The following is a 907835-nucleotide window of genomic DNA, read 5'->3' as shown; positions in this document are numbered from 1 at the left end:
GGCCGGCCAGGGTTTCCAGCCTGCCCTTGGCGTTGCCGATGTCCCCATCGATGCGCACATTGCCGATATGGCCTTCCACCACGGTGACCACGACCAGGCCGTTGGCGAAGTCCTGGTTCTGTACCAGCGCGAACGACAGCGGATAGCCGCTCGACCGGTACAGCTCGGTGATCCTGTCCACCTGCTGCACCAGTTGCGCCACGGTGATTTCCTTGCCGGCCAGCGGGGTCAGGAACGCCGCCACCTGGTCGAACGGCAAGGCGTGCACGCCGGCCACGTCGAAATTGCGCGGCACGATGCGTTGCGCCAGGCGCGCCTGCACGGCGCGCTGCTCAGGCGTGGGCGCCTGCAGGGCGGGCGCCGGCGCGGCGGGCGCGGTCGGGCGTTCGAGCTGTGGCAGCGCGTCGACCGGATTGCCGCGCAACGGGCCGTCGGCGCGACTTGCGGCTGGCAGCGCCGCCAGGCCGGCGATAAGGGAACAGCAAAACAGATCCGTGGCGAGTGTGCGTTTCATTGATTTTGTGTCTGCAGCTTGGAATTAATCGGAAATCTGTCAGTACGCGGAGCAATGCATATCGTCTCCGAATATTGCAATTATTTGCGTTATTTTCTGTTCGTGATACCAGGGAACGCGTCATGAATGCTGCAAAACTCATGTCAATCGTTACATGGCAAATCAAACTTTTCCTGTTTTTGATCTATTAACGAGAAATTCTGCCATCTAAGTGCCTAAAAAAGCGAGTTACTGCCAATTCGAAGAATATCCGTTGCACAAAATATGTCTCAATAATACGAATACCGGGGTAAACCCTGATGGCAATGAAAAGTTAATAGATAAGACTAGATAAACATTTCAAAACAAAAGATTGCGGATTTTGAGGTTGTTGTCCATAAATCAGCGCGGGTATTCGAGGCGGCACATGAAATCGACTGGCGGGACGCGAATGTTGAATCTGGCGAGGGAGCAGTGGTGAATCCGGGCGACATCGTGCCGCTTTCGCTGCAGCCCGACGTGGTTGCGCTGTCGTTCCTGATCGCGTTTTTCGGTTCGTATGTCGCATTGGTGGCCGCGGCGCGGATCCGCGCCAGCGTCCAGGATGGCGCAAACGTGCGCGGTTTCGTGCTGATCGCCGCCGTGTCCATGGGCGGAATCGGCATATGGGGCATGCATTTCATCGGCATGCAGGCGCAGAGGATGCCGTTCGAGGTCGGTTATGCGCTGTGGCTCACCTTGCTGAGCGCCGCGGTGGCGGTGGCGTTCTCGGGCATGGCCTTCTGGTATGTGGGGCGCCAGGCGTTCGGCCTGGGGCGTTGCGTGGTGGCCGGCGTGCTGGCCGGATTGGGCGTGGCGGCGATGCACTACATCGGCATTGGCGCCATGCGCATGCCGGCGGTGTTCCTGTGGAACGCGCAGCTGGTGGCGCTGTCGGTGGCGGTGGCGGTGGCCAGCGCGGTCGTGGCGCTGTGGCTGGCGTTCAACGTCCAGCGCGAATGGCAGCGCGTGGCCGCCGCGGCGGTGATGGGGCTGGCGGTGTGCGGCATGCATTACACGGGGGCCGCGGCCGGCGTGGTGGTCTGTACGACGGCGCAGACATTCGCCGACGTGCAGGTGGGCGGCGTGGCCTTGCCCTATGTGGCGTTCGCCGGCGCGCTGGCGGTCTTGCTGGCCATGCGCTGGCAGTTGCATCGCAGCAACCTCGGTCACCAGGACCGCACGGCCCGCCGCATCGATGCCTTGCTGCGCGAAACGACAACCGGGCGGCCCGTGCGCGGCCACCCGGGCAGGTGAAGGAATCCCGCCGCCCCGGCGGCGGGACGCAAGCGTGGCGTCGCGGTTCGACGCCGTTGATGAGTGAAGTCGTAACAACCTTATCTGGAGGCACAGCATGCTTACCCAATTGAAGAACTTCTGGCTCGACGAGGAAGGCGCCACCGCCATCGAATATGGCCTCATCGTGGGCTTGATCGCGGTCGTCATCATTGGCTCGGTGTCGCTGCTGGGCGAAACGCTCAAGGGCTTCTTCGACACCATCCAGACGGAACTGAGCGCGGAAGCGCCGTAGTAGGGGGCCTGGCAGACGCTGGTCGGGCGCCCGCCTGAGGGCGCCGACGGCGTCGGCACGGAAGCAGGAGTGGAAAATTTGTTGAGGGAGCACGGGTGGTGGGCTGTTTATGTCGCCTTCAACTTGCTGGTCGTCTTTTACGATCTGCGCGCGCGTCGCGTGCCGAACCGGCTGCTGATCGCGGCGGCGCTGGCGCAGTGCGGCTGGCTGGCCTGGCACGCCTGGGGCGTGCAGGCCATGCCGGCGGCTGGCGCGCGTGGCTGGCCCGATGCCGGGCTGGGCTTCGCGCTGGGCATGGCCTTCGTGCTGGTGTGGCGCATGCGTCTGATGGGCGCGGGCGACGTCAAGTACCTGGCGGTGCTGGGGCTGGCGATCGGCGCCTGGCCCTGGCTGCTGGTGCTGGTGCTGGCCGGGCTGCCCAGCCTCGCGCATGCGCTGGCGCAGGGTTTTCAGGTGGCGCGCGACCCGCGCAAGCCGCGGCGCGGCATCCCGTACGCCGCCTATCTGGCGCTGGCCGCCATCAGTCTGGGGCTTATGCCGTCGAGTTCGCCCTGGTGTTCGTGGTGTTCTTCGTGGTTCTTTACGGCGGTTTGACCTGGGCCTTCATTTTCGCGGCGCAGCAGTCGCTCAACCACGCGGCCGAGGAAGGCGCGCGCGCCGCGCTGCAGTGGCCCGGCAGCACGGCGCTCGAGCCGCGCGCGGTACGCGCCGGCCAATTGGCCGGACAGTACGCCGACTGGGTGCGCCGCATGGGCGGCGCGCCGGCCACGGTCACCGTGTGCGGCAGCGGCGGACCGATCGGCGGACTGGCCGGCGGCCCGTGCAGCGGCATCGCGCTGGCGGCCGACCAGATCGAAGTGCTGGTGCGCTATCCCTACGCGCAGGCGCCGCTGGTGCCGCTGTTGCCCGGCATGGGCGTGGCGGTGCCCGGCACGCTCAGCGCGCGCGCCTCGGTGCGCGTGGGCGGGCCGGTGGCCGCGGCGGGCGGGGGGGCCTGAGATGCGCTTCGTTTCCTTTCCGTCCCGGCGGCGCGCCCAGCGTGGCGCGGCGGCCGTGGAGTTTGCCCTGGTGATCCTGCTGATGCTGGCGCTGATGCTGGGAATGCTGGGCTATGGCGCCCTGTTCTGGGCCCAGCAGAAACTGAGCAAGGCGGCCGGCGAGGGCGCGCAGGCGCTGTTGCAGGCCAACCTGCGCGGCGCGGCCGCCAGCGGCGTGGCCGGTTGCGAGGCGGCGCGCCAGGAGGCGGGCTGGCTGGCCATCGATTGCGCCAGCGAGATGCTGGACTGCGCCTGGACGGCCAGCGACGGCGGGCCGGCGGCGTGCGCGCGGGTGCGGGTCCGCTACGAACTGGCCGGCTGGCCGCTGCTGGCCACGCTGCGCGGCGCGGCCGGCGCCGTTCCTGGCGCTCGCGCCTGGTTTCCCGATGTATTGAGTGCGCAAGCCATCGTGCAGATCGCGCAGGAGCCTACGACATGAGTACCGTCGCGAAAATTGCCGCCGCCGTCCTGGCGCTGGTGGCGTTGGGGCTGGGTTATGCCGCCTTCATGCTGGCCACCCGCCCCGCGCCGCCGCCGCCCAAGCCGGTGGCGCAGCGTGCCAGCGCGGCGCTGCCGACCTACCCGGTGGTGGTGGCCGGCAAGCCCATCGCCGCGGGCGATCGCCTGGCCGCCGACCTCCTGAAGATCGAGCGCTGGCCCGTGCAGCCGGCCAACGGATATGCCGAGCCCGAGACGCTGTTGGGGCAGATGGTGCGGCAGGACATCCCGGCCGGCGAGCCGGTGACCGCGCCGATGCTGGCGCGCGGCCTGGCCCGGCACCTCGCGCCCGGCGAGCGCGCCGTCACCATCGCGGTGGACGAGCTGAGCGGCGCCCAGAACCGCATCCTGCCCGGCGACCTGGTCGATGTCTTCGTGATCATGGACCGCGGCATCGAGGTGCCGGGTACGCAGACCCGCCTGCTGCAATCGCGCATCAAGGTGCTGGCCTATGGCCAGCGCTCGGTCGACGGACCGCCGCAGGGCGAGGAAAAACCCGCCGTCGCGCAACGCGGCCAGCCGCCGGCTGCGCCGCGCAACGCCATGCTGGCGGTGCCGGTCGAGCGCGTGAACGAACTGTTGCTGGCGGCCAAGGCGGGACGCCTGCAGCTGGTGCTGCGCTCGCCCGAGGATACCGACGTGCCGGACCTGGCGCTGTTTCCCGAGCGTGCGCCGGTGCTGGCGCTGCGCGCGGGCCTGACGTCCGAACAGCAGCGCGATGGCAAGGATGGGGTGAACCAGGCCTACGCGGGCGAAATACTGCCGCAGCTGGCCGGGCCTACCGCCGCGCCCGTGCCCAAGCCGCGCGCGGCGACGGGCGGCGGGGGTGGACGCAGTATCGAGGTGGTGCGCGGCGGCGACGTGCAAGCGGTGCGCTATTGACGAACAGCAGGCCGCGCCGGCCGGCGCGGTCATGACGCAGACAGGAAGCAGGGCGAATGAAACAGCATAAGGTCGGCAGGCACTGGGCAGGATGGGCTATGGCGCTGGCGTGCCTGGGCGCGGCCGCGCCGCTGGCGGCGCAGCCGGCGGCGCCGGCCGGCGCCGCGCAGGCGCGTGAACTGCTGCTGGAGGTCAAGGGCCAGCAGCCATTGCGCCTGGACGCGGCGCCGTCGCGCGTGGCCATCGCCGATCCGCAGGTCGCCGATGTCAAGGTGCTGGCGCCCGGCGTGGGCCGCCCGGGCGAGGTGCTGCTGATCGGCCGGCAGGCCGGCACCACCGAGCTGCGGGTCTGGAGCCGCGGCTCGCGCGATCCGCAGGTCTGGACGGTGCGCGTGCTGCCGCAAGTGCAGGCCGCGCTGGCGCGGCGCGGCATCGGCGGCGGCGCGCAGGTCGACATGGCCGGCGACAGCGGCGTGGTCACCGGCATGGCGCCCTCGGCGGAGGCGCATCGCGGCGCGGCCGAGGCTGCCGCGGCCGCCGCGGGCGGCAACGACAAGGTGGTCGACATGTCGCAGATCAACACCAGCGGCGTGGTGCAGGTGGAAGTGAAAGTGGTCGAGCTCGCGCGCTCGGTCATGAAGGACGTCGGGCTCAACTTCAGGGCCGACAGCGGTCCGTGGTCGGGCGGCGTGTCGTTGCTGCCCGACCTGGCCAGCGGCGGCATGTTCGGCATGCTGTCCTATACCAGCCGCGATTTCAGCGCGTCGCTGGCGCTGCTGCAGAACAATGGCATGGCGCGCGTCCTGGCCGAGCCGACCCTGCTGGCCATGTCGGGCCAGAGCGCCAGCTTCCTGGCCGGCGGCGAGATTCCGATTCCGGTATCGGCCGGCCTGGGCACGACCTCGGTGCAGTTCAAGCCCTTCGGCATCGGCCTGACGGTCACGCCCACGGTCATCTCGCGCGAGCGCATCGCGCTGAAGGTGGCGCCCGAAGCCAGCGAGCTGGACTACGCCAACGGCATTTCCAGCATCGACAGCAACAATCGCATCACGGTGATCCCGGCCTTGCGTACCCGCAAGGCCGACACCATGGTTGAGCTGGGCGATGGCGAGACATTCGTCATCAGCGGCCTGGTGTCGCGCCAGACCAAGGCCAGCGTCAACAAGGTGCCGCTGCTGGGCGACCTGCCCATCATCGGCGCGTTCTTCCGCAACGTGCAGTATTCCCAGGAGGATCGCGAGTTGGTGATCGTGGTCACGCCGCGCCTGGTTCGCCCCATCGCGCGCGGTGTCACGCTGCCCTTGCCGGGCGCGCGCCAGGAGGTCAGCGACGCTGGCTTCAATGCCTGGGGCTATTACCTGCTGGGTCCGATGAGCGGCCAGCAGATGCCGGGCTTTTCACAGTGACGAACATGAAGACACACGCTCGCGAATGGGCGGCTCTGGACAAGAGCGCCTGCTTTCTCTTCTGTTCCGGCGACAACGACGTGGCGCAGCAACTGGGCCATGCCATCGGCGACCTGGGCCTGCTGACGCAGGAACTGCCCGAGCCCGAACAGCTGGCGCGCCGTCTCGCGGACATCGACCCGCAGGTGGTGTTTCTCGATTTCACCGGCGGACAGGCCGACCCCGGCAAGCTGCTGCTGGCCGCCGACCTGGCGCGCGTGCTGGCGCGCGTGGCGCCGGCCGTGCCGCGCGTGGCGGTCGGTTATCTGGCGCAGCCTGACGGCGCCATTGCCGCCTTGCGCGCCGGGGTGAGCGACTTCGTCGATCCGTCGGTCTCGCCCGACGAGGTGCACGGCGTGGTGCAGCGCCTGGTCTCCAACCGCCACGTCGGCGGCGGCTCGGGCGGCGAACACCGCAGCGTGCTGATCCTCGGCGCGCGTCCCGGCGTGGGCGCCAGCACGCTGGCCGTGCACATGGCGGGCCTGACGCAGGAGCGCATGGCGCAGGCGGCCCTGGCGCGCCAGGGCGCGGTGGCCGGCAAGCCGGTCCGCTCGGCCGAGGTCATGGCAGCGCAATTGCCGCTGTCCGACCGCGTCGGCGTGCTGGACCTGGGCTGGCCGATCGGCGATTGCCTGCTCTACCTGAACATCAGCAGCGACTTCGATTTCGCCGAAGCCGCCCGCAACCTGAGCCGCCTCGACGGCACCCTGCTCAATTCGGCCATGGCGCACACCGCCTCGGGCATCAGCGCGCTGGCGCTGCCGCGCGAGGTCGAGCAGGTGCGGGCGCTGTCGCCCAACGACTCGCTGCTGTTGTTCGAGCGCCTGCGCCAGCACTACGGCACGCTGGTCACCGACGCCGGCGGCCTGGCCAATCCGGAATTCGTCGCCAAGCTGGCGCGCGCCTCGCACGAAACCTGGCTGGTCACCGACCAGAGCGTCAGCGCGCTGGTGTCGCTGGCCGGCGCCGTGCAGGAGCTGGAGCAGTTCCACGTCGAGAAGTCGGCCCTGCGGCTGGTGGTCAACCGCTACGACGAACGCTACGGCATGAGCGCGACGCAGATCGCCGAACGCTTCGGGCTGGAACTGGCCGGCACGCTGCCCGACCGCACGCTGCCGCTGATGGTCTGCACCAACCAGGGCCGCCTGCTGCACGAGCAGGCCGAACGGGATATCTACGTGCGGGCCGTGCAAGCGCTGGTCGACCGGCTGCTGGCCGGCAGCGAGGCGCCGCGCGCCCGGCACAACAGCTGGCTGGCCAACTGGCTGCCCGGCGTGCATCGCCTTACCAATGTCGTTGAGGGCTGACACACATCATGATCATGCCGCCATCCATGGAATTCGGCGCCGCGGGCGGCGGCGAATTCGTCGCGTCCGAGCGCTTCCAGGACGTCAAGAGCCAGGCCTACGAACATCTGTTGTCGCGCATCGAGGAGCTGGGCGCCGAGTTCGGCCGCTGGACCCGCGCCGCCATCCAGGAATTCGTGGATATCGAGGTCGCCAGCTTCGTGCGCCTGCGCCGCGTGGCCATCAACGAGGGCGAGCTGGGCCAGGTGGCCGCCGCGCTGACCAAGGAGCTGGCCGGCCTGGGGCCGCTGGAGGACCTGCTGAACGACCACGACGTCGAGGACATCCTCATCAATGGCAGCGACAACGTGTTCGTGTCGCGCCGCGGCGTGCTGGCCCGCGAGACCGTGCGCTTCTCCGACAACCAGCATGTGCTGCGCATCGTGCGCCGCATCCTGGCCCCGCTGGGACGCCGGCTGGACGAATCCAGCCCCATGGTCGACGCGCGCCTGCCCGACGGCGGACGCCTGAACGTGGTGATCGAGCCGCTGTCCGTCGACGGGCCCATGGTGTCGATCCGCAAGTTCCGCCAGGATCCGCTCAAGCCCAATGACCTGCTTACCCTGGGCTCGTTCAACGAGGACATCTTCCGCCTGCTCAACGCGGCGGTGAAAAGCCGCTGCAACATCCTGGTGTCGGGCGGCACCAGTTCGGGCAAGACGTCGCTGCTGAACGCGCTGGCGTTCTTCATTCCCGAAACCGAACGCGTCGTCACGGTGGAGGACACGGCCGAGCTGTCGTTGAACCACCCGCATGTGGTGCGCCTGGAGGCGCGCCAGGGCGGCTTCGACGGCGCCGGGGCGGTCAGCATCCGCGACCTGATCCGCAACAGCCTGCGCATGCGGCCCGACCGCGTGGTGGTGGGCGAGGTGCGGGGCGCCGAAGTGATGGACATGCTGCAGGCCATGAACACCGGGCACGAAGGGTCCATGGCCACGATCCACGCCAACTCGCCGCGCGAATGCCTGTACCGGATCGAAATGCTGGCGGGGTTCGCCGGCTTCCAGGGCAGCGAGGACAGCCTGCGCCGGCAGATCGCCAGCGCGCTGGACTTCATCGTGCAGATCGGGCGCCTGCCCAACGGCAAGCGGCGCGTCATTTCCATTACCGAAGTGACCGGCATGGGCGACGCGGTGATCGCCACGCAGGAGCTGTACCGCTACGAAGCCTATGCGACGCCCGACGGCGACGAGAAGGACAACTGGGTGAGCCTGGGCATCCTGCCCCACACGCCCAAGCTGGCGCGCATGCGCAACGAATTGCGCGGCGCGGCGCCCGACAGCGAGCCCGAGGGCGGCGGCGGCTTCTGGGGGCGCAGGCGATGAGCCTCATGGCCTGGCTCCTGGGCGCGTTGGCGCTGGCGCTGCTGGCGGCGGCCGCATTGCTGCTGCGGCAGGCCCGCGACGGCGCGCGCCGCCAGGCCAGCGAGGCCTTCCTGGAGCGCCAGCTCGAATTGCGGCCGGGCCAGCCCGAGGCCGCGCCGGCGCCCGCCGCGCGGCGCCGCCTGCCGGTGTCGAACGGCGCCTGGCGGCAGCTGCTGCTGCGCGCCGGCGTCGAGCCCACGCCGCGCTTTCTCGCGGCCCTGATCGGCGCGCACGTCGGCGTGCCCGCGCTGGCGTGGCTGTTCGGCGGGTGGATTTCGGCGGCGGCCGCCTTGTTGCTGGTCGTATTGCTGTCGTACTTCCGCCTCTGGCTCAAGGCCGATCGCCGGCGCCGGCGCATGGTGCATCAGCTGCCGGCGTTCCTGGACGCGCTGGTGCGCCTGATCACCATCGGCAACAGCGTCAACGCGGCGTTCCAGAATGCCCTTGGCAGCGTCGAGCAGCCGCTGCTGGAAGTCCTGCAGCGCGCCGACAGCCAGGTGCGCTCGGGCAAGGACCTGGACGCGGCCCTGCACCAGGTGTCGCGCCAGTACCGGCTGCGCGAATTGTTCCTGGTGTCGGCGGTCATCGCGCTGGCCTTGCGCTTTGGCGGCCGCAGCGACCAGGTGCTCGAGCGCATGGCCGCCTTCATGCGCGACCTGGAGCAGGCGCGCGACGAACTGACCGCGCTGTCGGCCGAGGTGCGTCTGTCGGCCTGGATCCTGGCCCTGCTGCCCATCGGGCTGGCGCTGTTCATCATCATTTTCAACAACCAGCTGTTCATGGGCATGTGGCACGACCCCATGGGCTTTCGACTGCTGGTATTCGCCATGGTGCTGCAGGCCGGGGGTTCGTACTGGCTGTATCGCATGGCCCGCTCGGTGTAGGACTCGCCATGGACAGACTGCTCGCCGATTCCCAGACCCGCATGCTGCTGGTGGCCGCGCTGCTGGTGCTGATGGTGGCCTGCGTGGTGGTGGGGGCGGCCCTGGTGGCGCGCGCCGGCCGCCAGCAACGCAGCCGCGAGGTCGTCGATCGCGCCCTGGCCGCGCGCGACGGCCACGTCGCCGAACCGCCGCCGGCCGGCCGCATGGCCGCGATGGCCAGCGCGGCCGAGCAAGCCGGCGCGAAGCTGGAACACGGCAAGCTGGGCGACTCGCTGCTGGCCATCGACGACCGCAAGCTGATCGACGCCTGCGGGTTCCGCAATCCGGCGCGCGCCCGCGCCTGGTTCATGCTGGGGCGCCTGCTGCTGGCCTGCCTGGTTCCCGTGGCGGCGTGGCTGGGCCTGCGCGCGCGCTATGCGGACATGCCGCTGGCCTACGTCGCGTGCGCCGTCTTCCTGGGCTTCGGGCTGGGCTGGATGCTGCCCAAATGGATGCTGCTGCGGCGCATCGCCAGGCGCCGCGAAAGCGCCGAGACGGAATTGCCGCTGTTCATCGACCTGCTGCGCCTGCTGCAGGGCGTGGGCCTGTCGGTGGACCAGAGCATGCACGTGCTGATCCAGGATTTCCGCTCCGTCATGCCGGTGCTCGGCGGCGAGCTGAAGATCGCCGCCGAACAGTATGCCCGCGGGCGTACGCGCGAACAGTCGCTCAGCCGCCTGGCGCAGGGTTTCGACAACGACGACCTGAGCGCCATCTGCCGGCTCATCGTGCAGGTGGATCGCCACGGCGGCGCCGTGCAGGATCCGCTGGCGCGCTTTGCCGAGCGCGTGCGCGAGCGGCGCCGGCTCGAATTGAAGGCGCGGGTGGCGCGGCTGACGGTCAAGATGACCGGCGTCATGGTCGTGACGCTGCTGCCCGCGCTGCTGATCATCACCGGCGGCTCGGGCTTTGTCGCCTTGCTGCGCGGCATGTCGCAAGTCATGGGGGAAGGGTAATGAAACGATCACACCGTCTCGGCATCGCGCTGGCCGCCGCCGCGCCGCTGCTGCTGGGCGGCTGCCAGACCAGCAACGTCGACACGGCCATGCAGCTGATGCAGCAACAGCAGCAGGAACAGGCGCTGGCGCAGCAGCGCGAGGACGCCGACGAGCGCAAGCGCATCGCCGCCAAGCCGGAACTGGCGCTGTCGCTGATCCGCGAGGCGCAGCGGGAAGGGCGCTACTTCGCCTCGCTGGCCTACCTGGATGCCTACCGCCAGAATTTCGGCGACTCGCCCCAGGTGGCGGTCATGCGCGCCGATGCCTTGCGCATGACCGGCCAGATCGCGCAAAGCGAAAGCGCCTACCGCGCGCTGACCGGCACCGACCAGGCCGCCGCCGCCTGGCATGGCCTGGGCCTGCTGGCCGGCGGCCGCGGCGACTTCGACCAGGCGGCCGATTACCTGGCGCGCGCGACGCGGCTGCGGCCCACCGACGCCAATATGCTCAACGACCTGGGGTATGCCTTGCTGCGGGCCGGCGATCCGCGCGGCGCGCGCCTGCCGCTGGGGCAGGCGGCCGAGCTGGCGCCGGCCAACGCCAAGGTGCTGGGCAACCTGGCCTTGCTGCTGCTGGTCGAAGGCGATTATGCGGGCGCGCGCCAGGTCATGGACCGTGCCGCGTTGAGCCCCGAGGCGCGCCAGCGCGTGCAGGAGCTGGCCAACCAGACGCGCCATGCCGGCGCTTCCACCCCCGCCGCGGTGCCCGTGGCGCAGGCCGCCGGCCGCGAGGCCATGGTGATGCCGGTGCTGCAGCGCCCGGTCATGGACCGCTTCGGCAATCCGCCGCTGCTGCAATGAGCCCGACTGGAGAATCGCATGACCACCCATGATCTTCCCCGCTTGCTGCTGTGCGCGGCGCTGGCCAGCCTGGCCGCCGGCGCGGCGGCGCAGACCAATCCTCCCCTGACCGCGGCGCCTGCGGCCGTGGCCAGCCCGGTGCCGGCGCAGGCCCCCGAACGGCCGGTGGTGCGCCAGGTCGCGGCGCCGGCCGCGCCCGCCGCGGCGGCCCCGGCGGCCCCGGCGGCCGACGACGACGCGGTCGGCTCGGTCACGCGCGGCCTGCTCGCCGCGCAGGCCGATGGCCGGCGCGCCGGGCCGGGCCTGCCCCTGCAGGGGCCGGTGGCCAGCGCCGCGTGGCAACGCTACCTGGAGAGTTTCAGCCAACCCATTCCCCAGTGGTTCGGCGAGCGCATCGAGGACAACGTCGGTGGCTCGGGCGGCGGCGGGGGCTGAGGCGCCTGTGTCCATGAACGGTCCCGGCCCGTTGCGCGCGCGGCGCCGCCAGCGCGGCTCCATCCTGATCCCGGCGGCGCTGGCCATCCTGATCGGCCTGGCGCTGCTGGGCGCGGCGCAACTGGGCTACTTCTTCTATATGAAGCGCGAGCTGCAGAAGACCGCCGACCTGGCTGCGCTGACCGGGGTGCAGGTGCTCAGCCCCGGCGACGAGGCCGCCTGCGGCGCCGCCGGCCAGGCCGTGCGGGCCAGCGTGCGCGCCAACCTGGGCAGCCGCGCCGACGAGGGGCTCAGCATCGAGCCCAAGTGCTGGCGCTGGGCCCGCGACGAGACCGAACTGGCGCCGCGCTATGTGCGCGAACCCGCCGACGCCGGCGAACGCTACAACGCCGTCGAGGTGGTGCTTGGCATGCCGGTGCGGGCGTTGTTCCCGTTCCTGGGCGGCCGCACCCTGGAAGTCGAGGCCATCGCCGCGCGCCCGGCCGATCCGATCGCGGCCTTCTCGGTCGGCACGGGCCTGCTGGCCACGGGGTCGGGCCAACTGACCCGGCTGCTCAAGCAGGTCGGGCTGGACATCGGCGGCACCGCCGTGCTGGGCTACGACATTGGCCTGGCCGGGGTGAAGATCACGCCGGCCGGCCTGCTCGATGCGTTGGGCATCACGGTGCCGGCCGACATCTCGGTGGCCGACTTCAATCAACTGCTCTCGGCCAATGTCAGCGCGCTCGACGGCGTGCTCGACGCCGTGGTGCGCGCCGCCGACCGCGACGGCCTGCTCGACGCCAACGTGGGCCTGGTGCAGGCCATCGAGACGGCGGTGGGCGTCAAGGACCTGGCGGTGCGGCTGGGTTCGGAGACGGCCGAGCGCGCCAGCGGCCTGTTCGCCAACATCCAGGCGCCCGACGCCGCCTCGGCGCTCAATGTCGAGCTCGACGCGCTGGAAGTGCTGGCCACCGCCATTGGCGTGGCCACGTCGGGCCATGCCGTCGCCTGCGGCGTGGCCGTGCCCCTGCTGATGAGCGGGCCGGCGCGCTGCAGCGTGGTCGAGCCGCCGTCCATCGCCATCGGCGGCGTGGGCGCCACGGCTTATACCTCGCAGATCCGCGTGCATGCGCCGCTCAAGCTGGACACCGGCTCCCTGCTGGGCGGACTGGTGCGGCTGGACCTGGACATCCCGCTCACGGTGGACGTGGTCAATGGCCATGGCACCATCGAGGCGCTGTGCCACGCGCGCGACGCGGCCGGCCGCGACCTGGCCGTCGTCAGCACCCAGTCGTCGTTGCTGAAGATCTGCCTGGGCGGCCCGCCGGCCGGGCTGACGGGCCCCGAGCTGGCCGACTGGCCGTTCTCCACCACGGCCAGTTGCGACGAGAACCTGACGCGCAGGCGCCTGCTGGGGCTGGAGCTGAACCTGCTGGGCAGGCGCGTCAACCTCGCCTCGCTCAACCCCGACCCGCCGCTGGTGGTCCCGGCGCTGCAGACCACCAGCGAAGACGATTACTACGCGGGCCAGCGCCGTTCGCTGGGCAACGAGCTGGCGCTGGGCGATACGGTGAAGGACCTGGTCGATGCCTTGCTGGCCGCGCTGATCGGCAACTCCCTGCAGGGCGGCGCGGGCCTGGGCGGCGCAGACCAGGGTGAGTTGCGCAAGGACCTGGCCGGCAAGATCTGGGCCGACACCGCCGCCGAAGTGGCTGCCTGTTCGCCCGGGGCGTCCGGCAAGGCCGGCTACGACTGCCGGCGGGCCCGCTGGTCGCGCGGCATCGAGAACATCGAAAACTACTCGAACGGCCTGACGGGGTTCCTGGGCGGGCTGAGCGCCAACACGCTCGGCCTGCTGGGCAATCTGGTGACGCTGGACGTGGTGGGGTTGCTGGGCAACGTGGTCGGCCTGGTCGGCAACCTGGTCGATCTGCTGGGCGACATCCTGGGCGGCATCCTGGGCGTGCTGTTTCCCACCAACCAGTGCGCGACCTGGTCGCTGCTGGCCGGCTACCAGGGCAGCGAAGCGGGTTGCGTGAACGAGTTGGGCAAGGCCCTGAGCAACAGCACGCCGCCTTCGGGCGGCAATCCCCCCAACGCGATCGTCGTGCTGCTGGGCTACCTGCTCAAGCCGCTGGCCGACATCCTCAACATGATCGGCGCCGACCTGCTGCGGCCCCTCATCGAAAACGTGCTGGGCCTGCGCCTGGGCGTGACCGATGTGCACATGATGTCGATCGATTGCGATGGCAAAGGAGTACAGCTTGTTTACTGATTCGACTTTCCGGAGGCACGCATGAGCGACCAGGCGCTGGCTTGCGACGCTGTCGATGTGTATGTCTGGGAAGGCACTTCGGACATCGCCTTTCGCGCCGAGCGCGCGCTGGCCGGCTATGAGGCGACGGTGATCCACGTCGACAATTCGGCCGCCTTGCCGCCGTCGCGCGACGCGGCGCGCCCGGCCGTCGGGCTGGTGTCGGTCAGCGTCATGGGCGACGCGCGCTTTGCCGGATTCGACTGGCTGGCCACCCAGGGCATCCCGGTGATCTGGGTGGCTGGCGAGGAACGCAACCACGATCCGCGCTACTACGCGCCGGCCTACTCGTATACCTTGCCCTTGGCCTTCACCGGCGCCGAGCTGCGCCGCCTGCTGTTCCGGCTGGCCGGCGTGGCGCGCGCGGCCGCCATCGACGAACCGCGTCCGGCGCCCGCGATGATCGCGGTTTCGCCCGCCATGCGCGGCCTGCTGGCCGAGGCCGAGATGTTCGCCGACGCGCGCGCCAACGTGCTGGTCCATGGCGAGACCGGCGTCGGCAAGGAGCGCGTCGCGCGCCTGCTGCACGACCAGTCGTCCTGGGCCAGCGGGCCGTTCGTGGCGGTGAACTGCGGCGCCATTCCGGAAGGCCTGTTCGAGGCCCATTTCTTCGGCCACGCCAAGGGCGCGTTCACCGGCGCCGTCGGCGCGCACAAAGGCTACTTCGAGCAGGCCAGCGGCGGCACGCTGTTCCTGGACGAAATCGGCGACCTGCCGTCGTACCAGCAGGTCAAGCTGCTGCGCGTGCTCGAGGAAAACGCGGTGACGCGGCTAGGCTCCACGGTGACGATTCCGGTCGAATTCCGGCTGGTCGCGGCCACCAACAAGGACTTGCGCGCCCTGGTGGCGCAGGGCGAGTTCCGCGCCGACCTGTACTATCGCCTGGCCGTCATCGAACTGCACATTCCCAATCTCGAGGCGCGCGGCGCCGCCGAAAAGATGGCGATCTTCGCGGCCTTGCTCAGACAGCAGGGCATCGACGACGAGCCGCCGGCCTGGCTGCAGCAGCGCGTGTCGGCCGCGCGCTATCCGGGCAACGTGCGCGAACTGTCGAACCTGGCCGAGCGCGTCGCCATATTGCGGCGCCAATTGCGCGCCTGGGACCAGCCGCGCATCGAGCAGGTGTTCGAACGCCACGCCCGGGCCACGCCGCTGGCGCCGGCCGCCGATGCCGAGGCGCCGGCCTTCAGCGAGGCCGAGCGCGCCGAGCGCGAGCGCGTGCTCGCCGCCCTGGAGGCCAACGGCTGGCGCCGCCAGGACACCGCGCACCACCTGGGGATCAGCCGCAAGGTGCTGTGGGAGAAAATGCGCAAGCTGCGGCTGGGCGAGGCGCAGGCCGAAACGGCCGAAGGCGTGGCCGACCCGTCATGAACCGGTCTGGGCCAGAGGTTTTACGAAACCGCGCGATAAGTTGCTATAGTTGAAAGATTATTGCTGAGGGGAAGGAATGAAAATCCGCTATCTGGGCGCCGGCGCGCGACTGACCGTCGCCGGCCTGGCCCTGTCCAGCCTGGCCGCCTGCGCCAGCGCGCAATCGGAAAGCCGGCCGGTGGTGCAGCAGGTCGAGGAAAAACAGGCCGCCGCCGCGCCGGTCGAGCCGCCGGCCCCCGCGCCCGCCGCGCGTCCCGCTTCCACGGTCAGCGAGCTGCAAGGCCTGATCCAGGCGCGCCAGGTGTCGGAGCTGCGTACGACCTACAACGGCAGTTATGGCGCCAGCCTGCTCTACAAGCCGGATGAGCTCACCTATTATGTCGCGCTTTTCCAACAAAAGGATTTCTGGCGCGTACTCAAGACCAAATCGGTGAACCAGGCCGAGTCCACCTATCGCGCGTTCGCCAGCAAGACGGCGGAACTCGCCGAGGTCGATATCCAGCGTATCCGCCTGCAGGCCGAGTATGCGCACGCTGAGAAGCAGCTCGGCGCGCGCAATGCGGAGCTGACGGCGTTGCAGGCCGACCAGGCGCTGCGCCAGCAGCAGGAGCAGCAGGTCGCGGCACGCCAGGCCCAATCGCGCCAGGAAGCGGATGCGCTGTCCGAACAGCGCCAGGAAGTGCGCACCCAGCTGCGCGCCATGCAGCGCCAGATCGACGCCTTGCAGGCCGAGCAGGCGCGCGTCGCGGCGCCGGCCAAGCGCGGCAAGTAACACAGGCCGGACGGCGCGGCGGCCCGCCGCGCCCGATGGCGGGGCGGCGCATCGGCGGCCACGCTTGTATTTTCGCCGGATCGCCCTCATATAGACGCCATGGCACTCAAAGTATTCGATCTGCAGTGTGAGCAAGGCCACGTATTCGAAGGCTGGTTCGGCTCGCATGAAGACTACGACGCCCAGCAGGCGCGCGGCCAGATCGCGTGCCCGGTCTGCGAGTCGTCCCGCATCACCAAGCGCCTTTCCGCGCCGCGCCTGAACGTGGCGCACCTGCATCAGCCCGCTGCCGCGCCGGCGCCCGCCCCGGAATCCGAGGCCGCGCGCATGGCGCGCCTGCAGGCGGCCGTGCTGCGCCAGGTGCGCGAGCTGGTGCGCAACACCGAGAACGTCGGCGCGCGCTTTGCCCAGGAGGCGCGCCGCATTCACGAGGGCGAGGCCGACGAGCGGCCGATCCGCGGCACCGCCACGCCCCAGGAACGCGCCGCGCTGGCCGAGGACGGCATCGACGTCGTCAGCCTGCCGGCCTTTCTCGACGACGAGCGCATGCAATAAGCGCCGGGCGGGAACGCGGGCGCGGCCCGCGCCATCCAATGCGTGGAGGCCACCACCATGCACCCATCACCACTGCAACCCCAGGCGCCGGCTCCCGAGCTGGCCGCCGACGCCCAATTGGCCGCGCGCGCGGCCGCCGGCGAGGACAGCGCGTTCGAAACCATCATGCGGCGCCACAACCGCCTGCTGTTTCGCACCGCCCGCAGCATCCTGCACAGCGACGCCGAAGCCGAGGACGCGCTGCAGGAGGCCTATCTGCGCGCCTGGCGCGCGCTGGGCAGCTTTCGCGCCGACGCCCGGCTGTCCACCTGGCTGGTGCGCATTGTCATCAACGAATCGCTGGGCCGGCTGCGGCGCGGGCAGGCGCAGGTCATTCCCCTGGATGCCGCCATGGAATCGACCGAACTGCAGAACCAGGAGTGGCTGCACGACGCAATCGACCAGCAGCCGGACCGCCAGGCCATGCGGGCCGAGATCCGCCGCCTGATGGAGGCGCGCATCGATCTGCTGCCCGACGCGTTTCGCAGCGTGTTCGTGCTGCGCGCCGTCGAGGAGCTGAGCGTGGAGGAGGTCGCGCAGGCGCTCGATATTCCCGAAGCAACCGTGCGCACGCGCTTTTTCCGCGCCCGCGGCCTGCTGCGCGAAGGCCTGTCGCGCGATGTCGACATGGCGATCGGCGACGCCTTCTCGTTTGACGGGCAGCGCTGCGACCGTATCGTGGCCGCCGTGCTGGCGCGGCGGGGCGAGGCCGCCGGCGCCTGATCGGCGCAGGAACGGCAAGGGCGGCCGCCTCATCCAACAGGCAGGACTGTTCGCCAGGGCGGATGGTCCGACGCCGGTTCGCCGGCGCCGCGGCCGCGGGCCGGCAGTTCCGTCCAGCCCGGCCGTCCATCGCCACGGAGACAGCCATGTCGTTCCTGCAGATATCCAGCCCCTATGCGGCGCGCCGCCGCTTCCTCGGCCAGGGTGGCCTGGTTCTTTCGGCCGCCGCGGTCGCGCTGCTGGCCGGCAAGGATGCGCTGGCCGCGCAAGCCGGCTCGGGCTCGAGCCAGGATGTACAGATCCTCAACACCGCGCTGGCGGCCGAACTGGAGGCCATCGCCGCCTATCAGCTGGGCGCCGAAAGCAAGCTGCTGGACAAGCCCGTGCTGGCGCTCGCGCTGACCTTCCAGGGCCATCACAAGGAGCATGCCGACGTGCTCGGCAAGACCGTGGAAAAACTGGGCGGCCAGCCGGTGGCGGCCAGGCGCAGCTATGCGTTTCCGGCCAGCCAGCTGAAGTCGCAGGCCGACGTATTGCGGTTTGCCGCGAAGCTGGAGCAGGGCGCGGTCAGCGCCTACCTGGGCGCCGTGCCGCTGTTCGCCAACCGCGACCTGTCCAAGGCCGCGGCCAGCATACTGGGCGACGAGGCGATGCACTGGGCCGTGCTGCGCCAGGCGCTGGGCGAGCCCCCGGTCCCTTCGGCCTTCGTATCATGAGCGCCGGCCTGGCCTGGCGGGCCGGCGCGCTGTGCCTGGCCCTGGCCGCGCCGGCGGCCACGTGGGCCGGCGCGCCCGACCCGGTGCGCGGCGAGCAGGTCTACGCGCGCTGCCTGGCCTGCCACGCGCTGGCCTATGACCGGGTGGGGCCGCGCCATTGCGGCCTGCTCGGGCGCAAGGCCGGCAGCGTGCCCGGCTTCGCCTATACGCAGGCCATGAAAGACTCCGGCCTGACCTGGGACGCGGCCACGCTCGACCGCTTCCTGGCCGACCCGTTGAAAACCGTGCCCGGCACCGCCATGACCTACGCGGGCGTGCCGGACGCGGGCGAGCGCGCCGACCTCATCGCCTACTTGCGCGCGGCCGCCGCCTCGCCGGCGTGCGCGGGCGCGGCCACGCCGCATTAGATTCGGTGCCTGTCCCGCCGGGGCAGATGCCGTCTTGGTCGTCAACCGTTCATGGCGTAGCGCGGCGTGCCTGTCCCAGTGGGGATAGGCACGTCCTGCCGCGGATGTCAGTTCCCATGCTGGGACAGGCACCTCGCCGGCGTAAAAAAACGGGCCGCGTATGCGGCCCGTTTTCGGTTGCGCCCTGGCGCGGCGCGCGCATCAGTTGACGCGGCTGCGGTACTCGTTGGTGCGGGTGTCGATTTCGATCTTGTCGCCGATCGCGCAGAACAGCGGCACGCTCAGTTCGAAGCCGGTGTTGATCTTGGCGGGCTTGAGCACCTTGCCCGAGGTGTCGCCGCGCACGGCCGGTTCGGTGTAGGTGATCTCGCGCACCAGGATGGTGGGCAGTTCGACCGAGATGGCGCGGCCGTCGTAGAAGACCACTTCGACGGGCATGGCTTCTTCCAGGTAGTTCAGCGCGTCGCCCATGCTGTCGGCTTCGATCTCGTACTGGTTGTACTCTTCGTCCATGAAGACGTACATCGGATCGCCGAAGTAGGAATACGTGCATTCCTTGCGTTCCAGCACCACGACGTCGAACTTCTCGTCGGCCTTGTAGACGGACTCGCTGCCCGAGCCGGTCAGCAGGTTCTTGAACTTGAGCTTGACGACGGCGGCGTTGCGGCCGGACTTGTTGTATTCGGTCTTCTGGACGACCAGAGGGTCCTTGCCGACCATGACCACGTTGCCGACTCGCAATTCCTGAGCGGTTTTCATCGATTAAAACTCCGGGGTGATTTGCGCACTCGCCGTGCTTGCGCGCTGTGCTTTCAGGCAACCGCTGCGCCCCGGGAGGCTGTCAAAGTGAGGCCTTGAGCACCGGCCGATCCGGGCAAAGCAACTCAGATAACTCTCTATTCTAGCTTGTCTTGGCCAGTTCCGCGCAGAAATCCGCAAGAGCGTCCCCCAAATCGGGGCGTGCCGCCTGGGCGGCGTCCCAGGCGCGCGCCGCCTGGTTCCATTCTCCCCAGGCCGGTTCGGCCAGCGCCTCGGCCAGGGCCTGCCGCGGCGCGAGCGCGCCGGGCGCCTGGTTCCAGGCCCGCATCAGCGCATGGGCAGGCGCCGGCGCCGGGTAGCGCGCCAGCCACGCCTCCAGCTTTTCGAGGTGGGCGTTCTCGGCTTGCGCATAGATCTGCCACAGCAGCGGCCGGGCCGCCCACGCGGCGCGCACGAACGAGTCCTCGCCGCGCACGCAATTCAGGTCGGCGCACCACAGCAGGCGGTCGAAGTCCGGCTGGCTGACATAGGGCACCCGCGCGAGCGTCAGCTTGCCGTGTTGCCCGGGTTCGGGCAGCTCGGGCGCCACGCCTTGCGGCACCAGCAGCAGCGTGGGCCGCGCGTCCTGCATCAGGGTGCGGGCCAGCGCCTGGTAGGGCGCGTCCGGATAGCAGAACAGGTTCACCAGCCGCGCGCCGTCGTCCCGGCGGGCCAGGGCCGCCTCGTCCAGGCCCAGGGCGCGCAGCAGCGTCCGTTGCTGCGCGCGCGAGGTCTGCAGGGCGTCGCGGTCGCGGCTCAGCCCCGGCTCGCGGATCAGGCCGCCGGTGGCGGCGCTGAAGCCGGGAAAGAAGAAATGCTTGACCAGGCCGTCGGCGCGCTGCGAGGGCAGGCCGTGGCAGGTCTCCACCCAGGGTTCGGCGCTGAGGTATTCCAGGTTGATCCACACCGGCTGCGCCCGCCGCATGGCCGCCACGTACGCCGGCGGCGGATCGCAGGCGAAAGCCTCGATCACCACGTCGCCCGGCGTTTGCGGCCAGTCGGCCCGGTCGTCCCAGCGCAGGATCTCGATCGTGTCGCACACCTGTTGATCGCGGTCCGGCGCGATGCCGGGCTGGATGCGCGCGAACGCCGCCAGGTCATCCACCCACAGGCGCACCTGCCAGCGCCGCCCGTGCGCCAGGCGGCGCGCCAGGCGCCAGCACACGCCGATATCGCCCAGGTTGTCGATGACGCGGCAGAAAATATCGGCGCGCATGGCGGCGCGATCCCGTCAGTGGAACTTGGCCGGCACGGCTTCGGCGTCTTCCGGCAATTCCGCGTGCACCAGCTCGCCCAGCGGATTGGGAAAGTGCGGCGCGCCGCAGTCCTCGCAATACTCGGGCGGTAGTACGCCCGGGATGCGGCGCACGTCGCTCACGCCGTATTCCTTGAGCAGCGCCGCGATCTCGTCGACCGCGTCGGGCAGGCCTTCGTCGGCCGGGATGTCGTCCTCGCGCCCGTACAGCGGCCATACGCAGCCGTAATAGACGTCGTTGCTGTTGCGCGCCGTAAAGCCGATACGGTATTCGTCGATGCGGGCTTCGCCGCAGCCCGCCACCACCGCGCGCATCTGCGAGGGCTCCAGGTTGACCGCGCTTTCCAGCCAGGAGATGGCGGCGCGCAGGGACAGCGGCCGCACCCGGCGGTCGGCTTCGCGGTTGCTGACGTAATAGGCGTCGGGCAGCAGGCATTCGATGCCACAGCCCGGCAGCAGCGCGGCCAGCGTGGGCTGGGCCTGTTCCACCCATTGCGCCAGGCAGGCGTCGCGGCTGGCCTGCGGGTCGTCCCAGTGCTCCTGCCAGCGGAACACCGGCGCGCGCTCGGGCACGGCCACGGCCGCCACCACGTAGCGCGTGTCGGCCAGCATGTTGGCGGTTTCCACGTCGTCGTTCAACGCGGGCTTGGCGGTTTCCGCGCCCAGCGCCTGCGTGCCCAGGCGATGCAGCCATTGCCAGGTCTCGGCGAAAGTGCGCGGCATCTGGTCGATGCTGACCAGGTGCGGCATCAAGGCCACGCGCACGCCGTCGGCCAGGATGTGGCCATGCAGCTGCGCCAGCAGCGCCTGCTGCGCCGGCGCGGGGATCGGCCCGGTGGGAATCGTGTAGCGCGTCCACGCCACGACGGGCGCCACCAGCAGCATCACGTCATGGCGGCTGCCGTTCTTTTCGATCTGCATCGATTCGGACAGCGTCTCGGACTGCTCGATCAGCACTTCGTAGGCGCCGGGATCGGTTTGCGCGAGATTGTCCAGCGCGCTTTCCAGCGGCGCGTCGTGGCCGCCGCGCAGCAGCTTGGTGATGGCCTCGGCCAACTGCGCCTCCCAGTACAGGTCTTCGACCTTGCTGCCTGAGCGGTCGAGCGCGTGGGCCAGCGCCACCAGGCGCGAAGCGTCGCGGTTCAGCCGGGGAGAGGATTGACTGCGGGTACGGGCCATGAGGTGAGATCAGACGAAATAAAGTGGCGAACCTCATAGTGTACCTGTCCGGGCTGCCCGGGTCGGATCATGTTGTTGCTATATTGGCAATAGTCTATGGATAGTCATGGAGTTTATTGCTGGGTTGAAAATTCCGACAATAAGGCATCCCTGTTTGCCGGAGTTCGCCATGCGCCTGCCCACCTTGTTCGTTTCCCACGGTTCCCCCATGCTGGCGGTCGAGCCAGGCCGCACCGGCGCCGCGCTGGCAGCCTGGAGCGAGGGGCTGCCCGAGCGCCCGCGCGCGGTGCTGGTGGTTTCGCCGCACTGGATGGGGCAGGGCCTGGCGGTCTCGACCCGCGACCGCCAGGTCGCCTGGCACGATTTCGGCGGCTTTCCCGCCGACCTGTACCAGCTGCAGTACCCGGCCGCCGGTTCGCCCCAGTTGGCGCAGCAAGTGGTGGACGTGCTCGCGCGCGCCGGCATCCAGGCCGGCAACGATGCGCGGCGTCCGCTCGATCATGGCGCCTGGGTGCCGTTGCGCTACCTGTATCCGCAAGCCGACCTGCCGGTCGTGCAACTGTCGCTGGACATGGATCGCGACGCGCGCGGCCAGTATGCGCTGGGCCAGGCGCTGGCGCCGCTGCGCGACGACGGCGTGCTGGTGATCGGCTCGGGTTCGCTCACGCACAATCTGCGCGATGTGCGCATGCCGCACGGAGCGCCGCCCGCTGACTACGTGGCGCCGTTCCAGCAGTGGTATGCCGAGCACCTGGCCGCCGGCGACGTCGAAGCGCTGCTGGACTGGCAGGCGCGCGCGCCGGGCGCCGCGCGGGCCCATCCGCACGACGACCACCTGATGCCGCTGTACGTGGCGCTGGGGGCGGGCGGCGCGCCCGCGCGCCGCCTCAACGACGAGGTCGCATACGGCGCGCTGGCCATGGACGCCTATCAGTTCGGCGCCTGAGCCGCGGCCGCGCTCAGGGGTGCGCCAGGTACTGCGCGCACCACTGCCATACCGCCTCGGCGGCCTGCCTGGGCGGTGGCGAGCGCCTGCGCACCAGCAGAAAGTCGGGGCCCATGACAGCGCTTTCCTGCGTCACCTGCACCAGCCGGCCGGCGGCCAGGTCGGCCGCCACGAAGGCCCGGCACGCCAGCGCCACCCCCTGGCCGGCCAGGGCGGCATCCAGCGCCAGCGTCGTTTGATTGAACACCGCGCCCGGCAGCTTGCCGCGCGCCCGCAGGTACCGCGGCCAGTGATCGTGGGCGTCGTGCAGCAGCGGCAGCGCCCGCAATTGCGCGGCGTCCAGCGGAAGCGGCCGGGCGCCGACCAGGTGCGGACTGGCCACGGCCACCAATTCCTGGCGAAACAGCAGCCGGGCCTGCAGGTCGGCCGGCAGGGGCGTGCGGGTCAGCCGCACGGCAAGGTCCACCTGGTCGCGTTCGAAGTCGGCCACAGCCTCGGTCGCCAGCGTGCGCAACACCACGCCGGGCAGCGCCGCCTGCAGCTCGCCCAGCCGCGGAATCAGCAGCTTGGCGGCCACGGTGGGCGTCACGCTGATCGTCACCATGTCGGGGCGGGCCAGCAACTGGCCGGTCGATTCGGCCAGGGTGTCGAAGGCGCGCGTCACATCCGCGAGATAGGCCGAGCCTGGCGGCGTCAGCGCCAGCCCGCGCGCCAGGCGCTGGAACAGCGCCACGCCGAGATGCGCCTCCAGGCCCCGCACCTGCTGGGCAACCGCGCCCTGGGTGACGCCGAGCTCGTCGGCCGCGGCGCGGAAATTCAACCGGCGACCGGCGGCCTCGAAGGCGCGCAGGGCATTCAACGAGGGCAGTTTGCGGCGGGCCGGGATCATGGTCTCAGGCAGTAGTTTTTCTACACTTTATCGCGTTTATTCATCGCGTGAGGATTTACCGCCTGCGTGGGATGATGGCTCTTACATCAAACCCCAGGAGAACTTCGTGTCCATGGAAAAAGTCGCGCTGATCACGGCGGGCGGGTCCGGCATGGGAGCGGCGGCGGCGCGCCGGCTGGCCCGGGACGGCTATCGCATTGCGGTGCTGTCGTCCTCGGGCAAGGGCGAGGCGCTCGCCCGGTCATTGGGCGGCGTCGGCGTGACCGGCTCGAACCAGTCCGACGACGACGTGCGCGGGCTGGTCGATCTGGCCATGGCGCGATGGGGGCGCATCGACGCCCTGGTCAACTCCGCCGGCCATGGCCCGCGCGCGCCCCTGCTCGAGATCAGCGACGACGACTGGCACCTGGGCATGGACGTCTATCTGCTGAGCGCCGTGCGGGCGATCCGCCTGGTTGCGCCCGTGATGGCCTCGCAGGGCGGCGGCGCCATCGTCAACATCTCCACGGCCTGGGCCTTCGAGCCATCCGACATGTTCCCGACCTCGGCCGTGTTCCGCGCCGGGCTGGCCAGTTTCACCAAGATCTTCGCCGACAGCTACGCGCCGCGCAACGTCCGCATGAACAACGTCCTGCCCGGCTGGATCGACAGCCTGCCCGCCACCGAGCAGCGGCGCGACAGCGTGCCGATGGGACGCTATGGCAAGGCCGACGAGGTCGCCGCCACGGTGGCGTTCCTGTTGTCCGACGGGGCGGGCTACATCACCGGCCAGAACCTCCGCGTCGATGGCGGCATTACCCGCGCCGTCTGAGCCCGCCCAATGAAAAACCCTCCGGCCAGCAGGCCGGAGGGCTCGGGTCACGCAGGTCCGAAGGCGGGACGCCGTCAGGCGGCCAGCAACTGGCGCAGCACGAACGGCAGGATGCCGCCATGCCGGTAGTAATCCACCTCGATCGGCGTGTCGATGCGCAGCAGCACCGTCACGTCCTGGCGCGAGCCGTCGGCGCGGTGGATCGTCAGGGTGACGTCCTGCATCGGCTTGATGCCGCCCTCCAGGCCCGAAACGTCGAACGTCTCATTGCCCACGATGCCCAGCGACTGCGCGCTGTCGCCGCCCTTGAACTGCAGCGGCAGCACGCCCATGCCCACCAGGTTACTGCGGTGGATGCGCTCGAAGCTGCGCGCGATCACGGCCTTCACGCCCAGCAGCTGCGTGCCCTTGGCGGCCCAGTCGCGCGACGATCCGGTGCCGTACTCCTCGCCGCCGAACACCACCGAAGACGTGCCTTGCGCCACGTACTTCATGGCGGCGTCGTAGATCGACATCTGCTCGCCGGTGGGCTGGAACAGCGTCTCGCCGCCTTCGAAGCGGCTGCCGTCCGGACGGGCCGGGATCATGAGGTTCTTGATGCGCACGTTGGCGAACGTGCCGCGCATCATGATCTCGTGGTTGCCGCGCCGCGACCCGTAGCTGTTGAAGTCGGCCTTCATCACGCCGTTCTCCTTCAGCCACTTGCCGGCCGGCGAGGTCTCCTTGATGGAGCCGGCCGGCGAGATATGGTCGGTGGTCACCGAGTCGCCGAAAATGCCCAGCGCGCGCGCGCCCTTGACCGCCGGCATCGCGGCGGGCGTCATTCCAAAGCCTTCGAAGAACGGTGGCTCGGCGATGTAGGTCGATTCAGGCCAGTTGTAGGTCTCGCCCGTCACGCCCTTGATGTTCTCCCACAGCTTGCCGGGGTTGCTCTTTACCTGGCTGTAGTTTTCCTTGAACGCGGTCGGATTCATGGCGTACTTGAGCAGCGCCTGGATCTCGTCGGTGCTCGGCCAGATGTCGCCCAGCCACACGTCGCCGTTCTTGCCGCGGCCCACCGGCTCGGTCATCAGGTCGCGCGTGACCGTGCCGGCCAGCGCGTACGCCACCACCAGCGGCGGCGAGGCCAGGAAGTTGGCCTTGATGTTCGGGTGGATGCGGGCCTCGAAGTTGCGGTTGCCCGACAGCACGGCCGAGCACACCAGGTCGTTGCCCAGGATGGCTTCGTTCAGGTCGGCCGACAGGTCGCCCGCGTTGCCGATGCAGGTCGTGCAGCCGTAGGCCGCCACGTCGAAGCCCAGCTTCTCGAGATAGGGCAGCAGGCCGGTCTTGGTCAGGTATTCCGTGACCACGCGCGATCCGGGCGCCAGCGACGTCTTGATGTGCTTGGGCACCTTCAGGCCGGCCTCCACCGCCTTCTTGGCCAGCAGGCCGGCGGCCAGCAGCACGCTGGGGTTGGACGTGTTGGTGCACGACGTGATGGCGGCGATCAGGATGTCGCCGTTCTTGACCTTGGTGCCGGCGCTGGTCTTGTAGGTCTGGTGCAGCTTGTCGGCCGGCTGGTTGAAACCGTTCTCGGCGATGGGCTTGGAGAACAGCTCGGTGAAGGTGCTCTTGACGTTGCCGATCTCGATGCGGTCCTGCGGGCGCTTGGGGCCGGCCAGCGACGGCGCCACGGTGCCCAGGTCCAGCGTCAGCAGCTTGGTGTAGTTGATGTCCTTGGCCTTGGGCACGCCGAACATCTTCTGCGCCTTGAAATAGGCCTCGAAGGCGGCGATTTCCTCGGCGGTGCGGCCGGTGCCCTCGAAATAATCGATGGTGCGCTCGTCGACCGGGAAAAAGCCCATGGTCGCGCCGTACTCGGGCGCCATGTTGCCGATGGTGGCGCGGTCGGTGACCGACAGGCTGGCGGTGCCTTCGCCACAGAATTCGACGAATTTGCCCACCACCTTCTCGCGGCGCAGCATCTCGGTGATGGTCAGCACCAGGTCGGTGGCGGTCACGCCGCCGCGCAGCTTGCCCTTGAGCTCCACGCCGACCACGTCCGGCGTCAGGAAATAGACCGGCTGGCCCAGCATGCCGGCCTCGGCCTCGATGCCGCCCACGCCCCAGCCGACCACGCCGATGCCGTTGATCATGGTGGTGTGGCTGTCGGTGCCCACCAGCGAGTCGGGGTAGTAGACGTCGTTGTTCTTGTCACGGTGCACGCCGCGCGCCAGGTATTCCAGGTTGACCTGGTGCACGATGCCGAAGCCCGGGGGCACCACGCCGAAGGTGTCGAAGGCCTGCATGCCCCACTTCATGAACTGGTAGCGCTCGCGGTTGCGCTGGAACTCCAGCTTCATGTTCAGGTCGAGCGCGTTCTTGGTGCCGAAGTAATCGATCATGACCGAGTGGTCCACCACCAGGTCCACCGGCACCAGCGGCTCGATGCGCTTGGGGTCCTTGCCCATCTTGGCCGCCACCGAGCGCATGGCGGCGATATCGGCCAGCAGCGGCACGCCGGTGAAGTCCTGCAGCACCACGCGCGCCACCACGAACGGGATTTCGTCCTCGCGCTTGGCGTTGGCCTGCCAGTTGGCCAATTGGCGCACGTGCTCCTGCGTGACCTTGGCGCCGTCGCAGTTGCGCAGCACCGATTCGAGCACGATGCGGATGGACACCGGCAAGCGCTGTACATCCACGCCCAGGGCCTTGCCCAGGGCCGGCAGCGAATAGAGCTGACAGGTTTTCTTGCCGATCTTGAAAGTCTTGAGAGTGTCGAACGTATTGTGCGGCATGATGGACTCCGTGGTGTGACCGCGTAAAGCCGCCATTTTCAGGCGTTTTGACGCGCTTGTCATGCAATGCGGGACAAAGTGGCGGTTGGGTTGATGTCTTATATCTTATATAAGACTAAATCGAGGCGTCAAAAGTTCCCGCGCGCGGGGCGGGGCAGGGCTGACATGCTCCCATGGTTTTACCAAGTTCCGGCCATCGTCGGCATGACAGCGCGCAAGCCGCAGCCCGGTCGCGGGCTCAGAACAGCCAGCCGCCGCGGCTCAGCTCGCGCTCGCAGCGCTTGTACTGGGCGCCGAAGCGTTCGGCGCGCGCCTGCACCTGCTGCGCCACGCGCTTGAGCCAGGCCTTGCGGTCGTAGCTGCGGTTGCGATAGCCGGTCCAGCCCTCATGGTAGTTCAGGTACTGGCCGTAGGCGTCCCATTTCGAGACGCCGTTGATGCGCTGGGTCTTGCTCATGTACCAGCCCATGAAGTCCAGCGCATCGGAAAAGTTGTCGCGGCTGGCCAGCCAGCCGCCGGCCTCGCGCTTGTAGTCGGCCCAGGTTTCGTCCTTGGCCTGCGCATAGCCATAGGCCGAGCTCACCCGGCCCCAGGGAATGAACCCGAGGAAGTAGTAGCGCGGGGGCAGGGCGTCGTGCCTGAAGCTGGACTCCTGGTACATCATCGCGATCGGCACGTTGACCGGCGCGCCCCATTTCTTCTGCACGTCGAGGGCGGCGTCGTGCCAGGAGGGCTTTTCGCGGAAGATGGCGCAGATGTTCTCGGGGTCGGCCGGCGGACGCGTGCTGGCGCAGCCCGCCAGGGCAAGAAGGGTGGGCAGCAGGATCCAGCGTCCGAACATTGCGTCTCGTCTCTCCAGTCACTGCGGCATTCTAAGTGTTCTCCGGGCCGTGTTTCGCCCAGGAATGGGGCGGATTCCCTGCTTTTTGTCCGAAAGGTTTCCGCATGCGTTGGCGTTGTCGTCGTGCGACGGATTTTCCCTAAATGAAATTTATGAATGAGAACGATTTGATTTATTAGTTAACATAGCAGGCTTTCACGCCTGCGCTCCGGCGGGCGGCGGGCCGCTTCCGTGGCCGCGCATTCCTACGGACAATCACCATGAAGCCCTTACCGCTCGCTTATCTCGCCGCGCTGCTGCCCTGGTACGCAGGCGTCATCCAGGCGCAATCCGCGCCCGCCGCCGGCAACGATGCCTCCATCACCCTGGACGCCGTCAGGGTCGAGGCCAGCGCCGACGCCTCCGCCGGCGGCCTGGCGCCGGCCTTCGCGGGCGGCCAGGTCGCCACCGGCGCGAAGGTGGGCATCCTCGGCACGCGCGACAACCTGGAAACCCCGTTCTCGATCACCGCCTATACCAACGAACTGATCCAGGACCGGCAGGCCAAGGGGGTGGGCGACGTCCTGCAGAACGACCCTGGCGTGCGGGTGGCGCGCGGCTTCGGCAACTTCCAGGAGTCCTATTTCATCCGCGGCTTCGTCCTCAGCTCGGACGACGTCGCGTACAACGGCCTCTACGGCCTGTTGCCGCGCCAGTACATCTCGACCCAACTGTTCGAGCGCGTCGAGGTGCTGCGCGGCGCCTCGGCGTTTCTCACCGGCGCGCCGCCTTCGGGCGGTGGTATCGGCGGCGTGATCAACCTGGTGCCCAAGCGGGCGCCCAACGAGCCGCTGACGCGCTTTTCGGCCGGCTATGGCAGCGACAGCGTGCTCGAGGCCTCGGCCGACATCGGCCGGCGCTTCGGGCCGGACGACAGTGTCGGGATCCGCATCAACGCCGCCCAGCGCGGCGGCGAGACCGCCATCGACGACGAACGCACGCGCACCACCGTATTCGCGCTGGGCCTGGACTGGCGCGGCGAGCGCGCGCGCCTGTCGGCCGATATCGGCTACCAGGACAACCGCCTGAAGCGGGCGCGTCCCAATGTCACCCTGGCCGGCGACGCCGCCAAGGTGCCGGGCGCGCCCGACGCCGGCTCCAACTATGCGCAGCCCTGGTCGTACTCCAACGAGCGCGACGTGTTCGGCACGCTGCGCGGCGAATACGACTTCAACGACAGCATGACGGGCTGGGCCGCCTATGGCATGCGCCAGAGCAAGGAGGAGAATTCGCTGGCCAACCTCAACGGGGTCAACGGCGCCGGGCAGGGCAAGTTCTACCGCTTCGACAACGCCCGCGAGGATACCGTCAGCACCGGCGAGATCGGCCTGCGCGCCAAGGCGCGCACCGGCCCGGTGGGGCACGAGCTGGTCGCCTCGGCGTCCTATTTCGACCTCGAGAAGAAGAATGCCTATGTCATGGACTTCTTCAACCAGTTCGACACCAGCATCTACGACCCTATCAGCTACGCCAAGCCGGCCATCAGCAGCACCGCGTTTCGCGGCAACGACATGGACGATCCCACCAAGCAGGGCGTCATCCGGCTGACCAGCTATGCATTGGGCGACACCATGTCGTTCTTCGACGACAAGGTGCTGCTGACCGCCGGCATCCGCCACCAGCGGCTCTACCAGCGCGACTACAGCTACGACACGGGCATCGGCGGCACGCCCTACGAGCAAAGCCACAACTCGCCCGCCGCCGGCCTGGTAGTGCGCGTGACGCCCCAGGTTTCGCTGTACGCCAACTACATCGAGGCCCTGTCGGCGGGCGACACCGCGCCGCAGACCGCCAACGGCCTGCCGGTGGTCAACCACGGCGAATCGCTGGCGCCCTACGTGTCCAAGCAGAAGGAAGTGGGCCTCAAGTTCGAGCACGACGGCCTGGGCGGCGGCCTGGCGCTTTTCTCCACCGACAAGCCGCGCGGGTTCGTGGGCGATGACCAGGTCTTCCGCGCTTCGGGCAAGGACCGCCACCGCGGGGTCGAACTGACGACCTACGGCGAGCTCACGCGCAGCGTGCGCGTGCTGGGCGGGCTGACCTGGCTGGACGCCAAGCAGCTCAGCACCGGCAACGCCGCCACCGACGGCAAGCGCGTCATCGGCGTGCCCCGTTTCCAGGCCAACCTCGGCGTCGAGTGGGACATCCCCGGCGTGCAGGGCCTGACGGTGGACGGACGCGTGGTCTATACGGGCTCGTCCTATGCGGACGCGGCCAACACCCTCGAGGTGCCGGGCTGGACGCGCCTGGACGCCGGCCTGCGCTACATGACCGATATAGGCGGCCATCTGGTGACGTGGCGCGCCCGCGTCGAGAACATCGCCAACCGCGACTATTGGGCCTCGGTGGGCGGCTACCCCGGCAATGGCTACCTGGTGCTGGGCGGCCCGCGCACCTTCACCTTGTCGGCGTCGATGGAGTTCTGACGCCGCCGGCGGCGCGCGGCACAATTGCGCCTGGCGTAAGCTGGCAGCCATATGGCTGCCGCCGTGGAGAACCCGGAAGGCGCATCGACGCGGCAATGCCTGCCAGGCGCAGGACGGGTCGCGTCCTGCATATCTTGAAACGCAATGTGGAGGGATGCTATGGAACCCGTTCGTGCGGCGGATATCGAGGTCTTGTTCTTTGACGTGCTGGGAACCGTCGTCGATTGGCGGGGCAGCATCGCGGACGAGGTCGCCGCGTTCCTGCGGCGCCATGAGGCGCCCCATGTCGATGCCCATGCATTCGCGGATGCCTGGGTCGGGCGATATGACGCCGCCATCGAGCCGATCCGCGCCGGACAGCGAGCCTTTGCCTCTCTCGACACCATCAATATGGAGAATCTGCAGGCCTGCCTGGCGCAGTTCGATCTGGCGCCCTCGCGGTTCTCCCGCAGCGAACTGGAAACCCTGAACCTTGCATGGCACAGATTGCAGCCCTGGCCGGACTCGGTAGCCGGTATCGCCCAGCTGAAGCAGCGCTTTATCGTTGCGCCGTTGTCTGATGGGCATACCAGGCTGCTGGTCGACATGGCCAGACACGCCGGCCTGCCGTGGGACATGGTTTTCGGCGCGGACATTTCCCGCTCGTATAAGCCCACGCCGGACGCCTATCTTCGTGCCTGTGAATTGCTGGACGTGCCCGCGCAACGCGCCATGCTGGTCGCCGCGCATGGCTACGATCTGGATGCGGCTCGCTCATGCGGGCTCAGGACAGCCTATGTCCTGCGCGAGCACGCCGCGGATCCGTCAAAGGCAGGCTATCGGGGGGCGCCTGAAAAATGGGACTACCAGGCTGGCAGCCTGACCGAGTTGGCGCAGTTGCTGGCCAGGACTGCCTGAGCGCGTCAGCGATTGGGCAGCAGAAACTCCACCCGGCGGTTCTGGGCGCGTCCTTGCGGATTGTCCGCCCCATTGGCGAGCTGGTTCGGCTGCACGGGCTTGGCGGCCCCCAGGCCCCTGACCGACAGCTTCGCTTTGTCCACCCCGTGAGCGCCCAGCCACTGTGCAACGGCCTGGGCCCGTCGCAGCGACAGGTCCTTGTTATAGGACTCCGAGCCCTTGGAGTCCGTGTGGCCTTCAATGGCGACGACGCCGGTGGAGGGAGCGTCGATCAGCTTCGCGATGTCCTGCAGGGTGGGTTCGGCCGCGGCAAGGATCTCGGCCTTGTCGAAATCAAACAGTACGTCGCCCAGCATGGCGATGGTGACCGCATGCTCGCCCTGCCGTACCGACACCCCCTCATGGCGCGCCGCCAGTTCGCCCACCTGGGCGCTCAGGTCCGATATGCCGCCGCCGGTGTCGGACGGCAGGCCCTTCAGGTCCAGGATGGTCGCCTGCAAGTCCAGGACCGTGCGCTTATAGGGCGGTTCTTGCGCCACGGAAACGCCGGAGGCGGCAAGCAGCACGACCGCCGCCAGGAACGTCGGCCCGACAGGATGGGGCGCCATGATCAGCGGTCGGTGATCTGGATGCCGTCGAAGGTCTCGACGCCAGGAATCGTCAGCGAAACCTCCTTGATCTCCTTGGGGGGAGCGGGAAACTTGCCCTGCCAGCTGCCTGCGATGGGCGCATCGCTGGACGTCCGTATCAGTACCTTGGGATTGGTCAGCGGTACATCGTTGCTATCTTTCAACAGCAAGTGTTTCTTCTTGCCTGCGATGACGTAAAAGCTATTTTCGTAGTCGCTTTTGCTGATCTGCGAATAGATCATTTCCGTCTTGTCCATGACAACGGGCTTGAACCGAATCTTGATGGACAGGATCTCGCCGCTGCGCACGGCGTCGATCACTTGTCCTTCGGCCGTGCCAGAGTTGGTCAGCCCCGTGGCCAGGGGCGCGGAGGGCTCGGCGTGAGCGGCGCTCGCCAATGCCATGCAAAATCCGAGAACGCAGGCCATGGTGGTCTTGCTGGTCGAAGCCACGATAAATTCCTTTGCTGTTGAGAATCCGGAAGAGGATTTGCCAAGGCAATGGTGTAACCCTCCGAGCCCGTCCGGCGTGCAAGAATATGATTCCGTTTATGTCGGGCTGGAGCCATCGAGTAACAAAAAAGGCCCGCCTTGCGGCGGGCCCTGGTCATGGCCGAAGACCGGCTCAGACCTCGATCACGTCGGCCACGTCCTTGTAGTCGGGGATGCGGTCGAAGTTCAGGTACTGGTAGATCTGGTCGCCGCTCTTGTTGATGACGCCCATGTCGGCCATGTACTCCTCGCGGGTCGGGATGCGGCCCAGGCGCGAGCAGATCGCCGCCAGTTCGGCCGAGCCAAGGTACACGTTGGTGTTCTTGCCCAGGCGGTTGGGGAAGTTGCGCGTGCTGGTGGACATGACCGTCGCGCCCTCGCGCACTTGCGCCTGGTTGCCCATGCACAGCGAGCAGCCCGGCATTTCGGTGCGCGCGCCGGCCGTGCCGAAGACGCCGTAGTGGCCTTCCTCGGTGAGCTGCTGCGCGTCCATCTTGGTCGGCGGCGCCACCCACAGCTTGACCGGGATGTCGCGCTTGCCTTCCAGCAGCTTGGACGCCGCGCGGAAGTGGCCGATGTTGGTCATGCAGCTGCCGATGAACACTTCGTCGATCTTGGCGCCGGCGACATCCGACAGCGTCTTGACGTCATCGGGGTCGTTCGGGCAGGCCACGATGGGCTCATGGATGTCGGCCAGGTCGATCTCGATCACGGCGGCGTAGTCGGCGTCGGCGTCCGGCTCCAGCAGCCTGGGATCGGCCAGCCAGGCTTCCATGGCCTTGATGCGGCGGCCCAGCGAGCGCTCGTCTTCATAGCCGTTGGCGATCATCCACTTCAGCATCACGATGTTGCTGTTGATGTACTCGATGATCGGCTCTTTGTTCAGGCGCACCGAGCAGCCGGCGGCCGAGCGTTCGGCCGAGGCGTCGGACAGCTCGAAGGCTTGTTCGACCTTCAGGTCGGGCAGGCCTTCGATTTCCAGGATGCGGCCCGAGAAGATGTTCTTCTTGCCTTGCTTGGCCACGGTCAGCAGGCCTTGCTTGATGGCGTACAGCGGGATCGCGTTGACCAGGTCGCGCAGGGTGACGCCGGGCTGCATCTTGCCCTTGAACCGCACCAGCACCGATTCCGGCATGTCCAGCGGCATCACGCCGGTCGCCGCGGCGAAGGCCACCAGGCCCGAGCCGGCCGGGAACGAAATGCCGATCGGGAAGCGCGTGTGCGAGTCGCCGCCGGTGCCGACGGTGTCGGGCAGCAGCATGCGGTTCAGCCACGAGTGGATGACGCCGTCGCCCGGGCGCAGCGAAATGCCGCCGCGCGTGCTGATGAACTGCGGCAGGGTGTGGTGCGTCTTGACGTCCACCGGCTTGGGATACGCGGCGGTGTGGCAGAACGACTGCATCACCAGGTCGGCCGAGAAGCCCAGGCAGGCCAGGTCCTTCAGCTCGTCGCGGGTCATCGGGCCGGTGGTGTCCTGGCTGCCCACCGAGGTCATCCTCGGCTCGCAATAGGTGCCCGGACGGATGCCCTGGCCTTCGGGCAGGCCGCAGGCGCGGCCGACCATTTTCTGGGCCAGCGTGTAGCCCTTGCCGGTGTCGGCCGGGTTGTTGGGCAGGCGGAACAGGGTGGAGGGCGGCAGGCCCAGGGCCTCGCGCGCCTTGGCGGTCAGGCCGCGGCCGATGATCAGCGGAATGCGGCCGCCGGCGCGCACTTCGTCGAACAGCACGTCCGACTTGACCGTGAACTCGGCGATGGTCTCGCCATTCTTGATGGCCTTGCCGTCGTACGGGCGCAGTTCGACCACGTCGCCCATTTCCATCTTCGAGACGTCCAGCTCGATCGGCAGGGCGCCGGCGTCTTCCATCGTGTTGTAGAAGATGGGCGCGATCTTGCTGCCGAGGCAGACGCCGCCGAAGCGCTTGTTGGGCACGAACGGGATGTCTTCGCCGGTGAACCAGAGCACCGAGTTGGTGGCCGATTTACGCGACGAACCGGTGCCGACCACGTCGCCCACGTAGGCGACCAGGTGGCCTTTTTCCTTCAGCGACTCGATGAACTGCACGGGGCCGCGCTTGCCGTCTTCCTCGGGCTCGAACGCGGCGCCGTCACGCTTGTTCTTCAGCATCGCCAGGGCGTGCATCGGGATGTCGGGGCGCGTGGTGGCGTCGGGGGCGGGCGACAGGTCGTCCGTGTTGGTCTCGCCAGGCACCTTGAAGACCGTGATGGTCAGGCTTTGCGGCACTTCCGGACGGCTGGTGAACCATTCGGCATCGGCCCAGCTCTGCAGCACCGACTTGGCGTTGGCGTTGCCCTTGTCCGCCTTTTCCTTGACGTCGTGGAAGGCGTCGAACATCAGCAGGGTCTTCTTCAGCGCGTCGGCGGCGATGGTGCCGACTTCGGCGTCGTCCAGCAGTTGCACCAGCGGGCCGATGTTGTAGCCGCCGAGCATCGTGCCCAGCAGTTCGGTCGCCTTGGCGCGGTCGATCAGGGCACACGACTCGGTGCCGAAGGCCACGGCGGCCAGGTACGAGGCCTTGACCTTGGCGGCGTCGTCCACGCCGGCCGGCACGCGGTGGGTCAGCAGCTCCAGCAGATTCTGCGCCTCGCCCTCGGGCGGGTTCTTCAGCAGCTCGATCAGGTCAGCGGTTTGTTGCGCGGACAGCGGCAGCGGCGGGATGCCCAGGGCTGCGCGGTCGGCGACGTGTTGACGGTACGTTTCCAGCATGGATGGCCTGCGTAATAGTCGGGTTGGAACAAGGGTTGTAGCCGGGATTGTAGAGGGAAGAGGGGCAATGCCGCAAATGTCTTATATCTTATATAAGACTTGGCTGGCAGCACGCAGGGGCCTGTCCCGTCGTAGAATGCCCGCTGGGCCCGCAGGGCGTTGTTTTTATTGTTGTTTCAATACCAATATGGCCTATTTCCGTCGCTACACCACGCCTCACCCCTATGGGCAGACCCTGCGCGCCGGCGCCGCGGCTGGCCGCGCCAGCGCCGCGCGCGACGGTCTGCGGGCGCTGGAAGGGCCGTTCGTGGTGGCCGACCTGGAGACCACCGGGCTGTCCGTCGCCACGTGCGAAATCCTCGAATTCGCCGCCGTGCGCGTCAGCGCATGCGGACAGATCGAGCGCGAATTCACCCAGGTGGTGCGCACCGACGGCCGGGTGCCGTCGTTCATTTCGCGCCTGACCGGCATCACCCAGGCCGAAGTCGACCGCGACGGCGTGCCGGTGCGGCAGGCGTTTGGCGACTTCCTCGACTTCATCGAGGGCGGGCCGCTGTTTTTCCACAATGCTTCGTTCGATCGCCGGTTCCTGCAGGCCGCGGCCGATCGCACCGGCCTGCCGTTCGAGGCGCAGACCCATTGCACGCTGATGCTGGCGCGCCAGGCCTGGCCCGAGCTGCCTTCGCACAAGCTGAACGTGCTGGCCCGCCATCTCGGCGCGTCCGAGCCCACTCACCGGGCCCTGGCCGACGTGCGCACTACCGTCGCCGTGGCGCTGGCTGCGCGCGCGCGGCTGGCGGCGCAGGGCTGAGGGCGCGCGCGATGGCGGCGGGCGGCACCGAGGGCGCTCCGGCGGGCGAGTTCGACGCCATTCGCGACGCCGTGCGCGCCTTTACCGCCGAGCGCCAGTGGGAGCCGTTCCATTCTCCCAAGAACCTGGCCATGGCGCTGGCCGGCGAGGCCGGCGAGCTGGTCGCGGTCTTCCAGTGGCTGACCGAGGCCGGTTCGCGCGAGCTGACGCCGGCGCAGCGCCAGGCGGCCGCCGACGAAATCGCCGACGTGCAGCTGTACCTGATCGCGCTGGCCGACCAGCTTGGCCTGGATATTCCCGCCGCCGTGGCCGCCAAGATGCGCAAGAACGCGCTCAAATATCCGGCCGAGCGCTTTCGCGGCAGCGCCCGCAAGTACAACGACGAAAGCGGGCGCTGAGCCGCCCTACAGCACCTTTTGCTCGTGGTGGACCTGGGGCGGCCCGGCAAAGCACTCGCCCACCAGTTTGCGCCATTCCTGGAAATCGGCCGATTGGCGGAAATCCACCATATGGTTGTCCACCGTCTCCCAGTCCACCACCAGCGTGTAGCGTTGCGGCTCCTCGATGGAGCGGTGCAGGGCCACGCCATGGCAGCCGCGCGCGCGCATGAACAGCGGCCGGGCCTGCGCCACGCCTGCTTCGAAATCGGCCTCGCGGCCGGGTTGCACCAGGATGCTGGCAATTTCCTGAATCATTGAAGCGTCTCCCCTTGGTCGGGCCGCCGGCTTGGCGGCACCGCGGCAGTATGACGCAAAAGTGCCCGCGCCGGCGGTCCGGGCCGGAGGCTGGGCGTATGATGCAGGTTCGACCGCGAGCCCAAGGAGGCGCGTCATGCATTACCTGCTTTTCTACGATGTGATCCCGGAGTACCCGGCGCGCCGCGCGCAGTACCGCGCCGAACACCTGGCGCTGGCCCGCGCCGCGGCGCAGCGCGGCGAGCTGGTGCTGGCCGGCGCGCTGGCCGATCCGATCGACGGCGCCGTGCTGTTGTTCACCGGCGATACGCCGGCCGCCGCCGAGGCATTCGCGGCCGCCGACCCATACGTACGCGAGGGGCTGGTTACCCATTGGCGCGTGCGTCCGTGGACCACGGTAGTGGGCGACCAGGCCAGCCAGCCGGTGCCCGACTGATTCTTCCCACCCTCCGCATTCCCTGCATCCTGTCCAGTGCGGGCGCGCCGCGCCCCTGACCGCGCATCATGCCCCTGTCCCATTTGTTGTTGGCGTTATCGGTGGTTTTCATCTGGGGCACGAACTTCGTCGTCATCAAGTGGGCGCTGGCGGACTTTCCGCCGTTCCTGTTCGCGGCCCTGCGCTTCCTGTTGTCGGCGCTGCCCTGGATACTGCTGTTGCGCCGCCCCGCGGTGCCCTGGAGCCGGCTGGCGGCCTTCGGCGTCCTGCTGGGCGTGGGGCAGTTCGGCGTACTGTACTGGGCGATGCAGCGCGACATCACGCCGGGGATGGCCTCGCTGCTGGTGCAGTCCCAGGTCTTCTTCACCATCCTGATGTCCATGGCCTTCACGGGCGAGCGCATGCGCCTGTGGCAGGCCTTGGCGCTGGCGCTGGCGGTGGCCGGCTATGCGGTGGTGGCCTGGTACAGCGTCGCCGATCCGGGCGCGGCCATCACCTTGCTGGGCGTGGGCCTGGTGCTGCTCGCCGGGCTGAGCTGGGCCTGCGCCAACATGGTGGCGCGCACGGCGGGGCGGGTCAACATGGTGGCGTTCATCGCCTGGAGCAGCCTGTTCGCCGTCCCCCCCATCCTGCTCATCAGTCTTTTGGCCGAGGGGCCGGCGGCCATCGCCCAGGCCGTGACCCATGCATCGCTGGCGGCCTGGACGGCGGTGCTGTGGCAGGCCGTGGGCAATACCGTATTCGGCTTCGGCGCGTGGAACTGGCTGCTTGCCCGCCATCCCGCCACGACCGTCGCGCCCACGGCGCTCCTGGTGCCGGTGTTCGGCATGCTGGCCTCGACGCTGCTGCTGGGTGAAAGCCTGCCCGGCTGGAAGCTGTCCGCAGCCGCGCTGGTGCTGGGCGGGCTGGCCCTCAACCTTTATGCGGGGCGGCTGGACGCCGCCGCGCGCATGGCACGGGCCGGCCGCTGAATCATGAGCATCCTGCAGCACGTGTTGTTCCTGGCCTGCGTCGCGCTGGCCACTTACGCGCAAACCATGACGGGCTTCGCCTTCGGGCTGGTGCTGCTGGGGCTGACCGGCCTGCTGGCGGTCGCGCCCTTGCCGGACATGGCCAATACGGTGAGCATCCTGACCCTGGTCAACGCGCTGGTGGTCCTCGGCCGCGCGCGGCCGCAGGTCGACTGGGCGCTGGTCCGGCCGGCCCTGCTCAGCAGCCTGGCCGGCGTCGCGCTGGGCGTCTTCATGCTCGACTGGATCTCCGGCAGCGCCGCCGTGCTGCTGCAGTGGCTGCTGGGGCTGACCATCCTGGCGTGCGCGGTCCAGCTGGTGGCGCGCGCGCGGCCGCTGGCGCGCGTCTCGTCGCGGCGCAGCTTCGTGGGCTTCGGCGTGGTGTCCGGCGTGCTGGGCGGGCTGTTCTCCAGCGCCGGGCCTCCCATGGTGTATCACCTGTACCGCCAGCCGCTGCCGCTGGCCGCCATACGCAACAGCCTGCTGATCCTGTTCTCGTGCAATGCCATGACGCGCCTGGTCCTGGTCGGCGCGCAGGGCAGCCTGCGCGCCATCACCTTCTGGCTCAGCCTGGAGGCATTCCCGGTCGTGGTCGCGCTTACCTGGCTGGTGCGCCGCTACGCATCGGCGCGCTCCATCCATACGGTCAAGCGCCTGGTGTTCGTGCTGCTGGTGGCCGCCGGACTGGGCCTGCTGGTCCCGGCCAGCGGCGCGCTGTGGGCCATGCGGCATTGATCGCAGCACTGCGAAAGTCGGGCCATTGGGATGATCGCGCTTAGGCATGAGCGCAAAACGGCTGGCGCCGCGCCGCGTTCCACGCCATAAGCATGAAGCCGCGCGGCGGTGCTCATGCGCCTGCGATCGTGCAAACGGCGCGGCGACACCGTCGCGCCCGCTTGCGGCTTAATCCGCACGGGGCAGGGTCGCTCCGCCAAAACTCATGCAAACGCCCCGATCGGCCTTTTGCCGGATTCCGGCAGGCTGGGCGCGCGGCAATCATTGCCTCACCGGCGCTTGAGTTCTGTTGCATAAAACAAAGGGGAGCCAGGCGGCGGTCCGCCTGCCGGTCGGAAATCGGCGAGCGTGTTCCGTCGCTTTACGGAATCGGAGGAACCCTGAAATGAAGAAGATCGCAACTTTGGCGGCGTTGGCGGCATCCGCCGCGCTGGTTGGTCCGGCCCTGGCCGGCGGCAGTCACAGCAGCAGCGGCGTCGGCGCCTATGGCGGCTCGGTCAAGGGATCGGTGGAATCGATCTCCAACGGCAGCGCGGCGGCCGCCAGCCAGGTCATGGGCACCGGCTTTTCCAAGCAATTCGCCAGCGGCGAAACCAGCGGCTACGCCAGCATGGGCGGCGCCATCCATCGCGACGGGGTCGAAGTCTGGACCGATACGTCGCAATACTCGAAGACCAACGGTTTTGGCATGACCGGCGGCAATGCCCCCGCGCAGATCGGCGACGTCATCGTCAATGGCGCTGGCGCCTTCGCCGAGAGCAATACCGAAGCGATCGCCAAGGGCAAGTTCCAGATGTTCCAGATCGGCCGGATCGGCGGCTACGGGCATCGCTGAAACACGTCAACCCAGAACGCCGGACGGTTCCGGCCGTCCGGTACAAGGGGGCATCATGAAGACCATGCTAGTCGTACTTTCGCTGTCGCTGGCCTCGTTCGGCGCCGCCGCGCAGACCAGCACCAGCAACGCCACGTCGTCGACCAGCGCTTCGGCGGGCGTGAACGCCGCGGGCAATAGCCAGGGTGTGACATTCAACTCGGACAACAGCGGCTCCAGTTCCCTCAAGACGGTGCCCGCGGTGGGTGCGGCAGCCTTCTACGGCTCGTTCTCGACCGACAGTTGCATGGTCTCGGGCGGCGCCGGCGGCGCGGTGCTGGGGTTCGGCATGAATTTCGCGGTGCCGGTGGAAGACCAGAATTGCAGTCTGCGGCGCAACTTCGAACGCACCATGCAAGCGGCGGCCTCGACCAAGGATGACTCGAAGGCGCGCAAGCTGGAAACCGCCGCGATAGACATGCTGTGCCAGACCGACGACGCCACCCGCGCCGCGCTGTCGGCGCAAGGGCTGTGCTCGGATCTCACGCCGGTGGCCGTCGTGCCGTCGGTGCGCCGCCAGGTGCCGGTCAACGCGGCCGCCGCGCGCGCCCGCATCGACGACCTGTATACGCCGGGCTGACGCCCGCTTCAGCGCGACTGCGGCGGCGCGCTGGCCATGACGGCCGGCGCGTCCGGCGCCGGCGGCGCCTGGGGCTCGCGCAACAGCATCGTGCTGGGCGGCGCCATGTCCAGGCCGGCGTCGGCCAGCTGCTTCAGGACGCGGAACCACAGGTCGCTGCGCACGGTATAGGCCGAACGCGGCGAGCTCACATAGCCCTTGGCGTTGAAGATCAGGTGGCCGCCCTCGATGCCGTCCAGGTAGACCGCGGCGGCAGGGTTGTCGAGGATGTCGTCGTGCGCATCGAAAATCTCCAGCATCAGGGTGCGCACCTGCTCGGCGTCGACCGACAGCGGCATCGGCAGCCTGATCTGCACCACCCCCAGCGGATTGGCATGCGTGACGTTGCGCACCGTCTTGGTAATGAATTCGGAGTTGGGCACGATGACCGTCGAACGGTCTCCCATCTGGATTTCGGTGGCGCGCACATTGATGCGCAGGATGTCGCCCTCGACGCCTCCCAGCGAAACCCAGTCGCCCACTTTCACCGGCCGCTCGGCCAGCAGGATCAGGCCCGAAACGAAATTCTGCACCACTGCCTGCAGGCCGAAACCGATGCCCACCGACAGCGCGCTGGCGATCCACGCCACGCGTTCCAGGCCCAGGCCGAGCGCGGACAGGCCCAGCGCGGCGGCGGTCACCACGCCGGCGTAGCCGAACAGCGTGGCGGCGGAAATCTGCATGCCCGGATCGAGCTCGGTGGTCGGCAGGTAGCGGGTGGTCAGCCAGCGCTTGAGCAGCCGCACGATCAGCAGGCTCAACGCCAGGACCAGCAGGGCCTGCAGCAGGGCGGCGGGACGGATCTGCACCTCGCCGATCTGCAGGCCCTTGTGCAACTGGTCCAGGCGGTGCACCAGGTCCATCGGGCCCTCGCCGAACGGCGACAGCACCAGCACCACCGCGGCCAGGATGACCGCCACCCGGCAGGCCCCCGACAGCAGCACCGCGGCCTGCGTGCGCAGGCGCGACTGGGCGCCGGCATCGTCGCCGCGGCTCGATCCCAGCAGGGTGCTGAAACCGTCGTCGATCAGGATGACCAGCAGGTAGGTCGAGCACAGCACGATCAGCGTCCACATGGCCTGCTTGATGAGGAACGTACCGAACGCGGCATAGCCGATGATCAGCGTGAGCAGGCCGGTGCATAGCACCGACCACAGTGCGGTGTTGAGCACGGCCAGCCAGAACGGCCGCGGCGGCGCGCGGTTGTCCTCGCTTTCCTGCGCAAGCTGCCGGCGCACGCGCTCGGCGCGGGCCAGCGCAGTCAGCAGCACCAGTCCCAGCACGGCGGCCATCACCACGCCCAGCGTGATCGTGCTGGTCAGGCTGGAGTTCAGCAGCACCGGCAGGCGTTCGGCCAGCCAGATCGCCACCACCAGCAGGCCCAGCGTCGGGGGCAGCCAGCGCAGGGCGCGCGCGACCTGGTCGGGAACCGGCGGCAGCCGCCAGGTCGGGCGCATCGTCGACAGCAGCGCCTGGCCCAGTCCGCCCACATAGCCGCCGAAACAGACGGTGGCCACCAGGTTGGACAGCAGGGTCTCGGTGCTGTCCGACAGGCTGGCGCTCCAGGAAATGCCCGTGCGCAGCAGTTGCGCGATGAGACCGGGCGTGGCCACCCAAAGCAGCACGATGGTCAGCGCCAGGAAGGAGCGGCGCAGGCGGCCCGGCGGCAGCTTGGTGGCGGTCAGCTGCAGGATGACGCGGCCGATCCAGGCGCGCAGCGCCGCCACCGCGGCCATGGCCACCAGCAGCATCCCCCAGATCCAGGCCGGCGTCTGCAAGGCCGCCTCGGCCAGCTCGTCGCGCAGCGCCGCCAGGCGCGTCAGGTCGCGCGGGACCTCGGCGCGCCATTCGGTCCAGAATTCGCCCGATACCACCGAGTCGCGCCGCTCGCCCAGCCGCGCCTGGAATTGATTGCGCCGCAGCGCGGAAATCTGCTCGGCGGTCTGGCCGGCCTCGACCGACAGCAGGCGCGCCAGCTTGACCTGCGCATCCAGGTTACGGTGCGTCTTTTCCAGTTGGGCGCGTTGCTGGGCCACGTCCGGCGCTTCCTTGGCGCCTTCGGCCACGGCCCCGAGCTCGCTCAGCCGGGCCGAAACGCTGGCCAGCTGCGGCCCCAGCGTTTCGGCCAGCGCGTCCGCCTTGGCCTGGATGTCCAGCACCTCGGAGCGGTTCTTCACCAATTGGGGGTCGTCGGTCTTGTCGTCGAGCTGCTTGCGGATGTCGTCGACCTGCTTGCGCGCCTGGGTGAGGATGGCGTCGGCGTCGGCCGCGGTGGGCGGCTGCGCGCCGGCGGGCAGCGCGGCGCACAGCGCCGCCAGGGCCAGCAGCAGCATGGCCAGCAAGGTGCGCGGCGCGAGGCGGCGCGGGGAAAATGACGGATTCATGGTCATGGCCGTTACTGCCGTCGTTGGGGGCGCATCTTCCCCGCCGGCGGCAGGTGGAACGAGGGTTTTCCAGGATCACCGGAGAAAGGCAGTTTACGCGCTTGGCGGCCGGCGGCTGCGACCGCTCGCAAGCGCTGGTTGCGCGGCGTATCAGCGGGCGGGCTTGCGGGCGGGTGGGCCGTTTCCCAGCACCTCGGCGGCCACCTCCAGCCAGGCGCGCGCCGCATGGGACAGATAGCGGTCGCGTACGCGGATATGGCCGATTTCCCATTGCAGGCCGGCCTTGGCCAGCCGCGCCGTGCTCAGCCCGCGCGTCTTCAGCCGCTGCATCAGCGGTTCGGGCAGCAGCGCCACGCCCAGGTCGGCCGAGGCCATCGCGGCCAGGAAGTCCCAGTGCGCGCTCTGTGCCGCGATGCGCGGCGCAAAACCGGCCTGCGCGCAGGCCTGGCGCAGGCGGCGGGTGAGCGCGAAATCGTCGGTGGGCAGCAGCAGCGGCAGATCGCGCAGCGCCGTCAGCGGCAGGGCGGTCTTGCCCGCCCAGGCGGCCGCCGGCGGGCCGATCACCCAGAGCGCATAACTGCCGAACCGGGTGGCCTGCAGCGGGCCGGGGTCCTGTATGGGCAGGACGGTGGCGCCCACTTCCAGTTCGCCGGCGGCCACCAGGCGCTCGACCGCCTGGCCGGTGTCCTCGCGCAGGCTCAGGCGAATATGCGGATGGCGTTCGCGAAAGCGTTTGACGACCGGCGTGAACAGCAGGTTGATCATCGGCGGGATGCCGACCTCGAGCTCGCCGCGCTGCAGATCGACCGCTTCGCGCACCTCCGCGTCCAGCTGGCGCATGGCGCCCAGGATGTGCAGGCCGCGCTCGTAGACGATGCGGCCGGTATCGGTCGGGCGGGCCGTGTGTCCGTCGCGGATCAGCAGCGGCGTGCCGACCTCGTCCTCCAGCTGGCGGATCATCTTGCTGACCGTGGATTGGGTCACGAACAGCGCGCGCGCCGCTTGCGTGAAGCTGGCCGTACGTACGGTCTCGACGAAGTAACGCAAGGCGCGCACGTCCATGGCGGAAACTCGCAAATGATGAAAAAAACGACTCGATTGAATGATTTTAAGTCATTACGAGATTTACGGTGGGCTGCCTATACTGCGGAAAAATTTGGTCGCACCGGCCATCCGGTGGACGTTTTGACGGAAAAACGCCGCGGCAGACGGCGTCCGGGCACAGGAGGCGCGACGCAACCCCCCCGGACTGCGCGCCGTGGCTCCATTGATGTCTGGAGACAGCATGCATCTCGATCGTATTCGCCATCCTGGCCTGCGCGCCCGGTTGGCTTCCCCCCAGGAAGCGGCCCGGCTGGTCCACGACGGCATGACCGTCGGCATGAGCGGATTCACGCGCGCGGGGGACTGCAAATCGGTGCCGGCGGCGCTGGCTGAAAGAGCCGCCACCGAACCGCTGCGCATCACGCTGCTCACCGGCGCCTCGCTGGGGCATGACACCGACAAGCTGCTGGCCCAGGCCGGCGCGCTGGCGCGCCGCATGCCGTTCCAGGTCGACACCACGCTGCGGCGCAAGATCAACCAGGGCGAGGTCGCCTTTGTCGACCAGCACCTGTCCGAAACCGTCGAGCAATTGCGCGCCGGCCATATCGGCCCCATTGACGTCGCCATCGTCGAGGCGGCGGCCATCACCGAAGACGGCGGCATCGTGCCGACCATGTCGGTCGGCAACTCGGCCTCGTTCGTCGAGCAGGCCCGCCTGGTCATCGTCGAGCTCAATCTCGGCGTGCCCGCGGCCATCGAAGGCCTGCACGACATCGTGATCCCGGGCGCGCGGCCGGGCCGCCAGCCCCTGCCGCTGGTGTCGGTCGACCAGCGCATCGGCGCGCCGTGCATCGCCGTGGACCCCGGCAAGATCGCCGCCATCGTCGTCACCAACGAGCCGGACAGTCCCTCCAACGCCTTGCCGCCCGACGAGGAAACCGGCGCCATCGCCGGTCACATCGTCGACTTCCTGCGCAACGAGGTTCGCCTGGGCCGCCTGGGCCGCTCGTTGCTGCCCCTGCAGGCCGGCATCGGCACGATCGCCAATGCCGTGCTGCATGGCTTCGGCGAGTCGGAATTCGAGGGGCTCACCATGTATTCGGAAGTGCTGCAGGACAGCGCGATCGAACTCCTGGACCAGGGCAAGCTGAGTTTCGCCTCGGCTTCGTCCATCACGGTCTCGCAGCCGGTGTACGAACGCATCCTGGGCAACATCGAGCACTACCGGCGCCGCATCGTGCTGCGCCCGCAGGAAATCAGCAACGCGCCCGAGCTGGTGCGCCGCCTGGGCGTGATCGCCATCAATACGGCGCTGGAGTTCGACATCTACGGCAACGTCAACTCGACCCACGTGGGCGGCACCCATATGATGAACGGCATAGGCGGTTCGGGCGACTTCGCGCGCAACGCGCACCTGTCCATCTTCGTGACCAAGTCCATGGCCAGGAACGGCGATATCTCCAGCGTGGTGCCCATGGTCTCGCACGTGGACCACAACGAGCACGACGTCGATATCCTGGTGACCGAGCGCGGGCTGGCCGACCTGCGCGGGCTGGCGCCGCGCGAGCGCGCCCGCGCCGTCATCGCCCATTGCGTGCATCCCTCGTACCGCGATGCGCTGCGCGATTACTTCGAGCGCGCCTGCCGGCGCGGCGGGCAGACGCCCCATCTGCTGGAGGAGGCCTTCTCCTGGCACCAGCGCTACAACGAAACCGACACGATGCGGCCGGCGGCGCCGGCGGCCCGGCGCGTGGCCTGAATGCGCGGCGGGCCCCCATGCGGAGGGCCGCGCCGGCAAGCCGGCTGGTTCAGCGCGCGGCCGTGGCCGGCGAGGCCGGCGCCGGCGCGTGCGCCTCGTCGTCCTTGAAGCGGCGCAGCAGCGTCGCGGCCAGCGGGCCCGAGATGTTGTGCCAGACGCTGAAGATCGCGCTGGGCACGGCGGCCAGCGGCGAGAAGTGCGCGGTGGCCAGCGCCACCCCCAGTCCCGAGTTCTGCATGCCCACCTCGATCGACAGTGTCTTGCGCTTGGCCACGCTCAGCCCGCAGGCCTTGCCCAGCAGATAGCCGATCAGCAGGCCCAGGCCGTTATGCAGCACGACCACGGCGAAGATCATCAATCCGCTGGTGGCGATACGGGCCTGGTTGCCGGCCACCACGGCCGCCACGATGGCCACGATGGCGGCCACCGACACCAGCGGCAGCGCGTCCACGCACACCTTGACCTTCTCGCGCAGCAGGTACTGCGCCAGCACGCCCAGCACGATGGGCAGGATCACCACCTGCACGATGGACCAGAACATGGCCGCCGCGCTGACCTCGATCCATTGGCTGGCCAGCAGGTAGATCAGGGCCGGCGTGACGATGGGCGCCAGCAGCGTCGTCACCGACGTGATGGCCACCGACAGCGCGACGTCGCCGCGGGCCAGGAACGTCATGACATTGGAAGCGGTCCCGCCCGGGCAGCAGCCGACCAGGATGACGCCGACCGCCACTTCGGGCGGAAGGTCCAGCACGGTGGTCAGCAGCCAGGCCAGCGCGGGCATGATGATGAACTGGCCGAGCACGCCGATCAGCACGTCGCGCGGGCGGCGCAGCACCTCGCGGAAGTCGTCTTTCGACAGGGTCAGGCCCATGCCGAACATGATCAGGCCCAGCAAGGGAACGATGTATTGCCCCAGCCACTTGAAGTGGTCGGGCGAGTAGTAGGCAAGCGCTGCGAACAGCAGCACCCAGATGGCGAAGGTATTGCCGACGAAGCGGCTCAGGCGGGCGATGGCCTGCATGGCGTGGTGATTCCTTGAAGCATGGCCCGCCGATGCGGGCGCGCGGCGGCATTGCCGCGCGGGCGGCGGACCGGTGAAGAACATGGCGAACGCGGCGGGCGCACGCGCGCCGGCGGGTTGCCGGGGGCGTACGCGTGCGCCGGGTGGGCGCATGAACGGGCGCCCGCCGTGTACGCGGGCAGCCAGGCCGTCAGGGGCAGGATTCTACGCCGGTGGCCCGGCGCGCCGGCGCCGTGGCCGCGCGTCACCGGCCTCGGGCGCCAGCATGGCGCGCGCCAGCGCCAGCTCGTCGTGCAGCCATTGGCGCAATGCCTGCAGCGGCGGCCACTCGCCCAGTTCGGGCCGGTAGACCAGGTGGAAGGTCTGCCGTTCCTCGGCGGCGATGGCCAGCGGCGAAAGGCGCACCAGGCGGCCCGTGGCCAGCGCATCGGCGGCCAGCAGTTCGCGCACCAGCGCCAGCCCCAGGTTCTGTTCGGCCGCCTGGGCCAGCATGCCGCCGTCGTTGAACAGCGCGACCGGCTTGATCGTGGCGCGCACGCCGGCTGCCTGGAACCAGGCCTGCCACAACCCCTGTTCTCCCAGCAGCGGCTCGTGCGCCAGCCGTTGCGGGTCCGCGCCCGCCAGGCGCCGCGCCGTGGCCGGCGCCGCCACCACGATCATGCGCGTGGGCGTATCGAACAGCGGCTCGGATTGCTGGCCGGCCCAGGGGCCGCGCCCGAACCGCAGCGCGGCATGAAAGCCCTCGCGGTGCAGGTCCGCGACCTGCTGCGAGGTTTCGATTTCCAGGGCGATATCCGGGTGGCGCGCATGCCAGCGCGCCATGCGCGGCAGCAGCCACAGCTGCGCCAGCGAAGGCAGTACCGAAATGCGCAGCCGCAGTCCGGAGCCGGCCGCCGCCGCCGCCGCGGCCTGGACGCCTTCGTCCAGCAGCGCCAGGGCCGGTTCGGCGGCGCGCAGCAGCGCCTGCCCGGCGGGGTTGAGCACCAGGCGGCGCGCACGGCGGTCGAACAGGGCGAAGCCCAGCTGGGTTTCCAGCGTGCGGATCTGCTGGCTGACGGCGCTGTGCGTCAAATGCAGCTGCAGCGCCGCGGCGCGCAGGTTCTGCAGCTCGGCGACGACGCGGAACACGGGCAGGACGTTCAGGGGCAGGCGGCTCATATTGGTAAGAATAACTGACCATCATGGACAGAACAATTTGATTTTCAGGGGACAGCTGGATGCTTATCCTGAACACCTATGCTTGTTCACGGAGATTTCCATGACCGCGACCACCTGCTCCCCCATCATCCTGCCGACCCGCTCCCCAGGCGACGGCGCCGCGCCCGCGTCCGGCTGGCATGTCCGCCTGCGGGCCTGGGTCGTACGCCGCCTCCAGGTGCGCGCCCTGGCCGAAGTGATGGAGATGGACGAACACATGCTCAACGATATTGGCGCGCCGCCATGGATCAAGCTGGAGGCGGCCGCCCACCAGGCGCGCGCACGCCGTGGCTTCACGCGTACCTGGTAAGACGGGCCGGAGGGCCGCCGTGGGTCAGGTGGCGCCGCCGGGCTTGCCCCGGCGCGGGCTGTGCTGCCACTACATATATATATACGGGGCGTGTGGGGGCACCTTGCCGCCGGGGCAGCCGCGGGGGCAGGCGGGGCAGCCTCTGCGCGTCGGCGGGTTTGTCGGGCCTTTTGTTGCGGCGTTTTGACAGCCTGCGCAAACGTGCTATAGTTCGCCCCCTTCGCAGCCCGGGTTATCCCGCAAGCGAAGCCGGAACCGCGAATCCCGCGGTTTGCAGGTTCTCCGCCCAGGTGCGGGAGCCGGCAAGCCAGGGCAGGAAGCGCGGGCAACACCGGGGCAGGGCGAGCGGGATTAAGCCGATGGGCGGTTCCCGGGGTTCTGGCAGGTGTTGTTGCACGACGGTTAACGAATCGCTGCCTTCGGGTTGCAAGTTCTGCAAAAGTCGTGTTATAGTTTCGGGCTTGGCAGTTGCCGAAACCCAAGGGTTAACCCTGATGCCGATAGGCGCGGGTGCTGGGGTTTCGAGAAGTGCCAGGCGAGAGGCGCAGGCCTTGAGGAAGGAGCGAGTCGGAGTTGCGGTGCAAGCCAGGCCAACTTGACAAGCTGAAAAAACTTCTTCATAATCTCGTTTCTCTGCTGCTGAGAACGCAGCGCCGGTCGGAAGGCCGGGTGGCAGGACCGCTCTTTAACAATTTAACAACCGATAAGTGTGGGCACTTGGTGCGAGCGCACGATGGCGGATTCGTCTGTCATCACAAGCGAAGCATTATCAAGTGCTCACTGAATGAAGTAAGGTTTTTTAAACCTCACTTCCTTTGAGCAAGCGATACGGATCCTGGCTTAGGTCAGGGTCCACACACAGAGATTGAACTGAAGAGTTTGATCCTGGCTCAGATTGAACGCTGGCGGGATGCTTTACACATGCAAGTCGGACGGCAGCACGGGCTTCGGCCTGGTGGCGAGTGGCGAACGGGTGAGTAATGTATCGGAACGTGCCCAGTAGCGGGGGATAACTACGCGAAAGCGTGGCTAATACCGCATACGCCCTACGGGGGAAAGCGGGGGACCTTCGGGCCTCGCACTATTGGAGCGGCCGATATCGGATTAGCTAGTTGGTGGGGTAACGGCCTACCAAGGCGACGATCCGTAGCTGGTTTGAGAGGACGACCAGCCACACTGGGACTGAGACACGGCCCAGACTCCTACGGGAGGCAGCAGTGGGGAATTTTGGACAATGGGGGCAACCCTGATCCAGCCATCCCGCGTGTGCGATGAAGGCCTTCGGGTTGTAAAGCACTTTTGGCAGGAAAGAAACGGCACGGGCTAATATCCTGTGCAACTGACGGTACCTGCAGAATAAGCACCGGCTAACTACGTGCCAGCAGCCGCGGTAATACGTAGGGTGCAAGCGTTAATCGGAATTACTGGGCGTAAAGCGTGCGCAGGCGGTTCGGAAAGAAAGATGTGAAATCCCAGGGCTTAACCTTGGAACTGCATTTTTAACTACCGGGCTAGAGTGTGTCAGAGGGAGGTGGAATTCCGCGTGTAGCAGTGAAATGCGTAGATATGCGGAGGAACACCGATGGCGAAGGCAGCCTCCTGGGATAACACTGACGCTCATGCACGAAAGCGTGGGGAGCAAACAGGATTAGATACCCTGGTAGTCCACGCCCTAAACGATGTCAACTAGCTGTTGGGGCCTTCGGGCCTTGGTAGCGCAGCTAACGCGTGAAGTTGACCGCCTGGGGAGTACGGTCGCAAGATTAAAACTCAAAGGAATTGACGGGGACCCGCACAAGCGGTGGATGATGTGGATTAATTCGATGCAACGCGAAAAACCTTACCTACCCTTGACATGTCTGGAATCCCGAAGAGATTTGGGAGTGCTCGCAAGAGAACCGGAACACAGGTGCTGCATGGCTGTCGTCAGCTCGTGTCGTGAGATGTTGGGTTAAGTCCCGCAACGAGCGCAACCCTTGTCATTAGTTGCTACGAAAGGGCACTCTAATGAGACTGCCGGTGACAAACCGGAGGAAGGTGGGGATGACGTCAAGTCCTCATGGCCCTTATGGGTAGGGCTTCACACGTCATACAATGGTCGGGACAGAGGGTCGCCAACCCGCGAGGGGGAGCCAATCCCAGAAACCCGATCGTAGTCCGGATCGCAGTCTGCAACTCGACTGCGTGAAGTCGGAATCGCTAGTAATCGCGGATCAGCATGTCGCGGTGAATACGTTCCCGGGTCTTGTACACACCGCCCGTCACACCATGGGAGTGGGTTTTACCAGAAGTAGTTAGCCTAACCGCAAGGGGGGCGATTACCACGGTAGGATTCATGACTGGGGTGAAGTCGTAACAAGGTAGCCGTATCGGAAGGTGCGGCTGGATCACCTCCTTTAAGAGCTTAGGTGCTCGTATTAAGTGTCCACGCTTATCGGTTGTTGTTATATAGCTGCTGGATCGGTGGCTGCTGATCCGAGAGAGAGAGGTTTCGCGGGTCTGTAGCTCAGTCGGTTAGAGCACCGTCTTGATAAGGCGGGGGTCGTTGGTTCGAATCCAACCAGACCCACCAAGGTTTCCTGAGAGGGAAATGGGGGTGTAGCTCAGCTGGGAGAGCGCCTGCTTTGCAAGCAGGATGTCATCGGTTCGATCCCGTTCACCTCCACCACGCGCCTGTTTCTGAGCAAGGGTGTGGGGCGAGAGGCGAGACCAGAAGGCGAGAGAGCAACGCTTAGTGCTGCGAGTCAGTGTTAAGCGTTGGGTTTTGGCCCGACAGCTATATATGTTCTTTAACAATTTGGAAGAAGCACAACGTAAAGTGTTCGTTTAGTAGTCGGTGCGAGCCGATGAAGACGGATACGGGTTGTGATTGCATGATTTTGTTCCAAGTCTCAAGACTGGCTGGGCGCGCAAGCGTTTGGTCAGATGCTTTGAACTTATGAACGGCACAAGCGCGAATGAACAGCACCTATAAGACTTTAGTGTTATAGGATCAAGCGACTAAGTGCATATGGTGGATGCCTTGGCGATCACAGGCGATGAAGGACGTAGTAGCCTGCGAAAAGCTGCGGGGAGCTGGCAAACAAGCATTGATCCGCAGATATCCGAATGGGGAAACCCACCGCGCAAGCGGTATCCCTGGCTGAATACATAGGCCAGTGGAGGCGAACCGGGTGAACTGAAACATCTCAGTAGCTCGAGGAAAAGAAATCAACCGAGATTCCGAAAGTAGTGGCGAGCGAAATCGGAAGAGCCTTTACGATTTAGCATTTTGCATAGTCGAACGGAATGGAAAGTCCGGCCGTAGCAGGTGATAGCCCTGTAGACGAAATGCAGAGTGTGGAACTAGGCGTAAGAGAAGTAGGGCGGGACACGTGAAATCCTGTCTGAAGATGGGGGGACCATCCTCCAAGGCTAAATACTCGTGATCGACCGATAGTGAACCAGTACCGTGAGGGAAAGGCGAAAAGAACCCCGGAAGGGGAGTGAAATAGATCCTGAAACCGTATGCATACAAACAGTCGGAGCCTCTTTATGGGGTGACGGCGTACCTTTTGTATAATGGGTCAGCGACTTACATTCAGTGGCGAGCTTAACCGAATAGGGAAGGCGTAGCGAAAGCGAGTCCGAATAGGGCGTCCAGTCGCTGGGTGTAGACCCGAAACCAGATGATCTACCCATGGCCAGGTTGAAGGCACGGTAACACGTGCTGGAGGACCGAACCCACTAGTGTTGAAAAACTAGGGGATGAGCTGTGGATAGGGGTGAAAGGCTAAACAAATCTGGAAATAGCTGGTTCTCTCCGAAAACTATTTAGGTAGTGCCTCAAGTATTACTGCAGGGGGTAGAGCACTGTTATGGCTAGGGGGTCATGGCGACTTACCAAACCATGGCAAACTCCGAATACCTGCAAGTACAGCTTGGGAGACAGAGCACCGGGTGCTAACGTCCGGACTCAAGAGGGAAACAACCCAGACCGCCAGCTAAGGTCCCGAATTATCGCTAAGTGGGAAACGAAGTGGGAAGGCATAGACAGTCAGGAGGTTGGCTTAGAAGCAGCCACCCTTTAAAGAAAGCGTAATAGCTCACTGATCGAGTCGTCCTGCGCGGAAGATGTAACGGGGCTAAGCGATAAACCGAAGCTGCGGGTGTGCACTTTTAGTGCACGCGGTAGGAGAGCGTTCTGTAAGCCTGCGAAGGTGGCTTGTAAAGGCTGCTGGAGGTATCAGAAGTGCGAATGCTGACATGAGTAGCGATAAAGGGGGTGAAAAGCCCCCTCGCCGTAAGTCCAAGGTTTCCTGCGCAACGTTCATCGGCGCAGGGTGAGTCGGCCCCTAAGGCGAGGCAGAGATGCGTAGCTGATGGGAAGCTGGTTAATATTCCAGCACCGTCGTACAGTGCGATGGGGGGACGGATCGCGGAAGGTCATCAGGGTGTTGGAAGTCCCTGTTGCTGCATTGAAGATGGCGCTTAGGCAAATCCGGGCGCGTAAATCAAGGGTGTGGCACGAGCGAGCAAGTCTCGCGAAGTGATTGGAAGTGGTTCCAAGAAAAGCCTCTAAGCTTCAGCTGTACGAGACCGTACCGCAAACCGACACAGGTGGACGGGATGAATATTCCAAGGCGCTTGAGAGAACTCAGGAGAAGGAACTCGGCAAATTGATACCGTAACTTCGGGAGAAGGTATACCCTGGTAGTGTGATGCGCCTGCGCGCTGAGCATGAAGGGGTCGCAGAGAATCGGTGGCTGCGACTGTTTATTAAAAACACAGCACTCTGCAAAGACGAAAGTCGACGTATAGGGTGTGACGCCTGCCCGGTGCCGGAAGGTTAAGTGATGGGGTGCAAGCTCTTGATCGAAGCCCCGGTAAACGGCGGCCGTAACTATAACGGTCCTAAGGTAGCGAAATTCCTTGTCGGGTAAGTTCCGACCTGCACGAATGGCGTAACGATGGCCACACTGTCTCCTCCTGAGACTCAGCGAAGTTGAAGTGTTTGTGATGATGCAATCTACCCGCGGCTAGACGGAAAGACCCCATGAACCTTTACTGTAGCTTTGCATTGGACTGTGAACCGGCCTGTGTAGGATAGGTGGGAGGCGCAGAACTCGAGTCGCCAGATTCGAGGGAGCCATCCTTGAAATACCACCCTGGTTTGTTTGCGGTTCTAACCTTGGTCCGTTATCCGGATCGGGGACAGTGCATGGTAGGCAGTTTGACTGGGGCGGTCTCCTCCCAAAGCGTAACGGAGGAGTTCGAAGGTACGCTAGGTACGGTCGGAAATCGTGCTGATAGTGCAATGGCATAAGCGTGCTTGACTGTGAGACTGACAAGTCGAACAGGTGCGAAAGCAGGACATAGTGATCCGGTGGTTCTGAATGGAAGGGCCATCGCTCAACGGATAAAAGGTACTCTGGGGATAACAGGCTGATACCGCCCAAGAGTTCATATCGACGGCGGTGTTTGGCACCTCGATGTCGGCTCATCTCATCCTGGGGCTGTAGCCGGTCCCAAGGGTATGGCTGTTCGCCATTTAAAGAGGTACGTGAGCTGGGTTTAAAACGTCGTGAGACAGTTTGGTCCCTATCTGCCGTGGGCGTTGGATACTTGACGGAGCCTGCTCCTAGTACGAGAGGACCGGAGTGGACGTACCTCTGGTGTACCGGTTGTCATGCCAATGGCATTGCCGGGTAGCTAAGTACGGAAGAGATAACCGCTGAAGGCATCTAAGCGGGAAACTCGTCTGAAGATTAGGTATCCCGGGGACTAGATCCCCCTGAAGGGTCGTTCGAGACCAGGACGTTGATAGGTCGGGTGTGGAAGCGCAGTAATGCGTTAAGCTAACCGATACTAATTGCCCGTGAGGCTTGATCCTATAACTCTCAAGTCTTAATTATTACCGCTGGACAGTAAGCGCCAGCGCCGTTCATACCAACACAACATACATACGCAACCCGCGTCGCTGCCAGTCCCAACCGACTGCCAGGCGCACGCTGTGCTTCTTCCAGATTCAAGCCGTTGACCATGCGTCAACCGCTTAGCCGGTTACGCCTGACGACCATAGCAAGGTGGTCCCACTCCTTCCCATCCCGAACAGGACAGTGAAACGCCTTCGCGCCGATGATAGTGGATGTACATCTGTGAAAGTAGGTCATCGTCAGGCTTTTATTGCTCAAAACCCCGCAGCCTCACGGCTCGCGGGGTTTTGTTTTTTGGGGTGCGCAACCATGCGCGCCCGCTGCGGGGCGCCTCGCCCCGGCCCCCGGCACCCGGCGCCCCGGGTGCCTGTCCCCGAACGGGGACTGGCACGCCGCCACGCCACCACAAAATCCGCGCTCGTCTCAGCGCCACGCGTACCGCCCCTGCGACGGAATTGCGCGGGGGATGTCCATGCGCGTCCTCAGACCGAGGATGGCCATGGCCGCACACGGGGTGTCGGTCCCCTGCGGGGACAGACACCCGTGGAGGCCGGCCCTGCTGCGATGCGTGGATGCCTGTGCCAGCATGGGAACTGATCTCTGTGGCAGGGTGTGCCTGTCCCTACTGGGACAGGCGCACCGTCGCAGACCACGAACGGTTGACGGCCAGGAGGGTATCCGTCCCAGCACGGGGACCGGCACGCCGCCACGCCACCACAAAATCCGCGCTCGTCTCAGCGCGACGCGTACCGTCCCTGCGACGGGATTGCGCGGGGAGATGTCCATGCGCGTCCTCCCTCAGACCGAGGATGGCCATGGCCGCACACGGGGTGTCGGTCCCCTGCGGGGACAGACACCCGTGGAGGCCGGCCCTGCTTCGACGCGCGGGCGCCCGTCCCGGCATGGAACTGACCTCTGCGGCAACGTGTGCCTGTCCCTACTGGGGCAGGCACACCGTCGCACGCCATGAACGATAGACGGGCAGGAGGGTATCTTGTACGCCGACTACGAGTATGCCAAGGGCGCGCGGTTCGAGGCGCCCTGGACCTTGGGGTATCGCTACAGCTGGTGACCGCGCCGCCGGCGTCGCTCAGGGCACGGCGATGCCGGCGCTGCGCAGCAGGCTGGCGGTTTCGTAGATGGGCAGGCCCATGACGCCGGTGTAGCTGCCGGCGATGTGCGAGACGAAGGCGCCGGCCAGGCCTTGTATGCCGTAGGCGCCGGCCTTGCCGTCGGGTTCGCCGCTGTCGCAGTAGCGTTGCAGTTCGGTTTGTTCGAGGACGCGCATGCGCACGCGCGTGATGGAGACGTCTTCGTACAGCCGGCCCTGGTGGCACAGGGCGACGGCGGTATGGACTTCATGCTCGCGGCCGGACAAGGCCGAGAGCATGCGCAGTGCGTCGGCGCGGTCGGCCGGCTTGCCCAGCACGATGCCGTCGAGAATGACGGTGGTGTCGGCGGCCAGCAGCGGCAGGTCGGGAAGCCGCTGGCTGTGCAGCCACGCCTGTCCGCGCTCGGCCTTGTCGCGGGCAGTGCGCCGGACGTAGTCGCACGCGGCTTCGCCCGGATGTTGCGGTTCGTCCTCGCCCGGCGGCGTGGGAACGCGCAGCACGGTGTGCGCCAAGCCGATCTGCAGCAGCAGTTCGCGGCGTCGCGGGCTGGCCGAAGCCAGGTAGAGGCGGGGCGGGTTGGCGGCAAGGGTGGCGTCGGACATCGGCGGACCGCTCAGGCGCGGTGATAGGGGTGGTTGGTCATGATGGCCCAGGCGCGGTAGAGCTGTTCGGCCAGCAGGACGCGCACCATGGGGTGCGGCAGCGTCAGCGAGGACAGGCGCAGCAGGCCCTCGCACGAGGCCTTGAGGCTGGCGTCCAGGCCGTCGGGGCCGCCGACCAGGAAGGCGACGTCGCGCCCGCCGGCGCGCCATTTTTCCAGTTGCTGCGACAGCGCCACGGTGGTGAGATCGCGGCCGCGCTCATCGAGCGCAATGCGCAGCACGCCGGAGGGTAGCGCCGTTTCGATGCGGCGCGCTTCGGCGGCCATCATCTGCGCCGGCGTCTTGCCGCTGGTGCGCGGTTCGGGCTTGATTTCGCGCAGTTCAAGCGCGCAGTCGGAGGGCAGGCGTTTGGCGTAATCATCCCAGGCGGTTTCGACCCAGCCTGGCATGCGGGTGCCGACCGCGGCGACGAGGAGCTTCATCGCCCCGCCGGCTACAGGGCGCCGGCGCCGGGGATGGCGGGGCGCGTCGATTCGGGCAGCAGTTTCACGCGTACCGGCTTGCCGCCCCAGATTTCTTCGAGGTTGTAGTACTGGCGGATGGCGGGTTGCATGACGTGCACGACGATGTAGCCCAGGTCGACGACGACCCATTCGCCGGTGTCTTCGCCTTCGACGGTGATGCCGGTCAGCTTGAGCGCGCGGCCGCGATCGGCCACGCTGGATGCCAGCGCCCGGGTCTGGCGGTTGGAGGTGGCGCTGGCGATGATGACGCGGTCGAACAGACTGGTCAGCTCGCTGGTGTTGAACACCTTGATGTCTTGCGCCTTGACGTCCTCGAGGGCGTCGATGACGGCGCGTTGCAGTTTTTGTATATCCATAACGATAAATATAACCCGCGGCGCGGGTGTCAATGTGGCGGACTGGGCCCGTCGGGCGGGTTCAGCGGTACAGGTGATGCGTGGCGATATAGGCCGCGACCGGCTCGGGCAGCAGGCCGTCGGTGGCGGCGCCGGCGGCCAGGCGCTGGCGAATGTCGGAAGCCGAGACAGCCATGGGCGCGAAGGGCAGTTCGTGCAGCTGGCGCTGGTGCGAGGCCAGCCACGCGGCCAGTTCGGCCGGCGGGGCCAGCGAGGCGCCGGGCCGGGTGGCGACGGCCAGCTCGACGCGGGCGGCGATATCCTGCCAGTTGCGCCAGGTGCAGAAATTCTGCAGCTGGTCGGTGCCCAGCAGCCAGAAGTACCGCGGGCCGGCGGGCAGGGCGCGCACGGTGTCCGCGGTGTAGGTGGCGCCGCCGCGGTCGATTTCCACCGGGTTGATGGCCAGGGCGGGGTGGCCGGCAATGGCCAGTTCCAGCATCCGCAGGCGGTGTTGCGCCGTGGCTTTCAGGGGTTGGCGTTGCCAGGGGTTGGCGGCGGGTATCAGTTGCACCTGGTCCAGCCCGAGGAACTGCCGCGCGGTGTCGGCCAGCGCGATGTGCGCGACGTGCACCGGGTCGAAGCTGCCGCCGAGCAGGCCGATGCGCGTCACACCCATTCCCGGGGTCGCAGGAAGTCGGCCAGGGCGGCCTCGGGCGTGCCGGGCTGCGGCTGCCAATCGTAGCGCCATTGCGCCAGCGGCGGCATGGACAGCAGGATGGATTCGGTGCGACCGCCCGACTGCAGGCCGAACAGGGTGCCGCGGTCGAACACCAGGTTGAATTCGACGTAGCGGCCGCGCCGGTAGGCCTGGAAGTCGCGTTCGCGCTCGCCATAGGGCGTGTCGCGGCGGGCCTGGACGATGGGCAGGTAGGCGGGCAGGAAGCTGTCGCCGACCGAGCGCGTGAGCGCGAACGAGGCGTCGAAGCCGGGTTCGTTCAGGTCGTCGAAGAAGACGCCGCCGATGCCGCGCGTTTCGTTGCGGTGCTTGAGGAAGAAGTATTCGTCGCACCACTGCTTGTAGCGCGGGTAGTAGGCGGCGCCGTGCGCGGCCAGCGCGTCGCGGCAGGCGCGGTGGAAGTGGCGCGCGTCGTCCTCGAACGGGTAGTACGGGGTGAGGTCGAGCCCGCCGCCGAACCAGAAGACGTCGGACTCGGCGTGCCCGGGGCGCGCGGCGGCCACGAACATGCGCACATTCATGTGCGTGGTGGGCACATAGGGGTTGCGCGGATGCAGGACCATGGAGACGCCCATGGCTTCCCAGGCGCGGCCGGCCAGTTCGGGGCGGTGGGCGCTGGCCGACGGCGGCAGGCGCGTGCCCTTGACATGGCTGAACAGCACGCCGGCGCGTTCGAACAGCTGGCCGCCCTCGAGCAGGCGCGACACGCCGCCGCCGCCTTCGGCGCGCTGCCAGGCATCGGTGCGAAACGCCTCGCCGCCGGCCTGTTCGAGCGCCGCGACGATGCGGCCCTGCAGGTCGGTGAGGTAGTCGCGTACGGCGGGAATGGCTACGGCGGTCATGGCGCTAAACGGCGATCAGGCGTTGGACTTGGGGGCTTTCTGCTGCGAGGGCTTGAGCGCGCGCCAGCCGATGTCGGTGCGGTACTGACGGCCGTCGAAATGAATCGCGTCGACGGCCTCGTAGGCGCGGTCGCGCGCGATGCGCACGGAGTCGCCCAGGGCGGTGACGCACAGCACGCGTCCGCCGGTGGTCTTGGTGGCGTCGCCGTCCAGGGCGGTTGCCGCGTGGAACACCATGCAGTCTTCCGTCTCGGCGGGCAGGCCGGCGATCACGTCGCCGGTGCGCGGCGTGGCAGGGTAGTTGTGGGCGGCCAGCACCACGCCCAGCGCGGTGCGGCGGTCCCAGGCGATGTCGGCCTGGTCGAGCGTGCCGTCCACGGCATGCTCGAACGCATCGAGCAGGTCGCTCTTGACGCGCATCATGATGGGTTGCGTTTCCGGGTCGCCCATGCGGCAGTTGTATTCCAGCGTCTTGATGGGCCGGTCGGGATCGTCGCCGGCGGCGATCATCAGGCCGGCATACAGGAAGCCGGTGTAGGGGATGCCGTCGCGCGCCATGCCCTGCACGGTCGGCAGGATGATTTCGCGCATGATGCGGTGGTGCAGCTCGGGGGTGACGACCGGCGCGGGCGAATAGGCGCCCATGCCGCCGGTGTTGGGGCCGGCGTCGCCGTCCTTCAGGCGCTTGTGGTCCTGGCTGGTGGCCAGGGCGAGCACATGGCGGCCGTCGCACATGACGATGAAGCTGGCTTCTTCGCCGGTGAGGAATTCTTCGATCACCACGCGCGCGCCGGCCTCGCCCAGCGAGCCGTCGCCCAGCATGGCGTCGATGGCGCCATGCGCTTCGTCCAGCGTCATGGCGACCACCACGCCCTTGCCGGCGGCCAGGCCGTCGGCCTTGATCACGATGGGCGCGCCGTGCTGGTCGACGTAGGCGTGAGCCTGGGCCGGGTCGGTGAAGGTTTCGTAGCGCGCCGTCGGGATGGCGTGGCGCATCATGAAGGCCTTGGCGTAATCCTTCGAGCTTTCCAGCTGCGCGGCCGCCTTGGTGGGGCCGAAGATCTTCAGGCCGCGGGCGCGGAACACGTCGACCACGCCGGCCGCCAGCGGCGCCTCCGGGCCGACCACGGTCAGCGACACGCCTTCGCGCTGGACGAAGTCGGCCAGTTCTTCGGCGTCGGTCAGCGGTACGTTCTCGAGCTGCTCGCCCTGCGCGGTGCCGCCGTTGCCGGGCGCCACGTAGACCTTGTGGACGCGCGGGGAACGGGCCAGACGCCATGCGAGGGCGTGTTCGCGGCCGCCCGAGCCGATTACCAGGAGTTTCATGTTGCGGGGTTTCTGAAGGTTGCCACTCATGCCCGTGGAGAAGGCGCGGCGCTTGCAGGGCAAGGCCGGAAAACGGGCGGCACGCCGCCCGGACGGTTATTGCGCTTCGTCGAACACGACGTTGGTGTAGACCTCCTGCACGTCGTCCAGGCCTTCCAGGACGTCGAGCAGCTTCTGCATCCTGACGGCGTCGTCGCCGGTGAGCTCGGTTTCGTTGAGCGCCTTCATGACCACGCCGTCGACTTCCGCCTTCAGGCCTGCGGCCTCGAAAGCCTGGCGCACGGCGGCGAAATCGGCCGGCGCACAGATGACTTCGATGACGCCTTCCTCGTCGGTGGCGACGTCCTCGGCGCCGGCCTCCAGGGCGGCCTCCATGACGGCATCCTCGGAGGTGCCGGGCGCGAACACGAACTGGCCGCAGTGCTTGAACATGAAGGCCACCGAGCCTTCCTGGCCCAGGTTGCCGCCATGCTTGGCGAAGGCGTGGCGCACTTCGGCGACGGTACGGGTGCGGTTGTCGGTCATGCAGTCGACGATGACCGCCGCGCCGCCGATGCCGTAGCCCTCGTAGCGGACTTCCTCGTAGCTGTCGCCGTCGGCGCCGCCGGCGCCGCGCTGGATGGCCCGCTGGATGTTGTCCTTGGGCATGTTGGCGTCGGTCGCCTTGTCCCAGGCCATGCGCAGGCGCGGGTTGCTGTCAGGGTCGGCGCCGCCGGCACGCGCGGCGACGGTGATTTCACGGATGATCTTGGTCCAGAGCTTGCCCCGCTTGGCGTCCTGGCGGCCCTTGCGGTGCTGGATATTGGCCCATTTACTGTGTCCGGCCATGGCTTCTCGAAGAATTTATCGGCAAAGATGCCTATTTTAGCCTGCCTGGGGCCCCGCCGCCCCGCGGGGGGGGATGTCCTGCGCGCCATGGCCCACAAGCGGCGGCCCAGGCTCTACACTTGGGCGTCCGATTTTGCCCCCTTCCGGAGAGCCGTTATGCCTGATCCCATTGTTATCGCCAAGAACGCCCAGGCCGAGCTGGCGCTGCTGCCCGCGCTGGCCAACCGGCATGGCTGCATTACCGGCGCCACCGGTACGGGCAAAACGGTGACGCTTCAGGTGCTTGCCGAGGCATTCTCCCGCATCGGCACGCCGGTTTTCATGGCTGATGTAAAGGGAGATCTGACCGGGATTTCGCAGGCGGGTACGCCGTCGCCAAAGTTGCAGGAGCGCCTGAAGAACCTGGGCCTGCCCGAGCCGGCATGGGGAGCCAGCCCGGTATCGCTGTGGGACGTGTTCGGCGAGCAGGGCGTGCCGATCCGCGCCACGGTGTCGGACATGGGACCCTTGCTGCTGTCACGGATGCTGGAGCTCAACGATACCCAGGAAGGGGTGCTGACGCTGGTGTTCCGCGTGGCCGACGACGAAGGGCAGTTGCTGCTGGACCTGAAGGACTTGCGCGCCATGCTGCAGAACGTGGCCGATCGCTCGGCCGAGCTGAAGACGCGCTATGGCAACGTGTCGGCGGCCACGGTGGGCGCCATCCAGCGCGGCCTGCTGCGGCTGGAGTCGCAGGGCGCCGAGCAGTTCTTCGGCGAGCCCATGCTGGACGTGCACGATCTGCTGCGCACCGACGCGCAGGGGCGCGGGATGGTCAACATCCTGGCGGCCGACAAGCTGATGCAGGCGCCGCGCCTGTACGGGGTATTCCTGCTCTGGCTGCTGGCCGATCTGTACGAGAAGCTGCCCGAGATCGGCGACCCGGAGCAACCCAGGCTGGTGTTCTTCTTCGACGAGGCGCACCTGCTGTTCAACGATGCGCCGTCGGCCCTGCTGGACAAGATCGAGCAGGTGGTGAGGCTGGTGCGTTCCAAGGGCGTGGGGGTGTACTTCGTGACGCAGAATCCGCTGGACATCCCGGACACCGTGCTGGGCCAGCTGGGCAACCGTATCCAGCACGCCTTGCGCGCCTTCACGCCGCGCGACCAGAAGGCGGTCAGGACGGCGGCGCAGACGATGCGTCCGAATTCCGGGCTGGATATCGAGGCCGCCATCACGGAGCTCGGGGTGGGCGAGGCCCTGGTCTCGCTGCTGGACGCCAAGGGGCGGCCCGCTCCGACCGAACGCGCCTGGATCCTGCCGCCGGGCAGCCGTATCGGCCCGGCCACCGACGCCGAGCGCCAGGCCTTGCGGCAGGCCATGCCGCTGGCGCCCAAGTACGAGCAGGCCATCGACCGCGAGTCGGCCTACGAGGTGCTGACCGCGCGCGCCGCGGCCGATACGCCGGCCGCGGGCGGCGCCGGCGCGCCGGCCGGCCGGAATGGCGCGCCGGCCGCGCCCGCCGAGGAAGGCGGCCTGATGCAAGGCATCAACGAAGTGCTGTTCGGCTCGACCGGCCCGCGCGGCGGCAAGCGCGACGGCGTGGTCCAGAGCGTGGCCAAGAGCACGGCGCGCCAGATGGCGCGCGAACTGGTGCGGGGCGTGCTGGGGTCGCTGCTGGGATCGCGGCGGCGCTGAATTGCCGGCGGCGCGCGACAGCCGCCGCAAGTTGTGCATACACTGTCAGCCATCATCCCATGGAGACCGTGATGCATTTCCTGGATTCGATCGTAGACAGTGTCAACGGCCTGGTCTGGGGGCCGTTGATGCTGGTGCTGATTCTTGGCACCGGCCTGTTTCTCATGCTGCGCCTGCGCTTCATGCCGCTGGCCAGGATCGCCGCGGGGTTCCGGCTCGCCTGGGGCAACCGCGCCAAGGGCGACGCCGACACCGGAGAGATCAGCCCGTTCCAGGCGCTGATGACCAGCCTGGCGGCGACCGTGGGCACCGGCAACATCGCCGGCGTGGCCACGGCCATTTTCCTGGGCGGGCCGGGCGCCCTGTTCTGGATGTGGGTGACCGCGCTGGTCGGCATGGCGACCAAGTACAGCGAGGTGCTGCTGGCGGTGCATTTCCGCGAAAAGGATACGCGCGGCGAGTTCACCGGCGGGCCGATGTACGCCATCCGCAATGGCCTGGGCCCCCGGTGGGCGTGGCTGGGCACCTTGTTCGCGCTGTTCGGCGGCCTGGCCGGGTTCGGCATCGGCAACATGGTGCAGGTCAACAGCATGGCCGACGCGCTGGGCACGTCCTTCGGCATTCCCGACTGGGCCACGGGCGTGGCGACCATGGTGTTGATCGGCATGGTGGTGCTGGGCGGGATCCGGCGCATCGGCGCGGTGGCGTCGGCGCTGGTGCCGTTCATGTGCGTGGCCTACATCGTGGCGGCCGTGATCTCGCTGATCCTGATGGCCGACGCCGTTCCGGCCGCCCTGGGCCTGATTTTCACGCATGCCTTCTCGCCGGCGGCGGCCACCGGCGGCTTTGCCGGCGCGGCCGTGATGGCCGCCATGCGCTACGGCGTGGCGCGCGGTATTTTCTCCAACGAGGCCGGCCTGGGCACCGCCGGGATCGTGCAGGCGGCGGGCACCAGCAACAGCGCGGTGCAATCGGGCCTGATAGGCATGATAGGCACGTTCATCGACACCATCGTGATCTGCTCGATGACGGGGCTGGTGATCGTGTGCTCGGGCATGTGGACCGGCGGCGAAAGCGGCGCCGCGCTGTCGGCCGCGGCGTTCGACGCCGCCATGCCGGGCATCGGCCACTACGTGATCGCCGTGGCGCTGACGATTTTCGCCTTTACCACCATCCTGGGCTGGAGCTACCTGAGCGAGCGCTGCTGGGAATACCTGACGGGCGTGCGGGCGATCCTGCCGTTTCGCATCGTGTGGGTCGTGGCCGTGCCGTTCGGCGCGGTCGCCAAGCTGGATTTCGCCTGGCTGCTGGCCGACACCCTGAACGGATTGATGGCGATTCCCAACCTGGTGGCGCTGGTGTTGCTGTCGCCGGTGGTGGTCAAGCTGACGCGCGCGCATTTTTCCCGCGGCTGATGCCGCGGCGCCGGCATGCGCGCGCGCCCGGCGATCAGCCTTGCGCGACGTGGGCGGCGACGTCGTCCAGGGTGCGGGCAAAGCGCGCGACCATGTCGCGCACCTGTTCGGCGGTGATGATCAGGGGAGGGCAGAAGGCCACGGTGTCCTGGATGCCGCGCACGATCAGGCCATGGTCGTGCGCGCGCTCGTAGGCGTAGCCGCCGGCCTTGCCGAGCGGGTCGAAGGGCTGGCGCGTGGCCTTGTCGGCCACCAGCTCCACGCCGGCGATCAGGCCGACGCCGCGCACCTCGCCCACCAGCGGATGGCTGGCCAGGGCCTGCAGCTCCTGGTGCAGCAGCGCGCCCATTTCGGCGGCGTGCTCGATCAGGCCGCGCTCGTCGATCAGGCGCAGGTTCTCCAGCGCCACCGCGGTGGCGACCGGGTGGCCGCTGGCCGTGTAGCCGTGCCCGAAGGTGCCCAGGCGGCCGCTGTGCTCGGCCACCACGTCGGCCACGCGGGCATTGAGCAGCACCGCGCCCAGCGGCTGGTACGACGAGGTGATCTGCTTGGACAGCACCATGATGTCCGGCTCGATGTCGAAGACCTGCGAGCCGAAGCGCTGGCCCAGGCGCCCGAAGCCGGTGATGACTTCGTCGGCGATGACCAGGATGTCGTACTTGCGGCACACCGCCTGGATTTTCTGCCAGTAGGTGCGCGGCGGCACGATGACGCCGCCGGCGCCCATGACCGGTTCGCCGATGAAGGCGGCCACCGTGTCCGGGCCTTCGCGCAGGATCATGGCCTCGAGCTCGCCGGCCATGCGCGTTGCGAAATCCTCCTCGGTTTCGCCCGGCAGGCCGTAGCGGTAGTAGTGCGGGCAGGCGGTGTGGCGGATCTGCGGCAGCGGCAGGTCGAAGTCCTTGTGGTTGCCGGGCAGGCCGGTGAGGCTGGCCGAGGCGACGGTGACGCCGTGGTAGCCGCGCTGGCGCGCGATGATTTTCTTCTTGTCGCGGCGGCCCAGGGCATTGTTGTAGTACCACACCAGCTTGACGACGGTGTCGTTGGCTTCGGAGCCGGAGTTGGTGAAGAACGCCTGGGCCATGCGTCCGTCGGTGTAGCCGATCAGGCGCTCGGCCAGCGCGATGACGCTGGGGTGCGACTTGTGCGTGAACGTATGGTAGTAGGGCAGTTCCTGGAACTGGCGCGCGGCGGCTTCGACCAGGCGCTGTTCGCCGAAACCCACCGCGACGCTCCACAGGCCGGCCATCCCCTCGAGGTAGCGGTTGCCCTGGTCGTCGAACACGTACACGCCTTCACCATGGGTGATGATGCGCGGGCCCACGTCGCGGTGCTTGACCGCGTTGGTGTAGGAGTGCAGCTGGTACTGGATGTCCTGCTGCTGGGCGGAGCTGAGAGTGGTCATGGTTGCGTTTCCGTTGCGGTGATGCCGGATTCCTGGACGAGGCTGTTATATCATCGTCATTATCCGCCAAGACGGCGCCGCGCAGGCGCGGCGCCGTCTATGGTCCCTATCGCCTGCCTGCCGCCATGGAACCGCCGTGAAAATCATCTACGCCTCCTGCAATGACATCGATCCGCGCGAATGGACGGAGCCCTTGCAGGCGGCCTTGCCGGAGGCCGAGGTCGTCGCGTGGCGGGCGGGCCAGCCGGTCCAGGACGCCGAGCTGGCGGTGGTCTGGAACCCGCCTGCCGAATTGTTCGAGCGCGAGCGCGGCCTGCGCGCGGCGTTCAACCTGGGCGCCGGCGTGGACGCGCTGTTCAGGCTGGAGACCTTGCCGCCGGATTTTCCCGTGGTGCGCCTGGAAGACGCGGGCATGGCGGTGCAGATGGCCGAATACGCGGCGCATGCGCTGGTGCGCGCCAGCCGCCAGTTCGACGTGTATGACGCGCAGCAGCGCGCCGGCCAATGGAACCCGCTGCCCGAGCTCGATCGCACGCAATGGCCGGTGGGCGTGCTGGGCATGGGCGTGATGGGTACGCGCGTGGCGCAAACCCTGGCCGGCATGGACTATCCGGTGGCCGGCTGGTCGCGCAGCGGCAATGCGCCGCAGGGCGTGCAGGCCTTTGGCGGCGCCGATGCGCTGCCGGCCTTCCTGGCGCGCACCCGGGTGCTGGTCAACACGCTGCCGCTGACCGACGAGACGCGCGACCTGTTGCGCCGCGACACCCTGTCGCAACTGCTGCCGGGCGCCCATCTGATCAACATGGGGCGCGGCGAGCATCTGGTCGAGGAGGACCTGCTGGCGCTGCTCGACAGCGGCCACATGGCGGGCGCGGCGCTCGACGTGTTTCGCGAAGAGCCGCTGCCGGCCGGCCACCCGTTCTGGTCGCACCCGCGCGTGGCGATCACCCCGCACATCGCCGCCATCAGCCTGCGCCGCGAAACGGTGGCGCAGCTGGCGGCCAAGATCCGCGCCTTCCTGCGCGGCGAGCCGGTCACCGGCATGGTGACGCGCCGCCGCGGCTACTGAGCGGCTCCGGCTACAGGCGGATCCAGGTCGTCTTCAGCGCGGTGTACTTGTCCAGCGCGTGCAGCGACTTGTCGCGCCCGAAGCCGGATTGCTTGACGCCGCCGAACGGCACCGTCACGTCGCCGTCGAAGTAGCAGTTCACCCATACCAGGCCGGCGCGCAGCCTGCGCGAGACGCGGTGGGCGCGCGACAGGTCGGCCGTCCACAGGCCCGACCCCAGCCCATAGGCGGAGGCGTTGGCCTGCGCCACCACCTCGTCTTCGCCGTCGAACCGGGTGACCGCCAGCACGGGGCCGAAGATCTCCTCGCGCACGATGGTCAGGTCGGGCCGCGCGCATTCGAAGATGGTGGGCTCGATGTAGTAGCCGCCGCTGTCGGCGCGTACGCGCTCGCCTCCCATGCGCAGCCGCGCGCCTTCGCGCCGGCCGCTTTCGACATATTCCAGCACGCGCGCCATCTGCCTTTCATCGACCATGGCGCCCATCGGCGAGGCGGGGTCGAGCGGGTTGCCCGGCTGCATCGCGCGCGCGCACGCCTCCACCTTGCTCACGAAGGTGTCGTAGATGCCGGCCTGCACGTACAGGCGCGAGCCCGCGATGCAGACTTCTCCCTGGTTGTTGAAGATGCCGATGGCCGCGGCCAGGGCGGCGCGGTCCAGGTCGGGGCAGTCGTCGAAAATGATGTGCGGCGACTTGCCGCCGCATTCCAGCCAGACCTGCTTGAGGTTGGATTGCCCGGAATACTCCATGAAGCGCTTGCCGGTGGCCGTCGAGCCGGTGAACGCCAGGCAATCGACATCCATGTGCAATCCCAGCGCCCGTCCGGCCACCGGGCCGGCGCCCGGCACTACATTGAGCACGCCGGCGGGGATGCCGGCCTCCAGCGCCAGTTCGGCCAGCCGCAGGGCCGACAGCGAGGACTGCTCGGCCGGCTTGAGGACCACGCTGTTGCCGGCGGCCAGCGCCGGCGCCACCTTCCACGAGGCCATCAGCAGCGGGTAATTCCATGGCACCACGGCGGCCACCACGCCCAGCGGCTCGCGCGTGATGGTGGCCAGCGCGTCGGCGTCGGTGGGGGCGATTTCGTCGTACTGCTTGTCGATGGTCTCGGCGTACCACGCGTAGGTATGCGCGGTTTCCGGGATGTCGAAGGCCATGGTGTCGCCGATGGGCTTGCCCATGTCCAGCGTTTCGATCAGGGCCAGTTCTTCGGCGTGCTCGCGGATCAGCGCGGCCAGCCGCAGCATGCATTGCTTGCGCTCGCGGCGCGGCATGCGCGACCACACGCCGGCCTCGAAGGCGCGTCGCGCGGCCGCCACGGCCAGGTCGACATCGGCTTGCGAGCAGGCGGTCACTTCGGCGAGCAACTGGCCGGTGGCCGGGTTGACGGCGGCCAGCGGCCCGGCCTGGCCGTCGTGCCAGCGGCCGTCGATGAAGGCCTGCTTGCGCAGCTTCAGGCCGGCGGCGAGGGATTCCCAATGGGACAGGGGGGGCAGGGTGCTCATGCGGTGGACTCCTTGTCGCGGACGGGCTGGGGCGGCGTGCCCGGGGCGCGCCGCGTGACGAGGAAAATGCCGGCGGCCACGATCAGCGCCATGCCGGTGGCGGCCGGCGCGTCGGGCGGCATGCCGAACCAGAAGGTGCTGAAGGCGACGGCCAGCAGCAACTGGCAGTAATTCAGCGGCGCCAGCGTCGAGGCTTCGACGCGCTGGAAGGCGCCGATCAACAGGATCTGCGCCAGGCCGTTGCACAGGCCCAGGGCGACGATCACCAGGCTGTCGGCCAGGCCGGGCCAGGGCTGCGGCAGGAAGAACGGCGCGGGCAGCGCCGTCATCAGCAGGCAGATGAAGGCGGTGTAGGCGTACTGCACGTGGCCCGGCACCTGGCCGGCCAGCTTGCGCGTGATCAGCTGGAAAATGGCGTAGCTGACGGCGGCCACCGCCATCAGCGCGGTGCCCAGCGCGGGCAGGTCGGCGCCCGGCCGCACGATCAGCATCATGCCGCCGAACCCGACCGCCACCGCCAGCCACTGGGCGCGCCCGACCGATTCGCCCAGCAGCCAGGGCGACAAGGCCACCATGATCAGCGGCGAGGTGAAGTAGATGGCGGTGGCTTCGGACAGCGGCATCCAGATCAGCGCCGTCATGAAGCAGGTGCCCACCGTGCCCAGCATCAGGCCGCGCAACACCAGCAGGCCACGGCGCGGCGTGGCCGACAGGCGCGGCAGCCCATGGCGCAGCAGCAGGAACGCGGCGATGGTGGCCACCGCCGTGTAGCGCATCACGTTCAGGAACGGCGCCGGATAGAACTGCAGCATGTACTTGCAGGCCGCGTCGAAGGTGGCAAAGGCCACCAGCGCGCCGAAGAACAGCGCGATGCCGAGGCGCCGCTGGCGGGCGGCGGCCGACGCCGGGGCATGGGCCATGTCAGCGCTCCGCCAGGCCCGCGTGCTGCAGCATGGCGCCCAGCAGAACGTTGGCGCCGGCTTCCAGGTGGGCGGGGTCGGCGTCTTCCACTTCGTTGTGGCTGATGCCGTCCTTGCAGGGCACGAAGATCATCGCCGTCGGGCTGACGGTGGCGACATAGACGGCGTCGTGACCGGCGCCGGTGACGATGTCCATGTGGCTGTAGCCGCGCGCCTCGGCCTGCTCGCGCACCGCGCCGATCAGGGCGGGCTCGAAGGGCGTGGGCGGGAAGTGCTGTACGTCGCGCAGATCGACGCCGACCGGGTAGCCGGTGGTGTCGCCCGCTCCCAGCGCCTGGCAGGCCTGGCGCAGGCGGGCGTCCATCTCGGCCAGCCGCGCTGCGTCCGGATGGCGCAGGTCGACCGTGAAGGACACCTTGCCGGGGATGACGTTGCGCGAGGACGGATAGACGTTGGCCACGCCCACAGTGCCGCGGCCCTGGGGAGCGTAGTCCAGCGCGATGCGCACGACCTCCTGCATCAGGTGCGTGGCGGCGTACAGGGCGTCGCGGCGCATGGGCATGGGCGTGGGGCCGGCGTGCGCCTCCATGCCGGTCACGGTGACGTCGTACCAGCGCAGGCCGAGCGAGCCGGTGACCACGCCGATGACCTTGTCTTCGGCTTCCAGGATGGGGCCTTGCTCGATATGCGCCTCGAAGTACTTGCCCAGCTTGCGCTGGCCCACCGGCGCGTCGCCGGCGTAGCCGATGCGCGCCAGCTCGTCGCGCACCGACTTGCCGTCCACGTCGGTGGCCGACAGGGCCGTCTCGAGCGGGAAGATATTGCAGAAGACGCCGGAGCCCATCATGACGGGCACGAAGCGCGTGCCTTCCTCGTTGGTCCAGATCGCCAGTTCCAGCGGCGCCTCGGTGCGCACATCGTGGTCCTGCAGCGTGCGCATGACCTCCAGTCCGGCCAGGACGCCGAAGCATCCGTCGAACTTGCCGCCGGTGGGCTGGGTGTCGATGTGGCTGCCGGTGGCCACGCTGGGCAGTTCCGGGCGAGCGCCGGGCCGGCGGCCGAAGATGTTGCCGACCTGGTCGACGGTGATTTCCAGGCCTGCTTCGCGCATCCAGCGCACCAGCAGGTCGCGGCCCTGGCCGTCCAGTTCGGTCAGCGCCAGGCGGCAGTTGCCGCCCTTGGGCGTGGCGCCGATTTTCGCCAGCTCCATGAGCGAGTCCCAGAGGCGCTGGCCGTTGATCGAAAGTGTGGTGGCAGTAGTCATGATGAGGCTCCGTTTCGGGTCAGACTGTGGCGGGCGCCATGCCCTGCAGGAAGGCTTCCAGCGCCGGGCCGATGGCCGGCACCATATAGCCGCCTTCCTGGACGACCACGGTGGGCAGGCCCAGGCCGTTGACGCGCTCCCCGATCTGGCGGTAGGCGTCCATGTCCAGCTTGAGCACGCTGATGGGGTCGTCCTTGTAGGTGTCGAACCCCAGCGCCAGCACCAGCGCGCGCGGCCGGTAGTCGCGCAGCGCGGTCAGGGCGCTGTCCAGGGTTTCCAGGAAGATGGCGTTGCGCGCGCCGTGGGGCAGCGGGAAATTCAGGTTGTAGCCGTGGCCGCTGCCGTAGCCGCGCTCGTGCGCATAGCCAGTGTAGAACGGGTAGTACCCGGACGGGTCGGCATGCAGCGAGATGGTCATCACGTCCGAGCGCTGGTAGAAGATGTTCTGCGTGCCGTCGCCATGATGGGCGTCGACGTCCAGCACCACGACGCGCTCGCAGCGCTGCGCCAGGCGCTGCGCGGCCGCCGCGCTGCTGTTGAGGTAGCAGAAGCCGCCGGCGCGGTCGCGGTGCGCATGGTGTCCGGACGGACGGCACAGCGCGTAGGCCAGGGCCTGGTTCTGCAGCGCCCAGTCGGCGGCGGCCACGGCGCAATGGGTCGAGCGCAGGGCCGAGCGCCAGGTGTGCGGCCCGACCGGGCACGACAGGTCGCTCAGGTAGTAGCCGGTTTCGGCCACGATGGAGGTCGAGGGGCAGGGGCCGCGGGCGGCGTGTTCGACCCGGCCGTTGTAGTACGGCGACAGGTTGGGCAGCACTTCGGGGCCCGGGTCGGCGCCGTTGGCGCGCAGCGCCTGCCAGCGGGTATAGGCGTGCTCGAGATAGTCCAGGTACTCGTGGCTGTGTATGCCCTCGAGCGGCTCGCGGCCGTAGTCGGGCGGGCTGTCCACCGTCACGCCGCGCGAGGCCAGCATGGCGCGCAGCGTCTCGGCGCGGGCCGGCACGTCGGTGGGCGCGCTGATGCGGCCCAGCCGCATGAATTGCTCGGGCACATGCAACAGCTGTTCTTCGGAAAAAAACGCCTTCATGGCTGTCCTCGCTGATTGGGGGCTACGCTGCTTTGATCTCGATTTCCACGAAGACGAATTCCGTGTCGCTGGGGTTGATCACGTTGTGTTCCACGCCTTCCGGGCGGGTATAGGAAATGCCGCGGGTGAGCTGGCTGGTGACCGACCCTTCGGGGGTTTCCAGCAGCAGCGGGCCGGTGGTCATGGGCACGACCACGTAGTCCATGCCATGGCGATGCCAGCCGGTTTCGCCGCCGGGCGGAAAGCGCCACTCGGTCACCTTGACCCGCTCGTTGTCGATCTGCACCGTGGGGATGGCGCCTGGGCGTTTCATGGTCTATCTCCTTGGTCGTGTGTTGGCATTCAAGCGTTCTGGCCGCGCAGCGCCCGGGCCAGGATGTCCAACGCTTCGCGCATGACCGCTTCCGGGATCGTCAGCGGGAAAAGAAAGCGGATGACGTTGCCGTCGCTGCCGCAGGTCAGGAGCAGCAACCCCTGCTCGAGCGCGCGGGCCTGGACCTGGCGCGCGAATCCGGGGCTGGGCGCATCGCTGCCGGGCTGGCGGAACTCCACCGCCACCATGGCGCCCAGCGCCCGCACCTCGGCGATCTCGGGGACGTCGTGGCGCTGCGCTTCCAGGTGGTCGCGCAACTGGTGGCCCAGGCGCGTACCGCGCGCCAGCAGGTCCTCGGCCTCGATGATGCGGATCACCTCCAGCGCGGCGGCGACCGCCAGCGGATTGCCCGCATAGGTGCCGCCCAGGCCGCCAGGCGGCGGCGCGTCCATGATCTCGGCGCGGCCGCACACCGCCGACAGCGGCATGCCGCCGGCCAGGCTCTTGGCCATGGCGGTCAGGTCGGCCGCCACGCCGTAGTGCTCCATCGCGAACAGCTTGCCGGTGCGGCCGAAGCCGGTCTGGACCTCGTCGGCGATCAGCAGGATGCCGTGGTCGTCGCACAGGGCACGCAATGCCTGCATGAAGGCCGGCGGGCAGATGTTGAAACCGCCTTCGCCCTGCACCGGCTCGATGATGATGGCCGCCACGCGGCGCGGATCCACGTCGGTCTTGAACAGGGTGGCCAGGGCCGCCAGCGCGTCATCGGTGGACACCCCGTGCAGCGCGTTCGGAAACGGCACATGGTAGATGTCGGCCGGAAACGGACCGAAGCCCACCTTGTACGGCACGACCTTGCCGGTCAGGGCCATGCCCAGCAGCGTGCGGCCGTGGAATGCGGCGCCGAAGGCGACGACGGCAGGCCGGCCGGTGGCCGCGCGGGCGATCTTGACGGCGTTCTCCACCGCCTCGGCTCCCGTGGTGAAGAGCGCGGTCTTCTTGGCGAACTCGCCCGGCGCCAGCTGGTTGATGCGCTCGGCCAGCTGGATATAGCTGGCGTACGGGACGATCTGGTAGGCCGTGTGGGTGAAGCGGCTCATCTGCGCCTGGAGCGCCTGCATCAGCTGCGGATGGCGGTGGCCGGTGTTGAGCACGGCGATGCCGCCGGCGAAGTCGATGTAGCGGCGGCCTTCGGTGTCCCACAGTTCGGCGTTCTCGGCGCGGTCCGCGTAGAAGTTGCACATCACGCCCACGCCGCGCGGCGTGGCGGCCTCCCTGCGGCGGGTCAGTTCTGCGTTGTCCATGTCGGCTCTCCTGTGCGGCGCGGTCGAGGGCGTTGCCGCCCTAGGTGGTCTGCGCCTTGGTCGGGTCCCAGTGCTGGCCGGGAACGGCGGCGATCAACTGCTGCGTATAAGGGTTCTGCGGCTGGTCGAAAATCTGCGCGGGGGTGCCGTACTCCACCACCTTGCCGCGGTGCATGACCAGGACGGCATTGCAGATCTGCGCCGCCACGCGCAGATCGTGGGTGATGAAAATCAGCGCGATGCGCAGGCGCTGCTGCAATTCGTGCAGCAGCTGCAGCACCTGCGCCTGCACCGACACGTCCAGCGCCGAAACCGACTCGTCGGCCACCAGCACCTGCGGCTCCAGCGCCAGGGCGCGCGCGATGCCGATGCGCTGGCGCTGGCCGCCGGAGAACTGGTTGGGGTAGCGGTCGAAGGCCGAGGGATCGAGTCCCACCAGGGTCAGCAGTTCGCGCGCGCGGGCCTCGGCCTGGGCACGCGTCTTGCCGTTGGCGACGGGGCCGTCGCTGATGATGCGGCCCACGGTCTGGCGCGGGTTGAGCGAGGCGAACGGATCCTGGAAGATCATCTGGATGTCCTTGCGCAGCGGCCGGAACTGGCTTTCGGACAGCCCGGCGATATCGCGCCCGTTGAACACCAGCTTGCCGCCGTCGATGCCGATCAGCTTGAGCAGGCATTTGCCTATGGTGGACTTGCCCGAGCCGGACTCGCCGACGATGCCCAGCGTTTCGCCGCGGCGCACCTCGAAGCTGACCTCGTCGACCGCGCGCACCACCCGCTTCTTGCCGAACCAGCCATGGCCGGTGACATAGGTCTTGCATAGCTTGTCGACCGCCAGCACAGGCGCGTCCTGTGTCACCGGCGGGCGCGCGTCGGCGCGCCGGTGCGGGACGGCGGCGATCAGGCGGCGCGTATACGGGTGCTGCGGCCGGTTGAGGACTTCCTCGGCCGGGCCCTGTTCGACCAGGATGCCTTGCTCCATCACCGCCACCCGATGGGCGATCTCGGCCACCACGCCGAAATCGTGCGTGACGAACATCACGCCCATGCCCTTTTCCTTCTGGATCCGGGCGATCAGGGCGAGGATCTGCGCCTGGGTGGTGACGTCCAGGGCGGTGGTCGGCTCATCGGCGATCAGCAGGGCCGGCTCGAGCGCCAGGGCCATGGCGATCATCACGCGCTGGCGCTGGCCGCCGGACAGGCGGAAAGGGTACACGTCGCACAGGACGGCCGGGTCGGGCAGGCCGACGAACTCCAGCAGCTCGAGCACGCGGCGCTGGCGTTGCGGGCCGGGGTAGGCGTCGTGCACGCGCATGACTTCGCCGATCTGCTCGCCCACCGTCATCAGCGGGTTGAGGGCCGACAGCGGCTCCTGGAAGATCATGGCCATGTCCTTGCCGCGCATGGACAGCAGGGTGGCCTCGTCCTGCCGCAGCAGGTCCTTGCCGCGGAACAGGATCTGGCCGCCCTGCGGCTTGAGGTAGTCGGGCAGCAGGCCCATGATGGCGTTGGCGCTCATCGACTTGCCCGAGCCGGATTCCCCGACGATGCACAGGATCTCGCCGGCACGGATGTCATAGGACACATCGCGCACGGCGTATTCGCGGTCGCCGCCGCGCGGCAGGGCAATGGTCAGGTCGCGTACCGAAAGCAGGGTTTCATGGTCGTTCATGTTCATACCCCTATTCGCCGCGCTTGCGCAGTTGAGGATTGAGGGCGTCGTTCAGGCCTTCGCCGATCAGGTTGATGGCCAGCACGGTCAGCAGGATGGCCACTCCGGGCCACACGCTCATCCACCAGGCCTCGCGGATCATGGTGCGCGCCGCGCCGATCATGAAGCCCCAGCTCATCAGGTTGCGGTCGCCCAGGCCCAGGAACGACAGCGACGATTCGGTCAGGATCGCGGTGGCGACCATGAACGAGGCCGAGACGATGATGGGCGACATGGCGTTGGGCAGGATCTGGGTGCACACGATGCGCCCGGGCGTCTGCCCGATCACGATGGCGGCCTGCACGAACTCGCGCTGCTTGAGCGTCATGAACTCGGAGCGCACCAGGCGCGCGGCCGGCGGCCACGACACCAGCGCGATGGCGCCCATGATGGAATACACGGAGGGGCCCACCACGGCCACCAGCACGACCGCCATGGCCAGTTGCGGGATGGTCTGGAAGAACTCGGTAAAGCGCATCAGGGCATCGTCGATGCGCCCGCCGCAATAGCCGGCGATGGCGCCGATGGCGATGCCGAACAGCAGCGCCACGCCCGCCGACAGCAGCCCCACCATGAGCGAGACGCGCGCGCCCCATACCAGGCCCGCGGTGATGTCGCGGCCGAGCATGTCGGTGCCGAACGGGTAGGCCGAGTCGGTGAAGGGCGGAATCAGCGGGCTGGCCACCATCATCCACGGCGATTCTTCATACAGCAGGGGCGCGCACAGGGCCACCAGCACGACCAGGGCCACGATCACCAGGCCGGCGACCGCGCCGTAGTTGCGCATATAGCGTTTCATGAATCCATTCATGCGGCGGCTCCTTGCGTGCCGCCGGCGGCGATGCGCGGATCGATCAGGCGGTAGATCACGTCGGTGATCAGGTTGAAAACCACGACCATGATGGAGGTCACCAGGAAGATGCCCAGCAGCAGCTGGTAGTCGCGCTGCAGGAGCGCGTCGAACATGAGCCGGCCGATTCCGGGCCAGGCGAACACGGTCTCGGTCAGGACCGCCCCGCCGGCCATCTGGCCGAGCTGGATGCCGGCGAAGGTGATGACCGGCAACAGGGCGTTGCGCAGCACGTGGGCGCGGATGACGCGGTTGGCGCTGACGCCCTTGGCGCGCGCGGTCTTGACGAAGTCCATGCCGATCACTTCCAGCATCGAGGCGCGCGTCAGGCGCACGTAGACCGCCATGAAGAAGCAACCCAGCGTCACGGTGGGCAGGATCAGGTGCAAGGCGATGTCCTGCACGCGGGCCCAGCCCGTCAGGTTGCTGCCCACGGTCTCCATGCCGAAGGCCGGCAGCCAGCCCAGCATCACGGAAAACAGCAGGATGCCCATCAGCGACAGCCAGAACAGCGGCGTGGCGTACAGCAGCAGCGCGCCGGTCATGACGCTGCTGTCGATCCAGCGGCGCTTGTTGGCGTAGCGCGCACGCGCGGCGACCACGCCCAGCAGCACGCCCAGGATGACCGAGAACAGGAACGCCGCGGACATCAGCAGGAAGGTGGCGGGCAGGCGCTCGACGATCAGGTCCAGCACCGGCACGTGATTGCGGTAGGAAAACCCCAGGTCGAACTGCAGCACGCCCTTCAGGTAGATGCCCAGCTGCGTCAGCACGGGCTTGTCCAGGCCGAACTGGGTGCGCAGTTGTTCGACATAGGCGGCGTCGCCGGCGCCGGCCTGGCCGGCCAGCACGGCGGCGGGATCGCCCGGCGCCATGCGGATGAGGAAGAAGTTGATGATCACCACGCCCAGCACGACCACCAGGGCCTTGCCCAGGCGCGAGGCGAAGAAAGACAGGAATTTCATGCGATGCATCCCCCGGAGGGCGCGCTGCGCGCCGCTCCTGCTAGTTCACCGCCCGCGGCGGCGGGCGGCCGCGCGGGCCGGGCGGCGGGCCGTCCCTCGGCCCGCCGCATGCCGCGTCATTTCTCGATGTACACGTCGTCGAAGGTCTCGTTCATGCCGATGGCGGTCTTGACCATGTTCTTGACCTTGCCGCGATACAGCGTCGGGAACTCCATGTCGACCAGGAAGCCGTTGGCCACCTCGGCGACCAGGATGGTCTGGATCTTGTTGTAGAGTTCCTGCCGCTTGGCCGGATCCACCTCGGCCGCGGCCTGCTCCCACAGCTTGTCGGACTCGGGGTTGCTGTAGCCCTGCACGTTGGCGAAGGGCGAGCCCTTGACGATGTTGGACGTCACGTACAGACGCTGCACGCCCAGCGCCGGATCGCCGTACTGGTAGCTGTAGGTGGTGGTCAGGTCGAAGTCCCAGTTGCCGGTGCGGCTGGCCCAGCCGCCGGCGTCGGTCGATTCGACATTGACCTTGAAGCCCAGCTGTTCCAGCGCCTGCTTGGTGTATTCGCCCAGGCGGTCCCAGGTCGCGCCGTAGGGGAAGCTGAGCTGGCGGATGGTGTAGTCGCCCGGGTTGACGCCGGACTCCTTGATCAGCGCGCGCGCCTTCTTCATGTCGAACGGGATGGCCGGGATGCTCTTGTCGAAGAACATCTCGGTGGGCACGAACGGGCTGGTCGAGACCTTGCCCAGGCCGAAGAAGATGTTGTCGACCACCAGCTTGCGGTTGAACGCGTGCATCACCGCCTGGCGCACCTTGACGTTGTCGAAGGGCGGCTTGCGCATGTTGAAGATGAGGTAGGCCTGCGGCGAGAACATCTCCCAGCCCTGGGTGGTGTATTGCACGTCGGGCAGCCCGCGCAGGCGCTTGACGTCGACGTTGTCCACGTCGCCGCCGCGCAGGGCGTCGATGCTGCCGCGCTCGAACGCCACCGCGCGCGAGGCCGAGTCCGGGATCACGTTGAAGACCAGCTCGTCCAGATAGGGCTTGCCCTCTTTCCAGTAGTCGGGGTTGCGTTCCAGCTTGACGTATTCGCCGCGCTTCCATTCCTTGAATTTGAAGGGGCCGGTGCCGATGGGCTTCTGGTTGGCCGGGTTGGTGGCGTAGTCGGTGCCCGCGTAGATGTGCTTGGGCATCATGGGCGCGAAGCCCGGCTCGAACATCAGCATGAAGGCGGGAAAGGCCGACTTCAGGCGCACCACGACCGTGTGGTCGTCGACCTTCTCGACCTTGTCGAGGAATTTGCCCAGGATCACGCGCGCCCGGGCGTGGGTCTTGGGCAGCAGGTCGGACAGCGAGAATACGACGTCGTCGGCCGTGAACGGCTTGCCGTCATGCCACTTGACGCCTTCCTGCAGATGGAAGGTGTAGCTCAGGCCGTCGGGCGCGGCCTCCCAGGATTTGGCCAGGCCCGGCTGCGGCTTGAGATCGAATGAATAGGTCAGCAGGCTTTCATAGATCTTGCCGGTGATGAACTGGGTCGGTCCTTGCTGGTTGAGCGCGGGGATCAGGATCGGCGGCTCGGGCTGCACGATCAGGTTGAGCGTGCCGCCCCGGGTCTGGGCGTGCGCGTTCGTCAGCGGAAGGGCCGCCGCCAGGGTAAAGGCGGCTGCGGACAGTTTGAAGAGTTGTGTGAGTTTCACTGCTGGCCTCCGGGCTAGTTCAAGAACGGCGGCGGGGATCGGCTCCTGTGCCAAAGTCGATCGCCTGCCGCCTGGTACTTTCGGGTTACCGCAAGGTGATGAAACAAACGTGCTGCTGCGCGGTGCGCGCACCGCTTGCCGCGCCGGGGCGCGGCGTACTGCGCCGGCCTCAGCCGGGAGTCGTGACGACGACAGCGTCGAATCGGGGGGATCGGGGAGAGCGGCGGCCGGGGGCCGCGCGGCCGGTCACGGCGCGGGCCGCGGCGGGTGCCGTGATGGCGGGAACAACGCAGTCAGTGTCCGATTGCAAGATTTTCCCCTTGGCATTCTGTTGGACCAGCTTGAGTACGTGAAAGGCAGCGTATCGAATATTTGGTACTCTCAATAGGTCCAAATCGTTTTTTGTTTGTGGTGCCACTTTGAAAGAACTCATTCTGTCGGAGTGTCTGCTGCAGCGGCTGGAACGCCGCGGCGCCACGCCGTTGTCCAGGCAGATCTACGCTTTGCTGCGCGATCTGATCCTGGCCGGCGACCTGCCCGCGGGCACCAAGCTGCCCGCGACGCGGGCGCTGGCGCTCGACACAGGGTTATCCCGCAATACCGTGCTGCACGCCTACGACCAGTTGCTGGCCGAGGGGTACCTCGTGTCGGCCTTCGGAAGTGGTACCTTCGTCTCCGATACCGTGCCGGCCACGCCGGAGCCGCCGGCGGCGCCCGAGATCGAGGCCGCCGCGCAGCACTTCGCACTGTCGCGCCGCGGCACCAAGCTGGTGCGCGAAGCCTCGGCGTCCGACCGGCAATGGGGCGCGTTCGTGGCCGGCGTGCCCGACGTTTCGCTGTTTCCGCGCGCGGTGTGGCAGCGCCTGCAGAGCCGGCGCTGGCGCCAGGCTCCGCCCGAGCTGCTGACCTATGCGCACGGGGCCGGCCATATGCCGCTGCGCCGCGCGCTGGCCGAGCATCTGCGCCTGTCGCGTTCGGTCAAGTGCGATGCCGACCAGATCGTCGTGACCAGCGGCATCCATCAGGCCGTCAGCGTGCTGGCGCGCCTGCTGGGCGACAACGGCAACACCGCCTGGATGGAGAACCCCGGCTATTGGGGCGCGCGTTCGACGCTGATGGCCTGCGGCATCACGCCGGTGGCGGTCGCGGTGGACGACGAGGGCATGGCGCCCAGCGCGCAGCAATTGCAGGATCCGCCGCGCTTCATCTTCGTGACGCCGTCGCACCAGTATCCGCTGGGCATGGTGATGAGCCTGGCGCGGCGCCGCATGCTGCTGGACTACGCCCACAAGCGCGGCGCCTGGATCGTCGAGGACGACTACGACAGCGAGTTCCGCTTCGACGGACGTCCCATCGCCTCGCTGCAGGGGCTGGACCAGCACGACCGGGTGCTGTATCTGGGCACCTTCTCCAAGACGCTGTTTCCCGGCATCCGCCTGGCCTACATGGTGCTGCCCAAGCCGCTGGCCGGCCATGTCGCGACCGGACTGTCGGAGCTGTACCGCGAAGGGCGCCTGATGGACCAGGCCGTGCTGGCCGATTTCATCGAAGGCGGCCATTACGCCACCCATATCCGCCGCGTCAAGCAACGCTATGCGGCACGGCAGGCGCTGTTGCGCGAAGCGATCACGCGGGCCTTCGGCGCCGACTGGCCGATTTCCACCCACGAGGCGGGCCTGCACCTGGTGATGCACCTGCCCGACGGCACCGACGACCTGGGCATTTCCATCGCCGCACGCACGCTGGGGCTGCATGCGCGGCCGCTGTCGCGCTACTACGCCAGCGAGCAGGAGGCCCGTCCCGGCCTGCTGCTTGGCTATGCCTGCGTGCCAGAGGAAGAGATAGAGCCGGCCTTCGAGCGCCTGGTGCAGGTCATCACGCCGGCGCTGGAACACGTCGAGCGCCAGCAGCGCCGGCCGGTCTACAGCGACAAGCTGAATGCCGAGGCCTGGAGCGGCGCCTGATGCCGGCCTGGCGCGCGCTTGGCCGCGCGCGCCGTTTGGATCGATAATGCCAGCCGGCTTCGCGCCCGCGCGGGCGATCGCATACAAGGAGACTGAGGTGGCAGCAAAACACAGGATCGCCGTCATCGCCGGCGACGGCATCGGCAAGGAAGTCATGCCCGAGGGGCTGCGCGTGCTGGAGGCGGCCGCCACGCGTTTCGGCATCGACTTCCAGTGGGACCATTTCGACTGGAGCTGCGATTACTACGCGCGCCACGGCAAGATGATGCCCGATGACTGGGCCGCGCAGATCGGCGGCCACGAGGCGATCTTCTTCGGCGCCATCGGCTGGCCCGACGCCGTGCCCGACCACGAGGCGCTGTGGGGATCGCTGTTTCGCTTTCGCCGCGATTTCGACCAGTACATCAACCTGCGTCCGGTCAGGCTGATGCCGGGCGTGCCCACGCCGCTGGCCAACCGCAAGCCGGGCGACATCGATTTCTTCATCGTGCGCGAGAATACCGAGGGCGAGTATTCCAACAGCGGCGGGCGGCTGTTCGCCGGCACCGAGCGCGAGGTCGTGATCCAGGAAAGCGTGTTCACGCGCGTGGGCGCCGACCGCGTGCTGAAGTTCGCGTTCGAACTGGCGCGCAAGCGCGGCAAGCACCTGACCGCCGCCACCAAGTCCAACGGCATTTCGATCTCCATGCCGTGGTGGGATGAACGGGTGGCCGAGATGGCCGCGTCCTATCCGGACGTGCGCTGGGACAAGTACCACATCGACATCCTGTGCGCGCACTTCGTGCAGCACCCGGACTGGTTCGATGTGGTGGTGGCGTCCAATCTGTTCGGCGACATTCTTTCCGACCTGGGGCCGGCCTGCACCGGCACCATCGGCATCGCCCCGTCGGCCAACCTCAACCCCGAGCGCAAGTTCCCCTCGCTGTTCGAGCCGGTGCACGGGTCGGCGCCAGACATCTACGGCAAGGGCATCGCCAACCCGATCGGGCAGATCTGGAGCGGCGCGCTGATGCTGGATTTCCTCGGTTATCCGCAAGCCTCGGCGGCGGTGGTCGCGGCCATCGAGCAGGTGCTGGTCGACGGGCCGCGCACGCCGGACATGCAGGGCCAGGGCACCACGGCCGAAGTGGGCTCGGCCATCGCCACGCTGGTGGCCGCCGCCTGAGGCCGCGCGCGGCCTGGCGCTCAATGCGCGCCGGCCGCCGCCTCGGCCGCGCCGCCGCCCGCGCTCTTGGCGGACTTGGGGCGAGCCAGCCATACCAGTCCGGTCAGCAGCAGGAAGATCGCCGCCGACGCATAGAAGACGTCCAGCGCCGACAGCGTATAGGCCTGCGTGTCGATCATGCCGTTGATCACGGTCAGCGCCTGCTGGTGCGACATGCCGGCGCCGTTCTGCAGCGCGCCCAGCGTGTGGTCGAAGGCCTGCTGGCCCGGCGTGGCGATCTCGGTCAGCTGCGCGTGGTGCAGGTTGGCGCGGTTGTCCCACATGGTGGTGGCGATGGAGGTGCCGAACGCGCCCGCCGTCAGGCGCGCGAAGTTCGACAGGCCCGAGGCCGCCGGAATGCGCGAGGCGTCGAGGCTGGACAGCGTGATCGACGTCAACGGCACGAAGAACATCGCCATGGCGGCGCCCTGGATGATGGTCGGGACCATCAGCGTGCGCACGTCGGTCTGCGTGTTGAAGCCCGCGCGCATGAAGCACACCAGCGCGAACACCATGAAGGCCACGGTGACGATCTGGCGCGGGTCGCGGGTGGCGAGCATCTTGCCCACGATGGGGGTGAGCAGGATGGCCAGCAGCCCGACCGGCGCGGTCACCATGCCGGCGTAGGTCGCGGTGTAGCCCATATTGCTCTGCAGCCACAGCGGCAGCAGCACCACGTTGCCGAAGAAGACGCCGTAGGCCACGGCCAGCGTCAGCGCGCCCACCGTGAAATTGCGCTCCTTGAACAGGCGCAGGTCGACCACGGGGTGGGCGTCGGTGAGTTCCCAGATCAGGAAGAACACGAAGGCCACGAAGGCGGTGGCGGCCAGCGCGATGATCACTGGGCTGGCGAACCAGTCCAGTTCCTTGCCCTTGTCCAGCATGATCTGCAGCGCGCCCACCCACACCACCAGCAACAGCAGGCCTACCTTGTCGATGGGCAGCTTGCGGGTCTGCGATTCGCGGTCGCGGTAGACGCGCCAGCTGATCCAGGCCGCCAGCAAGCCCACCGGCACGTTGATGTAGAAGATCCACGGCCAGGTGTAGTTGTCCGAGATCCAGCCGCCCAGCAGCGGCCCGGCCACCGGCGCGACCAGGGTGGTCATGGACCAGACCGCCAGCGCCATGCCGGCCTTGTGCTTGGGAAAGCTGGCCAGCATCAGCGCCTGCGACAGCGGAATCATCGGGCCCGCCACGGCGCCCTGCAGCACGCGAAAACCGATCAGCGCCTCGAGCGTGGGCGAGAAGCCGCACAGCCACGAGGCCAGCACGAACAGCAGGGTGGAGGTGAGGAACAGCCGGACCTGGCCGAAGCGCTGCGTCAGCCAGCCGGTCAGCGGCACCGTGATGGCATTGGCCACGGCGAACGAGGTGATGACCCAGGTGCCCTGGCTGCTGCTCACGCCCAGGTCGCCCGAGATGGTCGGGATCGACACGTTGGCGATCGAGGTGTCCAGCACGTTCATGAACACCGCGGTCGACAGCGCGATCGAGCCGATGATGCGGGTGGCGCCCTCCAGCGGCGGATAGGGCGCGCCGCCGGCGGACGACTTGGGCTTGTCGCTCATGATGCGAGATTGGCCTGGATGATGCGCGCGATCAGGGCGTCGGCCTCATCGTGCGCCGGCTCGAACACCTGGGTCGAGAGAGCCGGTTCGGCGCGCGGCGCGGCGGTCACCGGCTGGCCTTCCTCGGCGCCGACATCGACCTCGACGTCCATGGACAGCCCTACGCGCAGCGGATGGGTCTTGAGCTGCTCCGGGTCCAGCGCGATGCGCACCGGCACCCGCTGCACCACCTTGATCCAGTTGCCCGAGGCGTTCTGCGCCGGCAGCAGCGCGAAGGCGCTGCCGGTGCCGGCGTCCAGGCCGGTGACCTTGCCGTCGTAGACCACCGAACCGCCGTACAGGTCGGCCGTGATCCTGGCGGGTTGGCCGATGCGCATGTGACGCAGCTGTCCTTCCTTGAAATTGGCCTCGACCCAGATCTGGTCCAGCGGCACCACGTTCATCAGCATGGCGCCGGGGGCGACGCGCTGGCCGACCTGCGCGGCGCGGCGCGCCACGATGCCGTCGACCGGCGCCGGCAGCACGGTGCGCGAGCGGTTCAGCCAGGCATTGCGCACCTGGGCGGCGGCATTGCGCACGTCCGGATGCTCGGCCACCGTCGTGCCTTCGGTCAGCGCCTGGTTGGTGGCCAGCTTGGCCTGGGCGGCGGCCAGGTTGGCGCGCGCCTGCGCCACGGCCGACTGGGCGGACTTGAGCGCGGTTTCGGCGTGCAGGATCTCCTCGCCGCTGACGCCACCCGACTTGGCCAGCGTCTGGCGCCGCTGCAGGTCGCTCTGGGCGCGCTTCAGGTCGGCCTGGGCGCGTGCGATCTCGGCCTGGCGCACGTCGATGTCGGCGGCCAGGGCGTCGTTCTGGACGTAGAGCGTGCGGACCTGGCGCACCGTCTGGGCCAGGCGCGCTTCGGCCTGCTGCAGCGCCACGTCGGTGTCGGCGGGATCCAGCCGCACCAGCGCCTGGCCCGCCGTCACGGCCTCGGTGTCGTCGGCCTCGATGGCGACGACGGTGCCGGGCACCTGCGGGGTGATCTGCACCAGGTTGCCGTGGACATAGGCGTCGTCGGTGCTCTCGAAGTGCGAGCCGAACAACGCCCACCAGACGGCATAGGCGATGGCCAGCACGGCGAACACACCGGTTGCCAGCCACAGCAGGCGTTTGCGGGCGGGGTGGGTGGTCGGGGAGGGGCTCATGAGGTGTGAATCCGGTTCATTCAATGAGAGGAGGAGGCCGCCGTCGTGGCCGGGGGCGCATAGCCGCCGCCCAGGGCGTAGGCCAGGTCGGCGTCGAGCTGGTAGGCGCGGATGCGCAGGTCGGTATCCAGCCGCGCCTGGGTCAGCACGCCCGTCTGCGCGATCAGCACCGACAGATAGTTGCCCAGCCCCGCCCGGTAGCGTTTGACCGCCAGGTCGTAGGCCGCGTCGATGGCCTCGCGGGCCTCGCGCTGCTCGGCCTGTTCGCGGCCGAGCAGGCGCAGCGCATCGATGGCATCGGCGGTCTGCTGCACGGCGTCGAGCACCGTCTGGTTGTAGTCCGAGACCGCCAGGTCGGCGTCGGCGCGGCGGCCCGCCAGGTTGGCGTTGAGCTCGCCGCCATGGAAGATGGGCAGCGTGATGGCCGGGCCGATGCCGGCGGCGCGGCTGCCGGCGTCGAGCAGCCGGCCGGTGCCCAGCGCCTCGAAGCCGGCGAAGGCCACCAGGTTGATGTTGGGATAGAACTCGGCCTTGGCGGCCTCGATGCCGTGGCGCGCGGCGATGGCCCGCCAGCGCGCCGCCGTGACGTCGGGCCGATGGCCCAGCAACTCGAGCGGCACGCTGGCGGGGATCACGCCGCCGGGGGCGGTCAGCGCGACCGGGGCCAGTTCCTGGCCGCGCACGGGGCCGGCGCCAGCCAGGGCCGCGGCCTGGTTGCGCAGCTGGGCGATGGTGGTTTCGTTCTGGGTCAGCTCGACCCGGCCGGCCGCCAGCGACGATTCGGCCTGCTTGACCTCTACTTCGGTATCCAGCCCGGCGGCCTTGCGGCCGCGTGTCAGGTCCACCACTTCGGCGCGCTGGCTCAGTACGCGCTGCAGCACCTCGCGCTGCGCGAAGGCGTTCTGCAGGTTGAGGTAGCTGCGCACGATGGCGCGCGCCAGCAGGTTGCGGGCGGCCTGCGCGTCGGCCTCGGCCGCGTCGCGCTGCGAAACCGCGGCCTGCAGGCGGGCGCGGTTCTTGCCCCAGAAGTCCAGCTCGTAGCTGAAGTCCAGCGCCAGCCGGTTGTCGCTGACCACCGAGCCGCCGGTGGGCGGCGGATAGATGTAGTTCTTCGGCAGGTGTTCGCGCGTGAGCGTGTAGTTGGCGTCCACGCGCGGCAGCAGCGGCGCGCGCGCGCCGGCGACGGCGGCGTTGGCTTGCGCCAGCCGGGCCCGGGCGGCGGCCAGCGACGGATGGCTGGCCAGCGCCTCGGACACCAGGGCGTCGAGCTGCGGATCGGCATAGCGCTGCCACCACTGCTGGGCCGGCCATTGCACGCCGGCGGCGCTCAGGCCCAGGCGGGCGGCGTCCAGCTCGGCCACCGGGGGCGGCGCCGGGTCCATCAGGGCGCAACCGCCCAGGGCCAGCGCCAGGGCTGCGGATAGGAGGCGGAACCGTTTCATCCTGACTGTTCGCTTAAAGTCATTGATTAATCTGTATCTGACTAGGCAGCTATTATGACGCAATTTCGTACATATGCCACGCCAAGATGACTGATCGGGAGTGGGTTTTCCGGTAAGCGGCGGGCTAGCCGCCGACCGAGCCGTTGGCGATCATCCGGCGCAGCATGTGCTGCAGCTGCGCCACTTCCTCGGTGGAGAAGCCACGCAAATGGTGGTTGAGCACCTTGGCGATGTAGGCCGGTATCTCGCGCGCCTTGGCCAGGCCTTCGGGGGTCAGTTCGATCTTGATGACGCGCCGGTCTTCCTGGCTGCGCACGCGGCGCAGCAGGCCCTTGGCCTCCAGGCGGTCCAGCGTGCGGGTCATGGCGCCGGTGTCGACGTTGATCAGGCGGGCCAGTTCGGCCGGGGTGTCGGCCCGTCCGGTGGCGATCATGGCCAGCGGGCGCCACTGCATGGCCGTCAGGCCCAGCGGCGCCATTTCCAGGTCCAGCATCCGGTTGAGCGAGTTGGATACCAGCTTGATGAGAAAGCCGGCGTTGTCGTCGCGGGTACAGACGCTGTCGGCGCGGTAGTGCGCAAACGGTTCGGACGAGGTGGAGCGGGGCGGATTCATGCCGGAATTTTACTGCCTAGGCAACTATTGTCAAGGCAATTCATGGGCCGGCACGACGGTCAATGCGCGCTTTTGCGCAGCCCCGACCAGACGATGGCGGTGACGATCAGCGCCGCGCCGGCCAGCATGCGCAGGGTCGGCACCTGGGTGAACAGGACCCAGGCAAAGCCGATGGCGTAGACCGGTTCCAGCGCGATGACCAGGCCGGCGCTGCGCGCGTTCAGGCGGGTCAAGCTGGAGACGAACAGGTAGTGCGACAGCCCGGTGCAGAAGATGCCCAGCAGCGCCACCCAGAGCCAGTCCAGCGCGTGCAGCGCGGGCAGGTGGACCACCGCGAAGGGCAGCATGACCAGCGCCACCACCGCGTTCTGCCAGCAGGCGACCTGCATGGGGTCCATGCCCGCGGCGGCGCGCCGGTTGGTCAGCGCCAGCATGGCGAAGGAAAAGCCGGATACCAGCCCCCAGACCAGCCCCACGGTGCCCTGGTCGGCCAGGTCGAACGAGGGCGTCACCAGCACCAGCCCGGCGGTGACCAGGCCCAGCAGCAGCCACTCGGCCAGGCGCACCCGTTCGCGGAACACCAACCCCTCGAACAAGGTGATGAAGGCGGGAAAGCTGGCAAAGCCCAGGGTGGCGATGGCGATGCCGCCCACCTTCACCGAGATGAAGAAAGTCACCCAGTGCGCGGCCAGCAGGCAGCCGGCGATGACCAGCACGAACAGCTGGGCCGGCGTCAGCACCCCCAGCAGCGAGCGGCGCTGCATGCGCGCGAACACGGCCAGCGCGCCGACGGCGAACAGCGCCCGCCCCAGGGTGATCACGGCCGCCCCGGCCTGGATCAGTTCGCCGAAGACCCCGGTCAGGCCGAACAGGACGGCGGCGATATGGATGTAGACGAGGGCGCGTTGGCGGGTCATGAAGGCGGACTGCGAAAAGGGGCGGGTGCGCGGCGGCCGCGCGACGAAACTAAAATGATCGCATGAATCGCACCACGCAGCTTTCCCACCCCTCCCGCTTTTCCGGCATGGCAGCGGGCTTTTTTATGGCCACGCTGGGGGCGGTGTTGTTTTCCGGCAAGGCCATCGTGGTCAAGTTCACCTACCGCTATGGCATCGACGCGGTGACGCTGATTGCGTTCCGCATGCTGTTTGCCATGCCGTTCTTTGCCGCGGTGGCCTGGTGGCAGGCGCGCCGCGCGGCGCGCGGCGAATTGCCGGTGCTGAGCTGGCGCGAGCGCGGCCAGCTGTGCGCGCTGGGCCTGCTGGGGTATTACCTGTCCAGCTTCCTGGATTTCCTGGGGCTGCGCCACATCACGGCGGGGCTGGAGCGCCTGATCCTGTTCCTGTCGCCGTCGCTGGTGGTGCTGCTGTCGGCGTGGTGGCTGAAGCGGCCGGTGACGCGCCGCCAATGGGGCGCCATGCTGCTGTCCTACGTGGGCGTGGCGCTGGTCCTGTCGCACGACCTGAGCCAGAGCGGCGCGGGCGCCGACGTGCTGACAGGGTCTTTCTTCGTTTTTTGCTCCGCGCTCAGCTATTCTGTGTACCTGATCTGTTCGGGAGAACTGGTCGAGCGGGTCGGGGCAACCCGGCTGGTGGCCTATGCCATGCTGGTTTCGTGCGTGGCCAGCCTGATCCAGTTCTTCCTGATCCACCCGGCTTCGGTGCTGGTCCAGCCCGCCGCCGTCTATGGCTATTCGGTGATCCACGCCACCGTCAACACGGTGCTGCCGGTGTTCATGCTGATGTGGGCGGTTGCCCTGGTCGGCGCGCCCACCGCGTCGCTGCTGGGCATGGTGGGGCCGGTGTCGGTCCTGTTCCTGGCGGCGTGGTTCCTGGACGAGCCTATTACGGTGTGGCAGCTGGCCGGTACCGCGCTGGTGCTGGCGGGCGTGTTCGTCCTGGCCGGGCGCCGCCGCCCGGGCAGGCCATAGCGCCGGCCGCAACCCGATTCGCCTGATCCCTCATTACCTGATCCGCTCCCAAGGAGGCCCGCATGGCCAGCAATATCGTCAAGGCAGTCCGCATCGAACAGCACGGCGGCCCCGAAGTCCTGCAAGTCGTCGACGTCGAGGTGCCGCCGCCGGCGGCCAATGAAGTCACCATCCGCCAGCATGCCGCCGGCCTGAACTTCATCGACATCTACTTCCGCACCGGCCTGTATCCGCATCCGCTGCCGCATGGCCTGGGTTTCGAGGGCGCCGGGGTGGTCGAGGCCGTGGGCGCCGACGTGCGCCACCTCAGGAAGGGCGATCGCGTGGCCTATGGCCAGAGTCCGCTGGGCGCCTATGCCCAGGCGCGCAACGTGCCGGCCGCCCAGGTCGTCAAGCTGCCCAAGGGCATCGGCTTCGACGAGGCGGCCGCGCTGATGCTCAAGGGGCTGACGGTGCAGTACCTGTTCCGCCAGACCTACCGCCTGCAGGGCAACGAGACCATCCTGTTCCACGCCGCCGCCGGCGGGGTGGGGCTGATCGCCTGCCAATGGGCCAAGGCGCTGGGCGTCAAGCTGATCGGCACGGTTTCCAGCCCCGAGAAGGCCGAGCTGGCCCGCGCCCATGGCGCCTGGGCCACCATCGACTACTCGCGCGAGAACGTGGTCGAACGCCTGCTGGAGCTGACCGGCGGCAGGAAGGTGCCGGTGGTCTATGACGGCGTGGGCAAGGACACCTGGGAAACCTCGCTGGACTGCATCGAGCCGCGCGGCCTGATGGTCAGCTTCGGCAACGCCTCGGGGCCGGTGGCCGGCGTCAACCTGGGCATCCTGAACCAGAAGGGCAGCCTGTACGTGACGCGGCCGTCGCTGGGCGTGCACGTCAATACCCACGAGAAGCTGGCTGCCGCCGCCGACGAGCTGTTCGGCCTGGTGCTGAAGAAGAAGATCAAGGTGCGCATCGACCAGCGCTACAGCCTGGCGCAGGCCGGCGACGCGCAGACGGCGCTGGCCGGCCGCAAGACCACCGGCGCGACCGTCCTGACCCTGGACTGATCCGCCGCGCGCGTCGGCCCATGTAAAACGCGCCCCGTGTACGGGGCGCGTTTGCGCTGGCGGACGATATGCCGGCCGCTCAGGCCAGGCGGGCGTGCTGCAGGGCGGCGATGCGAGCCTGGATCGGCGGGTGCGAGGCGAACATGGCCGAGATGCCGTTCTTGCCCGAGATGCCCGAGGCTTCGAACGACTTGGGCAGTTCGCCGGGCTCCAGGCCGCCCAGCCGCGCCAGGGCGCGGATCATGGGTTCGCGCGAGCCCATCAGGTGGGCCGAGCCCGCGTCGGCGCGGTATTCGCGCTGGCGCGAGAACCAGGCCACGATGATGGAGGCCAGGATGCCGAATACGATCTCACAGACGATCACGGTGGCGTAGTAGCCCAGGCCCACGCCGCGTTCGTTCTTGAGAATGGCGCGGTCGACGAAATACCCGACCACCCGCGCCAGGAACACGACAAAGGTGTTGACCACGCCCTGGATCAGGGTGAGGGTGATCATGTCGCCGTTGGCCACGTGCGCCACCTCGTGGCCCAGCACGGCGGCCACTTCCTCTTCGGTCATGCTGTCGAGCAGGCCGGTCGAGACGGCCACCAGCGAGTCGTTGCGGAACGCGCCGGTGGCGAATGCATTGGGTTCGCCCTGGTAGATGGCCACCTCGGGCCGGCCGATGCCGGCGCGGTCGGCCAACTGGTGCACGGTGTCGAGCAGCCAGGCTTCGCGCTGGTTGGCCGGCGCGTTGGGGTCGATGACGCGCGCGCCGGTGCTCCACTTGGCCATGGGCTTGCTCATCAGCAGCGAAATGATCGCGCCGGTGAAGCCGATCACGGCCGAGAAGATCAGCAGGCTGGTGAGGTTCAGCCCCTGCGCGGTCAGGAAGCGGTCCACGCCGAGGATGCGCACCGTGGCCGACAGCACAACCATGACGGCCAGGTTGGTGATCAGGAACAGGAAAATGCGTTTCATGCTTGTTATGGTCCTTTGCGAGCGAAAGTCGTACCCCGCTTGGACTGGCGGGCGGGGCGCGGGTTCCCGGCGCCGGCGGGGCCGGCAGCGATGGGGAGTATAGTATCGCTTTCCCTGATTCCCCCTGGCCCTTTTTTCGTAGCGGTAAGCCCCATGCAGGCTCTTTGGATGTTGTTGGCGTCAGCCATGTTCGCCACCATGGGGTCGTTCGTGAAGCTGGCGAGCGAGCACGGGGCTTCGCTGCCGCAGGTGGTGCTTTTCCGGGGCCTGCCCTCGGTGGTGCTGCTGCTGATCTGGGCCCGCGCCGGGCGCCAGTCCATCATCCCGACCAGCTGGCGCCTGCATGTCTGGCGCAACCTGTCCGGCGTGACCTCGATGTGGCTGGGCTTTTTCGCCCTGGCGCACCTGCCGCTGGCCACCGCCACCAGTCTGAACTACACCGCGCCGCTGTTCATCGCCTGTTGGATGCTGGGCTGGGGCGGCGCGCAGCGCGACCCGGTGCGCATCGCCGCCGTGGCGCTGGGTTTCCTGGGCGTGATCGCGGTATTGCGCCCCAGCGTCAACGACGACCAGTGGCTGGCCGCGCTGCTGGGCCTGACCGCCGGCGGCATGTCGGCCATCGCCATGCTGCAGATCCGCCAGCTGGGCCGCGTCGGCGAGCCCGAGTGGCGCACGGTGCTGTTCTTCTCGGTGGCGGTGTGTGTCAGCAGCGGGGTCGGCCTCCTGCTGGAGGGGTGGGGGCGGGCAGACCTGTACGGCTATCTGGCGCTGTTCGGCGTGGGCGCCTCGGGCCTGGTGGGGCAACTGACCATGACGCGCGCCTTCGGGCACGGCTCGGCCCTGTTGACGGCGGCGCTGCAGTACACGACCATCATTTTCGCCGCCTTCATAGGCATGGGGCTCTGGGGCGATACCCTGGACAACCTGGCCTGGATGGGCATGGGCCTGATCATTTTCGCGGGATTGCTGTCGGTCTGGCGCACCATGCGCCGGCCTGGCGGCGCCTGATCATCCGCGTCCGGCCGGCCGCGGCCGCCGGCGCCTACAGGGGAGCAAACCGATGACCATGACGCTGATTTCCGCCGCCGACCTGGCCGCCCGGCTCGATGCCGGCGGCGTGCGGGTGTTCGACGTGCGCCATGACCTGGCCGACCATGCGGCCGGCCGCCGCGCCTACGAGCAAGGCCATATCGCGGGGGCGCGCTACCTGGACCACGAGGCCGAACTGGCCGCGCCGCGCTCCGGCGGCAACGGCCGCCACCCCTTGCCCGAGCGCGACGCCTTCGCCGGCCTGATGGCCGCCCATGGCGTGACGCCCGAGACGCTGGTGGTGGCCTATGACGCCAGCGGCGGCATGTTCGCCGCGCACCTGTGGTGGATGCTGCGCTGGATGGGGCACGAGCGGGTCGCGGTGCTCGACGGCGGCTGGCAGGCCTGGACTGCCGCCGGCCTGCCGACCGAGGCCGGCGCCACGCCGGTCGTCTTGCCGCAGCCTGGCGCGCGTGCCGGCCAGAGCCTGGCCGGCACCGTCGATGCGGCCGACGTGCTGGCCAACATCGCCCAGCCTGCCTTTACCGTGATCGATGCCCGCGCGGCCAACCGCTACCGCGGCGAAGTCGAGCCCATGGATCCGGTGGCCGGCCACATCCCGGGCGCGCTGAACCGGCCCAATACCGAGAACCTGCAGGCGGACGGGCGCTTCAAGACGCCGGCCCAGCTGCGCCAGGAATTCGAAGCCCTGCTGGGCGGGCGCGCGGCCGAGGGCATCGTGCACCAATGCGGCTCGGGCATCACCGCCTGCCACAACCTGCTGGCCATGGAAATCGCCGGCCTGGCCGGCTCGCGCCTGTATCCCGGCTCGTGGAGCGAGTGGTGCAGCGACGCGGCGCGGCCGGTCGCCAAGGGCGCCTGAGCCGCCGCGGCCGCCGTCACCAGATGGCGGCCGCCTTGACGTGGCCGGCCACGCCCTCGGCAATCTCCAGGAAGTGCGTCAGCGAGCCGGTCCGCATGCCGGGCTGCTTGGCCTGGTCGTCCCAGCGGCGCAGCCGGATCGCGTCCGGGGCGCCTGGCATGCTGGCGAAATCGACCGCCTGGCCGGCGTCGAAGCTGCCGCCCTGCAGCGCCAGGCTGCGGCGCGAGTCGGCCGACAGGCGCGTCGCGTAGGCGGGCTCGACGAAGCACAGGTAGCGCTTGGCCTCGACATGCAGGCGGATCGGATCCAGCACGGCATTGCCGAACAAGCCGCGCAGGAAGGGCAGCACGAAGTACTGGTGCTTGTCGTCCAGGCCGCGCAGGCTGGGGGTGCCCGGGTGCGCGGCGATCAGGTGCCCCAGGTCGTGCAGCAGGCTGGCGGTGATCAGGTGCGGGCCGGCGCCGCCCTGTTCGGCCAGCGTCGCGGCCTGCAGGGCGTGCTTGAGGTGGCTGACGGGCTCGCCGTCATAGGCGCGGTGACCGCGCTCCAGGAATATCTGTTCGATGTCTTGCAGGGTCAGGGCCATGGTTGTCTCCCGGCATCGCCGGCGGCGCGCTCACGCCGCGCTCGGCGCCAGTTCCAGAAATCGTGCAATCAGCTGCACGGGCTGCCGTTCTCGCAGGCAGTACAGGTACTCATGCATCAGCACCTCGGTATCGGCGATTGCCACCGTGGCCAGTTCGGCATGGGCGGGCACTTCGCGCGACGGAATCAGGCTGACCCCCAGGTCGCACAGGATCGCCTGGCGGATCGATTCGCGGCTGCCGATCTCCAGGACGCGGGCCGGCGTCACGCCGGCCTGCCGCAGCGCTTCTTCGGTGAGCTGGCGCGTCATCGAGCCGGGCTCGCGCACCAGCAGCGCGTACGGCGCCAGGTCGGCCAGGCTGGCCGAGGCGCGCGCGGCCAGCGGGTGGCCGCCGTGGACCACGATGCGCAGCGGGTCGGCGGCGATGGCGCGCCGGTACAGGTTCGGGTTGTTCATCGCCACCGAGGACGTCGCCACGTCGATCCGGTAGTCGTGCAGGGCCTGCAGCATGCTTTGCGAGTTGCCGATGGCGACGCTGAGCTCGATGGCCGGGTAGCGCTGGTTGTAGCGCCGCACCGTGTCCATGATGTAGAAGGGGCCGGTGGCGCCGACGCGCAGGCAGCCCTCGCGCAGGTCGCTGGCGTCGCGCAGGCGGAATTCGATCTCGGATTCCTGCTGCACCAGTTTCTCGACCAGCGGCATCAGGCGGTGGCCGGCATCCGAGAGCCGCAGGCCGCGTCCCTGGCGGTGGAACAGCTCCACGCCGTAGCGCGATTCGAGCTGGCGCAGCTGGCCCGTCACCGTGGGCTGGCTGACCCCCAGCTGGGCGGCCGCCTTGGTAACGGTGCCGCAGCGCGCCACGGCATGGAAAGATTTGAGTTCGGCGACCAGCACAGGAAATCACGCGCGCGGCGTGCCAGAAAGAGCAGGATCGCCAGTACACCAAAATTATTTGATGTTTTTATTACTGCATTTGCGCGAACTGTCATAAACGCACAATAAGCCCTGCCCATACTGCCCTGACATTGGTCATCACCGAGTCATTCTGGAGGGCATATGTCCCGGGGCAGCGACGCATTCCTGTCGATCCGCAATCTGGTCAAGCACTATGGCGCCCATCGGGCGCTGGCCGACGTGTCGCTGGACATCGGGGCGGGCGAGCTGGTGTGCCTGCTCGGCCCCTCGGGCTGCGGCAAGACTACCCTGCTGCGCGCCATCGCCGGGCTGGAGCGCCAGGACGGCGGCGCCATCGTGCTGGGCGGGCGCGATATCTCGAACGAGCCGCCGCAGGCGCGCGACTACGGCATCCTGTTCCAGTCGTATGCGCTGTTTCCCAACCTGACGGTGGCGCAGAACGTGGCCTACGGGCTGAGCGGACGGCGCGGCGATCGCCGGCGCGTCGCCGCCCGCGTCGATGAAATGCTGGCCCTGGTCGGGTTGAGCGGCGCGGCCGGCAAGTACCCGGGGCAGATCTCCGGCGGCCAGCAGCAGCGCGTGGCGCTGGCGCGCGCCCTGGCGCCGGCGCCGTCGCTGCTTTTGCTCGACGAGCCCATGTCGGCGCTGGATGCGCGCGTGCGCGACCGCTTGCGCGGCGAACTGCGCGCCTTGCAGCGGCGCCTTTCCATCACCACGCTGATGGTGACCCACGACCAGGAAGAGGCCATGGTCATGGCCGACCGGATCGCGGTGATGAACGGCGGCGTCATCGAGCAGTACGGCACGCCGCGCGAACTCTACCGCGATCCCCGTTCGGCTTTCATCGCCGACTTCGTGGGCGAGGCCAACTGGCTGCAGTACCAGCGCATCGATGCCCACCGCGCGCGCGTCGGCCAGCTGGAACTGGATGTCGCGCAGCCGCTGCAGGCCGACAGCGGCCGCCTGTTCGTGCGCCCGGAGGCGGTGCGCCTGAGCGCATCGGGTACGCCGGCCTCGGCCAACACCGTGCTGGCCGATGTGCTCGACGGCGTATTCCTGGGGCGCGGTTACCGCATCTCGCTGCGGCTGGAAGGAATGCCTGGCGCTACCGTGCAGTCCGTGGTTTCCGCTGAAACCGGTGATGCCCTGCTGGGCGCCCATGCTGCCGGCCGTTGCTGGGTGGAGCTGCCGCGCCATGCGCTACGTGCCTACGCTTGAATCCGCCGGCGCCGAGGCGTCGCCGCCGCGCGCCGCCATCGCGCGGCCGGCCGCCGCGGCCGCGCCCGTGCGCCGGGCGCTGCCGGCCTGGACCGGAACCCTGGGCCGCTGGGGCGGGCAGGGCCTGTTCGTCGCCGCGCTGCTGCTGTTCCTGGCATTGCCGCTGCTGGCCATCCTGGCCAAGGCGGTGGCGCCGGGCGCCGCCGGCGCCGCCGGCCTGGGCATGCTGGCCGGCATCATCGCCGACAGCGCATTCCTGGGGCTCGTATGGCGCAGCCTGGCGGTGGGGGCGGCCACGGTGGCGCTGGTGGTGCCCTGCGCCTATGCCTACGCATATTGCCTGACCCGCACCCGCGTGCCGGGCAAGGGCGTGCTGCGGCTGGTGGCCTTGCTGCCGCTGCTGGCGCCTTCGCTGTTGCCGGGCATCGCGCTGATCTACCTGCTGGGCAACCAGGGCCTGCTCAAGCCGCTGGCCGGCGGCGCCACCATCTACGGCTTCTGGGGCATCGTGATCGGCGAGGCCTTCTATACCTTCCCGCACGCGCTGATGATTCTGCTGACCGGCCTGGCGTTGGCCGACGGCCGCCTGTACGACGCGGCGCGCGCGATGGGCGCCGGCCCCTGGCGCACCTTCGCCACCGTGACGCTGCCCGGCACCCGCTATGCCGTGTTCTCGGCCTGCTGCCTGGTGTTCACGCTGACGGTCACCGATTTCGGCGTGCCCAAGGTGGTGGGCGGCGACTACAACGTGCTGGCCATGGAGGCCTACAAGGCGGTGGTGGGGCAGCAGAACTTCTCCAAGGGCGCGGCCATCGGCCTGCTGCTGCTGGTGCCGGCCGTGCTGACCTTCCTGTTCGACCGGCACCTGCGGGCGCGCCATGGCGCCGGCCTGAGCGGGCGTGCGCAGGTCTACACGCCGGGCTCGCACCGCTTGCGCGATGCCTGCTTCCTGGCCGTCGCCGCGCTGATCGGCCTGGCGCTGCTGACGGTCGTCGGCGTGGCGGTGTGGGCCTCGTTCGTCAAGATGTGGCCGTACAACCTGTCGCTGTCGCTGCGCTCGTACGACTTCGACAACATGGACGGCGGCGGCTGGCTGGCGTGGCGCAACAGCATCCAGCTGGCCGCGTGGACGGCCCTGGCCGGCACCGCGCTGGTATACGGCGGCGCCTGGATGATGGAAAAACTGCCGACGCGCGGCGCGCCGGCGGCGGCGCTGCGCGGCACCGCGCGGATGCTGGCGCTCACGCCCATGGCCGTGCCCGGCCTGGTGCTGGGGCTGGGGTACATCTTCTTCTTCAACAGCCCCGGCAACCCGCTGGGCGGGCTGTACGGCACCATGACGCTGCTGGTGGTGTGCACCGTGGTGCACTTCTACACCAGCGCGCACCTGACCGCGGTCACCGCGCTGGGCGCGCTCGATACGGAGTTCGAGGCGGCCTCGGCCTCGCTCAAGGTGCCGGCCGTGCTGACCTTCCTGCGCGTCACGCTGCCGATGTGCCTGCCGGCGGTGCTGGACACCGCGCGCTACCTGTTCGTCTCGGCGATGACGACCGTCTCCGCCGTGGTGTTTCTCTACAGCCCGCAGACCGTGCTGGCCGCGGTGGCGGTGCTGAACATGGACGACGCCGGCTTCATCGGCCCGGCGGCCGCCATGTGCACCGTGATCATGGCGACCTCGGCGCTTGCCTCGCTGCTTCTTCACCTGGCCAGCCGCGCGCTGGTGGCGCGCACCCAGGCGTGGCGCCGCGCGCCGGCGGCCTGATCGATTCTCTACAGGAATGAATGCCATGACGCTTGCAACACTTCCCGTGCGCCTGGAGGCGCTGGTCTTCGACTGGGCCGGCACGCTGGTCGATTTCGGCTCCTTCGCGCCGACCAAAGTCTTCGTCGATGCCTTCGCGCGCTTCGGGGTGCAGATCTCGCTGGAACAGGCGCGCGGCCCCATGGGCATGGGCAAGTGGGATCACATCCGCGCGCTGTGCGACGACGCGGCGATCGCGCGGCAGTACCAGGAGCAGTTCGGCCGGCTGCCCACCGACGAGGACGTCACCGCCATCTACGAGCGCTTCCTGCCCATGCAGCTGGAGAAGGTGGCCGAATATTCGCAGCCCATACCGGGCGCCATTGAACTGCTGCACGGCCTGCGCCAGCGCGGCCTGAAGCTGGGCTCGTGCTCCGGCTACCCGGCTGCCGTGATGCAGCGCGTGCTCGAGCGCGCCGAGCGTGAAGGGCTGGCGCTGGACTACGTGGTCGCCAGCGACGACGTGCCGCGTTCGCGGCCGGCGCCGGCCATGGCGCTGCGCAACGCGGTCGAACTGGGCATCGCCGACGTGGCCGGCTGCGTCAAGGTCGACGACACCGCGCCCGGCGTGGAGGAGGGCCGCCGCGCCGGCATGTGGTCGGTCGGGCTGCTGCTGTCGGGCAACGCCGCCGGCCTGTCGCTGGAACAGTTCCTCAGCCTGGACGAGGCCGGCCGCGAGGCCGCGCGCGATCGCGCCCGCGCCGAACTGCAGGCCGGCGCTCCCCATTACCTCATCGATACCGTGGCGGACCTGCCGCCGGTATTGGCCGATATCGAAACGCGCCTGGCCGCCGGCCAGCGTCCCTGAACCCCGCTTTCCCCACCGGAGCTCCCGCATGAAGCGCATTCCCTCGATCCTGTTGGCCGCCGTCCTGGCCGCCGCGGCCGGCACCGCTGCCGCCGACACCACGCTGACGGTCTACACCGCCCTGGAGGCCGACCAGATCAAGGTCTACCAGGCCGCCTTCGAGAAAGCCCACCCCGACATCAGGATCCAATGGGTTCGCGATTCGACCGGCATCGTGGCCGCCAAGCTGCTGGCCGAGAAGAACAACCCCAAGGCCGACGTGATCTGGGGCCTGGCCGGCACGGCGCTGGGCCTGATGGACAAGGAAGGCATGCTGCTGCCGTACGCGCCCAAGGGCCTGGACCAGATCGCGGCCAACATGCGCGACGGCAAGGACGTGCCGGCCTGGGTCGGCATGGATGCCTACGCCGCCGCGGTGTGCGTCAACACCATCGAGGCCAGGAAGCAGAACCTGCCCATGCCCGCCTCGTGGCAGGACCTGACCAAGCCCGAATATGCCGGCAAGATCGTGATGCCCAACCCGGCGTCCTCGGGCACGGGCTTCCTGGACGTGAGCGCGTGGCTGCAGATGTTCGGCGAGGAAAAGGGCTGGGCGTTCATGGACGCCTTGCACAAGAACATGGGCTCGTACACGCACTCGGGCTCCAAGCCCTGCAACATGGCCGCCGCCGGCGAATACCCGATCGGCATCTCGTTCGACTACCGCGCCGCCAAGCTGAAGGCCGACGGCGCGCCGGTCGAAGCCGTGTTCCCGTCCGAAGGCCTGGGCTGGGAAGTGGAGGCCACCGCCATCGTCAAGGGCACCAAGCATCTCGAAGCGGCCCGCAAGCTGGCCGACTTCTCGGCCAGCCGGGAAGCCAACGAGCTGTACAAGAGCAACTTCGCCGTGCTGGCGATCCCGTCGGTGGCCACGGTCAATCCCCATCTGCCCGCCAATCTGTCCGAACGCATGATCAAGAACGACTTCGTGTGGGCCGCGACCAACCGCGATCGCATCATCGCCGAATGGTCCAGGCGCTACGACGGCAAGTCCGAGCCGAAGAAGAAGTAATCCCGCATCGGCGGCGGGCTCCGCGCGGCGGCGGCCCGCCCATTTCCCGGAAGTATCGAAATCATGAAGACGTATGACGTGGTCGTCGTGGGCGCCGGCATGCTGGGCATCGCCCACGCCTGGGCGGCCGCCCGGCGCGGCCTGTCGGTGGCGGTGGTCGAGCGCGCCCGGCGCGCGCACGGCGCCACCATCCGCAATTTCGGCCAGGTGCTGGTCACCGGCCAGGCCCCGGGCGTGATGGCCAGCCACGCCCGCCAGTCCCGCGAACTTTGGCTCGAGCTGGCGGCCGGCGCCGGGTTCCATGTGCGCGCCAACGGCAGCCTGGTGCTGGCGCGCAGCGCCCAGGAGCAGGACGTGCTGGAGGAGTTCGCCGCCACGCGCCTGCGGGCCGAGGGGTACCGCGCCGAACTGTTGTCGGGGCGCGAGCTGGCGCGGCTGTTCGATGGCCGCCTGGGCCATCATTGCGCGGCGTTGCGCGGCCATGACGACCTGCAGATCTACTCGCGCGAGGCCCTGCCCGCCATCACCGCCTACCTGGCGGCCCAGTTCGGCGTCGAATTCCTGACCGCGACCCTGGCAAGCGCGGTGCGCGAGGGCGTGGTGCAGACTTCGGCCGGCGCGCTGCGCGGCCGCCACGTGTTCGTTTGCCCGGGGCACGATTACCTGACGCTGGCGCCGGAACTGTTCGCGCCGCTCGGTCTGGAGGTCAGTTGCCTGCAGATGCTGCGGGTCGCTTTCGAGACGCGCCCGTTCGCGCTGGACCGGCCGTTGCTCACGGGGCTGTCCTGCGTGCACTACGGCGCCTTCTCCGACCTGCCGACGGCCCGGGTGCTGCGCGACAGCCTGCGACGGCAGGAGCCCCATCTGCTGGACAACGGCATCCACCTGCTGGTCAGCCCGACTCCGTATGGCGAGTTGATCATCGGCGATTCGCACCGCTATGGGGTCGATGCCCTGCCGTTCAACGACGAGCAGGTCGACTGCGCCATGCTGGACCTGGCGCAGCAGGCCCTGGGTTGCCGCCTGCGCGTGATCGAACGCTGGCAGGGCGTGTACGGGGCCCACGGCCCGGCGCCGTTCTCGGTGCTGCAGGTCGACGGCCAGACCACGGTGGCGGTGATGCATTCCGGGGTGGGCATGACCGTGGGCCTGGCCGTGGGCGAGAACACCGTGCGGGCCCGCCTGGGCTGAGCCGCCTAGCGGCCGCTGGCGCCAGTCGCCGCGGGGGTGCGGCGCAGCGGCTCCAACTGGCGGGCCAGGCGCTCGGCGCGGCGCCAGGCGCGTTGATGCGCGGCGCTGCGCGCGCGCCAGGCGTCGAATGCGGCCCGCTGCGTGCCGTCGAGCGGGCGGTCCTGCGCGCGGACCAGCCAGGCGGCCGCTTCGCGCAGGATGCGGGGATCGATGGCCTCGTCAGTCATCGGGCATCAGGTGCAGGCACGCCACATAGGCTTGCCGCATATAGCGCTTGACCGTGGGAATGGCGATGTCCATGGCGATGGCGATGTCGCGTTGCTTCATCCCGCCGAGCACCGCCATCAGGAAAGCCCGCTTGATGCACGGCCGCAGCGTGTCGAGCGCGGCATCGATCCCGTGCAGGGCTTCGAGCATGAGCGCCTGGCGCTCGGGCGAGGGGTGCATGGCCGGCGGCAGGGCGCGCAAGGTTTCCAGCCAGGCGTGCTCCAGGGACTGCCGGCGCAGCCAGCTGATCAGCACGCCCCTGGCCGCCACGGCCAGATAGGCGCGCGGCCGCTCGATCGCCTCGCCCAGGCCGTGCGTCGCCAGCATGGGCACGAATATGTCGTGCGCCAGATCCTCCGCCACGCAGCGTCCCCAGGCATGCAGGCGATACCCGAGCCAGCTTCGCAACCAGGCGTGATGCTCCTGGTACAGCGCCGCGACCTTGTCGCGCCCGCGCGGGCCGGACGACGGAGAGCAAGCCTTCATGGGGAAAGGGGCGGGCGCGGCAGGCGCGTCGCCGCTGCCTGGCCGATCCACTAGGATGAAAATGCGACGCATTATTTATTAATTCATCCCGGCCCGCAACCGCGGTACGCAGGGCGCCATATCCCTTTTGCGATCTCGTGCGACAGAAAGTCCGAGACAGGTCCGCAACCGGTCCATGCCTCATCGCAACGCAATCAGGAGCATCAGCCATGGCCCCCAACCATTTCCGCCTCGCATCCCTTTTCGTTCCGTCCGGCCGGGCGGCGCTCGGCATGCTGTGCCTGCTCGCAGGCGTGGCCGTCGGCGCGCAGGCCGCCACGGGCCAGGGGAATGTCCCGCCCGTCGCCGACCGTGACCGCATCGCCGGCGAAGGCGGCGTACACGAGTTCGACATCGCCGCCGGGCCGCTGGATCAGGCGCTCGCGGCCTTCGCCAGCCAGTCGGGCTTGCGTCTTGCGTTCGACGCCGCGCTCACCCGCGGCTTGAGCGCGCCCGCCCTGCGCGGCCGCCATACGGCGCGCGCCGGCTTGCGGCAGCTGTTGGCTGGCAGCCACCTCCGGGTGGTAGCTCACAATGATGGCAGCCTTGTCCTGCGCCGTGATCCGGCGTTGCCTACGTTCGAGTTATCTCCGGTTCGGGTCGTGTCAGATCCTGTCCGGGATGTCTACCTGGCTCCGCGCTCGTCCGTCTATGTGTCGGCGGGCGACATCGCCCGCTTCGGCGTGGTGTCCGCCGCCGATCTGCTCAAGGGCCTGCCGGGCGTGCAGACGGGCGACAGCCGCAACGGCGGCGGCCTGGACGTCAACATTCGCGGCATACAAGGGCAAAGCCGGGTCGCGGTGAAGGTCGATGGGTCGGAGCAGGCGCTCGACGTCTATCGCGGCTATGCCGGTACGCAACAGCGCAGCTACATCGATCCGGATCTCATCAGCGATATCGTGATCGACAAGGGGCCCGGCCTCTCATCCGCCGCGGCGGGCGCGATTGGCGGCACGGTACGGATGCGGACCATCGGCGTGCAGGACATCCTGCGCGATGGCCGGAATGCGGGCCTGCGCCTGACCGGCAGCCTGTGGAACAACGGCGTATCGCCCGCGCGCCGCGATCCTCACTCGCATCGCGCGCCCGAGGACGCCGAGCTCGCGGCGGTGCCGCGCAGCCGGCGCGGCGATCTGTTCGGCTCCGACGCCCAGGCCGGCAGCGTCGCGTTCGCCTACAGCCATGCGGCGTTCGATTTCGTCGCCGCCTATGCGCGCCGCTCCCAGGGCAATTATTTCGCCGGGCGGCACGGGCATGAGCGCTATCGCGTCTTCGACCGTGGCATCGAACGCGCCAGCGTTGCCAAGGCGTACCGGCCGGGCGAGGAGGTGCTCAACGCTTCCGCGCGGACCGAAAGCGTGCTGCTCAAGGGCGCCTTGCGCCCGGCCGACGGCCACGCCGTCGAGCTGGGCTATCGCCGCCTCGACGGCCGATACGGTGAAATCATGCCTTCGGACATATTCCGCCACGAGACCGCGGGCATCTGGCAATACCCCTTGGGCAAGGTCCTGCTCGACACCGTGACGGCGCGCTATCGCTACACCCCGTCCGGCACGGACCTGGTCGACGCCACCGTGAACCTGTGGACGACCCATGCGAAGACCAGCCAGCTCAATGCCGTGATCGCGCCGGCCTCGGAGTTCTATCGCGACGACCGCAATTGGGTCAGGGTCGCCAACCGGCGCATCGGCGGCGATTTCAGCAACACGTCCCGCCTGCCTACGGCGCACGGCGAGTTCCGGCTCGAACTGGGCGGCGCGTTCCAGTACGAGGACATCGGGCCCCAGTCGGGCGTGCGGATCACGCAGCATGACCGCAATGGCAATCGCTACCTGCGCGACGCCTCGCGCCGGGAGTTCGGCCTGAACGCGAAGCTGACCTACCAGCCGACCGAGCGGCTCACGGCATGGGCGGGCGTTCGCTTCGCGCGGGTGCGCCACCGCGACCGCAACTCCCATGCCACGCCGCGCCAGGCCCAGCGGCTGATGCGCCGCATCGTCATCACCAACCCCGATGAGGAGGGCATCATGTCCTATGGCTACATGGACTGGTTTCCCGATGAAAACGGGCAATTCACGGACGCCACGGATCCCCGCCTGCACAACGGCATCGTATACAGGGACGCGGAGTTGCCGTTCGAGGGGGTTGCCTTCGACGACTTTCTCGTCAATGCCCGGACCAACGTCCGCGTGACCGATGCTTCGGTCCGGGACACGGTGACCGGCTACGACTTTTCCCAGCCACGGGCCAACCGCGACCAGGGCCTGGCGCCCGCGCTTGGCGTCGATTACGAAATCGCGCCCGACGTGCACGTCTATGCCTCGTATACCCAGGGGCTGCGCATGCCGTCGCTGTTCGAGACCAGCCTGGGCGTATTGCAGACCACGCCTGGCGCCGGCCTGAAGCCCGAGCGCGCGCACAGCTGGGAGGCGGGCATCGGGGCGATGCGGGACGATCTGCTGCAGGCCGGAGATTCCGCCGCCTACAAGCTGGCGTACTTCCGCAACGATATCCGCAACTACATCACCCGCTATTACCGCCCCGGCACCAATGGCGTCATGACGTTCAGCAATGCCGAGCGCTATCGCGTCCATGGCCTCGAATTGCAGACCCGCTACGATGCCGGCCGCTACTTCGCCGACCTGTCCGCGACGTACTACCTGAAAACCGAAACCTGCGACCCCGCCTTCGCCGCGCAGTTGCGCGCGAGCGCGGGCAGGGGCCGGTCCACGCAGGACACGCCGGATTGCACGCCAGGCAGTTTCATGGGGTCATACGCCAATACGCAGAACCCGCCCAGGCTGGCCGTCAACATGACGGCCGGGCTGCGGCTGCTGAGCCAGGCCCTGACGCTGGGCGCGCGCATGACGCACACCTCGGGGCCCACCGCCAGGGCCGATCGCCCGTGGCAGCAGGGCGCGACGACGACGCAATTGCTCTACCATCCGGTCACGGTCTACGACCTGTTCCTGGCGTACCGCTTGCACAAGCGCGCGACGCTGAATGTTTCCGTGCAGAACCTGACCGATCGCTATTACCTGGACCCGCTGGCCCAGAGCTACATGCCCGCGCCGGGGCGTACGCTGCGCGTGGGGCTGCAGGCGTGGTTCTGATCCGGCAGGGCGGGGCCGCGCGGGAGCGGCCCCGGCGGTCCGGCCGGGCCGGCCGGGGCGAGGGTCAGCCCTCGGTCTCGCCCATCACGCGGCGATACCACTCGTGGAAGTGCTGCATGCCGTCTTCCATGGGCGACTGGTACGGGCCGGTTTCGCTGGCGCCGCGCAGCATCAAGGCCTTGCGGCCGGCATCCATGCGCTCGGCGATCTCGTCGTCCTCGATGGCCGTTTCCATGTAGGCGGCCCGCTGCGCCTGGACGAACTCGCGCTCGAAGGCGACGATTTCCTCGGGGTAGTAGAACTCCACCACGTTGAGGGTTTCCTGCGGACTCTTGGGGTAGAGCGTGGACAGCACCAGTACGTGCGGATACAGCTCGATCATGTGGGTGGGGAAATACGTCACCCACATCGCGCCGAAATCGGGCGCCTGGCCGGCGCGGAAGTCCAGCAGGCGGTCGTGCCACTGCTTGTACACGGCCGATCCGGGCTGGGCCAGCGCCTGGTGCACGCCCACGCGTTGCAGGCTGTACCAGTCGTTGAATTCCCAGGCCAGGTCGTCGCAGGTGACAAAGCGCCCCAGGCCCGGGTGGAACGGGCCGACGTGGTAGTCCTCGAGGTAGACCTCGATGAAGGTCTTCCAGTTGTAGTTGCACTGGTGGACCTCGACGTGGTCGAGCACATAGTCGCCGAAGTCGAACTCCGGCCGCGCGAACAGCGGCGCCATGTCGACGGCCGGGTCGCGCGGGCCTTCGAACAGCAGGCCGTGGCAGTCGCGCAGCCGGAAGCGCTGCAGGTTCATGCAGGGCGTGGCGTCGAACTGGGGCGCGCCCAGCAGTTCGCCGCGGTCGTTGTACGTCCAGCGATGCAGCGGGCAAACGATGTTGCCGCCGGTGTCCTTCAGGCTGCCGTGCGTATTGGCGTTGCCGGCGACATTGCCGGCTTCGCCGCCCAGCATCAGGGCCTGGCGGTGGCGACAGACATTGGAGACCAGCTCCACGCCCTGCTGATTGCGCACCAGCACGCGGCCGCCGTCCTCCTGGACCAGGGTACGCCAATCCCCCAGCTCGGGCACCAGCTTCTGGTGGCCGACGTAAAGCGAGGATTGCTTGAAAATGAGTTCTTGCTCGCGCGCAAAGCGGGCTTCGTCAAAATAGGCGCTGACGGGAAGCTGGGTGCGAGCTGGCACCACGTGTGCCATCCGACCTATGTCGGTCATGATTCCCTCCGCACGGATGAAAAAGCCAGGACGGCTGAGGTCGTGTCGCTCATGCCGTTCTGGCGCGAAGAAAAATCGGTCTGGCCGATCCCAAACCGGGAATTGTACCCCATCCGGGTTAACCAGGGTGGTAATTCTCAATACGCTTTACAGCGGCCTTTACACCAGCCGGCGGGTCAGCCGATGCCGGCGCAACATCCAGCTGGCGAGCGCCGACAGCGTGAATACGGCCGCCGTGATTGCCGGCACGCTCCAGGCGTCCGGCCGCCAGGCGCGCGCCGCGCCGATGCGGTGGGCCACGTCCAGGAACATCGGATGGATCAGGTAGATGCCGAACGTCAGCGGCGCCAGGGCGGGCAGGGCGGGCAGCCTGGGCGAGCCGACGATCAACTGGAACGCCGCCAGCGACATCAAGGGCACGGTCACGCTGAAGTAGTCATAGAAATACAGGTCCAGCGCACGCGAGTCGGACAGGGCGCTGACGCCCCAGGCCGTGGCCGCCACGCTGGCGGCCAGCACCAGGCCGGGGCGCGGCATGCGCAGCTCGCCATCGAAGATCAGCCGGCCGGCCACGAAATAACCCAGGTAGGGCAGGAACCAGGTCAGGAACAGCCCGTTGCCGCCGCCCAGGGCGCGCCGGTACAGCGCATCCAGTACCGCCACGCCCAGGATCCCCACCACCCACAGCGCGCGGGCGCGCGGCTGGCTGCGGGCATACAGCAGCCGCACCAGCGGCGCGAACAGGTACAGGCCCACGATCATGTACAGGTACCACAGGTGGTAGTAGGGCGCGCCTTCGGCCACCTTGCGGGGCCAGAACGAGAAGTCCAGGCGGCCGTCGTCCCACCAGTCCAGCGTGGTGCGCCAGGCCAGGTAGAAGAGGGTCCAGAACAGCAGCGGCGCGCATACGCGGGCCATGCGGCGGCTGTAGAAGCGCCGCGCGTCGTGCGGCTGGTCCGGGTCCAGCAGCAGCGCGCCGCTGACCATCACGAACACGGGCACGCACCAGCGCGCCGCGGAGTCGTAGAGGTTGGCCGCCAGCCAGGCATGGCTGCCGTAGGCGGCGGGGTCGGATACGGTCTGGGCGGCGCTGTGCAGCAATACCACGGCAAGCGCGGCCAGCCAGCGGGCCGCGTCCAGCCGGGCGTATCGATCTTCGATCGTCGGCATGGCGCTCCTGCGCGGGGTCGGTTGACTAACCTATACCGTAGCAGCGCCGGCGGCGGCAGGGCTGTTTCGAGGCGTTAGCAAGCGTGGCCGATGGCAGCGCGGGGCCCCGGGGCGGGCGCGCGCGCGGCAACATCTCGAGCGAGTGTCGTGCCGGGCGGCGCCGCCGCGCGGCCTATTGCAGCACGATGTTGGCCTGCTTGATGAGCTGGCTCACCACGGGCTGCTCGTTCTTCATCTGCGTGGTGAGTTCCTGCGCGGTGCCCGAGCGCGGGTCGATGCCCATGGCCAGCATTTTGGCGCGCACGGTCTCGTCCTTCAGCGTGGCCTGCAGCGCCTGCTCCAGGCGCGCGCGCACCGCTTCCGGCGTGCCGTGGGGCGCGACGAACGTGAACCAGGCCGTCATCTCGTTGGGATACCCCTGTTCGGTCAGCGTGGCCAGCTTGGGCAGCGTGGCCAGGCGGGTGGGGCTGGTGATGGCGAACACATCGATCTTGCCGGCCTCGGCCTGCGGCATGCCGGTGGCGACCATGTCGAAGAACAGGTCCACGTCGCCGCTGATCAGCGCCGGCAGCGCCTGCGTGGCGCCCTTGAACGGCACGTGCAGGATGTCGATGCCGGCCTGCTTCTTGAACAGTTCGGCGGCCAGGTGCGAGGAGGTGCCGGCGCCGAAGGTGGCGAAGGTCAGCTTGCCCGGATGCTGCTTGGCGTAGGCCACGATGTCCTGGGTGCTCTTGAAGCCGTGCTTGGGGCTGGCCAGCAGCACCAGCGGGCCGATGCCGACCATGCCGATGGGCACGAAGCTGTCCGGGTCATAAGGCAGCTCCTTGTAGAGGTAGCGGTTGGTCACCAGCGTGGAGTTGGTCGCCATGAGCAGGGTGTAGCCGTCGGGATTCTCGCGCGCCACGAACGCCGCGCCGATCGAGGTGCCGGCGCCGGCCTTGTTCTCCACGATCATGGGCTGGCCCAGGTCCTTGGCCATGCGTTCGGCGAGCAGGCGGGTCAGGACATCGGTGGCGCCGCCGGCCGGGAAGGGCGAGACGACCTTGATCGGCCGGGCCGGAAAGGACTGGGCCGAGACACTGGCCGCGGCCAGCGAGAGGCTCAGGGCGGCGAGCAGTTGCAAACCTTTGCGTAGCATGAAGTTCCCCTTGTGCGTATGGGTCGCGATGCGGGTGTGGGTCGAAGCGGGGAGGCGCGCGGGCCGCGATGGCCCGCAAAATCGCTTTCCAAGCCGCGGGATGCGTGCTTAAATTCCGTGTATCGGAATTTTGTTTTGCTATCCGAAATCAACTATAAAAACGACGCCATCCCAATGCAACCTTTTTCGACGCAGCCCCCCGATCCGGACGGCCTGCCCGCCAGCCAACCGGCGCGGCGCAAGCGCGCCGCCAGCGTCGCGGGCGCATCCTCGCCCGATTTCATCACCGCGCTGGCGCGCGGGCTGGATGTGTTGCGCTGCTTCCGGCCCGGGGTGCGGGCCCTGGGCAATCTGGACCTGGCGCGCCTGACCGGCCTGCCCAAGCCCACCATCAGCCGCATCACCTACACGCTGACCGAGCTGGGCTATCTGCGCTACCACGCCGACACGGGCAAGTATTCGCCCGGCTACGCGGTGCTGGCGCTGGGGTTCGGCGTGCTCGCCAGCCTGGAGGTGCGCGAACTGGCCAAGGCCGGCATGTCCGAGCTGGCCGTGCAGACGGGCGGCGCGGTGGCGCTGGGCGCCTTCGACAACGATGCGATGGTGTACATCGAGGCGATGCATGGTTCGCCCGCGCTGTACCTGCGCCTGCCGGTCGGTTATCGGGCCAGCCTGGACACGGCCATGGGCCGGGCCTACCTGGCCGCGCTGCCCGAGGCCGCGCGCCAGGCCCTGCTTGGGCGCCTGGGCCAGGCCGCGCCGCCGCCCGCCATGGTGGCGCGAGCGGTCGAGGAACTGAGCGCCGAAGGGTGCTGCTACGCCCTGGGCGAGTGGCAGTCGGGCATCAACGCCGTGGCGGTGCCATTCGCCTCGGTCACGGGAGAGGGCGTGTTCGTCATGAGCTGCGGCGGGCCGCTCGGGCTGCTGCCCGAGCGCACCTTGCGCGAGCAGGTGGCGCCGGCGCTGCGCCAGGCGGCGGCGCGCCTGGCGGGCGGGGCCGGCTGAGCGGCGCGGTGCGCGAACGGGGCTATCTCGTACAATTCGGTTATTGATTCCGATCAACCCCACTTCGCGCCTTACCGGAGACCCGCGTGGCCTCATCCAAGCAAGCCGATCCACAGACCGACGCCCGTCCCCTGCCGCAGGATTTCGAAACCGCGCTCGCCGAACTCGAGTCGCTGGTGTCCGCCATGGAGAACGGGACGCTGCCGCTGGAGCAGTCGCTGTCCGCCTACCGGCGCGGCGTCGAGCTCGCGCGCGTCTGCCAGGACCGCCTTGCGCAGGCCGAGCAGCAGGTGAAAGTCCTGGAGGGCGATTTGCTGCGCCCGCTCGATCCCGCGGCGCTGGACGACGAATAAACGCATGAAGCAAAGTCATCTCGCCTGCGCCGACTGGCTGCGGGAGCGCGCGCAGCATGTCGAGCACGTGCTCGACGAATTGCTGCCTGGCGCCGATATCTCCCCCACGCGGCTGCACGAAGCCATGCGCTACGCGGTGCTGGGCGGCGGCAAGCGGGTGCGCGCGGCCCTGGTCTACGCGGCCGGGCAGGCCTGCCCCGTCAACGGCAGCACGCTGGCCGTCGGGGCGTCGATGGACCGCGCCGCCGCGGCCGTCGAGCTGATCCACGCCTATTCGCTGGTGCACGACGACCTGCCTTGCATGGACGACGATACGCTGCGCCGCGGCCGGCCCACGGTGCACGTGCAATTCGACGAGGCCACGGCCATGCTGGCCGGCGACGCCCTGCAGCCGCTGGCCTTCGAACTGCTGGCCGGCATGCCGATCGCGCCTGCGCTGGTGGTGCAGGCCGCCCAGGTCCTGGCGCGCGCCGCCGGCAGCCTGGGCATGGCCGGCGGGCAGGCCATCGACCTGCACAGCGTGGGACGCATGCTCACGCGCGACGAACTGCAGACCATGCACAGCATGAAGACCGGCGCCATGCTGGCGTGCAGCGTGACGCTGGGGGGCATCGTGGCCGGCGCCAGCTCGACCGCCCGCCAGGCGCTCGACAGCTACGCGCAGGCGATCGGCCTGGCGTTCCAGGTCGTCGACGATATCCTCGATGTGACGGCCGACACCGCCAGCCTGGGCAAGACGGCCGGCAAGGACGCCGCCGACAACAAGCCGACCTATGTATCCTTGCTGGGCCTGGAGCAGGCCCGCGCGCTGGCGCAGGAGTTGCGCCAGGCGGCCCATCAGGCCCTGGCGCCGCTGGGCGAGTCCGGCGCGCGGCTGGGCCAACTGGCAGATTTCATCGTACTCAGAGACCGCTGAACCCGGGCGGCCGGCGCCGCGCGCCGGACACCAAGACCATCTACCGAGCATGACGACAGAACTACTGGACCGTATCCTATCCCCGGCCGACCTCCGGCAACTGGACCGTCGCGAACTCAAGCGGCTGGCCGACGAGTTGCGCGGTTTCGTGCTCGAGTCGGTGTCGCGCACGGGCGGCCACCTGTCGTCGAACCTGGGCACGGTCGAGCTGTCGCTGGCGCTGCATTATGTCTTCGACACGCCGCATGACCGCATCGTCTGGGACGTGGGCCATCAGTCGTATCCGCACAAGATCCTGACCGGCCGCCGCGAAGGCATGGCGCACCTGCGCCAGCAGGGCGGGATCTCGGGCTTTCCCAAGCGCAGCGAGTCCGAGTACGACGCCTTCGGCACCGCGCATTCGTCCACCTCGATTTCCGCGGCGCTGGGCATGGCCGTGGCCTCGCGCAATGCCGGCGTGCAGCGCCAGCACATCGCCGTCATCGGCGACGGCGCGATGTCCGCGGGCATGGCCTTCGAGGCCATGAACAACGCGGGGGTCACGCCCAACATCAACCTGCTGGTCGTGCTGAACGACAACGATATGTCGATTTCGCCGCCGGTGGGCGCGCTCAATCGCTATCTGGCGCGCCTGATGTCCGGGCAGTTCTACGCCGCGGCCAAGAACGTCGGGCGGGCGGTGCTGCAGCATGTGCCGCCGGTGCTCGAACTGGCGCGCCGGCTCGAGGAGCACGCCAAGGGCATGGTGACGCCGGCGACGCTGTTCGAGGAGTTCGGGTTCAACTACGTCGGCCCGATCGACGGCCATGACCTCGACGCCCTGGTGCCCACCCTGCAGAACCTGCGGGCGCTGCCGGGCCTGCAGTTCCTGCACGTGGTCACCCGCAAAGGCCAGGGCTACAAGCTGGCCGAGGCCGATCCCGTGCTCTACCACGGGCCGGGCAAGTTCGACCCCGCCGTCGGCATCCAGCAGGCCAAGGCGCCCGCCCGCAAGACCTTCACGCAAGTGTTCGGCCAGTGGCTGTGCGACATGGCCGAGCGCGACGAGCGGCTGGTGGGCATCACCCCGGCCATGCGCGAGGGCAGCGGATTGGTCGAGTTCGAGCAGCGCTTCCCGCAACGCTATTTCGACGTGGGCATCGCCGAACAGCACGCCGTGACGTTCGCCGCGGGGCTGGCTTGCGAAGGGCAAAAGCCCGTGGTGGCCATCTATTCGACCTTCCTGCAGCGCGGCTACGATCAGCTCGTGCACGACGTGGCGCTGCAAAACCTGGACGTCACCTTCGCGCTGGACCGCGCCGGCCTGGTGGGCGCCGACGGCGCGACCCATGCCGGCAACTACGACATCGCCTTCCTGCGTTGCGTGCCCAACATGGTGGTGGCCGCGCCGTCGGACGAGAACGAGGCGCGCCTGCTGCTGTCGACCTGTTACGAACACCCGGGGCCCGCGTCGGTGCGCTACCCGCGCGGCGCGGGATGCGGCGCCGCGGTGGCCGGAGACCTCGCCACGGTGCCCCTGGGCAAGGGGCTGGTCCGCCGCGAGGGCCGCCGGATCGCCATCCTGGGTTTTGGTACGCTGGTGCAGGCGGCGCTGGGCGCGGCCGGCCAGATCGACGCCACGGTGGCCGACATGCGCTTTGTCAAGCCGCTGGACCGCGAGCTGGTGCTGGAGCTGGCCGCGCGCCACGACGCGCTGGTCACCATCGAAGAGGCGGCGATCATGGGCGGGGCGGGCAGCGCCGTGCTGGAGGCGCTGGCCGAGGCCGGCGTGACCCTGCCCGTGCTGCAGTTGGGGTTGCCCGACGCGTTCATCGATCATGGCGACCAGGCCGCCTTGCTGGCCGGCCAGGGGCTGGACGCCGCGGGCATCGAGCGTGCGATCCGGGCGCGTTTCGGCGAATTGCTGGCTTGAGGCCGGGCGTGGCGGGAACGGACTGTTCCATCCCGGCATCCTACAGATGGAAGGGTTTTCCCTGCGTGTGCGGTGACTTTGCGCGATAATGGGCGCCCTCCGCTTCAAAATTTCTGGGTTGCGTGCGACAAGCGTGCCCGTGACAGGTAAGGCGAAATGAATTCTCCTATTGATCCCGCGATCGTGATGCCCGATGTGCAAAGCTCGACGGATACGCGGCACATCCCGATCCAGCGGGTCGGCATCCGTGGCGTGCGCCACCCCATGCTGGTGCTGGCCGGCGACGGCGCGGCCCAGCCGACGGTGGCCAATTGGACGCTGACGGTGGCCTTGCCCGCGGAAGAGAAGGGTACGCACATGTCCCGTTTCGTGGCGCTGCTGGAAAAGTACCGCGCCACGCCCATGACGCCGGCGCTGTTCGCCGCCATGGCGCGCGAGATGCTGCCGCTGCTGCATGCCGAGCGCGGCGACATCACGGCCTCGTTCCCGTACTTCATCAACAAGTCGGCGCCGGTCTCCGGCGTGCAGAGCCTGCTCGACTACGAAATCCAATGGATCGCGCGCGCCGTGGGCGAACAGGTCGAGTTCGAGCTGGTCGCGCAGGTGCCGGTCACCAGCCTGTGTCCCTGCTCGAAGGCCATCTCCGAGTACGGCGCGCACAACCAGCGCTCGCACGTGACCGTGTCGGCGATCGTGGCCGGCGATTTCCGCATGGACGAGGTGATCCGCCTGGTCGAGGACGAGGCGTCGTGTGAGCTGTGGGGCCTGCTCAAGCGGCCCGACGAGAAGTACGTCACCGAGCGCGCCTACGACAACCCCAAGTTCGTCGAGGACCTGGTGCGCGACGTCGCCGCGCGCCTGAAGGCGCATCCGGGCATCGGCCGCTTCCGCGTCGAGGCCGAGAACTTCGAATCCATCCACAACCACTCCGCCTACGCCGTCGTGGAAGGCTGAGTGGCGCCTGCCGGCCCGGCCGCCCGCGGCGGCCGTGACCCGCGGTCCGGAGGGGCAATGCGTCCCTCAAATGCCTGATTCCGCTCGATCTTGCATCGAGATGCGCAATCGGCGATAATCGAGAGCTTTCTTGCTCGACTGCCTGGTTTTGGGTGGCGGGCTATCCCTTGCCGGGACCTGCATTGCATGGTTTGCGCCCGGCGAGACATCCTCAAGGAGTCAATACATGCGTCACTACGAAGTAGTGTTCATCGTTCACCCCGACCAAAGCGAGCAGGTGCCCGCCATGGTCGAGCGCTATCAAGCGCTCGTCACCGGCCAGAGCGGCACGGTGCATCGCCTGGAAGACTGGGGTCGCCGCCAGCTGGCCTATCCCATCCAGAAGCTGGTCAAGGCCCACTATGTCTGCATGAACATCGAGTGCGGCCAGGCCACCCTGGATGAGCTCGAGCACTCGTTCCGCTACAACGATGCGGTGCTGCGCCACCTCGTCATCAAGACCAAGAAGGCGCCCGCCGCGCCCTCGATCATGATGAAGTCGGTCGAGCGCGAAGAGGCCCGCAAGGCGTCGGCTGAAGCCGCCGCGACCGCGGCCGAGTAACAGGCTCAGGCAGAGCCTGGTTGGCAGACCCAGCGGCGACGGCAGGATGAACAGTCTGGAGCTCAGCGCCCGCGTTCTCGAATGCGGTGCCATGCGCCACACTCCCGCCGGATTGCCTGCGTTGGAATTGCTGTTGGCCCACGAATCCGAGGTCGTCGAAGCGGGGCATCCGCGCCGCGTCGAACTCACGATCTCCGCCGTGGCCCTGGGCGATCTGGCGTTGCTGTTGGCCGATATCCCGTTGGGGACCGAGATGCAGGTGCAAGGTTTTCTGGCGCCCGCCCGCAAGGACTCGGTAAAGGTCAAGCTGCATTTGCAGCAGGCACGCAGAATCGCCGGCAGCATGGGACGCGATCCGCTGGTGGGTTGATGCCAGTCAGGCTTTGACGGACAGATAACGGGCGAACCGGCAACAGGCGCAAGGCGCCGGGCCGGCCCAAACCAAACAAAGAGGCACATATCATGGCTTTCTTCGGAAAACGCAAGGAAAAACGCAAATTCACGCAGCAGAACCCGCTGTTCAAGCGTCGCAAGTTCTGCCGCTTCACCGCTGCCGGCGTTGAAGAGATCGACTACAAGGATCTCGACACCCTGCGCGACTTCGTGCAAGAAAACGGCAAGATCATCCCGGCCCGCCTGACCGGCACCCGTGCGATCTATCAACGCCAGCTGGACACCGCCATCAAGCGCGCGCGCTTCCTGGCCCTGCTGCCGTACACCGACAACCACAAATAATCCAGGGGCACTGACATGCAAATCATCCTGCTCGAAAAAGTCGCCAACCTGGGCAACCTGGGCGAAGTCGTGCGCGTGCGCGATGGCTATGCCCGCAACTTCCTGATTCCCCAGAAGAAGGCCCGTCGCGCGACCGACGCCGCCCTGAAGGAATTCGAAGCCCGCCGCGCCGAACTCGAAAAGATCCAGGCCGAGAAGCTGGCCGCCGCCCAGGCCCTGGCCGAGCGTCTGAACGGCTTCCAGCTGAAGATCTCGCAGAAGGCTGGCGTGGACGGCCGTCTGTTCGGCTCGGTCACCAACGCCGACGTCGCCGAAGGCCTGCGCAAGGCTGGCTTCGAAGCTGTCGAGAAGTCGCAGGTGCGCATGCCCAATGGCCAGCTCAAGGCCGTGGGCGAGTACCCCGTGCAAGCGGTGCTGCACGCCGACGTCGTTGCCGACGTGGTGGTGCTGGTCGAAGGCGAAATGGCCTGATCGTCCGGCATGCCTGAAAAAAGCCGGCCTGGTGCCGGCTTTTTTTTCGAGAGCGGCGCGGGCCGCGGGAGAAGCGCTACCATCAGCGCCATTGTTTCTGCTCGGGGGATGCCGGTTTGAACGAACCGCCACTACACCACAACGCGCCGCCCGGCCTGAGGGCGTGGCTCGACGGCGAACAGGCCGCCGCCATCCGTTCGGTCAAGGAGGTGACGGTCGATGGCGTGCCGTGCGTGGTGAAGCGCCGGCGCCCGGGCGTGCGCCGCGGCATCAGCTATGTGCTGCGCTACCTGCGCGCCTTTTTCCTGGCCGTGCTGTGCCGTATCCTGCTGGGCGAATTCCCGCGCCCCTCGGTGCTGCTGCGCAACGGCCTGGACTACGAGGCCGAGCGCCTGCGCCGCCTGCTGCAGGCCGGTTGCCGGGTGCCCGAGGTCTGGTGGCAGGAGCCCGGCCTGCTGGTGCTCGAGCACGTGGGCGACGACCTGCCGTTTCGCCTGCGGCAGGCCGACGAGGCGGGACGGGTTGCGCTGGCCCAGGCCCTGGCGCGCGACCTGGCGGAATTCCACGGCCGCGGCATGTGGCACGGCGGCGCCCAGGTGCGCAATGTCACGCTGCGCGATGGCAAGCTGTGGCGCATCGATTTCGAGGAAAACATCGGCGGCGCGCTGTCGCTGCCCCTGGCGCAGGCCTATGATCTCTACCAGACGCTGGCTTCGCTGGTGAGCCTGCGCAAATTGCCGCCCGACCAGGCGTCCCATCTGGGTAAACTCGTCCTGGACACTTATTTCTCGGCCCATCCCGACGCCGAAGTGCGCGCGCGCATCCGGCGCATCGCGCGCCTGGCCTGCGGCGCCGCCCGCTTGCTGCGGCCGCTGGGCGGCCGCCTGCCGTGGCGCGACGTGCGGGCGTTTTTCCGGGTGGCCGACACCCTGAGGTTACTATTGCACCCATGAATACCCCCGCCGATCCCCAGCTCGAATACCTGCGCGTGCCGCCACACTCGATCGAGGCCGAGCAGTCGGTGCTGGGCGGTCTGTTGCTGGACAACGCCGCCTGGGACCGCATCGCCGACGTCCTGGTCGAGGAAGACTTCTATCGCCACGACCACCGCCTCATCTGGCACCACATTGCCCGTCTGATCGGCCTGGCTCGCCCGGCCGACGTCATCACCGTCAACGAATCGCTGGCCAGCGCCGGCAAGTCCGAAGAGGTGGGGGGGCTGGCGTATCTCAACGCGCTGGCGCACAACACCCCGTCGGCGGCCAACATCCGCCGCTATGCCGAGATCGTGCGCGAGCGCGCCATGCTGCGCAAGCTGGTGTCGATCGCCGACGAGATCTCGGCGGCCGCGCTCAACCCGCAAGGCAAGGAGGCGCGCCAGCTGCTGGACGAGGCCGAATCCAAGGTGTTCAAGATCGCCCAGGAAGGCGAGCGCGGCTCGGCGGGTTTCCAGGAAATCCAGCCGCTGCTGACCCAGGTGGTCGAACGGATCGACGAGCTGTATCACCGCGAAAGCGAGTCCGATGTCACCGGCGTGCCGACCGGCTTTGCGGACCTGGACAAGATGACCTCCGGGCTGCAGGCCGGCGACCTGGTCATCGTGGCCGGCCGTCCGTCCATGGGCAAGACCTCGTTCTCGATGAACATCGGCGAGCACGTCGCCATCGAGCAGGGGCTGCCGGTGGCGGTGTTCTCGATGGAAATGGGCGCGGTGCAGCTGGCCATGCGTATGCTGGGCTCGGTGGGCATGCTCGACCAGCATCGCATGCGCACCGGCAAGCTGGTCGCCGACGATTGGCCGCGTGTCACCCACGCGGTGCAGCTGATGCAGGACGCGCAGGTCTATATCGACGAAACGCCGGCCCTCAGCTCGATGGAAGTGCGCGCCCGCGCGCGGCGCCTGGCGCGCCAGTGCGGGCAGCTGGGCCTGATCATCATCGACTACCTGCAGCTGATGTCCGCAAACAGCGCGGGCGAAAACCGCGCGACCGAAATCTCGGAAATCAGCCGCTCGCTCAAGGGCCTGGCCAAGGAGCTCAACTGTCCGCTGATCGCGCTGTCGCAGCTCAACCGCAGCCTGGAACAGCGCCCCAACAAGCGGCCGGTGATGAGCGATCTGCGCGAATCCGGCGCTATCGAGCAGGACGCCGACGTGATCCTGTTCATTTACCGCGACGAAGTCTACAACCCGGACTCGCCCGACAAGGGCTCGGCCGAGATCATCATCGGCAAGCAGCGTAACGGTCCGATCGGCACCGTGCGCCTGACCTTCCAGGGGTCGAGCACGCGCTTTCTCAATTTCGCGCCCGGCACCCAGTACTGAGCCGGCCGCCGCGCCCGGCTCAGTCCGGGCGTTTGCCGTAGCGCGTGGCCAGCACGGCGCACACCATCAGCTGGATCTGGTGAAACAGCATCAGCGGCAGCACGATGGCGCCCACGGCCTGTCCGGCGAAGATCACCTGGGCCATCGGGATACCGCTGGCCAGGCTCTTTTTCGAGCCACAGAACAGCAGCGTGATGCGGTCGGCCACATCGAACTTGAACAGCCGCCCCAGCAACAGCGAGCCCGCCATCGCCAGGGCCAGGATGATGCAGCACACGGCCAGCAGCCCCAGCAGGGCCGGTATCGGCGTATTGCTCCACAGGCCTTCGTTGACCGCTTCCGAGAAGGCGGTGTAGACCACCAGCAGGATGGATCCCTGGTCGACCCACTTGAGCAGGGCCTTGCGGCGATGCACCCAGGCGCCGATCCAGGGCCGCAGCAATTGCCCCAGCACGAAGGGCAGCAGCAGTTGCAGCATGATCTTGCCGACCGCGTCGAACGAGATCGGCGCGGCCGCGGCGCTGGCCACGACGGTGCCCACCAGCAGGGGAGTGATGAAGATGCCCAGCAGGCTGGAAGCCGACGCGCTGCAGACGGCGGCCGGCACGTTGCCGCGCGCGATCGACGTGAAGGCGATCGCCGACTGCACCGTGGCTGGCAGGCAGCACAGGAACAGCACGCCCAGGTACAGTTCGGGCGTGACCAGCGGCTCGAGCACCGGCTTGAGGGCGACCCCCAGCAGCGGGAACATCAGGAACGTGGCCGAGAAGATCGTCAGGTGCAATCGCCAGTGCGTGATCCCCGCCACGATGGCGTCGCGCGACAGGCGCGCGCCGTGCAGGAAGAACAGCAGCGCCACCGCCAGGTTGGTTATCCAGCTGAACGCGACGATGCCCTGCCCGTGGGCGGGCGCCAGGCTGGCGATGATGACGGTGGCGACGAGCAGCAGCGTGAAACGATCGGGCAGGAAACGGGCAATGCGTTGCATCGGATTGGAAGAGGCGCTCAGAGGGTTTGGGTCGCCGCTATTGTAGGGTGCGCGGGATCAGGCCATCGTCAGCTGGCGGTCAGCTCATCGCCAGCGCGAGGTCGAAGGCCGCGACCAGCGAGGCGTGGTCGGCGATGCCCTGCCAGGCGATGTCGAACGCGGTGCCGTGATCGACGCTGGTGCGCACGAACGGCAGGCCGACGGTGACATTGACGCCCTGGTCCAGCCCCAGGTACTTCACCGGTATCAGGCCCTGGTCGTGGTACTGCGCCACGACGATGTCGAACTCGCCGCGGCGGGCCCGCATGAAGACGGTGTCGCCCGGCCACGGGCCCGAGGCGTCGATGCCTTCGGCGCGGGCCTGGGCCACCGCGGGGGCGATGATGTCGATGTCCTCGCGGCCGAACTTGCCGTCTTCGCCGGCATGCGGGTTCAGGCCCGCCACCGCCACGCGCGGCCGCGCCACGCCCATCTGGCGGCAGGCGCGGTCGGCCAGCCGGATGGCGCGCAGCTCGGTCTGCGGCGTGATCTGCGCCATCACCGCCGCCAGCGGGATGTGTATGGTGACCAGCAGCACGCGCAATTCGTCGTTGGCCAGCATCATGGCGAAGTCGCGGGTATCGGTGCGTTCGGCCAGGATCTCGGTGTGGCCAGGCTGGTCGATGCCGGCCAGCTGCATCGATTTCTTGTTCAGCGGCGCGGTGACGATGGCGCGGATGCGTCCGGCCCGTGCATCGTCGATCGCGGCGCACAGGTAATCGTAGGCGCCCTGGCCGGCCGCCGCGCTGACGCGTCCGGCGGGCAGGTCGGGCGGCAGCGGCGTGCCGCGGGCGATGACTTCGATGCAGCCGGGCTGGCCGCGGGCCTCGTCGATGCCGGCCAGTTCGAGCACGCGCAGCCGTGCGCCCAGCAGTTCGGCGGCGCGCCGCATGGTGGCCGGGTCGCCGTAGACGACCGCGGGCGCGCCCAGGCCCTGGGCGCAGGCCTTGGCGATGATTTCCGGGCCGATGCCGGCGGCGTCGCCCATGGTGATGCCGACGGGAAGCTGAGCGTTCATGGTGGCGGTGATGCTGAAGTCGGGAATGCAATCATGCTACACCGCCGCGCGCGCCTGTTCGTCGAGCAAATCCGATGAACCAAAAAAAAGGCCCCGCGGGGCCTTTTCCGGGATGGATGGACGCTAGAGCACGTCGCCGGCATAGTCGGCCAGGCGGGAGCGTTCGCCGCGCTGCAAGGTGACGTGGCCGGAATGCGGCCAGCCCTTGAAGCGGTCCACCACGAAGGTCAGGCCGGAACTGCCTTCGGTCAGGTAGGGCGTGTCGATCTGCGCCACGTTGCCCAGGCAGACCACCTTGGTGCCGGGGCCGGCGCGGGTGATCAGCGTCTTCATCTGCTTGGGCGTGAGGTTCTGCGCCTCGTCGATGATGAGGTACTTGTTCAGGAAGGTGCGGCCGCGCATGAAGTTCAGCGACTTGACCTTGATGCGCGAGCGGATCAGGTCCATGGTGGCGGCGCGGCCCCAATCGCCGCCTTCGCCTTCGCCCATGTTCAGCACGTCCAGGTTGTCTTCCAGCGCGCCCATCCAGGGCAGCATTTTCTCTTCCTCGGTGCCTGGCAGGAAGCCGATGTCCTCGCCCACCGGCACCGTGACGCGGGTCATGATGATCTCGGTGTAGCGCTTGGTCTCCAGCACCTGCGTGATGCCGGCGGCCAGCGCCAGCAGCGTCTTGCCGGTGCCTGCCTGGCCCAGCAGCGATACGAAATCGCATTCCGGGTTCATGAGCAGGTTCAGGGCGAAGTTCTGTTCGCGGTTGCGCGCCGTGATGCCCCAGACGTTGTTCTTGCCGTGGGTGTAGTCGCGCAGCGTGGCCAGCACCGCGGTCTTGCCGCTGACCTCGCGCACCTGCGCGTACAGCGGCATCTGGCCTTCGAAATACACGAACTGGTTGACCACGAACTGGGCGCACAGCGGCCCGCGGATGCGGTAGAAGGTCGTGCCGCCCTGTTGCCAGGATTCCACGTCCTTGCCGTGCTTGTTCCAGAAGTCTTCCGGGAGCTGCATCACGCCGGAATACATCAGGTCGGTGTCTTCCAGGACGTGGTCGTTGTAGTAGTCCTCGGCCGCCATGCCCAGCGCCCGGGCCTTCAGGCGCATGTTGATGTCCTTGGACACCAGCACGACTTCGCGCTGGGGGTGGCGTTCCTGCAGCGCGCGCACCACGCCCAGGATCTGGTTGTCGGCCTTGCCCATGGGCAGGTCCGACGGCAGCGTGCTGTGGATGGCCGTGGTCTGGAACATCAGGCGCCCCGTGGCGTCCTTGTTGCCCAGCGCGTTCAGCGCCAGGCCGTCATCCAGGTTGCCGGCGTCCTGCACCAGCGAGTCGAGCGAGCGGCTGACCTGGCGCGCGTTGCGCGCCACTTCCGACATGCCCTTTTTCTGGTGGTCCAGCTCTTCCAGCGTCATCATGGGCAGGAAGATGTCGTGTTCCTCGAAGCGGAACAGCGAGGTGGGGTCGTGCAGCAACACGTTGGTGTCCAGCACGAACAGCTTGCGCGCGGCGCTGTCGCTGCGTGCGCGGGGCTTGCGCGCGGGAGCGGGCTTGGGGGCGGGACGATGGGCCGCCGGCGCGGGGGCCGGCACGGGCGCTGGCGCTGGCGCCGCCACCGGGCGCGCCGGCGCCTTCTGCTGGGCCTTGCGCGCCGGCGCCAGGCCGGCCAGTTCGGGCTGCATCAGTGGTTCGTCAGTGTTGCCGGCGACCGCGGGTTTGCTGTTGGTACGTGCTGCCTTGGCACGGGCGGCGTCGCCCGAAGGGAAGGTCAGGATGGCTGCGGGACGATTGGGCAACTTCGGAAGCGGCATAGGTGTCACTCTCCTGTGTGAGCCGGCTTGGGGCGCCTGACAATGGGCAATATAGGCTTAGCCGATGCTCTTGGCGGCCTGCAGGACTTCCTTGGCGTGGCCGGGCACTTTCACCCCGCGCCACTCCTGCACCAGCACGCCATAGGCGTCGATCAGAAAGGTGCTGCGCTCGATGCCGCGCACCTGTTTTCCGTACATGTTCTTCTGCTTGATGACGCCGTACAGATTGCACACGGTTTCGTCGGCGTCGGAGATCAGCGGGAAGGGCAGCTCGTACTTGGTCTTGAAATTCTCGTGCGACTTGAGCGAGTCGCGCGACACCCCCAGCACGATGGTGCTGGCGGCCAGGAAGTCTTCGTACAGGTCGCGAAAGTCCTGGCTCTCGGTGGTGCAGCCGGGCGTATTGTCCTTGGGATAGAAATACAGCACGACCGCGCGGCCCTGGCACTGGTCCAGGCTCACGGGGCCGATGGTGCTTTCCGCGGTGAACAGCGGGGCGGGTTTGCCTATCAGCGGGGTCATCGCTAGGAGTCTCCGTCGGGAAGGAGGGCGACGACGACGCGTCGGCCCTCGGCCATCAGAATGTTGTAGGTGCGGGCGGCGGCCTGGGTATCCATCGCTTCGACGCCCACGCCCATGGCCAGCAGCGGGCGCAACTGCTCGGGGCCGAGCAGGTGCTGGCGCTTGCCGGTGCCCACCAGCAGCACTTCGGGGGCGTTGGCCGGGCGCGCGGCGGCGCCCGCCTCGGGCTCGTCCAGGAATGCCAGCGGATCGCGGACGACCTCGGCCAGACCGGCGGCTTGTTGCAGGAGGGAGGCGGTAATGTCGGCCGGACGCTGGACCGGCCAGCTTGCGACCGGGCCTTCGGGCGCGAAGGCGATGGCGTGGGAAAAGCGGACCTGGTTGACTTCGATGTACCCGTCACCATAGGCGGTGACGGTATTCAGCGCCGTCGCAGGATCGGTATGCAGCTTCAATAAATACTCCGACTATGTGGTTCCGATGATAGCGCATCGGCATGACAGCATGTTGCAGGGTATCCACGGGGCCGGCGGGGACGGATCAAAGTCCATTTGCCGGGCGGGCGGGCTTGCGCTAGATTACAGGGTTTTGTTGCGCTGCAATCTCGCGGCGCGCCGGCCGCGCGCGGCCTTTTCCCGCCCATCTTTCTGTCGCCCTTTAGGATTCCCATCATGAGGAAGTTCTCCCGCATCGAGCGCTTGCCGCCGTACGTGTTCAATATTACCGGCGAGCTCAAGATGGCGGCGCGGCGGCGCGGCGAGGACATCATCGACATGTCGATGGGCAACCCCGATGGCGCGACGCCGCAGCACATCGTCGACAAGCTGGTCGAGGCCTCGACCCGGCCCGACACGCACGGCTATTCGGTCTCCAAGGGCATCCCGCGCCTGCGCAAGGCGATCTGCGACTGGTACATGCGGCGCTACGCGGTCGAGTTCGACCCGGATTCCGAAGCCATCGTCTCCATCGGCTCGAAGGAGGGCCTGGCGCACCTGATGCTGGCGACGCTGGACCGCGGCGATACGGTGCTGGTACCCAACCCCAGCTATCCCATCCACATCTACGGGGCGGTGATCGCCGGCGCCAACATCCGCTCGGTGCGGATGACGCCCGGCATCGACTTCTTCGAGGAACTCGAGCGCGCCGTGCGCGAGTCGATCCCCAAGCCCAAGATGATGATCCTGGGCTTTCCCAGCAACCCGACCGCGCAGTGCGTCGACCTGTCGTTCTTCGAGCGCGTCGTCGCGCTGGCCAAGGAGCACGACATCCTGGTGGTGCACGACCTGGCCTACGCGGACATCTGTTTCGACGGCTATGTCGCGCCGTCCATCATGCAGGTGCCCGGCGCGCGCGACGTGGCGGTCGAGTTCTTCACCATGAGCAAGAGCTACAACATGGCCGGCTGGCGCATCGGCTACATGGTCGGCAACCGCGAGCTGGTGGGCGCGCTGGCGCGCATCAAGAGTTACCATGACTACGGCACGTTCACGCCGATCCAGGTGGCCTCGATCGCCGCGCTGGACGGCCCGCAGGATTGCGTCAGCGAGATCGTGGCGCAGTACCAGCGCCGCCGCGACGTGCTGGCGCGCGGCCTGCACGAGGCAGGTTGGAATGTGGAGATCCCGAAGGCGTCCATGTATATCTGGGCGCAGATCCCCGAGCCCTACAGGGCGATGGGCTCTTTGGAGTTCGCCAAGCGTGTCCTGTCGGATGCGAAGGTGGCCGTGTCCCCCGGGATCGGCTTCGGCGAGTATGGCGACGAGTACGTACGCTTCGCTCTTATCGAAAACGAGCAGCGCACCCGGCAGGCGGTGCGCGGCATCAAGGATATGTTCCGCAAGGACGGTTTGCTTAAATGAATCCGATGAAGGTGGGCCTGTTGGGCCTGGGCGTGGTGGGCGGCGGCACCTGGGCGGTGCTGGCGCGTAATGCCGAAGAAATCGCACGGCGCGCCGGACGGCGCATCGAAGTCAGCCGCGTCGCCGTGCGCGATGTGGCCAAGGCGCGCAGCCGCGTCGGGGACGGCGTCGAGGTTTCGACCGACGGCTTCGCCCTGGTGCGCGACCCGGCGGTCGACATCGTGGTCGAACTGATCGGCGGCGATACGCTGGCGCGCGAGCTGGTGCTCGAGGCCATTGCCCAGGGCAAGCATGTGGTTACCGCCAACAAGGCGCTGCTGGCCAAGCACGGCAACGAGATCTTCGCCGCCGCCTCGGCCCGTGGCGTCATGGTGGCGTTCGAGGCCGCGGTGGCCGGCGGCGTGCCCATCATCAAGGCGATCCGCGAAGGCCTGACCGCCAACCGCATCGAATGGGTGGCCGGCATCATCAACGGCACCACCAATTTCATCCTGTCCGAAATGCGCGCCCGCGGGCTGCCGTTCGCCGACGTGCTGGCCGAGGCGCAGCGCCTGGGCTACGCCGAGGCCGACCCCACCTTCGACATCGAAGGCGTGGACGCCGCGCACAAGCTGACCTTGCTGGCCTCGCTGGCCTTCGGCGTGCCGGTCCAGTTCGACAAGGCCTACGTCGAGGGCATCGCGCAACTGGCGCAGGAAGACATCGCCCACGCCGAGCGCCTGGGCTATCGCATCAAGCTGCTGGGCATCACCAAGCGGCGCGTCGATGGCATCGAGTTGCGCGTGCATCCGACGCTGGTGCCGGCCGAGCGGCTGCTGGCCAATGTCGAGGGCGCCATGAACGCCGTGCTGGTGCGCGGCGACGCCGTGGGCCCCACGCTGTACTACGGCCAGGGCGCCGGCGAAGAGCCCACCGCGTCGGCGGTGGTGGCCGACCTGGTCGACGTGACCCGCCTGCACACGGCCGATCCCGGCCACCGCGTGCCGCACCTGGCCTTCCAGCCCGATGCGCTGTCCGACCTGGAGATCCTGCCGATCGAGAAAGTCAGCACCTCCTATTACCTGCGCATGCGGGTCGACGACCAGCCCGGCGTGCTGGCCGACATCGCGCGCATCCTGGCCGATCGTTCCATTTCCATCGGCTCGATGATCCAGCAGCCCGCGCGCATCGGCGGCGCCGACATCATCTTCCTGACGCACGAAGCCGTCGAAGGCAACGTGAACCAGGCCATCGGGCTCATCGAAGCGCTACCGTTCGTGCGCTCGCAGGTCACGCGCCTGCGCATGGAAAACCTCACATGAAGTACATCTCGACCCGCGGCGGCATGGCCCCGCAGAGTTTCTCCGACATCCTGCTCGAAGGCCTGGCGCCCGATGGCGGGCTGGCCATCCCCGAGCAACTGCCGCAAGTCGACGCGGCCACGCTGGAGTCCTGGCGCGGGCTGTCGTACGCCGACCTGGCCTTCGAAGTGCTGTCGCTGTTCGCCACCGACATCCCTGCCGAGGACTTGCGCCGGCTGACGCGCGCGGCCTATCGCCAGGGCGTGTTCAAGAGCGAAGACATCGTCCCGGTGCGCGAGCTGGGGCAGGGGCTGCAATTGCTGGGCCTGTCCGAGGGGCCCACGCTGGCCTTCAAGGACATGGCGATGCAGTTCCTCGGCCAGGTCTTCGAATACGTCCTGACGCAACGCGGCACCACGCTGAACATCGTCGGCGCCACTTCCGGCGATACCGGGTCGGCGGCCGAGTACGCGCTGCGCGGCAAGCAGGGCGTGGCCGTGTTCATGCTGTCGCCGCACGGCCGCATGAGCGCATTCCAGCGCGCCCAGATGTACTCGCTGCAGGATGAGAACATCCACAACATCGCGGTGCGCGGCGTGTTCGACCAGGCGCAGGATATCGTCAAGCAACTGGCCGGCGACCTGGCGTTCAAGACGCGCTATCGCCTGGGCGCGGTCAACTCGATCAACTGGGCGCGCATCGCCGCCCAGGTGGTGTACTACTTCCACGGCTGGCTGCGCGCCGCGCCCAAGGGCGGCGAAGTGTCGTTCGCGGTGCCGTCGGGCAACTTCGGCAACATCCTGTCCGGGCATATCGCGCGCGGCATGGGCGTGCCGATCCGCCGCCTGGTGCTGGCCACCAACGAGAACAACGTCCTCGAGGAGTTCTTCCGCACCGGCGTGTACCGTCCGCGCGGCCCCGAGCACACCTACGCCACCTCCAGTCCGTCGATGGACATCTCGCGGGCCTCGAACTTCGAGCGCTTCGTGTTCGACCTGGTCGGCCGCGACCCCGCCCGCGTGGCGTCGCTGTGGACCGACCTGGCGCGCGACGGCAGCTTCGACCTGTCGGCGCTCAAGCCGCAGTTCGAGTCGCGCTACGGCTTCGTGGCGGGCGCCAGCTCGCACGCCGACCGCCTGCTGACCATACGCAATACCTTCGACGAAACCGGCGTGCTGGTCGACCCGCACACCGCCGATGGCATCAAGGTGGCGCGCCAGTTCATCGAACCGGGCGTGCCCATGCTGGTGCTCGAAACGGCCTTGCCGGCCAAGTTCGCCGAAACCATCGAGGCGGCCCTCGGACGCACCGTGCCGCCGCCGGCAGACCTGGCCGACCTCGAGTCGCTGCCCCAGCGCGTGACGGTCATGGACTGCGACGCACAGGCGGTGCGGGCCTTCATCGAGGCCCACGCCAAAGTGTAAATACGCCTTGCAGGCTGTTTGCAAGGGCAACCCCCGGCCGCCGCGAGGCGCCCGGGGGTTGTCTTTTCATGGCCGCCCGTACAGGGGGAAAACAGGGCATGCGCGACGGGGACGCAGCGATTACAGTCCCATGCATTTTGACCACATCCGGTCACCGCGCGGGGCCGGCGGGCGCACTACAGTGAAACGACATTGTCACTTTGGAGATTGCCCATGACCCTGAAAACCATGACGCTGGCTTTTGCCGTAACCGGCCTTGGCGTGTTGGCGGGATGCTCGTCGCCCTCGGTGGTGCAGCAGCGCGATGGCAGTCAGGTCGTGACGCCCGACGAGCCGAAGTACAACGAGGACACCGGCTTCTACGAGTACGAGAAGGACGGCCACAAGGTCCAGATGAACAAGGACGACGTGAAGACGATCGAGGAGGTCAAGTAGGCGAGGGTCCGCGGTCCAGGCTCGGCCAGGCGCGTTCCCGCCGCTGCCGGACCGCGAAAAAAGCCCGCCGGCGCGATGCCGGCGGGCTTTTCTCATGCTGGCGGGCCTAGCTGGAGCTGGCTTCGGCTTCGGCGTGGTAGCGGCCCACGCGCTCCACCTCGTTCTTCGAGCCCAGGATCACGGACACGCGCTGGTGCAGCTTGTCGGGCTGGATATCCAGGATGCGCCCCTTGCCGTCGATGGCCGCGCCGCCCGCCTGCTCGACGATCATGCCCATGGGGTTGGCTTCGTACATCAGGCGCAGCTTGCCCGCCTTGCCCGGCTCGCGGGCATCCCAGGGGTACATGAAAATGCCGCCGCGGGTCAGGATGCGATGCACGTCGGCCACCATGGAGGCGATCCAGCGCATGTTGTAGTCCTTGCCCAGCGGGCCGGTCTTGCCGGCCAGGCATTCATCGATGTAGCGCTTGACCGGCGGGGCCCAGTGCCGCATGTTGGACATGTTGATGGCGAATTCCTTGGTGTCCTCGGGGATGCGCATCGATTCGTGCGTCAACACCCACGAGCCCATCTCGCGGTCCAGCGTGAACCCCACCACACCGTTGCCGATGGTCAGCACCAGCATGGTCTGCGGGCCGTAGACGGCGTAGCCGGCCGCCACCTGCTGGCTGCCCGGCTGCAGGAAATCCTGCTCGCAGACTTCGTCGGCGCCAGCCACCCGGTGCGGCGCGCGCAGCACCGAGAAAATGGTGCCGATCGACACGTTGACGTCGATGTTGGACGAGCCATCCAGCGGATCGAACAGCAGCAGGTATTCGCCCTTGGGATAGCGGTTGGGGATCAGATGGATGGTTTCCATTTCCTCGGACGCCATCGCAGCCAGGTGGCCGCCCCACTCGTTGGCTTCGAGCAGGATTTCGTTGGACAGCACGTCCAGCTTCTTCTGCACTTCGCCCTGCACGTTCTCGCTTTCCAGGCTGCCGAGCACGCCGCCCAGCGCGCCCTTGCTGACAGCGTGGCTGATGGCCTTGCAGGCGCGCGCCACCACTTCGATCAGCAGGCGCACTTCCGGGCCGAGCGCCTGGGCCGAGCGCTGCTGCTCGACCAGATATTGGGTAAGGGTTTTACGTTTCAAGAGTAGCTCCTAAGCAGCCAGATCCAAGGCTTTCGATACGATTTCCTGCACGTTGCGCGACAGCCCGGCATGTCCGCGCACATGCGTCAGCGCGGCCTGCATGGCGCCGCGCAGCGGTTCGGCAAAGCGCGCCCAGTTGTCCAGGCCGCGCGCCAGGCGGGCGGCGATCTCCGGGTTGAGCGCGTCCAGGGCGAGCACCTGCTCGGCCCAGAAGTCATAGCCGCGGCCATCGGCGCGATGCATGCCGCGGGCGTTGTTCAGGCAGAACTGGAACACCAGCGCACGGGCGCGGTTGGGATTGCGCAGCGTAAAGGCCGGGTGCGCCATGAGGGCGCGCACCGTGTCGATGTCGGTCGAGCGCGCGGTGGCCTGCAGCGTGAACCATTTGTCGACCACCAGCGGGTCGTCGCGCCAACGTTCGTAGAACGCCGCCAGCGCGGCGGCGGCGCTGGCCGGGGCGCCGAAGTTCACCAGCGCCGACAGGGCCGCCATGCTGTCGGTCATGTTGTCGGCCTGGCCGTACTGGGCCTGCGCCAGGGCCTGCGCATCCGCGCTTTCGGCGGCCATCAGGTGGTTCAGCGCCTGGTTCTTCAGCGCGCGCCGGCCGGCCGGGCCAGCCGCCGGGCTGTAGGCGCCTGGCGTCTGGTTGGCGTCGAACGCCGCGCGCCAGGGTCCGGCCAGCTGGCGGCCCAACTCGGCGCGCAGGAAGTCGCGCGCCACGGCCAGGGCGGGCGGGTCGATCTGCTCCATGCGCTCGGCCAGGGTTTTTTCCGAGGGCAGCGCCAGGGCGCGGGCCCGATAGGCCGCATCCAGCGTCGGATCGGTCAGCAGGGCGCGCCAGGCCGCGATGAAGGCCGGGCGCACGGCCAGCGGCTGGCCGGCCTGGTGGCTGGCCGTCAGCGCCAGGATCTCGCGCGTGGCCAGTTCCTGTCCTGCCTCCCAGCGGGCGAACGGATCCGTGTCGTGCGCCGACAGCAGGGCCAGTTCGGTGTCGCTCCAGTCGTATTCGACGATGACCGGCGCCGAGAAGCCGCGCAGCAGCGACGGCACCGGCATGGCCGGCACCTGCTCGAACGTCCAGCTGGCGCGCTCCTCGGTCAGTTCGAGCAGCACGGTGTCGCGCGCCGGCTGGCCGTCCAGGTGCAGCGGCAGCGCGCGGCCTTGCGCGTCGAGCAGGCCGATGGCGAAAGGAATGTGGAACGCCTGTTTGGCGAAGTCGCGTCCGGCGCGCTTTTCCACCCCGACCGGGGCGCAGCGCTGGGTCAGCGTGACGGTGCAGCGGCCGCTTTGCGCGTCGTGGTCCAGCTTGACGCTGACGCGCGGCGTGCCCGCCTGACTGTACCAGCGGCGAAATACCGACAGGTCGCGGCCCGGATTGCGCGCGGCGTAGACCGATTCCATGGCGGCGACGAAGTCGTCGCAGGTCACGGCCTGTCCATCGTGGCGCCGGAAGTATTCATCCATGCCGGCGCGGAACCCCGACTCGCCCAGCAGGGTGTGCTGCATGCGGATCACCTCGGCGCCTTTCTCGTACACGGTGGCGGTATAGAAATTGCCGATCTCCTGGTAGCTGTCGGGACGGATGGGGTGGGCCATCGGTCCGGCGTCCTCGGGGAACTGGGCCGCGCGCAGCGTGACGACATCGTCGATGCGCTTGACCGCGCGCGCGCTCGCGGCGGCCTGTTCGTCCAGGCCGCGCGCCATCATGTCGGCGCTGAACTCCTGGTCGCGGAATACCGTCAGGCCTTCCTTGAGGCTCAGCTGGAACCAGTCGCGGCAGGTGACCCGGTTGCCGGTCCAGTTGTGGAAGTATTCGTGGCCGATGACGGATTCGATGCCTTCGTAGTTGGCGTCGGTGGCGGTGGCCGGATCGGCCAGCACATAGGCCGCGTTGAAGATGTTCAGGCCCTTGTTTTCCATCGCGCCCATGTTGAAGTCGCGCACCGCGACCACCATGAAGCGGTCCAGGTCCAGTTCCAGGCCGAAGCGCGACTCGTCCCAGCGCAGGGCGTGGCGCAACGATTCCAGCGCCCATTCGGTGCGGTCTTCCGAGCCAGGGTCGCTGTAGACCTGCAGCAGCACATCGCGGCCCGATTGGGTGCGCACGCGCTCCTCGCGATGCGTCAGGCGGCCGGCCACCAGCGCGAACAGGTAGCTGGGCTTGGGAAACGGATCTTCCCATTCCGCCTGCAGGCGGCCATCGGGCAGGGTGGCGGTGGCCAGCAGATTGCCGTTGGACAGCAGCACCGGATAGTCGGGCGCCGCGCGCAGCGTCACGCGATAACGCGACATCACGTCGGGCCGGTCGGCGAACCAGGCAATGCGGCGAAAGCCCTCGGCCTCGCACTGGGTGAAGAAGTTGCCGCCGGAGACATACAGCCCCATCAGGGTCGAATTGGCGGCGGGCTTGCAGCGGCTGACGATCTCGACCGCCGCGCTGGGCGGCAGGCCGCGCAATGTCAGGGCGGCATCCTCCAGCACATAGCCGTCACGCGCCCAGTCGCGGCCGTCGACGCGGATGGAAACCAGCTCGAGCGCTTCGCCGTCGAGTACCAGCGGCGCATCGTCCGGGGCATCGGCCTTGCGCGCCACCTGCATGAGGCAGCGCACGGTGGTCGAGGCGGGATCCAGGTCGAATTCCAGCGCCACGTCGGCGATGGTATACGGATAGGGCTGATAATCCTTGCGGTATACGGTGACGGGCGTGTCTGTGCGCATGGCCTACGAAACAGATGATGGACAATGCGGGTATTGTAGATGCAGCGCCGCATGCCCCCGCATTGCTCAGGTACCCAAATGAAACCTTCGCCGGGCGCGGCGGTCGAAGGAATATCCGGTTTGCGTCCGGCCTGGAGGGCCGCAGTCATGTTCAGTATTCACGCCTATTCGCGCCTGGCGCGGCTGGCCGGGCTGGCGGCCCTGCTGGCGGGCGCCGCGCTGGTGGCCGGTTGCGCCGCGCCCAGCGTGTCGGCACGCGTCACCTCGTTCCAGCAATGGCCGGACGGCGTTGCCGGACAGACCTACCAGTTCGCGCCTGAAACCGGGCAGCGCAACAATCTGGAATATCAGTCCTATCAGGACATGGTGCGCGCCGGTATCGGCGCCACCGGCCTGGTCGAGGCGCGCGAGGGCCGCAACGCCCGATTTACGGTGTCGTTCCGTTATGGCTCCGCCCAGACCCAGGTTATGGTGCGGCGGGCCTATGATCCCTATTTCTATGGCGGTTATGGCGGATATTACGGACCGCGCTGGTGGGGCGGCGGCGTTGGATACTGGGGGCCGGAATGGGTGGACGTGCCCACGGTTGCCTATCGCAACAGCCTGAGCCTGGAAATCCGCGATACCGCGCGCGGTGGCGCGGAAGTCTATCGATCGACCGCATACATTACCAGCGGGCGCGACGACCTGCTGGGCGCCATGCCCTATCTGGTGCAGGCAATATTCGACAATTTCCCGGGCAATAATGGCTCGGAACGCGAGATCGAATATCCGCTGGCCCGCTAGCGAATGCGCTGTCGCGGCGCATGGCCGTGGCGATGCCGGCGGCGTGATAAAAAAGGCGCGCCCTGGGGCGCGCCGGCATTCCGGGACGAACGGGCCGTTCAGTCGCGGATGAGGAAGGTGTCGCGATTGGCGCCGGCGGCCTCTTCGGCAGCCAGCCAGCGCGGCGCCTTGCCGCGGCCGCTCCAGGTTTCGCCGGTCTGCGGGTGGCGGTACTTGGGCGCTACCGCGCGCTTGGCGACCGGAGCGCCAGCCTTGCGGCGTGCCGGGGCGCTGGGCGCGCGCACCGACTTGGCCGAACCGAAGGCGGCAGCGATTTCCTCGGGAGTGATATTGTATTCACGCATCGACTTGACGATCGACGCGATCACGGGCTTGCGGCGCCGCGTATGCAGGGCTTCCGCCTTGCGCTTGAGTTTGGTGATTTCTTTCTCTATCTTGGCCTGCAGTACAGCATAGTTTTCACGGGGCATGGTTATTCCTAATTATTTCAAATGACTCGGTCGCCGGCTGAAGGGTATATATGATTGTTGTTTTTCAATAATACAGAAATTGCCCGGCACGGTGTGCTTCCAACTCAGGAAATTTTTGTTTCATATGACAGGCGACACTCGAACCGACGCAACCCCCGCATGCCGCGTGGCGGCCATACAGATGGTCACGGGGCCTGACGTGGATGAAAATCTCGCGCAAGCTGCTGAATTGATAGGGAAAGCCGCGCGGGATGGCGCGCGGCTGGTTGCATTGCCCGAGTATTTCTGTTTTATGGGGTATACAGATACGGACAAACTTGCCATCAAGGAAGAGAGCGGTTATGGCAAAATTCAGAGCTTTCTTTCAAATATTTCATCCCAATATGGAATATGGGTGGCAGGCGGCACGCTGCCATTAACCAGTCCGGACCCGCGGCGCGTATTCAATACAACTTTTGTATACGGTCCCGACGGCGAGCCGGCGGCGCGCTACGACAAAATCCATTTATTCAATTTCCAGCGCGGCGCCGAATCGTATGACGAGGCGATTGCCATCCGGCCCGGCGAACAGGTGCGGGTATTCGATGGCCCGTGCGGACGGGTCGGATTGTCGGTGTGCTACGACCTGCGGTTTCCCGAGCTGTACCGGGCCATGGGGACGGTCGACCTGATACTGGTGCCGGCCGCCTTCACCTACACCACGGGCCAGGCCCACTGGGAACTGTTGCTGCGCGCGCGCGCCGTCGAGAACCAGTGTTACGTGCTGGCGCCGGCGCAAGGCGGGCGGCATCCAACGGGGCGGCGCACCTGGGGCCATTCCATGCTGATCGATCCCTGGGGCCAGGTCCTGGACGTTTTGCCCGAGGGGCCGGGCGTCATCGGCGGTACCATAGAGGCTGCGCGCCTGGCCGAGGTACGCGCCAGCCTGCCCGCCCTGCGTCATCGCGTTCTCTAGACGGAATTCCATGAAATTGATAGATCCCGCCATTTCCGCCCTGGCCACCGCCAAGAATCTGCTGCTCGACCCCTGGGGGTTGAGCGAAGCGGATCTGGCGCGCGCCCTGGGCGAGATATTCACGCACAAGGTCGATTATGCCGATCTGTATTTCCAGTACACCCGCAGCGAAGGCTGGAGTCTGGAAGAGGGCATCGTCAAGACGGGCAGCTTCTCCATCGGCCAGGGCGTGGGCGTGCGCGCCGTAAGCGGCGAGAAAACCGCTTTTGCCTATTCCGATAGCCTGTCGGCCGACGCGCTGCTGTCGTCGGCGCGCACGGTGCGCGGCATTGCCCGGCAGGGCGCGGGCAAGGTCAAGGTGGCGGCGCAAGTACCGCCGGTCGACGGCCGCAGCCTTTATGCCGACATCGATCCGCTGGTCACCTTGACGGCGGCCGACAAGGTTGCGCTGCTCGAGCGCATCGAGCGCATGGCGCGCGCGCGCGACCCGCACGTGATCCAGGTGATGGCGGGGCTGGGCGCCGAGTACGACGTGGTGCTGGTGGCCGGCAGCGACGGCCGCCTGGCCGCCGACGTGCGGCCCCTGGTGCGCCTGTCGCTCACGGTGATCGCCGAGCGCAACGGCCGTCGCGAAATGGGGCACGCGGGCGGCGGCGGCCGCACCGGGCTGGCCTATTTCACCGACGACATCCTGCGCGACTACGTCGAGCGCGCGGTGCACGAGGCGCTGGTCAACCTGGAGGCGCGTCCGGCGCCGGCGGGCGAGATGACCGTGGTGCTCGGCTCGGGCTGGCCCGGCATCCTGTTGCACGAGGCGGTCGGCCACGGCCTGGAGGGCGATTTCAACCGCAAGGGCTCCAGCGTGTTTTCCGGCCGCATCGGCGAGCGCGTGGCCTCGCCCGGCGTGACCGTGATCGATGACGGCACCTTGCCCGACCGGCGCGGATCGCTGAACATCGACGACGAAGGCAACGCCACCCAGCGCAATGTGCTGATCGAAGACGGCATCCTGCGCGGGTACATGCAGGACACCCTCAATGCCCGGCTGATGAAGACCGCCGCGACGGGCAACGGCCGGCGCGAGTCGTTCGCGCACCTGCCGATGCCGCGCATGACCAACACCTACATGCTGGGCGGCGCCACGCCGCCCGAGGAAATCATCGCTTCGGTCAAGCGCGGCCTGTATGCGGTGAACTTCGGCGGCGGCCAGGTCGACATCACCAATGGCAAGTTCGTGTTCTCGGCTTCCGAGGCGTACATGATCGAAAACGGCAAGGTCACCTATCCGGTCAAGGGCGCCACCCTGATCGGCAACGGACCGGACGCCATGAATCGGGTCAGCCTGATCGGCAACGACATGCGCCTGGATTCGGGTGTCGGCACCTGCGGCAAGGATGGCCAGAGCGTGCCGGTAGGGGTCGGCATGCCGACCCTGCGCATGGAAGGCTTGACCGTGGGCGGCACCGCCTGAAGGCTGCCAGGGACGTATCGCCGTCCCGGCGTGGAAAGACCGCGTGGTGACGCGCGGTTTTTTTTGTGCTAGAGTCTACCGCTATGAAATTTGCGTCCCCCGCTTTTTACTTTTATTTTTGGTTTCTGAAGCCGCTGGCGGAGGAAGGGACGCGTGTTAACTGAAGTTTGGTAAAGAATCCCCGAAAAAGCCGCCAGCATAGCTGGCGGCTTTTTTCTTGCCGTCAGTCTGGCGGGCAACCCCAGGAGCCGTGCCGTGTCGCACAATACCGATGACCTTCGTATCCGTGAAATCAAAGAGCTGAATCCTCCCGCGCATGTGATGCGCGAGTTTCCGTGCTCGAAGGATGTTTCTGAAACCGTCTACGCCGCCCGCCAGGGCATGCATCGCATCCTGCATGGCATGGATGACCGCCTGATCGTCGTGATCGGCCCATGTTCGATCCACGATACCAAGGCGGCGCTCGAGTACGCGGACCGTCTCAAGCCGGTGCGCGACCGCCTGGCCGCCGACCTCGAGGTGGTGATGCGCGTCTACTTCGAAAAGCCGCGCACCACCGTAGGCTGGAAGGGCCTGATCAACGACCCCGACCTGGACGGCAGCTTCGATATCAACAAGGGCGTGCGCGTGGCGCGCGAACTGCTGCTGGACATCAACAGCCGCGGCCTGCCGGCGGGCTGCGAGTTCCTCGACATGATCACCCCGCAATACATCGCCGACCTGGTGTCGTGGGGTGCGATCGGGGCGCGGACGACCGAAAGCCAGGTTCACCGCGAGCTGGCTTCCGGCCTGTCGTGTCCGGTCGGCTTCAAGAACGGCACCGACGGCAATGTGAAGATCGCCGTCGACGCCATCAAGGCCGCTTCGCAGCCGCACCATTTCCTCTCGGTGACCAAGGGCGGGCATTCGGCCATCGTGTCGACCGCGGGCAACGAGGATTGCCACGTCATCCTGCGCGGCGGCAAGGCGCCCAACTACGATGCCGCCAGCATCGAAGCGGCCTGCCAGGACATGGCCAAGGCGGGCCTGGCCCAGCGCATCATGATCGACGCCAGCCATGCCAACAGCAGCAAGAAACCCGAGAATCAGCCGCTGGTGGTCGACGATGTGGCGCGCCAGATCGAGCAGGGCGACGCCCGCATCGTGGGCCTGATGATAGAAAGCCACCTGCTGGGCGGCCGCCAGGACATGGTGCCCGGCCAGGCCCTGACCTACGGGCAGAGCATCACCGACGGCTGCATCGACTGGGACGCGTCGGTGCAGGTGCTGGAGCGCCTGGCGCAGTCGGTGCGGGAGCGTCGGCGCACGGCGCTGAGCGCCGGCAAGTAGGGGCGCGGCGCTACGATCCCGGTCACGGCGGTACGTGCGAGGCGGCGCCCGCGCCGCCCATCTCGGCCGCGGCGTTGCGGCAGCGGCCCACCCGGCACGGGCCGAAGTGCACTACGTCGTAGCGCACGCCGCTTTCTCCCGCCGCCTTCAGCACATCCGACAGATGGCGCTTGCCTGCCGGCTCGGTGATGACGGCCAGGTCCACATCCGCGCTGCTGCCGTCGGCGTTGTGCCGACGCAGGAAGTCTAGGGCGAACTGCTGGTGGTAATACAAGGCGTAGTTCTTCATCGTGGCTGCCCCGGCGATGGATGCTCGCCAGCCGACGGCGCTGGCGAGCATGGCATCGGTCAAGGCCTGCGGGCTCGTATTGCGCAGGCGCGCCAGCGCTTCGAGATCCGTCGGCGATATGGCCAGGGCCGGTTGCAGCCCAGTGTAGGCGTCGTGCGCGCGCGCGGCGACTTCCTGGTACACCGGGAATCCCTTGGTCGGCATGGCGTTTTCGGTGTAGTAGTCGATGCGCATGTTCGCCGGCAGCTCGGCATAGCCGTCGCCCCGGACGCGCCTGAGATACCGCGACGTCGTTCTGTCCTTCCAGCCGCCATGCGCCAATACCACCAATTGGCGCGCCTGGCCGCTTTGCGACAACGCGACGCCGTGTGCCACCGGTAGCACGATCCGGTTCGGCGCCGCCGCTGATGCTCCCGCTTGCGGCCGCGGCTCGTTCAGTCCGCCGTGCTTCACGATGTGCTTGCGGCCCGCCGTATCCACGTCGACCCTGCCGGCGTAGCCCGTGACCGTCGGCGCCAGGCCGTATCCGGTGGCCAAGGCATTGCCGAACAGCTTGCGCAGGCTGGGGCGCGCGACGCAATCGGTCTGGCAGCCGACCAGCGTCACTTTTTCCAGCCGCGAGGGCGGTCCGGCATGCTGGATCGTGCTGGCCATATGCGCCAGTTCTGCGGGCGTATTGCCGCCCAGCAACGGCATGTTGTAGCGCGGGGCGCCGTGGCCCACGAACTGGATCTTCAGCGGGCCGGACGCCGGCGTGTCGTCTCCCTGTTTCAACATCAGGGTGCCTTCCCGGGTCTGGCCGTACCAGAGCGTAGTCGCTGCGTGCTTGCGAAACAGCCTGCGCGCAGCGGATTCGGTGACGGTGTCGGAGCCCAGCTGCACTATGACGCGCTGGGCATAGCGGTCGGGGCCGTACGGCGCCTGCGCTCGCGGCGAGGCCGGGCGTGCCATGCCGGCGCCGGAATGCCATCGCTGCATGACCAGCTTGTCCGGCGCCGGTACTGGCGCGGCAAGCTGTTGCATCGGGGTATCGGTAGCCGGGAGTTCCCCACGGCAGCACGCATAGTGCATGAGGTCGTACCGGACGCCGGACCGGGCTACGGCCTGCAATATTTCAGATAGCCTGATTTCGGAGCCCGGCGCGGCCTGCGCGAGATCCATGTCCGGCTGCTGGCGGGCGGCATGGAAGTCGTCGATGGCGCCGAGTCCGGTCTCGGGCGCGGGGCTGACCACGTAGTCCTTGATCAGCGTGCCGGGTGCGCCGATATCCTGGGGCCGGGTCGCGCCGACCAGGGCGTGGCGGGCGACGTCGAAGGGAAGCTGATGCTGGTGCGCGAAACCGCGGATCACGGCACGCGAGAACAACTCCGCGGCGCCCTGGCCCCGTGCGGCCAGCATGGGCGCGCGCAGCGCGGCCTGAGCGGGCAGGCCGCCGATCAACTGGTTTTCCCGCGAGTAGAAATACATGGACGTGTTCGCGGGCAGGCGTACCCAGCCTGCCGGGGATGCGTCGCCAGGCTGGGCAGCGGGCCCGGGGCGGGGCCAGAACCCGTGTCCGACGATCGCCAATTGCCGCGCTTCGCCGCTTTGCGACAGGGTGACGTTGCCGTCTCGGAATACGCGCGGCGCGGGCGCGGCGTCGGCCGGAGGCGTGTCGCCCAGGCCGCCCTGTTCCACGCCATGCTTGCGGCCGGCGGAGTCGACGTCCACCCGGCCGGCGTAGCCCTTGATCTCCGTCCTGAGCCCGCCCGTGGTGATCAGGTAATGGTTCAGCAGGTTGCGCAGGCTGGCGCGCGACGCGCAACCGGTGTTGCAGCCGACCAGGGTGATTTTCTCCACCCGGGCCGCGGCGGGCAGCCCCTGCCGGATGGCCGGCAGCATTCGCGCCAGGTGCGCGGCATTGTTGCCGCCCAGCAGCGGCATGCCTTCCAGTACGCTGCCATGGCCGACGAACTGGATCTTCTGGGGGCCGGTTGCGGGCGCGGCGGCAGCCTGCACTTGCGCCAGTTGGCCATCGGCGTCCTGGCTGTACCAGCTGGCATTGCCGGCATGCTTGCGGAACAGGCGGCGCGCGGCCGTCTCGGTCAACGCATCGCTGCCCAGCTGGACGATGGTACGGTGGCCATAGCGGTCCGGACCGTGCATGGGAGGTTCCGCGTCGACGGGCGTGGGGGGGCGCGGCCGCGCCACGCCGGACCGCTCGCGCCATTGCTGCAGATAGCGCGCCGACACGGTCGCCAAGGGGGGCGCGACGGCATCGGGCGCCGCGCCCGGCGCAGCGGTCTCGCCGCGGCAGCAGGTGAAATGCAGTAGCGGATAGTGATGGCCGGACGCTTCGATGGCGGCCAGCACATCGGACAGCGTGCCGCGCGTGTTGGCGACCGCGAGATCGACGTCGGCCTGGCGGCGCTGGGCGTGGAATTGTTCGACGCCGATGACCAGCGGGTCGATCGCGGGGGCGAGCCGGTAGTTCTTGACCAGCGCGCCGGCGGCCGCCACTTCCTGCACGCGCGTGCTTTCGACCAGCGCCGCGCGGGCGACGTCGAACGGCGCCTGCCGCGCATGGGCGAATTGGCGGATGACCGAGGCCGGGAATTCCTTGACGAAGGGCCGGCCTTGCCAGGCCAATTCCGGATTGCGTGGAATCGCGCGCGCCGGCACTGCCGAGGTCTGCTGGTGATCGACGCTGTAGAAGTGCATGCGCGTGCCAGGCGGCAGGCGCAGCCAGCCCGCCGGGATATCGCTGGAGCCGGGGGTATCGGCCGGCGGACGGGTCCAGCCGGAGTGGCCCTGGATGAGCAGTTGGCGGGCGCCGTCGCTTTGCGACAGCGTGATGGGGCCATGCGTGAACAGCCGCGCCGGCGCGGGTGCGGACGGGGCGGCGGACACGGCCGCGCCAGGGCCGGCCGCCGCGGGTTGCGCGGGCGGGCGCGGCGAGGCAGGCTCGTCGGCGGGCGGCCGATCGCCGAGGCCGCCCGTGGCGACGCGGTGCTTGCGCCCCGCGCTGTCGACGTCGATGCGTCCGGTGTAGCCCGTCACGGTCAGGGCGGGCGCGTCGGGGCGGGAGGCCAGCAACTGCCGGAAGGGTTCGCGCAGGCTGGGGCGGCCTGTGCAGTCGGTGTCGCAGCCTACCAGCGCGATCTTGTCCAACCGGGCGCCGGCCGGGCTGTTCCGTTCCACCTGGTTCAGCAGCTCCGCCAGCGTTGCGCCGGCGTTGCCGCCCAATAGCGGCACGCCATGGTAGACGTCGCCGTGGCCGACGAATTGGACCTTGTGCGGGCCGGGGGCCGGGGCGCCAGCCTGGCGTACGGATTCGAGCTGGCCATCCCGGGTCTGCACATACCAGTTGCTGTTGGCGGGGTGTTTTCCATGCAATGCGGCAGCCGCTCGCGCTGTCGCCGCGTCCGTGCCGAGCTGCACGATGCTGCGCAGCGCGTACGGGTCGGCGCCGGCCGCCGGCGCTGCGCGCGACGAGGGCGGCAGGGGCAGGGCGTGCACGGGCGCCGAGCTGGCCAGCCAGGAACGGATCAGCGATTCGTGCGGCGGCAGTTGCGGACTGGGCGTATCCGATCCGGGCCGCTGGAACTCTCCCCGGCAGCAGGTGTAATGGATCAGGGGGTACGAATATCCGGAGGCCGCGACGGCAAGCAGCAGGTCCGACAACAATGCGCCCTTGCCGGGCGCCGCCGAGGCGAGATCCACGTCGGCCTGGCTGCGCGACTGGTGGAACGCCAGGGCGGCGTCGCGCTGCGGGTCGATCGGCGTGATGAGGTAGTTCTTGACCTCGGAGCCCGGCGCGGCGGCTTCCCGTACCCGGGTCGAGGTTTCGAACCCTTGGCGCGCCACGTCGAACGGCACCTTGGCCGCGTTGGCCACGCGCCGTATGCGCTCGGCGGAAATCTGGTCGGCAAAGGGTTCGGAACGCCAGGCCCGTTCCGGGTTGTCGGGGATGTTGCGCAACGGAATCGCGCTGACCATCTGTCCGTCGTCCGAGTAGAAATGCATGCGTGTGCCGGCGGGCAGGCGCACCGTGCCGCTGTAGCTGGGCGCGACGGCGAGGTCGGGCCGCACCCAGCTGCCGTGGCCATCGATGACCAATTGCCGGGCCTGGCCGCTTTGCGCGATATTGATGGGGCCGTGGGAAAACACGCGCGGCACGGGCTGCGCGCTTTCGGGGCGATTGTCGGGGTTCGTATCGCCCAGCCCGCCGCTGAGGACAGGGTGCTTTTTCCCGCTGCGGTCCACGTTCACCCGACCCTCGTATCCCTTGACCTGCGGGCCGGGCGCGGCCGGGGCCGAGAGCGTCTTGCGCAGTTGCGTGGCCAGGCTGTCCGGCGACGCGCAGTCGCTGCCGCAGCCGACCAGGGCGATCTTCCGCACCGGCGCGCCGGGCCGGCTTTCCTGAAGTTGCGCCACCATCGCCGCCAGTTGCGTACTGTCGTTGCCGCCGAGCCGGGGCCGCGCATTGTCGGCGGAGCCATGGCCCACGAACTGGAGTTTGCCGGGTCCCGGGCGCGTAGCGGCCAGCGGGCGGGCCGGCGCCAGCACGCCATCGGCGCGCTGCACGTACAGGTCCGAGTTGCCGGGGTGCTTGTGGTAGAGCGCGCGCGCCGCTTCGGTGGTAGCCGGGTCGGTGTCGAGCTGGACGATGACGCGACTGGCGTAGGGGTCCGGGTGCCGGCCGGACGGCGCTTGCGGCTTGCCGGACGGCCGCGCCGCGGGGGGGCGGACGGGGGCGGTCTGCGGCGTGTAGGGCCGTTCGGGCGCGGGGCGTTCGAAAGAGATTTCCGTGCGGCCGGAGGCCCAGCGCTCGTCGCGCGCCACGATGACGGCACGGCCGGGGTCGGTGTTCAGCGTTCCCGTCACGCCTGCCTGCGCCGCGTAGCGGGGCGCGCCGGGCGCGCCGCCCACGGCGATGGTGGCCTGCCGCACGGCCCGGTATTGCTCGACGGCCGGGCGGCCCAGCGTCAATGACAGGGCGGGGTTGAGGGTGGTCGACGATATGCCGATGCTCGCGCCGGCCTCGTATCCATCCTTGTCGCGATAGTCATGCAGGGCCTCGGCGTGAATCCGGCCGGCGATGTCCATGTTGCCCTGCTCGGACGAATCGGCGATGAGCGCGCCGCGCAGCCGGGCGTCTCGTCCGACCGTCGCGCGCAGGCCCTGGGAGGCCAGCAGGCCCGCCTGGCCATTCTGCGTCAGGGCCTGGTAGTCGTGTTCGTGGCGCACGCCCGCCCCGATGGTGCCGACCGGCGCCACGAGGGTCCGGTTCTGGATCGCCGCACCCAACGAGACTTCCCAGTTACCGCCGGTCTGCCCGAATCGCTGCTCGTCCTGCCGCGAGATGGCGTTCAGGTCGCGCGCGACATGCAGGTCCATGCGGGTCGCCTGGGCCATCGATGCGTCGAGATTGAGATCGCGCGCCTGCAGGTGCAGCTGCGTGCCGCGCAGCGCCGAGCCTTCGTAAGTCTGTCCGGCGCCGTGGCGCACCGTGTGCGAGCCGTTCAGGCCCGCGGTGACGCCGACGCCTGCCGCGGCCTGCATGGCGTTCGCGCCGGCGTTGACGGTCTGGTGCAACTGGAGATCGTGCTGTGCGCCCGACTCCTGGTTGCGGCTTGCGGCAGCGCGGGCGTTGATGTCGCGCCGGGCCGACAGCGCCAGCCAGTCGGCGCCGCTGAACTTCGTTCCGGCCAGGTCGATGTCCTGTTCGGTGGCCCGGATGTCGAGGTTGCCGCCGAAGTAGTTGGTGTTTTCGGCCTGGGTATTCCTGTGCGAGTAGGCGTAGCCCGTCGCGAGCGTTGCGCTGACGTTGAGCGCCGCGGTGTCGGCGGTCGCGAGCTGTGTCGCTTCGCCCGCCATCTGCAGGGCCATCTGGCCGGCGTGCACCTGGCTATTTTCCTGCTGCGCCTCGGCCAGCGTGTCGCCCAGGCGGGTGGCGGCGGTCACCACGCTCGAGGTCAGCGCGCCGTCGATGCTGGCGCGCAGGTAACTGCTGGCCGTGAGGCTGTCGGTGAGGTTGAGATACTTGGTGGCGGCCACGCGCGCGGCGCGGATGCGCAGCAAATCTGCGGGGATGGCGCCCGATGCCGCGTGTGTGCCCTGGCCGTAGCGGTCGCGGTTGATGTCGGCGCCGCCCAGATCGGCCGTGTTGCCGACCGCCAGCAAGCCCGCGCCGAAATTGAGATCGGCATTGCGATAACGGGTCATGCGCGATACTTCGTATTCGCGCGTCGATTCGAACCCGACCGAGGCATTGGCGCCGGCGGTCTGGCCTCGCCCGGCGTGCGCTTGCAGACCGCCTTGCGCGCTCAGGTCGATGCCGGCCTCGTAGCCGCCGGCGCCGGCGGACAATCTGAGGAACAGTTGATCCACTCGCTTTGCGCGTTCGGCATACGCATGGTCGGCGGCTGCGCGGGCGTTGAAATCGTGGGCGACCTGCAGGTCGGTCTGCTGGAAGCGGGCGCTGCCGCCCTCGATATCGACGTCCGTGGCATGCCCGCTCAACATCGCGCCCTCCAGCGTCGTGCCCTGGAAGCGTGCGTGGCTGGCGGTGGCGGTTTCGGTCTGCGACGACAGCAGCCACAAAGCCTTGTCCAGGCCGTACCGGCTGGTTTGCGAATAGCTGCTGTCGACGTCATGCAGGCCGCCCAGCCGGACCTTTTCCGCCTCCAGGCGGACATGGTCGCCCGAGAGTGTAGCGCCGGCGCTGTCCAGCCGTTTGGCGGCAATGTACAGCAGCCCCGCGGCATCGGCGCGGCCGTTCAGGCGCGCGTCGTGGCGCGAGACCAGCCGGCCGCGTGCATCGTAGCGCGCGCTGGCGGCCAGGCTGACCCGCTCGCCCGTGAGATAGGCCTGCGCGGCGTCCAGCAGGCCGCCCTGGATCGCGATGTCGCCGCCCCGGATGGCCAGCGTGCCCAGCGCCCGCGCGCCGCCGGCGATGCCTTTGTCGTTGGTCAGGCGGACAGCGCCGCCCGAAGCATCCAGGATGACGTCCTTGCCCAGGAATGCCGCATTGCCGGATTCGATCGCCGCGCCGCCGGTGTCGGCGAACACCGTGCCCGCCGACGCCATGAGCGCGCCGCCGGCCTCGCGCGTGGCGCTCGCGGCCGTCCGCGTCGCGCGAGTCAGGTATACCCGCGGCGCAAGCACCTTCTGGCCGTCGATCGTTTCCCGTACGTACCAGACGAAGTCGCGGCTGGCGCGCGCCAACTGTTCGGCGGTCGGCGCCTGGCCCACGCGCAGCCCCAGCTCGGCGGCCGCCAGCGGCGCCGCCTCCATCAGCGACCGCACCAGCGCCAGGCCGCGCACGGCGTTGCGGTACTCTTGGCCGCCCATGGCGCGCGAGATCTGTTCGCGGATCAGCCGGGTCTCGAAATAATTGTCGCCGATGGTCCGCAGCGGCCGGTCCGGCCGGTAGCCGATCAGGTCGAAGAAATACCGGGAACCGTAATAGTGGCTTTGGTCGAGATAGGCCAGACGCGTTTCGTACAGGGGCTGGGGCAGGTCGGGCGGCGTGGCCGGTATGTCGTTGCCGCCCGGCCCGGCAGTGGCGCGCGCCGGCGCGGTGCGCGCGAACAGGCGCCGGTTTTCCAGCAGGGCATGGATGCTGTCCTTGAGTGTCACCGCGGACCCGGCGTCGGGATGGCGGATCGCGTCGATGGAGCCGCGCGGCGTCTCGATCCGCTGTTCGCCGATGTGCACGGCCATGTTCCGGGCCAGCAGGCCGGCGACGTTCTCGCCATTGGTGACGCGCCCGCCCGACAGCATCAGGCCGGCGCCGCCGGCCAGCACGGTCTGTTGCGCCGGATAGAAGGCCAGTTCGCCGCCGGATGCGCGTCCCTGGGCGGCGACGCGATGCTTGAAGCCGGCGTAGCGCGCCATCAGGGTGGGGCGGTCGACCGGGCCGCGCCAGTCCGGCCCGAGCACCGCCGCCATGGCCTGGGCGAACAGCGCCACGGCAGGCCGCCTGGGCGGCAGGGTGGCCTGGTCGAGTAGTTGCGCGATACGCGTGGTGCCGGCTGTGCAGGCCCCCGCCCGGGGGGAGCAGAGGGCGGCGGCGATCAGTTTTTCGATCTCGGCGGCGGGCTTGGCGCGCGCGTCGAAAATCGTCTGCGCCAGTGCGGCGACCGCCGCATCCACCTCGGGGGTGCGAGTCTCCAGCTGCGCCAGCTTCTCGCCGTAGCGGGCGCGCAGCGCGCCGTCCACGCGCTGCCGCGCGGTTCGTATCGCCTCGGCTCGCTGCGCGGCCTCCAGCGCCGTTGCGTATTCGGCCAGGTCCTTGCGGTATTGCGCGACGAGCGCCTGGCCGGCCGGGGTGTCGCGCGTCTTGGCCCGCGGGTCCAGTACGGGCGGGCGGGGCACCGGCGGCGCCGTCGGGTCGGGCGCGCCGATATAGCCCAGGTCGAGATTGCGCAGTGTCTGGAATGCCCATTCCGGCCAGGTTCGGTAGTAGCCCCAGATGTATCTGGGCTCGTCGTTCGACAGCAGGAAGTCCAGAAACTGGTAGAGCGTATGGAATTTCCAGAGCGCCGGGGCGACGTGCTGCGCACGGCTGTCGGTAACCCGCAGCACGATGGGGGCGGCCAGCGGCCGGCGCAGGTACTCGTCCACGGACAGGCTCAGGTGCAGCGATGCGTTGTCGACGTTGCCGTCGACCAGCGCCATCCCGCCTGCCTCGATGCGCCCCTGGTTGGAGACCCGGGCCTGTCTGCCTTTCTGCCCGCCCTGGTTGAGGTAGAGATTGCCGCCGGCCTGCACCACGGATTGGGCGACCCGCACGTCCTTGCCGTCGTAGCGTGGCACGCGTATGCCTGCCACGCCGTTGGCGAACAGTTCGTGCCAGGCGACGGCCGCCGAATGGTAGCGGTCGTAAGTGCCCCCGCCTATTGCCGCGTAGCCTGCCGGGACGATATGGCCGCCAAGGCGCGCCGGATTGCGCAGCAGCGGCGCATCGGCCCGCAGGTCGCCGCCGGCGCGGATGACGCCCAGGCCGTTGTCGATCGCATCGCGGGCGTCAAGCAGCATGTCGGCGGCGCTTTCGATGATGGCCGCCTCGCGGTTGATGATGCGGGCGCCGCGCAGCCGCAGGTCCGCGCCGGACCACAGCAGCGCGCCGGCGCCGTTTTCGATGTCGTTGGCGGCGGATTCCAGCCACAGGCCCTGGCCGGCGGCCAGCGTATCCTGGTTGCGGATCGCGCCGCGCGCCTGGACGGACAGCCGGCCCGGCGTCTCGCTGCGCGCGCGGTTGTCCAGGCTGGCGACCTGCAGCAGCGTCGTTCCCTGCGACACGGGCAGGCGGTGATCGGCATCGAGCGTCAGGTCGACGTCCGGCAGGCTGAGCGCCAGGTCGCCGCCGATGCCGATGCTGCCGTTGTTCGCAAAGCTGCTCAGCGCGAACGAGGCGTCGCCGTTCGCGCCCATCGTTCCGGAATTGGCGAAGGGGCCGCCCGCCGCGATGGACAGCGAACCGCTGGCCGCCATGCCGCCGGTATTCTCGAGCTCGCCGGCGGCCTGCAGCGCCAGCAGCGCGCCGGCGCGCAACACGCCGGCATTGCGGATTTGCGCTCCTTGCGCCTGCAGCACATCCGCCTGGATCTGGCCGAGGTTGACGAAGGCGCGCGTGGTTCGCAGCTGCGCGTCGGCCGCGTCGAGCAAACCGCCGTTCTCGAGCGCGCCGGCCGTGGCCGTAAGGGTGCGTCCCGCTTGCGCCATGCCCGATTGCTCGAGCTGGTCGGCGGCCAGGGCAAGGTCGCGCCCGGCCAGCGTGCGGGCGTCGGCCGTCAGCCGCATGGCGTCGTCGGCATGCATGTCGATGTCCTGATTGGCCCGCAGTACGCCGGTGCTGTCGATGCGCGCCGCCTTCAGAACCAGGTCCGTCACGCTGCCGATCGTGCCGCGCTGGTCGAGTCCTTGGCCGGCGCGCATGTCGACCGATCGCGCCGCGACGTCGCCGGCAGCGTCGTTGACGATGTGGCGGGCGCGCCAGCTCAAGCTCCGGCGAGCGGTGACGATGCCCTCGTTGGCAAGCGTGGCGCCGGCCCGGATCAGCAGCGCGCCGGCGCTGGAGGCGTGGCCCGCCAGGGTCAGGTCTTCCTCGGCGGCCAGCGCCAGGCCGGCGCCGTCGGCCGCGGTGGCGAGACGGCCGCGCGAGGCGATGCGCCGCGCCTGCACGCGCAGGGCGTGGGCGCTTTGCAGCACGCCGCTGTTTTCCAGGTCGGCCGCCAGCGTCAGCGTGCCGGCCGCGGTGCTCGACAGCGTGCCGGCATTGGCGAGGCGGGCGGCGGCGATGTCCTGGCCGTGGGCGAGCATGAAGCCGGCCGGCCGGTTGACGATCGACAGTCCGGCGCCGCCGCGCAGGCGCAGCGCGCCACGAGCGGCTTGCAGCGAGCCGGCGTTGTCCACCCGGCGCTCGACCGAGAGGTCGAGCGCGGGCGTTCCGGTGTCCGGACCGCTGGCCGTCATCGCTGCGTGGTTGGACAGATCTCGGGCGGCCACGCGCAGCGCGGCTGCGCTGAGCAGCATCCGGTTTTCCAGCGTGCCCTCGACCGTCGCCTCCAGCGCGCCGTGGGTTGCGATGTAGCCCAGGTTGAGCGCCGGGCCGCCGATACGCAGGCCGATATGGCCCCGTCCCGCGCCGGTGCTGTCTATGGCGCCGCCTTCGTTGCGCAGCCCGCCGGCCCGGATCGATATGGGTTGGCCGGCTGCGTATAGGCCGGCGTCCGAGGCCAGCAAGGCGTTCGGAACGGCGCGCTGCGGCTGCCGCACGTCGACGATGACGGGCATGCCGTTGGCCAGCGCGACGCTCGTGCCCTCGATGCGTCGGCCGCCGCCGTCGGCGCCGTAGAGCGTGCCGCGCAGGGTCAGCGTGCCGCTCAGGGCGATATCGATGGCGGGTGTGGATTGCCGCGCTGGCGCCGCGGGCGGCATGGCGATGACGCGGGCATGCTCCAGCGTGGCATTGCGCGCCGTCAGGCTGACGCCATCGCGCGTGCCGAGCAGGTCGGCGGCGATCGATGCATCGCCCCGTGCCGCCAGCGCGATGCGGGCGGCGTGCACCGGGCCGTGCACTGCCAGTGCGTCGCCGGCCCGCAGCCGCACGCGGCCATGCGGCGCGCTCAGCGCTCCGTGCGTCGCGATACGGCCAGCGGCGGCGCGCACTTCGATATCGCCGCCGGACGCGGCGATGCCGCCGATCAGCGCGTCGCCGCCGGCACGAACCGTCGTGGAACCGGCCGTGCCATCCGCGGCGGTGCGCGCCGCCAGTGTCTGTACCGAAATGCCGCCCGCCGCGTCGATGGCGATATGGCCGGCCGCCGAAACCAGGCCGCGGTGGCGTACGCCCAGGCCGGCGTCGCTGGAAACCAGCGTGATGTGCCGTCCGTACATGGCGCCCGCGGCCGATCCGTCGATGGCGTAGCCGGCGCCGGCGTCGAGCGCGGCGGCGGGCTGGCCGCCCGGCCGCTGGCGGGCCCGGCGTCGATGGTCGTAGCGGTTGGCGCCGGCCACGACATTGATGTCGGCGGGCGGCCCGCCGCCGTCGGTGCCGATTGGCCCGTGCAGCGCCACGGCGCGGGCGACCAGGTCGAAATAGGACAGGCCGGCGGTATTGACGCCGCGCGGGCCGATTTCCAGCCTGCCGCGCGCCACTTCCAGTACGCCGCCGGCGCCCGGGCGGCCGGTGGACAGGATCAGGCCCCGGATATTGATGGTGCTCAGGCCATTGGCGGTCAGGCCATTGGGGTTGGCGACGAGCACGTCGACGGCCGGGCCGAATACCTCCAGGGTGCCCTCGAGCGTGCTGGGCGAGATGCCGGTCACCTCGTTGAGGATGGTGCGCGCGGGCCTGTGCAGGCCGGGATTGCCGCTGATCCGGCCGGCGAGGGCGGAGACGCCCTCGGCCGTGCTGTTGTTCAAGACCACGCCCGGCCGCTGCATGTTGAATTCCGTGTAGCGATTGTGCGAAATACCCGTCGCATCCGGATCGGCAATCTGGATAACCGGCACGCCATTGCGGGCCGGGGCGACCTGCGTCGCGCCTTGCGGCGCGATGCCGCCTGCCGCTGTCGCGCCGGCCGGTACGAGCATGGCCAGCGCCACGGCCGTTGCCCGCCGCGTGCCGCGCAACGGACGGCCGGTACGGTGTTCGTGGACGGGGACCAGCATGCCGAGGGCTGCGGAATGGACCAGTTTGAAGCAATGCTTGTTCATGCGGCCGGCGGGCGAATACGGAAGCGCTGCATGCGATAGTGGCCCTGGACGCGGCTCGCGAACATCGGAATCAATGCTGGCTGTGTGTGGGATTCTGCTTGGCGGTTGGCACATGTCTGCAGCGAGTACCGTGGGCTCTGTAGGAAGGTAGGCGTAAAATGGCGACACCCGCTTCCTTAACTGTGTAGATGCCATGAACGCTCCCCAACCTGCGGATGCGTTGCGCCGTCCGGTGCCGCCCGCCTGTCTCGATGCCTTGAAGGCGCGCTTCGGCGATCGCCTGTCGATGGCGCACGCGGTGCGCGAGCACCATGGCCGCGACGAATCGCCATACCCGCCAATGCTGCCGGACGCGGTCGTGTTCGCGCAGTCCACCGAGGAGGTGGCCGAGGTGGCCCGGTTGTGCAACGAGCATCGCGTCCCCTTGATTCCCTATGGCGCCGGTTCGTCGCTGGAAGGGCACCTGCTGGCCATCCAGGGCGGCATCAGCCTGGACCTGTCGCAGATGAACCAGGTGCTGGCCGTCAATGCGGAAGACCTGACGGTCACGGTGCAGGCCGGTGTCACCCGCAAGCAGCTCAATGAGGAAATCCGCGATACGGGGCTGTTCTTCCCGATCGATCCCGGCGCCGATGCCAGCCTGGGCGGCATGGCCGCCACGCGCGCCTCGGGCACCAATGCGGTGCGCTATGGCACCATGCGCGAAAACGTCATGGCGCTGACCGTGGTAACCGCCGACGGACGCGTGCTGCGCACCGCGGGCCGCGCCCGCAAATCGTCCGCCGGCTACGACCTGACTCGCATTTTCGTGGGCAGCGAGGGTACGCTTGGCATCATCACCGAGGTGACGGTCCGCCTGTATCCGCAGCCCGAGGCCGTGTCGGCGGCCATCTGCAATTTCCCCAGCCTGGACGCGGCGGTGCAAAGCGTCATCGAGATCATCCAGATGGGGGTGCCCGTCGCTCGCGTGGAGTTCATGGACGAGGCGTCCGTGCGCGCCGTCAACATGCACAGCAAGCTGACACTGCGCGAGACGCCGCTGCTGCTGTTCGAGTTCCACGGCAGCCCGGCCGGCGTCCAGGAGCAGGCCGAGACCGTGCAGGCGATCACCGCCGAGCATGGCGGCATGGACTTCGAATGGGCCGAGCTCCCGGAAGACCGCAGCCGGCTGTGGACGGCGCGGCACAATGCCTATTTCGCCGGCCTGCAATTGCGGCCGGGCTGCCGCGCCAGCACCACCGATGTGTGCGTGCCGATTTCGCGCCTGGCCGATTGCGTACGCGAGACCGTCGACGAACTCGAGCGCGCCAGCTTCCCGTACACCATCGTGGGCCATGTGGGCGACGGCAACTTCCACGTCCTGATGCTGCTCGATGCCGACAACCCGCGGGAGTGGGAGGAGTCTGAAACCATTAATCACAATTTGGTCCGCCGTGCGATCGCCGCCGACGGCACCTGCACCGGCGAGCACGGGGTCGGCCTGCACAAGATGCAGTTCATGGCCGAGGAGCACGGCGAGGAGGCGCTGGCGCTCATGCGCAGCCTCAAGCATGCCTTCGACCCGAACAACATCCTCAACCCGGGCAAGATCATCGCCTGGTAGCGCCGGCGTCGCGGCAGGCGGCGTCCCTCCAGCCCACGCAAGCGTTGCGTGGGCTTTTTCATGTCCGCCGGGCGAGGTTGTGCGGGTAAATCCTGTAGTGTGCGCAGGAGGGGCTCGCGCTATTGTTCGGGTCATGAACACCTTGGTGGATGCCGGTTTTTCGCCCAGGCGGGAAGGCTTCGCGCCCCAGCCGCTGATCGAGGCCTTGCTGTCGATACTGCCCGCGCATTGCGTGCTGCATCGCGAAGAGGACACACGTCCGTACGAGTGCGACGGCCTGTCGCTGTACCGGGCCCTGCCGGCGGTGGTGGCCCTGCCGGAAGACGAGGCGCAGGTGCGCGCCATCATGCAGCTGTGCAAGCGCATGAACGTGCCTATCGTGGCGCGCGGCGCGGGTACCGGCCTGTCGGGCGGGGCCATGCCGCACGCGCAGGGCGTGCTGCTGGGGCTGTCCAAACTCAACCGCATCAAGCGCATCGACCCCGCCAGCGGTACGGCCGTGGTCGAGCCGGGCGTGCGCAACCTGGCCATTTCCGAGGCCGCCGCGCCTTACGGCCTTTACTATGCCCCGGACCCATCCAGCCAGATCGCCTGTTCGATCGGCGGCAACGTGGCCGAGAACTCCGGCGGCGTGCATTGCCTCAAGTACGGGCTGACGGTGCACAACGTGTTGCGCGTGCGCGTGATAACCATCGATGGGGAGATCGTCGAGCTCGGCTCCGAGGCGCCCGATGCGCCCGGGCTGGACCTGCTGTCGGTGTTCGTCGGCTCCGAAGGCATGCTGGGCGTGGTGACCGAAATCACGGTCAAGCTGATTCCCTCGCCGGCCTGCGCGCAGGTGGTCATGGCCAGCTTCGCCAGCGTCGAGGCGGCGGGCAACGCGGTCACGCAGATCATTGCCGCCGGCCTGATCCCGGCGGGGCTGGAAATGATGGACCGCCAGGCGATCCACATGGTCGAGCCCTTCGTGCAAGCGGGCTACGACCTGCAGGCGCAGGCCATACTGCTGTGCGAGGCCGACGGCACGCCGCAGGAAGTGGCCCACGAGGTCGCCCTGATGGAGGCGGTATTCAAGCGGGCCGGCGCGACGCGCCTGCAGGTGTCGGGCTCGGAAGCCGAGCGCCTGCGCTTCTGGGCCGGCCGCAAGAATGCCTTTCCCGCCGCCGGCCGCGTGTCGCCCGACTACTATTGCATGGACGGCACGATTCCGCGGCGTCACCTGGCGCGCGTGCTGGGCGCCATCGAGCAGATGGAGGACGATTTCGGCCTGCGCTGCGCCAACGTGTTCCATGCCGGCGATGGCAATCTGCATCCCCTGATACTGTTTGATTCGAACAAGCCCGATGAGGTCGAGCGCGCCGAGAAGTTCGGCGCCGCCATTCTCGAGCTGTGCGTGCAGGTTGGAGGCACCGTGACCGGAGAGCACGGTGTGGGTATGGAGAAAATAAATCAAATGTGCGTGCAATTCTCGCGTGACGAACTCGATGCCTTCCTGGCGGTCAAGCGGGCGTTCGATCCGCCCGGCCTGCTCAACCCTGAAAAGGTCATACCCACGCTGGCACGCTGCGCCGAATACGGCAAGATGCACGTGCATGGCGGCGAAATGAGATTCCCCGATCTGGCGCGCTTCTAGGGCGTGCGGCCATGGATTTCGTCCTGTCGGAGTTGTGCGACCAGGTGATGACGGCGCGCGCCGGTCACAAGCCCCTGTTCATCGTCGGTGGCGGCACCAAAGGGTTTTACGGCAATCATCGTGCCGTGACGCCGCAGGATGGCCACTGCCTGCTGGACATGACCCCTTACCGCGGCATCGTCAGCTACCAGCCTTCGGAACTGGTGGTGACGGCGCGCGCGGGTACGCCGCTGGCCGAACTGGAGGCGGCGCTGGCCGAGCACGGCCAGATGCTGGCTTTCGAGCCGCCGCATTTCGGGCCCGGCGCGACGCTGGGCGGTTGTGTGGCCGCCGGCCTGTCCGGGCCGCGCCGCATGGCCGCCGGCGCCGTGCGCGATTTCGTGCTGGGCGCGCGTCTGCTCGATTCGCAGGGCCATATCCTGGCGTTTGGCGGGGAGGTCATGAAGAACGTGGCCGGCTATGACGTCTCGCGGCTGCAGGCCGGCGCGCAAGGGATTTTTGGCGCCTTGCTGGAAGTCTCGCTGAAAGTGGTGCCCCGGCCGGCCGTGGTGGAGTCGCTGCGCTTGCCCGCCACGCAGGACGAGGCCTTGCGCTGGTTCGGGCAATGGCGCGCGCGGCCGTTGCCGATCTCGGCCAGCTGCTGGACGGCCGACGGCGGCGGCGCGGTGATGCTGCGGCTGGCCGGCGCGCCGCCCGCGGTGCAGGCGGCGCGCGAAGTCCTGGGCGGAGAGCTGGTGGATGCGGCGCAGGCCCACGACTGGTGGGAGTCGTTGCGCGAGCAGAGCCATGCATTCTTCGATCGCGGCATGCCCCTGTGGCGGCTGGCGGTCCCGCCCACCACGCCCGCGCTGGCGCTGGGCCCCACCCTGATCGAATGGGGCGGCGGACAGCGCTGGCTCAGCGGGCAGTACGATGCGCAGGCGGTTCGCGCGGCGGCCGCCCAGGCGGGCGGGCATGCCACGCTGTTTCGTTCGGCCGGCCGCGCGGTGCCGGCCGATGGCGTGTTCCATCCCCTGTCGGACGGCGTGGCGGCCATCACGCGCCGCCTCAAGCAGGAGCTGGACCCCGCCGGTCTGTTCAATCCCGGGCGCCTGGTGCCCGAACTCTAGGGCGTGCAAATACTGGAAGAGACCCTGGCGCCATGCAAACAAATCTAGCTTCTTGGGCACGCGATACCGATTTCGGCGAGGAGGCCGACGCCATCCTGCGCCGCTGCGTGCATTGCGGTTTCTGTACCGCCACCTGCCCGACCTACCAGGTGCTGGGCGACGAGCTGGACAGCCCGCGCGGGCGCATCTACCTGATCAAGCAACTGCTCGAAGGCGGCGAGCCGACCCAGGCGACCCAGCAGCACCTGGACCGTTGCCTGACCTGCCGCAATTGCGAGACGACCTGTCCATCGGGGGTGGAGTACGGGCGGCTGGTCGATATCGGCCGCCAGCTGGTCCACGAGCGGGTGCCGCGCCGGCTGGGCGACAGGCTGCGCCGCGAGGCGCTGCGCAGGGGCATGAATTCGGCCTGGTTCGGCCCGGCCATGCGGCTGGGCCAGATGGTGCGCGCCATGCTGCCGCAGGCGCTGCGGCGCAAGGTGCCGGCGGCGCGGCCGCCCGGCCTGCTGCCCGATCCGTCGCGCCATGAGCGCCAGGTGCTGATGCTGACCGGCTGCGTGCAGCCGTCCATGATGCCCACGATCGATGCCGCCACCCTGCGCGTGCTTGATGCGATTGGCATCGGCGCGCGCCTGGCGCCCGGCGCGGGCTGCTGCGGCGCGGTCAATTTCCACCTGGACGCGCAAGGCGATGCCCTGGCGCAGATGCGCGCCAACGTCGACGCCTGGTGGCCCTGGGTCGAGCGTGGCGAGATCGAGGCCATCGTCATGAACGCCTCGGGTTGCGGCGCCATGGTGAAGGAGTATGCGCACCATTTGCGGCGCGACCCGGACTACGCCGAGCGCGCCGCCCGGATCGTGGCGCTGGTCAAGGATGTCGCCGAGGTGGTCGCGCCGCATGCGGCGGCGCTGCGCGAGCGGCTGGCGCCGGGTCCGCGCGCGGCCTTCCATCCGCCCTGCACGCTGCAGCACTGGCAGGGCCTGCGGCCGCTGGCCGAGCGGCTGCTGGTCGAACTGGGGTTCGAGCTGGCGCCGTTTGGCGAGTCGCATCTGTGTTGCGGCTCGGCCGGCGCCTACTCGGTGCTGAATCCGGACATCGCGCTGAACCTGCGCGACCGCAAGCTGGACGAGATCGCCGCGGTGACGCCGGCCGTCATCATGTCGTCCAACATGGGTTGCATCGGCCATTTGCAAAGCGGCACGGACACGCCCGTCAGGCACTGGATCGAAGTGGTCGACCAGCGCCTGGCCGCTCAGGGCTGAGCGGCCAGCGCGACGGCTGCCTGCGCCGAGGCGGGCAGCATGGCGCCATGCGACAGCCCGGGAAACTCGCGCAGCGTGACCGACAGGCCCGCCTTGCCGGCCAGGATCGCGGCCAGCCGGGCGGTCTCGCCCGCCGTGGCCACGGGCGCGGCGCCGGGGCGGCGCAGCACTTCGGCGCCGCCGCTCATCAGGTGCAGGACCGGCGCGCCGTGACTGAAATCCCCCGCGTCCGCTGCGCGCCGCATCATGTAAGGCGCATGCCACCACAGGGATGGACTGGCCGCGACATAGCGCTGGAACGCCCGCGGACGCGCCAGCAAGGTGTGCAGGACGAACAGGCCGCCGTACGAATGGCCGTAGAGCGTCTGGCGGCCGGCATCGATGCGCGCCGCGCTCGCCACCCAGGGCTTGACGCGCGTTTCGATGAATTCCAGCCAGGCCTCGGCCCCGCCATTGCGCCGTTGCGGGTTGCGCGGATCGGGCGCGCCATGGGCACCGGTGCCGGGCAGGGCAGGGGTGTAGTCCCAGGCGCGCGCCTGGCCATCGATGCGGCCGGGACTGTCGTAGCCGATGCCCACCAGCACGGCCTGCCGGGCCAGGTCGGCGCGGTTGGCCAGCGCCAGCGCCTGCAGGGCGGCGTCGCCGTCGAGCATATAGACGACCGGCCAGCCGGCGGCGGGCGGCTGGCCCGCCGGCACGGCCACGGCGAGGCGTACGTCGCGCAGGCCCGCGCCGCGCGCCAGCACAGTCTGCTGCACCAGCCCCAGCACGCCCAGGCGTGCCCGCGCGCGCTCGGGCGGTTCGTCCGGCGTGGTCGCCGGCTGGGCCCACGACGCGGCCGGCAGCAAGGCGGCGGCCAGCAGCCAGGGGGCGGCGCGACCCGGGAGGAGAGCCGTCGCCATGTTCAGAACGACACCGTCGCCGTGGCGTAATAGGCGCGCCCCGGTTCGTTGTAGGTGGCCGCGCCCGCGCTGCTGGCATTGCCTTCGCGGTACAGCTGCTTGTCGAACAGGTTGCTCACGCCGACGCGCAACTTCAGGTTCCGGTTGACCTCGTAGCCCATGCTCAGGCCCACCAGGGCGTATGGACTGATGGTCTGCAGGCCGTCGCCGTCCAGTTCGACGCCGGTGCGCACATTGGTGGAGGGGCCTTCCTGCTTGCCGTAGTAGGTGAGATTGGCCTGGAACGACAGCTGCGGCGTGTAGAACCAGTCCAGCGTGCTGTTGATGGTGTATTCCGGGATCACGCTCAACGGTTCGCCGGTGGCTTTTTCCTTGGACTGGATCATGTAGGTGAAGTTGGTGTTCCAGTCGAGATTGCTGGCCAGCGGGATGAACAGGTTGCCTTCCAGCCCTTCGACCACGGCCTTGCCGCTGTTGGTCCATTGCAGCACCCGGGCGCCATTGGCCAGGCGGTACTGGACGTCGGTGCCGGCGACGATCTTGTTGCGGTAGTCGTTGCGGAAATAGGCCATGCTGGTGCGCCACGTGCCCGGGTCGTACTCGAAACCGATTTCCTTGTTGACGCTGGTCTCCGGCGAGAGGTCCGCGTTGCCGACCAGATAGCAGCCGTTGGTGTTGGTCTGCGATGCCAGGCAGCCATTGCCGCGGCTGTACAGCAGGTAGTTGGGGTTGGACTGGTAGAGGTTGGGCGCCTTGTACGCGCGCGCGATGCCGCCCTTGAGCTTGAGCGCGTCGGTGACGGCGTACGAGGCGTTCAGGCTGGGGCTCCAGTTGCTGCCGAACTCGCTGTTGTGGTCCAGGCGCACGCCGGGCGTGAGCATGGTGCGTTCGCCGACTTCGATGTTGTCCTCGGCGAACAGCGCATAGCTGGTCTGGCGCGACTTCGGGTCGCGGTTGGCGGAGGCCGTGCCGCCGATGGCGCCGCCGGTATAGGTCTGGCGCATGCCGGCGGGATCTTCGAGCGATTCGCGCAGCCATTCCACGCCGACCGTGGCGACCTGCTCGAAACCGAGATGGAACGGCACGCTCATCTCGGCCGCGGCGCGCCAGTTCTTCAGGCGCGCCGTGTCATAGCCGCCCGCGGTGGGGGCGCCCTCGGGCCCGCCGGCCAGGCCTTCGCGCTGGCGCGCGTTGCGCGTGTAGTCATAGCCGACGCTGGCGCGCGACGTGCCCCAATCGTAGACGCCGCGATGCGTCAGCGCATAATTCTCGCGGTACATCGCATTGGTTTCCTTGCCGTACAGGCTGTCCGAGAACTCGCTGTTGGCATTGTTCATGGTGTCGCCGGCGAACAGGTTGCCCTGGCGGCTGAAGCCCATGTCCAGGTCCACGGTGTTGCGGCTGTCGGCCTTCCATGAGAACAGCGCGCTCAGGTCCTGGTTGATGACGCCCTCGCGCCCGGCGGTCGCCGGGTTGCCGTTGTCGCTGGTGTTCGCATGGCCGGCGTTGATGTCGCGGGCATCCGGATTGGTCTTGTTGTAGTTGCCGTACAGCCGCATGCTCAGCGTGTCGCTGATCGGCGCGCTGACGCGGGCATTGACGCGATTGGTGTTGCCTTCGCGGCCGTCTTCCGGCTGGTTCATGTAGTAGGTGATGGAGCCGGTGGCGCGGTCGGCGGGGCGCTTGGTGATGATGTTGACCACGCCGCCCATGGCGCCCGAGCCGTAGCGGGCCGCGGCCGGGCCGCGGATCACTTCGATGCGTTCGACTTCTTCCGCAGGCACCCAGTTGGTGTCGCCGCGCGTATCGCGATCGCCGTTCCATCCATAGCGCACCGCATTGCGCGAGGTGACGGGCTTGCCGTCGATCAGGATGAGGGTGTTCTCGGGGCCCATGCCGCGGATGTCGACCTGGCGGCTGTTGCCCCGCGCGCCGCTGGCGCTGTTGCCGGTCAGGTTGACGCCGGGTTCGCGGCGGATCAGGTCGGACAGGTCATTGGCGGGCGGGCGGCGGGCGATCTCCTCGGCGGTGATGACCGAGACTCCCAGCGACTCCTTGATTTCCTCTTCGGCCGTGCCCAGCACCTGCACCGTCGCCATCTGCTGCACCTGCGAGGGATCCTGGATCTGGGTGGCCGTCTGCGCCGTGGCCAGGCCGGAAGCGGCCAGCAGGACTGACGCGCCGGCGTAGTGCAGCGGGAATCGTGGGGTGGGCATGCGGCTTCTCCGTGTGCGTGCGCGGACCCGTCCGCACGGCGGCCAGCCATGCGTCGAGCCTGTTTGCGATTAAGAATGATTTCTAATAAGATTTGGCGTTCATGATTCTGTCAGAGAACATCCCGGCAAAGGTTTTGGCACGCGGCATAAGCCTTTGCACTATCGCCATTCATTCATGACCCGGACTCTCCCACGCGCACCGCGCGGCGGCGCCGCCCTGGTGGCGGGCCAGACGCTGATCGACCTGTCGCGCCACAGCGCCGCGCGCTACTACCTGTCCGTGCCCGGCAAGGAGCGGCCGGTTTTCCAGGGCGTGTTCGACACCAGCGAGGTGGCGCCCGGCGTGGTGGTGCACCGGGTCGATATCCGCGATCTGCAGGGCGCCGCCGTGCGCGCTGAACTCAGGCCCGGCCTGCGCCTGGCGCTGACCATAGGCGGGCGCGCCGACGTTTCCATTGGCCACTGCCGCCTGCCGCGCGGCCCGCAGGGCGGCGACGGGGTGCGGGGCGCCCTGGTGGCGGTCGCCGCGCCGGCGACGTTCGCGCGCCAGTCGCGCCGCGGCGACATCGAGCGCACGGTCAGCCTTGCATTCAGCCACGATTGGCTGGCGCGGCGCTTCGGCGCCGACGGCGCGGCATTGACGGCGTTCGCCCAGCGCCATCTGGCCATGCATTGCTGGCCGGCATCGGCTCAGGCGATCACGCTGGCCGAGCAGATGCTGCGCCCGCCGGCGCTGGCGCCGGCACTGTGGCGCCTATACCTGGAATCGCGCGCGCTGGATCTGCTGGTCGAGGGCTTCGACAGCCTGGAGGCGGGGGCCGGCGCGGCGCCGCAGGCCGTGCGCGGCGGGCTGGCCCGGCGCGATTTCCTGCGCATGGCCCGGATACGGGAATTGCTGGAGAGTGGCCAGGCCGATGCCTGGAGCCTGGAAGAAATAGCCCGCCATGCCTGCCTGAGCGTCAATACGCTGCAGCGCCACTTTCGCGCCGCATGGGGCATGACGGTATTCGAGTGCCTGCGCGGCGCGCGCCTGACGCGTGCGCGGCTGGGGCTGGAGCGCGACGGCCTGAGCGTGGCCCAGGCCGCCAGCCTGGCCGGTTATACCAGCGCGGCCAATTTCGCCACGGCTTTCCGGCGCGCCTATGGCGTGACGCCAGGGCAATTGCGCGCGCGCCGCTAGGCGGGCGGCGCGGCGCCATGCGCCGCACCGCCGCCGCGCCTTATTCCACGGCCTTGACCATGTCTTCCAGCACCTTCTTGGCGTCGCCGAACACCATCATCGTGCGGTCCATGTAGAACAGCTCGTTGTCCAGGCCGGCGTAACCCGCGGCCATCGAACGCTTGTTGACGATGACGGTGCGGGCCTTGTAGGCCTCGAGGATGGGCATGCCGGCGATCGGCGAGGCGGGGTCGTTCTTGGCGGCGGGATTGACCACGTCGTTGGCGCCCAGCACCAGCACCACGTCGGTCTGGCCGAATTCGCCGTTGATGTCGTCCATCTCGAACACCTGGTCGTAGGGCACTTCGGCCTCGGCCAGCAGCACGTTCATGTGGCCGGGCATGCGGCCGGCCACCGGATGGATGGCGTATTTCACCTGCACGCCTTTCTCGCCCAGCTTGGTGGCCAGTTCCTTGAGCGCGTGCTGGGCGCGCGCCACGGCCAGGCCGTAACCCGGCACGATGACCACGCTTTCGGCGTTGGCCATCAGGAACGACGCGTCGTCGGCGCTGCCCGACTTCACGCTGCGCTGCTGGCCGTCGCCGGCCGCGGCCGCCGCGCCCGCCTGGCCGCCGAACCCGCCCAGCAGCACGTTGAAGAACGAGCGGTTCATCGCCTTGCACATGATGTACGAAAGAATCGCGCCCGAAGAGCCCACCAGCGAGCCGGCGATGATCAGCATGGGGTTGTTCAGCGAGAACCCGATGCCGGCGGCCGCCCATCCCGAATAGCTGTTGAGCATCGACACCACGACGGGCATGTCGGCGCCGCCGATGGGGATGATGATCAACACGCCCAGCGCGAACGCCAACACGGTCATGATGACGAACGGCGGCCAGGCCTGGGTGGCCATGAACCACAGGCCGCAGCCCAGCATCAGCAGCGCCAGCGCGAGGTTGAGCAGGTGCTGGCCGGGAAACACGACCGGCGCGCCCTGGAACAGCCGGAACTTGTACTTGCCCGACAGCTTGCCGAACGCAATCACCGATCCGGAGAAGGTGATGGCGCCCACGAAGGTGCCGATGAACAGCTCCAGGCGGTTGCCGGTGGGGATCAGCCCGCCGGCCGTGGCGATGCCGAAGGCATGCGGCTCGGCCACCACCGCGACCGCGATGGCCACGGCGGCCAGGCCGATCATGCTGTGCATGAAGGCCACCAGCTCGGGCATCTTGGTCATCTCGACGCGCTTGGCCATCAGCGTGCCGGCGCTGCCGCCGACCAGCAGGCCCAGCAGCACCCAGCCCAGGCCGGGGCCGGCGCCCTCGCGCGCCAGCGCCACGATGAGCGCCGCGGTGGTCAGCACGGCGATGGCCATGCCGACCATGCCGAAGGTATTGCCCAGCCGCGACGTGGTGGGATGCGACAGGCCCTTGAGCGCCTGGATGAAGCACACCGAGGCGATCAGGTAGAACAGCGTAACCAGGTTCAACGAAATCATTGCGCACCCTCCGCGCCGGGCTTGCGTTCCTTCTTCTTGAACATCTCCAGCATGCGCCGGGTGACCAGGAAGCCGCCAAATACATTGACCGCCGCCAGGGCGACGGCGATGACGCCCATGGTGCGCGCCAGTCCGCCCTCGGTGAGGGCGGCGGCCAGCATGGCGCCGACGATGATGATGGCAGAGATCGCGTTGGTGACCGCCATCAGCGGCGTATGCAGCGCGGGGGTGACATTCCAGACCACGTGGTAGCCGACATAGATGGCCAGCACGAAGATGATCAGATTGATCAGGGTAGGGCTGATGCTTTCCATCTCATGAGCTCCGGGTAACCTGGCCGTCCTCGCACATCAGGCAGGCCGTCACGATTTCGTCATCGCGCCGTATGGCCAGCGCGCCTTCGGCATCGACGATGAGTTTGAGAAAATCCAGCAGGTTGCGCGCATACAGGGCCGACGCGTCGGTGGGCAACATTCCGGGCAGGTTGGTCAGGCCGACCAGGGTAACGCCGTGATGGTCGGCCACCAGGCCCTTTTGCGTCAGCGGGCAGTTGCCGCCGCGCTCGACCGCCAGGTCGACCACGACCGATCCGGGCTTCATGGCCTGCACGGTTTCGGCCGTCAGCAGCGTGGGCGCCGGCCGGCCGGGAATCAGCGCGGTGGTGATGACGATATCGGCCTGCTTGCAGCGCTGGGCGACCAGCTCGGCCTGCCGCGCCATCCATGCCGGGGGCATGGGGCGGGCATAGCCGCCGACACCCTGCGCGATTTCGCGCTCCTCGTCGGTCTCGAACGGGACGTCGATGAATTTGGCGCCCAGCGACTCGATCTGCTCCTTGGCGGCCGGACGCACGTCCGAGGCCTCGACCACTGCGCCCAGGCGGCGCGCGGTGGCGATGGCCTGCAGGCCCGCCACCCCGGCGCCCAGCACGACCACGCGGGCCGCCTTGAGCGTGCCGGCGGCGGTCATCATCATGGGCAGCAGCCTGCCGTAGTAGTTGGCCGCCAGCAGTACCGCCTTGTAGCCGGCCAGGTTGGCCTGCGACGACAGTACGTCCAGGCTTTGCGCGCGGGTGATGCGCGGCGCCGCCTCCAGCGCGAAGGCGGTAAGCCCCGCGGCGGCCAGGCGTTGCAGGCCGTCGGCGTCGAACGGATCGAGCATGCCGGCGAGCACCGCGCCGCGTTTCATGTGTGGCAGTTCGTCGTCGGCCGGCGCGCGGACTTTCAGCACCAGCTCGCAACCCAGCGCGGCTTCGGCCGTGCCCAGCGTGGCGCCGGCTTCCTCATAGGCGCTGTCCGGGTAATGCGCGGCCACGCCTGCTCCGCGTTCGACGATCACGCTGTGTTTGCCGCCTATGTACTTCTTGACGGTCTCTGGCGTAGCCGCGACGCGGGTTTCCCCATCCCGGGTTTCCTTAGGTACCCCGATTTGCATTGACGCTTCTCCTCCGAAGGTTCGCCGTAGTTATACACGAATCCTCACAGGGCGCCGGTATCGGGGCAGCCGGTGGCGCCCTTGTGACGCGTTGACGGCAGGGGGAAAGGAATAGCGCCACGCGCCGCCGGGCGCGCTCCCGCGCGGGGAGGGCGCGCCGCGACCGGCGAAAAAAAGCCCCGTTGGCGTGGTCGTCCAACGGGGCGGCTGCATGGCGGGCGCAGGCCCGCCATGCACGAGTGCGCAGACGTCCGGCGTCAGGCCGCCTGCGCGCGCGTCCAGTCAACCAGCGCGGCGGTCAGCTCGCGCAGGTGCGCCTTCAGGCGCGGATAGCCGGCATTGGGCCGCAGCGAGACTTCGTCCATGTACAGCTTGCGGTTGATTTCGATCTGCAGGCTGTGGCGGCCTTCGGCCGGGCGGCCGAAGGCGCGCACCAGTTCCACGCCCTTGTACGGGTCGTTGACCGACACGTCGTAGCCGCGCTCGCGCAGCCACGCGGCGATGAATTCACGGAAGGCGGGGTCGCTGGTCGAACCGTCGCGGTCGCCGAGCACGAAGTCGGGGTGCACCAGGCCCGGCTGGTCGGTCGCGAAGGCGCCCGCCACGCTGGGCATCGAATGGCAGTTGATGTGCCACACCTTTCCAAAGCGGGCGTGCGCCTGGTCCAGCACTTGGCCCAGGGCGCGATGATACGGCTTCCAGCAGGCCTCGATGCGATGGCGCACCTCGTCGACCGACAGCTTGCGATCGTACAGCGGCGTGCCGTCGTCCAGCATGCGCCATACCAGGCCCTTGCCCAGCTTCACCTTGGGCGACTCGTCGATGGGCTCGGGCCACGGCTGCGCGAGCAGCAGCGGATCGATTTCATCGACGGCGCGGTTGGCGTCGATGTAGCTGCGCGGGAAGCTGGCGGCGATCAGCGGCACGCCCAGCCCGACCGCATCGCCCCACAGGTCGTCGACCCAGGTGTCCTCCGCCGTGCGCAGCGCGCCGGCCGACACCGACGGCGCGAAATCCGGCGGGTAGGCCGCGCCGCTGTGCGGGGAATCCAGCACCAGGGGGGCGGACAATTGCGCGTGGGGATATTCGGCCGGCAGGTCGAGTCGGTAGGACAGAGGCTGGGTAATAAACATAAATGAATGCAGGTGCTGGAAATCGGCCCCCCGCCGCAAGGGCGGGGGGGAGAGCGCGCTTAGTCGATCTTCACGTTGGCTTCTTTGGCGATACGCTTGTTCTTGGCGATTTCCTCGGAAATCTGCTTGGCGTATTCGGCCGGCGTGTTGGCCACGGGCGCGGCGCCCAGGCCTTCCAGGCGCTTCTTGACGTCGTCTTCGGCGCTGACCTTCACGACAGCGGCGTACAGCTTGTCGATGACGGGCTGCGGCACCTTGGCCGGCGCGACCAGGCCGAACCACGACGAGTCGTTGACGGGCTGCAGGCCGGCTTCGGCGAAGGTCGGCACGTTGGGCAGGGCGGCGACGCGCTGCGGCGCGGCCACGGCCAGCGGCACCAGGGCGCCCGACTGCACGTGCGGCAGCGACGAGGGCAGGTTGTCATACAGCACGTCGACCTGGCCGGCCAGGGTGTCGTTCAGCGCCGGGCCCACGCCGCGGTAGGGCACGTGCATCAGGTCGGTGCCCGAGGCCATCTTGAACATCTCGCCCATCATGTGCGAGACCGAACCGTTGCCGGCCGACGCATAGGTCAGCTTGCCGGGCTGGCTCTTGGCCAGCTTGATGAAGTCTTCGATGTTCTTGGCGGGGACCTTCGGGTTGACCACCATGATGTTGGGCACGGCCGCCAGGTTGGAGATCGGCGTGAAATCCTTCTCGGCGTCGAACGGCAGGTTGGTGTAGATGGCCGGGTTGATGCCGTGCGTGCTCACCGTCGCGATGCCCAGCACGTAGCCGTCGGGGGCGCTGCTGGCCACGAAGGCGCTGCCGATCGAGCCGCCGGCGCCGCCGCGGTTTTCCACCACGACGGTCTGGCCCAGTTCCTTGCTCAGCTTGTCGGCGAACAGGCGGCCCACGATGTCGGTGGTGCCGCCGGGCGGGAAGGGAACGATCAGGCGGATCGGCTTGTTGGGATAGGCGTCTTGGGCATGCGCGACGCCGGCGGCCAGCGGCGTGGCCAGGATCGCGGCAAGGGACAGACCCAGGATGACATTACGACGTTGCATGTGTTCCCCTGTAGGAAAATGTTCAGATCAGTGCGCAGACTTTGCGGTCCTTGGCGCAGACTGCGTCATTCTGGAAGCGGGATCTGGTTTGCGCAAACGAAAGATTCTCCGTAAGCTATTCCTTTTACTCATGGCTGATTTGTAATAAAACCTGAATCGGCCCCTTTTTTCATGCGCCGTTTCTGCCCGTCCCTGACCGATCTGCAGGCTTTTGAAGTCGCCGCAAGGCACAACAGTTTCACTCGCGCCGCACAGGAGTTGTGCGTGACCCAGGGCGCGGTGAGCAAACAAGTGAAACATCTTGAGGAGTTTGTCGGCGTCGAACTATTCCTGCGGATCAGGCAAGGCCTGGTGCTGACCGAGGCCGGCCGCAGTTACCTGAAGAAGATCCGCGCCGGCCTGGGGCAGATCGAAGCGGCCACGCTGGAGCTGATCGCCCACCAGGGACGCGGCGGCACGCTGCACCTGACCGCGATGCCCACCTTCGGGGCCCGTTGGCTGATTCCCCGCCTGGCGGCGTTTCGCCGCCTGCGGCCGGATATCCATGTCGAATTCCTGCCGCATCGCCAGGGCTACGATTTTTCCACTCCCGAACTGGACGCCGCGGTACGCTTTGGCGAGGGTATCTGGCCCGGCAGCGGCGCCGACTACATCGTGGGGCGCGATGTCGTGCCCGTGTGCAGCGAGCGCCTGGTGCCCGGGGGCTGCCAGGACGCGGCCGACCTGCTGGCCTATCCCTTGCTGCACCACACCTCGGCGATGGAAGGGTGGCGCGAATGGTTCGAGCAGGCCGGCTGCGATACGCGGCGCAGCCTGGAGGGCGCGCGCTTCGATCAATATTCGCTGCTGTCGCAGGCCGCCGCGGCCGGCTTCGGCGTGGCGCTGATACCGCGCTGCCTGATCGAGGACGAACTGCGCGACGGCAAGCTGCACGTGCCGATCCAGCTGCCGATCCGCGCCCGCCAGGGGTACTACCTGTGCTATCCGGAGCAGAAGGCCAGCTCGCCGACGCTGCAGGCATTCCGGGGCTGGCTGATGGACGTATCCAGCGAGGCCGAGCCGCGGCCGGACCAGTTGGCCGCGGCCGTCTAAAATAGCCGGATCATGCCATCCAATCCTACCCGCAAAGGCCGCGTTGTCGTCGGCATGTCGGGCGGCGTCGACTCATCGGTGACCGCCTGGCTGCTCAAGCAGCAGGGCTATGAGGTCGTCGGCCTGTTCATGAAGAACTGGGAAGACGACGACGATTCCGAATATTGCTCGACCCGCCAGGACCTGCTGGATGCGGCCAGCGTCGCCGACCTGGTCGGCGTCGAGTTCGAGTACGTCAATTTCGCCGCCGAATACAAGGACCGGGTGTTCGCCGAGTTCCTGCGCGAGTACTCGGCCGGCCGCACGCCCAATCCCGACGTCCTGTGCAATGCCGAGATCAAGTTCAAGGCCTTCCTGGACCACGCCATGGCGCTGGGCGCCGAGCATATCGCCACCGGGCACTATGCCCGGGTACGCGCCATCGAGACGCCGGCCGGGCCGCGCCACCAGTTGCTCAAGGCGCTGGACGAGACCAAGGACCAGAGCTATTTCCTGCACCGCCTGAACCAGGCGCAATTGGCGCGCACCCTGTTTCCGCTGGGCGAACTGCGCAAGACCGAAGTGCGGCGTATCGCCCACGAGATCGGGCTGCACAACGCGGCCAAGAAGGATTCGACCGGCATCTGCTTCATCGGCGAGCGGCCGTTTCGCGAGTTTCTCAATCGTTACCTGCCCAGCGAGCCCGGGCCCATCCTGACGCCCGAGGGACAGCGCGTCGGCACTCACCACGGGTTGTCGTTCTATACGCTGGGCCAGCGCAAGGGGCTGGGCGTGGGCGGCGTCAAGGGGCGCCAGCGCGACGACGGCACAGCCGAGGCCTGGTACGCGGCGCGCAAAGACCTGGCCCGCAACGTGCTGTATGTCGTCCAGGGGCACGATCACCCCTGGCTGCTGTCCACCCACCTGCGGGCGCAGGACGCGAGCTGGATCGCCGGCGAGCCGCCCGCGGCCGGCGCCTATGGCGCCAAGACGCGCTATCGCCAGGCCGATGCGGCGTGCCAGCTGGGCGAAGCGGGCGGCGCCGGCTTCGCGCTGGCGTTCGGGCAGGCCCAGTGGGCGGTCACGCCGGGGCAATCGGCCGTGCTGTACGACGGCGAGGTCTGCCTCGGGGGCGGCATCATCATCTGAACATGCGGACGGGTGCGCCGGGGGAGGCGCGCCGGTCTCGCGGTGGCCGCGGACGCGGCTGCCACAGCGGTTTCATAAACCTGGGAAAGAGGAGTCTGTCGTGGATGTAGTGATGTTGATTTGCCTGCTGGCGCTCGGCGCCGTGGTCGGCTTTGCCGCCGGGCTGCTGGGCATAGGCGGGGGCATGTTGCTGGTGCCGTTCCTGACGATGCTGTTCGCCTGGCAGGGCATGCCGGGCGACCTGGTGGTGCATGCGGCCATCGCCACGTCGATGACTTCGATCCTGTTCACCTCGGTGTCCAGCGTGCGGGCCCACCAGAAGCGCGGCACGATCCAGTGGAGCATCGTGTGGGCCATGGCGCCGGGCATCATCATCGGCGGCCTGCTGTCGGGCGGCGCGGTCTTCGCGGCGCTGAGCACCGCCTGGCTGTCGTTGTTCTTTGCCCTGTTCGTGGGTTATTCGGGCTGGAACATGCTGCGCAGCAAGAAGCCCAAGGCGAGCCGCCAGATGCCGGGCATCGTCGGCACCAGCGCCGCCGGCGCCGGTATCGGCTTTCTGTCGGGCCTGGTCGGCGCGGGCGGGGGCTTCCTGTCGGTGCCGTTCATGGTCTGGTGCAACGTGGCGCTGCACACGGCGGTGTCGACCTCGGCCGCGCTCGGCTTTCCCATCGCGCTGGCCAACAGCGTGGGCTATGTCATCTCGGGCCTGAACGAAAGCGTGTCGCGGCCCGGCATGCTGGGCTACATCTATTGGCCGGCCCTGCTGGCGCTGGTGGCCACCAGCGTGCTGACCGCGCCCCTGGGCGCGCGCATGGCGCACCGCCTGCCGGTGGGCACGCTCAAGCGGGTGTTCGCCACGCTGCTGTTTGCCCTGGCGGCCTACATGCTGGCCAAGGCATGGCAGGCGTTCATGGCCTGACGGCCTGTGTTCCCCTGGCGCCGGATGCGGCGCCAGGGGGCTTCGCAATGAAAAAGGCGGCTCGTGCGAGCCGCCTTTTTCATTGCGCGCCAGCGCTGTCAGGCGGACGGCGGCATGCTGTCGACGAAGGACGGCCGGGTCGACAGTTTTTCATACAGGCGCGCCAGGTTGGCGTGATCGGCGCGCCATTCCAGGTCGGGGAAGCGCAGGTCCAGATAGCCCAGCGCGCAGCCCACGGCGATATCGGCCAGGCTGTAGTTCACGCCCATGCAGTGGGCGTTTTCGCCCAGGCTGTGGTCCATGGCGTCCAGGCTGGCGCGCACCTTGCCGTACTGGCGCTCGATCCATTCGGGGCTTTGCTGCGCGGCTGGACGCAGGCGTTCGCGCACGACGGTGACGCAGGCGTCGAGCAGGCCGTCGGCGATGGCTTCCCAGCACTTGACGGCCGCGCGTTCGCGGCCCGGCTGCGGAATCAGCCGCGCCACCGGCGACAGGGTGTCGAGATATTCGACGATCACGCGCGAATCGAACAGCGCGCCGCCGTCTTCCATGACGAGGCAGGGTACCTTGCCCAGCGGGTTGTACTTCTGTACCTGCGAATCAGGCGACCAGACGTTCTCCAGCTCGAGCTGGTAGTCCAGCTTCTTTTCTGCCATAACGACCCGCACTTTGCGGACGTAAGGACTGGTAAGTGAGCCGATCAGTTTCATGGAGTCACAAAGGCGTAGTCGAAGCGGGCGAAGTATAGCAGGGCGCCCGCTCTCGAATCGGCGTGCGCGCGCCGGATCGCAGCGCATTTGCCACATATGTTACAGAGAGGGCGAATGGTAAAATCGCCCCGCTTACAACCGCTTCTTTCTTACACCGACATGCAGATTGCCGACCAGCTTACCCAACTCAATGCTCTTTCGCCACTGGATGGACGCTATGCGTCGCGCGCGGGGGCGCTGCGGGGGCTGTTGTCCGAGGCCGGCTTCATGGCGCACCGCGTCGAGGTCGAGGTGGCCTGGCTCGTTGCGCTGTCCGATGCGGGCCTGCCCGAGCTGCCGTCGTTCTCGGCCGCCGCGCGCGAGCGCCTGGCCGGGTTGGTGCGCAATTTTTCCGAGGCCGACGCCGCCCGCATCAAGGACATCGAGCGCGTGACCAATCACGACGTCAAGGCGGTGGAGTACTGGCTGAAAGAGCAGGTGGCCGACGACGCCGAGCTGGCGCGCGCCGCCGAGTTCATCCATTTCGCGTGCACTTCCGAAGACATCAACAATACTTCGCATGCGCTCATGCTCACGCGCGCGCGCGCCGAAGTCGTCGTGCCGCAGCTCAACCAGGTGCTGGCCAAGCTGAACGAACTGGCCCGGGCGCATGCCGACCAGCCCATGCTGTCGCGCACGCACGGGCAGCCCGCCAGCCCGACCACGCTGGGCAAGGAGTTCGCCAACGTGGCGGCGCGCCTGCAGCGCGCCGTGGCCGCCATCGAGGCGGTCGAGCCGCTGGCCAAGCTCAACGGCGCCACGGGCAACTACAACGCGCACCTGTCGGCCTATCCGGAAATCGACTGGCCGGCCTTCAGCCGCAACGTGCTGGCTGGCCTGGGCCTGACCCAGAACCGCCATACCATCCAGATCGAGCCGCACGACTGGATGGCGGCGCTGTTCGACGCCGTGGCGCGCGCCAACGTCATCGTGCTGGACCTGGACCGCGATATCTGGGGCTATGTGGCCCTGGGCTATTTCAAGCAGCGGCTGCGGGAAGGCGAGGTCGGCTCCTCGACCATGCCGCACAAGGTCAACCCGATCGATTTCGAGAACTCCGAGGGCAACCTGGGCCTGGCCAACGCCGTGCTGCGCCATCTGTCCGAGAAGCTGCCGGTTTCGCGCTGGCAGCGCGACCTGACCGATTCGACGGTGCTGCGCAACCTGGGCGTGGGCCTGGGCTACGCGCTGGTGGCCTGGGATGCCTGCCTGCGCGGCCTGAACAAGCTGGAAGTCAACGCCGCGGCGATCGACGCCGACATCGATGCGTGCTGGGAGGTGCTGGCCGAGCCGGTGCAGACGGTCATGCGCCGCTATGGCCTGCCGCAACCGTATGAGCAGCTCAAGGCGCTCACGCGCGGCAAGGGCATTACCGAAGAGGCCTTGCGCGAATTCATCGGCGGCCTGGCGCTGCCCGACGAGCCCAAGGCCCGCCTGCTGGCGATGACGCCGCGCTCGTACATCGGCCTGGCCGCGCAACTGGCGCGGGCGGTATAGTCGGGTTGTCCGGCCGGCGCGCGAGGCGGCCGGCCGTTGCCCATCCACAAGGAGATTGCCCGATGAAGAAGTTGTCCATTGTTGCCGCGGTGGTCTGTACGACGCTGGCGCCGCTCTGGTCGTCGCCGGCCGCGGCCCAGTTCGCCAAGCCCCAGGACGCGATCAAGTACCGCCAGTCCGCCCTTACGCTGATGGCGTCGCACTTCGGCCGCATGCAGCCGGTCATGCGCGGCCAGGCGCCCTATGATGCGGCGCAGATCAAGGCCAACGTGGACATCTTCAAGACGCTTTCGACGCTGCCGTGGGCGGCGTTCGGCCCGGGCACCGAAGGCGGCGATGCCTTGCCGGCGGTCTGGAGCGACGCCGAGGATTTCAAGCAGAAGCAGCAGCGCCTGGCCGACAACGTGGCCAAGCTGTCGGCCGCGGCCGACGCGGGCGATTACGACAAGGTGCGCGCGGCGTTCGGCGACGTGGGCGCCAGCTGCAAGGCCTGCCACGATTCGTTTCGCAAGAAGAAGTAAGGTGCGGCGCGCCGCGTCCGCAAACACGAAACCGGTCGCGCGACCGGTTTTTTTTCGTCCTGGCGCCGGCCCGCGCTAGGAAAACGACATGTCGACGACGACGGCCTGCGCCCGTATCCACAGCACGAGCGCTGCGCAACAGGCGCCCACCACGACGGCGCGCAGCCAGATTGCCGGGCCGTCCTGCGAGGCCGGGGTGGCCGGCGGAAGCTGGGCGGCCGGCGCGTTGCCGGTGATCATGGCGCGCACCAGCGCCCGGCGGCGCACCGCCGCGTACCAGGCGATGGCCAGCAGATGCGCGGCCAGCAGGCCGAAGATGACCCATTCGTTGGCCTGGTGCAAGCCGGTAAGCGTGCTGGCGACCGCCTCGCTGACGTGGCCGTACAGCGGGCCCTGGATCATGATGTCGTCGCTGGCGAACAGGCCGGTCGCGGCCTGGACGCCGATTACGGCCAGCATGGCCAGCACCGACAGGGCGCCGAGCGGATTGTGGCCGGCATGGTCGGTGCCTGCGCGCAGGTAGGCAAGAATCGCGCCGGGACCGCGCACGAACGTGGCGAAGCGCGCGTGGCGCGGGCCGACGAAGCCCCAGATCAGGCGAAACAGGACCAGGCCCAGCGCGGTCAGGCCGAACCGGACATGCCAGTCCATGTACAGCCCGCCCAGTTTGACGGTGACCAGCGCGCCGACGACGGCGGCCGCAAAGGCCCAGTGGAACAGTCGCGTGGGCAGATCCCAGATGCGAACGGAGGTTGCGGTTGGCGGCATGGCAGGACGGCGTAGGGCACGGACGCAGCCAACTTTAGCACGGCGCGCTGGCCGCGCCGGTTCAGTGGGTCAGGCTGCGTACCGGCTCGATGCGATGCACGTGCTCGTGGCGGAAACGGATGCGCTGGCCGTGGCTGGCCTTGTCGTCGCCGGCGCAGCGGATCAGTTCGGTCGTGTACGTCGTGGTGCCGTTGATCGGTGCGTTGTAGATCACGCGCGCCCGGATGACCGGGCCGTCGGCCAGTTGCAGATGCACGACGTCGCCGACGTGGATGGGGGTGTCGTCCAGCTTGGTTTGCGTGGGACGGCGGATCAGGTGGTTGGTGTCAAACAGTTGGTTCATGTTTTTCCTCTTTCGAGTTCTAGTTATGGAATGTGCGCAAGGCCGCAAGGGCGGCCTTGCCTGGTACGGCGGACATGCATGCGCGGCATGCGTGGCGCCGGGAGCATGGGGCGGCGGATCGCAAGGGCCCGGAGAGGCCGGCGGGGACCGGCTGTATCCCGATGCTCGAAGTGCGTGCCGTGGGCAGGCCAATGGCGTTGCCGGATGACACACACAGCGTTGGACACCATGGGTGGTGCCAGGGTTCCCTGCGTTCAGGGCAGGGCAGCGATGGGTTTGTAGCAAGCCGTAAGGCGTAAAGCGCGGGCTTGCGGTTTCGGGTCGGCCACGCCAGGCGTGTTCTGATATGAGGGGGCCGGCCAGCGTGCCTGTTGGTCCGTGGCCGGATTGGCCGCGGCGCTGCCGTATCATGGGATACGACATATAGGAAAGCACGAATAACCAAGTATTCTATTGCATCGATCTATGCGTGTCAAGCCCTTGTTTGGGCGAACGCCTGTCACAGATCGCTTCGATGGCAACAAAGTGCCCGCTCCAAGGGGGTTTTCCGGACGCCAGCCCGATAATGCCGGCAATGCGCAATGGCGCCGCATGGGTGCTGGAAGGGAGGTTTATGCGGTTTGGATGGGGATTGCCGGCGCTGGCCGTCGTGCTCGCGCTGGCCGGGTGCGTGAATCGCGAGCCCGAGGAGCGCGCGGCCTTCATCGCGTATCTGGAACAATTGGCCGCGCCGCAAGCTGGCGCCGCGGCCGCGCCGCCCGACCCGCCCACGCGCAAGGCCCTGGGCGACTACGAGGCGCAGTACGAGCCGATGGAAGCGGCCCATGCCGCCGTGCGCGAAGCGTTGGCGGCGCAACAGGCGGCGCTGCAGGCGCTGCGACTGCATTCGGTCGATGAGATCGCCGCGCGGCGGGACGGCTGGGACAGGCTGGTCGAGCGCCTGGCGGCGGCGCGCACGGGGCTCGAGCAGGCGCGCGCCGATGCCGACGCCGCGCGCGCCGCGATGAAGCAGCCCCCCGACCTGCGCGAAGCCTACGCGCGCGCCTACGAACGCAGCGTCACGGCGCCGGCGCAGGCCCTGGCGCGGATATCCGGCCTGCTCGAGCCCGCCGTGGAGGATGCGCGGCGGGTGGCGGCGTTCGTGGCGCGCCATCGCGACCAGATCGATACCGACGGTCCGCTGACCCAGGTGCGCGATCCCTCGGTGCGCAGCGAGCTCAATGTGCTGCTGCAGGCGCTCAATGGCCGCTCCGACAATGTTTCGCAGGCGCAGGCCTTGCTCAATGGCCTGGCGGGGCCGGCTCGCCAGGCGCCCTGAGTACAATAGCGCCTCGTGCGGCCAGGCCGCTTCCGGGATGGAACATGAGCCAATCGAGTCTTTTCAACAGCCGGGCGTTCGTCGGGCTGCTCATCGTGGTGACGGTCGCCTTCGCCTGGCTGCTGTGGCCTTTCTACGGCGCCGTGTTCTGGGGCGCCATCCTGGCCATCATCTTCGCGCCGGTCCACCGCCGCATCGCCGTGCGTCTGGCGCCGCGGCGCAACCTGGCCGCCTTGCTCACCTTGCTGATGGTCCTGCTGGTGGTGATCATCCCGTTGATCTTCATCACCGGCTCGCTGGTCCAGGAAGGCGCCAACCTGTATCAGCGTCTCAAGAGCGGCAACCTCAATTTCGGCGCCTACCTGCAGCAGGCCATCGACGCCTTGCCGCCCACGGTGCACGACGTGCTGGCGCGCTTCGACCTCGCCGACCTGGGCAGCATCCAGGAAAAACTGACCGCCGGCATGATGCAGGCCAGCCAGTTCATCGCCACCCAGGCGTTCAACATCGGGCAGGATACCTTCCAGTTCCTGATCGGCTTCGGCGTCATGCTGTACCTGCTGTTCTTCCTGCTGCGCGACGGTTCGCAGCTGTCGCGCCGGCTGCGCCGCGCGGTGCCGCTGGACGAGCATCACAAGCAGCACCTGTTTCGCAAGTTCACCACGGTGATCCGCGCCACGGTCAAGGGCAACATCGCCGTGGCGGCCGCGCAAGGCGCGCTGGGCGGCGTGATGTTCTCGGTGCTGGGCATCCAGGGCGCGCTGCTGTGGGGCGTGATCATGGCCTTCCTGTCCTTGCTGCCGGCCATCGGAGCCGGCCTGATCTGGGCGCCGGTGGCGGTGTATTTCCTGCTGACGGGCGCGATCTGGCAAGGCGTGGTGCTGATCCTGTTCGGCGTGCTGGTGATCGGCATGGTCGACAATGTCCTGCGCCCCTTGCTGGTCGGCAAGGACACCAAGCTGCCCGACTACGTCGTGCTGATCTCGACGCTGGGCGGCATGGCGCTGTTCGGGCTGAACGGCTTCGTGATCGGGCCGCTGATCGCGGCGCTGTTCGTGGCCTGCTGGGACCTGTTCTCGCCGCCCGACGACACGGCCGGAGGCGGCGCCGCGCAGCCCTGATCGGGCTTGCCCGCGCCGCCGGGCGGGCGCGACAATGGCCTTATGTCCACCAACCGGCGGCGCCGCGCGCCGCGCTTGCCATGAAGCTGCCTATCGACGGACTGATCGCGTCGTTCGACGTGGATGCGCAAAAGGGTTTCACTTCGCTCTGTCCGGATGAGCTGCCGGTGCCCGATGGGCACGCGATCGTCCCCGAGCTCAATGCCCAGGCGGCGCGCGCGGACCTGCGCCTGGGGTCGAAGGACGCCCACAGCCCCCACGCGATCTGGCGCGCGACGGCCGAGCAACCCATGTTCAGCCCGGTAGCGGGCGCCAATGTCGACGTGCGCTGGAACATGCACTGCGTGCCGGGCACGCGCGGCTTCGAACTGCTCGACGGCTTGCCGGCGCCGGCCGACTACGATTTCTTCGTCTGGAAAGGCGTGGAGCCCGACATGCATCCGTATGGGTCCTGCTACCACGACCTGGCCGAACGGCAGCCGACCGGCGTGATCGAGTTCCTGCGCGCGCGCGACGTGCGCTGCGTGCTGCTGGGCGGCCTGGCGCTGGATTACTGCGTCAAGGTGACGGCCTTGCAGCTGCGCCGCGCCGGGCTGGACGTCGTGCTCAATCTGGCGGCGTGCCGCGGCATTGCCGCCGCCACGTGCGAACAGGCCAGGCGTGAACTGATCCAGGCGGGGGTGAGCACCGTGCCGCATGCCGGCGTGCTGATGCGCGCCGGCGGCTAGCGGGACGCGTGCGCTGCCCCGGCCGGCGCGCTAGTGCCGGCCGGACCGCGCCATGTCGTCCGGGCGCGGCGATGCTTCGGCCGGCCCGGCATGGGCCAGCACGCAGCGGTTGCGGCCGCCCGACTTGGCCGCGTACAGGGCCTGGTCGGCGCGCTTGAGCAGCCGCTGGTAGTCGGGATGCCCGTCGTGGGCGGCCACCCCTATGCTCAGCGTCAATCGCAGTTCGCCGCCATCGGGCAGCACGGTCGCCTTTTCCTGGACGCGGCGGCGCAAGGCCTCGGCGACGTTCAGCGCCTGCGCGCCGTCCGCGTCGACCAGCACCACCAGGAACTCCTCGCCGCCGAGGCGGAAGGTGTAGTCCCCGCCGCGGCTGTACGAGGCGATCAGGGATGCCACTTGCTGCAGCACGAAGTCGCCCGCGTCGTGCCCGTGGGCATCGTTGATCGACTTGAAGTAATCGATGTCGGCCACCAGCACCGACAGGGGGATGCCGGTCTTGCGCGCATACGCCACCTCCTTGCTCAGCACCACGTGCAGGTACTTGCGGTTGAGCAGCCGGGTCAGCGTATCGCGGCCGGACTCCAGGTTGCCCGCCTGTTCGAACAGCCCGTCGATCAGAAAGCCGATGGCCTTGGTGGCATCGCGCACGCCGTGCAGGATGGCCAGGCGCTGGTCGGGCGGCGGCTGGGTCTGCTGCGCATCGGCCAGCAACTGGTCGATGTGCTGGAGCTGGTTCGACACGCTGCGGCTTTCGGCCGCGCCTTCGAAGGCATGCGCCGCCTTGTGGATGAACCACAGGCCGAATTCGGATTTGCGTATGGGGGGCAGCTCGTCCCATGGCTTGCCGACCGACAGGCCGAACATCAACTGGTTCTCCCAGTCGAGCAGGGCGGCGCGCTGGCGCTCCCGTTCGGCCCCGACGTTCTGCGACAAGGCCAGCAGCCGGTAGCCTTCCTCGGCGCGCGCGTTGCGGTCGTGCGACACGGAGTAGGCGTGGCACATCATCTCGACCGCCGTCATGGTGACATCCGCGACATAGCGGCACGCCGCGGCCGCCTGTGCGGCCGACAGGCTGGCATCGAGGTCCAGCAGTTCACAGATCCTGCGGATCAGCGCGCACGCGCCGCGCATCACCAGGTGGACCGGGATGTCGATGCGCGCATGCACTTCGCCGACCTTGCGCTGGAACGCCACGGTCCGCTCATATTCCCCGCCGGGGGCGGCGGCGTACACCGACTCCAGCCAGTCCTGCATGGAGGCATGCAGCTTGGTCTTGACCAACTGGTCGGACAGGAAGAAGGCCGCGTTGGGGTCGGCCAGCATGCACTCGTAGAAATAATCGGCCAACGCCGCCTTGTGCGCGGTGACGACGTTCCGGGCGGCAACCCATTCATGGGGCGAATAATGCGCGCAAGTCTCTTTCCAGCGCAGGGCCAGGATTTCAGGCGAAGGCTTCAAGTTGTATCCAGCAGGGGTGGGTCCACGGCAGATTGTAGTCTGCCGTTACGCTTAAAAGTCGCCCGGCGTGGCCCTGGCGCCGATTATGTCCACGATAGGGCGCGCGGGGCATCAATAGGCAAGACTGGGTAATACTCCGGGCGGTTTCGGGGCCCGCGGGGCGCTCAGCCCGCGCGCCACTGGCTGCGTTCGATCATGCGCGCGAATACGGTGAAGGCTTGCGGATCGGTACGCGCGCCTTGCTCGGCTTCCAGCATGGCCATGGTGCGGTGGTGCGGGACCGGCGCCCGGTAGGGACGGTGCGCCGTAATCGCGTCATAGGCATCGACCACGGCGATCAGGCGCGCCTCGATCGGAATGGCCTCGCCGGCCAGCCCGTCGGGATAGCCCGATCCGTCGTAGTGCTCGTGGTGGTGCCTGACGATGCGGCCGATCGCCGCGCCGTCGTCCAGCCCGGTTGCCGCGATGATGCGCTCGCCCAGCACGCTGTGTTCCTGCATGTGGGTCCAGTCCTCGCCGAGCAGGCGGCCCGGATGATGCAGGACGCGGTCGGCCACGCCCAGCTTGCCGATGTCGTGCAGGCTCGCGCCCAGTTCCAGGCGGCGTATCGCCGTGCCATCCAGCCCGTATGCGCGGCCCAGTTCCCCGGCCAGCGCCGCGACGCGCCCGCTGTGTATGGCGGTGCCGGGGTCGCGCGCGCGCAGCGCGGCCGCCAGGGCGCGGCAGGCGCGCGTATCGGCTTCGGAGCGCGGCAATGATTCAGTTTGCATGACTCGTGTTTCTGATCGAAATGGTGCTTGCCGCAATGGCCAAATTGACGGCCAAAGCCGCCTCAGTCCCCGCGAATGGCGCGGCGGTCGCGGCGCTAGACTGGCGCGGCCTCCTGGAATCCCATTCATGGCGCTGCCCTGGCCGGGCAGTTCAGAACATGCAGACCGACGTCAACATCAATTCGCTAGCAGCCCTGGGCCTCATGGAGGAAATCTTCGCCAACTACCACGCCTATCGCGTCGCCAAGCAGGCGGGCGATACGGGCGAGATGGCGCTCAGGCGCGCGAAGATCGAGACACTGGCCGCCGAACAACGACGTGTCGTTGCCGCGGTGTGCCGTGATACGGGCGCGCAGTGAGCGACGGCGGGGCGCTTGCCCTTATTTCAGGGGTTCCTGGCCGGCCGCCTCGAGATAGGCGTCGATTGCCAGCTTGAGGTGGGAAAGGGCGCTGCCTGTCAGCGGACGCTGGTCGGATTCGGCCAGCAGGCCGTCAGCGGCCTGGCGCAGGGCGGCGCCGAATCGCTCCCGCTGTTGCGCGGGTTGGGCGGCGATCAGGCACTGGACGGTAGTCTCCAGTGCGCTGACCTTGGCAGTGACCTGCTGGATGGCTTGTGCGAAAGCCACCATGATTTCCTGGTTTTCCATCAAAGGACGTCCATATCGGGTTGCGCCAGCCGTATCCCGCGCAAGACTTGTTGCCAAATACCAGGGCCTGGAACAGGCGCGGGTTGCCGGCATCGGTGGCGTCGCACGGGCCTCGGGAGCAAAGTGGCTCGCCCTTTCGCCCGTCGGTCTGGCTATTTTTTGCAAATTGTAGCTTAGCCAGTCGCTGCGTTCGGGCCGGCTGCGCGCGGGCGCGCGCCGGCATGGCGGGCGGGCTTGAGCGATGTCAAAAGAGGCCGTGGCGGGAAGGACGAACGGGCTCGATAAGCTGTATGGACATACAGTAATTATGAGCCTAGAATCCGCATCATATGGTCTCGGAATTCCGAGGCCGGGAGGCGGAGACGATGAGCGAACCGGCGATCGCGTGGCGGCGTGTGGACGATTATTGCTGGGTTGGCCCTCCTGGCTGGACGATCTGCCGGGTCTGGCTGGACGGAAGCTACCAGTACGAGCTGTGGTTCAGCCGCGGCGATGGCGGCACCATCTACGGCATGCGCGCCTCCCTGGAGGGTGCGCAGCACCTTTACATGCAGAAATTGGGATAAGCCTCATGGCGATTGAACTCGAGCGAGGCGCGCGCGATGCCGCCATCGCTTCCATCCAGCGGTATTTCGACCAGAGCATGGAAGAACCCATCGGCAATATCGGCGCGCACGCCTTGCTGGGATTCTTCCTGGAGGAAGTCGGGCCGGTCATCTATAACCAGGCCGTGGCCGACGTGCAAGAGCGCCTGCAGCAACGCGTGGCCGAACTGGATCTCGAGATCCACGAGGAGCCGTTCGCGTATTGGCGCAGGCACGACAAGGGCGCGCGCGCGGGGCGCGGCTAGGGCAGGCGCGGATCGCGCGCGCGAACATGGCGCGGTAAGATCGACGGCGAAAGGAGGCGCTGCTCGATGAAAAAGGAACCGGGACGCGGTTTTCTCGATAAATACTTTCCGGCGGGAATCCGGCCCGCATGCCCGAAATGCGGCCATCAGGGGTTTATCGTGCTGCATGACGACGCGGTCGAGAATGCGGACAAGCCGATCGCCATCGTTGCCTGCGCATCCAGGAGTTGTCACGCCGCGATCGGCGTGCTGCCGGCCAGCGCGGTGTGGGACGAATAGCGGTCGCGCACAGGCGGCGGGCGCATATATATCCCACAGCCCCATACACCCCGCGCAGCACAAAACAAAATGCCCGCAATCGCTTGCGGGCATTTTGTTTGAATTCTCTGGTGGCGCATCCCTGATTCGAACAGGGGACCTGCGGATTATGATTCCGTCGCTCTAACCGGCTGAGCTAATGCGCCATCCCTGGCTTGGCATCAACAAATGGTTGGCTGCCAAACGAAGAACGAAATTCTAGCATGAAAGATTTTGTATGTGCAACAAGCCGGCATTTCAGGCGTCGCGGGCCAGGCGGATGCCGGAGAACTGCCAGCGCGCCTCGGGCGGGAAGAAGTTGCGGTAGGTGGCGCGGATGTGTTCGCGCGGGGTCGCGCACGAGCCGCCGCGCAGCACGTATTGGTTGCACATGAACTTGCCGTTGTATTCGCCGACGGCGCCGGCCGGCGGGGTGAAGCCCGGGTAGGCGTCGTAGGCGCTGCTGGTCCACTCCCAGACGTCTCCATACAACTGCACCGGCACGCCGGCGGCCGCGCGGCGCGGCGCGGGCCGCGGATCCAGGTGGCCGCTGTCGAGCAGATTGGCCGGCGCGTCCGCGCTGGCTCCAGGCGCGCGCGCGGCGAGTTCCCATTCGGCTTCGCGCGGCAGGCGCACGCGCGCCCAGCGCGCGTACGCGTCGGCCTCGTAATAGCTGACGTGGGCAACCGGGGCATGCGGCTCCAGCGCCTGCAGGCCATGCAGCGTGAAGACGCGCCAGTCGTCTTTCTGGCCTTCCCAGTACAGGGGTGCGCGCCAGTTCTGCTGGCAGACCTGGTCCCAGCCCAGCGACAGCCAGAGTTCGGGGCGGCGGTAGCCGCCATCCTGTATGAAGGCCAGGTATTCGGCCTGGGTGACGGGGCGGTCGGCCAGGTGAAACGGCCTGAGCAGTACCTCGTGGGCCGGGGTTTCGTTGTCGAAGGCAAAGCCTTCGCCGGCGTGGCCGATGCCCACGATGCCGCCGTCATAGCGGGTCCAGCCCGCCGGCGTGCCGGCCGGCAGCGCGGGTATGCCGGGCGGCGCATAGGCAGGCCGCAGCGGGTTGCAGCTGAACAGGTGCTTGAGGTCGGTGAGGATCAGCTCCTGGTGCTGCTGTTCGTGATTCAGCCCCAGCTCCACCAGCGCGTCGAAGTCGGTGTCCACGCCTGCCAGGCGCGCGCACAGCGCTGCCATGGCCTGGTCCACATGCGCGCGGTAGCGCAGCACGTCGTGCAGCGACGGGCGGGTAAGCAGGCCGCGCTGCGGACGCGGGTGGCGAGCGCCGACCGCGTTGTAGTAGGAGTTGAACAGCATGCGGTAATGCGGGTCGAACGGCCGGCGGCCGGGCTCGAAGCGGCCGATCACGAAGGTTTCGAAGAACCAGGTCGTGTGGGCCAGGTGCCATTTGACGGGACTGCAGTCCGGCATGGATTGCGCCTGGCAGTCTTCCGGCGACAAGGGTTCGGCCAGCGCCGCGCTTTGCGCGCGGATGCGGGCGTAGCGCCCGGCGGGGTGCGGCGCCGGCTCGGGCGGGCCGGGGCGAGTGAGCAGGCAGGCTGACGACTCCATGGAAGCTCCTTGGCGCATGTCGGTGGGGCGGGCCTGGCTCAGGCCCGGGCACTGAATACGGAAAACCAGTCGCGCGCGTCCGACCAATGGCGGATGTCGCCGTAGCCGGCGCGCCGCAGCAGGTCGATGAAGCGTTCGAGGGTGTATTTATAGGAGTTTTCCGTGTGGATGCGTTCGCCGGCCTGGAACCGCCGCTGGCCGCCGGGCCAGCGCACGCGTACGTCGCCGCGTGCCTGCAGGTGCATCTCCATGCGGCTGCGTGGCTCGTTGTAGAGGGCGACGTGGGTCCAGTCGCGCACGTCGAAATCGCTGTCGAGCACGGCGTTGACGTGCCGCAAGAGGTTCAGGTTGAACGCGCCGGTCAGGTGCAGGGCATCGTCGTAGGCGGGCTCGACGATGGCGCGCGCCTTGACGCGGTCGACGCCGATCAGCAGTCCGCCGCCGGCGTCCACCTGTGCACGCAGGCTGGTCAGCAATGCCAGCGCGGCGTCGGGGTCGAGGTTGCCGATGCTGGAGCCGGGATAGAAGAACAGCCTGCCCTCGGCGTCGATGGCCTGGGGCAAGTCCAGCCCCGCGTTGAGGTCGCGGCCCAGCGGCAGCACCTCCAGCCACGGGTGGGCGCGCCGCACCCGCGCCACGGCCTGTCCGAGGAAGTCGGTGGAGATGTCGATGGGCACGTAGCGCTGCGGCCGCAGACAGGGCAGCAGGCGTTCGGCCTTGGCGCAGTCGCCCGCGCCCAGGTCTATCAGCGTGCGAACCGGCCCGGTGTGGCGGGCGATGGCCTCGAGGTGGGTGGCGAAGATTTCCGCTTCGCAACGGGTGGGATAGTACTCGGGCAGTTGCGTGATCGCGGCGAACAGGCTGGAGCCGAGCGCGTCGTACAGGTATTTGGGGTCGATGCGGGCGGGGTGCGCCTGCAAACCGGCCAGCAGGGCGTCCAGGGCCGGGTCGACGCCGGTGGCCTCGGGCATGAAAGGCGCGGCGGCGGCAAGCATCGTGGGCGTGTGGGCCATGACGGGGTTCCTTCCAGGTGGGATGGAAGGGATCTATTGTGTGCGGCGGCGACGTGTCGGTGTCAAGCGCTAACGTCCCGGCTGCAATGGACTTTTACGAAAAGAAAAAAGCCGGGGCGCGGCGGCGCGCCGCAAGCGCCGTTCCCGGACCGCCGCAAGAGGGGGGCGCCGGATTCGCATTCGGTTGCCAAATGACACGCCCGCGCCCGCGTCGGCCGGCCTGCTGCGGGCGACGGAAATACTGCTTTACCGCTGGTTGCCAAACCAGAGGCGTACGACGCGGGCCCCGGTCAGAATACGGTCGTGTCATAAAGGCCAAGTGGGAGATTCGCTATGTCGTCGATCGTGGTGGCACGGTTCGATAGCGTCCCTTCGGCGAGAAGCGCTGCGCACGCGTTGGTCGGCGACGGCTTTCGCGAAGAGGCAATCAGTATCCTGTACGGCGACCCGGACCGTGCGGGCCGCCGGGTGGGCCGGCCGGCCTGGCGTTTCGGGCCGGACCTGCGTACCCGCGCGGCGCGCTGGCGCGCCATCGTCAGCGCCGCGGCGCTGGCGGCCATCGGTACCCTGGGCGGCGTGATCGTGCCCGTTGTGACGGGCTACGGCCGCGTGGGCATGGTGGTCGGCGCGGCATTGGGCGCTTACGCGGGCGCCCTGGCGGGCGCCTGTTGGATGGCCAGCGGCCTGCGTCGCGCGCGGGCCGAGGCGGCCTACGCCGGCCAACTGGCGCGCGATCGGGTGGTGCTGCTTACCGTGCAGGTGCATCCGGACGATGAGGACGCCGCGGCCGCGCTGCTGCGCGACGCCGGCGGCCTGCAGGTGGAGAAGGCGCGCAGCCGCTGGTGGCCGGGCGCGCGCGGCCAGTCCACCCCCACAGGCTGGCGCACGCGTGCCCCGCGCCCGCCGGCGCAGCGCACGCAATGGCAGCCCTGAGGCGGGGCTTCGCGCGCCGCCTGGGGCGCCAGATCGCCGCCATGCTCGTGTTGGCGGGCCTGGGCGCATGCGCCACGGTGCCGGGCATGCAGGGGTTGCGCGAGCGGCGGGCCCAGGCCGGGCTGTCCACCGATTATGGCTGGCAAAGCCTGCAGCGCAGCCACACCATCGTGTCGGGCGCGGCCAGCGGCGATGGCGCGGACGCCATGGCGCGCCACCTGGCGGTCGAGGCGGCGATCAGCGGCGCCCCCTTGGTGGCGGGCAACCAGGTCCGCCTGCTGGCCGACGGGCCGGCCACCTACCGGAGCATGCTCGACGCCATCGCGCAGGCGCGCCGTTATATCCACATGGAAACCTACATTTTCGAGGACGACGCGGCCGGCCAGCGTTTCGCCGACGCCCTGATGGCGGCGCGCCGGCGCGGCGTCGAGGTGGCGGTCATGGTCGATGCGGTGGGCACGCTGAATACGCCGCGGCAGTGGCTCGAGCGCCTCAGGCAAGGCGGCATCAAGGTCGCGGTGTTCAATCCCGTCAACCCGGCGCGCGCCGGCGCGGGCTGGGCGCCCAACCAGCGCAACCACCGCAAGCTGCTGGTGGTCGACGGCCAAGTGGGATTCCTCGGCGGGCTGAACATCAGCAGCGTCTACTCCTCCGGATCGGGCTCGGGCTCGGGCTCGGGGCGCGCGGCGCAGGAGCCCGGCCCGGCCGCGTCGCGCGCCGACACCGCGCCCTGGCGCGATACGCATATCGAGGTGCGCGGCCCGGCGGTGGCGGAGATCGAGCGGGTCATCCAGGACGGCTGGCTGCGGCAGACCGGCGCGCCGCTGGGCGGCGGCGCGGTGCGGCTGAGCGTGCCCGCGCCGGGCGATCTGCATGTGCGCATCCTGGCCAACGAACCCAACGAGCGCGACGGCTACACCGTTTACCTGACGCTGATGTCGGCGTTCGAGAGCGCGCGGCAGTCGATCCACATCACCATGGCCTATTTCGTGCCCGACCCCGCCTTCGTGCGCGTGCTGGCCGACGCCGCGCGGCGCGGGGTCGACGTGGCGCTGGTCCTGCCGGGATTCAGCGATTCATCGCTGGTCTGGTACGCGGGGCGCTCGCACTACCAGGCGCTGCTCGATGCCGGCGTCAAGCTGTACGAGCGGCGCGACGCGCTGCTGCATGCCAAGACGGCGGTGGTCGACGGCGTGTGGTCCACCGTCGGGTCGAGCAACATGGACTGGCGCAGTTTCGCGTTGAACTACGAACTCAACGCGGTCATTGTCGGGGCCCGCTTCGGCGCCGAGATGGAGGCGCTGTTCGAACGCGACCGTGCCGCCGCCGTGCCGATCGACCCGCGGGGCTGGGCCGATCGCGGCGCCGACGATCGCTTCATGGAGGCGTTTTCGCGCTTGTTCGAGCGCTGGCTGTAGCCGGGCCCGGCTACGCGTGCGCGGGCGCGCCGGCGGGGCGCAGCGCGGCCAGCGCCGCGCTGATATCCATGGCGGGCTGGAACGAGTCGGCCTGCGCCATGCCCCAGCCTACCTGGAACACATGATGGCGGAATTCGCCGCGCAGCAGTTCGCCCGGCGCCAGTTCGGGAAACAGCGCCGACAGCAGGCGCACTTCGCTGGACGAGATGCGTCGCGCGATATGGTGCGGCCGCAACTGGCCCGGGTGGGTCAGGCCGGCGGCGCCCAGCAGTTCGGCCAGGGCGTGCAGCGTATTGCCGTGGAAGTTGGCCACGCGCTGCGCCTTGTCCGGCACCACCAGCGCGCGTTGGCGCAGCGGGTCCTGGGTCGTGACGCCGGTGGGGCATTTGCCCGTATGGCAGGCCTGCGCCTGGATGCAGCCGATGGCGAACATGAAGCCGCGCGCGGCGTTGCACCAATCCGCTCCCATGGCCATGGCGCGCGCCATGTCGAAGGCGGTGATGATCTTGCCCGACGCGCCCAGCTTGATGCGGTCGCGCAGGTTCACGCCGATCAGCGTGTTGTGCACCAGCCGCAACGCCTCGCGCAGCGGCGTGCCGACGTGGTCGACGAATTCCACCGGGGCGGCGCCGGTGCCGCCTTCGGCGCCGTCGACCACGATGAAGTCCGGCGTGATATTGGTCTGCAGCATGGCCTTGACGATGGCGAACCATTCCCACGGGTGGCCGACGCAGAACTTGAAGCCGACCGGCTTGCCGCCGGACAGCTCGCGCAGCCGCGCCACGAAATGCAGCAGGCCGATCGGCGAGTCGAACGCGCTGTGGCTGGACGGCGAGTTGCAGTCCTGCCAGGGCGGCACGCCGCGCGCCTCGGCGATTTCCGGGGTGACCTTGCCGGCCGGCAGGATGCCGCCGTGGCCGGGCTTGGCGCCCTGCGACAGCTTGATTTCTATCATCTTCACCTGCGGCGTACAGGCGTTCTTGACGAAGGCTTCCTCGGAAAAGGCGCCATGGGCGTCGCGGCAGCCGAAATAGCCCGAGCCGATATTCCAGACCAGCGATCCGCCGCGTTCGCGGTGGTAGCGGCTGATCCCGCCTTCGCCGGTGTCATGCGCGAAGTCGCCGATGCGCGCGCCTTCATTGAGGGCCAGCACGGCGTTGGCCGACAGCGCGCCGAAGCTCATGGCCGAGATGTTGAAGGCCGACATGGAATACGGCTGGCGGCACTCGGGGCCGCCCACCGTGACGCGGAAGTCGGCATCGGCGACGTGCGCCGGCGTCATGGAGTGATTGATCCATTCATAGCGGTCGCCATAGACGTCTTCCTGCGTGCCGAAGGGCCGCTTGTCGATATCCTGCTTGGCGCGCTGGTAGACGATGGAGCGCTGCGCGCGCGAGAACGGCGACGCGTGGGTGTCGTCCTCGAGGAAGTACTGGCGGATCTCTGGCCGGATGAATTCGAACAGGAAGCGCAGGTTGCCCAGGACGGGGTAGTTGCGCCGGATCGCGTGGCGAGTCTGGAGCAGGTCGTACACGCCCAGCAGGGACAGCAGCACGAAGGGGACGGCCGCCCACAGCCAGGCGCGCGACGAATGGACCGCCAGCGCCGAGGTCAGGGCGGCGCCGATCAGCATCAGCGCGAATGTCGTATAGCGGCCAGCAATCCAGTTCATGCTCCATCTCCGGGGGGCGTAATGGAGGCAACCATACCAGATGCCGGTTTACGGCTGGCTGGCCGCGGCCGGACTCAGCAGCTGGAGGCCGCGGGCGTCTTTTCCACCGCCAATCCGAACCAGGGGCGCAGCCGCACGCCCAGCGCGCTGCCCAGGAAGGCCGCCGGCAGCCACAGCCAGGCGTGCAGGCTGCCGGACAGGATGCCGCTGAAATAGGCGCCGATATTGCAGCCGAAGGCCAGCCGCGCGCCGTAGCCCAGCAGCAGGCCGCCCACCACGGCGGCCAGCAGCGAGCGGGCCGGCACTTTCCACACCGGGGCGAACTTGCCCGCGGCCGAGGCGGCCGCCAGCGCGCCCAGCATCAGGCCGATGTCCATGACCGAGGTGATGTCCTGGCGCACCGGCGCGGCCAGTGCGGCCTGCTGCTTGGCCCAGTAGCTCCAGTTCGCCACGTCGGTCCCCACTGCGTCCAGCGCCTTGGCGCCCCACAGCGCAAAGGCCGAGGTGATGCCCCAGGGGCGGCCGGCCAGGGCCAGCGTGGCGAAGTTCAGCACTACCAGGGCAATGCCGCCCCAGACCATGGGCCACGGGCCCTGCAGCAGCGACGGCGCGCGGCTGGTGCGCGCGGCGTGCGAAATGAGCTGGCCATGGCGGCGCTTTTCCAGCACGGTGGTGGCCCAGGCGATCAGGGCGAATACGGCCAGGTTGGCCAGCAGCGCGCCCGGCAGGCCCCAGCTCTTGATCAGCGAGGTGGGCGGCAGCGCGGGCAGGGCCGACCACCAGCCGAAGTTGGCCGTCGCGATGACCGAGCCGATGATGAAGAACAGCAGGGTGACCAGCATGCGGGTGTTGCCGCCGCCGACGGCGAACAGGGTGCCCGAGGCGCAGCCGCCGCCCAGCTGCATGCCGATACCGAACAGGAAGGCGCCCAGTACGACCGATACGCCTGGCGGCGAGACAAAGCCGCTGACCGGTTGGCCCCACAAGGTGCCTTGCGCGAGGAAGGGGAAGAACAGCAGCACGCCGACGGCCAGCATCACCATCTGGGCGCGCAGGCCGGCGCCGCGCCGGTCGGACACGAACACGCGCCAGGCCTGGGTGAAGCCGAACGACGCGTGGTAGAGCGTCACGCCCAGCAGGGCCCCCACCACCCATAGCGCGCTTTGGCGCCAGCCGACGCTTTGCAACAGGTAGGCCGCGCCGGCCAGCACCAGCAACAGCGCCGTCCACAGCGGCTTGTGGTTGATGCGGATCGGCGGCAGCGCCGACGGCAGGTCGAGGGTGGAGGTATTGATACTCATGATGGCATCCCGGAAGGGGCGTACGAAAAGGGACAGGGCGCTGGCGCGCCCTGGGTCAGTGCAATATAGGACGGGCGGCAAATTTCCCGAACTAGTTATTGTTGATTTCTTAATATCTTTTGGTTATTTGACGGTGCGGGTTCAGCCCAGGGGCTGGCGGCCGATCCATGCCACCAGCGCCGTGATGGTAGGCACCGACAGCACCGTTGACAGCAGGATGGCGCGCGATGACGGGCGCGCGTCGCGCCCATACAGCTGGGCCAGCATGAAGGGGCCGGTGCCGATGGGCAGGGCGGCCATCAGCACCGCGCACCAGGCCCACAAGGGCGGCATGTCGAACACCGCGAAGGCCAGCACGGCCGTGACGGCGGGATGCAGCAACAGCTTGCCGCCCACCATGAGCCCCACCGTGCCGCGGTCGCCGCCGGGCTGCGATTGCGCCAGGAACAGGCCTATGGTCACCAGCGCGCAGGGGCTGGCCGAGGCGCCCAGCAGCGCCGCATAGTTGTCCAGCCCGGCCGGCAGCGCGATGCCGGCGGCCGCGCAGGCCAGCCCCAGCAGGGGCGCGGCCAGCAAGGGGTTGCGCAGCAGGGCGCGCGCCACCTTGAGCAGGGTGGCGCTCCAGTGGCGGTCGCGGTGCTGGTCGAATTCGATCAGCGCAATGGCCACGCCAAACAGGACGCAGGCCGTCAGCAAGGTGGTGATGATGGCGGGCGCCAGGCTGGCCGGCCCCAGCAGCGCCAGGCACAGCGGGATGCCCATGTAGCCGGCGTTGCCGTACGAGGTGGCCAGGCCTTCCAGGCTCAGGTCCGTCAGCCGCGCGCCGTCGCGGCGGCAGGCCAGGATGGCGGCCCCGAACGTCAGGGCGATGCCGCCGGCCACCGCGGCCGTGAAGCCCCAGTAGTCAGCCAGCTGGCGCAGGTCGGCCTGGGCCATGGCGCGAAACAGGAGCGCCGGCAGCGACAGGTACACCACATAGCGGTTGAGCGCATCGGTGGCGCTGGGCCCCAGCACGCGCCAACGGGCGGCAAGCCAGCCTGTCAGGATAAGGGCGAATACCGGTAGCGCGGCGGTCAGGACGGCTTGCATGGGCGAGGTTGTTACAAGGAGGCCACATTCTACCGCCGCGGGGTTCATGGCCGCCGCCGGCCCTGCGACAATGGGAACGGGCGGCGCACAGGCGCGCCGCCGCAAGCATAGAAGGGGAATCGCCATGCCGCAAACCGCCGCGCCGCTACGTATCGTATTGGGAACCTGGGACCGTTTGCGCGAAGACGCCACCACCGTGCGCTTCGAGGTGTTCGTTGCCGAACAGCGCGTGCCCGAGGATATCGAACTGGACGATTTCGACCCGTTGTCGGTCCACGCGGTCGCCTATGGCGCCGACGGCGCGCCGCTGGGCACCGGCAGGCTGTTGCCCGATGGCCACATCGGCCGCATGGCGGTGCGCAAGCGCGCCCGCGGGCTGGGCGTGGGCGGGCGGATACTGGACGCGCTGATCGAGCAGGGGCACGGCGACGGACATCGCATGCTGGTGCTGCACGCGCAATCGCACGCGCGCGGCTTTTACGAGGCGCACGGTTTTCAGGCCGAAGGCGACGAGTTCGTCGAGGCGGGCATCGTGCATGTCGCGATGACGCGCGAACTGGTGCGCTGACGGCCGGCGGCCGCCGCAAAGAAAAAACCCCGGCGCTTGCGCGACCGGGGTTTTTTGGCGCATCACGACAGGTATCGTGAAGTATGTATTGGTGCCCAGGAGAGGACTCGAACCTCCACACCTTGCGGCACATGGACCTGAACCATGCGCGTCTACCAATTCCGCCACCTGGGCTTTGCTGCCTGCCGCCGCTGTTGCTGCGTCAGATCAAGCAAGGAGGCGAATTATGCACACTTTTTCGCGGTGGTGCAAGTCGCCCTGAAAAAATCGCTGCCCGCGGTCCTGTGGCACACTGCGCCCATCAGGCGGCCTGTGTTCGCCGCGATGCACTCTCCATGTCTCGTCCCATGTGCGCGCGCTGCGCGCGACCCCAATCCCATTGCCTGTGCGCGCTGATTCCGGCGCTCGCGTGCCGTACCCGCGTGTTGTTTTTGCAACACCCGGCGGAGGCGCGCCATGCGCTCAATACCGCCCGCCTGGCGGCGCTCGGGCTGCGCCAGGCAGAGCTGCACGTGGGCGAGCGCTTCGACCCCGCCTTGTGGCGGCGGCCCGGCGTGCGCAGCTGGCTGCTGTTTCCGGGCGAGACGGCGCGCGAGCCGGCTTCGGTGGGCGAGGAGGGCGGTCCCCCGCTGTTGCTGGTGGTGCCCGATGGTTCGTGGCGGCAGGCGCGCGGGCTGGTGGCGGGCAATCCCGATCTGGCAAGCCTGCCGCGCCTGGCGCTGCCGGCCGATGGCGTGTCCGGCTATCGGGTGCGTCACGCCGATCTGCCCGGCGCGCTGTCGACCATCGAGGCCGTGGCGCAGGTGCTCAACGCGCTGGAGGCGCCGGCGCGTTTCGACGCCTTGCTGGCTCCCTTTCATGCGCTGGTGCAGGGGCAGGTGCGGGCGATGGGCGATGAGGTCTATCGGCGCCACCACGTGCTGCGCGCGGGCCGCCGGGGCAAAAGCGGTTGAGCGTGGCGCGAAGGAGAAAGCCCCGGCAATCATGCGATTGACCGGGGCTTTCATGAAGGCAGGCATTGCCTGCCTTGCGAATTCCGTGGTGCCCAGGAGAGGACTCGAACCTCCACACCTTGCGGCACATGGACCTGAACCATGCGCGTCTACCAATTCCGCCACCTGGGCACTGTCTCAGAGCTTGTGATACCCTGCCGGCTTGCTGCTTTCGAGGTGCCTGTCACGTTGCCGAGAACAGCGTCTTTGCGGTTTACCTTGCAGTATTTAATCCGTAGACTTGCGTATCCGGATTGCCTGTCAGGTGCTTCGCGAGGACGTCGATTCGACGTTGAAACAAAACTACTTCAAAATCACCAAATACCGGATTCAGTCTGATCACACGCCTGAAAATCAGGCCGATAATGCTGTGATAATACTGAATCGAGTATCACTTTCTGCTGCAGTGTTGCCGCTGGGCTAACCACAGAAGCTGCGCATTATATACGGAACTTTCAGCTTTGGCAAAACGATCGAACAACGAATCCAATAACAACAGATCTACGCCCGTCTTGCCCGATGTGCCTGCCGACTTCGACCCCGATGTCCCTTCTCGCGAAGCCATTCTGAAGGCGTTGCGGTCGGCCGGGGCGCCGTTGTCGCCGGCCGAACTGGCCGAACGCATGGGCGTGGAACGGCCCGCGACGCTGGTCGGCTTCGAGCGCCGGCTCGGGGCGATGGAGCGCGACGGTCAACTGCTTCCCAACCGCAAGGGTGTGCTGCTGCTGGCCACCAAACTCGATTTCGTGGCCGGCCGCGTGCAAGGCCACCGCGATGGCTTCGGGTTCCTGGTGCGGGATGACGGCGGGCCCGATATTTTCCTGTCGCCGCGCGAGATGCTCAAAGTGCTGCACGGCGACCGCGTCCTGGTCAAGCCGTCGGGCGAATACCGCGGCAAGCCGGAAGGCGCCATCGTCGAGGTCATCGAGCGGCGCACCAACAAGCTGGTGGGCCGCTTCCTGCACGAACATGGGTTGTCCATCGTCGTGCCGGAAGACCAGCGCATCAAGCACGACATCCTCATTCCGCCCAGCGACACCAACGGAGCCCAGCACGGGCAGGTGGTGTCGGTGCAGATCATGGAGCAGCCCACCCGCCATACGCAGCCGCTGGGCCGCGTCTACGAGGTGCTGGGCGAGATCGATGATCCCGGCATGGAAATCGAGATCGCGGTGCGCAAGTTCGACGTGCCGGTCGATTTTTCGGAACCCGCGAACAAGCAGGCTGCGCGCCTGCCGGATTCGGTGCGCAAGACCGATCTGAAGCAGCGCGTGGATCTGCGCGACGTGCCGCTGATCACCATCGACGGCGAGGACGCGCGCGACTTCGACGACGCGGTGTACTGCGAGCCGGTCGAGCTGGGCACCGGCCAGCGCAAGCGGCCGGCCTGGCGCCTGCTGGTGGCGATTGCCGACGTCAGCAACTATGTGCGGCCCAACGACGCGCTCGATGACGATGCCTACGAGCGCGGCACCAGCGTGTATTTCCCGCGCCGCGTGATTCCGATGCTGCCCGAGGTGCTGTCCAACGGGCTGTGCTCGCTCAACCCCAATGTCGACCGCCTGGTGCTGGTGTGCGACATGGTGATCCCGGCGACCGGCGCCAAGGCCGGCACGGTGACGGCCTACCAGTTCTACAACGCGGTGATGCATTCGCATGCGCGCACCACGTACACCAGCATCTGGGAGGCGCTGCAGCAGCCGGGCGGCCCGGCGGCCAACGCGCTGGGCGCCATCATGCCGCATGTGCGCCACCTGCACGAGCTGTACCAGCTGCTGTCGCAGCAGCGGCGCAAGCGCGGCGCCATCGACTTCGAAACCGTCGAGACGCGCATCGTCTGCAACGAGCTTGGCCGCATCGAGCAGATCGTGCCCATGGTGCGCAACGACGCCCACAAGCTGATCGAAGAATGCATGCTGGCGGCCAACACGTGCGCGGCCGATTTCATGTCGCGCAGCAAGCACCCCGGCCTGTACCGCATCCACGAAGGTCCCACGCCCGAGCGCCTGCAGTCGCTGCGCGACTTCCTGCGCACCATGGGCCTGTCGCTGGGCGGCGGCGACGAACCCACCGCCAAGGACTACGGCGAGTTCCTCGACTCGGTGCGCGGGCGTCCCGATTACCCGCTGCTGCAGACCATGTGCCTGCGCTCCATGCAGCAGGCGATCTACAGCCCGGACAACCTCGGCCACTTCGGGCTGGCGTATCCCGCCTATACCCATTTCACTTCGCCGATCCGCCGTTATCCCGACCTGCTGACCCACCGCGTGATCAAGGCGCTGCTCGAAGGCCAGCGCTACATGCCGGAGCTGGAAGACCAGCCCATCGTCATCGGGCGGTCGCAGCGCGAGCACGAGCACGCCGTGTGGGAGAAGCTGGGGCTGATTCTTTCGGGCAGCGAACGGCGCGCCGACGAGGCGTCGCGCGATGTCGAAGCCTGGCTGAAGTGCTGGTTCGTCAAGGAGCGCGTCGGCGAGGATTTCAGCGGGACGGTGACCGGCGTGGCCAGCTTCGGCATCTTCGTGACCCTGGATACCCTGCACGTCGAGGGACTGGTGCATGTCTCGGAACTGGGCGGCGAGTATTTCCAGTTCAACGATGCCCTGCACGAACTGCGCGGCGAGCGCACCGGCATGCGTTACCGCCTGACCGACAAGGTCCAGGTGCAGGTATCGCGGGTGGACCTCGAAGCGCGCCGCATCGAGTTCCGCCTGGTCAAGGGCACCAGTTTCGACGCGCTGCGCAAGGCCGCCGCGCGCGGTCCCGACGAGGGGCGCAGGGTCAAGAAGGCGGCGGCCCCCAAGCCGGCGGCCTTGAAGGGGCAGACCGCCAAGCAGCGGCGCGCCGAGGCCAAGCAGGCCAGCAAGCCGGCCAGCACGCCCAAGGCGGCCAAGAGCGCCGGCGCGCCAGCCAAGAAAAAGCCGGCGCGCGCGCGCCATTGAACCGGCCAGGCGGCCCCGTCCGGGGCCGCAGGCGGTAACATTGCACCGTAGACCGGGCCGCAGGGCCCGGCCCGCCGCCGCTTTCCGGCGGCGTTTCACGTTTCAATCACGAAGGTATTCATTCATGGCGTCGACCCAAGTTCTGGCGGGGTTTCACGCGGTCGTTGCGCGCTTGCGCCACGCGCCCGAGTCGATCAAGGAAATCTATGTCGAGGCGTCGCGGCGCGACAAGCGCATGCAGACGTTCCTGGAGCAGGCCGAGCGGGCCGGCCGCCGCGTGCATCCGGTGGCGGCCGAGCGGCTCGACGGGCTGGCGCGCGGCACCCGGCACCAGGGCGTGGTGGCGGTGGCCGAGGAGCGCAGCCTGGCGGTCGGCATCGACGAGGTGCTCGAGGTGATCGAGGGGCCGGCGCTGCTGCTGATCCTGGACGGCGTGACGGACCCGCACAACCTGGGCGCCTGCCTGCGCACGGCGGACGCGGCCGGCGTGCACGCGGTCATTGCGCCGCGCGACCGCGCCGTGGGCCTGAACGCCACCGTGCAGCGCGTGGCTTGCGGCGCGGCCGATACCGTTCCCTACCTGACCGTGACCAATCTCGCGCGCACCATGCGCGAATTGAAGGAGCGCGACGTCTGGCTGGTCGGCACCGACGACCAGGCAGGCGAGAGCATGCACCAGGTGGATGCGCGCCGTTCGATGGCGTGGGTCATGGGCGCCGAGGGCGAGGGGATGCGCCGGCTGACGCGCGAGACCTGCGATCAGCTGGTGCGCATTCCCATGCTCGGCTCGGTCGAGAGCCTGAACGTCAGCGTGGCCAGCGCCGTCTGCCTCTACGAATCGGTGCGCCAGCGCCAGGGGTAAACTCTTGCAGCGGCGCGCCGTCGCGCCGCGCGCCTCTTCGAACGTCCGACACCATGCACCAGAACGGCTTCACCACCACCATCGTTCATTCCGACCGCGATCAATCCGCCGAACACGGCGCCGTGCACAAACCCATGCATCCTTCGTCCGAGTACGTCTACGAGGATGCGCGCGAGCTGGCCGCGGTGTTCCAGGGCAAGGCCGGGTTCACCTACGCGCGGCAGGGCACGCCCACCACCACGGCGCTGGAAGCGCGCATCACGCGCATGGAAGCCGGCAAGAGCACGGTCAGCTTCGCCACCGGCATGGCGGCGCTGGCGGCCATCTTCACCACGCTGCTGCGGCGCGGCGACCATCTGGTGTCCAGCCAGTACGTCTTCGGCAACACCAACAGCCTGCTCAATACGCTGATGGAACTGGGCGTGGAAGTCACCATGGTCGACGCCACCGACGTCCGGCAGGTGCGCGACGCGCTGCGGCCGAATACCCGCATGGTATTCACCGAGACCATCGCCAACCCCGGCACCCAGATCGCCGACCTGGCCGGGATGGGCGAGTTGTGCCGCGAGCGCGGCCTGGTCTATGTGGTGGACAACACGCTGACCTCGCCGTGGATGTTCCGCCCGGTCGAGGTGGGCGCTTCGCTGGTGATGAATTCGCTGTCCAAGTACATCGCGGGCCACGGCCATGCGCTGGGTGGCGCGGTGACCGATACCGGCCTGTTCGACTGGAGCGGGTACGCCAATATCTACGAGTCGTACCGCAAGGGAGCGCCCACCGGCTGGGGGCTGACCCAGATCAAGAAGAAAGGGCTGCGCGACATGGGCGGCACGCTGGCGGCCGAGCCGGCGCACCGTATCGCCATCGGCACCGAAACGCTGGCGCTGCGCATGGCGCGCCATTGCTCCAACGCCCTGGCCCTGGCCACTTTCCTGCAAGGCCATCCGGGCGTGGCGCGGGTGCACTATCCGGGCCTGTCCTGCCATGCGCAGCACCAGCGCGCCAACGAGCTGTTCGATGGCCGCTATGGCGGCCTGCTGGGCGTGGAGCTGGCCGAGGGCATCGATTGTTTCGATTTCCTCAACCGCCTGCGGATCGTGCTGATGGCCACGCACCTGGGCGATACGCGCAGCCTGGCCTTGCCGGCGGCGCATACGATTTATTACGAGATGGGGGCGGAAAAGCGTGCGCAGATGGGCATCGCCGACAGCCTGATCCGTGTGTCGGTAGGCATCGAGGACGAGGCCGACCTGCTGTTCGACTTCGACCAGGCATTGCGCGGCTGTCTGCAACCTTGATGCCTGCCTGCGCAGCTCGCCCACGTCACGGAGTCCCATCATGCTGATTCAGATCGCCGACCTCTTCACCCCCGCCGAAGCCGCCCGGATCCGTGGGCGCCTGGAGGCGGCCGACTGGGTCGACGGCAAGGTCACGGCCGGCTACCAGTCGGCGCAGGTCAAGCACAACCGCCAGCTGTCCGAGCAGCACCCGCTGGCTCAGGAGCTCGGCGGCCTCATCCTGCAGCGCCTGGCCGCGAACAACCTGTTCATGTCGGCGGCCTTGCCGCGCAAGATCTTTCCGCCGCTGTTCAATCGCTACGAAGGGGGCGAGGCCTTCGGCTACCACGTCGACAATGCGCTGCGCCCCGTGCCGGGCACGGCCGAGCGGGTGCGCACCGACCTGTCGGCGACGCTGTTCTTTTCCGAGCCGGACAGCTACGACGGCGGCGAGCTGGTCGTCGACGACACCTACGGCCCGCGCGCGGTCAAGCTGCCCGCCGGACACATGGTGCTGTATCCGGGCACGAGCCTGCACAAGGTCACGCCAGTGACGCGGGGTGCGCGCATCAGCGCCTTTTTCTGGCTGCAAAGCCTGGTGCGCGAAGACAGCCAGCGCAGCCTGCTGCTGGAGATGGACGTGGCGATCCAGCGCCTGAATCAGGATACGCCGGGCCACGCTTCGATCGTGCAGCTGACCGGGGTCTATCACAACCTGCTGCGCCGCTGGGCCGACGCTTGATGCCGCGCAAGCGGGCGCGCAAAGGTTTGCATGTAGCGTTTTTGTTTATTGCGGAAAGCGCTAAAAGCTAGTATTGGCGCGGCTTAGGGCGCTGTTTTCTCTTGACAGCCGCGTCCGGCCAAGGCCTAATACTGCTCTGCGTCGCAGCTCCTTCCCTGGCTTCATGTGCCTGGAAGTACCTGCGACGCAGCCTTTAAAAAGTTGTGCTTTGCAGCGCAAGAAAAATTTTTTTCACTCGTCCGTTCTCTGTTTGCCGGCGCCTGTCTGTCTACTTGCTCTGCGCGTCTGGAAAACCCAATACCTTGTGAGGGGTAAACCTGAATGAACAAAACCGAACTCATCGATCACATCGCCAGCAAGGCCGATATCTCGAAAGCCGCCGCCGGCCGTTCGCTTGACGCCCTGATCGGTGCCGTAAAGACCACCCTGAAGAAGGGCGGCACGGTCACGCTGGTGGGCTTCGGCACTTTTGCCGTGTCCGCGCGCGCCGCACGCACTGGCCGCAATCCCCGTACCGGTGAAACGATCAAGATCAAAAAGGCCAAGGTGCCGAAGTTCCGTCCGGGCAAGGCGCTGAAAGACGCCGTCAACTGATGGACGCAAAGGCAAATCGGCGCTGCCGATTTGCCTAACAAAACCGGGTCCGCTATACTGCGCCCCGCGATTTACTTGAGTGACCCCGAGGCAGCAATGCGGTGCAAGGGGTGCTTAGCTCAGCTGGTAGAGCGGCGCCCTTACAAGGCGTAGGTCACAGGTTCGACCCCTGTAGCACCCACCAAGAATCAAGAAGCAAATCAATATCACCATCCTGCGCAAGCAGGCGCGATAACCCCGGCGAAGGCGCACAGGCGCACCGCGCGGGGTTTTTTGTTGTGCGCTCGGCGCGGCCCGGGCGCGCCGCGGCAGGTGTTCGCGGCATGTTGAATTTCTCGTTTCTGGCGATCGAATAGAGCTTGCGAATCATTCGCATTTAATATATCGTGGCGAATTCGGAATAGCCGGATAGGCATGCCCGCATCGTCGTGCATGCCGTCCGGCTGAATTGTCAATGTACCTGGCTGATTCATGCCTAGCCCCCAATCTGGTCGGTCTTTTTCATCGCATACGTCGCTTGCCCTGCGCGCGGGTGCCGGATTTACCGTTCTTGCCCTGCACGCCGCCGTCATAGGCGCGGTGTTCCTGTCCAAGACGGAGCGCCCCGAATTGCTCGAGCCCGAGGCGGTGATGGTCAGCATCATCGAGGCGCCTCTGCCGCAGCTGGCGCAGGCCGAGCCCACGCCCGAGCCGCCCACGCCGGTGGAGGAAACTCCGCCCGAGCCCGAACCCGAGCCGGTGATCGAGCCCGAGCCGGAGCCGGAGCCCGAACCGGTGGTCGAACCCGAGCCCGAACCCGAGCCCGTGGTCGAGAAGCCGCCCGAACCGGCGCCCAAGCCCAAGCCGAAACCCAAACCGAAACCCAAGCCCAAGCCGCAACCCAGACCCGAGGCGCCTCCGGAGCCCAAGAAGATCGAGACGCCGCCCACCGGCGCCCCTCAGGGCGCCCAGCAGGTGACGCAGGCGCCGCGCCAGGCGCCGCCGCCGGACGAGCCCATCATGGTCTCCAGCGTCGAATACCAGGGCGCGCGCCCCATGCCCGTCTATCCCATGGCGTCCAAGCGCCTGCGTGAAGAAGGGCGGGTGGTGGTGCTGGTGGAAATCAGCACCCAGGGCCTGGTCGACCGCGCCAGCATCGATACCTCGTCCGGTTTTTCGCGCCTGGACGAGTCGGCCTTGGCCGCCGCGCGCAAGGCCCGCTTCAAACCCCTTACCCGTAATGGCGTGGCGTATCCGGCCAAGGCCAAATTACCGTTCGATTTCGTGATGAGGAACTGAGATGTCCAACGCTATCAACACCGCCACGCTGGTGGCGCAAGCGGCCACGCCCTCGGCGGCGGCCACGCCGGGCGCGCCCGCTGCCGCGCCGTTGGCCCAGCAGGCCGGCGAGGCCGCGGGCGCCGCCGCCCAGACCGGCACGGAAGCGCTCAACCAGGCCGCCCAGGCCCTGAGCGCGGCGGCGCCCGCCGTGCCGCCCGCGCCGCTGGCCACGCCGGACATGGGGTTCCTGCACTTCGTCGCGCAAAGCGACTTCGTGGGCAAGACGCTGTTCGTCATCCTGATCGTCATGTCGCTGGTCACCTGGTACCTGATCGTGGTCAAGGCGGTGGGCAACATGGGCATGCGCAAGCGCGCCGCGCACTTCCTCAACAAGTTCTGGAATGCCAGTTCGCTCGAACAGGTCGAGAACGAAATCGTCACGCACGGCGCGCGCGACCCGTTCTCGCACCTGGCCAGCCATGCCATGCACGCGCAGCAGCACCACGCCAAGTTCGGCGCCACCAAGCTGGAGGAAAGCGGTTCGAACGGCGAATTCGTGTCGCGCACCATGCGCAAGGTCATCGACGAGGAGACCGCCAAGCTGGAGAACGGCCTGACGGTGCTGGCCTCGGTGGGGTCGACCGCGCCGTTCGTGGGGCTGTTCGGCACGGTGTGGGGCGTGTATCACGCGCTGGTGGGCATCGGCCTGTCCGATGGCGTGACCATCAACCGCATCGCCGGCCCGGTGGGCGAGGCCCTGATCATGACTGGCCTGGGCCTGGCGGTGGCCATTCCGGCGGTGCTAGCGTACAACGCCTTCGTGCGCAACAACCGGGTGTTCCTGTCGCGCCTGGATGCGTTCGCGCATGATCTGTTCGCCTTCCTGACCACCGGCCAGCAGGTGGCCGTGTCCGACGGCAAGGTGCGTGCCCTGCGCCGCCAGCATGGCCGGGGGAGCGAATAATGGCTTTCGGCAGCTTCGACAACAAGGGCTCGGGCAGCCACACCGTGTCGGAGATCAACATGGTGCCGCTGATCGACGTCATGCTGGTGCTCCTGGTGATTTTCATCATCACGGCGCCGCTGCTGGCCCATTCGATCCGCATCAACATTCCCCAGGTCAGCGCCCAGCAGATCGAGGAAGAGCCCAAGACGGTCGACCTGGCCATCGACGCCAACGGCGCGTTGTTCTGGGACGAGAAGCCGGTCAGCATCGACGACCTGCCCAACCGCTTCAAGGCAATCGCCGGCGACAAGCCGCAGGCCGAGATCCGTATCCGCGCCGACCAGGCCACCCGTTACGAGACGCTGGCCCAGGTCATGGCGTCGGCGCGCCGTTCGGGCATGACGCGCATCGGCTTCATCACCAGCCCCGCGCCCCAGGGCGCGCCCGGCGAGGCAGGCGCATCGGCCGCACCCGCGGCTCCCTGACCGGCAACGGCTCCCGCTCCCGGGGTGTCCGCGCCGCGGGCGCGGGCCTTGCCGTCGGCCCGGATCGCGCTAGAATCGCGGAATGCGAGTACTCGTAATCGAAGATGACACCACCCTGGGCCATGCGCTCCAGGAGTTCCTGGCCGACCAGGGGTATGCGGTCGATTGGCTGACCGAGGGCGACAAGGTCCTGGGGGCCCTGGCGGGCCAGCCCTACGATCTCCTCCTGCTGGACCTCAACCTGCCCGGCATGAGCGGCCTCGAAGTGCTGCGCCAATTGCGCCAGGACGGCAACCAGGTTCCGGTACTTATCCTCACCGCCCGCGACGGCCTGGACGACCGCGTGGCGGGCCTGGACGCCGGCGCCGACGACTATGTCACCAAGCCTTTCGACCTGCCCGAGCTGGCCGCGCGCGTGCGCGCCCTGGGCCGCCGCCGGTCCGGGCAGGCGCAACCCCAGATCGAGGTCGGCCCGCTGGTGTTCGACACCGTCGGGCGCGAGGTGCGCGCCAACGGCACGCGCCTGGCATTGTCGGTGCGCGAGCTGTCCGTGCTGGAGATGCTGATGGCGCGTTCCGGCCGGGTCGTGACCAAGCGCCAGATCGTCAACTCCCTGTCGGCCTGGGATGCCGATTTCAGCGAGAACGCCGTCGAGGTGTACGTCTATCGCCTGCGCAAGCGGCTCGAGGGATCCGGCGCCAGCATCCAGACGGTGCGCGGCTTCGGCTACATGCTGGACGTGGAAGCGGCGTGATGGGCCCGGGCCGGCGGACCCAGGCGCGGAGCATGCCGGCGCCAGCCTTCCGACCATGAATTCCCTTCCCCCCACGCCGCCGCCGCCCGATCCCGTAGGCTGGAGGCTGCCGCGCGGCTCGCTGGCGCGCCACCTCGTGCTGCGCCTGATGCCGCCGGTGCTGCTGCTGGTGCTGCTGGACCTGGCCGCGACCTGGGTGATCACGCACAAGATCGACATGTCGGTCTGGATGCTGGAAGACTTCTTCTGGCTGATGGTGGTGGGCCAGATCGTCCTGATCGCGCTGTTTACCGGAGTCATCATCCGCGGCGTGCGTTCGGGCCTGCGCTCGGTCAATCACCTGGCCGAGGAAATCCGCCAGCGCTCGATCGACGACATGCAGCCCATGGAAGTGGCGGACCTGCCGGCCGAGATCGCGCCGCTGGTCACGCACATCAATGACCTGCTGGGCCGCCTCGATGCATCGCTGGCGGCCCAGCGCCGCTTCATCGGGCACGCCGCGCACCAGCTGCGCACGCCGCTGAGCGGGCTGCGCCTGGAGTCCGAGCTGATGCTGGCGCGGCCCCTGCCCGAGGACGTGCGGATGCGCGCCGAGCGCATCAAGGCCGTCAGCGACCGCATGATCCGGCTGGGCCAGCAATTGCTGGTGATGGCGCGCGCCGATCCCGACGCGCGGCCGCAGGACCGCTTCATTCGCCTGGACCTGTGCGAGTGGGTTCGCGCCAGCGGCGCCGAGTGGATTCCGCGCGTGCGCGCCGCCCAGGCCGAGATCGACCTGGTGGCGCCCGAGCAACCGGTCTGGATCGATGGCGACCCGCTGCTGCTGGACGAAATGCTGGGCAACCTGATCGATAACGCGCTGCGCTACGGCAAGCCGCGCGGCCGCATCTGCCTGACCATAGGCGTCAATCCGCCGGCGCTGATCGTCGAGGACGACGGCCCGGGCATCAGCCCGCAGGAGCGCGACAGCGTATTCGAGGCCTTCTACCGCGCGCCGGACGCCAAGGCCGGCGGCTCGGGCCTCGGGCTGGCGATCGTGCGCGAGATCGCGCACGCCCATGGCGCATGGTGGAAGCTGTCCAGCCGGCCCGAGTATGCGGGCACGCGGCTGTCGGTGGTTTTTCCCGGCCCGCGCATCGGTACGCAACTCACCCGACAAGAACGAGCATCATGACCCACACTGCCGCCGGCGCGCCCCGCGATGCCAAGACCGCCATCCACGCGCCGTCGTCGCGCATGGCATTGATGCTGGGGGCGCTGGGGGTGGTATACGGTGACATCGGCACCAGCCCGCTATACACCTTGCGCGCCTGCCTGAACACCATCGACGACCTGCAGCCGGCCCATGTGCTGGGGGTGCTTTCCATCCTGTTCTGGCTGCTCATGATCGTGGTGTCGCTCAAGTACGTGACGCTGGTGCTGCGCGCCGACAACCGGGGCGAGGGCGGCACGCTGGCGCTGCTGGAGCTGGCCGTGCGCGGACGCGAGGGCAGGGCGCGCTGGCTGCTGATCGTGCTGGGCATTTTCGGCGCGGCGCTGTTCTATGGCGACAGCATGATCACGCCGGCTATTTCGGTCCTGTCGGCGCTCGAAGGCATCAGCATCGTGTCGCACACGCTCGAGCCCTGGGTGGTGCCCGTGGCGCTGGTGGTGCTGGTGGCCCTGTTTGCCATCCAGTCGCACGGCACCGGCGCGGTGGGCAAGCTGTTCGGCCCCATCATGGCGCTGTGGTTCGCGACGCTGGCGGTATTGGGCGGGTACCAGGTCTGGTTGACGCCGGAGGTGCTGGCCGCGCTCAACCCGGTGTGGGCGCTGCGCTTCATCGCCGAGTTCCCGGTGATGAGCTTCCTGCTGCTGGGCGCGGTGGTGCTGGCGCTGACCGGCGCCGAGGCCCTGTATGCGGACATGGGGCATTTCGGGCGGCCGGCGATCCGGCGCGCCTGGTTCGCCATGGTGCTGCCGGCGCTGACGCTGTGCTATTTCGGCCAGGGCGCCTTGCTGCTGCGCGACCCGGCGGCGATACGCAACCCGTTTTTCCTGATGGCGCCCGAATGGGGGCTGGCGGCGCTGGTCGGCCTGGCCACGGTGGCCACCGTGGTGGCGTCCCAGGCCGTGATTTCCGGCGCCTTTTCGGTGACGCGGCAGGCCGTGCAGCTGGGTTTCTGGCCGCGCATGCAGATCCTGCACACTTCGGCGGTCGAGAAGGGACAGATCTACCTGCCGCAGGTCAACGCCTTGCTGCTGTGCGCCGTGCTGGTGCTGGTGCTGCTGTTTCGCAATTCCGAGAACCTGGCCGCCGCCTACGGCTTTGCCGTGACCGGAACCATGCTGACGACTTCGGTGCTGGCGTTCGCGGTGCTGCCGCGCGGCTCCACCGGCGGCAAGCGGGCGCTGTGGATGGTGCTGCTGGGCGCGCTGCTTGCGATCGACATCCTGCTGTTCGGCGCCAATATCTTCAAGATCCACGAGGGCGGCTGGCTGCCGCTGCTGGTCGGCGTAGTGGTGTTCACGCTCATGATGACGTGGCGGCGCGGCCGCCGCCTGCTGGCCGACATGCAGGCGCGCGACCGGCAGCCCTTGCGGGAGTTCATGACGCAGCTCGAGGCGTTTCCGCCGGCGCGGGTGCAGGGCACGGCGATTTTCATGACCATGAACGCCGGCAACGTGCCGCCGGCGCTGCTGCACAATCTCAAGCACAACAAGGTGCTGCACGATCATGTGCTGTTCCTGTCGATCCGGGTGGCCGACGTGCCCTATGTCTCGGACGACGAGCGCTTCGAGATGCACAAGGTCAGCGCGTCGAGCTGGCAAGCCAGCATCAACTACGGTTTCAAGGAGGATCCGGACGTGCCCGAGGCCTTGCGCCAGGTGGCCGAGGCCTATCCCGAGATCGACCTCGAGCCGATGCGGACCTCGTTCTACCTGTCGCGCCAGACCGTGGTGGCGGCGCGGCGGCCGGCCATGGCGCGCTGGCGCCGCGCGCTGTTCGCGTTCATGGCGCGCAACGCCACCCGCAGCACCCGTTTTTTCAAGATTCCGCCCAACCGCGTGGTGGAGATGGGCATGCAGGTGGAACTGTAGGCGCCTGTCCACGCATGGGGAGCGACACCTGCGGCAGCGTGTGCCTGTCCTCACCGGGACAGGCACCCCCCGAGCGGTTGCCGCCTACTTCTTGCCGTCCTTGATCTGCGGCAGCGCCGAGCCGGCCGAAGGCGCCAGCAGGCCGGTCTTGACATAGGTGAACAGCTTTTCGCGGGTATCGACGATGTCGAGATTGCGCATGGTGAGCTGGCCGATGCGGTCGGCCGGCGTGAAGGGGGCGTTTTCCACCTTCTCCATGGACAGCCGCTCCGGCGCGTACGTCAGGTTGGCCGATTCGGTGTTCAGCAGCGAGTAGTCGTTGCCGCGGCGCAGCTCGAGCGTGACTTCGCCGGTGATGGCGCGCGCGACCCAGCGCTGCGCGGTTTCGCGCAGCATGATGGCCTGCGGGTCGAACCAGCGGCCCTGGTACAGCAGGCGGCCCAGCTTGCGGCCGTTCTCGCGGTACTGCTCGATGGTGTCTTCGTTGTGGATGCCGGTGACCAGGCGCTCGTAGGCGATGAACAGCAGCGCCAGGCCCGGGGCTTCGTAGATGCCGCGGCTCTTGGCTTCGATGATGCGGTTTTCGATCTGGTCGCTCATGCCCAGGCCGTGCCGGCCGCCGATGCGGTTGGCTTCCAGCAGCAGTTCGACCGGGTCGGCGTATTCGACGCCGTTGAGGGCGACCGGCTGGCCTTCCTCGAAGCGCACCGTCACTTCCTCGGCCTTGATCTGCACGCTGTCCTGCCAGAAGGCCACGCCCATGATGGGCTGCACGATACGGATGCCGGAGCTCAGGTGCTCCAGGTCCTTGGCTTCGTGGGTGGCGCCAAGCATGTTGGAGTCCGTCGAGTAGGCTTTCTCGGCCGACATCTTGTAGTCGAAACCGGCCTGGCGCATGTACTCGGACATTTCCGCGCGGCCGCCCAGTTCGTCGATGAAGGTCTGGTCCAGCCAGGGCTTGTAGATCTTCAGGTCCGGGTTGGTCAGCAGGCCGTAGCGGTAGAAGCGCTCGATGTCGTTGCCCTTGAACGTGCTGCCGTCGCCCCAGATGTTGACGCCGTCTTCCTTCATGGCGGCCACCAGCATGGTGCCGGTGACGGCGCGGCCGATGGGCGTGGTGTTGAAGTAGGTCAGGCCGGCGGTCGAGATGTGGAAGGCGCCGGCCTGCAGCGCGGCGATCCCTTCGGCGACCAGTTGCGCGCGACAGTCGACCAGGCGGGCCGCTTCGGCGCCGTATTGCATGGCGCGGCGGGGGATTTCATCGTAATCCGGCTCGTCGGGCTGGCCCAGGTTTGCGGTGTACGCGTAGGGCACGGCGCCTTTCTGGCGCATCCACAGCAGCGCGGCGCTGGTATCCAGGCCGCCGGAAAAGGCGATGCCGACCTTCTGGCCGGTAGGAAGGTTCGGGAGAATAGTAGTCATTGTTTGAGGTGAAACGCCAACAGGACTTTGACAGCAACGGGCCGTCAAACAAGAAGTCTAACGGGGCATTTTAGCGCTTTTGGGCGCGGGCAGCCGGGCGGCGCGGGGGCGCCGCGCCCGGCGCCGGCTCAGGCGATCTGGCCCAGCAGCAGGAATTCCATCAGCGCCTTCTGCACGTGCAGGCGGTTCTCGGCCTCGTCCCAGACCACGCTTTGGGGGCCGTCGATGACTTCGCCGGTGACTTCCTCGCCGCGGTGCGCCGGCAGGCAGTGCATGAACACGGCCTGCGGATCGGCGGCGGCCATCATCTCGGCGTCCACGCACCAGTCGGCGAAGGCGGCGCGGCGCTCTTCGTTCTCGGCTTCGTAGCCCATGCTGGTCCAGACGTCGGTGGTCACCAGGTGCGCGCCCTGGCAGGCCTGCATCGGGTCCTTGAACTGCTTGAGCACGCCGGCGGCCGGCGCGCCGATGCGGGCCGGATCCAGCTCGTAGCCGGCGGGCGTCGACACATGCAGCGTGAAGCCCAGCATTTCGGCGGCCTGCAGCCAGGTGTACGACATGTTGTTGGCGTCGCCGATCCAGGCCACGGTCTTGCCGGCGATGGGGCCGCGGTGTTCGATGTAGGTGAAGATGTCGGCCAGGATCTGGCACGGGTGGTATTCGTTGGTCAGGCCATTGATGACCGGCACGCGCGAATGCGAGGCGAACCGCTCGATGCGGGTCTGCTCGAAGGTGCGGATCATGACGATGTCGACCATGCGCGAAATCACGCGCGCGGTGTCTTCGATGGGCTCGGAGCGGCCCAGCTGCGAGTCGTTGGACGTGAGGTTGATGACCGAGCCGCCCATCTGGTACATGCCGGCCTCGAAGGAGACGCGGGTACGCGTGCTGGCTTTCTCGAACACCATGGCCAGCGTGCGGTCGTGCAGCGGCATGTGCGGCTCGTAGCGCTTGAACTTGTCCTTGATGATGCGGGTGCGTTCGAGCACGTAGGCGATCTCGGCGGGCGAGAAGTCTTTGAATTGCAGGAAGTGCCGCAAGGGGCCGTTCTGGGTCGTGGGAGGAGTCATGATGATGTCGCAGGTCTTGCGCCTGGGCTCATGGCCGCGGCGCGCTGTTGATTATTGCTGTTGAGCGAGGAACTGTTTGATCAGCGGCACCAGGATCCGGACGATCTGGTCGGCTTCCTCCCCGGAGAGTATCAGGGGAGGCAGCAGGCGGACGACGCGTTCGCGCGTCACGTTGATGAGCAGGCCGGCTTCCATGGCGCGGGTGGCCAGGATGCCGCAGGGCCGGTCCAGCTCGATGCCCAGCATCAGGCCGCGGCCGCGGACCTCGACGACGCCGGGCACGCCGGCCAGTTCGCTGGCCAGCGCGGCATGCAGGTGGGCGCCCACCTTGTGGGCATTGGCGAGCAGGCCTTCCTGCTCGATGGCATCGATGACCGCCAGCCCGGCGGCGCACGCCAGCGGGCCGCCGCCGAAGGTGGTGCCGTGGCTGCCGGGCGCGAACACGCCGGCGGCGGGGCCGGCGGCCAGCATCGCGCCGATGGGCACGCCGCCGGCCAGGCCCTTGGCCAGGGTCATGACGTCGGGGCGGATATCGGCCCATTGGTGGGCGAACCACTTGCCGGTGCGTCCGATCCCGGATTGCACTTCGTCGATCATGAGCAGCCAGCCGCGTTCGGTGCACAACTGCCGCACCCCCTGCAGGAACGCCATGTCGGAGGGGCGGATGCCGCCTTCGCCCTGCAGGACTTCCAGCAGCACGGCGGTCACGCGCGGCTCGGCCTCGCCCGCGGCGCGGATGGCCGGCAGGTCGTTATAGGGCACCTGGATGAAGCCCGACGGCATGGGCCCGAAACCCTGGCGGGCCTTGTCGCTGCCCGTGGCCGCCAGCGTGGCCAGGGTGCGGCCATGCCAGGACGAATCCATGGTGATGATGTGGGCGTGCGTATTGCCTTGCTTGTAGCCGTAGTAGCGCGCCAGCTTGATGGCCGCCTCGTTGGCCTCCGAGCCGCTGTTGTTGAAGATCACCTCGGTCATGCCGGACAGCTCGGCCAGGCGGCGCGCCAGGGCCGCCTGTTGCGGGACCTCGTAGATATTGGAGGTGTGGATGAGCCGCGCGGCCTGTTCGGAGATGGCCGCCACCAATCCCGGATGGCCGTGTCCCAGGCAGGAGACGCCGATGCCGGCCAGGGCGTCGAGATAGCGCCGCTCGCCGGCGTCCCAGAGCCAGACCCCGCGGCCGTGGGTGAAGGACACCGGCAGGCGGGAGTAGATGTTGGCCAGGGCAGAGGACATCGCGGGGTTCTCCACGAAAAATGGGGGGCGGAACACGGCGGGCCGGCGTGAGCCGGCGGCGCCCGCCAGCCGAAACGCCGGTCGTGGGCCGGCGCCTGTCCGAGGGCGGGCGCGGGCCAAAAGATCAATCATATACAATTCGCGGCGCGGGTCGCATGTTTGAGACGCGGCCGATCCCGGCGTCCGCGCGCGAAGCCCGCAGTGAAGGTCACATGGCAACTCGCGTCAAACAATTCGTTATCCACGGCGTCACCGAAAGCGGTGTCCGTTTTCGCCCGAGCGACTGGGCGGAGCGCCTGGCCGGCGTCATGGCCCAGTTCCGCCCGCCCGGCAGCGCCGGCAACCACCTTACCTACTCGCCCTACGTACTGCCGGTCGTCATCGACGGCGTGCGCAGCGTCGTGGTCGACCAGCGCCTGCGCGAGCTCGAACCGCTGGCGTACAAGTTCGTGGTCGATTTCGCCCACGACAACCACCTCAGGACGGAAGAGCGCGAAGCCTGATGGTTCAGGCTTCGAGGTGCGGCCGCATGAGCGCCTCGAACCACTCCAGGAAGACGGCCAGCCGCCGCGAGCGCTGGCGCCGGTGCGGATAGAGCAGCGCCACCGGCATGGAGGCGGCGCGCTGGTCCGGCATCACCTCCACCAGTTGTCCGCTGTCGAGCAGGTGCTGCACGTCGTAGCGGGGGATCTGGATCAGCCCCAGGCCGGCCAGGCAACAGGCGATGTAGCTCTCGGCGTTGTTGACGACGACCCGGCTGGCCGCCTCGACGAGATTCGTCTCGCCGCGGGGCGTGGCGCATTCCCAGGGCAGTGCGCGGCCGGTCTGCGGGCTGGCGTAGCCCACCGTCCAGTGGCCGGCAGCCAGTTCGCCGGGGTGCCCGGGTTCGCCGTGTTCGCGCAGATAGGCCGGGCTGGCGCAGTTGACCAGGGCAAGGCTGCCCAGCGGCCGCACCACCAGGCTGCTGCTGTGCAGCACGCCGATGCGCACCGCGCAGTCCACGCCCTCGCGGACCAGGTCGATGGCGCGGTCGCCCGAGCCCAGCGCCAGTTGCAGGCGCGGATGGCGGCGCAGCAGGGCGGGCAGGGCGGGCGCGATCAGGCGCCGCGCGATGCGGCTGGGCACGTCGACATTGAGCCTGCCGGCCGCCTGGCGTTGGCTGGCCTGGAACAACTGGTCGATGTCCTCGACCTCGGCCAGCAGGGGGCGGATCCGCTCCAGCAACTGCGCGCCGTCGGCCGTCAGGCGCACCTGGCGCGTGGTCCGGTGCAGCAGCCGGGCGCCGACCTGGGCCTCCAGTTGCTGGACCGCGGCGGATACGGAGGCGCGCGGCAGCTCCAGCGCGTGGGCCGCCTTGATGAAGCTGCCCATTTCCGCGACTTGGGCGAAGACACGGTATTGGTCGAATCTGTCCATGAGGCTCGCTTTCGGAATGCGCCAGGCGCAGCCGAAAGCATAGCCGTTCCCGCCCCGGCCGCTTTATTTGGTGGTGTAGCCGCCGTTGATCAGCAAGGTCTGGCCGGTGATCCACCAGCCGTCGCTGACCAGGTGGCGGATGAATGGCACGACATCCTCGATGTGCGTCAGGCCGGTGGGAGAGTGGGCCGAGAGCGCCGCGGCGCCCTGGTGATAGGCCACTGCTTCGGGGCTTTCCTGGCCGTAGAAAAAGGGCGTGTCCATCGGGCCCGGGCCCACCGCCGTGACCGAGATGCCGCGCGCGCCGAACTCCTTGGCCGCGGCCCGGGTGTAATGCTCCACCGGCGCCTTCGTGCCCGCGTAGGCCGCATAGAACGGCGTGAACGCGCCCAGCAGCGAGGTGACCAGCGTCACGATCTTGCCGTGGTCGTTGACGTGGCGGCCGGCCTCCTTGAGGAAGAAGAACGCCGATTTGGCGTTGACGGCGGCCATGTCGTCGTACTCGGCCTCGCTGATCTCGGAGAACGGCTTCTTCAGCACCTTGCCCACGGTGTTGATGGCGATGTCGGGCCGGCCGACGGCGGCCACCGCGTCGGCATACAGCTTCTCCACCGCGGCCGCGGTGGTCAGGTCGCCCCGCAGCGCCACCGCCTGGGCGCCGGCGGCCTGCAGCGCGGCGACCGTGGCGTCGGCGTCGGCCTTGGACGCCGGGCTGTTGTAGTGGATGGCGATGGCGCGTGCGCCGTGGGCGGCCAGATCGCGGGCGATCAGGCCGCCGAGGTTCTTGGCGCCGCCGGCGATGAGCGCGACTTTGCCCTGGATGGAATGGTCTGCCATGGAACGTCTCCGTGTGAAATCGGGGGAACGTCCAGCTTAGGCGCGGCGCCGCGGGCGATAAACCGGGCGGGCCGGGATGGATTGTCCAGGAAAGCGCGCCAATCGCCGCTTCATTGGGCGGGATTGGCGCGCAATGGGCGGGCGTCCTATACGGGGGTGATGACGTCGCCGGTCTTGAAGAACGAGGCCAGGTTGTCCAGCATCAGGTTTTCCATCGCCATGCGGGTCTCGAAGGTGGCGCTGCCGATGTGCGGCAGCAGCACGGTGTCATCGCTGGCTTTCAGCGCGTCGGGTACCGACGGTTCGTGCTCGAACACGTCCAGCGCCGCGCCGCCCAGCTTGCCGGCCTGCAGCGCGGCCACCAGCGCGGCTTCGTCGATGACCGGGCCGCGGGCGATGTTGATGATGATGCCCTTGGGCCCCAGCGCTTCCAGCACTTCCTGGTTGACCAGGTGGCGGGTGCCCGGGCCGCCCACGGTGGCGACCACCAGGAAATCGGCCCAGCGCGCCAGGTCGGCCAGCGAGCTTTCGTAGCCGTAGGAGACGTCGTCGCGCCGGCGGCGGTTGTGATAGCGCACCTGCATGTCGAAGCCGTCGCCGCGCCGGGCGATGGCCTCGCCGATGCGGCCCAGGCCGATGATGCCCAGGTTCTTGCCGCTGACCCGCGTGCCCAGCGGAATGCCGCCATGCACCTGGCCCCATTGGCCGGCGCGCACGAAGCGGTCGCCCTGGGCCATGCGGCGGGCGCCCGAAATCAGCAGGCCCCAGGCCAGGTCGGCCACGCAGTCGGTGAGCACGTCCGGGGTGTTGCTGACCAGCACGCCGCGCTTGCGGGCCGCATCGACGTCGATGGTTTCGTAACCCACGCCCCAGCTGCAGATCGCCTTGAGATCGGGCAGCGCGTCGATCAGCGCGGCGTTCGCGCCGAAATTGGCCGAGGTGACCAGGGCGGTGATGCCCTTGCCATGCTGGGCCAGCGCGGCGGCACGGTCGGCCTGCTGCCACAGCTCGAGCACATCGTATTCGTCGGCGAGTCGCCGATTGGCCGTCGGCGATCCGGCCAGGGAGCCTACCTGGATGATGCGGTGCTTGGTGGTCATGTCGTCTGATTCGTAGGGTGGCAAAGCGAAAATGCTACTTGATTCTGCCCCGGCCGGGCGCTGCGGTGCGCCAAAGCGCGCCGCAGGCCGGGGCGAGCGCGCCTATTCGAGCTGGATGCCGCCCTTTTCGATGACCTCGCGCCAGCGCCTGACTTCGTCCTGCTGGAAGCGGCTGAACTCGGCCGGCGTGTTGGCGACCACTTCGAAGCCCAGCCCCTGCAGGGTCTTCTCGACCTGCGGGTCGCGCAGCGTGGTGCGCAAGGCCTCGGCCAGCTGCTTGACGATGGCCGGCGGCGTGTCCTTGGGCACGGCGAAGCCTTGCCAGGAATAGACCACCATGTCCTTGACGCCGGCCTCGGCCAGCGTGGGCACGTCGGGCAATTCGCCGACGCGCCTGTCGCCGGTGATGGCCAGCGCCTTGAGCTTGCCGCCCTTGATGTGCGTCTGTACCGCGCCGAGGTTCTGGAACGACACATTGACCTGCGCGCCCAGCAGGTCGGCGATGGCCGCGCCGCCGCCCTTGTACGGCACGTCCACGCCGGTGGTGTCGGTGCGCTGGCGGAACAGGATGGCCGACAGGTGGTCGGACGACCCGGTCCCCGACGACGCATAGGAGACCTTGCCGGGATTCTTCCGGGCGTAGTCGATCAGCTCGGCCACGGTGTTGGCCGGGAACGACGGCGGGGCCACCAGCACGTTGGGATTGCGTACGGCCTGGGTCAGGTACGAGAAGTCCTTGCTGGGGTTGTACGCCAGCTTCTTGTACAGGGCCTCATTGATGGCGAACGTGCCGATCGATCCCACCATCATGGTGTAGCCATCGGGCGTGGAGCGGGCCAGCGCCTGCGCGCCGATCGCGCTGTTGGCGCCCGGCTTGTTCTCGACCACGAAGCTCTGGCCCAGGATCTTGCTCATGCCGGGCGTGACGGCGCGTGCCGTGATATCGGACGAGCCGCCCGGTACGAAGGGCACGATCATGGTGATCGGCTTGTCGGGGTATGGGGCAGCATGCGCGGCGCCCACCGCGCACGCGGCCACGCCGGCGGCGGCCAGCAGCGATTTCAGTTTGTTCACGATGTCTCCAGCGCACGTGTTGTTTTATGGCGCGGCGACCGGCCACGCGCTATCGGCCGCCGCGGTTTGCCTGGGCAGGTGTCAGTCCACCTTGGCGCCAGATTGCTGGCCGACCCGGGCCCGCTTGCGGGCCGCGTCGGCCATGAAAGCCTTGAACTGCCGGGGCATGTCGCCCAGGGCGCGACGAGGAGCCGCCATGCCGTGCTACTTGTTAGACAAATATATTTATTAGTATTTATCTTGTCAACCAAGTATACTTTTAAAAAATCTCGCGCCAACACATATACAACTGTCGATTTTGCAGGAGCCGTGCCCATGAAAACCACCCCGGTTACCCCTGATGACCTGCAGCGCTCCGTCATTGCCGTGCCGCCGCTGGCGCGCCACGCCGATTTCACGCTCAATCCGGCCGCCAACCAGGCGGTGCTGCGTCATCTGGAGGCGGGCGGGGTGCGCAGCGTGATGTACGGCGGCAACGCCAACTTCTACCATGTGCAGGTCAGCGAATATGCGCGGTTGCTGGACTTCCTGGCCGAGTCCGCCGGCCCCGATACCTGGGTGCTGCCGTCGGCCGGCCCCGACTACGGCAAGTTGATGGACCAGGCCGCCATCCTGCGCACGCGCGACTTTCCCACCGCCATGCTGCTGCCCATGTCGTTTCCGTACACCGACGCCGGGCTGGCCGACGGTATCCGCCGCTTCAGCGACGCGATGGACCGCCCGGCGGTCGTCTACATCAAGTCGTCCGACTATCTGGCGCCGGCCACGGTGGCGCGCCTGATCGGCGAGGGCCGCATCGCCGCGCTGAAGTACGCGGTGGTGCGCGAGGACCCCGCGCGCGATCCCTACCTCGAGGCGCTGCTCAAGGAGGTCGAACCGCGCTGGATCGTCAGCGGCATCGGCGAGCGGCCGGCCATCGTGCACTTTCGCCAGTTCGGGCTGCGCAGCTTCACCTCGGGGTCGGTATGCGTGGCGCCGCGCGGCTCGATGCGCCTGCTGCATCTGCTGCACGAAGGCGATTTCGAGGCCGCCGAACGGGTTCGCGCCGCCTATATCCCGCTGGAGGATTGCCGTGACGGGATCAGCCCGATCCGCGTACTGCACGATGCCGTGACGCTGGCCGGCGTGGCCGATATGGGGCCCATGCTGCCGCTGCTGAGCGGGCTCGACCCGGCCGACCGCGAGCGCGTGGCGCCGGTGGCGCGCGCGTTGCTGGCGGGCGATCGCCAATAGCGCCGGCGCGCGGCGCGCCGCGCGATGACGTACGATGGCGCAACCGCAGTGACCAGTCAGGAGTGCCCGTGGCCCGCAAGCAAGAATCCGCCAAGTCCGCCGCCGTCGACGCCGACGGCGTCGTCGCCCTGCACCTGGAGCGGGGCCAGCGCGTGCGGTTGGCCGACCAGCTGTACGGGCAGATCTTCGACCAGATCGTCTCGGGGCGGCTGAACGTGGGCGACAAGCTGCCCTCCGAGCACGAAATCTGCGAGAAGTTCGGCGTGTCGCGGCCGGTGGTGCGCGAGGCCTTGCTGCGGCTGCGCGCCGACGGGCTGGTGACGGCGCACCAGGGGCTGGGCACCTTCGTCAGCCACCAGCCCGCGCCGCGCCTGAAGACGTTCAGCGACGTGCAGAACGTCGGAGCCTACCTGCGCGCCCAGGAAGTGCGCGTGGCGCTGGAGGGCGATGCGGCCCGCCTGGCCGCCCTGCGGCGCACCGACGAGCAATTGCACAAGATCGGCGAGGCGCATGCCGCCTTCGTCGAGGAGCTGGAGCACGGCCGCGTCTCGCCCGAGGCCGACCTGGCCTTCCACGCCAGCATCGCCGAGGCCAGCGGCAACGATTTCTACCTCGGGGTGCTGGAAACCATACACGAGTCGATCAGCGGCTTCATGCGCCTGACCCTGAGCCTGACGCGCACCGGTTCGCGCCAGCGCGCGCAACGCGTGGCCGACGAGCACGCCGCCATCCTGGGCGCCATCCGCGAGCAGGACGCCGAGCGCGCGCGCATTGCCATGCAGTTTCACCTGGGCCAGGCGCGCCACCGGCTGGTGGATCGCGACAAGGACTAGCCCGGCAGGGCCCGGCATAGGCCGGCCTGCACAACCACAGCGAGGAGAGGCGCGGTGCCCGAAAGCGGTATGGAGGCGGACAAGGTTGGGATAAGCCGGGTGCGGGAGCAGATCGACCGCGTGCTGCGGGCGTGGGGCATGCCCGAAGGGCCGGCCGGCGTGACGGCCGACCTGATGGCCGAGACCGATTTGCTGGGCATCGACTCGCATGGCATTTCCATGCTGCCCTCCTACGAAGACAAGCTGCGCGCCGGCACGCTGCGCATCGACGCGCAGCCGCGCCTGGTGCGCGATGGCACGGCCAGCGCCTTGCTCGATGGCATGGGCGGCCTGGGCCACCCGGTGGCGGCGCAGGCCATGCGGATGGCGGTCGACAAGGCGTTCGAGCACGGCGTGGGCGCGGTGTCGGTGCGCAATTCGCATCATTTCGGCGCGGCCGGCGTCTACGCGCGCCTGGCGGTGCGGCGCGGCGCCGTGGCGCTGGTGACCAGCAGCGCCACTACGCTCATCATGGTGCCCACCCATGGCGCCCGGCCCATGCTGGGCACCAACCCGATCGCATTCGGCGCGCCCGCCGCCCACAACGAAGCGTTGCTGCTCGACATGGCCACCACTACCGTGGCCGCCAACAAGGTCAAGGTGTACGACTACTACCGCAAGCCCTTGCCGCCGGGCTGGGCGGTGGACGGGGCGGGCGCCGGCGTGACCGATTCCGCCGCCGCGATGCGATTCATCTTCGAGCGCCCCGAAGGCGGCCTCACGCCATTGGGCGGCACCGCCGAGATGAGCAGCCACAAGGGCTACGGCCTGGCCATCATGGCGCAGGTGTTGGGCGGCACGCTGGGCGGCAGCGCGATGGCGGCACGCCATGCGGCCCGGCGCGGGCCGGACGAGCCGGATGACGTCGGGCATTTCTTCCTGGCGCTCGATCCGGACGCCTTTCGCGCCGGCGGCTCGTTCGAGTCCGAGATGGACGACCTCATCGACACGCTGCACGATACGCCAGCGGCCGACCCCGCCCAGCCGGTGCTGGTGCCCGGCGACCCGGAGGCGGCCGAGCGCGCACGGCGCTTGCGCGACGGCGTGCCGCTGGCGGCGGCGCTGCGCGAGCGGCTGCGGCGGATCTGCGAGCGCAGCGGCGCCGAGTATGTGCTGGATGCCGGTTGAGCCGGCGGCGCACAAGAGCATTCATATCCCCGAGGAAGACGAGACATCATGAGCCAGGCTCCCAAACGCAAACGCCCCGAAGACCTGCGCAGCCACCGCTGGTACGGGGTCAAAGACCTGCGTGCCTTCGGGCACCGCTCGCGCACCGCGCAAATGGGCTATCACCGATCCGACTACGCGGGCAAGCCGGTGATCGCCATCATCAACACCTGGAGCGACATCAATCCCTGTCACAGCCATTTCAAGCAGCGCGTCGAAGAGGTCAAGCGCGGCATCTGGCAGGCTGGCGGCTTTCCGGTGGAAATGCCGGCCATGAGCCTGTCCGAGCCGTTCCAGAAGCCCACTACCATGCTGTACCGCAACCTGCTGGCGATGGAGACCGAAGAGCTGCTGCGCTCGTATCCGGCCGATGGCTGCGTCCTGATGGGCGGGTGCGACAAGACGACGCCGGCGCTGCTGATGGGGGCGGTGTCGATGGGCCTGCCGACCGTGTTCGTGCCGGCCGGGCCCATGCTGCGCGGCAACTGGAACGGCAATACCCTGGGTTCGGGCTCGGATACCTGGAAATACTGGGCCGAGCTGCGCGCCGGCAACATTACCGAAGAGGACTGGCAGGGCGTGGAAGACGGCATCGCGCGCTCGCCCGGGCACTGCATGACCATGGGCACGGCCTCCACCATGACGGCCGCGGTCGAGGCGCTGGGCCTGTGCCTGTCGGGCTATTCGTCGATCCCGGCGCCCGACTCCCGCCATGCGCAGATGGCCAGCCTGTCGGGCAAGCGCATCGTCGAGATGGTGTGGGAGGACCTGAAGCCCGCCGACATCCTGACGGCGGCGTCGTTCGATAACGCCGTGCGCACCGTGCTGGCCCTGTCGGGCTCGACCAATGCGGTCGTGCACCTGATCGCGCTGGCGCGCCGCGCCGGCTTCGGGCTGGACCTGGAGCGCTTCGATCATCTGGCGCGCAGCACGCCGGTGCTGGCCAACCTGCGTCCGGCCGGCCAATACCTGATGGAGGATTTCTACTACGCCGGCGGCCTGCGCGCATTGCTGGTGCAATTGGGCGACCTGCTCGACACCCGCCAGATGACCGTGGATGGCCGCACGCTGGGCGAGAACATCGCCGGCGCGCGCGTGTTCAACGAGGACGTGATCCGCTCGCGCGAGCGCGCGCTGATCGAACGCGACGGCCTGGCCGTGTTGCGCGGCAACCTGGCGCCCGATGGCGCGGTCATCAAGCCGGCGGCCATGGAGGCGCGCCTGCAGCGCCACACCGGCCGCGCGGTGGTGTTCAAGGATTACAACGACATGGCCGAGCGCATCGACGCGCCCGACCTGGACATCGACGCCGACTGCGTCATCGTGCTGCAGAACGCCGGCCCGCAGGGCGCGCCCGGCATGCCGGAGTGGGGCCAGCTGCCCATTCCGCAGAAACTGCTCAAGCAGGGCGTGCGCGACATGGTGCGCATCTCGGATGCCCGCATGAGCGGCACCAGCTATGGCGCCTGCGTGCTGCACGTGGCGCCGGAGGCCTACGTCGGCGGGCCGCTGGCGCTGGTGCGCAGCGGCGACCGGATCGCGCTGGATGTGCCCGGGCGGCGCATCGACGTGCTGATTTCCGACGAAGAAATGGCCGCGCGCAAGGCGGCCTGGCAGGCGCCGCCGCCCAAGTTCGAGCGGGGCTTTGGCGTGCTGTACCTCAAGCACATCGGGCAGGCCGACAGCGGCTGCGATTTCGATTTCCTGCAGACGCGGCCGCAGCAGGCCGCCGAAGGAGAGCCGGAGATCCACTGAGGGGCGCGCGCGGGCGCGGCCCGACCACGACGACAAAGGAGACAGGCATGACGAAGATCGGCTTCAGGTTGGCGGGAGCGCGGCGCTGGACCGCGGCCCTGGCGGTGCTGTTGTTGGCCGGCGCGGCCCACGCGCAGGCGGATTGGCCCTCGCGGCCCGTGCATCTGGTCGTGCCGTTTCCGCCAGGCGGCAGCACGGACTCGGTGGGACGCCTGCTGGCGGCCGAACTGGCCAAGGACCTGGGCCAGTCCGTCATCGTCGAGAACAAGGGCGGCGCCAACGGCAATATCGGCTCGGACATGGTGGCCAAGGCCGCGCCGGACGGCTATACGCTGCTGCTGTCGGGCGTGGGCTCGAACGCCATCAATTACGCGCTCTACCAGAGCATGCCGTACCGCAACAGCGATTTCGCCCATATATCGCTGTTGGCCACCGGTCCCAACGTGCTGGTCGCCAATCCCGATTTCCCGGCGCGCAGCTTCGCCGACTTCATCAAGCTGGCCAAGGAAAACCCGGGCAAGTACACGCATGCGAGTTCTGGCAATGGTTCGTCGGGGCACCTGGCGATGGAGATGCTCAAGCAGGCCGCGGGCATCGACCTGGTGCACGTTCCCTACAAGGGCGGGGCGGCGGCCATCACCGATACGATAGGCGGGCGCGTGTCGGTGCTGTTCCTGAACCAGGACAACCTGCTGCCGCAGGTGCAAGGGGGCAAGGTGCGGGCGCTGGCGGTGGCCAGCGTCAAGCGCAACCCGGCCTACCCGGATACGCCCACCATCGCCGAGTCGGGCTATCCGGGCTTTGCCGCCGAATCGTGGTTCGGCCTGTCGGCCCCCGCCGGCACGCCCGCCCCGGTCATCGAGCGGCTGAGCCAGGCCACCGTGCGCGCGCTGGCCGCGCCGCAACTGCGCGACAAGCTGCAGGCGGTGGGGTTCGTGGTCGTGGGCAATGACCCCAAGGCGTTCGACGCCTTCGTCGCCGCCGAAATCGACAAATGGGGCAAGGCGGCCAAGGCCTCCGGCGCCCGCATGGACTGATCCGGCAACCGCGGCCGGCGCCCCGCGCCGGCCTTCATCCACCTCTGGGAATGACGACGATGGATTCTCCGCTGCCCAACCGGTTCCGCCAGCGCATCCTGGCGCGCGAGCAACTGATCGGCTTTTGGCTGAGCCTGGCCAGCCACATCACCGCCGAAGTGGCCGGCATGGCCGATTTCGATTGGCTGCTGCTCGATGCCGAGCACTCGCCCAATGACGTGCCGCTGCTGCTGCAGCAGTTGCAGGCGCTGCAGGGCAGCGCCAGCGCCGCCGTGGGGCGGCCGTCCTGGAACGATCCGGTCGAGATCAAGCGCATGCTCGATATCGGTTTCTACAACCTGCTGATCCCGTTCATCGAATCGGCCGACGACGCGCGCCGGGCGGTGGCGGCCACACGCTATCCGCCGCAGGGCATGCGCGGCGTGTCAGTGGCGCAGCGCAGCAACCGCTACGGCACGGTGGCCGACTACATGCGGACCATCAACGACAATATTTGCGTACTGGTGCAGATCGAAAGCCGTCCGGGCGTCGAGGCGGTCGACGAGATCGCCGCGGTCGACGGGGTCGACGGCGTCTTCATCGGGCCTTCCGATCTGGCCGCCGCCCTGGGCCACCTGGGCAACCCCGGACATCCGCAGGTGCAGGAAGCCATCCGGCACCTGCATGGCAGGGTGGCCGCGCAGGGCAAGGCGGTAGGCATACTCGCGCCCGTGCAGGCCGATGCGAGGCGCTACCTGGACATGGGGGCGCACTTCGTGGCGGTCGGGTCGGACCTGGGCGTCTTCAAGCAGGCCACGTTCGCCCTGCGCGCGGCATTTCCCGCCTGAGTCGCGGCGGCGGCCATGTCCCGCCCGCCGCGCCAAAACAAAAAGGATGCCCGCGGGCATCCTTTCTGCTTGCCGTATTCGCTGCCCCGTAGGGCAGTACTGGCTTCAGGCCAGCGCCTTGACGGCGGCGGCCAGGCGGCTCTTGTGGCGAGCGGCCTTGTTCTTGTGGATGATGTTCTTGTCAGCCACGCTGTCAATCACGCTCGTGGCTTTACGCAGCGTTTCGCCAGCAGCAGCCTTATCGCCAGTGGCGATGGATTGGCGAACGCGCTTGATGGCGGTGCGCAGCATCGAGCGCAGGCTGGAGTTGTGCTTGTTGCGCTGGACCGATTGGCGAGCGCGCTTGCGGGCTTGGGCGGTATTGGCCATGTTGCTTAGCTAGTATGAATTCGGCAAAGTCAGACATTGTATCAAGTCCGACGGGGATTGCAAGCCCCGCGCCAATAAAAAGGGCGGCGGGCAGGGTTTCAGGCGGTTGCGACGCCGATCGACACGAACCAGGGCGTCAGGCGGGTGACCCGAATGGGCACGCTGGCTTGCAAGGCCACAAGGGTAGCATCGCTGTCGTCCAGAGGGAAGGTCCCCGAGACCGGCAGGCCGCCCGCGGCCATGCTGACCCGCAACGTGCCGCGCCGGTAGGGGCGCATCGCCGCCACGACATCGGCCAGCGGGCGGCCGTGCGCCTCGATCCAGCCGTTTTCCCAGGCCGCGTGGGCCGTCAGCCCGGCGCGCGGCGTGTCCACGCGCGTGGCGTCGAAGCGGGCGCCGGTGCCGGCGCGCACGATGCCGCGCGCGTTGGCCACGGTCTCGATCTCGACGTCGTTCTCGTGCACGACCACCAGGGTGCGGCGGGCCTGCTGCCGCACCATGTAGCGGGTGCCCAGCGAGCGCACCACGCCTTCGGCGGTCTGGACCGAGAAGGGGCGGTATGGATCGGCGCGCACCGTGACCGAGACGGCGCCTTCGAGCAGATGCAGGCGCCGGTAGGTGGCCGTGAATTCCAGGTTGACGCGGCTGCGGGCGTCCAGCAGCAGTTCACTGCCGTCCGACAGCATGTAGCGGCGCCGCTCGCCGGTGTTGGTGGCCGCGTCGGCGGCCAGTGCATCGAGCGGGTAGAAACTGTTGCCGACGTAGGCCGCGGCGGCCAGGCCGGCGCCGCCCAGCGCGAGGGCGCCGACGCTGCCGAGGAAGTGGCGCCGCGCCGGCATGGCCAGCGCGGCGTCGGGCTGCTCGGCGGGCGGGGGCGGATTGGCCGCGTCGTAGCCGGTCGGATAGGCGTCGCCCAGCCGGCCGGTGTTGGCGCCGGCCAGGGTGCCCGTGAGTTGCTGCCAGGCGTTCTCGTTCATCGGGTTGGCGTTGCGCCACGCCAGGAACCGGGCGTAGTCGGTACGCGTGGCCTGGCCCGAGCGCAGCAGCAGCAACCAGTCGACGACCTGGTCTGAAAGCGGCGGCGTATTGGCGGCAGTATTCAAGGTTCGATCCGCATTGAGCCTTACGGCTCGTCCGGCAATGGCAAGTTGGACAGTATCAATGCCAGATTAAACAGTATGCTTTTTTACGAAAATTTACCTTATATGGTTACAAATGTCGATCCAATAAATGCAAAGACCGGCCGTAAAGGCCGGTCTTTGTTGTGATTTTCACTATTTCACCGTGTGTATCAATGGAAATGTTACCTGCGTCAACGGACGCCGCGGCGGGTGAAATCGCGTGGACGTATGCCGGCGGCCAGCAGCAGCCCGAAATAGGCCAGCATGCAGGCCAGCAGCACGCCGCCCAGCCACAGGGCGCGCAGCCCCGGCCACGGCTGCAGCGCGATCCAGTCGATATGGCGGTCGGCGGCCAGCAGGACGGCCGCCAGGGCCGCCAGCGCCGGGACCAGCCGCAGCATGAAACGCCCCCAGCCGGCGCCGGGCCGGTAGACGCCGCGCCGGCGCAGCCCGGTCAGCAGCGCGAGGGCGTTGATGCAGGCGCCCAGGCCGATGGCCAGCGCCAGTCCGGCGTGCGCCAGCCATGGCACCAGGATGGCGTTGAGCAGCTGGGTCAGCACCAGCACCATGATGGCGATCCTGACCGGCGTGCGGATGTCCTGCTTGGCGTAGAAGCCGGGCGCCAGGATCTTGATCGCCAGCAGGCCGATCAGGCCGGCCGAATAGGCGATGACGGCCAGCCGCGTCTGCTGCACGTCCTGCGCCTGGAACGCGCCGTAGTGGAACAGGGTCGCCACCAGCCCGTCCGACAGCAGCGCCAGGCCCAGCGCGGCCGGCAGGCCCAGCATCAGTACCAGGCGCAGCCCCCAGTCCAGCAGGCCGCTGTAGCCGTCCTGGTCGGCGCGGGCGTGCGCCGCCGACAGGCTGGGCAGCAGCACCGTTCCCAGCGCCACGCCCAGCAGGGCGGTGGGAAACTCCATCAGGCGGTCGGCGAAAGACAGCCAGGTCACGCTGCCCGGTTGCAGCCAGGTGGCGATATTGGTGTTGATCAGCAGCGAAATCTGCGCCACCGATACGCCCAGCGTGGCGGGCGCCATCTGTTTCAGGATCCGCTGCACCGTCGGGTCGCGCCAGGCCTGCCGCAAATCGAGCGACCAGCGCGGCGTCAGGCCCAGGCGGGCCAGCGCCAGCCATTGGACGGCCAGCTGCGCCACGCCGCCGGCCATCACGCCCAGGGCCAGGGCGTAGATGGGCACTTCCATGCGCGGCGCCAGCCACAGGCAGGCTGCGATCATGGCAAGGTTGAGCAGAACCGGGGTGAACGCCGGCACGGCGAAGCGGCGCCACGTGTTGAGCACGCCGGACGCGAAGGCGATGAGGGACATGCACAGGATGTACGGGAACATCACCCGCGTCATCCATACGGCGGCGCCGAACTCGGCGCCGCGTTCGGCGCCGCGCAGCCCGCTGGCCATGGCGGTCACCACCCAGGGCGCCGCCACGACGCCGGCCAGGGTGACCAGCATCAGCGCAGCGGTCAGCAGCACGGCCACCCGGTCGAGCAGCGTGCGTACCTCCGCGTCGCTGCGTTCGGTGCGGGCGGCGCCCAGGATGGGCACGAAGGCCTGGGCGAACGCGCCTTCGGCAAACAGGCGGCGCAGCAGGTTGGGAATCCGGAACGCGACCCAGAACGCGTCGGTCAGGGGGCCCGCGCCGAACGCGCGCGCCACCAGGATGTCGCGCACCAGTCCGGTGATGCGCGACAGCAGGGTGAAACTGCTGACGGTGGCCGCCGAGCGTAGCAATGCCATAAAAACCAGGGTACCAAAGCAACGTGCCGGCATCGGGCCGGCACGTCGGGGGAGGGCTTACTTGGGCGGCATCCGGATCGCGCCGTCGAGGCGGATCGTTTCGCCGTTGAGCATATCGTTGGTGATGATGCTGTGCACCAGCTTGGCGTAGTCTTCCGGGCGGCCCAGGCGCGCGGGGAAGGGGATGCTGGCGGCCAGCGAGTCCTGGACTTCCTGCGGCATGCCGAAGATCATGGGCGTGCCGAAGATGCCCGGGGCGATGGTCATGCAGCGGATCCCGGTCCTGGACAGGTCGCGCGCGATCGGCAGCGTCATGCCGGCCACGCCAGCCTTGGAGGCCGCGTAGGCTGCCTGCCCGATCTGGCCGTCGAAGGCCGCGACCGAGGCGGTGTTGATCAGCACGCCGCGCTCGCCGGTGGACTCGGGCGTGTTGGCGCTCATGGCCTCGGCGGCCAGGCGCATCATGTTGAAGCTGCCGATCAGGTTGATGGAGACCACTTTCTGGAACAGGTCCAGCGGGTGGGCGCCATTCTTGCCGACGATCTTGGCGGCCGGCGCGACGCCGGCGCAGTTGACCAGGCCGAACAGGGGCCCCAGTTCGACCGCGGCGGCCACCGCCTGCTTGCCATCGGCCTCCTGCGTCACGTCGCAATGCACGTAACGCTGGTTCAGCTCCTTGGCCAGCGCCTGGCCGGGCTCATCCTGCACGTCGGCGATGACGACCTTGGCGCCGTTGGCCACCAGCATGCGCACGGTGCCGGCGCCCAGGCCGGATGCGCCGCCGGTAACGATGAATACCTTGTTCGCGATTTCCATGTCAGATCCTACTTGGCTAGCAATGAAGGCGGGCAGGGCGCGCGCGGCCGCGCGCCCCTGCGAGGGCGGCGCGGCGGCCTCGCGGCGCGGTTTAGCTCTGCAGAGCCTGGGACAGGCGGTTCTTGATTTCGTCGACCGAGCCCACGCCGGAGATCTTGCGGTACTTCGGGGCCGCGGCGGCATCGGACTGGGCCCAGGACGAGTAGTAGTCGACCAGCGGGCGCGTCTGGCTCTGGTAGACGCCGAGGCGATGGCGCACGGTTTCCTCGCGGTCGTCGTCGCGCTGCACCAGCGGTTCGCCCGTGACATCGTCCACGCCTTCGGCCTTGGGCGGATTGAAGCGGACGTGGTAGGTGCGGCCGCTGGCCGGGTGCACGCGGCGCCCGCTCATGCGTTCGATGATGTCGCTTTCCGGCACTTCGATCTCGACCACGTAATCCAGCGCGATGCCGGCGCTCTTGAGCGCGTCGGCCTGCGGGATGGTGCGCGGGAAACCGTCGAACAGGTAGCCGTTGGCGCAATCGGGCTGGGTCAGGCGGTCGCGCACCAGGCCGATGATGAGGTCGTCCGAGACCAGGCCGCCCGCGTCCATGACCTTCTTGGCTTCCAGGCCCAGCGGCGTGCCGGCCTTGACGGCGGCGCGCAGCATGTCACCGGTGGATATCTGCGGGATGCCGTAGTGTTGGGTGAGAAAGGCGGCTTGGGTGCCTTTGCCGGCTCCGGGCGGTCCGAGCAGAATGAGACGCATGGGGGCTCCTGATGGGTTTGTTTTTTGTGATCGGGGCGATTATGCCGCAATGCAGCACCGGATGTGGGGCCGCGCCATGGGAAATAACCCTTATAACCGATGCGCGTACGCGGCCCGGGCACGCTCCAGGTCGGCCGGCGTGTCCACGCCGGCGGCGGGCGCGCTGTCGGTATGGTGCACCACGATGACGTGGCCGTGCTCCATCGCGCGCAGCTGTTCCAGCGATTCGTAGCGTTCCAGCTGTCCCTGGGCCAGGGCCGGGAAGCGGCGCAGGAAGGCGACGCGATAGGCATAGATGCCGATGTGATGCCAGGCGGGCAGGCCGGGCGCAAGGACTCGCGCGCCGCCGGCCAGGGCGTCGCGCGCCCAGGGGATGGGAGCGCGCGAGAAGTACAGGGCGCGCCGGTCGGCCGCGCACACCACTTTGACCACGTTGGGGTTGAACAGCGCCTCGGCGTCGGCCAGCGGGCAGGCACAGGTGGCGATATCGGCGTGCGGGGCGGCCACCAGCTGGGCGGCGACCGCGTCGATCAGCGCCGGCTCGATCAGCGGCTCGTCGCCCTGTACGTTGACGACAATCGCGTCATCGGGCAGACCCAGCGCGTCGACGGCCTCGGACAGGCGGTCGGTGCCGGTGGGGTGGTCGGGGCGGGTCAGGATGGCGGCATGGCCGTGCCCGGCGGCCGCGTGCTGCACGCGCGCATCGTCGGTGGCGATCATGACGCGCTCGGCGCCCGACAGCGCGGCGCGTTCGGCCACGCGCACCACCATGGGCTTGCCGGCGATGTCGGCCAGCGGCTTGTCGGGCAGGCGGGTGGACGCCAGGCGCGCCGGGATCAGGACGGTGAAACTCACTGGCCGGACTCAGGAGGGTTGGGCGGGCGCCTCGGCGTCGAGCGAACGCGCCTCGGCCTCCAGCATGATGGGCACGCCGTCGCGCACCGGAAAGGCGAGGCGGTCGGCGTTGCAGACCAGTTCGGCCTGCGTGCGCTGAAATTCGAGGCGGCCCTTGCACACCGGGCAGACGAGGATGTCGAGCAAACGGGATTCCATGCCGCGATTCTAAAGCAGAACGCCGGCCGCGCGGGGCGCGCCGGCGTCGCGGTCTCAGGGCTGGCGGGCGCGCAGGGTGGCCGACAGCCAGTCGCCGAAATCCGGGTCGGACAGGCGGGTGCCGACCTGCACCGCCCACAGGCGCGGGTCGTCCAGCGCGGCGCATTTGATCGCGTCCTTGGCGGTGACCAGGATGCAATCGGCATCCAGCGCGGCAAAGGGCGACTGCGCGTAGGCGTAGTGGTCGGGCAGCGCCAGCGTGTGCGCGGGGTGGAGGCCGGCCTGCTCGAGCGTCTGGAAAAAGCGCGCCGGGTTGCCGATGCCAGCCGCGGCGGCCAGGCGCGCCGCCGGCACGGCCGCCAGGTCGGCCAGCGTCCGCGTGGCGCCGTCGGTGACACGCTGCGCATGGGTGGGCTCCAGCCACATGGCCAGCTGGCGCGGCTTTCCGGCCGCCGGCGCCGCCGCGGCGCGCGGGCGGCCCGCATTGGTGACGACGGCATCGACGTCGGCCAGCCGCTGCGCCGGCTCGCGCAGCGGGCCGGCCGGCAACAGGCGTCCATTGCCCACGCCGCGCTCGTCCTGCACCACGATTTCCACGTCGCGCGCCAGGGCCAGGTGCTGCAGGCCGTCGTCGCTGACCACGACGTCGACGCCGGGGTGCGCCCGCAGCAGCGCCTGTACGGCCTGGGGGCGGTGCGGATGCACGGCGATCGCGGCTCCGGTGGCGCGGGCGATCAAGGCGGGTTCGTCGCCGTAGTCGGCGGCCGCGAGTTGCCCCTGGCCCACGCGCGGCGCGGCGCCCACGTCCACGCCGTAGCCGCGGCTGACCACGCCCGGCGTCCAGCCGCGCGCCCGCAGCTGCCGGACCACTTCGATCACCACCGGGGTCTTGCCCGTGCCGCCCACATAGATGTTGCCGACCACCACTACCGGCACGGGCGCGCGCCATGCGGCGCGCGCGCCGCTCAGGTAGGCGTTGCGCTTGCGGGCCACGACCAGGCCGGTCAGCGCGGCCAGCGGCCGCAGCAGGGTGGACAGCCAGCCGCCGTCGCGCCATTGGCGCTCGAGCAGGCGGCGCAGGCAGCGCGGCGCGTTCACCGGGCGGTCTGGGCGGCGAAGTTGACCCGGCCGATGCCGGCCAGCCGGGCCGCTTCCATGACATTGACCACCGCCTGGTGCGTGGCCTGGGCATCGGCGTTGATGACCACGATCGGGTCGGCCTTGCCGGCGGCGGCCAGGCTCAGCGCATGGGCGATATCGGTGGGGTTGGCGGCGTCGAGCAGGTTGCCGTTCAGGGCGTAGTGGCCGTCCTGGCTGATGGCGATTTCCAGCGCTGGCGGGGCTTCCTGTTCGGCGGCGGCCTCCGGCAGCACGACCTTCAGCTGCGTGAAGCGCGCGAACGACGTGGTGGCGGCCAGGAAGATCAGGATCACCAGCAGGACGTCGATGAGGGGGATCAGGTTGATCTCGAGCTCATCCTGGCTGGCGCGGCCACCGCGGAAGTTCATGGCCGCGCCTCGCGCGAGCGGGCCGGCGCCACGTAGCGGGCCAGCCGGCCGGCCGACTGTTCCATGGCGTGCAGGTAACCGTCGATGCGCGCGCGCAGGTAGCGGTGCACGATCATGGCGGGAATGGCGATCAGGATGCCGAAGCCGGTGTTGTACAGGGCGATCGAGATGCCGCGCGCCAGTTGCGCGGGGTCGCTGGCGCCCGGCGCGTACGAGCCGAAAATCTCGATCATGCCGACCACGGTGCCGAACAGCCCCATCAGCGGCGCCACCACGGCAATGGTGCCGATGGCCGAAACGTAGCGGCCCAGCTCATAGGCCACGCCGCGGCCGGCATCCTCCACGGCGGTGCGCAGTTCTTCGCGCGGCAGGTGGCGCTGGCGCAGCACTTCGGCCAGCACCCGGCCCAGCGGCGAGTTGCGCTCCAGCCGGACCAGGGCTTCGGGGGTGTCCTGCTGGTTGCGCAGCATCTCCAGGACCTGTTCGTTCAGCCCGCGCGGCAGGATCCGGCTGCGGCGCAGCGCCAGCAGGCGCTCGACGATCAGGGCCAGGCCAAGAATGGAAGTGGCGAGCAGGGGCCAGATCGGCCAGCCGGCTTCGCGTAGCAGGTTGAGCAAAACGGAGACTCCAGGGCGGGGGCCGGCCGCCGGCGATCGCGCGGCGGCGGTGCAAGGCCGCACTGTAACGGCCACAAGGGGGCGGTGGCAAGGCCGCCCGGGCGGCAAAACTATCCACAGAAATTGTGGATAATTCTGTGCAAAACTTGCCTCGAACGCAGTCCCGCATTGCGTTTGCGCTAGGCTGCTCGCAATGTATGCAGCATGAACGACACGGTTTTCAGTTAAAAAACAATGACTTGCACGGAATTTGCTGGCGTTGCGGGCAGCCGGGGGCAGGCACGGCGGTTCGGTTATGATTCGGGCCCGCCGCATAAGGCCTGTGGACATATATCGGCTCGGAAACCCTTATGACAATTGGATTGTCGGTCACAAACGACGTATTCGCGCGGGATATCCTGACAGTTGCCCAGTTGAACCAGGCTGTGGGCCAATTGCTGGAGCGCAGCATCCCGTCGCTGTGGGTGCGCGGCGAGATTTCCAATTTCACCCAGGCAGCCTCGGGCCACTGGTATTTCACGCTCAAGGACAGCCGCGCCGCCGTGCGCACCGTCATGTTCCGCAGTCGCGCGGCCCAGGTGGGGTTCGTGCCGCGCCCGGGCGACCAGGTCGAGGTGCGCGCGCGCGTGTCCCTGTACGAACCCCGCGGCGACTACCAGTTGCAGGCCGACGGCATGCGCCGCGCCGGCGTGGGCAATCTGTACGAGGCTTTCCTGCGCCTGAAGGCGCAACTGCAGGACGAAGGACTGTTCGATCCGCAGCGCAAGCGCCAGCCGGCGCGGCTGCCGCGCGCCATCGGGGTGGTGACCTCGCTGCACGCGGCCGCCTTGCGCGACGTGCTGTCGGCGCTGGCGCGCCGCGCGCCGCAGGTGCCCGTGGTCATTTACCCGGCGCCGGTGCAGGGCGCCGACGCGGCCGCCCGGCTGGCGGCGCGCGTCGCGCAGGCCAACCAGCGCGCCGAGGTCGACACGCTGCTGCTGGTGCGTGGCGGCGGCAGCATCGAGGATTTGTGGAGCTTCAACGATGAGGCGCTGGCGCGCCAGGTGGCCGCCAGCGACATCCCGGTGATCAGCGGGGTGGGGCACGAGACCGACTTCACCATCGTCGACTTCGTGGCCGATCTGCGCGCGCCCACGCCGACGGCCGCCGCCGAACTGGCCTGCGTGCCGCGCGGGGACCTGCTGGCCGCGCTGCGCCAGACCGCCGAGCGGCTGGCGCGGGCCCAGCAGCGCCGGCTCGACCAGGCCGCCCAGCGCCTGGACCGGGCCGCCGCCATGCTGACTTCGCCAGCGCAGCGCCTGGCGCACCAGCAGGAGCGCCTGAACACGCTGCGCCATCGCCTGGCCTCCGCATGGCGCGGGCCGCAGGGGCGCAGGGTGGCGCGGCTGGACATGCTGGCCCAGCGGCTGGCGCACCGGCGGCCCGATACCGGGCGCGCGGCCGAACGCAGCGCGGCGCTGCTGGCGCAACTGGGGCGCGCGCAGGCGGGCCTGGCGGCGGCGCGCCAGGCCCGCCTGGACACGCTGGCCGCGCAACTGCGCGCGCTCGATCCGCAGCATACGCTGGCGCGCGGCTATGCCATCGTGCGCGACGCCACGGGGGCCATCGTCACCGACGCCGCGCGCCTGGCCGCGCGCGACCGGATCGACATTGCCGTGGCGCGCGGCCGGATAGGCGCCCAGGTCACGGACATCGGGACACCGGATGGCACCGACGGTAACCCTGCGTCGCGACGGGGTTAAGACGATAGCCCGCACAAGAGCCGATACAATGGGATGGCTTGATCGTGCATTCAACAAAGAAGGAATCGACTCATGGCACACACTCTTCCCCCCCTGCCTTACGCTCTGGATGCGCTGGCTCCGCGCATTTCCAAGGAAACGCTCGAGTTTCACTACGGCAAGCACCACCAGACGTACGTCACCAACCTGAACAACCTGATCCCCGGCACGGAGTTCGAGAACCTGTCGCTGGAAGAGATCGTCAAGAAGTCCTCGGGTGGCGTGTTCAACAATGCCGCCCAGGTCTGGAACCACACGTTCTACTGGAACAGCCTGTCGCCCAACGGCGGCGGCGAGCCCACCGGCGCGCTGGCCGATGCCATCAAGGCCAAGTGGGGCAGCGTGGACGCCTTCAAGGAAGCCTTCAACAAGTCGGCCGCCGGCAACTTCGGCTCGGGCTGGACCTGGCTGGTCAAGAAGGCGGACGGTTCGCTGGACATCGTCAACACCAGCAACGCCGCCACGCCGCTGACGACCGCCGACAAGGCGCTGCTGACCTGTGACGTTTGGGAGCACGCGTACTACATCGATTACCGCAATGCCCGTCCCAAGTACCTGGAAAACTTCTGGGCGTTGGTGAACTGGGAATTCGCCGCGAAGAATTTCGCCTAATCGCTGTACTTGCGATCAAGACGGCCCGGCCTTGCCGGGCCGTTTGCTTTGCAGCCACGCCGCGCGGGCGATGGTAAGGTACCCTCTGCGTTTTCTCCTCCTTGCCCTGCGCGCCCATGCCGAATCCGGAACCGGCCGTTCGTCCGCACCGCTATCTCGTTCATTTGCGCCGGCTGGCGCGCCGCAAGCTGCGCCAGATGCGGCGGGTATCGCACCGTACGCTGAGCATGTCCCTGCTGCTGGGCGGCGCGGCGCTGGTTGCGCTGGTGTCGCTGGGCTTTACGCAACTGGCCGACCTGGCGCTGCGCTGGAACCAGCAATGGACCGCCGCCCACGGCTGGCTGGCCCTGATCGTGACGCCGTGCGCGCTGGCCGTCCTGTGCTGGCTGACGCTGCGCCTGGCGCCCTATGCATCGGGCAGCGGCATTCCGCAGGTGATCGCCGGCCTGTCCTTGCCGCCCGGCGGGGCGCAGCAGCGGCTGGTCTCGCTGGTCCAGTCCCTGTGGAAGATCCCGCTTACCTTCCTGGCCATGCTGGCCGGCGCATCGGTCGGCCGCGAGGGCCCCTCGGTTCAGGTGGGCGCCGCGCTGATGCTGGCGTGGGGCCAGCTCTGGCGCCGTCTCGGCGTGCCGCTGCGCGGCTTTCACAGCCAGGAACTGATCGCCGCGGGCGCGGCCGGCGGGCTGGCGGCGGCCTTCAATGCGCCGCTGGCCGGCGTGATCTTCGCCATCGAGGAGCTGGGCCGCGGCACGGTGCTGCGCTGGCAGCGCTTGGTGCTGATCGGCGTGCTGGCCGCCGGTTTCCTGGTGGTGGCAATCGCCGGCAACAACCCGTATCTCGGCACGTTCGCGGGCCAGGCGCTGGCGCACGACATGCTGTGGTGGACGCTGGTGTGCAGCGTGGTCAACGGCATCCTGGGCGGCGTGTTCGCCCGGCTGCTGGGCAAGGGCGCGGCAGGCGTGGCGCCGCAACGCTGGCGCGAACGCGTGCGTCGCCACCCGGTGGCGACGGCGTTCGCGCTGGGGCTGGCGCTGGCCTGCCTGGGCCTGCTGACCGGCGGCGCGGTCTACGGCACCGGCTACGGCCAGGCGGCGGCCCTGCTGTCCGGCCACGACGGCGCGCCGGAGGGCTTCGGGCTGGCCAAGCTGGCCGCCACCGTGGCCTCGTACTGGGCCGGCATTCCAGGCGGCATCTTCACGCCGGCGCTGACCACCGGCGCCGGCATCGGCGAGCAGATCAGCCATTGGGCCGGCGCGGGCGTGGATACGCGCGTGCTGGTGCTGGTTTCGATGGCGGCGTTCCTGGCCGCCGCGACCCAGGCTCCGTTGACGGCCAGCGTGGTCGTCATGGAGATGACGGGCAGCCAGCCCATGCTGTTCTGGCTGCTGGTCGGCGCGCTGGGCGCCTCGGTCGTGTCGCGCCAGTTCTGCCCGCGGCCGTTCTATCACCTGGCGGCTGGACGGTTCCGCCGCACGGCCGTGGTGGAGGCGGGACGCAAGACGTCCACGGAGTAGACGGGCCGCGCCTGGCGTCCGTCTGTTGGACATCTGCGCCGGGACGCGGCTTGCTTATGACGCACTGCGGTAACATCAGCCGATCCGCAGTTTCCTTCACCCTTTCGAGCTTCCCATGACTGTGCAAGCCTTTATCTGTGATGCGATTCGCACCCCCTTCGGCCGCTACGGCGGCGCGCTGTCCGCCGTGCGGGCCGACGACCTGGCCGCCGTGCCGATCAAGGCCCTGATGGCGCGCAACCCCGGCGTGCGTTGGGAAGAGCTGGACGACGTGCTGTACGGCTGCGCCAACCAGGCGGGCGAGGACAACCGCAACGTCGCGCGCATGGCGGCCTTGCTGGCCGGACTGCCGATCGAAGTGCCGGGCGCGACCATCAACCGCCTGTGCGGTTCGGGCCTGGATGCCGTCGGTTCGGCCGCGCGCGCGATTGCCGCCGGCCAGGCCAGCCTGATGCTGGCGGGCGGGGTGGAGAGCATGAGCCGCGCCCCGTTCGTGATGGGCAAGGCCGACAGCGCCTTCTCGCGCAATGCCGCCATCTACGACACCACGATCGGCTGGCGCTTCGTCAACAAACTGATGAAGGCCCAGTACGGCGTGGACTCCATGCCGGAGACGGCCGAGAACGTGGCCGATGATTTCAAGATCAGCCGCGCCGACCAGGACAAGTTCGCGCTGGCCAGCCAGCAGAAGGCGCTGCGCGCGCAGCAATCGGGCTTTTTCGACGCCGAGATCACGCCGGTGTCCATCGCCCAGAAAAAGGGCGACCCCGTGGTGGTGTCCAAGGACGAGCATCCGCGCGACACCAGCCTGGAAGCGCTGGCCAGGCTCAAGGGCGTGGTGCGCGAGGGCGGTTCGGTGACCGCCGGCAACGCCTCGGGCGTCAACGATGGTGCGGCCGCGCTGCTGCTGGCCGACGAGAAGGCGGCCGCCAGCCACGGGCTGACGCCGCGCGCCCGCGTGGTCGGCATGGCCACGGCCGGCGTTGCGCCGCGCATCATGGGCATGGGCCCGGCGCCCGCCACGCGCAAGGTGCTGGCGCAGACCGGCCTGTCGCTGGCCCAGATGGACGTCATCGAGCTGAACGAAGCCTTCGCGGCGCAGGGCCTGGCCGTGATGCGCGACCTCGGCATCGCCGATGACGACGCCCGGGTCAACATCAACGGCGGCGCCATCGCGCTGGGCCATCCGCTGGGCGCCTCCGGCGCGCGCCTGGTCACGACCGCCATCAACCAGCTGCAACGCGGCGGCGGCCGCTATGCGCTGTGCACGATGTGCATCGGCGTGGGGCAGGGCATCGCGCTGATCATCGAGCGCGTCTGAGCCTCGCGCATGGCAAAAAGGAGCCGAAAGGCTCCTTTTTGCATTCCGGCGCCGCGTTCAGGGCAGGCCGTTGATCCGGGCGCCGGCCTTGATGCCGTGCCGCGCGAACCAGCCCTGGGCCATTTCCAGCGCATAACGCACCGATTTGCGCGAGCAATGCGTATCGTCGGTGCGCGGCGCCATGTCTTCGATGTTGACGATGGTGCCGTCGTCGGCGATGAAGGCGATCGACAGCGGCAGCAGGGTGTTGCGCATCCAGAAGCACTGCTGGTCCGGGGCCTCGAAGACGAACAGCATGCCGTCGTTGCCGGGCAGTTCGGTACGGAACATCAGGCCCTGGCGGCGGGTGTCGTCGTTGTCCGCCACCTCCGCGTGAATGATATGTATGCCGGCCGACAGCGGCGTGGTGGGCAGCCGGGGCTGCGGCTTGCCGCTGCTGTTGTGCTGCGCCGCGGCGCCGAAGGACAGGACGGAGAGCGCCAGCAGGGCGGCGCAGAAGCGGCCGCGGGCAATACGGCGCAGGACGGGCAGGACGGCGGCAATCGACATGGGGGCTTGAGTTGGCGGACAATGCAAAATAAAAGGCGGGGCATTCAGCCCCGCCTCAAATGATAACGACGCCCGGCGCCAAATGGTGTCGGCGCGGTGGCGACGCGGTAAGCAATGGTGCTCAGGCAGACGTAATATTGAGTGCCTGTTTGCCCTTGGGACCCTGAATGATCTCGAACGAGACCTTCTGGCCTTCTTTTAGGGTTTTGAAACCGTTCATCTGGATGGACGAGAAATGCGCGAACAGATCTTCACCGCCGTCATCGGGCGTGATGAAGCCGAACCCCTTCGCATCGTTGAACCATTTAACGGTACCCGTGGCTTTAGGATTGTCCCCTTGGACAGCGGTTGCGGTCGTATCAGACATGCGGACTGCCTCATTGAATCGTATGTTGTCAGAAGGGTGCGGCAGCGTCTGCTTTTTACCCCTCCCGGGTGTCCGGATAGGGCTCGTAACAGCCGAGAGCCCTCCGAATGCGTGGATAATGCGCTGGTTTTCTTTCGGACGTCAAGTATGGAAACTACGCATTTCTAGTTGTAAATCTACGTAAGTAACACATTGCTTTCAGTACGTTTAAATAGAATAGCCGCCCTATGAGTTCTACCTTGGATACGCAGCACGACGTGGTCGTCGAGAAGCAGCCGGCGCGCACGGCGCCGCCGCCGATGTACCAGGTCGTGCTGCTCAACGACGATTACACGCCCATGGAATTCGTGGTCAAGGTGCTGCAGAAATTCTTCGGCAAGAATAACGAAGACGCCACGCGCATCATGCTGCAGGTGCACCACGAAGGCCGCGGCGTCTGTGGTGTATATCCACGCGACCTGGCCGCCACGCGCATCGCGCAGGTTTCGCAGTATGCGCGCGCGCGCCAGCACCCGCTGCAGTGCATTATGGAACCAACCTGATCCGCATCGGGCGCGGTCGTCGCGTCGTCCTGCCCGGCGTTACGCGGGCGCAATAAGAAATCGGCCTCAATAAAAAGTAGGGGTGGTCTGTGAGCGGAATGAAGAAAGGGGCCTGGCTGGCCCTGGGCGGGGCGGTCGTCGTGGCGGCGGCCGTGGGGATAGGCTGGTGGATGGGCAAGGGGGGCGGGCAACCCGCCGCCACGCCTGCCGCCGCTACGGCGCCGGCGGCGGGGCAGACGGCGCAGCCCGCGCCGCAGTCCGCGCAACCGGCCACGGGCCAGGCGGTGGTCGGCAGCGCCGACCCCTTTGCCGCGCTGAACTGCCAGCCGCGCCAGTACAACGACACCCTGTCGCTGGCGCTGACTTTTACCCAGCCGGTCGATCGCAGGGCCGACCTGTCGCGCCTGATCAAGGTGGTCGACACCGGCCCGCTGAAGCAGTCCGATGACGAGAGCGCCGAGATTGAACGGCCGGCGCCGGCCCAGGCCGGCGCGGCGGGCGCAAAGGGCAAGCAGGTCGACGGCGCCTGGGTGGTTGGCGACAATCCCCGCGTCGTGTACTTCCCGTATGTGCAGCCGCAGCGCGCCTATGCCGTGCAATGGCAGGGCGATGTGCCGGCCGGCGACGGCAAGAGCACCCTGGGCGCCGTCGGGCACTGCGTCGTCAATACCCAGGCCATGCCGCCGTCGTTCTATTTCGCCAGCCGCGGCGTCGTGCTGCCGGCCGGCCAGAATGGCGGCCTGCCGGTGGCCACGGTCAATATGGCCGAGGTCGATGTGCAGTTCCTGCGGGTCGAGCCCGACCGCGTACCCGAGTTCTTCGGCTCGGTGCTGGGCATCGGCAACGACGCCGGCGCGGACGACCGCGACGACGCCGACGATTGGCGCTACGCCGACAATCGCAGCCTGAAGGGATCGGTCAGCAACTGGGACCTGGACCGCCTGCACAACCTGACCACCAGCGTCTACCAGGGACGTTTCCTGACCGACGACAAACCCAACCGCCGCCATGTGACCTTCCTGCCGATCGAAGGCGTCAAGGAACTGCAGGAGCCGGGCATTTATGTCGCGGTCATGAGCCAGCCGGGCCGGTTCCGCTATGAATACCAGGTCACCTATTTCTACGTCAGCGATATCGGCCTGCACACCCGCCGCTACGCCGAGCGTATCGAGGCCTATACCGTATCGCTGAAGGACGGCGTGGCCATCCCGGGCGCGCTGGTCGAGGTCCTCGACGGCGCCGGCAAGGTGCTGGCCAAGGCCAGTTCGGATGCCCAGGGCCATGTGCGCATCGACGGCGACTTCGCCAAGGCGAAGGTGCTGCGCGCTTCGCGCGGCAAGGAAATGACGGTATTGGCGCTGGGCGAGCCCGCGCTGGACCTGTCCGAATTCGACGTGGGCGGCCATCCGGGGCGCAGCAACAACCTCTTTGTCTATGCCGGCCGCAATCTGTACCGGCCGGGTGAAACCTTCCATGTGTCGGTGCTGCCGCGCGACCCCGACGGCCGCCCGCTGGCCGCCGCGCCCGTGTCGGCCACGCTCAAGCGTCCCGATGGCCGCGTGGTGCGCACGGCGCTGTGGCATCCGGCCAAGGACCAGCCCGGCTACATCGAGCAGGCCATAGAGCTGCCGGTCGATGCCCAGACCGGCGCGTGGATGCTGGAGTTGCGCATCGACCCGGCCGCGCGGCTGCCGGATGCCGCCTGGAAGTTCCAGGTCGAGGAGTTCCTGCCCGAACGCATGAAGTTGCAGCTGGACTCGGCGCAAGCCGTGCTGCAGCCGGGCCAGCCGTGGCGCGTGGACGTGCAGGGCGACTATCTGTACGGCGCGCCGGCCGCGGGCAACCGCCTGCTGGCCAGCTTCCAGGTCAAGCGCGACCGCTACGCGCTGCCGCAGCAGTGGCCGGGCTTCATCTTCGGCGACGTGGCCGACGATATGCGCCGCCACTACGAGGAGCTGCCCGAAAGCGAGCTGGACGATACCGGCGCCGGACAGCTGGAGATCGACCCGCACGCCGACGGCACGCATTCGCCGATGAGCGTGCGCGTATCGGCCAGCCTGCTGGAGTCGGGCGGCCGGCCGGTGGTGCGTTCGCTGGAGCGCACCGTGTGGCCCGCGGCGCAGTTGATCGCGGTGCGCCCGCTGTTCGACCGCGACGTGGCGCGCGAAGGCGCGCCGGCGGCGTTCGAAATCACCCGGGTGGACGCCAGCGGCAAGGTGGTGCCCGTCCAGCAGGCGCAGGTGCGCCTGTACCACGAGCAGCGCCAGTATTACTGGCGCTTCGACGACCAGCGCGGCTGGCACAGCGGCTACACCGAGAACGAGGAGCTGACCGATTCGCGCGTCGTCGACGTGGGCGAGCGCACGCCGCTGACCCTCAACGTGGGCTGGGGGCGCTATCGCCTGGAGATCGCCGACCCGCAGACCGGCGAAACCTTGCGGTACCGGTTCTATGCCGGCTGGAATGCGCAGGACGCCGATGCCGTGGGCAACCGGCCCGACCGGGTGCAGCTCAAGCTGGAAGGCGTGCCGGCGCGTCCGGGCGACACGGTTGCCATGACCATCACGCCGCCGCACGACGGCCAGGCGCTGGTCACGGTCGAGGGCGACCGCATGCTGTGGTCCAAGTGGGTGCCGGTCAAGGCCTCGGGCACGCAGGTCGAGATTCCCGTCGACAAGGCGTGGAAGCGCCACGACCTGTATGTCTCGGCCACCGTGTTCCGCCCCGGCAGCCAGGGCGACCGGGTGACGCCGGCGCGCGCGCTGGGCCTGGCGTTCCTGCCGGTCGCCAGCGACGAGCGCCGCTTGCAGGTGTCGCTGTCGGCGCCGGCCAAGACCCGTCCCGAGACGCGCGCCACCGTGCGCGTGAAGGTCGAGGGCGCGGCGGGCAAGGCAGCGACGGTGACCTTGTCGGCGGTCGACGTGGGCATTCTGAACATCAACCAGTACGCCACGCCCGACCCGCTCGATTTCTTCTTCGGCAAGCATCGCTACGCGCCGGAACTGCTGGACATGTACGGCAAGCTGATCGAGAAGATGGATGGCACGCAGGGACGCCTCAAATGGGGCGGCGACGCGGCCATGCGCGGCGACAGCCGCAGCCTGCCCAAGAAGGTCAAGCTGGTCGACCTGTTCTCCGGCCCGGTGAAGCTCAACGACAAGGGCGAGGCCGACATCGCGCTCGATTTGCCGGATTTCAACGGCACGCTGCGCCTGATGGCGGTGGCCTTCACCGCCGACCAGTTCGGCAGCGCCGACGCGGAGATGGTGGTGGCAGCGCCCATCGTGGCCGAATTGAACACGCCGCGCTTCATCACGCCGGGCGACCAGGCGGCCATTGCGCTGGATGTCACCAACCTCAGCGGCGCCACCCAGAAGATCACGGTGCGCCTGCAGGCCCTGGATCCGCTGGCCATCGCCGACGGCACGCGCACCCTCACGCTCAAGGACAAGCAGCGCAGCACCCTGCGTTTCGTGGCCACGACGACGGGTTCGTACGGCCTGGGCCTGATGCGCCTGTCGCTCGACGGCGAAGGCGCCGCCGAACCGGTGCGCATCGTGCGCGAGTCGGTGCTGCAGGTGCAGCCCGCCCATGCGCCGGACCGCCGCGTGCGCCGCGTCCGGCTGAATCCGGGCGAGACGCTGCCGGCGCCGGGCGATTGGACGTCGGCCTATTTCCCGGACTCGGTATCGGTCAGCATGACGCTGTCGAACCGTCCGCCGATCAACGTAAACCGTCTGGTCGACGGCCTGCTGACCTATCCCTACGGCTGCACCGAGCAGACCATCAGCGCGGCGATGCCATGGGTGCTGATCGACGAGGCGGCGGCCGAGCGGTTCGGCCTGAAGGCCTACGCGCGCGCCGAGCGCGAGCAGCGCGTCGCGTCGGCCCTGGGGCGCCTGGCCGGCATGCGGGCGGCCAACGGCTCGTATTCGCTGTGGGGCGACAGCAGCTCGCGCGACGTATGGCTGACGGCTTACACCGTCGGCTTCATGCAGGACGTGCGCGACCATGAGTTCAATCTCGCTCCGGCCCTGCTCGAACGGCCGCGCCAGTGGCTGCTCGAGCAGCTGCAGCAGGCGTCGGGCGGTTTCGGCACCTGGTCGCCCAACCTGCGCCGCAACCTGGCGAGCGGCCGCTTCGACGAGAACGACGCCACGATCCTGAGAGAGGACCATCGCCGCTTCGCCGGCCTGGCCGCCGCGGCGCTGGTGCTGGCGCGCGACGGCAAGGCGCCGCTGTCGACCGTGCGCCAGCTCTACGACAACTATCAGCAGCGCGCGCGCTCGCCCCTGCCGCTGATGCAGCTGGCCGCCGCCTTCAAGCTGATGGGCGACGAAGGGCGCATGAAGACGGCGCTGGAGGAGGCGATGACGCGCTCGTACGGCATCAATCGCCGCGCCGCCGGTTCGAGCTACCTGAACGAATGGCTGGGCGACTACGGCAGCCCCGTGCGCGACTACGCGCTGTCGTATGCCCTGGTCAACCAGTACGGGCTCATGCACGACCGTACCGAGACGCTGCTCGACCAGCTGGGCGCGCACCTGGGAGGACGCTCGTATCTGTCCACCCAGGAGCAGATGGCCTTGCTGCTGGCGGCCGGCGCCACCGGCGCCGAGGGCCGCACGCCCTGGCAGGCTGCGCTGCAGATCGGCACGGGCGAGCTCAGGACGCTGCAGGGGCGCGATGACCACACCTTCGCGCTGGGCGCGGGCGACCTGGCCGGCCTGCAATTGCGCAATACCGGCGGCCAGTCGATGTTCGTCGAGTTCGATATCCAGGGCACCACCGTGGCGTCCCCGGCGCCGCGCGCCGACGTGATCCGCCTCAAGCGCGTCTGGTACCGTCCGGATGGCACCGCCTGGAACGGCGGCGCCTTGCAGACCGGCGACATGCTGGTGGTGTGGGTGCAGGCCGAGTCCAACCGGCTGATCCCGGACGCCCTGGTGGTGGACCGCGTTCCGGCCGGCTTCGAGATCGAGAACCTGAACCTGTCGCAAAGTCCGGACATGCAGGAATGGACGATCGGCGGACGCCGCGTGGCCGAATCCATGGCCGATCCCAACATCAAGCACCGCGAATTCCGCGACGACCGCTACGTCGCGGCGACGACGCTGGGCCGCGGCACGGTCGATATCTACTACCTGGCGCGCGTGGTGACGCCGGGGCGCTACAGCGTGCCCGCGACCGAGGCCGAGGACATGTACAGGCCTGAATTGCGCGCAGTGGGCGAATCATGGAGCAGCATCGAGATCCGCGACCGCGCGCCGCGTCGTCCATGAGCTTGCGGCGCCTGGCCGGCTGGCGCCGGCCGGCGCTGGCCGCGGCGGTGCTGGCCGGCGGCGTCGTCATGGCGTTGCTGGCGCTGGACCGCCTGTTTCCCCTGCCGCGCTTCGGCTCCGACGGCGCCCAGGTCGTCGTGGCGGCCGACGGCACGCCGCTGCGCACCTATCCCAGCCGCGACGGCGTCTGGCGCTACCCGGTCGGCCCTGGCCAGGTATCGCCGCATTACCTCCAGACCCTGCTCACATACGAAGACCGCTGGTTCTATTGGCATCCGGGCGTCAATCCCTTCGCCATGGCGCGGGCGGGCTGGCAGTGGGCCGCGCACGGCCGCATCGTGTCCGGCGGCTCGACGCTGACCATGCAGGTGGCGCGCCTGCTCGATCCGGAGCTGGCCGGCCAGCCGTCCAAGACGCTGTCCGCCAAGTTGCGCCAGGCCTGGCGCGCCATCCAGCTGGAAATGCACTACAGCAAGGACGAAATCCTGGCGCTGTATCTCAGCCACGCGCCGATGGGGGGCATCGTCGAGGGCGTGGAGATGGGCGCGCGCATGTGGCTGGGCAAGTCGGCCGCCGACCTGAGCCATGCCGAGGCGGCGCTGCTGACCGCCTTGCCGCAGGCGCCGTCGCGCTTGCGCCCCGATCGCCATCCGCAGGCCGCGCAACTGGCCCGGGACAAGGTGTTGCAGCGCATGGCGCAGCGCGGCGTGTGGGACGCGGCGCTGGTGGCCGACGCCCGCATCGAGAATGTGGTCGCCCCGCCGTTGCGCGCGCGCTGGCTGGCGCCGCTGGCCGCCCAGCGGCTGCTGGGCGAAGCGGGGCCGGCCGCCGGCGTGGTCCGATCCACCCTGGATCCCGATATCCAGTCCACCGTGGAAGCCATGCTGCTGGACCGCGTCGACGCCTTGCCGCCCAAAGTGTCCATGGCCGTGCTGGTCATGGACAACGACAGCCTGGAGGTCAAGGCATACGCCGGCTCCGCGGATTTCGCCGACGACAGCCGCTACGCGCACGTGGACATGGTGCGCGGCGTGCGCTCGCCGGGCTCGACGCTCAAGCCGTTCCTGTATGCGCTGGCGCTGGACGAGGGGCTGATCCATTCGGAAAGCCTGCTGCTGGACGCGCCGCTGTCGTTCGGCGGCTACGCGCCGGGCAATTTCCAGGCGGCGTTCGCCGGGCCCGTCAGCGTGGCCCAGGCGCTGCAGCGGTCGCTGAACGTGCCGGCGGTGGACCTGCTGGACCGGGTCGGCCCGGCCAGATTCGCATCGGTTATGCTGGCGGGGGGCGTGCATTTGCGCATGCCGGCCGGCGCGGCGCCGAACCTCAGCTTGATTTTGGGCGGAGGCGGCACCACATTGGAAGAACTGGTCGGCGCCTACCGCGCGTTGGCTCGCGGCGGCCTGTCGGGCCGGCCCCGGTTGCGCGCCAGCCAGCCGCGCATCGAGGCCCGCCTGATGAGCCCCGGGGCGGCCTGGATCGTGCGCGATATCCTCGAATCGGGCGGCCATCCGGATCGTCCCCTGTTTCAGGGCGGCGCCGCCGGCCGGCAACTGGCCTGGAAAACCGGAACCAGTTTCGGCTTTCGCGATGCCTGGGCGGTGGGCGTGACCGACCGCTATACCATCGGCGCGTGGGTGGGCCGGCCTGACGGCACGCCCAACCCGGGGTTTTTCGGGGCCAACGTGGCCGCGCCGCTGCTGCGGGACATCGTGGCCGCGTTGCCGGCGGGCGCGCCCGCGCCGCGGACCCGTCCGCCGCAGGTGCAGGCCGTGGTGACGTGCTGGCCGCTGGGCTGGCGGCTGGGCAGCGCGCCGGCGGGCATCTGCCCGGAACGCCGCGTGGCCTGGGCGCTGGACGACACGGTACCGCCGTCGTTCGTCGGCTATGCCGATACGGCGACAGGGCCTTTGCGCATCGAGGGCGTGGCCGATGGCAGCATTCTGCGTCCGGTGCCCGGCAGGCGCGCGGTCACGCTGGAAGTCGGCGCGCAGGGCGCCAGTGGTGAGGTATGGTGGATGCTGGACGGTAAGGTGTACCGTAGTGGCGCTGCTGGACAGGCGCAGACACTGACGTTGTCGCGCAATGGGCGGTACGCGTTGACAGTGATGGACGGCCAGGGCAGGTATGCTGGCCTGGTATTTGAAATCTCTGGCGTTACGCCATGATCGGCATAGAATATGAATCGTGTATTTGACCGCTTCGATGCGTTACGGAGGAAGCGTGATTTCCCAAGAGCTTGAAGTCAGCCTGCATATGGCTTTTGTCGAGGCCCGCTCGGCCCGGCATGAATTCATTACCGTAGAGCACCTGCTGCTGTCGTTGCTGGACAACGCTTCGGCAGTCGAAGTGCTGCGTGCCTGCGCCGCCAATCTGGATGACTTGCGCCGTAATCTGCGTCAGTTCGTGACCGAGAACACCCCGGTCATTCCCAGCGGGGCCGAAGTCGACACCCAGCCCACGCTGGGTTTCCAGCGCGTCATACAGCGCGCCATCATGCACGTTTCGGCCGGCGGCACCGGCAAGAAGCCGGTCACCGGCGCCAACGTGCTGGTCGCCATATTCGGCGAGAAAGACTCGCACGCCGTGTACTACCTGCAACAGCAGGGCGTCACCCGGCTGGATGTCGTCAACTTCCTGTCACATGGCATCACCAAGCAGCCGCAGGAGGAATCCTCGGCGGTGCCCAAGGAGCAGCAGGCAAGCGGCGAGGAGCCGGGCGGCGAGTCGCGCCAGTCGCCGCTGGACCAGTACGCCAACGACCTGAACGCCGCGGCGCTGGCCGGCCGCATCGATCCCCTGATCGGCCGCGAGCACGAGGTCGAGCGGGTCATCCAGGTATTGTGTCGCCGGCGCAAGAACAACCCGCTGCTGGTCGGCGAGGCCGGCGTGGGCAAGACCGCCATCGCCGAGGGCCTGGCCTGGCGCATCACGCGCGGCGAGGTGCCGGAGGTGCTGCAGACCGCACAGGTCTTCGCGCTGGACATGGGCGCCTTGCTGGCCGGCACCAAGTACCGGGGCGATTTCGAGCAGCGGCTCAAAGGCGTGCTCAAGCAGATCCGCGGCAATCCGGACGCGATCCTGTTCATCGATGAAATCCATACCCTGATCGGGGCCGGCTCGGCCTCGGGCGGCACGCTGGACGCATCCAACCTGCTCAAGCCGGCGTTGTCGTCGGGGCAGCTCAAGTGCATCGGCGCCACCACCTATACCGAATTCCGCGGGGTGTTCGAGAAGGATCACGCGCTGTCGCGCCGGTTCCAGAAAATCGACGTGCCCGAGCCCAGCGTCGAGCAGACCGTGCAGATCCTGCGCGGCCTGAAGAGCCGCTTCGAAGAGCACCACAACGTGCGCTATTCGGCCGCCGCGCTGAGCGCCGCCGCCGAGCTGTCGGCCCGCTACATCAACGACCGCCACCTGCCGGACAAGGCCATCGACGTCATCGACGAGGCCGGCGCGGCGCAGCGGCTGCTGCCGCGCTCGCGGCAGAAGAAGGTCATCGGCAAGGGCGAGATCGAGCACATTGTTTCCAAGATCGCGCGCATCCCGCCGCAGTCGGTGTCCAACGACGACCGCAGCAAGCTGGCCACGCTGGACCGCGATCTCAAGACCGTGGTGTTCGGCCAGGACGAGGCCATCGGCGCGCTGACCGCCGCCATCAAGATGGCGCGTTCGGGGCTGGGCAAGCCCGACAAGCCCATCGGCGCCTTCCTGTTCTCCGGCCCCACCGGGGTGGGCAAGACCGAAGTGGCGCGCCAGCTCGCGTTCACCATGGGCATCGAGCTGCTGCGCTTCGACATGTCCGAATACATGGAACGCCATGCCGTCTCGCGCCTGATCGGCGCGCCGCCGGGATACGTGGGGTTCGACCAGGGCGGCCTGCTGACCGAGGCCATCACCAAGCAGCCGCACTGCGTGCTGCTGCTCGACGAGATCGAAAAGGCGCATCCGGATATCTTCAATATCCTGCTGCAGGTCATGGACCACGGCACGCTGACCGACAACAACGGGCGCAAGGCCGACTTCCGCAACGTCATTCTCATCATGACGACCAACGCGGGGGCCGAAACCCTGAACCGTCCCGCCATCGGTTTTGCCAATGAGCGCGTGGCGGGCGACGAAATGGCGGAGATCCGCCGCATGTTCACGCCCGAGTTCCGCAACCGGCTCGACGCGATCATTCCCTTCGCGGGACTGTCGCGCGAGATCATCCTGCGGGTCGTCGACAAGTTCCTCATGCAGCTCGAAGACCAGCTGCACGAGCGTCGCGTGGCCGCGGTATTCACCGAGAAGCTGCGCGACCACCTGGCCAAGGAAGGCTTCGATCCGCTCATGGGCGCGCGTCCCATGCAGCGCCTGATCCAGGACACGATACGCCGCGCGCTGGCCGACGAACTGCTGTTCGGCAAGCTGGTCGACGGCGGCAATGTCACGGTGGACCTGGACGACGCGGGCAAGGTGGTTCTCGGTTTCGAAGCGCCCGGCAAGCCTTCCTCCAACGCCGCCGACAAACAGGAAGTGGAATTGATCGACTGACCGTGTGGATCCACGCTCTCTGATCGCCTGCGAAAACTGCGCCAGTATTTGCCGGCAACCCGATCTCGAACCTGGCGAAACCGCGGCCTGCGCCCGCTGTGGCACCACGCTCTGGCGCTACAGCGGGCTGACGCTGTCCAACTGGCTGGCGCTGACCCTGGCGGCGTTGATCGTCTTCGTGCTGGCCAACGCCTATCCCGTGGCCAGCCTGGAAGTGCAGGGCATGGTGCAGCGGGCTTCGCTGCTCGACGCCATCCGCGTGACCTGGCAGCAGCAGCACTGGGTGGTCGCCATCATGACGGGGCTGGCCGGCTTCGGCATGCCGCTGATCCAGCTCATGGTGCTGTTGTGGGTGCTGGGGCCCCTGGCCGCCGGGCGCCTGCCGCTCGGATTCCGCGGCGCGATGCGTTTCCTGGGGCTGTTGCGGCCCTGGAGCATGGTGCAGGTGTTCCTGCTGGGCGTCGTGGTTTCGGTGGTCAAGCTGGCGGGCATGGCGGCGGTCAAGCCCGCCATCGGCCTGGCCGGCTTCGCCGCCCTGACGGTATTGCTCACCATACTGGGGCGCCTGTCCCCGCATGTGCTGTGGCGTTACGCCGAGCGCGCCAGCCTGGTCGACGTGCACGTGCCGCACCCGGGCGCGGGCATGGTGCTCACCGGCTGCCACGTGTGCGGCCAGGTCCAGGCCCTGCCGGCCCGGCAGGACGAAGAGGCGCTGCACCACTGCCGGCGCTGCGCGGCGCAGCTGCATCTGCGCAAGCCCGACCACCTGGCGCGCACCTGGGCCCTGTTGCTGGCCGCCGTCGTGTTCTATATTCCCGCAAACATCCTGCCTGTCATGAGCGTCTCGTCGGTCGTGGGCGACAGCGCCCATACCATCCTGGGCGGGGTGGTCGAGCTCTGGGAGATGGGGTCATGGGATATCGCGCTGATCGTGTTCGTCGCCAGCATCATGGTGCCGCTGACCAAACTGTTGGCGCTGTCCCTGCTGGCGCTGATGCTGCAACGCGGCAGCACGGCCAACCTGCGCCAGCGCACGCGGCTCTATCAAATGGTCGAATTCATCGGACAATGGTCGATGCTTGATGTTTTCGTGGTCATCGTGCTGGCGGCGCTGGCCAATTTCCAGGGGCTGATGGAAATCAGCGCGGGCAGCGGCGCCGCTTCGTTCGGCATGGTGGTCATCCTGACCATGATGGCCGCCATGAGTTTCGATCTGCGGCGCAGCTGGGACCTGGAATCCGTCTCCGCGCCGCAGGTGCGCGATGCCCCGCAGGCCCATTCTTCCGCGCATGGCGCAGCCGCCAGCGACCAACCGTCTACCTAGAAGCAAAGGAACCCGGACATGGCCGAGTCGACGCCTCCACCGCAGGAACCGGGCACGCCGATAGCGGCCCCCCAGATCGCCCGCAAGCAGAAATCGCGCATTTCCTGGATCTGGCTGGTGCCGATCGTGGCGGCGCTGGCCGGCCTGTCGCTGGTGGTGCGCAGCATCATGCAGGCCGGGCCCGAGATCACCATCCTGTTCGATACCGCCGAGGGCCTGGAAGTGGGCAAGACGCAGGTGCGCTACAAGGATGTCAACATCGGGGTGGTGCAGGGCATCCACTTCAACAAGGACCGCAGCAAGGTCGTGGTCGAGGCCGAACTGGCCAAGGAAGTCTCCAACCTGGCGCGCGAGGGCACCCAGTTCTGGGTGGTGCGCCCGCGCCTGGGCATCAGCGGGGTGTCCGGCCTGGGCACCTTGCTGTCGGGCGCCTATATCGGCGTGGACGCGCCGCCCGACAAGGAGGCCGGGGCCAATCGCGCTTCCAAGTTCGAGTTCGTCGGCCTGGAAGTGCCGCCGGCCGTCACGCATGACCGGGCCGGCAAGCGCTTCATGCTGAGCGCCACCGACCTGGGCTCGCTGGACATCGGCTCGCCCGTTTACTTCCGCCGCATTCCGGTGGGGCGGGTCATCGGCTACAAGCTGGACGACAGCGGACGGGTGGTCAACGTCGAGGTCTTCGTCGACGCGCCCAACGACCGCTTCGTCACCGACTCCACGCGGTTCTGGAATGCCAGCGGCGTGGACGTGGCCGTCAACGCCAGCGGCCTGAAGGTGCGCACCCAATCGCTGGTTTCGCTGGCCGTGGGCGGCGTGGCGTTCGAATCGGTGTCTGCGCGCCAGGGCGAGCCGGTCAAGGCCGACACGCGCTTCGAGCTGTATGAAAACGAGACGGCGGCCAAGGCCAACCCCGATGGCCAGCCATTCCCGATCCGCATGCGCTTCGACCAGTCGATCCGCGGCCTGACGGTCGGTTCGCCCATCGACTTCCAGGGCATCACGCTGGGCGAAGTCACGCGCATCGCCATCGATTTCGACAATGGCAAGAAGCGCTTCTTCGCGGTGGTCGACGCCACCGTGTACCCCGAGCGCATCGGCCGGGTGTTCGACGAGATCCGCGCGCGCACCGAGGCCACCAGCGGTTCGCATGCCGCCGGCCAGCTGCTGTCGATCATGATCAAGTATGGCCTGCGGGCGCAATTGCGCACCGCCAACCTGCTGACCGGCCAGCTCTACATCGTGCTGGATTCCTTCCCGGAGGCGCCGCCGGTGGCGTTCGTGCCCGGCGACGATCCGGTCATCATCCCGACGATCCCGGGGCAACTGGACCAATTGCAGGCCCAGATCAGCAGCATCGTGACCAAGATCGAGAAGATCCCGTTCGACCAGATCGGCACCGACCTGCGCGCCACGCTGGCCTCCACCGCCAAGCTGATGAACCGGCTCGACAAGGACCTGGCGCCCGAGGCCCGCGCGGTGCTGCGCCAGGCTCGCCAGTCGCTGGTCGACATCAACAACATGCTGGCCCCAGATTCGGGCCTGCCGGCCAATACCGAGCGCGCCATGCAGGAGATGTCGCGCGCCGCGCGTTCGCTGCGCAACCTGGCCGATTATCTGCAGACCAACCCAGAGGCGTTGTTGAAAGGGCGGGGCGCCGACCCGATCCCCGGCGCCGGCCCCGTCAGGAACTGAGCCCATGAAATCCACGCTTGCCCGGTGCGCGCCCCTCTTGATCGCCACGGTCCTGGCCGGTTGCGGCGCTTCGCCGCCCGCCCGTTACTACACGCTGCAGCCGCCGGGCGCCGCGCAGGCCTCCCAGGCAGGCGTGGCCGCCGCCCCGTTCATGATCGAGATCCTTCCGGTCAACGTGCCAGCGCAGGCCGACCAGCCGCAACTGATGGTGCGTACCGGCGACGGCACGGTGGCGCCGCTCTACTCCGAGCGCTGGAGCGCGCCGCTGCCGGACGAGTTTCGCGCCGCCTTGTCCGATACCCTGACGCGTGAATTGGGCGCGCCTGACGTGCAGGTGATCAAACCCGCCTCGGGGACGCCGGTCTGGCGCGTCCAGGTGGACGTGCAGCGCTTCGATCTGGTGGCGGGCGGGCCGTCCCTGCTCGACGCCACCTGGCGGGTGCGGCCGGTCAACCTGGCCGCGCCCGCGCTGGTGTGCCGTACGCGGGTGGATGTGCCGGCCGGCGGCGAACGGGACACCGCCGCGCTGGTGCAGGCGCAGCAGCGCGGCACGGCCCTGCTGGCGCGCACCATCGCCTCGGCGATCCGCAGCCAGGGCCAGTCGGCCGAGGCTGGCGGGCCCGAAGTGCAGGTGCTGGGTTGCAGCCGCAACGACGCGAAAACAGCGGGTTAACCTTTTTCGCATACGGGTTAACCTTAATACCGCACGCGTTGCAACCTCTTTAGGATACGGTTCCACCGCCAGTGCCCGGCGTGATCGCGGGCGCTGGATCGCAGTCCTGATGGCAGGCATCACGCCGGCCACCGTATCTCTGGAAGCACGCATCCCATGGCTAGCACGACTCTGGGCGTCAAGGTCGACGACGCATTGCGCGATCGCCTCAAGGCCGCCGCGCAGAAACTGAACTGCACTCCGCACTGGCTGCACAAGCAGGCCATTCTTTCCTATCTCGACCGAATCGAGCGTGGCCATCTGCCGGCGGAAATGGCCCATCTGGGGCGCGACGAGCGGGCCGGAGACGAGGAGGCGGACGCCTCGGCCGATGCCATGCCGCCTTTCTTCGAGTTCGGCCAGGACGTGCAGCCGCAATCCGTGCTGCGCGCCGCCATCACCGCCGCCTACCGCCGGCCCGAGCCGGAATGCGTGCCGCTGCTGCTGGGGCAGGCGCGCGTGGCCGGCGCCGAGAAGGTGCACGCCATGGCCAGCAAGCTGGTCCATACGCTGCGGGCCAAGCGCAGCGGCGGCGGGGTCGAGGGGCTGATCCAGGAGTTCTCGCTGTCCAGCCAGGAAGGCGTGGCGCTGATGTGCCTGGCCGAGGCGCTGTTGCGCATTCCCGACCGCGCTACCCGCGATGCCCTGATCCGCGACAAGATCGCGCACGGCGACTGGCGCTCGCACATGGGCGGATCGCAGTCGCTGTTCGTCAACGCGGCCACCTGGGGCCTGATGATCACGGGCAAGCTGGTCGCCGTCAGCAGCGAGCAGTCGCTGTCCAAGGCGCTGACCCGCCTGATCGGCAAGGGCGGCGAGCCGCTGGTGCGCAAGGGCGTGAACATGGCCATGCGCATGATGGGCGAGCAGTTCGTTTCGGGCCAGACGATCTCCGAGGCCCTGGCCAACAACCGCAAGATGGAAGCGCGGGGTTTTCGCTACTCGTACGACATGCTGGGCGAGGCCGCCACCACGGCCGCCGACGCCGAGCGTTATTACGCGGCGTACGAGCAGGCCATCCACGCGATCGGCAAGGCGGCCGCCGGTCGCGGCATCTACGAAGGCCCGGGCATCTCGATCAAGCTGTCGGCGCTGCACCCGCGTTATGCGCGCGCCCAGCGCGACCGCGTCATGGCCGAGCTGCTGCCGCGCGTCAAGGCGTTGACGCTGCTGGCGCGCCAGTACGATATCGGCCTGAACATAGACGCCGAGGAAGCCGACCGGCTCGAAATTTCGCTGGATCTGCTGGAGGCCTTGTGCTTCGTTCCTGAACTGGATGGCTGGAATGGCATCGGCTTCGTCATCCAGGCCTATCAGAAACGGGCGCCGTTCGTGATCGATTACGTGATCGACCTGGCCAAGCGCAGCCGCCACCGCCTGATGGTGCGCCTGGTCAAGGGGGCGTATTGGGACAGCGAGATCAAGCGCGCCCAGGTCGACGGCCTGGAGGGGTATCCGGTCTACACGCGCAAGGTGTACACCGACGTCGCCTACCTGGCCTGCGCGCGCAGGCTGCTGGCGGCGCCCGAGGCCGTATACCCGCAGTTCGCCACCCATAACGCCTATACCCTGGCGGCCATCTACCAGATGGCCGGGCAGAACTACTACCCGGGACAGTACGAGTTCCAGTGCCTGCACGGCATGGGCGAGCCGCTGTACGAGGAAGTGGTCGGGCCGCTGGCGCAGGGCAAGCTGAACCGCCCGTGCCGCATCTATGCCCCGGTGGGCACGCACGAAACCCTGCTCGCGTACCTGGTGCGCCGCCTGCTGGAAAATGGCGCCAATACCTCCTTCGTCAACCTGATCGGCGACGACAGCATTACGGTCGAGCAACTGGTGGCCGATCCGGTCGAGGCGGCTTCCCGCATCGTGCCGCTGGGTGCGCCGCACGAGAAAATCCCCCTGCCGCGCGAGCTTTTTGGCGACGTGCAGCAGGGCGCGCGGGCCAACTCGGCCGGCCTGGACCTGACCAACGAGCATCGCCTGGGTTCGCTGTCGGCGGCCCTGCTGGCCAGCGCCGCGATCGACTGGCGCGCCTGGCCCATGCTGGGCGAGGGCGATCCCGACTGGGACGAGGCCGGCGCGGCCGAAGTGGCCAACCCGGCCAACCTGCGCGACATCGTCGGCCACGTCATGGAGGCCACGCCGCAACAGGTGGAGCAGGCCTTGCGCCATGCCGCTAACGCGGCGCCCATCTGGCAGTCCACGCCGGTGGCCGAGCGCGCGCAGTGCCTGCGGCGGGCGGCCCAGCTGCTGGAAGAGCAGATGCAGACGCTGCTCGGCCTGATCGTGCGCGAGGCCGGCAAGTCGCTGCCCAATGCCATCGCCGAGGTGCGCGAAGCGGTGGACTTCCTGCGCTATTACGCCGACCAGGCCGAGCGCGAGTTCGACAACGATACCCACCGCCCGCTGGGCCAGGTGCTGTGCATCAGCCCGTGGAACTTCCCGCTGGCCATTTTCACCGGCCAGGTCGCCGCCGCGCTGGCCGCCGGCAACACCGTGCTGGCCAAGCCGGCCGAGCAGACTTCGCTGATCGCCGCCCAGGCGGTCGCCATCCTGCGCGCCGCGGGCGTGCCCGCCGGCGCGGTGCAACTGCTGCCGGGCCGCGGCGAAACCGTGGGCGCCCAACTGGTGGCCAGCCCGCAGGTGCGCGGCGTGATGTTCACCGGCTCGACCGAGGTGGCGCGCATCATCGCCAGCGCGCTGGCCGAGCGCCTGGACGACCAGGGCCACACCATTCCGCTGATCGCCGAGACCGGCGGCCAGAACGCCATGGTGATCGATTCGTCGGCGCTGGCCGAGCAGGTCGTGTTCGACGTGCTGACCTCGGCGTTCGACTCCGCCGGCCAGCGCTGCTCCGCGCTGCGCGTGCTGTGCCTGCAGGAAGACAGCGCGGATCACGTGCTGACCATGTTGCGCGGCGCGATGCGCGAGCTGCGTGTGGGCAACCCCGACCGCCTGTCGGTCGATGTGGGGCCCGTGATCGACGCCGAGGCGCGCAATGGCATCCAGCGTCATATCGAGGCCATGCGCTCGTCCGGACGCCAGGTCGACCAGGTCGAGCTGGCGGGCGAGTGCCGCTACGGCACCTTCGTGCCGCCGACGCTGATCGAGATCGACCACATCGGCGAGCTCACGCGCGAAGTGTTCGGCCCGGTGCTGCACGTATTGCGCTACCGGCGCGACGAGCTGGACGGGCTGATCGAGCAGATCAACGCCACCGGCTACGGGCTGACCTTCGGCGTGCATACCCGCATCGACGAAACCATCGCCCGCGTCACCGAGCAGGTGCACGCCGGCAACCTGTATGTCAACCGCAACATCGTGGGGGCCGTGGTCGGGGTGCAACCCTTCGGCGGCGAAGGCCTCTCGGGCACCGGTCCGAAGGCGGGCGGCCCGCTGTACATGTACCGGCTGCTGGCCACGCGCCCGGCCGGACTGCCGCCGGCCCTCGACCCCGCCGCGCCGATGCCGCAGGCGCTGGCCTTGCCAGGCCCGACCGGCGAGACCAATACCTACCGTGTCGAGCCGCGCGGCGCGGTCTATTGCGTGGCCGCCACCGAGGCCGGCGCCCGGGCGCAATGGGCGGTCGTGCGCCAGACCGGCAACCATGCCTGGTTCGCCGATACGCCGGCGGCGCGCGCCTGGATCGATGGCCTGGACGCCTCGCTGCGCGAGCAGGCCGCCTTGCTGGAAGATTCCGAAGTTGATGAGGCCGATTTCCAAGCCGTGCTGTTCGAGGGGGATGGCGACGCCTTGCGCGCGCTGAACCTGCGCATTGCCCAACGTCCCGGCCCCCTGGTGTCCGTGCATGGCCTGAGCGCCGATGCCCTGGCCGCCGGGGCCAGCTACGCGCCAGACCGCCTGCTGGCCGAGCGTTCGATCAGCGTCAACACGGCGGCCGCCGGCGGCAACGCCAGCCTGATGACCATAGGTTGAAGTGCCTGGGGGTAACCCGCGTCTGGTTGCGGGTTATCTCCAATATCGAAGTTGGTTGTACTCGTTCGACAATCCGGTCCCACCCGGAGCGGACGCGCTGTCACTGTAATCCGACACGGGGCCTGCAAGCACTGGACGAACTCCCGCCCAGGCCCTAGTGTTTATAGCCACGCCCACGGCGCGGCCAGTATCCGGCAAGCCGGGCCACAAGCCTGGAATAACAGATATCAAGTGCGACACATCGGAGGAAACCATGACCTTGCGCACCCCCATCAAAATGCTGGCAGCGGGCATTGCCGCGGCCTGCCTGGCTGGCGTGGCCCAAGCGGCCGATATCAAGTTCGGCTTCGCGGCGCCCCTGACCGGCCCGCAATCCCATTACGGCGAAGACATGCAGAACGGTCTGACGCTGGCGCTGGAAGAAGCAAACCAGAAGGGCGTGACGGTGGGCGGCAAGCCCGCCAAGTTCGTGCTGGTCTCGCGCGACGACCAGGCCGACCCGCGCGTCGCCGTGCAGGTGGCCCAGCAACTGGTGGACCAGGACGTCAACGGCATTCTCGGCCATTTCAACTCGGGCACCACCATTCCGGCCTCGCGCGTCTACCATGACGCCGGCCTGCCGCAGATCGCCATGGCGACCTCGCCCGAATACACCAACCAGCAGTACGAGACCACTTTCCGCATGATGACCAGCGACACCCAGCAGGGCGCCGCGGTCGGCAAGTTCATGGTCGAGAAGCTGAACGCCAGGAAGGTCGCCATCATCGACGACCGCACGGCCTATGGCCAGGGCCTGGCCGACGAGGTCGAGAAAGCCGTCAAGGCGGCCGGCGGGCAGGTGGTGCGGCGCGAATACACCACCGACAAGGCCAACGATTTCACCTCCATCCTGACCAACATCAAGGGCGTGGCGCCCGACGCCATCTTCTATGGCGGGCTGGACGCGCAGTCCGGCCCCATGAAGCGCCAGCTGGCCACGCTGGGCCTGAAGGCGCCGTTGGTGTCCGGCGAGATGACGCGCAGCGACACCTTCATCAAGCTGGCCGGCGACGCGGCCGACGGCACCTACGCCTCGCTGGCCGGCGTGCCGCTGGAGAAGATGGCCGCCGGCAAGGAGTTCGCCAAGCGCTATGAAGAGCGCTTCAAGAAGGCGCCCGGCGTCTATGCGCCTTACGCCTACGACGGCGCCTGGAACATGATCACCGCCATCGAGAAGGCGGGCTCGGCCGATCCGTCCAAGTACCTGCCGGAACTGGCCAAGCTGTCGCGCAAGGGCGCCACCAGCGAACATATTGCCTACGACGTCAAGGGCGACCTCAAGGAAGTCGCGGTCACCATCTACGAAGTCAAGAATGGCAAGTGGGAAATGGTTGAAACCATGGTGAGCCAGGCCAACTGACCGGCCGGTGCCGGCGGCGCGGCCCCTGGGCGCCGCGCCGCCATTCGCCGCAGCCGCGCCGCCGCCGGGCGCCGCGCGTTGCCAGTGGCGTCGCGTTTCCGATCGCTGCGTCGCTTCGTCTCCCTCGGCTGGAACGAACCCTCGTATGGACATTTTCACTCAACAGATAATCAATGGCCTGACGCTGGGCAGCGTGTATGCGCTGGTCGCGCTGGGCTATACGATGGTGTACGGCATCATCGGCCTGATCAACTTCGCGCATGGCGACGTGGTCATGATCGGCGCCATGGCCGCCACCATGGTCGCCGCCGCCATGGTGGGCGGCGACCCGTCCATCTCGGCCTTCGCCGTGCTCGGCGCCGGCCTGCTGGTCTCGGTGCCCCTGTGCATGGCCGTGGGCTGGACCGCCGAGCGCGTGGCGTACCGGCCGTTGCGCCGCGCGCCGCGGCTGGCGGCGCTGATCACCGCCATCGGCGTATCCATCATCCTGCAGAACGTGGCGATGATGGTGTGGGGGCGCAATTACCTCAACTTCCCGCAGGTGCTCACGCCCACCGTGTTCGAGATCGGCGGGGCGCGCATGAGCATGCTGCAGATCGCCATCGTGGTCATCGCCGCGCTGATCATGGGCGCGCTGCTGCTGGTCGTGCACAAGACGCGGCTGGGCACCGCCATGCGGGCCACCGCGCAGAACCGCGAAGTGGCCGGCCTGATGGGCGTGAACATCAACACCGTGATCTCGGCGGCCTTCCTGATCGGTTCGGCGCTGGCGGCCATCGCCGGCATGATGGTCACCACCTATTACGGCGTCTCGCAGTACACCATGGGCTTCATGCTGGGCCTGAAGGCGTTCACCGCAGCCGTGCTGGGCGGCATCGGCAACCTGGTCGGAGCCATGGCCGGCGGCCTGCTGCTGGGCATCATCGAATCGCTGGGCTCGGGCTACATCGGCGATTTGACCGGCGGCTTCCTGGGCAGCCACTACCAGGATGTCTTCGCCTTCGTGGTGCTGGTGATGGTGCTGATCTTCCGGCCGTCGGGCTTGCTGGGCGAGCGCGTGGGGGACCGGGCATGACACGACAAGCGAACAAATCCGGGCTGTCGGCGCGCAACCTGGTCGGCATCGCGCTCATCGGCATCGTGCTGGCCGTGCTGCCTTTCGTGCTCGGCATGGCCGGACAGAGCTGGGTGCGCATCCTGAACTTCGCGCTGCTGTATGTCATGCTGGCGCTGGGCCTGAACATCGTGGTGGGCTTTGCCGGCCTGCTCGACCTCGGCTATATCGCCTTCTATGCCGTGGGCGCGTACACCTGGGCCTTGCTGGCCTCGCCGCATTTCGGCCTGCACCTGCCGTTCTGGGCCATCCTGCCGATCGCGCTGGGCGTGGCCTGCGTATTCGGCGTGCTGCTGGGCGCGCCCACCCTGAAGCTGCGCGGCGACTACCTGGCCATCGTCACGCTGGGATTCGGCGAGATCATCCGCATTTTCCTCAACAACCTGAACGCGCCGGTCAACATCACCAACGGTCCGCAGGGCATCAACCGCATCGACGCCTTCAAGGTCGGCGACTTCGTGTTCGGACGCACCGAGACCATCCTGGGCATCCGCTTCACGGGGCCGGAGAAGTACTACTACCTGCTGGTGCTGCTGACGCTGCTGATCGTCGTGGTGTGCGTGCGGCTGCAGAATTCGCGCATCGGGCGCGCCTGGGAAGCCATCCGCGAAGACGAGATCGCGGCCAAGGCCATGGGCATCAACAGCCGCAACATCAAGCTGCTGGCCTTCGCCATGGGCGCTTCGTTCGGCGGGGTGGCCGGCGCGCTGTTCGCCGCCATGCAGGGCTTCGTCAGCCCCGAGAGCTTCAGCCTGACGGAGTCGATCTCGGTGTTGTGCATGGTGGTGCTGGGCGGCATGGGCCACATTCCCGGCGTGATCCTCGGCGCGGTGATCCTGGCCGTCCTGCCCGAGTTCCTGCGCGCGGTGGTCGAGCCCGCGCAGCACATGCTGTTCGGCGCCGTGGTGCTCGATCCGGAAGGCATACGCATGCTGCTGTTCGGCCTGGCGATGGTGTGCGTCATGCTGTTCCGTCCGGCCGGCCTGTGGCCCTCCGCGGTGCGCAAGCGCGAGCTGAGCGGCACGCGCCAGGGAGGTGCCGCATGAGCCGCATCCTGCACGCCCAGGGGCTGGGCAAGCGCTTCGGCGGGCTGCGCGCGCTGTCGGAGGTCAGCTTCGATATCGAGGCCGGCGAGATCTACGGGCTGATCGGCCCGAACGGCGCCGGCAAGACCACGCTGTTCAACGTGCTGACCGGGCTGTACGTTCCCGAGGAGGGACAGTGCGAGTTCAACGGCATGTCGCTGATCGGCATGAAACCGCATGAGGTGGCGGCTGCCGGCCTGGCCCGCACCTTCCAGAACATCCGCCTGTTCGCCAACCTGAGCGCGATCGAGAATGTCATGATCGGACGCCATGTGCGCACGCGCTCGGGCGTGCTCGGCGCCGTGTTGCGCACCCGCGCCGAGCGCGCCGAGGAGGCCGCCATCGAACGGCGCGCGCAGGAACTGCTGGAGTACGTCGGCATCGGGCACCGCGCCAATGATGTGGCGCGTTCGCTGCCGTACGGCGACCAGCGGCGCCTGGAGATCGCCCGCGCGCTGGCGACCGATCCCCGGCTGCTGGCGCTGGATGAGCCCGCCGCCGGCATGAACGCCTCGGAAACCGTGGTGCTGCGCCAGCTGATCGAGAAGATCCGCGCCGACGGCGTGACGGTGCTGCTGATCGAGCACGACATGAAGCTGGTCATGGGCCTGTGCGACCGGGTGCTGGTGCTGGAATACGGCAAGGTGCTGTCGATGGGCCGGCCGGCCGAGGTGCAGCGCGATCCCAAGGTCATCGAAGCCTACCTGGGAGCCGGCGCCGCGCACGACCCCGAACTGCACACCACGGAGCAAACACCATGACGGCATCGCAAGCGCTACTCGAATTGCGCGGCCTGCAAGTGGCCTACGGTGGCATCCGGGCCGTGCGCGGCATCGACCTGCGCGTCGACCCCGGCGAACTGGTCTGCCTGATCGGCGCCAACGGCGCGGGCAAGAGCACGACGCTGCGCGCCATCTGCGGCCTGGTGCCGCTGGCTGGCGGGCAGGTGCTGTACGACGGCCAGTCCATCGGCGGCCAGCCCTCGTTCGCCCTGGTGCGCAAGGGGCTGGTGATGGTGCCGGAAGGACGCGGCATCTTCGGCCAGCTCACCATCGAGGAAAATCTCGCCATGGGCGCCTACGTGCGGCGCGATGCCGCGCAGATCCGCCAGGATACCGAGCGGGTGTTCACGCTGTTTCCGCGCCTGGCCGAGCGGCGCCGCCAGGCCGCCGGCACTCTGTCCGGCGGCGAGCAGCAGATGGTCGCGATGGGGCGCGCCATGATTGCGCGGCCGCGCCTGCTGCTGCTGGACGAGCCGTCGATGGGCCTGGCGCCGCTGATGGTCGACAAGGTGTTCGAGGTGGTGCGCACCATCGCGGCCGAGGGCGTGACCATACTGCTGATCGAGCAGAACGCCCGCCTGGCGCTCGAGCATGCCGACCGTGGCTATGTGATGGAGTCGGGCGAGATCACGCTGTCCGGCCCGGCCCGCGAGATGTTGCACGACCCCAAGGTGCGCGCGGCCTATCTGGGCGAAGTCGAAGCCTGAGCATGCCTGCGCGCACGGGCGCCGGTTCTGCTCGCGGAACCGGCGCCCGTGCCGCGTTCAGGCTTCGGCCAGCGCCGTCGGGCGCGGCTTGCGATTGATCATCAGGGCAATGATCGCGGCGATCAGGCCGGTGCCGCCCGCCAGCACGAAAGCCATCAGGTAGCTGCCCGTGGTTTCGCGCACGAAGCCGCCCATCCACGCGGCGCTGGCCGCGCCCAGCTGGTGGCCGGCGACGATCCAGCCGAAGACGATGGGGGCGTCGCGGTCGCCAAAGGCCTCGGTGGTCAGGCGCAGCGTCGGCGGCACCGTGGCAATCCAGTCCAGCCCGAAGAAAATCGCGAACAACGACAGGCTGTAGAACGAGAAGTCCGAGTAGGGCAGGTACATCAGCGACAGGCCGCGCAGGCTGTAGTAGACGAACAGCAGCCTGCGCGGGTCGTAGCGGTCGGTCAGCCAGCCCGAGGCCGTCGTGCCGACCAGGTCGAAGATGCCCATCAGCGCCAGCAGGCCGGCCGCCTGCACTTCGGCGATGCCGTGGTCGCCGCACAGGGCGATCAGGTGCGTGCCCACCAGGCCATTGGTGGTGAAGCCGCACACGAAGAAGGTCGCGAACAGATACCAGAACGTGCGCGTGCGCGCCGCGCGCCGCAATGCGCCGAAGGTGGCGGCCAGCAGGCCGGTGCGCGGCGCGACGGACGGCTCGGGCGCGTCCGGCGCGCTGCCATAGGGCCGCAGGCCGACGTCGGCGGGCCGGTCGGGCACCAGCCACCATGCGAGGGGCGCCATCAGCGCGGTGCCGATGGCCACCGCCCAGACCACGCGGGTCCAGTCGCCGGAGGCCGCCAGCGCGGCCAGCACGGGCAGGAACAGCAGGTTGCCGGTGGCCGTGCTGGCCGTCAGCAAGCCCATCATCAGCCCGCGGCGCGTGGTGAACCAGCGATTGACGATGGTCGCGCCCAGGACCACCGCGACCGCGCCCGAGCCTATCCCGGAGAACACGCCCCAGGTCAGCAGCAGGTGCCACGACTCGGTCATGAACGCGCTGGCCGCGCTGGATGCGGCCATCAGCAGCAGGGCGCCGATCAACACGCGGCGCAGGCCGAAGTGCTCCATGGCGGCGGCGGCGAACGGGCCCGCCAGGCCGTACAGGAAAATGCCGATCGCCGCCGCCAGCGAGATCGTGCTGCGGCTCCAGCCGAAGGCCTGCTCCAGCGGTACGATCAGCACGCTGGGCGTGGAGCGCAGACCGGCCGAAACCAGCAGCGAGAAGAAAATCACGGCCACCACCACAAAGGCGTACTTCTGTCCCAGGCGGCGAAGCGGCGACGGCAGGCGCGTTATACTCATGTTACTGACCGGTACGTAGTATGGAGATCGCATGGTACGTACCGGTCAGTAACATCGTCAAGCAGTTTTTGGCGACCCCGTTTTTCTGGAGCTCGCATGGCCCGTAAATCCGCTCCGTCATCGACCCCCGCGCCGGCGTCCAAGCTGGCCGCCGACCGCATTCGCGCCACGGCGCGCGAGCTGTTCTATCGCGAAGGCATCCGCGCGGTGGGGGTCGACGCCATCGTCTCGGCCGCTGGCGTCACCAAGCCCAGCCTGTATCGCAGCTTCTCGTCCAAGGACGAACTGGCCGCGTCGTACCTGCGCGACTACGAGGCTGAGTTCTGGAACCGTTTCGATGCCGGCGCGCAACGCTATCCCGACGATCCGCGCGCGCAGTTGCGGCTGTATCTGGAAAGCCTGGCCAAGCGCGCCGTCGCGGAAGGGCCGTACCGCGGCTGCGGGCTGAGCAACGCGGCCGTGGAATATCCCGACTCCGACCATCCCGCCCGCCTGGTGGCCGAGGCGCACAAGCGCGAACTGCGCAAGCGTCTCGTCGAGATGGCGCGCCGCATGGGCGCGCGCGAGCCCGAGATCCTCGGTGACGGTCTGATGCTGCTCATCGAGGGCGCTTTCATGTCCGGCCAGTTGTTCCACGGCGATGGGCCGGGGCGCCATGTCGCGCTGCTGGCGGACCGCCTGATCGACGCCAGCCTGTAGCCGGGCCGCGTCCGGGCAAGAAAAAACCGGAGCCGTTGCCGACTCCGGTCGTGTCGCGGGGAGGCTGGCGCCGTGTCAGCTGTGGTACGCCGATTCCCCGTGGCTGGTGACGTCCAGTCCTTCGCGTTCCTGGTCTTCCGGCACGCGCAGGCCGCACAGTTTGTCGGCGATCTTGTAGGCGATCCAGGCCACGACGCCGGACCATACGATCGTCAGCAGCACGCCTTCGAGCTGCACCCACACCTGGCCGGCAATCGCGCCGGCGCTCTGCAGGCCCGGTCCGCCGAGCACCTGGGCATTGAACACCCCGGTCAGCAGGGCGCCTACGATGCCGCCCACGCCATGCACGCCGAACACGTCGAGCGCGTCGTCGGCCCGCAACAGGCGCTTCAGGCCGTTGACCCCCCAGACGCAGACCACGCCGGCGGTCACGCCGATGACCAGCGCGCCAACCGGGCCGACCAGGCCGGCAGCAGGCGTGATGCCGACCAGGCCCGCCACGGCGCCCGAGGCCGCGCCCAGCATCGACGGCTTGCCCTTGACGGCCCATTCGGTGAACAGCCAGCCCAGCACCGCGCCCGCGGTGGCGATCATGGTGTTGAAGAACGCCAGGGTGGCGCCGTCGCTGGCCGCCAGCGACGAGCCGGCGTTGAAACCGAACCAGCCCACCCACAGCAGCGCGGCGCCGATGAAGGTCATCGGCAGGTTGTGCGGCTGCATCGCTTCACGGCCATAGCCGATGCGCCGGCCGACCACGTACGCGCCGACCAGCCCAGCCACGCCCGCATTGATGTGCACCACCGTGCCGCCGGCGAAATCCAGCGCGCCGCGAGCATTGAGCAGGCCTGGCGCGGTTTCGGAGGCGAACCAGACCATGTGCGCGATCGGGATGTAGGCGAAGGTGAACCAGATCGCCGTGAACACCAGCACGGCCGAAAAGCGCGCGCGTTCGGCGAAGCTGCCGACGATCAGGGCGCAGGTGATGCCCGCGAACGTCGCCTGGAACGAGGCGAACAGGAGCTCGGTGAGCGTGCCCGACAGCGCGTACGTGCCGTCGGCCGGCGTGAACATGCCGGAGAAGAACGTGCGCGACAGGCCGCCGAAGAACGCGTTGCCTTCGGTAAAGGCCAGCGAGTAGCCGTAGACGAACCACAGCACCAGCCCGAGGGCGAAGGTGCACAGGACTTGCAGCAGCACCGACAGGACGTTTTTGCTGCGCACCAGGCCGCCGTAGAACAGGGCCAGGCCAGGCACCGCCATCATCAGGACCAGCAGTGTCGAAACCAGCAGCCAGGAGATATCGGCTTTATCCATTTTTATGGGCTCCAGGGAGTCGTGTTTACAGGGCGGCCTCACCGGACTCGCCGGTGCGGATGCGGATGACTTCCTCGAGCGGGGCGGTGAAGATCTTGCCGTCCCCGATCTTGCCGGTGCGAGCCGACTGTTCTATCGCTTCGATCACCTGGTCGACCAGGTGATCCGGCACGGCCGCCTCGACCCGCAGCTTGGGCAGGAAGTCGACGGCGTATTCGGCGCCGCGGTAAAGCTCGGTGTGGCCTTTCTGGCGTCCGAAGCCCTTCACCTCAGTGACGGTCAGGCCCTGGACGCCGATGTCGGACAGGGCCATCCGCACTTCGTCCAGCTTGAAGGGCTTGATGATGGCGATGACGAGTTTCATGGCGGTTCCTCTCATGGTTACGCGTAGGCATCAACGTCGACGCAAATTCCATGCCATGTTTTTTCGTGCCTGTGGCCTCGGCCTCGCGGGACGGCGAGCATCGTGGGTGTGCGCGCGCGCGCCAGAACGGGGCAGGCGGGAGGGCGCATGCCCCGTTCTGGTGCGCGGCGCGCCCAAAGCCATTCAATGTTGAAACCAATTGTGTGTTTCCGGGCTGCTTTGTAGCCAATTGCGTGGAAATTGCAGATTGCTGCAAGGCGGGCAGGGTTTGTTTCGTACCCGCCGCGGCATGCGGGCGCTGGTCGCGGACCCAATGCCCATGCGGCTCGCCGTGATGCCGGCAGGCTGGCCGGGGCGTGCGCCGCGCGCATTTTGCCGTCATAAATGTATCCACGCATTGATACGCGGGTTTACACGTAAGCGCTTGGCGTTGCCGTGCCCCTCGGGAAGAATGGCCTGCATGGGTGGCGGCGTCGCCGCTATCCATGCAGGCCTGGAACGGCGTCGCGGCAATCGACCCGTTCCGTTGGGCCACGGGGCGTAGCTGACGGCTGCTTCTCGGGATCGCCGGCTGGCGATTCAGTTTTTCTCCTGTGCTTTGAAAGGCGGCGCCGCTTGCGGGCCGCTTTTTTTTCGTTTGGCGTCGGCGCAGCGCCAGGCTCTACACTGTGAGGTCAAGCAACAACCCACACGAATGCGAGGAAGCCATGAACCGCACACAGCAATGGATGGAAGACCTGCAGAAGAACATTTCCGATCTGATCGCCCGCAGCCCGGCGGCGGATGTGGAGCGCAATGTGCGCGCGATGATGACGCAGACGTTCGCCCGGCTGGACCTGATCACCCGCGAAGAATTCGAGGTGCAGGTGGACCTGCTTGCCCGGGCGCGTACGCGGGTCGATCAATTGTCGGCGCAGGTGCAGCAGCTGGAAGCCCGCCTGGCCGCGCTCGAAGCCGGCAAGCCGCAGGCGTAGGCAACCCTCCGGCCGCTCCCGCGGCGTGACGTTTCCGGCACGGCGCGTCCCCACGCCAGCTTCGCCTTGGCCATACTGGCGCATCGTCATCGCAGGGGAGTTGGCCATGACCCTGGCCGTATTGGCCAGCCGGGCGATCGCCGGCTGGCAGGCGCCCGCCGTGCGCGTGGAAACCCATCTGGGCAGCGGCCTGCCCGCTTTTGCCATCGTCGGCCTGCCCGACGTCGAGGTCCGCGAAAGCCGCGAACGGGTGAGGGCGGCGATCCAGAACAGCGGTTTCGATTTCCCGCCCGGCCGCATTACCGTCAACCTGTCGCCCGCCGACCTGCCCAAGGCCTCGGCGCGCTTCGATTTGCCCATTGCGCTGGGTATCCTGCTGGCCAGCGGCCAGGTGGCCGCCAGCGCCGCGCAAACGGCGGCGCTGCCCGACAGCGTGTGGGCGGCCGAGCTATCGCTGTCGGGCGCCCTGGTGCCGCTGGCCGCGCCCTTGGCCCTGGCGCTGGCCGTCGCGCGCGAACAGCCGGGCGCGACCCTGGTGCTGCCGGCCGGCAGCGCCGCCGTGGCCGCATGGGTGCCGGGCATCCGGGTGCTGGCCGCGCATACGCTGGGCGAAGCCGCGGCGTACCTGGCCGGACATGCCGAACTGGCGCCGGCCGAGCGCCGCGCCTGGCCCGAGGCCGAACCCGGTCCGTGCCTGTCCGACGTACGGGGCCAACCGGCTGCCCGGCGCGCTCTGGAAGTGGCGGCCGCCGGCGGCCACAGCCTCCTGATGTGCGGGCCGCCCGGGGCGGGCAAAAGCATGCTGGCGCAACGCCTGCCAAGCCTGCTGCCGCCGCTGGAGCAGGGCCAGGCGCTGGAGGTGGCGGCCATCGCGGGCGCCGTCGGGGCGCCCGAGGTCCTGCGCGGCCAGCCGCCGTTCCGGGCCCCCCATCATTCCGCCTCGTCCGCCGCCCTGGTGGGCGGCGGCGCCAGGCCACGCCCGGGCGAGATCAGCCTGGCGCATCACGGCGTGCTCTTCCTGGACGAACTGCCCGAGTTCGAGCGCCGCGCGCTGGAGTCCCTGCGCGAGCCGCTGGAGACCGGCAAGGTCATCATTTCCCGGGCGCTGCACAGCGTCGAGTATCCCGCCGTATTCCAGCTGGTGGCGGCCATGAACCCGTGCCCCTGCGGCTGGCGCGGGCATGCGTCGAAGGCGTGCCGGTGCACGCCGGACCAGGTGCGCCGCTATGCGGCGCGCGTGTCGGGGCCGCTGGTCGACCGCATCGACCTGTGGATCGAGCTGCCCGCCACCGAGCCGCAGTGGCTGGCCGAGCCGCCCGGCGAGCCGTCCCTTCCGGTGCGCGAGCGGGTGGTGCGCTGCCGCCAGCGGCAACTGGCTCGCCAGGGTTGCCTGAACGCCAGGCTGTCCGGCCCCGCGCTCGATGCGAACTGCGGCCTGGGCGCCGCGGCCCGCGCGCTGCTGCAGCAGGCCATGCGGCGCCTGGGCGGCTCGGCGCGTGCCGCCCATCGCGCGCTCAGAGTGGCGCGCACCGTGGCCGACCTCGCCGGCGAGCGCGAGATCGGCGCCGCCCATATCGCCGAAGCGGTACAGTACCGGCGTCCGGTCTAGCCGGCCGCAATCAGGGACGGGGCGATGGGGGGCAGGGCGGGGGCGCTGCGCAGGCGGCTCGACAAACGGCCCGAAATCGCCATATAATCAAAGGCTTTCCGGCGCTTGTGCGATCTTTTTTGGCGCAGGGCCGGGAGAACGGGGCATTGCCGCCAGGCAAAGGTCTCGGAGCAGTACCAATAAGCAGCACCAATAAGTGGACACAGGTTCGACCAAGTTTTGTCGTCCGGTTGGCAACTTGCAGTAGCCGGCGCCAAGCACCTGTAGCCATGTACATCAACATCCTCTAGGAATCATCATGCCCAAGATGAAAACCAAGAAAAGCGCCGCCAAGCGCTTTAAGGTTCGCGGCAGCGGATCCATCAAGCGTGGTCAGGCGTTCAAGCGTCACATCCTGACCAAGAAGACCACGAAGAACAAGCGCCAGCTGCGCGGTTCGGCTGCGGTCCACGAAACCAACGTCGCTTCCGTGAAAGCGATGATGCCGTTCGCTTGATAAGGGAGATCTACTATGCCTCGCGTTAAACGCGGCGTTACCGCCCGCGCCCGTCACAAGAAAGTCATTGCCGCCGCCAAGGGTTACCGTGGCCGCCGTGGCAACGTATTCCGCATTGCCAAGCAAGCGGTCATGCGCGCCGGCCAATACGCCTACCGCGACCGCCGCAACAAGAAGCGCACGTTCCGTGCCCTGTGGATCACCCGTATCAACGCCGCCGTGCGTGAGCAGGGCATGAGCTACAGCGTGTTCATCGCCGGCCTGAAGAAGGCTGCGATCGAACTCGATCGCAAGGTGCTGGCCGATCTGGCCGTGCGCGACAAGGCCGGTTTCGCGGCCATCGTGCAGCAAGCCAAGGCTGCCTTGGCTGCCTGATCGCGTACATACATCGCGGATCGCTGCAAACGGGGCTGTAATGGCCCCGTTTGCGTTTTGAAGGCTCAAATTCCATGACATTACTGGTCGACGACCTGGTTTCTCAGGCTCAAGAACGATTCGCCGCTGCCTCCGACGCCGCCGCGCTCGAAAACGCCAAGGCGCGCTTTCTGGGCAAGGAAGGCGCGCTGACGGTCCTGCTCAAGGCACTGGGCAAGCTGGACCCGGAGCAGAAGCGCGCGATGGGCGCCCGCATCAACCAGGCCAAGCAGCAGATCGAAGCGCTGCTCAACGCCCGCCGCGCCGCGCTGGCGCAGGCCGAGCTGGATGCCCGCCTGGCCTCCGAAACCATCGATGTCACCCTGCCTGGCCGCGGCAAGGCCGCCGGCGGGATCCACCCGGTCATCCGTACCTGGGAGCGCGTCGAAGAGATCTTCCGCTCCATCGGCTTCGATGTGGCCGACGGCCCCGAGGTGGAAAACGACTGGACCAACTTCACCGCCCTGAACAACCCGCTGGACCACCCGGCGCGGTCGATGCAGGACACCTTCTACGTCGACATGCACGATGGCGACGGCCTGCCGCTGCTGCTGCGTACGCACACCAGCCCGATGCAGGTGCGCTACGCCCGCATGCACAAGCCGCCCATCAAGGTCATCGCGCCGGGGCGCACCTACCGCGTCGACAGCGACGCCACCCACTCGCCCATGTTCCACCAGGTCGAGGGGCTGTGGATCGCCGAGGACATTTCGTTTGCCGACCTCAAGGGCGTGTACACCGACTTCCTGCGCTGCTTCTTCGAAAGCGACGACCTGGTGGTGCGCTTCCGCCCGTCGTTCTTCCCGTTCACCGAACCGTCGGCCGAGATCGACATGATGTTCACCTCCGGCCCCAATCGCGGCCGCTGGCTGGAGATCTCGGGCTCGGGCCAGGTGCACCCGCAGGTCGTGCGCAACTTCGGGCTCGACCCCGAGCGCTACATCGGCTTCGCCTTCGGCTCCGGGCTGGAGCGCCTGACCATGCTGCGTTACGGTGTCAACGACCTGCGCCAGTTCTACGAAGGCGATTTGCGCTTCCTGCGCCAGTTCAACGAATAAATACGGGCAATCATGCAATTTCCTGAATCCTGGCTGCGTTCGCTGGTCAACCCTTCGATCGGCACCGATGAACTCGCGCACCGGCTGACCATGGCCGGCCTGGAAGTCGAAGAAACCGAGCCGGCCGCGCCGCCGTTTACCGGCGTGGTGGTGGCGCGCATCGTCGACATCGCGCCTCATCCCGACGCCGACAAGCTGCGCGTATGCCAGGTCGACGACGGCTCGGGCGCCCTGCTGCAGATCGTGTGCGGCGCGCCCAACGCGGCTGCCGGCCTGACCGTGCCGCTGGCGCGCGTGGGCGCCGAACTGCCAGGCGGCATGAAGATCGGCGTGGCCAAGATGCGCGGCGTGCAATCCTCGGGCATGCTGTGCTCGGCGCGCGAGCTGGGTTTGTCGCAGGATCACGCAGGCCTGCTCGAACTGCCGGCCGCGTTGCGCGCGGGCACCGATATCCGCGCCGCGCTGGACCTGGACGACACCCTGTTCACGCTCAAGCTGACGCCCAACCGCGCCGACTGCCTGTCCATTCTCGGCGTTGCGCGCGAAGTCGCCGCGCTGACCGGCACGCCGCTCACGGCGCCGGCGGCCGAGCCCGTGCCGGTCACCATCGACAAGCGCCTGCCGGTCGCCATCCAGGCCCCGGATCTGTGCGGCCGCTTTGCCGGGCGCGTGATCCAGGGCGTCAACGCGCGCGCGGCGACGCCCGAATGGATGAAGACGCGCCTGGAGCGCGCCGGCCAGCGCTCGGTGTCGGCCCTGGTGGATATTTCCAACTACGTCATGCTCGAGGTGGGGCGTCCCTCGCATGTGTTCGATCTCGACAAGATCGGCGGCGATCTCTCCGTGCGCTGGGCGCGCGAAGGCGAAACGCTCGAGCTGCTCAGCGGCCAGACCGTCGCGCTGGACCCCAGGGTCGGCGTGGTCGTGGCCGGCGAGCAGGTGGAGAGCCTGGCCGGCATCATGGGCGGCGAAGCCACCGCGGTGACGCTGGATACGCGCAACATCTACCTCGAGGCGGCATTCTGGTGGCCCGGCGCGATCGCCGGCCGCGCGCGCCGCTACAAGTTCAGCTCCGAAGCCAGCCACCGCTTCGAACGCGGCGTGGACTACGCCACCATCCCCGAACACATCGAGCTGATCACCCGGCTCATCCTCGACATCTGCGGCGGACAGGCCGGCCCGGTCGACGACCAGTGCGTCAACCTGCCCGTGCGCGAACCCGTGCGCATGCGGCTGGCGCGCTGCCACCGAGTGCTGGGCGTGGCGGTGGAGCGTGCCGAAGTGGCGCAGATCTTCACCCGCCTGGGCCTGCCGTTCCAGGAGCAGGGCGATGACTTCGTCGTTACGCCGCCGTCGTACCGTTTCGACATCGAGATCGAGGAAGACCTGATCGAGGAAGTGGCACGCGTCTACGGCTTCGAGCGGATTCCCGACGTGCCGCCGGTGGCGCGCGCCAAGATGCATGCGCAGCCCGAGGCGCGCCGTGGACCGCACGCCGTGCGCCGCCTGGTGGCCGCGCGCGACTACCAGGAAGTGGTCAACTACAGCTTCGTCGAAGCCGCCTGGGAGCGTGACTTCGCCGGCAACGACGACCCGGTGCGCCTGGTCAATCCCATCGCGAGCCATTTGTCGGTGATGCGTTCCAGCCTTATCGCGGGGCTGGTCGCCATCGTGCGCCACAACGCCAATCGCAAGCAGAGCCGCGTGCGCCTGTTCGAGCTGGGCCGCGTGTTCCATCGCGATCCCCGACTGGCCGACGGCCCGCTGGAAGTGGCGGGCGTGCGCCAGCCGATCAAGCTGGCGGGCGTGGCCTGGGGCGGGGCGGTCGAAGAGCAGTGGGGCGTGCCGCACCGCCAGGTCGATTTCTATGACGTCAAGCAAGACGTCGAAGCCCTGTTCGGCGCGCGCGCGGACGAGCTGCGCTTCGTCGCCGATCGCTACCCGGCGCTGCATCCCGGACGTAGCGCCCGCATCGAGCTGGCCGGCCAGCCCATCGGGTGGCTGGGCGAACTGCATCCGCAATGGACGCAGCAGGCCGACCTGCACCATGCGCCGGTCGTCTTCGAGCTGGACTTCGAGGCGCTGGCCGAGCGACGCCTGCCGGCGGTGGGCGAGCTGTCGCGCCAACCCGTGGTCGTGCGCGACCTGGCCTTGTGGGTCGATGCGCAATTGCCGGCCCAGGCCATGCTCGATACCGTGGCCGAGGCCATCGCGCGCGATCCGCAACTGTCGGTGGTGCAGGATGCGCGGGTGTTCGACGTCTGGCGCGAAAAGCCCGTGGCCGGGCAAACTGTTACCGAGAAAAGCCTTGCTTTCCGATTCTGGCTACAGGACACTGAGGTCACGCTGGACGAAGCCCGCGTTGCCGATTGCATTGCCCGCATCAAGGATGCGCTGGTTGCCGCGCACAACGCGCGTCAACGGGCCTGATCATTATGGGGACCACCATGCTTGCCGAGCCGCGTACGTTGACCAAGGCCGAGCTGGCCGAACTGCTCTTCGAGCGGGTCGGCCTGAACAAGCGCGAAGCCAAGGACATCGTAGACACCTTTTTCGAAGAGATCCGCGACGCGCTTGCGCGCGGTGATTCGGTGAAATTGTCGGGGTTCGGCAATTTCCAGGTGCGGGACAAGCCGCCCAGGCCCGGCCGCAACCCCAAGACGGGCGAGACCATCCCCATTGCGGCGCGGCGCGTGGTTACCTTCCACGCCAGCCAGAAACTCAAGAGCGTGGTCGAACAGCCCAGCTCGCCGCCGGAGCCTGGCTCTGCGGAGTGATACGCTTTGTCGGCAATTGTCATCGGCTCATTCAGGCCTCGCGGCATAAAATCTCCTTATGACACGTACCGAACCCACTGTAACCACGCTACCGCCCATTCCCGCCAAACGCTATTTCACCATTGGTGAGGTCAGCGACCTCTGCGGCGTCAAACCCCACGTGCTGCGGTACTGGGAACAGGAATTCACGCAACTCAAGCCCGTCAAGCGGCGCGGCAATCGCCGCTACTACCAGCATCACGAAGTGCTGCTGATCCGCCGCATCCGTTCGCTGCTGTACGAACAAGGTTTCACCATCAGCGGCGCGCGCAACCGCCTGGGCGACGCGCGCGACGCCGCGCACGATGCCGAAGCCGCGGTGCGGCTGAGCGCGGGCGAGCTGCAGGCCCTGCGCAACGAGCTGGGCGACATCTCCTCGATGCTGGGCGAGGCGCTGGGCGGCCAGCCCGAGAACGCGGCCAACGCCTGAGCTGCCCCCCGGCTAGGTACGGCAGACAGCGACGCCGCCTGGTTCTTCGCGAACAGGCGGCGTTTTCGTTTGAAGCCCGCAACCGCCGCCGGCCCGGCGCTGTGCTGGCAAAATTGGCGATGCAATGCGTGCACGCATTTTTCAGTTCTGATATACTTTCGTTCTTTCGGGGCGTAGCGCAGCCTGGTAGCGCACTTGCATGGGGTGCAAGGGGTCGCGAGTTCGAATCCCGCCGTCCCGACCAGTAGTTCCAAGGCCGTCAGTGATCACATCACTGACGGCCTTTCTCTTTTGTGGCGTCGGTTTGCAGAGCGGGCAAGGGTAGGCAGGGGATACAGCCGAAAAAGCAAAAAAGGGCAAAAAAAGGTTGGGCGGCAGTGGCTTGTGGTCAAGCGATTACACGTTTAGTCAAGCGCGGCTGCGCGGACAGGACTACAGTGGAAAATCCCCCACAACCCGAAGGAGAGTTTGATGATGATCGAGAACCTCCCCAGAATGCGTCGCGCCGGATGGGCGGCCGCGGCGATTGCCGTGGCCGGCCTGGCGTTTACCGGATGCACGACGACCACGCCCAACAACCAGGCGGCGGCGGCCGACCAGCGCAGCGAGATCAACGCCGGCGCCGATGCGACGCTGTCGAAGCTGTACACCGCGTCGCCGCAGGCCAAGGATCTGGTGCAGCGCGCGCGCGGCGTGCTGGTGTTCCCGTCCGTGATGGGCGCCAGCTTCATTGTCGGCGGCGAGCACGGCAAGGGCGTGCTGCGCACGGGCGGCAAGAACGCGGGCTACTACAGCACGACCAGCGGTTCCGTGGGGCTGCAGGCGGGGGCACAGTCGCGCGCCTACGTGCTGCTGTTCATGACCGACGAGGCGCTGGCGCAATTCCGCCAGAGCAACGGCTGGACGGCTGGCGCGGATGCATCGGTGGCGGTTGCCACCATCGGGGCCAACGGCCGTATCGATACCAACACCGCCAAGCAGCCGATCGTGGGCTTCGTGCTCAACAACGCGGGTCTGATGGCGGGCGTGTCGATAGAAGGCGCCAAGATCAGCAAACTGGAGCTGTAGCCGGCGCCGGGCTGCCCGTGGGCAGCCCGGTCTGGCGCTTCGACCCGCGCGCGTGTGGACAGGCGCGCGGGCGACCGGCTTTGCGCCCCGGCGGGGCGGTCATTCCAGGGACAGGAACATCGCGAATGCGATGGGGATGATGAGCAGGAAGGCGAAGGTCGAACTTATGACCGTTGCAGAAATCTTGACCAGCGTTTCACTACCGGCGGACTGAATCGTCTTGGCAAGCAGCGCCAGAATACTCAGTATCGCCAACGACGAAAAAACTGCCACGTATTCCATGTTGCCTCCTATCGTCCATGCCAGCTTGGCTCAGGACGTCCCGTTGTACGGCTTGCTGTTCTTGTGTCCCCATTGTGCGCTTCAATGTGTAGGAAGTGTCTGAGGGTTTTCCAGGGGCGGATAGGCCGGCGCCGACGCGCAGCACCGGCACGGCCTTGCGCCGCGCCGCAGCAACGGATGAGGGGATGTGAGGAAAAGGTGTTGCCAGGGCAGGCCTGGCGGCGATGGTGCGGTGCGCCGTGATCAGGGCGTCGCGGGTTTGCCGATCCAGCACAACAAATGGGTGCGCAGGAACGGGCACAGGCTGTTGACGGGGGCGTACAGTGTGGCGGGCAGGCGACGCGCCAGCGGCGGCGCCAGCGTGACCCGGGCGGTGTGGATGCGGGCGTGGGGGAACAGTTCGCGCACTTCGCGCAACGGCACGCCACGGACGTTCGGGTTGCGCGGGTTGTTATAGGCGAAGTCGTACCACAGCACGCCACCGCCCGGCTTGGTCCAGTGCCACATCCGTTGCGCCAGATCGCGCCGCACCTGGGCATCCAGGATGGATGTGAACACGGTGGATTGATAAAGCAGGTCGAAGCCGTCGCGGTCCAGGTCCAGGTCCAGGGCATTTCCCGCCAGGATGGGGATGGCCTGCGGCAGGCGGTGGCGCGCCTGTTCGACGCGGCTGTCGAGGAGGTCGTTGCCCATCAGGTTGGCGGGATCGAAGCCCAGGCGGATCAGGTCGAGCAGATTGGTGCCCGAGCCGCAGCCGACCTCGAGCACGCGAGCCTGCGCGGGCGGCACCGACAGGTGCTGCCGCAGCATGTTGGCCAGCGCGCGATCGCGCTCGTGTTGAATGCGTTGATTGACCGGCAGCAGAGGGATGTAGCGCGCATTCAGCTCGGCGTTGGCCGCGCGCGCCGTATAGACATCCTTCAGCGTGTCGGTCCATTCCTGGGAAGACGGGGCCATCGGCGCTCCGTTAGGCGAATGGATAACTGACAAACGCCTTAACAATAGCGTGCCGATTGCGTGACACGCAAGAGCGGATACAGGGTGATGCGGTACCGAATTTTCCCAATCCGGGCAATGGCTTAAACCGCTTCGGGCGGGTTGGTATGCAGCACGTAGCGAACGAACCCGCTGTGCGGCGTGTATCGGTCGTATAGCGCCCGGGCGCGATAATTGTTTTCCCGGGTGTTCCAGTACAGGCGCGACCAGCCGCGTGCCCGGGCTTCGTCCACCAGCCAGTCCAGCATGCGTCGGCCGACGCCGTGGGCGCGCGCCTGCGGATCGACGTACAGGTCCTGCAGGTAGCACACCGGCGCCAAGGTCGAGGTGTTCTCGTGCAGCAGGTAGTTGGCGATGCCGAGCACGCCGTGCGTGGGGCTTTCGGCCACGATGGCGTATACGGCCTGGGCCGGGTCCATGATGCGGCGCCAGGTATGGCGGGTCACGGCCTCGACCGGTTCGCGTTCGTAGAAGCGCGTATAGCCGTCCCAGAGTTCGCGCCAACGCGGCTCGTCGCCCGGCTGCGCGGGGCGGATCAGCAGATCGGGCGGCGCCATGGTCAGCGGCTCAGCTCGGCGCGCGCGTTGTCCAGGTCCTGCTTGGCCTCGCGCAGTTTGCGTTCGGCCTTGGCGATGTCGTCGGGGTCGCCTTCCTGCCGCTCTTCGTCCAGTTCGCGCTGACGTTCGGCCACCTTGTCGGTGGCCTCGCGCACATCGCGCTCGCGTTCGGCGCGCAGGCTTGCATCGTCGCAATGCCGGGCGCCGGCCAGCGCCTCTTCGAGGCCCTTGATGCGGCCGGTATTGCCATGGGCGCGCGCCTGGGCCAGTTCGGTCTCGATGCGGTCCAGCTTGGCCGCGCAGCCGGTCAAGGGCGCGGCGGGCTGTGCCAGGGCCTGGCCGCAGGCCAGGACGGTTGCCGCCCAGACTAGTCGTGACATAAGCTACCTCGTCGCGGTCGCAAAGGCTTGATCATACGCTGACGCAGACATCGCCGGCACATGGGTGGATCGCGGCGCCCGCAGTCCGGCTTCGCGGCGTTTTCCCTGCGTGAGGTGAACCATCATGAATCGACGTGGATTCGGGGCCGGCATGCTTGCGGCCCTGGGGGCGGCGTGCATGCCGCCATGGGCGCGCGCCGGCGTGCGGCGCGCGGCGCGGCCGGCCGATGCGGCGGCGCAGGCGCAGCGCCAGCTTGCGCTGCTGGAGCAGCGGCATGGCGCGCGCCTCGGGGTCCAGGTGCAGGACCGCGACAGCGGTGGCGCGTTCAGCCATCGGGCCGACGAACGGTTTCCGCTGTGCAGCACCTTCAAGCTGCTGGCCGCCGCCGCCGTACTGGCGCGCGCGGACCGCGGCGACGATAGCCTGGCGCGCCTGATCCGCTATGGCGCGACGGACATCGTGGCGTATTCGCCGGTCACCGGGCCGCGCCAGGCCGAAGGCATGACCCTGGAGCAATTGTGCGAGGCCGCCGTTACGCGCAGCGACAACACGGCTGGCAATCTGCTGCTGTCGACGCTGGGCGGCCCGCCCGGGTTGACCGCCTACGCGCGCGGCCTGGGCGATCGGGTGACACGGCTCGACCGTATCGAGACTGCGCTCAACGAGGCCAGGCCAGGCGATCCGCGCGACACCACCACGCCCGCCGCCATGGCCGGCAACCTGGAGCGCCTGTTGCTGGGCGACGCATTGCAGCCGGCTTCGCGCCAGCGGCTGGCCGACTGGTTGCTGGCCAGCCGGACCGGCGACACGCGCTTGCGCGCCGGCCTGCCCTCGGGCTGGCGTATCGGCGACAAGACTGGCGCGGGCGGGAACGGCACCAATAACGATGTCGGCGTGATCTGGCCGCGCGATGGCGCGCCGGTGCTGATCACGGCCTACCTCACCCAGTCCTCCGCCTCGCGCGAGACGCAGAATGCCGTGCTGGCCGAAGTGGGGCGTATCGCCGCCCATGCGGTGGCGGCGTGGCGGCTCGGCGGCTAGCGAGCGCGCCGCTCAGTTCTTTTCGGCGGGCGGCTGCGGCTTTTCGTCGCAATAGAAGGTAACCACGGCCTTCTTGGGCATCAGTCCGGTTGCGTGGTTGGACGTGATTTCCGGGCGCGCGAACTTGCGCCCCTGCGCTTCGCAGTACTGGCGCGCGCGCTCGCGCGCCTGGTTCTTGATCTCGACCCAGGTCGCCGCTTTCATGCCAGCGTTGTAGCTGACCGTGTACTGATTCTTGCCGACGGGCGTGACCTCGCTCATGCTGGAGCAGGCGGCCAGAAACAGGACAAGCGTGGGGACGAGCAGGCGTAGCGGCATAGGTGCATCCGGACGGGCCGGAACCAGGGGTTGGTGGCGGTGCCCAACAGTGTAGCCTTGTCGCGTCAGCCCGGCGCGATGGCGCTGCGACGGTCCAGCTTGCGGCTGAGCACGATGGATGTCTGCGTCTGTTTCACGCCGTCGATCAGGCCGATGTGATCGAGCAGGTCGTCGAGCTGCTCATGGGTTTCGCAGCGCAGGAAAACCAGGTAGTCGAATGCGCCGCTGACCGAGGAAATCTCTTCGACTTCGGGGATCCTGGCCAGTTCGCGCATGACGGCCGCCGGCGTTTTCGGCAGCACGCTGAGAAAGCAGTAGGCGCGCACCGCGGCTTCCTCCAGCCGCTGCCCGAGCCGTACCCCGTATCCGGCGACCACGCCGTCGCGCTCCAGCCGCGCAATGCGCGCGACGACAGTGCTGCGTGCGAGATTCAGCTTGCGCGCCAGGATGGCGGCGGGTTCGCGCGCATTGGCCTGCAGCAGGCTGAGCAATTGCCGGTCGATGGCGTCGAGTCTGGGATCCATGGTGGGCGGCGGGCGGTTGCGGTCTGGCGCACGGTACAGGGCGGCCGGCGGCGGCGTCAACCGCGGCGCCTCAATCGGGCTCGGTGGGCAGCCCGCCCTGGTAGATCCTGCCGCCGAATTCGAAGTGGCCGATCGCCCGCGCGGCAGCCTCGAAAAGACGGTCCTGCTGGCCGTCCATGACGGACGCGGGGTGTCGCGGTTCGAAGCGGCATATGTCGTCGTCGCGCCCGAACCAGGCGCGGGCCACCAGGGTATCGACGCCGGCCTCATGCGCGAAGTGGGCGAACTCGCGCAATTGCTCCATCTCGTGAAAAGCGCCGGACAGGCTGCTCAGGGTGATGCCGAACTTGACCTCGGTCACCGGCTCCGGCGTTGCCGCGCCGGCTGCGGGCAATGGTTCGCCGTCGTCGTAGTCGAACCGCGCGCCGATGCTGCGCATGCGTTCCAGGACGAGCCGCCATTGGGCTTGCGGCAAGGCCAGCTGGGCCGCCATGTAAAGCAGGCGCTGGCGGCCCAGCGCATGCGGTTCGGCCCCGTCCACATAGCGCGGCCAGGGAGCCTGGTCATCGAGGCCTGCCAGTTGGTTCATCTGTGCGGTACTGTAGTGCAGGGATTCCTGCAGCCGACGCAGCGCGGCCGGACTGGGCGGCACATAGTTGCGTATCGTCTTCATGGTTGGCCTCCGCTTCCGCCTGGCCGGGCCGGCTTGCCCAGCCGTCGATTCATGCTAGCGCCGTCATCGCGGCCTGCATAGCGGTAATGGGCTGCGTGCTAGCATGCGGCCCAGAAAATTCTGCGATATAGAGGGCAATATGGATATTCAAGAACAGATTGCGGTGATTGTGCATACGGTGTCGCACCAGGGTGGGCGTATCGACGCGCTCCACTCGACGCTGGCGTCGGTGTTGCATCTGGTCAAGGGGTCGCCCGGATTGCGCGAAGCGATCGAGGCGCAACTCGAGCAAAGCTACGCCAACCTGCTGGCGCGTTCGGAGAACCCGCAGTACGTGGCCGGCTTCGAGAGCGTGCGCGACACCGTGGTTGCCGCGCTCAAGTAGCAAGTTGCCCACATCTTCTGTGGACAAGCCTTGGGATAGCCTGCGCGCAGATCGAAAATTCCTCGCCAGAACAATGACTTGTCCGGGGCGGGCAATTCGGGAGCGGGCAGCGCGCTACAGGGAGGCCGCGACGATATCCGCCAGGCGCTTCATGGCCGCGGCAATGTCGGCGGTATAGGGGACGCCGCAACTGATCCGCAGGAAATGGTCGTAGCGGTTCGAGTTCGAGAACATCGGGCCCGGCGTGATGCGGATGCCGGCCCGCAGCGCCTGTTCGAACACGCGCATGGCGGGCACGCCCGCGGGCAGTTCCACCCACAGCAGCATCCCGCCCGTGGGCACGCTCAACCGCGTGCCGTCGGGGAAGTGGCGCGCGACGGCCGCCGCCATCGCTTCGCGCTGCTCGCGCAGCGTCTGGCGCAGGCGCGCCAGGTGGCGGTCATAGGCCTTGGTGCCCATATAGTCGGCGGCCGCGGCCTGGGGCAGCGGCGGGTTGGGGCGGCTTTGCGCGAATTTCAGCATGCCGACGCGCCGGCTCCAGCGCCCGCCCAGCATCCACCCCAGCCGCATGCCGGGAGCCAGCGTCTTGTGCAGCGACGCGCAATAGATCACGTTGCCGCTGTCGTCCCATGACTTGAGTGCCAGCGGCGTGCCGTGGTCGCCCAGCGCGCCATAGGTGTCGTCCTCGATCAGGGCGAGTCCGGTGCGTTCGCACAGCTTGACTAGCCGGGCCTTGTCGGCGTCGTCCATGACGCAACTCAGCGGGTTCTGGAAGTTGGGCACGACGACCACGGCGCGCACGTTCGCATGCGTCTGCAAGGCCAGTTCCAGCGCCTCGATCGAAATGCCGCGCTGCGGGCTGGTGGGTATTTCCAGGGCGCGCAGGCCCAGGCTTTCGAGGATTTGCAGCAGGCCGAAGTAGGTCGGCGACTCGACCGCGATCGTATCGCCCGGCCGGGCCACCGCGCGCAGGGCCAGGTTGAGGGCTTCGATGCAGCCGTGCGTGACCAGCACCTCGTCCGGCGTCGCGCTGATGCCGCATTCCATTGCACGGCGCGCCAGCACGGCGCGGAATTCCGGGTGGCCGTGCGGCGGCACCGGCGCGGTCAGCAGTTCCGGCGCGTGCCGCGCCGCGCGCGTGAGAGCCAGTTGCAGCGCCCGCGTTGGATAGGCCTGCGGCGGGGCGGCGGCCAGCGCGAAGTCGGCGCTCAGCGGATGCTGCTGGCACGAGGCAATGAAATCCGAAACCCGGTCGTGGATGCCGACGTATTGCGCGGGATCGAGCGCGCCCTTGATATCGGGTTCGGGCACCGGCGCCAGGGCCGGGCGCCGCGGACGCAGGACAAAATAGCCCGAGCGCGGGCGGGCCTCGATCAGGCCGTCGTCCTCGAGCTGGCGGCACGCCTGCAGGGCAGTGGACAGGCTGACGTGATGGGCGCGCACCAGATTGCGCACCGAAGGCATGCGTTGCGCCGGCGCCAGGACGCCCGTCTGGATGGCGCGGCGATAGTGGTCTGCGAGGCGCAGGTACAGCGGCTGCGTGTTCATGGCGCGATGGTGCATCGGCAGGGCTGGCCGCAACAGGCACAGTTGCGGTGAAAAACAACCATAACAGAGTTCGATTCCCCGATCTGTATCGATACAGACAGCCTGTTGCTGTGCCTGTTGCGGCAGGGCGCGGGCCGGTAGCCTGAAGACCTGTTTACCGATGCCGGATGAGGCTGTCATGGATCGCTTGCCGTATTCCCCCGGACCCGCGGGCCGCGCCGCTGTGCGCGCTGAGCGCCTGCAGCTGGCCGCCGGCTCGGCGCTGTGCCGCCATGCGCGAGGCGGCGCCCAATTGATCTGCCTGGAAGGACGGGTGCGGGTGGTGGAGCATCGCGCCGGCCAGGACGGCGCGGGCGTTCCGGTCGACGTTCCGCTGGCGGCGGGGCAGGCGCATCGCGTGGAGTTCGGCGGCGCGGTGACGGTGCGAGCGCATGGCGCCGCGCTGGTCGTGTGGATGGAGTCCGCGCCGCGGTGGCGCGCGATACTCGTCGCCGCGCTGCAAGGATTTTCAAAATGGGTTATGATTACGTTCATCAGACGCGGGGTGGAGCAGTCTGGCAGCTCGTCGGGCTCATAACCCGAAGGTCGTAGGTTCAAATCCTGCCCCCGCAACCAGATCAAAAGGCTTGGCGACACATCGCCAGGCCTTTTTTGCTTGCGCAAGCGCCTTTGCGCGCTTGCCGCGGCAGGGCTTCTGTCCAGCCCTGGTCATGCGCTACCATGGGCCACCCGAGCGACCTTGTCGCATCCAAGGAGGGGACATGGGAACTGCCAAGTACGATCATCCCGGTTATCTGGCCGACGCCGGCACCGCCGGCACGTATCACGTCGGCGTCTGGTGCCCGCACGGTTATCCCGCCCACGTCCATATCGGCCGCGCCGGCAGCCAGGCCGATGCGCGCCTGCGGCTGCGCATTCCCGACGGCGTATTCCAGTCCATGCCCGACGACATGGAAACGTTGTGCCGGCGCGCTTTCGGCCAGGCGCTGGACGAAGGCCTGCTGGCCGCGAGCGAAGGCGATTTCCAGGAGGTCAGGCTGCGCCTGGACGCCCAGCCCTGGGCCGGCCCGTTGGCGGCGGCGCAGCCCGCCTGAGCGCGGTTACCCACAGCCGATGTGGACAACCCTTGGGATAGGGGGCGCACATCTGCCTAATCCCGCGCCAAAACAAGGACTTGCGCAAGGTGCTCAAGAAAGGGGCTGAGCAGGGCGCGCGGGCGGCGCCCGCCGGCGTGCTCAGCCGCACTGGCGCCGGATCGCGGCGGGATCGGTCACGTAGTGATTGCCGCTGCCCTGCAGCATCCGGATGCGCTGGTCGCGCGCGCGCTCCCAGTCGTCCACCGGATAGGCGCGCGCCCAGACGCACAGCACGCGCCTGTCCTCGCGCGACAGCTTCAGCTTGTAGCGCTCGGCCATGTAGAACTGGATGCGCGCGATCCGGCCGCGCACGTATTTGCGCGGCTGTATGCGGCGGGTCTTGAAGTCCACGATGGTTTCGCATTGGCCATACATGGGGGCGGGCCGGTCGGCCCATACGGCGTAGCGGAAGTTCTGCCGATCGCCGTTGACCTCGCCGACCGACGGCACCAGGTTCACCAGGTCGCCTTCGGCGCGCGCGAACACGGGGTCGGTCCGGCCGCAATGCTTGCGTCCGCCCGGCTTGCCGTTGACGCGCTGCTGCCAGCACTGGCGCTGGTGGCCCAGCGTCCACGCCGGCACCACATGCTCCCATTCCAGTTGCCGCGCACGCCGGGGCTGCTTGCGCGGCGCGTAGCCACAGGCTTGCAGGTCGATGCGCTTGCCCTGGTACGGGCAGCCGCAATAGAAGTCGCGCTCCAGGTTCTGGTAGACGCGTGGCAGCACTTTCTTGGCGTGCCGGAAGTCGCGGTGTCCGACGGCGTTCGGACGGGTGACCAGCTCGGCCTGGGCGGCCAGCGGCAGGCTGAGCAGCGCAGCCAATACAACAGCATATTTCATGGCGCAGCATTGTAGGTGGATTGCCTACGCCATGCGTCACAGGATGGCGCGCGCATGCAACTGATTGCGAGTGCTTGCTGCAGAAAGCACGCCGCTGCGTTATCCTGAGCCGGTCCGGCTCGGACCCGCCGGCTTTCCCGTCGCTCGTTCGACGCTTCCCAGTCCAGGAGATGTCATGAAGAACAAAGCTCTCATTGTTGTGCTGCTTGCCATGGCCGCGCTGTCCGCGGGTTGCAATACGGTTGCCGGCGCGGGCAAGGATATCGAGCGAGGTGGCGAAAAAATCCAGGGTGCGGCCCAGAAGTAGCGCAAGGCGGCGTAGCTAGCCGCGCCATGCGCAGCCGCCTGCCGCGATAGGGCGCCAAGGCGGCTTTTTCATTGGGCGCGTTGATGCATAATCCGTCCGTTGCATTACTTGGAGCAGGAGTCGATATGCGCAGGGTAGGGTTGATCGGAGCGCTGCTGGCCGCCGGTGTGTTGAGCGGGTGCGCCAGCCAGGGCCTGCTGTCGGGCGATACGCCCGGACTGTCCGAAAGTTTCATCGTCACGGCCGATTTCCAGGCGGCGTATCGCCGCGCCGGCGAATACGTGCGCGTCTGCCATGAGCAGCGACCGCATCCGTACGGCGTGGTGTACCAGTCGTCGCGGCGCCTGGGCGACCGTGGCGCGCCCAACGAGGTGCATGTGTTCAAGCGGGAAGAGCCCACCAAGATCCTCGAAATCATCCAGTCGCAGACCGAGACGCCATCGACGGCCCGGGTGACGGTCAGGGTGCTGGGCGACGGCAAGTGGGATGCGGCGGAGATTGCCGCGGCCAAGGCCTCGATCCAGTCGGCCACGCCGGTGTGCAGACAGGACGTCGGCTGAGATGGAGCACGGCGCGGACGAGCGTACGGGCGACAGCGGGCAGGGCTTGCTCGCCGGCCCCTTGCGTCTGCTGGCCGGCCTGAACGGCCTGGCGGCGTTGATGCTGGTCGCGTTTTCTCTGGGCATCGTCGGCGGCGAGGTGGCGCCGCCCGCCTTGCAGGCGCCTCTGGCCCTGTTTCTGGCAGGGCTGGCCGCCGCGATGGCCGCGATGTTGTTCGGCACGGCCGCCCGCTATCTGCGGCGCCGCCAGGCCGCCGGCGTGCGCGGTCGCGGCCATCTCCCCGCCGTGGTGCTGGCGATTGCCCTGTATCTCGCCAGCGTCGCGGCCTTTGGCGCGGGCTGCTGGCTGGCGGTCGCCCCGGCCGATACCGACTACGACCAGCTACCCACGGTATACGCAACCCGCGTCTGACCCGCGCCACAGTGCCGGTTATATACGCAAAAAATCATGGACGTCGGTTTTTTGGTCGAATAATATGCGCATTGCGTATATTTGTATTCCTTCCTGGGGCCGCCCATGTCCATTTCCCAACAAGCCTTTCTGCGCGACGCGATGCGTCGCCTCAACCTGACGCGCGACGTGTTCGCCGGCCGCATCGGCGTCAAACGCCGCGCGCTGGATACGTGGCTGTTGCCCGAAGGGTCGCAGGAATTTCGCGCGATGCCCGAAGTGGTGGAGCGCTTTGTCAGCGAAATCGTGCAGAACCGCGACTTGCTGGAGAAATATACGCAGAGCGGGCAGGTGGGCCCCTTGCGCGACCGCATTGCCGTCGAAGGGCGTCATCAGCTGCTGTCGGTCGACCAGTTCACCCGCGAATCGGTGGAAGACCTGTTCCGCGTGGCGGACATGATGCAACCCATTGCGCGCCGCCAGAAGGTGTCGCGGGTGCTGGAAGGCGCGGTGCTGGGCAACCTGTTCTTCGAGGCCAGCACGCGGACTCGCGTCAGCTTCGGCGCGGCGTTCTGCCGCCTGGGCGGCTCGGTCTGCGACACCACGGGCTTCACGTTCTCGTCCATGGCCAAGGGCGAGTCCATCTACGATACGAGCCGCGTGATGAGCGGCTACGTGGACGCCATGGTCATCCGCCATCCCGAGCAGGGGTCGGTGGCGGAGTTCGCCCAGGCGACCAATATCCCGGTGGTCAATGGCGGCGACGGCCCGGGCGAGCATCCCAGCCAGGCCCTGCTGGATCTGTACACCATCCTTACCGAGTTCTCGCGCCTGGGCAAGCTGCTCGACGGCGCGCACATCGCCATGGTCGGCGACCTGAAGTACGGCCGCACGGTGCACTCGCTGATCAAGCTGCTGGCGTTGTACAAGGGCGTGAAGTTCACGCTGATCTCGCCGCAGGGGCTGGAGATGCCCGACTACATCGTCGAGCAGGCCAGCCGCAACGGCAATGTGATCGAGCAGAAAAGCACGCTGGCCGAGGGCCTGGCGGGCGCGGACGTCATTTACGCCACGCGTGTGCAGAAAGAGCGTTTCGCCAACGAAGAGGCGGGCGAGGGCTACACGGCGGATTTCCAGGTCAACCGCGCCATCATCGACGCCTGCTGCGGCCCGGACACCATTGTCATGCACCCCTTGCCGCGCGACAGCCGGCCGGGGTCCAACGACCTGAGCACCGATCTGAACCATGACCCGCGCCTGGCGATCTTCCGCCAGACCGACAACGGCATCCCGATCCGGATGGCGATCTTCGCCGTGCTGCTGGGCGTGGAAGGGCTGGTGCAGCATTCGATGCGCGACGTGACGTGGCAGCATCCGTCGCACATCGGCCCCGACGACTCGGTATTCCACGGCCTGGACTAGGCCGTGCCGCGTGGCGCGTCGGCGCCACGCATTTCCGCGTCAGACGCGCTTTTCCCCGCCCAGCGAGTCGACCAGCTCGGCCAGCAGCTTGGCCACTTCGCCGGTCATGAGCGTCATGTCCGAATCGAACTTCTCGTCGTCGTTCTGGGTGGCCGCGTCCGGGTTCTCCTTGAGCACGTCCAGCGGCGCGACGCGCTTGACGTCCAGCGATTCGGTCAGCACGAACGACACCCGATCGGCCCAGGTCATGGCCAGGCGCGTGCATTGCTTGCCGGACTGGATATGGCGCCGCACATCGTCGACGTCGATCGAGTGCTTGACGTAGCGGATCGCGGCGCGGCTTTCGCCGGAGGCGCGCAGTTCCGTGTCCTGGTCGATCGAGAAGTTGGTGGGCGCTTCGTCGGCCGCCAGCCACCCCGTCATCGCCGCGGCGGGAGACTGTTCGACGTAGAGGTTTTCCAGCGGCAGCGGGTCGATCGTCTTGACCAGCAGGCCGATGACCTCGTCGGCCTTCGCGGAGGCGGCGGCATCGATCACCAGCCAGTGGTTGACGGTATCGATCCAGACGCGGGTGTCGCGGTAGATGCTGAAGGCCTTGGGCAGCAGCTCGTCGGTGACGCGCTCCTTGATTTCCTTCATCTGCTTGCGGCCAGGCTTGTAGCCTTGCTGCTCTTCGATTTCCTGCGCGCGGGCCTTGGCGACCTGGTTGACGACCGTGGTCGGCAGCAGCTTCTTCTCGGCGCGCAGCGTCAGCAGTATCTGGCCGTTGAGCGTGTGCGCGAGCAGGCCGTTATCGCGCGGGGATATCCACCCCAGGCTCTGCATTTCGAGGTTGTTGCCGCCCTGATAGGCAAAGCGGGCAAGGCATTCTTCCAGCTGGTCGCCGTTCAAGGCCCAGGGCGCGGAAAGCCGGTAAATCTTGAGATTCTTGAACCACATGGCGTCGGGCAAAAGGGTTGATTCTATACGACCGGGGCCCACTCATGCACCCGCGTCGTCGCGGGCATTGACACGACACCTTCTGTCACGGACAGTGAGCAGGCGTTCGGGTATCGTCCGGCGCATCCACCATTTGCCGCAAGGGGAGAGAAGATGAAGCCAGCCACCATCGTGGGCGCCGTTCTGATCGTGCTGGGCGCCGCCGCCCTGGTCTACAAGGGGTTCTCGTACACGTCGGAGGAGACCGTGCTGCAGGTCGGCTCGGTCAAGGCCACCGCGCAGACGGAGAAAGATGTCGCCATACCGAGCTGGGCCGGGATCGCCGCGATCGTGGTCGGCGTGCTTATCATCGGCGTGGGCATGCGCCGCTGAGGCGGCGCCGCAAGGCCGGGGTCCCGCCGGGGCTTGTGGCGGCCCCCAGGGGGGGCTTTCGCCGGCCGGGCCGGCCCAAGGCAAAAAAAGGCCCGACACATCGTGTCGGGCCCGTACGGGGCACGCAATGCCGCGTCAATAAGGCTCGCGGGGAACACGGCATTGGTGTCAGAGTACTGGCCCTGCAATCCTCGGACAGGGGATCGTTTGTCCATGGATTGACGCAAGACCGTGATCTGAGCGGCCAGTCTAATCCTGGAGGTCTGACAGCGTCCTGAATCGGGCTGCGTCCGGCGATGCGTGGCTGGCGGGTGTCCGGCCTGCCACGCATCGCTGGGCGCGGGCCGGACTACAGCACGCCGGCGCGCTGCAGGTCGGCGATCTGCGCTTCGTCGCGGCCCAGTTCACGCAGAATCGCGACGCTGTCGGCGCCCAGGGCGGGCGGGCTGGTTTCGCCGCTTAGCGGCGCGCGGTTGTAGTGAAAGGGCGCGCCCACATACTTGACGCCTTCGTTGTCGACCAGGATCCGGCGGTGCTCCACCTGCGGGTCCCGGGTCACGTCGGGAATGCTGTTGATCGGGCTGCATGGCACGTCGGCCGCCTCCAGGCGCGCGATGAAGTCGTCGCGGCGGCCGTTGGCGAACACGGCATTGAGCAGCGGCTCGAGCTGGCTGTGGTTGAGCGCGCGCATCGGGCCGTCCTGGAAGCGCGGGTCATGCAGCAGCGGCTCCAGGCCCAGCGCCGCGCAGAAGCGCTGCCATTGCGGCTCGGTATCGACGCATACCGCGATCGGGAAGTCCTTGGTCTCGAATGACTGGAACGGGGCAATCAGGGGATGCCGGCTGCCCAGGCGCTCCGGGACGTCGCCCACGTTCAGATAGCGCGAAATCGCATTTTCCATCAGCGCCATCTGGCAATCCATCATCGAGACGTCGACGAAGGCGCCTTCGCCGCTGCCGTGCCGGCCCTCGATCGCCGCCAGGATCGCGACCGTGGCGAACAGGCCGGAGGCGATGTCGCCGATCGAGACGCCCACGCGCGCCGGCGGGCCGCCTTCCTGTCCGGTGATGCTCATCATGCCGGAGATGGCCTGGGCGATCACGTCGAAGGCGGGCTTGTGGCGATAGGGGCCGGTCTGGCCATAGCCCGAGATCGAGGCGTAGACCAGCCCCGGGTTCAGCGCCTTGGCGTCGTCATACCCCAGGCCCAGCCGGTCCATGACGCCCGCCCGGTTGTTCTCGACCAGGATATCGCTGTGCGCGATCAGGTCGCGCAGGATCTGCTTGCCTTCCTCGGTCTTCAGGTTGACCGTGATGCTGCGCTTGTTGCGATTGACGCTCATGAAATACAGGCTCTCGCCAGCGTGAAAGGGGGCGATGGCGCGGGCGAAGTCCCCTTCGCCAGGGCGCTCGACCTTGATGACGTCGGCGCCGAGCAGCCCCAGCAGCCACGTGCAGTAGGGGCCGGCGAGCATATGGGTGATGTCGAGGACTTTCAGGCCAGCAAGAGGCTTGGCCGGTGCAGATTGTGCAAGCATGGAGAGATGGGCGCCGGGGCACCGTGAGGGCTGAGATGCAACGATGTTGCAGCCTGCCGCGTTCCAGCACAATCGCTTAGTTTGTCGCGCATCAGTGCATTTGATGCACGGCTTGTGCGATCGGGCCCGGCGCGGGCCTAGGAGAGGGCCTCGGTCAGCCACTGGCGGACGGTCGCGATGGCCGGGTCATTCCATTTGTGCTCCGGAGCGACGAAGTAGTAGCCGCCCATCTGTACGGAGATGTTGGGCAGCACTTCCACGAGATCGCCGCGCGCGATCCGGTCGTTGGCCAGGAGCTCGCTGACCAGCGCGATGCCCTGGCCCAGCTGCGCGGCCTCCATCGTCAAGTGCCCGTGCCACAGGCGCGGGCCGCGCAGGATGGGCAGTTGCGCCACGCCCACGGAACCCAGCCATTGCTCCCACTGGTCCGTGGACTGCTCGTGCAGCAACGGCAGGTGAACCAGGTGTTCGGGTTCGCTGACGTCCGGAAAGCGTTCCCGGAATGCCGGGCTGCACACGGCCAGGATGCGCGGGCGCGAGAACATCTCCGCGCGCAGGCCGTCGCCGATGAACGGTTGGGTCAGGTAGATGATTTCGGCATCCGCCTCATCCTTGTTGAAGTCGGGCCGGGCGGTGGTGGGTTGGAGGATCAGCTCTTTGCCATCGAGCCGGTTTTCCAGTTCGGGCAGGCGCATCAGCAGCCGGCGAGAGGCGAGGCCGGCCATGCAGCAGACGTGGATGGCGTCGCCCCGGCCATGGACGAGTTCGCCGCAGGCGTCCGCGATGAGGTCCAGCGCGCGCCGCGTCTTGGCGGCGAAGCGCTGGCCTTCGCGCGTAAGGGCCAGGCCACGGCCATCCTTTTTCACCAATCGCGTGCCGACGGCATCTTCCAGGTTCTGGATGTGGCGCGATACGACGGTATGGGAAATCGCCAGCAGGTCGGCCGCGGCGCGGATGCTGCCGCTGCGACTGAACGCATCAAATGCACGAACGGCAATCAAGGGGGGAAGACGGCGATAGATCACGGTGATTGAATGTTGCCTTGAAAACCAGGTATAGCGCCATTTTTGGAGGAACTGCCGCAATAGGTGTAATCCCGAGTCCGGGCGCCTGCTGGGCAATAGGTGCGTAAAAGCTGCCGATCGGCGTCTTGCAAACTGCTTGTTGGCCGGGGGGGATTCGGACATTCTCTGCCCCAGCAGCGCGGCCATGCCGCGTCCGGTCATAACAAGGGGAAGTCATGAGCATTTCCAATCGTGCGGCCATCGTCGGCCTGTGCGAATCGCCGCGCCGCCATGCGCCCGAGGTGCATCCGTACCAGATCCAGATGGAGTGTGTGCTGGGCGCCCTGGCCGACGCCGGCCTGGGCCTGGCGGATGTGGACGGCCTGTGCGTGGCGGCCGGCGACTGGGCCGAGGGCGGCGGCGTCAACAGCGTGACGGAGTTCGCCGAATACGCCGGCCTGCGTCCGACCTGGTTCGACAGCACCGACGTGGGGGGCTGCTCGTACATCGTGCATGCGGGCCACGCCGCCGCGGCCATCGCGGCCGGCCTGGCCGAGGTGGTCGTGATCAGCTACGCGGCCACGCCGCGCTGGTGGCCGCTGAGCACGCCGTCCTTCGACCCCTTTGTCTTCCCGGCCGGCCCGGGACAGTACGAGCTTCCCTACGGTCCGACCCTGATCTCGGCCTACGGCCTGTATGCGCAGCGCCACATGGCGCGATACGGCACGACGCCAGAGCAATTGGCCAGCGTGGCGGTGACCTTCCGGGGCCACGCGGCCGCCAACCCGCAAGCCAGGTTGCGCACGCCGATCACGGTGGACGACGTGCTGGCTTCGCCCATGATCGCCTCGCCGCTGCACAAGCTGGATTGCTGCGTCGTGACCGACGGCGGCGGCGCCGTCGTGATGACCAGCGCCGAGCGCGCGCGGGACTTGCGCCAGAAGCCGGTGCTGCTGTCCGGCTTCGGCGCGGCGACGGCGCGCACGCAGCTCTCGCAGATTGCGCCGGACCTCTCGACACCGGCGACGCTGTCGGGGCCCCGGGCGTTCGCGATGGCGGGCCTGTCGCCGGCCGACATCGATGTCGCGCAGCTCTACGACGCGTTCACCATCACGCCGCTGCTGGCGCTGGAAGACCTGGGGTTCTGCGAACGCGGCGAAAGCGGCGCTTTCGCCGCCGACGGGCAACTGACGCTGGGCGGCGCGCTGCCCTGCAATACGGACGGCGGCGGCCTGTCTTCCAACCATCCCGGAAAGCGCGGCATTTTCGCCCTGATCGAGGGCGCGCGCCAATTGCGCGGCCAGGGGCCGGGCGTCCAGGTGCCCGATGCCGGGCGGGCGCTGGTCCACGGCCTGGGCGGCACTTTCTGCGCCGCGGCCACCGCCATTCTTACCGTGTGAGGACGCCATGTTCGATGTAACGATGCCCCCCGTGCAGGACCTCTGCAGCCAGCCTTTCTGGGAGGCCGCCCGCGAACAGCGCCTGCTGGTGCAGCAATGTCCGACTACGGGCCGCTATCAATGGTATCCGCGCGGCCATTCGCTGGCCGATCCCGGCGCGGTGCCGCGGTGGGTGCAGGCCAGCGGGCGCGCGCGCTTGTTCTCCTACACCGTCATTCACAAGGGCGGCGTGCAGAAGGCGCCCTACACCTGCGTGCTGGTCGCGCTGGAGGAGGGGCCCTTGATGCTGACCCGCTGCCCGAGCGAACGGCCGCTGCAGATCGACATGCCGATGCACGTGGCCTTCGAGAAGGTCGGCGATACGCTGACCCTGCCCGTATTTGTTCCCGTGGAGTCCTGAATGTCTGTCGAATTCGAGCGGATACAGCTCGGCGAGCGCCATACCTCGTCGCGCATCACCATCACCGAAAGCCATATCGTCACGTTTGCCGGCCTGACCGGTGATTTCAACCCGCTGCACATGGATGAGGTGGCGGCGCGCGAAAACGGCTACGGCCAGCGCATCGCGCATGGAATGCTGGGGCACGCCGTCAGCACCGGCCTGCGCTCGGGCATCGACGATTGGGACATCGTGGCCTTCCTGGAAACCCGGCGCCGTTTCGTCGCGCCCATCCTGGCCGGCGATTCGGTACGGTACGAGGCCGAGGTGCTGGAGCTGCGGCCCAGCCGGTCCAAGCCTTTCGGCGTGGTCAAGGTGTCGATGCAGCTGCGCAATCAGGACGGTGTGACCGTGCAGGATGGCGAAGACGTATTCGCGGTGGCGATGCGCAGTGGAGAAGCATGAATGAAGAACGATCGATTGCAGGGACGAGTGGCGCTGGTTACGGGCGGCGCGGGCGGCATCGGCCTGGCGGTGTGCCGGCGCTTGCAGGCCGAAGGCGCGCGCATCGTGGTGGGCGACATCGGCGAGGAGCGCGTGCTTGCCGCGGCGGCGGCGCTGGGCGGGCAAGCGTTCGGCGTCTTCCTGGACGTCGCGGACCGCCAGAGCTGGGCGGCCGCCAAGCGGGCGGTGGACGCGCAGGGCTGGCAGGTGGACATCGTGGTCAACGTGGCCGGCATTGTGCGCGACCGTTCGTTGGCCAAGATGTCGGACGCCGAATGGAGCGCTGTCATCGACGTGAACCTGCGGGGGACCTGGCTGGGTTGCCAGAGCGCCTTCGCGTGGATCGGCGAACGCGGCTGGGGGCGCATCATCAATGTGGCGTCCACCGCCATTTTCGGCGCCTATGGCCAGGCCAATTATTCCGCCGCCAAGGCCGGCATCGTGGGGCTGACGCGAACCGCGGCGCTGGAAGGGGCCAAGCGCGGCATCCTGGTCAACGCCGTGGCGCCCGGTATCGTCGAAACCTCGATCCTGGCGGATGTCCCCGACCAGGTTCGTGCGGGCTGGCTGGCCAGGATGCCGCTCAAGCGCACGGCGCAGCCTGAAGAAATCGCCGCTGTCATTGCCTTTCTCGCCTCCGACGACGCGAGCTATATGACCGGACAGACCCTCGTCGTCGACGGCGGGGCAACCACGGGCGACTACTGAGCGCCACATCACATCGCATAGGAAAAGGGGAACCATCATGAATCAGTACTCTCGCCGGGACATGTTGCGCCTGGGTGTGTCCGCCTCGGCCGCGTTGGCTGGCGGCGTCTTTCTGCCGGTGCGCGCGCAGGACAATCCGCTCTACGAGGCGGCGCGCAAGGAAGGAGCCCTCAACCTGTACTGGGGTTCCTATGAGCAGAAGTCCATCGAGGACATTCGCGACGCCTTCATCAAGAAGTACCCAGGCATCCAGGTCAACCTGCTGCGCCAGGGTTCGCAAACGGTCTATACCCGGTTGCGCCTGGAGCTGCAGAACAACGCCGCCAACTGCGATTCGCTCGGCACCACCAATCTGCTGCACTACACCGAACTGAAGAAGATCAATGCCTTGATGGCGTACCGGCCGGCGGGAGCCGAGCATCTGCCCGAGGCCTTTCGCGGCCTGGACCCGGACAACACCTTCCACGTCGGCGCGATCAGCATCACGTCGATCAACTTCCAATCGCAGAAGGTGCCCAATCCGCCCGAAAGCTGGCAGGCGCTGCTGGATCCCGCCTGGGCCGGCAAGATCACGGTCGGGAGCCCGGCGTCTTCGGGCGACGTGGCGCATTGGGCGCTGGCCATGCGCCTGAAGTATGGCGACGATTTCTTCAAGAGATTCGCCGCCCAGAAGCCGAAAGTCGGCCAATCCAACGTCGACACCGTTACCGATATCCTGGCGGGCGAGCGCGTGGTGGGCGCCGCCGCGCCGTTCAGCTATTCGCTGACGCAGAAGGCGGCCGGACAGCCGGTGGACGTCAAGGTGCCCACCGACGATGCCATTCTCAACCTCGGACTGACCGCCATCCCCGCCAAGGCGCCGCACCCCAACGCAGCCAAGCTGTTCACGGATTTCCTGTATTCGACCGAGGTGTCGCAGATCCTGGCGCGCAACTACTGGCCCACGTTGCGCACGGACGTGCCCTGGGCCGAAGGCCGCAGCCTGGAGTCCTTGAAGTGGTTCCGCAATCCGACCGAGGATCTGACCAAGCAGATCAATGACACGATTGCCTTGTGGCGCTCGACGGTCGGTTGAGCGCGCAGGGGAAGAAACAGGGGAATCCATGTCTGTCGCAATGACCGAAAAACCCGCCGTAGCGCGGGAGCCGCGTGCCGGGCGTCATGCGCTGCCAGCCATCGCCGTCACCGTGCTGGTGGCGGCGGCGCTGGCGCTGCTGGTCCTGCAGCCGGTGGGCATCATCGCGCTCAACAGCTGGCGCGATGACCTGACCGGGCAATGGTCGCTGGTGAACTACCTGCGCATATTCACCACGCCCAACCTGATCGAGCCCATGCTCAATTCGCTGGTGCTGGCCGGCAGCACGGCGGTGATCGCCACGGCGCTGGGCGTGCCCATGGCGTGGCTGGTGTCGCGCACGGATATGCCCGGGCGCGGCCTGGTCCGCGTGCTGGTGCTGGCGGCGTTCATCACGCCGTCCTTCATCGGCGCGCTGGGGTGGATACTGTTGGCGGCGCCCAACTCGGGTTGGCTCAACGTCTGGCTGAGGCAGTGGCTGGGCGGGGACTCCCCCTTGAATATCTACTCGATGTGGGGGGCGGTCTTCGTGTGCGCCGTCTATACGGTGCCGTTCACATTCACCATCGTCGCCACCGCGCTCGACGAGATGGCCGTGGAGCTGGAGGACGCCTCGGCCATGCTGGGCGGGGGCATCCTGCGGACCATGCGCAGCGTCACCCTGCCGTTGGTCATGCCTGCCATCGTGGCCGGTTTCATCCTGTCCTTTATCCAGGGCATGACGCTCTTTGGCGTTCCCGCGTTCCTGTTGACGCCGGCGCGCGTCCCGGTGGTCACGACCAAGCTGGCCGAGTTCTACCAGATGTTCCCGCCGGAGCTCAACCTGGCCGCGGCCTACTGCATGCCGTTGCTCCTGATGACCGGTGGCCTGTTCTTCGTGCGTCGGCGCATTCTCGGCCGCCGGCAGTACGTCATGATAGGCGGCAAGGCGCGCGGATCGCGGCTGGTCGGCCTGGGCCGCTGGCGCTGGCCAGCCCTGCTGGGCGCGTTGCTGGTGCCCGCGGTGACTGTGTTCCTGCCGTATGCGTCGCTGACGCTGGTGTCGCTCAGCAAGGCCTGGGGCCAGGGACCCTCGTGGGACAACCTGACGCTGCACTGGTATCGGTGGGCGGTGCTGGACAATCCGCAGACCCAGTCGGCCATCGTCAATTCCCTGCTTTATGCCACCGTGGCGGCGACGGTCTGCCTGCTGCTGGGCGTGGTGGTGGCCTACATGGTCGAGCGCAAGCTGTTTCGCGGCGCCTGGGCGCTGGGCGCCACGGCGTCCGTGCCCATCATCATTCCGGGCATCGTGCTGTCGGTGGGGTTCTTCTCGGCCTTCACCCAGCCGTTCTATGGCCTCTATGGAACGGGCGCGTTGCTGGTGCTGGCTTTCGTGGCGACGTTCCTGCCAATTGCCTATTCGCACGGCGGCGCCATCATCAAGACCATCAGTCCCGATCTGGAGCGGGCTTCGCGCATCCTGGGCGCGGGGCAGGTCGGCACGTTCGGCCGCATCACGCTGCCGCTCATGAAGCCCGGCCTGGTGTCGGGGTGGATGCTGGTGTTCATCCCGGTGATGCGCGAGCTGTCGGTGGCGGTATTCCTGATCACCCCGCAGACCAACGTCATGACCACGCTTATCTACAACTACAAGGACGGCGGCAACTACGAAGCCGTCTGCGCCACCAGCAACGTGCTGTTGCTGGGCACCATCCTGATTGTCATGCTGGGCCGCCTGCTGACCGGCCTTGCCCGTCGCCGCGGCGCGGCGCCCGTTACCGCCGGAGTCACGTCGTGAAGGCAATACGCATCGAAGGTCTTACCAAGCACTATGGCGCGCATCAGGTTCTGCGCGGCATCGATCTGGAACTGGCTCAAGGCGAGCTGCTGGCCTTGCTCGGCCCCTCGGGCTGCGGCAAGTCGACCACCCTGCAAATGCTCGCGGGCTTTGACCAGCCGACCGACGGCCAGATATGGATCGGCGATCGCCAGGTTTCGGGCGCCGGCGTCACGGTGCCGCCCGAGCGGCGCAATATCTCGCTGGTGTTCCAGAACTACGCCGTATGGCCGCACATGACGGTCTTCGAGAACGTCGCGTATGGCCTGCAGGTGCGCAAGGTGGCTCGCGCGGAACTCGAGCGGCGGGTCAGGCGCGCGCTCGACACGGTGCGCCTCACGGCGCTCGCGCAACGCTATCCGTCGGAGCTCTCCGGCGGGCAGCAGCAGCGGGTTGCGCTGGCGCGGGCGCTGGTCGTCGAGCCCGACATCCTCCTGCTGGACGAACCCCTGTCCAATCTCGATGCGCACCTGCGCGAGGAGATGCGCTACGAGATCCGCCAGGTGCATGATCTTCTGGGCCTTACCACGGTCTATGTCACGCATGACCAGGGCGAAGCACTGGTCACCGCCGACAAGATCGCCGTCATGCAGTCCGGGCAGGTGCAGCAGTTCGACAGCCCGGTCAATGTGTTCTCGCGGCCGGCCAATACGTTTGTCGCCTCGTTCATCGGCACCAACAACGAGCTGCACGGCCAGCTTGCCGAACCAGGGGTCTTGCGGGTCGGGGACAGGGTCCTGCGCGGCGACGATCGCAGCCAGGCCGGCGCCGGCGGCGCGGCCTGCCTGTGCATCCGGCCCTCGGCCGTCAAGCTGGGCGCCGCGCCCGGCGCCAATACGCTCGGCGGCACCGTGACGCGGGTCGCGTATCTGGGCGAGTACCGCGACGTCCAGGTCGAGCTGGCGACGGGCCAGCTCGTGCGCGCCTACGTCGACCCGTACTCGACGCTGGAGCCGGGCCAGCGCGTCGAGGTGCATCTGCCCGTCGAGCATTGCCAGATTCTGAGCGTCACCACTTCCTAGGAGTCAGTCTTGAGCAGTCATACGTCCATGGTTCACAGCGAGGTCAGGGGGGGCGCGCTGTGGATATTGTTTGACCGGCCGGCGGCGCGAAACGCCATGACGGCCGAGATGGAGCACGCCATCCTGGCCCTGTGCGAGTCGGTCGCCCATCGTCCGGAAATCAAGGCGGTCGTGTTCAGCGGCGCTCCTGCCAGCAAGCCGGCTTTCATGGCCGGCGCCGACTTCGGGGCGCTGCAGACGGCCACGACGGCCGAAGAGTTCGTTGCGCTGGAGCGCGGCAGCGAGGCCTTGCTCGAGGCCATCGAGGGCATGCGAGTGCCGACCATCGCCGCCATGGCGGGCGCATGCGTCGGAGGCGGGGCCTTGCTTGCGCTGTGCTGCGATATCCGTATCGCCACGCCGTCGCTGAAGTTCGGTTTCCCGATTGCGCGCACGGTGGGCAACTGCCTGAGCGTGAAGAACTACGCCCGCCTGGCGGAGAACCTGGGGGCGCAACGGGTACGGGACATGGTGTTTTCCGCGTCCCTGCTTACGGCCGATGCCTTGCTGCACGCGGGCGCCATCAGGGAGGTCGTCCCGGAAGACGCGCTGCATGGCCGGGCCCAGGAGATCGCCGCCCAGGTCATGACGCTGGCCCCGCTGACGCTCTGGGCCACCAGGACGTCGCTGCTGCGCCTGCGCGACAAGGCCGTGGCCGCCATTGCGGACGACGACATCCTGTCCGCCTGCTATATGTCGTCCGACTTCCAGGAGGGCGTGCGTGCCTTCATGGAGAAGCGCGCGCCGGCCTGGACCGGAGCGTAAGCGCAGGCATCGCAGCAACCCCGCATGCTGCGCCGGCCGCAGGTTCCTGTCCCCGCCGGGACAGGAACCTGCGGACGACGATGCGGAGAGCGCAAAAAAAAGGCCCCCACGCTGCGCCCGCTATGCGGGCTTGCTGCCCCCCGAGGGGGCTTTTTTGCCTTGGGGCGGCCCGGCGGCAAAAAAAGGCCCCCACGCTGCGCCCGCTATGCGGGCTTGCTGCCCCCCGAGGGGGCTTTTTTGCCTTGGGGCGGCCCGGCGGCAAAAAAAAAGCTCCCTGAGGGAGCTTGAAAAAGCCGGATTGGCGCAGCGGTCCAACCCGGCGGGGGATGGTTGTCAGGCGTTGATGTCGTTGTCCTTGGTTTCGCGTACGAACAGCGTACCGATGACCAGGGTCATGACAGCGATGATGATCGGATACCACAGGCCGTCGTAGATGTTGCCTGTTGCCGCCACCACCGCGAAGGCCACCGGAGGCAGGAAGCCGCCGAACCAGCCGTTGCCGATGTGATAGGGCAGGCTCATCGAGGTGTAGCGGATGCGGGTGGGGAACATCTCCACCAGCATGGCCGCGATCGGGCCGTACACCATGGTGACGTAGATCACCAGCAGCGTCAGCAGCACGACCACCATGAAGGAGTTGGTCTGGGCCGGATCAGCCTTGGCTGGATAGCCATGGCTGCGGATCGCCGCGGTCAGCGCCTTGTCCAGTTCGGCGGCCTTGGCCTTGAACTCGGCGGGCGCCAGGCCCTTGCCGTCGAACGATGCGAACTCGTCGTTGCCGATCATGACCTTGGCGACCGAGCCGGCCGCGGCGGCCTGGTTCTCGTAGTTCACCGAGTTGCGCGCCATGAACGACTTGACCACGTCGCAGGAGCTGGTGAACGAGGCCGTGCCCACCGGGTTGAACTGGAACGAGCAGGTGCCGGGGTCGGCGATCACGGTGACCGGCGCGGTGGCCTGGGCCTTTTCCAGCGCCGGGTTGGCGTAGTGCGTCAGGCCCTTGAAGATGGGGAAGTAGGTCAGCGCCGCGATCAGGCAGCCCGCCATGATGATGGGCTTGCGGCCGATCCGGTCCGACAGGGCGCCGAATATCACGAAGAACGGCGTGCCCACCAGCAGGGCAATCGCGATCATGATGTTGGCGGTGTTGGAATCGATCTTCAGCGACTGCGTCAGGAAGAAGAGCGCGTAGAACTGGCCGGTGTACCACACCACGGCCTGGCCGGCGGTCAGGCCCAGCAGCGCCAGGATCACCACCTTCAGGTTGCGCCATTGGCCGAACGATTCCGCGATGGGCGCCTTCGAACCCTTGCCTTCTTCCTTCATGCGCTTGAAGGTCGGCGACTCATTGAGCTGCAGGCGGATCCACACCGAGATGCCGAGCAGCACCACCGAGATCAGGAACGGAATGCGCCAGCCCCAGTCCTTGAACGCTTCTTCGCCCATGAAGGTGCGCACGCCCAGGATCACCAGCAGCGACAGGAACAGGCCCAGCGTTGCGGTGGTCTGGATCCAGCTGGTGTAGAAGCCGCGGCGGCCGTGCGGCGCGTGCTCGGCCACGTAGGTGGCGGCGCCGCCGTATTCTCCGCCCAGTGCCAGGCCTTGCAGCAGGCGCAGGATGATGAGGATGGCGGGCGCGGCGATGCCGATGCTGGCGTAGCTGGGCAGCACGCCGACCAGGAAGGTCGACAGGCCCATGATGACGATGGTGATCAGGAAGGTGTACTTGCGGCCTACCAGGTCGCCCAGGCGGCCGAACACCAGGGCGCCGAACGGACGCACCGCGAAGCCCGCCGCGAAGGCCAGCAGCGCGAAGATGAAGGCCGCGGTGGGATTGACGCCGGAGAAGAAGTGCTGCGCGATGATGGCCGCGAGCGAACCGTAGAGGTAGAAGTCGTACCACTCGAAAACCGTGCCGAGCGACGACGCGAAGATCACGCGCCGCTCCTCGCGGGTCATGGGGCGCGGTTGCGCCGACGGGCTTTGGCCCGATAGGGTTGCTGTGCTCATGTTGTCTCCTCGTATTAGGCCAGTGGTGTGCCACCGTGCTCTGCACCCTCCGCCGGCCGCGCCGACATCGAGCTATGAACAAGGTAGGGCTCCAGGCTGACGAGGTTCTGACGTAACCCTTACCTGAATCTTAAATTTGAAACAATGTGTAATTTCATGCGCGGGGCGGTCCGGACCGCCGGGCCGGCTGGCGGCTACAGCGCGCCGGGCAGGGGGAAGCGCACCTGGATGCGGGTGCCGGGCAGGTCCGAATAGGGCGTGGGGTGATCGTCGATGACGACTTCCGCCTGGTGTTTCTGGGCGATCTCGCGCACGATGGCCAGCCCCAGGCCGCTGCCGTCGGACGCGGTGCCCAGCACGCGGTAGAAGCGGTCGAAGACCCGCTCGCGCTCTTCCAGGGCGATGCCCGGCCCGGAGTCCTCGACGTCGAGGACCGCGTGGCCGTCCTGCGCGCTGACCCGCACCGTGATGTGGCCGCCGCGCGGCGTATAGCGCAGCGCATTGTCGATCAGATTGTTCAGCAGCTCGGCCAGCAGAATGGCATTGCCGCTGATGCCGACCGGATGGTCGGCGCCCTCGAAGCCGAGGTCGGTCGACAGGGCGAGCGCCTGCGGCACCCATTGCATCGTCTGTTCGTAGGCAATGGCATTGAGGTCGGTCAGCGCCTGGCCGGGCGAGTCCGGATTCTCGGCCCGCGCCAGCAGCAGCAACTGGTTGACCAGCCGGGTGGCCCGTTCGGACCCGGTGACCAACTGGCGCAGGCTGGACTGCATCTCCTCGGGGCTGGCGTCGCGCAGCGCCAGTTCGGCCTGGGTGCGCAGGCCGGCCAGGGGCGTCTTGAGCTGGTGCGCGGCGTCGGCCACGAAGCGGCGCTGGGTTTCGATGTTGGCCGACAGGCGGTCGAGCAGGTCGTTCATGGCGCCGACCAGCGGCGCGATCTCGGAAGGGGCGGCCTGTTCGTCGATGGGCGAGAGGTCGTCGGGGCGGCGCGCGCGCAGGCGCTGCTGCAGCGCGTTGAGCGGCGCCACGCCGCGCGACAGGCCAAACCACACCAGCAGCACCGCGATCGGCAGCACCACGAACTGCGGGATGATGACCCCCTTGATGATGTCGTTGGCCAGCTGGGCGCGCTTTTCAACGGTTTCGGCCACCATCACCAGGGCCGGCTGGGTGTCGGGCAGGCCGAGGTCGATCCAGGTGTAGGCCAGCCGCACGCCGAAGCCGCGCAAGGTGTCGTCGGCGTACAGGATCTCGCCCGGCCGGGGCTGGCCGACGTTGGGCGGCAGCGGCAGGGCGCGGTCGCCGCCCAGGTATTCGCCGCGGCTGCCCAGGGCCAGCCAGAACACGCTTTCGGTCTCGTCCACGCGCAGCACGTCGCGGGCGGCGTCGGTCATGCGCAACGCGGCGCGCCCGTCCACGGCGTGCACCTGGTGGCTGAGCACGTTCAGGTTGTTGGCCAGCGCACGGTCGTACGGCACGTTGGCGATGTTCTGCGCCACCACGTAGGTGATGGCCACGCTCATGGGCCACAGGAGAAACAGCGGCGCCAGCATCCAGTCGAGGATCTCGCCCAGCAGCGAGCGCTGCGGCGGCGCGAAACTCGGGCCGCGCGGCCCGCCGCGCAACGCATCCAGGGCTTCTTCGTTCAGCGGTTCGCGCGAAGCCGTTTCAGCTGGCGAGATACGAGGCACCCTGGTCCCGCTCGAGGCAATAGCCCAGACCGCGCACGGTGATGATTTTCACGCCGCTGGGCTCGAGTTTCTTGCGCAGGCGGTGCACATAGACTTCGATGGCGTTGGTGCTGACCTCCTCGCCCCATTCGCAGAGGTGGTCGACCAGTTGCGTCTTGCTGACCATGCGGCCGCTGCGCGCCAGCAGGATTTCCAGCAGGCTGACCTCGCGCGCGGACAGGTCCAGGGTCTGATCGTCGACCGTGGCGATGCGGCCCGTCTGGTCGAACACCAGGCGGCCGTGCCGCACGATGGTCGCGCCGCCGCCGGCGCCGCGCCGCGTCAAGGCGCGCACGCGGGCCTCGAGTTCGGACAGCGCGAACGGTTTGGCCATGTAGTCGTCGGCGCCGAGGTCCAGGCCCTTGACACGCTGCTCGATGCTGTCGGCGGCCGTGAGGATCAGCACCGGCAGTACGGAATTGCGGGCGCGCAGCCTGCGCAGCACCTCCAGCCCGGGCAGGTGGGGCAGGCCGAGATCGAGGATCAGCAGGTCGAAGGGCTGGACGGCCAGCGCCGAATCGGCGGCCAGTCCGTCGCGCACGGCGTCGACCGCATAGCCGTTGTGCCGCAGCGAGCGGGACAGGCCGTCGGCCAGGATGCTGTCGTCTTCGGCTATCAGGATACGCATGCGTGCAACATCGGCGGAACCGCCAGCGGGCGCTGGCTACGCCGGCCATTCTGGCACAGGGGACGGGGCTTGCCCACTCAGGGTATACGTGGAAATATATGGCACACTGGATTTTTATCCAGTACAATCCAATGCCATAATCGCCAACGTTCGAGTTTTCTCCAGGCTCTTTTTCTCCGGCTAGACAACGGCTGCCCGCTTCGCACCCCCGCGGGCACCGCCTCAATACAGGACTTTACATGGACGATAAAACCAGCAAGGCCGCCGCGGCCGAGAAAGCCAAGGCGCTGGCCGCCGCGCTGTCGCAGATCGAAAAGCAGTTCGGCAAGGGCTCGATCATGCGCTATGGCGACAACGAGGTCGAACACGACATCCAGGTCGTGTCCACCGGTTCGCTGGGCCTGGACATCGCGCTGGGCGTCGGCGGCCTGCCGCGCGGCCGCGTGATCGAGATCTACGGCCCCGAATCGTCCGGCAAGACCACGCTCACGCTGCAGGTCATCGCCGAAATGCAGAAGCTGGGCGGCACCTGCGCATTCGTCGACGCCGAACACGCGCTGGACGTGCAGTACGCCTCCAAGCTGGGCGTCAACCTGACCGACCTGCTGATCTCCCAGCCGGACACGGGCGAGCAGGCCCTCGAGATCACCGACGCGCTGGTGCGCTCGGGCTCGGTCGACCTGATCGTCATCGACTCGGTCGCGGCGCTGGTGCCCAAGGCCGAAATCGAGGGCGAGATGGGCGACTCCCTGCCGGGCCTGCAGGCCCGCCTGATGAGCCAGGCGCTGCGCAAGCTGACGGCCACCATCAAGCGCACCAACTGCATGGTCATCTTCATCAACCAGATCCGCATGAAGATCGGCGTGATGTTCGGCAACCCGGAAACCACCACCGGCGGCAACGCGCTCAAGTTCTATTCCTCGGTGCGCCTGGACATCCGCCGCATCGGCTCCATCAAGAAGGGCGACGAGGTGGTCGGCAACGAAACCCGCGTCAAGGTGGTCAAGAACAAGGTGGCGCCGCCGTTCAAGCAGGCCGAGTTCGACATCATGTATGGCAGCGGCATCTCGCGCGAGGGCGAAATCATCGACCTGGGCGTGCAGGCCAATGTGGTCGACAAGTCCGGCGCCTGGTACAGCTACAGCGGCAATCGCATCGGCCAGGGCAAGGACAATGTGCGCGAGTACCTGAAAGAGCACAAGGAAATGGCCATCGAGATCGAAAACAAGGTGCGCGAAAACCAGGGTATTGTCAGCCGCGCCGCCACCTTCCCGGCCAGCGAGGCCGAAGACGGCGAATAAGCCGTCAGGCTTGCATCAACGTCCAGCCCGGCATGGCGACTTTCAACCGCCGTCCGCCTTCCGCCGCCCGAGCCGGGCGGCGGAGCGCAAATCCCGACGATGAGTTCGAGACACTGGCCCAACCGCCTGATGACGCGCCGCCGCCGCGCCCGGGCCGGACGCTGAAGGCGCGCGCGGTCGGCTATCTGTCGCGGCGCGAATACTCGCGCCTCGAGCTGGCGCGCAAGCTGCAGCCCTACGCCGAAGAGGGCGATGACATCGAGGCGGTGCTCGATGACCTGCAGCGCGAGGGCTGGTTGTCGAATGCGCGCTTTGCCCAAAGCCTGGCGCATCGGCGCGCGCCGCGCCAGGGCGCTTCGCGCATTGTCCAGGAGCTGAAGCAACAGGGCGTGGCCGACGACCAGGTCGCCGAATTGCGCGAACAGCTGCGCGCCACCGAATACGAACGCGCGCTGGCCGTCTGGCGGAAGCGCTTTGGCGAAAAGCCCGCCGATCGCGCCGCGTATGCGCGGCAGGCCCGCTTCCTGGCGGGCCGTGGCTTCGCCCATGACGTCATCCGCCGCATTCTGGGCGGCGGCGACGACGAACTCGATTGAACGACGCCGCTTCGTGCCGGCCTGGCTTGCGATGCAGGCCGGTCTGCCCGGGGCGTGGCTGCGGCGCGTTCGATCAGGCGGGCAGGCCCTTGGCCGCCTTGATGCCGCTGAGCGTCTTGAAGCAAACGTCGCGGGCAATCGTCAAGAATTCATCGATATAGGAACTGTCGCTGTCTTCCGTGCGCACCGCGGCGTAGAGGGTGGGCCAGACGCCCTGCGGCCCGAGATGGCACACACGCAGCCAGCCCTGGCCCAGGTATTCGGTCAGCGCCCAGTTGGGCAAGGCCGCCACGCCCCGATTGCTGGCAACCAGTTGCGCAATGATGGGCGTGAGTTCGGCGCGGCGGATCGCGGCGGGTTCGATATCGGCCGGATCCAGGAACCCCGTGAAAATATCCAGGCGCTGGCGGTCCACCGGGTAGGTGATCAGCGTCTGGTCGGCCAGTTGTTCCGGCATCACGTGGCGGCTGGCGGCCAGCGGGTTCGATTCGGCGACCGCCAGCACCAGCTCGTACTTGAACAGCGGCAGATACGTGACGGCTTCGAGCGCCTGGGGATCGGACGTGATGACCAGGTCCAGGTCGCCGCGCACCAGCGCGGGCAGGGGCGCGAACGAGAAGGCGGCCGACAGGTCCAGCGCCACGTCCGGCCATTGCCCGCGAAAAGCGTCCAGCGCCGGCATCAACCACTGGAAGCACGAGTGGCATTCGATCGCCAGGTGCAGCCGTCCGGTGCGCCCGGCTGCCAGGCGTTGCAACTCGCGTTCGGTGGCGCGCAGCCGGGGCAGCACCTCGTCGGCCAGGGCGAGCACGCGCAGTCCCGCGGTGGTCAGGCGGGCCGGCCGCGTGCGGCGGTTGAGCAGCGGCGTGCCCAGGCGGGTTTCCAGGTCGCGCAGTTGATGCGAGAGCGCGGACTGGGTCAGGTGCAGGCGCTCGGCGGCTTCCTGCAGGCTGCCGCCATCGCGGATGGCGGCCAGGGTTTCGAGATGGCGGATTTCGAGCATGGCGGTAAAGGCGGTCGCGGCCTGGAGGAGTCAATCGTTGCCGTCGGTATTACATGAATAATACTCAACTTATGAATGTAGAGTTTGATTTTGATTCATGTGTTGATGATCGCACAATAGCGGCCTGACTTGAATAACTTTTGTGAAAGGCCGGTATTGCCATGACTATTATTCATAATCTGGGTTTTCCGCGCATCGGCGCCCAGCGCGAACTCAAGCGCGCTGTCGAAGCCTATTGGGCGGGCCGCCAGACCGCCGAGGCATTGCATGAGACCGGCCGCGCCTTGCGCGCGGCCCATTGGCAGCGCCAGGCCGCCGCCGGGGTGGCGTTCGTGCCGGTGGGCGATTTTGCATGGTATGACCACATCCTGGAGTGGACCACGCTGCTGGGCGCCGTGCCGGCGCGCTTCGGCCATCCCGAAGGCAAGCCGGTGGACCTGGATACCCTGTTTCGCATGGGCCGCGGGCGCGCGCCCAGCGGCAAACCGGCAGCCGCCTGCGAAATGACCAAGTGGTTCGACACCAACTACCACTATATCGTCCCGGAACTGACGCCCGGACAGACCTTCCGCGTCGCCCGCGAAGACCTGTTCGAGCAGGTCAGGGAGGCCCAGGCGCTGGGGCATCGCGTCAAGCCGGTCATCCCGGGGCCGCTGACGTGGCTGTGGCTGGGCAAGGGCGACGCCTTCGCGCAGGGGGCCGGCGATATCGGCAAGCTGCAGTTGCTCGACGCCTTGCTGCCAGTCTACGGCGAAGTGCTCGAGCGCCTGGCGGGCCTGGGCGTCGAATGGGTGCAGATCGACGAGCCGGCGCTGGTGCTGGACCTGCCGCAGGCCTGGCGCGATGCCTACCGGGCGGTGTATGACAAGCTGGCGGCCAGCCCGGTCAAGCTGCTGCTGGCCACTTATTTCGATGGCCTGAAGGACAACCTGGCGACCGCCCTGGCGCTGCCGGTGGCCGGCCTGCACGTGGACCTGGTGCGCGCACCCGGCCAGTTGAACGACGTGGCAAGCGGGCTGCGCCCCGGCCAAGTGCTGTCGGCTGGCGTGATCAACGGCCGCAATATCTGGCGCACCGACCTGGATGCGGCGCTCGCGACGCTGGCACCGGTGCGCGAGCAATTGCAGGAACGCCTGTGGCTGGCGCCGTCATGCTCGCTGTTGCATGTGCCGGTGGACCTGGCCGGGGAAACCGAGCTCGACGCCGAATTGCTGGGCTGGCTCTCGTTCGCCGTCCAGAAGCTGGACGAGCTGTCCCTGCTGGGCAAGGCGCTGGGCGGCGATGCCGACCCGGCGGTGCAGCAAGGGCTGGCCGCGCAGCGCGCCGCCCTGCAGGCGCGCCGCCAGTCGCCTCGCATCCACAACCCGGCCGTGGCGCAACGCATGGCTGGCCAGGCCGGGGTGTCGCGCGAGCGTGCGCCGTTCGGCCAGCGGATCGCGCGCCAGCAAAGCGAGCTGCGGCTGCCGGCCTTTCCCACCACCACGATCGGTTCCTTTCCGCAGACCGCCGAAATCCGCGCCCTGCGGCGTGACTGGAAGTCCGGCGCGCTGACGGATTCGGCATACGAGAACGCCATTCGCAAGGAGATCGAGGAAGTCATCCGCTTCCAGGAGAAGGTGGGCCTGGACGTGCTGGTGCATGGCGAGCCCGAGCGCAATGACATGGTGGAGTACTTCGGCGAGTTGCTGGCCGGATTTGCCTTCACCAAGAACGGTTGGGTACAGAGCTACGGCTCGCGCTGCGTCAAGCCGCCCATCATCTTCGGCGACGTCGCCCGGCCCGCCCCCATGACGGTGGGCTGGTCCGCCTACGCGCAATCGCTGACCGACAAGCCGGTCAAGGGCATGCTGACCGGGCCAGTCACGATCCTGCAGTGGTCGTTCGTGCGCGACGACCAGCCGCGCGAAGCCACTTGCCGCCAATTGGCGCTGGCCCTGCGCGACGAGGTGGTGGACCTGGAGGCCGCCGGCATCCGCGTGATCCAGATCGACGAGCCGGCCATCCGCGAAGGGCTGCCGCTGCGCCGGGCCGACTGGCGCGCCTACCTGGACTGGGCGGTCGATTGCTTCCGCCTGTCGACCGCCGGCGTGGGCGAGGCGACGCAGATCCATACCCATATGTGCTATTCCGAGTTCAACGACATCATCGAGTCGATCGCGGCCATGGACGCCGACGTGATCACCATCGAGACGTCGCGTTCCAACATGGAGCTGCTCAAGGCGTTCGAGGATTTCCACTACCCCAATGACATCGGGCCCGGCGTGTATGACATCCATTCTCCCAACGTGCCGGAGGTGGACTGGATGGTGGCGCTGATGCGCAAGGCCGCCGCGCGCCTGCCCAGGGAGCGCCTGTGGGTCAATCCGGACTGCGGCCTGAAGACGCGCGCCTGGCCCGAGACCGAGGCCGCCCTGGTCGGTATGGTGCAGGCGGCCCGCACGCTGCGCGCTGCCTGACGGCGGGTCGTCCATATCCGTCCCCTTGCGGTGCCGCCCGGGGGGGCTGCCCTCCCGGAGGGGCAGCCCCCCCCCCCGGGCGACGCGCTTGAAATTTGTGCGGCGCGTGGCCCGGCAGGCGGGGCGGCGCGGGCCGCGTCGCCGGCAATCGGCTGCGTTATACTTCCCAGGATTTGCTGCCTTGCGTCAAAATCGCGCCCAGCAGGTTCAACCATGCCATTGCCACCGCCGGATACCCCTCGCCAGCCCCTGCACACGCGTTCGATACGCGTGCAGTCTTATGGGCGCGAGGACGGCCTGTGGGATCTCGAAGCCGAGCTGATCGATTACAAGGGCTACGATTTTCCCAAGCGCGGCGGCCAGCTTTTCAAGGCCGGCGAATTCATCCATCACATGCACTTGCGCATTACGATCGACGAGGCGTATACCATCATTGCGGCACAGGCCGTCTATGATGCGGCCCCGTACGACGGCGTGTGCACGAACATCGAACAAGCCTATCGCGACCTGGTCGGAATGAACCTGCTCAAGGGGTTTCGCCGCCAGGTCAAGGAGCGCTTCGGTCATATCGCGGGCTGTACGCACATGACCGAGCTTTCGCAGGTGCTGCCGACAGCCGCCGTCCAGTCCATGGCCGGCCGGCGCCGTCAGAACAGCAACCCAGACAAGCGCCCGTTCCAGCTTGGCGGTTGCCATGCCCTGCGCACCGACGGTCCGGTCGTGCAGGAGCACTACCCCAAATGGTATACGGGCGCCAACGCCGGGTCGTCGGCCGATACGTCTTCCGATTCACCCTCTTTCTCTCATACGTCCTGACAGGTATCACATGAAAATCCACGAGTATCAAGGCAAGGAACTGCTGAAGCAGTTTGGCGTGACCGTGCCGCGCGGGATCCCCGCTTTTTCCGTAGACGAGGCCGTGGCTGCCGCTGAAAAGCTGGGTGGGCCGGTCTGGGTCGTCAAGGCGCAGATCCACGCGGGTGGCCGTGGCAAGGGCGGTGGCGTCAAGCTGGGGCGTTCGATCGACGAAGTGCGCCAGCTGTCGTCGGAGATCCTCGGCATGCAGCTGGTCACGCACCAGACCGGCCCGCAAGGCCAGAAAGTGCGCCGCCTGCTGATCGAAGAGGGCGCGGACATCAAGAAGGAATACTACGTCGGCATCGTGACCGACCGTGGCACGCAGCGCGTGTGCGTCATGGCTTCCAGCGAAGGCGGCATGGACATCGAGGAAGTGGCCGCGCACAGCCCGGAGAAGATCCTGAAGGTCTTCGTTGATCCGGCCGCCGGCCTGACCGACGCCGAAGCCGCCGAACTGGCGCGCGGCATCGGCGTGCCCGAGGCCTCCGTGGGCAAGGCCGCCGCCGAATTCCAGAAGCTGTACAAGGCGTACTGGGACACCGACGCCTCGCTGGCTGAAATCAACCCCCTGATCCTGACCGGCAGCGGCGACATCATCGCCCTGGACGCCAAGTTCAACTTCGATTCGAACGCGCTGTTCCGCCACCCCGAAATCGTGGCCTACCGCGACCTGGACGAAGAAGACCCGGCCGAAATCGAGGCCAGCAAGTTCGACCTGGCCTATATCCAGCTCGACGGCAACATCGGCTGCCTGGTCAACGGCGCCGGCCTGGCCATGGCCACCATGGACACCATCAAGCTGTTCGGCGGCGAGCCGGCCAACTTCCTGGACGTCGGCGGCGGCGCCACGGCCGAGAAGGTTACCGAAGCATTCAAGATCATGCTCAAGAACAAGAGCGTGAAGGCGATTCTGGTCAACATCTTCGGCGGCATCATGCGCTGCGACGTGATCGCCGAAGGCGTGATCACGGCGTGCAAGGCGGTCAACCTGAATGTGCCGCTGGTCGTGCGCATGAAGGGCACCAACGAAGAGCTCGGCAAGAAAATGCTGGCCGAGTCGGGCTTGCCGATCATCAGCGCCGACACGATGGCCGAAGCGGCCACCAAAGTCGTTGCCGCCGTCAAATAAAAATTGCCAAGGATTTACAAATGTCGATTCTGATCAACAAGGACACCAAAGTCATCACCCAGGGCATCACGGGCAAGACGGGTCAGTTCCATACCCGCATGTGCCGCGAGTACGCCAACGGCAAGGCCGCCTTCGTGGCCGGCGTGAACCCCAAGAAGGCCGGTGAGGATTTCGAAGGCGTGCCCATCTACGCCAACGTCAAGGACGCCAAGGCGGACACCGGCGCTACCGTGTCGGTGATCTACGTGCCGCCGGCGGGCGCCGCCGCCGCGATCTGGGAAGCCGTCGAGGCCGAACTGGACCTGGTGATCTGCATTACCGAAGGCATTCCCGTGCGCGACATGCTGGAAGTGAAGAACCGCATGCAGGCCATGAACAGCAAGACGCTGCTGCTGGGCCCGAACTGCCCCGGCCTGATCACGCCCGACGAAATCAAGATCGGGATCATGCCCGGCCACATCCACCGCAAGGGCCGCATCGGCATCGTCAGCCGCTCGGGCACGCTGACCTACGAAGCCGTGGCGCAAGTCACCGAACTCGGCCTGGGCCAGTCCAGCGCCGTGGGCATCGGCGGCGATCCCATCAACGGCCTGAAGCACGTCGACGTGCTCAAGCTGTTCAATGACGATCCCGACACCGACGCCGTCATCATGATCGGCGAGATCGGCGGTCCGGACGAAGTCAACGCCGCGCAGTGGGCCAAGGACAACATGAAGAAGCCCGTGGTGGGCTTCATCGCCGGCGTCACCGCGCCTGCCGGCAAGCGCATGGGCCATGCCGGCGCCCTGATCTCGGGCGGCGCCGATACGGCCGATGCCAAGCTGGAAGTGATGGAAGCGTGCGGTATCCGTACCACGCGCAACCCGTCGGAAATGGGCAAGCTGCTCAAGTCGGTGCTGTAATCACGCACCGGACAGCCCGCCTGTCCCAGGACGGCCCGCGATCGCGGGCCGTTTTTTTTGCCGCCGGGCCGCCCCAAGGCAAAAAGCCCCCTCGGGGGGCAGCAAGCCCGCAGAGCGGGCGCAGCGTGGGGGTCTTTTTTGCCGCCGGGCCGCCCCAAGGCAAAAAGCCCCCTCGGGGGGCAGCAAGCCCGCATAGCGGGCGCAGCGTGGGGGTCTTTTTTGCCGCCGGGCCGCCCCAAGGCAAAAAGCCCCCTCGCGGGGGGCAGCAAGCCCGCAGAGCGGGCGCAGCGTGGGGGCCTTTTTTTGCCGCCGGGCCGCCCCAAGGCAAAAAGCCCCCTCGGGGGGCAGCAAGCCCGCACAGCGGGCGCAGCGTGGGGGCCGTTTTTGCATGCCGCGATAGATTGAAAGCGAAATGAAAGAATATTGAAAGTGAATTGAAAAGAGGGGAATCCACGCGAACCTATAATCAAGCGCGAGGGGCTTTTCGATTTGCCTGTCCATCCACGCACCAAGAATGCCGCCAGGGCTCGCCTGGTCGAAGGCGGCCACGCGTGTCCCGTGTTTGTTCAATCCTAGGGGATCATCACTAGGAAAGAGAGGAATGGAACTTAGTTCTGCGGCGTTCTGGATCGCCTTGCTCCAGATTATTTGGGTAAACATACTGCTATCGGGAGACAACGCCGTGGTGATCGCGCTGGCGGCGCGCTCGCTACCCCCGCACCAGCAGAAGAAGGCCATCGTGATCGGGTCGGCCGCGGCCATCGTGATGCGTATCGTGCTGACGCTGGTGGCCGCCAAGTTGCTGCTGCTGCCGTGGCTGAAGCTGATCGGGGCCTTGCTGCTGGTCTATATCGGCGTGTCGCTGCTGCTGCCCGAGGGCGAGGACGACGGCGCGGAAAAGGGCCATGGCTCGCTGGTCACCGCGATCCGGACCATCATGATCGCCGACTTGGTCATGAGCCTGGACAATGTGGTGGCGGTGGCCGCCGCGGCCATGGGCGACACCACGCTGCTGGTGCTGGGCCTGGCCATCAGCATCCCGCTGGTCATATTCGGTAGTGCGCTGTTGCTCAAGGTGATCGAGCGTTTTCCCATCATCGTCTGGGTGGGGGCGGCGCTGCTGGGTTTCATCGCCGGCGAACTGCTGGTGGGCGATCCGGCGCTGCAAGAGCCGGTGGCGCGGATCGACGCCATGCTGGGCGTCACACAGCACGATTTCGCGCTGATGGTGGGCGCAATTGGTGCAATCCTGGTGCTGGCGCTGGGTAAAATTTTCCTGGCCAGGCAACGGGCCTGACGCAAAGCTGAACTACAATAGCGGGCTGTTCGCGCCCCGCCATCAGGCGGGGCTGACCAGCCCGTTTTCTTTTGGCCGCGTTTTGCCACGGCGAGGCTGACGGCGGTCTTCCCGGTATTTACCCGGTTTTTACAAATAACGCCTGTTGGGGGTTCCAAGTGCTTGAGTTTTTCCAGACGCTGAGTTGGGCGGCAGTCTTCCAGATCATCCTCATCGACATCCTGCTGGGTGGCGACAACGCGGTCGTGATCGCGCTGGCGTGTCGAAATCTCGCGCCCAAGCAGCGCATGCAAGGCATCCTGTGGGGGACGGCCGGCGCCATCATCCTGCGCGTGGTGCTGATCGCCTTCGCGCTGACGCTGCTGAACATCCCGTTCCTGAAGGTCGTGGGCGGCCTGCTGCTGGTCTGGATCGGCGTCAAGCTGCTGGTGCCCGAGGACGAAGGGCACGACAGCATCAAGGGCGGCACCTCCATCGTCGCCGCGGTCAAGACCATCATCATCGCCGACTTCGTGATGAGCCTGGACAACGTCATCGCCATTGCCGGCGCGGCGCAGAACGCCCATGCCGACCATCAGATCGGCCTGGTGATCTTCGGCCTGGTGGTCAGCGTGCCCATCATCATCTGGGGCAGCACCCTGGTGCTCAAGCTGATCGACCGCTTCCCCATGGTCGTCACCTTCGGCGCGGCGCTGCTGGGCTGGATCGCCGGCGGCATGCTGATTACCGACGTGTTTGTCGTGCGTCAATTCGGCGAACAGCCCAGCGCGGTTAAAATCGGCGTAGAAATTGCCGGCGCGCTGCTCGTCGTTATCCTCGGGCGGTGGCTGGCAAGCCGTAAAACCGCTTCCAAGGAATCCGTCAATGAGTCTGCGTAAGACTTCCAACCCCCAGCAAACCGAATCGGGCCTGAGCCTGCTGCAAGGCCTGTTCGTGCTGGCCATCCTGGGGGTGGTGGCATCGGTCATCGTCTCCAGCTTTCTCTGACGCCCTGACGTGGCCGCCGTAGAACGCCTGACCATCGCCACCCGCGCCAGCCGGCTTGCCTTGTGGCAGGCCGAGCATGTGCGCGATCTGCTGCGCGCGCGCTATCCCGCGTGCACCGTCGAGTTGCTGACGCTGACCACGCGCGGCGACCAGATCCTGGACCGCACCCTCTCCAAGGTCGGCGGCAAGGGGCTGTTCGTCAAGGAGCTCGAAACCGCCTTGCTCGACGGCCGCGCCGATCTCGCGGTGCATTCGCTCAAGGATGTGCCGGTGGACCTGCAGGCGCCCTTCGAACTGAGCTGCGTGCTCGAGCGCGCCGATCCGCGCGATGCGTTCGTCTCCAACAATTACGGCAGCCTGGCCGACCTGCCGCACGGGGCGGTGGTCGGCACCTCCAGCCTGCGGCGCGAGTCGCAGATCCGTGCCCGCTATCCGCACCTGGCCGTCAAGCCATTGCGGGGCAATCTCGATACGCGCCTGGGCAAGCTGGACAACGGCGACTACGCCGCCATCGTGCTGGCCGCGGCCGGCCTGGAGCGCCTGGGCCTGGCCGCGCGCATCCGCGCGCTGCTGGAGCCGGCCGACAGCCTGCCCGCGGCCGGACAGGGCGCGCTGGGCATCGAAATCCTGCAGGACCGCGCCGATGTGCGCGCCATGCTGGCGCCGCTGGGCGACGCCGCCACCCAGGCCTGCGTGACCGCCGAGCGGGCGGTTTCGCGCATGCTGGGCGGATCGTGCCAGGTGCCGCTGGCGGCCTATGCCCGCATCGAGGGCGATGAGCTTGCCTTGCGCGCGCTGGTCGCCGCGCCCGACGGCCGCCGCATCGTGCGGGCCGAGCGCCGCGGCCCGAGCGGCCAGGCGCAGGCCATCGGCGAGGCGGCCGCGCGCGACATGCTGGCCGGCGGCGCCGACGCAATACTGGCCGAATTGCTGCCAACCTCGCCCGCGCCTTGACAGGGCGGTCGGGCCCTTGCGGGGGCTTGCCTATGTCGCAGATCGCCATCCTGACACGGCCGCAAGGCCGCAACGGTGCGCTTGCCCGACGCTTGCGCGATGCCGGCTGGCAGACTCTTTGCCTGCCGGCCCTGCGCATCGAGCCGTTGCCGCCCGAAAACGGCGTGGTGCCGCTGCCGCGCGACTATGACCTGGTGGTGTTTGTCAGCGGCAACGCGGCCCGCCTGTACCTGGAGCAATTGCGGGCGCGGGGCCAGCTGCCATGGCCGGCCGGCGCGCTCGCGGCCACCGTGGGCCCGGCGAGCGCCCGCGCCCTGCTGGAATCGGGCCATTTTGGCGCCGATACAACAGTTTTGCACCCCGCGGAATCTGCGCCTACCCACGATTCGGAAGCCTTGTGGGCCTTGTTGCGGGCGCGCCCGGTATTGCCGCGCCGCGCGCTGCTGGTACGCGGCACGCAGGGGCGCGACTGGCTGGCCGATCGCCTGGCCGCGGCCGGCGTGGAGGTCAGCCGCCACGCCGTCTACCGCCGCCTGCCAGCGCCCTGGGCGCAGGAGGAGCGCCAGCGCCTGCGCGACTGGGCCCGGGCGGGCGAGCGCCCGACCTGGCTGCTTACCAGCGGCGAGGGCATCGACGCGCTGGTCCAGGGCCTGCGCGAGGAGCAATTGCTGGACTGGTGGCTGCAAGGCCGTTTCGTCGTCACGCACCCCGTGCTGGCCGAACGCCTGCGGGTGCTGGCCGGTGGCGGGGCCGGTGCGCCAATGGTAAAAAACTGCATGCCTGCCGATGAGGCGATCTTCGCGACATTTGTTGCGGCTTGAATCGTCGTTACATGCCATCACCGAATACAATCGCGTCATGACAGACAACACCTCCGCTACTCCGCCCGGCACCGTACCGGGTACGCCGGGCACGGCCGCCGCCGACGAGGCCGTCGCGAGCAAGCCGCGCAAGGGCAAGAGCGTAAACAGTACGCTCGTTACCGCGCTTATCATCGTCATCCTGCTGGCCGTCGGCCTGGGGTGGGCCGCGTGGCTGCAGCGCAAGCAATTCGTCAGCGCCGGCCAGGAAGTGGCCGCCCGTCTCAACACGCTAGGCGCCGAACTGACGCAATCGCGCAACGACATGCGCGAGGCGCTCGCGCTGGCGCAGGCGCAATCGGGCAAGGTTGCCGAACTCGAAGGCAAGGTGCGCGAAGCGCAAAGCCAGTACAGCGCGCTGCAGCAGGCGCTGCAGAACCTCAACGATGGCGCCAGCGACGAAATGCTGGCCAACGACATCGAGCGCCTGATCACCATCGCCAGCCAGCAGCTGCGCCTGGCCGGCAATGTCAGCAATGCCATCGTCGCCCTGGAAACGGCCCAGGCTCGCCTGGCGCGCGCCGACCGGCCGCGCTTTGCCAGCCTGCAGCAAAGCATCAACGGCGACCTGGACCGCCTGCGCGCGGTCGGCGTGGTCGACATCGCGGCGCAATCGGCCCGCATCGATCGCCTGGTGGCCCTGGTGGGCAGGGCGCCGTTGCTGGTGCCCGACGCAGCCGCGCCCGGCGTGGCCGCCGTACCGCAGGCGAACGAGGTCGTGCCGCCCAGCGTCGATCCTGGCGCCGACCTGCCGGCGGACGCCGCCTGGTGGCAGCGCTGGCAGGCCGAGATCGCCTCCTGGCCGGGCCGCGCCGGCAGCGCGCTGGCTCACGAGCTGGGGGACCTGATCCGCGTGCAGCGCGTCGATCAACCCACGGCGCTGCTGCTTTCGCCCGAACAGGCCGGCCAGCTGCGTTCCACGTTGCGCCAGCGCCTGCTCACGGCGCAGCTGTCCATGCTGATGCGCCAGCCCACCGTCTGGAAGAGCGAGCTGGACGCGGTGGCCGCGACCCTGGCCCAGTATTTCGATGGCAAGGCGCCCGATACCGTCGCCGCGCTGGCGCTGGCCCGCGAACTGGGACAGGTCGAGATCGCGGTGCGCGTCCCGGATGTGGCCGACAGCCTCAACGGCATCGCGGCCCTGCGCGCGGCCGGCTTCAACGCCGACGGGCAACAGGACTGACGCATGCGTACCTGGTTCTGGACTCTATTGTTGGCCGTCGTCGCGGTGGCGCTGGCCGTCGTGCTGCGCGCCCACGCGGGCAACGTCTTGCTGCTGGTCTGGCCGTGGCGTATCGAGTTGTCCCTGACGCTGACGGTATTGCTGCTGGTGGCCGCCTTCATCACGCTGTATGTCGGCCTGCGCCTGCTGGCCTGGCTGGTGGCCATTCCCGATCGCCTGCGCGCCTGGCGCGGCCGCCGTGCCCAGGAACGCGATCACGAGCTGCTCGAGCGCGGCTGGATCGGCCTGCTGGAAGGGCGTTTCGCGCAGGCCGAGAAGGACCTGTCGAAGCTGTTCGAGCAGACCAGGGTGCGCAGCCGCCGTGTACTGGCGGCGCTGTCGGGCGCACGCGCGGCGCATAACCTGGGCGAATACGAACGCCGGGATCGCATGCTGGAGTCCGCCCGCGAACAGGCGGGCGAGGATGCCGGGCTGCAGGAAGCCACCGCCACGGTATCGGCCGACATGCTGCTGGACCAGGGGCGCGCCCAGCAGGCGCTGGACCTGCTGGAGCCGTTGCAGGACGGCGGCGCGCGCCATCTGCACACGATGCGCCTGCTGCTGCGCGCCGAAACGGTCTTGCAGCATCACGAGCGCGTCTTCACGCTGGCGCGCGGCCTGTCGCGCCGCAACGCCATCGGCAAGGCCGAGGCCGAACAACTGATCGACAACGCGGGCGCCGCGCGCCTGCGCGCGGGCATGGCGGTGGACCAATGGCGGCCCATCTGGAAAGACCTCAAGAGCGACGAGCGCCTGTTGCCTAACATCGCGCTGGCCGGCGCCGCCGCGTTCGAGGGTGCGGGCGAGGCCAACGAGGCCGCGCGCATTCTCGAGGCCGCGGTGGCGGTCAAGTTCAACCCCGCGCTGGTGGCCGCCTATGCGCGCTGCGACGCCGCCCAGGTACCGCACCGCCTGGCCAAGGCCGAGACCTGGCTGCAACAGCGTCCGACCGATACCGACCTGCTGACGGCGCTGGGCCTGTTGTGCCTGAACGGACAGCTGTGGGGGCAGGCGGAACGCTACCTGCAACGCAGCGTCAGCCGGCGCAACGATCCGCAGGCGCATGCCTTGCTGGGCAGCCTGTACGACAGGCTGGACCGGCCCGCCGACGCGGCGCGCCATTGGCGCCAGGCTACCGCGGCCCGCGTTGCGCTGCCGGTGCTGGCGGCCGACATCGCGCTGCCGGCCGCCGACACCAAGGCCGACCCTGCATGGCTGGACGCCGAGCGCGAGTACGTGCCCCACGTGTCGGAATACACCGCGCCCATCGTCGCCGAAGCGCCGCCCGAGGCCGAGCCGGGCCCGGTCGATTATGTGCTGGATCCGGACGCGCGCGCAGCGGGCGAACAGGAACCCGCTGCCGTTGCGCCCGAAGCCGTCAGCGTGCCGCCGCGCACCGCCATCGATATCGAAGACTACTTCGACAGCGCGCCCATTCCCGCGGCCGCCATCGAGGCGCCGGTCTCGAGCTATCGCACCGGCGGCGACGCCGAGCAGGCGGTCAAGCCCGGCGCGGCCGGCTCAGAGCCCGGCCCGGCATCTGGCGGCAAAGCCTGATTTCATTTTCATCAAGACAAGGCCAATCATGAGTCTAGATCGTGTCGCTCCTGGCAAGAAGCTGCCGGACGATTTCAACGTCATCATCGAAATCCCCATGAACGCCGACCCGGTCAAATACGAGGTCGACAAGGAGTCCGGCGCGATTTTCGTCGACCGCTTCATGCTGACGGCCATGCACTACCCGTGCAACTACGGCTACATCCCGCAAACGCTGTCGGAAGACGGCGATCCGGCTGATGTGCTGGTTCTCACCCCGTTCCCGATCCAGATCGGTGCCGTGGTGCGCTGCCGCGCCATCGGCGTGCTGGAGATGGATGACGAGTCGGGCGGCGACGCCAAGCTGCTGGCGGTGCCCATCGAAAAGCTGTATCCCCCGTACCGCAACATCAAGTCCTACGAGGACCTGCCGGCCGAAGACGTCAGCCGCATCCAGCATTTCTTCGAGCACTACAAGGATCTGGAAAAGGGCAAGTGGGTCAAGGTCAAGGGCTGGAAGGGCGTGGACGCCGCGCACGAGGAAATCGTGCGCAGCGCCGAGCGCTACGCCAAGGGCCAGGCCTGAGATTGATCGGCCGCCACGGGCGGCGGCGGCGCGCAGGCGAGGGCGGACGGCCACTTGCCTGCGCGCCGTTTTGCGTTGTGCGCCAGGCCGGCCGGGCGCGGCGCGCGCCGAGCGAGCCTGAAGCGTATAAACTCGCGCATTGAATATTCTCGCCGGCGTTGTCCGGCCTTGTGTGCTACGAGGTCAAATCACATGGATTACGTATTTCCTCCTTCGCCGCCGGCGGCTGTGCCGGTGGCCGGTGGCAACACCCGCTTTCCGGTGCGCCGCGTCTACTGCGTGGGCCGCAACTACGCCGAGCATGCCAAGGAAATGGGCTTCACCGGCCGCGAAGATCCATTCTTCTTCTGCAAGCCTGCCGACGCCATCCTGTCGGTGGCCGATGGCGCCACCGGCGAAATGCCGTACCCGCCGAAAACGGCCAACCTGCACTACGAAATGGAACTGGTCGTCGTGCTGGGCAAGGGCGGGCGCGACCTGACCGTCGAGCAGGCCGATGAATGCGTGTGGGGCTACGCCCTGGGCCTGGACATGACGCGCCGCGACCTGCAGGGCGAGGCCAAGAAGCAGGGCCGTCCCTGGGAAGTGGGCAAGGCTTTCGATCTTTCGGCGCCGCTGGGCCCCATCCATCCGCGCAGCGCCGTCGGAACGCTGGAACAAGGCGCCATCTGGCTGGACGTCAATGGCGAACGCAAGCAATCCAGCGACATCTCGCAGATGATCTGGAACATCCCGGAAAGCATCGCCTATCTGTCGGGCCTGTTCGAACTGCAAGCGGGCGACATCATTTTCACCGGCACGCCGGAAGGCGTGGGCGCGGTGGTCAAGGGCGATGTCATCGTCGGTGGCGTCGAGGGCCTGGGCGAACTGCGCGTACGCATCGTCTGAGCAGAGCGTAACGGCGGAGATCTCATATGCGCGGCAAGATTGTGCTGACGGCTTTCGTGGTGTTTGGCTTTGTCCTGCAGGGCTGCAACACCGTTGCAGGAATGGGCAAGGACATGTCCGATGCGGGCAACGCCATTACCCACGCTGCCGAAAAGTAGCCGGCCCGCGCCGGCATGATGCAAGCCCCCGGTCACCCCGGGGGTTTTTTTTTTGCCGCCGGGCCGTCCCAAGGCAAAAAGGCCCCCTCGGGGGGCAGCAAGCCCGCGCAGCGGGCGCAGCGTGGGGGCGTTTTTTTCCGCGACGCCCGCGGGCGGTACTGCTGTCGGCGTGCGTCGCGTCAAGGCCCGACGACACATCGATCCGGCTCGGCATGTACGAATTGCAGGCAGGCCCCGCCGTGGCCACACTGAAGCCTCGTCGAACAGCAGGAGGGCTTATGCCGGTCAAACAACGTCAACTCGGCCAGGGCATGACCGAGTACATCATCGTGGTTGCCTTGGTGGCCGTTGCCGCGATCGCCGTGTATCAGTTGTTCGGGCAGGTGGTGCGGTCCCAGACCGCGGCCATGGCGCGCGAACTGGCTGGCGAGGACGGCAGCGCGCAGGCGCGCGCCGCGCAATCGGCGGCGGGCCGCGCGGCCTCGCAGACACGGGCGCGTTCGCTCAACTCGTTTACCGGCAACGCGCAGGGCGCCAAATGAGCCGGGCCAGCGGGAACGCCACGCGCCAGTCGGGCCAGGCATTGGCGCTGGGCCTGGCGCTCATGGCGCTGGCCGGCTTGGCGTGGCTGGCACTGTACGGGCTGGGCCAGCGCGCCGGCGCCCGGGCGCAACTGCTGCGGGCGGCGGATGCCGCCGCCTACAGCGGGGCCGTGGTCCAGGCGCGCGCGCTGAACCTGCTGGCCTACATCCAGCGCGCCCAGGTCGGCCATCAGGTTGCGCTCGCGCATCTGGCGTCCCTGGCGGCCTGGGCGCGCTTCGCGCAAACCCAGGCCGCGCGCCGCGCGGCACGCAATCCGCCGGGCGCGCTGGTCGGGCTGTTGTTCGGGCCCCGCGCGGCGCGCGGTTATGGCGCGGCGCAAGGCGCGCCCGCCGCCGATCTCATGCAAGCCTATGCCGCGCATGACGAACTTGCGCATCGCGTGCTGCAGCAGGCTGCCGATACGCTCGTGCGCGATGCGCGCGCCACGCGCGACGCGACCATGCGCGCGGTCCTGCGGGCGCACTATCCGCAAGGCGATGGCGGCCTCACGCTCGATGTGGTGCGCGACGACTGGCCGGGTTACTTGCGGCGCGTCACCGGTACGGACGCGCGCGGGCTGCGGCCGTGGGCGCAGCGCGCCGCGGGCCATTTCGATTTTCTGCAACCGCGCGATTTCACCCGCGAGGGAAACTGGATTGTTTCTCCGCGCTGCCCCACGCGCCGCCATGAACTGCGCCGCCGCGGCGTCACCTGGCTGGATCGCGATGGCCGCTGGGGCGCAAGCGATACGCTGTCGTTCCATGCCGTGCGCTCCAATCGCTGGATAGGTTGCTATTTCCGCGAGTACGCGATGGGCTGGGGGCTCGCGGCCGACTCCGGCGCGACGCGCGCCGGCCCCCACGTGCTGCGTGCGCCCGAGGACTTCTCGCAGCAGGACTTCTGGCGCTGGGTACATCGCCATACGTCCTGGAATCTTCTCGGCAGCCGGCACAACCCATTGGCGTTGTCGTACGCGGCGTCGCGCCGCCTGTCGCCGGGCGGACGCGGTTTGCCCGCGGTGTATGCGCAGACGTCCCCGCGCGAGAACGCGGTGGGTTTCGAAATCCATGCGCGGCGGCGCGAGGAGGGCGGCGTCCTGTCGACGCGGGCCGCCGGACAAAGCCACTTCTCGCTGCCGCCAGGCACCAGCGTGGCGCGTGGCCGTCCCGATGCGCTGTTCCTCCCTTATTGGCAGGCGCGCCGCGTGGCGGCTGGCGCCGGCCTGCCCGTGGCGGCGCGGCGTACGGTCCACGGCCCGGAAAGCCAGCCATGAGGGGCGCGGCTTTCTCCCGCGGGCAACGGGGCCAGGCCCTGGCCGAGGCCTTGCCCATGCTGGCCGTGTTGCTACTGGCGTGGGCCGCCGTGGCATGGCTGGGTGCATTGCGCCACCAGGCGCTGCGCCTGGGGCAGCACAGCCGGGCAGAGGCCTTCATGGCGGCCGCGGGGGCGCCGTCTGCCGCGCGTACCGTCAGCTTGGCGCGGCAAGGCGGCCCGGCCGAGCGCGCGGCTGCCGACGGTCTGCCCGTCTTGCTGGCGCGCGACTGGCTGCAAGTCGATACGCGCCTGCTGCATGCGCAAGCCGCCGAGCCCGCCGCCATGCCTGGCGGATTGCTGCGCGAGGGCGCGGTTTCCACCGCCCTGAGAGGCGTTACGGTGCTTGCCGTCGGCGCCGGGCATGCCCCGGATGCCAGGGCGGGCAACGACAGGCTGGCAGGTTCGGTCACCGGTTGGCGGGCCGCCCATCGCGTGGCGGCCCCCGCCGTCGCCGCCACACGGCGGCGCGTGCGTCCGGTCGAGGCTGCCTGGGGTTTGCGCGACGCCGGGCAGGACTGGCTGCGGACCTGGGCCGATATGGCGTCGGCCGATGGCGCCGTGTTGCGGGGGCAGCCTTGATGCCCGCCCATCTGGCCGTGGCGGCCTCGGCCTGGCTGCACCTGCCGCCTGGCGTGGTTGCGGCCGCTCAGTCGGGGCAGATCCAGATGTTCGGCGTGCCGGCCGAGGTGCGCGTATTCCACGCCCCGCAGGGTATCGACGCCTTGCTCGCGCATTTCGCGGCGCGTCACGCCGAGCTGCGCGATCTGACCGTACTGCCGGGCCTGGCGGTGCTGGTGGGCGGCGTGGGCGATTGCACCCATACGGTCAGCCTGGCGCCGCAATCCAGCGGGGTCGAGGGAGTCGCGGCGCGGCTGTGCTGGCCGCCCAGCCTGCCACGCCGCGTACCGCTGGCCGACGTACTGCTGCCGCCGCATGCGCACCTGCGCCTGGATATCGCCACCCGGGAAGGGCCGGTCTCGGTGGCGCAGCAGGTCTGGCACTGGCGTGCCGCGGGGCCGGCCGAGACGGCGCGGTGGGCGGCGCGACGCGAGGCGCGCTTGCGCGCGTCCGGTTGGCGCCTGCAGGGCGCCGCCGGCACGGCTTGCCGCTGCGGCGCGCCGCAAACCTGGCTGCGCGCCGGGCCGCGGGGGCGCGAGCGCCTGTCGCTGCAACCGGCATTGCGCACTGACGGATGCGGCATGGCGCTGCTGCACATCGGCGGTGCGCCATGAAGGCGCGCTGGCGCCAAGGCTTGCGCGTCCTCGGCGGCTACGCCTTCGCGCTGGTCGCCGGGTCGGTGGCGGCGTGGGCAGCGCGCGAACACATACAACGGCGCGTCCAGGACATCGAGCAGCAAGCGCGCGTCCCCATGATTGCCAGCCTCGTGGCGGCGCGCGATCTCGAGGCGGGCACGCCTTTGCACGACCAGCTCGTCGCGGTCCGCGACATGCCCCAGGCGTGGCTGCCAGCCGGCGCCTTGCGGCCCGACGACGCCGTCCAGCTCGATGGCGCCGTGTTGCGCGCGCCCGTCAAGGCGGGCGTAGCCTTGCAGGCAGCCTTGCTGAGCTACCCGGAGCAGGCGCCCGCGCTCACCGAGCAGCTCGAGACCGGGCAGGGGGCCATCACCCTGCCGCTCCAGGAGTTGCCGGGCCTGTCCGCGGCGACGCGTCCGGGCGACCTCGTCGACCTGTACGTCTCGTTCACGCATCGGCAGCGGCAACTCACCATGCCGCTGCTGGCGGGCAGCAAGGTGCTGGCGCTGGATTCCGCCGACGTCCAAGGGGGGGCGTCGACGATCACCCTGCGGGCGTCGGCCCGGGAGGTGGCGCGCCTGGTCGCCGCGCGGCAGGAGGGCACGCTGACCGCGGTGCTGCGGCGCGCCGGCGCGCAGGCCCGGGGCGCTGCACGGGTTTCCGCACCGCCCACGGCCCGCGAGGCGGCCGATTTGCCGGCCCTGCTGGGCATGCCGCGCGACGCCGCGCCCCGGGCGGCGGTACCCGTGCTCTATGGCGATCGGCTCGATGCGCCGGCGGCGGCGCCCGGCGATACCGAAGCGGCCATGCCATGAGCGTGTTGTCCCGGCTACCGTTGCACGCACGAGGCTGGCGGCCATGGATGGCGGTGCTGCTCGCCGGGGCTGGCATGTCATGGGCGCCCGACGGGCGCGCCGCGCCGTCGGGCCAGCCGATCGCGCTGCGCATGGAGGTGGGCGAGACACAGGTGCTTGCGGCGGCTGGCGTAACCCGCGTGGCGGTCGGCAATGGCCAGGTGCTCAGCGCGACCGTGGTCGACGGCGCCGAGGTGGCGCTGTTCGCGCGCCAGCCCGGTGCTTCGTCGGTGCATGTCTGGTCGGGGCGGGGCGCGCGCCAGGCCTATGCCATAGAGGTCTTGCCGGCGGGCCGGCGCCGGCTGCGCGAGGAAGTGGCCGCCTTGCTGGCGCGGATACCGCGTGCGCGCAGCAGCGCGGTGGGCGCGCATATCGTCATCGAAGGCAGCCAGCTTTCCGAGGACGACCACGCGCGCATCGCCGCCCTGGCGCAACGCTACCCGGAGGTGCTGGATTTCACCGGCCGGGTCGGCTGGGATCGCATGGTGCTGCTGGACGTGCAGGTGGTGGAGCTGCCGCGCCAGAGCCTGCGCGAGCTGGGCTTGCGCTGGAATGAGCCGGCTGCCGGCGGCGTACATGCCGGTGCGGCCTGGAACGGCGGTTCGGCCACGCTGGCGCCGCCGCCAGGGCCGATCGCCGGCGCCGCGGCGGTGCGGCGCGCAAGCGGGCTGCTGGGCGTCAATGCCTTGCTGTCGGCCCAGTTGTCGGCGCTGGCCCAACGCGGCGAGGCGGTCCTGCTGGCGCAGCCGCAATTGCTGGCCCGCAGCGGCGCGACCGCATCGTTCCAGGCCGGCGGGGAATTGCCCTACCGGACGACCGACAAGGATGGCAACGGCACGACCGTGTTCAAGCCGTATGGCGTGTCCTTGCAGATTACGCCGCGCATCGACGCCGATGGCGCCGTGCACGCCCGTATCGAGGTAGAGGCGAGCTCGGTCGATTCCACGCTGGAGCTGGCGGCGGGGCCGGCCTTGCGCAAGCGCCGCGCGGTAACCGAGTTCAACGTGCATTCCGGCCAGACGCTGGTGCTGGGTGGCTTCCTGTCGCGTGAGCGATCGCACGAAGAAAAAGGCCTGCCGTGGTTGAGCGGGCTGCCTTTGGTCGGCGCCTTGTTCGGCGTGCGTCGCGCCACCCTGCGGGAAACCGAGCTGGCCATTTTCGTGACGCCCACCATCGTCTCTCCCGCTGATCCCTTCCTGCAACGCCGGGCGCTGCTGGGGCAGATGCAGCTGCAGCAGGCATTTCCCCAGCCTGCGCGGCTGGGCACGGAGGCGGCGGACGGGCCGCAGGCCGACTGGAGCCGCCCCGGGGGCGCGGGGTCGCAATGGCGCCAGGCGCCCCAGTCCGGCGCGCAGGGAGACACGCCATGAGCGTCCTCGAACTGGCGCTGCATTTCGAGGATGGCGCCCGCCGGCGCATGCGGCTGGCCCCGCCGGTGATCATCGGGCGCGGCGCGCAATGTGCGTTGCGCATTGCCAACTGGCGAGTGGGCAGGGCGCATGCGCGCCTGTCGTGCCTGGATGGCGCCGTCGTGCTGGAGGACCTGGGCACGCTCGGCGGCACCAGCGTCAATGGCCTGCGCGTGGCGACCCATGCGCCGGTGCTGCCGGACGACGAGATCGTGATCGGGCCCTGCCTGATGCGCGTCAGCGCATGCAGCGCGGGCAGCGCGCCCGCGCCCGCGCCGGCGCCCACCGTCTTGCCCGCGGGTGGCACCGACCGCGGCGACGATCTCGACGCCGCCCTGCGGCAATCGCTCGTCCTGCTGCCGCATCGGCGGCGTTTGCACGCCGCGCTGCTGGAGGCGCTCGACCTGCGGCGCCGGGACGTGTCGGCCATGAGCGACCGCATGCTGCGCGCCCAGGCCGAGCAGCGCCTGGTCGAGCTGGTGGGCCAGGACGGAGAGCTGCCCGAAGGCATCGATCGCGCCGCGCTTTGCCGCGCGGTGCTGGATGAAGCCGTCGGCCTGGGGCCGTTGGAGCCTTTGCTGGCCGATGGTGGCATCAGTGAAATCATGGTCAACCGCCATGACGAGATCTATGTCGAGCGCGCCGGGCGCTTGCAGCGGCACGCGGCCGCGTTCAGCAGCGAGCAGGCCGTGCGCTGGGTGGTGGAGCGCATCGTGGCGCCGCTGGGGCGGCGCATCGACGACAGCAGTCCCATGGTCGATGCCCGCTTGCCGGATGGGTCGCGCGTCAACGCGGTGATCGCGCCCATTGCCATCCGTGGCGTGAGCCTGACCATACGCAAGTTTCCACGGCAGCGCCCCGGCATGGCCGACTTGCTGGCGGCCGGTTCGCTCAGCGAGCCGATGGCGCGGTTTCTCATGCGGTGCGTGCACGCACGCAAGAACCTGGTCGTCTCGGGCGGCACCGGCTCGGGCAAGACCACCTTGCTGAACATCCTGTCCAACGCAATCCCCGAAGGCGAGCGCATCGTGACGATCGAAGACGCCGCCGAGCTGCGGCTGGACCACGCGCACTTGGTGGCGCTGGAGGCCCGCCCCGCCAATGCGGAGGGCCGTGGCCGCGTCGATATCCGCGACCTGGTGCGCAACGCCTTGCGCATGCGGCCCGATCGCATCGTGGTGGGCGAGTGCCGCGGCGCGGAGGCCTTCGACATGCTGACGGCCATGAACACCGGCCACGAGGGTTCGTTGACGACGCTGCATGCCAATACGCCGCGTGATGCCCTGGCCCGCCTGGAGGCCATGACCCTGATGGCCGGGCTGGATCTGCCCCTGCCGGTGGTGCGCGAACATATTGCCGCCAGCATAGACATCGTCGTGCAGCAGGCGCGCATGGCCGACGGGCGTCGCATCGTGACCGCGATCGTCGAGATCGCCGGCATGGAAAGCGGCCGCATCCAGACCCAGGAGCTGTTTCGCTACGACGCGCGGCACGGCTTTGTGGCGATCGACGCGCCCGTGCTGGCGGACGGCGCATGGATGCGCGATCCGTTAACGGGGCAGCCGGAGCCCGCGCCATGATCTGGCTGGCCATGGGCATGGCGATGGCGGCGGCGGCCTGGCTGGCCTGGCGGGTGCTGGCCTGGTCCGGGCCCGCGGCAAGGCGTTATCGCGCCGTGTACACGCAACAGGCCGGGGCGCATCTGAGCGAAGTGTTCCTGTTTGTCGACCCGGCCCAGTTGTGGGCTGCGGCGCTGGCGATGGCGGCCGCGGGCGGGGCGCTGGCCTGGGTGTTTTCGGGTAGCGCCTGGCTGGCGGGGTTGGCCGCCGTGGCCCTGCTGCGCTTGCCGCGCCTGCTGCTGGGCGCCGCGCGGCGACGTCGCCTGCGCCAGCTCGAGCGGCAACTGCCGGCCGCATTGGTGGCCATGGCGTGCGCCTTGCGCGCGGGCGCCAGCATTGCCGCGGCGTTGCGCCAACTGGTGGAGCATGGCGAGGCGCCGCTGGCCCAGGAGTTCGGGCTGCTGTTGCGTGAGCAGCGCATGGGGGTTTCGTTCGACGCGGCGCTTGCGCGCCTGGCGCGCCGCGCTTCGTTCGAGTCGATGGCCCTGGTTGCGGCGGCCTTGCGGGTGGCGGCCCATACCGGCGGCAACCTGGCCGAGACGCTGGAAGGCATTGCCCGGACGGTGTCGGCCCGCTTGCAATTGCAGGATCGCGTGCGCGCGCTGTGCGCCCAGGGGCGCATGCAGGCCTGGATCGTCGGCGCCCTGCCGCCGGTCCTGATGGGGGTGCTCGGGCGCCTGCAGCCCGAGGCGATGGCCGCGCTGTGGCATACGCCGCACGGGTGGGCGGCGCTGGCATTGATCGTCGTGCTGGAAGGGGCTGGCATCTGGCTGATCCGCCGCATCGTCGCCATCGATGTTTGAGGAGCCGGGCGTGTGGCTGTGGTTGGCGCAGATCGTGGCCGGTGTGGCGGCAGGCTGGGCGTGCCTTGCGCTGTCGCGCGGCTGGTGCGGCGCGGGTTCGGCCGCCATGCGCGGGGCCGAGCCCGGCTCCGGGCCGCCGGCATGGCGCCTGCCACGCGCCTGGCGCTGGTGCCGGCCCTGGCTGGCGCCGCTGCTGCCATGGTGCGACCGTCTGCTGTCATGGCGCGTGCGCGCCGTCATCGAGCGGGCCGTCGTGCGAGCGGGCTGGGAGGGACTGGTCCGGCCGTCCGAAGTGATGGCCTTGAGCCTGTGGATGGCCTGGCTGGGCGTTGTCGCCGCGCTGACGGTCGCCAGCCTGGCCGATGGCTTGCCGGCCTGGCTGCCGCTTGTGCCGGCCGCCGGGGCGGCGGGCGCCTGGCCGGCGCTGTGGCTGCGCCGCTGCGCGGCACGGCGGCGGCAGCGCATCGCGCGCGAATTGCCGTTCATCCTCGACCTGATGACTTTGTGCGCCGAAGCCGGCCTCGGCATGCAAGGCGCCTTGCAACAGGCTGCCAGCCATGGGCCGCCGGGCCCGCTGCGCGAGCTGCTGGTCCAGGCCCTGGGCGATATGCGCGCCGGCGTGCCGCGCCGCCAGGCCATGCAGGCGTTGGCGGCGCGGGCCGACAGCCCGCCGGTGCGGGCCTGGGTGGGCGCGCTGGCGCATGCCGACGCGCAGGGGATGAGCCTGGGGCCCATGTTGCGCGGGCTGGCCACGCGCTATCGCGCGGAACGCCATCAGCGGGCCGAACGCCTGGCCATGGAGGCGCCGGTCAAGATGCTGTTGCCGTTGATCGCGTGCATTTTCCCGTGCACGTTCATCGTGCTGGCATTTCCGATCGCGCACGAGTTGTTGCAGGCCGCGCCATGATGCGCCTGCGGCTGGCGAGCGCGCGCGGCTGGCGCGCACGGCTGGTCGGGTTGCTGGGCCGGCGCCGCCCTCCGGGGCCGCGCAGCGGCCTGTTGCTGGCGCCATGCCGGGCCATCCATACCTGCGGCATGGCCTATGCCATCGACGTCGCGTTCATCGGCCGCGACGGCCGCGTGCTGCGGCTGGTGCGCGGGCTGAAGCCCTGGCGCGGCGCGCTATGCGTGCGCGCTGTCGCTGTTGTCGAGGCCCGCGCGGGCGTCATTGACCCCGAACACGGAGGTATAGGCAGGGTAGAAGCTGCAATACAGCACGCCGCCCGCGATGATGGTGACGGGAACCTGCAAGGTGCCGGCCAGCGTGTCGGGCACGCCCATGCCGATCAGCAGGCCGATGCACAGGTCGATGAACAGGAACACCAGGATCCAGACCACGCCATACACCAGGAACGGCCATTTGTTGCGCCAGCAGGCAATGCCGGAGAAGAACAGCGCCTGCAACAGCCTCAGCCCATGCCAGCCCACCAGCACGGGGGCATGCCAGAACACGGCGGCGATGATCACGTAAAGCACGGTGAACACCAGCAATGGCGCGCGCATGGCCGTCATGATGGGCGCGAGGTTGTTGGCCGAGGCCATGCGGACGCCTTCGGCCAGCGAACTGGAAAACGGCAGGAAGGCCAGCAGCCCGGCCGCCAGGCACAGCCCGACGTATAGCATGCCCATGAGGAACAGCTTCTTGAATACGCCGGGCTTTTTGAGCGGCTGCAGCCACATCGAGGGCAGCATGACGCGGCCGGCCTCGACGTGCTTGCAGGCCGACAGGGTCATCAGCGTAATGCTGGGCATCAGCGCCACGAACAGCAAGGGGCCCACCAGTGGCGTGTAGGTGGCGAACAGCAGCAAGAGGCTGATCGCCATCGCCCAGGTAAACATGGCCAACGGTTGTTTCATGAACAGGCGCAGGCCATCACGTACCCATTGCCAGCCTGAAATCGCAGGTAGAGATACTGCTTGCATAGGTTTCGCTACGAATGGACGGGGACAGAACACTCAACCAACATTATGCGGCTGCCTCCGATTTGGGCAAGTCGGGTGCCGGATGGCGGTGGCGCGCTTGCAACACTCTTTCGAAGTGCCGCGGATCGTGGGGTTTGAGGGTCTGGGCCGGACGAGGCAGGTAGAAATCGTACAGGCGTGACAGCCAGAAGCGCAGCGCGGCGGCGCGCAGCATGACCGGCCAGGCCTGGCGCTCCGCGTCCGTGAATGGACGGACCTCGGCATAGGCCCGTAGCCAGCCGTGTACCAGCTCGGGCACGAATTCGCCGGTGTCGCGCACGATGCACCAATCGTTGACGCTGACCGCAACGTCGAACAGCCAGGTATCGCAGCCCGCGAAATAGAAATCGATGAAGCCGCCCATGAGCGGGTCGTCGAAGGTGCCGGCAAACAGCACGTTGTCGCGGAACAGGTCGCAATGGGCCGGGCCGGACGGCAGCGATTGCCACAGGGGCGTGGCGGCGCGGGCCTGCTGTTCCGCCAGTTCGCTCTCGAGCAGGCGCGCCTGCCCGGGATCGAGGAACGGCAGCACTTTGGGCGCCGTGGCCTGCCACCAGGGCAGTCCGCGCAGATTGGGCTGGTGCAGCGGGAAGTCCTGGCCGGCCAGGTGTGCGCGCGCCAGCGTGGCGCCCGCCAGGCGGCAATGGTCCGGGCCCGGGGCCGGCTCGTAGCCGCCCGGCAGGCGGGTGACGATGGCGCAGGGCTTGCCGTGCAGGGTGGTCAGCCGCGTGCCGTCGCGCAGCGTCTGCGGCTGGGGGACGGGGATGCCGCGCGCGGCCAGGTGGTACATCAGTTCGATGTAGAACGGCAGCTGTTCCTGCGTCAGCACCTCGAACAGCGTCAGTACGTACTCGCCGCGGGTCGTATTCAGGAAGAAGTTGGTGTTTTCGATGCCGGCGGTGATGCCGCGCAGTGAAACCAGGTCTCCGAGGTCGAAGCGGGCCAGCAGGGTGCGGGCGTCCTGGTCGGAAACGGAAGTGAAAACGGCCATTGATCTGCGGGGTGAGGGGTTGGAGGGACGCTTATCGCTGCGCTGCGCGGGGATTGTAGACCACCGGACGCGTGGCCGCGGCGGGCGGCCCGGCCGTCAGGCCGTAAAATACGGCATGTTTTTGCCCTGCGAGTGATTCTTGAGCTCCCCCGACTGGCGACTGTGCGTCGCTCCGATGATAGACGTGACCGACCGCCATTGCCGCTATTTCCACCGGCTGCTGGCGCCGCGCGCGCGTCTGTACACCGAGATGATCACGACCGGCGCGCTGCTGCATGGCGATGTGGCGCGGCACCTGGATTTCGATGCCGCCGAGCATCCGGTGGCCCTGCAACTGGGCGGCAGCGAGCCCGATGCGCTGGCGCAGGCCGCGCGCCTGGGCCGCCAGTGGGGCTACGACGAAATCAATCTGAACTGCGGCTGCCCGTCCGAACGGGTCCAGCGCGGCGCCTTCGGCGCCTGCCTGATGGCCGAGCCGGCGCTGGTCGCCGATTGCATGAAAGCCATGCAGGACGCCGTGGACATCCCGGTCACGATCAAGCATCGGTTGGGCCTGGACTATGACGAGTCATATGGCTTCGTGCGCGATTTCGTGGGCCGGATCCACGATACCGGCTGCCGGGTGTTCGTGGTGCACGCGCGCAATGCGGTGCTCAAGGGCCTGTCCCCCAAGGACAACCGCGAGATTCCGCCGCTGCGCTACGACGTGGCGCGCCAGCTCAAGCGCGACTTTCCCGATAGCGTGATCGTGCTCAATGGCGGGCTAGCCGACGCGCGGGCCGCGCAGGCGGTGGCCGATGAGTTCGACGGCGTGATGCTCGGGCGCGCGGCCTGGCATACGCCGCGGGTCCTGTCCGAGGTGTCCCTGCAGTGGTGGCCGGCCATGCGGCTGCCCAGCGATGCGCAGGTGGTCGATGCGATGATGCAATACGCCGCGACGCAGATCGCGCGCGGCGTGCCGCTGCGCGTGATGACGCGGCCCTTGCTGGGCCTGGTGAACGGGCAGGCGGGGGCGCGTCGCTGGCGCCGCCTGTTGTCGGACCCCGCGCGGCTGGCGGCCAATGATCCGTCGCTGTTGTATGAAGCGTGGCGCAGCCTGCAAGGCGCGCCGCGCGAGCGCGACGTTTGCGCAGATCCGATGCCGGCGGCCTAGCGTCGCCGTATCATGGCTTGGACGGCGCCGACTCCATCGGCCAGTCGCGGATGTAGGCCTTCAGCATGTTGTTTTCGAATTGCTGGGCGGCCACGATGGCCTGGGCCATGTCGTAGAACGAGATCACGCCCAACAGCGTGGGGCCGTCCATGACGGGGATATAGCGGGCGTGCTTTTCCAGCATCAGGCGCTGCACTTCGTCGGCGCTCGTGTTGGGCGACACGCTGACCGGCGCGTCGTCCATGATGGCGCGGATGGTGGTGTCGCCCACGTTGCCGCCATGCTGGTCGATATGGCGGATGATCTCGCGGAAGGTCAGCATGCCGGCCAGCATTCCCGATTCCATGATGACCAGCGAGCCGATATCCTGCTCGCTCATGGTCTGTACCGCCACGGACACGTGAGTATCGGGCGACGCGGTGTACAGCGTGTCACCCTTGACGCGCAGAATCTCGCTGACTTTCAACATGATGTTCCTCCCGGGGCGCTTGGCGCGCCCGCTTTGCTACTTTTTGCCCGTCTCCAGCTGCAGAACCGCCGCGGCGGGGCCGATATCCGTATTTTGCGCCACCCCGGCCAGATCTGCCAGTGTCGGGTTCGGACCTTGCCCCAGTACGCCGGCCGCAACCGCCGCGATTTCCGGTTCGTCGCGCAGCCGCGGCTGGCCGCGATCGAGCAGGAACCGGTCGAATACAGGCTCCAGCGTGGTCGTACGCGGGTCGCATGTCAAGACCCAGCGCTGTTCGGCGGTGCGCGCCACCAGCCCCATGTCCTCGAGCGCTTCGAGCACGGCGTTCAATTCGTCATGGTGCAGCCGCAGGCGCTTGGCCAGCGCGTTGGCGCTGCGTCCGGCCGGCCGGCTGCCTTGCGCCGCATGCAGGACGCGCAGCACGCCCAGCGCGTCGATGAAGGGGGCGCCCGCATGCCGGTTGATTTCCCAGCGGCCCAGCCGGATCAGCGGCGCGCTGGCGGCCACCGTCGCGCCAAACAGCACCGCCAGCCACGACAGGTAGATCCACAGCAGGAAGATGGGCAGCGTCGCGAACGCGCCGTAGATGACCGTGTAGGCCGGAAAGCGCGTCAGGTAATAGGCGAAGCCGGCCTTCATCAGCTCGAGCACGATGGCGGTGCCGAAGCCGCCCACCAGCGCGTCCTTCCAGTACACGCGGCGGTTCGGAACCACCACGAACAGCGCGGCGAAGCCCAGCCCGGTCAGCACCAGCGGAATGAACGAGATCGCCACGCTGACCGCTTCGGGCACGTCGCGCACCAGGCCCAGCGATTCGCGCGCCACGAACGAGGTGGCCCACAGGCTGGCGCCGGCGACCACCGGGCCCAGCGTGATCACGGCCCAGTAGACCAGGGCGCGCTGCGGCAGCGGGCGCTGGCGGGTCACCTGCCAGATGTCGTTGAACGTCTTGTCGATGGTCATGATCAACAACAGCGAGGTGACGATCAGGAACGCGCCGCCGATGGCCGTCAGGCGCGTGGCCTGGCGGGCAAACTGGTTGAGGTAGTTCATGATGTTGTCGGAAACCGACGGCGGCATCAGGCTGTTGGCCAGGAAGTCCTCCAGCGCAATCCGGAACTCCTGGAACACGGGAAAGGCCGTGAACAGCGACAGCACGACGGCCAGCATCGGCACGATGGCCAGCACCGTGGTGAAGGTCAGGCTCGAAGCCACCTGCAACAGCTTCTGCTCGTCGGCGCGCTGGCCCGCGAAGCGCACGACCCGGCCCATGCGCGCGAACCACGAGGCGCGCCGTTTCTCGGGCGGGGCCGCCTGTCCGGCGGCGGCGGATTCGGCGTGAGGCTCCATCAGGCGATAATAGCAGCATGAATGCTGAACTCAACCCGACGCTGCGCCGTGGCGCGGCGGCCTGCCTGCTGGCCTTGATCGTGCTGTGCGTCGCCTGGGAAACCGTGCTGGCCCCGATCCGGCCGGGCGGGTCGTGGCTGTTCCTGAAGGCCTTGCCGCTGGCGTTCCCGCTGCGTGGCGTGCTGCGCGGCAATCTCTATACATATCAGTGGGCGGCGATGCTGGTGCTGCTGTACCTGATGGAAGGCGTGGTGCGCGCCATGTCCGATCCGGCGCCGCTGTCGGCGGCCCTGGGCGGCGTTGAAATCGTGTTGTCCGGCGGTTTTTTCCTGTGCGCCATCCTGTACGTCAGGCCGGCCAAGCGGGCTGCCCGGAGATCGCGCGCATGAAATGGCTACGCTTGCAGGACCTGCCCACCGACAACAGTTTCGCCGCCTTGCCGGCCGAGTTCTATACGCGCCTGCAGCCGCGCCCGCCGGCCGCGCCGCGCTTGCTGCACGCCAATGCCGAGGCGGCGGCCCTGATCGGGCTGGACCCCGCCGAGCTTTCCACCCAGGCGTTCCTCGATGTGTTTTCCGGCCATGCTCCGCTGCCGGGCGGCGATACGCTGGCGGCGGTCTACAGCGGCCACCAGTTCGGCGTATGGGCAGGCCAGCTGGGCGACGGGCGGGCCCACTTGCTGGGCGAGGTGCGCGGCCCGGCCGGCAACTGGGAGCTGCAGCTCAAGGGCGCGGGCATGACGCCGTATTCGCGCATGGGCGACGGACGCGCGGTCCTGCGCTCCTCGGTGCGCGAGTATCTGGCCAGCGAAGCCATGCATGGCCTGGGCATTCCCACCACGCGAGCCCTGGCCCTGGTGGTGTCCGACGACCCGGTCATGCGCGAGACCGTCGAGACCGCCGCCGTGGTGACGCGCATGGCGCCCAGTTTCGTGCGGTTCGGCTCGTTCGAGCACTGGTCGGCGCGCCGCCAGCCGGAGCAACTGCGCGTGCTGGCCGATTACGTCATCGACCGGTTCTACCCGGAATGCCGCGTGGCGGGCGCGGGCAGGCTGGACGGCGAGCATGGCGAGATTCTCGGCCTGCTGGCGGCGGTCACGCGGCGCACCGCGACCTTGATGGCCGATTGGCAGGCGGTCGGTTTCTGCCACGGCGTGATGAATACCGACAACATGTCCATCCTCGGCCTGACGCTGGATTATGGGCCGTACGGGTTCATGGACACGTTTCAGCTCGGCCACGTCTGCAACCACTCCGACAGCGAGGGGCGCTACGCCTGGAATCGCCAGCCGTCGGTGGGCCTGTGGAATCTCTACAGGCTGGCCAGCAGCCTGCACACGCTGGCGCCCGACCCCGAGGCGTTGCGGGCGGTGCTCGATGGCTACGAGGCCGCGTTCACGCAGGCGTTCCACGGCCGCATGGCGGGCAAGCTGGGCTTGGCGCAGTTCCTCCCCGAGGACGAAACCCTGCTCGATGACCTGCTGCAGCTGATGCACCAGCAACGCGCCGATTTCACGCTTGCGTTCCGCCGCCTGGGCGACGCGGTGCGCGGGCAGCGCCAGCCGTTCGAGGATCTGTTCATCGACCGGGCGGCCGCCGGGGCCTGGTACGACCGGCTGGCCGCGCGCCATGCAAGCGACGGGCGAGACGCCCAGGCGCGCGCCGCGGCCATGGACGAGGTCAACCCACTGTATGTATTGCGCAACCATCTGGCCGAGCAGGCGATACGCGCGGCGGCCAGGGGCGATGCCGGCGAGATCGATATTCTGCTCAAACTGTTGCGTAATCCCTACAAACAGCAGGCGGGATATGACGCATACGCCGGATTGGCACCAGACTGGGCAGCGGGGCTGGAAGTCAGCTGTTCGTCTTGATTGATGCACGTCAAGAAATAAACTCGGGAAAATCCTCCCAAAAATAAGTAAAATTTGTAATAATTTGCGAGTAACGCGTCGCGCTGCGCGGAATGGTTTTCCAATGCGGCCGATCCGATGGTTTCCGAGTTGAGGTGCCTATGCTGGTTGCAGATGGACTCCTGCGTATCGGGTTGCTTGAAGACGATGAGGACTTTCGCGACGAGTTGGCGTTGGGCCTTGGCGGGTACGGGTTCAACGTGGTGTGCGCGTGCGGCGACGCGCAGTCCCTGTATCGATTCTTGCAATCGCAGTCCTGCGATATTGTGATCCTTGATGCCAATGTTCCGGGCGAGGATGGTTTTTCCGTCGCCACGCGCCTGCGCGCGCAAAGCACGACGGGGATCGTCATGCTGACCGGCCGCGGCGCGCTGGAGGACCGCGTGCGCGGGCTCGAAGGCGGCGCCGATGTCTATCTGACCAAGCCGGTCGATCTGCTCGAACTGAGTTCGGTGATCCGCAGCCTGGCGCGCCGCATGCGCCTGGCGCGCGGCGCGCAGGGCCAGGCGCCCGCGTCGGCCGGCGATACGCAACGCGGCGTGGGCGGCTGGTCGCTGCAGGAAGGCGGCTGGGTGCTGGCCGGGCCCGATGGCGTGTCGCTGCATCTCAATGCGCAGGAGCGCATTTTCATGACGGCCTTGCTGCAAAGCGGCGGCGATGCCGTCACGCGGCAGATGCTGGCCGAGGCATTCCAGCCTGGCAATCCCGATGATTTCGAGCCGCGCCGCGTCGACGTGATGGTCAGCCGCCTGCGCGCCAAGGCGCAATCGGCCGGTTTCAAGTTGCCGGTGCTGTCGGTGCGCGGCCAGGGCTACGTGTTCGCCGCCTGAGCGTTGCCGCCGTCGGTATAGGCCTGGCCCGGGGTCGGCAAGGTAATCACGAAGCGCGCGCCCTGGCCAAGCTGGGTCTGCACGGTCAAGGTGCCGTCCTGGCCCTGGCAGATCTGGCGCGCCAGGTGCAGTCCCAGCCCGCTGCCGGGCGTTTCGCGGTGGGCGGCCCGCCGGTAATGCTCTTCGAAGATCCGTTGCGATTCGTCGTCGCCGATGCCTGGGCCATGGTCGGTGACCGCCACCCAGGCCGTGGCGCCGTGCGCGCCGTACGACAGGCCCACATCGATATGCACCGGCTGGTCGGCCGGCGAGTACTTGACCGCGTTGTGGATCAGGTTGCGCACCACCAGCGCGGTAAGCAGCGGGTCGCACCAGGCCGGCACGGCGGCCTCGGCGTTCAAGACCAGCGGATGCGCCGTATCCAGCCGCATGCCCTCGACCGTGTCGCGCGCGAGCTCGCCCAGTTCGATCGGTTCGGGCCGCGGCGTGAGGGCCTGGTCGCGCAAGCGCTCCGGGCTGAGCACCTGGTTCATGAGTTCGATCATGCGCGTTACCGCCCGACGGATGCGCGCCAGCCGGCTGTCGACTTCCTGCCCGCTGCCGGCCAGGATGATTTCCAGGGACTGGGCCGCCGCGCTGATCGTGGCCGCCGGCGTGCGCAGTTCATGCGACAGCAGGGCGTGGACCTGGCGCTGCGCTTCCAGCGCGCGCGCCACTTCGGCCAGGCGCCGGTCCGACTGTTCCTGGCGTTTGCGCTGCAGGCCCAGTTCATGGGGCGGCCAGGGCCGCCCGTCGGTGGCGCGCGTTTGCGCGGGGGCATGGGCGGCCGTATCGTCGCTGTCCTCGGCGGCGGCCGGGGCGGCGGCCGGCAGGTCGGCGATCCAGTTGTGGCGCGGGGCCAGGAAGTCGGCGTTGTCGGCGTCCTGCATGAGGCGAAAGCCGATCGCCTGCAGCAGCTCGCGCGCCGCCGGCTCTTCGGCGTCTTCGGCATAGGCCGGTATGTCCAGGGTGCGGGCCACCTGTATGACGGTGCCGGCCAGTTGCTGGTTGCCGGGGCTGCGGGTGATGCCCTGGACGAACGATCCGCCTATCTTCAGGTACGCCAGCGGCAACTGGTGCAGGCGCTCGAGCGCCGCGAACTGCTCGGACAGCCGGCGCACGCCGACCCGCACGCCGGTGCGCGCGGCGATCTCGCACAGCGCCTGCACGTTGTGGAAGTAATCGACCAGGCCGTGCGCGTCGATTTCGATGATCAGGTGCCGGGCCTGCTCCGGACGATCGCGCAGCACGTCTTCCAGGCGTTTGAGGAAGTGCGCCTGCTCGAGCGAAGGCAGCGACACCCGCACGACCATGTCGCCGTCGCGCGCGACCAGCTGGTCCATGCTCATGCGGATCGCCTGGATGTCGCAATCGGCCGATAGCCCCAGGCGCGCGGCCGGCGGCATGAACAGTTGCGCATGCAGCGGCTCGGGCGAGTCCTGGTCGCGCAGCGTCAATTGCGCTTCGGTGTGCAGCACCTGGCCTTCGGCGTCCTGGCGCGGGTACAGCGTCAGGAAGAAGCGGTGCTGCTCGAGCGCGCGCGTCAGGATGTCCTGCCAGCCGTACTCGCCATCGATGCGATTGCCGGTCTGGCTGAACGCAGGCTCGACTTCGTCTCTCTCGGCGATTTCCGCGCGCATCAGCGCATGGTCGAGCCGCGCCAGGATGTCGCTGCCCTGTTCGCCCACGGTATAGGGCGTGAGCGCCATGGCCCAGCGGCACCAGCCGTGCGTGCGCAAGGGCAGGCGCAGCACGCGCAGTTCGCGCCGCAGCCTTTCGGCCAGCACGGCCGCGCGCGGCGAGGGCAGGCCGGGCAGCAGGGCGGCGAAGTCCGAGCCGTTGATGCGCACGAGCACTGCGCCGGCGCCGGCCTGCTCCTTGATGGTCTTGCCCAGTTGCGCGCACGCCAGGCGCAGCCATTGATCGGTCGCCTCGCGCTTCATCTGGCGGTTGATCTCCGCCATGTCGCGCTGCCGGAAAATCAGCAGATGCCCATCGACGCCGCCGTCGCGCTGCACCGCGCGCCGCAGGCTTTCGTTGAAGAACTTGCGGTTCGGCAGCCGCGTGACCGGGTCGTGGTAGGTCTCGTTCTCCAGCGCGTCGATGCGGGCGCGCTGCTGCCTCAATTGGTCATGGACGCGCTGGTGCGACTGGATCAGGGCGGTGCCCAGCGGCTGCAGTTCGCGCGGCAGGCTTTCGGCCAGTTTCGGATCGACGCCGGCCTGTCCGATGTGCGCGAGGTTGTCGGTCAGCCGTTTCATCGGGCCGCGTTTCAGTCTGTCGTACAGGCGCGACATGTAGCTGTACCAGATCAGCAGCCCGGCGACGATCAGCACCAGCTGCGCCACGCTCTCGGTGAGGAAGGGGGCTTCCAGGATGGGGACGACCGGGTTGTAGACGGCGACCGAGCCGACATAAGTCCCGTCGGCCGAGCGGAAGGTGCGCGTGGCCACGATCTGCGACGGTCGGCCCTGCTGCAGCGAGCCGTCGGCGCGCGCCGGCGTCTCGCCAAGCTGGCCCGCCTCGACCATCCGCCCGGTGTAGTGCTCCTGTATGCGCACCAGCGCATAGCCGCCATGCCGCTGCAGGTCGGTGGCCAGGGTCTGCCACTGCGCGGGCGTCGTATGCGATTGCGACAGCACCCAGGCCAGCGAAGCAGCTGCCGTTTCGACGTGGCGCTTCTGGCGTTCGACCGAAGCCCGGTAGTTCGCCGCCAGCCCGGCAGCCTGGGTGCCGATGACCAGCAAGCCTGCCAGCAGGACGACGCTGAGGAAAAGCCGCCGGGAAATGGACATGACGAAGGCAGGTTGGGGGACGGAAGACACGGTTTTGTATAGTGTAGTCAGTTTTATTTGAAATATTCAAAACATTACGAAATAGGCATGCAACAAGCCAACCCGGTTTACTAGCCGGAGTCAAGGGCAAAATCTGCCACAAATAGCCCATTCGATTGCGACTGAATCATGCATAATTTCGTGGCAATACGTACAAATAGGAAAACAGGAGAAGCGGTGTCTGAAGCCGGGCGCTGTACTCGCGAATAGGGGGCTCAGTGGGCTTGGATGACCTGTTGGGGCAATGGCTGTTGCCGGGCATGGCGCTGGCGGCGGTTGGAGTTTTCTTCTGTATCAAGGGATATTTGCTGCGCCGCCAGATGGCACGCGATGCGCTGACCGACGCGCTGACCGTGGGCGAGTTGCGCCGCCGCGTGCACGCGCTGGTGCTGGGCAAGCGCCAGCGTGTATATAGCGGGGCGATGTTCCTGGTCGAAGTGGTGCACCACCCCGAGCTGAGCGCCATGCTCGGCCTCGAAGACAACAAGCTGTTGCTGGTCATGATCGCGCAGCGCTTGCAGATGCAATCCGATTATTTCCAGGTGGCGCGCCATTCGTCGGACTCGTTCATGGTATGGGCGCCCGACCTGGACCCCCGCTCGGCGCGCGATGTGGCGCCGGAGGTTCTCGATGCGCTGTCGCAGCCGTACGAGCTGCGCGGCCAGCCCCTGATCGTGGGGTTCCGCCTCAGCGGGGCGCTGTATGCCCAGCACGGCGCCTGTTTCGACGAGCTCGAGCGCTCCCTGCATATCGCGATGCTGCACCTGGACGAGAGCGCCGGGGCGGCCTGGAACATGTTCGAGCCCTCCATGCTCGAACACCAGCGCCATTACCAGGGCCTGGAGCACGACTTGCGCGTGGCCCTGGTTTCCTCCTCGATGGACCAGTTCGAGGTCTGCTACCAGCCGGTCTGCGACAGCGTCACCGGCACCATCTATGGCTGCGAGGCCTTGCTGCGCTGGCATCACCCGGTCCATGGCGACGTTTCCCCGGCGCTGGTCATCGAACTGGCCGAGCGCACCGGGCTGATCGTGCCGCTGGGCGCCTGGGTGCTGGAGACGGCGTGTTCGCGCGCGATCACCTGGCCGGCCGCCTGGCGCCTGCACGTCAACGTGTCGGTGCGCCAGATGTACGCCGACGAGCTGCCCGCGCAGGTGGCGCTGGCGCTGGCCGCCAGCCGCCTGAGCGCGCAGCGGCTGGTGCTGGAGATCACCGAATCGCTGTTCATCCAGCAGTACGAGCGCCATGTGGCCACGCTCAATGGCATGCGCGCCAAGGGCGTGCGGGTGGCGCTCGATGACTTCGGCGCGGGCTATTCCAGCCTGACGCACTTGCGCCGGCTGCCGATCGACTGGGTCAAGCTGGATCGCGGCTTCGTGGCCGAGATCGAGTTCGACGCGGTCAGCCGCGAGGTGGTGTCGGCCCTGATGGGCATGTGCCGGGCCCTGGGGCTGGCGGTGGTGGCCGAAGGGGTGGAGACGCCGGCGCAGCGCGAGATTCTCAAGGCGCTGGGATGCCGGGAAATGCAGGGTTTTCTGCTGGGCAGGCCGGTTTCGGCCGAGCGGATCCGGGAATTGGGCGCGGCAGTGTCATAATCGGGGTTGACCGTAACCCCGTTTTCGCGCGAAGCCTTCTTATGTCCGGCAATACTCTGGGAACCCTTTTCTGCGTCACGAATTTTGGCGAGTCGCATGGCCCGGCCATCGGCTGTGTGGTGGATGGCTGCCCGCCCGGGCTGCCGCTGGAGGCCGCCGACATCCAGGCCGAGCTCGACCGGCGCCGCCCCGGCACCTCGCGCCACGTCACGCAGCGCCAGGAGGCCGACCAGGTCGAGATCCTGTCGGGCGTGTACGAGGGGGTCACCACGGGTACGCCCATCGGGCTGCTGATCCGCAACACCGACGCGCGCAGCAAGGACTACTCCAATATCGCCGATACGTTCCGGCCCGGCCACGCCGACTTCGCCTATTGGCGCAAATACGGTGTGCGCGACCCGCGCGGCGGTGGACGCTCGTCGGCGCGCCTGACCGCGCCCACCGTGGCCGCCGGCGCGATCGCCAAGAAGTGGCTGGCCAGCCAGTTCGGCGTGCGGGTGCGCGGGTACATGAGCCAGCTGGGCCCCATCGCCATTCCGTTCTCCAGCTGGGACGACGTGCCGGGCAACGCCTTCTACGCGCCCAATGCGGCCGTGGTGCCCGAGCTGGAAGCCTACATGGACCAGTTGCGCCGTGACGGCGACTCGGTCGGCGCGCGCATCGAGGTGGTGGCCGAAGGGCTGCCGGCGGGGTGGGGCGAGCCCATCTACGATCGCCTCGACGCCGACATCGCCCATGCCATGATGGGCCTGAACGCGGTCAAGGGCGTATCGCTGGGCGCCGGCTTCGAGAGCATCGCGCAGCGCGGCTCCGAGCACGGCGACGAGATCACCCCGGAAGGCTTCGCCAGCAATCACGCGGGCGGGGTGCTGGGCGGCATTTCGACCGGCCAGCCGATTACCGTGTCGCTGGCGATCAAGCCCACTTCCAGCATCCGGGTCGAACGGCGCTCGGTCAACCGCGCCGGCGAGCCCGTGATGGTGCAGACCCTCGGCCGCCACGATCCTTGCGTGGGCATCCGCGCCACGCCCATTGCCGAGGCGCTGCTGGCGCTGGTGCTCATCGACCATGCGTTGCGCCAGCGCGCCCAGTGCGGCCGATAGCGCGGCGCGTGTGCCTTGCCCAGGGAGGCAACCATGAAACCCGTCATCCTGACTTTCCTGCGCGCCGCCGCCGTGGCCGGCCTGGCGATGCTGGCCGGGTGCGCCGGCGTCAGCACGACGCAGTCCGGCGCGATCGGCGTGGACCGCACCCAATACATGTCGAGCCTGGTGCCCGAGCAGGCGCTGGTGCAGGAAGCCGGGCAGCAGTATGCCGAGATCGTCCAGGAGGCTCGCGCCAAGGGGTTGCTCGACCGCGATCCGGCGCAATTGTCGCGCGTGCGCGCCATCTCCCAGCGCCTGATCGCGCAGACCGGGGTGTTCCGCGCCGACGCGGCCAACTGGCCATGGGAAGTGCACGTGCTGTCGGTCGACGAGGTCAATGCCTGGTGCATGCCCGGCGGCAAGATTGCCGTCTACACGGGCCTGCTGGCCCGGATCAAGCCGACCGATGACGAACTGGCGGCGGTGCTGGGGCACGAGATCGCGCATGCGCTGCGCGAGCACGCGCGCGAGCGCGTCTCGCAGCAGATGGCCACCAGCATCGGCCTGTCGGTGCTGTCCATGGCTACCGGGTCGCCCGGTGCGTCCGACCTGGGCGGCAAACTGACCGAAGTCATGTTCACGCTGCCCAATAGCCGCACGCACGAGACCGAGGCCGATCGCATGGGCGTCGAACTGGCCGCGCGCGCCGGCTTCGATCCGCGCGCCGCCGTCACGCTGTGGCAGAAAATGGGCGCGGCCGACGGCAATGCGCCGCCGGAATTCCTGTCCACCCACCCCTCGGCCAGCACCCGCATCGGCGAATTGCAGCAGGCCTCGCAGAAGGTATTGCCGCTGTACGAGCAGGCGCGCGGCCAGGCCGCCAAATAGGCTGCGCGTTCAGGCCGGGCTGACGGGCGCGGCCAGGCGCGCGATCGTGATGTCCAGCGGCCAGGCCAGGCGCTCGACGAGGTCGGCGACCGCGTCGTGGTCGTCCAGCGCCACGCGGGGCAGCGTGTCGTGCGGCGGCGTGGCGTCGCAGGCGATGGCGCCGATGCTCGGGTCGTCCGGGAACAGCCACGGCTTGCCGTTGGCGTGGCGGTGTACTTCTATCTTGATATGCGCGTTGCGCTTGAAGCCTTCGACCAGGATGAAGTCGACCGGGCACATGCGCGCCAGCAGCTCGCCCAGCTCGGGCTCGGGTTCATCGCGCAGCTCGTGCATCAGCGCCCAGCGCGCCGACGAGGCGATCAGCACTTCGGTCGCGCCGGCTTCGCGATGGCGGAACGAGTCCTTGCCCGGCGTGTCGATATCGAAGGTATGGTGGGCGTGCTTGAGCGTGGAGACGCTGTGGCCGCGCGCCTTCAGGCACGGGATCAGGCGCGAGAGCAATTGCGTCTTGCCCGCGCCGCTCCATCCGGCAAAACCTATGATTCGTGTCATGCTGGTCGGTTTGTCAGATTACGCCGTCGAAAGGCAGCACGTCGACCGGCTCGCCGGCGGCGATGTTGCCCTGGTCATGATGCAGCACCAGCAGGCCGTTGGCCTGGCTCATGCTGCGCAGTATCCCCGAGCCCTGCGATCCGGTGACCGTCGCCTGCCAGCCGCCGCCGGGGGCCGGCGTGACGATGGCGCGCTGGTACTCGGTGCGGCCGGGCTTCTTGCGGATGGGCTGGGCGGCCACGCAGCGCAGCCAGGGCATGGCCTGCGCGGTGGCGCCGCTCATGGCCAGCAGGGCGTCGCGCACCAGGGCGTAGAAGGTCACCATGACCGCGACCGGATTGCCGGGCAGGCCGAACAGGATGGCGTCGCGGCCGTTGCTGTGGATGCGGCCGATGGCCAGGGGGCGGCCCGGGCGCATCGCGATCTTCCAGAACAGCACGTCGCCCAGCTTGGCCATCACTTTCTTGGTGTAGTCGGCTTCGCCGACGCTGACCCCGCCCGAGGTGATGACCACGTCGGCATTGGCCGCGGCCGCGCTGAACGCGGTTTCCAGCGCGTGCGGATCGTCGCGCACCACGCCCAGGTCCAGCACTTCGACGCCCAGGCGCTGCAGCATGCTCCAGATGGTGTAGCGATTGCTGTCGTAGACGCAGCCCGCGTCCAGCGGCTCGCCGATCGAGCGCAACTCGTCGCCGGTGGAGAAGAACGCCACGCGCAGGCGGCGCACGACCGGCACTTCGGCCTGGGCCAGCGAGGCCAGCAGGCCGATGTCGGCCGGACGCAGCACGCGGCCGGCCGACAGCGCGTTCTCGCCCAGCGCCAGGTCTTCGCCGGCCAGGCGGCGGTTGTCGCCGGGGCGCACGGCGCCGGCCGGCACCACGATGCCGTCGCCGTCCTGGCGCACGAATTCCTGCGGAATCACCGTGTCCAGCCCGTCGGGCATGACCGCGCCGGTCATGATGCGCACGCACTGGCCCGGCCCCACCGTGCCCTGGTAGTTGTCGCCGGCCAGCCCGCTGCCGACCACCCGCAGGGGCGTGTCGGCCCCGCCGGCCAGCTCGGCGCCCGCGAAGGCATAGCCGTCCATGGCCGAGTTGTCGTGGGCCGGGACGTTCAGGGTCGAGACGATGTCGTGCGCCAGCACGCGGCCCAGCGCCGAGCGCAGGGGCAGCCGTTCGACCGCGTCCAGGCGCGGCACCAGGCGATCGATGAATTCGCGCGCCTGCGAGATGGGCAGCGCGTCGGGGTCGTAGCCATTGACACAGGAAGCGATCTCTTCGAGGCTGGGGGCAGGGGCGTGGTTCATGATTGCAGCTGTCGTAGTTCGGCCAGCGTGTTGGCGCCGGCAAAGGCTTGGGCGTCGTCAAAGCGCACGATGGCGCAGCGGTGCTGGTTGGCCCAGATCTCGGTCTTGCGCTGGCCGCTGTGCAGGAACTCCAGCAGGCTGTCGAGCAGGTCGATGCGCATCAGGCAGAACACCGGCTGGGTGCGCAGGGCGCCATCGGCGGGCGTGGCCGCCATGGCAATCTGCGCGTCTTCGGCGCTCAGCGCGTCGGCCAGGCGGCTCACCATGTCGGTCGGGAAGTTCGGCGTGTCGCAGGGCGCGGTCACCATGTACGGCGTCTCGCAGCGTTCCAGGCCGGCGGCAAAGCCTGCCAGCGGGCCGGGAAAGTCGGGCAGCGTGTCCGGCCAGACGGGCGCGCCCATGGCCTCGTAGGCGGCCAGGTTGCGGTTGGCATTGATCATGATATCGCCAACCTGCGGCCCCAGGCGCAGCAGCGTGTGCATGGCCAGCGGCATGCCATGGAAATTCTGCAGGCCCTTGTCCGCGCCTCCCATGCGGCTTGCGCGCCCGCCCGCGAGGATCAGGCCGGTGATGTCGTTCTTGTCTATCATGAGAGTGGCTTGTATCCATCAGGCACGATGGCGGCAGTATAGACGACCCCCCCGTCGGCCGCGGCGGTGCGCGCGGAGGGGCTCTGCTAAGATCGGCTTATGGCCGCCACCGTGGCGCGCACCCCTTTGTCGAACCCTTATCGAAGGCCCAAATGGTCGCCTCTGAATCCATACTGCAAGCGCTGCAAGCCGTCATTGACCCCAATACCGGCAAGGACCTGGTCACCACGCGCGCGATCCGCAATCTCGAGGTCAACGGCGCGGACGTGACGTTCGATGTCCAGCTCGGCTATCCGGCCAAGAGCCAGATGCCCGCGCTGCGGCGCGCGCTGATCGCCGCGGCCCGCGGCGTGGCCGGCGTGGACAATGTTTCGGTCAACATGCAAAGCGTCATCGAGACGCACGCCGTGCAGCGCGGCATCGCCCTGCTGCCCAATGTGAAGAACGTGATCGCCGTTGCCTCGGGCAAGGGCGGCGTCGGCAAAAGCACCACCGCCGTCAACCTGGCCCTGGCGCTGGCCGCCGAGGGCGCGCGCGTCGGCCTGCTCGACGCCGACATCTACGGCCCCAGCCAGGCGCAGATGATGGGCATCGAGGGACGCCCGCAGAGCGAAGACGGCAAGACCATGGAGCCGCTGGAAAACTACGGCGTGCAAGTGATGTCGATCGGCTTCCTGGTCGATGCCGACGAGGCCATGATCTGGCGCGGCCCGATGGCGGTGCAGGCGCTCGAACAGCTGCTGCGCCAGACCAACTGGAAGAACCTGGACTATCTCGTCATCGACATGCCGCCGGGCACCGGCGACATCCATCTGACCCTCAGCCAGAAAGTGCCGGTGACCGGCGCGGTCATCGTGACCACGCCGCAGGACATTGCCTTGCTCGACGCCCGCAAGGGGGTGAAAATGTTCGAGAAGGTCGGCGTTCCCATCGTCGGCGTGGTCGAGAACATGGCCGTGCACGTCTGTAGCCAGTGCGGCCATGCCGAACATATCTTCGGCCAGGGCGGCGGCCAGCGGATGGCGCAGGATTACGGCCTGGCCTACCTGGGCGCCTTGCCGCTGGACATCAACATCCGCCAGCAGGCCGACGGCGGCCGGCCTTCGGTGGTGGCCGACCCGGACGGCGAAGTCGCCGGCCTGTACAAGGACGTGGCCCGCCAGGTGGCGGTGGCGGTTGCCGCCATGGGCAAGGACTACTCGTCCAAGTTCTCGTCCATTTCCATCAGCCGCGCACCCGCGGGCGGATGACGAACCATGAGCGATACCCTTCCCCTGAGCATGGAAGTCGCGGTGGTGATGCGCAAGGAGCGCATCACCGGCGAGATGAGCCGTTGGCAGGACAGCCGCTGGGTGCTGGAGGACGTGGTGCCCGACGAGCCCGGCTTTGGCCGCGCGCCGCGCATGCTCTACCACGATGAGAACCAGCAGCGCTGGCTGCATCCGGGGCTTACCGTGCGCCTGTTCAAGGACGACGCGGAAGGGTATCTGCTCAATGTTTCGGCGCCGGCGCCGTGCTGGTTCGTGCTGTGGCGCATGGAGGAGGAGCCTGGCGCGGCCAGCGAGCCGCTGGCGCGGCCCGAGATTGTCACGCTCAGCTACCACGACGCCGGACGCTGGCTCGATGCGCAGGAGACGGTGGAGCAGGTCCCCGCGCCGGCGTACATCGTCCAATGGCTGCAGGCGTTCGTGCAGGCTCATTACGTGCCGGAACCCAAGCGGCGCCGGCGGCCTGTCAGCTTCCAGCCCCTGCAGGACCGCTTCGGCAATCCGGCCTCGGTCAGCACCACCAAGAAGCGCGGCGGAGGCGAGCCATGAGCCAGGACCCGGCCAGCTTCCTGGGCCGCTGGTCGCGCCGCAAGAGCGAAGCGCGCCAGCAGGCCGAGACGGCGGTCGAGCCGGCCGCCGGCGTTGCGCAGGCGCCGCTGGCCGATGCGCCGCCTGTCGGCGCGCCGGACATCGCGGCTCGCCCCGAGGCGGCGCCCGAACGCGCCGATGCGGCTCCCGTCCAGGCACCCGGCCCGGCCGTGGATGCCGAGACCGAACTGCCGCTACCCACGCTGGACGATGTGCGGGCCCTGACCCTGGATTCGGATTTTTCCCGGTTCGTGGCGGGGGGCGTGTCGCCCGATGTCAAGAACGCGGCCTTGAAGAAGCTGTTCACCGATCCGCACTACAACGTCATGGACGGCCTGGACGTCTACATCGACGACTACACCCAACTGGAGGGCCTGCCCCAGGAAACGGTGCGCAGGATGGCCAGCGCCAAGGTGTTCAGCCTGTTCGAGGACGACGCGCCCGCGCCGGAGCAGGGCGAGCCGGCGGACGGTGCGTCCAGCGCGGGGCCACGGACGCCCGACGCCATGGCCGTGCCCGACGCCGCGCCGGCCGGGCCCGCGAGCGCGCCGGATGCGATACAGTCCGCCTTGCCGCGCGACGACGCGGCCGGGCCGGCAGGCGGCCCGCTTCCCGACGCCGAGCCGCGGCGCGATTGATACAGCCAGGAAGTCCGTTTGCCATGACTACTTTGATCTGCGATTGCAATCGCACGATGCCGCTGCAGCCCGAGGCATTGGGCCAGGCGCTCGGCGAAACGCTGACATTGCACTCCGCCCTGTGCCGGCGCGAAGCCGGCGCATTCCAGGCGGCCATCCGCGACGGCCAGGACGTGGTCGTCGCCTGTACCCAGGAAAAACGCCTGTTCGGCGAGTTGGGCGGCGCCACGCAAGGCGCGGTGTCGCCGGTGCGCTTCGTCAACATCCGCGAGACCGGCGGCTGGAGCCGCGACGCCGCCCAGGCCATGCCCAAGCTGGCCGCCTTGCTGGCGGCCGCGCACCTGCCCGAGCCCGATCCGGTTGCCACCGTGACGTACAAGAGCGGCGGCCGCCTGCTGATCATCGGCCCGCTGGACCAGGCCGAGCAGGCGGCGGCCTTGCTGGACGACGTGCTCGATGTGACCTTGTTCAGCCAGGGGCCGGGCCGCGCCGGCGGCGCCCAGGAGCGCCGCTACCCCGTGCTGAGCGGACGCATCGACAGCCTGCAGGGCTGGCTGGGCGCGTTCGAGTTGCGCTGGACCCGCGGCAACCCGATCGACCTGGACCTGTGCACGCGCTGCAACGCCTGCATTACCGCCTGCCCGGACGGCGCCATCGGCCTGGACTACCAGGTCGACACGGCACGATGCACCTCGCACCGGGCCTGCGAGCAGGCCTGTACCGTGGCGGGCGCGATCGATTTCTCGCGTTCGCCGGAAAACTTCGCCGACCAATACGACCTGGTGCTGGACCTGGGCGGCACGCCGCTGTTCACCCAGCACGCGCCGCCGCAGGGCTATTTCACCTGGGATGGCCAGGCGCCGGCGACCTTGCTGCGCCTGCGCGAGCTGGTCGGCGAATTCGAAAAGCCCAAATTCTTCGACTACCGCCAGCAGCTGTGCGCGCATAGCCGCAACGAAACCGTCGGCTGCCGCGCCTGTATCGATATCTGTTCGGCGCGCGCCATCAGCAGCGACAGCCATCACCAGCGCATCGTCGTCAATCCCAATCTGTGCGTCGGATGCGGGGCCTGTACCACCGTCTGTCCGAGCGGCGCGTTGACCTACACCTATCCGCGCGCGACCGACCAGGGGGGCAAGCTGCGCACGCTGCTGGCGACATACTCCAAGGCCGGCGGCCAGGACGCGATGCTGCTGCTGCACAGCCAGCAGGCGGGCGCGCGCCTGGTCGAGCAGCTCGGCCGCCAGGCGGCGCTCAGGCAGGCCGATGGCGTGCCGGCCAACGTCATCCCGGTGGCGCTGTGGCATACGGCCAGCGTCGGGCTGGACCTGTGGCTGTCGGCGGTGGCATTCGGCGCGCGCCATATCGCCGTGCTGACCACCGCCGAAGAGGCGCCGCAATACGTCGAGGGCCTGCGGGCGCAATTCGCGCAGGCGCAGGCCATCCTGAACGGGCTGGGTTATGCGGGCATCCACCTGAGCCTGGTGCCGGCCGACACGCCGCAGGCGCTCGACGCCGCGCTGCGGCAATTGGCGCCCGCCCAGGGGCCGGCCGTGGCGGCGCGCCATGCGGTCGTGCAGGAAAAGCGCAGCACGCTGGACCTGGCGCTGGATCACCTGGTGGCGCATGCCCCGGCGCCCGCGCCCGAGAGCATCGCGCTGCCGGCCGGCGAGCCGGGCGCGGGAGCGCCATTCGGCACCGTGGCCGTCGACAGCGACGCCTGTACCTTGTGCATGAGCTGCGTCAGCGCCTGCCCGTCCAACGCCTTGCTGGACAACCCGCAGTCGCCGCAATTGCGCATGGTCGAGAAGAACTGCGTGCAGTGCGGCCTGTGCGCCACCACCTGTCCGGAGAATGCCATCACGCTGGTACCGCGCCTGCTGCTTGCGCCGCGGCGCCGCGAGGCCGTGGTCCTGAACGAAAGCGCGCCATTCCATTGTGTGCGGTGCAACAAGGCCTTCGGTACCCAGAAGGGGGTCGAAGCCATGCTCGGCCGCCTGGGCAGCCACGCCATGTTCCAGGGCGCGGCGCTGGAACGGCTGAAAATGTGCGGCGACTGCCGTGTGATCGACCTGTATTCCGCCGAAAACGAAACCCGGATCACCGACCTATGAACGTATCCGTCACTTCCGCCGCCATCGCCGCCCCGGGCTTCGACGAAGAGGTCGCCCGCGCCGAGATCTACGGCCTGCTGGCGCAGCTGTACTATGCGCCGCCGCCGTCCGACCTGCTTGCGCAGCTGCGCGCCGCGCCCAGGCAGGCGCCCGACGAGGGAGGGTTCCTCGAGGCCTCGTGGCAGGCGCTGGTCGCCTGCGCGGCCGGGATGGGCGATGACGCGGTGCGCGCCGAATACGACGCCTTGTTCGGCGGCGTCGGCAAGCCCGATGTCTACCTGTTCGGCTCGCACTACCTGACGGGCTTCCTGAACGAAAAGCCGCTGGTGGGGCTGCGCGACGATCTGGCCGCGCTGGGCCTGCGGCGCGACGCGGCCATGTCCGAGACCGAGGACCACATTGCCTACCTGTGCGAGGTGATGCGCTACCTGATCGCCGGCGATGATGTGGCCGTGGCCAATCTGACGCAGCAGCGCCAGTTCCACGCGCGCCACCTGCAGCCCTGGGTCGCGGATTTGTGCGATGCGATCGTGGGCCACCCGGCGGCGCGCTTCTACGGGGCGCTGGCCGAATTCACGCGCGCGTTCTTCAGCGTGGAGGCCCAGGCTTTCGACATGATGGCCTGATGTTCCAGGGGCCGCGGGCCCCAGATGAAATCGGTTCGTATTCAAGCCGCTGTATGCGGGCACCGCACCATGGCGCGCGGTTGTCGGAAGCCATATGCCAGGGTACATTATGCAAAGAATTTCATATCCAGTTGTCCGGAAGGAGCCAGCCATGTCGCAACGTCAACCCAACTTGTCGCGTCGTGCGTTCTTCGCCGGCGCAGCGACGGTAGGCGCCGCCGCTGTCGGTGCGACCGTGCTTCCCGGCGCGCGGCCCGAGGCGTCCGGCGAGACGGCGGCCGCTGCCAAGCCGCCCGCGGCCGGGGGCGGCTATCGCCTGAGCGAACACGTCAAGCGTTACTACAAAACAACCCTCGTTTGATACCGGAGCCCGGCATGTTGCTGACCAAGAAAACCAGCGGAGCCGCTGCGGGCGCCTCCGAGTCGCATTTCATCCAGAGCCTGCGCCGCGGCATGGCGCAAGCGCTGCCCACCATGGACCGCCGTACCTTCCTGCGCCGCTCGGGCCTGGGCGTGGGCGCCGGCCTGGCCGCCACCCAGCTGGCGCTGGTCAAGCGCGCCGAAGCGGCCGAAGGCGATGGCAAGGTGGCCATCGGCAATACCAAGATCGAAGTCCGCCGCACGGTCTGTACGCACTGTTCGGTGGGCTGTGCCGTCGACGCGGTGGTCGAGAACGGCGTCTGGGTACGCCAGGAGCCGGTGTTCGATTCGCCCATCAACCTGGGCGCGCACTGCGCCAAGGGCGCCTCCGTGCGCGAGCACGGGCACGGCGAGCACCGCCTGCGCTATCCCATGAAGCTGGTCAACGGCAAGTACCAGCGCATCAGCTGGGATACCGCCTATGAGGAAATCACCGCCAAGCTGATGCAGTTGCGCAAGGAAAGCGGGCCCGACTCGGTCTACTGGATCGGCTCGTCCAAGCACAACAACGAGCAGTCGTACCTGTTGCGCAAGTTCGTCAGCTTCTGGGGCAGCAACAACTGCGACCACCAGGCGCGCATCTGCCACTCGACCACGGTGGCCGGCGTTGCGAATACATGGGGCTACGGCGCCATGACCAATTCGTACAACGACATGCAGAACTCCAAGGTGGCGCTGTATATCGGCTCGAACGCCGCCGAGGCCCACCCGGTCTCGATGCTGCACATGCTGCACGCCAAGGAAACGGGCTGCAAGATGATCGTGGTGGACCCGCGCTTCACCCGTACGGCGGCCAAGGCCGACCAGTACGTGCGCATCCGCTCCGGCACCGATATCCCGTTCCTGTTCGGCCTGCTGTACCACATCTTCAAGAACGGCTGGGAAGACCAGGCGTACATCGACGCGCGTGTCTACGGCATGGACGAGGTCAAGGCCGACATCCTGGCCAAGTGGTCGCCGGACAAGGTCGAGGAAGCCTGTGGCGTGGACGAGGCCACGATGTATTCGGTGGCCAAGACCATGCACGAGAACCGGCCCGGCACGCTGGTGTGGTGCATGGGCCAGACCCAGCACTCCATCGGCAACGCCATGGTGCGCGCTTCCTGCATCGTGCAGCTCGCGCTGGGCAACGTCGGCAAGTCCGGCGGCGGCGCCAACATTTTCCGCGGCCACGACAACGTGCAGGGCGCCACCGACGTGGGCCCCAACCCCGATTCGCTGCCGGGCTACTACGGCCTGGCCGAAGGCTCGTGGAAGCACTTCGCCAACACCTGGGGCGTGGACTACGAGTGGATCAAGGGCCGCTACGCGTCGCCGGCCATGATGACCAAGCCGGGCATCACCGTGTCGCGCTGGATCGACGGCGTGCTCGAGAATCCCGACCTGATCGACCAGGACACCAACCTGCGCGCCGTGTTCTATTGGGGGCACGCGCCCAACTCGCAGACGCGCGGGCTGGAAATGAAGCGGGCCATGGACAAGCTGGACCTGCTGGTGGTGGTCGACCCGTATCCGTCGGCGACCGCGGCGATGGCCGCCATGCCCGGCAAGGCCGAAGACCTCAACCCCAACCGGGCGGTCTACCTGTTGCCGGCCGCGACGCAGTTCGAGACCAACGGCAGCTGCACCGCTTCCAACCGCTCGCTGCAATGGCGCGAGAAGGTCATCGATCCGCTGTGGGAAAGCCGCACCGACCACATGATCATGCATCAGCTTGCCGAGAAGCTGGGCTTCGGCAAGGAGCTCAGCAAGAACTACAAGATGCAGAAGGTCAAGGGCATGGACGAGCCCGTGGTCGAGGACATCCTGCGCGAGATCAACGCCTCGGTCTGGACCATCGGCTACACGGGCCAGAGCCCCGAGCGCCTGAAGGCCCACATGCGCAACATGCATGTGTTCGACGTCAAGACGCTGCGCGCCAAGGGCGGCAAGGACGCCGAGACCGGCTACGACCTGACCGGCGACTACTTCGGCCTGCCGTGGCCATGCTGGGGCAATCCCAGCCTCAAGCATCCGGGCACCGCCAACCTGTACGACACCAGCCTGCACGTGATGGACGGCGGCGGCAACTTCCGCGCCAACTTCGGCGTCGAGCGCAATGGCGTCAACCTGCTGGCGGCCGACGGCTCTCACTCCAAGGGCGCCGACCTGACCACCGGATATCCCGAGTTCGACCACGTGCTGCTCAAGAAGCTGGGCTGGTGGGATGACCTGACGCCGGAAGAGCAGAAGGCCGCCGAAGGCAAGAACTGGAAGACCGACCCGTCGGGCGGCATCATCCGCGTGACCATGAAGGTGCACGGATGCCATCCGTTCGGCAACGCGCGGGCGCGCGCCGTGGTGTGGAACTTCCCCGACGCCATTCCGCAGCACCGCGAGCCGATCTACGGCACGCGCCCGGACCTGGTCGCCAAGTACCCCACGCACAACGACCTCAAGACGTTCTGGCGCCTGCCCACGCTGTACACCTCCCTGCAGCAGAAGAACGTCGCCGAGAAACTGTACGAGAAGTTCCCGATCATCCTGACCTCGGGCCGCCTGGTCGAGTACGAGGGCGGGGGCGAGGAAACCCGCTCCAACCCCTGGCTGGCCGAACTGCAGCAGGAGAGCTTCGTCGAGATCAACCCCAAGGCGGCGGCCGATCGCGGCATCCGCAACGGCGACCGGGTGTGGGTGCTGACGCCGACCGGCGCGCGCCTGAACGTGCAGGCGCTGGTGACCGAGCGGGTCGGCCCCGATACGGCATTCATGCCGTTCCACTTCTCGGGGCACTGGCAAGGCGTGGACTTGCTGGCCAGCTATCCGGAAGGCGCGGCGCCCATCGTGCGCGGCGAAGCGGTCAACACGGCTACCACGTACGGCTACGACTCCGTGACGATGATGCAGGAAACCAAGACCACGATCTGCAACATAGAAAAGGCCTGAGGAGATTGCCATGGCTCGAATGAAGTTTGTCTGTGATGCAGAGCGCTGTATCGAGTGCAACAGCTGCGTGACGGCGTGCAAGAACGAGCACGAAGTCCCGTGGGGCGTGAACCGCCGCCGCGTGGTGACGCTCAACGACGGCGTGCCCGGCGAGAAGTCCATTTCGGTGGCCTGCATGCACTGCAGCGACGCGCCCTGCATGGCGGTGTGTCCGGTCAACTGCTTCTACCGCACCGACGAAGGCGTGGTGCTGCACAACAAGGACACCTGTATCGGCTGCGGCTACTGTTCGTACGCCTGTCCGTTCGGCGCGCCGCAGTTCCCCTCCGAAGGGGCCTTCGGCGTGCGCGGCAAGATGGACAAGTGCACGTTCTGCGCCGGCGGGCCGGAAGAACACGGCAGCGCCGAGGAATTCGAAAAGTATGGCCGCAACCGGCTGGCCGAGGGCAAGCTGCCGGCCTGCGCCGAAATGTGCTCGACCAAGGCGCTGCTGGCCGGCGACGGCGACGTGGTGGCCGACATCTTCCGCACCCGCGTGATCCATCGCGGCAAGGGCGCGGAGGTCTGGGGCTGGGGCACCGCCTATGGCTCCAAGCAGGCCGGGCAGCCGCCGGCCGCCGACACCAAGGCCAAGCCATGAAGACGAATCCGCGCCTTCTCCTGATCGCAGCGGCCGCCGCGTTCGGCCTGGCCGCCTGCACCGAAAAACCGCAGGAACTGCACTCCGGCGTCGTGGGCAAGCCTGCCTATGACGGCACGGGCAGCAATTTCGTCGCTCCGGGCTGGAAGCAGGGCGACAAGAACAGTTGGCAGCAAGAGTTGAAAGTTCGCGCCCAGCGGGGTCAGAACGAGTACACCCGGGTCAACTGAGCGGAGGTCGCCATGATACGGTCACTGTTCGCGGCGCTGCTGGCAAGCGCCCTGCTGGCGACGGCGGGGGCGCAGACTGCCGCGCCGTCCGCCGGCGCGCCCGCCATGGGCGGCATCCAGAGCGCCAATATCTTCGAGGTCAAGCCCGACGCCAGCGAGCAGCCGGGCTATGCCGAGCAGACCAACGCCGAACGCGCCAAGGTGCAGCCAGGCAATAACGCGCCGATGTGGCGGCAGGTGAACTCGGGCCAGCCCGGCTACAGCAGCCTGCCGGCCAGCGAGGCGCCCGAGGCCGGCGTGCTGATCCAGCGTTTCGTCCAGTATCCCGGCTCGCAATACACCACGGCCGGCGAGGCCTGGCGCCAGGTGCGCAACAACTGGCTCATCCCGTACGGCGGCGGCCTGCTGCTGATCGTGCTGGTGGCGATCGCGCTGTTCTTCCTGGCCAAGGGGCCGATGAAGCTGCGCGAGGCCGAGACCGGCCGCCGCATCGAGCGCTTCACGTACTTCGAGCGCGCCGCGCACTGGGTCAACGCCACGGCCTTCGTCGTCCTGGCGCTGACAGGCATCGTCATCGCGTTCGGCAAGTTCTTCCTGCTGCCCATCATGGGCAGCGCGGCGTTCGGCTGGATGACATGGCTGTTCAAGACCGCGCACAACTTCGTGGGCCCCGTGTTCGCGGTGTCGCTGCTGGTGGTCATCCTGACCTTCATCAAGGACAACCTGCCGCGCCGCGACGACATGATCTGGCTGCGCAAGGGCGGCGGCCTCATCACCGGCGCCCACGTGCCGTCGCACCGCTTCAATGCCGGCGAGAAGATCATGTTCTGGGTCGGCATGCTGTTCCTGGGCGTGCTGGCGGTGGCCTCGGGCCTGTTCCTGGACCAGGTGTTCCCTGGCCTGTCGTACGTGCGCGGCAACATGCAGATCGCCCACATGGTGCATGCGGTGTCGGTCATCCTGATGATGTGCATGATCATGGGACACATCTACCTGGGCACCATCGGCATGCGCGGCGCCTTCAAGGCCATGAAGACCGGCTATGTCGATGAAACGTGGGCGCGCGAGCACCACGAGCTGTGGTACGACGATATCAAGGCGGGCAAGATTCCCGCCCAGCGCACGACCGACAAATCGGCCAAGCGGCCAACCCGCCCGGCGGGCGCCTGACCGTCCCGAGCCAGGAGGCACCATGAAAAAGATTGCCGCGTTGATCATCGCCCTGGCTGCCGCGCCGGCCCTGGCCAAGCTGCCGCCGCCTTCGCCGGAGGCCGCGGCCAAGGCCAAGGAAACCGCCGCCAAGGCGGCCTGGTCGGGGAAGATGGATGCCTTCCGGCTGTGCCGCGTGCAGGACGAAGTGGCGGCTACCTACTTCGAGCGGGCCAAGGCGGCCGGCAAGACGACCCGGGCGCCCATGGCCACGCCCGAGTGCAAGGATCCGGGGCCGTTCGTCTACAACGCGGAAGACAAGCCGCGCGAAGCATCGGGGGCGCATTCGCCGGCCGATACGGCGGCCAAGCCGCCCAGCACCCCCGCGCCGGCTGCCGAGCAGAAACCCGGCCAGTAAGTCCGGGCGGCGAGCCGCGCGCCGCCCGCCGTCTCAGGCGGGGCGCGCGCGCCGGACCTTCTTGCGCGCGAAATCCCACCAGGGCAGCACGCGCCGCATCGACAGCACCTGGCCCGTCTGGGCCGGCGCATAGCCCGGAATGGCCGCCAGCGTGGCCTGCCAGGCCGGGCTGCGCAGGATGGCCAGCAGCGCCTGCGTGGATGGCTGGTCCAGCGTCGACTTCAGGCACACCAGGAAGTAGTTCTCGCGCACCAACGGAATGAAATCCAGCCGTTCGCGGTGCGCCGCCGGCTCGATACCCAGGCCCGCATCGGCGCTGCCCGAGACAATGGCGTGGGCGACCGCCGCGTGCGAGGGCTCGGTGCGCTCGTAGCCGGCGATGGCAGCGGGTTTCAACCCGGCCTGTTCCAGCAGCTCGTCGAACAGCACCCGGGTGCCGGTGCCCAGCGCGCGGTTCACGTAGCGCACGCCGGAGGTGGCCAGGTCGGCCAGCGACGCGATGCCATGCGGGTTGCCGCGCGCCACGATCAGCCCCTGGCTGCGCTGCGCGAAGCCGATGATCTTGTGCAGGCCGGGCTGCAGCATGGGCTTGTAGGTGCGCTCGGCCAGCGAGCCCGGCCCCGGCGCCTCGCGGGTGTGAAAGCCTGCCATGACGCAGCGCCCTTCGTTCAGGGCGCTGATCGCGTCCACGCTGCCGGTGAAGCGGATGTCCAGGTGCAGCTTGGCGCTGGCCACCGCGTGCTCGCGCAGCGCCTGCAGCGCGTTGTCGTGGCTGGCATACAGGGGCACGACGTGGGCGGCGTCGTCGAAGGCCACCGCGAACGCGCGCTCGAGGTCGGCGCGCAAGGCGTTGATTTGCGGCGCCAGGCGCGCCTGGGCCTGGCGCTCGGCCCACAGCAGCTTCTCGCCGAATTCGTTGAGCCGCGCCGGCTGGCCCTTGTCCCAGACGATCAGCGTGCGGCCCAGGGTCTGTTCCCATTTTTTCAGTTCGCCCCAGACATGGCGGTACGACAGGTCCAGCGCCTTGGCGGCGGCCGAAATCGAACCGTGCTCGCGCACGGCCGACAGCAGGTCCATCAACGCGTTGCGCAGCAAGGCGGGGCGGGGGTCGTTCGGACCCAGGGAATAGGAGATCTCGATGTGGCGCACGCGGCAAGTATGCCCGAAATGCGGGGCTTGCTGCGGGCGCCGGCGGCAAGCCGTCCTCGCGGCGGCAGGCTGCCTTCCGGCCTATGCAAATTTGTTCATATGGCCGGGTCCGCGGCCCTGCGATACGCTCCGGCAATTAACAAAATGAAGTAAGCGAATACATTGTCAGAGAGCCTTGCCATTGCGTTGCGTCTGATCGTATCCGGCGATCCGGTCCTGATGGCCATCGTGGGACGCTCGCTGGCCGTCAGCGCGACGGCCTGTGTGCTGGCCTGTCTGATCGGCATGGCGGCGGGCGGGTGGCTGGGCGTTGCGCGCTTTCGTGGCCGCGGCATCGTGCTGACGCTGCTCAACACTTCGCTGGCGCTGCCTTCCGTGGTGGTCGGGCTGGCCATCTACCTGCTGCTGTCGCACTCCGGCCCGCTGGGGTTTCTCGGCTGGCTGTTCTCGTTCAAGGCCATGGTGGTGGCGCAGACCATCCTGGTCGTTCCCATCGTCACCGCGCTGGTGCGCCAGACCATCGAGGACGCCGAACGCCACCACGGCGAACAACTGCGTTCGCTCGGCGCGCGTCCGGGCATGCTGAGCCTGCTGCTGCTGTGGGACGAGCGCTTCACCCTGCTCACCATCGTCATCACGGCGTTTGGCCGGGCGGTGTCGGAGGTCGGCGCGGTGATGGTGGTGGGCGGCAACATCGACGGCTATACCCGCGTGATGACGACCGCCATCGCGCTCGAGACCAGCAAGGGCGATCTGCCGCTGGCCATGGCGCTGGGCGTGCTGTTGCTGCTGGTGGTGCTGCTGCTCAACATCCTTGCCGCGCTGGTGCGGCGCTGGCGCCTGCGCCGCGATACGGGTCTGGCCGGCCTGTATGGCCGGCACGCGCGGAGCGTGGCATGACGGTGCTGTTCGACCTGCGCGGCGCCGACGTCTACTACGGTCCGGTGCATGCCCTGCGCGCGGCCGAACTGCGCATCCGCGCCGGCGAACAGGTGGCGCTGGTCGGCGCCAACGGCAGCGGCAAGAGCACCTTGCTGCGCCTGCTGCACGGGCTGGTGACGCCGCGCGCGGGCCAGGCGCAATGCGCGGCGCGCGCGCGCCAGGCCATGGTGTTCCAGCAGCCCTACATGCTGCGCACCTCGGCGCAGAACAACGTGGCCCTGGCGCTGTGGCTGCGCGGCATGCGCTGGCGCGATGCGCGCGCGCGGGCGCTGCACGCCCTGGAGCGCGTCGAACTGACCGAGCTGGCCGGCCGCAACGCCAAATCCATGTCGGGGGGCCAGCAGCAGCGCCTGGCGCTGGCGCGGGCCTGGGCCCTGGAGCCGGAAGTGCTGCTGCTGGACGAGCCCACCGCCAGCCTGGACCCCCATGCCAAGCGCGACGTCGAATCGTTGATGGAACAGTTCGCGCGGCCGCGCGACGGGCTTGCGCCGGCCATGATCTTCAGCAGCCACAACCTCGGCCAGGTCAAGCGCCTGGCCCAGCGTGTCATCTACCTCGAGCGCGGCCGCATCGTGGCCGACCTGCCGGTGGATCAGTTTTTCAACGGGCCGCTGCCCGAAGCGGCGGCATTGTTCGTCAAGGGAGAACGCATACCATGAACATCCTCAACGCAATCCGCCGCGGGCTGGCGCTGGCCGGCCTGGCCACCGCGCTGGCCGCGCCGCTGGCGGCGCGGGCCGAGACCATCGTCATGGCCTCCACCACCTCGACCGAGCAATCAGGCCTGTTCGGGCACCTGTTGCCGGCCTTCAAGAAGGCCAGCGGCATCGATATCAAGGTCGTGGCCCAGGGTACCGGCCAGGCGCTGGACATGGCGCGGCGCGGCGACGCCGATGTGCTGTTCGTGCACGACCAGGTGGCCGAGGAAAAATTCGTGGCCGACGGATACGCGGTCAAGCGCTACCCGGTCATGTACAACGATTTCATCCTGGTTGGCCCGGCCAAGGACCCGGCCGGCGTCAAGGGCAACGACATCGTCGCCGCGCTGGGCAAGCTGGCCAAGGACAACGCCGACTTCATCTCGCGCGGCGACAAGAGCGGCACGCATGCGGCCGAACTGCGGTTCTGGAAGCAGACCGGCTCGGACAACAAGGGCAGCGGCTACAAGGAATGCGGCTGTGGCATGGGGCCGGCGCTGAACATGGGCTCGTCGATGAATGCCTATGTGCTTTCCGACCGGGGCACCTGGCTCAGCTTCAAGAATCCGGGCGAGCTGAAGATCCTGGTCGAGGGCGACAAGCGCCTGTTCAACCAGTATGGCGTGATGGTGGTCAATCCGGCCAGGTTTCCGCACGTCAAGGCCAAGGCCGCGCAGCAGTTCGTCGACTGGGTGACCTCCAAGGCCGGGCAGGATGCGATCGCCGGCTACCAGGTCAACGGCCAGCAGTTGTTCTTTCCCAACGCCGACAAATAGGCCCGGGCGCATGGCCGCCCCGCGGTGCGGCGCCCGCCTGGCCGGTGGAGCCGCCGGGCGGGGCTTTCCCCGAATGCTTGCCGGTCCAGGGTAGTGCTTTCAATACTAGGATAACAGGTGTGATTGTACTAGCTTGAGAGGCTCGGCATAATCGAGTCGAACGTCGCTTCGACGTATGCCCGGCGCATGCCGGATGTTCCTCTCAAGAGTGCTTCCATGGCCCAAACGCTTTACGACAAACTCTGGGACGCCCACGTCGTCCACCAGGAATCCGACGGAACCTGTCTGCTCTATATCGACCGCCACCTGCTGCACGAAGTGACCAGCCCGCAGGCGTTCGAAGGGCTGGCGCTGGCCGGACGCCAGCCGTGGCGCGTCGGGGCCAACCTGGCGGTGGCCGATCACAACGTCCCCACGCTCAACCGTGCCGAGGGCATCGAAGATCCGATCTCGCGCCTGCAGGTCGATACGCTGGACGACAACTGCGCCAAGTACGGCATCACCGAATTCCGCATGAATGACCTGCGCCAGGGCATCGTGCACGTCATCGGCCCGGAGCAGGGCGCGACCCTGCCCGGCATGACGGTCGTCTGCGGCGACTCGCACACCAGCACGCACGGCGCGCTGGGCGCGCTGGCCTTCGGCATCGGCACTTCCGAGGTCGAGCACGTGCTGGCTACGCAGACGCTGCTCATGAAGAAAGCCAAGAGCATGCAGATCAACGTCGAGGGCGAACTGCCGTTCGGCTGTACCGCCAAGGACGTGGTGCTGCACATCATCGGCATCATCGGCACGGCCGGCGGCACCGGCCACGCCATCGAATTCTCCGGCAGCACGATCCGCGGCCTGTCCGTCGAAGGCCGCATGACGGTGTGCAACATGGCCATCGAGGCCGGTGCGCGCTCGGGCATGGTGGCCGTCGACGACAAGACCATCGAGTACTTCCGCGGCCGCCCGTTCGCGCCCGTCGGCGTGCTGTGGGACCAGGCCGTCTCCTATTGGCGCACGCTGCATTCGGACGCCGGCGCGAAGTTCGACCGCGTCATCAACGTCGATGCGCGCGACATCAAGCCGCAGGTCACCTGGGGCACCTCGCCCGAGATGGTGCTGCCCGTCGACGGCCGCGTGCCCGATCCCGATCGCGAGAAGGACGACGTGCGCCGCAGTGGCATGGAGCGCGCGCTCGAGTACATGGGCCTCAAGCCCAATACGCCGCTGGTCGATATCCGCGTCGACCGCGTCTTCATCGGCTCGTGCACCAACTCGCGCATCGAAGACCTGCGCGCGGCCGCGGCCGTGGCGCGCGGCAAGCGCGTGGCCGCCAACGTGCGCCAGGCCATGGTGGTGCCGGGTTCCGGACTGGTCAAGCAGCAGGCCGAGCGCGAGGGGCTGGACAAGATCTTCATCGAAGCCGGCTTCGAGTGGCGCGAGCCGGGCTGTTCGATGTGCCTGGCCATGAACGCCGACCGCCTCGAACCGGGCGAGCGCTGCGCCTCGACTTCCAACCGCAACTTCGAAGGCCGCCAGGGGCAGGGCGGGCGCACGCACCTGGTCAGTCCGGCGATGGCCGCCGCCGCCGCGGTGGCAGGCCATTTCGTCGACGTCCGTTCGTTCCGTTGATCCAGGATTCCAACATGCAAGCATTCACCCAACACGAAGGCCTGGTGGCGCCGCTCGATCGCGAGAACGTCGACACCGACCTCATCATCCCGAAGCAATTCCTCAAGTCGATCAAGCGCGCCGGCTTCGGCCCCAACCTGTTCGACGAACTGCGCTACCTGGACCATGGCGAACCCGGCATGGACAACAGCAAGCGTCCGCTCAACCCGGATTTCGTGCTGAACCAGCCGCGCTACCAGGGGGCGTCGGTGCTGCTGGCGCGCAAGAACTTCGGCTGCGGCTCCAGCCGCGAGCACGCGCCCTGGGCGCTGACCCAGTACGGCTTTCGCGCCATCATCGCGCCGTCCTACGCCGATATCTTCTTCAACAACAGCTTCAAGAACGGCCTGCTGCCTATCGTGCTGGGCGAGCTGGAGGTCGCGCGCCTGTTCGACGAGGTCAAGGCATTTCCCGGCTTCAAGCTGAACATCGACCTGGAGCGCCAGGTCGTCATTGCGCCGGACGGCCGCGAGCTGGGCTTCGATATCGAACCGTTCCGCAAGTACTGCCTGCTCAACGGCCTGGACGATATCGGCCTGACCCTGCGCCAGGCGGACAAGATCCGCGCCTTCGAGGCCGAGCGCCTGGCTCGCCATCCGTGGCTGGAAAGCCGCCCGGTCGCCTGACGCGTTGCCTGCCGGCCCGCCGTCCGCGCCGAGCGCGCACGGCGGGCCCTTGCCTTTTTTCCGCTTACAGGAATTTTTCATGACTCATCAGATCGCAGTCCTCCCCGGCGATGGCATCGGCCCCGAAATCGTCGAGCAGGCCGAGCGCGTGCTCAAGGCGCTGGACCTGCCGCTCGAACTGCGCCAGGCCCCGGTGGGCGGCGCGGCCTTCGACCAATTCGAGCATCCCCTGCCGCCGGCCACGCTGGAACTGGCGCAAGGCTCGCACGCGGTGCTGTTCGGCGCCGTGGGTGACTGGAAGTACGACACGCTGCCGCGCGAATTCCGCCCGGAGCAGGCCATCCTGGGCCTGCGCAAGGCGCTCGGACTGTTCGCCAATCTGCGCCCGGCGATCCTCTACCCTGAGCTGGCCAGCGCCTCTTCGCTCAAGCCCGAGATCGTGTCCGGTCTCGACATCCTGATCATCCGCGAACTGACCGGCGACATCTACTTCGGTACGCCGCGCGGCGTGCGCACGGCGGCCGATGGCGCCTTCGCCGGCGAGCGCGAAGGCTACGACACCATGCGTTACGCCGAGTCGGAAGTGCGCCGCATCGCGCGCATCGGCTTCGAGTCGGCCCGCAAGCGCAACAAGAAGCTGTGCAGCGTCGACAAGGCCAACGTGCTGGAAACCTCGCAGTTCTGGCGCGACCTGGTGATCGAAGTCAGCCGGGATTATCCCGACGTGGAACTGTCGCATATGTATGTCGACAACGCCGCGATGCAACTGGTGCGCAATCCGCGCCAGTTCGACGTGATCGTGACCGGCAACCTGTTCGGCGACATCCTCTCGGACGAAGCCGCCATGCTGACGGGTTCGATCGGCATGCTGCCTTCCGCCTCGCTGAACGCCGCCGGCCAGGGCCTGTACGAGCCCAGCCACGGATCGGCCCCCGACATCGCCGGGCAGGGCATCGCCAATCCGCTGGCCACCATCCTGTCGGCCGCCATGCTGCTGCGCTATTCGCTGGACCTGGCCCCGCAGGCCGACCGCGTTGAGGCCGCCGTGCGCAAGGTGCTGGCCGACGGCCTGCGCACCGCCGATATCCACGAGGCTGGCACGACCAAGGTGTCCACCTCGCAGATGGGCGACGCCGTGCTCAAGGCCCTGGGCTGAGCCGCAGCGCCCGGCGTCGCTGCCGGGTGCGCCCATTGTGCGAAAGGCCGCGATTTTTGCGGCTTTTTCGCACAATTTGTCCCTATATTCTCGGATGCAGCGCAACATCGGTGCGCACATTCTGATAAATTGTTCAGGTTGCAGGTTCTTTTCTTTCTACCGATACCTTTTTAAGAGCTCTAGAAATGACGCAAGCAGTAGGCCTCGTCGGTTGGCGCGGTATGGTCGGTTCCGTTCTCATGCAGCGCATGCGCGACGAGAACGACTTCGCACTCATCGAACCCGTATTCTTTTCCACCAGCAACGCCGGCGGCGCCGCGCCCGCCTGGGCCGAAGGCGCGGGCCCGTTGCAGAATGCCTACGACATCGACGCTCTTAAGAAACTGCCGATCATCGTCACCGCCCAGGGCGGCGACTACACCAGCGAGGTCTATCCCAAGCTGCGCGGCGCGGGCTGGCAAGGCATCTGGATCGACGCCGCCAGCACCCTGCGCATGGCCGACGACGCCATCATCGTGCTCGATCCGGTCAACCGGCCGGTGATCGACGCGGCGCTCAAGCGTGGCGTGCGCAATTTCGTGGGCGGCAACTGCACGGTCAGCTGCATGCTGATGGGCCTGGCCGGCCTGTTCAACAACGACCTGGTCGAGTGGATGACCTCCATGACCTACCAGGCCGCCTCGGGCGGCGGCGCGCAGCACATGCGCGAACTGCTCACCCAGTTCGGCCTGCTCAACCAGGCAGTCAAGCCCTTGCTCGACGATCCGGCCGCGGCCATTCTCGATATCGACCGCGGCGTGCTGGCGCGCCAGCAGGATCCCTCGCTGCCGCAGGAGCATTTCGGCGTGCCGCTGGGCGGCAACCTGATCCCCTGGATCGACAAGGATCTGGGCGACGGCATGTCGCGCGAAGAGTGGAAGGCCGAGGCCGAGACCAACAAGATCCTCGGCCGCGGCGCGGCCTTCGGCACGCCGGCCACGCCTATCGACGGCCTGTGCGTGCGCATTGGCGCCATGCGCTGCCATAGCCAGGCGCTGACCATCAAGCTCAAGCGCGATGTGCCGCTCGACGAGATCGAGGACCTGATCGCGGCCGGCACGCAATGGGCCAAGGTCGTCCCCAACACCAAGGAAGACACGGTGAAGGCGCTGACGCCGGTGGCCGTGACGGGCACGCTGGATATCCCGGTGGGCCGCCTGCGCAAGCTGTCGATGGGGCCGCAGTACCTGGGCGCCTTCACGGTCGGCGATCAATTGCTGTGGGGTGCGGCCGAGCCGCTGCGCCGCATGCTGCGTATCGCGCTGGCCGAAGCCTGACGCGCTGCGCCGGCGCGCATGGCAGGACACAAGGGCGCCCGCGGGCGCCCTTGTCGCTGGCGCGCCGTTTTCGGCGGCAAGGGCCGCGGGTTTGTGAATCGTGGCCGATCCATTACACTTTTCCCCTGCATTTGCCGGCCATTCGCTCTGACCACGGAATCCTCATAAATATGCGTTCGACCTTGCGCCCTCTGCAGCCCGCCCGCCGCTCACAGGCCCTTTCGTGGGCCCTCGTCCTGGCGCTGGGGGCCGGGGCCACGGGGGCCGAAGCGGCCAGGCTCGGGCATGCGCGGGTGGTTTCGCCGCCCGGCGCTGGCTTGCAGGTCGTGGTGCCCCTGCTCGAACTGAGCGCCGACGACCTGGCTACCCTGCAGGTTTCGCTGGCCGACGAAGCAGCCTGGCGCCAGGCCGGCCTGACCCCGCCTGTGCCGCTGTCCAGCGCTACCGTGCGCGTCGAGCCGGGCGCCGACGCGTCGCGCCGCAACGTGCGTATTTCTTCCACCCAGCCGCCCGCGGGCAACGCGGTCGACGTGCTGCTGGACCTGCGCTCGGGCGCCGGGCAGCGGCAGGTCCAGGTCACCATCCTGGTGCCGCCGCGCGGCAGCGCCGCGCGCGTGGCGCCGGCCAGCGTGGGTACGCCCGCGCCGGCCGGCCAGGCCAGCGCCAGCTCGATCGACGTGCGGCGCGGCGATACGCTGTTCGGCATCGCCCAGCGCAATGCCGTGGCCGGCGCCAGCGTCTACCAGATGCTGGTGGCGCTGTGGCGCGCCAATCCCGAGGCCTTCATCCAGAACAACATGAACCTGGTGCGGGCCGGCGAAACGCTCGACATCCCCGACGCGGCCACGGTACGCGCCATCGATCCGGCCGAAGCGCGGCGCATTTTCGCCCAGCACGCCGAGGCCTTCGCGCGCTATCGCGGCCGCGCCGGCGCGCTGGCCGCGGGCAGCGCGGCCGTCAGCGGCGCCGGCGAGGCCGGCGCGGGCCGGCTGGGCAGCGCGTCGCAGGCCGAGGCGGCCGGCGCCGCCACGGCGCAGGACCGCCTGCGCCTGTCCAGCGCGCAGGGCGGCGCCAATGCGCAGGCCGATGCCGCGGGCGACGCCCGGGCCTCCGACGCGCGCGCGCTCGATGACGCCCAGCAACGTGTCGACAAACTGCAATCCAACGTCGATGCGCTCAGCCAGGCGGCTGGCGCCGGCAAGACGGCGGGCGGCGAGGGCGGCGCGTCCGCCAGCGCCTCGGCGGGCGCCGGCGGCCAGCCCGGCGCCGATGGCAAGGCCGGCGCCGATGGCAAGGCCGGCGCCGATGGCAAGCCTGGATCGGACGGCAAAGCCGGATCGGATGGCAAGCCGGGCGCCGATGGCCAGGCGGGCGCCGACGGCAAGCCTGGCGGCGCCGCGACCGGCGCGGGCGCGGCTTCCCCGGCTGGCGGGCCATCCGCTGGCTCGGCCGGCGGCAAGGGCGCCGCGGCCGCGGGCAATGGGCCTGCCGCGCCTGGCGCCGCGGGCTCGGCGCAGGGGAACACGTCCGGGTTGTCGCTGCCCGGCGGCGCGGCCGGGCAGGACGGGCAAGCGGGCAAGGGCGAACCGGCCCAGGGCGGCATGCCCGGCTGGCTGGCCGACAATCTGCTGGCCATCGTTACCGCGGTGCTGGCGCTCATCGTCTTCATCGTCGCCTGGGCCTTGCGCCGCGCCGGCGCCCGCCGCGACGACGACGACGAGGCCTCGGCGGCCTATCCGGAGCCCGCGCTGGACACGGCTGCGCTCACGCGCAAACTGGACTCGATCAGTCTCGACCTGGACGAGCCGCCCACCGACGAACCCCGTCCCGGCGGCAAGCGAACCTGATTCATGGCCCGCATTGCATTGGGGCTGGCCTATGACGGCTCGGCCTGGCAGGGTTGGCAGACGCAGCCGCATGGCGTGACCGTGCAGGATCAGGTCGAAGCCGCGCTGGCTTCGTTTGCGGGCGGCGGCGGGCCGGTGGCGACGGTCTGCGCCGGACGCACCGACACGGGCGTGCACGCCGCCATGCAGGTCATCCATCTCGATACCGATTTGCAGCGTCGCGACGAATCCTGGGTGCGCGGCGTCAACGCCTTCCTGCCGCCCAGCATCGCCGTCCAATGGGCGCGTCCGGTGAGCGAGGCCTTTCATGCGCGCTTCTCGGCGCGCTCGCGCACCTACGTCTACCTGTTGTGGCGCGGGCGCGTGCGGCCGGCGCTATGGGCCGGCCGGGCCGGCTGGTCGTTCCAGCCGCTGGATGTGCCGGCCATGCGCGCCGCGGCCCGCGCGCTGCTGGGCGAGCACGATTTCTCCAGCTTCCGCTCCTCGCAATGCCAGGCGCGCCACCCGGTGCGCACGCTCCACCGCCTCGACATCGACGAGCGCGGCGCATTCCTGGTGTTCACGCTGCGGGCCAACGCCTTTCTGCACCACATGGTGCGCAATCTGGTCGGCGCCTTGCTGCAGGTGGGGCAGGGACGCGAACCGGTGGCCTGGATGGAGGCCTTGCTGCGCGCGCGCGACCGGCGGCTGGGCGCGCCCACGTTCATGCCTGACGGTTTGTACCTTTCAGCGATCGAATACCCGGCGGAGTTCGGTTTTGACGAACTCGATGGTGGGATAACGCTGCTCTCGCCATTTACCGGCCCTTTAGGGTAATCAGCAGGGCGGCAAGACGGCCCGATCCCGATATCATTGCGGACGAAAAAAAAGCGGAACCCTCTATCAGGTTCACCGCGTGCGGCCGTTTTACGCAAACGGTCCGCGCTCAGCGCATTCTTCCACACCCAGGAGACATCCGTAATGCAACGCCGTTCGTTCCTCAAGCAGGCCACATTGGGCGCCGCCGCCGGTGGCGCGGCCCTGGCGGCCCCCGCCCTGGCGCAAGATTCCCCCACCATCCACTGGCGCCTGGCCTCCAGCTTTCCCCGCAGCGCCGACGCCATCTTCACGGGCGGCGAAAACCTGGCCAAATACGTAAATGAAGCCACGGACGGCAAGTTCAGCATCCGCGCGTTTCCCGCCGGCGAGATCGTGCCCGCGCTGCAAGTCCTGGACGCGGTCCAGAACGGCACCATCGAGTGCGGCCACACCGCCTCGTACTACTACTTCGGCAAGGATCCGGCGCTGTGCTTCGACGGCGCGGTGCCGTTCGGCCTGAATACCCGCCAGATGAACGCCTGGATGCGCCACGGCGACGGGCTGAAGCTGACGCGCGAGTTGTTCCAGAAGTACAACGTGGTCAATTTCCCGTGCGGCTACACGGGCACCCAGATGGGCGGGTGGTTCCGCAACGAGATCAAGTCTGTCGACGACCTGAAAGGGCTGAAGTTCCGCGCCAGCGCGTTCGCCGGGGCGGTGCTCTCGCGCCTGGGCGTGGTGCCGCAGCAGATTGCCGGCGGCGATATCTATCCCGCCCTGGAAAAGGGCACCATCGACGCGGCCGAATGGATCGGCCCGTACGACGACGAGAAACTGGGCTTCCACAAGGTGGCCAAGAACTACTATTTCCCCGGCTGGTGGGAGGGCACGCTGCAGGTATCGCTGTACGTCAACCAGGACGTCTACAACCAGCTGCCCAAGCATTACCAGGCCGTGCTGGCCCAGGCCGCGGCGGCCGCCACCAACGACATGATCGCCAAGTACGACGCCGAGAACCCGGCGGCCTTGCGCCGCCTGGTGGCCGAGGGCGCCCAGCTCAAGGCGTTCCCCAAGTCCGTCATGGAGGCTTGCTATACGCAGTCCCAGGCGGTCTACAAGGAATTCTCGGACAAGGATCCGATGTTCAAGCGCATCTACGAAAGCATGGTGGCTTTCCGCGACAATGAGATCCCCTGGTTCCGCGTGGCCGAAGGCAGCTACGACGGGTTCATGGCGACGGTGGCGCGGGGCAAATAAACCCGTTTCGACGCCACGCGGGCCGGCCGGACCGCCACAGGATATAAAATTCCCAGGTTTGGCCCGGCGCGGCGCCCGTCAAGAGCGGACGCGGCCCGTGGTTCCACGCACGGCGGCAACGGCCTGGCAATCCCAAAGCGGCCGCGTGCTTATCCCGGATGCCTGATGTCCAGGCGCCGGGCAAGAAGCCTTTTTTCAAGATATTCCCATCATGAAAGCATTACTCGCCTTATCGCGCGGCATAGACGCGCTGAACCTGCGGGTCGGCCGGGCCGTGACGTGGGTCACCTTGCTGGTGGTGCTGGTCAGTGCCGGCAACGCCGTGGTGCGCAAGGTGTTTCATACCAGTTCGAACGCCTGGCTGGAGTTGCAGTGGTACATGTTCGGCGCGATGTTCCTGCTGACCGCGGGCTACACGCTGCTGAAGAACGAACACGTGCGGGTGGACATTCTGTCCTCGCGGCTGCCGCGCTCCAAGCAGATCTGGATCGAGATCTTCGGGGTGGTGTTCTTTTTGCTGCCGGCGTGCACCCTGATCATGGTGCTGTCGTGGCCGGTGTTCATGGATTCGTACCTGAGCGGGGAGCTGTCGTCGAACTCGGGCGGGCTGATTCGCTGGCCGGTCAAGCTGTTGATTCCGGTGGGGTTTGCGCTGCTGGTGCTGGCCGGGCTGTCGCACCTGATCAAGTGCATCGGGTTTTTGCGCGGACTGTGTCCGGACCCGACCGCGCGCGAGGGCAGCAAGAGCGCCGAGGAGCTGCTGGCCGAGGAGATTGCCCGCGAAGCGCTGGAGCGCGAGTCGGCCGCCCAACAACAACGTCATAACAACGAAGGCCGCTGATCATGGAGTTTCTGATAGCCAATCTGGCGCCGATCATGTTTGCGACGCTGGTGCTGTTTCTGCTGCTGGGTTTTCCGGTGGCGTTCGCGCTGGCGGCCAACGGGATTCTGTATGGTCTGGTGGGCATCGAGCTGGACCTGCTCAGCCCGGCGCTGTTCCAGGCGTTGCCGCAGCGGGTGTTCGGCATTATTTCCAACGACACGCTGCTGGCGGTGCCGTTCTTTACCCTGATGGGGCTGGTGCTGGAGAGATCGGGCATGGCCGAGGACCTGCTCGAGACGATCGGCCAGGTGTTCGGTCCGTTGCGCGGGGGGCTGGCGATCGCGGTGGTGTTCGTGGGCGCGATGCTGGCGGCGACCACCGGCGTGGTGTCGGCCTCGGTGATCTCGATGGGGCTGATTTCGCTGCCCATCATGCTGCGCTACGGGTATGACAGGCGGCTGGCCAGCGGGGTGATCGCGGCCTCGGGCACGCTGTCGCAGATCATTCCGCCCTCGCTGGTGCTGATCATCCTGGCCGACCAGCTGGGCCGCTCGATCGGGGACATGTACCGCGCGGCGATGGTGCCGGGGTTCGTGCTGGCGGGGCTGTACATCGCCTACATCGTGATCGTCTCGCTGATCAAGCCCTCGGCGGCGCCGGCGCTGCCCGAGGAGGCGCGCACGTTTCGCGAGCCCAACGGCTCGCGCGGGGGGCGTTCGCTGCTGGTGCTGATGCTGATCTCCTCGCTGTCGGCCTACGTGCTGGGCCAGTGGCTGGAGAACGACACGGCGCCGGTCGATGAGCAGGTGGTGGTGAGCCTGCTGCTGTGGGGTCTGACGGCGTTCGTGATCGCGATCGCCAACAAGGTGTTTCGCCTGAGGATGCTCTCGGCGCTGGCCGAGCGGGTGACCTTCGTGATGATCCCGCCGCTGTTCCTGATTTTCCTGGTGCTGGGCACGATCTTCATCGGGGTGGCCACGCCCACCGAGGGCGGGGCGATGGGGGCGGTCGGGGCGATCATCATGGCGCTGATCCGCCGGCGGCTGACGCTGGACCTGCTCAAGCAGGCGATGGACACGACCACCAAGCTGTCGTGCTTCGTGGTGTTCATCCTGGTGGGCTCGACGGTGTTCGGGCTGACCTTCCGCGGCGTCAACGGCGACCTGTGGGTCGAGCACCTGCTGATCGGGCTGCCGGGCGGGGAGTGGGGGTTCCTGATCGTGGTCAGCGTGCTGACCTTCGTGCTGGCGTTCTTCCTGGACTTCTTCGAGCTGGCGTTCATCATCGTGCCGCTGCTGGGCCCGGTGGCCGACAAGATGGGCATCGACCTGATCTGGTTCGGGATCATCCTGGCGGTGAACATGCAGACCTCGTTCATGCACCCGCCGTTCGGCTTTGCGCTGTTCTACCTGCGCTCGGTCGCGCCCAAGGACGCCTACAAGGACAAGATCACCGGCAAGATCATCCAGCCGGTCACCACCGGCCAGATCTACTGGGGCTCGGTGCCGTTCATCGTGATCCAGCTGTTCATGGTGGCCGCCGTCATGCTCTTTCCCGGCATGGTCATGCACTACAAGGGCGGCCAGTCCACCGTCGATCCGGCCAGCGTGAAGATCGAGATCGAAAGCAATTATGGAACTAACATCTATGGAGACGAAAGTCCCGATCCCGGGGCGGCGTTCAAATAGGTAGCACGGTAGTCATGCGTACACGCGTCAAAATCTGCGGGCTGACCCGCGAACAGGACATCGCCAGCGCCGTCCAGGCTGGCGCCGATGCCATCGGCTTCGTGTTCTATCCGCCCAGCAAGCGCCATGTCGATCCGGTCCGCGCGGCGCAGCTGCGCCGCGCGGTGCCGGCCTTCGTCGATGTGGTGGCCCTGTTCGTCAACCCGCGGCCAGACGAGGTCCAGGCCGTGCTGGACCACGTGTCGCCCGACCTGCTGCAGTTCCACGGCGACGAGAGTCCGCAGGAGTGCGGCCGCTACGGCCGTCGCTACCTGCGGGCCTTTCGCGCCGGAGCCCCCGGCCTGGACAGCGCCGCCGGCCTGGCCGCGGCCTGTCGCCAATATGCCGACGCGGCTGGATGGCTGTTCGACAGCTACAGCGCCGGCTATGGCGGCAGCGGGCAGGGTTTCGACCACGGCCTGCTGGCCGGCGTGCAGGCCGATCCGGCCTCGCGCGCCGTCGTGCTGGCCGGCGGGCTGCACCCTGGCAACGTCGCCGACGCCGTGCGCGCCGTGCGGCCGTGGGCGGTCGATGTCAGCAGCGGCGTGGAGGACGCGCCCGGCATCAAGTCGGCCGACAAGATCCGGCAACTGATGGCGGCGATAAAAGACGTCGACCAAGTTGCACGCTGAAAAAAAGCCATATATAATTCTTCTTCTTTGCAGGCGGTTAGCTCAGTTGGTTAGAGCGCTACGTTGACATCGTAGAGGTCGTTGGTTCGAACCCAATACCGCCTACCAGAATTTGCGTCATGCCCGGCATGGCAAAAAAAGCCGCCAGATCCTTGATCTGGCGGCTTTTTCCATTGCCGCGGACAAACCGCGCCCGGGCAGGCCCGGGGCGGCTACCCGGCTGGCCTGTCCGGTTGGGCCTGTCCGATTGGGTCTGTCTATGGGTTGAAGTCGGGCTCTCCATACGGAAAGTAGTTTTCGACCTTGACGTTGCGGTAGGGCAGCGCGTCCAGGTGGACGGTGCCCAGGAACGGGTGGGGCGGTTCGACCAGGATGATGGCGCGGGCAAAGCCGCTGTCGTCGAAGCCGCGCCGGAAGTGCGCCCGCGACTTGATGACGAAAATATCGAAGTCCGACAGCTTCATCCCCATTTGCTCGAGCATTTCACGTTCGGTGATTTGCATGAGATAGGCGCTTACCACCAGGACATTGCCGTCGCCGAACGCGACGGTGTACCAGTCCGAGCGGCTGTTGGTCCCGTCCTGCGATTGGCCGTGGCCCAGTATCCGCCCCTGTACCTGGACGGGCTGCCCGGCCGAGTCGTCGACGCGCCCGCCCACGTGCTCGTCGAAGGCGTCGCCGGCTCGCGCGCCGCGCTGCTTGAGCCGGCTGACCAGCTCGTAGTCGGCCACCGTGGCGATCAGGGTGCGTCGCGCGCCGGTGCGCACGAGCTCCTGCAAGGTCCAGGTGGCGGCGCCGGAACGGTCGCTGTAGTCGGCCAGCACGACCGGCGAATTGCCCTTCGCGGTTTCCTCGTAGGCGCTGGCCACGCCGCGTTCGATCGGTTCGATGCGGGCGGCCTTGAGCAGGTCGTGGCGCGCGCGCCACGCGGCCTGGGCCATGTCGCGCGCAATCCGCTGCCCCAGTTCGGGCTTGCCATTGGTCAGCGTCTGGATGGTCATGCCGACATCGGGCACGTCCGCCCAGGGAAAGCCGAAGAAGACGTTGACGTAGGCGTCGGGCTCGCGGGCTTCCCAGGTCAGGGCGCGGTGCACCAGTTGCAGCCACGGCGAGGTTCCGCCCGTCCACTGGAGCACGGTGGGCGTGAGGATGGGAACCTTGATCGTCATCGTCGCGGGCCGGTATTCGCCGCGGATCGCGCGCACCATGGTGCGCGCGGCGCGCTCGCCCTGCAAGTGCATGTCATAGTGCGGGAAGTACTTCACGCAGAATGCCAGGTCGGCGGCCTGCAGGAATTGTTCGTCCTCGTTGCCGTGTGGATCGAATGTCGCGGCCAGGATGGCGGCGTCGCCCACGACCCGGCGCACCCGCCGCGCGATATCGGCCTCCGGCCGGTCGACGCCGCGCACCGCCATGGCCCCGTGCAACGCCATGTACACGCCGTCGAACGGGCCGCGTTGCGCCAGATCGTCGAGCATGATGCCGAGGAAGTGTTCGTAGGCTTCGTGGGTGACCCAGCCCGAGCCGATGCCGGTCTTGGGAAAGAGCGGCGACTCGATGCCGACCAGTTCGACTTCGGAGTATTCCCGGGCGCATTGCACGAAGCCGCCGAGATAGCCTTGGGCGTCGTAGCCCAGCAGCGCCTCGTCGCGGCACGGCGATCCATCGAATACGAAGTCATCGAGCTCGGTGTCCCGTTCGAGAAACGTGACGGTTTCGTGGGAAAAATGAAGGACCGCGATACGGGTTTTCTGCATGGCTGGCATCGTGAAGGGGTTGATGCGCCACGGGCGCCCGTGGGCGCCGCGTGGTCTTGCTTCGGTCGGCGCCGGCGTGGATGGCGACGCCGCGATCATGGCTCAGTTCTGTTTTTCTATCCCGGCCTCGGCGATGACCTTGGCCCATTTCTGCTGTTCGGCGCCGATGAAGCGGCGGAAATCGTCGCCGAAGACGGTGCCGGCAGTGCCGCCGGCCGCGCCCAGGTCGCGGCGCAGGGCGTCGCTTTGCATCACGGTTTTCAGCGCGGCCGAGATTTTCTGCACGATCGGGTCCGGGACGCCCTTGGGCAGGATCAGTCCGCCCCAGGAGATATTCTCGAAGCCCGGCAGGCCCGACTCGGAGAAAGTCGGAATATCGGGATGGGCGGCGTCGCGTTCGCGCGAGGTGATGGCCAGCGCCTTGAGCTTGCCGCTTTCGACCAGCGGCATCGCGACCGAAATGTTCGTCACGGTGTAGTCGATGCGGCCGCCGGTGAGATCCTGCAGGGATGCCGGGTCGCCGTTGTACGGGACGAACAGGACATCGATGCCCGCCATGCTCTTGAGGAGTTCGCCGCCCATGTGGCCGCTGCTGCCGATGCCGGCGGCCGCGTAGCTCAGCTTGCCGGGCGCCTTCTTGGCGGCCGCGATGAGCTCGCCAAGGTTCCTGTAGGGCGAGTTGCCTGGCACGACCAGGACGTTCGCGACCGAGAACATGGCGCCCACGGGCGTGAAGTCCGCGTCGGCGTCATAGGGCAGTTTGTTGAACAGCGCCGGATTGACCGTCAACGTATTGATGTTGCCATAGCCGAAGGTCGAACCGTCCGGGCGCGCGCGCTTGATGCTGGCCATGCCGATCGAGCCGGCCGCGCCCGGCTTGTTCTCGATGACGATATTGGCGTTGAGCGCCTTGCCCAGATGCGTCATCGTGATGCGCGTGAAGATGTCGGCGGAGCCGCCCGCCGCCGACGGGATGATCATGGTGATGGGCTTGTCGGGCCACGTCTCGGAGGCCGGTTGCGCCGCAGCCGGGCAGGACAGCGCCAGCGCCGCCGCCAGCGCAAGGGTTCGGGTGAGTGTCATGGCAGATTTCCAATGGATGGGACGAAGTGGGTAGGTATGCGCTGGCGCGGTCCGGCCGTCGAGCGGCCGGGCGGATTTCATCCGGCGCGCGCGCCGACGAGCGCGCTTGCTGTCCTAGACATTTTGTCTCGTGATAGACTTATTTTCAACAACGAGCAGGGGCTTTCAGCGTAAACCCCTAAGCGCGGCGGGAAGGCGGCCGCTTCCCGCCGGGACGATCGGCCCTGTCCGTGCATCGCGGCGGCGCATCATCGATCGCTACAATACCGGCCTATCGTCGAGGGACCACTCATGGCAAAGAGGCAGGGCAGCAAGGAAAACCAGGCCTTGGTCGAGCAAGTCATGCAGATCGCGGCGGGGCTGGGCGAGACCCTGGCGCCGTTCACCGAGGTGGTGGTGCACGACTTGCGCACGCCCAGGCACGCCATTCTTGCCATCCACAACAACCTGTCGGGCAGGACGGTCGGCGATCCCGCCACCGAACTGGGCCTGGCGCGCATCGCCGATAACAACTATCCGCAGATCATCGCCAACTACCCGAACAAGTTCGCCGACGGGCGCCGCTCGAAAAGCACGTCGATCGGCATCAAGGACAGCGAGGGGCGCTACGTCGCGGCGCTGTGCCTGAACGTGGACGTGACCTTGTTCAAGGGGCTGGCAAGCATCCTGGAGAAGTTCTCCAGCGTGGAAGGCGACACCGTGAGGGAATCGCTCGACCCGGCCAGCGCCGACGCCATCCGGGCGCGGATCGACCAGTTCGCGCTCGACCTTGCCACCACGCCGCAGGCGCTTGGCGCCGAGCACCGGCGGGCACTGATGCAGCAGCTCAGGGACGAGGGATATCTCGACCTGCGGCGCGCCAAGGAAACCGTGGCCGAACACCTGGGCGTGTCCAGGGCCACCGTGTACAAGGCGATCAAGTAGGCGGCCACAGCCTGGCCGCGCCTGCGCCTATCGGACGAATTTGCATTGTTTGAAAGTCGTGATTTCCATCCCGGGCTATCTTTGCTGCACTTTCGGGAGAGGAAACCATGCAACCACTTTTCAAGCGCTGCGGCGCGGAGTTTTTCGGTACGTTCTGGCTGGTTCTGGGCGGTTGCGGCAGCGCCGTGCTGGCCGCCGGGGTGCCGCAGGTCGGCATCGGCTACGCCGGCGTGGCGCTCGCGTTCGGCCTGACCGTGCTGACCATGGCCTACGCCGTGGGCCATATATCCGGCGGGCACTTCAATCCGGCGGTCACGGTGGGGCTGGCGGCGTCGGGGCGTTTCGGATGGCGTGACGTGCCGCCGTACATCGTGGCGCAGGTGGTGGGCGCCATCGTGGCGGCCGCCACGCTGGCCAGCATTGCGCAGGGCGTCGCGGGTTTCGACCTGGTGGCCAGCAAGTTCGCCGCCAACGGTTATGGCGACCACTCGCCCGGCAAGTATTCGATGCAGGCCGCGCTGATCTGCGAGATCGTGCTGAGCGCCGGATTCGTGTTCGTCATCCTGGGCGCAACCGACAAGCGGGCGCCTGCCGGGTTCGCGCCGATCCCGATCGGGTTGGCGCTGACGCTGATCCACCTGATCAGCATTCCGGTCACCAATACCTCGGTCAATCCGGCGCGTTCCACCGGCCCCGCGCTGTTCGTCGGCGGCTGGGCCCTGGAGCAGTTGTGGCTGTTCTGGGTGGCCCCCATCGCGGGGGCGCTGGTCGGTGCGCTGGCGTACCGGCTGGTGGGCACGCCCAGCGCGCAGCGCTGAGGCCGGCACGGGCGGCGGCCTCGGCGCCGCCGCATCTTACATGGGCAGGGCGTCGTCGTCCTCGTCTTCGTCGTCCTGCTCGAGGGCGTCGTAACCTTGCCAGGTCAGGCGCCAGGCGCCGCCGTCGACCGCCTTGACCAGGCCGGCATCGGCCATGATGTCCAGGTGATGCGCCACCCATTCCGCGGCGACGCCATTGCCGTTCTCGTCGACGACGGCGGTTTCGATCTGGTCGATGGCCAGGGCAGGAAGATCGGCGTCGGCGATGGTGCGCAGGATGGCAACCACCAAATCGAAGTCGCGTTGCATGGGAGAACCTCTGATATCGGAAAGAAAGATCGTTGACGTTACCAGAGCCGCATGTCGCCGGCCACCGTTGTTTTGCCGCACCGGCAGGTTCCGGGACGTTTTGCGGCCTTGAGCCAGATCAAGGCCGGCTTGCCGCCACGGCCGCACAATGTGGCCATCATGCCCGATACGCTGATCCCCGAACGTTGCGCCGACGCGCCCAGGGCCCGTCCCGTTTTTCCGGACAGCCTGCTCAGCCGCCTGGACAGGAACGGCCCCCGCTATACCTCGTATCCGACCGCCGATCGCTATCACGACGGCTTCGGCACGCACGACTACCGCCAGGCCCTGGCCGAGCGGGCAGCCTCGCGCCGCGGCGAGCCGATGTCGCTGTACGTGCACGTGCCGTTCTGCGACTCTGTCTGTTACTACTGCGCCTGCAACAAGGTCGTGACGCGGCGCCATGAGCGCGCCGCGCCCTATCTGGACGCCCTGGGCCAGGAACTCGCCCTCCACGTGGAGGCGCTGGGCGGCGGCGAGCCGGTGTCCCACCTGCATCTGGGCGGAGGAACGCCGACGTTCCTGTCGGATGCCGAGTTGACGCGCTTGATGGCGATGCTGCGCGGCGCCTTCACCCTGACGCCCGACGCGGAAGTATCGATCGAAGTGGACCCCCGTACGGCAGACCGCGGCCGGCTGGCGCACCTGCGCGGGCTGGGTTTCAACCGCCTCAGTTTCGGCGTGCAGGATTTCGATCCGCGGGTGCAGCAGGCGGTGCACCGGGTGCAGCCTTTCGAGGATGTCCGGCAACTGATGCTGGCCGCCCGCGAGCTGGGGTTCGGATCGATCAACGTGGACCTGATCTACGGCCTGCCTCATCAGACGCTGGCATCGTTCGCCCGTACGGTGGCGCAGGTGGGCGAGCTGCGGCCGGACCGCATCGCCCTGTACGCCTACGCGCACCTGCCGCAACGCTTCGCGCCGCAGCGCCGCATCCTGGCCGCGGACCTGCCCGATGCGAGCGCCCGTGTCGGCTTGCTGGGCGATGCCATCGCGGGCTTTCTCGAGCTGGGGTATGTCTACATCGGCATGGATCATTTCGCCCTGCCGGACGATGCCCTGGCCGTCGCCCGGCGCGAGGGCCGGCTGCATCGCAACTTCCAGGGCTATACGGCGCAGCCCGACGGCGACCTGATTGCCCTGGGCGTGTCCGCCATCGGCAAGGTGGGCAACGTGTACAGCCAGAACGTCAAGACGCTGGACGCCTATTACGGCGCGCTTGCGCAGGCGCGGCTGCCCGTCGAGCGGGGCCTGCGCCTGTCGGCCGACGACGAATTCAGGCGCCGCCTGATCATGGACGTGATGTGCCGTGGCCGGCTGGCGCTGGCCGAGCTGCATGGACCGGCCGGCGAGGCCGCCGACACGGCGTTCGGCCCCGAGCTGGCGCGTTTGCGGGAACTGGCCGGACTGGGGCTGGTGACCCTGGACGCCGGGGTGATGCAGGTGACCGGACTGGGTTGGTATTTCGTGCGGGCCGTCGCCATGACGTTCGATCGCTACCTGCGCGAGGCCGCCCCGGCCGCGAGCTACTCGCGCATCGTCTAGGGCGGCGCGGGTTGCTGCTCCTGCGCCATGGCGTCGCCTCCCAGCGCGTCGAGGCTGGCCAGCATGGCCTGCTCGAGTTGCAGCAGACGGTTTTCCAGCGCCGCGGCCTGGCTCCACAGCTGGCTGCCGCGCCTGGGCAGCTGCCGGTGCACGGCCTCCAGGCGCGCCAGCGTTTCGGGGTCGGGCCAGAGGGTGCAAATGGCGCCCTTGGCCCGATGCAGGCGCTCGCGTACCGTGGCGTTGTCGCGCTGGCGCAAAGCGCGGCGGATTTCGAGGCGGTCGTCGCGCAGGCACCGCAGCGCCAGCTCCAGCAGGGCGCGTTGCTGCGCAGGGCCGCGGCATAGCCATTGGACGCAGAGGGTCCCGGAGGCTTGATGTTGCTTGGCCATGGGATTCAGCCATAGACGTTTTGCTCGAACTTCTCGTTCAGGTACAGGGCCAGCGCGAGGTCGTCGGCCAGGCCCAGCTTCTTCATGGCGCGGCGCTTGTGGGTGCTGACGGTTTTCTTGCTGCGCAAAAGGCGGCCGGATATCTGGGTTACGGAAAATCCCTGCGCGATTTGGCGCAGGATTTCACGTTCGGCATTGGTGAGGCGGGAATCCGGCGGATCGGGGACGGTGGCGCGCAACTGGCCCGTGCGGGCGCTGAAGAACGCCCGCCGGCTGACCGCGGTCGTGCGGATCAGTTCGGCCAGCAGGCTCAGCGGCGCGCCCTTGGGCAGGAAGCCGTTGGCCCCGGCGCGGAAGGCCGCGTACTCGGTTTCGTGCGCCTTGCCGGCCGAAATCGTGATCACGACCATGTCGGGGCAGAGGCGGCGCAGGCGGCGGATGAAGTCCACGCCGTCCCAGCTTTGTGCCGGCATGAAGAAATCGATGACGGCCGCGTCGCAAGGATGGCGCTTGAGCTGGTGGGCGAGCGCGACGGCGTTGGTCTCGGTCAGCGCGACCTCGAAGTCGCCGTGTTCGCCCAGGTACGCGCTCAGGCCTACCGCGACGGCGGGATGGTCGTCCAGGATGGCGACCCGCAGGCGGTGGCTGGGGCGCGATAGCAGCATGTAGCGGCGCGCCGACGCCCCGGCGGGCTGGGCGGTTGGGGGATAGGCGGCGGGGGGGTGGGCCGCGCAGCCCTGCCCGGCGAGGACTGGCGCGGCGCGGGTTAGGCGGTGAGGCATGGGGGCTCCTTCTATGCCTGGCGTCACGAGCGACAAGCTCGGCTGTCATTGCAGGTTACGAGGGTTTTGAGAGGAGTCCGATAAGTGGTCGGAAAATCAGACAGATCCAGTGTGGGGCGCATGCAGCAGGCGCGGGGGCGAAAGGTGCTACAATTGGCGACGTTTGGCATGCCGACCCGCGTGCCACCCTTGACGCATATCCGAGGCACGATCCAGATGCTGCTCCGCCCGACACGAACTACGACCGGAATCTTCCGCACTCAGTCGCGTTAATGATTTCATGCGTCGGGTTGGTATCGCGTCATTGCGGTAAATACTCAACAAGGCACCAGACAAAACGCGGCCAGGCAGCCGCGTTTTTCGTTTCCAAATCCAGGAATTCCTTCGATGGTACAAATTACCTTGCCGGATGGCTCGCAGCGCCAGTATCCCGGTCCCGTGACGGTGGCCGAGGTGGCGCAATCCATAGGCGCCGGGCTGGCCAAGGCGGCCCTGGCCGGACGCGTCGCGTTCGACGGCGCCGAGCCCCGGCTGGTCGATACCAGCTTCCGCATCGACAATGACGCGCAGCTCGCCATCGTTACCGCCAAGGATGCCGACGGCCTGGACCTGATCCGGCACTCGACGGCGCACCTGCTGGCCTACGCCGTGAAGTCGCTCTTCCCGGATGCCCAGGTCACCATCGGCCCGGTGATCGACAACGGGTTCTACTACGATTTTTCGTATAAGCGCCCCTTCACGCCGGAAGACCTGCAGGCCATCGAGAAGAAAATGGCCGAGCTGGCGCGCAAGGACGAGGTCGTCACGCGCGAGGAATGGTCGCGCGACGACGCGGTCGCCTATTTCAAGGGCATCGGCGAGGTCTACAAGGCCGAGATCATCGCCTCGATTCCGTCCAACGAAACCCTCAGCCTGTACCGGGAAGGCGATTTCATCGACCTGTGCCGCGGCCCCCACGTGCCCTCGACCGGCAAGCTGAAGGTCTTCAAGCTGATGAAGGTGGCCGGCGCCTACTGGCGCGGCGACAGCAAGAACGAGATGCTGCAGCGGATCTACGGCACGGCCTGGGCGAGCAAGGACGACCAGGATGCCTACCTGCACATGCTCGAGGAGGCCGAGCGGCGCGACCATCGCAAGATCGGCCGCGAACTCGACCTGTTCCATTTCCAGGACGAGGCGCCCGGGCTGATCTTCTGGCATCCGAAGGGCTGGGCGCTGTGGCAGCAGGTCGAGCAGTACATGCGCAAGGTGTACCAGGACAACGGCTACCAGGAGGTCAAGGCGCCGCAGATCCTCGACCTGACGCTGTGGAAGAAGACGGGCCACTGGGACAACTATCGCGAAAACATGTTCACGACCGAGTCCGAAAACCGGGTCTACGGTCTGAAGCCCATGAATTGCCCCGGGCACGTGCAGATCTTCAATGCCGGCCTGCATTCCTATCGCGAATTGCCGCTGCGTTACGGCGAGTTCGGGCAATGCCACCGCAACGAGCCGTCGGGATCGCTGCACGGCATGATGCGGGTGCGCGGCTTTACCCAGGACGACGGCCACATTTTCTGTACCGAAGACCAGTTGCAGGACGAGTGCGCCGCATTCACCGCCTTGCTGCAGAAGGTCTACAAGGACTTCGGCTTTACCGAGGTGTTGTACAAAGTCGCCACGCGTCCTGAAAAGCGTATCGGCAGCGACGAGATCTGGGACAAGGCCGAAACCGCCCTGATGGAAAGCCTGCGCCGTACCGGCTGCGAATTCGAGATCTCGCCGGGCGAGGGCGCTTTCTATGGCCCCAAGGTCGAATACACGCTCAAGGACGCCATCGGGCGCCATTGGCAGTGCGGCACGATCCAGGTCGATTTTTCCATGCCCGTGCGGCTGGGCGCCGAGTATGTCGACCAGAACGACCAGCGTCGTCCGCCGGTCATGCTGCACCGTGCCATCCTCGGTTCGCTGGAGCGTTTCATCGGCATGCTGATCGAAAACCATGCCGGCGCCATGCCGCCCTGGCTGGCCCCGTTGCAGGCGGTGGTATGCTGCATCTCCGAGCATTCCGCCGATTATGCGGCACAAATAACACAAAGCCTGAAAAAACAAGGCTTTAGAGTGCAGGCGGATTTGCGTGGTGAAAAGATCACTCGTAAAATCCGTGAACACAGCCTGCAAAAAATCCCGTATCTCCTCGTCGTTGGTGACAAGGAGATGCAAAACGGCACCGTCGCGGTGCGGGGATTGGGTGGCCTTGATCTGGGCGTCATCGCGCTCGATGATTTCATCGCGCGTCTGGCCGAGGATATTTCCACCCGCCGCAATGTCACCCAACCCGCGAGCGCTGCTTAACCTTTCTAGGAGTCGTCAACATCGCCACTGAAAAAGCCATACGCATCAACGGTGAAATCCGCGTCCCCGAGGTGCGCCTGATAGGTCTGGACGGAGAACAGCTGGGCATCGTCAAGATTGCCGATGCGTTCCGTCTTTCCGAGCAAAGCGACGTGGACCTGGTCGAGATCGCGCCCAACGCCGATCCCCCGGTTTGCCGCTTGATGGATTACGGTAAGTTCAAGTACCAGGAACAGAAACGCCAGGCCGAGGCCCGGTCGAAGCAGAAGGTCATCCAGGTCAAGGAAGTCAAGTTCCGCCCGGCGACCGACGAGGGCGACTACCAGGTCAAGCTGCGTAACCTGCGCCGCTTCCTCGAAGAGGGAGACAAGGCCAAGGTCACGCTGCGCTTCCGAGGCCGGGAAATGGCCCACCAGGAACTGGGCATGCGGGTGCTTGAGCGGGTGCGCGACGATCTGATCGAACTGGCCCAGGTCGAGGCGATGCCCAAGCTGGAAGGCCGTCAGATGGTCATGGTGCTTGCGCCGCGCAAGAAGGCCGTCGGCAAGCCCGACGCGGCAGGCTGACCCCATCCCCGGCCCGGTTGCCCGCAAGGGCGGCCGGGCCGGCTTGCGTGCGGCCCGTGCGGCCCCATCCTTCAAACAGCCTAGTCAATCCTGCCTGCGCGGGCACGTGGCGCGGCGTACGTATCGGGTGCCGAGATGCACGTATTGTTCATTATCGATCCCTTGCCGCTGCTCAAGGCGTACAAGGACAGTTCCGTTGCCATGATGCAGGCGCTGCAGGCCCGGGGGCACACCCTGAGCGTTGCGCTGCAAGGCGATCTCTACATCGATGCGGGCGAGGTCAGGACGCGCTTTGCGCCCATCGCGCTGCGGGACGACGCCGACCTCCACGGGCATGACTGGTGGCGCGAAACCGGCGCGGCCGACGAGGCGCCGCTGGCGCGCTTCGATGCGGTGGTGATGCGCAAGGATCCCCCGTTCGACATGGAATACGTGTACTCGACGCACCTGCTCGAGTACGCGCAGCAGCAGGGCGCCCGCGTATTCAACAGCGGGGCGGCGATCCGCAATCATCCCGAGAAGCTGGCGATCACCGAGTTTCCCGACCTGACCACGCCCACGCTGGTTACGCGCGACATGGGGCGCATCAGGGCTTTTCACGCCGCCCAGGGCGACGTCATCGTCAAGCCGCTGGACGGCATGGGAGGCACCGGGATCTTCCGCCTGCAGCGCAGCGAGCCCAACCTGAACGCGATCCTCGAAACCCTGACCGACAACGGCGCGCGCACGATCATGGCGCAGCGCTATATCCCCGAGATCGTCAAGGGCGACAAGCGCATCCTGCTCATCGGCGGCGAGCCGGTGCCGTATTCGCTGGCGCGCATACCGCTGGCCGGCGAGACGCGCGGCAACCTGGCGGCCGGCGGGCGGGGCGTGGCCCAGCCGCTGTCCGAGCGCGACCTGCACCTGGCCCGGACGGTGGCCGACCGGCTGGCCGGTCGCGGACTGCTGCTGGTTGGGCTGGACGTGATCGGCGACTACATTACCGAAGTCAATGTCACCAGCCCGACCTGTTTTGTCGAGATCACCGAACAGACGGGCTTCAACGTACCGGAGATGTTCGCCGTGGCGCTGGAAGGCGCCGCCGGCTGAACTTGCAGCTATGACTGGCATCGTTATCGTCGTGCACGCCCCGCTGGGCAGCGCCATGCGCGAGAGCGTCGCCCACGTGCTGGGCGACGCGACCGAAGCGCTGGCCGTGCACGACATCCACCCCGAGGATTTGCCCGATGACGCGGCGCCCCGGGTGCTGGCCGATATCCTGCGCGTGGACCAGGGGCAGGGCGTGCTGGTCCTGACCGACCTGATCGGCGCCACGCCGGCCAATATCGCCAAGCGCGCCGTGGCCGATGCGCAGGCGCAAGGCATCCAGTGCTGCGTGCTGGCGGGGTTGAATACGCCCATGTTGCTGCGGGCCCTGACTTATCGCAATCTTTCGCTGGCCGAGACGCGCGAAAAGGCGCTCGCGGGCGGCGTCCAGGGTTGCTTGCGTGTAGACTGACGGGCGAGAAAACGCCGAGAGTAAATTGATGGCGCAGCAGTTCCGCCTTGCCGGGCCGGCAGTCCGCCCCCGGCAAGACGCGGGATTGCGGCGGCCGCCGTTGCCAGACCAGAACTTATGCCTAGCTCAGACATCGTCATTAGCAACAAACTCGGGCTGCACGCCCGGGCCGCCGCCAAGCTGACGCAGCTGGCCAGCCGCTTCAGCAGCGAGATCTTCATTTCGCGCGGCGCGCAACGCGTCAACGCCAAGAGCATCATGGGCGTGATGATGCTGGCTGCCGGGCTGGGCGTGACAGTCAGGCTGGAGGCCTCGGGCAGCGACGCCGACCAGGCGCTGTCCGAAATTCAAACTCTGTTCGACAATAAATTCGGTGAGCAGGAATAGCAAAACCCCAGGTTCCGGCAGCCTGCCATCGGCGCGGGCTGCATCGTCTACGCGCTCTTCCATCCCATCCCCTTCTTCTGACATCGCCGCCGGCCCGGTCGTCTGCCTGCACGGCAAAGGCGTGGCGCGCGGCTATGCGATCGGTCGCGCGGTGGTCATGGGCGCGGCGGCGCTCGAAGTCGCCCACTACCGCATCGCGCCCGAAGATGTCGCGGCCGAAAGCCGACGGCTGACCGAGGCGCTGGCCAAGGCGCAGGCCGATCTGCTGCAGATGGCCGACACCCTGCCCGAGGACGCGCCGCGTGAACTGGGCGCCATGCTCAATGTGCACCGGCTGCTGCTGGGCGATCCCTTGCTGGCCGAGCAGGCGCTGGCGCTGATCGCCGAGCGGCACTACAACGCCGAGTGGGCGCTGACCGCGCAAGGGCAGATCCTGGGCCAGCAGTTCGAGGCCATGGAAGACGAATACCTGCGCGAGCGCGGCGGCGACGTGCGCCAGGTCATCGAACGGGCGCTGCACGTGCTGGCGGGCACCTCGGTCATGCTGCCCGACGGCGCCCAGCTCGACGGCGACGATCCGCTGGTGGTGGTGGCGCACGATATTTCGCCGGCCGACATGCTGCGGTTGCGCGGCGGGCGCTTCGCGGCCTTCGTGACCGACCTGGGCGGCCCGACCTCGCACACCGCGATCGTGGCGCGCAGCATGGGCGTGCCGGCGGTGGTCGCGCTGGGCAATGTGCGCGAACTGGTGCGCGACGGCGACATGCTGATCGTCGACGGCGCGGACGGCGTGGTGGTGCTCAATCCCTCGCCCCGCATCCTGGCCGAGTACCAGGCGCGCCAGCGGGTGTACGCCGACGAGCGCGCCGAGCTGGCGTTGCTGCGCGACGAGCCGGCTGTCACCCTCGATGGTATCGATATCGTGCTGCACGCCAATATCGAACTGCCCGAGGAGGCCGGCCTGGCGCTGGCCTGTGGGGCCCATGGCATCGGCCTGTTCCGCAGCGAATTCCTGTTCATGGGCCGGCCCGACCTGCCTGGCGAGGAAGAGCAGTACGAGGCCTATGCCTCCGTGGTGAAGGTGATGGCGGGCCGGCCGGTGACGATCCGCACGCTGGATATCGGCGCCGACAAGACGCTCGATGACGAGGCGACGGTCGCCACCAATCCGGCGCTGGGCCAACGGGCCATCCGCTATTGCCTGGCGCGGCCCGAAATGTTCGCCACGCAGCTGCGCGCCATCCTGCGGGCTTCGGCCCACGGCCCGGTGCGGGTGCTGATTCCGATGATCGCGCATATGCACGAAGTGCACGCCACGTATGCCGCGCTCGAGTCCGCCCGCCGTGAGCTCGATGCGCGCGGCCAGCCCTATGCGGCGCGCATCGAGGTGGGGGCCATGGTCGAAATCCCGGCCATTGCGATTGCGATCGAGCCGTTCGCCCAGGCGCTCGATTTCCTGTCCATCGGCACCAACGACCTGATCCAGTACACGCTCGCGATCGATCGCGGCGACCACGATGTGGCGGGCCTGTACGACCCGTTGCATCCAGCCGTGTTGCGCCTGGTGGCCAATACCATCAATGCGGGCGAGCGCGCCGGCAAGCCGGTGGCCGTATGCGGCGAGATGGCGGGCGATGCGCGGCTGACGCGCCTGTTGCTCGGGCTGGGGCTGACCGAGTTCTCCATGCACCCGCAGCAGTTGCTCGACGTCAAGCGCGAGGTTCGGCGCGCCCATTCCAATGCCCTGCGGGTCAAGGTCGCCGCGGCGCTGAACCGGGCCTTGCCCATCGACCCCGACACGCTCGACGCGCTCTGACAGGGCGGCGACGCGGCAAGACGGCTCCCTGCGGAGCCGTTTTTCTCGTTGCGTCGCACAACGGGCAGGACTAAGATGAAATGCATGCGGTTTCTCAGCGCGCTTTTCTCAAGGAGAGAATCATGGGCGACGCGACACGCAGCAACGGTGAGCCGGCCACCTCTTCAGCCCGGCGCGCCACCCTGGTACCCGTGAGGGGCGGCGGGTGGCGGCGAGTCAAGTCCGGCGCCGCCGGGTTTCTCGACGCAATCGGCGAAGTCCTGCATGCCATGGACGAGGGCCGGCGCCAGCATCCAGTGATTTCGGCGCATCGGCGCCAGTAGCGGCGCCGGCCGTGCGCCACGGCGCCCGGCCCGCGGGCGCCGCGGGGATGATGTCCTCACCCCTTGAGCGTGGCGTCCATGCTGATCCTGGCATTGAGCACTTTCGACACGGGGCAACCGGCCTTGGCCTTGGCGGCCGCGTCGGCGAAGCTGTCTTTCGTGGCGCCGGGAACGACTGCGTTCACGGTCAGGTGCACGGCGGTGATGGTGAAGCCGTCGTCGGTCTTGTCCAGCGTGACTTCGGCCGTGGTTTCGATGCTGTCGGCCTTCAGGCCTGCCTCGCCCAGGATATTGGACAGCGCCATGGAAAAGCAGCCCGCGTGCGCGGCGCCCAGCAGTTCTTCCGGGTTGGTGCCCGGCTGGTCCGCGAAACGGGTATTGAAGCCATAGGGCTGGTTCTTCAGCGCGCCGCTCTGGCTCGAGATCGTGCCTTGCCCGGACTTGAGGTCGCCCTTCCAGACGGCGGATGCGGTTTTCTTCATGGGGACTCCTTGCGGTGAATAGGCGCGGCGGCCGGGTAGCGTGCCGCCGATGCGGGAACCCGGGGTGCGGGTCGCTTCATGATATCGCTCCAGGCAGGGCCAAACTGTGTCCAGGGGTACGCGCGCGACGCCAGGCAGGGCGATAATGCAGGCTCCTCCGGAGGCCACATGCTGCAAATCGACGCTGAACACACCCGCCGCGCGCTGCGCTTCACGACGGTCATCGACGCCCTGCGCGACGCCTTTCGCGGCGGCGCCCAGGTGCCGCCGCGCCACGTCCACGCCATCGAGTCCGGCGGCGCGCAAGGTACGGCGCTGATCATGCCGGCCTGGAACGACGCCGGCTATTTCGGGGTCAAGATCATCAACATCTTTCCCGCCAATACCCACCAGGGGCTGCCCGGTCTGCATGCGACCTACACGCTGTACAGCGCCCGTACCGGGGTGCCGCTGGCGCAGGTCGATGGCGACGTCGTGACCGCCTATCGGACCGCCGGGGCGGCCGCGCTGGGCGCTTCGTACCTGGCCCGCGCCGACGCCAGGGTGCTGCTGATCCTGGGTTCGGGCCGGATCGCCGGGCTGGTGGCGCCGGCGATGCGCGCCGTGCGTCCGATCGACCGTGTATTGGTGTGGAACGTGCGGCCTGCCGGCGCGCAACGCCTGGCCGCCGGATTGCGCGAGCAGGGCTACGACGCGCAGGCGGTCACCGACCTGCAGGCCGCGGTCGGGCAGGCCGACATCGTCAGCTGCGCCACCTTGTCCACCGAGCCGCTGGTGCGCGGCGAGTGGCTGCGGCCGGGCGTGCATCTGGACCTGATCGGCAGCTTCACGCCCGAGATGAAGGAGACCGACCCGCAGTGTTTCGCCGGTACCTCCGTATATGTGGATACCGATGAGGCGCCCACCAAGGCCGGCGACCTGCTCGAAGCCTTCGCGGCCGGCACGCTGGCGCGCACGCAGATCCGCGGCACCCTGGCCGACCTGGCGGCGGGCCGCGCGCCGGGCAGGCGCGATGCGGCCGAAATCACCGTATTCAAGGCGGTCGGCAGCGCGCTGGAAGATCTGACGCTGGCCGCCCTGGTATACGAGGCGCGGCAGGGCGATGTTCAGGCACAATAAAGGCGAATTTCCTCTTACCACTTTCCACAGGCTCTCGAACCATGTCTACTCTGCTCGCTCGCCTGGCCGTCCTGGCCACGGCCCTGGTCCCCGCGTTTGCCGCGCAGGCCGAAGTCGTCATCGGCGTTGACGTCTCCACGACCGGGCCGGCGGCGGCGATAGGCATCCAGACCAACAACGCGATCCGCCTGTGGCCGGCTACGCTGGGCGGCGAGCCGGCCCGCTACGTGGTGCTGGACGACGGCACCGATGTCAGCCGTGCCGTGAAGAACATGCGCAAGCTGACCTCCGAGGACAAGGTCGACGCCATCGTCGGCCCGAACACCACCGCGGCCGCGCTGGCGGGCCTGGACGTGCTGGCCGAGACCAAGACGCCGATGATCGCCCTGGCGGCGTCGGCGGTGATCGTCGAGCCCGTGTCCGACCCCAAGCGCGCCTGGGCGTTCAAGATGCCGCAGAACGACTCCTTGATGGCGTCCGTGCTGGTGCAGGACATGAAAAAGAAGGGCGTGAAGACCGTGGCCTTCATCGGTTTTGCCGATTCGTATGGCGACAGCTGGTGGAAGGAGTTTTCGCAGGCGGCCGGCGACGACCTCAAGATCGTGGCGCAGGAGCGCTTCCAGCGTACCGACGCCTCGGTGGTGGGGCAGGTGCTCAAGGTGATCGCGGCCAAGCCGGATGCGGTGTTGATCGCCGGGGCCGGAACGCCCTCGGCGCTGCCGCAGAAGACCCTGCTCGAACGCGGCTATGCCGGCAAGGTGTACCAGACCCATGGCATCGGCACTTTGGAGTTCCTGCAAGTCGGCGGGCGCGACGTGGAGGGAACCCTGTTTCCCACCGGCCCGGGCGTGGTCGCGCGCGAACTGCCCGACAGCAACCCGGTCAAGAAAGTGGCGGTGGAATTCGCCGACAAGTATGAGGCCCAGTACGGCGCCAATACGCTGACCCAGTTTGCCGGCGACGCCTATGGCGCCTGGATCCTGCTCGATTCGGCGGTGGCCCGCGCGCTCAAGACCGGCGCCAAGCCGGGCACGCCCGAGTTCCGCGCCGCCTTGCGCGATGCGCTGGAGAACACGCGCGACCTTACCGTGCCCAATGGCGTGCTCAATATCAGCGCCGAGAACCACCAGGGGTTCGACGAGCGCGCGCGCGTCATGGGCGTGGTGCGCAACGGGCGTTTTTCGTACGCCGGCCAGCCGTAAGCGTTTCAGAATGTGACGCGCCGGTTTCCCTGGGCGCGGCAAAGCGGGCAGGCCTCGGGCCTGCCCTTTTGTCGTCAAATGATTCGTGATCAAATGATTTTATAGCGTACTATTCGGGACATATCTATTTCAATACCGAACTATTCAGGAGGAAAAACCATGCTCATGCGTCGTTTCAGTTTCGTGAAATGGGGACTTCTGATGGTGGGAGCCGGCCTGCTGGCCGCATGTTCGGATTCGGACTCGAGCGATCCCGGCGCGGCGCAGCAGCCGGCCGCGCAAAGCGCCAGTACGCTGGACGCCGCCAAGGCGGCGGGCAAGATCCGCATCGGCTACGCCAACGAGGCGCCCTATGCCTATATGGACAGCAAAGAGGCCCGCGTCACCGGAGAGTCGGTCGAGATCGCCCGAGTGGTGCTCAAGCGCATGGGCATCGAGGAGGTCGAGGGCGTGCTGACCGAGTTCGGGTCGCTGATCCCGGGCCTGCAGGCCAAGCGGTTCGACATTATTGCCGCCGGCATGTACGTGACGCCCGAACGCTGCCAGCAGGTCGCGTTCTCCGACCCGACCTATGGCGTGGGGCAGGCTTTCCTGGTGCAGAAGGGCAACCCCAAGAATCTGCACAGCTACGCCGACGTGGCGAAGAACAGCGAGGCCAGGCTGGGCGTGGTGGTCGGGGCCATCGAGGCCGAATACGCGACCAAGCAGGACATTCCGGCCGGGCAGGTGGTGGTGTTCCCGGACGCGGTCAGTGCGCTCTCGGGTATCGAGGCCGGGCGCGCCGATGCCTATGCGGCGACCGCGCTGACCGTCAACGACCTGATGAACAAGACCAGCGCCGGCGACAAGCTGGAGAAGGCCGACCCGTTCACCGATCCCACTGTCGACGGCAAGAGCGTGCGTGGCTATGGCGCCTTTGCCTTCCGCAAGGATGACCAGGCGTTCGCCGACGCGTTCAACGCCGAGCTGAAGAAATTCGTGGGCAGCGACGAACATCGCAAGCTGGTCGAGCCATTCGGCTTCAGCGCCGACGAGCTGCCGGGCGATGTGACCGCGGCCAAGTTGTGCGCCGCCCAGTAAGCGGGGGGCGCGATGGACGACACCTGGTCCCTGCTGCCGCCCTTGCTGGACGGCCTGGCGGTCACCTTGCGGATTGCCGCCGGCGCGGCGGCGCTGGCGATTCCGCTGGCCCTGGCCGCCGGGCTGGCGCGCCTGTCCGCAAGCGCCTGGCTGCGGGCGCCTGCGGCGGTCTATGTGGAAGTGTTTCGCGGCACGTCGGCGCTGGTGCAGCTGTTCTGGTTCTATTTCGTGCTGCCGATGTTCGGCGTGAAGCTGCCGGCCTTGCTGGTGGGAATCGTGGTGCTGGGCGCCAATGCCGGGGCCTACGGCGCCGAAGTGGTACGCGGCGCCATCCTGGCCGTGCCGGCCGGGCAGCGCGAGGCGGCGGTGGCGCTGAACCTGACCCGCGTGCAGACGATATGGCGCATCATCCTGCCCCAGGCGGTGCCGGCCATGCTGCCGCCCACCGGCAACCTGCTGATCGAACTGCTCAAGAACACCGCGCTGGTGTCGCTCATCACGATTACCGATCTGACGTTCCGCGGCCAGTTGCTGCGCAGCGAGACCTTGCGCACCACCGAAATCTTCACCCTGGTGCTGCTGCTGTATTTCGCGGTGGCGCTGGTGATCACCGGCGGGGTCCGGATGCTTGAGCGGAGGTTCAAGGTCCGATGAGTCCGATTTTCGATTGGGGATTCACGCTCGAAATCCTGCCGGTGCTCGGCTCGGCGCTGGTCATCACCGTGCAGGCGACCCTGCTGGGCATGCTGGTGGCCGTCACGCTCGGCCTGGCCCTGGCGCTGCTGCGCCGCTCGCCGTTCTGGCCCGTGTCGGCCGTGACGGCGCTGGTGATCGAGTTCGTGCGCAGCACGCCGCTGCTGGTGCAGATGTATTTCCTGTTCTACGTGCTGCCGGTCACCGGCTGGCAGATGTCGCCGCTGACCACCGGCATCCTGGCGCTGGGCCTGCACTATGCGGCCTATTGCGCCGAAGTCTACCGGGCGGGCATCGAGGCGGTGCCGCGCGGCCAGCACGAGGCCGCCACCGCCTTGAACCTGTCGCGCTGGCGCACCGCGGTGGGCGTGGTGCTGCCGCAGGCCATTCCGCCCGTGGTGCCGGCGCTGGGCAACTACCTGGTCGCCATGTTCAAGGACACGCCGCTGCTGTCGGCCATTACCGTGGTCGAGTTGCTGCAGCAGAGCAAGATCATCGGGTCGGCCACGTTCCGCTATACCGAGCCGTTGACGCTGGTGGGCGTGCTGTTCCTGGTGCTGAGCCTGGTCGCGGCCTGGGCGGTGCGGCGTCTGGAGGCGCGCCTGAAACTGTATGGAGGCAAGAGATGAGCGCAAGCATCCGTTTGACGAAATTGTGCAAGCGGTACGGCGAGCTGGACGTGCTGCGGGGCATAGACCTGGAAATCCCGGCCGGCCAGACCGTGTCGGTGATCGGGCCGTCCGGATCCGGCAAGTCGACCCTGCTGCGCCTGCTGATGACCCTGGACCGGCCGACCAGCGGCTCGATCGAGATCGATGGCGAATCCATGTGGCATGACGCGCAAGGGCGCGAGATGGGGCCCAACTCGGCCCATGTGCGCCGGGTGCGCGGCAAGATCGGCATGGTGTTCCAGCACTTCAATCTGTTTCCGCACAAGACGGCGCTGGGCAATGTGATCGAAGCGCCGCTGTACGTGCTGGGCCTGTCGCGCGACGAGGCGGTGGCGCGTGGCCGCGAGTACCTGGACATGGTGGGCCTGGGCGACAAGCTGGACGCCTATCCGGCGCAACTGTCGGGCGGCCAGAAGCAGCGCGTCGGCATCGCGAGGGCGCTGGCGATGTGCCCGGAGGTCATGCTGTTTGACGAGGTGACCTCGGCGCTGGATCCGGAACTGGTGGGCGGTATCCTGCAGATCCTGCGCGACCTGGCGGCGCGGCGCACCATGACGATGATCATCGTCACCCACCAGATGAAATTCGCCGAGCGCAGTTCGGACCGCACGCTGTTCTTCGACGAAGGCAATATCGTCGAGGACGCCGAGTCGGCCCAGTTGTTCGCCGCGCCGCGCGAGCCGCGCACGCAGCAGTTCCTGCAATCGGTGATCGAGGCCGCCTAGCCGCGCCCGGTGCTGCCGAAGCCGCCCGCGCCGCGCTCGGATGCGTCGAAGTCTTCCACGACGTTGAAGGCGACCTGCTGCACCGGCACGATCACCAGTTGCGCCAGGCGCTCCATGGGATCGAGCGTGAACGGCTGCGCGCCGCGGTTCCACGTCGAGACCATCAGCTGGCCCTGGTAGTCGGAGTCGATGAGGCCGACCAGGTTGCCCAGCACGATGCCGTGCTTGTGGCCCAGGCCCGAGCGCGGCAGGATCATGGCGGCGTAGCGGGGGTCGCCGATGTGGATCGCCAGCCCGGTAGGCACCAGCACGGTCTGGCCGGGTTCGATCACCAGGCTTGCTTCGATGCACGCGCGCAGGTCGAGCCCCGCCGAGCCCGGGGTGGCATAGGCCGGCAGGTATTCGCGCATGCGCGCATCGAGGATCTTCAGGTCTACGGATTTCATTCGGAACCAGGCAACGAGAGTGAAGCCGGCGCCCAGAGGCGCCGGTATGGGTCGGAAAAGCGCAAGCGTACCAAAATGCGGCCGCGCGCACGCTAGCCGCGCTGGTCCGGCCTCTTGGGCAGGGTGCTCAGCGGCGGCAGCTTGGGCAGTGGGCCGCGGCGCCCGGCGCGCAGGTTGCGGGCGCCCTTGAACAGCATCCACGCGGCGATCGCCAGGAACAGCGCGGGCATCAGCGTGTCGATATCGAGGCGGCCGCTGGTGAGCGCGGCCACGAAGAAGGACAAGGCGTTCCAGCCGGCGATCAGCGCGCCGATGGTGAGAAACAGTGCCATGCGGCGCGCCGAGGCGCTGGCCGCCAGGGTAGGGGTGGGGGCGGGTGCGGCTTGCGCGGCATCGCCGGCGGGCAGGGCGGCCGGGGCCGCGCGCTCGGGACGCTTGCCCCAGGTCAGCTCCGACAGCTTGCCGGCCATGCCGGACTGGGCGGCCGCCGCCGGCGCGCGCTGTGCCGGCAGCACCTGTCCTGGCGCGCCGCCGGCGCGGCTGAGCTGTTCGATATAGCGCGCGAAATCGCCGTTCTTGGGTTCGCCGTCTATGGCCATGCTGCGGGTCTCCGGTTCGGTGGGGAGGGTCGGGCCAGGGCCGTCATGGACGGCGGTTGGCGCGCGCCGGCTGGCGGCGCTTGCGCATGACGGCTACCAGCAGCCAGCAGCCGATCAGCACCGAGGCGCCCATGCCGGCGGCCAGGCCGATATGCTGCGCGTTATCCATGGCGCCCAGGCCGCGCGCGGTAATGTAGCCGGGGGCCAGCATCAGCGGCAGCCAGGCGAGCGCCGACAGCACGTTGGCCAGCTGGAAGCGCAGATGATGCATGCCCATGATGCCGGCCACCGTGGGAATGGTGGAGCGGATCGGTCCCAGGAAGCGGCCGATCAGGACCGAGGCAAAGCCATAGCGGTAGAAGAACAGGCGGGCGCGCGCCACGGCGCTGCGCTGGGTATTGAGCGGCCAGCGGCGCATCACGCCCGGGCCGAGCCAGCGTCCCAGCGCGTACGAGACCGCGTCGCCCGCGATGGCGCCGGCGATGCCCCAGGCCAGCACGCCCCAGGGCGACAGCGTGCCGGCGCCGATCAGGCCGCCGGTCAGCAGCATCAGCGCCGTGGCGGGAATGAGCAGCCCCACCAGGACCATGGACTCGCCGAAGGTCAGCAGGAAGGTGATCGGACCGGCCCAATCCTGGTTGGCCTGGATGAAGTCGCCGATCCGGTCTATGTAGGCTTGCATGCGGAAAATAAAACCATCGATAAATCAATCTAGTATCTTAACGCCTGGCCGCGGGGGGCGCACGGCGCGATCGCGGATGTTTCAGGAATTGAGCAAAGAAGAAATTATATGGATTCAGTGACACAGGTCGTGCTGGGAGCGGCCATCCAGGGATCGATGCTGGGGCGCAGCCAGGGGCGCAAGGCCTTGTTGTACGGCGGCCTGCTGGGAACGCTGCCGGACCTGGACGTGCTGATGCGTTATCCCGACCCGGTGTCGCTGATGACCTATCACCGTGGATTCTCCCATTCCATCCTGGTGCTGACTGCGCTGGCCGCCGTCATGGCCTGGCTGATACGGCGCCGATGGCCCGACGCGTCCTATAGCGGCCGGCGCCTGTTCGCGACATTGTTCCTGGTGCTGGTTACGCATCCGGTCCTCGACGCCTTCACCGTCTACGGCACGCAATTGTTCTGGCCCTTTCCCCTCGTGCCGGAAAGCTGGTCGGCGGTGTTCATCATCGATCCGGTCTATACCGTGCCCATGCTGGCGGCCGTGCTGGTGGCGGCATGGCGCGGCATGACGCCGGCGACATGCCGGGGGCTGGCGGCCACCGCGCTGTTCGGCGCGGCCTATCTGCTGGTGGCGCTGACTGGAAGGTTCCAGGCCGAAACCAGCGTGACGGCGGCGCTGCGCGAGCGCGGCGAACAGGTCGAGGCGGTGCTGGCCACGCCGATGCCCTTCAACACCCTGCTGTGGCGGGTCATCGCCAAGACTGGCGACGGCGCCTACTACGAGGCCGTCAGTGGCCGCTTCGATCGCCAGCCTCCGGAAATGGCGCGCCTGCCCCTGCATGCCGACGTCGGCCAGGCGCTGGCCGGCGTGCCGCTGCACGAGCGCCTGCGCTGGTTCACCAACGATTGGCTGCGCTACGACGCCCTGGGCGACGCGCTGGTGGTCACCGACCTGCGCATGGGGATCGCCGGCTACTACACGTTCCGTTTCGTGATGGCCGAGCGCGACGGCGACACCTGGCGCGCGGTCACGCCGCGGCGCTGGCCCAGCGACCGGGGCAACTGGGAGCAGATGCAGCTGACGCTGGCGCGCATCGTCGGCAGCCAGCCCTTGCCCCTGGACCAGTGGGCGCGCCAGGCGGAGAACTAGCGTGGCGCGGCGGGCACGGCGACGACGGGCTCGTCCTTGACGGTCTGCATCACGATGTGGGTGTAGAACGCCTGCACATTGTCGTCCTGGTCGAACAGGCGGTCGGCGAACGCCAGGTATTCGTCCATGTCCCGCATGTGCACAATCAGGACGCACGAGACTTCGCCAGTGACCATATAGCACTGGGTGACGGCGGGCTCGCGCGCCACCTGCTCCATGAAGGTGCGGCGGTATTCCGAACCATGGCGGGCGAATTCCAGGGTGACGATGGCCGAAAGCGGGCGTTCGACGCGGGCCGGGTCCAGCACGGCGACGATGCGGCGGATGACGCCGTTTTCCTTCAGCCGCGCCACGCGCCGCAGGCATGCCGAGGCCGACAGCCCGACGCGCTCGGCGAGCACGGCGTTGGAGAGGTCCGCGTCGCGCTGCAAAATCCCGAGGATGCGGTGGTCGATGGCATCAAGTTGCATGGCTGTGCAATTTTATTCTGCGGTTGTTCATATGCTGGTTGATTCAGCTGCTTGCAGGCAATAAATCGCTGCCTCATTGTGCAGCATCCGGGCTATGCTGTCAGCTCTCGATTCCTGTCCATCCAGCCCTGCTCATTCATCGTGCCATATCTGTCGGGTCTCATGCGGCGCAGCGGCCGCCTGTTCTTAACTTTGATCAAGGTCATGCTGCCTGTCATGATCGCCGTCCAGGCAGCGCAGGCGTGGGGCTGGATCGATATCCTGGGCCAGGCGTTCGCGCCGGCCATGGGCTTGCTCAACCTGCCGCCCGAGGCCGGCATGGTGTGGATGACGGGCGCGTTCGTGGGAATCTACGGCGCCCTCGCGGCCCTGATCAGCCTGGCACCGGTGCTGGAGCTGACCGGCGGCCAGTTCAGCGCCCTGTGTTCCATGCTGCTGTTCGCCCATGCCCTGCCGGTGGAGCAGGCCATCGTGCGGCGCGCCGGCGCCAGTTTCTGGGCCACGGCGGCCCTGCGCGTGGGGGTGGCGCTGGGCTATGGCGCGGCGGTCTCGTGGTTCTGCCACGCCACTGGATGGCTCGACGAGCCGGTGTCGCTGCAATGGCTGCAGTCGTCCGCGCTGGCCGGCGAGCAGGCCGGCGGCGCCTGGGCCTGGGCGCGCGGCACCGCCGTGTCGCTGTTGTTCACCTACGCCATCATCCTGGCGCTGCTGGTGGCGCTGGATGTCATGGAACGCACCGGCATCACCCGCGCCATCACGGTGGCGCTCACGCCGCTGCTGCGCGTCTCGGGCCTGGACCCGCGCGTCACGCCGGTCACCATACTCGGCGTGCTGCTGGGGCTGTCCTACGGCGGCGCGCTCATCATCGAAGAGGCCGAGAAGCAGCAGCTGGAAGCCCGGCCGCGCTTTCTGGCGCTGGCCTGGCTATCGCTGTCGCATTCGCTGATCGAGGATACGGTGCTCTTGATGGCGCTGGGCGCCAACGGCTGGATCGTGCTGGTGGGGCGCCTGCTGGTGACGCTGGTGGTGGTGGCCATCCTGGCGCGGATGCTGGGCGGGGGCGGCGCGGCGCGCCGGCGGCCCCTGGGCGCGCCCGCGGGCTGACTCAGGGCCGGTTGGCGGCGGGCAGGCGCGCGGCGATCTCGGCGATCAGGCGGCGCGCCGCGTCCAGCTTGGCGCCGGCGGGCAGGGGATGCACGCCATGTTCGTCGAACAGCACCAGCTCGGTGGTGTCGGCGTCCATGACCTTGTGCGCCAGGTTGCCCACCAGCAGCGGAATGCCCTTGCGCAGGCGCTTGGCCTCGGCATGCTCGGCCAGCTTTTCGGTTTCGGCCGCGAAGCCCACGCACCAGGGCCCGCTCGCCAGCTTGGCGACCTCGGCCAGGATGTCCGGGTTGGGCTCGAACTCGAGCGCCGGCGCGCCGCCGCCTTCGGTGGTTTTCTTCAGCTTCTGCTCGCTGACGTTCTTGACGCGCCAGTCGGCCACCGCCGCCACGGCGATGAAGATATCGGCATCGTTGGCATTGGCCATGACCGCGTCGTGCATTTGCCGCGCCGTGGTCACGTGCAGCGCGGTGACGCCGCGCGGAATGGCCAGCGCGGTGGCGCCGGTGATCAGGGTGACCCGTGCCCCCGCTTCGTGGGCGGCGCGCGCCAGGGCGTAGCCGGTCTTGCCGGACGAGCGGTTGCTCAGCACCCGCACCGGATCGACCGGCTCGGAGGTGGGGCCGGCCGTCAGCAGCACGTGGCGGCCGGCCAGCACCTTGGGCTGGAACGAAGCGATCAGGTCGGCGAGCAGTTCGTGGGCTTCCAGCATGCGGCCGGTGCCGGTTTCGCCACAGGCCTGTTCGCCGGCGGCCGGGCCCAGTACGGTGATGCCGTCGGCGCGCAGCTGCGCGACATTGCGCTGGGTGGCCGGGTTGCCCCACATTTCACGGTTCATGGCGGGCGCCACCAGCAAGGGGCAGGCGCGCGCCAGGCACAGCGTCGACAGCAGGTCGTCGGCCAGGCCGTGCGCCAGCTTGGCCATGAAGTCGGCGCTGGCCGGGGCGATCAGCACGGCGTCGGCGCCGCGCGTCAGGTCGATGTGCGCCATGTTGTTGTCGACGCGGGCATCCCATGCGTCGACGAAAACCGGCCGGCCGGACAGCGCCTGCATGGTGACCGGCGTAATGAAATGCGTGGCGGCCTCGGTCATGACCACATCGACGACCGCACCCTGTTCGGTCATGCGGCGCACCAGTTCGGCGATTTTGTAGCAGGCGATGCCGCCGGTCAGGCCGAGGACAATGCGTTTGCGGGCGAGATCGAGCATGGTGGGAGAAGGGCGCGGCGGCGCCGCCTGTCAAGGTGGTGGGGGAAAGGGCGGATGGACCGATTTTATGCGCTTTGCCGCGGTGACGGGGCCGGACGCCCCGGTCAGTCCTGCGCGGTGGGCCGCTTGCGCGCCCGCAGCAACTCGTCGACGACCAGCAGCACGGCGCCGCAGGTGATGGCCATGTCGGCCAGGTTGAATGCGGGGTAGTGCCAGTCGCGCCAGTAGAACAGCAGGAAGTCCACCACATGGCCGTAGGCCACGCGGTCGATCACATTGCCCAGCGCGCCGCCCATGATCAGCGTCAGGGCAAGGCTGAAGCGCGGCTGGCCGGCGGTGCGGCGCAGCAGCCAGACGATGACGATCGACGCGCCCACGCCCAGCGCGGTGAAGAACCAGCGCTGCCAGCCTTCCTCGGAAGCGAGAAAGCTGAATGCCGCGCCCCGGTTGTACAGCAGGGTGAAGTCGAAGAACGGCAGTACGTTGAGGCGTTCGCCGTACTGGAAGGCGCCGTCGAAATACAGCTTGGTCGCCTGGTCCAGCACGATGATGAGGGCGGCCGCGGCCAGCCAGGTAGCCAGTCGCGGCGCGGCGGCGCGGGCCTGCGTCATGGTCAGGCCCGCGTGCGCGGCTCGCCGGCGCCGAACAGGTTGCTCACGCAGCGGCCGCAGATCTCGGGATGGTCGGCGTCCCGGCCGACGTCCAGGCGCCAGTGCCAGCACCGCTCGCACTTCCTGTGTCCGGACGGCGCGATCTCGATGCGCAGGTCGTCGGCGCCGGCATGGACGGTGGCGCGCGAGACGATCAGCACGAAACGCAGGTCATCGCCCAGGCTGGCCAGGATGTCATGGTCGGCCGCGCTGGCGTACAGGTCCACTTCCGCCTGCAGCGACGAACCGATGGCGCCGGCCGAACGCACCTCCTCCAGCTTGCGCTGCACCTCCGCGCGGATGGCGCGCAGGCGCGTCCACTTGGCGGTCAGCGCCTCGCCGTCGGCAAACGGGGGCAAGGCGTGATAGACCTCGGTGAAGATGGTGACGCGCGGGGCGTCGGCCTGCTTGGCCAGCGCCGACGCGGCCAGGATCTTCCAGGCTTCCTCGGCGGTGAACGACAGGATGGGCGCCATCAGCTTGAGCAGCGTCTGGGTGATGTCGAGCAGCGCGGTCTGCGCCGAGCGGCGCGCGGCGCTGTCGGCGGCCGTCGTGTACAGGCGGTCTTTCAGGATGTCCAGGTAGAACGCGCCGAGGTCTTCCGAGCAGAACGTCTGCAGGCGGGCGACGGCCGGATGGAAGTCGTAGCGTTCGTAGTGGCCCTGGACTTCGGCCTGCATCTGCGCGGTCATCGCCAGCGCGTAGCGGTCGATCTCGAACAGCTCGCCATACGGCACGGCCTGGCCGACCGCGTCGAAGTCCGCCACGTTGGCCAGCAGGAAGCGCAGCGTGTTGCGGATGCGGCGATAGCTTTCGACCACGCGCTTGAGGATTTCGTCGGAGATCGACAGCTCGCCCGAGTAGTCGGTGGAGGCTACCCACAGGCGCAGGATCTCGGCGCCGAGCGAATCGGATACTTTCTGCGGCGCGATGACGTTGCCGACCGACTTGCTCATCTTGCGGCCCTGGCCATCGACCACGAAGCCGTGGGTGAGCAGGCCCTTGTAAGGAGGATGGCCGTACAGCATGCAGCCGGTCAGCAGCGACGAGTGGAACCAGCCGCGGTGCTGGTCCGAGCCCTCCAGGTAGAGGTCGGCCGGCCAGGCCAGTTCGGCGCCGTGCGAGCCGCCCAGCACGCCATCCTTGCCGCCCAGCACCGTGGCGTGGGTCGAGCCCGAGTCGAACCACACGTCCAGCGTGTCGCGGTTCTTTTCGTATTGCTCGGCCTCGTCGCCCAGCAGTTCGCGGGGATCGAGCGATTGCCAGGCCTCGATGCCGCCTTTTTCGACGCGCTGCGCGACCTGCTCCAGCAGCTCGACGGTGCGCGGGTGCAGCTCGCCGGTTTCCTTGTGCACGAAGAAGGCCATCGGCACGCCCCATTGGCGCTGCCGCGACAGCGTCCAGTCGGGGCGGTTGGCGATCATCGCGTGCAGGCGCGCGCGGCCCCAGGCGGGGTAGAAGGCGGTGGCGTCGATGCCGGCCAGCGCGCTTTCGCGCAGCGTCGGGCCGCCGTCGCGCGGCTTGACGTCCATGCCGGCGAACCATTGGCTGGTGGCGCGGTAGATGACCGGCGTCTTGTGGCGCCAGCAATGCATGTAGCTGTGCGACAGTTTCTGGACCAGCATCAGCGAGCCGGCCAGCTTGAGCGCCTCGACGATCCGGGGGTTGGCGTCCCAGATCGACAGGCCGCCGAACAGCGGCAGGCTCTCGACGAACTTGCCGTCGCCCATGACCGGGCCGAGGATGTCGCTGTCGGCCAGGCCGTGCGCCTTGCACGAGACGAAGTCTTCGATACCGTAGGCGGGCGCGGAGTGCACGACGCCGGTGCCGGTGTCCAAGGTGACATAGTCGCCCAGGTAGATGGGCGAGGTGCGGTCGTATCCTTGAGCGGCGGCGGCCAGCGGATGGCGAAAGCGCAGGCCTTCGAGCGCTTCGCCCTTGGCCGTGGCGATGATCTCGCCTTCCAGCCCCCAGGCCTTCAGGCTGGGTTCGACGCGTTCCTGCGCCAGCAGCAGCAGCGGACCGTGCGCCGGCGTGGGCGTGACGCGCACCAGCGCGTAGTCGATCTCCGGGTGCACGTTGAGCGCCTGGTTCGACGGAATGGTCCACGGGGTGGTGGTCCAGATGACGATGGCGCCGGCGTCGACCTCGTCCAGGCCGAAGGCGCGCGCCAGCGCGCCGCGGTCGGTGAACGGGAAGGCCACGTCGATGGCCGGATCGACCCGGTCGGCGTACTCGACCTCGGCCTCGGCCAGCGCCGAGCCGCAGTCGAAACACCAGTTGACCGGCTTCAGGCCGCGGAACACATAGCCTTTTTCCAGAATGCGGCCGAGCACGCGGATCTCGTCGGCCTCATTGCTGAAATTCATCGTCAGGTACGGGTTGTGCCAGTCGCCCAGCACGCCCAGGCGCTTGAAGTCCCTGCGCTGGCGATCGATCTGTTCGAGGGCGTAGGCGCGCGCCTTGGACTGGACCTCGGTGACCGGCAGGTTCTTGCCGTATTTCTTTTCGATCTGGATCTCGATCGGCATGCCGTGGCAATCCCAGCCCGGCACGTAGTGCGCGTCATAGCCCGCCATGTTGCGGCTCTTGACGATGATGTCCTTGAGGATCTTGTTGACGGCGTGGCCGATGTGGATGTCGCCGTTGGCATAGGGCGGGCCGTCATGCAGCACGAAGCGCGGACGGCCGCGGCTCGCGGCGCGGATGGCCTGGTAGACCTGGGTTTCCTCCCATTCGGCTACCCAGCCAGGCTCGCGCTTGGACAGGTCGCCCCGCATCGGGAAGGGAGTGTCGGGCAGATTGAGGGATTTTTTATAGTCCATGAACGGCAAAATAGGCGCGCGCGTTTTGCGCGTCTTGGGCGATGGCGGCAGTCAGGGAGGGGAGATCAGCGAATTTTTCTTCGTCCCGCAGCTTGTGCAGGAACTCGACTCGCACGAGTTTACCGTATGCGTCGAGGCTCTCGTCGAGCAGGTGGGCTTCCAGCAGCACCCGGCCGCGGTCTTCCACTGTCGGGCGCACGCCCAGGCTGGCTACCGCCGGCAGGGGGCGGTCGCGCAGGCCGACCACGCGCACCACGTAAATGCCCGAGCGGGTGGCGCAGCGCGGCGCCACCCGCAGGTTCATGGTCGGGAAGCCCAGTTCGCGGCCCAGTTTCTGGCCGTGGATGACATGGCCGCTGATATGGAACGGCTGGCCCAGCAGCTGCGCGGCGCGGTCCAGGTCGCCCACCGCCAGCGCGGTGCGCACCTCGGAGCTGGAAATGCGGTGGCCCTGGCGGTCGGTGATGTCGGCCAGGGTACAGACTTCGAAACCGTGCGCCAGGCCCGCTTCGCGCAGCAGGTCGATATCGCCGCTGCGCTTGTGCCCGTAGCGGAAATCCTCGCCGACCAGCAGCCAGCGGGTCTGCAGGCCGGCCACCAGCAGGTCTTCGATGAAGGCGTTGGCCGACATTTCGGCCAGCCGGGCGTCGAAGCGCTCGACCACGACCTGTTCGATGCCGGCGGCGGCCAGCGCCTGCAGCTTGTCGCGCAGCCCGGAAATGCGGGTGGGTGCCAGTTCCGGGCGGCGGTTCAGGGTGGCGAAGTACTCGCGCGGGTGCGGCTCGAAGGTCATGACGGCGGGTACGAGGCCGCGCGCGCGGGCCTCCTGGCGTACGCGCGCCAGGATGGCCTGATGGCCGAGATGGACGCCGTCGAAATTGCCGATCGTCAGGGCGCATGGCGCGCGTTGCGAGGGCGGGGGCGGGTAGCGGTAGATGCGCAGCGATGGTTTCACGACCGAGAGTTTACAATTTTGGGTTGACCCGCTTTTGGAAAATTCTCATCTTGCCGCAAATGTCCGATTCCAAGCGCCGCCTCGTCATCCTGATTTCAGGGCGCGGCAGCAACATGCAGGCCCTGGTGCAGGCATGCCGCGAGCAGTCCTGGCCGGCCGAAGTGGCCGCCGTGATCGCCAGCCGCCCGGACGCCGCGGGCCTGGATTGGGCGCGCCAGCAAGGCATCGCCACCGCGGCGCTCTACCACAAGGACTATCCCAGCCGCGAGGCCTTCGATGCCGCGCTGGCCCGGGAGATCGACCGCCACGCGCCCGATTATGTGCTGCTGGCCGGTTTCATGCGGGTGCTCACGCCGGGCTTCGTCAATCACTACGCCGGTCGGCTGGTCAACATCCATCCGTCGCTGCTGCCGGCGTTTCCCGGCCTGCATACGCATGCGCAGGCCCTGGCCACCGGCGTGCGCGCGCATGGCTGCACGGTGCATTTCGTGACGCCCGTGCTCGACCACGGCCCCATCATCGCGCAGGGCTGCGTGCCGGTGCTGGCGGGCGATACGCCCGAGGCGCTGGCCGGGCGCGTGCTCGAGGTCGAACATCAGGTCTATCCGGCGGCGGCGCGCTGGCTGGCCGAAGGAAGGGTCAGCCTGACCGCCGACCAGCGCGTCGAAGTCGCCGGCGAGCCGCGGCGCCTCTTTTTCTGGCCGGCGGCGTAAGCCGGCGGCCTTCCGTAATACCAGGGCGCCTCGTGCCCTTCTTGGAATTGTCATGACGAAAAATACTGTCAACCGGCCGCGCACGGGCCGGGCCTCCACGCCAGCTCGCGCCGATCGCGCCGCGCCGGCGCGCGCCGACCGGCCTCGCACCCCGATTGCGGTCATTCGTATCGACCAGGTCCAGCGCGTGCTTGGCGAGGTGCTGCAGTGGACCTATCCCGCCGACGCCGTGCTGTCGCACTGGCTGCGCGCGCACCCCGGCATGGGCGGGCGCGACCGCGCCGAACTGGCCCAGGCGGTCTACGACGTGCTGCGCCATCTGCGGCGCTATCGGCAGTTCGCCGAGAGCGGGGTCGGGCCGGCGACGCGCCGGCTGGCCATCCTGGGCCTGGCGGCCACGATGAATCCCGAGGTCCTGGCCGAGGGGCTGGGCGCCGACGAGGCCGCGTGGCTGCAGCGCATCCAGCGCATCGATCTGGCCACCCTGCCGCTGGCGGTGCGCGCCAGCGTGCCCGACTGGCTCGAAGAGCGGCTGGCGCACCTGGACGACCCGCAGGCCCTGCTGGAAGCCCTGAACCGGCCCGCCAACCTGGATATCCGGGTCAACCCGCTCAAGGCCGAGCGCGACCCCATGCTGGCCGCGTTGCGTGCCGGCCCGGCCGGCCGCTTCGACCCCCAGCCCATGCCTTACTCGCCGTGGGGCATTCGCCTGGCGGGGCATCCGTCGGTCAATCGCTGGCCCCAGTTCGAGGACGGCGGCATCGAGGTGCAGGACGAGGGTAGCCAGCTGCTGGCGCTGCTGGTGGGGCCGCGGCGCGGCGAGATGATCATCGATTTCTGCGCCGGTGCGGGCGGCAAGACCCTGCTGCTGGGCGCCCTGATGCGTTCGACCGGCCGCCTTTACGCGTTCGACGTCTCGGCGGCGCGGCTGGCGCGCGCCAAGCCGCGTTTCGCCCGCAGCGGCCTGTCCAACGTGGTGCCGGTGGCGATCGACAGCGAGAACGACACGCGGGTCAAGCGGCTGGCCGGCAAGGCGCAGCGCGTGCTGGTGGACGCGCCGTGCAGCGGCATCGGCACCCTGCGCCGCAATCCCGACCTGAAATGGCGCCAGCACCCCCAGTCCATCGCCGAAATGTGCGAACTGCAGCACCGCATCCTCAAGAGCGCGGCGCGCTGCGTGGCGCCGGGCGGGCGGCTGGTCTATGCGACCTGCAGCCTGCTGGCCGAGGAAAACGCCGAGCAGGCGGAGCGCTTCCTGGCCGAGCATCCGGATTTCGAGCGTCTCGACGCCGCGCAATTGTTGAGCAACCGTTGCGCAAACCTGACATTGAGCGGTCCCTACGTGCAGCTGCGGCCGGATGTGCATGGCACCGACGGCTTTTTCGCCGCGGTGTTCGAGCGGCGCAAGCCGTCCCCGGCGGCCGCGCCGGAATCCGCCGGCGAGGCGGCCGAAAGCGGGCCAGGCGAACCGGAAGCCGCGGCCGGCTAGTTGCGCGGCACCACCACGATGGCGGCGCTGTCGCGCCGGGACGCGGGCTGGCGGGGTTGGTGGGTGACCTCCCAGGCCACCGTGTCCTGGCCCGGCTGCGTGCCCCGGTACACGATTTGCGTCACGGGCACCGCAGTGTGCGCGCAACGCCCGCCCGGGCCGCTGTTGCCCTGGGACTGCACCACGGTGGCGGTACCCAGGCGCGGCGGCTGCACGATGCGCACCAGCGGCGGACGCAGCGGCGCGCAATCGGCGCCGCGGATCTGGTAATACGACGCCAGCGTCACGCTGTCGCCCACCCGCACGGCAGGGCCGGCGGCCCAGGCGGCGGGCAAGGCAAGGGCGAGAAGGGCGGCGGGTAACAGGCGTAACATCGGCAATGGTCCATGCGGATCGGAGTATCAGCATACAGGCAGCCGGTTGTTTGTAGCAAAATGTATTATTGCTATGGTGCTGGCGGCCCCGCACCCTCATCTACAGGGTGGGCCAGTGGGCGGCAGGGGCCGCGCGCAGTCCGGCCAGATGCCGCTTAGTGCTTGATTTCCCTCAAAAACTATTTTGAAACCACGCTGTCATAAGGGCATCAGGTAGGCTAAACTTTCAGCCACTTTACAAGTGAGGCTCCAAAAAGCTTTATGGATTCCATCCTTTCTTTCATTTCCGGCGGTCTGACCCAAGCCACTTGGTGGCAGATCGTGCTGTTCACCCTGGTCGTGACGCACATCACCATTGTGTCGGTCACGGTGTTCCTGCACCGCAGCCAGGCGCACCGCGGCCTGGACTTGCACCCGGCAGTGATGCATTTCTTCCGCTTCTGGCTCTGGATGACCACCGGCATGGTCACCAAGGAGTGGGTTGCCATCCACCGCAAGCACCACGCCAAGTGCGAGAAGGAAGGCGACCCCCATTCGCCGATGCTGTTCGGCATCTGGAAGGTGCTGTTCCGTGGCGCCGAGCTGTATCGCGAGGAGTCCGCCAACAAGGAAACCATGGCCAAGTTCGGCCACGGCACCCCCGATGACTGGCTCGAGCGCAACATCTATTCCAAGCACAGCCTGGCCGGCGTGCTCACCATGCTGGCCATCGACCTGGCCCTGTTCGGCGCCGTCGGCCTGACGGTCTGGGCGGTGCAGATGGCCTGGATCCCGTTCTGGGCGGCCGGCGTGGTCAACGGCATCGGCCATTACTGGGGCTACCGCAACTACAACAGCCCGGACACCAGCACCAACGTGTTCCCGTGGGGCATCATCATCGGCGGCGAAGAGCTGCACAACAACCACCACGCGCACGGCACCTCGGCCAAGTTCTCGGCCAAGTGGTACGAACTGGACATCGGCTGGGGCTACATCAGCATCCTGAAGTTCTTCGGCCTGGCCAAGGTCAAGAAGGTCGCGCCCAAGCTGAAGCTGGAATCGGGCAGCAAGGGTATCGACCTGAGCACGCTGCAAGGCGTGATCACCCACCGCTACGAAGTCATGGCCCGCTACGGCGACCTGGTCAAGCGCGCCGCGCGTGAAGAACTGAGCAAGCTGAAGTCCTCGCGCCAGCAGGACGCCGCCAATTGCCGCTGGACCACGCTGCGCCGCGTGCGCCGTTGGCTGCACCGCAACGAGGAAGTCCTGCAGCCCGAACAGCGCGCCGAAGTCGACCAGGCGATCGCCCAGAATCAATCGCTGTCGACGCTGGTGCAGATGCGCCGCGAACTCGGCCGCCTCTGGGAAAGCTCCAGCGCCAGCAGCGAGCAGCTGCTGCATGACCTGCAGGCCTGGTGCCAGCGCGCCCAGCAAAGCGGCATCGCCGGGCTCGAGCAATTCGCTCTGCATCTGCGCCGCTACGCGGCATGATGCTGGAAAAGCTCAACCCTGAACAACGCGCTGCAGTAACGCTCGAACCGCAACACGCCCTGGTTCTCGCCGGGGCGGGCAGCGGCAAGACCCGCGTACTGACGACCCGCATGGCCTGGCTGATTCAAACCGGCCAGGCCAGTCCGTTTGCGCTGTTGGCAGTCACCTTTACCAACAAGGCGGCGCGTGAAATGCTCACGCGCATGTCGACGCTGTTGCCGATCGACACGCGCGGCCTGTGGATCGGCACCTTCCACGGCCTGTGCAATCGCATGCTGCGCGCGCACCATCGCGATGCGGGCTTGCCGCAGGCATTCCAGATCCTCGATACCACCGACCAGCTGGCCGCCATCAAGCGCCTGCTCAAGGCGGGCAATATCGACGACGAGAAGTATCCGCCGCGCGACGTGCAACGTTTCATCAACGGCGCCAAGGAAGAGGGGCTGCGTCCCGGCGACGTCGAGGCCTACGATCCGCACCGGCGCAAGCTGATCGAGATCTACCAGCTGTACGAGGCGCAGTGCCAGCGCGAGGGCGTGGTCGATTTCGCCGAACTGCTGTTGCGCGCGTACGAGCTGCTGTCGCGCAACGCGCCGGTGCGCGAGCATTACCAGCGGCGCTTCCGCCATATCCTGGTCGACGAGTTCCAGGACACCAACACGCTGCAGTACAAATGGCTGCGCCTGCTGGCGGGCAACGGGGCGGCGATTTTCGCGGTCGGCGACGACGACCAGTCCATCTATGCGTTTCGCGGCGCCAATGTCGGCAACATGGCCGACTTCGAGCGCGACTATGCGCACGGCCGCGTCATCCGCCTGGAGCAGAACTACCGCTCGTACGGCCACATCCTCGACTCGGCCAACGCCCTCATCGGCCACAATACCGGACGCCTGGGCAAGAACCTCTGGACCGAACAGGGCGAGGGCGAGCCGGTGCGCGTCATCGAACAGCCCTCCGACGGTATGGAGGCGCAATGGCTGGTCGATGAGATCCGCGCGCTGATCAACGACGGCCGCACGCGCAGCGAGATCGCCGTGCTCTACCGCAGCAACGCGCAATCGCGCGTGCTCGAGCATGCGCTGTTCTCGGTGGGCATCCCCTACAAGGTGTACGGGGGCCTGCGCTTCTTCGAGCGCCAGGAGATCAAGCACGCGCTAGCCTATCTGCGCCTGATCGCCAATCCGAACGACGACACCTCCTGGATGCGGGTGGTCAACTTTCCCACCCGCGGCATCGGCGCGCGCACGCTCGAACAGCTCAGCGACGCGGCGCGGGCCCACGACACCAGCCTGTTCGGCGCGGTGGCCCGCGTCGGCGGCAAGGGCGGTTCGAATCTGGCGCAGTTCGCGCAGTTGATCGGACAGATGGCGCACGATACGCGTGAGTTGCCGTTGCCCGAGCTGGTCGACCATGTCATCGAGGCGAGCGGCCTGAAGGCCCACTATCAGACCGAGCGCGAAGGCGCCGAACGCCTGGAGAACCTCAACGAACTGATCACCGCGGCCACCGTGTTCGCGGCCGAGGAAAACTTCGAAGGCTTGCCGGCCGGCGTGGTGCCCGACCACGATGTGAGCGGCGCCCTGGTGGCGGGTGGGGCCGATGCGCCGCAACCCGACACGCTGGGCGGCCTGACACCGTTGGCGGCTTTCCTGTCGCATGCGGCGCTGGAAGCCGGCGACAACCAGGCGCAGGTGGGACAGGACGCGGTGCAGCTGATGACCGTGCACGCCGCCAAGGGCCTTGAGTTCGACGCGGTGTTCATCACCGGCCTTGAAGAGGGGCTGTTCCCGCACGAGAACAGCATCATGGAGCCCGCCGGCCTCGAGGAAGAGCGGCGCCTGATGTACGTCGCGATCACACGGGCGCGGGAAAGGCTGTACCTCAGCCTGGCGCAAAGCCGCATGCTGCACGGCCAGACGCGTTACGCCATGCGTTCGCGCTTTCTCGAGGAAATCCCCGAGCAGCACCTGAAGTGGCTGAGCCCGCGCGCCGGCCTGCAGGGCGGCGGCTTCGGCGGCGCCGCGGCGCCGGCCTGGAGCAGCAGCCGCGGCGACGCCTTCGGCCGCAAGCCTACCGGCACCTCCGCGCCGCGGCAGCCGCGCGGCATGGCCAGCGGCGTCACCGTGGGCGAGCAGCAGTTCCGGGTCGGGCAGGGCGTGCGCCACGCGCGTTTTGGCGACGGCACCATCATTGGCCTGAGCGGCTCGGGGCAGGACGCCCAGGCGCAGATCCAGTTCCGCGACGTGGGCGCCAAGACGCTGGCGCTGGGCATCGCCAAGCTGGACATCATCACGGCCTGAGCCTCGCGTCCTGCGCCCGCTCAGGCGGGGCGCAGGACGCGGCTGGGCCATTCAATAGCGGTATCCCACCTGCAGCCAGATCTCGCGCCCGGTGCGATAGCGCCGCGCATCGGTCAGGCTGTCGCGCGGGGTGGTCGTCAGCGCCGCGATGCGGTTGAGCACATTGAGCACGTCCATTGCCAGGGTGACCTGGCGCGCGAACGGGGGTTGCCAGACAAGGCGGGTGTCCCAGCTCCAGTACGAAGGGACGGCAAGCGACTCGTACATGTCGAGGTAATCCGGGGCGGGGCCCGTGTCCACGAACGCGATCTCCTTGCGCCGCCCATGCCAATTCACGGTATTGCTCCATGTCAGTCCGTGGCGCGGCCAGTGGCCGGTCAGATCCAGCGAGACCTTGTGTGGCAGATTGAAGTTGCTGGGCGGCAATTCCGCCGCCGGGATCCGCTTGCCGTTGTAGTACACATAATCGGCCCGTTCCACGGGCGACGATTCATAGCCCTCGGCCAGGTTCAGGTTGCGCTGGTTGCGCTGGTAGCCCCAGCTGGCCTGGGTATGCCACAGCGTTTCGCCCAGTTGCCACGCTTGCTCGTTGGCCAGCGTCAGATTCCAGCCGTCCGTGCGAGAGTTGCCGTCGTTGGTATAGCGATAACCCTTGCGCGAGTCGCCGCGGCGCGTGACCTGGTCGCGGCCGTTGCGGTGCACGAACGTCAGCACGCCGCGCAGGCCATAGGCGCGCTGTGCCAGCGAGAAGGCCCACTCGTCATCGTAGGGGCTGCGCAAGCCGTCATAGTCCACGCGGGTGATTTCGCGTCCATTGGGCACGGGATTGCCGCGATGGTCCAGCACCTGCTCGCTCAAGCGGCTGAATTCTTCCTGCATGGCGATTTTCAGTACGTGCCCGCCGTAGTAGCGTGACCAACCCGCGCTCAGGACGGTGTCGTCGTTGCCCAGCACGTCCCAGTCCAGGCGCGCCCGGGGCGCCAGCGTCCGGTGGTGCAGGAAGTTGTCCCTGTCATGGCGCAGGCCGGCGCTCAAGGTCCAGCGCCGCCACGTGAGTTCATCCGACGCATACAGCCCCAGCCTCGTGTAGTCGACGTTAACCGAGCCTGGCAGGTGACGGACCTTGCTGAAATGCTTTTCGGTGCCGTCCTCGCGGTGCACCGCCCGGTACGAATACGACTGGTTGTAGCGCTTGAAGCGCGCGCCGATCTGCTCGATCTGCAAGCCCGCATAGGGGGTGTGGCCGACCGGACCGGTCTGGATGGGCGGCAGGTCCAGGCGCGTGGCCAGCGTCAGGTTGCGCTGGCCTTTTTCGTCCTTGCCGTATCCGCCGCTGGCGAATCCGGGGCGTCCGTCGACGAAGTCGTGCTGCACGAACTCGGTATGGGCGGAGTTGCGATGGCTGTCGAAGCGGTCCCATCCCAATTGCGCCGACAGCTTGCCGCCCCGCAACGCATGTTCGATGTTCCAGGTGGCGCCTTGGGCGCCGTGCCGGTTGCGCCAGTCCGTATCGCGGAAGAAGTTGCTCACCAGATGTTCGCGCCGGTCGGCGTGCTTCAGGGTCAGGTCCGTGATCGTGTCGGCATTCAGGCGCAGGCTGAACTTGCCCAGGAGGTTGTCGACGCGGTCCAGGGAGTCGTCGCGCTCGAGGCGGTCCAGGTGGTTGACCGCGCCCACGCGCCAGCGTTCGATCCGCGAAATGCGTCGCGACAGGCCCAGCACCAGGCCGGCGCGCTCGCCGAGCGCGATGTCGGCGGCCGCGGTATAGAAACGCTTGCGCCACGACGGCGTGAAATCCGGCGTACCCTGCAGCCAGTCCTCGGCGTTGCCGGGCGCGATCTTCTGCCGTGTCAGGTTCGAACCGTTCCAGCGATAGTCCAGCTTCACGTGGTTTTCGCCCGACGGCCGGCGCAGGCGCGCGTCCACGACGCCGCCGTTGAATGCGCCGTATTCGACCGGAATGCTGTTGTCGAAGACGCGCACCTCGCCCAGCAGCGCGGTGTCCAGGAAATAGGCCTGCGGGTTGCTGGGAACATCGGTGAAGTTGCGGCTCTTGTTGGCCGGGTCGACCCGGCTGGTAGCCCCGATGCCGTCGATGAGAAACAGGTTCTGGTAGGGGCTGGCGCCGTGGATGGAGAGGTCCTCCACGTTCAGCGATCCCCGGTTGGCGCCGTCGTTCGCGGTGCCGCTTTCGCGTATGGCGGGATGCGCGGCGATCAGCGCGCTGAGGTCTCGGTTGGAGGCCGGCGTGGCGGCGATCTCCTGCTCGGTATAGACGCGCTCGCGCGTCGCGTCCCCGTACACGCGCACCGGTTCGAGCGGCCACGCCGCGGCCGCGTCGGCGCCGCGCACGATGGCATAGCGGTTCGCGCCCGCGGCGCGCCATGTCAGGCCGGAGCCGTGCAGCAGGTGTTGCAGCGCGGCTTGCGGCGTCATCGTGGCGCGCAGCGCCGGCGCCCGCTTACGTGCGGCCTCGCGGGCGTCGAACGAGAGCGTCACGCCGGCTTGCCGGGCGTATGCCCGCAGGGCAGCGTCCAGGGGCTGGGCGGGAAGATCGAAGGCGAGGGCGGGAGCGTGCGTCGCCGCGTGGGTTGCCGAGGCGGTGCAGAACAGCAACGCGGCCAGAATGGTGCGTTGGCGCCTCTTGAGGATGGATTTCGACATGCGTGCCTTCCGGACTGAGTGAAATACAGTCGTGCAAGAGCATGCGTATCGAACGCAAGGAGGATGCCGGGCGTGGGCGGCAAGGTGGCCGCGTATCCAGGCTCATGGGGCGTTCTGGAAACCCAGGCAATGCCGCGAGCTCGGCGGGGCTCAGGTCCAGCGGGCGCGGCCCGCCGCGCATCAGAGTGGCGCGCCGCGGCAGCGGCGGCGTCGATAATGAAGGGGGAATGCTTCCGAGTGCGAGGGCATGGCGCCGGCGCGGTACTGCGCGGTCAGAGTCGAATTCGCGGCGGAGTATAGGTGATCTTGAGTCTTGCTGGTTTTGAGTTGGGAATCTTCCTACGCCCTTGTGTGCGCAGGCGCCGCGCTCAGGCGGCGTTGTCCTGCTCGATCTCTTCGAGTGCCTGCTGGATCTCCAGCCATTGCTCCTCGAGGTCATTGAGGCGTTTGCCGGATTCGCCGTGTTCGGCCATCACTTGCTGGCGCTCGGTCCGTCGCGCGTCGGAATAGAGATCGGCGTCGGCGATCACGGCATCCAGTTCCTGCAGGCGGGCGCGGGCGCGCTCCATGTCGGCCTCGACCTTCGCCAGCTTGGCGGCCAGCGGCTTGCGCAGCGTGGCCAGGCGTTGCCGTTGCTCGGCCTCGAGCCGGCGCTGGGCCTTGCGGTCGACGGCCACGCCCGGCTCGCCGGCGGCGGCTTCGCGCGCGGCGGCGCGTTCGCCGGCGTTGCGGGCGGCCAGCCAGTCCCGATAGTCTTCGAGATCGCCGTCGAACTCGCGCACGCCGCCATCGGCCACGATCCAGAAGCTGTCGACCGTGGTGCGCAGCAGGTGCCGGTCGTGCGATACCAGCAGCATGCTGCCGGAGAATTCCGCGAGCGCCGTGGCCAGCGCCTCGCGCGTCTCCACGTCCAGGTGGTTGCTGGGTTCGTCGAGCAGCAGCAGGTTGGGCTTTTGCCAGACGATCAGCGACAGGGCGAGGCGGGCTTTCTCGCCGCCGGACATGGGGCCGACCTTGCCCAGCACGGTGTCGCCGGAAAAGCCGAAACCGCCCAGGTAGTTGCGCAGCTCCTGTTCGCGCACCTCCGGAGCCAGCCGCGCGAGGTGCGCGAGCGGCGTGCTGTCGAGGTCCAGCATGTCGAGCTGGTGCTGGTGGAAGTAGCCGATCGCCAGCCCGCGCGACGCGCGCCGCGTGCCGGCATGCGGGGCCAGCTCGTCGGCCAGCGTCTTGATCAGGGTGCTCTTGCCGGCGCCGTTGGCGCCCAGCACGCCGATGCGGCTGCCGGCTCGCACCATCAGCGTGACATCGCGCAGAATGGGTTCGGCGCCGCCGTAGCCGGCATCCATGTGCTCCATGGCCAGCAGCGGGTCGGGCATGTGGTCGGGCGAGGGAATGCGGATATCGATGCCCGATTCGGCGTGGATGGGCGCCAGCGCCTCCATGCGCGCCAGCGCCTTGACCCGGCTTTGCGCCTGCTTGGCCTTGGAAGCCTTGGCCTTGAAACGATCGATGAAACCCTGCAGCCGGGCGGCTTCGCGCGTCTGGCGTTCGTAGGCGATATTGGCCTGGCGCAGGCGTTCGGCGCGCTGCAGCAGGAAGTCCTGGTAGCCGCCCCGATAGCGCTGCAGCCTGGCCTGGTCGAAGTGCAGGATGGCGCGCGCCACCGCATCCAGGAATTCCGTGTCGTGCGAAATCAGCAGGACCGTGCCGGGATAGGCGCCCAGCCATTTCTCCAGCCACAGCATGGCGTCGAGGTCCAGGTGGTTGGTCGGCTCGTCGAGCAGCAGCAGCTCCGATGGCGCCATCAGCGCGCGCGCCAATGCCAGCCGCATGCGCCAGCCGCCGGAGAAACTGCTCACCGGCTGCATCCATTCGGAGGGCTTGAATCCCAGGCCCGCGAGCAGCTGCTCGGCGCGCGAGGCGGCGCTCCAGGCGCCCGCCTCGGTCAGCGCGGCTTCGGTTTCGGCGATCTGCGTGCCCTGCTCGTCGGTCAGCCCGGCACGCTGGGCCTGCAGCGCGCGCAGATGGGTGTCGCCGTCGATGACGAACTCGCGCGCCGCTTGCGCGTCGGCGGCGATCTCCTGTTGCACGCTGGCGATGCGCCAGCCCGCGGGCAGGTCCAGGTTGCCGGCGTCGGGGTCCAGCGCGCCGGTCAGCAGCGCGAACAGCGAGGATTTGCCCGCGCCGTTCTTGCCGACGATGCCGACGCGTTCGCCGGGATGCACAACGAAATCGGCGCCGTCGAGCAGCACTTTGGTGCCGCGGCGCAGGGTCAAGCCAGAAGCGCGTATCACGTGTTCAATTGTTCGCGGGTAAGCAGCAGAATCTGGTCCGAGGATTCCGCGGTGTCCAGCCATACCGGCTGCAGATCAGGGAAGGCCGCCTCGAAGTGATCGCGCTCGTGGCCGATTTCCAGCACCAGCACGCCGCCGGCGGACAGGTAGCCGGGCGCGGCGGCCAGGATGCGGCGCACCAGGTCCATGCCATCGGCGCCGCCGGCCAGCGCCAGCGCGGGTTCGTGGCGGTACTCCTGGGGCAGCGCATCCATCGAGGCCTGGTTGACGTAGGGCGGATTGCAGACGATGACGTCATAGGCGGTCGCGGGCAGGGCGTCGAACAGGTTGCCCTGGTGCAAGGCCAGGCGGTCCTGCAAGCCGTACTCGGCGACATTGCGCGCGGCGACTTCCAGCGCGTCGGGCGAGACGTCGACGGCGTCGACCAGCGCGTTGGGAAATGCCAGCGCGGCCAGGATGGCCAGGCAGCCCGACCCCGTGCACATGTCCAGCGCGCGTTCGACCTGCAGGGGGTCCCGCACCCAGGGCGACAGCCCCTCGTCGAGCAGTTCGGCGATCGGCGAGCGCGGCACGATCACACGGCGGTCGACATGGAAGCGATGGCCGCGCAGCCAGGCCTCGCCGGTCAGGTAGGCGGCCGGCAGGCGTTCGGTGACGCGTCGGTCTATCAGGTCGAGCACGCGGCTGCGTTCGCCGGGCAGGACGCGCGCATCCAGGAACGGATCGAGCGTGTCGGGCGGCAGATGCAGGCCATGCAGCACCAGGTAGACCGCCTCGTCCCAGGCATTGTCGGAACCATGGCCCAGCGCGACACGGGCCGCGTTCAGGCGCGACACCGCGTAGCGGATCAGGTCGCGCAGGGTCTGCAGCTCTTGGCGATTATTGTTTTGCATGGAGGATCAGTCGGCCAGCAGCAGGTTTTCCAGCGTGCGGCGGTAGATGTTCTTCAAGGGCGCGAGGCTGGACAGCTCGATGCGCTCGTTGACCTTGTGGATCGTGGCGTTGCAGGGTCCGAACTCGATGACCTGCGGGCAGATCCTGGCGATGAAGCGGCCATCGGACGTGCCGCCGGTGGTCGAGAGCTCGGCCTGCAATCCGGTTTCGGCCTGGATCGCCGACACCAGCGCATCGGTCAGCGAGCCGCGCGGCGTCAGGAACGGTTCGCCGCCCAGTTCCCAGTCGAGCTGGTACTCCAGGCCGTGACGGTCCAGCACCTCATGCACGCGCGTCTTGAGAGCTTCGGGCGTGCTGGCGGTGGAAAAGCGGAAATTGAACAGCGCGACCGCCTCGCCCGGCACGACGTTGGTCGCGCCCGTGCCGGCGTGCAGGTTCGACACCTGGAACGTGGTGGGCGGGAAGTATTCGTTGCCCTGGTCCCATTCGATGGCGACCAGTTCGGTCAGCGCCGGAGCCAGTTGATGCACCGGGTTGCGCGCCAGGTGCGGGTACGCGACGTGGCCTTGCACGCCCTTGACCAGCAGGCGCCCCGACAGCGAGCCGCGCCGTCCGTTCTTGCATACGTCGCCCAGCGCCTCGGTGGAGGTCGGTTCGCCGACGATGCAGTAGTCGAGCTGCTCGCCGCGCTGGCGCAGCTCGTCGCAGACGATCACCGTTCCGTCGACTGCCGGGCCCTCTTCGTCGGAGGTGATCAGCAGGGCGATCGAGCCGGGATGTTCGGGGTGCGCCGCCACGAATTCCTCGGCCGCCACCACGAAGGCGGCGATCGAGCTTTTCATGTCGGCGGCACCTCTGCCGTACAGGAATCCGTCGCGCTCGGTCGGCACGAAGGGATCGCTGTCCCATTTGTCGCGCGGACCCGGCGGCACCACGTCGGTATGGCCGGCGAACACCGTCAGGGGCGCGCCGGCGCCGCGTCGCGCCCACAGGTTGGTCACGCCGCCGCGCGCAATGGTCTCGCATTGGAAACCGATGCGCTCCAGGCGCTGCGCCAGCAGCATCTGGCAATCCACATCGTCGGGCGTGACCGAGGGACGGGCGATCAGATCCTTGACCAGATCCAGTACGGCAGATGCGGTCATCAGGCCCTCAGCAGGTCATTGATGCTGGTCTTGGCGCGGGTCTGCGCGTCGACGCGCTTGACGATCACCGCGCAGGCCAGGCTGTGCGAGCCATCCTCGGACGGCAGCGAGCCGGGAACCACGACCGAGCCCGACGGCACGCGGCCGTACGAAACCTTGCCGGTGGCGCGATCGTAGATCTTGGTGCTTTGCGACAGGTACACGCCCATCGCCAGCACCGAGTTCTCCTCGACCACCACGCCCTCGACGACTTCCGAGCGCGCGCCGATGAAGCAGTTGTCCTCGATGATGGTGGGATTGGCCTGCAGCGGTTCGAGCACGCCGCCGATGCCCACGCCGCCGGACAGGTGCACGTTCTTGCCGATCTGCGCGCACGAGCCCACGGTGGCCCAGGTGTCGACCATGGTGCCTTCATCGACATAGGCGCCGATGTTGACGTAGGAGGGCATCAGCACCACGTTGCGGGCGATGAAGGCGCCGCGGCGCGCCACGGCCGGAGGCACCACGCGGTAGCCGCCGGTCTTGAAGGCGGCTTCGCCGTAGCCGGCGAACTTGGTCGGCACCTTGTCGTAGAACTGCAGCGGGCCCTGGCCCATGACGACATTGTCGTGCAGCCGGAACGACAGCAGCACGGCCTTCTTGATCCATTGGTGCACGATCCATTGATCGTCGATTTTTTCGGCCACGCGCAGGCGGCCCATGTCCAATCCGTCGATCGTATGTTCGACGGCATCGCGCACTTCGGCGCTCGCGTCGACGGGCGACAGGTTGGCCCGGTTTTCCCAGGCTTGTTCGATGGTGGTCTGCAGGTCGAGAGTCATGACGGCTCAGCTATTCCAGGGTTGATCAAATGGAGGTTCTTGCAAAATGGGCGATGCGCTCGGCGGCCTGGACGCATTGGTCCAGCGGCGCCACCAGCGCGATCCGTATGCGGCCTTGGCCGGGGTTGGCATTGTGCGCTTCGCGCGCCAGCAGGCTGCCCGGCAGCACCGTGACGCCGGTACGGCCATACAGCCCGCGCGCAAACGCGGTATCCGAGCCAGGCGTGGCGGCCCACAGGTAGAACGAGGCCTGCGGCGCGCGCACGTCCAGTACGCTCTGCAGGATAGGCAGCACGGCGTCGAACTTGGCGCGATACTGGCGCCGGTTCTCCTGCACATGCGTCTCGTCGGACCACGCGGCGATGCTGGCGGCCGAGACCACCGGGCTCATGGCGCTGCCGTGGTAGGTACGGTACAGCAGGAAACGCGCCAGCAGCGCGGCGTCGCCGGCCACGAACCCCGAGCGCATGCCGGGCACGTTCGACCGCTTGGACAGGCTGGAGAACGCCATCAGGTTCGTGTAGCGGTCGCGGCCCAGGCGGCGCGCCGCCTGCAGGCTGCCCAGCGGAGGATTGTCCTCGTCCAGGTAGATTTCCGAATAGCACTCGTCCGAGGCGATCACGAAACCATGGCGATCGGACAGCTCGAACAGCGTGCGCCATTCTTCCAGGCTCATCACGTTGCCGGCGGGGTTGCCCGGCGAGCACACGAACACCAGCTGCGTCCTGCGCCAGACGTCGTCGGGCACGCGCGCCCAGTCGCAGCCGAAATCGCGCGCCGGGTCGGCGTTGACGTAATAGGGGGTGGCGCCGGCCAGCAGGGCCGCGCCTTCGTAGATCTGGTAGAACGGATTGGGGCACACCACCAGCGCGCCGGCCGAGGGATCGATGACGGTCTGGGCGAAGGAGAACAACGCCTCGCGCGACCCGAGCACCGGCAGCACTTCGCTCTCGGGATCGGGCGCGGGAATGCTGTAGCGGCGCGCCAGCCACTGCGAGATCGCCTGGCGCAAGGCCGGCTCGCCCTTGGTCGACGGATAGACCGACAGGCCCGCCAGGTTGGCGGCGATCGCCTGGCCTACGCAGGCCGGAGCCGCGTGCTTGGGCTCGCCGATCGACAGGTTGATGGGGGGCAGGTCGTGCGTCGGCGTACCAGCGTCCGCAAGCAAGGCCCGCAATTTTTCAAAAGGATAAGGATGCAAGGCATCGAGGCGCGGATTCATGGGGCGTGATTTTAACAAGCAAGCTACAATAGCGGGCTTGGCTTTGCGAAGGTGGCGAAATTGGTAGACGCACCAGGTTTAGGTCCTGACGCCGTAACAGGTGTGCGGGTTCGAGTCCCGCCCTTCGCACCAACTTATTGACACCCGTTGATCGCTATTATCAATTCTTTTTGAATCAACGGGTTGGCCAGCGGCCCGGGCGGGCGCATCCGAGGCCGGTGCGACATACGCTTGCGGGCCCGCTTGCCTGGCGGCGCGGCGCGTTCTGCCCGCCATGCGGCCATCCATCATCGCTTCCCCCTGCCCAAAAAGGAACTGCCGCGATCCCTTGTGGGGATGGCGGCAGTCCGACTGCGCACGCGTGCGCCGGCCGGGGATAGGCCGGCCGATGCTCAGTTGCGGGGCGGGTAGTCGAGTTCGCCGAATGTGTATTGGCCGCCGGCCTTGGCCTGGGCCAGTTCGGCCTTGACCTGGTCGCGGCTCGGGACGGCCGTGCTGCCGATCTGCGCGGCGGGGTATTCCAGTTCGCCGAACGTGTATTGGCCATTGGCCTTGGCTTGCGCCAGTTCGGCCTGCACCTGGGCGCGGCTCGGCGCATTGGCGTCGGTCTGGCCGTAGACACCCTGGTAGGGCAGGTTGTTGGGTTCGGCGTTGGGCGCGGCCTGGGCGCCTGCGCTCAGCAGGCCGAGCGACAGCAGCAGGGCGGTGGCAAGGGTTTTCATGGTAATTCCTCCGGTTCGCTTGGATGGTGGGACCCCGGACGCGGCGGACTTTTCTTCCGTCGTAGTTCGTTGTTTCGTTTCCCAATGGCTGCATTGTGCACGCGCGTCTGATCCGGATAAACCCTGATTTTTGGTAAAGATTATTCCATTTTTATAGGCAATTCTCTGGAATAAACAGGATCATTGCATGAATGTAATGATCGGCAGGGACAGGAAGGAGACTTGCTGGGAGCGGGCGAGCCACGCCCGTCGTCAAGGCGATTTCGCGATTTGGGCCGGAATTGCCCTTGTTTCCGTCGGTTTGGCCGTTGGCTTACTTTTTAAAATTCGATTTTGTATTTTGTATCGAAAATATTTCGAGTTTTGACAAGGCGGCACCTGCAATGAAACCGACGTCGATCCTGGCATGTTTGCCCCGCTACCTCGGCGCCTGCGCGCTGGCCACGCTGGCTGTCGCGGCGTTCGCGCCGGCGCAGGCACAGACCTCGCTGCCCGCGGGGTTCGGCTTCGCCGAGGTTCGGCAGTATTTCTCCGGCCTGTCGCCCGATGCCCTGCGCCAGCAGGCGTCGTGGCTGGCGCCGGCGCAGTTGCGGCCCTATCTGTCGAGCCTGTCTGACGCGCAATTGCGGCAGTATGTGCAGGCGCTGACGCCGGGGCAGATCACGCAGGGACTGGCGGCGTTGACGCCCGCGCAGCGCGCGCGGCTGCAGCGCGAATTCGAACGGCAGGCGCGCCGGCAAGTGCAGCAGGCGGTACGGGCCGAGGTCGCCGCGCGCAGCGCGCGGGCGGTGGCGATGGGGCAGAGCGCGTCGATGTTGCTGCTCGATGCCGAGATGGGAACCCTGGCGCAGCGCCAGGGCGACCTGCGTCGCGGCCACGACGAGGGCGCCTTCTGGGCGCGCGGCAGCGCGAACCGCTTCAAGGTCGATACGCCGGACACGCCGGCGTTCGACCTGCGCGTGGAGTACCTGGCGCTGGGCGCCGATCATGGCTGGCGCCTGGACACGGGGCGGCTTTATCTGGGCGCCTACGCCGGCGTCTCGCGCGCCCGCATGGACGACAACGACCTCATGCATGGCCGGATCGAGAGCCGCTTCCTGGGCACCTACCTGACTTACGTGGACAACGGCGGGTTCTACGTCGACGCGGTCAGCAAGCTGGGCCGCATCGACGAGTCCGTGTCGTTCGACCTGCCGTTGGGGCTGGGCGACTACGACGACGATGTGTCGCATACGACCTATACGGGCAGTATCGAGGCCGGTTACCACTTCAAGCTGCCGCAACGCTGGTTCGTCGAGCCGCAGGCGCAGGTGATCTACTCGCGCAGCAGCCAGACCTCGGTGCAGGGGCGGGCAGGCGTGCGCGCGGGCCGGGACTATACGCTGGCCGGCGGCGCGACCTTGCGCCCGTATGTCAGCGCCTCGTATCTGCACGAGTTCTCGCACGACGACTCGGTCGACTTCGGCGGCAAGTCGTACGATGCCGAACTGCCCGGCAGCCGCTGGCAGCTTGGCGCCGGCGCGGCGCTGGACGTCGGGGCGCATCGCGCCTACGCGGATCTGCGCTATGGGCACGGCGCCAACATCAGCCAGGACCTGTCGCTGAACATCGGCTACGCGTACCGCTTCTAGCGCGCGGGGCCGCGCCACGGGGCCGCCTATAATGGCGGCCCGTTTGTCTTCCCAGGCGCCCGCCTTTCGATCTCATGGTCTACGAGGATTTTTTCTGGTTCATGGCCGCGCTGGTGGCGCTGGCCCTGGTCGGCGGCGCGCTGTTCGGCCGCCTGGGACGGCTTGCCCACAGCGTCATCGCCATGCTGGGGCTGGCGATCGCGGTCGGCGTGGCGGTGTTGCTGGGCGCGCGGGGCGAGGACGTGGGGCCCTATGCGCCCCTGCTGGCGATCGCCGCGTTCATGTTCTGCCTGATGATCGGCGGCGCGGCAACGCTGGTTACGCGCCGCGTAAGGCGACGTCATTTGACGCACTGAGCGCGCCACCGGGCGCGCCGGCTTTTTCTTGGACAATCATCATGGATATTTCCAGTCACCAGCTTGCCGAACTTGCCAATGGCGTTTGCCTGGAAACCCGCGTGGATGGCGAGATCATCGGCACCTATGTGGTGCTGGGGCCCGCCGACCTGGACGCCATCGCGGACATCGTGCCGCGCCAGCGCGTGGAAGAGGGGGCCGACATTCACGCGGCGGCGGTGGCCAGCGTCGACGGGGCGCAAATGGAGATCGACCAGGTCATCGAGAACATGAATCCCGGCGATGTCGCGGTGTTCTTCTGCGCCGATGGCGACTGCTACGGCGCCGCGCTGGACCTGCTGGGCCTGCCGATCGACGAGTAGCCGCCGCGGGCCGGCCGGCGGCCTGGCGGACGCTGCATAAGCACATTACCGGGGTGCAAATATTTGCGTAAAAAATAAGCATCGTGGCACGGCAGTTGCTCTTTGTTGCAATATTGGCACGCGTTTTTGAGGATTATGTTGACTTGTGAGGGGAACCTGACGATAGTGTCGGCACACACGAAATCAAGCGTTGCAATGTTTGTTCAGTGCCGTGCCTTCTCCGGCGTCCGCGTTATTGTTCTACTGCCCCTCCTTGATTGATTCGTGGTCCCGGGTCTCGGCCCATTAATTTCTAGGAAACACAGTATGGAAACCGGCGTCGTTAAGTGGTTCAACGCGGAAAAAGGTTATGGCTTCATCACTCCGGAAGCGGGCGGCAAGGATTTGTTCGCGCACTTCTCGGAAATCCAGGCCAATGGCTTCAAGTCGTTGGAAGAGAACCAGCGCGTCAGCTTCGTGACGGCGATGGGCCCGAAGGGTCCTCAGGCGACGAAGATCCAGATTCTGTAAGAATCTGAGCGCGTCCATGAAAGCCCCCGTCAGGGGGCTTTTTTCATTGGCTGGCCCGAGCGGCCAATTCGCAGGAGCATGACATGTCCCATTCGATGGCCGATCCGGCAGCCTTGCCCGATGTGGCAGCCGTTCTCGCGTTCTGGCGCGAGGCGGGCCCCGCCCGCTGGTATGCCAAGGACGAGGAATTCGATCGCACATTCACCATGCGCTTCGAAGCCGCGCACATGGCGGCGGCGCGCGGAGAATTGATGTCCTGGTCCGGCAGCGCCGAAGGCGTGCTGGCATTGCTGATCCTGCTGGATCAATTCCCGCGCAACGCCTATCGCGGAACCGGGCACATGTTTGCCACCGACGGGCTGGCGCGGCAGGTCTGCGAGCAGGCCATCGCGGCCGGACTGGACCGGCAGGGGCCGGAAGATTTGCGGCAGTTCTATTACATGCCGCTCGAACACGCCGAAGACCTGGCGGCTCAGGAACAGTGTGTCAGGCTGATGGCGCCGTTACACGCCGAAACCTTGCGTTGGGCGGAAATTCACCGCGATATTATTGCTCGCTTCGGACGTTTCCCACATCGAAATACTGTCCTGGGTCGTGTCACGACCGCCGAGGAACAGCAGTTCCTGGACCAGGGCGGATTTGCCGGATAAAGGCTGCATATATTCAGTGGTGATGCTGAAAAACAGCGTTTTTTGGCCGAGTTCCGCCAATTTTGTATGCTGTTGTAACCTCGCCTTTTCGTGTGGAATTCTCCGATTTCAACGGGCTTGTCGTGAGGGCTGCCTGCGCATGTTCATGCCCGTTGGGGCAGGTCCGTTTGGCGCATAAGGCCGATTGACCTGTCGGGGCATCACTCCTACACTGAACCGGCGAGATCTTCAAGCGACGCGGTGTCTTGTGTTCTGGTCGCCATAGCTCCGTTTTGCGGGGGCAATTCCTTGATTATCTGGCGCCCCGAGCAATCGCTCTAAACAGGTTCAAGGACATTTCATGGCAACCGGTATCGTCAAGTGGTTCAATGCCGAAAAGGGCTATGGATTCATCATGCCCGATGACGGCAGTAAAGATCTTTTCGCACATTATTCCGAGATCCGCAGCGAAGGCTACAAATCGCTGCAGGAGAATCAGCGCGTATCCTTCGAGGTGGGACAAGGGCCCAAGGGGCCAAGCGCCAAGAACATAAAAGTCATCGCCTGACGGCCCGTTGTCGCCGCGGCCGGCGCAGTTCCGGCGGGCCGCACGAAAAAAGCCCCATTGCCTTGCGGCAATGGGGCTTTTTGTCGCGTGGCGCGATCAGTGCGAAGGGTGCGCGCCGTGGTGCCCGGCGGACTGGCTGGTCAGGCGGTCCACATACGCGATGCCGATCGCCGACAGGATGAAGACCACGTGGATGATGGTCTGCCACATCACGCCTGTTTCGGTGAAGCGGGAATTGGGCGAGCCCAGGTTGCTCGCCTCGATGAAGGTGCGCAGCAGGTGGATCGACGAGATGCCGATGATGGCCATGGCCAGCTTGACCTTGAGCACGCTGGCGTTGACGTGGCTGAGCCACTCCGGCTGGTCGGGATGGCCTTCCAGGCGCAGGCGCGAGACGAAGGTTTCGTAGCCGCCGACGATGACCATCACGAGCAGGTTGGAGATCATGACCACGTCGATCAGGCCCAGCACGATGAGCATGATTTCCTGCTCGCCGAAGGACAGGGTGTGGGTGACCAGGTGCCACAACTCCTTCAGGAAGAGCAGCACGTATACGCCCTGGGCGACGATCAGGCCCAGGTAGAGCGGCAGCTGCAGCCAGCGCGAACTGAAGATCAGCGCGGGCAGCGGGCCGAGGCGGGGTTCTTGGATGGGATGCATGGGAGGTTTGCGAGCCATGGTTGTGTGGAGAATTTGGGCGGGCGAAATTCTACCGTCCCCGGATGCGCCATGCGCGGCCCGCCGCGGCTGCCCGCCGCGGCTGCCCGCCGCGCGGTCCACGGGGCGGCCGGCGGGGCGCTCCGGTCCCTGGCGAGTTTCCGGTAAAATGACCTGTTTATCCGCTACATCATCTCCCTCTTTCTCGGAAAATAGGTCTCTTAATGCAGCCTGTGGTTGAAACCCTCTCCGGCCTGGAGCGCCGTGTTGATCTGGCCGTCTCGGTCGCCGAAGTCGAAAAGGAAGTCCAGGCGCAATTGAAGCGCGTGGGCCGCACGGCCAAGGTCGCCGGCTTTCGCCCCGGCAAGGCGCCGCTGGCCATGCTCGAGCGCAGCCATGGCCCCGGCATCCGCTACGACGTGATCAACAGCCTGGTCGGCCGCGCTTTCGAACAAGCCGTCGACGGCGCCAAGCTGCGCGTCGCCGGCTCGCCCACCCTTACTCCCAAGACCGAAGGCGTCGCCGACGACACGCTGGCGTTCACCGCCACGTTCGAGGTGTACCCGGAAATCACCGTACCGGACCTGTCGGCGCTGGCCGTCACCCGCTACGACACCCAGGTCACCGACGCCGAAGTCAACCAGACGCTCGACGTGCTGCGCAAGCAGCGCGCCCAGTTCGAAACCCGCGAAGGCCGCGCCTCGCAGGACGGCGACCGCGTCGTGCTGGACTTTGCCGGCACCATCGACGGCGTGCCCTTCGAAGGCGGCAAGGCCGAGGACTTCCCGTTCGTGCTGGGCCAGGGCCGCATGCTGCCCGAGTTCGAGGAAGCCGCGCGCGGCCTGAAGGCCGGCGAGAGCAAGGTCTTCCCGCTCAAGTTCCCTGACGACTACCAGGGCAAGGAAGTCGCCGGCAAGACGGCCGAGTTCACCATTACGGTCAAGGAAGTCGCCGAAGGCGTGCTGCCCGAGGTCGATGCCGAATTCGCCAAGTCGCTCGGCCAGGCCGAAGGCGATGTCGAAAAGCTGAAGGCCGACATCCGCACCAACATCGAACGCGAGGTCAAGGCGCGCCTGCAAGGCCGCACCAAGGGCAGCGTGATGGACGCGCTGGTCGAGGCCGGCAAGTTCGACGTGCCCAAGGCGCTGGTCGACAGCGACGTGGAAGGCCGTATCGCGGCTGCCCGCGAAGAGCTCAAGCAGCGCGGCGTGCCCAATGCGGATTCCGTGCCGATGCCGGCCGAAGTGTTCTCGACCGAGTCCGAGCGCCGCGTGCGCCTGGGGTTGCTGGTCTCGGAGCTGGTCAAGCAGGCTCAGCTGCAGGCCAAGCCCGAGCAGGTGCGCGCGCGCATCGAAGAGTTCGCGCAGAATTACGAGCAGCCGGCCCAGGTCGTCAGCTACTACCTGGCCGACCGCCAGCGCCGCGCTGAAATCGAGGCGATCGTGCTCGAGGACAACGTGGTCGCCCACGTGCTCGAGAACGCCAAGGTCGCCGACGAGAAGGTGCCTTTTGATCAGTTGATGGGGATGGCATAACCATGCAGCGTTTCACCGATTTCTATGCGGCAATGCACGGCGGGTCGTCGGTGACGCCCACCGGCCTGGGCTACATCCCGATGGTCATCGAGCAATCGGGCCGGGGCGAGCGTGCCTATGACATTTACTCGCGGCTGTTGCGTGAACGCCTGATCTTCCTGGTCGGGCCGGTCAACGACAACACGGCCAACCTGGTCGTGGCCCAGTTGCTGTTCCTGGAATCGGAGAACCCCGACAAGGACATCTCGTTCTACATCAACTCGCCCGGCGGGTCGGTGTACGCGGGCATGGCCATCTACGACACCATGCAGTTCATCAAGCCCGATGTGTCGACGCTGTGCACCGGGCTGGCCGCCAGCATGGGCGCGTTCCTGCTGGCGGCGGGGAAGAAGGGCAAGCGGTTCACGCTGCCCAACTCCCGCATCATGATTCACCAGCCCTCGGGCGGAGCCCAGGGGCAGGCCAGCGATATCCAGATCCAGGCGCGCGAAATCCTGGACCTGCGCGAGCGCCTGAACCGCATCCTGGCCGAGAATACCGGCCAGCCGGTCGAGCGCATTGCGGTAGACACCGAGCGTGACAACTTCATGTCCGCCGAAGATGCGGTATCGTATGGTCTGGTGGACAAGGTTCTGACCTCTCGCGCGCAGACCTGATCGGCGCGCTTGCAGGACCCTGGCACTGCCGTCATGTTCGATAAGCGTTGATCGCGCTGGCCGTCACCCGGCCGGCGCGTCTTCACCAGAGATACGAAACACTTATGCCTGAAAAAAAGGGATCGGCAGACGCAAAAGTGCTGCATTGCTCGTTTTGCAACAAGAGCCAGCACGAAGTCCGCAAGCTGATTGCAGGTCCTTCGGTATTCATCTGCGATGAATGCATAGACCTGTGCAACGACATCATCCGCGAGGAAGCGCAAGCTACCGCGCGCGCGGCCATTCGCTCCGAGCTGCCCACCCCGGCCGAAATCAAGACCTTTCTCGACCAGTACGTGATTGGCCAGACCAGCCCCAAGCGCATGCTGGCGGTGGCGGTCTACAACCACTACAAGCGTATCCGCCACGGCGAGATCAAGGGCGACGAGGTCGAGCTCTCCAAGAGCAACATCATGCTGATCGGCCCGACCGGGTCGGGCAAGACGCTGCTGGCGCAAACGCTGGCGCGCATGCTCAACGTGCCGTTCGTCATGGCCGACGCCACGACCCTGACCGAAGCCGGCTACGTGGGCGAGGACGTCGAGAACATCATCCAGAAGCTGTTGCAGAACTGCAACTACGATGTCGAGAAGGCGCAGCGCGCCATCATCTACATCGATGAGATCGACAAGATTTCGCGCAAGTCCGACAACCCGTCGATCACCCGCGACGTGTCGGGCGAGGGCGTGCAGCAGGCGCTGCTCAAGCTGATCGAAGGCACGGTCGCTTCGGTGCCCCCGCAAGGCGGCCGCAAGCATCCCAACCAGGACTTCGTCCAGGTCGACACGACGAACATCCTGTTCATCGTGGGCGGCGCTTTCGACGGCCTGGAAAAGGTCATCCGCGACCGCACCGAGAAATCCGGTATCGGGTTTTCGGCGGCGGTGCGAGCCAAGTCCGAGCGCGGCGTGGGCGAGCTGTTCAGCGAGGTCGAGCCCGAGGACTTGATCAAGTTCGGCCTGATCCCCGAACTGGTCGGCCGCCTGCCCGTGGTCGCCACGCTGGACGAGCTGGACGAGGCCGCGCTGGTGCAGATCCTGACCGAGCCCAAGAACGCGCTGGTCAAGCAGTTCCAGAAGCTGTTCGCCATGGAAGGCGCGGAGCTCGACGTGCGTCCGGATGCGCTGAAGGCGATTTCCCGCAAGGCGCTCAAGCGCAAGACGGGGGCGCGCGGCTTGCGTTCGATCCTGGAGGGCTCGCTGCTGGACACCATGTATGACCTGCCGTCGCAAGGCAACGTCAGCCGCGTGGTGCTCGAAGCCAATGCCGTCGAAGGTGACGGCAAGCCCCTGCTGATCTACGCCGACGAATCCGAAGCCGCCTCTGGCGAGAAGGCCGGGCGTGGCGAGGTCCGCGACGCGGCGGCTTGATTTTCAATCCCGACCGCCATTGCAAGAAAACCCGTTTGTAACGGGTTTTTTTGCATCTTCACGCTATCCGGATGCCGAGCGCTTGAATTTTCGGCTATTGTTCCCATATCAGACGTAACCGACGTGGAGACTTGGGTCTGCCCTTGCCCCGTCCCCCATTACGCCGAGTCATACCGAGGAACCCCCCTATGTCTGCCAGTCAGACCCTGTCTTCCGACCCGATTGACCTGCCGTTGTTGCCGCTGCGCGATGTTGTCGTGTTTCCGCACATGGTTATTCCGCTGTTTGTCGGCCGCCCGCGCTCGATCCGCGCGCTGGAGGTGGCGATGGAAGCGGGCAAGAGCATCATGCTGGTGGCACAGAAGTCCGCCGGCAAGGATGACCCGACGCCCGAGGACGTTTATGAGATCGGCTGCGTGGCGAGCATCCTGCAGATGCTCAAGCTGCCCGACGGCACCGTCAAGGTGCTGGTCGAGGGCACCCAGCGCGCCCGCATCGACAGCATCGAAGACGTCGATTCGCACTTCACCTGCCAGGTGACGCCGATCGAGCCCGACACCCTGCAGGGTTCGGAGACCGAGGCGCTGCGCCGCGCGATCGTCGCGCAGTTCGAACAGTATGTGAAGCTGAACAAGAAGATTCCGCCCGAGATCCTGACCTCGCTGGCCGGTATCGACGACGCCGGCCGCCTGGCCGACACCATCGCCGCGCATCTGCCGCTCAAGCTGGAGCAGAAGCAGAAGATGCTCGAGGTCGTCGTGACCGCCGAGCGCCTGGAAGGGCTGCTGACCCAGCTGGAAACCGAGATCGACATCCTGCAGGTCGAGAAGCGGATCCGCGGGCGCGTCAAGAAGCAGATGGAGAAAAGCCAGCGCGACTACTACCTGAATGAGCAGGTCAAGGCCATTCAGAAGGAGTTGGGCGAGGGCGAGGAAGGCGCCGACATCGAAGAGCTCGAGAAGAAGATCATCGCCGCGCACATGCCCAAGGAGGCGCGCAAGAAGGCCGATGGCGAGCTCAAGAAACTTAAGCTGATGTCGCCCATGTCGGCGGAAGCGACGGTGGTGCGCAACTACATCGATACGCTGATCAACCTGCCCTGGAAGAGAAAGAGCAAGATCAACAACTCGATCGGCAATGCCGAGCGCGTGCTCGACGACGACCACTACGGGCTGGAAAAGGTCAAGGAACGCATTCTCGAATACCTGGCCGTGCAGCAGCGCGTGGACAAGGTCAAGGCGCCGATCCTGTGCCTGGTCGGCCCCCCGGGCGTGGGCAAGACCTCGCTCGGCCAGTCGATCGCCAAGGCGACCAACCGCAAGTTCGTGCGCATGGCGCTGGGCGGCGTGCGCGACGAGGCCGAGATCCGGGGCCACCGCCGGACCTATATCGGTTCGATGCCGGGCAAGATCCTGCAGAACATGTCCAAGGTCGGCGTGCGCAACCCGCTGTTCCTGCTGGACGAGATCGACAAGCTGGGCATGGACTTCCGTGGCGATCCGTCGTCGGCGCTGCTCGAGGTGCTCGATCCGGAACAGAACCACACGTTCCAGGACCACTACATCGAGGTCGACTTCGACCTGTCCGATGTGATGTTCGTGGCCACCAGCAATACCTTGAACATTCCGCCGGCCCTGCTGGACCGGATGGAAGTGATCCGCCTGTCCGGCTACACCGAGGAAGAGAAAATCCACATCGGCCGCGACCACTTGCTGCCGAAGCTGATGAAGAACAACGGCGTCAAGGACAACGAGCTGACGGTCGACGACTCCGCGCTGCGCGACATCGTGCGCTACTACACCCGCGAGGCGGGCGTGCGGGCGCTGGAGCGCGAGGTCGGCAAGATCTGTCGCAAGGTCGTCAAGCAGCTGCTGATCAAGAGCGATGAAGCCAAGGCGGCCGGCAACAAAGCCGCCGAGGCGCAAACGGTGCTGGTCAACGGCGACAACCTCAGCGATTACCTGGGCGTGCGCCGCTATACCTTCGGCATGGCCGAAAAGGAAAACCAGATCGGCCAGGTGACCGGCCTTGCGTGGACCGAAGTGGGCGGCGATCTGCTCACCATCGAGGTCGCGGACATGCCCGGCAAGGGCAATATCCAGCGCACCGGTTCGCTGGGCGACGTCATGAAGGAGTCGGTCGAGGCTGCGCGCACCGTGGTGCGCTCGCGGGCGCGCCGCCTGGGTTTCGCCGACAGCGTGTTCGAGAAGCACGACATGCACGTCCACGTGCCCGAGGGCGCCACGCCCAAGGATGGCCCGTCGGCGGGTATCGCCATCACCACCGCCATGGTATCGGCGCTGTCGCGCATTCCGGTGCGCGCCGATGTCGCCATGACGGGCGAGATCACGCTGCGCGGCGAGGTGTTGCCCATCGGCGGCCTGAAGGAAAAGCTGCTGGCCGCGCATCGTGGCGGCATCAAGACGGTGCTGATTCCCGAGGAGAACGTCAAGGATCTGGCCGAGATCCCGGATAACGTGAAGAACTTCCTCGAGATCGTTCCGGTGCGCTGGATCGACAAGGTGCTGGAGCTTGCGCTGGAGCGCATGCCCGAGCCCCTGTCCGAGGAAGAGGCTGTCAAGGAAGCCATCGTGGCCAAGCCCACGGAGGCCGGCGCCGTCGATCCGGTCATGAAGCACTGAGCCGACGCCGGCCCAGGCCGGCGGCCAGCGACCCGCAAACCGGGCCCGGATATTCCGGGCCCGGTTTTTTTTCCGGCTTCAGTCGTCGCCGAAGCAATGCAGCGCGACTTCGCGAAAGCGCTGCGCCGCGGCGCTGGATGGCTCGGGCAGCAGCAGGGCCAGGCCGATTTCGGCCGCCGGCGACACGTCGGCGATGGCCCGGTAGGCCACGCGCGGGCTGGGGTTGTATTGCATGACAGCCGGCACCAGCGCCACGCCCAGGCCGCTTTCGACCAGCGACAGCACGGTCTGCACCTGCGTGGCTTCCTGCGTGACCCTGGGCAGGAATCCGGCCCGCTGGCAGGCCAGCATGGCCGTGGCGTGCAGGCCGGCGGCGTCCTCGCGGGAATAGAACACGAAGGATTCGGTCGCCAGCTCTTCCATCCTGACCTCGGCCTTCTGCGCCAGCGGGTTGCCCAGCGGCAGGGCCGCGACGAAGTCTTCCGCCAGCAGCGGCGCCAGGCGCGCGCGCGACGGCGTCAGCAGCGGCGTGCGCACCAGCCCGACATCGAGGTCGCCGCTGTCGACGCGCTCGGCGATGCGCACCGAGGTGCCTTCCTTGAGCACCAGCTCGACGCCGGGATACTCGGCGCGGAACAGCCGCACGATGCGCTGCAGCACGCCGTTGGTCGTGGAGCCCACAAAGCCCACTTTCAGGGCGCCGCCGGTACCCGACGAGGCGGCGCGCGCCGCCGCCAGCAACTGGGCATTATGAAACAGCAGCCGGCGCGCCTCCGCCAGGGCCGCATGCCCGCCTGGCGTGAGCGAGACGCCGCCCGAGCCGCCGCGCTCGAACAGGCGGGTGCCAAGCTCGGCCTCGAGTTTCTGGATGGCCACCGTCAGCGGCGGCTGGGTCATGTGCAGCCGGTCGGCGGCACGCCGGAAATTCAGCGTCTCGCCCAGGGTCACGAACTGGCGTATCCGCCGCAAGTCCAGCATGGGGTCGGCGGGCGCGTCGCCCGCGCCAGGCGGCCTGGTCGGCTCGGTCATGGGAGCACCTTCGGGGTAGGCGATGCGTTCTCAATATCGCATTGGCTGAGTTGATACCTGGATGGCATGCGAGCAGTTCCCCTGATCAGCGGAAATCAGCGGATAGAAGTGTAGATCACCGAATATTTGATATGCAACGTATATCAAATTTGATAGAAATAATATTAGACGAGGGTGGGATACCGTTCCTAAGATGAGCGCCAACGAATCATGGAGGCGACACAGACATGGACACGGCGCTCGGACACATCAAGGTCCTGGACCTGACCCGCATCCTGGCCGGCCCCTGGGCGACCCAGACGCTGGCGGACATGGGCGCGGAGGTGATCAAGGTCGAACGTCCCCGAGTGGGCGATGACACCCGCGCCTGGGGGCCGCCGTTCCTGAAGGACAACGAGGGGCACGAGACCGCCGATTCGTCCTATTTCCTGGCCGCCAACCGCGGCAAGAAATCCATCACGGTGGACCTGGCGCACCCGGACGGCCAGGCCCTGATCCGCGACCTGGCGGCCACGGCCGACGTGGTGGTGGAAAACTACAAGGTCGGGACCCTGGCGCGCTACGGCCTGGACTATGAAAGCCTGAAAGCGATCAACCCCCGGCTGGTGTATTGCTCGATCACGGGCTTCGGCCAGGACGGTCCCTACGCCTCGCTGCCGGGCTACGACTTCGTCTTCCAGGGCATGGGCGGGTTGATGAGCATCACCGGCCAGCCGGAAGGCACGCCGGGCGACGAGCCCATGAAGGTCGGCATTGCCATCAGCGACCTGCTGACGGGCATGTATGCCACGACGGCCATCCTGGCCGCTCTGGAGCGCCGGCACGTCAGCGGGCTGGGGCAGCATGTCGACATGTCGCTGCTCGATTGCGTGGTCAGCATCAGCTCGTATCAGGCCATCAACCACTTCCTGTCGGGCAAGATTCCGCGGCGCATGGGCAATGCCCACTCGAACATGGTGCCGTACCAGGTATTCCGCTGCAAAGAGGGCGACGTCATCGTGGCGGTGGGCAACGACGGCCAGTACCGCGCCCTGTGCAAGCTGATCGAGCGCGACGACCTGGCCACCGACGAACGCTACGCCACGCCCGGCCAGCGCAACCGCAACCGCGACACGCTCATTCCCGAAATTGCCCAGGCCATGCTGGCGCGCACCATGCAGGAGTGGGTCGCGCTCATGGAAGCCGCCAACGTGCCATGCGGTCCCATCTACAACATGCAGCAGATGTTCGAAGACCCGCACGTGCAGCATCGCGGCATGCGTCTGTCATTGCCGCACAGCGCCGGCGTGCAGGCGCCGGCGGTGGCCAGCCCCATACGCCTGTCCGACACCCCGATCCAGTACGGCCGTTCCGCTCCGTTGCTGGGCGAGCACACCGACAGCGTGCTGGCCGAGCGGCTGGGCCTGGCGCCGGCGCGCATTGCCGAATTGCGGGCGCGGGGCGCGATCTGAGCCGGCGCGCCATCGCCGCGCCCCGGCGGTTTTCCCGTGTTTCACCAAACAAGAAAGGAGACAGTATGCTGCGTCACACATTCATCCGCGCGGCCCTGGCGGCCGCGTTGGCGGTCTGCGCCGCAGGCGCGCAGGCCCAGGCCAAGCCCTCGTCGATCCGGCTGGTGGTGCCGTATCCGGCCGGCGGCGCCGCCGACCAGATCGCCCGGCTGGTAGCCAACGATGCCGGCGCCATCCTGGGCACGCCCATCGTCATCGAGAACAAGGGCGGCGCGGGCGGCATGATCGCCGCCGAATCCGTCCTGCAGGCGGCGCCGGACGGCGCGACCTTCTTCGTGGGCTCCAACGCGCCCATCGTCATCAACCAGGCCATCTACGAGAAGATGTCCTACGACCCCGCCAAGGACTTCGTTCCCGTCGCCGGCATGGGCAAGGCGCCGCTGTTGCTGGTGACGCGCAAGGACCTGGGCACCGCCGACGTGAAGGCGCTGGCCGAACTGGGCAAGCGCGAGGCCGGCAAGCTGACCATGGGCTCGGCCAGCAACGGCAACATCACGCACCTGGCGGGCGAGTACGCCGCCAGCCAGCTGGGCTTCAAGGTGACGCACGTGCCGTTCAAGGGCAGCGCGCCCGCCATCACCAGCCTGATGGGCGGAAACATCGACATCATGTTCGACGCCTTGCCGTCATGCATGGCCCAGGCCGGGTCGGGCCGCATCGTGCCGCTGGCGATCCTGGATGACCAGCGTTTTCCGCAGCTGCGGGACGTGCCCACCGCGAAGGAACTGGGTTATCCCGGCCTGGAGGCCGCGGCGTGGTTCGGCGTGATGGCGCGCGCCGGCACGCCCGATGCGTCCATCGACGCCATGAACAAGGCGATCAACCAGGCATTGCAGAAGCAGGAATTGATCGACAAGCTGCGCCGCATCGGCGCGCAGCCCATGCCCGGCTCGCAACAGGATTTCGCCCGCTTCATCGATGCCGAGCGCAAGCAGTGGGTGCCGTTGGCCAAGTCGCTTGGCGTGCGGGCGGATTGATGCCATGAAAAAGACCAGCTTCGATTCCATCGCAGCCCTCAAGGCCTTTGTCGGACAGCCGGCAGCCGTGGGCCAGCCTATCGTCGTCGACCAGTCGGCCATCGATACGTTCGGCGAAGTCGTGCATGACCGCCAGTGGATCCATGTGGATCCGGTCCGGGCCGCGGCCGAGTCGCCGTTCGGCACCACCATTGCCCATGGCTTGCTCACGCTGTCGCTGATCACGGGGTGGTACCACCAACTGTTCGAGTTTCCCGGCCGCAAGCTGGCGTTGAACTATGGCTTCGACAAGGTGCGGTTTCCGGCGCCGGTGCCCAGCGGTTCGGCCCTGGTCGGCAGTTTCCGCCTGGCGCGCGTCGACGACCTGGGGCCGGACGAAGCGCGGTGCCTGTGGCAGGTGGACGTGCGCGTGGCGGGCGCCGAGCGGCCAGCGATGGTGGCCGAGTGGCTGATGCAACTGCGCTATTGAGCGCACGGCAGGAGTGACCATGTCCGTACTGGAGATTTCCCGCGTCGGCGCCTGCGCCGTGCTGACCTTGAACCGGCCGGCCGCGCGCAATGCGCTCGATATGGCATTGCGCGACGCCCTGGCCAAGGCGCTGCCCGAGATCCGCGACGATGCGACGGTGCGCGCGGTGGTGCTGACCGGCGCCGGCGGGCATTTCTGCGCCGGCGGCGATATCCGCGCCATTGCGGCCGGGCAGGGCAGCGCCGACGTATTCGAAGGCCGCAACCGCATCCTGAGCATGCAGCGCTGGTTCGACGAACTGGTGGATCTGGAGAAACCGGTCATCGCCGCGGTCGACGGCGTGGCCTTCGGCGCGGGCCTGTCATTGGCGCTGGCCGCCGATTTCGTCCTGGCCTCGCCACGCGCGACCTTCTGCGCCGTGTTCGCGCGCCTGGGCTATGTGCCGGACCTGGGCGGCATGTATCTGCTGCCGCGGGCGGTGGGCCTGGCGCGCGCCAAGGCGCTGGCGTTTTCCGCCCGGGTGGTCGGCGCCTCCGAGGCGCTGGACCTGGGCATCGCGCACCAGCTGGTCGAAGGCCGGCCGACGCTCGATGCCGCCCTCGAGCTGGCCGGTCGCTTCGAGCAGGCGCCGGCCGGCGCGCTGGGCATCATCAAGTCGGTGATGAACCACGCGTTCGAGTCCGACCGCCGCACCGTTTACATGCAGGAAGCGCTGGCGCAGGCGTTGTGCCGCGAGAGCGCCTTTCACCAAGAGGCGGCGCGCCGCTTCCTCGACAAGCAGGCGCCGCTGTACCACTGGCCCCAGGAGCAACAATGACCGAGCATTCCCAAGCCGCACCCGCGCTGCTGCCGCAGCAGGAGTATTTCGCGCATCTGGCCGACGGCCGCTTCATGATCCAGCGTTCGCGCAGCAGCGGCGAATATGTGTTCTTCCCGCGCGTGGCCGCGCCGCGCACCGGCGCGCAAGACCTGGAGTGGGTGGCGGCCTCGGGGCTGGGCACGGTCTACGCCACCACGGTCATGCGCGTGCGGCCGCCGGCCGCGCCCTACAACGTCTGCCTGGTCCAGCTTGAGGAAGGTCCGCGCATGATGAGCCGCGTCGAGGGCATCGGCCCCGAGGAGGTGCGGGTCGGAATGGCGGTGCGTGCGCGCATCGTCCGCGACGACGCCGGCGAGCCGCTGGTGGTATTCGAGCCGGCCGGCGCCGCTCAGGGGAGGGCGGCACAATGACCCAGGAACGCTTTCCGCGCGGCAAGACCGCGATCGTTGCTTCCGCCACCTATGGCATCGGTGAATCGCCCGGCCTGTCGTCGCTGGACCTGGCCGTGCGCGCCAGCGTGCAGGCGCTGGGCGACGTGGGCTTGACGCCGGCCGATGTCGACGGCCTGTTCATCGGCCTGCCCGACGATTTCGTGTCGGGCCTGAGTTTCACGGAGTACCTGGGCATCTCGCCACGCCTGACCGACAACAACCGCACCGGCGGCTCGTCCTTCCTGACCCACGCGATTCACGCTGCCCTGGCGCTGGATGCGGGCCTGTGCGACGTGGCGCTCATCGCGTACGGCAGCAACCAGCGCAGTGGCGCCGGCAAGCTGGTCAGCTCGATGCGTCCATCTCCCTACGAGGGAGCGTACAAGCTGGCGCGTCCGGTTGGCGCCTATGCGCTGGCGGCCTCGCGCTACGCGGCGCAGTATGGCTTGAAGAAAGAGCAGCTGGGCGCCGTGGCGCTGGCGGCACGGCAGTGGGCGCAGAAGAATCCCGAGGCCTACATGCGCGCGCCGCTGACCATGGAGGAATACCTGGCGTCGCGCCTGGTGTGCGACCCGTTCTCGGTGCGCGACTGCTGCCTGGTCACCGACGGCGCCGCCGCCGTGGTGATGGTGCGCGCCGATCGCGCCCGGGACCTGGCGGCGCGGCCGGCCTATCTGCTGGGCGGGGCCGCCGCGGCCTGGCACAAGGACATCACCAACATGCCGGACCTGACGGTGACCGCCGCCTCGCTCAGCGGCCCGCGCGCCATGGCGCAGGCGGGCGTGACGCCGGCCGACATCGACGTGCTGGAGCTCTACGACGCGTTCACCCTGAACACCATTCTGTTTCTCGAAGACCTGGGCTTCTGCGCCAAGGGCGAGGGCGGCGCCTTCGTCGAGGGCGGCCGCATCGCGCCGGGCGGAGCCTTGCCTGTCAATACCAACGGCGGCGGACTGTCGTGCGTGCATCCCGGCATGTACGGCCTGTTCACCATGGTGGAGGCGGCCCAGCAGCTGGCCGGCGCGGCGGGCGAGCGCCAGGTTCCGGATGCCCGGCTGGCGCTGGCGCACGGCAACGGCGGGGAACTCTCCAGCCAGGCCACGCTGATACTGGGTACCGAGGAAACGATCTGAGCACTTATGAAGGAGACAGCCATGCAGGACAGACTTTTGACGCTGGAGAACCGCCAGGTCATCGTGACCGGAGCGGGGCAGGGCATCGGACGGGCGCTCGCCGCCGCCATCGCGGACCTGGGCGGCAGTGTGGTGGCGGTGGACCTGAATGCCGACGCGCTGGCGGCCCTGCGCGAGGCGCTGGGCCACGAACGCTGCGTCACCGTGGCCGGCAACGTGGCCGATCCAGCGCTGGCGCAGCAGGCGGTGGACGCGGGCGTGGCGGCCTTTGGCGGCGTCAACGGACTGGTCAACAACGCCGGCGTGACCCGCACCGCCATGATCGACAAGATGTCGATCAGCGACTGGCAGCAGGTCATCGACGTGCACCTGTCCGGGTCGTTCTATTTCCTGCAGGCCCTGGGCCGGCATTTGCTGGGCCGCGCCAAGGCGGGCGGCGATGGCGCGGGGGCGATCGTGAACATCTCTTCCGACGCCGGCCGGCGCGGCACCATCGGGCAGATCAACTACGGCGCCGCCAAGGCCGGCGTGCTGGGGCTGACCATGTGCGCGGCGCGCGAATGGGCCAGATACGGCATCCGGACCAACACCGTGGGTTTCGGCGTCGTGGAGACGCCCATGACCGAGACCATACGCGGCGAGAAATTCCGCGATACGTATCTCAGCCAGATTCCGCTGGGCCGCTGGGGCGAGGCCGACGAAGTGGTGCGCCCCGTGTGCTTCCTGCTTTCGGACGCGGCTTCCTATGTGACCGGCCAGCACCTGTCGGTCAACGGCGGCTACACCATCGGACTGTAATCGTGACCGCACTGATAGACCGTTTCGAACTCGCCGAACTGCCGGCGCGGGCGCAGGCGTTTCGCCGGGACGTCCAGGACTTTCTCAAGGCCGAATTACCGCCGCTGCCGGCCGACCGGCGCGCGCGGTCGTGGATGGGCTTTGACGCCGGCTTCAGCCGCAAGCTGGCGGCGCGCGGCTGGGTCGGCGTGACGCTGCCGCGTGCGTATGGCGGCGCCGAAATGGACGCGTTCTCGCGCTTCGTCCTGATCGAGGAGCTGCTGTGCGCCGGGGCGCCGGTGTCGGCCCACTGGATCGCCGACCGGCAAAGCGGTCCCCAGATCCGCAAGTTCGGCAGCGAGGCGCAGCGCAGCTTCTATCTGCCGCGCATTTGCCGTGGCGAGGCCTTCTTCTGCATTGGCATGAGCGAACCGAATTCCGGATCGGACCTGGCCAGCGTGGGTACGCGGGCCACGTCCCGCGCGGACGGCGGCTGGACGCTGTCGGGGCGCAAGATCTGGACCACCAACGCCCAGCACTGCCACTACATGATCGCGCTGGTGCGCACCTCCGGCACGCCGCAGGACCGCAACCAGGGCCTGTCGCAATTCATCGTCGACCTGTCGCTGCCCGGCGTCACCGTGCGGCCGATAGCGGACCTGGCGGGCGACGCGCATTTCTCGGAAGTGTTCTTCGACGATGTGCGGCTGTCCGACGACGCGCTCATCGGCCAGGAGGGCAGCGGCTGGGAACAGGTCACCGCCGAGCTGGCATTCGAGCGCAGCGGCCCCGAACGCATCTATTCCAGCATGGTGCTGCTGGACGGATGGATCCAATGGTTGCGCGACCGCGGCGACGCCTCGCAGGCGGCGGCGGTCGGCCGTTACGCCACCCACCTGGCCGCGTTGCGCGATTTGTCGCTATCGGTGACCGCCAGGCTGGCCGCCGGCGAGAGCCCGGTGGTCGAGGCGGCCCTGGTCAAGGAACTGGGCACTACCTTCGAACAGGAAATACCGGCCGCCATCGAAGCGGCGCTGGGCGCGGACCCGGGCGTCGATATCGACGCCGAATTGCTGCGGGCCTGCGCCTATGTGAATCAGGTATGTCCCACTTACTCGCTGCGGGGCGGCACGCGCGAGATCCTGCGCGGCATGATCGCGCGCGGCCTGGGCCTGCGTTGAAGACGATGGAGCATGACCGCAATGTATAGCGACGCTTTCGAAGATTTGTTGAAGGGCCGGTGCGGGCCGGCCGTGGTGCGCGCCATCGAGGCTGGCGGCGATGTCCAGGCTCTGTGGGACGCCATCGTGCAATCAGGCTTCCTGGATCTCATGGCGCCCGAGCAGGCCGGCGGCGCCGCCGCCGATCTGGCCGATGCCTTGCCCTTGTTCACGGCGCTGGGCGCTTATGCGGTGCCGCTTCCCGTGGGCCAGGCGATTGCGCTGCGCACGCTGTTGCCGGCCGGCGCGGCCGTGCCCGACGGGCTGCCCAGCTTCGCGCCCGCCTTGCGTGTCGGGCCGGATGGGGCGTTGCGCGCGCCGCGCGTACCGTACGGCATGCTGGCGGGCCCGGTGCTGGGCGAGCTGGATGGCGCGCTGTGCCTGCTGGACGCGCGCGCGGCGCGGCGGCGCGACTGCGGCCTGCATGGCGAGCCGACCGCCGACCTGAGCTGGGACGCCGGCGTGCGCCAGGACGCCGTGCGCCGGCTCGGCGACGCGGGCGGCGCGCCGGGCCGTCTGGCGGCCTGGGGAGCGGCGCTGCATGCCGCGTTGCTGACGGGCGCGATGACCCGCTGCTTCGAGATGAGCCTGCAGTATGGCAACGACCGCACGCAGTTCGGCCGCTCCATCGGCAAGTTCCAGGCCATCCAGCACCAGTTGGCGGTCATGGCCGAGCACGTTGCCGCCGCGCGCATCGCCACGGCGGCCGCGTTTCGCGCCGGCCTGGCGCAGCCGGCGTTGCTGCCGGCCGCCATCGCCAAGGCGCGCGCCAGCGAAGCCGCGGCCCTGGCGGCGAACACCGCGCACGCCGTGCACGGCGCCATCGGCGTGACCGAGGAGTACGACCTGCAGCTCTACACGCGCCGGCTGCACGGCTGGCGGCTGGCGCACGGCTCGGAAGCCTATTGGCACCAGGTGATCGGCGCGGCATTGATGGGGAGCGAGGAGGGGGCGGTGCAGTTCGTGCGCGCGCTATGAGCGCCGGCACATCAACGCATTTCAACCAGGCAAACGGGGAAGGCATGCTCAACAAAACCTGCGAGTCCGCCGACGAGGCGGTAAGTGTCGTGGAAAGTGGCGCAACAATACTGATCAGCGGCTTCGGGGATATCGGCTTGCCGTTCGAGTTGTTGCATGCGCTGGCGCGCACGTCGGTCAAGGACCTCACCATCGTCTCCAACAATGCCGGGACGGGCGAGCTGGGGTTGTCGCGATTGTTCAGGAACCGCCAGGTTTCGCGCCTGATCGCTTCCTTTCCGTCGCAGCCGGATTCGCACCATTACTTCGCCGCGTACCAGGAAGGGCTGGTGGACCTGGAACTGGTGCCGCAGGGCACGCTGGCCGAGCGCATCCGCGCGGCGGGCGCCGGCCTGGCCGGATTCTTCACGCCCACCGGCTACGGCACCGAGCTGGCGCAGGGCAAGGAGTGCCGGATGTTCAAGGGCAAGGGCTATGTCTTCGAGGAAGCCCTGCCCGGCGATTTCGCCTTCATCAAGGCGCACGTCGCCGATGCCTACGGCAATCTCCGGTATCGCCGCGCCAGCCGGACTTTCAATCCCATCATGGCCATGGCGGCGCGCACGACGATCGCCGAGGCCAAGCAGATGGTGCCAGTCGGCAGTATCGATCCCGACGACGTCCATACGCCTGGCGTCTTTGTCGACCGGATAGTGGAGGTGGGAGATGAGTAAGGGTTGGTCGAACGACGAGATCGCCGCCCGGATAGCGGTGGATTTGCCCGAGCATGCCATCGTCAATCTGGGAATCGGCCTGCCCATCCTGGTTGCGAACCACATCCCGGAGGGCAAGACCATTTTCTTCCACTCGGAGAACGGCATCATCGGTCTTGGCCCGGTGCCCGAGCCCGGGCAGGAAGACCCGGACATCGTCAACGCCGCCAAGAAGCACGCCACGCTCATCGCGGGCGCTTCCATCGTGCACCATGCGGACTCCTTTTCGCTGATCCGCGGCGGGCGGCTGGACTACTCCGTCCTCGGCGGGCTGCAGGTGTCGTCGGGCGGAGACATCGCCAACTGGAAAGTGCCCGGGCAAAAGGGCGGCGGCGGCGTCGGCGGGGCCATGGACCTGGCGGTGGGGGCCCGGAATGTCCTGGTCATGATGCGCCACCAGGACAAGACAGGCGCCTCGAAGCTGGTGAAATCATGCACGTTTGCGCTGACGGCCGTCAGCGCCGTCACGCGTGTCTATACGGAACTGGGAATATTCGAATGCGCGGGCGATGCCTTCATCGTGCGCGAAGCGGCGCCCGGGGTCGGCAAGGACGAACTGCTGCGGAAAACCGATGCCGAGCTGAAATTTCCGTAGCGCATAACAAGCAGGATGACAAGGAGGAGACAAGCCGTGAAGACCAAGACCAAAATCGTGACGCTGGCCCTGTGTGCATTTTCCTCGGCGGTGTTCGCATCGTCGTTTCCCAGCAAGCCGATCAACCTGATCGTTCCCTACCCGCCGGGCGGCGCGGTCGACCCTATCGCACGCCTGTACGCCGAGAAGATTACCCAGAGCTGGGGCGTCCCGGTGATCGTCCTGAACCGACCGGGGGCCGGCACGACGATCGGCCTGAACCAGGCAGCCAGGGCCGAGCCCGATGGCTATACCGTTGTTCTCGGTACGGCCAGCATCACCAGCAACGCGCCGCTGTACACCTCGCTGCCCTACGACACGCTCAAGGACTTCACCTACCTCAGCATGGCGGGAATGATTCCGCTGGCGATCACGGCCAACCCTCGCACGGCCGTCAACAGCATGGACGAGCTCGTCGGCCAGCTCAAGAAGAAGCCGGGCTCGCTGACTTATTCGTCGTCGGGAAACGGCACCATCATCCATCTGGGCGGCGAGCTGTTCAAATCGCTCGCGGGCGTCGACATGGTGCATGTGCCGTACAAGGGCAGCGGCCCCTCGGTCATGGCCGGCGTGGCGGGCGAGGTCGACCTGACGTTCGACTCCGTCTTCCTGATGGACCCGCAGGTCAAGGCAGGCAAACTGAAGTACATCGCGGTGGCAAGCGAGAAACGGCTGAAGTCGCTACCCGAGGTGCCGGCCATCGGCGAAAAATACCCCGGCTATTTCGTGACGTCCTGGGTCGGCTTCATGGGGCCGGCCGGTATTCCCGCGGACATCACGGCCGCCTGGGCCAAGGAGATCGCCCGCGTGGCCGCCTTGCCCGATGTCAGCGACAAGCTGGCTGCCCTGGGCGTTGAATCCGTATCCAGCACGCCGCAGCAGTTCTCCACGTTTGTCGAGAGCGAAATCAGGAAATGGGAGAAGGTGGTGCAGGACGCGCATATACCCCCGGTACAGTAAGCGCGCGCGCCTGCGGCACGCGCGTGGCCGGCGGTCACGTCGTATGCCCCACCAATCTTCGGGATTGGTACTACATCATGTAGTTGTTAGGGGGGGGGGGGGGGTAGGAAAAGTCAACATCAGGAGGGTCTGACCGCTGGCTTTCAGGGGAGGTGGTGTTGGCGAGACTACGTCCACGCCGCACTGTTCGTGCCGGGTGGCGGCGAGATGTTGATGCACCCGGCGCATAGCAATCCTGCGGCGGCTGCGCTTCTTGCCGGCAGCGCCGCATGGATGTCACCCCTCTCCTGTACCCATGTCCTCAGACTCATCCATTTCATGCAAATTCCGATCTCGATCAATGGCTCCGGCGCGGCGGCGCCTGGCCTGGCCCGGCGTATGCGGCGCATTGTCGCTGGCGGCCTGGCTGGCGCCGGCGCAGGCCCAGAATGCCATGGCTGCGTCCGGGCCGCAGGGCGCGCCCGCCGTCAGCGTACCCATGCTCGATGGCGGGCCGGTCGACGATGAAAGCGGCTGGACAACGATAGATCTGGGTGGCAGGGACATCGGCGGCGGCTGGAACGACATCCTGCTGCCGGCGCCCGGCCTGGACGGCCGCCCCATTGGGGAAGATGGCAGGCCCGTCGACGATCAGAACGGCTGGACAACGATAGATCTCGATGGCATGGCCATCGACGATAGCTGGAACGACATCCTGCTGTCGCCGCCCAGCCTGGACGGCCACCCCATCGGGGAAGATGGCGGGCCCGCCGACGATGGCTGGACCCACATCGATATTCCGCGTCCCGAGCTGGGCGGCACTCCCGCCGAGGGCGAGGACGGCCGGTTGCCTTCGCCGCCCGGAGAGGCGCCTCAGGCGGGGCCCGATGCGTCCAAGCAGCGGCCGGAGGGCCTGCCCGCGCCCGATGCCAATCCCCAACCCGATGCAAAGCCCGGGCCTGAGATGAAACCCGGGCCTGAGATGAAACCCGGGCCTGAGGTGGAACCCGGGCCTGAGGTGGAACCCGGGCCTGGGGCGGAACCTGGTGCGCAGGGGCAGCCTGGTCCCCAGCCCGGAGCCCGGCCGCAGGACGAACCGCACGCGCAGCCGCTGCCGCCCGCCGGCAATCCCGGCGATGGAATTTACATGCCCCGCAGCGGCATCCTGACCGGGCCGGTTCTGGCCATGCTGGGCACGGCAAGTTCGCCGCAAGGTATCTGGCAGGCGGAGATGAACGCCCTGAGCAAACGCATGGGTGAATTGCGGCTTACGCCGGCAGCCGGCGGGGTGTGGGCACGCTCGTTCGCGCAACGCCAACGCCTGGACAACAAGGCGGTGGACAGGTTCACCCAGACCGTGGGCGGAATCGAGATTGGCGCCGATACGGCGTTGCCGGCGGCCGAGGGACGTTGGCACGTGGGTGCGGTAGCCGGCTACAGCCGTGCACGTCGCAAGCTGGCGCAGAGCGCCCGTGGCAACAGCGACAGCCTGCATGTGGGCGCCTATGCGACGTATATCGGCGATGGCGGCTTCTACCTCGACGGCATTGTGCGCGTGAACCGCTACGAGCACGATTTCAAGGCCGACGGCCAGCGTGGCGCGCGTGTGACGGGCAAGTATCGCGCCAATGGCATCGGGCTGTCGCTGGAGACCGGCAGGCGTTTCACATGGGCCGGCGACTGGTTCGTGGAACCGCAGGTCGAAGTGGCGCTGTTCCGTTCGGGCGGGGCGGACTATACCGCCAGCAATGGCGTGCGCGTCGACGTGGAAAGCACCAAGTCGCTGCTGGGCCGGGCAGGCCTGCAGGTAGGGCGCAGGCTGGATCTGGGCAACGGCAAGCTGGTGCAGCCGTACGCCAAGCTGAGCTGGTTGCAGGAGTTCGATGGCGTGGGCAAGGTGCGCACCAACGACATCGGCCATGACGTCAAACTGCGGGGCGGGCGCGCCGAACTTGACTTGGGTGTGGCGGCGGCGCTTGGCAGGCACAGCAGCCTGTTTGCTTCGTACGAGTACAGCAAGGGCAGCCGCTTCACCATTCCATGGAGCTTTCACGTCGGCTATCGGTACGCCTGGTAAGCCAAACGCGTCATGCCACCGCGCGTCGGAACATCCGGCGCGCGGTTTTTTTCCCTTCGGCGTTTTGCCCTTTTTGCCCTTTTTGCCGCCGGGCCGTCCCAAGGCAAAAAAGCCCCCTCGGGGGGCAGCAAGCCCGCGTAGCGGGCGCAGCGTGGGGGCACGACTTTCCGCCGGGCCGTCCCAAGGCAAAAAAGCCCCCTCGGGGGGCAGCAAGCCCGCGTAGCGGGCGCAGCGTGGGGGCTTCTTTCTTCGTCGGCTCAGTGCAGCGGCTGGGTGCGGATCAGGCCGACCGCGATGCCTTCGAGCGCGAATTCGTCGGTGTTGGCCACGACGATGGGAGCAAAGTCGGGGTTCTCGGGCAGGAGCTCGATGCGGCCGTTCTGGCGCTGCAGGCGCTTGACCGTGACCTCGTCGCCCAGTCGGGCCACCACGATCTGGCCGTTGCGGGCCTCGGCGGCGCGCTTGACGGCGAGCAGGTCGCCTTCGAGGATGCCGGCGTCGCGCATGCTCATGCCGCGCACCTTCAGCAGGTAGTCGGGCGTCTGGGCAAACAGGCCCGGGTCGACGCCGACCTCGCGCTCGACGTGCTCGCTGGCCAGGATGGGGCTGCCTGCCGCCACGCGGCCCACCAGCGGCAGCACGAGCTGCGCCAGCAGCGGATGCGTAAGCTGGGCCGAGGGCGTTGCGCTGTCGGGCACCTTGAGACGGATGCCGCGGGAGGCGCCGGCGGTCAGTTCGATGGCGCCCTTGCGCGCCAGCGCCTTGAGGTGGTCTTCGGCGGCGTTGGGCGACCGGAAGCCGAGCGCCTGCGCGATTTCGGCCCGGGTGGGCGGAAAGCCGGTGCGCGCCACGGTCTGGCGGATGAGATCGAGGATTTCCTGCTGGCGTTCCGTGAGTTTGGTGGCCATGGCGATGACCCGCTTTTGCGGACTGTATGGATATACAGCGCCATTCTGGCGGACGGGCGGGAAAAAAGCAAGCCGCAAAAGAAAAGCGGAGCCAAGGGCTCCGCTTTTCGATGCCGGCCGGGTGGCGCTTGTTACTTCAGCACCGCGGCAATGCCGGCCGCGACCGCGTCGATGTTGCGACTGTTGAGCGCGGCCACGCAGATGCGGCCGCTGGACACGGCGTAGATACCGTGCTCTTCGCGCAGGCGATCGACCTGGGCGGCGGTCAGGCCCGAGTACGAGAACATGCCGCGCTGCGCCAGCACGAAGCTGAAGTCCTGCGCCACGCCCTGGGCCTTGATCTTCTCGACCAGTTCCTTGCGCATCAGGCGGATGCGGTCGCGCATGCCGGCCAGCTCCTTTTCCCAGAGGGCGAACAGTTCAGGCGTGTTCAGGACCGTGGACACCACCGTGCCGCCGTGCGTGGGCGGGTTGGAGTAGTTGGTGCGGATCACGCGCTTGAGCTGGCTGAGCACGCGGGCGGCCTCGTCCTTGCTGCCGGCCACCACGGTCAGGGCCCCGACCCGCTCGCCGTACAGCGAGAAGGACTTGGAGAACGACGAGCTGATGAACATGGTCAGGTCGAGCGCGGCGAACATGCGCACCACGGCGGCGTCCTGTTCCAGGCCTTCGCCGAAGCCCTGATAGGCGATGTCGAGGAACGGCACCAGATTGCGCGCCTTGACCACGGCGGCGATCTGTTCCCACTGTTGCAGGGTGGGGTCCACGCCGGTCGGGTTGTGGCAGCAGGCGTGCAGCACCACGACGGTCTGTTCGGGCGCGGCCTGCAGGGCGGCCAGCATGGCGTCGAAGTTCAGGCCATGGGTGGCGGCGTCGTAATAGGGATAGGTCTCGACCGGGAAGCCGGCGCGCTCGAACAGGGCGCGGTGGTTTTCCCAGCTGGGATCGCTGATGAGGACCTTGGACTGCGGCAGCAGCTGGCGCAGGAAGTCGGCGCCGATTTTCAGCGCGCCGGTGCCGCCCAGGGCCTGCGCGGTCAGCACGCGGCCTTCGGCGGCCAGCGGCGAGTCGGCGCCCAGCAGCAGCGCCTGCGCACCCTTGTTGTACCCGGCGATGCCTTCGATCGGCAGGTAGCCGCGCGCGGCGGCGGCCTCGATGCGGGCCACCTCGGCCTTGCGCACGGCCTGAAGCAGCGGGATGCGGCCTTCGTCGTCGTAGTACACGCCCACGCCCAGGTTCACTTTGCCGGGACGGGTATCGGCGTTGTACTGTTCGTTCAGGCCAAGAATGGGGTCGCGCGGCGCGAGTTCGACGGAAGCGAAAAGAGTGCTCATGGGTGTAGGGAAGGGTGGGTGGACGCGGTAGGAAGGGCTGTGGATAATGGGGGGTTTACCCTGAGAGACAGTCTATCATGACCGCTCCTGGATTCGTCGAATTCCCCGACAGCCCGTTTCACCTCTATCAGCCGTATCCTCCCGCGGGCGACCAGCCGGGGGCGATCGACGCGTTGACCGAGGGCATCTCGGACGGCCTGATGTTCCAGACGCTGCTGGGCGTGACGGGCTCGGGCAAGACCTACACCATGGCCAACATGATCGCCCGTCTGGGCCGTCCGGCCCTGGTGCTCGCGCCCAACAAGACCCTGGCCGCCCAGCTGTACGCCGAGATGCGCGAATTCTTCCCCCGCAACGCGGTGGAGTATTTCGTGTCGTACTACGACTATTACCAGCCCGAAGCCTATGTGCCGACCCGCGACCTTTTCATCGAAAAGGATTCGTCGATCAACGAGCACATCGAGCAGATGCGCCTGTCGGCCACCAAAAGCCTGCTGGAGCGCCGCGATACGGTCATCGTGGGCACGGTTTCCTGCATCTACGGTATCGGCAATCCGGGCGACTACCACGCCATGGTCCTGATCCTGCGCACCGGCGACCGGATTTCCCGGCGCGAGGTGCTGGCGCGGCTGGTGGCCATGCAGTACACCCGCAACGATGCGGACTTCACCCGCGGCGTATTCCGGGTGCGCGGCGAGACCATCGACATCTTCCCGGCGGAAAGCCCGGAACTCGCCCTGCGCCTGACGCTGTTCGACGACGAAATCGAGTCGCTGGAGCTGTTCGACCCCCTGACCGGGCGAGTCAGGCAGAAGCTGCCGCGCTTTACGGTATACCCGGGCTCGCACTACGTGACGCCGCGCGAAACCGTGCTGCGCGCCATCGAGACCATCAAGGAAGAGCTGCGCGAGCGGCTGGCCCAGTTGACGGCCGACGGCAAGCTGGTGGAGGCGCAGCGGCTCGAGCAGCGCACCCGCTTCGACCTGGAAATGCTGCAGGAGCTGGGCTTTTGCAAGGGCATCGAGAACTATTCGCGGCACCTGTCCGGCGCGGCGCCGGGCGAGCCGCCTCCCACCCTGATCGATTACCTGCCGGCCGATGCGCTGATGTTCATCGACGAAAGCCACGTCACCATCGGGCAGCTGGGCGGCATGTACCGCGGCGACCGTTCGCGCAAGGAAACCCTGGTGCAGTATGGCTTCCGGCTGCCGTCGGCGCTGGACAACCGGCCCCTGCGCCTGGAGGAGTTCGAGGCGCGCATGCGCCAGTGCGTGTTCGTGTCGGCCACGCCGGCAGCCTACGAGCAGGAGCACTCCGATAACGTGGTCGAGCAGGTGGTGCGGCCGACCGGCCTGGTCGATCCGATCGTCGAGGTGCGTCCGGCGCACACCCAGGTCGACGACCTCCTGGGCGAGATCCACAAGCGGGTGGCGGTGCAGGAGCGCGTGCTGGTGACCACGCTGACCAAGCGCATGGCCGAGGACCTCACGGACTTCCTGTCCGAGCATGGGGTGCGGGTGCGCTACCTGCACTCGGACATCGATACCGTCGAACGGGTGGAAATCATCCGCGACCTGCGGCTGGGCACCTTCGACGTGCTGGTGGGCATCAACCTGCTGCGCGAGGGCCTGGATATCCCCGAGGTGTCGCTGGTGGCCATCCTGGACGCCGACAAGGAAGGCTTCCTGCGGTCCGAGCGCAGCCTGATACAGACGATAGGCCGGGCCGCCCGCAACCTGAATGGCCGGGCCATCCTCTACGCCGACCGCGTGACCGACTCGATGCGGCGCGCCATCGACGAGACCGAGCGGCGCAGGGCCAAGCAGATCCAGCACAACGCCGACCATGGCATTACCGCGCGCGGGGTCAGCAAGGCCGTGCGCGAACTGATCGACGGGGTGGTGGCGCCGGCCGGCCATGATGCGCTGGAATCCGCCGTGCCCGCCGATGTGCTGACCGACGAGAAGGCCATGGCGCGCGAGATCCGGCGCCTGGAAAAGCTGATGATGGATCACGCCCGCAACCTGGAGTTCGAGCAGGCCGCCGCGGCGCGCGATGCGCTCAATGCCCTCAAGAGCCGGTTGCTGCTTGATGGGGTGGGTTCGTCTGGTTGAGCGTGAGAAATTCGGAAATTAGTGAAGAAAATTCGCGCGTTACAAACAGGCCGGCGCGTTATTGCGGCATAGCGGCAAAAGCGTTACACACTCGTCGCGAAAAGGCGCTTCAAAACCTCATGTATTTTCTTGATAGTAAATTTAATTATTTGATTTTAAAGGGAAAAATTATTTTTCTATAGCACTGGTGCGGAATGGTAAAACTGCAAAAAATACTTGCTATATTCCGGGTTTTCCCGCACACTTACACCCATGATGACCAAGGTACTTTTCGTTTGCATGGGCAATATCTGTCGCTCGCCGAGCGCAGAAGGTGTCTTCCGCCATCTGGTGAATGATGCCGGGATGGGCGATGTCGTGCGGGTCGATTCCGCGGGCACGCATGCCTTCCATATTGGCGAGGCGCCTGACGCCCGGGCACAGGCCGCCGCCCGCAAGCGCGGCTACGATCTCACGCACTGCGAGGCGCGTCAGGTGACGGCGGACGATTTCCGCGAATTCGACCTGATCCTGGCCATGGACTGGGACAATCTGGCTGCCCTGCAGCAGCAGTGCCCCAAGGCCTATCAGCACAAGCTGATGCTGCTGATGCGGTTTGCCAACGAGTTCGAGGAAGCCACGGTGCCCGACCCCTATTATGGCGGTCCCGAGGGTTTTGGCAAGGTGCTCGACTATCTGGAAGACGCCTGTCAGGGCGTGCTGGAGCTGGTGCGCAAGCGCGCCACGCAATACCAGGCGGCCTGATCCGCCGCCGTCCGCGGCGCTGGGGCAAGGGGGCGATCTGCAACGGATCCGTACCCCAAAATGAGAAAACCGCGCGACTGCGCGGTTTTTTCCGACCGAGATACTTAGCGTTTTACTCGGGAATTTGCTATACTTGACCCAATTACTCGGGTATTGATGCCCGGTCCAGCGCCCGATGCGTCGGGTTTTCTTCCGGATTCACAGGAAACACACCATGCGGTTAACTACCAAAGGGCGTTTCGCCGTGACGGCCATGATCGATTTGGCTATGCGGCAGCATAGCGGCCCGGTCACTCTCGCGGCGATCAGCCAGCGCCAGAATATCTCGCTTTCCTACCTCGAACAGCTGTTCGGCAAGTTGCGCCGCCACGAGCTGGTCGACAGCGTGCGCGGGCCCGGCGGCGGCTATTCGCTGGCGCGCCTGGCGCGCAATGTCACGGTAGCCGACATCATTTTCGCGGTCGACGAACCCCTGGACGCCACCAGCTGTGGCGGCAAGCGCGATTGCACCAGCGGCAACGACGGCAAGCCGGGCAAGTGCATGACCCACGAACTGTGGACCACGCTGAACCGCAAGATGGTCGACTACCTGGACTCGGTCTCGCTGCAGGATCTCGTCGATCAGCAGCGCGTGCGCCAACTCCAGGAAGCAGCCAACCAGGCGCAGGGCTGTTCGGCCGTGCGCGTGAACCGGTCGACGCCCGTTGCCGCCAACGCCACCGCATAAGTCAGGAGCAGTACAACATGAGCAATCGCCCCATCTACCTGGACTACTCGGCCACCACGCCGGTCGACCCGCGCGTGGTCGAGAAAATGATTCCCTGGTTGTACGAGAGCTTCGGCAACCCGGCCTCGCGCAGCCATGCCTTTGGCTGGGAAGCCGAGGACGCGGTCGAGAAGGCCCGCGAGGAAGTCGCCAAGCTGGTCAACGCCGACCCGCGCGAGATCGTCTGGACCTCCGGCGCCACCGAGTCGGACAACCTCGCCATCAAGGGCGCGGCGAATTTCTACGCCGAGCGCGGCAAGCACATCATTACCGTCAAGACCGAGCACAAGGCGGTGCTGGACACCTGTCGGGAGCTCGAACGCCAGGGCTTTGAAGTGACCTACCTGGATGTCCAGGACGATGGCCTGCTCAGCCTCGACGCGTTCAAGGCCGCGCTGCGCCCGGATACCATCCTGGTGTCGGTGATGATGGTCAACAACGAGATCGGCGTCATCCAGGACATCGCCGCGCTGGGCGAGATCTGCCGCGAGAAGGGCATCATCTTCCACGTGGACGCGGCCCAGGCTACCGGCAAGGTCGAGATCGACCTGCAGAAGCTGAAGGTGGACCTGATGTCGTTCTCGGCCCACAAGACGTACGGCCCCAAGGGTATCGGCGCGCTGTACGTGCGGCGCAAGCCGCGCGTGCGCATCGAGGCGCAGATGCACGGCGGCGGCCACGAGCGGGGTTTCCGCTCCGGCACGCTGGCCACGCACCAGATCGTCGGTATGGGCGAGGCGTTCCGCCTGGCGCGCGAGGAAATGGGCACCGAGAACGAGCGCGTCCGCATGCTGCGCGACCGCCTGCTGGCCGGCCTGACGCAGATCGAGGAAGTGTACGTGAACGGCAGCATGGAGCACCGCGTGCCGCACAACCTGAACATCAGCTTCAATTATGTCGAGGGCGAGTCCCTGATCATGGCGATCAAGGAACTGGCCGTCTCGAGCGGTTCGGCCTGCACGTCGGCCAGCCTGGAGCCGTCCTATGTGCTGCGCGCGCTGGGCCGCAACGACGAACTGGCGCACAGCTCCATCCGCTTCACCCTGGGCCGCTTCACGACCGAACAGGAAATCGACTTCACGATCGAGCTGATCAAGAGTCGTGTCGGCAAGCTGCGCGATATGTCGCCGCTTTGGGAAATGGCCCAGGAAGGCATTGATCTGAATTCCGTGCAGTGGGCCGCGCACTGAGCGCCCGCGCCGACCAAATAGTGGAGAAACATCATGGCTTACAGCAGCAAAGTTCTGGATCACTACGAAAACCCCCGCAACGTCGGCTCGTTCGACAAGGGTGACGACTCGGTCGGCACCGGCATGGTCGGCGCGCCCGCCTGTGGCGACGTGATGAAGCTGCAGATCAAGGTCAACGAGGCTGGCGTCATCGAGGACGCGCGTTTCAAGACCTACGGCTGCGGCTCGGCGATCGCCTCCAGTTCGCTGGTGACGGAGTGGGTCAAGGGCAAGACGCTGGACGAGGCGATGAACATCCGCAATACCCAGATCGCCGAAGAGCTGGCCCTGCCGCCCGTGAAGATCCACTGCTCGATCCTCGCCGAGGACGCGATCAAGGCTGCCGTGCAGGACTACAAGACCAAGCACGGGGCCGAGACGCCCGAGGCCGTCGCGGCGAACTGACATGGCGGTTACGCTGACTCAATCGGCCGCCAACCACGTCGGCCGCTACCTGCAGAAGCGCGGCAAGGGCATCGGGCTGCGGCTGGGCGTGCGCACCACCGGCTGCTCGGGCATGGCCTACAAGCTGGAGTATGTCGACGAGCAGGCCGCTGACGACGTGGTGTTCGACAGCTTCGGGGTCAAGGTTTTCATCGACCCCAAGAGTCTGTCGTACCTGGACGGCACCGAGCTGGATTACGCGCGCGAGGGCCTGAACGAAGGGTTCAGGTTCCGCAATCCCAACGAGAAGGCGACCTGCGGCTGCGGCGAGTCGTTCACGGTGTAGTCTTGGCCGCAGACGACCATTTCAGCCTGTTCGGCTTGCCGGCCCGGTTCGCGTTGGATCCGGTCCAGCTCGAACAGGCCTGGCGCGCCGTGGCGGCGCGCGTGCATCCCGACCGTTATGCCACGGCCAGCGCCGCCGAGCGCCGGGTCGCCATGCAGTGGGCCGCGCGCGCCAACGAGGCCTACCGGCAGTTGCGCGACCCCATGCTGCGCGCGCGCTACCTGTGCGAGCAGGCGGGCGTGGACTTGCAGACCGAAAGCAATACGGCGATGGATCCGGCTTTCCTGATGCAGCAGATGGAGTGGCGCGAAATGCTCGACGATGCGCGCCGCGATCCGGCTGCCTTCGCGGCCTTGCGTGCCGAGCTGGAGCAGGCGCGGCTGCGGATGCAGCAGACGCTGTCGGAGCTGATCGACGAGCGTGGCGACTACCAGCAGGCCGGCACCAAGGTGCGCGAATGGATGTTCGTGGAAAAACTGGCGCAGGAGCTGAGCGCGGCGCAACCCATGCAATAGCCCTGGTTCGGGGCGGCGGCGCGTGGCGCGTCCACGCGGCGACGGCCGGCCCGATGCGCGGCAACCGATGACCCGCTTGTGCGGCGCCGCGTCCGGCATCGCCAGGCACCAGAGATTCTCAAGCACAACATGGCTTTATTGCAGATTTCCGAGCCGGGCGATTCGCCCGCCCCGCACCAGCGCAAGCTGGCCGTGGGTATAGACCTGGGCACGACCAATTCGCTGGTGGCCGCGGTGCGCAGCAGCGTGCCCGAAGTGCTGGCCGACGCGCAAGGGCAGGCCCTGCTGCCGTCGGCCGTGCGCTACCTGGACGGCGGCGCCGTGCGAATCGGCCGCGAGGCCCTGCTGGAGCAGGCGCGCGATCCGCTGAACACCATTGTCTCGGTCAAGCGCTTCATGGGCCGCAGCGCGGCCGACGCACTGGCCAGCGGCGCGCCGTACGAGTTCGTCGACGCGCCGGGCATGGTGCGCCTGCGCACGGTCCAGGGCGATCTCAGCCCGGTCGAAGTCTCGGCGCAGATCCTGGCCGTGCTGCGCCAGCGCGCCGAAGACGTGCTGGGCGACGACCTGGTGGGCGCGGTGATCACCGTGCCGGCGTATTTCGACGATGCGCAGCGCCAGGCCACGCGCGACGCGGCGCGGCTGGCCGGCCTGAACGTGCTGCGCCTGCTCAACGAACCGACCGCGGCGGCCATCGCCTATGGGTTGGACCAGGCCGCCGAAGGCATTTACGCGGTGTACGATCTGGGCGGCGGCACGTTCGATATTTCCATCCTGCGCCTGACGCAGGGCGTGTTCGAAGTGATCGCCACGGGCGGCGATACCGCGCTGGGCGGGGACGATTTCGACAGCGCCATCGTGGCCCATGCGTGCGCCGGTGAGGACGTGGCGGCACTGCCCGCGGCCGACCGGCGCGCCTTGCTGGTAGCTGCCCGCGCCGCGCGCGAGGCGCTGACCGACCAGGCGCAGGCGCCGTTCGAGGTGACGCTGCGCGACGGTCGCGCCATCCAGGCGACGCTGACCCGCGTGCAGTTCGAACAACTGGCCGGGCCGCTGGTCGGACGCACGCTGGACAGCGCGCGGCGCGCGCTGCGCGATGCCGGGCTGGCGGTCGGCGACGTGCGCGGCGTGGTGATGGTGGGCGGGGCGACCCGCATGCCGGTGGTACGGCAGCAGGTCGGCGCGCTGTTCGGCACCGAGCCGCTGATCAACCTGGACCCGGACCAGGTGGTGGCGCTGGGCGCGGCGCTGCAGGCCAACCTGCTGGCGGGCAACCGCGCCCCGGGCGAGGACTGGCTGCTGCTCGACGTCATTCCGCTGTCGCTGGGCCTGGAAACCATGGGCGGGCTGGTCGAGCGCATCATCCCGCGCAACAGCACCATTCCGGTGGCGCGCGCGCAGGAGTTCACCACCTTCAAGGACGGCCAGACCGCCATGAGCGTGCACGTGGTGCAGGGCGAGCGTGACCTGGTGTCGGATTGCCGCTCGCTGGCGCGCTTCGAGCTGCGCGGCATCCCGCCCATGGTGGCGGGCGCGGCGCGCATCCGCGTCACGTTCCAGGTCGATGCCGATGGCCTGCTGAGCGTGACGGCGCGCGAGCAGAGCACCGGGGTCGAGGCGGCGGTGGCGGTCAAGCCATCGTATGGCCTGTCGGACGACGAGATCGCCCGCATGCTGGCCGATAGCGTCACCCAGGCCGACAGCGACGCACGCGCGCGCATGCTGCGCGAGCAGCAGGTCGAGGCGCGCCAGCTGGTGGAATCGGTGGGCGCGGCGCTGGCCGCCGACGGCGATCTGCTGGATCCGGCCGAGCGGGCCACGGTGGACCGTTGCCTGCAGGCGGCGGCGCAGGCGCAGTCGCTCGACGACGTCGAAGCCGTTCGGGCCGCGGTGCAGGCGCTTTCGGACGCCACAGAAGAATTCGCCGCGCGGCGCATGGACCGCAGCATCCGCGCCGCGCTGGCCGGCCGTAAACTCGATGAACTCGCCTGACTGGACACCATGCCGAAATTGACTGTATTGCCTCACCCCGACGTCTGCCCCGAGGGCGCCGTCATCGAAGACGCGCCCAAGGGCGTGTCGATCTGCCGGGTGATGCTGGATAACCATATCGAAATCGAACACGCCTGCGAGCTGTCCTGTGCCTGCACCACCTGCCACGTGGTCGTGCGCCAGGGTTTCAATTCGCTCGAGGACGCGACCGACGACGAAGAGGACCTGCTGGACAAGGCCTGGGGCCTGACGTCGACGTCGCGCCTGTCGTGCCAGGCGCTGATCGGCGAGGAAGACCTGACCGTGGAAATTCCGAAGTACACGATCAACCACGCGAAGGAGCAGCACTGATGAAGTGGACCGACATCTACGAGATTGCCGCCGCCCTGGCCGATACGCACCCCGACGCGGATCCCCAAACCGTGCGCTTCACCCAGTTGCGCGAATGGGTGCTGGGCCTGCCGGGTTTTGCCGATGACCCCGCGCATTGCGGCGAGAAGATCCTCGAGGCCATCCAGATGGCCTGGATCGAGGAAATGGACTGAGCCGCCGGCTGGCGCGCCATCCGGACAAGGGCCCCGTCATGGACGGGGCCCTTGTCGTTTCGGGGCCGCGCGGCCGGGGTATCATCGGTCCTGGCATTTTGCTTTCAACCGGACCGATCGCCCCATGACGACTGCTTCCCTGCGCTTCGGCCTCGCCGCCAATCGCCTGCACCACGAAACGCCCGACGCGGCCCTGTTCACCTGGCTGCGCGCCTGCTCGGCCACGATCCGCGAGATGGGCATCCAGTTGCATACGGTGGGCCGCACCCACGATGCGATCGTGCGCGAGGGCATGCTGCAGGGCTACAGCGGACTGGTGCGCTATCCGTACGGGCGCGAGGGCGGCCTGATGAAGCTGGTGGCGCGCGTCACCGAGGGCCGCGACGGCGACGCGCCGTTCGACGGCGCCATCTACCTGATCGACCCGGTGGATCCTTCGTCGATCTTTCCCGAGGCGCTGGCGCTCAAGCGCCAGTGCATCACGCATGGCCGGCCGTTCATCTCGACCCTGGCGGGCGCCATCGAGTGGATCGAGGTCGAGCGGGTGCTGGCCGGCCTGGCGCCGGACGCCAGCGCGGCGCGGCTGTTCGATTTCACCGGCCAGACGTTGGCATTGATTTCCCACGACGCGCTCAAGGAAGAGATGGTGGCGTTCGCCGCCGGGCATTTCGACCTGCTGTCGCAATTCGCGCGGCGCGTGGCCACGGGCACGACCGGCGGCCTGCTCAATGACCTGGCCTGGTCGCGCGGCTGGCCGAAGGACCGCCCGTGGGTGCACCGCTACCTGAGCGGGCCCCTGGGCGGCGACGCGCAGATCGCCGAGCTGGTGCTGGAGCACCAGTGCCAGCGCGTGATCTTCTTCGAGGACCCGCACGTGGCGCGCCAGCATGAGGCCGACATCCAGTTGCTGGAGCGGGCGGTGCGCGTGGTGACCGCCTCGGCGACTTGCGCCACCTCGCCGTCGGTGGCGCGCCGCTGGGCGCAGGCGGTGGAGCGCCGGCAGGCCGGCCGCGCCTAGGGCGCGCGCCGCCCGGGCGGCTTCATTCGCCGGTGAAGCGGGGCGGGCGTCTGGCCAGGAAGGCCTGCACGCCCTCGGCGAAATCGGCGCGTCCGGCCGCCGCCAGGAAGGCGGCGGCTTCGTCCTCGAGCTGCTGTTCCAGCGATGTGGCTGGCGCCTGGCGCAGCAGGCGCTTGGCGGCGGCCACGCCATGCGGCGCATGGGCGGCCAGTTCGCGCGCATAGGCCAGCGCGTGCGCGGCGCGTTCGGCCGCCGGCGCCACGCGATCGACCAGTCCCCACTGCAGCGCCTGCGTGGCGTCGATGGGCTCGGCGCGCAGCAGCAGCGCCAGTGCGCGGCGGCGCCCCAGCAGATGGGCCAGGGCATGGGTCATGCCGGCGTCGGGCGTGGCGCCCAGTTTCAGGTAGGCCGTGACCAGCCGCGCGTCGTCGGCGGCGATCGCCAGGTCGCAGGCCAGCGCCAGGGACAGGCCCGCGCCGGCGGCCACGCCATGTACATCGGCCAGCCACAGCTTGTCCATGGCGGCGATGCGCGCCACGCACTCGTTGAGCGGCGTGAACAGCGCCCGCAGGCTGGCGCGGATATCCTCGGCCGGGCCCTGGAACAGGGCGATGTCGCCGCCGGCGCAGAATGCCTTGCCGGCGCCGCGCAGCAGCACCACGCGCAGCGCCGCACGGTCTTGCAGCCAGCAGGCCGCGGCCCTCAGGTCGCGCGCCATGGCGATGTCGATGGCATTGAGCGCGGCGGGGCGGTCCAGGGTAAGGATGGCGAGCGCGCCATCGAGTTGCAAGGTCAGGGTGTCATAGCGCGGCGGCTGGTCGGCGGCGGGCATGGTTCGGTCTCCGTATGGGGTAAATACCAATTCTTGATTCAAAAACCGCGATGCTATGTTGCGAACCAAGCGCTTGCTCGGTTGGGGGATCGACCCGGCTAGCGTAACGCACCGCGCACCGGTGTGAACAGGCTGCAAGCAGTACTCGCTGCACGTAAGACCAGGCTGCACGAACGCATTCCGGCAGGATTGGCGCGCAAGCAGGCAAGGTTCGAGCCAATCCGCTGTCAGACCCAGAACACGTCGCAATAGACGCGAGGAGACGGCAGGTGGCGCAGTCAGAGCAAGACCCATTGCTGCGGGTCGATGGGGTGACGCTGGCTTTCGGCGGGATCAAGGCGCTGACCGGCGTCGGCTTCGAGGTGAGCCCCGGTTCCATCACGACGGTGATCGGCCCCAACGGCGCGGGCAAGACGTCGCTGTTCAACACGATCTCCGGCTTCTACACGCCCGACGCAGGCAGCATCCATTTCCTGGGCGAGGACATCACGCGCCTGCCGGCACCGCGGCGCGCCCGCCTGGGCCTGGCGCGCAGTTTCCAGAACATCGCGCTGTTTCGCGGCATGACGGTGCTGGACAACATCAAGCTGGGCCGGCATGCGCACCTGCGCACCAACGTGCTGGACGCGCTGCTGTACCTGGGCCGGGCGCGGCGCGAGGAAATGGCGCTGCGCGCCGATATCGAGACGCGCATCATCGACTTCCTGGAGATCGACCATATCCGCCATGCGCCGGTGGCGGCGCTGTCGTATGGCCTGCAAAAGCGCGTCGAGCTGGCGCGCGCGCTGGCGATGCAGCCGCGCATCCTGATGCTGGACGAGCCGGTGGCGGGCATGAACCGCGAGGAAACCGAGGATATGGCGCGCTTCATCCTGGATGCGCGCGCCGAGTGGGGCGTGACCGTGCTCATGGTGGAGCACGACATGGGCATGGTGATGGACCTGTCCGATCACGTCGTGGTGCTGAACTTCGGACAGGTGATCGCCGATGGCACGCCGGCGCAGGTGCAGGCCGATCCGGAAGTGATCAAGGCTTACCTGGGCGCGGGCGAGGTGGGCGAGTTGCGGCGCCGGCTGGCGGCGGAGGCGGCCTGATGGACGTCCTGTTCCTCCTGGAGGTGACGCTGGCCGGCCTGGGCGGCGGCGCGTTGTATGCGCTGGCGGCGCTGGCTTTCGTGATTGTCTACAAGGCCACGCGGGTGGTGAACATCGCCATCGGCGAGTTCCTGATGATGGGCGCGTACGCGTTCTACGCGTTTGCCGCCGACATGCAATGGCCGGTGTGGGCCGCGATCGGCGGCGCCATCCTGGCCTCGGCGCTGCTGGGCGCGCTGGTCGAGCGCGTGGCGATCCGGCCGATGCTGGGCGAATCGCCGATCGCGGTGTTCATGATCACGGTGGGGCTGGCGTCCATCCTGGTGGGGGTGGTCGAACTGGTATGGACGGCCGACCAGCGCCGCCTGCCCGAGTTCATGCCGCGCGATCCGGTCATGATTGGCGAGGCCTTCGTCGCGCCCAAGGTTTTCTACGGTTTCTGGGTGGCGGTGGGGTTGGCGGCGCTGGTGCTGCTGGTGTTTCGCTACTGGCGCGGCGGCGTGGCGCTGCGCGCCACGGCGGCCGACCAGGGCGCCGCCTACGCCATGGGCATCAACGTGCCGCGCGTGTTCTCGCTGGCCTGGGCGGCGGCCGGCGCCATGGCCGCAGTGGCGGGGCTGATCGTGGGCGCGATCGGCGGCATTTCCTCTTCCATGGGCGCGTTCGGCCTGTCGGTGCTGGTCGTGGTGATCGTGGGCGGCCTGGACAGCGTCGCGGGCGCGCTGCTGGGCGGCCTTTTCATCGGCCTGCTGGAGGCCTGGGCTGGCGCCTACCTGGGCGGCGAGTACAAGCTGCTGGTGACGTTCGTGGTACTGGTGGCGACGCTGATGGCGCGGCCTTATGGGTTGTTCGGAACCCGCGAAATCGAGAGGCTTTGACCCATGCGCATCGCGACCGCCAAGCAGACTTACCAGGCCGACGAGGCGCTGTTCGATACGGCCACGCAACGCGTGTGGCTGGCGTTGCTGCTGGCCGCCCTGGCGCTGTTTCCCTTCGTGGCCAATGCGTATTGGCTGTACCTGGCCTGCCTGGTGGCGATCCACGTGGCCAGCGCCACCGGGTTGAACATCCTGACCGGCTACACCGGGCTGGTGAGCCTGGGGCAGGCCGCTTTCATGGGCCTGGGCGCCTACACCGTGGCGGTGCTCGAGGCGCAAGCCGGCACGCCAGCCCTGCTGAACCTGCTGGCCGCCGGCGTGGTGGCCATGCTGGGCGGGCTGGTGGTGGGCGTGCCTTCGCTGCGCGTCAAGGGACTGTACCTGGCGATCGTCACCATCGCCGCCTCGTTCATCGCCCATTTCCTGTTCGCCAACCTGCCGCTGACCGGCGGCACGGCCGGCCTGCAGGTGCCGCCGGCGCGCCTGCTGGGCATCGACCTGGACACGTCGTTCAAGATCTACTGGCTGATCGTGCCCATCACCGCGCTGATGGTGCTGGGGGCGGCCAACCTGTTTCGCACCCGCATCGGCCGCGCCTTCATCGCCATACGCGACCGCGATATCTCGGCCGAAGTGCTGGGCATCGACCTGCTGCGCTACAAGCTGCTGTCGTTCGGCCTGTCGTCGTTCTATGCCGGCGTGGCGGGCGGCCTGTGGGCGTATTTCTTTCGCGTGGTCACGCCCGAGAGCTTCCCGCTGATCATGTCGATTTTCTTCCTGGCCGCCATCATCGTCGGCGGCATGGGCTCGATCCTGGGCGCCATCCTGGGCGCGGTCTTCATGACCATGGTGCCCGAGTTCCTCAAGCTGGTGGTGGGATGGTTGCCGGTGGGCGGCGACGCGCTCGGCCTGCTCTCGCCGGTGCGCACCATCGTGTTCGGGGCGCTGATCGTGGGCTTTCTGATTTTCGAACCGCTGGGGCTGGCCGAGATATGGCGGCGCGTGCGGCGTTTTTTCCACCTATGGCCGTTTCGCACCTGAGACGTGGCCGGCGAGTGACTAAACCAGGAGACCAACCATGAAGCAATCTTCGATACGCGGCGGTCTGGCGAAATGGCTGGCGCCGTTGGCGGCGGCGGCAGTGCTGGCCGCGCCCGCGGCCCAGGCGGCCGAGGATCTGGTGATCGGCGGCTCGATCCCCTTGAGCGGCGTGTTCGCCTTCGCCGGCCAGGGCATCCACGCCGGCATCGGCGACTATGTGAAGATGATCAACGAAGAAGGCGGCGTGGCCGGCCGCAAGCTGGTGTACGTGCCCGAGGACACGGCGTACAAGGTCGACGCCTCGGTGGCTGCGTTCAAGAAGATCACCAGCCAGAACAAGGTCAATTTCTACTACGGCGATTCGACCGGTTTCTCCAAGACCATCAACGCCGAATTGAACCGTGCCGGCACCATGATCATGACGGGGGCGTCGTTCGCCACGGAGCTGAACGATCCGGCGAAATACCCCAACCAGTTCATGCTGGGCCCTGACTACACCGAGATGTTCGGCATCCTGCTGCGCTACATCGCCAAGGAGCAGCCGGGCGCCAAGGTGGCGTTCGTGTATTCCGATACCGAGTTCGGGCGCGATCCGATCACCAGCTCGCGCGCGGTGGCCGAGAAACTGGGGCTGAAGGTGGTCACCGAGATCATGACGCCGCCGGGCAGCGTGGATGTGTCGACCGAGGTGATCAAGCTGCGCCGCGCCGCGCCGGACTACACCATTTTCCACGGCTATGTCCTGGCGCCGATTCCGGAGTTCGTCGGACAGGGCAAGCGCATGGGACTGAAGACGCGCTACATGGGCACCTTCTGGACCATGGACAACTCCACCGTCATGCAGATGGGCGAGGACGCGGACGGCTTCATGGGCGTGATGCCCTATCGCTATTACTACGATGACGCCGCCGACGCCCCGATGCTGAAGAAGATCCGCGCCATGCGCCCGGAATACCAGAGCACTGGCTACATGCAGGGGTTCCTGGCGGCCATGCTGTTCGCCGAGACGGCCAAGCGCACGCTGGCGGCCGACAAGCCGCTGACGGCGGCCAACATGAAGGCCACGCTGGACGGCATCAAGGACTTCGACACGGGTGGACTGATCGGCGTGCCGATCTCGATCAAGGGCAATTCGATTCCGGTGGGCCGCATCTACCGCGCCGACGCCAAGCAGAAGAAAATGCTGCCGGTGTCGGACTGGATCGTGCTGGACTGAGGCGGCCGTGACGACATCCGCCGCGCCGCTGCTGGCCATCAACAACATCGAAGTGGTCTACAACAAGGCCGTGCAGGTGCTGCGGGGCCTGTCGCTGGAGGTGCCGCGCGGCGGCATCGTGGCCTTGCTGGGCAGCAACGGGGCCGGCAAGTCCACCACGCTGAAGGCGGTGTCGCGCCTGCTGGAGCTGGAGGATGGCGCCCTGGTGAGCGGCGCCATCCGTTTCCAGGGCGACGACACGGCCGGGCGCGCGCCGCAGGCGCTGGTGCGCGCGGGGCTGGCGCACGTAATGGAAGGGCGGAGGGTGTTCGAGGACCTGACCGTCGAGGAGAACCTGGTGGCGGCCACCTACGCGCTGAGCGGGCGCGCCGGCGCGCGCCCCGATTTCGACCTGGTGTACGGCTACTTCCCGCGGCTGTACGAGCGGCGCCGCGGGCTGGCGGGCTATCTGTCGGGCGGCGAGCAGCAGATGCTGGCGATAGGCCGGGCGCTGATCGCCCAGCCCAGCCTGATGCTGCTGGACGAGCCGTCGCTGGGCCTGTCGCCGATGCTGGTCGAGAACATTTTCTCCATCATCGCGCGCATCAATGCCGAACAGGGCGTATCGATGCTGCTGGTGGAGCAGAACGCCTCGGTGGCGCTGGCCGTGGCGCACTACGGCTACATCATGGAGACCGGCAAGGTGGTGATAGACGGCAGCGCCGAGCGGCTGGCCGGCGACCCCGATGTGCGGGAGTTCTATCTGGGGGTGGGCGGCGGCGGCGAGGCGCGCGGCTTTCGCCAGCTCAAGCACTACAAGCGCCGCAAGCGCTGGCTGTCATGACGCGGACGACGATGCATCCACGCGCCGAAGGCCCGCCGGCGGGCGATTGGCCGGCCTTGACCCTGCCGCAGATGCTGCGCGAGCAGGCGCGGCGCCAGCCGGCGCGCATCGCGCTGCGCCAGAAGGACTATGGCATCTGGCAGCCGATCGACTGGGCCACCTACTGGCGACGCGCCTGCCACGTGGCGCTGGGGTTGCGCGCGGCCGGCCTGGAGCCGGGCGGCAAGGTGGCCATCATCGCCGAGAACCGGCTCGAATGGCTGCTGGCGCAGATGGGCGCGGGCGTGCTGGGCGCGGTGCCGGTCGGCGTGTATTGCACCAGCCCGGCCGCCGAGGTGGGCTATGTGCTGGAGCACGCCGAAGTCGATATGGTGGTGTGCGAGGACCAGGAGCAGACCGACAAGGTGCTGGAAGTCGCGGCGCGCCTGCCCGGGCTGCGGCGCATCGTCGTGATGGAGACCAAGGGCCTGCGCAACTACGCCGAGGCCGAGCGCGCGCGCATGACCAGTTTCGCCGAGCTGGAAGCGCGGGGCGCGCAATGCGGCGCGGCCGGGCAGGCGCGCCTGGAGCAGGCGCTGGAGGCGCAGACGCTCGACGATGTCGGGCTGATGATCTATACGTCCGGCTCGACCGGCAAGCCCAAGGGCGCCATGATCAGCTATCGCAACATGCGCGGCGTGGCGCCGGGCATAGCGCAGCGCCTGGACATGGACGCGCGCAGCGTGCATTTGTCGTACCTGCCGCTGTGCCATGTGGCCGAACAGATGCTGTCGACCTTCGTGCCCATCTACCTGGGCTCGCAGGTCAATTTCGGCGAGTCCATCCGCACGGTGCAGGAGGACCTGCGCGAAGTGGCGCCCACGGTGTTCCTGGGCGTGCCGCGCATCTGGGAGAAGCTGCACGCGGCCATCTCGATCAAGATGCAGGAATCGGGGCGCTTGCGCCGCTGGCTGTATGCGCGCGCGCTGCGCGGCTGCGCGCCGTTCCTGGAGCTGTCGCGCGCCCGCTACGGCTGGCGCGAACGGCTGGTGTATGGCTGGCACTACGCGTTGATCCTGCGCGCCTTGCACAACTTCGTGGGGCTGCGGCGGGTAAAGGTGGCGATGACCGGCGCGGCGCCGATTCCGCCCGAAGTGCTGCGCTACTTCCGCACGCTGGGTATTCCCCTGATCGAAGTGTATGGGTTGACCGAGTCCACCGGGATGATCTTCGGCCAGCATCCCGACCGCGTGCGCGTGGGTACGGTGGGCGAGCCCACCCTGGGCGTGCAGGCGCGGGTGGGCGAGCAGGGCGAATTGCTGGTGCGCGGCGAGATGGTTTTCCATGGCTACTACCGGAACCCGCAGGCCAGCGCGGAAACGGTGCGCGACGGCTGGCTGCACACCGGCGACGTGGTGGCGCTGGAAGATGGCCAGTACCGCATCGTGGACCGGCTCAAGGACATCATGATCACCGCCGGCGGCAAGAACCTGACGCCCTCGGAGATCGAGAATGCCGTCAAGGGCAGCCCGTACGTGAAGGAGTGCATCGCGATCGGCGACCAGCGGCGCTATGTCGCGGCGCTGATCCAGATCGAGTATGACACCGTGGCCAAATGGGCCGAACTCAACGGCATTGCCTATACGCATTTTCGCTCGCTGGCCGAGCACCCGCGCGTGCGCCAGCTGGTGCACGCCGAGGTCGAGCGCGCCAACGCCGGGTTGGCCCAGGTAGCGCGGATCAAGCGCTTCCATCTGTTGGTGAAGGAACTGGACCACGACGACGGCGAGGTGACCGCGACCATGAAAGTGCGGCGCGCCAGCATCGCGCAGGCCTACCGCAACGAGATCGAGGCGCTGTACCGGCAGGAGGAGGCGGCATGAGCGAGACAGGCAGGCAGGTGGCGGTGCGTCCCGGCGCTATCCGGCGTTGCGTTCCCAGCGCCTGAAGGACCGGACCCATGCACGCCAGCCCCCACGGGACCGAAGAGGCGGCCGGATCGCCACGCCGCGCCGACGTGATCGCCACCGCCGGCGAGCTGTTCCGGCTGCACGGCTATGAGCGCACGACGGTGCGCGAGCTGGCGCGCGCGGTCGGCCTGCAGTCGGGCAGCCTGTTCCATCATTTCCGCAGCAAGGAGGAGATCCTGGTGGCGGTGATGTCGGAGGGCATCGAGGAGGTGCTGCAGCAGGGCGCGTTGGCGCTGGCGCACTACCAGGATCCCGGCGCGCGCCTGGCGGCGCTGTTCCGGGTGCACATGTGGAGCATGCTCAAGGGGGCCGGGGGCGACGCCATGAACGCGCTGGTGTACGAGTGGCGCAGCCTGTCGCCGGCGGCCCGCAGCGGGGTCAAGGCGTTGAGCGACCGCTACGAGGACATGTGGCAGGACGCGGTGGACGACGCGTTGCGCGCCGGGCTGGTCGACGGCGATGCGCGCGTCATCAAGCGCTACCTGCTGGGCGGGTTGAACCTGACCGTGCAATGGTACAAGCCGCAGGGGCGGCTGGCGCCGGGCGATTTCATCGAGGCCATGCTGCGCGCGGCGCTGCCCGGCTTGCCGCCGGGAACCGGGGCATGGCCGTTGCGCGACTAGCCGCGCTGCCGGAAGAACGACACCAGCGCCGCGATGGCGCAGACCACGCCGATGGCCAGCAGCACGATGGCGACCGGCTGCAGGAAGTCGGCCTGGCCGCGATAGCCGCCGCCGGCGACGCCGCCCGCCATGGCGGTCATCAGCAGGAAGCCGCTGAGCAGCGCGCCGGCCAGGGCCAGCACGGCGGCGATGCCGAGATACAGGGGCATGCGCCGGCGCCCGGCCGGCAGCGCGCGCAGCGGTCGCGGCGCGGCGACGGGACGCGCGCGCCGGGACAGCAGAAGGTAGGCAAGCGCCGCCACGCATGCGGCAAGCAGGATGATCTTGGCAAGCATGGCGGGCCGGCGCTGGTCAGTCTTCCCGGCGCAGGTGCGGGAAGAGGATGACGTCGCGGATGCTGGGGCTGTCGGTCAGGAGCATGACCAGGCGGTCGATGCCGATGCCGCAGCCGCCGGTGGGCGGCATGCCGTACTCGAGCGCGCGGATGTAGTCGGCGTCGAAGTACATGGCCTCTTCGTCGCCGGCGTCCTTGGCCTCGACCTGGGCGCGGAAGCGCTCGGCCTGGTCTTCAGGGTCGTTGAGCTCGGAAAAGCCGTTGGCGATCTCGCGTCCGGTGATGAACAGCTCGAAGCGCTCGGTGATGCCCTCGCGGGTATCGGAGGCGCGCGCCAGGGGCGAGACCTCGACCGGATAGTCGATGATGTACGTGGGCCGCCACAGCTTGGCTTCGGCGGTTTCCTCGAACAGCGCCAGCTGCAGCGCGCCCAGGCCGGCGCGCGCCAGCGGCGGGCCGTCGACGTCGGCGCCCAGTTTCTTGAGCTCGGCGCGCACGAACGCGGGGTCGTCGAGCTGCGCCTGGGTATAGCCCTCGGCGTACTTCAGGATGGCTTCGCAGATCGTCAGGCGGTCGAACGGCTGGGACAGGTCCAGTTCGCGGTCCTGGTAGCGGAGCACGGCGCTGCCGGTGGCCGCGATCGCGGCCTGGCGGATGAGGTCCTCGGTGAAGTCCATCAGCCAGCGGTAGTCGGCGTACGCGGCGTAGAACTCCATCATGGTGAACTCGGGGTTGTGGCGCGGGCTCACCCCCTCGTTGCGGAAGTTGCGGTTGATCTCGAACACGCGCTCGAACCCGCCGACGATCAGGCGCTTGAGGTACAGCTCGGGCGCGATGCGCAGGAACATCTGCATGTCCAGCGCGTTGTGGTGGGTGACGAAGGGCTTGGCCGCCGCGCCGCCGGGAATCGGGTGCAGCATCGGCGTCTCGACTTCGAGAAAGCCCGCATTGAGCATGGCCTGGCGGATGCCGCCGACGGCCTTGCTGCGCGCCTCGAAGGTGCGGCGGGTGGCGTCGGTCATGATGAGGTCGACGTAGCGCTGGCGGTAGCGCAGCTCCTGGTCGGCCACGCCATGGAACTTGTCGGGCAGCGGGCGCAGCGACTTCGACAGCAGGCGCGCCGAGTTGGCGTGCACCGACAGTTCGCCCTTGTTGGTCTTGAAGACCGGCCCCTCGATGGCGATGATGTCGCCGATGTCCCATTGCTTGAAAGCGGCGTAGGGCTCCTCGCCGAGCGTGCCGCGCTCGAGGTAGATCTGGATGCGGCCGCTGCCGTCCTGCAGCGTGGCGAAGCTGGCCTTGCCCATGACGCGCTTGAGCATCATGCGGCCGGCCACCTTGACCGTGGCCGCCGCGGCCGTCAGCGCCTCCTGGTCCAGGCCGTCGTACTTGGCGTGCAGGTCGGCGGCGTGCGCGTCGGGCACGAAATCGTTGGGGAACGCAACGCCGGTTTCACGCAGTTTGGCCAGCTTGGCGCGCCGTTCGGCGATCAAGCGGTTTTCATCCTGGGCGGTCGGGGCGGGCGATTGGTCGGTCATGGTGGATTACTGGTAGTTGCGGATGTCGTCGATTTCGGTGGTTCCGAAATCGTCGCGATCCAGGTAGGCGAGAATGCGGGCGGCCACGTCGGCGGGCGCGGACAGCTTGCCGGTGGCGTGGAATTCCTTGAAGCGTTCCAGGGCGGGGAAATCGGCCGGGTCGCTGGCGCGGATGGCGCCCTGCATGTCGGTGTCGACGATGCCGGGCGCCAGCGCGACCACGCGCACGCCGTCCTGGCCTTGCTCCTGCTTGAGCACGCGGCTGTACATGTCGAGCGCGGCCTTGGTGGCGCAATAGACGCCCCAGCCCGCGTTCGGGCTGCGTCCGGCGCCCGAGGAAATGTTGAGCACGCGGCGCTCGGCCGGCAGGCCCTGCAGGGCCGCCACGAAACGGGCGGTCAGCAGGACGACGGCCGTGACGTTGAGGTTGAGGGCTCCGGCGATGGCCGCGCCGTCGGTCAGGCCGGCGGCCTGCGCCACCGGGCTGACGGTGCCCGCATTGTTGATGAGCAGGTAGCGGCGCGCATCGCGCGGCAACCCGGCGCACAGACGCTCGGCGGCGGCCCCGGCCGCGGCCGGATCGGACAGGTCGACCTGCACCTGTTCCAGGCTCGCGCCGCGCGCCTGGGCGGCGGCTTCGAGGTCGGGGTCGGCGCGCCGGGCCAGCGTGATCAGGCGCGTGCCGGGCGCGAGCAGGCCGCGCGCCAGGGCGGCGCCCAGGCCGCGGGATGCGCCGGTCAGGATGGCTACGGTATCGGTCATGCGGGAACCTCCAGGGCAGGGGCGCGGCTTAGACGCCTTGCTTGAGGCTGGCCTGGATGAACGGGTCCAGGTCGCCGTCGAGCACTTTCTGGGTATTGGAAATTTCCACGTTGGTGCGCAGGTCCTTGATGCGGCTCTGGTCCAGCACGTACGAGCGGATCTGGTGGCCCCAGCCCACGTCGGTCTTGGAATCTTCCAGCTTCTGCTGCTCGGCCATGCGGTTGCGCATTTCCAGCTCGTACAGCTTGGACTTGAGCATCTGCATCGCCTCGGCCCGGTTGCGATGCTGCGAGCGGTCGTTCTGGCACTGCACGACGATACCCGATGGCGCGTGCGTGATGCGCACGGCGGAGTCGGTCTTGTTGATGTGCTGGCCGCCCGCGCCGCTGGCGCGGTAGGTGTCGATGCGCAGGTCGGCCGGGTTGACCTCGACCTCGAAGGACTCGTCGACCTCGGGATAGACGAACACGCTGGCAAACGAGGTATGGCGACCGCCGGAGGAGTCGAACGGACTCTTGCGCACCAGACGGTGCACGCCGGTCTCGGTGCGCAGGTAGCCGAATGCGTACTCGCCTTCGATCTTGATCGTGGCCGACTTCAGGCCGGCGACGTCGCCTTCGGATTCTTCGAGGATCTCGGCCTTGAAACCCTTGCGCTCGGCGTACTTCAGGTACTGGCGCAGCAGCATCGAGGCCCAATCCTGGGCTTCGGTGCCGCCGGCGCCCGCCTGGATGTCGACGAAGCAGTTCAGCGGGTCGGCCGGATTGGCGAACATGCGGCGGAATTCCAGCGTTTCCAGCTTTTCCTGGAAGCGGTCGGCGTCGTGCTCGATGGATTCCAGCGTGGCGTCGTCGCCATCGGCCAGCGCCAGTTCGACGAGCTCGCACGAGTCGGCCAGGCCGCTGCCCAGTTCGGTCAGGGTTTCGACGACGTCTTCGAGGGATTTCTTTTCACGGCCCAGGTCCTGGGCGTGCTTGGGGTCGTTCCAGACGGCCGGGTCTTCAAGCTCGGCGTTTACGACTTGCAGGCGTTCTGACTTGGCATCGTAGTCAAAGATACCTCCGTAGAGCCTGTTCGCGCTCCGCGTAGTCTTCGAGTCGGGCGACGAGCTGGTTCTGACGTTCGGCTTCCATGATTGATCCTGGTGGCTATTTGGCGAAACCGCCTATTTTAGCGTGGATGGCGGGCGCCGCCCCGGCCGGCCGGGGCGGTTTGTAACAGAAGGGCGGCGGCGCTCAGGCGGCGTGCTCGATGACCAGCTGCACCGACACCATGCCGTTCCAGATGTTCTGTTCGAGCCGGTAGGCGGCCTGGATATGTTCGGGCAGGGACTGGTCGTGGCCGAACCAGATGGCGTCGAAACGCTGGTGGCCGCGCTCGAGCGCCAGCTTCAGGTGCTTGCCGCCCACCAGGCGCTGGCTGCGCACGGTGAATTCGTCCAGGAACAGCGGGGCGGCGAATCCCGCGCCCCAGACCTGCTGCTGCAGCAGGCCGGCGACCTCGGCATTGGCATAGCCGGTTTCGAGCGAGCCGTCGGTTTCGATCAGGGGCTCGAAGCGGTCGCGCCCGGTGAGCTCGCGCACCGCGGCGTCGAAGGCCGGGGCGAAGGCGGCGAAATCGCCGCTGCCCAGGGTCAGGCCGGCAGCCATGGCGTGGCCGCCGAACTTGCGTATCAGGCCCGGATGGCGCTTGGACACCAGGTCGAGCGCGTCGCGCAAATGCACGTCGGGGATCGAGCGGCCCGAGCCGCGCAGTTCGTCGTCGCCGGCCGGGGCGAAGGCCAGGGTGGGACGCCAGAACTTTTCTTTCAGGCGCGAGGCCACCAGGCCGACCACGCCCTGGTGCCAGCCGGGATCGAATACGCACACCGTGGCGCCGGCCGCGGCGTCGGGGGCTTCCATGGCGGCCAGCGCCTGGTCGCGCATCTCGGCTTCGATGGTGCGGCGTTCGCGGTTGATGTTGTCGAGCTCGCGCGCCATTTCGAGCGCCTGCGCCTCGTCGTCGGTGGTCAGGCAGGCGATGCCCAGGCTCATGTCGGCCAGCCGGCCGGCGGCGTTGATGCGCGGACCGAGCGCGAAGCCCAGGTCGAAGCCGCTGGCGGTGCGCGGTTCGCGGCCGGCCACGGCGAACAGGGCGCGCACGCCGGGCTGCATGCGGCCGGCACGCATGCGCTGCAGCCCTTGCGTGACCAGCAGCCGGTTGTTGGCGTCCAGCTTGACCACGTCGGCCACCGTGCCCAGTGCCACCAGGTCGGCCAGCGCATCCAGGCGCGGGCCGCCATCCGGGGCGTAGACGCCGCGGCGGCGCAGTTCGGCGCGCAGCGCCAGCATCATGTAGAAGATGACGCCGACGCCGGCCAGGTGCTTGGAGCCGAAGCCGCAGCCCGGCTGGTTGGGGTTGACGATGGCCAGCGCCTCGGGCAGCGTGTCGCCGGGCAAGTGGTGGTCGGTGATGACCACGCCGATGCCGGCGGCATTGGCGGCGGCCACGCCGTCGACGCTGGCGATGCCGTTGTCGACCGTGATGATGATGTCGGGCTTGCCGCGACGATGGCGGCAGGCCAGTTCGACGACCGCCGGCGACAGCCCGTAGCCGGTCTCGAAGCGGTTGGGAACCAGGAAATCGACGTCGGCGCCCATGGCCGACAGGGCGCGCAGGCCGACCGCGCAGGCCGTGGCGCCGTCGCAGTCGTAGTCGGCCACGATGAGCAGGCGCTTGCCTTGCTCGATGGCGTCGGCGAGCACGGCGGCCGCGTGGGCCGAGTGGGTGAGGCGGTCGGGCGGCAGCAGCGCGGGCCACGCCATGCGGGTCTGTTCGGGGTGGACGACGCCGCGCGCCGCCCACAGGCGCGAGAGCAGCGGGTGGATGCCGGCCGCTTCGAGGTGCTGGCAGGCTTGCAGATCGGCAGTACGGATAATCAGACGGGGCGAGACCACCAGGCGTTCCAGTTGTGCTTGGGCGCGGGCAGCCACCGGGCCAGCCCCGCGCGTGGTTTGAGGGTGAGGGCGGCGCGGCGGTCGTCGCCCAGCAACAGCAGTTGCAAGGGCTGGGCCGGCCGGCCGTGCGGGCCGGCCAGCGGCGCCAGTTGCGCCGCGTCCAGCGCGGCCAGCGCGTCGAGCCAGGCGGCCCAGTCGCCGGCGCGCTGGGGCGCGGCCAGGTCGTCGCAGACCCGCGCCGGCGCCGGCGTGCGAGGCGGCCACGGCGCGGCGCCGCCATACAGCCACAGTGCGTTGATCGGCGCGGCGCCGCGCGCGGCGCGCGCTTCATTGACAGGATGCTCGTACCAGACCATCTGGATTTCGTTGAGCAGGCGGCGCCATGGGCGCATGGCGGCGTCCTGGCTCCACCAGGCGCGCAACCGCTGGCCGGCCACCGCCGCGGGGCTGGCCGTTTGCGGCGCCATGCCGGCGGGCAGCGTCAGGCGCCAGCGCGCCGCGTCGACGGGCGTGGCGCCAAAACCGCTGTCGGCGAACAGCGGCGCGGCCGCCTCGAACAACTGCGCGCTTTCGTCGGCGCGCAGGTCGAGCAGGGCGGGGTCGAGCAGGGCGGCCTGGTCGGCGCCCAGCGCCAGGTGAGCCAGGTCGGCCAGCCAGACCGGCTGGCCCGGCGCGCCGCCGCCGGCGCGCAGCGGGCCCAGGCCGGCGCCCAGCGGCAGGCCGGGCTGGGGCTGGTAGCCGGCCTGTTCGAGCTGCCAGGCCTCGAAGGGGGTGCAGCCTTCGCGCGCGGCGTCGAAGGCCTGGACGCGGGCCGACGCGGCCCGCAGCCAGCCGTGCAGGGTGGGGGCGTGCTGCGGCAGCAGGCGCGCCAGTTCCGGCGCGACGGCGGCTGGGGGCAGGGCGCCGGGGATCACGATGAGCATGGCGGCGATTGTAGTGCCGGTGCCGGTTAATGCCATAATGCGCTGGTGCTGAAAATACCCTATGAACTCTGGATCGGCGCTCGCTACGCGGGCATGGCCCGGATCCGCCAGCGACGCGGCCGCCGCGATCGCTTCATCTCCTTCATCGCGGCCACGTCCATGGCCGGCATCGCCCTGGGCGTGGCGGCGCTGATCGTGGTGCTGTCGGTCATGAACGGTTTCCAGAAGGAAGTGCGCGACCGCATGCTGTCGGTGCTGCCGCATATCGAACTCTATATACCGGGCGCGGCGCCCGAACGGGTGCTGCAGCAGTGGCGCCAGTTCGCGCAGGCCGCGCGCGCCAACCCCGAGGTCAAGGGCGAGGCGCCCTTCGTGGCGGCGCAGGGCATGCTGGTGCGCGGCCAGGCGCTGCGCGGCGTGCAGGTGCGCGGCATCGATCCGGCCACCGAAGGCAATGTGTCGGATATCCCCCGGCAAATGGTCAGCGGCAAGCTGAGCGACCTGGTCGCCGGCGGGTTCGGCGCCGTGCTGGGCAGCGACCTGGCCGACGGCCTGGGCGTCAAGCCGGGCGATACTGTCCTGATGCTGGCGCCGCAGGGCTCGATCAGCCCGGCCGGCTTCGCGCCGCGCATGCGGCAGTTCACGGTGGTGGGCATCTTCTCTTCCGGCCATTACGAATACGACTCGACCCTCGTCTTCATCGACGACGAGGATGCCGCCAAGGTGTTCCGCGAAAGCGGCACCGCCGGCGTGCGGCTGCGCGTGGCCGACATGCAGCGCGCGCCCGAGGTGGCCGCCGAGCTCTCCAAGGTGCTGCCGCCCTATGTCATGGCGGCGGACTGGTCGCGCAACAACCGCACCTGGTTCGCGGCGGTGCAGACCGAAAAGCGCATGATGTTCCTGATCCTGGCCCTGATCGTGGCGGTGGCGGCGTTCAACCTGCTGTCCTCGCTGGTCATGGCGGTCAAGGACAAGCAATCCGATATCGCCATCCTGCGCACGCTGGGCGCCGGGCCCGGCGAAGTGGCGCGCATCTTCCTGGTGCAGGGGGCGCTGATCGGCGTGGTCGGCACGCTGCTGGGGGTGGCCGGCGGCATCGCCATCGCCTACAACGTCGACGTCATCGTGCCGTTCATCGAACGCCTGCTGGGCGTGCAGTTCCTGCCGCGCGAGGTGTACTTCATCAGCGCGCTGCCTTCCGACCCGCATTCGGACGACATCGTCACCATCGGACTGACTTCGCTGGTGCTGTCGCTGCTGGCCACGCTGTATCCGAGCTGGCGCGCCTCGCGCCTGCAACCCGCACAGGTGCTGCGCCATGACTGAGCCGAACAACACCGGCCCGGCCCTGCTGGCCGAGCACCTGGGCAAGGTCTATGACGAAGGCCCGGCGCGCATCGAAGTGCTCAGCGACGTGTCGCTGAGCGTGGCGCGCGGCGAGATGGTCGCCATCGTCGGCGCTTCGGGTTCGGGCAAGAGCACCTTGCTGCACATCCTGGGCCTGCTGGACGTGCCCTCCAGCGGCACGGTCAGCGTCGACGGCGTGCCTGCCGCGGGGCTGTCCGAGAAGCGCAAGAGCGCGCTGCGCAACCGCAGCCTGGGCTTCGTGTACCAGTTCCATCATCTGCTGCCGGAATTCTCGGCCCTGGACAATGTCGCCATGCCGCTGATCGTGCGGCGCGAGAATCGCGATCGCGCGCGCGCCCAGGCACGGGAAGTGCTGGAACTGGTGGGGCTGGCCGCGCGCGAGGAGCACTTCCCCGGCCAGCTGTCCGGGGGCGAGCGGCAGCGCGTGGCGCTGGCGCGCGCCCTGGTGACGCGGCCGGCCTGCGTGCTGGCCGACGAGCCCACCGGCAACCTGGACCGCCATACGGCGCACAATATGTTCGAGCTGCTCACGCGCGTGAACCGCGAGTCCGGCACGGCCTTCGTGATCGTCACCCATGATCCGGAACTGGCCGCGCGCGCCGATCGCCAGCTGCATATGGAAAACGGGCGCCTGCAGCCGGATTGACGCCGGCCTGTCGCGCGGCCCCTGGAGCCCGGCCATGCTGATCGACACGCACTGCCATCTCGATGCCGCCGAATTCGACGCCGACCGCATGGCGGTGGCGCGCGCGGCGCGCGCGGCCGGCGTGCAGGCCATCGTGATCCCGGCCGTCGAGCGCGCCAACTTCGCGACCGTGCGCCAGCTTGCCCATGCCGTGGATACCGGCGCCTACGCGCTGGGCATCCATCCCCTGTACGTGGCGCGCGCCCGCGACGCAGACCTCGACAGCCTGCGCCAGGCCATCGAATCCGCCTTGCCGGATCCGCGTTTCGTGGCCATCGGCGAGATCGGCCTGGACTTCTTCGTGGCGGAAATCGCCAGCGGCGCCCCGCGCGAGCGCCAGGAACGCTTCTATGCCGCCCAGCTCGACCTGGCCGCGGAGTACGGGCTGCCGGTGTTGCTGCACGTGCGGCGCTCGCAAGACATATTGCTCAAGTATTTGCGGCGCAGGCCCGGCGTGCCCGGCGGCATCGCGCACGCCTTCAACGGCAGCGCGCAACAGGCCCGCGCCTTTGTCGACCAGGGCTTCGCGCTGGGCCTGGGCGGGGCCATGACCTATCCCCGCGCGCTGCAGATCCGCCGCCATGCGGTCGACATCGGGCTGGACCACCTGGTGCTGGAAACCGATGCGCCGGATATCGCGCCGGCCTGGTTGTACGAACCCGAACGCCGCAACACGCCGGGCCAGCTGCCGCGCATCGCCGCCGAACTGGCCGCGTTGCGCGGCCAGGCTGTCGCCGATGTGGCGAGGGCCACGACATCGACCGCGCTGCGGGTATTGCCGCGCCTGGACGCCCTGTTGCGGGACGGGCAGGCGACACGCTGACGCCAGGCCGAGCGGCGCGCGCTCCCTGGTTTTCCCGCCTGCCGTAACCCGCCGGCCGCCGCCCTTCGCCTGGAGGGCGGACGCGCGCTTGCGCCATTGACTGCCTGCTTTCTGCCCAATCGGCACCCCCCAAATGGGTGGCGCGCCCCCCGCCTTCAGTCGTTACAGTTTGTCTGTAAGTCGAAATTTATTAACAAATTTCGGCGTATTTGAATTGATTTGTATCAATTTGCCCGGGCTCCTATTCCATTCCACAAAAAGGCCCGACAAACGAGGAGAGGTTGATGGCACAAGCAATCACGCAGGGCATGGGCCTGCGCATCACGTCGCTGGCGGCGGCCTTGCTGGGCGTCTATGGCGCGGCGGGCGCGGCGGAGAACCGCCTGGAATGCATGGGAGCCTGCCCGCCGGGCCAGCCGGTGGCGGGCGCCCATTACTCGGGCACGAACGTGAGCGCCAATCGGGAGTGGGTGGTGGACGGCCAGGGCAGCAATGTCGTCTTCACGCTGCAGGGAGGCAGCGTGACGGCCAGCGGCGGCCTGATGGGCGCCGTCAACGCCGGGTACGGCGCCCGGGTCGACCTCAACCAGGTGAGCGTGCGCACCGATGCCAGCAATGGCTGGGAGGCGCCGGGCGTGCGGGCCGAATACGGCGCGCTGGTGAATGTGCGGGGCGGCAGCATCACGACCGTGGGCGGCGGCAGCTATGGCGTGCAGTCCCTGGACTCCGGCACCATGATCGAGCTCAACGGGACGGACATCCGGACCTCCGACGAGTATTCCGACGGCCTGCGCGCCGAGTTCGGCGGCAGCATCCGCGCTGTCGGCGTGACCATCAATACCACCGGCGAGCATGCGGTGGGCGCCATGGGCGCGGATGACGGCACGATCAGGCTGCGCGATTCCCGCATCACGACCAGCGGCGTCGACGCCTATGGGCTGGGAACGGAGTCGCAAGTGCTGAGCCCCGGCGGCGTGCTGCAGGTCAGCAACACCGCCATCCAGACCAGCGGCAAGAACGCGCACGGCGTGTACCTGCAGGGCGGCAGTTCGTTGCATATGTCGGGCGGCTCCATCCGTACCAGCGGCAGCGGCGCCGCCGGCGTGCGCGTGAGCAACGGCAGCAGCGTGACGCTCAATGGCGTCGAGGTCGTCGCGAGCGGGCCTTCGCTGCTGTCCACGCTCAGCGCCACGCGCCAGCAATCCATCGTGGTCGGCGCCGGCTCCAACCTGACGCGCAACGACGGCCGGCTGCTGCTGGTGCGCCGCGCGGCTGGCGGCGAGCTGGGGCAGGTGACGCTGACGCTGCAAAGCGGCGCGTACGCCGCCGGCAACATCGAGAACCTCGCGGCCGACGGCTCGCGGGAATCCTCGGCGCTGACCATCGTCGACGTCCAGAGCGGCGCCCAGTGGGCGGGCCTGGTGATCGATGACACGACCTCCATCGTGGACGGCAGCCGGCCGGGGCAGCACAGCGGCTTCAGCACCGCCGGCGACATGGTCCTGGAAGGCGGCGGCGCGCCCGTGACCTTCACGGGCGTGTCGAACATAGGCGGCAGCTCGTCGCTGGGGGCCGGCAGCCAGACCGTGTTCGGCGGCGCGACCACGATCGGGCAGCACCTGGCGGTGCTGCCCGGCGGTTCGGCCGTGTTCAACGGACCGCTGACGATCGGCGAGAGCGTGACGGGGGGGCAGGGCACCGCGCTCAGCTTCAACGCGCCCGCCATCATAGGCGCGAATGTGCAGGGCGCGGGCGGCGCAGCGTTCACCTTCAGCGGCCCGGCGCAGGTCGGCGGCAGCGTGCGGGGGCTGGACGGGGCGTCGTTTCGCTTCAGCTCCGCCGCGCCGACCGCCATCGCCGGCGACGTAAGCCTCAGCGGCGGCTCGCGCATCGGCGGCGGTTCGCCGACCACGCCCATCGTGGTGAGCGGCGGCGCCGACGCCGCGTCCGGCGCGATCCTGGGCGGCAACCTCGATATCGGCGGCGCGCTGCGGATGACAGGCGCCAGCCTGGCGCCCGGCAACTCCATCGGCACGGTGACGGTCGGCAGCGTGGGAGCCATCAGCGGCTCGACCTACCTGGCGGAAATCAACGCCAAGGGACAGTCCGACCTGCTGGTGGTGCGCACCGGGAATGTCGACCTGGCGGGCGTGTCGCTGGTGGTGGGCCAGGAGAACGGCACCGGCGGCTATGTGCTGAACCACGACTACACCATCATCAAGACCGAAGCCGGCAACATCGTGGGCGAGTTCGCCGCGACGAGCCTGGACGAGAGCTTGTCCGGCACCCTGGTCAAGCTGGACCCGGTCAAGTATGGCGCCCAGGCCACGCAGGTCAGCCTGTCGCCGGACGCCGGCAAGTTGGCGGCGGCGCGCGCCGGCCTGAGCCGCAACCAGAGCGCGGTGCTCGACGGCGCGCTGTCGGTGGCCGGGCGCAATGCCTCGGCCGACGCCGTGATGCTGATGAGCGACGCGACCCAGCGGGCCGACGCGCTGGACCAGCTTTCCGGCGAAGTCCATGGCAGCACGGTGTCGGCGCTTTACGGCAACACGCAACTGCTCAACCGCACCGTGGCCAGGCGCATGAGCGGCAACCTGGGCGCCGGCCTGCTGGCCGGCGCGCCCACGGCGCAGGCGGCGGGCCCGGCCGCCGCGTCGGCCATGCCGGGCACGGCGGCGTATCCGCTGTGGGCCGATGTGGTGGGCAACTGGAGCAGTTTCGACGCCAGGGACAACGCGGCCAAGGCCAAGAGTAATACCGCCGGCCTGTTCATCGGCGGCGACGCCGCGGTGGGCGCGGGCTGGCGTGTGGGCGGGGCCCTGGGCTTTACCGATGGCCGCATCAAGGCCGATGCGGTGGACTCGCGCTCGGACGTGACCAGCTATACGGCGGCCCTCTACGGCGGCAACAGCTGGGCGGCGGGCAAGGGCAGGCTGAACTTCCTGGCCGGCGTCGGCTACACGCACCATGACATCGACAGCCGGCGCAGCGTGGATGTGGGCGGCGCGCAGACCCTGAAGGCCGACTACAAGGCCAACACCACGCAATTGTTCGCCGAACTCGGCTACCAGGTGCCGGTCGGCGCCGGCAGCTCGGTCGAGCCGTATGCCGGCCTGGCCTGGTTCAACAACCATAGCGACAGCTTCGACGAGGATGGCGGGCCGGCCGCGCTGCATGGCAGCGGCCAGAGCGACCAGATCACCACGTTCACGCTGGGGCTGCGCGGCAACACGGCGCTGCAGCTGGGCGCGACCGAGGCGCGCCTGAGCGCCGGGCTGGGCTGGCGCCATGCCAATGGCGATGTGGACGCAACCCGCAAGCTGGCGTTCATCCAGGGCGGCGGCGCGGCGTTCACGGTGGCGGGTTCGCCGGTGGCCAAGGATGCGGCCGTGCTCGATCTTGCGGCCGAGGTGGACGTGGGCCGCAACGCCGCGCTCGGGCTGGCCTACGGGGGGCAGTTCGGCAATGGCAACAAGGAGAATACCGGCTCGCTGTATCTGAAAGTCCGGTTCTGAACGCAGCGCGCGGGCGCGCGGCCGCCGGGCCGCGTCCGCGCACCGCGTCGGGGGACGGTCGAGTCCGCCCCCCGTTGCTGGCCGCCAGTCGAGCATCGACTGGCGTTTTTTTTTTGGTTGTTCGGGGAATGTGTTCCCGGCGTCGCGCGCCGGCACCCCGCGATAGGCGGATGAAGTCTCGTTGTGCGGCATCCGGATCGGGGTGTGCCCACGGCACCGCTGCCCCTCCACCGCGTGCGCCCAGCGCACCATCCCGGCCTGCCCGGCGCGCCCGATTCATGGGGGCCGGCCACGGTCGCGCCAGTCTTTGCCCGGGTTGTAGGCGAGGTCGTTGCGATTGAGAAATTTCCTACAGCCATATGGGTATTTGGCGACTTATTTAGTTCGCGGTAATCGATAAAGTTCCCTCCTGTGGCGGGCGTGATGTAGGCGAAATCCTCAGTCAATCAGCGACAGCGCCTTTTCAGTCAACTCCTTTACCTAAATCGATAGTCAGCCGATTCCTGGCAGGCAGGGCGTCGCTTTGCCCGCGATTTGCGGGCGGCGCGCCGAACACTCAAGGAACTTCCATGAACAAGAACATCTACCGTGTTGTCTGGTCGTTGGTCCGCGGGGCCTGGGTGGTCGCCGGCGAATGGGCGCGTGCTGGCGGCAAGTCGAGCAGCCCGCGTCGCCAGAACCGCCAGCGTGCGCGCCGGGGTGTGGCGGCGATGGCGGGCGGCAGCATCCTGGCCCAGGCCCTGCTGCCCTTGTCGGCGCTGGCCCAGGGCGCGCCGACGCTGCGCCCGGCCCGGGTGGCGCAGGAGGAGCAGGAGGCGCAGCACGATGCGGCGTGGAGCCGCAAGCTGGCCGCCCAGGCCGAGTCGCTGGCCCGGCGCCAGGCCGAGCGCCAACCCGGCGCCCGGGTCGATGGCGATTACCTCAAGCGTGAAGCGCAGGCCCAGGTCAATGATGTCTTGCGCGATGGCGTGAACCTGGCCCGGGAATCGGGTCTGCCCTTTCTGCGCAATCTGCAAGGCGGACTGAGCCACGATTTCGAGTCGGGCCGCACGTCGCTGCAGTTGAACACGATAGATGAGGTCTACCGCGCCGGGCGCAACACGGGCTTGCTGCAGCTGGGCGCGCATAACCAGAACGATCGTCCGACGGCCAATGCGGGCGCGGTGTATCGGCGCGAGGTCAACGATGCGTTGATGGTCGGCGTCAACGGCTTCCTGGATTACGAGTTCGGCAAGCAGCATCTGCGCGGCTCCGTGGGGCTGGAGGTGATCGCGCCGGAGTACAGCCTGTACGGCAATGTGTATGCGCCGCTGTCCGACTGGAAGGGCGCCAAGCGCAATAATCGCCGTGAGGAAAAGCCCGCTTCGGGCATGGATGTGGGGGTCAGCTACCGTCCGGCGTTCGCGCCCGGGCTGAGCCTGAACGCGGCGCATTTCCGCTGGAATGGCGCCGAGGTGGACTACTTCGACAACGGCCGCACCCAGGCCGGCGCCAAGGGCTTCAAGGTCGGCGTGGAGTATCGCCCGGTGTCGCTGGTCGGCGTGGGACTGGAGCAGACCAAGGTGATCGGCGGCGGACGCGAAACCCGCGTGCAGCTGGGCCTGAACATCAATCTCTCGGAACCGCTGTCCAAGCAATTGCGGCGTGACTCCTCGGGCGCGCCGGCCTTCTCGCTGGACGACCGGCGGCACGCCCTGGTCGAGCGCGAGAACCGCATCGTCCTCAACACGCGGCGCAAGGAGATCATTCTGCCGCTGGTCGTGAGCGGGGTCTCGACCCGGCAGGCCGATGGCCGGGTGACGGTGACCGGCGCGACCCAGCCGTTCGCGACGGTGACGGTGCGCATGCCCGACGGCGCGACGGGCACCGCCGCGGCGGATGCCAGCGGTCGTTTTGTCTACACCTCCGCCGGCGATCAGCCGTCGGGCGTCCTCGTGCTGCGCGCCCGTAACGAAGAAGGCGACAGCAGCCGCGAAGTGACTTATCGGTACGTCGACGAGGCGGTGCTGGGCGATCTGCAGGTCGTGGTGATGGCGCTGGTGCCGCTGCCGGCCGATCGCGCGCTGGAAGTCCAGGGCAAGACCGAACCGAAAGTCGACGTCAAGGTGTCGTTTCCCAATGGCGAATCGGTGGTCGCCAAGGCGGACGCGAAGGGCCTGTTCACGGTGCGTTCGGCGCGCAAGGTGGCGCAGGGGAAAGTGCTGGTGCAGGCGACTCATCCGCAGACGCGCAAGCAAGCGCGCATCTCCGCGGATTACGTACCGCCCGCGACGCTCGCGCCGACGATCGATGCCGTGGCGGCGCAAGCCGATACCGGCCGCGTGACCGTGACGGGCCAGGCGGAGCCGGGTGCGCAGGTGGACGTCCGCTTTCCGGACGGCACCGCCAAGACGGTCAATGCAGGTGGCGACGGCGCGTATACGGCGACTTCGGACGGCGACATGGTGTCGGGCGACATCCGCGTGCAGGCCAGCGACAAGGCGGGCGGCAAGAGCCCCGAGACCGTCCGCGCCTATGTGGACACCGTGGACAAGACCGCGCCGATCGTTCCCACCATCGCCGATGTGGCCACCGATGCCAAGAGCGGCCATATCACGGTGACGGGCGTGGCCGAGCCTGGCGCCGAGGTGCTGGTCAGCTTCCCGGACGGCACGCGCAAGACCGTCGTCGCTGGCGACGACGGCGCCTACGCGGTCACTTCGGATGGCGACATGGTGTCGGGCGACATCCGCGTGCAGGCCACCGACAAGGCGGGCGGCAAGAGCCCGGAGGCGACGCGCCACTATGACGACGCCGTGGACATTACACCGCCGGCCGCCCCCACTATTGCCAATGTGGCGACCGATGCCGCCAATGGCCGCGTCACCGTGAAGGGCGTGGCCGAGCCTGGCGCCACTGTGACGGTCAACTTCCCGGACGGCACGCGCAAGACGGTTGTCGCTGGCGGGGACGGCGCCTATACCGCGACGTCGGATCGCGACATGGTGGCGGGCGACATCCGCGCGCAGGTCACCGACAAGGCGGGCAACCAGAGTCCCGAGGCGACGCGCCACTACGATGACGCCGCGGATACCACCCCGCCGGCCGCTCCCACCATTGCGAATGTGGCCGCCGATGCCGCCAGCGGTCGCGTCACGGTGACGGGGGTGGCCGAGCCTGGCGCCACTGTGACGGTGAACTTCCCGGACGGCACGCGCAAGACGGCCGTCGCTGGCGGCGATGGCGCCTATACCGCGACGTCGGATCGCGACATGGTGGCGGGCGACATCCGCGTGCAGGCCACCGACCAGGCGGGCAACCCGAGCCCCGAAACCACCCGCGCCTATGCGGATGCCGTGGACAAGACCGCGCCGGCCGTACCGACGATCGCCAATGTGACCACCGATGCCGCCAGCGGTCGCATCACGGTGACGGGCATGGCCGAGCCGGGCGCCAATGTGGACGTGAATTTCCCGGACGGCACGCGCAAGACGGTCGTCGCTGGCGGCGATGGCGGCTATACGGCGACGTCGGATCGCGACATGGTGGCGGGCGACATCCGCGTGCGGGCCACGGACAAGGCGGGCAACCCGAGCCCCGAAACCACCCGCGCCTATGCGGATACCGTGGACAAGACCGCGCCGGCCGTACCGACGATCACCAATGTGACCACCGATGCCGCCAGCGGTCGCATCACGGTCACGGGCATGGCCGAGCCTGGCGCCAATGTGACGGTGAACTTCCCGGACGGCACGCACAAGACGGTCGTCGCGGGCGGCGCCGGCGCCTATACGGCGACCTCGGAGCGCGACATGGTGTCGGGCGACATCCGCGTGCAGGCCACGGACAAGGCGGGCAACCCGAGCCCCGAAGCCACCCGCGCCTATGCGGATACCGTGGACAAGACCTCGTCGTCCGCGCCGACGATCTCGCGCGTGACGACCGACCGCTCCTCGGGCGTGGTGACGGTGGCGGGCACGGCGGATCCGGACAACGATGTGACGGTCCAGTTCCCGGATGGCGGGCGCAAGACCGTCAAGGCCGGCAAGGACGGCAGCTATTCGGTGACGTCCGACAACGACATTTTCTCGGGCATCATTCAGGTGTCGGCCAGGAACCCCGCCGGAAATGCCAGCCCGGAGGTGCGGCAAGACTACCGTGACGAATTCGTGCCGGCCAATGCGATCACGAACATAGAGACCAATTCGAGGAACGGTATCGTTACCGTCTCGGGCAAGACCTCGCCCGACACCAACGTCGTGGTGCGTTTCCCCGGCGGCGACGAGGCGCGGACGCGGGCGAAGGGAGATGGCACTTTCAGTGTCTCCTCGCCCATGGACGTCCCGCGGGGTGTCGTGTCGCTGAGCACGGAAGTCAATGGTGTCCAGACCGTCGTCGCGACGCGCACCTATGAGGACAAGTTTACGAGGGGAGGGGAGGATTACAACGCGTTCCTGCCGTACACGCCGCGGTTCGCCGGCGTCTCGACCTCGGACACTTCGGCGGTTCTCGTCTCCGTGCCTCAGTACTTCTACTCGGGCGGCGCGCCCGTGGCCAAGATCGTGCCGCCGCGCGCAGGCGGCAGTGAACTTGCCAAGCGGGCGGCCGCGGCCATGCGTGTCCAGGTGACGCCGGGCCGTGATCCGTCGCAGTACGACGTCAGGGTGAGTTGGCCCGCGGGAACCTTCACCCCGGCGGACGCGGGGAAGCGGGCCGACCTCACGGTGAAGGTCTTCGACAAAGGCACCGGCAAATACATGCTGCTCCTGGCGGAGATCAAATTTCCTTACTAAGCGCCGCAAGACCGCGGGGGCGCCGATAACGGGCGCCTCCCGAAGTCCGGCGAGCAGGCGGGTAGCGCCACGGCGCCATATCCGCCCGGCCGGTCCGGGGCCCTGTGGCGATTACCGATGGATCGCCGCATTCACAACGCATCCGCGGCGGCCCGGCGCGCGCCTATCGTGTCGCTTTGACGGCGACGGGTGCGGCGATGGGGCGGGTGATGGGGTGGGCCTTCGTGGCCGGCACGGCCATGGCGCAGGGCCTGGCGGCGCTGGACGGCGTCGTGGAGATCGCCTGCCTGGCGGCGCTGGGCGCACTGGCGGCATGGCGGGCCGCGCGGCGGCCGGGCCGGCCATGGCGTGTCTGCCGCAAGCTGGCCTTGCCCGCGCTGGCCGCCAGCCTGGGCGTGGCGTCGGCCGCCGGGCAGGCGCAGTGGCGGCTGGCCGATGCCGTCGACCCGGCACGCCACAACCGTGTGGCGCGCGTGGATGCGCGGGTGGCGCAGCTGGCGCAGGGCGACGCCGGGTCGCGGCGCTTCGTGGCGCGGCTGCCGGACGATAGGCCGGCAGGGCTGCCCGCGCGCCTGCTGGTCACGTGGCGGGCCCTGCCGGGCCAGGCGTTGCCCGAAGTGGTGCCCGGGCAGCGCTGGCGCATGGCGCTGCGCGTGCGTCGCCCGCACGCCAGCCAGAACCCGCATGCCGCCGATACCGAGGCGCACCTGCTGGCGCGCGGCGTGCGCGGGCTGGCCAGCGTGCGCGGCCGCCCGCTGTTGCTCGACGACGACCCCTGGGCCGATGCCGGCATCGCGATCGAGCGCGCGCGCCATCGCGTGCGCGCCGGCATGCGCCAGGCGCTGGCGGGGCTGCGCTACGCGCCAGTGCTGGTGGCGCTGGCCATCGGCGACCAGGCCGGCGTGGCGCGGGCGGACTGGCAAGTGTTCCAGCGCAGCGGCATCATGCACCTGGTATCGATCAGCGGCATGCACGTCACCGCGGTCGCGGCGCTGGGCGGCTGGGTGGCGGGCTGGCTGTGGCGGCGCGCGCGCTGGCGCGGCGTGCCGCTGGCCGAGCGCGCGCCGGCGCAGCGGGTGGCCGTGCTCGCCGCGCTCGGCCCCGCGCTGGCGTATTGCCTGCTGGCGGGCTGGAGCGTGCCGACGCGACGGGCTTTTTTCATGCTGGCCGCGGTGGCCGCGGCGGTCGCCTTGCGCTGGCCGGCCACGCCCTCGCGCCTGCTGACGCTGGCCGCCGTCGCGGTGGCCGCGCTCGATCCGTGGGCGCCGCTGGCGCCGGGCTTCTGGCTGTCGTTCGGCGCCGTGGCGGTGCTGGCCGGGATAGGGGCGGGCGCGCGGCCGCGCGGCATGCGGGCCCGCCTGCGCGCCGCGCTGCTGGGCTTCGGGCGCACGCAGATGGCGGTGACGCTGGCGTTGACGCCATTGCTGGCCTTCCTGGTGCGTCAGGTGTCGCTGGGTTCGCCGCTGGCCAATGCCTTGGCGATTCCGGTGGTGAGCCTGGCGGTCACGCCGCTGGCCTTGCTGTGCGGCGCGCTGGCGGCGCTGCCCGGCGGGCAGGCGCCGGCCTGGCTGGCCGGCGCCGCGGGCCATGGGCTGTTCGCGTTGCTGATGGCGCCGGTGGGCTGGATAGGGCGCGCCGAGTGGTCGGGCCTGGACGTGGCGGCGGCGCCCTGGCCCTGGCTGGCCCTGGCGCTGGCCGGGGCGGCATGGGCCCTGCAGGCGCCGGGCTGGCCGGCGCGCCATTGCGGCTGGCTGTGCATGCTGCCGCTGCTGGCGTGGCGCCCCGAGCGGCCGCCGCCCGGCTATTGGACGCTGACCGCGCTGGACGTGGGCCAGGGCGGCGCCGTGGTGCTGGAAACCGCGCGCCATGTGCTGCTGTTCGACACCGGGCCGCGGCATGGCGACGCCTCGGACGCCGGCGAGCGCGTGATCGTCCCGTTCCTGCGGGCGCGCGGCTACCGCCACATCGATACCCTGGTGGTGTCGCATGCCGACCTGGACCATACCGGCGGGCTGCGCAGCGTGCTGGCGGCCTTGCCGGTGAGGCAGGCCTACGCGTCCTTCGATCTGGCGGCATGGCTGGCGCGCCAGGCGCGGGTGCGGCCCGACGGCTGGCGCGCCGCGCCGCGCGCGCCGCCGGCGGCGCGCGGGTGCGACGCGGGCGTGCAATGGCGCGTCGACGGCGTCAGCCTGCGCTTCGTGTATCCGCCGCCGCTTGCCGCGCCCTTGCCCTGGCGCAGCAGCAATGCGCGCAGTTGCGTGCTGCTGGTCGAGGGCTTCGGCCACCGCGCGCTGTTGACCGGCGACGTGGGGCTGGTCCAGGAGGCTACGTTCGCGGCGGCGTTGCCGCCGGTGGATCTGGTGATGGCGCCGCACCACGGCTCGGCCATGTCGTCGGGGTCCTTGCTGACGGCCGCCACACGGCCCGCGCACGCTATCGCGCAAGCGGGTTACCTGAACCGCTTCGGGCATCCGGCCGCGCCCGCGATCAACCGCTGGCGGCGGGCCGGCGCCACCGCGTGGCGGACCGATCTGGACGGCGCGGTACAGGCCGAATCGACGCCGCGCGGCTTGTTCGTCAGCGGGCAGCGCCAGGTCGCACGGCGCTACTGGCACGACAGCCGCGCCGGCCCCGATGCGCCGCTGCGATAATGTGGCATCGCCGGCCGTCCTGGCCGAGGCGCGGAGGCATCATGCAGGAACCCCGTCTGGATTTCGTTACGTGCGCCAGCCCCGCTGGCTTTCATCGCATGGCCTATTGGGAGTGGGGCGACCCGCTCAATGATCGCGTGCTGGTTTGCGTGCATGGACTGACCCGCACCGGTCGCGACTTCGATCATCTGGCGCGGCGGCTGGCCGGCCAGTGGCGGGTGGTGTGCCCGGACGTGGCCGGGCGCGGCAAGTCGGACTGGCTGCCCAACCCGGCGCTATACGCGGTGCCGCAGTATGTGTCCGATATGGCGACGCTGATCGCGCGGGTGCGGCCCGCGACGCTGGCCTGGGTGGGCACCTCGATGGGCGGCCTGATCGGCCTGGGCCTGGCCGGCGCGGCCACCATGATGCGCCTGGCGCGCGCCATGCGTCCGCGTCCGGACGGCCTGCCGCCGCAGGCCGATGACCTGCGCCTGCACAAGCTGGTGCTCAACGACGTCGGACCGCGCCTGAATGTCGAGGCCTTGCAGCGCATTGCCGGCAACGTGGCCGCGCAGGACAGTTATCCGAGCTTCGAGGCGGCCGTGGCGGCGATGCGGCAGATCAGCACCACGTTCGGGCCGCATACCGACGCGCAATGGGACGAGCTGGCGCGCCATATCTATGTGCGGCAGGGCGGCGGCTGGGTCAGGCACTTCGACCCCGCGCTGGCCGTGCCGCTGGGCGCCCAGGTGGCGCAGGCCTTCGAGGCGGGCGAGCGCATTCTCTGGCAAGCGTACGACAGCCTGGATTGCCCGGTGCTGATCGTGCGCGGCCAGGATTCGGACCTGCTGTCGGCGGCGACGGCGGCCGAAATGCAGGCGCGCAATCCGCGCGCGAGCCTGCACGAGGTGCCTGGCGTGGGGCACGCGCCCACGCTGATGACGCCCGGGCAGATCGAACCGATTGCCCGGTTCCTGCAGGACTAGCGTCCCGGGGGACGGAGCGCGGCGAGACCGCGCTACCCGAGGCCTTGCAGGACCTCTACAATAGGTCGTATGAACATTGCCGCGCCCAACGTCGATCTGCATTGCCACTCCACCGTGTCCGACGGCAGCATGCCGCCGGCCGCGGTGGCGCGGCGCGCGCACGCCAATGGCGTGGACGTCTGGGCCCTGACCGACCACGACGAGATCGGCGGCGTGGCCGAGGCCGCGCAGGCGGCCGCCGGACTGGGCATGCGTTTCGTCGCCGGCGTCGAGATTTCGGTGACCTGGGCGGGCCTGACGGTGCACATCGTGGGCTTGCGGGTGGACCCGGCCAACGAGGCGCTGGTGCAAGGCTTGCGCGATACGCGGGCCGGCCGCGCCGCGCGCGCGGTGCAGATCGGCGAGCGGCTGGCGGGGATGGGCATGCCGGGCGCCTACGAGGGCGCGCTGCCGTTCGCGGGCAACCCCGAACTGATCAGCCGCACGCACTTCGCGCGCTTCCTGGTCGAGGCCGGCTATTGCCCCGATGTGCAGACGGTGTTCAACAAATACCTGGGCGACGATTGCCCGGGCCATGTGCCGATGCAATGGGCCAGCCTGGCCGATGCCGTGGGCTGGATCCGCGGCGCGGGCGGTTGCGCCGTCATCGCGCATCCGGGGCGCTACAAGTACAGCCCCATGCAGTTCGACGCGTTGTACGACGAGTTCCTGCAACTGGGCGGCACGGGTATCGAGGTCGTGACCGGCAGCCATACCTCCGAGGAGGCGCGCCGGTATGCCGAGGTGGCGCGCCGCCACGGTTTCCTGGCCTCGCGCGGCTCGGACTTCCACAGCCCTACCGAAAGCAGGGTGGACCTGGGGCGGCTGCCGCCGCTGCCGCCCGATCTCAAGCCGGTCTGGCACGACTGGTTCTGAACCGCGTCTTTCGCGCCGGGCCGTTGGCGCCCCGGCTGCCCTTGAATCCCTATGCAGCAGGCAAGGCATGAACAAAGCATTTGTCAAAGAATCCGACCGCGACGACGAGGACGACCTGCCCGAGGCGCAGGCGCTGCCGGCGGGCACGCGCAACTACATGACGCCGCAAGGCTACGAGCGCCTGCGCGATGAGCTGTCGCACCTGATGAACGTCGAGCGTCCTTCCGTGGTGCAGGTCGTGTCGTGGGCGGCGTCCAACGGCGACCGGTCCGAGAATGGCGACTACCTGTATGGCAAGAAGCGCCTGCGCGAAATCGACCGGCGCATGCGCTTCCTGACCAAGCGCCTGGATATCGCCGAAGTGGTGGATCCCGCCGCGCAACCCAACCGCGACCAGGTCTTCTTCGGCGCCACCGTGCTCTACATGGACCGCGCCGGCGAAGAGCGCACCGTAACCATCGTGGGCGTGGACGAGGCCGAGCCGCTGGCCGGCAGGATCAGCTGGATCTCGCCCGTGGCGCGCGCGCTGACCAAGGCGCACGAAGGCGACACCGTGACCCTGCGTACGCCGGGCGGCGTCGAGGAGCTGGAGATCCTGGAAGTGCGCTACCCGGACGCATAGCGGGCGGAGGGTGAGTTCCCGTGGAGCCAGATGCCGTCTTGGCAGGCCAGCGTTCGTGGCGTATGACGGGGTGGCTGTCCCCGTGGGGACAGCCACCGGGGGAAAAGAAGACGGACGCCAGCTTTTGGCCGGCGTCCGTCGGGTTGGAGGGTTGTGCGCCCCTGCCTTGCGTGGCGGCTCGCGCCGCCGTTCCCCCTTGGGCTGCTGCTTATTTCTTGCGGGCCGCGATCGATTTCTCGGCCAGGTCGACCAGCTCCGCGCCGATCTGCTTCTTCCACTTTTCATAGACCGGCTTGGTGGCCGCCACGAACTCGGCGTGCTGGCCGGCGTCCAGGCTGCTGACGGTGACGCCGTGGCCGGCGATTTCCTTCAGCAGCGACGGGTCCTCGGGCGTGACCCCCTTGCGGGCGATGACGATCTGCTGCTTGCCGGCGTCCAGCGCGGCCTGGCGGACGATGTCGCGATCCTTCTCGGACCAGGAATTCCATACCTCGCGGTTGACCACGAAGATCAGCGGGTCGGCGACGTAGTTCCACAGGGTGAGGTATTTCTGGCCCACCGTGTACAGCTTGGAGCCGGTATAGATCGACAGCGGGTTCTCCTGGCCATCCACCGCGCCGCTGGCCAGCGCCGGCTGGGCGTCGGCCCAGCTCATCTGCGTGGGGTTGGCGCCCAGCGCCGTGAAGGTGTCGATATACAGCGGCGAGCCCACGACGCGCAGCTTCAGGCCCTTCATATCGGCCGGCGTCTTGATCTCGTGCTTGGAGTTGCTGAGCTGGCGATAGCCGTTCTCGCCCCAGGCCAGCGGCACCACGCCGGCCTTGTCGATCAGCTTGAAGACTTCCTTGCCGACCTCGCCCTGCACCAGCGCGTCGATGGCGGCATAGTCGGGCATCAGGAAGGGCAGCGAGAACAGGTTGAGCTGCTTGACCTGCGGCGACCAGTTGATGGTCGAGCCCACGGCCATGTCGATCACGCCCTGTCGGATGGCGGTGAATTCACGGGTCTGGTCGCCCTGCACCAGCGAGGTGCCCGGATAGACCTTGATGTTGATGCGGCCGTCGGTGCGCTCGCGCACCAGGTCGGACCAGATCACGGCGCCCTGGCCCCACGGGAAGGTGGTGCCCACCACAATGGACAGCTTGTATTCGGACTTGTAGTTCTGGGCCTGGGCCGGCGCCACGCCCAGCGCGAAAGCGGCGCAAAGGGCGGCGCCCACGATGTTGCGGAATTTCATCGGTTGTCTCCTCGTGTCGTGCTCGGTTGCTCGAAAATGGCGGGCGAGCCTTCGGCTTCTGCCCTTTCCCCCGTATTCATCAATATCCCAGCCGGTGCGGCAGCCACAGCGCCAGTTGCGGAAAAATCAGCACGGCCACCAGCACCAGGAACATGCCGCCCAGCAGCCAGACCACCCAGCCCACGGTGGACTCCATCGGTACGCGCGCGATGCGGCAGGAAACCATCAGGTTGACCGCCAGGGGCGGCGTGAACTGGCCCAGCGCCACTTTCAGCGTCAGGATGACGCCGAACCAGACCGGATCCCAGCCATACGCATTGGCGATCGGCATGAGCAGCGGGACGAAAATCAGGAAGATGGAGATGCCGTCGAGGAACATGCCCACGGTCATCAGCAGCACGATGAGCAGCGCCAGCACGCCCCATTCGCCCAGCCCGGAATTGACGATGGCGTGCGTGATGGGGTCGATCACGCTGAGCGTGGACAGGGCCCAGGCGAAGATGCCGGCCAGCGTCACCACCAGCATGATGACGGCCGACAGTTCGGCTGCCTCGCGCAGGATCACGAACAGGTCGCGTATCTTGATGGTGCGGTGGATGCACATGCCCACGAACAGGCCGTAGAACACGGCCACGACCGCGGCTTCGGTGGGGGTGAACCAGCCCATGCGCATGCCGCCGAGGATCAGCACCGGCGCGGCCAGGCCCCAGGACGCCTCGCGCAGGCTGGCCCACAGGGGCGGGCGCGGCAGGTGCGCTTCGCGCGCGCCCATGCCATGGCGGCGCGCCAGCCAGACCGCAGGAACGATGAGCGCGAAGCCCGCCAGGATGCCCGGCACCATGCCCGCGGCGAACAGCGCCGGCACCGAGGCGCCCGGCACCAGCACGGAATAGATGATGAAGGCCACCGATGGCGGGATCAGGATGTCGGTGGCGGCCCCGGCGGCGACCACGGCGGCCGAGTAGGGCGCAGGATAGCCGGCGCGCGACATGGCGGCGATCATCACCGCGCCCACGGCCGCGGCGCATGCCGGGCCCGAGCCGGAAATCCCGCCCAGGAACATCGCCACCGCGATCGACACCAGCGGCAGCATGCCCGGGCCGCGTCCCACCAGGGCCACGGCGAAGTCGACCAGCCGCCTGGCCACGCCCGAGCGGTCGAAGATCGAGCCCACCAGCACGAACATGGGAATCGCCAGCAGCGGGTACTTGGCCAGGCCGGCGTAGAAGTTCTGCGGCACGGCCAGCAGGCCGAACCAGGGCACATCGAGGTTGGACAGCACGATGGCGACCGTGCCGCCCAGGCCCAGCGCCACGCCGACCGGCACGCCGATCAGCATCAGGGTAATGAATACGGCGAACAGCAGCGCCGCGATCATGGCTCGGCCTTGCGCCGGGCGGTCAGGCGGCGCGCGGCGCCAGCCACGCGCAGCGTGATGACGGCCGCCAGCAGCGGCATCCAGACCGAGTACCACCAGGTCGGCACGCCGATGGCGGGCGAGGTTTCCTCGTAGCGGAACTCGTCGTACACCAGCCGGGCCGACAGCACCGTGAGCAGCGCGAAGAAGAACACGACCAGGCCGTGGGCGGTCAGCGCCATCAGGTACTGGCGTCGCGGCGAGCCGTTGTCGGCCAGGATCTCGATGCGGATATGGTGGTTGCGCACGAACGCCATGGACGCGCCGACCATGGTCAGCACGATCAGCAGGAAGACGGAGATCTCCTCGGTCCAGGCGAAGGACTGGTCGGTCAGGTAGCGCACCAGCACGTTCAGGAAGGTGATGATGGCCAGCGCGGCCAGCAGGATGACGGCGAGCCAGTCTTCCAGCGCCAGGGGGACCTTGACGGCGGGATCGGCTTCCGGGGGGATGATGGGTTCGACGGGCTCGTCAGATGCGTCGGGGCGGTGCATTGGAAACAGCGTGGAGCAAAGCGCAGGCAATATGAGAGGCTGCATCCTACCGTCGGCTCGCCATGGCGTTAGTTCGTGTTTTCCCGTGGTGCGGGGCGTTTGCAACATGCTGCATTGCAGCATGCAAACCGGGCCATCCTGTTTTCGAACACTTTCATCCCGGCTTCAACCCCGGAGAGTCGTCGATATTGCAACGCACAAAATCGGAGGGTCGTGGGTGGAATTATTTTGTAACTCCGGCGCGGCAGGGCGGTACGGCGCGGTTTTGCGGCGGGTTATAGGGTTACCACGGGTAAACCCCGGCAAAAAGGTAAAATCATGTTTTGATTCCTCCTTTTTCCTAACGGCGCCCGCATCGTGTCCCTTGTCCAGCATCTGCCCGGTTCCTCCGTCCTTTCCGCTTTCCGTCGCGAGCGCCTGCTGGCGCAACTGAAGAAGGCCGGCCTGCCGGTTGCCGATATCTCCGCGCGTTACGAGCATTTCATCCACACCGAGGGCGCCTTGCCGGCCGAACAGCAGGCGCGCCTGGCGCAACTGCTGGACTACGGCACGCCGGCCGCCGAGGCGCCGGCCAAGAGCCTGGAGCTGCTGGTCATTCCGCGCCTGGGCACGATGTCGCCGTGGGCCAGCAAGGCTACCGATATCGCGCACAACTGTGGCCTGGACGCCGTGCGCCGCATCGAGCGCGGCGTGCGCTATGCGCTGACGCCCGAGCGTGGCCTGCTGGGCGCCAAGTCGTTCGACGCCGACATGCTGGCCCGCGCGGCGGCCTGCCTGCACGACCGCATGACCGAGACCGTGGTCGACGGCACGTTCGACGGCCAGGCGCTGTTCGAGACGCTGGCCGGCAAGCCGATGCGCACCGTGGCGGTGCAGGCCGAGGGCCGCGCCGCGCTGGAGCAGGCCAACGTGGCGCTCGGCCTGGCGCTGTCCGAAGACGAAATCGATTACCTGGCGCAGTCGTTCGGCGACCTGGGCCGCGATCCGACCGACGTCGAACTGATGATGTTCGCGCAGGCCAACAGCGAGCACTGCCGCCACAAGATCTTCAACGCGCAGTGGGTCATCGACGGGCAGGCGCAGTCCAACACCCTGTTCGGCATGATCCGCGCCACCCACAAGGCCCAGCCGGCCGGCACCGTGGTGGCCTACTCGGACAACGCCGCCATCATGGAAGGCGGTCCGGCGCAGCGTTTCCAGGCCGGCGTGCCGGGCGTGGCCGGCGAGGGCGCGCAGGCCGCGCGCTACGTGCGCCGCGACACCACCGTGCACACCCTGATGAAGGTCGAGACGCACAACCACCCGACCGCGATCGCGCCGTTTCCGGGCGCCGCGACCGGCGCCGGCGGCGAAATCCGCGACGAGGGCGCCACCGGCCGCGGCTCCAAGCCCAAGGCCGGCCTGACCGGCTTCACCGTTTCGCACCTGCGCTTCGACGACGCGCTGCAGCCGTGGGAGAACGACCACCACGGCCTGCCCGAGCGCATCGCCTCGCCGCTGTCCATCATGATCGATGGCCCGATCGGCGGCGCCGCCTTCAACAACGAATTCGGCCGGCCCAACCTGCTGGGCTATTTCCGCGCCTTCGAACAGACCGCGGGCGGCACGCGCTGGGGCTACCACAAGCCCATCATGATCGCCGGCGGCCTGGGCAGCATCGACGCCGGCCTCACGCACAAGGAAGTGATCCCGCCGGGCGCGCTGCTGATCCAGCTGGGCGGCCCGGGGCTGCGCATCGGCATGGGCGGCGGCGCCGCCTCCAGCATCAGCATGGGCAGCAACTCGGCCGAACTGGACTTCGATTCGGTGCAGCGCGGCAACCCCGAGCTGGAGCGCCGCGCGCAGGAGGTCATCGACCGCTGCTGGCAGCAGGGCGAGGACAACCCCATCGTCGCGATCCACGACGTGGGCGCGGGCGGCCTGTCCAACGCCTTCCCCGAACTGGTCAATGACGCCGGCCGCGGCGCGATCTTCGACCTCAAGCGCGTGCCGCTGGAAGAGTCGGGCATGTCGCCGGCCGAGATCTGGAGCAACGAGTCGCAAGAGCGCTACGTGCTGTCGATCCTGCCGCAGGACCTGGAGCGCTTCGACGCCATCGCGCGGCGCGAGCGCTGCCCGTACGCGGTGGTCGGCGTGGCGACCGAAGAGCGCCAGCTGCGCGTGGTCGACGGCGAGGGCCTGCCCGGGCTGGACACGATCCGCGCGCAGGGCGAGAACGAAGTGCGTCCGGTGGACGTGCCCATCGACGTGATCCTGGGCAAGCCGCCGCGCATGACGCGCGATGTGCAGCGCCTGCCCGGCGTGAGCGAGCCGCTCGACCTGGCCGGCCTGGATCTCACCGAGGCGGCCTATCGCGTGCTGCGCCACCCGACGGTGGCGAACAAGTCGTTCCTGATCACGATTGGCGACCGCACCGTGGGCGGGCTGTCCAGCCGCGACCAGATGGTCGGCCCGTGGCAGGTGCCGGTGGCCGATTGCGCCGTGACGCTGGCCGATTTCGAAGGCACGCGCGGCGAAGCCATGTCCATGGGCGAGCGCACGCCGCTGGCGATGCTGGACGCGCCCGCTTCCGGCCGCATGGCGGTGGCCGAGGCGCTGACCAACCTGGCGGCCGCCGATGTGGCGCGCCTCGAAGACATCAAGCTGTCGGCCAACTGGATGGCCGCCTGCGGCGTGCCCGGCCAGGATGCCGCGCTGTACGACACCGTGTCGGCGGTCAGCGAGCTGTGCCAGTCGGTCGGATTGTCGATTCCGGTGGGCAAGGACTCGCTGTCGATGAAGACGTCCTGGGACGAGGCGGGCGAGCAGCGCCAGGTGGTGGCGCCGGTCTCGCTGGTCGTGACGGCGTTCGCGCCGGTGGGCGATGTGCGCGCCAGCCTGACCCCGCAGCTGCGCACCGATTGCGGCGATACGGTGCTGATCCTGATCGACCTGGGCCGCGGCCGGCACCGCATGGCCGGCTCCATCCTGGCGCAGGCCTACAACCAGGTCGGCGAGACGGTGCCCGACATCGACGCGCCCCAGGATCTGCGCGCCTTCTTCGTGACGATCCGCACGCTGGCCGAGGCCGGCACCATCCTGGCCTACCACGACCGCTCGGACGGCGGCCTGTTCGCCACGCTGGCCGAAATGGCGTTCGCCGGGCGCACCGGCGTGTCGGTCAACCTGGACATGCTCACCTTCGATCCGCAGTCGGCCGACTGGGGCGATTACAAGATCCGTCCCGAACAGGTGGCGGTGCAGCGCGAAGAGCTCACCCTCAAGGCGCTGTTCTCGGAAGAGGCCGGCGCGGTCATCCAGGTGCCGGCTTCGCAGCGCGACGCGGTGATGCAAGTGCTGCGCGGCGCCGGCCTGTCCGCGCATTCGCATGTCATCGGCGGCCTGAACGGCGCCGACGAGGTCGAGTTCTACCGCGACGGCCGCAAGGTCTGGAGCCAGCCGCGCGCCGACCTGGGCCGCGCCTGGAGCGAGGTCAGCTACCGCATCATGGCGCGGCGCGACAATCCGGCCTGCGCGCAGGCCGAGCTGGACGTCTGGAACGACACCAAGGACCCGGGCCTGGCCCCGCGCGTGGCGTTCGATCCGCAGGAAGACGTGGCGGCCCCGTTCATCGGCACCGGCAAGCGGCCGCGCGTGGCCATTCTGCGCGAGCAGGGCTGCAACAGCCAGGTCGAGATGGGCTGGGCGTTCGACACCGCCGGCTTCGAGGCCATCGACGTGCACATGACCGACCTCCTGTCGGGCCGCATCGACCTGGCCGGCATGCAGGGCCTGGTGGCGGTGGGCGGCTTCAGCTATGGCGACGTACTGGGCGCCGGCGAAGGCTGGGCCCGCACCATTCGCTACAACGACAGGCTGTCGGATCAGTTCGCGGCCTACTTCGCCCGTCCCGATACCTTTGCGCTGGGCGTGTGCAACGGTTGCCAGATGATGGCGGCGCTGGCGCCCATGATCCCGGGCGCCGAACACTGGCCGCGCTTTACCCGCAACCAGTCCGAGAAGTACGAGGCGCGCCTGTCGTTGGTGGAAGTCACGGCGTCGCCGTCGATCTTCTTCGCCGGCATGGAGGGCGCGCGCATACCGGTGGCCGTGGCGCACGGCGAAGGCTACGCCGACTTCTCCCAGCAGGGCGATGCGGCGCGCGCGCTGATGGCGGCCCGCTACATCGACAACCATGGCGCGGCCACCGAAACCTATCCGTTCAACCCCAACGGCAGCCCGGGCGGCCTGACCGCGGTGACGACGGCCGACGGCCGCTTCACGGTCATGATGCCGCACCCCGAACGCGTGACCCGCAACGTCATGATGTCGTGGGCGCCGGCGCAGTGGGGCGAGCGCGATGCCGGCGGCGCGTTCAGCCCGTGGATGCGCATCTTCCGCAACGCGCGCGTCTGGCTGAAGTAAGCCTTTCCCTGCGCTCCCGCCGAACGGCCTTTCGCGAGAAAGGCCGTTTTTTATTGTCCCGCGCTGTCAGTCCTAAATGCATTCTGGAATGTGTAGGTGAGTAAATGGGTTGATGGCAGGTAGGCGTTTGCTGGTTTGTGTGAGTGAGTCTTCTTGAGGGGTGTTGAAGTGCGGACGGCGTCTCTATGCTGATCGGGCAATGACGCCGATCAGGCCTACATAACGACATCAGGAGACAACATGAACGCGTCTAGCTTTCGATGGGTTTATGGCGAATGTGGCGCCATGTATGTGCCTGTGGCGCCCCGGCGCCGCGCCGCGCGGCGCGGGCGTGGCCGGGCGAGCCGGCGGCTGCGGCGCGCGCTGGCCGCGGCGGGAGCCGCCCTGGCGTGCGGCGCGATGGCCGCGCCGCATCGCTCGCCATCCGGAGTGCCGGTCATCGATATCGTCGCCCCGGACGCCGATGGCCTGTCGCACAATCGGCTGCGCGAACTCGATGTCGGGCCGCCGGGCCTGGTGTTCAACAACAGCCTGAGCGAAGGCCGGTCGCAACTGGCCGGCTACCTCAATCGCAACCCTGGCCTGCGCCAGGCGGCGACGGCCATCCTGACCGAGATCACGGGGACGCGTCCCAGCCGCCTGCACGGCGCGCTGGAAGTGTTCGGCCGGCGCGCGGACCTGATCGTCGCCAATCCGAACGGTCTCAGCGTCGACGGACTGGTCGCGCTCAACGCCGGCCGGCTCACGCTCAGCACGGGCCGGCCCGCGAAGGAAGGCGGCCGGCTCAGGCTGGACGTGGATGCGGGCCATATCGCGGTCGCGGGCGCGGGCGTGAACACCAGCGGACTGGATTACTTCGATCTGGTGGCGCGTACCGTCAGCCTCGACGGCCCGGTCGCCGCAGGCGCCGGCGCGCGGGCCGCGGCGCTTGCCGTGGTGGCCGGACGCAACCGGTTCGAGCCGGCCAACGGCAGCGTGACGCCGCTGGCCGGCTCGGACGGCAGGGGCGGCTCCGGTTACGCCATCGATGGCACGGCGGCGGGGGCGATGTACGGCGCGCGCGTCACGCTGTTGTCGAGCGACTCGGGCGTGGGTGTGCGCCAGCGTGGCGCGGTGTCCTCGCCCGGGGCGATCACGGTGTCGTCGCGCGGCGAGATACGCCTGCACGAGGCAACGACGGGCGCAGGGCGCCTGGCCGTCGATGCAGGGGGGGCGGTGGCGGCGACCGCGCTGGCTTCGGGCGGCGCCATGCGTATTGCGGGGGAAGGCGCCGTACAGGTGGGCGCGGCCACCAGTGGCGGCGCCTTGACGCTGCATGCGCGCGGCGACGTGCGGGTGGGCGAGGGCCGCCAGGGCCAGGGTGTGGCCGCGCGGGGAGACATCACCATCGACGCGGCCAATGGCGTGCTGCGGTTGCGCAATGACGTCACGGCGGACCAGGGTTTGGTCGCGGCAAGCGCCCGTGCCGCGGTGCTCGAGCATGCGGGCCTGCGCAGCGGGATCACGCCGCGGGCGCGGCAAGTCCGGCCGGACGGGGGCCGGCCCTCCGTCGCGCTGCGGGTTCAGGACGTGCTGTTTCTCAATGGCACGCTGCGCGCGCTGGACGAGGCGGGCGCGGTGGTGCCTGGGCGGCACATCGAAGTCGTCGACGGGCGGGTGCGGATCGGCGACGAAATCGCCGAAACCGTGCACGACGAAGAGTCGGTGGTTTCCGACGCGGTCATCGCGGCCAGGAGCGGCGCGGTCCTGGTCGAAGCCGGCACGTTCGTCAACTTCGGCGGCGGCGTGGGCAATGGCGGCAAGCCGGGAGCAGGCAGTGACCTGACGCTCAGGGTGCGCGGCGACGCGAGGAACAAGGGTTATATCTCGGCCGGCCGGCGCGGCGAACTCCGGGTTGGCGCGGCCCTGAAGAACGAGTTCCTGATCGATTCGGCCGGCACGCAGCGTATCGAGGCCCACCGGATAGAAAACCTCGGCACCATCCAGAGCCTGGGAGGCGAGGCCGGTGCGCCGGGGCTGGTGATCAAGGCGGCGGAGTCGGTCGCGCAGGCGGGCGTCATGGCCGCCGAGCGGGGCGTGGAAATTTCCGGACGGACCGGACAGCGACCGGCGGTGGCCGCGAGCGCGCGTTCGTCCATCGCCGGCGAACGCCTTCTCGTCCAGGCCGCCAGCTGGGACAACCAGGGCAGCCTGGCGCTGGGACACGGTGGCATGCGGGCCGAGATCGCCGGCCGGTATGCCGAGCGCGGCACGGCCTCGCTGGGTGGCGAGTACGCGGTGTCGGCGCAAGCCATCGAAATCGGCGGTGTACTGCGCCAGAGCAGGGGGGCGACGGCGCTCGTCGCGCGGCGGGACATGGCGCTGGCCGGCACGCTGGGCCTGGCCGGCCCGGTCCGCCTCGAGGCGGGCGGGGCGCTGTCGAACACGGGGACGACGAGCGCGCGCGACCGTCTCGTCGTCCAGGCCGCGTCGTTCGACAATGCGGCAGGCGGCCTGCTGTCCGCCGGCAGTGTCGATATCACCGTGCGCGCAGCGGCGCGCAACGCCGGCCGCGTGCTGGCCAACCAGGACATCACGCTTGGCGCCGCGTCGTTCCTCAACACCGCGCAGGCGGATGCGCGCGGGAACTTCGCCGCGACGGCCAGCGCGGCGGTGCAAAACCGCGGCAACCTGAAGGCCGGCGGCGATCTCGCGCTGCGGGCCGCACGGATCGACAACCACGGCGTGACGGCCGCCGGCCACGACGTCGGATTGCGATCGCCGCGACTGCGCAACGCGGGCCAGGTCGCCGCCGGACACGACATCCGCATTGTCGAAGGCGGCGAGCTGCGCAATGCGGGCAGGTTCGATGCGCGCAACGATATCGAGCTGGCGGTGGACGACTACGCCAATACGGGCTCGATCCATGCCGATGGCGATGCCACGCTTGCGCTGGCACGGGGCACGGACCGCGACCTCGTGATCGACACCCCCGATGCCCTGCCCGTCGCGCTGGGCGCTTTGCGCGTCAAGGCCAGGTCGTTGCGCGTCAACACCGAGATCGGCATCCCGGGCGGCCTGGTCGTGCAAACGCAAGGGGATATCGACAACAGGCAGGCCATCGTCGCCGGCGGGAACCTGACGCTGGCCTCGGCGTCAGGGGTGCTGACCAACGCAGCCGGCGCCGTGTTGTGGGCGGGGGCGGACATGGCGCTGCAGGCGCGCCGAATCACCAATGGCAAGGCGGCGTCGATCGAGTCCGGGGGCGGCATGCGGCTGGCGGCGCGGGACACGTTCGTCAACGATCTGGGCAGTGTGCGGGCGGGCGGCGATCTGCGCCTGGATGCCGCGCGTATCGAGAACCGGGCGACGCTGACTGGCCATGTACGGCACGCCGGCGAGAATGCGGTGGGCGGCGGCGGCTATGGTTTCTGGCGCGGCATCGCGTATCTGGACTATCGGTTGCGCTACGGGAACGGGGCAGCGGTGGCGGCGCCGTTCTACGACGTGGCGCTGCAGGCCGGGCAATCGCGTATCGAAAGCGGCGGCGATCTGTACGTGAACCAGGGGCTGGGGCCGGGGCGCAGGGGGCATCTGCGCAATGAAGGCACGATCCAGGCCGTCGGGCATGCCTACATCAGCGGCGATGTGGAGAACCGCTCCCTGTTGCGGGAAATGTCCCTGGCGGATTACCTGCGCACACCGCTGGCGGCCGCGATCGAACTGAAAGTGACCGATAGCCGAGCCGCGTTGACGCCGGCCTACTGGTCATTTCGCACCTTGTACGAGTTGCTCGACTATCTGGTGGGCGAAAACCGCTGGGAGACCATCTGGGGTTTTTACGATACGTATACGGATTGGGCCGCCAATACGCTGAAGAATCTCGACCTGGGCTACCTGAGCCCGCCGCCGCCGCAGGCGCCGCCCGTGCCCGCCAAGCCCGAATTGGCGCTGCCGGACGGGAGGGCGGACTCGCCCGCCGCGCGCCAGGCGTTGGCCGATTACCGCGAGGCGCTGCGCGAATACGAGGCGGCGCGGGCCCAGGCGCGCGCCGCCGAGGCGCATGGCGAGGCGCAACGCCAGGTGCGCGAGATCCTGGCGGCGCGCTACGGCGCGGACAGGCTGGCCGGCCTGGATACGGAAACCGCTGCGCTCGATCGCATCGTCGGCGATTACGCCGCCGCGCTGGCGCGCCTGGGCGATGACGAGCCGGCCAGGGCGCGGGCCTTGCGCAAGCAGTATGAGCAGGCCGTCGACCGCATCCAGCTGGCGCCGGCCAGGCCCGGGCGCGCGTTGCTGGCGCGCGCGCTGTCGGCGGCCTTGGGGGCGGATTGGCGCGCGCAGCCCCACCCCGTGCTGGTGCAGCGCTGGAACGATTTCAAGGCCGGCCGGCGCGGCGCGCCGTTGGCGTTCTACCCTCAGGCGCAGACGGTGCTGGCCGCGGGCAAGGGGGTGACGCTGTCCGACGGGTATCTGCGCAATGGCGAGAATGCCGCGCGCAACCGGGGGCGGCCCGACACGCTGCGCATCGGTGAGCGCAAGGTGGCGACCTCCAGCGGCTCGTTCGATGCGCTGCGCGACCTGGGGCTGGAAACGCGCCTGGATATCGATGGCGCGCTGGAGGCGGTGCAGGCCAACCGGCATCTGTTCGTGCGCGTCGGGGATCAGCCTGCCGCGTCGAGCGTTGCCGTGCCCGGGCGCATGCCGGCGCCGCGCGGCGACGCGGACCTGCGACACGTACCCCGCAAGCCGGTGGCGCCCGCCGTGGCGTTGCCGCGGCCACTGATCGAAACCCGCCTCAAGTATATCGATCAGAGCAAATTCTATGGCTCGGGTTACTTCTTCGAGCAGATCGGCTACCAGCCCGATCGCGCCGCGCGGGTGGCGGGCGACAATTATTTCGATACCACGCTGGTGCGCGAGCAGGTGCGGCGCGCCCTGGGCGGCTACGAAAGCCGTCTGCCCGTGCGCGGTATCGCGTTGGTGGCGCAGTTGATGGAGTCGGCCGGGAAGGTCGGCAAGGCGCTGGGCCTGAAAGTGGGTGTCGAACCGACCGCGCAGCAGCTCAGGCAGGCGGATCGCGATTTCGTCTGGTACGTGGACACCATGATCGATGGCCAGAAGGTCCTCGCGCCCCGGCTGTACCTGACCGAGGCGACGCGCAAGGGCATCATGGATCAGTACGCCGGCGGCGGGGCGCTGATTGCCTCCGGCGGCGACGTGAACGTGGACACGAACGGCCATGACGTCAGTTCGGTCAACGGGCTGATCCAGGGCAAGCGCGTCAAGGTGGACGCCGGCAAGGGTAAGGTCCTGGTGGCCGACAGCAAGGGGATGGGCAGCGGCATCGAGGCCGATGAGGACCTCGACGTATCGGCCCAGGATATCGACATCGAGGGCGGCAGGCTGCGCGGCAAGAATGTCGGGCTCAAGGCCGACAAGGTCAAGGTCGCGACCTCGATGCGTTACGACGGCAAGGGCAGGCTGGCGGCGCGCGGCGACGGCGCCCTGGATGCGCAAGGGGGCAAGCTGCACATCGAGGCCAAGCGGCTGGAGACGGCCGGCGCGACCCTCAAGGGCGGCAAGGTGAAGCTGGATGTCGATGAGGTCAAGCTGGGCGGCGTGTACGAGGCGGGGTCCAGCTACGAGCACAAGAGTTCGACGCCGCTGGGCAGCCTGTTCGCCATCCTGTCCTCAACGACGGAAACCAGCCAATCGGCGCGCGCGAACCATTACGGTACGCGCATCGAAGCCGGTGCGCTGGAAGGCAAGATGCGGAATCTGGAGATCGAGGGCGGTTCGGTCGCTGCGGCGCATACGGACGTGTCCGTGGCCGGCGACGCGACGTTCAAGGCCGCCGCGGATCTCGCGTACGCCGAGCACGAGAAGGACGTGCGCCAGCTGTTTCTGCGCGGCCAGGTCGGGGCCGGCGGCTACGAGGCGGGTTTCAGCCTGGGCAGCGAAAGCGGCGCCAGCAGCCATGCCGGTCCTGGCGCGGCGTCCAGCGCGAGCGCCCGGGTCGGCTGGGAAAGCGTAGGGGAGAGGAGCGCCTCGTCGCGCAAGACATACCGCAACGCCGGCCTGCGCCTGGGCGATGGCCTGCTCGCTGCTGGCGGCGTGCTGGACTTCGGCGGCGCCGACATCGATCGAGACCGTTACGGCGGCGGCGCCGAAGGCGAACCCGGCTTGCGGCTGCGCGGCGGCGAGGTGCGCACCGCCAAGTATGTGGATGCCGAACACACCGTGCGCAGCGGCGGGCGCGTTGGACTGGAGCTGGGCGTGGACGGCAGCGTCAATCCGCAGGTGACCGGCAGCCGGCTGGGCCGGAGCCTGGCGCAGGCCGGGGACGGCACGGGGATCGACGGCGGCCTGATGTTCGGCCAGGCGCTGAGCACGGTGTTCCAGAGCGTCATGGCGGATACGATCAACAGCACGCTGAGCGCGAGCCTGCAGGGGGAGTGGTGGAACGAGAGTCGCAACGCGACTGCAGAGAACCTGACGCATGTGGGCGGCAATGTCCGCATCGAAAGCGGCGCGGGCGACATGACCCTGGCCGGCGTACGCTTTGCCGGCGGTCGCGAGGTTGACTTGCGGTCGGCCGGCGCGTTGCGCATGCGCTCGGCCGAATCGCGCGAGCAGCGCACGCGCGACGCGCACAGCCTGTCGCTCGATGCCCGCCTGGCCACGGGCGTCAATCTCGTCAAGGCCGAGGCCTATGTCCGCGGGACGGCGGGGCTGAGCGGGCGCCATCAGCACGCGGGATCCGAACGGCACGCGCATGGCCGCATGGGCGTCCGGGCCGCCGATGTGCATCTGCAGGCGGGGCGCGACCTGGTCATGCAGGGCGCGCGCGTGGAAGCCGCGCAAGGCGCGCGGGTCGAGGTCGGCGGCACGCTGTCCCTGGCCAGCGTGCAGGATGTGCATGACGAAAGCCACACCTCGGCAGACTGGATGCTGGCGGCGGGCGCGCATGCGTCGACCGGCAACGGATTCAGGCCGCAGCCGGTGGCGCAGGTCGCGGTGTCGTTCAGCCACGGCCACGACCGCGGCGCCATCGTGGCGCAGCGTACGGGCATAGTCGCGGGCGGCCCCTTGTCGGTGCGCGTGGCGGGCGATGCGCAATTGACCGGCGCCGACCTGGTTTCGACCGCCGGGCAGGGCCATGCGCAGGTGGGCGGCCGGGTGCGCGCGGAACAGTTGGCCGACCGGCGCGACCGCGACGGCGGTTCGGCGGGGGTGTCGGCGCCGGCGCTGCTTTCGGCCAGCACCCGGCCCACGCTGGTGGTCAGCGGCGGGGGGCTGGAGCGCGACCACTACGATGCGGCGCAGCGCTCCGTCATCGCGGTGTCGCCGGGCGGATCGGCGGCCGCCGATGGGGTGTCGGGCCATTTGCAGCGCGATCCGGCGGCGGGGCTGCAGGTCTTGCGCGACGAGCACCGGGCCGGCGGCGATATGGCGTTCACGCTGGGCTCGGTGCCCAAGTTCGACCGCGGCAGGTATGCGCCGCCGCGGCCCGATACCTCGGCGCCGGGCGGATCGCCCTTTTCGCTGCATCGCTAGCGCGAGGGCGGTAATCGGGGACGCGTGGCCGTGCGGCCAGGCGCCGGCAGGCATAAAATGGCGGCTTCGTTCCCGCACTGGATGGTTCCGCCATGAACGCCCGCATACCCGACGACGCCCTGCCGCCCACCCTCGACCCCGATGCGCTGCAAGCCTTCGTGGACGACAAATGGGATAACGAGATCATCCCGGCGCTCACCGACTACATCGCGATACCGGCCAAGAGCCCGGCCTTCGATGCGGACTGGGAAAAGAATGCCTTCATCGAGCGGGTGGTGCGCGATGCGGCGCATTGGGTCGAGAGCCAGAAGGTGTCCGGCCTGACGCTGGAGGTGGTGCGCCTGCCTGGCCGCACGCCGGTGATCTTCTTCGACGCGCCGGCCACGCGCGCCGACAACGGCGATACCGTGCTGCTGTACGGCCACCTGGACAAGCAGCCCGAGTTCTCGGGCTGGCGCGCCGACCTCGGCCCGTGGACGCCCAAGTACGAGAACGGCAAGCTGTACGGTCGCGGCGGCGCCGACGACGGCTACGCCATCTACGCGTCGCTGACCGCCATCATGGCGCTGGACAAGCAAGGCATTCCCCGGCCGCGCTGCGTGGGTATCGTCGAGACCTGCGAGGAGTCCGGCAGCTACGACCTGCTGCCCTATGTCGATGCCCTGCGCGAGCGCCTGGGCAACGTGGCGCTGGTGGTCTGTCTGGACTCGGGCGCGGGCAACTACGATCAATTGTGGATGACCACGTCGCTGCGCGGCATGGTGGCCGGCACGCTGGAGGTCCAGGTGCTGGACGAAGGCGTGCATTCGGGCGACTCCAGCGGCGTGGTGCCTTCCAGTTTCCGCATCCTGCGCCATCTGCTGGACCGCCTGGAAGACAGCGCCAGCGGCCGCCTGCTGCCGCAAAGCCTGCATTGCGAGATTCCGGCCGAGCGCATCGAGCAGGTGCGCGCCACCGCGCGCATCCTGGGCGACGAAGTGTGGCGCCGCTTTCCCTGGAGCTGCGGCGCCGAGGGCGGCTTCGTGCTGCCCATGACCACCGAGCCCGAAGAGGCGCTGCTCAACCGCACCTGGCGGCCCACGCTGTCGGTGACCGGCGCCGAAGGCCTGCCGCCGCTGACCAGCGCCGGCAATGTGCTGCGCCCGCGCACGGCGTTCAAGCTGTCGCTGCGGCTGCCGCCGCTGGTGGACGCGGTGGCGGCGGCGCAGGAGATCAAGGGCCTGCTCGAGAGCGACGCGCCGTACAACGCCAAGGTCATTTTTCACGCCAACGAAGGCGCGGCCACGGGATGGAACGCGCCGGCGTCGGCGCACTGGCTCACCCAGGCGCTCGACGCCGCGTCGCAGCAGTACTATGGCGCGCCGTGCGGCTATATCGGCCAGGGCGGGACGATCCCGCTGATGAGCATGCTGCAGAAAGGCTTTCCCAAGGCGCAGTTCATGGTGTGCGGCGTGCTGGGTCCCAAGTCCAACGCGCACGGGCCCAACGAGTTCCTGCATGTGCCATACGGCAAGAAACTGACCGCGGCCGTGGCGCAGACCATGGCGGCGCTGCCCACCGAATAGGGCCCGTGCCCGCAAGTTATCAAGGATGAACGCGTGATTGTCGATGTACAAACCGGCGCGGCCGTGGCGGCCGAAGTCAGGCTATGGGTGGACAAGGCCGTGATCGGCCTGAACCTCTGTCCTTTCGCCAAGGCGGTGCAGGCCAGGGGCCAGGTGCGCTATGCCGTCAGCGACGCCACCGATGCGGAAGGCGTGCTGACCGATCTGGAAGACGAGCTGATGCGCCTGAGCCAGGCCGACCCGCAGGAGATCGACACGACGCTGCTGATCCTGCCCGATGCGCTGGACGACTTCTACGATTTCAACGATTTCGAGGATCTCTCCGACCGCCTGCTCAAGCGCATGCGGCTGGTGGGCGAGCTGCAGGTCGCCACGTTCCACCCGCGCTTCCAGTTCGCCGAGACCGATCCGGACGATATCGAGAACTACACCAACCGCTCGCCCTATCCCATCCTGCACCTGCTGCGCGAGGCCAGCATCGACAAGGCGGTCGAAGCGTTCCCCGATGCCGCCGAGATCTACGAGAAGAACATCGAGACCATGCGCGAGCTGGGCGAGGAAGGCTGGCGCAAGCTGATGGAGTGAGAGGCGCCTGTCCCTGCCGGGACAGGCGCCGCCGTCACGCCGCCTGCGCGCGTTCCAGGAAGTCCAGCATGGCCCGGTACGAGCCGGCGTTGCCGTGGGCGTTGGCCGGGGGCGTGCCGCCGGCGTCGAGCAGCAGGCCCGACATCGCGTGCGGCTTGCTGATGAGCGTGGCGGGCAGGTTTGGATAGTGCACGTGGTGTCCGGCGCCGCGGCACACGTAGTGCTCGGCGGGCCGATCGGGCCATGCGGCCTGGCGTTGCCGCACGACGATTTCCGAGTAGGCGGTGCTGGGCCAGAAGCCGTCGTCCGAGGCGCTGATCAGCATGAGCGGCCCAGCGTAACGCTCGATGGGAATGCGGGCGCGCTCGAAGGCGCGCGCGTCGCGCGAGGCGCTCATGAAGGCGTGGCTCTGGCGGTAGGGCGGATCGCTGGCATAGGCGGCCTCCCAATCGGCCGTCGCGTTGTCCTGCCACAGATGCGGCAGCGGCTTGCCGCCCAGCGTCCAGACCTGCGCGTCGCGGCCCGTGCCGGGCGCGCCGGCGCTGACCACGCCATGCATGACCGGCGACGGCACGTAGGCCACCACGGCGCTGACCAGTTCGGGAAAGTGGCTGGCCGCCAGCAAGGACATTTCCCCGCCCCGGCTGATGCCCGAGATGGCCACGAAGCCGTCGCGCGGGCTCAGGGTGTCGCGCACCCAGCGCAGCGCCTGTTCGAGGTACTCCAACGGCATGTCGTTGAGGTATTTCGGCCGGCCTTCGTAGTTGAAGACGCCCAGCGCCAGGCACTGGTAGCCGCGCGCGGCGAACAGGGCGGCGCGCGGCGCGTTGACGCCGCCCGACGAACCGTTCATGTAGATGACAGCCGGATGCGGGCCCGGCCCGGGCGGCGTGTACAGCTCGCCCGACAGGCTCATGCCGCCGGCCTGCGCGCGCACCGCCTGGTGGCGCACGCCTTCGGCGAGGAACTCCTGCACCAGCGTCGCGCGGGCCTCGTGCCGGCCGTCGCTGGCCGTGATGTGCACGGTCAGCGCGTCGGTGCGATCGGGCGGGAACACGGCCCGGGGCAGGTCCTGGCACTGCATCGACCAGACCAGGCCCATGGCGCCGGGCTCGGCATAGTCGCCGCTGACCGGACTGTCGCGGCCCAGGTCCAGGCTGCCGTCGGCGCCCGCCAGGAAAGTGGCGCGCGAGCGCCACGGCACGTCGCACATGCGCATTTCGGCCGTGACGTCGATGCAGGCGTAAGGGCCGAAACCGTCGATGCGGATCTCGCGATCCACATCGATCAGGGCGCGTTCGGGGGCGACGCTCATGCGTGGCGGCATCTCAGGGCTCCTCAGCTTTTCAGGTCGGTGCGCGGCACGTTGTTGGCCTTGATCACCTGTTCCCACATGGCCGACTCTTCGGCGATGACACGGTCCATGTCGGCGGCCGAGGTGAACTCGATGGTCACGCCCTGGTCGGCGAACTGCTGGATCAGGCCGGGATCCGCCGTGCCCGCGCGCACCGCTTCCTCCAGCTTGCCGACCACCTGCGCCGGCATGGCCGCCGGCCCGGAGATCATCATGCGCGTGTAGAGTTCGAAGCCGTCCAGGCCGGCCTCCTTCATGGTGGGGACATCGGGCAGGCTGCTCAGCCGCTGGTCCGCCGTGACGGCCAGCGCCTTGTATTTGCCGGCGCGCAGGTTGGCGATCGACGAGGTGGGGAAGTCGAACGTGCTCTTGACCGTGCCGGCCATCAGGTCCAGCAGCGCCGGGCCGCTGCCCTTGTATGGCACGTCCTGGAACTGCGTGCCCGTCTTGGACTGGAAGTGCAGCAGCGCCAGGTGGTTGATGATGCCGCGGCCCGCATGGGCGCAGGTGATCTCGCCCGGCTTCTGCTTGGCCAGGGCAATGAATTCCTGCACGTTCCGCACGCCCAGGTCCGGGTGCACGATCAGCAGCATGGGCGACTTGCCCATCGAGCCCAGTTGCTTGAAGTCGGCCTGCTTGTAGGGCAGGTTGTTGTAGAGCAGCGGGTTGAGGATCATGCCGTTGGTGCCGGCAAACCCCAGCGTATAGCCATCGGGCTCGGCGCGGGCCACCGCCACGGTGGCGATGATGGCCTGGCCGCCGGGGCGGTTTTCCACCACGACGCTGGCGTTCATGGCCTTGGACATGCGTTCGGCCAGGGCGCGCGCGGCGATGTCGGTCAGGCCGCCAGGGGCAAAGCCCACCAGCAGGCGGATCGGGCGGGATGGGTAGGCGTCCTGGGCCCAGGACGGGCGTACGGTGAAGGGCAGGGCCGCGAGGGCCTGCAGGACATGGCGTCGGGTCAAGCGCATACAACGGCCTCCCTGGAACAAGGAAACGGGTTGGCGGCGCGACCGGCACGGGCCGCGCGGTGCCCCGGTGGATCGGGATACGCGGTGCGCTGGCCGGCTATCGGCCAGACAAACAGGATATTGTATGCAGTTTGTCCGGGCGTCCAGCTAGGGTTATTCCCAGGCGCGTCGGGTTGCGCGGCGGCGCGGCCGCCGGATCAGGCTTGCGCGGGGACGTGGAAGCGCTCGCTCAGCTCCTGCAGGCCGATGCGTTCCAGCATTTCGCGCAGGCGGCGCGCGGGTTCGCGGCGGGGCCTGTCGGGCTGGTGGCGGGCGATGATCAGCTCGTTCTTCATCGAGTGTTCCCAGCCCACCAGTTCGGTCACGCTGAGCTGGTAGCCATGGGCCTCGAGCTGCAGGCAGCGCAGCACATTGGTGAGCTGGCTGCCGAACTCGCGCGTATGCAGCGGATGGCGCCACAGCTCGGCCATGGGGTCGGCCAGGGCGCGCGCCTTGTTCTTGCGCAGCACGGCCGCCACTTCCGCCTGGCAGCAGGGCACCAGCACGATGCTTTGCGCCTGCCTGGCCAGGGCGAAGCGGATGGCGTCGTCGGTGGCGGTATTGCAGGCGTGCAGGGCGGTCACGATGTCGACCTGCGGCGGCAACTGTTCCGACGAGATCGAGTCGGCCACCGAGAGATTGAGAAACGACATGCCGCCAAAGCCCAGGCGCGCGGCCAGTTCGGTCGCGCTTCGGACCAGTTCGGCGCGGGTCTCGATGCCGTAGATGTGCGAGGCGTCGTGCCGGTCCTTGAAGAACAGGTCGTACAGGATGAAGCCCAGGTACGACTTGCCCGCGCCGTGGTCCACCAGGGTGACGGCGCCGCGCGCGTCCCTGGCGTTTTGCAGCAGCGGCTCGATGAACTGGTAGAGGTGATAGACCTGCTTGAGCTTGCGCCGGCTGTCCTGGTTCATCTTGCCGTCGCGGGTCAGGATGTGCAGGGCCTTGAGCAGTTCGATCGACTGGCCGGGGCGGACTTCGTGCGTGTTGGACATTGCCGTAATCGGTAAACCGGCCCGCGCCTGGCGGCGCGGGCAAAGACGGCAGTTTAACCAATCGGACCGCGCGCCCGCGGCGTGGCAGGCACGAAAAATGCGCGGCCTGCGGCGTCGCATCGAAGGAGACGTGGCATGCGCGAGAAAACCGCCGACGACGACCGCGGCCGCCGGATCATCCGCCGGGCAGGCAATGGCGGGGCCGGCCGCCTCCGGCCCCTGTCCCGGCTGTTCGACCATTTCGCCACGGCGGTAACCCGCTGGACCGGATCGCCCATCGCCTTTTCGGCCGCGTGCGCGGCGATATTGGCGTGGGCGTCCACCGGGCCGCTGTTCGGCTATTCGGAGGTCTGGCAACTGGTCGTCAATACCGGTACGACCATCGTGACCTTCCTGATGGTGTTCCTGATCCAGCAGGCGCAGAACAAGGACAGCCGGGCCCTGCACGTCAAGCTGGACGAGTTGCTGGTGGCGGTGAAGGGCGCCGACGTGGCGCTTGCCGAGGCGGAGAACCTCGACGACGACCGCCTGCTGGAACTGGCCGACGCCTATGCGGCGCGCGCGCGCCGGCTGGTCGAACACAGCACGCAACGCCAGCGCCGCGACCGGGGCGCCGAGCCGGAAGTCGGCGCGGCCAGGACCCGCCCGGCGCGCCGGCCGGCCGGCGCGAAGGCGCGCCGCCATGCGCGCTCGTCCTGGTGGCAAAAGCAATACGCCAAGCAACGCCGGGGCGGAGACGCGTAGCCCGCGACGATTCCGAGCAGACAAAATGCCTGGGCCTCCATCCGCACAGGCCGCGGCGTGTTGATGTGCTTGTCTAAATTACTTATAATAATTTGCTTATTTCTTTTTGTCATAATGTGCGGCGGGCGGCATGGTGGGTGGATTCCTGGGCATATTGATAGGCCTGACCTTGGGCCTGACCTTGGGCCTGACAGGGGCGGGCGGCGGCATCCTGGCGGTGCCCGCACTGGTGCTGGGCCTGGGCATGGACATGCCGCAGGCGGCGCCGGTCGCCCTGATGGCGGTCGGGCTGGCCGCGGCGGTCGGCAGCGCCGAAGGCTTGCGCCGCGGCACGGTGCGCTACAAGGCCGCCGCGCTGATGTCCGTCGTCGGCGGCCTGGTGGCGCCCTGGGGCGCCCAGTTGGCCCGGCTGGCGCCCGGCCCCTGGTTGAGCGGACTGTTCGCCCTGGTGATGCTGCTGGTTGCCGGCCGCATGCTGCGCCAGTCGCTGTCCGCGCCGGCTGGCGCCCACGAGCAGGCCGAGCGGCCCTGCCACATCTCGCCGCAGACGGGCAGGTTCGTCTGGACGCCGCGCGCCGCCGCCACGCTGGGCGGCATCGGCGCGATTTCAGGGCTGTTCACCGGCCTGCTGGGCGTGGGCGGGGGGTTCATCATCGTGCCGGCGCTGCGCCAGTTCAGCGATGCCCCGATGCACGCCATCGTTTCCACCTCGCTGATGGTCATCGCGCTGATTTCGGCGGTCACCGTCGGCCATGCCGTGGCCGGCGGCCTGGTCCTGGACGCGTCCGCCTGGACCTTCGTCGCCGCCGCGGTGCTGGGCATGGTGCTGGGCCGCGTGCTCGCGCCGCGCCTGCCCACCGCGCGCCTGCAGCAGCTATTTGCGCTGGTGTGCGTGGTCGTGGCCGGGGTGCTGCTGTGGCGCACGGGGTGGCAGGCATGAGCGCGATGGTGCAGCTCGGCCCCCTGATGCTGCCGACCGCCTTGCTGCTGATGCTGGCCTGCGTGGCGGCAGGCAGCCTGGCGGCGCGCTGGCAGGCCGGCCGGGCCGGCGCGGGCGAGATGCCGCTGATGCGGGTACTGCTGGCCGGTCTGCTGGCGGCCCGGTTGGCGTTCGTCTGGCGTCATCGCGAGGCCTATCTGCAATCGCCATGGGACGTACTGGACATTCGCGACGGCGGCTGGCTGGCCTGGGCCGGTTTCGCCGGCGCCTGGGCCTGCGGCCTGTGGTTCGCCCGCCGCCGCGGGCCGCGGCGCCGGCCGCTGCTGGCCGGCCTGGCGGCCGCCACCCTGGTGTGGGCAGTCGGGGCGGCCGCGCTGGGCATCGGCGCCCCGGCGGCCACCAAGGCCATGCCGCCGCTGCAACTGGCGGCGCCCGACGGCGCGCCGCGCAGCCTGGCCGCCTTCGCCGGCAAGCCCGTGGTGCTGAACCTGTGGGCCAGCTGGTGCCCGCCGTGCCGGCGCGAGATGCCCATGCTGCAACGCATGCAGGCGGCCCGGCCCGACGTGCACTTCGTGTTCGTCAACCAGGGCGAGGACGCGCAGCAGGTCAACGCCTACCTGCGGGAACTCGGCATGCCGCTGCGCAACGTGCTGCTAGACCCCGACACGCAGGCCGGCGCGTACTTCGGCCACCGCGCCTTGCCCGCCACCCTGTTCTTCGATGCGCAGGGACGCCTGGTCGACACCCGGCTGGGCGAACTGTCGCAGGCCAGCCTGGCCCAGCGCCTGGGCGCGCTGCGCGCCACCCCCTGATCTTTCCCGTTTCAAGGAGTCCGTCCGTCATGCCTGATCCCATCCTGCCGAACGCCGCCGCCCGAGTGCGGCGCGCCTGCGCCGCACTCGCCGGCGCCGTGCTGGTCGCGGGCGCCGCGCAGGCCCGGCAGCCCCCGGCGCCCATCGCGGCGCTGGCACAGCACGGCATTGAAATCCTCGGCACCTTTCCCTCGCCCGGCGGGCTGACCGCCTGGGCCGCGCACGCCGGCGACCGCCCCGTCGCGCTGTATGCCACGCCCGACGGCAAGCACGTCATCGTCGGCACCATGTTCGACGCCGACGGCCGCGACGTGACCCAGGCCGCGCTCGAGCAGGCCATCGAGCCAGCGCTGTCGGACAAGCTGTGGAACGCGCTGGAGCAAAGCGCCTGGGTGGCCGACGGCGACGCCAAGGCGGCGCGCATCGTGTACGTGTTCACCGACCCCAATTGCCCGTACTGCAACAAGCTGTGGGCCGACGCGCGGCCCTGGGTCGAGGCCGGCAAGGTGCAGTTGCGGCATATCCCGGTCGGCATCCTTACCGCCAGCAGCGAAGGCAAGGCGGCCGCCATCCTGGCCGCGTCGGACCCGGCCAAGGCCTTGCACGACCACGAGGCCGGCCACGTCGCCAGCAACACGCGCGCGCTGGCCGCGGGCGAACGCAAGCCCCTGGACGAGCGCGGCATCCAGCCGCTGGCCGACATCCCGGCCGAGATCGCGGCGTGGCTCAACGCCAACGAAACGCTGATGGCGCAATGGGGCCTGCGCGCCACGCCGGCCATCGTCTGGCGCGAGGAGGGCGGCCGCGTGCGCAAGCGCACCGGCGCGCCGCCGGCGCTGTTGCCGCAGCTTTTCGGGGCATTGTGATGACCGCTGCCGCCCCGGTTCGCGTGCTGCTGCATGCCCCCACCGCGGGCGCGCTCGAACGCGCCCGCAACAACGCCGCCAACCTGCTCAGGGAGGCGCCCGGCGCGCAAGTGCGCATCGTCGCCAACGCTGCGGCCGTGGCCGCCGCGCTGGATGCGCCGGCCCATCCGGCCGACGCGCATACCTGGCTGTGCCCCAATACGCTGGCCCGGCTGGACCGGCCGGCGCGCGCGCCCCTGCGCGCGCTGCCCCAGGCGGCGGTGCTGGCGCTCGCGCTGCTGCAGGATGAGGGTTGGAGGTATATCAGGGCGTAGCAGCGAGGCGTCAAAGGGCGTTTTGCCACGGTGTTGAACGGAAACAACGGCAGTTACATTAATGCAACGATGCGTTACTTTCGTTGCAATAATGGTGTATCTTTACGGCGTATCGCGCCGTATTTCTATCGCACCTCCCGGATCGCACCATGGACGCCACGCTGCATGCTGACGCGGATGCCGTTACCCAGCTCCTGTACGACGGTATCGTCGATAGCGGGGATTGGTACGCGGGCGTCGAGCTGCTGCGCGCGCGCATGGGCGCGGTCTTTTTCCACCAGATGACCGTCGACTGCGCCAACGGCGCGGTCTCCGACGGGTTGGCCACGTTCGAGGCTCCGCAGGGCAAGGCACGCGAGTACGAGCAGCACTACGCCCGCACCGACGAGCGCATGCACGCGGTGCTGGCCATGCCGGCCGGCAGCATGGTGATCGACCACGAGCGCTTCGATACCTCGACCATGTCCTCCAGCGCCATCTACAGCGACTGGCTGCCGTCGGTGGGGCTGCGCCATACCGTGGGCCTGACGCTGCGCGAGGACGGCTCGCGCAAGGAAGTGATCGGCATCATGCGCGCCCGCGAAGACGGCATGTTCCGCGCCTCCGATATCGCCTTGTGCCAGCGCGCGCTCCCGCACCTGGCGCGCGCCAGCGCGCTGCGCGCGCGCGTCGCCGGCCTGCAGGACCGGGCCGGGTTCGGCCTGGCCGCGCTGGATGCGCTGCGCCAGGGCATCGTGGTGCTCGATTCGCAGGCGACCGTGCAATACGCCAATCCGGCCGCGCGCGTGCTGGCCGGGGCCGGTGCGCTGTGCCGCGTGCGCCACGATACCTGGCGGTTTGCCGACGCGTCGGTGCAGGCGCGGTTCCGCCAGGCGCTGGCCGGCGCCTGCGCGCGCGGCGAGCCGACGTGCGCGGGGGCCTTCATGGTGCATACCCCTCAAGGTCCGGTGGCGGTTTCGGTGCTGCCCTTGAAGGCCGGCCATCCTTTGCTGGCGTGGCGCGGCGTGCCGCTGGCCATGCTGTCGATCGGCGCCGGCGCGCAGACCGACGTGGCGCCGCCCGACATGCTGCGCCAGGCGTTGGGCGTCACGCTGGCCGAGGCGCGCCTGGCGCATGCCCTGGCCCAGGGCCTGACCGTCAAGGGCTACGCGCTGCGCGCCGGCCTGAGCGAGCAGACGGTGCGCGGCCATCTCAAGAACCTGCTGCGCAAGACCGACTGCCATCGCCAGGTGGAGCTGGTCACGCTGGCGCAGTCGGTGCAGGCCCCGCCGGAGTAGCGCATGCCGGCGTCAGGCGCCCCTTGGGGGCGCGCGGCGTCGGCGACACATCCTCCCATGTTCTCCATTTCCGATGCCGCGGCAACGCGGCACCGTACGGCGCGCTGTGCCATGCGAAATCCGCGCAGGCCGCGCCGGGTCTTGCGGTGCGCCGGCCATTCCGGTCGGCGGCCTTTTCCACACTGCCTTCCAGGCCCGAGGGCCGGCAGACAACAGCTCCGGCCAGGAGGCCGGACAGAGGGGTTCCATGAAGAAGCAGGTTGTATTTTCGGCGCCGCGCCTGCGGCCCATCATGGCCGGCCTGGCGCTGGCCGCATGTCCCGCGCTGGCAAGCGCCGCGCCGGCCTTGCCGCCGGTTACCGTAGGCATGGGGATGCACCAGCTGACGGTCCCCCCGGGCACGACTTTCGTTCCCATGGCCATGAGCAGCGACGCGACAGTCCTGGCCGGCTCCGGGATAGTGCCCGGACTCAACCCGCAAGCGGCCATGTGGCCGCTGTCCGATCCCTTTCCGTATTACGTCATTGCGGGCGAGAGGAGCAACTTTCAGGCGCTCAATCAGGATGGCAGGGTGGCGGTAGGGTCGATAGTCATCGCGGGCTTGTCGCAGGCCGCGCGCTGGGACAATGGCAGTTGGTTCCAGCCCTTGGGCGTAGGCACGGATGGCGCCACGCAATCGTACGCCTCGGGCGTGAGCGCCGATGGCAGCGTGGTGGTCGGGTGGCTGACATGGGGTGGCGCGATGGAACGCCGCCCGTTCCGCTGGACGCAGGCCACGGGCATCCAGACGCTCAGCGGTTTCGAATCCCATTCGTTTGCGCTTGCCACCGGCATAAGCGGCGACGGCAATGTCGTGGTGGGCGATATATACAGTGGCGTGGCGGTCACCCCCCACGCCTACCGCTGGACCGCCTCCGGCGGCATTGATCTGCTGCCGCACGTCAGCGGCGGTACGTCCTCGCACGCGGCGGCCACCAACCGCGACGGCTCGGTGGTGGTGGGAACCGCGTACGGCAGCAGCTTTGGCGGAGCGCGCGCCTTCCGCTGGACCCAGGCGGGCGGCTCGGCCAACCTGGGCACCATCGCCGGGGGCGAGGCGGGGCAGTCGTTTGCCAATGCCGTCAACGCCGACGGCAGCGTCGTGGTGGGCTATGTAGACCGCACCGGCATAGGCCTGATCACCGAGCAGAGCGCATTCCGCTGGACCCAGGCAGGCGGCATGCTCACCGTCGAGCAATGGCTGCGCGGCCATGGCTATACGATTGCCGATGGCCAGACCTGGCGTGCGCTGGCCGTCAACGCCGATGGCACCATCGTCATGGGCATGATGCAAAACGGCGATACCTTCGTGGCCCGCACACCCGCCGACAAAGTGCCCGATCCCGTCTCCCCGGGCGGCGGCGAGCCCGCTCCCCAACCGGGCGGCCAGCCGGGCAGCCAGCCGGGCGGCCAGCCCGCCGGCGGCGGCCTGATCACGCTGCGCGAGTTTGCGGCCAGCCTGGGCGGCGCCGCCGCGCTGCCGGCCAGCCTGACCAGCTCCACCGACATGCTGCTGCATGGCGCGCACGGCTCGCCGCTGCGCAGCCTGGTGCCCGCTGGCAAGATCGGCATGTGGACCACCGGCGACTGGGGCCGCACCGAGCACGGCAGCCAGGACGGCATCGCCGCGGTGGGCGAGGCGGGCCTGTCGTATCGCTTCAACGAGCAGGTGCAGCTGAACCTGGCCGTGGGCGGCGGCAACATGCGCCAGTACCTCGAGTACGACGGCAAGAGCACCGCCAGGCAGACCTACGTCATGCCCGAACTGCTGTGGAACCTGCCCCGTACGCCGCTGTGGCTGACCGCCAGCGCGCTGTATGCCGATGGCGACCTCAACGTGCGGCGCGGCTACCTGAACGCAGGCGTGGACGATCGCAGCAGCGGCAAGGCCTCGCTGCGCACCACGGCCGCGCGCCTGCGGCTGGACTGGCGCGACGCGCTGGCCTGGGAGCGCGCCGCGCTGACCCCGTACCTGGACTACAGCTACATCCGCACCCGCGTGGGCAGCTACACCGAGCATGGCGGCGGCTTCCCGGCGCGCTGGGATGCGCGCACCGACCACGCCAACGTGGCGCGGCTGGGTGTGGACGCGACGGTGCAGGTGGGCGGCAACGTGCAACTGCTGGGCACGGTGGAAGCCGCCCATCGCTTCGAAAGCCACAGCGCAGGCGCCAGCGGCCAGGTGATCGGCCTGATGCCGTTCGAACTGGACGGCGCATCCACCCAGCGCAACTGGCTGCGCTTCGGCGCGGGCGTGCAGGCGCCGGTGGGCCCGGGCACGGCCTCGCTGATGCTCAATACGACCACGCACAGCAGCATGCCGTCGTACTGGCTGGCGGCCACCTACCGGCTGGCGTTCTAGGCCGGCGCGTCCGCCGCGCCGGCCAGCCGCAGGGCATAGGCGCGCACATCGGCCGGCCAGCCGGCCGTGTGCGCCGCCAGCCTGGCCATGTCGCCGGCATACAGCGCGCGGGCGGCTTCCTCGAAGCCGGGCAGGTTGCCCGCCGCCGCGCTCATGAAGGCGTAGGCGGCGTCGCGCCCGCGGCGCAGCGCGTCGGCGCCGGCATGCTCGCGGCGCGCCTGCTCGACCAGCTTGCGCAGCGCCACCGAGGCGCCGCCGGGCTGTCCGGCCAGCCATTCCCAGTGGCGCGGCAACAGCGTTACCTCGCGCGCCACCACGCCCAGCCTGGGCCGGCCGCGGCCGCGCGGCAGGGCGGGGCTGCCCTCGGGCTCGGCCTCGGGCTCGACAGGCGCCGGCGCCGGCAGGCGCGCCACGATCTCCGCGTCCGTGCCCCGCGTGTCCACGTCGATGGCGCGTCCGGTGGCATCCTCGTAAATGAACACCGCGGCGCCGGGATCGCGATCGGCGGCGCGCCGCGCCGCCAGCGCCACCTCGGCCAGCGAGCCGGCCGCCAGCAGGGCATGGTCCACGAAGGCGGTATGGGTGGCAGGCATGAGGCTCGTCATGATGTGAATCGAATCCGGGTAGAAATTGAATGGTGGAAATATTGCCCGGGTAAATATTCGATGTCAATATCACCCGGGTGAAATTTTCCAGCTGCGCATGCACGGGGCCGGCCAGTGTTGCCCCGGGCGTACAGCCCGGCAAAATTCCCCCCGGAACCTAGGGTTCCTACTAGTAACTTCTTACAGCCGGCGTATAATCTTGCTTTGCGCCCGGAGTCTCCCATGCGTCTCGTTCAAAAAGCACTCACCTTCGACGACGTGTTGCTGGTGCCTGCTTATTCCGAAGTGTTGCCGCGCGACACCTCGCTGACCACCCGCCTTACCCGCAACATCACCCTGAACATCCCGCTCGTGTCCGCCGCCATGGACACCGTGACCGAAGCGCGCCTGGCCATCGCCATGGCGCAGGAAGGCGGGATAGGGATCATCCACAAGAATCTGTCGGCCGATGACCAGGCCAAGGAAGTCGCGCGCGTCAAGCGCCACGAGTTCGGCATCGTCATCGACCCGGTCACCGTCACCCCCGACATGAAGGTGCGCGACGCCATCGCGCTGCAGCGCCAGCATGGCATCTCGGGCCTGCCGGTGGTCGAAGGGCGCAAGCTGGTCGGCATCGTCACCAATCGCGACCTGCGCTTCGAAGACCGCCTCGACCAGCCCCTGCGCAACATCATGACGCCGCAGGACCGCCTGGTCACCATGAAGGAAGGCGCCACCCTCGACGAAGCCCAGGCGCTGATGCACAAGCACCGCCTCGAGCGCGTGCTCATCGTCAACGACGCCTTCGAACTGCGCGGCCTGGCCACCGTCAAGGACATCGTCAAGAACACCGAACACCCCTTCGCCTGCAAGGACAGCCAGGGCCAGCTGCGCGTGGGCGCGGCCGTGGGCGTGGGCGCCGGCACCGAAGAGCGGGTCGAGAAGCTGGTGGCCGCCGGCGTCGACGTCATCATCGTCGACACCGCGCACGGCCACTCGGCCGGCGTGCTCGAGCGCGTGCGCTGGGTCAAGCAGAACTATCCCAAGGTCGAGGTCATCGGCGGCAACATCGCCACCGCCGCCGCCGCGCGCGCGCTGGTCGAAGCCGGCGCCGACGGCGTGAAGGTCGGCATCGGCCCGGGCTCCATCTGCACCACGCGCATCGTGGCCGGCGTGGGCGTGCCCCAGATCAGCGCCATCTCCGACGTGGCCAAGGCCCTCGAAGGCACGGGCGTGCCCCTCATCGCCGACGGCGGCATCCGCTACTCGGGCGACGTCGCCAAGGCGCTGGCCGCCGGCGCCTTCGCCTGCATGATGGGCGGCATGTTCGCCGGCACCGAGGAAGCCCCCGGCGAAGTCGTGCTGTTCCAGGGCCGTTCGTACAAGTCGTACCGCGGCATGGGCAGCCTGGGCGCGATGGCCGACGGCTCGGCCGACCGCTACTTCCAGGATCCCGCCAACAACGCCGACAAGCTGGTGCCCGAAGGCATCGAAGGCCGCGTGCCCTACAAGGGCAGCGTGCTGGCCATCATCTACCAGCTGGTGGGCGGCATCCGCGCCTCGATGGGCTACTGCGGCTGCGCCAGCATCGACGACATGCGCACCAAGACGCAGTTCGTCGAAATCACCTCCGCCGGTGTGCGTGAATCGCATGTCCACGACGTGCAGATCACCAAGGAGGCGCCGAACTACCGCGCCGACTGACCCGGGGTCCAGTCATCATCATGCAATGCATCGCGCACCGGCAGAACCGGCCAGGTTCTGGCCGGTGCGCTTTTATTTCCAACCGGCAGAATCTCCATGCACCAGCGCATCCTCATTCTTGACTACGGTTCGCAAGTCACCCAGCTGATCGCCCGCCGCGTCCGCGAAGCCGGCGTCTACTCCGAAATCCATGCCGGCGACGTCGACGACGCCTTCGTGCGCGACCAGGTCGCGCAGGGCCTCAAAGGCATCATCCTCTCGGGCAGCCACGCATCGGCCTACGAAGAAGGCTCGATGCGCGTGCCGGCGGCCGTGTTCGAAGCGGGCGTGCCCGTGCTGGGCATCTGCTACGGCATGCAATCCATGGCGCAACAGCTCGGCGGCACCGTCAGCTTCAGCGACCACCGCGAATTCGGCTACGCCGAAGTGCGCGCCCATGGCCACACCAAACTGCTCGACGGCCTGGCCGACTTCACCACCGACGAAGGCCACGGCATGCTCAAGGTGTGGATGAGCCATGGCGACAAAGTCACCGAACTGCCGCCCGGCTTCAAGCTGATGGCCTCCACGGCCTCGTGCCCCATCGCCGGCATGGCCGACGAAAGCCGCGGCTTCTACGCCGTGCAGTTCCACCCCGAGGTCACCCACACCGTCCAGGGCAAGGCCATGCTGGCGCGCTTCGTCAAGGACATCTGCGGCTGCGAAGGCGACTGGAACATGCCCGACTACATCTCGGAAGCGGTCGCCCGCATCCGCGAACAGGTCGGCAGCGACGAAGTCATCCTCGGCCTGTCCGGCGGCGTGGACTCCTCGGTGGCCGCCGCGCTCATCCACCGCGCCATCGGCGACCAGCTCACCTGCGTCTTCGTCGATCACGGCCTGCTGCGCCTGGACGAAGGCAAGCAGGTCATGCAGACCTTCGCCGAGAACATGGGCGTCAAGATCGTCCACGTCGACGCCACCAGCCAGTTCATGGGCAAGCTGACCGGCGTCGCCGACCCCGAAGCCAAGCGCAAGATCATCGGCCGCGAATTCGTCGAAGTCTTCCAGGACGAAGCCGGCAAGCTGCAAGGCGCCAAATGGCTGGCGCAGGGCACCATCTACCCCGACGTCATCGAGTCGGCCGGCGCCAAGACCGGCAAGGCCACCTCGATCAAATCGCACCACAACGTCGGCGGCCTGCCCGATACGCTCAACCTGCAACTGCTCGAACCGCTGCGCGAACTGTTCAAGGACGAAGTGCGCGAACTGGGCGTGGCCCTGGGCCTGCCGCCGCAGATGGTCTACCGCCACCCGTTCCCCGGCCCCGGCCTGGGCGTGCGCATCCTGGGCGAAGTCAAGCACGAGTACGCCGAACTGCTGCGCCGCGCCGACGCCATCTTCATCGAGGAACTGCGCAACGCCAAGGACCCGGCCAGTGGCCTGACCTGGTACGAACTCACCTCGCAAGCCTTCGCCGTCTTCCTGCCCGTCAAGTCGGTCGGCGTCATGGGCGACGGCCGCACCTACGAATACGTCGTCGCCCTGCGCGCCGTGCAGACCTTCGACTTCATGACCGCCGACTGGGCGCCCCTGCCGCACCCGCTGCTGGCGCGCGTCTCCTCGCGCATCATCAACGAAGTGCGCGGCATCAACCGGGTGGTGTACGACGTATCGAGCAAGCCGCCGGCGACGATTGAGTGGGAATGATTCCGCGTCTGGCACAGCCAGGCACCTGATGGCATGAAATGCCGCTAAGCCCGCGTAATTGCGGGCTTTTTTTTGTTTGTGTTTGGCACGATCTGGCAACGGGAGGAAGCGCCAAGCACCGTTTGAGCATGGCATTAAAGCTGGTATTATGGTTTGGCGATGCCATGATTGATGCCGATACCATGCTGCGTTCTTTTGTGTGTTCATGGTATTAATATTCTATAAGTTACTGTTTCGTAAGAAAAAATACGATAAATTCGAGATTTTTTCAGCATGGTATCGGAGACGAAGAAGGACAAGGTACATGCTGACCGATACCAAGCTGCGCAATCTCAAGCCCAGGGACAAACTCTACAAAGTGAATGACCGGGAAGGTCTCTATGTGGCAGTGACTCCAGCCGGCTCCATCTCGTTCCGTTACAACTACTCAATCAACGGTCGGCAGGAGACCATCACCTTTGGGCGTTATGGTGTCGGTGGCATCACCCTGGCCGAAGCCCGCGAGCTGTTGGGTGACGCCAAGAAGATGGTTGCGGCGGGCAAGTCGCCGGCCAAGGAGAAAGCCCGAGACAAGGCGCGGGTGAAAGATGCAGAGACGTTCGGTGCCTGGGCGGAGAAGTGGCTGCGTGGCTACCAGATGGCCGACTCCACCCGCGATATGCGCCGCTCGGTTTATGAGCGTGAGCTGAAGCCGAAATTCAGCAATCAGAAGCTGGTGGAGATCACCCACGAAGACTTGCGGGCGCTGGCTGATGCCATTGTTGAGCGAGGCGCACCGGCCACCGCCGTTCATGTGCGTGAAATCGTGTTGCAGGTATTTCGCTGGGCCATCGAGCGTGGGCAGAAGGTCGAAAACCCGGCAGAACTGGTGCGCCCAACAAGCATCGCTCGATTCGAGCCACGTGACCGAGCGTTGACGCCAGAAGAAATTGGGCTGATGTACCAGTACATGGAGCGAGTGGGCACAAGCCCAACAAACCGTGCGGCGGCCAAGCTGTTATTGCTGACGATGGTGCGCAAGAGCGAGCTGACCAATGCGACCTGGAGCGAGATCAATTTCAGCGAAGCGTTGTGGACGATTCCAAAGGAGCGGATGAAACGCCGTAACCCGCACCTGGTATTTCTGTCCCAGCAGGCTCTGGATATTTTCATTGCCATGAAAACCTTTGCCGGTGGTTCCGACTTCGTTTTGCCATCACGGTACGACTCGGATGCGCCGATGAGCGCTGCCACACTTAACCAGGTGCTGACGCTGACTTACAAGGCGGCGCAGAAAGATGGGAAGTCACTTACCAAGTTCGGACCGCATGATTTGCGGCGCACAGCCAGCACGCTGTTGCATGAGGCCGGCTACAACACCGACTGGATCGAGAAGTGCCTGGCGCACGAGCAGAAGGGCGTGAGGGCTGTCTACAACAAGGCTGAGTACCGCGAGCAGCGGGCGGCGATGTTGCAGGATTGGGCCGATATGATTGATGAGTGGACTTCGGGAGGCAGTAAGGGTTGATGTTTTTGCTATCTTTGATAGCATTGAAGTTGATGCCGTGAATTTATAAATAAGGCCGCCATTGGCATCGGGCAGGTCAATTACCGATTAGCTGCTTCGCGCAGCTACTCGATGAATAGCAACTATTCATTTGAGAGGTATTGACCCATGCAAAATATAAAGACCCTCATCAACAGGAAGAAGCTCCTGGAGATGATCCCGCTTTCGACACGAACAATTTATAACCTGGAGCAGCGAGGGGATTTTCCACGCCGTATCGCGTTAACCAGTAGAAATGTCGCCTGGGATTTGTCAGAGGTCGAAGAGTGGATTGAGGCACGTAAATCATCGGGTGATCAAGCTGCGCGACCTGGCCCTATAGAGGGCTAGTTATATGGCTCTTGATCTTATGGCGGCTTTCACGGAATTGCCGCCACCCATTGATTATGTTCTGCCTAATATGGTTGCTGGCACTGTTGGTGCTCTTGTGTCGCCTGGTGGGGCTGGTAAATCCATGTTGGCCCTTCAATTGGCTGCACAGATTGCAGGCGGGCCTGATTTACTTGAAATAGGCGAGTTTCCCACCGGGCAAGTGGTCTATCTGCCTGCTGAAGATCCACCGGCCGCTATTCACCATCGTCTGCACGCCCTTGGGGCACACCTCAGCGCAGCGGAACGGCAAGCCGTGGCTGATGGTTTGCTCATTGAACCCTTGATCGGTAAATGCCCAAACATCATGGCTGCTAGCTGGTTCGATGCTCTCAAACGAGCCGCTGAAGGTCGTCGCTTGATGATCTTGGACACTTTGCGGCGCTTCCACATTGAGGAGGAGAACGCTAGCGGGCCGATGGCGCAGGTTGTTGGGCACATGGAGGCCATAGCCGCTGATACAGGCTGCTCCATTGTGTTTCTGCACCACGCGAGTAAAAGCGCAGCCATGATGGGGTCGGGCGATCAACAGCAGGCCAGTCGTGGATCGTCCGTACTGGTTGATAACATCCGTTGGCAATCGTACCTATCCGGCATGACGCAAGGCGAGGCCGAGATACTGGGGGTCGATGATTGTCAGCGTGGGTATTTTGTCCGCTTTGGCGTCAGCAAGGCCAACTATGGCGCACCTTTTCAAGAACTCTGGTTTAGACGGCACGACGGCGGCGTGTTGAAGCCTGCTGTACTGGAGCGGCAGTGCAAGGTGAAAAGGAGACAGCGTGAAGAAGCCTAAGCATGACCTGACCCACGTCCGACATGATCCCGCGCACTGTTTGGCACCTGGCCTGTTCCGCAGCCTCAAGCGTGGCGATCGCAAACGCTGCAAGCTGGACGTGACCTACACCTTTGGCGAGGACGAATCCATGCGTTTCGTCGGATTCGAACCTCTCGGGGCCGATGATATGCGTCTTTTGCAAGGCATCGTGGCCCTTGGCGGCCCGAACGGCATCTTGCTAACCCCGGAACCGACCAGTGAGACGGGGCGACAGCTACGGCTATTCCTTGAACCCCGTTTCGAAGCCATTGAGCAAGACGGCTTGGTGGTTCGTGAGAGCCTGACCAAACTGCTCTCAGAAACGGGCATGACGGATAGCGGCGACAACATCAAGGCGCTCAAAGCCAGCCTGCTGCGCATGTCGAACGTCACCATCCTTGTGACGAAGGGACGGCGGCAAGCCGCGTTCCACCTGATGAGTCATGCTTTTGACGAGACGGACGGCAGGCTATGGGTTGCCCTGAATCCGCGTATTGCCGAAGCGATCCTGGGGCATCGTCCATATGCCCGTATCGACATGGCGGAAGTGCGGGTGCTACAGACTGATCCGGCACGGCTGATGCACCAACGGCTATGCGGCTGGATCGACCCCGGCAAATCCGGGCGCGTGGAACTGGACACGCTTTGCGGCTATGTCTGGCCAGATGAAGCCAATGCCGAAGCTATGAAAAAACGCCGTCAGACTGCCCGGAAGGCACTGGCCGAACTTGCCGCCGTGGGTTGGGTAGTGAACGAATACGCCAAGGGAAAATGGGAGATCAAGAGGCCTGGCCCCACGGCAACTGCACCCGTTTACCGTCGTAACGTTCCCTTGTTACCGTCGTAACGCTCCCCTTCTGCCGTCGTAACGTTCCCCGTCCCAATTTGGAAAACCCAGACGGTGCGCTGCTTTGCGGGCAGTTTGGGAAATCCATCCAAGATTATCTAAAGATAATCCATCATGCGCGGTGCAGCTCGCGCCTTGAGGGCGCGTTCTGACCTTGCCAATAAAGCCCTGGCGGGCTTTATCAATCGGCCATAGGCCGATGGTTTAACGCCAAGAAGAGAAGGCGGCTTCAGTGGCCGCTGAAACGCCTTGTGAGAGGGGAAAACAACCCGGAGTCCCTTATTCCATGAGCTGAAGCAGAATCTGCGTCTAACGGTGCTGGAGGGCCGCTGTGTGCACTTGTAGTTATCTGTACTGAAACCTTGGCTCGAAACGTGAAATGGCTAAGCAGTGCCCATTCGTTCGGTAAGAATAATAAGAAGATTATTATTCTTATTATTACCAAGCAGGAATGAGCCGTGTGTGTTGGACGCCCATAACCAGTAACCTGCGTGAAGGTGTCAACATCAGGAAAGGTTGCCCCTCAAGTATCAATACGTCGCCTTAGTGGTATGACGGGAGGGGAGGCAAATTTCTTGTGTTCATTGACACTTGAGGGGCGGGTTATGCCCTTCTTTTTTGGCGTCCAACTCGCCCCATCGGGGCGAATGGTTTGTGTCGATTGTTGGCATTTTAGGTTCCGATTTAAAGCCGATTGAGCAGCGATTTTGAAGCGACTATGTCGATTGCAGGCCGATTTGGTGACGATTACGGTTATGTTGCCAAGAATCGGTGTTTGTTTGACGATAAAACGCTTTACGTTCGATATGCGCTAGATTTTCAATAGTGGGTGAAATGCGGGCAGGATGGGTGAAGTTAGCTAACCGGCAAGCCGGTTATCTATCTTCACTGTCCCTTATTCGCGCCGGGGGCACTCAACGGGAATCCTGCCCTGCGGGGCTGATCGGCTACCGCCGGTTGCAAGAGTATAGGTCTTGCTATTTTTAATATCTTTGATAGCATGGTTGTCGGGTACACCAAAAGGGTATTGATATGGCAAATGTGCTTATCAGGAATTTACCCGCCGAGGTGCACCGTGCGTTGAAAGTTCGAGCAGCGCTCAACGATAGGAGCACCGACGCGGAAATACGCGAAATACTGACGGCGGCAGTACAGCCGCTAGAGCTTGAAGAGATTGGCCGGGAAGTTGGCTTGTCCGAAAGCGATAAAAAAACAGAGTAGTTTTACGTTTGTAAGTCCGGGCCTCAGCGCCAAGGGCAATACCGATCAGCTAGTGGCGTAGCTCTTCGATGAAACGTTGCCGAGAACAAGCACAACGCTTGGTCAAGGCAATGCCTTCTTTTCATCGACGGAGTACGACCATGAAGTCCAAAATTTTAGCGGCTAAAAAAACCGCTCTAGCCGTTGCACTCGCAACCGGCTTTATCACCACTACCACCGCCCCTGTGCAAGCTGGTATCCCCGTCATCGACGGCGGCAACCTGGCCCAGAACATCATGACGGCCATCGAGTCGGTGGCGCAGACGCTCAAGCAGATTGAGCAGTACCAGACCCAGTTGCAGCAGTACGAAAATCAGCTCCAGAACACGATGGCCCCAGCCGCGTATATCTGGGATCAGGCGCAGACTACGATCAACCGGCTGATTGCCGCGCAAAACACGCTGGCCTATTACGAGAACCAGCTAGGCAGCCTGGATCGTTACCTGGCCAAGTTTCAGGACGTGGCCTATTACCGCAGCTCGCCATGCTTCAACGGCAGCGGCGGATGCACGCCGGCCGAAAAGGCAGCGATGGAAGAGAACCGCCGCCTGGCGTCAGAGTCGCAAAAGAAGGCCAACGATGCCCTGTTCCAGACCGTTGCCGACCAGCAAAAGGCTTTGAAGGATGACGCCCGTACCCTGGAGCGGCTGCAAGGCGCGGCCCAGGGTGCAACTGGCCAGCTACAGGCCATCGGCTACGCCAACCAGCTCGCCAGCCAGCAGGCCAATCAGCTCTTGCAGATTCGCACCATGTTGACCGCCCAACACAACGCGGAGGCAGCCCGGATTGCAGCAGAACTCGATGCCGAGGCGCGAGGTGATGCCAGGGCCGAGCAAATGCGTACCTGGACGTTTCGCCCGAGTCCGGCAGACAACTACTAGGGAGGCGGTGAGATGAAAAAAATCTTTTTTACTACCGCGGCTACGTTGCTGTTGTTGGCTGGATGTGAACAGGAAAGGATGCCCGAACCAAATGCGGCGACGTGTGCCCCCGATGCGTTCCAGGCAGCACTGAATGAAATGCGCAGCGAAGCGAACCGAGAGGCCTTTACCGAGGAATGCAGAGCATTCCAGAAGGCCAAGCAGATGCGTCAGTGGGAGTTCAAGCCCAGCCCTAAAGATGATTATTGAGGTGGTCGCCATGAGAAAGAAAATTGCTCTAGGTGGCTTGATGATGGTCGCCACAATGGTGCTGGCTGAACCTGCAATGGCGCAGGAGCTAAGTAGCAGCGGTGTTATGAATGATGTGCTCAAGCGTTTTCATGATGCTGCCGCAACATGGGGGCCAGCTATTGAGTCCGCTGCATCGCGTTTGTTCTGGACGCTGGTTGTGATTTCGATGGTCTGGACATTCGGCATGATGGCTTTGCGCAAGGCCGACATTGGCGAGTTCTTCGCGGAGTTCGTTCGCTTCACGATCTTCACCGGCTTTTTCTGGTGGTTGCTGACGAATGCGAACCAGGGCATGAATATCGCCGGTACGATTGTTCAGTCATTGCAAACTCTGGGCGCGCAGGCGGGGGGACTTTCCAATAGCAATCTTGGGCCCTCCAGCATCCTTGATCTTGGTTTCGAGTTATACAACCGCACAGTACAGGCCACCTCGGAGCTGGGATGGCGGCAGATGGCAACTGCTCTGGTCATGGAGCTAATGGCCCTGGCTGTTTTGTTTGTCCTGGCGTTGATTGCGGTCAACCTGTTGCTGTTGCTCGCATCAGCCTGGATTCTGTTGTATGCCGGTGTGTTCTTCCTTGGCTTTGGTGGAAGTCGTTGGACTTCCGACATGGCGATCAATTACTACAAGACCGTGCTGGGCCTGGCCGCACAGCTTATGGCAATGGTGCTTCTGGTTGCGATTGGCAAAGAGTTCATCAATCACTACTACACGCAAATCAGCGAGAACATGGCATCCCAGGAACTGGCCGTGATGTTGGTTATATCGGTCATCTTGCTTTTCTTGGTCAACAAAGTTCCGCCGATGATTTCTGGTCTTGTGTCTGGTGGTGGTATTGGCGCAGCCGGTGGAATTGGAAACTTCGGTGCGGGTGCGGCAGTTGGGGCGGCGGTGACGGCGGCCAGTATGGCAACTGGCGGCGCTGCCCTGGCAGGTAAAGCGGTTATGGGTGCCGCAGCCGGTGCAGCCGGAGGTGCAAGTGCACTCCAAGCGGCTTTTCAGAAAGCATCAGCGAGTATGGAAACCGGCGGTGACATGTCCAGCATGGGGTCAGTTGTCAGCAGTGGCGGAAACGGTGGTGGTGAAGCGGGTACTGCTGGCAGTAGCCCATTCGCCCAAGCGGCTGGCTTTGGTGACAGCGGCAGTAGCTCAAGCGGTGGCGGCTTTGCCAAGGCCGCGAAGCTGGCCACAGGCACGGCCTCCGAGTTAGCCAAGGGTGTCGGCTCTCAAGTGAAGCAGGGATTCCAGGAGCGAGTGAGCGAAACCACAGGCGGAAAACTGGCTGCTTCGATACGCGAAAGCATGGAGCCGAAAGAAGCAAGCCAATCTGGCCAGTTCGAGGGCAATAGCTTGGGCGCCGATTCTGGCCCAGATAGTAACGAAGTCAGGAGTTAGCACGATGACGACATCAACATACATGGCCGCATTGGCGGCCCTGGATGAAGCGCCAAGGGAAGAAGTCAGCCAGGTATTTATTTCGCCGCTGGGTGATCAATCGACCGAGGTCGATGCAGAGACAGAAACAGCCGCTTTTGTATCACGGCCAGACCCTATGAGAGAGAGCGAAACTAAGCCGATAAGTATTGAGGTTAATGGCGGCAGGAATGAGCGGTCAGCATTCGCGGAGGCGGCGGGGCTGTACCTGTAGGCGCACCGGGCTGGCCACAACCAGCCCGGCACTTTCAATCAACACCTACTGGAGAGGTGAATTATGACAACACAACATATTATCGAACCAGGGCAAGCAGTGCATCAAGCAGCGGCTATTCTTTCTTCTTTGGAGTACATCAACCAAGCGGAAGCGCGGAGCCTTGGGCCATTGGCCGAAGCCGTCGCTAATGCTTTTATGGTGGTGTACTACCAAGCTGAAACGGGCCGGGCGACACAGGCTGATTTTCAAGAAGCAATGAACGCCTTGCGCCAAGCGTGCAGCTAATGACGAAAGGGCGGCCACTCGAACTGGCCGCCTTTTTCAATCTTCACTGTTTGGCCATTCCCGACCCACAGACGGCGCATCCATCCATTCGCGTTCCTCCGGCGGCAGCGGGTAAGCCCCGGATGCTTCCGCGTCGGCCAGTAGTTCGGCCAGTGTGTAGCGCACCCGACCAGTGGAAACGGCGCGGGCCGGGTCGGCCTTCTCATGCAGCCTGTTCTCTAGGTTCTTTGGGTCTGTCATCGGGCGACCTCAGCAAGCATGGATACTAGGTGTTCCAGGTCAGTGATCGAATGCGCCAGGAAGCGGCCGGCGCGGCAATCTGCAATCATTTCCTCAGTTTTTTCCTACTCATGTTCAACCTCGTTCGTACCAGCTCTTCGAGCGATTCACCACGCGCACGACCAGCAGCATCACCGGCACTTCGACCAGGACGCCGACCACGGTTGCCAATGCAGCGCCGGAGTGCAGACCGAACAAGCTGATGGCGGCCGCCACGGCCAGCTCGAAGAAGTTGCTGGCACCGATCAGGGCCGAAGGACAGGCGACAGAGTGCTTTTCCCCCGCCCGCTTGTTCAGCCAGTAGGCTAACCCGGAATTGAAGAACACTTGAATCAAGATCGGCACGGCTAGCATGGCGATCACTAACGGCTGCCGGATGATGGCCTCGCCCTGGAAGGCGAACAGTAGAACCAACGTCAGCAGCAGCGCGGCCATCGACCACGGCCCGATCTTCTGCATGGCCCGTTCAAAGGCGGCCTGTCCTTGCTTGAGCAGATGCCGCCGCAAGAGCTGCGCCAGGATCACCGGCACGATGATGTAGAGCACGACCGAAATCAGCAGCGTGTCCCAAGGCACCGAGATCGAGGACATGCCCAGCAGCAGGCCGACGATGGGCGCGAAGGCCACGATCATGATGGCGTCGTTCAGAGCCACTTGCGAGAGCGTGAAAAGCGGGTCGCCGTTGGTAAGGCGGCTCCACACGAACACCATTGCCGTGCAGGGCGCGGCGGCCAGCAAGATCAAGCCCGCGATGTAGCTGTCCAGTTGATCGGCCGGCAGGAACGGAGCGAACACTTGTCGGATGAACAGCCACCCCAGCAGGGCCATCGAGAATGGCTTGACGGCCCAATTCACGAACAGCGTGACGCCGATGCCGCGCCAATGCTCTTTGACCTGGTGCAGCGCCCCGAAGTCGATCTTGACCAGCATCGGGACGATCATTACCCAAATCAGCAGGCCCACCGGCAAATTGACCTGGGCCACTTCCATGCGGCCTATGGCCTGGAACACGTCAGGAAGGCCCTGGCCGAGCGCAACACCGGCGACGATGCACAGGGCCACCCACAGCGTCAGGTAACGCTCGAAGCCGCTCATCGGGGCCTGGCGCGGCTTCGCGGCGATGGCCTGTGCGCCGGCGCTCATGCTTCCTGCTCGGTCTTGCCGATGTTCGCCAGCTCGCGCTTGATGGCCGTCTGGTCAAGCATTTTGAGAGGCAGATTCACGAACAGGCGGACGCGGTTCATCATGTGCCGGAAGGTTTGTTCGAAGGCCCGGCGCTTCTCGGCGTCAGTGCCTTCGACGGCGGCCGGGTCTTCAAATCCCCAATGCGCCGAGATCGGCTGACCAGGCCACACCGGACACATTTCGCCGGCGGCGTTGTCGCAGACGGTGATGATGAAGTCCATCTTCGGTGCGTCGGGCGTGGCGTACTCGTCCCAGCTCTTGCTGCGCAGATTCTCGGTCGGGTAATTCACCGACTCCACCTTTTCGACGGCGAAGGGATTGACCTTGCCGGTTGGGTGACTGCCGGCGCTGTAGGCGCGGAAGCGCCCTTGCCCCATCGTGTTGATGAGAGCTTCGGCCATGATGCTGCGCGCCGAATTGCCGGTGCAGAGGATGAGGACGTTATAGATTCTTTCGGTCATGATGTTTCGCTTTCTGGTAGTGGCTGGGGAGCAATGGCGATGGATGAAAGATCGGTGGCCTCGTCGATGACGTGGCCGGCCGCTTTCCGTTCGGAATAGCGGTCTGTCAGTGCTTCACGGTGCGGCCGTACCAGCGCCGTGAAGCGCACCAGTTCTTCCATCACATCGGCTATTCGGTCGTAGTACGGCGAGGGCTTCATGCGGCCCGCCGCGTCGAACTCTTGGAACGCTTTGGCGATACTCGACTGGTTCGGAATGGTGAACATTCGCATCCAGCGGCCGAGCAGACGCAAGGTGTTCACGGCGTTGAAGCTCTGCGAGCCGCCGGATACCTGCATCACGGCCAGGGTGCGGCCTTGGGTCGGCCGGATGCCGGCCATTTCAAGCGGCAGATGGTCAATCTGCGCCTTCATGACACTGGTAATCTGACCGTGGCGTTCCGGGCTGCACCAGACTTGTCCCTCTGACCACTCGGACAGGGCGCGCAGCTCCTTGACGGCCGGGTGATCGTCGCTTTGCACTTGATCGGGCAACGGCAAATCGGACGGGTCGAAGATGCGTGTTTCTGCGCCAAAGAATTGCAGCAGCCGGGCCGCTTCCTCGACGGCCAGCCGTGAGAACGAGCGGGCGCGCAGCGAGCCATACAGCAGCAGGATACGCACCGGCGGGGCGTCGGGTGCCAGCCCGAGCGCCGGGCGCTCGATGGCAAAGGATTTGTCCAAAGCGGGCAAAGAATCGGGGTCGGAAAGATGGCGAAGTCTCATGCCAACACCTTCCCGGCTTCCGTGGTGCAAGACAGGTTGCACACCTGGCCGCCGCAGCAGTTTTCCGTGAGAAAGGCCACCAGGTTAGTGGCCGTCGAAAAGTTCGCCTCGTAGATCACAAATCGGCCTTCTTGCCGCGACGTGACCATGCCGGCGTGTGCCAGCTCTTTCAGGTGGAAGGATAGCGAAGACGGCGGGATGCCGGCCGCTTCGCTGATTTTTCCGGCGGCCATGCCGGCGGGGCCGGCCTGGACGAGAAGCCGGAACACCGCGAGGCGCGATTCTTGAGCGATGGCCGCCAGGGCGGCTACAGCATTTATCGTTTCCATGTTTCAATAATAGTCGAAATATGGAGTGTGCTCAATAGCTCATTTAAGCTGTAAAAATGAGCTAGGCGCATTTAGATCGATATGTGATAAATTGGCCTGCCAGTTTAAGATGGGTGCATTTGAGTATGCCCAAAGGAGCCCGCAAGTATGCGCAGGACGAAGCCAGTAGCCGCGCCGATGGTGGCGCGGGTCTATCTGCGCGTCAGCACCGACGCGCAGGACTTGGAACGCCAAGAGGCGATCACTACGGCCGCGAAGGCCGCCGGCTACTACGTCGCCGGCATCTACCGTGAGAAGGCATCCGGCGCACGCGCCGACCGGCCTGAGCTGCTGCGCATGATCGGCGACCTACAGCCCGGCGAGGTGGTCATTGCCGAGAAGATCGACCGCATCAGCCGCCTACCTTTGCCCGAGGCCGAGCGCCTGGTGGCCTCGATACAGGCCAAAGGCGCACGCCTGGCCGTCCCTGGCGTGGTCGATCTATCCGACCTGGCGGCCGAGGCCCAGGGCGTCGCCAAGATCGTGCTGGAAGCCGTGCAGATCATGCTTTTTCGCCTGGCCTTGCAGATGGCCCGCGACGACTACGAGGACAGGCGCGAACGCCAGCGCCAAGGCATTGAGTTGGCCCGCCAGGCCGGGCGGTACAAGGGCCGCCGTGCTGATCCGAAGCGCCGCGCCCAAGTTGTCGCGCTGCGCAAGTCCGGCTACAGCATCAACAAGACCGCCGAGCTGGCCGGGTACAGTGCGGCCCAGGTGAAACGGATATGGGCCGAGGTCAGCCAGGCCGAAGCGAAGCAGCACGGCGCGTTCGTGGAGGACGCATTGACGGAAGCCGATGCCCTGGCCGCTGTCGGCCAGGATGAGCGCCAGGAGGAAAGGGCATGAAGAAGCCGAACCAAGACGACGAGCCGTTTTTCATCACCGAGGAGATTGCGGCCGAAATGATCGCCGGCGGCTATGAGTTCGAGCTGCCGCCCATTCCTTGCACCATCCGCCTACGCGACGTGCTGGAGCGCATGACCGATGCTGAGCTAGCATTGCAGCCGGGCGAGATCGCCGACCAGGAGCGTGAACGCTGCCGGCGCAAGCCGTGTTCAACCTCATGATCTGGTCATGGTATTTTTCATGGCACTGAGCCTGATAGTTCTTGCAAATTGTTGTCACTAAAGGGTTTTGTGTGCTTGTTTACAATCGAGTGGGAGTGACGGGCACTGGCTGGCAATGTCTAGCAACGGCAGGCATTTCGGCTGAGGGTAAAAGAACTTTCCGCTAAGCGATAGACTGTATGTAAACACAGTATTGCAAGGACGCGGAACATGCCTCATGTGGCGGCCAGGACGGCCAGCCGGGATCGGGATACTGGTCGTTACCAGAGCCACCGACCCGAGCAAACCCTTCTCTATCAGATCGTTGACGAGTATTACCCGGCATTCGCTGCGCTTATGGCAGAGCAGGGAAAGGAATTGCCGGGCTATGTGCAACGGGAATTTGAAGAATTTCTCCAATGCGGGCGGCTGGAGCATGGCTTTCTACGGGTTCGCTGCGAGTCTTGCCACGCCGAGCACCTGGTCGCTTTCAGCTGTAAGCGTCGCGGTTTCTGCCCGAGCTGTGGGGCGCGGCGGATGGCCGAAAGTGCCGCCTTGCTGGTTGATGAAGTACTGCCTGAACAACCCATGCGTCAGTGGGTGTTGAGCTTCCCGTTTCAGCTGCGTTTCCTGTTTGCCAGCCGGCCCGAGATCATGGGGTGGGTGCTGGGCATCGTTTACCGCGTCATTGCCACGCACCTGGTCAAGAAAGCGGGCCATACCCACCAAGTGGCCAAGACGGGCGCGGTCACCCTGATCCAGCGTTTTGGATCGGCGCTCAATCTGAATGTTCACTTCCACATGCTGTTTCTCGACGGTGTGTATGTCGAGCAATCCCACGGCTCAGCGCGTTTCCGCTGGGTCAAGGCGCCGACCAGCCCAGAGCTCACCCAGCTGACGCACACCATCGCCCACCGGGTGGGTCGCTATCTGGAACGGCAAGGCCTGCTGGAACGGGATGTCGAAAACAGCTATCTGGCCTCGGATGCGGTGGATGACGACCCGATGACACCCCTGCTGGGGCACTCGATCACTTACCGTATCGCTGTCGGTTCACAGGCGGGGCGAAAGGTGTTCACTTTGCAAACTCTGCCGACCAGTGGTGATCCGTTCGGTGACGGGATTGGCAAGGTAGCCGGGTCCAGCCTGCACGCCGGCGTGGCGGCCAGGGCCGATGAACGCAAGAAGCTCGAACGGCTGTGCCGGTACATCAGCCGCCCGGCGGTATCCGAGAAGCGGCTGTCGTTAACACGAGGCGGCAACGTGCGCTACCAGCTCAAGACGCCGTACCGGGACGGCACCACGCACGTCATTTTCGAACCATTGGATTTCATTGCAAGGCTGGCCGCCCTGGTACCGAAGCCCAGAGTCAACCTAACCCGCTTCCACGGGGTGTTCGCACCCAACAGTCGGCACCGGGCGTTGGTCACGCCGGCAAAACGGGGCAGGGGCAACAAGGTCAGGGTGGCTGATGAACCGGCAACACCAGCACAACGGCGAGCGTCGATGACATGGGCGCAACGGCTCAAGCGTGTTTTCAATATCGACATCGAGACCTGCAGCGGCTGCGGCGGCGCCATGAAAGTCATCGCCTGCATTGAAGACCCTATAGTGATCAAGCAGATCCTTGATCACCTGAAGCACAAAGCCGAAACCAGCGGGACCAGGGCGTTACCCGAAAGCCGGGCGCCACCGGCTGAGCTGCTCCTGGGTCTGTTTGACTGACGAGCCTGAAGGCCAACGATACCAATCAAAATGCTGCGTTCACAGCGCCGCGGCAGGGATCCGCCGTGCTGGTTGTCGGAAAAGGAGCCGCTAGTGGGAAAGAGGAGGGTAAATTTTCAGCGTTGCTGGCTCCCCGTCAGCCGGATTGGGTTGCATCGCAGGGGTGTCGAAAGAGTCAACTGCGGTCCAAAGCTGTTGGACTTGGGTGAAAAGGGCGTTTATTCTTCCTATACGTTGTCGGCAGCGGGCCAAAAAGGAATACGTCCATGCCCATCGAGGTGAAACCGGCTGTGAGCGCGGGTTCAAGCATATAGCCCGACAGGCGCGTATCCTTGCCGATCACGACACGATGGCGGTGGTCACCGCGACGAAAGACACGGCCAGCCGCCATGCCGACGCGCAAGGCGGTTTCCGCCGTCATCGCGCCTTCGTTGGCTTTGCCACGAATACCGTCTGTGCCGAAATATTTGCGCACCATAAGGTCGATTATCCTGTCGTCGGGTCGCCCTCAAAGGGGACATGCCTGCTGAACCGCGAATATAGAGAAATATCCCGAATGTGCAGTTAACGAATTCTTGCGGTTTCTTTCAGCGCCGCCAATACCGCCAGCCCGTCGCGCAAGGGGCGCGGCTCGTGTGTGCGGATGAAGTCAGCTCCACCTGCGGCGGCGGCAAGCTCTGCAGCGAGTGTCGCGGCCCCGACATCCCCCGGACCACGGCCTGTGAGCGCGCGCAGAAAGGATTTGCGCGAAACAGACAGAAGCACCGGCAAATCGAAGCGCAGCCGCAATTCATCGAACCGCGCCAGCACCGAGAGCGAGGTTTCGGGAGCAGCCCCCAGAAAAAACCCCATGCCGGGATCAAGGACAAGGCGGTTGCGTTTGATACCGGCACCCGTCAGCGCCGCGATGCGCGCGTCAAAGAACGCCGCAATGTGATCCATGATGTCGCCAGCGGGTGCCTCGCGCCGATCTGCCTGCCCGTCTTGCACCGAATGCATAACGACGAGTTTGGCAGATGATTTCGCCAATTGCGGATAGAACGCAGCGTCTGGAAAACCGCGAATATCATTGAGATAGGCCACACCACGCGACAAGGCATAGGCTTGCGTCGCGGGTTGATAACTGTCGAGCGAGACGGGAATGCCATCTGCCTTGAGCGCGTCCAGCACCGGCGCGATACGCGCGATTTCTGTGTCGGACGAAACAGGCGCGGCGTCGGGATTGCTGGATGCCGGACCGAGGTCGATCACATCTGCCCCCTCGGCCATCAGCTTACGCGCCTGCGCAATGGCTGCGTCTGGCGCCAGATACCGGCCTCCATCGGAGAAACTGTCCGAGGTTATGTTGACGATGCCGAAAATGATGAGCGATTTATTCATGGGGGCTTCTATAATAATAATAATCGAGCATGAGTCTCATACGGATGCTCGGGTCGAAAGGGAATCCCCAGGCGAGTAACCTGTTTGCGGTGATCCATTAGCTGCAGGAGCAGAAGAGCATACATCTGGAAGCAAAGCCAGGAAAGCGGCCTATGGAGCTGTGCGGCAGCGCTCAGTAGGCAATTTTTCAAAATATTGTTAAGCCTTTTCTGAGCATGGTATTTTTCATGGTATTACCAATTAGCAGGAAAATAAGCCATTGAATATAAAAGATAAAAATGTCTTGTTTACAATAGAGTGGGAGTGACGGAGCGTCTTTCGGGGGCTATCGCCAGGTATCGGTAGAAGTCGCTTAACGTATTGATTTTAAAAGTATAAATTGCGTTTTCTATCGGTGGCTATCGCCGGCCAGCAGAACGGGCAGGCGACAGAACTGACGGTAAGTCCCCGGAGGTCGGATCCATACCTTCCTGTTTACTATTGAGACCGAACCGGTCTTTGACGGTAAAAAACTCTCTTGAGGAAATCTTATTTCATGCGGCTTTCCGAGCATCAACGGGTCTCCAGGTCCCTGACGGTAAAAGCCGTCACGAACAGGAGGAACACCCTCAATGCTCACCGTCACAGCACTGCGCAATCTCAAGCCTAAGTCCAAGACTTATAAGGTTTTTGACCGCGATGGCATGTACGTGGCGGTATCGCCCGTCGGTACCATCAGCTTCCGCTACGACTACCGTCTCAATGAACGCCGCGAGACGCTCACCCTCGGACGGTATGGGCCGGCCGGCATGTCGCTGGCCATGGCCGCGCGAGCGGCTGCTCGACGCCAAGCGCTCGGTCGATCAGGGCCTTTGCCCGGTGCTGGAGAAACAGCGGACCAAACGGCGGCTGACGGCCGCCAGGACTTTCGGCGAGATGACGGAACGCTGGCCGGCCGATGCCTGCATGGCTGACAGCACGCGGGCGATGCGCAAGCACATCATCGACCGCGATATCCTGCCGGTCTTCCAGAATCGCAAGCTGAGGGCAGTCACCCCCGACGACCTGCGGGCGCTGTGCAACAAGGTGAAGGCGCGCAGCGTACCGGCCACGGCCATCCGCGTCCGGGACATCGTGAAGCAGGTCTATGCCTTCGCCATCCTGCACGGCGAACGGCTCGCCAACCCGGCCGACGACGTGAGGGCGGCCTCGATCGCGACCTTCATTCCCAAGGACCGGGCGCTGTCGCCGGCCGAGATCCGGCTGGCCTTCCACCAACTGGAGACCATCGCGTCCTATCCGACCATCCGGCTGGCCTTGCGCCTGATCTTGCTGACGCTGGTGCGCAAGAGCGAACTCGTCGAAGCGACGTGGAACGAGGTGGATTTCGAAAATGCCACCTCGACGATCCCCAAGGTGCGGATGAAGGGGCGCAAGCCGCACGTGGTCTACCTGTCGCGCCAGGCGATGGACATCTTCGTGGCCTTGCAGACTTGCGCTGCGGGATCGCGGTTCGTGCTGCCGTCGCGCTATGACCCCGATCGATGCATGTCGCATGCAACGCTCAACCGGGTGACGTAGCTCATTGGGTCGCGCGCGAACGAAGCCGGGTTGCCGCTGGAGCCATTCACGGTGCATGACCTGCGGCGTACCGCTTCCACACTGCTCAACGAGGTGGGCTTCAACGGGGACTGGATCGAGAAGTGCCTGGCGCACGAAGAAGGCAGCCGGACTTCGCGCTCGGTCTACAACAAGGCTGAGTACGCCGGGCCGCGGCGTCACATGCTGCAGGAGTGGGCAGACATGGTGGGGGCGTGGATCGATGGGCGGACGCATGTGCCGAAGCTGGTGCCGGAGGACGTGTCGGTCTCGGTGCTCAGCCCGGCTTTGTGAGGGAGGGGCGCATGATGACCTTGATCACGACCGCTTCTAGTCGGCAACACGGGGTTTTCATTTGCCCAGAAAAGATCACTCTGGATGATCTTTTTCCTGAATTTTCAAACTTATGGCCCTTGTTGGGGGTTTATAAAACTGATATTTTGAGCACTATGGATGCTCAAAATTCACGAAAATTGAACCGTTTGCTGGCCGAGCTGGGCGATACGCGCCTGGTGTCCAGCCGCTGGTTGCGCACGCATGACTACTCCAACAGCCTAGTTGCGCGCTATGTGGCCAGCGGCTGGCTGGTGTCGCCGGCACGCGGCGTGTACATGCGCGCCGGCGGGCGGCTGCAATGGGATGGGGTGATCCGCAGCCTGCAGGTTGGGGAGGGCATGCCACTGCATGTCGGCGGGTGTTTCGCACTGGCGTTGCAAGGGCACGAGCACTACTTGCGTTTGGGCGATGCCGGGACGATCACGCTTTACGGGCCAGCAGCTCCGCCGGGCTGGGTCGGCAAACTATCCATGGAGCAGCGCTTCGAGTACCAGGGCAAAGGACCGTTCGATCTGCCGGCCGTGTCGTTCACTGCGGAAGTCTCGGAGACGGCGCTATCCAAGGTGGCTTTGACCTGGCATTCCGCTGCGCCTGGTGTCGATATCCTGGCGTGCTCGACGCCCGAGCGGGCCATGCTGGAGTTGTGCGATGGCGTATCGGATGCGGCAGGGGTCTATGAGGCCGATGCGCTGATGCAGGCCATGACCACGCTGCGCCCGCAGCGCGTCGGCTTGCTGCTGCGTCACTGCCGCAGCATCAAGGCCAAGCGGCTGTTCCTGGCGCTGGCCGATCGCCATCGGCATGCGTGGCTGGCGCATGCGCCGTTGGATGGAGTCGATCTGGGCCGGGGCAAGCGTGCGCTGGTGCCCGGCGGGCGCCTGCATCCGGCCTACCAGATCACCTTGCCAGGAGACCTCGATGAGCACCTGGCTTGATCGGTGGGATCGGCGCTACACCGACCGGGTGCGGCTGCTGGTTGAGATCCTGCCGGTGCTGGCCCAGGAGCCGCGCTTCGCGCTCAAGGGCGGCACCGCCATCAACCTGTTCGAGCATGACCTGCCGCGCCTGTCGGTGGACATCGATCTGGCCTGGCTGCCGGTGCACGACTATGCCGAGGATGCGAGGCTGATCGCCGAAGCACTCGGACGACTGGCCGACGCGATGCGCGCCCGGCCTTTGCAATTGCAGGTCCAAGCTTCAGCGGGCGAAGGCGGGGCGGTTACCCGGCTGGTGGCCAGTCGCGGCCGCGCGCGGGTGCAGATCGAGACGACGCCGGTGATGCGCGGGACGGTCCATCCAGTGCGAACCATGGTCGTGCGGCCACGGGTAGAGGAGGCGTTCGGCTTCGCCGAAGTCCAAGTATTGGATTTCGCCGACCTGTATGCCGGAAAGCTGGCGGCGGCACTGTCGCGGCAGCATCCTCGCGATCTGTTCGATGTAGGCCTGCTACTGGAGGATGAGCGGGCAGATTCAGGTCTCTGGCGGACCTTTCTCGTGTACCTGACATGCAGCCCTAAGCCAGCATGGGAAATGCTGGCGCCGCGCGTACCTGCGGATTTCGAGGCCACCTTCGAGGCCCATTTCAAGGGCATGACGGCTGAGCCTATTAGCGCGGCGGCACTGCTGGAGAGCCGCGAGCGCCTGTTGGCGCGCGTGGCGCATTGGTTGGACGAGCCGTCGCGCTCCTTTCTGCAATCGGTCGAGGATGAGCAGCCGGATTTCGGGTTGATCGGCCTTGCCCATGCGGCTGATCTGCCCGGTGTGCGGCGCAAGCTGCACAACCTAGCGCAGCGCACGACGGCCAAGCGCTCTGAGGATCGCGGGCAGTTGGGCGACGTGCTGGCGCGCATCAAGGCGCGCTGACGCAGCGGGTAATACAAAGGCGATGGGGTGATCGCGATGGTTTACGATTTCACACTGGTATATGCGCTAAATCCTGAACTGGATTCGCAGGATGAGATCCTGCGCCGGCTGGCCGGCAGCGACTGTGCCGACGGCACGGTGGGCTGGGGCCGGCCTAGGCACGTCGCCCTGGCCTTCAGTCGGGAGGCACGAGACCTAGATGTGGCGGTCACGTTTGCTGCGGCTCAGATGGCACAGGTGCTGCCCGGGGTGGAACTGGTCCATGTGGATGTCGGGTAGTCGCCGTGGACGCAAGATGGCGGTGTCATCGAACAGGGCGGTGCCGACGCAGTTTCACGTCCGGGCCGGGCGATGTGTCGGCCTCTGCTGATGGCGAGGCTTGCTTGCGGCCTTCGATCCAGGCTTCGACCTCTTCCAGATCCCAGACCACGCAGCGCGGCGTCAGCCGGAAGCGCCGGGGAAACTCGCCGCGCTGCTCCATCTCGTAGATGGTCGTTTCCGCCAAGGGCAAGATCTGGTGCAGCTCACGTCGGCGGATCGTGCGGCGAAAGGGGAGTGGTGAGCGCTTCGAGAGCTGCGGAAGCTCGGCGTACCGCTCGGTGCCGGGGCGGGGCGGGGAGCCAGTGGGTTGTACAGAGGTCTTGAGCGGTTCTGAGTCGGCAGCCATCGTTCAGATTCCATGGAATTCGCAATGAACGTCATGGTGGCTATCGCCAGCGATCACGACAACTTGCTGCAGCAAGGCCGGGCGTAGGAAAGGAACATCCCGGCGTTCCGCCGTCGGGCTCGCGGGCTGTGCTCCGCGCCTCTGCGAGTCGCGGCCATTCGGCTTTGATCCCTGATGCCTCCGGCCTGGATCGCTGATCCGGGCCTGCGCGCTGCGCTTGCCTTTCACTTCTTCGTTGGAGAGGAAGGGGCGGGCTTGCTGTTCCCTTCACCGTATCACGGCGTTCTCGCCGTCAATGACTGCGCGTGCTCGCACGCTTGGGGCCTATCAGCCGTCTGCGATCCCTGACTGCTTGCGCTGCGCCGTGAGGCGCCGGTTCCGGGCAATTCCGCCCGAGCAACCGGAGCACGATCATGTCGCAACTGTCCTTTTCCTCGTTCGATTCGCTGCTGCATGTGCGCGATACTCAAGGCCGCTATCGGCTGGCTTCTGTAGAACAGATCCTTGACGCGGCACGCGAGGCCATTGACCAGAAGATGCAGTGCGGAGCCGAGTTCAGTTCTCCACCCGTCGTGAAGGAGTACCTGCACGCCAAGCTGGCCGGCTTCGAGCATGAGGTGTTCGCCGTTCTGTTCCTCGACACCCAGCATCGCTTGATCGAGTTCACCGAGATGTTCCGCGGCACCATCGACAGCGCATCCGTACATCCGCGCGAAGTCGTCAAGGGGGCGCTGCGGGCCAATGCAGCAGCAGTGATCCTGGCACACAATCACCCCAGCGGGCATCCAGAGCCCAGTGCTGCGGACAGGGCGCTGACGCGGCAGCTCAACGCAGCCTTGGAGCTGGTGGACGTGCGCACGCCGGACCATATTGTCGTCGCTGGTGCTGCGACAACGTCATTCGCAGAGCGGGGGTTGCTCTGATTTCGGGGGCTTCGGCCCCCTTCTTTGCTGCGCCCGGTGGTGTAATTCCAGTAACCTCCAGCAAACGCACACTTTGCACTTGGCGGAATTGGATGTATTTGCCCGTGATTCTCTGACGGGTAGTACAAGCGAGCGTTTGCCCGGTCTCTATCCTTCAGATTCGTCGGGAGCGAAGTTGCTGGGCAAGTACTTCGCGTACTTGCTGTGTAACAGTGCAACGCCTTGGTCCACAGTAGCTGCGTAATCGAGCTTCGTGCGAAATGCTTCGAGGCGGGCGCGACAGGCGTTTAGCACCTGCGCCCAGGTTGCCAAGCCGACACGGAGGTTATCCTCCTCGTGGAAGAATCCATAGGGCTTACCTGTTTGGTTGACAGTACGCGCAGCTTCGGGCGTCATTTCATTTGAAACTGCCAGGAATGTCCAATGCGTGTCCTTTGCGCTGAATCGTTCGTCGCTTGCGACCGCCATAGCGTAGCTCAAAATTTGGTTCTGCACAGTGAGGTCGATCTTTTGATTCGGGCGCTTCAGTTCGACCACGAGGAATTCACGTTTGGTGTGTGCATACGCCGCCACTTCGCGGGCGAGCATTAGGTCTATCACGGCTTGCCGGCCATCATCGCGTATAACAGGCGACGTCTTAGTTTTTGATTTAGGGCGAAGCTTCTTGATGTACTTTGCGAGGACAGTGTTCAAATTCTCATCGCTACTGGTCAGCAAGTACTCCTCGCCAAAAATCCACGTCTCGCTTTCCAGCATGCGATGCAGCTGGGTACGCTCGCGCAAAGCCATCTTTGATTCAGAACGAAACAGCAGTTCCTGCAAGCCACTGAGAAACCTCAGTCTCTCCGTCACAAGCTGGCTGGCCTCGATGATCGATGACAAGGTCGTGAACTGGAGCAGATCTGCTAGTTCGTTTTGCTTTTCCGTGGGCAAGTTCAGGACCTCAGAGAGGACGCGCTTCAAAGACTCCGGATTTTCGTCCAGGGCGACCTTGAGCATGCGTAAGGTGAACTCGCGATCCTTGCTCCGCCCTTCGCGGAACGATTCGAGGTATTGATGAACATTCAGGGCGCATATGTCGAACACCTCGCGTGTCGCGGTCTCGACGGCGTTGTCTGCATCGCCTGAAAATGGATAGACCCCCTCGGCCTTCCACTGCTGGACAAGCTCAGAGGCGGATTCCGCCTTGCGTTTGCGGAAGTAGCTACGCAACCGGCTTCGCGCGTCCTCTATTAAACGCCGCAGGTCAGTGTTGAGTTCTTCGAGTGCAAGCAGGTTGTCGTTGTGCAGGCGCGAGATGTAGTCTGACCGGATGTAGGCAGTGAAATTGAATTCAGTGCCAGGGCGCACACCGGCCTCGATCTCGTGGAGAGTAAAGCCTTCGGAGTCGCACAGGCAGATTCGGCGTTCCTTCTTGGCGAAGGACCACTCCACAATATCGACGTATCCACCGACTTCAATACCCTCGTCTGTCACAAAGGTAGCAAGGGGAAAGCTCTGATGGCCCTTCTGCACAGACTTGGGATCGATGCGTTGGCCGCGAAAAATGATGCGTGTTGCCGGGTAGTTTCTCAGATACAGCGCAAAGAGCTCCGCGAGTTGGCGGTTGCCTGACCCGTCGCTCGACAATACCCCTAGCGGTTCACCAATTCCGCTGATGCGCACGCGTGTCCCCCGCGGGCTTCCAGCATCCGCAGGTTTCACTTGGCCAATCTCAAAATCTTGCAATCTGTCGGCACTGCCTTTGATCACATAGTTCAGCGCCACGCCGTCGTCTGTGAGGTACACCGTGTCCCAATCAACCTTGCGGCCAATCGCGAATGCCTTAAAGCGGCCCTTGCCGTCACGGCCATGCATCTTCTTATTGGTCAAGTCCGAGTAGGGCCTGTCGCGCTTCCGCGACCCCCCAAGATTACCGAAAGCGCGTTCGGCGTCGCTGGGATCAATACCCAGGCCGTTGTCGGTGACTTCGATAAGCTCCGGGCTGCCCAGTTCGTTGTCCTGGATCTTGATCTGTACTTGGTCGGCGTCTGCATCGAGCGCATTCCATACGAGTTCGGCAATCGCACTAATGGGACGCCCCCGCGCTAGAGACGCAAGGTGATCCGGTTGGGCGGCCACGTGGATCAGTCGAGGTTGGGACGAATTGACTGCCGGTTGTTCGCTCATGATGAGTGCGATTCCTTTGTGCTCAAATTGCGACGCTTTCCACAGCACGCAGGTCTTCGAGCGCCGTCGTCCGTCATGGTTTCAGAGCCTCGCTTCTAGCTGAAGAAGGCCAGTGTGCTTCGCCTGCTACGGCGAGACGAGGGAGGACAATTTCTAAACCCCGCCTGCATCTTCTTTTCCCTGAAGCCGACTCTCAGCCTCGGCCATCAGCACTGTCGTGCTGCAGCCGAGCGCATTGGCAATTTTGAAGACGAGCGACAACGTTGGCTGGTGTTCTCCACGCTCCACCTTTCCCATGTGCGAACGCTCGATGCCAGCCAGGTTGGCCAGCGTTTCTTGGGCGGTACCTCGTTCCGTGCGTAGCGCACGCACCGCCGCTCCGAAGGCCTGGGCTAGTTCGGCATCGAAGGTTGTCGCGCCGGCCGGTCGGCCGCGCTGGATGGTTCGCTTCTGCATAGACAGAAGCGTCGATTGGAAACACAATTAAAACCACGTTATATTTAACTTATTCGGAGGGTGCAGGTGGTGTGGAACCGGGTCATCCTGCCCGACACGTCTTCGCTGACGCTCGACAACCTGGTCGGCACCGATCCGGCTGGCTATGCGGGGCTGGAGGACGACGTGGACTACCACTGGGGCCGCATCTTCGCCGGCGCGGCGCTGACCACACTGCTGGGCGTCGGCGCCGAGCTGGCCGCGCCGGAGAACCGGCAGGACGGCAACCGCGTCATCATCGCCAGCCGCGACAGCGCGCAAGACAGCATCAATCAGGTTGGCCAGGAGATGACCCGGCGCAACCTCAACATCCAGCCCACGTTGACCAGCCGGCCAGGGCCGCCGGTGCGGATCATCGTCAACAAGGATTTGACCTTGCGGCCTTATCAACCCATGTTCTTCAACCGGGGGACTTCACGATGACGACACGCAAGCTGCGGCTGGGGCCGCTGCCAAAGACCGAGAGCATCAAGCTGACCTTCGCGTGCCCGACCAGCCTGAAAGCCCACCTCGACCGCTACGCCGCGCTCCACGCGCAGACCTATGGCGAAGCGGTCGATGTCGCGACACTGATCCTGCACATGCTGGAAGCGTTCATGGCGGGGGATCGGGGATTTAAACGACTGCCGGGTAAGTGAAGCCCGGTGAGGGTAGGGCAGGGGATTGAAGTCGACGATGATTATCACATACTGATACAATGGACCGTAAGCGTAAGCATATCTCGGGCCTCATCATGAAACGATGCATCGTCGGCATTCAGAGACCAGACGGAGCGCGTCCTCATCGACAGGGGGGCGAAACGCCGCAGATTTGGTTCAGTTCATTGGCGTCGCTTGCTGCCGTGCTCTCGGATGACAACCGGCGCTTGCTGCGCCTAATCCACGAGAAGCAGCCGAAGTCATTAACAGAATTGGCGGAGCTCAGCGGTCGAAAGGTCCCAAATTTGTCTCGTACCTTGCGTCTGATGGCGGATTACGGTCTGGTCTCGTTGCAGCGCAATGTCCGCGATGTCCAACCGACTGCACTGGCGACCGAGTTCATGGTCGTGTTGGATTGATGGGTATGAACATGAAAAGGAACACGATGACCAGAATGTGGATGGTGCGCGGTGAAGGCGGCAGCCTGTACGACGCTTTTCGGGAACGCGGCGTAGCTGCCGTGGGCTGGAACCAGTTGGCGGCACATGCCAAGCCCGGTGTCGGGCGCAAGCAGTTGATCGCCCTGTACCAGTCCGCCGAGCCCCTGGCAAAACAAGGCACGGTGGTTTCGGGCGCATCCCAGGTCTGGCGCTTCGTCAACGACATTCGGGAGGGTGACTGGGTCATCACCTATTCGCCCGCCAATCGCCTGTACTCAATCGGCAATGTCACTGGACCAGCCGAGTACCACCCCGAGTGGGCCGAGCAAGGCATGCCCCTGGTGCGCAAGGTGCAGTGGCAAGCGCAGGAACTGCCGCGCGATAACTTGGGCACCAGCAGCAAAAACAGCCTGGGTTCGACCCTGACCCTCTTCGAGGTACCGCCTAGCGCGGCAGCCGAAGTGCTGGCCGCACTGAACGGTAAACCGGCACCAACAGTGGAAGAGGAGGCCGAGGAAGTCATCGCCGATCCGCTGGCCGACATCGAGTCTCAGGCGCTGGAACGCATCAAGGACCGGGTCAACGAACTGGACTGGGACGACATGCAGCAATTGGTCGCCGGCATCCTGCGCGCCATGAGCTACAAGACCCAGGTCTCGCCGCCCGGCTCCGACCGTGGGAAGGACATCGTGGCCTCCCCGGATGGCTTCGGCTTCGAGCACCCGCGCATCGTCGTAGAGGTCAAGCATCGCAAGGGACAGATGGGTAGCCAGGAGATTCGTAGCTTCCTCGGCGGCCGCCACAAGGATGATCGCGGGCTGTATGTCAGCACGGGCGGTTTCAGTAAGGATGCTCTGTACGAAGCTGACCGCGCCTCCATTCCGTTGGCGATGTGGACGCTGGACCACGTAGTCCGGGCGCTGATTGAGCACTACGACGGGACCGACGCTGAAACCAAACGGATCGTGCCGTTGAAGCGGCTGTACTGGCCGGCCTAACCAAAAAAGAAGATGGTTCAATAACAATGAGCGTTAACTTTCAGCAACTCGCCAATTTCATCTGGTCGGTAGCCGACCTGCTGCGTGGCCCCTATCGTCCGCCGCAGTACGAGCGCGTCATGCTGCCGCTCACGGTGCTGCGTCGCTTCGATGCCGTACTGGCACCGAGCAAGGAGGCCGTGCTCAAGCGCTACGAGCCGCTCAGGGCGAAGAACATCCCGAACATCGACGCCATCCTCAACAACTTGGCCAAGGATGAGGGCGGCATCCCGCTGGGTTTTCATAACCACAGCCAGCTTGACTTCCCAAAGCTCAAGGGCGACCCCGATAACATCGGTCGCCACTTGGCCGACTACATCGCCGGCTTCTCAGAGAACGTCCGCAAGATCTTCGAACGCTTCGAGTTCGACAAGGAGATCGAGAAGCTCGAAGAGTCCAACCGTCTCTACCAGGTGGTGTCCCAGTTCGCCGAGATCGACCTGCACCCCAAGCGGGTGGACAACATCACCATGGGGCTGGTGTTCGAAGACCTGATCCGGCGCTTCAACGAAGCCGCCAACGAAACGGCGGGCGATCACTTCACTCCGCGCGAAGTGATCCAGCTCATGGTCAACCTGCTGCTGGAACCCGACACTAGCGTGCTCACCCAGGCCGGCGTCATCGTCACCATCTGCGACCCGGCCTGCGGTACCGGCGGCATGCTGGCCGAGGCGCAGAACTGGATTCGCGCCCACAACGAGCAGGCCACGGTCAAAGTCTTCGGGCAGGACTACAACCCACGCTCCTATGCCGTGGCCGCCTCCGATCTCTTGATCAAAGGCCACAAGGACGGCCAAGTGGTGCTGGGCAACACCCTCACCGACGACCCCTTTCCGGAGCAGCGCTTCGACTACCTGCTGGCCAACCCGCCCTTCGGCGTGGACTGGAAGGCTGAGAAGAAGGTCATCGACCGCTGGCCTAACTTCCGTGGCTACAGCGGCAAGCTGCCACGCATCAACGACGGCGCCCTGTTGTTCCTGCTCTACATGATGAGCAAGTTCCAGGACTACAAGCCTGGAAGCCGTGACAAGCCTGGCTCGCGAACGGCCGTCGTCTTCAATGGCTCGCCGCTGTTCACCGGCGGTGCGGGCAGCGGCGAGAGCGACATCCGCCGCTGGATCATCGAGCGTGACCAGCTGGAGGCCATCGTCGCCTTGCCCGAGCAGATGTTCTACAACACGGGTATCGGCACCTTCATCTGGGTGGTCACCAATCGCAAGGCCTCGCACCGCAAGGGCAAGATCCAGCTCATTGACGCCCGCGAACGCTACACACCAATGAAGCGCAGCCTGGGCGACAAGCGCCGCTACCTCGACCAGGCTGCGCTTGATGAAGTCACCCGCGAACACGGCGCGCTGGAAGACAGCAAGACCAGCCGCGTCTTCGACAACGCCGACTTCGGGTACCGCCGCATCACAGTGCTGCGCCCGCTGCGCCTGCGCTTCCAGATCACCGATGAGACGCGCGAGCGCTTCCTCAATGTCTGCCCCGAACTGTTTGACGCGCTGCAGGCTGTGCAGGAAGACCTCGGCACCGAGCCGCTGCTGAACTGGAACCAGGCCTGGGACGCCGTGCAGCAGGTATTTAAGGCCCTGCCCGACAACATCGAGGGCTGGGCCAAGGGCGCCAAGGGCACCGCGCAAAAGAAGATCTTCCGCGACTGCTTCACCGTGGTCGATCCCGAGGCCGAGCCCGTCGTCGACAAGCACCACAAGATCGAGCCGCTTGACTGTGCCGCTTTGTTCCCCGGGCAGACGCTCCCCGCCGACCTCTGCAAGGATGATCTGTACGAGTTGCTGGGCCTGCACGCCGACGGCAAGGGAAAACACATCGAGTACGAGCCTGACCCGGCGCTCAAGGATGCCGAGAACATCCCGCTGAAAGAGGACATCGTCAGCTACGTGCTGCGCGAGGTGCGGACCTACGTGCCGGATGCCTGGATCGACCGCGCCACGCTGGACGAGCAGGACGGCGGCATCGGCAAGGTGGGCTATGAGATTAACTTCAACCGCGTGTTCTTCCAGTACCAGCCGCCACGCCCGCTGCATGAGATCGATGCGGAGCTTGCGGAAGTTGAGAAGCGGATTCTCGATTTGCTGCGGGAGGTGACGGAGTGAACACATCGACTGTGCGAGTCGATCCTGAAGTGTGGCGATTGGCACGCTTGAAATTCGTTGCACCTTTACGAAACGAACGCATGTCCGCCGGTTCCGACCATCCCGGCTACCTTGGCCTTGAAAACATCGAATCGTGGATGGGCAGGATCATCGAGGTCGAATCGAAGCGGGATGACGAGCCCGCCGACCAAAGCGCGGGGCTTGCCAATATATTCAGGGAAGGCGATGTGCTGTTTTGCAAACTTCGCCCTTATTTGGCCAAGGCGTGTCATGCACCGCGTGATGGTGTCGGCTCGACCGAGTTGCTCGTCATGCGGCCTTCGGAGCTTCTCGAACCGCGCTTCCTGCTCTACTCCATCTTGACGCCAGATTTCGTTGGTGCCGTTGATGCGTCAACCTTCGGCGCCAAAATGCCGCGTGCCAACTGGGATTGCATCGGATCGCTGGAAGTCAAAGTTCCACCACTCGAAGAACAGCGCCTCATCGCCAACTACCTCGACCGCGAAACCGCCGGCATCGACGGACTGATCGCCGAGAAGGAGCGCATGCTGGCGCTACTGGAAGAAAAGCGCGCCGCCCTCATCAGCCGTGTCGTCACCCGCGGCCTCGACCCCAAGGCCCCGCTCAAACCCTCCGGCCAGGAATGGTTGGGCGAGATTCCGGTGCATTGGGGTTTGCAACGTCTAAAGCAGCTTGCCGATGTTCGAGGCGGATTGACATTGGGCAAGCAGTACTCCGGCGAATTGTTGGTGTACCCCTACCTACGTGTCGCAAACGTACAGGATGGGTACCTTAAGCTGGACGACGTACTGACAGTTGAGGTGCCCGCCCCAGAGGCCGCATCGAACCTTCTGGTATATGGCGATGTGTTGATGAACGAGGGGGGTGACATCGACAAGCTCGGCAGGGGCTGTGTTTGGCGAGACGAGATTTCGCCTTGCCTCCATCAGAACCACGTCTTTGCTGTCCGGCCACATTCTGTTGATTCCGATTGGCTCGCGCTTTGGACATCGACGATCCAGGCAAAGCGCTATTTCGAGAGCCGCGCTAAGCGGTCGACCAATCTTGCATCCATATCTGGATCGAACATCAAGGAGCTCCCCGTTCCTTTGCCACCAGTAAGGGAGCAGGTCGCAATCCAAGATTTCCTGGCAGTCAGGCATTCGCGGCTTGAGACGCTCCGCGGCGAACTGCGAGACTCGCTGCGCCTGCTTATCGAACGCCGCGCGGCGCTGATCACGGCCGGAGTTACCGGCCAGATCCCGCTGGAGGAGCTAGCCGGATGAAGCTGGAATCCCTATCCCTGGCGCACTGCGGCGGCTTCGAGCAGCTCGACATCGCCTTCGAGCCGGATGTGACGCTGATCGCGGGTGTCAACGGCGTAGGAAAGTCCACCGTGCTGCATGCGCTGGCGGTGCTGCTGTCACGGGCAATGCCGGAGTTCACGCCCTCGCGTTCGGCGCCGCTGTACTTCAACGATGACGACATCCACGGTGACAAGGGCTCGCTGGAGGTGTACGCCCGCATCCAGATGGACGGGCAGATCATCAATGCCGGCGTGCAGCGCTTGCGCGCGGCGGAGGATAAGGGCGACCGCTTCATGCTGCTGCGGCAGGCCAAAGCTGCCACCGACGGCACAGATTTCGCACACGCGCTGAGCACACGCACGCTAACCGGTGAGCTGGAGGTTGGCATCAAGGAAACCCGCGCCGCGCTAGCGATCCTGAAGAATGCTTCCCATCCGCCATTGGCGGTGTATTTCTCGCCCAAGCGCCAGTTGCCCGGCCAGCCACGCAGCCTGCCGGAGGCGAAGCCCTTCGAGCCGTCAATCGCCTACGGCCGTGCCCTGCACGATCGCGAGGTGGAACTGCGTGAGTTCATGCATTGGTTCCGCACCCAGGAGAAGCTGGGCGTCGCCAGCGAGCCGCGCCGCCTCAAGGTGCTAGATGCGCTGCGGACGGTGGTCAGCGACCTCGTGCCCGAGTTCAGCAACCTGCGCATCCAGGAGCAACCGCGCCTGGGTTTCGTGGTGGACAAGCGCGGCCAGCCCTTCTACCTGCATCAGCTTTCCGACGGTGAGCGGGGCCTGCTGGCCCTGGTGTTTGACCTCACCCGGCGCCTGGCTATTGCCAATCCGGACAGCGACAACCCCATCGCCGATGGGGTGGCGCTGCTGCTGATTGACGAGATCGAACTCCACCTACATCCCAAGTGGCAGCGCGACGTCCTGCAACGCCTGCGCCGCATCTTCAAGGCTTGCCAGTTCGTGGTGACCACTCATTCCCCGCTGGTGCTGGGCGAGGTACCGGCACGCTGCGTGCGCTTCCTCGAATTCGTGGATGGCAAAGTGGGCGTGACCGTGCCAACCGAGGCTTATGGCATGGATGCCAACCGCATCCTGCAGGAGTTCATGGGCGCCCCGGTGCGTAACCGCGAGGTAGACGGGGAACTGAAAGCCCTCTTCGATCTGATCGACCAGGAGCGTTTTGACGAGGCGCGTGCCGCCATTGCGGACCTCGAACGCAAGCTGGGCGAGGACGAGCCTGAGTTGACCCGGGCCAGTTCGCTGATCCGTTTTCTGGAGGGCGCCGAGTAGATGCGGACCATCCGGAAGGGGCCGGAGCCCGCCACCTTGACCCAGCATCGCCAGCAGCCGCATGCCGACTACGACAACTACGCCGACAAGGTGACATTGCGGCAGGCGCTGGTGGCCGAGCAGCGCGGTCTGTGCTGCTACTGCCAGTCGCGCATCCGGGCCACGCCCGAGGGCATGAAGATCGAGCACTGGCAATGTCAGGCCAGCCACCCCGGGCGGCAGCTCGATTTTGGCAATCTGCACGGCGCCTGTCCAGGCGGGCACGGCCGTCCCGAACGCGAGCAGCATTGCGACACGCGCAAGGGCAATGACGTCCTTTGCTTCAGTGTGTGCGACCCGGCGCACCCCATCGAGCACAAGATTCGCTTTTTAGGGGATGGCACCATTAAGGCAGGCGATGCCGCCATCGAAGAAGCTCTCCACGCGGTGCTCAACCTGAACCTGCCGCGCCTGGTGAGCAATCGCAAGGCGGTGCTCGCGGCGTTTCAGCAGCGCCTGCAGGACGGCCGCCGCGTTGATCCGGCGCGTGAGCTACCCAAGTGGGATGGCAGCGAACCCGGCGACCTACCCGAGTTCGCACAGGTGGTCGTCTATTGGCTACGAAAGAAACAAGCGAGGACCGCCGTATGAAGCGCACCAGTGAAGTCGCATTCGAAACCGCCATCGAGGCGGTCTTGCTGAGTGAGGGATATATGCGGGTTGATGCCAGAGGCTTCGACCGCGAGCGCGCGATTTTTCCCGATGAAGCGCTGGCCTTCATCCGCGCCACCCAGGGCAAGGTGTGGGAGAAGCTGGAAGCCCTGCACGGCGAGCAGACCGGTGCGCGCGTGCTGGAGTCGCTATGCAAGTGGCTGGATACCCATGGCGCCCTGGCCACGCTGCGCCACGGTTTCAAATGCTTCGGGCGCACGCTGCGGATAGCCTTCTTTCGCCCCACCCACGGCCTGAACCCGGAGCTGGAGGCGCGCTACCAGGCCAACCGGCTGGGTTTAACCCGCCAATTGCATTTCAGCCCGAAGTTTGAGAAGTCTCTGGATGTGGTGTTGTCGGTCAACGGCATTCCGGTGGTGACGCTGGAACTCAAGAACCCCTTGAGCGGCCAGACGGCGGCGAATGCCATCCACCAGTACCGCCACGACCGCGATCCACGTGAACCAATCTTCGAGTTCACCAAGCGCGCGCTGGTGCACTTCGCTGTGGATACTGAAGAAGCGCACATGGCCACTCGCCTGGCCGGTTCGTCCACTTACTTCCTGCCGTTCAACCGGGGCATGGACGGTGGTGCTGGTAACCCGCCCGATCGTGAAGGGCGCAACTACAAGACCGCCTACATGTGGGAAGAGGTGCTACACCGCGACAGCCTGCTCGACCTGCTCGCCCGCTTCTTGCATCTCGATGTCGAAGAAATGATCACTGACGTCGGTAAGAAGGTGCGCAAGGAAAGCCTGATCTTTCCGCGTTACCATCAGTTGCAGGCTGTACGTCGGATGGTGGCGGCCGCCGCCAGCGAGGGCGCGGGGCATAACTACTTGGTCGAGCATTCGGCCGGCAGCGGCAAGAGCAACACGATTGCCTGGCTGGCGCACCGCCTGTCCAGCCTGCACAACGAGCGCGACGAGCGCCTGTTCGACAGCGTGGTGGTCATCACCGACCGCGTGGTGCTCGACCGCCAGTTGCAGAACACCATCTACCAGTTTGACCATCGCCAGGGCGTTGTGCAGAAGATCGACGAGGATTCGCGCCAGCTCGCCGAAGCGTTGGAAGCCGGCGTGCCGATCATCATCACCACGTTGCAAAAATTTCCGTTCGTGTCCGGGCAACTAGCCAAGATTAGTGAGGAGCGTGGCGAAGGCAGCATGAGCCATCTGCCAACGCGCAGGTACGCTGTAATCATCGACGAGGCGCACAGTTCGCAATCGGGCGAGACGGCCACGGAGTTGAAAGGTGTGCTGGGCGGTGCCGATCTGCGCCGCAAGGCACAAGAGATGGCCGAGGAGGAAGGTGAAGTCGAACTGGAGCGACTGTTCCGTTCCATGGCCAAGAGGGGCCATCAATCGAACATGAGCTTTTTCGCTTTCACCGCTACGCCCAAACACAAGACATTAGCGATCTTTGGCCGGGGCGGCGAGCCCTTCCACCGCTACACCATGCGCCAGGCCATCGAGGAGGGCTTTATCGAGGATGTACTCAAGAGCTATGTCACCTACAAGACCTACTACAGGCTGATCAAGAAGGCCGAGGACGACCCCAACGTCGAGCGCAAGAAGGCGGCCAAGGCGTTGGCCCGTTTCATGCGGCTGCATCCCCACAACATTGGACAGAAGACCGAGGTGATGGTCGAGCATTTCCAACACTTCACGCGGCACAAGATCGGCGGCCATGCCAAGGCGATGGTGGTGACCGGCTCGCGACTAGAAGCGGTGCGCTACAAGCAGGAGTTCGACCGCTACATTCAGGAGAAGGGCTACCCCATCAAGAGCCTGGTGGCGTTTTCGGGCACGGTGGAAGACGACAAGATTCTGGAGAAGTCATACACGGAAGTCGAGATGAATGGCGGCCTGAAGGAGAAGGAACTGCCAGACACCTTCGCCAAACCGGAATTCCGCGTGCTGCTGGTGGCCGAGAAATACCAGACCGGCTTCGACCAGCCGTTGTTGCACACCATGTACGTGGACAAGCGGCTGGCGGGTATTCAAGCCGTTCAGACCTTGTCGCGCTTGAACCGAACCCACCCACTCAAGGACGAGACCTTCGTGCTCGATTTCGTCAACGATCCCGACGAAATCCAGGAGGCCTTCCGTCAATACTACGACGGCTCGGTGATGGGCGAGCAGGTGGATCCGGACAAACTCTACGAGGTGAAGGCTGAGCTGGATGCCTCGGGCATTTACCTGCAAACCGAGATTGCCGAGTTTGCGCATGTGTTCTTTGCGCCTAAGCGCCGCCAGAGCCCCGGTGACCATAAGCAGATGAATGCGATTCTTGATCAGGCGGTCGCGCGCTTTGTGCAGTTGCAGAACACCGAAGAAGACGAAGCGGAATTGTGGCGCGGCAAGTTGCAGGCATTTCGCAATCTGTACGGTTTCCTGAGTCAGGTGATTCCCTATCAGGACAGCGATCTGGAAAAACTCTTCACCTACCTTCGCCATCTCGCGCTGAAGCTGCCCAAGCGCAAGAGCGGGCCAGGCTATCAGTTCGACGAGGAAGTCGAACTCGATTACTACCGGTTGCAGAAAATCAGCGAAGGCTCGATCAGCCTCAGTGAGGGTTACGCCAAACGGCTTGATGGCCCACGAGAGGTGGGTTCAGGCATGGTGCGTGAGGAACCCGTTTCGCTGTCACGCCTGATCGACATCATCAATCAGCGCTTCGGCGGCGAATTGAATGATGCAGATCAATTGTTCTTCGATCAGATCACTGAAGCCGCAAGCCAGAACGAATCCCTCCAGAAGGCAGCAGAGGTCAACTCCCTAGACAAGTTCCAGCTCGTATTTCGGCAGGTCCTTGAGTCACTATTTATTGAGCGCATGGAGCTGAACGAAGAGCTGTTCACTGATTACATGGGAAAGCCAGAGATGCGGGAGCTGGTGTCCAAGTGGTTGGGTAGCCAAGTCTACGCTCGTCTTTCGGATAGGGCACCGCAGAGCTAAATGTGCCGTTGAGTGAGCATGTGCTCTTGGCGGACTACCGGTTCCTAAGTTAGGATAAGAGGTGATTGACAATAGGGTCGAAAGAGTCGACGCTGCACAAATCGCTCCATCTCCCGCGCCAACAAAAGAGGTGCGTTTCCGGCGGTAAAAGCGGCGGTAAAGGCTCTATGTCGATCACAGCTAATCCCTTTAACCACGCGGGCTTACGAGCCCCGTTGATGATGGAGTGGGAGTGAGTGCCTTCCCACATGCATCGACACCTTGGAACGTCGCCAGAAGATAATCAATAAGAAGGCGATTTCTTCCGGTTTGTCGATGCCGAGGGGCAGCGCCTATGGGTGTTTGCCCCTTCAGAGCCTTCCACCAAGCATTTCCGCCACGGCGGCTTTCGCGCGCTTGAACTCCGCGGCGTCGTCCATCGACGCGGCGACGTTGGCGTACGCCTGGTAGGCGAGCAGGTCCATGGCCAGTCTGGCTTCGTTGGTGTCGGCGGCGAGCTGGCCCTGGGCCTTGGCTTGGTGAATCAGTTCGCGCAGGCGCGCGCGGGCGCCATCGCGGTACTGCTGGATCGCGTCCCGTAGCGGTCCGGGGCGGGCGCGGTATTCGCTGCTGGCGGCGGTGATGACGCAGCCGCCCGGCAACTGGCGGGTCCCCACGAAGTCGAACCAGCCGTTCATCAGCGCGCGCAGCCGCGCCAGCGGCGTGCGCTTGCGCATGGCCGGTTCGATGACCCGGGCCTGGTAGAGGGCGATGGCGTGGTCGAGGGCGGCTAGTTGCAGGCGTTCCTTGTCGCCGAACAGGACTTGCAGATTACTTTTTCCCACTTCGGCCCGCTCGGCGACCTGGCCGAAGGTGATGCCGTCCAGCCCTTCGACGGAGAGGAGCCTGGCGGCTTCGTCGAGGACGCGCGCACGCGCGCGTTCGCCGCGCAGGCGGCGGCCGTCGACGGGGGGGGAGGGGGGCGGTTGCGTCATGGCGGGGTTCGGCGTGATTGCGCGGACGGGGTTTTTCATCATACTATAAATACGGTCGTATATATATTTATAAGGATGACGAACGCGATGCCTCCCCCCAATGTTGAAAGGCGCCATCCCTGGCGCGCGCTGGCCGTGCTGTTGACGGGCAATTTCGTGACGATTCTGGATCTGTTCATCGTGAATGTGGCGTTGCCCAGTATCCAGCAGGGTCTGTCGGCGACGGATACGGATTTGCAGCTGGTGGTGGTGGCCTATGCCTTGGCTTATGGTCTGTGCCTGATCAACGGCGCGCGCCTGGGGGATCTGTTCGGCCGGCGACGGCTGTTCATGGCCGGGATGGGGCTGTTCACGCTGGCGTCGGCGCTGTGCGGGGTGGCCGTCACGCCATGGCAGCTTGTCGCCGCGCGCGCCCTGCAAGGCGTGGGGGCAGGGGTGTTGATGCCGCAGGTGCTGGCGTCGATGCGGGTGTTGTTCGAGGGCGAGGCGCGCAGGCGCGCGTTCGGGGTGATGGGCGCGGTCCAGGGGGTGGCGGCGACGGTGTCGCAGTTGCTGGGAGGTGCGCTGATCACGATGAATGCGTTCGGCCTGGGGTGGCGGTTGGTGTTCCTGATCAATGTTCCGGTCGGCATCGTGGCGTTGCTCGCGGGGCGGCAGGCGCTGCCCGAGTGGCGCGCGCCGATCGCGGCGAAGGTGGACATGTGGGGCGCCCTGGTCGGCGCCGTCGGGCTGGCCTTGATCCTGGTGCCGGTGATGGAGGGGCGTGAGCATGGCTGGCCGTGGTGGTCGCTGGTCGGGCCGGTGCTGGCGTTGCCGGTGCTGGCGTACTTCGTCGGCTACGAGAACAGGATGGCGCGCCAGGGCGGCGTGCCCATGCTGGATATGGGGCTGTTTGCCAATCGGTCGTTCGTGGCGGGCATCGGCGCCGTGTTTTTCTTTTTCTCGGCGATCAGTTCGTTTTTCTTCGCGCTGACGCTGCTGCTGCAGTTCGGGCTCGGCCTGGCGCCGCTGGCGGCGGGCGCGGTGTTCACGCCGTCGGCGTTGGCGTTTTTCGGCGCTTCGCTGGTGGGGCCGAGGCTGGCGGCGCGCCATGGCCATGGCGCGCTGTTGTTCGGGGTGCTGGTGTTTGCCGCGGGCCTGGCGCTCTCGGCCATGACGGCCGCGACGCAGCCGCAGAATCTGCCGCTCCTGGTGGCGTCGCTGGTGCTCAATGGGGCGGGCCAGGGGCTGGTGATCCCGCTTGCGTTCAACGCGATTCTGGGCGCGGTGCGGGAGGAGCAGGCCGGCATGGCGTCCGGGATGCTGAGCACTTTGCAGGTGGTGGGTACTTCGGTTGGCGTGGCGGTGGTGGGCGGCGTGGTGTTCGCGGTGTTGGAGGGGGCGGGAGGCCGGCCGCTTGCCGAGGGCGCCATGATCCATGGGCGGGCGCTGGCCGTCGCGATGGTCTATAACGTTGCCGCGGCGCTGGCCAGCCTGGTGCTGTTCAGGCTGGCGACGCGCAGGTAGCCCGGGCCGGCCTGCGGTGCGGCGCGCGCCGGCTAGCGGTTGCCGCGGCATTACGAGGGCGGGTTTGCCGTGCGCCGCGTTGTCCACCAGAACAGCAGCGCCAGCAGGCTGACCGCGGCGCCGAGCAGGCATACGCCGCGCCAGCCGGCATGGGCATAGCTTGCTGTCGCGCCGATCGCGCCCAGTCCGCTGCCGAAGGCGTAGAACAGCATGTAGAGGCCGACCAGGCGGCTATGGGCCTCTGGCCGGGTGCGCAGGATCAGGCTCTGGTTGGTGACGTGCAGCGCCTGTCCGCCCAGATCGAGCAGCAGGATGCCGATGACCAGCGCGCCGAGCGACCACTCCATCAGCGATAGCGGCCACCAGGCCAGCAGCAGGGCGGCCAGCGCCGCGGCGCTGGTGCGTTGGGCATGGCCCTGGTCGGCCCATTGCCCGGCCCGCGCGGCGGCAAGCGCGCCGACCACGCCGACCAGCCCGAACGCGCCGATGGCGGTGTGCGAGAAGCCATGGGGCGGGGCGCTCAAGGGAAGCACCAGCGCGCTCCAGAAGATGTTGAACGCGGCAAACATCAGCAAGGCCAGCATGCCGCGCACTTGCAGGACTTTTTCTTCGCGCAGCAGGGTCAGCATGGAGGCGATCAGCTGCCGGTAGCGCATGGCGCCGGGCGCGGCGGCCAGGGGTGGCAGCCAGCGCCACAGCGGCAGCGCAAGCGCCAGCATCAGCGCGGCGGCGCAGAGGTACACGCCGCGCCAGCCGGCCAGGTCGCTGATGCCGCCGGCAAATACCCGCGCCAGCAGCAGGCCGATGAATACGCCGCTTTGCGCTGCGCCGACCACGCGGCCTTGCTCAGGGGGCGCGGCGGCGCTGGCCGCGTAGGCGATCAAGCCCTGGGTCATGGCCGTGCCCAGCAAGCCCACGGCAAGCATGCCCGCCAGCAGGGCGGGCGCGGAGCGCGCCAGGCCCACCGCTGCCAGCGCGGCGGCCAGCGCCAGCAGTTGCAGGCCCATCAGGCGACGGCGATCGATCTGGTCGCCCAGCGGCACCAGCAACAGCAGGGCCAGCGCGCAACCTGCCTGCGTGGCCGTGACCACGCCGCCGACGGCAGCGTGGCTGATGCGGAAGTCGCGCGCCAGGGCGTCGAGCAAGGGCTGGGCGTAATAGACATTGGCCACGCTCAGGCCGCTGGCGATGGCGAACAGCCATACCAGGCCGCGGGACATGCCCGCGGCCCGGGGCGGTGCGTCGCTTCGGGCGGGCGGCAATGGCGATGCGTGAGCTGCCTTCATGATTCCGGGTCCATTCAATCTGGTTTCAAAACAAAACTTGTTGAATGCTAGGGCATGCAGTTTTAAAATGCAACCAGAAATCGCCCATGCCGCCTGGCCAGGAGAATCCATGCCAACCCGCAAACCCATGAACGACGAACCCTGCCCCGTTGCGCGCTGCGTCGACCTGATCGGCGATCGCTGGTCGCTGCTCGTCGTGCGCGACGCTTTCGATGGCACGCGCCGCTTCGGGGACTTCCAGCGCGGCCTGGGCGTGGCGCGCAACATCCTGTCCGACCGGCTGCGCAAGCTGGTGGACGCCGGCATTCTTGCCATGCAGGATGCTTCGGACGGCACGGCGTATCAGGAGTACGTGCTGACGGCCAAGGGGGAAAGCCTGTTTCCGGTCCTGGTGGCGTTGCGGCAATGGGGCGAACGGCATCTGTTCGAGCGTGGCGAACGCCATTCGGTGCTGCTCGACAGGCGCACCGGCAAGCCGGTTGCCTACATGGCGCCCACCGCGCAGGACGGCACGGCGCTGGCGCCGGCCGAGGCCGAGGTGCGCAAGGTAAAGTGAGGCCCGCGGCGCGGGCCAAGCCGGCCGGGGCTATATGGTATTTTGCCCGGTAGCGGCCGACCCGGCCGCCGGGAGCCCGCCTGCCGTGCGTCCTCCCCCTTGATTCCTGAACCCTTCTCTCGGTCAAAACATGTCCCCGCGCGGTCCTGAGTTCGCCCCTTCCTCGGCCCCGGCAAGTCCGGGCCTGCTGGCCGGGCTGTCGCCGGCCAGCTTCGGCATCGTCATGGCGACCGGCATTGTGTCGCTGGCCTGTGCTTCGCTGGGCCTGCCGTCGGTGGGCCGCTGGCTGTTCGCGCTGAATGTGCTGCTGTACGCGGTGGTGTGGGGGCTGATGCTGGCGCGGCTGCTGCGCCATCCGCGGCGCATGCGCAGCGATGCCTGCGATCATGGGCGCGCGCCGGGCTTCTTCACGGCGGTGGCTGCCAGCGGCGTGCTGGGCGGGCAGTGCCTATTGCTGGCCGACGCGCGAGGGCCGGCGATGTGGCTGGAGGCGGTCGCGGTGGTGCTGTGGGTGGTGCTGAGCTACGGCATTTTCGCGGCGGTGATGGTCAAGCGCGACAAGCCGCGCCTGGAGCAGGGCATGAGCGGCGGCTGGTTGCTGGCGGTGGTGGCGACGCAGGCGCTGGTGGGCCTGGGCGCCTTGCTTGCGCCGGGCCTGGACGCGGCGTGGCAGCAGCGGCTGGCGCTGGCGCTGCTGGGGCTGTGGCTGTGGGGCGGCGTGCTGTATGCCTTGCTGATGTCGCTGATTTTCTATCGCATCATGTTCCTGCCGCTGTCGCCGACCGATCTGTCGCCGCCGTACTGGATCAATATGGGCGCGATGGCGATTTCGACGCTGGCGGGCACGCTGCTGTTGCAGCAGTCGCATGCCTGGCCCTTGCTGCAGACGGTGCAGCCCTTCGTGCAGGGTCTGACCTTGCTATTCTGGGCCGGCGGCAGCTGGTGGATTCCGCTGCTGCTGGTGTTGGGCGTGTGGCGCCATGGCCTGCAGCGCCATCCGCTGCGCTACGAGGGCCTGTACTGGGCGATGGTGTTTCCGCTGGGCATGTACGCGATGGCCACGCACCATCTGGCCCTGGCGCTGGAGCAGGCCTGGCTGGAACCGCTGGCGCGGGCTTTCATGTGGGTGGCGCTGGGCGCCTGGGCGCTCGCGGCGCTGGGGCTGGTCGGCGCGCTGGGCCAGACGCTGCGCCGGCAGGTCAGCCCCTGGGCGCGGCGTTGAACGCGGCCCGCTGCGCGTCGAACGCGCGCCGGTAGGCCGGCCGCGCCTGGCCGCGCGCGATGTAGGCGGCGAGGTTGGGGTATGCGTCCAGCATGCCCGAGCCGTTCAGCCTGCGCAGTACCGTCACCATCAGGAGGTCGCCGGCGCTGAATGGACCGTCGAGCCAGTCGGCCTGGCCCAGACGACGCGAGAGGCTTGCCAGGCGCTGCCGGATGCGGTCTTCGAGTACCTGCAGGCGCTGCGCGTACCAGGGCGCGTCCCGTTCGAGGACGGTCGCGATCGCGCGTTCGAAGATGGGCGGCTCCACGGTGTCGAGCGCGGCGAACATCCAGGCGATGGCGCGTGCCCGGGCGTTCGCGTCGTCCGGCAGCAGGCCGCCATGGCGCTCGGCGACATGCAGGACGATGGCGCCCGATTCGAACAGGGCGAGCCCGTCTGCTTCGTAGGTTGGAATCTGGCCGAAGGGGTGGAGGGCCAGGTGGGCGGGCTGCTTCATGGCTTCGAATGACAGCAGCCGCGCGCGGTAGGGCTGGCCGACTTCTTCGAGGGCCCAGCGCACCCGCATGTCGCGCGCCAGGCCGTTGCCGCCGTCGGGCGAGCGTTCAAAAGCGGTAATGGTGGGGATCATGGGAGGCCTCCGGTAGCGCGCGCGGCCAGGGCGGACGTTGCCGCGGACGCGCCGCGCCACGGGTATTCGAGTTGCATGGCGACGACGCTGGCGGTGGGCGCGCCGTAGCGGCCGGCGATGGCGCGCAGGGTCCGCTCGAGGGCCTGCGCAGGCGCCTGGTCGGTGTAGGTGGCGATGCGCCGCGTGGCCGGCCAGTCGGCGGCCGCCGCCTGGGGAATGACGCGCACCTTGTTGCGGGTTTCGACGGCGCCCGATGCCTGGGCGTAGGAGACGGCTTGGGAACGGTAGGTGCGCGACCAGGCGTCGGCGGCCAGGGCCAGCGAGACCTCGTCCATGCCGGGCCGCAGTTCGATGCCGATTTGCTCGCGGTTCCAGAACGCGAGGACGTTGCCGAGCACGGTGGTCGCGAACGGGCGCGTCAGGGCGAAGGCGCCGCTGGCGTGGCCGATGTCCCAGGCGGGGATGGCCAGGTCCTGGGCGACGGCCCGGGCTTTGTCGCGCCCGGCGATGGCTTCGATCAACAGCAGCGTCATGGGCATGGACGCGGTGATGCCGGTGGTGGTGGCGACGCCGCGGTCGGCCACCACGCGCCGGTCGGCGACGTAGCGGATCGACGGGTGCCGGCCGAGCATTTCCTTCAGGTAGTACCAATGGGTGGTGGCGCGCTTGCCGTCGAGCAGGCCCGCGGCGGCGACGACCTTGGCGCCGGCGCATACGCCGATGATGGTCGCGCCCTTGCGCGCCTGTTCGCGCAGCCAGGCGAGCACGGCGGGGTCGTCGTCGCGGCTCATGGCGGGGACGATGACGTAGTCGGCGCCGGCGGGGTTGCGCGCGTCGAAGGCGCCGATGGTCGCGTCGGCCTCGATGGCGAGCGCCGGAAACAGCGTGACCGGGCCGGGTCCGGTCGCCAGCGTGACGACGTCGGCCACGTCGGCGCGCCGCAGGATGCCGGTGGGCACCAGGTAGTCGGTGGTTTCGGTGGCGTCATTGATGCCGACGACGGCGATGAGCGGCCGGTGCCGCCGCGTTGGCGCCAGCGAGGCCAGCAGGGCGGTTGTTTCGCCGGCCGCGACGGGCGGGCCGGCCAGCCCGGCGGGCGCCGGCGGCAGGCTGAGCAGCCAGGCGCCGAAGCCGCCCAGCGCGAGCAGCAGGAGTGGCAATGCGACCCTCAATATGGGACGCTTGCGGAGGCGCTTGACCATGATCGGGTTCTCCTCTGGGGAGGCGTCAGCCGTCCGGTTCAACGCTACCACTGCCAGGGCTATGGGTCCATGCTCCTGTGCACCTCACGATCCAGATAGTCTTCCACGGCGCTCTCCACTGTGGGATGGAAGCGGTCGGCGCCGAATACCTCGGACAGCTCGAAGCGCTTGAGCTTGTCGCGCACCGGGTCTTTCATTTCGGCGAAGTGCAGGGCGATGCCGGACTCGGCCAGGTGATGGCCCAGCTCGCGCAGCATGTCGGCCGAGGTGACGTCGACGCTGGTGACGGGTTCGGCCGTCACGACGACGCGCCGCACCGGGGTGGGCGAGGCGTGCACGGCTTCCAGCAGCCGTTGCTGGAACAGTTCGGCGTTGGCGAAGAACAGCGGTGCGTCCCAGCGGAACAGCACCAGGCCGTCGATCAGCGCGGCGTGCGGGTAGCGTTTCAGGTCGTGGTAGCCGCGCAGGTCGGGCACGCGGCCGAGCACGGCGAAGTGCGGCCGCCAGCCGTCCCAGAGGAATTCGAGGACGGCGATCACGACGGCCAGGCAGATGCCGGGGATGGCACCGAATGCGACCACCGCGGCAAAGCACAGCATGGACAGCCAGAATTCCCATTGCTGGATGCGGAAGATGCGCCGCAGGTCCTTGAATTCGAACAGGCCGATGGCGGCGGCGATCACGACGGCGGCCATGGCGCTGCTGGGCAGGTAACGCAGCAGGTTGGGCGCGGCCAGCAGCAGGGCGGCCACGGCCAGCGCGCCGACGACGCCGGCCAGCTGGGTGCGCGAGCCCGCGGCTTCGGCCACGGGCGTGCGCGAGGCGCTGCTGCTGACCGGAAAGCCTTGGAAGAAGCCGGTCGCGAGGTTGGCCACGCCCAGCCCGACCATTTCCTGGTTCGGGTCGACGCGCGTATGCGTGCGCGCGGCGTAGGTACGCGACAGCACGCTGGTGTCCGCAAACGAGATCAGGGCGACGGCGCAGCCGCCCAGCACGATCTTGGCGAGATCGGCGTTGCTGAGCCACGGTATCGTGAAGCCGGGCAGCCCCTGGGGGATCTCGCCCAGTACCTGCACGCCGCGGGCGTCCAGGCCGAACAGGCTGACGGCCAGCGTGGCCAGGACGACCGCGATCAGGATGCCGGGCAGGCGCCTGAAGCGCTTGAGCAGCAGGATGAGGGCCAGGGTCGCGGCTCCCACCGCCAGGCTGTAGCCGTTGGCCTGGCCGTCGAGCACGGCCCGCGCGAGCTGCCAGAGTTCGCGCAGCGGGCCGCCGTCGTCGGTGGGGATGGCGAACAGCTTGGGCAGCTGGCTCGCCAGCACGACCAGCGCGATGCCGTTCATGTAGCCATAGCGGATGGGCTTGGACAGCAGTTCGGTGACGAAGCCGAGCCGCAGCAGGCCCAGGACGATGCAGAACAGCCCGGAGACGATGGCCATGAGGCTGGCGGCGGCCACCGCGCGCATGGGGTCGCCGTCCGAGACGCTGAGCACGACCGCGAGGATGGGCGCGGCCAGCGCCGAATCCGGACCCAGGACGAGGATGCGGCTGGGGCCGAACAGCGCGTAGGCGAGCAGCGGGACGATGGTGGCGTACAGGCCGTAGACGCCCGGCACGCCCGACGCTTCGGCATAGGCGATGCCCACCGGCACCAGCATGGCCGTGAGCACCAGGCCGGCGGCCAGGTCGCGCGGCAGCCAGGCCGCCCGGTAGGTCCTCAATACGGTCAGTCCGGGCAGCCAGCGCAGCCAGGGCCGGTGGGGCGTGTCGGCAGTGGAGGAGGCCATGCAGCGTCTTCGCGGGGAGTGGTACGGTGGGCCGATTCTACCGGCCCCGCGCCGGCGGCGGGGCGAGGCGTGCGGCGAGCCGGTCATTGCGCCAGGTCAAGCGCCGCCCGCGGCGCGGGGTCGCCTGACCGGGCCGCCTGATCCATAATCGGGATGAACCCGCCGGGCGCGGCGCGGCTTGCCGCGCCATGGGGCGCCGCCGCGGCCATTCGGAGGAAGACTGCGATGAATCAGCGCGAGCATTGGCAATCCGGATACGGCCCTGTCCGACACCGCGTCGACACGGTCGAGCGCGTGGACGCGCTGGTGCGGCGCCTGGCGGCCAGCGGGCGGGTCGCCGGCCCGGACAGCGCGTACGCCATGCTGGCCGCGGCCGACCGGCTGAGCTGCATGGCCATGAGCGTGGTGGCCCATATGACGTACGCCCGGCGCATCGACCTGGCCGGCGCGCCGCTGGCTGCGGCCGACTTCAAGCCCGATCCGCAGGGCCATACCGGCGGGGCCCTGAACATGGTGCCGGCCTTCGTGGCCTACCTGCTGGCCAATGCGCTGACGGGCCGCACGCGCGGCTGGCTGATGGGGCAGGGCCATTGCGTGGCCGCCATCGAAGCCGTCAATGCCCTGACCGGCGATGTGTCCGCGGCGCAGCGGGGCCGTTACGATCGCACCGAGGCCGGGCTGGCGCGCCTGCTCACCGACTTCTATTCCTATGCCATCGACGCCGCCGGCCTGCCCGCCGTTCCACTGGGCAGCCATGCGGGGCCCAGCACGGCCGGCGCGGTTTTCGAGGGCGGCTATCTAGGCTTTGCCGGCCTGCAATATGTGCACATGCCGCTGCCCGGCGAGGGCCTGGTGGCTTTCCTGAGCGATGGGGCCTTCGAGGAGCAGCGCGGCTCCGACTGGGCCCCGCGCTGGTGGCGGGCCGAGGACTGCGGCCAGGCCGTGCCCGTGATGATTCTCAACGGACGGCGCATCGAGCAGCGCACGCAGATCGTGCAGGAGGGCGGCGCGCATTGGCTGGCCGAGGACCTGCGGCACAACGGTTTCGAGCCGCTCATCGTCGATGGACGCGACCCCGCGGCGATGGCCTGGGGCATCCTGGCGGCCGAGGAGCTACTGGCCGCCGGCGTGGCGGCGGCGGACTTCCGGTATCCGGCGCGCCTGCCCTACGTCATCGCCGAGACGGAGAAAGGGTTCGGGTTTCCCGGCGCCGGCACCAACGCCGCGCACAACCTGCCGCTGGGCGGCAACCCGCGGGTCGACGGCGCGGCCCGCGATGCCTTCAACGCCAGCGCACGCGCGCTGTTCGTGCCCGCGGCGCAGCTCGATGCCGCGATCGCCGCGCTTGCCAATCACGGCGAGCAGGCCCGGCCGCGCGAAAGCGCGCATCCCATGGCGCATCGCCATCCCGATGCGCCGGCGCTGCCCGAGCCCGCCTGGGAGGCCGTCGGCGGGCAGGGCAGCGCCATGGCCGCGCTGGATCGCTGGTTCCTCGACCTGGTGCGGGCCAATCCGGGCCTGCGGGTGCGCATCGGCAACCCGGATGAGCTGGCCAGCAACAAGATGGGCGGCGCGCTGGCGCGGCTCAAGCATCGCGTCAACCATCCGGAAGCCGGGGTGGCGGAAGACCTGCTGGGTTCCGTCATCACCGCCCTGAACGAGGAGGCCGTGGCCGCCGCCGCGCTGGCCAACAAGGCGGGCCTGAATCTCATCGTGAGCTACGAAGCCTTCGCGATGAAGATGCTGGGCCTGCTGCGCCAGGAGATCATCTTCGCGCGCCGCCAGAAAGAACTCGGGCAGGCGCCGGGATGGCTGTCGGTGCCGCTGGTGGTGACCTCCCATACCTGGGAGAACGCCAAGAACGAGCAGTCCCACCAGGACCCCACCATCGGCGAGGCCTTGCTGGGCGAGATGTCCGATACCTCGCGCGTGCTGTTCCCGGTGGATGGCAACAGCGCCGCGGCCGCGCTGCGCGACGTCTATGCACGGCGCGCCCAGCTGGCCTGCGTGGTGGTGTCCAAGCGCGACGGCGCGCATCGCTTCGATGGGCCGGCTGCCCGGGCGCTGGTCGAGCAGGGTGCCGGCCACGTCGCGGGCGACCCGCAAGACTGCCTGCTGCAGTTCGTCGCCATCGGCGCCTATCAGCTGGAGGAAGCCCTCAAGGCGCGGGCCCATCTGGCGCGCCTGGGCCATGAGTGCTGCGTGTCGGTGGTGCTGGAGCCCGGCCGCCTGCGCATCCCGCGCGATGCGATCGAGGCCGCTTTCGTGCTGTCCGACGCTGCGTTGCACGCGTTGTTTCCGCCGGGCCTGCCGCGCGTATTGCTCTGCCACACCAGGCCCGAGCCCATGCTGGGCATCCTGCGCCGGCTCGACGACGGCCCGGCCCGCACCCGAGCGCTGGGCTATATCAGCCGCGGCGGCACGCTGGATGTGCCGGGGATGCTGTTCGCCAACCGTTGCACCTGGGCACATGCGGTCGATGCCGCCGCCGCGGTGGCCGGCTGGCGGCGCGAGGCGGTGCTCGACGCGGCCAGGCTGAGCGCCGTCGACGGCCGGGGCAACCCCGCCGACCTGCTGGTCGTGCAAGCCTGAAGCGAAAGGAGAACGCCATGCTTACACTGACCTGCCTGGGCGGCGCCGGCACCGTCACCGGATCCAAGCACCTGCTGCGCCACGGCGACACCCGCCTGCTGGTCGACTGCGGCCTGTTCCAGGGGATGAAGAACCTGCGCGAACTCAACTGGCAGCCCTTGCCGGTCGCGCCGGCCGATATCGACGCGGTGGTGCTGACCCACGCCCATCTCGATCACTGCGGCTACCTGCCGCGGCTGGTGGCCGAAGGCTTCCGGGGCAGGATCCACGCCACGCCGGCGACTCGCGATGTGGCCGAGCTGATCCTGCTCGACAGCGCTAACCTGCAGGAGAAGGACGCCGAGTTCGCCAACCGTAAGGGGTTTTCCAAGCACCGGCCGGCGCTGCCGCTTTATCGCGTGGTCGACGCCGAACGCGCGCTGGCGCGCTTCTCCGATGTGGCGCTGCACCGGGAGACCGCCTTGCCGGGCGGCGCGACGCTGACGCTGCGCCGCGCCGGGCATATCCTGGGCGCGAGCACGGCGCAGATCGACATCGGCGGCATGCGCGTGGTTTTCTCCGGCGACCTGGGCCGCTACAACGACCCGGTGATGCACGATCCCGAGGATGTGCGGCAGGCCGACTATATTGTCGTCGAATCCACCTACGGCAACCGGCGCCATGACGCCGCCGACCCCATCGAGGCGCTGGGCGCGGTCATCGAGCGTACCGTGTTGCGCGGCGGCACCGTCGTCATCCCCGCCTTTGCCGTGGGCCGGGCGCAGACCTTGATCCACGCGCTCTGGAAGCTGCGCCAGGCGGGCCGGCTGCGCAACGTCCCGGTCTACCTGGACAGCCCCATGGCAACCAGCGCCACCGAACTGCTGGCGCGCCATGCCAGCGAGCACAAGCTGAGCGCGCAAGACTGCGAGGCCGCCTGCGCGGCCGTGACCTATGTGCGCGACGTCGAGGGCTCCAAGGCGCTGTCGGCCAACCGCTACCCCAAGGTCGTCATTTCGGCCAGCGGCATGGCAACCGGCGGCCGGGTGCTGCACCATATGGCCGCGTTCGGCAGCGACCATCGCAATACCTTGCTGTTCGCGGGATTCCAGGCGGCCGGCACGCGCGGCCGCAAGCTGCTCGACGGCGCCACCGAAACCAGGATCTACGGGCAATGGATACCGGTCAAGGCCGAAGTCGCCGAATTGCCGATGCTGTCCGCGCATGCCGACAGCGATGAGCTCATGCGCTGGCTGTCGGGCTTCCGGGAGGCGCCGCGGCGGGTCTTCATCGTCCACGGCGAGCCGCAGGCCTCGGAAGCCCTGCGCGAGCGCATCCAGCGCGAACTGAGCTGGCAGGCCACCGTGCCTTTGCAGGATCACGGCTACACGCTGTGAGCGGCGCGCCGGATCGGGGCTAGCCGGCCTGGCCGCGCGGCGGATGCAAGGCGGCGGGCGAGGTGTAGCGACGCGGCGGCACGCCGACGATGCGCTTGAAATAGCGCGTGAAGTGGCTTTGGTCGAAGAAGCCGCTGGAGAGGGCGGCGTCGGTGATGGAGGTGCCGCGCAGCAGCAGGCGCTTGGCGCGCTCGACGCGCAGCTGCGTCTGGTAGGCGTGCGGCGGAATGCCGATCTCGCGCGCGAACAGGCGGTTCAGGTGGTACGGGCTGGTATGGGCCACGTCGGCCAGTTGCGCCATGCTGAGGGTGTCGCGGTAATGGGCGTCGATGTAGTCGCGCACCAGCAGGGCCTTGCGACGGTTGCGGGCGACCGGCCGGGGTGCGATGGGCCGGGCGCCGAAGCCGCCGACCAGGCACTGCAGCAAGGCCAGCAGGCGCGATTCCTGTTCCAGCGGATTGGCGTTGGCGCGGGTGTGCGCATGGGTATCGGCGAAGCGCCGGATGAAGGCCGCATCGCGTATCACCAGGTCGTCGAAGACGGGCAGGCCGCGGTCTTCGCCGCGCAGGCTGGTGGCGATGTCCTGCATCTGGCGCGGGTCGACGAACATCAGCAGCGAGGTGTCGAGGCGATTGCGCACGCCCACCTTGACGACGCTGTGCACTTCGCCCGGATGGAACAGGATGACGCTGCCAGGCGGCGCGTTCCAGGTTCTGCCCTCGCACAGGTACTCGCCGGGATCGCGCGTGGTGATGCCGATCTGGTAGGTGTCGTGCGCGTGCCTGGGCAAGGCGGTGGGCATGCCGGTATGCGCCTCCAGCACCACGCCGCCACAGCGCCAGGCATGTATGGCGCTCTGCCCGTCGCACAGGACGCCGGGCTCCTGGGAAACGCCAGGAGGAATCGGGTTTGCCGTCTTGTCCATGGCCGCTGCCTGCCTCCGTCGTTGGAATTCCTGATGAGGGCAGTCTAGGCAAACCTGCGCCGACACTCCATAAAGCAGCGCGAATAAGAAATATGCGTGATTGCTTATGTTTCCCTGCGGCGCCGGTTGATTTTCCGCGCCGATGCGGGTTTTCATGGGGCGGGCGGCATGCGCGGCGCGCGCGGGACTTCCGCAAGAACGTACAAGCGGCGGTCTGCCTTCGCTTCCTACACTGGCTGCCCGGAACGTACGAGGCGTTCCCGCAGAACAACAGGGAGCAGGCATGTCTGGAAATCCTTCGACGCATCAACCCCGGCGGCGCGCGTTGCTGGCGATGGCTGGCGCCGCCATGATCGCAGGGCCGGCCATTGCCCGGCCGCGTTTTCCGGATAGATCCATCCGGCTGGTCGTGCCATGGCTGCCCGGGTCGGCGGCCGATAACGAATTGCGCGCGCTGGCCCACGTGGCCAGCCGCGATTTCGGCCAGTCGGTCGTCATCGAGAACAAGGCGGGCGCCAGCGGCATCCTGGGTGCGCAGATGATCGCTGCCGAAAAGCGCGCCGACGGCTATCTGTTGACGCAGATGCACTCCACGGCGTTTCGCATGACCGCGATGATGGACAAGCCGCCCTATGACGTGATGAACGACTACAGCTGGATCATCCAGCTGGTCGGCTACTCCTATGGCACCGTCGTGCGGGCCGATTCGCGCTGGAAGGATTGGAACGAATTCGTCGCGTACTCGAAGGCCAATCCGGGCAAGGTGACATTGGGCACGGCCGGCGTCGGCACGACGCAGCACATCACCATGATGCAGGTGGCCAGGAAGCTGGGCATCGAGTGGCTGCACGTGCCGTTTCGCGGCGGCGGCGACGAAGCGCAGGCGTTGCTGGGCGGGCAGATCGACGCGGTCGCGTCGTCGACATACTGGGCCGAGCTGGTCAATGCCGGCAAGCTGCGCCTGCTGGCCACCTTCGGCGTGGAGCGCGTCAAGCGCTTCCCGGACGTGCCGACGCTGCGCGAGCTGGGCGTGGACATTGCCCAGATCGCGCCCTACGGCCTGGTCGCGCCCCGCGGCCTGGACCCCGACGTCAAGCGCGTGCTGCATGACGGCTTCAGGAAGGCGCTGTATTCGCCGGAACACCAGGCCGCCATCGAACGCCTGGACATGCCGCTGGCCTACCTGAACAGCGAGGAATACGAGAAGGCGGCCAAGACGCTGTTCAAGGAAGAGGTCGAGGCGATCCGCAGCCTTGGCTTGAAGAACGGTTGAAGGGCGTCAGGCCCGTATTGCGAACATGGAGAATGCCTTGAGTACTTTGCCCCTGACGACGCCGTCGGCGGAATTGCCGCGCTTCGGCCCGCCCCACATCCCCATCCGCGAGGACTGGCTGGACCAGCAACGCGAGGAGATCCTCGATCCCGGCCTGCCCATCGTCGACGCCCACCACCATTTGTGGGACCGGCCCGGGCAACGCTATATGTTCGAGGATTTCCTGCGCGATACGGGCAGCGGCCACAACATACGCGCGACCGTGTACGTGCAGTGCCGTTCGATGTACCGCCTGGACGGGCCCGCCGAAATGCAGCCGGTGGGCGAGGCCGAGTTCGTCAACGGCGTGGCGGCTTGCAGCGCCAGCGGCGTGTATGGCCCCATACGCGCCTGCGCCGCGATCGTGGGCTACGCGGACCTGGCGCTGGGCGCCGCGGTCGAGGACGTGCTGCACGCGCTGCTGCGCGCCGCGCCCGATCGCCTGCGGGGCGTGCGCAACATGACCGCGGCGCATGCATCGCCGGCGGTGGCGCCGGGTTTCGGCCGGGTGCCGGAAGGCCTGTTGTCGGATGCGCGGTTTCGCGCCGGCTATGCGCGGCTCGCGCCATTGGGGCTGTCGTACGACGTATGGGCTTTTCACAGCCAGTTGGGGGAAGTGCTGGACCTGGCGCGCGCGCATCCGGACACGGTGTTGATCGTCAACCATGCCGGCGGTCCGCTGGGCATAGGCCCATATGCCGGGCAGCGCGATGCGGTCATGCGCGATTGGGATGGCCACCTGCGCGCGCTGGCCGATTGCCCCAACGTGGTGCTGAAACTGGGCGGGCTGGGCATGCATATCAGCGGCCTGCGCTTTCACGAGCAGGACGCGCCGCCGTCGTCCGAGGCCTTGGCCGAGGCCTGGCGGCCATGGGTCCAGACCGCGATAGAGCGGTTCGGCGCGCAGCGCTGCATGTTCGAAAGCAATTTCCCGGTGGACAAGGGCATGGCGGCCTATGCCGCGGTCTGGAACGCCTTCAAGCGCCTGGCGCGGGGCGCGACGCCGCAGGAGCGGCAAGCCCTGTTCGCCGGCACGGCCGCGCGCGTCTATCGCCTGCCGGTCTCGGTACTGGCCTGAGCCTCGGCTCAGGGCGGGCCGCCGGGGCCCCGCGCGGCGACACGCAGGGCCCCGGCGTGCGGGCTCATTCCAGCCGGATATCTCCGGCCACGATCACCTCGCGCCACTTGACGACCTCGTCGCGCACCAGCGTGGCCAATTGCTGCGGCGTGCCGGGGCCGGGGTCCGCGCCCTGTTCGGCGAAGCGGCGCTGCAGGTCGGGGTCGGCCAGCGCGCGGTTGGTGGCCGCGTTGATGGCCGCGATGGCGGCCGGCGGCGTGCCGGTGGGCGCATACAAGGCGAAGAACGAGGTGACGTTGAAGCCGGGCAGGGTTTCGGCCACGGTGGGAACGTCGGGCAGCGAGCCCACGCGGCGGCTGCCGGTGACGGCAAGCGCGCGAACGGTGCCGGCCTTGATCTGCGCCATGGCCGTGGGCAGGTTGTCGAACATGGTCGCCAGGTGGCCGCCGACCAGGTCGGTCATGGCGGGCGCGCTGCCCTTGTAGGGAACGTGCACCATGTTCACGCCGGCGACGTTCTTGAACAGTTCCCCGGCCATGTGCAGCGACGAACCCGCGCCTGCCGAGCCGAACGTCAGCTCGCCCGGCCTGCTTTTGGCCAGCGCCACCAGGTCGGCCACGCTGCGCACCGGCAGGTCGTTGTTGACGATGAGCACATTGGGCGCGTAGGCGACCATGGCCACCGGCGCGAAGTCGCGCACGAAATCGAAGGGCAGTTTGCGTCCGGCGGCCTGGTTGACGGGGTTGTTGAACGAGCCGAGGTACCAGGTCAGCCCGTCCGGCCGGGCGCGCGCGACGTCGGCGGCGGCGATGTTGCCGTTGGCGCCCGGTTTGTTTTCCACCACGATCCGGGCCTCGAGCAGCGGCCCCAGTTTCTCGGCGATGATGCGGGCCACCGCATCGGAGGTGCCCCCGGGCGAGAAACCGACTAGCAAGCGTACGGTCTTGCCGGCCAATGGGTTGTCGGGGCGGCCGTCGCCCTGGGCCAGGGCGGGCATGGCGGCGGCCGCGGCGAGGGCGAATCCGGCCAGGGTCTTGGGTATCAGCATGGGGGGTCTCCATATCGTGGGGCGGGCCGCCTGTCGCGGCGCCGCATTGGGCGGGGCGGCGCACGGCATGCGGGTGCGTGGCCGTGCGCCGCAGGCGGGAGTCTGGCGGGGGGCAGGGCGGGGTCGATAGGATGAAATTGCTGACTTGCCCGGGCTGGATGAGGGCTTGCCGTCCAGGTCCGCAAGAACGTACAAGCGGCCTGCCCACCGCGCGCCGTAGACTGGCTGCTCATAGAAATCCAGACAATCGCCATGCGCCGCGCAACACGACGCGGCGGGCAACCACGGACCGGAGGAGCCGCCCATGTACCCCATCAATCTGACGCGCCTGAAGACGGCGCTGGCCGCAACCCTGGCGGTTGCCGCCCTGGCGGCGGCAGCGCCCGCCGCCGCGGACTGGACGCCCGATCGCCCGCTGCGCATCGTTTCGCCCTATGCCGCGGCCGGCACCAACGACCTGCTGGCGCGCCTGATGGCGCAGAAGCTGGGCGAGCGGCTGGGCAAGAGCATCGTGGTGGAGAACCGCGCCGGCGCCAACGGAATCATCGGCGCCGAGTACGTGGCCAAGATGCCGGGCGACGGCTACACCATGCTGATGGGCAATTCCGCCACGCATGGAATCAATCCCAATCTGTACGCCAAGCTGTCCTATGACGCGGACAAGGATTTCACGCCCATCGGCCTGATCGCCTCGGTGCCGCTGCTGCTGGTGGTGGGCCCCAAGGTCGAGGCCAACTCCCTGCAGGACCTGATCGCGCTGGGCAAGTCCCAGCCAGGCCAGGTCAGCTTCGCCTCCTCGGGCGTGGGATCTTCGCCGCAGCTGGCGGGCGAGCTTTTCAAGAGCATCTCGGGCCTGGACATCATCCACGTGCCGTACAAGGGGGATTCGCCCGCGCTGACCGACGTGCTGGGCGGCCAGGTGACGATGATGTTCGCCAATATCCCGTCGGCGCTGCCGATGGTGCGCGCCGGCAAGCTGAAGGCGCTGGCGATGACCGGGGCGGCACGTACGTCCGCCGCGCCGGAGATCCCGACCATGGCCGAGGCAGGCCTGCCCGGGGTGGAAATCAGCGCCTGGTATGGCCTGATGGCGCCTGCCGGCTTGCCGCCCGCGGTGCTGGCCCGCCTGAACGCCGAGCTGAACGCGGTGCTCCAGCTGCCGGATGTGCAGACCCGCATCCGCGAGCTGGGCGCCGAGCCGTCCCAGCCTGGTCCGCCGGCGCAGTTCCAGCAGTTCGTCGATGCCGAGCTGGCCAAGTACGGCAAGGTCATCAAGACGGCGGGCATCGCCGCCGAGTAATGCCGGGCGGCCCCGTCCGGCCGCCTTTTCTCTCCCCAACCGGTTTCCAGCCCGCAGGCGCTTCGCGCCGCGCGGGCCGGGACAGTGCAGCCTTTTTTCGCAACAACGCATCAATCAAAGGAAGATCATGAGCAAGGGACCTCTGCAAGGAATACGCGTCCTGGATTTCACCCGGTTCCTGGCGGGACCTTACGCCACCATGCTGATGGCGGACCTGGGCGCCGACGTGGTCAAGATCGAGGAGCCCGGCGGCGACCATACGCGCACCAGCGGACCCTACCTGGACGCGGCGACCAAGGACCAGGACATCGGCGGTTTCTTCAACAGCCTGAACCGCAGCAAGCACGGTATCTGCATCGACCTGAAATCCCCGGGCGGCCGCGACCTGGTGCTGCGCATGGTCAAGGACGTGGACGTGGTGGTGGAGAACTTCCGCGGCGGCGTCATGGAGAAATACGGCCTGGACTATGAAACGCTGTCCCGGATCAATCCGCGCCTGGTCTATGCGTCGGTGCGCGGCTTTGGCGACCGGCGCACCCTGGGCACGCACTATCCGGAGCGGCCGACCGTGGACCTGCTGGTCCAGGCGGTCTCCGGCATCATGGGCATTACCGGTTCGGCCGATGGCCAGGTCTACAAGATCGGCCCGGGCGTGGGCGACATCTTCCCCGGCACGATGTGCCTGGTGGGGATCCTGGCCGCCCTGCAATGGCGCGAGCGTTCGGGCGAGGGCCAGTACGTCGATACGTCGATGTACGACTGCATGCTTTCGCTGTGCGAGCGCATGCTGTACCAGCATTCCTATACCGGCGAAATTCCCGGGCCCATGGGCAACGCGCACCCGTTCTCGGCGCCGTACACCATGTACCCGGCGGCCGACGGCAACTTCGTGGTGGCCGCGCCCAACGACAAATTCTGGCGCCGCATCGCCACCGCGATCGGCCAGCCCGAGCTGGGCGCCGATCCGCGCTTCGCCACGCGCGCCGCGCGCCGCGAACACCGCGGCGAGATCGACGACATCATGCGGGCGTGGTCCAGCGTGCGCAAGCGCGACGATGTCATGGCCGCCTTGCTGGACAACGATGTACTGGCGGCGCCCGTGAACAACGCGGCCGATATCTTCGCCGACCCGGAGGTGCGCAAGCGCCGCATGCTGGTGGACATCGACCCCTACCCCCAGGCTCCGCGCAAGGTGCAGGTGGCCGGCACGCCCCTGAAATTCACCAAGACCGAAACCCAGCCTCAGCGGCGCGCGCCGCTGGTGGGCGAACACACCCACGATGTCCTGACGCGCATGTTCGGCCTGAGCGCCGCGGAGGTGGAAGCGCTGGAGCGCGACGCGATCGTTTCCCGCCGCGAACCCGAGTCCGCCGGAGCGTGACATGAGCAACCCAAAAACCAACCCGTTGTACGCCCTGAAGGACCGCTATGCGGTGGTCGGCGTGGGCACCACGCCGTATGGCAGTTTTCCCGAGCTGGACGAGTACGGCCTGGGCGCGTGGGCGTTCAAGAACGCCATCGATGACTGCGGCCTGGACAAGAACCAGGTCGACGGCCTGGGCGTATGCCGCGTGCCGTCGTACACCCGCATGGGCGAGGTGCTGGGACTGAACCCGCGCTGGACCCTGACCCTGCCCGCGCATGGCCGCATGTCCGGCATTTCCATCGTCGAGGCGGTGGCGGCGCTCAATGCGGGGCTGACCGACTACGTGGCGTTGATCTACACCAATATCGGGCGCTCACGGCGCGTCAACTATGGCGGCGACGAAAGCCCCAACATCTGGAATCCGTGGGGCTTCACCTCGCCGGGCGCCGGCCATGCGCTGATGTTCCAGCGCCATGCGCAGCAGTACGGCACCACGGGCCGCGACCTGGCGGAAGTGGCGGTGGCATTCCGCCACCACGCCTGCCTGAACCCCGATGCGGTGATGAAGACGCCCATCACGATCGACGACCACGAGAACTCGCGGCACATCGCCGCGCCGCTGCGCCTGCTGGACTACTGCCTGATCAACGACGGCGCGGTCTGCCTGATCCTGACCTCCACCGAGCGCGCGCGCGACCTGAAACGCCCGCCGGTCAGGATTTCCGGCATCGGTGCGCGCGAGACCTATGTCGAGTCTTCGCTGCCGAACTTCTCCAGCAACTTCTGGTACGACGCCTTGCAGGACACCGCCGCCGAGGTCTACGGCATGGCGGGGATCGGGCCGCAGGATGTGGACGCCCTGATGTGCTACGACAACTTCAGTCCCACGGTGCTGTTCAGCCTGGAGGGCATGGGTTTCTGCGGTCGTGGCGAGGGCGGCGCCTTCGTGCGCGATGGCCGCCTGAAGCTGGGCGGCGGCCTGCCCACCAACACCGACGGCGGCCATCTTTCCAATTCGTATATGCAGGGCTGGGGCCTGAATGCGGAGGCCGTGCGCCAGGCGCGCGGCGACGGCGGCGAGCGTCAGGTGCCTGGTTGCCGCGTCGTGCAGTACGTGGCGGCGACGCCGTGCACCCGTTCCATCATCTACACGGCCGATTGACGCGCCGCCACGAGGACATACCTATGACGCCTGGTTTTCCCCTACCCAAGCCGGACGTGCTGAGCCAGCCGTTCTGGGATTTCGCGCAGCGCGGCGTGCTGTCGTTGCAACGCTGCCGGCATTGCGGCGATGTGCATTTTCCCGCTGCGCCCGTATGCCCGGCCTGCCTTTCCGAACAGCAGGAATGGGCGCCGGCCAGCGGCCGCGGCACCCTGTTTTCGTGGTGCGAGTTCCACAAGGGCTATTGGGACTCGGTGGCCAGCCTGCTGCCGTACCGCGTCGCCGTGATCAGGCTGGACGAAGGCCCGCTGCTGATCAGCAACCTGGTGGACGTGCAGGATGACGCCGCCTTGCGGGCCGACGCGCCCGTGGAAGTGGTGTTCCGCCCGGTATCGGCCGATATCAACCTGCCGGTGTTCCGGCTGAGCCATGCTTGCCGAAACGAGGTCTAGCGTATGAATGCGAGTGTCGAACCCTTGCTTGAATCGCAGGAACCGCTGCCTGCCTGCACGCCGCCGGCGTTCGCGGTTCCTCCGGGTGCCTGCGATACCCATGCCCATATCTTCGGGCCTGTCTCCCGTTATCCGCTGGATCCCAAGCGCACCTTCAATCCGCCGCGCGCCGGCATCGACGACTATCGGCGCCTGCTGTCCGCGCTGGGGCTGGAGCGCGCAGTGATCGTGCACTCCGGCGCCTACGGAACCGATATCTCGGTGACGCGCGATGCCTTGCTGGCTTCCGGCGGCAAATGGCGCGGCATCGCGCTGGTCGATCGCAATGTCACGCGCGACGCATTGGCCGACATGCACGCGGCCGGCTTTCGCGGGGTGCGCTTCAACTTCATCTTCGGCCACAAGAACGAGGAAGACGATGTCCTGGAGATCGCGCGGCGCATCGCGGAGTTCGGCTGGCATATCCAGCTGCTGGTCGATGCACGCACCTTGCCGGATCTGCTGCCGCTGATCCGGCGCCTGCCGGTCATGGTCGTGATCGACCACATCGGCCGCATGCCGACTTCCGCCGGTATCGGCGACCCCGGCTTCCAGGCCTTGCTGGGGCTGCTGCGCGAGCGGCGCTGCTGGGTCAAACTTTCCGGCGCCAATCGCATGGGCGACCCCACGCCGCCCTATGCCAGCGTGGTGCCGTTCGCCCATGCGCTGGTCGAGGCCGGCGCGGATCACCTGGTCTGGGGCACCGACTGGCCCCATGTCCGCGAGCCGGGCGCCATCCCCAACGACGGCGACCTGCTCAACCTGCTGCAGCTGTGGGTGCCCGACGAACGCCTGCGCAACGCCATTCTCAGCGACAACCCCGCCCGCCTGTACGGCTTCGCGCCAGGCGGCAAGGAGCCCCAGCCATGACATCCACTGCAATCGAGAAGATCGCCGCCTTCGTCGCCGGCTTCGACCCAGCCGGGGCCACGCCCGCCGCCCGTCATGTCGCGGCGCGCGCCTTGTACGACACGATCGCGGCGGCGATCGCCGGCGCCGACGAACCCGCATCGCGGCTGATGATGGATTATGCCCGCGGCCACAGCGCGCCGGGCATGGCCACCGTCTGGGCCACCGGCGATCGCCTGCCGGTGGAGCTGGCGGCCCTGGTGAACGGCACCATGGGGCATGCGCTGGATTTCGACGACGTGAGTTCGCCCCTGCGCGGACACCCCAGCGTGGCGATCTTTCCGGCGCTGGTGGCGTTGGGCGAGAGCCGCGGCGCGAGCGGCAAGGCGCTGATCGACGCCTATCTGGCGGGCTTCGAGGTCACCATCAAGCTGGCGCGCGCCATCGTGGACGACCAGTACGCCAAGGGCTGGCATTCGACGCCGTCGATCGCGGCGTTCGGCGCCACCGCGGCGTGCGCGCGGTTGCTGGGGCTGGACGCGGCGCGCATCGCGCATGCCATGGGTATCCTGGTCTCGCAGGTTGCCGGCACGCGGCAGAACTTCGGCACCATGTCCAAGCCGTTCCAGGCAGGGCAGGCCAACGTCATGGCGCTGCGCGCCGCCTTGCTGGCCGAGCTGGGTTTCGATGCGTCGATGGCCGCCATGGACGGCCCCCATGGCTATACGGTGCTGTATGCCGACGGCCAGGACATCCATGCGCAGCTCGACACCCTGGGCCAATTGCCCCTGGAAATCGACGCGGCCGGCATCGAGGTGAAGAAGTATCCCCTCTGCTATGCCACCCACCGGGCCATCCAGGGGGTTCTCGACCTGCGCAGGCAGCACGCGCTGGCATTCGCCGAGGTGGAGCGGGTCGAGGTGAAGACCAACTACCGGGCGACCGTGCCGTTGATCTACGACCGGCCGCGAACCGGGCTGGAGGCCAAGTTCAGCATGCATTACGCCGTGGCCGCCGCGTTGCATGACGGCGCGGTCAACCTGGCCAGCTTCGAGGATGCGGCGGTGCGGCGTCCCGCCATCCAGGCCTTCTTCGAGAAAGTGGAAATGAGCCAGGGCGAGCCGCCGATGTTCCCGCGCTGGGCGGAAGTCGTCGTGCATCTGCGCGGCGGTATCAGCCACCGCATACGCGTGGATGGCCTGCGCGGCAGCGCGCAGTTCCCGCTGAGCGACGACGAGCTGCTGGAGAAGGGCGCGGATTGCCTGGCACACGGCAAGGTTTCGCTGTCCGCCGAGCGCCTGGCGCGCGCCTGCTTCGACCTGGATGCGACGCCGCTGCAGACCTTGCTGGCCGTCCTGCGGCCCGCCTAGCGGGTCGCGCCATGCCTGGCCGTGGGCGCGACCCACGGCTTTTTTTCTTCCGATCCGATAGATATGACAACTTCGCCCCTGCAGTTGCTGAAAGACCCGTCCTTGCTGCATACCGACGCCCTGGTGGACGGACGCTGGCTGGCCGCGAGCCAGCGCTTCGCCGTGCACGATCCGGCCACGGGCCACAAACTTGCCGACGTGGCCAACCTCGACGCCGCTCACGCGCGCCAGGCGATTGCCGCCGCGCAGGCGGCATGGCCGGCCTGGCGCGCGCGCACGGTCAAGGAGCGCAGCGCCATCCTGCGCAAATGGTTCGACCTGCTGCTGGCCAACCAGGACGACCTGGCCCGGCTGCTGACGGCCGAGCAAGGCAAGCCGTTTGCCGAGGCACGCGGCGAGATCGCCTATGCGGCCAGCTTCGTCGAATGGTTCGCCGAAGAGGCCAAGCGCATCAACGGCGAGACCTTGCCGGCCTTCGACAGCAATCGCCGCCTGCTGGTGCTGCGCGAACCGATCGGCGTGTGCGCGGCGATCACGCCGTGGAACTTCCCGCTGGCCATGATCACGCGCAAGGTCGCGCCGGCGCTGGCCGCCGGCTGCCCGGTCATCGTCAAGCCCGCCGAGCAGACGCCGCTGACCGCGCTGGCCGCCGCCGAGCTCGCCGTGCGCGCCGGCGTGCCGGCCGGCGTGCTGGGCGTGCTGCCCGCCGACGGCGCCAACAGCATCGCCATCGGCAAGGAATTGTGCGCCAGCGACGCGGTCCGCCACCTCAGCTTTACCGGATCCACCGAGGTGGGGCGCATCCTGATGGCGCAAAGCGCCGCCACGGTGAAGAAGATGTCGCTCGAGCTGGGCGGCAACGCGCCCTTCATCGTGTTCGACGATGCCGACCTCGACAGCGCCGTCGAGGGCGCGATGCAGAGCAAGTACCGCAACGCGGGGCAGACCTGCGTGTGCGCCAACCGGATCTATGTGCAGGATGGCGTCTACGACGCCTTTGTCGGGAAGCTGGCGGACGCGGTCCGGGCCTTGAAGGCCGGGCCGGGCTTCGACGAGGGCGTCACGCAGGGGCCCCTGATCGAACCGGACGCCGTCGACAAGATCGAACGGCACATCGAGGACGCCGTGTCCAAGGGCGGCAGGGTGGTGGCGGGAGGCAAGCGGCTGGGCGGGCTGTTCTTCGAGCCGACGGTGCTGGTCGACGCCACGTCGCAGATGCTGTGCGCGCGCGAGGAGACCTTCGGCCCGCTCGCGCCGGTATTCCGCTTCCATGCCGACGAGGAGGCCATCGCCGCCGCCAACGCCACGGAATTCGGCCTGGCCAGCTATCTGTACAGCCGCGACGTGGGCCGGATATTCCGGGCTGCCGAGGCGCTGGAGTCCGGCATGGTGGGCGTCAACGTCGGCATACTGGCCACCGAGCACGTGCCGTTCGGCGGCGTCAAGCAGTCCGGCCTGGGGCGCGAAGGCGGCCGGCACGGCATCGACGATTACGTCGAAATCAAATACATGTGCGTGGGCGACATCCTCAAGTAGCCGCGGGCGGGGCCTGCAGGCCTTGCGCGGCCTGCAGCACCACCGAGCGCAGCCATTTGTGGCCGACGTCCTTGTGGCTGCGCTCGTGCCAATAGGCGCCATAGCGCATGCGCGGCAGGCGTAGCGGCACTTCGAGTATCTGGATGGGCTGTTGCGCGGCGAAGGCGCGCGCCAGCACCAGCGGCAGCACGGCGAGGAGGTCGCTGCCGATGATGGTGTAGGGAATGGTCAGGAAGTTCTGCACCATGAAAGGCGGCGCCAGCTTCTTGCCCAGCAGTTCCACGGCCTCGTCGATGACCCGCCCCGACATGTTCCGGCCCGTTCCCCAGGGCCGCGCGTGCGGATAGCGCAGGAAGTCGGCCAGGCTGAGCGCACCGTGCAGCGCCGGATGGTCGCGGTCCGCGATGCAGACGATGCGGTCCTGGAACAGTTGCATCGAGCGCAGCGATTGCGCCGGCTTGCGCAGCCAGGCGATGCGCAGGTCCACCTCGCCGCTTTCCAGCAGTTCGTAGGCCCGTTCGGGGTCCGGCGCGCGCACCTCGATGCGGATGTTGGGCGCATGCGCGCGCAAGTGTCGGAAGATCGGCGGCATCAACAGATGCTCCGCGTACTCGGGCGCCGACAGTACGAAATGGCGTTCCGAAACGGACGGATCGAAGGGCCGCGGGCGGTGGGCGAGGGCATCGTACTCGGCCAGCAGGCGGCGCACGCGGGCCTCGATCTCGCCGGCGCGGTCCGTGGGGACCATGCCGGCGCGCGAACGCAGCAGCAGCGGGTCGTCGAACAATATGCGCAGCCGCGCCAGCGCGTGGCTGACCGCCGGCTGGCTGACGTCCAGGCGGTCGGCGGTGCGCGATACGCTGCGCTCGCTCATCAGCACCAGCAGGGTCCGCAGCAGCTTGATGTCGATATTGTCCATGGCGGGGATTGTAGGGGCGACCGAAGCCGGCCGTGGCAATCCTTTGCGTGGCGGCCCGCCCATGGCGAATTCTCAGGGCTGGGGCGGCAGCCGGTAGACGCGGCGGGCCGTGCCGGCGAACAGCTGCGCCTTTTCCTGCGCCGAGCAGTGCGCCGCCAGCCGCTTGAACGCGTTCCACAGCACGGGATAGGACAGCATGCCCTTGTCGACGCTGAAGTTGCTTTCGAACATGCAGCGCCCGGCGCCGAACAATTCGATGCACGCCTCGACATACGGACGCCAGGCATTGGCCAGCTGGCGGGAATCCGGCGGCTCGGCAAGCAGGTGGAAGTCCAGCCCGCTGAAGTGCATGGCCAGGCCGCCCAGCTTGACGTTGACATTGGGGCAGGTGGCCAGCGCGCGCATGGCCGCGTGCCAATGGGCGTAGACCGCGTCGCGGCGGCCGGCGTAGGGGCCGATGCCCAGCGGCCCTCCCGCATGATCGACCACGATGACGGTCTGCGGGAAGGCGCGCGCCAGGTCCAGCACTTCGTGCAGCTGGGTGTGGAAGGCCCAGGCGTCGTACGACAGGCCCAGCGGCGCCAGTTCGGCAAAGCCTTCGCGAAAGCGCGGCGACATCAGCAGGTGTTCGGGCACCTTGCCGGAATTCGGCTGGATGTGCGGGCTGGCGTGGGCGGCGGTCATGCAGCGTATGCCGCGCAGGCGTTGCGGCGCCGCGCTCAGGTGCGCCTGCAGCACCGGCCGCACGGCCGCGCCCAGCGACAGGTCCGCATAGGCGACGATGCCGGCGCAGGCGCGCAAGCGGCCATACAGGTTGCTGGCGCTTTGCGCGCCGATGCCGTTGGCGAATTCGGTCTCGCCCACGGGCCGCATGTGGGTCGGGCCGTCGCAGCGGTACATCGAACGGCATTGCACGTACACGGTGGCGAGCACGTTGTGCCCGGTCCGCAGGTCGGCACGCAGTTCGTCGAACAGGTAGCGCTGGCCCGGGCGGTCCCACAGATGGTGATGGGCATCGACGATGGGCAGGCCGGGTTCCAGCACCGGTTCTCGGCGCTGCGCCAGCCAATCGGGGCGAATGGGGATTTCGGGCGGCGCGTAGCGCGGCGCAGCGTCGGGGTCGGCGGTGTCCATGCAGGCTTGGGTATGGATGACGGGTGGGCCATTATTCGCGGCGCATGGCGGGCATGCAATCGTTTACCCGCGTTACGCCGCAAAGTGAGCAAGAACGTACAAGGTGGGCGGCGCGGGGTTGGCCAGAATCGCGGTACCGGCAAAGCGCGCGCCGCGCGGCGCCGCATCGGTCCATAACGAAAAGAGGTCCTACCATGGCATTCAAGCAAAGGCTGAGCGGCCTGCTGGGCGGCCTGGCCTGCGTGTTGCTGGCCCTGCCGCCGGCGGCCGCCGAGCCCGCCTATCCCTCCCGGCCCATCCGGCTGATCGTCCCGTTCGCGCCAGGCGGCACCACCGACGCGGTGGCGCGCGCCGTCGCCACCAAGCTGGGCCAGGCGCTGGGCCAGTCCATCGTGGTGGAGAACCGGGCAGGCGCGGGCGGCAGCATCGGCACGGACTTCGTCGCCAAGGCGCGGCCCGACGGCTACACGCTGCTGCTGGGATCGGCGGGTCCGTTATCGGTGAACCCGACGCTGTATCCCAATCTACCCTACGAGCCTACCCGCGACTTCACGCCGGTCGGCATGATCTGCACCTCGGCGCTGGTGCTGGTGACCTCCACGGCGTCGGGCATCGCATCCACCGCGGACCTGATACGCCAGGCCAGGGCGAACCCCGGCTCGCTGACCTACTCGACCGCCGGCGTGGGCGGCGCCAGCCACATTGCCGCCGAACTGTTCGCCTCGATGGCCGGCATCAAGGCCACGCACGTTCCGTACCGGGGTTCGGGGCCGGCCACGGTGGCGGCGGTGGCGGGCGAAACCTCGTTCACCTTCACCGGGCAGACGGCGGCCTGGCCCATGGTGCAGGCCGGCAAGCTGCGCGCCCTGGGCGTGGGCAGCCGCGAGCGCAGCGCCGAGCATCCCGACGTGCCGACCGTCGCGGAAAGCGGCCCGGTGCCCGGCTATGAGGCGCTGGACTGGAACGTCATCATGGCGCCGCCAGGCACGCCCGACGCGGTCGTGCGCACGCTGGCCGACAGCCTGGACCGCATCCTGGACGATCCCGAACTGCGCGCGTCCTTCGTCCAGCAGGGCATCTCGATCCGCAAGGGCACGGCCGCCGACGTGCAGGCGCTGATGCGGCACGACATCGCCAAATGGGCCAAGGTCATCAAAGAGGCCAACATCGAAACGCAATAGGACGGCCGGGGCGGGCGGGGGGCCGCGCAGTATCATGGCTGGTCGCCAGCTCCGCATCGACCCATGGCTTCCAGGAAACCCTCCGCCGCAAGAAAGACCGCGCCCAGGCCGCCGCATGGCGGGCGCAAGGCCTCGCGCGGCCAGTCCGTGCGCCACCTGCTCGCCGGCAATCAGCTCCGGCAGAGCCTGCTGATTGCCCGGCCGGCCTCGGTCCGGGTGGCCCTGGTCGCCGGCCTGCAGGCGGGGCTGGCGATTTTCGTGGCCCTGGTCAGCGCGCATCTGTCGCCCTGGCCGCACCTAGTGGGGTTTTCCGCGCTGGGCGGGCTGGCGGCGCTGTTCGGGCGCTTCGCGTCGGCGCAGGGCCGCCAGCGTATCGTGATGGTCTGCGGCCTACTGCTGGTGGCGGGCGTGCTGGTGCCGTCGCTGGCCACCTATGCGGGAGCGGGCGCGCTGTCGATGGTGCTGCTGCTGGCGCTGTCGGCCGGGCTGTACACGCTGGCCGTGTGGCGCTGGGGGCTGACCGGCGGACCGGGCGCGGTCATTTTCGTGTTTGCCGTGGGCGCGGCGCTGGCGCCGGTGGATTCGGCGGCGGCGGTCATGGAACGGACCCTGGCCACCGCCTGGGGCGCGCTGGTGGCCTGGCTGGCCTGCGCCTTGACCGACCGCCTGCGGCCGCACGGCGCCGTGGCGATGGCTGCCGCGCCCTTGCCGCCGCTATCGTTGCAGCTGATGGTTGCCGGACGCATCGCGGTGGGCGCGGGCGCCGCGGCCCTGATCATTTTCCGGGCCGGCTGGCAGTACCCCGCGTGGGCGGCGATCGGCGCGGCTGCGGTGATGCAGGGCACGCATCTGCACTTGACGATGAACCGTTCCCTGCAGCGCATGGCGGGCACCATCGTCGGCGCCTGCATCGTGTGGGCCATCCTGGCGCAGGACCCGTCCTTCTGGGTGCTGGTGGCGGCGGTCGTGCTGTGCCAGGTCATCACCGAAGTGACCATCGGCTTCAACTACGCATTGGGCCAGGTCACGGTGACGCCGATGGCGCTGCTGATGACCTATATGGCCTCGCCGGCGCCGGCCAGCAACATGCCGGTGGAGCGGGTGGTCGACACCATCGTGGGCGCGGCCATCGGCATCGTCTTCGCCGTGATCTTCTCCACCGTCGACGACCGCGTCCATCTGGCGCGCCGCTACCGCAAGCTGCGGATCTGGCGCTAAGGCAAGGCGCGGCGCGCCTCGTGCGGCCGGGTCGCGCCAGCTTGCCGTCAGTCCTTCATGCGTTCGATCGCCGAGGCCAGGATGGCGATGCCTTGCCGGATCTGGTCGACGTCCAGGCTGGCGTAGCCCAGGATGAGGCCGGCGGGCCGGTGGGGGCGGCCGGGCCCGGCCGGGGCGTGCAGCGGCCCCACGGGGTACACGCCCACGCCCATGGCGCGCGCCGTCGCCACCAGCGCGGGCTCGTCGCGCGCGTCCAGCCCGGGCAGCCACAGCACCACATGCAGGCCGGCCGCCGTGCCGTCGACCCGGGCGCCTTGCGGCAATTCGCGGGCGATGGCTTCGAGCAGCGCGGTGCGGCGGCGCTCGTTGTCGCGGCGCATGCGGCGCACATGGCGCTCGTAGACGCCGCTGTCGATCAGCGACGCCAGCACCTGCTGTTCCAGCGCCGGCGCGTGCCGGTCGGCCAGCCGCTTGGCTTGCCGGAATGCGTCGACGAGGTGGCGCGGCAGCACCATGTAGCCTAGCCGCAGGCGCGGCGACAGGGCCTTGGAGAACGTGCCGACGTAGATCACCCGTTCATCGGTATCGATGGATTGCAGGGCGTCGATGGGGCGTTGGCCGTAACGGAATTCGCCGTCGTAGTCGTCCTCGACGATCCAGGCATCGTGGCGCCGGGCCCATTGCAGCAGTTGCTGGCGGCGGCCGATGGGCAAGACGCCGCCCAGCGGGAACTGGTGCGAGGGAGTGACGTAGGCCAGGCGCACGCGCGCGGTCTCGGGCAGTCGTTCGGTGTCGAGGCCGTGCTCGTCGACATCGACCGGCAGCAGGCGCGCGCCGGTGGCGGCGAAGCAGTGCCGCGCCATCAGGTAGCCGGGGTTCTCGAACACGAAGTCGTCGCCGGCGTCCAGCAGCAGCCGCGCGCACAGGTCGATGGCCTGCTGCGAGCCATGCACAACGAGGATCTGGCCGGTTTCGCAGCTTATCCCGCGCGCGCGCCGCAGGTAGCCCTGCAGCGCGCGGCGCAGCGCCGGTTCGCCTTCGGGCGCGGCATAGCTCAGGCTGTGCGGCGGGCGCAGCAGCGCCTGCTGATAGGCGCGCTTCCAGGCCAGGCCCGGAAAGTCGCGCGAGGCGAGCGCGCCGTACAGGAAGTCACAGCGCACCGGCGCCTGATCGGGCGGCGCCGGCGCGCCGAGGCCGGCCACGCGCCGGCCCCACGCGGACAGGACGGCAGGCCGCTGGGCGGCCGGGCAGGCGGGCGCCGCGTCGGGGCCGGGCGCGGCCAGCGGACTGGCGACGCGGGCCGCGCGGCCGGCGGCGGTATCCAGGAAACCTTCGGCCGCGAGCTGTTCGTAGACGGCGGTGACCGTGGTGCGCGAGACGCCGAGCTCGGCGGCCAGGGCACGGGTGGACGGCACCGGCGCGCGCGCGGCCAGCGTGCCATCGGCGATCTGGCCGCGCAGCAGGCCGTAGATGCGCCGGCCCGCACCGTTGGGGCCGCTGGGGCGGCTGGCGGTCTTGCCTGACTGGCCCATTTAAATACCTTGGAACTGGATCTTTTCATTATGCCGGTTTGGCGCCACAGTGGGGCCATTCCATTTCCATCCATTGCCCGCCATGTATCTGCCCGCCCATTTCGCCGAAACCCGGCCCGAGGAACTGGCCCGCATCATCCGCGCGCATCCGCTGGGCATGCTGGTCACCCAGGATGCCCAGGGGCTGGACGCCGACCATCTGCCGTTCGAGTTCGATCCCGACGCCGGGCCGCACGGCACGCTGATCGCCCACGTGGCGCGCGCCAATTCGCTGTGGCAGCGTTGTTCCGGCGGGGCGGCGGTGATGGTCGTGTTCCGCGGGGCCGAGGGCTACATCTCGCCCAACTGGTATCCCAGCAAGCACGAGGCGCATCGGCAGGTGCCCACCTGGAACTACGAGGTGGTGCATGCGCACGGTACGCTGGCGGTGCGCGACGACGAGCGCTTCGTGCGCGGCGTGGTCGCGCGGCTGACGCGCCGCCACGAGGCGGGCGAGGCGCGGCCCTGGAAGATGACGGACTCCACGCCGGAGTACATCGACAGCATGCTGCGCAACATCGTGGGTATCGAGATCGCCGTCACCTCGCTGGTCGGCAAGCGCAAGCTGAGCCAGAACAAGGACGAGCGCGACCGCCTGGGCGCGGTCCAGGCGCTGCAGGCGCGCGGGCAGGACGAACTGGCGCAATGCATGCGCGAAGCGCGGTGAGCCGGTCACCGGACATGGGCGGCCCCGCGCCCACGATCTACACGTCCACCTTCACTTTCGCGATGGGAACGGCCGACGCGGCGTTCGATGCGCTGGACCGGGTCATCGCCGAGGCGGCGCGGGCCACGCCCGGCTATCTGGGCGAGGAGGCCTGGGAGAGTCCGGCGACAGGCCTGGTGTCGAATGTCTATTACTGGGAAAGCCTGGAGGCCCTGCACGCCCTCATGGCCCATCCGGCGCATGTCGAGGCCAAGCGGCGGCAGGCGCAATGGCTGCGCGGCTACCAGGTGGTGATCGCGCAGGTGATAGGTGTCTACGGCGATGGCGGCATCGCGCATCCGCTGGCGGATGCGCGGCTTGCGGCGCACGGCATGGCCGCGTCGCGCGATTGAACCTGGAATGGGCGACATGTCCCTGCTTGCCTTCCTGCTTGCCGCCGTGCTGCTGGCCATCACGCCCGGCCCCGGCATCGCCTATGTGGTCGCCCGCACGGTGGCTGGCGGGCGGGCCGAGGGGTTGGCCTCGTGCCTGGGTACGGCGCTGGGCGGCCTGGTGCACGTCGTGGCGGCGGCGTTCGGCCTGTCGGTGCTGATCGCCGAGTCGGCGCTGGCCTTCAGCCTGCTCAAGTATGCGGGGGCCGCCTACCTCGTGTACCTGGGCCTGCGCATGTGGCTGCGCCCGCGGCCGGCGGCGGCGCGGGCCGTGGCGCCGCAGGGCGCGCGGCGCGCGCTGGCCGAGGGCATCGTGGTCGAGGCGCTGAACGTCAAGACGGCGCTGTTCTTCCTGGCGTTCCTGCCGCAGTTCGTCGATCCGGGTGCGCCCCTGGCGCCGCAACTGGCGCTGCTGGGATGCATCTGCGTTACGCTCAATACCTTGGTCGATGTGGTGGCGGTGGTCGCCGCCCATCGGCTGCTGCGATCCGAGGCGGCTCGCGTTGCGCGCGCTCGCGTGCTGACGCGCGTGTCGGGAACCACGATGGTGGGCCTGGGCGTCTTTCTGGCGCTGGCGCGGCGAGACTAGCGGCCGGCTCCGACGGCGCGCGACAAGGAGATGCGATGGCTGGCAAGCGTACCGAAGGATCTGGAAAGGGCGGCGCCCGGGGCGCGAAGGCTGCGGGCAAGGGCGGGCCGGGCGAGGTCGTGCTGCTGTCCGGCGGCAACCCGCAGATAGCCAAGGGCTACGGCGATGCCCCCGTGCAGGCGTACATCGCGGCCATGCCGGGCTGGAAGCGCGCGGTCGGCGAACGCCTGGACGCGATAGTCGAGCGCACGGTGCCCGGCGTGTACAAGGCCGTCAAGTGGAACTCGCCGTTCTACGGTTTCGAGGGCGAAGGCTGGTTTCTCAGCTTCCATTGCATGACGAAATACATCAAGGTCGCCTTCTTTCGCGGCGCGTCGCTGCAACCCCTGCCGCCGGGCGAGTCCAAGCAGAAGGACGTGCGCTACCTGGACATCTACGAAGACGCGCCATTCGACGAGGCCGGTTTCGCCGACTGGGTGGCGCAGGCCAGCCGGCTGCCGGGCGAGCGCATGTGAAGGCCCGCGGCCCGGCGCTGCGCGGCGGTGAGGCAGGCCTGGCCGGCGCGTAGCGATCGGCAGGTGCCCGTCCCCGCGGGGACAGGCGCCTGGAGTGTGGACATTCCAAGCAAACCCGCATCGGGAAAACCATGATGGACCGTCCCGCGGCCACGCTCGTACGATTCGTTAAATCGTTTTACTAACGTCGTGAGAGAGGCCATGTCCAAGCAAGCCATGCTCGATGCCATCGAGGCCGAGCGCGAACTGTTGATCGGGTTCCTGCGGGATTTCGTGCGGGCGGCGTCGCCCAATCCGCCTGGCGACACGCGGGCCGCCGCGGCGGTGATCCAGGATTTCCTGAGCGCGCGCGGCGTGCCGAACGAGCTGCTTGGCCCCCAGGAGAGCATGCCCAACGTGGTCAGCGAATGCGAGGGCGGCCGCGCCGGTCCGCGGCTGGTCTACAACGGCCACATGGACGTGTTCCCGGTGGGCGATGGCCACGGCTGGACGCGCGACCCGTGGTCGGGCGACATCGAGGACGGGCGCCTGCACGGCAGGGGCACCTGCGATATGAAGACGGGGACGGCCGCGTCCGTGATCGCCTATGCCTACCTGTATGCGCGGCGTGCGCAACTGGCGGGCAGCATGGCGCTGACCGCGGTATCCGACGAGGAGACGGGCGGGCGCTGGGGCACGCGCTGGCTGCTGGAAAACGATACGCGCTGGCGCGGCGACTGCGTGCTCAACGGCGAGCCGAGCAGCCTGGACACGATCCGCTTCTCCGAGAAGGGCACGTTGCGGCTGAAGTTCGAGGTGCTGGCCGCCGGCGCGCATGGCGCCTATGTGCATCGCAGCGAAAGCCCCACCCGCATCGCGGCCGCGCTGATCGGCCGCCTGGCCGAGGTGGAGGCGATCGAGCCGTCCCTGCCGGCGGCGCTGAAGGCGCACCTGCAGCGCGAGGACGTGCGCCGCGCGCTCGACGTGGCGATGGGCGAGGGCGCGGCCGACGTGGTCACGCGCACCACGCTGAACGTCGGCGTGCTCAACGGCGGGCTGAAGATCAACATGATCCCGGACCGCTGCGTGTTCGAGGTCGATATCCGCTTGCCCGTGGGCACCGAGCCCGAGGCGGTGCTGGCCCGGCTGGAGGCCATCATGGCGGAGTTTCCGCAGGCCTCGATGGAAGTGCAGCAATGGCACAGCACGCCGCCCAATGTCTGCGCGCACGATCATCCCATGGTGGATTTCATCGCCGACAATGCGCAGGCGATCGTGGGGCGCCGGCCGGTTGCCGTGCCGTCGATCGGGTCCACCGATTGCCGCTACTGGCGCCGCGCCGGCGTGCCGGCTTACGTCTACGGCCCGGCGCCGGGCCGCATGGCGATGAGCAACGAGTCGGTCGACCTGGATGAGTTCATCGCGGTCGCGAAGGTCCATGCGGCGGCCGGGTGGGATTACCTGAACGGCGCTGCCTGAGAGCGGCCACGGCCGCACACAACACAAGGGGAATACATGATGAGCAAGACGGGAAAGATGGCGGCCGCGCTGGCCGCGCTGTGCTTGAGCGTGGGCCTGGCCGGCGCCGCGCGGGCGGAGTCGACGCTGCAGGTGGCCCTGTCCACCAGCCTGAACAGCCTGGACCCCAACGTCACGACGCTGGGCGAGGAGTACGTGTTCAACGGGCTGGTGTTCGGCGGCCTGACCCGCATCGACGCCAATTCCAAGGTGGTGCCCGACCTGGCGGTGAGCTGGACGCCGTCGGCCGATCTGCGCGAATGGACGTTCAAGCTGCGGCCCGGGGTGAAGTTCCACCACGGCAAGCCGCTGACGGCCAGCGATGTGGTGTTCTCGTTCCAGCGCATCGTCGATCCGGCGACCGGCTCGCCCGGCCGCACCCAGCTGGAAGTAATGAAGTCGGTGGACGCGCCCGACGAGGCCACGGTGCATTTCACCCTTACGCAGCCGTACGCGGATTTCCCCGGGCTGCTGACCGGCCGCCAGCTGCGCGTGGTGGCGCAGGACCGCATCGACACCATCAAGACCCAGCCCAGCGGGACGGGGCCGTTTCGCTTCGTGCGCTATACGCCGGGCGACCAGCTCGAACTGGAGCGCAATCCCGACTACTACGACAAGGACCGCATCAAGATCGACCGGGTGGTGATGCGCGTGATGCCCGAGGCGGCCGCGCGCGTGGCGGCCTTGCGCTCGGGCAGCATCGACATGATCTGGAATCTGCCGCTGGAGACCATTCCGGACCTGAAGAAGGACGCCGCGGTGGTGGTGGACTCGGTGCCCAGCGCCAGCTGGGACGGCATCGTGCTGAACAATTCCAAGCCGCCGTTCAACGATGTGCGGGTGCGCCGCGCGGTGTTCCTGGCGCTGGACAAGAAGGAGCTGGTGAACTTCGCGCTGTTCGGCGAGGGCTCGCCCACCCACAGCCCGATCGCGCCGACCGATCCCGCGTTCAACAAGGATATCGGCTTTGCCACCGACCTGGCGCAGGCCAGGCAGTTGCTGGCCGAGGCCGGCTATGCCAAGGGTTTCGCGGTGGATATCTTCGTGCCGGCGGGCCGGCCTTCGCGCGAACGCCTGGGCGTGGCCGCGCAGCAGCTGCTGCGGCCGCTGGGCATCAAGCTGAACGTGCAGCGGGTGCCCTACAACCGCTATTCGGCCGGCGTGGCGGGAATCGCGCCCATGTATGTGGACGGCTTTTTCGCCAGCCCGGTGATCGACGCGGCGACCTCGCCCTGGTTCTACAGCACGGGTTCGTGGAACGCGCGGATGTGGCACTTCTCGAGCAAGCGGGTGGACGAGGCGCTGGACGCGGCGCGCGCCAGCACCGACCGCGCCGAGCAGATCCGCCACTACCAGGATTTCCAGCGCGCGCTCACCGAGGAAGTGCCGGGCATCATCGGCTACGTGACCAACGTCGCCACGGCCTACCGCGCCGACATCAAGAACTACCACACCAATCCCTTCCTCTGGCTCGACCTGTACGACGTCGAGAAAACCGGCGGGGCGCGCTGAGCCATGTGGGCCTATCTCGTCAGGCGGCTGGGGCATGTGGTGTTCGTGGTCGCGGCCATGGCGGTGCTGATCTTCCTGATCACGCAGGCCATGCCCGGCAACGTTGCCTATACCATCGCGGGGCACTTCGCCTCGCCCGAGCAGGTCGCCGCCATCGAGGCCCGCCTGGGGCTGAACGATCCGCTGTGGACGCAGTTCTGGCGCTGGGCCGGCGCCGCGCTGCGCGGCGACATGGGGCAGTCGCTGGTGATGGGCCGGCCCGTCGGCCCGCTGATCTCCGAGGCGCTGGGCCGCTCCGCGCTGCTGGCGGTGGCGGCCCTGGTGCTGACGGCCGCGCTGGGCATTTTCCTGGGCGTGGTGGCGGCGGTGCGGCACGGCCGCTGGCAGGACCGGCTGATCCTGGCGTTTTCGTGGCTGTCGATTTCGCTGCCGCAGTTCCTGATCGCCATCGTGCTGGTGCTGCTGGTGGCCGGTACGCTGGGATGGCTGCCCGCCACCGGGTATGTGGAGCTGTCCGCCGGTTTCGGCGCCTGGCTGTCGCACCTGGTGATGCCGGTATGCACGCTGGTGCTGGGCCTGGTGGCCCACGTGACCAGCCTGCAGCGCTCCAGCATGCTCGAGACCCTGAGCGCGCCCTATGTGCGCGCGGCCCGCGCCAAGGGCCTGCGCGAACGCACGGTGCTGTACCGCCACGCCTTGCGCAACGCGCTGATTCCCACCGTGACGGTGCTGGCGCTGGACTTCGGCATCCTGATGGGCGGCATCGTGGTGGTGGAGACGGTGTTCTCGTATCCCGGCCTGGGCCGCCTGCTCATCTTCGCCGTGGAACAGAAGGACCTGCCCGTGCTGCAGGCCGGCGTGCTCGCGGTCACCGTCATCTATGCCCTGGCCAACCTGGCGGCGGATATCGCCTACGCCATTCTCGACCCCCGGATCCGCTATGGAAATCTCGACACCCATTGAAGCCGGCCGCGCCCGCGCGCCGCTGCCCACGGCCCTGGTCGTGGGCACCCTGATGCTGGCGGCCATCGTGCTGGTTTCGCTCGGCGCGCCCTGGCTGGCCCGCTACGATTTCGACGCCATGGACGCCGCCGCGCGCATGATGCCGCCGTCGCCGCAGCATTGGCTGGGCACCGACGAGTTCGGCCGCGACGTGTTCAGCCGCGTGCTGTACGGCGGCACCACGTCTATCCTGCTGGGCGTGTCGGCCACCGCCCTCAGCTTCGTCGTCGGCGTGCCGCTGGGCCTGCTGGCGGGCTACCTGCGCGGCTGGATCGACGACACAGTGATGCGCGCCGTGGACATCGTCATTTCGGTGCCGCCGGTCATGCTGGGGCTGCTCATCCTGGCGTCCACCGACCCCAGCCTGTGGAAGGCCGCGCTGGCCGTGGGCATCATCTACACGCCCATCATGATCCGACTCGCGCGCGGCATGACGCTGTCGCTGGCCAACGAAGAGTTCATCACCGCCGCCCGCGCGCGCGGCGAGGGGCTGGCCTGGATCCTGCTGCGCGAGATCCTGCCCAACGCCTTGCCGCCCCTGGTGGTGGAGGCGTCGCTGCGCGTCAGCTTCGCCATCCTGCTGGGCGCGGTGTTCAGCTTCCTGGGCCTGGGCACGCAACCGCCGTCCTCGGACTGGGGCCTGATGGTGGCCGAGGCGCGTCCCTATCTGGAGCGGGCGCCCTGGGTGGCGCTGTCGCCCGGGCTGGCGATCTGCCTGACCGTCATCGCCGTCAACCTGATGGGCGAGGGGCTGCGCAAGCGCCTGGACGCGCGCGGCGAGCAAAGGAACTGAGATGCACCAAGACACTATCCTCGATATCAAGGGCCTGGGCGTGCGCTACGGCCGCAACCAGGTGCTGCATGGCGTGGACCTCGCGTTGCCGCGCGGCGCATCGCTGGGCATCGTGGGCGAGAGCGGCTCGGGCAAGAGCACGATTGCCTGGACGGTGCTGGGCCTGTTGCCGCCCGGCGCGGCGGTCACCGGCGGCAGCGTCGTCTTCGACGGCCAGGACATCACGGGCGCGCGCGCCGCCGGGCTGCGCGGCGACCGCATCGCCATGGTGTTCCAGGATCCGTTCACCGCGCTCAACCCCAGCCTGCCGGTCGGCCGCCAGATCACCGAGGCGCTGGTCGAGCGCGGGCGCGCCGATGCGCGCGCCGCGCGCGTCGAAGCGCTGCGGCTGATGGACGAGGTGCGCCTGCCGCGCGCCAGCACGTTGCTGGACGCCTACCCGCACCAGCTGTCCGGCGGCATGAAGCAGCGCATCGTGATCGCCACGGCGCTGGCCTGCTCGCCCGACTTGCTGCTGCTCGACGAGCCGACCACCGCGCTCGACGTCACGGTCGAAGCCCGCATCCTGGACCTGCTGGACGAGCTGCGGGTTCAGCGCGGCCTGAGCATGGTCTTCATCAGCCACAACATCGGGCTGGTCGAGCGCATGTGCTCGCGCGTGACGGTCATGCACGGTGGCCGCGTGCAGGAGGCCGGCGCGGCGCGACAGGTGCTGTGGCATCCCGCCCATGCCTACACGCGCAAGCTGCTGGCCGCCTTGCCGCTGCTGGAAAAGCGCGCGCCGGCCGTGCCGGCCGTCGGCGCGCCGATCGCGCGCGTGCGCGACGTGCGGCTGACATTCCGGCCGGCCCATCCGCTGGGCGGCTGGGCCAGGCTGCTGCGCCTGCCGCGCGCCGAGGGCGTGGCGGCCCTGGCCGGCGTGTCGCTGGAATTGCGGCCGCGGGAAGTGGTGGGCCTGGTGGGCGAGAGCGGGTCGGGCAAGTCGACCCTGGGCCGCTGCCTGGTGGGCCTGCAGGCCCCGGACCAGGGCACGGTCGAGCTGTCCGAACACGACGTGTACCGCGCCAGCCCGGATGTGGCGCGCCGGCTGCGGCGCCAGTCGCAGATGGTGTTCCAGAATCCCGATTCCTCGCTCAACCCGCGCCAGCGCGTGGGCGAGGTCCTGCGCCGGCCGCTGCAGCTGATGGGGCTGGACCGCCGCCAGCAGGATCGCCGCCTGGCCGAGCTGCTGGACCTGGTGCGCCTGCCGGCAGCCTACGCCGAGCGCTATCCGCACCAGCTGAGCGGCGGGGAAAAGCAGCGCGTGGGCATTGCCCGCACGCTGGCGCTGGAGCCTTCGGTGCTGGTGTGCGACGAAGCCACCTCGGCGCTGGACGTGTCGGTGCAGGCATCGATCCTGGAGCTGCTCAAGGACCTGCGCGACCGGCTGGGCGTGGCCATGCTGTTCATCTCGCATGACCTGGCGGTGGTCTCGCAGATATCCGATCGCGTGGTGGTGATGCGCCACGGCGCCATCGTCGAGCAGGGCCGCACCGACCAGGTGCTCAGCGCCCCGGCCCACGAGTACACGCGGCTGCTGCTCGACAGCGTGCCGGCTTTCGTGGCGCGCCGCGCGCGGGAGGCGGCCGTGGCCTGAACGGGGCCTTTGCGCCGGCGGTGGCGGGCGGGCCTTGCCCCTATAATCCGACGCATGACTCAGCACCCGGGCGCATGACGCCATGACGACCAAGGCTACGGGCAACCGCAAGGTAGTCAAGATCGTGGACGTCGCCAAAGCGGCCAACGTCTCGCCCGCGGTCGTCTCGCGCATTCTCAGCAATGACAGCAAGCTGGTGGTGCGCGAAGAAACCCGCGCCCGCGTGCAGCAGGCCATCGAGGAACTGGGCTACACGCCCAACCTGCAGGCGCGCGGCCTGCGCCTGTCGCGCTCCAATACGCTGGCCATGATCGTGCCGGAGCTCAACAGCCCGGTCTTTCCCGTCATCATCCAGGGCGCCCAGCGCGCCGCCTGGGAGCGCGGCTATTCGCTGCTGGTGGGCGGCATGGGCGGCGAGGAGGAAGATCCCAAGGTGGCCGGGCGGCTGCTGCGCAGCAACCGTATCGACGGCTTGCTGGTGACCACCGGCCGGCACGAGAAGCAGATGCTGCAGGAGCTGGCCACGCTGAACGCGCCGTTCGTGCTGGTCAACCGCTATCTGGACGACCAGCACCCGTACGTCGAACTCGACGAGCGCGGCGCGGCGGCGGCCATCACCCGCCATTTCATCGAGCTGGGGCATCGCCGCATCGCCTTCCTGGGCGGCCTGCAGCGGCGGGTGGGCGAGCGCCGCGTGGCGGGCTACGCCGACGCGCTGGCCGAGGCGGGCCTGCCCTGGGTGCCGCAGCTGGTGGTCGACGCCGGCTACTACAAGCCCGGCGGCGAGGAGGGGCTGCGCCAGTTGCTGGCCCTGGACGAGCCGCCCACCGCGGTGGTGGCCACCAACGAGATCGTGGCCGCCGGCGCGATGGCGGCCGCGCACCGGCAGGGCGTGCGCATTCCGCGCGACCTCTCCATCGCCAGCTTCTCCGACGGCATCGTGGCCGAACTGCTGAGCCCCGCGCTGACCGCGGTGCGCTTTCCGCTGGAGCGCATGGGCTACCTGGCCACCGCGCTGCTGGTCGACATCGTCGAGGGGCGGGACGTTCCCCACGCCGGCCTGTGCCTGCCGCACGAGAGCGTGATCGTGCGCGACTCCACCGCCCGGCCGCCCGGCCGCAAGGCGCGCGCCGCAACCCGCTAGACGCCGGGCCGACAGGCCCGGGCAGCGTGTCGAAACCGTCATCCTTGCCCTGGGCAGCCGGCCCGATTCCTGGCATTTTCATGCCTGGACGGACACGGCTCGAATGGCACGCATGGCGCATCCAGGGGTCGGAACCGTCGTAATCGACAGGTTGTCTGTTGACACCCTGAACGGATCGCCTCAAACTGGAAAACACCGCATGACACGTTGCCCGCGCCCAGACAAAGACGTCGACGCCGCGCTCAAGCATGCCGAGGCGCACGGCTGGTACATCCGGCGACGGGGCGGCCATGCCTGGGGGCGCATGTACTGCCCATACGACGACAGCGAATGCCGTTGCGGCGAGTTCTGCATCACCAGCATCTGGAGCACCCCCAGGAACCCGGGCCACCACGCGCGCGCCCTGCGGCGCGTGGTGGATAACTGCGCCAGGCATCGCCGGGCGCATGCGTGCCGCAGCAAGGAGTAACCCATGGAATACCTCTTCACCCTCAAATACCAGCTGGCCGACGCCGACAGCGACCTGGACGCCTTGGTCGAGCGTCTGGGCGAGGCCGGTTGCGACGACGCCCTGGTGGGCATGGGCCTGCCCGGCCGCCTGGCGCTCGAATTCACCCGCGAGGCCGACAGCGCCGAGGCGGCCGTGCGCAGCGCGCTGGCCGACGTGCGCCGCGCCATGCCCACGGCGGTGCTGATCGAGGCCGCGCCCGACCTGGTCGGCCTGACCGACGTGGCGCAGATCGTCGGCGTGTCGCGGCAGAACATGCGCAAGCTGATGCTGGCGCACCCCGCCACCTTTCCGGCGCCCATCCACGAGGGCAGCGCCTCGCTGTGGCACCTGGCCGACGTGCTGGGCTGGCTGCAGGCCCGCGGCGGCTATCCGCTGGCGCAGGCCACGCTGGATGTGGCGCGCATGGCGCTGAAGGTCAATGTGGCCAAGGAGGCGCGGCGCCTGCCGCGCTCGGCCGGCGCCGGCCTCGACGCCCTGGTGGGATGACTTGCCGCCTATGGCCTGGCGGGCGCGCGCTTGCGGGGCGAGCGCGGCGCCGCGCCCGTTGACGCCGGCCGCCGGCTGCTCAACGCGCCGGCGGCGGCGGCCTTGAGCAGCCGCCTGAAGGTCGGGCATTGCGCATGGCTGGGGGCGGGGCAGGCGGCGGCGTGCCGCAGCCCGCGGCTCATGGCCTGCAATTGCTTGATGGTGGCATCGATCTCGTCCGCCTTGGCCAGCAATACCTGCCGGTTCACCCGTGGCGGGCCCTGCGGCGACAGCATCGCGCGTATTTCATCCAGCGACAGGCCGCCGGCCTGGCCCAGCGCGACCAGGGCCAACTGCTCGAGCACCGCCGGCGCATAGCGGCGGCGCGCGCCGGGCGGGCTGACCGGCGCGACCAGCCCCACTTTTTCGTAGTACCGCAATGTCGAGGCGGGAACGCCGGTGAGCCTGGCGACTTCGGCAATATCCATGCGCGAACCTTGTTGACTTGAAGTTGACTTCAACTTCTATCCTAGGCCTCCTTGATGAAGCGGGTCAACGCACAGGAGGGAATATGGCATCGCAGGAGATGATCATGCGCGTCGTGCTGGTCGGCATGGGCGCCACGGTCGTGATGGACGCGTGGACGATGGCGCTCAGGCGCCTGGGCGTGCCCGTGCTGGACTACGCCCTGGTGGGCCGCTGGGTGGGCCACTGGCGCCATGGCCGGTTTGCGCACGCCGATATCCGGCAGGCGCCGGCGGTGCGCGGCGAGGCGGCGCTGGGCTGGGGGCTGCACTACGCCACCGGCGTGCTGTTTGCCGGCTTGCTGGTCGGCTTCGCGGGCCAGGCATGGCTGCGCGCGCCGTCGCCGGGGCCGGCCTTGGCGGTGGGCGTGGCGACCGTGCTGTTGCCGTGGTTCGTGATGCAGCCCGCGCTGGGAGCGGGGGTCGCTTCTTCGCGCACGCTCACGCCGCTCAGGAATTGCCTGCGCAGCGTGCTTGCGCACGCGGTCTTTGGCCTGGGGCTTTATCTGGCCGGCCTGGCGCTGGCCTGGATAGGGCGATGAGCGGGCGCCCGCGCGGCGCATGTCCGCCCGGGCGCGCGGATCATGCCGGCGGGCCGGCCCGGGTTCCGGTCGCCAGCAGCCCGTTGTGCGCGCCCAGGGCGGGCGCGCCGCTGACGAAGCGGGCCGGGGTATCGGACAGGCGTATCGGACTGGCCAGCGTCGCGGCCGTGGCGGCGCCGGCGGTTTCGGGCCGGCGCACCATTTCGCGCGCCGCCACCTGCGGATGGTGGAGGATGTCTGCGTAGCTCAGCACGGGGCCGGCGGGGATGCCCGCCTCGCGCAGGCGCGCCAGCCAGTGTTCGGACGGCTGCGTGGCCAGGGCCTGTTCGACCAGTTCGGCCAGGACCGCGCGATGGGCCAGCCGGGCCGTGTTGTCGGCGAAACGTGGATCGGCCTTCAGCGCGGGACGGTCGAGCAGGTCGCAGGTTTTCTCCCACAGCGGCTGCGAGGCCGCGCCCAGCGCAATGGCGCCGTCTTGCGTCCGGAATATCTGGTAGGGAGCGGCGTTGCGCGAGGCCTGTCCCATGCGCTCGGGGTTGCGGCCGGTGGCCAGGTAGTCCGCGACTTCCAGCGGCGCCATGGCCAGCGCGGCGTCCAGCAAGGCGACGTCGACCAATTGCCCCACGCCGGTTTTCTGGCGCGCGGCTAGCGCGGTAAGTACCCCGATTGTCGCGAACAGCGCCGTGGAAACGTCGACGATGGGAATCGGCAGCCGGTGCGCCGGCCCCTCGGTCGGGCCGCATTGCGCGGCCAGGCCGGACATGGCCTGGATGACCAGGTCGAAGCCGCCTTCGCCACGCAAGGGGCCCGATTGGCCGAAGCCCGATATGGAGCAGTACACCAGGCGCGGAAATTCCGCATGCAGGGTGGCGTAGTCCAGGCCCAGGCGCGCCATGACGCCTGGCCGGTAGTTTTCGACCAGCACATCGGCGTCGCGGATGAGGTCGCGGCATTGCGCGCGGCCGGCCGGCGTGGAGAGATCTATCGTGACGCTGTGCTTGTTGCGATTGAAAAGATTGAAGAAAGCGCTCTGCCCATCGACGAAGGGGGAGGAGTGGCGCTGGTCGTCGCCGCCGCCGGGCTTTTCGATCTTGATGACTTCGGCGCCGAAGTCGGCCAGCATCGCCGTGCAATAGGGCGCCGCGATCCATTGGCCCATGTCCAGGACGCGCAAACCTTCCAGTGCTTCCGTCATTGCTTCGCTCCTGCCGGCCGCAATTGGGCGCTGCCCTCGATCGCCAGGGTCGAGCGCTCCTTGGCGCGCGCCTCATAGCGTACCTGGCTGCCATCGCGCCAGATGGAAAGCAGCAGGGTCTCGCCCGGATAGAAGACGCCGCGGAACCGCGCCGACAGGGCGGTGACGCCATCGGTGTCATAGGCCGCCAGTTCGCGCGCGATGGCGTGCTGCACCAGGCCCATCAGGCATACGCCGTGCAGGAATGGGCGGGGGTAGCCGGCCTCGCGCGCCGCGGCGGGCCAGGAGTGCACAGGGTTGACGATGCCGTGCAGGTCGAACAGCAACGCCTGCTGAGGCAAGGTCGGCTGCTCGGTCTGGATGTCGGGCGCGCGCGCCGCGACGGCCGGCAGGCGCGTCGAGTCGTCGGGCGGCCCGCCGAACCCGCCGTCGCCGCGGCATATCGTTACCATGGAAAGCGTGGCGTAATGCGTGCCGCTGTCAGCGTCGTGCAGCGTACGTTCGGAATGCAGCATCGCGCCGAACTGCTTGCCCTTGTCGGTGATGCGCGTGACGCGCAGCCGGCTGGCGATGCGGCCGGCGGCCGGCAGCGGCCGGTGCATCGCGATATGCTGCTCGCCCAGCACGCACCGGGCCCAGTCTATCCCCGTCCAGGCCTGGCGCTGCCAGAAGCCGGGGTTGGCCAGGACCAGGGCCATGCCGCCGGCGGTCTTGGGCGCGTCGCCATAGACGTACTGCAACTGGCGCTCGTCCATCGGATCCTGGCCATAGCCCGCGCTCAGGGCGTACAGGCTGCAGTCCCGCGCGCCGTACGACTGCGTCTGCACGGGAAACTCGTGCGCCAACAATGCTTGCACATTCACGACCGGCTGCTCCTCAGTTGACGGCCAGATTCAGGCTCTGGACGATGGGCTTCCACTTCCGGATATCCGCATCGATGACGGTCTGGAATTGCGCGACGCTGCCGCCCCGCGGGGTCATGCCCATCTCCAGCAGCTTGGACCGTACTTCGTTGTCGGCCAGCACGGCCGCGACGTCGCGATTCAGTTGTTCGACGATGGGCGCCGGGGTCCCGGCCGGGGCGACCAGGCCGAACCAGGCCGAAGCCTCGTAGCCAGGCAGCCCGGATTCGGCGATGGTGGGAACGTCGGGCAGCTTCGAGAAGCGCGCCTCGGAGCTCACGCCCAGCGCGCGCAGCTTGCCGCCCTGGACATGCGGCAGCGCCGACGAGAGATTGTCGAACATGACTTGCACATCGCCGCCGTATAGCGCCTGCAGCCCGGGCGCGGAACCCTTGTAGGGAATGTGCAGCATGTCGATGTTCGCCATGTGCGCCAGCAGCGCGCCGGCCAGGTGGTTGGACGAGCCGTTGCCCGACGACGCATAGGTAACGCCGGGTTGCGCCTTGGCCAGCTTGACGAGGTCCTGCAGCGAGTCCAGCTTGCTGGCGGCGTTGACCACCAGGACGTTGGGCACCTGGGTTACCTGGATCACGGGCTGGAAATCCTTGGCCGCGTCATAGCCTGGCGTCGCGAAGATCAGCGGGTTGATGGCGAACTGTCCGATCGACGCCATCATCAGCGTGTAGCCGTCCGGCCGGCTGCGCGCCACGAAGGCGGCCGCGATGTTGCCGCCCGCGCCGGTCTTGTTCTCGACGACGACCTGGCGCTCGTACTTGGCCGACAGTTTGCTGGCAATGAGACGAGCCAGCAGGTCCGTCGTCCCGCCAGGTGCGTAGGGCACGACGAGGCGGACCGGTTCGGCGGGGTAGGGGGCGGCGGCGGCGCCAGCCGACAGCGCCGAGGCGGCCATGCCCAATGCCAGGGCCAGTTTGCGGCAAAACATGATGCTTCTCCTTAGCTGATTGCACTTATAGTTTGAAGGTCCGGTCCAGCCGGACGATGTCGCCCCGATAGACGGGCGTTCCTGCGTAGAGGATGCGGCCCGACTCGTCGCGCACGACGCGCTTCATGATGACGATGGGCGCGCCCACGGCGATATCCAGCCACTTGGCCAGTTCCACGTCGGCGGCATCGACCTGGATCATTTCGAAGGCCTCCAGCTTGCGCTGCGGCAGGAGCTGCGGCAGCACGTGCAGCGCAATCTCATTGCGAAAGCGCTTGGGCGCCTTGCGGTACACCTCGCGGTCGATGTAGATGTCGGCCACGGTGTAGGGAACGCCCTGCGCCTCGTGTACGCGGCGCATGTAGAAATAGGCGTCGGCGGGCTGTCCATGCTGGGCATAGTCGGCGGGGCACTCGACTCGGTCGCGTTCGGCCAGGATGCGTACCTGGCTGGCGCCCCACAGGGCCCGGATGCCGCTCCAGTCCTGGTCCAGCGGGAGTTCCAGGCCTACCGGCGCCACGGCGTCGTCCAGGACGAAGGTGCCGACGCCCTGGCGGCGCTGGACCAGGCCATCGCGCTCCAGCAGGGCCAGGGCCTGGCGCGCGGTGACGACGGCGGTGTTGAATTGCCGGGCCAATTGGTCGATGGCGGGCAGCCGGTCGCCCGGCCGATAGTCGCCGGCGCGGATGCGCATGCGCAGCAGGTGCGCCAGGTTGACATAGCGTTTGTTCGAACCGCTTGCCAGCAAGTCGTCTTTCACGTTGGCCATGTTCAGATTTCGCCTGGTGTGTTCCATATCATTCTGTAATTCTAATATTAGAATGACTTGGGCGGCAAGCCGGAAATTGGCCGTGCTGCCGGCCCGGGCGCCGGGTCGTGAGGACGCCAGGGCGCGGTCTCCCGTCACGAGTGAACGCGGCCCGCGCGATCGGCGAAAGAACCAGGCGCCCGCATGACGGGCGCCTGGTCGTGCCTGGGCGACCGGCTGGTCGCGGCGCTCAGTTGGCCGTGATGCCGGCCGACTGGATCAGGGTTCCCCAGCGCGCGGTCTCGCGGTTGACGAACTCGGTGGTGGAAGGAACGTCCTGGTAATTGATCACGCCGCCGGTCTGGCGGATTTTCTCCTTGATGCCGGGGTCGGCCAGGGTCTTCTTCAGGGCTTCGCTCAGGGTGGCCATGGTGGCGGCGGGCGTGGCCTTGGGCGCTGCGAGCACTGTCCACGAGGTGACCTCCAGTTCGGGATAGCCCAGTTCGGCCACGGTGGGCACCTCGGGCAGGTCCGGAATCCGCGCATGGGAGGTGGCCGCCAGCGCGCGCAGGCGCGCGCCCTGGATCTGGCCGGTGGAGTTGGTGGCCTGGTCGAACATCATGTCCACATGGCCGGCCATGGTGTCGTTGAGGGCCGGGGCATTGCCCTTGTACGGGACGTGCATCAGGCGGGTGCCTGTCTCGTGCATGAACAGGGCGCCGACCAGGTGCGTCGAAGTGCCGTTGCCCGCCGAGGCATAGGTGAGCGCGTCGGGCCTGGCCTTGGCCTGTTCTATCAGTTGCGGCAGGCTCTTGAGCGGGGACTGCTGGCCCACCACGATGACGTGCGGCGTGTCGTAGATGCGCCCCACCGGCGCGAGATCGCGTTCGGGCTGGAATGGCATGTTGCGGTACAGGTGGCTGTTGACGCTCATCACGCCCATGCTGCCGAACAGCAGGGTGTAGCCGTCCGGCCTGGCGCGGGCCACGGCCTCGGCGCCGATATTGCCGGCGGCGCCGGTGCGGTTCTCGACGATGACGGTCTGCTTGAGCTGGCTGCCCAGCCCGGTGGCGAGGATGCGCGCGACCACGTCGCTGCCGCCGCCGGCCGAAAAGGGCACGATGAGGGTGATGGGGCGCGCCGGATATGCGGCGTCGGCTTGCGCGCGCGCCTGGCCGGCGGGCAGGCATAGCGCCAGCGCCACCAGGGCGCTGTACGGCGCGGTCGGTCGGGGTTGCATGGCGTCTCCTTGGAGAGAGTGGGTCGAACGGGTGTCTAGGCCAGCCGCAGCAGCGCGAGCAGTGCGGCCGGGTCGATGGCGACGCCGTGTTGCGCGGCCAGCCTGCGCGCCGCGTAACGCCGCTCGCCGGGCAAGCGTTGCTGGCCGCTGCGCAACAGCGCTTGCGCCAACTGGTCGATGCGCGCCGCGAAGCCATGCCCGGCCGAGCGCGCCGGGTCGATGCACAGGAAGAACTGGCCGGTGCGCGAGGTCTGGGCCGTGGGGTGGGCGCTGCGATCGACTTCCCAGGAAAAGCTGCCGCCGGTCAGCGCGGCGGCCAGCACCTCGACCATCATGGCGATGGCCGAACCCTTGTGGCCGCCGAACGGCAGCAGGGCGCCGCCGTCGAGCACGGCCGCGGGGTCGCGCGTGGGTTGTCCGTGCCTGTCCACGCCGGCGTCGGGCGGGAGCGTGCGGCCATGCTTGGCCGCCAGCTGCACATCGCCTTTGGCCATGACGCTGGAGGCCTGATCGAATACCAGCGGGTCGGCGCCGGCGCGCGGGCAGGCGAAGGCCATGGGGTTGGTGCCGTACAGCGGGGTGGTGCCGCCATGCGGCGCCATGTGGCTGATGCTGTTGACGGCGGTAAGCGCGATCCACTGCTGGCGCGCATAGGGCTCCACGTCCAGCCACAGCGCGCCGAAATGGTGCGAGTTGCGCGTCAGCAGCATGGCCAGGCCGTGCTGGCGCACGCGCTCCTCGATGAGCGGGCGCGCCGCCCGCAGGGCGCATTGAGCAAAGCCGTTGCGCGCGTCGACGACGATGGTCGCGCCGCTGGCGTCGATGACCCGCGGCTCGGCGTGCCCGTCGACCCAGTCGGTGCCCAGGGTAGCCACGTAGCCGGCCACGCGATGCAGGCCGTGGCTCTTGGCGTCGTCCTGCTCGGCCAGGGCGCAGGTCTGCGCCAGTACGGCGGCGGTTGCGGCGCTGGCGCCGGCGCGCTCGAACAGCCGCGCCAGCAGCATGGCCAGCTGGTCGGCGTGCAGCCGGCAGGGCGCGCCCGCGTCGGCGCAGCGCGCCAGGTGGCCGGCCAGTTCGTCGTGCGATGCGGCGGGAGAGATCGTCATGGTCGCGCCCCTCAGAGAATGCCTTCTTCGCGGTAGGGCTGGTTGGCCTGTACGCGTTCGTAGCCGAGGTTGGACAGGTCCAGGCTCTGGAACGCGCCGTGCACCAGCAGTTCGGCGATGCCGCGGCCGGCGGCGGGCGCGTGCATCATGCCGTGGCCGGAAAAGCCCGCCACCGTGTACAGGTTCTTCAGGCGGGCGTTCCACGCGCCGATCACCGGGTTGCCGTCCAGCTCGTTCTGCTCGTACAGGCCCGACCAGGTGCGATGGCACTTGGCCGCTTCCAGCGGGGGGAAGCGATGCGCCACGGCCGGCCAGACGACGTGCTCGAAATAGTCGTGGTCGACGTCGAAGTTGAAGCCACGGTTCTCGTCGCCGTTGACCAGCCCGCCGGAAAAGCCCTGGCCTTCGGAGCGAAACGCCAGGCGGCTGAGATCCTTCACGTAGGGCAGGGGTTCGATCGGGTTGCCGCACGTGAAGTAGTGTTCGAAGCGGCGCATCGGCACGACCGGCAGATGCATGCCGAACAGCTCGGCGACCTGGCCCGACCAGGCGCCGGCGGCGTTGACGAAGGCTTCGGCGTCCAGCTGCGCGCCGCTTTCCAGCGTGACGCGGCGCGCACGGGTGGGCGTGACGTCGGCGGCCACGACCCTGTCCTTGAGATACACCGCGCCCAGTTCAACGGCCTTGCGCCGAAAGCCCCACAGCAGGCCGTTGGGGTCGCACCAGCCGTCTTGCGGCGTATGCGCGCCGGCGCCGAGGTCGTCGACATGGATGGAGGGAAAGCGCGCCTTCAGTTCGGCGGGAGTAAGCAGGTCGACGTGGCAGCCCATGGCCCGCTGCCGGGCCACGTTGCGCTCGAGCATGGCGACGCGCTCGGGCGGCACCAGGAACAGGTAGCCGCCTTGCACCCAGTCGACCGGCGCGGGCCGGCCATTGGCGGCCATGGTGTTCTCGAAGTTCTTGATGAAGTCCAGGCTGTAGAGCGACATGCCGATGTTCTCGGGGCAGGTGAACTGCACCCGGCAGCCGCCCGACGAACGCAGCGCCGAGGCGAACTCGTAGCTCGGATCCGGCTCCACGACGCAGACCCGCGCGGCCGGGTCGCGCGCCAGCACGTGATAGGCCACGCTGGAGCCGATGATGCCCCCGCCGATGATGACGATGTCGTACTGCTGAACCTGCGGCTGATCCATGACTTGCACCCGATTCCGATGTTGAGGAAAATGTATCCTTTATTGGATCCAATTAAATCATGGCTGGCGGGGCCGCGGTGTTGCGGGAAACCCTGATGCGGCAGGAAAAGGAGCGCGAGGATGAGGCGGGCATTGTTTCTGGGTTATGGCCGGATGGGCGCGGCGCTGGGCGAAGCCTGGCTGCGCGCCGGTTTGCTGGCGGGGATAGACGCGGTCGACCCGGGGCGTGCCGGCGCCGGCCTGCGGGCGCGGCTGTTTCGCGCGGCGGACGAATTGCCGGACCAGGCCTACGACCTGGTGGTGCTGGCGGTGAAGCCGGCCATGGCGCTGGAGGCCTTGCGCGCCGTGCCACCGGCGCGGCTGGCGCGCGCCTGCCTGGTGTCCGTCATGGCGGGCGTGCCGGCCGCCGCCTTGCGGCAGGCGTTGCAGCCGGCCCGGCCGGTGGCGCGGGCCATGCCCAACACGCCGGTCATGGCGGGGCACGGGTGCACCGGGCTATACGGCGGCGACGATATCGGGCCCGGGCAGCGCGCCGTGATCGGTCGCCTGTTCGAGGCCGTGGGCGCGGCGTTCTGGGTCGATACGGAAGACCAGCTGCACGCCGTGACGGCCCTGAGCGGCAGCGGCCCGGCCTACTACCATCTTTTCAGCGAGGCGCTGGCGCAGGCCGGCGAGCAGCTCGGCCTGCCGGCCGCGCTGGCGCGCAGCCTGGCGGCCCGCACGGCGCTGGGCGCGGCCAGCCTGCAATGCGAGGAGGGCGCCGATTTCGCCGCCTTGCGCCGCGAAGTGACTTCGCCCCAGGGCACCACCCATGCGGCGATCGAAGTGTTCGAGCAGGCGGGGGCGCTGCGCACGCTGGTACGCGATGCGGTGCGGCGGGCGCAGGCGCGCTCGCGCGAACTGGCGCGGCCCTAGGCGGGCGGCGCCGCTTCAGATCAGGCCATGTTCCTTGCGCAGCACGTCCTGCGTGTGCTCGATATGCGCTTCGAGCAGGTCGCGCGCGCGCTTGGCCTTGCCGGCGATGCACGCGTCCAGGATGGCGCGGTGCTCGTTCTGCGGCGACTTGCGGCCCACGGCATAGGACTGGTGCGCACGCAGATGGATGTCGATGCCGCGCACCAGGTTCTCGATGGTCTTGAGCAGGCGCGGGCGGCCGCTGGGCCGGTACAGGCACATATGGAATTCGAGGTTCAGCTCGCTCCATTCGCGCGGGAATTCGCTGGCGTCGTAGCGGGCGATGATGGTCTCGGCTTCCTTGAAGACCGCGGGCGTCATGTGCGGAATGGCCAGCACCAGCGCGCGCGATTCCAGCCCCACCCGGATGTCCAGCGTTTCCAGCAGTTCCTGGACCGAGCGCGACGCCACGACCGAGCCCTGGTGCGGGGCGTGCGTGACCAGCCCTTCGGCCTCCAGCCGCTTGAGCGCCTCGCGCACCGGTATGCGGCTGACCCCGAAACGCTTGGCCAGCACCTCCTGCTTGAGCTGCACGCCGATGCCCAGCGAGCCGTCAAGGATCAGGGCGCGCAACTCGTCGGTCACGCCATCGGCGGTCAGCGTCAAGGGTGTTGCATTAGCGTCGGTCATGCCTGGTCAACCTGGAAGAGCCGCGCGGCCGGATGGCCGCCGAGGATGGAGCCCGATCATACACACCGCGCGGCCCGGCGGGCGCCCTGTGCGGCACGCAGTGGATATTATTTTGGATCCATCATACCACCAGTACTGGGCGCGGCGTGACCCGCCGCGCGGGGTACGGGGTATCATCGGGACCGCCGTCAGCGACACCAGAAGGAAGCGTGCCATGAACTCCGCATCTCGCCTGAACATCTCCAGTACGTCCGACGATTGGCGCGGCCTGGCGCTGTCCAATTTCCCGTTGTCGCCGTTCGTGCTCGACGGCGAGCTGTTCGCCTCGGTGGAAGGGTTCATCCAGGGGATCAAGTTCCGCGAGGACGATCCGCGCCGTGCCACCGCGTTCCTGTCCAGCGGCTGGGACGCCAAGCACCTGGGCGACACGGCCGACCGCAGCGGGGCCTATTGGGGCGGCGCGCGCATTCGGTACGGTTCGGCCGAGCACCACCAGTTGATCGAAAGGGCCATCCGCGCCCGCATCAAGCAATGCGAGGGCTTGCGCCGCACCTTGCGGGCGACCGAGGGCATGACGCTGGTGCACGATACCGGCAAGCCGGAGGCGCCGCACACCTCGCTGCCCGCCGCGGTGTTCTGCCGCATCCTCGAAACGCTGCGCCGGGAAATCCTGGGGCGCGCACGGCCGTAGCGGCGGCTAGGGCTGCGCCCCGGCGCCGCCGGCCAGGGCCTTGTAGAGCACGACCAGGCGGGTGCGCAGACGTCCGTCGCTGGCCGTGAGGTCGCGGCGCGCCTGCAGGTCTTCGCGTTGCGCGTCCAGCACGGCCAGGTAGTCGGTCAGGCCGCCAAGATAGCGCGCCCGCGCCCAGTCGCGGGCCTGCGCGGCGCTCTCGGCCTTTTCCCGCAGGCGCGCATATTGCAGCTGTTCGGCCCGGTAGCCGCTCAGCGCATCGTCGACTTCGTGCCAGGCCCGCAGCACGGTCTGCTGGTAGGCGACGGCGGCTTCCTGCTGCTGCAGTTCGCGCAGCGTGACCACGCTGCGGCGCCGGCCGCTGTCGAAGATGGGCAGGTCCAGCGATGGCCCGATGGACCAGGTGCGGCTGCCCCAGTCGCCGAACTTGCCGCTTTCGTACGACTCGTAGCCGAACCGCGCGCCCAGGCGGATGCTGGGGTACAGATCGGCCTGCGCCAGGCCGATGCGGGCGGTGGCCTGGTGCAGGCGCGCTTCGGCGGCGCGGATGTCCGGGCGGCGGCGCGCCAGCTCGGACGGCAGTCCCAGCGCGTAGTCGGGCAGCGGCCGCGCCGAGCCGTCGCCCCCGGGCGCGGCCAGCTCGTCGCCCAGTTCGCCGGGACGCGCGCCGAGCAGCAGGCCCAGGCGGTTGCCGGCCTGGGCCTGCTGCTCCAGCCAGTGCGGCAATTGGGCCTGCAGGCCGGCCAGTTGCGTGCGCTGGCGCGCCACGTCGAGATCGGCGGCCAGGCCGCCGTGCGCGCGCGCCTGGATGAGCGACAGCTGTTCCTGCAGGGCCGCGATGTCCTGGCGCAACAGCCGCGCCTGGCGTTGCGCGGTGCGCAACTCGAAATAGTTGCGCGCCACCTCGCTCGCCAGGCTGAGCCGCGCCGCGTCGTACAGCGCGGCCGAGGCTGCCACGTCGGCGTCGGCGGCCTCGACGGCGCGCCGCACGCGGCCCCACAGATCCAGTTCCCACGAGGCGTCGAAGCCGGCCTGGTACAGGGTGTAGGGCTCGCTGAGCAACTCGGTGACGGCTTCGCGGTTGGCCGGCGCGATGGCGTCGAGAATGCGGTTGGCGGCGGCGTCTTCGCTCTGGCGCTGGCGCGTGACGGCCGCCGCCGCGTCGACCCGCGGGCCGCGCTGCGCGGCTACCGTCTGCCGTTGCGTGCGCGCCTGGGCGTAGCGCAAGGCCGCGCTTTGCAGGTCGGGGCTGGCGGCCAGCGCGCGCGCCTGCAGGCGGTCCAGCGTGGGGTCGCCGAAGGCGTGCCACCATTGCGCGGCCGGCGCGCCGGCCGCGCCGGCATGGCCGGCCAGTTCGGGCGGGCCGCCTCGCCACGAGGTCCAGTCGGCCGGGGCGGCGGGGGTGGGCGCCTGGTAGTCGGGACCGACGGCGCAGGCCGCCAGCGCGCAGGCAAGCGCGATGCAGGGTGCGGACAGGGAGAGGCGGGGAGGCATGGCGTATCGGCGGCTCAGACGAGACGGTTGCGAAACAGCCACGCGGCCAGCGGCAGCGTGACGGCGGCGACGGCCAGCATGGGCAGGAAGTCGATGGCCACATCGCGCAGCCCGGCGCCTTCCAGGTAGACGCGGCGCACCAGGTCGACCGCGAAGCGCAGCGGGTTGGCCCAGGTCGCGATGCGCAGCGCCTCGGGCATGTTGCCCACCGGCGTGACCAGGCCGGACAGCAGGATCAGCGGCATCATCAGTACGAAGGTATAGACCATGGCCTGTTGCATGTTGGCAGACAGCGCCGAGATCGACAGGCCGATGCCCACGCTCGCGGTGGTGAACAGCAGCAGCCCCAGGTACAGCGTGGCGGGCGAGCCGGCCAGCGGGATGGCGAACCAGTAGCGCGCCACCAGCAGGATCAGGGTCGATTGCACCAGGCCGATCAGTATCGCGGGCACGGCCTTGCCGACCAGGATCTCCAGCGGATTGAGCGGGGTGACCAGCAACTGGTCGAAGGTGCCTTGCTCGCGTTCGCGCGCCACCGAAAGCGCGGCCAGCATGAGCGTCTGGATCATGCTGAGCGTGGCGATCAGCCCGGGCATGATGTTCCAGCGGGTTTCCAGGTTGGGGTTGAACCAGGCGCGCGTGCTCACGCGCACCGGCGGCGCGCCCGCGCCCGGCAGCGTGGCGTTGTAGCCGGCCACCAGCGTGCCGAGATGGCCGGCGGCCATGCCGGCGGTGGTGGAGTTGCGGCCATCGAGCACGACCTGCATGGGCGCGTCCTGGCCGGCCGCCAGGCGCCGGTCGAAGTCGGCGGCCAGGTGGACCACCAGCAGCGCCTGGCCGGCGTCGATCACGCGGGCGATGTCGGCGGGCGTGCGCAGGGTCGCCACGCGCTGGAATACGCCGGAGCCGTCGATGCGCGCGGCCAGTTCGACCGCGGCCGCGCCGCGGCTCTGGTCGAGCAGCGCGTAGGGGACATGGTTGAGGTCGTAGGTGGCGCCATAGCCGAACAGCAGGCTTTGCACCACCACGGGGGCGATCAGGATGACGCGGTTGGCCGGATCCTTGACGATGGCCAGCGCCTCCTTGCGGCACAGGAAGGCGATGCGGCGCAGCATGGCGGACAGGCGGGCGAACATGGCGCGTCAATCCAGGGACTTGCGCGTCAGGCGGCGCGCCAGGGCCAGCAGCGCCACGGCGTAGACGGCCAGGATGGCGCAGTTGCGGGCGATCAGGGGCCAGTTGTCGCCGGCCAGGAACGCGGTCTTGACCAGCTCCATGAAGTAAGTGGCGGGCAGCAGCGAGCCGACGAAGCGGATCGCCGCCGGCACGTTGCGCAGGTCGAACAGAAAGCCCGACAGCATCAGCGCCGGCAGGAAGCTGCTGAGCACGGCGACCTGGCTGGCCAGGAACTGATTGCGGGTCGTGGCCGAGATCAGCAGGCCGATGCCCAGCGCCACGACCAGGTAAAGCATGGCGCTGAGCAGCAGCATCGCCAGCGACCCCTGCAGCGGCACGTGAAACAGCAGACGCGCCGCGGCCAGGCACAACCCCAGCCCCAGCATGCCGACGACGAAGTAGGGAATCATCTTGGCCAGCAGGATTTCGGTGGGGCGCACGGGCGTGACGAACAGCGCTTCGAGCGTGCCGCGCTCCCATTCGCGCGCGACCACCAGCGCCGTGAGGAAGGCGCCGACCAGCGTCATGATGAGGGCGATCAGGCCGGGCACCAGGTACCAGGTGCTGGTGTTGGCGGCGTTGAACCACAGCCGTTCGACCATGGCCACGCCGGGCGGCGGCGCGGCGTGGCCGGCGCGGTCGGCGCGCAGGCGCGCGGCGTGTTCGAGCGCGCCGTTGACGTAGCGCGCCAGGGCCGCGGCGCTGTTGGCATCGGCCCCATGCAGCAGCAGCTGCACCTGCGCATCGCCGGCGGCCAGTCGGCGCGCGAAATCGGCGGGCACGCGCACGATGCCGTCGACCTCGCGCCTGCGCATCAGTGTTTCGGCGGTATGCATATCGGCCAGCCAGACCGGCGCCAGGTAGTCCGAGCCGGCCAGGCCGGCCAGCGCGTCGCGCGCCTGGGGCGAGCGGTCTTCCAGCACGACCGCGATCGGCGCGTTGCGCAGGTCCAGCGACAGGCCGTAGCCGAAAATCAGGATCAGCACGATGGGCAGGACCACGCCGATGGCCAGGTTGCTGCGGTCGCGCAGCAGCTGGCGGAACTCCTTGCGCGTGAGGCTGGCCAGGCGCCGCCAGAACCCGCTTGCGCTCGCGCCCGGGCTCATGGCTGCGCCTGCAGGTGCTGGCGCGCGCGCGCCTGTTCGACGATGCCGATGAAGGCCGTGTTCATGTCGCCCGCATCGCCCGCCAGGCGGCGCACCTCGTCGGGCGTGCCCAGCGCCAGCAGCCGGCCGGCGTCCTGGATGGCGATGCGGTCGCAGTATTCCGCTTCCTCCATGAAGTGCGTGGTGACGACGATGGTGGTGCCGTCCAGGGCCAGCGCGGTGATGCGGCGCCAGAACGCGCGCCGCGCCAGCGGGTCGATGCCGCTGGTGGGTTCGTCCAGGAACAGGATCTCGGGCTCGTGCAGCAGGCCGGTGGCCATGGCCAGGCGTTGCTGGTAGCCGCCGGGCAGCTCGCCGCTGCGCGCCTGGGCATGGCCGCGCAGGTCGAACTCGCCCAATACGGCGTCGATGCGCCGGCGCAGCGCCGCGCCGGCCAGCCCGTAGACGCCGCCGAAGAAGGCGAGGTTCTCGGCCACGGTCAGGTTGCCGTACAGGGCGAACTTCTGCGATACGTAGCCGATGTGGCGCCGCGCCCGCGCCGGCGCGTTGCGCAGGTTCACGCCGGCCACCCGCAACTGGCCGCTGCTGGCAGGCAGCAGGCCGCACAGCATGCGGAACGTGGTGGTCTTGCCGGCGCCGTTGGGGCCGAGCAGGCCGAAGATCTCGCCGCGGCGCACGCTGAACGAAGTGCTGGCCACGGCCGTGAAAGCGCCGAACTTGCGCACCAGGTCGTGGACTTCGATGGCGGGCTGGGCCGGGTCGGGGGCGGCGTCGCCGGGGCGTGGCGCCTGCGGGACAGGGCGCCGCGCGGCCGTGGCCGTGGCCGTGGCCGTGGCCGCGGGCATGTCGGCCGCCAGGCGCGCGCGCAGCAGCATCTGTACCCCGTCTTCCAGGCGCGCCGGCGTGGCGTGGGCGCGCGCGCCGTCGAGCAGGGCGCGCAGGCGCGCCGGGTCGGCGTCGGGGCGCTGGATGTAGCGCACCGCGCCGCCCTCGGGCACCGCGTCGATGATCTGCGCGCTGTCGTCGAGCAGGCGCGCCTGCAAGGCACGGGCCGGCACGCCGGCCGGCGGCGCGGCGAGAAAGCACAGGCCCTGGGCCGGCTCGCGCAACGCCTGCGGCGTACCCTGAGCGAGCAGCCTGCCGCGATACAGCACATGGACTTGCGCGCAGTGCTGCGCTTCGTCCAGGTAGGCAGTGCTGACCAGCACGCTCAGCTGCGTCTGCTCGACCAGCTGCTGGACGATTTGCCACAGCTCGCGGCGCGACAGCGGGTCCACGCCCACGGTCGGTTCGTCCAGCAGCAGCAGTTCGGGCGAGCGCACCAGGGTGCAGGCCAGCCCCAGTTTCTGCTTCATGCCGCCCGACAGCTTGCCGGCCGGCCGCGCGGTAAAGCGCGCCAGGTCGGTCATGGCCAGCAGGCGCGCGTAGCGTTCGCGGCGCTCGCGCGCGGGCACGCCGTGCAGGTCGGCATACAGGTCGAGGTTTTCCTGCACGCTGAGATCCTCGTACAGGCCGAAGCGTTGCGGCATGTAGCTGATGCGGTCCTGCACCGCCTGGGGCGACCGGACCGCATCGATGCCCAGCACGTGCAGCGTACCGGCGTCGGGCCGCATCAGGCCCGCGATCAGGCGCAACAGGGTGGTCTTGCCCGCGCCATCGGGCCCGACCAGGGCGGTCAGCCGGCCGCGCGCCACCGACAGCGACAGCGCGTCGAGCGCGAGGGTCTGGCCAAAGCGCTTGGCCAGGTCCCGCGCCTCGATGACGGGCGCCTCGTTCATGGGCCGGGCTCCGCCGCGTCGGCCAGGTTCAGCCGCACGGTGGCCGGCATGCCCAGCCGCAGCTGGTCGCCCGGGTCGTCGACGCGGATGCGGATTTCGTACACCAGGCTGGTGCGCAGGGTTTCGGTCTGCACGGTCTTGGGCGTGAATTCGGCCACCGACGAGATATAGCCCACCTGGCCGTCGATGGCGCGGTCGGGCTGGCTGTCGGTGTAGACCTGCGCCCGCATGCCCGGCCGCACGCGTCCCAGGTCGGGTTCGGACAGGTAGGCGCGCACCCATTTGGGGTCGGTCAGCGCCAGCGTATAGACGGGGCGCTGGGGCGAGGCCATGTCGCCGGGCTCGAGCAGGCGCGCGCGCACGACGGCGTCGGTGGGCGCCTTCAGTTCGGCCTGGGCCAGCCGGTGCCGCAGCAGGGCCAGTTCGGCCTGGCTGGCCTGCCACTGCGCCGTTGCTTCGGCAATGTCTTCGTCGCGCGGCCCCAGCAGGGCCAGCTGCAGCGCCTTGGCCTGGGTTTCGGCCTGGGCGCGCGCCACCCGCAGGCGCGCCGCGGCGCGGTCGATGTCCTGCCGGCTGACGGCGCGTCCATCGGTGGCGCGGGCGGTGCCCTGCAGGCGTTGCAGGTCTTGCTGCGCGAGCGCGGCGTCGGCCGCCGCCGCGTCGGCGCGCGCCCGCGCCTGGGCGATCTCCTGGGGGCGCGAGCCGTTGCGCAGGCGCAGCAGGGCCTGTTCCTGCGCGCTGGCGCGCGCCTGGGCCCGTTCGGTCTCGAGCTGCAAGGTGCGGGTTTGCTGGCGCGCCAGGACCTGGCCGGCGCGCACGCGGTCGCCTTCCTCGACCTGCATGTCGGCGATGCGCTCGCTGTTGTCGAAGGCCAGCGCCACCTGGCGGATATCGACATTGCCGTACAAGGTGAGGGTATCGCCCGGGGGCTGCGCGCGGGTCAGCCACCATGCCGCGCCGGCTATCGCCAGCACGATGGCCACCGCCGCGGCAATGAGGGGTTTCTTCATGGTCGGCGTTCGCACCGGAGGGGTCGATGGGCCGACTATACATTAAATTCAAATTGAATTTGAAGTAATTTTGGGTGACACTGAACCCGTTTATCAACGTACCGCCATACCGATCACCATGACCAGACCGCGCCGTTCGCTGCGGGCCGACGGGGCCAGCACCCGCGCCAGGATTCTCGAGGCGGCCGGCCAGCTGTTCGGCCAGTACGGCTATGCGGGCGTGGCCAGCAAGGCCATTTGCGCGGCCGCCGGCGCCGACCTGGCGGCGATCAACTACCACTTCGGCAGCCGCGACGGCCTGTACCGCGCCGTGCTGATCGAGGGGCACAAGCATTTCATCAATCTCGATACCCTGCTGGCGCTGACGCAGAGCGATTTGCCGCCGCGCGAGAAGCTGTGCGCCTTCATCGACGGCATGGTGGCGGGGTTGTGGGAGCAGAGCTGGCACACGCGCGTCTGCGCGCGCGAGGTGCTGGCGCCGTCGGCGCATTTCGCCGCGCTGATCGACGAAGAGGTGCTGCCCAAGTTCCGGCTGGTGGCGGGCATCCTGGGCGACATCACGGGCTTTGCGCCGGGCGATCCGGCGCTGGCGCGTTGCGCCGTAAGCATCGTGGCGCCCTGCATGATGCTGATGGTGGTCGACCGCAACGCGCCCAGCCCGCCGCAGCAGGTGCTGGCGCAGCCGGCGGCCGACCTGGCCGAGCATCTCAAGCGTTTCGCGCTGGCCGGCCTGGACGCGGTCAGCGCCGCCGCGCCGCGCCGCTGACGCCTCTGCTACATTGACGCCACCGCGGCCCCGACCCGGGCGGCCGTCTGGAGGGGACCATGGCAAAAGAGGCGTACACCGTCGGACCAGTCTTGTCGTTTCGCGGCGTCGGGGGCGCGCGCCAGTGGCGCGTGAGCGCGCTGATCGGCATCCCGCGCGAGGCGAAGGCGCCCGCGCTGCGCGTGGAGGGGCGGGCCTGTGCCGCGCCCGTGGTGCTGCACCGGACCGCGCGCGAAACGTTGCTGCGCTATGACCTCAGCTGCGACATGCAAGCGCGCGAGCGCAAGGTCGAGTTCGGCCCCAAGGGCGGGCCGGCCTGGCATTTCACCGTGCCCGCCAAGGGCGCCGCGCCGCGCCTGGCCTATGTGTCGTGCAATGGCTTTTCCGACCCCAGCGGCATGCGCAAGCTGGTGCGCCCGGCGAACGCCGTATGGGCGGACCTGCTGTGCAACCACGATCGCGACCTGCGGCCGGCGGATTACCTGCTGGACAAGGAACAGCTGTGGCACGAAACGCGCACCCATGACGAAGGCCTGCAGCGTTTTCACTTGCTGTTGATGGGCGGCGACCAGATCTATTTCGATTCGATCTGGGAGGATATCGCGGCGCTCAAGCAGTGGGTGGGGCTGGCGCGCGCGCAGCAGCTCGAATTCAAGGTCAGCCAGGCGCTGGAGGACGAGATCGAGGCGTACTACTTCGGCCTGTACAGCCGCCGCTGGCTGCCGCCGTCGCGCGCGCCATGGGCCGACGCGCAGCCCAGCCTGGACGCCGCCGACGCCATGGCCCGCGTGCCCACCATCATGATGTGGGACGACCACGACATCTTCGACGGCTGGGGCTCGTACAGTCCGGCCATGCAGCGCTGCGAGCTGTTCCAGACCCTGTTTCGGCACGCGCGGCGCGCTTTCTGGGTCTTCCAGATGCAGCATGCGCTGGCCGACCTGCCGCCGCTCCAGGCGATCGCGCGCGCCAATGTGCTACCGCAGGATCCGCAGTACCAGGGCATCGCGTGGAGCCGCCTGCTCGAGCGCGACCGGCTGGCGCTGCCGCTGCTCGACGATCAGCCCGGCTTCACCTCGGCCTATCGGCTCGGGCCGCTGGCGCTGGTGGCCGCCGACCTGCGCACGGAACGCTCGCGCACGCAGATCCTGGGCTCGCAGGCGTGGGCCGCGCTGCAGGGCTGGCTGCATGGCCTGAAGGGCAACCGGCCGGCGTCGGCCACGGGCGGCTGCCGGCATCTGATCTTCATGTCCTCGGTGCCGGTGGCGCATCCCAAGCTGTCGGTGGCCGAAGGCCTGCTCGACACTTTCGGGCAGGATCACGTGCTCGACAGCAATGCCGACGACCTGAAGGACCATTGGTCGCACGACGACCATGAAGGCGAGCGCAAGCGCCTGCTGGAAACGCTGATGCAGGTCGCCAACGAGAAGCTGCTGCGCGTGTCGATCGCCTCGGGCGATGTGCACGTGGCGGCGTGGGGCAACGCCTATCGGCGCGATATCCCGCCGACCTCGAACTGGGCGCAGATCCAGCAATTCACCTCGTCGGCGGTGGTGCATCCGTCGCTGCTCGGCGTGGCCGAGCGCCTGTTCCTGTTCATGCTCAACGGCACGGCGGCCCAGGCGCAGCCCATCGACGTGAACCTCAGCGTGGAGATGATGCTGTTTCCCGGCCACAACCGCTACGTGATGCCGGCGCGCAACTGGCTGGCCTTCGAACTCGATGCCGGCAAGGCCGGCAAGCTGTGGGCGAGCTGGCGCTGCGAGACCGAGACGGGCTTTTCCAATCATCTGCAGGCGGTGCAGCCCGCGCAGGGTTGATCAGATCATCGGCAGGCTGGCCGGGCGGGGGCCGCGCGGGAACGCGGCGTCCAGGTCGGCGCAGTCCTGCTCGCCCAGCGCCAGGCGGCCGGCGGCGGCGTTGGCCGCCACGTGGGCGGGGTCGGCCGCCTTGGGGATGGCGAACACGCCGGGCCGGCGGGTGAGAAAGGCCAGCGCGACCTGGCGCGGCGTGGCCCCGTGGGCCTGCGCGATGCGAGCCAGCACTTGTGCGCCGGCGCTGTTGGGCGCCGGGAAGTCATCGTGGCCGAACGGGCTGTAGGCCACCACGGCCACGCCATGCGCCGCGCACCACGGCATGACGGCATGCTCGATGGCGCGCTCGCGCAGGTGGTAGAGCACCTGGTTGCAGGCCAGCTTGCCGGGGCCGACGATGTCCAGGGCTTCCTGCAGGTCGTCGACGTCGAAATTGCTGACGCCGTAGCTGCGGATCTTGCCTTCGCGCTGCAAGGCCTCGAACGCCGCGAAGGTTTCCTCCAGCGGATGGGCGCCGCGCCAATGCAGCAGATAGCAATCGAGATGGTCGGTGCCCAGGCGGCGCAGCGAGCGTTCGCAGGCCGCGCGCGTGCCGGCGCGCGAGGCATTTTCCGGCAGCACCTTGGACACCAGGAACACCTGGTCGCGGCGGCCGGCGATGGCTTCGCCCACCAGGCGTTCGGCCGCGCCCGCGCCGTACATCTCGGCGGTGTCGATATGGGACATGCCCAGGTCCAGCCCGCCGCGCAGGGCGTCGACCGCGCTGGCGCGCGTGCTGTTGTCGAGATTCCAGGTTCCCTGGCCGATGGCCGCGACCATGCGGTCGGTGGCGCCGAAGCGATGCTGTTTCATGGTGGCTCCCGCAGGCAAGCCGCAAGCGTAGCAGGCCGGCGCTACGCGCGTTGGCGCGCCAGGTGGCGGTACAGGGTGCTGCGATGGATGCCGAGCTCGTGCGCGGCGGCGGCGATGTTGCCACCGTGGCCGGCCAGGGCCTGGTCGATCCGTTGCAGGCTGGCGTCGCGCAGCGAGGCGGGCGCCGCGGGCGGCGTCGCCACGCCCGGGCGCGGCGCGGCGGCGTCGGCCTGGCGGACGGCGGGCGCGGCGATGGCGGCGGGCAGGTGGTGGCGATGGATCAGGCTGCCGGGCGGATGGAACAGCGCCAGCGTGCGCAGCACCGAGCGCAGCTGCCGGTAGTTGCCCGGCCATGCATAGGCGGCCAGCGCGTCCAGGGCGTCGTCGGCCAGCGTCAGGCCGGCGGGGGTGTCGTCCAGCGCGCGCAGGGCGGCGCAGATGAAGGGGCGCAGGTCGTCGCGCTCGCGCAGCCGCGGCAGCGGGACCGCATAGTCGTGCAGGCGGTAATAGAGGTCGGCGCGGAATTCGCCGGCGGCGATCATGGCGTCCAGGTCGCGGTGGGTGGCGCTGATCAGGCCGAAGTTGACCGGCACCGCCTTGTCGGCGCCCAGCGGCTGCACCATGCGCTCCTGCAGGGCGCGCAGCAGGCGGGTCTGCAGGGGCAGCGGCATGTCGCCGATTTCGTCCAGGAACAGCACGCCGCCGTCGGCCTCGCGCAGCCGGCCGCGCGCGCCCAGCCGCCGCGCGCCGGTATAGGCGCCCGGCTCGTAGCCGAACAGTTCGGCCTCGATCAGGCTTTCGGGCAGGGCGCCGCAATTGACCGCGACGAAGGGACCGTTGCGCCAGATGCTGTGGCGGTACAGGTGCTGCGCGTAGACCTCCTTGCCGGCGCCGGTTTCGCCTTGCAGCAGCACCGACAGGCCGCCGTCCAGCGCGCGCCGGGCGCGCTCGAAGCCGGCCTGCAGCGCCGGCGCCAGCGCCGGCAGCGCTTCCTCGGCAGCCTGCGCCGGCGCGGCGCGCGGCGGGCGCGGCGGCGCGGGCAGCGAGCGCGCATGCCCGCCCTGGCGCAGCACGGCATGGAAGGGGGCGCCCTGCGGCGTATGGACGCGGCCGGGCGTGCGCGCGACGGCGCGCCAATCGACCAGCCAGCCGTCCAGCGGCTGGTCCAGCAGCGCGGGCCAGGTAGCGCCCAGCAGCGCGACGGCGGCGTCGTTGGCGCCGACGATGCGCTCGTCCTCGATCAGCAGCAGTCCGCGCTCGACCGAATCGAGCAGCGACGCCTGCTTGTGGAACACCAGGTACAGGCAGCGCTCGCCGGCCTGTTCGATCACGCGGTTGGAAACCTGGCGCGCGCACATGCTGGCCAGGCTGAGCGCATAGGCGTGCATGCGTCCGGCGTCGCCCGAGATGTCCAGCACGCCGAGGATGTCGCCGCGCGGCGAACGGATCGGCGCCGCGTGGCAGCTGAGGATCTGGTTGCGCCGCAGGAAGTGTTCGGCGCCGTGCACGCGCAATGCGGCGGCTTCGATCAGCGCCGTGCCGATGGCGTTGGTGCCGCGATGGTTTTCGGCCCAGCTGACCCCGGGCCGCAGCGCCACGTGGTCGGCGCGCTGCAGGAAGCCGGTATTGCCGCTGGCCTGCAGGATCACGCCGCTGGCGTCGGCCAGCAGCACCAGGCTGGAGGCGCTGGCCACCATGCCGGCCAGGGTTTCGATTTCGGGCTGGGCGGCGCGCAGCACGCAGGCGTGCTGTTCGAGGCGCTCCTGCAGGTCGCCGCGGCGCAGGGCGATGGGGTCGTCGTGCAGGTCGGCGGCGGCGCTGGCGCAGCGCTCCCAGGAACGCACGATGGGAGCGGCGGCCTGCGCGGATGGCAGGTATTGGCCGGATGCGGAAAGCGGGTAGCCGGGCATGCGGTGTCTCCTTGCGTGTCGCGCGCCGCGACGCGATGTCGCCGCCGGCAACGCCGGCGTGTCGCAAGATGCGACAAGCCGCTGTTTTTTATAGGGAAATTATGCATGAAAAGCGCGTTCGCGCCGGCCGCGCAGAGGTAACAGCTCGTCGCCGCGGGCTGGCACGGCATTTGCATGGACCAAGGCGGCGCCCCGCGCGCCCGCCGCGCGACGGCAATCGTCACGGCGCCACAACGACATCAGGAGACAAGCCATGGATCTATCCGACCTGAAACAATTGGGCCTGGATGTGGCCTACCCGTTCAAGGACCAGTACGAGAACTACATCGGCGGCCAGTGGGTGCCTCCGACAGGCGCTGAGTACTTCGACAATCTGTCGCCCATTACCGGCAAGCCGTTTTGCCGCGTGCCGCGCTCGGGCGCGGCCGACATCGAGCTGGCGCTGGACGCGGCGCATCGCGCGCGCGCCGCGTGGGCGCGCACCTCGCCGGCCGAGCGGGCCAACATCCTGCTGCGCATCGCCGACCGCATCGAGGGCCAGTTGCCGATGCTGGCCGTGGCCGAGTCGATCGACAACGGCAAGCCGCTGCGCGAGACCACCGCGGCCGACCTGCCGCTGGCGATCGACCATTTCCGCTATTTCGCGGGCTGCATCCGGGCGCAGGAGGGCGCCATCTCCGAGATCGACGCCAACACCGTGGCCTACCACTTCCACGAACCCATAGGCGTGGTGGGGCAGATCATTCCCTGGAACTTCCCGCTGCTGATGGCGGCCTGGAAGCTGGCGCCGGCGCTGGCGGCCGGCTGCGTGGTGGTGCTCAAGCCGGCGGAGCAGACGCCGGCCTCGATCCTGGTGCTGGCCGAATTGATCGGCGACCTGCTGCCGCCGGGCGTGCTCAACGTGGTCAACGGCTATGGCAAGGAGGCCGGCCAGGCGCTGGCCACCAGCAAGCGCATCGCCAAGATCGCCTTCACCGGGTCGACGCCGGTGGGCAAGCACATCCTGCACGCGGCGGCCGACAACCTGATCCCCGCCACGGTGGAGCTGGGCGGCAAGAGCCCCAACATCTTCTTCGACGACGTGATGGACCGCGACGACGAGTTCCTGGACAAGGCGCTTGAGGGCCTGGCCATGTTCGCGCTCAACCAGGGCGAGGTGTGCACCTGCCCATCGCGCATCCTGATCCAGGAGTCGATCTACGAGCGCTTCATCGAGAAGGCCATCGCGCGGGTGCAGTCCATCAAGACCGGCCATCCGCTCGATGCCGGCACCATGGTGGGCGCGCAGGTCTCGCAGGTGCAGATGGACAAGATCCTGTCCTATATCGACATCGGCCGCCAGGAGGGCGCGCAGTGCCTGACCGGCGGCGCGCGCAACGACATGCTGCCGGGCGGGCTGGACCAGGGTTTCTACGTCCAGCCGACCATGCTGCTGGGCAAGAACAGCATGCGCATCTTCCAGGAGGAAATCTTCGGGCCGGTCGCGGCGGTGGCCACGTTCAAGGACGAGGAGGAGGCCATCGCCATGGCCAACGACACGTTCTACGGCCTGGGCGCGGGCGTCTGGAGCCGCGACGGCGCGCGCGCCTACCGCGTGGGCCGTGGCATCGAGGCCGGCCGGGTGTGGACCAACTGCTATCACCTGTATCCGGCGCATGCCGCCTTCGGCGGCTACAAGCAGTCGGGCATCGGGCGCGAGACGCACAAGGCGGCGCTGTCGAATTACCAGCAGACCAAGTGCCTGCTGGTGAGCTACAGCCCCAAGGCCCTGGGCTTTTTCTAACCCGGGCGCCTGTCCCCGCATGGGGACTGGCATCCGCCAACTCTGGAGTGCCTGTCTCTGCATGGGGACTGGCACCCGCCAACTCTTGGGCGCCTGTCCCCGCTGGGACAGGCGCCCAAGGCGCCGCGTTCACGCCGGCGCGCCGGGCCAGACCTGGCGGTCGCGCGGGCTGTCGATGCGATAGTCGGAATAGGGCAGCGACAGCAGGTCGCGGCCCAGCCGGTGCGCGGCTTGCAGCGGACGCCGCGGATCGTGCGCCACTTCGCCCCTGCGGTTGCCCGCGCCGTGCACCATGCCGACGAACTGCGAGTGGGTGTAGCGCGTGAACTCCTGCAACTGGTGCACGATGCCCAGGGCCGCGCCGGGGTAGGTCTCCTCGGAGGAGACGGCCAGGGCCAGCCGCTTGCCCGTCATGCGCCGCAGCACTTCGGCGTGGCGCGGATGGGCGGCCGAGTAATAGGTGAAAGAGCGGTCGAAGAAGGCCTTGGCCTGGGCCGACATGCCATACCAGTACACCGGCGTGCAGAGCACCACGGCGCGCGCGGGCAGGAAGTGGTCGAAGAACAGTTCGCCGTAGCGGTCGTCGGGGCGGCGCGCGTCGGCCTGCTTCTCGTCGGCCAGGAAACCCGCGATGTAGTCGTCGAGAAACAGCAGCGTGGCGGCGGCGCCGGACTGGCGCGCGCCCTCGACCACGGCCCGGGCCAGCAGGGCGCTGTTGCCGTCGCGGCGCGGGCTGCCAACCAGCGCCAGCACGGGATTGGCGGTTTGGGATGAATTCATTTTTACTCCTCGTCAGAAGAATGGGGCGGATGAGCGTTCTTGCAAGGCCAAATTTAGGGCTTGCTTGCCGTGCTTGGCGAGTGACGATGTCTGCACTAAGATGAATTAAATTCATCTCTATGGGGGCCCGGCATGTTTCATGATCTGCCGCTGGGCGCGCTGCGCGCCTTCGAGGCCGCGGCGCGCTTGCTCAGCTTCAAGGGCGCCGCCGCCGAGCTGCATGTCACGCCCACCGCCGTGTCGCACCAGATCCGCGCGCTCGAGCAGCGGCTGGGCTTTGCGCTGTTCGAGCGCCTGCCGCGCGGGGTGCTGCTCACGCCCAAGGGCGGACGGCTGTTCCAGCGGGTGCATGGCATGCTGCTGGATCTGGCGCAGACGCTGGACGCGCTGCGCCCGCGGCCGAGCACGGGCGGCCTGACGGTGTCGACCACGCATTCGTTTGCCGCGCTGTGGCTGGTGCCGCGGCTGGGGCGCTTCCACCAGGCGCATCCCGGCTACGAGGTGCGGCTGGACGCGACCAGCAGCCTGGTGGATCTGCTGCAGGACGCCAGCGTGGACGTGGCGATCCGCTATGGCGGCGGCGACCGCTCGGGCCGCCACCGCGGGCTGCAGGCCGCGGCCGTGCTGCCCGAGCGCTTCGCCGTCTATGGCGCGCCCGCCGCGGTGGCCAGCGCGGCGCGGCGGCGGCCCGCGCTGATCTCGGTGCAATGGCGCGACTCCACCGTGTACGAGACCGGCTGGCGGCAATGGTGCCAGGCGGCCGGCGTGAACTGGCTGGCGCGCGCCGCGCCGCGCGGCTACGAAGAGGAAAACTACGCCATGCAGGCCGCCATTGCCGGCCAGGGGCTGGTGCTGGCCAGTTCGGCCATGGTGTCCGACAGCGAGGCGCGCGGCCTGCTGGCGTGCTTTCGCCCCGACATCAGCGTGCCGGGGCTGCGCTATACCGCGCTGACCGCGCCGGGCCGCCAGCGGCACCCGCCGGTGCGCGCCTTCCTGGACTGGCTGGCTGGCGAATTCGAGGCCGCCGCGCCGCGCTGATATGATGCCTGCCATGCCATTGAACCGCTTGCGCCGACGCTGCCGCGCCGTCCGCCTGGCCGCGCCGCGCGGGCGGCCGGGGTGGTCTGCATGAGCGTGCCGGCCGACCCGCGCCTGGCGCAGTTGCGCCGCATGCAGCGCTGGGCGCTGGCGCTGCTGGCGGCCATGATCGCCGGCTTCGTCACCAGCCATCTGATGGGCGGGCAGGGCGCCTGGGCCTGGGTGCGGGCGTTCTGCGAGGCCGCCACGGTCGGCGCGCTGGCCGACTGGTTTGCCGTGGTGGCGCTGTTTCGCCGCCCGCTGGGGCTGCCGATCCCCCATACCGCCATCATCCCCGCCAACAAGGCGCGCATCGGCGACAACCTGGCGGTGTTCGTGCGCGATCATTTCCTCGATCCCGAGACGCTGCTGGAGAAGCTGCGCGTGTTCGACCCGGCCGCGCGCCTGGGCCGCTGGCTGGCCGACCCGCGCCAGACGCGCAGCCTGGGCCAGGGCGCGCGCCAGGTGGCGCTGCAGGCGCTGGACCTGCTCGATGAGCAGGCTGTCAGCCGCGCCATCCAGGGCTTCGCCGTGGCGCAGTTGCGCCGCTGGGACGCGGCGCGCACGGCCGGCGAAGTGCTGGCCCTGCTGACCCGCGACGGCCGCCACCAGGAATTGCTGGACGCCGCGCTGCACCGGCTGGGCGACTACCTCGGCGAGGAGGACATCCGCCAGCGCGCCTCCGCGCTGCTGGTGAGGTTCGCCCGCAAGGAGTGGCCGCGCATCATCGCCGCGGTGGATGTCATCGGCTCGGTCGAGGGCATTGCCGACAACCTGGCCGACCGCATGGCGCGCGCCCTGGTCGACGAGCTGCGCGACGTGCTGTCGCGCCCGGATCATCCCGTGCGGCGCAACTACGAGGCCTGGGTGGCCGACTACATCGGGCGGCTGCGCGACGACCCCGAGCTGGCCGGCCAGGTCGAGGCCCTGAAGCAGCGCCTGATCGACGACCCGCGCGTACAGGAGTACGCCCTGGGGCTATGGCGCGACATCCACGCCGTATTGCGGCGCGACCTGGAGGCCGAGGATTCGGCGCTGGCGCGCCATCTGGAGGGCGCGCTGCAGGCGCTGGGCGAACGCCTGTCGCGCGACCCGGAGCTGCGCCGGGCGGTCAACGAGCATGTGCTCGACAGCGCGCGCAAATTGACCGACAGCTTGCGCAGCGGCGTGACCGAGCATATCTCGCGCACGGTCAAGAACTGGGACGAGCGCCATCTGGTGCGCGAGCTCGAACTGAGCGTGGGCCGCGACCTGCAGTACATCCGCTTCAACGGGACGCTGGTGGGCGGCTTGATCGGCCTGGCCCTGCATGCCGGGGTGCTGCTGGCGCAGCGGGTCGGCGGCTGAGCCGCCGCGATGCGGGCGCGCTCAGGCGGCGGCCGCGTAGGCCGGCCGGCGTTCCTGGTAGGCCTGCCGGATATGGCGCGCCATTTCCTCGACGGCTTGCGAGCGCTCGCCGGGCGCGAGGTAGAGATTGATGGCGTAGTCGGGCAGGGCCGGCAGGCCGCTGGCCGCATCGAGCACTTCCAGGTCGGCAGGGGCCACCGACAACAGGCTGGCCGTGACCGCCAGGTCCAGCCGCACGGTGGTCAGCGTGGCGTCGGCATTGCCATTCTCGAATACGCTGCGCCAGGGAATCCGTCCGCCGTCCAGGGCGTCGGCCAGCACCGGCCGGAAGGCGCAGGCGTCGCTGACCAGCGAGACCGGCAACGGGTTCTTGCGCCATGCCTGGCCGCCCGGGGCGGCCAGCCACACCACGCGGTCGACGGCCAGTCGCTCGCCACCCGCCGCGCCGATGGGTTCCTCGGCCAGGGTCAGATCCAGCTTGCGGCGCCGCACCTGCTCCAGCAGTTCGGGCGAGGTCGCCGAGATCAGCGAGATGTCCACATCGGGATAGCGCAGCGAATAGGCGCGCAGCAGGCCCGGCAAGTGCGTGCCGATCAGGTCGTGCGGCACCCCCAGCCGCACCGCGCCGACGCAGCCGGCGCCGGTCATGTGCTGCATCAGCTCGTCGTTCATGCGCACCATTTCGCGCGCGCGGCCCAGCAGGCGCGCGCCTTCGCCGGTCAGCGCCGCGCCGCTGCGGCGGCGTTCCAGCAGGGTGCAGCCGAACAGGGCCTCCAGGCGCTGCAGCTGCTGGCTGACCGCGCCCTGCGTCAGATGCAGCAGGGCGGCGGCGGCGGTCAGGCTGCCGGTATCGTGTACGGCCAGGAAGGCGCGCAGCAGCGCGGTGTCGATATTGCGGCTCATGATCTATTAGGATTCGTGATGCTGGAGATTATAAGAATTCGATATCCTAAATCTACGCGTGTGGCTATCGTACCTCTCATCGCTTTGTGGAGATAGCCATGCAGACCACGACTTCCCTGATTGCCTCGGTGCGGCGCATCGCCGCCTTTTCGGACGGCGCGCGCGGCGGCAACCCGGCCGGCGTCCATGTGGCCGAGGTGCTGCCCGACGCCATGACCATGCAGCAAATGGCCGCCGAGATCGGCTATTCCGAAACCGTGTTCGCCGCGCCGGCCTATGGCGGCTGGCGGGTGCGCTATTTCGCGCCGGAGGCGGAAGTGCCGTTCTGCGGCCATGCCACCATCGCCCTGGGCGCCGTGCTGGCCGAACAGGAAGGCGACGGCGTGTTCGCGCTGACGACCAACCATGCCAGCATCACGGTCGAGGGGCGCCGCCAGGGCGGCCTGTACAGCGCCGCGCTGCAATCGCCGCGCACGCGCAGCGCGCCCCTGGAGACGGCCGTGCGCGACGAGGCGCTGGCCCTGTTCGGCTACACGCCCGCCGACCTCGACACCCGGCTGCCGCCCGCCTACGCCGAGGCCGGCGCCGCCCACCTGATCCTGCCGCTGAACAGCCGCGAGCGGCTGGCGGCCATGCGCTACGACCTGGCGGCAGGCCGGGCTTTCATGAAGCGCACGGGGGTGGTGACGATCGCCTGGGTGCATGCCGAATCGGCCACGCTGCTGCATGCGCGCAACGCCTTCGCCGCCGGCGGCGTGTACGAGGATCCGGCAACCGGGGCGGCGGCCGCCGCGCTGGCCGGCCATCTGCGCGACAGCGGCTGGCTGCGCGCCGGGGCCATCGAGATCCTGCAGGGTTTCGACATGGGCGTGCCCGCGCGCCTGCGGGCCGAGTACGGCCCGGAGCCGGGCAGTTCGGTGCGGGTGGCCGGCACGGCGCGCGCGCTGGCGCGCCAGCCCGCCCTCACAGATTGACCAGCGTCTTGAATCCGCCGTAGGCCATGCGCTTGAAATCGAACACGCCTTCGACGCACTGTTCCTTCAGGCGCGGGTCGGCCATGACCGCCGCATTGATGCGGTCGCGCTCGGCGCGGCTGGGGTAGACGATCCAGGCGAACACCACGGTTTCGCCCTCGCGCGCCGCGGCCGAGGTCCTGAACGACACCATGCCTTCGATGTCGAGGTCGTCGCCCGTGCATTCGCAATAGGCCAGCGCGCCGTGCTCTTTCCAGATCGCGCCGGCCTTGGTGGCCATCTGCCTGTAGGTGTCCAGCTTGTCGTTGGGCACCGACAGCAGGAAACCGTCTACGTATTGATCCATGGCACTACTCCCGGGTGGCAGGGGCCCCGCGGCCCCCTGGTTGGAACTGGCACTGTAGCGGGAAAGCACGGCATTGCCGACGGGGGATTGCGACATTGTTGCGGGTGGATCGCGACAGGCCGACCGCAGTATGCTGGGCGTCATGAAACGCCTCGCCCTGCTGGTGCCCGAACGGGCCAACATCGCATCGCTCGAGAACGCCCGCCAGGGCTTCCTGGCGGCCAACGGCTTCCTGCGCGAGCGCGGCCATGCGCCGCGCTTCGACGTGCGCCTGGTGGCGGCCACGCCCCAGGTGCGGCTGGATAACGGCCGCATCACCCTGCAGGCCGACACCGTGCTGGAGGCGGCGGGCGAGGTGGACCTGTGCGTCGTGCCGCCCATCCAGGGCGATCCGCAGCCGGCGCTGCAGGAAAACGGCGCATTGATCGACTGGCTGGCCCGCTACTACAAGAACGGCGGCGAGGTCGCCAGCCTGTGCGTGGGCGCGGCGCTGCTGGCCGCCGGCGGGGTGCTCGATGGACAGCGCGCGGTGGTGCACTGGGCGGCGCAGAGCGACTTCGGCCGCCTGTTTCCGGCGGTGCGCTGGGTCAGCGACCGGGTCGTGCTGGAGGCCAATGGGATCTACACCAGCGGCGGCGCCTTCTCGGCCGCGCACCTGGTGCTGCACCTGGTCGACAAGTACACCGACCGCGAGACGGCGATCTGGTGCGCCAAGCTGTTCCAGCTGGACTGGAGCCGCCAGAGCCAATTGCCTTTCGCGGTGTTCGTGGGGCAGAAAACGCACGGCGACGGGGTGGTGCGGCAGGTGCAGGAGCATATCGAGGCCAACTACACCGAGCGCCTGACCGTCGAGCAGCTGGCGCAGCGCGTCGCGTTGGGCCGGCGCACGCTGGAGCGGCGCTTTCGCCACGCCACCGGCAACAGCATCGTCGAATACGTGCAGCGCATCCGCATCGAGGCGGCCAAGAAGCAGCTCGAAAGCTCGCGCAAATCGGTCGCCGAAGTGATGTACGAGGTCGGCTACAACGACACCAAGGCCTTTCGCGACATCTTCAACAAGTACTGCGGCATGTCGCCGCTGATGTACAGGGAAAGATACTTATGACACAGGAGCCTGTCCCGACGGGGACAGGCTCCTGCCGAATGACGGGGAGCCTGTCCCTGTCGGGACAGGCTCCCTTGCCGCGGGCGTCGCCGCCCAAGTGGACTGCCTCCCGGAGGCTTACTTGTGGTACGGCTTGCCCTTGCGCGCGGTGCCGGCCATGTGCTCGAGTTCGCGCTCGCTCATCGAGTCGTACATGTCGCGCGAGGCACCCTTGAGGTCGCTCACCCTGGATTCGCCGCGCTTGGCCGCGAGCGCCGCGCCGGCGGCCATTTGCTGGGCTTTGGATTTGGCTGGCATGATGTACCTCCTTCCAGAAATGTCGATGCGGGAACGGTGATTTCAGCGTAGCAACTCCGCGCAAACGGAACTGCAACGAGGGGTAGCGGGGTGCAATATGCGATGTCCCGGTTTTCCGCTGGTTTCTCCAGGAGTACCCGTATGCCGTTTTCCCGCCGCATTGTGCGCCTGGGCCGCCGCGCCGCGCATCACGCCGGGCGCGGCAGCGCGCCCACGAATTCGGCCAGCGCGCGCGTGACCAGCGCGGGCTGGTCCTTGTGCGGCGAATGGCCGCAGTCCTGGATTTCCAGCAGGCGGGTCTGCGGCGCCAGGCGGCGGATGCCGCGGATCTGCTCCAGCGTGCCGTATTCGTCGTCCACGCCCTGCATGGCCAGCACCGGGCAGGTAATGGCCGGCAGGTAGGCCTCGATGTTCCATTGCCGGAAGGCCGGGTCCAGCCAGGTGTCGGTCCACGACGCGAACGTCGAATCGACATCGTCGTGGTAGCGGGCCAGGCGGTCGCGCAGCGTGGTTTCGCGGTAGGCGCGCAGCGCCACCGCGATGTTGGCCACGGTGATGTCCTCGACGTAGATGTGCGGCGCGGCCACCGCGATCCCGGCCACCGCGTCCGGGCACAGGGCGGCGTAGAGCAGCGCGATGCTGGCGCCGTCGCTGTGGCCGAACAGGGCCGGCTTGTCGCGCCGCGCGTCGATGCCCAGCGCGGCAAACAGCGCGGGCAGGGCTTGCGCGGCCTGCTGGTGCAGGTAGTCGATGGGCCGGGCCTCATCCCGCGGACGCACGGTCGAGCGCCCGTAGCCGTAGCGCGAATAGACCAGCCCGCGGCAGCCGGCCGCGTCGCAGACGCGCCGCGGCCAGTCGCGCCACATGGCCAGCGACCCCAGCCCTTCGTGCAGGAACACCAGCAGGGGCGCGTCGCGCCGCTCGGGCGCGAGCAGCGCGTACTCGATCCGCATGGGGCGGTCGGCGTAATGCACGTCGGCGTATTGCACGGGCGCGGCGGCGGGAGAGCGGGCGGGCGGCGTCATGGCGGGATTTTCCGGTGCGGGGCTTGCGCTCCATTGTGCCAGCGCCGCCGTTGTTACAAAAAACATAACCATTTGGTTGAATAAGGCGGCGGACCGCTCTAACATAACCAAATGGTTGAATATCAAGCTCCCGCTCTGGACCGCGTCTTCCACGCCCTGTCAGACCCCACGCGCCGCGCGATGCTGCGCCGCCTGGCCGATGGGGAACACAATATCCGCGCGCTGGCCGCGCCGTTCGCCATGTCGTTCACGGCCGCTTCCAAGCACCTGAAGGTGCTGGAGAGCGCCGGGCTGGTCAGCCGCCGCGTGCAGGGGCGCTCGCACCTGTGCCGCATCGATGCCGCGCCGCTGGCGGCCATCGACCAGTGGCTGAAGTTCTACGAGCGCTTCTGGAATGCCAGGCTGGACATGCTGGAGACCTTGCTGCGCGCCGACGCGGCGCCGTCCGTTCCCTCCCAACCCGATCAGGACCCGACTCCATGACATCCCCATCTTCCGCTTCCCCCGATGGCCACGGCGCGCGCCTGGACGCGCAAAGCATCCGCTTCGAGCGTCTCCTGCCCGGGCCGATCGAGCGCGTCTGGGCCTGGCTGGCCGACGCCGACAAGCGCGCGCGCTGGCTGGCCGGCGGCGAACTGCCGCGGCAGCCCGGACAGACCTTCGAGCTGCATTTCAACCACGCCACGCTGACGGCCGAATCGGCGCCGGCGCGCTACGCGCAATACGACAGGCCCATCGTCGGGCACCACACGCTGCTGCGCTGCGAGCCGCCGCGCGTGCTGGCGCTGACGTGGGGCGGCGGGGCCGGCGAAGCGCCGTCCGAAGTCCTGTTCGAGCTGAGCGAGGCCGGCGAGCAGGTGCGCCTGGTGCTGACCCATACCCGGCTGGCCGATCGCGCCGCGATGCTGGATGTGGCGGGCGGCTGGCATGCGCACCTGGCGGTGCTGGCCGGCAAGCTGGCCGGACAGGCGCCGCCGCCGTTCTGGACCACGCTGGCGCAGGCCGAACAGGACTACGACCAGCGCCTGTAGCGCGGCGGGCGGCGCGCCGTTCAGGCCGTGGCGCCCGCGGCTGGCGCGCGGCAGGCCAGCACCGCGTCCTCGAAGCGGTCGAACACATTGCCGGCGCCGGCCAGGTTCACCAGCCCGGCCCGATGCAGCTTGGCCTTGACCCGCGGGTTGGCGCCGCTGAGGATGACCCGCACGCCGCGGCGCTGCAGGTCGGTGATGACCTCTTCGAGCGCCTGCAGGCCGGTGATGTCGATGAACGGCACCCAGCGCAGCCGGATGATGAGCGTGCGCGGGTCGGTGTGCGTGGCCGCCAGGGCGCGCTCGAAGTTCTCGGCGGCGCCGAAGAACAGCGGCCCTTCGACCGCGTAGACGAGCACGTCGTCGGGCAGCGGGCCGTAGCCGCGGTAGCCCAGTTCGTCGCCCAGCTCGGCCGGGCTCTGCGCCTGGACCTGCACGCTGGAGGCCATGCGCCGCAGGAAATGCAGGATGGCGATCACCACCCCGATGTTGACCGCCACCACCAGGTCGGCGAACACGGTCAGCACGAAGGTCACCAGCAGGATGCCGACGTCGGCGCGCGGCGCGCGCTTGATCATCCGGACGAAGTGGGGCGCGTCGCTCATGTTCCAGGCCACCACGAACAGGATGGCCGCCAGCGCGGCCAGCGGCACGTTCTCGGCCAGCGGCGCCAGCAGCAGCACCATCAGCAGCAGGGTGATGCAATGCACGACCCCGGCCAGCGGGCTGGTGCCGCCGTTGCGGATGTTGGTGGCCGTGCGCGCGATGGCGCCGGTGGCGGCGAAACCGCCGAACAGCGGCGCGACGATATTGGCCAGGCCCTGGCCGACCAGTTCCTGGTTGGAATCGTGGCGGGTGCCGGCCATGCCGTCGGCCACCACGGCCGACAGCAGGGATTCGATGGCGCCCAGCATGGCGATGGCGAAAGCCGGGCCGATCAGTTCGATGACGCGCGACACGGTGATCTCGGGCCACTGCCAGCTGGGCAGGCCCTGCGGAATGCCGCCGAAAGCGCTGCCTATGGTGGCCACGCCGTCCAGGCCCAGCACGGCCTGCAGCGTGGTGGCCACCACGAGCGCCACCAGCGGGCCGGGCACGCGGCGCAGGTAAGGCACCCGGTTGTTCAGCAGCAGCAGCGCCAGCGACAGCGCGGCCAGCGCGGTGGTGGCCAGGTGCAGCTGCGGCAGGCTGTGCACGAGCTGCCACAGTTTTTCATGGAAGTGCGTGCCGGCCGGGGAGGGCAGGCCGAAGAAGTCCTTCCACTGGCCCACCCAGATGATCACGCCGATACCGGCGGTGAAGCCCACGATGACCGGCGCGGGGATGTACTTGATGATGGCCCCCAGCCGGGCCGCGCCCAGCGCCAGCAGGATGCAGCCGGCCATCAGGGTGGCCAGTTGCAGGCCTGCCACGCCATGCTGGGCGGTGATGCCGGCCAGGATGACGATGAAGGCGCCGGTGGGGCCGGCGATCTGCACGCGGCTGCCGCCGCACAGCGAAACCAGCAGTCCCGCCACGATGGCGGTGTACAGGCCTTGTTCGGGCTTGGCGCCGCTGGCGATGGCAAAGGCCATGGCCAGCGGCAGCGCTACGACGCCTACGATCAGGCCGGAGACAATATTGGGCAGCCAATGGGCGCGTCGCAGCAGGCCGGCGCGCTTGGCTTCGAGCAGGGCGATCACGCGAAGGTCCAGGCAGGCAACAGAATGCGGCATAGTAGCCGTTCGCGCGCGCTTGGGCCATGATCCGGCGCAAATATGCGCTCAACTGAGCAGGGCGGCGACCAGGTCGCGGTTGGGCGCGGGCGCGCCGTCGAAGTCCAGCGCGGTCTGCAGGTGCAGCAGGTGTTCGTCCATCAGGGCGCAGGCGCGCTCGGCGTCGCCGTCGCGCGCGGCCGCCAGGAAGGCGTAGTGTTCCTGGGACGAGCAGCTGGCGTCGTGGGCGCTCTGGTACATCACGGTGATGACGGCGGTGCGCGCCAGCAGTTCGTGCAGCATGCCGGTGAGCACCGAGTTGCCGACGATCTCGGCCAGCTGCAGGTGAAAGCCGGCCAGCAGCTGGTTGCGCCGTTGCACGTCGCCCTCGTCGATGGCTTCGCGTTCCTGGTGCAGATGCTGTTCGAGCCGTTCGTAGTCCTGCGGCGCGGCGCGGGCGACGAACTCGCGCGCCAGCGCGGCCTCCAGGATGCGCCGCACGGCATAGACTTCGCGCGCTTCGTGGGCGTTCGGCTTGCTGACGAAGGCGCCCTTGTCGGGCACGATCTGGATGAGTTTGTCCTTGGACAGCATCAGCAAGGCCGCCCGGATCTTGGTGCGGCTGACCTTGTACACGCTGGCCAGGGCTTCCTCGCGCAGGCGCGTGCCCGGCGGCAGGCGGTGCGACACGATGGCCGTGGCGATCGCCTGGGAGATGCCCTCGGCGTTGAGGCCGGTGGAGCTGCGCATCGTCGGTGCTCCTCACATGCGCAGCGCGCGAGGCGTTTGCGCATCAGGAATGAACCTGGACACCCGCGGCCCGGGGCTCGCGCTCGGCGAGCGGCCCGCGCCGCCAGGAAAGCCGTCATCGCCCGGGACGCCGCTCGGCATGGGCCTGGCGGCGCCGCGAAGGACGAAGGATGTTGCTATTAGACGTGATAGCCCAAAATTTGTGTACAAATTTGATGACTTGCGCGCCCGGAGTGTGGCGCGCCCGCTAATTCCACAGGTAGCCGTGGCCGGCATCGAAGGCGGCGTAGCCGTCGCCGCAGCGATACAGCCGGTAGCGGCCGGCCGCACCATCCTGGTGCAACGAAGCCGGCCAGCCCGGCAAGGCGAGGGCCGGCGGCGGCAGCCGGCCGCCGGCCGGCGTGCAGCCGGGCGGCTCGATGGCGGCGCCGTCGGGCAGCGCGAAGCGGGCCGCGCGGCGGTTGGTGTCGAGGTCGTGCGCTTCGGCGATGGCGCCGGTGCCCGCGGGCAGCCATGCCGGCAGCCAGCCGCGCTGTATCGCGCCGGCCGCGCGCGCCTCGTCGAGGTCGCGGTATTGCGCTTGCACGGCATCGGAGCAGGCGGCCAGCGGCAGGGCCAGGAACAGGGCAAGGGGCAGGGCGTACGCCCGGGCGGGCAGCGAGGCAGGCATGGCAGGCAGCGGGGCAGTGGGTGACGGGCACGAGTGTGCAACAGGCCCGCGCCGCCATCCAGCGGCCATTCTCAATGGTCGTCGGCGGAAATATCCCTGCCTGCGCGGGGCGCCGATACCGCGGCTCAATCGGCGCGATTGAAAAGCATGCCTTGGGCGGGCCGCGGGGGTCTGGCAAACTAGCCGTACCACTGACACGGGCCCATCGCCATGAATCAACCCTCGTCGCTTGCCGCCGACTTGCGCGGCGCCTGGCACGCGCAGGCGCAGTCGCACCCCCTGATCACCCTCGGGTTGGCCGCTTCGGCCGCCGGCGTGGTCTTGCTGCTGGTGGCGGGCATCGTCAACGCGCTGACCGGCGAGAATCGCGCCCACGTGGGCTACGCGGTGCTGGGCGGCGCGGCGGGCTTCGCCGCCACGGCGCTGGGCGCGCTGATGGCGCTGGGGCTGCGCGCCATTTCGGCCCGCACGCAGGACGCGATGCTGGGCTTTGCCGCCGGCATGATGCTGGCGGCCAGCGCGTTCTCGCTGATCCTGCCCGGCCTGGACGCGGCCGGGACCATCGTGGGGCCGGGGCCGGCCGCCGCGGCGGTGGTGGCGCTGGGCCTGGGCCTGGGCGTGCTGCTGATGCTGGGCCTGGACTACTTCACGCCGCACGAGCACGAACGCACCGGCCACCAGGGGCCCGAAGCGGCGCGCGTCAATCGCGTCTGGCTGTTCGTGCTGACCATCATCCTGCACAACCTGCCCGAGGGCATGGCCATCGGCGTCAGCTTCGCCACCGGCGACCTGCGCATCGGCCTGCCGCTGACCTCGGCCATCGCCATCCAGGACATTCCCGAAGGGCTGGCGGTCGCGCTGGCGTTGCGCGCGGTCGGCCTGCCCATCGGGCGCGCCGTGCTGGTGGCGGTGGCCTCAGGGCTGATGGAGCCGCTGGGCGCGCTGGTGGGCGTGGGCATTTCCAGCGGCTTCGCGCTGGCGTATCCGGTCAGCATGGGCCTGGCCGCCGGGGCGATGATCTTCGTGGTCTCGCACGAAGTGATTCCCGAGACGCATCGCAACGGGCACGAGACCACCGCCACGGTGGGCCTGATGGCCGGTTTCGCGGTGATGATGTTCCTGGATACCGCGCTGGGCTGAAGCCGCCGGGCGCGTCAGCCGCGCCCGCCCAGGCAGGCCGACAGGGCGCGCTGGTACGAATCGACCGAAACGCTGGTGGTCCAGGCCGAGGGCGTGGCCGGGTCGTAGCCGCTCTGGTTGATGGCTTCGCGCCGGCAGGCCGCCTCGCCGCCCGGCCGGGCGCTGGCCGTGCTTCGCACGCCGGCGCCTTGCGGGGCCACCGGGTAGCCGGCCACGGTGCCGTCGTCGTAGGCGGGCTGGCCATGGCCGGCTTGCGGGTAGCCGGCGTCCTCGTAGGCGGTGGGCGGATCGTAGCTGGGCGGGTTGTAGACCGTGCTGTCGTAGGGGCTGGCCGCGTAGCCGCCGGGGGTGGTGTAGGTGATGCCGCCGGCGCTGTACTGCGCGGCCGGCGCGTAGCTGGGCTGCGAACTGACCGCCAGGTAGGTGCCGGCCGCCACCAGCGCCAGCGCGCCGGCGATCCACCAGCCATCCGATGAACCGCCGTGCGAGTGGCCGTAGCCGCCGTAGTATCCATGATGGCCGTGGTGGCCGCCGCCGGCCACCGCCTGGCCGCAGGCCGCCGCCATCATCAGCGCGATGCCGGCCAACTGCAAACGTCTGGACTTCATGTCTTGCTCCCGAACCGCCCGCCGGGCGCGCAACGGCGCGCGCAGGGACGGCACCAATACTGTAACGGCTGGCGCGCGCGCCGTGCGCACGAAAGTGGTGTCCAGACGTTAGGCCGGTTTCAGCCGGTCACAGCAGCGCCGCGCCGCTTTCGGGGCCGCTTTCGCCCGCATCGGGCCCGGGCTGCGGCTCGGGGACGCGCGCGGCCGGGCGTTCGCCGATCTGCTGGCGCCACATGGCGTAATACAGGCCCTTGCCCGCCAGCAGTCCGGCGTGGCTGCCTTGCTCGACCACGCGGCCCTTCTCCAGCACGAAGATGGTGTCGGCGTGCATGATGGTGGACAACCGGTGGGCGATCAGGATGGTGATCTGGCCGGCGCGCCGGGACACGTCGCGTATCGTCTGGGTGATCTGCTCTTCGGTCAGCGAATCCAGCGCCGAGGTGGCTTCGTCGAAGATCAGCAGCCGGGGCTGGCGCACCAGCGCGCGGGCGATGGACAGACGCTGCCGTTCGCCGCCCGACAGTTTGACGCCGCCCTCGCCGATGGTGGTGTCCAGTCCGGCGGGCGAGCGCGCCAGCACGTTGGCGCAGGACGCCTGGCGCATCGCGGCGACGATTTCCTCGTCCGTGACATCGGGCTTGACCAGCTGCATGTTCTCGCGCAGCGTGCCGGAGAAGAGATGGGTTTCCTGCGTGACGAAGCCGATCTGGCGCCGGGTCGGGTTGAAGCGCAGGTCGCGCGTCGAGACGTCGTTGTAGTAGACCTCGCCGTGGTCGGGCGCATACAGGCCCACCAGCAGCTTGACCAGGGTCGACTTGCCCGAGCCCGACGGCCCCACGAAGGCCACGGTATCGCCCAGCCGCGCCTCGAACGACACGCCGTCCAGCGCGTTCTCGGCGGCGCCCTGGTGGCGGAATCGCACCTCGCCGAAGCGCACGCGCTGGATCGGCCCGCTGTCCTGCGCCGATTCGGGGTTGCGCTCGACCGGCCGGGCCATCAGCGCGGCATAGTGGTTCAGCGAGGCGTCGGCCTCGCGGTACGCGAGGATGAGGTTGCCCAGTTCCTGCAGGGGCGCGAAGATCGCGACCGAGATGAACTGCATGGCGATCAGCTCGCCGGTGCTCAGCACATCGCGGAAGATCAGCCACAGCAGGGCGAACAGCACCGACAGCTTGAGCGCGCTGAGTATCATGCCCTGCAGGAACGACAGCAGGCGTATGCGTTTGACCTTCTGCATTTCGAGCGCGAAGATCTGCTGGGTCTGGGCCTGCAGGCGGCGGATCTCGGGGTAGGTCAGTCCCAGGCTCTTGATCAGTTCGATGTTGCGCAGCGACTCGGTGATGAAACCCGAGTTGCGGCTGGTTTCGCGCATGATCGAGCGCTGCTGGCTGCGGATCTGGCGGCTGAGCAGCCCGGTCAGGCCGCCCAGCAGCAGCACGCCGATGAAGAACACCGGCACCAGCAGCCAATGGCGCGTGACCGAGTACCAGCACAGGAAGGCCACGCCCACGCCGGCGGCGAACGCCGTGTTGATGAAGGCATTGATGAAGCGTTCGCTGTCGCTGCGCACTTTCTGCAGCAGCGACAGGGTTTCGCCGCTGCGCAGCTCCTCGAACTCCTGGAAGCGCAGCCGCATGACCTGGCGCAGGCCGTCATTGAAGATCTGCGTGCCCAGTTTCTGCACCACCAGGCGCGTGACGTATTCCTGCAAGGCCTTGGCCAGCCGCGACAGGATGGCCACCACCAGCGCCAGCGCCAGCAGGCCCAGCACGCCGGCGACCAGCTGGTCGCCGGTCTTGCCGGCGCGGCCGATGGCGTATTCGTCGATGATGCGGCCGAAGATGATGGGGTCGATCAGCGCCAGCACCTGGCTGGCGGCGGCCAGCAGCAAGGCCAGCAGCGCCAGGCCGCCATGGGGCCGCAGGTAGGTCCAGAGCATGCGCATCGTCAGGGTCTCGCGGGCGAAAGCGGGCCCCCAGTATCCCGGCAAGCGGGGCGCGGCGCAACGGCAGGCCTGCCGGGCTAGCGGCGTGCCGCCCCGATCCCGAGCCGCATGGCGCAGCGGCGCGCCGCCGGCAGGCCCAGGCTGGCCTCGCGCGCCAGGATGGCCTGCAGGCGCACGTTGAGCTCGTCGGACCGCAGCGTGGCGAAGCCCAGGCGCGCGTAGAAGGGCTGGTTCCAGGGCAGTTCGCGGAAGGTGGTGAGGGTGACGGCGGGCAGGCCGGCCGCCGCCGCGGCGTCGATGGCGGCTTGCACCAGGCGTGCGCCGATGCCGCGGCCCTGCAGGTCGCGCCGCACCGCCAGCTCCCAGACATGCAGCGCATCGGCGGTGCGCTCCGATACCAGGAAACCGGCCAATCCGGCGCCGGGACATTCGGCTACCCAACTGGTGCCGGCCGCGATCCAGGTCCGGTGGTCCTGCTCGCTCATGACTTCGTCGGCGGCGATCCAGGCCAGCCCGGGCGCATCCAGGAAACGCCGCGCGGCGCTGCGTTCGATGGCCGGCAGCAGGGCGGCGTCGCGCGCCTGGGCGCGGCGCACGACGACGGCGGACGTGGCGGGGGCGGATGGCATGGGGCGCAGTGTAAACCCGGCTATCATGGCGGCTTTTCAAATCTGGATTGCGCCATGCGTCTGCTGCTTGCCATCTTCCTGCCGTTCACGGTGTTCTTCACCATCGGCCGTCCCATCGCCGGCATCATCTGCCTGTTGCTGCAGATCACCCTGATCGGCTGGATTCCCGCCGCGCTGTGGGCGGTCTATGCATTGAGCCAGTTCCATACCGACCGCAAGATCCGCGACGCCATGGGCGGCCGCGGCTAGCGCCGGCGCTATGCCGCGCGGCCGTCGTACTGGTGCACGGCGACCGCGTCAAGGTCCACGTCGTCCAGGCAGCGGATATTGATCGCCGCCATCGCCCGGCCTTGCTGGTCGACGCCCTCGCCATGCGTGTGGATGCCGCACGTGGGACAGAAGCGGTGCTTGATGAGGTGGCGGTTGAAGGTATAGGTGGCGATCTGTTCGTCGGGCGTGGTCAGCCGCAGGTGGTCGCGCGGCACGAACCACAGCAGCGCGCCCTTGCGCCGGCAGATCGAGCAATTGCAGGACATGGCGCCTGTCAGTTCGCCTTCCACGTCGAATCGGATGGTGCCGCAATGGCAACTGCCGTGATAGTGCATGGTGGGGCTCCTGTGCGGGTAAGGGGTCAATGCGCGTCGGCCGCCGGGGCGCCCGCGCCGGGCTGCGGGCGGCGCAGCAGCACGCCGGCCAGCAGCGCGGCCAGGGCGGCGAACACGGCGCCCACCGCGAAGGCGGCGTGATAGCCGCCGTTGAGCGCCGTCAGCACGTCGGCGCCGCCGGCGCGCAGGCTGGCGCTGCGGCCCGCCGCCAGGCTGGCCAGCACGGCCAGGCCCAGGGCGCCGCCCATCATGAACGAGGTGTTGACCACGCCGGACGCCAGGCCCGCTTCGCCGGGCTCCACATCGCTCATGGCGGCCAGCAGCACCGGGTTGAACGCGATGCCCGCGCCCAGGCCCAGCAGCAGCATGCCCGGCAGCACGTCGACGGTGAACGAGCCGGCGGCCGGCGCGCGCGCGAACAGCGCCAGCCCCACCGCCGCCACCAGCAGGCCGCACACCAGCGGCGCGCGGATGCCGAAGCGCATCACCAGCCTGGCCGACAGCCCCAGCGAGAACACCGCCATGATGATGTTGGCCGGCAGAAAGCCCAGCCCCACCTGCATGGCCGAGTAGCCCAGCACCAGCTGCATGTAGAGCGCCGAGATGAAGAACCAGGCGAACATGGCCGCGGCCCACAGCACGCCGACAATGTTGGCGGTGGCGACATTGCGCAGCGCGAACAGCGACAGCGGCATCAACGGCGCCGGCACGCGCGCCTCGATGCGCAGGAACAGCGCCAGCAGCAGCACCGCCAGCGCCAGCAGCCCGAGCGATTGAGGCGAGGTCCAGCCCGCCTCGTTGCCATTGACGACCGCGTAGACCGCCAGCATCAGCGAGGCGGTGATGGTCGCCGCGCCGGCCAGGTCCAGCCGCGGGTGGCCCACCGGCCCCTGGCTGGCCGGCAGCAGGGGCAGGCACAGCGCGTAGACCAGCGCCCCGATGGGCAGGTTGACCAGGAAGATCCAGTGCCAGCTCAGCGAGCTGGTCAGCAGGCCGCCCAGCAGGACGCCGATGCTGCCGCCGCCGGCGCAGACGAAACCGTAGACGCCCATGGCGCGGGCGCGCTCGGCCGGCTCGGTGAACAGCGTCATGATTAGCGACAGCGCCACCGCCGACACCACCGCGCCGCCCACGCCCTGCACCGCGCGCGCGGCCACCAGCATGGCCTGCCCCTGTGCCAGCCCGCAGGCCAGCGAAGCCAGCGTGAACAGCGTCAGGCCGGCGAGGAACATGCGGCGGTGGCCCAGCAGGTCGCCCAGCCGCCCGCCCAGCAGCAGGAAGCCGCCGAAGGTCAGCATGTAGGCGTTGACCACCCACACCAGCGACGCTTCGGTGAACCCCAGGTCGGCCTTGATGGACGGCAGGGCGACGTTGACGATGGTGGTGTCCAGCACGATCATCAGCACGCCCAGGCACAGCACCATGAGGGCCAGCCAGCGTTTGCGTTCGTCGAGGGTGTGGTGCATGGATGCGGTCCTTGGGAGTCAGCTGCTCATCTGGCCGCCGCTGATCATCCACGCCGTGCCGTGGCGGTCGACCAGCACGCCGAAGATTTCGGCCCAGAAGGTTTTCTGCAGCGGCATGGTGACCTGGCCGCCCTCGGCCAGCGCGTTGAAGATGCGCTGCGCGTCGGAGACGGTCGGGTAGACGAGTGACAGCGAAAAGCCTTTCTTGCCTTCGTACGGGCATTGGCTGTTGCTGTCGGAGGCCATCAGCAGCTGGTCGTCCAGGCGCAGGCGCGCGTGCATGATCAGGTCGCGGTCCTGCGGCGCGCAGGGCATCTCGGGCGGGCTCTCGCCGTAGGTGATCAAGGCGTCCAGCTTGCCGCCCAGGATGCGCTCGTACAGGCGCATGGCCTCGGCGCAATCGCCGTCGAACATGAGATACGCGGAAATTTGCGGCATGGTGTCATCCTCCGGAAGGCGGCCGCGTCTCGTGGGACGGGCCTTTTGAAGTGCTAATTTAATACATATTAGTCCTAAATTACTAGTAATTTCAGGGCGGAAAACGGCGCCGCGGCGCACGGGGACGGCGCGATCGTGTCATCATAGGCCCATGGCCGAGATTCCATTATTTCCATTGAGCAACGCCTTGTTTCCCCGGGGCGTGCTGCGCCTGCGGGTGTTCGAGATCCGTTATCTGGACATGGTCAGGCGCTGCATCGCCGACGGCGCCGAGTTCGGCGTCGTGGCGCTGGAGCAGGGCACCGAAGTGCGCCGCCCCGAAGGCCGCGAGGTGCTGGCGCGCGCCGGCACGATGGCGCGCATCGACCACTGGGAAGCGCCCATGCCGGCGCTGCTGGAGCTGGCCTGCACCGGCACCGGACGATTCCGGCTGCACGCCTGTACGCAGGGCAGATACGGCCTGTGGACCGGCCAGGCCGAGCCGGTGCCCGACGACCCGCCCCTGGACGTGCCGCCGGAGCTGGCGCGCAGCGCCGCGGCGCTGGGGCGCCTGATCGCCCGCCTGCAGCGCGAAGGCGTGCCGCCCCACATCATGCCCATGGCCGCGCCATTCCGGCTCGACGACTGCGGCTGGGTGGCCGACCGCTGGGCCGAGATGCTGTCGCTGCCGCCGGCCGACAAGGCGCGTCTGCTATTGTTGCCGCCGCTGGAGCGGCTGCGCGAGATCGACGCGCTGCTGGCCGCGGACGGGCACGCCTGAGCAGGCGCAACATGACGGGAACCATGACCATCCGGATCGACGAAGAACTGCGGGCCTATATCGACCCGCTGACGCCTGACGAATATGCGGCGCTGGAGCAAAGCCTGCTGGCCGAGGGCTGCCGCGACGCGCTGGTGCTGTGGGGCGACCTGCTGGTCGACGGCCACAATCGCCATGCCATATGCAGCAAGCACGGCATCGCTTTCAATACGGTGCAGAACACGCGCCTGCAGTCCATGGACGATGTGCGGCTGTGGATGATAGACAACCACCTCGGGCGGCGCAGCGTTTCGGATTTCCAGCGCGGCGTGCTGGCGCTGCGCAAGAAGGAGATCCTGGAAAGCCGGCGCCAGGCCGGCGAAGCGGAGGCGGGGCCCACCGGCAGCGACGGGCCGGCGCCCGCGCCGCTGACGCGCCAGACGCTGGCGCGCCAGGCGCGCCTGAGCAGCACGACGCTGGGCCAGATCGAGAAAATCCGCCAGCAGGCAGCGCCCGAACTGGTGCGCGCGGTGCAAAGCGGCGAGATCTCCATCAATGCCGCCGCGGCGGTGGCCACCCTGCCGGCGCCGCAGCAGGCGGCAGCGGCCGCTGGCGGACGCAGCGAGCTGCGCGCTGCCGCGCGCCAGGTGCGCGAGGCGCGCCTGCCGGTGCGCCGGGCGCCCGAAGGCGAGCCCGAGCCCGCGGCCGAGCCGCGCATGGTGGACGATTATCCCGCCGAGGTGGCGCGGCTGGACCGCCTGGTGGCGCAACTGGCCGAAGAGCGCGACGCCCTCAAGAAGAAAGTGGTTCAGCTGACCGTGGCGCTGGCCGAGGCGCGCGCCAGGCCGGGCGACTGAGCGTCGGCCGCGGCCCCGCCGCGCAGCCGCGCCGCGTCGCGCAGGGGCGGCGCGCCGTACAGGCGGCTGTACTCGCGGCTGAATTGCGACGCGCTTTCGTAGCCGACGCGGTGGGCGGCCGCGCCGGCGTCCAGGGATTCGGCCACCATCAGCCGGCGCGCCTCGTGCAGGCGCAGCTGCTTCTGGTATTGCAGCGGGCTGAGCGCGGTGACGGCCTTGAAATGGTGATGCAGCGACGACACGCTCATGTTGACGGTGGCGGCCAGGTGTTCCACGCGCAGCGGCTGCGCATAGTGCCGGCGCAGCCAGTCGATGGCGCGCGCGATCTGCAGCGCCGTGCCTTCGGCGCGCGCCATGTGACGCAGCCGCCCGCCCAGCGGACCGGACAGCAGGCGGTAGTGGATTTCGCGCTCGATCAGCGGGGCCAGAACCGGGATGTCGGCCGGCGTGTCGAGCAGGCGCGCCAGGCGCAGCACGGCGTCGAGCAAGGGCTCGGTCAGGCGGTCGAGCGTGAGGCCGCGCAGCAGCGGCTGGCCGGCCGGCGGGGCGCCCAGCTCGCTGATCAGGCCGGCGATGCGGTGCGGATCCAGGTCGAGCGCGAAGCACAGGTAGGGCGTGCCCGGGGTGGCCAGCGTGACGCGCGAGGCCACCGGCAGGTCGAACGCGGTCAGCAGGTAGTGCGAGGTGTCGTACTCGTAGACGTCGTCGCCCAGCTGCACGCGCTTGGCGCCCTGCGCCAGCAGCGCCAGCGACGGCCGGTAGAAGCTGACGTTCAGCTCGGTCGGGCTGGACGAACGGTAGAAGTTCAGGCCGGGCAGGGCGGTCGCGGTGCCGCCGTCGGCCGGCGTGTGCCGTTCGATCAGGTCTGCAAGTTCGTCGTGGCGCGGCGGCGGGCCGGCGGATCGGGAGTCGGGCAGGGCGCTCATTGCTTGGGGGCGGGCTGGGCTGGCAAGCCTATAGCGTAGCGCACAGGCCCGCCTGGATCGCGCCGCCGCTGTCGGACTGGCGCGCCTTGCCGGCGGCCACACTGGCGGCGGGCGGCAGCGGCGCGCCGTTCTTGCCGGCGACGATCTCGGCCATGATGGACAGGGCGATCTCCGGCGGCGTGCGGCTGCCGATGTAGATGCCGGCCGGGCCGCGCAGGCGCGCCAGCTGCGCCGGGCTCAGTCCGAAATGTTCGCGCAGGCGCGCCACGCGCCGCGCATGGTTGGCGCGCGAGCCCAGCGCGCCGACGTAGAAGGCCGGCGTCTGCAAGGCGTCGATCAGCGCCAGGTCGTCCAGCTTGGGGTCGTGCGTCAGCGCGATGACGGCGGTGCGCGCGTCGGGCCGCGCGGCGATCACCATGTCGTCGGGCATCGCGGTGGTCAGCGCCACGCCCTCGACCTGCCAGCCGGCGCGGTACTCCTCGCGCGGATCGCTGACCGTGACGTCGAAGTCCAGCGCCACCGCCATTTCGCACAGGTAGCGCGACAGCTGGCCGGCGCCGACCACCAGCAGGCGATGGCGCGGTCCGAGCACGCTGGCAAAGCCCGCGCCGTCCAGGCGCGGCTCGGCGTCGGCGGCGGCCGGCTCCAGCGAGACCGCGCCATCGGCCAGGCGCACGCCGCGCCGCACGGTCTGGCGCGCGCGCAGGCGGGCCAGCAGGTCCGCGAGCCGGCTGTGCGCGCCCAGCGGCTCGAGCACCAGCTGCAGCGTGCCGCCGCAGGGCAGGCCGAAGCGGCGCGCCTGTTCGCCGTCCACGCCGTAGGTGGCCAGCGCCGGGCGGGCGCCGGGGCACAGCGCGGCGATGCCGCGGCGGCGGACCTGGTCGATCAGGTCGTCCTCGATACAGCCGCCCGATACCGAGCCGGCCACCGCGCCGTCGGCGCGGATGGCCATCATGGCGCCGGGCGGGCGCGGCGAAGAGCCCCAGGTGCGCGCCACGGTCAGCAGCACGGCGGCCTGGCCGGCGTCCAGCCAGGCCTGGGCGGTTTGCAGCACGTACAGGTCGGCGGCTTGCATGGCGACGCTCCCTACGCCTTGACGGTGGTGCCCAGGGGCAGCGTGCGCAGGCGCTGGCCGGTGGCCTGGGCGATGGCGTTGGCCAGGGCCGGCGCCAGCGGCGGCACGCCCGGTTCGCCCACGCCGGTGGGCGGCTGCGTGGACGGCGCGATATGCACTTCGACGGCCGGCATTTCGGCCAGGCGCAGCACCGGATAGTCGTGGAAGTTGCTCTGCTCGACCGCGCCGTCCTTCAGCGTGATGGCGCCGTGCAGCGCGGTGGACAGGGCAAAGCCGATGCCGCCTTCCATCTGCGCGCGCACCACGTCCGGATTGACGGCCAGGCCGCAATGCACGGCGCATACGACCCGGTCCACCTTGAGCGCGCCGTCGGCGGCGACGGTCACTTCGACCACCTGCGCCACCACCGAGCGGAACGACTCATGCACCGCCACGCCGCGGCCGCGGCGCGCGCCTTGCGGGCCGGCCGCCAGCGGCTCGCTCCAGCCGGCGCGGGCGGCCGCCAGCTGCAGTACTTCGCGGTGGCGCGGGTGCGCGGCCAGCAGGGCCAGGCGGTAGGCCACCGGGTCCTGGCCGGCCGCCACGGCGGCCTCGTCGATCAGGGTCTCGGCGGAAAACGCCGTATGCGTGTGTCCCACCGAGCGGTACCACAGGACGGGCACGGGTACATCGGTAGGCGTATGCAGCTCCACCTGCAGGTTGGGCACCGCATAGGCGAGGTCGGACAGGCCCTCGACCGAGACCGGGTCGATGCCGTCGCGCACCCAGCCCGCCATCGGCGTGCCCTGCAGGATCGATTGCCCGGCCATGCGCACGTGCACCGCCTGCAGCGCGCCGTCGGCGTCGAGCGCCAGCCGCGCGCGGTGCAGGTTGAGCGGCCGGTAGTAGCCGGCGCGCATGTCCTCCTCGCGCATCCACACCAGCTTGACCGGCGCGTTCACGCCCTGGGCGCGCGCGGTGCGCGCGATGGCGACCGCCTCCAGCATGTAGTCGGCATGCGGACTGGCGCGGCGGCCGAAACTGCCGCCGGCGTACAGCTGGGTCAGGGTGATGTTCTCGGCCGGCATGTCGAGGTACTGCGCGATGGCGCGCTGGTCGGCCGTCTGGAACTGTTCGCCGTTCCAGATCTCGCAGCGCTCGTCGTCCAGCCGCACCAGGCAGTTCAAGGGCTCCATGGCCGCATGCGCAAGATACGGATATGTGTAGTCGGCCTCGATGACCTTGGCCGCGCCGGCGAAGGCGGCGTCGACGTCGCCCTTGCGCGCGGCGATGTTGCCGGGCCGGCCGACGGCGTCGCGGTACTGGGCCAGGATTTCGGCGCTGCCCCGGCGGTAGGCCGGGCCGTCGTCCCATTCGATCTGCAGCGCATCGCGTCCGGCCCGCGCGGCCCAGGTGTTGGTGGCCAGCACGGCCACGCCGGCGTGGCGCAGCGGGGCGCCGCCGAAGCGCACCACGGCGCGCACGCCGGGCACCGCCCGGGCGGCGGCGTCATCGACGCGCGCCACCGCCGCGCCCAGGCGCGGCGCATGCGCCACCACCGCCACCAGCATGCCGGGCAGCTTCATGTCCTGCGTGTAGAGGGCGCTGCCGTCGCTCTTGGCTGCGCTGTCGACGCGCGGCAGGCGATGCTTGCCGATCAGCCTGAAGCGGGCCGGGTCCTTGAGCGGCACGTCCTTGGGCACGGGCGAGCGCGCGGCGGCCTCGGCCAACTCGCCGAAACCGGCGCGGCGCCCCGAGGCCGGGTGGCTGAGCACGCTCTCGGAAACCTCGATCGTATCGGCCGGCACCTGCCAGCGCTGCGCGGCGGCTTCCACCAGCATGGCGCGCGCGGTGGCGCCGGCGCGCCGCATGGGCTCCCACGAGTCGAACATGGCGGTGCTGCCGCCGGTGCCCTGCAGGCCGCCCAGCGCCTGGTTGCCGTAGCGCGCGCTGTCGGCCGGGGCGCCCTCGACGCGCACCTGGCGCCAGTCGGCGTCGAGCTCCTCGGCCAGCAGCGTGGCCAGGCCGGTATAGGCTCCCTGGCCCATTTCCAGGTGCTTGGCCAGGACGGTGACCCGCCCGTCGGCGCCGATGCGCACGAAGGCGTTGGCGGCGAAACCGTCGCCCGGCTGCGGGCCGGCGGCCATGGCGCGGCGCGCCAGCGGCGGCAGCGACAGGCCCAGCAGCAGGCCGCCGGCGCCTTGCACGAAACGGCGTCGGCTCAGGTTCTGGATGGCGATGTGCATGATGGTTCCTTCCTCAGGCCAGGGCCGCGGCGGCGGCGTGGATGGCGGCGCGGATGCGCACATAGGTGGCGCAACGGCAGATATTGCCGTTCATGGCGTCGTCGATGTCGCGGTCGGTGGGGGCGGGATTGGCGCGCAGCAGGGCGGCGGCGGCCATGATCTGGCCTGATTGGCAGTAGCCGCACTGGGCCACGTCCAGTTCGCGCCAGGCCTGCTGCACGGCCTGGCCGGCGCGGTCGGCGGCCACGCCTTCGATGGTGACGATGCGGCGGCCGGCGATCGCCTGCACGGGCGTGATACAGGCGCGGATGGGCTGGCCGTCGGCGTGCACGGTGCAGGCGCCGCACAGCGCCATGCCGCAACCGTACTTGGTGCCGGTCAGGCCGGCCACATCGCGCAGGGCCCACAGCAGCGGCATCTCGCCGGGGGCGTCCAGTACGGTGTCCTTGCCATTGATATTGAGGGTCGGCATTGCGGGTTTCCTTCCGGTGGGCGGGGCGCGCCAGGGCGGCGCGCAAGACCCGCAAAGGATAGGAAACCGGCGCCCGTGGGGGCAATGCCGATTGCTGCAGGATTCTTGCCTGATCCTGCGAGAGTGCGGCCCCGGGCGGCGCCGGGGTCAGGGGCATCAGCCGCAGCGCAGGGCGCTGATGCTGCCGTTGGCCTCCAGGATGATGTTCAGGCGGCGCGCGTTGTACTCCATGGTCATGACCTGGCCGGGCTTGAGCAGGCGCATCGACCCCGAGTTCGAGCGCCGCAGCGCGTCGTTGCCGACCGAGTCCGAGTATTTCTGCCCCACCAGGTTCTGCACCGGCTGGGCGTCGCAGTCCGGGCCGGCGGGCGTCGTGGCCGAGCCGGGCGCGGTGCCGGAGGATGTCTGGCTGGAGGCCGGCGGGCTGGAGTCCGTCCGGGTGCCGGAGGCGCAGGCGGTCAGGCCGGCCAGCAGTGCAATGGGGATCAACTTCCAGATCATGGGCAACTCCTTAAAACTGGGAACAGACGGAATGTCCATGATAGTTGAGGCCGGGCGCGGGTGGGGCGCGCGCAGCACGCCGGCTGGACGGCGCGGCGCCGACGCGGGATGATGCCCGCTTTGGAGCGCAGCCGGAGATGGCGCAGTGGACAAATTCCAGGAAGTAAGCCTGTTCCTGGCCGTGGCCGAGGCGCGCAGCTTCGCCGCCGCCGGCCGGCGGCTGGGCCTGTCGGCCTCCACCGTGACGCGCGCGGTGGCGGCGCTGGAGGCGCGCCTGGGCATCCTGCTGCTGGTGCGCACCACGCGCCACGTGCGCCTGACCGACGCCGGCGAACAGTTCGCGCACGATTGCCGCGCGGTGCTCGACAGCCTGGCGCAGGCCGAGGAGGCGGCCGCCGGCGGGCGGGTCCAGCCGCGCGGCGAACTGTCGGTGACGGCGCCCGCGCTGTTCGGCGAGCTGCACGTGATGCCGGTCATCGTCGATTACCTGCGCCTGTACCGGCAGGTACGGCTGCGCGCCCTGCTGGTCGATCGCGTGGTGCGGCTGCCGGACGAAGGCGTGGATGTGGCGGTGCGCATCGGCCGCCTGCCCGATTCCAGCCTGACCGCCGTCCACGTGGGCGAGGTGCGCCGCATCGTGTGCGCGGCGCCGGATTTCCTGGCGCGCGCCGGCGTGCCGTCGCATCCGGACATGCTGCCGCGCTATTGCACGGTCAGCGTGGCGATGGAAGGGCAAATCGACCGCTGGCGCTTTGTCTGCGACGGCCAGGCCCGCGACCTGGACGTGCAGGCGCAATTGACCGTGACGTCGTCCCAGGCCGCGGTGCGCGCCGCCGTGCAGGGCTGGGGCCTGGCGCAGGTCGTGTCCTACCAGGCGGCCGGCGCGCTGCGCGAGGGCGCGCTGCGGGTGGTCTTGCGCGAATTCGAGCCGCCGCCGCTGCCGGTGCACGTGGTGTACCCGGAGGGGCGCAAGGGCGCGGCCAAGGTGCGCAGCTTCGTGGAATTCTGCGTCGAGCGCCTGCGCGCCGAACTGGCCGACCTGCCGGCCTGACGGCGCCGCCGCGCGCGGCATTGCGACGGCTGCAACACTGTTTTGCGCCGGCGCCGCGCGGGCCGCGCGGCGTGCATCATGTCGGTGTTCGATACGACATCCGTGGTGCCCCGATGCGCGACTCGCTGGTTTTCCATACCGACCTCCTGTCCGGCCACGGACATCGCGTGCAGCTGCTGCTGGCGCTGCTGGGCCTGCCGGCGCGCATCGTCGAGGTGGACCTGGCCGCCGGCCAGCAGCGGCAGGCGCCGTTCCTGGCGCTCAATGCGTTCGGCCAGGTGCCGGTGCTCGAGGACGGCGAGGTCGTGGTGGCCGACTCCAACGCCATCCTGGTGTACCTGGCGCATCGCTACGGGCCGCAGTGGTTACCGGCCGACGCGGTGCAGGCCGCCCAGGTCCAGCGCTGGCTGTCGGTGGCGGCCGGAGCACTGGCCTGCGGGCCGGCGCGGGCGCGCCTGATCACGCTGGTGGACGCGCCCCATGACCCGGCGGCGGCGATAGCGCAGTCGCATGCGCTGCTGGCCGTGATGGATGCCGAACTGGCCGGGCGCGACTACCTGGCGGGGCCGCGGCGCAGCCTGGCCGATGTCGCCTGCTACGCGTATGTGGCCCATGCGCCCGAGGGCAACGTGGCGCTGGACGCCTATCCGCATGTGCGCGCCTGGCTGGCGCGCATCGAGGCGTGGCCCGGTTTCGTGCCGATGCGGCGCAGCGCCGTCGGCCTGCGGGCCTGACATGGCGGCGGCCGATCTTCCCGGCGCGGCCGACGGCCCCTGGCACGGCGGCGAGCTGGCCATGCAGGAGCGCGCCGGCGTGCGCGCGCGCATGGCGCAACTGGGGCCGCGCGTCATCCGCGACTACATGCCGCCGCAGCATCGCGATTTCTTCGCCCAGTTGCCGTTCATGCTGCTGGGCACGGTCGATGCGCAAGGCGGCCCCTGGGCCACCCTGCTGGAGGGGCCGCCGGGTTTCGCGCACAGCCCGGACGAGCGCACCTTGCGCCTGGATGCCTTGCCCGCCGGCGACGATCCCGCGCGCGCCGGCCTGGCGCGCGGCGCCGGCGTGGGCATGCTGGGCATCGAGCTGCTCACGCGGCGGCGCAACCGCGTCAACGGCCACGTCGCCGCGCTGGATGGGCAGGGGTTCTCGGTGGCGGTGACGCAGTCGTTCGGCAACTGTCCGCAATACATACAGACCCGCCATGCGCGCCAGGCCGCGCCCGCGCCGGGGCCGGCGGTCTGGCTGGCGGGCCTGGACCACGCCGCGCGCACCCTGATCGGGCAGGCCGACACGCTGTTCGTGGCCAGCTGCACGCGCCAGGCCGGCCCGCACGCGGTGGACGTGTCGCATCGCGGAGGCCCGCCCGGCTTCGTGCACCTGCGCGGCGATACGCTGACGATTCCGGATTTCCCCGGCAACCGCTTCTTCAATACCCTGGGCAATCTGCTGGCCAATCCGCGCGCCGGCCTGGCGTTCGTGGATTTCGCGCGCGGCGACCTGTTGCAGCTGTGCGGGCGTGCCGAAGTGCTGGCCGAGGCCGGCGCGCCGGCCGCGTACCCGGGCGCGCAACGCCTGTGGCGCGTCCACGTGGAGCGGGCGGTGCGCCGGCCCGCGGCGCTGGGGCTGCGGGCCGAGTTCGGCGAGTATGCCGCGCAACTGGCGGCCGTGGGGCAATGGGCCGGCGAGCCGCCGGCCTGAGACAGGCTCAGCCTTGGCGGCGCTGGCGCACGGCCTGGGCCAGCTCGGCCAGGACCGGCTCGGTCTGGGCCCAGCTCAGGCAGGCGTCGGTGATGGACACGCCGCGCTTGAGCGGCACGCCGGGCTTGAGATCCTGGCGGCCTTCCTCGAGGTTGCTTTCGATCATGACGCCGATGATGCGGCGGTCGCCGCCGGCCAGTTGCCGGGCCAGGTCGCGCGCCACCTCGACCTGGCGCGCGTGCGACTTGTTCGAATTGGCGTGCGAGCAGTCGACCATGACCTGTTCGCGCAGGCCGGCCTTGGCCAGCGCCGCACAGCAGGCGTCGATGGCGGCCGTGTCGTAGTTGGGGCCTTGCTTGCCGCCGCGCAGGATGACGTGGGTATCGTCGTTGCCGCGCGTCTCGAAGATGGCGGCGGTGCCCATCTTGGTCATGCCCATGAAGGCATGCGGGGCGCTGGCGGCCACGATGGCGTCGGCCGCGACCTGGATGCCGCCGTCGGTGCCGTTCTTGAAGCCCAGCGGGCAGCTCAGGCCCGAGGCCAGCTGCCGGTGGCTGGGGCTTTCGGTGGTGCGCGCGCCGATCGCGCCCCAGGCGATCAGGTCGGCGATGTATTGCGGGCTGAGCAGGTCCAGGAATTCGGTGGCGATGGGCAGGCCCAGGGCGCCGATTTCCAGCAGCAGGTGGCGCGCGCGGCGCAGGCCTTCGTTGATGCGGAAACTGCCATCCAGGCGCGGATCGTTGATGTAGCCCTTCCAGCCCACGGTGGTGCGCGGCTTCTCGAAGTACACGCGCATGACGATGAGCAGGTCGTCGGCCAGCGTGTCGGCCGCCTCCTTGAGCTGGCGCGCGTACTCCATGGCCTGTTCGTGGTCGTGGATGGAGCAGGGGCCGACCACCACCACCAGCCGGTCGTCGCGGCCGTGCAGCACGTCGGCGATGCGCGCCCGGCTGTCTTCGACCAGCGCCTGCAGCGGCGCCGATACCGGCAGTTCGTCCTGCAGCAGGGCGGGCGAAATCAGGGGACGCACGGCGCCGATGCGCACGTCGTCGATGCGGGTGGTGTCTTGCGTCGCGTCGGCCTGGCCGGCCTCGCGATCGTGCAGCGGGTCATCGATACGGGTCAAGGCAATTTCTCCGGTGCGCCCCGGCGGCGCAACGGGCAATTATCGCACTTTGCCGCGCGGCGTTAGGGGCGCCGGCCCAGCAGCGCCCACGGGCCGGCGCCCGAGAGCAGCGAACCGCCGGCCAGCAGGGCGCCCAGGCCGGCCAGCGACAGCAGCAAGGCGATGGAGTCGCCCAGCGCCACGGCCGCCACCAGCGGCAGCCGGGCGCGCGGGACGCCGCGGGTCGGGGATCAGCGGCGGGCGTCCAGGGCCATGCGCACCGCCAGGCCGGCCAGCACCGAGCCCATCAGCCAGCGCTGCGCCACCATCCACATGGGCCGGCGCGCCAGGAAGACCGCGATGGCGCCGGCCATGACGGTGAACAGCGCATTGACGCAGATGCTGATGCCGACCTGGGTGAAGCCCAGGGCCAGCGACTGGGTCAGGACGCTGCCTCGCTGCGGGTCGATGAACTGCGGCAGCAGCGACAGGTACAGCACGGCGATCTTGGGATTGAGCAGGGCGGTGAACAGGCCCATGGCGAACAGGCGGCGCGGCGGGCTGGGCGCCAGGGCGCGCACCTGGAATGGCGACTGCCCGCCCGGGCGCAGCGCCTGCCAGGCCATGTACATCAGGTAGATGGCGCCGGCCACGCACAGCGCCTCATAGGCCAGCGGCACCGCCATCAGCAGCGCGGTGATGCCGAGCACGGCGCACAGCACGTAGAACACCAGCCCGAGCGCCACGCCGGCCAGCGAAACCAGCCCGGCGCGATAGCCCTGCGACAGCGAGCGCGACACCAGGTACATCATGTTGGGGCCGGGCGTGAGCGTCATGCCCAGGCAGATCAGGGCGAAGGCAAGCAACTGGGTCGGTTCTGGCATGGCGGCACGCTGGGTGGACGCGCGCGGACGGCGCGCGGTTGTCACTCTAGCGCAGAACTGTTGCGTAACAGAGGAAAATTTTGGCGCCTGTCCCGGCGGGGACAGGCAAGCGATTGGCGGGTGCCTGTCCTCCCAGTGGGGCCAGGCACCCGGGAGTCACGCGGTTGCCGTCCTCATGGTGACGAATTCCTCGGCGGCGGTGGGGTGGATGCCGATGGTGTCGTCGAAGACCTGCTTGGTGGCGCCGGCCTTCAGGGCCACGGCCAGGCCCTGGACGATTTCGCCGGCGTCGGGGCCGACCATGTGGCAGCCCAGCACTTTCTGGGTATCGGCGTCGACCACCAGCTTCATGAGGGTCTTTTCCTGGCTCTGGGTCAGGGTCAGCTTCATGGGCCGGAAGCGGCTTTCGTAGCGGGTGACCCGCAATCCGCGTTCGAGGGCCTGCTCGGTGGTCAGGCCGACCGTGCCGATGTTGGGCAGGCTGAAGACGGCGGTGGGGATGAGGTCGTAATCGACCTTGCGGTATTCCTCCGGGCGGAACAGGCGGCGGGCGACCGCCATGCCTTCGGCCAGCGCCACGGGGGTGAGCGGCACGCGGCCGATCACGTCGCCGATGGCGAGGATGGACGGCTCGCTGGTGCGGTATTCGTCGTCGACCTCGATGTAGCCCGACTCGGCCAGCCGCACGCCGGTGTTCTCCAGGCCCAGGTCGTCGAGCATGGCGCGCCGGCCGGTGGCGTAGAAGACGCAGTCGGTCTCGAGCACCGCGCCGTCGGACAGCGTGACCGCCAGCACGCCGTCGGCGCGCTTGTCGATGCGCTTGACGTCGGTATTGAAGCGCAGGTCCAGGCCTTTCTTGACCAGTTCGTCGCGCAGGTGCTCGCGCACGCTGCCGTCGAAGCCGCGCAGGAACAGTTCGCGCCGGTAGACCTGCACGGTCTGCGCGCCCAGGCCGTTGAAAATGGAGGCGAATTCCACCGCGATGTAGCCGCCGCCCACCACCAGCACCCGGCGCGGCAGCTCGGGCAGGAAGAAGGCGTCGTTGGAGGTGATGGCGTGTTCCTTGCCCGGGATGTCCGGCACGAACGGCCAGCCGCCGGTGGCGATCAGGATGTGTTGCGCGCTGTGGCGCTGCCCGTTGATTTCGACGGTATGCGGGTCGACGATGCGGGCATGGCCTTCGTGCAGCGTGACGCCGCTGTTGACCAGCAGGTTGCGGTAGATGCCGTTCAGGCGTTCGATTTCGCGGTTCTTGTTGGCGATCAGCGTGGGCCAGTCGAACTCCGGGCGGCCCGGGTTCCAGCCGAAGCCGGCCGCCTGCTCGAAGTCTTCGTGAAAATGCGCGCCATAGACCAGCAGCTTCTTGGGCACACAGCCCACGTTGACGCAGGTGCCGCCCAGGTAGCGGCTTTCCGCCACCGCCACGCGGGCCCCGTAGCCGGCCGCGAAGCGCGCCGCGCGCACGCCGCCGGAGCCGGCGCCGATGACGTACAAATCGAAATCAAATGCCATGTCTGTCGGTCCTTCCGCGGCCGTCCAGCGCGGCCGCGCGTGTAAACATCTGGAAGCCGTATTAAACAACCAACCGGGCCGCTCTGCTTGGCAGGCGCGCCGAATCGGATATAACAGCAGTCAGCGCGGCCGGATGGCCGGCCGCCATGCACGACGCACGCGTCACGGAACGAGATGCAGAACGAAGACAGTTTTTTCGGCTCGCTGGGCGCCATGCTGGGCGCGGTGATACGCGCCATCGTCGATGGCCTGCGCTATGTGTTCGGCGGGCTGGGACGCGCGCTGGGCGATTTCTTCGGCGGCCTGGCGTCGGCGCTGGGCATGAGTCCGTCGGTGTTCAATTTTGCCTTGCTGGTGCTGGGCCTGCTCCTGCTGTGGACCGCGGTGCGCGCCTTCATGGGGCGCGCCATCGTGGCCGGGATCTTCTGGCTGGTGCTGGCGATGCTGCTGCTGGGCGGCCTGATCGGCTAGCGCGGCCGGGAATGGACGGCGCCATGCTTTACCGCGTCCTGGCCGACCTGGTGCTGGTGCTGCACGCGCTGTTCGTGGCCTTCGCCGCGCTGGGCGCGCTGCTGGCGCTGCGCTGGCCGCGGCTGGCCTGGCTGCATGTGCCGGCGGCCCTGTGGGGGGCGGGCATCATGCTGGCCGGGGGCGTCTGTCCGTTGACCCCGCTGGAGAACCACTGGCGCGTCCAGGCCGGCCAGCAGGGGTACGAGGACGGCTTCATCGCCCATTATCTGCTGGCGGCGATCTATCCCGAGGGGCTGAGCCGGACGGTGCAGGCGGCGTTGGGCGCGCTGGCGCTGGCCGGCAATGCGCTGGTCTACGGGTTGCTGTGGCGCCGGCGCCGCCGGGGTGGGATGTCGCGATGAGGTATGCTGGACTGTTTTGCAACTCAGGCGAGTCCCAATCATGATTGATCTGTATTTCTGGGCCACGCCCAATGGTTTGAAAATCAAGCTGTTCCTGGAAGAAGCGGGCCTGCCCTATACCGAGCATCCGATCGACATCGGCAAGGGCGAGCAGTTCCAGCGCGAATTCCTGGCGATCGCACCCAACAACCGCATTCCCGCCATCGTCGACCAAGCGCCGGCCGGCGGCGGCGCGCCGATCTCGCTGTTCGAGTCCGGCGCCATCCTGCTGTACCTGGCCGAGAAGATCGGCCGCTTCATTCCCGCCGACGTGCGCGGCCGCGCCGAGGTCCTGCAGTGGCTGTTCTGGCAGATGGGCGGGCTGGGCCCCATGGCCGGCCAGAACGGGCACTTCAACGTGTATGCCCCCGAAAAGGTGCCGTACGCCATCGACCGCTACACCGCCGAAACGGCGCGCCTGTACGACGTGATGGACCGGCGCCTGGCCGACCGCGAGTTCCTGGCGGGCGAGTACTCGATCGCCGACATCGCCTGCTATCCCTGGGTTGTGCCGCATGAGGCGCACGGCCAGAAAATGGCCCATTTCCCGCACCTGAGCCGCTGGTTCGCGGCAATCGCCGCACGGCCCGCCACGGTGCGCGCCTATCGGGAGGCCGGCGACAGCTACCGGCCCAAGGCGCCCATGTCGGACGAGGAGCGGGTCGTATTGTTCGGCCAGCCGGGCACGCCGCGCTAAGCGGCGCGGGCTAGGCCTGGATCAGCCGGGCCAGCCGCCCGACCAGCGGCTCGAACAGCTCGGCCGAGGTATTGCCATAGCCCAGCACCAGTCCGGTGTCCTCGGGCCGCGGCGCGATGGCAAAGCCGGACAGCGCCTGCGGCGCCATGCCCAGGCGCAGCGCCTGGGCGGCGATGGCGCGGTCGTCCAGCGCCGCGGGCAGCCGCAGCGTCAGGTGCAGGCCGCAATGGCCGCCCAGCACTTCATGCGGGACGCGCAGGTGGCGCGCCAGGGCGGCGCGCAGGGCCTGCTGGCGCTCGCGGTAGAGCCGCCGCATGCGGTTGAGGTGGCGGGTGAACTGGCCGCTTTCGATGAAGGCGGCCAGGGCCCATTGTTCGTGGCGATGGCCGCCGCGCAGCATTTCGGCCAGCGCCTCGGCGGCCTCGTCGGCCAGGCCCGCGGGCAGCACCACGAAGCCCAGCCGCAAGGACGGGAACATGGTCTTGCTGTAGGTGCCCACGTACAGCACCGGCGCATCGGGCACCAGGCCCTGCATGGCAGCGATGGGCTCGCCCTGGTGGCGGAACTCGCTGTCGTAGTCGTCCTCGATGATCCAGGCGCCGGCGCGGCGCGCCTGTTCGATCAGCGCCAGCCGGCGTGTGACGGGCAGCACGGCGCCGGTTGGGTACTGGTGCGACGGCGTGACGTAGATCAGGCGCGGCGGCGCATCGCGCCAGGCCTGCGGCGGCGCCAGCAGGCCAGCGGCGTCCACCCGCACCGGCACCACCCGCATGTCGCCGCAGCGCAGCGCCGTCCTGGCGCCCCGGTAGCCCGGGTCTTCGACCCAGGCGGTGTCGCCGGCGTTGCCCAGCAGCCGCACGCACAGTGCCAGCCCTTCCTGGGCGCCTTCGGTGATGACGATCTGGCGCGCCTCGCAGCGCACGCCGCGCGCGGCCGCGAGGTAGGTGGCGATGGCCTGGCGCAGGCGCGGTTCGCCGGCGGGTTCGCCGTAGCCCAGCAGGGTGCTGGGCGCTTCGCGCAGGGCGCGCTCCATCGCGTTGCGCCAGGCGCTGGCGGGAAAATGGTTGAGGGCCGGCGTGCCGGGCCGCAGCGGCAGATAGGTGTCGGTGCGCGGCGCGCTGGCTTTCAGCGCGGCCAGGCGCCGCGCGGTAGGGCCGGCGCTGGGCGCGGCGCTTGCGCGCGCCGGCATGCCCGCGCGGGCATGCTCCGCCACCCGCGTGCCCTGGCGATCGGCCCGCACATAGCCTTCGGCGGCCAGGTGTTCGTAGGCCAGCAGCACGGTGTTGCGCGAAATGCCCAGCTGCTGCGCCAGCGCGCGCGAGGCGGGCAGGCGGCTGCCGGGCGCCAGGCGGCCGTCCAGGATGGCGTTCTTGAAGCGCTGCAGCAGCTGGCGCTGCATGGGCAGGCGCGTGCCGGCCGGCGGCGCCTGCAGGAGGATCGCGGCAAAATCCATGGCTCTATCAAAAAGGCGGTTCGTGGCACTTTTTATCATGCCACGAATCGCCTATCTTGATGCCGTGGCGGGCGCGCCGTGGTGGCGTGCCGCCCACCCGCAAAGGAAGCCGTCCATGCCAGCCCGCGTCAACGAATTCGGTCAACCCATCGGCCAGGCCATGCCGCATTGGCAGGCGCGGCCGCGTCCCCCGCGCCTGCCCGTCGAAGGCCGCTATTGCCGGCTCGAACCGCTCGACGCCGCGCGCCATGGCGAGGATCTGTACGCGGCCTTTTCCGTGCCCGACGCGGCCAGCGGCTGGACCTACCTGTCGGCCGGCCCGTTCGCCGACCGCGCCGGCTACGACGAATACCTGCGCAAGGCGGCCGACAGCGCCGATCCGCTGCATCACGCGGTGATCGACCTGGCCAGCGGGCGCGCGATCGGCACGCTGTCGCTGATGCGCATCGATCCCGCCAACGGCGTGATCGAAGTGGGGCATGTGAATTTCGCGCCAGCGCTGCGGCGCTCGGCGGCTTCGACCGAGGCGCAATACCTGCTGATGCGGCGCGCCTTCGACGAACTGGGCTATCGCCGCTACGAATGGAAATGCGACAGCCTGAACGCGCCGTCGCGCGCGGCCGCGCTGCGGCTGGGCTTCCTGTTCGAGGGGATTTTCCGCCAGGCGCTGGTCTACAAGGGGCGCACGCGCGACACCGCCTGGTTCTCCATCATCGACAGCGAATGGCCGGCGCTGCGCGCCGCGTTCGAGCAGTGGCTGGCGCCGGAGAACTTCGACGCCGCGGGCCGCCAGCGCAAGCGGCTGGAGGCCTGCCGCCCGGCGTGAGGGGCCGCTACGGTGTCCGGCGCGCGTGTCCTCGCCGGGGGCAGGCGCATCAGGATAGCCGGCGCCGCAGTTTCTCGCGCAGCAGCTCGGCGCCGCTGACCAGCGTGATGCCGGCCAGCACCAGCACCGCGCCGATGACAAAGCCCGAGTCCAGCGGTTCGTCGAGGATCAGCACGCCGAAGGTGACGCCGAACAGCGGCGTCATGAACGACAGCACCGCCAGGCGGGTGGCGAGGTAGCGGCGCAGCAGCCAGAACCAGGCCAGGTAGCTCGATAGCGCCACGACCACCGATTGGAAGCCCAGGCTGGCCAGGGCCGCGCCGGACCAGTTCGGCGCGGCGCCGCCGCTGGCGAAATGGAAGGCGGGCAGGGCCAGCCCGGCCATCAGCATCTGGTAGAACAGCGTCTTGGCCGGCGCGGCCTCGGACAGCGAGGACTTGCGGATCGCCACCGTGGTGGCGCCCCAGGCCGCGCCGGCCAGCACGCCGAGCAGGTCGCCCAGCAGCATGCCGGGCACGGCCGCGTGGCCCTTGCCCAGGAAGGCTGTGGCGATGCCGCCGAAGGCCACCGCCACGCCCAGCCACTGCAGCGGCTTGAGACGCTCGTCCGGCAGCAGCAGGTGCAGCCCGAGCGCCGTGAAGATGGGCGCGGTGTAGAGGAACACCGCCATGTGCGAGGCGGTGGTGTAGTCCAGCCCCACGCCGACCAGCAGGAATTCCAGCGCGAACAGCGCGCCCACCGCCAGGCCGGGCCCTAGCGTGCCGTCGCGGAACGCGCCCAGGCCTTCGTGGCGCAGCACCACCCAGATCAGCACCATGGCGGCGAAGGCCGAGCGCAGGCCGATCTGCAGGGTGGGGGAGACGTCGGCGGCCACCAGCTTGATGGCGATCTGCTGGAAGCCCCAGCAGATGCATAGCGCCAGCATGACGTAAGTGGCCAGGCCGTCCAGCGGACGGCGCAGCGGCGCGGCGGCGGCCACGGTCATGGCAGTTCGGCCGGGTAGCTGTCCAGCGCCAGGCTGATCTGCTGGCGCAGGTCCCAGTCGGCCAGTTGCGCGCTGACCGGTCCGTAGTAGGCGCCGTCGCGCGTGACGAACAGCGCCGGCAGGTGGAAGACTTCATAGCGCTGCACCAGCCCGCCGTTCTCGCCGGCGTCGATCCAGCACAGGCGGTCGACCGGCAGATCGAACCCAGGCAGGCGCTCGCGCGCCACGCCGCAGGTGGCGCAGGTGCGGCTGTGGAAGACAAGCAGCGACAGGCCGGGCGCGTCCAGCAGATAGCGGTCGGCGGTGCCGTCGGTCAGTTCGATCTGGTCCATGGGGAAACTCGGGGGCGGGCCAGCTATGCTACCGCATCGCCGGCCCGCCGGCCGCTAGCGCGACAGGCGGCGGTCGAGTTCCAGCACGGTTTCGTACAGCACGCGCGTGCCGTCGAGCAGTTGCGACGGCTCCAGCCACTCCTCGGGGCAATGGCTGCGGCCGTTCAGGCAGGGCACGAAGATCATGCCGATCGGGCCGGTGGGCGCCATGTAGACGGCGTCGTGGCCGGCGCCGCTGGGCAGGCGCATCGAGGCATAGCCCAGGCGGGCGGCGGTATCTTCGACCGCATCCATCACCAGCGGGGCGCAGTCGGTCGGATGCGCGCGGCTGACCGGCGCCATCTCGGCCGACAGGCGCAGCGCGGCCAGCGCGTCCGCCACTTCGGCCATGATGGCTTCGGGAAACGCGTCCAGCACGGCGTCGCTGTCGCTGCGTACTTCGAGCATCAGCTCGACCATCCCTGGCACGGCGTTGGGCGCGTTGGGCGTCATGGCGATGCGGCCGATGGTGGCCACCACATAGTGCGGCTTGCCGCTTTGCGTGCTGGCGCGGCGATGCGCCGCGTCGATGACGCGCGCCGCGCCCACCAGCGCGTCGCGGCGGATGTCCATGGGCGTGGTGCCGGCGTGGTCGGGCTGGCCGCGCACCGTGATGAGCACGCGCCGGATGCCGACGATATTGGTGACCACGCCGATCGGCAGGCCGCGGCCCTCGAGCACCGGCCCCTGTTCGATGTGCAGCTCGACGAAGGCCGCGGTCCCGCCGGGGCCGCGCAGCGGGGCGCCCAGCGCGTCCGGGTCGCCGCCGATGCGGCGCAGCCCCTCGGCCAGCGTCTCGCCATCGGCATTGCGCGCGGCCAGCATGTCGGCCGTCAGCCGGCCGCTCAGCGCGCGGCTGCCCACGCAGGAGATGCCGTAGTCGCTCGGCTCTTCGGACAGGAAGTCGATGACTTCGAACGGATGCTCCAGCGTCACGCCCTGCTCGTGCAGGGTGTGCGCCACTTCGATGCCGGCCAGCACGCCGATGATGCCGTCGAAGCGGCCGCCGGCCATCACGGTGTCGCAGTGCGAGCCGGTGGCGATGGGGTTGCGGGCGAGGCCGCGGCCAGGGCGCGTGCCCACCAGGTTGCCGCCGGCATCCAGGCGCACCGCCAGCCCGGCCGCCTCGAACTCGGCGCGCAGCCATTGGCGCGACTGCTCGAACAGCGGCGAGAACGCGCGCCGCGTCCAGGGCACGTCCGGCAAGGTCATGCGCGACAGGGTTTCGACGCGCGACCAGAGGCGGTCGGCGTTCAGGGGAGGAAAGGCGGGAGTCATGGGCAAGTCTCTTGAAAAAACGCGTGGCGTCGTCATGCCTGGCGCGGACGCAGGAAGCGGCCTTCTCCCGCCTGGTTGACGATGCGCCGGCCGTCGTAGACCTGTTGGCCGCGGCACCAGGTGGCGGCCACGCGCACGGTGAATTCGCGGCCCTCGAACGAGCTCCATTGCACCGCGCTGAGGCTGCCGGCGGGGTCGAACGCGTAGCGTTCGGGAGCGAGGATGACGATGTCGGCGTCCTTGCCGACATCGAGCGACCCCTTGCGGTCGTCCAGCAGGAAATGACGCGCCGGATTATGGCACAACTGCCGCACCACCATGGACGGGGCGATGCCGTGTTCGTCGCAACCGGTCCAGAATGCGGGCAGCAGGGTCTCCAGGCCCGGGCCGCCCGACGCGTTGCGGAACACGTCGGGATTCTGCTTGCGCTCCAGGCCCCAGCTGACGTGGTCGGACGACACGAAGGTGCAGGCGTCGTTGGCGATGTGGGTCCACAGCAGGTCGACTTCGGCCTTGGGGCGGATGGGCGGGTAGTGCTTGGTGCGGGCGCCGAAGCGGCGGGTGTGTTCTTCGTGATTGAGCATCAGGTACTGGACGCAGGTTTCGATGCTGGCCTGGTGGCCGGCGCGCCGGTACATGTCGCACAGTTCGAAGCCGCGCGAGGTCGAGACGTGCACGGCATGCGCGCGCGCGCCGGTCTCGGCGCCGATCTCGTAGATCAGGGCGGTGGCCAGGTTCTCGATCAGCGGCGTGTGGGCGCGCATGAAGGCGTCCCAGCCCGTGTCGCCGGCCTCGACCATGCGGGCGATGTTCTTGCGCGTGAGTTCCTGCATCTGGTTGTGCACGCCGCAGGCCAGGCCCGACGGCGCGATCAGGCGGAACGCTTCGTACAGGTCGTCTTCGTCGATGCGCGGAAAGCGTCCCGGCGTGGCCTCGAAGGTCGAGAACTTGAACGCGCACACGCCGCCCTCGATCAGGCCGGCGGCCGCCTGCAGGCCGTGTTCGGCGTTGAGGGTGCCGAACAGCGCCACGTCCACGTGGCAGTCGCGCTCCACTTCGGCGATCTTGGCGTCCAGGTGCGCCCGCGAGGCCACCGGCTCCGGGTCGTCGTAGGGCATGTCCACCATTACCGTCACCCCGCCGGCGGCCGCGGCGCGCGAGGCATGTCCCAGGCCTTCCTGGTTGGCCTGGCTGCCCGAATGCACCTGGCCGTCGATCACCCCGGGGATGATCCACTGGCCGCGGGCGTCGACCGATTGGCGCGCCGCCGGCGGCTGGCCCGTGCCGCGCGCCGCCACGCGGCCGTCGCGCACCGCCAGCCAGGCGTCGTCCACTACCCGGCGGGGTTCCACGATATTGCCGCGCACTACCAGATCGAAATCGCTCATTGCTGTCTCCAACGCATTCTTCAAGAGGGATGCCCGCCAGTGTAGAAGTCGCATTCCAAAACGTCTTATGCTTATATGTGCATGACAATTAACATCAGGTTATTCGTATGAAGCTGAATCTGCGCCAGATCGAGGTGTTCCGGGCCATCATGCTCAGCGGGTCGATCAGCGGCGCGTCCAAGCTGCTGTTCGTCTCGCAGCCGGCGGTCAGCCGGCTGATCTCCTATACCGAGCAGCGCCTGGGCCTGATGCTGTTCCAGCGCATCAAGGGCCGCCTCTATCCCACGCCGGAGGCGCGCCGCCTGTTCAACGAGGTGACCACGCTGTATCAGAGCGTGCAGCGCGTCAACGAGGTGGCCGAAAACCTGGCCGAGAACCGGGTCGGACAGTTGCGGCTGTCGTGCAGCCCCAGCCTGGGCCAGTCGCTGATGCCGCGCGCGATCGCCGCCTTCCGGCGCGAGTTCCCGGAAGTGCGCATCGTGCTGCAGACGCTGATTCCCAGCGTGATGCTGCAATCGCTGCTGACCCAGCAGGTCGAACTGGGCGTGGCTTATATGCCCATCGACCATCCCAGCCTCGAATCGCGCGCGCTGTACGAGAACCGCTTCGTGGCGGTGCTGCCCGACGGCCATCCGCTGGCCGCGCGCGCGGAGGTGTCGGTGCGCGAGCTGGCCGGCGAGCCGTTGATCGGCTATAGCGCCGATATCCCCTTCGCCATGCTGGTGCGCGAACTGTTCGGCGACCAGGACGCCCAGCCCGAGGCGCGCATCGAGGTGCAGCAGGCGCACGTGGCCTGCGCCATGGTGCAGGCCGGCGCCGGCGTGGCGCTGGTCGACGAGATGACGGTCAAGGGGCCGATCTGGTCGGGCGTGGTGGCGATCCCCGTGGCCGAGCAGGTGAGCGCGCCGGTCAACGTCTTCCACGTGCAGCTCGAGCCGTTGTCGCGCCTGGCGCAGGAATTCATCCGCGTGCTGCGCAGCCTGGAAACCGCCGGCACGCCCACCGGCGCGGGCATGGACGATCCGGCCGGGCCTTCCCACGCCTAGGGGATATCCCTAGGGCATCGACCGCCAGGCGCGCCGCGCGCGCATGCCGCCCCAGGGAGTCGGCATTTCATTAACACGGCGTTATACATGAGGCATAAAAGGTAATACGACATTATCAATTTTCGTTCCTATGATCCCTTCGTCGCATCGCCCGGCCTGGCGCCGCCCGATGCCTGGTGAACAACCGTGATCAACGAAGAAAGGGGTATTTCATGGGAAGAATCTTGACCCTCAAGGATGTGGAGGCCGCGGTCAGGGGCGGCTCGGTGTTTGCGTGCGGGGGCGGCGGCTGGGCCGAGCACGGCCGGCAGTTGGGCACGCTGGCCGTGACCATCGGCCGTCCGGAGCTGGTGACCATGGACGAGGTGCCCGATGACGCCTGGATCGCCACCGCGGCGGCGATCGGCGCGCCGGGCGACCTGACCGATTGGGAAATGCTGGGCGTGGACTATGTCAAGGCGGCGCAGCTGGTGCAGGATGCGCTGGGCGAGCGCCTGTACGGCCTGATCATCGGCCAGAACGGCATGTCGAGCACGCTGAACGCCTGGCTGCCGTCGGCCATGCTGGGCACCAAGGTGGTGGACGCGGTGGGCGATATCCGCGCCCATCCCACCGGCGACATGGGGTCGCTGGGCCTGGCCAACAGCCCGGAGCCGATGATCCAGTGCGCGGTCGGCGGCAACCGGGCCAGCCATGCCTATATGGAGTTGACGGTGCGCGGCGCGACCGGCAAGGTCTCGCCGGTGCTGCGCAAGGCGTCCGACATGTCGGGCGGCTTCATCGCCAGTTGCCGCAATCCCATCCGCGCGAGCTATGTGCGCCGTCACGCCGCCCTCGGGGGCATCGGCATGGCGCTGGCGCTGGGCGAGGCGATCCTGGCCGCGCAGGCGCGTGGCGGCGCGGCGGTCGTGGACGCGATCTGCAAGCAGACCCATGGCGAGATCATCGGCGCCGGCAAGGTGGTGCGCAACACGCTGCAGTACACCCAGGAAGCCTTCGACATCGGCACGGTGGAAATCGGCGCAGGCGCCGGCAAGCGCGTGCTGCATGTGATGAACGAACACATGGCGGTCACCGACGGGCATGGCGAGCGCATCGCCTGCTATCCGGACGTCATCACCACCCTGGACGCCGACGGCAATCCGGTCAGCGCCGGCAAGCTGCGCGAGGGCGTGGAGGTGCGCATCCTGCACGTGCACAAGCGCCACATCCCGCTGTCCTCCAGCGTGACCGACCCGTCCGTCTACGCAGTGGTGGAGCAGGCGCTGGGCATGAACTTCACCGACTACGCACTGGCATCCTGAGGCGCGGGCATGAAACGAGAATTCAATATTCCTTCCGGCACGACGCTGCGCTGCAAGGGCTGGCGCCAGGAGGCGCTGCTGCGCCTGCTGGAGAACGTGCTCGCGGTGGGCGAGGATCCGGACAACCTGGTGGTCTACGCCGCGCTGGGCCGCGCCGCGCGCGACTGGCCGGCGCACGATGCGATGGTCAAGGCCTTGCGCGAACTGGAGGAGGACCAGACCCTGATCGTGCAGTCGGGCAAGCCCATCGGCGTGCTGCGCACCCATGCGGATGCGCCCATTGTCATCATGGCCAATTGCAACATGGTGGGGCAGTGGGCCAAGGCCGAGAATTTCTACCAGTGGGAGAAGGACAACCTGATCTGCTGGGGCGGGCTGACGGCGGGCGACTGGCAGTACATCGGTTCGCAAGGCGTGATCCAGGGCACCTACGAGATTTTCTCGCGCATCGCCGAGCGCCATTTCGACAGCGACTTGCGCGGGCGCTTCATCCTCACCGCCGGCATGGGCGGCATGGGCGGCGCGCAGCCGCTGGCCGGCCGCATGGCCAACGCCGCCATCCTGACCGTGGAAGTCAACCCCGAGCGCATCGACAAGCGCATCAAGGCGGGCTTCCTGGAAAAGCGCGCCGACACGCTGGACGAGGCGCTGGCGCTGATCCGCCAGGCGCAGGAGCGGCGCGAGCCGGTCTCGGTGGGGTTGCTGGGCAACGCCGCCGAGGTGTTCCCGGAAATCCTGGCGCGCGGCATCGTGCCCGATATCGTGACCGACCAGACCTCGGCGCACGACCTGGTCTATGGCTATATCCCGGCCGGCCATACGCTGGAGCAGGTGGCCGAGCTGCGCAAGACCGATATCGAGCGGCTGATGAACGCCAGCCGCCAGTCCATCGTGCGCCATGTGACCGCCATGCTGGGCTTCAAGGACCAGGGCGCCATCGTGTTCGACAACGGCAACCTGATCCGCACGCATGCGAAGCAGGGCGGCGTGGCGCGCGCATTCGAGATCCCGGTGTTCACCGAGGCGTTCCTGCGGCCGCTGTTCGCGCGCGCGATCGGCCCGTTCCGCTGGATCGCGCTGTCCGGCGATCCGGACGACATCCGCAAGATCGACGATTTCCTGCTCGAGCGCTTCGCCGACAACCGCATCGTGTCGAACTGGGTCCGGCTGGCGCGCCAGGAGGTGCCGTTCGAGGGCTTGCCGGCGCGCATCGCCTGGCTGGGCCACGGCGAGCGCACCGAGCTGGGGCTGCAGGTCAACAGGATGGTGCACGACGGCGAACTGAGCGGCCCCATCGCGTTCACGCGCGACCATCTGGACGCGGGCGCCATGGCGCATCCGAACATCATGACCGAGAACATGCGCGACGGCTCGGACGCCATTGCCGACTGGCCACTGCTCAACGCCATGATCAACTGCGCCTCCAGCGCGGACCTGGTGGCGATCCACTCGGGCGGCGGCGGCTACAGCGGCTACATGACCAGCGCCGGCGTGACGGTGGTGGCCGACGGTACGCCGGCGGCCGAGCGCCGCCTGTCGCTGTCGCTGACCAACGACACGGCCAGCGGGGTGCTGCGCTATGCCGACGCCGGCTACGAAGAAGCGCTGGACGAAGCGCGCGCGAAGGCGATCGGGCGCATCGACACCGCCGCGGCGGCGCGCTGACCTACGGAGCCGGGCAAACGATCATGGACAAGAAGATGCTGGAGGGCGTGCGCGTGCTGGACTTCAGCCGGGTGCTGGCCGGGCCGTACTGCACGGCCATGCTGGCCGACCTGGGGGCCGAAGTCATCAAGGTCGAGCCGCCGCACGGCGACGACCAGCGGCACATGGGCCGCATGGTCGAAGGGGAAAGCACCAATTTCGTGCTGAACAACCGGGGCAAGCACAGCCTGCGCCTGGATCTCAAGCACGAGGACGGACGCCGCATCGCGCAGGCGCTGGCCGCGCGCAGCGACGTGGTGGTCGAGAACTTCAAGCCCGGCGTGGCCGACAAGCTGGGGATCGGCTACGCGCGGCTGTCCGCCGCGACGCCGGGCCTGGTCTATTGCAGCATCTCGGGCTTCGGCCAGAGCGGTCCCAACGCGGGACGGCCTGCCTACGATGTGGTGGCGCAGGCCATGAGCGGGCTGATGAGCCTGACCGGCGAACCCGACGGCGCACCCACGCTGATCGGCGAGTCGGTCGGCGACATCTGCGCCGGCATGTTCGCCGCCTGGGGTGTGATGGCCGCGCTCTACGACCGCGAGCGTACCGGCCGCGGGCGTCACGTGGACGTGGCCATGTTCGACGCGCTGCTGGCCATGCAGCCCACGGCGCTGGCGCAGTACCTGTTCGGCGGGCCGGCGCCGGCAAGGGTGGGCAACCGCCATCCGCTCAGTTCGCCGTTCGGCGCCTATGCGGCGCGCGACGGGCACCTGGTGATCGCGGCGGCCAACGACAAGCTGTTCCAGGCGGTGGCCGATACCATCGGCTGCCCCGAGCTGCCTGCCGACCCGCGCTTTCGCAGCGACGGCCTGCGCAGCGCCCATGACGCCGAACTGCGCCAGATCATCGAGGGCTGGAGCCTGCGGCACAGCGTGGCCGAGGCCGTGTCCGCCATGACCTGCGCCGGGGTGCCGGCCGCGCCGATTCAGGACACGGCCCAGGCCGTCGACAGCAGCCAGGCCCGGGTGCGGCAGCTGACCACGCGAGCCATGCACCCGGTGCTGGGCGAGACAGCCCTGGTGGAGCAGCCGGTGCATTTCTCGGGCGTGGCGCGTGGCCGGATCGGCACGGCGCCGATGCTGGGGCAGCACAGCGAGGAGGTGCTGGCGCGCGTGCTGGGATTGGGCGGGGGGGACATCGCGGCCTTGCGCGCCGACGGTGTGATCTGAGGAGAAGAAGCATGGACATGCGGTTCACGCCGGAGGAAGAGCGCTTCCGGCTCGAGGTGCGCGAATTCATCGCGGCCCATCTGCCGGCCGATATCCGGCGCAAGGTCGAACTGGGGCTGCGCCTGGAGCGCGCCGATTTCACGCGCTGGCAGGACATCCTGGCCGCGCGCGGCTGGTACGCGGTCAATTGGCCGCAACAGTATGGCGGCCCGGGCTGGACGGCGGTGCAGAAGTACCTGTTCCAGCAGGAGTACGGCGCCCAGCCGTGCCCGCCGCTGGTGCAGTTCGGCGTCAACATGGTCGGGCCGGTCATCTATACCTATGGCAGCGAGGCGCAGAAGGCGCGCTTCCTGCCGCGCATCCTGGCCAACCAGGATTGGTGGTGCCAGGGCTATTCGGAGCCGGGCTCGGGTTCCGACCTGGCCTCGCTGAAGACCACGGCGGTGCGCGATGGCGACCACTACGTGGTCAACGGATCGAAGATCTGGACCACCTGGGCGCAATGGGCCGACTGGATGTTCGCGCTGGTGCGCACCAGCCGGGAAGAGCGGCCGCAACAGGGCATCTCGTTCCTGCTGCTGGACATGCGTTCGCCCGGCGTGAGCGTACGGCCCATCCGCATGCTCGATGGCGACGCCGAGGTCAACGAGGTGTTCTTCGACAATGTGCGCGTGCCGGTCGGGCAGCGAGTGGGCGGCGAGGGCACCGGCTGGTCCTACGGCAAGTTCCTGCTCGAGCACGAGCGTTTCGTGATCTCCGGCGTGGCGCGCTCCAAGCGCTTGCTGGCGCGCCTGAAGGCCATCGCCGCGCGGCGCCCGGACGGCCTGGGCGGCGTACTGGCCGACGACGCCGGCCTGCGGCTGCGCTTTGCCGATCTCGAAACGCAGTTGTGCGCGCTGGAGTACACCGAGCTGCGCTTTCTCGGGGCGATGAACGCCGGGCAGAGCCCGGGCAGCGCGGCATCGATCCTGAAGATCCGCGGCACCGAGATCGAGCAGGCCATCAGCGAGCTGGCCATGGATTGCATGGGCGCCGACGCCCTGGCGCTGGACGAGGCGCTGCTCGATGGCAAGGCGGACGATGCGCAGGCGCTCGGACCCGAGTTCGCGGCGGCGGCCGGCCCGCTGTATTTCAATTTGCGCAAGGTCACGATCTGGGGCGGCTCCAACGAGATCCAGCGCAATATCCTGGCCAAGCACGTGCTGGGGCTGTAGGAGCGGACATGGACTTTTCGTTGAACGAGCTGCAGCGCATGCTGCAGGACAGCGCCGAGACCTTTGCGCGCGAGCATGGCGACTTCGAGCGCCGCCGCGCCCTGATGGACGGCGATTGCGGCTACGCCGAGGAAGACTGGCGCCTGATGGCCGAGCTGGGCTGGTGCGCGGTGCTGCTGCCCGAGTCGCTGGGCGGTTTCGGCGGCGGGCCGCTGGAGGCGATGCTCATCATGGAGGCGCTGGGCAGGTCGCGCGCGACCGAGCCCTTTTTCTCGACCGCCGTGCTTGGCGCGGGCTGCCTGGCGCGCCATGGCGGCGCCGCGCAGCGCCAGGCCTGGTTGCCGGCGCTGGCGCGCGGCGAGCTGAAGATGGCATGGGCGCATACCGAGCGGGGCGCGCACGACAACCGCTATGCCGTGGCGCTGCGCGCGCACCGCGACGGCGACGGTTTCGTGCTGCAGGGCGCCAAGCATACGGTGTTCGACGCGCCCGGCGCGCATGGGTTGATCGTCTCCGCCCGCACCGCCGGCGCGGCGGGCGAGCGCGACGGGCTGACGCTGTTCCTGGTGCGCGGCGACGCGCCGGGCCTGGCGCGGCGCGACTTTCGCCGCCTCGACGGCGGCCGCGCGGCGCACCTGGCCTTCGACGGCGTACGGGTCGATGCGCAGGCCGTGCTGGGGCCGCCCGATGGCGGCGCGGACCTGATCGACGACATCCACGCGCACGGCATCGCGGCCTTGTGCGCCGAGGCGCTGGGCGCCATGCAGGCGATGCACGACGCCACGCTGGAATACCTCAAGGTGCGCCAGCAGTTCGGCCGTCCGATCGGCACGTTCCAGGCGCTGCAGCATCGCCAGGTCGACATGTATGCCGCCCTGGAGGAGGCCCGCTCGCTCACCATGGCGGCCAACATGGCGCTGGCCGACGGCCTGCCCGAGGCCGGCCGCCTGGTCTCGATGGCCAAGGTGCAGTGCGGTCGCGCGGCGCGCGTGGTGGGGCAGGGCGCCATCCAGCTGCACGGGGGCATAGGCATGACCGAGGAGCTGAGCGTGGGCGCGCATTTCAAGCGCGTCACGGTGATCGAAACGCAGTTCGGATCCAGTCGCCACCATCTGGCGCGGCTGGCCGACGCGCGCGCCGCCTGAGCGGCGCGCAAACACAAGGGGAAAACCAAAATGAAGGACGTGGCAATCAATCCGGGCGTCGGCGGCATGCCGGCGCATGGCGCGCCGGCATGCGCGGCCCAGGAGCGCTCCGGCCGCAAGGCGGTGATCGCGGCTTCGGCCGGCAACGCGCTCGAGTGGTACGACTTCACCGTCTATGCGCTGTTCGCGGTCTATATCGGCCAGAACTTCTTCCGCAACGACGACCCGGCCGTACAGTTGATGGCGTCGTTCCTGGCCTTCGGCCTGGGCTTCGTGGTGCGGCCGCTGGGCGCGCTGGTGCTCGGATCGTACGGCGACCGCGCCGGGCGCAAGGCGGCGCTGACCCTGACCATCATGCTGATGGCGCTGGGCACGCTGCTGATCGCCGCCGCGCCGCCTTATGCGGCCATCGGCGTGGGCGCGCCGCTGCTGATCGTCTGCGGCCGCGTGCTGCAGGGTTTCTCGGCCGGCGGCGAAGTCGGCGGCGCCACCGCCTTCCTGGTCGAGCATGCGCCGCAAGGCAAGCGCGGCCAGTATGCCTCGTGGCTGCAGGCCAGCATGGGCATCTCCAATCTGCTGGGGGCGCTGGTGGCCACCGTGGTCACCACCGTGCTGACCGAAGAACAGGTCGGCGAATGGGGCTGGCGCATTCCGTTCATCCTGGGGCTGGCCATCGCGCCGGTGGGCCTGTGGATGCGCCGCGCGCTGGACGAGACGCCGCATTTCCGCGAGGAGCAGGCGCGCCAGGCGCGCAGCCAGGAAAAGAACCGGACGCCGCTGCTGCGCGTCATCAGGGAGTATCCCAAGCAGCTGCTGGCGGGCATCGGCCTGTCGGTGCTGTGGGCGATCGGCCCCTATTCGCTGATCATCTTCATGCCGATCTATGTGCAGAAGAACCTCGGATTCGCCAGCTCGGAAGCGTTCCTGGCGGCCCTGATCGGCAACCTGTTCCTCATCGGCGGTTGTGTGGCGGCCGGCTCGCTGTCCGACCGCATCGGGCGGCGCGCCGTCCTGACCCTGGGCGCGGTCGTCATGCTGATTGCCGTGTATCCGCTGATGATGTGGCTCAAGGCCAACCACACGCCGTTCGCGCTGGTCGTCACCCAATCGCTGTGCTGCCTGATGGTGTCGCTGTACGTGGGGGTGGCGCCGGCCGCGCTGTCCGAGATATTCCCGACCGCGGTGCGTTCGTCGGGCATGTCCCTGTCCTACAACACGGCCGTGACCATTTTCGGCGGCTTCGCGCCCGCCATCCTGACCTGGATCACCTACACGACCGGCGTGGCGTTCGCGCCGGCGCTGTACGTGATGGGCGCCAGCGTCATCGCCCTGGCGGCCCTGTGGCTGGCGCCGCGCCGGCTTTCCGCATGAGAACGACCACAATGACAATCCGAGGAGCAAGCATGTACGCAGCAGGCATTCTTTCCCTGGCTGGCGCGCGGGTGCGCTGGCGCATGGCGGCCGCCGCGGTCGCCGTCGCGGCGGCCGCCTGGGGCGCGGCCGGGGCCGCGCAGGCCGCCGGTGCGGCCCCGGCCGCGTCGGCCAGCGCGGCGCGGCTGGTGCTGCTGGGCGTGGCCGGCGGCCCGACCTGGTATGGCGATGATTCGCCGCACGGCATTTCGTCGGCTCTGGTGGTCGACGGCAAGGCCTATATCGTCGACCTCGGCTCGGGCGCCTACCGGCAGATCCGCAAGGCCGGCATCAAGCCGGGCGACGAGCAGGCGGTGTTCTTCACCCATCTGCATACCGACCACGTCATCGACCTGGCCAACCTGCTCATGTACGACCCCAGCGCGCGGCGCCGCGCCAAGGCGTCGCTGCAGATCTTCGGGCCGGGGCGGCGCGGCGTGTTGCCGCCGCTGGCGCCCGGCATGCACGACGACGTGGTCGTGCATGCGGAAAACCCTTCGGCCGGCACGGTGGACCTGGTCGAGTCCGTGGTGGCCGGCATGGCGGCCGACCTCAACATCCGCGTGCGCCACGAAGGCGTGCCCGACGTGCGGCAGTTCTTCAAGGCGCACGACATCGCGATCCCGCCGGGCATCGTCAAGGATCCCAACGTCGATCCGGCGCCGCCCATGGAGCCGTTTCCGGTCTGGCAGGATGAGCGTGTCAAGGTCACCGCCACGCTGGTGCCGCACGGCATCGTCTACCCGAACCTGGCGTTCCGCTTCGACACGGCGGCCGGCTCGGTGGTGTTCTCCGGCGACACCGCCGTCAGCGAGAACCTGATCCGCCTGGCCAGGGGCGCGGACATTCTGGTGCACGAGGCGATCGATCCGGCCTGGATCGACCACATCGTCGGGCCCAAGCCGTGGAATGCGCGCCAACAGGCCCTGAGCCGCCAGTTGTTCGACGCGCACACGACGCCGCAGCAGGTTGGCGAGGTCGCCACGCGCGCCGGCGTCAGGCAACTGGTGCTTTCGCACCTGGTGCCGGGCAACGCCCCGCGCGAGCACTGGATGCAGGCGCAGCAGACCTTCAAGGGGCCGGTCGTGGTGGGTCACGACCTGATGCAGCTGCCGCTGGAGGCGGCGCGCTGATTGCCGGCCGGGCGCCGCCCGGCCGCCTTTTACCGGACGCCGCGCGCCCGGCGCCCCGCCATCGGCAGGGCGCCGGGCCGGCGCGCGCCGGTTCCACACGGAGTGGCGATGCAAGACAAATTCAAACAGTGCGGGCGCCGCCCGGCGGCCGTGGCGCTCGCCATCCTGGCGCTGCTTGGCGCGCCCGTGGCGGCAGGGGCCGATTGCGCGGCGGTGCGCCTGGATGGCCGTTCGCTGACCTTGCCGCAGGTGGCGCAGGTGGCGCGGCAGGGCTGTCCGGTGGAGATCGACCCGCGGGCGGCCGCGCGCGTCGAGCGGTCCCATGCGCTGCTGCTGGCGTACGCGGCCAGCGACCGGCCGGTCTATGGCCTGAACCGGGGCGTGGGCCTGAACAAGGACCAGACATTGTTCGAAGGCGGGCGGCTCTCGCCCGAAGTGCGCGCGATATCCGAGCGCTTCAATGCGACGCTGCTGCATTCGCACAGCGCGGCGTTCGGCGAGCTGGTGCCGGCCGACGTGGCGCGCGCGGCCATGCTGATCCGCCTCAATACGGCGCTGTACGGCGGAACGGGGATGCAGCCGGCGCTGGTGCGCCAGTACGCCGAATTCCTCAATCGGGACATCACGCCGGTGATGTTTGGCAACGGCTCGGTGGGCGAAGCCGATATCACCGTGCTGCCCCAGATCGGGCTGGCCATGATGGGCGAGGGCGAGGTATGGCATGGCGGCCGCCGCCAGCCCGCCGCCGAGGCGCTGCGGTCGCAGGCGCTGGCGCCGGTGCGCCCGTTCGGCAAGGATGCGCTGTCCATCGTCAGCGCCAATGCCTACGGCGCGGCGCTGGCCACGCTGGCGGCCATCGATGCCGCCCGCGCGCTGCGCCAGGCCGACGCGTTGGCGGCATTGTCGCTGGAGGCCCTGGACGGCAACCTCGCGCCCATCCTGCCGGTCACCCAGGCGCAGCGCCCCTATGACGGCCAGCGGCAGGCCGCCGCCCACATGGCGGAGCTGCTGCGCGGCAGCGCGCTGTGGTCGCCGGACGGCGCGCGCGCCTTGCAGGATCCGCTCAGCTTCCGCACCGCCAGCCAGGTCCATGGCGCGGCGCGCGACCTGCTGGAGCTGCTCGAACGGCAACTCGCGGTGCAATTGAACAGCTCGGACGACAACCCCACGGTGGCGCTGGACGTGGCGCCCGCGCAGGACGCCAGCCCGTACGAACGCCAATTCTATGTGGTCGACGGGCCGGTGCGCGGCGCCGTGCTGCCCAGCGCCGGCTTCGACCCGAGCGCCTGGGCCCAGCCATTGCAGGGGCTGGCGGTTGCGCTGTCGCAGGTGGCGCAATTGTCGGCCCAGCGCACGCTGCGCCTGACCGATCCGGCCTTCACGCGCCTGCCGCGCTTTCTCAGCCCCGGCGGCGGCGCCATCGGCTACGGTCCGATCCAGAAGACGGCCTCGTCGCTGGCCACCCAGGTGCGCGCGCTGTCGGCGCCGGTGCTGACCGACGTGCAGCCGCAGACCGGCAACATCGAGGACGTGGGCACCAATGCGCCGCTGGTGGGCCAGCGGGTGGCGGCGCAACTGGGGCATTTGCGCACCCTGCTGGCGGTGGAGCTGCTGCACGCGTCGCAGGCCATCGACCTGCGCCAGCGCGACGGCGGCCCGCGCGCGCTGGGCGCGGGCACGGGCCGGTTGTGGCGGGATTTCCGCGCGGTGGTGCCGTTCCTGGCGCGGGACCGGCGCAACGACCTGGATATCGTCGCGGCGGAGCATTTTCTGGCCGGCGTGCCCGAACGCCCGTGACCGACGCCCAGGCGGGGCGGGGCGCCTCAGGCAGGCGCGCGCCGCAGCAGCCCCACGCGGTCGCGGCGCAGCCAGCGCTGCATCATGAGCACGGCGACCAGCGCCAGGCCGATGGCCAGCCCGCTCCAGATGCCCACGCCGCGCCAGCCGGCCCAGAACGCCAGCGCCGCGCCGCTGGGCAGGCCCACGCCCCAATAGCCGAGCGCCGCGTACAGCATGGGCACGCGGGTGTCGTGCAGGCCGCGCAGCATGCCGGCGCCCAGCACCTGCGCGCCATCGACGATCTGGAAGAGGGCGGCGACCGCCAGGTAGGCGGTGGCCAGCCGCAGCACCTGGGCATTGGCGGGGTCGCCGATGTCCAGGAAGGCCGACACCAGCAGGCCAGGAGCCAGCAGCATCAGCGCGGCGGCGATCACCATGCTGCCGATGCCCAGGGAGAACGCGCACCAGCCGGCGCGCGCGACCTGGTCGGGCTGGCGCGCGCCGTGCGCGTGTCCCACGCGCACCGTGGCCGCCTGGGCGATGCCGTAGGGGACCATGAAGGTGACGCCGGCGATCTGGATCGCTACCGCGTGGGCGGCCAGTTCCGGCTCGCCCAGCCAGCCCATCAGGAAGGCCGCGGCGTTGAAGATGGTGACTTCGAACGCGGTGGCCGCGCCGATCGGCAGGCCCAGCTTCCAGAACTCGGCCAGGCGCTGCCAGTCCGGTTGCCAGAAACCGCCGAACAGATGGTAGCGCCGGAAGCGGCGGTCGAGGCAGACCACGCCGACCATGCCCAGGAACAGGCCCAGCGTGGCCAGCGCGCTGGCCAGGCCGGCGCCCACCAGGCCCAGCGCCGGCGCGCCCAGGTTGCCGAACACCAGCACCCAGTTGCCGAAGACGTTCAGCACGATCGCGGCCAGCGCGATCAGGAAGGCCGAGCGCGGGCGCTGCAGCGCCGCCACGAACGAGCGCAGCACCAGGAAGCCCAGGAAGGGCGGCATGGCCCACATCAGCGCGCGCAGGTAGGTGCCGGCCTGCGCGGCCAGTTCGGGCGGCTGGTCGATGGCCAGCAGGATCGCTTCGCCGTGCCACAGCAGCAGGCAGCCCGGCACCGAATAGATCACCGCGGTCCACAGGCCCTGGCGCACGGTACGCCGCACGTCGCGCACGGCGTTGCCGCGCCGGCCCAGCGCATGCGCGACCATGGGCGCGGTGGCCGCGACCAGGCCCAGGCCGAAGAATTCGATGGCGGTGAACAGGTTGGCGCCCAGCGCGCTGGCGGCCAGCGCCTGCGATCCGAGCCGGCCGATGAAGATCACATCGGTAACAGTCATGGCCATTTGTGCCAGGTTGGTCAGCACCAGCGGCAGGCTGAGCGCCAGCGTGGCGGCGAGCTCGCGCTTCCAGGCGGCGCGGGCTGTCGATTGGGGCATGCGCCCTCCCATTGATTTTGAATCGGGATATTACCTTTTTTCCTAGGGTAAACCCGGGTTTGTCCCCGGCTCATGCAACTGGCCGAGTTGGTGGGGCCGGAGGTCGCAAGTATGATGAGGCCCATCCCAATGCCGCTGGCCCGGCCATGGCCCGGCCAGTGTTCGTTACACCGCAGGAGACCCTACCGATGAACAAGCCATCCGAAGTCAAACCCGTCGCGCTGAACGTGCCCGACTACGTCAAGCACAGCGGGTTGATCGCGTGGGTGGAACGGATCGCTGCCCTGACCAAGCCGGACCGCGTGGTGTGGTGCGACGGCTCGCAGGAGGAATACGACCGCCTGTGCGAACAGATGGTCCAGGCTGGCACGATGCGCCGCCTCAACCCGGCCAAGCGCGCCAACTCGTACCTGGCGTGCTCGGATCCCTCGGACGTGGCGCGCGTGGAAGACCGCACCTTCATCTGTTCCGAGCGCGAGGAAGACGCCGGCCCCACCAACAACTGGGCCGCCCCGCAGGCCATGCGCGAGACGCTCGGCGGCCTGTTCGACGGCGCGATGCGCGGCCGCACCATGTATGTGGTGCCGTTCTCGATGGGGCCGCTGGGTTCGCCCATCGCCCACATCGGCGTGGAGCTGAGCGACAGCCCCTATGTGGTGGTGAACATGCGCATCATGACGCGCATGGGCCGCAAGGTCTTTGACGTGCTGGGCAGCGACGGCGCCTTCGTGCCGTGCGTGCACAGCGTGGGCATGCCGCTGGCCGAAGGGCAGCAGGACGTGGCCTGGCCGTGCAACCCCACCAAGTACATCGTGCACTATCCGGAGACGCGCGAGATCTGGAGCTTCGGTTCGGGCTACGGCGGCAACGCGCTGCTGGGCAAGAAGTGCTTCGCGCTGCGCATCGCCTCGACCATGGGCCGCGACGAGGGCTGGCTGGCCGAGCACATGCTGATCCTGGGCGTGACCTCGCCCAAGGGCCGCAAATACCACGTGGCCGCGGCGTTCCCGTCGGCCTGCGGCAAGACCAACTTCGCGATGCTGATCCCGCCGCACGGCATGGACGGCTGGAAGGTCACCACCATCGGCGACGACATCGCCTGGATCAAGCCGGGCCCGGATGGCCGGCTGCACGCCATCAACCCCGAGGCGGGCTACTTCGGCGTGGCGCCGGGCACCAGTGAGAAGACCAACTTCAATGCCATGGCCACGCTCAAGGCCAACGTGATCTTCACCAACGTGGCGCTGACCGACGACGGCGACGTGTGGTGGGAAGGCATGACCGACACGCCGCCGGCGCACCTGATCGACTGGCAGGGCCAGGACTGGACGCCGGCCATCGCCGCCGAGACCGGCCGCAAGGCCGCGCATCCGAACGCCCGCTTCACGGCGCCGGCCGCGCAGTGCCCGTCCATCGACCCCGAATGGGAAAACCCCAAGGGCGTGGCGATCGACGCCTTCATCTTCGGCGGGCGCCGCTCGACCACCGTGCCGCTGGTCACCGAGGCGCGCAACTGGGTCGAGGGCGTCTACATGGCCGCCACCATGGGCTCGGAGACCACCGCGGCCGCGGCCGGCCAGCAAGGCGTGGTGCGGCGCGACCCGTTCGCCATGCTGCCGTTCTGCGGCTACAACATGAGCGACTACTTCGGCCACTGGCTCAAGCTGGGCCGCCGCCTCGAAGAGCTGGGCGCCACGCTGCCGCGCATTTACTGCGTCAACTGGTTCCGCAAGGGGCCGGACGGCAAGTTCGTCTGGCCGGGCTTCGGCGAGAACATGCGCGTGCTGCGCTGGATGCTGGGCCGCCTGGATGGGCAGGCCGGCGGGGTCGACCAGGTGTTCGGCATCTCGCCTGCCTACGGCGATATCGACTGGACCGGGCTGGAATTCAGCCCGGACAAGTTCGAGCAGGTCATCTCGGTGGACCTGCCGGCATGGCGCGCCGAGCTGGCGCTGCACGACGAACTGTTCACCCAGCTGGCCGCGCGTCTGCCCGAGGACCTGCCGATGACGCGCACCGCCATCGAGCGGCGCATGGCGGCCTGAGGTCCGGCCGGCGCGGCGTTGCGGCGCCGCGCCGGCGCCGCTTTGCGGCACAATCGCGTCATGACCTTGACTTCCGACGACCTGCGCCAGATCGCGGCGCTGACGCTGGCCCACTACGACGACAACGCCGTTTCGTTCGAGGTGGGCACGCGCGACCACGACGTGAGCCAGAATATCGCGGCCCTGCTGCGCCATATACAGGGCGATCCGCCGTATACCATCCTGGACTTCGGCTGCGGCCCGGGCCGCGACCTCAAGACGTTCGCGGCGCTGGGGCACGCTGCCGTCGGCCTGGACGGCGCGGCGCACTTCGTGGCCATGGCGCGGCAGGCCAGCGGCTGCGAAGTGTGGCAGCAGGATTTCCTGCGGCTGGCGCTGCCGGCCGGTCGTTTCGACGGCATCTTCGCCAACGCGTCGCTGTTTCACGTGCCGACGCAGGAACTGCCGCGCGTGCTGGGCGAGCTGCGCGACACGCTCAAGCCGGGCGGCGTGCTGTTCTGCTCCAACCCGCGCGGCGGCAACGAAGAGGGCTGGTCGCGCGGACGCTATGGCGTGTGGCATGACTGGGAGTCCTGGCGCGCGCTGCTGGAAGCCGCCGGTTTCCAGGCCCTGGAGCACTATTACCGGCCCGCCGGACTGCCGCGCGAGCAGCAGCAATGGCTGGCCAGCGCATGGCGCAGGTAGCGGGGTTCGCGGCCCTGGCGCGCGCCGACGCGCGCGTGCTGGTGCTGGGCAGCATGCCGGGCGTGGCCTCGCTGCGGGCGCAGCAGTACTACGCGCATCCGCGCAATGCCTTCTGGCCGATCGCCGCCGAGCTGTTCGGCGTGGACGCCGCGCTGCCATACGCGCGCCGCGTGCAGGCCCTGCAGCGGGCCGGCGTGGCCCTGTGGGATGTGCTGCAGGCTTGCGAGCGCCCGGGCAGCCTGGACGCCGCCATCGTCGCCGGCAGCGTGCATCCCAACGATTTCCAGGCCTTCTTCGCCGCGCATCCGGACATCGCCTGTGTGGGTTTCAACGGCGCGGCCGCGGCCGCGCTGTACCGCCGCCACGTGCTGCCGCGCCTGCACGGCCTGGCGCACCTGCGCTACGTCGCGCTGCCGTCCACCAGCCCGGCGCACGCGGCGATGGATTTCGCCGCCAAGCTGCGGGCCTGGCGCGCCATCGCGCCGGCGTCATCCGACCCTTTGGCGTGTCTGTCCCGGCATGGGAACTGACCTCTGCGGCGGCGTGCCTGTCCACACTGGGACAGGCACCGCTGGCTACCCCAGCCGCCCGTAGATCTCGCGCGCCTGCGCGGCGGTGGCGATGGGCCGGCCCAGCACGCGGCCGGCCTGCGCGGCCTGGGCCACCAGGGCCGCGTTGCCCGGGGCGGTCGCGCCGTCGCTCAGCTTGAGGTTGTTCTCGAAGCCCACCCGCATATGGCCGCCGAACGCGGCCGCGGTGGCCACGCAGGCGTTCTCCTCGCGCCCGAAGGCGCAGACGGCCCAGGGCAGCGAGCCGTCGTAGACTTCGAGAAAGGGCAGCAGGTCGCGTGGCGAGGACACCTGGCCGGCCGCGTAGCGGCCCAGCACGAACAGTACCGACCAGGCGCCCTCGGGCGCCAGGCCGCGCGCGCGCAGCGCCTGCCACTTGGCCACGTCGGCGGCGTCGTACAGGATGATCTGCGCCATGATGCGTTCGGCCGCGACCCAGGCCAGGAAGTCGGCCAGCTCGCGTTCCGGGATATTGGGCACGGCGATTTCGCGCAGGCCCATCGAGACGGCCTCGGGGCGCAGTTCGCGCACCATGGCCATCTGCTCGGCGGCGCGGTAGACGCCGGCCGCCTCGCTGGTGACCTGCACCAGCAGTCGGTCGCCGACGGCCTGGCGCACCGCCGCCAGCGCCTCGCGGTAGGCCGCCACGTCCAGCGAGTGGCGGCCCTCGGGGGTGCGCACATGCATGTGCATCATGGCCGCGCCGGCGTCCAGGCAGGCGCGCGCCTCGGCCGCCAGCGCCGCCGCCGTCAGCGGCACGGCGGGGTGGTCGGCGGCGGTCTTGTAGGCGCCGTTGGGCGCCACCGTGACGATCAGGGGCGAGTCGGCCAGCGCGGCCTGCGCGCCCGCGGCGAACGGCGACGGGCTCATGGCTGGATCTCCGGCAGCTCGGCGGCCAGCAGGTCCAGCCCGGCGCGCAGCAGGCGGTCGTAGCGGGCGCGCTCGGCGGCGATGGTATCGGGCGTCCATGCATAGAACCCCGTGCCGGCCTTCATGCCGTGGCGGCCGTCGGCGGCGCGCTCGGTCAGGCAGCGCGCCGGCGTATCGGCGTTGCAGAAGGTCGGATACATGGTGGCGCCGGCGGCCGCGTGCACGTCGATGCCGGCGTGGTCGCGCTGCATGACCGGGCCGGCGGCCAGGAAGCGGAAACCGAAGCCGAAGCGCACCGCCGCGTCCACGTCCTCGGGCGAGGCGATGCCGCGGTCGATGAGATCGAAGGCTTCGCGCGACAGGGCATGCTGCAGGCGGTTGGCCAGAAAGCCCGGCAGGTCCTGCGCGACCTTGACCGGCACCATGCCGCAGCGGCGCATGAAGGCGATCAGGACGTCGGCGCGGGCCGGATCGCTGGCTTCGCACAGCACCACCTCGACCAGCGGCACCAGGTGCGCCGGCATGAAGAAGTGCAGGCCCAGCATGCGTTCGCGCGTGGGCAGGCCGGCGCCGATGGCGCTGATCGGGAAGCTGGAGCTGTTGCTGGCCAGGATGGCGTGGGCCGGCGCGCGGCGCGCCAGCTCGGCGAACAGCGCCTGCTTGATGTCCAGGCGCTCGGGAACGCACTCGATCACCAGGCCGACCGAATCCCATTCGACCGCGTCCAGGCCGGGCACGACCGTGATGTGCGCGGCGCCCTCGGCGCGGCCGGCCTGCGCCAGGTTGTCGGCGGCGCGGCGCGGCAGCGCGGCGGCGCGCCCGGCGTCGGGTTCCACCACCGTGGTGCGGCACAGCGCGCGGGCCAGCACCACCGCCACGTCGGCGCCCATGGTGCCGCCGCCGATGACGACCGCATGGCTGGCGCCGGGACGGCCCAGCGCGGAATCGGGAGAGCTCATGTTGTTCCTTTCTCGCAGGAGTGTTCGCAATGCCAGCCAGTGTAGGGAAACGGCTTTGATTGATGAATCAGATTTTTTGGATAGAATGATCGATAAAATAGATCAGTGGGGCGCCATGAAAATCAATCTGTCCATGCGCGATATCGAGACCACCCTGGTGCTGGGCCGCACGCTCAATTTCCGGCAGGCGGCGGCGCAGCTGCACCTGTCGCAATCGGCCCTGTCGACCCAGGTGCTGCGCATCGAGGAGGCGCTGGGCGTGCGCCTGTTCGACCGCACCACGCGCACTGTGCGGCTGACGGCCGCCGGCGAAGTCTTCATGCAGCAGGCCGCGTCGCTGCAGGTGGCGTTTCGCGAGGCCATCGACGCGGTCAGCGGCATCGCCAGCGCCGAGCACGGCCAGGTGGCGGTGGCGGCGCTGCCGTCGCTGGCCGCGCGCCTGCTGCCGCGGGTGCTGATGGCGTACCGGCAGGCCCATCCCGGGGTGGCGCTGAAAGTGCACGACACGCTGTCGGGCCCGGCGTTCGACCTGGTGCGCGCCGGCGAAGTCGATTTCGCGCTGACCGCGGCGGATCCGCAGCAGGCGGACCTGCACTACGTGCCCATGATGTCCGACAGCTTCATCCTGCTGATTCCGCAGGACCATGCGCTGGCGCGCGGCAAGGGGCCGCTGCGCTGGGTCGACACGCTGGCGGCGCCGCACGTGTCGATGGTGCATCCGAGCAGCGTGCGGCAGTACACGGAGTGGGCCTTCCTGCAGAACCGCATCCGCTTCCAGCCGGCCTTCGAGGCCGAGCACCTGGCCACCATCGTCGCCATGGTCGAATGCGGCTTCGGCGTGGCGGCCCTGCCGGAGATCGCCGCCGCGGCGGTGGCGCACAGCGGCATCGTCGAGCGCGCGCTGACCGGGCCGGTGGCCGAGCGCTCCATCGGCCTGGTGACCTCGCGCAACCGCACCCTGTCGCCGGCGGCGGCCGCGCTGGTGGCGCAGCTGCGCGAGCACCTGGCCGCCTCGGCGTACAAGCCCGCGCCGGCCGTCCCTAGCGCACGAACGACGGCAGCAGGAGCGAGATCGAGGGAAACAGCACCAGTATCGCCAGGCGCACCACGTCGCTGACGACGAACGGCATGACGCCGCGGAATATCGTGGGCGTGGACACGCCGGGCAGCAGTCCGCGCAGCACGAACACGTTCATGCCGAAGGGCGGGGTGATGAAACTGATCTCGGTGACCACCACCACGATGATGCCGAACCAGATCAGGTCGAAGCCCAGGCTTTGCACCAGCGGATAGAACACCGGCACCGTCAGCAGGATCATGGACATGCTCTCCAGCACGCAGCCCAGCACGATGTAGATGACGCAGATGGCCAGGATCACCGTCAGCGGGCTGAGCTGGTGGCGGGCGACCACGTCCAGCAGGTCCTGCGGCAGCGAGGTGAAGTTGATGAAATTGGCCAGCATCAGCGCGCCTATCATCACCACGAAGATCATGCCGGTGGTCTTGGCCGATTCGACCACCACGTCCAGGAAGCGGCGCCACGTCATGGCGCGCCGGCTGCAGGCGAACAGGAAGCTGAGGAAGGCGCCCACGCCGGCGGCCTCGGCCGGCGTGAACAGGCCGCCGTAGATGCCGCCCAGCAGCATGCCGATCAGCGCCAGCACCATCCAGACCTGCCGCAGCGCGTGCAGGGTATGCGCCCAGGTGCTGCGCGGGCCGCGCGGGCCGGCGGCCGGGTCGCGGCGCACGACCCAGGCCACGGCCGCCATGTAGCACAGGATCGCCAGCACGCCGGGCAGCACGCCGGCGGCGAACATCTTGCCGATGCTCTGTTCGGTCAGCAGGCAATACACCACCATGATGATGGAGGGCGGGATCAGCACGCCCAGCGTGCCGCCGGCGGCGATCGAGCCGGCCGCCAGCTTCTCGCTGTAGCCCATGCGGCGCATTTCCGGATAGGCGACCTTGGCCATCGTCGCCGCGGTCGCCAGGCTGGAGCCGCAGATGGCGCCGAAACCGCCGCAGGCCGCGATGGTGGACATCGCCAGGCCGCCGCGCCGATGGCCCAGCAGCGCGTGGGCGGCGGCGTACAGTTCGCGCGACATGCGCGACTCGGTGACGAAGTTGCCCATCAGGATGAACAGCGGCAGCACCGACAGCAGGTACTGGAAGCCGCTTTCGTAGATCACCGAGCCGGCCATGGCGTAGGCGGGCGGCCAGCCGCGCAGCAGGCCCAGGCCGACGAAGCCGACCAGCGCCATGGCGAAGGCCACGGGCACGCGCATGAAAACCAGCGCCAGCATGGCGCCCAGGGCGGACAGGGATTCAATCATCTTGGTTCGGTTCCGGCGGCGTAGCGGCAGGCCCGACCAGGGCCGCCAGCCGGTAGGCGGCGTCCAGGGCCAGCAGCGCCGCCATGGCGTACACGAAGGGTGCCAGGGGAATGTTGAGCATGGGTGTCATGTCGCCGTAGTCGGCGGTGCTCTGCGCCTTGCGCAGCGCCACCCAGGCCAGGCAGGCGCTGACCGTCAGCGACAGCAGGCCGGCCACGCAGTCCTGCGCGCGCAGGGTCGCGGGCGAGAACAGGTGGCTGAAGCTGTCGACCGTAATGTGGCCGCGCGCGCGGGTCACCAGCGGGATGCTGGCGAAGATCACCGCCACCATCAGCAGCTCGACCATCTCGACCGTGCCGGTGATGGGACGGTTGAGCAGGTAGCGCCCGGTGGCGTCGGCCACCGTCAGCAGGCTCATGCCGCACAGGCTGACGACCACGATGGCGCGCAGCAGGGCCGTGACGGCCCGGTCCAGGATCCGCATGGCGCGCGCTCAGCGTTGCTGGTCCAGCTGCTTGATCTCGGCGCGGAACGACGCCAGCGCGGCGGGCCCGTCGATGCCCTTGGCCTTGGCCGCGTCCAGCCATGCCTGCTCGAACCCCTTGGTGCGTTCGCGCACGGCTTCGACCAGCGCGTCGTCGGCCTTGACGAGCTCGATCTCGCCGCCTTCGAGCACCTTGCGCGCGGCCGCGTCGTGCGTGTCCCAGGCGCGTCCGGCCAGCTCGGCCAGGTGGCGGCCCGACAGGCGCACCAGCGTGTCCTGGTCCTGCTTGGACAGGCGTGCGAAGGCGTCGCGGTTGATGATGACCGCGTGCGTGTCCGAGTACAGGCCGCCGGGGAATTCGGTCGCGTGCCTGATGATGCTGTCCAGCTTGAACGACACCAGCGATTCGGCCGGGAAGAACACGCCGTCGGCCACGCCGGTGCTGAGCAGTTCGTACGACTCGGGCGCCGGCTTGGCGATGGGGCTGGCGCCCAGCGCCTTGGCCACGTCGGCCGCCATGCCGCCGCCGACGCGGATCTTCAGGCCCTGGAAGTCGCCGATCTGCTTGACCGGCTTGCTGGTGGTGAAGGCGATGCCCGGGCCGTGCGCATAGATGCCCAGCAGGCGCACGCCCTTGTGCTCGTCGGCCTTGAGCAGGTACTTCTCGTAGGTGTCCCAGGCGGCGATGGAGCGCGAGGTCGCGGTGTCGCCCGAGAACGGCAGCACGGCGAACTTGGTCAGCTGGAAGCGCCCGGGGTAATAGGCGTGCGAGACGAAGGTCACGTCGACCAGGCCATCGCGCACCGCGTCGAAGTGGCCGGCCGGGTTGGTGACCGCCTTGGGCAGCAGGCGCAGCGTCACGCGCCCATCGGTGGCCTTGCGGATTTCCTCGCCCCAGGGCATGAGGAAGTCCGCCACGACGGCGTGGGTGGGCGGCAGCCAGCTCGACAGGGTGAGCTCGACCGGCTTTTGCGCCATGGCGGGGGCCGAGCCCGCAAGGCCAAGGGCGAACAGGGCGGCGGCGAGGGTCTTGTGCATCATGTCTCCTTGTTTTATGGGGGGGCGCGCCAGGCGGCGGGCCGTTGGTGCGGCAGGATCAAGGCGGCGGGCCGACGGCCCGCTCCAGCAGCGCCGGCAGGCTGCCGTCGTGGCGAAAGCCGGCGGCCTGCGCGGCATCGCATCGCAGGGGAGGCTGGTTGCCGAACTGCGCTTCGATATCGGGGCGCGGCGCGTAACGCACCAATGGCGTGGCCGCGCCCTGGCTGCGCGCATCGAAGGCTTGCACGATGTCGCGCACCGACACGTGCAGCGCCGGCAGCGTCCAGGCGGTGCGGCCGCCGGGCGGCGGCGCCTGGGCGGTCAGCTCGGCGGCGCGCAGCAGGTTGTCCACGCAGCACGGCAGCGACATCAGCCACAGCGTGGCCTGCGGGCCGACCGGCATTTCGCACGGCTGGCCCGCCGCCAGCGCGCGCAGCAGCGTGCTGGAGAACGCCGACCAGGCGCCGTTGGGCGCAGGCGGGCGGGGCGCCACGCCGGGCAGGCGCACCGCGCGGCCGCGCACGAAGCCGCGTCGCGTGTAGTCGGCCAGCAGGATCTCGACCGCCTGTTTCTGCGCGCCATAGCTCAGCGCCGGCGCCAGCGGCGTGTCGTCGGTGACGAGCGCGGGCAGCGGCGCGCCGTAGACGGCGATGCTGCTGGTGAACACCAGCCCGGGCGAGCGGCCCTGGCGGCGCAACCGCTCCAGCAGCCGCAGCGAGCCTTCCAGGTTGACGCGCAGGCCCAGCTCGAACTCCAGTTCGGCGCGCCCGCTGGCGACGCAGGCCAGATGGAACACCAGGTCCGGCGGCGGGTCGGTGATGGCCGCCAGCGTGGCGGGGTCGGCGAAGTCGCCGGCCACCTGGCGCACGCGCGGGTCGGCCGGCGCGGCGTCGAAGGCCAGGTCGCACAGCGTCAGCTGTTCGAGCGCGCCATGGCCGGGCACGCCGGGCAGGGCGCACAGGCGCTCGGCCAGGGCGCGGCCGATGTAGCCGTTGGCGCCGGTGATCAGGACGCGCATGCCGCACCTCCCGCGCCGCAGGCGGCGTCGTAGGCGCCGCGCCAGGCCTTCAGGCCGGCGCTGGCCAGGCCGCGCGGCGTGTACTCGCATCCCACCCAGCCATCGTAGCCGCTTTGCGCCAGCAGGCGCAGCGCGGCGGCCACCGGCGGGCTGGCCGGATCGGGTTCGTGGCGCCCGTCGGGGCCGGCGAACTGCACGTGGCGCACCAGCGGCAGCACGCGGCGCAGCTCGGCGTGCGGGTCCAGCCCTTCGCGCAGGTTGTGGTAGATGTCGAACTGCAGGCCGACGTTCGGCTGGCCGACCGCGCGGACGATGTCGGCGGCCTGCTCGGGCAGGTAATAGAAATAGCCCGGCATGTCGGCGCGATTGAGCGGCTCCAGGGTCAGCGTGACGCCGGCCTGCGCGGCGCGCGGCGCGGCCCGCTGGAGGTTGCCGACCAGCGTGGCGCGGCATTCGTCCATGCCGGCCGGCGCCGGCGGCATGCCCGCCATGGCGTGCACGATGCGGCAGCCGGTGGCGCGGCACACCGCCAGGGCCTGCTCCAGCGCGGCCGCGAAATCGGCTTCGCGGCCGGGCACGCAGGCCAGGCCTTTCTCGCCGGCCGGGCCCAGCGGCGTGTTGACCAGCGCCAGGGCCAGGCCGTGCTCGCGCAGCTGCGCCGCCAACTGCTCGGGCGGCAGGTCGTACGGAAACAGGATCTCCACCCCCGCGAAGCCGTCCTCGCGCGCGGCGGCCATGCGCGCGGCCAGCGGCAGGCCGGGATACAGCAGCGTCAGGTTGGCGGCCAGTTTCATGCGGGCTCCCTGGCGGGCGCGGCCGGCCGCTCGGGCCACGCCACGCGCACGATGTCGGACAGGTCGCCGGGGCCCAGGCCGCGCGCGGCGGCCGTGCGGTAGCTGTCGAGCACGCCCTGCAGCCCGCGCAGTTGCGTGCCGCTGGCTGCGGCCAGCGCGGCCACGTTCTCCAGGTCTTTCAGCATGGTCTCCAGGGCGCCCAGCGGTTGTTCGACCGGCGCGGTCATGCGCGGCACGAAGATGCGCAGCAAGACCGAATCGGCCCAGCCGCCGGCCAGGGCGGTGTCGAGGGCGGCGGCGTCGATGCCGTTGCGGCGGGCCAGGGCCACGGCTTCGGCGATGGCGTTGACCGTGGTGGCCACGATGGTCTGGTTGCACAGTTTGCCGATCTGGCCGGCGCCGGTGTCGCCCAGTCGCGTCACGCGGCCGGCGTAGGCGCGCAGCCAGGGTTGCGCGGCCTCGATCGCCGCGGCCGGCCCGCCCGCCAGGACGGACAGCGTGCCGGCCTGCGCGCCGGCCACGCCGCCGGAGACCGGCGCGTCGATCCATACGCGGCCGCTGGCGGCCAGCAGGCGCGCCGCCAGCGCGCGGGTGGCGTCCGGTTCGATGCTGGAGTGGTCCACCAGCAGGCCGCCGGCCACTTCGGCCACGCCGTGCGGCCCGAACACCGTGGCCTGCACCGCGGCCTGGTCGGTCAGGCACAGCAACACCGCCTGCGCGCCCGCCGCCGCCTCGGCCGGCGTGGCGCACACCACCGCGCCGTCGGCCGCCAGCGTGCGCGCCTTGGCCGCGCTGCGATTCCAGACGCGCACTCGATGGCCGGCCGCCAGCAGGCGCCGTATCATCGGCGCGCCCATCAGGCCGGCGCCGCAGAAAGCCAGGGTGGCGCTCATTCGGCCTCCGGCGTTTCGTAAGGCCAATCGACCTGGCCGGAGTGGGTGACCGCGCCCTGGCAGGCCGGGCGCACCAGCGCGGCGTATTTCTCCAGCGCGCCGGCCAGGCGCGCCTGCGGCGGCGCCCGGTAGGCGGCGCGGCGGCGCGCCAGCTCCTCGTCGGACAGCGCCACCTCCAGCGTATCGGCCTCGGCGTCGATGTGGATCATGTCGCCGTCGCGCAGCAGCGCGATGGGGCCGCCGGCGGCCGCTTCCGGCCCGGCGTAGCCGATGCACAGGCCGCGCGTGGCGCCCGAGAAGCGGCCGTCGGTCAGCAGCGCCACTTTCTCGCCCATCCCCTGTCCATACAGGGCGGCCGTGACGCTGAGCATCTCGCGCATGCCCGGCCCGCCCCTGGGGCCCTCGTTGCGGATGACCAGGACGTCGCCCGGCTGGTAGGCGTGGGTGGACACCGCGCGCATGCAGGCTTCCTCGTTCTCGAACACGCGCGCCGGCCCGGAGAATTTCAGCGACTTCAGGCCGGCGATCTTCAGCAGCGCGCCGTCGGGGCTGAGATTGCCCTTGAGCACGGCCACGCCGCCGGTGGGGTGCAGGGCCTGGCCGCAAGCGCGCACGACCTTGCCGTCGGGCGCGGGCGTGTCGGCCAGGGCCTCGGCCAGCGTGCGGCCGTCGAGCGTCAGCACGCTGCCGTCGACGTAGCCGCCGTCCAGCAGGGCCTTGAGCACCACCGGCACGCCGCCGGCCTCGTGCAGGTCGCGCGCCAGGTAGCGGCCGCCGGGCTGCAGGTCGGCGATCAGCGGCGTGCGCTTGAACACCCGGGCCACGTCGTCCAGCGTGAAAGCGATGCCGGCCTCGTGCGCGATGGCCGGAATGTGCAGGGCGGCGTTGGTCGAGCCGCCGGTGGCCGCCACCGCGGCGCAGGCGTTCTCCAGGCTGGCGCGCGTCACCAGCTGGCGCGGTAGCGGGCCGCCGGCGGCCAGGGCGCGCATCACATGCTCGCCGGCGCGCTGCGCGATGGCCAGCCGTTCGCTGTAGACCGCGGGCATCATCGCCGAACCCAGCGGCGACAGGCCCAGCGCCTCGCCCACCATGGCCATGGTGTTGGCGGTGAACTGGCCCGGGCACGAGCCCGCCGAGGGCGTACAGGTGCGCTCCATCGCCTTGAGCTCGGCCGCCGCCATGGTGCCGTGCTGCACCCGGCCGACGGCTTCGATGGTGTCGAGGATGGTGGCCTGGCCGCTGGCCGCGTGGCCGGGCAGGGTGGCGCCGCCGTACAGGAACACCGCCGGCACGTTCAGCCGCACGATGGCCATCATCATGGCCGGCAGCGTCTTGTCGCAGCCGGCGAACGCCACCAGCCCGTCATAGGCGTGCCCGCGCACCACCAGCTCGACGCTGTCGGCGATGGTCTCGCGCGACAGCAGGCTCATGCGCATGCCGGCGTGGTTCATCGAGGTGCCGTCGGAGATCGAGATGGTCGAGAAGCTGATCGGCACGCCGCCGCCGGCGGCCACGCCCAGGCGGGCGCGGTCGGCCTGCGGCGCCAGGGCCATGGAGCAGGGCGTGTTCTCGCCTTGCGTGCTCACGATGCCGACCATGGATTTCTCCAGGGCGGCGTCGTCGAAACCGGTGGCGCGCAGGAAGGCGCGATGCGGCGTGCGCGTCAGGCCTTGGGTAACCATGCGGGAACGGTGCTTATGCAGGGACATGAATCGGTTCCATGGAAAAAGGCGAAACGGGTCGGGGCCGGCTCAGGGCATGGCGGGTTGCAGCGCCTGCAGCCTGTCGAAGGCCCAGCTGATGTCCTGCGCCATGACCGCGCGCGCGCTGTCGGCGTCGCGCCGCGCGATGGCCTCGACGATGGCCGCGTGCAGCTCGGCCGAGGGGCGTTCGTCGGAATGCATCAGCTCGCGCGTGGCGCGCAGGTAGGGGCCGGACTGCAGCCACAGGCTTTCGATGGTGGCCAGCATCGAGTCCGAGCGCGCGGCGCGGTAGATGGTGAAGTGAAAGCGCTGGTTGTTCTCCAGCCCGGCCTGGACCGACGCCGTATCGCTGAGCGACCTGCCGATCTGGTCGGCCAGCGCGCGCAGTTCGGCCAGTTCCGGCGCCGTGATGTGCTCGACCGCCCAGGCGGTGACATGGCCCTCGATCAGCACGCGGGCGCGGCGGATGTCTTCCAGGCTGGCGCGCGAGATCACCGGCACGCGCACCGAGCGGCTCTTCATCGGTTCGAGCGCGCGCTGCGTGACCAGCCGGCGCAGCGCTTCGCGCACCGGCATGGCGCTGGTGCCGAATGCATCGGCCAGCTCCTGGATGCCGAGCACCGCGCCGGCGGCATAGTCGCCGCGCATCAGGTGGTCGCGCAGGCGCCGGTAGATGGCTTCGTTGACGGAGGTGTGGACGAGCGGGTCGGGGTGAGTCAGCGCAGGCATTTGATCTTTGATCAAAGATTTTTCGCTACGCTACCGGGCCAGGGGGCTACCCCACCATAGGGGTTTGCCCGGCTGTTTCGTGTCAGGCAGAGGGTTCAGCCGGCGCGCAGCCCGGCGGCGGCCAGATAGGCGTCGCGCGAAGGCAGCAGATGGCTGCGGCACAGCGCCACCAGCGCGGCGCGGTCGCCCTGGCGCAGCGCCTCGATCATGGCCCAGTGCTCCTGGCGCGCGCGCTCGCGGTAGCCGGCCGCGGCCAGGCTGCCGAAGCGGATCGGATGGGTGCGGCGCGCGTATTCCTCGATGGCCTGTCGCAGCACCGGGTTGTCGAGCAGGCCGAACAATTCGCGATGGAACCGCTGGTTGCTGCGGAACACGCGCCGCGCGTCGCCCGCGGCCACCGCGGCGTCGTGCTCGCGCTGCACGGCCACCAGCGCGGCCAGGCGCGCCTCGTCCACGGGCAGGGCGATGCGCTCGGCCGCGCGCGTCTCCAGCAGTTCGCGCAGGTCGTACAGGTCCATGACTTCGCGCGCGGTGAACGCGTGCACCTCGGCGCCCACGTTGCGCTTGCGTTCGACCGCGCCGCGCTGCTCCAGCTGCGCCAGCACCTGGCGCACCGCGTGCCGCTTCAGTCCGAAGCGCGCCATCAGCTCGTCCTCGGTCAGGCGCTGGCGCGGAAACAGCCGGCCGAAGACGATGTCTTCTTCCAGCTGTTCCACCGCCAGGTCCAGGGCGTCGGCGGGCGGCGGGTCGGCGGGCAGGGCGGTCAGGGTCATGGGGGCTCAGCGCGGCGGCACGGTCTGCTTGCTGGCGGGTGCGCGCAGGAAGTCGAAGTCTACCCCCTGGTCGGCCTGCGTGACCGTGTCGAGGAACAGCTTGCGGTAGCCGCGCTCGGCCTGCGGCCGTTCGATCGGTTGGGCGGCGGCGCGCTGCGCCAGCTCGGCCTCGCTGACCAGCAGGCTGATTTCGCGCTGGCGCACCGACAGGCGGATGCGGTCGCCATTGCGCACGTAGGCCAGCGGCCCGCCGATGGCGGCTTCGGGCGTGACGTGCAGCACGATGGTGCCGGCGGCGGTGCCGCTCATGCGGCCGTCGGAGACGCGCACCATGTCCTTGACGCCGGCGCGCGCCAGCTTGCGCGGGATCGGCATGTAGCCTGCCTCGGGCATGCCGGGCGCGCCGGTGGGCCCGATGCGCTTGAGCACCAGGATGTCGTCGGCCGTGACGTCGAGCGTCTCGTCGTCGATGCGGCGCGCCATGTCCTCGGCGTCCTCGAACACCACGGCGCGGCCTTCATGCTCCATCAGCCGGGAATCGGCGGCCGACTGCTTGATGATGGCGCCGCCCGGCGCCAGGTTGCCGCGCAGCACCGCCAGGCCGCCCACAGGATAGATCGGGGCGTCGAAGGCGCGGATCACCTCCTGCGCGAACGGCGCGGGCGCGGCGTCGAGCTCCTCGCCCAGCGTGCGGCCGGAGACGGTGAGGGCGTCCAGGTGCAGCAGCGGGCGCAGTTCGCGCAGCAGCGCCGGCATGCCGCCGGCCTTGTGGAAGTCTTCCATGTAGTGCTGGCCCGAGGGCTTGAGGTCCACCAGCACCGGCGTCTCGCGGCTCATGCGGTCCAGGCCGGCCAGGTCGATGTCGATGCCCAGGCGGCCGGCGATGGCCGTCAGGTGCACGATGCCGTTGGTCGAGCCGCCGATGGCCAGCAGCACGCGCAGCGCGTTTTCGATGGCCTTGCCGGTCAGGATGCGGTCGGGGGTCAGGCGCGCCGCCGCCATGGCCACGGCGGTGGCGCCGGTGCGTTCGGCCACGCGGATGCGGTCGGCCGTGACCGCCGGCGCCGAGGCGCCGCCGCTGATCATCATGCCCAGCGCCTCGGTCAGGCAGGCCATGGTGCTGGCCGTGCCCATGACCGAACAGGTGCCCACGCTGGCCACCAGCTGGTTGTTGACGTCGGTGATCTCGGCCGTGCCGATTTCGTCGGCGCGGTAGCGGCCCCAGTAGCGGCGGCAATCGGTACAGGCGCCGACCCGCTCGCCGCGGTGCGAGCCGGTCAGCATCGAGCCGGTCACCAGCTGGACGGCCGGCACGCCGGCCGAGGCCGCGCCCATCAGCTGCGCGGGCACCGTCTTGTCGCAGCCGCCGATCAGCACCACCGCGTCCATGGGCTGGGCGCGGATCATCTCCTCGGTGTCCATCGACATCAGGTTGCGCAGGTACATGCTGGTGGGCTGCGAGAAGCTCTCGTGCACCGAGATGGTGGGAAAGTCCACCGGCAGCCCGCCGGCCAGCATCACGCCGCGCTTGACCGCCTCGACCAGTTGCGGGGCGTTGCCATGGCAGGGGTTGTAGCTGCTGCCGGTGTTGACGATGCCGATGACCGGGCGCGCCAGCGCATCGTCGGTATAGCCGGCGCCCTTGATGAAGGCCTTGCGCAGGAACAGCGAAAAGCCGGTGTCGCCGTAGTTGGTCAGGCCCTTGGACAGGCCGCCGGGCGGCTGGCCGCCTTGGTCGTGCTGGGTCATCTAACGCCTCGATAATATTATTGATAATTCAGGCGGCTATCATAGCCAGCGCGCAATCCCGGCCGCAAGCGAATTCCAGGATTTTCTTTATTGATCTGTTTTATGGATCATTCAATAGAAAAATACGGATTCATCAATCAAGAAATGCCGCCTACACTGCGGCCAAAGCGAGCGGGGCGCCTGCACCTGCTCCGTCAGATCCACCACCCGGCACACAGGAGGAGAACATCCATGTCCGACCGTCAATCCGCGCGCCTGCCGCGCCGCGCAGCCCTCTGTTCCATGCTGGCGCTGTGCGCCGGTTTCGCGCTGCAGCCCGTCGCCGCGCAGAACGCTTATCCCGACCGTCCCATCCGCATGATCGTGCCGTACCCCCCGGGCGGCGCCACGGACGTGATCGGCCGCGTGCTGGCCAAGGAAATGAGCGGTGCGCTGGGCCAGTCGGTGGTGGTCGAGAACCGCGCCGGCGCGGCCGGCAACATCGGCGCCGACGTCGTGGCCAAGGCCACGCCGGATGGCTACACCATCCTGATGGGCGCCATGACCAGCCATGCCATCAACGCGGAGCTCTACCAGGGCCGCGTGTCGTATGACATCGAAAAGAGTTTCGCGCCCGTGGCCATCGTGGGCACGGTGCCGCTGGTGTTCGTGGTCAACCCCAGCGTGCCGGCCGATTCGCTGCAAAGCCTGATCGCGCTGGCCAGGTCCAAGCCCGGCTACCTGACCATGGCGTCGGCCGGCAACGGCTCGCCGCAGCACCTGGCCGGCGAAATGTTCAAGCGCGTGGCCGGCGTGGATCTGCTGCACGTGCCGTACAAGGGCAGCGGCCCGGCCATGACCGACCTGATGGGCGGCCAGGTGCTCAGCATGATCGAGACCGTGCCGGCGGCGCAGGGCAACGTCAAGGGCGGCAAGCTGCGCGCGCTGGCGGTGGCCTCGGCGCAGCGCGTCGAATCGCTGCCCGATGTGCCTACCACGGCCGAGGCCGGCCTGCCCAATTTCCAGGTCAGTTCGATGTTCGGCATCGCCGCGCCGGCCGGCACGCCGGCCCCGGTGGTCGAGCGCCTGAACGCCGTGCTCAAGGAAGCGCTGGCCAAGCCCGAGGTGCAGACCGCCTTGCTGAACCAGGGCGCCATCTCGACCTGGACCACGCCCGCCGACGCCGCCGCGCGCATCAGCGCCGAGCGCAAGCAGTGGGCCGGCGTGATCGCCGAAGCCGGCGTGAAGGCCGAGTAAGCCTGGCGCGGGTCAGGCGGCGGCCAGCCGCTGCCTGCCCCGCACCAGGTCGGCGCCTTTCTCGCCGATCAGGATGGCCGCGGCGTTGGTGTTGGCCGACACCATCGCCGGCATCACCGACGCATCGATCAGCCGCAGCCGCTCCACCCCGCGCACCCGCAGCTCGGGGTCCACCACCGAGGCCGGGTCGCCGCCCATGCGGCATGAGCCGCTGGCGTGGAACACGGTGCCGCCGCGCGTGCGCGCGAACCGTTCCAGGTCGGCGTCGCCGCGCACGGCTTCGCCCGGCATGTATTCCTCGCCGCTCAGATGATGGCGAAACGCCGGCTGGTGGTAGATCTCGCGCAGGAGTTTCAAGCCCGACACCAGCACCTTGATGTCGTGCGGGTCGGTCAGGTAGTTGGCGACGATGCGCGGCGCCTCGAACGGATCGGCGCTGCGCAGCTCCACCGTGCCGCGCGACAGCGGCCGGCACTGCGTGGCCGACGCGGAAAAGCCCGAGAAGCCATGCAGCGCGTCGCCGGGCTTGTCCACCGACAGCGGCATCACGTTGAACAGCACGTCGGCGCGCCCGTCGCGCGCGTGCTCGCTGCGCACCATGCCGCCCACCTGGCCAGCGCCCACGGTCAGCGGGCCGTCCTGGCGCAGCAGCCAGCGCGCGCCCATGCCCAGCAGCTTCATGGGATTGCGTACGTCGTCGTTGAGAGAGAGCGGATGCCTGAGCTTGACGATGACGCGCGCCTGGTAGTGGTCCTGCAGGTTGCGGCCGACTTCCGGCGCGTCGACCTGCACGGCCACGCCGTGGCGGCGCAGCAGTCCGGCCGGGCCCACGCCCGACAGCTGCAGCAGCTGCGGCGACTGCAGCGCGCCGGCGGCCAGCAGCACCTCGGCCTCGGCCTGGGCCTGCGCCGGCTGGCCGCGCCGGCGCTCGTCCACCCATTGCACGCCGCGGCACACGCCGCCGTCGATCAGCAGGCGCGTGACGCGCACGCCGGTCAGCACGGTCAGGTTGGGCCGGCCGCGCACCGGATGCAGGAACGCGGTGGCCGCGCTGCAGCGCCAGTGCCCCTTGAGCGTGAGCTGGTAATTGCCCAGGCCGCTGTCTTGCGCGCCGTTGAAATCGGGATTGGCGCCAAAGCCGGCCTGCAGCCCGGCCTCGACCCAGTCGCGGCACAGGGGGTGGTCGTTGCGCAGGTCCGAGACGCACAGCTCGCCGGCGCCGCCGTGGTATTCGCTGGCTCCGCCGCTGTAGCGCTCGGACTTGCGGAAGTAGGGCAGCACGTCGCGATAGCCCCAGCCCTGCGCGCCGGCGCGCGCCCAGTCATCGTAGTCCGCATGCTGGCCGCGGATGTAGATCAGCCCGTTGATCGAACTGGAGCCGCCCAGCACGCGGCCGCGCGGCCAGACGATGGGACGGTTGCCGGTCTCGGCCTGGGGCTCGACCGGAAACTGCCACGAGAAGCGCGGATCGTAGATCGAGCGGAAGTATCCCACCGGCAGGCGCAGCCAGAAGTTGCGGTCCTCGCCGCCGGCCTCCAGCAGCAGCACGCGGCAGGCCGGGTCGGCGGTGAGGCGGTTGGCCAGCACGCAGCCGGCCGAGCCGGCGCCGACGATGATGTAGTCATACGAAGCGGACAGGGCGGGCGGCATCGGATCCTGGGCGCGCTCAGGCGCGCACGGCCTCCATGTAGGGCTTGGGGTCGAAGTAGCGCTCGGCCGGCACCGGCTGGGCGATGTTGGCGCTTTGCACGAAGAAATCGGTGACCTGCTGCAGCCACTTGGTCACGGTGCCGTCGGCGTAGCGCTGGCGCCATTCGGCGGCGGTGAAGTACTTCGAGGCCTTGAACTGCTCTTTCAGGTCCGGCAGCGGGACTTGCTGGTAGTGGTTCTTCTGCAGGGCCACCAGCGCCTCGTCGGTATGCGACAGCAGGTAGTCGTTGGTCTCGGCCCAGGCCTGGATCAGGGCGTTGATGATCTTGGGATTCTTGTCGTAGTAGTCGTTGCGCGCCGCCCATCCGCCCACGATGGCCGCCTCCGGGTAGAACGCCGAGGCATCGAGCAGCTTGCGCGCGCCGGGCAGCTTCTGGCGGATGGTCACGTCGAACGGCACCCACAGCGCCACCGCCGGCACCGCGCCCGAAATGAACGAGGTGACGGCCTCGGCCATGCGCTGGTTGACGATCTGCACGTCCTTGCCCGCCTGCAGCCCGACGCTGCGCAGGGCGCGGTCCAGGAACACGTGCGCAGTCGTGCCGGTGGTGGTCGAGATCTTCTTGCCCTTGAGGTCGGCCAGAGTCTTGATGCCCGCATCCTCGCGCACCCACAGCTGGGCGGTGGCGTATTCGATGTTGTTGACCAGGAACACCTTGCCCTGTCCGCGCGCCGGGAAGTTCGACACCACCGCGCCGGTCGAGAGCATGTCCAGGCTGCCGCCTATCATGGCCTGGAACAGTTCCAGGCCGGTGGTGAACTGGATCAGTTCCAGGTCCAGCCCGTGCTTGGCGAACGCGCCGGTCTGCTGCCCGGTCCAGATCTGGCCGTCGACGGCCGGCGTATGCAGGTAGCCGACGCGCACCTTGTCGCGGGCGCGCGCCAGGGAGGGGACGCCGATGCCGGCCATGGCGGCCGCCAGGGCGCCGGTCTTGAGCAAGGTTCTGCGCTGCGGGTTCATCATGGTGTGGCTCCTCGAGTGGGCTTCAATCGGACAGGCGCACGGTCTGGCGCGCCTGCTTGGCATACTCTTCCATGACCAGCGCGCGGATGTGCGAGCGCAGCTCGCCGAAGCGCGGGTCCTCGTGCAGGTTCTCGGCCCGTGGATAGCCGAACGGCACGTCGATGATGGTGCGGATGCGCGCCGGGCGCGCGGTGACCACCACGATGCGCGACGACAGGTAGATGGCTTCCTCGACCGAGTGCGTGATCAGCATGACGGTCTTGCCCTCGGTCATCTGCACCTGCAGCAGCAGGTCCTGCATGGCCGAGCGGGTTTGCGCGTCGAGCGCGCCGAACGGCTCGTCCATCAGCAGGAACTGCGGCTTGACCGCATAGGCGCGCGCCAGCGCCAGGCGCTGGCGCATGCCGCCGGACAGGTGCTTGGGATAGTGGTGGGCGAAGTCGCCCAGGCCCATCAGCGTCATGTAGCGCTGGCAGATCTGCGCGCGTTCGCCGGCCGCCACGCGGTTGCTGCGCAGGTTCAGGCCGAAGGCGATGTTCTCGCGCACCGTCAGCCAGGGGAACACGCCGTATTCCTGGAAGATCACGCCGCGGTCGGGCCCGGGGCCGCCGACCGGCTGGCCGTCGAGCAGCACGCGGCCGGCGGTGGGCTGCACGAAGCCGCCCACCAGTCCCATCATGGTGGTCTTGCCGCAACCCGAGGGGCCGATCACCGAGACGAACTCGCCCTGGCGGATTTCGTAGTTGATGCCGTCGAGCACGCGCATCGGGCCGTCGGCGGTAGGGTAGTCCACGCAGACATCCTCGAAGCGGATGCGCACGTCGGAGGCGGGGGTCGCGCTCATGCAGGATCTCCGTGGTCGGTCAGGCGATGCGGTCCTGCCAGGCCACCAGCCGGCGCGCGGCCGCGCGCAGGGCGAGGTCCATGGCCAGGGCGATGAAGCCGATGCAGATGATGCCGACATAGATGATGTCGAGCTGGAAGAACGACGAGGCGTCCTGGATCAGCGCGCCCAGCCCCTGCTGCGCCGCGATCAGTTCCGAGGCCACCAGCGTGGCCCAGGCCACGCCCAGCGCCACGCGCAGCGCGGTCAGCATGTGCGGGATGGTCAGGGGCACGATGACCTTGCGGAAGATCTCGCCGTCGGTCGCGCCCAGCGTCTTGGCCACGCGCACGAAGATCGGGTTGATCTGCGAGATGCCTTCGTACATGACGATGACGCCGGCGAAGAACGAGGCGTAGAACAGGATGGCGATCTTGGCCGTCTCGCCGATGCCGAAATACACGATGACCAGCGGGATCAGCGCGATGGGGGGCAGGGCGCGGAAGAAGTTGATGACCGGATCGATGAAGCTGCGCACGCCGCGGTACCAGCCCAGCACGAAACCCACCGGCACCGCCAGCAGGGTGCCCAGGCACACGCCCACGAACACGCGCTGGGTCGACATGAGGATGTCGTGCGGCAGGCGCGCCTGCATCAGGGCCACGAACCGCGTCCAGACTTCGCCGGGGCTGGGCACCAGGGCCGGGCTGACCAGCCCGCTGGCGCGAATGCCGTACCAGAGCAGCACGATCAGCAGCCACGGGGCCAGGACCAGCAGCGCGCGCATGGGCGCGGATCGACGCTTCACGTTTCCTCCTTGGGGGATGATCGGCAGTGACTTGCTCTTATTGTGATCAGATCGTACCATAGACCATACGTTAAGCAAATAAAGAATTCCGCTGAGCTTATGGCCATCAATTTCCACGACAGTCCCATCCCGCGCTACCTGCAATTGGCCGACCTGATGCGCCAGCGCATCGCCCGGGGCCAGTGGGGCCAGGGGCACCGGCTGCCGTCGCTGGAGGAGCTGGTGGCGGAGTTCGGCGTGGCGCGCGTGACGGTGCGCCAGGCCATCGACGTGCTCACGCGCGAGGGGCTGGTGTCGCCGCAGCAGGGGCGCGGCACCTTCGTCACCGGCCTGCCGCCCAACGACCGCTGGCTGCAGGTGCAGACCACGCTGGCCGAGCTGGCCAAGGTCTACCGCGACACCAGGCCCAAGATCGTCAATATCGACGAGACCATCACCAATCCGCCGCTGACCGCGCAGGATGGCGTGGCGGCCGAGCGCTATGTCTACATGCGCCGGGTGCACGAACGCGAGGGGCGGCCGTATTGCGTGATCAATATCTACCTGGACGAGCAGATCTTCCGCCGCGACCCGGTGCGCTACCGCAACGAAACCGTCATTCCGCTGCTGGTGTCCGATCCGGCCCTGCGCATCGCGCGCGCGCACCAGGTGCTGACCATCGGCACCGCCGACATGGAAGTCGCCGGCCATCTGCAGGTGCCGGTCAACACGCCGATCGCCGAGGTGCGGCGGCTGTTCCTCGACGAGACCGGCAAGGTGGTGTACCTGAGCGAAGTCTCGTATCGCGGCGATTTCATCCACCTGGAAATGAACCTGATCCCCTGAGGACGCCATGACACGCGATGCCGCTTCGATCACGCCCGCGCGGGTGCGCGCGCATGTGTTCCGCTATCCGGTCAGCACGCCGGTCAAGACCTCGTTCGGCACCATGCACGACCGGCCGGCGGTGCTGGTCGAGGTCGAGGACAGCGATGGCGCGGTAGGCTGGGGCGAGGTCTGGTGCAACTTTCCGGCCTGCGGCGCCGAACACCGCGCCCGCCTGGTCGAAACCGTGCTGGCGCCGCTGCTGACCGCGCGCGCGTTCGCCGATCCGGCGCAGGCCTTCGCCCATCTCGAGGCGAGCACCGCGGTGCTGGCCATCCAGACCGGCGAGCCCGGCCCGCTGGCCCAGGCCATCGCGGGGCTGGACATTGCGCTGTGCGACCTGGCCGCGCGCCGCGCCGGCCAGCCGCTGTGGGCCTGGCTGGGCGGCAGCGGCGACCGCATCGGCGTGTACGCCAGCGGCATCAACCCCGAGAACCCCGAGGACGTCGTGGCGCGCAAGGCGGCCGAAGGCTACCGCGCCTTCAAGCTGAAGGTGGGCTTCGACGATGCGCGCGACGTCCGCAATGCCCTGCGCGTGCGCGAACTGCTGGGCCAGGCCGCGCCGCTGATGGCCGACGCCAACCAGGGCTGGGACCTGCCGCGCGCGCGCCAGATGGCGCAGCGCCTGGGGCCGGCGCGGCTGGACTGGCTGGAAGAGCCGTTGCGCGCCGACCGCCCGGCCGCCGAGTGGGCCGAGCTGGCCCGGGCCGCGCCCATGCCGCTGGCCGGCGGCGAGAACATCGCCGGCGTGGCGGGTTTCGAGGCGGCGCTGGCCGCGCGCAGCCTGCGCGTGATGCAGCCCGACCTGGCCAAGTGGGGCGGCTTCAGCGGCTGCCTGCCGGTGGCGCGCGCCGTGGTCGCCGCCGGCCTGCGCTATTGCCCGCACTACCTGGGCGCCGGCATCGGCCTGCAGGCGTCGGCGCACCTGCTGGCGGCCGTGCCGGGCCGGGCCAGCCCCGGGCTGCTCGAAGTCGACGCCAACGACAACCCCTTGCGCAGCCTGCTCAGCCCGGCGCTGGGGACCTTGCACGAAGGCGGCATCACGCTGGGCCAGGCGCCTGGCCTGGGCGTCACGCCCGACCTGGCGGCCCTGCGCGCCGCCTGCGCCGGGCGCTGAGGGCGCCCGGCCTCGCTAGCGTCGCGCCGGCGCGGCAGCGGGGAACGCATCTTCATACAGCTTGCCGAGCCAGTCCACGAATACCCGCACGCGGGGGGACAGGTGGCGATGCGAGGGATACAGCGCGGACACCGGCAAGTCCGGGCTCGGCCAATCGCTCAGCACTTCGACCAGCCGTCCCGCGCGCAGATCGTCCTCGACGTGAAAGCGCGGCAACTGGATCAAGCCACAGCCGCGCAGCGCACAGGCGACGTAGTTCTGCGCGTCGCTGACCGATATCCAGCCATTGAGCGCGAACGCCCGGATCTCGCCGCCGATGCGCAGTTCCAGCGGATAGTCGACGGCCGCGCTGGCGGCGAAGAATTTCACGACCCGATGCGCCGGGAGTTCGTCCGGGTGGCGCGGCGCGCCGAAGGCGGCGAGATATTCGGGGCTGGCGCAAACGACTTGCGGCATGACGGCCAGCCGCCTTGCCACCAGGGACGAGTCGCGCGGATTGCCCGCGCGGATCACGCAATCGATGCCTTCCCTGACCAGATCGGCCAGCCTGTCGCCGCCGCTGACCACGAGGTCGATGCCGGGATAGCGCGCGCGGAAATCATCGATTCGAGGCAGGACGATTTTCGTGGCGTGCGTGCCGTGCATGTCCACGCGCAACAGGCCGCGCGGATTGGAAGCGACGCGCTGCAGCGCAGACTGCGCATCGTCCAGTTCGCTGAGCACATGGACGCACCGCTCGTAGAACGCCTGTCCGTCGGGCGTCGCGCGCACGTGGCGCGTGGTGCGGTCCAGCAGCCGCGCGCCCAGGCGGGCCTCCAGTTGCTTGATCGCATGCGTGGCGGTGGCGCGGGGAATGTCCAGCGCGGCCGCGGCGCGGCTGAAGCTGCCCAGCTCGACGATGCGGGTGAACAGTTGCAGGGAGTCGAAGCGGTCCATAGGCCTGATTGTTGTCCATGCTTGAATTTAGATTCCCATCCGCATGCATTTATTCATTGATTTTAGACATGGACAATGGGCGCCATGTCCTGCCTTTCGACCTGGAGCACCTCAATGAACACGGATATATCCAAGGCCGCCATCGTCACGGGCGGCTCGCGCGGCATAGGCAGGGCCATTGCCGCGCGGCTGGCCGCCGATGGCTTTGCGGTCGTCGTCAACTACGCCGGCAATGGCGCCAAGGCCCACGAAACCGTGGCCGCCATCGAATCGGCCGGCGGCAAGGCCATCGCCATCCAGGGCGATGTCGGCAAGCCGCAGGACGTGGCGAACCTGTTCGCCCAGGCCAGGGCAGCCTTCGGCCGCATCGACGTGGTCGTCAACAGCGCCGGCGTGATGCCGATGGCCAGCATCGACGCCGCCAATCTCGACGCCTTCGACCAGGTCATCGCCACGAACCTGCGCGGCGCTTTCCTGGTGCTGGCCCAGGCGGCGGCCAACCTCGACGACGATGGGCGCATCATCGCGCTGTCGACCAGCGTGATCGCCAAGTCGTTGCCCGGCTACGGTCCCTACATCGCCAGCAAGGCTGGCGTCGAGGGGCTGGTGCATGTGCTCGCCAACGAATTGCGCGGCCGCAACATCACGGTCAACGCGATCGCGCCCGGCCCGGTCGGCACCGAACTGTTCTTCAACGGCAAGAGCGAGGAAGCCGTCGCCAGCATCGCCAGGCAGGCGCCGATGGAGCGCATTGGCATGCCGGACGAAATCGCCGCCGCCGTTTCCTTCCTGGCCGGCCCGGACGGCCGTTGGGTCAACGCGCAGGTGCTGCGCGTCAATGGCGGCTTCGCCTGATCCAGGCGGATCGAAAGGGGGCGCCGCATGCGGCGAGGGCGCGGGACCCAAGGCGTTCGCCTGTCCCGCCCGCCCATGGAAAACCCGCCCCGAGGGGCGGGTGTGCGGGGGCGCCGGGCGCCGGCCAGCTTACTTGCCGGCCTGCAGGCGCTTTTCCATGCGCGCCGCGCGGTCCGGCGAGGACGGGTGCGAGCTGAACATGCTGCTTTCGCCGCCGTCGAGTTCGGCCAGCTTCTGGAAGGCCGTCACCAGGCCCTTGCGGTTCATCTTCTTCTCGGTCAGCAGGTCGAACGAGAAGTCGTCGGCGGCGGTTTCCTGCGATTGCGAGAACTGCGCGTTGATGAACTTCTCGGTCATGTCGCCCAGCTGCGAAGCGCTCAGCGAAGCCACCACGCTGTTGCCGGCGGCGCCGGCGGCCTGGCGCGCGGCGCTGACCGCGTAGGCGGTCTGCATGGCCTTCTTGGTGTGGCCCAGCGCGACGTGGCCCATTTCATGGCCGATCACGCCGCGCAGCTCGTCGTCGTTCATCAGGTCCATCAGGCCGGTGTAGACACGCACGCAGCCGTTGCCCATGGCCCAGGCGTTGACGTCCTCGGTCACATAGACCTTGTAGTTGACCTTCTGGCCGTTGAGCGTCATGTTGCCGAAGCCGCGCATCAGCTTGGTCAGGCGCACGCTGTACTTGTTGCCGGCCGGGGCGATCTTCGATTCCTGGTCGCTTTGCTTGCAGGCGGCGTCGGACAGCTGGATGATGTCAGCGTCGGACAGATTGGCCGCCTTGGCCATGTCGGAGCCCGCCGAGAGCAGGCTGTTGGTGTCCATGCTCTTCATGCTGGCGCAGCCGGCCAGCAGCAGGCTGGCGGCCAGGGCGCCGCCGAGCAGTTTCGTCTTGCTCTTCATCATGCATTCCTCTTTCTTCGAAGCCGAGTTTGGGCGGGAGCGCGTTCGTCCGGCAGGTGCGCGCGCCGTCCCGAGGCGGCGCGCTTCCTGGCTCGCGGCCCAGGCCGGATCGAAAGTTCGCGGGCTAGACTGTAATTACCAGTGACGGATGGGCGGGTGTTATTGATTTTCAAACTGCAACAGAATGCCAGTGCAATGACGCGGTAATGTCGGCGCAGGCGCCGCCCGGCCGCATAATCGACGCTTGCGCCGCGGCCGGCGCCTTGCGGAGCGCATCATGAAAGCCAACCTGACTGTCATCACCCTGGGCGTGGACGACCTGGAGCGCGCCTTGCGCTTCTACCGCGAGGGGCTGGGGCTGCCCACCGCCGGCATCGTGGGGCAGGAGTACGAGCACGGCGCGGTCGTGTTCATCGACCTGCAGGCCGGCCTGAAGCTGGCGCTGTGGCCGCGCCGCAGCCTGGCGCACGATACCGGCCTGGCGCTGGCGCCGCCCAGCGCCACCGAACTGAGCCTGGGCCACAACGTGGCCAGTCGCGCCGAGGTCGACGCGGTGATGGCGCAGGCCGCGCGGGCCGGCGCGGCCATCGTCAAGCCGGCCGGCGACACCTTCTGGGGCGGCTACGCCGGCTACTTCCAGGATCCGGACGGCCATCTCTGGGAAGTGGTCCACAATCCGCAGCTCGCGCCGGCGGGCTGAGCGGCGGCCGCTTCCGGGGCGGGGCGCGGAATCGGGCATAATGCGACCGGTCGCATATTTCTTGCAGTTATAAGCGGGCCGGCGCGCAGGCGCGGGCCCCGTTCCCTCCCGCCGAAGCCGTCATGCCGTCCCGTTCCGCGCAGTCCTCTTCCAACGTCCTGCGGCTTGCCGCGGCGCAGGCGCTGGCCGGCGCCAACACGACCGTGGTGTACGCCACCGCCGCCATCATCGGCGAGGCGCTCGCGCCGTCCAAATCGCTGGCGACGCTGCCGATTTCGGTGTTCGTGGTCGGCATGGCCGCCAGCACGCTGCCCGCCGGCGCGGTGGCGCAACGCCATGGCCGACGCGCGGCGTTCATGCTGGGCACGCTGTGCGGCGTGCTGCTCGGCCTGCTGGCCGCGCTGGGCATCTACCTGGAATCGTTCGCGCTGTTCTGCGCCGCCATGGCCTTCGGCGGCGCCTATGCCGCCGTGGTGCTGACGTTCCGGTTTGCCGCCGCCGAATGCGTCGAGCCGCACCGCAAGGCCCGGGCCCTGTCGACCGTGCTGGCCGGCGGGGTGCTGGCCGGCGTGCTCGGTCCGCAACTGGTGTCCTACACCATGGACGCCTGGAGCGGCCATGCTTTCGCCGGCACCTACCTGGCCGCTTCCGCCGTGGCCGTGCTGGCCGCCGCGGTGCTGGGCGGCGTCGAGCTGCCGCGGCCGGCGCGCGCCGCCGCGGCGGGCGGACGGCCCCTGCGGGTCATCGCGCGCCAGCCACGCTTCATCGCGGCCGTGGTGTGCGGCGTGGTGACCTACATGCTGATGAACTTCCTCATGACGTCGGCGCCCCTGGCGATGCGCATGCATGGCCTGTCGCAGCACGCCTCCAACCTGGGCGTGCAATGGCACGTCATCGCGATGTACGCGCCCAGTTTCGTGGCCGGCGGCTTGATCACGCGCTACGGCGCGGTGCCGGTGGTCGCGGCCGGCCTGCTGCTGACCGCCGCGGCGGCCGTGGTCGGCCTGGCGGGCATGGGCGTCTGGTATTTCTGGGTGTCGCTGACCCTGCTGGGCGTGGGCTGGAATTTCGGCTTCGCCGGCGCCTCGGCCATGGTGCTGGAATGCCATCTGCCGCAGGAGCGCACCCGGGTGCAGGCCGCCAACGATTTCATCATCTTCGGCACCATGGTGGTCGGCTCGTTCGCCTCGGGCGACCTGCTGATGCGCTATGGCTGGGAAATCGTGTGCTGGCTGGCGCTGCCGCCGCTGGCCGTCGCCGCGTTCGCGCTGCGCTGGTTCAAGCCGCTGCCGGCCGGGGCCGCGGGCAACGCCTAGGCCTCACACCGCCTGGCGCAGGCAGGCGATGAAATGGGCCGTGTGGGTGCCATGCACGCCGTCGGCCCGCCACAGCATGCCGATGGGCCCGCCGCTGCCCAGCGTCAGCGGCAGGATGCGCAGCACCCCCTGGCGCTGGAAATGCTCGGCCAGCCGGCGCGACATGGGCGCGATCATGTCCGAGCGGTCGAGCAGGGCGACGTTGGTCTGCACCGAGGTCGACTCCACCGCATGGCGCGGCAGGGGCTGGCCGGCCAGGGCAAGTTCCATTTCGAGCCGCATGCGCAGCGGCGTGCCCTGTTGCGGCGAGACCCACGGATAGGCCTGCGCGTCTTCCCAGGTGACGCGGCGGCGGCCGGCCAGCGGATGCGCGCGGCCGGCCACCAGGCAGACCGGTTCGTCGTACAGCGTCTCGCAGCGGACGTCCTCCGGCATGGCGATTTCTTCCAGGCGCCCGACCACGATATCGAAATCGCCGTTGCGCAGCCCCGGCAGCAGCAGGTCGATCGAGGCCTCGATCACGCTGACCAGCACGTCCGGATAGGCGGCGCGGAAGCGCCGGATGCTTTCGGGCAGCACGACCGGGCCCACCACCGGCGAGAAGCCGACCGACAGATGGCCCGCGAAACCGCGCGCGATGTGGTCCACCGCGGTGCGGGCGCGTTCCAGCCGGCCGATGATGGCGCGCGCGTGCGCCTGCAGTTCGCGCGCGCAGGCGGTCGGCGTCACGCCGCGCGGCTCGCGCACGAACAGACGCTGGCCGATGTCGTCTTCCAGGTCCTTGAGCCACTTCGACAGCGCGGGCTGGCTGATGCCGTACTCGGTGGCCACCTCGGTCAGGTTGCCGGTTTCGCACAGGCGTATCAGCAGGCGCAGGTGGCGGGGCCGCAGGCGGTCGATCCAGTTCGTGAGCATGGGCGTCGGATAAGACATAACTAATAGCTTATGGAATTCTAATATCTTTTCATTTTTCATTTATGTGTGGCGCACGCACAATCGAGCCTCGTTGCGTACTTATGTCCGGCCTGTGCCGCACCTGCCATGACCCAGCCCAATTTCCTGCTGTTCATCACCGACCAGCACCGCGCCGATCACCTTGGCGCCTACGGCAATTCGCAGATCCGCACGCCGGCGCTCGACGCCCTGGCGCGGCGCGGCTGGCTGGCCGAGCGCTTCTACGTCGCCTCGCCCATCTGCATGCCCAACCGCGCCACCCTGATGACCGGACGCATGCCTTCGTCGCACGGCGCGCGCCATAACGGCATCCCGCTGTCGCAGCGCGCCACCACCTTCGTCGAACGCCTGCGCCAGGCCGGCTACGGCACGGCGCTGGTGGGCAAATCGCACTTGCAGAACATGACGGGCAACGGCCCGGTCTGGCCGCGCCCGCAGGATCCGCCTACCGAAGGCGAGGCCTGGGCGCCCGAGCCGGGCGACTACGACCAGGAGTGGGGCCCCTTGTGGCGCGAGGATCCGGCGCATGACCTGGCCACGCCGTTCTACGGCTTTGCGCAGGTGGACCTGGCGGTCGACCACGGCGACCGGGTCTGGGGGCACTACTGGCGCTGGCTGCAGCGCGAGCATCCGGAGGTCGCGGCGCAGGCCGGGCCCGAGCATGCGCTGCCCGCGCCCGGCTTCGAACTGGTGCGGGCAGGGCAGGCCTGGCGCACGCGCGTGCCCGAATCCTGTTCGACCACCGCCTACCTGGGCCGCCGCACCATGCAGGCCCTGGACGGCTACGCGCAGCGTGGACAGCCGTTCTTCATCCAGTGCTCGTTTCCCGATCCGCACCATCCGTTCACGCCGCCGGGCAAGTACTGGGACATGTACCGGCCCGAGGACGTCGAACTGCCCGCGTCCTTCCATGCCAGCGCGGCCGCCGGCAGGCAGCCTCCGCCGCACGTGCAATGGATGTACGCGCAGCGCGACAGCGGCCGCGCCGTCAAGCACACGCCGGCGATGTTCGCCTGCACCGAGCGCGAGGCGCGCGAGGCGATCGCGCTGAACTACGGATCGATCTCGCACATCGACCACACGGTGGGCGAAGTGCTGGCGCATCTGCAGCGGCTGGGCCTGGCGGACAACACCGTGGTGATCTTCACCAGCGACCACGGCGACTACCTGGGCGACCACCAGTTGCTGTGGAAAGGGCCGGTCCATTACCAGAGCGTCATCCGCACCCCGTTCATCTGGGCCGATCCGGCCGGCGCGCAAGGCGCGCGCAGCGACGCGCTGTGCTCGACCACCGACATCGCGCCCACCATCCTGGCGCGCGCCGGCCTGCTGCCCTACAACGGCATCCAGGGCGCCGATCTCGGCGCGCTGATGCGCGGCGAGGACGCCGCGCCGCGCGAGGCCGTGCTGATCGAGGAAGAAGGCCAGCGCGTCATGTTCGGCTTCGACAAGCGCGTGCGCATGCGCACGCTGCAGACCGGCCGCTATCGCATGAGCGTCTATCACGGCGTGTCCTGGGGCGAGCTCTACGACCTGCGCGAGGATCCGCTGGAGTTGCGCAACCTGTGGGACGAGCCGGGCAGCGCGGCGCTGCGCCAGGAGCTGCTGTTCCAGCTTGCGCAGAACCTGATCGGGCATGGCGAGACCAGCCCCCATCCGACCGCGCTGGCCTGACCGCCGGGCAAGCGCGCCAACAGAATTCGAGGAGACAAGACATGCGTATTTTCCAAGCCCTGCGCCACGCGGCCCTGGCCACCGCCCTGTGCCTGGGGGCGGGGGCGGCGGTCGCCGCCTATCCCGACAAGCCGGTGCGGCTGGTCGTCAATTTCACGCCGGCCGGCCCGCTGGACCTGCTGGCCCGGCTGGTGGCCGAGCGCGCCAGCCGCGAACTGGGGCAGCCCGTCATCGTCGAGAACCGCGCCGGCGCCGGCGGCAACATCGGCGCCGACGTGGTGGCCAAGTCCGCGCCCGACGGCTATACGCTGCTGATCACCACCGACACGCTGGCCACCGTCAACCCGTTCGTCTATGCGAGCATGCCGGCCGATCCGTTCAAGGACCTGCAGCCGGTGGCGCTGACCGGCACGTTCAACCAGGTGCTGGTGGTCCAGCCGAGCCTGGGGGTGCGCAATCTGGCCGACTACATGGCCTATCTCAAGCAGCACGGCGGCACCTATGCCTCGGCCGGCAACGCCACGCCGGGCCACCTGACCTTCGAAAGCCTGCGCCAGGCGCTCGACCTCGACGTCACGCACGTGCCTTACCGCGGCACCGCGCCGGCGGTCAACGATCTGCTCGGCGGCCAGGTCGAGGCGGGCTTTCTGGTGGTGCCGGGCGTGCTGCAGCATATCCAGGCGGGCAAGCTGGTGCCGCTGGCCGTCTCGGGCGCGCAGCGCGACGCCGCGCTGCCCGAGGTGCCGACGATCGCCGAGTCCGGCCTGGCGCAGGTGCGCGACTTCGACACCAGCTTCGGCTATCTGCTGATGGCGCCCGCGGGCGCGCCGGAAGAGGCGGTCCAGGCCTGGCAGCGGGTGCTGGCCGGGATCTTCGCCAATCCGGAATTCCTCGAGCGTCTCGCGGCCCTCGATATCGCGCCGACCTTTGGCGATACGCAGCAGGCGGCGCAGTGGATGCGCACGCGCGCGGCGCGCTGGGAAAAAGTGGTGGCGGCGGCGGGCATCAAGCCGTAACGCGCCGCCTGCCCGGGCGTCAGTCCGTGGCAGGCACCTTGCGGGCGCGCATCAGCCGGCCCCATGCGTGCGCAAAGCCGCTGGCCGCGCCGGCCAGCGCGACAAAGCCCAGCGTGGCCGACAGCCAGCCGATACGCGCGAAGCCGGGATACGCCGCGTACAGCCAGCCCAGCCCTTGCGACAGCGCGACCATGGCGACCGTGCCGACGACCCAGCCGCCGATCAGCCAGCGCGCCCGGCGCTGGCGGACCGGCGCGAAACTGAGGTGGTACACGATGCGCGCGCAGTAATACGCCGCCACGGCCGCCAGCGCCGCCAGGAAAACCGAGGCGTCGGCCATGGCGCCGCTGAATTCGTTCCATTGCCAGCTCTCGCCGATCAGCAGCCACTGGCGGCGCGGAGCCGGATAGGGCAGCCAGGTCGCCACGCCCAGCGCGCCCGCCAGCTCGGCCAGCCCCGCGTAGCATAGCCAGCCGGCCGCCGCGGCCGCCAGGCCGGCCAGCCAGAAGCGCAGGCGTTCATGGCGCATCATCGGCGGTTTCTCGCGGGCAGGCCGCGCGCAGGGCGGGAGGCAGGCGGGTTCAAGGGTGGCATGGGCGGCATGGGCGGCATAGGCGGCATAGGCGGCAGGTTGGGCGTCGCGCAACCGTATCGGCGCGGAGGGCGGAAATCAACCGCGGGCATGAGGCCCGCCTCGTTCGATTCGCCGCCTGGATACGGAAATTTATATCGTAGAACGATATGAATTCATGCTTTTGGATTAGGCCAGCACAGGGAAAGTACTCGGAAGGGCTGGGAAATCGTGCCGAAGGCCAATTATTTCAACGTAATATCAGCGCCTTGCGGCCATGCTTTCAGTTTGAAAGCAGACCGTAAGCTAATCGTAAACCCGGGGTTTTCAAGCAAAAGCATCGTGCTACGATCTATTCCGTTTTCCTGATGGCGGCGTTCTGGTCGCAATCCGTTACACCACTCTGTGCGCCGTCCGGCCGGTACCGTGATCACGTGCCGCGACGGGGACAGCAGCAAAAGAAAGGAAAGGGGCGATATGGAACTGCTGCAAAATCTGGCGCTCGGCTTCTCCGTAGCCTTCACGCCGGAAAACCTGCTGTACGCGCTGCTGGGCTGCGTGCTGGGCACCCTGGTCGGCGTGCTGCCCGGCCTGGGGCCGGTGCCCACCATCGCCATGCTGCTGCCCATCACCTACGTGCTGCCGCCGGTGGCCGGCCTGATCATGCTGGCGGGCATCTACTACGGCACGCAGTACGGGGGGTCGACCACGGCCATCCTGGTCAACCTGCCCGGCGAGACTTCGGCGGTGGTGACCGTGCTCGATGGCCACCAGATGGCGCGCAACGGCCGCGCCGGCGCGGCGCTGGCGCTGGCGGCCATCGGTTCGTTCTTCGCCGGCACCGTCGCCACCATGCTGATCGCCGCCTTCGCGCCGCCGCTGGCCGAAGTCGCCTTCAAGTTCGGCCCGGCCGAGTACTTCTCGCTCATGGTGCTGGGCCTGATCGGCGCCGTGGTGCTGGCCTCGGGCTCCATCCTCAAGGCGGTGGCCATGATCATCCTCGGCCTGCTGCTGGGCATGGTCGGCACCGACGTGAACTCCGGCGTGGCCCGCTACGATTTCGGCATCCCCGAGCTGCAGGACGGCATCGACTTCGCCATCGTCGCCATGGGCGTGTTCGGCTTCGCCGAAATCCTCACCAACCTGGAGCAGAAGGAAAACCGCGTCGACATCACCGACAAGGTCGGTTCGCTGTACCCGAACAAGCAGGAAATGCGCGAGGCCGCGCCGGCCATCGTGCGCGGCACCGCGCTGGGCTCGTGCCTGGGCATCCTGCCGGGCGGCGGCTCGGTGCTGTCGGCCTTCGCCTCGTACTCGCTGGAAAAGAAGCTGTCGCGCAATCCCGAGCGCTTCGGCAAGGGCCACCCGGCCGGCCTGGCCGGCCCCGAGTCGGCCAACAACGCCGGCGCGCAGACCTCGTTCATCCCGCTGCTGACCCTGGGCATCCCGGGCAACGCCGTGATGGCGCTGATGGTCGGCGCGATGACCATCCACAACATCCAGCCGGGCCCGCAGGTCATGACCAGCCACCCCGAGCTGTTCTGGGGCCTGATCGCCTCGATGTGGATCGGCAACCTGATGCTGGTGGTGCTGAACCTGCCGCTGGTCGGCCTGTGGGTCAAGCTGCTCAAGGTCCCGTACCGCATCCTGTACCCGGCCATCCTGGTGTTCTGCACGATCGGCGTGTACTCGTTGAACTACAACGTCTTCGACGTGTTCGTCACCGCCATCTTCGGCGTGGTGGGCTACGTGTGGTCCAAGCTGAAATGCGAAGGCGCGCCGCTGCTGCTGGGCCTGGTGCTCGGCCCCATGATGGAAGAGAACTTCCGGCGCGCGCTGCTGCTGTCGCGCGGCGACTTCCTGACCTTCGTCGAGCGGCCGCTGTCGGCCTCGCTGCTGGGCGCGGCGGCCCTGCTGGTCATCATCGTGGCGCTGCCGTCGATCCGCAAGAAGCGCGACGAGACCTTCGTCGAAGAAGAATGATCGCAGCGTGAAGTTGAGTGATTGCGGGTGTTGGCGACGGCACCCGTTTTTTTTTTGGGAGCGGCCATGCTTCGCATGGGGGCTGGCGCCCCGCAACGGGCTACTTGCGCCGATACGCCGGCGAATCGAAATAGCTCAGCAGGGTGCGCAGCAGCGGGCCGACCGAGCGCAGCTCCTCGACGTGCGCGGCCGACAGCGTATCCAGCGTGTGTTCGGCCAGCGGGGTCAGGGCGACCAGCACGCGGCGGCGGTCGGCGTTGCTGGGAATGCGCCGCACCATGTCCATGCGCGCGAGCCGGTCGACCAGTTCGCCGGCGCTGTGGTGGCGGATCAGCAGCCGGTCGGCCAGTTCGCCCACGCTCAGGGTGTCGTCCGATGCCTTGATGGCCAGCAGCGCCTGGTGCTGCTGCGCGGTCAGGCCGCTCTCGGTGGCGGCGGCTTCGCTGAACGCCATGAAGCGGCGCAGCGCGTAGCGCAGGTCCGCCAGGGCGGCAAAATCGGCTTTATCCAGCTTGCGGCCGCGCGGCGGCGCGGAGTTCGGGGGAGAGGTCTGGACGTCTGACATGGCAAGGCCGGCCTATGATCTGTACATTTTCGACCGCGCGCGAACCGGACGGGCGCGTACGCAAGGGCCATTCTAGAAGAAATAGGGCGGCGGCGTTGTCAGCCCGCTGTCAAGCGGCGGCTTGCCATGGGTCGACGACGGCGAGCCCGGCCGCCTCGAAGCGGGCCGGATGGCGCGTGGCGATGGCCAGGCCGTGCGCGGTGGCGGTGGCGGCGATGCAGCCGTCGGTCGCGTCCAGCGCGTGGCCGGCCGCCGCGGCCTGCGTCATGACGGCGGCATAGGCGTCGGCCGCGGCCGCGTCGAAAGGCAGGACATGGCCCATGAACAGGGGCAGGATGCGCCGCTCGAATTCGTGGCGCAGCGTCTCGGCCCGCTTGCCGCGCGGCAGGCGGGCCAGCCCGAGCTGGATCTCGGCCACGCTGAGCGCGGCCAGGTACAGGGTCTCGACGTGCTGGGCATCCAGCCATGCCGCGACGGCCGGGTCGGGGGCCGGCCGCAGCGGTTCGAGCAGCACGTCGGTATCGAGCAGGATCATTCGAAGCTGGCCGCGCGGGCGGGCGCCGGGTTGCGCTCGATGGTCAGGTCCATGCCGCGCGTGCCGCGGCCGATGTGGCTGAGCAGGGTGCCCAGCTTGACGCGCCCGTCGGGCAGCACGGCGTTTTCCAGGATGGCGCGGATCTCGGCCTCGGTGCTGCGCCCATGCGTGGCGGCGCGCACGCGCAAGGCGCGATGCACTTCCTCGGGAACATTTCTTACCGTAATCGAAGACACGACAGCACCTCCTTTTTTTGCATGCATTGATTGCATTTTAGCAAAATGCAATCAATGCGGCAAGGGCGCGGCCTCAGCGCTGCGCGTCCAGCCACTGGCGCGCCGAAGCGCCCATCCGCTGGCGGAAGGCCTTGGACAGCGCCGGCACGCCGGCAAAGCCCAGTTCGGGCGCGATGCGTTTCATGGGGTGGCCGGCGCGCAGCATCGACGCCGCCAGGCTCAGCCGCCAATCGGCCAGGTAGGCCGCGGGCGTTACCCCCGTCGCCGCCTTGAACGCCGCGGCGAAGGCGCTGCGCGACATGCCGGCGATGTCCGCCATCCGGGCCAGGGGCCAGGCCTGGCCTGGCGCGCCGTGCAGCGCCGCCAGGGCCTTGGCCAGGCGCGGGTCCGACAGGCCCATGATCAGTCCGCTGCTCACGCCGACCTGGGCCGGATGGTCGAGCATCCAGCGCAGCAATTGGATCAGCACGACCTCGAACAGGCGGTCGGCCAGGACCCGCGAGCCGCAGCGCACCTGGTCGGCCTCGGCAAACAGCAGGTCCAGGGCCGGCCGCAAGCCCGCCACCGCGTCCAGCGGCACGCAGACCACCGGCGGCAGCGAACGCACCAGCGGGTGGCGTTCGCCGCCCTCGAAATCCAGCGTGGCGCAGGTGAAGTCGGGCCCATCGGCAGGCGGGTTGATGAACTCGTGGTGCAAGGGCCGCGGGTAGAACAGCAAGGTGGGCTCGGCCAGCCGCAGGCGCGGCAGCGCGGTCTCGCCCGGGCGGTGGCGCACTTCCATGTCGCCGCGGCGCAGTACGTGCAGGAAGGCGCGCCCGGGCCGCGCCTCGAAGCGATGGTGGCCGCACAGCGTGCCGGCGTGGAACAGGGCGGTGCGCACGCGGAAGCGTTCCAGCAGGGCCGACAGCCTGTCCACGGGCGCTGCGGCGGGATGCACCGAGTTTATGGACGATTTGGAAACTTTCATGGACGAAATTGAAGTTTTCGTCCAGACATTCTACGTACGATGAGTGGGTCCGTCACGGCGGACCGTATTCACACCGTTTCCAGGAGCAAGCCATGTCACGCGTTTCCCTTATCGACCCCTCCCAGGCCACGGCCGAACGCCAGGCGATCCTGGCGCAGATCCAGGGCGCGTTCGGCGCCACGCCCAATATGTTCAAGGCCGTGGCCAACTCGACCGCGGCGCTCGAGAGCATGTGGAGCGCCTTCGGCGCGCTGGGCGGCGGCGTGATTGCCGCGCGGCTCGGCGAGCAGATCGCCGTGGCGGTGGCCAACCGCAACCGCTGCGAGTATTGCCTGGCCGCGCACACCGCGCTGGGCCGCAAGGCCGGCGCCAGCGCCGAGGAAATGGCCGCCGCGCAGGACGGCCGTTCGGCCGACCCCCGTACGGCGGCGGCGCTGCGCTTCGCGCTGCAGCTGGTCGAGGCGCGCGGGCAGGTCGGCGAGGCCGAGGTGCAGGCCGTGCGGGACGCCGGTTTCAGCGACGAGGAGATCGTGGAGATCCTCGCCCACGTGGCGCTCAACCTGTTCACCAACTATGTCAACGTCGCGTTCGCCGTCCCGGTAGACTTTCCCAAGGTCGCGCTGCGCCAGGCCGCGTAAGCGCTGCGCCCGCCCGCGGCGCCGCGCCGCGGGCCGCGCCCATTTCCCAGGAGCCGCCATGTCCCGCCACCAAGCCCTTGCCGCCGTTGCCGCGCCGCCCCTGCAGGTGGACGCGTGGCTCAATACCCCGGAACCCCTGGAGCTGGCCCGGCTGCGCGGGCAGGTTGTGGTGCTGCATGCTTTCCAGATGCTGTGCCCCGGCTGTCTCGCGCACGGCCTGCCTCAGGCCGAGCGCCTGCACCGCCTGTTCCACGACGATGGCGTGGCGGTGATCGGCCTGCATACGGTCTTCGAGCACCACGCGGTCATGGGGCCCGAGGCGCTGCGGGTGTTCAACCACGAGTACCGCTGGAGCTTTCCGATCGGCATCGACCGCCCGGATCCCGACGGCGACATGCCCCTGACCATGCGCGCCTACAGCCTGGGCGGCACGCCCAGCCTGGTGCTGCTGGACCGCCGCGGGCGGATCCGCCTGCACCACCTGGGCCGGCTCGACGACCTGGCCCTGGGCGCGGCGATCGGCCGGCTGCTGGCCGAGGACGCCGGGCCGGCGGACGCGCCGCCGGCGTGACGCCCGGGCGCACCTTGGAGTAGCCTATGCGGAAGGCCCGGCCGCGCGCCGGCCCGGCATGGGCGAGACGGAGGCGAGCATATGTCCGGCAAGACGGCATTCAGGATCGGCGACCACGTGGCCTGGAACTCGGAGGCCGGCCAGGTGTCGGGCACCATCATCGCCATCCACACGCGCGACTTCGACTACAAGGGGCACACGCATCGCGCCTCCCCCGACCATCCCCAGTACGAAATCAAGAGCGACAAGACCGATCACATCGCCGCGCACCGGGGCGAGGCGCTGCGGCATGCGCGCGCCAAGGGCGGGGCATGACGCCGCCGTTTCACACCATCGGCCATTCCAACCTCGGCCTGGAGGCCTTCGTCGGCCTGCTGGAGGCGGCCGGCATCGAGCTGCTGGTCGATATCCGGACCGTGCCGCGCTCGCGCGCCAACCCGCAGTTCAACCAGGATGCGCTGCCGGCTTCGCTGGACGGGCGCGGCATCGCCTACGAGCACCTGGCGGCGCTGGGCGGGCTGCGCCCCAGGTCGCGCACGGTGCCGCGCGAGGTCAACGGCTACTGGGACAACGACAGCTTCCACAACTATGCCGACTACGCGCTCTCGCAGGCCTTTCATGCCGGCCTGGACCACCTGGTCGCGCGCGGGCGCGCGCTGCGCAGCGCGGTCATGTGTTCGGAAGCCGTGTGGTGGCGTTGCCACCGCCGCATCGTGGCCGACCATTTGCTGGCCCGCGGGGAGACCGTGCTCCATATCATGGCAGCGGGCCGCATCGAGCCGGCCAGCCTCACGCCGGGCGCGCGCGTGCGTCCCGACGGCATGGTGGTCTATCCTGGCGCGGACGCCGCCGGGCGCCCGCCCATGCCGTGATGTGGCTCCAAGGCGCGGCGCCGACTAGAATGAGTGCGAGCACGACCGCAGACATTGCCAACCGTCTATAGAAGCCCATGCCCCAGAACAATCCGGAACCACAGGCCATCGTCAGTCCCATCACACGCAGCGCCATTTTCCTCGTCGCCACCGTCGGCGCCGACAACGAAGCCGCCGACAAGGTCCGCGCCCTGTGCGGCAAGCTGGCCGACCTGGCGCGCGCCGTCGGCAAGCGCGTGCCGGCCGGCAATCTTTCCTGTGTATGCGGCTTCAGCGCCGCGGGCTGGGACCGCCTGTTCGGCCAGCCGCGGCCGGCCGAGCTGCATCCCTTCCGCGAATTCAGCGCCGGCGAGCGCCGCGCCCCGGCCACCCCGGGCGACCTGCTGCTGCACATCCGCGCCGAGCAGATGGACCTCTGTTTCGAGCTGGCCACGCATGTGATGGCGCAGTTGGGCGGCGCCGTCACCGTGGTCGACGAAGTGCATGGCTTTCGCTATTTCGACCTGCGCAGCATGGTCGGCTTCGTCGACGGCACCGAAAACCCCATCGGGCGCGAAGCGCTGGATTTCACCCTGGTCGACGACGCCGATCCGGATTTCGCCGGCGGCAGCTACGTCCTGGTGCAGAAATACCTGCACGACATGGACGGCTGGAACGCGCTGTCCGTCGAGACCCAGGAGCGCATCATCGGGCGCACCAAGCTGTCGGACATCGAGCTGGACGACGCCGTCAAGCCCAGCAACTCGCACAGCGCCCTGACCACCCTGGAAGAAAACGGCCAGGAAATCAAGATCCTGCGCGACAACATGCCGTTCGGCCGGCCCGGCTCCGGCGAGTTCGGCACCTATTTCATCGGCTATGCCCGCTCGCCCGCGCCCATCGAGCAAATGCTCGAGAACATGGTCGTGGGCCGCCCGCCGGGCAACTACGACCGCCTGCTCGACTTCAGCCGCGCGGTGACCGGCGGCCTGTTCTTCGCGCCCTCGGCCGATCTGCTCGAAGCGTTGGCCGACCGCGACCCGCAAGATACCGACAGCAGCCAGCCGGACCCCGCGCCGGCCACGCGCACGCAGCACGACGGCTCGCTGAACATTGGCTCCCTGAAAGGAAACCCCCAGCAATGAACAACCTGTATCGCGACCTGGCTCCCATTTCCGCCGCCGCCTGGGCGCAAATCGAAGAAGAGGTGGCGCGCACCTTCAAGCGCTCGGTCGCCGGCCGGCGCGTGGTCGACGTCAAGGACCCCGGCGGCTTCGGCCTGGCCGCCGTGGGCACCGGCCACCTGCGCGGCATCGCCGCGCCGCAGAAGGGCGTCGACGCCAAGCTGCGCGAAGTCAAGGCCCTGGTCGAGCTGACCGTGCCCTTCGAACTGCAGCGTGACGAAATCGACGCCGTCGAACGCGGCGCCAACGATGCCGACTGGCAGCCGGCCAAGGACGCCGCCACCGAACTGGCGTACGCCGAAGACCGCGCCATTTTCGACGGCTACAAGGCCGCCGGCATCGTCGGCATCCGCGAAGGTTCGTCCAACGGCCGGCTCAACCTGCCCAAGGACGCCGCCGACTACCCGGCGGCCATCGGCCGCGCCCTCGAACAGCTGCGCCTGGCCGGCGTGGACGGACCATACTCGGTATTGCTGGGCGCCGACGCCTACACCGCCCTGAGCGAGGGCAGCGACGACGGCTATCCCACCATCGACCACATCAAGCGCATCGTCAGCGGCGACATCATCTGGGCGCCGGCGCTCAACGGCGGTTGCGTGCTCTCCACGCGCGGCGGCGACTTCGAGCTGCATCTCGGGCAGGACCTGTCGATCGGCTACCAGAGCCACACCGACAAGGTCGTGCGCCTGTACCTGCGCGAAACGCTGACCTTCCTCATGCTCACGAGCGAGGCGTCGGTCTCGGTGGCCAGCCAGGGGTAGGGCGGACGGAAAGCGGGCCTGGCGCGGCGGCCAGGCCCTCGGTCCGGTCTACATATGGCTGGGCAGCCACAGGACCAGTTGCGGGAACAGCACCAGGATCAGCACGGCCAGGGCCTCCACCAGGACGAACGGCAATGCGCCCATGGTGATGTCGCGCAGCGAGATCTCGGGCGCCACGCCCTTGATGACGTACAGGTTCAGGCCGATGGGCGGCGTGATCACCGCCATTTCGCACATGATGATCATGACCACGCCGAACCAGATCGGATCCAGGCCCAGCGACGTAATCACCGGCAGCACGATCGGGGTCGTGATCAGGATGATCGAGACGATGTCCAGGAACATCCCGACGATCAGCAGGAACACCAGGATCAGCAGCAGGATCACCCAGTCCGGCTGGGCCAGCGCGGCGACCCAGGCGATCAGCATCTGCGGCGCCTGCAGGCGCATCAGGACATGGCCGAACAACAGCGCGGCCGCCACGATCAGCAGGATCATGCTGCTGGTGACGATGGTGGAGCGGACGATCTCGCGCAGCTTGGCGCGATCCAGTTCGCGGTAGCCGAGCGCCACCAGCAGCGCGCCGGCCGCGCCCAGGCCCGAAGCCTCGGTCGGCGTGGCGATGCCCAGGTAGATCGTGCCCAGCACGGCGACGATCAGCACAATGGCGGCCCATACATCGCGCAGCGCCTGCCAGCGCTCCCGCCACGACACCTTCTGCGCTTCGTCCGGCGCCATCGAGGGCCTGATGCGGCTCAATCCGTACAGATAAAGCATCATCAGGACGCTGAGCAGCAGGCCGGGCACGATGGCGGCGCTGAACAGCTTGCCGATCGACTGGCTGGCGATTTCGCCATACAGCACGAAGCCCACGCTGGGCGGGATCAGCAAGGCCAGCGAGCCCGCCGCGGCCACCGATCCGCCGGCCAGCCCCGGGTCATAGCGGCGCTTGAGCATCTCCGGAATGGCGACCCGGCCTATCGTGGCGGCGCCGGCCACGCTGACGCCGCTCATGGCGCCGAAGATGGCCGAGGCCCCTACGCTGGCTATCGCCAGGCTGCAGCGCACGCGGCTCAGCCAGGTATGGAACAAGGTGTAGAGGCGCGCCCCGATGCTGGTGCGGGCCAGCGTCTCGCCCATCAGGATGAACAGCGGAATGCAGATCAGCGAGTAGCTGGCGATGCCGCGATGCAGCACGGACGGCACGACGTTCAGCGCCGAAGCGCCGCCCACCAGATAGATGCCGAGAATGCTGGGCACGCCGAGCGCGGCGAAAATCGGGATGCCCAGCGCCAGCAGCAGGCCGAACAGCCCGAGGATCAGGGTCAGGATGAATACGGCGTCCACGGGTCATGCCTCCGGGCTGGGTGGCGCAAGGGCGGCATCGCCGTCGGGAGGGTTCAGCTTGCAAGCGGCGGCGATCGCCAGCAGCAGCGCGCCGACCGCGATCAGTCCGTAGGCGATCCACATCGGAAAGGCCAGCAGGGACGTCGAGCGGTAATTGCGCGCCAATGCCGTGGCCGCGATCTGGACGCCGGCATGCAGCAGGAAGCCGCAGAACACCAGCACCACCAGCTCGCGAAACACGTTCAGCGCCCGCTTGCCGCGTCCGCGCACACGGATGCTGAGCATTTCCATGCTGACGTGGCGCTCGAGCAGATGCGTCCAGCCCACCGAAAGCCAGGTCACCAGCAGCAGCAGGTAAATGCTGATCTCCACGGCGTGGACACTGGGCTGCTGGAGCACGTACCGCGCGATGACCGAGTAGACGGTCAGCAGCATCATCAGCAGCAAGGCTGCCTGCGCGATGAAAACGGCGGCCCGGTTGGTTCCGTGGCCGATCCGCGTCAGCCGATCAAGAAGCGATTTCATGGGGGGGATCCAGGTCGATAGGCGGTCATGTCGAAAGGGCCTCAGTTCGCCCGGGTCTTTTCCAGCAGATCCAGGTGGCGGCTGGCCGCGGGCTCCTGCGCGACCCATTCCTCGACCGCCGGCCGGGTCGCGGCGCGCATGTCCTGCAAGGCGGCGGGTTCGATCGTGTAGACGGACACGCCATTCTTCTCGAACTTCGCCACGCCTTGTTCGATGTAGGCATACACCTGGCGGAATTGCTCGTCGTCGCGCACCTGCGCGCCGCGGCGGATGATGTCCTGGATATCCGGCGGCAGCGAATCGAACTTGGCCTTGTTCATCGACAGCAGCGAGGTGTCGATGGCCAGCGTCGCCAGCGACAGGTGCTTGACCACCTCGTGCAGGCTGCGTCCCAGCCCGGTGATCAGCGGACGCGGCGTGCCGTCGACTACCCCACGGTCCAGCGCCAGGTACAGCTCGGACGAGGGCATGCTGGTGGGCGAGCCGCCCAGCAGCTGGATCGCGCGCGCGTCGGCGGCGCCGGTCGTGGCCCACACCTTGCCCTTGAAATCGGCGGCCGTGCGGACCGGCGCGCGGCGCGAATAGATCTGGTACGGGTCGATGGGCGCCAGGCCGAGCACCTCGATGCCGTGCTTGTCGCGCATTTCGCCGCGTATGCTCACGTCCAGCAGGCCGGCCTTGGCGGCCCGCTCCAGGTGCGCCGTATCCTGGAACACGAACGGCATGGTGAACAGATTCAGCACCGGCATGGCGCCGCTGGCGTAGGTCGACACCACGGTGGTGATATCGATGTCCCCGCGCGAGAGCGCCGGCAGCTCCTCGTAGCCGTCGAACAGCTGGGCGGAGTGGAAAGCCTTGATCTTCACGCGGCCCTGGCTTTCCTTCTCCACATATTCGATGAAGGTCTCCAGCGGCTTCCACATGTACTCATAGGAAGGCGGGGCGTAGGTCGACAGCGTCAATTCGATCGGCTTGTCCGCCGCGCCGGCGTTGGCGGACAGCGCCAGCAGCGCGGCCGGCAACAATTTGGCGATCCAGGTCTTGTTCATGGTTGATGTACTCCGCAGTGGCGCTCAGGCCGTCGGGTTGGCAAGCAGGGGGAGGAGCGCGTCGGTCGGCAGGACTTCCGCGTATTTGCTCTTGAGGTCGATCAGGTTGCTGAGGTGCTGGGCCGCGGAGCGGTCCGTGACGGCGTCCTGCGCCACGAAAGGCGGAAAGCCGTACTGCATGGCGTCCACCGCGCTGGCGCGCACGCAGCCGCTGGTGGTGCAGCCGGCGATCAGCACGGTGTCGCAGCCCGCGTGGGCGAGCATGGCGGACAGCGGCGTACCGAAGAACGCCGAGGCCTGCGTCTTGTAGAGCAGCACATCGGTCGCCGCGTCGTAGTCCAGCCGTTCGTCCAGCGCGCAGCCCGCCGAGCCGCGCACCAGGTCCTTCAGCGGCGGGCACTTGCGATGAAAACAGCCGCCGTCGCCATGGTTGCCGTCGTAGCCCACCACCGTGAACACCACCGGACCGCGTCCGCGCATCGCCCGGATCAGGCGATTGGTCTGCGCGATGGCGGGCGCGCAATCGCTGGCCAGCGGACTGACGTCCGGGTCGGTGAAAGCCCGCTGGAAATCGATCACCACCAGGGCCGGGCGTCGCCCGAACGGGTGTGAACCGATGAAACCGCCTCGGGCATTGTCGAGGTCTAGCATGAACGCTCCTGATGAAAAGAATGTGGGCGTGCCGCGCGGCGGGAACCGAGCCGCCGCGCGGACAGAGAAGGGAGGGCGGGAAACGCCTAGCCGTGGGCCTGGAACGGCCAGGCCTTGCTCGGGAAGGGCGTCAGGCGCGGGGCGTGCGCCGTGCAAGATGCGGGGAGCGGGCGCGCGCAGGCTTGCGCGCGCCTGGCCGGGAGGCGTCGCGCCAGCATGGCTGGCTGCATGGCCGCCAGGGCCGGTGACCGGTATTCCATTGCATCCCCCGCGTTCTGGTCATGTTCATGCAGGCCGGCCGCGCGACGGCTTGCAAAGCACACGTGTGCATTCGTGTTTTGCGGGAGTCTAGGCCGGGAATGCGGAACAGGAAAATTAGGGTTTTCCTTAGGCGATGGCTACCAATATTATTTGTTTATAGGGGTATTTATCGAAATGATGGTTCGCGAATGTCCAGCTTCCCGGTTTTTCCGACTGTGCCGTGTCAGGCCTGCTTCAGGCGAAAAAAAACCCAAGTAATGTACACGTATGCATCTACCGTGCACCCGCCGCGCGCGGCAACGACCCGGCTCAGGGCTGGGCGCCGTGTTCGTGCCAGAGCTGTTTCAAGCGCTCCAGGTCCCGCACCCAGATTTCGCCATAGCCCAGGCCGACCAGGCCCTGGTTCGCCAATTGCTTGAGTTCGCGGTTGACCGCATGGCGCGACACGCCCAGCAGGGTGGCCAGGGCGTCCTGGGTCTGCGCCACGGCGATGCCGCGTTCGTCGTCGCAGGGTCTGCCCGCCGTCAGCGCGCCCAGCAGGCGCGGCAGCCGCTGCGCCAGGCTGCGCAGCGCCAGCTCGTCGATGATGGCGTGGGCGGTGCGTATGCGGCTGCACAGCAGCTTGACGAAGTAGCGGTACAGCCCGGGGTCGCCGTCCAGTATTTCCAGGAAAGCCGCGCGCGGCAGCAGCAGGATGTCCGTCTGCTGGTAGGCCCGGCTGTCGCGCAGCATCCCGCCGCCGTCCAGTACCGCCGCCACGCCCCACAGGCCGTCGAACTCCAGCATCGACAGCGCGAATTCGTGGCCGTCGTTGGAGAACGAGCTGGTGTGGATGGCGCCTTTCAGGATGATCACCACGCCCGGGGCGGGCGTGCCGCGTCCGGCCAGCAGTTCGCCATGGTCCAGCCGGCGCCACTGGGCGATGGCGGCGAACGCGGCCAGCGTGGGCTCGGTCATGTTTCCGAAGCAGGTATTGGCGCGCAGCTGCGCCAGGATCGCCGGCGGGTCCCAGGCGGGGGAGGCGGTCGGATTGGCTGCCTGGCTCATTGCTTGACTGTGAAGGCGCTGCCGCAGGGGCGCGGGAATGTAATGTAGATCATATTCGCGGCCCGGGGCGCGCCCTAGAATCGTGGCGCATCAGACATCAGACGCTCGTCGCGAGGATATACATGAAGATCAGGAATATGCTGCTTGCCGTGCTGGCGGTATCGATGGCCGGGGTATCGGCCGCCGCGCTGTCCCAGACCTTTCCCGAACGGGCGCTGCGGGTCGTGGTGCCCTATCCGCCGGGAGGCACCACCGATGTGCTGGTGCGCCTGCTGCAAAAGCCGGTGGCCGACGCCGCGGGGCAATCGGTGGTGGTCGACAACCGGCCCGGCGGCGCGTCGGTCATCGGCACTTCGCACGTGGCGCAAGCCGCGCCGGACGGCTACACCGTGCTGGGCGGCGACCTCTCGGTGCTGGTCAACCCCTCGCTCATGAAGAATCTGCCGTACGACACCGTGCGGGACTTCCGCGGCGTCACGATGCTGGCGAGCGCGCCGCTGGTGCTGCTGGTGCACCCGTCGGTGCCGGCCAACAGCCTCGACGAGCTGATCGCGCTGGCCAAGGCCAGGCCGGGTACGCTGAACTTCGCCTCGGGCGGCTACGGCACCTCGACCCACATGGCTGGCGAGATGTTCCGCCGGGCCGCGGGCATCGATGTCGTGCACGTGCCGTACCAGGGGGTGGCGCCGGCCATGTCGGCGCTGCTGGGCGGGCAGGTGCAGATGTATTTCGGCGGCACCACGACGGGCCTGCCGCATATCCAGTCGGGCAAGCTGCGCGCGCTGGCGGTGACGGGCGAGGAGCCCAGCCCGCTGCTGCCCGGGGTGCCGACCTTCGTCTCGCGCGGCATCCAGGGTGTGAACGCCGATACCTATTGGGGCGTCTACGCGCCGGCCGGGACGCCCGATGCGGTCATCGAGAAGCTGAACGCCTACTACACCGGCGCCTTGCGGGACCCCGCCGTGCAACAGCGCACCCGCGACCTGGGCCTGACCCTGATCGGCAACAGCGCCGCCGAGCATACGGCCCAGATGAAGAAAATGATTGGCGACTGGGGCGCCTTCGTCAAGGAAGCGGATATCCGACTGGAGTAAGCCATGGCCGCCAAACAATCCCTGGTTTGCCTGACCTTCGATTTCGACGCGATCTCGGTATGGCTGGCGCGCGGCATGGACAGTCCGACGCCGGTGTCGCGCGGCGAATTCTGCGCCGTGGCGGCCGACCGCGTGCTGGGCTTGCTCGAGCGGCTGGGCCTGCCGTCGACCTGGTTCATCCCCGGCCATACCTTGGCCAGCTATCCGGACCATTGCCGGCGCGTCCACGAGGCCGGCCATGAAATCGGCCACCACGGCTGGACGCACGTCGCGCCCAACCTGATGACGCGCGAAGAAGAGCTCCGCGGCCTGGTGCGCGCCAACGAGGCGATCCGCGCGCTGACCGGCCGGACCGCGCGCGGCTACCGCTCGCCGTCGTGGGACCTCAGCCCGCACACCCTGGCGCTGCTGCTCGAGCACGGCTTCGACTACGACAGCAGCATGATGGGGCACGACTATCTGCCGTATCCGGTGCGCCAGGGAGACAGTTTTCCCCTGGACGAACCCGCGGTGTTCGGCGAGCCCACCCGTCTGGTCGAGGTGCCCGTCAGCTGGTCGCTGGACGACTATCCGCACTTCGAGTTCGTGCGCGCCGGGCAGAGCGTCATCCCCGGCCTGATGAATGCCAACAGCGTGATGGACAACTGGATCGAGGACTTCCTGTACCTGAAGGAGAACTTCGACTGGGGCGTCATCACCTATACCTTCCATCCGTTCGTGATCGGACGCGGCCACCGCATGCGCATGCTCGAACGCATGCTGCGCCGCCTGGTCGACGAGGGCGCGACGTTCGTGCGCATGGAAGACGTGGTGGATACCTACCGGCGGCGGCAGGCGCTGGCCGCCGGCGCCGCATGACCAACGATGGAAGGACGATGATGCAGCACTACTATGAGCGCGACGGCGTGCGCTTGAGCTATTACCTCGACGACTACACCGACCCGTGGACCAAGGCGCCCACCTTGCTGCTGCTGCACGGCGCCATGGCCAATGCCCAGCGCTTCTATTCCTGGGTGCCCGGCCTGAGCCGCGATTACCGCGTGGTGCGCGCCGACCTGCGCGGGCATGGGCTGTCCGACGTGCCGCCGGCGGACAAGCCGCTGGACATGCAGGTGCTGACCGAGGACATCCTGGCCTTGCTCGATCACCTGGGCTGCGAGCGCGTGCACCTGGCCGGCAATTCGGCCGGCGGCTACGTGGGCCAGCACCTGGCCATGCAGCACCCGCAACGCATCGAGACCCTGGCGCTGTTCGGTTCGGCGCCGGGCCTGCGCAACAGCCAGGCCTCGACCTGGCTCGACCGGGTGGCCCGGCAGGGCTTGCGGCAATTCCTGGCCGACACCATCGACGACCGCTTCCCGCCCGAACTGGTCGGCACCCCGCGCTGCGAGCAGTTCCTCGACGCGCTGTCCGACCATGACATGGCCTACATCGGCAGGTTCGTCGGCTACATGGCGCAACAGGAGTGGGGCGACCAGGTCCACCACATCACGTGCCCGACACTGGTGGTGATCCCGGGCGCCGGCCGCATCGGCGCCATGGACGCCTACCAGCCCATGCGCGACCATATCAAGCGGGCCGAAATCCTGGTCTACGAAGGCGAACGGCACAGCATCTGCGAGTACCTGCCGCAACGCTGCGTGGCGGACCTGCGCAGCTTCCTGGCCCGCCACGGCGGACCGGCCTGGCCTTGATCCATCGCGGTTGGCGACTTTGGCGTCCGTCATGAACATCGACGAATACGTACGGCACGACGGCCTGGCGCTGGCGGCGCAACTGCGCGCCGGCGCCACCGACCCGCATGCCTTGATGCAATGCGCGATCGCGCTGGCCCGGCAGCGCGCCGAACCCCTCAACGCCCTGTGCTATCCCGACTACGACGCGGCGCTGGCGCGCGCCGCGGCCTGGCGGCCGACGGGCGTGTTCGGCGGCCTGCCGTTCCTGCTGAAGGACTCCGGCCTGGCCTGCGACCGCCTGCCATCGAGCATCGGGATGGCGCTGTGCAAGGACATGCGCTTTGCCGGCAACGCCACGCTGGTGGACCGCTTCGACGCCGCCGGCCTGCTGCCCTTTGCCCGCACCACCGTGCCGGCGCTGTGCATGGCGCCCACCACCGAAGCGCTGGCCAACGGCGGGCCCACCCGCAATCCCTGGGCGCCGCAGCGTTCGGCCGGCGGCTCCAGCGGGGGCGCGGCCATCGCGGTCGCCACCGGCGTGGTGCCCCTGGCCCACGGCAGCGATGGCGGCGGGTCGATCCGCATTCCGGCGTCGTGCTGCGGCGTCTTCGGCCTGAAGCCCAGCCGCGGCCTGGTGCCGCTGGGGCCGGCGCGCGGCGAGGCATGGGGCGGCATGGCGGGCGACGGCGTACTGAGCCGCAGCGTGCGCGACAGCGCCGCCGCGCTCGACGCGATCGCCGGCATGGAGCGGGGAGCCCCCTATGCGGCGCCGGCGCCGCCGGCGGGCGGCTACCTGGCCGCCCTGGACCGGCCTTTCGAACGGCCATTGCGCATAGGCGTGTGGCAGCATGCCTGGGACGGCATCGAGGTCGATCCGGCATGCTCGGCGGCGCTCGCGCATGCCCAGGCCCTGTGCCGGCAACGGGGCCACGCGACCGAAGCCATCGCGGCGCCGCCCATCGACTACCAGGCCTTCGTGCGGGCGCATATCGGCATTCTGTGCACGCATATCGCGCTGGCCGTCGACGCCCGCCTGGCCGTCCTGCGGCGCGGCCTGCGCGACGGCGACCTGGAGCCGGCCATCCTGGACGGCTATCGGCGCGCGCGCGGCATTTCCGCTACCGACTACGCGGGCATGATCCAGACGCTGCACGCGGTCGGCCGCGCCATGGCGGCCTGCATGCAAGGCTACGACCTGCTGCTGTCGCCCACCCTGACGCGCCCGCCGGTGGCGCTCGGCGAAATCAGCATGGCGGACGACTTCGTGTCGTTTCGCCAGAAGGCGGCCCGCTACACGACGTTCCTGGCCGTCATCAATGCCTCGGGACAGCCGGCGGCCAGCGTGCCCCTGTACCGCGACGGGCAGGGCTTGCCCATCGGCGTGCAGCTGATCGGCGCGCTGGGCCGCGACGACCTGGTGCTGCGCCTGGCCGCCGACCTCGAGCGCGCCGCGCCGTGGGCGGGCACGCTTGCGGCGCCTGCGCGCGCGGGAGCTTGAGCATGGCGGGCCATGCCCATCCCGCCGCGGCGGCGGGCCGGCTGGCGGGGCGAGTCGCCCTGATCACCGGCGCGGCGGGCGGCATAGGCAGCGCCGCCGCCCTGCGTTTCGCGGCCGAAGGCGCCGCGCTGGCGCTGCTGGACCGGCGCCCCGACGCCATCGAGCAACTGGCTGGCCGGATCCGCGGCGAAGGAGGGCGGGCGATCGGCGTGGCCGCCGACGTGACCGACGACGACAGCGTGCGCCAGGCCGTGCAGCGCGCCGTCGAGCACTACGGCGGGATCGATACCCTGTTCAACTGCGCCGGCGGATCCGTGGCGGGCGACACGGCGGTGGACAAGGTGGACCTCGCCTTGTGGAGCCGCACCCTGCGCCTGGACCTGGACGGCACCATGCTGTGCTGCCGCCACGCCGTGCCGGCCATCGTGCGCGCCGGCGGCGGCGCGGTCGTCAACATGTCGTCCGGGGCCGGCCTGCGCGGCAGCTTCGGAGGGCATGCCTACACGGCCGCCAAGGGCGCGGTCATCGCGCTGACCCGCGCGCTGGCCGCCGAATATGCGCCGCACGGGGTGCGGGTCAACGCGATCTGCGCGGGCCGTATCCGCACCGAACGCATACTGCGCAACCTCGATGCCGGCGCACCGGCGCAAGCCGGCGCGGCGCAACGCTACCCGTGCCGCGAGGGCGACCCGATCGACATCGCCCACATCGCGCTGTTCCTGGCCAGCCACGAGTCGCGCATGATCACCGGCGAGGCCATCGCCGCCAACGGCGGGTACTCGGCGTTCTGAGGCAGACCAAAGGCGCTTGTTGCGGCGGGGCGTGCCTGCCCCGGCCGGGACAGGCACGCCCAGGAAATTGCCCCGTGGAAACAAAAAAGCCCTGGACCACGTGGCGTGTCCAAGGCTTTTCCGTCTGGTGTTTGGTGGAGCGGAGGAGGATCGAACTCCCGACCTTCGCATTGCGAACGCGACGCTCTCCCAGCTGAGCTACCGCCCCAATGAAGTCCGCAACTATACACGGATTCCGGCCGTTTTGGTAGCGGCCGGCGGAAAATTTTTGCCGGCTTGCGGGCCGCCGCGGCCTCAGGGTTGGGCGGGGGCGAAGGGCTGGCCGCGCGGGCGGGTGCGCATGCCGGGGGCCAGGCGCGTCCAGGGCAGGTCGGCGGGGTCGGCCTGCATCGGGCCGGGCGCCTTGGCGATCAGCACGGCGTGGGCGATGGGTTCGAAGTCGGCGCGAAAGTGCACCGAGCTCTTGACGACCAGGATGGCCAGGTTCTCGGGATCGACGCCGCCCAGGCGGATGAGGTTGCGGTCCAGGGTCTGGGCCTTGTTGCTGCTGACGATGGCGCGCACGCCGCGGTGGCGCAGGCAGACGGTGGGGCCGAGGTCGGCCGCCATGCCGTGCATCATGGGGCCGTCGTAGCGGGTCTTGCCGTCGGACTGGTGTTCGACGATGAATTCGGCCTCGTACGGGGCGTCGCCGGCGACGCCCGACTGGCCACCCAGGCGCAGCCGCACGCGGTTGCCCACCCCGGCCGCCAGGGCCTGGGCGACGGCCTGGGGGTCGCACATGAGGCCGATGGCGGCGTTGTCGGCGTCGGCCTCGATCAGGGCGCGCAGCATGCCGGTGGTGTTGGCGTCGCCGCCGGCGCCGGGGTTGTCCTGGGTGTCGGCGATGACCACGGGGCGGCGCGCGCCTTGCGCCAGTTGCCGGGCCTGGCGGATGGCCTCGTCCGGGGCGAGGAAATCGGGCGCCCACCGGGCCTCGAGTTCGGCGATGCGCTCGGCCAGGGCCTGCACGATGCGTTCGACGGCGTCGCGGTCGGTGCCATGGGCCCAGACGACCGGGCCGCATTCGGGAAAGTCGGCGGCCGGAAAGCCCGGGGCATAGGACAGGCTGGCGACGCCGGGTTCGCGGCGCTCGAGCTCGGCCAGCAGGGCGTACACGCCCCGGGCGGGTTCGAGCTGGGTGCACATGCCGTTGATGGGAATCAGAAACGGCAGGCGCCGTGCGGCGCCGTGCCAGTGCTTGCCGGCCTGCGCGCGCGCATGCAGCAAGGCGGCGGCGCGCGCGCCGGTGTCGGCCATGTCCACGTGCGGATAGGTGCGATAGGCCACCAGCGCGCTGGCATGCGCCAGCATGTCCCGGGTGACGTTGGCGTGCAGGTCCAGGCTGGCGACGATGGGCATGCCGGGGCCGACGGCGGCGCGCAGGCGGCGCAGCAGCTCGCCTTCGCCGTCGTCGTGGTGCTCGGTGACCATGGCGCCGTGCAGGTCCAGGTATACGGCGTCGTAGCGGCCGGCGCGGGCGGCGGCCTCGATCTCGCCGGCGATGCGCTCGAAGGCGTCGCGCGTGACGTGCGCCGAGGGGCTGGCGCCGGCCCAGATGACGGGGTGCGCGCTGTGGCCGGCCGCCAGGGCGGCGTTCAGGAAGCCGCCGGCGGGGATGTTGACGGCGCGCAGCGCCAGCAGGTCGTCGCCGCGCACCAAGGCGGGAAAGCCTTCGCCGCGCAGGAAGTTGTCATAGCCCGCCTTGGAAGGCGCGAAGGTGTTGGTTTCGTGTTGGAAACCGGCAACCAGGATATGCATGTTTGCCTCCCAGGCGTGGGGCGCCGCCGCGGCGCCGGGCGTCAGTCGAACGCCAGGGTGGCGATGACCGGCGCGTGGTCGGACGGCTGTTCGTTGGCGCGCGGCGCCTTGTCGATGACGCAGGCCACGCAGTGCGGCTTGAGCGCGTCGGACAGCAGCACGTGGTCGATGCGCAGGCCGGCGTTGCGGCGAAACGCGAACTGGCGGTAGTCCCACCAGCTGAAGGATTTCTCGGGCTGCTCGAACAGGCGGAAGGAGTCGGTCAGGCCCAGGTCCAGCAGGGCGCGGAAGGCGGCGCGCTCGGGTTCGGAGACCAGTACCTGGCCTTCCCATTTTTCCGGGTTGTGCACGTCGGCGTCGGCCGGCGCGACGTTGTAGTCGCCGAGGATGGCCAGGCGCGGGTAGGTGCGCATTTCTTCCTCGAGCCACTCGCGCAGGCCGTCGAACCAGGCCAGCTTGTAGACGTACTTGTCGCTGTCGACCGCCTGGCCGTTGGGGCAGTAGGCGCAGATCACGCGCACGTCGCCGGCCGGGCTGGGCAGGGTCACGGCCAGGATGCGCTGTTGCGGGTCTTCGTAGCGCGGGTTGTTGCGCACCAGCGCGAAGCCGGGTTCGCGCGAGACGATGGCCACGCCGTTATAGGTTTTCTGTCCGGCCCAGGCGGCGTGGTAGCCGGCCTCGGTAAAGGCGTCGAGCGGGAATTTGTCGTCGGTCAGCTTGAGTTCCTGGATGCACAGCGCATCGACCGGATTGGCGGCCAGCCAGTCCAGCACCTGCGGCAGACGCACATTCAGGGAGTTGACGTTCCAGGTTGCGAGTTTCACGGGGTCTCACTGCAAAAGTTCGGCCAACGGCGGATTTTCGCAGATTTGGGCCAAGCGGGCAGGAAGCGCTCAGCGGAACGCGTCGATGTAGTACATCCCCTTGGCCAGCAGGACGATCGCCACGACGTGGCAGAACACGCTCAGGTGCAGCCGCCGCGAGCGCCGGCCACGCAATTCGCCGCGCCGGCGCCAGCGCATGGCGGCGGCGAAATGGCCCAGCACGCTGAGCGCCAGCACGATCTTCAGGCTGAGCAGCAGGCCGAAGCTGCTGGCCAGCGGCTGCTCCAGCACGCCGCGGTGCTGCCAGGCCATGCCGATGCCGGCGCCGAACAGCGCCAGCAGCACCCACGGCATGATGGCGCGGGCGCGGTTGCCGATGCCGCGCTCGACCGCGTTCATGGCTTCGCGTGGCACTTGCTTGCGCACGCTTTCGAGGATCAGGACTTCGAAGAAGACGGTGCCGATGAAGACGAAGGCGGCCAGCAGGTGCAGCGTCAGCAGGATGGGGTAGGTCATGGGCGGGACCCGGCGGGCGTGGCGACGGTGGGGGCCGGTGCGTGCAGGCGCGGGCGCACCAGCAGGGGCGCGAAACGCCACAGGTACAGCAAGAAGGCCAGCACCCAGGCGGCGGTGGCGCCGTGCAGCGCGGCCAGCGTGTGCGGGCCGGGCCAGAGGGCGGCCAGGCGCAGGGCGGCCGCGCCGATGACCAGTATGTAGCAGGCGACCATGAGGCCGTCGGTGCGCAGCGGCCGGCCCAGGTGGCCCAGGGCGGTGCGGGTGATCATGCCGATGATGAGCAGGCCGAAGCCGGCCATGCCGATGACGTGCGCGGGCCACGCGGCGCGCGCGATGCCGCCCGCCGCGCCTGCCGCCGCCACCAGCAGGCCGGCGGCCAGGCCCAGGTAGCCGGCGTACAGGATCCACAGCAGCGGCACGCCGCGCGCGGCCCAGGGGCGCCAGGACAGCCACTGCGCCAGCGCGATCAGGCCGGCCGCGGCCAGCGCCACGGCGGTCACCGCGCCGGCCTGCGCCAGCGTCGCCGCCACGGCGACCAGGCCGGCGGCCAGTTGCCATTGGCCGCTGCGCGTATGCATGGGGATCTGCAGGCCGGCGATGGCGCGCATGGCGAAAAAGGGGATGATGCGGCGCGCGATCAGCAAGGCGATCACGGCCATGCACAGCAGGCCCGCGTTGAAGCGTTGCAGCAGCAAGGGATAGTCGCCGGCGCGGGCGGCCAGCAGGTAAAGCGCGTCGGCCGCGCCCAGCCCCAGCACCAGCAGGGGCACGCCGTGGTTGCGGCGGCTGGCGCCGCGCCGGTAGATCGCCCGGCCCAGCGCGGCCGCGGCCCAGGCGAAGAACAGCAGTTCGCAGGCCAGGCCGATCCAGAAGGCGGTCATGCCTGGCGCGAGGAAGGCGGCGCGGGCCGCCAGCCACAGCGCGGCCAGCGCGGCCAGCGGCGCGCCGCGCAGGGGGTTGACGCCGGTCCAGGTGGCCGCGGCGGTCAGCAGGAAACCCACCGCGATGGCGCCGATGAAGCCCCACAGCATTTCATGCGCGTGCCAGATGACGCCCGGCATGGCGCCGGCCAGCCACTGCGGCGCGCCGATCCACAGCGCCACCGATAGCGCGCCCCAGGCCGCGCCCAGCAGGTAGAGCGGGCGAAAGCCCAGTTCCAGGAAGGCGCGCCATTGCGGCGCGGCGCGCCCGGCGGCGGGCTCGTCGATCTGCAGCAGTTCAGCCATGGGCGAGATCCGTGGGGGCCTGGTCGGGGCTGCGGTGCAACTGGTAGCCGTACCACAGGCTTTGCGCGATGCGGCCGGCCATCAGGCAGGCCTGCTCGGCCATGGCCTGGTTGGGCTGCGTTGCGGCCGTGGCGCGAAACAGCCGCAACCAGCGCTCGAACAGGCCCGCGTGCAAGCCGGGCAGGGCCACGTGCTTGGGCATGGGCGTGCCGCGAAAGCGTCCGGTACCGCGCAGTATCGACGACCAGAAGTCGACCAGCTTGGCGAGGTGGACGTCCCAGTCGTCGACATGGGTGTTGAAGATCGGCCCCAACTCGGCGTCGCGCCGCACTTCGGCGTAGAACTGGTGCACCAGTTGCGTGATGTCTTCTTCGGTACAGAGATCGGGCGCGCCCACGAGGCCACTCCTGCGGTTTATAAGATGTATCTATAATACATCTTATGGCTGCGGCATGGGAAGGCAAGGGCCGGGGCCTTGACGCCGCGCAAGCGCGCGGCGCTTTCTTTTACACTGGGCCGTCGGGCACGCGCCCGCGCATTCCGTAGCCCAGCCGCCATGATCACGCCGCCAGACCATCGCCCCCGCATCGCCATCCAGTATTGCACGCAGTGCCAGTGGCTGCTGCGCGCGGCATGGATGGCGCAGGAACTGCTTTCGACGTTCGGCGCCGACCTGGGCGAGGTGGCCCTGGTGCCCGGCACCGGCGGCGTGTTCCGCATCCACTACAACGGCGCGCCGCTGTGGGACCGCGAGGTCGACGGCGGCTTTCCCGAGGCCAAGGTGCTCAAGCAGCGGGTGCGCGACCACCTCGATCCGGGCCGGCCGCTCGGCCATATCGACGGCCGCTCCAAGCCCTAGGCGGGCGCGCCCCATTCCTCGGGCAGGCCCTGGGTCAGGGTGGAGACGAACGCGGCGGTGCGCGGGTCGCGCGACTGCGCGAAGACCTCGCGCGGCGTACCCGCCTCGACCACCGCGCCGCCCTCCAGGAACACCACCTGCTGGGCGATGCTGGCGGCCAGCCGCAGGTCGTGGGTGGCCATCAGCATGGTCATGCCTTCGCCGGCCAGCCGGCGCAGCACGTCCACCACTTCGATGGCCAGCGACGGGTCCAGCGCCGAGGTCGGTTCGTCGCACAACAGGACGCGCGGCGACGGCGCCAGCGCGCGGGCGATGGCCACGCGCTGCTGCTGGCCGCCGGACAGCGTGACCGGCCAGGCGTCGGCCTTGGCGGTCATGCCGACTTTCTCCAGCAGCTCCATGGCGCGCGCACGCGCGCGCGGCTTGTCCCAGCGCTGCACCGTGACCAGGCCTTCCATGACGTTGTCGATCACGCTCTGGTGGGGAAACAGCTGGAAGTTCTGGAACACCATCCCGGTCTGGCGGCGGATGCGCTGCACGGCGTCGCGCGCCGGGCGCCGGCCGTCGAACGCCAGCGTTTCGGGCCCCAGCCGCAGCACGCCGGCCTCGGGGATCTCCAGCAGGTTCACGCAGCGCAGCAGCGTGCTCTTGCCGCTGCCCGAGGGGCCGATCAGGGCGGTGACGCTGCCCTCGGGAATGACCACGTCCACGCCGTGCAACACCCGGTTGCCGCCGAAAGTCTTGTCTATGCCTTGCAGCCCTATCATCGATGTTGCTCCGCGAAGACGGCGTGCTGGCCGAAGCGTTTTTCCAGGCGCACCTGCAGCGAGGACAGGGCCGAACTGAACACGAGGTAGATCAGCGCCGCCTCGGTATAGAGAATGAGCGGCTCGTAGGTCACCGCGGCGATGCGCTGGGCGGCCTGGAAGATTTCGGGCACGGTCAGCACCGCCGCCAGCGAGGTGTCCTTGACCAGCGCGATGAACGAATTGGCCAGCGGCGGCACCGCCACCCGCGCGGCCTGCGGCAGCACGGTGCGGCGCATGGCCTGGCCGCGCGTCATGCTCAGCGAATAGGCCGCTTCCCATTGGCCCCGCGGGATGGACTCGATGGCGCCGCGAATCACTTCCGAGTTGTAGGCGCCGACGTTCAGCGTGAAGCCGATCAGCGCGGCCGGCAGCGGGTCGAGCACGATGCCGATGCTGGGCAGGCCGTAGAAGATCACGAACAACTGCACCAGCAGCGGCGTGCCGCGGATCAGCCAGACGTAGAAGCGCATCAGCGCCACGATGGGCCAGGGGCCGAACAGCCGCAGCAGCGCCACCACGAAGGCCAGCGCCAGGCCCGCGGCGAACGACAGCAGCGTCAGCGGCACGGTGAACATCAACCCCGCATGCAGCAGGGGCCAGAACGAATCGAGCATGAGCTGTAGCCAGGCCGGCACGATGGGGGCTCCTGTGCGTTGCGGGCGGGGAAGGGCGGGGCCGCCGGGCGGGGCCGGCGGCGGGCGTTACTGGGCGGCCGACAGGTCGGCGCCGAAGTACTGCTCGGAGATCTTCCTGTAGGTGCCGTCGGCCTTCAGGTCGGCCAGCGCCTTGTTGATGGCGGCTTGCAGCTCGGGGTTGTTCTTGCGGATCAGCACGCCCGATTCGCTGAATTCCTTGCTCTTGTCGTAGGCGGCCACCTTGACCTTGGCGTTGGGCTTTTGCTTCTTGAAGTCGAGGAACGACAGGTTGTCGTTGACGGTGGCCTCGACGCGGCCCGACATGAGCAGGTCGATGGCTTCGTTGAAGCCCTGCACCGGCACCACTTCGGCGCCATAGCTTTGCGCCAGCTTGCCGAAGTTGCTGGTCAGGGTATTGGCCGACTTGCGGCCCTTCAGGTCGGCGAACGACTTGATGGCCTGGTTGTCCTCGCGCACGATCAGCGCGGCCTGGGACGAGATGTAGGGGTCCGAGAAGTCGTACTTGGCCTTGCGCGCATCGGTGATGCCGACCTGGTTGATGACGGCGTCGTAGCGCTTGACGTCCAGGCCGGCGATCAGGCCGTCCCACTTGCCTTCGACGAATTCGGCCTTCACGCCCATCTTCCGGGCGATGGCGCGGCCGATCTCCACGTCGAAGCCGGTCAGCTTGTTGCTGGCGTCGTGATAGCTGAACGGGGCGTAAGTGCCCTCGGTGCCGATCTTGATGACGCCGGCCGCCTTGATGGCGGCCAGGTCGTCGGCCTGGGCGGCCGTGCCGGCCATGGCCAGCGGCACCAGGCCGGCAAGCAGCAGTTTGCGCAAGGAGAAGTTCATGGCGCGTGCTCCACAGGAAGAGGTGGACGGGGCGCGGCGCCCCGCGGAACTGAGCACTCTAGCAACGCACCTATTTTTCCACAAAGAATAAGAAATCGTGAAAACATGAGAAAAAGCAATATGCCCGGGAGCCTGTCCCCGCAGGGGGACTGGCTCCCGCTGACTTCCACTGGCCGGCGCCTCAGGTGCCAGTCCCCGCTGGGACAGGCACCGGTCCCCCTGCGGGGACTGGCACCCCGTCATCAGGACGCCTGGCGCCCGCCCGCGCGCAGCAGCCGCAAGCCGTTGGCGACCACCAGCAGGCTGGCGCCCACGTCGGCGAACACCGCCATCCACAGCGTGGCCTGGCCGGCCATCGCCAGCACCAGGAACACCGCCTTGATGCCCAGCGCCAGGGCGATGTTCTGGGTCAGGATGCGGTGGGTGGCGCGCGAGAGGCGCACGAACGTGCCGATCTTGCGCAGGTCGTCGTCCATCAGGGCCACGTCGGCGGTTTCGATGGCGGTGCCGGTGCCGGCCGCGCCCATGGCGAAGCCGATGTCGGCCCGCGCCAGCGCCGGCGCGTCGTTGATTCCGTCGCCCACCATGCCCACGCGCAGGGCCGGGTCCAGCTTGGCCTGGACCGCGTCCAGCTTGTCCTGCGGCAGCAGGTCGCCGCGCGCCTCGTCGATGCCGGCCTGGGCGGCCACCGCCTGGGCGGCCCGGGTGTTGTCGCCGGTCAGCATGAGGGTGCGCACGCCCAGCTGGTGCAGGTCGGCCACGGCGGCGGCGCTGCTGGCCTTGAGCGTGTCGGCCACCGCGGCCACCAGCAGGACGCGCTGTCCGTCGGTCAGGGCGATGGCGGTCTTGCCGGCCGCCTCATAGGCGTCGATGCGGGCCTCGATCTCTGGCGTGCCGACGCCCAGCTCGCGCATCAGGCGGCGGTTGCCCAGCTGGAAGCGCTCGCCGCCGATCTCGCCTTGCACGCCGCGGCCGGGCAGGGCGGCGAAACCGTCCACGTCGTCCAGCGGCGCGTCCAGGGCGTGATCGGCCTGGGCCAGCGCGCGCGACACGGGGTGGTCCGAGCGCGCCGCCAGGCTGACCGCGGCGCGCAGCGCCGGGCGCCCGCCGGCGCTGGCGTCGTGCAGCAGCTCCAGGTCGGTCTGCACCGGCTTGCCCTGGGTCAGCGTGCCGGTCTTGTCCAGCGCCAGCCAGCGCAGCTTGCGTCCTTCCTCCAGGTAGACGCCGCCCTTGATCAGGATGCCGCGCCGCGCGGCGGCGGTCAGGCCGCTGACCACGCTGACCGGGGTGGAAATCACCAGCGCGCAGGGGCACGCGATGATCAGCAGCGCCAGCGCGCGGTACACCGAGTCGAGCCAGGCATGGCCCAGCAGCAGCGGCGGCGCCAGCGCGACCAGCAGAGCCAGTCCGACCACGGCCGGCGTGTAGATGCGCGAGAAGCGGTCGATGAAGCGCTGGGTCGGGGCGCGCGCGCCCTGCGCCTGCTCGACCGCGTGGATGATGCGGTCCAGCGTGGTGTTGCCGGCCGCGGCCGTGACGCGGTAGTCGAACGACCCCGACGCATTGACGGTGCCGGCGTAGACCTCGTCGTCCACGCCTTTTTCCACCGGCAGGCTTTCGCCGGTGATGGGCGATTGGTCGATCGCGGATTGGCCTTCGACGATGGCGCCGTCGGCGGCGATGCGCTCGCCCGGGCGCACCCGCACCAGGTCGCCCGGGCGCAGTCGCGCCGCGGGCACCTCGATCCACGTGCCATCGGACTGGCGCATCGTGGCGGTCTGCGGCGCCAGGTCCAGCAGGCCGCGCACGGCATTGCGGGCGCGGTCCAGGGCGCGGGCTTCGATCAGTTCGGCCACGTTGAACAGGAACATCACCATGGCCGCTTCCGGCCATTGGCCGATCAGCATCGCGCCGGTGACGGCGATGCTCATCAGGGCGTTGATGTTGAGGTTGCCGTTGCGCACCGCGATCCAGCCCTTGCGGTAGGTCGACAGCCCGCAGGCCAGGATGGCCGCCAGCGCCAGGGCGGCGGCGACATACACCGGCTGGCCGGTGAAGTGGGCGACCTCGGACAGCGCCGCCAGCACGCCGCCGGCGGCCAGCAGGCGCCAGCCGCGCGCGGGCGCCGCAGCGCCGGCCGGGGCCGCCGGGGCGTCGGCGGCCAGGGGCTCGGGCGTCATGCCCAGCGAGCGGATCGCCGCGTCGATACGGTCGAGCGCGCCGTCGGCATGCAGCACGGTCAGCACCCGCTGCATCAGGTTGAAGTCGAGCTCGTGCACCTCGGGCAGGCCGGCCAGCTTCTTGCGGATCAGCGTTTCCTCGGTGGGGCAGTCCATCTGCCCGATGCGCACCCGCGTGACCTGCTGGCCCGGGCCGGCTTGCCAGGCCGGCGCGGCCACGGGCGCGGCCGGCTGGCCGTGGTCATGGCCGCAGCAGGCCGGGATGCCATGGTCGTGTGCGGCATGGCCGTGGCCGGCGTGCTCATGGTCGGCATGGTCATGGCCGGCGTGGTCATGGCCGTGGGCGTCCGTGCGTTGGCCGGCTGGCGTATCGAGGGCAAGGTCGCGAGTCGTGGAGGGCATCTGGTACGTCCTGTCTTGATGTTGGACGCATTTCACACCCTGGAGTTACTATAGGGTCAAGCACCCGGATCAAGGAGCCCCCATGAAAATCGGCGAACTGGCCCGCACCGCGGGAACCACGGTGGAGACCGTGCGCTATTACGAGAAGGAAGGGCTGTTGCCCGCGCCCGAGCGCGGCCTGAACAACTACCGCAGCTACGGCGAAGCCCACGTCGAGCGGCTGCGCCTGATACGCAATTGCCGCGCGCTGGACATGACGCAGGACGAGATCCGCAGCATCCTGGCCCTGGCGGACAACCACGAAGCCGGCTGCGGTCCGATCAATCAGGTGTTCGACGAGCACATTGCCCACGTGGACGCCCGCATCGCCGAACTGACGCAACTGAAGGCGCAACTGGGCGAGTTGCGCCGGCGCTGCGCCTCGGCCCGTCCGGACGCCGAGGACTGCGGCATCCTGCACGGCCTGAGCGAGATGCAGGTCGAAGAGCGCCCCGAGCGCCACACCCACCTCGGCTAGCTGCGCGGCCATGCCCTTGGCGCGAGGCCGGGAATAGGCCGGCCGGCCCCATGCGCTGGGCTATGATGAGAATATGTTTTCTTCTCGTCGAGAGTTTCCGCGCCCATGACCGTATCTCCCTTGCACGCGCTGACGTCGCGCCGTTCGATGAAATTCCTGCGCGCGCCCGCGCCCAGGCAGGACGAACTGGAGCAAATCCTGCAGGCCGCCATGAGCGCGCCCGACCATGGCGCGCTGCGCCCGTGGCGGTTCGTGCTGATCCGCGGCGAGGCCATCGGCCGGCTGGCCGACCTGGCGATCGATGCGGTCAAGCGCAGCGGCGACAAGCGCATGACGCCCGAGAAAGAGAAGTCGGTGCGCGAGTGGGCCGCGGGCGTGCCGCTGTTCATCGCCGTGGCGCAGAAACTTTCGCACGACAACACCCGCATTCCCGAGCAGGAGCAGCTGCTGGCCACCGGCGCGGCGGTCATGAATATCCTCAACGCCGCGCACATGCTGGGGTACGGCGCGTTCTGGAGCACGGGCCTGGGCACTTACGTCGAGGACGTCCAGGACGCGCTGGGCCTGGACGCGATGGACTACCGGTTCCTGGGCTTCGTGGCCCTGGGCACGCCGGGCTGCGCGGTGCCGCCGGCGCAACGTCCCGATTTCCGCGAGTTCGTGTCCGAATGGCAGGGCGTGACCGCCTGAGCGCGCATCCGCGCGCGGCATGAAAAAACCCGGCGCGAGCCGGGTTTTTTCATGGGCGGACCGGGTCAGGCGCCGGCGGTCTCGGCCAGCACGCGCTGGGCTTCCTCGCGCACGCGCTCGGGGGCGGTGCCGCCGATGTGCTTGCGGGCGGCCACCGAGCCTTCCAGCGTCAGTACCTGGTGGATGTCCTCGCCGATGCTGGGGTGGTAGGCCTGCAGGTCGGCCAGCGACAGGTCGGCCAGGTCGCAGCCGCGCTGCTCGCAGTCGCGCACCGCGTGGGCGACGATTTCGTGCGCGTCGCGAAACGGCAGGCCACGCTTGACCAGGTAGTCGGCCAGGTCGGTGGCGGTGGCAAAGCCCTGCAGGGCGGCGGCGCGCATGTTGTCGGCCTTGACCTTGATGCCGCCGGCCATGTCGGCGAAGATGGTCAGGGTGTCGCGCAGCGTGTCGGCCGTGTCGAACAGGCCTTCCTTGTCTTCCTGGTTGTCCTTGTTGTAGGCCAGCGGCTGGCCCTTCATCAGGGTCAGCAGCGCCACCAGGTGGCCGTTGACGCGGCCGGTCTTGCCGCGCGCCAGCTCGGGGACGTCGGGGTTTTTCTTCTGCGGCATGATGGAGCTGCCGGTGCAGAATCGGTCGGCCAGGTCGATGAAGCCCACGCGCGGGCTCATCCACAGCACCAGTTCTTCGGAAAGACGCGAGATGTGCGTCATGATCAGGGCGCCGGCGGCGCAGAACTCGATGCCGAAGTCGCGGTCGGAGACGGCGTCGAGCGAGTTGCGGCAGACGCCGTCAAAGCCCAGCGTGCGGGCCACGCGCTCGCGGTCGATGGGATAGCTGGTGCCGGCCAGCGCGGCCGCGCCCAGCGGCAGGCGGTTGACGCGGCGGCGGCAGTCGGCCAGGCGCTCGGCGTCGCGGCCGAACATCTCGGCATAGGCCAGCAGGTGGTGGCCGAACGTGACGGGCTGGGCCACCTGCAGGTGGGTGAAGCCCGGCATGATGGTCGCGGCGTTCTCCAGCGCGACCGTGGCCAGCGCGTGGCGCAGCTGGCGCAGCAGGTCGACCAGCGTGTCGATTTCGTCGCGCAGCCACAGGCGGATGTCGGTGGCGACCTGGTCGTTGCGCGAGCGGCCGGTGTGCAGGCGCTTGCCGGCGTCGCCGACGAGTTCCACCAGGCGCTTCTCGATGTTCAGGTGCACGTCTTCCAGGTCCAGCAGCCACTGGAACGTGCCGGCGTCGATCTCGGAGAGGATCTGCTGCATGCCGCGCTGGATGTCGGCCAGGTCCTGGGCCGAGATGATGCCTTGCGCGGCCAGCATGTCGGCGTGCGCCAGCGAGCCGCGGATGTCGTGGCGCGCCATGCGCTTGTCGAAATCGACCGAGGCCGTATAGCGTTTGACGAGGTCGGAAACGGGTTCCGAGAAACGGGCGGACCACGCCTGCGCCTTGTTGGCGAACTGGTCCTGGCTGGAGTGGGAAGTATTTGCCATGATGCGGGCAATTATATAGGGCCGGCGCGCGCCGCGGCGGCGCCATGGAACGGCGCGCCGGCCGACTTGTCGGATAATCTGCGACAGGGCGCTTTCAGGAGGATGCAGTGCTGCCGAAGGAATTGGAGAACGTGGTCGCCACGCTGGACAACTATGTGCCGGATACGCCATGGGGCCAGACGCTGGTCGGCATCGGCGTGCTGGTGCTGACGGCGCTGTTCGTGCAGTGGGTGGTGGCGCGCGTCGTGCTGTATTTCGCCCACCGGCTGCTGGTGCTGAGCGGCCGCGAGGACTGGGACCGCGCCCTGAGCCGCCGCCGCGCGTACCAGAACTTCTGGTACGCGGTGCCGTTCGCCGTGGTGTCCATGGGCATAGAACTGGTGCCGCATGCCGAGCGCGCGGTCACCATCGTGGGCCGGCTGTCGCATGCCGGGGCCTGGATCTGCGTGTTCGTGGCCTTCAGCGGCGTGCTCAGCGCCTGGCAGGATACGTATTCAGCCACCACGCGGGCGCAGACGCGCTCGATCAAGGGCTATATCCAGATCGGCAAGCTGATCCTGTGCGCGGTGGGGGCGGTGCTGGTGCTCTCCATCCTGCTGGACCGCTCGCCGCTGTGGATGATCTCCGGCCTGGGCGCGCTGTCGGCGGTGCTGCTGCTGGTGTTCAAGGACACGCTGCTGTCGCTGGTGGCCAGCACCCAGCTCACCTCCAACGACATGCTGCGCATCGGCGACTGGATCGAGATGCCGCAGGCCAACGCCGACGGCTTCGTCAAGGACATCGCGCTGCATACCGTCAAGGTGCAGAACTGGGACAACACGGTCACCACCGTGCCTACCTACAAGCTGTTTTCCGAAAGCTACCGCAACTACCGCCACATGTTCGAGTCGGGCGGGCGGCGCATCAAGCGCACCCTGCGGCTGGACGCGGCCAGCGTGCGCTTCATGAGCGAGGAAGAGGGCGGGCGGCTCAAGCGCTTCGTGCTGCTGCGCGACTACCTGCAGGCCAAGGAGGACGCGCTGCTGGAGGCCAACCGCCAGCTGGGCGAGCTGGCCGAGGTGCCGGCCAACCGCCGCCGCCTGACCAACATCGGCACCTTCCGCGGCTATGCGCTGGCCTACCTGCGCCAGCACCCCGAGGTGCGCCAGGACATGGCCATGATGGTGCGCATGATGGAGCCGCAGCCCAACGGCATCCCGATCGAGATCTATTGCTTCACGGCCATCACCGCCTGGGTCGAGTACGAGCGCATCCAGGGCGACATCTTCGACCATCTGCTGGCCATCCTGCCCGAGCTGGGGCTGCGGCTGTTCCAGGAGCCCTCCGGCTCGGACCTGGGCAACCTGGCCGGCGGCATGCGCGAGGCGGCCCTGCACGAGTTCCGGCGCGAGCAGGTGGCCGCGGGCGAGGCGCCGCTGGCGCTGCGCGGCGACGGCGCCGCGCCCGTGCGATAATTTTTCTTTCCCTTTTTCCCATTCTGGAACCGTCGTTCATGAGCCTTGCCCGGGTTGGAATCGCGCAAATCAACGCCTGCGTCGGCGATCTCGCCGGCAACGCGGCCCGGGTCCTGCAAGCAGCGCAACAGGCGGCCGGGCAGGGCGCCGACGTGCTGGTCACGCCCGAGCTGGTCCTGACCGGCTATCCGCCGGAAGACCTGCTGCTGCGTCCCCGGTTTATCGAGGCGCAGCAGGCGGTGTTCGAGCGGCTTTGCCAGGACCTGGCCGGCCTGGCCGGCCTGCATGTGGTGATCGGCCATGTGCTGGCGCGCCAGGACCGCCTCTACAACGCCGCCTCCGTGGTGTGCGAAGGGCGCGTGCTGGGCAGCTACTGCAAGCGCGAACTGCCCAATTATTCGGTGTTCGACGAGCAGCGCTATTTCTCGGCCCACGGCGAAGCCTTCGGCTTCACCGTCAAGGGCGTGCGCTTCGGCCTGAACATCTGCGAGGACATCTGGTTCGAGCGCGCGCCGCGCGCGGCGGCGGCCGACGGCGCGCAGGTGCTGCTGGTGCCCAACGCGTCGCCCTACAACACCGGCAAGCAGGAAGAACGCCTGTCGGTGGCGCGGCGCAGCGTGCAGGACACCGGCTGCGCGCTGATTTACGCCAACCTGGTCGGCGGCCAGGACGAACTGGTGTTCGACGGCGCGTCGTTCGCGCTGGACGGCCAGGGCCGCATGAGCGCCCGCCTGCCGGACTTCACCGAAGGCGTGAACGTGCTCGAGGTCGATGCGCGCGGCACGGTGCGCCCGGTGACCGAACAGGCCGCCGTGCAGCCCTACGGCGTGGAAGAGCAGGTCTGGAACGCGCTGGTGCTGGGCGTGCGCGACTACCTCGGCAAGAACGGCTTTCCCGGCGCCATCATCGGCCTGTCGGGCGGCATCGATTCGGCCGTGGTGCTGGCGGTGGCGGTCGACGCCGTGGGCGCGGACAACGTGCGCGCGGTCATGATGCCCTCGCGCTATACCGCCGATATCTCGCTGACCGACGCCGCCGACATGGCCCGGCGCCTGGGCGTGCAATACGACGTGATCGCCATCGGCGAGGTGGTCGACCGCTTCGAGGAGGCGCTGGCGCCGCAGTTCGCCGGCCTGCCGGTCGACGCCACCGAGGAGAACATCCAGGCGCGCGCGCGCGGCACCTTGCTGATGGCGCTGTCCAACAAGACCGGCCGGCTGGTGCTGACCACCGGCAACAAATCGGAAATGACCACCGGCTATTGCACGCTGTATGGCGACATGGCGGGGGGCTTCGCCGTCATCAAGGACGTGCCCAAGACCCTGGTCTACCGCCTGGCGAACTGGCGCAACCAGCGCCAGCCCATCATCCCGGAACGCATCATCACCCGCCCGCCGTCGGCCGAGCTGCGGCCCGACCAGACCGACCAGGACAGCCTGCCGCCCTACGACATCCTCGACGGCATCATCGAGCGCTACATGGAGCACAACGCCTCGGCGGCCGATATCGTGGCCGCCGGCTTTCCGCGCGAGGCGGTCGAGCAGGTGGTGCGGCTGATCCGCATCAACGAATACAAGCGGCGCCAGGCCCCGCCGGGGCCCCGCATCACGCCGCGCGCGTTCGGCCGTGATTGGCGGTATCCTGTGACCAACGGATTCCGCGAGACGGTTTGAGGCCGGCGGGCACCCAATTCAGAAAAAGCCAGGACAGCACAACGTGAAACAAGTAACCGCCATCATCAAACCCTTCAAGCTGGACGAAGTGCGCGAAGCGCTGGCCGAGGTCGGCGTCAGCGGCCTGACCGTCACCGAGGTCAAGGGGTTCGGCCGCCAGAAGGGCCATACCGAGCTGTATCGCGGCGCCGAGTACGTGGTGGATTTCCTGCCCAAGATCCGCGTCGAGGTCGTGCTGGCCGACGAGATGGTCGATCCGGCCATCGAGGCCATCGTCAAGGCCGCGCGCACCGGCAAGATCGGCGACGGCAAGATCTTCGTGACCCCGGTCGAACAGGCCATCCGCATCCGCACCGGCGAGAGCGACGAAGAGGCGCTGTAGGCGCCGGGCCCGTCAGGCCCTGCCGCCGCCGCGCTCGGCGATGCGCGCGCGGTTGAGCGCCAGGGCCTCCTCGGTCGGGGTCCAGTCGTTCCAGAACGGCGCGGGAATATCCGGGAAGTCCTCGCGCGTCACGCCGGAAAATGCCGGGCGGTAGCCACGGCGCCGCATTTCCTCGACCAGCTCGCGATGCCGCCTGGCCAGATAGCCCAGGCGGGTGTAGAAGAACAGCAGATGGCCCTTGCCCAGCGTGTAGACGGCCGGCTGCGCCAGCGCGCCGCGCGCGGCGGCCTTGTGCGCCAGCGCGAAAACCCGCGGCAGTTCGCGGTATTCGGCGACCAGGTGCGGGCCACTCAGTTCTTCGACGGGGACACAATTGATGCGGGTCAAGGCAGGGCTCCTGAAGGGGGGCGGCGGCGGCCATCCGGCCACGCATTAGATCAGAAAGGCAGTGGAGCGACGGCAGATGGACAAGATGCGCCTGGACAAATGGTTATGGGCGGCGCGCTTCTACAAGACGCGCAGCCTGGCGGTGCAGGAGATCGGCAAGGGCAGGGTGCAGGTCAACGACCAGCCGGCCAAGCCGGCGCGCGAAGTGGCGCCGGGCGACGTGGTGTGCATCCGCAAGGAAGACCCGCCCATCCATGTGCGGGTATGCGCGGTCAGCGGCGTGCGCGGCCCGGCGCCGGTGGCGCGGCAGTTGTACGAGGAAACGCCGGAAAGCGCGGCGGCGCGCGAGCGGGCCGCCGAGATGCGGCGGCTGGCGCCCGAACCCGCGCTGGATATCGCCGCCGGCCGTCCCACCAAGCGCGACCGCCGCCTGATCGACAAGTGGCGCGGCTCATAGGACATCGGCAAGGCGGGGCCGCACGCCCCGCGCAGTGCAGCGGAATTGTCATCGCGGATCGCTAGGATGCGGGGGGTCATACCCACGCCACCACGCGATCCGGAGGGAATACTGGCATGCACGAACCGACGATGAGCAAGCGCCGCCTGGTGCTGAAGATGCTGGGCGGCGCGCCCATGCTGCCGCTGGGCGCCGTGGGCGCGGCCACGCTGCTGGCCGGCTGCGGGACGGGCGCCGATGGCGCGCGGGGCGCCGCGCGCGGCGCCCGGCCGCGGGGCGATTTCGTGGCGGCCGCCTTCACGTCCATGGCCGCGCCGTCGCTGGACGCACCCGGGAAAATGGCCGTCACCACCGTGGAGTCGGCCCTGGAAGTCAGCTACGGCGACGGCGGCCGGCAGACCTTCCAGCTGGGGTACGAACCGTTCTTCATGACCGGCGACAACGTGCCCGATGGCACGGGCGCGACCGTGGTCGCGGGCGGCTATCTCGATATCCATGGCCAGCCCATCATGGACCGCTCGGTGCCCGGCAAGACGCGCCAGTTCTTTTCGGACTGCCCCGACGGCATGTCCCTGCTGGCCTTGCCATCGGCCCGGGTGCCCGGCGTCAAGGGCAATACGGTGTTCGCCGTGGTGCAGTTCGAGTACGCCTCGAACAACCGGAAGGGCGAGCCCATGTACGGCCTGCTGCCGTCGCCCATCGCGGTGCTCACCCTGGCGCAGGATCCGGCCACCGGCAGGCTGGCGCTGGTCAAGTACAGCCAGGTCGATACCGCCCCGGCCCACGGCCTGTGGATCACCTGCGGCGCGAGCCTGTCGCCGTGGAACACCCATCTGGCCAGCGAAGAATACGAGCCGGACGCGACCACCGCGCGCGCCTCGGCGCAGTTCCAGGCGTTCAGCCGCAACCTGTACGGCGATCCGGCCAAGGCCAATCCGTATCACTACGGGCACCTGCCCGAAGTGGTGGTCCACCCGGACGGCACCGGCACCATCAGGAAGCATTACTGCCTGGGCCGCATCTCGCACGAGCTGATCCAGGTGATGCCCGACCAGCGCACCTGTCTGATGGGCGACGACGCCACCAACGGCGGGCTGTTCATGTTCGTGGCCGACCGCAAGGCCGACCTGTCGGCAGGCACGCTCTACGTCGCCAAGTGGCGCCAGACCTCGGGCGAGGGCCCGGGGGCCGGCGCGCTGGGCTGGATCAATCTGGGCCATGCCCGCAGCGCCGACATCGAGGCGCTGGCCGATACCCTGACGGCGGCCGACATCATGGACGTGCGCACCGCCGATCCGGGCGATGCGGCCTTCACGGCGATACGCGTGAACGGCAAGGCCAACTGGGTCAGGCTGGCGCCGGGGCGCGAGCAGGCCGCGGCTTTCCTGGAGACGCACCGCTATGCGGCCCTGATGGGCGGCACGATGGCGTTTTCCAAGATGGAAGGCACCACCGTCAATGCGCGCGACCGCATCGCCTACAGCGCCATGTCGCGCATCGAGACCTCGATGGTGGATGGCACCTCGCCCGATCTGCGCGTGCAGGGCCCCGAGCCGGGCGCGGTGTATGCGCTGAACCTGCGCGGCGGCCAGCGCGACAGCGCCGGCGCGGCGATCAACAGCGAATGGGTGCCGGTGGACATGGCGGCGGTGCCGGCCCTGGTCGGCGAGAAGCTGGCCGCGCCCGATGCGCTGGGCAACCGCCACCACGCCGACCGCATCTCCAACCCCGACAACATCAAGTTCTCGGAAAAGCTGCGCACGCTGTTCATCGGCGAGGACAGCAACGGCCACGTCAACAACTTCCTGTGGGCCTACAACGTCGACAGCGGGGCGCTCTCGCGCATCCTGTCGTGTCCGGCCGGCGGCGAGTCCACCGGCCTGCAGGCGGTCGACGAGATCAACGGCTGGACCTACATCACCAGCAACTTCCAGCACGCTGCAGACTGGGGCGGCGTACACGCCGTCGTGCGCGCCACGCTGGACCCGCTGGTCAAGGCCAACTACCGCGACGGCTTCGGCGCCTCGGTGGGGTACATCACAGGGGTAAAACTGTAGATCCCGCGTGCCTGTCCCCGCAGGGGGACTGGCACCGGCAAATCAAACCCCGCGTGCCTGTCCCCGCAGGGGGACTGCGGGGTGCCTGTCCCGCCGGGGAAAGGCACCTCGCCCCCCCCGCACCTGCCGCGTTCAGCCCCGCGCCCAGCGGGCCAGGTCCAGCGCCAGCGCGCCGGCCTGCAGTCGCCCGGCGATCTCGTCCGCGATCTGGGCGGCCGGCCGGCCCCCGGTGACGACGCGGTGGCCGGCCAGGCCGCCGGCCGCGCGGAACGCATCGTGCATGGTCCGCACCATCGACGCCTGCCCGGGTCCGCTGCGCTGCTCGACGCGGGCCAGCGCCTCGTCCAGGCCGATATCCAGCAAGGCGTAGGCGGCAGGAGCCCGCGCGGCCTGCAATTGCGCGGCGATGAGGGGCAGGAACCACGGTCCGAAGATGCCGTCCAGGTAGACGCGATAGCCGTCGGCGGCGAACGAGGCGGCGCTGCGGCACACCGCGCGGATGACCGCGGCGTTCTGCGCATCGGCCTGGGGGCGGTATGGCGGGATGGGGTGGGCCGGAAAGCCATAGAACAGATCGGACGGCAGGTGCAGGCCATGCGGATCGGCCTGCGCCAGCAGGCCACACGCGGTGGTCTTGCCCGAACCGGGCGGCCCCGAGACGATGACGATGGGAAGCATGGGCGGGTTCCTGGAGAAGGTGAGCACGGCGATATTACGCGCAGACGGGGGAGGTTCGGGCCAGTCGCGGCCCTCAGCGGCCGAACAGCGCGCCGCACTGGGCGCAGATTGCGGCGGTGATGGCCAGGCGCGCGTGGTCGCGCCGCTCGATCATGCCGATGGCGCGCACGGCCGGGCCCAGCTCGGCGGGCAGGGGCAGCACGCGCAGCTGCGGGCTGGCCTGCCAGTTGGCGCCGTTGAGCAGCGGCAACAGGGTCACGCCGACCTCCTGGCGCACCAGTTCGACCAGGGTTTCGATGGCGTTGAGCTCGAGGAACTCGTTCAGGCCCCCGCCCAGCCGGCGCACGATGCGGTCGATCTGGCGCCCGGTGCGCTGGGTGCGGTCAAAGCGCAGGAACGGGTTGGCGGCCAGCACCTCGCGCGCGTCGGCGCCGGGCGCCGAGGGGTGCGCCAGCACGACCAGCGGCTCTTCGTACAGGGGCGTCCAGCGCGTGCTGGCCATCTTGCGGCCGGCCTCGACCACCAGGGCCGCGTCCAGCTCGCCGCTCTCGACCTTGCCGGCCAGTTCGCTGGCCTTGCCGGAGAACACGCGCACGTCCAGCGCCGGGTGGTCGCGCTTCAACTGCGAAACCACCTTGGACAGGGTGCCCATGCACGAGACGATGGCGCCCACCGACACCGAGCCGGCCAGTTCGCCCGGCACATTGCGGGGCGCCTTCAGGTGGTCGTATAAATCAAGCAGCCGCTTGATTTCCGGCACCAATTCGCGTCCCGCCGCATTCAGGATGGCAAGCCGCCCGCCGCGGTCGAACAGCTCGCGGCCCAGTTCGGCTTCGAGCGCGCGCATCTGGAAGCTGACCGCGGCCTGCGTCAGCGCCACCTGCTCGGCCGCTTCCGAGAATGTGCCGTGCTGGGCCACCGCCAGGAAAGTACGCAGGAACCGTATGCTGCTCATAAAAATATTTTGAATGACGGAACAAAAAATCAAATTGATTTAATTAGATCACGAGAGTAACGTCATCAGGTTCAACTTGTGCCCGCGCTATCGATAGAGATCATCAGATGAAAGCCTTCAATTGGGTCAATCCGTACCCGTCCACCCGCATTCCCGTCTTCGCCCGCAATGTGGTGTCCACTTCGCACCCGCTGGCGGCGCAGGCCGGCCTGCGCATGCTGCTCAAGGGCGGCAATGCGGTCGATGCGGCCATCGCGGCGGCGGCGACCATCGTGCTGGTCGAACCGGTGTCCTGTGGCCTGGGCGGCGATTGCTTCGCCATCGTCTGGGACGGCCAGCAATTGCACGGCCTGAATTCGTCCGGCGTGGCGCCGGCGGCGTGGAATGTGGAGTATTTCAAGCGCAAGTACGGCACCGGCCCCGATGGGCTGGCCGTGCAGCCCAAGCGCGGCTGGGACGCCGTGACCGTGCCCGGCGTGGTGGCGGGCTGGGCCGCGCTGCACGGGAAGCTGGGCAAGCTGCCGTTCGAGCAGCTGTTCGAACCCGCCATCGAGATCGCCGAGCGCGGCTACACGGTGCCGCCGGTGGTGGCGCATAAATGGGCCGCCGCGGCCGCCGAGCTGAGCGAGCAGCCCGGCTACGCCCAGGCGTTCATGCCCGAGGGGCGCGCGCCGCGGGTGGGCGAGCATTTCCGCTTCCCGGACGCCGCGTACGCGCTGCGCCGCATCGCCGCCTCGGGCGGACGCGACTTCTACGAGGGCGAGCTGGCCGAGCGCATCGCCGCATTCAGCCAGGAGTGCGGCGGCGCCATGACGCTGGAGGACCTGCGCAATTACCGCCCCGAATGGGTCAAGCCGATTTCCCGCTCGTACCGCGGCTACGAATTGCACGAGATCCCGCCCAACGGGCAGGGCATCGCCGCGCTGATCGCGCTGGGCATCTGCGAGCGTTTCGACCTGGCCGACATGCCGGTCGATTCGGTGCAATCGCAGCACCTGCAGATCGAGGCCATGAAGCTGGCGTTCTCCGACCTGTACCGCTATGTGGCCGACCCGCGCAGCATGGAAGTCACGCCGCAGCAGATGCTCGACGACGCGTACCTGGACAGCCGGGCCAGGCTGATCGACCCGGACCGCGCCACGCATTTCGAGGCGGGGCGCCCGCATGCCGGCGGCACCATCTATCTGACCGCCGCCGACGAGAACGGCATGATGATCTCGTTCATCCAGTCCAACTACATGGGCTTCGGCTCGGGCGTGGTCGTGCCGGGCACCGGCATCAGCCTGCAGAACCGCGGCGTGGGCTTCTCGATGAACCCGGCCTCGGCCAACGTGGTGGAAGGCGGCAAGCGGCCGTTCCACACCATCATCCCGGGCTTCCTGACGCGCGGCGGCAAGCCGGTCATGAGCTTTGGCGTGATGGGCGGCGACATGCAGCCGCAGGGCCATCTGCAGACCGTCATCCGCATGCTGGACTACCACCAGCAGCCGCAGGCGGCCTGCTGCGCGCCGCGCTGGAAGGTCAACCGCGATTTCACGCTGGACATCGAGTCCACCATGAACCGCGCGACGGTCGAAGGGCTGAAGAACCTGGGCCATCGCCTGAAGGCGGTGGACGACCCGTACATGGACTTCGGCGCGGGCCAGTTCATCTGGCGCATGGCGGAAAGCGACAACGATCTCGGCTACGTGGCGGCCAGCGACAGCAGGCGCGACGGGCAGGCCGTAGGCTTCTGACGCGCCTGCGGGCGCACGACCACCAAGGGGAACTCCACAACATGACCAAGACCAAGAGCCTGAGCATGATGATGGGCGCGGCCGTGCTGGCCGGCGCGGGCGGCGCCGCCCTGGCGCAGGACCTGCGCATCGGCCTGCAGGAAGACCCGGACGTGCTCGATCCGCACCGCGCCCGTACCTATGTGGGCCGCATCGTCTTCACCTCGCTGTGCGACAAGCTGGTCGATATCGACGAGAAGCTGCAGTTCGTGCCGCAGCTGGCGCAGTCGTGGCGCTTCAGCGAGGACAACAAGACGCTGACGTTCAAGCTGCGCACCGACGTGCAGTTCCACGACGGCAGCAAGTTCGACGCCGCGGCGGCGCGCGCCAACCTGGAGCGCGCCATGACGCTGCAGGACAGCATGCGCAAGGGCGAACTGGCCTCGGTCGAGAAAATCGAGGCGCCCGATCCCGCCACCCTGGTGCTGACGCTCAAGCGTCCCGACGCCACCTTGCTGGCGCAGCTGTCCGACCGCGCCGGCATGATGCTCTCGCCCAAGGCGTTCGAGGGCGACGCGGCCGCGGTGGGCCGCAAGCCGATCTGCTCGGGCCCCTACAAGTTCGTCGAACGGGTGCAGAACGACCGCATCGTGCTGCAGAAGTTCGACCAGTACTACGATGCCAAGGATTACCACTTCGACAAGCTGGTGTTCCTGCCCATTCCGGACACCACGGTGCGCCTGTCCAATCTGCGCGCCGGCGGGCTGGACATCCTGGAGCGCATGAACCCCTCGGACGCGCCGCAGGTCAAGAACGACGCCAGCGTGCAGTTCATGCCGGTGTCGGGGCTGGGTTTCCAGGAGGTATTCTTCAATACGGGCAACGGCAAGCGCGCCGAGACCAACCCGTTCAAGGACCGACGGGTGCGCCAGGCGCTGGCCCTGTCGATCGACCGCGCCATCATCAACGAAGTGGCCGGCGGCGGCATCTTCGATCCGGCCAGCCAGCCGTTCCCGCCGGCCAGCCCCTATCACAGCGACAAGTTCCCGGTGCCCAAGCGCGATGTCGAGCGCGCCCGCGCGCTGCTCAAGGAAGCCGGCCTGCAGAAGGTCAAGGCCGAGTTCGCCTTCGGCAACAACACCACGACGTCGGCCATCGCCGAAATGATCCAGGCCATGGCGGCCGAGGCCGGCTTCGAGCTGAGCCTGCGGCCCACCGAGTACGCCGCCATGCTCAACGAGGCGCAGGCCGGCAACTTCGAGATGATCATGCGCGGCTGGTCGGGCCGGGTCGATCCGGACGGCAACATCTACCAGTTCGTGACCTGCAAGGGCGCGCTGAACGACGGCCGCTACTGCAATCCCGAGGTCGACAAGCTGCTGGCCGAGGCGCGCACCGTGCCCGACCAGGCCAAGCGCAAGGCGATCTACGACCAGGCGCAGGCGCTGCTGCAGGCCGACACGCACGACATCTACCTGTACTACCAGCCGTGGCCGTTCGTGCTGGGCAAGAACGTGCGCGGCTTCAAGCCGTACCCGGACGGCATGGTGCGCCTGAAGGGCGTGACGCTGGCCAAGTAGCGACGGTGGGGGCGGCGGGCCGCCGCGGCGGCCGGCTGCCGCGATCGGCGCGGCGCGCGGGCGCCGCCGCGCCCGTTTTTCGGTGGCGACCATGTTCAAACTGATCCTGCGACGCGTCGTCGTGGCGATCCCGACGCTGATCCTGGTGTCGATGATCGTCTTCATGCTGCAGAAAATCCTGCCCGGCGATCCGGTGCTCACGCTGGCCGGCGAGGAGCGCGATCCCGCGGTGCTGGACTACCTGCGCGAGAAATACCGCCTCAACGACCCGCTGCCGGTGCAGTACGGCGCCTGGGTGACCCAGGTGCTGCAGGGCGACCTGGGCAAGTCCATGCGCACCGATGTGCCGGTGCTGACCCTGATCGCGCAGAAGCTGCCGGTGACCCTGCAACTGGCGGTCATGGCGATGGCGTTCGCGCTGCTGGCGGGCATTCCCCTGGGCATCGTCGCCGCCGTGCGCAAGGGCACGGCGGTCGAGATGGGCGCCAACATGGCGGCGCTCTCGGGCATGTCCATCCCCAATTTCTGGCTGGGCATCATCCTCATCATGGTGGTCTCGGTGCAGTGGAAGCTGCTGCCCGCCTCGGGGTACGTCTCGCCGGCGGAGGACTTCTGGCTTTCCATCAAGACCATGCTGATGCCGGCCCTGGTGCTGTCCACGGCGATCGCCGCCTACCTGATGCGGCATACCCGTTCGGCCATGCTGGAGGCGCTGTCGGCCGATTACGTGCGCACCGCGCGGGCCAAGGGCGTTTCGCCGCGCAAGGTGGTGCTGCGCCACGCGCTGCGCAACGCGCTGATGCCCATCGTGACGCTGGCGACGCTGCTGTTCGGCGAGTTGCTGGCCGGGGCGGTGCTGACCGAGCAGGTCTTCACCATCCCGGGCTTCGGCAAGCTGATCGTCGACGCCGTCTTCAACCGCGACTACGCCGTGGTGCAGGGGGTGGTGCTGTGCGTGGCGGTCGGCTTCATCGTCATGAACCTGCTGGCCGACATCCTGTACATCCTGGTCAATCCCCGTCTGAGGCACGCATGAGCGCACCCATCGCAAGCGCGGGCATGGGCGCGCCGCGCCGCGCCAACCGTTCCTGGGGCAAGTTCCGCCGCAACCGGATCGCGATGCTGGGCGCGCTCATCGTGCTGGCGTTCGTCGTGCTGGCGCTGCTGGCGCCCTGGGTGGCCAGCCACGACCCGTTCCAGACCAGCTTCATGACCATCCGCAAGGCGCCCTCGGCGGCGTTCTGGATGGGCACCGACGAACTGGGCCGGGACATCTTCAGCCGCATGGTGTACGGCGCGCGCGCCTCGCTGATGGCGGGCATGGTGTCGGTGCTGATCGCCCTGGCGGTGGGCGTGCCGTTCGGACTGGCCGCGGGCTATTTCGGCGGCTGGACCGACAGCGTCATCTCGCGCGCCACCGAGGCGCTGCTGGCCATCCCGTTCCTGATCCTGGCGATCGCGTTGGCCGCCTTCCTGGGCCCCAGCCTGACCAACGCCATGATCGCCATCGGCGTATCGGCCGCGCCCAAGTTCATCCGGCTGACGCGCGGCCAGGTGCTGGCGGTCAAGAACGAGGACTACGTGCAGAGCGCGCGCGCCCTGGGCGCCTCGGACCTGCGCATCATCGGCCGCCACGTCTTTCCCAATGTCATGCCGCCGCTGATCGTGCAGGCCACCATCACCATCGCCACCGCCATCATCGCCGAGGCCAGCCTGTCGTTCCTGGGGCTGGGCCTGCAGCCGCCCAATCCATCCTGGGGGTCGATGCTCAACACGGCCAAGAACTTCATGACCCAGGCGCCCTGGATGTCCATCTTCCCCGGCTCGGCGATCTTCCTGGTGGTGCTGGGCTTCAACCTGTTGGGCGACGGCCTGCGCGATGCGCTGGATCCGCGCCAGGAGAAATAGGCATGGACGCCACCCGTGTAGTGCAGGTAGATGGCCTGAGCGTGCGCTTCAACACCCCGGGGCGGGTGGTCCAGGCCGTCAATGATGTGTCCTTCCACGTCGACCGCGGCGAGACGCTGGCCATCGTCGGCGAATCGGGCTCGGGCAAGTCGGTGACTTCGCTGGCGCTGATGCGGCTGGTCGAGTACGGCGGGGGGCGGCTCAGCGCGACCGGCATGCGTCTGCGCCGGCGCGGCGGCGACGTGCTGGACCTGGCGCGCGCCGACGAGCGCACCCTGCAGCGGGTGCGCGGCGCCGATGTGGCGATGATCTTCCAGGAGCCGATGACCTCGCTCAACCCCAGCTTCACCGCCGGCAACCAGATCGCCGAGGCGCTGCAACTGCACCAGGGGCTGGACGCGGCCGGCGCGCGCGCCGAGGCGCTGCGCATGCTGGAGCGGGTGCGCATCCCGGAGGCCCGCGCCATCCTGGACCGCTATCCGCACCAGCTCTCGGGCGGCATGCGCCAGCGCGTGATGATTGCCATGGCGCTGTCGTGCAAGCCGCAACTGCTGATCGCCGACGAACCCACCACCGCGCTGGATGTCACCATCCAGGCGCAGATCCTGCAGCTGATACGCCAGCTCCAGGAGGAAATGGACATGGGCGTCATCTTCATCACCCACGACATGGGCGTGGTGGCCGAGGTGGCCGATCGCGTGCTGGTGATGTACCGCGGCGACAAGGTCGAGGAGGGCGGGTGCGACGGCGTGTTCGCCGCGCCGCGCCACGCCTATACGCGCGCCTTGCTGTCGGCGGTGCCGCGGCTGGGCGCCATGCAGGGCACCGACCAGCCGGCGCCGTTTCCGCTGTTGCAGGTCGACCAGGCCGAGGCGGCCCCGCGGGCCGGGGCGGCCGAGACGGACACCGTGCGCCGCGACGGCGGTCCGGTGCTGAAAGTGCGTGGGCTGGTGACGCGGTTCGATATCGCCGATGGCATCTTCGGGCGGGTCGGCAAGCGCGTGCATGCGGTCGAACAGGTCAGCTTCGACCTGTTTCCCGGCGAGACGCTGGCGCTGGTGGGCGAGTCCGGTTGCGGCAAGACCACCACGGGCCGCTCGCTGCTGCAGCTGGTCAAGAGCCAGGGCGGCAGCATCGAGTTCGACGGCCGCGACATCGGCGTGCTGCGCGGCGCGGCCATGCAGTCGCTGCGGCGCCATATCCAGTTCATCTTCCAGGATCCGTTCGCCTCGCTCAATCCGCGCATGACCGTGGGCGACTCGATCATGGAGCCCCTGCTGGTGCACAGGACGGCCAGCGGGCGCGCCGCGCGCGAGCGCGTGCGCTGGCTGATGGACAAGTGCGGGCTGTTGCCCGAAATGACCGACCGATATCCACACGAGTTCTCGGGCGGGCAGCGCCAGCGCATCTGCATCGCGCGCGCGCTGGCGCTGAACCCCAAGGTGGTGATCGCCGACGAATCGGTCTCGGCGCTGGATGTCTCGATCCAGGCGCAGATCGTCAACCTGTTGCTGGACCTGCAGCGCGAACTGGGAGTGTCGTACCTGTTCATCTCGCACGATATGGCGGTGGTCGAGCGCGTCAGCCACCGCGTGGCCGTCATGTACCTGGGCCAGATCGTGGAGATCGGCCCGCGCCGCGCCATTTTCGAGAACCCGCAGCATCCCTATACCCGCAAGCTGATGGCGGCGGTGCCGATCGCCGATCCGCGTCGGCGCCACCGCGAGCGCTCGCTATTGGTCGACGAGATTCCCAGCCCGGTGCGCAAGGTGGGCGACGAGCCGGTGGTCGCGCCGCTGGTGCGGGTGGGCGACGGCCACTACGTGGCGCGCCATCCGGTGGGCGTGTACGCCTGAGGTCAGCGCCGCTCCAGCGCCAGCTTCAGGCCGAAGGCGATGAACACGCCGGCGCTCAGGCGGTCGAGCCCGCGGGCCACCGAGGGGCGCGCCAGCCAGCGCGATAGCGGCCGGGTGGCCGCCACCAGCGCGGCGAACCACAGCAGGCCCAGCACGGCGTGCAGCGCGGCCAGCAGCAGGCTGAACCCCAGCACATCCACCCCGGCGGGGATGAATTGCGGCAGGAACGTGACGTAGAAGACGCCGACCTTGGGATTGAGCATGTTGGTCAGGCAGCCGCGCCAGAACCATTGCAAGGCGCCGCCGCCGACCGGCGCGGCCGGCAGCGCGCCGGGGGCCGCGTCGCCGGCGCGCCGGCGCAGGCTGCGGGCCAGCAGGCGCGCGCCCAGCCAGCACAGGTAGGCCGCCCCGGCGATGCGCAGCGCGTCGTAGGCCAGCGAGGACGCCGCCAGCAGCGCGCCCAGCCCGAGGGCGGCGGCCACGCCCCAGGCCAGGCAGCCGGCGCATACGCCCAGGCCGGCCAGCAGCGCGCGGCGCGGCCCGTCCAGCGCCGCGGTACGCAGCACCAGGGCGGTGTCCAGGCCCGGGGTGATGGTGAGCAGGGTGGCGGCCAGCGTGAAGGCCAGCAGGGCGGCAAGCGGTGTCATGGCGAGGGACGGAGCAGGCGCGGCGCGCGAGCGCGCGGGCAGTTATCATTGCCGGTCTTTGGCAACCCAGCAACTGGATCAGGCACTCTTCATGGCCCTGCGCGCAACCATTTACAAGGCGGACCTGCATGTCGCCGATACCGACCGCCACTATTATGCCAGCCACGGCCTGACGATCGCGCGTCATCCGTCCGAGACCGACGAGCGCATGATGGTGCGCGTGCTGGCCTACGCGCTGCACGCCGACGAACAGCTCGCTTTCACCAAGGGCCTGAGCGACACCGACGAGCCGGACCTCTGGCGCAAGGACCTGACCGGCGATATCGAGTTGTGGGTCGAGGTCGGCCAGCCCGACGAGCGGCGCATCCTCAAGGCCTGCGGGCGCGCCGCCGAGGTCGTGGTGTATTGCTACGGCGGCCATGCCTCGCAGGTCTGGTGGGACGGCGTGCGCGGCAAGCTGGAGCGCGCGCGCAACCTGCGCGTGGTCTGCCTGCCTGCCGCGCAGACCCAGGCGCTGGCGCAGCTGGCGCGCCGCACCATGCAGGTGCACGTCAACATCTCCGACGGCGCGGCCTTCGTCAGCACCGACGAGGGCCAGGTCCAGGTCGAGCCGCAATCCTGGCGCTGACGCGCGCGAGGTGCCTGTCCCTGCGGGGACAGGCACCCGGGGCAGCCACAGCGCGCCGGATCAGCCGCGCGCCTCGCGTCCTTGCCATGCCAGCAGCAGCAGGACGGCGGCGGCGGCGGGAAAGACCGTCAGAGTGACGATGGACCAGCCGCCATGGGCCAGCAGCTGGCCGGACGAGAACGAGGCGGCGGCCACGCAGCCGAACACCAGCAGGTCGTTGAGCGCCTGTACGCGCAGGCGTTCGTGCGGCTCGCAACAGTCGGCCAGCATGGCGGTGGCGCCGATGAAGCCAAGGTTCCAGCCCACGCCCAGCAGGACCAGCACGGCCCAGAAATGCGGCACGCTCAGGCCGGTCAGCGCGACGCCGGCCGCGGCCAGCATGAGCGCCAGGCCCAGCGCGGTGACCGGCAGCTTGCCGAAACGCTCGATCAGCCGGCCGGTGACGAAGCTGGGGGCATACATGGCCAGCACATGCCACTGGATGCCCAGGGCGGCGGCGGCGACGCCGTGGCCGCAGTCGACCATGGCCAGCGGGGCGGCGGTCATGACCAGGCTCATCAAGCCGAACGACACCACCCCAGCCGCGGCCGCGACGATGAAGCGCGGCGTGCGCGCGATGCGCGCCAGCGGCCGGCCGGCCTGCGCCGCGGCCAGGCCCACCGGCACGGCGCGCAGCCGGCTGACCACGCCCAGCGCCAGCAGCGCCAGCGCGGCCTGCGAGACGAAGCTGCCGGCGAAGGGCGCCGCGGGCCACAGGTTGCGGGTCCAGAGGGCGGTATTGGTGCCCAGCACGGCCGCCACCAGGCCGGCGCTCATGATGGCCGAAATGGCGCGCGGCCGGTGCTCGGGGCGCACCCCGTCGGTGACGGCGTGGCGGTAGCTCTGCACGTAGGCGCCGTACAGGCCGGCCAGCGCCGTGCCGGCACAGAACAGCGCGAACCGGCCGCTCCAGATGCCCCAGGCGGCCAGCAGGCCGCCCAGCAGGCCCAGCAGGGCGCCCAGCTGGTAGCCACCGCGCCGGCCGCGGCGGCGCATCATGGCGGCCGCGGGCAGGATGCCGGCGGCCAGGCCGAGGTTGTACAGGCTGACCGGCAGCGTCGCCAGCCCCGGGTCGCTGGCCAGCATCTGGCCCACCAGGCCGCCCATCGAGATGACGATGGCGGGGCTGGCCCCGCCCAGCGCCTGCGCACAGCTGAGCAGGCGCGTGTTGCGGCGGATATGCGGCGATTCGGCGGTCGTGGTCATGGGCACCAGGCGCGAACAGGGCGCGGCGGGCCGCCGCGCAACCCTGATTCTGCGTCAAAACCGCCCGCGGTGTCAGCGCGGCGCGACAGGCGCGCGCGCCAGCGACCAGAAGGCGGGCAGGAAGCACTCGGCCACCAGCAGCGGCTGGCCGGCGCGCCAGAAGGCGGAGCGGCGCGCCCACAGCGTCGGTTCGGGGCCGCCGGCCGGCGCGCGCGCGATGGCGGTGGCATGGAAGGGCACGCCGGCGGCCAGCCGGCGGCATACGAAGACCGAGCGATGGATGCCGGGGTCGTTGTACAGCATGTCGGCCAGCGGGCGCGTCAGCAGGCGCCGCATGCCCTGCCAGACGCCATGCGAGGCGCGCAGCGGCGTGAGGCTGCGCGCCACGACGCTGTCCACGCCGTCGATCGACATCAGCACTTCGCGCACCCAGACCGGGCTGTGCGGGGCGATGCGCATGCCGTCGGCCTCGTCGCGGGGCGCGCCGGTAGGGTATTCGGCCAGCACGCGCAGGCGTACGTGGCCCAGCTGGCGCAGGCCGGCGGTCAGCGCGCCGGGGCGGAACAGCCAATACTTGCGCAAGGGGTCCAGCGTCGAGGGCGCGGCGGGCAGCCAGCCGCGCGCGAGGGGAATGGGGGTGGTCATGGCTGTGTATTATGCCAAGCCGGCGCGGCGCCCGTGGTGCAGGCCCTACAATACGCGCCATGGAAAAAGTACGCATCTCCAAGCTGATGTCCGAGCGCGGGCTCTGTTCGCGCCGCGAGGCCGACAGCTATATCGAACGGGGCTGGGTGCGCGTGGACGGCGTGGTGGTGTCCGAGCTGGGCGCGCGCGCCTTTCCCGATCAGGTCATCACGCTGGAGCGCGCCGCGGCCGCGCGCCAGACCGCGCGGGTCACCATCCTGCTACACAAGCCCGTGGGCTATGTATCGGGACAGGCCGAGAAAGGCTACACCCCGGCGGTGGCGCTGATCGACGCGCGCTCGCGCTATGCGGGCGACCGCGCGCCCCAGCGCTTCGAGCGCGGCCAGCTGCAGGGCCTGGCCGTGGCCGGACGGCTCGATATCGATTCGCAGGGCCTGCTGGTCCTCACGCAGGACGGCCGTATCGCCAAAAAGCTGATCGGCGAAGACTCCGAGGTCGACAAGGAATACCTGGTGCGGGTGCAGGGCCGGCTGTCCGAAGCGGGGCTGGCCCTGCTCAACCATGGCCTGTCGCTCGACGGCAAGCCATTGCGCCCGGCCCAGGTGCGCTGGCAGAACGCCGACCAGCTGCGTTTCGTGCTGCGCGAGGGCAAGAAACGCCAGATCCGCCGCATGTGCGAGCTGGTGGGGCTGCGCGTGGTGGGCTTGAAGCGGGTGCGCATCGGCCGGGTGTCGCTGGGCGACCTGCCGGTGGGCCAATGGCGCTATCTGCGCGCCGACGAGCGCTTCTGAGCGACGTAACCGTTTCAGTCGATTTCCAAGCGGCCGCCGCGGCCCGGCGATTAACGCAAATTTAAAAACGCCGGGTTATTCTGGCCTGCCAGTGCCTTGTTGCTCAGGCGCTCCATCAGGAATTCGACGAAGATGCGCGTCTTGGCCGGCAGCATGCGGGTGTCCGTGACCGCGTAGACCGGGAACGGCCCGGCCAGCCAGTCGGGCAGGATGCGCTTGAGGCGGCCCGATTCGATGTCCTCGCGCACATTGCCCATGGGCGCGAGGATCGCGATGCCGGCGCCCAGCGTGGCCAGGTTGCGCACCATCGACACACTGTTGACCGAAAAGCGGTTGCCCGGGGTGATCTCGATGTGGCGCTCGCCGCTGTTCAGGGGCCAGCGCGTGACGCGGCCCGTGCCGGCGCGGAACTCGATGCATTCGTGGCGGGGCAGGTCATCGGGGTGCTGCGGTTCGCCGTGGCGCGCCAGGTAATCGGGCGATGCATACAGGTGGGCTGGCAGCACGCCCAGCAGGCGGGCGATGTGGGTGGAGTCGGGCAGATCGCCGATCTCGATCGACACATCGCAGGTCTGGAAAACCCGTTCGGCGTGCTCGGGGCTGGCCAGGTCCAGGTAGAAGTTGACCTCCGGGTAGCGGCGCGAGAACTCCGTGAACGCCTCGGACAGGAAGTCGGTGCCGAAGTCGGCCGGCATGTTCACGCGCAGCGGACCCGACGGCGTCTCGACCAGGTTCTGCAGCTCTTCATGGGCGATGCGCGCTTCGGCCACGATGCGCTGGCAGCGCTCGAAGTACAGCTGCCCGGCTTCGGTCAGCTCGACCCGGCGCGTGGTGCGGCTGAGCAGCCTCAGGCCGACCGAGCGCTCCAGTTCGGCCACCTGGCGCGACAGGGTGGATTTGGGAATGGCCAGGTTCTCGGCGGCGCGGCTGAAGCTGAGCGTCCTGGCCACTTCGACGAAGAGTTCCATGCCTTGCAGACGGTTCATGGCGGATGGTGAGAGGGCGAAAGATGAGATTGTCCCATATTTGGAATGATGTTTTCGAAAACAAGTTGTTTGTTTCCACCGCGGGATAACGCAAAATGCTCGTTTTGCAACGCAGCACTATGTTGGCCGGCAAGCCCGCATGGCGGGCGCGGTGTGTTTCCTTTTTTGCGTTGTGGCGTGCAGCGGGTGCGCACAGGCATCCCGGCGCTTGGTTTGAACGGAAAGGCAAGCTATGAAGAATAACTATCTGGTCGGGCGCGGCATCGCCGCGCTTTCCTTGGCGGCATTGACCCTGACGCTGGCCGCGTGCGGCAAGGAACAGCAGGCGGCGCAGGGAGGCGGGCAACCGCAGGTCGGGGTGGTCACCCTGAAAACCCAGTCGGTGGCGCTGTCCAGCGAACTGCCCGGCCGCACCGCCGCCTACCGCATCGCCGAAGTGCGCCCGCAGGTCAGCGGCATCGTCCAGAAGCGCCTGTTCACCGAAGGCGGCGAAGTCGCCGCCGGCCAGCAGCTCTACCAGATCGACCCGGCGCTGTACCAGGCCGAGGTCGACAGCCGCCGGGCCGCGCTGGCGCGCGTCCAGGCGCAGTTGAAGACCGCCACGCTGCTGGTGCAGCGCTACAAGCCGCTGGTCGATACCCGCGCGGTCAGCCGGCAGGCCTACGACGATGCGGTCGCCGCGCGCGACCAGGCCTCGGCCGACGTGCTGGCGGCCAAGGCCGCGCTGGAAACCGCGCGCATCAACCTGGTCTATACCAAGGTGCTGGCGCCGATCGGCGGCATCATCGGCCGCTCCAACGTCACCGAAGGCGCGCTGGTGACGGCCAACCAGAGCGCGGCGGTCGCGGCGGTCCAGCAGATCGACCCCATCTACGTCGATGTGACGCAGTCCAGCGTGCAGCTGCTGCGCCTGAAAAGCGCCCTGGACAGCGGCTTGCTGCAGCGCGAGGCCGACGAGCAGTCGGCGCGCGTGACGCTGACGCTGGAAGACGGCACGCAGTACGACCAGGACGGCAAGCTGCAATTCTCCGAGGTCACCGTCGACCCGGGCACCGGCTCGGTGCTGCTGCGCGCCGTGTTCCCCAATCCGCAGCGCAAGCTGCTGCCGGGGATGTTCGTGCGCGCCCGGCTGGCCGAGGGCGTGGCGTCCGAGGGCCTGCTGGTGCCGCAGCGCGGCGTCACGCGCAACCAGCGCGGCCTGCCCACCGCGCTGGTGGTCAACGCCGACAACAAGGTCGAACTGCGCACGATCAAGACCGATCGCGCCATCGGCGACCAATGGCTGGTGAGCGGCGGCCTGGCGGCCGGCGACCGCGTGATCGTCGAAGGCCTGCAATCCGTGCGCCCGGGCGCCGAGGTCAAGGCGGCCGAATGGAGCCCGCCCGCATCCAGGGCCGCCGCGCAACCGGCCGCCGCGAAGTAAGGGAGTCCCCGCATGGCAAAGTTTTTCATCGACAGGCCGGTGTTCGCCTGGGTGATCGCGATTGTGCTGATGATGGCCGGCGCGCTCTCCATCCTGAGCCTGCCGGTCGCGCAATATCCGAACATCGCGCCGCCCGCCATCAGCATCAACGTGACCTATCCGGGCGCCTCGGCCCAGACCGTGCAGGATACGGTGGTGCAGGTCATCGAGCAGCAGATGAACGGCATCGACAACCTGCAGTACATCTCGTCGGAAAGCAATTCCGACGGCAGCATGTCGATCACGCTCACGTTCTCGCAAGGCACCAACCCGGACACGGCGCAGGTGCAGGTGCAGAACAAGCTGGCGGTGGCGCAGCCGCTGCTGCCGCTGGAAGTGCAGCAGCAGGGCATCCGCGTCACCAAGGCCACCAAGAACTTCCTGATCGTCGCCGGCTTCGTGTCGACCGACGGCACCATGGACAAGTCCGACCTGGCCGACTATGTGGCCTCGTACATCCAGGATCCGATCAGCCGCACGCCCGGCGTGGGCGACTTCCAGCTGTTCGGCGCGCCATACGCCATGCGCATATGGATCAGCCCCGAGAAGCTGGTCAATTTCGGCCTGACCGCCTCCGACGTCACCACCGCGATCCGCGAGCAGAACGTGCAGGTCTCGTCCGGCCAGCTGGGCGGCCAGCCGGCGGTGCGCGGCCAGCAGCTCAACGCCACGGTGATCGGGCCGTCGCGGCTGCAGACCCCGGAAGAGTTCGGCCGCATCCTGCTCAAGGTCAACAGCGACGGCTCGCAGGTGCGCCTGAAGGACGTGGCCAGCATCGAGCTGGGCGCGCAGACGTACGCCATCGACAGCTACTACAACGGCAAGCCCGCCTCGGGCCTGGCCATCAAGCTGGCCAGCGGCGCCAACGCGCTCGATACCGCCCAGGCGGTGCGCGACACCATCAACGGCCTCAAGCCGTACTTCCCGCCGGGCATGGACGTGGTGTACCCGTACGACACCACTCCCTTCGTCAGCCTGTCGATCGAGGGCGTGGTGAAGACGCTGTTCGAAGCGGTGCTGCTGGTCTTCCTGGTGATGTACCTGTTCCTGCAGAACGTGCGCGCCACGCTCATCCCCACGCTGGCCGTGCCGGTGGTGCTGCTGGGCACGTTCGGGGTGCTGGCGGCGTTCGGCTATTCGATCAACACCCTGACCATGTTCGGCATGGTGCTGGCCATCGGCCTGCTGGTCGACGACGCCATCGTGGTGGTCGAGAACGTCGAGCGCGTGATGGCCGAGGAGGGGATCTCGCCGCGCCAGGCCACCCGCAAGTCGATGAGCCAGATTACCGGCGCGCTGATCGGCATCGCCATGGTGCTGGCGGCCGTGTTCGTGCCCATGGCCTTCTTCGGTGGCTCGACCGGAGTGATCTATCGCCAGTTCTCCATCACCATCGTGTCGTCCATGGTGCTGTCGGTGGTGGTGGCCATTGTGTTCACGCCGGCGCTTTGCGCCACCATGCTCAAGCCCATCCCGAAGGGGCATCATGGCTCCAAGAAGGGCTTTTTCGGCTGGTTCAACCGCAACTTCGAGCGTTCCAGCCAGGCCTACGCCAACAACGTGGCCCGCAGCATGGGCCGCACCAAGCGCCTGCTGCTGATCTACGTGGTGATCCTGCTGGGCATGGCGTGGATGTTCATGCGCATCCCCACCGCGTTCCTGCCGGACGAGGATCAGGGCATCCTGTTCGCCCAGGTGCAGGCGCCGGCCGGCGCCACCAGCGAGCGCACCCAGGCCACGATCGACGCGGCGGTGAAGTACCTGCTGGAAGACGAGAAGGAATCGGTGGCCTCGGTATTCGCGGTCAACGGCTTCAGCTTCGGCGGCCGCGGCCAGAACGCCGCCATCCTGTTCATCAAGCTGCGCGACTGGAACGAACGCAAGGGCGCCGAGCACCGCGCCGCCGCGGTGGCCGCGCGCGCCAACGCCAGGTTCCGCGCCGAGCTGCGCGACGCGCAGGCGGCCGTGTTCGCCCCGCCCGCGGTGATGGAGCTGGGCAACGCCACCGGCTTCGACTTCCAGCTGCAGGACCGCGCCGGCGTCGGCCACGAGAAGCTGCTGGCGGCGCGCAACCAGCTGCTGAAAGAGGCCGGCGAGAGCCCGCTGCTGGTGGCCGTGCGTCCCAACGGCATCGAGGATGCGCCGCAGTACCAGCTGGACATCGATCGCGAGAAGGCGCGCGCGCTCGGCGTGTCGATCACCGAGATCAACAACACCCTGGCCACCGCCTGGGGCTCGTCGTACGTCAACGATTTCATCGACCGCGGCCGGGTCAAGAAGGTGTTCGTGCAGGGCGAGGCGTCCTCGCGCATGCTGCCGCAGGACCTGGACAAATGGTACGTGCGCAACAACGCGGGCGACATGGTGCCGTTCTCGGCCTTCTCGTCGGCGCAATGGACCTTCGGGCCGCAGAAGCTGAACCGCTACAACGGCGTGCCGTCGTACAACATCCAGGGCCAGGCCGCGCCGGGCTACAGCTCGGGCGACGCCATGGCCGAGATGGAACGCCTGGCCAACAAGCTGCCGCTGGGCATCGGCTACGACTGGACCGGCCTGTCGTTCGAGGAGCGCCTGTCGGGCGCGCAGGCGCCGGCGCTGTACGCGATTTCGCTGATCGTGGTGTTCCTGTGCCTGGCCGCGCTCTATGAAAGCTGGAGCATTCCCACGGCGGTGATGCTGGTGGTGCCGCTGGGCGTGGTGGGGGCCTTGCTGGCCACCCTGACGCGCGGCCTGTCCAACGACGTGTACTTCCAGGTGGGGCTGCTGACCACCATCGGGCTGGCGGCCAAGAACGCCATCCTGATCGTGGAGTTCGCCAAGGAGCACTACGAAGAGGGCGCCAGCCTGACCGAGGCGGCGGTGCACGCCGCGCGCCAGCGCCTGCGCCCCATCCTGATGACGTCGCTGGCGTTCATCCTGGGCGTGGTGCCGCTGGCCATCTCCACCGGCGCCGGCTCGGGCAGCCAGAACGCCATCGGCACGGGCGTGATCGGCGGCATGCTGACCGGCACCTTCCTGGCGATCTTCTTCGTGCCCCTGTTCTTTGTCCTTACCCTGCGCCTGTTCAAGGTCAAGCGCGCCTCGGAGAACCGCGAGGACGACGACCCGCACGGCGGCGCCCAGCCGGCCGCGCACGGAGGACAGCCGCAATGAAACCCGTCGTCATGAGAACCTTGTTGTCCCTTGCCGTGGCCACGGCCCTGGCCGGCTGCTCGCTGGCGCCCACCTACGAGCGCCCGCAGGCGCCGGTCGACGCGGCCTATCCGTCCGGCCCGGCCTACGGCGCGCCGGGCCAGGCCGCCGCAGGCGTGCCGGCCGCCGCCGACGTGGGCTGGCGCGATTTCTTCGGCGACCCGCTGCTGCAGGAGCTGCTGGCGCTGTCGCTGGCCAACAACCGCGACCTGCGGGTCGCCGCGCTCAACGTGGAGGCGGCGCGCGCGCAGTACCGCATCCAGCGCGCCGACCTCGCGCCCAGCGTGGGCGTGGGCGGCAATGGTTCGGTGCAGCGCACCCCGGCCGACCTCAACCCGAGCGGGCAGGCCGGCATCAGCCGCAGCTACCAGGTCGGCGCCAGCCTGTCGACCTGGGAGCTGGACCTGTTCGGGCGGATCCGCAGCCTCAGCGAGCAGGCGCTGCAGCTCTACCTGGCGCAGGACGAAACGCGCGTGGCCACCCAGCTGACGCTGGTGGCCGAGACCGCCAACGCCTACCTGACGCTGCGCGCCGACCAGGAGCTGCTGGCGCTGACGCGCCAGACGCTGGCGGCCCAGCAGGAGTCGTACAAGCTGACGCGCCAGAGTTACGACCTGGGCGTGGCGACCGAGCTGGACCTGAGCCAGGCCGAGATTTCGCTGCGCACCGCCGAGCGCAACCTGTCGCAGTACACCCGCATGGCCGCGCAGGACCGCAACGCGCTGGTGCTGCTGGTGGGCCAGCCGCTGCCGGCCGGAATCAGCGCGCAGCTGGACCAGGCCGCGGCGCTGCCCGACGGCGTGGTCCTGGCCGACCTGCCGGCGGGCCTGCCGTCGGACCTGCTGGCGCGCCGGCCGGATATCCGCGCCGCCGAGCACCAGCTGCAAGCCGCCAACGCCAGCATCGGCGCGGCGCGCGCGGCGTTCTTCCCGCGCATCAGCCTGACCGGCTCGGCCGGTACGGCCAGCGCCAGCCTGGGCGGCCTGTTCGACGCCGGGTCGGGCGCCTGGAGTTTCGCGCCGCAGATCAGCGTGCCGATCTTCGCGGGCGGGGCGCTGCGCGCCAGCCTGGACCTGGCCAAGATCCAGAAGGACATCGGCATCGCCCGCTACGAGCAGGCCATCCAGAACGGGTTCCGCGAGGTGTCCGACGCGCTGGCCGGCCGCGGCACGCTGCAGGAGCAGATCCGGTCGCAGGAACTGCTGGTGCAGGCCAACCAGCGCGCCTACGACCTGTCGCAGCAGCGCTACCAGCAGGGTATCGACAACTATCTCAGCGTGCTGGATTCGCAGCGTTCGCTGTATACGGCGCAGCAGACGCTGGTCGAGACGCGGCTGGCGCGCCTGTCCAACCTGATCCAGCTCTACAAGGCGCTGGGCGGCGGCTGGTCCGAACGCACGGTGGCGGCGGCGCAGGCTGGCTGATCGCGCGCTCGCGCCCAAAAACAGACAGGCCGGCATCTTGCCGGCCTGTCTGTTTGCGAGGCGTCGGGGGTCAGGCGCGCTTCTTGGCGACCAGGCCCACGACGAACAACACGATGATCGCGCCGACGACCGAACCGATCCAGCCCGCGGGTTCGCCCGGTGCGTACCAGCCCAGTTGCTGGCCCAGGAAACCGGCGACCACCGATCCGATGATGCCCAGGATCGTCGTCATGATGTAGCCCATGTTCTGGTCTCCCGGCATGATGGCCCGGGCGATCAGGCCGACGACAAACCCGACGATGATCATGATGATGATGCTCATACGCGCGCTCCTTCGTGGTGGAGAAATGGTGCGGCCATGATACCCATGGCCGTGCGCCCGGCGCTGTAACAACACGTACCATCGCGGGGGATTGCCGCGCGGTGGGGCGCAAAAGCAACAACCGCGCCCTGGGGCGCGGTCCGGATCACTGGGTCTGCGCGATGAGCTGGCGCAAGTCCTTGACCATGGTGTCGATGGTGTCCGTATCGGAGGCCAGCAGGCGCGCCTTGCCCTGATTGTCGAAGATATAGACGCCGCGGCTGTGGGTGACATCGTAGATATCGGCGTCGTCGCCCGGCTTGGGCTTCTCGATCTGGTAGGCCACGCGGTAGCGGCGCGCCAGGTCGGCGATCTGCTTCTCGTTGCCGGTCACGCCGATCGCGTTGTTGTTGAACGCGTTGACATAGGCCTGCAGGATGTCCGGGGTATCGCGGTGCGGGTCCACGCTGACGAACAGGATGCGCACGTCCCGGGCCTGCTCGCCCAGTTGCTGCAGCACCGCCGTCAGTTGCGCCATGGTGGTGGGGCAGACGTCGGGACAGCTGGCGTAGCCGAAGAACAGCAATACCGTCTTGCCCTTGAGGTCGTCGCTGCTGACGGTCTTGCCGTGCGCGCCCGGCAGGTTGAACTTCAGGTCGGGCAGGTGGCCCTTGACGTTGTACAGCGACCAGTCCGCCGAACGTTCGCTGCAAGCCGCCAGCAGCATCAACATCGCCAGGAGCAGGCCGCGCCACGCGCGGCCGGAAAGAGGTGAGTACATGGTAGATACAGCCAGGCGCCGATGCGGCGCGCGCAGGAGTGGGAAGGACCTGGGGATTCTACCGCGTCGGGGCGGGAGGGGCGCGGGGGGGAGCGTTGGCAGAGGTGCCAGTCCCCGCGGGGACTGGCACCCGAAGCAGGAGTCAGCAGGTGCCAGTCCCCATGCGGGGACAGGCACCTGAGAGGTCAGGCTTGCATGCCGCTGTGGCGCAGCAGGGCGTCGATGCGGGGTTCGCGGCCACGGAAGGCGCGGAAGGACTCGGCCGCGGGGCGGGCGCCGCCGACGGCGAGGATTTCCCTGCGAAAGCGCGCGCCGGTGGCGCCGTCCAGCGTGGTGGCGGCCGGCTCGCCCTGGCGGGCGGCTTCCTCGAAGGCTTCGTACGCGTCGGCCGACAGCACTTCGGCCCATTTGTAGCTGTAGTACCCGGCGCCGTAGCCGCCCGCGAACAGGTGCGAGAAGCTGTGCGGCAGGCGATGCCAGGCGGGCGGGAACAGCACCGCGACTTCCTGGCGCACCTGCTGCAGCAGCGCCAGCACGTCGGCGATGGGCGCGCCTTGCGGGCGGTCGTGCAGCATCATGTCGAACAGCGCGAACTCGATCTGGCGCACGGTCTGCATGCCGCTTTGGAAGTTGCGCGCGGCCACCAGCCGGTCGTAGAGGTCGCGCGGCAGCGGCTGGCCGGTTTCGACGTGGGCCGACAGCTTCTGCACCACGCTCCATTCCCAGCAGAAGTTTTCCATGAACTGCGAGGGCAACTCGATGGCGTCCCATTCGACGCTGGCGAACGCCGCCGCGCCGGGCTCGTCCACTTCGGACAGCAGGGCGTGCAGCGCGTGGCCGGTTTCGTGGAACAGCGTGATGACGTCATCGTGCGTGAGCAGCGCGGCCTTGCCCCCATTGGGGCGCGAGAAGTTGCAGGTCAGGTAGGCCACCGGCGTCTGCAGCGTGCCTTGCACGCGGCGCCGGCTGCGCTCGCTGTCGACCCAGGCGCCGCTCTGCTTGCCGGCGCGCGCGTACAGGTCGAGGTAAAGATGCCCCAGCGTCGCGCCGTCCGGGCTTTCGACCCGCACGCCGCGTACGTCGGCGTGCCAGGACGACACCGGCACTTCGCGCAGGCGCACGTCGAACAGCGTTTCGATGACCTCGAACAGGCCCGCCAGCACGCGCGGCTCGGTGAAGTACTGCTTGATCTCGTCTTCCGAGTAGGCATAGCGCGACTCGCGCAGCCGCTCGGCGGCGAAGGGCACGTCCCAGGGCTGCAGTTCGGGCAGGCCCAGCTCGCCGGCGGCGAAGGCCTGCAATTCGGCCAGGTCGCGTTCGGCGTAGGGCTTGGCGCGGCGCGCCAGATCGCGCAGGAAGTCCACCACTTCGGTGGCGTCGCGCGCCATGCGGGTCTGCAGGCGCAGGGCGGCGAAGGTCGGGTACCGCAGCAGTCCGGCTTCGTCGGCGCGCAACTGCAGCAGCTCCTCGATCAGCGGCGAGTTGTCGTAGGCGGCGTCGCCATGCTCGGACGCGACGGTGCCGTACGCGCGGTACAGGGTCTCGCGCAGGGCGCGGTCGCGCGCGTACTGCATGACGGGCAGGTAGCAGGGCATCTTCAGCGTCAGCTTCCAGCCGGCGGCGCCATCGTCCTCGGCCGCCTTGCGCGCCGCAGCCAGCACGTCGGCCGGGATGCCGTCCAGGCGCGCCTGGTCGTCGACCAGCAGCGACCATGCGTCGATGGCGTCGAGCACGTTTTCGGAGAATTTCTGCGAGGCCTGGGCCTCGCGGTCGGAGATCTCGGCGTAGCGCTCGCGCGCGGCGCCTTGCAGCTCGACGCCGCTGAGGCGGAAATCGCGCAGCGCCAGTTCGACCACGCGGCGGCGCACCGGCGGCCAGGCCGCGAAGTCCTCGGCGGCCTGCAGGCGCTGGTACTGGCGGTACAGGCCTTCGTGCAGGCCGACCCAGGTGGAGAACTCGGTGACCAGCGGCAGCGCGGCGTTGTAGGCCTCGCGCAGCGCGGGCGTATTGACCACCGCGTTCAGGTGGCCGGCCACCGACCAGGCGCGCCACAGGCGCTCGGATGCGCTGTCCAGCGGCGCCACCACGGCGTCCCAGGTGGCGGGCAGGGCCGGGTCGGCCGCGTGTTCGACCGCCGCGCGGGCGATATCCAGCAGGGCCTGGACGGCCGGCACGATGTGTTCGGGTTTGACGGCGGCGTAGTCGACCAGGTCGGCGACCGGCGCAAGCAGGGGATTCTGGGTCATGGGCTTGGGAATTCCGTGGACGAGCGGGCGCGGCCCGAAGGGCGCGCATGCCATGAGAGTGGGGACGGACGGGCGGATTGCAAGGCGGGCGCGCCAGGCGCGGCGCGCCTGGCTGCGCGGGGCAGGGCCTTACGCGGCAGCGCGTTCGGCCGCTTCAACCGTATTGACCAGCAGCATGGCGATGGTCATGGGGCCGACGCCGCCGGGCACCGGCGAAATGGCGCCGGCCACTTCGCGGGCCGAGGCCATGTCGACGTCGCCGCACAGCTTGCCGTCTGCGCCGCGGTTGATGCCGACGTCGATCACCACGGCGCCGGGCTTGATCATCGAGCCGTCGATCATGCCGGGCTTGCCGGTGGCCACCACCAGCACATCGGCGCGGCGCGTCTGGGCGCCCAGGTCGCGGGTCTTGGAGTTGCAGATCGTGATGGTCGCGCCCGCCTGCAGCAGCAGCATGGCCATCGGCTTGCCGACGATATTGCTGGCGCCCACGATGACCGCCTCGGCGCCGCGCAGGGCCACGCCTTCGGATTCGAGCATCTTCATCACGCCGTAGGGCGTGCAGGGGCGAAACAGCGGCTGGCCGGTCATGAGCAGGCCGGCATTGCTGATATGGAAGCCGTCGACGTCCTTCTCGGCGGCGATGGCTTCGATCACCTTGTGCGCGTCCATGTGCCTGGGCAGCGGCAATTGCACCAGGATGCCGTGGATGGACGGGTCGCGGTTGAGCGCGTCGATGCGCTCAAGCAACTGCGCCTCGGTGAGGTCGGCCGGGTATTGCTCCCTGACCGAATGCAGGCCGGCCTTCTCGCAGGCGGCGACCTTGTTGCGCACGTAGACTTGCGAGGCGGGGTCGTCGCCCACCAGCACGACCGCCAGGCCGGGACGTACGCCCTTGGCCGCCAGCGCCTGCACGCGCTGGGCGACTTCTTCGCGAATGCGCTGCGACAGGGCGGCGCCGTCGATGATGCGTGCGGTCATGCGTGGGCCTCGGGTTTGGCCAGGGCCACTTTCATCAGGTCTGCTACGGTGGTCACTTCAAGTTTTTCCATGATGTTGGCGCGATGCGCCTCGACGGTCTTGATGCTGATGCCCAGGTCGTCGGCGATCTGCTTGTTCAAGCGGCCGGCGACGATGCGCTCCAGCACCTGTTGCTCGCGCGCCGTCAGGCGGGCAAGCATGGCTTCGTGGTCTTTCTGCGCCTGGAACTTGCTGATCCGCTGCACGGCCTGCTCCAGCATGCGGGCCACGATCTCGCGCAGGTCGGATTCGTTGAACGGCTTCTCCAGGAAGTCCACCGCGCCTTTTTTCATGGTCGATACCGCCATCGGCACGTCGCCGTGGCCGGTGATGAACACGATGGGCAGCGGGGCGTTGCGGGCGATCAGCTGTTCCTGCAGTTCCAGGCCGCTCATGCCCGGCATGCGCACGTCGGCGATCAGCACGCCGATCTGGCTGGCGTCGTACTCGTCCAGGAAATTCTCGCCGCTGGCGTAGGCGCGTACGCGGTAGCCGTTGGCTTCCAGCAGCCAGCGCAGGGAATCGCGCACGGCTTCGTCGTCGTCAACTATGAATACGGTGCTCGACAGGTGGGGCGTGTTCATGCGTGCAACTCCTCGGACTGGTCGTTCTGTGCCTGCGACTGGGGCGTGGCGCAGGGCAGTGTAAAGCGGAAAATGGTGCCGCCGGCAGGATTGGGATCCGCCCACAGACGGCCGTGGTGCGACTCGATAATGGTACGGCAAATGTTCAGCCCCATGCCCAGTCCCTGCGACTTGGTGCTGAAGAACGGTTCGAACAGGCGCTCCGGCTCGGGCAGCCCGTGGCCGCGGTCGACCACCGCCACCTCGATCTGTTGCTCGTGCGGAATGACGGCCACTTTCAGCTCGTCGGATTCGCTTTTTTCCATGGCCTCCAGGCCATTCTTGAGCAGGTTCAGCAGCACCTGCTCGATCAGGATGGGGTCGGCCAGCACGTCGGGCGCGTTCGAGGGCACGAAGCGCTCGATGCGGATGCGGCGCTTGCGCGCGTCGATCTCGGCGAAACCGATGGCGTTGTCGACGATGCGGCTGATCGCCACCCGCTGGCGGCGCGGTTCGCTGCGTTTGACGAACTCGCGGATGCGGCTGATGATCTTGCCGGCGCGCTCGGCCTGCGAGGCGGCCTTCTCCAGCGCCGGCAGCAGCATGTTGGGGCTGGTGTGGCCGGCCTTGACCAGCGCCACCGCGCCCATGCTGTAGTTGGCGATGGCGGTCAGCGGCTGGTTCAGCTCGTGCGCCAGCGACGAGGCCATCTCGCCCATGGTGGTCAGGCGGCTGGTGAGCTGGATCTTCTCCTGCTGCACGCGCGAGGCTTCCTCGTGGACGCGGCGCTCGGTGATGTCGCGCGCCACCTGCATGCGCACGCGGCGGCCGTCGGTCCAGGCCAGCATGCGGTGGTGCACCTCGAACCAGCGCTGCACCGACGGGGCGAACACCTCCACCGACTCGTCGGTGAAGCGGCCGCGCCGGCCGGCCAGCAGTTCGTCGTGGCCGCCGGTCTGGGCGCCGAACACGCGCCGGTAGGTGCGGTTGGCGAACAGCAGCTCCAGCCCGTCGTGGGTGTCGGCGGTGACCGAAATGGCGTCGTCCAGGCCTTCGAGCACGGTCATGAAACGCTCGTGTGCGGCGGTCAGCGCCTCGCGGATGCGCTTGGGTTCGGTGATGTCGGTCATGGACGTCATCCAGCCGATCTGGTCGCCGTTGGGGTCGAGCAGGGGCGAGACGTACATGCGCGCCGTGAAGCGCGAGCCGTCGCGGCGCTGCGCCTCGACCTCCAGCCCGCTGCTGGGCGTCTTGCCCGACATCAGCACCTCCAGCGTGTGCTGGTGCTGCTCGTGGCGGCCGGGCACCCAGTACGGGAAGGGGGGGCTGCGGCCGATCAGGTCGGCCTCGTTCCAGCCTATCATGCGGCAGAAGGCCGGATTGACGTAGGCGATGCGTCCCTCCATATCCAGCACCCGCATGCCGGTGGACATGGAGTTCTCCATCGCGCGGCGAAAGCCCGTCTCGGCGATCAGGGCGGCCTCGGCCTCGGAGCGAAAGCGCGTATAGCGCCACAGCATCAGCAGGCTGATCACGATGACGCAGGACAGCGCCAGCACCACCCAGATCAGCCGCTGCTGGCGCAGCTCCTGGTCGATGGTGACGAACATGACGCTGTCGTCGTGGATGCGCTGCAGCCAGAAGAACACGCCCATCACACATATATAGAGGACGAGCACGAGCGCCGGCGTCAGCCAGTACACGCCACGCCTGCGCGCGCGGGCGTGGTCACGGAACGACATCGGTATATTGGACTTGGGCGGGCTGGACATGGACTTCTTGCCGTTGGAGCCGGCATTTTAGAGCCTGTTGCGGCTTGTTGCTTGCCGGGGAAGGGGATTTCCGTGATAACCGTTGCTACGGATGATTTTGTATTATGAAATGCCGTACCGCAACATGAAAATTTCCTTGCGACGGGTTAATCTTGCTACTTAGAATGCCGGCTTCGGCACAATGCAGCCGTCCGCAACCCACGCGTAACATGGTATCCGGCATCCGGCAACCCTTGCGCCCCGCACACTGATAAGTCGGGAAGCGGCCAGAAACCCCAACAGGAGACACACGATGTCCTCTTTCGCCCAGGCTGGCGCCCTAGCGGCCGCCAATGACGAAGACACCCTCGAGACACAGGAATGGCTGGAAGCATTGGCCGCCGTCCTCGACCGTGAAGGACCGCAGCGCGCGCACTACCTGCTGGAGCGTCTGATCGACGAGGCGCGCCGTTCCGGCGCCCATATCCCGTTCTCGCCGAACACCGCCTACGTGAACACGATTCCGCCGGGGCTGGAGCCTGCCCACCCCGGCAACCTGGAACTGGAAGCCCGCATCCGCTCGTACGTGCGCTGGAACGCCATGGCGATGGTGGTGCGCGCCAACAAGCACAATCCGCCCGACGGCGGCGACCTGGGCGGCCATATCGCCTCGTTCGCCTCGCTGGCCACCATGATCGGCTGCGGCCAGAACCATTTCTGGCACGGCGAGACCGAAGCGCACGGCGGCGACCTGGTGTACTTCCAGGGCCACACCTCGCCGGGCATGTACGGCCGCGCCTACCTGGAAGGCCGCCTGACCGAGGACCAGCTCAACCATTTCCGCCAGGAAGTCGACGGCAAGGGCCTGTCTTCCTATCCGCACCCCAAGCTGATGCCGGATTTCTGGCAGTTCCCCACGGTGTCGATGGGCCTGGGCCCGCTGATGGCCATCTACCAGGCCCGCTTCCTGAAGTACCTGCACGCCCGCGGCATCGCCGACACCAGCAACCGCAAGGTCTGGGTGTTCTGCGGCGACGGCGAGATGGACGAGCCCGAATCGCTGGGCGCCATCGCCCTGGCCGCGCGCGAGAAGCTGGACAACCTGATCTTCGTCATCAACTGCAACCTGCAGCGCCTGGACGGCCCGGTGCGCGGCAACGGCAAGATCATCCAGGAGCTGGAAGGCGACTTCCGCGGCTCGGGCTGGAACGTCATCAAGCTGATCTGGGGCGGCTACTGGGATCCGCTGCTGGCGCACGACAAGGAAGGCATCCTGCGCCGCATCATGGAAGAGGCGGTCGACGGCGAGTACCAGGCGTACAAGGCCAACGACGGCAAGTACGTGCGCGAGAACTTCTTCGGCAAGCATCCCAAGCTGCTGGAGATGGTCGCGCGCATGAGCGACGAGGACATCTGGCGCCTGAACCGCGGCGGCCATGACCCCCACAAGGTGTACGCGGCGTTCGACGCGGCCACCAAGCACGCCGGCCAGCCCACCGTGATCCTGGCCAAGACCATCAAGGGCTACGGCATGGGCCACGTCGGCCAGGCCAAGAACCCCACCCACCAGCAGAAGAAGCTGGAGCTCGATTCGATCCGCGAATTCCGCGACCGTTTCGGCATCCCGATTCCCGACGACCAGCTGGAAAAGCTGCCGTACTACAAGCCGGCCGACGACTCGCCCGAAATGCAGTACCTGCACGAGCGCCGCAAGGCGCTGGGCGGCTACCTGCCCAAGCGCCGCGCCAAGGCCGACGAGCAGTTGAAGGCGCCGGCCCTGGACGCCTTCAAGGCCGTGCTCGAGCCCACCGCGGAAGGCCGCGAGATCTCCACCACCCAGGCTTTCGTGCGGGTGCTCAACCAGATCCTGCGCGACAAGGACCTCGGCCCGCGCGTGGTGCCCATCCTGGCCGACGAGTCGCGCACCTTCGGCATGGAAGGGCTGTTCCGCCAGATCGGGATCTACGCGCCCGAAGGCCAGAAGTACACCCCGGTCGACAAGGACCAGGTCATGTACTACAAGGAGTCGGCCGACGGCCAGCTGCTGCAGGAAGGCATCAACGAGGCGGGCGCGATGAGCTCGTGGATCGCGGCGGCCACGTCGTACTCCACCAACAACCGCATCATGGTGCCGTTCTACATCTATTACTCGATGTTCGGGTTCCAGCGCGTGGGCGACCTGGCCTGGGCGGCCGGCGACATGCAGGCGCGCGGCTTCCTGCTGGGCGGCACCGCCGGGCGCACCACGCTCAACGGCGAGGGCCTGCAGCACGAGGATGGCCACAGCCACCTGCTGGCCTCGACCATCCCGAACTGCGTCTCGTACGACCCGACCTTCGCCCACGAGCTGGCCGTCATCATCCAGCACGGCCTCAAGCGCATGGTGGAAGACCAGGAGAACGTGTACTACTACCTGACGGTGATGAACGAAAACTACCCGCAGCCGGGCCTGACCGCCGGCGACGAGGAAGGCATCATCCGCGGCATGTACAAGCTGAAGTCGCACGGCAAGGGCAAGCAGCGCGTGCAGCTGATGGGCTCGGGCACCATCCTGCGCGAAGTGATGGCGGCCCAGGAATTGCTGGAAGCCGACTGGGGCGTGGCGTCCGACATCTGGAGCGTGACCAGCTTCACCGAGCTGCGCCGCGACGGCCTGGACGCCGAGCGCCACAACCTGCTGCATCCGGAAGGCAAGCAGCAGGTGCCGTACGTGACCGCGCAGCTGGCCAAGAGCGAAGGCCCGATCATCGCCTCGACGGACTACATGAAGCTGTTCGCCGACCAGATCCGCCCGTTCGTGCCCAAGGACCGTACCTACAAGGTGCTGGGAACCGACGGTTTCGGCCGCTCGGACTTCCGCTACAAGCTGCGCGAGCACTTCGAGGTCGACCGCCATTTCGTGGTGCTGGCCGCGCTGCGCGCGCTGGCCGACGAGGGCAAGATCCCGGCCGCCAAGGTCGCCGAAGCCATCAAGAAGTACGGCATCAACCCGAACAAAGCCAACCCGCATCACGCCTGAGGGTAAACAGACATGAGCAATATCGTGGAAATCAAGGTACCCGACATCGGTGACTTCAAGGAGGTGGAAGTCATCGAGGTGCTGGTATCGGCGGGCGACACGATCAAGGCCGAGCAAAGCCTGATCACGGTGGAGTCCGACAAGGCATCGATGGAGATTCCGGCCTCGGCCGCGGGCGTGGTGAAGTCGGTCAAGGTGAAGGTGGGCGACAAGATCGCCGAGGGCACGGTCATCCTGGAAGTGGAGGCGGCCGGCGAGGCCGCCGCCGCGCCCCAGGCCGAAGCTCCCAAGGCCGCCGAGGCGCCCAAGGCCGACGCCGCGAAGGCCGAGCCCCCCAAGGCCGAGGCGTCCCAGGCCGCGGCGCCGGCCGCCGCGCCGGCCGCTGCCGGCCCGGTCGAGGTCAAGGTGCCCGATATCGGCGACTTCAAGGAAGTCGAGGTCATCGAGGTGCTGGTCGCCGAGGGCGACACCATCAAGGCCGAGCAAAGCCTGATCACGGTCGAGTCCGACAAGGCCTCGATGGAAATCCCCGCCTCGGCGGGCGGCGTGGTGCAGTCGCTCAAGGTCAAGGTAGGCGACAAGGTCGCCATGGGCACGGTCATCGCCGTGGTGCAGGGCCAGGGCGCCGCCGCCCCGGCGGCCAAGGCCGAGGCGCCCGCCGCGGCGCCGGCCGCAGCCGAGCCCGCCGCGCCGGCTTCGCCCGTGGCCCCGGCTTCGGCTCCGGCGCAGCGGCCCGCCCCGGCCGCCGCGCTGCAGGACGAAGACCTCAAGCCCGGCCAATTGCCGCATGCCTCGCCGTCGGTGCGCAAGTTCGCGCGCGAGCTGGGCGTGAACCTGAGCCGGGTCACCGGCTCGGCCGCCAAGGGCCGCATCACGGCCGAGGACGTGCGCGCCTACGTGAAGCAGGCGCTGTCGAGCGGCGCGCCGGCCGGCGCCTCGGGCGGCGGCGATGGCGCCGCGCTGGGCCTGCTGCCGTGGCCCAAGGTCGATTTCACCAAGTTCGGGCCCATCGAAGCCAAGCCGCTGTCGCGCATCAAGAAGATCTCGGGCGCCAACCTGCACCGCAACTGGGTCATGATCCCGCACGTCACCAACAACGACGAAGCGGACATCACCGACCTGGAAGCGCTGCGCGTGGCGCTGAACAAGGAGAACGAGAAGTCGGGCGTCAAGGTCACCATGCTGGCCTTCCTGATCAAGGCGGTCGTCGCGGCGCTGAAGAAATTCCCCGAGTTCAACGCCTCGCTGGACGGCGACAACCTGGTGCTCAAGCAGTACTACCACATCGGCTTCGCGGCCGACACGCCCAACGGGCTGGTGGTGCCGGTGGTGCGCGACGCCGACAGGAAGGGCATCCTCGAGCTGGCCCGCGAAACCTCCGAACTGGCCAGGAAGGCCCGCGAAGGCAAGGTCTCGCCCGCCGAGATGCAGGGCGGGTGCTTCTCGATCTCGTCGCTGGGCGGTATCGGCGGCACGCATTTCACGCCCATCATCAACGCGCCCGAAGTGGCCATCCTGGGGGTGTCGCGCTCGGCCCACAAGCCGGTCTGGGACGGCAAGCAATTCGTGCCGCGCCTGATCCTGCCGCTGTCGCTGTCCTATGACCACCGCGTCATCGACGGCGCCTCGGCGGCGCGCTTCAATGCCTATCTCGGCCAGCTGCTGGCCGACTTCCGCCGCATCGCGCTGTAACGGGGGCAATCGATGAGCAATATCGTGGAAATCAAGGTGCCCGACATCGGCGACTTCAAGGAGGTGGAAGTCATCGAGGTGCTGGTATCGGCGGGCGACACCATCAAGGCCGAGCAAAGCCTGATCACGGTGGAGTCCGACAAGGCATCGATGGAGATTCCGGCCTCGGCCGCGGGCGTGGTGAAGTCGGTCAAGGTGAAGGTGGGCGACAAGATCGCCGAGGGCACGGTCATCCTGGAAGTGGAGGCGGCCGGCGAGGCCGCCGCCGCGCCCCAGGCCGAACAGGCTCCCAAGGCCGCCGAGGCGCCCAAGGCCGACGCCGCGAAGGCCGCCGCGCCGCAGGCCGAAGGCGCCAAGGCGAGCGCGCCGGCCGCGGCCGCCTACAGCGGCTCGGCCGACCTCGAATGCGACATGCTGGTGCTGGGCGCGGGCCCTGGCGGCTATTCGGCCGCCTTCCGCGCCGCCGACCTGGGCATGGACACCGTGATGGTCGAGCGCTATGCCACCCTGGGCGGCGTGTGCCTGAACGTGGGCTGCATTCCCTCCAAGGCGCTGCTGCACAACGCCGCGGTGATCGACGAGGCGCGCGCGCTGGCCGCCCACGGCATCAGCTTCGGCGAGCCCAAGGTCGACCTGGACAAGCTGCGCGGCTACAAGGACAGCGTGGTCGCCAAGCTGACCGGCGGCCTGGCCGGCATGGCCCGCGCGCGCAAGGTGCGCGTGGTCACCGGCACGGGCGAGTTCGCCGACCCGCACCACCTCACGGTGACCGACGGCGAAGGCAAGAAGCAGACCATCCGCTTCAAGCAGGCCATCATCGCCGCCGGCAGCCAGTCGGTGAAACTGCCGTTCCTGCCCGAGGACGAGCGCATCGTGGACTCCACCGGCGCGCTGCAGTTGCGCGCCATTCCCAAGAAGATGCTGATCATCGGCGGGGGCATCATCGGCCTGGAAATGGGCACGGTGTACTCCACGCTGGGCGCCCGCCTGGACGTGGTGGAAATGCTCGACGGCCTGATGCAGGGCGCCGACCGCGACCTGGTCAAGGTGTGGCAGAAGATGAACGCGCCGCGCTTTGACAACATCATGCTCAAGACCAGGACGGTGGGCGCCGAGGCCCGCAAGGACGGCATCTACGTCAGCTTCGAGGGCGAGGGCGCGCCCAAGGAGCCGCAGCGTTACGACCTGGTGCTGCAGGCCGTGGGGCGCAGCCCCAACGGCGGGAAGATCGGCGCCGAGCGCGCCGGCGTGGCCGTCACCGAGCGCGGCTTCATCGAGGTGGACCGCCAGATGCGCACCAACGTGCCGCACATCTACGCCATCGGCGACGTGGTCGGCCAGCCCATGCTGGCGCACAAGGCCGTGCACGAAGGCCACGTGGCGGCCGAGGCGGCCCATGGCGAGAAGTCGTTCTTCGACGCGCGCGTCATCCCGTCGGTGGCCTACACCGATCCGGAAGTGGCCTGGGTAGGCCTGACCGAGGACGAGGCGAAGAAGCAGGGCGTCAAGGTCGAGAAGGGCCTGTTCCCGTGGGCGGCCTCCGGCCGCGCCATCGCCAACGGCCGCGACGAGGGCTTCACCAAGCTGCTGTTCGACGCCGAGACCCACCGCATCGTCGGCGGCGGCATCGTCGGCACGCACGCGGGCGATCTCATCAGCGAAATCGCCCTGGCCATCGAAATGGGCGCGGACATGGTGGACATCGGCAAGACCATCCACCCGCACCCGACCCTGGGCGAATCCGTCGGCATGGCCGCCGAAGTCGCCGAAGGCGTGTGCACCGACCTGCCGCCGATGCGCAAGAAGTAAGGCGCGGCATGGCAGCACAAGGGCCCCTCGCGGGGCCCTTGTGCTTTGGCGCGACGCATTGGCCAACGGAAGAGGGCGGGGGGGAGCAGGCGCCTGTCCCCGCGGGGACAGGCGCTCTTGCGCGCGCCGGACGCAAAAACGCCCGGCGCGGTGAGGCGGCCGGGCGTACGTACTGCCATGGCCCCGGGCGGGTTGTGCCCGCCCGGGGTATGCCGATGCTTAGCGCAGCAGCGACAGGACGTTTTGCGGGACTTGGTTGGCCTGGGCCAGGACCGAGGTGCCAGCCTGTTGCAGGATCTGGTTCTTGGTCATGTTCGACACTTCGGTCGCGTAGTCCGAATCTTCGATGCGCGAACGGGCGGCCGACAGGTTCGTGATCGTGTTGTTCAGGTTGGCAACGGTCGATTCGAAACGGTTCTGGATCGCGCCCAGCGAGCTGCGCTGCTCGTCCACGGCCTTCATGGCGGCGTCCAGCTTGGCCAGCGCGTCGGCGTTGCCGCCAGACACGGAGACGTTGTCGCCGGCAGCGACGTCGTTGGTACCGACGGCGGCTTCCGCAGCCTGCGAGGCGACGGCACCCAGCTGGTCGCCCAGGGCGGCCTTGCCGTCCTTGTCGAAGGTCAGGGCGTACGAGGTCATCGTGCCGGCATTGTCCACCACGACCGCGTATTGCGGGTTGGCGGTATCGCCGTACGAGACCACGCTGCCGTCGCCTGCGGCGGCGCCAGCGGCCTGTTCAGCGGCCGCCACGGCGGCGTTGAAGGTCACGGTGTCGGAAGCGATGGTGGTCGTGACGGCCGACAGCACGTCAAAGCCCAGCGCGTTGACGGTACGGGCCTCGCCGTTGACCGTGCCGCCCGGGACGGTACCCACGGCGTCATACAGGTTCCAGTTCGAGTTGCGATCGATCTTGATATCGATCGTTTCGTTGTCCTTGGCGCCGACCTGGATCGACAGGGTCATGTCGGTGGCGTTGGACTTCAGGACCTTGATGCCGTTGAAGTCGGTCTGTTCGGCGATGCGGTTGATTTCTTCCAGGCGCTGGTTGACTTCCTGCTGGATCGAGTCGATGTCCGAAGCCGAGTTCGTGCCGTTGGAGGCCTGAACCGTCAGTTCGCGGATGCGCTGCAGGTTGTTGTTGATTTCGTTCAGCGCGCCTTCGGTCGTCTGGGCGATCGAGATGCCGTCGTTGGCGTTGCGGGCAGCCTGGGTCAGGCCCTTGACGTTGGCGGTGAAGCGGTTGGCGATGGCCTGGCCGGCCGCGTCGTCCTTGGCGCTGTTGATGCGCAGACCCGACGACAGGCGCTCGATGGCGCTACCCAGGGCCGATTGGGACTTGTTCAGGTTGTTCTGGGCAACCAGCGACAAGTAGTTGGTATTGATGACTGCAGCCATGTTGAGGCTCCCAAGAGAGAAAGGCTTCTTCAAACCGGGCAGCTAGGCCGCCCATCTGTAACATCGGACTTTCGCTTGCACAGCGCCGCGATTTCCTTTGTTGCCTGGATTACGGCAGGTTTGCGACGGACTTAAGCAAAAAATGCGAAGTTCTGAAATGCGCGGAAAAACCTGGCTGCGGAGCGGCTGGCCCGGGATGGAAACTGGCAGCCGCGGCAGGGTGTGCCAGTCCCCGAACGGGAACAGACATCCGCGGCGAGGCGTGCCTGTCCCCACTGGGACAGGCACACCGCTCTATGCCACGAACGGTTCACTGCCAAGACGGTATCTGTCCCCGCTGGGACAGGCACACTGCGCTACGCCTACACCACCTGCGCCAGGTGGTGGGCGGTGGGCAGGCGGGCCCAGGATTGCTCCTTGAGGCGGGCGCGGATGCGGGCGGTGGCCTGGGCGCGCAGCTGGCACACGCGCGCTTCGGTGACGTTGAGCACGGCGCCGATTTCCTTGAGGTTCAGGCCTTGTTCGTAGCACAGCGACAGCAGCAGCTTCTCGCGTTCGGGCAGGCCGTCGATGGCGTCGATGAGGGCGCGGCGCAGGTCGCCGGCGAGCAGGGCGTCGAGCGGGTCGGCGTGTTCGGCGCTGCTTTCGGCCCACGGGCTGTCGCCGTCGCCGTCGGTGTTGAAGTCTTCGTAGTGCAGGATCTGCACGCCGTGCGCATCGGCCAGCATGCCCTGGTACTCGGCCAGCGGCACGCCCAGCTCGTCGGCGATTTCGCCTTCGCTGGGGGCGCGCATCAATTCCTGTTCCTTGCGCTGGATGGCGGTTTCGATGCGGCGGCTCTTGCTGCGTACGCTGCGCGGCAGCCAGTCCTGGCTGCGCAGCTCGTCGAGCATGGCGCCGCGGATGCGCGCGGTGGCGTAGGTCTCGAACTGTGCGTCAGGGCTTTCCTGGTAGCGCCGCACGGCGTCGAGCAGGCCGATCATGCCGGCCTGCACCAGGTCGTCCAGCTGCACGCTGGAGGGCAGGCGCGCCAGCAGCTGCAGCGCCAGTTTGCGCACCAGCGGGGCATATTGGACCAGGCTGTCTTCGGGGTTGGGCATTCAGGTTCTGTCTGCGGATGTCTCGCGCGAACAAAGCTGCGAACGGGTGGGGTGTTGCTGGGTGGCGACAGTGGCCTGGCGGTCAGGCCGCTGGGCGCGGACCGGTTCAACCCTGTCGTTTCAAGGGGAGATTGTCGGCAAATACCCGCTTTTCATTCGGAGAAGAACGCAACTTTTTGCACGTTTATTTACGAAATTGCCGACATCGATATGCAAATGATGTAACTTCCCGGTAACTTTACCGGAGATAATCTGCAAAATATCAATGTTTCGTCATAAAAGTCATAGAAAATGACACCGTCCATGGTAAATTGCATGCAAATTGCGATGAAATGATACATTTCGCATTAAGACGAAAGCAGGCTGGCGCGGGGTTCTCGGGGCGCGCCGCCTGGAGTTCAGCCCCCGGCTTGCCTAAGTCTCAGGAGTCATGTGTGAAAACAGCCGATAGTTCCTTGCTCGCGGATATCCGGGAAGTCAATCTTTCCTATTTGTTGCTGGCGCAGCGCATGCTGCGCGACGACTATGCCGCGTCGATGTTCCGCCTGGGTTTCAGCAATGAAGTGGCCGATATCCTGATGCGGCTATCGCCGGCCCAGCTGGTCAAGCTGGCCAGCTCCAGTTCGCTGCTGTGCCGATTTCGCTTCGACGACTACAGCCTCCTGTCGGCCCTGACCCAGGACGTGCTGGGCGGCGCCCTGCAACAGGCGCACGCCACCATCCTGCTGGCGCGCCAGCCTGTCGAAGAGCTGGCCTGAGCCGCCGGCTGGATAGATAGGGACAAGAGGGCGCAATGGCCACCAAGAGTGTTTCGCAGGAAGCCGACGAGATCCTGCTCGCCAGTTCGATGATCACGCTGGGCGCGCGTCTGCAGGTGCTGCAGGCCGAGACCGGCCTCAGCCACGACCGGCTGGCGCGGCTGTACCGCGAGATCCGCGGCTGTTCGCCGCCCAAGGGCATGCTGCCGTTCTCGGTGGACTGGTTCATGACCTGGCTGCCGAACATCCATTCCTCGCTGTTCTACAACGTGTACACGTTCCTGAACCAGCGCACCTCGAGCCAGGGCATCCGGGCGGTGATCGACGCATACCGCCTGTACCTGGAGCATGCGCCGGCCGATGCCGCCGAACCGGTGCTCAGCTTCACGCGGGCCTGGATGCTGGTGCGGTTCTTCGACGGCGGCATGCTGCAGCTGTCGGGCTGTCGCCAGTGCGGCGGGCATTTCATCGCCCACGCACACGATCCGCAGACCGATTTCGTCTGCGCCATCTGCCGGCCGCCGCCCCGGGCCGGCAAGACGCGCGCGGCGGCCCGCGCGCGCGCCGGCCAGCTCGCCGCGCCGGCGCGGCCTTGAGCGCGCCAGCTTCCAAATAGGCCAAAAGCACCAGAAAACCCCCCATAACCCGCGTTTTTGCCCGACGGGTCTGGGGGGATCATTGGCGTCGGTTCTAGACTTCGTTGGCAGAGGCCTGATGTGTTGATTGTTATCGGTTATGCAGTGGTCATCCTGGCGGTGGTCGGCAGTTTCATCGGCCTGGGCGGCCATCTGGGCGCGCTCTACCAGCCTTTCGAACTGACGCTGATCGCCGGCGCGGCCGTGGGCGCCTTCATGGCGGGCAACAGCCGCAAGTCGCTCGGCCTGGTCGCCAAGGCGGTGCCGGAGGCGTTTCGCAGCTCGCCCTACAGCAAGGACGTGTACATGGAGCTGATGGCGCTCCTGTACGTGCTGCTGAACAAGGCGCGCCGCGAAGGCCTGATGGCGATCGAATCGCACATCGAGGATCCGCTGTCCAGCCCGATCTTCAACGAGTATCCGCGCATCATGAAGGACGCCAAGCTGATGGAGTTCATCACGGACTACCTGCGCATCATGATCAGCGGCAACATGAGCTCGTTCGAGATCGAAACGCTGATGGACGAGGAAATCGAGACCTACCGGCACGAGCGCGAGGTGCCCACCCATGCGCTGCAGCAGGTGGCCGACGCCTTGCCGGCCTTCGGCATCGTGGCCGCCGTGCTGGGCGTGATCAAGGCGCTGGCCGCGGTCGACCAGCCGCCGGCGATCCTGGGCGACCTGATCTCCAAGGCCATGGTCGGCACCTTCCTGGGCGTGCTGCTGGCCTATGGTTTCGTGGCGCCGATGGCCGCCCGCATCGAACGGCGCACCTCCGAATCGGTCAAGGTGCTCGAATGCATCAAGGTGACGCTGCTGGCCAGCATGAACGGCTACCCGCCCCAGCTGGCGGTGGAGTTCGGCCGCAAGGTGCTGTTCTCGGCGGTGCGCCCCTCGTTCGGCGAACTGGAAGAACATGTGCGCCAGGCCAAGAGCGCGGCCACCGGCCGCGCCTGACGGAGCCGCCGCATGAGCACGGTCAACAATCACCGTGTGGTGGTCCGGCGCCGCAAGGTGCGCCGCGGCGGACACCACGGCGGCAGCTGGAAGATCGCCTACGCCGACTTCATCACGGCCATGATGGCGTTCTTTCTCGTCATGTGGCTGATCAGCATCGTGCCGCGCGAAGAACTCAAGGGCATCGCCGAGTATTTCCGCATGCCCCTGCGGGTGGCCCTGACCGGCGGCCCCAGCAGCTCGGCCGAGACCAGCGCGATCCCCGGCGGCGGGCAGGACCCGCTGCGCAGCCAGGGCGATGTACGGCGCGCCGAGGGCAGCCGTGTGGAGGCCCAGCCCATGGGCGACGCCGAGCGGCGCGACCGCCATCGCCTGGAGCGCCTGAAGGGCCGGCTGGAGAGCCTGATCGAGGAAAGCCCGGTCCTGAAGAATTTCCGCCCGCAGCTGCTGATCGACATGACGACCGAGGGCCTGCGCATCCAGATCGTCGACAACCAGAACCGCCCCATGTTCGCCACCGGCAGCGCCGATGTGCAGCCGTACATGCGCGACATCCTGCGCGAGCTGGGGCCGGTGCTCAACGACCTGCCCAACAAGGTCAGCATTGCCGGCCATACCGACGCGTCGCAGTACGCGCGCGGCGAGCGCGCCTATAGCAACTGGGAGCTGTCGGCCGATCGCGCCAACGCGTCGCGCCAGGAATTGGTGGCCGGCGGCATGCACGAGGGCAAGGTGCTGCGCATCCAGGGCCTGGCCTCGAGCATGAGCCTGGTTAAAGATGACCCGTTTGCTGCCGTTAACAGACGTATCAGTCTGGTGGTGCTCAATGCATCCACCCAGCGGCGCATCGAGAGCGAGAACGCCGCGGCGGCCGATGTCAGCGCGCGCGACGCGCAGGGCGTCGGCGCGGCGCTGGCCGGCCAGGTGGCGGCCGGCGGCTCGGACGGGGGCGCCAGGTAGCGATAGGGAGAGGCATGACGGCAAGAATTCTGGTGGCGGACGATTCGGCGACGATGCGCATGATCGTGCAGGCCGCGTTGACGGGGGCGGGCTGGCAGGTCGTGACCGCCAGCGATGGCAGGCAGGCGCTCGAACTGGCCCAGGCTCAGCCTGTCGACCTGGTCGTCAGCGACTGGAACATGCCCGTCATGGGCGGGCTGGACCTGATCAGGGGCCTGCGCGGGCAGGCCCGCTACCAGGACCTGCCCGTGCTGGTGCTGACCACCGAGGACGATGGCGACAGCAAGGCCGCCGCGCGCGATCTGGGCGTATGCGGTTGGCTCAACAAGCCGCTCGACCCGGACGTGCTGGTCGATCTGGCGGCGGAGCTGCTTGGCGTGGCGCCAGGCGCGTAGCGGTTTCTATAGGAAGCATACGGGTCATGAGTTCAGGTCTGGACCTCAGTCAGTTCTACGAAACATTCTTCGACGAAGCCGACGAGCTGCTCGCGCAGATGGAGCAGTTGCTGCTCGAGCTGGACGTGGGCGCGCCCGATATCGAGCAGCTCAACGCGATCTTCCGCGCCGCGCACTCCATCAAGGGCGGCGCGGCCACTTTCGGCTGCTTCCAGAAGCTGGCCGGAACCACGCATTTGCTCGAAAACCTGCTGGATGCGATCCGGCGCGGCGAGATGGGACTGCGCGCCGACATGGTGGACATTTTCCTGGAAACGAAAGACGTGCTCAAAAGCCAACTGGACGCCTACCGGGCCTCCGAAGAGCCCGAAGACGCGGTATTCGAGCGCATTTGCGCCGTGTTGCGCCAGCTGGCGCTGGAAGGCGGGCAAGCGCCCGCGGCCGCCGCGCCGGTGGCGGCGCCCGAACCCGAGCCCGAACCCGAACCCGCGCCCCAGCCGGACGCGGCATCCGCGGCGCCGGGCCTGCCATTGCGGGTGCGATTCAGCAAGGTGTCGGACAAGGACGCCCAGTCGCTGCTGGAGGAAATGGGCAATCTGGGCGACGTGCGCGCCAGCGAGCGCGCCGGCCAGACGCTGACGGTGTGGGTCGACACGACCTGCTCGCCGGACGATATCGAAGCGGTGTGCTGCTTCATCATCGACGCGGACCAGTTGGAAATCGCCCGCGAGGCCGAACCGGCCCACGCGCCGGCGCAGGCGGCCGCCCCGGATGCCGCCGCCACGCCGACGCCGGCTCCCGCTCCCGCCGCGGCCCAGGCCGCCGAGCCGGCGCGCGCCGCGCGCCCGAGCATCGCGCCCGCGCACGCCGACAAGGAGTCGACCTCGATTCGCGTCGGCGTCGAGAAGGTCGACCAGGTGATCAACCTGGTCGGCGAGCTGGTGATCACGCAGGCGATGCTGGCGCAGACCGCCTCGACGCTCGATCCGGTGCTGCATGATCGCCTGCTCAATGGCATGGAGCAGCTCGAGCGCAACGCGCGCGACCTGCAGGAAGCGGTCATGTCGATCCGCATGATGCCGATGGATTACGTGTTCAGCCGCTTTCCGCGCCTGGTGCGCGATATCGCCGGCAAGATGGGCAAGCAGATCGAGCTGCAGACCTATGGGCGTGCCACCGAGCTGGACAAGAGCCTGATCGAGCGCATCATCGACCCCTTGACGCACCTGGTGCGCAACAGCCTGGACCATGGCATCGAAACGCCGGAAAAGCGCGTGGCGGCCGGCAAGGAGCCGGTGGGCCAGCTGGTGCTGTCGGCGCAGCACAACGGCGGCAACATCGTCATCGAGGTCAGCGACGATGGCGGCGGCCTGAGCCGCGAACGCATCCTCAGGAAGGCCGCGGCCCAGGGGCTGGCGGTCAACGAGAATTCGCCCGACGACGAAGTCTGGCAATTGATCTTCGCGCCCGGTTTCTCGACCGCCGACCAGGTCACGGACATCTCCGGGCGCGGCGTCGGCATGGACGTCGTGCGCCGCAACATCCAGGACATGGGCGGTCACGTGCAGCTCTCCAGCGTGCCGGGGCAGGGGACGACCACGCGCATCGTTCTGCCGCTGACGCTGGCCATCCTGGACGGCATGTCGGTGCGGGTGGGCGAGGAAACCTTCATCCTGCCGCTGAACCATGTCACCGAATCCTTGCAGCCGCAGGCCGACCAGATCTATTCGGTGGCCGGCAACGAGCGCGTGATGCAGGTGCGCGGCGAGTACCTGCCGCTGGTGGAAATGCACCGGGTGTTCTCGGTGGGCCAGGCGCAGGCCGATCCCACCCAGGCCATCGCCGTCATCATGCAGGCCGAGGAGCGCCGCTTCGCGCTGCTGGTCGACCACCTCGTCGGCCAGCACCAGGTGGTGGTGAAGAACCTCGAATCGAACTATCGCAAGGTACCCGGCATTTCGGCCGCCACCATCCTGGGCGACGGCAGCGTGGCGCTGATCGTGGACGTATTCGCGCTGGCGCGCGCCAACCGGGAAAAGTGGTCCCAGCCCGAAGCCATTCTGAATTGACGGAGAGACATACCATGGCAGCCAAACCGCACACCCAGGCCACGCGCGCCGAAGACGTGGGCAACGAGTTCCTGGTCTTCACGCTGGGCGAGGAAGAGTACGGCATCGATATCCTGAAAGTGCAGGAAATCCGCGGCTACGACGCCGCCACGGTCACGCGCATCGCGAATGTGCCGTCCTTCATCAAGGGCGTGACCAACCTGCGCGGCATCATCGTGCCGATCGTGGACCTGCGCATCAAGTTCAACCTGGGCAGCGTCGAATACAACGAGCAGACCGTCGTCATCATCCTCAACCTCGACCGCCGCGTGGTCGGCATCGTGGTCGACGGGGTGTCGGACGTGCTGATGCTCAACGCGGCCCAGGTGCGCCCGGCGCCGGAGTTCGGCGCCACCCTGTCCACCGAGTACCTGACCGGCCTGGGCACGGTGGACGAACGCATGCTCATCCTGGTCGACATCGAGAAGCTGATGACCAGCGACGAGATGGCGCTGGTGGAGAAAGTGGCGTCCTGACGGGGCCGGTGCGCGGGCGGCGCGCCGCCCGCCGTTTTGTTCAACGCTTGCAGTCAAGGAGTGGTTCCTGTCATGCGCAAGTTCCTCGCGAACCTGTCGATACGCGGCAGCCTGTTGGGCGTGCTGGCGTTCTTCTCTTTCATGCTGGTCGTCGGCGCCGCCCTGGGCGTGCTGTCGCTGCGGGTCAGCAACGACACGTTGCAGGGAGTCAAGCAGACCCAGGATGTCGCCGACGCGATGGATCGCGTCGTCAACAGCTACAAGGACGCGCTCAATGGCCTGGGCCGCGCCGCGGCATCGCACTATGGCGCGATCGTGAGCGCCGTGGGCCAGCCGGTGCAGGTCGAACAGGGCTTGGGCAGCGAAGCGGCGGGCTTGTTGCAGCGCGCCAAGGCTTCACTCAACCGCGCCGAGACCGAGTACGAGTATTACAAGGGCCTGCCCCGGCCGGCCAGCGCCGCCGAAAGCCTGAAAGAGGTCGAGGACGCCTTCCAGGCGCTGGTCGGCCAGGGACTCCATCCGCTGGCCGCCGCGCTGGAGAAGGGCGACATGACCGGCTACCGGTCGCACGCGCAGAACGTCCTTGACGCGCTGGAGGGCCGTTTCTCGGGCGCCATCGCCGCGTTCGACTTCTGGCGCGCCAGCGAGCTGCTCGACGCCCACGAAGTGGCCGAGACGCGCTATCGCTTCGTGCTGGCGGCCGTGGCCGCGGGCGGGGTGCTGGCCGCGTTGCTGGTGTTCTCGACCTATCTGTTCCTGCGCCGCCGCGTGCTGCAGCCGCTGCGCGAAGTGGGCCAGCATTTCGACAAGATCGCCGCCGGCGACCTGACCGCGCGCGTGGATGTGCGCAACAACAACGAGATCGGCCAATTGTTCGCCGGTCTCAAGCGCATGGAAGAAAGCCTGACGCGCACGGTCGCGGCGGTGCGCCGCGGGGTGGACGAGATCAACGTGGGGTCGCGCGAGATCGCAGCCGGCAACACGGACCTGTCCAGCCGCACCGAGGAGCAGGCGGCCTCGCTGGAGGAGACCGCGGCGTCGATGGAGCAGCTGGCCTCGACGGTCAAGCAGAACGCCGACAACGCGCGCCAGGCCAACCAGCTGGCGGCCAGCGCCTCGGACGTGGCCGAGCGCGGCGGTTCGGCGGTGTCGGAAGTGGTGACGACGATGCAGGACATCTCGGCCAGTTCGCGCAAGATTTCCGAGATCGTGTCGGTGATCGACGGGATTGCGTTCCAGACCAACATCCTGGCGCTGAACGCGGCGGTGGAGGCGGCGCGCGCGGGCGAGCAGGGCAAGGGTTTCGCGGTGGTGGCGGGCGAAGTGCGCTCGCTGGCGCAGCGCAGCGCCCAGGCGGCCAAGGAGATCAAGGTGCTGATCGAGGACTCGGTCGGCAAGGTGGGCACGGGTTCGCAGCAGGTCGAGCGCGCCGGGGCGACGATGCAGGAGATCGTGGCCTCGGTCAAGCGGGTGACGGACATCATGGGCGAGATCTCGGCGGCCTCGGAAGAGCAGTCCAGCGGGATCGATCAGGTGAACCGGGCGGTGTCGCAGATGGACGAGGTGACGCAGCAGAACGCGGCGCTGGTGGAGGAGGCCGCGGCGGCGGCCGGTTCGCTGCAGGAGCAGGCGCAGCGCCTGGCCGAGGCGGTCTCGGTGTTCAAGATCAATGCCGGCGAAGTGATCGACCTGCCGGCCCGTCAACTGGGATCGAGGCAGGCGCCGGGTGCGCGCGAGACGACGCTGGCGCACGACGAAGCGCTGGCGCTGGGACACTGAGGTCAGGCGTGGCGACAGCAATGACGACGCCGGCTTTCAGCGCCGAGCGCCAGTTCGAGTTCCGCGACGCGGACTTCGCCCGGGTACGGCAGATGATCTACGCGCGCGCCGGCATTTCGCTGGGCGCGCACAAGCGCGAGATGGTGTACAGCCGCCTGGCGCGGCGCCTGCGCGCGCTGGGGCAGCAGGAGTTCCGCGCCTACCTGGACGGACTGGAGAACGAGCCGGCGGCGCCCGAGTGGGAGGACTTCGTCAACGCCCTGACGACCAACCTGACCGCGTTCTTTCGCGAATCGCATCACTTTCCCATCCTGGCCGATTTCGCGCGCCAGCGCGGCGGGCCGGTATCGGTGTGGTGCTGCGCCGCCTCGACCGGCGAGGAGCCGTACTCGATTGCCATGACGCTGATCGAGAGCCTGGGCGCCCGCGCCCAGGCCAGCCAGCTGCTGGCCACCGATATCGACACAAACTGCCTGCAACGCGCGCGCGCGGGCGTCTATCCGTACGAACGGGTGGCCAAGCTGGACCCGGCGCGCCTGAAGCGCTTCTTCATGCGCGGGCGCGGCGCCAATGAAGGACAGGTCAAGGTGCGCGCCGAGCTGGCCGACATGGTGCGCTTCGATACCTTGAACCTGCTGGCGCCGCACTGGCCGATCAACGAGAAGTTCGACGCGATCTTCTGCCGCAACGTCATGATTTACTTCGACAAGCCGACCCAGGCCAGGATCCTGCGGCGGTTCGTCCCCTTGCTCAAGCCGGGCGGGCTGCTGTTTGCCGGGCATTCCGAGAATTTCACCTATATCAGCCGCGATTTCCGCCTGCGCGGGCAGACCGTCTACGAGCAGGCCAGCGGCGAGTTCCCAGTATGAAGAAGATCAAGGTCTTGTGCGTGGACGACTCCGCGCTGGTGCGCGGCCTGATGACCGAGATCATCAACAGCCATCCGGACATGGAGGTGGTCGCGACCGCGCCCGATCCCTTGGTGGCGCGCGAACTGATCAAGAAGCACAACCCGGACGTGCTGACGCTGGATGTGGAAATGCCGCGCATGGACGGCCTGGATTTTCTCGAAAAGCTGATGCGGCTGCGGCCCATGCCGGTGGTGATGGTGTCGTCGCTGACCGAGCGCGGCGGCGAGATCACGCTGCGGGCGCTGGAGCTGGGCGCGATCGACTTCGTGACCAAGCCCAAGCTGGGGATCCGCGACGGACTGATCGAGTATTCCGAGGTGATCGCGGACAAGATCCGCGCCGCCTCGCGCGCGCGCCTGCGCGCGCCCGCGCCGGCCGGCCACGCGGCGCCGTTGCGCCTGCGCAGCCCGTTCGCCAGCTCCGAGAAGCTGGTGATCGTGGGCGCGTCGACCGGCGGCACCGAAGCGATCCGCGAAGTGCTGCAGCCCTTGCCGGCCGACAGCCCGGCGATCCTCGTCACCCAGCACATGCCGGCCGGCTTCACGCGTTCGTTCGCGCAACGCCTGGACGCGCTGTGCGCGGTGACCGTGCGCGAAGCCAGCGACGGCGAGCGGGTGCTGCCGGGCCACGTCTACCTGGCGCCGGGCGGCGAGACGCATATGCGCCTGGGCCGCAGCGGGGCCAACTACGTGATCGAGCTGCTGGCCAGCGAACCGGTCAACCGTCATCGTCCCTCGGTGGACGTGCTGTTCCATTCGGCCGCCCAGGCGGCCGGCGGCAACGCGATCGGGGTGATCCTGACCGGCATGGGCAAGGACGGCGCGGCGGGCCTGCTGGCGATGAAACGCGCCGGCGCGCGTACCATGGCGCAGGACGAGGCCAGTTGCGTGGTCTTCGGCATGCCGCGCGAGGCGATCGCGCTGGGCGCGGCCGACGAGGTCGTGCCGCTGGCCGATATCAGTGAGCGGATTCTGACACGTCTGGGCGACCGCGGGCATCGCGTTTGACGCCGCCGCCCCAACGGCGCGGGCGTCCGGACATTATTTTCTTGGAGTTGAGATGGTAGATAAGGGAATGAAGATACTGGTGGTGGATGATTTCCCCACCATGCGGCGCATCATACGCAACCTGCTCAAGGAGCTGGGTTTCGAGAACGTCGACGAGGCCGAGGACGGCGCCATCGGGCTGGAGAAACTGCGCAACGGCGGCTTCCAGTTCGTGGTGTCGGACTGGAACATGCCCAACCTCGACGGCCTGGAAATGCTCAAGCAGATCCGCGCCGACGCGGCGCTGAAGTCGCTGCCGGTGCTGATGGTGACGGCCGAGGCCAAGAAGGAGAATATCGTGGCGGCGGCCCAGGCCGGCGCCAACGGCTACGTGGTCAAGCCGTTCACGGCCGCGACGCTGGAAGAGAAGCTGAACAAGATCTTCGAGAAACTCGCCGGCTGAGGTACCGAATGAATGCGACGGACACTGGCATGCAGGCAGACCCGACCGACCTGATCCAGCGGATCGCCTCGCTGACGCGCATGCTGCGCGACAGCATGCGCGAGCTCGGGCTGGACCAGGCCATCAAGGATGCCGCCGAGGCGATTCCCGATGCGCGCGACCGCCTGCGCTACGTGGCGCAGATGACCGAGCAGGCCGCCAACCGGGTGCTCAACGCCACCGAGGCCGCCGGCCCCATCCAGGACGGCATGGCGCGCGGCGCGCAGGCCCTGGACGAGCGCTGGCAGCAATGGTACGACCAGCCGCTCGAGTTGCCGCAGGCGCGCGCCCTGGTGCAGGACACGCGCGCCTTCCTGGCCGCCGTGCCGCAGCACACGCAGCAGACCCAGGCCAAGCTGATGGAAATCGTCATGGCGCAGGATTTCCAGGACCTGACCGGCCAGGTCATCATGCGCATGATGGACGTGGTGGGCGCGATCGAGCGCGAACTGCTGCAGGTGCTGCTGGACAACGTGCCGCAGGAGCGCCGCGACGAAGCCAACTCGCTGCTCAACGGTCCGCAGGTCAACCCCGGCGGCAAGGCCGACGTCGTCACCAGCCAGGACCAGGTCGACGACCTGCTGGCCAGCCTGGGCTTCTGACCAGGGCAGGGTGCCTGTTCCCGCGGGGACAGGCACCGAATCGGCGTGGCGCAGGGTGCGGGGTGCCTGTCCCTGCGAGGACAGGCACCCCACGCGCCGGCCGCCGCCATCCCGGAATAACGCCGCTTTCCCCCCGCTTCTTGGCTTATCGCCGCGCGGGCCGTCCGCCTAGAATCTCGGCGGGCAGTCCACAACCCGCATCCGGGCTGCAAACAAAGCGTCGAGCATGGCCGAAGAAAGCGATCTTGAAAAGTCCGAAGCCGCCTCTCCCAGGCGCCTGGAAAAGGCGCGCGAGGAGGGGCAGATCGCGCGTTCGCGCGAGCTGGGCACGTTCATGATGCTGGCCGCCGGCGTGGCGGGCGTATGGCTGAGCGGTTCGATGCTGTACCGGGGGCTGACCGGCGTGCTGCGGCGCGGCCTGGGGTTCGAGCCGCGCGTGGCGCAGGACCCGGGCGTGATGGTCGAGCAGGCGGTGCACGGCGCCGGGCAGGCGTTGCTGACGGTGCTGCCCATGTTCGGCATGCTGGCCGTGGTGGCGGTGCTGTCGGCGGTGCTGCTGGGGGGCTTCGTCTTCTCGACCAAGCCGCTGGAGCCGAATTTCTCGAAATTGAGCCTGTGGTCGGGCATCAAGCGCATGTTCTCGGCGCAGACCGCGGTCGAGCTGGTCAAGGCGCTGGCCAAGGCCGCGCTGGTGGGCGGCGTGGCGGTCTGGGTGATCTGGCACTACCACGACGACATGCTGGGGCTGATGCACGTGGCGCCCAGCGCCGCGTTGACCAGCGCCATGTCGCTGGTGGCGCTGTGCAGCGCCCTGATCGTGGCCTCGCTGCTGTTCGTGGTGCTGCTGGATGTGCCCTGGCAGATCTGGAGCCATCTCAAGAAGCTGCGCATGACCAAGGAGGATGTGCGGCAGGAACACAAGGAAAGCGAGGGCGACCCGCACGTCAAGGGCCGCATCCGCCAGCAGCAGCGCGCCATGGCGCGCCGGCGCATGATGTCCGAGGTGCCCGGCGCCGACGTGGTGGTGACCAACCCGACCCATTACGCGGTGGCGCTGAAGTACGCGGACGGCGCGGCCGGCGCGCCGCGCGTGGTCGCCAAGGGCACCGGGCTGATCGCCGCCCGCATCCGCGAGCTCGCCGCCGAGCATCGCATCCCGACGCTCGAGGCGCCGCCGCTGGCGCGCGCCCTGCATCAACACGTCGAACTGGGACAGGAAATCCCGACGGCGCTTTATACCGCGGTGGCCGAGGTGCTGGCGTGGGTGTTCCAGCTGCGCAGCTGGCGTCCCGGACTGGGACGCGAGCCGCAGGCGCCGACGGCGCTGGCCGTACCGGCCGAACTGGACCCGCACAGCCAGCCCGCCACCCAAGGAGCCTGACGAATGAGCGCGCTGCTCTCCATGCTGAAAACCAACGGGGCCGCCAACGCCAAGCTGCTGGCCGGCCCGATCCTCATCGTGCTCGTGCTGGGCATGATGGTGCTGCCGCTGCCCACGTTCCTGCTGGACTTGCTGTTCACCTTCAACATCGCCCTGTCGGTGATGATCCTGCTGGTGGCGATGTTCACGCGCAAGCCGCTGGATTTCGCCGCGTTTCCCTCGGTGCTGCTGTTCGCCACGCTGTTGCGGCTGTCCCTGAACGTGGCCTCGACGCGGGTGGTGCTGCTCAACGGCCACCAGGGGCCGGACGCGGCCGGCAAGGTGATCGAGGCGTTCGGCCACTTCCTGGTGGGCGGCAATTTCGCGGTCGGCATCATCCTGTTCGTGATCCTGACCATCATCAACTTCATCGTCATCACCAAGGGCGCCGGGCGGATCGCCGAAGTCGGCGCGCGCTTCACCCTGGATGCGATGCCGGGCAAGCAGATGGCCATCGACGCCGACCTCAACGCCGGGCTGATCGGCGAGGACGAGGCGCGCAAGCGCCGCGCCGAGGTGGCGCAGGAATCGGATTTCTTCGGCTCGATGGACGGCGCCAGCAAGTTCGTGCGCGGCGACGCCATCGCCGGCCTGCTGATCATGGTCATCAACGTGATCGGCGGCCTGATCGTGGGCGTGGCCCAGCACGACCTGTCGGTGGGCGAGTCGGCCCGCGTGTACACGCTGCTGACGATCGGCGACGGCCTGGTGGCGCAGATCCCGGCGCTGGTGATCTCCACCGCCGCCGGCGTGGTGGTCTCGCGCGTGGCGACCGACCAGGACGTGGGCCAGCAGATCCTGTCGCAGCTGTTCTCCAACCCCAACGTGATGTTCCTGACGGCCGCCATCGTCGGCATCATGGGCCTGATCCCCAATATGCCGCACCTGGCGTTCCTGACGCTGGCCGCGCTGCTGGCCGGTTGCGGCTGGATGCTCTACAAGCGCAACCTGGCCGCCGCCAGCCAGGCGCAGCAACCCGCCGAGACCGCCGCGGCCCAGGCGCAGGCGGCGGCTTCGGAGGCGACCTGGGAAGACGTCTCGATGGTGGACCAGCTGGGGCTGGAAGTGGGCTATCGCCTCATTCCGCTGGTCGACCATGCGCAGAACGGCGAGCTGCTGCACCGCATTCGCAGCCTGCGCAAGAAGTTCGCCCAGGACGTGGGCTTCCTGCCTCCGGTGGTGCACATCCGCGACAACCTGGAACTCAAGCCGAACGACTACCGCATCCTGCTGTCGGGCGTGGAAATCGGCCGCGGCGTGGCCATGCCTGGCCAATGGCTGGCCATCGATCCGGGCGGCGTGGCCATGCAGGTCAAGGGCACTCCCACCACCGACCCGGCCTTCGGCCTGCCGGCGCTGTGGATCGACAATGGCCAGCGCGACCAGGCCCAGGTGGCCGGCTACACGGTGGTGGACGCCAGCACGGTGGTGGCCACCCACCTGAACCACTTGATGCACCGCCACGGCGACAACCTGCTGGGCCGCCAGGAAGTGCAGGCGCTGATCGAGCGCATCGGGCGCGAATCGCCCAAGCTGGTCGAGGACCTGGTGCCCAAGACGCTGTCGCTGACCACCTTGCAGAAAGTGCTGCAGGGCCTGCTGGCCGAGGAAGTGCCGATCCGCGACATGCGCACCATCGTCGATACCCTGTCCGAGCACGCGCCGCGCCTGGCGGCCCTGGCCGCCAACGCGGGCGGGCAGCCCGACGTGCACGAATTGGTGGCGTTGACGCGCCGTTCGCTGGGCCGGGCCATCACCCAGCAATGGTTCCCGGGCGACGGCGAACTGCGCGTGATCGGGCTGGACGTGCGCCTGGAGCGCGTGCTGACGCAGGCCATGGCCACCAGCGGCGGCCTCGAGCCGGGGCTGGCCGAGACGCTGCTGCGCGAGACCGAGGCGGCGCTGGCGCGCCAGGAGGCGCAGGGCAACGCCCCGGTGCTGCTGACCTCGCCGCCGCTGCGCGCGCCGCTGTCGCGCTTTCTCAGACATCATCTGCCGCAGTTGGGCGTGCTTTCGAATGCCGAGATCCCCGATGAGCGCGTGGTGCGCGTGACGGCGCTCATTGGAGGCAATGGCGAATGAAGTTGAGCCGTTTCGTCGCGGCCAGCAGCCGCGAAGTCATGCGCCTGGTGCGCGAGGCGCTGGGCCCGGATGCGCTGATCGTGTCCAACCGCAGCGTGGCCGAGGGCATCGAAGTGGTGGCCACGCTGGACGAGACGCCCGCCGCGGCGCCTGCCGCGTCGCCGCGCGATACGCCGGCCGGGATGCCCGCCGCGGACGCGGCCGCGCCGCTGTCCATGGCGCGCCTGCCCGATGCGCCGATGCCCGCGGCCATGCCGGCCGGCCGCGTCCCGCCGGGGCTGGAGGCGGGTGTGCAGGCCGCCATCGACGCGCTGCGCGGCTCGCTGGAAAGCCGCATGGACGGGCTGCTGTGGGGCACGCGCGACGGGCCGGGCCGCGAGCCCGTGGGCGCCGGACTGTTCCGCGCCTTGCTGGAGGCGGGCTTCAGCATGCCGCTGGCGCGCATCCTGCTCGAGCGCCTGCCGCAGGCGCTCGACGCCGCGCAGGCGCTGGCCTGGGCGCGCAACGAGCTGGTGGCGCACCTGCCGGTGCTGCGCCGCGAGGACGACCTGCTGGCCGGCGGCGGCGTATTCGCGCTGGTCGGCCCCACCGGGGTGGGCAAGACCACCACGCTGGCCAAGCTGGCGGCGCGCTGCGTGGCGCGCGAAGGGCGCGAGCAGGTGGCCATGCTGACCACCGACAATTTCCGCATCGGCGCGCTGGAACAGTTGCAGATCTATGGACGCCTGATGGGCATCCCGGCCCATTCGGTGCGCGACGCCGACGAATTGCGCGACGCGCTGGGCAGCCTGGGCAACCGCAGGATCATCCTGATCGACACCACCGGCATCAGCCAGCGCGACCGCCAGGTGGCGGGGCAGGCCGCCATGCTGTGCAACGCCGGCAAGCCGGTGCGCCGCCTGCTGGTGCTCAACGCCGCCAGCCAGGGCGACACGCTGGACGAAGTGGCGCACGCCTATCGCAACGGCGTGGGCGAGGACGTGGTCGGCTGCATCATCACCAAGCTGGACGAGGCTTCGCGGCTGGCGCCGGCGCTGGATACGGCGATCCGCCACCGCCTGCCCATCCACTATGTCTCCTACGGGCAGAAGGTGCCCGAGCACATGGCCCTGGCGCGCGCCGACGAACTGATCGACCGCACCCTGGCCACGCTGCAGCGGGTCAAGCCGCTGTACGCGCCCAGCGAGGCCGACCTGGCCGCCTTGTGCAGCGCCTCCCGCGAGCAGGTGCGCGACGCGCCGGCGCAGCGCCGCCAGATGCTGGCGGCCACGCTGCTGGGTCAGGGCGGCGCCGCGGCGCGCGAGCTCGACGGCGCGCTGGACTGGCTGCGCGACGATCCGGCCTGCGCTCAGGCGCGCCATGACTGGCGCGCGGCCATGGCCGGCCCGGTCACGGCGCAGGCGCTGGGCGACGCGGCGCTGGCCCTGGCGCGCCAGGCCTACCCGGCCGCCAGCGCCCGCTATCTGCTGGCCATGCACGGCAAGGCGGCGCTGCGCGCGGCCGGCCTGCCACAGGCCACCTTGCTGTCGGCGCTGCTGATGAGCGACCGCGGCGCGGCGCTGGCCGCGCCCGCCCAGCAATTGATGCTGCAGCATGGCCTGCTGGCCGCGTATGCGCCGGGCGAGCCGGCCGGCGCCAATGCGATGCAGGCCATGCTTGCGCGCACGGGCTATCTGTCGGGCGAACTGGCCCGGCTGCCGCACGTGCATGTGTTCGACGCCGGCTCGGCCCCGCCGTGGCAGGCGCTGGCCGGGCAGGACAACCTGTGGCTGGCGCGCTGCGCCGGCGCCACGCGGGTGCAGCAGGACCTGTGTCCCACTTTGCTCAAGGCCGTGGCCCGCGGGCTGGGATACCTGCCGGTAGGCAATGTGACGGTCCCGGGCAAGGGCGGCGCGACCCTGGCGCTGTGGGCCGGCAGCGCGGAGGTCTTGCTGGCCGCGCGCGGCCAGGCGCCGCTTTCCGTGCGCATGGTCAGCGCGCGCCTGCTCGATCCGTCCAGCGGCCGCCAGGTGGCGCAGTGGTTCGGCCTGACGAACCTGGCCGCCGCGCAGGCCGACGCGGCCACGCTGGCCCGCTGGCTGGTGCAGTATGAACAGGCGCGCGGCGCGTTCCGCTACATGGCGCATGCCTGGGCGGCGTTGCCGCCGGATGCGGGCGATGCCGCGGCGCTGTCCGCGCGCGCGCTGGCGGCGGGGCAGCTGGGCGCCGCGTGCTGGCAGCTGGAGCACCAGGCGCAGGCCGCCGCGATGCGCCAGGCCTTGCCCGGCCTGCTCGGGCCGGGCGCGCGCAAGGCGCCCGCGCGGCTGGCGCCCGCTGCCTTGATGAAGTTGTTTGCCTTGCTGGAGATGGCCGGCTGAACGCCGGCCCGATCGGCTCAGGTGGCGACGATGGCGCGGCCCGAGGCGGCGCTGGAGTAGCCGCGCTTGCCGCGGCCCTGGGCGTCATAGGTGGCGGCCGCGCCGGTGCCGGCGGCCTGGCGCAGGGCGTCGAGCGACTCCTGCGTATGGCGCAGGTTCACCGCGATCAGGGTGCCGTTGCGCTGGTTGTGGTCGCGCGCATTGGCCGCATTGGCCTGCAGGGCTTGCCACAGCGGGCCCAGCTCCGGGTGGGCGGCCGCCGCCGCGTCGGTGCCGGCCGGCCCGCCGGCCAGGCCCGCGGCGTCCAGCAGGGCGTCGCGCTCGGCGCCCAGGCGCGCCAGCTCGTCGGCCAGGGCTTCCTTGCGCTGTACCGCGGCCTGCAGCGACTCGTGCGCGCGGCGGTCCATCAGCGCCTCGGTTTCCGCCTCCAGGGCATGGAGGAATTCCACCACCAGGGTGTTTTCGCGTTCGAGGCAGGTCTTCAGGGCGGCAGGGTTCATGGCGGGCAACAGCGGTCTACTTGAGCAATTCCCGGGCGCTGGCGATCAGGCTGTCGGCGATGCGGGCGGGGTCGATCCGCAGCTGGCCGGACGCGATGGCCGCCCGGATGGCCGCCACGCGCTCGACGTCGATGTCGCTGCCGCCTTCCTGAGCCAGCAACTGGCGCGAGGCCGGGCTGAGCGCCACTTGCGCGCTGCCCGAACCGGCCTGGGCGCCGCTGCCATAGGCTTGGGCCACGGCGTGCTCGGCGCGTGCGCCGACCGCGTTGGGGCTCACCGGATGGCTGGTCGAGGATTGGATCTTCAAAATATTCTCCGCTGCGCGGGACCGGCCCGATGGGGCAGGTCCGCCTGGTTATGCCTGTGTAACGACACCATGGGCGCAAACTTTAGGGCGCGGGAACGGTACGGGCCCTGTCATATGTAACAGATTTTACAGCTGGACTTCAACCAGCCCGGCCGCCTGCACGATGCCGCTGACCACCTGGCCGGAGGCGGTGCGCACCTGGACCGTCGCGCCGGGCGGGGCGTTGTCCAGGGCCTGGCCTTCGCTGCTGACCACGAAGCCGTTGCCGCGCGCGGTGATGCGCACGCTTTGACCGCGCGACACCGATTCGGCGCTGCGCAGCCCGGCGCCCTTGATGGGCTGGCCCGCGGCGATGCGATGGGTGGGGCGCATGCCGAGGATGGCGGCCGCGTCGGTGATGACGCCCGGGGGCAGGGCCACCAGGTCGCCGTCGCGGGTGGTCAGGTCTGCCGCCTCGATGGTCTTGCCCGGCGCGATCTGGCGCGCCGCCACGTAGTACTGGCCCGGCACGCTGACGGTGGCCTGGGCGTAGATCGTCCAGGTGCGCGGCGCGACGCAGCGCAGGCCGACCGTCATGCGGGCGCGCACCCGCATGCCCGAGGGCATGAAGGGCGTCAGGGCCTCGCAGGCATCCAGCCGGTCGGCGCGCAACGGATCCAGGGTGATGGACGGCTCGCCGGGCAAGGCCGCCAATTGCTGGCGCAGATAGGTCTCGGCCGCCGCGGCCAGCTCGGCGGGATCCTGGGCGGGCGGCTCGGCCGCGGCGCGCGGCGCGGCGCCCGCCAGGATGGCCAGCGCCGCCAGGCGCGCGATGGAACGGGTACGGGGCGATTTCATGATAGGCAAATTGTAGAAGGGCGCCGTGCCGCGCAATAGCCGAATTGGCTCGGAAATGGCGGGTTGTTTGGCTTTTTGTGGCGGCCGCCCGCAACCTAAGATGCCGTCATGCCAAAAAGCGAGCCAGGCCGTCCGGCCGGTTCGCCCGGCCAATCAGTTCGCACACTATCGGGACGCGCCAGGATGCTAGACCGGCTAAACGAGGATTTCCGCTTTTTCCAGCAATCGATCGCGTTGCGCGCGCAGCGGCAGGAAGTGCTGTCCTCCAATATCGCCAATGCCGATACGCCCAACTACAAGGCGCGCGACTTCGATTTCAAGGCCGCCATGCAGGGCGCGCTGGAGCAGCGCATGCGCCTGCCCGACACGAATCTCGCGCTGACCTCGGCGCGCCACATTCCCGGCCAGGCCACCACGCCGGCGCCGGCCGAACTGATGTACCGCCTGCCTTACCAGCCCAGCCTGGACGGCAATACCGTCGACATGGACAGCGAGCGCGTGCGCTTCGCCGACAACACGCTGCATTACCAGAGCAGCATGCAGGTGTTGTCCGGCCGCATCCGTTCGCTGATGTCGGCGATCCAGGAATAACGGAGTCCAGCCATGTCCCTGTTGAGCATTTTCGAGATCGCCGGTTCGGCGCTGAGCGCGCAGTCCCAGCGCATGAACGTGTCGGCCAGCAACATGGCCAACGCCGACAGCGTGGCCGGCCCCGACGGCCAGCCGTACCGGGCGCGCCAGGTGGTGTTCCAGGTCAATCCGCCGGCCGGCCAGGCCTTCGGGCAGGAGATCGGCGGCGTGCGCGTGGCCGGCGTGGTCGAAGACCAATCGCCCTTCAAGAAGATCTACGACCCCAAGCATCCGATGGCCGACGCGCAGGGCTACGTGAACATGCCCAACGTCGACCCGGTGGCCGAGACGGTCAACATGATCGCCGCCTCGCGCTCGTACCAGGCCAACGTCGAAGTGCTCAACACCGCCAAGCAGCTGATGCTCAAGACGCTGACGATCGGCCAGTCCTGATCGGCGCGCGGACATCGCCTGCGGCACGCATACCGGAGCATTCATCCATGACCACAGTCAACGAAACCACTTCCAAGGCCGGCCTGGCCCTGGCGCAGGCCGGCTCCAACAGCGCCGCCCAGGGCATCCAGGATCAATTCCTGACGCTGCTGGTGACGCAGCTGCGCAACCAGGATCCGCTCAACCCGATGGAGAACGCCGAACTGACTTCTCAGCTGGCGCAGATCTCCACGGTGGAAGGCATCAACAACCTCAAGAACACCATGCTCGCCATCAGCGGGCAGATCGACGTGTCGCAGTCGATGGACGCGGTGTCGATGATAGGCAAGGGCGTGCTGATGCCGGGCGACAAGGTGTCGCTGGGCACCGACCCCAACGACCCCGCCCAGCGCGGCGCCACGCCGTTCGGCATCGATCTGCAGGGCGACGCGACCAAGGTGACGGTCAAGGTGCTGGATCCCTCGGGCGCCGTGGTGCGCACCATGGAGCTGGGCGACCTCAAGACCGGCGTGCACACGCTGCAATGGGACGGCAACAACGACGGCGGCCAGCCGCTGGCCGACGGCAAGTATTCGATCACGGTGAGCGCCAGCGACGCCGACGCCAATCCGGTCAAGACCGAGGCGCTGACCTACGGCCAGGTCAAGAGCGTGGCGTACTCCACCAACGGCCTGCGCCTGGACCTGGGCCTGGCCGGCCAGATCAGCATGCTGGACGTGCGCAAGGTCATCGGGGCTTCCGGGTCGGCATGACCCCAAACCGGGCCGGCCGCGCGCTGGCGACTCACCTCAACTTCTGAGAGCTACGGGACAAAGACATGGGATTCGGACAAGGATTGAGCGGCCTGAACGCCGCCTCGCAGAACCTGGATGTAATCGGCAATAACATCGCCAACTCGGGCACGGTCGGCTTCAAGTCGGGCGCGGCCTCGTTCGCCGACGTGTACGCCAGCTCGCGCGTCGGCCTGGGCGTGAAAGTCAGCGCCATCAACCAGCGCTTCACGGTGGGCAATATTTCGACCACCGGCGGCGAATACGACATGGCGATCGACGGCGGCAAGGGCTTTTTCCGCCTGACCGACCAGAGCGGCGGGGTGTTCTACTCGCGCAACGGCGAGTTCATGGTCGACAAGAACTTCTACATCGTCAACGCCCAGGGCTTTCGCCTGACCGGCTATCCGGCCGGCGGCGTGGGCGCCCAGCCGGTGGACCTGCAACTGCCGCAAGGCAACATCGCGCCGCAAGCGACCAGCACCGCGGGCCTGCAGACCAACCTGAACGCCAACGCCAAGGTCATCAACCCCAACGATACGCCGGCCGTGGATGGCACGGTGGAACTGGACGGCACGTCCTACAGCTTCACCAATGCGGGCGGCGTGTTCGCCTGGGTCGCGCCCGCGCCGGTCGACGGCACCTATAACGGCGGCGACATCGTGATCGCCGGCGGCGCGGTGACCGGCGACCTGGCCAGCCAGCCGGGCTACCAGCCCTACCAGCCGCTGGTGGCCGGCATCCCGTTCGATCCGACCAACCCGCTGTCGTACACCGACCAGGTGCCGACCACGGTCTACGACTCGCTGGGCAACTCGCACCAGATGATCCAGTACTTCGCCAAGCGCCCCGCGGTGGGCACCGAGAGCGTGTACGAGGTCTATTACGTGCTGGACGGCCAGCCCATGCAGGTCAATGGCGGCGCCTCGCAGACGCTGAATTTCGACACCGCCGGCAATCTGCTCAACCAGCCGCCCACCGCGCAGGTGACGTTCGCCAACCCGGGCGGCAACGCCGCGCCGGCCGACCCGCTGGCGATCACCGTCAGCTACAACGGCGTCACCCAGTACGGCAGCGATTTCGCGCCCAAGGTGGTGCAGAACGGCTACTCCAGCGGCGAGTTCATGGGCCTGTCGGTGGGCAAGGACGGCAGCCTGGTGGCCAAGTACACCAACGGCGAGACGCAGACCATCGGCACCCTGGTGCTGGCCAATTTCAACAACGTGCAGGGCCTGCAGCCGGTGGGCAACAACGCCTGGGTGGAGACGTCCGAATCGGGCCAGGCCACGCTGGGCCAGCCGGGCACCAACGGCCTGGCGACCATCGCCGGGCAGGCGCTGGAGGCCTCCAACGTGGACATGAGCCGCGAGCTGGTCAACATGATCGTGGCCCAGCGCACCTACCAGGCCAACGCGCAGACCATCAAGACGCAGGACGAAGTCATGCAGGTCCTGATGAACATGCGCTGAGCGCCGGCGCCCACCTGAATCGATAACGGAAGGCCAGGATGGACCGGATCATCTACACCGCCATGAACGGCGCAGCCCGCATTGCCGAGCACCAGACGGTGCTGGGCAACAACATGGCCAACGTCAACACGCCGGGGTTCCGCGAGCAGATCGCGCTGTACCGCTCGGTGCCCATGGCCGACGGCACCTCGTTGCCCACGCGGGTCTCGACCGTGGCGTCCACGCCCGGCAACAACTTCGAGATGGGCAACATGATGACGACGGGGCGCGAGCTGGACGTGGCCCTGGCCGGGCCGGGCTGGTTCGCGCTGCAGACGCCGCAGGGCGAGGCCTATACCCGCGCCGGGGCGCTGCAGGTGGGCGTCAATGGCCTGCTGCAGACCGCGACCGGGCAGCCCGTGCTGTCCGACCAGAACGCGGTCATCGAAGTGCCGGACCAGGCCAGCCTGACGATCGCGTCGGACGGCACCGTCACCGCCATCGGCGCGGGCGACCCGCCCAACAACATTCTCAACCTGGGCCGCCTGAAGATGGTCAACCCGCCGCCGCAGCAGCTGGTGCATGGCGACGACGGGGTGTTCCGCATGCCGCAGCAGCCCAACGGCCAGCCCGCCGCGCCGCTGCCGGCGGATCCGTCGCAGCGCCTGTTGAGCGGCGTGCTGGAAGGCAGCAACGCCAGCCCGATGGGCGCCATGGTGGGCATGATCCAGAACGCACGGCGGTTCGAGATGCAGATGCAGGTGATACGCGAGGCGGACAAGAACGCCGAGCGCGCCAACGGGATTCTGGCCGCGGCCAGCTGATTATCAATGCGCGCGCGCCAGGCGCCGCGCCAGGAGTTTTCATCATGATGCGTTCGTTGTGGGTTGCCAAGACGGGCCTGGAAGGCCAGCAGACGTCGATGGACGTCATTTCCAACAACCTGGCCAACGTCCAGACCAACGGCTTCAAGCGGGGCCGCGCGGTGTTCCAGGACCTGATGTACCAGACGCTGCGCCAGCCCGGCGCGCAGGTCGGCGACGCCAACCAGCTGCCCTCCGGGCTGCAGCTGGGCACGGGCGTGCAGGTGGCCGCCACCCAGCGGGTGTTCTCGCAGGGCAACATGAACAATACCGGCGGCGAAATGGACATCGCGATCCAGGGACGCGGCTTCCTGCAGGTCGAGCTGCCCGACGGCACGCAGGCCTACACCCGCGACGGCTCGCTGCAGGTCGACCAGAACGGCCAGCTGACCACCGCCGGCGGCTATGTGATCCAGCCGCCCATCAACGTGCCGGACAACGCGCTGTCGCTGACCATCGGCAAGGACGGCACGGTGTCGGTCACCCAGCCCGGCGCGGCCGGCACCAACGTGCAGATCGGCCAGCTGCAGGTCGCCACCTTCATCAATCCGACCGGCCTGCAGAGCGTGGGCGAGAACCTGTACCTGGAAACCGACTCGTCGGGACCGGCCAACCTGCTGCAGCCGGGCATCGACGGCGCCGGCCAGATCCTGCAGCAGTACGTGGAAACGTCCAACGTCAACGTGGCCGAGGAACTGGTCAACATGATCACCACCCAGCGCGCCTACGAAATGAACAGCAAGGCGGTCAAGACCTCCGACGAAATGCTGGCCCGCCTGACCCAACTGTGATGCTGAAAACCGTATTGCGCCTGGCGGCCTGCGCCGCGCTGCTGGCGCTGGCCGCGGGCTGCGCGATGATTCCGCCCGAACCGGTGGTGACCGGCCCGCTGACCGCGCCGCCGCCGCCGCCGCCGCAACCCTCGGCGCGGCCCAACGGCTCGATCTACCAACCCTCGGCCTACGGCAACTATCCGCTGTTCGAGGACCGCCGGCCGCGCAACGTGGGCGATATCGTCACCATCGTGCTGGAGGAAAAGACCAACGCCGCCAAGGGCGTGGCCACCAACACCAGCCGCGACGGCTCGGCCACGCTGGGCGTGGCGGCCGCGCCGCGCTTCATGGACGGCATCATCAACGACAAGCTGGATACCGATATCTCGGGCGGCAACACCGCCAACGGCACCGGCAAGAGCAGCGCCAACAACACCTTCACCGGCACCATCACGACCACCGTGATCGGGGTGCTGCCCAACGGCAACCTGCAGATCGCCGGCGAGAAGCAGATCGCCATCAACCGGGGCAGCGAGTATGTGCGCTTCTCGGGCGTGGTCGATCCGCGCTCGATCACCGGCAGCAATACGGTGTCGTCCACCCGGGTGGCCGACGCGCGCATCGAATACCGCAGCAAGGGCGTCATGGACGAAGTCCAGACCATGGGCTGGCTGCAACGCTTTTTCCTGATCGCTTCGCCGTTCTGATCATGACATTTCCGACCTCGCTATCCGTTTTGCTGATTCCGCTGGCGCGCGCCGTCCTGGCGCTGGCGCTGCTGGGCGCGGGCGCCGCGCATGCCGAGCGCCTCAAGGACCTGGCCTCGATCCAGGGCGTGCGCGGCAACCAGCTGATCGGGTACGGCCTGGTCGTGGGGCTGGACGGCAGCGGCGACCAGGTGCGCCAGACGCCGTTCACGCAGCAAAGCCTGACCAACATGCTGTCGCAGCTGGGCATCACGGTGCCGCAGGGCAGCAACATGCAGTTGAAGAACGTGGCCGCCGTCATGGTGACCGCGACCCTGCCGTCGTTCGCGCGCCCCGGCCAGACCGTGGACGTGGTGGTGTCGTCGATGGGCAATGCCAAGAGCCTGCGCGGCGGCACGCTGCTGATGACCCCGCTCAAGGGCGCCGACAACCAGGTCTATGCCATCGCCCAGGGCAACATCCTGGTGGGCGGGGCGGGGGCCTCGGCGGGCGGCTCCAGCGTGCAGATCAACCAGCTCAACGGCGGGCGCATCAGCAACGGCGCGATAGTCGAGCGCGCCGTGCCCACCATGTACGCGCAGGACGGCATGGTGTACCTGGAGATGAACAATACCGATTTCGGCACGACGCAGAACGCCGCCTCGGCCATCAACCGCCAGTTCGGCGCCGGCACCGCCATGGCGCTGGACGGCCGGGTGATCCAGGTGCGCGGCCCGCTGGACCCGTCCATGATGCCGGCGTTCCTGTCGCAGGTGGAGAACCTGCAGGTCGTGCGCGCGCCGGCCACGGCCAAGGTCATCATCAACGCGCGCACCGGCTCGGTGGTGATGAACCGCACGGTCATGATCGAGGAGGCCGCGGTGGCGCACGGCAACCTGTCGGTGATCATCAACCGCCAGAACCAGGTGTTCCAGCCCGATACGCCGTTTACCGAGGGCCAGACCGTGGTCGTGCCGAACACGCAGATCGAGGTGCGCCAGGACGGCGGCGCGCTGCAGCGCGTGACCACCAGCGCCAACCTGGCCGACGTGGTCAAGGCGCTCAACGCGCTGGGCGCCACGCCGCAGGACCTGCTGGCCATCCTGCAGGCCATGAAAACCGCCGGCGCCCTGCGCGCCGACCTGGAAATCATCTAAGGCCCACCGACGCAGCCATGTCATTCGTCAGCTATACCCCCCGCCCGGGCGCCCAGGAATCGGTCTTCGACCTGGGGCGCCTGGCCGACCTCAAGCGCGACGCGGTGAAGGCGCCGGGCGGCGAGGGCCAGCAAAAGGAAGTGGCCCGCCAGTTCGAGGCGCTGTTCCTGCAGATGATGCTCAAGCGCATGCGCGAGGCGACGCCCAAGGAGGGCCTGTTCGATTCGCAGCAGACCGAGATGCTGCAGGCCATGGCCGACGAGCAACTGGCCCTGCAACTGGCCTCGCCGGGCATCGACCTGGCGCAGGCGCTGCTGGGGCAGATGCAGCAGGGCCAGCCGCCGGTCCAGCCCGCCGCGGCTGGCGGCGACGCCGCCGCGGCCCGCGCGCTGGCCGGCACGGCCGCGCCCGCGCCGCTGGTGCGCGACCTGCGCGGCAACTACGTACAGCCCGACCCCGCGCCCAGGCGCGAGGTCAACGCGCTGCTGGACGTGCTGCGCAACAACCGGGCGCGCGACCGCGCCATGGCGGCGGCCGAGGGCGCGCCCTCGCACGTGGTCGACTTCGTGTCGCGCATGTCGCGCGCGGCCAATGTCGCGGCGCAGCAAAGCGGCGTGCCGGCGCGGCTGATCCTGGGCCAGGCGGCGCTGGAATCGGGCTGGGGCCGGCGCGAACTGCGCCACGAGGATGGCAGCACCAGCTACAACCTGTTCGGCATCAAGGCGGGCGCCAGCTGGAAGGGCAAGGTCGTCAATGTGATGACGACCGAGTACGTCGACGGAGTCGCGCAGAAGCTGGTGCAGCCGTTCAGGGCCTATTCGTCCTACGAGGAGTCGTTCAGCGACTACGCCCGCCTGATCGGCAACAGCCCGCGCTACGAGGCGGTCACCCAGGCCAGCAACGAAATCGAGGCGGCGCGGCGCATCCAGGAGGCCGGCTACGCCACCGATCCGCGCTATGCCGAGAAGCTGATCAGCATCATGGGCCAGCTGCGCACCAGCGTGGCGCGCGCCGATTTTTCCGGCGGCCTCTAAATATTGGCGGCGGGCTGCCGTTAACCAGGCATCTGAACCGCGTGCGGTGAATTACGGGGCATTGCTAGCATGAATCTGTACAACTTGGCGCTGACCGGCCTGAACGCTTCGCAAGCAGGCCTGGAGACGACCAGCCACAACATCAACAATGCCACGACGGTCGGCTACAGCCGCCAGCGTGTCATCACCTCGACCGCCGGCGCCGGCGAGACCGGGCAGGGCTTTTTCGGCCGCGGCGTGCAGGTGGATACGGTGACGCGCCAGTACGACAGTTTCCTGTACCGGCAGCTGGTCGGCGCGCAAGGCAGCAGCGCCCAGCTGAGCACCCACCTCGCGCAAGTGTCGCAGGTGAACAATCTGTTCGGCGATCGCACCGTCGGCATCACGCCGGCGCTCGCGGGCCTGTTCACCAGCACCAACGCCGCGGCCACCAAGCCGGCCGATCCGGCCGTGCGCGCCGACATGATCGGCAAGGCCAACAGCCTGGTGACCCAGATCAACACGGCCTACCAGGAGCTGGAAAACCAGCGCAATGGCCTCAATACGCAGATCTCGACCACGGTCGAGCAGGTCAACAGCTACCTCGAGCGCATCAACGACCTGAACAAGCAGATCGTCATCGCGCGCGGCAAGGACGGCCACGCGCCCAACGACCTGCTGGACCAGCGCGACCAGGCCGTCTCGGAACTGAATCAGCTGACCGGCATCCGTTTCTACGAGCAGGGCGACGCCTTCAACATCACGCTGCAAAGCGGGCAGACCCTGCTGTCGGGCACGACGGTCTACCCGTTGCAGGCGGTGCCCTCGGCCAGCGACCCCAAGCGCCTGGCGGTGGCCTATACGCTGCCGTCGGGGCCGGGCACCACCATCCAGGTGGAAATGAACGACAGCGAGGTCACCGGCGGGCAGTTGGGCGGCCTGCTCAGCTTCCGCAGCCAGTCGCTGGACGCGGTGCAGGACCAGCTGGGCCAGCTGGCGATCGGGCTGGCCATGGCGTTCAACGCGCAGCACCGCCAGGGCTACGACCTGGACGGCCAGCCTGGCGGCGACATGTTCGGCCTGAAGGCGCCCGCGGCGATCCGCAATGCCGGCAATACCAGCACGGGCGAGTGGCAGTCGGCCTATACGGACGCCAACGCCATCCGCGCCAGCGCCTACCGCATCCAGTACGACGGCGCCAACTACACGGTGACGCGCCTGTCCGACGGCAGCAGTTTCGGCGTCACGCCCAGCGGCACGCCGCCCACGCTGTCGTTCGACGGCCTGACCCTGACCGGCAGCGGCACGCCGGCCGCCGGCGACGTCTGGACGCTGCAGCCGGCCCGCGACGCGGCGCGCGACCTCAAGCAATTGATCAGCGACCCCAGCAAGCTGGCGCTGGCCGATTCGGCGCTGGGCACGACCAACGGCAACAACGGCCTGAAGCTGGCCGAACTGCAGACGGCCAAGGTGCTGGGCAACGGCAGCATGAGCCTGAACGAGATGTTCTCGCAGCTCGTCAACAACGTGGGCGTGCAGACCCAGCAGGTCAGCACGGCCAACACGGCGCAGGCCAACCTGGTCAAGCAGCAGGCCACCGCCCACCTGTCGGTGTCGGGCGTGAACCTGAACGAAGAATACGTCAACCTGACGATCTTCCAGGAGCAATACCAGGCCAGCGCCAAGATCCTGGACGTGGCCAGCACGGTGTTCGACACCTTGCTGGGCCTGCGCTGAGCGCGACGCTAAACAAGAGATTGGAGTTCGACGATGCGTTTGAGCACCGCACTGATTTACCAGAACGGCCTGAACGGCGTGCTGAACCAGGAAGCCGCCATGGCGCGCCTGCAGGAGCAGCTCTCCAGCGGCCGCCGGGTCCTGACGCCGGCCGACGACCCGCTGGCCGCCGCGCTGGCGGTCAATGTCTCGCAGACGTCCAGCATGAACAGCAACTACGACGCCAACCGCAAGCAGGCCGAGCAGGCGCTGGGCGCCCAGACCAATACGCTGCAGTCGGTCGTCAAGAACATGCAGGAAATGCTCAAGCGGGTGGTCGAGGCCGGCAACGGCACCATGAGCGACGCCGATCGCCAGGCGCTGGTCATCGCGCTCAAGGGCGCGCGCGAGGAACTGGTGGGGCTGGCCAACGCCACGGATGGCAACGGGCAGTTCCTGTTTTCCGGCTACAAGGGTTTTACCCAGCCCTACAGCTTCGACGCCGCGACCGGCAAGGTGACCTATAACGGCGACCTGGGCCAGCGCGGCATCCAGGTCGACCAGAGCCGCCTGATGAGCGGCGGCGACGTCGGCAGCGATATCTTCAACAGCGTCACCAGCGGCACGCTGGCCTATATTGCGGACGCCGGCGCGGGCAATACCGGCACCGGCCAATACGGCGCGGTGTCGTTCGACGGGCCGCGCGCCGACAATTACGTGGGGCGTGATTTCCGCATCGAATTCGCGCGCGATCCGGTGACCGACGAGCTGCAGTATTCGGTGCTCAGCGATCCGCCCGTGGTCCCGCCTGAGCAGCCGTTGCCGGCCAACATGCCTTATTCGGAAGGCTCGGTGATCGACATGAACGGCGTGTCGATCAAGCTGACGGGCCAACCGGAGGCGGGCGATGTGTTCACGGTGGAGACGCCCAAGTCCTGGAAGATGGGCGTGCAGGGCGACGCGGCCAATACCGGATCGGCCGCGCTGACGCCGGTGTCGCTGCCGGACGGGCTGACCGGCAAGAACCTGAGCGTGGAATTCCTGGACGACGGCGCCGGCGGTCTGCTCTACAGCGTGACCAGCACGCCGCCGGATCCCGGCCTGCCGGCCAACGTGCCGGTCAAGCCGGGCGACGTCATCGATATCGGCGGCCTTAAGGTCAAGGTGGACGGCCAGCCGGCCGCCGGCGACACGTTCGCCGTGACCACGCCGAAGTCGGCCAATGTGGACGTGTTCGACACGCTCAACGATCTGATCAACGCGCTCGATACGCCCATCAGCGGCGATCCGCGGGCCGCCGCCGCGCTGGCCAACACGCTGGCCACGGCCAACAAGAAGCTGAACCTGTCGCTGGACAACGTGCTGACGGTGCAGGCTTCGGTGGGCGCCCGCCTCAATGAACTGGAAGCGCTGGGCAATACCGGCGCGCAGAAGGGATTGTCGTACGTCAAGCAGCTGTCTGACCTGGAGGACGTGAATATCTACCAGGCGACCAGCGACTTGCTGTTGCGGCAGGTCGCATTGCAGGCGGCTTCGCTGGCCCTGCAACGCATACAGGGAAACAGCCTGTTCTCGATGGGTCGATAGATCCACGGCAGGCCTCATAGTCGGGAAATGGCGCGCGCTCCCCTCGAGGAGCGCGTGTTCGATGGAAAGCAAATAATCATGTGGTCGAATTTGAAGGTACGCACCTGCATCACCCTGGTGCTGGGCCTGTTCCTGGTGGCGATGCTGGTGTCCAATGGAATGGCCTGGCTGGGCATGAGTTCCAGCAACGACAAGCTGGAGCGCGTCAACAACGCGTATTCGAACCAGGCGGTGCCGGCCTACGACGCCTACGTCATGCTGCTGCGGGCGCGGCTGAACATGGTCTCGTCGATGCTGGACCTGCAGGAAGGGCGGCTGAAGGAGTCGGCCGATACGCTGGCCCACGCGCAGCGCCAGACCGGCGAGGCGCGCGAGCGCTTCGAATCGTTCCTGCGGGTGGCCAAGGCGTCTTCGACAGCCGACCAGGCCGGCGCGGTGGAAACGGCATTTCGCGCCTATCTGGATGTGGCGGCGCGCCAGATGCAGGCCATGCAGGAGCAGAAGCTGGGCGAGTTCGTGCAGCTCAACCCCTCGGCGCAGCGCTTGAACACCGCCTTCGATACGGCGGCGTCGGCCTACCTGGACCGGATCGATACGGCTACCGATGCGCTGGTGGAGGACGCGCGCGCCGAGCACCTGCGCGCCAATACGGTAACCCTGGCGTTGATCGTCGTGGCATTGGCGCTGTGCGCCGGTTGCGGGCTGTTCATCGGCCGCGCCGTGCTGCGCCCGCTCAGGGAAGCCGGCCAGCATTTCGACAGGATCGCCGGCGGCGACCTGACCGCGCGCGTGGACGTGCGCAGCACCAACGAGATCGGCCAGCTGTTTGCCGCCTTGAAGCGCATGCAGGAGAGCCTGACGCGCACCGTGGCGACGGTGCGCCGCGGGGTGGACGAGATCAACGTGGGGTCGCGCGAGATCTCGGCCGGTAACACGGACCTGTCCAGCCGCACCGAAGAGCAGGCGGCCTCACTGGAGGAGACCGCGGCGTCGATGGAGCAGCTGGCCTCGACGGTCAAGCAGAACGCCGACAACGCGCGCCAGGCCAATCAATTGGCCGGCGTGGCCTCGGACGTGGCCGAGCGCGGCGGTTCGGCGGTGTCGGAAGTGGTGACGACGATGCAGGACATCTCGGCCAGTTCGCGCAAGATTTCCGAGATCGTGTCGGTGATCGACGGGATTGCGTTCCAGACCAACATCCTGGCGCTGAACGCGGCGGTGGAGGCGGCGCGCGCGGGCGAGCAGGGCAAGGGTTTCGCGGTGGTGGCGGGCGAAGTGCGCTCGCTGGCGCAGCGCAGCGCCCAGGCGGCCAAGGAGATCAAGGTGCTGATCGAGGATTCGGTCGGCAAGGTGGGCACGGGTTCGCAGCAGGTCGAGCGCGCCGGGGCGACGATGCAGGAGATCGTGGCTTCGGTCAAGCGGGTGACGGACATCATGGGCGAGATCTCGGCGGCCTCGGAAGAGCAGTCCAGCGGGATCGAGCAGGTGAACCGGGCGGTGTCGCAGATGGACGAGGTGACGCAGCAGAACGCGGCGCTGGTGGAGGAGGCCGCGGCGGCGGCCGGTTCGCTGCAGGAGCAGGCGCAGCGCCTGGCCGAAGCGGTCTCGGTGTTCAAGATCAATGCCGGCGAGGTGATCGACGTTTCGGCGCGCCAGCTGGCGCAGCAGCGCCAGGCGCCGCGCGTGGCGGCGGCGCCGGCGGCCAGCGCCCCGGCGCCCGAGGGGCGGACCGAGCCGGCGCCGGCATCGGCGCCGCGGCTGGCGCGTCCGGCCGCGCGCGCGGAAGTGGCGGCCGAGGCGGCCAGCGTACGTCGACCCGCCCGCCGGCCGGCCGCGGCCGGGCCGGCGGCCGACGCGGCAACGCCGGCGCCTTCGCGCCGCCGTGCGCCGGCCGACGACGACTGGGAATCCTTTTGAACCCCGCCGACCGCAAGGAGCACGCCATGCCGAGATGGATAGCGGGATTGGGCGCCATGCTGGTGGTGCTATGGCTGGCGGGCTGCGCGGCCACCGGACACAATTTCGACCCGGGCCGGCTGTCGCGGCTGACGCCGGGGCAGACAACGCTGGAAGAGGCGGCGCGCGAGCTGGGCGCGCCGCCGGACACGATATATGGCCAACGGGACGGCGGTGTGCTGGCCCTGTGGCAGTTCAAGATCACGTTCGTCACCGACGGGTTCTACAGCCGCAAGGAAGCCTTGCTGCAGTTCGGCCCCGACGGACGGCTGATGCGTCTGGTCGACAGTACCAATATCCTGCTGGAGCCTTGGGAACGCCGCAAGTTGCTGGGCCCCGAGCCGCCGTGGCCCGCCGAACCGGCGGCGCCGCAAGCGGCTCCCCAGGCGGCGCCGGTTGCCATACCGGTGCCGGCGGCTCCAGTGCAATAGTCGCCGACGCCACCGACGCCGGATTGCCGCCGGCGTGGCCGCTTTCCCTGGCACGCCTCGCGCGCCGGGGAAAGCGTCATTTTTGAAATTCCTGAAGGACGGGGGGAAACATGGAAGCGGATCTCGAAACTGGTGCCAAGAAGGTCAAGGCCAACAAGCGCGCGCGAGCGCCCAGGCAAAAGCGCAGCCTCCGCCTGCGTGACGCCCATGTCGGCTCATTGCTGATGTGGGTGTTGGGCGTATTCGCGCTCATGATTGCCGGCGTCGGCGCGATGGCTGCGTATTTCCTGCAACAGAATTACCAGTCGGTGGGGGAAATCAACGCCCTGACCGACCGGGTCGGCCAGGTGGAAATCATCAATAGCGACATGTTGCGCGCGCGCGTCTCGCTGATGGTGTCGGCGCGCCAGCTGCAGGAGTCGGGCTGGGGCAGCGGCGCGAACGCCGCCCAGGCCGCGGCCGCTTCGCTGAAGGACGCCACCGATCTGCTGGCGGGCGTGCGTACCCGCTTTGCCGATTTCCAGAAGAACATGCTGGAGGACGATACCGGCCGCCAGCTGTCGATGAACCTGGTGCGGCGCTACCGCTCGTATATCGACGATGGCGTGGACACCATGGTCGAAGCCCTTCGCAGCGAGGACTACTCGACGTTCTACATGGTCAACAATGAGTACGGCACGCCGCGCAGCGCCGCCTTCATTGCCGCCATCGGCGACTTCAGCAAGTACATCAACGAGCAGCAGCAGGCCACCATGGACGAGGCCCGCACCAACTTCGACCGCGCCCTGATGGCGGTGACGGCGGCGGTGGTGCTGGCCTTGGTCCTGATGCTGGTGGCGCGCACGGTGTTCGGCCGCCTGGTGGTGCGCCCGCTCAAGGAGGCCGGCCAGCATTTCGACAGGATCGCCGCCGGCGACCTGACCGCGCGCGTGGAGGTGCGCAACAGCAACGAGATCGGCCAGCTGTTCGCCGCCTTGAAACGCATGCAGGAGAGCCTGACCCGCACCGTGGCGACGGTTCGCCGCGGGGTGGACGAGATCAACGTGGGGTCGCGCGAGATCTCGGCCGGCAACACGGACCTGTCCAGCCGCACCGAGGAGCAGGCGGCCTCGCTGGAGGAGACCGCGGCGTCGATGGAGCAGCTGGCCTCGACGGTCAAGCAGAACGCCGACAACGCGCGCCAGGCCAACCAGCTGGCGGCCAGCGCCTCGGACGTGGCCGAGCGCGGCGGTTCGGCGGTGTCGGAAGTGGTGACGACGATGCAGGACATCTCGGCCAGTTCGCGCAAGATTTCCGAGATCGTGTCGGTGATCGACGGGATTGCGTTCCAGACCAACATCCTGGCGCTGAACGCGGCGGTGGAGGCGGCGCGCGCGGGCGAGCAGGGCAAGGGTTTCGCGGTGGTGGCGGGCGAAGTGCGCTCGCTGGCGCAGCGCAGCGCCCAGGCGGCCAAGGAGATCAAGGTGCTGATCGAGGACTCGGTCGACAAGGTGGGCACGGGTTCGCAGCAGGTCGAGCGCGCCGGGGCGACGATGCAGGAGATCGTGGCCTCGGTCAAGCGGGTGACGGACATCATGGGCGAGATCTCGGCGGCCTCGGAAGAGCAGTCCAGCGGGATCGATCAGGTCAACCGGGCGGTGTCGCAGATGGACGAGGTGACGCAGCAGAACGCGGCGCTGGTGGAGGAGGCCGCGGCGGCGGCCGGTTCGCTGCAGGAGCAGGCCCAGCGCCTGGCCGAGGCGGTCGCGGTGTTCAAGATCAATACCGGCGAAGTGATCGAAGTGCCGGCGCACCAGCTGTCGGGCTACGCGGCGCCCCTGGTGGCGCAGTCCTGATCGGCGTCCCGGCGCCGTGGCCGCGGGGCCGCGGGCCGGGCGGTCCGTCCAGCCGGGCGGGAAAGCGGCGATCCGCCGCGGCCAGCGCCGCGCCGGATCGTCTTTTTACAGGCAGCGGCCGCGCGGGCGGATCGCATGTCCGAGATGTGTTGTTCAGCAGTTCCACAGGAGACTGGCAGTGCGCGTTAACCTCCCGATATATGACGTAGAGACCAAGCTGCGCGAGGACCAATACCTGATCTCGCGCACCGACACCAAGGGGCGGATCGTCTACGCGAACCCCGCCTTCGTCGAGGTCAGCGGCTTCGAGCGCGACGAACTGATCGGCAAGGCGCACAACCTGGTACGGCATCCCGACATGCCGCCCCAGGCGTACGAGGACCTGTGGCGCACCTTGCAGGCGGGGCAGTCCTGGCTCGGGGTGGTGAAGAACCGCCGCAAGGACGGCGGCTTCTACTGGGTGCTGGCCAACGCCACGCCGATCTACGAAGACGGCGAGGTGGTGGCCTATTCGTCGGTGCGTGTGAAGGCCAGCGACGAGCAGATCGAGGCCGCCGAAGCGGCGTATGCGCGGCTGCGCGCCGGCACGCTGCGTGGCCGGCGCCTGTCGCGTGGCCAGGTGGTGCCCACCGGCTGGCGGCGCGCGTTGGCCGCCGCCGCGTTTCCGCTGCGCGGCGGCCTGAGCGCGCGTATGCTGCGGCAGTCCTTGCTGGCCGCGCTGGCCGTGGCTGGCGCGGGCGCCGCCGCGCTGGCGCCCTGGTGGCAGCAATGGAGCAGCGCGCAGGCCGGGGTCGCGAGCGCCGCCGTGGCGCTGGCCGCGCTGGGCGTGCTCGCGATGCAGTGTCGCCTGCGCGCCGCGGTGCTGCGCACCATGGAAAGCGCGGCCGACATGGCGCGCCAGGTGGCCGCCGGCAACCTCACGACGCAGATCGGCAGCGACGCCAACGACGAGGTGGGCAAGCTGGCGTTCTCGCTGGATGTCATGCGCAAGAGCCTGGTCGGCATCGCGCGCGACGTCTACGGCGGCATCGAAGGCACCACGCAGGCCGCCCTGGGCATCGCGCGCGGCAACCAGGAACTGTCGGCCCGCACCGACGATCAGAGCGCCTCGCTGCAGAACACGGCGGCCAGCATGGAAGAGCTGACTTCCACGGTGCGCCAGAACGCCGACAACGCGCGCCAGGCCAACGACCTGGCGGCGCGCAGCATGGACGTGGCGCGCCGCGGCGGCGATGCCGTCGGGCGCGTGGTCGATACCATGCACGGCATTTCGGACAGCTCGCGCAAGATCGCCGAGATCGTCAACATCATCGAGGGCATCGCCTTCCAGACCAACATCCTGGCGCTGAACGCGGCCGTGGAGGCGGCCCGCGCCGGCGAGTCCGGCAAGGGCTTCGCGGTGGTCGCCGGCGAAGTGCGCAGCCTGGCCCAGAAGAGCGCCCAGGCCGCGCGCGAGATCAAGGACTTGATCGAGGACTCGGTCAGCCGCGTGACCGAGGGTTCCCTGCAGGCCGAGCAGGCCGGCGCCACCATGCAGGAGATCGTCGACGCCGTGCGCGGGGTCACCGACATCATCGGCGAAATCTCGGTGGCCTCGCAGCAGCAGGCCAGCGGCATCGAACAGGTCGACGAGGCCGTCTCGCAGATGGACGGCATGACCGTGCAGAACTCAGGCCTGGTGCAGCAGCTGGGCAACACGGTGGCGCAACTCGGCCACCAGTCGGCCGCGTTGCGCGAGACGATACGCGTGTTCAGGATGGCGCGCGAACAGGGGTGAGGGTGGTGGTGCGGGGGGCAGGCAAGGTGCCGCCGGGTGCCTGTCCCTGCGGGGACAGGCACCGCAGGGAGTCAGCGGGCGCCAGTCCCCCTGCGGGGACAGGCACCCGAGGGGGTTACTTGCCCGCCAGTCCGTTGGCCACGTTATTCATGGTGTTCAGGCCCTGTTCGAACAGGCGTTCGAGGAAGGGGCCGGAATGCGGCAGCACGATGGCCAGCAGCACCAGGCCGACGATGAGGCTGACGGGAAAGCCGATGGCGAACACCGACAGTTGCGGCGCGGCGCGGTTGAGGATGCCCATGGCCAGGTTGATGGTCAGCAGGGCGCAGATCAGCGGCAGCGCCAGCAGCAGGCCGGAGACGAAGATGGTGGCGCCCCATTCGGCCAGGATGCCCCAGCCGTTGCGGTCGAGCACGCCCACCGCGACCGGCAGCGTGTCGAAGCTGCGCACCAGCGCGCCGAGCACCAGCAGGTGGCCGTCCAGCGCCAGGAAAACCAGCATCGCGATGATGTTGAACAGCCGCGATAGCACCGCGGTGTTGGCGCCGGTGGCCGGGTCGAAGAACGACGCGAACGACAGGCCCATCTGCAGGCCGACGAACTCGCCCGCGGTCTGCACCGCGGCGAACACCACCCGCATGGACAGGCCCAGCGCAACGCCGATGAATACCTGCTGGCCCAGCAGGAACAGCCCGGCATACGAACTGGGCGGCACGGCGGGCATGGGGCCGATCGCCGGCGCGACGGCGATGGTCAGCATGAAGGCCAGCCCGATCTTCACCCGCGTGGGGATGGTCGACTCGGAGAACAGCGGCGCGGCGCCCACCAGCGCCAGGATGCGCACGAACGGCCACATGAACTGGGCCAGCCAGCCGTTGAGCTGTTCCATGGTGAACGCGATCATGGCGCGGCGCGGCCAGGCGCGTTCAGGACACCAGCATCGGGATCTGGCCGATCAGCTGGCGGATGTAGTCGGTCAGCAGGCCCAGCAGCCAGGGGCCCAGCAGCACCAGGGTGCCGCACATGGCCAGCAGCTTGGGGATGAACGACAGCGTCATCTCGTTGATCTGCGTGGCGGCCTGGAAGATGCTGATGACCAGGCCGACGATGAGGGTGACCAGCAGCAGCGGTCCGGCCAGCGCCAGGGCGACCTTGAGCGCCTGGTAGGTCATCGACATCACGGTTTCGGCGGTCATGGCGGCCTTCCTCGCGCTATTGGTAGAAGCTCTGGGCCAGCGAGCCGAGCAGCAGGTGCCAGCCGTCGGCCAGCACGAACAGCATCAGCTTGAACGGCAGCGCCACGGTGACCGGAGGCACCATCATCATGCCCAGCGCCATCAGCACGCTGGCGACCACCAGGTCGATGATGAGAAAGGGGATGAAGATGGTAAAGCCGATCTGGAACGCGGTCTTCAGTTCGCTGGTGATGAAGGCCGGGATCAGGATGCGCATCGGCACCTTGGACGGATCTTCCATGGCCGGCAGGCTGGCCAGGTTGGCGAACAGCGTCAGGTCATTCTCGCGGGTCTGGTGCAGCATGAAGGTGTGCAGGGGCGCGCCGGCGCGCTCGACCGCCGTTTCGAACGGAATGCTGCCCGCGGCCAGCGGCTGGTAGGCGTCGGTGTAGATTTTGTCGAACACCGGCGACATGGTGTAGAAGGTCAGGAACAGCGCCAGCCCGATCAACACGTGGTTGGGCGGCGACATCGCGGTGCCCATGGCGCTGCGCAGCAGCCCCAGCACGATGATGATGCGCGTGAAACCGGTCATCATCAGCAGCGCAGCGGGCAGGAACGACAGCGAGGTCATCAGCAGCAGCGTCTGCATGCTGAGCGAGTAGGTCTCCGAGCCATTGGGCCCGGGCGTGGCGGTCAGGGCCGGCAGGGTGGCCTGCGCCAGGGCGCCGCTGGGCCACAGCGCTGCGGCGGCCACGGCGACGGCGGCCATGGCGGGCCACCAGGGCGCGCGCCGGCGCGTATCGGAAAAGCGGAAGCTGATGCTCATTGCGGGCAAGCCTAGGGCCTGTCTACTCGATGGCCGCGCTGCAGCGCCTGGCCCAGTTTGGCGGCAAAGGTGCCGGCGGCGGCCGGCGAGGGGTCGGGCAGCTGGCCGGCCGGCAGGGTGTGCAGGGTGGTCAGCTGGTTGGGCGTGACGCCCAGCACCAGCCAGGTGTCCTCGATTTCGAGCACGACCACGCGTTGGCGCGGGCCCAGGCTCATGCCGCCGACCTGGCGCAGCAGGGCGCCGCCGTGGCGCTGGATCAGGCCCGAGCGCCGCGCCAGCCAGGCCGAGACCAGGATGGCCGCGATCACCAGCGCCAGGCCGATGACAACGCGCAGGACGGCGGATTCGGTCATGGAGCGGTTTTCAGCGGCGGCTGTTCAAGCGGTTGATGCGCTCGGACGGCGTGATGATGTCCGTCAGGCGGATGCCGTACTTGTCGTCCACCACGACCACTTCGCCCTGGGCGATCAGGTAGCCGTTGACGAAGATGTCCATCGGCTCGCCGGCCAGGCCGTCCAGCTCCACGACCGAGCCCTGGCCCAGTTGCAGCAGGTTCTTGATGGTCAGGCGCGTGCGGCCCAGCTCCACCGTCATCTGCACCGGCACGTCCATGATCAGGTCGATGTCGGTGCCCTGGCCGGTCTCCTTGGTGGCCAGCGGCTTGAAGACGGATTGCGCGGCCGGCTGCACGGCCGGCGCGGCGTTCTGCTCGGCCATGGCGTCGGCCCAGTCGTCCTGCGGCTTGAGGCCGTCGGCCTGGGTGGGCGCGGCGGCGCGGTTTTGTTCGGCGAGCGCATCGGCCCAGTCGTCCGCCGGGGCGGGCGCGCCGGCGCCGGTCTGGTCGGGCCGCTCGTTCGTATCAGTCATGGTCGGGGGCCTCGTTGGAATCGGTATCGTCGTAATTGATCAAGTTTTGCACGCGCAGCGCGTATCGGCCGTTGAAGACGCCATAGCCGCACTCCATGAGCGGCACGCCGTCGACGTGGGCGGTGACGGTCTCGGGCACGGCGATGGGCAGCACGTCGCCGGCCTTCATGCGCATCAGCTCGCCGATGCTCGAAGGGATGTGGCCGAACTCCGCCACCAGGTCGATGTCGGCGCTGCGCACCTGGCGCTGCAACTGCTGCGCCCAGCGCTGGTCGACTTCCTCGAGCGCGGTGTCCTGCAGCGGGCGCGTCAGCAGGTCGCGCACCGGCTCGATCATCGAGTAGGGCAGGCAGATATTCAGATCGCCGCCGGTCGCGCCGAATTCGATGTGAAAGGGCGACACCACCACGACTTCGTTGTTGCCGGTGATGCTGGCGAACTTGGTGTGCATTTCCGAACGCACGTACTCGAACTCGATCGGATAGACCGGGTCCCAGGATTTGCCGTAGCTCTCCAGCGTCAGGTTGAGCAGGCGGCGGATGATGCGCTGCTCGGTGGTGGTGAAGTCGCGGCCTTCCACGCGGGTGTGGTAGCGGCCGTCGCCGCCGAACAGGCTGTCGATCACCAGGAACACCAGGCTCGGGTCGTACGTGAACAGCGCCGTGCCGCGCAGCGGCTTCATCTGAATCATGTTCAGGTTGCTGGGCACCGGCAGGTTGCGTTCGAAATCGGCGTACTTCAGGATCTTGATGGCGCCGACGGTGATGTCGGCGTTGCGGCGCATGAAGTTCAGCAGCACATTGCGCATGTGGCGCGCGAAACGCTCGTTGATGAGCTCCAGCGTCTGCATGCGCCGGCGCACCACGCGTTCGGGCGAGCTGAGGTCGTAGGCGCGCGGGGCGCCGGCCTCGTCGCCGGCCGGCTGCTTCTCGTCGCTTTCGCCCGTGACTCCGGCCAGCAGCGCGTCGACTTCGTCCTGCGAAAGAAAAGCCTCGTAGGCCATGCTTATTGCACCACGAATGCCGTGAACAGCGCGTCGGTCACGTACTGGCCGTCGGGCAGGGGCGAGAACGGGCGTTTCACCGCCTCGGTGATGGCCTGCGCCATCTCGGTCTTGCCCTGCAGGGTCTGGACCGCTTGCGGCGATTGCGAGGACAGCACCATCAGGATGCGGCTGCGCACCTCGGGCATGTACTTTTCGATGCGCTGGCGCGTCTGCTCGTCGCTGACGCGCAGCGTGATCCCGACGTGCAGGATGCGCTCGCTGTCGGCGTTCTGCAGCGTGACGGTGAAGGCTTCCAGCGGGATGAAGATCGGCGCGGGCACCACCGGCGGCGCCGCGGGCGGCGCGACGAACTGCATGGGCGTTGCCTGCGGCTGGCCCACGCCCAGTTGCACGGGCACGGCCACCGGCGGCTGCATGCGCTTCATGAAGTACCACGTGCCGGCCACGCTGGCGGCGACCACCAGGGCCAGGCCCAGCAGCATGAGCAGCGGGCGCAGCAGGCGGCCGGCGCCGCCCGAGCGCAGGGGAAGGGTGGTGCGCGACGGCATGGTGGAAGTTTTGGTCGTTGCCATCTCGATGTCGATGCGTAGTGCCGCTATGAAACGGATTTTGATGGAATGAAGGCATTCTGCCCCAATTCGCGCCCGCGCTGGCAGGCGAAAAACAGGGCGAAAGCCGGGTATCTCAAGCTATTGCTGCGCTGCGCGCGACCCTCATGCGAAGGTATCGACCAAGGCATCGGCGTTGCGCGCCGGCGCGGCGGCCACGGTGGCCGCCTCGCTTTCGGCGCCCGCGGCGCCGCCGCCCGAAGCGCCGGCGCCGCGGCCCTGCTGCTGGGCAAAGCCCTGCTGCGCGGACTGGTCGCCGACACTGGTCTGGCCCAGCGAGATGCCGGCCTGCGCCAGCGCCTGCTGCAGTTGCGGCAAGGCGGCCTCGACCGCCTGGCGCACCGCCGCGTGGGTGGAGACGAACGCGGCGCTGGCCACGCCCTCATGCAGGTTGATGCTGACGCGCAAGGGGCCCAGGTCGGGCGGGTCCAGGCGCAGTTCGGCCGTATGGTGGCCCTGGCGCGCATCGTGGCTGATGGTGACGAGCTGGCGGCCGAGCTCCTGGCCCCATTGGCTGGAGCCCACCGGCGAGGCGACCTCCAGCGCCAGCGGCTGCGCGGCGGCGGGCTGGCTTGCCGGGGCCGGGTTGCCGACGGTCTGGCGCGCGGCAAGATGCGCCTGGGCCGCCGCGTGCAGGGCCGCGCCGTGTTCGGCCGCGGCCAGCGGCTGCGGCTGGGCCGGCGCGGTGGCGGGCGGCTCGGCCGCCTCGCCGCCATCTTCAGGCGCGCCGCCGGCGGACGGCAGCGGGTGCGGCAGGCCGGGCGCGGCGGGCGGCGTTGCGGCGGTTTCGGCGGCCGGCGCGTTGGGCGCGCTGGCCGCCACCGCGGCCTGGGCCGGGACGGCCGGCTGCGCGGCTTGCGGCAGGGCGGCCGGCATGGCCGGCGCGGCATCGGCGGGCGGCGCCCCGGCGGCGGACAGCGCGGCCGGCATGGCCGGCTGGCCGGCCGGCAGCATCGCCGCGTGGGCGGATTGTCGGCCGGCGGCGCTTCCCGCCTGGGCGGCGGCTGCAACCTGGGCGTTGACGGCGGCGGCTTCGGCGGCGATCTCCAGGGCCTGCAGCGGCAGCGCGGGGGCCGGCGCGGCTTGCGCGGCCAGCGCGGCCAGCGCGGCCAGCGTGGCGGCGTCGGCGGCCGTCCCGGCCGCCTGCTCCTGCTGGCCGTCCGCCGGCCAGGCCGCGTTGTCGCCAGGCCTGCCGGGTTTGCCGGCGCCGGCCGGGTTCTGCGTCGCGGGGCCTTGCACCGGCGCGCCGGCCTGGCCGCCGGGCGCGGCCGGCGTGCCGGTTTCGCCGGCCTTGCCGCCGTGCTGGCGGGCCAGTACCTGCGAGAAGCTGGGGCCCTTGCCGGCGGCGGCCGAGGCGCCCTGAGCGGCCGGACCGGGCGCGGGCGTCAGGGCGGGAAGGGGCAGGGTAGCGGTCGTCATAGCGGCTGTCCTGTTGCGGCTCATGGATATCAGAAGCCCGCCTGGCGGCGTACCAGCCGGGCGGAGTATTCATCGTTGACGCGTTGCTCGCGGCGCGCTTCGAGCAGCGCCTGGGCGCGCGATTCGCGCTGCGCCAGGGTGTCGAACGAATTCAGCTTGCGCTTTTGCTGCTGCCAGTTCAGGCGCCCGTCGTTCAGGTGCGCCTCGGCCCGATGCAGGACATGGCGTTGCTGGCCGATGGCATCGTCCAGCGTGGCGATGAAGCGCTGGTAGTTGTGGCAGTCGGCGGCCGACATGCCCGACTGCATGGCAGTCTGCATGCGCTGCAGGTAGTCCTGGCGGTAGTCCTGCAGCATGTTGAGCTGCTGTTCGGCGTTGTTGCGCTCGGCGCTCAGGCGGCCCAGTTCGCGGGCCGCCTCGTCGGTGTTGTCCTTGGCCAGGCCGATCAGCATGTCCAGTGGCAATTGGCTAGGCATAGGCCTCCCTCGTTTCCAGGCTGCGCTGCAGTTGATCGATGGCCGTGCCGTAGTCCACGCTGTCGCCGATGTTCTGCTGCAGGTACGCTTCCAGGCGCGGATAGCGCGCAATCGCGTCGTCGAGCTGCGGATCGGCGCCGGCCACGTACGCGCCGACCGAGATCAGGTCGCGGTTGCGCTGGTAGCGCGACAGGATCTGCTTGAAACGGCGCACCTGCTGGAACTGCTCGGGCGTGATCAGCGAGGTCATGGCGCGCGAGATCGAGGCTTCGATATCGATCGCCGGGTAGTGGCCGGCCTCGGCCAGGTGGCGCGACAGCACGACGTGCCCGTCCAGGATGGCGCGCGCCGAGTCGGCGATCGGATCCTGCTGGTCGTCGCCTTCGGCCAGCACGGTGTAGAAGGCGGTAATCGAACCGGCCTTGCCGTTGGGGCCCGGCGCGCCCATGCCGGTGCGCTCGACCAGCGCCGGCAGCTTGGCGAACACCGAGGGCGGATAGCCCTTGGTGGCCGGCGGCTCGCCGATCGCCAGCGCGATTTCGCGCTGCGCCATGGCGAAACGCGTGAGCGAGTCCATGATGAGCAGCACGTCCAGGCCCTGGTCGCGGAAATGTTCGGCCAGGCGCGTGGCATAGGAGGCGCCTTGCAGGCGCAGCAGCGGCGAGACGTCGGCCGGCGCGGCGACCACCACCGAGCGGGCCAGGCCCTCGGGGCCGAGGTTGTGCTCGATGAATTCCTTGACCTCGCGGCCCCGTTCGCCGATCAGGCCCACCACGATGATGTCGGCGCGGGTGTAGCGCGCCATCATGCCCAGCAGCACGCTCTTGCCCACCCCCGACCCGGCGAACAGACCCATGCGCTGGCCCCGGCCGACGGTCAGCAGGCCGTTGATGGCGCGCACGCCCACGTCGAGCACGCTGTCGATGGGCGCGCGCGACAAGGGGTTGATGGGCAGGGCGGTCAGGGGCGCCTGTTCGGCGCCGGCCAGCGGGCCCAGGCTGTCGAGCGGCCGGCCCGCGCCATCGACGACGCGGCCTAGCATGGCGTTGCCCACCGGCAGGTGGCGGCCCACCTGCGGCTTGGCGTTGCCGTTGAGCTCGGCCTTGCGCGGCAGCGGCACCGGCCGCTGCACGGCGGGCTCGGCCGGCACCACGCGGGCGCCGGGCGGCAGGCCCGAGATGTCGCTTTGCGGCATCAGGTAGAGCGTGTGGCCGTCGAATCCCACCACCTCGGCGTCGGCCCAGTGGTCATGGCCGCGCGCCAGTTCGATGCGGCAGGCGGCGCCCACCGGCAGGCGCAGGCCGGTGGCGTGCAGCACCAATCCTGCCGCGCGCGTGATGCGGCCGCTGACCAGCCAGGGCTCGGTCGAGGCGGCGCGGATCGAACCGATCTGCAGTTGCGTCTGCCAGCGGTCGGCCACCGGCACGGCGGCCGTGTCGGCCGGCAGCGGCAGGGCGGGCGGGTTCACGCGGTTTCCTCCCAGGCGGCGCTGCGGCCCAGCGAGGCCGCCACGCGGCGCCAGCGCGTCTGCAGCGTGGCGTCGACATCGCCGTAGGCGGTCTCGGTGCGGCAGCCGCCGCGCGTGATCGATTCGTCGGCCTGCAGCCGCCAGTTGGCCTCGTCCAGCTCGTCGGCCAGGTGCGTGCGCACCAGTTCCAGGTCGTCGGGATGGACCCACAGGCGCATGGCCGCGCCGGTGGCCGGATTGATATGCAGCACTTCGCGCACCGCCGCCACCATGGCCTCGGGATGCTCCGCCAGGGTGGTGCGCAGCACCTGCCCGGCGATATCCAGGGCCAGCGTCAACAGGCTCTGGCCCATGTTGTCTTCCAGGCGCGCGACCGAGGCGGCGCAGGCCTGCGCCAGCGCATGCAGGCGCTCGGCCTGCTGGCGGGCCTGTTCGCGGCCTTGCGCCAGTCCTTCGGCATGACCCTCGGCGCGGCCTGCCGCCAGTCCTTCCGCGTGGCCGGCCGCGTAGCCGTCACGCCGGCCTTGCTCCTGGCCGGCCTGGTAGCCGGCGGCATGGCCGGCCTGCTCGGCGGTGGCGCGCCATTCGCGCAGCAGCTCCTCGGGGTCCGGCGCGGGCTCGGGTGCGGGTTCGAGCGCCGCCGGTTCGGGCGTCTCGGCCTCGGCCGGCTCGTCGAACGACAGCATCTGCCAACGGCGCCAGGCGGCGCTGCGCGGCAGGGCAGCCGGTTCGCGCGCGAGGGCCTCAGACATACGCGTCGTCTCCCTGCGTGCCCAGCACGATCTGGCCGCTCTCGGCCAGGCGGCGGGCAATCTGCAGGATCTTCTTCTGCTCGCCTTCCACCTTGGACATGCGGATCGGCCCTTGCGCCTCCAGGTCTTCGCGCAGCATCTCGGCCGCGCGGCTGGACATGTTGCGCAGGAATTTGTTGCGCAGCTCGTCGCCGGCGCCCTTGAGGGCGACCATGAGAGTGTCGTTGTCGATTTCCTTGAGGATGAGCTGGATGGCGCGGTCCTCGACGTCGAGCAGATTGTCGAACACGAACATCTCGTCGATGATCTTCTGGGCCAGGTCGGAGTCGCGCTCGCGCAGGCTTTCGACCACGGCCTCTTCCTGCGACGAATTCATCATGTTCAGGATCTCGGCGGCGGTGCGCACGCCGCCCATCTTGCTGCGCTTGGCGCCCTGGCCGGCCAGCACCGAGTTCAGCACATCGGTCAGCTCCGACAGCGCGGCCGGCTGCACGCCGCCGAAGGTGGCGATGCGCAGCATCACGTCGTTGCGCATCCGCTCGCTGAGCATGGCCAGCACGCTGGCGGCGCGGTCGCGCTCCAGGTGCACCAGGATGGTGGCGATGATCTGCGGATGCTCGTCGCCGATCAGCTCGGCCACGGTGTGCGGGTCCAGCCAGTTCAGCGCGTCGATGCCGCTGCCGCCTTCGCCGGCCTCCAGGATGTCCTCGATCAGGCCGGCGGCCCGGTCGCTGCCCAGCGCCTTGGTCAGCACCGTGCGGATGTAGTCGTCCGAGCCCAGGGTCACGGCCATGAACTGGTCGGCCTCCTGGCGGAACTCCTCCAGCACCACCGCCACGTCGCCGCGCGTGACCTGCTTGAGGCTGGCCATCGCCGCGCCCACCTGCTGGACCTCGCGCGCGCTCAGGTACTTGAAGACTTCGGCGGCGGCGTCCTCGCCCAGCGACATCATCAGGACCGCGCTGCGCGTCATGCCGTCCAGGGGCTTTCCGTCATTTTTCATCTTTGCTCATCCACGAACGCAGGACCATGGCGACAGCGCGCGGATCCTTGCCCGCCATGTCGCGGGCGCGCTGCAGGTTGTCTTCGTAGCGGTCGACCTCGCGGGCGCGCGCGGCGGCCTGCGCTTCGCGCTCGGCTTCCTGGCGTTGCGCGGCGGCCACTTCGGGGTCGACCTGCGGGTAGAAGTAGTCGGTGACCACCGGGCGGATCTTGCGGTACAGCCAGAAGGCCAGGATCAGGCCGAACAGCCAGCCCAGCGCCGTCTTGATCATGGCGATCAGTTCCGGGTCGCGCCACAGCGGCAGGGCGGCCGGCGTGTCGTTGAACTGGCTGTTGACCACGTTCAGCGAGTCGCCGCGCGCTTCCGAATAGCCCATGGCCTCGCGCACCAGATTGGTCAGCTTGTTCAGTTCCTCGGGCGGCAGGGCCTCGGATTCGCCGTCCTTGTTGGGCAGGTAGTTCACCACCACCGCCACCGACAACCGCTTGAGCATGCCCACCGGCTGCTTGACGTGGCTGATGGTGCGGTCGACTTCGTAATTGATGGTGGCGTCGTGCCGGTCGTTGCTCGGCACCACGGGGCCTTGCTGCGCCTGGGTGGTGGCGCCGGCGGCCTGTTGCTGCGCGCGCTGCTGCTGTTGCTGCTGCGGGGTGCCGGCGACGGCCGGCGGGTTGACGATGGGCGCCTGCGCGTTGGCCGGCGGCTGGTTGCTCAGCGCGCCGGGCACGCCCTGCGCCGCGTTCGGCCCGGTCTGGCGCGAATCGCTGGTCTGCTGGCTGCGCACGGCGGCCTGGCCCGGTTCCTGGTTGGGGCGGTAGACCTCCGAGGTCTCTTCGCGGCGGGCGAAATCGATCTCGGCGCTGGCCTGGGCATGCACGTTGCCGGGGCCGACCAGCGGGTTGAGGATGGTCAGGATGCGCTCGACCGTGCGCTGTTCCATTTCACGCACGAAACGCAACTGGTCGGCGTCCATGCCGCGGCCTTCGCCCAGCGGCGCCGACAGGAGCCGGCCGTTCTGGTCGACGATGGAGACATTCTCTGCGGTCAGCTCGGGCACGCTGGAGGCCACCAGCCAGGCCACCGCCGACACCTGGGCGTCGCTCAGGCTGCGGCCCGGGTACAGGTTGAGCAGCACCGAGGCTGTCGGGGCCTGGCGGTCGCGCACGAACAGCGACTGGCGCGGCATGGCCAGGTGCACGCGGGCGTGCTGCACGGTGTGCATGGCCTCGATCGAGCGCGCCAGCTCGCCTTCCAGGCCGCGCTGATAGTTGATCTGCTCGGCGAACTGGCTGGCGCCGAAGCGGGTATTGTCCAGAAGCTCGAAGCCCACCGAGCCGCCGCGCGGCAGGCCCTGGCTGGCCAGCTGCATGCGCGTGTCGTAGACCCGATCGGCGGGCACCAGCAGCGCGCTGCCGTTGTCGCTGAAGCGGTAGGGCACGTTCATCTGGCCCAGCGCCGAGACGATGGCGCCGCCATCGCGGTCGTCCAGGTTGGAGAACAGCACCTTGTAATCGGGCTCGCGGCTCCACATCGCCACCGCGGCCACCACGGCGATCAGCGCCGCCGCCGCCCCAAGCAGGACGGGTTTGGGCAGGGCGCGCAGTTTCTCCAGCACGGGAAACCTCGCCAGCAGCGACGCGCTCAGGGTTGCCTGCTGATTCATCGGCGGCTCCCGCTGGCTTCGCGGTGGGGATAAACGTACGACATGGATGCTCGGGGCAGGTTACGCATGCAACGTGCTTTGGGTGTGGGAGCGTGGATTATGGATGGACCGCGCGCAATCCCAATGCCCGAAAACAACCGTCTTTTCGGCGTTATTTGTTCCGTATCAGTCCGGCGCGCGCGGCGCGCGGCCGCCGGGCGCCGCCCAAGCCGGGAAGTGGCGGCTTTTTTGGCGCCTTTTGCGCCCTATGCGCAAGCCCCGCGCGCGCTAGTCTTGCAACCCAGGATCCGCTTATTCCGCAGAGGTATCGCAATGGCTGTATCAGGACTGTCCGGCATCGAGAGCATGCTGTCGCAAATGCGCGCCGTGGTGCGCGCCGCGCAAAGCGGCGGCGCCACGGAGGCCGAACTGGCGCCAGGGCCGTCCGGGTTCGCCGCCGAGCTGCAACGATCCATCCGGCGCGTGTCGCAGGCGCAGAATGCCGCCAGCGACCAGGCCAAGGCGTTCGAGCTGGGCGCGCCCGGCATTTCGCTCAATGACGTGATGATCGATCTGCAGAAGGCCAGCCTGGGCTTCCAGACGTCGGTGCAGGTGCGCAACCGCCTGGTCGCCGCCTACAAGGAAATCTCCTCGATGGCGGTGTGAGGCCGGCGCCGCCTCAGGCCGGCGCCCGGGGCGGGCGCGCGCAGGTGTGGCGCACCGCGCTGGGAAACAGCGACAGCACGGCGATGCTGCCGTCGCCAAAGCGCAGCGTGACCGGGCTGTCCACGCAGAAATGGACGCGCGACCCGTCGGCCGTCTGGGCGTGAAAGGCCAGCGGCGGTTCGTCGTCGTCGGCCATGCGCGCCAGGATGGCGGGATCGGGGCAGGCCTGGTCGAGCGGACGCCAGAAAAAATACCCGTCCTTGGCGTCCGGGCCCAGGATGCGCACCGGCCACGGCCGCTGGTCCATGCCGGAAATCACGATCTGGCAATCAGGGTGGCGCAGTTCCTGCAGTGTGCTGCGTATCTGTTCGGACTGGGTCAGAACGACGATCTGGTCCTGGGCCGTCATGCGCCGCCCTCAGGTCCGTGGCGCCAACGCATCGGGCAGCTCGCGCGCTTCGAGCCGATATAGCCAGGCCAGCAGTTCGGCCACCGCCGTATAGAGTTGCGGCGGTATATGGGCGTCCAGGTCCACCTGCATCAGCAGGCCGACCAGTTCGCGCGATTCGTGCACATGCAGGCCGTGTTCGCGGGCGGTGCGCACGATGGTGTCGGCCAGCTGGCCGTAGCCCTTGGCGACCACGCGCGGGGCCGCTTCGCCGCCGTCATAGGACAGCGCCACCGCGACCGGGCGGCTGGCGTCGGCATCGGCGCTGGCGGGCGTGGGCGGGGCGGGCGTATTCATGCTTCGGGCAGGGCGAAGCCGGGCGCGGCAATCGCGTCGACCGACAGATTGGTAAGCGTGAGGCCGGCGGCCGCCAATTGCTGGCGCAGGGCGTCGGCGCCGGCGCCGATCTCGGCGGCGCTGTCCGGGGCCACGACGTGCAGCACCAGCTGGCTGGCCGCCAGGTTCAGGCGCGCCTCGACCGTGCCCAGGCGCGGCAGGTTGAGTTTCACGCGGGTCGCCCAGTGGGTGCCGGGCTGGCCGGCCGCCTCGTCGCCGTGCTCGCGCGCGACCTCCCATTCCATCGGCGCGCCGGGCCAGGCCTGTCCCTGCCACGCCAGCATCTGGTTGGCCAGCACATCCAGCTGCTGGCGCACCAGCAGCGTGGCGTCCTGGTGGATGCCCGGCACCGGCGCGCCGGGCGTGTGCGTGGCGGGCTGGCCGGCCGGCGCGGGTTCGGCCGTGGGCAGGGCGCGCGCCGGCGCCGCGCTTTCGGGCGCCCGCGGCGTGGCGGCCGGCTCGGCGCCGGCGGCGGGCAGCCGCGCCTGCGGTTCTGCCCGCAGTTGCTGTGCGCTGCGCTTGCCGAAAGCCAGGTCGCTCAGATGGGATTCATAGAACAGGCCGCTGGTCTGCAGCGTCTGGCGCAATGCCTGGGCCAGCGCCGGCGCGGTCGGCAGCGCGGCCCGGCCCGCCAGGGCGGCCGTGGCGGCGGGCGGCGCCTGCGCCGGCGTCCTGGCGCCTGCCGCGTCGGGCTGAGCCGCCTGCGGGCGGAGGGCGTTCGCAGCGCCGGCGCCGCCGGCCGCGGTGTTCCCCTGGGCAGGCGCGTCGGGAGCGGACGCGCCTGGCTGGCCGGCCGCGGGCGCGGCGGCGCCGTCCTGGGCCGGCGGGGTCCACAGCGGCGCGCGGGCGCTGAGCGCCGGCGCCTGGCCGGGGTACTGCGCCAGCAGGGCGAGTATGGTGCGCGCGGTCTGGCCCAGCGTGGTCGGCGCCGAGGCGGTCGTGCCGGTGCTGGTCTGCAGGCCGCGGGCGGCCAGCGCCAGCGCGGCCGCGGTCTTGGCGTCGACCCCCGCGGCGCCCTGGCGCGCGGGGCGTTCGCCGCCGGCCTGTACCGCCTGGCGCGGATCGCGCGTGGCGGTCTGGGACGCGCCGGGGCGCGCGGCCTCGCCGGGTTGGGCGACCGCGTCGGGGCGCGCGCCTGACACCAGGTTGGATTGCGCCGACATCGTGGTGCCCAGCACGGCGTCGAGCCGCTGCACCAGAATGCTGCCCAGGGCGGGCGGGCCGACGCTCATGTGCCGTTGGCCTTGCCGCTATAGGTGGCCAGCAGCGACTGCTGGCGTTTCATGCGCCCCAGCAGGTCGCTCAGGCGGGCCAGCTGCGGCAGGGCCAGGTCGCGCACCGCCGCGTCGTTTTCGAGAATGCGCACCAGCAGGTCGAACTTCATGCCGCGGGCGGCTTCGTCCAGCGGCTCGCCCGGCTCCAGTTCGCGCAGCCGTTCCACCAGGCAGACATACTCCTGGCCGTGGGTCAGGACCAGGTCCCAATCGCTGGCATTGGCCGCCGCCAGCATCCTGCCGGTCAGGTTGGCGATGTCCTGGTAAATCTCCAGGACCGGGGCATGCTGCGTTAACGCCGTCATAGATTTCTCGCGCTGGGGGCGGCTGGACAAAAAGTGCCTTCCTGGTTTCAGGCCGGAACGGCGGGCGCAGGGTGGTCGACCGAGGCCTGCCATGCTTCGGACAGATCCGCCAGCAAGCGGTCCGCGATGTCGAGCTGCTCCTTGTCGGCTTTCAGGTTGGCGGTCAGCAGCGTACGGGTAATGTAGTCATACAGACGCGCCAGGTTGGCCGCCACCTCGCCGCCGGCATCCTGGTTCAGCCCCAGCTTCAATCCCTCGTCGACGATGCGGATGGCCTTGCCGATGGCCTGCCCGCGCTCGACGACGCGGCCGGCCTCGAGATGCAGGCGGGCCTGGGCGATGGCGGCGCGCGCCCCGGCATACAGCAAGGTGATCAGGCGCTCGGGGGTGGCGCTCATGACCTGGGTTTCCAGGCCGATATCGCTATATGACTTGACAGAGTAGGAGCCGGTAGGGCGGCGCGCGGCGTACGTCATGGCTGGCTTACTTCTTGGTGCCGGAGAGGGCGGCGAACTGTTGGGACAGGTAGTTGCTGGTGTTGTTCATCTGCGTGACGAAGACATCGAGCTGCACGAACTGCTTGCGGTAGGCCTCGATGGTCGCGGCGATGCTCAGTTTCTGGCGGTCGTACTGGTTCTGCAGCGACTCGAGCGTTTCTTCCAGGCCTTCCTGGCGGATCTTGATCGAGCCCTCGTCGCCGAGTATCTGCTCGGTCGCCAGCTTCACCTTCTCGCCCAGTCCGTTCGGACCGGAGAAAATGCGCGCCACGTCGGCCGGGTTGTCGCGCAGGGCGGCTTCCAGCTTCTCGGTGTCAGTCTTGAGCGAACCGGTCTTGGGATCGGTGGTGATGCCAAGCTGGCTCAGCGTGCGCAGGCTGCCTTCCCCGGTGGCCACGCGCAGCGCCGCGGCGATGGCCGACTGGATGTTGCGGGTGGTGCCGTCGCCGGTCAGGGCGCTCTGCTTTTCGGCCTTGACGTCGAATGCCGTCAGGTCCGCGATGGTGGTCTGCAGGCCGTTGTAGGCCTTGACGAAATCGTTGACGGCCGTGGCGGCCACGCTCGGGTCGCTGGAGACGGTCACGTTCAGCGGCGCCGTGGTCTGCTTGGTCAGGGTCAGCGTCAGTCCGTCGATGGCGGTCTTGACCGTATTGGTTTCGCTGACCACGGGGATGCCGTTGATGGTCAGCTCGGCCTTCTGCGCGGCCTGTTGCACCGTCAGGTTGGAGGCGCCGGCGTCGGCGGCGTCGAAGTCGAGGATGTCCGCGACCTCCTGGTTGCCGGTCACCGTGATCCGGGTGACCGCGGCCTCGGTGCCTTCGGTCTTGTTGTTCAGCATCAGGTAGTGCTTGCCGTTGCCGTCGCTGATGACGGTGGCGCGCACGTCCAGGTCGTCGGTGCCGTTGATGGCCTTGACGATGCCGTTCAGCGACGTGTCCTCTCCCAGCGTGACGGTCTTGGTCGTGCCGTCCTTCTGGACGATCTCGATCGAGCCGCCCGTGCCGTGTTTCTCGGTGCGGCTGCTCAGCTCGCCCGACTGCAGGGTCTGCGCCGTGGCCAGCTTGTCGATGCTGATGCTGTACTGGCCCGGCACGGCGCCGGCGGCGGTCTTCACCGACAGCGCATCGCCGGAGACCACGGCCTTCACGGCGCTGAGCGTGTCGATGTTGCCGAGCGTGGCGGCGGCTTTCTGGACGGCCTCGACCGCGGCCTGGATCTTGCTGTAGGCCGAAATGCGCGTCTCGTAGCTCGCTTGGCGCGCGGTGATCAGCGTCAGTTTCTTCTCTTCGGCTGCCTGCAGCTTTTCCAGGATGCCCTCAAGCTCCAGGCCGGAGGACCCGAGAGAGGAAATGGTGGCCATGTGGTGCTCCTTCTAGCTATGCGATTCTGTCAAAAATTGGCGCCGCCTTATTGGCCGGGTAAGGGCATAAGGTCGGGCTATTTCCTTGCTTACGCCGCTTTTGCCCCATTCTGGTGCACGCGCGCAGCGCGATATGCTGCCTCAGGCCGTCGTTTCGACGGCATTTCCCTGCATCCTGACGATCATCTTGGCGATGCGTATCACCGCCTCGGACGGAATGGTGCGCAGCACATCCCCCGTTTCGGCGTCCACGATCGAGACCACCACCTGGTGCACGTCCGGGTCGATCTCGAATTGCAACTGGGTGGACCAGGCCTTCAGCTGCGCATTGATTTCTTCCAGCGCCCTGTCCATGGGCAGCTTGGGCCCGCCGTGCTGGTCCTGCGTGGCGGATTGGGCTCCCCCGCCGTTGGTGGCCGCGGCGGCTGGCGCCACGGCGACCGCCGGCTGCGCGGGGACAGGGGCGGGCGCAACGGAAACCAGCGCGGGCGCCGCGGCGTTGATAGGGCTTACGGCCATGATCACTCCAACAAGCGATAACGGGCGTCGACAGGGACGCGATGGGTTTTCGAGGGAACCTTCAGCTACCATAACGACACGCCCGGGCGGAACTTTAGACCCGTGGCGCTTTTTCGGGGCCGGATCCTGCCCCCGCCGCGGCGCCGGGCGCGTCAGGATTGCGGTGCCGGCCCCGCGTTTCCGTCCGAAAAACCCCGAGCCGCGCGGGCGCTTGGGGAAAACACCAGGGCCACGCTGCTAAACTGCGCCCTGTTTCGATTTGCCCTCACCGCCATGTCCACTTCCCGCCCCGACGCCAGCGCAGACCTGCCTGCCTGGCTACAGTATCTGGAATCCATTCACGCCAAGGCCATCGACCTGGGCCTGGAGCGGGTGAGGCAGGTGGCCGACCGGCTCGACCTGAGCCTGGACGGGGTCAAGTTCGTGGTGGGCGGCACCAACGGCAAGGGGTCCACCTGCGCCATGCTGGAATCCATCCTGCTGGCCGCCGGCTATCGGGTGGGCCTGTACACCTCGCCCCATCTCATCGATTTCAACGAACGCGCCCGCATCAATGGCGAAATCGCCAGCGACGCGGCGCTGGTGCGGCAGTTCGAGGCGGTCGAGGCCGCGCGCGGCGATATCTCGCTGACTTACTTCGAGTTCACCACGCTGGCCATCCTGCGCCTGTTCGCGCAATCGCGCCTGGATGCCGTGGTGCTGGAAATCGGCCTGGGCGGCCGACTCGACGCCGTCAATATCGTCGACGCCGACTGCGCCATCATCACCAGCATCGACCTGGACCACACCGACTGGCTGGGCGATACGCGCGAGCAGATCGGTTTCGAGAAGGCGCACATCTACCGTGCCGGGCGTCCCGCCATATGCGCCGACCCGGTGCCGCCGCAATCGCTGCTGGAGCACGTGCAGGCGATTGGCGCCGACCTGTGGCTGCTGGGCCGCGACTACAACTATTCGGGCGATCGCCAGCAATGGGCCTACGGCGGGCGGGCGCAGCGGCGCAACGCGCTGGCCTACCCGGCGCTGCGCGGCGCCAACCAGTTGCTCAACGCGGCCGCCGCGCTGGCCGCGCTCGAAGCCGTGCGCGACCGCCTGCCGGTGCCGCAGCAGGCGGTGCGGGTGGGGCTGCTGCAGGCGTCGCTGCCGGGCCGCTTCCAGATCCTGCCCGGGCAGCCCACCGTCATCCTGGACGTGGCGCACAACCCCCATGCCGCCGCGGTCCTGGCCCAGAACCTCGACAACATGGGCTTTCATCCCTACACGCACGCCGTATTCGGCATGCTGGCCGACAAGAACGTCGATGGCGTCATCGCCAGGCTGGGCAGCCGCGTCGACCACTGGTACTGCGCCGGCCTGCCGGGGCCGCGCGGGCTGGACGGGCAGACCCTGGCAGGCCATGTGCGCCAGGTCCTGCCCGAGGCGGACGGCGTCGCCGAAACGCCCACCGTGCAGGCCTGCGCCGACCCCGCCGCGGCCTATGCGGCGGCGCGGGAAAAGGCGGGCGAGGGTGATAGAATCATCGTGTTCGGGTCATTTCTCACGGTGGCCTCCGTCCTGCAGGCGCTGGGCCGCAAAATCTAAGCGGATCGCGCCATCGCAAGGGCGGCGCGCACCGGCCCCGCCCGCAAGGAATTCTGCTCCATGGGATTGTTCACTAGCAAAGATTCGGCCTCCGAGACGCAGTCCTCGCGACCGCGTCCATCCGTATCCAGCGAGGCGCAGGCCGCCGAGCTGCGGGCCCGGGCCAGGCGCCGCCTGGCAGGCGCCGTCGCATTGGTGCTTGCCGCGGTCATCGTCCTGCCCATGATTCTCGACTCCGAGCCTGTGCCGGTCGACAGCGACATTCCCATCCGCGTCCCGGACCGCAATTCCGCCTTCCAGCCCACGGTCAACGAGCCGCAGGCCGCCGCGCCGCAGCCGGAACCGCCCGTGCCGCAGGCGCCGGCCGGCACGCCCGAGGCTGGCGCGCCGCAGCCGCCGGCGCTGGCGTCCGCGCCGCCGCAGACCCCGGGCCAGGCGCCGGCCCAGCCCCAGACGCCGCCCGCGGCCCAGCCGCCGGCCACGCCGCCGCAGCAGGCCGCCACGCCGCCGGCCGCGCCCAAGCCCGAACCCAAACCGGAACCCAAGCCCGCCAAGCCGGCCGAGCCGGCGCGTTCGGACGACGGCGCACGCGCGATGGCGCTGCTGGAAGGGCGCTCGCCGCCGGCCGCGCAGCCCAAGCCGGCCGCCAATGGCAATTTCGTGCTGCAGGTGGCTTCCTATACCACGCAGGCCGATGCGCAGGCGCGCCGCGGCAAGCTGCACCAGGCCGGCGTCACCAATGCGTTCGTCGAGCAGGCCTCGATCAACGGCAAGCAACAGTATCGACTGCGCGTGGGCCCGTTTCCCTCGCGCGAGGCGGCCCAGGCGGCGCAGGCGCGCCTGCGCACGCTGGGCTATGACAACGGTTTCATCGCCGCACAGTGACCGGCTTCGATTTCGTCGTCCTGACGATCCTGGCCGTGTCGGCCGTGTTGGGGTTGGTGCGCGGACTGCTCAAGGAAATTCTGTCGCTGCTTGCCTATCTGCTGGCGTTCGTCGCGGCGATCTGGTGGGGGCCCACGGTCTATGTCTGGCTTGAACCCTATATCGAAACCGCGCTGCTGCGCATGGGTATCGCCTACGCCGTGGTGTTCATCATCGTGCTGCTGGCCGTCGGCCTGGTCAACATGACGCTTGCCGCCCTGATCCGCACCACCGGCCTGACGCCGGCCGACCACGGCCTGGGCGCGATGTTCGGCCTGGCGCGCGGCCTGCTGCTGGTGCTGGTGCTGGTGGCGCTGGCGGGCTTCACGCCCTTGCCGCAGGAGGACTGGTGGCGCGACGCCATGTTCTCGCACTCGGCCACCGAGGCCGTCCGGCAGGTCAAGTCCTGGCTGCCGCCCTCGCTGGCGACGTGGCTGCCCTATTGAATTCGCTTTTCGCTTTACGCTTTATCTACTAGGAACTCACCATGTGTGGAATCGTCGGGGTCATTGGGCGCGGGCCGGTCAACCAGCTGCTCTATGACAGCTTGCTGCTGCTGCAACACCGGGGGCAGGACGCGGCGGGCATCGCCACGCTGCAGGGCAACCACTTCAACATGTACAAGGCGCACGGCCTGGTGCGCGACGTGTTCCGTACCCGCAACATGCGCGCGCTGCCGGGCACCAGCGGCGTGGGCCAGGTGCGCTATCCCACGGCCGGCTCCAGCGCCAGCGAGGAAGAGGCGCAGCCGTTCTACGTCAATGCGCCGTTCGGCATCATGTTCGCCCACAACGGCAACCTGACCAACTGGCGCGAGCTGCGCGAGTCGCTCTACCGCGTCGACCGCCGCCACATCAATACCAATTCCGACTCCGAAGTGCTGCTCAATGTGCTGGCGCACGAGCTGCAATCGGCCGCCAGCGGCGTGTCGCTCGACGATGACACGATTTTTCGCGCCGTCTCCGCGGTGCACCAGCGCGTCAAGGGCGCCTACGCCGTGGTGGCGCAGATCTCCGGCTACGGCATGCTGGCGTTTCGCGATCCCCACGGCATCCGGCCGCTGTGCATCGGCCGCCAGGAGACCGAGGAAGGCGTGGAATGGATGGCCGCCTCCGAATCCGTGGCGCTGGAAGGCAGCGGCTTCGCCTTCGTGCGCGACGTCGAGCCCGGCGAGGCGGTGTTCGTCGACCTCGACGGCCGCATGACCAGCCGCCAGTGCGCCGACAATGCGCAGCTGGTGCCGTGTATCTTCGAGTACGTGTACTTTGCCCGCCCCGATTCGCTGATCGATGGCGTCTCGGTGTACGACGCGCGCCTGCGCATGGGCGAATACCTGGCCGACAAGGTCGCGCGCAGCATGCGCCTGGGCGACATCGACGTGGTGATGCCCATTCCCGACTCGTCGCGTCCGGCCGCCATGCAGCTGGCGCACCGGCTGGGGCTGGACTATCGCGAAGGCCTGATCAAGAACCGCTACGTGGGCCGCACCTTCATCATGCCGGGCCAGGCGGTGCGCCGCAAATCGGTGCGCCAGAAGCTCAACGCCATCGGCATGGAATTCAAGGGCAAGAATGTGCTGCTGGTCGATGATTCGATCGTGCGCGGCACCACCAGCCGCGAGATCGTCGACATGGCGCGCGCGGCCGGCGCCAACAAGGTGTATTTCGCCTCCGCCGCGCCTCCGGTGCGGTACCCCAACGTGTACGGCATCGACATGCCGACCCAGAAGGAACTGATCGCCACCGGCCGCACCGATGACGAAATCGCCCGCACCATCGGCGCCGACGCGCTGATCTACCAGGACCTGCAGGACATGCAGCAGGCGGTGCGCGACATCAATCCGCGCCTGAGCCGCTTCGAGGCATCGTGTTTCGACGGCGAATACGTGACCGGCGACATCACCGCCGAATACCTGGCCCGCCTGGGCCAGTCGCGCGACAGCAGCGCCGGCGACGAAGAAGCCGGCGGCCTGCAGTTCAACATGGGCTACGCGGCCAACGACGCCTGAACGGCGCGGCGCCGGCCGGCTTGCCGCAAGCCGGCCGCGCGGCGCGTCAGGCGTTGCGCCGCAACGCCGCCGGCAGGGCCAGCGCCAGCACGATCACGAACAGCGCCAGGCTCCATAGCGCATACTCGATGCCCAGCACCGCCACCGTGGCATCCATGCAGGTGGCATAGATGCCGAACAGCCAGGGCAGGGCGCCGTCCAGCCCCGTGGCGCTCATGAAGCGATCGGCGAAGGTCTGGTCGCACGACAGCATCCTGGCCGCCACGCTGTATTGGTACCAGGCGGCGACGACGCCGCACAGGGCCAGCAGCGCCGCCAGCATGGCCGCCAGGCGTGCGGCGATGGCGCCGGCCAGTGCGCCGGCCAGGGCCAGCACCCCGATGCACAGGTAGATCAGCCGCTGCAGCACGCACCAGGCGCACGGCGGCATATCGAAGACGTGTTGCGACAGCAGGGCCAGGCCCACGGCGCCAAAGCACAGGATGGCGATCAGGAAAAGCAGGCGTTCGCGGTATCGGGTCATGGGGGCAGGAACGGGAAACGGAAAGAGGGCGGACGGATTGCCGCGCCAGGTTAGGCCGGCGGCGCCGCAATAGGTTGCATGACTTGCCGCATCACGTCCAGCAGCAGTTCGCTCGCGCCGCTCCAGAAAATCTGCACGCCCAGGCACAGCATGATGAATGCCGACAGCCGCATGAACACGGCGGTGCCATTGTCGCCCAGCCGGTGCAGCATCTGCGCGGCAAAGCGCAGGCAGATGAACAGGGTAAAAGCCACCAGGGCCACGCCAGGCAGCGAGCCGGCCAGGCGCGCCAGGCTGAGCATGTGGTTTTCGTCGCGCAGCGACGCCCCGACCGTGATGCAGGCGGCGATGGTGCCGGGTCCGCAGCTGATCGGGAAGGTCAACGGATAAAAGGCGCGCGCCTGCGCCATCTCGGGCGTGAAGGATTCGGCCATCTGGGCGTGGCGGGAGGTATCGGCATCGGGCGAGTTGACCAGCCGCCAGGCGCTGTAGATGACCAGCATGCCGCCGCCCACCCGTACGATGGCCAGCGAAATGCCGAAGAAGCTGAGCACCACGTTGCCGGCGATCATGGCGCCGATCATCATCAACGCCACGTTGATCGCCACGCGCTTGGACAGCTGGGCGCGGGTCTGCTTGGACGCGCCCTCGGTCAGCGTCCAGAAGATCGGCGTGATGGCCGGCGGGTTGAGAAACGGCAGCAGCGTGGCCAGGGCGAAGAAGAAGCTGCGTCCGAAAACCAGCACGTACTCGTTGTATGGCATGGCGGCGGGGGAGCGGTGGTGAGGGCGGGGTGAAGGCCGCGGCCGTTCAGGCGGCCTGCTGGCGCGACTCGTCGCCGGCCAGCGCGTCCAGGATGGCGCGTTCGAACTGCATCTGGCTGCGCGGCCGCTCCAGCGCCGGACCCGACACGATGAACACGTCCTCGACGCGTTCGCCCAGCGTCATGACCTTGGCCATGATCAGGTCCACGCCGTGTTCGGCGAATACGCGCGCCAGGGCGTACAGCAGGCCGGGCCGGTCGGTCGCGGTGACCGACAGGCGCCAGGACTGGCTGCGCTCGTCGGGCGAGAGCTCGGCCTGCGGCATGACCGGGAACACCCGCGAGCGCCGGGCCCGGCTGTGCGGCAGGCGTCGCGGCGCATGCGCGTGCCGGGCGGCGTGCGGATCGCGCAGGCGTTCGGCCAGTTCGTGCTCCACCAGGGTCGCCTGGGCGCGCAGGTCGGCGAAGCCCTCGGGCGCCAGCACGATGAAACTGTCGAGCGCCCAGCCGTGGCGGGTGGTGTGCACGCGCGCATCCTGCACGCTGAGCGACTTGGCGTCGAAATAGCCGCAGGTCGTCACGAACAGGTCCGGCGCGTCGCGCGTATAGACCATGATCTGCAGCCCCTCGCCGTGTTCGGTGGGGCGGACCCGCACCACCGGCTCGTCGGGCGCCACCTGGTAATACAGGTGGCGCGTGTGCCAGGCGATCTCGGAGGCGTCGTGACGCAGGAAGTAGGCGATGTCCAGCTGGTTCCAGAAGGCTTCGCGGGCGTCGTCGCGCAGGCCGGCCAGGCGGGTCAGGCGGGCGGCCTCCTCCTTGCGCTCGGTCAGCACGGTGTGCGCGTCGGCGTGCGCGCCGCCCAGCGCCGCCAGGGTCAGGCGGAACAGGTCTTCCAGCAGCTTGCCCTTCCAGGCGTTCCAGACGCGCGGACTGGTGCCGCGGATATCGGCCACCGTCAGCAGGTACAGGGCGGCCAGGTGGCGTTCGTCGCCCACCTGGGCGGCGAAGTCGCGCACCACCTGCGGGTCGGACAGGTCGCGCTTCTGGGCGACCGCCGACATCAGCAGGTGATGGCGCACCAGGAACTCGACCAGCTCGGCATCGGCCGGATCCAGGCCGTGGTCTTGCGAGAAGCGGCGCACCTCGCGCGCGCCCAGTTCGGAATGGTCGCCGCCGCGGCCCTTGGCGATATCGTGGAACAGCGCCGCGACGTACAGCAGCCAGTGGCGGTCCAGGCCGGCGATCAGCTGGCTGGCCAGCGGGTATTCCTGGGCGTGCTCGGGCATGGTGAAGCGGCGCAGGTTGCGCACCACCGCCAGGGTGTGCTGGTCGACCGTATAGACATGGAACAGGTCATGCTGCATCTGGCCGACGATGCGCCGGAACACCGGCAGGTAGCGCGGCAGGATGTTGAGCATGGTCATGCGGCGCAGTTCGTGGACGATGCCGCGCGGCTGCTGCAGGATCTGCAGGAACAGCTTGCGGTTGACCGGGTTGCGGCGGAATTGCGCGTCGATGCGGTGGCGCGAATGCCAGATGGCGCGCAGCGTGCGGGCCGACATGCCGATCAATTCCGGATGCTGCTGCATCACCAGGAAGGCGCGCAGCAGCAGCGTCGGATTGCGCTCGAAGCCGTCCTCGCGCACGATGTCCAGCCGCTCGCGCAGGTTGCGGAAATCGTCGTCGATCAGGCGGGCGTCGCTGTCGGGCCGCGGGAACAGCCGTTCTTCGATGTTCTGCACCAGGATGACATTGAGCTGGGTCACCAGGCGCGCGGCCCAGTAATAGCGCTGCATCAGCAATTCGCTGGCGCGCCGCGTCGCCGTCGACGCAATGCCGTAGACCGCGGCCAGGCCCGGCTGCAGGTCGAACAGGACGCGGTCCTCGCGCCGGCCGGTCAGCAGGTGCAGCTCGATGCGCAGGCGCTTGAAGGCCTGTTCGGCGCGCCGCAGGTCGCGCGCCTCGGACGAGGTAAGCAGGCCGGCCTGGGCCACCTCGCGCCAGTTGTGGCCGAAGCCGGCGGCGCGGGCCATCCACAGGATGACCTGCAGGTCGCGCAGGCCGCCAGGCGACTCCTTGCAATTGGGCTCCAGCGCGTAGGGCGTGTCCTGGTAGCGGGCATGGCGCTGCTGCATCTCCACCCGCTTGGCCTGGAAGAACACCGGGGCGTCCAGGTGCGCCTGCATGGCGCTGTCCAGGCGCTTCATGAGCGCGCGGCTGCCGGCCAGCCAGCGCGACTCCAGCAGCGCCGTCTCGACCGTGATGTCGCCGCGCGCCTCGCGCTCGCAGTCTTCCAGCGTGCGCACGCTATGGCCGGGTTCCAGGCCCAGGTCCCACAGCGCGGCCACCAATGCCTCGATCGCGCGCGCATCGGCCGCCGACGGGGCCTGCGGCAGCAGGATCAGCAGGTCGACGTCGGAATGTGGATACAGTTCGCCGCGGCCATAGCCGCCGACCGCCGCCAGGGTGGCGCCGGCCGGCAGCGGACACAGCTTGACCAGCTCGCGCAGCGCCTGGTCGACGATGCGCCGCAACTCGGTCAGCAGCATGTCCGGCCGGGGATGCTGGCGGAACTGCGCGACGGCCGCCGCCCGGGCGGCCTGCATGCGCTGCTTCAGCGGATTCAGATCGACGTGGGGCATGGGCAGCCTTGCCGCGCGGGGGCGGGGGTCAGAGGGCCGGGATTTCGACCGGCCGCGTCACGAAGGCCGGCGGGGCGGGCATGCCGGGCGAAACCGTCAGCACCTCGTAGCCGGTGTCGGTGACCAGCACCGTGTGCTCCCACTGGGCCGACAGGCTGTGGTCGCGTGTCACCACCGTCCAGCCGTCGGCCAACTGGCGGATCTCGCGCCGGCCGGCGTTGATCATGGGCTCGACCGTGAACAGCATGCCGCTCACCAGCTTGACGCCGGTGCCGGGCTTGCCGTAGTGCAGCACCTGCGGGTCTTCGTGGAAGCGCTGGCCGATGCCGTGGCCGCAGAATTCGCGCACCACCGAGAAACCCTGCGCCTCGGCGTATTTCTGGATGGCATGGCCGATGTCGCCCAGCGTGGCGCCGTTGCGCACCTGTTCGATGCCTTTCCACATGCAATCGTAGGTGATCTCGGTCAGGCGGCGCGACAGGATCGAGGGCTCGCCCACGTGATACATGCGGCTGGTGTCGCCGAACCAGCCATCCTTGATGATGGTGACGTCGATGTTGAGCGAATCGCCGTTCTTGAGCACCTTGTCGCCCGGTATGCCGTGACAGACCTGGTGGTTGACCGAGGTGCAGATGGCGCCGGTGAAAGGGGGGTAGCCGGGCGGGGCGTAGCCTATGGTGGCCGACTTGACCTTCAGTTCGTCGGTCAGATAGGCCAGGCACAGCTTGTCCAGCTCGCCGGTCGTGACGCCTGGTTTGACGTACGGAGTAATGAAGTCGAGGATTTTGGCGGCGTCTTGGCAGGCGGCGCGCATTTTGGCCAGATCGGCCGGATCGGTAACGATGCCCATGTATCTGCTTGAGTAGCGCGGTCGAAAAATAGTAGAATTATAGGCTTGCCTGGAAAAGCATGCCCTCATCTTGGCCCGGACTGTGGTTTGCGGGCCGGTTTCAGCGGCGATTTCAGGGGCAGTTTGGGCGGCCTTTGCGGACGTAGTCGCAGACGTAGAGCTGCGGACGTAGTCGCATAGGAGGCTTGGGCTGTTCTGGCCGGTGATGGAGCAGGGCGGGCAGGCAAGTAGCAAAGCAATAAGTGTAAGGCTATACGGTTTGTCTTGTGTACGCACGGTGTCTGGCCCGGTTCGGGGTGGGCTTGTGCGGGGCGAGGCAGGCCGGATGGGCCGGATGGCTGGGAAAGGGTAGACTGGCTTGCGGTTGGCGCGTTGCGCGATATCGCGGGTTGATGTGGCACCATTTCTCGATCGACGCTTTAGAGCAGCGGTGCAGGCGCGGTGTGGGCGCCCGGCTTAAGTTCTTGGCGGCTCGCGCTGGCGGGTTGCCTGAAGAACTGCCCCGGGGCCTGATTCCAGTGGCCCGATTCCGCTGCCAACAAGGCAGGCAACCAGGCGGCCGGCAATATCGGCCGCCAGGGCGATCGAGACAGGTGGCGGCACTCGGTACGCCCGCGACCGTCTGGGTTCATTGCCGCGTCCGTGGTTCGTGGCGCGGCGATCGGTCGGCCCGGTTTGTTTTTTTATTTCATCCTGTTTGTCAGGAAATCGCGCGTTACTCCACCCAGGGTGTCGGTTCTGTCCGATGCAGGTGTAGCGCAAGACTTAACCCTCGGAGATAATTATGTCCCTCATGCGTGAAATGCTGGAAGCTGGCGTCCACTTCGGCCACCAGACCCGTTACTGGAACCCCAAGATGGCCCCGTACATCTTCGGTCACCGTAACAAGATTCACATCATCAACCTCGAGCAGACGGTCGCCAAGTACCAGGAAGCCTCGAAGTTCGTCAAGCAGCTGGTTGCCCGTGGCGGCAACATCCTGTTCGTCGGCACCAAGCGCGCCGCGCGCGAACTGGTGGCCGCCGAAGCCGCCCGTTGCGGCATGCCCTACGTCGACGCCCGCTGGCTCGGCGGCATGCTGACCAACTTCAAGACGGTCAAGAGCTCGATCAAGCGCCTGAAGGACATGGAAGCCATGGTCGCCGACGGCGGCTTCGAGCGCATGACCAAGAAGGAAGGCCTGCTGTTCCAGCGCGAGCTGGACAAGCTGAACAAGTCGATCGGCGGCATCAAGGACATGAACGGCCTGCCCGACGCGCTGTTCGTCATCGACGTCGGCTACCACAAGATCGCGGTCGCCGAAGCCAAGGTGCTGGGCATTCCGGTCGTGGCCGTGGTTGACACCAACCATTCGCCCGACGGCATCGACCACGTCATCCCCGGCAACGACGACTCGGCCCGTGCCATCGCGCTGTACGCCAAGGGCATGGCCGACGCCGTGCTGGAAGGCCGCGAGCAGAACATCAATGGCCTGGTCGAGGAAATCGGCGAAGGCCAGGAAGAGTTCGTCGAAGTGCAGGACAACCAGGCCTGATAGCCGGTTGCCGCGCCGGCCGGGCCGGCAAGCCCCGGGCGCTGGACGCCCGGGCTGCCATCCGGCCGCCGGCGCCGAGGTGGGCTCCCACCTCACGACCCGCCCAGGCGGGTGCCATATCGAATCAACCATATGTCCCGGTTCATGCTTGCCGGGCCATGTATTAGCGAATTTGGAGCAAACATGGCTGAAATTACCGCCGCCCTGGTCAAGGAACTGCGCGAGAAGACCGATGCGCCCATGATGGAGTGCAAGAAGGCTCTGACCGAAGCCGAAGGCGATCTGGCCCGCGCCGAGGAAATCCTGCGCGTCAAGCTGGGCAACAAGGCCAGCAAGGCCGCCGCCCGCGTGACCGCCGAAGGCCTGATCGGCCTGTACATCGCCGCCGACGGCAAGCAGGGCGCCGTCATCGAAGTCAACTGCGAAACCGACTTCGTCGCCAAGAACACCGATTTCATCGATTTCATCAACAAGCTGGCCGAGCTGGTCGCCACGCAGAACCCGGCCGATGTGGCCGCGCTGTCGGCGCTGCCGTTCGGCGAAGGCACGGTCGAGACCACCCGCACCGCGCTGGTGGGCAAGATCGGCGAGAACATCTCGGTGCGCCGCTTCGAGCGCATCCAGACCCCGAATTCGCTGGCCAGCTACGTGCACGGCGGCAAGATCGGCGTGCTGGTCGAGTTCGCCGGCGCCGAAGAAGTGGGCAAGGACCTGGCCATGCACATCGCCGCGACCAAGCCCAAGGCCCTCAATGCCGATGGCGTCAATGCCGAAGACATCGCCGCCGAGCGCTCGGTGGCCGAGCAGAAGGCCGCCGAATCGGGCAAGCCCGCCGAAATCGTCGCCAAGATGGTCGAAGGTTCCGTGCAGAAATTCCTGAAGGAAGTTACTCTGCTGTCGCAGCCCTTCGTCAAGAACGACAAGCAAACGATCGAACAGATGCTCAAGGAAAAGGGCGCTTCGATCACCAAGTTCGTTCTGTTCGTCGTTGGTGAAGGGATCGAGAAGAAGACCGCCGATTTCGCTTCCGAGGTCGCCGCCGCCGCCGCTGGCCGCGCCTGACGCGTCATCGTAGGGGCCGGCCAGGGCGGGGCTTCCCGAACTGCCGGCCTATTTCTTGTCTTACACTTTCGTCGGATCGTTTCTCGGGATATCACCTATGAGCAGCAGATCATATAAACGGGTTCTTCTCAAACTTTCCGGCGAGGCGCTGATGGGCGAAGATGCCTTTGGCATCAATCGCTCCACCATCGTCCGCATGACCGATGAGATCGCCGAAGTCGCCGCCCTGGGCGTCGAGCTGGCCATCGTCATCGGCGGAGGCAATATTTTCCGTGGCGTCGCCCCGGGCGCGCAGGGCATGGACCGCGCGACCGCCGACTACATGGGCATGATGGCAACCATCATGAACGCGCTGGCGCTGCAGGACGCGCTCAAGCACAAGGGCGTCGACACGCGCGTGCAGTCGGCGCTGAACATCGACCAGGTGGTCGAGCCCTACATCCGGCCCAAGGCCCTGCGCTACCTCGAAGAGGGCAAGGTCGTGATCTTCGCGGCCGGCACCGGCAACCCGTTCTTCACCACCGATACCGCGGCCGCGCTGCGCGGTGCGGAGATCGGCGCCGAAATCGTGCTCAAGGCAACCAAGGTCGACGGCATCTACAGCGCCGATCCCAACAAGGATCCGACCGCGACCCGCTACGCGCGCATCAGCTTCGACGAAGCCATCGTGCGCCGGCTCGAAGTCATGGACGCCACGGCGTTCGCGCTGTGTCGTGACCAAAAGCTGCCCATCAAAGTGTTTTCGATCAACAAGTCCGGCGCCCTCAAGCGGGCCGTCAGCGGCGAAGACGAAGGCACGCTGGTACACGTTTAAGAAAAGGAAATTCCATGAGCGTCGCAGATATTCGTAAATCCGCTGAAACCAGGATGGCCAAGTCGCTTGAAACGCTCAAGGCGAGCCTGGCCAAGATCCGCACGGGCCGCGCCCATACCGGCATCCTGGATCACGTGCAGGTCGAGTACTACGGCTCGCCGGTGCCGATCAGCCAGGTCGCCAACGTGAACCTCGTCGATGCCCGCACCATCAGCGTGCAGCCCTACGAGAAGAGCATGGCGGGCCCGATCGAGAAGGCGATCCGCGAGTCGGACCTGGGCCTGAACCCGGTCTCGATGGGCGAAACCATCCGCGTGCCGATGCCCGCCCTGACCGAGGAGCGCCGCCGCGACTTGACCAAAGTGGTCAAGAGCGAAGGCGAGGACGCCAAGGTGGCGGTGCGCAACCTGCGCCGCGAAGCCAACGAGGCGCTCAAGAAACTGGTCAAGGACAAGGAAATTTCCGAGGACGACGAGCGTCGTGCCCAGGATGACGTCCAGAAGCTGACTGATCGTGCCGTCGGCGACATCGACAAGATGATCGTCCAGAAAGAAGCGGAAATCATGACCGTATAATTCCGCTAGAGGTATCGGGGCCGTATGGACGGCTCCGGTGCCGATATAGGAATCTGTTCCGTACGCGCCGTCCCGGCCGCGCCGCTCCCGTCGGATTTGGCGCAGGCGCGACGGCGCAGGCTTTTGCAATACCTTTTTGCTTGCCGCCTTGCGCCAAGCCCCTGCCATGGCACTCAGTTCGACTCAGGCGATTCCGGAAACGGGGGACATCCCCCGGCACGTAGCCATCATCATGGACGGCAACGGCCGCTGGGCGACGCGCCGCCACCTGCCGCGCACGGCGGGGCACGCCAAGGGCGTGCACGCGGTGCGCCGCGTGGTCGAGGCCTGCGGCCGGCGCGGGGTGCGCTACCTGACCCTGTTCGCATTCAGCTCCGAGAACTGGCGCCGTCCGGCCGACGAAGTGTCGCTGTTGATGCGCCTGTTCGTGCAGGCGCTCGAGCGCGAAGTCGACAAACTGCAGGAGCAGGGCGTGCGCCTGCACGTGGTGGGAGACCTGAGCGCGTTCGAGCCCAAGCTGCAGGAGCTGATCGCCCAGGCGCAGGAGCGCACCGAGCACAACGATCGGCTGCACCTGACGGTGGCGGCCAATTACGGCGGCCGCTGGGACATCCTGCAGGCCACGCGCGCCATGCTGCGCGCCGATCCGGGCCTGGCCCAGGATCCCGACCGCATCGACGAGGCGCGGCTGGCCGAGCATCTTTCGATGGCCTGGGCGCCGGAACCGGACCTGTTCATCCGCACCGGCGGCGAACAGCGCATCTCGAACTTCCTGGTCTGGCAGCTGGCCTACGCCGAGTTCTATTTCACCGAACAGTTCTGGCCCGATTTCGGCGCCGACGAGCTCGATGCCGCCTTCGAGTGGTATCGCACGCGCGAGCGGCGCTTCGGCCGCACCAGCGCGCAATTGCGCGGCGGCGCCAAGCGCTGACCCCCAAGGAGACGTATTCATGCTGGGCCAGCGCATCATCACCGCCGCCGTACTGCTTGCCGTCCTGGCCCTGACCCTGGCGCTGGCCAACCCCTGGTGGTTCGTCGCCTTGCTGGCGCTGGGCGCGGCCTGCGCCGCCTGGGAGTGGCTGCGGCTGACCGTGCGCCAGCCCCCCTCGGCGGCGCTGTGCATCGGCCTGGCGGCGGCGCTGCTGGCGGCGATGCTGGCCATGGCGCGGGCCTGGATCCAGGGCGGCGTGCCCGGCCTGCGGCTCGAGATCTGGGTCGGCTACTGGCTCACCCCGGCGGTCGTGGCCGTCTGGCTGCTGGGCGCCGGCTCGGCGGTCGTGCGCGGCCGCGCCGACGCGCCGGCGGCCAGCCTGGGCTGGACGCTGTTCGCCATTCCCGCCGTGCTGGCCGCCTGGTCGGTATTGGCGCTGATGTACCTGTCGCGCGGCGGCGCCTACGTGGTGTCGCTGCTGGCGCTGGTGTGGGTGGCCGATATCGCCGCCTATTTCGCCGGCCGTGCCTTCGGCAAACGCAAGCTGGCGCCGCGGGTCAGTCCCGGCAAGACGGTGGCGGGCGCGGTGGCCGGCGTGCTGGGGGCGGTCGCCTGGATCGCCCTGAGCAGCCAGTGGGACGGAACTTATGGCCAGGCGCTGGTCGAACGCTGGTCCTGGTGGCTGGCGTTGCCGGTGGCCGCCTTGCTGGGCGTCGTATCCATCGTCGGCGACCTGTTCGAGTCCTTGCTCAAGCGCCGCGCCGGCCGCAAGGATTCCAGCGCGCTGCTGCCCGGCCACGGAGGCGTCTATGACCGCATCGACGCGATCCTGCCGGTGGCGCCGCTGGCGCTGCTCATGTCTGGAGTGTTGTTTTGACCCGCTTTCAACGCGTCGCCGTCCTGGGATCGACCGGATCGATCGGCGACAGTACGCTCGACGTCATCGCGCGCCACCCCGATCGGCTGGGCGTGTATGCCCTGTCGGCCTATAGCCGCATGGACAAGCTGGCCGCCCAGGCGGCCGCTTGCGGCGCCGCCGTGGTGGTGGTGCCCGACGATGCGGCGGCCGCGCGCTTTCGCGCCGCCTGGCGCGGCAACGCCGCCGTGCCCGAGGTGCGGGTCGGGCCCCGCGCGCTGGCCGAGACGGCCGCCGCGCCCGAGTGCACCACGGTCATGGCCGCCATCGTCGGCGCCGCCGGCCTGCCGGCGGCCCTGGCCGCGGCGCAAGCCGGCAAGCGGGTGCTGCTGGCCAACAAGGAGGCGCTGGTGGCGGCCGGGTCGCTGTTCATGGCGGCCGTGCGCGACAACGGCGCCGAATTGCTGCCCATCGACAGCGAACACAACGCCATCTTCCAGTGCATGCCGCAGGGCGCCCGGGCGACCGCGCCCACCGCGCCCGCGCCCGGCGTGCGGCGCCTGCTGCTGACCGCCTCCGGCGGCCCGTTCCGGCGCCAGGATCCGGCCGATCTGCACGAAGTGACGCCGGCCCAGGCCTGCGCGCATCCCAACTGGAGCATGGGGCGCAAGATCTCGGTCGATTCGGCCACCATGCTGAACAAGGGGCTGGAGGTCATCGAGGCCCATTGGCTGTTCGCCATGCCGTCCGAGCGCATCGACGTGCTGGTCCATCCGCAGAGCGTGGTCCATTCCATGGTCGAGTACGAGGACGGCTCGGTGCTGGCGCAGCTGGGCCAGCCCGACATGCGCACCCCCATCGCCTACGGGCTGGGTTTCCCGGAGCGCCTGGCCAGCGGGGTGGGGCTGCTGGACCTGACGCGCTGGGGGCGGCTGGATTTCGAGCAGCCCGACCTGCAGCGCTTTCCGTGCCTGGCGCTGTCGTTCGAGGCGCTGCGCGCCGGCCAGCCGGCCTGCGTGGCCCTGAACGCGGCCAACGAAATCGCGGTCGCGGCGTTCCTGGAAGGACGCCTGCGCTATACCTGGATCGCCCGGGTCATCGAGGCGGTGCTCGAGTGGCAGGCCAAGCAGGCATCTGTTACCCTGACCAGCCTGGATGACGTGCTCGACCTGGATGCGCGCGCGCGCTCATTCGCCGGCAATCTCGGCCTGGCGTGACGCGCCGGGCCGCCTTTCGCGTCCACCCGAGTCTGATCCATGCTTTTCACGCTGCTGGCCTTCGTCGTCGCCCTGGGCACCCTGATTACGTTCCACGAACTGGGCCACTACTGGATCGCCCGGCTGTGCGGCGTGCGCGTGCTGCGCTTTTCCGTCGGGTTCGGCCGGGTGCTGGCGCGCCGCACCGACCGCCACGGCACCGAGTGGGCCATTTCCGCGATTCCCCTGGGCGGCTACGTCAAGATGCAGGACGATCCCCCCGCCGGCGCCAGCGCGGCCGAGGCGGCGCGGTCCTTCAATGCCCAGCCGGTCGGGCGCCGCATCGCCATCGTGGCGGCCGGGCCGCTGTTCAATCTTTTCCTCGCCGTGGTCCTGTATGCCGGCCTGAACCTGGCCGGCACCGAAGTGCCCGCGCCGGTGGTGGGCCAGCCGGCGGCCGGCACGCCGGCCGCGCAGGCCGGCCTGGCGGCCGGCGACCGCATCGAGGCGGTGCAGGGGCGCGCGGTCGATTCCTGGAACGACGCGCGCTGGCGCCTGCTGGACGTGCTTTCCAGCCAGGGCGAGGCGCAGCTGGAGGTGCGCGGCGCCAACGGCGCGGCGCGCGGGCTCGTGCTGCAGGTGCCGGGCGGCAATCGCCTGGACCCGGCCGACGGCGACCCGCTGGCCGAGACCGGCCTGCGCCTGGCCCAGCCCAGGCCGGTGGTGCGCGAGGTCATCGCGGGCGGCGCCGGCGAGCAGGCCGGCCTGCGCGGCGGCGACCTGATCGTGGCGGCCGGCCAGGCCGCCGACCTGGACGCCGGCGCGCTGGTGGCCCTGATCCAGCGCCATGCCGGCCAGCCCCTGGCCCTGACGGTGCAGCGCGGCGCCGACCGGCTGACCCTGACCGTGGTGCCGCGCGCCGAGTCCGTGCAGGGCCAGGAGGTGGGCCGCATCGGTGTGCAGCTGGGCGGGGACATCCCCATGGTCACGGTGCGCTACGGGGTGGTGGACAGCGTCTGGCGCGGGGTGCAGCGCACCTGGGACACGGCCTGGCTGTCGTTGCGGATGATGGGCCGGATGGTGCTGGGCGAGGTCTCCTGGCGCAATATCAGCGGCCCGGTCACGATCGCCGATTACGCCGGCCAGACGGCCCGGATCGGCCTGGAAGCCTATATTGCCTACCTGGCGCTGATCAGTATCAGCCTGGGTGTATTGAACCTGCTGCCGATACCCATGTTGGACGGAGGGCATCTGCTGTACTATCTCGTCGAAATTGTAAAAGGCAGTCCCGTTTCCGAGCGCTGGATCGACATCGGCCAGCGAGCCGGCATCGGCCTGCTCGCAGGATTGATGGGATTGGCACTGTTTAATGATTTTGCGCGCCTGTTCACTTAGGCACGAATAGAATAAAATCCCCCGCCATTTGCACGACCGAGGATACCCAAGGATGTCTCTACGCCGGATGTTTCACCACAAAAAGGGCGTTATACCGGGTTTGTTAGCCGCCGCGCTTCTCGCGCCCGCGCTGGCCCATGCCTTCGAGCCCTTTGTCGTGCGGGATATCCGCGTGGAGGGCATTCAGCGTACCGACGCCGGCACGGTGTTCGGCTACCTGCCGGTCAAGGTCGGCGAGAAGTTCACCGACGAAGAGGCCACCGAGGCGGTGCGCCGCCTGTACGGCACGGGCTTTTTCAGCGACGTGCAGATCCAGACCGACAACAACGTGGTCGTGGTCGTGGTGCAGGAACGGCCCACGATCGCCTCGATCAGCTTCAATGGCATGCGCGAGTTCGACTCCAAGGCCATTACCAAGTCGCTGGCGCAGGTGGGTTTCGGCGAAGGGCGCATTTTCGACCAGTCCATGCTCGAGCGGGCCGAGTACGAACTGAAGGAACAGTACCTGGCCAAGGGCAAGTACGGCGTCGAAGTCACCGCGACGGTCACGCCGCTGCCGCGCAACCGGGTGGGCGTCAGTTTCGACGTGTTCGAAGGCGAAGTGGCCAAGATCCGCGAAATCCGCGTGGTCGGCAGCAAGGCCTTCTCGGAAAGCGATCTGCTCGACCAGTTCGACCTGACCACGCCGGGCTGGCTGACCTGGTACACCAATACCGACAAGTACTCGCGCGAGAAGCTGGAAGGCGACATCGAGCGGCTGCGCTCGTTCTACCTGGACCAGGGCTACCTGGAGTTCACGGTCGAGCCGCCCCAGGTCACCATCTCGCCCGACCGCAAGGACATCTACATCACCATCACCGTGCACGAGGGCGAGCCCTACAAGGTGCGCGAGGTGAAGCTGGCCGGCAATCTGATGGGCCTGGACAGCGAAATCAACAACCTGGTCGAGATCAAGCCGGGCGAGGTGTTCTCCGCCGCCAAGGCCAACAACTCGGCCAAGGCCATCACCGACTACCTGGGCGACCTGGGCTACGCGTTCGCCAACGTCAACCCCAACCCGCAGCTCGACCGCGCCAAGCACGAGGCCGACGTCACGTTCTACGTCGACCCGAGCCGCCGCGTGTACGTGCGCCGCATCCAGATCGGCGGCAACACGCGCACCCGCGACGAAGTGGTGCGGCGCGAAATGCGCCAGCAGGAAGCCGCCTGGTACGACGCGGGCGACATCAAGGTGTCGCGCGACCGCGTCGACCGCCTGGGCTATTTCAACGAGGTCAACGTCAAGACCGATCCGGTGCCGGGCTCGCCCGACCAGGTCGACGTCAACGTGGACGTCAAGGAAAAGCCCACCGGCATCATCAACCTGGGCGTGGGCTACGGTTCGTCCGAAAAGGCGATCCTGTCGGCCGGCATCAGCGAAGACAACGTATTCGGCAGCGGCACCAACCTGACGCTGCAGTTGAATACCAGCAAGACCAACCGCGCCGTGGTGCTTTCGCACACCGATCCGTATTTCACCAAAGACGGCATCAGCCGCACCACCTCGGCGTACTACCGCGTCACCGAGCCGTGGGACAACAACGACGGCGACTACCGCGTGAAGGCCATGGGCCTGGGCATGAACTTCGGCGTGCCCATCTCCGAGTACGACCGGATCTTCCTGGGCGGCACGTTCGAGCGCAACCAGATCGACCTGTACAACAACTCGCCGCTGGCCTATCGCGACTTCGTCGACCAGTACGGCGATTCGACCAACGCGCTGATCTTCAACACCGGCTGGTCCAAGGACACGCGCGACAGCGCGCTGGCGCCGACCAAGGGCGCGTACACGCGCCTGAAGGGCGACTTCTCCACGATGGACCTGAAGTACTACCTGCTGACCGCGCAGCAGCAGTACTACCTGCCGCTGGGCCGCAGCTACACGCTGGCCTTGAACGGCATGATCGACTATGGCCGCAGCTATGGCGGCCTGGACTATCCGGTGATCAAGAACGTGTACGCCGGCGGCATCGGCACGGTGCGCGGCTACGAGGGCGCCTCGCTGGGCCCGCGCGACCGCCTCACGGGCGACTACATCGGCGGTTCGCGCCGCATGGTGGCCAACGCCCAGCTGTACCTGCCGTTCCCGGGGGCCTCGAAGGACCGCACGCTGCGCTGGTTCGTATTCACCGATGCTGGCCAGGTCGCGGCCGGCAGCGGCATGTCGTGCACGGCCGGCAAGCCGGGCAGCGAAGTGGAGGATCCGTGCGGCTGGCGCTTCTCGGCCGGTATCGGCCTGTCGTGGCAGTCGCCGCTGGGCCCGCTGCAGCTGTCGTATGCCCGCCCGCTGAATTCCAAGTCCGGCGACGACACGCAGGCGTTCCAGTTCCAGATCGGCACGGGCTTCTGACCGCTTCGGGGAAGCCTGCGAGCCGTTACGCATGAAAACATGGGAAATGGCCGGTTGCCCGGCCGTCCCGCAGTTTAGTGGCACAATATCGTCTTTGCTTTACCTCATTGGAAGGTGAGATTTTCATGATGTCTGATTTCGCACTTAATACCTCGGGTTCCAAGCGCGCCAAACGAGGGGCCGGCAAGCTGGGCGTATCGCTGGCGCTGGCGGGTGCTTTGCTGTTCGGGTCGTCTGCGGCGGTCACCGCGCAGGCGCAAGGCACCAAGATCGGCTTCGTGAACACGGAGCGGATCCTGCGCGAATCGGGTCCCGCCAAGGCGGCGCAAAGCAAGATCGAATCCGAATTCAAGCGCCGCGACGACGAACTGCAGCGCCTGAGCAGCAGCCTGCGCTCGCAGGCCGAGAAATTCGACAAGGACGCCCCGGTGCTGTCGGAGTCGGACCGTGTCAAGCGCCAGCGCGAGCTGAGCAACCTCGACATGGACCTGCAGCGCAAGCGCCGCGAGTTCCAGGAGGACTTCAACCGCCGCCGCAACGAAGAGTTCTCGAGCATCGTCACCAAGGCCAATGACGCCATCAAGCGCATCGCCGAGCAAGAGAACTACGACCTCATCATCCAGGACGCCGTTACGGTCAACCCCCGTATCGACATCACCGACAAGGTGATCCAGAGCCTGGGCCGATAAGCACGCCCATGCCGGTTCTGCTGGACCCTGAAAACGCGCTCGCTCTCGATGTCCTGCTGGCCGGCACCGATGCCAAGGGGCTGGACTGGCACCTGAGCGCCCCCGATGCCGCCGATCTGCCCAGGATCCGCGGCATCGGCACGCTGTCTTCGGCGGGAAGCGAGGAAATCAGCTTCCTGTCCAATCCCCGCTACCAGAATCAGCTGGCCACCACGCGCGCGGCCGCGGTCATCGTGACGCCCGACGTCGCGCAGGCCCGGCAGGAGCAGGGCGGGGCGGGCCCCGTGCTGGTGGCGTGCAAGCATCCCTATCTGCTGTATGCGCGCCTGGCGCAGTGGTTCGAGCGCGCCAGCCGGCCTGCCGGGCCCGCCGGCGTGCACCCGTCCGCGGTGGTGGACCCCAGCGCCGAGATCGACGCCGATGCGCGCGTCGGCGCGCAATGCGTCATCGAGGCGGGCGCCCGCATCGGGCGCGGCGCCAGGCTGGGGCCGGGCTGCGTGGTCGGCGCCGGCTCCACGGTGGGGGCCGACAGCCTGCTGCATCCGCGGGTCACCCTGTATGCGGGCGTGCACGTGGGCGAGCGGGCCATCATCCATAGCGGCGCCGTGCTGGGCGCCGACGGCTTCGGCTTCGCGCCGGACCCCACGCTGGGCCGCGGCGCCTGGGGCAAGATCCCGCAATTGGGCGGGGTGAGGGTGGGCAACGACGTCGAGATCGGCGCCAACACCACCATCGACCGCGGCGCGCTGGACGACACGGTCGTGGGCGACGGCGTGAAGCTGGACAACCAGATCATGGTGGCGCACAACGTGCGGATCGGCGCCCATACCGCCATTGCCGCCTGTGTCGGCATCGCCGGCTCGACCACCATCGGCGAGCGCTGCACCATCGGCGGCGCCTCGATGCTGTCGGGGCACCTGGCCATCGCCGACGACGTCAATATCTCGGGCGGCACCGCGGTGACATCGAACATCGCGAAGGCCGGCCGCTACACCGGCGTGTATCCTTACGCCGAACACAGCGAATGGCAGCGCAACGCCGCGGTCATTCAGCAATTGGCGCTGCTGCGCCGGCGCCTGCGGGCCCTCGAGCGGGAATAATCCCGCGCGGCCCGCGCGCCCGGTTGGCGGCGCGTTGCAACATAATCTATTTTTGCTTTGCAGGAAAACAAATGGAACTCGACATCAAGGGGATCATGGACCGGCTGCCGCATCGCTACCCGATGCTGCTGATCGACCGTGTGCTGGAGATGGTGCCCGGCAAATCCATCGTTGCCATCAAGAACGTCTCGATCAACGAGCCGTTCTTCACGGGCCATTTTCCGCACCATCCGGTCATGCCGGGCGTGCTGATCGTCGAGGCCATGGCGCAGGCTTCGGCCCTGTTCTCGTTCACCGACGAGAACGGCGGGCTGAAGTGCGACGGTGCCAAGACCGCCTACTACCTGGTGGGCATCGACGGCGCGCGCTTCCGTAAACCCGTGGTGCCGGGCGACCAGTTGCGGCTGGAGGTCGAGGCCGAGCGCCTGTCGCGTACCATCTGCAAGTACCAGGGCCGGGCCCTGGTCGACGGCCAACTGGTCGCCGAAGCCAAGCTGATGTGCGCGATCCGTAGCCTGGAAGAGTAAATGTCAGGAAACATCCATCCCACCGCCGTGGTAGACCCCGCGGCACAGATCGACAGTTCGGTCGTGATCGGCCCGTACAGCGTGGTGGGGCCGGGAGTCAGCATTGCCGCGGGCACCGAGGTCGGCGCGCACTGCGTGCTCGACGGCGTGACCAGCATCGGGCGCGACAACCGTTTCTACCGCTTCTGCTCCATCGGCGGCATGCCGCAGGACAAGAAATACAGCGGCGAACCGACACGGCTGGTCATCGGCGATCGCAACACGGTGCGCGAGTTCACCACGTTCAACACCGGTACGGTGCAGGACGGCGGCGTGACCAGCATCGGCGACGACAACTGGATCATGGCCTACGTGCACATCGCGCACGACTGCCATATCGGCAACAACACCATCCTGGCCAACTCGGTGCAGCTGGGCGGCCACGTGCACGTGGGCGACTGGGCCATCGTGGGCGGTCTGACCGGCGTGCACCAGTTCGCCAAGATCGGCGCGCACAGCATGACCGGCGGCAACAGCTCGTTGATGCAGGATGCGCCCCCGTTCGTGCTGGCCGCGGGCAATCCGTGCCGGCCCGTGGGCGTCAATGTCGAAGGCCTGAAGCGGCGCGGTTTCCCGGCGGCGGCCATCTCGGCGCTGCGCGATGCGTACAAGTCGATCTACCGGCGCGGACTGTCGCTGGACGAGGCGCGCGCCGAGCTGCGCGCGCGCCAGCAGGCCGAGCCGGATGTCGCCGAGCATCTGCAGACCATGCTGGACTTCCTGGACGCTTCGACGCGCGGCATCATCCGGCCATGAGCCTGCGCATAGGCATGGTCGCCGGCGAGCCTTCGGGCGACCTGCTGGCCGGGCGCATCATCGCGGGCCTGCAGGCCCGCACGCCCGATGTGCGCTGCGCCGGCATCGGCGGGCCCCAGATGGCGGCGCGCGGCTTCGAGGCCTGGCACCCCATGCATGCGCTCACGGTGTTCGGCTACATCGACGCGTTCAAGCGGATTCCCAGCCTGCTGTCGACCTACGGCGACGTCAAGCGGCGCCTGCTGGCCGACCCGCCGTCGGTGTTCGTGGGCATCGACGCGCCGGATTTCAACCTGCGCCTGGAGCACCAGCTGCGCCAGGCCGGCACCCCCACCGTGCATTTCGTCGGCCCCTCGATCTGGGCCTGGCGCTACGAGCGCATCAACAAGATCCGCGCCGCCGTCTCCCACATGCTGGTGCTGTTTCCGTTCGAGGAAGCGCTCTATCGCAAGGAAGGAATTCCGGTGACCTATGTCGGCCATCCGCTGGCCGGCGTGATCCCCATGCAGCCCGATCGGGCCGCGGCCCGCGCGCGGCTGGGCATCGACGCCGACGCGCGCGTGCTGGCCATCCTGCCGGGCAGCCGCTCGTCCGAGATCCGCCTGCTCGCGCCGCGTTTCCTGCAGGCCGCGGCCGAGCTGGTGCGGCGCGATCCGCGCCTGCAGTGCGTGGTGCCCATGGTCAATCCGCAGCGGCGCGCCGAGTTCGAGGCCATCGCGGCCCGCCATCCGGTGCCGGGCCTGCGCTGCGTGACGGCCGCCGACGGGCAGGGCGAGACGCCGGTGGCCTGGTCGGTCATGGAGGCAAGCAACGCCGTCCTGGTGGCCAGCGGCACGGCCACGCTGGAAACGGCGCTGTACAAGCGCCCCATGGTCATTTCGTATGTGCTGTCGCCGTGGATGCGGCGCATCATGGCCTGGAAATCGGGGCAGCAGCGTCCCTACCTGCCGTGGGTGGGGCTGCCCAATGTGCTGCTGCGCGATTTCGCCGTGCCGGAGCTGCTGCAGGACGATGCCACGCCGGCCGCGCTGGCCGAGGCAACCTGGCAGGCGCTCACCGACGAGGCGGGCGCGGCGCGTATCGAGGCGCGCTTTACCGCCTTGCACCAGGACTTGCTGCGCGATACGCCGGCGCTGGCCGCCCAGGCGATTCTGGAGGTGGCCGGTGGAGCAGCCTGACCTGTTCGGCACGCTGGCGCCGCTGCCCGCCATCATCGCCGGGGTCGACGAAGCCGGCCGCGGCCCGCTGGCCGGCGCGGTCTACGCGGCCGCCGTCATCCTGGACCCGGAGCGGCCGGTCGATGGCCTGGCCGACTCCAAGGTGCTCAAGGCCGAGCAGCGCGAAGCGCTGGCCGGGCAGATCCGCGCCCAGGCGCTGGCCTGGTTCGTGGCCAGCGCCAGCGTGCAGGAAATCGACAGCCTGAACATCCTGCGCGCCACCATGCTGGCGATGCAGCGGGCGGTGGCCGGCCTGGCCGTGGCGCCGGAACTTGCCATGGTCGACGGCAACCAGGCGCCCAAGCTGCGCTGCGCCGTGCAGACCGTGATCAAGGGCGATGCGCTGGTGCCGGCGATCTCCGCCGCGTCGATCCTGGCCAAGACGGCGCGCGACGCCGATCTGTTGCGCCTGCATGCCCTGTATCCCCAGTACGGATTCGACCAGCACAAGGGCTACGGCACGCCGCAGCACCTGTCCCTGCTGCGCGAGCACGGCCCGTGCCCCGAACACCGGCGCAGTTTCGCGCCGATCAAGGCGTACGGCGCGCCATGAAACACCTGAGCTCGCGCGACAACCCGGCGGTCAAGGCGTTGCACAGGCTGGCCGCCGGCGGCGGCCGCCGCGACGGCCGCATCCTGCTCGACGGGGTGCATCTGTGCCAGGCCTGGCTGGCGCACCAGGGCGCGCCCATCCAGGCGCTGTTCGACGCCGCGCGGCTGGACCATCCCGAGATCCGGGCCCTGGCCGACCAGGTGCCGCCGCAGCACTGCCTGGCGCTGGATTCGCGCCTGCTGCAGGGGCTGGCCAGCGTAGAAAGCGGCCAGGGCGTGGTGTTCGTGGCCCACGCGCCCGAGCCGGCGCTGCCCGAGCGCATCGACGAGAACTGCGTGCTGTTCGACCGGATCCAGGATCCGGGCAATGTCGGCACCTTGCTGCGCACCTGCGCGGCGGCCGGCGTGCGCCGGGTGCTGCTGGCCGCCGGCACGGCCGCGGCATGGTCGCCCAAGGTGCTGCGCAGCGGCCAGGGCGCGCATTTCGCCCTGCATATCCACGAACACCTGGATCTGGAGGCGGTGCTGCCGCGGCTGGACGTGCCGCTGGTGGCGACCACCCTGGAGCGCTCGGGTTCGCTCTACGACACGGACCTGCCGGCGCGCTGCGCCTGGGTGTTCGGCCACGAAGGGCAGGGCGTGGCCGAGGCGCTGCTGCGGGCCGCCGCGTTGCGCGTGCACATCCCGCACGAGGCGGCGGCGGTCGAGTCGCTCAATGTGGGCGCGGCCGCCGCCATCTGCCTGTTCGAGCAGCGGCGCCAGCGCCGCTGATCCGCGCGCCTAGACGCGCTCCAGCCCGACTTCCTGCAGCACCGTGGTGGCGATCTCCTCGATCGACTTGGTGGTCGTCGACAGCCACGAAATGCCCTCGCGGCGCATCATGCGTTCGGCCTCGGCCACTTCGTAGCGGCATTGCTCCAGGCGCGCGTAATGGCTGTTGGGGCGGCGTTCGTTGCGCACCTCGGCCAGCCGCTCGGGCTGGATCGACAGGCCGAACAGCTTGCCGCGGTACGGCGCGATGGTCTTGGGCAGCGCGCCGCGTTCGAAATCATCCGGGGTGAGCGGGAAATTGGCGGCCTTGACCGCGTACTGCATGGCCAGGTAGAGGCTGGTCGGCGTCTTGCCGCAGCGCGACACGCCAACCAGGATCACGTCGGCCTGGTCCAGCTGGTTGACGAACTGCCCATCATCGTGCGCCAGGCTGAAGTTGATGGCGTCGATACGGTTGCGGTATTTCTCGGAGTTGGCCGCCATGTGGGAGCGGCCGATGGAATGGCTGGACTTCAAGCCCAAGGCCTGCTCGATGTGGCTGACGAATGTTCCAAAAAGGTCGAGGAAAACACCGTTCGACTGGCGAACAAGCGCCAGGATCTCGGGGTTGACCAGGGTGCTGAAGACGATCGGCGGCACGCCGGCTTCGAGCGCGTTGCGGTTGATGCGCGCCACCACCTCGCGCGCCTTCTCCAGCGTATCGATGAAAGGCAGGCGTACGGGCTTGAAATTGACCTCGTCGAACTGCGATAGCACGGAGTGGCTGAAGGTCTCGGCGGTGATGCCGGTGCTGTCCGAAACGATGTAGACCGCACGTTCAATAGGGGTAGAAGTCATGTGTAAAAAATTCCAACCAGGTACCGGGTGGCTTGTGCTCAAGCGAGTACAATCGCCCCCTAATAAGTCACCCCAAGGGGCGGTCCAAGGCCAGTTTGGTCAGCGCAGTTGAGCTGCATTGACCAAACTCGCTTTCATTCCATTGTAAAAGGTGACTTCAATGTCGTATGTGGTTTCGTTCGAGCAGCTCCGCATGACGGACGTGGACTCGGTAGGAGGCAAGAACGCATCATTAGGTGAAATGATCAGTCAGCTGGCCGGCGCGGGGGTACGCGTGCCCGGCGGCTTTGCCACGACCGCCCAGGCCTTCCGGGACTTCCTGCAGGCTTCCGGTCTGGACAAGCGCATCGCTGACCGCCTCTCCACCCTCAACCCCGAAGACGTACGCGAGCTGGCCAGCGCTGGCGCGGAGATCCGTCAATGGGTGATCGATGCGCCGTTCTCGCCTGAGTTCGAACAGGCGATCCGCACCGCATTCGCCGAGCTCGATGCCGACGGCAAGGGTTCGTTCGCGGTGCGTTCCTCGGCGACCGCCGAAGACCTGCCCGACGCCTCGTTCGCCGGCCAGCAGGAGACCTTCCTCAACGTGGTGGGCGTCGACGACGTGCTCGACAAGATCCGCCACGTCTTCGCCTCGCTGTACAACGACCGCGCCATTTCGTATCGCGTGCACAAAGGCTATGCCCACGCCGAAGTCGCGCTGTCGGCCGGCATCCAGCGCATGGTGCGTTCCGACAAGGGCAGCGCCGGCGTGATGTTCACCATCGACACCGAGTCGGGCTTCCAGGACGTGGTGTTCATCACCTCGTCGTACGGCCTGGGCGAGACGGTGGTGCAGGGCGCCGTCAACCCGGACGAATACTACGTCTTCAAGCCGGCGCTCGAGCGCGGCAACTATCCCATCGTCAGCCGCCGCATCGGCTCCAAGCTGATCAAGATGGAATTCGATCCCGAGCGTCCCGAGGGCCGCGCCGTGCGCACCGTCGATGTGCCGGTGTCCGAACGCAACCGCTATTCGCTGACCGACGACGAAGTCATCGAACTGGCGCGCTACGCGGTCATCATCGAGAAGCACTACCAGCGCCCGATGGACATCGAGTGGGGCCGCGACGGCGTGGACGGCAAGATCTACATCCTGCAGGCGCGTCCGGAAACGGTGAAATCGCAGCAGGGCGTCAATGACGTGCAGCAGCGCTACCGCCTGAAGGCCACCGGCCAGGTGCTGGTGACCGGCCGCGCCATCGGCCAGAAGATCGGCGCGGGCAAGGTGCGCGTGGTGGCCGACATCTCCGAAATGGACAAGGTCCAGGCCGGCGACGTGCTGGTCACCGACATGACCGATCCCAACTGGGAGCCGGTCATGAAGCGCGCCTCGGCGATCATCACCAATCGCGGCGGACGCACCTGCCACGCGGCCATCATCGCGCGCGAACTGGGCATTCCGGCGGTGGTCGGCTGCGGCGACGCGACCGACCTGCTCAAGGACGGCCAGGCCGTGACGGCCTCGTGCGCCGAGGGCGACGAAGGCCGCATCTACGACGGCCTGATCGAGACCGAGGTCGAGGAAGTGCGCCGCGGCGAGATGCCCCCGATCGACGTCAAGATCATGATGAACGTGGGCAATCCGCAGCTGGCGTTCGACTTCGCGCAGATCCCCAACGCCGGCGTGGGCCTGGCCCGCCTGGAATTCATCATCAACAACAACATCGGCATCCACCCCAAGGCGGTGCTGGATTATCCGAATGTCGATGGCGAGCTGAAGAAGGCGGTCGAGTCGGCCGCCCGCGGCCACGCCAGCCCGCGCGCCTTCTTCGTCGAGAAGCTGGCCGAAGGCGTGGCGACCATCGGCGCGGCCTTCTGGCCCAAGCCGGTGATCGTGCGCATGTCGGACTTCAAGTCCAACGAGTACCGCAAGCTGGTGGGCGGCTCGCGCTACGAGCCCGAGGAAGAGAACCCCATGCTGGGCTTTCGCGGGGCGTCGCGCTACATCGCCGCCGATTTCGACGAGTGCTTCCGCATGGAATGCGAGGCGCTCAAGAAAGTGCGCGACGAAATGGGCCTGACCAACGTCGAGATCATGGTGCCGTTCGTGCGCACCCTGGGCCAGGCCAGGAAGGTCGTGGACCTGCTGGCCGCCCACGGCCTGGCGCGCGGCGAGAACGGCCTGAAGCTGATCATGATGTGCGAGGTGCCTTCCAACGCCATCCTGGCTGAACAGTTCCTCGAGTACTTCGACGGTTTCTCCATCGGTTCGAACGACATGACCCAGCTGACGCTGGGCCTGGACCGCGACTCCGGCATGGAGCTGCTGGCGGCCGACTTCGACGAACGCGACGACGCGGTGAAGTTCATGCTGCGCCGCGCGATCAAGGCGTGCCTGGCGGCCAACAAGTACGTGGGCATCTGCGGCCAGGGTCCCAGCGACCATCCCGATTTCGCCCAGTGGCTCAAGGACGAAGGCATCCTGTCCATGTCCCTGAACCCGGACACGGTGGTGGAGACCTGGCAGCAACTGGCCAAGTAAGCGTCCGCTGGAAAAAGAAAGCCTCGCCCCTTGCGGCGAGGCTTTTTTTCGTCTTGCGGCGCCGGCGGCTAGGCGCAGCAGGCCAGGAAGCGGCGCACCAGCGAGGCGGCAAGCGGCGTGGGGCCGGCCGCGCGCGCCAGGCCTTCGACGTCCAGCCCTTCGGCGGCATAGAGCGCGGCGTGGTGGCGCAGATGGGCGGCGACGAACCCGGGCGTGAATTCGGGGTGGAACTGGGCCGTATAGATGCGCGGCGCCAGGCGCAGCATCTGGTGCGCGTCCTGGGCCGAGCGCGCCAGCACGGCGGCGCCCGGCGGCGGGGCGAGCACGGCCTGCTCGTGCATCATCTGGGCGTCGAAGGCGGCCGGCAGGCCGGCCAGCAAGGGGTCCGCGGCGGCCGCGGGCAGCAGTTCGACCGGCAGGGTGCCCAGCTCGCGGCCGGCCGGGTTGTCGCCCACCACGCCGCCCAGCGCGTGGGCCAGCAGCTGGTGCCCGTAGCAGATGCCGAACATGGGCAGGCCGGCGCTGGCGGCCTGGCGCAGCCAGTCGGCGGCGGCCTCGCTCCAGGGCTCGCGGTCGGTCACCATGGCCGGCGAGCCGGTGATCAGCGCGGCCCGGTAGGCGCCGGGCGCGCGCGGCGCCTCGTCCTTGTAGGAGGCCACCACGTGCGTATCGGCGGCGTCCAGGCCGGCGGCCTGGCGCAGCATGTCGGCGTAGCCCCCGTGCGCGGCGCGCAGGGCGGCGGCGGGATTGCCGGTATGCAGGATCAGGACGGGCAGGGCGGCGGTCATGGCGGGGTATGGGGCCGGCGGCGGGATAGGGGGAACGTCATGATAAAGGTATGGCGTGACAGGCGCGAGGGGCGGGAAATACGTACAATCGTTGCCATATATTGAAACTCGGGACGGAACGCTATGTGGATTTGGTTCGGTTTGGCCGCCGTTGCCCTGATCGGCGAGGTGGGCTCCGGTACGTTTTACCTGCTGCTGGTGGCGCTGGGCCTGGCCGCCGGCGGCATCGCGGCCTGGCTGGGGGCGGACCTGGCCTGGCAACTGGTGGCGTGCGGCCTGGTGGCGCTGCTGGGGCTGCTGGTGCTGCGCCGCACCGGCGTGCTGAAAAAGCGCGAGGTCGACGCCGCGCGCAACGCCGACGTCAACCTGGATATCGGCCAGTCCGTCATGGTGGATGCGTGGTCCGAAGCGGGCACGACCCAGGTGTATTACCGGGGCGCGCAATGGCAGGCCGAGCTTGTCCATGGCCAGCCGCGCCAGGGCGGCCGCCACATCATCGCCGAAATACGCGGCACGCGCCTGGTGCTGGCGCCCGCGCCCGCCGCGCAACCATGACCTTGCCTGCCGGCGCCGGCAGGCTTCACTAGCAGAGGGTATCTACCATGATCGACGTTTCCACTGTGGTCCTGATTGTCATCGTCATCCTGGCGCTGATGATCGTGATCAAGGCCATCGCCATCGTGCCGCAGCAGCATGCCTGGGTGGTGGAGCGGCTGGGCAAGTTCGACCGCGTGCTGTCGCCGGGCGCCGGGTTCGTGATTCCCTTCATCGAACGGGTGTCGTACAAGCACTCGCTCAAGGAAATCCCGCTCGACGTGCCGAGCCAGGTCTGCATCACGCGCGACAACACGCAGCTGCAGGTCGACGGCGTGCTGTACTTCCAGGTCACCGATCCGATGCGCGCGTCGTACGGCTCGTCGAACTACATCTCCGCCATCACCCAGCTGGCGCAGACGACGCTGCGCTCGGTGATCGGCAAGCTGGAGCTGGACCGCACGTTCGAGGAGCGCGAGTTCATCAACAGCACCATCGTCGCGTCGCTGGACGAGGCCGCGCTGAACTGGGGCGTGAAGGTGCTGCGCTACGAGATCAAGGATTTGACGCCGCCCAACGAAATCCTGCGCGCGATGCAGGCGCAGATCACCGCCGAGCGCGAGAAGCGCGCCCTGATCGCGGCCTCCGAGGGGCGCCGCCAGGAGCAGATCAACATCGCCACCGGCGAACGCGAGGCCGCGATCGCGCGCTCCGAAGGCGAGAAGCAGGCGCAGATCAACCAAGCCCAGGGCGAGGCCGCGGCGGTGCTGGCCATTGCCGAGGCGACCGCCAAGGCGATCGAGCAGGTGGGCGAGGCCGTGCGCCAGCCCGGCGGCATGGAAGCCGTCAATCTCAAGGTCGCCGAGCGCTACGTGGATGCCTTCAGCAACGTGGCCAAGGAGGGCAATACGCTCATCCTGCCGTCGAACCTGTCCGATGTGGGCGGGCTCATCGCCTCGGCCATGACGATCGTCAAGTCGACCAAGGGCGCGTGAGGTCCACCCCGGACGCGCCGGCCGCGGCGCGTCCTTTCGCGTCCGCGCCATAGCGTCCCCCGCTCCCATGCTGGCCCCGGTCACCCTGCTGGTGATTTCCTCCCTGTCGAGCCTGGTGACGCTGGGGGTCCTGGGTTCGCTGCTGCGCAGCGGCATCGCGGGCATCCGCGAGCTGATGTGGGCCAACGTGCTGGTGCTGTGCTCGCTGCTGCTGTTCACGCTGCAGGCCAACCCCGCCACGCCGCCGTGGCTGGCCATCCAGGCGCCCAACGTGCTGATCTCGTCCGGCGTCATGCTGTTTTGCGCCGGCATCTTCCGCTTCATGCAGCGGCGCCCGCCGTGGCGCCTGCTGCTGTCGGGGCTGGCGCTGTCGATCGGCGCCAATATCTGGTTCCACTATGTCGACCCCTCGGTCAACGCCCGGGTGGTCGCGGCCTCGGGTCTGCATGCCTTGCTGTGGGGCGGCAGCGCCTGGACGATCTACCGCAACATGCCGGCGCGGCGGTCGCGCTACAGCTACTGGTTCGCCGGGGTGACCGCCACCGTGGCGGCCCTGGGCCATGCCTTGCGCACGGCCGTCTACGGCCTGCAGATCGAACAGACCCAGGGGCTGTTGCAGTCATCGGTATGGAACGTGGCTTTCCTGGCGATCGGCGTGCTGGTCATGCCCAGCATGACGCTGGGCATGATCATGATGATCCATGACCGCATGCTGGCCGAGCGCGAGCGCGAGGCCAACCAGGATTTCCTGACCGGACTGCTGTCGCGCAAGGCATGGTGGCGCGAGGGCGAGCGCCTGTGCGCGCGGGCGCTGCGCACGGGCCGGCCGCTGACGCTGCTGGCGCTGGACATCGACCGCTTCAAGCAGGTCAACGACCAGCACGGGCATGCCGCCGGCGATGTGGTGCTGCGGCATTTCGGTTCGCTGGCCACCGCGCTGCTGCGCAGCGGCGATGTCATCGGACGGCTGGGCGGAGAGGAGTTCGTGGCCTTGTTGCCCGATACCGACAGCGACACGGGGGTGGGCGTGGCCGAGCGCCTGCTGGCCGCCGTACGCGCCACGCCGTGCTCGCACGGCGGCAAGGCGCTGGCCTATACGTTCAGCGGCGGGGTGGCGCAATATCGCGCGGGAGATACGCTGCCGGTGCTGGTGGAGCGGGCGGACGCGGCGCTGTACGCGGCCAAGCAGGCCGGCCGCGACCGCATCAGGAATCGCGCTGGCTGACGCGCGTGTCGTGCTTCATGACGCGTTCCTTTTCGCGCTGCCAATCCTTTTCGCGGGCGGTGTCGCGCTTGTCGTACAGCTTCTTGCCGCGGCCCAGCGCGAAGTCCAGCTTGATGCGGCCGTTCTTGTAATGCAGGTTGAGCGGAACCAGCGTGTAGCCGCGCTGTTCGACCTTGCCGATCAGCTTGCGGATTTCCTCGGCCTTGAGCAGCAGCTTGCGGGTGCGGGTGGCGTCGGGACGGACGTGGGTGGACGCGGTGGGCAGCGGGCTGACGTGCATGCCCAGCAGGTAGATCTCGCCATCGCGCACGATGACGTAGCTTTCCTTCAATTGCACGCGGCCTTCGCGGATGGCCTTCACTTCCCATCCTTCCAGGACCATGCCAGCCTCGTAGCGGTCCTCGATGAAATAGTCGTGCGTGGCCTTGCGGTTATCGATAATACTCATGGAGACAATGGTAAGGGCGCGCAGTGCCGGTAAAATCCTAGCATTCTAGCCATTTGCGATAGCTGATGCACAAAGTCCAACGATCCGTCCTCGTTCCGTATTCGGCCGCCCAGATGTTCGACCTGGTGGCCGATGTCGAGAAATACCCCGAATTCATGCCGTGGTGCGGCGGCGCCGAGGTGCACTCGCGTTCCGAACATGGCATGCAGGCCTCGATCCTGATCAGCTTCGCGGGCCTGAAGCAGCGCTTCAGCACGCGCAATACGCACGATTATCCGCAGCGCATCGATCTCGAGCTGGTCGACGGACCGTTTTCGATGCTGGTGGGGCACTGGGTCTTCCAGCCGCTGGCCGAGGATGCCTGCAAGGTGCTGTTCACGCTGGAGTACGCGTTCTCCAACCGGGCCCTCGAGATGGTGGTGGGCCCGGTATTCAACCGTATCGCGGCCAGCTTCATCGATTCGTTCACCAAGCGCGCGCAGGCCAAGTATGGCGAATGACGCGCCGGCGCCCGCCGGTTCGCTGCGCGTGACGGTCTGCCATGCACGCCCGGACGGGGCGTGGCAGCGCGCCGTCACGCTGCCGGCCGGCGCCACGGTGGCCGACGCGGTGGCCGCCAGCGGCTTTGCCGCGGCGCACCCCGGCCAGGACCCCTGGGCGCATGGGGTGGGGGTGTTCGGCAAGGCGCAGGCGGCCGACGCGCCGCTGGCCGATGGCGACAGGGTGGAAATCTACCGGGGCCTGAGTTTCGATCCCAAGGAGTCGCGCCGGCGGCGGGCCGAGCACCGGCGCGCGCTGGCCGCGCGCGGCGGCAAGACGCGTCCGGCCGGCCTGCTGTAGGCCCGCGCCGGCTGCGCCGGCACGCTCGCGGCGCCCGGGCGCCCACATTGTCGCCGACAAGACAATGCGCGGCCATTTCGGGCGTAACATAGTCGCCAACGACTTACGTTTACGTTAACGTCATGCCGAGCGGCCGCCGACGGTTCACAAGATCGCCACGCAGCTGCCTGACCATACCGAGAACATAGGGAGACTGGCCGTGGATTTCGAACTCACCGACGAGCAGCGCGCGTTCGCGCAGGCCGCGCGCGACTATGCACAGGGCGAGCTGGCGCCGCACGCGGCGCGCTGGGACGCCGAGGGCATTTTTCCGCGCGAGGCCTTCGCCCGCGCCGGCGAACTGGGCTTTTGCGCCATCTATGCCAGCGAGGACATCGGCGGGCTGGGCCTGCCCCGGCTCGACGCCACGCTGGTCTTCGAGGAGATGGCGGCCGTGGACCCATCGACCACGGCTTTCCTGACAATCCACAACATGGCCACCTGGATGGTGGGGCAATGGGCCCGGCCGGCGGTGCGCGAGCAATGGGGGCCGCTCTTGGCCAGCGGCGAGAAGCTGGCGTCGTACTGCCTGACCGAGCCCAATGCGGGCTCGGACGCCGGTTCGCTGGCCACGCGGGCCGAGCGCCAGGGCGATGACTACGTGCTCAATGGCGCCAAGGCCTTCATCTCGGGCGGCGGCGACACCGACCTGCTGGTGGTGATGGCGCGCACCGGCGGCGACGGGCCGGGCGGGGTCAGCGCCTTTGCCGTGCCCGCCGACGCCGCGGGCATCGCCTACGGCCGCAAGGAAGAGAAGATGGGCTGGAACAGCCAGTCCACGCGGCCCATCACGTTCGAGCAGGTGCGCGTGCCCGCCTCGCACATGCTGGGCGAGCCCGGCGAGGGCTTCAAGATTGCCATGAAGGGCCTGGACGGAGGACGCATCAACATCGGCACCTGCTCGGTCGGCGCGGCCCAGGGCGCCATGGACGCGGCGCGCCGCTACATGGACGAGCGGCGCCAGTTCAACCGCAAGCTGGCGCAGTTCCAGGCCCTGCAGTTCAAGCTGGCCGACATGGCCACGCACCTGGTGGCGGCGCGCCAGATGGTGCGGCTGGCCGCCTGCAAGCTGGACGCCGGTTCGGCCGACGCCAGCACCTATTGCGCCATGGCCAAGCGCTTCGCCACCGACATGGGTTTCCAGATCTGCCTGGACGCGCAGCAGATCCATGGCGGATATGGGTATTTGCGCGACTATCCGCTCGAGCGCCTGGTGCGCGATACTCGCGTGCACCAGATCCTGGAGGGCACGAACGAGATCATGCGGGTCATCGTCGCCCGACAATTGCTTGAAAAAGGAGCCGATATCCGATGAATGCGCCCGTGCTGTTTGAAGAACGAATTGCCGACAATGGCGTGCGCCTGGGCGTGGCCACGCTCAACGCGCCGCAGACCCTCAACGGCCTGTCGCTCGAGATGGTCGAGCTGCTCGACGCGCGCCTGCGCGCGTGGGCCGACGACGCCGCCGTGGCGATGGTCATCCTGCAAGGGGCGGGCGAGAAGGCGTTCTGCGCCGGCGGCGACCTGCACGGGCTCTACCGCAGCATGCGCGAGAACACCAGCGGCGACGCCTGGGCCAACACGCATGCGCGCCGCTTCTTCGAGCACGAGTACCGGCTGGATTACCTGATCCACACCTATCCCAAGCCGGTGCTGTGCTGGGGCCACGGCATCGTCATGGGCGGCGGCGTGGGCCTGATGATGGGCGCCAGCCACCGCGTGGTCAGCGAGACCACGCGCATGGCCATGCCCGAGATCACCATCGGGCTGTTTCCCGACGTGGGCGGCAGCTGGCTGCTCAACCGCATGCCGGGGCGCACCGGGCTGTTCCTGGCGCTGACCGGCGCGCACGTGAATGCCTCCGACGCCTTCTTTGCCGGGCTGGCCGATTTCCGGCTCGATTCGGCGCGGTGGCCGGACTTCTGCGCCTCCCTGCTGAGCCTGCCGTGGGCCGGCCAGCCGGGCGGGCAGGGCACCGGCAACGCGGCGCCGCGCTCGATCAACGACGGCCTGCTGCGCCAGGCGCTGCTGGCGCACGAGCCCCCGGCGCAGCTGGAGCCCGGCCCCCTGCGCCAGCACGCGTTCCTGGTGAACAGCCTGTGCGGCAGCAAGCGGCTGGACGACATCTACGCCGAGATCGCCGAACTCAAGGACCACGCCGATCCCTGGCTGGCCAGGGCCGCGGCCACCATGCTGGCCGGCTCGCCCGGCTCGGCGCGGCTGGCGTATGCCCTGCAGCAGCATACGCGGCTGCGCTCGCTGGCCGACGTATTCCGCATCGAGTACGTGGCCGCGCTGGCCTGCGCGGCGCACGGCGATTTCGCCGAAGGCATCCGTGCGCTGCTGGTCGACAAGGACAGGCAGCCGCGCTGGAATCCCGCCACCCTGTCCGAGGCCAGCGACGACTGGGTGCGCAAGTTCTTTGACGAGCCCTGGCCGGCCGGCCAGCCGCATCCGCTGGCGGACCTGGGCCGCGGCGCCTAGGCGCGCCGGTCCGCTCGTTCCCCTATGACGCACAGGAGACAACCATCATGAGCAGCATTGCATTCATCGGTCTGGGCAACATGGGCGCGCCCATGGCGCTGAACCTGGTCAAGGCGGGCCACGACCTGACGGTATTCGACCTGGTGCCGGCGGCGGTCAAGACGCTGACCGACGCCGGCGCGCGCGCGGCCGGCTCGGCCGCCGAGGCGGTGCAGGGCGCCGAACTCGTCATTTCCATGCTGCCGGCCAGCAAGCATGTCGAAGGCCTGTACCTGGGCCAGGACCTGCTGGCCGGCATCGGCGCCAGCGCGCTGGTCATCGAGTGCAGCACCATCGCGCCCGATTCGGCGCGCAAGGTGGCCGCCGCGGCGCAGGCGCGCGGCATCGCCATGATCGATGCGCCGGTCTCCGGCGGCACGGGCGGGGCGGCGGCCGGCACGCTGACTTTCATCGTCGGGGGCGAGGCGCAGGCGCTGGAGCGCGCGCGGCCGGTGCTGGCCAGCATGGGCAAGAACATCTTCCATGCCGGCGGCGCCGGCGCGGGGCAGGTGGCCAAGATCTGCAACAACATGCTGCTGGGCATCCTGATGGCCGGCACCTCCGAGGCGCTGGCGCTGGGCGTGGCCAACGGCCTGGACCCCAAGGTGCTGTCGGACATCATCAGCAAGAGCTCGGGCCGCAACTGGGCTACCGAGCTGTACAACCCCTGGCCGGGCGTCATGGAGCATGCGCCGGCGTCCAAGGGCTATGCCGGCGGCTTCGGCGTGGACCTGATGCTCAAGGACCTGGGGCTGGCGGCCGAGGCGGCGCTGGGCACGCGCTCGTCCATTCCGCTGGGAGAACTGGCGCGCAACCTGTATTCGCTGCACAGCCAGGGCGGCAGCGGCGGGCTGGATTTCTCCAGCATCGTCAATCTGTATTCGCCGGGCGAACGCAACTGATCCCGCCCTGGCCGGATGGCCAGGGCCATTCCGCGAGAGGCTTGCATGCCCGATACCGAGGCTTTCGAGGCCGCGCGCCAGCGTGTGCGCGACAATTTTGCGCGGCAAAGCATCATGGCGCTGATCGGCGCGCGCCTGGACGCCGTCGAGCCCGGCGAGGTCGGGATCGCGCTGCCGTATCGCGCCGACCTGTGCCAGCAGAACGGCTTCCTGCATGCCGGCATTTCCACCACCATTGCCGACAGCGCGGGGGGGTATGCCGCCTATACGCTGTTCGGGCCTGGCGAAGACGTGCTGACTTCGGAGTTCAAGATGAACTTCCTGGCGCCGGCAGATGGCGAGCGCTTCGTGGCCAGCGGCAAGGTGCTCAAGCCTGGCAGGCGGCTGAGCATCTGCCAGGTGGAGGTGCGCGCCTGCCGCGGCGAGCGCAGCACGTTGTGCCTGGTGGGGCTGATGACCGCGGTGCGGGTGACGCCGCGTTGAACGGCGCGGCGGCCTATACTTGGCGCGCCAATCCCGGCCGCCACGAGTGACGCCTGCCCATGCCCGCCCGATCCCATCATCGCATCTTCCGTTCCGGCTGGCTGCGCGCCGCAGTGCTGGGCGCCAATGACGGCATCGTCTCCACCGCCAGCCTGATCGCCGGGGTGGCGGCCGCGCAAGCCAGCCATGCCGCCATCCTGACTTCGGGCCTGGCCGGCCTGGTGGCCGGCGCGCTGTCCATGGCCGCCGGCGAGTACGTATCGGTGAAATCGCAGGCCGACATCGAGGCGGCCGACCTGCGGCTGGAACAGCGTTCGCTCAAGCGCAATTCGCGCGAAGAACTCGAAGAGCTGACCGGCATTTATGTCGAACGGGGCCTCTCGCCCGACCTGGCGGGGCAGGTGGCGCGCCAGTTGACGAACCACAATGCCCTGGACGCGCATGCGCGCGACGAACTGGGCATTTCGGTGCACAACCGCGCCCAGCCGGTGCAGGCGGCCCTGGCCTCGGCCGCCTCGTTCGCCGCCGGGGCGGCGCTGCCGCTGGCCATCGCCATGGCGGCGCCGCTGGCGCAACTGATGCCGGTGGTGATCGCCGGGTCGGTGGCCGGACTGGGCATATTGGGCGCGGTGGCCGCGCGTGTCGGCGGCGCGCCGGTGGGGCCGGCCGCCTGGCGGGTGGTGGCGCTGGGGGCGGCCGCCATGGCCCTGACCGCGGGCGTGGGGGCCTTGTTCGGCGTGGCGGTGTAGCCGGGGGCCTAGCCGGCGGCGTTGCCGGCCAGTTCGTAAGGCAGTGGCGCCAGGGCGATGCGCGGGCCATCCGCGCTGCCCAGCCGCAGGTCGCCGCCGGGCAGGCTGGCCAGCGTGGTCTCGAACAGCAGCGCGAGCCGCCCGTCGCTGCGCGCGGCGTCGACCACGCGTCCGCAGGGTTCGTCCGGCCGCGCACTGTCGTAGATATCCTGGCCGGCCAGGGGCTCGGGCAGGTCGGCCGGTGCCTGCGCGATCACGCCATGGGCCATGCGGCGCTTGACCGTGCCGCGGTAATGGCTGCGCGCCACCACTTCCTGGCCCGGATAGCAGCCCTTGGTGAAGCTGACGCCGCCGATGAGATCCAGGTTGACCGTCTGCGGAATGAAGACGTCCTGCGTGGCCGCGCCGATCCAGGGCAGGCCGGCGGCCAGGTCGGCGGCCTGCCAGGCCGATTCGGACGCTCGGCCCAGGTGCGCCGCCAGCGCGCCGGCGTGCTCCAGCTGCGCGTCGGTGGCGATCCACCACCAGCGCGGCTGCGCATCGGCCGAGGGCGCGCCGATCCAGGTTCCCGTGGGCAAGTCGGCGCGTTGCCAGGGCGCGGCGGGCAGGGCGCCGCCGGCGGCGTCCTGCAGCGCGGCCAGCGCGGCGGGGGCGCATTGCACGCCCGCCGCCCACGCCGCCACCGGCGCCAGCCGCGCCTTGGCGCGCAAGACGAACATGGACAGGCGCTTGAGCACGGCCTCGGCGATGTCGGCGCGCACCAGCGCCTGCCATACGGGGGCGTTTTCGTCCGCCGCGGCGGCGCGCCACATGACCAGCGTGGCCAGCAGGCGGCCCTTGGCGGTGCAGTAGCCGGCCAGGCGGGCATGGTCGGCGGGTTGGCCGGTGACGTCCTGGGTCAGTTGCCCATGCAGGAAAGCCAGCGCGTCGGCGCCGGATGCGCCGATGACGCGCAGGCTGGCCAGCGGCGCGCATTGCGCCGAACCATCGGCGCGCGCGGGAATCGAATCGTAGAAAGCGTGCATGGCGGAATTCTAAAAGGGGCGGATGACGCCGACCCGCGAACCGGCGCGGGCCGCGCGGCGTCGAACAAACCCCGATGATACCCGCGGCTGCCGGCGCCAGCCCGTATGACCCGGCTGATCGCGGGGGCGTGGGCGGGCCTGCCGCCGCGCCCGCGATCCATTAAACTTGCGCACACTTATGAGAAAACGCATTCGTTTCTATTTTCTGCTGCTCGTGCTGGTGGCCCTGCTCGGCGCCGCGCTGGCGGCCGGCGGCGCCTGGACCTGGATGCACAGGCCGGTGGCGCTCAAGTCGGACCGCATCGATTTCGTGGTGGATCCGGGCAGCACGCCGCGCGCCATCGCGCGTACTCTCAACCAGGCCGGCGTGGAGGTCTGGGAGCCGGGCTTCGTCTGGATGGCGCGCCTGTCCGAGCTGGACAAGCAGATCAAGGCCGGCGGCTACCAGGCCATCAACGGCGACTCGCCCTGGCAGTTGCTGCAGCGGCTGGCGCGCGGCGACATGAGCCAGCGCCAGATCACATTCCTTGAGGGCTGGACCTTCCGGCAGATGCGCCAGGCGCTGCGCGAGCATCCGGACGTCAGGCAGACCCTGGGAGAAATCAGCGACGAGGCCCTGATGGAAAGGCTGGGCTCGACGGTGGCCCATCCCGAGGGCATGTTCTTTCCCGACACCTATGTGTTCACCCCGGGCAGCACGGATTTCGACATCCTGCGGCGCGCCTACCAGGAAGGGCAGCGCATCCTGGCGTCGACCTGGGCCAAGCGCCAGGAGGGCCTGCCGGTGGGCACGCCCTACGAGGCGCTGATCCTGGCGTCCATCGTCGAGAAGGAGACCGGCCATGGGCCGGAGCGCGCGCGCGTGGCCGGGGTGTTCGCCAACCGCCTGCGCATCGGCATGCTGCTGCAGACCGACCCGACCGTGATCTACGGCATGGGCGAGGCCTACCAGGGCCGCATCCGCAAGCGCGACCTGCAGACCGACACGCCGTGGAACACCTACACCCGTCCGGGCCTGCCGCCCACGCCCATCGCCGCGCCCGGGCGCGCCGCGCTGCTGGCGGCGGTGCAGCCCGAACGCCACAAATACCTGTTCTTCGTGTCGCGCGGCAACGGCACCAGCGAGTTCTCGGTCAACCTGAACGACCACAACCGCAACGTATCGCGCTACATATTGGGACAAGGACAACCGCAACAAGGATCGCAGCAATGACCCCGCGTGGACGTTTCATTACGCTGGAGGGCGTGGATGGCGCCGGCAAGAGCACCCATACGGCATGGATGGTGCAGGCGCTGCGCGCCCTGGGCCTGACGGTGCTGGCCACCCGCGAGCCCGGCGGCACGCCGGTGGGCGAGAAGCTGCGCGAGCTGCTGCTGTCCGAGCCCATGACCCTGGAAACCGAAACCCTGCTGATGTTCGCGGCGCGTTGCGAGCACGTGCGCGAAGTGATCGCGCCGGCGCTGGCGCGTGGCGAATGGGTGGTGTGCGACCGTTTCACCGATGCGTCCTATGCCTACCAGGGCGGCGGACGCCAATTGGGCGCGGCGCGCGTGGCCGTGCTGGAGCAGTGGGTGCATCCCGACCTGCAGCCCGACCGCACCTGGCTGTTCGACGTGCCGCTGGACGTGGCGCGCGCCCGGCTGGCGCGCTCGCGCCAGCTCGACCGCTTCGAGCGCGAGGAAGACGCGTTCTTCGAGCGCACCCGCGCCGCCTATCACGAACGGGCGCGCGCCTCGGATGGACGTATCCGCATCATCGATTCGAGCCGGCCGCTCGAGGTCGTGCGCGCGCAGCTCGACGGCGAGGTGCGCGAGCTGGTGGCGCAACCGGCATGAGCCTCGGACAATTCCTGCCCTGGCAGACGGAGATCGCGCGCTCCTGGCTCAGCGAGCGCGACCGTTTCGCGCATGCCTGGCTGATCCATGGCAATGGCGGCATCGGCAAGCTGGACTTCGCGGCGGCCGCCGCGGCCAGCCTGTTGTGCGAGTCGCCGAACCAGGGCCTGGCGTGCGGCGCGTGCGCGGCCTGCGCCTGGGTGTCCAGCGGCAATCATCCGGATCTGCGGCGCATCCGTCCGGAGGCGGTCGCGCTGGAAGAGGGCGCCGACCAGGCCGAAGGCGCCGAGGAGGCCGAGGCCGGCGCCGGGGCGGCCAAGCGCGCGCCGTCCAAGGATATCCGCATCGACCAGATCCGCGCGCTCGAGCCATGGTTCAACACCGCCACGCACCGGGGCGGCTGGCGCGTGGCGCTGCTGTATCCGGCGCACGCGCTGAACGTGATATCGGCCAACGCCTTGCTGAAGGTGCTGGAGGAGCCGCCCGCGCACACGGTGTTCCTGCTGGTGGCCGATGCGCCCGATCGGCTGTTGCCCACGCTGGTATCGCGCTGCCGGCGCCTGCCGCTGCCCACGCCGGCGGCCGGGCAGGCGCTGCAATGGCTGGGCGAGCAGGGCGTGGAGCCGGCGGCCGACTGGCTGGCCGCCGCCGGTGGCGCGCCGCTGGCGGCGCAGCGCCTGGCGGCCCGGGGCGATACGCCGTGTCCGGCCTGGCTGGGGCAGCTGGTGCAGCCGCTGGCCGCGGGCAAGACGCCCGATGTGGGCACACTGACCGAAAGCCTGGAAAAGGTGGCGGCGGCCGAGTGGATCGACGCCTTGCAGCGCCTGTTCACCGACCTGACGCTGGCCGCCCATGGCTCGGCCAGCCGCTACTATCCCTCGCTGGCCGAGCCGGTGCGGCAAGCCGCCGCGCGGGCGCGGCCCGCGCAACTGGCCGAGACCGCGCGCTGGCTGAGCCGCCAGCGCGGGCTGGCCACGCATCCGCTGAACGCCAAGCTGTTCGTGCACGCGGCCTTGCAGCGCGTGGTGCTATCCTGCCAGTGACGATCGGGCCGCGGCCCGATGCTCCTGTGATCCGTATTTTGTGGTCCGTATGTACGTAGACTCCCACTGTCATCTGAATTTTCCCGAATTGGCGCAAGACCTGCCGGCCGTGCTGGACCGCATGGCCGCCAACCAGGTCACCCACGCGCTGGTGGTCAGCGTCAACATGCCGGACTGGCCTGGCCTGATGCAATTGGTCGAGCCGCACGGCAACCTCTGGGCGTCGGTGGGGGTGCACCCCGACTATGAAGACACGCCCGACCCCGAGCCCGCCGAGCTGGAGCGCCTGGCCGCGCACCCCAAGGTGGTGGCCATCGGCGAGACCGGGCTGGACTATTACCGCCTGAGCGAGCCGCTGGACTGGCAGCGTGAGCGCTTTCGCCGCCACATCCGCGCCGCGCGCGCCACCGGCCTGCCGCTGATCGTGCATACGCGCGCCTCGGCGCAGGACACGGTGCGCGTGCTGCGCGAAGAGGGCGCCGACGCGGTCGGCGGCGTGATGCACTGTTTCACCGAGTCCTGGGACATCGCTCAGCAGGCCATGGCGCTGAATTTCCATATCTCGCTTTCGGGCATCGTGACGTTCAAGAACGCGCAGCTCGTGCATGAGGTCGCCGCCAATATGCCGCTGGACCGGCTGCTGATCGAGACCGACTCGCCGTACCTGGCGCCGGTGCCATACCGGGGCAAGCTGAACGATCCGTCCAAGGTGATCCATGTGGCCGAGAAGATCGCCGAGCTCAAGGGCATTCCGGTGGCCGAGGTGGCTCAGGCGTCTACCGAAAATTTCTTCAAACTTTTCAATAAGATAAAGAGATAATTTAATCTGATTTATTTAAAGTGAATTCAAGATTATGGCGGTAGCCCCATGAAACCCTTGCATACCCGTTTGCTGCGCTGGCGCGGCGCCGCGGCCGGCGGCCTGCTTGCCGGCGCGCTGCTGGCCAGCCCCGCCTGGGCGGCCAAGCAGGCCGACTGGTGGGTGTACGTCCATAACGACAAGGCCCGCGACATCGGCGCCTTGCTGGCGGCGGGCGCCGATCCCAACGTGCGCTACGGCAATGGCCAGCCGGCCATCATGCGGGCGGTGGTCGACAACGCCTGGGAGGTGTTCGATGTGCTGGCGGCCAACCGCCGCACCGACCTCAACGCCGAGAACCCGGCGGGCGAAACGCCCTTGATGTACCTGGCGGTGGCGGGGCAGACCGAGCGCGCGCAGGCGCTGATCGCGCGCGGCGCGCAGGTCAACCGGCTGGGCTGGACGCCGCTGCACTATGCGGCGTCGAAGGGTCGGCTGGAGACCGCGCGCATGCTGCTGGGCAAGCAGGCGCTGGTCAACGCGCCGTCGCCCGACGGCACCACGCCGCTGATGATGGCCGCGTATTCGGGCGATCGCCGCACGGTGCAGTTGCTGCTGGATGCGGGCGCCGATATCACGACGCGCAACCTGAAGGGCATGAGCGCGGCCGACTGGGCCGCCTTCGGCAAGTCCGAGGCGCTGGCGCGCGAGCTCAAGCCCATGATCGCCCGCGCCGAGGCCGAACGGCAGGCGCGCCATGGCGCGGTGGCCACGCCCCGGCTGGCCCCGGCCGCCGAGACGCCGCCCGCGGCGCAACCCGCGGCCGCGCCTGCCGCGGCGCCGCAAGGCGAAGGCCGCACGCTGTCCGGCGTGTCGGGCGTGCGCCTGAACTCCTACGACTAACCCGGGTGCCTGTCCCCGGATGGGGACTGGCACCCGCCAACTTCTCGGTGCCTGTCCCTGCGCGGACAGGCACCCTGGCAGGGGGCAGCCTCCCTGTTCCTGCTTCCCCCCTGATCATGTGCCGCCCACCCGGGCGGCATTTTTTTTGCTCGGGGTTTTCCCTAGAAATTCTCATAAATTGAGAATGAATTCTGAGAAAATGGGAAAAACTGAATAATCTGCGCACGCAATCTCAAGGAACGACCGACATGCAAGAACAAGCCATCGCGGGTGGCGCCGAGCGCGTGCTGTACGTGCTGGCCACGCTGGCGCGCGAAGAGGCCCCGCTGACCGTGGCGGCGCTGGCCGAGCGCACCGGCCTGGCCCAGAGCACGCTGTACCGGCAGGTGGCCCTGCTCAAGCGCTGGGGGTTCGTGCTGGAGCAGGCCGGCGCCTATACGCCGGGCCCCCTGTGCGTGCAACTGGCGCGCGGCTTCGACCAGTCTTCCTATCTGATCCAGGAAGCCTTGCCCGACATGACCCGCCTGGCCGCCGATTCGGGCGAGACGGTGGGCTTGCTGGTGGCCATGTCCGACCAGGCGGTCTGCCTGGAGATGGTCGAAAGCCGGCATCCGCTGCGCTGCTCGTTCGTCAAGGGTCGCGGCCTGCCGCTGGCGCGGGGGGCCTCGGCCAAGTCGCTGATGGCGTTCATGGCGCCGGCGCGCCTGCAGGGGCGGCTGCACGAACTGGCCGGGCAGGGCGTCGACGCCGCCGCGCTGGCGCGCGACCTGGAGGCGATCCGCGCCGCCGGCTACGCGGTCAGCGACAGCGAGGTCGACGCCGGCGTGTGGGGCTGCAGCGCGCCGGTGTTCGAGCGGCCGCACCAGGCCGCCGGCTCGGTCACCCTGATGGCGCCTTCGACGCGCGTGGCCGACCGCACCACGACCCTGATCAACCTGACGCTGGCGGCCGCCAAACGCATTTCCAGCCGCTTGCAGCATTCCTGACGTACCCCTGTGGCCGTATCCATCCATACGGCCTTCTTCATTCCAACGCCGTATCCATCACCAAAGGAAGCATCATGACGACTCGCCGCCAACTGCTGACCGCCGCCCTGACCCTGAGCCTGGCCTGGGGCGCCGGCGCCGCGCATGCCCAGGAAACCATCCGCGCCGTGACCGACGCGACGTTCCCGCCCATGGAATTCGTCAAGGACGGCAAGCGCACGGGCTTCGATATCGAACTGGTCGAAGCGCTGGCCCAGGCCATGGGCAAGAAAGTCGAATGGATCGACATCGACTTCAAGGGCCTGATCCCGGCGCTGCAGGCCGGCCGCGCCGACATCGCGGTGTCGGCCATCTACATCACCGCCGAGCGCCAGAAAGTGGTGGATTTCACCGACCCGTACTATGCGGGCGGCCTGGTGGTGCTGACCAAGAAGGACGGTCCGATCAAGTCGCTCAAGGACCTGGAAGGCCGCAAGGTGTCGGTGCAGGTGGGCACCAAATCGGTCAACTACCTGAAGGAGCATTTCCCCAAGGTGCAGCGCGTCGAGGTCGAGAAGAACCAGGAGATGTTCAATCTGGTGCAGATCGGCCGCGCCGATGCGGCCGTGACCGGCAAGCCGGCGGCCAAGCTGTTCGCGCAAAGCACGCAGGACTTGACCGTGCTGGCCGAGCAGATCACCACCGAGGAGTACGGCATCGCCGTGCCGAAGTCCAAGTCCGGGCTGACCCGCGAGCTCAACGAGGCCCTCAAGAAACTGAAGGCTGACGGCACCTACGAGCGCATCGTCAACAAGTGGTTCGAGGCGCAGGCCAAATGATGCTGGATTTCGCGCCTGTCTTTGCCGACTTCGACGCATTGCTGCGCGGCGCCGTCGTCACCGTCGAGGTGACGGCCTGCGCGCTGCTGCTGGGCTGCGTCATCGGCCTGCTGGTCGGGGTCGGCCGCCTCAACCCGCAGCGCCGCTTCATCTACAACCTGTGCAGCGTATACCTGCTGTTCTTCCGCGGCACGCCGCTGCTGGTGCAGCTGTTCATCTGGTTCTTCGGGCTGCCGCAGTTCGGCATCACGCTGCCGGCGTTCGCCTGCGGCGTGCTCGGCCTGGGCATCTATTCGGGCGCCTACGTCTCGGAAATCGTGCGCGGCGCCATCCAGTCGGTCGATCGCGGCCAGATGGAGGCGGCCCGCTCGCTGGGCATGTCCTCCGCGCAGGCCATGCGTATCATCATCCTGCCGCAGGCCGTGGTGCGCATGATTCCGCCGCTGGGCAACGAGTTCATCGCCCTGATCAAGAATTCCGCGCTGGTTTCGCTGCTGACGATCCACGACCTGATGCATGAAGGCCAGAAGATCATCAGCGTGTCGTATCGCTCGCTCGAGACCTATCTGGTGGTCGCCCTGATTTACCTGGTGTTGACGACCGCGACGACGACGATCCTGCGCCGGATCGAACATCGCCTGCGCGCGGGAGGGATGGTGCAATGAGTACGCAAGAAATGATCCGCATCCGCGGACTGCGCAAGGCCTATGGCGAGCACGAAGTGCTGCGCGGCATCGATTTCAATGTCGAGGCCTCGCAGGTGGTGGTGGTGATCGGGCCCAGCGGCTCGGGCAAGAGCACGCTCTTGCGCTGCTGCAACGGCCTGGAGGTGGCGCAGGGCGGCACCATCGACATCTGCGGCCACAACCTGCTCAAGGATGGCCGGCTGCTGCCCGAGGCGGAGCTCAATCGCCTGCGCATGCAGGTCGGGATGGTGTTCCAGGGCTTCAACCTGTTTCCGCACCTGTCGGTGCTGGACAATGTGACGATCGGGCCGCGCACGCTGCGCGGCATGAGCCGGACGCAGGCCGAGGAGCTGGGCGGCGACCTGCTGGCCAAGGTGGGGCTGCGCGAGAAGATGGCGGCCATGCCCGGATCGCTGTCGGGCGGCCAGAAGCAGCGCGTGGCGATCGCCCGCGCGCTGGCGATGCAGCCGCGCGTGATGCTGTTCGACGAGCCCACGTCGGCGCTCGACCCGGAACTGGTGGGCGAGGTGCTGCAGGTCATGAAGCTGCTGGCCCGCGAAGGCATGACCATGATGGTGGTCACGCACGAAATGGGCTTCGCGCGCGAAGTGGCCGATGTGGTGGCGGTGATGGATGGCGGCAGCATCGTCGAGTCAGGTCCGCCCGAGCTGATTTTCAGCCAGCCGCGCGAGGCGCGTACCCGCGCCTTCCTGCAGGCGGTGCTGAGCGCATCGCAGGGGGCGGCATGAGCCTGGCCAATGATTCCGCGCCCATCTGGACCGCGCGCGACGACAGCGGCGAGCGTGGCGATACGCGCCGCCTGGCGCACATCGTCGCGCCGGGGCAGGACGCCGGCGCCGGCGATCCGGCGGTGCTGGGCTTTGCCTGCGATGCCGGCGTGGCTCGCAACCAGGGAAGGCGCGGCGCGGCGCTGGCGCCGCGCGCCATCCGGCGCATGATGGCCGGCTTGCCGGCGCACAATCTGCGGCGCCTGGTCGACGCCGGCGACGTGGTGTGCGAGGGCGAGCAGCTCGAGGCGGCGCAGGATGCGCTGGCCGGCCGTGTGGCGGCGCTGCTGCAGGCCGGCGCACGGCCGGTGGTGCTGGGCGGCGGGCACGAGATCGCCTGGGGCAGTTTCCAGGGCTTGCGGCGCTGGCTGGACGCGCGCGGCGACCGCGAACCGGTGCTGGTGCTCAACCTTGACGCGCATTTCGACCTGCGCACGGGGCGGCCGGGCAGCTCGGGCACGCCGTTCGACCAGATCGCCGAGTATTGCGCGGCGCATGGGCACGCGCTGCAGTACGCCTGCCTGGGCGTCTCGCCGCTGGGCAACACGCCCGCGCTCTATGCGCGGGCGGCCGAGATCGGCGCCGTCTGGGTGGAAGACCGCCACATGCAGGAAGCCCACCTGGGCGAACGCCTGGCCCAGCTCGATACCCTGCTGGCGGCGGCCGGCCACGTGTATCTGACCATCGACCTGGACGTGCTGCCGGCGGCGACCGCGCCCGGGGTTTCGGCGCCCGCGCCCTACGGCGTGCCGCTGGCGGTGGTGGAGGAGGTGGCGATGCGCGTGCGCGACAGCGGCAAGCTGCGCCTGGCCGACCTGGCCGAGTGCAATCCGGCCTACGACATCGACCACCGCACGGCGCGCGTGGCGGCGCGCCTGGCGTGGCGCCTGCTGGGCGGCGCCGCGCGGTAGACGACGGGCCCGCCACGGGCTTAGGATGTGGACGTTGGCCGTCCGGATCGGCCCGATCCGGACGGCCTGTCCGAAGGTTGTCGCAGGGTGCGCTGTTTTAATACGTCACCAATAAATATTTATCTCTTTTTATTGGGGTCGTAGTCGGTTTCGTGGAAAAATAAGCGCAACCTCAGCCCGGAGATCCTCTCTATGTCCCAAGCTCCCGCCCATGCCTTGCCCTCATACCTGGATGCCGAGCATCTGGGCCCCTGGGGGATCTACCTGCAGCAAGTCGACCGCGTCACGCCGTACCTGGGGCCGCTGGCCCGCTGGGTCGAGACGCTCAAGCGCCCCAAGCGCGCGCTGATCGTGGACGTGCCGATCGAAATGGACGACGGCACCATCGCCCACTTCGAGGGTTACCGCGTCCAGCACAATACCTCGCGCGGCCCGGGCAAGGGCGGAGTGCGCTTCCACCAGGACGTGACCCTGTCCGAAGTGATGGCGCTGGCGGCCTGGATGTCGATCAAGAACGCCGCCGTCAACCTGCCATACGGCGGCGCCAAGGGCGGGGTGCGGGTCGACCCGCGCACGCTGTCGCACTCCGAGCTCGAGCGCATGACGCGCCGCTACACCTCGGAGATCGGCGTCATCATCGGGCCGTCCAAGGACATCCCGGCCCCCGACGTGAACACCAACGCCCAGACCATGGCGTGGATGATGGACACGTATTCCATGAACGAGGGCGCCACCGCCACCGGCGTGGTGACCGGCAAGCCGATCGCCCTGGGCGGCAGCCTGGGCCGGGTCGAGGCCACCGGCCGCGGCGTGTTCGTGGTCGGCTGCGAGGCGGCGCGCGACCTGGATATCGACGTATCCAAGGCCCGCATCGTGGTGCAGGGGTTCGGCAACGTCGGCGGCACCGCGGCGCGCCTGTTCCACGAGGCCGGCGCCAAGGTGATCGCGGTGCAGGACCACACCGGCACCATCCACAACGACGGCGGGCTGGACGTGCACAAGCTGCTGGCGCACGTCGGCAACCAGGGCGGCGTGGCCGGTTTCACCGGCGCGCAGCAGCTGGCCGACGACGATTTCTGGGGATTGGAGACCGATTTCCTGATCCCCGCTGCTTTAGAGGGACAGATTAACGAGAGCAACGCCGCCAAGGTGCGCGCCAAGATCGTGGTCGAGGGCGCCAACGGGCCGACCACCCCGGAAGCCGACGACATCCTGCGCGAAAACGGCGTCTACGTAGTGCCCGACGTGCTGGCCAACGCCGGCGGCGTGACGGTCAGCTACTTCGAGTGGGTGCAGGACTTCTCCAGCTTCTTCTGGAGCGAGGAGGAGATCAACCAGCGGCTCGAGCGCCTGATGCGCGAGGCCTACAGCGCCGTGTCGCAGGTGGCCAAGGAACACAAGGTCACCCTGCGCACCGCGGCCTTCATCGTGGCGTGCACCCGCATCCTGCAGGCGCGCCAGGTGCGCGGGCTGTACCCCTGATCGATGCGCGGCGGGCCCGGCGCGGCCCGCATCGGCGCGCAAGGCAGCCGGCCCCGCGAGGGGCCGGCGCCGTTTTCAGCGCAGGCTGATCCAGGTGGTCTTGAGGTCGCTGTACTTGTCCATCGCGTGCAGCGACTTGTCGCGCCCGAAGCCGGACTGCTTGACGCCGCCGAAGGGCACCGTGATGTCGCCATCGGCATAGCAGTTGACCCACACCAGCCCGGCGCGCAGGCGGCGCGACAGGCGGTGCGCGCGGCCGAGATCGGCGGTCCACAGCCCGGCGCCCAGCCCGTAGATGGAGTCGTTGGCCAGCGCGATGGCCTCGTCCTCGTCGGCGAAGCCTTGCGCGGCCAGCACCGGCCCGAAGATTTCCTCGCGCACCAGCGAGTTGTCCTGGCCGGGGCAATCGAAGATGGTCGGTTCGATGTAGTAGCCGCCGCTGTCGGCAAGCACTTGCCGCCCGCCCAGGCGCAGCCGCGCGCCTTCGCGGGCCCCCGCGGCGATGCGGGCCATGACCGCCTGCGTCTGGCGCTCGTCGACCATGGCGCCCAGCGCGCTGTCCGGGTCCAGCGGATCGCCGGGGCGCAGGGTGGCGGCGAAGGCGGCGACTTTGTCCATGAAGGCATCGTAGATGCCGTGCTGCACGTACAGGCGCGAACCGGCGATGCAGACCTCGCCCTGGTTGGAGAAGATCGCCAGCGCGGCCACCTGGGCCGCGCGGTCCAGGTCGGGGCAGTCGGCGAATACGATATGGGGCGACTTGCCGCCGCACTCCAGCCAGACGCGCTTGAGATTGGACTGGCCCGAGTAGGTCATGAAGCGCTTGCCGGTCGCCGTCGAGCCGGTGAAGGCGATGCAGTCGACATCCGGGTGCAGGCCGAGCGCCTGCCCGGCCTGCGCGCCCAGGCCGGGCACGACGCTGAACACGCCGGGCGGGATGCCGGCCTGTTCGGCCAGGGCGGCCAGCCGCAGCGCCGACAGCGAGGCCTGTTCCGCCGGCTTGAGAATGACGCTGTTGCCCACGGCCAGCGCCGGCGCCACTTTCCAGGCCGCCATCATCAAGGGGTAGTTCCACGGCACCACGGCGGCCACCACGCCCAGCGGCTCGCGCGTGATGGTGGCCAGCGCGTCGGCGCCGGTGGGCGCGATCTCGTCGTAGCGCTTGTCGATGGCCTCGGCGTACCAGGCGTAGCAACGGGCGGTCTCGGGCAGGTCGAAGGCCAGGGCGTCGCGGATCGGCTTGCCCATGTCCAGCGTTTCGAGCAGCGCCAGTTCTTCCTGGTGTTCGGCGATCAGCGCGGCCAGGCGCAGCAGGCGGTTCTTGCGCTCGCGCGGGGCCAGGCCGCTCCAGACGCCGGCCTCGAAGGCGCGGCGCGCGGCGGCCACCGCGCGGTCCACGTCGGCCGCCCCGCAGGCGGCGACATCGGCCAGCTTGCGGCCGTCGATCGGGCTGTGCGCGGCGAAGGTGGCGCCGTCGGCGGCGTCGCAGTAGGCGCCGTCGATATAGGCGCGGCCTTCGGGGGCGAGGGCGGCGGCTTGCGCGCGCCAGTAGGCGGAATCGTGCAGGGTCATGGGAGTCGGATGCGGGCAGGCCCGGCGGCGCGCCGCCGGGCGGGGTGAATCAGCGCGGCGCGTTGGCGCGCGCCACCATGGCGTCGAGCAGCACGTTGCAGCCGGCCTCCAGGTGGGCGGGCTGGGCGTCCTCGATTTCGTTGTGGCTGATGCCGTCCTTGCAGGGCACGAAGATCATCGCCGTGGGCGCGACCGCGGCCATGTAGACCGCGTCGTGGCCGGCGCCGGTCACGATGTCCATGGCCGGCAGGCCGCGGCGCTGCGCGCCGTCGCGCACCTTGCCGACCAGGTCGGGATGGAAGGGCGTGGGCGCGAAGTACTGCACCTGCTCGCACTGCACCGAGACGGCATGCCGCGCGGCCGTGTCGGCGCAGGCCTGGCGCCACAGCGCGTCCATGGCGGCGAGCGTGGCTTCGTCCTCGTGGCGCAGGTCCACCGTGAAGCGCACCTGGCCGGGAATCACGTTGCGCGAGCCGGGGTAGGCGTGGATTTCGCCCACCGTGCCGCGGCCGTGCGGCTGGTGCGCGTTGGCGATCTCGACCACCGCCTGCAGCAGATGGCTGGCCGCGTACAGCGCGTCCTTGCGGATCGGCATCGGGGTGGGCCCGGCGTGCATCTCCATGCCTTGCACCACCACGTCGTACCAGCGCACGCCCAGCGAGCCGGTCACCACGCCGACGATCCTGTCCTCATGTTCCAGGATGGGGCCTTGCTCGATGTGCGCCTCGAAGTAGGCGTCCACCGCGCGTCCGCCCACCGGGTCGGCGCCGGCATAGCCGATGGCGCGCAGCTCGTCGGCGACCGACTTGCCCTCGGCGTCGCGCGCGTTCAGCGCGGTCTCGAGCGGGAATTTGCCGGCGAACACGCCCGAGCCCATCATCACGGGCAGAAAGCGCGAGCCTTCCTCGTTGGTCCAGATCGCCACTTCCAGCGGCGCGTCGGTCTGCACGCCGTGGTCATTGAGGGTGCGCATGACTTCCAGCCCGGCCAGCACGCCGTAGCAGCCGTCGAACTTGCCGCCGGTGGGCTGGGTGTCGATGTGGCTGCCGGTCATGACCGGCGCGCGCGAGGCGTCGCGTCCGGCGCGGCGCGCGAAGATGTTGCCGACCTGGTCCACGCGCACGGTCAGGCCCGCGTCGCGCATCCAGCCCGCGACCAGATCACGGCCCTGGCCGTCGAGCGCGGTCAGCGCCAGGCGGCAGTTGCCGCCCTTGGCCGTGGCGCCGATGCGCGCCAGGTCCATCAGCGACTGCCACAGCCGCTGTCCATCGATGGAGATAGGAGTGTTGCTCATGTCTTTACCTCATTGCACGCCGGCGGCCTGGGCCTGGGCGGCCTGGCGGATTTCCGTCAGGGTCTGGCCCGGCGCGATGCCGTCGGCTTCGTAGCGGATTTCCAATAGCGCCGGCAATTGCTCGCGCTCGGCGAAGGCGCGGGCGCGTTCGAAGGCCGGGCCGAAGTCCTCGGTGCGCTCGACCGCTTCGCCGTAGCCGCCGTAGGCGCGCGCGAATTGGGTGAAATCGGGGTTCTGGAAGTCCAGGGCAATGGCGCGGCCCGGGAAGTCGCGTTCCTGGTGCGCGCGGATGGTGCCCCAGATGCCGTTGTTGAACACCAGCACCACCACGCCGACGCGGTATTGCAGCGCCACGCCGAGTTCCTGCATGTTCATCTGGAAGCAGCCGTCGCCGGCGTAGCACACCACGGTGCGTGCGGGGTTTTCCAGCTTGGCCGAAATGGCGGCCGGCAGGCCGTAGCCCATCGAGCCGACGGTGGGCGCCAGGCTGGTGCCCGGGCCGGTGAACTGGCGGTAGCGGTGCGGGTACAGCGCGTAATTGCCCGCGCCCACGGTGATGCAGGCGTCGGCCGGGATGTGCTGGTTGACGTAGGCGGCGGCGCTGTCGAGATTGAGCGGGCCGGGCGAGGGCAGCGGGGCGAGCGTGGCCAGGTATTCGGCGTGCGCGGCGCGCACGGCCTGCGCGCGGCTGGCGCGGTGCCCTGGCCGCAGCGCGTCGAGCGAGGCCGCGAAGCCGGCCGGGTCGGCCACGATGCCCAGGGTCGGCGCGAACACCCGGCCCAGTTCGTTGGGGTCGGGGTACACGTGCACCAGCCGCTGGCGCGGCAGCGGGCTTTCGATGACGGTATAGCCTTCGGTGGTGGCCTCGCCCATGCGCGTGCCCACCGCCAGGACCAGGTCCGCGCCGGCGATGCGCTGGCGCAGTTCCGGCGCCATGGCCCAGCCGACGTGGCCGGCGGCATTGGGATGGCGCTGGTCGAAGCATTCCAGGCGGCGCCAGGCCGTGCCCACCGGCAGCTCGAAGCGCTCGGCGAACGCGGCGGCCTGTCCGATGGCCTCGGCGCTCCAGCCCGCGCCGCCCAGCAGCATGAAGGGCCGTTCGGCCTGGTCCAGCAATTCGACCATGCGCGCCAGGTCGGCCGCGCCGGGCAGGCTGCGCGCGCGCTGGTAGCGCGGCATGTCGGCCACGCGGGCGCGGCCCCACAGCGTGTCCTCGGGCAGCGCCAGCACCACCGGCCCGGGCCGGCCGCTGGTGGCCACCGCGAAGGCGCGCGCGATGAATTCGGGAATCCGCTCGGTGCGGTCGATCTGCGCGACCCATTTGGCCATCTGGCCGAACATGCGGCGGTAGTCGATTTCCTGGAACGCCTCGCGTTCCATGAAGTCGTTGCCGACCTGGCCGATGAACAGGATCATCGGCGTCGAATCCTGGTAGGCCGTATGCACGCCGATGCTGGCGTTGGTGGCGCCGGGGCCGCGGGTGACGAAGCAGATGCCGGGCTCGCCGGTCAGCTTGCCATAGGCCTCGGCCATGTAGGCCGCGCCGCTTTCCTGGCGGCAGACGATGGCGTCGATGGCGCCGCGATGCTCGTTCAGGGCGTCGATGCAGGGCAGGTAGCTCTCGCCGGGAATCATGAACACGCGGCGCGCGCCGTGCACGCGCAGCTGCTGCATCAGGATCTGGCCGCCGTTGCGCTCGGGCAGGGCTGGCGTGGTCATGACTGCTCTCCTTGGGGCTCGCGGGCGCGCGCCGCGCGCGCCGCCCATTGTTCGAATTCGGCGTGGCGCGCCAGCAGGCGGCGCGCGGTGTTGTAGTCGGGCGGGTCGACGCGCGCGCCGGCGTCGCGGCCGTCGCGCTGCGCCTCGAAGCGCGCCACCAAGTCGCGCGCGCCGGCCACGCGGGCCGCGTCCGGGGTGAAGGCGGCGTGAATGGCGGGCACCTGTTCGGCGAACACGGCGCACTTGGATTTCAGGCCGATGCGGCGCGCCCACAGCAGGTCGGCCTGCTGGGCGGCGGCGTCGCGGTAGTTGAACGGGCAGTCGATCGGCAGGCAGCCGGCCGCCACGCAATCGACCAGGAAGCGCGCGCGCACGGCGTGCAGCTCGATGCCGTCGGGGCCGCGCTCGGCGCCCAGGCTGGCGGTCAGGTCCTCGGCGGCCAGCAGGCAGGCCGATACGCGCGGGCTGGCCGTCAGGATCTCGCAGGCGCGCGTCACGCCCAGCGCCGATTCCAGCGTCGGCACGATCTCGGTGCCGCCCGGCGCCAGGCCGGCCTCGGCCTCGCAGGCCGAGATGGCGCGGTCCAGCGCGGCGATCTGCGCCGCGCTTTCGGCGTGCGGCAGGAAAATCGCGTCCGGCGCGCCGGCCATGATGCCGCGCAGGTCGTCCAGGCCGTCCTCTTCCAGCTTGTTGATGCGCACCGCGCCGATCACGCCGGCGGCGCGGCATTGCGCCAGCAGCGCCACGATGCGGCGGCGCGCGGCCGGGCGGTCGGCCGGCGCGGTGAACTCTTCCAGGTCGGCCACCAGCGCGTCGGCGCCGCTGGCCAGGCCGGCCGCCTGGGCCTGCTCCAGCAGGCCGGGAACGAACATCCAGCTGCGGCGCAGGCTGGCGGGGCGGCGCGGGCCGCCCGGGTTGGCGATGGGGGTCATTGCACGTGCCTCGGCAGGAACAGCACCAGTTCGGGGACGAAGGTCAGCAGCAGCATGACGGCGGTCATGGCCAGCATCATCCAGCTCAGCGGGCGCAGCGTCTGCATCATGTTGATGCCGCCGATCTTGCAGGCCGCCATCAGGTCCACGCCCACCGGCGGGGTGTTGGCGCCGATCGCCATGTTGATCGACAGCAGGATGCCGAAATGCACCGGGTCGATGTTGTAGTGCGCCAGCACCGGCATGACCACGGGCGCCACGATGATGATGACCGGGATGGCCTCCATGAAGGTGCCCAGCAGCAGCAGCACGACCGTCAGCACCAGCAGCACGGCGATCTTGCTGTCGGTCCAGTCCACCAGCAGGCTGGACAGGGCCTGCGGCACCTGTTCGGCCACCAGCACCCAGGCGAACAGGCCCGAGGCGCCGATCAGCAGCAGGATGGACGCGCTGCCTTCGCCGGTCGACTTCAGGCTCTCCCACAGCGACTTCAGGCTGAGCGTGCGGTACCAGAAAAAGCCCACCAGCAGCGCATAGACGATGGCGCTGGAAGCGGCTTCGGTGGCGGTGAAGATGCCGAAGCGGATGCCGCCGATGATCAGCACGGGCACCATCAGCGCGGGCAGGGCGTCGATGGCGGCGGCGCGCAGCTCGCTCCACGAGAACGGCTGGCCGCCGGCCCAGTTGTGCTTGCGGGCCTGCCAGATCGCCACGACGATCAGCGAAGCGCCCAGCAGGATGCCGGGAATGATGCCGGCCAGGAACAGCTTGCCCACCGAGGTGTCGGTGATGGTGCCGTAGACGATCAGCACGATGCTGGGCGGGATGATGGTCGAGGTCGCGCCGGCGCTGCCGATCAGCGCGCAGCTGAACCCCTTGTCGTAGCCGCTGCGCGCCATGGCGGGCAGCAGCAGGCTGCCGATGGCGACCACGTCGGCCACGCCCGAGCCCGACAGCGCGCCGAACATCAGGCACGCCAGCACGGCCACCACGGCCAGGCCGCCCTTGATGTCGCCGACGATGGCCGCGCACAGCCGCACGATGCGCTGCGTCAGGCCCGCGCCGTTCATCAGTTGGGCGGCCAGGATGAACAGGGGAATGGCCAGCAGCGTGAAGCTGTCCAGGCCGACCACGTATTGCTGGGCCGCCACCATCATCGGGGCGGCGTCGTAGACGGCCAGGTACGCCAGGCACGCCAGCACCAGCCCGAAGGCGATCGGCATATCGATCAGCACCGTGATCGTGAATACGCCCATCAGGAAAAGGGCACCGGTAGACATCTTTTAATCCTTTGCCGCGACGGGGTCGGCCGGTTGGAACAATTGCGCCAGGTGCACCACGATGGTGATGGCGCACGCCACCGGCAGGGCGAGATAGACCGTGCCGGCCGACACGTCGAGCGCGGGCAGCGTCTGGTCCATGGTCAGTTCGGCCAGCTGCCAGCCGGCATAGCCCAGCGCGGCCAGGCCGACGATGATCAATACCTGGTTGACGCGGTCGCAGATGGCCAGCGCGCGCGGGTTGCGCACGACGAACGGCAGCAGTCCGGCCATCAGGTGGGTGCGTTCATGGCTGCAGGTGACGCCGCCGATGAAGGCGGCCCACACCAGCACCAGGCGCGGCAATTCCTCGGCCCAGTGCGGCGTGGTGTGCATCACGAAGCGTTCGAACACAACGTAGGTAATCAGTCCGGCCAGCAAGGCCACCGCCAGGGCGGCGATGGCCTTGCTCAGGCCGGACAGCGCGTGCGAGATCCGGCCCAGCATTTACTTGGCCTCGCGGTACTTCTGCAGCAGGCCCATCAGCTCGGGGCCGTAGGCGGTTTCGTAGGTCTTCCAGACCGGCGCGACGGCGGCGGCGAAGGGGGCCTTGTCGACTTCGTTGACCTGCATGCCCTTCTCCTTGAGCTGCGCGACGAACTGCAGGTCGCCTTCGGTGATCATCTGGCGTTGCGCGTCGCGCCATTTGTCGGCGGCGGCCTGGACGATCTTGCGGTCGTCGGCCGAGATGCGGTTCCAGATCGGCTTGGAGACGATCAGGTTGGCCGGGCCCCAGACGTGGCCGGTCAGCGACAGGTACTTCTGGACCTCGAAGAACGACGAGGTGTAGATGATGGACAGCGGGTTCTCCTGCGCGTCGAACACCTTCTGCTGCAGGGCCGAGTAAAGCTCGCCGAAGGCCAGCGGCGCGGGGTTGGCGCCCAGGGCGGTGAAGGTGTCCAGGCGCATCTTGTCGGGCGTGACGCGCGTCTTCAGGCCGTTCAGGTCGGCCGGGGTGTTGACCGGGCCGCGGTTGTTGGTCAGGTGGCGAAAACCGTTTTCCCACCACGACACGATCACCAGGTTCTTCTTCTCGGCCAGCTTGGCCAGCGCCGCGCCCAGTTCGCCGTCATAGGCTTTGTAGGCCTGCTGCGAGGTCGTCCAGGTGTAGGGCAGCTCGACGATGCCGAACTTGGGCTCGATCGGCTGCAGCGAGCCCGAGCCGATGATGGCCGCGCCCTGGCTGCCGATCTGCAGGCCTTCGAGCATGGTTTTCTCGTTGCCCAGCTGGCCGCTGGGGAACAGGATGAAGTTGACGCGGCCGTCGGTCTTTTCCTTGACTTCGGCGGCAAAACCTTCGGCGGCCTTGTTCCAGCTGTGGCTGGGGGCCAGGACGTGGCCCAGCTTGATGTCCAGGGCGTGGGCGGCCGGGGCGGCTGCCAGCGCCAGGCCGGCGGCGGCGAACAGGGAGGTCAGGGTACGGGTCAGCTGCATGGTTTTCACCTTGAAATGTTCTGGCTTGTGAAACGTCGGGAGGAACGAAGCCGGAAACCGCCGGCGCAAGCGGGCCCAGGCCGACGCGCGAGCGTGTCGGCGGCAAGGCGGGAAATCGGAAAGCAGGGCGCCGGCGTCGGGCGCGGGAGGCGGACGGGCCGCCGGGATCAATTCATCGGATGGCTCCGCTGCCAAAGTCTTCACGCAGGCGCGCCAGGATGCCGACCAGATGGTCGTGCATGGCGTGGCGGGCCCGGATCGGATCGCGGTCGACGATGGCCGCGAGGATGCGTTCGTGTTCGCGCTCGGCGGCTTCCCAGACCTTGGTCGTGACGAAGTGCTGCTCGAGCCGGCTGAATACCGGGCTGGTGGCGCTGAGGTGCCAGATGTGCGAGATGGCGGCGGCCAGCGCGGCGTTGCCGCAGGCGGCCGCGATGGCGCCGTGGAAGGCCTGGTCGTGGGCGCCGGGCGAATCGCTCAGCGACATCGCCGCGTGCGCCGACGAGATGGCGGCGATCTGGGCGGGCGAGGCCTTCTGGGCGGCCAGCGACGCGCACTCGGGCTCCAGCAGCAGGCGCGTGTCGAGCAGGTCGAACGGGCCGATGTCGGTGTGGCCGGGCAGGGGCGCCGGGGCGATGCCGTAGTCGCCGTCGGCGCGCGGCGCGGCCACGAACACGCCCGTGCCCACGCGGACTTCGACATAGCCTTCGATTTCCAGGGCGATCAGGGCCTCGCGCACCGAGGCGCGGCTGACCTGGAGCTGCTCGGCCAGTTCGCGCTCGGCCGGCAGGCGGCCGCCGGCGGGAAAATCGCCCGCGCGGATGCGGCCGGCGATCTGGTCGGCGATCATGCGGTACAGGCGCGTGGGCGCGACGGCTTGGAAGGATCCCATGGTTGGTGGTGTGTCCGGTTATCTGGTGGCCCAGTGGTCAGGCCACTAATATACCGAAGCGTCCGGCGAATAAAAATAGCGGGCGTAGGCGAATCCGGGCTTTCTAGGGAAAACCACTAGGTCGCGCCGCGCCCGGCCGCCGCCAGCGCCAGCAGCGCCTCGCGCAGCACCACCGCGTTGTTGTGCTCGGTGTCGCGCGCGCCGTAGACCAGCGTAAGCGGGCCGGCCGCGGCCTGCGCCAGCAGGGCGCGCAACTGCGCCTGATGCGCCGGGGCGCCCAGCTCGGCCAGGTAGCGTTCGCGAAACGCCGGCCAGCGGGGCGTCTGGTGGCCGAACCACTGGCGCAGCGCCGCGCTGGGCGCCAGGTCCTTGATCCAGTCGTCCAGCGGCAGGGCGTCCTTGCGCAGGCCGCGCGGCCACAGCCCGTCGACCAGCACGCGCCGCCCGTCGGCGGGCGCGGCGGCCTCATAGGCGCGCTTGAGGTGGATGGCGGGCTTCATGGGCGCGGGCGCGTTTGCGCATACACTGGGCGGCCTGTTCGAAAGAGAATATTCATGAGGCGGTTTCCTGGGCGGATGCTGAAGTGGCTGGTCCTGGCCGGCGGCCTGGCGACGGCGGCTGGGCTGCTTGCCTGGCGGCTCGCGCCGTCTTCCGACTATATCGCGCCCGCGGCCGGACAGGACCGCCTGCGCGGCCAGGCCATCTACCAGGCGAACTGCGCCGCCTGCCATGGCGCGCAGCTCGAAGGCCAGCCCGACTGGCGCCAGCGGCTGGCCAGCGGGCGGCTGCCGGCGCCGCCGCACGACGCCAGCGGCCATACCTGGCACCATCCCGACGCGGTGCTGCTGGACATCATCCGCCACGGCATGGTGCCGGGACGCCACGCGCCGGACGGCTACCAGAGCGACATGCCGGCCTACGCCGGCGTGCTGTCGGACGAGGAGATCGTGCTGGTGCTGGCCTATATAAAAAGCACCTGGCCAGGCCAGGTGCAGCGGGACCAGCGGGCCGCCACGCAGCAGATGACGCCGCGCTAGCGTGGCGGCGCCTCAGTGCGCCAGGACCATGGCGAAGTAGCCGAACACGGTCAGCAGCACGCCGGAGACGGCGTAGCCGACCGGGAATCCCAGCCAGGGCACGCTGGAGCCGACTTCCTTGGCCGCTTCGCGCGCCGGTCCCGAGTGGCTGCGCGCGCCGGCGGTGGCGCCCATCAGCAGCGCGGGGTTGATCTTCATGATGTGAAAGCCGATGGCCCACACGATGATGGGCGGGATGGTCGAGGCGAGAAAGCCCACGATGAAGATCTTCAGCGCGATCGCGCCGGTCAGCTGGGTAAGCAGGTCGGCGCCGGCGTTGATGCCGACGATGGCCACGAAGCCGATCAGGCCCAGGTCCTCGAGGATGTTGCGCGCGGCGTTGGGGGTGTTGCCGAAAAAACGCAGCCGCGAGGAAATCGACGAGACGATGATGCCCGACAGCAGCAGGCCGCCCGCGTTGCCCAGGCCCACGTTGGCGCCGAACGCCGGCACTTCGATCAGCCCGATGAGAAAGCCCAGGATCATGCCGAACGACAGGGTCAGCAGGTCGGTGGCCGAGCTGTGGCGCGCGATCACGCCGAAGATCTCGCCGGCCTTGCTGACGGCCGGCTGCAGGCCGGTCACGAACAGCACGTCGCGCTTTTGCAGCGTGGTTTCCAGGCCGATGGGCAGCGGCACGCCGCTGCGCTCGATGCGCTGCAACTGGACCTGCCCGGCCAGTTCCGAGCCGCGGAAGGTCTTCAGCGGCCGGCCGGTCACCTCCTTGTTGGTCACCAGGATCTCGGCCTGGTCCAGCGGGATGTTCAGCGCGCGGGCGTCGGGCACCTCGGGGCCGAGCACGCCCATGTTGGCGGTCATTTCCTCGAGGCGGCCGCCCAGCGCCACCACGTCGCCGTGCTGCAGCACGGTCTCGGCCGAGGGCCCCAGCAACTGGTCGCCGCGCTCGACATTGACCACCTGGTACTGGGGGAAGCGCGTGCGGAACTGCTGGACCGTCTTGCCGACCGACTCGGGGTTCTCGACCCGGTAGGCGCGCAGGTCGAACGGATGGAAGGCCGTCAGCCCGGCGTCGTCCACGTTGGGCACGCCATGGGCTTGCTCGAACTCGCGCGCGGCGGCCTTGGCGTCCACGCCCCAGATGCGCGGCAGGTACTTGCACAGCAGGATGATGCCGACCGTGCCCCAAATGTAGGTGATGCCGTAGGACAGCGCGATCATGGCGCTGATCTGCTCGGGGGATTCCGAACCCAGCGACAGCACGCCGGCGCTGACGGCCTGCTCGGCCGAGCCGATGGCCGCCGACATGGTCTGCGAGCCGGCCAGCATGCCGCCGGCCGCGCCCAGCGGCAGGCCGAAGAACTGCGTGCCCAGCACCACGATGGCCAGGCCCAGGATCGGCGCGATGATGGCCAGGATGGCGTAGTTGATGGATTCCTTGTTCAGGGCATTGACGAAGGACGGGCCCACTCGCAGTCCCACGCCGTACATGAACAGGTAGTAGAGCAGCGACTTGGCGAATTCGTCCAGGTGGAACTTGACGCCGTAGGCCGCGCCCACGGTGGCGACCAGGCAGCCGACCACGATGGCGGCGGCGACCGCGCCCAGGCCGTAGCCCTTGATGGAAAACTTGCCGACCCAGACCGCCAGGCCGATGGTGAGAAACAGCAGTATGTACGGGTTGTTGCCCAGAAATTGCACGAAAGCCTGCATGGTCTATGCTCCGCGATTCGTCCAGTCAACCGTGCGATGCCCGGCCGGCGCATCGCACGCCTTGCGCCCATGGCGGCGGACCCGGCCGGGCCCGCCGCGCGGCCCTAGCACTTGGCCGGCGAGGACTTGTGCGCTTCGTGCAGCGCCGGCGGCGTGGCGGTCCCGCCGTGCTGCTCCAGGTACTTGCAGGCCTTGACGATGTCTTCGGCCAGCAGCAGCGCGACGTTGCGGTTGATGTGCGGGCGCACCACCACGCGCAGGCTGCGCACCGATTCCGCGTCGGGCGGCATGGTGTAGGCGGAAATCACCCAGCCGCGTTCGCGCACCTTGTTGGACACGTCGAACTCGTTGAACTTCTTGACCTTGGGGTCCAGCGTGACCGCCACCACCGGAATGCGCTGCGTATCGTTCATGATGGTGAAGTAGCCGCTGTCGACCAGGTGCTGGCGCAGCGCGATGGCGTTGTCCAGCGTGCGCTGCATGACGCGCTTGAAGCCGTCGAAGCCCAGGCGCAGGAACTGGTAGTACTGCACCGCCACCTGGAACGAGTTGCGGCTGAAGTTGAGCGTGGCCGTGGGCATCTCGCCGCCCAGATAGTTGACGTAGAAGACCAGGTCCTCGTTGAATACCTTGCGTTCGCGGAAGATCACCCAGCCCAGGCCCGGCGGCGTCAGGCCGTACTTGTGGCCGGAGGCGTTGATCGACTGCACGCGCGGCAGGCGGAAGTCCCATTTGTAGTCGGGATACAGGAACGGATTGACGAAACCGCCGGAGGCCCCGTCGATGTGCATGGGCACCGAAATGCCGGTCTTCTTCTCGTAGGCGTCGAGCCAGTCGTGGATGCCCTGGATGTCATCGTCCTCGCCGGTGAAGGTCTGGCCGGCGATGGCGACCACCGCGATGGTGTTCTCGTCGACGTACTTGTCCAGGTCTTCGGCGGTCAGGCAGTACTGGCCGGGCTTGAGCGGCACGATGCGCGGCTCGACGTCGAAATAGCGCAGGAACTTCTTCCACACGATCTGCACGTTGCCGCCGGTGACCATGTTGGGCCGGGTGGCGTCCTTGCCTTCGCGCTCGCGGCGCTGGCGCCAGTTCCATTTGTGCGCCAGGCCGGCCAGCATGCACGCCTCGGACGAGCCGATGGTGGCCGTGCCGTAGGGATCGACGTCCTTGGGGCCGTTCCACAGCTGGTGCAGCCACCTGACCATGCGCTGCTCCATGGCGAACAGCTGGGGGTACATGTCATGGTCGATGTAGTTCTTGTACATGTTCTTTTCGGCGATCCGGACGGCTTCCGGTTCGGCGAAGGTCGTCACGAACGACGACATGTTCAGCATCGGGTTGGTGTCGGTCCACTCGTCGCTGAGCACCAGCGCCTGGGCGGCGCGCGCCGACATGCCCTCGACCGGGAAGTGGTCTTCCGGGACTTCGATGTTGAACTGGTCGTAAGGCGTCATCTGTTCTGGCGATTTGCTCATGCTGGATCTCCGAAGTGAACTGGCGTGGAACAAGGACAGAGCCGGCGGAAACGCGGCCGGCGTGCATAAGACGGGATGCTGGGGCGCGGCGCTGCGCGCCGCGCTAGCGAGGACAGTGCGGCGGGACGGGCAGGAAGCGGGGGCGCGGCGCGGGGCGGGCCGGCGGGAGGCCGGCGGCAGGGGCGCGGAAGGTATTGCAGGACATGGACGAGCTCACATAAATGATGATTTATGCAAACCGTTGCCTACTTGCGGCAGCGGGCCGACTTTCGACGCGACGGTGGCTCAGTATGGAGAATCGCCCTGGGCCACATGCGTAGGATGATGCCTAATGTTGATACGGATCACCATGAAATTTGAAACTTAACGTAACTTATATTCCGCGGTTCGCGGGTTTTTCTAATCCGCGGTTACCGGCCCCATGGCGGCCTGCGCGGGGCCGGCGGGGGCCGGCGGGGCGGCATGGCCGCGCCCGCCCGCGGCGCTGACCGAGATGTAGCTGACGGCGTGCGTGACCCGCGGCGGATTGGGCCCGCTGTGAAAGGCCTGGGCCGCGTCGATGGCCATCTTGTCGGCCAGCGTCATGCGGTCGTTCATGCGCAGATACTGCAGCCAGGAGTCGACCACGAACATCTCCGACCAGCGTTCGGCGTCCTCGAGGTCGCGGAACAATTGCCACTGGTCGGCGCCGTTGCGCATGCGCATCAGCCGCAGCGGGCCGGCGGCGTCGATGAAGGCGCGCGCGCGTTCGGCGGCGATGAGGTACTCGATCGAAACCAGCACCACGCCATGGCGGGCGTCGAAGTCCGATTGCCCGGCGGGCAGGGCAGCCCGCGGCAGCACCGAGAGGCATTTGTCGTCGACGTGGTCGGGCAGCCGCGACCGGTACAGCAGCGCCACGGTGAACAGCAGCGCCACGCCGGCCGCCGCCATCGCCCCGCGGGTGCCCATGCTGCCGGCGAAGTGGCCCCAGATGAACGAGCCCAGCGCCAGTCCGCCGAAAATGGCGGTCTGGTACAGCGCCAGCGCGCGCGCCTTGACCCAGTCCGGCACCAGCAGCTGCACGGTGGAGTTGTAGGTGGCCAGCACCGCGATCCAGCACGAACCGGACAGCAGCAGCGCCGGGAACACCACCCACAGGTTTTCGGTTGCGCCCAGGGCGATCAGGCCCAGCGCGAGCAGGGCGGCGGTCACGCTGATCAGGCGGCTGACGCCCAGCCGCCGCTGCACCGCGCGGATGCCGAGGCTGCCGGCGATGGCGCCCAGGCCCAGGGCGCCCAGCATGTAGCCGTAGAGCGAGGCGCTGCCGTTGTCGTGCTCGTGCGCCAGCACCGGCAGCAGCGCCCACAGGGCGCTGGCCGACAGGCCGAACGAGAAGGCGCGCATCATGACCAGGCGGGTCACGTTCGAGTACTCGGTAAAGCGCAGCGCCGCCACCACGCCTTCGTAGATGCGCTCGGGCGGCAGGGTGCGCGGCGGCGTGTCGCGGCGCCAGCGCCAGATCGCCCAGATCAGCGCGCCATAACAGAAGCAGTTCAGCAGGAATACCCACGGGGCGCCCAGGGCGCCCAGCAGCACGCCGCCGATGGCCGGCCCGATGGCGCGCGCGACGTTGTAGTTCACGCTGTTGAGCAGGACGGCGTTGCCCACGTACTGGCGCGGCACCTGCTCGCTGACGGCGGCCTGCCAGGCCGGGGTGACGATGGCGCTGCCGATGGACACCACGAACACCGCCACGATCAGGGTGACCGGGTGCAGCAGTCCAAGGAAGGCCAGCGCCGTGATCAGGGTGCCGACGATCAGTTCCAGGCCCATGCCCACCAGCATCACCTTGCGCCGGTCGTGGTTGTCGGCGACCACGCCGGTCACGATGGACAAGGCCACCAGGGGCAGGGCGGCGGCCACCTGGATCATGGCGACGATGAGCGGCCCGCTCTGGGCTTCGGTCACGATCCAGGCCGCGGCCACCGACTGGGCCCAGATCCCCAGGTTGGCGAACAGGTTGGCGATCCAGATCATGCGAAACGCCGGATAGCCGAACGGCGCCAGCACTCCGGGGTGGGATGGCGGCGGGGCGGCATCGGCGCTGGCGCGCGGCAGGTCTTCTGGGGCGGAGGCGGGTGCTTGCAGCATGGAGGCAAGGTAGGCGCGGCGCGACGCCGTCGGGTGTTTCGTACCTTCTCGCGCCGCGCCGGCCCTGTCAAGCGCACGCGGGTAGAACCGGATGCGGCGGCGTTTTTCCTGGTGTAGCATCCGTATGCCCGCCCCACGCGGCAAGGAAATGGCCGGCGGCGCATGACGCCTCTGTCTGGAGCTGACTATCTTGGCGCTTTCCGGGCCTGCACGCTTACTGAGCCGTATCGGCATGGTGACCGCACTGGGCATCGTGGCGGCGCTCGGCATCGTGATCGCGGTGGCCTCCATCCTGGCCCAGGACCGGCAACAGGTCTGGGAGCGCGAAGCCCGGTCGGCCCGCAATGTGCTGCAGGCGCTGGCCGGCGAATTCGAGCGCACGGTGACGGCCTACGACCTGGCCATCCGCGGCGTCATCGGCGACCTGGCGCAGCCGGACGTCGCGGCGATGGGGCCCGAGGCGCTGCACCGCCTGCTGTTCCAGCAGGGCGCGCGGCCCGACAACCTGGCGGTGCTCCTGGTGCTCGACGAGCGCGGCGACGTGATCCTGGATTCGCGCACGGCCGCCGTTTCGCCGCGCAACCGTTCCATGCGCGATTATTTCCAGGCGCATGTCGGCAACCCGGACGCCGGCCTGTTCATCAGCAAGCCCTATCGCAGCCGCAACCGCAACGGCGAGCTGAGCATCGCGCTGAGCCGCCGCCTCGCCCATCCGGACGGCAGCTTCGCCGGCGTGGTGGTGGCGGCGGTCAGCCTGGCGTATTTCCGCGATCGCGCGGTCCAGCTGAACGTGGGGCCGCGCGGCTCGATGACCCTGTTTCGCGACGACGGCATCGTCATCAGCCGCAAACCGTACGTGGAAGCGCAGATCGGCGTGGATCTGAGCGAGTCGGCCAATGTGAGCCGGTTCCGGCGCGAAGGCAAGGGCGCCTTCGTCGGCACCGCCATCCTGGACGGCGTGGAGCGGCTCTACCAGTTCGAGCGGGTGGGCAAGCTGCCGCTGATCATGGTGGTGGCGCTGTCCACCGACGACATGATGACGCCATGGCGCCGCCACGCCTGGGTGCTGGCCGGCGCCGTGCTGCTGCTGTGCGCGGTGCTGGTGGCGCTGCTGGCGGCGCTGGAGCGCGAGGTGCGCAGGCGCCGCAACGCCGAGGCCGAGCTGGCGCAACTGGCGCGCATCGACACCCTCAGCGGACTGCTCAACCGGCGCGCCTTCGCGCAGGTGCTGGCGCTCGAATGGGAGGCGGCGCTGCGCGGCCGCACGCCGCTGGCGCTGCTGCTGGTCGACGTGGACCACTTCAAGGCCTACCACGACTGTTACGGGCGTTCGGCCAGCGACGTGCTGTTGCGCCGCGTCGCCGATGCGGTGCGCGATTGCGTGCCCTATGCCGCCAATGTGGTGGCGCGCCATGGCGCCGACGAATTCGTGGTGCTGCTGCCCGGCATGGGGCTGCGCAGCGCCGGGTGGCTGGCCGAGCGCGTGCGCGCGCGGGTGCTGGGGCTGGCCGTGCCGCATCGCGGCAACCGCGGCGGCGTGGTCTCGGTCAGCATCGGCTGTACGGCCATGACGCCGCTGGCCGGCAGCGAGGCCGCGGTGCTGGTCGAACGCGCAGACGCGGCGCTCTACCTGGCCAAGTCGCGCGGCCGCAACCGGGTCGAGCGCATCGGCGACCCGAGCACCGCGGGGCGGGGGGCGGAGCGCGAGATGGCGCGCGAGCCGGGCAGCCCGTAGGCCGGCCCGGCGCAGGCCGGGGCGGATATTCAGGAATCTGTAAGAAATGGTAAGGTTGGGGATTATGCGCGCCGCTGGCGCGTCTAGCCCTCCATGACCGCCGATTCGCCAACCTTTCCCGTCGCCGCCCAGTTGCCCGCCTTGCGCGCCTATGCGCGCACCCTGACGCGCAACCCGCACGACGCCGAGGACCTGCTCCAGGAGGCGCTCACGCGCGCCTACGAGCGCCGCCATACCCTGCGCGCCGACGGCAACCTGCGGGCGTGGCTGATGGCGATCGTGCATAACGTCTTCGCCAGCGAATGGCGCCGCCGCCAGGCCGCGCCGGCGCAGGCCGCGCCGCTGCACGACATGGAGGATGCCGCCGCGGTGGCGCCGCCCCAGGAGCACAGCGTGCGGCTGGGGCAGATCGAGCGCGCTTTCATGCAACTGCCCGACGACCAGCGCGCCGCGCTGCACCTGGTGACGATAGAAGGCATGGCATACCAGGAGGCCGCCGACGCGCTGCAGGTTCCGATCGGCACGCTGATGTCGCGCCTGGGCCGCGCCCGCGCGGCGCTGCGCCGGTTCGAGGACGGCATGGGCGATGCCGCGGCCGACCGGCGCGCGCGCTTGAGGATCGTGGGAGGCCGCGATGCCGCATGAACCCGTGACCGAAATCGATCTCAACGCCTATGTGGACGGGCAGCTCGACCCGGCCCGCCGCATCGAGGTTGAGGATTTCCTGTCGCGCCACCCCGAGGAGGCCATGCGCGTCATGGCGGACCTGCGCCAGCGCGACGCGCTGCGCTGGGCGCTGGGCGCGCCGCGCCAGGCCCCGGCCGGCGGCGAGGACGACCTCGCCGCCGTGCACACCCGGCGCCTGGCGCGCCGGCTTGAGCGCGGGCTGGCCCGCCGCGGATTGAGCGACCGGCTGCGCCAGGCCGCCGCGGCGGTGCTGCTGGTGGCCGTCGGCTGGGCCGGGCATGTCGGGTACGCGGCGCGCTATCCGGACATGCGGCATGTGGTCGCGGCGACCGCGCCGTCCTTTGTCGAGGACGCGGTGCAGGCGCACCGCACCGCCAAGGTGCGCGCGGCCATGGCCTCGCAGCCGCGCGTGCCGCATCTGGATGCCGACGAATTGCTGCGCGCCACCGGCGTGCGCGTGCCGGCCTTGCCGGCTTCCTGGGCCGTGCGGGACGTGCAGGTCTTCCCCGGCCGCACCGGGCCCAGCGTGGAGATGGAAGTCGAGGCCGCCGGCCTGGGACGGCTGTGGGTGTTCGCCGCGCGCGAGCCTTCCCATGCCGCCGACGCGGCGCCGGTCGTCTCGCGCTTCCAGGACGCCCCGATCGCCTATTGGCAGCAGGGGCAGTGGGCTTACGCGATCACCGGCGACCTGCCCGATGCCGAACTGGGCCGCGCCGCCGGCCAGATCACTGTCGCCATGCTGGCCACGCCCTGACGGGCGCGTCCGGTGTTTCTGTTTTCACTACCGAGGAGTATCCCCGCATGACACAACACGTTATGGCGCGTGGCGCCGAAGGAGGCGCCCGTGCTTGAGTTTTTCCAGACCCTGAGCTGGGCCGCCGTATTCCAGATCATCCTGATCGACATCCTGCTGGGCGGCGACAACGCGGTCGTGATCGCGCTGGCGTGCCGCAACCTGGAGCCCAAGCAGCGCATGCAGGGCATTCTGTGGGGCACGGCGGGCGCCATCGGCTTGCGGGTCGTATTGATCGCCTTCGCGCTGACGCTGCTGACGGTGCCGTACCTGAAAATCGTGGGCGCGCTGCTGCTGCTTTGGGTGGGCGTGAAACTGCTGATCCCCGAGGATGACGCGCATGGCAACATCAAGGGAGGCACGTCCATCGCCGCCGCGGTCAAGACCATCATCATCGCCGACTTCGTGATGAGCCTGGACAACGTCATCGCGATCGCCGGCGCCGCGCAGGGCGCGGCGCAGGAGCATCAGCTGGGCCTGGTGATCTTCGGCCTGGTGGTCAGCGTGCCCATCATCATCTGGGGCAGCACCCTGGTGCTCAAGCTGATCGACCGCTTCCCCATGGTCGTCACCTTCGGCGCGGCGCTGCTGGGCTGGATCGCCGGCGGCATGCTGGTTACCGACGTGGTGGTGGTCGAGCGCTTCGGCGAAGTGTCGGGCGCCGCGAAGATCGCCGCCGAGGTGGCGGGCGCGCTGCTGATCGTGGGCCTGGGCCGCTGGTTCGCCAGCCGCAAGGCCGCGGCCGCGCCGCGGACCGCGCGCGAAAGCGCCTGACGGCATGGCGGCGGGGCGGGCGCGCGTCCGCCCCGCGAGCAGACCGGCGCCCTGGCGGCGCCGGTTTTCTTTTTGCGCAAGAAATGCCCACGCCGATGCGCGGGCAGGCGTGGCGCGGCGGCGGGGCGGGTTATCCACAGCTTTTCCACCGCGCTTGTGGATGACTGCGGCGGCCGCGCGTTACCCGGCCGCGGCGGATGCGGCGTCGTCCAGCCAGCGCGCATAGTCCGGTCCGCTCAGGGGGCGGGCGAACAGGTAGCCTTGCCCTTGGCGGCATTGCAGCTGCAGCAGCGCCTGGTGCTGCGGCGGGGTCTCGATGCCCTCGGCCACCACCGTGATTCCCAGGCGCTCGGCCATGGCCAGGGTGGCGGCGACCACGCTTTCGCTGCGGGCGTCGCCGGGCAGGCGGCGCACGAACGAGGCGTCGATCTTCAGTTGGTTGAAGGGCAGGTGGCACAGCCGCTGCATCGATGAAAAGCCGGTGCCGAAATCGTCGATCGACACCGTGCAGCCCATGAGCCGCAGGCGCACCAGGTTTTCGAGCGTGGCCGCGGGCGCGTCGAGCAGCCCGTTTTCGGTCATTTCGATGGTCACGATCGAGGCGGGCAGGGCGTGCTTGCGCAGCGCCCGCGCCAGGGTCGGCAACAGCTCGGCCGAGCCGAGCTGGGAAGTTTCGAAGTTGAGCGCCAGGTCCTGCGTGGCGCCGGCCATGGCCAGGCGGCGCGCCTGCTCCAGCGCGGCGTCGGTCAGGTGCCAGGTCAGGCGGTCGAGCAGGTCCTGCTCCTTGAGCGCCTCCAGGAACGAGGCAGGGCCGAGCACGCCGAGATCGGGATGATGCCAGCGCGCCAGGACTTCGGCGCCGCAGGGACGCAGGGTCAGCAGGTCGACCTTGGGCTGGAAGTAGGGCACGATCTGGCCGGCGGCCAGCGCGTGGGCGGCCTCGCGCGCGGGCGGCGCCGGCGGCTGGCGGCCGGCGCTGGGGGCGGCGTTGGCCCGGGCGCGCTGGCGCTCGGCCTCGTGGCGGTCCAGCAGGGCCTTCAGGCGCTGGGCGTCCAGCGGCTTGGCCAGGTCGCCCAGCACCCGCAGGCCGATCAGCGCCGCCATGTCCAGCACCGCCGCGATCAGGTCGCTGCTGACATCGCTGCTGATGATGACCGCGCCGAGCAACTGCCGGCGGGCGGCCACGCGCAGGAATTGCGCTCCGTCCATGCCGGACATCTTGATGTCGCAGATGGCGATGCCGACCGGGCCGTGCCCGTCCAGGCAGCGCAAGGCTTCGTTGCCGTCGGCCGCCTCGAGGATGCGGGTGTAGCCCAATGCACGCAGCGCATGGACCACGACCAGGCGGTGGGCGGGATGGTCTTCGACGACGAGAATGTCGGGCAGATGCATGCGAACCCCTGGCGTGCCGGATCGGCGTGACCAACTCTGATGCTTATATCGCTTCGCCCGTGCTTTTCCAAGTCCGGGCCGTGTCGATCCACATTGCAAATGAGAATCGATGCTATCTATAATCGACGCATCGTGGCCTTGCCGCCTCGCCTGAGCCGTTTCGCGCCATGCCCCATATCCGATTCCAGTACGACTTGCTGCAACAGGAATACGCCGCCTTGCTGTCGCAGTACGGGCGCGTCCAGGCGCGCTGCAGCCATCTGCTGTCGCGGCACGGCGAGCAGATCGCGCAATTGCGCCAGGAGGTCATGGTGCTGCGCGCCGCGCTGGTGGCGCAGACCAGCGCCCTGGCCTGGGAGCGCGAGGACCGCGCCGCCCTGGAGGCGGCCATACCGGGCCTGCCGCGTCGCCGCGTCCTGGCGCGCCGCCTCGAGATCCTGATGGAGCGTGTGCAAGGCCTGCTGCGCGCGCGTTCCGGCGGCGCGGCGGGGCCGGCGCTGATGGTCGACGCCAGCGCGAAGGCGGTGCTGTGCGTCGGCGAGGGCGGCGCCGCCGCGCGGGCCGCGCGCGCAGCCATCGAGCGCGCCGGCGGCCGCTTCCTGCATCACGACGGCGAAGGCGGCGATGCCGCCGGGCTGGAAGCCAGCCTGGTGTCGGCCGACCTGGTCATCTGCCAGACCGGCTGCGTCAGCCATGGGGCGTACTGGCGCGTGCAGGACCATTGCAAGCGCACGGGCAAGCAATGCGTGCTGGTCGCGCAGCCGGCCGCCCTGAACATCGTGCGGGTGCGCAGGCCCGCCGGCGCGCCGCAGGACTGAGCGCGCCGCCGTCGTATCCTTCCCGCCGGCAGGCCACAGGGATTAAGCGCGCGGCTGGCGCGTCTATTGCGGTATGCATTCGTACATCCTGCCCAGTCCGCGCGGCCAGGCGGCCCGGCTCCGATCATGATGGACGGACCCACGGAGCGTATCGCGGAGGTCGAACTGGACGCCTACATCGACGGCCAGCTCGACAGCGCGCGGCGCGCCGACGTCGAGGCGTTCCTGGCGCGCGACGCGCGCGCGGCGGCGCGCGTAAGCGCCGACCTGCGCCTGCGCGATGCCCTGCGGCAAGGCGCCGCGGGCCAAGGCGTGCACGCGCGCGACGCGCATACGCTGGCCCTGGCCGAGCGCCTGCAGGCGGCCCATGCGCGCAGGCGGGTCGCGCGCCGCGTCCGGCGCCTGCTGGCGGTGGCGATCCTGCTGGTGGCGGGCTGGGGCGGGCATGCGGCCCTGACTGCCTGGGCGCCCGCCGAGCCGGCCGGCGGCGCCGACGTGCAGGTGTTCCTGGACGAGGCGATGCGCGCGCATCGCACGGCGCAGTTGCGCGCCGGCATGCGTTCGCAGCCCGCCGCGCCGCGCCTGGATCGCGCCGAACTGGCGCGCCAGGCCGGCGTGCCGTTGCCGGCCTGGCCGTGGGATTGGCTGCCGCGCGATGTGCAGGTCTTTCCGTCGCGCGGCGGACCGGCCGTCGAGGTGGCGCTGCTGGCCGGGCGCGCGGGACCGATATCGCTGTATGGCGCGCCAGGCGGGGCAGGACCCGACAGCGCCCCGCTGATGGTGCCTGGCGCGGGCGTCGAGACCCTGTTCTGGTGGCGGCGCGGCGCATGGGTCTATGCGGTGATCGGCGCGTTGCCGGAAGCGGCGCTGCGGCCGCTGGCGCAGCGCCTGGCGGATGCTCCCCTGGTGCACGAGTAGGCGCGGGCGCGCGATTCGGCGCACAATGGGATCGTCCGGCCGGCGCGCAGGCGGCGGGCCGGGCGCGGAGCCATGCCGGCCGTCCGGCTTGACGCGGGTCAAACCGGCGGGCCCGGCAGGGCGTTATGGTTGTGCATCCGGGCCTGGCGGCGCAGTGCCGCGACCTGCCCGGCCATACTTTGGAGCTCGCCATGTATCAACACATCCTCATTCCCATCGATGGCTCTGATCTGGCCAATACGGCGGTCGACAAGGGCCTGGCGCTCGCGAAGGCGCTCGGCGCCCGTGTCACGGTGCTGACGGTGGTCGAGCCCTATCCGCACATGGCCGCCGAGGCCGTGCAATTGGGCGGCCTGCGCAAGGAGTACGAAAAGCAGGTGCATGCGCGCGCCAGTGAATGGCTGGAGCCGGCGGGCGCCAAGGCCGCCGCCGCGGGGGTCGCGTGCGAGCTGCTCAAGCGCGACGCCGACATGGCGTTTCGCGCCATCGTGGATACGGCGGCCGAACGGGGCTGCGACCTGATCGCCATGGCCTCGCATGGGCGCGGCGGGGTTGCCGCGGTACTGCTGGGCAGCCAGACGCAGAAGGTGCTGGCGCATTCGCGGGTGCCGGTGCTGGTGTACCGCTAGCGCGGCGCGGGCCCGGGCGGACCGCGACATTGCTATGATGGCCGGCTTGGCCCGCTTCCGGCGGGACGGGCCGTCCATTCGTCGTTTCCAGAGGCCGCATCTTGAATACTCCCACGCCCGTTTCCACCGATTACCTGCGCGCGCACCAGTTCCTGGGTTTGCGGCCGGGGCCCAGGCTGCTGGTGCTGGGCGCGGTGCATGGCAATGAGGTCTGCGGCACGCGCGCCATTGAACGCATCCTGGCCGAGATCGAAAGCGGCGCGCTGGCGATCGCGCGCGGCCAGCTGACGCTGCTGCCGGTCACCAATCCCCTGGCCTACCGCAAGGGCGAGCGCCAGGGCGACCGCAACCTGAATCGCAACCTGCGCGTCTGCGCGACGCCGGCCGATTACGAAGACCGCATCGGCAATGTCCTGTGCCCGCTGCTGCAGGCGCACGACGTGCTGCTGGACCTGCATTCGTTCCACACCGGCGGCCAGCCCTTCGCGATGCTGGGCCCGCGCGACAACCAGGAAGCGCTCGAGCCCTTCGCGCATGCCCGGGACGAGGCGCGGCTGGTGGCGCACCTGGGGCCGCGTCGCGTGGTCGAGGGCTGGATGCAGGCCTACGAGCGCGGCGTGCGGCGGCGGCGCGAGCAGAACCCCGGCGCGCCCGCGGCCTTGCTGGACGCCGCCTATGGCGTGGGCTCCACGGAATATTTCCGCGCGCATGGCGGTTATGGCGTGACGCTGGAATGCGGCCAGCACGATGACCCGGCCGCGCCCGAGGTGGCCTATCGCGCCATCCGCCAGACGCTGGCGCTGCTGGGCCTGGCCGATATCGCGCTGGAGCCGCCGCGCCGCGACTTCGAAACCCTGTGCCTGGTCGACGTGGTGGACCGCGAGGCCGACGGCGACGCCTTCGCGCGTCCCTGGGCCAGTTTCGACCCCGTGCGACAGGGCGAGCTGGTAGGCACGCGCGCCGATGGCCGGCAGGTGCTGGCGCCGCGCGACGGCTACGTGGTGTTCCCCAACCCGCGCGCCCTGGCGGGCAACGAGTGGTTCTATTTCGCCGTGGCCAGCGACCGCCTGGGCGAGGATGCAGGAAATTGAAACGGCGCGGCGCACGCCTTCGAGCGCGTTGCTAGACTTTTCCGCAGGCGGCGCTTTTCCGCCGGTTTCCCCAGGAGGTGTTCATGTCCAAGTCCATAGTCCTGACCCTGGCCGCCTTGGCCCTGGCCACGCAGGCCGGGTTGGCGCAGGCCCAGTATGTCGGCCCGTCCAGCAACCAGCAGATGAGCGTGAAGGAATTGCTGGACACCGCGCGTGACGATGCGGTGGTGACCCTGCGCGGCAAGCTGGTCAAGCAGCTCAGCGACGACACCTATCTGCTGGATGACGGTACGGGGCGCGTCCAGGTCGAGATCGACCGGCACCTGTTTCCCCCCAACCAGCCGGTCGACGCCAATACGCTGGTAGAGGTGTCGGGCGAGTTCGACAAGGAAGTCATCGGCACTTCCGAGGTCGAGGCCAAGGCGCTGCGCATCCTCGGCGCAGCCAAATAGCCGCGACGATCGGCAGCTTACAGGCAGCGTCTCAGATCGTAAGGCAATACCTTAAGAGTCGCCTGTAATCACCTGATTTATCGACGTATTTGGTTATCGGTGGCGCCGATCCGCGCGACCGGGCCCACCGCCGGGCTGCCGGGTTGCGCTTCGGCCGGCATGCCCTGCAGGTCCTGCACCGGCGCGTTGGGCATGGCCACCCGGTAGGCCTGCAGCACCATCAGGCAATCGATGTCGCCGAGGTCCTGGGTGGCGCAGGATGACTGCGCCGCCGTCTGCCGGGCCGCCTGTTCTTCATGGTAAGCGGCCACGGCGCGGGCCATGCGCGCCTGGGCGTGCAGGTCGCGCAGCAGATCCACCGGCGGCGCCGCGGGGGCCGCGGCGGCGCGCACCCGGGCGGCAGGCGCCGCGGGGGGCGAGGCGACGGTTGGCGGCGTGGCGCGCGGCGGCAGCGGCGCCAGGCGCGCCAGGGGCGTTGACCAGGTAACGGGGGCGATTTCCATGGCGCGCTCCGAGGCTTGGCGGGTACAGGGTTGGTCCGGGCCGGACGCCCGGAAGTTCCGCGCCGGGAAATTTGTAAAAATGCGGCGCGACCCGGATTAAATCGTCGCGCCATGGGTCATATCCCCATGACCGAAGAACCTCCGTCCAGACCCGGGCCGGCGCGCGCGCCGGCCCATCCGCTTGTTTCCCCGTTTCCGATGACGCGCCGCGGCATGCCGCGGCGCTCGCCGTTTGCCCGCAAGGAATGCCGATGCCGTTCGAATGGATGACCGACCCCACCGCCTGGCTGGGGCTCGCGACCCTGATCGTGCTGGAGATCGTGCTGGGCATCGACAACCTGGTGTTCATCGCCATCCTGGCCGACAAGCTGCCGGCGCACCAGCGCAACCGCGCGCGCATGATAGGCCTGACGCTGGCGCTGCTGATGCGGCTGGGCCTGCTGGCCAGCATCGCCTGGGTGGTGACGCTGACCGCGCCGCTGTTCACGGTGTGGGGCGCTCAGATTTCCGGGCGCGACCTGATTCTCATCCTGGGCGGGCTGTTCCTGCTGTTCAAGGGCACCATGGAGCTGCACGAACGCGTCGAGGGCAGCGCGCACGCGGGCGGCGGCGGGCGTACGCAGTACGCCGCGTTCTGGCAGGTGATCGTGCAGATCGTGGCGCTGGACGCGGTGTTCTCGCTCGATTCGGTGATCACCGCGGTAGGCATGGTGCAGGACCTGAGCATCATGATGACCGCCGTGGTCGTGGCGATGATCGTGATGATGGTGGCCAGCCGGCCGCTGATGGCCTTCGTGGCGCGCCATCCGACCGTGGTGATCCTGTGCCTGGGCCTGCTGCTGATGATCGGTTTCAGCCTGGTCGCCGAAGGCCTGGGGTTCGACGTGCCCAAGGGCTATCTGTACGCGGCGATCGGCTTTTCCATCCTGGTCGAGGCCTGCAATCAGCTGGCCCGGCGCAACCTGGCGCGCGGCGCCCATGCGCTGGGCCGGCGCCAGCGCGCCGCGCACGCGGTGCTGCGCCTGCTGCAGGCCGGCCGCGAGGGACGGGCCCATCCCGAGGAAGTCGCCGCGCTGGTGGCCGACACCGGCGAGGGGCCGCTGTTCGCGCCGGAGGAAAGCACCATGATCGAGCGGGTGCTGGCGATGGGGGAACGCGATGTGCGCTCGATCATGGTGCCGCGCGCCGACATGGTGTGGCTGGACGTGCGCGATCCGCGCCACGTGGTGCTGGAGAAATTCGCCCTGGGCCATGCGCGCCTGCCCCTGTGCGCCGGCGACCCGGGCAATGTGCTGGGCGTGGTGCATCTGCGCGACCTGCTGCCGCGGCTGTCCGCGCCGGGGCCGGTGGACCTGGTGGACGCGGCGCGTCCGGCCGCCTACGTGAGCGAAACCACGCCGATCCCGCAATTGCTGCAGCAGGTGCGCGACCTGCGCCAGCATCTGCTGCTGGTGGTCGATGAGCATGGGGTGTGCGTGGGCCTGGTGACGCCGCTGGACGTCCTGACGGCGGTGGCCGGCGAACTGCCCGATGCGGGCGACGCGGACCCGCCGAGCGCCAGCCGGCTGCCTGACGGCGGCTGGTCGCTGGATGCGCGGCTGGCGGTGGAGGAAGTGGCGCGCCTGTTGCAGGCGCCGGACCTGCGGCGCGACTATCCGGATGCGACGCTGGCCGGCTGCCTGCTGCGCGCCAGCGGCGCCATCCCCGAGGAAGGCCAGGGCATGGACTGGCGCCAGTGGCGCTTCGAGGTCGAGCGCCGCATCGGGCCGCGCATCGAACGCGTGCGCGCCACGCGCCGCGTCGAAGCGCCGGCCGGCGAACCGGCCGGCCCGGTGTAGGCGCGGCGGCCGGCTCAGCGCTGGCCGTCGTGCGCCGAGACGGCTTCCTTGGTCAGGCCGCCCAGGCGCGAGTGCACGCGCCCTCCGGTGCCCATGACCAGCGCGAACAGGATTTCGCGCGGACGCGGGGCATCCTGGATGCCGATCTCGATGCTGTTGAAATGGCTGCGCACGTACGAGGCGTGGATGTAGTGCACCGGCACCATCATCCGATAGCCGGCCGAGGCCACGGCCTTGACCGCCGGGACCATGGCCTTGGGTTCGCCCAGCACGCTGCGCATGGCCCAGCCGCCGGCTTCGTGCCAGACCGCGCCGTGTTCCATTTCGCCGTCCACGCCCACGATGGCGGCCTTGCTGTAGACCTCGATGTTGTCCTTGCCCAGCGTGTCGACCAGTTCGGTGGCGAGCAGGGTGCCGAGCGAGCGCAGTTCGGCCATGAAGGGCATCAGGTCGGGTTCGTAGCGGCCCGCGTACGGATTGCGAATCACGGCGCAGGAGGCCGCCAGCTTGAGCGGCTGCGCCGGCGCCGGGCCGTTCTCGTGATAGGTGGTTTCGACGATGAGCGTGCGCTTGCGGATTTCGATCAAAGACATGGTGTCATCCTGTGGGCAAGGGGTTATTGGGGCGGAATGCCGGTTTCCTTGACGATGCCGGCCCACTTGTCGATTTCGCTGCGCACGAAGGCGCCGAAGGCGGCGGGGCTTTGCGTTTTCACGCTCAGGCCCTGGCGGGCGTACGTCTGCGTCAGCTCGGGCGCGGCCAGCGCCTTGTCCAGCGCGCCGGCCAGGCGCTCGGTGACCGCGGGCGGCAGGCCGGCGGGCCCCATCAGGCCGAACCAGACGGTCAGGTCGAAGCCTTGCGCGCCGCTTTCGTTGAGCGTGGGGATGTCGGGCGTCAGCGCGAAGCGCTCGGGCGTGCTGACGCCATACACCTTGACCTTGCCGGCGCGCGCCTGCTGCAGGCCGTTGGCCAGGTCGGTGAAGGTCAGGTCCACCGTGCCGCCGATCACATCGGTGAGCGCCTGCGGGCCGCCGCGATAGGGCACGGGCGTGACGGTGATGTCGCCCATCGTGGCCAGCTTGGCGCCGAACACCTGGGCGCTGCCCGAGCCGTAGGCGTAGGTCAGCTTGCCCGGGTGCTGGCGGCCGTAGGCATACAGGTCGGCGACCGTCTTGCCCGCGACGTTCTGCCCGCCGACCAGCAGGTACGGCGTTTCGGCCACCGCGCCGATGGGCGTGAGGTCGCGCGCCGGATCGTAGGGCAGGTTCTTGAACAGGCTGACGCCGCTGGCCGCGGTCGATACGCCGACCACCACCAGCGTGTAGCCGTCGGGTTGCGCCTTGACCACGTCCTGCGTGCCGATGATGCCATTGGCGCCGGGCTTGTTCTCGACCACGACAGGCTGGCCGAGTTCGGCGGCCATGCCCTGGCCGAGGCTGCGCGCCACGACGTCGGTAATGCTGCCGGGCGGGAACGGCACCACCATGCGGATCGGGCGCTCGGGGTAGGCGGCCGCGGCCTGGCCGATGGCCAGCGCCAGCGCCGCCGTGGCGAACAGGGGTTTGAACATGTCGGGTTGTCTCCTGTGATTCGTGGGACGGCCGCGCCTTCAGGCGGGCTCGGTGGCCGGCGTGCGCTGCGCCAGGAAGCGATGGATCTCGGTGTTGTCCACGCCGCCGGGCAATTGCGCCAGCGCCTGCTGCCACAGCTCGGCGCACAGCGCCAGCTGATCGGCCTGGACGCCGGTCAGCGCCTGCAGGCTTTGCGCCGTGCCGAGGTCCTTGGCCATCAGCGCCAGCGCGAACCCGCCGTTGTAGGTGCCGGGAATGATGAACTGCTTGAGCTTGGTTTCGCTGGCGACGTTGCGGCCGCTGGAGGCATTGAGCACGTCGGTGAAGACGTCCAGATCCAGGTCCATGCGGCGCGCGATCACCATGGCTTCGGAGACGGCCAGCAGGCCGGCCGCATAGACATAGTTGTTCAGCGCCTTCATGGCGTGCGCCGAGCCGACCGCGCCGGTATGAATGATGGCCGCGCCCATGCGTTCCAGGATGGGGCGCACCCGCAGCAGGTCGGCCTCGGCGGCGCCGGCCATGATGGCCAGCGTGCCGGTGGAGGCCTTGGCCACGGCCCCGGAGACGGGCGCGTCGATCAGCGTCAGGCCGCGCGCGGCCAGCTGTTCGGACAGGCGGCGCGTATCGGCCGGGTTGGACGAGCCCATGTCCACGATGGCGGCGCCGGGCTTGAGCAGGTCGATCAGCCCAGGCTGGCCGTCGTGGCCCAGCACCACGGCGTTGGTGATGGCGCTGTTGGGCAGCATGGTGATCACCGTGTCGCAGGCGGCCAGTTCCCGCAGGCCGGCGGCCGCGCGCAGGCGCTCGCCCCAGGCCGGGTGGCCGGCCAGCCGCTCGAAGGGGGCGGGCGAGCGGTCGTAGGCCAGGATCTGCCAGCGCTCGTCGCCGGCCAGGTTTTCGAGCATCGGCAAGCCCATCATGCCCAGGCCGATGAACCCCAGTGTCTGCATCATGCATATTCCTTATCGAATGCGCCGTATCGATCGCCGGCACAACCCAGCAATGCTACCGATGAGAGAGTTTTTATACTTATGCGTAGTTGACCTTGGGGTATAACGTTCCATTATCGATTCAATGGAAATCCGGGGGGCAAGAGTGCGTTTCAAGCTCAGGCAGATGGAGGCGTTCCGGGCGGTGATGCTGACCGGCTCGATGAACGGCGCGGCCCGCCTGCTGTTCGTCTCGCAGCCGGCGGTCAGCCGCCTGATCGCGCATGCCGAGCAAAGCCTGGGGCTGCGCCTGTTCGAGCGCGACAAGGGCAAGCTGACGCCCACCGCGGAGGCGCAGCGGCTGTTCGAGGAAGTGGGCCAGCTGTTCGACGAGGCCTTGCGCATCGACGAGCTGGCGCGCGACCTGGCCGAACGCCCGGAGGGCGAACTGAAGCTGTGTTCCAGCCCCAGCCTGGCGCTGAATTTCCTGCCGCCCGTGATCGCCCGCTATGTGAACGAGCACCCCCGGGTGCGCCTGAAATACCACACCACGCTGCTTTCGGACATGGCGCACGAGTTGCTGGGGCGCAAGGTGGAGCTGGCCGTCTCGGTGCTGCCCATCGACAATCCCAATCTGGTGGTCGAGCCGTTCGCCACCGGCCACATGGTCTGCATCCTGCCGCAGGGGCATGCGCTGGCGCGCCAGGACAGCGTGGGGCTGGCCGAGCTGGCCCGCAACCGGCTGGTGCTGTACAGCCGCAATATTCCGTTCGGCCAGCTGGTGGCGGCGGCATTCCAGCGCGCCAATGTGCCGTGGCGCGCCACGGTCGATATCGTGCGCGCGGAACTGGCCTGCGCGCTGGTGCGCAGCGGCGTGGGGGTGGCCATCGTCGACGAGTTCTCGGTGGCCGGCGGCGGCTGGCCGGGCATCGAGGTGCGGCCGCTGCGCGAACCCATTCCGCTGGCCCTGAGCCTGGTGCGCTCGCGCTTCGAGCGGCCCGGCCGCCAGGCGCAGCGCTTCGTCAAACTGTTGAAGGAGCATGCCCAGCGGCGCTCCGCCGCCGCGGCGTGAAGCGGCCTCAGCCCAGGGTGCGGCGCAGCGCCTCGAAGAACAGCGTCGATTGCAGGCGTTCGGAGCGGGCCTGGCCAGCCACGCTGGCAGCCAGCGCGGCCTCGACCGGCACGAGCGGGCGGCCGGTCGATTCGGCCAGCACCTGCGCGCAACAGGCGCGCTCCAGGTAGTAGAGGTCGTCGAACGCATGGTCGATGCGTTCGCCGCACACCACCACGCCGTGGTTGCCCAGGAAGGCGATATCCGCGCCGTCCATGGCGCGCGCGATGCGTTCGCCTTCGGCCGCATCGAGGGCCAGGCCGTTGTAGCGGCGGTCGGCGGCCACGCGGCCATGGAAGCGCATGGCGTTCTGCGACAGCGTGGTGTCGAGCATGCGCGCCTCGGTCAGGGTCAGCGCGGTGGCATAGGGCATGTGGGTGTGCAGCACGCAGGCCTTGCCGGCGATCTGGTGGATGGCGGCATGGATGAACATGGCGGTGGGTTCGACTTCATGGCGGCCGGCCAGCTTGTTGCCGGCGGCGTCGACCAGCACGATGTCGTCGGCGCGCACCTCCGACCACATCAGCCCGCGCGGGTTGAGCAGGAACGCGCCCGCCTGACCCGGCAGCGCGACGCTGAAGTGATTGCACACGCCTTCGCCCAGGCCGTGGTGCGCGGCCGCGCGCAGCGCCAGGGCCAGGTCGTCGCGCAGCGCGGCGACGGCTGCGTCCTGGTACAAAGACAGGGCGGAATCGGTCGGGGCGGGGCGGGGCATGGCGGTCTCGGCAAATGAGGGTGGGACGACGGATTGCGCAGAGTCTAGCAGTTGCGGGGCGCTGAATGCGGGGCGGCGCGCGTTGCATGAAGGGCAAGCGCTGGCTACCATGCAGCCACGCCACCGCGTCCGGCGCCCGGCCGGCCCGCGCATCGGATGAGGTGCCATGGAACCCATACATCGTCGCAGGGATTTTTTGCAGCGCGCCAGCGCCTTGCTGCTGTCGGGCGCGCTGCTGGGAGGCTGCGCCGCGCGCCGGCCGGCGCCGGGCCCGGCTTCGCCCGCGGCCGGCGGCACGCCCCCGGCGCCGGCCGCGCCGCCGGCCGGCCAGCCGGTGCCGGCGCTGCGGGCCGGCGCGCGCGTGGCCATCGTGGCGCCGGCCTCGGCCATCGCCGGGGCCGCCGACGAGGCGGCCGAATGGCTGCTGGACCGCGGCTACGAGCCGCTGGTCATGCCGGCGGCGCGCGCGCGGCTGGCGCCGCCGTTCGACTACCTGGCCGGCGACGACGCGGCGCGCCTGGCCGACCTGCATGCCGCCTTCGCCGATCCGGCGGTGGGCGCGGTATGGTGCCTGCAAGGCGGCTTCGGCTCGTGGCGGGTGCTCGACCAGATCGACTACGGACTGCTGCGCCGGCACGCCAAGCCTTTCATCGGCTACAGCGACGTCACCGCGCTGCACCTGGCGATCCAGCGCTACGCCGGCTTCGTGACCTTCCACGGCCCCATGCTGGCGCAGGACCTGCTGGCCGGCCGCCAGGCGCCCACCGAGCAGGCCTTGCTGGACATGGTGAGCGGCCGGGTGGGCGCGGGCTCGTGGATCGTGGCGCCGCCGCAGGCGCGGCTGGCCACCCTGGCGAGCGGCGTGGCCACGGGACGCCTGATCGGCGGCAACCTGGCCTTGCTGGCCGCCTTGACCGGCACGCGCTACGCCATCGATGCGCGCGACAGCATCCTGTTCTTCGAGGACGTCAACGAAGCCTTGCCGCGCGTGGACCGCATGCTGGCGCAACTGCGGCGGGCCGGCACGTTCGACGCAGTGCGCGGCGTGCTGGTGGGCAGCTTCACCCGGCTGCTGGGCGTGCCGGGCGAAGGCGAAGCGGCGCAGGCGGCGCTGTATCCGCTGGTGCGCGAACACTTCCAGGCGCGCGGCATTCCGGTGCTGGCCGGCTGGCCCAGCGGCCACGGCGATCCCAATCTCACCTTGCCCCTGGGCGCGCGCGTCACGCTCGATGCCGGGCGCGGCGCGTTGCGGCTGGAGCAGGCCGTCGCCGTCTGAGCCAGGATGGCTTGACCTCAAGCAAGATCGAGGTCCTACAGTGCCCGGACTTTCCTCCAACCGGCCGGCGCGCCGCGGGCGTGCCGGCCCATATCCACAAAGGATGTCCTGTGCTGCGATACATCGATGGCGTGCTCGAAAGCCGCTGGTTCTGGTTGCTTGCCCGGCTTTGCCTGGCGGTGGTGTTCATGGCCTCGGGCCTGGCCAAGCTGATCGACTTCGACGGTGGCGTGGCCGAGATGCGCGCCGCCGGCCTGGCGCCGGCGGCGCTGTTCAACGCGGCGGTGGCGGTCACCTTGCTGGCCGGCGCCGGGCTGGTCCTGCTGGATCGCGCGCTCTGGCTGGGCGCCGGCGCGCTGGCGTTGTTCCTGGCGCTGACCATCGCCATCGTCCATACGTTCTGGCGCCTGCCCGAGCCGCAGGCCACGCTGTCGATGTACTTCGCGCTGGAGCACGTGTCGCTGATCGGCGGCCTGTGCGCGGCGGCGATCGCCAGCCGCCTGCGGGCGCGCGCCGCGATGCGCGCGGCCTGAACGCGCGAACGCCGCGGCGGGCGCGGCGTTCGCAGTGCGGGCGTGAGCCGGGATCGCGGTCCTAGACCATGGACTTGCCGGTGGCGCGCGCATCGCGGATGTCGCGCCACAGGGTGACGACCAGCAGCAGCAGGACGGCGGCCGAAACGACGGGCCAGGCCAGGAAGTAAAGCGTCAATAGCATGATGGGTTCTCCTGATTGGAACGGGCGGCTCAGCCGCGGGCCGGCTGGGGCTGGGCGGCGGGCGCCGAGGGTTTGCCGCCCATCATGCGCGCCTTCTCGTAGTGGAACGAGGTGACGCGCTCGGACAGCAGGCCGAAATCGAAGCGCTCCTGGTTGCGCAGGCTCAGCGCCACGCAGACCACGGTGCTCACGCCGTAGGCGGTCAGCGAACCCAGCAGCACGATGTACTCGCGCAGCGTGCCGACGAAGCAGGGCAGCAGGATGAGGGTCGCCAGCGTGCCCAGCGTCAGGGCGGTGACGCGACCGAAGAAGGCGAAGCTCATCAGGCCGATCACCACGCCGCCGCCGATGGCCGCGCAGATTTCGTAGAACACCGCCACCGCGCCTTCGATCGGCACCAGTTCGAAGCGCACGATGGTGAACAGCACCACCGCCGAGATCACCGACCAGAAGAAGGCGCTGTTGCTGACGCGGTCCCAGTAGAAGCTGGCGATGACCGGAAACACGATGGCCCCCCACAGCGCGCCGACGAACACCAGCATCACCAGGATGTCCAGCCGCAGGCTGGCGAAGATCACGCCGACCATGGTGGCGACGATCATGGTCGCGCGGCCCCACCACAGCATGCGGCGCGGATCCGGGCGGCCGCCGGCCAGGTTCTTGGCGTAGATGTCGGTCATGACGATGGCCGACAGCGCCGCCAGGTCGGAGTCGGCGGTGGAAGACAGCGAGCCCACCACCAGGATGAAGAACAGCGCGATCCCGACGGGCGGCAGGTAGGTCGAGGCCATCTGCGGGATGATGTTGTTCATGTTGCCGTTGACCGGCTCCAGGCCGACGAACAGGGCCAGCAGGCCCAGCATGCCCAGTCCGATCACCACCGCGCCGTAGCCGATGGTGGCCGTCAGGAAGGTCGGCTTGATCAGGTCTTCGCGCACCGCGAACAGACGCTGGGCGATGGTCTGGTTGCCGATGGCGTAGGCCAGCACCGCCACGAAGTAGGGCGCGCCCTGTTCCAGGATGGCCGTGGTCGAGAAGAAGTCGGCCTGCTCGCTGCTCAGCCGCCACATGTTGGCCTGCAGCATGTCGGGGCCGCCGGCATTGAAGAAAATGAGCGGGATGATGATGACCGCGGCCAGGATCATGGCCACCAGTTGCGCGAAGTCGGTCATCACCGAGGCGCGGAACCCCGACCACAGCGTATACGACAGCACGCCCAGGCCGGCGATCAGCACGCCCTGGATGAACGACAGCGGGCTGAGCACCGAGACCAGCGCGCCGGCCGCGGTGAAGTTGACCATCAGGCTGATGCAGCTGCCGACGATGTTGGAGATGGCCATGATCATCTGGCTGGAGGCGCCGTGGCGGGCGTGGATGACCTCGGCCAGGGTGTGGGCCTTGGGCGCCAGCTGGCGGAAGCGCTTGCCGAACGGGTAGATGAACAGAATCATCAGCGCGCCCCAGAAGCCGTAGTGGATGGGGCCGGACAGGCCGTACTTGAAGCCGGAGGTGGCGCTGGCGTAGAACGACGCGGCCCAGATCCAGGTGGCGATCATGCTGGCCGCCGACAGCCCGAAACCGACCGAGCTGTTCGAGACCATGTAGCCATCGACGTTCTCCTTCTTCTGCCCGATCATCAGCGACATCAGGAAAGTGGCGCCGTAGAAGGCCACCAGGAGCAGGACGGCTGTGGTCCCTGAGAGTTGGAAAAATTCAGACTCTTGCATCTTATGGGTCCTTTTCCCCCGCTGGGCGCATGATTCACCGGTCATGGCCGCATGAATGCCGTTTCCGCGGAAGTGCGATGGGCGGCAACTACCCATGGCAGACCGAAACACCGGACGATCGATAACGTACGCGCGATCGCATGCACGCCCGACAGGGTCGCGATCGGCGAGGCCCGGCGTCAGGCAAGCATCAAGACACACCGCAATGGTGTCTTGCTACCGGATCGGGTTGGATTTGTGGGCGTCTGGCGCTGCCCGATACGGTGTAGCAATGAACCGGCTTTGTGGGCCGGCATGTTGGTTCCGCGGCCGTGGGGCCGGGAGGGGTGTTTCGGCACGAATGCCGGGCCGCTGTGCGCAGCCTGGTGCTGGACATCAAGGCCGGTGAACGTCTTGATGCCTGGTGACAGTAAGAATAGACCGCAAGTATAGGGTCAAACGCGCTTCAGGTCCAGCCGCGGGCCGGCGCCGGCCGCCGCGGCATGGCGCAGACGCAGCAGGCTGGCGATGCCCGCGATGACGGCGCAGGCCACGCCCAGCCATAGCGCGGCGGGCGCGGCGGCGGCGCCGCTCAGGGTGAACAGGCCGGCCACCAGCGCCGCGCCCAGCGACTGGCCCAGCATGATGCTGGAGCTGGTCATGCCGCTGGCGCCGCCGCTGCGTTCGGGCGGCGCATCGGCCAGCATGGCGCGCATGTTGGGCGCCTGGAAGAAGCCGAACCCGGCGCCGCACAGCGCCATGCGCCAGCCCAGGTCGAAGGCGTGCGGCGCGGCCGGCAGCGCCACCAGCGAAAGCAGGCCGGCGGCCAGCACGGCCATGCCGATGCCGCCGAGCAGGCCGGGCGGATGGCGATCCGACAGCGCGCCGGCCCATGCCGCGCTGAGCGCGGCCAGGGCCGGCCAGGGCGTGATCAGGAAGCCGGTCTGCACCTGGGTGTAGCCCAGCAGGCTTTGCAGCATGAAGGGCAGCGCGACGAAGGCCAGCGTCTGGGCCGCGAAGGCGCCCAGCGTGGCGGCGGCCGACAGCGCGAAGATGGGGCGGCGCAGCAGGTCGGTGGCAAGCATGGGCGCGCCGCGGCCCGACTGGCGCTTGAGCAGCAGCGCCAGCAGTGCCAGCGTGGCAAGCGCGTAGGCGGTGTTGCGGCCGGCGCCGACGTCGTGCGCGTAGGCATTGAGCGTATAGACCAGCAAGGCCAGGAACAGCGCGCACAGCAGGCCCGCGACGGCATCGTAGCGGCGTTCGCTGCGCGGGGTGGGCGGCAGCGCGCGTATGCCCAGCGCCAGGCCCAGCAGGCCCAGCGGGACGTTGATCAGGAACAGCCAGTGCCAGCTGCCCAGGCTGAGGATCAGCGAAGCGGCCGTCGGGCCGGCCGCCAGCGACAGGCTGACGACCAGCGCGTTCAGGCCCAGGCCGCGCCCGAGTTGTTCGCGCGGATAGACAAAGCGCGTCATGGCCAGCGCCACGCCCAGGATGCCGGCCGCGCCCACGCCCTGCGCCAGCCGCCCGGCGATCAGCCACGGCAACGACGGCGCCAGGCCGCACGCCAGCGAGGCCAGGGTGAACAGCACCAGGCCGGCCATGGAAATGCGGCGATGGCCGATGATCTCGCCCAGCGAGGCGATGGGCAGCAGCGCCGCCACCATGGCCAGGTGGTAGGCGCTGATGACCCAGATCGAACTGGCTTCGCTCACGCCCAGGTCGGCGGCGATGGCCGGCAGGGCCGTGTTGGCGATGGCCGATTCGAGCGTCGCCATGAAGACGTTGATGAGGATGGCCGCGACGGCGATGGCGCGGGCCGGGTGCGGCAGGCCGGCACCGGCCTGCGGCAGCTGGTTGAGTCTGAAAGTGAGCAAAGCGGCTACCGGAGAGAGGCGGCGCGGGGCGGCGCAGGGCAGTGGCGGGAGGCCACGCGGCGCCGCCGCGCGGGACTTGCAGGGCTGCGCGGGCCGATGGCCGGCAGCGGCAAGGCTGAGGATGGCCTATGGTAGCGGTCGCCGCATCCAGTGTGAAATTAAATATGCCACTGAGGATCAGTGGGTATTGGCATGCCTGGGCGCGCCGGCGCGGCCCGCCGCGCCGGCTTGGCTACAGGCGCTGGCCGCCGGTGGCGTCGATGCGCTGGCCGGTGATCCAGCGCGCTTCGTCCGAGGCCAGGAAGGCCACGATGTCGGCGATGTCCTCGGGCTGGCCCACGCGGCCCAGCGCGATGTCGCGGGCCAGCGCGTCGGCCATGGCGGGATCGCGGGCGCGCGTGTTCATGTCGGTGGCGGTGGCGCCGGGCAGCACGGCATTGACGGTGATGCCGCGCGCGCCCAGGTCGCGGGCCAGCAGCAGGGTCAGCGCCTCCAGCCCGGCCTTGGCCGGCGCGTAGACGCTCATCTCGGGGTAGGCCGCGCGCGTGCCCATCGACGAGACGTTGACGATGCGCCCGGCGTCGCGCAGCAGGGGCAGCAGGTGCTGGATCAGGAAGAACGGCGTTTTCAGGTTGACCTGGATGATGCGGTCGAAGTCCTGCGGGGTGACCTCGGGCAGGCGCGCGCGCAGGCTCACGCCGGCATTGTTGACCAGGATGTCGAGGCCTTCGTCGCCGGTCTGTTCGCGCAGGCCGGCGCGCAGGTCGCGGGCCAGTGAGCCGGCGCCGTCCGGATGCGCCAGGTCGGCGCGCAGCGCCCAGGCCTTGCCGCCGGCCGCGCCGATGGCCTGGACGACTTCGTCGGCCTGTTCGCGCGCCGCGTTGTAATGCACCGCGACGGTTGCGCCGCGCCGGCCCAGCGCCAGCGCGATGGCGCGGCCGATGCCGCGGCTGGCACCGGTGACCAGGGCGGTCCTGCCGGCCAGGGACGAGTGAGAGGCGACTTGATTCATGCTGCGGGCTCCGTTTGCGGGGTTGGCGGATGGCGGTTCGATGCGGGAGACATTCTCGCCCGCCGGCGCGGGCTTGTCATGCCGTGTCCGGGGAAAGCATGCAAGCCGCTGGGCACGCGCGGGCGCGGCGGAACCGTCAAGGCGCGCCGGCCTCGGCGCCGATGTAGGCATGGAAGGCCTGGGCAAGCGGCGAGCGCACGGACGAACGCAGCCAGACCATGCCGACCTGGCGCGACGGGCAGGGATCGGGCAGCGGCCAGCGCCTGACTCGCGTATCGGGAGGCCCCAGGGTGGGCCAGTCGGGCAGGACGGAGACGCCGAAGCCTTCGGCGACCAGCCCCGAAATGTGTTCGATGCCGTCGAGTTCGAATTGCACCTTCGGGCGCACGCCGTGGGCGCGCAGGTATTCGTCGGCCATCTTGCCGGCGACCACCTTGCGGTCGTACTGGATGAAGGGTTCGCGCGCCGCGACGAGCAGGGCGTCCCTGACGCGCAGGGCGCCGGGCGCCAGGAGGATCAGGCGTTCTTCGCGGATCAGGCTCCAGGCGCAGGTCTTGTGCAGTTCGAAATTCGGATGCACCAGAATGGCGGCGTCCAGCTGGCCCGCCATGACGCGCTCCAGCAGGACGGACGAGGTGCCGGGCTCGATGTAGATCCGGATGTCCGGATGCGCCCGCATCCAGCGCCGCAGCAGGGGCGCCAGCAGCCCCATCAGCGCCGTCGGCGTCGCGCCCAGCCGCAGCGGGCCGGCCGGCAGGTCGGTGTCCGAGGCGGCCGAGCGCAGGTCGCGTTCGCCGCGCAGCAATTCGCGGGCGCGGTCCACGATGCGGGCGCCGGCCACCGTCGGCTGGACCGTCCGGCCCGCGCGCGTGAGCAGCCGCGAGCCCAGGTCGGCTTCCAGCGCGCGTATCTGCTGCGCGACCGTCGTGGGCGCCAGGCCGAGCCGGCGCGCGGCGTCGGCGATCGAGCCGGATTCGACCACCGTGACGAAGCTCTGGAGGAATCGCATGTCCATGAACACGTATTTTACGTTTTATGAAACTTGGGAGTGCGGCTTTTTTTATTTATCGAAGGCGCGCAACATCGCGTCTTCTCATTCAACAGGCATCAGGAGACGGTTATGGCCATCATCAAGTCCATCGAAGTCTGCGTGGCGCGCGTCCCGATGGACAAGGTCACCTATTTGTCCAACCGGACCGTCGTGGACCGCCACTACGGGCTGGTGAAGGTGCGCAGCGCCGACGGCGTCGAAGGCATCGGTTTCTGCTACGTCGGCAACCAGGCGGGGGAGATCTTCCGGGTTGCCGTCGAGCAATTGCTCGGACCGGTGCTGATCGGGCGCGACTCGCTGGCCGTGGAAGGGCTGTGGCGCGACATGTACCAGGAAGCGCTGCTGCAGGGCCGCATGGGCACGGTCATGCGCGCGCTCAGCGCGCTGGATATCGCCCTGTGGGACCTGAACGCCCGGGCCGCGAACCTGCCCCTGCACAAGTACCTGGGCGCCGTCGAACTGGACAGCGTGCCGGCCTACGCCAGCGGCGGCTATTACGTGGAGGGCAAGACCGCCGGGCAGCTGGGCGAGGAGATGGCCAGCTACGTCGCGCTGGGGTTCAAGGCGGTCAAGATGAAGACCGGCCGCTGGTCGCCGCAGGGCGAGGAGTCGCGCGTGCGGGCCGCGCGCGAGGCCATCGGCGAGGATGTCGAGCTGATGCTGGACTGCAACAACGGCTGGGTGGACACCGTGCAGGCGATGGAATACCTGCGGCGCATGGAGCCGTACAACCCGTACTTCATCGAGGAGCCGTTCAGCCCC

The 907835-nt window shown here is 68.4% G+C and carries 835 protein-coding genes, 11 tRNA genes, 3 rRNA genes and 9 pseudogenes (2 of these 858 running past the window's edge); 521 read left to right on the top strand and 337 right to left on the bottom strand.

All coding sequences use genetic code 11. The features are described from left to right. On the bottom strand, window positions 1-514 hold the beginning of the coding sequence (locus tag CAL11_RS15325; protein ID WP_086093392.1) for a ShlB/FhaC/HecB family hemolysin secretion/activation protein. The gene continues 1199 nt to the left of window position 1, outside the view; only the first 514 of its 1713 coding nucleotides appear in the window; it begins with the start codon at window positions 512-514; its stop codon lies off the left edge, out of view. Between the two features lie 456 nt (window positions 515-970). Here CAL11_RS15325 and CAL11_RS15320 point away from each other — a divergent pair, with 456 nt between their 5' ends. The 20 genes from CAL11_RS15320 (at window position 971) to CAL11_RS15225 (ending at window position 18670) form a co-directional block, all read left to right on the top strand. Further along, on the top strand, window positions 971-1789 hold the full coding sequence (locus CAL11_RS15320) for an MHYT domain-containing protein (protein WP_167382515.1): 819 nt from the start codon (window positions 971-973) through the stop codon (window positions 1787-1789). 97 nt (window positions 1790-1886) lie between these two features. After that, the gene (locus CAL11_RS15315) at window positions 1887-2063 is read left to right on the top strand and encodes a Flp family type IVb pilin (RefSeq protein ID WP_033462579.1); all 177 of its coding nucleotides are present in this window, start codon (window positions 1887-1889) and stop codon (window positions 2061-2063) included. A gap of 69 nt (window positions 2064-2132) precedes the next feature. Further along, window positions 2133-2657 carry a prepilin peptidase gene (locus CAL11_RS15310; protein WP_086093391.1) on the top strand — a complete coding sequence of 175 codons (525 nt, stop codon included), beginning with the start codon at window positions 2133-2135 and terminating at the stop codon, window positions 2655-2657. Beyond that, window positions 2618-3061 carry a TadE/TadG family type IV pilus assembly protein gene (locus CAL11_RS15305; protein WP_196248335.1) on the top strand — a complete coding sequence of 148 codons (444 nt, stop codon included), beginning with the start codon at window positions 2618-2620 and terminating at the stop codon, window positions 3059-3061. The genes CAL11_RS15310 and CAL11_RS15305 overlap by 40 nt, the downstream gene beginning before the upstream one ends. Window position 3062: 1 nt before the next feature. Further along, on the top strand, window positions 3063-3539 hold the full coding sequence (locus CAL11_RS15300) for a TadE/TadG family type IV pilus assembly protein (protein ID WP_086093390.1): 477 nt from the start codon (window positions 3063-3065) through the stop codon (window positions 3537-3539). After that, window positions 3536-4480, top strand: coding sequence for a Flp pilus assembly protein CpaB (gene cpaB / locus CAL11_RS24520; protein ID WP_033462585.1), 945 nt, complete (start codon window positions 3536-3538; stop codon window positions 4478-4480). Before CAL11_RS15300 ends, cpaB (CAL11_RS24520) begins: the two co-directional genes overlap by 4 nt. Window positions 4481-4536: 56 nt before the next feature. Then, a complete protein-coding gene (locus tag CAL11_RS24515; protein ID WP_086093389.1) occupies window positions 4537-5886 on the top strand; it encodes a type II and III secretion system protein family protein in 1350 nt (449 codons plus the stop codon). Continuing rightward, entirely contained in the window at window positions 5883-7232 is a 1350-nt protein-coding gene (locus CAL11_RS15285) for a pilus assembly protein CpaE (protein WP_086093388.1), read from the top strand. The genes CAL11_RS24515 and CAL11_RS15285 overlap by 4 nt, the downstream gene beginning before the upstream one ends. 8 nt (window positions 7233-7240) lie before the next feature. Beyond that, entirely contained in the window at window positions 7241-8596 is a 1356-nt protein-coding gene (locus tag CAL11_RS15280; RefSeq protein ID WP_033462592.1) for a CpaF family protein, read from the top strand. Continuing rightward, window positions 8593-9519: a type II secretion system F family protein gene (locus CAL11_RS15275; RefSeq protein ID WP_033462593.1), complete on the top strand. Its 927-nt coding sequence runs from the start codon at window positions 8593-8595 to the stop codon at window positions 9517-9519. Before CAL11_RS15280 ends, CAL11_RS15275 begins: the two co-directional genes overlap by 4 nt. Before the next feature lie 8 nt (window positions 9520-9527). After that, on the top strand, window positions 9528-10514 hold the full coding sequence (locus CAL11_RS15270) for a type II secretion system F family protein (protein ID WP_086093387.1): 987 nt from the start codon (window positions 9528-9530) through the stop codon (window positions 10512-10514). Next, window positions 10514-11356, top strand: coding sequence for a tetratricopeptide repeat protein (locus tag CAL11_RS15265; RefSeq protein ID WP_033462595.1), 843 nt, complete (start codon window positions 10514-10516; stop codon window positions 11354-11356). The genes CAL11_RS15270 and CAL11_RS15265 overlap by 1 nt, the downstream gene beginning before the upstream one ends. An 18-nt stretch (window positions 11357-11374) precedes the next feature. After that, on the top strand, window positions 11375-11791 hold the full coding sequence (locus tag CAL11_RS15260) for a DUF3613 domain-containing protein (RefSeq protein WP_086093386.1): 417 nt from the start codon (window positions 11375-11377) through the stop codon (window positions 11789-11791). 13 nt (window positions 11792-11804) lie between these two features. Continuing rightward, window positions 11805-14048 (top strand): TadG family pilus assembly protein, encoded by a 2244-nt coding sequence (locus tag CAL11_RS15255; RefSeq protein WP_086093385.1) that lies wholly within the window; start codon window positions 11805-11807, stop codon window positions 14046-14048. Between the two features lie 21 nt (window positions 14049-14069). Then, the gene (locus tag CAL11_RS15250) at window positions 14070-15458 is read left to right on the top strand and encodes a sigma 54-interacting transcriptional regulator (RefSeq protein WP_086093384.1); all 1389 of its coding nucleotides are present in this window, start codon (window positions 14070-14072) and stop codon (window positions 15456-15458) included. A 76-nt stretch (window positions 15459-15534) separates the two neighbouring features. Further along, on the top strand, window positions 15535-16230 hold the full coding sequence (locus CAL11_RS15245) for a DUF2968 domain-containing protein (protein WP_033465436.1): 696 nt from the start codon (window positions 15535-15537) through the stop codon (window positions 16228-16230). A 99-nt stretch (window positions 16231-16329) separates the two neighbouring features. Then, on the top strand, window positions 16330-16785 hold the full coding sequence (locus CAL11_RS15240) for a DUF1178 family protein (RefSeq protein ID WP_033465438.1): 456 nt from the start codon (window positions 16330-16332) through the stop codon (window positions 16783-16785). 57 nt (window positions 16786-16842) lie between these two features. Next, window positions 16843-17547: an RNA polymerase sigma factor gene (locus CAL11_RS15235; RefSeq protein ID WP_033465440.1), complete on the top strand. Its 705-nt coding sequence runs from the start codon at window positions 16843-16845 to the stop codon at window positions 17545-17547. Window positions 17548-17693: 146 nt separating this feature from the next. Continuing rightward, window positions 17694-18263, top strand: coding sequence for a ferritin-like domain-containing protein (locus CAL11_RS15230; RefSeq protein WP_086093383.1), 570 nt, complete (start codon window positions 17694-17696; stop codon window positions 18261-18263). Further along, the gene (locus CAL11_RS15225) at window positions 18260-18670 is read left to right on the top strand and encodes a c-type cytochrome (protein ID WP_086093382.1); all 411 of its coding nucleotides are present in this window, start codon (window positions 18260-18262) and stop codon (window positions 18668-18670) included. Before CAL11_RS15230 ends, CAL11_RS15225 begins: the two co-directional genes overlap by 4 nt. Before the next feature lie 201 nt (window positions 18671-18871). Here CAL11_RS15225 and efp read toward each other — a convergent pair whose 3' ends face one another. From efp to CAL11_RS15210, 3 genes are all read right to left on the bottom strand, one after another. Beyond that, the gene (gene efp / locus CAL11_RS15220; protein ID WP_033465446.1) at window positions 18872-19429 is read right to left on the bottom strand and encodes an elongation factor P; all 558 of its coding nucleotides are present in this window, start codon (window positions 19427-19429) and stop codon (window positions 18872-18874) included. Between the two features lie 142 nt (window positions 19430-19571). Beyond that, window positions 19572-20684, bottom strand: coding sequence for an elongation factor P maturation arginine rhamnosyltransferase EarP (gene earP, locus CAL11_RS15215; RefSeq protein ID WP_086093381.1), 1113 nt, complete (start codon window positions 20682-20684; stop codon window positions 19572-19574). A 15-nt stretch (window positions 20685-20699) separates the two neighbouring features. Next, window positions 20700-21902: a DUF2863 family protein gene (locus CAL11_RS15210; protein ID WP_086093380.1), complete on the bottom strand. Its 1203-nt coding sequence runs from the start codon at window positions 21900-21902 to the stop codon at window positions 20700-20702. A gap of 169 nt (window positions 21903-22071) precedes the next feature. Here CAL11_RS15210 and CAL11_RS15205 point away from each other — a divergent pair, with 169 nt between their 5' ends. Beyond that, complete coding sequence (locus CAL11_RS15205) at window positions 22072-22848, top strand: DODA-type extradiol aromatic ring-opening family dioxygenase (RefSeq protein ID WP_167382514.1); 777 nt, start codon at window positions 22072-22074, stop codon at window positions 22846-22848. 13 nt (window positions 22849-22861) lie between these two features. On the opposite strand, the gene CAL11_RS15200 is transcribed toward CAL11_RS15205, so the two are convergent. Next, entirely contained in the window at window positions 22862-23737 is an 876-nt protein-coding gene (locus CAL11_RS15200) for a LysR substrate-binding domain-containing protein (RefSeq protein ID WP_086093378.1), read from the bottom strand. Window positions 23738-23849: 112 nt separating this feature from the next. Between CAL11_RS15200 and CAL11_RS15195 the strand changes: the two genes are divergently transcribed. Beyond that, complete coding sequence (locus CAL11_RS15195; protein ID WP_208617587.1) at window positions 23850-24548, top strand: SDR family oxidoreductase; 699 nt, start codon at window positions 23850-23852, stop codon at window positions 24546-24548. 74 nt (window positions 24549-24622) lie between these two features. On the opposite strand, the gene acnA is transcribed toward CAL11_RS15195, so the two are convergent. Next, window positions 24623-27328, bottom strand: coding sequence for an aconitate hydratase AcnA (gene acnA / locus CAL11_RS15190; protein WP_086093376.1), 2706 nt, complete (start codon window positions 27326-27328; stop codon window positions 24623-24625). 238 nt (window positions 27329-27566) lie between these two features. After that, window positions 27567-28169 carry a hypothetical protein gene (locus CAL11_RS15185; RefSeq protein ID WP_086093375.1) on the bottom strand — a complete coding sequence of 201 codons (603 nt, stop codon included), beginning with the start codon at window positions 28167-28169 and terminating at the stop codon, window positions 27567-27569. Window positions 28170-28429: 260 nt separating this feature from the next. On the opposite strand from CAL11_RS15185, the gene CAL11_RS15180 reads away from it, so the two are divergent. After that, window positions 28430-30634, top strand: a complete 2205-nt coding sequence (locus CAL11_RS15180; RefSeq protein ID WP_086093374.1) for a TonB-dependent receptor — start codon at window positions 28430-28432, stop codon at window positions 30632-30634. A 159-nt stretch (window positions 30635-30793) separates the two neighbouring features. After that, a complete protein-coding gene (locus CAL11_RS15175; protein ID WP_086094594.1) occupies window positions 30794-31531 on the top strand; it encodes a haloacid dehalogenase type II in 738 nt (245 codons plus the stop codon). A 5-nt stretch (window positions 31532-31536) separates the two neighbouring features. Here the strand turns inward: CAL11_RS15175 and CAL11_RS15170 are convergent, their stop codons facing one another. The 3 genes from CAL11_RS15170 to acnB form a co-directional block, all read right to left on the bottom strand. Further along, window positions 31537-32139, bottom strand: coding sequence for an OmpA family protein (locus tag CAL11_RS15170; RefSeq protein WP_086093373.1), 603 nt, complete (start codon window positions 32137-32139; stop codon window positions 31537-31539). A gap of 2 nt (window positions 32140-32141) precedes the next feature. Then, a complete protein-coding gene (locus CAL11_RS15165) occupies window positions 32142-32480 on the bottom strand; it encodes a hypothetical protein (RefSeq protein ID WP_033465497.1) in 339 nt (112 codons plus the stop codon). 304 nt (window positions 32481-32784) lie between these two features. Then, a complete protein-coding gene (gene acnB / locus CAL11_RS15160) occupies window positions 32785-35376 on the bottom strand; it encodes a bifunctional aconitate hydratase 2/2-methylisocitrate dehydratase (RefSeq protein ID WP_033465464.1) in 2592 nt (863 codons plus the stop codon). Window positions 35377-35443: 67 nt separating this feature from the next. Between acnB and CAL11_RS15155 the strand changes: the two genes are divergently transcribed. Together CAL11_RS15155 and CAL11_RS15150 are read left to right on the top strand one after the other, a co-directional pair. Next, window positions 35444-36187, top strand: a complete 744-nt coding sequence (locus CAL11_RS15155; protein WP_080699869.1) for a 3'-5' exonuclease — start codon at window positions 35444-35446, stop codon at window positions 36185-36187. Window positions 36188-36198: 11 nt separating this feature from the next. After that, window positions 36199-36585 (top strand): nucleotide pyrophosphohydrolase, encoded by a 387-nt coding sequence (locus tag CAL11_RS15150; protein ID WP_086093372.1) that lies wholly within the window; start codon window positions 36199-36201, stop codon window positions 36583-36585. A 6-nt stretch (window positions 36586-36591) separates the two neighbouring features. Here the strand turns inward: CAL11_RS15150 and CAL11_RS15145 are convergent, their stop codons facing one another. Continuing rightward, the gene (locus CAL11_RS15145) at window positions 36592-36882 is read right to left on the bottom strand and encodes an antibiotic biosynthesis monooxygenase family protein (protein WP_033465468.1); all 291 of its coding nucleotides are present in this window, start codon (window positions 36880-36882) and stop codon (window positions 36592-36594) included. Window positions 36883-37018: 136 nt separating this feature from the next. Here CAL11_RS15145 and CAL11_RS15140 point away from each other — a divergent pair, with 136 nt between their 5' ends. The 5 genes from CAL11_RS15140 to CAL11_RS15120 all read left to right on the top strand — a co-directional run bounded on the left by CAL11_RS15140 (window position 37019) and on the right by CAL11_RS15120 (window position 40517). Continuing rightward, window positions 37019-37318, top strand: a complete 300-nt coding sequence (locus tag CAL11_RS15140; RefSeq protein WP_033465470.1) for a YciI-like protein — start codon at window positions 37019-37021, stop codon at window positions 37316-37318. Between the two features lie 68 nt (window positions 37319-37386). Then, a complete protein-coding gene (locus tag CAL11_RS15135; protein ID WP_033465472.1) occupies window positions 37387-38289 on the top strand; it encodes an EamA family transporter in 903 nt (300 codons plus the stop codon). A gap of 3 nt (window positions 38290-38292) precedes the next feature. Then, on the top strand, window positions 38293-39063 hold the full coding sequence (locus CAL11_RS15130; protein ID WP_086093371.1) for a TSUP family transporter: 771 nt from the start codon (window positions 38293-38295) through the stop codon (window positions 39061-39063). A gap of 385 nt (window positions 39064-39448) precedes the next feature. Further along, window positions 39449-39898 (top strand): hypothetical protein, encoded by a 450-nt coding sequence (locus CAL11_RS15125; protein ID WP_003810211.1) that lies wholly within the window; start codon window positions 39449-39451, stop codon window positions 39896-39898. 55 nt (window positions 39899-39953) lie between these two features. Further along, window positions 39954-40517 carry a hypothetical protein gene (locus CAL11_RS15120; RefSeq protein WP_003810214.1) on the top strand — a complete coding sequence of 188 codons (564 nt, stop codon included), beginning with the start codon at window positions 39954-39956 and terminating at the stop codon, window positions 40515-40517. 8 nt (window positions 40518-40525) lie between these two features. Here the strand turns inward: CAL11_RS15120 and CAL11_RS15115 are convergent, their stop codons facing one another. Both CAL11_RS15115 and CAL11_RS15110 read right to left on the bottom strand, forming a co-directional pair. Next, entirely contained in the window at window positions 40526-42946 is a 2421-nt protein-coding gene (locus tag CAL11_RS15115; protein ID WP_086093370.1) for a DUF3772 domain-containing protein, read from the bottom strand. 144 nt (window positions 42947-43090) lie between these two features. Then, the gene (locus CAL11_RS15110) at window positions 43091-44002 is read right to left on the bottom strand and encodes a LysR family transcriptional regulator (protein ID WP_086093369.1); all 912 of its coding nucleotides are present in this window, start codon (window positions 44000-44002) and stop codon (window positions 43091-43093) included. 223 nt (window positions 44003-44225) lie between these two features. Between CAL11_RS15110 and CAL11_RS15105 the strand changes: the two genes are divergently transcribed. After that, a complete protein-coding gene (locus tag CAL11_RS15105) occupies window positions 44226-45743 on the top strand; it encodes an acetyl-CoA hydrolase/transferase family protein (RefSeq protein WP_033465482.1) in 1518 nt (505 codons plus the stop codon). Window positions 45744-45792: 49 nt separating this feature from the next. On the opposite strand, the gene CAL11_RS15100 is transcribed toward CAL11_RS15105, so the two are convergent. After that, a complete protein-coding gene (locus CAL11_RS15100) occupies window positions 45793-46767 on the bottom strand; it encodes a bile acid:sodium symporter family protein (RefSeq protein ID WP_033465484.1) in 975 nt (324 codons plus the stop codon). A 204-nt stretch (window positions 46768-46971) separates the two neighbouring features. Continuing rightward, window positions 46972-47937 (bottom strand): LysR substrate-binding domain-containing protein, encoded by a 966-nt coding sequence (locus CAL11_RS15095; protein WP_086093368.1) that lies wholly within the window; start codon window positions 47935-47937, stop codon window positions 46972-46974. An 88-nt stretch (window positions 47938-48025) separates the two neighbouring features. Here CAL11_RS15095 and CAL11_RS15090 point away from each other — a divergent pair, with 88 nt between their 5' ends. The 6 genes from CAL11_RS15090 (at window position 48026) to rrf (ending at window position 54434) form a co-directional block, all read left to right on the top strand. Continuing rightward, entirely contained in the window at window positions 48026-48274 is a 249-nt protein-coding gene (locus CAL11_RS15090; RefSeq protein ID WP_157668852.1) for a DUF1127 domain-containing protein, read from the top strand. An 867-nt stretch (window positions 48275-49141) separates the two neighbouring features. After that, window positions 49142-50672: ribosomal RNA gene (locus tag CAL11_RS15085) — 16S ribosomal RNA — on the top strand. Window positions 50673-50769: 97 nt separating this feature from the next. After that, a tRNA-Ile gene (locus CAL11_RS15080) sits at window positions 50770-50846 on the top strand. A 20-nt stretch (window positions 50847-50866) separates the two neighbouring features. Beyond that, a tRNA-Ala gene (locus tag CAL11_RS15075) sits at window positions 50867-50942 on the top strand. 322 nt (window positions 50943-51264) lie between these two features. Continuing rightward, a 23S ribosomal RNA gene (locus CAL11_RS15070) occupies window positions 51265-54146 on the top strand. Window positions 54147-54321: 175 nt separating this feature from the next. Beyond that, a 5S ribosomal RNA gene (gene rrf / locus CAL11_RS15065) occupies window positions 54322-54434 on the top strand. Together the 16S, 23S and 5S rRNA genes with 2 tRNA genes alongside form the textbook arrangement of a ribosomal RNA operon. An 845-nt stretch (window positions 54435-55279) precedes the next feature. Here the strand turns inward: rrf and CAL11_RS15060 are convergent. The 7 genes from CAL11_RS15060 to CAL11_RS15030 all read right to left on the bottom strand — a co-directional run bounded on the left by CAL11_RS15060 (window position 55280) and on the right by CAL11_RS15030 (window position 60494). Next, entirely contained in the window at window positions 55280-55903 is a 624-nt protein-coding gene (locus CAL11_RS15060; protein WP_086093366.1) for a Maf family protein, read from the bottom strand. A gap of 11 nt (window positions 55904-55914) precedes the next feature. Next, a complete protein-coding gene (gene rlmH, locus CAL11_RS15055; protein WP_086093365.1) occupies window positions 55915-56385 on the bottom strand; it encodes a 23S rRNA (pseudouridine(1915)-N(3))-methyltransferase RlmH in 471 nt (156 codons plus the stop codon). Between the two features lie 11 nt (window positions 56386-56396). After that, window positions 56397-56783 (bottom strand): ribosome silencing factor, encoded by a 387-nt coding sequence (rsfS, locus tag CAL11_RS15050; protein WP_033462034.1) that lies wholly within the window; start codon window positions 56781-56783, stop codon window positions 56397-56399. 61 nt (window positions 56784-56844) lie between these two features. Beyond that, window positions 56845-57438 (bottom strand): nicotinate (nicotinamide) nucleotide adenylyltransferase, encoded by a 594-nt coding sequence (nadD, locus tag CAL11_RS15045; protein ID WP_086093364.1) that lies wholly within the window; start codon window positions 57436-57438, stop codon window positions 56845-56847. After that, window positions 57429-58340 (bottom strand): oxygen-dependent coproporphyrinogen oxidase, encoded by a 912-nt coding sequence (hemF, locus tag CAL11_RS15040; protein WP_033462036.1) that lies wholly within the window; start codon window positions 58338-58340, stop codon window positions 57429-57431. The genes nadD and hemF overlap by 10 nt, the downstream gene beginning before the upstream one ends. Before the next feature lie 15 nt (window positions 58341-58355). Continuing rightward, on the bottom strand, window positions 58356-59696 hold the full coding sequence (gene purD, locus CAL11_RS15035; RefSeq protein ID WP_208617556.1) for a phosphoribosylamine--glycine ligase: 1341 nt from the start codon (window positions 59694-59696) through the stop codon (window positions 58356-58358). 66 nt (window positions 59697-59762) lie between these two features. Further along, complete coding sequence (locus CAL11_RS15030; RefSeq protein WP_033462039.1) at window positions 59763-60494, bottom strand: YebC/PmpR family DNA-binding transcriptional regulator; 732 nt, start codon at window positions 60492-60494, stop codon at window positions 59763-59765. A gap of 156 nt (window positions 60495-60650) precedes the next feature. On the opposite strand from CAL11_RS15030, the gene CAL11_RS15025 reads away from it, so the two are divergent. After that, window positions 60651-62171: a helicase HerA-like domain-containing protein gene (locus tag CAL11_RS15025; protein WP_167382511.1), complete on the top strand. Its 1521-nt coding sequence runs from the start codon at window positions 60651-60653 to the stop codon at window positions 62169-62171. Between the two features lie 71 nt (window positions 62172-62242). Continuing rightward, entirely contained in the window at window positions 62243-63586 is a 1344-nt protein-coding gene (locus tag CAL11_RS15020) for an alanine/glycine:cation symporter family protein (RefSeq protein ID WP_167382510.1), read from the top strand. 34 nt (window positions 63587-63620) lie between these two features. Here CAL11_RS15020 and CAL11_RS15015 read toward each other — a convergent pair whose 3' ends face one another. Beyond that, window positions 63621-64991, bottom strand: a complete 1371-nt coding sequence (locus CAL11_RS15015; protein ID WP_033464289.1) for an aspartate aminotransferase family protein — start codon at window positions 64989-64991, stop codon at window positions 63621-63623. Window positions 64992-65127: 136 nt separating this feature from the next. Here CAL11_RS15015 and CAL11_RS15010 point away from each other — a divergent pair, with 136 nt between their 5' ends. Next, the gene (locus CAL11_RS15010) at window positions 65128-66060 is read left to right on the top strand and encodes a 2-hydroxyacid dehydrogenase (protein ID WP_086093361.1); all 933 of its coding nucleotides are present in this window, start codon (window positions 65128-65130) and stop codon (window positions 66058-66060) included. 10 nt (window positions 66061-66070) lie between these two features. Here CAL11_RS15010 and CAL11_RS15005 read toward each other — a convergent pair whose 3' ends face one another. From CAL11_RS15005 to CAL11_RS14960, 10 genes are all read right to left on the bottom strand, one after another. Further along, window positions 66071-67564 carry an aldehyde dehydrogenase gene (locus CAL11_RS15005; RefSeq protein ID WP_086093360.1) on the bottom strand — a complete coding sequence of 498 codons (1494 nt, stop codon included), beginning with the start codon at window positions 67562-67564 and terminating at the stop codon, window positions 66071-66073. Further along, on the bottom strand, window positions 67561-68484 hold the full coding sequence (locus CAL11_RS15000; protein WP_086093359.1) for a DMT family transporter: 924 nt from the start codon (window positions 68482-68484) through the stop codon (window positions 67561-67563). Before CAL11_RS15000 ends, CAL11_RS15005 begins: the two co-directional genes overlap by 4 nt. A 1-nt stretch (window position 68485) precedes the next feature. Next, window positions 68486-69748 (bottom strand): Zn-dependent hydrolase, encoded by a 1263-nt coding sequence (locus tag CAL11_RS14995; RefSeq protein ID WP_015064136.1) that lies wholly within the window; start codon window positions 69746-69748, stop codon window positions 68486-68488. 19 nt (window positions 69749-69767) lie between these two features. Continuing rightward, complete coding sequence (locus CAL11_RS14990) at window positions 69768-70832, bottom strand: histone deacetylase family protein (RefSeq protein WP_015064135.1); 1065 nt, start codon at window positions 70830-70832, stop codon at window positions 69768-69770. Between the two features lie 22 nt (window positions 70833-70854). Beyond that, complete coding sequence (locus CAL11_RS14985; RefSeq protein ID WP_033464293.1) at window positions 70855-71145, bottom strand: cupin domain-containing protein; 291 nt, start codon at window positions 71143-71145, stop codon at window positions 70855-70857. Window positions 71146-71174: 29 nt separating this feature from the next. Beyond that, complete coding sequence (gabT, locus tag CAL11_RS14980; RefSeq protein ID WP_086093358.1) at window positions 71175-72449, bottom strand: 4-aminobutyrate--2-oxoglutarate transaminase; 1275 nt, start codon at window positions 72447-72449, stop codon at window positions 71175-71177. A gap of 40 nt (window positions 72450-72489) precedes the next feature. Then, complete coding sequence (locus CAL11_RS14975) at window positions 72490-74127, bottom strand: ABC transporter ATP-binding protein (RefSeq protein WP_086093357.1); 1638 nt, start codon at window positions 74125-74127, stop codon at window positions 72490-72492. A 4-nt stretch (window positions 74128-74131) separates the two neighbouring features. Further along, window positions 74132-74971, bottom strand: coding sequence for an ABC transporter permease (locus CAL11_RS14970; protein ID WP_003813165.1), 840 nt, complete (start codon window positions 74969-74971; stop codon window positions 74132-74134). Further along, window positions 74968-75984 (bottom strand): ABC transporter permease, encoded by a 1017-nt coding sequence (locus CAL11_RS14965; RefSeq protein WP_003813162.1) that lies wholly within the window; start codon window positions 75982-75984, stop codon window positions 74968-74970. The genes CAL11_RS14970 and CAL11_RS14965 overlap by 4 nt, the downstream gene beginning before the upstream one ends. Before the next feature lie 107 nt (window positions 75985-76091). Beyond that, complete coding sequence (locus CAL11_RS14960; protein ID WP_086093356.1) at window positions 76092-77666, bottom strand: ABC transporter substrate-binding protein; 1575 nt, start codon at window positions 77664-77666, stop codon at window positions 76092-76094. A 419-nt stretch (window positions 77667-78085) separates the two neighbouring features. Between CAL11_RS14960 and CAL11_RS14955 the strand changes: the two genes are divergently transcribed. After that, window positions 78086-79630, top strand: coding sequence for a PLP-dependent aminotransferase family protein (locus CAL11_RS14955; protein WP_086093355.1), 1545 nt, complete (start codon window positions 78086-78088; stop codon window positions 79628-79630). A gap of 97 nt (window positions 79631-79727) precedes the next feature. Then, window positions 79728-80795 carry a tartrate dehydrogenase gene (locus tag CAL11_RS14950; RefSeq protein ID WP_086094592.1) on the top strand — a complete coding sequence of 356 codons (1068 nt, stop codon included), beginning with the start codon at window positions 79728-79730 and terminating at the stop codon, window positions 80793-80795. 20 nt (window positions 80796-80815) lie between these two features. On the opposite strand, the gene CAL11_RS14945 is transcribed toward CAL11_RS14950, so the two are convergent. The 5 genes from CAL11_RS14945 to CAL11_RS14925 all read right to left on the bottom strand — a co-directional run bounded on the left by CAL11_RS14945 (window position 80816) and on the right by CAL11_RS14925 (window position 86561). Next, on the bottom strand, window positions 80816-82402 hold the full coding sequence (locus CAL11_RS14945; protein ID WP_033464299.1) for a DHA2 family efflux MFS transporter permease subunit: 1587 nt from the start codon (window positions 82400-82402) through the stop codon (window positions 80816-80818). Then, window positions 82399-83589 (bottom strand): efflux RND transporter periplasmic adaptor subunit, encoded by a 1191-nt coding sequence (locus CAL11_RS14940; RefSeq protein ID WP_033464302.1) that lies wholly within the window; start codon window positions 83587-83589, stop codon window positions 82399-82401. Before CAL11_RS14940 ends, CAL11_RS14945 begins: the two co-directional genes overlap by 4 nt. Before the next feature lie 20 nt (window positions 83590-83609). Beyond that, a complete protein-coding gene (locus tag CAL11_RS14935) occupies window positions 83610-85031 on the bottom strand; it encodes an efflux transporter outer membrane subunit (RefSeq protein WP_086093354.1) in 1422 nt (473 codons plus the stop codon). 124 nt (window positions 85032-85155) lie between these two features. Then, window positions 85156-85644: a MarR family winged helix-turn-helix transcriptional regulator gene (locus tag CAL11_RS14930; RefSeq protein ID WP_086093353.1), complete on the bottom strand. Its 489-nt coding sequence runs from the start codon at window positions 85642-85644 to the stop codon at window positions 85156-85158. Window positions 85645-85703: 59 nt separating this feature from the next. Further along, window positions 85704-86561, bottom strand: coding sequence for a DMT family transporter (locus tag CAL11_RS14925; RefSeq protein ID WP_033464309.1), 858 nt, complete (start codon window positions 86559-86561; stop codon window positions 85704-85706). A gap of 62 nt (window positions 86562-86623) precedes the next feature. On the opposite strand from CAL11_RS14925, the gene CAL11_RS14920 reads away from it, so the two are divergent. Then, window positions 86624-87574 carry a DMT family transporter gene (locus tag CAL11_RS14920; protein ID WP_033464311.1) on the top strand — a complete coding sequence of 317 codons (951 nt, stop codon included), beginning with the start codon at window positions 86624-86626 and terminating at the stop codon, window positions 87572-87574. A gap of 62 nt (window positions 87575-87636) precedes the next feature. Next, window positions 87637-88626, top strand: a complete 990-nt coding sequence (locus CAL11_RS14915; protein WP_033464314.1) for a quinone oxidoreductase family protein — start codon at window positions 87637-87639, stop codon at window positions 88624-88626. Between the two features lie 79 nt (window positions 88627-88705). Here the strand turns inward: CAL11_RS14915 and htpX are convergent, their stop codons facing one another. Next, entirely contained in the window at window positions 88706-89587 is an 882-nt protein-coding gene (gene htpX / locus CAL11_RS14910; protein WP_033464316.1) for a protease HtpX, read from the bottom strand. A 153-nt stretch (window positions 89588-89740) separates the two neighbouring features. Here htpX and CAL11_RS14905 point away from each other — a divergent pair, with 153 nt between their 5' ends. Both CAL11_RS14905 and CAL11_RS14900 read left to right on the top strand, forming a co-directional pair. Further along, entirely contained in the window at window positions 89741-90595 is an 855-nt protein-coding gene (locus tag CAL11_RS14905) for a DMT family transporter (RefSeq protein WP_033464319.1), read from the top strand. A gap of 52 nt (window positions 90596-90647) precedes the next feature. Then, the gene (locus CAL11_RS14900; RefSeq protein ID WP_086093352.1) at window positions 90648-91499 is read left to right on the top strand and encodes a sulfurtransferase; all 852 of its coding nucleotides are present in this window, start codon (window positions 90648-90650) and stop codon (window positions 91497-91499) included. A 16-nt stretch (window positions 91500-91515) separates the two neighbouring features. Here CAL11_RS14900 and CAL11_RS14895 read toward each other — a convergent pair whose 3' ends face one another. Both CAL11_RS14895 and CAL11_RS14890 read right to left on the bottom strand, forming a co-directional pair. Next, window positions 91516-92085: a phosphonate degradation HD-domain oxygenase gene (locus CAL11_RS14895; protein WP_086093351.1), complete on the bottom strand. Its 570-nt coding sequence runs from the start codon at window positions 92083-92085 to the stop codon at window positions 91516-91518. Window positions 92086-92115: 30 nt separating this feature from the next. Then, window positions 92116-92979, bottom strand: a complete 864-nt coding sequence (locus CAL11_RS14890) for a LysR family transcriptional regulator (protein WP_033464328.1) — start codon at window positions 92977-92979, stop codon at window positions 92116-92118. Between the two features lie 162 nt (window positions 92980-93141). On the opposite strand from CAL11_RS14890, the gene CAL11_RS14885 reads away from it, so the two are divergent. From CAL11_RS14885 to CAL11_RS14865, 5 genes are all read left to right on the top strand, one after another. Next, window positions 93142-94218 (top strand): putative 2-aminoethylphosphonate ABC transporter ATP-binding protein, encoded by a 1077-nt coding sequence (locus CAL11_RS14885; RefSeq protein WP_086093350.1) that lies wholly within the window; start codon window positions 93142-93144, stop codon window positions 94216-94218. Between the two features lie 67 nt (window positions 94219-94285). Continuing rightward, window positions 94286-95980, top strand: coding sequence for a putative 2-aminoethylphosphonate ABC transporter permease subunit (locus CAL11_RS14880; RefSeq protein ID WP_086094591.1), 1695 nt, complete (start codon window positions 94286-94288; stop codon window positions 95978-95980). Between the two features lie 16 nt (window positions 95981-95996). Beyond that, window positions 95997-96827, top strand: coding sequence for a phosphonoacetaldehyde hydrolase (gene phnX, locus CAL11_RS14875; RefSeq protein ID WP_050458067.1), 831 nt, complete (start codon window positions 95997-95999; stop codon window positions 96825-96827). Between the two features lie 28 nt (window positions 96828-96855). Then, window positions 96856-97878: a putative 2-aminoethylphosphonate ABC transporter substrate-binding protein gene (locus CAL11_RS14870; RefSeq protein ID WP_086093349.1), complete on the top strand. Its 1023-nt coding sequence runs from the start codon at window positions 96856-96858 to the stop codon at window positions 97876-97878. 63 nt (window positions 97879-97941) lie between these two features. Then, the gene (locus CAL11_RS14865) at window positions 97942-99069 is read left to right on the top strand and encodes a TIGR03364 family FAD-dependent oxidoreductase (protein WP_086093348.1); all 1128 of its coding nucleotides are present in this window, start codon (window positions 97942-97944) and stop codon (window positions 99067-99069) included. A 5-nt stretch (window positions 99070-99074) separates the two neighbouring features. Here CAL11_RS14865 and CAL11_RS14860 read toward each other — a convergent pair whose 3' ends face one another. Beyond that, window positions 99075-99296, bottom strand: a complete 222-nt coding sequence (locus tag CAL11_RS14860) for a FecR/PupR family sigma factor regulator (RefSeq protein ID WP_086093347.1) — start codon at window positions 99294-99296, stop codon at window positions 99075-99077. Next, window positions 99289-99822, bottom strand: coding sequence for a sigma factor-like helix-turn-helix DNA-binding protein (locus CAL11_RS14855; protein ID WP_086093346.1), 534 nt, complete (start codon window positions 99820-99822; stop codon window positions 99289-99291). Before CAL11_RS14855 ends, CAL11_RS14860 begins: the two co-directional genes overlap by 8 nt. 209 nt (window positions 99823-100031) lie before the next feature. Here CAL11_RS14855 and CAL11_RS14850 point away from each other — a divergent pair, with 209 nt between their 5' ends. Further along, the gene (locus tag CAL11_RS14850; protein ID WP_086093345.1) at window positions 100032-102974 is read left to right on the top strand and encodes a TonB-dependent receptor; all 2943 of its coding nucleotides are present in this window, start codon (window positions 100032-100034) and stop codon (window positions 102972-102974) included. 64 nt (window positions 102975-103038) lie between these two features. On the opposite strand, the gene CAL11_RS14845 is transcribed toward CAL11_RS14850, so the two are convergent. From CAL11_RS14845 to CAL11_RS14835, 3 genes are all read right to left on the bottom strand, one after another. Continuing rightward, the gene (locus CAL11_RS14845) at window positions 103039-104190 is read right to left on the bottom strand and encodes an aromatic ring-hydroxylating oxygenase subunit alpha (RefSeq protein WP_167382508.1); all 1152 of its coding nucleotides are present in this window, start codon (window positions 104188-104190) and stop codon (window positions 103039-103041) included. Between the two features lie 159 nt (window positions 104191-104349). Further along, the gene (locus tag CAL11_RS14840; RefSeq protein WP_033462205.1) at window positions 104350-105360 is read right to left on the bottom strand and encodes an acyltransferase; all 1011 of its coding nucleotides are present in this window, start codon (window positions 105358-105360) and stop codon (window positions 104350-104352) included. 172 nt (window positions 105361-105532) lie between these two features. Then, window positions 105533-106498 carry a Bug family tripartite tricarboxylate transporter substrate binding protein gene (locus CAL11_RS14835; protein WP_033462208.1) on the bottom strand — a complete coding sequence of 322 codons (966 nt, stop codon included), beginning with the start codon at window positions 106496-106498 and terminating at the stop codon, window positions 105533-105535. A 174-nt stretch (window positions 106499-106672) separates the two neighbouring features. On the opposite strand from CAL11_RS14835, the gene CAL11_RS14830 reads away from it, so the two are divergent. From CAL11_RS14830 to CAL11_RS14780, 11 genes are all read left to right on the top strand, one after another. After that, the gene (locus CAL11_RS14830; RefSeq protein ID WP_068926693.1) at window positions 106673-107503 is read left to right on the top strand and encodes an IclR family transcriptional regulator; all 831 of its coding nucleotides are present in this window, start codon (window positions 106673-106675) and stop codon (window positions 107501-107503) included. A gap of 86 nt (window positions 107504-107589) precedes the next feature. After that, window positions 107590-107856 (top strand): exodeoxyribonuclease VII small subunit, encoded by a 267-nt coding sequence (locus CAL11_RS14825; protein ID WP_003813109.1) that lies wholly within the window; start codon window positions 107590-107592, stop codon window positions 107854-107856. A gap of 4 nt (window positions 107857-107860) precedes the next feature. Continuing rightward, the gene (locus tag CAL11_RS14820) at window positions 107861-108772 is read left to right on the top strand and encodes a polyprenyl synthetase family protein (protein ID WP_033462213.1); all 912 of its coding nucleotides are present in this window, start codon (window positions 107861-107863) and stop codon (window positions 108770-108772) included. A gap of 49 nt (window positions 108773-108821) precedes the next feature. Continuing rightward, a complete protein-coding gene (gene dxs, locus CAL11_RS14815; protein WP_068926691.1) occupies window positions 108822-110684 on the top strand; it encodes a 1-deoxy-D-xylulose-5-phosphate synthase in 1863 nt (620 codons plus the stop codon). A gap of 156 nt (window positions 110685-110840) precedes the next feature. Next, window positions 110841-111638 carry a GTP cyclohydrolase FolE2 gene (gene folE2, locus CAL11_RS14810; RefSeq protein ID WP_033462217.1) on the top strand — a complete coding sequence of 266 codons (798 nt, stop codon included), beginning with the start codon at window positions 110841-110843 and terminating at the stop codon, window positions 111636-111638. A gap of 226 nt (window positions 111639-111864) precedes the next feature. Further along, on the top strand, window positions 111865-112239 hold the full coding sequence (gene rpsF, locus CAL11_RS14805; RefSeq protein ID WP_033462218.1) for a 30S ribosomal protein S6: 375 nt from the start codon (window positions 111865-111867) through the stop codon (window positions 112237-112239). A 46-nt stretch (window positions 112240-112285) separates the two neighbouring features. Then, window positions 112286-112609 (top strand): primosomal replication protein N, encoded by a 324-nt coding sequence (gene priB / locus CAL11_RS14800; RefSeq protein WP_086093342.1) that lies wholly within the window; start codon window positions 112286-112288, stop codon window positions 112607-112609. Window positions 112610-112701: 92 nt separating this feature from the next. Continuing rightward, entirely contained in the window at window positions 112702-112974 is a 273-nt protein-coding gene (rpsR, locus tag CAL11_RS14795; protein ID WP_003813094.1) for a 30S ribosomal protein S18, read from the top strand. Window positions 112975-112989: 15 nt separating this feature from the next. Continuing rightward, a complete protein-coding gene (gene rplI, locus CAL11_RS14790) occupies window positions 112990-113445 on the top strand; it encodes a 50S ribosomal protein L9 (RefSeq protein ID WP_033462221.1) in 456 nt (151 codons plus the stop codon). A gap of 116 nt (window positions 113446-113561) precedes the next feature. Then, window positions 113562-114398 carry a hypothetical protein gene (locus CAL11_RS14785; protein ID WP_086093341.1) on the top strand — a complete coding sequence of 279 codons (837 nt, stop codon included), beginning with the start codon at window positions 113562-113564 and terminating at the stop codon, window positions 114396-114398. Next, the gene (locus CAL11_RS14780) at window positions 114395-115768 is read left to right on the top strand and encodes a replicative DNA helicase (RefSeq protein ID WP_003813089.1); all 1374 of its coding nucleotides are present in this window, start codon (window positions 114395-114397) and stop codon (window positions 115766-115768) included. Before CAL11_RS14785 ends, CAL11_RS14780 begins: the two co-directional genes overlap by 4 nt. Before the next feature lie 19 nt (window positions 115769-115787). On the opposite strand, the gene CAL11_RS14775 is transcribed toward CAL11_RS14780, so the two are convergent. From CAL11_RS14775 to CAL11_RS14755, 5 genes are all read right to left on the bottom strand, one after another. After that, a complete protein-coding gene (locus tag CAL11_RS14775; RefSeq protein ID WP_086093340.1) occupies window positions 115788-116756 on the bottom strand; it encodes a bile acid:sodium symporter family protein in 969 nt (322 codons plus the stop codon). Window positions 116757-116835: 79 nt separating this feature from the next. After that, window positions 116836-117813 carry a 4-hydroxythreonine-4-phosphate dehydrogenase PdxA gene (pdxA, locus tag CAL11_RS14770; RefSeq protein WP_086093339.1) on the bottom strand — a complete coding sequence of 326 codons (978 nt, stop codon included), beginning with the start codon at window positions 117811-117813 and terminating at the stop codon, window positions 116836-116838. A 123-nt stretch (window positions 117814-117936) separates the two neighbouring features. Then, window positions 117937-119616 (bottom strand): PhoH family protein, encoded by a 1680-nt coding sequence (locus CAL11_RS14765; protein ID WP_086093338.1) that lies wholly within the window; start codon window positions 119614-119616, stop codon window positions 117937-117939. A 57-nt stretch (window positions 119617-119673) separates the two neighbouring features. After that, entirely contained in the window at window positions 119674-120138 is a 465-nt protein-coding gene (locus CAL11_RS14760) for a peroxiredoxin (protein ID WP_003813079.1), read from the bottom strand. Between the two features lie 2 nt (window positions 120139-120140). After that, complete coding sequence (locus CAL11_RS14755) at window positions 120141-120593, bottom strand: Mth938-like domain-containing protein (RefSeq protein WP_033462228.1); 453 nt, start codon at window positions 120591-120593, stop codon at window positions 120141-120143. A 216-nt stretch (window positions 120594-120809) separates the two neighbouring features. On the opposite strand from CAL11_RS14755, the gene alaC reads away from it, so the two are divergent. From alaC to CAL11_RS14735, 4 genes are all read left to right on the top strand, one after another. Further along, window positions 120810-121997 (top strand): alanine transaminase, encoded by a 1188-nt coding sequence (gene alaC, locus CAL11_RS14750; protein WP_033462229.1) that lies wholly within the window; start codon window positions 120810-120812, stop codon window positions 121995-121997. Further along, window positions 121994-123298 carry a homoserine dehydrogenase gene (locus tag CAL11_RS14745; RefSeq protein WP_033462230.1) on the top strand — a complete coding sequence of 435 codons (1305 nt, stop codon included), beginning with the start codon at window positions 121994-121996 and terminating at the stop codon, window positions 123296-123298. Before alaC ends, CAL11_RS14745 begins: the two co-directional genes overlap by 4 nt. After that, a complete protein-coding gene (thrC, locus tag CAL11_RS14740) occupies window positions 123295-124701 on the top strand; it encodes a threonine synthase (protein ID WP_068926681.1) in 1407 nt (468 codons plus the stop codon). Before CAL11_RS14745 ends, thrC begins: the two co-directional genes overlap by 4 nt. Window positions 124702-124914: 213 nt before the next feature. Continuing rightward, window positions 124915-125136 carry a YgdI/YgdR family lipoprotein gene (locus CAL11_RS14735; RefSeq protein WP_003813070.1) on the top strand — a complete coding sequence of 74 codons (222 nt, stop codon included), beginning with the start codon at window positions 124915-124917 and terminating at the stop codon, window positions 125134-125136. Between the two features lie 106 nt (window positions 125137-125242). Here the strand turns inward: CAL11_RS14735 and CAL11_RS14730 are convergent, their stop codons facing one another. Together CAL11_RS14730 and pepN are read right to left on the bottom strand one after the other, a co-directional pair. Beyond that, complete coding sequence (locus CAL11_RS14730) at window positions 125243-126271, bottom strand: class 1 fructose-bisphosphatase (RefSeq protein ID WP_033462233.1); 1029 nt, start codon at window positions 126269-126271, stop codon at window positions 125243-125245. A 9-nt stretch (window positions 126272-126280) separates the two neighbouring features. Continuing rightward, window positions 126281-128989 carry an aminopeptidase N gene (gene pepN, locus CAL11_RS14725; protein ID WP_033462235.1) on the bottom strand — a complete coding sequence of 903 codons (2709 nt, stop codon included), beginning with the start codon at window positions 128987-128989 and terminating at the stop codon, window positions 126281-126283. A 147-nt stretch (window positions 128990-129136) separates the two neighbouring features. Between pepN and CAL11_RS14720 the strand changes: the two genes are divergently transcribed. Next, window positions 129137-129775, top strand: a complete 639-nt coding sequence (locus CAL11_RS14720) for a DUF4136 domain-containing protein (RefSeq protein WP_033462236.1) — start codon at window positions 129137-129139, stop codon at window positions 129773-129775. 98 nt (window positions 129776-129873) lie between these two features. Here CAL11_RS14720 and CAL11_RS14715 read toward each other — a convergent pair whose 3' ends face one another. After that, on the bottom strand, window positions 129874-130245 hold the full coding sequence (locus CAL11_RS14715; protein ID WP_086093337.1) for an H-NS family nucleoid-associated regulatory protein: 372 nt from the start codon (window positions 130243-130245) through the stop codon (window positions 129874-129876). Window positions 130246-130369: 124 nt separating this feature from the next. On the opposite strand from CAL11_RS14715, the gene CAL11_RS14710 reads away from it, so the two are divergent. The 3 genes from CAL11_RS14710 to aroG all read left to right on the top strand — a co-directional run bounded on the left by CAL11_RS14710 (window position 130370) and on the right by aroG (window position 134000). Next, window positions 130370-131200, top strand: coding sequence for a carbon-nitrogen hydrolase family protein (locus tag CAL11_RS14710; RefSeq protein WP_033462240.1), 831 nt, complete (start codon window positions 130370-130372; stop codon window positions 131198-131200). A 10-nt stretch (window positions 131201-131210) separates the two neighbouring features. After that, window positions 131211-132671 carry a metalloprotease TldD gene (tldD, locus tag CAL11_RS14705; RefSeq protein ID WP_033462241.1) on the top strand — a complete coding sequence of 487 codons (1461 nt, stop codon included), beginning with the start codon at window positions 131211-131213 and terminating at the stop codon, window positions 132669-132671. Between the two features lie 255 nt (window positions 132672-132926). Further along, entirely contained in the window at window positions 132927-134000 is a 1074-nt protein-coding gene (gene aroG / locus CAL11_RS14700) for a 3-deoxy-7-phosphoheptulonate synthase AroG (protein WP_033462242.1), read from the top strand. Window positions 134001-134022: 22 nt separating this feature from the next. Here the strand turns inward: aroG and CAL11_RS14695 are convergent, their stop codons facing one another. Continuing rightward, window positions 134023-146496 (bottom strand): C80 family cysteine peptidase, encoded by a 12474-nt coding sequence (locus tag CAL11_RS14695; RefSeq protein WP_086093336.1) that lies wholly within the window; start codon window positions 146494-146496, stop codon window positions 134023-134025. A 193-nt stretch (window positions 146497-146689) separates the two neighbouring features. Here CAL11_RS14695 and CAL11_RS14690 point away from each other — a divergent pair, with 193 nt between their 5' ends. The 4 genes from CAL11_RS14690 to glcF all read left to right on the top strand — a co-directional run bounded on the left by CAL11_RS14690 (window position 146690) and on the right by glcF (window position 152103). Beyond that, window positions 146690-148099 carry an FAD-binding oxidoreductase gene (locus tag CAL11_RS14690; RefSeq protein WP_086093335.1) on the top strand — a complete coding sequence of 470 codons (1410 nt, stop codon included), beginning with the start codon at window positions 146690-146692 and terminating at the stop codon, window positions 148097-148099. A 133-nt stretch (window positions 148100-148232) separates the two neighbouring features. Further along, a complete protein-coding gene (locus tag CAL11_RS14685) occupies window positions 148233-149732 on the top strand; it encodes an FAD-linked oxidase C-terminal domain-containing protein (protein WP_086093334.1) in 1500 nt (499 codons plus the stop codon). An 11-nt stretch (window positions 149733-149743) separates the two neighbouring features. After that, the gene (glcE, locus tag CAL11_RS14680) at window positions 149744-150841 is read left to right on the top strand and encodes a glycolate oxidase subunit GlcE (protein WP_086093333.1); all 1098 of its coding nucleotides are present in this window, start codon (window positions 149744-149746) and stop codon (window positions 150839-150841) included. Window positions 150842-150873: 32 nt separating this feature from the next. Continuing rightward, window positions 150874-152103 (top strand): glycolate oxidase subunit GlcF, encoded by a 1230-nt coding sequence (gene glcF, locus CAL11_RS14675; RefSeq protein WP_086093332.1) that lies wholly within the window; start codon window positions 150874-150876, stop codon window positions 152101-152103. Here the strand turns inward: glcF and CAL11_RS14670 are convergent. Together CAL11_RS14670 and CAL11_RS14665 are read right to left on the bottom strand one after the other, a co-directional pair. Then, window positions 152094-153005, bottom strand: coding sequence for an alpha/beta hydrolase (locus CAL11_RS14670; protein ID WP_086093331.1), 912 nt, complete (start codon window positions 153003-153005; stop codon window positions 152094-152096). The two genes, glcF and CAL11_RS14670, sit on opposite strands and share 10 nt — an antisense overlap. A 2-nt stretch (window positions 153006-153007) precedes the next feature. Continuing rightward, a complete protein-coding gene (locus CAL11_RS14665; RefSeq protein WP_086093330.1) occupies window positions 153008-155221 on the bottom strand; it encodes a TonB-dependent siderophore receptor in 2214 nt (737 codons plus the stop codon). A gap of 175 nt (window positions 155222-155396) precedes the next feature. Here CAL11_RS14665 and CAL11_RS14660 point away from each other — a divergent pair, with 175 nt between their 5' ends. Further along, window positions 155397-156401 carry a helix-turn-helix transcriptional regulator gene (locus tag CAL11_RS14660; RefSeq protein WP_086093329.1) on the top strand — a complete coding sequence of 335 codons (1005 nt, stop codon included), beginning with the start codon at window positions 155397-155399 and terminating at the stop codon, window positions 156399-156401. Between the two features lie 40 nt (window positions 156402-156441). Here the strand turns inward: CAL11_RS14660 and CAL11_RS14655 are convergent, their stop codons facing one another. The 5 genes from CAL11_RS14655 to CAL11_RS14635 all read right to left on the bottom strand — a co-directional run bounded on the left by CAL11_RS14655 (window position 156442) and on the right by CAL11_RS14635 (window position 161491). Continuing rightward, window positions 156442-157878: an NAD(P)(+) transhydrogenase (Re/Si-specific) subunit beta gene (locus CAL11_RS14655; RefSeq protein WP_033463531.1), complete on the bottom strand. Its 1437-nt coding sequence runs from the start codon at window positions 157876-157878 to the stop codon at window positions 156442-156444. Beyond that, complete coding sequence (locus CAL11_RS14650; RefSeq protein WP_033463533.1) at window positions 157875-158192, bottom strand: NAD(P) transhydrogenase subunit alpha; 318 nt, start codon at window positions 158190-158192, stop codon at window positions 157875-157877. Before CAL11_RS14650 ends, CAL11_RS14655 begins: the two co-directional genes overlap by 4 nt. Before the next feature lies 1 nt (window position 158193). Next, entirely contained in the window at window positions 158194-159312 is a 1119-nt protein-coding gene (locus CAL11_RS14645) for a Re/Si-specific NAD(P)(+) transhydrogenase subunit alpha (protein ID WP_086093328.1), read from the bottom strand. 257 nt (window positions 159313-159569) lie between these two features. Continuing rightward, window positions 159570-160445: an N-formylglutamate amidohydrolase gene (locus CAL11_RS14640; protein WP_033463537.1), complete on the bottom strand. Its 876-nt coding sequence runs from the start codon at window positions 160443-160445 to the stop codon at window positions 159570-159572. A gap of 59 nt (window positions 160446-160504) precedes the next feature. After that, window positions 160505-161491: a Bug family tripartite tricarboxylate transporter substrate binding protein gene (locus tag CAL11_RS14635; RefSeq protein WP_033463539.1), complete on the bottom strand. Its 987-nt coding sequence runs from the start codon at window positions 161489-161491 to the stop codon at window positions 160505-160507. A gap of 171 nt (window positions 161492-161662) precedes the next feature. On the opposite strand from CAL11_RS14635, the gene gcvA reads away from it, so the two are divergent. The 3 genes from gcvA to CAL11_RS14620 all read left to right on the top strand — a co-directional run bounded on the left by gcvA (window position 161663) and on the right by CAL11_RS14620 (window position 164630). Continuing rightward, window positions 161663-162583, top strand: a complete 921-nt coding sequence (gene gcvA, locus CAL11_RS14630) for a transcriptional regulator GcvA (RefSeq protein WP_003820331.1) — start codon at window positions 161663-161665, stop codon at window positions 162581-162583. Between the two features lie 12 nt (window positions 162584-162595). Next, complete coding sequence (gene mnmA, locus CAL11_RS14625) at window positions 162596-163711, top strand: tRNA 2-thiouridine(34) synthase MnmA (RefSeq protein WP_033463543.1); 1116 nt, start codon at window positions 162596-162598, stop codon at window positions 163709-163711. A 100-nt stretch (window positions 163712-163811) separates the two neighbouring features. After that, complete coding sequence (locus tag CAL11_RS14620) at window positions 163812-164630, top strand: sulfite exporter TauE/SafE family protein (RefSeq protein WP_033463545.1); 819 nt, start codon at window positions 163812-163814, stop codon at window positions 164628-164630. Between the two features lie 98 nt (window positions 164631-164728). Here CAL11_RS14620 and CAL11_RS14615 read toward each other — a convergent pair whose 3' ends face one another. Beyond that, window positions 164729-165340 carry a glutathione S-transferase gene (locus CAL11_RS14615; protein ID WP_033463547.1) on the bottom strand — a complete coding sequence of 204 codons (612 nt, stop codon included), beginning with the start codon at window positions 165338-165340 and terminating at the stop codon, window positions 164729-164731. 159 nt (window positions 165341-165499) lie between these two features. Here CAL11_RS14615 and purB point away from each other — a divergent pair, with 159 nt between their 5' ends. Continuing rightward, window positions 165500-166876 (top strand): adenylosuccinate lyase, encoded by a 1377-nt coding sequence (purB, locus tag CAL11_RS14610; protein WP_033463549.1) that lies wholly within the window; start codon window positions 165500-165502, stop codon window positions 166874-166876. 62 nt (window positions 166877-166938) lie between these two features. Beyond that, a complete protein-coding gene (locus tag CAL11_RS14605; RefSeq protein ID WP_033463551.1) occupies window positions 166939-167397 on the top strand; it encodes a c-type cytochrome in 459 nt (152 codons plus the stop codon). A gap of 75 nt (window positions 167398-167472) precedes the next feature. On the opposite strand, the gene CAL11_RS14600 is transcribed toward CAL11_RS14605, so the two are convergent. Together CAL11_RS14600 and CAL11_RS14595 are read right to left on the bottom strand one after the other, a co-directional pair. Continuing rightward, window positions 167473-168165 (bottom strand): cytochrome b/b6 domain-containing protein, encoded by a 693-nt coding sequence (locus CAL11_RS14600; RefSeq protein WP_033463553.1) that lies wholly within the window; start codon window positions 168163-168165, stop codon window positions 167473-167475. A 61-nt stretch (window positions 168166-168226) separates the two neighbouring features. Then, window positions 168227-168508 (bottom strand): hypothetical protein, encoded by a 282-nt coding sequence (locus tag CAL11_RS14595; RefSeq protein ID WP_033463555.1) that lies wholly within the window; start codon window positions 168506-168508, stop codon window positions 168227-168229. Window positions 168509-169121: 613 nt separating this feature from the next. Here CAL11_RS14595 and CAL11_RS14590 point away from each other — a divergent pair. The 3 genes from CAL11_RS14590 to CAL11_RS14580 all read left to right on the top strand — a co-directional run bounded on the left by CAL11_RS14590 (window position 169122) and on the right by CAL11_RS14580 (window position 171675). Continuing rightward, the gene (locus CAL11_RS14590; protein WP_230590319.1) at window positions 169122-169826 is read left to right on the top strand and encodes a DUF3053 family protein; all 705 of its coding nucleotides are present in this window, start codon (window positions 169122-169124) and stop codon (window positions 169824-169826) included. 44 nt (window positions 169827-169870) lie between these two features. Continuing rightward, window positions 169871-170947: an AI-2E family transporter gene (locus CAL11_RS14585; RefSeq protein WP_033463559.1), complete on the top strand. Its 1077-nt coding sequence runs from the start codon at window positions 169871-169873 to the stop codon at window positions 170945-170947. A gap of 80 nt (window positions 170948-171027) precedes the next feature. Further along, window positions 171028-171675: an isochorismatase family protein gene (locus tag CAL11_RS14580; RefSeq protein ID WP_086093326.1), complete on the top strand. Its 648-nt coding sequence runs from the start codon at window positions 171028-171030 to the stop codon at window positions 171673-171675. A gap of 30 nt (window positions 171676-171705) precedes the next feature. Here the strand turns inward: CAL11_RS14580 and CAL11_RS14575 are convergent, their stop codons facing one another. Together CAL11_RS14575 and CAL11_RS14570 are read right to left on the bottom strand one after the other, a co-directional pair. Then, complete coding sequence (locus tag CAL11_RS14575) at window positions 171706-173133, bottom strand: diguanylate cyclase (RefSeq protein ID WP_033463563.1); 1428 nt, start codon at window positions 173131-173133, stop codon at window positions 171706-171708. A gap of 164 nt (window positions 173134-173297) precedes the next feature. After that, entirely contained in the window at window positions 173298-173903 is a 606-nt protein-coding gene (locus CAL11_RS14570; protein WP_033463566.1) for an HD-GYP domain-containing protein, read from the bottom strand. A gap of 35 nt (window positions 173904-173938) precedes the next feature. Here CAL11_RS14570 and CAL11_RS14565 point away from each other — a divergent pair, with 35 nt between their 5' ends. Continuing rightward, window positions 173939-174262 carry a hypothetical protein gene (locus CAL11_RS14565; protein WP_033463853.1) on the top strand — a complete coding sequence of 108 codons (324 nt, stop codon included), beginning with the start codon at window positions 173939-173941 and terminating at the stop codon, window positions 174260-174262. 21 nt (window positions 174263-174283) lie between these two features. On the opposite strand, the gene CAL11_RS14560 is transcribed toward CAL11_RS14565, so the two are convergent. Further along, window positions 174284-174550 carry a hypothetical protein gene (locus CAL11_RS14560; protein ID WP_086093325.1) on the bottom strand — a complete coding sequence of 89 codons (267 nt, stop codon included), beginning with the start codon at window positions 174548-174550 and terminating at the stop codon, window positions 174284-174286. Between the two features lie 365 nt (window positions 174551-174915). Here CAL11_RS14560 and CAL11_RS14555 point away from each other — a divergent pair, with 365 nt between their 5' ends. The 3 genes from CAL11_RS14555 to CAL11_RS14545 all read left to right on the top strand — a co-directional run bounded on the left by CAL11_RS14555 (window position 174916) and on the right by CAL11_RS14545 (window position 175679). Further along, a complete protein-coding gene (locus CAL11_RS14555; RefSeq protein ID WP_080699807.1) occupies window positions 174916-175116 on the top strand; it encodes a hypothetical protein in 201 nt (66 codons plus the stop codon). Between the two features lie 5 nt (window positions 175117-175121). Then, a complete protein-coding gene (locus tag CAL11_RS14550; protein WP_086093324.1) occupies window positions 175122-175400 on the top strand; it encodes a DUF2164 domain-containing protein in 279 nt (92 codons plus the stop codon). Between the two features lie 66 nt (window positions 175401-175466). Beyond that, on the top strand, window positions 175467-175679 hold the full coding sequence (locus tag CAL11_RS14545; protein ID WP_086093323.1) for a hypothetical protein: 213 nt from the start codon (window positions 175467-175469) through the stop codon (window positions 175677-175679). Between the two features lie 108 nt (window positions 175680-175787). On the opposite strand, the gene CAL11_RS14540 is transcribed toward CAL11_RS14545, so the two are convergent. From CAL11_RS14540 to egtD, 3 genes are all read right to left on the bottom strand, one after another. Then, window positions 175788-175864, bottom strand: a tRNA-Met gene (locus tag CAL11_RS14540). A 91-nt stretch (window positions 175865-175955) separates the two neighbouring features. Beyond that, the gene (gene egtB / locus CAL11_RS14535; RefSeq protein ID WP_086093322.1) at window positions 175956-177281 is read right to left on the bottom strand and encodes an ergothioneine biosynthesis protein EgtB; all 1326 of its coding nucleotides are present in this window, start codon (window positions 177279-177281) and stop codon (window positions 175956-175958) included. Window positions 177282-177301: 20 nt separating this feature from the next. Beyond that, a complete protein-coding gene (gene egtD / locus CAL11_RS14530) occupies window positions 177302-178276 on the bottom strand; it encodes an L-histidine N(alpha)-methyltransferase (protein ID WP_086093321.1) in 975 nt (324 codons plus the stop codon). A gap of 333 nt (window positions 178277-178609) precedes the next feature. On the opposite strand from egtD, the gene CAL11_RS14525 reads away from it, so the two are divergent. Then, the gene (locus CAL11_RS14525; RefSeq protein WP_033463580.1) at window positions 178610-179209 is read left to right on the top strand and encodes a hypothetical protein; all 600 of its coding nucleotides are present in this window, start codon (window positions 178610-178612) and stop codon (window positions 179207-179209) included. Next, on the top strand, window positions 179197-180627 hold the full coding sequence (locus CAL11_RS14520; protein ID WP_086093320.1) for a phospholipase D-like domain-containing protein: 1431 nt from the start codon (window positions 179197-179199) through the stop codon (window positions 180625-180627). The genes CAL11_RS14525 and CAL11_RS14520 overlap by 13 nt, the downstream gene beginning before the upstream one ends. A 10-nt stretch (window positions 180628-180637) precedes the next feature. Here the strand turns inward: CAL11_RS14520 and CAL11_RS14515 are convergent, their stop codons facing one another. The 3 genes from CAL11_RS14515 to CAL11_RS14505 form a co-directional block, all read right to left on the bottom strand. Continuing rightward, window positions 180638-182299, bottom strand: coding sequence for an FMN-binding glutamate synthase family protein (locus CAL11_RS14515; RefSeq protein WP_086093319.1), 1662 nt, complete (start codon window positions 182297-182299; stop codon window positions 180638-180640). Window positions 182300-182373: 74 nt separating this feature from the next. Then, a complete protein-coding gene (locus CAL11_RS14510) occupies window positions 182374-183681 on the bottom strand; it encodes a YeeE/YedE family protein (protein WP_086093318.1) in 1308 nt (435 codons plus the stop codon). Window positions 183682-183741: 60 nt separating this feature from the next. Beyond that, the gene (locus CAL11_RS14505; protein ID WP_015064119.1) at window positions 183742-184689 is read right to left on the bottom strand and encodes an AEC family transporter; all 948 of its coding nucleotides are present in this window, start codon (window positions 184687-184689) and stop codon (window positions 183742-183744) included. Window positions 184690-184813: 124 nt separating this feature from the next. Between CAL11_RS14505 and CAL11_RS14500 the strand changes: the two genes are divergently transcribed. Continuing rightward, window positions 184814-185257 carry a GNAT family N-acetyltransferase gene (locus tag CAL11_RS14500; RefSeq protein ID WP_015064118.1) on the top strand — a complete coding sequence of 148 codons (444 nt, stop codon included), beginning with the start codon at window positions 184814-184816 and terminating at the stop codon, window positions 185255-185257. Window positions 185258-185346: 89 nt separating this feature from the next. Here CAL11_RS14500 and CAL11_RS14495 read toward each other — a convergent pair. Beyond that, window positions 185347-185431 (bottom strand) — tRNA-Leu (locus CAL11_RS14495). A gap of 161 nt (window positions 185432-185592) precedes the next feature. On the opposite strand from CAL11_RS14495, the gene CAL11_RS14490 reads away from it, so the two are divergent. Then, window positions 185593-186210 (top strand): tRNA-uridine aminocarboxypropyltransferase, encoded by a 618-nt coding sequence (locus CAL11_RS14490; protein WP_068926660.1) that lies wholly within the window; start codon window positions 185593-185595, stop codon window positions 186208-186210. A gap of 86 nt (window positions 186211-186296) precedes the next feature. Here the strand turns inward: CAL11_RS14490 and CAL11_RS14485 are convergent. Next, window positions 186297-186381 (bottom strand) — tRNA-Leu (locus CAL11_RS14485). 329 nt (window positions 186382-186710) lie between these two features. On the opposite strand from CAL11_RS14485, the gene rnr reads away from it, so the two are divergent. From rnr to CAL11_RS14455, 6 genes are all read left to right on the top strand, one after another. Next, complete coding sequence (rnr, locus tag CAL11_RS14480) at window positions 186711-189191, top strand: ribonuclease R (RefSeq protein WP_086093317.1); 2481 nt, start codon at window positions 186711-186713, stop codon at window positions 189189-189191. A 124-nt stretch (window positions 189192-189315) separates the two neighbouring features. Beyond that, entirely contained in the window at window positions 189316-190053 is a 738-nt protein-coding gene (gene rlmB / locus CAL11_RS14475; protein ID WP_015064116.1) for a 23S rRNA (guanosine(2251)-2'-O)-methyltransferase RlmB, read from the top strand. Between the two features lie 53 nt (window positions 190054-190106). Then, the gene (locus CAL11_RS14470) at window positions 190107-191351 is read left to right on the top strand and encodes a cystathionine gamma-synthase family protein (protein ID WP_086093316.1); all 1245 of its coding nucleotides are present in this window, start codon (window positions 190107-190109) and stop codon (window positions 191349-191351) included. Window positions 191352-191391: 40 nt separating this feature from the next. After that, window positions 191392-192072 (top strand): Fe2+-dependent dioxygenase, encoded by a 681-nt coding sequence (locus tag CAL11_RS14465; protein WP_015064114.1) that lies wholly within the window; start codon window positions 191392-191394, stop codon window positions 192070-192072. A gap of 321 nt (window positions 192073-192393) precedes the next feature. Then, on the top strand, window positions 192394-192666 hold the full coding sequence (locus CAL11_RS14460) for an HU family DNA-binding protein (RefSeq protein WP_003812968.1): 273 nt from the start codon (window positions 192394-192396) through the stop codon (window positions 192664-192666). Window positions 192667-192774: 108 nt separating this feature from the next. Then, window positions 192775-192850 (top strand) — tRNA-Val (locus CAL11_RS14455). On the opposite strand, the gene CAL11_RS24380 is transcribed toward CAL11_RS14455, so the two are convergent. After that, window positions 192821-193036 (bottom strand): hypothetical protein, encoded by a 216-nt coding sequence (locus CAL11_RS24380; protein WP_157668851.1) that lies wholly within the window; start codon window positions 193034-193036, stop codon window positions 192821-192823. The two genes, CAL11_RS14455 and CAL11_RS24380, sit on opposite strands and share 30 nt — an antisense overlap. Before the next feature lie 101 nt (window positions 193037-193137). On the opposite strand from CAL11_RS24380, the gene CAL11_RS14450 reads away from it, so the two are divergent. From CAL11_RS14450 to CAL11_RS14425, 6 genes are all read left to right on the top strand, one after another. Further along, complete coding sequence (locus CAL11_RS14450) at window positions 193138-193944, top strand: energy transducer TonB (RefSeq protein WP_086093315.1); 807 nt, start codon at window positions 193138-193140, stop codon at window positions 193942-193944. A gap of 1 nt (window position 193945) precedes the next feature. Further along, complete coding sequence (locus tag CAL11_RS14445) at window positions 193946-194890, top strand: MotA/TolQ/ExbB proton channel family protein (RefSeq protein WP_068926656.1); 945 nt, start codon at window positions 193946-193948, stop codon at window positions 194888-194890. Beyond that, complete coding sequence (locus CAL11_RS14440; RefSeq protein ID WP_015064111.1) at window positions 194890-195357, top strand: ExbD/TolR family protein; 468 nt, start codon at window positions 194890-194892, stop codon at window positions 195355-195357. The genes CAL11_RS14445 and CAL11_RS14440 overlap by 1 nt, the downstream gene beginning before the upstream one ends. 82 nt (window positions 195358-195439) lie before the next feature. Next, window positions 195440-196111 carry a response regulator transcription factor gene (locus CAL11_RS14435; protein ID WP_003820363.1) on the top strand — a complete coding sequence of 224 codons (672 nt, stop codon included), beginning with the start codon at window positions 195440-195442 and terminating at the stop codon, window positions 196109-196111. A 55-nt stretch (window positions 196112-196166) separates the two neighbouring features. Beyond that, window positions 196167-197285, top strand: a complete 1119-nt coding sequence (locus CAL11_RS14430) for a sensor histidine kinase (RefSeq protein WP_086093314.1) — start codon at window positions 196167-196169, stop codon at window positions 197283-197285. Beyond that, window positions 197282-199192: a potassium transporter Kup gene (locus CAL11_RS14425; RefSeq protein ID WP_086093313.1), complete on the top strand. Its 1911-nt coding sequence runs from the start codon at window positions 197282-197284 to the stop codon at window positions 199190-199192. Before CAL11_RS14430 ends, CAL11_RS14425 begins: the two co-directional genes overlap by 4 nt. A gap of 84 nt (window positions 199193-199276) precedes the next feature. Here the strand turns inward: CAL11_RS14425 and argG are convergent, their stop codons facing one another. From argG to CAL11_RS14410, 3 genes are all read right to left on the bottom strand, one after another. Next, on the bottom strand, window positions 199277-200614 hold the full coding sequence (gene argG / locus CAL11_RS14420) for an argininosuccinate synthase (protein ID WP_033463594.1): 1338 nt from the start codon (window positions 200612-200614) through the stop codon (window positions 199277-199279). Window positions 200615-200742: 128 nt separating this feature from the next. Continuing rightward, entirely contained in the window at window positions 200743-201684 is a 942-nt protein-coding gene (gene argF / locus CAL11_RS14415; RefSeq protein ID WP_015064107.1) for an ornithine carbamoyltransferase, read from the bottom strand. 51 nt (window positions 201685-201735) lie between these two features. Next, window positions 201736-202917, bottom strand: a complete 1182-nt coding sequence (locus CAL11_RS14410) for an aspartate aminotransferase family protein (protein WP_015064106.1) — start codon at window positions 202915-202917, stop codon at window positions 201736-201738. A gap of 212 nt (window positions 202918-203129) precedes the next feature. On the opposite strand from CAL11_RS14410, the gene CAL11_RS14405 reads away from it, so the two are divergent. After that, window positions 203130-203420, top strand: a complete 291-nt coding sequence (locus CAL11_RS14405; protein ID WP_086094590.1) for a DUF3579 domain-containing protein — start codon at window positions 203130-203132, stop codon at window positions 203418-203420. A 4-nt stretch (window positions 203421-203424) separates the two neighbouring features. Here the strand turns inward: CAL11_RS14405 and CAL11_RS14400 are convergent, their stop codons facing one another. The 4 genes from CAL11_RS14400 to CAL11_RS14385 form a co-directional block, all read right to left on the bottom strand. After that, window positions 203425-204333: a LysR family transcriptional regulator gene (locus CAL11_RS14400; RefSeq protein WP_086093312.1), complete on the bottom strand. Its 909-nt coding sequence runs from the start codon at window positions 204331-204333 to the stop codon at window positions 203425-203427. Between the two features lie 63 nt (window positions 204334-204396). After that, complete coding sequence (locus tag CAL11_RS14395) at window positions 204397-205170, bottom strand: SDR family oxidoreductase (protein ID WP_015064104.1); 774 nt, start codon at window positions 205168-205170, stop codon at window positions 204397-204399. Between the two features lie 146 nt (window positions 205171-205316). Next, window positions 205317-206270, bottom strand: coding sequence for a 2-hydroxyacid dehydrogenase (locus tag CAL11_RS14390; RefSeq protein ID WP_015064103.1), 954 nt, complete (start codon window positions 206268-206270; stop codon window positions 205317-205319). A gap of 102 nt (window positions 206271-206372) precedes the next feature. Beyond that, window positions 206373-207344, bottom strand: coding sequence for a Bug family tripartite tricarboxylate transporter substrate binding protein (locus tag CAL11_RS14385; RefSeq protein ID WP_068926648.1), 972 nt, complete (start codon window positions 207342-207344; stop codon window positions 206373-206375). A 315-nt stretch (window positions 207345-207659) separates the two neighbouring features. Here CAL11_RS14385 and CAL11_RS14380 point away from each other — a divergent pair, with 315 nt between their 5' ends. From CAL11_RS14380 to garL, 6 genes are all read left to right on the top strand, one after another. After that, window positions 207660-208577 (top strand): dihydrodipicolinate synthase family protein, encoded by a 918-nt coding sequence (locus tag CAL11_RS14380; protein WP_086093311.1) that lies wholly within the window; start codon window positions 207660-207662, stop codon window positions 208575-208577. A gap of 62 nt (window positions 208578-208639) precedes the next feature. Further along, on the top strand, window positions 208640-209410 hold the full coding sequence (locus CAL11_RS14375; RefSeq protein WP_015064101.1) for a FadR/GntR family transcriptional regulator: 771 nt from the start codon (window positions 208640-208642) through the stop codon (window positions 209408-209410). Between the two features lie 54 nt (window positions 209411-209464). Continuing rightward, window positions 209465-210577, top strand: coding sequence for an Ldh family oxidoreductase (locus CAL11_RS14370; protein ID WP_086093310.1), 1113 nt, complete (start codon window positions 209465-209467; stop codon window positions 210575-210577). 48 nt (window positions 210578-210625) lie between these two features. After that, on the top strand, window positions 210626-212371 hold the full coding sequence (gene araD / locus CAL11_RS14365; protein WP_015064099.1) for an L-arabinonate dehydratase: 1746 nt from the start codon (window positions 210626-210628) through the stop codon (window positions 212369-212371). A 47-nt stretch (window positions 212372-212418) separates the two neighbouring features. Continuing rightward, on the top strand, window positions 212419-213408 hold the full coding sequence (locus CAL11_RS14360; protein WP_086093309.1) for a tripartite tricarboxylate transporter substrate binding protein: 990 nt from the start codon (window positions 212419-212421) through the stop codon (window positions 213406-213408). 50 nt (window positions 213409-213458) lie between these two features. Beyond that, window positions 213459-214235, top strand: a complete 777-nt coding sequence (gene garL / locus CAL11_RS14355; protein ID WP_086093308.1) for a 2-dehydro-3-deoxyglucarate aldolase — start codon at window positions 213459-213461, stop codon at window positions 214233-214235. A gap of 105 nt (window positions 214236-214340) precedes the next feature. On the opposite strand, the gene rpsT is transcribed toward garL, so the two are convergent. The 10 genes from rpsT to CAL11_RS14305 all read right to left on the bottom strand — a co-directional run bounded on the left by rpsT (window position 214341) and on the right by CAL11_RS14305 (window position 222218). Then, the gene (gene rpsT, locus CAL11_RS14350; RefSeq protein WP_003812908.1) at window positions 214341-214604 is read right to left on the bottom strand and encodes a 30S ribosomal protein S20; all 264 of its coding nucleotides are present in this window, start codon (window positions 214602-214604) and stop codon (window positions 214341-214343) included. A gap of 98 nt (window positions 214605-214702) precedes the next feature. Continuing rightward, the gene (locus CAL11_RS14345) at window positions 214703-215707 is read right to left on the bottom strand and encodes a FecR domain-containing protein (RefSeq protein ID WP_033463612.1); all 1005 of its coding nucleotides are present in this window, start codon (window positions 215705-215707) and stop codon (window positions 214703-214705) included. A gap of 209 nt (window positions 215708-215916) precedes the next feature. Next, window positions 215917-217509, bottom strand: coding sequence for a murein biosynthesis integral membrane protein MurJ (gene murJ / locus CAL11_RS14340; protein WP_015064095.1), 1593 nt, complete (start codon window positions 217507-217509; stop codon window positions 215917-215919). A 24-nt stretch (window positions 217510-217533) separates the two neighbouring features. Continuing rightward, window positions 217534-218292, bottom strand: a complete 759-nt coding sequence (locus tag CAL11_RS14335) for a 3-hydroxyacyl-CoA dehydrogenase (protein ID WP_086093307.1) — start codon at window positions 218290-218292, stop codon at window positions 217534-217536. 91 nt (window positions 218293-218383) lie between these two features. Continuing rightward, window positions 218384-219040 carry an adenylate kinase gene (adk, locus tag CAL11_RS14330; RefSeq protein WP_015064094.1) on the bottom strand — a complete coding sequence of 219 codons (657 nt, stop codon included), beginning with the start codon at window positions 219038-219040 and terminating at the stop codon, window positions 218384-218386. 90 nt (window positions 219041-219130) lie between these two features. Continuing rightward, window positions 219131-219895 (bottom strand): 3-deoxy-manno-octulosonate cytidylyltransferase, encoded by a 765-nt coding sequence (gene kdsB, locus CAL11_RS14325; RefSeq protein ID WP_033463615.1) that lies wholly within the window; start codon window positions 219893-219895, stop codon window positions 219131-219133. Window positions 219896-219904: 9 nt separating this feature from the next. Further along, on the bottom strand, window positions 219905-220093 hold the full coding sequence (locus CAL11_RS14320) for a Trm112 family protein (RefSeq protein ID WP_015064092.1): 189 nt from the start codon (window positions 220091-220093) through the stop codon (window positions 219905-219907). Window positions 220094-220147: 54 nt separating this feature from the next. Next, the gene (gene lpxK / locus CAL11_RS14315) at window positions 220148-221191 is read right to left on the bottom strand and encodes a tetraacyldisaccharide 4'-kinase (protein ID WP_086093306.1); all 1044 of its coding nucleotides are present in this window, start codon (window positions 221189-221191) and stop codon (window positions 220148-220150) included. Beyond that, a complete protein-coding gene (locus CAL11_RS14310) occupies window positions 221188-221601 on the bottom strand; it encodes an ExbD/TolR family protein (protein WP_015064090.1) in 414 nt (137 codons plus the stop codon). Before CAL11_RS14310 ends, lpxK begins: the two co-directional genes overlap by 4 nt. After that, complete coding sequence (locus CAL11_RS14305) at window positions 221598-222218, bottom strand: MotA/TolQ/ExbB proton channel family protein (RefSeq protein WP_086093305.1); 621 nt, start codon at window positions 222216-222218, stop codon at window positions 221598-221600. The genes CAL11_RS14310 and CAL11_RS14305 overlap by 4 nt, the downstream gene beginning before the upstream one ends. A 350-nt stretch (window positions 222219-222568) precedes the next feature. Here CAL11_RS14305 and xseA point away from each other — a divergent pair, with 350 nt between their 5' ends. The 4 genes from xseA (at window position 222569) to pcaF (ending at window position 227446) form a co-directional block, all read left to right on the top strand. After that, window positions 222569-223960 carry an exodeoxyribonuclease VII large subunit gene (gene xseA, locus CAL11_RS14300; protein ID WP_086093304.1) on the top strand — a complete coding sequence of 464 codons (1392 nt, stop codon included), beginning with the start codon at window positions 222569-222571 and terminating at the stop codon, window positions 223958-223960. Window positions 223961-224032: 72 nt separating this feature from the next. Further along, window positions 224033-224611 carry a superoxide dismutase [Fe] gene (sodB, locus tag CAL11_RS14295; protein ID WP_015064087.1) on the top strand — a complete coding sequence of 193 codons (579 nt, stop codon included), beginning with the start codon at window positions 224033-224035 and terminating at the stop codon, window positions 224609-224611. Between the two features lie 116 nt (window positions 224612-224727). Then, entirely contained in the window at window positions 224728-226125 is a 1398-nt protein-coding gene (locus tag CAL11_RS14290; protein ID WP_086093303.1) for a chloride channel protein, read from the top strand. Window positions 226126-226240: 115 nt separating this feature from the next. Further along, a complete protein-coding gene (gene pcaF, locus CAL11_RS14285) occupies window positions 226241-227446 on the top strand; it encodes a 3-oxoadipyl-CoA thiolase (RefSeq protein ID WP_015064085.1) in 1206 nt (401 codons plus the stop codon). 57 nt (window positions 227447-227503) lie between these two features. Here the strand turns inward: pcaF and CAL11_RS14280 are convergent, their stop codons facing one another. Next, the gene (locus tag CAL11_RS14280) at window positions 227504-228022 is read right to left on the bottom strand and encodes a DUF192 domain-containing protein (RefSeq protein WP_086093302.1); all 519 of its coding nucleotides are present in this window, start codon (window positions 228020-228022) and stop codon (window positions 227504-227506) included. A gap of 94 nt (window positions 228023-228116) precedes the next feature. Continuing rightward, entirely contained in the window at window positions 228117-228362 is a 246-nt protein-coding gene (locus CAL11_RS14275; protein WP_003812875.1) for a cold-shock protein, read from the bottom strand. A 227-nt stretch (window positions 228363-228589) separates the two neighbouring features. Here CAL11_RS14275 and clpS point away from each other — a divergent pair, with 227 nt between their 5' ends. The 13 genes from clpS to CAL11_RS14210 all read left to right on the top strand — a co-directional run bounded on the left by clpS (window position 228590) and on the right by CAL11_RS14210 (window position 251473). Then, window positions 228590-228904 carry an ATP-dependent Clp protease adapter ClpS gene (clpS, locus tag CAL11_RS14270; protein WP_015064083.1) on the top strand — a complete coding sequence of 105 codons (315 nt, stop codon included), beginning with the start codon at window positions 228590-228592 and terminating at the stop codon, window positions 228902-228904. Window positions 228905-229002: 98 nt separating this feature from the next. Continuing rightward, the gene (locus tag CAL11_RS14265; RefSeq protein ID WP_167382615.1) at window positions 229003-234186 is read left to right on the top strand and encodes an alpha-2-macroglobulin family protein; all 5184 of its coding nucleotides are present in this window, start codon (window positions 229003-229005) and stop codon (window positions 234184-234186) included. Further along, window positions 234183-236351: a penicillin-binding protein 1C gene (gene pbpC, locus CAL11_RS14260; protein WP_015064081.1), complete on the top strand. Its 2169-nt coding sequence runs from the start codon at window positions 234183-234185 to the stop codon at window positions 236349-236351. Before CAL11_RS14265 ends, pbpC begins: the two co-directional genes overlap by 4 nt. Before the next feature lie 55 nt (window positions 236352-236406). Then, the gene (clpA, locus tag CAL11_RS14255) at window positions 236407-238719 is read left to right on the top strand and encodes an ATP-dependent Clp protease ATP-binding subunit ClpA (protein ID WP_033448943.1); all 2313 of its coding nucleotides are present in this window, start codon (window positions 236407-236409) and stop codon (window positions 238717-238719) included. A 4-nt stretch (window positions 238720-238723) separates the two neighbouring features. Continuing rightward, window positions 238724-240043, top strand: a complete 1320-nt coding sequence (locus CAL11_RS14250; RefSeq protein ID WP_086093300.1) for a paraquat-inducible protein A — start codon at window positions 238724-238726, stop codon at window positions 240041-240043. An 18-nt stretch (window positions 240044-240061) separates the two neighbouring features. After that, window positions 240062-241735 carry an intermembrane transport protein PqiB gene (locus CAL11_RS14245; RefSeq protein WP_015064078.1) on the top strand — a complete coding sequence of 558 codons (1674 nt, stop codon included), beginning with the start codon at window positions 240062-240064 and terminating at the stop codon, window positions 241733-241735. A gap of 4 nt (window positions 241736-241739) precedes the next feature. Further along, window positions 241740-242408, top strand: coding sequence for a PqiC family protein (locus CAL11_RS14240; RefSeq protein ID WP_015064077.1), 669 nt, complete (start codon window positions 241740-241742; stop codon window positions 242406-242408). Window positions 242409-242564: 156 nt separating this feature from the next. Beyond that, a complete protein-coding gene (gene putA / locus CAL11_RS14235; protein ID WP_086093299.1) occupies window positions 242565-246386 on the top strand; it encodes a trifunctional transcriptional regulator/proline dehydrogenase/L-glutamate gamma-semialdehyde dehydrogenase in 3822 nt (1273 codons plus the stop codon). Window positions 246387-246639: 253 nt separating this feature from the next. After that, on the top strand, window positions 246640-247785 hold the full coding sequence (locus tag CAL11_RS14230; RefSeq protein ID WP_086093298.1) for a branched-chain amino acid ABC transporter substrate-binding protein: 1146 nt from the start codon (window positions 246640-246642) through the stop codon (window positions 247783-247785). A gap of 145 nt (window positions 247786-247930) precedes the next feature. Continuing rightward, entirely contained in the window at window positions 247931-248860 is a 930-nt protein-coding gene (locus CAL11_RS14225; protein WP_015064074.1) for a branched-chain amino acid ABC transporter permease, read from the top strand. After that, window positions 248857-249945, top strand: coding sequence for an ABC transporter permease subunit (locus CAL11_RS14220; protein ID WP_015064073.1), 1089 nt, complete (start codon window positions 248857-248859; stop codon window positions 249943-249945). The genes CAL11_RS14225 and CAL11_RS14220 overlap by 4 nt, the downstream gene beginning before the upstream one ends. Beyond that, the gene (locus tag CAL11_RS14215; RefSeq protein WP_086093297.1) at window positions 249942-250745 is read left to right on the top strand and encodes an ABC transporter ATP-binding protein; all 804 of its coding nucleotides are present in this window, start codon (window positions 249942-249944) and stop codon (window positions 250743-250745) included. The genes CAL11_RS14220 and CAL11_RS14215 overlap by 4 nt, the downstream gene beginning before the upstream one ends. Next, a complete protein-coding gene (locus CAL11_RS14210; RefSeq protein WP_015064071.1) occupies window positions 250742-251473 on the top strand; it encodes an ABC transporter ATP-binding protein in 732 nt (243 codons plus the stop codon). Before CAL11_RS14215 ends, CAL11_RS14210 begins: the two co-directional genes overlap by 4 nt. 57 nt (window positions 251474-251530) lie before the next feature. On the opposite strand, the gene CAL11_RS14205 is transcribed toward CAL11_RS14210, so the two are convergent. After that, the gene (locus CAL11_RS14205) at window positions 251531-252820 is read right to left on the bottom strand and encodes an MFS transporter (RefSeq protein ID WP_086093296.1); all 1290 of its coding nucleotides are present in this window, start codon (window positions 252818-252820) and stop codon (window positions 251531-251533) included. A 96-nt stretch (window positions 252821-252916) separates the two neighbouring features. On the opposite strand from CAL11_RS14205, the gene CAL11_RS14200 reads away from it, so the two are divergent. Beyond that, window positions 252917-253519: a TetR/AcrR family transcriptional regulator gene (locus CAL11_RS14200; protein WP_086093295.1), complete on the top strand. Its 603-nt coding sequence runs from the start codon at window positions 252917-252919 to the stop codon at window positions 253517-253519. A gap of 75 nt (window positions 253520-253594) precedes the next feature. Here CAL11_RS14200 and amt read toward each other — a convergent pair whose 3' ends face one another. Together amt and CAL11_RS14190 are read right to left on the bottom strand one after the other, a co-directional pair. Then, on the bottom strand, window positions 253595-254833 hold the full coding sequence (gene amt / locus CAL11_RS14195) for an ammonium transporter (protein ID WP_086093294.1): 1239 nt from the start codon (window positions 254831-254833) through the stop codon (window positions 253595-253597). A 25-nt stretch (window positions 254834-254858) separates the two neighbouring features. Further along, window positions 254859-255197 (bottom strand): P-II family nitrogen regulator, encoded by a 339-nt coding sequence (locus CAL11_RS14190; protein ID WP_003812839.1) that lies wholly within the window; start codon window positions 255195-255197, stop codon window positions 254859-254861. 707 nt (window positions 255198-255904) lie between these two features. Between CAL11_RS14190 and CAL11_RS14185 the strand changes: the two genes are divergently transcribed. The 10 genes from CAL11_RS14185 to CAL11_RS14140 all read left to right on the top strand — a co-directional run bounded on the left by CAL11_RS14185 (window position 255905) and on the right by CAL11_RS14140 (window position 264062). Further along, complete coding sequence (locus CAL11_RS14185) at window positions 255905-256171, top strand: accessory factor UbiK family protein (protein WP_010931105.1); 267 nt, start codon at window positions 255905-255907, stop codon at window positions 256169-256171. Between the two features lie 106 nt (window positions 256172-256277). Beyond that, window positions 256278-257780 (top strand): YifB family Mg chelatase-like AAA ATPase, encoded by a 1503-nt coding sequence (locus CAL11_RS14180; RefSeq protein WP_086093293.1) that lies wholly within the window; start codon window positions 256278-256280, stop codon window positions 257778-257780. A gap of 298 nt (window positions 257781-258078) precedes the next feature. Next, entirely contained in the window at window positions 258079-258276 is a 198-nt protein-coding gene (gene rpmI / locus CAL11_RS14175) for a 50S ribosomal protein L35 (RefSeq protein WP_003812834.1), read from the top strand. 15 nt (window positions 258277-258291) lie between these two features. Beyond that, complete coding sequence (gene rplT, locus CAL11_RS14170) at window positions 258292-258651, top strand: 50S ribosomal protein L20 (protein WP_003812832.1); 360 nt, start codon at window positions 258292-258294, stop codon at window positions 258649-258651. Between the two features lie 74 nt (window positions 258652-258725). Further along, a complete protein-coding gene (gene pheS, locus CAL11_RS14165) occupies window positions 258726-259748 on the top strand; it encodes a phenylalanine--tRNA ligase subunit alpha (protein WP_068926633.1) in 1023 nt (340 codons plus the stop codon). A gap of 12 nt (window positions 259749-259760) precedes the next feature. Next, a complete protein-coding gene (gene pheT / locus CAL11_RS14160; protein WP_086093292.1) occupies window positions 259761-262178 on the top strand; it encodes a phenylalanine--tRNA ligase subunit beta in 2418 nt (805 codons plus the stop codon). A gap of 5 nt (window positions 262179-262183) precedes the next feature. Continuing rightward, entirely contained in the window at window positions 262184-262525 is a 342-nt protein-coding gene (locus CAL11_RS14155) for an integration host factor subunit alpha (RefSeq protein WP_080699790.1), read from the top strand. A 58-nt stretch (window positions 262526-262583) separates the two neighbouring features. After that, the gene (locus CAL11_RS14150) at window positions 262584-262994 is read left to right on the top strand and encodes a MerR family transcriptional regulator (RefSeq protein ID WP_068926631.1); all 411 of its coding nucleotides are present in this window, start codon (window positions 262584-262586) and stop codon (window positions 262992-262994) included. A gap of 167 nt (window positions 262995-263161) precedes the next feature. Beyond that, window positions 263162-263238: transfer RNA gene (locus CAL11_RS14145), tRNA-Pro, on the top strand. Window positions 263239-263465: 227 nt separating this feature from the next. Continuing rightward, the gene (locus tag CAL11_RS14140; protein WP_080699791.1) at window positions 263466-264062 is read left to right on the top strand and encodes a BPSL1445 family SYLF domain-containing lipoprotein; all 597 of its coding nucleotides are present in this window, start codon (window positions 263466-263468) and stop codon (window positions 264060-264062) included. 99 nt (window positions 264063-264161) lie between these two features. Here the strand turns inward: CAL11_RS14140 and CAL11_RS14135 are convergent, their stop codons facing one another. The 4 genes from CAL11_RS14135 to CAL11_RS14120 form a co-directional block, all read right to left on the bottom strand. Beyond that, the gene (locus CAL11_RS14135) at window positions 264162-264344 is read right to left on the bottom strand and encodes a hypothetical protein (protein WP_033463644.1); all 183 of its coding nucleotides are present in this window, start codon (window positions 264342-264344) and stop codon (window positions 264162-264164) included. 243 nt (window positions 264345-264587) lie between these two features. Next, window positions 264588-265301: a class I SAM-dependent methyltransferase gene (locus tag CAL11_RS14130; RefSeq protein WP_086093291.1), complete on the bottom strand. Its 714-nt coding sequence runs from the start codon at window positions 265299-265301 to the stop codon at window positions 264588-264590. A 122-nt stretch (window positions 265302-265423) separates the two neighbouring features. Continuing rightward, window positions 265424-265897, bottom strand: coding sequence for a GNAT family N-acetyltransferase (locus CAL11_RS14125; RefSeq protein WP_033463650.1), 474 nt, complete (start codon window positions 265895-265897; stop codon window positions 265424-265426). A gap of 2 nt (window positions 265898-265899) precedes the next feature. Further along, on the bottom strand, window positions 265900-266277 hold the full coding sequence (locus CAL11_RS14120) for a DUF1090 domain-containing protein (protein WP_068926612.1): 378 nt from the start codon (window positions 266275-266277) through the stop codon (window positions 265900-265902). Between the two features lie 124 nt (window positions 266278-266401). Between CAL11_RS14120 and blaBOR the strand changes: the two genes are divergently transcribed. Continuing rightward, window positions 266402-267319, top strand: a complete 918-nt coding sequence (gene blaBOR / locus CAL11_RS14115; RefSeq protein WP_033463656.1) for a BOR family class A beta-lactamase — start codon at window positions 266402-266404, stop codon at window positions 267317-267319. Window positions 267320-267331: 12 nt separating this feature from the next. On the opposite strand, the pseudogene CAL11_RS14110 reads toward blaBOR, so the two are convergent. From CAL11_RS14110 to CAL11_RS14100, 3 genes and pseudogenes are all read right to left on the bottom strand, one after another. After that, a pseudogene (locus tag CAL11_RS14110) lies at window positions 267332-267684 on the bottom strand (hypothetical protein). 18 nt (window positions 267685-267702) lie between these two features. Then, window positions 267703-268161: an Lrp/AsnC family transcriptional regulator gene (locus tag CAL11_RS14105; RefSeq protein ID WP_033463865.1), complete on the bottom strand. Its 459-nt coding sequence runs from the start codon at window positions 268159-268161 to the stop codon at window positions 267703-267705. A 70-nt stretch (window positions 268162-268231) separates the two neighbouring features. After that, entirely contained in the window at window positions 268232-268834 is a 603-nt protein-coding gene (locus CAL11_RS14100; protein ID WP_033463662.1) for a hypothetical protein, read from the bottom strand. Window positions 268835-268937: 103 nt separating this feature from the next. Between CAL11_RS14100 and CAL11_RS14095 the strand changes: the two genes are divergently transcribed. Continuing rightward, a complete protein-coding gene (locus CAL11_RS14095; RefSeq protein ID WP_086093290.1) occupies window positions 268938-269219 on the top strand; it encodes a hypothetical protein in 282 nt (93 codons plus the stop codon). Between the two features lie 114 nt (window positions 269220-269333). Here CAL11_RS14095 and CAL11_RS14090 read toward each other — a convergent pair whose 3' ends face one another. Beyond that, on the bottom strand, window positions 269334-270947 hold the full coding sequence (locus CAL11_RS14090; RefSeq protein ID WP_167382502.1) for a PLP-dependent aminotransferase family protein: 1614 nt from the start codon (window positions 270945-270947) through the stop codon (window positions 269334-269336). A gap of 358 nt (window positions 270948-271305) precedes the next feature. Between CAL11_RS14090 and CAL11_RS14080 the strand changes: the two genes are divergently transcribed. Next, window positions 271306-271382, top strand: a tRNA-Met gene (locus CAL11_RS14080). A 146-nt stretch (window positions 271383-271528) separates the two neighbouring features. Beyond that, entirely contained in the window at window positions 271529-271861 is a 333-nt protein-coding gene (locus CAL11_RS14075; RefSeq protein ID WP_167382501.1) for a hypothetical protein, read from the top strand. A 141-nt stretch (window positions 271862-272002) separates the two neighbouring features. Here CAL11_RS14075 and CAL11_RS14070 read toward each other — a convergent pair whose 3' ends face one another. Next, window positions 272003-272743: an endonuclease gene (locus CAL11_RS14070; RefSeq protein WP_086093286.1), complete on the bottom strand. Its 741-nt coding sequence runs from the start codon at window positions 272741-272743 to the stop codon at window positions 272003-272005. A 175-nt stretch (window positions 272744-272918) separates the two neighbouring features. Here CAL11_RS14070 and CAL11_RS14065 point away from each other — a divergent pair, with 175 nt between their 5' ends. The 4 genes from CAL11_RS14065 to CAL11_RS14050 all read left to right on the top strand — a co-directional run bounded on the left by CAL11_RS14065 (window position 272919) and on the right by CAL11_RS14050 (window position 275423). Next, window positions 272919-273050 (top strand): entericidin A/B family lipoprotein, encoded by a 132-nt coding sequence (locus CAL11_RS14065; RefSeq protein ID WP_010928631.1) that lies wholly within the window; start codon window positions 272919-272921, stop codon window positions 273048-273050. 125 nt (window positions 273051-273175) lie between these two features. Beyond that, window positions 273176-273610, top strand: a complete 435-nt coding sequence (locus tag CAL11_RS14060; RefSeq protein WP_015039598.1) for a BPTD_2524 family lipoprotein — start codon at window positions 273176-273178, stop codon at window positions 273608-273610. Window position 273611: 1 nt separating this feature from the next. After that, window positions 273612-274022, top strand: coding sequence for a hypothetical protein (locus CAL11_RS14055; protein ID WP_086093285.1), 411 nt, complete (start codon window positions 273612-273614; stop codon window positions 274020-274022). Window positions 274023-274127: 105 nt separating this feature from the next. After that, window positions 274128-275423, top strand: a complete 1296-nt coding sequence (locus tag CAL11_RS14050) for an aspartate carbamoyltransferase (protein WP_033463683.1) — start codon at window positions 274128-274130, stop codon at window positions 275421-275423. Window positions 275424-275462: 39 nt separating this feature from the next. Here the strand turns inward: CAL11_RS14050 and CAL11_RS14045 are convergent, their stop codons facing one another. Next, a complete protein-coding gene (locus CAL11_RS14045) occupies window positions 275463-276362 on the bottom strand; it encodes a recombination-associated protein RdgC (RefSeq protein ID WP_033463867.1) in 900 nt (299 codons plus the stop codon). A 153-nt stretch (window positions 276363-276515) separates the two neighbouring features. On the opposite strand from CAL11_RS14045, the gene CAL11_RS14040 reads away from it, so the two are divergent. Then, a complete protein-coding gene (locus CAL11_RS14040; RefSeq protein WP_003812786.1) occupies window positions 276516-276734 on the top strand; it encodes a hypothetical protein in 219 nt (72 codons plus the stop codon). A gap of 349 nt (window positions 276735-277083) precedes the next feature. Here CAL11_RS14040 and CAL11_RS14035 read toward each other — a convergent pair whose 3' ends face one another. After that, a complete protein-coding gene (locus CAL11_RS14035) occupies window positions 277084-278271 on the bottom strand; it encodes a CaiB/BaiF CoA transferase family protein (protein ID WP_033463687.1) in 1188 nt (395 codons plus the stop codon). A 137-nt stretch (window positions 278272-278408) separates the two neighbouring features. Beyond that, the gene (locus CAL11_RS14030) at window positions 278409-279296 is read right to left on the bottom strand and encodes a LysR substrate-binding domain-containing protein (RefSeq protein ID WP_086093284.1); all 888 of its coding nucleotides are present in this window, start codon (window positions 279294-279296) and stop codon (window positions 278409-278411) included. A 215-nt stretch (window positions 279297-279511) separates the two neighbouring features. Between CAL11_RS14030 and CAL11_RS14025 the strand changes: the two genes are divergently transcribed. From CAL11_RS14025 to CAL11_RS13990, 8 genes are read left to right on the top strand one after another with little or no spacing between them, the layout of a single operon-like run. Continuing rightward, window positions 279512-280675: a thiolase C-terminal domain-containing protein gene (locus CAL11_RS14025; protein WP_086093283.1), complete on the top strand. Its 1164-nt coding sequence runs from the start codon at window positions 279512-279514 to the stop codon at window positions 280673-280675. A gap of 7 nt (window positions 280676-280682) precedes the next feature. Continuing rightward, on the top strand, window positions 280683-281075 hold the full coding sequence (locus tag CAL11_RS14020) for a Zn-ribbon domain-containing OB-fold protein (protein WP_086093282.1): 393 nt from the start codon (window positions 280683-280685) through the stop codon (window positions 281073-281075). Further along, complete coding sequence (locus CAL11_RS14015) at window positions 281076-281519, top strand: MaoC/PaaZ C-terminal domain-containing protein (protein WP_086093281.1); 444 nt, start codon at window positions 281076-281078, stop codon at window positions 281517-281519. It begins immediately after the preceding gene. Beyond that, the gene (locus CAL11_RS14010; protein ID WP_033463696.1) at window positions 281520-282266 is read left to right on the top strand and encodes an SDR family oxidoreductase; all 747 of its coding nucleotides are present in this window, start codon (window positions 281520-281522) and stop codon (window positions 282264-282266) included. Between the two features lie 37 nt (window positions 282267-282303). Continuing rightward, window positions 282304-283341 carry an ABC transporter substrate-binding protein gene (locus CAL11_RS14005; RefSeq protein ID WP_086093280.1) on the top strand — a complete coding sequence of 346 codons (1038 nt, stop codon included), beginning with the start codon at window positions 282304-282306 and terminating at the stop codon, window positions 283339-283341. Window positions 283342-283369: 28 nt separating this feature from the next. Beyond that, entirely contained in the window at window positions 283370-285121 is a 1752-nt protein-coding gene (locus tag CAL11_RS14000) for an ABC transporter permease (protein ID WP_033463699.1), read from the top strand. Next, on the top strand, window positions 285118-286182 hold the full coding sequence (locus tag CAL11_RS13995) for an ABC transporter ATP-binding protein (RefSeq protein ID WP_086093279.1): 1065 nt from the start codon (window positions 285118-285120) through the stop codon (window positions 286180-286182). The genes CAL11_RS14000 and CAL11_RS13995 overlap by 4 nt, the downstream gene beginning before the upstream one ends. Window positions 286183-286209: 27 nt before the next feature. Continuing rightward, window positions 286210-286986, top strand: a complete 777-nt coding sequence (locus CAL11_RS13990; RefSeq protein ID WP_033463705.1) for an enoyl-CoA hydratase/isomerase family protein — start codon at window positions 286210-286212, stop codon at window positions 286984-286986. A 333-nt stretch (window positions 286987-287319) separates the two neighbouring features. On the opposite strand, the gene CAL11_RS13985 is transcribed toward CAL11_RS13990, so the two are convergent. The 3 genes from CAL11_RS13985 to CAL11_RS13975 form a co-directional block, all read right to left on the bottom strand. After that, a complete protein-coding gene (locus CAL11_RS13985) occupies window positions 287320-288996 on the bottom strand; it encodes an MFS transporter (protein WP_086093278.1) in 1677 nt (558 codons plus the stop codon). A gap of 194 nt (window positions 288997-289190) precedes the next feature. Further along, on the bottom strand, window positions 289191-290549 hold the full coding sequence (locus CAL11_RS13980; protein WP_080699808.1) for a sensor histidine kinase: 1359 nt from the start codon (window positions 290547-290549) through the stop codon (window positions 289191-289193). A 115-nt stretch (window positions 290550-290664) separates the two neighbouring features. Next, the gene (locus CAL11_RS13975; protein WP_003812762.1) at window positions 290665-291354 is read right to left on the bottom strand and encodes a response regulator transcription factor; all 690 of its coding nucleotides are present in this window, start codon (window positions 291352-291354) and stop codon (window positions 290665-290667) included. Between the two features lie 239 nt (window positions 291355-291593). Between CAL11_RS13975 and recA the strand changes: the two genes are divergently transcribed. Both recA and recX read left to right on the top strand, forming a co-directional pair. Continuing rightward, window positions 291594-292655 carry a recombinase RecA gene (recA, locus tag CAL11_RS13970; protein WP_033463712.1) on the top strand — a complete coding sequence of 354 codons (1062 nt, stop codon included), beginning with the start codon at window positions 291594-291596 and terminating at the stop codon, window positions 292653-292655. A gap of 32 nt (window positions 292656-292687) precedes the next feature. Further along, the gene (recX, locus tag CAL11_RS13965) at window positions 292688-293251 is read left to right on the top strand and encodes a recombination regulator RecX (RefSeq protein WP_086093277.1); all 564 of its coding nucleotides are present in this window, start codon (window positions 292688-292690) and stop codon (window positions 293249-293251) included. A gap of 73 nt (window positions 293252-293324) precedes the next feature. Here recX and CAL11_RS13960 read toward each other — a convergent pair whose 3' ends face one another. Beyond that, window positions 293325-294254, bottom strand: a complete 930-nt coding sequence (locus CAL11_RS13960; protein ID WP_033463717.1) for a LysR family transcriptional regulator — start codon at window positions 294252-294254, stop codon at window positions 293325-293327. 161 nt (window positions 294255-294415) lie between these two features. On the opposite strand from CAL11_RS13960, the gene metE reads away from it, so the two are divergent. From metE to CAL11_RS24555, 24 genes and pseudogenes are all read left to right on the top strand, one after another. Beyond that, window positions 294416-296710 (top strand): 5-methyltetrahydropteroyltriglutamate--homocysteine S-methyltransferase, encoded by a 2295-nt coding sequence (metE, locus tag CAL11_RS13955; protein WP_086093276.1) that lies wholly within the window; start codon window positions 294416-294418, stop codon window positions 296708-296710. Window positions 296711-296923: 213 nt separating this feature from the next. Then, window positions 296924-297526, top strand: a complete 603-nt coding sequence (locus CAL11_RS13950; protein WP_086093275.1) for a DUF2889 domain-containing protein — start codon at window positions 296924-296926, stop codon at window positions 297524-297526. Between the two features lie 10 nt (window positions 297527-297536). After that, a complete protein-coding gene (sucC, locus tag CAL11_RS13945) occupies window positions 297537-298697 on the top strand; it encodes an ADP-forming succinate--CoA ligase subunit beta (RefSeq protein WP_003812749.1) in 1161 nt (386 codons plus the stop codon). A gap of 20 nt (window positions 298698-298717) precedes the next feature. After that, window positions 298718-299599 carry a succinate--CoA ligase subunit alpha gene (sucD, locus tag CAL11_RS13940; protein WP_003812748.1) on the top strand — a complete coding sequence of 294 codons (882 nt, stop codon included), beginning with the start codon at window positions 298718-298720 and terminating at the stop codon, window positions 299597-299599. 601 nt (window positions 299600-300200) lie between these two features. Beyond that, entirely contained in the window at window positions 300201-300896 is a 696-nt protein-coding gene (locus CAL11_RS13935; RefSeq protein WP_033463727.1) for a TerC family protein, read from the top strand. A gap of 158 nt (window positions 300897-301054) precedes the next feature. Beyond that, window positions 301055-301774: a TerC family protein gene (locus CAL11_RS13930; RefSeq protein WP_086093274.1), complete on the top strand. Its 720-nt coding sequence runs from the start codon at window positions 301055-301057 to the stop codon at window positions 301772-301774. Beyond that, a complete protein-coding gene (locus tag CAL11_RS24610; RefSeq protein WP_033463732.1) occupies window positions 301761-301883 on the top strand; it encodes a hypothetical protein in 123 nt (40 codons plus the stop codon). The genes CAL11_RS13930 and CAL11_RS24610 overlap by 14 nt, the downstream gene beginning before the upstream one ends. Before the next feature lie 9 nt (window positions 301884-301892). Beyond that, window positions 301893-302837, top strand: coding sequence for a hydroxymethylbilane synthase (hemC, locus tag CAL11_RS13925; protein ID WP_086093273.1), 945 nt, complete (start codon window positions 301893-301895; stop codon window positions 302835-302837). A gap of 32 nt (window positions 302838-302869) precedes the next feature. Beyond that, a complete protein-coding gene (locus CAL11_RS13920; RefSeq protein ID WP_167382500.1) occupies window positions 302870-303658 on the top strand; it encodes a uroporphyrinogen-III synthase in 789 nt (262 codons plus the stop codon). Window positions 303659-303695: 37 nt separating this feature from the next. Further along, window positions 303696-304880 (top strand): uroporphyrinogen-III C-methyltransferase, encoded by a 1185-nt coding sequence (locus tag CAL11_RS13915; RefSeq protein WP_086093271.1) that lies wholly within the window; start codon window positions 303696-303698, stop codon window positions 304878-304880. 3 nt (window positions 304881-304883) lie between these two features. Beyond that, window positions 304884-306476, top strand: a complete 1593-nt coding sequence (locus CAL11_RS13910) for a heme biosynthesis HemY N-terminal domain-containing protein (protein ID WP_086093270.1) — start codon at window positions 304884-304886, stop codon at window positions 306474-306476. Between the two features lie 28 nt (window positions 306477-306504). Then, window positions 306505-307041, top strand: a complete 537-nt coding sequence (gene ppa, locus CAL11_RS13905; protein ID WP_003812734.1) for an inorganic diphosphatase — start codon at window positions 306505-306507, stop codon at window positions 307039-307041. Between the two features lie 192 nt (window positions 307042-307233). Continuing rightward, complete coding sequence (locus CAL11_RS13900) at window positions 307234-307929, top strand: fumarylacetoacetate hydrolase family protein (protein ID WP_033463747.1); 696 nt, start codon at window positions 307234-307236, stop codon at window positions 307927-307929. A 26-nt stretch (window positions 307930-307955) separates the two neighbouring features. Continuing rightward, window positions 307956-308087, top strand: a complete 132-nt coding sequence (locus CAL11_RS13895) for an entericidin A/B family lipoprotein (protein ID WP_033463750.1) — start codon at window positions 307956-307958, stop codon at window positions 308085-308087. Window positions 308088-308365: 278 nt separating this feature from the next. Then, window positions 308366-308629 carry a hypothetical protein gene (locus CAL11_RS13890; RefSeq protein ID WP_086093269.1) on the top strand — a complete coding sequence of 88 codons (264 nt, stop codon included), beginning with the start codon at window positions 308366-308368 and terminating at the stop codon, window positions 308627-308629. Beyond that, the gene (locus CAL11_RS13885; RefSeq protein WP_086093268.1) at window positions 308626-309942 is read left to right on the top strand and encodes a hypothetical protein; all 1317 of its coding nucleotides are present in this window, start codon (window positions 308626-308628) and stop codon (window positions 309940-309942) included. Before CAL11_RS13890 ends, CAL11_RS13885 begins: the two co-directional genes overlap by 4 nt. Next, complete coding sequence (locus CAL11_RS13880) at window positions 309939-310562, top strand: hypothetical protein (RefSeq protein WP_086093267.1); 624 nt, start codon at window positions 309939-309941, stop codon at window positions 310560-310562. Before CAL11_RS13885 ends, CAL11_RS13880 begins: the two co-directional genes overlap by 4 nt. Further along, window positions 310559-311215 (top strand): hypothetical protein, encoded by a 657-nt coding sequence (locus CAL11_RS13875; RefSeq protein WP_086093266.1) that lies wholly within the window; start codon window positions 310559-310561, stop codon window positions 311213-311215. The genes CAL11_RS13880 and CAL11_RS13875 overlap by 4 nt, the downstream gene beginning before the upstream one ends. Next, entirely contained in the window at window positions 311212-312051 is an 840-nt protein-coding gene (gene cpaB / locus CAL11_RS13870; RefSeq protein ID WP_086093265.1) for a Flp pilus assembly protein CpaB, read from the top strand. The genes CAL11_RS13875 and cpaB (CAL11_RS13870) overlap by 4 nt, the downstream gene beginning before the upstream one ends. Beyond that, window positions 312048-313460 (top strand): type II and III secretion system protein family protein, encoded by a 1413-nt coding sequence (locus CAL11_RS13865; protein ID WP_086093264.1) that lies wholly within the window; start codon window positions 312048-312050, stop codon window positions 313458-313460. The genes cpaB (CAL11_RS13870) and CAL11_RS13865 overlap by 4 nt, the downstream gene beginning before the upstream one ends. Beyond that, entirely contained in the window at window positions 313457-315079 is a 1623-nt protein-coding gene (locus CAL11_RS13860) for an ATPase, T2SS/T4P/T4SS family (RefSeq protein WP_086093263.1), read from the top strand. The genes CAL11_RS13865 and CAL11_RS13860 overlap by 4 nt, the downstream gene beginning before the upstream one ends. Further along, entirely contained in the window at window positions 315076-315921 is an 846-nt protein-coding gene (locus tag CAL11_RS13855) for a type II secretion system F family protein (protein ID WP_086093262.1), read from the top strand. The genes CAL11_RS13860 and CAL11_RS13855 overlap by 4 nt, the downstream gene beginning before the upstream one ends. Window positions 315922-315931: 10 nt before the next feature. Beyond that, window positions 315932-316828 (top strand): type II secretion system F family protein, encoded by an 897-nt coding sequence (locus tag CAL11_RS13850; protein ID WP_086094589.1) that lies wholly within the window; start codon window positions 315932-315934, stop codon window positions 316826-316828. Then, window positions 316825-317034: pseudogene (locus CAL11_RS24555) on the top strand (DUF192 domain-containing protein); the annotation flags it as partial. The gene CAL11_RS13850 and the pseudogene CAL11_RS24555, both read left to right, overlap by 4 nt. Before the next feature lie 9 nt (window positions 317035-317043). On the opposite strand, the gene CAL11_RS24550 reads toward CAL11_RS24555, so the two are convergent. Both CAL11_RS24550 and CAL11_RS13835 read right to left on the bottom strand, forming a co-directional pair. Further along, the gene (locus CAL11_RS24550; protein WP_033463768.1) at window positions 317044-317844 is read right to left on the bottom strand and encodes a BPSS1780 family membrane protein; all 801 of its coding nucleotides are present in this window, start codon (window positions 317842-317844) and stop codon (window positions 317044-317046) included. A 43-nt stretch (window positions 317845-317887) separates the two neighbouring features. After that, entirely contained in the window at window positions 317888-318874 is a 987-nt protein-coding gene (locus CAL11_RS13835) for a homoserine kinase (RefSeq protein WP_033463771.1), read from the bottom strand. Window positions 318875-319013: 139 nt separating this feature from the next. Between CAL11_RS13835 and dusA the strand changes: the two genes are divergently transcribed. Next, window positions 319014-320027, top strand: a complete 1014-nt coding sequence (dusA, locus tag CAL11_RS13830; protein ID WP_086093261.1) for a tRNA dihydrouridine(20/20a) synthase DusA — start codon at window positions 319014-319016, stop codon at window positions 320025-320027. Window positions 320028-320037: 10 nt separating this feature from the next. On the opposite strand, the gene CAL11_RS13825 is transcribed toward dusA, so the two are convergent. Both CAL11_RS13825 and CAL11_RS13820 read right to left on the bottom strand, forming a co-directional pair. Beyond that, complete coding sequence (locus tag CAL11_RS13825) at window positions 320038-320496, bottom strand: CBS domain-containing protein (protein ID WP_003812703.1); 459 nt, start codon at window positions 320494-320496, stop codon at window positions 320038-320040. Between the two features lie 36 nt (window positions 320497-320532). Further along, complete coding sequence (locus CAL11_RS13820; protein WP_033463776.1) at window positions 320533-321846, bottom strand: YihY family inner membrane protein; 1314 nt, start codon at window positions 321844-321846, stop codon at window positions 320533-320535. Between the two features lie 17 nt (window positions 321847-321863). Between CAL11_RS13820 and CAL11_RS13815 the strand changes: the two genes are divergently transcribed. The 3 genes from CAL11_RS13815 to CAL11_RS13805 all read left to right on the top strand — a co-directional run bounded on the left by CAL11_RS13815 (window position 321864) and on the right by CAL11_RS13805 (window position 324588). After that, window positions 321864-322235 (top strand): DUF2069 domain-containing protein, encoded by a 372-nt coding sequence (locus tag CAL11_RS13815; protein WP_033463779.1) that lies wholly within the window; start codon window positions 321864-321866, stop codon window positions 322233-322235. Next, window positions 322232-323719 carry a protein adenylyltransferase SelO gene (locus CAL11_RS13810; RefSeq protein WP_086093260.1) on the top strand — a complete coding sequence of 496 codons (1488 nt, stop codon included), beginning with the start codon at window positions 322232-322234 and terminating at the stop codon, window positions 323717-323719. The genes CAL11_RS13815 and CAL11_RS13810 overlap by 4 nt, the downstream gene beginning before the upstream one ends. Before the next feature lie 140 nt (window positions 323720-323859). After that, the gene (locus CAL11_RS13805; RefSeq protein ID WP_033463787.1) at window positions 323860-324588 is read left to right on the top strand and encodes a response regulator transcription factor; all 729 of its coding nucleotides are present in this window, start codon (window positions 323860-323862) and stop codon (window positions 324586-324588) included. Here the strand turns inward: CAL11_RS13805 and CAL11_RS13800 are convergent. Then, entirely contained in the window at window positions 324570-327422 is a 2853-nt protein-coding gene (locus CAL11_RS13800) for an EAL domain-containing protein (protein WP_167382499.1), read from the bottom strand. The two genes, CAL11_RS13805 and CAL11_RS13800, sit on opposite strands and share 19 nt — an antisense overlap. Window positions 327423-327679: 257 nt before the next feature. On the opposite strand from CAL11_RS13800, the gene CAL11_RS13795 reads away from it, so the two are divergent. Genes CAL11_RS13795 through CAL11_RS13785 form a run of 3 tightly spaced genes read left to right on the top strand, consistent with a single transcriptional unit; the run spans window position 327680 to window position 331029 of the window. Then, window positions 327680-329056 (top strand): putative bifunctional diguanylate cyclase/phosphodiesterase, encoded by a 1377-nt coding sequence (locus CAL11_RS13795; RefSeq protein WP_086093258.1) that lies wholly within the window; start codon window positions 327680-327682, stop codon window positions 329054-329056. A gap of 41 nt (window positions 329057-329097) precedes the next feature. After that, window positions 329098-330159: a chorismate synthase gene (gene aroC, locus CAL11_RS13790; RefSeq protein ID WP_086093257.1), complete on the top strand. Its 1062-nt coding sequence runs from the start codon at window positions 329098-329100 to the stop codon at window positions 330157-330159. A 33-nt stretch (window positions 330160-330192) separates the two neighbouring features. Continuing rightward, entirely contained in the window at window positions 330193-331029 is an 837-nt protein-coding gene (locus CAL11_RS13785) for a M48 family metallopeptidase (RefSeq protein WP_086093256.1), read from the top strand. 9 nt (window positions 331030-331038) lie between these two features. Here the strand turns inward: CAL11_RS13785 and mobB are convergent, their stop codons facing one another. The 3 genes from mobB to mobA are packed head-to-tail and all read right to left on the bottom strand — an operon-like array spanning window position 331039 to window position 333477. Beyond that, complete coding sequence (gene mobB / locus CAL11_RS13780) at window positions 331039-331581, bottom strand: molybdopterin-guanine dinucleotide biosynthesis protein B (protein ID WP_086093255.1); 543 nt, start codon at window positions 331579-331581, stop codon at window positions 331039-331041. A gap of 13 nt (window positions 331582-331594) precedes the next feature. Continuing rightward, window positions 331595-332887, bottom strand: a complete 1293-nt coding sequence (gene moeA / locus CAL11_RS13775) for a molybdopterin molybdotransferase MoeA (protein ID WP_033463803.1) — start codon at window positions 332885-332887, stop codon at window positions 331595-331597. Then, a complete protein-coding gene (mobA, locus tag CAL11_RS13770) occupies window positions 332884-333477 on the bottom strand; it encodes a molybdenum cofactor guanylyltransferase MobA (protein WP_167382498.1) in 594 nt (197 codons plus the stop codon). The genes moeA and mobA overlap by 4 nt, the downstream gene beginning before the upstream one ends. A 152-nt stretch (window positions 333478-333629) precedes the next feature. Between mobA and apbC the strand changes: the two genes are divergently transcribed. The 11 genes from apbC to CAL11_RS13715 all read left to right on the top strand — a co-directional run bounded on the left by apbC (window position 333630) and on the right by CAL11_RS13715 (window position 344493). Continuing rightward, window positions 333630-334727: an iron-sulfur cluster carrier protein ApbC gene (gene apbC / locus CAL11_RS13765; RefSeq protein WP_086093253.1), complete on the top strand. Its 1098-nt coding sequence runs from the start codon at window positions 333630-333632 to the stop codon at window positions 334725-334727. A 6-nt stretch (window positions 334728-334733) separates the two neighbouring features. Beyond that, window positions 334734-335294 carry a DUF3305 domain-containing protein gene (locus CAL11_RS13760; RefSeq protein ID WP_033463811.1) on the top strand — a complete coding sequence of 187 codons (561 nt, stop codon included), beginning with the start codon at window positions 334734-334736 and terminating at the stop codon, window positions 335292-335294. Beyond that, the gene (locus CAL11_RS13755) at window positions 335291-335971 is read left to right on the top strand and encodes a DUF3306 domain-containing protein (protein WP_086093252.1); all 681 of its coding nucleotides are present in this window, start codon (window positions 335291-335293) and stop codon (window positions 335969-335971) included. Before CAL11_RS13760 ends, CAL11_RS13755 begins: the two co-directional genes overlap by 4 nt. Window positions 335972-335994: 23 nt before the next feature. Next, window positions 335995-338085: a 4Fe-4S dicluster domain-containing protein gene (locus CAL11_RS13750; RefSeq protein ID WP_176462808.1), complete on the top strand. Its 2091-nt coding sequence runs from the start codon at window positions 335995-335997 to the stop codon at window positions 338083-338085. Further along, on the top strand, window positions 338082-338711 hold the full coding sequence (locus CAL11_RS13745; RefSeq protein WP_033463817.1) for a TorD/DmsD family molecular chaperone: 630 nt from the start codon (window positions 338082-338084) through the stop codon (window positions 338709-338711). Before CAL11_RS13750 ends, CAL11_RS13745 begins: the two co-directional genes overlap by 4 nt. 151 nt (window positions 338712-338862) lie before the next feature. Continuing rightward, window positions 338863-339072, top strand: coding sequence for a formate dehydrogenase (locus tag CAL11_RS13740; protein WP_086093251.1), 210 nt, complete (start codon window positions 338863-338865; stop codon window positions 339070-339072). A gap of 14 nt (window positions 339073-339086) precedes the next feature. Further along, window positions 339087-342056, top strand: a complete 2970-nt coding sequence (locus CAL11_RS13735; protein WP_033463819.1) for a formate dehydrogenase subunit alpha — start codon at window positions 339087-339089, stop codon at window positions 342054-342056. 10 nt (window positions 342057-342066) lie between these two features. Beyond that, entirely contained in the window at window positions 342067-342696 is a 630-nt protein-coding gene (gene fdh3B, locus CAL11_RS13730) for a formate dehydrogenase FDH3 subunit beta (protein ID WP_033463822.1), read from the top strand. Next, the gene (locus tag CAL11_RS13725; RefSeq protein WP_033463824.1) at window positions 342693-342926 is read left to right on the top strand and encodes a hypothetical protein; all 234 of its coding nucleotides are present in this window, start codon (window positions 342693-342695) and stop codon (window positions 342924-342926) included. The genes fdh3B and CAL11_RS13725 overlap by 4 nt, the downstream gene beginning before the upstream one ends. A 12-nt stretch (window positions 342927-342938) precedes the next feature. Then, window positions 342939-344096, top strand: a complete 1158-nt coding sequence (locus tag CAL11_RS13720; RefSeq protein ID WP_033463827.1) for a formate dehydrogenase subunit gamma — start codon at window positions 342939-342941, stop codon at window positions 344094-344096. A 22-nt stretch (window positions 344097-344118) separates the two neighbouring features. Continuing rightward, the gene (locus CAL11_RS13715; RefSeq protein ID WP_033463830.1) at window positions 344119-344493 is read left to right on the top strand and encodes a hypothetical protein; all 375 of its coding nucleotides are present in this window, start codon (window positions 344119-344121) and stop codon (window positions 344491-344493) included. A gap of 33 nt (window positions 344494-344526) precedes the next feature. On the opposite strand, the gene CAL11_RS13710 is transcribed toward CAL11_RS13715, so the two are convergent. Further along, window positions 344527-345642: a substrate-binding domain-containing protein gene (locus CAL11_RS13710; protein ID WP_086093250.1), complete on the bottom strand. Its 1116-nt coding sequence runs from the start codon at window positions 345640-345642 to the stop codon at window positions 344527-344529. A 162-nt stretch (window positions 345643-345804) separates the two neighbouring features. Here CAL11_RS13710 and CAL11_RS13705 point away from each other — a divergent pair, with 162 nt between their 5' ends. From CAL11_RS13705 to CAL11_RS13640, 14 genes are all read left to right on the top strand, one after another. Then, window positions 345805-346542, top strand: coding sequence for an ABC transporter permease (locus CAL11_RS13705; RefSeq protein ID WP_033463836.1), 738 nt, complete (start codon window positions 345805-345807; stop codon window positions 346540-346542). After that, window positions 346539-347243 (top strand): ABC transporter ATP-binding protein, encoded by a 705-nt coding sequence (locus CAL11_RS13700; RefSeq protein WP_033463839.1) that lies wholly within the window; start codon window positions 346539-346541, stop codon window positions 347241-347243. The genes CAL11_RS13705 and CAL11_RS13700 overlap by 4 nt, the downstream gene beginning before the upstream one ends. Then, a complete protein-coding gene (locus CAL11_RS13695; protein ID WP_033463842.1) occupies window positions 347240-348058 on the top strand; it encodes a substrate-binding domain-containing protein in 819 nt (272 codons plus the stop codon). The genes CAL11_RS13700 and CAL11_RS13695 overlap by 4 nt, the downstream gene beginning before the upstream one ends. A gap of 216 nt (window positions 348059-348274) precedes the next feature. Further along, window positions 348275-349678, top strand: coding sequence for a 3-isopropylmalate dehydratase large subunit (gene leuC, locus CAL11_RS13690; RefSeq protein ID WP_033463845.1), 1404 nt, complete (start codon window positions 348275-348277; stop codon window positions 349676-349678). A gap of 14 nt (window positions 349679-349692) precedes the next feature. Next, window positions 349693-350343, top strand: coding sequence for a 3-isopropylmalate dehydratase small subunit (gene leuD / locus CAL11_RS13685; RefSeq protein WP_010926388.1), 651 nt, complete (start codon window positions 349693-349695; stop codon window positions 350341-350343). A gap of 79 nt (window positions 350344-350422) precedes the next feature. Beyond that, complete coding sequence (gene leuB / locus CAL11_RS13680) at window positions 350423-351499, top strand: 3-isopropylmalate dehydrogenase (protein WP_033463848.1); 1077 nt, start codon at window positions 350423-350425, stop codon at window positions 351497-351499. Between the two features lie 185 nt (window positions 351500-351684). Further along, window positions 351685-352815: an aspartate-semialdehyde dehydrogenase gene (gene asd, locus CAL11_RS13675; protein WP_003812646.1), complete on the top strand. Its 1131-nt coding sequence runs from the start codon at window positions 351685-351687 to the stop codon at window positions 352813-352815. Between the two features lie 170 nt (window positions 352816-352985). Further along, the gene (locus CAL11_RS13670) at window positions 352986-354662 is read left to right on the top strand and encodes a FimV/HubP family polar landmark protein (RefSeq protein WP_167382497.1); all 1677 of its coding nucleotides are present in this window, start codon (window positions 352986-352988) and stop codon (window positions 354660-354662) included. Window positions 354663-354665: 3 nt separating this feature from the next. Beyond that, window positions 354666-355478 (top strand): tRNA pseudouridine(38-40) synthase TruA, encoded by an 813-nt coding sequence (truA, locus tag CAL11_RS13665; protein ID WP_086093248.1) that lies wholly within the window; start codon window positions 354666-354668, stop codon window positions 355476-355478. A 144-nt stretch (window positions 355479-355622) separates the two neighbouring features. Then, window positions 355623-356717, top strand: coding sequence for a TRAP transporter substrate-binding protein (locus CAL11_RS13660; protein WP_033465515.1), 1095 nt, complete (start codon window positions 355623-355625; stop codon window positions 356715-356717). Between the two features lie 211 nt (window positions 356718-356928). Next, window positions 356929-357558 carry a TRAP transporter small permease subunit gene (locus CAL11_RS13655; protein ID WP_068926546.1) on the top strand — a complete coding sequence of 210 codons (630 nt, stop codon included), beginning with the start codon at window positions 356929-356931 and terminating at the stop codon, window positions 357556-357558. 2 nt (window positions 357559-357560) lie between these two features. Then, window positions 357561-359228: a TRAP transporter large permease gene (locus CAL11_RS13650; RefSeq protein WP_086093247.1), complete on the top strand. Its 1668-nt coding sequence runs from the start codon at window positions 357561-357563 to the stop codon at window positions 359226-359228. 14 nt (window positions 359229-359242) lie between these two features. Beyond that, window positions 359243-359899, top strand: coding sequence for a phosphoribosylanthranilate isomerase (locus CAL11_RS13645; protein ID WP_086093246.1), 657 nt, complete (start codon window positions 359243-359245; stop codon window positions 359897-359899). Between the two features lie 31 nt (window positions 359900-359930). Further along, a tRNA-Val gene (locus tag CAL11_RS13640) sits at window positions 359931-360007 on the top strand. A gap of 149 nt (window positions 360008-360156) precedes the next feature. Here the strand turns inward: CAL11_RS13640 and CAL11_RS13635 are convergent. Then, a complete protein-coding gene (locus CAL11_RS13635) occupies window positions 360157-361656 on the bottom strand; it encodes a M81 family metallopeptidase (protein WP_244172809.1) in 1500 nt (499 codons plus the stop codon). A gap of 102 nt (window positions 361657-361758) precedes the next feature. Next, entirely contained in the window at window positions 361759-362739 is a 981-nt protein-coding gene (locus tag CAL11_RS13630; protein ID WP_279629033.1) for a Bug family tripartite tricarboxylate transporter substrate binding protein, read from the bottom strand. A 291-nt stretch (window positions 362740-363030) separates the two neighbouring features. Here CAL11_RS13630 and CAL11_RS13625 point away from each other — a divergent pair, with 291 nt between their 5' ends. Beyond that, entirely contained in the window at window positions 363031-363663 is a 633-nt protein-coding gene (locus tag CAL11_RS13625) for a helix-turn-helix transcriptional regulator (RefSeq protein WP_003812619.1), read from the top strand. Between the two features lie 107 nt (window positions 363664-363770). After that, window positions 363771-364481, top strand: coding sequence for an aquaporin Z (aqpZ, locus tag CAL11_RS13620; RefSeq protein ID WP_033461389.1), 711 nt, complete (start codon window positions 363771-363773; stop codon window positions 364479-364481). Between the two features lie 36 nt (window positions 364482-364517). On the opposite strand, the gene CAL11_RS13615 is transcribed toward aqpZ, so the two are convergent. After that, entirely contained in the window at window positions 364518-364790 is a 273-nt protein-coding gene (locus CAL11_RS13615; RefSeq protein ID WP_033461390.1) for a hypothetical protein, read from the bottom strand. A 159-nt stretch (window positions 364791-364949) separates the two neighbouring features. On the opposite strand from CAL11_RS13615, the gene hemN reads away from it, so the two are divergent. Continuing rightward, window positions 364950-366374, top strand: a complete 1425-nt coding sequence (gene hemN, locus CAL11_RS13610) for an oxygen-independent coproporphyrinogen III oxidase (RefSeq protein ID WP_086094587.1) — start codon at window positions 364950-364952, stop codon at window positions 366372-366374. Here hemN and CAL11_RS13605 read toward each other — a convergent pair. Together CAL11_RS13605 and CAL11_RS13600 are read right to left on the bottom strand one after the other, a co-directional pair. Next, a complete protein-coding gene (locus CAL11_RS13605) occupies window positions 366371-366763 on the bottom strand; it encodes a hypothetical protein (RefSeq protein ID WP_068926542.1) in 393 nt (130 codons plus the stop codon). The genes hemN and CAL11_RS13605 overlap by 4 nt on opposite strands. A 5-nt stretch (window positions 366764-366768) precedes the next feature. Then, window positions 366769-367545, bottom strand: a complete 777-nt coding sequence (locus CAL11_RS13600; RefSeq protein WP_033461392.1) for a response regulator transcription factor — start codon at window positions 367543-367545, stop codon at window positions 366769-366771. Between the two features lie 387 nt (window positions 367546-367932). On the opposite strand from CAL11_RS13600, the gene thrS reads away from it, so the two are divergent. From thrS to CAL11_RS24480, 7 genes are all read left to right on the top strand, one after another. Continuing rightward, on the top strand, window positions 367933-369882 hold the full coding sequence (gene thrS / locus CAL11_RS13595; protein WP_033461394.1) for a threonine--tRNA ligase: 1950 nt from the start codon (window positions 367933-367935) through the stop codon (window positions 369880-369882). A 20-nt stretch (window positions 369883-369902) separates the two neighbouring features. Next, complete coding sequence (infC, locus tag CAL11_RS13590) at window positions 369903-370448, top strand: translation initiation factor IF-3 (RefSeq protein ID WP_033446215.1); 546 nt, start codon at window positions 369903-369905, stop codon at window positions 370446-370448. A gap of 135 nt (window positions 370449-370583) precedes the next feature. Further along, complete coding sequence (gene gshB / locus CAL11_RS13585; RefSeq protein WP_086093244.1) at window positions 370584-371540, top strand: glutathione synthase; 957 nt, start codon at window positions 370584-370586, stop codon at window positions 371538-371540. Window positions 371541-371550: 10 nt separating this feature from the next. Beyond that, entirely contained in the window at window positions 371551-371949 is a 399-nt protein-coding gene (locus CAL11_RS13580; protein WP_003812601.1) for a PTS sugar transporter subunit IIA, read from the top strand. A gap of 117 nt (window positions 371950-372066) precedes the next feature. Beyond that, window positions 372067-372336 (top strand): HPr family phosphocarrier protein, encoded by a 270-nt coding sequence (locus tag CAL11_RS13575; protein ID WP_033461398.1) that lies wholly within the window; start codon window positions 372067-372069, stop codon window positions 372334-372336. A gap of 121 nt (window positions 372337-372457) precedes the next feature. Further along, entirely contained in the window at window positions 372458-374152 is a 1695-nt protein-coding gene (gene ptsP, locus CAL11_RS13570) for a phosphoenolpyruvate--protein phosphotransferase (RefSeq protein ID WP_086093243.1), read from the top strand. Between the two features lie 122 nt (window positions 374153-374274). Further along, the gene (locus tag CAL11_RS24480) at window positions 374275-374475 is read left to right on the top strand and encodes a hypothetical protein (protein ID WP_164872497.1); all 201 of its coding nucleotides are present in this window, start codon (window positions 374275-374277) and stop codon (window positions 374473-374475) included. 56 nt (window positions 374476-374531) lie between these two features. Here the strand turns inward: CAL11_RS24480 and CAL11_RS13560 are convergent, their stop codons facing one another. Beyond that, on the bottom strand, window positions 374532-374957 hold the full coding sequence (locus CAL11_RS13560) for an OsmC family protein (RefSeq protein WP_003812593.1): 426 nt from the start codon (window positions 374955-374957) through the stop codon (window positions 374532-374534). 168 nt (window positions 374958-375125) lie between these two features. Between CAL11_RS13560 and CAL11_RS13555 the strand changes: the two genes are divergently transcribed. From CAL11_RS13555 to ehuA, 6 genes are all read left to right on the top strand, one after another. Further along, window positions 375126-376076, top strand: a complete 951-nt coding sequence (locus CAL11_RS13555; protein WP_086093242.1) for an ornithine cyclodeaminase family protein — start codon at window positions 375126-375128, stop codon at window positions 376074-376076. A 41-nt stretch (window positions 376077-376117) separates the two neighbouring features. Beyond that, window positions 376118-377278 carry an ABC transporter substrate-binding protein gene (locus CAL11_RS13550; protein WP_033461406.1) on the top strand — a complete coding sequence of 387 codons (1161 nt, stop codon included), beginning with the start codon at window positions 376118-376120 and terminating at the stop codon, window positions 377276-377278. A gap of 159 nt (window positions 377279-377437) precedes the next feature. Next, window positions 377438-378358, top strand: a complete 921-nt coding sequence (gene ehuB / locus CAL11_RS13545; protein ID WP_050458048.1) for an ectoine/hydroxyectoine ABC transporter substrate-binding protein EhuB — start codon at window positions 377438-377440, stop codon at window positions 378356-378358. 12 nt (window positions 378359-378370) lie between these two features. Beyond that, window positions 378371-379012, top strand: a complete 642-nt coding sequence (ehuC, locus tag CAL11_RS13540; RefSeq protein ID WP_033461408.1) for an ectoine/hydroxyectoine ABC transporter permease subunit EhuC — start codon at window positions 378371-378373, stop codon at window positions 379010-379012. After that, entirely contained in the window at window positions 379009-379680 is a 672-nt protein-coding gene (ehuD, locus tag CAL11_RS13535; RefSeq protein WP_033461410.1) for an ectoine/hydroxyectoine ABC transporter permease subunit EhuD, read from the top strand. Before ehuC ends, ehuD begins: the two co-directional genes overlap by 4 nt. Beyond that, entirely contained in the window at window positions 379677-380447 is a 771-nt protein-coding gene (gene ehuA, locus CAL11_RS13530) for an ectoine/hydroxyectoine ABC transporter ATP-binding protein EhuA (protein ID WP_033461412.1), read from the top strand. Before ehuD ends, ehuA begins: the two co-directional genes overlap by 4 nt. Here the strand turns inward: ehuA and dut are convergent. The 3 genes from dut to CAL11_RS13515 all read right to left on the bottom strand — a co-directional run bounded on the left by dut (window position 380444) and on the right by CAL11_RS13515 (window position 382174). Next, window positions 380444-380893 (bottom strand): dUTP diphosphatase, encoded by a 450-nt coding sequence (dut, locus tag CAL11_RS13525; protein ID WP_033461415.1) that lies wholly within the window; start codon window positions 380891-380893, stop codon window positions 380444-380446. The genes ehuA and dut overlap by 4 nt on opposite strands. 92 nt (window positions 380894-380985) lie before the next feature. After that, window positions 380986-381492 carry a hypothetical protein gene (locus CAL11_RS13520; protein ID WP_086093241.1) on the bottom strand — a complete coding sequence of 169 codons (507 nt, stop codon included), beginning with the start codon at window positions 381490-381492 and terminating at the stop codon, window positions 380986-380988. Between the two features lie 43 nt (window positions 381493-381535). After that, a complete protein-coding gene (locus CAL11_RS13515) occupies window positions 381536-382174 on the bottom strand; it encodes a DedA family protein (RefSeq protein ID WP_033461420.1) in 639 nt (212 codons plus the stop codon). A gap of 108 nt (window positions 382175-382282) precedes the next feature. On the opposite strand from CAL11_RS13515, the gene CAL11_RS13510 reads away from it, so the two are divergent. After that, complete coding sequence (locus CAL11_RS13510; protein WP_033461422.1) at window positions 382283-383317, top strand: metal-dependent hydrolase; 1035 nt, start codon at window positions 382283-382285, stop codon at window positions 383315-383317. Here the strand turns inward: CAL11_RS13510 and CAL11_RS13505 are convergent. Continuing rightward, window positions 383314-383787, bottom strand: a complete 474-nt coding sequence (locus CAL11_RS13505; protein WP_086093240.1) for an Lrp/AsnC family transcriptional regulator — start codon at window positions 383785-383787, stop codon at window positions 383314-383316. The two genes, CAL11_RS13510 and CAL11_RS13505, sit on opposite strands and share 4 nt — an antisense overlap. Before the next feature lie 141 nt (window positions 383788-383928). Here CAL11_RS13505 and CAL11_RS13500 point away from each other — a divergent pair, with 141 nt between their 5' ends. Next, window positions 383929-384891: a nucleoside recognition domain-containing protein gene (locus CAL11_RS13500; RefSeq protein WP_432206086.1), complete on the top strand. Its 963-nt coding sequence runs from the start codon at window positions 383929-383931 to the stop codon at window positions 384889-384891. A gap of 1 nt (window position 384892) precedes the next feature. Here the strand turns inward: CAL11_RS13500 and coaBC are convergent, their stop codons facing one another. The 4 genes from coaBC to CAL11_RS13480 all read right to left on the bottom strand — a co-directional run bounded on the left by coaBC (window position 384893) and on the right by CAL11_RS13480 (window position 390531). Continuing rightward, a complete protein-coding gene (gene coaBC / locus CAL11_RS13495; protein ID WP_033461431.1) occupies window positions 384893-386101 on the bottom strand; it encodes a bifunctional phosphopantothenoylcysteine decarboxylase/phosphopantothenate--cysteine ligase CoaBC in 1209 nt (402 codons plus the stop codon). A gap of 104 nt (window positions 386102-386205) precedes the next feature. Further along, window positions 386206-386712 carry a signal peptidase II gene (lspA, locus tag CAL11_RS13490; protein WP_033461434.1) on the bottom strand — a complete coding sequence of 169 codons (507 nt, stop codon included), beginning with the start codon at window positions 386710-386712 and terminating at the stop codon, window positions 386206-386208. A 2-nt stretch (window positions 386713-386714) separates the two neighbouring features. Next, window positions 386715-389576, bottom strand: a complete 2862-nt coding sequence (gene ileS, locus CAL11_RS13485; RefSeq protein WP_086093238.1) for an isoleucine--tRNA ligase — start codon at window positions 389574-389576, stop codon at window positions 386715-386717. Then, entirely contained in the window at window positions 389566-390531 is a 966-nt protein-coding gene (locus CAL11_RS13480; RefSeq protein WP_015064039.1) for a bifunctional riboflavin kinase/FAD synthetase, read from the bottom strand. The genes ileS and CAL11_RS13480 overlap by 11 nt, the downstream gene beginning before the upstream one ends. Before the next feature lie 59 nt (window positions 390532-390590). On the opposite strand from CAL11_RS13480, the gene purN reads away from it, so the two are divergent. Beyond that, window positions 390591-391244, top strand: a complete 654-nt coding sequence (gene purN / locus CAL11_RS13475; RefSeq protein ID WP_015064038.1) for a phosphoribosylglycinamide formyltransferase — start codon at window positions 390591-390593, stop codon at window positions 391242-391244. A 187-nt stretch (window positions 391245-391431) separates the two neighbouring features. Next, window positions 391432-392733: an RsmB/NOP family class I SAM-dependent RNA methyltransferase gene (locus CAL11_RS13470; RefSeq protein WP_086094586.1), complete on the top strand. Its 1302-nt coding sequence runs from the start codon at window positions 391432-391434 to the stop codon at window positions 392731-392733. Here CAL11_RS13470 and CAL11_RS13465 read toward each other — a convergent pair. After that, window positions 392730-393107: a hypothetical protein gene (locus CAL11_RS13465; protein WP_033461439.1), complete on the bottom strand. Its 378-nt coding sequence runs from the start codon at window positions 393105-393107 to the stop codon at window positions 392730-392732. The two genes, CAL11_RS13470 and CAL11_RS13465, sit on opposite strands and share 4 nt — an antisense overlap. Before the next feature lie 261 nt (window positions 393108-393368). On the opposite strand from CAL11_RS13465, the gene CAL11_RS13460 reads away from it, so the two are divergent. Together CAL11_RS13460 and CAL11_RS13455 are read left to right on the top strand one after the other, a co-directional pair. Continuing rightward, window positions 393369-394577, top strand: a complete 1209-nt coding sequence (locus CAL11_RS13460) for a DesA family fatty acid desaturase (RefSeq protein WP_003812548.1) — start codon at window positions 393369-393371, stop codon at window positions 394575-394577. Beyond that, window positions 394574-396877, top strand: coding sequence for a UvrD-helicase domain-containing protein (locus tag CAL11_RS13455; protein ID WP_086093237.1), 2304 nt, complete (start codon window positions 394574-394576; stop codon window positions 396875-396877). The genes CAL11_RS13460 and CAL11_RS13455 overlap by 4 nt, the downstream gene beginning before the upstream one ends. 51 nt (window positions 396878-396928) lie before the next feature. On the opposite strand, the gene CAL11_RS13450 is transcribed toward CAL11_RS13455, so the two are convergent. The 6 genes from CAL11_RS13450 to dapC all read right to left on the bottom strand — a co-directional run bounded on the left by CAL11_RS13450 (window position 396929) and on the right by dapC (window position 405917). After that, complete coding sequence (locus CAL11_RS13450; protein WP_086093236.1) at window positions 396929-399541, bottom strand: TonB-dependent receptor; 2613 nt, start codon at window positions 399539-399541, stop codon at window positions 396929-396931. Between the two features lie 368 nt (window positions 399542-399909). Then, the gene (locus CAL11_RS13445; protein WP_080699667.1) at window positions 399910-401835 is read right to left on the bottom strand and encodes an ABC-F family ATP-binding cassette domain-containing protein; all 1926 of its coding nucleotides are present in this window, start codon (window positions 401833-401835) and stop codon (window positions 399910-399912) included. Continuing rightward, a complete protein-coding gene (gene prmB, locus CAL11_RS13440) occupies window positions 401832-402728 on the bottom strand; it encodes a 50S ribosomal protein L3 N(5)-glutamine methyltransferase (RefSeq protein ID WP_068926528.1) in 897 nt (298 codons plus the stop codon). Before prmB ends, CAL11_RS13445 begins: the two co-directional genes overlap by 4 nt. Window positions 402729-402734: 6 nt before the next feature. Beyond that, entirely contained in the window at window positions 402735-403874 is a 1140-nt protein-coding gene (gene dapE, locus CAL11_RS13435; RefSeq protein WP_033461452.1) for a succinyl-diaminopimelate desuccinylase, read from the bottom strand. Next, window positions 403874-404695 carry a 2,3,4,5-tetrahydropyridine-2,6-dicarboxylate N-succinyltransferase gene (gene dapD / locus CAL11_RS13430; RefSeq protein ID WP_033461455.1) on the bottom strand — a complete coding sequence of 274 codons (822 nt, stop codon included), beginning with the start codon at window positions 404693-404695 and terminating at the stop codon, window positions 403874-403876. The genes dapE and dapD overlap by 1 nt, the downstream gene beginning before the upstream one ends. A 25-nt stretch (window positions 404696-404720) precedes the next feature. Next, window positions 404721-405917 (bottom strand): succinyldiaminopimelate transaminase, encoded by a 1197-nt coding sequence (dapC, locus tag CAL11_RS13425; protein ID WP_033461457.1) that lies wholly within the window; start codon window positions 405915-405917, stop codon window positions 404721-404723. Window positions 405918-405962: 45 nt separating this feature from the next. Between dapC and CAL11_RS13420 the strand changes: the two genes are divergently transcribed. Then, a tRNA-Leu gene (locus CAL11_RS13420) sits at window positions 405963-406049 on the top strand. A gap of 260 nt (window positions 406050-406309) precedes the next feature. Here CAL11_RS13420 and CAL11_RS13415 read toward each other — a convergent pair. Next, window positions 406310-406639, bottom strand: coding sequence for a DUF4148 domain-containing protein (locus CAL11_RS13415; protein ID WP_033461458.1), 330 nt, complete (start codon window positions 406637-406639; stop codon window positions 406310-406312). Between the two features lie 383 nt (window positions 406640-407022). Here CAL11_RS13415 and phg point away from each other — a divergent pair, with 383 nt between their 5' ends. The 6 genes from phg (at window position 407023) to CAL11_RS13385 (ending at window position 410695) form a co-directional block, all read left to right on the top strand. Then, window positions 407023-408270: an autotransporter Phg gene (gene phg, locus CAL11_RS13410; RefSeq protein ID WP_086093235.1), complete on the top strand. Its 1248-nt coding sequence runs from the start codon at window positions 407023-407025 to the stop codon at window positions 408268-408270. A 74-nt stretch (window positions 408271-408344) separates the two neighbouring features. Then, window positions 408345-408626 carry a membrane protein gene (locus tag CAL11_RS13405; RefSeq protein ID WP_003812526.1) on the top strand — a complete coding sequence of 94 codons (282 nt, stop codon included), beginning with the start codon at window positions 408345-408347 and terminating at the stop codon, window positions 408624-408626. A 41-nt stretch (window positions 408627-408667) separates the two neighbouring features. Continuing rightward, window positions 408668-408988 carry a hypothetical protein gene (locus tag CAL11_RS13400; RefSeq protein ID WP_033461460.1) on the top strand — a complete coding sequence of 107 codons (321 nt, stop codon included), beginning with the start codon at window positions 408668-408670 and terminating at the stop codon, window positions 408986-408988. A 306-nt stretch (window positions 408989-409294) separates the two neighbouring features. After that, on the top strand, window positions 409295-409498 hold the full coding sequence (locus CAL11_RS13395) for a cold-shock protein (protein WP_010930551.1): 204 nt from the start codon (window positions 409295-409297) through the stop codon (window positions 409496-409498). Window positions 409499-409581: 83 nt separating this feature from the next. Beyond that, complete coding sequence (locus tag CAL11_RS13390; protein WP_086093234.1) at window positions 409582-410148, top strand: DUF924 family protein; 567 nt, start codon at window positions 409582-409584, stop codon at window positions 410146-410148. A 340-nt stretch (window positions 410149-410488) separates the two neighbouring features. Beyond that, window positions 410489-410695, top strand: a complete 207-nt coding sequence (locus CAL11_RS13385; protein WP_003812516.1) for a cold-shock protein — start codon at window positions 410489-410491, stop codon at window positions 410693-410695. 96 nt (window positions 410696-410791) lie between these two features. Here CAL11_RS13385 and CAL11_RS13380 read toward each other — a convergent pair whose 3' ends face one another. Next, complete coding sequence (locus CAL11_RS13380; protein WP_033461463.1) at window positions 410792-411355, bottom strand: TIGR00645 family protein; 564 nt, start codon at window positions 411353-411355, stop codon at window positions 410792-410794. A gap of 221 nt (window positions 411356-411576) precedes the next feature. Between CAL11_RS13380 and tig the strand changes: the two genes are divergently transcribed. The 4 genes from tig (at window position 411577) to lon (ending at window position 417594) form a co-directional block, all read left to right on the top strand. Beyond that, the gene (gene tig / locus CAL11_RS13375) at window positions 411577-412887 is read left to right on the top strand and encodes a trigger factor (RefSeq protein WP_033461464.1); all 1311 of its coding nucleotides are present in this window, start codon (window positions 411577-411579) and stop codon (window positions 412885-412887) included. Window positions 412888-412889: 2 nt separating this feature from the next. Continuing rightward, complete coding sequence (gene clpP / locus CAL11_RS13370; protein ID WP_003812508.1) at window positions 412890-413543, top strand: ATP-dependent Clp endopeptidase proteolytic subunit ClpP; 654 nt, start codon at window positions 412890-412892, stop codon at window positions 413541-413543. A gap of 104 nt (window positions 413544-413647) precedes the next feature. Further along, window positions 413648-414952, top strand: coding sequence for an ATP-dependent Clp protease ATP-binding subunit ClpX (clpX, locus tag CAL11_RS13365; RefSeq protein ID WP_033461468.1), 1305 nt, complete (start codon window positions 413648-413650; stop codon window positions 414950-414952). A 188-nt stretch (window positions 414953-415140) separates the two neighbouring features. Beyond that, entirely contained in the window at window positions 415141-417594 is a 2454-nt protein-coding gene (gene lon, locus CAL11_RS13360) for an endopeptidase La (protein WP_086093233.1), read from the top strand. Between the two features lie 78 nt (window positions 417595-417672). On the opposite strand, the gene CAL11_RS13355 is transcribed toward lon, so the two are convergent. Then, entirely contained in the window at window positions 417673-418572 is a 900-nt protein-coding gene (locus CAL11_RS13355) for a LysR family transcriptional regulator (protein ID WP_347876369.1), read from the bottom strand. Between the two features lie 278 nt (window positions 418573-418850). Here CAL11_RS13355 and CAL11_RS13350 point away from each other — a divergent pair, with 278 nt between their 5' ends. From CAL11_RS13350 to CAL11_RS13290, 13 genes and pseudogenes are all read left to right on the top strand, one after another. Further along, window positions 418851-420074: a CaiB/BaiF CoA transferase family protein gene (locus CAL11_RS13350; RefSeq protein ID WP_086093231.1), complete on the top strand. Its 1224-nt coding sequence runs from the start codon at window positions 418851-418853 to the stop codon at window positions 420072-420074. Between the two features lie 65 nt (window positions 420075-420139). Next, on the top strand, window positions 420140-421111 hold the full coding sequence (locus CAL11_RS13345) for a Bug family tripartite tricarboxylate transporter substrate binding protein (RefSeq protein ID WP_086093230.1): 972 nt from the start codon (window positions 420140-420142) through the stop codon (window positions 421109-421111). Between the two features lie 4 nt (window positions 421112-421115). Beyond that, window positions 421116-421580, top strand: a complete 465-nt coding sequence (locus CAL11_RS13340) for a MaoC family dehydratase (protein WP_033461479.1) — start codon at window positions 421116-421118, stop codon at window positions 421578-421580. Between the two features lie 13 nt (window positions 421581-421593). Continuing rightward, the gene (locus tag CAL11_RS13335) at window positions 421594-422397 is read left to right on the top strand and encodes an enoyl-CoA hydratase/isomerase family protein (protein ID WP_080699670.1); all 804 of its coding nucleotides are present in this window, start codon (window positions 421594-421596) and stop codon (window positions 422395-422397) included. Further along, a complete protein-coding gene (locus tag CAL11_RS13330; RefSeq protein WP_086093229.1) occupies window positions 422394-422810 on the top strand; it encodes a Zn-ribbon domain-containing OB-fold protein in 417 nt (138 codons plus the stop codon). Before CAL11_RS13335 ends, CAL11_RS13330 begins: the two co-directional genes overlap by 4 nt. Continuing rightward, window positions 422807-423964, top strand: a complete 1158-nt coding sequence (locus CAL11_RS13325; protein ID WP_086093228.1) for a thiolase — start codon at window positions 422807-422809, stop codon at window positions 423962-423964. The genes CAL11_RS13330 and CAL11_RS13325 overlap by 4 nt, the downstream gene beginning before the upstream one ends. A 21-nt stretch (window positions 423965-423985) precedes the next feature. Continuing rightward, window positions 423986-424762 (top strand): SDR family NAD(P)-dependent oxidoreductase, encoded by a 777-nt coding sequence (locus CAL11_RS13320; protein ID WP_167382494.1) that lies wholly within the window; start codon window positions 423986-423988, stop codon window positions 424760-424762. A 2-nt stretch (window positions 424763-424764) separates the two neighbouring features. Beyond that, a complete protein-coding gene (locus CAL11_RS13315) occupies window positions 424765-425922 on the top strand; it encodes an acyl-CoA dehydrogenase family protein (RefSeq protein ID WP_167382493.1) in 1158 nt (385 codons plus the stop codon). A 21-nt stretch (window positions 425923-425943) separates the two neighbouring features. Beyond that, window positions 425944-426939, top strand: a complete 996-nt coding sequence (locus tag CAL11_RS13310; protein WP_086093226.1) for an acyl-CoA dehydrogenase family protein — start codon at window positions 425944-425946, stop codon at window positions 426937-426939. A 44-nt stretch (window positions 426940-426983) separates the two neighbouring features. Further along, window positions 426984-427652, top strand: coding sequence for a 3-oxoacid CoA-transferase subunit A (locus tag CAL11_RS13305; RefSeq protein WP_033461494.1), 669 nt, complete (start codon window positions 426984-426986; stop codon window positions 427650-427652). Next, window positions 427645-428286 carry a 3-oxoacid CoA-transferase subunit B gene (locus CAL11_RS13300; RefSeq protein ID WP_033461496.1) on the top strand — a complete coding sequence of 214 codons (642 nt, stop codon included), beginning with the start codon at window positions 427645-427647 and terminating at the stop codon, window positions 428284-428286. The genes CAL11_RS13305 and CAL11_RS13300 overlap by 8 nt, the downstream gene beginning before the upstream one ends. Before the next feature lie 36 nt (window positions 428287-428322). Next, the gene (locus CAL11_RS13295) at window positions 428323-429285 is read left to right on the top strand and encodes a tripartite tricarboxylate transporter substrate binding protein (protein WP_033461499.1); all 963 of its coding nucleotides are present in this window, start codon (window positions 428323-428325) and stop codon (window positions 429283-429285) included. A gap of 269 nt (window positions 429286-429554) precedes the next feature. Beyond that, window positions 429555-431341, top strand: a pseudogene (locus CAL11_RS13290) (autotransporter outer membrane beta-barrel domain-containing protein). A gap of 257 nt (window positions 431342-431598) precedes the next feature. Here the strand turns inward: CAL11_RS13290 and lexA are convergent. After that, the gene (lexA, locus tag CAL11_RS13285) at window positions 431599-432249 is read right to left on the bottom strand and encodes a transcriptional repressor LexA (protein ID WP_010930566.1); all 651 of its coding nucleotides are present in this window, start codon (window positions 432247-432249) and stop codon (window positions 431599-431601) included. Between the two features lie 131 nt (window positions 432250-432380). Continuing rightward, window positions 432381-433583, bottom strand: a complete 1203-nt coding sequence (locus CAL11_RS13280) for an amino acid aminotransferase (protein ID WP_033465993.1) — start codon at window positions 433581-433583, stop codon at window positions 432381-432383. 77 nt (window positions 433584-433660) lie between these two features. Here CAL11_RS13280 and uvrB point away from each other — a divergent pair, with 77 nt between their 5' ends. The 11 genes from uvrB to CAL11_RS13225 all read left to right on the top strand — a co-directional run bounded on the left by uvrB (window position 433661) and on the right by CAL11_RS13225 (window position 443236). Further along, on the top strand, window positions 433661-435697 hold the full coding sequence (gene uvrB / locus CAL11_RS13275; protein WP_033465995.1) for an excinuclease ABC subunit UvrB: 2037 nt from the start codon (window positions 433661-433663) through the stop codon (window positions 435695-435697). 252 nt (window positions 435698-435949) lie between these two features. After that, the gene (locus CAL11_RS13270) at window positions 435950-436441 is read left to right on the top strand and encodes a low molecular weight protein-tyrosine-phosphatase (RefSeq protein WP_003816821.1); all 492 of its coding nucleotides are present in this window, start codon (window positions 435950-435952) and stop codon (window positions 436439-436441) included. Between the two features lie 214 nt (window positions 436442-436655). Then, complete coding sequence (gene iscR / locus CAL11_RS13265; RefSeq protein WP_003812463.1) at window positions 436656-437168, top strand: Fe-S cluster assembly transcriptional regulator IscR; 513 nt, start codon at window positions 436656-436658, stop codon at window positions 437166-437168. 17 nt (window positions 437169-437185) lie between these two features. Next, window positions 437186-438397, top strand: coding sequence for an IscS subfamily cysteine desulfurase (locus tag CAL11_RS13260; RefSeq protein WP_003812462.1), 1212 nt, complete (start codon window positions 437186-437188; stop codon window positions 438395-438397). A gap of 33 nt (window positions 438398-438430) precedes the next feature. After that, complete coding sequence (iscU, locus tag CAL11_RS13255; protein WP_003812460.1) at window positions 438431-438841, top strand: Fe-S cluster assembly scaffold IscU; 411 nt, start codon at window positions 438431-438433, stop codon at window positions 438839-438841. A 1-nt stretch (window position 438842) separates the two neighbouring features. Continuing rightward, complete coding sequence (iscA, locus tag CAL11_RS13250; RefSeq protein ID WP_033465999.1) at window positions 438843-439166, top strand: iron-sulfur cluster assembly protein IscA; 324 nt, start codon at window positions 438843-438845, stop codon at window positions 439164-439166. Between the two features lie 2 nt (window positions 439167-439168). Then, a complete protein-coding gene (gene hscB, locus CAL11_RS13245) occupies window positions 439169-439681 on the top strand; it encodes a Fe-S protein assembly co-chaperone HscB (protein ID WP_003816823.1) in 513 nt (170 codons plus the stop codon). 129 nt (window positions 439682-439810) lie between these two features. Further along, entirely contained in the window at window positions 439811-441673 is a 1863-nt protein-coding gene (gene hscA, locus CAL11_RS13240) for a Fe-S protein assembly chaperone HscA (protein WP_086093222.1), read from the top strand. A 9-nt stretch (window positions 441674-441682) separates the two neighbouring features. Beyond that, window positions 441683-442024 carry an ISC system 2Fe-2S type ferredoxin gene (gene fdx, locus CAL11_RS13235; RefSeq protein ID WP_003812453.1) on the top strand — a complete coding sequence of 114 codons (342 nt, stop codon included), beginning with the start codon at window positions 441683-441685 and terminating at the stop codon, window positions 442022-442024. Further along, window positions 442024-442218 (top strand): Fe-S cluster assembly protein IscX, encoded by a 195-nt coding sequence (gene iscX, locus CAL11_RS13230; RefSeq protein WP_003812452.1) that lies wholly within the window; start codon window positions 442024-442026, stop codon window positions 442216-442218. The genes fdx and iscX overlap by 1 nt, the downstream gene beginning before the upstream one ends. A 124-nt stretch (window positions 442219-442342) precedes the next feature. Continuing rightward, on the top strand, window positions 442343-443236 hold the full coding sequence (locus CAL11_RS13225; protein WP_086093221.1) for a methylglyoxal synthase: 894 nt from the start codon (window positions 442343-442345) through the stop codon (window positions 443234-443236). Between the two features lie 22 nt (window positions 443237-443258). On the opposite strand, the gene CAL11_RS13220 is transcribed toward CAL11_RS13225, so the two are convergent. Further along, window positions 443259-444068: an enoyl-CoA hydratase/isomerase family protein gene (locus tag CAL11_RS13220; RefSeq protein WP_086093220.1), complete on the bottom strand. Its 810-nt coding sequence runs from the start codon at window positions 444066-444068 to the stop codon at window positions 443259-443261. A gap of 269 nt (window positions 444069-444337) precedes the next feature. On the opposite strand from CAL11_RS13220, the gene CAL11_RS13215 reads away from it, so the two are divergent. The 7 genes from CAL11_RS13215 to CAL11_RS13185 all read left to right on the top strand — a co-directional run bounded on the left by CAL11_RS13215 (window position 444338) and on the right by CAL11_RS13185 (window position 451692). Beyond that, window positions 444338-445162: an ABC transporter ATP-binding protein gene (locus tag CAL11_RS13215; RefSeq protein ID WP_033466007.1), complete on the top strand. Its 825-nt coding sequence runs from the start codon at window positions 444338-444340 to the stop codon at window positions 445160-445162. Next, complete coding sequence (locus tag CAL11_RS13210) at window positions 445162-446040, top strand: branched-chain amino acid ABC transporter permease (protein ID WP_033466008.1); 879 nt, start codon at window positions 445162-445164, stop codon at window positions 446038-446040. Before CAL11_RS13215 ends, CAL11_RS13210 begins: the two co-directional genes overlap by 1 nt. A gap of 3 nt (window positions 446041-446043) precedes the next feature. Beyond that, window positions 446044-447081 (top strand): branched-chain amino acid ABC transporter permease, encoded by a 1038-nt coding sequence (locus CAL11_RS13205; RefSeq protein ID WP_033466010.1) that lies wholly within the window; start codon window positions 446044-446046, stop codon window positions 447079-447081. Window positions 447082-447118: 37 nt separating this feature from the next. Beyond that, window positions 447119-448297: an ABC transporter substrate-binding protein gene (locus CAL11_RS13200; RefSeq protein ID WP_033466012.1), complete on the top strand. Its 1179-nt coding sequence runs from the start codon at window positions 447119-447121 to the stop codon at window positions 448295-448297. Window positions 448298-448304: 7 nt separating this feature from the next. Beyond that, a complete protein-coding gene (locus CAL11_RS13195; protein ID WP_086093219.1) occupies window positions 448305-449120 on the top strand; it encodes an ABC transporter ATP-binding protein in 816 nt (271 codons plus the stop codon). Further along, a complete protein-coding gene (locus tag CAL11_RS13190; protein ID WP_086093218.1) occupies window positions 449117-450982 on the top strand; it encodes an AMP-dependent synthetase/ligase in 1866 nt (621 codons plus the stop codon). Before CAL11_RS13195 ends, CAL11_RS13190 begins: the two co-directional genes overlap by 4 nt. A 77-nt stretch (window positions 450983-451059) precedes the next feature. Continuing rightward, window positions 451060-451692 carry a TetR/AcrR family transcriptional regulator gene (locus tag CAL11_RS13185; RefSeq protein ID WP_033466019.1) on the top strand — a complete coding sequence of 211 codons (633 nt, stop codon included), beginning with the start codon at window positions 451060-451062 and terminating at the stop codon, window positions 451690-451692. On the opposite strand, the gene CAL11_RS13180 is transcribed toward CAL11_RS13185, so the two are convergent. The 6 genes from CAL11_RS13180 to CAL11_RS13155 form a co-directional block, all read right to left on the bottom strand. Next, the gene (locus CAL11_RS13180; RefSeq protein WP_033466021.1) at window positions 451689-452027 is read right to left on the bottom strand and encodes a hypothetical protein; all 339 of its coding nucleotides are present in this window, start codon (window positions 452025-452027) and stop codon (window positions 451689-451691) included. The two genes, CAL11_RS13185 and CAL11_RS13180, sit on opposite strands and share 4 nt — an antisense overlap. A 16-nt stretch (window positions 452028-452043) precedes the next feature. Further along, complete coding sequence (gene lysS, locus CAL11_RS13175) at window positions 452044-453564, bottom strand: lysine--tRNA ligase (protein ID WP_033466023.1); 1521 nt, start codon at window positions 453562-453564, stop codon at window positions 452044-452046. Window positions 453565-453570: 6 nt separating this feature from the next. Then, on the bottom strand, window positions 453571-454326 hold the full coding sequence (locus CAL11_RS13170) for an SDR family oxidoreductase (protein ID WP_033466025.1): 756 nt from the start codon (window positions 454324-454326) through the stop codon (window positions 453571-453573). A 28-nt stretch (window positions 454327-454354) separates the two neighbouring features. Continuing rightward, window positions 454355-455459, bottom strand: a protein-coding gene (gene prfB / locus CAL11_RS13165; protein WP_127846873.1) for a peptide chain release factor 2 whose coding sequence is annotated in 2 segments (ribosomal slippage) — window positions 454355-455377 and window positions 455379-455459 — 1104 coding nt in all. Because the reading frame shifts where the segments join, the coding sequence is not laid out codon by codon here. Between the two features lie 102 nt (window positions 455460-455561). Continuing rightward, on the bottom strand, window positions 455562-457262 hold the full coding sequence (gene recJ / locus CAL11_RS13160) for a single-stranded-DNA-specific exonuclease RecJ (protein ID WP_033466029.1): 1701 nt from the start codon (window positions 457260-457262) through the stop codon (window positions 455562-455564). Then, a complete protein-coding gene (locus CAL11_RS13155; protein WP_086093217.1) occupies window positions 457244-458221 on the bottom strand; it encodes a hypothetical protein in 978 nt (325 codons plus the stop codon). Before CAL11_RS13155 ends, recJ begins: the two co-directional genes overlap by 19 nt. Before the next feature lie 57 nt (window positions 458222-458278). Between CAL11_RS13155 and CAL11_RS13150 the strand changes: the two genes are divergently transcribed. The 9 genes from CAL11_RS13150 to greB all read left to right on the top strand — a co-directional run bounded on the left by CAL11_RS13150 (window position 458279) and on the right by greB (window position 474504). Next, on the top strand, window positions 458279-459511 hold the full coding sequence (locus CAL11_RS13150; RefSeq protein WP_244172955.1) for a lipoprotein-releasing ABC transporter permease subunit: 1233 nt from the start codon (window positions 458279-458281) through the stop codon (window positions 459509-459511). Next, window positions 459504-460199, top strand: coding sequence for an ABC transporter ATP-binding protein (locus CAL11_RS13145; RefSeq protein WP_033466033.1), 696 nt, complete (start codon window positions 459504-459506; stop codon window positions 460197-460199). The genes CAL11_RS13150 and CAL11_RS13145 overlap by 8 nt, the downstream gene beginning before the upstream one ends. A 34-nt stretch (window positions 460200-460233) precedes the next feature. Then, the gene (locus tag CAL11_RS13140; RefSeq protein ID WP_086094584.1) at window positions 460234-461061 is read left to right on the top strand and encodes a TatD family hydrolase; all 828 of its coding nucleotides are present in this window, start codon (window positions 460234-460236) and stop codon (window positions 461059-461061) included. Between the two features lie 284 nt (window positions 461062-461345). Beyond that, complete coding sequence (locus CAL11_RS13135; RefSeq protein ID WP_086093215.1) at window positions 461346-464576, top strand: autotransporter outer membrane beta-barrel domain-containing protein; 3231 nt, start codon at window positions 461346-461348, stop codon at window positions 464574-464576. A 569-nt stretch (window positions 464577-465145) separates the two neighbouring features. Then, window positions 465146-469348 (top strand): inverse autotransporter beta domain-containing protein, encoded by a 4203-nt coding sequence (locus tag CAL11_RS13130; protein ID WP_086093214.1) that lies wholly within the window; start codon window positions 465146-465148, stop codon window positions 469346-469348. A 176-nt stretch (window positions 469349-469524) separates the two neighbouring features. Then, window positions 469525-471999, top strand: a complete 2475-nt coding sequence (locus CAL11_RS13125) for a DNA internalization-related competence protein ComEC/Rec2 (protein ID WP_086093213.1) — start codon at window positions 469525-469527, stop codon at window positions 471997-471999. Further along, entirely contained in the window at window positions 471999-472967 is a 969-nt protein-coding gene (locus CAL11_RS13120) for an alpha/beta fold hydrolase (RefSeq protein WP_086093212.1), read from the top strand. The genes CAL11_RS13125 and CAL11_RS13120 overlap by 1 nt, the downstream gene beginning before the upstream one ends. 69 nt (window positions 472968-473036) lie before the next feature. Then, complete coding sequence (locus CAL11_RS13115; RefSeq protein WP_033462252.1) at window positions 473037-473882, top strand: 3',5'-nucleoside bisphosphate phosphatase; 846 nt, start codon at window positions 473037-473039, stop codon at window positions 473880-473882. A gap of 67 nt (window positions 473883-473949) precedes the next feature. After that, window positions 473950-474504, top strand: coding sequence for a transcription elongation factor GreB (gene greB / locus CAL11_RS13110; protein WP_033462253.1), 555 nt, complete (start codon window positions 473950-473952; stop codon window positions 474502-474504). A 208-nt stretch (window positions 474505-474712) separates the two neighbouring features. On the opposite strand, the gene CAL11_RS13105 is transcribed toward greB, so the two are convergent. The 3 genes from CAL11_RS13105 to CAL11_RS13095 all read right to left on the bottom strand — a co-directional run bounded on the left by CAL11_RS13105 (window position 474713) and on the right by CAL11_RS13095 (window position 477697). Next, a complete protein-coding gene (locus CAL11_RS13105; protein ID WP_086093211.1) occupies window positions 474713-475741 on the bottom strand; it encodes a DctP family TRAP transporter solute-binding subunit in 1029 nt (342 codons plus the stop codon). A 79-nt stretch (window positions 475742-475820) separates the two neighbouring features. Further along, window positions 475821-477119: a TRAP transporter large permease gene (locus CAL11_RS13100; protein WP_086093210.1), complete on the bottom strand. Its 1299-nt coding sequence runs from the start codon at window positions 477117-477119 to the stop codon at window positions 475821-475823. Then, window positions 477116-477697: a TRAP transporter small permease gene (locus CAL11_RS13095; protein ID WP_080699708.1), complete on the bottom strand. Its 582-nt coding sequence runs from the start codon at window positions 477695-477697 to the stop codon at window positions 477116-477118. Before CAL11_RS13095 ends, CAL11_RS13100 begins: the two co-directional genes overlap by 4 nt. Before the next feature lie 312 nt (window positions 477698-478009). On the opposite strand from CAL11_RS13095, the gene purL reads away from it, so the two are divergent. The 4 genes from purL to CAL11_RS13075 all read left to right on the top strand — a co-directional run bounded on the left by purL (window position 478010) and on the right by CAL11_RS13075 (window position 491745). Further along, a complete protein-coding gene (gene purL / locus CAL11_RS13090) occupies window positions 478010-482056 on the top strand; it encodes a phosphoribosylformylglycinamidine synthase (RefSeq protein ID WP_086093209.1) in 4047 nt (1348 codons plus the stop codon). A 240-nt stretch (window positions 482057-482296) separates the two neighbouring features. Next, window positions 482297-489595: a hemagglutinin repeat-containing protein gene (locus tag CAL11_RS13085; protein ID WP_086093208.1), complete on the top strand. Its 7299-nt coding sequence runs from the start codon at window positions 482297-482299 to the stop codon at window positions 489593-489595. Between the two features lie 92 nt (window positions 489596-489687). After that, window positions 489688-491160, top strand: a complete 1473-nt coding sequence (locus CAL11_RS13080) for a M20 family metallopeptidase (protein ID WP_086093207.1) — start codon at window positions 489688-489690, stop codon at window positions 491158-491160. A gap of 33 nt (window positions 491161-491193) precedes the next feature. Beyond that, window positions 491194-491745 (top strand): DUF1415 domain-containing protein, encoded by a 552-nt coding sequence (locus CAL11_RS13075; protein ID WP_086093206.1) that lies wholly within the window; start codon window positions 491194-491196, stop codon window positions 491743-491745. A 34-nt stretch (window positions 491746-491779) separates the two neighbouring features. Here the strand turns inward: CAL11_RS13075 and CAL11_RS13070 are convergent, their stop codons facing one another. From CAL11_RS13070 to CAL11_RS13060, 3 genes are all read right to left on the bottom strand, one after another. After that, complete coding sequence (locus CAL11_RS13070) at window positions 491780-493072, bottom strand: alpha/beta fold hydrolase (protein ID WP_086093205.1); 1293 nt, start codon at window positions 493070-493072, stop codon at window positions 491780-491782. Between the two features lie 11 nt (window positions 493073-493083). Next, on the bottom strand, window positions 493084-494070 hold the full coding sequence (locus CAL11_RS13065) for a Bug family tripartite tricarboxylate transporter substrate binding protein (RefSeq protein ID WP_068926476.1): 987 nt from the start codon (window positions 494068-494070) through the stop codon (window positions 493084-493086). Between the two features lie 197 nt (window positions 494071-494267). Further along, on the bottom strand, window positions 494268-495104 hold the full coding sequence (locus tag CAL11_RS13060) for a class I SAM-dependent methyltransferase (protein ID WP_086093204.1): 837 nt from the start codon (window positions 495102-495104) through the stop codon (window positions 494268-494270). Window positions 495105-495239: 135 nt separating this feature from the next. On the opposite strand from CAL11_RS13060, the gene CAL11_RS13055 reads away from it, so the two are divergent. The 7 genes from CAL11_RS13055 (at window position 495240) to CAL11_RS13025 (ending at window position 502458) form a co-directional block, all read left to right on the top strand. After that, window positions 495240-495848, top strand: coding sequence for a low affinity iron permease family protein (locus tag CAL11_RS13055; RefSeq protein WP_086093203.1), 609 nt, complete (start codon window positions 495240-495242; stop codon window positions 495846-495848). A gap of 130 nt (window positions 495849-495978) precedes the next feature. Then, on the top strand, window positions 495979-496788 hold the full coding sequence (locus CAL11_RS13050; RefSeq protein ID WP_086093202.1) for a sulfite exporter TauE/SafE family protein: 810 nt from the start codon (window positions 495979-495981) through the stop codon (window positions 496786-496788). Further along, window positions 496785-497600, top strand: a complete 816-nt coding sequence (locus CAL11_RS13045; protein ID WP_086094583.1) for a TlpA family protein disulfide reductase — start codon at window positions 496785-496787, stop codon at window positions 497598-497600. Before CAL11_RS13050 ends, CAL11_RS13045 begins: the two co-directional genes overlap by 4 nt. A gap of 29 nt (window positions 497601-497629) precedes the next feature. Continuing rightward, the gene (dsbG, locus tag CAL11_RS13040; protein WP_086093201.1) at window positions 497630-498466 is read left to right on the top strand and encodes a thiol:disulfide interchange protein DsbG; all 837 of its coding nucleotides are present in this window, start codon (window positions 497630-497632) and stop codon (window positions 498464-498466) included. After that, the gene (locus tag CAL11_RS13035) at window positions 498463-498780 is read left to right on the top strand and encodes a hypothetical protein (RefSeq protein WP_208617554.1); all 318 of its coding nucleotides are present in this window, start codon (window positions 498463-498465) and stop codon (window positions 498778-498780) included. The genes dsbG and CAL11_RS13035 overlap by 4 nt, the downstream gene beginning before the upstream one ends. Window positions 498781-498929: 149 nt before the next feature. Next, on the top strand, window positions 498930-500057 hold the full coding sequence (locus CAL11_RS13030; protein ID WP_086093199.1) for a helix-turn-helix transcriptional regulator: 1128 nt from the start codon (window positions 498930-498932) through the stop codon (window positions 500055-500057). Between the two features lie 247 nt (window positions 500058-500304). Next, the gene (locus tag CAL11_RS13025; protein WP_086093198.1) at window positions 500305-502458 is read left to right on the top strand and encodes an autotransporter domain-containing protein; all 2154 of its coding nucleotides are present in this window, start codon (window positions 500305-500307) and stop codon (window positions 502456-502458) included. Here the strand turns inward: CAL11_RS13025 and CAL11_RS13020 are convergent. Next, window positions 502455-503063 carry a DUF2239 family protein gene (locus CAL11_RS13020; protein WP_086093197.1) on the bottom strand — a complete coding sequence of 203 codons (609 nt, stop codon included), beginning with the start codon at window positions 503061-503063 and terminating at the stop codon, window positions 502455-502457. The genes CAL11_RS13025 and CAL11_RS13020 overlap by 4 nt on opposite strands. A 222-nt stretch (window positions 503064-503285) precedes the next feature. Here CAL11_RS13020 and guaB point away from each other — a divergent pair, with 222 nt between their 5' ends. The 12 genes from guaB to CAL11_RS12960 all read left to right on the top strand — a co-directional run bounded on the left by guaB (window position 503286) and on the right by CAL11_RS12960 (window position 514380). Continuing rightward, the gene (guaB, locus tag CAL11_RS13015) at window positions 503286-504746 is read left to right on the top strand and encodes an IMP dehydrogenase (RefSeq protein ID WP_086093196.1); all 1461 of its coding nucleotides are present in this window, start codon (window positions 503286-503288) and stop codon (window positions 504744-504746) included. Between the two features lie 96 nt (window positions 504747-504842). Beyond that, window positions 504843-506435 (top strand): glutamine-hydrolyzing GMP synthase, encoded by a 1593-nt coding sequence (gene guaA, locus CAL11_RS13010; RefSeq protein ID WP_068926468.1) that lies wholly within the window; start codon window positions 504843-504845, stop codon window positions 506433-506435. 304 nt (window positions 506436-506739) lie between these two features. Beyond that, window positions 506740-507942 carry a tyrosine-type recombinase/integrase gene (locus CAL11_RS13005; RefSeq protein WP_000954590.1) on the top strand — a complete coding sequence of 401 codons (1203 nt, stop codon included), beginning with the start codon at window positions 506740-506742 and terminating at the stop codon, window positions 507940-507942. A 147-nt stretch (window positions 507943-508089) separates the two neighbouring features. Further along, window positions 508090-508311: a helix-turn-helix transcriptional regulator gene (locus CAL11_RS13000; protein WP_001179606.1), complete on the top strand. Its 222-nt coding sequence runs from the start codon at window positions 508090-508092 to the stop codon at window positions 508309-508311. A 4-nt stretch (window positions 508312-508315) separates the two neighbouring features. After that, window positions 508316-509143, top strand: coding sequence for a helicase RepA family protein (locus CAL11_RS12995; protein ID WP_001162384.1), 828 nt, complete (start codon window positions 508316-508318; stop codon window positions 509141-509143). Then, window positions 509130-510011, top strand: coding sequence for a replication protein C, IncQ-type (gene repC, locus CAL11_RS12990; protein ID WP_000743064.1), 882 nt, complete (start codon window positions 509130-509132; stop codon window positions 510009-510011). The genes CAL11_RS12995 and repC overlap by 14 nt, the downstream gene beginning before the upstream one ends. A 1032-nt stretch (window positions 510012-511043) precedes the next feature. Next, on the top strand, window positions 511044-511232 hold the full coding sequence (locus CAL11_RS12985; protein ID WP_000024442.1) for a FitA-like ribbon-helix-helix domain-containing protein: 189 nt from the start codon (window positions 511044-511046) through the stop codon (window positions 511230-511232). Between the two features lie 140 nt (window positions 511233-511372). Then, complete coding sequence (trbJ, locus tag CAL11_RS12980; protein WP_000836966.1) at window positions 511373-512152, top strand: P-type conjugative transfer protein TrbJ; 780 nt, start codon at window positions 511373-511375, stop codon at window positions 512150-512152. 12 nt (window positions 512153-512164) lie between these two features. Then, on the top strand, window positions 512165-512401 hold the full coding sequence (gene trbK, locus CAL11_RS12975; RefSeq protein WP_000718002.1) for an entry exclusion lipoprotein TrbK: 237 nt from the start codon (window positions 512165-512167) through the stop codon (window positions 512399-512401). A gap of 10 nt (window positions 512402-512411) precedes the next feature. Continuing rightward, window positions 512412-513839 carry a P-type conjugative transfer protein TrbL gene (trbL, locus tag CAL11_RS12970; protein ID WP_001405816.1) on the top strand — a complete coding sequence of 476 codons (1428 nt, stop codon included), beginning with the start codon at window positions 512412-512414 and terminating at the stop codon, window positions 513837-513839. A gap of 4 nt (window positions 513840-513843) precedes the next feature. Further along, complete coding sequence (locus CAL11_RS12965; RefSeq protein ID WP_000213809.1) at window positions 513844-514092, top strand: hypothetical protein; 249 nt, start codon at window positions 513844-513846, stop codon at window positions 514090-514092. A 63-nt stretch (window positions 514093-514155) separates the two neighbouring features. Next, window positions 514156-514380, top strand: coding sequence for a type I toxin-antitoxin system ptaRNA1 family toxin (locus tag CAL11_RS12960; protein WP_000211355.1), 225 nt, complete (start codon window positions 514156-514158; stop codon window positions 514378-514380). 354 nt (window positions 514381-514734) lie between these two features. Here the strand turns inward: CAL11_RS12960 and arsB are convergent, their stop codons facing one another. From arsB to CAL11_RS12935, 4 genes are read right to left on the bottom strand one after another with little or no spacing between them, the layout of a single operon-like run. Next, window positions 514735-515802 carry an ACR3 family arsenite efflux transporter gene (arsB, locus tag CAL11_RS12950; protein WP_001272375.1) on the bottom strand — a complete coding sequence of 356 codons (1068 nt, stop codon included), beginning with the start codon at window positions 515800-515802 and terminating at the stop codon, window positions 514735-514737. Further along, a complete protein-coding gene (locus tag CAL11_RS12945; protein ID WP_000140066.1) occupies window positions 515799-516305 on the bottom strand; it encodes an arsenate reductase ArsC in 507 nt (168 codons plus the stop codon). The genes arsB and CAL11_RS12945 overlap by 4 nt, the downstream gene beginning before the upstream one ends. Then, complete coding sequence (arsH, locus tag CAL11_RS12940) at window positions 516302-517069, bottom strand: arsenical resistance protein ArsH (protein ID WP_001239389.1); 768 nt, start codon at window positions 517067-517069, stop codon at window positions 516302-516304. The genes CAL11_RS12945 and arsH overlap by 4 nt, the downstream gene beginning before the upstream one ends. Further along, window positions 517066-517398 carry an ArsR/SmtB family transcription factor gene (locus CAL11_RS12935; RefSeq protein WP_000447876.1) on the bottom strand — a complete coding sequence of 111 codons (333 nt, stop codon included), beginning with the start codon at window positions 517396-517398 and terminating at the stop codon, window positions 517066-517068. Before CAL11_RS12935 ends, arsH begins: the two co-directional genes overlap by 4 nt. A gap of 147 nt (window positions 517399-517545) precedes the next feature. On the opposite strand from CAL11_RS12935, the gene CAL11_RS12930 reads away from it, so the two are divergent. The 3 genes from CAL11_RS12930 to CAL11_RS12920 all read left to right on the top strand — a co-directional run bounded on the left by CAL11_RS12930 (window position 517546) and on the right by CAL11_RS12920 (window position 520208). Continuing rightward, window positions 517546-518283: a recombinase family protein gene (locus CAL11_RS12930; RefSeq protein WP_001366550.1), complete on the top strand. Its 738-nt coding sequence runs from the start codon at window positions 517546-517548 to the stop codon at window positions 518281-518283. Continuing rightward, window positions 518280-518504: a hypothetical protein gene (locus tag CAL11_RS12925; protein WP_000743213.1), complete on the top strand. Its 225-nt coding sequence runs from the start codon at window positions 518280-518282 to the stop codon at window positions 518502-518504. Before CAL11_RS12930 ends, CAL11_RS12925 begins: the two co-directional genes overlap by 4 nt. Before the next feature lie 210 nt (window positions 518505-518714). Next, window positions 518715-520208 carry an IS91-like element ISCR2 family transposase gene (locus CAL11_RS12920; RefSeq protein ID WP_001120888.1) on the top strand — a complete coding sequence of 498 codons (1494 nt, stop codon included), beginning with the start codon at window positions 518715-518717 and terminating at the stop codon, window positions 520206-520208. Between the two features lie 235 nt (window positions 520209-520443). Here CAL11_RS12920 and glmM read toward each other — a convergent pair. Together glmM and sul2 are read right to left on the bottom strand one after the other, a co-directional pair. Continuing rightward, window positions 520444-520686: pseudogene (glmM, locus tag CAL11_RS12910) on the bottom strand (phosphoglucosamine mutase); the annotation flags it as partial. Between the two features lie 86 nt (window positions 520687-520772). Further along, window positions 520773-521588: a sulfonamide-resistant dihydropteroate synthase Sul2 gene (gene sul2 / locus CAL11_RS12905; protein WP_001043260.1), complete on the bottom strand. Its 816-nt coding sequence runs from the start codon at window positions 521586-521588 to the stop codon at window positions 520773-520775. Between the two features lie 611 nt (window positions 521589-522199). Between sul2 and CAL11_RS12895 the strand changes: the two are divergent. From CAL11_RS12895 to CAL11_RS12880, 4 genes and pseudogenes are all read left to right on the top strand, one after another. Beyond that, window positions 522200-523460, top strand: a pseudogene (locus CAL11_RS12895) (tyrosine-type recombinase/integrase). Window positions 523461-523615: 155 nt separating this feature from the next. Next, the gene (locus CAL11_RS12890; RefSeq protein ID WP_086093195.1) at window positions 523616-524437 is read left to right on the top strand and encodes a type IV toxin-antitoxin system AbiEi family antitoxin domain-containing protein; all 822 of its coding nucleotides are present in this window, start codon (window positions 523616-523618) and stop codon (window positions 524435-524437) included. Continuing rightward, window positions 524421-525365, top strand: coding sequence for a nucleotidyl transferase AbiEii/AbiGii toxin family protein (locus tag CAL11_RS12885; RefSeq protein WP_086093194.1), 945 nt, complete (start codon window positions 524421-524423; stop codon window positions 525363-525365). Before CAL11_RS12890 ends, CAL11_RS12885 begins: the two co-directional genes overlap by 17 nt. 36 nt (window positions 525366-525401) lie before the next feature. Then, the gene (locus CAL11_RS12880; RefSeq protein WP_086093193.1) at window positions 525402-525644 is read left to right on the top strand and encodes a transcriptional regulator; all 243 of its coding nucleotides are present in this window, start codon (window positions 525402-525404) and stop codon (window positions 525642-525644) included. A 25-nt stretch (window positions 525645-525669) separates the two neighbouring features. Here the strand turns inward: CAL11_RS12880 and CAL11_RS12875 are convergent, their stop codons facing one another. After that, window positions 525670-526032 (bottom strand): helix-turn-helix transcriptional regulator, encoded by a 363-nt coding sequence (locus tag CAL11_RS12875; RefSeq protein WP_086093192.1) that lies wholly within the window; start codon window positions 526030-526032, stop codon window positions 525670-525672. Window positions 526033-526445: 413 nt separating this feature from the next. Here CAL11_RS12875 and radC point away from each other — a divergent pair, with 413 nt between their 5' ends. Continuing rightward, on the top strand, window positions 526446-526955 hold the full coding sequence (gene radC, locus CAL11_RS12870) for a RadC family protein (RefSeq protein WP_086093191.1): 510 nt from the start codon (window positions 526446-526448) through the stop codon (window positions 526953-526955). Window positions 526956-527102: 147 nt separating this feature from the next. Here radC and CAL11_RS12865 read toward each other — a convergent pair whose 3' ends face one another. Further along, window positions 527103-529124 carry an ATP-binding protein gene (locus CAL11_RS12865; protein ID WP_086093190.1) on the bottom strand — a complete coding sequence of 674 codons (2022 nt, stop codon included), beginning with the start codon at window positions 529122-529124 and terminating at the stop codon, window positions 527103-527105. Between the two features lie 153 nt (window positions 529125-529277). After that, complete coding sequence (locus CAL11_RS12860) at window positions 529278-529580, bottom strand: helix-turn-helix domain-containing protein (protein WP_086093189.1); 303 nt, start codon at window positions 529578-529580, stop codon at window positions 529278-529280. A 57-nt stretch (window positions 529581-529637) separates the two neighbouring features. On the opposite strand from CAL11_RS12860, the pseudogene CAL11_RS12855 reads away from it, so the two are divergent. From CAL11_RS12855 to CAL11_RS12815, 9 genes and pseudogenes are all read left to right on the top strand, one after another. Beyond that, window positions 529638-530042, top strand: a pseudogene (locus CAL11_RS12855) (TrbI/VirB10 family protein); the annotation flags it as partial. Beyond that, window positions 530039-530257, top strand: a complete 219-nt coding sequence (locus tag CAL11_RS12850; RefSeq protein ID WP_086093188.1) for a DUF2274 domain-containing protein — start codon at window positions 530039-530041, stop codon at window positions 530255-530257. The pseudogene CAL11_RS12855 and the gene CAL11_RS12850, both read left to right, overlap by 4 nt. A 95-nt stretch (window positions 530258-530352) precedes the next feature. Further along, complete coding sequence (locus tag CAL11_RS12845) at window positions 530353-530676, top strand: helix-turn-helix domain-containing protein (protein WP_086094582.1); 324 nt, start codon at window positions 530353-530355, stop codon at window positions 530674-530676. 26 nt (window positions 530677-530702) lie between these two features. Continuing rightward, window positions 530703-531695, top strand: a complete 993-nt coding sequence (locus CAL11_RS12840) for a restriction endonuclease (RefSeq protein WP_167382611.1) — start codon at window positions 530703-530705, stop codon at window positions 531693-531695. 26 nt (window positions 531696-531721) lie between these two features. After that, entirely contained in the window at window positions 531722-533851 is a 2130-nt protein-coding gene (locus CAL11_RS12835; protein WP_086093186.1) for a type I restriction-modification system subunit M, read from the top strand. A gap of 80 nt (window positions 533852-533931) precedes the next feature. Next, entirely contained in the window at window positions 533932-535137 is a 1206-nt protein-coding gene (locus CAL11_RS12830) for a restriction endonuclease subunit S (RefSeq protein WP_086093185.1), read from the top strand. Continuing rightward, window positions 535134-536447, top strand: a complete 1314-nt coding sequence (locus CAL11_RS12825; protein WP_086093184.1) for an AAA family ATPase — start codon at window positions 535134-535136, stop codon at window positions 536445-536447. Before CAL11_RS12830 ends, CAL11_RS12825 begins: the two co-directional genes overlap by 4 nt. 36 nt (window positions 536448-536483) lie before the next feature. Further along, entirely contained in the window at window positions 536484-537077 is a 594-nt protein-coding gene (locus tag CAL11_RS12820) for a TIGR02646 family protein (protein ID WP_244172806.1), read from the top strand. Then, window positions 537074-540097 carry a type I restriction endonuclease subunit R gene (locus CAL11_RS12815; RefSeq protein WP_086093182.1) on the top strand — a complete coding sequence of 1008 codons (3024 nt, stop codon included), beginning with the start codon at window positions 537074-537076 and terminating at the stop codon, window positions 540095-540097. The genes CAL11_RS12820 and CAL11_RS12815 overlap by 4 nt, the downstream gene beginning before the upstream one ends. Window positions 540098-540447: 350 nt before the next feature. On the opposite strand, the gene CAL11_RS12810 is transcribed toward CAL11_RS12815, so the two are convergent. Beyond that, on the bottom strand, window positions 540448-541134 hold the full coding sequence (locus CAL11_RS12810) for a TetR/AcrR family transcriptional regulator (protein WP_086094581.1): 687 nt from the start codon (window positions 541132-541134) through the stop codon (window positions 540448-540450). A gap of 12 nt (window positions 541135-541146) precedes the next feature. Between CAL11_RS12810 and CAL11_RS12805 the strand changes: the two genes are divergently transcribed. Then, window positions 541147-542577 carry an MFS transporter gene (locus tag CAL11_RS12805; protein WP_086093181.1) on the top strand — a complete coding sequence of 477 codons (1431 nt, stop codon included), beginning with the start codon at window positions 541147-541149 and terminating at the stop codon, window positions 542575-542577. Window positions 542578-542627: 50 nt separating this feature from the next. On the opposite strand, the gene CAL11_RS12800 is transcribed toward CAL11_RS12805, so the two are convergent. Beyond that, window positions 542628-543797 (bottom strand): MFS transporter, encoded by a 1170-nt coding sequence (locus CAL11_RS12800; RefSeq protein ID WP_208617552.1) that lies wholly within the window; start codon window positions 543795-543797, stop codon window positions 542628-542630. Window positions 543798-543972: 175 nt separating this feature from the next. On the opposite strand from CAL11_RS12800, the gene CAL11_RS12795 reads away from it, so the two are divergent. Continuing rightward, complete coding sequence (locus tag CAL11_RS12795; RefSeq protein WP_086093179.1) at window positions 543973-544419, top strand: winged helix-turn-helix transcriptional regulator; 447 nt, start codon at window positions 543973-543975, stop codon at window positions 544417-544419. 130 nt (window positions 544420-544549) lie between these two features. Continuing rightward, window positions 544550-545641, top strand: coding sequence for a tellurite resistance/C4-dicarboxylate transporter family protein (locus CAL11_RS12790; RefSeq protein ID WP_086093178.1), 1092 nt, complete (start codon window positions 544550-544552; stop codon window positions 545639-545641). Here CAL11_RS12790 and CAL11_RS12785 read toward each other — a convergent pair. From CAL11_RS12785 to CAL11_RS12775, 3 genes are read right to left on the bottom strand one after another with little or no spacing between them, the layout of a single operon-like run. After that, on the bottom strand, window positions 545619-546269 hold the full coding sequence (locus CAL11_RS12785) for a glutathione S-transferase family protein (RefSeq protein ID WP_086094580.1): 651 nt from the start codon (window positions 546267-546269) through the stop codon (window positions 545619-545621). The two genes, CAL11_RS12790 and CAL11_RS12785, sit on opposite strands and share 23 nt — an antisense overlap. Further along, window positions 546266-547471, bottom strand: coding sequence for a DJ-1/PfpI family protein (locus tag CAL11_RS12780; protein ID WP_086093177.1), 1206 nt, complete (start codon window positions 547469-547471; stop codon window positions 546266-546268). Before CAL11_RS12780 ends, CAL11_RS12785 begins: the two co-directional genes overlap by 4 nt. A gap of 59 nt (window positions 547472-547530) precedes the next feature. Then, the gene (locus tag CAL11_RS12775) at window positions 547531-549258 is read right to left on the bottom strand and encodes a SulP family inorganic anion transporter (protein WP_086093176.1); all 1728 of its coding nucleotides are present in this window, start codon (window positions 549256-549258) and stop codon (window positions 547531-547533) included. A gap of 225 nt (window positions 549259-549483) precedes the next feature. On the opposite strand from CAL11_RS12775, the gene CAL11_RS12770 reads away from it, so the two are divergent. Beyond that, the gene (locus CAL11_RS12770) at window positions 549484-551850 is read left to right on the top strand and encodes a xylulose 5-phosphate 3-epimerase (RefSeq protein ID WP_086093175.1); all 2367 of its coding nucleotides are present in this window, start codon (window positions 549484-549486) and stop codon (window positions 551848-551850) included. A 17-nt stretch (window positions 551851-551867) separates the two neighbouring features. Next, window positions 551868-553226 carry an MBL fold metallo-hydrolase RNA specificity domain-containing protein gene (locus tag CAL11_RS12765; protein ID WP_086093174.1) on the top strand — a complete coding sequence of 453 codons (1359 nt, stop codon included), beginning with the start codon at window positions 551868-551870 and terminating at the stop codon, window positions 553224-553226. Window positions 553227-553245: 19 nt separating this feature from the next. On the opposite strand, the gene CAL11_RS12760 is transcribed toward CAL11_RS12765, so the two are convergent. After that, window positions 553246-554151, bottom strand: a complete 906-nt coding sequence (locus CAL11_RS12760; protein ID WP_086093173.1) for an AraC family transcriptional regulator — start codon at window positions 554149-554151, stop codon at window positions 553246-553248. Between the two features lie 283 nt (window positions 554152-554434). Between CAL11_RS12760 and CAL11_RS12755 the strand changes: the two genes are divergently transcribed. Then, entirely contained in the window at window positions 554435-555424 is a 990-nt protein-coding gene (locus tag CAL11_RS12755) for a tripartite tricarboxylate transporter substrate binding protein (protein WP_086093172.1), read from the top strand. 25 nt (window positions 555425-555449) lie between these two features. Further along, window positions 555450-556541, top strand: a complete 1092-nt coding sequence (locus tag CAL11_RS12750) for an amidohydrolase family protein (protein WP_086093171.1) — start codon at window positions 555450-555452, stop codon at window positions 556539-556541. A 64-nt stretch (window positions 556542-556605) separates the two neighbouring features. On the opposite strand, the gene CAL11_RS12745 is transcribed toward CAL11_RS12750, so the two are convergent. Next, window positions 556606-557589, bottom strand: a complete 984-nt coding sequence (locus tag CAL11_RS12745) for a tripartite tricarboxylate transporter substrate binding protein (protein ID WP_086093170.1) — start codon at window positions 557587-557589, stop codon at window positions 556606-556608. Between the two features lie 304 nt (window positions 557590-557893). Between CAL11_RS12745 and CAL11_RS12740 the strand changes: the two genes are divergently transcribed. The 7 genes from CAL11_RS12740 (at window position 557894) to CAL11_RS12710 (ending at window position 565663) form a co-directional block, all read left to right on the top strand. Next, entirely contained in the window at window positions 557894-558889 is a 996-nt protein-coding gene (locus CAL11_RS12740; RefSeq protein ID WP_086093169.1) for a tripartite tricarboxylate transporter substrate binding protein, read from the top strand. A 127-nt stretch (window positions 558890-559016) separates the two neighbouring features. Then, window positions 559017-560270: a CaiB/BaiF CoA transferase family protein gene (locus CAL11_RS12735; RefSeq protein ID WP_086093168.1), complete on the top strand. Its 1254-nt coding sequence runs from the start codon at window positions 559017-559019 to the stop codon at window positions 560268-560270. A 1-nt stretch (window position 560271) separates the two neighbouring features. Next, window positions 560272-561417: a thiolase family protein gene (locus CAL11_RS12730; protein WP_086093167.1), complete on the top strand. Its 1146-nt coding sequence runs from the start codon at window positions 560272-560274 to the stop codon at window positions 561415-561417. Window positions 561418-561440: 23 nt separating this feature from the next. After that, on the top strand, window positions 561441-561869 hold the full coding sequence (locus CAL11_RS12725; protein ID WP_086093166.1) for a Zn-ribbon domain-containing OB-fold protein: 429 nt from the start codon (window positions 561441-561443) through the stop codon (window positions 561867-561869). 3 nt (window positions 561870-561872) lie between these two features. Next, the gene (locus CAL11_RS12720; RefSeq protein ID WP_086093165.1) at window positions 561873-562778 is read left to right on the top strand and encodes an amidohydrolase family protein; all 906 of its coding nucleotides are present in this window, start codon (window positions 561873-561875) and stop codon (window positions 562776-562778) included. Continuing rightward, window positions 562775-564127 carry an MmgE/PrpD family protein gene (locus tag CAL11_RS12715; RefSeq protein ID WP_086093164.1) on the top strand — a complete coding sequence of 451 codons (1353 nt, stop codon included), beginning with the start codon at window positions 562775-562777 and terminating at the stop codon, window positions 564125-564127. The genes CAL11_RS12720 and CAL11_RS12715 overlap by 4 nt, the downstream gene beginning before the upstream one ends. Window positions 564128-564184: 57 nt before the next feature. After that, window positions 564185-565663, top strand: a complete 1479-nt coding sequence (locus CAL11_RS12710) for an NAD-dependent succinate-semialdehyde dehydrogenase (RefSeq protein ID WP_167382610.1) — start codon at window positions 564185-564187, stop codon at window positions 565661-565663. Here CAL11_RS12710 and CAL11_RS12705 read toward each other — a convergent pair. Together CAL11_RS12705 and CAL11_RS12700 are read right to left on the bottom strand one after the other, a co-directional pair. Further along, on the bottom strand, window positions 565656-566582 hold the full coding sequence (locus CAL11_RS12705; protein ID WP_244172805.1) for a LysR family transcriptional regulator: 927 nt from the start codon (window positions 566580-566582) through the stop codon (window positions 565656-565658). The two genes, CAL11_RS12710 and CAL11_RS12705, sit on opposite strands and share 8 nt — an antisense overlap. A 72-nt stretch (window positions 566583-566654) precedes the next feature. Then, window positions 566655-567716 (bottom strand): amidohydrolase family protein, encoded by a 1062-nt coding sequence (locus CAL11_RS12700; RefSeq protein WP_086093161.1) that lies wholly within the window; start codon window positions 567714-567716, stop codon window positions 566655-566657. Window positions 567717-567910: 194 nt separating this feature from the next. Between CAL11_RS12700 and CAL11_RS12695 the strand changes: the two genes are divergently transcribed. Further along, window positions 567911-568897 (top strand): tripartite tricarboxylate transporter substrate binding protein, encoded by a 987-nt coding sequence (locus tag CAL11_RS12695; protein WP_086093160.1) that lies wholly within the window; start codon window positions 567911-567913, stop codon window positions 568895-568897. A 147-nt stretch (window positions 568898-569044) separates the two neighbouring features. Continuing rightward, window positions 569045-570115, top strand: coding sequence for an FUSC family protein (locus tag CAL11_RS12690; protein ID WP_033460655.1), 1071 nt, complete (start codon window positions 569045-569047; stop codon window positions 570113-570115). Between the two features lie 47 nt (window positions 570116-570162). Here CAL11_RS12690 and CAL11_RS12685 read toward each other — a convergent pair whose 3' ends face one another. Then, a complete protein-coding gene (locus CAL11_RS12685) occupies window positions 570163-571647 on the bottom strand; it encodes a PLP-dependent aminotransferase family protein (RefSeq protein WP_086093159.1) in 1485 nt (494 codons plus the stop codon). Window positions 571648-571729: 82 nt separating this feature from the next. Here CAL11_RS12685 and CAL11_RS12680 point away from each other — a divergent pair, with 82 nt between their 5' ends. From CAL11_RS12680 to CAL11_RS12625, 12 genes are all read left to right on the top strand, one after another. After that, window positions 571730-572353 (top strand): FMN-binding negative transcriptional regulator, encoded by a 624-nt coding sequence (locus tag CAL11_RS12680; protein ID WP_086093158.1) that lies wholly within the window; start codon window positions 571730-571732, stop codon window positions 572351-572353. A gap of 35 nt (window positions 572354-572388) precedes the next feature. After that, the gene (locus tag CAL11_RS12675) at window positions 572389-572745 is read left to right on the top strand and encodes an antibiotic biosynthesis monooxygenase family protein (protein WP_033469974.1); all 357 of its coding nucleotides are present in this window, start codon (window positions 572389-572391) and stop codon (window positions 572743-572745) included. Window positions 572746-572761: 16 nt separating this feature from the next. Continuing rightward, the gene (locus CAL11_RS12670; RefSeq protein ID WP_086094579.1) at window positions 572762-573373 is read left to right on the top strand and encodes a LysE family translocator; all 612 of its coding nucleotides are present in this window, start codon (window positions 572762-572764) and stop codon (window positions 573371-573373) included. Window positions 573374-573408: 35 nt separating this feature from the next. Then, window positions 573409-573888: a DUF1801 domain-containing protein gene (locus CAL11_RS12665; RefSeq protein WP_086093157.1), complete on the top strand. Its 480-nt coding sequence runs from the start codon at window positions 573409-573411 to the stop codon at window positions 573886-573888. A 201-nt stretch (window positions 573889-574089) separates the two neighbouring features. Further along, window positions 574090-575346, top strand: coding sequence for a M20 family metallopeptidase (locus CAL11_RS12660; protein ID WP_086093156.1), 1257 nt, complete (start codon window positions 574090-574092; stop codon window positions 575344-575346). 36 nt (window positions 575347-575382) lie between these two features. Further along, entirely contained in the window at window positions 575383-576897 is a 1515-nt protein-coding gene (locus tag CAL11_RS12655; protein WP_086093155.1) for an ABC transporter substrate-binding protein, read from the top strand. Between the two features lie 3 nt (window positions 576898-576900). Beyond that, window positions 576901-577860, top strand: a complete 960-nt coding sequence (locus CAL11_RS12650) for an ABC transporter permease (RefSeq protein ID WP_086093154.1) — start codon at window positions 576901-576903, stop codon at window positions 577858-577860. Then, window positions 577838-578692: an ABC transporter permease gene (locus CAL11_RS12645; protein ID WP_033467865.1), complete on the top strand. Its 855-nt coding sequence runs from the start codon at window positions 577838-577840 to the stop codon at window positions 578690-578692. Before CAL11_RS12650 ends, CAL11_RS12645 begins: the two co-directional genes overlap by 23 nt. A 1-nt stretch (window position 578693) precedes the next feature. Beyond that, on the top strand, window positions 578694-580328 hold the full coding sequence (locus CAL11_RS12640) for a dipeptide ABC transporter ATP-binding protein (RefSeq protein WP_086093153.1): 1635 nt from the start codon (window positions 578694-578696) through the stop codon (window positions 580326-580328). 82 nt (window positions 580329-580410) lie between these two features. Then, a complete protein-coding gene (locus tag CAL11_RS12635) occupies window positions 580411-581472 on the top strand; it encodes a LacI family DNA-binding transcriptional regulator (RefSeq protein ID WP_086093152.1) in 1062 nt (353 codons plus the stop codon). A 199-nt stretch (window positions 581473-581671) separates the two neighbouring features. Beyond that, complete coding sequence (locus CAL11_RS12630; RefSeq protein WP_086093151.1) at window positions 581672-581941, top strand: hypothetical protein; 270 nt, start codon at window positions 581672-581674, stop codon at window positions 581939-581941. Between the two features lie 3 nt (window positions 581942-581944). After that, window positions 581945-582469 carry a helix-turn-helix transcriptional regulator gene (locus CAL11_RS12625; protein ID WP_086093150.1) on the top strand — a complete coding sequence of 175 codons (525 nt, stop codon included), beginning with the start codon at window positions 581945-581947 and terminating at the stop codon, window positions 582467-582469. 8 nt (window positions 582470-582477) lie between these two features. On the opposite strand, the gene CAL11_RS12620 is transcribed toward CAL11_RS12625, so the two are convergent. Further along, complete coding sequence (locus CAL11_RS12620; protein ID WP_208617551.1) at window positions 582478-582936, bottom strand: helix-turn-helix domain-containing protein; 459 nt, start codon at window positions 582934-582936, stop codon at window positions 582478-582480. An 83-nt stretch (window positions 582937-583019) separates the two neighbouring features. On the opposite strand from CAL11_RS12620, the gene CAL11_RS12615 reads away from it, so the two are divergent. Further along, on the top strand, window positions 583020-583514 hold the full coding sequence (locus tag CAL11_RS12615; protein WP_086093148.1) for a DUF2938 domain-containing protein: 495 nt from the start codon (window positions 583020-583022) through the stop codon (window positions 583512-583514). A 40-nt stretch (window positions 583515-583554) separates the two neighbouring features. Here the strand turns inward: CAL11_RS12615 and CAL11_RS12610 are convergent, their stop codons facing one another. The 7 genes from CAL11_RS12610 to CAL11_RS12580 all read right to left on the bottom strand — a co-directional run bounded on the left by CAL11_RS12610 (window position 583555) and on the right by CAL11_RS12580 (window position 590850). Continuing rightward, window positions 583555-584709, bottom strand: coding sequence for a CaiB/BaiF CoA transferase family protein (locus CAL11_RS12610; RefSeq protein ID WP_086093147.1), 1155 nt, complete (start codon window positions 584707-584709; stop codon window positions 583555-583557). Beyond that, on the bottom strand, window positions 584706-585572 hold the full coding sequence (locus CAL11_RS12605; RefSeq protein WP_086093146.1) for a MaoC family dehydratase: 867 nt from the start codon (window positions 585570-585572) through the stop codon (window positions 584706-584708). Before CAL11_RS12605 ends, CAL11_RS12610 begins: the two co-directional genes overlap by 4 nt. Before the next feature lie 13 nt (window positions 585573-585585). Next, complete coding sequence (locus CAL11_RS12600; RefSeq protein WP_086093145.1) at window positions 585586-586554, bottom strand: tripartite tricarboxylate transporter substrate binding protein; 969 nt, start codon at window positions 586552-586554, stop codon at window positions 585586-585588. A gap of 25 nt (window positions 586555-586579) precedes the next feature. Then, entirely contained in the window at window positions 586580-587323 is a 744-nt protein-coding gene (locus CAL11_RS12595) for a GntR family transcriptional regulator (protein ID WP_033467835.1), read from the bottom strand. A 229-nt stretch (window positions 587324-587552) separates the two neighbouring features. Continuing rightward, window positions 587553-588542 (bottom strand): Bug family tripartite tricarboxylate transporter substrate binding protein, encoded by a 990-nt coding sequence (locus CAL11_RS12590; RefSeq protein ID WP_086093144.1) that lies wholly within the window; start codon window positions 588540-588542, stop codon window positions 587553-587555. Window positions 588543-588577: 35 nt separating this feature from the next. Continuing rightward, the gene (locus CAL11_RS12585) at window positions 588578-589648 is read right to left on the bottom strand and encodes an Ldh family oxidoreductase (RefSeq protein ID WP_086093143.1); all 1071 of its coding nucleotides are present in this window, start codon (window positions 589646-589648) and stop codon (window positions 588578-588580) included. Between the two features lie 11 nt (window positions 589649-589659). After that, complete coding sequence (locus CAL11_RS12580; protein WP_086093142.1) at window positions 589660-590850, bottom strand: NAD(P)/FAD-dependent oxidoreductase; 1191 nt, start codon at window positions 590848-590850, stop codon at window positions 589660-589662. Between the two features lie 111 nt (window positions 590851-590961). Here CAL11_RS12580 and proC point away from each other — a divergent pair, with 111 nt between their 5' ends. Beyond that, the gene (proC, locus tag CAL11_RS12575; RefSeq protein ID WP_086093141.1) at window positions 590962-591756 is read left to right on the top strand and encodes a pyrroline-5-carboxylate reductase; all 795 of its coding nucleotides are present in this window, start codon (window positions 590962-590964) and stop codon (window positions 591754-591756) included. Between the two features lie 15 nt (window positions 591757-591771). Here the strand turns inward: proC and CAL11_RS12570 are convergent, their stop codons facing one another. Next, window positions 591772-592425: a GntR family transcriptional regulator gene (locus tag CAL11_RS12570; protein WP_033467814.1), complete on the bottom strand. Its 654-nt coding sequence runs from the start codon at window positions 592423-592425 to the stop codon at window positions 591772-591774. 214 nt (window positions 592426-592639) lie between these two features. On the opposite strand from CAL11_RS12570, the gene CAL11_RS12565 reads away from it, so the two are divergent. Then, complete coding sequence (locus CAL11_RS12565; RefSeq protein ID WP_086093140.1) at window positions 592640-593116, top strand: hypothetical protein; 477 nt, start codon at window positions 592640-592642, stop codon at window positions 593114-593116. Window positions 593117-593122: 6 nt separating this feature from the next. On the opposite strand, the gene CAL11_RS12560 is transcribed toward CAL11_RS12565, so the two are convergent. The 6 genes and pseudogenes from CAL11_RS12560 to CAL11_RS12540 all read right to left on the bottom strand — a co-directional run bounded on the left by CAL11_RS12560 (window position 593123) and on the right by CAL11_RS12540 (window position 599680). Next, a complete protein-coding gene (locus CAL11_RS12560) occupies window positions 593123-594610 on the bottom strand; it encodes an efflux transporter outer membrane subunit (protein WP_086093139.1) in 1488 nt (495 codons plus the stop codon). 14 nt (window positions 594611-594624) lie between these two features. Next, a complete protein-coding gene (locus CAL11_RS12555; RefSeq protein WP_086093138.1) occupies window positions 594625-595746 on the bottom strand; it encodes an ABC transporter permease in 1122 nt (373 codons plus the stop codon). 6 nt (window positions 595747-595752) lie between these two features. Next, window positions 595753-596892 (bottom strand): ABC transporter permease, encoded by a 1140-nt coding sequence (locus CAL11_RS12550; RefSeq protein ID WP_086093137.1) that lies wholly within the window; start codon window positions 596890-596892, stop codon window positions 595753-595755. Further along, window positions 596889-597737, bottom strand: coding sequence for an ABC transporter ATP-binding protein (locus CAL11_RS24660; RefSeq protein ID WP_432206085.1), 849 nt, complete (start codon window positions 597735-597737; stop codon window positions 596889-596891). Before CAL11_RS24660 ends, CAL11_RS12550 begins: the two co-directional genes overlap by 4 nt. 498 nt (window positions 597738-598235) lie before the next feature. After that, window positions 598236-598577: pseudogene (locus tag CAL11_RS24655) on the bottom strand (ATP-binding cassette domain-containing protein); the annotation flags it as partial. An 89-nt stretch (window positions 598578-598666) separates the two neighbouring features. Further along, window positions 598667-599680 (bottom strand): HlyD family efflux transporter periplasmic adaptor subunit, encoded by a 1014-nt coding sequence (locus CAL11_RS12540; RefSeq protein WP_086093135.1) that lies wholly within the window; start codon window positions 599678-599680, stop codon window positions 598667-598669. A gap of 118 nt (window positions 599681-599798) precedes the next feature. Here CAL11_RS12540 and CAL11_RS12535 point away from each other — a divergent pair, with 118 nt between their 5' ends. Then, window positions 599799-600446, top strand: coding sequence for a CerR family C-terminal domain-containing protein (locus CAL11_RS12535; protein WP_086093134.1), 648 nt, complete (start codon window positions 599799-599801; stop codon window positions 600444-600446). A 59-nt stretch (window positions 600447-600505) separates the two neighbouring features. Continuing rightward, window positions 600506-602266 carry an alkaline phosphatase D family protein gene (locus tag CAL11_RS12530; RefSeq protein WP_086093133.1) on the top strand — a complete coding sequence of 587 codons (1761 nt, stop codon included), beginning with the start codon at window positions 600506-600508 and terminating at the stop codon, window positions 602264-602266. Here the strand turns inward: CAL11_RS12530 and CAL11_RS12525 are convergent, their stop codons facing one another. Both CAL11_RS12525 and CAL11_RS12520 read right to left on the bottom strand, forming a co-directional pair. Further along, window positions 602267-603112: an aldo/keto reductase gene (locus CAL11_RS12525; RefSeq protein WP_086093132.1), complete on the bottom strand. Its 846-nt coding sequence runs from the start codon at window positions 603110-603112 to the stop codon at window positions 602267-602269. It lies immediately after the preceding gene. A gap of 41 nt (window positions 603113-603153) precedes the next feature. Beyond that, window positions 603154-605022, bottom strand: coding sequence for a sigma-54-dependent Fis family transcriptional regulator (locus CAL11_RS12520; RefSeq protein ID WP_086093131.1), 1869 nt, complete (start codon window positions 605020-605022; stop codon window positions 603154-603156). Between the two features lie 253 nt (window positions 605023-605275). Here CAL11_RS12520 and CAL11_RS12515 point away from each other — a divergent pair, with 253 nt between their 5' ends. Then, window positions 605276-606805, top strand: coding sequence for an aldehyde dehydrogenase family protein (locus CAL11_RS12515; RefSeq protein ID WP_033464589.1), 1530 nt, complete (start codon window positions 605276-605278; stop codon window positions 606803-606805). Between the two features lie 129 nt (window positions 606806-606934). On the opposite strand, the gene CAL11_RS12510 is transcribed toward CAL11_RS12515, so the two are convergent. Further along, on the bottom strand, window positions 606935-607585 hold the full coding sequence (locus tag CAL11_RS12510) for a flavodoxin family protein (RefSeq protein WP_086093130.1): 651 nt from the start codon (window positions 607583-607585) through the stop codon (window positions 606935-606937). Window positions 607586-607717: 132 nt separating this feature from the next. Between CAL11_RS12510 and CAL11_RS12505 the strand changes: the two genes are divergently transcribed. After that, window positions 607718-608623, top strand: a complete 906-nt coding sequence (locus CAL11_RS12505) for a LysR substrate-binding domain-containing protein (RefSeq protein WP_086093129.1) — start codon at window positions 607718-607720, stop codon at window positions 608621-608623. Window positions 608624-608713: 90 nt separating this feature from the next. Further along, window positions 608714-610009, top strand: coding sequence for a DUF445 domain-containing protein (locus tag CAL11_RS12500; RefSeq protein ID WP_086093128.1), 1296 nt, complete (start codon window positions 608714-608716; stop codon window positions 610007-610009). Window positions 610010-610030: 21 nt separating this feature from the next. Here CAL11_RS12500 and CAL11_RS12495 read toward each other — a convergent pair whose 3' ends face one another. Further along, window positions 610031-610912: a LysR substrate-binding domain-containing protein gene (locus CAL11_RS12495; RefSeq protein WP_086093127.1), complete on the bottom strand. Its 882-nt coding sequence runs from the start codon at window positions 610910-610912 to the stop codon at window positions 610031-610033. 98 nt (window positions 610913-611010) lie between these two features. Between CAL11_RS12495 and CAL11_RS12490 the strand changes: the two genes are divergently transcribed. Next, complete coding sequence (locus CAL11_RS12490; protein ID WP_086093126.1) at window positions 611011-611886, top strand: PhzF family phenazine biosynthesis protein; 876 nt, start codon at window positions 611011-611013, stop codon at window positions 611884-611886. Here CAL11_RS12490 and CAL11_RS12485 read toward each other — a convergent pair. Further along, window positions 611876-612232, bottom strand: a complete 357-nt coding sequence (locus tag CAL11_RS12485) for a DUF1428 domain-containing protein (RefSeq protein WP_086093125.1) — start codon at window positions 612230-612232, stop codon at window positions 611876-611878. The two genes, CAL11_RS12490 and CAL11_RS12485, sit on opposite strands and share 11 nt — an antisense overlap. Before the next feature lie 130 nt (window positions 612233-612362). Between CAL11_RS12485 and CAL11_RS12480 the strand changes: the two genes are divergently transcribed. Then, the gene (locus tag CAL11_RS12480; RefSeq protein ID WP_167382491.1) at window positions 612363-613337 is read left to right on the top strand and encodes a GlxA family transcriptional regulator; all 975 of its coding nucleotides are present in this window, start codon (window positions 612363-612365) and stop codon (window positions 613335-613337) included. A gap of 117 nt (window positions 613338-613454) precedes the next feature. Here the strand turns inward: CAL11_RS12480 and CAL11_RS12475 are convergent, their stop codons facing one another. Continuing rightward, window positions 613455-613634: a DUF3008 family protein gene (locus CAL11_RS12475; protein WP_003812228.1), complete on the bottom strand. Its 180-nt coding sequence runs from the start codon at window positions 613632-613634 to the stop codon at window positions 613455-613457. A gap of 188 nt (window positions 613635-613822) precedes the next feature. Further along, the gene (locus CAL11_RS12470) at window positions 613823-614659 is read right to left on the bottom strand and encodes an alpha/beta fold hydrolase (protein ID WP_086093123.1); all 837 of its coding nucleotides are present in this window, start codon (window positions 614657-614659) and stop codon (window positions 613823-613825) included. A 111-nt stretch (window positions 614660-614770) separates the two neighbouring features. On the opposite strand from CAL11_RS12470, the gene CAL11_RS12465 reads away from it, so the two are divergent. Both CAL11_RS12465 and CAL11_RS12460 read left to right on the top strand, forming a co-directional pair. Then, window positions 614771-615142 (top strand): ArsR/SmtB family transcription factor, encoded by a 372-nt coding sequence (locus tag CAL11_RS12465; protein ID WP_086093122.1) that lies wholly within the window; start codon window positions 614771-614773, stop codon window positions 615140-615142. Then, complete coding sequence (locus CAL11_RS12460) at window positions 615139-615690, top strand: SRPBCC family protein (protein WP_086093121.1); 552 nt, start codon at window positions 615139-615141, stop codon at window positions 615688-615690. Before CAL11_RS12465 ends, CAL11_RS12460 begins: the two co-directional genes overlap by 4 nt. A 20-nt stretch (window positions 615691-615710) precedes the next feature. On the opposite strand, the gene CAL11_RS12455 is transcribed toward CAL11_RS12460, so the two are convergent. The 3 genes and pseudogenes from CAL11_RS12455 to CAL11_RS12445 all read right to left on the bottom strand — a co-directional run bounded on the left by CAL11_RS12455 (window position 615711) and on the right by CAL11_RS12445 (window position 618842). Then, window positions 615711-617402 carry a SulP family inorganic anion transporter gene (locus CAL11_RS12455; protein WP_086093120.1) on the bottom strand — a complete coding sequence of 564 codons (1692 nt, stop codon included), beginning with the start codon at window positions 617400-617402 and terminating at the stop codon, window positions 615711-615713. A 48-nt stretch (window positions 617403-617450) separates the two neighbouring features. After that, window positions 617451-618131, bottom strand: coding sequence for a GntR family transcriptional regulator (locus tag CAL11_RS12450; RefSeq protein WP_086093119.1), 681 nt, complete (start codon window positions 618129-618131; stop codon window positions 617451-617453). Window positions 618132-618378: 247 nt separating this feature from the next. Continuing rightward, window positions 618379-618842: pseudogene (locus CAL11_RS12445) on the bottom strand (hypothetical protein). Window positions 618843-619011: 169 nt separating this feature from the next. Between CAL11_RS12445 and CAL11_RS12440 the strand changes: the two are divergent. Beyond that, a complete protein-coding gene (locus CAL11_RS12440) occupies window positions 619012-619941 on the top strand; it encodes a ZIP family metal transporter (protein WP_033464557.1) in 930 nt (309 codons plus the stop codon). Window positions 619942-619955: 14 nt separating this feature from the next. Here the strand turns inward: CAL11_RS12440 and CAL11_RS12435 are convergent, their stop codons facing one another. The 3 genes from CAL11_RS12435 to CAL11_RS12425 form a co-directional block, all read right to left on the bottom strand. Further along, complete coding sequence (locus CAL11_RS12435) at window positions 619956-620603, bottom strand: hypothetical protein (RefSeq protein ID WP_086094578.1); 648 nt, start codon at window positions 620601-620603, stop codon at window positions 619956-619958. 73 nt (window positions 620604-620676) lie between these two features. Beyond that, window positions 620677-622494, bottom strand: a complete 1818-nt coding sequence (locus tag CAL11_RS12430) for an ABC transporter ATP-binding protein (RefSeq protein ID WP_086093118.1) — start codon at window positions 622492-622494, stop codon at window positions 620677-620679. Between the two features lie 77 nt (window positions 622495-622571). Beyond that, the gene (locus CAL11_RS12425) at window positions 622572-623123 is read right to left on the bottom strand and encodes a GNAT family N-acetyltransferase (RefSeq protein WP_086093117.1); all 552 of its coding nucleotides are present in this window, start codon (window positions 623121-623123) and stop codon (window positions 622572-622574) included. A gap of 54 nt (window positions 623124-623177) precedes the next feature. Here CAL11_RS12425 and CAL11_RS12420 point away from each other — a divergent pair, with 54 nt between their 5' ends. Next, window positions 623178-623372 carry a YqaE/Pmp3 family membrane protein gene (locus CAL11_RS12420; protein ID WP_015041590.1) on the top strand — a complete coding sequence of 65 codons (195 nt, stop codon included), beginning with the start codon at window positions 623178-623180 and terminating at the stop codon, window positions 623370-623372. Window positions 623373-623380: 8 nt separating this feature from the next. Here the strand turns inward: CAL11_RS12420 and CAL11_RS12415 are convergent, their stop codons facing one another. From CAL11_RS12415 to CAL11_RS12405, 3 genes are read right to left on the bottom strand one after another with little or no spacing between them, the layout of a single operon-like run. Further along, complete coding sequence (locus tag CAL11_RS12415; RefSeq protein ID WP_086093116.1) at window positions 623381-623728, bottom strand: GFA family protein; 348 nt, start codon at window positions 623726-623728, stop codon at window positions 623381-623383. Window positions 623729-623754: 26 nt separating this feature from the next. Next, complete coding sequence (locus CAL11_RS12410) at window positions 623755-625194, bottom strand: MFS transporter (RefSeq protein WP_086093115.1); 1440 nt, start codon at window positions 625192-625194, stop codon at window positions 623755-623757. An 18-nt stretch (window positions 625195-625212) separates the two neighbouring features. After that, entirely contained in the window at window positions 625213-625632 is a 420-nt protein-coding gene (locus CAL11_RS12405) for a VOC family protein (protein WP_033464543.1), read from the bottom strand. Between the two features lie 151 nt (window positions 625633-625783). Between CAL11_RS12405 and CAL11_RS12400 the strand changes: the two genes are divergently transcribed. Further along, window positions 625784-626392: an LON peptidase substrate-binding domain-containing protein gene (locus CAL11_RS12400; RefSeq protein ID WP_086093114.1), complete on the top strand. Its 609-nt coding sequence runs from the start codon at window positions 625784-625786 to the stop codon at window positions 626390-626392. 11 nt (window positions 626393-626403) lie between these two features. Next, the gene (locus CAL11_RS12395; protein WP_086093113.1) at window positions 626404-627228 is read left to right on the top strand and encodes a hypothetical protein; all 825 of its coding nucleotides are present in this window, start codon (window positions 626404-626406) and stop codon (window positions 627226-627228) included. On the opposite strand, the gene CAL11_RS12390 is transcribed toward CAL11_RS12395, so the two are convergent. From CAL11_RS12390 to CAL11_RS12370, 5 genes are all read right to left on the bottom strand, one after another. After that, window positions 627180-628154, bottom strand: coding sequence for an AraC family transcriptional regulator (locus tag CAL11_RS12390; protein WP_086093112.1), 975 nt, complete (start codon window positions 628152-628154; stop codon window positions 627180-627182). The two genes, CAL11_RS12395 and CAL11_RS12390, sit on opposite strands and share 49 nt — an antisense overlap. A 28-nt stretch (window positions 628155-628182) precedes the next feature. Further along, window positions 628183-629229 (bottom strand): XdhC family protein, encoded by a 1047-nt coding sequence (locus CAL11_RS12385; RefSeq protein WP_086093111.1) that lies wholly within the window; start codon window positions 629227-629229, stop codon window positions 628183-628185. A gap of 11 nt (window positions 629230-629240) precedes the next feature. Next, window positions 629241-631454, bottom strand: coding sequence for a xanthine dehydrogenase family protein molybdopterin-binding subunit (locus CAL11_RS12380; protein ID WP_086094577.1), 2214 nt, complete (start codon window positions 631452-631454; stop codon window positions 629241-629243). A 13-nt stretch (window positions 631455-631467) separates the two neighbouring features. After that, window positions 631468-631926 (bottom strand): (2Fe-2S)-binding protein, encoded by a 459-nt coding sequence (locus CAL11_RS12375; RefSeq protein ID WP_086093110.1) that lies wholly within the window; start codon window positions 631924-631926, stop codon window positions 631468-631470. 156 nt (window positions 631927-632082) lie between these two features. Beyond that, the gene (locus tag CAL11_RS12370) at window positions 632083-632427 is read right to left on the bottom strand and encodes an I78 family peptidase inhibitor (RefSeq protein ID WP_043172395.1); all 345 of its coding nucleotides are present in this window, start codon (window positions 632425-632427) and stop codon (window positions 632083-632085) included. Between the two features lie 145 nt (window positions 632428-632572). Here CAL11_RS12370 and CAL11_RS12365 point away from each other — a divergent pair, with 145 nt between their 5' ends. The 3 genes from CAL11_RS12365 (at window position 632573) to CAL11_RS12355 (ending at window position 635176) form a co-directional block, all read left to right on the top strand. After that, window positions 632573-633478, top strand: a complete 906-nt coding sequence (locus tag CAL11_RS12365) for a LysR family transcriptional regulator (RefSeq protein WP_086093109.1) — start codon at window positions 632573-632575, stop codon at window positions 633476-633478. A 113-nt stretch (window positions 633479-633591) separates the two neighbouring features. Continuing rightward, the gene (locus tag CAL11_RS12360; RefSeq protein ID WP_086093108.1) at window positions 633592-634212 is read left to right on the top strand and encodes a glutathione S-transferase family protein; all 621 of its coding nucleotides are present in this window, start codon (window positions 633592-633594) and stop codon (window positions 634210-634212) included. Window position 634213: 1 nt separating this feature from the next. Continuing rightward, entirely contained in the window at window positions 634214-635176 is a 963-nt protein-coding gene (locus CAL11_RS12355) for a pyridoxamine 5'-phosphate oxidase family protein (protein WP_086093107.1), read from the top strand. 7 nt (window positions 635177-635183) lie between these two features. Here the strand turns inward: CAL11_RS12355 and CAL11_RS12350 are convergent, their stop codons facing one another. The 3 genes from CAL11_RS12350 to gorA all read right to left on the bottom strand — a co-directional run bounded on the left by CAL11_RS12350 (window position 635184) and on the right by gorA (window position 638677). After that, entirely contained in the window at window positions 635184-636302 is a 1119-nt protein-coding gene (locus CAL11_RS12350) for a 3-deoxy-7-phosphoheptulonate synthase (RefSeq protein ID WP_086093106.1), read from the bottom strand. A 230-nt stretch (window positions 636303-636532) separates the two neighbouring features. After that, window positions 636533-637165, bottom strand: a complete 633-nt coding sequence (locus CAL11_RS12345) for a LysE family translocator (RefSeq protein ID WP_033464848.1) — start codon at window positions 637163-637165, stop codon at window positions 636533-636535. A gap of 156 nt (window positions 637166-637321) precedes the next feature. Next, window positions 637322-638677 (bottom strand): glutathione-disulfide reductase, encoded by a 1356-nt coding sequence (gene gorA / locus CAL11_RS12340; protein WP_086093105.1) that lies wholly within the window; start codon window positions 638675-638677, stop codon window positions 637322-637324. Between the two features lie 174 nt (window positions 638678-638851). Here gorA and CAL11_RS12335 point away from each other — a divergent pair, with 174 nt between their 5' ends. From CAL11_RS12335 to CAL11_RS12325, 3 genes are read left to right on the top strand one after another with little or no spacing between them, the layout of a single operon-like run. Beyond that, window positions 638852-639148, top strand: a complete 297-nt coding sequence (locus CAL11_RS12335) for a hypothetical protein (RefSeq protein ID WP_003812172.1) — start codon at window positions 638852-638854, stop codon at window positions 639146-639148. A gap of 23 nt (window positions 639149-639171) precedes the next feature. After that, the gene (locus CAL11_RS12330; protein ID WP_086094576.1) at window positions 639172-639549 is read left to right on the top strand and encodes a DUF2784 domain-containing protein; all 378 of its coding nucleotides are present in this window, start codon (window positions 639172-639174) and stop codon (window positions 639547-639549) included. A 40-nt stretch (window positions 639550-639589) separates the two neighbouring features. After that, entirely contained in the window at window positions 639590-640285 is a 696-nt protein-coding gene (locus tag CAL11_RS12325) for a glutathione S-transferase N-terminal domain-containing protein (protein ID WP_086093104.1), read from the top strand. 10 nt (window positions 640286-640295) lie between these two features. Here the strand turns inward: CAL11_RS12325 and CAL11_RS12320 are convergent, their stop codons facing one another. After that, complete coding sequence (locus CAL11_RS12320; protein WP_086093103.1) at window positions 640296-641777, bottom strand: PLP-dependent aminotransferase family protein; 1482 nt, start codon at window positions 641775-641777, stop codon at window positions 640296-640298. A gap of 76 nt (window positions 641778-641853) precedes the next feature. On the opposite strand from CAL11_RS12320, the pseudogene CAL11_RS12315 reads away from it, so the two are divergent. Beyond that, window positions 641854-642561 (top strand): annotated as a pseudogene (locus tag CAL11_RS12315) (GNAT family N-acetyltransferase); the annotation flags it as partial. A gap of 52 nt (window positions 642562-642613) precedes the next feature. Here CAL11_RS12315 and CAL11_RS12310 read toward each other — a convergent pair. Genes CAL11_RS12310 through CAL11_RS12295 form a run of 4 tightly spaced genes read right to left on the bottom strand, consistent with a single transcriptional unit; the run spans window position 642614 to window position 646586 of the window. After that, the gene (locus tag CAL11_RS12310) at window positions 642614-643543 is read right to left on the bottom strand and encodes a DMT family transporter (protein ID WP_086094575.1); all 930 of its coding nucleotides are present in this window, start codon (window positions 643541-643543) and stop codon (window positions 642614-642616) included. A 2-nt stretch (window positions 643544-643545) separates the two neighbouring features. Continuing rightward, entirely contained in the window at window positions 643546-643881 is a 336-nt protein-coding gene (locus tag CAL11_RS12305; RefSeq protein ID WP_086093101.1) for a thioredoxin, read from the bottom strand. 54 nt (window positions 643882-643935) lie between these two features. Then, a complete protein-coding gene (locus CAL11_RS12300) occupies window positions 643936-645198 on the bottom strand; it encodes a Zn-dependent hydrolase (RefSeq protein WP_086093100.1) in 1263 nt (420 codons plus the stop codon). 32 nt (window positions 645199-645230) lie between these two features. After that, the gene (locus CAL11_RS12295; protein ID WP_086093099.1) at window positions 645231-646586 is read right to left on the bottom strand and encodes a dihydroorotase; all 1356 of its coding nucleotides are present in this window, start codon (window positions 646584-646586) and stop codon (window positions 645231-645233) included. A gap of 107 nt (window positions 646587-646693) precedes the next feature. On the opposite strand from CAL11_RS12295, the gene CAL11_RS12290 reads away from it, so the two are divergent. The 9 genes from CAL11_RS12290 to CAL11_RS12250 all read left to right on the top strand — a co-directional run bounded on the left by CAL11_RS12290 (window position 646694) and on the right by CAL11_RS12250 (window position 658511). Then, window positions 646694-647632 (top strand): LysR family transcriptional regulator, encoded by a 939-nt coding sequence (locus tag CAL11_RS12290; RefSeq protein ID WP_086093098.1) that lies wholly within the window; start codon window positions 646694-646696, stop codon window positions 647630-647632. Between the two features lie 212 nt (window positions 647633-647844). Continuing rightward, window positions 647845-648936 carry a DUF917 domain-containing protein gene (locus tag CAL11_RS12285; protein WP_086093097.1) on the top strand — a complete coding sequence of 364 codons (1092 nt, stop codon included), beginning with the start codon at window positions 647845-647847 and terminating at the stop codon, window positions 648934-648936. A gap of 9 nt (window positions 648937-648945) precedes the next feature. Further along, window positions 648946-650601 carry a urocanate hydratase gene (locus CAL11_RS12280; protein WP_086093096.1) on the top strand — a complete coding sequence of 552 codons (1656 nt, stop codon included), beginning with the start codon at window positions 648946-648948 and terminating at the stop codon, window positions 650599-650601. A gap of 23 nt (window positions 650602-650624) precedes the next feature. Further along, window positions 650625-651812 carry a CaiB/BaiF CoA transferase family protein gene (locus tag CAL11_RS12275; RefSeq protein ID WP_167382489.1) on the top strand — a complete coding sequence of 396 codons (1188 nt, stop codon included), beginning with the start codon at window positions 650625-650627 and terminating at the stop codon, window positions 651810-651812. 11 nt (window positions 651813-651823) lie between these two features. Continuing rightward, window positions 651824-653026 carry an acyl-CoA dehydrogenase family protein gene (locus CAL11_RS12270; protein ID WP_086093095.1) on the top strand — a complete coding sequence of 401 codons (1203 nt, stop codon included), beginning with the start codon at window positions 651824-651826 and terminating at the stop codon, window positions 653024-653026. Between the two features lie 8 nt (window positions 653027-653034). Beyond that, complete coding sequence (locus CAL11_RS12265) at window positions 653035-654171, top strand: acyl-CoA dehydrogenase family protein (protein ID WP_086093094.1); 1137 nt, start codon at window positions 653035-653037, stop codon at window positions 654169-654171. 30 nt (window positions 654172-654201) lie between these two features. Next, window positions 654202-655542 (top strand): MFS transporter, encoded by a 1341-nt coding sequence (locus CAL11_RS12260; protein ID WP_086093093.1) that lies wholly within the window; start codon window positions 654202-654204, stop codon window positions 655540-655542. A 32-nt stretch (window positions 655543-655574) separates the two neighbouring features. Beyond that, window positions 655575-656714: an MBL fold metallo-hydrolase gene (locus CAL11_RS12255; protein ID WP_244172800.1), complete on the top strand. Its 1140-nt coding sequence runs from the start codon at window positions 655575-655577 to the stop codon at window positions 656712-656714. Window positions 656715-656822: 108 nt separating this feature from the next. Then, window positions 656823-658511, top strand: a complete 1689-nt coding sequence (locus CAL11_RS12250) for an HAL/PAL/TAL family ammonia-lyase (RefSeq protein ID WP_086093091.1) — start codon at window positions 656823-656825, stop codon at window positions 658509-658511. Between the two features lie 26 nt (window positions 658512-658537). Here the strand turns inward: CAL11_RS12250 and CAL11_RS12245 are convergent, their stop codons facing one another. Then, a complete protein-coding gene (locus CAL11_RS12245) occupies window positions 658538-659926 on the bottom strand; it encodes an MATE family efflux transporter (RefSeq protein ID WP_086093090.1) in 1389 nt (462 codons plus the stop codon). Between the two features lie 188 nt (window positions 659927-660114). Between CAL11_RS12245 and CAL11_RS12240 the strand changes: the two genes are divergently transcribed. From CAL11_RS12240 to CAL11_RS12230, 3 genes are read left to right on the top strand one after another with little or no spacing between them, the layout of a single operon-like run. Next, on the top strand, window positions 660115-661971 hold the full coding sequence (locus tag CAL11_RS12240) for a phosphoenolpyruvate carboxykinase (GTP) (RefSeq protein ID WP_086093089.1): 1857 nt from the start codon (window positions 660115-660117) through the stop codon (window positions 661969-661971). A 60-nt stretch (window positions 661972-662031) separates the two neighbouring features. After that, on the top strand, window positions 662032-662655 hold the full coding sequence (locus CAL11_RS12235) for a class I SAM-dependent DNA methyltransferase (protein ID WP_086093088.1): 624 nt from the start codon (window positions 662032-662034) through the stop codon (window positions 662653-662655). A 53-nt stretch (window positions 662656-662708) separates the two neighbouring features. Further along, window positions 662709-663185: a DNA-deoxyinosine glycosylase gene (locus CAL11_RS12230; RefSeq protein ID WP_244172953.1), complete on the top strand. Its 477-nt coding sequence runs from the start codon at window positions 662709-662711 to the stop codon at window positions 663183-663185. Window positions 663186-663230: 45 nt separating this feature from the next. On the opposite strand, the gene CAL11_RS12225 is transcribed toward CAL11_RS12230, so the two are convergent. After that, window positions 663231-664094: a 3-keto-5-aminohexanoate cleavage protein gene (locus tag CAL11_RS12225; RefSeq protein WP_086093087.1), complete on the bottom strand. Its 864-nt coding sequence runs from the start codon at window positions 664092-664094 to the stop codon at window positions 663231-663233. Further along, window positions 664091-665053 (bottom strand): 3-hydroxyacyl-CoA dehydrogenase family protein, encoded by a 963-nt coding sequence (locus CAL11_RS12220; RefSeq protein WP_086093086.1) that lies wholly within the window; start codon window positions 665051-665053, stop codon window positions 664091-664093. The genes CAL11_RS12225 and CAL11_RS12220 overlap by 4 nt, the downstream gene beginning before the upstream one ends. 115 nt (window positions 665054-665168) lie before the next feature. Between CAL11_RS12220 and CAL11_RS12215 the strand changes: the two genes are divergently transcribed. Then, window positions 665169-666170, top strand: a complete 1002-nt coding sequence (locus CAL11_RS12215) for a LysR family transcriptional regulator (RefSeq protein WP_086093085.1) — start codon at window positions 665169-665171, stop codon at window positions 666168-666170. Here the strand turns inward: CAL11_RS12215 and CAL11_RS12210 are convergent. From CAL11_RS12210 to CAL11_RS12165, 10 genes are all read right to left on the bottom strand, one after another. Next, window positions 666094-667386, bottom strand: coding sequence for a TRAP transporter large permease (locus CAL11_RS12210; protein ID WP_086093084.1), 1293 nt, complete (start codon window positions 667384-667386; stop codon window positions 666094-666096). The two genes, CAL11_RS12215 and CAL11_RS12210, sit on opposite strands and share 77 nt — an antisense overlap. Further along, entirely contained in the window at window positions 667379-667870 is a 492-nt protein-coding gene (locus tag CAL11_RS12205; protein WP_086093083.1) for a TRAP transporter small permease, read from the bottom strand. The genes CAL11_RS12210 and CAL11_RS12205 overlap by 8 nt, the downstream gene beginning before the upstream one ends. Before the next feature lie 9 nt (window positions 667871-667879). After that, window positions 667880-668911 carry a TRAP transporter substrate-binding protein gene (locus CAL11_RS12200; protein ID WP_086093082.1) on the bottom strand — a complete coding sequence of 344 codons (1032 nt, stop codon included), beginning with the start codon at window positions 668909-668911 and terminating at the stop codon, window positions 667880-667882. 55 nt (window positions 668912-668966) lie between these two features. After that, complete coding sequence (locus CAL11_RS12195; protein WP_086093081.1) at window positions 668967-669926, bottom strand: SDR family oxidoreductase; 960 nt, start codon at window positions 669924-669926, stop codon at window positions 668967-668969. Beyond that, complete coding sequence (locus tag CAL11_RS12190) at window positions 669914-670720, bottom strand: hydroxypyruvate isomerase family protein (protein ID WP_086094572.1); 807 nt, start codon at window positions 670718-670720, stop codon at window positions 669914-669916. Before CAL11_RS12190 ends, CAL11_RS12195 begins: the two co-directional genes overlap by 13 nt. Beyond that, on the bottom strand, window positions 670717-671613 hold the full coding sequence (locus CAL11_RS12185) for an NAD(P)-dependent oxidoreductase (protein WP_086093080.1): 897 nt from the start codon (window positions 671611-671613) through the stop codon (window positions 670717-670719). The genes CAL11_RS12190 and CAL11_RS12185 overlap by 4 nt, the downstream gene beginning before the upstream one ends. Further along, entirely contained in the window at window positions 671610-673322 is a 1713-nt protein-coding gene (ilvD, locus tag CAL11_RS12180) for a dihydroxy-acid dehydratase (RefSeq protein ID WP_086093079.1), read from the bottom strand. Before ilvD ends, CAL11_RS12185 begins: the two co-directional genes overlap by 4 nt. A gap of 42 nt (window positions 673323-673364) precedes the next feature. After that, complete coding sequence (locus tag CAL11_RS12175; protein ID WP_033447260.1) at window positions 673365-674045, bottom strand: GntR family transcriptional regulator; 681 nt, start codon at window positions 674043-674045, stop codon at window positions 673365-673367. A gap of 95 nt (window positions 674046-674140) precedes the next feature. After that, window positions 674141-674818 carry a GntR family transcriptional regulator gene (locus CAL11_RS12170; RefSeq protein WP_086093078.1) on the bottom strand — a complete coding sequence of 226 codons (678 nt, stop codon included), beginning with the start codon at window positions 674816-674818 and terminating at the stop codon, window positions 674141-674143. A gap of 6 nt (window positions 674819-674824) precedes the next feature. After that, window positions 674825-676567, bottom strand: coding sequence for an IlvD/Edd family dehydratase (locus CAL11_RS12165; RefSeq protein ID WP_086093077.1), 1743 nt, complete (start codon window positions 676565-676567; stop codon window positions 674825-674827). A gap of 231 nt (window positions 676568-676798) precedes the next feature. Between CAL11_RS12165 and CAL11_RS12160 the strand changes: the two genes are divergently transcribed. Then, window positions 676799-677803, top strand: coding sequence for a Bug family tripartite tricarboxylate transporter substrate binding protein (locus CAL11_RS12160; RefSeq protein WP_033469981.1), 1005 nt, complete (start codon window positions 676799-676801; stop codon window positions 677801-677803). A gap of 12 nt (window positions 677804-677815) precedes the next feature. On the opposite strand, the gene CAL11_RS12155 is transcribed toward CAL11_RS12160, so the two are convergent. From CAL11_RS12155 to CAL11_RS12140, 4 genes are read right to left on the bottom strand one after another with little or no spacing between them, the layout of a single operon-like run. Then, window positions 677816-679453, bottom strand: coding sequence for a GMC family oxidoreductase (locus CAL11_RS12155; protein WP_086093076.1), 1638 nt, complete (start codon window positions 679451-679453; stop codon window positions 677816-677818). 16 nt (window positions 679454-679469) lie between these two features. Further along, window positions 679470-680477, bottom strand: a complete 1008-nt coding sequence (locus CAL11_RS12150; RefSeq protein WP_080703406.1) for an ABC transporter substrate-binding protein — start codon at window positions 680475-680477, stop codon at window positions 679470-679472. 22 nt (window positions 680478-680499) lie between these two features. Then, window positions 680500-681321, bottom strand: coding sequence for an ABC transporter ATP-binding protein (locus CAL11_RS12145; RefSeq protein WP_003812108.1), 822 nt, complete (start codon window positions 681319-681321; stop codon window positions 680500-680502). A 19-nt stretch (window positions 681322-681340) separates the two neighbouring features. Then, window positions 681341-682108 carry an ABC transporter permease gene (locus tag CAL11_RS12140; protein WP_003817050.1) on the bottom strand — a complete coding sequence of 256 codons (768 nt, stop codon included), beginning with the start codon at window positions 682106-682108 and terminating at the stop codon, window positions 681341-681343. 99 nt (window positions 682109-682207) lie between these two features. Between CAL11_RS12140 and CAL11_RS12135 the strand changes: the two genes are divergently transcribed. Then, window positions 682208-682933, top strand: a complete 726-nt coding sequence (locus CAL11_RS12135; RefSeq protein WP_033448101.1) for a GntR family transcriptional regulator — start codon at window positions 682208-682210, stop codon at window positions 682931-682933. Window positions 682934-682940: 7 nt separating this feature from the next. Beyond that, window positions 682941-684089, top strand: a complete 1149-nt coding sequence (locus CAL11_RS12130) for a mandelate racemase/muconate lactonizing enzyme family protein (protein WP_033469987.1) — start codon at window positions 682941-682943, stop codon at window positions 684087-684089. Between the two features lie 15 nt (window positions 684090-684104). On the opposite strand, the gene CAL11_RS12125 is transcribed toward CAL11_RS12130, so the two are convergent. Beyond that, complete coding sequence (locus tag CAL11_RS12125; RefSeq protein WP_033469989.1) at window positions 684105-685025, bottom strand: LysR family transcriptional regulator; 921 nt, start codon at window positions 685023-685025, stop codon at window positions 684105-684107. Window positions 685026-685139: 114 nt separating this feature from the next. Here CAL11_RS12125 and CAL11_RS12120 point away from each other — a divergent pair, with 114 nt between their 5' ends. Continuing rightward, on the top strand, window positions 685140-685880 hold the full coding sequence (locus tag CAL11_RS12120) for an SDR family oxidoreductase (RefSeq protein ID WP_033469991.1): 741 nt from the start codon (window positions 685140-685142) through the stop codon (window positions 685878-685880). Between the two features lie 129 nt (window positions 685881-686009). Here CAL11_RS12120 and CAL11_RS12115 read toward each other — a convergent pair whose 3' ends face one another. Continuing rightward, complete coding sequence (locus CAL11_RS12115; protein ID WP_370511776.1) at window positions 686010-686711, bottom strand: M48 family metalloprotease; 702 nt, start codon at window positions 686709-686711, stop codon at window positions 686010-686012. A gap of 346 nt (window positions 686712-687057) precedes the next feature. On the opposite strand from CAL11_RS12115, the gene CAL11_RS12110 reads away from it, so the two are divergent. Together CAL11_RS12110 and CAL11_RS12105 are read left to right on the top strand one after the other, a co-directional pair. Beyond that, on the top strand, window positions 687058-687480 hold the full coding sequence (locus CAL11_RS12110) for a VOC family protein (RefSeq protein ID WP_033448113.1): 423 nt from the start codon (window positions 687058-687060) through the stop codon (window positions 687478-687480). 122 nt (window positions 687481-687602) lie between these two features. After that, entirely contained in the window at window positions 687603-688796 is a 1194-nt protein-coding gene (locus CAL11_RS12105; RefSeq protein ID WP_033448115.1) for an MFS transporter, read from the top strand. 3 nt (window positions 688797-688799) lie between these two features. Here CAL11_RS12105 and CAL11_RS12100 read toward each other — a convergent pair whose 3' ends face one another. Next, window positions 688800-689711, bottom strand: coding sequence for a LysR family transcriptional regulator (locus tag CAL11_RS12100; RefSeq protein WP_244172799.1), 912 nt, complete (start codon window positions 689709-689711; stop codon window positions 688800-688802). Window positions 689712-689837: 126 nt separating this feature from the next. On the opposite strand from CAL11_RS12100, the gene CAL11_RS12095 reads away from it, so the two are divergent. Both CAL11_RS12095 and CAL11_RS12090 read left to right on the top strand, forming a co-directional pair. Then, complete coding sequence (locus tag CAL11_RS12095; protein ID WP_086093074.1) at window positions 689838-691424, top strand: sulfatase-like hydrolase/transferase; 1587 nt, start codon at window positions 689838-689840, stop codon at window positions 691422-691424. A gap of 41 nt (window positions 691425-691465) precedes the next feature. Then, the gene (locus tag CAL11_RS12090; RefSeq protein ID WP_086093073.1) at window positions 691466-692440 is read left to right on the top strand and encodes a Bug family tripartite tricarboxylate transporter substrate binding protein; all 975 of its coding nucleotides are present in this window, start codon (window positions 691466-691468) and stop codon (window positions 692438-692440) included. 19 nt (window positions 692441-692459) lie between these two features. On the opposite strand, the gene CAL11_RS12085 is transcribed toward CAL11_RS12090, so the two are convergent. Next, window positions 692460-692972, bottom strand: coding sequence for a hypothetical protein (locus tag CAL11_RS12085; protein WP_086094571.1), 513 nt, complete (start codon window positions 692970-692972; stop codon window positions 692460-692462). 516 nt (window positions 692973-693488) lie between these two features. Here CAL11_RS12085 and CAL11_RS12080 point away from each other — a divergent pair. Next, window positions 693489-694994: a tripartite tricarboxylate transporter permease gene (locus CAL11_RS12080; protein ID WP_003812078.1), complete on the top strand. Its 1506-nt coding sequence runs from the start codon at window positions 693489-693491 to the stop codon at window positions 694992-694994. A gap of 100 nt (window positions 694995-695094) precedes the next feature. On the opposite strand, the gene CAL11_RS12075 is transcribed toward CAL11_RS12080, so the two are convergent. From CAL11_RS12075 to CAL11_RS12060, 4 genes are all read right to left on the bottom strand, one after another. Continuing rightward, a complete protein-coding gene (locus tag CAL11_RS12075; RefSeq protein ID WP_086093072.1) occupies window positions 695095-695559 on the bottom strand; it encodes a MarR family winged helix-turn-helix transcriptional regulator in 465 nt (154 codons plus the stop codon). Between the two features lie 109 nt (window positions 695560-695668). Then, window positions 695669-696094 (bottom strand): PIN domain-containing protein, encoded by a 426-nt coding sequence (locus CAL11_RS12070; RefSeq protein ID WP_086093071.1) that lies wholly within the window; start codon window positions 696092-696094, stop codon window positions 695669-695671. Then, a complete protein-coding gene (locus tag CAL11_RS12065; protein ID WP_086093070.1) occupies window positions 696091-696330 on the bottom strand; it encodes a FitA-like ribbon-helix-helix domain-containing protein in 240 nt (79 codons plus the stop codon). The genes CAL11_RS12070 and CAL11_RS12065 overlap by 4 nt, the downstream gene beginning before the upstream one ends. Before the next feature lie 73 nt (window positions 696331-696403). Further along, entirely contained in the window at window positions 696404-697246 is an 843-nt protein-coding gene (locus tag CAL11_RS12060; RefSeq protein WP_086093069.1) for an AraC family transcriptional regulator, read from the bottom strand. Window positions 697247-697389: 143 nt separating this feature from the next. Here CAL11_RS12060 and CAL11_RS12055 point away from each other — a divergent pair, with 143 nt between their 5' ends. From CAL11_RS12055 to CAL11_RS12030, 6 genes are all read left to right on the top strand, one after another. After that, entirely contained in the window at window positions 697390-697935 is a 546-nt protein-coding gene (locus tag CAL11_RS12055) for a carboxymuconolactone decarboxylase family protein (protein ID WP_086093068.1), read from the top strand. 58 nt (window positions 697936-697993) lie between these two features. Further along, a complete protein-coding gene (locus CAL11_RS12050) occupies window positions 697994-698506 on the top strand; it encodes a peroxiredoxin family protein (protein ID WP_086093067.1) in 513 nt (170 codons plus the stop codon). 81 nt (window positions 698507-698587) lie between these two features. Beyond that, entirely contained in the window at window positions 698588-698821 is a 234-nt protein-coding gene (locus tag CAL11_RS12045; protein WP_033450420.1) for a DUF2945 domain-containing protein, read from the top strand. Next, the gene (locus CAL11_RS12040) at window positions 698818-699378 is read left to right on the top strand and encodes a DUF488 domain-containing protein (protein WP_086093066.1); all 561 of its coding nucleotides are present in this window, start codon (window positions 698818-698820) and stop codon (window positions 699376-699378) included. The genes CAL11_RS12045 and CAL11_RS12040 overlap by 4 nt, the downstream gene beginning before the upstream one ends. A 77-nt stretch (window positions 699379-699455) precedes the next feature. Then, window positions 699456-700502, top strand: coding sequence for a Dyp-type peroxidase (locus tag CAL11_RS12035; RefSeq protein ID WP_015063707.1), 1047 nt, complete (start codon window positions 699456-699458; stop codon window positions 700500-700502). Then, window positions 700499-701302, top strand: a complete 804-nt coding sequence (locus tag CAL11_RS12030) for a family 1 encapsulin nanocompartment shell protein (RefSeq protein WP_086093065.1) — start codon at window positions 700499-700501, stop codon at window positions 701300-701302. The genes CAL11_RS12035 and CAL11_RS12030 overlap by 4 nt, the downstream gene beginning before the upstream one ends. Before the next feature lie 48 nt (window positions 701303-701350). Here CAL11_RS12030 and CAL11_RS12025 read toward each other — a convergent pair whose 3' ends face one another. From CAL11_RS12025 to CAL11_RS24475, 5 genes are all read right to left on the bottom strand, one after another. Further along, window positions 701351-702649, bottom strand: coding sequence for a TRAP transporter large permease (locus CAL11_RS12025; RefSeq protein WP_086093064.1), 1299 nt, complete (start codon window positions 702647-702649; stop codon window positions 701351-701353). A gap of 3 nt (window positions 702650-702652) precedes the next feature. Further along, window positions 702653-703174, bottom strand: a complete 522-nt coding sequence (locus CAL11_RS12020; RefSeq protein ID WP_086093063.1) for a TRAP transporter small permease — start codon at window positions 703172-703174, stop codon at window positions 702653-702655. A 41-nt stretch (window positions 703175-703215) separates the two neighbouring features. Continuing rightward, window positions 703216-704223 (bottom strand): TRAP transporter substrate-binding protein DctP, encoded by a 1008-nt coding sequence (gene dctP, locus CAL11_RS12015; RefSeq protein WP_033460866.1) that lies wholly within the window; start codon window positions 704221-704223, stop codon window positions 703216-703218. Between the two features lie 24 nt (window positions 704224-704247). Next, on the bottom strand, window positions 704248-704874 hold the full coding sequence (locus CAL11_RS12010) for an isochorismatase family protein (RefSeq protein WP_086093062.1): 627 nt from the start codon (window positions 704872-704874) through the stop codon (window positions 704248-704250). Window positions 704875-705444: 570 nt separating this feature from the next. Further along, a complete protein-coding gene (locus CAL11_RS24475) occupies window positions 705445-706182 on the bottom strand; it encodes a Crp/Fnr family transcriptional regulator (RefSeq protein WP_244172948.1) in 738 nt (245 codons plus the stop codon). 122 nt (window positions 706183-706304) lie between these two features. Between CAL11_RS24475 and CAL11_RS12000 the strand changes: the two genes are divergently transcribed. From CAL11_RS12000 to CAL11_RS11980, 5 genes are read left to right on the top strand one after another with little or no spacing between them, the layout of a single operon-like run. Beyond that, window positions 706305-707276 carry a tripartite tricarboxylate transporter substrate binding protein gene (locus CAL11_RS12000; protein ID WP_086093061.1) on the top strand — a complete coding sequence of 324 codons (972 nt, stop codon included), beginning with the start codon at window positions 706305-706307 and terminating at the stop codon, window positions 707274-707276. A 3-nt stretch (window positions 707277-707279) separates the two neighbouring features. Continuing rightward, window positions 707280-708134: a polysaccharide deacetylase family protein gene (locus CAL11_RS11995; protein ID WP_086093060.1), complete on the top strand. Its 855-nt coding sequence runs from the start codon at window positions 707280-707282 to the stop codon at window positions 708132-708134. A gap of 17 nt (window positions 708135-708151) precedes the next feature. Then, on the top strand, window positions 708152-708970 hold the full coding sequence (locus CAL11_RS11990; RefSeq protein ID WP_086093059.1) for an alpha/beta fold hydrolase: 819 nt from the start codon (window positions 708152-708154) through the stop codon (window positions 708968-708970). 31 nt (window positions 708971-709001) lie between these two features. Next, a complete protein-coding gene (locus CAL11_RS11985) occupies window positions 709002-710450 on the top strand; it encodes an amidase (RefSeq protein WP_432206082.1) in 1449 nt (482 codons plus the stop codon). A 2-nt stretch (window positions 710451-710452) separates the two neighbouring features. Beyond that, entirely contained in the window at window positions 710453-711241 is a 789-nt protein-coding gene (locus CAL11_RS11980; RefSeq protein WP_086093057.1) for an SDR family NAD(P)-dependent oxidoreductase, read from the top strand. Between the two features lie 132 nt (window positions 711242-711373). Here the strand turns inward: CAL11_RS11980 and CAL11_RS11975 are convergent. The 6 genes from CAL11_RS11975 to CAL11_RS11950 form a co-directional block, all read right to left on the bottom strand. Continuing rightward, window positions 711374-711449, bottom strand: a tRNA-Ala gene (locus CAL11_RS11975). An 86-nt stretch (window positions 711450-711535) separates the two neighbouring features. Continuing rightward, on the bottom strand, window positions 711536-713041 hold the full coding sequence (locus CAL11_RS11970; protein WP_086093056.1) for a M81 family metallopeptidase: 1506 nt from the start codon (window positions 713039-713041) through the stop codon (window positions 711536-711538). 41 nt (window positions 713042-713082) lie between these two features. After that, entirely contained in the window at window positions 713083-713865 is a 783-nt protein-coding gene (gene xth, locus CAL11_RS11965) for an exodeoxyribonuclease III (RefSeq protein ID WP_086093055.1), read from the bottom strand. Between the two features lie 69 nt (window positions 713866-713934). Next, entirely contained in the window at window positions 713935-714381 is a 447-nt protein-coding gene (locus CAL11_RS11960; RefSeq protein WP_086093054.1) for a CopD family copper resistance protein, read from the bottom strand. Continuing rightward, window positions 714378-715607, bottom strand: coding sequence for an NnrS family protein (locus tag CAL11_RS11955; protein ID WP_086093053.1), 1230 nt, complete (start codon window positions 715605-715607; stop codon window positions 714378-714380). The genes CAL11_RS11960 and CAL11_RS11955 overlap by 4 nt, the downstream gene beginning before the upstream one ends. Continuing rightward, entirely contained in the window at window positions 715600-716004 is a 405-nt protein-coding gene (locus CAL11_RS11950) for a group III truncated hemoglobin (RefSeq protein WP_086093052.1), read from the bottom strand. The genes CAL11_RS11955 and CAL11_RS11950 overlap by 8 nt, the downstream gene beginning before the upstream one ends. Before the next feature lie 159 nt (window positions 716005-716163). Between CAL11_RS11950 and CAL11_RS11945 the strand changes: the two genes are divergently transcribed. Next, window positions 716164-716466, top strand: a complete 303-nt coding sequence (locus tag CAL11_RS11945; protein ID WP_086093051.1) for a SelT/SelW/SelH family protein — start codon at window positions 716164-716166, stop codon at window positions 716464-716466. Here CAL11_RS11945 and CAL11_RS11940 read toward each other — a convergent pair. The 4 genes from CAL11_RS11940 to CAL11_RS11925 form a co-directional block, all read right to left on the bottom strand. Further along, complete coding sequence (locus CAL11_RS11940) at window positions 716463-717233, bottom strand: amino acid ABC transporter ATP-binding protein (protein ID WP_086093050.1); 771 nt, start codon at window positions 717231-717233, stop codon at window positions 716463-716465. The two genes, CAL11_RS11945 and CAL11_RS11940, sit on opposite strands and share 4 nt — an antisense overlap. Continuing rightward, window positions 717230-717910: an amino acid ABC transporter permease gene (locus tag CAL11_RS11935; RefSeq protein ID WP_033466416.1), complete on the bottom strand. Its 681-nt coding sequence runs from the start codon at window positions 717908-717910 to the stop codon at window positions 717230-717232. Before CAL11_RS11935 ends, CAL11_RS11940 begins: the two co-directional genes overlap by 4 nt. Before the next feature lie 66 nt (window positions 717911-717976). Continuing rightward, window positions 717977-718765, bottom strand: coding sequence for an amino acid ABC transporter substrate-binding protein (locus CAL11_RS11930; RefSeq protein ID WP_033466414.1), 789 nt, complete (start codon window positions 718763-718765; stop codon window positions 717977-717979). Between the two features lie 242 nt (window positions 718766-719007). Beyond that, window positions 719008-721347 carry a heavy metal translocating P-type ATPase gene (locus CAL11_RS11925; protein ID WP_086093049.1) on the bottom strand — a complete coding sequence of 780 codons (2340 nt, stop codon included), beginning with the start codon at window positions 721345-721347 and terminating at the stop codon, window positions 719008-719010. A gap of 82 nt (window positions 721348-721429) precedes the next feature. Here CAL11_RS11925 and cadR point away from each other — a divergent pair, with 82 nt between their 5' ends. Next, complete coding sequence (gene cadR / locus CAL11_RS11920) at window positions 721430-721864, top strand: Cd(II)/Pb(II)-responsive transcriptional regulator (protein WP_086093048.1); 435 nt, start codon at window positions 721430-721432, stop codon at window positions 721862-721864. Between the two features lie 105 nt (window positions 721865-721969). After that, window positions 721970-722554 (top strand): nitroreductase family protein, encoded by a 585-nt coding sequence (locus CAL11_RS11915; RefSeq protein ID WP_033466408.1) that lies wholly within the window; start codon window positions 721970-721972, stop codon window positions 722552-722554. A 65-nt stretch (window positions 722555-722619) separates the two neighbouring features. Here CAL11_RS11915 and argH read toward each other — a convergent pair whose 3' ends face one another. Further along, window positions 722620-724041 (bottom strand): argininosuccinate lyase, encoded by a 1422-nt coding sequence (gene argH / locus CAL11_RS11910; RefSeq protein ID WP_086093047.1) that lies wholly within the window; start codon window positions 724039-724041, stop codon window positions 722620-722622. 107 nt (window positions 724042-724148) lie between these two features. Between argH and CAL11_RS11905 the strand changes: the two genes are divergently transcribed. The 3 genes from CAL11_RS11905 to CAL11_RS11895 are packed head-to-tail and all read left to right on the top strand — an operon-like array spanning window position 724149 to window position 727550. Then, window positions 724149-725495 (top strand): mechanosensitive ion channel family protein, encoded by a 1347-nt coding sequence (locus tag CAL11_RS11905; protein ID WP_033466404.1) that lies wholly within the window; start codon window positions 724149-724151, stop codon window positions 725493-725495. A 38-nt stretch (window positions 725496-725533) separates the two neighbouring features. Then, window positions 725534-727168 (top strand): NAD+ synthase, encoded by a 1635-nt coding sequence (locus CAL11_RS11900; RefSeq protein ID WP_086093046.1) that lies wholly within the window; start codon window positions 725534-725536, stop codon window positions 727166-727168. A gap of 43 nt (window positions 727169-727211) precedes the next feature. Next, a complete protein-coding gene (locus CAL11_RS11895) occupies window positions 727212-727550 on the top strand; it encodes a P-II family nitrogen regulator (RefSeq protein ID WP_033466400.1) in 339 nt (112 codons plus the stop codon). Window positions 727551-727562: 12 nt separating this feature from the next. Here CAL11_RS11895 and CAL11_RS11890 read toward each other — a convergent pair whose 3' ends face one another. Further along, on the bottom strand, window positions 727563-727937 hold the full coding sequence (locus CAL11_RS11890) for a pyrimidine dimer DNA glycosylase/endonuclease V (protein WP_086093045.1): 375 nt from the start codon (window positions 727935-727937) through the stop codon (window positions 727563-727565). 76 nt (window positions 727938-728013) lie between these two features. Between CAL11_RS11890 and CAL11_RS11885 the strand changes: the two genes are divergently transcribed. Further along, window positions 728014-728394, top strand: a complete 381-nt coding sequence (locus CAL11_RS11885; protein ID WP_086093044.1) for an RNA-binding S4 domain-containing protein — start codon at window positions 728014-728016, stop codon at window positions 728392-728394. Window positions 728395-728510: 116 nt separating this feature from the next. Next, the gene (locus CAL11_RS11880) at window positions 728511-730451 is read left to right on the top strand and encodes a PhoX family protein (RefSeq protein WP_086093043.1); all 1941 of its coding nucleotides are present in this window, start codon (window positions 728511-728513) and stop codon (window positions 730449-730451) included. 132 nt (window positions 730452-730583) lie between these two features. Here the strand turns inward: CAL11_RS11880 and CAL11_RS11875 are convergent, their stop codons facing one another. Both CAL11_RS11875 and CAL11_RS11870 read right to left on the bottom strand, forming a co-directional pair. Then, the gene (locus CAL11_RS11875) at window positions 730584-731129 is read right to left on the bottom strand and encodes an AAA family ATPase (protein ID WP_086093042.1); all 546 of its coding nucleotides are present in this window, start codon (window positions 731127-731129) and stop codon (window positions 730584-730586) included. Between the two features lie 73 nt (window positions 731130-731202). Next, window positions 731203-732084 carry a LysR family transcriptional regulator gene (locus CAL11_RS11870; RefSeq protein WP_086093041.1) on the bottom strand — a complete coding sequence of 294 codons (882 nt, stop codon included), beginning with the start codon at window positions 732082-732084 and terminating at the stop codon, window positions 731203-731205. Window positions 732085-732191: 107 nt separating this feature from the next. Here CAL11_RS11870 and ggt point away from each other — a divergent pair, with 107 nt between their 5' ends. The 5 genes from ggt to CAL11_RS11845 all read left to right on the top strand — a co-directional run bounded on the left by ggt (window position 732192) and on the right by CAL11_RS11845 (window position 739143). Then, window positions 732192-733820, top strand: coding sequence for a gamma-glutamyltransferase (ggt, locus tag CAL11_RS11865; protein ID WP_086093040.1), 1629 nt, complete (start codon window positions 732192-732194; stop codon window positions 733818-733820). A 41-nt stretch (window positions 733821-733861) separates the two neighbouring features. Further along, window positions 733862-735379 carry an ABC transporter substrate-binding protein gene (locus tag CAL11_RS11860; protein ID WP_033466384.1) on the top strand — a complete coding sequence of 506 codons (1518 nt, stop codon included), beginning with the start codon at window positions 733862-733864 and terminating at the stop codon, window positions 735377-735379. Between the two features lie 91 nt (window positions 735380-735470). Beyond that, window positions 735471-736415, top strand: coding sequence for an ABC transporter permease (locus CAL11_RS11855; RefSeq protein ID WP_086093039.1), 945 nt, complete (start codon window positions 735471-735473; stop codon window positions 736413-736415). Then, a complete protein-coding gene (locus CAL11_RS11850) occupies window positions 736412-737287 on the top strand; it encodes an ABC transporter permease (RefSeq protein ID WP_086093038.1) in 876 nt (291 codons plus the stop codon). Before CAL11_RS11855 ends, CAL11_RS11850 begins: the two co-directional genes overlap by 4 nt. A gap of 2 nt (window positions 737288-737289) precedes the next feature. Beyond that, window positions 737290-739143: a dipeptide ABC transporter ATP-binding protein gene (locus tag CAL11_RS11845; protein WP_086093037.1), complete on the top strand. Its 1854-nt coding sequence runs from the start codon at window positions 737290-737292 to the stop codon at window positions 739141-739143. 2 nt (window positions 739144-739145) lie between these two features. Here CAL11_RS11845 and CAL11_RS11840 read toward each other — a convergent pair whose 3' ends face one another. After that, window positions 739146-739790, bottom strand: coding sequence for a LysE family translocator (locus CAL11_RS11840; RefSeq protein ID WP_086093036.1), 645 nt, complete (start codon window positions 739788-739790; stop codon window positions 739146-739148). A gap of 91 nt (window positions 739791-739881) precedes the next feature. Between CAL11_RS11840 and CAL11_RS11835 the strand changes: the two genes are divergently transcribed. After that, window positions 739882-740418: a YaeQ family protein gene (locus tag CAL11_RS11835; RefSeq protein WP_086093035.1), complete on the top strand. Its 537-nt coding sequence runs from the start codon at window positions 739882-739884 to the stop codon at window positions 740416-740418. Window positions 740419-740478: 60 nt separating this feature from the next. Here the strand turns inward: CAL11_RS11835 and CAL11_RS11830 are convergent, their stop codons facing one another. Further along, a complete protein-coding gene (locus tag CAL11_RS11830; protein ID WP_208617582.1) occupies window positions 740479-741663 on the bottom strand; it encodes an MFS transporter in 1185 nt (394 codons plus the stop codon). Window positions 741664-741735: 72 nt separating this feature from the next. Beyond that, the gene (locus CAL11_RS11825) at window positions 741736-742308 is read right to left on the bottom strand and encodes a chorismate--pyruvate lyase family protein (RefSeq protein ID WP_033465080.1); all 573 of its coding nucleotides are present in this window, start codon (window positions 742306-742308) and stop codon (window positions 741736-741738) included. A 59-nt stretch (window positions 742309-742367) separates the two neighbouring features. Between CAL11_RS11825 and CAL11_RS11820 the strand changes: the two genes are divergently transcribed. Further along, entirely contained in the window at window positions 742368-743099 is a 732-nt protein-coding gene (locus tag CAL11_RS11820; protein WP_033465077.1) for a pseudouridine synthase, read from the top strand. Between the two features lie 50 nt (window positions 743100-743149). Here CAL11_RS11820 and CAL11_RS11815 read toward each other — a convergent pair whose 3' ends face one another. Next, window positions 743150-744085 (bottom strand): LysR family transcriptional regulator, encoded by a 936-nt coding sequence (locus CAL11_RS11815; RefSeq protein WP_230590390.1) that lies wholly within the window; start codon window positions 744083-744085, stop codon window positions 743150-743152. 232 nt (window positions 744086-744317) lie between these two features. On the opposite strand from CAL11_RS11815, the gene CAL11_RS11810 reads away from it, so the two are divergent. From CAL11_RS11810 to adeC, 3 genes are read left to right on the top strand one after another with little or no spacing between them, the layout of a single operon-like run. Continuing rightward, window positions 744318-745508 carry an efflux RND transporter periplasmic adaptor subunit gene (locus CAL11_RS11810; RefSeq protein ID WP_086093033.1) on the top strand — a complete coding sequence of 397 codons (1191 nt, stop codon included), beginning with the start codon at window positions 744318-744320 and terminating at the stop codon, window positions 745506-745508. 12 nt (window positions 745509-745520) lie between these two features. Then, window positions 745521-748700, top strand: coding sequence for an efflux RND transporter permease subunit (locus CAL11_RS11805; RefSeq protein ID WP_086093032.1), 3180 nt, complete (start codon window positions 745521-745523; stop codon window positions 748698-748700). Continuing rightward, the gene (gene adeC, locus CAL11_RS11800) at window positions 748697-750163 is read left to right on the top strand and encodes an AdeC/AdeK/OprM family multidrug efflux complex outer membrane factor (RefSeq protein WP_086093031.1); all 1467 of its coding nucleotides are present in this window, start codon (window positions 748697-748699) and stop codon (window positions 750161-750163) included. Before CAL11_RS11805 ends, adeC begins: the two co-directional genes overlap by 4 nt. 70 nt (window positions 750164-750233) lie before the next feature. Here adeC and CAL11_RS11795 read toward each other — a convergent pair whose 3' ends face one another. From CAL11_RS11795 to CAL11_RS11770, 6 genes are all read right to left on the bottom strand, one after another. Beyond that, window positions 750234-750485, bottom strand: coding sequence for a GlsB/YeaQ/YmgE family stress response membrane protein (locus tag CAL11_RS11795; protein WP_003811953.1), 252 nt, complete (start codon window positions 750483-750485; stop codon window positions 750234-750236). A 145-nt stretch (window positions 750486-750630) separates the two neighbouring features. After that, entirely contained in the window at window positions 750631-751245 is a 615-nt protein-coding gene (locus CAL11_RS11790; protein ID WP_086093030.1) for an SCO family protein, read from the bottom strand. 185 nt (window positions 751246-751430) lie between these two features. Beyond that, window positions 751431-753545, bottom strand: a complete 2115-nt coding sequence (locus CAL11_RS11785) for a M3 family metallopeptidase (RefSeq protein ID WP_086093029.1) — start codon at window positions 753543-753545, stop codon at window positions 751431-751433. 75 nt (window positions 753546-753620) lie between these two features. Further along, window positions 753621-754472 (bottom strand): bifunctional methylenetetrahydrofolate dehydrogenase/methenyltetrahydrofolate cyclohydrolase FolD, encoded by an 852-nt coding sequence (folD, locus tag CAL11_RS11780; protein ID WP_086093028.1) that lies wholly within the window; start codon window positions 754470-754472, stop codon window positions 753621-753623. Next, window positions 754469-755095, bottom strand: coding sequence for a response regulator transcription factor (locus tag CAL11_RS11775; RefSeq protein ID WP_003811946.1), 627 nt, complete (start codon window positions 755093-755095; stop codon window positions 754469-754471). The genes folD and CAL11_RS11775 overlap by 4 nt, the downstream gene beginning before the upstream one ends. Beyond that, window positions 755092-756846 (bottom strand): PAS domain-containing sensor histidine kinase, encoded by a 1755-nt coding sequence (locus tag CAL11_RS11770; RefSeq protein WP_033465055.1) that lies wholly within the window; start codon window positions 756844-756846, stop codon window positions 755092-755094. Before CAL11_RS11770 ends, CAL11_RS11775 begins: the two co-directional genes overlap by 4 nt. 292 nt (window positions 756847-757138) lie before the next feature. Between CAL11_RS11770 and aceE the strand changes: the two genes are divergently transcribed. Genes aceE through lpdA form a run of 3 tightly spaced genes read left to right on the top strand, consistent with a single transcriptional unit; the run spans window position 757139 to window position 763345 of the window. Then, a complete protein-coding gene (gene aceE, locus CAL11_RS11765; protein ID WP_086093027.1) occupies window positions 757139-759844 on the top strand; it encodes a pyruvate dehydrogenase (acetyl-transferring), homodimeric type in 2706 nt (901 codons plus the stop codon). 12 nt (window positions 759845-759856) lie between these two features. Beyond that, the gene (aceF, locus tag CAL11_RS11760; RefSeq protein WP_086093026.1) at window positions 759857-761536 is read left to right on the top strand and encodes a dihydrolipoyllysine-residue acetyltransferase; all 1680 of its coding nucleotides are present in this window, start codon (window positions 759857-759859) and stop codon (window positions 761534-761536) included. Window positions 761537-761548: 12 nt separating this feature from the next. Continuing rightward, entirely contained in the window at window positions 761549-763345 is a 1797-nt protein-coding gene (gene lpdA, locus CAL11_RS11755) for a dihydrolipoyl dehydrogenase (RefSeq protein WP_086093025.1), read from the top strand. A gap of 219 nt (window positions 763346-763564) precedes the next feature. Here the strand turns inward: lpdA and CAL11_RS11750 are convergent, their stop codons facing one another. After that, window positions 763565-764740, bottom strand: coding sequence for a FliC/FljB family flagellin (locus CAL11_RS11750; protein WP_086093024.1), 1176 nt, complete (start codon window positions 764738-764740; stop codon window positions 763565-763567). A 362-nt stretch (window positions 764741-765102) separates the two neighbouring features. Then, window positions 765103-765840 carry an RNA polymerase sigma factor FliA gene (locus CAL11_RS11745; protein WP_086093023.1) on the bottom strand — a complete coding sequence of 246 codons (738 nt, stop codon included), beginning with the start codon at window positions 765838-765840 and terminating at the stop codon, window positions 765103-765105. A gap of 434 nt (window positions 765841-766274) precedes the next feature. On the opposite strand from CAL11_RS11745, the gene flhD reads away from it, so the two are divergent. The 15 genes from flhD to flhF all read left to right on the top strand — a co-directional run bounded on the left by flhD (window position 766275) and on the right by flhF (window position 782768). Beyond that, complete coding sequence (flhD, locus tag CAL11_RS11740; protein ID WP_003811931.1) at window positions 766275-766598, top strand: flagellar transcriptional regulator FlhD; 324 nt, start codon at window positions 766275-766277, stop codon at window positions 766596-766598. Between the two features lie 35 nt (window positions 766599-766633). After that, entirely contained in the window at window positions 766634-767194 is a 561-nt protein-coding gene (flhC, locus tag CAL11_RS11735) for a flagellar transcriptional regulator FlhC (protein ID WP_003811929.1), read from the top strand. Window positions 767195-767314: 120 nt separating this feature from the next. Next, window positions 767315-768190, top strand: a complete 876-nt coding sequence (gene motA, locus CAL11_RS11730) for a flagellar motor stator protein MotA (RefSeq protein ID WP_033462167.1) — start codon at window positions 767315-767317, stop codon at window positions 768188-768190. A 12-nt stretch (window positions 768191-768202) separates the two neighbouring features. Continuing rightward, window positions 768203-769150 (top strand): flagellar motor protein MotB, encoded by a 948-nt coding sequence (gene motB / locus CAL11_RS11725; RefSeq protein ID WP_086093022.1) that lies wholly within the window; start codon window positions 768203-768205, stop codon window positions 769148-769150. 14 nt (window positions 769151-769164) lie between these two features. Next, window positions 769165-769545, top strand: a complete 381-nt coding sequence (locus CAL11_RS11720) for a response regulator (RefSeq protein WP_033462163.1) — start codon at window positions 769165-769167, stop codon at window positions 769543-769545. A gap of 26 nt (window positions 769546-769571) precedes the next feature. After that, window positions 769572-771614, top strand: coding sequence for a chemotaxis protein CheA (gene cheA / locus CAL11_RS11715; protein WP_086093021.1), 2043 nt, complete (start codon window positions 769572-769574; stop codon window positions 771612-771614). Between the two features lie 14 nt (window positions 771615-771628). After that, window positions 771629-772129: a chemotaxis protein CheW gene (gene cheW, locus CAL11_RS11710; RefSeq protein ID WP_003811919.1), complete on the top strand. Its 501-nt coding sequence runs from the start codon at window positions 771629-771631 to the stop codon at window positions 772127-772129. Between the two features lie 72 nt (window positions 772130-772201). Next, complete coding sequence (locus tag CAL11_RS11705; protein WP_086093020.1) at window positions 772202-773908, top strand: methyl-accepting chemotaxis protein; 1707 nt, start codon at window positions 772202-772204, stop codon at window positions 773906-773908. Between the two features lie 8 nt (window positions 773909-773916). Next, window positions 773917-774777 carry a CheR family methyltransferase gene (locus CAL11_RS11700; protein WP_086093019.1) on the top strand — a complete coding sequence of 287 codons (861 nt, stop codon included), beginning with the start codon at window positions 773917-773919 and terminating at the stop codon, window positions 774775-774777. After that, the gene (locus CAL11_RS11695; protein WP_033467740.1) at window positions 774774-775826 is read left to right on the top strand and encodes a protein-glutamate methylesterase/protein-glutamine glutaminase; all 1053 of its coding nucleotides are present in this window, start codon (window positions 774774-774776) and stop codon (window positions 775824-775826) included. Before CAL11_RS11700 ends, CAL11_RS11695 begins: the two co-directional genes overlap by 4 nt. A 52-nt stretch (window positions 775827-775878) precedes the next feature. Beyond that, the gene (cheY, locus tag CAL11_RS11690) at window positions 775879-776268 is read left to right on the top strand and encodes a chemotaxis response regulator CheY (protein ID WP_033467737.1); all 390 of its coding nucleotides are present in this window, start codon (window positions 775879-775881) and stop codon (window positions 776266-776268) included. Window positions 776269-776276: 8 nt separating this feature from the next. After that, window positions 776277-776909 (top strand): protein phosphatase CheZ, encoded by a 633-nt coding sequence (gene cheZ / locus CAL11_RS11685; protein WP_003817162.1) that lies wholly within the window; start codon window positions 776277-776279, stop codon window positions 776907-776909. A 226-nt stretch (window positions 776910-777135) separates the two neighbouring features. Next, window positions 777136-778290 (top strand): flagellar biosynthesis protein FlhB, encoded by a 1155-nt coding sequence (gene flhB / locus CAL11_RS11680; RefSeq protein WP_068926311.1) that lies wholly within the window; start codon window positions 777136-777138, stop codon window positions 778288-778290. Window positions 778291-778293: 3 nt separating this feature from the next. Next, the gene (gene flhA / locus CAL11_RS11675; protein WP_086093018.1) at window positions 778294-780411 is read left to right on the top strand and encodes a flagellar biosynthesis protein FlhA; all 2118 of its coding nucleotides are present in this window, start codon (window positions 778294-778296) and stop codon (window positions 780409-780411) included. Next, complete coding sequence (gene flhF, locus CAL11_RS11670; RefSeq protein ID WP_086093017.1) at window positions 780408-782768, top strand: flagellar biosynthesis protein FlhF; 2361 nt, start codon at window positions 780408-780410, stop codon at window positions 782766-782768. The genes flhA and flhF overlap by 4 nt, the downstream gene beginning before the upstream one ends. A 17-nt stretch (window positions 782769-782785) precedes the next feature. Here the strand turns inward: flhF and CAL11_RS11665 are convergent, their stop codons facing one another. From CAL11_RS11665 to flgA, 3 genes are all read right to left on the bottom strand, one after another. Next, window positions 782786-783268, bottom strand: coding sequence for a flagella synthesis protein FlgN (locus CAL11_RS11665; protein WP_068926305.1), 483 nt, complete (start codon window positions 783266-783268; stop codon window positions 782786-782788). A 16-nt stretch (window positions 783269-783284) separates the two neighbouring features. Next, window positions 783285-783575 carry a flagellar biosynthesis anti-sigma factor FlgM gene (gene flgM, locus CAL11_RS11660; RefSeq protein ID WP_086093016.1) on the bottom strand — a complete coding sequence of 97 codons (291 nt, stop codon included), beginning with the start codon at window positions 783573-783575 and terminating at the stop codon, window positions 783285-783287. Window positions 783576-783701: 126 nt separating this feature from the next. Then, on the bottom strand, window positions 783702-784412 hold the full coding sequence (gene flgA, locus CAL11_RS11655; protein ID WP_033460475.1) for a flagellar basal body P-ring formation chaperone FlgA: 711 nt from the start codon (window positions 784410-784412) through the stop codon (window positions 783702-783704). A 183-nt stretch (window positions 784413-784595) separates the two neighbouring features. Here flgA and flgB point away from each other — a divergent pair, with 183 nt between their 5' ends. From flgB to CAL11_RS11580, 15 genes are all read left to right on the top strand, one after another. Further along, on the top strand, window positions 784596-785003 hold the full coding sequence (flgB, locus tag CAL11_RS11650) for a flagellar basal body rod protein FlgB (RefSeq protein WP_033460466.1): 408 nt from the start codon (window positions 784596-784598) through the stop codon (window positions 785001-785003). Window positions 785004-785015: 12 nt separating this feature from the next. Continuing rightward, the gene (gene flgC, locus CAL11_RS11645) at window positions 785016-785435 is read left to right on the top strand and encodes a flagellar basal body rod protein FlgC (protein WP_003817176.1); all 420 of its coding nucleotides are present in this window, start codon (window positions 785016-785018) and stop codon (window positions 785433-785435) included. 47 nt (window positions 785436-785482) lie between these two features. Then, a complete protein-coding gene (locus CAL11_RS11640) occupies window positions 785483-786187 on the top strand; it encodes a flagellar hook capping FlgD N-terminal domain-containing protein (RefSeq protein WP_086093015.1) in 705 nt (234 codons plus the stop codon). A 65-nt stretch (window positions 786188-786252) separates the two neighbouring features. After that, complete coding sequence (locus CAL11_RS11635; protein ID WP_086093014.1) at window positions 786253-787674, top strand: flagellar hook-basal body complex protein; 1422 nt, start codon at window positions 786253-786255, stop codon at window positions 787672-787674. Between the two features lie 38 nt (window positions 787675-787712). Then, a complete protein-coding gene (locus CAL11_RS11630) occupies window positions 787713-788477 on the top strand; it encodes a flagellar basal body rod protein FlgF (protein ID WP_033460454.1) in 765 nt (254 codons plus the stop codon). 44 nt (window positions 788478-788521) lie between these two features. After that, a complete protein-coding gene (gene flgG, locus CAL11_RS11625; RefSeq protein WP_003811883.1) occupies window positions 788522-789307 on the top strand; it encodes a flagellar basal-body rod protein FlgG in 786 nt (261 codons plus the stop codon). Then, a complete protein-coding gene (locus tag CAL11_RS11620) occupies window positions 789307-789996 on the top strand; it encodes a flagellar basal body L-ring protein FlgH (protein ID WP_033460451.1) in 690 nt (229 codons plus the stop codon). The genes flgG and CAL11_RS11620 overlap by 1 nt, the downstream gene beginning before the upstream one ends. A 2-nt stretch (window positions 789997-789998) precedes the next feature. Next, window positions 789999-791132 (top strand): flagellar basal body P-ring protein FlgI, encoded by a 1134-nt coding sequence (locus tag CAL11_RS11615; RefSeq protein ID WP_033460448.1) that lies wholly within the window; start codon window positions 789999-790001, stop codon window positions 791130-791132. 17 nt (window positions 791133-791149) lie between these two features. Next, entirely contained in the window at window positions 791150-792166 is a 1017-nt protein-coding gene (gene flgJ / locus CAL11_RS11610) for a flagellar assembly peptidoglycan hydrolase FlgJ (RefSeq protein WP_086093013.1), read from the top strand. A gap of 69 nt (window positions 792167-792235) precedes the next feature. After that, the gene (gene flgK, locus CAL11_RS11605) at window positions 792236-793882 is read left to right on the top strand and encodes a flagellar hook-associated protein FlgK (protein WP_086093012.1); all 1647 of its coding nucleotides are present in this window, start codon (window positions 792236-792238) and stop codon (window positions 793880-793882) included. Between the two features lie 33 nt (window positions 793883-793915). Beyond that, entirely contained in the window at window positions 793916-795448 is a 1533-nt protein-coding gene (gene flgL, locus CAL11_RS11600; protein ID WP_086093011.1) for a flagellar hook-associated protein FlgL, read from the top strand. Between the two features lie 78 nt (window positions 795449-795526). Next, window positions 795527-797365 (top strand): methyl-accepting chemotaxis protein, encoded by a 1839-nt coding sequence (locus CAL11_RS11595; RefSeq protein ID WP_086093010.1) that lies wholly within the window; start codon window positions 795527-795529, stop codon window positions 797363-797365. A 26-nt stretch (window positions 797366-797391) separates the two neighbouring features. Next, on the top strand, window positions 797392-797835 hold the full coding sequence (locus tag CAL11_RS11590; protein ID WP_086094569.1) for a hypothetical protein: 444 nt from the start codon (window positions 797392-797394) through the stop codon (window positions 797833-797835). A gap of 110 nt (window positions 797836-797945) precedes the next feature. Then, a complete protein-coding gene (locus tag CAL11_RS11585; protein ID WP_086093009.1) occupies window positions 797946-799670 on the top strand; it encodes a methyl-accepting chemotaxis protein in 1725 nt (574 codons plus the stop codon). A gap of 178 nt (window positions 799671-799848) precedes the next feature. Then, complete coding sequence (locus CAL11_RS11580) at window positions 799849-801447, top strand: methyl-accepting chemotaxis protein (RefSeq protein ID WP_086093008.1); 1599 nt, start codon at window positions 799849-799851, stop codon at window positions 801445-801447. 115 nt (window positions 801448-801562) lie between these two features. Here CAL11_RS11580 and fliR read toward each other — a convergent pair whose 3' ends face one another. The 13 genes from fliR to fliF all read right to left on the bottom strand — a co-directional run bounded on the left by fliR (window position 801563) and on the right by fliF (window position 812713). Beyond that, window positions 801563-802351, bottom strand: coding sequence for a flagellar biosynthetic protein FliR (fliR, locus tag CAL11_RS11575; RefSeq protein ID WP_033462023.1), 789 nt, complete (start codon window positions 802349-802351; stop codon window positions 801563-801565). 22 nt (window positions 802352-802373) lie between these two features. After that, window positions 802374-802643 (bottom strand): flagellar biosynthesis protein FliQ, encoded by a 270-nt coding sequence (gene fliQ, locus CAL11_RS11570; protein ID WP_003811859.1) that lies wholly within the window; start codon window positions 802641-802643, stop codon window positions 802374-802376. A 16-nt stretch (window positions 802644-802659) separates the two neighbouring features. Beyond that, window positions 802660-803451, bottom strand: coding sequence for a flagellar type III secretion system pore protein FliP (gene fliP / locus CAL11_RS11565; protein WP_086093007.1), 792 nt, complete (start codon window positions 803449-803451; stop codon window positions 802660-802662). 11 nt (window positions 803452-803462) lie between these two features. Continuing rightward, window positions 803463-803804, bottom strand: coding sequence for a flagellar biosynthetic protein FliO (gene fliO, locus CAL11_RS11560; RefSeq protein WP_086093006.1), 342 nt, complete (start codon window positions 803802-803804; stop codon window positions 803463-803465). Window positions 803805-803814: 10 nt separating this feature from the next. Then, entirely contained in the window at window positions 803815-804318 is a 504-nt protein-coding gene (gene fliN, locus CAL11_RS11555; protein ID WP_086093005.1) for a flagellar motor switch protein FliN, read from the bottom strand. Next, window positions 804311-805321, bottom strand: coding sequence for a flagellar motor switch protein FliM (gene fliM, locus CAL11_RS11550; RefSeq protein WP_068926288.1), 1011 nt, complete (start codon window positions 805319-805321; stop codon window positions 804311-804313). The genes fliN and fliM overlap by 8 nt, the downstream gene beginning before the upstream one ends. 2 nt (window positions 805322-805323) lie before the next feature. Beyond that, window positions 805324-805896 (bottom strand): flagellar basal body-associated protein FliL, encoded by a 573-nt coding sequence (fliL, locus tag CAL11_RS11545; RefSeq protein ID WP_086093004.1) that lies wholly within the window; start codon window positions 805894-805896, stop codon window positions 805324-805326. Between the two features lie 141 nt (window positions 805897-806037). Next, entirely contained in the window at window positions 806038-807375 is a 1338-nt protein-coding gene (locus CAL11_RS11540; protein ID WP_086093003.1) for a flagellar hook-length control protein FliK, read from the bottom strand. A 5-nt stretch (window positions 807376-807380) separates the two neighbouring features. Further along, window positions 807381-807827: a flagellar export protein FliJ gene (gene fliJ / locus CAL11_RS11535; protein WP_033464084.1), complete on the bottom strand. Its 447-nt coding sequence runs from the start codon at window positions 807825-807827 to the stop codon at window positions 807381-807383. After that, entirely contained in the window at window positions 807820-809295 is a 1476-nt protein-coding gene (gene fliI, locus CAL11_RS11530) for a flagellar protein export ATPase FliI (RefSeq protein ID WP_033464081.1), read from the bottom strand. The genes fliJ and fliI overlap by 8 nt, the downstream gene beginning before the upstream one ends. Then, window positions 809292-810047, bottom strand: a complete 756-nt coding sequence (gene fliH, locus CAL11_RS11525) for a flagellar assembly protein FliH (RefSeq protein WP_086093002.1) — start codon at window positions 810045-810047, stop codon at window positions 809292-809294. The genes fliI and fliH overlap by 4 nt, the downstream gene beginning before the upstream one ends. After that, window positions 810040-811050, bottom strand: a complete 1011-nt coding sequence (gene fliG / locus CAL11_RS11520; protein WP_003817203.1) for a flagellar motor switch protein FliG — start codon at window positions 811048-811050, stop codon at window positions 810040-810042. Before fliG ends, fliH begins: the two co-directional genes overlap by 8 nt. Continuing rightward, entirely contained in the window at window positions 811040-812713 is a 1674-nt protein-coding gene (fliF, locus tag CAL11_RS11515; RefSeq protein ID WP_033464075.1) for a flagellar basal-body MS-ring/collar protein FliF, read from the bottom strand. The genes fliG and fliF overlap by 11 nt, the downstream gene beginning before the upstream one ends. Before the next feature lie 312 nt (window positions 812714-813025). Between fliF and fliE the strand changes: the two genes are divergently transcribed. Further along, window positions 813026-813358, top strand: coding sequence for a flagellar hook-basal body complex protein FliE (fliE, locus tag CAL11_RS11510; RefSeq protein WP_003811835.1), 333 nt, complete (start codon window positions 813026-813028; stop codon window positions 813356-813358). A gap of 13 nt (window positions 813359-813371) precedes the next feature. Here the strand turns inward: fliE and CAL11_RS11505 are convergent, their stop codons facing one another. From CAL11_RS11505 to CAL11_RS11475, 7 genes are all read right to left on the bottom strand, one after another. Then, window positions 813372-813767 (bottom strand): hypothetical protein, encoded by a 396-nt coding sequence (locus tag CAL11_RS11505; RefSeq protein ID WP_033464073.1) that lies wholly within the window; start codon window positions 813765-813767, stop codon window positions 813372-813374. Between the two features lie 9 nt (window positions 813768-813776). Further along, entirely contained in the window at window positions 813777-814103 is a 327-nt protein-coding gene (locus CAL11_RS11500; RefSeq protein ID WP_086093001.1) for an EscU/YscU/HrcU family type III secretion system export apparatus switch protein, read from the bottom strand. After that, window positions 814100-815374, bottom strand: coding sequence for a flagellar hook-length control protein FliK (locus CAL11_RS11495; RefSeq protein ID WP_086093000.1), 1275 nt, complete (start codon window positions 815372-815374; stop codon window positions 814100-814102). The genes CAL11_RS11500 and CAL11_RS11495 overlap by 4 nt, the downstream gene beginning before the upstream one ends. After that, window positions 815371-815721, bottom strand: a complete 351-nt coding sequence (locus tag CAL11_RS11490) for a flagellar protein FliT (RefSeq protein WP_033463124.1) — start codon at window positions 815719-815721, stop codon at window positions 815371-815373. Before CAL11_RS11490 ends, CAL11_RS11495 begins: the two co-directional genes overlap by 4 nt. Window positions 815722-815768: 47 nt before the next feature. Then, a complete protein-coding gene (gene fliS / locus CAL11_RS11485; RefSeq protein ID WP_033463122.1) occupies window positions 815769-816197 on the bottom strand; it encodes a flagellar export chaperone FliS in 429 nt (142 codons plus the stop codon). Between the two features lie 7 nt (window positions 816198-816204). Then, window positions 816205-817578, bottom strand: coding sequence for a flagellar filament capping protein FliD (gene fliD / locus CAL11_RS11480; protein ID WP_086092999.1), 1374 nt, complete (start codon window positions 817576-817578; stop codon window positions 816205-816207). A gap of 141 nt (window positions 817579-817719) precedes the next feature. Next, window positions 817720-818097, bottom strand: coding sequence for a flagellar protein FlaG (locus CAL11_RS11475; RefSeq protein WP_086094568.1), 378 nt, complete (start codon window positions 818095-818097; stop codon window positions 817720-817722). A 273-nt stretch (window positions 818098-818370) separates the two neighbouring features. Here CAL11_RS11475 and folC point away from each other — a divergent pair, with 273 nt between their 5' ends. From folC to purF, 4 genes are read left to right on the top strand one after another with little or no spacing between them, the layout of a single operon-like run. Then, window positions 818371-819678, top strand: a complete 1308-nt coding sequence (gene folC / locus CAL11_RS11470) for a bifunctional tetrahydrofolate synthase/dihydrofolate synthase (protein WP_086092998.1) — start codon at window positions 818371-818373, stop codon at window positions 819676-819678. Window positions 819679-819738: 60 nt separating this feature from the next. After that, complete coding sequence (locus CAL11_RS11465; protein ID WP_068926275.1) at window positions 819739-820563, top strand: SPOR domain-containing protein; 825 nt, start codon at window positions 819739-819741, stop codon at window positions 820561-820563. After that, window positions 820560-821048, top strand: coding sequence for a CvpA family protein (locus CAL11_RS11460; protein ID WP_003817223.1), 489 nt, complete (start codon window positions 820560-820562; stop codon window positions 821046-821048). Before CAL11_RS11465 ends, CAL11_RS11460 begins: the two co-directional genes overlap by 4 nt. A 41-nt stretch (window positions 821049-821089) precedes the next feature. Further along, window positions 821090-822610 (top strand): amidophosphoribosyltransferase, encoded by a 1521-nt coding sequence (purF, locus tag CAL11_RS11455; RefSeq protein ID WP_086092997.1) that lies wholly within the window; start codon window positions 821090-821092, stop codon window positions 822608-822610. Between the two features lie 46 nt (window positions 822611-822656). On the opposite strand, the gene CAL11_RS11450 is transcribed toward purF, so the two are convergent. The 4 genes from CAL11_RS11450 to map are packed head-to-tail and all read right to left on the bottom strand — an operon-like array spanning window position 822657 to window position 827391. After that, window positions 822657-823133: a disulfide bond formation protein B gene (locus CAL11_RS11450; RefSeq protein WP_086092996.1), complete on the bottom strand. Its 477-nt coding sequence runs from the start codon at window positions 823131-823133 to the stop codon at window positions 822657-822659. A gap of 50 nt (window positions 823134-823183) precedes the next feature. After that, window positions 823184-823897, bottom strand: a complete 714-nt coding sequence (locus tag CAL11_RS11445; RefSeq protein WP_033461336.1) for a MarC family protein — start codon at window positions 823895-823897, stop codon at window positions 823184-823186. Window positions 823898-823943: 46 nt separating this feature from the next. Then, the gene (locus tag CAL11_RS11440) at window positions 823944-826541 is read right to left on the bottom strand and encodes a [protein-PII] uridylyltransferase (protein ID WP_086092995.1); all 2598 of its coding nucleotides are present in this window, start codon (window positions 826539-826541) and stop codon (window positions 823944-823946) included. A gap of 28 nt (window positions 826542-826569) precedes the next feature. Continuing rightward, window positions 826570-827391: a type I methionyl aminopeptidase gene (gene map, locus CAL11_RS11435; RefSeq protein WP_033461333.1), complete on the bottom strand. Its 822-nt coding sequence runs from the start codon at window positions 827389-827391 to the stop codon at window positions 826570-826572. Window positions 827392-828175: 784 nt separating this feature from the next. On the opposite strand from map, the gene rpsB reads away from it, so the two are divergent. The 16 genes from rpsB (at window position 828176) to CAL11_RS11355 (ending at window position 843794) form a co-directional block, all read left to right on the top strand. After that, entirely contained in the window at window positions 828176-828925 is a 750-nt protein-coding gene (rpsB, locus tag CAL11_RS11430) for a 30S ribosomal protein S2 (protein ID WP_033461332.1), read from the top strand. Between the two features lie 183 nt (window positions 828926-829108). Further along, window positions 829109-829987: a translation elongation factor Ts gene (gene tsf, locus CAL11_RS11425; RefSeq protein ID WP_033461331.1), complete on the top strand. Its 879-nt coding sequence runs from the start codon at window positions 829109-829111 to the stop codon at window positions 829985-829987. 97 nt (window positions 829988-830084) lie between these two features. Then, on the top strand, window positions 830085-830801 hold the full coding sequence (pyrH, locus tag CAL11_RS11420) for a UMP kinase (protein ID WP_010926571.1): 717 nt from the start codon (window positions 830085-830087) through the stop codon (window positions 830799-830801). Between the two features lie 14 nt (window positions 830802-830815). Then, entirely contained in the window at window positions 830816-831376 is a 561-nt protein-coding gene (gene frr / locus CAL11_RS11415; RefSeq protein WP_003811796.1) for a ribosome recycling factor, read from the top strand. Between the two features lie 166 nt (window positions 831377-831542). Beyond that, window positions 831543-832307: a polyprenyl diphosphate synthase gene (uppS, locus tag CAL11_RS11410; RefSeq protein WP_033448391.1), complete on the top strand. Its 765-nt coding sequence runs from the start codon at window positions 831543-831545 to the stop codon at window positions 832305-832307. A 19-nt stretch (window positions 832308-832326) separates the two neighbouring features. After that, entirely contained in the window at window positions 832327-833184 is an 858-nt protein-coding gene (locus CAL11_RS11405) for a phosphatidate cytidylyltransferase (protein WP_015063744.1), read from the top strand. Beyond that, window positions 833181-834380: a 1-deoxy-D-xylulose-5-phosphate reductoisomerase gene (locus tag CAL11_RS11400; RefSeq protein ID WP_086092994.1), complete on the top strand. Its 1200-nt coding sequence runs from the start codon at window positions 833181-833183 to the stop codon at window positions 834378-834380. Before CAL11_RS11405 ends, CAL11_RS11400 begins: the two co-directional genes overlap by 4 nt. Window positions 834381-834419: 39 nt before the next feature. Further along, window positions 834420-835754 (top strand): RIP metalloprotease RseP, encoded by a 1335-nt coding sequence (rseP, locus tag CAL11_RS11395; protein WP_086092993.1) that lies wholly within the window; start codon window positions 834420-834422, stop codon window positions 835752-835754. Between the two features lie 52 nt (window positions 835755-835806). After that, entirely contained in the window at window positions 835807-838143 is a 2337-nt protein-coding gene (gene bamA / locus CAL11_RS11390; RefSeq protein WP_015063747.1) for an outer membrane protein assembly factor BamA, read from the top strand. A 125-nt stretch (window positions 838144-838268) separates the two neighbouring features. Beyond that, entirely contained in the window at window positions 838269-838832 is a 564-nt protein-coding gene (locus tag CAL11_RS11385) for an OmpH family outer membrane protein (protein ID WP_003811782.1), read from the top strand. Between the two features lie 8 nt (window positions 838833-838840). Next, window positions 838841-839932 (top strand): UDP-3-O-(3-hydroxymyristoyl)glucosamine N-acyltransferase, encoded by a 1092-nt coding sequence (gene lpxD, locus CAL11_RS11380; RefSeq protein WP_015063748.1) that lies wholly within the window; start codon window positions 838841-838843, stop codon window positions 839930-839932. A 71-nt stretch (window positions 839933-840003) separates the two neighbouring features. Beyond that, window positions 840004-840459, top strand: coding sequence for a 3-hydroxyacyl-ACP dehydratase FabZ (fabZ, locus tag CAL11_RS11375; RefSeq protein WP_003811776.1), 456 nt, complete (start codon window positions 840004-840006; stop codon window positions 840457-840459). Next, window positions 840460-841254 (top strand): acyl-ACP--UDP-N-acetylglucosamine O-acyltransferase, encoded by a 795-nt coding sequence (gene lpxA, locus CAL11_RS11370; RefSeq protein ID WP_086092992.1) that lies wholly within the window; start codon window positions 840460-840462, stop codon window positions 841252-841254. Continuing rightward, complete coding sequence (lpxB, locus tag CAL11_RS11365; RefSeq protein ID WP_033461328.1) at window positions 841251-842432, top strand: lipid-A-disaccharide synthase; 1182 nt, start codon at window positions 841251-841253, stop codon at window positions 842430-842432. Before lpxA ends, lpxB begins: the two co-directional genes overlap by 4 nt. Then, window positions 842419-843024, top strand: a complete 606-nt coding sequence (gene rnhB, locus CAL11_RS11360; protein ID WP_086092991.1) for a ribonuclease HII — start codon at window positions 842419-842421, stop codon at window positions 843022-843024. Before lpxB ends, rnhB begins: the two co-directional genes overlap by 14 nt. Continuing rightward, window positions 843021-843794: a TrmH family RNA methyltransferase gene (locus CAL11_RS11355; protein WP_015063752.1), complete on the top strand. Its 774-nt coding sequence runs from the start codon at window positions 843021-843023 to the stop codon at window positions 843792-843794. The genes rnhB and CAL11_RS11355 overlap by 4 nt, the downstream gene beginning before the upstream one ends. Before the next feature lie 9 nt (window positions 843795-843803). On the opposite strand, the gene ppsR is transcribed toward CAL11_RS11355, so the two are convergent. Then, window positions 843804-844631, bottom strand: a complete 828-nt coding sequence (gene ppsR / locus CAL11_RS11350) for a posphoenolpyruvate synthetase regulatory kinase/phosphorylase PpsR (RefSeq protein WP_015063753.1) — start codon at window positions 844629-844631, stop codon at window positions 843804-843806. Between the two features lie 160 nt (window positions 844632-844791). Between ppsR and ppsA the strand changes: the two genes are divergently transcribed. Beyond that, a complete protein-coding gene (gene ppsA, locus CAL11_RS11345) occupies window positions 844792-847155 on the top strand; it encodes a phosphoenolpyruvate synthase (RefSeq protein WP_015063754.1) in 2364 nt (787 codons plus the stop codon). A gap of 68 nt (window positions 847156-847223) precedes the next feature. On the opposite strand, the gene CAL11_RS11340 is transcribed toward ppsA, so the two are convergent. Then, entirely contained in the window at window positions 847224-847943 is a 720-nt protein-coding gene (locus CAL11_RS11340; RefSeq protein WP_086092990.1) for a glutamine amidotransferase, read from the bottom strand. Window positions 847944-848066: 123 nt separating this feature from the next. On the opposite strand from CAL11_RS11340, the gene CAL11_RS11335 reads away from it, so the two are divergent. From CAL11_RS11335 to CAL11_RS11325, 3 genes are all read left to right on the top strand, one after another. Further along, window positions 848067-848498 (top strand): NfeD family protein, encoded by a 432-nt coding sequence (locus CAL11_RS11335; RefSeq protein WP_086092989.1) that lies wholly within the window; start codon window positions 848067-848069, stop codon window positions 848496-848498. A gap of 47 nt (window positions 848499-848545) precedes the next feature. Then, a complete protein-coding gene (locus CAL11_RS11330; RefSeq protein WP_015063757.1) occupies window positions 848546-849472 on the top strand; it encodes an SPFH domain-containing protein in 927 nt (308 codons plus the stop codon). 67 nt (window positions 849473-849539) lie between these two features. Then, window positions 849540-850697, top strand: a complete 1158-nt coding sequence (locus CAL11_RS11325; RefSeq protein ID WP_015063758.1) for a GGDEF domain-containing protein — start codon at window positions 849540-849542, stop codon at window positions 850695-850697. Here CAL11_RS11325 and smpB read toward each other — a convergent pair. Next, window positions 850678-851145, bottom strand: coding sequence for an SsrA-binding protein SmpB (gene smpB, locus CAL11_RS11320; protein WP_015063759.1), 468 nt, complete (start codon window positions 851143-851145; stop codon window positions 850678-850680). The genes CAL11_RS11325 and smpB overlap by 20 nt on opposite strands. 65 nt (window positions 851146-851210) lie before the next feature. On the opposite strand from smpB, the gene CAL11_RS11315 reads away from it, so the two are divergent. The 7 genes from CAL11_RS11315 (at window position 851211) to CAL11_RS11285 (ending at window position 856681) form a co-directional block, all read left to right on the top strand. Continuing rightward, window positions 851211-851645 (top strand): type II toxin-antitoxin system RatA family toxin, encoded by a 435-nt coding sequence (locus CAL11_RS11315; protein ID WP_003811752.1) that lies wholly within the window; start codon window positions 851211-851213, stop codon window positions 851643-851645. Beyond that, complete coding sequence (locus tag CAL11_RS11310; RefSeq protein WP_015063760.1) at window positions 851635-851985, top strand: RnfH family protein; 351 nt, start codon at window positions 851635-851637, stop codon at window positions 851983-851985. Before CAL11_RS11315 ends, CAL11_RS11310 begins: the two co-directional genes overlap by 11 nt. Window positions 851986-852184: 199 nt before the next feature. Then, a complete protein-coding gene (locus CAL11_RS11305; protein ID WP_086092988.1) occupies window positions 852185-853339 on the top strand; it encodes an acyl-CoA dehydrogenase family protein in 1155 nt (384 codons plus the stop codon). Next, window positions 853336-854508, top strand: a complete 1173-nt coding sequence (locus CAL11_RS11300; protein WP_086092987.1) for an enoyl-CoA hydratase/isomerase family protein — start codon at window positions 853336-853338, stop codon at window positions 854506-854508. The genes CAL11_RS11305 and CAL11_RS11300 overlap by 4 nt, the downstream gene beginning before the upstream one ends. Before the next feature lie 47 nt (window positions 854509-854555). Further along, window positions 854556-855449, top strand: coding sequence for a 3-hydroxyisobutyrate dehydrogenase (mmsB, locus tag CAL11_RS11295; RefSeq protein WP_015063763.1), 894 nt, complete (start codon window positions 854556-854558; stop codon window positions 855447-855449). A 45-nt stretch (window positions 855450-855494) separates the two neighbouring features. Next, the gene (locus CAL11_RS11290; RefSeq protein WP_015063764.1) at window positions 855495-855932 is read left to right on the top strand and encodes a PaaI family thioesterase; all 438 of its coding nucleotides are present in this window, start codon (window positions 855495-855497) and stop codon (window positions 855930-855932) included. Between the two features lie 59 nt (window positions 855933-855991). After that, entirely contained in the window at window positions 855992-856681 is a 690-nt protein-coding gene (locus CAL11_RS11285; protein ID WP_086092986.1) for a VIT1/CCC1 transporter family protein, read from the top strand. A gap of 8 nt (window positions 856682-856689) precedes the next feature. Here the strand turns inward: CAL11_RS11285 and CAL11_RS11280 are convergent, their stop codons facing one another. Next, on the bottom strand, window positions 856690-857706 hold the full coding sequence (locus CAL11_RS11280) for a YgfZ/GcvT domain-containing protein (protein WP_086092985.1): 1017 nt from the start codon (window positions 857704-857706) through the stop codon (window positions 856690-856692). A gap of 178 nt (window positions 857707-857884) precedes the next feature. On the opposite strand from CAL11_RS11280, the gene mltG reads away from it, so the two are divergent. From mltG to CAL11_RS11225, 11 genes are all read left to right on the top strand, one after another. Then, window positions 857885-858919, top strand: a complete 1035-nt coding sequence (gene mltG, locus CAL11_RS11275) for an endolytic transglycosylase MltG (protein ID WP_167382487.1) — start codon at window positions 857885-857887, stop codon at window positions 858917-858919. Beyond that, window positions 858916-859542 (top strand): dTMP kinase, encoded by a 627-nt coding sequence (gene tmk / locus CAL11_RS11270; RefSeq protein ID WP_086092983.1) that lies wholly within the window; start codon window positions 858916-858918, stop codon window positions 859540-859542. The genes mltG and tmk overlap by 4 nt, the downstream gene beginning before the upstream one ends. Further along, on the top strand, window positions 859539-860585 hold the full coding sequence (gene holB, locus CAL11_RS11265; RefSeq protein ID WP_086092982.1) for a DNA polymerase III subunit delta': 1047 nt from the start codon (window positions 859539-859541) through the stop codon (window positions 860583-860585). The genes tmk and holB overlap by 4 nt, the downstream gene beginning before the upstream one ends. 49 nt (window positions 860586-860634) lie before the next feature. Then, window positions 860635-861405, top strand: coding sequence for a TatD family hydrolase (locus CAL11_RS11260; protein WP_086092981.1), 771 nt, complete (start codon window positions 860635-860637; stop codon window positions 861403-861405). Between the two features lie 48 nt (window positions 861406-861453). Next, window positions 861454-862287 (top strand): ankyrin repeat domain-containing protein, encoded by an 834-nt coding sequence (locus CAL11_RS11255; protein ID WP_086092980.1) that lies wholly within the window; start codon window positions 861454-861456, stop codon window positions 862285-862287. Between the two features lie 248 nt (window positions 862288-862535). Further along, entirely contained in the window at window positions 862536-863273 is a 738-nt protein-coding gene (locus tag CAL11_RS11250; protein ID WP_033465152.1) for an IclR family transcriptional regulator, read from the top strand. A gap of 74 nt (window positions 863274-863347) precedes the next feature. Then, complete coding sequence (locus tag CAL11_RS11245; protein ID WP_033465149.1) at window positions 863348-864091, top strand: glutamine ABC transporter substrate-binding protein; 744 nt, start codon at window positions 863348-863350, stop codon at window positions 864089-864091. Further along, entirely contained in the window at window positions 864088-864756 is a 669-nt protein-coding gene (locus CAL11_RS11240) for an amino acid ABC transporter permease (protein WP_003811721.1), read from the top strand. The genes CAL11_RS11245 and CAL11_RS11240 overlap by 4 nt, the downstream gene beginning before the upstream one ends. Then, the gene (locus tag CAL11_RS11235) at window positions 864753-865526 is read left to right on the top strand and encodes an amino acid ABC transporter ATP-binding protein (protein WP_033465147.1); all 774 of its coding nucleotides are present in this window, start codon (window positions 864753-864755) and stop codon (window positions 865524-865526) included. The genes CAL11_RS11240 and CAL11_RS11235 overlap by 4 nt, the downstream gene beginning before the upstream one ends. Further along, entirely contained in the window at window positions 865523-866476 is a 954-nt protein-coding gene (hutG, locus tag CAL11_RS11230; protein WP_033465144.1) for a formimidoylglutamase, read from the top strand. Before CAL11_RS11235 ends, hutG begins: the two co-directional genes overlap by 4 nt. A gap of 192 nt (window positions 866477-866668) precedes the next feature. Next, window positions 866669-867958: a Glu/Leu/Phe/Val family dehydrogenase gene (locus CAL11_RS11225; protein WP_086092979.1), complete on the top strand. Its 1290-nt coding sequence runs from the start codon at window positions 866669-866671 to the stop codon at window positions 867956-867958. Window positions 867959-868033: 75 nt separating this feature from the next. Here the strand turns inward: CAL11_RS11225 and CAL11_RS11220 are convergent, their stop codons facing one another. From CAL11_RS11220 to CAL11_RS11180, 9 genes are all read right to left on the bottom strand, one after another. Beyond that, complete coding sequence (locus CAL11_RS11220; RefSeq protein WP_086092978.1) at window positions 868034-869530, bottom strand: aldehyde dehydrogenase; 1497 nt, start codon at window positions 869528-869530, stop codon at window positions 868034-868036. Between the two features lie 49 nt (window positions 869531-869579). After that, window positions 869580-870824 (bottom strand): Zn-dependent hydrolase, encoded by a 1245-nt coding sequence (locus tag CAL11_RS11215; RefSeq protein ID WP_086092977.1) that lies wholly within the window; start codon window positions 870822-870824, stop codon window positions 869580-869582. Between the two features lie 9 nt (window positions 870825-870833). After that, window positions 870834-872543 (bottom strand): thiamine pyrophosphate-binding protein, encoded by a 1710-nt coding sequence (locus CAL11_RS11210; protein ID WP_086092976.1) that lies wholly within the window; start codon window positions 872541-872543, stop codon window positions 870834-870836. After that, window positions 872540-873475 carry an HpcH/HpaI aldolase/citrate lyase family protein gene (locus tag CAL11_RS11205; RefSeq protein ID WP_033465129.1) on the bottom strand — a complete coding sequence of 312 codons (936 nt, stop codon included), beginning with the start codon at window positions 873473-873475 and terminating at the stop codon, window positions 872540-872542. Before CAL11_RS11205 ends, CAL11_RS11210 begins: the two co-directional genes overlap by 4 nt. After that, complete coding sequence (locus CAL11_RS11200) at window positions 873472-874755, bottom strand: TRAP transporter large permease (RefSeq protein WP_086092975.1); 1284 nt, start codon at window positions 874753-874755, stop codon at window positions 873472-873474. Before CAL11_RS11200 ends, CAL11_RS11205 begins: the two co-directional genes overlap by 4 nt. Window positions 874756-874758: 3 nt before the next feature. Then, on the bottom strand, window positions 874759-875241 hold the full coding sequence (locus CAL11_RS11195; protein ID WP_086092974.1) for a TRAP transporter small permease: 483 nt from the start codon (window positions 875239-875241) through the stop codon (window positions 874759-874761). Continuing rightward, entirely contained in the window at window positions 875242-876228 is a 987-nt protein-coding gene (locus CAL11_RS11190; RefSeq protein ID WP_068926259.1) for a DctP family TRAP transporter solute-binding subunit, read from the bottom strand. It lies immediately after the preceding gene. A gap of 172 nt (window positions 876229-876400) precedes the next feature. Further along, window positions 876401-877120 carry a FadR/GntR family transcriptional regulator gene (locus tag CAL11_RS11185; RefSeq protein ID WP_068926258.1) on the bottom strand — a complete coding sequence of 240 codons (720 nt, stop codon included), beginning with the start codon at window positions 877118-877120 and terminating at the stop codon, window positions 876401-876403. A gap of 116 nt (window positions 877121-877236) precedes the next feature. Next, on the bottom strand, window positions 877237-877620 hold the full coding sequence (locus CAL11_RS11180) for a DUF488 domain-containing protein (protein WP_086092973.1): 384 nt from the start codon (window positions 877618-877620) through the stop codon (window positions 877237-877239). A 54-nt stretch (window positions 877621-877674) separates the two neighbouring features. On the opposite strand from CAL11_RS11180, the gene CAL11_RS11175 reads away from it, so the two are divergent. Continuing rightward, on the top strand, window positions 877675-878157 hold the full coding sequence (locus CAL11_RS11175; protein WP_068926254.1) for a c-type cytochrome: 483 nt from the start codon (window positions 877675-877677) through the stop codon (window positions 878155-878157). Between the two features lie 12 nt (window positions 878158-878169). On the opposite strand, the gene CAL11_RS11170 is transcribed toward CAL11_RS11175, so the two are convergent. The 3 genes from CAL11_RS11170 to CAL11_RS11160 all read right to left on the bottom strand — a co-directional run bounded on the left by CAL11_RS11170 (window position 878170) and on the right by CAL11_RS11160 (window position 883598). Continuing rightward, window positions 878170-879867 (bottom strand): aspartate:alanine exchanger family transporter, encoded by a 1698-nt coding sequence (locus CAL11_RS11170; RefSeq protein WP_086092972.1) that lies wholly within the window; start codon window positions 879865-879867, stop codon window positions 878170-878172. A 104-nt stretch (window positions 879868-879971) separates the two neighbouring features. Further along, on the bottom strand, window positions 879972-881345 hold the full coding sequence (locus tag CAL11_RS11165) for a glutamate decarboxylase (RefSeq protein WP_086092971.1): 1374 nt from the start codon (window positions 881343-881345) through the stop codon (window positions 879972-879974). Between the two features lie 399 nt (window positions 881346-881744). Then, entirely contained in the window at window positions 881745-883598 is a 1854-nt protein-coding gene (locus tag CAL11_RS11160; RefSeq protein WP_086092970.1) for an MFS transporter, read from the bottom strand. A 112-nt stretch (window positions 883599-883710) separates the two neighbouring features. On the opposite strand from CAL11_RS11160, the gene CAL11_RS11155 reads away from it, so the two are divergent. The 4 genes from CAL11_RS11155 (at window position 883711) to CAL11_RS11140 (ending at window position 887467) form a co-directional block, all read left to right on the top strand. Next, on the top strand, window positions 883711-885213 hold the full coding sequence (locus CAL11_RS11155) for a sensor domain-containing diguanylate cyclase (RefSeq protein WP_086092969.1): 1503 nt from the start codon (window positions 883711-883713) through the stop codon (window positions 885211-885213). A 93-nt stretch (window positions 885214-885306) separates the two neighbouring features. Next, on the top strand, window positions 885307-885858 hold the full coding sequence (locus CAL11_RS11150) for a sigma-70 family RNA polymerase sigma factor (protein WP_033465093.1): 552 nt from the start codon (window positions 885307-885309) through the stop codon (window positions 885856-885858). Next, window positions 885848-886654: an anti-sigma factor family protein gene (locus tag CAL11_RS11145; RefSeq protein WP_244172947.1), complete on the top strand. Its 807-nt coding sequence runs from the start codon at window positions 885848-885850 to the stop codon at window positions 886652-886654. The genes CAL11_RS11150 and CAL11_RS11145 overlap by 11 nt, the downstream gene beginning before the upstream one ends. Before the next feature lie 90 nt (window positions 886655-886744). After that, window positions 886745-887467 carry a TerC family protein gene (locus CAL11_RS11140; RefSeq protein ID WP_086094566.1) on the top strand — a complete coding sequence of 241 codons (723 nt, stop codon included), beginning with the start codon at window positions 886745-886747 and terminating at the stop codon, window positions 887465-887467. A gap of 180 nt (window positions 887468-887647) precedes the next feature. Here CAL11_RS11140 and CAL11_RS11135 read toward each other — a convergent pair whose 3' ends face one another. Next, window positions 887648-888859: an EAL domain-containing response regulator gene (locus CAL11_RS11135; RefSeq protein ID WP_086092968.1), complete on the bottom strand. Its 1212-nt coding sequence runs from the start codon at window positions 888857-888859 to the stop codon at window positions 887648-887650. Window positions 888860-889026: 167 nt separating this feature from the next. Here CAL11_RS11135 and CAL11_RS11130 point away from each other — a divergent pair, with 167 nt between their 5' ends. The 5 genes from CAL11_RS11130 to CAL11_RS11110 all read left to right on the top strand — a co-directional run bounded on the left by CAL11_RS11130 (window position 889027) and on the right by CAL11_RS11110 (window position 892767). Continuing rightward, window positions 889027-889677 carry a DUF2325 domain-containing protein gene (locus CAL11_RS11130; protein ID WP_244172946.1) on the top strand — a complete coding sequence of 217 codons (651 nt, stop codon included), beginning with the start codon at window positions 889027-889029 and terminating at the stop codon, window positions 889675-889677. Window positions 889678-889803: 126 nt separating this feature from the next. Then, on the top strand, window positions 889804-890595 hold the full coding sequence (locus CAL11_RS11125; RefSeq protein ID WP_244172945.1) for a transmembrane regulator: 792 nt from the start codon (window positions 889804-889806) through the stop codon (window positions 890593-890595). Between the two features lie 191 nt (window positions 890596-890786). Next, window positions 890787-891224, top strand: a complete 438-nt coding sequence (locus tag CAL11_RS11120) for a universal stress protein (RefSeq protein ID WP_033462189.1) — start codon at window positions 890787-890789, stop codon at window positions 891222-891224. Between the two features lie 101 nt (window positions 891225-891325). Continuing rightward, window positions 891326-892315, top strand: a complete 990-nt coding sequence (locus CAL11_RS11115) for a M14 family metallopeptidase (RefSeq protein WP_068926247.1) — start codon at window positions 891326-891328, stop codon at window positions 892313-892315. Between the two features lie 83 nt (window positions 892316-892398). Further along, a complete protein-coding gene (locus CAL11_RS11110; protein ID WP_003817292.1) occupies window positions 892399-892767 on the top strand; it encodes a YgiW/YdeI family stress tolerance OB fold protein in 369 nt (122 codons plus the stop codon). Between the two features lie 77 nt (window positions 892768-892844). Here CAL11_RS11110 and CAL11_RS11105 read toward each other — a convergent pair whose 3' ends face one another. Continuing rightward, entirely contained in the window at window positions 892845-893270 is a 426-nt protein-coding gene (locus CAL11_RS11105; RefSeq protein ID WP_167382486.1) for a hypothetical protein, read from the bottom strand. Window positions 893271-893515: 245 nt separating this feature from the next. Here CAL11_RS11105 and CAL11_RS11100 point away from each other — a divergent pair, with 245 nt between their 5' ends. After that, entirely contained in the window at window positions 893516-895108 is a 1593-nt protein-coding gene (locus tag CAL11_RS11100) for a TerC family protein (protein WP_086092966.1), read from the top strand. Between the two features lie 14 nt (window positions 895109-895122). Here the strand turns inward: CAL11_RS11100 and CAL11_RS11095 are convergent, their stop codons facing one another. The 3 genes from CAL11_RS11095 to CAL11_RS11085 are packed head-to-tail and all read right to left on the bottom strand — an operon-like array spanning window position 895123 to window position 897635. Further along, window positions 895123-895701: an amino acid synthesis family protein gene (locus CAL11_RS11095; RefSeq protein WP_068926243.1), complete on the bottom strand. Its 579-nt coding sequence runs from the start codon at window positions 895699-895701 to the stop codon at window positions 895123-895125. A gap of 23 nt (window positions 895702-895724) precedes the next feature. Further along, a complete protein-coding gene (locus tag CAL11_RS11090; RefSeq protein ID WP_086092965.1) occupies window positions 895725-896678 on the bottom strand; it encodes a Bug family tripartite tricarboxylate transporter substrate binding protein in 954 nt (317 codons plus the stop codon). Between the two features lie 39 nt (window positions 896679-896717). After that, window positions 896718-897635: an NAD(P)-dependent oxidoreductase gene (locus CAL11_RS11085; protein ID WP_086092964.1), complete on the bottom strand. Its 918-nt coding sequence runs from the start codon at window positions 897633-897635 to the stop codon at window positions 896718-896720. A gap of 121 nt (window positions 897636-897756) precedes the next feature. On the opposite strand from CAL11_RS11085, the gene CAL11_RS11080 reads away from it, so the two are divergent. Then, window positions 897757-898683, top strand: a complete 927-nt coding sequence (locus tag CAL11_RS11080) for a LysR family transcriptional regulator (RefSeq protein WP_086092963.1) — start codon at window positions 897757-897759, stop codon at window positions 898681-898683. 7 nt (window positions 898684-898690) lie between these two features. Here CAL11_RS11080 and CAL11_RS11075 read toward each other — a convergent pair whose 3' ends face one another. Beyond that, entirely contained in the window at window positions 898691-899437 is a 747-nt protein-coding gene (locus CAL11_RS11075) for an aldolase (protein WP_033467049.1), read from the bottom strand. Between the two features lie 334 nt (window positions 899438-899771). Between CAL11_RS11075 and CAL11_RS11070 the strand changes: the two genes are divergently transcribed. Then, window positions 899772-900713 (top strand): S66 peptidase family protein, encoded by a 942-nt coding sequence (locus tag CAL11_RS11070; protein ID WP_086094564.1) that lies wholly within the window; start codon window positions 899772-899774, stop codon window positions 900711-900713. Window positions 900714-900823: 110 nt separating this feature from the next. Continuing rightward, window positions 900824-901246 carry a DoxX family protein gene (locus CAL11_RS11065; RefSeq protein ID WP_033464281.1) on the top strand — a complete coding sequence of 141 codons (423 nt, stop codon included), beginning with the start codon at window positions 900824-900826 and terminating at the stop codon, window positions 901244-901246. A 61-nt stretch (window positions 901247-901307) separates the two neighbouring features. Here CAL11_RS11065 and CAL11_RS24545 read toward each other — a convergent pair whose 3' ends face one another. The 5 genes from CAL11_RS24545 to CAL11_RS11040 all read right to left on the bottom strand — a co-directional run bounded on the left by CAL11_RS24545 (window position 901308) and on the right by CAL11_RS11040 (window position 907037). After that, window positions 901308-901430 carry a putative transporter small subunit gene (locus CAL11_RS24545; protein ID WP_033464280.1) on the bottom strand — a complete coding sequence of 41 codons (123 nt, stop codon included), beginning with the start codon at window positions 901428-901430 and terminating at the stop codon, window positions 901308-901310. Between the two features lie 29 nt (window positions 901431-901459). Further along, window positions 901460-903157, bottom strand: coding sequence for a sodium:solute symporter family protein (locus CAL11_RS11055; protein WP_086092962.1), 1698 nt, complete (start codon window positions 903155-903157; stop codon window positions 901460-901462). Window positions 903158-903591: 434 nt separating this feature from the next. Continuing rightward, window positions 903592-905010, bottom strand: coding sequence for an MFS transporter (locus tag CAL11_RS11050; RefSeq protein WP_033464278.1), 1419 nt, complete (start codon window positions 905008-905010; stop codon window positions 903592-903594). A 232-nt stretch (window positions 905011-905242) separates the two neighbouring features. Beyond that, complete coding sequence (locus CAL11_RS11045) at window positions 905243-906022, bottom strand: SDR family oxidoreductase (RefSeq protein WP_086092961.1); 780 nt, start codon at window positions 906020-906022, stop codon at window positions 905243-905245. A 136-nt stretch (window positions 906023-906158) separates the two neighbouring features. Next, window positions 906159-907037 (bottom strand): LysR family transcriptional regulator, encoded by an 879-nt coding sequence (locus CAL11_RS11040; RefSeq protein ID WP_167382484.1) that lies wholly within the window; start codon window positions 907035-907037, stop codon window positions 906159-906161. Between the two features lie 105 nt (window positions 907038-907142). On the opposite strand from CAL11_RS11040, the gene CAL11_RS11035 reads away from it, so the two are divergent. Continuing rightward, window positions 907143-907835, top strand: partial view of a mandelate racemase/muconate lactonizing enzyme family protein gene (locus CAL11_RS11035; RefSeq protein WP_086092960.1) — the 5' portion only. 432 nt of this gene lie beyond the right edge of the window; only the first 693 of its 1125 coding nucleotides appear in the window; it begins with the start codon at window positions 907143-907145; its stop codon lies off the right edge, out of view.

It is taken from the genome of Bordetella genomosp. 6, assembly GCF_002119705.1.
In the GTDB taxonomy this organism is placed as follows: Bacteria; Pseudomonadota; Gammaproteobacteria; order Burkholderiales; family Burkholderiaceae_B; genus Bordetella; species Bordetella bronchiseptica_F.
The sequence above is the reverse complement of the archived record's forward strand: the minus strand, read 5'-3'. Positions and strand labels throughout refer to the sequence as shown.

Coding starts and splice junctions, on each gene's coding strand:
- CAL11_RS12835 (WP_086093186.1), top strand. CDS start 531,722: ATGAGCGTTAACTTTCAGCAACTCGCCAATTTCATCTGGTCGGTAGCC.
- fliE (WP_003811835.1), top strand. CDS start 813,026: ATGGCTGTATCAGGACTGTCCGGCATCGAGAGCATGCTGTCGCAAATG.
- CAL11_RS13080 (WP_086093207.1), top strand. CDS start 489,688: ATGAACGCCCGCATACCCGACGACGCCCTGCCGCCCACCCTCGACCCC.
- CAL11_RS14450 (WP_086093315.1), top strand. CDS start 193,138: ATGCCTAGCCCCCAATCTGGTCGGTCTTTTTCATCGCATACGTCGCTT.
- CAL11_RS11080 (WP_086092963.1), top strand. CDS start 897,757: ATGGAAATCCGGGGGGCAAGAGTGCGTTTCAAGCTCAGGCAGATGGAG.
- recX (WP_086093277.1), top strand. CDS start 292,688: ATGGCGACTTTCAACCGCCGTCCGCCTTCCGCCGCCCGAGCCGGGCGG.
- acnA (WP_086093376.1), bottom strand. CDS start 27,328: ATGCCGCACAATACGTTCGACACTCTCAAGACTTTCAAGATCGGCAAG.
- CAL11_RS13045 (WP_086094583.1), top strand. CDS start 496,785: ATGAGCGCGATGGTGCAGCTCGGCCCCCTGATGCTGCCGACCGCCTTG.
- CAL11_RS14920 (WP_033464311.1), top strand. CDS start 86,624: ATGAATCGCACCACGCAGCTTTCCCACCCCTCCCGCTTTTCCGGCATG.
- CAL11_RS15100 (WP_033465484.1), bottom strand. CDS start 46,767: ATGCAGGCCATCGCCCGCCTGAGCCGCTTCGTCGGCAATACCTTCGCC.
- CAL11_RS12185 (WP_086093080.1), bottom strand. CDS start 671,613: ATGAGCGCCACCCTGGCTTTCTGCGGCGCCGGCCTGATGGGCGCGCCG.
- CAL11_RS14015 (WP_086093281.1), top strand. CDS start 281,076: ATGTCTGTCGAATTCGAGCGGATACAGCTCGGCGAGCGCCATACCTCG.
- CAL11_RS12565 (WP_086093140.1), top strand. CDS start 592,640: ATGAACTCCGCATCTCGCCTGAACATCTCCAGTACGTCCGACGATTGG.
- CAL11_RS14745 (WP_033462230.1), top strand. CDS start 121,994: ATGAATCCGATGAAGGTGGGCCTGTTGGGCCTGGGCGTGGTGGGCGGC.
- CAL11_RS12055 (WP_086093068.1), top strand. CDS start 697,390: ATGTCACGCGTTTCCCTTATCGACCCCTCCCAGGCCACGGCCGAACGC.
- iscR (WP_003812463.1), top strand. CDS start 436,656: ATGCGGTTAACTACCAAAGGGCGTTTCGCCGTGACGGCCATGATCGAT.
- dapC (WP_033461457.1), bottom strand. CDS start 405,917: ATGAATCCGCGCCTCGATGCCTTGCATCCTTATCCTTTTGAAAAATTG.
- CAL11_RS13900 (WP_033463747.1), top strand. CDS start 307,234: ATGGATTACGTATTTCCTCCTTCGCCGCCGGCGGCTGTGCCGGTGGCC.
- CAL11_RS12665 (WP_086093157.1), top strand. CDS start 573,409: ATGGCTGGCAAGCGTACCGAAGGATCTGGAAAGGGCGGCGCCCGGGGC.
- cadR (WP_086093048.1), top strand. CDS start 721,430: ATGAAAATCGGCGAACTGGCCCGCACCGCGGGAACCACGGTGGAGACC.
- motB (WP_086093022.1), top strand. CDS start 768,203: ATGAGCACGGTCAACAATCACCGTGTGGTGGTCCGGCGCCGCAAGGTG.
- CAL11_RS13755 (WP_086093252.1), top strand. CDS start 335,291: ATGAGCCAGGACCCGGCCAGCTTCCTGGGCCGCTGGTCGCGCCGCAAG.
- CAL11_RS12235 (WP_086093088.1), top strand. CDS start 662,032: ATGACCTTGACTTCCGACGACCTGCGCCAGATCGCGGCGCTGACGCTG.
- hutG (WP_033465144.1), top strand. CDS start 865,523: ATGAGCCTGGCCAATGATTCCGCGCCCATCTGGACCGCGCGCGACGAC.
- CAL11_RS12775 (WP_086093176.1), bottom strand. CDS start 549,258: ATGGCCTCCTCCACTGCCGACACGCCCCACCGGCCCTGGCTGCGCTGG.
- CAL11_RS12450 (WP_086093119.1), bottom strand. CDS start 618,131: ATGCGCAGCTCCACCGGCCTCAACGCCGAGGGCATCTCCCAGGCGATC.
- CAL11_RS14010 (WP_033463696.1), top strand. CDS start 281,520: ATGAAGAACGATCGATTGCAGGGACGAGTGGCGCTGGTTACGGGCGGC.
- CAL11_RS12020 (WP_086093063.1), bottom strand. CDS start 703,174: ATGAAATCGCTTCTTGATCGGCTGACGCGGATCGGCCACGGAACCAAC.
- CAL11_RS12620 (WP_208617551.1), bottom strand. CDS start 582,936: ATGGATATTGCCGAAGTCGCCAGGCTCACCGGCGTTCCCGCCTCGACA.
- CAL11_RS14865 (WP_086093348.1), top strand. CDS start 97,942: ATGAAGACGTATGACGTGGTCGTCGTGGGCGCCGGCATGCTGGGCATC.
- CAL11_RS11960 (WP_086093054.1), bottom strand. CDS start 714,381: ATGACCTACCCCATCCTGCTGACGCTGCACCTGCTGGCCGCCTTCGTC.
- CAL11_RS14000 (WP_033463699.1), top strand. CDS start 283,370: ATGTCTGTCGCAATGACCGAAAAACCCGCCGTAGCGCGGGAGCCGCGT.
- CAL11_RS11160 (WP_086092970.1), bottom strand. CDS start 883,598: ATGCTACACCAGGAAAAACGCCGCCGCATCCGGTTCTACCCGCGTGCG.
- CAL11_RS15270 (WP_086093387.1), top strand. CDS start 9,528: ATGGACAGACTGCTCGCCGATTCCCAGACCCGCATGCTGCTGGTGGCC.
- CAL11_RS12420 (WP_015041590.1), top strand. CDS start 623,178: ATGCGTCTGCTGCTTGCCATCTTCCTGCCGTTCACGGTGTTCTTCACC.
- CAL11_RS12560 (WP_086093139.1), bottom strand. CDS start 594,610: ATGCCTCCCCGCCTCTCCCTGTCCGCACCCTGCATCGCGCTTGCCTGC.
- CAL11_RS13880 (WP_086093267.1), top strand. CDS start 309,939: ATGAGGGGCGCGGCTTTCTCCCGCGGGCAACGGGGCCAGGCCCTGGCC.
- CAL11_RS14140 (WP_080699791.1), top strand. CDS start 263,466: ATGATGATCGAGAACCTCCCCAGAATGCGTCGCGCCGGATGGGCGGCC.
- CAL11_RS13060 (WP_086093204.1), bottom strand. CDS start 495,104: ATGTCCAACACGCACGAAGTCCGCCCCGGCCAGTCGATCGAACTGCTC.
- CAL11_RS11495 (WP_086093000.1), bottom strand. CDS start 815,374: ATGAGCGTCGGCCCGCCCGCCCTGGGCAGCATTCTGGTGCAGCGGCTC.
- CAL11_RS11840 (WP_086093036.1), bottom strand. CDS start 739,790: ATGACACCGCTTGCCGCCCTGCTGGCCTTCACGCTGGCCGCCACCCTG.
- CAL11_RS13185 (WP_033466019.1), top strand. CDS start 451,060: ATGCACGCCAGCCCCCACGGGACCGAAGAGGCGGCCGGATCGCCACGC.
- ehuD (WP_033461410.1), top strand. CDS start 379,009: ATGAGTCCGATTTTCGATTGGGGATTCACGCTCGAAATCCTGCCGGTG.
- CAL11_RS13605 (WP_068926542.1), bottom strand. CDS start 366,763: ATGGCCAAGCAACATCAAGCCTCCGGGACCCTCTGCGTCCAATGGCTA.
- CAL11_RS12725 (WP_086093166.1), top strand. CDS start 561,441: ATGACGCCTGGTTTTCCCCTACCCAAGCCGGACGTGCTGAGCCAGCCG.
- CAL11_RS15225 (WP_086093382.1), top strand. CDS start 18,260: ATGAGCGCCGGCCTGGCCTGGCGGGCCGGCGCGCTGTGCCTGGCCCTG.
- fdx (WP_003812453.1), top strand. CDS start 441,683: ATGCCGAAATTGACTGTATTGCCTCACCCCGACGTCTGCCCCGAGGGC.
- hemF (WP_033462036.1), bottom strand. CDS start 58,340: ATGACCGCCGTAGCCATTCCCGCCGTACGCGACTACCTCACCGACCTG.
- CAL11_RS14220 (WP_015064073.1), top strand. CDS start 248,857: ATGACACGACAAGCGAACAAATCCGGGCTGTCGGCGCGCAACCTGGTC.
- CAL11_RS15260 (WP_086093386.1), top strand. CDS start 11,375: ATGACCACCCATGATCTTCCCCGCTTGCTGCTGTGCGCGGCGCTGGCC.
- CAL11_RS14405 (WP_086094590.1), top strand. CDS start 203,130: ATGGCAACTCGCGTCAAACAATTCGTTATCCACGGCGTCACCGAAAGC.
- CAL11_RS11145 (WP_244172947.1), top strand. CDS start 885,848: ATGCCGCATGAACCCGTGACCGAAATCGATCTCAACGCCTATGTGGAC.
- CAL11_RS13405 (WP_003812526.1), top strand. CDS start 408,345: ATGGTCTACGAGGATTTTTTCTGGTTCATGGCCGCGCTGGTGGCGCTG.
- CAL11_RS12295 (WP_086093099.1), bottom strand. CDS start 646,586: ATGAGCGATTTCGATCTGGTAGTGCGCGGCAATATCGTGGAACCCCGC.
- CAL11_RS14200 (WP_086093295.1), top strand. CDS start 252,917: ATGGCCCGTAAATCCGCTCCGTCATCGACCCCCGCGCCGGCGTCCAAG.
- CAL11_RS11640 (WP_086093015.1), top strand. CDS start 785,483: ATGACCACAGTCAACGAAACCACTTCCAAGGCCGGCCTGGCCCTGGCG.
- CAL11_RS12000 (WP_086093061.1), top strand. CDS start 706,305: ATGAAGATCAGGAATATGCTGCTTGCCGTGCTGGCGGTATCGATGGCC.
- CAL11_RS13225 (WP_086093221.1), top strand. CDS start 442,343: ATGACGACTGCTTCCCTGCGCTTCGGCCTCGCCGCCAATCGCCTGCAC.
- CAL11_RS12395 (WP_086093113.1), top strand. CDS start 626,404: ATGACGGGAACCATGACCATCCGGATCGACGAAGAACTGCGGGCCTAT.
- CAL11_RS13415 (WP_033461458.1), bottom strand. CDS start 406,639: ATGAAAACCCTTGCCACCGCCCTGCTGCTGTCGCTCGGCCTGCTGAGC.
- CAL11_RS13515 (WP_033461420.1), bottom strand. CDS start 382,174: ATGCAAGCCTACATAGACCGGATCGGCGACTTCATCCAGGCCAACCAG.
- fdh3B (WP_033463822.1), top strand. CDS start 342,067: ATGGCTCGAATGAAGTTTGTCTGTGATGCAGAGCGCTGTATCGAGTGC.
- rsfS (WP_033462034.1), bottom strand. CDS start 56,783: ATGGATATACAAAAACTGCAACGCGCCGTCATCGACGCCCTCGAGGAC.
- rlmH (WP_086093365.1), bottom strand. CDS start 56,385: ATGAAGCTCCTCGTCGCCGCGGTCGGCACCCGCATGCCAGGCTGGGTC.
- CAL11_RS14870 (WP_086093349.1), top strand. CDS start 96,856: ATGAAGCGCATTCCCTCGATCCTGTTGGCCGCCGTCCTGGCCGCCGCG.
- CAL11_RS14360 (WP_086093309.1), top strand. CDS start 212,419: ATGACGAAGATCGGCTTCAGGTTGGCGGGAGCGCGGCGCTGGACCGCG.
- CAL11_RS13645 (WP_086093246.1), top strand. CDS start 359,243: ATGCGTACACGCGTCAAAATCTGCGGGCTGACCCGCGAACAGGACATC.
- CAL11_RS12150 (WP_080703406.1), bottom strand. CDS start 680,477: ATGATGAACCCGCAGCGCAGAACCTTGCTCAAGACCGGCGCCCTGGCG.
- aqpZ (WP_033461389.1), top strand. CDS start 363,771: ATGCAACCACTTTTCAAGCGCTGCGGCGCGGAGTTTTTCGGTACGTTC.
- phg (WP_086093235.1), top strand. CDS start 407,023: ATGAAACCGACGTCGATCCTGGCATGTTTGCCCCGCTACCTCGGCGCC.
- CAL11_RS15150 (WP_086093372.1), top strand. CDS start 36,199: ATGGCGGCGGGCGGCACCGAGGGCGCTCCGGCGGGCGAGTTCGACGCC.
- CAL11_RS13785 (WP_086093256.1), top strand. CDS start 330,193: ATGAAACCCGTCATCCTGACTTTCCTGCGCGCCGCCGCCGTGGCCGGC.
- CAL11_RS11815 (WP_230590390.1), bottom strand. CDS start 744,085: ATGAACCGTCTGCAAGGCATGGAACTCTTCGTCGAAGTGGCCAGGACG.
- rplI (WP_033462221.1), top strand. CDS start 112,990: ATGCAAATCATCCTGCTCGAAAAAGTCGCCAACCTGGGCAACCTGGGC.
- CAL11_RS13380 (WP_033461463.1), bottom strand. CDS start 411,355: ATGCATCCCATCCAAGAACCCCGCCTCGGCCCGCTGCCCGCGCTGATC.
- CAL11_RS14595 (WP_033463555.1), bottom strand. CDS start 168,508: ATGAACCAACTGTTTGACACCAACCACCTGATCCGCCGTCCCACGCAA.
- CAL11_RS12555 (WP_086093138.1), bottom strand. CDS start 595,746: ATGTTCGCCCGCCTGTCCGCCATGCTGCGCCGCATCGCCTTCCTGTGC.
- CAL11_RS12205 (WP_086093083.1), bottom strand. CDS start 667,870: ATGCGGATCCTGGACCGGGCCGTCACGGCCCTGCTGCGCGCCATCGTG.
- ehuA (WP_033461412.1), top strand. CDS start 379,677: ATGAGCGCAAGCATCCGTTTGACGAAATTGTGCAAGCGGTACGGCGAG.
- CAL11_RS13505 (WP_086093240.1), bottom strand. CDS start 383,787: ATGCAACTTGATGCCATCGACCACCGCATCCTCGGGATTTTGCAGCGC.
- holB (WP_086092982.1), top strand. CDS start 859,539: ATGAGCCTCGGACAATTCCTGCCCTGGCAGACGGAGATCGCGCGCTCC.
- argF (WP_015064107.1), bottom strand. CDS start 201,684: ATGACTCCTCCCACGACCCAGAACGGCCCCTTGCGGCACTTCCTGCAA.
- CAL11_RS14265 (WP_167382615.1), top strand. CDS start 229,003: ATGAAGAAAGGGGCCTGGCTGGCCCTGGGCGGGGCGGTCGTCGTGGCG.
- CAL11_RS11620 (WP_033460451.1), top strand. CDS start 789,307: ATGCTGAAAACCGTATTGCGCCTGGCGGCCTGCGCCGCGCTGCTGGCG.
- CAL11_RS13615 (WP_033461390.1), bottom strand. CDS start 364,790: ATGCAACGCGACTTCGATTTGGTGGTTGCCATCCTGCGCACCATCGCC.
- CAL11_RS12470 (WP_086093123.1), bottom strand. CDS start 614,659: ATGACGCCGCCCGCCCGCTCTCCCGCCGCCGCGCCCGTGCAATACGCC.
- CAL11_RS12495 (WP_086093127.1), bottom strand. CDS start 610,912: ATGAGCCGCAATATCGACACCGCGCTGCTGCGCGCCTTCCTGGCCGTA.
- CAL11_RS15205 (WP_167382514.1), top strand. CDS start 22,072: ATGCGCCTGCCCACCTTGTTCGTTTCCCACGGTTCCCCCATGCTGGCG.
- flhB (WP_068926311.1), top strand. CDS start 777,136: ATGGCCGAAGAAAGCGATCTTGAAAAGTCCGAAGCCGCCTCTCCCAGG.
- CAL11_RS13660 (WP_033465515.1), top strand. CDS start 355,623: ATGCAACGCCGTTCGTTCCTCAAGCAGGCCACATTGGGCGCCGCCGCC.
- CAL11_RS11615 (WP_033460448.1), top strand. CDS start 789,999: ATGACATTTCCGACCTCGCTATCCGTTTTGCTGATTCCGCTGGCGCGC.
- CAL11_RS11845 (WP_086093037.1), top strand. CDS start 737,290: ATGGACGCCACCCGTGTAGTGCAGGTAGATGGCCTGAGCGTGCGCTTC.
- CAL11_RS13085 (WP_086093208.1), top strand. CDS start 482,297: ATGAACGCGTCTAGCTTTCGATGGGTTTATGGCGAATGTGGCGCCATG.
- CAL11_RS12045 (WP_033450420.1), top strand. CDS start 698,588: ATGTCCGGCAAGACGGCATTCAGGATCGGCGACCACGTGGCCTGGAAC.
- CAL11_RS11040 (WP_167382484.1), bottom strand. CDS start 907,037: ATGGACATGCGATTCCTCCAGAGCTTCGTCACGGTGGTCGAATCCGGC.
- CAL11_RS12220 (WP_086093086.1), bottom strand. CDS start 665,053: ATGAGCTCTCCCGATTCCGCGCTGGGCCGTCCCGGCGCCAGCCATGCG.
- CAL11_RS14025 (WP_086093283.1), top strand. CDS start 279,512: ATGAGCATTTCCAATCGTGCGGCCATCGTCGGCCTGTGCGAATCGCCG.
- CAL11_RS13630 (WP_279629033.1), bottom strand. CDS start 362,739: ATGACACTCACCCGAACCCTTGCGCTGGCGGCGGCGCTGGCGCTGTCC.
- CAL11_RS13135 (WP_086093215.1), top strand. CDS start 461,346: ATGGCACAAGCAATCACGCAGGGCATGGGCCTGCGCATCACGTCGCTG.
- CAL11_RS12285 (WP_086093097.1), top strand. CDS start 647,845: ATGGGAAGAATCTTGACCCTCAAGGATGTGGAGGCCGCGGTCAGGGGC.
- CAL11_RS14660 (WP_086093329.1), top strand. CDS start 155,397: ATGACCCGGACTCTCCCACGCGCACCGCGCGGCGGCGCCGCCCTGGTG.
- CAL11_RS12335 (WP_003812172.1), top strand. CDS start 638,852: ATGCAGAACGAAGACAGTTTTTTCGGCTCGCTGGGCGCCATGCTGGGC.
- CAL11_RS12595 (WP_033467835.1), bottom strand. CDS start 587,323: ATGGCCAACGTGAAAGACGACTTGCTGGCAAGCGGTTCGAACAAACGC.
- CAL11_RS13170 (WP_033466025.1), bottom strand. CDS start 454,326: ATGACCGATACCGTAGCCATCCTGACCGGCGCATCCCGCGGCCTGGGC.
- CAL11_RS13130 (WP_086093214.1), top strand. CDS start 465,146: ATGAACAAGAACATCTACCGTGTTGTCTGGTCGTTGGTCCGCGGGGCC.
- CAL11_RS14395 (WP_015064104.1), bottom strand. CDS start 205,170: ATGGCAGACCATTCCATCCAGGGCAAAGTCGCGCTCATCGCCGGCGGC.
- lysS (WP_033466023.1), bottom strand. CDS start 453,564: ATGACCGACCAATCGCCCGCCCCGACCGCCCAGGATGAAAACCGCTTG.
- CAL11_RS11665 (WP_068926305.1), bottom strand. CDS start 783,268: ATGAACCCTGCCGCCCTGAAGACCTGCCTCGAACGCGAAAACACCCTG.
- CAL11_RS12050 (WP_086093067.1), top strand. CDS start 697,994: ATGTCCCGCCACCAAGCCCTTGCCGCCGTTGCCGCGCCGCCCCTGCAG.
- CAL11_RS14180 (WP_086093293.1), top strand. CDS start 256,278: ATGACCCTGGCCGTATTGGCCAGCCGGGCGATCGCCGGCTGGCAGGCG.
- CAL11_RS14060 (WP_015039598.1), top strand. CDS start 273,176: ATGCGCAGGGTAGGGTTGATCGGAGCGCTGCTGGCCGCCGGTGTGTTG.
- trbJ (WP_000836966.1), top strand. CDS start 511,373: ATGAAGTCCAAAATTTTAGCGGCTAAAAAAACCGCTCTAGCCGTTGCA.
- mobA (WP_167382498.1), bottom strand. CDS start 333,477: ATGATAGACAAGAACGACATCACCGGCCTGATCCTCGCGGGCGGGCGC.
- CAL11_RS14070 (WP_086093286.1), bottom strand. CDS start 272,743: ATGAAATATGCTGTTGTATTGGCTGCGCTGCTCAGCCTGCCGCTGGCC.
- CAL11_RS13200 (WP_033466012.1), top strand. CDS start 447,119: ATGAAGCAATCTTCGATACGCGGCGGTCTGGCGAAATGGCTGGCGCCG.
- CAL11_RS12985 (WP_000024442.1), top strand. CDS start 511,044: ATGGCAAATGTGCTTATCAGGAATTTACCCGCCGAGGTGCACCGTGCG.
- CAL11_RS24480 (WP_164872497.1), top strand. CDS start 374,275: ATGGGCGACGCGACACGCAGCAACGGTGAGCCGGCCACCTCTTCAGCC.
- CAL11_RS14135 (WP_033463644.1), bottom strand. CDS start 264,344: ATGGAATACGTGGCAGTTTTTTCGTCGTTGGCGATACTGAGTATTCTG.
- CAL11_RS24545 (WP_033464280.1), bottom strand. CDS start 901,430: ATGCTATTGACGCTTTACTTCCTGGCCTGGCCCGTCGTTTCGGCCGCC.
- CAL11_RS14215 (WP_086093297.1), top strand. CDS start 249,942: ATGAGCCGCATCCTGCACGCCCAGGGGCTGGGCAAGCGCTTCGGCGGG.
- CAL11_RS14605 (WP_033463551.1), top strand. CDS start 166,939: ATGAAGAAGTTGTCCATTGTTGCCGCGGTGGTCTGTACGACGCTGGCG.
- CAL11_RS11810 (WP_086093033.1), top strand. CDS start 744,318: ATGAAGAATAACTATCTGGTCGGGCGCGGCATCGCCGCGCTTTCCTTG.
- CAL11_RS13600 (WP_033461392.1), bottom strand. CDS start 367,545: ATGCCTCACCGCCTAACCCGCGCCGCGCCAGTCCTCGCCGGGCAGGGC.
- CAL11_RS14150 (WP_068926631.1), top strand. CDS start 262,584: ATGACACGTACCGAACCCACTGTAACCACGCTACCGCCCATTCCCGCC.
- CAL11_RS11590 (WP_086094569.1), top strand. CDS start 797,392: ATGCCGAGATGGATAGCGGGATTGGGCGCCATGCTGGTGGTGCTATGG.
- cpaB (WP_086093265.1), top strand. CDS start 311,212: ATGAAGGCGCGCTGGCGCCAAGGCTTGCGCGTCCTCGGCGGCTACGCC.
- blaBOR (WP_033463656.1), top strand. CDS start 266,402: ATGAATCGACGTGGATTCGGGGCCGGCATGCTTGCGGCCCTGGGGGCG.
- flhA (WP_086093018.1), top strand. CDS start 778,294: ATGAGCGCGCTGCTCTCCATGCTGAAAACCAACGGGGCCGCCAACGCC.
- CAL11_RS13865 (WP_086093264.1), top strand. CDS start 312,048: ATGAGCGTGTTGTCCCGGCTACCGTTGCACGCACGAGGCTGGCGGCCA.
- CAL11_RS14655 (WP_033463531.1), bottom strand. CDS start 157,878: ATGATTTCGTTGAACCTGGTTACGCTGTTCTACCTGATCGCCTCGGTG.
- CAL11_RS15195 (WP_208617587.1), top strand. CDS start 23,850: ATGGAAAAAGTCGCGCTGATCACGGCGGGCGGGTCCGGCATGGGAGCG.
- CAL11_RS12935 (WP_000447876.1), bottom strand. CDS start 517,398: ATGGAAACGATAAATGCTGTAGCCGCCCTGGCGGCCATCGCTCAAGAA.
- sul2 (WP_001043260.1), bottom strand. CDS start 521,588: ATGAATAAATCGCTCATCATTTTCGGCATCGTCAACATAACCTCGGAC.
- CAL11_RS12925 (WP_000743213.1), top strand. CDS start 518,280: ATGAAGAAGCCGAACCAAGACGACGAGCCGTTTTTCATCACCGAGGAG.
- CAL11_RS14580 (WP_086093326.1), top strand. CDS start 171,028: ATGAAGCTGCCTATCGACGGACTGATCGCGTCGTTCGACGTGGATGCG.
- CAL11_RS14835 (WP_033462208.1), bottom strand. CDS start 106,498: ATGCTACGCAAAGGTTTGCAACTGCTCGCCGCCCTGAGCCTCTCGCTG.
- tsf (WP_033461331.1), top strand. CDS start 829,109: ATGGCTGAAATTACCGCCGCCCTGGTCAAGGAACTGCGCGAGAAGACC.
- glcE (WP_086093333.1), top strand. CDS start 149,744: ATGGATTTCGTCCTGTCGGAGTTGTGCGACCAGGTGATGACGGCGCGC.
- CAL11_RS11790 (WP_086093030.1), bottom strand. CDS start 751,245: ATGTACTCACCTCTTTCCGGCCGCGCGTGGCGCGGCCTGCTCCTGGCG.
- CAL11_RS13980 (WP_080699808.1), bottom strand. CDS start 290,549: ATGCTGGCGCCGCTGTTTCTCCTGTGGCCCATGAGCGTGGCCATCACC.
- CAL11_RS14105 (WP_033463865.1), bottom strand. CDS start 268,161: ATGGATCCCAGACTCGACGCCATCGACCGGCAATTGCTCAGCCTGCTG.
- CAL11_RS12135 (WP_033448101.1), top strand. CDS start 682,208: ATGGCCATCAATTTCCACGACAGTCCCATCCCGCGCTACCTGCAATTG.
- rpsB (WP_033461332.1), top strand. CDS start 828,176: ATGTCCCTCATGCGTGAAATGCTGGAAGCTGGCGTCCACTTCGGCCAC.
- CAL11_RS11075 (WP_033467049.1), bottom strand. CDS start 899,437: ATGCCCCGCCCCGCCCCGACCGATTCCGCCCTGTCTTTGTACCAGGAC.
- CAL11_RS12635 (WP_086093152.1), top strand. CDS start 580,411: ATGACGACCAAGGCTACGGGCAACCGCAAGGTAGTCAAGATCGTGGAC.
- CAL11_RS14470 (WP_086093316.1), top strand. CDS start 190,107: ATGCACCAGAACGGCTTCACCACCACCATCGTTCATTCCGACCGCGAT.
- CAL11_RS13140 (WP_086094584.1), top strand. CDS start 460,234: ATGCTGATCGACACGCACTGCCATCTCGATGCCGCCGAATTCGACGCC.
- CAL11_RS11110 (WP_003817292.1), top strand. CDS start 892,399: ATGTCCAAGTCCATAGTCCTGACCCTGGCCGCCTTGGCCCTGGCCACG.
- CAL11_RS13915 (WP_086093271.1), top strand. CDS start 303,696: ATGACAGACAACACCTCCGCTACTCCGCCCGGCACCGTACCGGGTACG.
- tldD (WP_033462241.1), top strand. CDS start 131,211: ATGAAATTGATAGATCCCGCCATTTCCGCCCTGGCCACCGCCAAGAAT.
- guaB (WP_086093196.1), top strand. CDS start 503,286: ATGCGTCTCGTTCAAAAAGCACTCACCTTCGACGACGTGTTGCTGGTG.
- CAL11_RS14520 (WP_086093320.1), top strand. CDS start 179,197: ATGGCAGCCCTGAGGCGGGGCTTCGCGCGCCGCCTGGGGCGCCAGATC.
- CAL11_RS12095 (WP_086093074.1), top strand. CDS start 689,838: ATGACCCAGCCCAATTTCCTGCTGTTCATCACCGACCAGCACCGCGCC.
- CAL11_RS15170 (WP_086093373.1), bottom strand. CDS start 32,139: ATGGCGCCCCATCCTGTCGGGCCGACGTTCCTGGCGGCGGTCGTGCTG.
- CAL11_RS13920 (WP_167382500.1), top strand. CDS start 302,870: ATGTCGCAGATCGCCATCCTGACACGGCCGCAAGGCCGCAACGGTGCG.
- sodB (WP_015064087.1), top strand. CDS start 224,033: ATGGCACACACTCTTCCCCCCCTGCCTTACGCTCTGGATGCGCTGGCT.
- fliH (WP_086093002.1), bottom strand. CDS start 810,047: ATGTCTGAGGCCCTCGCGCGCGAACCGGCTGCCCTGCCGCGCAGCGCC.
- CAL11_RS11955 (WP_086093053.1), bottom strand. CDS start 715,607: ATGGCTGAACTGCTGCAGATCGACGAGCCCGCCGCCGGGCGCGCCGCG.
- CAL11_RS12815 (WP_086093182.1), top strand. CDS start 537,074: ATGAAGCGCACCAGTGAAGTCGCATTCGAAACCGCCATCGAGGCGGTC.
- CAL11_RS15020 (WP_167382510.1), top strand. CDS start 62,243: ATGCATTTCCTGGATTCGATCGTAGACAGTGTCAACGGCCTGGTCTGG.
- CAL11_RS12760 (WP_086093173.1), bottom strand. CDS start 554,151: ATGGACAAGACGGCAAACCCGATTCCTCCTGGCGTTTCCCAGGAGCCC.
- CAL11_RS12695 (WP_086093160.1), top strand. CDS start 567,911: ATGGCATTCAAGCAAAGGCTGAGCGGCCTGCTGGGCGGCCTGGCCTGC.
- CAL11_RS15250 (WP_086093384.1), top strand. CDS start 14,070: ATGAGCGACCAGGCGCTGGCTTGCGACGCTGTCGATGTGTATGTCTGG.
- CAL11_RS14995 (WP_015064136.1), bottom strand. CDS start 69,748: ATGACTACTGCCACCACACTTTCGATCAACGGCCAGCGCCTCTGGGAC.
- CAL11_RS11785 (WP_086093029.1), bottom strand. CDS start 753,545: ATGGCATGCGCGCCCTTCGGGCCGCGCCCGCTCGTCCACGGAATTCCC.
- CAL11_RS12385 (WP_086093111.1), bottom strand. CDS start 629,229: ATGCAAGCCGCCGACCTGTACGTGCTGCAAACCGCCCAGGCCTGGCTG.
- dxs (WP_068926691.1), top strand. CDS start 108,822: ATGACGACAGAACTACTGGACCGTATCCTATCCCCGGCCGACCTCCGG.
- adk (WP_015064094.1), bottom strand. CDS start 219,040: ATGCGTCTCATTCTGCTCGGACCGCCCGGAGCCGGCAAAGGCACCCAA.
- CAL11_RS12550 (WP_086093137.1), bottom strand. CDS start 596,892: ATGAGCCCGGGCGCGAGCGCAAGCGGGTTCTGGCGGCGCCTGGCCAGC.
- CAL11_RS14900 (WP_086093352.1), top strand. CDS start 90,648: ATGACCATGACGCTGATTTCCGCCGCCGACCTGGCCGCCCGGCTCGAT.
- CAL11_RS12230 (WP_244172953.1), top strand. CDS start 662,709: ATGCCGGGCGTGGCCTCGCTGCGGGCGCAGCAGTACTACGCGCATCCG.
- CAL11_RS11875 (WP_086093042.1), bottom strand. CDS start 731,129: ATGCTTCCCATCGTCATCGTCTCGGGGCCGCCCGGTTCGGGCAAGACC.
- CAL11_RS11770 (WP_033465055.1), bottom strand. CDS start 756,846: ATGTCCAGCCCGCCCAAGTCCAATATACCGATGTCGTTCCGTGACCAC.
- fliL (WP_086093004.1), bottom strand. CDS start 805,896: ATGGCAACGACCAAAACTTCCACCATGCCGTCGCGCACCACCCTTCCC.
- CAL11_RS11490 (WP_033463124.1), bottom strand. CDS start 815,721: ATGACGGCGTTAACGCAGCATGCCCCGGTCCTGGAGATTTACCAGGAC.
- CAL11_RS14095 (WP_086093290.1), top strand. CDS start 268,938: ATGCGGCCCAGAAAATTCTGCGATATAGAGGGCAATATGGATATTCAA.
- CAL11_RS12305 (WP_086093101.1), bottom strand. CDS start 643,881: ATGGACCAGATCGAACTGACCGACGGCACCGCCGACCGCTATCTGCTG.
- CAL11_RS12680 (WP_086093158.1), top strand. CDS start 571,730: ATGTATCTGCCCGCCCATTTCGCCGAAACCCGGCCCGAGGAACTGGCC.
- flgB (WP_033460466.1), top strand. CDS start 784,596: ATGCTAGACCGGCTAAACGAGGATTTCCGCTTTTTCCAGCAATCGATC.
- CAL11_RS12715 (WP_086093164.1), top strand. CDS start 562,775: ATGACATCCACTGCAATCGAGAAGATCGCCGCCTTCGTCGCCGGCTTC.
- CAL11_RS11215 (WP_086092977.1), bottom strand. CDS start 870,824: ATGAGCAACACTCCTATCTCCATCGATGGACAGCGGCTGTGGCAGTCG.
- folC (WP_086092998.1), top strand. CDS start 818,371: ATGTCCACTTCCCGCCCCGACGCCAGCGCAGACCTGCCTGCCTGGCTA.
- folE2 (WP_033462217.1), top strand. CDS start 110,841: ATGAATTCTCCTATTGATCCCGCGATCGTGATGCCCGATGTGCAAAGC.
- CAL11_RS11940 (WP_086093050.1), bottom strand. CDS start 717,233: ATGATAGGGCTGCAAGGCATAGACAAGACTTTCGGCGGCAACCGGGTG.
- leuB (WP_033463848.1), top strand. CDS start 350,423: ATGACTCATCAGATCGCAGTCCTCCCCGGCGATGGCATCGGCCCCGAA.
- CAL11_RS11500 (WP_086093001.1), bottom strand. CDS start 814,103: ATGAATACGCCCGCCCCGCCCACGCCCGCCAGCGCCGATGCCGACGCC.
- CAL11_RS14820 (WP_033462213.1), top strand. CDS start 107,861: ATGAAGCAAAGTCATCTCGCCTGCGCCGACTGGCTGCGGGAGCGCGCG.
- CAL11_RS12080 (WP_003812078.1), top strand. CDS start 693,489: ATGGAACTGCTGCAAAATCTGGCGCTCGGCTTCTCCGTAGCCTTCACG.
- CAL11_RS11405 (WP_015063744.1), top strand. CDS start 832,327: ATGCTGGGCCAGCGCATCATCACCGCCGCCGTACTGCTTGCCGTCCTG.
- CAL11_RS12585 (WP_086093143.1), bottom strand. CDS start 589,648: ATGACGATCTCTCCCGCCGCATCGCACGACGAACTGGCCGGCCACCTG.
- purF (WP_086092997.1), top strand. CDS start 821,090: ATGTGTGGAATCGTCGGGGTCATTGGGCGCGGGCCGGTCAACCAGCTG.
- priB (WP_086093342.1), top strand. CDS start 112,286: ATGAACAGTCTGGAGCTCAGCGCCCGCGTTCTCGAATGCGGTGCCATG.
- CAL11_RS13310 (WP_086093226.1), top strand. CDS start 425,944: ATGTATAGCGACGCTTTCGAAGATTTGTTGAAGGGCCGGTGCGGGCCG.
- CAL11_RS11505 (WP_033464073.1), bottom strand. CDS start 813,767: ATGACGGCCCAGGACCAGATCGTCGTTCTGACCCAGTCCGAACAGATA.
- ehuC (WP_033461408.1), top strand. CDS start 378,371: ATGGACGACACCTGGTCCCTGCTGCCGCCCTTGCTGGACGGCCTGGCG.
- CAL11_RS13575 (WP_033461398.1), top strand. CDS start 372,067: ATGCCTAGCTCAGACATCGTCATTAGCAACAAACTCGGGCTGCACGCC.
- aroC (WP_086093257.1), top strand. CDS start 329,098: ATGTCCGGCAATACTCTGGGAACCCTTTTCTGCGTCACGAATTTTGGC.
- CAL11_RS11980 (WP_086093057.1), top strand. CDS start 710,453: ATGGCGGGCCATGCCCATCCCGCCGCGGCGGCGGGCCGGCTGGCGGGG.
- CAL11_RS12700 (WP_086093161.1), bottom strand. CDS start 567,716: ATGGACACCGCCGACCCCGACGCTGCGCCGCGCTACGCGCCGCCCGAA.
- folD (WP_086093028.1), bottom strand. CDS start 754,472: ATGACCGCACGCATCATCGACGGCGCCGCCCTGTCGCAGCGCATTCGC.
- CAL11_RS15105 (WP_033465482.1), top strand. CDS start 44,226: ATGCATCTCGATCGTATTCGCCATCCTGGCCTGCGCGCCCGGTTGGCT.
- CAL11_RS12780 (WP_086093177.1), bottom strand. CDS start 547,471: ATGGTCAAGCGCCTCCGCAAGCGTCCCATATTGAGGGTCGCATTGCCA.
- CAL11_RS11970 (WP_086093056.1), bottom strand. CDS start 713,041: ATGCATATCCTGGTTGCCGGTTTCCAACACGAAACCAACACCTTCGCG.
- CAL11_RS14515 (WP_086093319.1), bottom strand. CDS start 182,299: ATGAACTGGATTGCTGGCCGCTATACGACATTCGCGCTGATGCTGATC.
- flgC (WP_003817176.1), top strand. CDS start 785,016: ATGTCCCTGTTGAGCATTTTCGAGATCGCCGGTTCGGCGCTGAGCGCG.
- CAL11_RS13740 (WP_086093251.1), top strand. CDS start 338,863: ATGTCGCAACGTCAACCCAACTTGTCGCGTCGTGCGTTCTTCGCCGGC.
- CAL11_RS13835 (WP_033463771.1), bottom strand. CDS start 318,874: ATGGCCGTTTTCACTTCCGTTTCCGACCAGGACGCCCGCACCCTGCTG.
- lpxB (WP_033461328.1), top strand. CDS start 841,251: ATGAGCCTGCGCATAGGCATGGTCGCCGGCGAGCCTTCGGGCGACCTG.
- CAL11_RS14645 (WP_086093328.1), bottom strand. CDS start 159,312: ATGCAAATCGGGGTACCTAAGGAAACCCGGGATGGGGAAACCCGCGTC.
- hemN (WP_086094587.1), top strand. CDS start 364,950: ATGCCCGATACGCTGATCCCCGAACGTTGCGCCGACGCGCCCAGGGCC.
- CAL11_RS15280 (WP_033462592.1), top strand. CDS start 7,241: ATGATCATGCCGCCATCCATGGAATTCGGCGCCGCGGGCGGCGGCGAA.
- CAL11_RS11440 (WP_086092995.1), bottom strand. CDS start 826,541: ATGCCCCACGTCGATCTGAATCCGCTGAAGCAGCGCATGCAGGCCGCC.
- CAL11_RS12090 (WP_086093073.1), top strand. CDS start 691,466: ATGCGTATTTTCCAAGCCCTGCGCCACGCGGCCCTGGCCACCGCCCTG.
- amt (WP_086093294.1), bottom strand. CDS start 254,833: ATGGATAAAGCCGATATCTCCTGGCTGCTGGTTTCGACACTGCTGGTC.
- CAL11_RS12765 (WP_086093174.1), top strand. CDS start 551,868: ATGCTTACACTGACCTGCCTGGGCGGCGCCGGCACCGTCACCGGATCC.
- CAL11_RS12670 (WP_086094579.1), top strand. CDS start 572,762: ATGTCCCTGCTTGCCTTCCTGCTTGCCGCCGTGCTGCTGGCCATCACG.
- CAL11_RS15115 (WP_086093370.1), bottom strand. CDS start 42,946: ATGACCATGAATCCGTCATTTTCCCCGCGCCGCCTCGCGCCGCGCACC.
- CAL11_RS13055 (WP_086093203.1), top strand. CDS start 495,240: ATGCGCGAGAAAACCGCCGACGACGACCGCGGCCGCCGGATCATCCGC.
- CAL11_RS12085 (WP_086094571.1), bottom strand. CDS start 692,972: ATGATGCGCCATGAACGCCTGCGCTTCTGGCTGGCCGGCCTGGCGGCC.
- CAL11_RS13805 (WP_033463787.1), top strand. CDS start 323,860: ATGCTGGTTGCAGATGGACTCCTGCGTATCGGGTTGCTTGAAGACGAT.
- purD (WP_208617556.1), bottom strand. CDS start 59,696: ATGAGTGGCAACCTTCAGAAACCCCGCAACATGAAACTCCTGGTAATC.
- CAL11_RS14390 (WP_015064103.1), bottom strand. CDS start 206,270: ATGACCACCAAGCACCGCATCATCCAGGTAGGCTCCCTGGCCGGATCG.
- CAL11_RS11720 (WP_033462163.1), top strand. CDS start 769,165: ATGACGGCAAGAATTCTGGTGGCGGACGATTCGGCGACGATGCGCATG.
- CAL11_RS14850 (WP_086093345.1), top strand. CDS start 100,032: ATGGCCCCCAACCATTTCCGCCTCGCATCCCTTTTCGTTCCGTCCGGC.
- CAL11_RS12110 (WP_033448113.1), top strand. CDS start 687,058: ATGAAAGCCAACCTGACTGTCATCACCCTGGGCGTGGACGACCTGGAG.
- CAL11_RS11135 (WP_086092968.1), bottom strand. CDS start 888,859: ATGCATCTGCCCGACATTCTCGTCGTCGAAGACCATCCCGCCCACCGC.
- CAL11_RS12875 (WP_086093192.1), bottom strand. CDS start 526,032: ATGGCTGCCGACTCAGAACCGCTCAAGACCTCTGTACAACCCACTGGC.
- CAL11_RS13750 (WP_176462808.1), top strand. CDS start 335,995: ATGACTACTTTGATCTGCGATTGCAATCGCACGATGCCGCTGCAGCCC.
- CAL11_RS13000 (WP_001179606.1), top strand. CDS start 508,090: ATGCAAAATATAAAGACCCTCATCAACAGGAAGAAGCTCCTGGAGATG.
- CAL11_RS14005 (WP_086093280.1), top strand. CDS start 282,304: ATGAATCAGTACTCTCGCCGGGACATGTTGCGCCTGGGTGTGTCCGCC.
- CAL11_RS15135 (WP_033465472.1), top strand. CDS start 37,387: ATGCCCCTGTCCCATTTGTTGTTGGCGTTATCGGTGGTTTTCATCTGG.
- CAL11_RS14965 (WP_003813162.1), bottom strand. CDS start 75,984: ATGCATCGCATGAAATTCCTGTCTTTCTTCGCCTCGCGCCTGGGCAAG.
- CAL11_RS12035 (WP_015063707.1), top strand. CDS start 699,456: ATGCCCCAGAACAATCCGGAACCACAGGCCATCGTCAGTCCCATCACA.
- CAL11_RS13180 (WP_033466021.1), bottom strand. CDS start 452,027: ATGCTTGCCAAGATCATCCTGCTTGCCGCATGCGTGGCGGCGCTTGCC.
- CAL11_RS12630 (WP_086093151.1), top strand. CDS start 581,672: ATGACACGTTGCCCGCGCCCAGACAAAGACGTCGACGCCGCGCTCAAG.
- CAL11_RS14590 (WP_230590319.1), top strand. CDS start 169,122: ATGCGGTTTGGATGGGGATTGCCGGCGCTGGCCGTCGTGCTCGCGCTG.
- CAL11_RS14775 (WP_086093340.1), bottom strand. CDS start 116,756: ATGCAACGCATTGCCCGTTTCCTGCCCGATCGTTTCACGCTGCTGCTC.
- CAL11_RS15265 (WP_033462595.1), top strand. CDS start 10,514: ATGAAACGATCACACCGTCTCGGCATCGCGCTGGCCGCCGCCGCGCCG.
- mltG (WP_167382487.1), top strand. CDS start 857,885: ATGAGAAAACGCATTCGTTTCTATTTTCTGCTGCTCGTGCTGGTGGCC.
- lpxD (WP_015063748.1), top strand. CDS start 838,841: ATGCCGGTTCTGCTGGACCCTGAAAACGCGCTCGCTCTCGATGTCCTG.
- phnX (WP_050458067.1), top strand. CDS start 95,997: ATGAATGCCATGACGCTTGCAACACTTCCCGTGCGCCTGGAGGCGCTG.
- CAL11_RS14550 (WP_086093324.1), top strand. CDS start 175,122: ATGGCGATTGAACTCGAGCGAGGCGCGCGCGATGCCGCCATCGCTTCC.
- CAL11_RS12075 (WP_086093072.1), bottom strand. CDS start 695,559: ATGTCAGACGTCCAGACCTCTCCCCCGAACTCCGCGCCGCCGCGCGGC.
- CAL11_RS13975 (WP_003812762.1), bottom strand. CDS start 291,354: ATGCGTATCCTGATAGCCGAAGACGACAGCATCCTGGCCGACGGCCTG.
- CAL11_RS13205 (WP_033466010.1), top strand. CDS start 446,044: ATGCGCATCGCGACCGCCAAGCAGACTTACCAGGCCGACGAGGCGCTG.
- ppa (WP_003812734.1), top strand. CDS start 306,505: ATGAGTCTAGATCGTGTCGCTCCTGGCAAGAAGCTGCCGGACGATTTC.
- CAL11_RS11945 (WP_086093051.1), top strand. CDS start 716,164: ATGATCACGCCGCCAGACCATCGCCCCCGCATCGCCATCCAGTATTGC.
- CAL11_RS14435 (WP_003820363.1), top strand. CDS start 195,440: ATGCGAGTACTCGTAATCGAAGATGACACCACCCTGGGCCATGCGCTC.
- CAL11_RS11340 (WP_086092990.1), bottom strand. CDS start 847,943: ATGACCGCCGCCCTGCCCGTCCTGATCCTGCATACCGGCAATCCCGCC.
- CAL11_RS13050 (WP_086093202.1), top strand. CDS start 495,979: ATGGTGGGTGGATTCCTGGGCATATTGATAGGCCTGACCTTGGGCCTG.
- CAL11_RS12490 (WP_086093126.1), top strand. CDS start 611,011: ATGCAGACCACGACTTCCCTGATTGCCTCGGTGCGGCGCATCGCCGCC.
- CAL11_RS11250 (WP_033465152.1), top strand. CDS start 862,536: ATGCAAGAACAAGCCATCGCGGGTGGCGCCGAGCGCGTGCTGTACGTG.
- CAL11_RS12515 (WP_033464589.1), top strand. CDS start 605,276: ATGGATCTATCCGACCTGAAACAATTGGGCCTGGATGTGGCCTACCCG.
- CAL11_RS14400 (WP_086093312.1), bottom strand. CDS start 204,333: ATGGACAGATTCGACCAATACCGTGTCTTCGCCCAAGTCGCGGAAATG.
- CAL11_RS11155 (WP_086092969.1), top strand. CDS start 883,711: ATGGTGACCGCACTGGGCATCGTGGCGGCGCTCGGCATCGTGATCGCG.
- gshB (WP_086093244.1), top strand. CDS start 370,584: ATGCACGTATTGTTCATTATCGATCCCTTGCCGCTGCTCAAGGCGTAC.
- CAL11_RS11190 (WP_068926259.1), bottom strand. CDS start 876,228: ATGCAGCTGACCCGTACCCTGACCTCCCTGTTCGCCGCCGCCGGCCTG.
- CAL11_RS12865 (WP_086093190.1), bottom strand. CDS start 529,124: ATGAGCGAACAACCGGCAGTCAATTCGTCCCAACCTCGACTGATCCAC.
- CAL11_RS14335 (WP_086093307.1), bottom strand. CDS start 218,292: ATGGAAATCGCGAACAAGGTATTCATCGTTACCGGCGGCGCATCCGGC.
- aceE (WP_086093027.1), top strand. CDS start 757,139: ATGTCCTCTTTCGCCCAGGCTGGCGCCCTAGCGGCCGCCAATGACGAA.
- CAL11_RS12785 (WP_086094580.1), bottom strand. CDS start 546,269: ATGATCCCCACCATTACCGCTTTTGAACGCTCGCCCGACGGCGGCAAC.
- CAL11_RS14320 (WP_015064092.1), bottom strand. CDS start 220,093: ATGGAATCCCGTTTGCTCGACATCCTCGTCTGCCCGGTGTGCAAGGGC.
- cheY (WP_033467737.1), top strand. CDS start 775,879: ATGGTAGATAAGGGAATGAAGATACTGGTGGTGGATGATTTCCCCACC.
- CAL11_RS13455 (WP_086093237.1), top strand. CDS start 394,574: ATGATGCTGGAAAAGCTCAACCCTGAACAACGCGCTGCAGTAACGCTC.
- CAL11_RS12540 (WP_086093135.1), bottom strand. CDS start 599,680: ATGAAGAAACCCCTCATTGCCGCGGCGGTGGCCATCGTGCTGGCGATA.
- CAL11_RS12030 (WP_086093065.1), top strand. CDS start 700,499: ATGAACAACCTGTATCGCGACCTGGCTCCCATTTCCGCCGCCGCCTGG.
- alaC (WP_033462229.1), top strand. CDS start 120,810: ATGAGGAAGTTCTCCCGCATCGAGCGCTTGCCGCCGTACGTGTTCAAT.
- fabZ (WP_003811776.1), top strand. CDS start 840,004: ATGGAACTCGACATCAAGGGGATCATGGACCGGCTGCCGCATCGCTAC.
- CAL11_RS12890 (WP_086093195.1), top strand. CDS start 523,616: ATGGATGCTCAAAATTCACGAAAATTGAACCGTTTGCTGGCCGAGCTG.
- flgG (WP_003811883.1), top strand. CDS start 788,522: ATGATGCGTTCGTTGTGGGTTGCCAAGACGGGCCTGGAAGGCCAGCAG.
- CAL11_RS11995 (WP_086093060.1), top strand. CDS start 707,280: ATGGCCGCCAAACAATCCCTGGTTTGCCTGACCTTCGATTTCGACGCG.
- CAL11_RS15005 (WP_086093360.1), bottom strand. CDS start 67,564: ATGAGCACCCTGCCCCCCCTGTCCCATTGGGAATCCCTCGCCGCCGGC.
- CAL11_RS12660 (WP_086093156.1), top strand. CDS start 574,090: ATGTCCAAGCAAGCCATGCTCGATGCCATCGAGGCCGAGCGCGAACTG.
- CAL11_RS15000 (WP_086093359.1), bottom strand. CDS start 68,484: ATGGCCCATGCCCCGGCGTCGGCCGCCGCCCGCCAGCGGCGCCTCGGC.
- CAL11_RS12615 (WP_086093148.1), top strand. CDS start 583,020: ATGGCATCGCAGGAGATGATCATGCGCGTCGTGCTGGTCGGCATGGGC.
- CAL11_RS11695 (WP_033467740.1), top strand. CDS start 774,774: ATGAAGAAGATCAAGGTCTTGTGCGTGGACGACTCCGCGCTGGTGCGC.
- efp (WP_033465446.1), bottom strand. CDS start 19,429: ATGAAAACCGCTCAGGAATTGCGAGTCGGCAACGTGGTCATGGTCGGC.
- CAL11_RS13825 (WP_003812703.1), bottom strand. CDS start 320,496: ATGTTGAAAGTCAGCGAGATTCTGCGCGTCAAGGGTGACACGCTGTAC.
- CAL11_RS12345 (WP_033464848.1), bottom strand. CDS start 637,165: ATGCCAGAACCGACCCAGTTGCTTGCCTTCGCCCTGATCTGCCTGGGC.
- fliJ (WP_033464084.1), bottom strand. CDS start 807,827: ATGCCTAGCCAATTGCCACTGGACATGCTGATCGGCCTGGCCAAGGAC.
- apbC (WP_086093253.1), top strand. CDS start 333,630: ATGGTCGCCTCTGAATCCATACTGCAAGCGCTGCAAGCCGTCATTGAC.
- CAL11_RS11830 (WP_208617582.1), bottom strand. CDS start 741,663: ATGACCACGACCGCCGAATCGCCGCATATCCGCCGCAACACGCGCCTG.
- CAL11_RS13450 (WP_086093236.1), bottom strand. CDS start 399,541: ATGTCGAAATCCATCCTCAAGAGGCGCCAACGCACCATTCTGGCCGCG.
- CAL11_RS14670 (WP_086093331.1), bottom strand. CDS start 153,005: ATGGCGACGGCTCTCCTCCCGGGTCGCGCCGCCCCCTGGCTGCTGGCC.
- rseP (WP_086092993.1), top strand. CDS start 834,420: ATGCTTTTCACGCTGCTGGCCTTCGTCGTCGCCCTGGGCACCCTGATT.
- CAL11_RS11205 (WP_033465129.1), bottom strand. CDS start 873,475: ATGACCCCCATCGCCAACCCGGGCGGCCCGCGCCGCCCCGCCAGCCTG.
- adeC (WP_086093031.1), top strand. CDS start 748,697: ATGAAACCCGTCGTCATGAGAACCTTGTTGTCCCTTGCCGTGGCCACG.
- iscX (WP_003812452.1), top strand. CDS start 442,024: ATGAAGTGGACCGACATCTACGAGATTGCCGCCGCCCTGGCCGATACG.
- garL (WP_086093308.1), top strand. CDS start 213,459: ATGACGACGATGGATTCTCCGCTGCCCAACCGGTTCCGCCAGCGCATC.
- CAL11_RS12570 (WP_033467814.1), bottom strand. CDS start 592,425: ATGACCGACGCTAATGCAACACCCTTGACGCTGACCGCCGATGGCGTG.
- rpmI (WP_003812834.1), top strand. CDS start 258,079: ATGCCCAAGATGAAAACCAAGAAAAGCGCCGCCAAGCGCTTTAAGGTT.
- CAL11_RS14690 (WP_086093335.1), top strand. CDS start 146,690: ATGAACGCTCCCCAACCTGCGGATGCGTTGCGCCGTCCGGTGCCGCCC.
- CAL11_RS14970 (WP_003813165.1), bottom strand. CDS start 74,971: ATGAATGGATTCATGAAACGCTATATGCGCAACTACGGCGCGGTCGCC.
- fliM (WP_068926288.1), bottom strand. CDS start 805,321: ATGGCCTACGAGGCTTTTCTTTCGCAGGACGAAGTCGACGCGCTGCTG.
- CAL11_RS12455 (WP_086093120.1), bottom strand. CDS start 617,402: ATGCCGCATTCTGTTGCCTGCCTGGACCTTCGCGTGATCGCCCTGCTC.
- CAL11_RS14500 (WP_015064118.1), top strand. CDS start 184,814: ATGCCGCAAACCGCCGCGCCGCTACGTATCGTATTGGGAACCTGGGAC.
- lspA (WP_033461434.1), bottom strand. CDS start 386,712: ATGACGCAGGCCCGCGCCGCCGCGCCGCGACTGGCTACCTGGCTGGCC.
- CAL11_RS14440 (WP_015064111.1), top strand. CDS start 194,890: ATGGCTTTCGGCAGCTTCGACAACAAGGGCTCGGGCAGCCACACCGTG.
- CAL11_RS13950 (WP_086093275.1), top strand. CDS start 296,924: ATGCCATTGCCACCGCCGGATACCCCTCGCCAGCCCCTGCACACGCGT.
- CAL11_RS14545 (WP_086093323.1), top strand. CDS start 175,467: ATGAAAAAGGAACCGGGACGCGGTTTTCTCGATAAATACTTTCCGGCG.
- lexA (WP_010930566.1), bottom strand. CDS start 432,249: ATGGCCACCAAACTCACGGAACGCCAGCAGGAAATCCTCGATCTCATC.
- CAL11_RS11990 (WP_086093059.1), top strand. CDS start 708,152: ATGATGCAGCACTACTATGAGCGCGACGGCGTGCGCTTGAGCTATTAC.
- CAL11_RS12195 (WP_086093081.1), bottom strand. CDS start 669,926: ATGCGCGTCCTGATCACCGGCGCCAACGGCTACATCGGCCGCGCCCTG.
- aceF (WP_086093026.1), top strand. CDS start 759,857: ATGAGCAATATCGTGGAAATCAAGGTACCCGACATCGGTGACTTCAAG.
- CAL11_RS11200 (WP_086092975.1), bottom strand. CDS start 874,755: ATGTCTACCGGTGCCCTTTTCCTGATGGGCGTATTCACGATCACGGTG.
- CAL11_RS14425 (WP_086093313.1), top strand. CDS start 197,282: ATGACCCACACTGCCGCCGGCGCGCCCCGCGATGCCAAGACCGCCATC.
- clpX (WP_033461468.1), top strand. CDS start 413,648: ATGCCTGAAAAAAAGGGATCGGCAGACGCAAAAGTGCTGCATTGCTCG.
- CAL11_RS15090 (WP_157668852.1), top strand. CDS start 48,026: ATGACCGCGACCACCTGCTCCCCCATCATCCTGCCGACCCGCTCCCCA.
- CAL11_RS24660 (WP_432206085.1), bottom strand. CDS start 597,737: ATGCCCGCGGCCACGGCCACGGCCACGGCCACGGCCGCGCGGCGCCCT.
- CAL11_RS11860 (WP_033466384.1), top strand. CDS start 733,862: ATGACCAAGACCAAGAGCCTGAGCATGATGATGGGCGCGGCCGTGCTG.
- CAL11_RS12805 (WP_086093181.1), top strand. CDS start 541,147: ATGACGAACGCGATGCCTCCCCCCAATGTTGAAAGGCGCCATCCCTGG.
- CAL11_RS13300 (WP_033461496.1), top strand. CDS start 427,645: ATGAGTAAGGGTTGGTCGAACGACGAGATCGCCGCCCGGATAGCGGTG.
- ilvD (WP_086093079.1), bottom strand. CDS start 673,322: ATGTCCCTGCATAAGCACCGTTCCCGCATGGTTACCCAAGGCCTGACG.
- CAL11_RS12325 (WP_086093104.1), top strand. CDS start 639,590: ATGATTGATCTGTATTTCTGGGCCACGCCCAATGGTTTGAAAATCAAG.
- uvrB (WP_033465995.1), top strand. CDS start 433,661: ATGACCGCTCCTGGATTCGTCGAATTCCCCGACAGCCCGTTTCACCTC.
- CAL11_RS12740 (WP_086093169.1), top strand. CDS start 557,894: ATGTACCCCATCAATCTGACGCGCCTGAAGACGGCGCTGGCCGCAACC.
- CAL11_RS13700 (WP_033463839.1), top strand. CDS start 346,539: ATGACGGTGCTGTTCGACCTGCGCGGCGCCGACGTCTACTACGGTCCG.
- CAL11_RS11325 (WP_015063758.1), top strand. CDS start 849,540: ATGCTGGCCCCGGTCACCCTGCTGGTGATTTCCTCCCTGTCGAGCCTG.
- CAL11_RS12960 (WP_000211355.1), top strand. CDS start 514,156: ATGACAACACAACATATTATCGAACCAGGGCAAGCAGTGCATCAAGCA.
- CAL11_RS13280 (WP_033465993.1), bottom strand. CDS start 433,583: ATGAGCACTCTTTTCGCTTCCGTCGAACTCGCGCCGCGCGACCCCATT.
- CAL11_RS13720 (WP_033463827.1), top strand. CDS start 342,939: ATGATACGGTCACTGTTCGCGGCGCTGCTGGCAAGCGCCCTGCTGGCG.
- CAL11_RS15245 (WP_033465436.1), top strand. CDS start 15,535: ATGAAAATCCGCTATCTGGGCGCCGGCGCGCGACTGACCGTCGCCGGC.
- lpxA (WP_086092992.1), top strand. CDS start 840,460: ATGTCAGGAAACATCCATCCCACCGCCGTGGTAGACCCCGCGGCACAG.
- CAL11_RS13465 (WP_033461439.1), bottom strand. CDS start 393,107: ATGTTACGCCTGTTACCCGCCGCCCTTCTCGCCCTTGCCTTGCCCGCC.
- CAL11_RS14925 (WP_033464309.1), bottom strand. CDS start 86,561: ATGACCCGCCAACGCGCCCTCGTCTACATCCATATCGCCGCCGTCCTG.
- trbL (WP_001405816.1), top strand. CDS start 512,412: ATGAGAAAGAAAATTGCTCTAGGTGGCTTGATGATGGTCGCCACAATG.
- CAL11_RS12650 (WP_086093154.1), top strand. CDS start 576,901: ATGTGGGCCTATCTCGTCAGGCGGCTGGGGCATGTGGTGTTCGTGGTC.
- CAL11_RS15255 (WP_086093385.1), top strand. CDS start 11,805: ATGAACGGTCCCGGCCCGTTGCGCGCGCGGCGCCGCCAGCGCGGCTCC.
- CAL11_RS14100 (WP_033463662.1), bottom strand. CDS start 268,834: ATGAAGACGATACGCAACTATGTGCCGCCCAGTCCGGCCGCGCTGCGT.
- CAL11_RS11165 (WP_086092971.1), bottom strand. CDS start 881,345: ATGAGCAAATCGCCAGAACAGATGACGCCTTACGACCAGTTCAACATC.
- flhF (WP_086093017.1), top strand. CDS start 780,408: ATGAAGTTGAGCCGTTTCGTCGCGGCCAGCAGCCGCGAAGTCATGCGC.
- CAL11_RS13030 (WP_086093199.1), top strand. CDS start 498,930: ATGGACGCCACGCTGCATGCTGACGCGGATGCCGTTACCCAGCTCCTG.
- arsB (WP_001272375.1), bottom strand. CDS start 515,802: ATGAGCGCCGGCGCACAGGCCATCGCCGCGAAGCCGCGCCAGGCCCCG.
- gabT (WP_086093358.1), bottom strand. CDS start 72,449: ATGGACAACGCAGAACTGACCCGCCGCAGGGAGGCCGCCACGCCGCGC.
- CAL11_RS12755 (WP_086093172.1), top strand. CDS start 554,435: ATGTCTGGAAATCCTTCGACGCATCAACCCCGGCGGCGCGCGTTGCTG.
- CAL11_RS13820 (WP_033463776.1), bottom strand. CDS start 321,846: ATGGAGCCTCACGCCGAATCCGCCGCCGCCGGACAGGCGGCCCCGCCC.
- CAL11_RS13695 (WP_033463842.1), top strand. CDS start 347,240: ATGAACATCCTCAACGCAATCCGCCGCGGGCTGGCGCTGGCCGGCCTG.
- cheZ (WP_003817162.1), top strand. CDS start 776,277: ATGAATGCGACGGACACTGGCATGCAGGCAGACCCGACCGACCTGATC.
- CAL11_RS13460 (WP_003812548.1), top strand. CDS start 393,369: ATGGATTCCATCCTTTCTTTCATTTCCGGCGGTCTGACCCAAGCCACT.
- CAL11_RS12250 (WP_086093091.1), top strand. CDS start 656,823: ATGCAAGACAAATTCAAACAGTGCGGGCGCCGCCCGGCGGCCGTGGCG.
- CAL11_RS14445 (WP_068926656.1), top strand. CDS start 193,946: ATGTCCAACGCTATCAACACCGCCACGCTGGTGGCGCAAGCGGCCACG.
- CAL11_RS12655 (WP_086093155.1), top strand. CDS start 575,383: ATGATGAGCAAGACGGGAAAGATGGCGGCCGCGCTGGCCGCGCTGTGC.
- CAL11_RS14465 (WP_015064114.1), top strand. CDS start 191,392: ATGCTGATTCAGATCGCCGACCTCTTCACCCCCGCCGAAGCCGCCCGG.
- cheW (WP_003811919.1), top strand. CDS start 771,629: ATGGCAGCCAAACCGCACACCCAGGCCACGCGCGCCGAAGACGTGGGC.
- frr (WP_003811796.1), top strand. CDS start 830,816: ATGAGCGTCGCAGATATTCGTAAATCCGCTGAAACCAGGATGGCCAAG.
- CAL11_RS13815 (WP_033463779.1), top strand. CDS start 321,864: ATGAATGCTGAACTCAACCCGACGCTGCGCCGTGGCGCGGCGGCCTGC.
- CAL11_RS14720 (WP_033462236.1), top strand. CDS start 129,137: ATGTTCAGTATTCACGCCTATTCGCGCCTGGCGCGGCTGGCCGGGCTG.
- CAL11_RS12405 (WP_033464543.1), bottom strand. CDS start 625,632: ATGCCGCAAATTTCCGCGTATCTCATGTTCGACGGCGATTGCGCCGAG.
- CAL11_RS11635 (WP_086093014.1), top strand. CDS start 786,253: ATGGGATTCGGACAAGGATTGAGCGGCCTGAACGCCGCCTCGCAGAAC.
- CAL11_RS15155 (WP_080699869.1), top strand. CDS start 35,444: ATGCCGCAAATGTCTTATATCTTATATAAGACTTGGCTGGCAGCACGC.
- cheA (WP_086093021.1), top strand. CDS start 769,572: ATGAGTTCAGGTCTGGACCTCAGTCAGTTCTACGAAACATTCTTCGAC.
- acnB (WP_033465464.1), bottom strand. CDS start 35,376: ATGCTGGAAACGTACCGTCAACACGTCGCCGACCGCGCAGCCCTGGGC.
- CAL11_RS14225 (WP_015064074.1), top strand. CDS start 247,931: ATGGACATTTTCACTCAACAGATAATCAATGGCCTGACGCTGGGCAGC.
- sucC (WP_003812749.1), top strand. CDS start 297,537: ATGAAAATCCACGAGTATCAAGGCAAGGAACTGCTGAAGCAGTTTGGC.
- CAL11_RS11055 (WP_086092962.1), bottom strand. CDS start 903,157: ATGCAAGAGTCTGAATTTTTCCAACTCTCAGGGACCACAGCCGTCCTG.
- CAL11_RS13885 (WP_086093268.1), top strand. CDS start 308,626: ATGAGCCGGGCCAGCGGGAACGCCACGCGCCAGTCGGGCCAGGCATTG.
- CAL11_RS12600 (WP_086093145.1), bottom strand. CDS start 586,554: ATGTTTTGCCGCAAACTGGCCCTGGCATTGGGCATGGCCGCCTCGGCG.
- CAL11_RS12175 (WP_033447260.1), bottom strand. CDS start 674,045: ATGCCTGCGCTGACTCACCCCGACCCGCTCGTCCACACCTCCGTCAAC.
- CAL11_RS14205 (WP_086093296.1), bottom strand. CDS start 252,820: ATGAGTATAACGCGCCTGCCGTCGCCGCTTCGCCGCCTGGGACAGAAG.
- CAL11_RS13560 (WP_003812593.1), bottom strand. CDS start 374,957: ATGAAGAAAACCGCATCCGCCGTCTGGAAGGGCGACCTCAAGTCCGGG.
- rpsF (WP_033462218.1), top strand. CDS start 111,865: ATGCGTCACTACGAAGTAGTGTTCATCGTTCACCCCGACCAAAGCGAG.
- CAL11_RS11285 (WP_086092986.1), top strand. CDS start 855,992: ATGCCCGCCCGATCCCATCATCGCATCTTCCGTTCCGGCTGGCTGCGC.
- CAL11_RS13520 (WP_086093241.1), bottom strand. CDS start 381,492: ATGGCCATAGACGGCGAACCCAAGAACGGCGATTTCGCGCGCTATATC.
- CAL11_RS15200 (WP_086093378.1), bottom strand. CDS start 23,737: ATGATCCCGGCCCGCCGCAAACTGCCCTCGTTGAATGCCCTGCGCGCC.
- thrS (WP_033461394.1), top strand. CDS start 367,933: ATGGTACAAATTACCTTGCCGGATGGCTCGCAGCGCCAGTATCCCGGT.
- CAL11_RS14915 (WP_033464314.1), top strand. CDS start 87,637: ATGGCCAGCAATATCGTCAAGGCAGTCCGCATCGAACAGCACGGCGGC.
- CAL11_RS12465 (WP_086093122.1), top strand. CDS start 614,771: ATGGTTGAATATCAAGCTCCCGCTCTGGACCGCGTCTTCCACGCCCTG.
- CAL11_RS12215 (WP_086093085.1), top strand. CDS start 665,169: ATGAAAATCAATCTGTCCATGCGCGATATCGAGACCACCCTGGTGCTG.
- CAL11_RS14930 (WP_086093353.1), bottom strand. CDS start 85,644: ATGAATCCGCCCCGCTCCACCTCGTCCGAACCGTTTGCGCACTACCGC.
- CAL11_RS14555 (WP_080699807.1), top strand. CDS start 174,916: ATGAGCGAACCGGCGATCGCGTGGCGGCGTGTGGACGATTATTGCTGG.
- truA (WP_086093248.1), top strand. CDS start 354,666: ATGGCCCGCATTGCATTGGGGCTGGCCTATGACGGCTCGGCCTGGCAG.
- CAL11_RS11835 (WP_086093035.1), top strand. CDS start 739,882: ATGGCCCTGCGCGCAACCATTTACAAGGCGGACCTGCATGTCGCCGAT.
- lon (WP_086093233.1), top strand. CDS start 415,141: ATGTCTGCCAGTCAGACCCTGTCTTCCGACCCGATTGACCTGCCGTTG.
- pheS (WP_068926633.1), top strand. CDS start 258,726: ATGACATTACTGGTCGACGACCTGGTTTCTCAGGCTCAAGAACGATTC.
- CAL11_RS12145 (WP_003812108.1), bottom strand. CDS start 681,321: ATGAGCGCGACCCCCGCCTCCGACGTGCGCATCCGCTTCGAGGATGTC.
- CAL11_RS15240 (WP_033465438.1), top strand. CDS start 16,330: ATGGCACTCAAAGTATTCGATCTGCAGTGTGAGCAAGGCCACGTATTC.
- CAL11_RS13745 (WP_033463817.1), top strand. CDS start 338,082: ATGAACGTATCCGTCACTTCCGCCGCCATCGCCGCCCCGGGCTTCGAC.
- leuD (WP_010926388.1), top strand. CDS start 349,693: ATGCAAGCATTCACCCAACACGAAGGCCTGGTGGCGCCGCTCGATCGC.
- CAL11_RS13990 (WP_033463705.1), top strand. CDS start 286,210: ATGGTTCACAGCGAGGTCAGGGGGGGCGCGCTGTGGATATTGTTTGAC.
- CAL11_RS14525 (WP_033463580.1), top strand. CDS start 178,610: ATGTCGTCGATCGTGGTGGCACGGTTCGATAGCGTCCCTTCGGCGAGA.
- CAL11_RS12160 (WP_033469981.1), top strand. CDS start 676,799: ATGTCCGACCGTCAATCCGCGCGCCTGCCGCGCCGCGCAGCCCTCTGT.
- CAL11_RS11630 (WP_033460454.1), top strand. CDS start 787,713: ATGGACCGGATCATCTACACCGCCATGAACGGCGCAGCCCGCATTGCC.
- CAL11_RS11310 (WP_015063760.1), top strand. CDS start 851,635: ATGGCGAATGACGCGCCGGCGCCCGCCGGTTCGCTGCGCGTGACGGTC.
- CAL11_RS12530 (WP_086093133.1), top strand. CDS start 600,506: ATGGCAAAAGAGGCGTACACCGTCGGACCAGTCTTGTCGTTTCGCGGC.
- CAL11_RS13325 (WP_086093228.1), top strand. CDS start 422,807: ATGACCCAGGAACGCTTTCCGCGCGGCAAGACCGCGATCGTTGCTTCC.
- CAL11_RS14780 (WP_003813089.1), top strand. CDS start 114,395: ATGAATACCCCCGCCGATCCCCAGCTCGAATACCTGCGCGTGCCGCCA.
- CAL11_RS14935 (WP_086093354.1), bottom strand. CDS start 85,031: ATGAAACGGTTCCGCCTCCTATCCGCAGCCCTGGCGCTGGCCCTGGGC.
- CAL11_RS12380 (WP_086094577.1), bottom strand. CDS start 631,454: ATGCACATCGCCATCCAGAACCTGAGCCGACGCCGTTTCGTGCAAGGC.
- CAL11_RS12745 (WP_086093170.1), bottom strand. CDS start 557,589: ATGCTGATACCCAAGACCCTGGCCGGATTCGCCCTCGCCGCGGCCGCC.
- CAL11_RS12830 (WP_086093185.1), top strand. CDS start 533,932: ATGTCCGCCGGTTCCGACCATCCCGGCTACCTTGGCCTTGAAAACATC.
- CAL11_RS12105 (WP_033448115.1), top strand. CDS start 687,603: ATGCCGTCCCGTTCCGCGCAGTCCTCTTCCAACGTCCTGCGGCTTGCC.
- fliD (WP_086092999.1), bottom strand. CDS start 817,578: ATGGCCACCATTTCCTCTCTCGGGTCCTCCGGCCTGGAGCTTGAGGGC.
- CAL11_RS14505 (WP_015064119.1), bottom strand. CDS start 184,689: ATGCAAGCCGTCCTGACCGCCGCGCTACCGGTATTCGCCCTTATCCTG.
- CAL11_RS12245 (WP_086093090.1), bottom strand. CDS start 659,926: ATGCCCCAATCGACAGCCCGCGCCGCCTGGAAGCGCGAGCTCGCCGCC.
- CAL11_RS13390 (WP_086093234.1), top strand. CDS start 409,582: ATGTCCCATTCGATGGCCGATCCGGCAGCCTTGCCCGATGTGGCAGCC.
- prmB (WP_068926528.1), bottom strand. CDS start 402,728: ATGCAAAACAATAATCGCCAAGAGCTGCAGACCCTGCGCGACCTGATC.
- CAL11_RS13340 (WP_033461479.1), top strand. CDS start 421,116: ATGAAAAAGACCAGCTTCGATTCCATCGCAGCCCTCAAGGCCTTTGTC.
- CAL11_RS15110 (WP_086093369.1), bottom strand. CDS start 44,002: ATGGACGTGCGCGCCTTGCGTTACTTCGTCGAGACCGTACGTACGGCC.
- CAL11_RS11475 (WP_086094568.1), bottom strand. CDS start 818,097: ATGGCCGTAAGCCCTATCAACGCCGCGGCGCCCGCGCTGGTTTCCGTT.
- CAL11_RS12610 (WP_086093147.1), bottom strand. CDS start 584,709: ATGACGGAAGCACTGGAAGGTTTGCGCGTCCTGGACATGGGCCAATGG.
- CAL11_RS13800 (WP_167382499.1), bottom strand. CDS start 327,422: ATGTCCATTTCCCGGCGGCTTTTCCTCAGCGTCGTCCTGCTGGCAGGC.
- CAL11_RS15185 (WP_086093375.1), bottom strand. CDS start 28,169: ATGTTCGGACGCTGGATCCTGCTGCCCACCCTTCTTGCCCTGGCGGGC.
- CAL11_RS13910 (WP_086093270.1), top strand. CDS start 304,884: ATGCGTACCTGGTTCTGGACTCTATTGTTGGCCGTCGTCGCGGTGGCG.
- araD (WP_015064099.1), top strand. CDS start 210,626: ATGAGCCAGGCTCCCAAACGCAAACGCCCCGAAGACCTGCGCAGCCAC.
- CAL11_RS14065 (WP_010928631.1), top strand. CDS start 272,919: ATGAAGAACAAAGCTCTCATTGTTGTGCTGCTTGCCATGGCCGCGCTG.
- CAL11_RS14665 (WP_086093330.1), bottom strand. CDS start 155,221: ATGCCCACCCCACGATTCCCGCTGCACTACGCCGGCGCGTCAGTCCTG.
- CAL11_RS12255 (WP_244172800.1), top strand. CDS start 655,575: ATGTACGCAGCAGGCATTCTTTCCCTGGCTGGCGCGCGGGTGCGCTGG.
- CAL11_RS14885 (WP_086093350.1), top strand. CDS start 93,142: ATGTCCCGGGGCAGCGACGCATTCCTGTCGATCCGCAATCTGGTCAAG.
- hscA (WP_086093222.1), top strand. CDS start 439,811: ATGGCTTTATTGCAGATTTCCGAGCCGGGCGATTCGCCCGCCCCGCAC.
- CAL11_RS15275 (WP_033462593.1), top strand. CDS start 8,593: ATGAGCCTCATGGCCTGGCTCCTGGGCGCGTTGGCGCTGGCGCTGCTG.
- CAL11_RS14185 (WP_010931105.1), top strand. CDS start 255,905: ATGAACCGCACACAGCAATGGATGGAAGACCTGCAGAAGAACATTTCC.
- CAL11_RS12425 (WP_086093117.1), bottom strand. CDS start 623,123: ATGCCATCCGCCCCCGCCACGTCCGCCGTCGTCGTGCGCCGCGCCCAG.
- CAL11_RS12115 (WP_370511776.1), bottom strand. CDS start 686,711: ATGAAGAGCATGGACACCAACAGCCTGCTCTCGGCGGGCTCCGACATG.
- CAL11_RS14055 (WP_086093285.1), top strand. CDS start 273,612: ATGGAGCACGGCGCGGACGAGCGTACGGGCGACAGCGGGCAGGGCTTG.
- CAL11_RS24475 (WP_244172948.1), bottom strand. CDS start 706,182: ATGAGCCAGGCAGCCAATCCGACCGCCTCCCCCGCCTGGGACCCGCCG.
- CAL11_RS13020 (WP_086093197.1), bottom strand. CDS start 503,063: ATGACGAGCCTCATGCCTGCCACCCATACCGCCTTCGTGGACCATGCC.
- CAL11_RS12010 (WP_086093062.1), bottom strand. CDS start 704,874: ATGCTAGACCTCGACAATGCCCGAGGCGGTTTCATCGGTTCACACCCG.
- CAL11_RS12930 (WP_001366550.1), top strand. CDS start 517,546: ATGCGCAGGACGAAGCCAGTAGCCGCGCCGATGGTGGCGCGGGTCTAT.
- CAL11_RS14945 (WP_033464299.1), bottom strand. CDS start 82,402: ATGAGCGACAAGCCCAAGTCGTCCGCCGGCGGCGCGCCCTATCCGCCG.
- CAL11_RS14245 (WP_015064078.1), top strand. CDS start 240,062: ATGGCCGAGTCGACGCCTCCACCGCAGGAACCGGGCACGCCGATAGCG.
- CAL11_RS12735 (WP_086093168.1), top strand. CDS start 559,017: ATGAGCAAGGGACCTCTGCAAGGAATACGCGTCCTGGATTTCACCCGG.
- CAL11_RS15130 (WP_086093371.1), top strand. CDS start 38,293: ATGAGCATCCTGCAGCACGTGTTGTTCCTGGCCTGCGTCGCGCTGGCC.
- CAL11_RS11465 (WP_068926275.1), top strand. CDS start 819,739: ATGGGATTGTTCACTAGCAAAGATTCGGCCTCCGAGACGCAGTCCTCG.
- mnmA (WP_033463543.1), top strand. CDS start 162,596: ATGCCATCCAATCCTACCCGCAAAGGCCGCGTTGTCGTCGGCATGTCG.
- egtB (WP_086093322.1), bottom strand. CDS start 177,281: ATGCGCCAAGGAGCTTCCATGGAGTCGTCAGCCTGCCTGCTCACTCGC.
- pbpC (WP_015064081.1), top strand. CDS start 234,183: ATGAGCTTGCGGCGCCTGGCCGGCTGGCGCCGGCCGGCGCTGGCCGCG.
- CAL11_RS11045 (WP_086092961.1), bottom strand. CDS start 906,022: ATGAATCAAGTCGCCTCTCACTCGTCCCTGGCCGGCAGGACCGCCCTG.
- pcaF (WP_015064085.1), top strand. CDS start 226,241: ATGACTGTGCAAGCCTTTATCTGTGATGCGATTCGCACCCCCTTCGGC.
- CAL11_RS14600 (WP_033463553.1), bottom strand. CDS start 168,165: ATGCCGCCAACCGCAACCTCCGTTCGCATCTGGGATCTGCCCACGCGA.
- CAL11_RS13120 (WP_086093212.1), top strand. CDS start 471,999: ATGTGGCATCGCCGGCCGTCCTGGCCGAGGCGCGGAGGCATCATGCAG.
- CAL11_RS12885 (WP_086093194.1), top strand. CDS start 524,421: ATGAGCACCTGGCTTGATCGGTGGGATCGGCGCTACACCGACCGGGTG.
- CAL11_RS14710 (WP_033462240.1), top strand. CDS start 130,370: ATGACAGGCGACACTCGAACCGACGCAACCCCCGCATGCCGCGTGGCG.
- CAL11_RS12525 (WP_086093132.1), bottom strand. CDS start 603,112: ATGAAACAGCATCGCTTCGGCGCCACCGACCGCATGGTCGCGGCCATC.
- greB (WP_033462253.1), top strand. CDS start 473,950: ATGAACAAAGCATTTGTCAAAGAATCCGACCGCGACGACGAGGACGAC.
- CAL11_RS11210 (WP_086092976.1), bottom strand. CDS start 872,543: ATGACCACGCCAGCCCTGCCCGAGCGCAACGGCGGCCAGATCCTGATG.
- fliR (WP_033462023.1), bottom strand. CDS start 802,351: ATGATCGCGTTCACCATGGAACAGCTCAACGGCTGGCTGGCCCAGTTC.
- CAL11_RS12360 (WP_086093108.1), top strand. CDS start 633,592: ATGCGCGACTCGCTGGTTTTCCATACCGACCTCCTGTCCGGCCACGGA.
- CAL11_RS11880 (WP_086093043.1), top strand. CDS start 728,511: ATGCACGAACCGACGATGAGCAAGCGCCGCCTGGTGCTGAAGATGCTG.
- CAL11_RS12430 (WP_086093118.1), bottom strand. CDS start 622,494: ATGCGCATGCTCTGGACCTACCTGCGGCCCCATGGCGGCCTGGCGCTG.
- CAL11_RS13635 (WP_244172809.1), bottom strand. CDS start 361,656: ATGCAGAAAACCCGTATCGCGGTCCTTCATTTTTCCCACGAAACCGTC.
- xseA (WP_086093304.1), top strand. CDS start 222,569: ATGACAATTGGATTGTCGGTCACAAACGACGTATTCGCGCGGGATATC.
- clpS (WP_015064083.1), top strand. CDS start 228,590: ATGAGTTCTACCTTGGATACGCAGCACGACGTGGTCGTCGAGAAGCAG.
- CAL11_RS14210 (WP_015064071.1), top strand. CDS start 250,742: ATGACGGCATCGCAAGCGCTACTCGAATTGCGCGGCCTGCAAGTGGCC.
- CAL11_RS12625 (WP_086093150.1), top strand. CDS start 581,945: ATGGAATACCTCTTCACCCTCAAATACCAGCTGGCCGACGCCGACAGC.
- CAL11_RS15025 (WP_167382511.1), top strand. CDS start 60,651: ATGCCTGATCCCATTGTTATCGCCAAGAACGCCCAGGCCGAGCTGGCG.
- CAL11_RS12730 (WP_086093167.1), top strand. CDS start 560,272: ATGAGCAACCCAAAAACCAACCCGTTGTACGCCCTGAAGGACCGCTAT.
- CAL11_RS12270 (WP_086093095.1), top strand. CDS start 651,824: ATGGACATGCGGTTCACGCCGGAGGAAGAGCGCTTCCGGCTCGAGGTG.
- CAL11_RS12440 (WP_033464557.1), top strand. CDS start 619,012: ATGAATCAACCCTCGTCGCTTGCCGCCGACTTGCGCGGCGCCTGGCAC.
- CAL11_RS11330 (WP_015063757.1), top strand. CDS start 848,546: ATGATCGACGTTTCCACTGTGGTCCTGATTGTCATCGTCATCCTGGCG.
- CAL11_RS12290 (WP_086093098.1), top strand. CDS start 646,694: ATGAAGCTGAATCTGCGCCAGATCGAGGTGTTCCGGGCCATCATGCTC.
- CAL11_RS13270 (WP_003816821.1), top strand. CDS start 435,950: ATGATGACCAAGGTACTTTTCGTTTGCATGGGCAATATCTGTCGCTCG.
- CAL11_RS14685 (WP_086093334.1), top strand. CDS start 148,233: ATGAACACCTTGGTGGATGCCGGTTTTTCGCCCAGGCGGGAAGGCTTC.
- CAL11_RS12475 (WP_003812228.1), bottom strand. CDS start 613,634: ATGCCAGCCAAATCCAAAGCCCAGCAAATGGCCGCCGGCGCGGCGCTC.
- ehuB (WP_050458048.1), top strand. CDS start 377,438: ATGCTCATGCGTCGTTTCAGTTTCGTGAAATGGGGACTTCTGATGGTG.
- CAL11_RS14090 (WP_167382502.1), bottom strand. CDS start 270,947: ATGACAGCCTCATCCGGCATCGGTAAACAGGTCTTCAGGCTACCGGCC.
- CAL11_RS13070 (WP_086093205.1), bottom strand. CDS start 493,072: ATGCCGCCACGCATGAGCGTCGCCCCCGAACGCGCCCTGATCGATGTG.
- argG (WP_033463594.1), bottom strand. CDS start 200,614: ATGACTACTATTCTCCCGAACCTTCCTACCGGCCAGAAGGTCGGCATC.
- CAL11_RS12880 (WP_086093193.1), top strand. CDS start 525,402: ATGGTTTACGATTTCACACTGGTATATGCGCTAAATCCTGAACTGGAT.
- CAL11_RS14275 (WP_003812875.1), bottom strand. CDS start 228,362: ATGTCTGATACGACCGCAACCGCTGTCCAAGGGGACAATCCTAAAGCC.
- CAL11_RS11150 (WP_033465093.1), top strand. CDS start 885,307: ATGACCGCCGATTCGCCAACCTTTCCCGTCGCCGCCCAGTTGCCCGCC.
- CAL11_RS14410 (WP_015064106.1), bottom strand. CDS start 202,917: ATGTCCTCTGCCCTGGCCAACATCTACTCCCGCCTGCCGGTGTCCTTC.
- CAL11_RS12995 (WP_001162384.1), top strand. CDS start 508,316: ATGGCTCTTGATCTTATGGCGGCTTTCACGGAATTGCCGCCACCCATT.
- earP (WP_086093381.1), bottom strand. CDS start 20,684: ATGCGCGCCGATATTTTCTGCCGCGTCATCGACAACCTGGGCGATATC.
- CAL11_RS12705 (WP_244172805.1), bottom strand. CDS start 566,582: ATGGACAATATCGACATCAAGCTGCTGCGGACCCTGCTGGTGCTGATG.
- flgA (WP_033460475.1), bottom strand. CDS start 784,412: ATGAAATCGCCCCGTACCCGTTCCATCGCGCGCCTGGCGGCGCTGGCC.
- CAL11_RS11185 (WP_068926258.1), bottom strand. CDS start 877,120: ATGGGATCCTTCCAAGCCGTCGCGCCCACGCGCCTGTACCGCATGATC.
- metE (WP_086093276.1), top strand. CDS start 294,416: ATGACTATTATTCATAATCTGGGTTTTCCGCGCATCGGCGCCCAGCGC.
- CAL11_RS14050 (WP_033463683.1), top strand. CDS start 274,128: ATGTCCATTTCCCAACAAGCCTTTCTGCGCGACGCGATGCGTCGCCTC.
- CAL11_RS11260 (WP_086092981.1), top strand. CDS start 860,635: ATGTACGTAGACTCCCACTGTCATCTGAATTTTCCCGAATTGGCGCAA.
- CAL11_RS14840 (WP_033462205.1), bottom strand. CDS start 105,360: ATGCCGACGATCGAAGATCGATACGCCCGGCTGGACGCGGCCCGCTGG.
- iscA (WP_033465999.1), top strand. CDS start 438,843: ATGGCGGTTACGCTGACTCAATCGGCCGCCAACCACGTCGGCCGCTAC.
- CAL11_RS15315 (WP_033462579.1), top strand. CDS start 1,887: ATGCTTACCCAATTGAAGAACTTCTGGCTCGACGAGGAAGGCGCCACC.
- CAL11_RS12390 (WP_086093112.1), bottom strand. CDS start 628,154: ATGAGCGCCCTGCCCGACTCCCGATCCGCCGGCCCGCCGCCGCGCCAC.
- CAL11_RS14855 (WP_086093346.1), bottom strand. CDS start 99,822: ATGAAGGCTTGCTCTCCGTCGTCCGGCCCGCGCGGGCGCGACAAGGTC.
- CAL11_RS13095 (WP_080699708.1), bottom strand. CDS start 477,697: ATGCAGCCTCTCATATTGCCTGCGCTTTGCTCCACGCTGTTTCCAATG.
- gorA (WP_086093105.1), bottom strand. CDS start 638,677: ATGGCATTTGATTTCGATTTGTACGTCATCGGCGCCGGCTCCGGCGGC.
- CAL11_RS13670 (WP_167382497.1), top strand. CDS start 352,986: ATGCGTTCGACCTTGCGCCCTCTGCAGCCCGCCCGCCGCTCACAGGCC.
- CAL11_RS13580 (WP_003812601.1), top strand. CDS start 371,551: ATGACTGGCATCGTTATCGTCGTGCACGCCCCGCTGGGCAGCGCCATG.
- CAL11_RS14460 (WP_003812968.1), top strand. CDS start 192,394: ATGAACAAAACCGAACTCATCGATCACATCGCCAGCAAGGCCGATATC.
- mmsB (WP_015063763.1), top strand. CDS start 854,556: ATGAGCAGCATTGCATTCATCGGTCTGGGCAACATGGGCGCGCCCATG.
- CAL11_RS13330 (WP_086093229.1), top strand. CDS start 422,394: ATGACCGAGCATTCCCAAGCCGCACCCGCGCTGCTGCCGCAGCAGGAG.
- htpX (WP_033464316.1), bottom strand. CDS start 89,587: ATGAAACGCATTTTCCTGTTCCTGATCACCAACCTGGCCGTCATGGTT.
- CAL11_RS15180 (WP_086093374.1), top strand. CDS start 28,430: ATGAAGCCCTTACCGCTCGCTTATCTCGCCGCGCTGCTGCCCTGGTAC.
- putA (WP_086093299.1), top strand. CDS start 242,565: ATGGCTAGCACGACTCTGGGCGTCAAGGTCGACGACGCATTGCGCGAT.
- CAL11_RS12460 (WP_086093121.1), top strand. CDS start 615,139: ATGACATCCCCATCTTCCGCTTCCCCCGATGGCCACGGCGCGCGCCTG.
- CAL11_RS14640 (WP_033463537.1), bottom strand. CDS start 160,445: ATGTTTATTACCCAGCCTCTGTCCTACCGACTCGACCTGCCGGCCGAA.
- CAL11_RS15235 (WP_033465440.1), top strand. CDS start 16,843: ATGCACCCATCACCACTGCAACCCCAGGCGCCGGCTCCCGAGCTGGCC.
- CAL11_RS13155 (WP_086093217.1), bottom strand. CDS start 458,221: ATGGCATTAACCGGCACCGGCACTACAATCGCCGCCATGCTCATCGTG.
- ppsA (WP_015063754.1), top strand. CDS start 844,792: ATGTCGTATGTGGTTTCGTTCGAGCAGCTCCGCATGACGGACGTGGAC.
- CAL11_RS15060 (WP_086093366.1), bottom strand. CDS start 55,903: ATGTCCGACGCCACCCTTGCCGCCAACCCGCCCCGCCTCTACCTGGCT.
- iscU (WP_003812460.1), top strand. CDS start 438,431: ATGGCTTACAGCAGCAAAGTTCTGGATCACTACGAAAACCCCCGCAAC.
- CAL11_RS11820 (WP_033465077.1), top strand. CDS start 742,368: ATGGAAAAAGTACGCATCTCCAAGCTGATGTCCGAGCGCGGGCTCTGT.
- CAL11_RS12795 (WP_086093179.1), top strand. CDS start 543,973: ATGCCAACCCGCAAACCCATGAACGACGAACCCTGCCCCGTTGCGCGC.
- CAL11_RS14635 (WP_033463539.1), bottom strand. CDS start 161,491: ATGCAACGTCGTAATGTCATCCTGGGTCTGTCCCTTGCCGCGATCCTG.
- CAL11_RS15120 (WP_003810214.1), top strand. CDS start 39,954: ATGAAGACCATGCTAGTCGTACTTTCGCTGTCGCTGGCCTCGTTCGGC.
- CAL11_RS13260 (WP_003812462.1), top strand. CDS start 437,186: ATGAGCAATCGCCCCATCTACCTGGACTACTCGGCCACCACGCCGGTC.
- CAL11_RS14695 (WP_086093336.1), bottom strand. CDS start 146,496: ATGAACAAGCATTGCTTCAAACTGGTCCATTCCGCAGCCCTCGGCATG.
- CAL11_RS11450 (WP_086092996.1), bottom strand. CDS start 823,133: ATGACCCGATACCGCGAACGCCTGCTTTTCCTGATCGCCATCCTGTGC.
- CAL11_RS12945 (WP_000140066.1), bottom strand. CDS start 516,305: ATGACCGAAAGAATCTATAACGTCCTCATCCTCTGCACCGGCAATTCG.
- CAL11_RS12480 (WP_167382491.1), top strand. CDS start 612,363: ATGCTGGGCGTCATGAAACGCCTCGCCCTGCTGGTGCCCGAACGGGCC.
- CAL11_RS13385 (WP_003812516.1), top strand. CDS start 410,489: ATGGCAACCGGTATCGTCAAGTGGTTCAATGCCGAAAAGGGCTATGGA.
- CAL11_RS11795 (WP_003811953.1), bottom strand. CDS start 750,485: ATGAGCATCATCATCATGATCATCGTCGGGTTTGTCGTCGGCCTGATC.
- CAL11_RS12410 (WP_086093115.1), bottom strand. CDS start 625,194: ATGCACCACACCCTCGACGAACGCAAACGCTGGCTGGCCCTCATGGTG.
- CAL11_RS12375 (WP_086093110.1), bottom strand. CDS start 631,926: ATGCCGACCCTCAATATCAATGGCAAGGACACCGTACTGGACGCCCCC.
- CAL11_RS12720 (WP_086093165.1), top strand. CDS start 561,873: ATGAATGCGAGTGTCGAACCCTTGCTTGAATCGCAGGAACCGCTGCCT.
- CAL11_RS12355 (WP_086093107.1), top strand. CDS start 634,214: ATGGCGGCGGCCGATCTTCCCGGCGCGGCCGACGGCCCCTGGCACGGC.
- CAL11_RS13150 (WP_244172955.1), top strand. CDS start 458,279: ATGGCCCGGATCCGCCAGCGACGCGGCCGCCGCGATCGCTTCATCTCC.
- lpdA (WP_086093025.1), top strand. CDS start 761,549: ATGAGCAATATCGTGGAAATCAAGGTGCCCGACATCGGCGACTTCAAG.
- CAL11_RS14735 (WP_003813070.1), top strand. CDS start 124,915: ATGACCCTGAAAACCATGACGCTGGCTTTTGCCGTAACCGGCCTTGGC.
- CAL11_RS12130 (WP_033469987.1), top strand. CDS start 682,941: ATGACACGCGATGCCGCTTCGATCACGCCCGCGCGGGTGCGCGCGCAT.
- CAL11_RS13860 (WP_086093263.1), top strand. CDS start 313,457: ATGAGCGTCCTCGAACTGGCGCTGCATTTCGAGGATGGCGCCCGCCGG.
- CAL11_RS11985 (WP_432206082.1), top strand. CDS start 709,002: ATGAACATCGACGAATACGTACGGCACGACGGCCTGGCGCTGGCGGCG.
- CAL11_RS13650 (WP_086093247.1), top strand. CDS start 357,561: ATGGAGTTTCTGATAGCCAATCTGGCGCCGATCATGTTTGCGACGCTG.
- uppS (WP_033448391.1), top strand. CDS start 831,543: ATGGCACTCAGTTCGACTCAGGCGATTCCGGAAACGGGGGACATCCCC.
- CAL11_RS24610 (WP_033463732.1), top strand. CDS start 301,761: ATGAGTCTGCGTAAGACTTCCAACCCCCAGCAAACCGAATCGGGCCTG.
- CAL11_RS12280 (WP_086093096.1), top strand. CDS start 648,946: ATGAAACGAGAATTCAATATTCCTTCCGGCACGACGCTGCGCTGCAAG.
- CAL11_RS14125 (WP_033463650.1), bottom strand. CDS start 265,897: ATGGCGCCGCCCGATCTGCTGATCCGCCCCGCGCAGCCGGGCGACGAG.
- CAL11_RS14230 (WP_086093298.1), top strand. CDS start 246,640: ATGACCTTGCGCACCCCCATCAAAATGCTGGCAGCGGGCATTGCCGCG.
- CAL11_RS12400 (WP_086093114.1), top strand. CDS start 625,784: ATGGCCGAGATTCCATTATTTCCATTGAGCAACGCCTTGTTTCCCCGG.
- CAL11_RS13550 (WP_033461406.1), top strand. CDS start 376,118: ATGTCTACTCTGCTCGCTCGCCTGGCCGTCCTGGCCACGGCCCTGGTC.
- flgL (WP_086093011.1), top strand. CDS start 793,916: ATGCGTTTGAGCACCGCACTGATTTACCAGAACGGCCTGAACGGCGTG.
- CAL11_RS12500 (WP_086093128.1), top strand. CDS start 608,714: ATGAGCGTGCCGGCCGACCCGCGCCTGGCGCAGTTGCGCCGCATGCAG.
- rplT (WP_003812832.1), top strand. CDS start 258,292: ATGCCTCGCGTTAAACGCGGCGTTACCGCCCGCGCCCGTCACAAGAAA.
- CAL11_RS14430 (WP_086093314.1), top strand. CDS start 196,167: ATGAATTCCCTTCCCCCCACGCCGCCGCCGCCCGATCCCGTAGGCTGG.
- asd (WP_003812646.1), top strand. CDS start 351,685: ATGACGCAAGCAGTAGGCCTCGTCGGTTGGCGCGGTATGGTCGGTTCC.
- fliF (WP_033464075.1), bottom strand. CDS start 812,713: ATGAATCAGCAGGCAACCCTGAGCGCGTCGCTGCTGGCGAGGTTTCCC.
- CAL11_RS14985 (WP_033464293.1), bottom strand. CDS start 71,145: ATGAAACGCCCAGGCGCCATCCCCACGGTGCAGATCGACAACGAGCGG.
- CAL11_RS13355 (WP_347876369.1), bottom strand. CDS start 418,572: ATGCTGGACTTGCGGCGGATACGCCAGTTCGTGACCCTGGGCGAGACG.
- CAL11_RS11130 (WP_244172946.1), top strand. CDS start 889,027: ATGCCCCATATCCGATTCCAGTACGACTTGCTGCAACAGGAATACGCC.
- trbK (WP_000718002.1), top strand. CDS start 512,165: ATGAAAAAAATCTTTTTTACTACCGCGGCTACGTTGCTGTTGTTGGCT.
- CAL11_RS13810 (WP_086093260.1), top strand. CDS start 322,232: ATGAAATGGCTACGCTTGCAGGACCTGCCCACCGACAACAGTTTCGCC.
- CAL11_RS14905 (WP_033464319.1), top strand. CDS start 89,741: ATGCAGGCTCTTTGGATGTTGTTGGCGTCAGCCATGTTCGCCACCATG.
- CAL11_RS13935 (WP_033463727.1), top strand. CDS start 300,201: ATGGAACTTAGTTCTGCGGCGTTCTGGATCGCCTTGCTCCAGATTATT.
- CAL11_RS24550 (WP_033463768.1), bottom strand. CDS start 317,844: ATGCAAGCAGTATCTCTACCTGCGATTTCAGGCTGGCAATGGGTACGT.
- CAL11_RS14040 (WP_003812786.1), top strand. CDS start 276,516: ATGAAGCCAGCCACCATCGTGGGCGCCGTTCTGATCGTGCTGGGCGCC.
- CAL11_RS11300 (WP_086092987.1), top strand. CDS start 853,336: ATGAATGCGCCCGTGCTGTTTGAAGAACGAATTGCCGACAATGGCGTG.
- CAL11_RS15145 (WP_033465468.1), bottom strand. CDS start 36,882: ATGATTCAGGAAATTGCCAGCATCCTGGTGCAACCCGGCCGCGAGGCC.
- CAL11_RS14155 (WP_080699790.1), top strand. CDS start 262,184: ATGGGGACCACCATGCTTGCCGAGCCGCGTACGTTGACCAAGGCCGAG.
- CAL11_RS12240 (WP_086093089.1), top strand. CDS start 660,115: ATGAACAAGCCATCCGAAGTCAAACCCGTCGCGCTGAACGTGCCCGAC.
- CAL11_RS12535 (WP_086093134.1), top strand. CDS start 599,799: ATGACCAGACCGCGCCGTTCGCTGCGGGCCGACGGGGCCAGCACCCGC.
- CAL11_RS12840 (WP_167382611.1), top strand. CDS start 530,703: ATGACCAGAATGTGGATGGTGCGCGGTGAAGGCGGCAGCCTGTACGAC.
- leuC (WP_033463845.1), top strand. CDS start 348,275: ATGGCCCAAACGCTTTACGACAAACTCTGGGACGCCCACGTCGTCCAC.
- rpsT (WP_003812908.1), bottom strand. CDS start 214,604: ATGGCCAATACCGCCCAAGCCCGCAAGCGCGCTCGCCAATCGGTCCAG.
- CAL11_RS15030 (WP_033462039.1), bottom strand. CDS start 60,494: ATGGCCGGACACAGTAAATGGGCCAATATCCAGCACCGCAAGGGCCGC.
- CAL11_RS12850 (WP_086093188.1), top strand. CDS start 530,039: ATGACGACACGCAAGCTGCGGCTGGGGCCGCTGCCAAAGACCGAGAGC.
- map (WP_033461333.1), bottom strand. CDS start 827,391: ATGGGCATCGTTACCGATCCGGCCGATCTGGCCAAAATGCGCGCCGCC.
- mobB (WP_086093255.1), bottom strand. CDS start 331,581: ATGACACGAATCATAGGTTTTGCCGGATGGAGCGGCGCGGGCAAGACG.
- CAL11_RS11585 (WP_086093009.1), top strand. CDS start 797,946: ATGGAAGCGGATCTCGAAACTGGTGCCAAGAAGGTCAAGGCCAACAAG.
- CAL11_RS12510 (WP_086093130.1), bottom strand. CDS start 607,585: ATGAATTCATCCCAAACCGCCAATCCCGTGCTGGCGCTGGTTGGCAGC.
- smpB (WP_015063759.1), bottom strand. CDS start 851,145: ATGAGTATTATCGATAACCGCAAGGCCACGCACGACTATTTCATCGAG.
- fliQ (WP_003811859.1), bottom strand. CDS start 802,643: ATGACCGCCGAAACCGTGATGTCGATGACCTACCAGGCGCTCAAGGTC.
- CAL11_RS13715 (WP_033463830.1), top strand. CDS start 344,119: ATGAAAAAGATTGCCGCGTTGATCATCGCCCTGGCTGCCGCGCCGGCC.
- CAL11_RS12210 (WP_086093084.1), bottom strand. CDS start 667,386: ATGATTGAATCCCTGTCCGCCCTGGGCGCCATGCTGGCGCTGGTTTTC.
- CAL11_RS11855 (WP_086093039.1), top strand. CDS start 735,471: ATGTTCAAACTGATCCTGCGACGCGTCGTCGTGGCGATCCCGACGCTG.
- CAL11_RS12320 (WP_086093103.1), bottom strand. CDS start 641,777: ATGATAAAAAGTGCCACGAACCGCCTTTTTGATAGAGCCATGGATTTT.
- CAL11_RS14190 (WP_003812839.1), bottom strand. CDS start 255,197: ATGAAACTCGTCATCGCCATCATCAAGCCCTTCAAGCTGGACGAAGTG.
- CAL11_RS11085 (WP_086092964.1), bottom strand. CDS start 897,635: ATGATGCAGACACTGGGGTTCATCGGCCTGGGCATGATGGGCTTGCCG.
- CAL11_RS11850 (WP_086093038.1), top strand. CDS start 736,412: ATGAGCGCACCCATCGCAAGCGCGGGCATGGGCGCGCCGCGCCGCGCC.
- CAL11_RS13100 (WP_086093210.1), bottom strand. CDS start 477,119: ATGATCGCGGCGCTGCTGTTCGCCGTATTCATTACCCTGATGCTGATC.
- CAL11_RS14650 (WP_033463533.1), bottom strand. CDS start 158,192: ATGGAAAGCATCAGCCCTACCCTGATCAATCTGATCATCTTCGTGCTG.
- CAL11_RS14560 (WP_086093325.1), bottom strand. CDS start 174,550: ATGGAAAACCAGGAAATCATGGTGGCTTTCGCACAAGCCATCCAGCAG.
- CAL11_RS12070 (WP_086093071.1), bottom strand. CDS start 696,094: ATGATCCTGCTCGATACCGACGTGCTGCTCGAACCGCTGCGGCCGGCC.
- CAL11_RS14845 (WP_167382508.1), bottom strand. CDS start 104,190: ATGACCGACATAGGTCGGATGGCACACGTGGTGCCAGCTCGCACCCAG.
- CAL11_RS14830 (WP_068926693.1), top strand. CDS start 106,673: ATGCAACCTTTTTCGACGCAGCCCCCCGATCCGGACGGCCTGCCCGCC.
- CAL11_RS12265 (WP_086093094.1), top strand. CDS start 653,035: ATGGACTTTTCGTTGAACGAGCTGCAGCGCATGCTGCAGGACAGCGCC.
- CAL11_RS12685 (WP_086093159.1), bottom strand. CDS start 571,647: ATGGGCCAGTCAGGCAAGACCGCCAGCCGCCCCAGCGGCCCCAACGGT.
- CAL11_RS11885 (WP_086093044.1), top strand. CDS start 728,014: ATGGACAAGATGCGCCTGGACAAATGGTTATGGGCGGCGCGCTTCTAC.
- CAL11_RS14130 (WP_086093291.1), bottom strand. CDS start 265,301: ATGGCCCCGTCTTCCCAGGAATGGACCGACACGCTGAAGGATGTCTAT.
- gcvA (WP_003820331.1), top strand. CDS start 161,663: ATGCGCCGTTTCTGCCCGTCCCTGACCGATCTGCAGGCTTTTGAAGTC.
- CAL11_RS14310 (WP_015064090.1), bottom strand. CDS start 221,601: ATGAACTTCCGCGGTGGCCGCGCCAGCCAGGATGAGCTCGAGATCAAC.
- CAL11_RS13760 (WP_033463811.1), top strand. CDS start 334,734: ATGAGCGATACCCTTCCCCTGAGCATGGAAGTCGCGGTGGTGATGCGC.
- CAL11_RS12190 (WP_086094572.1), bottom strand. CDS start 670,720: ATGAAACTGGCCGCCAACCTGACGCTGCTGTATCCCGGCCTGCCGCTG.
- CAL11_RS13145 (WP_033466033.1), top strand. CDS start 459,504: ATGACTGAGCCGAACAACACCGGCCCGGCCCTGCTGGCCGAGCACCTG.
- pdxA (WP_086093339.1), bottom strand. CDS start 117,813: ATGAACGCTCAGCTTCCCGTCGGCATCACCATGGGCGACGCCGCCGGC.
- CAL11_RS11705 (WP_086093020.1), top strand. CDS start 772,202: ATGCGCAAGTTCCTCGCGAACCTGTCGATACGCGGCAGCCTGTTGGGC.
- fliO (WP_086093006.1), bottom strand. CDS start 803,804: ATGACCGAATCCGCCGTCCTGCGCGTTGTCATCGGCCTGGCGCTGGTG.
- CAL11_RS24515 (WP_086093389.1), top strand. CDS start 4,537: ATGAAACAGCATAAGGTCGGCAGGCACTGGGCAGGATGGGCTATGGCG.
- CAL11_RS13190 (WP_086093218.1), top strand. CDS start 449,117: ATGACGCGGACGACGATGCATCCACGCGCCGAAGGCCCGCCGGCGGGC.
- bamA (WP_015063747.1), top strand. CDS start 835,807: ATGTCTCTACGCCGGATGTTTCACCACAAAAAGGGCGTTATACCGGGT.
- cpaB (WP_033462585.1), top strand. CDS start 3,536: ATGAGTACCGTCGCGAAAATTGCCGCCGCCGTCCTGGCGCTGGTGGCG.
- CAL11_RS11805 (WP_086093032.1), top strand. CDS start 745,521: ATGGCAAAGTTTTTCATCGACAGGCCGGTGTTCGCCTGGGTGATCGCG.
- CAL11_RS11120 (WP_033462189.1), top strand. CDS start 890,787: ATGTATCAACACATCCTCATTCCCATCGATGGCTCTGATCTGGCCAAT.
- CAL11_RS12640 (WP_086093153.1), top strand. CDS start 578,694: ATGCACCAAGACACTATCCTCGATATCAAGGGCCTGGGCGTGCGCTAC.
- CAL11_RS12370 (WP_043172395.1), bottom strand. CDS start 632,427: ATGATCTGGAAGTTGATCCCCATTGCACTGCTGGCCGGCCTGACCGCC.
- CAL11_RS14290 (WP_086093303.1), top strand. CDS start 224,728: ATGCCGAATCCGGAACCGGCCGTTCGTCCGCACCGCTATCTCGTTCAT.
- CAL11_RS12260 (WP_086093093.1), top strand. CDS start 654,202: ATGAAGGACGTGGCAATCAATCCGGGCGTCGGCGGCATGCCGGCGCAT.
- fliG (WP_003817203.1), bottom strand. CDS start 811,050: ATGAAAAATGACGGAAAGCCCCTGGACGGCATGACGCGCAGCGCGGTC.
- CAL11_RS14715 (WP_086093337.1), bottom strand. CDS start 130,245: ATGCCCCGTGAAAACTATGCTGTACTGCAGGCCAAGATAGAGAAAGAA.
- CAL11_RS15300 (WP_086093390.1), top strand. CDS start 3,063: ATGCGCTTCGTTTCCTTTCCGTCCCGGCGGCGCGCCCAGCGTGGCGCG.
- CAL11_RS13350 (WP_086093231.1), top strand. CDS start 418,851: ATGGACACGGCGCTCGGACACATCAAGGTCCTGGACCTGACCCGCATC.
- CAL11_RS12415 (WP_086093116.1), bottom strand. CDS start 623,728: ATGCACTATCACGGCAGTTGCCATTGCGGCACCATCCGATTCGACGTG.
- ppsR (WP_015063753.1), bottom strand. CDS start 844,631: ATGACTTCTACCCCTATTGAACGTGCGGTCTACATCGTTTCGGACAGC.
- CAL11_RS11245 (WP_033465149.1), top strand. CDS start 863,348: ATGACGACTCGCCGCCAACTGCTGACCGCCGCCCTGACCCTGAGCCTG.
- guaA (WP_068926468.1), top strand. CDS start 504,843: ATGCACCAGCGCATCCTCATTCTTGACTACGGTTCGCAAGTCACCCAG.
- CAL11_RS11540 (WP_086093003.1), bottom strand. CDS start 807,375: ATGAGCCGCAACAGGACAGCCGCTATGACGACCGCTACCCTGCCCCTT.
- CAL11_RS12800 (WP_208617552.1), bottom strand. CDS start 543,797: ATGTCCCGCGGCCTGGTATGGCTGTTCGCCATCGCCAGCGGCCTGAGC.
- CAL11_RS14380 (WP_086093311.1), top strand. CDS start 207,660: ATGAAAACCACCCCGGTTACCCCTGATGACCTGCAGCGCTCCGTCATT.
- pheT (WP_086093292.1), top strand. CDS start 259,761: ATGCAATTTCCTGAATCCTGGCTGCGTTCGCTGGTCAACCCTTCGATC.
- CAL11_RS12155 (WP_086093076.1), bottom strand. CDS start 679,453: ATGCCGCCCGCCCTGTCCGCTTCGTATGACTACATCATCGTCGGCGCC.
- flgJ (WP_086093013.1), top strand. CDS start 791,150: ATGTCATTCGTCAGCTATACCCCCCGCCCGGGCGCCCAGGAATCGGTC.
- CAL11_RS14940 (WP_033464302.1), bottom strand. CDS start 83,589: ATGAGCCCCTCCCCGACCACCCACCCCGCCCGCAAACGCCTGCTGTGG.
- radC (WP_086093191.1), top strand. CDS start 526,446: ATGTCGCAACTGTCCTTTTCCTCGTTCGATTCGCTGCTGCATGTGCGC.
- CAL11_RS12330 (WP_086094576.1), top strand. CDS start 639,172: ATGCTTTACCGCGTCCTGGCCGACCTGGTGCTGGTGCTGCACGCGCTG.
- CAL11_RS12100 (WP_244172799.1), bottom strand. CDS start 689,711: ATGCTCACGAACTGGATCGACCGCCTGCGGCCCCGCCACCTGCGCCTG.
- CAL11_RS12200 (WP_086093082.1), bottom strand. CDS start 668,911: ATGATGCACAAGACCCTCGCCGCCGCCCTGTTCGCCCTTGGCCTTGCG.
- CAL11_RS11195 (WP_086092974.1), bottom strand. CDS start 875,241: ATGCTGGGCCGGATCTCGCACGCGCTGTCCGGCCTGAGCAAGGCCATC.
- CAL11_RS13065 (WP_068926476.1), bottom strand. CDS start 494,070: ATGCGCTTGACCCGACGCCATGTCCTGCAGGCCCTCGCGGCCCTGCCC.
- moeA (WP_033463803.1), bottom strand. CDS start 332,887: ATGAACCACGCCCCTGCCCCCAGCCTCGAAGAGATCGCTTCCTGTGTC.
- CAL11_RS13105 (WP_086093211.1), bottom strand. CDS start 475,741: ATGAAATTCCGCAACATCGTGGGCGCCGCCCTTTGCGCCGCTTTCGCG.
- CAL11_RS15175 (WP_086094594.1), top strand. CDS start 30,794: ATGGAACCCGTTCGTGCGGCGGATATCGAGGTCTTGTTCTTTGACGTG.
- CAL11_RS11225 (WP_086092979.1), top strand. CDS start 866,669: ATGTCCCAAGCTCCCGCCCATGCCTTGCCCTCATACCTGGATGCCGAG.
- CAL11_RS14895 (WP_086093351.1), bottom strand. CDS start 92,085: ATGGCCCTGACCCTGCAAGACATCGAACAGATATTCCTGGAGCGCGGT.
- CAL11_RS11170 (WP_086092972.1), bottom strand. CDS start 879,867: ATGCAGGCTTTCGTGCAATTTCTGGGCAACAACCCGTACATACTGCTG.
- CAL11_RS11355 (WP_015063752.1), top strand. CDS start 843,021: ATGAAACACCTGAGCTCGCGCGACAACCCGGCGGTCAAGGCGTTGCAC.
- CAL11_RS11750 (WP_086093024.1), bottom strand. CDS start 764,740: ATGGCTGCAGTCATCAATACCAACTACTTGTCGCTGGTTGCCCAGAAC.
- arsH (WP_001239389.1), bottom strand. CDS start 517,069: ATGAGACTTCGCCATCTTTCCGACCCCGATTCTTTGCCCGCTTTGGAC.
- CAL11_RS11100 (WP_086092966.1), top strand. CDS start 893,516: ATGCCGATGCCGTTCGAATGGATGACCGACCCCACCGCCTGGCTGGGG.
- CAL11_RS13395 (WP_010930551.1), top strand. CDS start 409,295: ATGGAAACCGGCGTCGTTAAGTGGTTCAACGCGGAAAAAGGTTATGGC.
- CAL11_RS15210 (WP_086093380.1), bottom strand. CDS start 21,902: ATGGCCCGTACCCGCAGTCAATCCTCTCCCCGGCTGAACCGCGACGCT.
- CAL11_RS12170 (WP_086093078.1), bottom strand. CDS start 674,818: ATGACCCTGACCGCCCTGCCCGCCGACCCGCCGCCCGCCGACGCCCTG.
- argH (WP_086093047.1), bottom strand. CDS start 724,041: ATGGCAAATACTTCCCACTCCAGCCAGGACCAGTTCGCCAACAAGGCG.
- CAL11_RS13655 (WP_068926546.1), top strand. CDS start 356,929: ATGAAAGCATTACTCGCCTTATCGCGCGGCATAGACGCGCTGAACCTG.
- nadD (WP_086093364.1), bottom strand. CDS start 57,438: ATGGGTGTGACGCGCATCGGCCTGCTCGGCGGCAGCTTCGACCCGGTG.
- coaBC (WP_033461431.1), bottom strand. CDS start 386,101: ATGCTCGATCTCGCCCGCAAACGCATTGTCCTCGGCCTGACCGGCGGC.
- CAL11_RS13320 (WP_167382494.1), top strand. CDS start 423,986: ATGCAGGACAGACTTTTGACGCTGGAGAACCGCCAGGTCATCGTGACC.
- CAL11_RS14765 (WP_086093338.1), bottom strand. CDS start 119,616: ATGCCGCTTCCGAAGTTGCCCAATCGTCCCGCAGCCATCCTGACCTTC.
- CAL11_RS12590 (WP_086093144.1), bottom strand. CDS start 588,542: ATGCAACCCCGACCGACCGCGCCGTACAGCGCCCTGGTGGCGCTGGCG.
- clpP (WP_003812508.1), top strand. CDS start 412,890: ATGCAGCGTTTCACCGATTTCTATGCGGCAATGCACGGCGGGTCGTCG.
- CAL11_RS13305 (WP_033461494.1), top strand. CDS start 426,984: ATGCTCAACAAAACCTGCGAGTCCGCCGACGAGGCGGTAAGTGTCGTG.
- CAL11_RS11825 (WP_033465080.1), bottom strand. CDS start 742,308: ATGACCACCCCCATTCCCCTCGCGCGCGGCTGGCTGCCCGCCGCGCCC.
- CAL11_RS12750 (WP_086093171.1), top strand. CDS start 555,450: ATGGAGAATGCCTTGAGTACTTTGCCCCTGACGACGCCGTCGGCGGAA.
- CAL11_RS11745 (WP_086093023.1), bottom strand. CDS start 765,840: ATGCCCAACCCCGAAGACAGCCTGGTCCAATATGCCCCGCTGGTGCGC.
- CAL11_RS11240 (WP_003811721.1), top strand. CDS start 864,088: ATGATGCTGGATTTCGCGCCTGTCTTTGCCGACTTCGACGCATTGCTG.
- CAL11_RS11335 (WP_086092989.1), top strand. CDS start 848,067: ATGTGGATTTGGTTCGGTTTGGCCGCCGTTGCCCTGATCGGCGAGGTG.
- CAL11_RS12790 (WP_086093178.1), top strand. CDS start 544,550: ATGTCCCCGCGCGGTCCTGAGTTCGCCCCTTCCTCGGCCCCGGCAAGT.
- CAL11_RS11925 (WP_086093049.1), bottom strand. CDS start 721,347: ATGCCCTCCACGACTCGCGACCTTGCCCTCGATACGCCAGCCGGCCAA.
- CAL11_RS14075 (WP_167382501.1), top strand. CDS start 271,529: ATGGGAACTGCCAAGTACGATCATCCCGGTTATCTGGCCGACGCCGGC.
- CAL11_RS12505 (WP_086093129.1), top strand. CDS start 607,718: ATGTTTCATGATCTGCCGCTGGGCGCGCTGCGCGCCTTCGAGGCCGCG.
- CAL11_RS13960 (WP_033463717.1), bottom strand. CDS start 294,254: ATGCTCGAAATCCGCCATCTCGAAACCCTGGCCGCCATCCGCGATGGC.
- dut (WP_033461415.1), bottom strand. CDS start 380,893: ATGAAATCCGTAGACCTGAAGATCCTCGATGCGCGCATGCGCGAATAC.
- CAL11_RS14045 (WP_033463867.1), bottom strand. CDS start 276,362: ATGTGGTTCAAGAATCTCAAGATTTACCGGCTTTCCGCGCCCTGGGCC.
- CAL11_RS13025 (WP_086093198.1), top strand. CDS start 500,305: ATGAAGAAGCAGGTTGTATTTTCGGCGCCGCGCCTGCGGCCCATCATG.
- CAL11_RS11385 (WP_003811782.1), top strand. CDS start 838,269: ATGATGTCTGATTTCGCACTTAATACCTCGGGTTCCAAGCGCGCCAAA.
- dapE (WP_033461452.1), bottom strand. CDS start 403,874: ATGACCGCATCTGCCGTACTGGATCTGGTCAAGGATCTGATCGCCCGT.
- CAL11_RS12275 (WP_167382489.1), top strand. CDS start 650,625: ATGGACAAGAAGATGCTGGAGGGCGTGCGCGTGCTGGACTTCAGCCGG.
- fliP (WP_086093007.1), bottom strand. CDS start 803,451: ATGAGCATCAGCTTCCGCTTTTCCGATACGCGCCGGCGCGCGCCCTGG.
- proC (WP_086093141.1), top strand. CDS start 590,962: ATGAGGCGGGCATTGTTTCTGGGTTATGGCCGGATGGGCGCGGCGCTG.
- purN (WP_015064038.1), top strand. CDS start 390,591: ATGTCCGATTCCAAGCGCCGCCTCGTCATCCTGATTTCAGGGCGCGGC.
- CAL11_RS12825 (WP_086093184.1), top strand. CDS start 535,134: ATGAAGCTGGAATCCCTATCCCTGGCGCACTGCGGCGGCTTCGAGCAG.
- dctP (WP_033460866.1), bottom strand. CDS start 704,223: ATGAACAAGACCTGGATCGCCAAATTGTTGCCGGCCGCGCTGCTGGCG.
- CAL11_RS12300 (WP_086093100.1), bottom strand. CDS start 645,198: ATGACTCCCGCCTTTCCTCCCCTGAACGCCGACCGCCTCTGGTCGCGC.
- tig (WP_033461464.1), top strand. CDS start 411,577: ATGCAGCCTGTGGTTGAAACCCTCTCCGGCCTGGAGCGCCGTGTTGAT.
- tmk (WP_086092983.1), top strand. CDS start 858,916: ATGACCCCGCGTGGACGTTTCATTACGCTGGAGGGCGTGGATGGCGCC.
- CAL11_RS14565 (WP_033463853.1), top strand. CDS start 173,939: ATGGCCAAATTGACGGCCAAAGCCGCCTCAGTCCCCGCGAATGGCGCG.
- CAL11_RS14585 (WP_033463559.1), top strand. CDS start 169,871: ATGAGCCAATCGAGTCTTTTCAACAGCCGGGCGTTCGTCGGGCTGCTC.
- CAL11_RS12920 (WP_001120888.1), top strand. CDS start 518,715: ATGCCTCATGTGGCGGCCAGGACGGCCAGCCGGGATCGGGATACTGGT.
- CAL11_RS24380 (WP_157668851.1), bottom strand. CDS start 193,036: ATGATTCGCAAGCTCTATTCGATCGCCAGAAACGAGAAATTCAACATG.
- CAL11_RS14860 (WP_086093347.1), bottom strand. CDS start 99,296: ATGACTGACGAGGCCATCGATCCCCGCATCCTGCGCGAAGCGGCCGCC.
- CAL11_RS11255 (WP_086092980.1), top strand. CDS start 861,454: ATGAAACCCTTGCATACCCGTTTGCTGCGCTGGCGCGGCGCCGCGGCC.
- CAL11_RS11175 (WP_068926254.1), top strand. CDS start 877,675: ATGAGGCGGTTTCCTGGGCGGATGCTGAAGTGGCTGGTCCTGGCCGGC.
- dsbG (WP_086093201.1), top strand. CDS start 497,630: ATGCCTGATCCCATCCTGCCGAACGCCGCCGCCCGAGTGCGGCGCGCC.
- CAL11_RS13890 (WP_086093269.1), top strand. CDS start 308,366: ATGCCGGTCAAACAACGTCAACTCGGCCAGGGCATGACCGAGTACATC.
- fliN (WP_086093005.1), bottom strand. CDS start 804,318: ATGACTGATACGAACGAGCGGCCCGACCAGACCGGCGCCGGCGCGCCC.
- CAL11_RS13985 (WP_086093278.1), bottom strand. CDS start 288,996: ATGAGCACAGCAACCCTATCGGGCCAAAGCCCGTCGGCGCAACCGCGC.
- CAL11_RS13625 (WP_003812619.1), top strand. CDS start 363,031: ATGGCAAAGAGGCAGGGCAGCAAGGAAAACCAGGCCTTGGTCGAGCAA.
- CAL11_RS14020 (WP_086093282.1), top strand. CDS start 280,683: ATGTTCGATGTAACGATGCCCCCCGTGCAGGACCTCTGCAGCCAGCCT.
- CAL11_RS13725 (WP_033463824.1), top strand. CDS start 342,693: ATGAAGACGAATCCGCGCCTTCTCCTGATCGCAGCGGCCGCCGCGTTC.
- CAL11_RS13855 (WP_086093262.1), top strand. CDS start 315,076: ATGATCTGGCTGGCCATGGGCATGGCGATGGCGGCGGCGGCCTGGCTG.
- fliS (WP_033463122.1), bottom strand. CDS start 816,197: ATGACGTACGCCGCGCGCCGCCCTACCGGCTCCTACTCTGTCAAGTCA.
- flgK (WP_086093012.1), top strand. CDS start 792,236: ATGAATCTGTACAACTTGGCGCTGACCGGCCTGAACGCTTCGCAAGCA.
- CAL11_RS11315 (WP_003811752.1), top strand. CDS start 851,211: ATGCACAAAGTCCAACGATCCGTCCTCGTTCCGTATTCGGCCGCCCAG.
- CAL11_RS13510 (WP_033461422.1), top strand. CDS start 382,283: ATGGATTCAGTGACACAGGTCGTGCTGGGAGCGGCCATCCAGGGATCG.
- CAL11_RS12860 (WP_086093189.1), bottom strand. CDS start 529,580: ATGCAGAAGCGAACCATCCAGCGCGGCCGACCGGCCGGCGCGACAACC.
- CAL11_RS11095 (WP_068926243.1), bottom strand. CDS start 895,701: ATGTCTTTGATCGAAATCCGCAAGCGCACGCTCATCGTCGAAACCACC.
- thrC (WP_068926681.1), top strand. CDS start 123,295: ATGAAGTACATCTCGACCCGCGGCGGCATGGCCCCGCAGAGTTTCTCC.
- murJ (WP_015064095.1), bottom strand. CDS start 217,509: ATGCCGGCACGTTGCTTTGGTACCCTGGTTTTTATGGCATTGCTACGC.
- CAL11_RS12965 (WP_000213809.1), top strand. CDS start 513,844: ATGACGACATCAACATACATGGCCGCATTGGCGGCCCTGGATGAAGCG.
- CAL11_RS15230 (WP_086093383.1), top strand. CDS start 17,694: ATGTCGTTCCTGCAGATATCCAGCCCCTATGCGGCGCGCCGCCGCTTC.
- CAL11_RS11445 (WP_033461336.1), bottom strand. CDS start 823,897: ATGCCATACAACGAGTACGTGCTGGTTTTCGGACGCAGCTTCTTCTTC.
- CAL11_RS11235 (WP_033465147.1), top strand. CDS start 864,753: ATGAGTACGCAAGAAATGATCCGCATCCGCGGACTGCGCAAGGCCTAT.
- CAL11_RS12165 (WP_086093077.1), bottom strand. CDS start 676,567: ATGACCCAGCACGACCAAGGCGGCCAGCCGCCCGGCGGCCTGTCCAAG.
- sucD (WP_003812748.1), top strand. CDS start 298,718: ATGTCGATTCTGATCAACAAGGACACCAAAGTCATCACCCAGGGCATC.
- CAL11_RS12520 (WP_086093131.1), bottom strand. CDS start 605,022: ATGCCCGGCTACCCGCTTTCCGCATCCGGCCAATACCTGCCATCCGCG.
- CAL11_RS13210 (WP_033466008.1), top strand. CDS start 445,162: ATGGACGTCCTGTTCCTCCTGGAGGTGACGCTGGCCGGCCTGGGCGGC.
- recA (WP_033463712.1), top strand. CDS start 291,594: ATGGACGATAAAACCAGCAAGGCCGCCGCGGCCGAGAAAGCCAAGGCG.
- purB (WP_033463549.1), top strand. CDS start 165,500: ATGCAGATTGCCGACCAGCTTACCCAACTCAATGCTCTTTCGCCACTG.
- flhC (WP_003811929.1), top strand. CDS start 766,634: ATGGCCACCAAGAGTGTTTCGCAGGAAGCCGACGAGATCCTGCTCGCC.
- CAL11_RS11900 (WP_086093046.1), top strand. CDS start 725,534: ATGAGCCTTGCCCGGGTTGGAATCGCGCAAATCAACGCCTGCGTCGGC.
- CAL11_RS13735 (WP_033463819.1), top strand. CDS start 339,087: ATGTTGCTGACCAAGAAAACCAGCGGAGCCGCTGCGGGCGCCTCCGAG.
- CAL11_RS12770 (WP_086093175.1), top strand. CDS start 549,484: ATGAATCAGCGCGAGCATTGGCAATCCGGATACGGCCCTGTCCGACAC.
- CAL11_RS12485 (WP_086093125.1), bottom strand. CDS start 612,232: ATGGATCAATACGTAGACGGTTTCCTGCTGTCGGTGCCCAACGACAAG.
- CAL11_RS11125 (WP_244172945.1), top strand. CDS start 889,804: ATGATGGACGGACCCACGGAGCGTATCGCGGAGGTCGAACTGGACGCC.
- egtD (WP_086093321.1), bottom strand. CDS start 178,276: ATGGCCCACACGCCCACGATGCTTGCCGCCGCCGCGCCTTTCATGCCC.
- CAL11_RS11595 (WP_086093010.1), top strand. CDS start 795,527: ATGTGGTCGAATTTGAAGGTACGCACCTGCATCACCCTGGTGCTGGGC.
- glcF (WP_086093332.1), top strand. CDS start 150,874: ATGCAAACAAATCTAGCTTCTTGGGCACGCGATACCGATTTCGGCGAG.
- CAL11_RS13555 (WP_086093242.1), top strand. CDS start 375,126: ATGCTGCAAATCGACGCTGAACACACCCGCCGCGCGCTGCGCTTCACG.
- CAL11_RS11280 (WP_086092985.1), bottom strand. CDS start 857,706: ATGCACGCTTTCTACGATTCGATTCCCGCGCGCGCCGATGGTTCGGCG.
- CAL11_RS11105 (WP_167382486.1), bottom strand. CDS start 893,270: ATGGAAATCGCCCCCGTTACCTGGTCAACGCCCCTGGCGCGCCTGGCG.
- CAL11_RS11930 (WP_033466414.1), bottom strand. CDS start 718,765: ATGAACTTCTCCTTGCGCAAACTGCTGCTTGCCGGCCTGGTGCCGCTG.
- CAL11_RS13220 (WP_086093220.1), bottom strand. CDS start 444,068: ATGCCCGCCGCCGACCAGCCGCCGCGCTATGACACCCTGACCTTGCAA.
- CAL11_RS11180 (WP_086092973.1), bottom strand. CDS start 877,620: ATGAAGCCCGCCATCCACCTCAAGCGCGCCTATGAGGCCGCCGCGCCC.
- dapD (WP_033461455.1), bottom strand. CDS start 404,695: ATGACTCTCGACCTGCAGACCACCATCGAACAAGCCTGGGAAAACCGG.
- CAL11_RS13115 (WP_033462252.1), top strand. CDS start 473,037: ATGAACATTGCCGCGCCCAACGTCGATCTGCATTGCCACTCCACCGTG.
- CAL11_RS12845 (WP_086094582.1), top strand. CDS start 530,353: ATGAAACGATGCATCGTCGGCATTCAGAGACCAGACGGAGCGCGTCCT.
- rpsR (WP_003813094.1), top strand. CDS start 112,702: ATGGCTTTCTTCGGAAAACGCAAGGAAAAACGCAAATTCACGCAGCAG.
- CAL11_RS14990 (WP_015064135.1), bottom strand. CDS start 70,832: ATGAAGGCGTTTTTTTCCGAAGAACAGCTGTTGCATGTGCCCGAGCAA.
- rlmB (WP_015064116.1), top strand. CDS start 189,316: ATGGCGTCGACCCAAGTTCTGGCGGGGTTTCACGCGGTCGTTGCGCGC.
- CAL11_RS14615 (WP_033463547.1), bottom strand. CDS start 165,340: ATGAAACTGATCGGCTCACTTACCAGTCCTTACGTCCGCAAAGTGCGG.
- CAL11_RS12125 (WP_033469989.1), bottom strand. CDS start 685,025: ATGGACCGCTTCGACTCCCTGCAACTGTTCACCCGCATCGTCGAGCTG.
- pepN (WP_033462235.1), bottom strand. CDS start 128,989: ATGCGCACAGACACGCCCGTCACCGTATACCGCAAGGATTATCAGCCC.
- ileS (WP_086093238.1), bottom strand. CDS start 389,576: ATGGACTATAAAAAATCCCTCAATCTGCCCGACACTCCCTTCCCGATG.
- CAL11_RS11870 (WP_086093041.1), bottom strand. CDS start 732,084: ATGAGCAGCATACGGTTCCTGCGTACTTTCCTGGCGGTGGCCCAGCAC.
- CAL11_RS15140 (WP_033465470.1), top strand. CDS start 37,019: ATGCATTACCTGCTTTTCTACGATGTGATCCCGGAGTACCCGGCGCGC.
- ggt (WP_086093040.1), top strand. CDS start 732,192: ATGAAAGCCTTCAATTGGGTCAATCCGTACCCGTCCACCCGCATTCCC.
- CAL11_RS12040 (WP_086093066.1), top strand. CDS start 698,818: ATGACGCCGCCGTTTCACACCATCGGCCATTCCAACCTCGGCCTGGAG.
- CAL11_RS14490 (WP_068926660.1), top strand. CDS start 185,593: ATGTCTCGTCCCATGTGCGCGCGCTGCGCGCGACCCCAATCCCATTGC.
- CAL11_RS12120 (WP_033469991.1), top strand. CDS start 685,140: ATGAACACGGATATATCCAAGGCCGCCATCGTCACGGGCGGCTCGCGC.
- CAL11_RS13005 (WP_000954590.1), top strand. CDS start 506,740: ATGCTGACCGATACCAAGCTGCGCAATCTCAAGCCCAGGGACAAACTC.
- CAL11_RS13895 (WP_033463750.1), top strand. CDS start 307,956: ATGCGCGGCAAGATTGTGCTGACGGCTTTCGTGGTGTTTGGCTTTGTC.
- CAL11_RS15015 (WP_033464289.1), bottom strand. CDS start 64,991: ATGACCACTCTCAGCTCCGCCCAGCAGCAGGACATCCAGTACCAGCTG.
- CAL11_RS13400 (WP_033461460.1), top strand. CDS start 408,668: ATGGATATTTCCAGTCACCAGCTTGCCGAACTTGCCAATGGCGTTTGC.
- CAL11_RS13345 (WP_086093230.1), top strand. CDS start 420,140: ATGCTGCGTCACACATTCATCCGCGCGGCCCTGGCGGCCGCGTTGGCG.
- CAL11_RS15125 (WP_003810211.1), top strand. CDS start 39,449: ATGAAGAAGATCGCAACTTTGGCGGCGTTGGCGGCATCCGCCGCGCTG.
- CAL11_RS14120 (WP_068926612.1), bottom strand. CDS start 266,277: ATGTCACGACTAGTCTGGGCGGCAACCGTCCTGGCCTGCGGCCAGGCC.
- CAL11_RS12225 (WP_086093087.1), bottom strand. CDS start 664,094: ATGAGCCCGTCGCCGTTCGCCGCGGGCGCGCAGGCCGCGCTGGCCGAC.
- CAL11_RS11775 (WP_003811946.1), bottom strand. CDS start 755,095: ATGAACACGCCCCACCTGTCGAGCACCGTATTCATAGTTGACGACGAC.
- CAL11_RS14035 (WP_033463687.1), bottom strand. CDS start 278,271: ATGCTTGCACAATCTGCACCGGCCAAGCCTCTTGCTGGCCTGAAAGTC.
- CAL11_RS14570 (WP_033463566.1), bottom strand. CDS start 173,903: ATGCAAACTGAATCATTGCCGCGCTCCGAAGCCGATACGCGCGCCTGC.
- CAL11_RS11915 (WP_033466408.1), top strand. CDS start 721,970: ATGACCGTATCTCCCTTGCACGCGCTGACGTCGCGCCGTTCGATGAAA.
- CAL11_RS11220 (WP_086092978.1), bottom strand. CDS start 869,530: ATGACCCTGCACGATTCCGCCTACTGGCGCGCGCAAGCCGCCGCCCTC.
- pyrH (WP_010926571.1), top strand. CDS start 830,085: ATGAGCAGCAGATCATATAAACGGGTTCTTCTCAAACTTTCCGGCGAG.
- CAL11_RS11290 (WP_015063764.1), top strand. CDS start 855,495: ATGCCCGATACCGAGGCTTTCGAGGCCGCGCGCCAGCGTGTGCGCGAC.
- CAL11_RS12645 (WP_033467865.1), top strand. CDS start 577,838: ATGGAAATCTCGACACCCATTGAAGCCGGCCGCGCCCGCGCGCCGCTG.
- CAL11_RS14760 (WP_003813079.1), bottom strand. CDS start 120,138: ATGACCCCGCTGATAGGCAAACCCGCCCCGCTGTTCACCGCGGAAAGC.
- CAL11_RS11090 (WP_086092965.1), bottom strand. CDS start 896,678: ATGTTCAAACCCCTGTTCGCCACGGCGGCGCTGGCGCTGGCCATCGGC.
- CAL11_RS14240 (WP_015064077.1), top strand. CDS start 241,740: ATGAAATCCACGCTTGCCCGGTGCGCGCCCCTCTTGATCGCCACGGTC.
- CAL11_RS14975 (WP_086093357.1), bottom strand. CDS start 74,127: ATGAACATGAACGACCATGAAACCCTGCTTTCGGTACGCGACCTGACC.